This window comes from Bryobacter aggregatus MPL3 (assembly GCF_000702445.1).
GTDB classification, from domain to species: Bacteria; Acidobacteriota; Terriglobia; order Bryobacterales; family Bryobacteraceae; genus Bryobacter; species Bryobacter aggregatus.
Genome location: NZ_JNIF01000003.1, coordinates 2989704 through 3912449, shown reverse-complemented (window position 1 = coordinate 3912449; position 922746 = coordinate 2989704). Strand labels below are relative to the sequence as shown.

The window sequence follows — 922746 nt, the reverse complement described above, 5'->3', positions numbered from 1 at the left end:
TAATCACCGACCCCTCATCGCTGAGAATGTCGCCAAACATGTTCTCCATCAACACGACATCGAACTGCGCCGGCTTCAACACCAACTGCATCGCGCAGTTGTCCACCAGCAGATGCTCGAGCTTGACGTCGGGGAACTCGGGAGCGATCTCCTCCACCACCTTGCGCCAAAGCTGCGAAGTCTCGAGCACATTCGATTTATCGACGCTCGTGACCTTCTTCTTGCGATTCGCCGCCAGGCGGAAAGCCATGCGCGTGATGCGAGCAATCTCGGCCCGCGTGTAGGTCATCGTGTTGGTGCCGCGTTCCTCGTCGCCTGCCCCCGTGATCCCACGCGGCGTGCCGTAATACAGGCCGCCGGTGAGTTCACGCACAATGATCATATCGACGCCAGTGAGCAAATGGTTCTTGAGCGGTGACGATTCAATCAACGCATCGTAAGCCTTGACCGGACGCAGATTCGCAAACACACCCAGGCTCTTGCGAATGCCCAGAAGTCCGCGCTCCGGACGCTTGTCGGGCGGCGCATTGTCGAATTCGGGAAGCCCAAAGGCGCCCATCACGGTTGCGTCCGCCTCCAGCGCCAACCTTTCGGTTTCGGCGGGGAATGGGGTGCCCGTCTTATGAATGGCAATGCCACCCAACAGGCCCTCACTCAACACCAAATCATGCTTGAACTTCGCGGCCACGTGGCGCAAGACGCGCAGGCCTTCGGCTGTCACTTCCACGCCAATGCCGTCACCCGGCAAGGCCAGAACCTTCAATTGCATCTAACTGACTTTCTCGGCCGCCCCTTCGAGCGCCGCTTCGATAAATTCAATGATCTCCTCGTTCATGAAGCCCTTCTTGTTGTCGGCAGCCGACGTGAAGCACTTATAAACGGCGTCCAATTGTTCTTGTGTCAACTCGGGATAGCCCAGCTCTTCCACACGCTTCTTCAGCGCATGACGCCCACTGTGCTTGCCCAGAACTAGCTTACCTTCTGGCACACCGACACTCTTCGGATCGATGATCTCGTATGTGCTCTTGTTCTTCAGGTAGCCGTCCTGGTGGATGCCCGCTTCGTGCGCGAAGGCGTTCTTGCCGACGATCGCCTTGTTCGGCTGCGGACCGAACGTGATGATGCTGCTCAGCATTTCGCTGGCCGGGAACAGGTGCTCGCTGACAATCTTGGTCTCATAAGGATAGAAGTCATTGCGCGTCTTCATCACCATCACCACTTCTTCCAGAGAGCAGTTCCCTGCCCGCTCGCCGATGCCGTTGATCGTGCATTCAATCTGCCGCGCACCTGCCTTCACCGCGGCAAGCGAATTCGCCACCGCCAGACCCAGGTCATCGTGACAATGGACACTGACAATCGCGCTGTCGCCCAGTGCCCGGGCAATGCGGCCAATACGGTCAGCATAATCTTCCGGCACCGAGAAACCTACCGTATCGGGCAGGTTCACCGTACGCGCTCCGGCAGCGACCACCGCGCGGCTGATCTCTTCGAGATAGTCAATATCGGTGCGAGTTGCATCTTCGGCGGAGAACTCGACATCGTCGACGTACTTGCGTGCCAGTTCCACGGCGCGCACCGCGTCCTCCAATACCTGCTCGCGCGACTTCTTCAGCTTGTACTGGAGATGGATGTCGCTGGTCGCAATAAAGGTATGGATGCGGGGACGTTTCGCTTTTTCAAGAGCAGCAGCCGCCCGCTCAACGTCATTCTTGGTCGCACGCGCGAGCGCAGCCACTTGTACCCAGTGGAACTCCTGACTCACGCGGCGCACCGCTTCAAAATCGCCATCTGAGGCGATCGGGAAGCCTGCTTCCATAATGTCTACACCAAGCTCGACGAGCTTCGCCGCCATCCGCAGCTTCTCTGGTACGGTCATGCTGCAGCCGGGCGACTGTTCTCCGTCCCGCAAGGTCGTATCGAAGATATAAACTCGGGGTTGTTTTAGGGCCTCAGTCATAGGCGCCTCCTAATTTCCTCATTATCCTCGGGGCGCACGGATTTAGCAAATTTATATTGCTGACGCTGGACATAATCCGTCATAATGCAATAAGCAAGTCTTATCGCATCAGCAACACCCAGGTATCACAGTGCTCCTACACTCTCTCAAAGTCTTCCTTTCTGTCGCGAATGAAAAATCCTTTTCCCGCGCTGCCGAGAAAATGCTGCGTACGCAGCCTGCTATCTCGCTCGCGGTCCAGCGTCTGGAAGCAGAACTCGAAGAGAAGCTGATTGACCGTTCGGCGAAGGAACTGCTCCTCACCGATGCCGGCAAGATTGTGCTCGAATTCGCCCGCCGCTTTGAGAATCTGGAAGGCGACATGTACAACTCGCTCGCCGAGTTGCGCGACAATTCCTCCGGCCGCCTCACCATTGGTGCGAATGAATCCACTTCGCTGTACCTGCTGAACCACATCGAGCAGTATCGACGCCTCTATCCGAAGGTCAAAATCCAGGTGCGCCGCAGCTTGTCCAGCAAGATCCCCGTGCAACTGCTCGATGGCGATCTCGAACTCGGCCTGATCTCCTTTGATCCCGGCGATGAGCGTCTGGTCACCACCGTGATCTACACCGACCGTCTGGTGTTTGTCGTCTCCCCCGAGCACCGTCTCGCCTCCCGCACGGAAGTCCCCATCACCGAACTCGGCATGGAAACCTTCATTGCGCACAATGTTTTGAGTCCCTATCGCGAGATCGTACTGCGCGAGTTCCAACGCCACCGCGTGCCGCTGAACATGGATGTCGAGATGCCCACGGTCGAAACCATCCGCCGCCTGGTGCAGCGCAATGAAGGCGTCGCCTTCCTGCCGAAGATGTGCGTCGATCCCGAAATCGAAACCGGCGTACTGCGCGAAGTCCGGGTCAAAGAGTTGAATGTCGAGCGGAAGATTCGCCTGGTCTATCCGGCGCGCCGTGCGCTCAGCCATGCAGCAAAGGCTTTCCTCGAACTGGTGGATCAGGACGCCGCTGCACTGACCGCGGCTGTGACATAGAATAATCCCCATGACAAACCGGCGTTCTTTCCTCGCCTCGTCCACTGCTGGTGCTGGCTTTGCTCTCGCCGCGCCTCCGGCCTCCAACCCCAACATTCACGAGCTCAACTTGGGTGTCGCCAGCTATTCGTTGCGCGAATTCCAGCGCTCCCTGGCGATCAAGACCCTCAAGCAACTGAACGTCACCTACGTCAATATCAAAGAGTTCCATCTGCCCTACATCCTGCCGCCCGCTGAGGTCGAGAAGGGCCGCAAGCAGTTTGAGGCCGCGGGATTGAAGATCCTCGGCGGGGGCACGATCAGCTTCCAGAAGGACGAAGAACCCGAGATCCGTTCTTCTTTTGAATACTGCAAGAACGCCGGCATGCCACTGATGGTCGCCATGCCCACCCGCGCCATTCTGCCCAAACTCGAGAAGTACGCCAAGGAATACAACATCAAGGTTGCGGTGCATAACCACGGCCCTGAGGACAAGAACTTCCCCAGCATCCAGGACGTCCTGCCGCTGGTGAAGAACATGGATCCGCGCATGGGCGTCTGTCTCGACATCGGACACGAATCGCGCGCCGGCAAGAATATTCTCGAGTCGATCGACATGGCCGGTCCGCGGCTGCTCGACATGCACGTCAAAGACCTCAAGGACACCATGGTCCGTGAGAGCCAATGCGATGTCGGTGACGGCAAGCTGCCCATCGTCGCTATCTTCAAGCTGCTGCAGAAGATGAAGTACGCAGGCGGCGTCATGCTCGAATACGAAATCAACGCCGACAACCCCACTGCCGGACTCGCCAAGAGCCTCGCCTATTGCCGCGGCGTCCTCGCCGGTCTGAGCGCTTAGCTAAGCAAACCTCGGTAGGTGCACTACGTCTTCGGCCGGCACTCGCTCCAGCGGGTGACCGGCCTTTTTCCATGCGCTCAGCCCACCCTCCAGCACCTTCACTTCATATCCCGACTGGTTCAGGATCTCGGCTACCCGCTGGCTGGTCGCCTCACTCTGGCAACTGCAATAGAGAAAAACGTCCTTGCCTTGCGGCAATTGCGCCAAAGTCTGTGGCAGCAGATTCGGCTCAATGCGAATCGATCCGCGAATGCGCTCCGCATTCGCATCGTAATAGCCATGGCTGCGGACATCGGCAATCACGATATCGTCACTCAGCCTTGCCGCTAACTCACTCGGGCTCACTCGTGGCACCACATCGTGCTTCTTCAGACGATGATTGCGCCACCAGCGCCAGCCAAAGTACAGCGCAACGCCGAGCCCAACCACCAGGCCCAAGGCCCGCCCGAGGGTGCCAAACCACTGCGCAATCGCGCCAATCGCCTCACTGCAAGTGAAGCCAATCACCCCATAGAAGCCGACATAGAGCAGCGCTCCGCCCAGATCGTAGCGCAGAAACAAGAGTAGCGGCATATTCATGCTGCCCGCGATCGGAGCGGCCATCGTATTGAAGCCCGGGACGAACTTCGCCACGAGTAAGGCTGTGCGTCCGCGCCGGTAGAATTGCGCCGCACTCGAATAGATGCACGCCTCCGGATTCATCGACACGCGGCACAACACCCCCAGCAACCACCAACCCGTTTTGCGTCCCAACAGGAACAGCAGCACGTCTCCTGTCAGTGTCCCGAGCAGCGCAACAGCCAACGCCTCCCAGGGCGAGAACAAGCCCTTCGCCGCAGCTGCTCCGGCAGCCAGCAAAGCGGCCGCCGCCGGGACAGGAAACCCAATCGCTTCGAGAAACACACAAATCGCCAGCAGCGGATAGCCGTACTCGAGAAGCAGCCGCAGCGAATCCATCAACTATGGCCCAAGATCGGGTGCGGCTGATACAACTCTTCCAGACGCGCCACTTCGCTTGCCTCCAACCTGAAATCGAGAGCAGCAATTGCATCTTCAATATGCTTTGGCTTGCTTGCTCCGATAATTGGCGCAGTCACGCCGGGGCGCGCCAGCAGCCAGGCCAACGCAACCGTCGCACGTGACACGCCACGGCTCTCCGCAACTTCTCGCACACGGTCGGCAATCGCAAAATCACTGTCATGCGAATAGATTTTCTGCGCATACTCATCCGTCTGCGCACGCAAGGAATCACGGCTGTCCTTTTTCAGACTCCCCGTCAACAGGCCACGCCCCAGCGGACTCCACGGAATGAGCCCCACCCTCTGATCGATACAGAACGGAATCATCTCCCGCTCTTCTTCGCGATAGGCAAGATTGTAGTGATTCTGCATCGTCACAAACTTCGGGCCGCCCGCGCGCTCGGCAGCATACTGCAACTTCGCCAGTTGCCACGCATACATGGACGATGCCCCGAGGTATAGAGCCTTCCCGTCCCGCACCACATCGCTCATGCCGCCCATCACTTCTTCCACTTCGGTGTCCGGATCGAAGCGGTGGATCTGATAGAGATCGACATAGTCCATCCGCAATCGTCGCAGGCTATCGTCAATCGCATGCCGCAGGTGCTTGCGCGAAAGCCCCTTTTCATTCAGATCGGGCCCCATCGGATTGAACAGCTTGGTCGCGATCACGACACGATCCCGAGGAATGCCAAGTTGCCGGATCGCCTTCCCAAGAATCTCCTCACTCACTCCGAGCGAATACATGTCGGCCGTATCGAAGAAGTTGATCCCGGCCTCCCAGGCCTGTGCGATCAGCGGAATGCTTTCGGCCTCTTCCAATACCCAAGGACGCCACCGCTTCGAGCCATAGGTCATCGTCCCCAGACAGATCCGCGACACATGCAAACCCGTCGAGCCCAGCTTTGTATATTGCATCAATTTCCCTTTAGAACTTCGGCGATCTCGCGCTCCAGCACCGCGCCTTCTTTGATGATGCGCCAGTACGGTTCGGTGATGTCGATGGTGGTCGCGCCTTCGCCGACACAATGCCCGCCATCGACGACAAGATCGACGCGGCCATCCATCGTTCCAAATACTTCGATGCCGCTGCGGCAGGTTGGGACTCCGCTCATATTCGCGCTCGTGGCAATGAGAGGCATTCCGAGAAACTCGATCAGTGCGCTACCGACGGCGCTCTTGGTATGGCGCAAAGCCAGGCGGCCTGTATTGCCCGTGAGCTTCAGCGGCACTTTCGCCGATGCCGGAACGATGATCGTCAGTGGCCCTGGCCAGAAGCGCCGGGCCAGAATCTGGAAGCGCACAGTCACTTCGCTCGCCAGATTCTCCACCATCATCACGTCGTTCACCAGCAACGGGAGACTCCGCGAGCTCTCCCGCCCCTTGGCGGCAAAGACCTTACCTACCGCGTTCAGGTTGAACGGATCGGCAACGATCATATAGAGCGAATCCGTTGGGATCGCCACAATGCCGCCTTCGCGGATGACCGCCGCGGCCCGGCGGATCGCACCCGGATCGGGCGTTTCAGTTTGGATTTCAACAAGATCTGTAATCACGAGGGGAGATTGAAATTTTAGCAATGTACGAGGCCGTTCGCCTCGGCTCGGGCTGCATCAGAGGGGGAAGCAAGGCAGCGAAGCAGTGAGAACCTCCCACACAGCAAGACTCAGAGCCCCCTCCTCATCAAGAACCTTCAGAACGGGCACACGCTCAAAATAGGCAGCCGCAACAATGCGTTCCGGCGTTTATGGTTTCACCGTAGCAGCGGGGACAACCGGAACAGCGCGCGGAATCGGATGATAAACCGACACCAGATAGGCCATGCGATCCGGAGCACTTCGATTCACACCCGCAAGCACCAGCCACAAGAGGACAAAGGACAACAAGCTCGCCAGCAGCAGGGCCGCCCATCGAGGTTTGTAAGGATCGAGGGTCTGGGCAAAGTAGGGATTGCTGCTATGGAAAATGATGTTGCGGCACTCGGCGCCAAACAACCATTGGCGCAGCAAAGAAATCAAGGCATCCACCAGCAGCAATGCGATGGCAAACCCTCCCGATGCTTGATCAAAGCCATACAACATTTCCGTCGCAAAACGCTCCCGGAAATCCTCCGGATGCAAGCGCAGCACCAGCTCATAGACTTTGCGGCACATAGGACCTCCTTCCAGCCCGCACGCCAAGCCGCTGGCGAGCTGCCCGCACAACGCCATCCAGACGGTCGGTCTCCGCAAGCAAGACTTCGCGGCCCAAACGGCTCAGGCCGTAGTAGCGCCGCCGCGAGTCTTCCTCACCGCCCTGCCCCGCCTGCTCCTCCACCAGCCCCTGTGCCACCAGGCGCTGCAGATTGTCATAAAGCGTCCCCGGGCCCAGCTTGTAACGGTTGTCCGATTGCCGCGCAACCTCCTGCATGATCCCGTAACCATGCAGGACATCGCCCGACAAAGCCAGCAGAATGTGTAGGCTCGCCGGAGCCAAAGGAAGGTGCTGAAAAATTTGATCGCTCATAGTCGGATCCCGATATACCTGAATTTGATATATCGGAAACTGACTGCCATGTCAAGCCTGGCAACCCGCGCAAAAGAAGGTGCTGCGCCCGGCCTGGACAATCCGTTCGATCGCCTTCCCGCAGCGCGGACAAGCTTGCCCCTTACGTCCATACACGGCCAGGTCAAACCCTTCGGCCTCGGCAATGGTCCCCGGCTCGGAATACTCCGCGTAAGCACTCTCGGCAGCCAGCTCCAGCACTTTCACAATGGTGTCGTGCAAGGCGGTTACCTTCCGCGCCGGCACAGCTCCGGCCGCAATCCGGGGATCAATCCGCGCCCGCCACAACGCCTCGCTCGCATAGATATTCCCAATGCCGGCAATCCGCTTCTGGTCCATGAGAGCTGGCTTCACCGGGCCGCGCAGCCCTTTCAGAATCCCTTTCAGCACCGCGGGCGTAAAGGCCGCATCGAGCGGTTCCGGCCCCAGGCTTGCTTCCAGTTGCGCGACATCAGCGGCAGTCGCCAGATGCACCTTGCCCAAGGCCCGGCCATCGCGAAATACCAGCGCGCGCCCGTCTTTCAGGCGCAGCCAGAAGCGCACCGCGGCAGGCAGCAAGCGATAGTCCGGCAGCACATACAAGTTCCCGGTCATCCGCAGATGCACCTGCAGCAGAGCGCCGCCACTCAGTTCGACAAAAATATACTTCGCGCGGCGCCGCACTCCGGCAATCGACTTCCCCACCAACACCTCGAAATCTTCCAAATGCTGCGGCGCGATGGTACTGCGACGTTCGACATGTACGCTATGGATCCGCGCACCAGCAACCTGTTCGCGCAGACGGCGAACCACCGCTTCTACTTCGGGTAACTCTGGCATCTGTCCCCCTAACCTAAGTGCAGTTCAAGCGGCGATCCCGCATGCAAACCTGTCCGCTCCGCCGCGCTCGCCTGCGCCAGCGACACCTCGTAGTAGCCACTCGATCCTTCGATCAAGCAAAGCACACCGGGAGGGCACTTTGCATAAGTACTTGCCCGCAGTTCCACTCGCTCGGCACCCGCCACCAAGGCGAAGGCTCCCAATTCAGAAAACTGCGCCACCCGGAAGTTCGTCACCAGGTTGCCAAATCGATCCACCCGCAGCACGGCGCCGGTCCAGTCGCGCGGTGTTTGCGGGACGGGCAACAGGCGAGGCAGTTGGTGCGCATCCGCAATCGGGCTGCCCAAGCTGCTGGGGGCTACCCCGCTCGACAGATGCGCGGCAACAGGCGCAAATACGTCGCGGCCATGAAAGGTCCCGCTCAGCAGCGGCAGCCAGAATCGAGGCTGGTCCAGCACCCAGGTCTGCACGCCGTCCCTCTCCAGCACAAAAGAAAAGAGGCCGTTATCCGGGCCAATGAAGAAATGGCCGCCGGCCTCCAGTAGCAAAGGACGCCGCTCGCTGCCCACGCCCGGGTCCACCACCGCAACGTGGATCGTGCCCATGGGAAAGTAGTGCCAGCTCTGCTCGAGAAGAAAAGCAGCCTCGGCAATCGCATAGGCCGGCACATGGTGGGACAGGTCGACAACCCGGGTCTCCGGTGCAATCGTCGCAATCACGCCTTTCATGACCCCCACAAAGTGGTCGGCTGTTCCGAAGTCGGTGAGAAGACTGATCATCGCATTCGTTAGAATAAAGGGTTCACATGCATATTCGCGATATTTTCGCCGCCGACGCGACCACACTGTCCTTCGAGTTCTTCCCTCCCAAAACCGAAGCAGACTGGCTGCTCCTCTACGAGAACATCGCGTCGCTCGAAACGCTACAGCCCTCTTTCGTCTCCGTCACCTATGGCGCGGGTGGCTCAACGAGAGAACTCACCCACAACCTGGTCGTCCGGATCAAGCAAACCACCGCATTGGACCCGACTCCGCACCTCACCTGTGTCTGCCACCAGGAATCGGACATCCAAAGCATCCTCGAGAAGTATGCAGCAGCCGGCGTCTCAAACATCCTCGCGCTGGGCGGCGATCCGCCGCGCGATCTCACCAATTACGTCAAAGCCAATGATGCCTTCCAGCATGCCGCAAACCTGGTGCGCTTCATCCGCAAGTTCAATGACAGCAAAGCCCATCCGGACCCGCGCGGCTTTGGCATCGGCGTCGCAGGCTTTCCCGAAGGGCATCCGAACACGCCGAATCGCCTCGACGAACTCGACTACCTGCGCGCGAAAGTCGACGAAGGCGCCGACTACATCTGCACCCAGCTCTTCTTTGACAATCGCGACTTCTACGACTTCCGCGAGCGCTGCGAGCTAGCCGGCATCCGCGTGCCGATCATTGCGGGCATCATGCCCGTCACCTCGCTGTCTGGCATGAAGCGCATGGCGCAGCTTGCGCTTGGCGCGCGCTTCCCGGCCAAGCTCACCCGCGCCCTGCAGCGGGCCCAGGACGACCCGGCCGCCGTACGCAATGTCGGCATCCACTGGGCCACCGAACAATGCCGCGACCTCCTCGACAATCAGGTGCGCGGCATGCACCTTTACACGCTCAACCGATCGGATGCGACGCGCCAGATCTACCAGAGCCTCGGTCTGCGCGATTCCATTCCGGTTCGCCGCCGCTAGCTGACGATGCGCGCCTATTTTGACCACAACTCGACCACACCCCTCGCGCCCGAAGCCTGGAGCGCGATGCAACATATCTTTGCCGAAATCCACGGCAATGCGTCGAGCATCCACCGGGAAGGCCAAGTTGCCCGCCAGCACTTAGAAGCCGCGCGCCGGCAGGTGGCGCAACTGCTACAGGCCAAGGCAGAAGAAATCGTCTTCACTTCGGGCGGCACCGAAAGCAACAATCTCGCCCTCTTTGGCGTCGCAGGGCACATCATCACGACGGCGATTGAGCATCCGGCCGTCCTCAATGTCACGGAAGAATTGCAGCGTCTCGGCCACGCGGTTACGGTGGTTCCGGTGGGTGCAACAGGCATTGTCGATCCCGAGAACATCCGCCGCGCGATCCGGCCCGAGACCCGCGCCATCTCCGTGATGGCGGTGAACAACGAAATTGGCACCGTGCAGCCCGTTGCTGAGATTGGCGCCATCGCCCGCGAGCATCAGATCTTGTTCCACTGCGATGCCGTGCAGGCTCCCGGCCGCATCCCGATCGATGTCAATGCCTGGCAGGTCGATCTGCTGTCCTTAAGCGCGCACAAGCTTTACGGCCCCAAAGGGATCGGCGCACTTTATGTGCGCAAGGGCACTCCATTACGCAAGCGCAGCTTCGGCGGACACCATGAAAGAGACCGCCGCCCTGGAACCGAGAATGTCCCTGGCGCCGTCGGCTTTGGCCGCGCCGCGAGTGTGCTTTCGATCCCATCGAACGACCTGCGGGATCGCCTGGAAGCGGCCATCCTGGCCACGGTGCCCAATGCCATCGTCAATGGAGACCGCGACCATCGCGCCCCAAACACGACAAACATCTGTTTCTCCGGCGTCGAAGGCGAAAGCCTCGTCATTGCACTCGATTTGAAGGGCTTTGCGGTGTCGAGTGGTTCAGCCTGCTCTTCGGGCTCGGTCGAGCCCTCGCCAGTGCTACTGGCCCTCGGCCGATCTCCCTCGGATGCACGTTCTGCAATCCGTTTCTCACTCGGCGCGTCCAATACAGAGGAGCAGGTTGATGCTCTAGCGCGCGCAATCGCCGAAAGTGTCAGCCGTCTTAGAAAGTTGTCCCCTGCTTATGTCTGAATTCGCCCCCATTGCCGTCGCCATGTCTGGTGGCGTCGACTCCTCCGTGGTCGCGGGGCTGCTGAAACGCCAGGGGCAGCCGATTGTCGGCCTCACCATGCAGCTCTGGAATCAGCGACGCCTGCCTGAAATCGCAAGCGACGCGGCAACTGGCCGCTGCTGCTCGATCGACGACGTCTACGATGCCCGCTACGTCGCCCAGACCCTCGACATTCCGTACTATGTAGTCAATTTTGAAGACCGCTTCGAGCAGCACGTCGTCAAGCCCTTCGTAGCCGACTACATCGCTGGCAAAACGCCGATTCCCTGCACACTGTGCAACAACTTCATCAAGTTCGACCAGTTCCTTGAGATGGCCGACGGCGTTGGAGCCCACGTCATCGCCACCGGCCACTATGCCCAGATCCGCTTTGATGAAGCAACCGGCCGCTGGCAGATGCTGCGTTCCGCAGACGCAACCAAAGACCAAACCTACTTCCTCTGGGGCCTCACCCAGCCGCAGCTCGCCCGGACGATCTTCCCGCTCGGCGGCATGGTGAAGACGGAGGTGCGCAAACTCGCCGAAGACCTCGGCCTGCCAGTAGCGATCAAGCCGGACAGCCAGGAGATCTGCTTTGTCCCCAATGGGGACTACGCCGCCTTCATCGAGGCTTACACCAAGGAACAGGGAATGGATGTCACTCCCGCGGCGGGCAACATCATCCACAGCGATGGCCGCACCCTCGGCGAGCACGACGGCGTCCATCACTTCACGGTCGGACAGCGCCGCGGTCTGAATGTCGCCGTCGGCGAGCCTCTCTACGTGATCCAAACGAACCCAAATACGCGCGAAGTCACTGTCGGCAAAGGGGATGACCTGCTGCGCGCGGAGTTCCGCGTAGGCGAGATCAACTGGATCTCGATCGCCCAGCCCAACGAAGCCATTCGCGCCGAGGTGCGCATTCGCAACCGCCACACCCCATCGCCAGCCACCATCTGGCCGGACGGCAAGGTTGTCTTCGACACGCCCCAGCGCGCCGTCACCCCCGGCCAGGCCGCCGTCTTCTATCAGGGCGAACTTGTCGTCGGCGGAGGCTGGATTGAGCGCGACGTGTGAGTAAGCCTCGCTCTGCCGTCCGCAATCAATTCGAAGCCATTCTGCTGCGCAGCCTCCTTGCGGTGGCGTCGCAGGCTCCCTTGGGCTTTTCCCTCGCTCTTGCCAGGACTCTCGATCGCCTCGCCCCCCGGCTTCGGCAATCGGCCGAGCGCAATCTGCAACTCGCGCTGCCCCCAACGAACCCAATCGAGACCACCAGCGGCGTCTACCGCAGCCTCGGCCGGATGCTCTACTTCTTTTCCCGCTTCCCGACGCGCAACGCGGCCAACATCCACGACTGGATCGAGTACGAAGGCTTCGAACACTACCGGGAAGCAAAAGCTCTGGGCAAAGGCGTCCTCTTTGCCACCGGGCACATCGGCAACTGGGAACTCAGCGCCTTTGCGCACGCCTACCTCACCGAACCGATGAGCGTCGTCGTCCGTCCCTTGGACAACCCAATCCTCGATGCATTGATTAAGCGCTACCGCACCCTTTCGGGCAATCGCATCCTCGACAAGCAGGATTTTCTGCGGGGCATTCTCAAGGCTTTGGCCAACAACGAAGCGGTTGGGATCCTGATCGACCAGAACACGATGCCCGAAAACGGCGCCTTCGTCGACTTCTTTGGCATTCCGGCTTCGACCGGCACCACCTTTGCAAAGCTCGCCCATAAGACCGGCGCGGCAGTGCTGCCCGGCTATGCGATCTGGAGCGAGAAGCGCAACAAGTACATCCTGCGCTTCGATCCGATCTTCCCGATGAGCGGCGATGTCGCGACCGATACCGCAAACCTGACCCGGCACTTTGAAGGGGTCATCCGCCAATACCCAGAGCAGTGGCTCTGGCTCCACCGCCGCTGGAAAACCCGCCCGGCAGGCAGCCCCGATCTCTATTCATGACCAGCGCGATCCCCACTGAGCGCCACTACAATATCGCCCAGTTCTGTTTCGATCTGCACGACAACGCGGAGATTCTTCTCCTGCGCCGCAAGAGGCACGGCCAGCAACCCGAGCGCGGCGCGACGCTTCAAGCGGCCCCCTCCTGCCACACCAGGCAACCTTCCCGGTCCACATCCGCATCGAGAATCTCTGCGCCATGCCCATGTGCCGCAAAGATCTTGGTCACCGCGTCCGTCACCTCATTCCGGCCCTGATTCAAAAAGACCAAAATGCTCGGACCTGCGCCACTCAGGCAGCAGCCCAACAGCCCCGGCGCACGCAGACGAAGAATCTCTTCTAACCCTGGCACCAAGGCGGCGCGATAAGGTTGATGAATCCGGTCCTCAAGCGCGGTTGGAAACGCACTCGCCGTCCCGGTCGATAAGGCCGCAATCAACAGCGAAGCTCTCTGGATATTGAAGATCGCATCGGCTCGCGAATAACTATCGGGCAGAGCAGCCCGCGCCTTGTGCGTCGGGAGCGGATAATCAGGCACGACAACAGCCACCTCGAAGTGCAACGGCATCTCCAAACGAACCGCATGCGCCGTTCCCTCGGAATCGACAGCACTCGCCACCACGGAACCCAGAATGCAGGCGGCCACATTATCCGGATGGCCTTCAATGCTAGCGGCAACATCGAGAATCCGTTCATTCTTCCACTTCAGCCCCAAAATCGCATCAGCAATCAAAACCCCGGCTGTAATCGCCGAAGCACTCGATCCCAGCCCCTTCCCGAGCGGGGCCTCGGTCACAATCTCGAGCTCTATCGGCGGCAGTTCCTGTCCCAGCTCTCGGGCCACTCGTAACGCCGTCTGCCAGATCAGATTGTCTTCGCCGGTGGAGATTGACTCCGCATCACGGCCCGAAACAGTAATGGTCAATCGTGTCGCGGTGCGAAAACGGCAATGCAGATACAAACTGAGCGCCAAGCCCAGTGAATCAAAACCCGGCCCGAGATTCGCACTCGAGGCGGGAACACGCAGCCGCCACCAACTAGCCACGGGCATCACCAATCTGTACCAGGCGATTCTCGCGGGCGCTGGTATAGATCGCCTGCACCAGTTCTAAAGCCCGAAGTCCTTCTTCGCCATTGATCAGCGGCGCTTTGTGTTGGGCAATGGCCTCCCCGAAATTCAGGAAGGTGCGCTCAAATGGAGTCACCGAAATCGCCATCGGGTCACTCGATCCGCTGGAGATCTCTTCCGACAACGGAGCCGCTTCGCCCTGATCGTCAATCACATCCCAGGTGGTCAACCGATTACCGCTCAGAATGGCGGAACCCTTCGTCCCATGGAGTTCGACGCGTTCGGTAAAGCCGGGCCACATGGCGGTTGAGGTCTGGATCACGCCGGTCGCGCCGCTGGCATAGCGCAACACAGCGCTCAGCACATCGTCGCTTTCGATCTTGTGCCGCGCCCCCAGTTGCCACTGGCCAAAGACCTGCGTGACGCCGCCCATCAGATACAGCAGCCAATCCACCTGATGGATGCCTTGGTTGATGAGGGAACCGCCACCTTCGACAGCCCAACTGCCCTTGATCGGGCGCGAATAGTACTCCTCACTGCGCCACCATTTCACATAGGCATCGGCCTGAAAAATCTTTCCGAGCCGTCCGGCATCGACGGCCCGCTTCAAAAACATTACGGCGTCATAAAAGCGTCCCTGGCTGACGACATTCAATAAAACATTTTTCGATTTCGTGTAGTCGACCATGGCCTGCGCGGTTGCGACATCGATGGCAATCGGCTTCTGTACCTGGACATGCTTACCGGCATCGGCGGCGAGCTTCAGGGGTTCGAAGCGAACATCAGGGAAGGTGCAAAGATCGATAAAATCGACCTTCGGATGCGTGCAAACATCGGCCCAATCAGGGAAAAACTCGCCTCCCCACTGCGCGGCGAAGGCGCGGCCCCGTTCTTCGGTCTTGTTGCTGACGGCTACGATCTCATAACCGATATTTTTATAGGCCTGCGCATGCTTATGTGCGATGGCTCCGGTACCAATTAATCCGACTTTCATCACTGTCTTGCTATACTACTATTGTCGCTGGAACGAGCCTGTTCATAGCGGCTCAAACGTTGAAATGAGTCGGTAGCTCAGTTGGTAGAGCATCGCACTTTTAATGCGGTGGTCGTGGGTTCGAGTCCCACCCGACTCACCATTTCAAATAGTTGATTCTAAAGAATTTATTGCACCTGCTCATCACTACGTGACTGTGGCGTAACGGGTTCGGAGTTGTAAAGACGGCCGAGTGCATTCTGGTTCACTTTTTTCAAAGTGCTTGTAATGCTTTTCGACGATCGCTACACTGTTGCCCAAGATTGCAGCCACGTCTGCAATTGGTACCCCTCTAGACAGTAAATCCGTCGCAAGTGTGTGGCGAAAGCGGTGCGGATTTGCGCGGCGGATATTCGCGTGTTCGGCTAATCTCGAGAGTGAGATCTGGGTCAATCCGGTTGTGGTGCCCGGTGCAGCGAGTGTGTGTCTGGTCCTAACCTACCCCAGCGGCAGGTGGGGGATGGCTAGTGAAAATCATGCGAGAGCGTCGCCGGCGCTTCGATCTGGAGCGCTTGCACGCCTTGGGCGCGAATGGCGATTGCTCCCTTGGGGTCCTGTAGAATGCCCGAGATCAACAAATAGGGATAGCCGAGGATCTCGTTCCTCCGCTTCTCAAAGAGGTCAGGACTGACGATGATATTCGAGATCCCCGTCTCATCCTCGAGGCTGAGAAATGCGAATCCCTTGGCTGTTTCGGGCCGTTGTCTGGCGATGACACAGCCGGCCACCCGTACCGGCGCGTTCTCTCGACACTGACTCAGATCGGCGGCTGGTGTGACATTCCTCTTCTTGAGTCGTTCCCGTTCATAGGCCAGCGGATGCGGCCCCATGCCGATCCCGATTCCCTGGAAATCACTGCGGAACCGCTCGAGAGGCGTCATCCTGGGCAGCGGACATTCGCCGCTCTCGGATTCCAAAGACGCAAGGAGTTTCCCGCCGGGCCGCTCTCGCAATGCGGTCTCCCAAAGCGCCGCGCGGCGGTGGTTGCCAAAGTTGATGGCTCCAATACTCGCCAGAGTTTGAAGATGCCTGCTGTTCAATTCCGGCACTCTTCTCCGAAGATTTTCGACAGAGGTGAAGCTGCCGGATCTGGTTCTCTCGAAAATCAATGCTTCTGCGACGCTTTGCGGGAGGCCATTGACATAGTTGAGCCCCAGGCGAATGGCGGAAGGGCCGAGCATCGTGCAATCCCAATGGGACTCATTGGCATCGACAGGCCGGACACGCAGTCCGTGGCGCTTGGCATCCTGTACTAGTGTGGAAGGCGCATAAAAGCCCATCGGTTGGTGATTCAACATTGCAGCGGTGAAGGCCGCCAGATGGTGGCACTTTAGATAAGCGCTGAAGTAAGCCAGGAGCGCAAAGCTGATGGCGTGAGATTCGGGAAAACCGTAGAGCGCGAAGGAAGTGATCGATTGGATGATGATGTCCTGCGTCGCGCCGACAATGCCATTCAAAGTCATGCCTGCCCGGAGCCGAACTTCCACTTCTTTCATGCGTTGCGCGGAGCGCTTGAAGCCGAGGGCCCGGCGCAGCTCTTCCGCCTCGCCCCCGCTAAATCGCGCCGCAATCATCGCCATCTTCAGCAATTGCTCCTGAAACAAGGGGACGCCGAGTGTTCTTTCGAGAACTTCTTCGAGCGACGGGTGTAGCGAATCCGGTGCTTCCAAACCCTGCCGCCGGCGCAAGTAGGGATGCAGCATTTTGCCGACGATCGGGCCGGGCCGGATGATGGCGACCTGCACGACGATGTGATAAAAAGTCTCCGGCTTCAAGCGGGGCAAGCAAGACATCTGGGCGCGGGATTCCACCTGGAAGAGTCCGATGGTGTCGGCCTTTTGTAGGGTTTCATAGACGAGTGGGTCATCTTGCGGAATCGTCGCGAGATCGATCTTCTCGCCCTGATGCCGGTCGATAAGCGTAATGGTTTCCTCAAGCACTGCCATCATGCCCAGCCCCAGAAGATCCACCTTCACCAGGCCCATGTCGGCGCAGTCTTCTTTATCCCATTGCAGGACTACGCGGCCGGGCATGGTGGCGGGCTCCAGCGGCACGATGGAATCGAGCGCGCCCTGGCAGATCACCATCCCGCCAGAATGCTGGCCGAGATGACGGGGCAGGTCTTGAATCTCGTGGTAGAGGTTCAGAAAGTGACGAATGGCCGGATGTTCCGGGTCGAGGCCTGCTGCTCGAAACAGATGGGTGGGAGTTCCCCCGGTATCTTTCCACCCCCAACGCGGTGCCAAGCGGGCTAGCCGCTTCAGGGTCTCATCCTCCAAACTGAGAACCTTTCCGATGTCGCGCAAGGCCGAGCGGCCGCGATAGGTGATGATGTTGGCCGTCATGGCGGCCCCGCGCTGGCCGTAGCGTTGGTAGACATACTGGATCGCCCGTTCGCGCTTTTCGCCGCTCGGCAGATCGATATCAATATCGGGCCATTCGCCGCGCTCCTCCGACAGAAAACGCTCAAAGAGCAGATTCATTTTCACCGGGTCTGCGGCGGTAATGCCGAGCGCGTAGCAAACGGCGCTATTGGCAGCTGAGCCGCGGCCCTGGCACATGATGTTCTCGCGCCGGCAGAATTCGACGATGTCCCAGACAATGAGGAAGTAGCCACTCAACTTGAGCTTGGCGATGATGTTCAGTTCTTTACCGAGTTGATCGCGAGCCGCCTGGCGATAGGGTTCAAAGCGGGCGGGCGCGCGCTGTATTACCATCTCTCGGAGATAGGAATCGAGAGTCTCACCCGCGGGCACGGGGTATCTGGGGAACTCATAGCCAAAATCCGTAATGCGGAACTGCAGCCGGTCGGATAGCTCGACCGTGTTGTCGAGTGCTTCCGGCAGATCGGCAAAGAGTCGCTCCATTTGGCGAGTGGATTTGAGATAACACTCCGCGTTGCGCTCGAGCAGGCGTCCTGCTTTTTCGAGCGTGGTCTTGTGGGCCAGGCAGGTGAAGACGTCGAGGAGTTCCCGCCGATGGGGCTTGTCATAGCGGGCACCGTTGGTGGCGAGCAGAGGCAGTTGCAGCGATTGCGCGAGGTCGATCGCATGTTGATTCCGGGCTTCCTGGTCGCGCAGATGATGGCGTTGGAGTTCGACGTAAACACTGTCAGCGCCGTAGATGGAGACCAGCCTTTCGAGCTGTTGCCGGTTTGCCGCCGGCGCGAGGCAGACCAGCCCGGCCGCATACTCCGTGAGTTCGTTGGTGGTGGCCGCAGCCGCGCCTTTGGGGCCGCGCATCTTCATGCTGGTGATCAGGCGGCAGAGATTCCGGTAGCCGGTCAGGTTCTCCACCAGTAGGGGCAGGCGCGTGCCGCCCTCGCAACTGATCTCGGCTCCGATGTGCGCCTCGATGTTTTTCCGGCCTGCCTGCTTGTGGAAGCGAACGATGCCAGAGAGGCTATCCCGGTCGAGCATGGCAATGGCGGGCTGCTCCCATTGCGCGCACTGGTCCACCAGTTCTTCGGGAGTGGCGGATCCGTCGAGAAAGCTGAAGGCGGAGCGGGCATGCAATTCGATATAGCGTGCGCCCATCAGTCATAGACTCCGTCGACAAACCATTGCTCTTCCGGTTGGCGATAGATGCGATAAATGCCGCCCTGTTCGAGGGCGACATCCCATTCGTCGCGCCTCCATTGGAGTTCATTCCACCAATCACCAGAACTGCGCCAGGGACCCGCGGTGCGGGAGACCTTACCAGCGACGCCATCTGCGCGGATGCTGCGCGGCTGTCCTTGTTCCAGACGCACTTCGGCGGGCAAGGGAGGACGAAAGAGACGAATAGCCAGATGGGGAGACGCAACAGGATCTGACGGAGGATTCGCTTGGATCTCCAAAGGCCCAAGAAGATAGGCGTCCGGACGATAGCTGTCCAAGAGGCGGGGCGCGCCGAGATTCTCTTCGCCCACCAGGGCGGCAAGACGCGCCAGAGTGAGTTGCAGGCGCGCAGGCTCTGGAGTCGCGGCTTGGAAGAGTCCGCCTTGCATCACTCGAAGGTCTACCGGAACAAGCTTCAGATCGACCTTCGTGATCGCTCCGGCCGGAGGATTGGATTCCAGATGCAGATGCAAGATCTTCAGCATCACTTTGGCTTCGCGCAAGGGATAGGGCAGCGTGATCGAACGTGTATCGATGCCGAGATCGATCTGGATTTCTCCTGCGGCAACACCGTCGTGGAGCATGCGTTCGCAGAGGGTGAGCAGCGAAGCATTCAAAAGGAACAGCAGCGGTTCCAACTGGTCGAGCGTGTAATCGAGACGGGATTCCAGCTGATAGACACTGGCTGCGCGGAGCAAGCGCAAGGGCTGCTCGGCGAGTCCGCAGGCAAGTCCTTGCAGGCGCAGGCCCTCTTCCCCAAAACGCTCGAGAATGCCAAGCGGGGGTAATGCCGTAAAGCCTGCGAAGTTGCGAATGCCCCAACTGCGTAGCGTTTCGAGCATCTCAGGAGGCATCGGCAGTTTGCTGATCGAGAGGGAAGCTAGTGACGAAGCTTCCTGTCCGGGTTTGAGTATGGTGAGGCCACGAAAATGTTTCGCTGCCAGGTAAGCAGCATTGGCCGTGGCGGCGACGCTGAGGTTTGCCGGAACCGTCAATCGCGCCTGGATTTGCCGTGCGATCTGCTCGCCATCGCCGAGTAGCCTTTCAAGGCCGCGCAAGCCGAGGAGGACCGCCTGTGGGGGTCTGGGCTCAGTCTGCGGTGAGAACTGCAGGGCGAGTTCGCAGATGGCCGCAAAGGCTTCTTCGTCCTCATTGCTCGAGTGGATACAGCAATACATCGCTCATCCTGTTTTCGCGAAAAATGTAATGGGGGAACGTGGTGGCTTGCGCTGGATCGCCTGCAGACGGATGCTCTTCAGAAGATGCCCGCGCCATGCCGCTTCTGATTGCTTGCATTCCATGGCGCGGGCAGAAGCAGCGCCCGTCATCGGCTGGCCGGAGAGCACGACAAAGGAGGTGGAACTGTTTTCAACTGCCTTGCGATAGCGGAACCAATACGAAGCGGGGATCTGATTCAGCTCCCGGGCCCGGGCATCGGCAATATCGAGACAGACCATGCCAAAGCCACCCGCATGGAGCAGGACATCGGCGGCCTTACAGGCGTTGGGGAGATCGTGATCGCAACGAAGCCAAATCAATCGCGAAAGCTCGATGCCGGCCTTGGAGGCGGAGACGACATCAAGGGAATTCGTGGTGTCGATATAGGCGCAATACTCGCCGCGCCGCGTACTGGCTGCCAATGCAGAGAGGGCGAGCGTGGTTTTGCCTGATGATCGATTGCCTGAGAGTTCGGTTATCGCCCCGCGAGGCATGCCATCCATTGCCGTGTCGAGGCTGGCAATGCCCAAAGGCGCGAAGTCGCGCGGGGATGTTTTGAGGTCTGCGAACTTGAAAATTGGCAGACAGGCCATGGACGACTTTCGCATTTTGTTCGCCAAATTGCATTGTGACTTTCCCGGAGCGGATTGTCAATGAGGAGTGCTGAATGCAATGCGACTCGCGCGAAGCGAAGTAGGCTCCATTGCGTTAGAGTCTCCGCTGATGGCCTAGCATTTGCTCGTGTCGCAGAGAATGGATGCTCAGATAGCAAGGATGTGCAATCAGAGATAGATGATTCAAAGTCAGTTCGCGCACGAAAGACGCACGTCAATGAGCGGTATTCCCTTCCTACGAATGAGCAAACCGATTGCGGCTGGTAGGCCTACGCAATCGATCACAATAACACACCGAAAAGGCGCCAGATGATTGCCCGCTCTGTTGAGGGCAAGCTTCGGAATCCGTTGATCGATCCATTGCAAGCCATGCAAGCACAGGATACCGTTTCGTCGGCACAGAGACGCAGCATCTTCCATCGGGGAAAGGCACTCTGGAAGGCAATTAGATGATAAGACTCGCCTCAATTCTGCTCATTTACGCTGGCTGCTTTGAGGGCTATGTGTGCTCTGGAATCCTCCGAAACCGTATTCCGAAGCGAAATCAATCCCCCTACCAAACTCCTTGGAGAAGTCTTCCCTTACCCCACCAACCTCACCCACACCGATAGCCTCCCAGCAGGAAGCTCCGCGGCCAAAATCAAAAGAAACTGACAGATCCAGCTTTCAGCATGGCCCACGGGGTGGGTGCCTTACGATTCCGCGAACAGGCAAGAAACAATACGACAAGAAGCGGTGTCTGTAAATCCCATCCATCACGCCCTCCTACCGCAGCAACCGTCCCGCCACCCCCAACCCACCAGCCCGCTGCATCCCCGGCGCAAAGAATTCCCCCAGAAAATCCCCATCGCTCCCCTTAAACTTCTCGAGCTTCGCCTCCAGTTCCACCGGCCAAGGATTCAACGCTGCAGCAAAGGTACACCACACCGCCGCATCCCCGATCCCGGTGAGATGCGTCCGCGTTCCCCCTTCCCCTCGGACAAACTGCAACGCAATCAAAATATCTTCCACATGAATCGCCAAGTCCGAAACGTTGTAACTCGAAAACCACTTATCCGCCCGGCGATAGCTCTCCCGCGTCTTGCTCTCATGGAACGGCTCCAGCGCCAATACCGAGTACCCCGCCTTCCGCCATCGTTCGGCCTCCTTGCTATCCAGGCCTCGCTGCGCACTCTCCGGATGAATCACCACCACGGTTCCCCGCTCTCCCGGACTCCGCAGCGCCTGCACAATCTCATCGCGCTTCAAACGAGTAATCCGCGTGACCTTGCCGCTGGTGTTCCCTTCCACCAAACCAGCCGCACTCACCCCAAGTGTCAACCGAAGGCGCTCACGCAGAAAACGCCGGTCTCCAATTGATCGATTCTGTTTCTCCACAAAAGACTTCCAGCCCAAATCGATTGCCGCCTCGTCCAAAGCACGCTCAGGCAAAGTCTGCCGTGGCATCTCCAACAGATCTTCTTTATGCCGCTCCAACACGGACTCAAAGGAAATCTGTTCGCCAGCTGGAGCTAGCGGGTGCAAATGCTTCGCAAGAAAAGCATAGACAGCCTCCCGGCTCGCCTTGTTGTAGTTATGCCCGGCCTCGAAATGAGCATTCGCCAGATGCTCCTGCTGTTCGTACAGCGCATACACCGATTGCACACGCGGATACTCATCCTTCGGCGTGTTCTTTGTCCAATCTCCACTGGCCGACACCATCAACATCGGACGCGGCGCAGCCATCGCGGCAAATTCCACATTATTCGTGCCACGCCGCAAGCCGGGCGCCTCTTCGCACGGATCGCCCCCCTGCATGCTACTCGAAATCATATTCACCGGAACCGACACCCGAATCCGATCGTCCACCGCAGTCAGCAGAAAGGTTTGAGTGCCGCCACCGGAAGCCCCAGTCACCGCGATGCGCTTGCGGTCAGCCTCTGCCAGCGACTCGGCATAGTCCACCATCCGAATCGAATTCCACAGTTGCAAGCCCATCGGACTGAAGCCCCAAAGTTGCCGGCTCTTTGAGATGAAATCATGCGGCAGTTGCCGGGCATCGCCATAGCCCACCATGTCCCAGGCGAGAACGATGTAACCCTGCGCCGCCAGATTGACACCCAAGCTCGGCACCGAATAATCTTCGCGATGTGTCAGCCGCCCCTGCTTCCAATGTCCATGCGGACTCAGCACCACCGGAAATGGGCCACGCATCGTAGCAGGCGGCAAATACATTTCTGCGCCAACAAAATATCCCGGAAATGTTTCAAGCAGAAGAGTCCAGATCCGGTAATCCTGGGTTTCGCGACGGCGCGTGATTTCTACATTCAGCTTCCCGCGCGCAGGGCCTGGATAAATTCCGGCAGCATTGAGAATCTGCCGCCGCAGAAGATCTCGCCTTGTTTTCCATTCTCCGAGCGTAGGTGGAGCCTGGAACTCAAAACGATAGTTTGGATGCGGAACCTCGACATTCCGCGAGTCCTCCGTGGACTGCGCAGAGAGAGGGAAAAGACATAGAAAGACCAGCGCAATTAAGAACACGAGAAAGACCGTCCTGCTTTCCAAAGTCTAAACGAAATACACTCGCTAAGCTGGAATCATGCAGAAGTGGACCTGGGGTTTTGTTGCTTATCTGGTAGCGGTGATCTTGTTTGGCGCCTGGGTGCGCATCGCGGGCGCAGGTGCCGGCTGTGGCAATCATTGGCCCACTTGCCAGGGCGTCGTCGTCCCCGTCGCACCAGAGGCCAAGACCATCATCGAATTCACCCATCGCGTCACCAGCGCCTTGTCTGGCCTTGCAGGCTTAGGACTCTTGATTTACTTCTGGCGCACCAGGTCGCGCGCCCTGCCCTGGGCCATCGGCATGTTCTTTTTTCTTCTGCTCGAAGGCTTCATCGGCGCAGTCCTGGTGAAGAAAGAACTGGTCGCAAACGATGCGAGTGTGAATCGTGCGGTGGTCATTTCCCTGCATCTCGCCAACACGATGTTGCTGATGTTTTGCGCCGTGGCCGCCGCCGTTCGCGCTGGCGCAATGCAGCCCAAACGCAGTACCGCCCGCGGTCTCCTCCTCGTAGCAATCGCCGCGCTCATCATCACAAACATGACAGGCGCCGTCACCGCGCTTGGCGACACACTCTTCCCCTCGCAGCCCGCCTTCGGCCCCGAGTTGGTCGCAAAGCTTCGCGACGATCTCAGTGCCGGACAGCACTTCCTCGTCCGGCTCCGCTGGATTCATCCTGTCATCGCCGCAATCACCGGACTCATTGTCTTTGCAGCGATGAGCATCATCCACCGGCGCACGGCGAGCCGTTGGGCCCTCGCTGGAATGCTGCTCGTCCTCTGCCAGATCGGCCTAGGCGTCATGAATATTGCACTGTCCGCCCCCGGCTGGATGCAGATCACTCATCTGCTGGTCGCACAAACCATTTGGATCTGCGCCGTCGTTCTCTGGATCGATTAAGCCTTCAGCTTGAGAAACTTTTCCGGCGGCAACGCCGAGCGAGTCATTCGCGCCAGACGGATCACACCGCGAAAGTAATCGACTTTCGTATAACGCACCCCGATCGACGTCTGTCCTGGCCCCTGTGGCGCCAGTTGCACCTTTGCGCTCAGTTCCAGCCGTCCATCGACAAAGCTGCGCAGTTCCGTTCCGTCATACACCATGGCAACGTGATACCAGCGGTCCAGGGGATGAAGCAGCTTGCGATCGATCAGAGTTTGGCTTCCGGCTTTCGAGGCCACAAAACTGTCGAGACACCACTGATCGCCCGTCAGGCGCGTCTCAAATAGGAAGCGGCTCTGGCTTCCCTGCTCTTGCATATGGAAAAAACGCTGCTCCGGACGCCCGCCACTCTCGGGCCGGAAGATCACTTCCCAAGTGAAGTTCGTCGCCCCGGCAAGCGGATGATTGTCGACAAAGAGAGCATCTTCCACACCATCGAACTGCACTGCCTTCCCAAGCTCGGTTTGGATCACAGCGGGAGTGCCAAAGGCCTGCGTCGGATGGCCGCCGATCCGGTCCAGGCGATCCAGAACCCAGGTCTCGGAATCGTCTGCAGCCCATGCCGACGCCGTCGACAAAAGAAACACACGGCGATCCATACGGCGCTACTTCTTTTTCTTCGAGGTCTGCGACGGATCCACTTCCAGCAGATTCTTTACGTTGAACACACCGGAAACTCCATTGGCCAATATATTCGCCCGATCGGAGTCGCCCTTGTTATCGACAATCCCCACCAGCACAACATTGCCATTCTTGACAATGATATGGATCGGATAAGAACCAAGCGGCTCAGAACTATTCGCTGGCATCGACCAGCGCTCAAAAGGTCCCCCAAAGAATCCACCACCGCGATGACGGCTAAACGGACCACCGTAAAATCCACCGCCCGGGGCATAGCGCGACAAAGCGGCATCACGATAAATGGTGCGAAAAACCGCCCAGCGAATCTGATCGTCATTCGGAGAGAGTGGCAAGACTTCAATCTGATTCTCGATCTTGGAGATGCGCTCCAAGTCCTTGATCGCCCGCTCCGCATCCTCTTTCAGCGTCGGACGCATCGCATAGCCACCCAGCGTGACCACGGTCCCTTCCAACTTGAAGGTAAGAAAGTCAAAACAACCATAATAGGGCAGCGTGACCAGTTCCTTGCGGATCTTTTCGATCAGTTCTGCCTCAGTCTTCTGCGCCAGCATTGGGCTGGCCACAATGGAAAGAAGTAAGTTCCTGCGGCTCGTCATCACTGCCCCCTTATGTTTACGGAATTCGCGTCGCCTGGCGTGCCACAAGCTGCCAGTTGCCACCAGTCTTCACCCAAACCATCAGCACATTCAACGGACTCGTTTTCTTCTCGCCCTTCTGTGCATTATGAATGGTCATATCCGTCAAGACAATCGCCGTATTTCCGTAGATCCGGTAACTCGTATTCTTCAGGTCGATCGACGAATACACCATATCCGGACTCAGCATCGCCGCCAACATCTGCGACTTGTTTTCCTGCAATGCATTGGAGTGGTTGTAAGTCACATTCGACGCCACCAACTTATCCAGCGTCGCCTTATCCTTCTTGATCACGGCAGTACGCCATTGATCGATGGTTGCCTTCACTTCCTCTTCAGGAGTGGCCGCAAACGCGCACAAGGCGGCAGCAAGGGCCAGAAGCAGTACTCTTGTTTTCATGCGCCCTAGCTTATCGCATCGCGCTGCTGCAACTGGAGGCCACGGAGGCCGCCGCTGCAACTCAATTTTCAGCAAAAATGGAGATTCCGATGAACCCGACCTGGCATGGTGTTTATCCTGCGCTGACAACACAATTTCGCGATGACGAGAGCATCGACTTCGACGCCACAGCGGCACATCTCGACAAGATGATCGCCAGTGGCATCCACGGCGTCATCCTCTTGGGAAGCGTCGGCGAGAATACCGCGCTGAGCTACGAAGAGAAGATGGAAGTCCTGCGGGCCATGAAGCCCGTCGTCAACGGACGCATCCCCTTGCTCAGCGGGGTCGCGGAGAACACCACCCGTACCGCCTGCCGCTATGCAGCCGAGGCAGAGCGCATCGGCATCGATGGACTCATGGTATTGCCCGCCATGATCTACAAGGCAGACCGGCGTGAGGCGCTCACGCACTTCCGCGACGTGGCTCATGCCAGCAGCTTGCCGATCATGATCTACAACAATCCGCCCAGCTATTTTGTTGACCTCACCACCGATTGCTTCCTTGAGCTTGCCGAAGAAAAGACCCTCGTCGCCATCAAGGAATCCAGCGGCGACCCGCGCCGCATCACAGACCTGAAAACCGCGCTCGGCAACCGCTACATTCTCTTCAGTGGCGTCGACGATCTGGTTGTCGAAAGCGCCCTGCTCGGCGCCCAAGGCTGGGTCTCCGGGCTCGTCAACGCGTTCCCGGATGAGAATCGCATCCTCTGGGAGCACTGCGTCGCCGGACGCTGGACCGAGGCCATCGAACTCTACCGCTGGTACACGCCGTTGCTCCATCTCGATACAAAGATCAAACTCGTGCAGTACATCAAGATGTGCATGGCCGAAGTCGGGCTCGGCAGCGAAAAGACACGCGCCCCGCGCCTGCGCGTCGAAGGGGCAGAACGGGAGCAGATCCTCGGCATCATCCGCCAGGCCCTCGCCACAAGGCCCAAGCTGTGACCCGCGTCCGAGTCATCGATTCCCATACTGGCGGCGAACCAACGCGCGTTGTCGTCGAAGGAGCCCCAGACCTCGGTCGTGGCACAATGAGCGACCGGCTCAACCGCTTCCGCGAAGACTACGACCACTTCCGCAGTGCCGTCGTCAACGAGCCCCGTGGCAGCGACGTGATGGTCGGCGCTGTCCTGCTGCCCCCGGACAATCCGGAGAATCGAGCCGGTGTCCTCTATTTCAACAACGTCGGCTATCTCGGCATGTGCGGCCACGGCACCATTGGAGTGGTCACAGTGATGAATTATCTCGGCCTCATCGAAGCGGGCAGACACATGCTCGAGACACCGGTCGGCGCCGTGATCGCAACCCTCACCCCCACAGGAGAAGTGACCGTCGAAAACGTCCCCAGCTACCGCTATCGCAAAGGCGTCGAGTGCAACGTCGACGGGCTCGGCCTCATTCGAGGAGACATCGCCTGGGGCGGCAACTGGTTTTTCCTGGTCGACGCCCAGCCCGAGATCCTGCGCATCGAGGACGTCGAACACTGGACCAACACAGCTGCCCGCATCCGCGAGGCCTTGCATCGCGAAAATATCCGCGGCGAAAACAATGCCGAAATCGACCACATCGAACTCTTCGGGCCCTCTCCCACCGGAGCCGACTCCCGCAACTTCGTCCTCTGCCCCGGCATGGCCTACGACCGCTCTCCCTGCGGCACCGGCACCAGTGCCAAACTGGCCTGCCTGGCCGCCGACGGCAAGCTCGCCGAAGACGCCATCTGGCGTCAGGAAAGCATCGTCGGTAGCGAGTTCCAGGGCAGCTACCGTTGGGAAGGCGATCGGGTTCGCCCTTCGATTACCGGACGTGCCTACGTCAATGCAGATGCCTCGCTGCTCCTCGATTCCCGCGATCCCTTCTGCTGGGGCATTCGACGGTGACTGCCGACATCCTCATCGTCGGTGGTGGCATTGTCGGGGCCGCCTGCGCCCGCATGCTCCTCAATGCGGGCCGTAGCGTCGCAATCCTCGAGCGTGATTTCATCGGCGGTGGAGCCACTGCCGCAGGCATGGGCCACATCGTCGTCATGGACGATAGTGAGGAGCAGTTTACGCTGACCAAGCGCTCACGCGATCTCTGGGATGCCCTGGTCCCGCAGATGCCGCCCGAACTCGAGTTCGAGCGCCGCGGCACCCTCTGGGTGGCGGCCGACGAAGAAGAGCTCGCGGCCGTCAGCGGCAAGCAAAATTACTATGCGGAACGCGGCGTCCCCACGGAACTTCTTGATGCCCAACAACTCGCGGCGGCAGAACCCGCACTGCGGCCCGGCATGGCCGGTGGCTTTCTCGTGCCCGGCGACAGCGTGATCTACGCTCCATGTGCGGCAGACTGGCTGGCTCAAGGCGCCACAGTTCTGCAAGGACAGGCCGTTGCCTTGGGCGATGGGGTCCTCAAGCTCCACAACGGAGACACCCTGAGCGCCAGCGCAATCATCCTTGCCACCGGCGCCGCCGCAATCGATTTGATGCCCTCCCTGCCACTCAAACCCCGCAAAGGTCATCTCGCCATCACAGACCGTTACCCGGGCGCCGTCCACCACCAGCTCGTCGAACTCGGCTATCTCAAAAGCGCGCACAGCAGCGGCACGGAAAGCGTCGCCTGCAACATCCAACCACGCAAAACCGGCCAACTCCTCATCGGGAGTTCCCGTCAATTCGGAGTCACCCATTCTGATGTCGAACCCCATCTCTTATCTCAAATGCTGAACCGCGCCCTCCACTACCTGCCGCTCTTAGCGGAGATGAATGTCATCCGCACCTGGACCGGCTTCCGGGCCGCCACGCCAGACCATCTCCCCATCGTCGGACTCATCCCTGGAACCCGGCGCAACTATCTCGCCACCGGACATGAAGGCCTCGGCATTACCACCTCGCTTGGCACCGCAGAATTGATTGCCGACGCAATCCTGGGCCGGCCAGGCCCCCTCTCCCCAAGCCCCTACCTGGCAGATCGGTTCCCGGAATGCCACGTATAACCATCAACGGCAAGGCCCATGATGTTCCCAACGGCGCCAGTGTCGCCGCCGTGTTGATGAACCTGGGCCTCTCGCCTCGGCGAAGCGTACAAGGCGAAGCCAGAGGCCCCGTCTGCGGAATGGGCATCTGTATGGAATGCCGTGTCACCATCGACGGCCTCGCCCACTGCCGCGGTTGCCAGACTCTGACACGCGAAGGCATGAAGGTGCTCACCGATGAAGGTTGACACGCTCATTATTGGAGCGGGCCCCGCTGGGCTCGCAGCGGCCCGTGGCGCCAGGAGTGCCGGACGCTCCGCACTTGTGCTCGATGACAACTGGAGTCCTGGTGGACAGATCTGGCGCGGACAGGCCAGCGCGATCGAAGGCGTCGAGTTCCGCCTGCAACATCCCGTTTCGGACATCGCTTCGTTACCAATCGATTACAAGCGGCTCATTCTGGCCACCGGAGCGCGAGAAATGTTTCTGCCCTTCCCCGGCTGGACGCTGCCCCACGTCGTTGGCGCGGGCGGGCTCCAGGCCCTCAGCAAGGCCGGACTTAACGTTGCGAACAAGCGGGTCATTGTCGCCGGAAGCGGCCCCCTGCTCCTCGCCGTGGCGGCAAATTTGAAAAAGGCAGGCGCTAAGATCCTCCTGGTAGCAGAGCAAACTCCTTGGGCAAAGTGGTTCCGCTTCTGCACTGGCATTGCAACAACGCCGCGACGATGGGCTCAAGCGGCCCGTCTCAGCACACTTAGCTTCCGCGCAGGCCTCTGGCCGGTAGAAGCAGTTCCCTCGGGAGTAAAGATGTCAGATGGAAGATTATGGGGTTGCGATTATCTCGCATGTGGCTTTGGCTTAATCCCGAATTTAGAGCTTCCGCGATTAATCGGCTGTGAAATTCAAGGTGGTTTTGTCAAGGTCGACCAGTTCCAATGCACTTCCATCCCCAATGTTTATGCGGTCGGTGAGCTCACAGGGATCGGAGGAGTGGAAAAAGCCGAGGCAGAAGGCTTTGCGGCAGGAAGCGAAACCAGATTACAAATCAGCCACGAAGGAATCGTGAATTTATTAGCAGATTGCTTTCCACTGCGTCCGGAATTACGAGCGATCACCACTCCCGGCACCATCGTCTGCCGCTGCGAGGATGTAAAAATGTGTAAACTGCAAGCGCTTGCAGCCCTTCGCAATGCTAAGCTCAAAACGCGGTGTGCCATGGGTGCATGTCAGGGACGGATGTGTGGCCCAGCACTGCAATTCCTGTTGGGTTGGCAGGAGGACCGGGTGAGACCTCCAGTATTGCCACTTAAAGTGAAGGATTTGTGCTCGAGAACTTAGAATTACTTTCGGCAGAGATTCGCAAGCAGGATACAATGTCCGACCGAATCGCAGACATGATCCGGCGGATGATCCTGAATGGTGAACTAGAATCAGGCCAGCGAATTGTAGAATCACGCTGGGCTAAACAATTGGGCGTTGGGCAACCAACGATGAGAGAAGCGCTCGTAGCGCTGGAACACGAAGGATTGGTGATGCGTCGCGCCAATCAGGGAGCCGAAGTCGTTTCGCTCAGCAGTGATGAGATTACGCAGGCGCTCCGGATCCGGGCCGAGCTCGAAGAATTAGCTGTCGAGATCGCCACGGAATCTGCGAGTGCAGAATCGCTCAAGCGCATGAAAGCGATTGCCAAGGACATGATGACGGCGGCGCGATCGCGAAATACAAAGGACTTTTTCGCGAAAGACCGCGAGTGGCACCAGACGCTCTGGCAAGCCACAGGCAACACTTTTCTGGAACGGATGCTGGGGCAATTGATGTCGCCTCTGCTCGCGTTTCTCTTCCTGAGAAACCTGCGCCACTATGCGAAGTTTGATCTCCGGGCCTCAGCCCAGGCGCACATCGACATGGTCGACGTCATTGCGTCTCGTGATACTCGCCGGGCCCGCAAGTTTGCCCACGAGAAGTTCACACTCTTCGCACGGGACCACGAGGGCGCACTCAGCCAGGCACAAGCTTCCTAGAAAGAGGCTCATTCGGGTTCGATCCCGAATGAGCCTCTTTCCTTTCTTAAAAGGTGTAACGCAGCGCCACCTGCAAATTGCGCATGTCGCCCCGTGTACCTCGGATCCTTCCGAAATTCGCGCTCTGGATGTTCGTATCCGGATTCCCCCAATTCGGATGATTCGGCAGGTTGAACGCCTCAAAGCGGAACTGCAGCACATGCCCTTCCCGGTACGGCATCTGGAAGTTCTTCAAACTCGTAAACTCCCAGCGATAGAAGTTCGGCCCAACAAAGGTATTCCGGCCCACGTTGCCATAAGTGCCAGGCGCCGCCAGTGAGAACGCAGCGGTATTGAATGCCCTCTCCGTCGTCACGCCGCTCACCTGCGGGCTGATGCCCGTCGCATTTGGACGGTCAAAAAGCGCGCCTGTGTTCGAGATATCTGTAGAGTTCGTCACCGTAATCGGAAAGCCCGATTGCGCCGTGAAGATCGATCCCACCTGCCAGCCCCCCACCAGCGCATCGGCAAACCCATTCGACACATTCACCATCCTGCCCTTCCCTACCGGAAGATCATAGAGCAGGCTGGTCACAAAGCGATGCTGCGTGTTGAAGCTCGACAAGCCACGCTCGCAATTCCGGCAACCGCTATTCTGCGGAAACAGCGTATCCCCGCCCTGATTGCGAATCGCCGACGCCGTGTCAATCGACTTGGACCACGTATACGAGAACAACGCCGTCAACCCGGCCGAATAGCGTTTAGTCAGCTTCGCGCCCAACGAATTGTAATTCGCATGGTTCGAATTATCCACCAACTGGATGCGTCCGAAATTCGGGAACGCAGAGCGATTCGGCACCGACAGGTTGCTCACTGCTGGATCTACCGGAACTGCCTCATTCACCGCGCGCAGACTCTCCAGATGGCGGCTGAAGGACCCCAGATATCCCGCCTCCAACACCAGGTTGTTGGTGAACTCATGCTGCACATTCATCAGGTACTGGATTGTATAGGGAGTGCGCCGGTCATAGGGGTTCGCAAACGTGTAAGGAGTCGGTACATTCGCCACACCACCAGCGATCGCCCCTAACGCATTGGCCCAAAGCAGATTTGGCGTCGTGCGCGAAGAGTTCGACCGCAATCGTCCTGCAAGATTGCGCGCCATATCGAAGCGCGGATTTCCAGTGTCTTGCGAGTAGAACGCTCCTGACCCCAGACGGACCACTGTCTTCGGCGTCAACTGGTAGCTGATGCCAAGACGCGGTGCCCAGTCATTGTTATCCCGCTGCACCAGCCGGGATCCCAGCGATCCATCGCACTTCGTCTCGATATCCACCCAGCGAATATTGATCCCCTCATAGCAATTCTGCCGGGCCGGGCTCTGCCGCATGAAGTACGGATACAAACTCCGATCCTGCACCACAGCCGCAAACGGATTCGAAAGCTTGATATCGCGCCGGACGATGCCGTTAAACAAGGTTCCGGTCTGGTCCTCCCAGGGAGGCGTATTCTCATAACGCAAGCCCATGTTGACCGTCAGCTTCGAGTTCACACGCCAGACGTCATCGATATAAAACGCGAATCCCGTCGAGCGGAACTCCGCCTTCGCAATCGACACCGCAGCCTCAGACTGGTACAGATTTCCCAACAGAAAATCCGCAAAACTATCGCCCGTCACCCCCGTCAAAGCCGGGTTGCTCGTCGCCACACGGTCAAAGGTAAACTGCCCGCGTGCAAACTGATTGCCCACCTGGTTGTACTCATCCCTGCGCACCTCGCCCCCAAACTTGAAGTTATGGCGGCCCCGCACCCAGCTCAAATTATTGATGAACTGCAGCGCCTTGTTTTTATTCTCATAAGGCCCTTCTGACGAATTGCCAAAGCCGCTATACGTGTTGTTGAATGCAATATTCGGAATGCCCCACTGCACGGCAGGCCCCGAACTCAGCCCCGGAATCGCCAACTCCGCAACCACATCGCGCGTAAACGCCAACTCCGGTCCATTCGTGTTGTAGAAGCTGCTGAAACCAAATCGAAATTCATTCACCAGCATATTCGTCAACACCCGCGTATTCGTCGCCGTCCACTGTGTCGCCAGCGTCACAATCTTGCTGCCGTTCTGAAAGATATCAGCCGCCGATTGATTCTCATCCGATCGCGAATAACGCCCAAACCAGCTCGACTTCGACGATTCCACCCAATCGAAGCGCTGGATAAATTGATCCTTGTTGATCGGACGTCCCAATGCCGTAATGTAATTGCTGCTTGGCGGCCCGGGAACATTCGCCACCGGATAGAACTTCAGCAGCTTTTGTCCTGTCGCATCAAAGCGGTTTGACGGAATCGTATTGTTCGGAAACAACTGCGCACTCGCCACCGTTCCATCCGCGTTAAAAGCGCGCGTGAGCGGATCATAGATCCCGCCAGAGAGCGCAGAGAAATTCCCCGAGCGAAAGGCATCGGTCGGAACGCTATAACTGCCCGTCACGTTGCGGCGCTGCCGGAACCACTCATAGTTCGTCATAAAGAACAGCCGGTTCTTGCCATCAAACAATTTTGGAATCTGCACCGGCCCGCTCAACATAAAGCCAAATTGATTCCACTTGAAGGGATCCTTCGGCCGCTCTGCGCCCGTAAAGCGGTAGTTCTTGCTATCGAGCTTGTCATTCCGCAAGAACTCATAAACCGCACCGTGATACTGATTGCCGCCGCTCTTCGTCGAAACATTGATCTGTGTCGCGCCACGGCCAAACTCAGCCGGATACACGCCGGTCTGCACCTTGAACTCCTGCAGCGCTTCCGCCGAAGGATTGATCACATAGGTATTGAAGTTTGGGTCAGTGTTCTCCACACCATCCAGCGTGAATCGATTGAAGTTATTGCGCATGCCGGCAACCGAGATATTCTGGTTCGCCCGGTCTCCGCCTTGACGCCCATCCGCTTGTCCCGCGCTGCTAAACCCCGCACTCACATTCGGCGCCAGTCCTGCAAGCGAGAGATAGTTCCGTCCATTCAGCGGCAACTCGACGATCCGCTTCTGCTCCACCACCGTACCCACCGTGGCATTCTCCGTCTGCAACACCGCAGCCGAGGCATTCACCTCAACAATCTCGCTCCTCTCGCCAAGCTGCATCGTGACATCCACCCGGATGCTGGCCTGCACCTGAATCTCGAGATTCGTGCGGCTGTAGCTCTTGAATCCGCCGGCATCCACTTTGATCGAGTAGATCCCCGGCACAAGCGCCGGAAAGGCATAAAGCCCTTGATCGTTCGTCACCGTACTGCGGGTGGCGTTGGTCCCTAAGTTTGTAATCGAGACATTGGCCCCCGTCACAGGTGCCCCTTGCGGATCCTGCACCGTCCCTGCTGCATCCCCAAGTGTCTGACCAAAGATCGCGGCCGCACAAAATAGCATCGTGGCAATTGACATTGCCCGCTGATTTTTCATAATCCATATCCCCTTGAAATGGTGAAAAGCTTGAAGCAAAACTATCACAGAAAACAGCGGTTATAGATGAAAGATTATTGGAAATGTGCTGACTCGGTATCGCTCCAAACCTGCCTTCAGAGCACCTAAGAGAGAATAGGCACTGACATGAATCGTGATCGCAAATTTGCCCTCCGGAGCCAGAACTGGTTTCAGAATCCTGACAACCTCGGCATGACCGCCGTCTACCTCGAACGCTACGCGAACTACGGCCTCACGCGCGAAGAGCTGCAATCCGGACGCCCTATCATTGGCATCGCTCAAACTGGTTCCGACCTCTCCCCCTGCAATCGCATCCACCTCGATCTCGAATCGCGCGTTCGCGACGGCATCCGCGACGCTGGCGGCGTCCCCTTCGTCTTCCCCGTCCATCCGATCTTTGAAAATTGCCGTCGCCCCACCGCCGCCCTCGACCGCAATCTCGCCTACCTCGGCCTCGTTGAAATCCTCCACGGCTACTTCCTCGATGGCGTCGTGCTCACCACCGGTTGCGATAAGACAACGCCCGCCTGCCTGATGGCCGCCGCCACCGTCAACACGCCCGCCATCGTCCTCAGCGGCGGCCCCATGCTGAACAGCTATTACAACGGCAAGCTCGCTGGTAGCGGCATGAGCGTCTGGGAAGCGCGCCGCCTCCACGCCGCGGGCGAAATCGACTATGACGAGTTCATGGAGCGCGTCATGGCCTCGGCGCCCAGCCCTGGCCACTGCAACACCATGGGCACGGCCTCGTCGATGAACTCCATGGCCGAGGCGCTCGGGATGAGTCTCCCCGGCTGCGCCGTCATCCCTGCTCCCTATCGGGAGCGCACACAGATGGCCTTCCGCACCGGCAAGCGCATTGTCGAAATGGTGCGCGAGAATCTGCGCCCCTCCGACATCATGACCCGCGAAGCTTTCGAGAACGCAATCGTCGTCTGCAGCGCCATCGGCGGCTCCACCAACTGTCCGCCCCACCTCGTCGCCATCGCCCGCCACCTCGGCGTCAACCTCAAGACCAAGGACTGGGAAACCATCGGCCACAAGATCCCCCTGCTCGCCAATGTCCAGCCTGCAGGCGAGTACCTCACCGAAAGCTTCCACCTCGCTGGCGGCATCCCCGCCATCATCGGCGAACTCATGAAGGCCGGCAAGATCCACGAAAGCGCCCGCAACGTCGAAGGCAAAACGATGGGCGAATCCTATCGCGGCCAAGGCAGCAAGGACCCCAAGGTCATCCACAGCTACGACAAGCCCCTCGTCGAAGATGCCGGCTTCCTCGTGATGAGCGGCAATCTCTTCACCAGCTCGCTAGTCAAGTCCTCCGTCATCGGTCCGGACTTCCGCCAGCGCTTCCTCAGCACTCCAGGCGAAGAGAACATCTTCACCGCCAACGCGGTCGTATTCGAGGGCCCCGAAGACTACCACGCCCGTATCAACGATGCCGATCTGCAGATCGACGAACGCTCCATCCTCGTCATCCGCGGCTGCGGTCCCATCGGCTATCCTGGCGCCGCCGAAGTCGTCAACATGCTGCCGCCGGACAAGCTCGTGCGCATCGGCGTCAGCCAGCTCCCCACCCTCGGTGATGGCAGGCAAAGCGGTACCAGCGCCAGCGCCTCCATCCTCAACGTCTCGCCCGAAGCCGCTGCAGGCGGCAACCTCGCCATCCTCAAAACAGGCGACAAGATCCGCGTCAACCTCAACGAAAGCCGTGTTGACGTCCTGCTCAGCGACGAAGAAATCGAAGAGCGCCGCAAGCACATTGAGCTTCCCATTGCCGAAACGCAAACCCCCTGGCAGGAGTTCTTCCGCAGCCATGTCGGACAACTCGAGTTCGGCGGCGTCCTCGAATTCGCCGTTAAATATCGCAATGTAGGAGACAACATTCCGCGCCATAATCATTAAGCAATGGCCCATCTCCTTAGCGCCGTTGTCCTCGCTGCCACTCTGGCTTCCGCTGCAGACTACACTCTCGCGCAGATCAAGTCTTATCCCTTCCCCAACGAGCTGGCGGCGGCCCCAACAGGCAGCCGCATCGCTTGGGCCTTCAACGAACGAGGCATCCGCAACCTCTACGTCGCCGAAGGTCCAGACTGGCGCGCCCGCCAGCTCACCCAGTACACCCGTGACGACGGCCAGGAACTCACCCAGGTCTCTCTGTCACCCAACGGCAGCCACGTCGTCTATGTGCGCGGTGGCGATCACGGCTCGAACTTCGACGCGGCACTTCCCGTCAACCCCATCGGCGACCCCACACCGCTGCGCGTCCAGATCTGGTCCATCCCCTTTGCAGGTGGCGAAGCCAAGAGCCTCGGCGAAGGCGAAAATCCCGTTATCTCCCCCAAAGGCGATCAGGTCGCCTTCGAACGCGAACGGCAAATCTGGATCGTCCCTATTGACGCCTCCTCGCCCGCCAAGCGTCTCTTCACCGCGCGTGGAGACAATACCGATCCGCAATGGTCCCCCGACGGCGCTCGCATTGCCTTCCAATCGGCGCGTGGAGACCACTCCTTCATCGGCGTCTTCACCAGTAGCGATATGCCCATCCAGTGGCTCGCACCCACCGCCGCTCGCGACTCCTCCCCGCGCTGGTCTCCCGATTCCAAACGCATCGCCTTCATGCGTCGTCCCGCTGCCGGTGGGCCGCCCATCTCCACCCTTGAGGCACAGCCCCAGGAATGGTGGCTCTACGCGGCCGACATCGCCACAGGCAAAGCCCAAGAGCTCTGGCAAAGCCCGCTCACCCTGCGCGGTTCGCCGCCCACCACCCAGGGTGGCGTCAACCTCCACTGGGCCGCGCTCGGCCGCATCGCCTTCCTCTCCTACATGGACGGTTGGCCACACCTCTATTCGATTCCAGAGAACGGCGGCCAGGCCCTGTTGCTCACTCCCGGCAACTACATGGCCGAATACATCACCCTCAGTCCCGATCGCAAAACGCTGCTCTTCACCGCCAACGCGGGCGACACCAAGGACGACATCGATCGTCGCCACATCGTTCGCGTCCCTGTCGACAAGGCCACGCCCGAAGTCCTCACTCCCGGCGCAGGTCTCGAATGGACACCCGTCCCTACCTCGGACGGCAAGCAGATCGCTTGCATCAGCGCAGGCGCCAAAGATCCCCCACTCCCCACCATCATCAGCGGCGCCAACATCCAGCGCCTCGCCACCGATCGCATCCCCAAAGATTTCCCCACGGCGAAACTCATCACCCCCAAGGCAGTCACCTACAAGTCCAGCGACGGCCTCGAAATCCACGCCCAGCTCTTCGATGCGGGCGGCCCCGGCAAACGCCCCGCGATTGTTTACGTCCACGGAGGCCCACCCCGCCAGATGTTACTCGGCTGGAACTATTCGGACTATTACGCCAACGCTTACGCGCTGAACCAATATCTCGCCTCGCGCGGCTACATCGTCATCGCAATCAACTACCGTCTCGGCATTGGCTATGGCTTTGAGTTCCATCGGCCTCCCCAGGCCGGCATTCAGGGCGCGGCGGAATACCGCGACGTCCAGGCCGCGGGCAACTACCTCCGCAGCCTCCCCAATGTCGACGAAAAGAAAATCGGCATCTACGGGGGTTCCTATGGCGGTTATCTGACTGCTCTCGCGCTCGCTCGCGATTCCGGCATCTTTGCCGCCGGTGTCGACATCCACGGCGTCCACGACTTCACCTCCGACGGAGGCTCCCGCTTCGGGCAAAATGCCTGGCGCTTCGAGAAAACCGATCGCGACCGCGCGGCCGAAATTGCCTGGGCCTCCTCCCCGGTGTCGTCCCTCGCTACCTGGACTTCGCCGGTCCTGCTCATCCACGCCGACGACGACCGCAACGTCCGCTTCAGCCAAACGGCCGATCTGGTTCGCCGTCTGGCGCAAACCGAAGTCGAGCACGAGGTCATCGTAGTGCCGGATGACACCCACCACTGGATGCGCTTCGCGAATCAAATGCTGGTCAACGAAGCGACGGCTGGCTTCTTCGACCGCAAGTTAAAGTAGCTCTAGATCCCCAGCGTCATCTGCACCGCGGACTCCGGAAATCCCGGCTCTGCCAGCAAAGACGCGTCCTTGCGAATGTGCTGGATCGCAACAAACGCAAAGTCTTCCATCAAGGCTCGCGAAATCAAAAAGCGCCGATGGCACTGATAGGGATCCTCTTCCGCACACATGATCACTGTCGGCCGCTCCTGAGAGTCCACGATCAACTCACGCACCGCCTGCTTGAAGCCCTGCGTATCCCGCAAGTCGGAATAATTCTCGCGACGCTTTCCCCCCAGATGCTGGCCTGCGTACACATACTCAATCCCCTTCGCCGCCAGTGCCTCCCGCAAAGCCTCGCGATTGAACTGTGGCGAAAATCGCGACGATGGCAGTGTCCGCACGTCCACCAGTTGTGAGATGTTGTGAGCAAGGAGCAAATCAAGAAAGCGCTCAATCGAATGATTCGAGTGACCAATAGTGAAGAGCGGTTGCATCCCTTAAGAGAAAGAGTAGCGAATGATGGGACTAGGGCGGAAGTCTTTTCTCGCATGGTGCACAACAGGCCTCGCCACAGCGACCCAGTTGTTCCCTGAGAATCAGAAAGAAAAAGAGGAGCCGAAGCGGCTCCCCGATGGCACGCTGCAAAGCGATGCAATCCTCAAGGCCGAATATAAAAAGGCGCTCGCCGATGCCGCGCGCCTGATCGAACTCGGCCAGGAAGTTGAAGAAGAACTCAAGAAGAACCAGCAGCACGTCCTCAGCCTCGGCATGATCAAGCGCCTGGAGGAGATTGAAAAGCTCGCCCGCAAGATGCGCGGCCGGATCTCTCGCTAAAGTTCCAGCTTCAGAAAATCACGTGCATTCGCAAAGCAGATCCGGCGCACCATCCCACCCACCAGTTCCTCATCATTCGGCAGCAAACCCTTCGCGACATCTCCTCCCACCAGATTGCAAAGCACCCGGCGGAAATACTCATGTCTCGGGAAGCTCATGAACGAACGCGAATCCGTCAGCATGCCAATGAATCGTGAGAACAGCCCGCAATTCGACAACGCATTCATCTGCCACTCCATCGCTTCCTTCTGATCGAGGAACCACCAGCCAGACCCAAACTGGATCTTGCCCGCCGTCTCTCCGTCCTGAAAGTTCCCCGCCATCGTCGCAAACAAATAGTTGTCGCTCGGGTTCAGGTTGTACAGCACCATCTTCGGCAGTGCATCCGCACGACTCATCGCATCGAGATAAGCGGCAAGCGCATCGCCCTGCTGTAAGTCCCCGATCGAATCAAATCCCTTATCCGCCCCCAACCGCTCAAACGCACTCGAATTCACACTGCGCCGCGCACCCAGATGCAGTTGCTTCGTCCAGCCCTTCTCGGCATCCAGACGCCCAAAGAACAGCATCATGAAGCTCGAATAGCGCTGCAATTCTTCCGGCGTCACTTCCCCGCCCTCGCGCGCCTTTGCAAAGATCTCGGCCGCCTCCTCTTCCTCACAGAAATCCGCCAGGCAACGATTCAACCCATGATCGGAAAGCCGGCACCCAGCCGCATGGAACGCATCATGACGCTGGCGCAAAGCCTTCAGGAAATCAGCAAACGAATCGATACTCTGCCCAGATACCTCGTACAACTTATCCAGCCAAGGCAAGAACACTTCCGGCCGATGAATATTCAGCGGATTATCGGGACGAAAGGTCGGATACACCTTCGCCGGACAACCACTCTTCGCGATCGCCGCATGCCAGCTCAGATCATCGGCAGGATCATCGGTCGTACACACCGCTTTCACCTGAAACTTCTCAAAGATTCCCCACACCCGCAGCTCATCCGTGGCCAGCATCGCAGTCGTCTTGTTCCAAATGGCCTCGGCATTCGATTCGTTCAACAGCTCATCGATGCCGAAGTATCGCTTCAACTCGAGATGCGTCCAGTGGTACAAAGGATTGCGCAAGGTATACGGCACAGTCTTAGCGAACGCCAAAAACTTTTCATAAGGCGTCGCATCTCCTGTGCAGTATGGCTCGGACACCCCATTGGCACGCATCGCACGCCACTTGTAGTGATCCCCTTCTAGCCAAATCTCGAACAAATTCGCAAAACGCCGGTTTTCTGCAATGTCTTTCGGCGGAAGATGCGAATGATAGTCCAGGATCGGCTCATCCGCCGCGTACTTGTGATAAAGGCTCTGCGCTTCTGTGGTCTCAAGCAGGAAGTTGTCGTGAATGAATGCCATGTTGAAACCTCTATCCTACCCAAGGACGTCTATCTGTTCATATGGGGCCATTCGATTCAGCCGGGGCTTTTTCATCATCCGTCTGAGGTAACAAACAATGTCTAAAGTTTTTCGCGGCGTGCTTTTTACGCTTGCATTTGGGGCAACACTTTTCGCCCAGGAAAAGAAATTTGAAATCGGAGCTTCGGTCACCGGCAACTTTCTGCGTACGGTAAACGGATTCGATACCGATCACTCTGTCAAGAACAGCCTCGGCGTCGGAGCGAATTTCCGCACCTACTTCTCCAAGCGTCACGGCTTGGATATCAGCTGGAGCTATTCCAATCCAGCTCACACCTACTTCAGCCCGAGCGTAGGCAGCACTCCAGCAGTGGGAGTTACCCACAAGACCTGGACCAACGAGGCAACCACCTCCTATGTCTTTAAGCTGCGCTCGAGCGAGTCCCGTATCCAGCCCTTCTTGTTGGCTGGCGGCGGCGCGCTCCTCTTCACTCCGAACGGCCTGCACAGCACGGTCGGCAGCGTAGGCACCACGGCGAAGCTCACTGGTGTTTACGGCGGTGGCATCGATGCGTATCTCTCGAGCCGCATCGGTCTGCGTGCACAGTACAAGGGCTTCGTCTATAACGACCCCGCCAACGCGGTCATCCACCGCAGCACCCAGAAGCTCGGCCACATGGCTCAGCCTTCTTTGGGTCTCTTCTGGCGCTTCTAACGCATTAGTCGAAATTGCCGCGCCAGAATGGCATCTACCCAACGCTCCGGCAGAATGCGCGGCAAATACCAATGCAATAGAGAATGGCGCACCAACGCGTAACGCGTTTTGGGACGGCGCCTGCGGAGAATGCTCACAAGCAATTCTCCGCAGGCCTCCGCCTCCATCCCCTGCAGCGCAGCCTCTCGCATCATCTTCTCCGCGAGTCGCAAACTTGCCGCATAGTCGGTCTCCCGAAACTCCTCGAAATTCGACTTCTCCCAGATCGGCGTCCGAATCGCACCCGGCCCCACCAGCACCACGTCGATTCCATACAGCATCAACTCCCGCCGCAACGTGTTCGACAAGCCCTCCAGCGCATGTTTTGACGCTACATAAGGTCCGACAAACGGAAACGACAGCTTCCCCGATACCGAACTCACATTCACAATCTTTCCCGGCTTGCCAACCCGCGTCCGGTCCGTCCCCAGCAACGGCGCAAACGCCTGCGTTACTGCCAGCACCCCAAACACATTCACTGCAAATTGTTTTTCGATTTCTTCCGGCCGCACATGCAAGAGCGGCCCTGCCACCGCAATCCCCGCATTGTGGATCAGTCCCGCTAGCGTGGCATTTCCGATCGAAATAGCCACCTGCTCAACCGCCACCCCAATCGCATCCCGATCCCTGACATCAAACAAAAGTGGCGTAAAATGTTCTCCCAATTCCGGCGCATCCTCAAGACGCCGAACCGACCCGAACACATGGAATCCAACCGCAATGGCCGCCCGGCTCGCGGCCAAGCCAATCCCGCTCGACACCCCGGTGATCACCACTGCCTCGCGGGTCACCACAGCAACGCAACACCCATCACAATCAGCACCAGCGCACTCATGATCGGAATCGTAACAACCAGAGAAGGAAAACGCTGCGCATGCGGATACACATAGACCGCCGCCAATCCCAGCGCAATCAACACCACCGCCAGCCCCACTGAAAAGCTCAGCAGCAACACCAGCCCATACAGGCTCTGTCCCCGCGACAGCGAAATCAACAACAGCGACAATGCCTCAGGACAAGGCACAATGCCCCCGGACACGCCCAAACTCCGCAGCGATAATGCATGGTTATGGCCCCCCGCAGTCCCCCCGCTTGACACAAGCACCTCAGACTTCGGCCGCAACCGCTGGTACAGCAACCACAGCCCAATCCCCGCCACCAACGCGCCACTGCACCGTTGCAACACCGGACTCAGCTTCTGCAAGTCCACGCTCTCCATCAGGTAATAGGCCAGCAAACCCAACACAAACACGCTTGCCGTATGGGTAAAGGTGACAATCGTCCCCAAGCGAAAAGCATCGACAGCAGACCCGCGAATCCCCGCCAGATAAGCAGCCACCACGGTCTTGCTATGTCCTGGCGTCAGCGCATGGGCCGCCCCCAGAATCGCGGCCGAACCAATCGAAAACACTCCTGGCGACAACAACAATTCAGAGAGCGTCGTCATGCCTTACGCAATGCTTCAGCCACCGCATCCATCTGCTCCAGGCTGTTATAGACATGCGGGGAAACACGGATGCCACGAATCGGTCCGCTGGGCGTCACGCTGAATGCCATGCCCTGGTCCTGGTAAAGCTTCTGATCGAGAACACGCAAATCGGCAACATGCGGTAAATCTGCCTTCACCACTCCACAATACAAGCCATCCCTGCGATTCGTCCGCAATTGCACCCTGGAATTTTCACTCAGCTTTGCCATCAACCGGCTGGTCAACTGCTTCACCCGCGCTTCTACAGCGGGCATCCCCACCAGATTCAAAAAATCAAAGCTCGCCTCCAGGGCCACCAGCCGCGCATCGTCCCGCTGGCCATAGGCCTCAAGAAAGCGCGCGCCGCCCTTGCCGTCTTCCGAATACCCAACGCTGACAATCGACGGCCAAACCTGCCGCAACCGGCTGCTCTTCACATACAGCAAGCCAGCCTCCAGCGGTCCCATCAACCACTTATGCGAACTCGTCGCATAGGAGTCACATCCCATCCGCCCCAAGTCCACTTGCATCATGCCCGCGCTCTGCGCTCCATCCACATGCGACCAAATGCCTTTGGCGCGCGCCGCTTGGCAAAGCCGCGCCACCGGATAGACCACGCCCGTACTGCTCGTCACATGGGTCAGCGCCAACACCTTCGTCTTCGCATGCAACGCCGCTTCCACCTTCGCCGCCAATGCATCGGAAGAATCGATCAACTGCGTCGCCTCCACAATCTTCAACACAAAACCCAGCCGCTTCGCCTGATTTCGCCACGAGTCCAGATTCGACGGATGATTGTCTTCGATCAACACCACCTCATCGCCTGCCTGCAACTGCAAGCCATGCACGATCGTGTTCGTCGCCTCGGACGTATTGCGCGTAAAGGCCAGTTCGTCCGTACTGACCCCAAAGAACTTCGCCGCCGTCGCGCGCACCCTCTCCCGCAGCGGTCCAAACTTCGCACGATTCTGAAAACTCGGGTCCGCCTCAAAGTCGCGCAGAAAATGCTGATGCCGCTCGAGCACTGGCATCGACGCCGGGCAAACATTCGCCGCATTCAGATACACCAAACCTTCCCGCAAGGGAAACTGCTTGCGAACCATCGCCCAAAAATTCTCATCACGAGTTGCAGTTGCCGCAGACTGCGCAAACGCACTCCACAGCGGGCTCATCCCAAGGGGCAGAAAACTTCGGCGCAACATAACGAGCGAGTATAGCCCAGCCCACTCCCCTTGACATTCTACGAGTGCAGCTCTATTCTCTGCCTAGAATGTCTACCAGGGATATCCCAGACCGCGTTGAGCTCCTGCAGGGCACTCTCGACCTCTTGATCCTCCGCACTCTGCTTCCCGGACAAGCCCACGGCCACGCTATTGCCAAAGCCATCGAGCTCCAGTCCGAAGAAGTGCTGCAAGTAGAGCAAGGCTCGCTCTACCCTGCCCTCCACCGCCTCCTCAAACGTGGCTGGATCACGGCAGCGGAGGGAATCTCCGAGAACAACCGAAAAGCAAAGTTCTATCGCCTCACCCCCAAGGGCCGCAAACAACTCATCGTCGAAACCAGCAAGTGGGACCGACTCACAGAAGCGATCGCCCGCATCCTGCGCCCAGCCAACGAACCCACCCCTTGACGGCGCCCAGCCTCAAAATGTATAGTAAGGTTTGTCTTTTGAGTGATTTAGCCACTCCTCCTCGTCTTCAAGGAACTCCCGAATGATCAAGCTCGACATCATCAACGAAGTGGTATCGAAGACCGGTATCACCAAAACCAAAGCGGAAATGGCCGTCGAGACCGTATTCGAAAGCATGAAGCGCGCCCTCGGCCAAGGCGAACGCATCGAGCTTCGTGGTTTTGGCATTTTCAACGTTCGTCCCCGCAAAACCGGCATTGGCCGGAACCCACGCACCGGCGACGAAGTGGCCATCCCCCCCGGCAAAGCGGTTCGCTTTAAGCCCGGCAAAGAACTCCAAACCCTCTAACCCGTGATCATTGAAGAGCAAAGGCGCCCCAGATACTGGCTCGCCCTCTGCCTCCTACTCCTCACTATCTGGACCACCGCCGCCGCAGGCTCGCGCATGGTCTTCAATTTCGACCACAATCTGCCGCCCTTCCGTTTCGACTACGACGGCTTCGCGCTGTTTGATAGTTTTTTCAATCCCCACGCGCTCTACACCGGGTTGTCCTTTGCCCTCCCTCTCATCCTCATCCTGCTCGCCCACGAACTCGGCCATTACTGCGCCTGCCTCTACTACCAGCTCGACGCGACGCTCCCCTATTTCCTCCCCGTCCCCACCTTCATCGGCACCTTTGGCGCCTTCATCCGCATCCGTTCGATCATCTATTCGCGCACCGTTCTCTTTGATGTCGGCGTCGCCGGCCCCATCGCAGGCGTCGTGGTCTTGCTCCCCTTCCTCTTCTTCGGCACTTGGCTCAGTCATGTGGCCCCCGGAGTAGCCACCTCGGGCGATCTCGTCTTCGGCACCCCGCTCCTCATTCGATTCTTTGAAGGCATCTTCTTCCCCGGCATCCCGCCCGACGACATCTACCTCCATCCCATGGCTCGCGCCGCCTGGGTCGGCATCTTCGCCACCGCATTGAATCTCCTGCCCATCGGACAACTCGACGGCGGCCATATCGTCTATTCGCTCACCGGCGCCTGGGCGAAAAAAATCTCGCTCGTCGCCATCGCGACGCTCATTCCCCTCGGCTACTTCTATCCCCCCTGGTGGGGTTGGGCCGTTGTCCTGTACTTCTTCGGCCGCCGGCACCCGCAGATCTTTGATGAGTCTCCGCTCGATCGCCGGCGCCGTCTCGTTGCCGCCGTCGCGCTCCTCATCTTCGTTCTCTGCTTTATGACCGTTCCGCTACGCTATTAATGTCGATGAAGATCTCTGCTGCCATCATCACCTTCAACGAAGAGCGAAATATTGGGCGGGCAATCGAGAGCCTTCGTTGCTGCGACGAAATCCTCGTCATCGACAGCGGTTCCTCCGACCGCACCGTCGAACTTGCCAAAATCCACGGCGCCACCGTCATCGAAACCTTCTGGCGCGGCTACGCGGCCCAGAAGAACTTCGCCGCTGAATCCTGCCAGCACGATTGGGTCCTCAGCATCGACGCTGACGAAGCCTTGAGTGAATCCCTCGAAGGTGAAATCTGGCAACTCAAAAAGAACGGCCCCAGCTTCGACGGCTACACGATGCCGCGTTTGGCCCAATATCTAGGCCGCTGGATCCTCCACTCCGGCTGGTACCCCGACCGCAAAGTGCGTCTTTTCCACCGCTCAAAGGCCAAATGGGTCGGTGAATACGTCCATGAAAGCGTGGTCGTCGAAGGACGCGTCGGACATCTCGAAACCAATCTGCTCCATTACACTTGTTCTTCGCTCAGCGAACACCTCAAGAGTATGGACCGCTACACGACACTCGCCGCCGAGCAAATCGTCGCCACCAGAAAACCCATCCGTTGGCGCAACATGGCCATCGACCCCGCCTGGACTTTCTTCAAGAGCTACTTCATCCAGCGCGGCTTCCTCGACGGAGCCGAAGGCCTCGCCATTGCCTACATGGCGGGAATCTACACTTTCCTCAAATACGCGAAAGCGAGAAACTTCTCCCCGCAACGATGAGAATCCTGCTTGCCGATTCCGGCTGGAAAATGCGCGGCGGCCAATGGCAAACCTTGTACCTCGCCGAAGCCCTGCGCGAACACGGGCATACCGTCACGTTGCTTGCCCGCCACGGTTCCCTGCTCTGGGATCTTGCGACGCGTGCGCATCTGCCGGTCCGCCATCTTGGTCTCACCACAATGTTCGCGCTGAGCAAGTCGAACGAAGTGATCCACGTTCAGGATGCCTCGTCGCACACCCTTGCTGCCATCGCCGCTCGGCAACCCTTCGTCGTTTCGCGCCGTGTCGCCTTCCCGATCAAGCAAACCTATCTCTCCCAGCGCAAATATGCGCGCCCTGCCGGTTATCTCGCCATCTCGCAGGCCGTCGCGAGAGAGCTCCGCCGTGCCTCGATTGACTACAGCCGCATCCGCATCGTGCCCGACGGCGTTCCCGATGTCGAACCCGCCAAGTACCAGCCCCACGTGGCCGCTCTCAAGAGTGATGACCCCGGCAAACTGAATAACCTCATTCGCGAATCCTGCACCAAGGCCGGTGCGGAACTCCTCCTCAGCGACAATCTCTCGGAAGCAATCAGCAGCGGCTTCCTCTTCCTCTACCTCAGTGAGAACGAAGGTCTCGGCTCAGCCATCCTTTTGGCCATGGCCGCCGGCCTCCCGATCATCGCTAGCCGTGTCGGCGGCATTCCCGAGGCCGTCGACGAAGGCTTCTCCGGCCTCCTCGTCCCCAACGACAGCACCGCGATTGCCCAGGCCATCAACATCCTGCGCGAAGATCGCAACCTCGCCCTCCGCTTCGGCGAGAACGCCCGCCGCCGCTACCTCAAGTACTACACACTCCAGCACATGGTCGACAACACACTCGCCGCCTACCGGGACCTGCTCCATGTTTGAGATCCTCCTCGCCGCCGTCTTCGGCCTCGTCATCGGTAGCTTCCTCAACGTCTGCATTTACCGCCTCCCACGCGACCTCAGCGTCGTCGCTCCCCGCTCCTTCTGCCCCGAATGCGGCACCCCCATCCCCTGGTATCACAACATCCCCGTCCTCTCCTGGCTCCTCCTCCGAGGCAAATGCAGCCACTGCCAGGCCCCCATCTCCTGGCGCTACCCGCTCGTCGAGCTCACGACAAGCCTCCTCTTCGCGCTCGCGCTCTGGCGCTACGGCCCCACGCCGGACGCCATCAAGCTCTGCCTCTTCTCTGCCTTGATCGTCGGCCTCATTTTCATGGATCTCGAAGAGCGCATCCTCGCCGACGAACTCACCATCGGCGGCATGAGCGTCGGCTTCCTGCTCAGCATCTTCGTTGCGATGCCCCGCTTCATCGGCCACTTCTTTTTGCCGCCCGAATGGCGTGAGAACTGGCTCAGTCTCGGCGAAAGTCTCATCGGCGGCCTCGCCCCGGCCCTCGCGCTGTTCACCATCGGCGAAGTCTATTACCGCATCCGTGGCCGCGAAGGCCTCGGTCTCGGCGACGTCAAAATGATCGGCATGGTCGGAGCCTTCTACGGTCTCCAGGGCGCCTTATTGACCCTCATCATCGGCAGCCTCACTGGTTCCATCGTCGGGCTGCTCTTCATCACCCTCACAAAGAAGGACGCCAAAACCTACGAACTCCCCTTTGGCACCTTCCTCGGCTTCGCCGCGCTCCTCCCCCCCTTCCTCTTTCCAGAACCTGGCGGACTCATCGGTGTACCATGGTAGGTTCCGCATGACCGAGTTGTTTGCTGCACTCAAGCCCGGGTCGGAGGAGTGGCTCCTGGCCACCAGTCTCGATCCCGCCCGCTTGCCCCGCCATATTGCCGTCATCATGGACGGCAACGGCCGCTGGGCCAAGGAGCGCCGTCTCCCGAGAATAGCCGGCCACAAATCGGGTGTCGACAGCGTCCGCAATATTGTCGAAAGCGCCGCGCGCCTGGGCATTGAAGCGCTCACCCTCTACGCCTTTTCCACTGAAAACTGGAAGCGCCCCAGCCTCGAAGTCGAAGCCCTCTTCCGCCTCCTCCGCCTCTATCTGCACTCGGAGCTGGCAACGCTGATGAAGAACAACGTCCGCCTCGGCGCCATCGGCCGCATTAGCGGTCTGCCCAGCGGCGTCCAAAAAGAACTCCAGCACGTCATCGATCTCACGGCTTCCAACACCGGGCTCCGTCTCAACCTCGCCTTGAACTACAGCGGCCGCACAGAACTCGTCGACGCCGTCAAGTCCATCGTGGCCTCTGGCATCCCGCCCGCGCAAATCAACGAAGACACCATCGAGCGCGCACTCTACACCAGCGCCCTCCCCGAACCCGACCTCCTCATCCGCACTTCAGGAGAGATGCGTATCAGCAACTTCCTCCTCTGGCAGATCGCCTACACCGAACTCGTCGTCAGCCCCACTCTCTGGCCCGACTTCCGTTGCCGCCATCTCCTCGAAGCACTCCTCGAATTCCAACGCCGCGAACGCCGTTTCGGGGGCGTCGAAGCCGCCAAGGAAGAAGCACAGGTCGACTTAGCCCTTCGATGAAACGAGTCCTCACCGCACTCTGGCTGATCCCCGCCAGCACCTACAGCATCTTTTTTGCTCCCCCTCTGGTCTTCGCGATTGTCATCTCCGTTGTCGCCGTCCTCTGCTACCGCGAATATACGCGCATCGTCGACAACCAGGGCCTCGCCAGCACGGCCCTGCTCGGCTATCCGCTCGGGCTGCTCCTGATGAACTTCCCCGGCCTCGCCTGGTACGACATCTTCCTGCTCGCCCCCATTGCCTTAGCCATTGGCCTGCGATCGAAAGACCTCAAAACCGGTTTCGCCAGCTCCGGCGCTTTCGCCCTCGGCCTGCTCTACATCTTTGGAGCCTGGCGCTGCGGCATCGCGCTGCACGAGCGGAGCGCCCACTGGCTCTTCTTTGCGGTCGCCTTGAACTGGGCAGGCGACATCAGCGCCTATTACACCGGCCGCACCTTTGGCAAGCACAAGCTAGCTCCCACCATAAGCCCTGGAAAGACTATTGAAGGCGCACTCGGCGGCATCCTCGCCACCGTCGTCTTCGGCTGCCTCTATCTCCCCTACTTCATCCCCGAAATCAGCCTCGGCGAAGCAGCGATTCTCTCGATTCTCGGCAACATCGCCGGCCAAACGGGCGACCTCGCCGAAAGCGCTCTCAAGCGCGGCGCGGCCATGAAGGATTCCGGCACCATGCTCGCCGGACACGGCGGCTGGCTCGACCGTCTCGACTCCAGCCTCTTCTCGCTCCCAATGGTCTATTGGACTCTCTTAGCATTCCAACGTTGGCAATAAACTTATGGCACTTCCCGATCCCCAACCCGTACTCTTCCTCATGGAGGCCTTCCGCCGCTCCCAGGCTATGTTTACCGCGGTCGATCTCCGGGTCTTCGACCATCTCCAACATGCCCCGCTCGGAGCCGCGCAACTCGCCACGCTCCTCAAGGCGAATCCCGACGCCGTCGAGCGCCTCTGCTCCACCTGTGTCGCGCTCGATCTCCTCACCCTCGACAACGGCTTGTATGCGAACACGCCCGCGGCCCAGACCTATCTCGTGCGCGACTCAGAACACTGCCTCATCGGCTACATCGAGTACTCGCAGAAAGCGCTCTGGCACCTCTGGTCCAAGCTGCCCGAGGCGGTCCTCGAAGGTACCCACCGCTGGGAGCAGGTCTACGGCAGCCAAAGCGGTCTCTTCGATCACTACTACAAAACGGAAGAAGACAAACGACGCTTCCTGATGGGCATGCACGCTTACGGGCTCATCAGTTCGCCGCAGGTCGCCAAGGCCTTCGATCTCAGCGCCTTCACCCATCTCTGCGACCTCGGCGGCGCCACAGGCCATCTCGCCATTGCCGCCTGCCAATCCGATCCGAAGCTCAAGGCAACCGTCTTCGATCTCGAACAGGTACTGCCCCTCAGCAAAGAGATCATCGCCAAAGCGGGCCTCTCCGATCGCATCGGTACCGCCGGTGGGAACTTCTTTGAAGGAGCACTCCCCCCAGCCGATCTCTATTCTCTCGGCCGCATTCTCCACGATTGGACGCCCGAAAAGATCACCAAACTGCTCCGTAAAATCCATGCGGCGCTCCCGCCCGGTGGTGCAGTTCTCATCGCCGAGAAAATCCTCGACGAGTCTGGTACCAAGCCACTCTGGGCTTTGCTTCAGACCTTGAACATGCTGGTCGTCACCGAAGGCAAGGAGCGCCGCTTCAGCGAGTATCAGGCCTTACTCCAAGAGACGGGCTTTAAGGACATACGCTACGCCGTACTGCCCAACTCGCCTCTGGACGCCATTCTCGCCTGGAAAAATACTTAACCCTTAGCAGCCCGCCGTTTGGCTCTGTGGTGCCTTGCAGCGGCATCATACTTCTGCAACTGTTCCGGAGTTAGCACTCCGGCCACCTTTTGGTGTGTCGTCGCACGAATCGCCTTAAAGTCCTCTCTCGAAGCCTTGTTCTTGCGCGCCTCCATCATAGCTTGGCGCTGTTCCTTCATAATTTCCTTCATCTGCGTTCTCTGATCGTCAGAGAGACCCAGTTTTTGTGCCATACGATCGCCACGATGCGGCGCTTCAGCGTAGCTCATGCCCGTCAATAAAGTGGCCGCCATCATCAAGCGAAGAATTGTGGTTTTCATGGTGAATCAACTCCTACCAATAAGAACGCTGAACACCATCTTTGGTTCCGCCCACATTGTAAAGAGATGTGACGGCAAGCCCTCTTCTCTTTAACTAACTTTACGCAACGGCAACAAACGAGCTTGGGTCTCACCAGTATCCATTGACCCTATGCAGCCCCCACTCTTAACTCAAACCCAATCCCGGCGCACCACGCTCGCTTCCCTGCTTGGCGCGGGCGCCGGTCTCTTCATTCCGGCCTGGAACGAGACCATCGAAGCAGCAGAAACGCTCACCTGCGTCGGCACCGCGCCCACCACAACCGAAGGCCCTTACTGGGTCGACGAGAAGCTCTTCCGCTCTGACATCCGCACAGACCCAGCCAACGGCGTTGCCCGTGCCGGCATCCCCCTCGCCCTCACCATCAATCTACAGAATCTCGCTACTTCCACCTGCACTCCGCTCAGCGGCGCTTATGTGGACATCTGGCACTGCGACGCCAAAGGCATCTATTCGGACGAGCCCGCCTACAACCCCGGCGGAGGCACCGGAACCGTCGTCACCACCGGCCAGAAGTTCCTGCGTGGCTACCAGATCACAGATGACAACGGACAAGTCAAATTCACCACCATCTATCCCGGATGGTATTCCGGCCGCACCATCCACATCCACATCCGTGTGCGCACTTATTCCGGCACCAGTGTACTCAGTAACTTCGTTTCGCAGATCTTTTTCGACGAGGCCATCAATAACCTCGTCATGAAAGAAAGTGACTACACACGCACCACCAATCGCGACACAACCAACAACTCCGACATGATCTATCAAGTGGCGAATAATACGCGGATGTTAGCCAGCACCACTGGGAGTATCGCAGCCGGCTACAGTGCCACCATCACACTCGGGGCCACCTTCCGCACCGCCAGCGCCGCCGCGCCATCGATTGCCACTGGAGGAGTTGGCAATTCGGTCAGTGGCGCTCCCGGCGCAACACCTGGGGCCTGGATCAGTATCTATGGATCCGGTCTTGCGGCAACGACACGCCTGCTCGAAAGCACAGACCTCATCAACAACATCATCCCCACCACCCTCGGTGGCGTCAGCGTCAAGCTCAATAGCAAGGACGCCTTCCTCCAGTACATCAGCCCCTCGCAGATCAACATCCTCGCTCCCGCCGATGCCAGTCGCGGCACGGTCACCCTCACCGTCACCAATGCGGCGGGTACATCCAATGCCGTCTCCACCACGCTTCTCGACGTCCTGCCTGGTCTGTCGGTGCTCTCGAACTACGTCCGGGCGGTGCGCTCTGATGGAGTGATTATCAACGGGACCGGAGCCATCGAAGCAGGTTATCCCACCACCGCCGCGGTCGGCCCCGGCGACATCATCTCGCTCTTCGGCACAGGCTTCGGAAAGACAAATGAAGCAGAAACCGGCGGCGCGGTCTTCACCGGCGCCTATCCCACAGCCAATGAAGTCCGTGTCACCATCGGCGGCCAGATGGCCAAGGTCCTCTTTGCAGGTCTGGTCGGCCCGGGCCTCAACCAGATCAATGTCGTCGTCCCGGCAACCCTTGCCGATGGTGATCAACCCGTACTCGCTACGGTTGCCGGTGGGAGCACCCAGGCAGGAGCCCTCCTCAAAGTCGCCGCCAGCGCCAAACTCACCGCCGCCTTACAATCCCGCCGCGGCCCCTTCCACGCACTCTCCACCATCGAACGCATGATCGCCCTCGGCGGCTTGCTCACACCCGAACAACGCCTCGAAGCAAGCGCCCCGCATCACAAGCCCGGCGCCTGCCTGGTCCAGCTCGCCTAGTCCCGCGCGCAAAATCGACATAATAAGACAATGCAACGTCTTGCACTCTCCCTTCTCCTCGTGGCTGGTTCTCTCCCTGCCGCAAGTCCCTTTGTCGGTCGCTGGGATTTCAACATCACAACCCCCGGCGGCAATCGCGCCAGTTGGCTCGGAATCCAGGAAAAAAATGGCGCGCTCGAGGTCTGGTTCCAACCCACCGGTGGAAACGTCTTCAAACTCGATGAAGTTTCGCAGAAGGGCAACCACCTCACCCTCACCGTCGGCAAGGCAACGCAGAAAGGCCCCGCCACCACCTGGGATCTGGAGGCCGCAGGCGACAAGCTCACCGGCACCATGAAGCGCGGCGAGACCACCACCGCTCTCAATGGCGTCCGTGCTCCAGAACTCAAGCGTCCCATGCCGAAAGCCTGGACCAAGCCAGAACCACTCTTCAACGGCAAGGACCTCACGGGCTGGGAACCCATCGGCAAGCCCTCTGACAGCCACTGGGTCGTCAAGGACGGCTATCTCGTCAACGAAGACCACGGGGCGAACCTCAAGTCCACCCGCAGCTTCGACGATTTCAAGCTCCACTTTGAAGTCAACTGCCCGGACCACGCCAACTCCGGCTTCTATCTCCGTGGCCGCTACGAGCTCCAGCTCGAATCAGAAGCCGTCAGTCACAACCCGCCCGAGCGCCGCATTGGCTCCATCTATGGCCGCATTGCTCCGGAAGGCGACCTCCCGCGCAAGACCGATGTCTGGGACAGCTTTGACGTCACTCTCGTCGGCCGCACCGTCACCGTCGTTCGCAACGGCGTCACCACCATCAACGCGAAGGAAATCGAAGGCATCACCGGCGGCGCTCTCGATGCAAACGAAGGCGAACCCGGCCCCTTCTACATCCAGGGCGACCACACCGGCGGCCTGAAGTTCCGCAACATCACCGTTGCAGTCCCCAAGCGCTAACACCATCCATCCACAAGCAACAAACCAGAGCGGGCGCCCACGGCCCGCTCTTTACTTTGCGCGAAACTTTGCCACAAAACCCACCCGCCAAGCGTTATCAGGATGTGAACGCTGGAAGCACGCTATACCCCAAACCAATGGATGGAAGCGATTCCCAAGACCTCGACACCATTTTTTGCGCTCACTTTGCGCGCATCGCCCGCGCCATTGGCAGGGTCACGCAAGACCAGGCCCGCGCGGAAGAACTCGCCGTCGAAGTCTTTCTCAAATGGAATCGCCACCCCAAAGCCCAGGGTCCGCACGCCGAAGCTTGGCTCCACCGCACTGCCGTCCGCGAAGCCCTCGATGAACTCCGCCGCCTCCAGCGTCGCAGCCGCTTCGAGCGCCTCTTCGCCTTCTTCCATCGCTCGCCGCCCACGCCCCACCAGGTCTATGCGGCAAGCCTCGAACGGGCGAATGTGCGAAACGTCCTCGCGGCGCTACAACAGCGGCAGGCAGAGCTCTTGCTCTTGTGGAACGAGGGCCTCAGCTACCGCGAAATGGCTGCAGCCCTCGAAGTCAATCCCTCCTCCATTGGCAGTCTTCTCGCACGTGCACAAGAAGCGTTCCGAAAGGAATATCTGAAACGTTATGGAAAATAATCTCGAAAGCCGTTGGGTCAGAGACCGTCTCGCCACCCTCGAACCCAGTTGGACGCCCAACTCGGTCCGGGCCCGCGCACTCCTCGAACAAAAGCAAAGGCCCGCCACGCCTCGCAAGATCTGGATGGCTGCGGCCACCGCGGTGGCGCTCCTCGCGATCCTCGTCACCCTCCCGCAAAGCCGCGCCCTCGCACAAAATCTCTGGGATCGCCTCTTCTTGAACCACGTCGAGATCACCCGCCTCGATCTCTCGAAGCTCCCCCTCGACACCCGAATCACCACCAACGGCTTCAGCAGCAATCTCCGCGACGCCGAACAAGCTAGGCAACTCGCCGGCTTCACGCCCAATCTCCCCAAAGAGGGCACACCGCAATGGTCCGTCATCGGCCCCATCACTCTTCACCAGACCATTCTGTCCAAGTCCGGAAACCTCCCCGTAGACTGGGAAGGCATCCAGCTCCAAACAGAGATCGGCCCCATGATCGTGGCCACCTATCCCGACGGCAGCCAGATTCTCCAGGGACAACCGATCGCGCTGCGCGTCCCCACCAGTTTCCCCTTGGAGCTGTTCGTCGAAACCGCCTTCCGCAGCATCGGTGCCACCCAGGCAGAAGCAAAACTCCTTGGCAGAAACTTCGCCGCCAATCCGGCATGGTTCCTCGACATTCCCAGCGACAAAGCGGTCAGCATCCAAGCCCTCTCCATCCAAGCCAGCCCTGCCCTGCTGCTCGAAGAATTCGACGGCCAGGGAACGCTCAAGGAAGCCACCGTCCTCTACAGCACCCCAGACCGCATCTACCTGGTCCGCAGCAGAACCAGGCAACAAAGCATCCGCCTCGCAAATTCTCTGTAGCAAATCGTTCGGATTTCAAATTTCGCCTGCTATCGTCTCGACAGGAGAAGGCCCGCGAGCAATCGTGGGCCCTTTCTATTTGCAACAGAGAGGAACCACCATGGCCACAAGCAAACAGATTGAAGCCAATCGTGCGAACGCACGCCGCTCCACCGGCCCTGCAACAACAGAAGGCAAGGCCCGTTCCGCAAAAAACAGCATGGGCCACGGCCTCCACGCCAAGCCGGAAACTTGCTTCCAACAGAATCCCGAGCACGAAGAAGCCTACAACGCGCTCGCCAGAAAACTGCGGCAAGACTGCCAGCCCAATTCCGAGCTCGAAGAAATCACCTTTGCCCGCTACGCCTGGGCCACATTCCAATCCCAGCGTGCCCGCGTCCTTGAGGCCCACACCGAAGCCCGCTGGCTCGAAGATCCCGACAACTCCAAACGCTTCGCCACCATGGAACGCACCATCAAGCTCGCCGCCCTCCACGAACGACGCGCGGACAAAGCACTCCGGGAACTGCGCCAGCTCCAGAAAGACCGCTTCGCCGCCTACGAAGTTGACGCTGAACTCTGTGTGATGGGTCAGGAACTCAGGATCCCCAGAAGCTTCCCCACAACGGAGCTCCGCAAATCAAACTTGCAAAAAACGAACCCAAATTACCTCGCCCAAAAGCCAAGCGAAGCGCAGCAAAACCTCAAAACAGAATCACCTCATCCAGCGAGCGATCATATGCGCGGCCAAGCCAATAACCAGCAATCGCACTGCCAAGCGCCACAAACGCCGTCGGACCCTGCATCGCCTCCCGACTCCCTGTAGCCGCGCCTCCGATGGCTACGGCAGCGTAAAAGCCACCCAGAGTGCCGATCACCCGCCCTCCTATGCGCTTCTTTCTCACCTGTACCCTCGCAATGGAGTCTCGCGCAATCGTCTGGAGTCCCTTTCCGATCCTCGCGCCCTTCGACGTCTTCTCGACATCGAACTGCAAACCCTCCGGGCTCACCGAGATCCACCGCCCCTGCACCTGATTCCCGTCCAGAAGCTGCACCATCACCTGACGGCCAGCGAATACCGTCGGCGTCTGCTCCCAGGCAATTCGCTCCTGCCCCAAGATCGGAAGAGCAGCCCAAAGACAAAGCAAAACAATTCTCATAGCAGAAGCCTAGAGCCCCCACGCCCCTGAGGGTTGAGCTACTGTGACACTATTTACGCTGTCACAAGACCACGAAGTTCTTCGACAGATTCGCTCGATACAATCCGAAACACAATCGGCTGTCACTGTTTTGGAAACGCAGCGCCGCTCACCACGTCCGCCGCCACAATCGCGCAAGCCTGCAGCCCCTCTTGCCATCCGGCTTTCGCCGGATTCCGCAGCAACACTTCATCTGGCGGAAACCCTAAGGCCGCGAGCAAGGTCGAAGCCCAACTCAGTACCGACGCCGATCGGGAAACATCTGCGATCAGAATCGCCACCGGCGGCCGTTCCCTGCCCGCCACAATCTCCTGCATCGATCGCAACTGAATCACCCGAAACGGAGTATCGCCTAAATGAGCAACCACAGCCTCCACTTGGCCAGCACTCACCAACACACAAGTGCCCCTCTCAAACTCATCCTCTGGGCGGGCGGAAGCAATCGGCTGTCCCAAGGACTCACTCAGTTCCGTTGCCAGAATCAGAGCCAGTTCCGGATCAGGATCCACCACCACAAAACGCCGGGCCTTCCGGCGCTGCACCTGACGCTCGATCGCAGCCTGAATGTCTTCGATGCAATAGCCAAGTCCTTGTGCCTCGCCAATCCAGTTCTCCACCAGCGGATCCAGCTCCAATGCGGTGGAAGGAAAACGGAACTGCCGCACAAAGACACCACTCCCAGGAAGAGAACGAACCCAACCCCGCTTCGCCAGGTCTTGATATACCGCATGCACGGTATTGCCATGAATACGCAGCTTCCGGGCCAGATCCCGCACACTCGGGAGCTTCTTGCCGGGTGCAAGCTGACTGCTGAGAATGCCAAGCAGTAACTGCGAACTCAACTGTTCCCGGATGCAAATCGAAGACCGGCGCGAGATCCACAGCGGCATCATATTGCCGTTCATCATAGCTTCCCTGCAACCGGACTGCATTGACACCAGCATCTCGGTCCGCTATATTCCTAAAATACTGTAGTTTCAACAGCTTGTCGGGAATCTGTTACAAAGTACTCTCTTCGCGGATCCGCCTTGTTGCCGGCCCGTTTCCCGTACAGCCTGTATGCATTGAACAGCGAAACTAGAGTTTTGCAAATGGAGATTCGGCAATGGCCAGCTTGCCCGATGAGCGGAACGCGGAAGCGCCGCTCAAACCACAACACCGAGACGTGGAAGAACACCCTGTGATGCCCGGAGCCCCTGTAGAAGGGGTGGAGGCGGAACAGGACTCTTCGAGCGGCGAGGAAAACTACGAACAGATGATGGCCGAGTATGGCCACATCGAAGAGAATCACGACGGCGAAGTGATCCTCGGTCACATCCTCAGCATCTCCGACGACACGGTCATCGTGGACATCGGTCAGAAGACTGAGGGCTTTGTGCCGCGCGACCAGTTCCTCCAGGAGATCAACGTCGGCGACCAGATCGAAGTCGTTGTGGATCGCTCTGGCACCAGTCCCGAAGGATTTCTCTATCTTTCTCACGAGAAAGTGCGGCGCCTCCGTCATTGGGACACGCTCGAACAGGCAATGAACGAGGGTCTTCTCGTCAGCGGTCATGTGTTGGCCAAGGTCAAAGGTGGTCTCAGCGTGGATGTCGGCGTACGCGCCTTCATGCCCGCTAGCCAGATCGACCTCCGGCCCACTCACAATCTCGACCAGTTCGTCGGCCAGGACATCCCCGTCCGCATCCTCAAGCTGAACCGCCGCAAGGGCAATGTCGTTGTCTCCCGCCGCATGGCCATCGAAGAGGAAGTCACAGCCAAGCGTTCCGCCGCGCTTGAAAGCATCTTTGAAGGGGCTGTCCTCGAAGGCACGATCAAGAACCTCACCGACTACGGCGCCTTCGTCGACCTCGGTGGCATCGACGGTCTGCTCCACATCAGCGACATGAGCTACGGCCGGGTCAATCACCCGAGCGACGTCGTCGCCAGTGGCCAGCCCGTCACCGTACGAGTGCTCCGCTTCGACCGCGAGAAGGGCCGCATCTCGCTCGGCATGAAGCAGCTCTTTGTCGATCCCTGGGAGACAGCCGTCGAGCGCTACGTGATCGGTTCCCATCTCCAGGGCCGCGTCGTCAGCGTCACCGACTACGGAGCATTTGTCGAAATCGAACCCGGCGTCGAAGGCCTCATTCATATCTCAGAGATGACCTGGAGCCGGCGCATGAAGCACCCGGGCAAGGTCGTCAAGCCTGGTGAAATGGTCGAGGCAATCGTGCTCGATATCCGTCCGCAGGACAAGCGCGTTTCCCTCGGTCTCAAGCAGCTCGAAGCCGACCCCTGGACCACACTTGGCGAGCGCTACAGCGTCGGCAGTGTCGTCGAAGGCCGCGTCCGCAAGCTCACTGACTTTGGAGCCTTCATCGAAATTGAAGAAGGCATCGATGGCCTCGTTCATGTCAGCGACATGAGCTGGACCAAGCACGTCAAGCACCCCTCAGAGCTGTTGAAGAAAGGACAGATGGTCCAGGCCGTCATCCTCCAGATCGACACCGGCCACCGCCGTCTCAGCCTCGGGATCAAGCAGTTGGAGCCAGACGCATGGGAAACTTTCTTTAACACCCACATGGTGAACGAGATTGTCACAGGCAAAGTGGTCCGTGTCGCGAATTTCGGAGTTTTCGTCGAACTCGCCCCCGGCGTCGAAGGTCTGTGTCACAATTCCGAAGTGCCCGGTAGTGAATCCCGCGGCGCAGGTGCCGCACCTCTGCCCGTGGGCAGCGAGCACGAATTTAAGATCATCCGAATGAACGAAACCGAAAAGAAAATCGGCTTGAGCATGAAGGCCGTTGGCGAAGAAAAAGACCGCGCCAGGCTGAAGGGCTATCAAGAGCAGGCAGAAGCTGCCAGCCAGAGTTTCGAGGCCCAAAATCAGGATGGGGAGGAAGGCTAGACGCCAATGACCAAAGCCGAATTAATTGAAGAAGTATCGCGAGTTGTCGAGATGACTCGCAAGGACTCCGAAATCATTGTCGAAGCTATCTTCGACAGCGTGGTGCGGAGCCTGAAGTCCGGCGAGAAAATCGAAATCCGCGGCTTCGGTAGTTTCCGTACCCGCGAGCGCCAGTCCCGCATTGGCCGCAATCCCAAAACCGGAGCCCGCGTCGAAGTACCCGCCAAGCGGATTCCTTACTTCAAGCCTTCGAAGGAACTGAAAGATCTCGTCAACGGTGACGAGTCCACCCCCGCGGCCTAAATCCGTGGACCATCTCTGGAGCCCCTGGCGCTACCGCTACGTAACCAAGGAAGACACAGCACGCCCTGCCTGTGTCTTCTGTGAAAAGCAGAACGAACTCACCGTCTTCACGGCCCAACACTGCTACGGCCTGCTGAATCTCTTCCCCTACACCAACGGCCACATGATGATTGCGCCCTTCGAGCATGTCTCGCGCATTGAGGACCTGCCGGAGCCAGCCTGGATCGAGATGATGCGCATGGCCCGGCTTGCCGAACGCAACATCCGCGCCGCCTACCGTTGCGAGGGTCTCAACCTCGGCTTCAACATCGGTTCGGTGGCAGGCGCAGGCATCGCCGGCCACATCCACCTCCACGTCCTGCCACGCTGGAATGGCGATGCAAACTTCATGACCGTCATCGGCGAAACCCGCGTCCACCCCGAGAGCCTCGAAGACTCTCTTGCCAAACTCACCGCCTGCGACTGGACCCTCAGCGCCCTGTAAAGGCGAAGCGCTGCGTCACCCCATTCCCGGCGTCCACCTCGATCACATTCGTCCCCCGCCCCAACACCAGTTCCACCCCAATCGCGCCCGCCACATCAAAGTCCCGGTCCTGCACCTCGCGCACATTCCCTGCCCCGCTGACCACCGTCACGCTCGGCTTCGCGCCCAGCACCATTCCGTTCTCATCCATCACCCGGAAGAACAGCAAGTCCTGCTGCACCGTTCCAGACCGCGCGCTGCTCGCCTGGTAGAGCACCTGAATCTCTGCGGCTTCTTCCTTCGCCTTGCCATACCAATAAGGCACTCGTAAGACCGCGCCGCCTTCCTGCTGCAACAGCACAACACCCGAATAAGCACCGGGAGCCACCGCGGGCAGATCGAGACTCAGTGTGAGCGTCGCGGCTTCATGCGGCGGCAGTTCCAACTCGCTCGTGGAGATCGCAGGAGCAATTCCCTCCTTCGCCTCCACGGACACCTGATAAGTCGCAGCCGTGCTCTGCAGATTCGTCACCTGGATCGTATGGTCCTTCGCCGTGAACGAGACGCTGATCGGCTCAAAGCGAAGCGTCGCATCGAGCGCATTTGTCAGATGCAAGAGCCCCGCGCCACTTTGCACTACAGTCAACTGCGGCAGCGGTTTCGCGCTATTCACCAGTAGAGAGCGATAGTCGATCGGCTTCAATCCGGGGCGTGCCGCCTTCAACACCGCAGCCGCACCCGCCGTGATCGGCGAGGAAAAACTCGTCCCGTTGATCAACCCATAACCGCTTGCCGAATACACCTCGCCGCCCGCATAGTTCGACTCGGCCGCCGTATAGACATTCGTCCCAACCGCAACCAGATCGGGCTTGATCGGCACTCCCGAAACAGGTCCACGCGCGCTGAAGCTGGCCAGACGATCGGGACTCACATCCCGCGCCTTCACCGCAAGGTCCAGCGTCACATCCAGCGAGGCGGCCTTCGAAAGTTCGTCCTCATATCGAATCCCATCGGCATAACGCAGAAACACAGCAGGCAGTGTCGCAGCACCGGCAGACATTGTGATGAAGTCGGTCGAACGTGCCGCATCCGAATAGATCACCGCGGCAACGGCTCCAGCAGTAGCCGCATTGTTGATCTTCACCTCAAAGCTGCAAGTCCCACGCACAATCAACGCAATCTGCCCGCGCAGGCGATCCCCAGAGAAGCGGTCGCAGGCAAGGCCGGCGCTCACCATGGCGGCCGCAATTGAATTGGTCCCCGTTGTCTGCGAACCTGCCAGCGCCGGCGCAGAACTCCCATCCGCCGCAATCAGACCCGCGGCAAAGAGACGTCCATTCTCTGAAGCGCCCACCGTCAACGCAGTAGGGGCCGTACCCGGCGAGCTAAGCGTCGCATGGCCCGGGCCATCATTGCCCGCCGAAACCACAACGATCACCCCCGCCTCTTCCGCCTTCGCCAGCGCCTGCACAATCGGATCATTCTCAGGCCTCGCCGCCAGCATTGAGCCGAAGCTCATATTGATCACATCCATCCCATCGGAAACCGCGTCTTCGATCGCCTGGAGAATCGCCGAGTCCGTCGTGCTGTCGTTGTAACCGGGGGTGCCGAAGATCTTATAGACCCCGAGATATGCCGCGGGCGCCATTCCGGCCAGCGGACCGATCGGCGAATCATGGCTCACCCCCGCGGCGGACATCGCCACCGCCGTGCCATGCCCACTGCGGTCGAGAACGCTCGGATCCGGGTCCCGGTAAGCCCAGAGAGTCGGATAGCTGCGCGCAACAATCACCTTGTTGTTCGTATACGCCTGATCCCGCGCATAGTTCCATTTCGGAAAGCCCTCGAGCACAGGCAAAGTCGCCGACTGGAACCCGGGATGACTCGCCTCAATCCCACTGTCAAGAATTCCAATCTTCATGCCCGCCCCAGCATGTTCGAGCCCCAGACGTTCCCAGGCAGCAGCCACCGCATGCACCTGCGCGGCCCGATCGAGAGTCTTCTGGAAAAGCCGCACCTTATGGACGCGCTCGACACCGGCAAGCTGCCGCAATTGACGGACATCCGTCTCTTCGTTCTGCCCCTCCACCATCAGCGCATTCGCAACCAGTTCGGTATGCCCCAAGGTCTGAAAGCCCCGCGCGCTGAGTTCGGAGCGCACTCCATTCTGGCGCTGCCGCACACGCGTCCGCCGTTCCGCCTGCCGCATTTCGCCAGGCTCATTCTTCAGAACAACGATGTATTGGTTCGGGACGAATTGTCCCCAGAACGGGAGGGAGAGAAGGAGGAGGAAGATCAAACGCATAACAGCTCTACTGAGTGGAACAACCCAACAGACGCCTCGATGTCGCGTTTCGATTCGATTGCGGTGTAAAGAAAGGTTAAGTGAAAAAGGGAGAGAACCTTCCGGTGCTCTCCCTTTTCAGAGGAAAATGATCCAGGTCGCGATTAGCTGACGTGCGGTTCGAGCATCTTGACCAGATCGCTCTTTGAGACGGCGCCCACGCGCTGCTCGACGATCTGTCCGCCCTTGAACAACAGAAGAGTGGGAATCCCGCGCACGTTGTAGCGCATGGCAGTGCCACCATTGTCATCGACATTCAGCTTGCCGACCTTCAATTTGCCGTTGTACTCATCAGCAACAGCGTCCACAGTCGGGGCAATCATCCGGCACGGTCCGCACCATTCGGCCCAAAAATCGACCAGGACAGGCTTGTCTGAGTTCAAAACCTCAGTGTCCCAAGCCGAATCGGAAAAATTAAGTGTATTTGCTCCAGCCATTATTCAATCTCCAAGGGTTAAGATGCGTACCAAACGGGAAAGTTGCAAGCTAGCTCTCCAACAATTCACGGTACAGTTCCGAATACTGCCGGGCCGATTTCGCCCAGGAGTAATCCCGTCCCATCGCACTCTGCCGCATTTTCTCGAACCGGTCCTTGTCTCCATACACCGCCAGGGCGTGCCGGAGACACTCTGCCAAATCCCAGCTCTCAAAACGCCAGAACTTGAAGCCCGTCTCTGCATCAATCGTATCATCCAGACCACCGGTCGCGCGAACCACCGGCAGAGTCCCATAGCGCAGACTGTACATTTGATTGAGGCCACATGGTTCATAACGCGACGGCATCAGAAACAGGTCAGCGCCTGCTTCAATGTGATGCGCCAGTTCGTTGTTGTAGCCTCTCCAGAAAATCATCCGGTCCGGATAGCGGCTGGCATACCAACTGAACTGATTCTCGATCGCCTCTTCCCCCGACCCGAGCACGATCAGCGTCGCATCGCGCCATCCGAGCATCTCATCCAGCACGCTCGCCACCAGATCGAAGCCCTTTTGGGTGGCCAAGCGGGACACAATGCCGATCAGCGGCCGCTCGATGCGATGCCCCATCCCAAACTCCTCGAGCAACGCGAGCTTACAGCCCACCTTGCCGCCCGGCTCGTCCGCCGAGTAATTCGCGACAATGTGGCGGTCCGTGCGCGGATCCCACTCCTCATAGTCGCACCCGTTGAGAATCCCGTGCAGGACCCCGGAACGGGCCCGCAACATCCCATCCATTCCGAATCCGTATTCGGGCGTCTGGATCTCTTGCGCATAGCGCGGACTCACCGTCGTCAGCGCATCGGCAAAGACCAAACCGGATTTCAGCAGGCTCGCCATCCCATTGAACTCAAGCAGGTCGCTCCGGTAAAAGCGATCCTCGACACCCGCATCCCACAGCTTCGAGCGGTCTACCAGTCCCTGGTAGCCGAGATTGTGGATCGTGAACAGAGACTTGGCCCCATAGAAGGCCGGGTCGCCGGTCACAAAGTTCTTGAGAAAGAGCGGCAGCAAGCCGGCCTGCCAGTCGTGGCAATGAAAAATCTGGGTCGGAAACAGGTAGCGGGCTACGCCCAGCGCCGCGCTGCAGAGGGCCGCAAAGCGAACGTGATTATCCCCGAATTCGCCATAGCGGTCGCCATAAAAACCGTCGCGGCCATAGAGCCCAAGGTGTTCGACAAAGAAGAACTTCGTGCCCCGTTGCACCTTTTGATAGATGTCGCACTCGTAATAGCCGCCACCGAGATAGATCCGCATCCTCTCGAAAACCTTTTCGGAAGCTCGGACGTCTATTGCCCCATAGCGAGGCAATACGACGGCACACTCATCTCCGAGCGCATTCAACTCCGGGGGCAAGGATCCCAGCACATCGGCAAGACCACCGGTTTTGGCGAACGGAGCCGCTTCACTCGAAACCATCAGGACACGAGACATAGCTTTGTATATTCTGCCAGACTGCACCCAAGGGAGCTAAGCTGACACTTTGAAGACCTTCTTTTTGATTTTGTCGCTCGCCTCGGCGAGTCTGTTCGCCCAATCGAGCATGGAGGTGAATCCGAACCTCTTTGTCGTGATGGCCGCCATCAACGCGGCCGGTTACGATGCCGACCTCGACAGCACCGCGAACTCCCCCATCCGGGCCCAGGTTCGGCAGTACATCGCGCAAGCCAAGCCCCCCGTCCTCCAACAACTCACTGAATTCTATATCGGCCATCGCAAAGCCGATCCGGCACGCGATCTGAGCCAGTACATCAGCTTTGCCCTCTGCATTGAATTGGTGCCGGCGGCTTCCGGGCCGGAGTTCCGCTATCGCATGCGCTTGAATGAACTGCCGCCCGATGTGCAGGAGTTGGACGGCTTTGAAAAGTTACTCACCCGTTTCTACCGGGAGACAAAGCTCGAAGGCCTGCTCGCCCGCAACCAAGCCGCCCTCGACCGCGCCCTCGAACCGTACCACTCCCCCGTCACGCTGGCGCTCCAGCAGATCGATGGCTATTTGCGCAGTACGCAGGTGAACAACACGAAGGGCAGCTTCCATGTCTATCTCGACCCGCTTGCCGCTCCCAATCAGATTCACGTCCGCAGCTACGCGAATGATCTTTTCGTCGTGCTCACCTCTTCGCCCGAGCCACAAGTGGAATACATCAGAAGTGCCTATCTGCACTTTGTCGTCGACCCGATCGCAATGCGCAGTTTGAAAGAGATCGAGAGCAAAGCGAGCCTGATCGATTTTGCCCAGGGCGCCCCGGCGCTTGACCCGCAGTACAAGCAAAACTTCCCGCTGCTCACCGTTGCCTGCCTCACCCGCGCCATCGATGCGCGCATGGCGCCGGCCAACCAGCGGAGCCCGAAGGTTGAGGAAGCGCTCAAGGAAGGCTTCATCCTCACTCCTTACTTTGCCGAGAAGCTGATGGAGTATGAGCATCAGGAATTGTCGATGCGCTTCTACCTGCCAACCCTGATCAACCACATTGATCTGAAGAAGGAAACCGAGCGGCTCGATGCCGTGAACTTTGCAAACGCACCACGCGAGCGCCGGGCCAAGGTGGCGCCCAAGCCGGTGGTGGAAGTCAGCCCGGCGGAAAAGATGCTCGATGACGCCGAACAGCTTTGGAGCAAAAAGGAGTACCAGCAGGCGAGCGTACTCTTCCGTCAAGCCTTGGAGTTGACCAACGCGCGTCCGCTCAAGGGACGGGCTTATTACGGCATGGCCCGCGTCGCCGCACTGAACAAGGATCCGCAGCTGGCCGTCGATCTCTTTGAGAAAACAATCGAGGAGGGCGCCGAACCGCAGATTTCGGCCTGGGCTCATGTGTTCCTCGGACGGCTGCTGGGCTTGGCGCAGGAGAACGAAGCGGCGAAAAAGCACTTTGAAGCAGCGATCGCCACCGCTGGAGTGTCCCCGATGGCGAAGAAGGCGGCGGAAGACGGCCTGAAGGGAACCCCCACCCCTCGGCCTTGATAAAGTAAAAAGGATATCTATGAGAATCACGAAATGGATTGTGGGCGCCTTCCTCTTCTCGGGCGTCTTGATGGCCCAATCGGCCGATGGGAAACAACCCAAGCTCAAGAGCCAGAAGGAGCAGGATGCGGTGATGGCAATCTTCAATGCTGCCGATCCGGCCGGCCGGATCACCGCAGTCGACGCCCTGCTCGGCAAGTTCGCCGATAGCGAATATAAGGGCACCGCGCTGTTCATTGCCACTGCAGCAGCAGAGGAGATGAACAATTGGGAGAAAACCGTGATCTACGGCGACCGGACTCTCGAGGCCGACCCCAAGAATTACGGCGCCATGTTGATCCTGGCCCGCGGCTACGCCACCCATACCCGCGAGTTCGATTTCGATAAGGAAGAGAAACTCGCCAAGGCCGACAAGTATGCCAAGGGCGCTCTCGAATTGCTGAAGAATGCTCCGAAGATCCGCCCGGACATCCAGGATGAGCAGTGGGAAGCTCAACGCAAGACCTGGATCTCCGAGGCACACGAAGCCATGGGTCTCGCCGCTTCTGTCCGCAAGAAGTATGATGATTCCGTTGCCGAGTACAAGTTGGGCCTCGAAGCCACTCCCGGCAATCAGAATCTGATGACGCGCATTGCCACTGCCTATCTCGACGCGAAGAAGTATGACGAGTCCATTGCCGCCGCCAATCAGGTGTTAGCTCTTTCAGGCTTGAATCCTCAGGTCAAGTCGATCGCTGAAAACATCAAGGCCCGCGCAGTTGCTGGCAAGGCAACAAAGTAATTCCATCCAACGTGGGGCACGAAGACAATCCGCTTTTGAAGACGCTGGAAAGCCGTCTCGGTTATACGTTTGCGAATCCGGCCATTCTCATTCGTGCCCTTTCCCACCGCAGTCTCAACTCTGAACGCAAGCAGGGCCGCGAGGAAATGGCCGAGCACAATGAACAGCTCGAGTTTCTCGGCGACGCGGTCTTGGGCTTGTTGATCAGTGACTATCTCTTCCAAACCTATCCCGAACTTCCGGAAGGAAAGCTCAGCATCCACAAAGCTCGCATTGTGAGTGCCGCGCATCTGGTGGAGGTGGCGCGCAAGCTCCAGCTCGGGCAGTGCCTGCTGCTCGGGAGAGGCGAAGAGTTGAGCGGAGGCCGTGAGAAAAAGGCGCTGCTCGCCGACGCACTCGAGGCCGTTCTTGCCGCAGTCTATCTGGACGGCGGATTAGAATGCGCGCGCGAAGTGGTGCAAAATGTCGTCATGAGCGTCCCGACCGCTCACGATGAACTCTCCGAATTGAAGAACTTCAAAGCCAGCCTGCAGGAGCTGGCGCAATCAAAGGGGATGCCCCAGCCGATCTATGTGACGGTGCGAACAGATGGACCGGAGCATTCCAAGACTTTCGTGGTGGAGGCTCGGGTCGGGACCCAATGGATCGAACAAGGCCAGGGCCCGACGAAAAAGGCCGCAGGGCAAATGGCGGCACGCGTGCTCTACCATCGCATGAGCGGCAATCTGAAGTTTACTGCCTCCCCGGTTGTGTCTTCAAACCATACTGGTTGAGAAACACCACATCCACGCGCCGGTTTTTGCGGCGTCCCTCCACCGTTTCATTCCCCGCCACGGGCACATTCTCCGCATATCCCGATACAGACATCCTTGTTCTCTCGATCCCGTAGCGTTCGCTGAATACATTCAGCATGGCAATCGCCCGGGCCGCAGAGAGATCCCAATTGGAACGGAAGCGATCATTGTGAATCGGGGTGGAATCCGTGTGTCCTTCGAGTAGCATCTGGTTCGGCAAAGTCCTGGCACTCTCGGCAATTTTTCCCAGAATCGGAAAGGCCTCGGCTTGCACCGCATCTCCTGCCGGTGGAAAGAAGGCTGCTTCCTTGAGGCTCACCACCAACCCGCGAGGCTCCATATTGATCGCGACCTTCCCATCGGCAATCTCATTGGCCAGTGACTTGGTAAGCGATTCGAGAGACGGCACCAGTTCGGCCAGCGCAGCAAGTGCGGGATCGGTTTTGCCGGTATCCTTCTCGGCGGGCTGTCCGGATCGCTTGGGATCGTCTGTCTCCGGAGGACGCTTGCGGCCCATCAGGTTCGCCAGCGCCTTGGGCATCGAGCCTTGCTCAAAGGCTTCCTTGACGGAGGCCGACATCTCCTTCGCTTTTTTCTTGTCGGCATGGGAACTGGCAAACATCACCACAAAAAAGGCGAAGAGCAGCGTAATGAAGTCGGCATAGGAGACCAGCCAACGTTCGTGATTTTCATGGGCGTGTTGCTTCTGGCGTCTTGCCATAACGGATTGGATGGGAGCGGCGTCCTTGGTGGTCACGGGGATCTCGGCTCGGTCAGGCGGCCACCGCTTGCGGTCCGCCTCCCGTCCGGCGTCCCGCCCCCTCCGAACTCGCCGACGTATAGGCTTCCAGTTTCGACCGGATCAGCTTCGGATTGAGCCCTTCCACAATCCCCACCACCCCCTCCAGAATCATCTCCTTCCGTTCTGTCTCCGCGCCAATCCGCGCCTTGATCTTGTTGGCTGCAGGAAGAAAGAGAAGATTCGCCAAGGCCACGCCATAAACGGTCGCGACAAAGGCCACGGCGATCCCGTGTCCCACTTCGGTGATGTTCTCCAGGTGCTTCATCACCTGGATCAAGCCGAGTACGGCGCCAATGATGCCGATCGTTGGCGCATAGCCGCCCGCCGCTTCAAAGACCTTTGCTTCGCTTTCGGCATGATGCTCTTCGACCGCAATCTGGAGTTCCATCATCGACCGCAGTTCAGAAAGATCGCACCCATCGACAGCCATCGTCAGGGCTTTGCGCAGGAACGGATCCTCCACCCGTAGAGAGTCTTCCTCGAGCGACACCAAACCCGTCTTGCGCGCCTTGTTCGCATAAGCAAGGATCTCTTCGATGACGGTAGCGGGGGAATTATTCTTCTCCACCAGCAACTCCTTGAAGCGCGCCAGCCCCCCACGCAAGGTGTGCATCGGAGTGTGGACCATCACCGCGCCCAAAGTGCCACAGACAACAATCAGCCCGGCGGTGTACTGCGTGATGTCCTTGATCACGCCGCCTTCGAGCACCAGGCCGCCGACGATCCCGCCGGCGGCGAGCAGCAGCCCTCCGATCGTCGCAAAGTCAAACCGCGTTTTGCCCGAACTATTCTCTGCCATGACTGACCCGGAGACCTCCGCGGGCGACTTCCCGCTTGAACTCAATCGACTTGGCAACAACTTCGTCCAGGCTTTCGAGCACACGCACCCGTTCGCCTGTGGTGAGCGCCAGAACCGTATCCGGGTTGGCTTCAATCAGGACGATCAGATCAGTGTTCACCACAAAACGTTCGTGGTTGAGCCTCGTCAACGCAATCATTGCTGTAAGAGTGCTTATCGGAGACGGGAGGGAAAACGCGAAGTTTAGTTTTGGAGAATTTCGAGAATCGCGCGCAACTCGTCGGAAAACTTCGTGCGCGGAGCTGGGCTCGGCTCGGGCTTCTTTTCGATCTCATTGACCAGGAAGAGCGAGGACTGGACCTTCGGCATGGGCCGGCCAGCCCCAGCGGCGGCCGTGTTCTTCTTCGCACTCTTACTGAGCGGCTTCGGCTTGTGTTCGAGATGCTTGCGGGCGCCTTCGATCGTGTAGCGCTTCTCGTAAAGCAGATGCTTGACCTCAAGAATGAACTCCACATCCTTGCGCCGGTACATCCGATGGTTCGAGCCCATCTTCTTAGGAGAGATGTTGGGGAACTCGGTCTCCCAATAGCGCAGGACGTGCTGCTTCAATCCGGTGAGCTTGGAGACCTCGCCGATCCGAAAATAGAGTTTGGCCGGAAGCTCGTCGGCCGACTTAATGCCGGGGGCGAGGTCTTCCGGGTCAAAACGTAATGTATCGTCTGGAGATTCCACCAAACCACGATGCTAGATTGCTTTCTGGTTCGGAGTCAAGCATTTAGCGAATATTCCTCACCCAACGTGTACAATTTCCAGCAATCTGGTTGACGGAGGAGTTACACTAGGATCAAGGAGGGGGCGTAACGGATTCGACGGGATGGAATGTTCCCCGGAAGGCGTGTCGAGCTCCAGGCTCTCGTAAAACGACTGGAAAAACACAATTGCCAACACGCAATTTGCATACGCTGCTTAATTAATTAAGTAGCCGTTCTAGCGGGCATGTTCACGGGCCCGTGGTGAACGTCACTTCGTGGACTGGGCCGAAGGCTTCTGTTCGGAGCCGCAAGCCGAGATCAATCGGACTAGGTGTTTGCCTTTTTTGCTGCTTCTCTAGGGTGAATGCCGAATTAAAAAATGAAGCAGATACACACGTAGTCGTTCGGGTGGCAGCCGTTTCGGACGTGGGTTCGACTCCCACCGCCTCCACCATCATAAGTTATTGAATTCAAATATGTTATAAGGCTAGCACCGAATTCTGTCTCGCTGGCGTCGCAAAATGATCGTCTCAGTGTGATCCGATCATTGGCCACATTAGCTGGCTTGAGTTCTAAAAGAAAAAGCCCGGGAGCGAATCCCGGGCTTTTTCTTATTCCATTTCCATGCTGGCGGTCGACCGATGCAGTTTGGGCATCGAGACGATGCGCAGGATGGGGACCAGCAATAGGATCAGGATCGGACCTAAGAGCATCCCACCCACGATTACCGTTGCCAGCGGACGCTGCACTTGCGACCCGATGCCGTGCGATAGGGCTGCCGGTAAGAGTCCGACGCAGGCCGACATAGAGGTCATCAAGAGAGGTCGCATTCGCGTCTCCGCCGCTTGGGTCATGGCCATTTCCCGCTCCATGCCGTCGTCCCGCAGTTGATTGTAGTAGGTCAACACGAGGATTCCGTTCATGACCGAGACGCCGAACAGCGAGATGAAACCAACCGCAGCGGAGACGCTGAGGTTCAGCCCGGTGATGTACAGGGCCAGGATGCCGCCACAGGTAGCGAAGGGAATGTCCCACAGCGCGAGGATGCTGTCGCGCAGATTGTTGAAGAGGCCGTACAGCAGGACCATGATCAACATCAGGCTGAGAGGGATGATCCACATCAGACGCGCTTTTGCTTCCTGAAGCGCTCCAAATTCCCCGCTCCACTCAATGCTGTATCCCGCGGGCAAATGGATCGCCTTCTGCACTTTCTGTTGCGCCTCACTCACCGCACCACCCAGATCACGATCACGCACACTGAACTTGATCGGAATATAGCGATGCGCGTTCTCCCGGTAGATATACGAAGCGCCCGCAGTCATTTCGATGTTGGCTACATCGCTGAGCAGCACCGTCGCTCCAGACGGGGCCGGAATCGGGATCTTCCGAATCGCGTTGATATCGCTGCGGTACTCAGGCGAAAGGCGGACCCGCAAATCAAATTGCCGGTCGCCTTCGAGAATCTGCGTCACAGCCTGCCCTCCGATCGCGGCCTGGACAATGCTGTTGACCTCGCCGGCCTGTAAGCCGTAGCGGGCGGAGCGAATGCGGTCGACCTGGATCAAGAGATTCGGTTGCCCAACCTGGTGGAAGACCCCCACATCCTGGACACCTTGCACTTTGCCAATCTCATCCTTGATAGCGCTCGCCTGTTGTTCGAGCACCATCAGGTCGTTGCCGAAGAGCTTGATCGAGTTTTCCCCTTTGACACCCGATACCGCCTCCTGCACGTTGTCTTCGATGTTTTGCGAAAAGTTGAAGACGACACCGGGAAAGTCCCGCGCCATGTCGGCTTTCAGCTTCTCGATTAACTCCGGCTTTGTCACATTCCCCCAACGGGAGCGGTCGGACATGGAGGCGAGCGGGGCAAAGAACTCGACGTTGAAGAAGCCGGTGGGATCGGTCCCATCGTCGGGACGGCCATGTTGCGAGATGACCGTCTCCACCATCGGTTGGCTCTTCAGGTACTCCCGCATGCGGGTGACATAAGGAACGCCCGCTTCGAGAGAGATGGTGGGGGGAAGGCTCGCCCGGATCCACAGATTCCCTTCTTCGAGCTTGGGCAGAAACTCACTGCCGATCCGGGTGCTCACCATGCCACAAACCACCAGGATGACGGCAGCAGCAGCAATCGTGAGATAGCGATGCTTCAAGTTCGTCCGCAGCGCCGGGCGGTAAATCCGGTTCAGGAAACGAATGAGGAAAGTCTCTTTTTCTTCGAGCGGCAGAGGCAGCAGGTAGCTGGAGAGCATGGGCGTTACAAGGAAGGTAGCCAGAATGGCGCCGACCATGGCGTAGCCGTAGGTCTTTGCCATGGGCGCAAAGATCTGGCCTTCTACACCCTGCATGGTGAAGAGCGGAATGAACGCGGCAATGGTGATGGCTGCAGAGAAGAAGATCGCCTTATCCACTTCGAGGGAGCTGGCAAAGATGCGGAGGAACTTCTCGCGCAGATTGGGTGGTGTGCCGGGCAACAACTCAGATGTATCGCGGCGCAGGATGCCGAAGGACCCGGGGTGCATCAAACGGCGATAGATGTTCTCGACCAGAATGACCGTCGAGTCGACGATGATGCCGAAGTCGATCGCGCCAACCGAGAGGAGGTTCGCCGAATCGCCACGGAGCACCATCAGCATTACGCTGAAGAACAGGGCCGCAGGAATGGTGGCGGCGACAATCAGGGCGGTTCTGAGGTCTCCCAAGAACAGGTATTGGATGAAGAAGATGAGACAGATGCCGAACAGGAGCGATTCGAGAACTGTGTGCGTGGTTTGATTCACTAAGTTCTTGCGGTCGTAGTAGGACTCGACGCGGACGCCGGGAGGCAGTTCTCCTGAGTGATTCAGGCGCTCCACTTCCACTTCAATCCGATTGACCACATCCAAGGTTTTCTCGCCACGGCGCATCAGGACGATACCCTCCACGATGTCGGGATCTTTGTCGCGGCCGATGATGCCCATCCGCTGGGCGTTGCCCACACTGAGGGTGGCGACATCGCGTAAGAGCACGGGGTTGCCTTTGTTCTGCGAGAGCACGACGCTCTCCATCTCCTGCAAGGTCTGGAGCAGGCCGACCCCGCGGACATTGACCGATTGTTCGCCAAGATTGATCGTGCGGGCACCAACGTTCATGTTGGCGGCGGCCAGTTGATCGAGAACCTGCTTCAGCGGGATGTTAAAGGCGACCAGCTTCTTCATGTCGATGTCGGCGTGGTATTCCTTCGTCAGACCGCCCCAACCGATGACGTCTACTACGCCAGGGATGGTGCGCAGACGCCGCTCGATCAGCCAGTCTTCCAGGGTTTTCAGTTCGAGCAGGCTGTAGCCGGGAGGCGCCTTGACCTGGTAGCGATAGATCTCGCCGACCGGACTGGTGGGAGAAAGAAAAGGCTGCACTCCATTCGGGAGTTGTACTTGATTGATGCGATTCAGCACTTGTTGCTGTGCAAACCAATAGTCTGTTTCGTAGCTGAACTGGAGCTTGATGTCGGACAGACCGTAAAGCGAGATGCTGCGCGTGTTTTGCAGCCCGGGCATTCCGGCCAGCGCCACTTCGAGCGGAATCGTGATGTAGCGCTCCATGTCTTCGGCCGAGTAACCGGGGTTCTGCGTGATCAGTTCGACCATCGGCGGTGCGGGGTCGGCATAGGCTTCGATGTTCAGACGCTGGAAGACGACGAAACCGGTGACAAGAAATACGAGGAACATCGCGAGCACCAGATGGCGCCGCGACAGGGAGAGTTCAATGAGTTTCTTCATGCGATGTCTTTCTTAACCTCGAGTGAAGCTACTCAAGAACAGAGCGCCGTCGGAGACCACTTGATCGCCCGCCGTCAGTCCTGATTTGATTTCGATTTTGCCGTCGTGCTCAGCGCCAACCTCGACGATGCGCCGCGTGACACGCTGGCCACCTTCCAGCACCCAGACCACATTGATGTTGCCTTCGCGCACGAGGGCACGCTGGGAGACGAGCAGTGCCCGCCGTGCTGCGTTTTCAAAGCGGAAGGAAGCAAACATCTCGGGCTTCAACTGGTGGTTCGTATTGCGGATGGTGCAACGGACCTCAACTCGTCTCGTTTCCGGATTGACGGCCGGAGCAATATAGGTCACTTGCGCCGGAAAGTCTGTATTCGGAAAGGCGAGCACCTTCAGGCGCACGCGTTCGCCGACGTGGATGAGCGGAATCTGAGACTCGTACACATTGGCAATCAACCAGAGGGAAGACATATCAGAGATGGTGAAGAGCGGATCGGGGTTATCGGGACGGACGTACTGTCCGGGACCAGCTTTTCTGGCGACCACTTGGCCGCTGATCGGCGAGAGCACGCGCGTGGTGCGGTCGGGGCGGCGGGAGACAGAAAGCTGCTCCAGCTCTGCTGCCGTTTTCCCGAAAGAGAGCAGGCGCTGGCGGGCGGAATCCACTTGGATCTCGGCGACGTGCACGTCGCTTGCAGCACTCTCGAGATCCGTCTGCGCCTGTTCCAGGTCTTTCGGCGCCGCCGCTTCGCCCTGTACCAGACGCTGCAAGCGGCTTACGGTGCGCTCAGCCTGTTTGAGCAAGGCCTTCGACTTTGTGACGTTCGCCGCGCCAGCCAGGAAATCATTCTCGGCATCGAGAACGTCAGGCGATTCGATCAGCAGTAAGGGCTCGCCCTGCTTCACAGAATCGCCGGGCTTCGCCATCAATTGGAGGAGCCGCCCAGTATAAGGGGAGAAGACCGGAGTCATCGCATCTTCGTTGAAGGCTACTTTTCCGGTGGCCTCTTCCGTGGCCGGGAGATCGAACAACGCGGCGCGCTCGGTCTTCATGTCCTTCATCTGCTCTGCCGTCACGGCCAGGGGATCCACATCTTTTGGGGGATCGACAACAGCCCGGCTGGCCTGTGAGGTGCCACAAGAGCTGGCGATCAGCGCGACGGCGCTCAGGATCAGAATTCGATTCATCAAGTTCACGGTTTTGCTCCTTCGAGGTCACGGCCCACAGCCGCTTCCAGCAACCAAATGCTGTTTTGATAGTCAAAGCGCGCCTGATTCCAATCGACACGCGCCTGGTTGAGAGTTCGCTGTGCGTCCAGCAGTTCAAAGAGACTGGTTGCGCCTTGCCGGTAGCTGAAGAAAGCCACGCTTCTGAGGCTTTCCACCTGCTTGAGGTTCTCTTCGCTGAAGACTTTGAGACTGCGCTGCGCAGATTGATAGAGTTGCCAGGCTTTTTCAACGTCGGTGGCCGCCTGCAGTTCGGCTTGGCGCAATTGCAGTGCGCTGGACCGCTCGGCGGCACGGGCCGCGGTGATGGCGGCCTTCTGGTTGTTATAGAGAAACAACGGGAACGAAGCCACCATGCCAAGAGAACTGTCGCTCCCAACTCGCTGGTATTCCATGCCCAGCGTGAGGTCCCTCTTCCGCTCGGCATCGGCCAGCTTGGTGCCGAATTGGCCCGCCTGCAACACACGGCGAGCGATCTCGATGTCGGGCCGCTCTTCCGCAGCAATCCGCTGGAGTTCGTCCAGACCAAGCAGCAAAGGAGTGCCGGAGAAAGCGCCTTCGATCTCGAGCGGCGCACCGCTGGGGGTCGAGGCCGGGGAGGGCTCCAGAGTGACCTCGTTCCGCCGGCTGTTCAGCAGATTCAAGACATCGAAACACGCCTGCGCGTAGGCCACATTCGCGTGCACGACCGCTTGCTGGTAGGGCAATTTTCCACTCCGAATCCGGTAGAGCTCTAACTGCGCCGCCTCGCCATTTTTCACCCGCGTGTCGGTGAGTGTTTCGGTCTGCTCGTACTCGGTGAGCGCCTGCTCGGCAAGCGCTAAATTTTGACGCGCCAACACGGCGCCGCCAAAAGCTTGGCGCAATTGAAAACGCTGTTGGCGGAAGGCTTCCAGAATCTGAGCCCGCGCCGCAGCCACCTGCGCCTCAGCCTGCTTGGTCCGCAATTCCCGTTTGCCTCCACGCTCAATCAACTTGGTGAAGAGGAAGGTATAGGTGGGCTGCGCACCAGCATCAGAATCAGTCGTAAAGAAGCGCGGATAGGAACCAGCCAAGGGGCTGTGAATGGGATACTGCTCGGCTCCCAGTTGAATGGTTGGATTGGGTTTATAACTCGCGATCAGCTTGGTGGCTTCTGCCACTTCCAGTTGCTGGCGATTGACCGCAATCGCCAGATTGCGCTGCAGCAACAGACTTTCTGCTTCTGCCAAGGTCAATCGTCGCGGAATGGTTACTGTACTTTGCGGGGTCTGCGCCAGCGCACTCATCGCAATCGTCACAAGGATCGGCATCAGCCGGGCCACAAGACACGACCGGGCCGGCAGGAACTTACACATAGGAAAGAACTCCTCAAAAAGGCATGATTCTGGATTTTTTTGACTTCGAAGCTGGCCTTAGCTAGCGAAGGAGACACGTCTTTGTCACTTGTGATGGAGCAGAAGTCAACGTCACAAGTTCCAAGCGTCACTCGATCACCACGCACGAGGCGTGAGACAAGTCACCCGAAGATCAATGGAAAACTAAATTAGGAGAGGATCGAGGAGGGGGGAGGATTGATCGTGTGAGCCAACCAGACTTCGATCTCGCTACTGGAGCGCGGCGGAACTTCTTGCACACGGGAGGAGCGTTTCGGACGAGCCGTCCAGTATGGGGACTGTGGGAGAACGGAAACGGCCGAGCGCCGCTGCCGGGCTTCCGCAGCCGACTGCGTGAGCCAGCCAGGCGAAGCGGAGGAAGAGGACGAAGAGCGATAGGGGACAGGAGGAACGGAAGCCAGGCTCGCATTCTCGGGATGCGGATTTGCATAGACCGAGAAGCCGCCCTTGCCGTCTCCGAGCCAGACTACGCTGCGATGAAAGCCAAACTTCGACTCCCAGACGACGTCCAAATTCTGGTCGCCATTGAGGTCGGCAGCATAGAGGATGCCTTCCGAGGCACGCGGAGGGGAGGACGGTAACTCCGTTGTTCCCACCCCGCCCAGAATGACCCGGACTGAAGTGGACTGGGCAGTGTGGACAAGCCGGAGCGAATCCGGTTCATTATCGTGATTAAAATCGCAGCCGACCGCACAGGAAACGATACGGGAGGCAAAATCCAGAGTGTTGGAAATCTGCCCTGTCTGGAGCGACTTAGAAACTTGCAGCGTAAGGAATAGTCCTGCGACAAGGCAGAAAGCCAAACCACGAACTGAAAACCTGGGACCACGCAGCATGTGATGATTTATCGTAGCATTTGCCACTTCCTGGCAAAGATTCGTGCTGCCCTAGGAAGAAGACGCCTTGTACTCCCAGACGTCTTTTTCCCCTGATCTGGTACGTGGAATCAGCTCAGAACTGGTTCTTGCAAATATTCCAATCCGAGGAGAGGCATTCCCGATTTGTCCGACCAATGCTCGTGAACAAGAGGAATAATCGGCGCTAAATCACCGAAGACGCCGTGTTGGGCGGCGCGCCGCACGAGTTCATGTTTCGGGTCGATGGCTACGGAAAGTCCCGCAGCGCTCAACATGCAGGTATCGTTCAGGCCGTCTCCAACCACCAGCACCTGATGATCCTGCACCAACAGGCTGTCCTTCAAATGCTGCACGACATTCTGCTTGCAGAGCTTGTGGATGGTGCATCCCTGTTCATAGGCGAGCAAAGGCGACACCGTGAACTCTCCACAGGCCACACCAGAGCGGAAGCGCACCATATTGGCCACACTGAAGTCCGCAAAGACCCGCCGTTTGACGATCTCCGTCGCAATGCGATAGCTGTCCGAAACAATCCCTACAATAAAGCCGAGTTTCCGTAATTGGACTACGGTCTCGACGGCGGACGGCATCAACTCCATGTTGATGGCCGTCTCCTCGAAGGTCTCTTTGGGAACCCCGGCGAAGATTGCCGCGATCTGGCTACTGCGTTCTTCGGTCCCCACATTGTGATTGTCCAGCCACTTTGCGAGTTCGCGCTCTTTGCCGCATTTCTTGGCGAGTTCGACAATGAAACGGCCACGGAGGAGAGTTCCATCCATGTCGAAAATGGCGAGCCGGTTCACAGGAGCCACGCAACTCTTGGGAAGAGGCGCCCCCGCCTGCATATGACGCTCGGTCTCCTCGACGTCCTGGATCTGGTCGGCTGAGAAGCGATCGTAACGATGCGCGCGATGCAGCAACGAGCGAACCACCTGCTTGGACATCTCGCCCAATGCTTCCAGAGACTGGCTATCGTGATCGAGATGCCCGATATCCACTTCCGTGATTCGTGCGCCCAGCATCTGTGCGTCAATGAGAAGCCCGAGATCGACACCGTAGTCGGTCTCAAACTTCAGGTCGCGCAGCAGCGAAGCCTTGGCAGCAATGATCCCGCCCAGGGGTTGCACAAAATCTGCGAGTTCCGGGAAGAAGAGCTGCAGCAGCGGACGAGCCGTCAAAGTCGTCACACGGCCGGCAGAGCGGCTGAACCTTGCTTTTACGAAATCGGCCCCATCGTCCAGAATCGGCCGGACCAGAATCTCGATGAGATCCTCACGAAGTCCGCGGAGATCCCCGTCCAGGTACACGATGATCTCGTTTTGCGCGATGAGCAAGCCGTCTCTCATCGAGCCACCCTTGCCTCTTAGCGAACTCGTGATCACCTGTGCGCCGGCGGCGGCGGCGATCTCCGCAGTGTTATCCACGGACCCATCGTCGACAACAATCACCTCGGTGACACCCGGGTATTTCTGAGCCAAACGAATGACTCCGCCGATGCCAGCAGACTCATTGAGAGCAGGAATTACAACAGTGATCATGGCAGAAGTGCTCCTTCACAAAACTTAGAACCCGGAGGCAACTCGCAACGCTTCCCAAGAGCTTAACAAAGATTAATCGAAGCGACAAGCCAAGAAATCAGTCAGAGAACAGGCTGGCGCATTCTTCCGAAGAGATCGATGGCTACTTGAACGACGGCTTCCGCCTCAGCGCGATCGGGCTGCTCATTGGTATCGTTGTAGCCTTCCATCTCGCCTCTCCCGCCACCTTGGACCACAATTCCATCGCGGCGAGCGAGGATATAGACATTGCGATAGGAAACCCCATAATGGACGCCAGGCTGAGGAATCAACCAGGCAATCTGCCCGCGAACCGGGATGATCGATTCGTCCTTCCACAGAGCCCTTGCTCCGTAGCCGGTCGCGTTGATGATCACCCGTTCAGGGAGCCTACTAAGTTCTGACGGCGTACGAAACTCCACTGTTTCCATTTTTCCGCCCGCGACGAAGAAGTCATTCATCAGCTGCCGGGAATAAGCGGCGATATTGAAGCTCAGACTCGAGTTGCGCCTGACTTTTCTGGCGGGAAAGGGATGGCTGCCGGGAGGCAATTCCCGAGAACGGGGAGTGAGATCGGCCACACGATCCTGATAATGCGCGAAGTCGAGCGCGTTCTCCGAATCATTAGAGGAGCGGCTGGGCGAGGGAGTGTCGTCGGAGAGATTGTAACGGTCGGTCCACTCCACCGGATCCCCGGCCATCCCAAGATAGCTTTCATAAGTATGGAAGGAAGTGCGGCACATTTTCTCCCATAGGGCAGGAAAATTGGGTCCAGCCGCGCTGGCGAGGGCGATGCGGGAGTCGGGAGTCCAGGACCCCGTTGCGCGTGAGGAACGCACCTCAGGAGGCCGCTCTTTCGCATAGATCGTGACCTTTGCTCCAGCCCGCTGGAGCAGGATTGCAGAAGTCATCCCGAGCGCGCCACAACCAATCACGGCCACCTCCCGCTCACCGCCGGCCATCGCTTTCTCCACCGCGAGACTGCTCGATCCCCAGGACAGCGACCAACCGCTTCCTCCGTGTCCATAGTTGTGAACGACGATCTTCTCGCCCACCTTCTCCACATCGAGCCGGGGCCCGGCGGCGCGAAATGGCCGCAGACACACCGTGACGCGGAAGATGCGATCCAGTTGGGCCCGGATCGGCAGGATCGGAGGAATGAGAGTGGAGGGTTGTGCTCGCTTGGCACTATGTACGCAGCTGCTGAGGCCAACAGTCGCAGTGGAGAACAAGAAATCGCGTCGCTGCATGGAAATTCCTTTCGAGCCGCAGGGAGTAGAGATCAATATAGCTCGAAGTTAAAAATTCCTCTGAAACCCCCTTCTTCATTGACACTGGACCATTCATCCCATACCCTATCAACAATGTCTAGATTATTTGTTGCATTCTTTTTCGGGGTCATTTCCGTGCTCGCACAGCTCGGAACCGGAAGTATTACCGGTGTGGTGCGAGACGGATCTCAAGCTCCTGTCGCGGGGGCAACCGTCAAGGCGGTGAATGCTGCGTCCGGTATCAGCACGACGGTTGTAACGAACGAAGCGGGAGGTTACCGGGTGAGCAATATCCTTCCGGGTACCTATACCGTGATTGCCGAAGCTCCTGGCTTTGAGGCCGCCACTCGCGCCAATCTTCTGCTGACAACGGCGCAGGTGATCGCGGTGGATATCAATCTGGCCATCGCCGGGCAGGCACAAACCGTAAATGTCGAGGCGAACCCGAATCTGGCAGAGACACAGAGCTCCAGCCTTGGCCAAGTGGTGGGGCACAAGTACATCGACAACCTTCCGCTCCCCAATCGTTCGGCAAACTCGCTGGTGAATCTTTCCCCTGGCGTGGTGATGATCGACCCTGGCCAAGGCGCTGAAAACTACCCCATCTTCTCGATTGCCGGCGGCCGTGCCCGCAACCAGAACTTTACGCTCGATGGCGGCAATGTCGGGAATGTTGTGGGCTTGGCGCGTCCGTCGCAGGTTGCCAGTTTGCCGCTGGATGCGCTGGAAGAATTTCGCATTCTCAGCAACAACTATGCGGCGGAATATGGGCATTCCACCGGCGGGATTGTGGCGCTCTCTACACGCTCCGGGACCAATCAGTTCCACGGCAGCGTTTTCGATTACATGAGGAACGAGGCGCTCGATGCGCGGAACTTCTTTGCCAGCAGCCGCCCCCGGCTTCGTCTGAACCAGTACGGCGCGGCACTGGGCGGGCCGATCCAGCGCGATAAGACTCATTTCTTCGCCAGTTGGGAGCGCACGCAAAATACGACCTCTAACGCGGTGTTGACCACCGTACCCACTCTGGCCCAACGTGCCGGGGACTTCTCTGCAAATGCGCCGATTTATGACCCCTTCACGCTCGTCGACGGAGCGAAGGCGCCCTTCCCCGGAAATCAGATTCCGGCCAGCCGCTTTGACGCCGTTGCGAAAGCCGCCACCGCTTACTTCCCTACCCCAAACCGCAGTGGTACCGCGAACAACTTCGGTGCGAACGACCGCTCGCAGCTGGCCCGCAACATTGTGGTGGGAAAGCTCGATCACAATCTCTCAGACAACGACCGGCTGTCAGCACGCTACTACATCAATGACGCCAACTCCTCGAATGTCGGCTCCTATGGAAATCCTGTGGTGGATCCAGGTGCGACCTTTGCCGATGTCCGCATCCAGAGCATTCTGGGCACCCACATTCATACCTTTAGCCCTTCGCTGCTGAACCAGTTTCAGGTGAGCTTGATGGTGCGGAAGTACATTCAGACGCGTGCCGGGCTCAATGAGGATTGGGCTGGAAAACTTGGCTTTACCGGCGTGACGAAAGCGGCCTTCCCGACCTTCAACCTGACGGGCTATGGACTGCTCGGAGGCCAGGCTGTGGCCAACAGCGCCATTGCCCGCATCCAGACCCCGATCACCGATCTGCAGTTTCAGGATTCGGTATCGAAGTTCACTGGCAAGCACGCACTGAAAGCCGGCTTTGAGTATCGCCGCGGGTACAACAATGAGTCGAATGACATTTCGAGCTCCGGGAATCTGGTGTTCAACCGTTCGATCACCGATCGCGTCGGCTTTGCCGGTACGACAGGCGATTCCTATGCCAGCTTTCTGCTGGGGGCGGCGAATTCAGCCGCGTTCAGCAGGACAGATCTCATTCCAAGCCGCGCTTCCTACTGGGCGCTCTTTGCCCAGGATGACTATCGCATCACGAGCCGCCTGACACTGAACATTGGACTGCGCTGGGAAGTTGAGTTGCCTCGCTATGTCGACGGCAACCGGATGAATGCCTTTGACCCCAAGGCGATCAACCCAATTTCGGGCACGCCCGGAGTGGTGACCTTTGCCGGACGCAATGGCGTCCCGACCACAAGCTTCGACGCCAATTGGAAGAACTTTGGCCCGCGCTTTGGCTTCGCCTACAATGCTCCATTCTCCAAGAATCTGGTGATCCGCGGAGGCGCCGGCATCCTCTATGGACCGAACATCAGCAATACCGTCACAACGGGCGCCAGCCTGGGCTTCTCCGACAATCTCAGCCTCGTGGCGTCTGCCGCTGAAACAGCCTATGTATTGAAACTGTCAAACGGATTCCCGGCCTATACACGGCCGTCCATCGAGACACCGGGATTTGGGGCGGTGAAAGTGGGCGATCGCGCCACCACCGCTGTCACTTACTTTGATCGTCATCGTCCTTCGCCTGTTTCTTATCAATACAATCTGGATATCCAGAAAGAACTACCCGGGAACTTACTCTTAGAGACTGGCTATCTCGCAAATATCTCGCATCACCTCACAGCCAATGACCTGACCTTAAATCAATTGCTGCCGAGCCAGTTTGGTCCAGGCACGACACAGAATCTGCGCCCCTTCCCACAGTTCAGTAATGTGACGCAGTTGAATCCGGCAATTGGCAACTCGACTTATCACGCGGTCTTCTTTAAGGCAGAGCGCCGCTTCTCGAATGGCCTTGCGTTTCTGGCTCACTATACTTTCTCAAAGTTTCTCGACGACGTGGCTTCGAGCGATGAGTTTGGGGACCCCGGCAGCTACATGGACCAGTACAATCGCCGCCTGGACAAAGGACGTTCCGGCACAGATACACCGCAACATTTGACCTTCACCGGACTCTATGAGTTACGAAAGATCCAATCGAAGGCCTGGCTCAATGCGGTGGCCGGGGGATGGCAGCTTGGTGTCTATGGCAACTTCCAATCGGGCCAAACCTTTACGGTATTCGATAGCGCGAACTCGACGAATGGCTTCCCTGCCGGAACGCTGCGAGCAGAACTGGTCGGCAACCCTGCCGTCGATGGCAACTGGACGTTGCAACGCTACTTTAATACTGCAGCCTTCGCCCATCCTGCGCCTTATCGATTTGGCTCCAGCCCGCGGAGTGTGCTGCGAGGCCCCTTCACCTCGAATGTGGACTTCAGTATCGCGAAACATTTTCCGATCCACGAAGCGCTGAAGGCGGAACTGCGGGCCATCACTTATAACAGTTTGAATATGGCGAACTTCAACATTCCCGGGCATACCCTGGGGAACCCGGACTTCGGCATCATCAATAGTGCACGTCCCGCGCGAGTTACCGAAGTAGTCCTACGGTTCTTGTTCTAAAACTGTTCTAAAACGATCACTCCATCGGCCCGATCTGAAAAAGTAATTAGATTTTCCCGCACTTTCGGAGTAGTCTGAGAGTGCGGGTAGCGTTTCCACCCCGCCCTGTTGGAACCTCGCAGCTTCCCCCCTCTTCTTACCAATCCATCGCAGCGAGGAGTGTATGCACTTCACTTATTCCCGGTGCCTTTGGGCACTACTTTTGATGCCACTGCTCTTTTCCTCGGATCTGTTGGCCCAGAGTGGATTCCCCAACGATCCGCGGGATCTTTCGCACACAAATTTTAGCTCCAGCTTGTCCGGCCAAGTGAATATCAGTGATTCCAGAGTCGCATCCCAGTTGAGGGTACAACTCTACGATCCGGTGCAGCGTGTGGTGCTCTCTGAATCTCATTTGACTGGGCTCAATGCATTTGAGCTGCGCGGCGTACCCAATGGGATCAATGAGCTTCGCGTTGTGAATGCGCAGGGCGATATTGTATTTACAACTTCCGTCAGTTGTCCGTATCAGAACACTTTTACAATCGACCTGACCCGAGGTCCAGCCCAGCCAGCAGCACAGCGTCCTGTCTCGATTGCCCGCATGCAGCATAAGATTCCGAAGAAGGCGATGAAGGCTTTTCAGGAAGCCAGCAAGGCCTCGGCAAACCATGACGAAGCAGCGCTCCTGGCGAATCTGAAAACTGCGATTGCGATTGATCCGCAATTCTTTGAGGCCGCGAATAATCTCGGTGTCCTTTATCTCCGTCAAGGACGCGTCAACGACGCGTATCAGATGTTTGCGCGCGCTACTTCGATTGACCCGACAGACGCGCTGGCTGAATCGAATCTCGCCTACACCTTACTGTCGATGAATCGTTTTCCTGAAGCTGAAGAGGCCGCGCGGGCCAGCATCCGGTCCGATAGCCTCTCCAGCCGCGCGCGGTTCTTCCTGGCGGTGAGTCTGCTCGAACAGCACAAGGAGAGTAAGGAAGCGATGTTCCATCTGAAGAAGGCGGGAGAAGGCTTTGAACCGGCTCGCAAGCTGCTTGGGCTGCTGACGACGGCAGCGAAGCAGTAGAGGGAATGGGCCGTATTGGGGGCCGTCACGGGAGCTTCGAGAAGGAGGGTGGTGCGCCCGACAAGATTCGAACTTGTGGCCTCTTGCTTCGGAGGCAAGCGCTCTATCCAGGCTGAGCTACGGGCGCGCTTCTTCACTTTACCATTACAGCTACGATTCCGGCTGCGGTCAGAATCCAAATTGTAGCGATTCGTGTTCGGAGAACGAGCAGACAGGAAGTGAGTGCGATTCCGATGAGCCATCCGCTCGTCAACGCCGCTTGGCCCATGCCGACTAAAGTTGCGGCACTGAAGCCCGTGCCCCCAATCACGACAAAGCGTATTGCATTCTTCACCCGGGGATGATCGACCCTCGTATGGAGGAAGTGCAACAGCGCGATCATCAGAAGAGCCGGGGTCGCCAACGCGAGCATCCCGACCAAAGCGCCCGGATAGCCCGCCACGAAATAGCCGATGCACACGACATACACGCCCATCGGCCCCGGCGTCGAGCGTCCAATCATCACTGCCGCATTCAAGTGGACATCATCGATCCACTGCCGATCGACTACCAGATCGTGGCGGATCACGGGCAGGCTGGTGAGTCCGCTGAAGGAGGAGAGGATCGCTTGCAGGAGAATCCAATAGAGAATGAGCAGTTGGATCATCGAGCACTCACCAAGCCGGCAATCGCCAGGCCAAGGATCACCGGGAAAGGGTTGAGCCCCCAGATGGCGACTGCAAACGCGAACGCAAAGATCAGGAAGGTCTGCGCGAATCGTTTGTCTTTGAGATAGGGAGAGAGCAAGCCAAACAAGCTAGCGGCAATGAAGCCACAGACGGCGGCAGCAGCTCCCAGGAGAAAGCGCTTTGCGGTGGGATTCTGGTAGACCAGCTGGTAGGCGGAGGCGAGGAGCGCGGCGAGGATGGATGCAGGGACAACCGCGCAGAAGAGTGATACGCAGGCACCACGCCACTGGAAAAAGTGCCAGCCAATGCCGGTGACCATAGCCAAAATGCTCGTGCCCGGCGTCAGGCGGCTGAGCCCATAGAGAGCCCGGTAGCGATCGCGGCTGAGCCAACCGTGGTGATCTACAAGATCGCGCTCCAAGGCAATGGTGGTGACGCTCCCACCCCCAACCGTGAAGGCCGCATGCTTGAGAAGGACGCGGCACAGTTGCAAGAAACTGGGCCGCGCGCCCATTAGCTCTTTCTAGGTTCTTTGAGCAGCAATTCAACCTGGTTGCGCAGATTGATCTCTTCCATATTGAAGAAGGCGTCACCGCCGGGATAGCGCCCGCGTACATTGCCACGACGGTCGAAAATCATCATCGCCGGCACATAGAGTTGCTCTGGCTTGAGATCGAGAAACGCGCAGATGTCGTCAATCGGCGCCCACCCCAAGGGGAAGTCAATCTTATAGTTTTTCGCGAAATCAACCACCAGCGGCTCGGGGTTCTGATCGACTGCGATGGCGATGGAACGGAAGCCTTTCGCGGAAAATTCCTTGTAGATCTTCTCCGAGATCGGCAATGACTTCTGGCAATGCGGGCAGGTGGTCTTGAAGATCGTCACCGCGTATACGTTTCCCAGCCAGGAGGCAGTGTCCAGCGCCTTGCCACCAGGCAAGCTCACCTTGATGTGCTTCTTGGGAGCCACAACGGCCTTCTTGGTCTGAGCGCCCAGCACAGCCGCCGAGCTCAAGATCAATCCTCTGCGTGTCAGGTTCATTAGCTTGCCTTCTTCGTAGTTGCCGTCTTCTTTGCAGGTGCAGGCGCCGCACTCACACCCGGCTTCTTCAACATATCTTCAATCAGCTTACGGAAGTTCTTCTCGCGTTCAGCGAGATCTTTGCCGAAAATCAGGTCGCCGCCCATATACTGGCTCACGATCTGTCCTTTGCGATCGATCATGACAAAAGCGGGCATATAGAGCTGCATCATCGTGGGATGTTGGAGATAACCATAGGCGGAATCGCGCGGCCCATAGCCAATAGGAAAAGTAGCGCCTTGCTCTTTGTTGAAATCGGCAGTGAGCATCTTCGCCATGTCGTTGATGCAGACGCCCAGGGGCTGGAAGCCTTGCGCGCCATACTCCTTATACAACTTCTCCACGATGCGCACCGTGTCTTTGCAATGCGGACAAGTGGTGAGGTAGAAGCCCATCATGACCACTTTGCCTCTGTACTGGCTCAGCAGTACCTGCTTGCCACCCGGCAGCTCAAACCCAAATTCCGGGGAGGGTCGTGGCACCGTCGCGCCCGGCATCATACCGGCGCTCCACATCGTCAGGACCAGTAGATTGGCCGCAATTCCTCGCATCGCATTCACCTCGTGCTCTATTTTCTTCAGTGTACTGGAAGGCCTTCCTCCACCGTAACCTGGCGTCCGCTCCAGCGCAGGCGAAAGGCGCCCACATCGCCTACACCATCGAGTTCATTGGCACTTTGATGCTGCACCGTATAACTCTTCCACTTGGCGGCCAATATCTTCGCATAGGCTTCAAACCACCTGTGCGCCGTATCCTCATCCTTCCAGACAGACGCGTGATTCAACAAATAGTCATGCGTCTTTTTGTTTTCATAAAGGACATAATTGCCTCCGCGATTGCTTTCCGCCAGTTCCGGCGTGGTCTTGCCGAAGGTACGCAGCAGCACACTAAAATCCACCTCGCCGAGGGTTCCTGCCGCTTTGGGTTTCCAGCCCTTTGGAGCTTCGGGCACTTCCACTTTTTCGGGGACGGTCTCAGAGAAGTACAGCTCCGGGTGCATCACCTGAGCACTCGACACGGGCGGATGCTCGAAGACTCGCTTCATGCAGTCCGCTTCTTTGGCGCAAACGGCAGCCTGGAAACGAAAGCCCCAGGAGTATGGAAAAAGCAGGCTTTCTTTCAGATATAACGGCACGCTCTTCATCACGGGGTACTTGTCCTCGTCACTCTCATCCTGCTCACTCATCCGGCGTACCATCTCTGGCGAATTCTTAAGCGAAGAACCAAGCTTACGGGCGGCGTGCTCTCCCATCAGATACATCGCCTGTCCCTCCATCACCGCCATTCTCGCCAGCGCGGCGTCGTCGTCGCCCTTGGCCCCATCGAGAAACTTCTTCAGGCCGAAATTCTGATCGGCCAGAGCGTGGCCGAGTTCGTGCACGAGCAGTTCGGGGCCGAGATCGTCCTGGATATGATCGAGCACGTAGAGCTTGCGGGTTTTGAAGTCGTAGAAAGCGGCCGCTTGCTCCTGCAACAGGTCGACGGTGGTGGACTTCAAATGGAAGTCCGGTGGAGCAAAGCCGAAACGCTTGAGCACCAGTTCCTCGATATCCACCTTGGTCGTGGGCTTCTCGGACTTCATCTTGCCCTTCAGATACTTTTCGAGTTCCTTCGAGCTCATCATCGCCGCGGGTACTTGCCGTTTGATCTGGAAGCCGGTCATGCTGGCGACTTCCTGCAAATATTGATTCACACGGCTCAGCAGCGCGGGGTCGGCAGAAAAGGCTGGCAGCACCAGCATCGCCAATACGATTCCGCGCAAGGTGCGTCCCAAGCTGAATCCCGAAACGACGCACAGAAGGCCCGCCGTCATCGCCGCAATGCGCACACTGGTTCCACGCGCCAAGGCGCCAAACAAGGATGCGCCAATCGGCGCCATCCCCACTACCGACATCCCAAACATTGACACAATCCGTCCTCGCAAATTCTCGGGCGTCCCCGTCTGCAACGTAGAGTTCGTTGCCGCATTCAAGCGCATCAAAGATCCTCCGGCCACCGCCATCAGTGCGGCCGACAACCAAAAATTCGGGCTCAGTCCATAGAGCAGGAGGGCCAGACCTAAAGTGAGGCCGCTCCAGGCTGCAACTCGCGGCAATCCACTGACATCGCGCGATCGGGCGAGAAGATAAGTTCCCGCCACCGCGCCGCAACCCATCGCCGCCGTGAGGCAGCCAAGACCCCAGGCCCCCATGCGGAAGATGTCCTGCGCGAAGAAGGGGCCCAGCACAAAGGCACCACTGAAGCAGATGTTACTTACGCTGCAAATCCCCAACAGTCGCCAGACGGTCTCGTTCGCCTTTACATACTGCAGGCCATCGCGCAAACTCGTTGCCTGGCCTTGTTGCTGGTGTTGCGCTGGCATCCGCATCCAAAGCAACACCAACAGGACCGCCACAAAGCTCAGTGCATTCAGGGCAAAGCACCATCCCTCGCCCAGAGTTGCGACGGCGATTCCGCCGAGAGCAGGCCCCAGGATACGGGCGAGGTTGAAGATCATCGAATTCAAGCTCACCGCGCTGATGAGGTCTTCGCGGCTGGTCATGTCGAGCATCATGGCTTGCCGCGCCGGAATGTCGAAGGCATTTGCGAGACCGTAGGCAAGCCCGAGGCCGTAGACATGCCAGACACGCACGGAGCCGTTGAGCGTGAGTACCGCGAGAATGGCCGCTTGGGAGAGAAAGACGCTCTGGGTCAGGATGACGATGTGCTTGCGGGTGTAGCGATCTGCCGCCAGCCCGCCGACCATTCCGAGCAGCAGCATGGGCAGATTGGTGAACAGGCTCGTGAGACCTAACATCCACTCCGAATGAGTGAGGCGGTACATCAGCCAACTCAGCGCCGTGTTGTGGACCCACGAGCCCGTCAGCGAGACCAATTGTCCCGCTGCATACAGTTGAAAATTGCGATGGCGCAGAGCGCGCAACGCAGAAAAGGAGTTCAATCTTCTATTTCACCGCAATCGTTGCCCCCACCGGAGATTCGATCGCACCCGCTTTCACGGAGATGGCGATTTTGTCTCCCGGTTCAATTGCCACAGGAACCCGGGCGTTGATCTGGAAAACGCCGCTAACCAGGCCTGGCGCAGGGCCGGCATAGAGCAGTTCTGCGTCCAGGCCGCCGATCTTTAGGGAGAGTGGAGCGAGGAATTCTGGCAGTGGGACACCGATCACCGCGCCATCGACGGGAGTGGTGCTCAAGGTGCCGGCACCAGTTCCGTAGAGTACGATGACGCTGCCTACGGCGATTGGATTGGCTGCCGAGTTGACACTACCATCCTCGTTGAGCGCCGCGACCTGATTCTTGCCACTGTAGTCGGTTGTAAAGAAGTCTGGGGAGGCCGCGGTGACCTGCATCGCCACTGGATCGCTACGCAGGCCGTTGAGTTCCACTGAGACCTGCGTGGTGGTTTTTCCGGCAACACTGTAAGGTACGATCGCGCTGAGCTGTCCCGCAGAGGTATAGATCAACGGAGCAGCAGCATCGTCGAACAAAACACGTGTGCCTCCGAGCAGAGTGGAGACGCGCCCTTGTGAGGTGAGCGTCAAGGTGGTGAGGGCAGCAGGGCCGAGCCTGGCCCCGTAGAGCACGAGGATGGAGCCGGGAGCGACAGGTCCGGACACGGCGGTTGCACCGTTTACGATGGCGGCGGAAGTCACCGCAGGCGCTGTTGCTGCCGCTTTGATCACAAGAGGCCCGGCATCCGAAAGCCGCGTCGCCGCGCTGCGATCTGTCATCGGCACTTCTTCCCCATCGTCCGCAATCGCCGCAAGCTGATAGGTGCCAGGAACAAAAGTGTTATCAACCGGGAGAGATGCAGTGCATGTCGTGGTTGCATCGATGGGAATTCCATTTGGCAACAAGCAAATGAAGCCGGTATTGTAATCCCGCTTCGTGACGGTCGTGCCAGTGCCGAGATAGAAGCCGATCCGCAATCGGGGAGCGGCCTTGGTGCCCTTGTTGGTCAGTTGTACATTCAGCAGAATCGTTTCGCCAACACGCACTGTAGAGGGAGCGGTGAAACGCAGAATGGAGAGAGTGGGCTCCGCAGCGGGCGGCGCTGGGTTTGCGGCCTGACGCACCGTGAGGAGTTGATCGCCAATGCGAATGGTGCCGCTCCGAAGCTGTCCCCGCTTGTTTGCGCTGGCCTTGAACTCGACCGTCGCGGCGCCGGTTGTTGTGGCAGGGGAAGCTTGAGACAGCCATCCGGCATTGGGAGCCACCATCCAGCCGCAATCGTTATAACTCGGAGTGACTGCAATCTTAAAGTTGCCGCCCGCTACCGGTACCTCGACACTGCTCTGATCCAGCTTCACGGTGCAGGCGCCGTTGTGGAGGCCGTAGTGAGCCCACCAGGTGCCCCAGGTGGTGCTGCCTCCGTCCGTACGGGAAGCCGCGTAGCTTTGCAGAGTCCAGAAGGAGGTGTCATCCGCCGGATCGACCTGGGTGGAGGAATAGGGGCCGAAGCCGGTCATCAGAAAGCCACGTTCAAAGCTATCTTCGCCTTCTTTGATCAAGCCGTCGGCGTAGAGCGCGCCGGGAGTGTCAGACGGCTTGCGTGTGGCGAAATAGGAACCAACGAATTTATCTTTGTGAAAGCGGTTGTAGCCAATAAAGAGTTCCCCGTTCTTGTTGACGGCGATAGAAGGAAAGGCATAGTAAGAAGCGCCACTTGTGTCGTCCACACGCACGCGCTCGGACATCGTAATCGCGGCTCCGGTCGTGGGCCAATTGACTTTCGTGTATTGCACTACAGACCGGATTCCGGTGCCGAACTGAACGAACATCGTATTGACGCACCAGACGCTCGTGTCACGGGTGACACAACTCTGGATCATCGAATCGCCAGCATCGATCTTCTTGTCTGTACCTGCTTGCGGCAGAATCTCACCAGGAACGTACTTTGCGAAATCCCCAGCATCGGCGTAGCTACGAGTTCCGACATTGAACGATCCGCCGCCCGGCGCAAACGAAGCCTCCTTGAAAGCGAGTGCGTAATTGCCGTTCTGCAGATTGTAGGTATTATTCACAAACAGAATACGGGTTGCGTCGGGATTCGAATCGGCAGACGGCGAGTTTCCAGAAAGATAATCTTCAAACTTCTGATAGATCGGAAAGCTGCCCTCCGGATAGAGATTCGTCACATTGAAGAGGTAGTTCTGAGTGCTGTCGTAGAAAGGGCCTAGAAAAAGGTCCGCACTGATCGCGACAATCTTTCCCGCAATCGCCATCTGCATCTGGCCGAAATAAGTGCTCGCATAGGGCGCGGAGATCTTGCTCATTTTCCATTCACCACGCGGGTCGGAGGTCTTACTGACAGCCAGTACAATTCCAGCAGTGGTTTCAAATGGATCTGCCAGTGCGGCCAGAAGAAAACGTTTCGCGTTTCGATCGTAGGACACTCTGGGAGAAAGCAAACCCAAACGATAGGGACCAGCCGCGGCAAAGAAAGTTTCCAGGCTCACGGTTTTCAGAATGGTTCCTTTTCGATCCTGCACACGAATGCCGTTGTTCTGCGCAGTCACGACATGATCTGCACTCACCGCACCGGAAGGGCCGGGGAGGTTCGGCTCGATGCTGTCGGGAAGGGCCTGGAAACCTTCGAGCTGGAAGTTGGGAGCAAGAAGAGAAGCAGCAGACTTCGGAGTCCGATCATTCGAGGAGGAACTCTGGTAGCTCAGATTCTCGAGCGCTCGCGACTTCGCATTTTCGTCGATCCGCGGCAGTTGCACCTGAGCTTTGAGACGATCCGCGTCCGCTACCTCCGACAAACTCGACAGCTTCCAATCGGAGCCCCTGCCGCTTACAACCTCAATACTTTGCGCCTGAATCCGGCAGCTCAATATTCCGAAAGATACAGCTACAATCCTCAGAACTCTAACGAGGAAAAAATGCCTTGATGACATAAGTTTCCTAGCATACACGAAGAATAAAAAAGACCTTTTCACTCAGTCCGCCCGACGGCTATACTGACGGAACGATGACCCATGAATTTCTCGCCACCTACCGTAGCGTCTTCCTCAACACCTTAAAAGAGGAGCTCAAAAACACCCGCAAAGTGATTGCCGCGATCCCCAATGACCATCTGGACTACCGGCCGGATCCGAAGTCGAAGACAGCTCTTGAACTCGCCTGGCATATCGTCACCGCAGATTTGTGGTTTCTCGAGTCCATCATTGAGCAGAAGTTCACGTCTGGCGCCACGCCGCCCCTACCCGCCGGAGTGGCAACGGGAAAAGAGATTGCCGCCTGGCACGAAGAGGCTATGACCAACGCCCTTCCCAAATTGGAGGCCATGAGTGGCGAACAATTGGCGGTACCGGTGGACTTTATGGGGATGTTTACCCTGCCTGCAGCCTTATACCTGCAGTTCATGAATAATCACACTATCCATCATCGCGGGCAGTTGGCTACCTATTTACGGCCGATGGGCGGGAAATGTCCTTCGATTTATGGACCGAGCGCGGACGAGAATCCGTTTGCTTAATTAACGTCTCGAACGGACCCGGTAGTCCTCAACAGCCGGCATCTGCACGATCTTACACATCTCATTGAGCCGGCTCCAGGCCCGCGTCCCAATGCGATCGGCCAGCGAATCTTTTGCTGAGTTGCTCACATTGCCCGGCGCGGGCAAATTCGTTGTGACAATCACCGGCTTGCGGAAGTTGCAACGGTGCGTGATGATCGAGGCGACCGTATCTTCTACCCAGTCCGTGACGCGGTGCGCACCGAGGTCGTCGAGCAGCAGGATCTCGCAATCGAGAGCTAGCCGGTAGGCCTCTTTGTCCATCGAGCCGCTGGAACGGTCGTAGCCACTGCGGATGCGATCGAGCAGGGTCTGGTAATCGAAGAAGATCCCTTCAAAACCTCGCTGGATGAGACCATTCAGCGCTGCGACGGCGAGGTGCGTTTTACCCACTCCCGTTTCCCCAATGAACATCAGGCCCGGCTTGTCGACCACCGGATATTCGCGGGCAAAGGTACGCACGGTCAACATCACACTGGCCAGCCCACGTTGGGCAATGGGATTGTCCTTGGGGAGGAGGAAGTTTTCGGTGGAGGCATTCGCGTAAAGAGGAGGAATGCCGCTCTTGGCGGTATAACGATCGACACGGGTGAGTTCGTCGCAATTGCAACGATCGACTACTTCCAGGCCATCGGCAATACGGACAACCCAGCCGGTGCCGCTACACTTTGGGCAATTCTCAACTGGCATCGGCATGCACCACGACGAGCGTCTGATTCGCGGTTACCGTGGCGCCCGCTTCGGCCTGCACTTGCCGTACGACGCCGTCGATCGGGCTTTTCAGTTCATTCTGCATTTTCATTGCTTCCACTACAACCAATCCTTGCCCGCGAGACACAAGGTCGCCAACGGCAACCAGAACGCGCACAATCTTGCCGGGCATCGGGGAAACCAGTTTGGCCACTCCAGTTCCTGATTTTGCGGCATCGGAGCCGCTCCACTCGCGGGGATCTTCAATGCGAATGCGCAGTTGCCTGCCCCGATGGGAGACGACAAATTCATCTCCGGCCCGCTCGACACGAGCTTCCATTTGGCGATTCTCTTCGATGAGGCTCCACACGCCTGGTTCCAGTTTGACAGCGCTCATCGCAGCAATCCTTCTTTCCATTTTGACCTTGCCGGCTGGGACGGCGCGCTTGTTTTTCGCTCCGTGGCCGCAAGGGTTGCCGACTGATGCAGCAACTGCATCTCTAAAGCACTGAATTCATGGCGTTTGCGACGTGGGAACCACTCGTCGAGAAACCCGGTATGGAGGGCGCCGTTCCGGAACTTTTCGTCCCCCAACAGGTCGAGAAAGAACTCCGTGTTGGTCCGGATGCCGCCGATGTGGGTCTCTTCGAGAGCGCGCTCGAGACGGGCCACCACTTCGGCGCGAGTTTCCGCCCAGGCAGCCAGCTTCATCAGCAGAGGATCGTATTCGAGGGGGACCTTCCAGCCCTGGTAGACACCACTATCGAGACGGATGCCGGGACCAGATGCGACGGAAAGCGCAGTGATCTCTCCCGGGCTGGGCAGGAATCCGTTGTCCGGATCTTCCGCATAGACACGGCACTCCATCGCCCAACCACGCAGGGAAATGTCTTGCTGGCGCAAGGTGAGCGCTTCGCCGGCTGCGATGCGCAGTTGCCATTTGACCAGATCGATGCCGGTAATCAGTTCCGTAACGGGATGCTCCACCTGCAAGCGGGTGTTCATCTCAAGGAAATAGAAGGCACCCGATTCGTCCACCAGAAATTCTACGGTTCCGGCGTTGTAGTAACCCGCAGCGCGAGCCGCGGCAACGGCCGCGTTGCCCATGGCGTTACGGAGATCAGGCCGGGTGGCGAGAAACGGCGAGGGCGCCTCTTCGATTACCTTCTGGTGACGGCGCTGGATGGAACATTCCCGCTCGCCCAGGTGGATCATATTGCCGTACTGGTCGCCGAGCACCTGGATCTCGATATGGCGCGGGCGGACGATGAATTTCTCAATATAGACGTCAGAACTGCGGAAGGATCGTTCGGCCTCGCTCGAGGCATCGCGCAGGGCGGCTTCGAGATCTTCTTCCCGGTCCACACGGCGCATGCCCTTGCCACCGCCACCGGCGGCAGCCTTCAAGATCACCGGGTAGCCGATTTCACGGGCAATGATTTTGGCCTCATCCGCGCTGGACAGGGATTCTTCGGTGCCGGGGGGGATCGGAGTACCGGCTTGCTTGGCCAAGGAACGAGCAGAGGTCTTGGAGCCCATTTTCTCGATCGCAGTCGAAGACGGTCCGATGAAAACAATACCGCTTTGCTCACAGCGGGCAGCAAATGCGGCGTTCTCGCTGAGGAAGCCGTAACCGGGGTGGATCGCCTCCGCGCCGGTCTGCTGGGCGGCGGCGAGGATTTTATCAACCACCAGATAGCTCTCGCTGGAAGCGGCACCGCCGATTCCAACCGCTTCATCTGCCATTCGAACGTGCAAAGCGTTGCGGTCCACATCACTGTAGACCGCAACGCTGCCGATTCCCATTTCGCGGAGCGCCCGCATCACTCGAACCGCGATCTCGCCCCGATTTGCTACCAATACCTTACGGAACACGCTCCCTAATGTAGCAAGCGATTCACTGGAGCTCCTGCACGCGCAACACCTCAGTCAGTTTGCGCAGCTCGGGCAGTTTTGAGGCATCAATGGAACCCGTAAGGAAGCGTGCGCCAGCAGCCGCCGGATCTGCGGTAAAGCCTAGATCCTTCAGCTTTTTCAATGTTGCCGGCGTCGAGTCCTTCAACAACACCTGAATCCGGACCATGACCGCAATGGTCATCGTCTGGTCTCTCCGCTGCCTCTCCTGTTTCGGGAGCGGGACTGCCATAGGTTGCGCGGTCAGTTGTACAGAAGAGAGCGAGTAGACGTTCCCGCGCATCCGTTCAAGAGCCTGATCGCTCAGCGCGTTTGGATTCACACCCTCCGGAAGCTCTACCGGCACTTCGATGCGGCGCAGCGCACCCCCTTGATTCACCACCTTCTCTTCCACTGCGTAGAAGCTAGTAAAGCGGGTCATCAACTGGTAGCTCAGCCCGAGTTCGGTGATCCAGCGTTGGTTTCTCTGCTCGTCCAGACTCAGGGCATCGATCTTACGCCTCGCCCAGATGGAGGGCACGGCGGTGTTCTCTTTCATGGTGGCCGGCAGATTCACGTCAATCTCGCGAACAAAGGGTTGCCCGGCCATTCTGCCTCGGATCCGGATCTTGCCACTCCCCGGAGTATCGTAGCAGCCACTGATGATGAGCGGCTTGGCGCTGAAGAGATCTGGAATACGCAAGGGCACCACATCCTTGACAGGAAGGCCGTTCCAATCGATCTCGATATCGGTCAGCAACGGATTCCGTACTCGTTGCTGGAAGCGTTGGGCGGCCGCGCTGCCATCGCTATTGAGCGAAACGTATTCCACTTCTCCTCGCCCAGCTTCGGCCATCTTGTCCAGCAAGTAGCGGTTGACGCTGCTGCCGATTCCGAAGCTGAAGACGCGGGCATTGGTGTGCTTGCGAATTTCGGCAATGATCTCGTCGTCATTGCCCACATATCCATCCGTCATGAAGCAGACGACCCGGATGTGCTCCTGCGAATCCGTACCATCCAGGGCGGCGCTAATCGCCTTCATCATCTCGGTGCCACCACCGCTTTGTTTGAACTGCAGGAAGCGCTTGGCGGTCGCGATGTTCTGCGGCGTGGCAGGCATCGGAGCGGGCCAGAGGATCTCGGTGTCACCAGAGAAGGTGATGAGGTTGAAGGTATCCCTGGGGTTCAAGCCGTTGATCGCCTGGAGCATCGCCTCCTTCGCCTTCTCGAGCGGGAAACCGTGCATGGAACCAGAGGTGTCGATGACAAAGACCAGTTCTTTCGGTGTGATGGCGAGATCCGCACGAAGAGCGGCCGGTGGATCGAGAACCAGGCTAAAGTAGCCATCCTTCCCTTCGCGATGGGTGAGCAGAGAAGGCGCAATCTGTTTTGAGGCAATCTGATAGCTGAGCAGGAAATCGCGATTCGGAATCTCATTCGCCTGCGCCAGCGAGATTTCTTCCCACCATTCGTTCTTCCGCTTCTGTGTGATGGCGTGACTCTCACTTGTCACTTTGCCGAGCGGAGTTGCCATTCCAAGCCGCACATTCAAGCGAATGTCATGACCCGGCCTCATTCCCTTTGGGGCAACAGGCGGATTGACCGTGGCCTCTTGTCCAGCCATCGACTTCGGAAAGTAACGAGGGCCAACCACCATCGGGAAGACAAAACGGTAACTGCCGGCCTCGTAGGGAACCAGTTCTACATAACGGATCTCCACGCTGACTTTGGCACCCGGAGTGATATTGGTCAGCGACTGTTGGAAGACATTTGGCCGTTGTTGGTGGAGCAAAGCCGCTGTTTGTCCGAGACGGCGCGCTTCGGCAAAGGCTTTCTCCGCATCCTCGCGGCGGGCGATCTTCCCTTTCACCACACGTTCGTTGACGTGCATCTCATAAGCATTCACCGCCGCCAACACAGGCAGGGGGAAGTTGTAAATGGCTTCGATTGTTTCCGGCGACTCATTAATGAAGTCCTGACGGACGACGACCGTAGCCACCGGTCCGCTGATCTCCACCCGGACCTCAGTGTGCTTGAGCGGACATTCCAATACCCTTCCGTCCGGGAGACTCCTGAGCAAGGTTCCCGCAGAAGCCCTATCGTTTAGCACCGAAGTGGCCGCGGCCGCCGTACTGACGGCCATCAAAATATTCCAGAGTTTCATGCACTCTCCTCTCACAAGGGAAATGCCGGGGGCGGAACTGGCCTTTCAAAAAAATTTCCGGAGTGGGGAGCAAATCGATCTTTCTTGTTAACCTAATTTGGATAATCTATGATTCTTCGCTTTCTAGCTGCCCTATTCTTAGTTTCTGGCGCGATTGACGCCCAAAGTTGGGAACCAATTCCTCCAGAACAATTGAGCCTGGAAACTCCCAAAATTGATCCGAATGCCGATGCAGAAGCAATTTTTTGGCAGGCGCGCGTGCGCGACGATGTACAGAGCCAATATGTAAATCATCACGTCCAAAACTACAAAAGGATCAAGATTTATACAGAGCAGGGGGCAAAGCGTTGGGGCACGGTTGAACTTCCCTACTATTCCGAGCTCAACATGACGTTAACGGGGATTGCAGCACGTACAATCCTGCCGGACGGCACGATTACCGAGGTGAAACCGAGTTCGATTTTCGATACGACGATGGAAAAGAACGGGCGCTCGAAGATCAAGGCAAAGAGCTTTGCTTTCCCGGGTGTCGTGAAAGGTTCCATCATCGAATTCAAATACGAGGAGGTGTATTCAGAGCGGCCGTTTCGATATGTGGAGTTAGAGTTTCAGTTAGAAATTCCCGCCTGGGACATTGTCTATTTCGTGAGACCGATTCCGGCATCGCTAACCGCTTACAGAATGCGTGCCTACCCGTTCAATTGCTCGCCAAGTCCGTGGGAACCAGTCAAGGGTGTTGGGCCGCAGTTGGAGGGCTTTGTATCGTCGAGATTGAAATCTGTACCCGCCTTTATCCCGGAACCCCTCTCTCCGGCCTCCAACGATATTCGGCAGTGGATGTTGTTGTACTACACCGAAGCAAGCCAGGATAAGCCAGACAAGTTCTGGAAAAACTCCGGGAAGATGCTGTCAGAGAACTTTAAAAGGGACCTGCGAAACTCGGGCGAAATCAAGGCCATGGCGGCAGAGTTGACGGCTGGAAAAAGTTCCGTGACGGCGAAGGCGGAGGCCTTGGCGATTTTCTGCCAAACAAAGATTGGCAACGTGTCCTATAGTGCCGATGGGATGACCAGCGAAATTCGGGATCACTACTTCAAGAAGCTGTATAAGCCGGAGTACAACGCCAACGACACGTTGAAGAATAAGCTTGGCACAGGCCGTGACATTTTGAAGCTCTTCTATTCGCTGGCGCAATCTGCCGGGCTCAACCCGATTCTGGTGCGTGCGAGCGATGCGAGCCGGACCTCGTTCCGGCCGGACTTTCTCGATGACTTCCTGCTACGCCGCCATTTGGTGGGCTTCCGGGATGGAGAAGGCATCAGCTACTTTGACCCGAGCAATCCCTATCTGCCTGCCGGCATGTTGCATTGGACAGACCAGGGACAGGCCGCCGTTCTGGTGGAACCCAAGGAAGCCAAGTTGGTTATTCTTCCGACCACACCGCCGGCGCAATCGAGTGTAACGCGGACTGCGAAGCTGAAGCTCGATGCGACGGGCGCGATCAGCGGCACGATGCAGTATGACTATTCGGGGCTGACCGCGATGAAGGAGAAGTTGGAGTTTGAAGACCAATCGGCTGGGTCTCGCGAGGAAGCGAAGAAGCGGGAGCTCGAAAAGCAGTTTCCCGCAGCAGTGATTGAGAACGTCAAGATTCTGAATGCGGCCACGCCCAATGCCCCCCTGTCCTTAAGTTTCAGCATCAAGATGGAAGGCTATGGGCAGCGCACCGGGAAGCGGCTCTTCTTCCAGCCGACAATTTTCGAGTATGGAGCAAAACCGCTGTTTTCTTCCGCCAAACGTCAATATCCGATTGCCTTCGAGCATCCTTACTCGGAAACGGATTCGATCACCATCGAGATGCCTGAAGACTATCAGCTTGAGAATGCGAGCGTTCCGGGCACGACCAAGCTTGGTCAGATTGGGGAGATTACATTGACCGCTGGGGTGAATCGGGAGCAGGCGGTTCTGACCCTGAATCGCCAACTGATCTGGGGCAACGCAGGCTCGATTTTCTTTGAGCCAAAGCACTATCCGGCGCTGAAACAAGCCTGGGATCGCATCCACGAGATCAATACGATGACGCTGACGTTGAGGGCAAAATAGTGCGACGAGTCATTTTGAGTTTGCTATTGCTCGGCGGAGTGCTGCAGGCAGAGATCCCCGGTTGGTTCCGTGAGATCGCAACGGCAACGCATCCGGTTTATCCGCCGCAGGCGAAGGCCGTCGTGCTCTTCGAGGAGGAGAAAGTCACTATCGATGAAACCGGGCGGCAGCTTACGACACACCGCAAGGCGGTGAAAATCCTAACGATCGAAGGCAAAGCCCACGCGATGGGGATGCTGAGCTTTGATACTAAGGATTCCAAGGTGAAGGATTTCAAAGCCTGGATCCAATTCCCGAGTGGCAAGACGAAGGAGTACACGAAAAAGGATTTGGTGGAGAGCAACATGAGCGATATCGCAATCTATTCGTCCTACAAGCACTTTGGCATCCGAGCGGGCGCCGATGCAGATCCAAATGCCATCTTTGGCTTTGAGAGCACCGTGGAAGAGAAGACTGTCTTCACACAGTATCGCCATAGATTTCAATCTGATCAGCCGCAGTTGGTGAGCCGCTTTCAGATTACTCCCCCTGCGGGGTGGAAGGCCGAAGCAAAGGCTTATGATGGGGCCTCCGCAACAGCCACAATTGACGGAGGCACCTATACATGGGAGGCACGGAAGCTCGACTATCTGGAGCGAGAGCCCGGGGCACCGCAATATGCGTCTCTGGTACCGCGGATTCGCGTGACGCTGATTCCACCAGCAGGACAAACGAGCGCGGCATTGCCGACCTTTGCGACCTGGAAGGACGTAAGCATCTGGACAACGAAGATCACCGATCCGAAATCTGAAGTGACTGCAGCTGTCGAGGCAAAGGCACGCAGCTTGGCCAGCGGCAAAGAAGGACTCGACAAGGTGAAGGCGATTGGCGACTATGTGCAGAGCCTTCGCTATGTCGCCATCTCAACGGACATCTCCAAGGGTGGGGGCTATGTACCGCACTCGGCCGATGAGGTGTTGCGCATGTCCTATGGGGATTGCAAGGACAAGGCGAATCTGATGAAGACGATGTTGAAGGTGGTGGGTGTGGAATCGTGGATGGTCTCGATCTACTCCGGCGACCCTCGCTATACGCGTGAGGATTGGCCATCGCCCATGCAGTTCAACCATGCGATTGTAGCTATCTCGACGCCCGCCGAGACCAACAACGCGGCGTCCTTTACCCATCCGGCACTGGGAAGGATGATGCTGTTTGATCCCACCGACTCGATCGTGCCCTTTGGCCATATTCCTGATCATGAGCAGGGCGCTCTGGCGCTTGTGTTGGCCGGTGAGAAGGGTACGCTCATTGAAGCTCCGAAAACCAGCCCCACCCAGAACCATACCGCGCGCAAGTGGGATGTGACACTGGCGGCCAATGGGAGCTTGGTCGGCAAACTGGAAGAAACCATGACGGGACAAGAGGCCTTTGACGCACTCGCACTGGATAAAACGGTTCAGAAGGATCGCCTGGGCAAGTACATTGAGGCGCGTATGACGGCGGCGATTCCTGGGTCCGTCGTAACGGAAGTCAAAGAGAACTACGAAGTGGCCTCGAAGACGTATACACGTACCATCCAATTCAACGCTGAAACTTATGCGCGGATCATGATGGGCAAGCTATGGATGGTGAAGAGTTCTCCGATGAGCTATGAAAGCATGCCGGTGCTGAACAAGGCCACTCGCACGCAGCCGCTGGTACTGCAGCCCGTGAGCTTTAGCGAAACCATCACCTGGCATCTTCCTTCAACCTTGAAGATCGATGAACTGCCCGATCCGGACAAGATGGAAGCGGGCTTTGGCAAGTATGACTCGACATGGAAAACCGAAGACGGCGCCGTACGCGTCGAACGGCAACTGGAGCTGCAGGCCGAGGTGGTGCCGGTGGCGCAATATGCGAAGGCACGCGAGTTGATGATGCGGTTCCAAGGCAGCGAAGTGGCACCGATCGTGTTGGTGGCGAAGTAAGCTAGCTCGCACGGAGCGCTTCGTTCGGATGGAGGCGCAGGATTCTCACCGCAGGAGCGAGGCTAGCCACGCACGCGGTGAGTAGCAAGACTCCGCAACAAGTGGCGAGGATCCATTCGGCTCCCGCTCCGCTCGATGGCAGGAATCCCGGGACCTGAGATGCGATCCAGCGGAGCAGCGCGAAGGCCGCTGCGGTTCCCAGTAACGCACCGATCAGTGTCAACCACAGCCCTTGCTTGAGGACATCCCAGGCAAGGGCTTTTCCGTCAGCGCCAAGCGCCAGACGGATCGCAAATTCACTGGTACGCTGCGAGACCAGATAGGACAGGACCCCATAGATGCCAGCCGCAGAGAGTGCGAGCGCAAGGCAGGCAAAGGCGGCGATGAGATAGGCGAGGAAGCGGTCGAGACGCAGAGCAACGCCTCTGAGTTCATCGAGAGTCGCAAAGCTCTTGATGGGCTGCAGAGGGTCGGCCGCTCGCAGTTCCTTTTCTATTTGAGCCTGCATTCCCTGCCCCGAGTCGCGAGTGCGAATCACCCAGCTCATGGGGAACCAAGTGTGTGCTGCCTTGACGATATCGTCGTTCGCTTGGCGGATGGAGACGTAGAGTGTGGGCACGGGTTTGTCTTTCAGACTGTTGGTGCGCAGGTTTCCGACAATCCCCACGATGAGGCGCTTCGTCTCGCCGCCACAGTGCTCAACAATAGACCGGCCGAGGGGATCGAGACCGGGCAGATAGCGACGCGCGAATTCTTCACTGATCACGGCGACGGGTTGGGACTTGCTGTGATCGCTGTCGTGTAGATAGCGTCCTTTGAGCAGCGGCACGCGGAGCGCGGCGAGATAGTTCGGCGAGGTATAGCGCCAATTCATGAACTTGCGCTTGCCGGGCTGATCGGGTGAGTCTGGCACGATCACAGCGCAGTTCAGACCACGCTCGAGCGGGAGCGCCAGTGTGACCGCTGCGCTTTCGACATTGGGAATGGCGGAGAGGCGTTCGAGCCCCCGCGCAAAGAACTGGGCGGCCTTGGCGGCGGTGTCGTAGCGCTCGCCACGCAGCGACATCTGCGCGGCAATGAGGCGCGTTTCGTCCGCACCACTGGGCAGTGCGAGCAGGTCATAGAGACCCTTCATGAGCGTGCCCGCGCAGACCAGTAAGACGACGCTGAGCGCGACTTCGGCGATGACAAAGGTGCGTCGCAAACCAGCGCCAGTTGCCCCGGCACTTGTCTTGCCGCTGCCTTCCTTCATCGTTTCTCCCAGATCGACACGGCTGGCATTCCAGGCGGGGATCAGACCGAAGAGGAGGCCTGTGGTGATCGAGATTCCGAAGGTGTAAGCAAGGACGGTCCAATCCAACTTGATGTCCCAGATTTCGAAGAGTTTGATGGGACTGACGGCCACTAAGAGCGGCAGCAGGACTTGAGCGAGCGCGAGGCCGGCGAGGCCACCGAGGATCGCGAGCAACAGGCTTTCGGCCAGGAGTTGGCGCGCCAGCCGGAAGCGGCCCGCGCCGAGGCTGCCGCGGATCGCGAGTTCGCGTGTGCGGACGGTGGCACGGGCGAGCAGCAGATTCGCCAGATTCGCGCAGGAAATTAAGAGGATCAACATCACGGCGCCCGAGAGGACAAAGAGCGGCTGGCGGAAGCCGCGCCCGTCCACACTGCCGTAGGGCTGCAAGGTGATTAAGAGTTCGGGTGGGAGATTCTTGTATTCGGCTTTCGCAAGTTCCTGGAAGAGTTGGGTGGCCTGCTGCGAAGCTTCGGCGCTGCTGAGGCCATCACGGAGACGTCCGAAGACTTGCGTGTTGTCGCCATCCTGGATGGGGATCGCGAGAAGAGGCAGATAGATGTCGATGTCGCGCGAAGGAAAGTGTTCCGGGAGAACACCGAGAACAGTGTGGGTCTGGCCGCCCAGATTGACGGTGGCCGCGCCTTGTGAGCGAGCGGCAAAGCGGTGCGATACGACGACACTGTCGGCGGGGTCCTTGTCCCTAAAGTCACGCCCTACAACAGGTAAGATGCCAAGAGCGCGGAAGTAGTTGGGAGTGACGCGCATGATCGTCACTTCCGTGGGTGCATTCAACGTGAGCCAGGCAATGCTGCCTTTGTCGCGCATGGCGGCAATGTTCGAGAAGGCAGTGGCGTTATCGCGAAAGTGGAGATACTGGCGGCTATCGAAGACCGGATAACCGATGTTGCCCGCACGGGTCTTGGTGATTTCCTTGAGACGATCGGGCTGCGGGTAGGGCGCTTCGCGCAGCAAGGCGGCATTGACCAGCGTAAAGATCGCGGTGTTGGCGCCAACACCGAGCGCCATGGTCAGGATCGCGATGAGGGAGAAGGAGGGGCTGCGGCGGAGCTGGCGTGCGGCGAAGCGGAGATCGGAGAGCAGGTCGTCGAGCCAGGGCAGACCCCAGCCGTCGCGGTATTGGTCCTTGTGCGCTTCGGCTGATCCGAACTCCCGGCGGGCGAACAGCCTGGCCTCCTCGGGGGACTTTCCTTGTTTGAGGAAATCGGCTTCGAGCAGTTCGAGATGATGCTGGAACTCCTCTTCCATTTGGCGGTCCAGAGTATTACGTCGAAACAGATTGAGGAAGCGGTTCATGGGTTCTCCAAAAGTCGGGTCATCAAAGAGACGGTCAACTGCCATTGTTCGAGTTCGGCATGTAGTTGCTGTTTGCCGGAGCGAGTGATCGAGTAGAAGCGCGCACGGCGGTTGTTCTCGCTCGGGCCATACTCGCTTTTGATCCAGCCACGCTGTTCGAGACGGAGTAAGGCCGGGTAGAGCGTGCCTTGGTTCAACGCAAGCAGGCCCTCGCTCACTTGCAGCACGCGCTGCGCGATGCCGTAACCGTGGAGCGGCCCCAAGGATTGCAGCGTATTCAACACGATCAGGTCGAGAGTGCCTTGCAGCACTTCGTGACGGGTTTTCATCTCTCCTGTAGTACGTCAACAGAAGCGGATCGTTTCAAGATATTGTGAGGCATGCCGATTTTTCTTTGGATTCTTCTGGCGCAGCAGTTTCAGCCGACGACGATCGCGACTGACCTCAAGGGTGGGTATCAGGTGTTGGCTGTCGATCTCAATCGCGATGGGCGGCCCGATCTGATTGCGCTCGCCTCGGGTGTCGATCATCTGGACTGGTTTGAGAATCCGGGGACCGTGGCTGGAGAATGGAAGCGGCATGTGATTGCGTCGGGCTTCCGGCAGTTGATCAACGTCGCGGCGATGGACATCGATGGGGACGGTATTCCGGAGTTGCTGGTGGCCCATGAGTTCTCGAATGTTCCCGATAAGTTGAAGGGCATTGTCTCGCTACTGCGGCTCGATGGCACGCGCCGCGACATTGATGCGATTCCCACTTCGCATCGCTTGAAGGTGGCCAATGGCGCCTTTATCAATGCGCCACTGGCGGACCCGAAATCGCATCCACCACTGTATGAGGGGAAGATTCCGCTCACGCTGTATGAGAAGGGGACGCTGAAGCCGAGGTTGATCAACGACGAAGATGGCGGCGTGATGCACGGCTTGCATGTCACGGACTGGAACGGCGATGGCATCGACGATCTGCTCACGGCCAGCTTTCGCGGCGTCCATCTGTTGGAGGGTAAGAAGGATGGCACTTACTCACGACAGCTATTGCAGGCGGGAAATGTCAGCGATGTGACGGTGGCCAAGATCGGCAAGCAGAAGCTCCTTGCCACCATCGAGCCGTGGCATGGCAATCAGTTTGTGATCTATACGCCGGAGCGGACGGTGCTGGACGACACGATCCAAGAGGGGCATACGGTGCTGGCCGCCGATCTTGATGGCGATGGCAATGACGAGGTGATCTACGGAGCGCGGGCCGGTGGGGGAGCAGTGCGGATGGCGAAGTTCGAGAAGGGTAAGTGGACGGTGCAGACGATCCTCGACGGCAAGATTGCCGCGAACTCGTGCGTTGCCGCCGACCTCGACGGCGACAAGCGGCCCGAGCTGATCTGCATTGGCGGGGCGACGGCGAATCTGGTGATCTTTACTGTTGCTGCTGTTGCTGCTGCAGCGCCAGATCATCGCTAAGCAGCGGGCGTTCGTCGAAGACTGGCGGATTCGAGTTGAACAGCAACTCTTTGGCCAGGTCTTCCATGATCGGAGCATCGGCCTTGGTCACGCGGACAACGACGGCCATCTCGCTTTGCGCGCCGCCACGATAGGTGCCACGCGTGGGCGGCACGTCGTTATAGTCGCGGCCAATCGCGGTGCGGATGTGCCGGCTGCCTGCGAGCAGGTTGTTGGTTGGATCGAAGCCCGTCCAGCCGATGCCGGGCAGAAACGCTTCTACCCAGGCGTGCGTCGCTCCGTCCACCGAGCGCGTTTTGTTCTCGCGGCTGTGGAACAGATAGCCAGAGACATAACGAGCGGGAATGCGCAGCTCGCGCAAGAGCGCCGTCATGATGTGCGCGAAGTCCTGACAGACGCCCTTGCGGCCGCCGAGGGCGTGATCGATCGGAGAATTGACGCGCGTTGACTTCGGCACGTATTCGAAGGAAGCGTAGATCGCACGATTCAGTTCGAGACACATGGTGAGAGGGTCTTCGCGGCGCTCGACACGGAGTTCCTTGGAGAGTGCGTTGAGCAGCGGCGTGGGCTCCGTCAATTCGCTGGGCATGACGAACTCCCAGAAGTCCTGGGTCGCCGTCGTGTGATCCAACTCCTCCCAGCCTCGCAGGGGAAGCACGGCGGGGATGGGATCGGGCTCATAGGTTTCGACCGTAGACTCGGTCGTCACCAGGAGTTGGGTGTGCTTTGGCGCGACGCTAAAGTGGTGGACGTAGTTGCCCAGATGGTCTCGATACTGGAGCACACGCGCCTTAGGATTGACCTTCACGAAATAGCTGAAGCAACGCTGCTTGCCCTCGCTGCGCGGCTGCATGCGAAGCTCCATGATGCTCTCGCTGACGGGCGCATCATAACGGAAACGGGTTTGGTGTTGGATCGAGAAGTACATTAGGCTGGAAGCGAAGTTTCAATCGGGTAGTCAATATAGGTTTGGTGCAAGGCCGAGTGGACCTGCACGCATTGGCGGATGACGTTATCGAGCGCCAGATTCAGTCCGCTGGCGAGGATCTCGTCAACACTCGAATAGCTGAGCGTGGCGACCAGGCGGCCAGCCAATCGCTCCACAGTGCTGCGCTGGTCCTGCACCGGGAAGGCGGCGATGGACTGCTGGATGCCACGGACACAAAACAGAATCGAGTGCGGATGTTGCGGGTTGAGCAATAGGAATTCGACGATGTTTTCCGCCGAGAACTCGGCAGTGTATTTCTTCAGATAGGCCTCAAAGGCGCTACAACTACGCAACAATGCGAGCAACTCCAAGTGTCCGATGTCGGCCTGTCCGCACAACTCCGGCGAATGGACATTGAGCATGGTGCAGGTGTTGACGGCACGCTCCATGTGGCGGCCGAACTGGAGGAACCACCACTCTTCTCCGTGCGACATGGTGGCGTCCGTCTCGCCCTTAAAGAGACTGAGATTGCGGCGTACTTCGTTGAGGAACTCGAGCGGCAACTCCTGTTCGAGATCTTCCGCATCGTACTTCTTCACGAAGTGATAGAGCCCGTTGATCTCGCTCCACATTTCGCTGCTGATCTGCTCGCGCACCTGGCGCGCATTCTCGCGAGCCTGCATGACGCAACTGATAATGGACGTTTTGACCTGAGGATCGAAGATCAAGGCGTGTTCGAGCGCGGGAACGCTGATCTTACCTTCAATCTTGAGCGGCTGGCCCAGGCTGAGATTGATGCGACGCAGTTGGCGCTCGACGGCCTGGGGCTTTTGTTCGAGCATGAGCTGGATGTTGGCGTCGAGCAGGAGCGTCGTGTTCTCCGCCCGTTCCAGATAACGCGCCATCCAATACAAGCTGTCAGCAACACGAGACAACATACCGGTTCCTTTGCTATTCATCGACGACCCAGGTGTCTTTACTGCCCCCACCTTGCGAACTGTTCACGACGAGGGAACCTTTGCGCAGCGCAACCCGTGTGAGGCCGCCTGGAACGATGCTGATCTTGTCCCCATAGAGGATGTAGGGACGGAGGTCGACGTGGCGGGAATCAAAACCGCCATCGACAAAACAGGGAGCGCGCGAAAGCATGAGCGTGGGCTGTCCGATGTAGTTGCGCGGATCGTCGAGGATCTTCTGCCGGAAGTCCGCCAGCTCCTGCCGTGAGGCGTGGGGCCCAATGATCATGCCGTAACCGCCGCTTTCGCCCACCGCCTTGACCACCATCTTCTCGAGGTTGTCGAGAACATACTGGCGGGAGGATTCCTCGGCCAGGATGAAGGTCTCAACGTTGGGAAGAATCGCATCCTGATCGAGGTAATACTTGATGATCCGCGGGACATAGGCGTAGAGGGCCTTGTCATCGGCGATGCCGGTGCCGATGGCATTGGCGAGCGTGACGTTTCCGGCGCGATAGGCATTGAACAAGCCAGGAACGCCAAGGATCGAATCATAACGGAAGGCCAGCGGATCGATGAAGTCGTCGTCCACACGGCGGTAGATCACATCGACACGCTTCAGCCCGGAGGTGGTGCGCATGTAGACGACGCAATCGTGCACAATCAGGTCGCGGCCTTCCACCAGTTCGATGCCCATCTGCCGCGCAAGGAAGGTGTGCTCGAAGTAGGCGCTGTTGTAGACACCCGGCGTGAGCAGCACGATGGTGGGTTCGTCCTTGCCATCGGGCGAGAGGGCACGCAGGCTCTGCAGCAGGGCTTGCGGATAGTCTTCGATCGGAAGCACACCGCTTTGGCGGAACACCTTGGGGAAGATGCGCTTCATCACCTGGCGGCCGGTGAGCATGTAGCTGACTCCCGACGGCACGCGCAGGTTGTCCTCGAGCACCATGAAGTTGCCGTCGAGATCTCGGATGAGGTCGGTGCCAGTGACGGCGATGTAGACATCCTTCGGCACGCGCAGGCCGCGCATCTGGCGGCGGAAGTACTTGCAGGTGTAGACCAGTTCCCGCGGCACGATGCCATCGCGGAGGATGTGGCCTTCGTTGTAGATGTCTTTGAGAAAGAGGTTGAGCGCGGTGATGCGCTGCGTCAGACCGGCTTCGACATGCTGCCATTCCTTGCGGGTGATGATGCGCGGCAACAGGTCGTGAGGGAAGATGCGCTCGGTGCCCTCGTCTTTTCCATAGACCGTAAAGGTGATGCCCTGGTTGAGAAAGATGAGATCGCTTTCTTGCTTGGAGCGGCGCAGATCCTCAGCAGGCGATTCCTCCAGCATCTCGAAGAGCGGAGCGTAGTGAGAGCGAACAGCGCCCGAGGCATCGAACATCTCGTCGAAAGCGCCGTCCAGTTGGTAGTCTTCAAAGGGTTTGGTTAGGGTAGACAAGGTAGTTATTTCATCGACGTGGCGGTCTTCTCAACATCCTGCATCAGCCGGATCAAATTGCCATGATAGATTTTCGTGATCATCTGAGGCGTATAGCCCTTTTCGAGCAGAGCACGGGTGAGCTTGGGGAACTTACTGACATCCTCGAGACCGACCGGCGTGCAACTGACGCCGTCAAAATCACTCCCAAGGGCGACGTGATCGACACCAACGAGTTGGACCACATGGTCGATGTGATCGACAACATCCTGCAGGGTGGCCCGCGGAGTATTGGCGCGGTATTGGGCCGTCAGTTGCGCCACCTGCTTCATCGCTTCGGCCTCGTCCTTGACCGTCTTGTTGATGCGATCGCGCTTGGCGATAAAGTCGGGATGAGTGGCGGGACTCGCGTCCTTGGCCTTCTGGTTGAGGAAGTCGCAATTGAAGTTGATGCCCATCACGCCGTTCGTCCTGGCGAGGGCTTTGATCATGTCGTCAGTCATGTTGCGGCCTGCATTGCAAAGCGCACGGCAACTGGAGTGGCTAGCAAGTAAGGGCGCTTTGCTGATTTTGACAGCGTCGTAGAACGTGGAATCAGCAACATGAGAAATGTCGACCATCATCCCGAGACGATTCATTTCGAGAACGATCTGGCGGCCAAGATCGGTGAGGCCGCCGTGGTGCTTCACCCTCGGGTTGCTGATGTCGCCAGAGGAGTCTGCCCAGCCGTTGGTGTTGGACCAGGTGAGCGTCATGTAGCGCGTGCCCAGCGCATAGAACTGGCGCAGCAGACGGGGATCGTCTTCAATGGCGTGCCCGCCTTCGATGCCAATCAGAGCACTCCTGCGGCCAAGCTTCTTGTTGTTTAGGATGTCAGCGGCAGTGATGGCTAAGGCAAACTGACCGGCACTCTTTTTGACAATGTCTTCTTTGATGGTGTCGATCATGGCCAACGCGTGGTGCGCGCTGCTCTTCGTGGCGACATGGCTAGCTGGCACATAGGCCGCGAAAAACTGCGCGCCCACGCCCCCTTCCTTCATGCGGAAGATGTCCGTATGTTCACCGCCCCCACGCGCCATGAAGTTCTGGCCCACCAGTGTTTTGGTGGGGATGTCGTTGTGCAGATCGATGAGGTAAGCCTCGTTGTGGATCTTCATCACTTCGGCATCGGTCCAGACTTTCTTCTGCTGCGCGGAAGAGCCCACGCTCAAAAGGCAGAAGCCCGCCAGCACGATGGCTGGCAGGCTTCTGTTGCAGGTACGGATCATTCGAGTTCCTTAGAAGATGATCTTCAGCGCAAGTTGGGTATTGCGCGGCTCACCAAAGCCAAGGCCAGGGGCGCTTGAGCCGTTGCGAGTGTTGGTCATCAGGCCGAGAGCCGAGAAAGAGGCAAAGCTCGTACCCGGATTTCCGTAGTTTGTCTGGTTGAAGAGATTGAACATCTCAACCCGGAACTGCGCGGAAACACGCTCGGTGATCGCCGTTGTTTTGAATATGGAAAAGTCGGTGGAGCCGAGCTTGGGGCCGTAGAGGACGTTGCGTCCGAGATTACCGTATTCCCCAGCCGGGGCAGAAGCAAAGGCATTGGGATTGAACAGATACTTTGTTCCTCTTGCCAGTGCCGCGCCCGTCGAGGCGTTAGTCGTGGGGATGTTTGAGTAGGGATCGCCGATGAGGCTGACACGATCGCGGTTGTCGCCATTGCCACTGATGTTGCTGCCTCGCAGGAGATCGATCGGCTCGCCGGTCTGGTAGGTAAGCAAGCCATTGACCTGCCAGCCTTGCACCAGACGCTTGTAGCGCGAGGTGAGGACCGGAATGTCATAAGAGACAAACGCGGTGAAGATCTGACGGACATCGAAGCTGGCGCTGCCATACTCGCGGCGCAAGTTGTAGCTGTCGGCCGGAAGGGAGTTGCGCACATTCGATCCATTATCGAGCGCATGTCCCCAGGTGTAGTTCGCAACGCCGGTGATGTTCTTCCAGCGGGTGACTCGCAACTGGGTCTGGAGTGAATTGTAGTTGGAATTGGCGATGGAGTTGAGCTCATTGATCGCCGCGAAATTCGGATAGAGCGTGTTGTAGGGACGACGGGACTGCAGCGTTGCCGCAGGCCCCGGCGTGGCCGCATTGATGTCGCGCAAGAGACTGAGCTTGCGTCCTTGGCTGCCCACGTAGCCCACCTGGAACAAGATGTTGTTGGTGACTTGACGCTGGACGTTCAGGTTGAAGTTCTGCACATAAGGGGTGCGGAAATCCTGGCTCACGGCAAAGACGCCAAAGGGCGGCTTGGGAGTGGTGCCACCAAAAATCGGGACTCCGGACTGGATCACCAGATTGTCAGTGCGCGAGATCGAGTACACCGGATCCGAGCCACCGGGGTTCGCATGGACACCGGCTGCGCCGGCATTCGGGATGCTGGTGTTGGCCACGATGAAGTTGAGCGGCGGCACATCGAAGAAGATGCCGTAGCTGCCACGAATTACCGTTTTGCTGTCTGTGCCAGGCTGATAGGCGAAACCAAAGCGCGGGGCAAAGTTATTCAGATCGCGCGGGTAAAGACGATCGATTCCCTGCCCGACCTGAACGATTCCCTTGCTGGGGAGGAAGTTCGTGATCGAGTTCTTGTCGTCATATAAGGGGCCATGGTAGGTGTAGCGAACGCCAAAGTTGAGATTCAACTTCTTGTTCACCTGCCAGTTGTCGTGAGCCCACCAGTCAAAACTGTTTTGCAGGTAGTAACGCTGCAACTGACCGGTGACGATGCTCGCGCCCGTCGAATTGGTCGGATAGCCGGCAAGGAAGTCGGCCAGGGAGCGAAGCGGGGCGCTCACACCGGAATCCGATGCAGACCAAGGACCACGCGTACCATCGAAGACAAACTTGCCACGCTTATTCGTATCGTAGAAGACATCCAATACCGCACGGCGATACTCTCCCCCGAACTTCAATTGGTGTGCCCCTTTGCTCCAGCTCAAATTGTCAGTGAAGTGCCCGGTGGTATCAATACGGCCGAGGGGCTGCGTGGCGCTGGCGCCAGCAAAATTGGTAATCTGCAGCGTCGGACTGCCTCGAAGCGTGGGGTCGGTCACACCCGTATTGAGTCCGGCAGCGATTGGATTGGGTGAGGTATCAAAGTCATTGAAGGTCTGCTTGAAGTAGTTCACGCCAAGAATGACCTGATTGACGATAGAAGGCGAAAGAGTGGAATTCTGTACCACGCTGATGTTGTGCATCCGGCTGGGCGCCACCTGGAAGTACTCATGATAGGGAACCGTGCTATCGACGAGTGCGGTTTGCGAACCGGTGCCACCGTAGTAGCGCACGGCAATCGTGTGCCGCTCGTTGAAGTTGTGGTCGACCTTGATGATGCCGTTATAGCTGTTGTAGGTATTCAGATCTCCGGCAATCAGATTGTTTGTGGTGGCAGGGAGATTGTTGTAGCGGCTGGGCCAGAAGGTCAACAGATTCGTCATCACAGGATTCACGGCCACGTTGTAGCGGGCAAGCACTGCCTTTGCCTGATCGACCCAGGCAGTGGAAGGATGAGTGATCGACGAACTCAACCCGGCGACAGAAACCTGCTTCTCACCCGTTAAGAAGAAGAAGGTCTTGTTCTTGATGATCGGACCACCCAGGCTGAAGCCGTACTGGTCATTGCGGATCTTACGCTTTGCCGCATCGGGGGCCTGGAAGGGTGTCCGGCTGCTGAGCGCCTCATTGCGATTGAAGTAGTAAGCCGAGCCATGGAGAGTGTTGGTGCCACTCTTGATCACCAGATTGACGTTGGAGCCACCGTTGCGCCCCTGATCGGCACTCGCATTGGTCGCAATGGCAAACTGATCGATCGCCTCCACCGGAAGGAGAGTACCGGCGATGCCCGAAACGCCGCCCTGGTTGACAGCAGAGCCATTCTGGAAGGCGTCGTTATTGTCAGCACCGTCGATCTGGTAGTTGTTGCCAGAAGTGCGCATGCCATTCACAGAAGTGGAGGAGGGCGTGACGCCCGGCGCCAGCTTCAGCATCTGGCGGAAATCACGGCCGTTCATCGGCATCTCCTGAACCGCACGGCTATTAACGACATTCGCAATCGTAGTGGAAGTGGTTTCTACGGTTGCCACCGCAGCACTAATCTCAACCGTGGTCGCCTGACTGGCGACCGCCAACTTGACAGGTAGGTTCGTGACACGACCTACGACAACTTCCACCTTCTCGATCTTAGTCGTCTGGAATCCAGTCTTACTAATGGTCAGGGTATAGGAACCGAGATTCAATTCTGGAATGGAGAAGTCGCCATTAGAGGAACTCACCACTTCACGTGTAAGACCCGTCGCACTGTTGATAATTTTGACACTCGCATCAGGAATAGCAGCGCCAGAAGCGTCTGCGATATTACCAGCGATAGCGCCCCGGAAAGTTTGGGAAAATCCGCTCGTTGCAAGAAGCAGCAACGAGAAAAGAATAGAGCATGCCCGATTTGACAAGCGCACAAATAGCCCCCCGTAGAGGAATCAATTTTTGGATTTGCCTGAGCGAAAACGTGGCTCCAAAGGCGAGACTTGGATTACAGATAGATTAGCATCCGCATTCGAATCGCGCCAATGCTTCGTAGAATTGAACGAATGCGTGAATGTATCCTGGCTGCTGCCCTTTGTTGTATTCCGTGCTTTGGCCAAAGTCTCAAGGTCCAAGTGATGTCTGAAAAAGTCGTGAAGGAACGACTGGAGCGTGGGACTGTCTCGATGAAAGAGCGGCAGTCTGTGATTCGCGAGTTGTTCCAAGGCGCGACCTGTGAGATCGAAGAGCAAAAGGTCGACAAACACTATGGGAATGTCATTTGCACTTTACCGGGCGAGACCGATTCGACCATTGTGGTGGGGGGACATTATGATTTTATTGAGCGGGGTCAGGGCATTGTCGATGACTGGACGGGGACAGCATTACTCCCGTCGCTTTACCAGTCGATGAAGGGCGAAACAAGAAAACATACCTATGTTTTTATTGCTTTTGCCGCTGAGGAGCGTGGACTGGTAGGCTCAACGGCTTACGTCAAAAAACTGAGCGCCGCACAGCGAGCCAAGATTCAGGCCGTGGTGAACCTCGAATGCCTGGGCATGGGGCCTGTGAATGTCTGGGTGAGCCGATCGACGCCGAGCCTGGTACTGCGACTGGCCGAGGTCGCAAAGGCCATCGAGGTTCCGCTGCACCGTGTGGATGTGGATAAGGTGGGTGACGACGATACGCATCCGTTCCATAACCTGGGGATTCCTGTGCTCTCGATCCACTCCATTACGCAGGAAAGCTATTCGATTCTGCATACGGCAAAAGATCAGCTGTCTGTGGTCAAAATGAGCGACTACTACACGGCGTATCGCCTGGCCGCTTTCTACTTGAGCTATTTGGATTTGAAACTGCCGTGAAAGAAGGCTCTGCGATTTGGCATCATCAAACAGGATGCTTAGTGTTCAGATTTTTGGCGTGAAGAGCTCGCAGGAGACGAGGGCTGCCGAGCGTTTTTTCAAAGAACGACGGGTTTCGATCCATTTTGTCGACCTCAAACAGAAGCCGATGGCGGCGGGAGAGATCAACCGCTTCATCTCGAAATTCGGACTGCAGAGCTTGCTCGATACGGAGGGGAAGGCTTTTGCCGAATCGGGGTTGAAGTATCTGCGGGTGCCGGACTCGGACCTGATTGCCCGCATCGAACGAGAGCCCAAATTATTGAAGCTCCCGTTGATTCGCGGGGCAAGCTGCTCAGTGTCGGGGAAGATGCTGAGACCTGGAAGGCAATGGCGGTGGCGCCGCCTAAGTAAGGACTTCGAAGATCGCTTCAACTTCGACCGCCACACCGGTGGGGAGCGATGCAAAGCCGAGTGCGGAGCGGGCGTGAAATCCGTCGCCCGTCTTGCCGAAGATCTGGTGCAGCAGGTCGGATGCGCCGTTGATGACGAGGTGCTGGTCTGTGAAGTCGGGTGTGGAGTTCACACAGCCGAGGACTTTGATGACGCGGAGCCCGTTGAGGGTGCCGTGCGTGTTCCAGACCGAGTTCAAGATCTTGGCGACGCAATCGCGGGCGGCGGCGTAGCCTTCTTCCGTCGAGACACCGGCGCCGAGCTTGCCCTTCAGCGTGCTGACATGGCCGGAGCTGAGGATCTGGTTGCCAGAACGGATGGCGAGGTTGAGGTAGCCGGGAGTCTGCTTTTCAAAGACGATGTGGAGGCTTTCGGCGATTTCTTGTGGAGTCATGAGGGTCTTTAGAGATTGTAAAAGGTTTGGGGTGAGTGAGAATCGCAGTTCCAGAAAACGCCGCAGGGCAAAGCCAGTAGGTTGTCTGACCAGGCTTACGAGCGGAGCGTCGACCCCTCATTGGATGAAGAGGGCTTCCGACGGAGAGGACGCCAACCGAGCTTGCGATTAATGCGATAGGCGAGAGAACACCCCCAAATGCCTCCCTGCGCAAAGCCGGTCGCCAAGCCCGTCAGGAACAATCCATTCATCATCAATAGCTCCTGCCAGCCCTCGATCTCGGGAAGCCACTTCCTGATTAGCACCATCGCAATCAATGTCAAAATGAAACCCAGCAAAGCGAGCGTCGGCACACAAATGAAATAGAAGCCAAGCCATCGGGTACGAGAAAACAGCATCGCGCCGAGCCCAGCAACAAACCAGAACATCAAGAATAAGGGCAGAAGGAACGGCATTCGAGAGAGTCCAGCTTAACAAAAGGGTACTTACACCAGCTCTGCGAACGGAGCTTGGAGACCCAGTTGGATGAAAGAGGACTTCCGCAGAGAGGACACCCACCCCAGTTTGCGATTGATGCGATGGGCAGTAATCCAATGCGCGAAAATTGCGATGAGTGAGTTCATCCGTTAGCCGCTCAGTCTAACAAAGCGCCCTCGCCAGTAACTGCACTCCCCGGCGAATCGCTTTCTCATCAATCGCGGCAAAGCCAAGCACGAGACCTTGCAGATCCCGGCGTGCAAGGGCGAACTGATCCAGAGGCCAACACTCCACACCTGCTGCAGTAGCGCGTGCGTGAGCTTCTGTCGAAGTCATTCCGTTCTCGAGAAAGGCTGGTGTGTTCAGTCCGGCTTCGATGTTCGGGAGTCGCAGAACGCCTTCTAAGTAGCGCCGGACTGCAGCTTGCAGTGCAGCCAGCCGGGAGCCATAGATCTCTCGCATGCGACGGAGATGCTTGCCGTAATGACCGTCCTCCAGGAAACTCGCCAGCACGATTTGCGAGATGCCCGGCGGATAGCGTTCCACCTGTAAGCGAAGTTTGCGCATGGGATCGAGATAAGGATCCGGCACCACCATGTAGGCCAGCCGCAGCGACGGGAAAAGGCTCTTGTTGAAGGTGCCCAAGAGGAAGACATGGTCCGAGGAGGCCAATCCGCGCATTGCCGGAATGGGGCGCCCGGAGAAGCGGAACTCGCTATCGTAATCGTCCTCGATCACGGCGATCCCTTGCTTGCGGGTGTACTGCAGGAGGTCGATCTTGCGATCGAGACTCAGCGTCACCCCGAGCGGAAACTGATGCGCCGGAGTGAGGTAGATCGCCCGTGGGTTCCGGCAGACTTCCCTGCCCCGATCCACATTGAGCCCTTCCTCATCCACCGGCACCGGAATGATCTTCGCGCCTGCAAGGCGAAAGGCATCCACAGCACCCGAGTAACCCGGATCTTCCATCCACAGGGCGTCGCCAGGACGCGTGAGCACACGGGCGATACAGTCGAGGGACTGCTGCGTTCCTGAGGTGATGAAGATCTGTCCGGCGTGGCAAGCCACTCCCCGCGAGGCCCCAAGATAGGCGGCGATCGCTTCCCGCAATGGCAGATAGCCAGCCACATCCCCTCCGGCCAGGATCGCCGTGCTCATCTTGCGCATGCAGCGGCCCGCAACTCTCGCCCAGGTCTCCACCGGAAACTCGGCCAATCCAGGTTCGATGGTGCGAAAGGCGCGCACCGGACGCCGATACAACGGGTCTGTCTCTTCCGGCAACGGAGGCACAAACACCTTTGCGGAGGAGAGAAAATCTTCCGGAACCTGGGTGGCCACGCTGGTGCCAGCCCCCACCCTTGCCACCAGATAGCCCTCTTCCTGGAGTTGCCCAAAGACATGGACGATCACGCCTCGCGAAATCCCGAGTTGCAAGGCAAGCTCCCGGCTTGGTGGCAGCACACAGCCCCGGGGAATTCGAGCTTCGAGGATCGCCTGCCGTAACTCGGTATAGAGCCAATCGCTCAGCGTTTGCCCGGCAACACGCGGCCGGAAGGCAGTCGAAATTGGACCACTATACTTCACAGAATTGGACCTATCCAGAGTACCAATCAGCCGCTAGCATCAGAACATGAATACCAGACGCGATCTGCTTGCGACGCTGGCCTTATCTTCGGTTGCGGGAATGGCCCAGACTTCCGGCACAAAGGCCGAAGTCCTGAAGAGACAGCCACTGCCGGCGCCATTTGACGGCTGGGAGGCCGCCTTTCTCTCGGTGACGACACAGCCCGGCGTCGGCTCTCCACCTCATTCGCATGGAGGCTTCGTTCTCGGCTACGTCATCGAGGGAGAGTTCCGCTTTGCCATAGACGGCAATCCGCCGCTCGTCCTCAAAGCGGGCGAGACCTTCTACGAACCGCCAGGCGCCAGGCATACTGTGTCTGCCAGCGCGCGACCCGACCGCGAGGTCAAAGTACTAGCAATTGTCATTCTCGAAAAGGGGAAGGAGATCACCAGATGAGCGATCGATTGATAGTCAGAAAAGCAGCGCCGGAAGGCTACCAGAAGCTTAGAGACTTGAGCAGTTATTTGAGCGGATGTGGATTAGAACCACAGCTTCTACACTTGGTCTATCTGCGAGCCTCGCAACTGAACCACTGCGCCTACTGCACGGACATGCACTGGAAGGATGCCAGACAGGGAGGCGACACCGAGCAGCGACTTTCGCTGGTCAGCGTCTGGCGGGAATACGCAGGCTTCACAGAACGGGAGAAGGCTGCCTTCGCCTGGACAGAAGCCGTCACCAAACTCCATAGCATTCCGACGGAGTTATTCGAAGCAACCCGGCTTCATTTTAGTGATACAGAACTGGCAAATCTGACTTTAGCCATCGGGACCATCAACCTTTGGAACCGGCTGGGAGTGGCCTTCCAGTTGACTCCTGGAATTTACCAGCCAAGCCAGCACTAAGGCGAATTCCCCAGATAACTCGCAAAAAATCATCGGAAATAAGTCAAAAATTTTATCGGATTCCACCAGCTCATTCGACAGTCATTTGATATCCTGTGATCCAAGAAAGAGGGCTGCGATGGCGGTAGGATTTGAGTTTGCGACGGGCTGGGATATTCATCGGTTACGAGATGACGCAGTCGTGCCTACCACCGGGATTCGTGACGAAGCACAGATGAGGCTGCTGACCACCTCGTTCCCTAAGGCTTATGTCGTAAAAGCAGGGCTCGGCTGGTCGATGACGGTGGACGGGACGGAGATCGAATACGTAGTCGATCAAGTGGAAGAAAGCGATGCGGGCAAACTACTGCTCACGGCGCGGATGGCGGATCTCCTGACCTTCACCACGATGATGAATTTGCGCCGTATGCAAAGCTTTCTCACGGCTCGTGATTTTCCACCAGGAACATTTTTGGCGCCAAGAGACCGATTTGTCATCCATATTAAACATGATCTTCGTGGAAAAGCGATTGAAGCCATCCCGCAGGTAACTGGTGGCATTCGGCTGGCGCGGATTCGGAAGTTGTGGAGAATTCTGTCAGACCCGAACTCGCGAGCCGCCAAGCAATTCTTCGCCGAAACGACCGGAGGAGCAGCACTGTATTCAGGAGTGATCCGGCAGGTGACCCTGCGTCCGAGTCAGTTGCGGGATTCAAACTGGGCCGGACATACCCCCAGCGCGAAATTGCGTGGTCTGGTCACGATGATTGCAACCTATCTCCAGCGTGGGTATTCGCCGCGTCAGAATGGCGTGGGGGCGGCCAAGTATCTGTTCATCCTGATGTCGCGGACAAAGTTCAGTGCGCTGTTCAGCGATCTTCCTAGCGTGGAGAAGACCCACTATCGCCAACACCCCGATCAGTGGGTTTCCTACATCTGCCGGGAGGTGATGGCTCATGTTCCGGCGATGGGGCCTCACGGCATTGACCCAGCGGGAAGACTGATCGAGCGCAGGATCACAGATCGAGGGGCGCTCGGACACAATCCGATCCTGTTGCCGATTACGCGGAACGAGTGGCTGCGAGGCATGCTGGTGGGCAGAGATCTGCTGAGTGCCGCAGCTCATCCACTGGGTGGAGCTGACAACGCGACCTGGGAGGATTCGAACCCCGAACTGGGCCATCGTCTGCGTGGCTTAGCGGGACTGGGCAATCGAATGGATCGATTGCAGTACCAAGGAAGAGAAAATAAGGCAGCCATCATCGAATTCCGCGCCCGCCAGGCGACACTCGCACACACGCTCTGGCCAGGCTATGCAGACCGGATGCACAAGTTCTTTACGGAAGTGAATGAAGGCGCGCGGCATGGAGTGATCGACCTCGACGCCCCGCCACTTGCGGTCTAGATCAAACGCCGTCGCGGATGATGCGGCAATCGTTGTCCTCAATGGTCACAGTGCCGATACTGGCTTGGCTTTGGTCGAGGAACCCTTCGAGGAAACGCAGAAAGGCATCCACGTCGGCCTGATTCGAAGCGATGCCGAGCGACGCGCGGATGGCGCCAGCACTCTTACCTGGATTCCTCGTTTGCATCATGCGGATAAAGCCTGGCAAGCTGACATCGACATCGGCGGCGAAGCCAGCCCTCATGTCTTCTTCCGTCAGTTCCTCGGCAAATTCATTCGCGCCCGGGTTGCAGAAGCAGCCACCGCGTAAGGAAATGCCCTGTTGTCCGGCCAGTTCTTCCACACGCCGGAAGTCGATGCGGATGCCGTCCCGGTCATAGAGGTTCATGGTGATGGTGGAACCGCGCATCAACATCTCCTGCGGCCCATAGATCCGCAGCAGCGCCTTGCCATTCTGATGGCGGAGCGACTGCAAACGCTCAAGCGTAGCCGCCGTAAGGGCTTGAACGCGGGCGCTTGTCGCCCCGAGCCCCAAAGTTTTGAGATGGCGCAGGCCGATCTCGACGGCGGGAATCGCCAGATAATTCAAGGTGCCATCCTCGAAGGCAGCCTCGCCACTGGCGAGCGCGTGCGACTCCCCCTGCACCGAGACGAGCTTCACCGTACCGCCGGCAAACCACGGACGCCGCAGGATGTCGATCGCGTTTTTATGAATCAGCAACGCGCCGATTCCCGTGGGATAGCCGAACATCTTATAGAACGAGAGGCAGACGAAATCTGGTTGGTACTCCGTGAGATTGAGGCGGTTTGTGGGCACAAAGGCGGCCGCGTCCAGCAGCACTCGCCAACCCTTCTCCTGCGCCTCCCCAATGAGAGAAAGCGGGTGCTGCACTCCCGTGTAATTCGATTGCGCAGGAAAGGCAAACAGACTGTGAGCGGCCACCTGCGGAAAGCGAACGGGCTGGAGGCGCAAATCGGAATCGAGCGGCAGATAGGAGACCTTCGCCTGTTTCCGGGCAAACTCACGCATACCGTTCACAGAATTGTGGTTGTCTGCGCTCAACAGTAACTGGCCGTTCTCAAACGGAAACGACTCGCCCACCAGCTTGAGAGCTCCGGTCGCATTCTGGGTAAAGACAACGTGATAGTTGGGGGCGTGAAAGAAGTCGAGAATCGCGGCGCGAGTGCGCTCGACGAGATTGGTCATTGCGATCGAGGTGGGATTGGCGGAATGTGGGTTGCCGAGAACGCCGCTACGTAAGAGGGCCAGGTGCTCCTCGATTTGCGAATCCGCGTAGAGCGAAGCGCCAGTGTAATCGAGATAGACCTGACCCTGTTGATCAAGACGGGAATAGCCGGGTGGCCGAGTTGTACAGTCCAACTCCTATTTTGCAGGTTTTGGATCGTTAAAGGAGCGCTCCACCATGTCATGCACGTCAGTGCTGACCGGATGGTCGCGCCACAGCCAACGCATCATCTCAGGGATCATGGCGCCGCCTTGCTTCTGGCCATGCTTGCCAATGCCCCAAGAATAGTTGACGTCATAACCCTTGGCAGTCAGCGCCTTCATCAGATTCACATTGTTCAAGAACCAATCGCGAGTTGCGTCGTAGGTGCCGTCGGCACGCAGCGCGCGATTGTCATTGCGACCGTCCACCATGAAGATACGAATCGGCTTCTTGTCGGCCTTGGCAACCAGATCGGGATAGACGTGTCCGCCACGCAGATTCGTGAAGCTGCCAACAATGCTCAACACCTTCTGGAAATGATCGGGGCGATGCCAGGCGACGGTGAAGGCAGCGATGGCGCCGGAACTGGCGCCGCCGATGCCGTGGCGGGCCGGATCTTTCGAGATGTTGTACTCCTTATAGAGCGCCGGGAGCAATTCATCCACGACAACGCGCGCGTAGCGATCGTCGAGACTGTTGTACTCGGTTGGACGATTCGTCGTGCGATCGCCCCACTCTTTCGGATTGGGTTCGGGCTGGTCGGGACGGCGGCCGGGATTGATGAACACCCCGATCATGACCGGAATCTCGCGCCGGTAGATGAGGTTATCCATGACATTGTGGGCGCGCGCATCGCCTTCCGGATACATGAAAGCCTGGCCGTCCTGAAAAATCATCAGACTGGCCGGCACCTTCGGATCGTACTGCGCCGGAACATAGACGTAGTAGGTGTGCTGCGTGCCGGGATAGGCCTCGCTCGGGAGAACAAAGGGGCCCACAACTTTCCCGCGAGGAACCCCTTCCTGTTCCAACGAATCGGGACCCAGACGATACTGGCCATCGGTGTTCGGGCCCGGCGGCTGGGCCGGGGCCTGCGGAGGTCTTGGATTCGTCTGGGCCGGTGGGGGTGCTTGCGCTAGGAGCGGAAGAAGGAGAAGCGTACTGAGCATTGGTCTGCCGCGATCATATCGCGGCTTGCAACGCTGATTCCACTGTAGATTGATATTCTTTCAGGAGTTCTGGCGTCTCTGCTTCAAAGCGCATCACCAGTACCGGTTGCGTGTTGGATGCGCGGAGCAGTCCCCAGCCTCTCTCGAAGATCACCCGGACCCCATCGACATCCACAACGCGATGGGTCGACTTGAAGTACGCAGTCACTTTTGCGACTGTTTGGAACTTCGTTTCGTCCGGCCAGTCCACGCGAATCTCAGGAGTGGTGACCGTAGTGGGCAGTCCTTCGAGCTGGTGCGACAACGGCTTGCCGGAAGCAGCGACAATCTCGATCAGACGGCAGGCGGCATAGAGCGCATCGTCAAAGCCGTAATAGCGGTCTGCAAAGAAGATATGGCCAGACATTTCACCGGCCAGTTCGGCATGTTCCTCCTTCATCTTGGTCTTGATGAGAGAGTGGCCGGTCTTATACATGATCGGCTTGCCACCAAGCTTCTCGATGGTGTCGTACATGATCTGCGAACACTTCACCTCGCCGATGAAGGTGGAACCGGGCTTACGGGAAAGAATCTCCCGCGCGTAGATCAGCATGAGCTGGTCGCCCCAAACGACGTTCCCATTTTCATCGACAGCGCCAATGCGGTCCGAATCGCCATCGAAGGCAATCCCCAGATCCGCTTTGTGCTCCCGGACAGCGTCCTTGAGCATTTCGAGATTGTGCTCGACGGTGGGGTCCGGATGATGATTCGGGAAAGCTCCGTCCATCTCGAAGAACATTTCGACGGCTTCGACATTCAGCCGTTCGAGCAGGCGGTGCAGCGTGGGGCCAGCAGTGCCATTGCCCGCATCGAACACAACTTTGATCCGCCGCTTGAAATCGAAACCCTGCGGGATTTCTTCAACATAGGGTGTGATCGGGTCCGCCTGAGTGACGGTGCCTGTGCCGTTTTCAAAATCGCCGGTCTGGATCAGCTTGAGGATGTCCTGGATGTCTTGCCCATACACAGCAGCCTTGCCAGCCATCATCTTGAAGCCGTTATAGTCCGCAGGATTGTGGGAACCGGTGATCATGATTCCGGCCTCGGCATGGAACTTGTATACCGAATAGTAAAGGAGCGGTGTGGGGACAACGCCAATGTCGGTGACCTCACAGCCCGTCGACAGCAGGCCCTTGAGCAAAGCTTCGTGAAGCCGCGGACCAGAAAGACGGCAGTCCCGCCCCAGATTCACCTTCTTGCCAGTGCGGCGAATCATGTAGGTGCCAATGGCGCGTCCGAGGATTTCGATATCCGGAGAGAGCAGGTCACGATCAGCGATGCCGCGGATGTCGTATTCGCGGAAGATAGTCTCTTTGAGCATTGTCTTCTTTAGGTTAACCAACAGGGACTTCAGCGGCGGCCCAACGGATCATGACACTCTCGATTGTGTTGATAGAAATGGGCTTCGAGAGGTAATCGTCCATACCTGCCGCCAGGCAACGTTCCCGGTCCCCCTGCATCGCGTGAGCAGTCATCGCGACGATCGGCGTGCGGGGTAGACCGTTCTGCGCCTCCCATTCGCGAATGGCGATGGTTGCCTGGAACCCATCCATCTCCGGCATCTGGCAATCCATCAGAATGAGGGGATAGAGGCCTTCCCGCACAGCGGCAACAGCCTTTGCTCCATTGTCCACAATCTGGGACTGAAAACCGAGCTTCTCCAGCATCCGCACCGCCACACGCTGATTGATCACATTGTCCTCGGCAATCAGGACGCAATTCGGTAAGCCAGCGCCTCGCCTGCTCAGCTCAATGTTCAAGCTCTTCAGTCCGCCCGCCAGCATCGTATCGGAACTCAGCCGCTCGAAGGTCTCCCGCAAGGTGCGTTGGCGTGCCGGCTCGGAGAGCGTCGCGGCAAAATAGATATCTGACTGCCGCTCTGCAGCGCGATCCTTCATGCGGACCAGACGCACCAGAATCCGTTCAACATCGAAACCCGCAGATTTGAGATGCTGCGCGAGTTCGGTGGAATTCATGTCGCCCAAGTCGTGATCCGTCACGATAAGGTCGAGCTTCTCCGACTCTTCGGCCAGCAGAATCAGTTCCTGTCCGCTCTTTCCATGCGTGCAGGCGAAGCCAAGATTCTGCAGAATCTCTTCCACACAACAGCGGCGTTCCTCTTGCGCAATGGCGAGAATCGCATAGCGGCTTGACGCCTGCGGAGGCGCAGCCTGCCGGCTGCGCGCCACCACTAACGGAATCCGGAACCAGAAACGGGAGCCGCCGCAGGAACGCTGCTCCACTCCAATCTGGCCGCCCATCATTTCGACAATCTGCCGGCTAATCGCCAGCCCTAGTCCGGTGCCGCCATAGCGGCGTGTCGTCGAACCATCCCCTTGCGTAAACGGCTGGAAGAGACGAGCCTGCAATCCGGTCGGGATGCCAATCCCCGTATCGAGGACATCCACCACCACATCTTCTCCCACCGGATAAGCATGCACCTTCACCGCGCCCGAGGCCGTGAACTTGATCGCGTTGCCTGCGAGGTTCGTAATAATCTGCTGCACGCGATAGGGATCGCCGAGGAAAGTAGAAGCAATCGAGCAGTCAATGACCGCGCTGATCTCCAGATTCTTTTCCTGCGCCTGTTCCGCGAGAAGCTCCACGACATCCTCAACCGTTTCCCGCAGGTCGAACTCAATCGATTCGAGTTCCACCCGTCCGGCTTCAATCTTGGAGAAATCAAGAATGTCGTTGATGATGTTCAGAAGATACTGGGAACTGCGGCGTACCGCGTCGGCATACTCACGCTGTTCCAGACTGAGTGCCGTGTCGCTCAGGAGATCGGTCATGCCGATGATGCCGTTCATCGGCGTCCGGATCTCATGGCTGACATTGGCCAGAAACTCGCTCTTGAGCTTGGAGACATGCAGCGCCTGATCACGGGCTTGCATCAGCGTCTCCTCTGCCTGTTTCATATGCGAGATGTCTGTCAACGTCCCTTCGTAGTGCTCCACCGTGCCATCCTCGCGCAGCACCGCGCGAGCATTCTCCAGTACCGTCAGCGACGAGCCGTCTTTCCGCTTCAGCCGGAGTTCAAAATTATTGACGACACCATCGCGGCGCAAGCGATAAATTTCAGGAAGGCGGTCGGCGGGATCAAAGTAGAGGTCGGTCCCAATCGAAACTCTTCGCAACTCTTCGATGGAATCGTAGCCCAGCATCGAGACCAGCGCCGGATTCGCATCGAGGATCTTCCCTTCCTCACTTGAGCGGTAGACCCCTTCGGCAACGTTCTCAAAGAGTGACCGGTAGCGGCGTTCACTCGCCTGCAAGGCTTCCGACTGGCGGCGAAACTGCGAGATGTCGCGAATCACCATCTGCACGGCCGGACAATCCTGGTAGGTGAAACTCGTCGCCACCACTTCGACATCGATCGGCTTGCCATCCATGCGCGTGATCCGGAGATGAGAAGGCCGCACCTCGCCGTTGCTATGCCGCGTTTCTCCCCAGGAAGAGGTCAAGGCCGTAGTGTCGATTTCGGAAGGAGTGGCAAGGTCGTGCAGATCGACGCCAAGCAAAGTTTCCGCCGCGCTGGCGCCCAGCATCTGCACCCCGGTGGAATTGACAAAAAGAATCTTGCCTTCCCGATGCACCAGAATCGCATCCGGGCTAACCTCCACCAACCGGCGATAGCGCTCCTCACTCTCGCGGAGCGCCTGTTCCGCTTCTTTGCGGCCCATCAGATCACGGTGGTAGGCACGGAGAAGAAAGGCAAGAAATGCAGCCAGAAGGCAAGACGCTAGCACTAGAAGATTCACCTCTTGCCAGCGCTGCGTGATCTCAGTGGCGATCTCGCTATATTGATCCCAAAGCCGGCCTGAGGAGCTGCGAACCTCCTGCAGCGCTCGTTTCAGATTCGAATCCACCTCATCAAATCGAGGAGTGTTGGGTCCGAGATTCCGTTCGATCAGGATCAAAACGGTTTCAAGGCGAATCAAGGAGCCCAGCATCTCGGGTTGGACACCGGGAAGATGTTTGGCTTCCTCCACCCCTTCTTTCAGGCGGCTGAGATCATTCAGCATCCGGCGGTGGACTTCTTCAGAGGAGTCGCTGCGCCGGATTCCCAGAGCCAGCTCCAAGTTCCAAAGGCCTTCTTCCAGCCGGTTGAACGCCTTTGCTAAACGTGTACTGTTTTGCAACCGTTCCTGATGATCCTGAACCGTGCGAATCTGCTGGTTCCCTGCCAGCAGACATAGGAGCGCCAGTAAAATGATGACCCAGGTCCAGAGGGCAGATGTGAGCAATCTCTTCATGAAACGGATGCCAGCAAAAAGCGGCACAGTTAATTTTATGTGCGAAAAAAGATTGATCGACCGATTTTTACGAAAACTTGAGGCAAACCTTAGAACTAACTGGCCATCTTGCGAGTCACTCGCTCAATACTGCGCGCCTGACCGGTAGTTTCGTCAATATCGATCACCACACCGTGCAGTTCTCCGCCCTTTTTGGACGCCTCGAGACGAACAGGAAGAGAGGTCAGAAACTTCTTCAGCACCAGCTCTTTGTCTGCGCCGATCACCCCGTCATAGGGGCCAGTCATCCCAGCATCCGTCTGGTAGGCCGTACCTCCAGCCAGAATCCGGGTATCGGCCGTTGGGATATGGGTATGAGTGCCAATCACAGCCGACACACGGCCGTCGAGATGCCATCCCATCGCCACCTTCTCACTGGTGAGTTCGGCGTGGAAGTCGACAAAGCGGACTTTCACATCGGTGGGAATCTCGGCAATCAGTTCATCGGCTTTCCGGAACGGGCAATCGAGCGGCGTCATCAGGGCGCGGCCCTGCAAGTTGAGAATCGCGACTCGAACGCCATTGCGGGCCTCGACATAAATCAGGCCACGGCCAGGAAGCTCCTTCGGGTAATTCGCCGGACGGGTGACACGTGGGTTGCGATCGAGGTATTCAAAAAAATCTCGTTTGTCCCAAACATGGTTGCCGGTAGTGATCGCGTCGACTCCCAGGGAGAGCATATCGTCTGCAATCTGCGGCGTCACCCCGAAGCCTCCCGCCGCATTTTCCGCGTTCACGATCGTCATCTGCACACCGTAGGTGGCTTGGAGTTCAGCAAGATTCCAGGCCAGTGCATTCCGGCCTACTGACGAGTACACGTCGCCGATAAAGAGGAGATTCATGTTGGGAAAAAGAGAAATGGAGCGAGGCCTCGACGTACGAACCCCCGTCATTGACCCTTGCTTAAGCTAGGGTGGGACCCACCGCACACCATTAGGCTTATCCGACGCCACCCGAGGGCAGCCGATCTTGCTCACCGATGTTTAAGACGAGTTAAGGTCCCGATGACTTTGACTGTTGGATCAAATTTTGAGGATCCGCCAAGCAGCCGAAACCACGCTCCTCACCAAGCATAGCCGAAAACCATTCGCCTCTGGCTAGGCAGTCAAAGTTTCGTCTTTTGTTCTCTGGAGAAACGCCTCAGATCGAAAAAGGATTCACTTCACTCGCTAGATTTTGCCAGAAAATTCCGCACTACTGGACGTGAGAATGGATTCCAAAATCAACTTCTGTATCCTCGCACTGCTCACCGCAGCGAGCGTGCAGGCACAAACCATCACAGTTTATCCAGGCCCATCCGGGATTCCGAAGGCCAGTTCCCGGCAGATGTCTGCCTACGTCCCGCTCAGTCCCAATACCGTCACCTGGTCCGTCAATGGAATAATTGGCGGCGATCCGGTGCATGGCACGGTCAGCCAGAATGGCCTGTACACCGCGCCCGCCGAGGTTCCACCCGACAACCTCATCACCATCCAAGTAGCCAGTACCGCCTACCCAACCAAGATCGGCACAGCCAGTCTCAGCATCACCCAACCGCTCGTCTATATCTGGGGCTCCAACCCAAACAAGTTCGCCGCGGGCGCGGTCTCACTCAACATCAATGGAGCCGGATTCGTCCCCGGTGTTGCAATCACCATCAATGACCTGCCACTGACCACCACCTATCTCTCCGCAACCTCTCTGAAAGTGACAGGCAGTGTCCCGGCCAGCATGGTGGGCGTCGCGGTGCTGCGAGCCATCAATCCCAACCCCGGCTCGACCATCAGCGACCCGGTGAATGTCACTGTTGCCAGTTCCAATGTCAGCGTCTCCGTCAATCCAGCCAGCGTGAGCCTCCCGGTGACCGGTACGCAAAGCTTCAGCGCCAGCGTCTCCGGATCCTCAAACCTGGCCGTGACCTGGTCCACGACGGCCGGCACGATTACGGCAAGCGGCCTCTACACGGCGCCTGCCACCTTGCCCAGTCCGCCCACCGCAACGGTTACGGCAAAAAGTGTCGCCGATCCATTGATCAGCGCCAGCGCAACCATCACCCTCACCAAGCCCAGCGCCACCGTGAGCCTCACGCCACCGGCAAGCTCCGCGTTTCTCGGCTCCAGCACACAGTTCACCGCAACGGTCAATGGGCCAAGCGACACCTCGGTCACCTGGGCCGTGAACGGCATCGCGGGTGGCAACAGCAGCGTCGGCTTCATCTCCGGCACTGGGCTTTACACGGCTCCCCTCAATCTCCCCAACCCTGCCTCTGTCACGGTGCGTGCGACGAGCGTCGCTGCGCCGACGATCTATGCGCAGGCCAGCGTCACGCTGAAGCTGACGCCCCCTGCCATGCCGAATCTGACCCATGCCCGCTTCCTCGAACAAGCGGCCTTCGGCCCCACGTCTGCTGAACTGGCGACGCTCGGGCAAATCGGCATTGACGGCTGGCTCGCGCAGCAGTTCTCGTTGCCAGAAACACCGATTCCCGTTCCGGCTGGCGTCCAAATTGCGCAATCCCAATACTTCTCGCGACTGGTTCACGCTCCAGACCAACTGCGCCAGCGCATGATCGACACACTGGCCAAGATCATCGTCGTTTCCGCGGCAAAGAACTCCTCCCCAAATGAAGTGGTCCCGTGGCTGCAAATCCTCAGCCGCAACACCTTTGGCAACTACCGGCAGTTGCTCTGGGACATCACGGTCAGCCCGCAGATGGGCAAGTATCTCGATCTGGCGAACTCGCAAAAGGCAACCGGAAACAGCATGCCCAACGAGAACTACGCTCGCGAGGTGATGCAGCTCTTTACCACCGGCCTCGTCCTCTTGAATCCCGACGGCACGCCGCAGTTGGATAGTCAGGGCAACACGATCGCCACCTATGACCAGACCACCGTCAGCCAGATGGCAAAGGCGCTCACCGGCTGGACCTTCCCGACGCCCGCAGGCGGTCAGATGGGCGGAGCAAACTGGGAATCCTTCAATGCGCCTTCCATGGAGGTTCGAGAACAGTTCCATGACAAGACCGCAAAGACGCTCATCGGCGGCTGCGCGATCCCGGCTGGCCTCACTGTCGCCGCCGAAACGAACCAGGCGCTCGACTGTCTCTTCAATCACCCCAACACCGCGCCCTTCGTCGTCCTGCGACTGATCCGCGCCTTGGTCACGAGCAACCCGAGCGGCCCCTACGTGCAACGCGTCGTCAACGTTTGGAACAACAACGGTGCGGGAACAAAAGGAGATCTCAAGGCGGTGCTCACCGCGATTCTCACCGATGCCGAAGCCCGTCAGGATCAAGCCACGCCGCAGCAGGGACGATTGAAAGATGCCGAGTATGGCATTGTCGAATTTATCCGTTCGCTGCAGGGAACTTTAACGCCAGACAACCTCCGCGTCTGGTCGCTGACCACCATGGGCCAAACTCCGCTCGCTGCGCCTTCCGTCTTCGGACATTACTCGCTGCTGTACCGGATTCAAGGAGGCACACTGGCCGGGCCGGAGTTCCAGATCTACAGCCCCACGGAAGCAATCCTGCGGGGCAACTTCTTCTACGAGCTGTTGCTGAACCCGAACGCCAGCGACCTCTCGATCAACCTCGCGCCCTTCAACGCGGTCGCCGCCGATGCCAACGCGTTAATCGAACAGGTGAACGCGACACTGCTCTATGGACGCATGCCGCAATCGCTCAAAGACAGCCTTGCAACAGCGATCGCCGCGGCATCTGACAACAACCAACGCGTCATCACAGCGCTCTATCTGACAGCTCTCTCGGGCTATTACACGGTGCAGTACTAAGGAAATCCCATGAATCAAACCACCCGCCGTTCGATCTTGAAACTTGCCACCATCAGTGGCCTCTCGCAGTTCGACCTGAGAAACGCCTCGGCCCAGAGTTCCGACTACAAAGCGCTCGTTTGCATTTTCCTGATGGGCGGCAACGACGGCCATAACCTGCTCATCCCGCAAAGTACGGCGCAGTTCAATGCCTATAAGGCAGCACGCGGCTCCCTGGCCCTTCCCGACAACAGTGCGAAACTGCTCGCCATCACCACCCCGAACGGCACGCCCTATGCGCTCAACGATGGGCTGGCCGCCATCCATCCGATCTTTGCCCAAGGCAGACTGGCATTGGTTGCCAATGTCGGCAATCTGGTGCAGCCCACCTCGCGCCAGCAATTTTTGCAAGCGGCGGTCAAGGTGCCGAGCAATCTTTTCTCGCATGCCGATCAGGTGGTGCAGATGCAGACCGCGACGCCAGGCGGCAGCGGCGGCACAGGTTGGGCTGGCCGCACCGCCGACGCGATGAACGCGCTGAATGGAGGCGCCCGTTTCCCCGCCTCGATCTCGATGTCCGGACAACAACTCTTTGGAACCGGCAATGTCATCCAATCGGCGAGTCTGATCCCGGGCTACGAGATGGCGCCCAGCGGCATGAATGTCTGGCCAGCAACGGCCGCAGCCGCCCGTCAGGCCGCCCTGCAACAGATTCTCACCATGGATAGTGGGCTCTCCATTGTCCAGACTGCCAACCATGTCCGGCAGGACGCGATGACTCTATCGGGAATGCTGAGCGGGCTCTCGACAGGCACGGCCTTTGCCAAGCCCTTCCCAAGCACCTCCATCGGACAGCAGTTGCTGCAGGTAGCACAGATCATGCGGCTGCGCGGTGCGACCGGCATGAAGCGGCAAGTCTTCTTCTGTTCTCTCGGCGGCTTCGATACGCATTCGGCCCAAGGCTGGCAGCAATGGGATTTGTTCAAGCAATTGTCGGCTGGCATGCTCGCGCTGTATCAGGCGACGCAGGAAATGGGCATCGCCGATGGAGTCACCACCTTCACAGAGTCTGAATTCGGACGCACGCTACAGCCGAGCGGTACGGGCACAGACCATGGCTGGGGGAGCCACTTCCTCGTACTGGGCGGCGCAGTCCAAGGAGGCGATCTTTATGGCGCCTTCCCGGACCTCGCTCTCGGTGGCCCGGACGATAGCGGCAATCGAGGCGCTTTGCTGCCTTCCACCTCGCTCGATCAATATGGTGCGACGCTCGCCCGCTGGTTCGGCGTCGCCGACACTGATCTCGACGCCATCTTCCCCAATCTGAAGTACTTCCCCGTTCGCAATCTGAACTTCCTCGCTTAGTGCGTCACTTCAGACGGAGCGGGATTCCAAACATCACTCCGTAAACTTCCGTTGCGCGCGCGGCCGTCTGTTGGTTCAGGCGGCCCGCCTCATCGCGAAATCGTCTCGCCAATGGGTTCTCGGGAACAATGCCGCAGCCCACTTCGTTCGTGATCAGGATGCAGGGCAGTGGCGAGGCGGCAAAGCGATCGAGCACTTTCGTGATGTCCACTTTGTGTTCGCCAAGCATCAGGTTGCTGAGCCAGAGCGTCAGGCAATCGAGAACAATTACGTCCACTTTTGTTTCGAGTTCTGCGAGAGCCTTCTCGATCGCAACCGGCTCCTCGATAGTCGTGTAATCGCTGCCCCGCTCTTCCCGATGCAGACGGACGCGCTCGCGCATCTCATCATCAAAAGTCTGGGCGGTGGCGATGAAGCCTTTGCGGGCGCCTCGCTCTGCCGCAAGCTGCAGCGCGTAACTGCTTTTGCCGCTGCGGCTCCCACCGCCTACGAGAAGGATTGGCATGAATTGTCTCCGAGTTGGTATCGATACAGCGCAGGCAGATCGAGCGGATGCCGCGAAAGAGCGGCGGCAACGTTGCCGCTGTGGGCGACAGCCACTCCAAGCGCTCCGGCTTCGATCGCCGCATGATAGATCGGCCGCCAGGAAGCTCGCGGATGTTGCTCCTGCTGCAAATGGGCGCTCGCGGTTGCCACCTCGGCAATGCACTGGAGATCGCGACGGAAAAAACCGCCTTCGAGTTGCTCGAGCAGCGATTGGTGTTCCGGGCGCTCTCCAATCTCGATGCTCAGCGTGTCCACCGGCGGACCACCGAGATCGAAAACCGTCACATGCGTCGGAGGCCAGCCGCCCTCAATGCGGCGCAGCAGCACGCCGCGACGCGGCAGAAAGACCACCGGGCTTTCGCCGTACATGGTCGAGTCGCTCGCTGCTTCCGCGGCATGGACATGGGTTGCCGTTTCCTCTTCACTGACGGAGCGGCCCAGGCAATTTGCCACCGCGCGGACCGCAGCGACACAGTCCGATGTCGAAGATCCGCAACCGCGGCCTTCCGGGATTGCAGACAGAATTTGCAAACGAAACTGGGCGGAGACGCCCCAGGCTGCAGTCGCCATCTGTGCCGCGCGCAGCGCTTTCCACTTCGTCCCGGGATCAATACACCATCTAGCTACCGGTTCCGCTGTCGCAGTGCTTTGCAGCACGGGCGCAGGCAGGGTCACCAGGAACGCTTCGTTGCCGATGGCGCCTTGCAGGATCTCTCCCGCGTGGCCGATCGCCTCACCGCGACCAAAGGAGCCAGACAAAGAACGGCCCTCCCAGCAATGCAGTGATGACGCCAACCGGAATCTCCGCCGGAGCCAGCACCGTTCGGGCGATCGTGTCGCACAGGATCAGAAAGGCTCCGCCGCCAAACAAGGATGCCGGCAACAGCACACGGTAATCAGGCCCTACCATCCGCCGCAGCAAGTGCGGCACAATCAAGCCGACAAAGGCGATGGGTCCGGTGATCGCGGTGGTTGTGCCCACCAGCAGAGTGCCGACCAGAAAGCCCTGCCAGGTCTTCTTGCGCGCATCGATGCCTCGCCCCATCGCCCAGGTCTCTCCGAAGGAAATGACATTCAGCACCCGGGCTTGCAGCAACACCCAAAAGCAGAGTGGCGTGAGAATCAGCGCCAGAATCGCGAGCGTCGAATAGGGCACAGCGTCGATGCCGCCCATCAGCCAATGCGTGATCTGGAAGCTGCGCGTGATTCCGGCCAGGCTGTGCAGCAGCATAATCACCGCCGCGCACATCGCGTTCACGGCAATGCCAGTCAGCAACAGGCTCATCGGCGAAAACTTGCGAGTGGCAGCCAGCGCCGAGATCAAGAGAGCGACCAGTCCCGCGCCTGCGACAGCAGCAAGCCAGACCACCGGGAAGGAAGTCTCCGCGCCATCGAGCAAGGAAATACTGAGGACAGCGCCGAGAGAGGCCGCAGCGGTCACACCCAAATTGTCGGGCGTCGCGAGCGCATCGCGCAGCAGCGCCTGGAACATCGCCCCGGAACTGGCCAGCGCCCCGCCCGACAGCAGCGCCAGAATCGCGCGCGGCAGCCGCAAGTTGAGGAAGATCGCCCAATCGGGAGACTCCTGCCGCCATAGCTTTCCATAATCCATTCCCGACCCGCCGAGGAAGGGGCAGATCGCGAGCGCCGCCAGCGCCGCGAGTGCGGAAACCAGCAGGGTCGTGATGGCGCGGCGTTTCGAATCAACGGCCATAGTTTAGAAACACCTGCCCCTCGGGAGTGCGCTGCCAATGAAAGGCAACGCGAAATACTTCTTGCATCTGCTTGAGCGGCAAGCCGTTCTTACTCTCCGCATTCGCCACCAGTTCGCCGCGGCACATCAGCCAGATGCGGTCGCTGTGTTGTGCGGCGAGCGACAGGTGGTGCGTCGCGATGAGGATCAGGCATCCGTCCCGCTTCAGGTCTTCAAGCAGTTCCCACAGCAGCACTTCGTTCTCGGGATCGAGATGGGCGCTCGGCTCATCGAGCAGCAGAATCGGCGCTTGCTGGCACACCGCCGCCGCAATCAGCACACGCTGCCGCTCGCCGCCGCTCAAGGACGAGAACACGCGATGCCGCAGCGCGCTCAGCTTCACTCTGTCGATTGCCGCCTCAAGCGCTGCTTCGTCGGCCGGGCTCTCAAAGAGGCCGGAACTGTGCGGCAGGCGCCCGGTCAGAATGACATCCTCCACCAGAAACGGCGCATCCATCGGAACCTGCTGCGGCACATGCGCGACGATGCGGCAGGCTTGCTCGCGCGTGAGGGTGCGGATGCTTTTGCCTGCGAGCAGACAGTCGCCGGAGCTTGCCGTCTTCAGACCTGCCAGCAGGTCGAGCAGGGTTGACTTCCCCGCCCCATTCGGGCCAATTAGCGAGACAATCTGCGGCCCTTCGAGCCGCGCGGTCACCGCACCGAGCTCGAAACCCGGATAGGCAAAGCGCAACGCTTCGATGGCCAGAAGACTCAACGCTCGACTCCCTGCAACATCCGGGCAAAGGCTTCTGCCGCTTCTGCCATCCGAGGTCCGGGGACAACAAAGATGTCGGAGGCTACGGCATAGACCGGACGCGCTCCGAAGCGATCGGTCCAAAGCTTCACCACGGCGCGCTTGTGATCTTCAGAGACGCCGGTTGTTTCCGCCATATCGCCCATATCGACAATGATGTCGGGATGGAGGCGAATCACCGATTCGAGCGAAATCTTCGGGTAGGTGACCGGGGAATCGGACAGCACATTGCGTCCGCCGGCAATGCGCATCAGCTCATTCAGAAAAGACCCTTTGCCAACCGCGACCATGCCGTCCAGAGTACCCGGCGTCCGCCCGACGACGAAGAGCAGACTCTTCTGCGGGCGGGCCTTGGCCGCTTGCTCGATCGCCGCGAGACGAGTCTTAATGGACTTCTCCAGCCGCACGCCGCGTTCGGGAATCTCAAGCGCCTTCGCCATCTCCCCGATCGAGAGGAAGACTTCCTCAAGCGAATTGTTGCGCACCGGCAGCACGCGAATCCCCAAAGCAGCAAACTGCTGCAGCGTCTGCTTCTGTTCCGCGTGGACGATTAACAGGTCTGGCTTCAGCCGGACAATCGCTTCGACATTCGGCTTCAGATAACTGCCGATGCGGGGGAGCTGGTTCACTTCCGCCGGGTAATGGCAGTAGGTGGAAACCGCCACCACTTGCGGACCCGCTCCGAGAGCGAAGAGGGTTTCCGTGAAGCTCGGCGCTGTCGAGACGATGCGCTGGGGAGCCGCGCCGAAAGCGCTGAAGGCAAGAAGGAAAAAGATTAGGAATCGCATGCAAACTCCTGAATTAATTGGACTAATATCTCATTTTCCCAGCGCTTCCGGACCGCCACTCGGACGCCCTCGAAGTCCCACCCAGGCCAGTTTCCGCAGTCCCGGATCAGAACATTGCGAGCGGCAGCGTAGGCGACCAACTCTCCTGCCCGGGGAGTAGAGATGGTCAGATAATTTGCCTCGCTCGGAAGTCCTTGCAGTTGCCCGCGCAACCACTCGCGCTCGCGCTCGACAAAGGCGCGCGTCTTTTGCGCGTGTTCCCGGTCCGCGAGGCTCGCCAAAGCAGCCGCCTCGGCCAAGGCATTGACTGGCCAGGGAGGGCGTTGCGCGGCGATCGCGTCCAGATTTCCGACCAGCGCGCCGATCCGCAAACCGGGCAACGCCCAGAACTTGGTCAGCGAACGGAGGACAAACAGATTCGGGATCGCCAGATTCGCGACACTCGCCGCGCTGGTGAAATCGAGAAAAGACTCGTCCACCAGCACTGCGTCGCGCCGTCCACTCGCATAGTGCTGCACGCTTTCGAGCGCGGCGATATAGCCGGTGGGATTTGCGGGCCGGGTGATCACGACAGGACCAGTGGCGGGCCAGGTGTCGCGATCGGTCAGATCGAAGTAGTTTGCCTTTGGCCAGGCGCGGTGGAATTCGCTGAACGCCGGGGCGGCAATGCTGCCGTCGGGATAGTGACGGCACCAGTCGAAGAGCAGTTCGGTGGCCCCATTGCCGACGATGATATTTTGGGCGGCGACGCCCCATTCGGCGGCCAGCCTTTCGCGCAGAGGATGGCTAGTTCGCTCTGGGTAGTGCACCATGCGGTCGAGGGCACACAGAATCGCCTCGCGCGCTGCCGGGGACGGACCGAGCGGATTGATGCTCGCGCTGAAGTCGAGCACTTGCTGCCAGGCGATGCCGTTCGTTTCTGCCACCGCGAAGATGTTGCCGCCGTGCGTTACCGCCATTGGAGACCTGCAACGGCCAGAAGCGTCACGCCATAGAGAAGAATCCGCATCTGCTGGTAGGCCTGCCAGTCGAGCGGGCGCCGGTTGTCGCCAAGAAGCTCTTTCTTCGATACGATCCCACCCGGATATCGATTGAGACCGCCGAGCTGGATTCCCAGCGCGCCTGCCGCTGCTGCTTCCGGATAGCCGGAGTTCGGGCTCGGTTGCCGGTGCGCGTCGCGCAGCGTACAGCGGACGCTGGCCCGCGCATCCATGCCGGGAACCAAGGCCGCCACCAGCCAGATGAGGGCGGCCGTGATCCGCGCCGGAATCCAGCTCGCCACATCGTCCATGCGCGCCGCGCACCAGCCGAAGTCGCGGTACTTGTCGTTGCGATACCCAAACATGCTGTCCATCGTATTGATCGCCTTATAACCAGCCATCGCCGCCGGACCTCCGACGCCGAACCAGAACAGCGGCGCGATCACGCCATCATTTAGATTTTCCGCTACCGTTTCGAGCGCCGCCCGGGCGACTTCGCGCTCCTCGAGACCCGCCGTTTCCCGGCCCACAATCAGACTCACCGCCGTGCGGGCCTTCGCCAGGTCGCCATCGCGGAGCGCGCGCATCACCGCCAGCGCATGATCGTCGAGACTTCGCACCGCGAGAAAGCTATAGATCCAATAGACGGCGGCCCAGGGTTGCACTTCGCAAGTCCACCAGACCACACTGCTCGTCACGCCTACGACCCCGAGCCAGACCAGCGCGCCGGCGGGTTTCGTACGGGCGGCCCTCTTCTCGAGACCAGCCGCGAGCTTGCCAATGCCCACCACCGGATGCGGCAGCCAGCGCGGATCGCCCAGGCAGAGATCGGCAGCAACGCCCACCAGTAGCGGAGTCATCGGAGAAGGTCCTCCAGTACGGCGGGATTTGCGTGTTCGATCAGCCAGTCAGCAAGGGCGTCGTAGGGGTCTGCTGCTTCCTCAATCTGAACTCCAAGCTCTTCCTTTACGACAGACGAATCTTCAAAGGCTCCATGGAGATAGGTGCCCAGAACTCCAGTATCACGACAACCCTCTGGACTGCCGTCTTCAAGAACCGCGAAGGGGCGAATTGGCTTCGTTTCGCTCGTGACGCCCATGTGGATCTCGTAGGCACGGAAGAAGTGGCCACCGAGCGTCGTTGCCTGCACCGAGCGGGTGGTCTTCGGAGAACGCAACACGGTCCGTACCGGCAGGAAGCCCAGGCCTTCGATTGCCGCCACGGTCGATTCGAGTTGTTCCGGATCCTCAATCCGCTCGCCGAGCATCTGGTAGCCGCCGCAGATTCCTATGATTTTTGAACCACTTGCGTGCTGTGATCTCAACCACTGGTCAAAGCCTTGCGCACGCAGCCAGAGCAGGTCGTCGATGGTATTCTTCGTGCCTGGCAGAAAGATCGTCCCATACTGCTTCGCGGAGGGCGCGGAGAGCCATTCCACCGGCCCCAGATGGCGGAAGTCGGTGAAGTTCGAGATGTGCGGGAGCCGGAGGACGGCAATCGCAGAATCCGCGCTGTTCTCTTCGATGCCGAGGCTGTCTTCTTCGGCAATGCGGATCGCCGGGTCTTTCGGAAACACACCGAGACACGGGATCTGCAGGCGCTCCTCGAGAAAGCGGCGCCCCTCATCAAACAGTTTCAAATCTCCGCGAAACTGATTGACTGCAAAAGCCTTAATTAGCCTTTTCTGGCTTTCTGGGAGCAGTTCGATAGTCCCCACCAGCGAGGCGAAGACGCCTCCTCGTTCGATGTCCGCTACCAGCACGACGTCCGCCCCGATCGCTTCTGCCAGGCGCAGATTCGTAATGTCGCGATCGCGCAAATTCACTTCGGCGATGCTGCCCGCGCCTTCGCAGACGATGCGCTCGAATTGCGTCGCCAGCCGGCCGTAGCTGGCGAGCACCTGCTGCAAGAGCCAATCGGAGTGAGTGTAGTAGTCGCGAGCCGGGACATTCTTCCAGACTTTGCCGTGGACCACCACCTGCGAGCCGGTCGCTGAATTCGGCTTCAGTAGCACCGGATTCATGTCGTTCATCGGCGGCACGCCGCAGGCTTCGGCCTGTACGGCCTGGGCGCGCCCGATCTCCCCGCCCTCGATGGTCGGGTAGGAATTGTTCGACATGTTCTGCCCCTTGAAGGGCGCGACGCGAACACCCCGGCGCGCCAACAAGCGGCAGAAGGCGGAAGTGAACCAGCTCTTCCCGACATGTGATGCCGTGCCGCCAATGAAGAGCGGTCTAGACATGCTGCTCTGCTTTCCAGTCAGGAATGCCCGCCCGCATCGCCGCGAGCGCCGCCTTGCCTGCCGCAGCACCTACCGCCGTGTGCTTGCCGCCATAGGCTTGTCTGGGACCCGCGAGCGGCCAGGCCAGCACCATGTAGTCGGTTCCCGTACCAGTTGCCGGCTCGCCCGAGCGTTTGCTGGCGATGCCCTGCTCGAGGGTGGCAAGGGTCTTCGCTTCGGTCAGCAGATTCAACGTTTCGAGCGCCGCCTCGGTTGTTAGAGGCGTCGAGAGATGCACCAGCAGATTGATCGTCGCGGGCTGCCACGGGCCGCTCGGATCTCCCACGCGCAGGGCATTGCTGAATCCCATCGTCGCCACCGACCGGGCGACGCAATCGCCGTCCGAGGCTTCGGCCTCGACATAGGCGTGCTGCCTGCGGCTGGTCATGAGACCGACCGCTCCGGCCAGCCCTGCGGCGTGCATCTGCGAACGAAGCCAATCGGCAGGCTCCTCGACGCCGGCAATCTCATTGGCTTCGAGATACAACCACGCAATCTGGCGCGTCTGCTGCCAGCCGCCATTCACAATCGCCCAACTGAGCACAGCACAGGGTTCGTCGAAAGTCACAATCAGCCAGCGGCCCCGGGTCTCCACTACCATGCGCGAGACCAGCGTGGCCCCCCTTTGCTCGCGTCTCGCAGCGTCGCGTCTTTGCCCTCCTGCTTCTCGATCTGACGGCCAAAGAGCCACAGCAGGTCAGAAAGCCGGTTCAGATAGCGCAGAACGTTCGGCTGAAAATCGTCGCCTGCCTCGCGTAGACCCACCATCAGACGCTCAGCGCGGCGGCAGATGGTGCGGGCGACATCATAGGCCGCCGACACCGGATCTTCCCCTGGCAGCGACCAGTCGTTCAGCACCCCCGGCATCGCCTCGATGCGGTGGACGTGTTCGGTGAGCGCATCGACGAGCGCGTCGTCGATCGGAGGACGGCCCTTGGGGCTCTCCTTCGGCGTCGAAACGGCCGAGGCCACCCGGAACAGCTCTTTCTGGATGCGCTTGGTGGCGTCGTGGATCTCCTGATCCTGACAGATCGCGCGTGCAAAACCGAGGCTGGAGATCAGCTCGTCCATCGTGCCAAAGGCTTCGACGAGCGGGGCGGATTTCGAAACCCGCACCCCACCGCTCAGCCCGGTTTGGCCGCCATCCCCTCGCATGGTTGCAATCGACATCAGTTGTTTTCTCCTATCGGAACAGCACTTTGAAACCTGTCACAAAGGTGGCGCGGGGCGCGAGGAACCCATTTTCGTAATAGGTCCGGTTCAACAGGTTGTCCACTTTCGCATAAGCATTCAGCCGGTACTTTTCGCCCCGCCACAGCTCGCGATTGCCGACCAGATCCACTTTGGTGGGGCCGCCGTAGAGGTAGGCGCGCGCGCGTCCGGCGGCGGAAAGCGAGTTGTAATAATCGCCAGAGTGGAACAGGTCCATTGTAATGTCTGTCCGTTTTCCCAACTGCTGGTGGACCATCGCGGTGAAGGTGTGGGCCGGTACGCTCAAGGCCTGGAAGAAGCCGCGGACCGCGATGTCCTGGTCCGTGTCGGCATTCACATAGGTATAAGAGGTCCGCACGAGGGTGCCCCGATTGGGCCGGAACTCGAGCGTAGTTTCAGCGCCGCGCGAGATGCCGCCCGAACCATTGAAATAACCGGAACTGCGGCCAAAGATGTCGCTAGCCGGACGGATGACGGTGGCGGCGGAATCGAACTGGGTCAACCGCGCAATCCGCGTATAGAACCAGGTGCCGCTGAAGCGTAGCTTGTCGCGCCAGAGGTATTGGTCGATGCCGCCATCGACGGAGTTGTAGCGGTCTGGCGAAAGCCGCGGGTCGCCGTAGGGCGAGAAGGCCACCGCGTCGGTACCCGAGTTGTAGGTGAAGCCGGAACCGAAGCGTTCATACAAGGCCGGGGCGCGGTACGAATTGCCGAAGTGGGCGCGGATCTTCGTGCCGCTTTTCGCGATGAAGTAGGAGGCGGCAATGTCGCCGGTAAGCGCGCGCGGGGCCGAGGAAAAGCGCAGCGTCTCATAGGGGTTTGCCGTGCCTTTGTAGCGGAAGCTCGGCTCCTCGAGCTGGAAGAACTGGGCGCGGCCGGACATCGAAATCTGCAAGCGCTGCTGGGCGAGCAGAAGCTGATTGGCAAAGTAATAAGCTTGCGAGCGCTGCCCGGCGCGGGTCTGGGTGGACAGGTTGATGCGGTTATCGTCGGCGTTGAGATAGGATTCGCTCTCCAGTTCGACACCGCCGGTGAGCGCGTCCCAGCGGGTGGGGCGCCAGTTCACACGTGCGTCGCCCGTATGGACGCCGCCCTCAAACTGGCTGAAGTTCGACACGAGCGGTTGCGAGCCGACGCCTGCCGGGCCGTTCATGAAGACCCGGTTGGTGTGGGTGCGCTGGTAGCTGGCCTGCCAGTCGGCTGTCGCACTGAGCGATTGCTTCAGTACGAGGGCGCCCGACCAGAAGCGCGAAGCGCGGCGGTTGTCCGGATCGTCGCGATTCGGAATGAAGGTCGCATTGCCGGGATCAAAAGGCAGGCCCAGCAAGCTCTTTTTGACTTCGCTTTGCGGCAGTGCGATCGCCTGGACGATGGTCGTGTTCGGGATGTTCGCCGTTGGCAAGCCACTCGCCGTCGGACTGTTGTTCGGCTGCACGAAATCATCGGAGAAGAAGAGGCGTCCGGACAGCGACATCGTCTTGGACAAACTGTACTTGGTAAAGCCCTGGAAGCCAGTGCTGCGAGCCCGGTCATTGCCATCCACGCCGCTCATTACATTCAGATGCAGCAGCCCCGCGCTATAGATGAGCCGGTTGTCTTTGACGCCACCGGAAACAGCGCCGCGCGTGCGGAAGAGGCCGAGATTGCCGCCTTCCACCTGCAGGTCTCCAGAGGCAGGGCCGCCGCCCTGGGGTGTCACGACATTGATCGTGCCGCCGACGGCATTCGAGCCATAGAGCGACGAGCCGGAGCCGCGCAGGATCTCCACCTTGTCGGCATTGATGATATTCAGCGTGGAGGCGAAGGAACTCGCGTCGCCCTGGGTGGTGGCGACGTCGCGGAAGCGAAGGCCATCGATCAGGATCGAGGTCGCATCGGCGCGCAGACCACGGACGCGAATGGTGGTTGATTGCCCGGGGCCGCCCAGATTGCGGATCAGCACGCCGGGGGTGTCGCGCAGTGTCTCGCTGAGGCTGTACTCGTTGCGCTGGGCGATCTCTTCTGAAGTGATCAGCGTTGCCGCCTTGGAGACTTGGTCGAAGCTCTGCGCCAGCGCCTCGGCGGTGACGAAGACATGCTGATCAACACCGGCAACTTCCAGTTGCAGATCGATCTGCGTGCCAGGGCTGACCGGAAGCAACATCTTCCGGAATCCGTCCGCCGATACCTCGACGAAGTACGCTTTCGAGGCTTCCCCGATGAGCCGGAAATTTCCATTCTGCGTTCGAGTGCTTGCGAGCGGTGAGGAACCGCGATCGCTGAAAAGCGTCAGTGCCGCTCCGTCGACTGGCCGATTCTGGGCATCGTGAACCAGCCCTTCAAACACAGTCTGCCCGTGCAGACAAAGACTACAAAAAAGAGCAAAGAAAAATTGGTATTGGCGCATAGGCCCTGCCCCTCCCACGAGAGCAAAGTGAAGTCAGTTGTGGTCAACTGATCCAGGCAGGTCTTCGGACTCATGGGCGGCCTACTGATCGCTACTTCCCAGCCGGATGACTCCGGCCAGTGTATGGATGCGATGTTCGTTCCCAATTACCGCTGCGGGGCAGTCCCGGATTCACACCGGGTTCCCTTTTCAACACCTCACCAAGAGGTGTACCGTGGACTCCACGAGAATAGCAGACTGTCCGCAATGTGCGATGCTCAACTTTGTTTGCTGGATAAAATGTTCACCGCCGAATTCCGCGACCAGTTCGACGCCCTGCTGCGTTGGCGGCGCGACGTACGGCATTTCAAAAGCGATCCCGTCGCACCAGAATTGCTCGATCATCTCCTCGCGCAGGCCATGTTGGCTCCTTCGGTTGGATTCTCGCAGCCTTGGCGTTGGGTGAAGGTGGAGACTCAGGCGCGACGCCAGACGATCCTCGAAAATTTCTCTGCCGCCAACCTCGAAGCCAGCACGCACTACGAAGGCGAACAGGCCGAACACTACCGGCGCTTGAAGCTAGCGGGTCTGGTGGAGGCGCCGGTGCATCTCGCCGTTTTTGCCGATCTGGACCCGGTGGCCGGATCGGGCCTGGGCCGCCGTACGATGCCAGAAACGGCACTCTGGTCGGTCGTGATGGCGATCCACACGCTCTGGCTCGCGGCGCGCCTGGAAGGCATCGGCCTCGGCTGGGTTTCGATCCTCGATCCCCAGGCTGCACAACGCTGCCTGGAGGTGCCGGATGAGTGGAGCTTTGTTGCCTATCTCTGTCTGGGATGGCCCGTTGAGATCAGCGAGCAACCACTGCTGGAACGGGAACACTGGCAGGAGCGGCTGCCCCTCGACGAACTCGTGCTCAAGCGTTAGCGGGGGAGCCGCAAGCGCTGTCATCTGTGCCGATTGTACTGGCGATTCTGCGAGAATCGTCAGCGAGCATTCTGGTGATCGCCATCTTTGCAAACTCCGCTTCCCGGTTCTCCATCCGGCCGACCACCACCTAGACATTACGGCGAGTGCCTCTCAAACCAGCCGAGAATATGTTCCACCTTCAGGATGCGATGGGACGGGAAGGCTCCACGAATCCCGTGCGGCTCTTTCGGGAAACGAACCAGCACCGTATCGACACCACGCACCTTCATCGCAAAGTAAAGCTCCTCGCTCTGCGCAATCGGCGTGCGCCAATCCTCCTCGCCAGTTAACACCATGGTGGGCGTCTTGATCTTGTCGGCAAAAAACACCGGACTGCGCTCGATGTACTGCTGCGGGTTTGCCCAGGGCATCGCCTTCATCCAGCGCGTCATCAGTAAGCCGATGTCGGCGCTGCCTGTCTGCGTGAACCAGTTCGACACCGGGTATTGACTGACAGCCGCGGCAAAGCGATCGGTCTTGGTCACGATCCAGGCCGTCAATAGACCGCCGCCCGAGCCGCCGGTGACATAGAGGCGCTTCGGATCGATCGATCCTTTGGCGACGATGGCGTCGACGCCGAGCATCAGGTCCTGATAATCGTCGCCCGGATACTTCGCGTGAATCACATTGCCGAAGACTTCTCCGTAGCCGGTAGAGCCGCGCGGATTCGCATACAACACGACAAAGCCACGCGAGGCGAACATCTGCATCTGGTGCTGGAACTCAACGCCATACATCGCATGGGGACCGCCATGGATATCGAGAATGAGCGGGTATTTCTTACCTGCATCAAAGTCTGGGGGGTAGATCACCCAGCCTTGGATCGGCTGGCCATCGAAACTCTTCCAGTGCAGCGCTTCTGTCTTCCCAATCGAGTGCCCCGCCATCAGGCCCTCGTTCACTTGGGTGAGCCGCAGCGGCGCCGCGCCACGCACAATCGCATAGACATCCTTGGGCTCGAGCGGACCGGAACTGGTGATCGCCACGGTTCCGTTCTTTGCGATGGAGAAGCGATCAGCCACCGCGTAGCCGGTGCTGAAGCGCTGCGTCCCGCTGGTCAGCTTCTCGATGCCGCCCTTGAGCGCGGCGAGGTACAGATGCGACTCTCCACTGCTTTCGACCACCGCATACACGCCGCTCGAATCCGGCTTCCAGACCGGCGAGACGGAATCACGCTCGAGGCTCGCGCCCAGAAGTTGGAGCCCCTTGCCGTCGATGCCCACCACCCAGAGCCGGTTGGAATGGTGGCTATTGCCGCGGTCTTCAAAACCAAGAAAGGCAATCCACTTGCCGTCCGGCGAAACAACGGCACTGATTTCTGGTCCGTTGCGTTGCACCAGGACACGCGCGTTGCCGGTGGCGATATCGATCGCATAGAGGTCCTCCGGATAGAGCACCGCATCGGCATCCTCGCGACGAGCCGCACTGAGGACGACGGTCTTGCCGTCTGGCGTCCAGGAGGCTGGTCCGCTGTGTTGGTAGTCTCCGCTCGTCACCTGGCGGGCCGCGCCACCATCAGCGGCGATCACAAAAAGATGACCGACACTTTCCGGCACGAGTCCCGCACCTGCGATGCCGTCCTGCCGCCACTTCAGTTTCGTCACCACACTCGGTCCGGCTGTCCAGGTGGCGCCCGGAGGGGGAGGAGTAGATTTGACACTCCACTTTGCCTTCACCGGCACTCGCGAAAAGTAAGCGATCCACTGGCTGTCCGGCGACCAGGAAAGATCGGAGGGCGCGGTCTCCAGATTCGTGATCTGCGCCTCGTCGCCATTCTCCATCCAGCGCACAACAATTTGAGGGCGGCCTGATTTCGTCGAGAGATAGGCGATGCGTTTGCCATCCGGCGACCAGACCACGCCGGTGTCGCGTTGCTTGCCTTGTGTCAGAGGCCGGTTGCCGCTGCCGTCCGCATGAACCATCCAGAGATTCGAATGGAAGGCATCCGTCATCCGATCTGCCCATTCGATCTGGTAAACGATCTTCGAGCCATCGGGACTGATTTTAGGCGCGGCGACATTCCGCCAGTCCCACAGCGTGTCTGGCCCCAAACCCGTCGCGGCCCAGGAGCAAAAGGCAAAACTCAGTCCAAGCAGGATTGCGCGCATGGCGCAATTATGCGCGAAGCTTGTCGCTCAGATCAATTCCCTTCAGCAGGTCGAGAACGGTTTCAAGTGGCAGATCTGCCTGCAGCTTGACCTTCGCGTTGTCCTGAACCACTTGCAGGGAATCGAGGACGGTCAGCATTTGCTTCTGTGCGGGCTTGAGAGTCATACGCAGCAGACTGGTGAGGGCCTTGAAGGCATCAACCAGCTTCTTCGCATCCTCTGCCGTCGTGCCTTCACCCTCTGCGCGGATCGATGCGGTGGTGGTCAGATCGGCATAGGCCCAGGCACTCTTCAAGGTGAGCGGCAAGCTGCGTACGCCGCCCACCCCACCTTCAGGAATCGACGGACTGGTGGACACCGCGTAGACATTGGCGGCGACAGGCAGCGCCTGCACCATGTTCAATAGCGCTTGCGGCACGGCGTTCTTCCGTTCATTGTTATCGATGATCGCCCGGATCGCCGCCGCGTTCCCGAGAGCGACAACACTCGAATTGAAGAAGGTGGCTGCAAACTCTTCCTTGCCAATGAGCGTGAAGCCTTTGTAGGGAAACTTCTGCGCGCCTTCCATCTTGAGCTGCGGCTCCATTCCGGAATTGTTTGGCCCTTCATCGACAAACTTGCCGCGAATCAGCCCACAACGATGGCGGCCACCCAGACAATACAGGACTTCATGAACAGTCTCCTTCACATCGATGCCCGACTTCTTCGCTAAGCCATCGAGCACCGAGGGAGCATTGTCCGGAAAGAGCTGTTTCCAGGCTGGAGTTTTACGCAGATGATCGAGCCGGATACCCACCAGCGTTGTCGTGTCGGAAGGAATCAGCGGCCCGAGCGCCGGGTCCACACGCTGGTGCGTCCCCTCCCGGCCACAACCGAAGAAACCAAGTCCCGCCAGCAGCGTAGCGCGCCTTGATAGAATCGCGGGCGTACGATGCGAATTGATTCTCACCAACATTATTGGAACCCCGACCTCATTTCCTACCCGTGGATGCCGCCGGCTCCGAACCCATTGCGACGCAATTATCTGCCCGCAGACCTCGAACCGACACTCACACAGAACAACTTTGATGGTAGCGTTGTTGTCCAGGCGGCCCAAGTGCCCGAGGAGGCAACCTGGTTGCTGAATCTGGCGAATCAGCACAAGTCGATTCTCGGCATTGTGGCCTGGGTGGACCTGCAGGATCCGAATGTCGGGAAAGTGCTCGACCAGCTCCAGAAGCATCCGAAATTTGTCGGCGTCCGTCATCTGGTCCACGACGAACCGGATGTCCAGTGGATGCTGCAACCCGCCGTCATCCGGGGATTGAAGGAGCTCGAATCGCGCAAAGTCCCCTACGACCTGTTACTCCGTCCCTCTCATCTGCCCTATATTCCTGCCCTGATTGAGAAGCTGCCCGATCTGCCGATGGTGGTGGACCATATCGCGAAGCCTTACATCAAGGAAGCAGTCTTCGATGGCTGGGCACAGGATATGGAACGGATCGCCAAACATCCGAAGCTCTTTTGCAAGGTGTCAGGAATGATCACGGAAGCCGAGCCCAAATCCTGGAAAGCCGAGCAACTCACTCCTTATGTCCAACATGTGCTGAAGCTGTTCGGCTTTGACCGCCTGATGTTTGGCTCCGATTGGCCGGTTTGCACTCTGGCCGGAACCTGGAAGGAAGTGCTCGCCGCCTTCACCCAGGCCCTTGGCCCTCAGGACGCCAACGAGCGGGCGAAGATCCTGGGATCGACCGCCGCGCGCTTCTATGGCCTGAAGATATAATCAGCTCCGAGGTAATTTGAATCTATGAAGAAATCACTCTTCTCCGTTTTCGCGCTCGCACTGGCCGTGTCCGCCCAGTCCATGCCGGATGCGAAGGAAAATCCGATCGCGGCTGCTGGCGCACGCATGTACACCCAGCTGGCCAACAATATCACCAAGTCCATCGAAAAGATGCCGGAAGACAAGTTCAGCTTCCGCGCCACCGATGACACCCGCACCTTTGGCCAGTTCGTCGCCCACATTGCCGATGCGAACTACTCCTACTGCACTCCGGTCAGCGGCGGCACCAAGCCAGCCTCCTTTGAGAAGGGCACGATCACCAAGGAAAGTCTGATCGCCGCCTGGAAGGGCGCCAATGCCGAATGCACGAAGGCCTGGTCGATGACCACCGACAAGGTGCTCGCCGAAACCAAGAAGATGGGCACCCGTGAGGTGGTTGCCGCGCAGTTACTCTTTGGCAACATCTCGCATACCAACGAACATTACGGCAACCTTGTGACGCTCATGCGCTTGAACCACCTGGTTCCACCTAGCTCCGAAGGGCGCTAATGCATCCTTTCTCCACATGGACGCGGGGACAGTTTCTACTGTCCCCGCTCTTTGTTTCTGCGGCCCATCCGGCGCCGAAGATTGTTTTTGTTTGTGGAGATCACGAGTATTCCGGAGAGATCACGCTGCCGCTCTTTGCCAAGGAACTCACCGCTCGTTATGGCCTCGATTGCCAGATCCTGCGGAGTTCTCCCGATCAGAACGCGGAAACAAATATTCCAGGGCTCGAAGCGCTCGATTCTGCCAGCCTCGCCATTTTCTTCCTTCGCTGGCGTCAACTTCCACAGTCGCAGCTCGTCTATATCGATCGTTATATTCATTCCCACAAGCCCATCATCGGTTTGCGCACGAGTTCCCACGCGTTCCACTATGCGGCAACCGAAGAGTTGTCGATGTGGAACCGCTGGGCTTCTGATGTTTTCGGCGCGCCACCAGGTTGGGAGGTCGACGGCCACACTCACTACGGCCACCAATCGACAACCAGAGTGAGCCTCAACCCCAAATACAAACGCCACCCCATTCTGCGTGACCTGCCAGCCGAGTTCACCGCCCCTTCCTGGCTCTACAAGGTTGCTCCGAAGTATCCTCCCGATGAGGCGCAAGTTCTGCTTTGGGGAGATGCCATCAACCCGAACAAACCCTCCATCCGCAATCCTGTCGCCTGGACCTGGCGCAACGCTTTCGGCGCCAACGCGTTCTATACCTCGCTCGGACATCCGGGAGACTTCGCGCTCGAACCCTTCCAGCGCCTGCTTGTCAATGCCATCTATTCCTCGCTCGGGAGGAAGCACCCGAAATCCTGGACAGGCCCGATGCCGATTCGGGTCCCTTATCGTGGGATCGTGAAGTCATAGCTTCCTCCATGCTTCGATCCATCCGAATCTCGCGCGCGGACCTGCGCCCCAACCTGTTTGACGAGCTCCCCATCCACTCCTGCAACGCTGTACATCTGAAGCTTGCATCCTCCGATCTAGGGCCACCGCTCCTCTCCTTTCTGTCGGAAGCGACGAAGTACAACGTTGCGGTGCACGCCACCATCCCGCTGCACGAGCTGCAGGGTGCCGAAGATCTCTGCCGTCAGGATGCTCTCGGTCATCGCTTCCCCCAACATCTCTGCCCCTCACAACCTCAGGTGCAAGAGCTCTGGCTGGCCGAATGCCAAACCATCAGCGCCTTCTTTCCCTGGGCCAGCCTTGAGATGGCAGGTCTCGGCTTCTCCGGCAGTCCGGATTTCTATCCGTCCATCTGCTTCTGTGCTGCTTGTATGTACGGCTATGGGGCAACCGGCTTAGTGCTGGAGCAAGTCGCGCGGGAGAACATGGAAGAACCCACCGAGCATCCTCATCCCAGCGTCAACACCTTACTTCTCTGGCGGAGAAGCGTACAGTACGGCATCCTGCGTTTGATTCATGAGGCCGTTCCGAGCCCGCTGTGCCTGAAAACTGCGGCCACAATCCGCTACACCGGCGATCGCAGCAGCCTCAGCTTCCAGGAAGCGCAGGGACTCGCAGCCACATGCCTCGTTTCCTGGACCACAGCGGATCCGCAGAAAAGCCGGGAAGAACGAACCCGGCTCGAATCACTGCCGCGCCCAATGCCGGTCTATGCAGAGCTTCCGTATCCTTCCGATTGGGACGATTCCATGGCTGCGGCCTTTTCAGGAGCAGTATTTTCTTTCTCCGAAGGAACCATCCGCACGGAATAAAAGTCATAGAGTGGGGTGTAGTTCCAGATTCTCGAAGCCAGTTTCAGTACCGATGATCTATCAGTTGGAGGTTGCGGGTCTGAGATACAAATGTGCGCTGGCAGTCAGGGGGCGTTAAAATGCAGGTGATGAGCATTGTGCCTTTGAGTCCGTTCCGGTCTGGCACCTGCCTCGATGCTGTTCGAGTCCCCCGGGAACAGAACCAGATAGGAGTTCCACGCATTGTCTTCCCAGCTCCACCAGTCACATCCCGATACGCCTCTGCCCTACTCCATGTTGCATCTGCTGGACTGGAGTGCGAGAGAGGTTCATGAGCGAGCCCATTCTCTTATTGGTTGTCGATGATCAGAAGGCCAACCGGGATGCACGTACGCGTGTCTTAGAGGAGGGGGGATACTGCACGCAAGAGGCCCCCACCGGCTTAGAGGCCTTGGCCAAGATCCGTGAACTCCATCCGGCGATGGTGCTTCTTGACGTCGATCTTCCGGACATCAGCAGTCTTGAAATTTGCCGCAAGATCAGGAATGCCCCCGAGACCGCCGACACCGTCATCCTCCAGATATCCGCTTCTGCTGTGTCGCCCAGTCAACGCGCCGCCGGTCTGACCAATGGCGCAGATGGCTATCTCATGGAGCCGGTGGATGCTGAAGTCCTTTTGGCTACGGTCAATGCCCTGCTCCGCATGCGGACTGCCGAAAGACGGCTTCACCAGCTCAACGAATCGCTCCACCAATCCAATGAAGCCTTGTCCCGGGCAAACGAAGCACTGTTACGGTCCAACGACGACCTGATGCGATTCTCCTATTCCGCCAGTCACGATCTGCAGGAGCCATTGCGCACGATTCATTGCTTTACCGATCTGTTGAAACGCGACTATCAAGGCCAGCTCGACGATCGCGCCGCGCAGTACCTCTATCACATCCAAAGTGGCGTGGAACGTATGGGAAATTTGATTCGTGGCTTGCTCTCGTTTGCCAGCGTCGCGCACTCCGAAAGCAACGACTGCATCATCGACCTGAAGGTGGTGCTGCAAGCTGCACTGGAAAACCTTGGCCTTGCCATTGCCGAAACAAAGGCGGAAATCACCTGCGAAGAGCTGCCCCTGGTCATTGGCAATGAAGTCTTGTTAACGCAGCTATTCCAGAACCTGCTCAGCAACGCGATTAAATACCGAGGGGCAGAGCGCCCTCTCAAGATTCATATCGGGGTCGAGTGCACCAGGGGGAATTTTGTCTGCTGCTTGATCACGGACAATGGAATTGGGGTCGAGCCACAGTTCCACAACCGGATCTTTGCGCCATTTAGCCGCCTTCAGGAATCTGACGCCGGAGGCTCTGGAATTGGGCTGACCACCTGCCGCCGGATTGTCGAGCGTCTTGGCGGGGCAATCTGGCTCGAAAGCGCTGGCCGGGACCAGGGTTGCACGTTTTACTTCACACTCCGAACCTCAGATGGAAACCATGGACAAGATACAATTTGAAATCGTAGTCACCGAGGACAATCCAGCGGACAGGATGCTGCTTGAAGAAACGCTGCGTTTCCACAACGTGCCTTGCAAGACCCATTGGATGAACAATGGAAGGCAGTTTCTGAACTATGCGAAATTGGCCTGCCAAGAGAATACGCTGCCAGGACCAGATCTGATCATCCTGGACTGGACACTCCCCGATCACGGAAGTGCCGAATTGATTGAAGAGATCCGAAAAAGCCCTCGCTGTGCCAATGCTCCGATCCTGGTGTTTACCTCCGCAATCTCCCCTTCGGACCGGAAGGCTGCTATTGCCGCCGGAGCCACCCGTTTTCTCTCCAAGCCCGCAAGGCTCCAAGAGTATATGGAAATCGGCAAAGAGATTCTTCAACTCCTCAGAGAATACCGGGACAAACCGGTATCCTCCCAGGAGGACCGCTAGTGATTCTCGCCCTGGCGCCCCACGCAGATCATCATGTTCACCTTGCTCTCCGAGTTGGAGAGAAGAATGGAATCCAGTATTATGCCTGATTCAGGACGACTGAGACTCTTGCTTGTCGAGGATAGTCCTGCGGATGTTTTCCTTGTCCGCGAAGCACTCTCCCTCCACTTGCCCCAAGCTGACATCAGCGTAGCCACCGATGGCGAACTGGCATTGCACGCCTTTGAATCGAAGAACGAGGGGGGACCTCATTGTCCCGATCTTCTGTTGCTGGATCTCAATTTGCCCAAACGGACAGGAGCGGAGGTTCTCGCTCGATTCCGCCAGCACTGTACAAACTCGCCCGTCATCGTGATCACATCGTCAGACTCCGCAGCAGACCGGGCCCGGGTTGCCAGCCTGGGAGCCAACTATTACTTCCGCAAACCGTCCAGCTATGACGAATTCATGAAGTTGGGCGAAGTTGCGCGCCGGCTTTGGGAAAACTACTCGCCTGCAGCTTGCCGGGTCACGCCGGAAGTCTAAGTGAAATCGTGGAGCCTTCCGCGTCCGATACAGCCGACATGCCGCCGCCATAACGCTCCACCACTTTGCGCGCCAAGGCGAGGCCCATTCCGTTGTCTGGACCGGCAACCGCGCCGCTTCGAATGAAGGGTGCAAACAAATCATCCGGCTGGTTCCGAACAAAGAGAGCAGAGTTATCGTGGATCTCAACAAGCACCATGTTCGCCAGCCGCGAGGGCGAAGAGATTCGAATGTGGGGCGCATCCTGACTCCGAAATTGCAGGCAGTTCAGAATGATTTCATTCACGACCCGCATGAGATCCCCCTCTTCCAGACGAACCAGCGGAAGCGCACTGCATTCGATCTTCGCCTCGCTCCGGATGACAAGTTCTTCGTTGCGAGTGACGGCGTAATCGACCCCACTGGCGAAGCTGGACCATTCCGTGGTCACAGTGCAGGCCGTTGATTGGCTGAGGTACTTCACCAGCGAAGTGACCGTGACATCCAATCCCGAGGCTTGCTGCCGAATCAAGCCAAACATTTCGATCAGCCTGGGTTCCAGAGTCTGCCCACCCCGCAACTGCACCAGTTCTGCGAGATTTGAAATCGAGACAAGCGGTCCGCGGAGATCGTGGCCCGCTCTACGCCAAAGCAAGGATTCGAGACGGTCTCGCTTCGCTTCTTCACGCAGCAAGAGTGCGAGGATATCGGAGGTGTTTGCAGCGACAGCCCCGGCATCAGGCAGAACTGGCTCTGTAGCGGCAAATCTCAGTTCCAGAACGGCAACCTCTTCGTGATCCGCAGTGCAAGCAACACGAAGCATACGATCCTGAGCGGATTCCAGACACGTATCAGGCCAACAAGCGATCTGTACACCCTGCAATAACAAAACACCAGATAACCCTCGCAGACGCGTGACAGTCCGTTCGAGAATTGCCGGAATAATTGATATAGCACTCCCAATCATGATTTGCCTCTGATATGACTATCGCTGACAAGGAAAGTTTCAATGTTCGTAACGAATTCCCTACTTCACTGGCTTTGCTTTTGGATCCATCTTGGCACCCGGTCCAATCTTGAAATCATTTGCAGATAATCCGGAATTGAAACGAACCTCGTCGGAGTACATTTCGAGGTTCCGTTCTCCATTGCGGCTCCGGGTGATCGCCCAAGGCCACATCTGGCCCTGGCTCTCCCGATACTTCGCATACCGCGTATCCTGTTCATCCCAGCCTTTGTCGACAGGATTCTGCTTCTTGAAATAGCCTCGGACCGGAAGCTTGGTGGAAGCATTCAGATAGATGGCGACTTCCCGATTGTCGGCATCGGTGACATCGACGATCTCAACAGGCTGGTTCTCAAAGACCTCCAGCCCCCGCCGTTCAAAGATGATGCCCTTCTCTTCTGTCCGGCAACGCAAGATGTACATCGGGTTGCGGAGGACGCCCTCTTGCCACTGCTTCACCACATCACTCGGCATGGGCTTGGCCCCGCGAAAGCCAACATCCCAGCCTTTGCCGGCCGCCTCGAAGATGACGTAGTAATCTTCTTTCTTCCCAAAGACCTGCTTGTCGCTCTGCTTGATCCCTGGCTGACTGTCGTCGTAGAAGGTCTCAAACTTGGCGACAGACAGTCCGCTCAGGCGCTCCCGGTAATAACTGTAGGCGCGACCCTTTTCCACCCGGTCGTGCATGTTGAGGAATTTCGATCCTCCCAGAGCCGCCTGAGCTTCCTCAATCAACTTGCGGCCCCGTTCCTGGATCGTATCGGCCCGCACGATCGCAGGTGCAATGCCAGCAACGAAGAATCGGCGTGTCATTCCTTCGCGCTCATGGCGGCCATGCTCAGGCCGGAGTTGATCTTCCATTCCGTTACCGTCATCGTCGTGGCAACCTGTCCATTCTGCGTAATCTTCAACTGCGCGGGCATTTTCAGCCCAGAGACATCCATCAGTCCGACATAGGCCAGTTCCACATTTGCTCCGCCTTCGGCAAAAGTAATCTTGAGCGGCAGCATGGTCTTCGGATCATAGAAATAATGGATGACCGGATGCGCCCCATCCTGAATCTCCAACTCGCCTTCCTTCACTAGGTTGACGCTACGGCCCGCCATGTCGTTGCTCTGCAGAAGAGAAAGATAGTCCCGCTGCATCTGCCCCTTGACCTGAGCCGCAAAGGGACCGGCCAGCGGCTGTTCTCCCTGTGGAGTCTTGAGGAAACCCTTTTCCCCATCGAAGAACGCAATGACCTTGCCAAAGGGAAACGCACTTTCCTGACGGAACACCGCAGGCTTCATCCACATATTGACTTGCTTGACATTCACTTTGTTCCCGCCCATGTTGATCTCGCTATTGATGGACTGGGAATAATCGTTGACTCCCGCAATCGCCGCCTTGCCGCCCACCGCAGCCGCAACCTTGTCGAGAGCAGCCTTCCCTGCTGCCAGTGATTTCTGGTCCGCCTTCGCTGTCTCCACCTTGGGCTGGGGAATTGTCAAATCCAACTTCTTCACTTCGCCGAGCTTGCCCAACTTGGCGGCAAACTTGCCTGTCTGCCCGACCGCAACAATGGTGAACTCTTCTGGCTTGATATATTCCTTCGCCACCCGCAGAATCTCCTGCGGAGTCACCTTCTGGACCGCATCCTTGTATTGGTTGATGAAATCGGCAGGATAGCCGTAATACTGATAGGTCATCATGCGCCCCAGGGTCTTGGACGGCGAGTCGAAATTGAACACAAAGCTATTGGCGACGCGCTGCTTGGCGGCTTCCAGTTCTCCCGGCCCCACCATCTCTTCCCGCATCCGCTTCACTTCCTTGAGCGAAGCCGCAATGGCTTCCTCGGTTGTCTCCGCATTAGTGCTGCCCTGAATCACGAAGGTGCCTTCGTGCAGGTAGCTCGGACGCCAATCGCTCCCAATCGAATATGCAAGACTCGCGTCGCTTCGTACCTTCTGGAACAATCGGCTGGAGAATCCACCGCCCAGAATGTCGGCCATCACATCGAGGACAGGGTAATCTTTGTCGCTCAGCTTGCCGCCCAGTTGGCCGATGCGGAAGAAGGTCTGTTCACTGTCGCTCTTGTCCGCAATGTATACGCCCGCAGCTTTCTGTTTGGTGACGGCGGGGAATGGCGGCACGGCAGGACGTTGCACAGTCCAGTCGGCAAACAGCTTGGTCAACATTGCTTTGACTTCCGCGGTATCGATATCGCCCTGGACAGAGATCATCGCATTGGCCGGAAAGAAGTAACGGTCATGGAAGGCCACCAGATCGGCACGCTTGATATTGGCTAGCGTTGCGTACTCGGTGTTGTCTCCATAGGGAGTCTTCTCGCCATAAATCAGGTTGTTAAACTCGCGGGAAGCCACCCCGTTGGCATCGTCATTGCGCCGGGAAATGCCGCTGCGAGCCTGGGTGAGGGCCAAGTCGAGCTTATCTTGCGGGAAGGCGGGTTCTGTCGTCACTTCTTTGAAGAGACTCATCACCTCGCCCAGATTCTCCTTCAGGCAGTTGAAGCCGACCCGGGCAAACTCAGCACTCACCGACGCCTCGACGCTGGCGGCCATGCTTTCGAGCTTGGCATTCAATTGATCCGGAGTGTTCTTCTTGGTGCCTCCGCTTCGCATCACGGTACTCATGATGTCGGCAAGGCCCGATTTCTCCTGCGGGTCAAACAATTCCCCGGTGCGCAGCAGAATCGATCCGCTCGCCAAGGGCAGTTCATGGTTCTCGAGCACCATGACGCGGATGCCGTTGGGCAGCGTAAACTGCTCCACCTTCGGGAGTTGCACCTGCTTCAGCGGCGGCATCTTCAGTGTCTTGTAGTACGGAAGCACTTGAGCCGACATCAGGCTCGCCAACATGAGGGTTGAGATCGCTAGCTTTTTCATTGTTCCGCTCCTACTTTTTCTGTTCTTCTTTGGCCTGCACAGGCTGTACGGTGGAGCCTACAGTCCGATTCTTTGCAACCAAATACTTCTTGGCTGCCGCCATCACATCTGCCGCCGTCACCTTGTCGAGTTCATCGAGCTGAGTAAACAGCACTCGCCAATCGCCAAACAACGCCTTGGTTGTGGCCATGTTCTGCGCCATGCCGCTGTTCGAATCGAGCCCACGAATCAAGTTGGCCCGAATCTGAGTCTTCACTCGTTTCAACTGCTCTTCAGTCACCGGCTGCGTCTTCATCCGCTCGACAATCTCGTAGGCGGCCTTCTCGCAGTCCTCTGTCGTCTTGCCGGCATTTGGCACCAGGAAGAGCACAAACAAATTCTCCAGCTTGGCGCCCGGGAAATTCGCGATCGCCTGCGCCGCCAGTGCGATCTTTTTATCCTGCACCAGTTCCTTGTACATGACGCTGGTGCGTCCGCTCGAGAGCAGGCTCGATAGAACGTCGAACTTTGTGTCGTCCGGATCGAGAACGCTGGGCCGCTTATAGCCAATGGCGACCACCGGCTGCGACGGACTCTCCACCACCAGCCGCTTCTCTCCTTGTTGCGGCGTCTCCTGCGTGGCTGGCCGCGTCGGCTTCGGCCCTCCCACAAACTTGCCAAAGTACTTTTCCGCCAGCCGCTTCACTTCAACCGGATCCACGTCGCCGGCAATGGCGATCACCAGATTCGACGGCACATAGTAGATCTTGCGGAAGGCAAGAGCATCGGCGAGCCGGTAGCTCTCGATGTCGCTCGGGATGCCCGCCGGACCAGTGCGATAAGGACTGGTCGCAAAAGCCACACTCAACATTTCGTTAATCAGGCGCCCCGTCGGATCGGATTCGATGCGCATCCGGTACTCTTCGCGAATGACACCACGCTCGTTATAAAACTCACGGAAGACCGGGTTGATGAAGCGGTCCGATTCGAGGGCAAACCAGAGTTCCAACTTATTGGCGGGCATCGACATGATATAAGCCGTCTCATCGAGGCTGGTAAACGCGTTCAACCCAACCGCACCGTTCTCTTCGAGGATCTTGGTAAAGCGTTCCTTGTCGACAAAAGTACCCGCCTTCTCGATCGCCTTTTTGAGATTCTCCTCAAGCGTCTTTACCTTGGCGGCATCAGCCTGCCTGCCCTTGCCCCGTTCCGCGGAGAGCGCATCGTAGGCGACTTCCACCTGCGCCATCGCCAGCTTTTCCTGGGGAAAGTTCAAACTGCCGATGGTAGTGGTTCCCTTGAACGCCATGTGCTCAAACATGTGCGCGAGCCCAGCCTGGCCTTTGGGGTCATCCGCGCCCCCGGCATTGATACGGCTGAAAAAGCTCACAACGGGTGCCTGATGCCGCTCATAAATGACAAAGGTCACCCCATTGGCCAATTGAAATTCGGTCACCCGCTTCTCGATATCAGCCAGTTTCTGGCCCCACATCGCCGCAGGCAAGAGTACGGCCAGCGCCAAACTAAGTCTCTTCATGTGTGATCAATTATCCCATGCGCGATAACATTGAGAAACTGGATGCTTGAGAACACCACGCAGGTCCGGGTGCGTTATGCCGAGACCGATCAGATGGGCGTCGTCTACCACGCCAACTACGTTGTTTGGATGGAAGTCGGACGTGTCGAGGCCATGCGCGCGGCAGGCGTGAACTACGCCGAGATGGAGCGGGAGGGCGTGCGTGTCGCCGTGCTGGGAGTGGAAGTCAATTACAAATCCGCCGCTCGCTACGATGACCTGATCGACATCAAAACCACGGTGGTAGAAGTGCAAAGTCGCATGATGCGCATTGAATATGCCATCCTCCGGGCCAGTGACCAGCAGCTCCTGGCCACCGGTGCCACGCGGCATCTGTTCGTCAATTTGGAGATGAAGCCTGTCCGCTGTCCGGAGAAATACTATGCGGTTTTCACTGGCGCTTGTCTGCCTCGCACTTAGCGCTGCTCCTCGCGATCTGAAACCGGACTTCGCCGGGCGATCCGGCTCGGCCCTCCTTTTTGATCTTGAAACCAATGCGTTGGCTGGAGTTTGGAATCTTCCGCGCGCCAACACGACGCCCTTCCGGCCGGGCAGCGTCCTCAAACCATTCACCCTGGCCGCCTACATCGAAGCGGGTCTGTACCGGCAGAGCGACAAGGCCCCCGAACGCCTCGCCTATTCCGACAACGAGTATTTCGACAAGCTCGCCACCCGCATGGACAAGGAAGATCTGACCCGCGGTTACGCCCGCTTCGGACTGAACCAACAAGCCACAACCACCACACTGGCAAATCTGCTCGCCGCCGCACGCCGTCTTATCGCAAGATCGCGAGAAGAGCGGCTGCGTCCTGTCTTCGACGGGATGGAGCAAGCCGTCGAGTACGGCACCGCCCGTCTGGCGGCAGTCTCGTCTACCCAGGTTGCGGGCAAGACCGGCACCATGCGCGACTCCGCCGTTTTTCTCGGTTATGCTCCCGCCTCAAGACCCCGCTACATCCTGTTGATTCATCTGGACTCTGGCTCCGGTGGCGGCGACGCGGCACCCTTCGCCGCCAAAATCTTCGCCAGCCTTTTCTCCACCGCCGCTCCTCCCGATGACCCCAAATCCGTATCGATCCGCCTCTTCTGGCAGAACCCGCCCTCGCGATTGAACCTGAAGCCGGGCCATTACCCCGCAGGCACTCCCATCGAAGCGAATACCAGCCGGCTCAACGCGCCCGGCCCCCTGACCGTCGCCTTGCGCGACGGCCATTATCTCCTCACCACACAGGTGCCGCTCGAAGCCTATGTCGCCGCCGTGCTCGAAGGCGAAGCCGCTGCCTTCCAGCATCCTGCTTCGCTCGAAGCCATGGCAATCGCGGCGCGCACCTACGCCGCGCACTTTCGCGTTCGCAATGCCCGCCGCCACCCCGAGGAGGGGTTCGATTACTGTGACACCACCCATTGCCAGGACGCCCGTTTCACGGCAACCAAACACCAGCCCCTTCTCGATGCCGTGCAAGCGACCGAAGCAGAACTCCTCTGGTTCAACGGACAACCGGCAGCCGCTTACTACCATGCCGATTCCGGCGGCTGGCTCGAAGCATCCTCTGATGCGCCTTATCTCCTCCAACGCCGCGATCCCTGGTGGCAGGACACTCCCGCCTCCCGCTGGACCTGGACCATCAAAGCAACACAACTCGCTCAGGCCTTGAATCTGACCTTCATCACACAGAACTTCCGGGTTCGTGACAAGGACACATCGGGCCGCGCCCGCTCCCTTGATGTCTTTGGTCATCCGGCAGAAGCCGCCAGCTTCCGCATGGCAATAGGCCGCACGATGGGCTGGGAGAAATTGCCCTCACGGCTCTTTGAGGTCAAGCGTGAAGGAGCGATGTTGACCTTCACAGGCCGCGGACGCGGGCATGGAATCGGAATGCCGCAAAATAGCGCCGAAGCCATGGCGGCCAAAGGGAAAACCCGCGAGCAGATCCTGGCGGAGTATTATCCAGGCACCCGGATTTCGCCAGCCGCTTCCGGCTTATCCTGGCGCAGCTTGAAATCCCCCCGCATCACGCTGTACACCACCAATCTCACGCGCGACAAGGCGCTGCTCGCCGAGGCCGACCGGGAACTCCCCCTGCTCGAAGCCCTCACCGGATTTAAGGTCAATCCCACCCTTCGCGTCTTCCCCACCCGGGAGGCCTTTCGCGACGCAACCGGCATCAGCACCAAGGTGCAAGGAGCCACTCGCGGACGCGATATCAAACTGCCTCCCAATCCATCCCTTGCCACGCTGCGGCACGAACTGCTCCACGCCATCCTGGAGTCCAATACCAAGATTTCGCATCCAGAATGGTTTCGAGAAGGCCTGGTCCAGGCACTCCTCAACGAAAAAAGCCCGGAATCAGACCGGGCAGCCAAGCTCATTTACTTACATGGCAAAAAACATACAATCTCATACTGGATAAATGGACTACCCTAGCCAACTTAGTACCGGAACTTCTGGTACAAACTCGCATCGACATTTCTAAAACTTATCAATATACTCCCTCTGATCCCCCGAACTAGAGCAAGGAGTATAAATGATACTTTTGTTTTCGAGACAAATCGGCCTATCCTTACTAGCACTCACTCTCACAGCGAACGCCGCGACACTTGTCGTGGATCCGAACAATCCGCAAGGATGGACCTACGGCAAAAGCCTCACGAGCGATGGAAGCGTAAAACTAGTCGTAGGCCCGGATATTCCCCCACTAGGATCTGGCAGCCTTAATCTCAATTCCGGAACTGATGGCAGCCTCCTCACCTATGCAGGAATCAATAGTTACGACGGACTCTTGCTATCCGATCTGCAGGGGCTCAGTTACTCTACCTATGGAACTTCCTGGAATGGCGCGCAGCTTACTTACTTAAAAATATGGATTGATTGGAACGGTGATGGCACCAGCGATGACGCTTTGTATTTTGAGCCGGAATACCAGCGCCCGGATTACAGCAATCTCATTCCGAATCAGGGAGCGCCCGTACTCGATCAATGGCAAACCTGGAATGTCTTCGCGGGAGGATTCTGGACGGATTTCGACTTCGGCCCAGGGGCGAACGTGAACACGCTCAGCAATTACCTGGCGCTGCATCCGAATGCAAAATTGGCAACAGACAAGGACTATGGGGCAATCCGTTTTACGGTGGGCGCCGCATCTCCTGGGGACGTCTTCAATGCTTATATCGACAACGTCACCATCACCTTCAGTGGGAACAGCACCACCTTTGATTTTGAAGGAGTGCCCGAGCCTGGAAGCTGGGCTCTGATGGGCGCTGGCCTGGCCCTTCTGATGCAGCGCATCCGGTCCCAAAAGTAGCCGTTCCGGTCGATTCTGGACATTCCCAGCATCGACCGTTTTACCGCAGGGGATATGCTAGGCTGGGAGTTTCCGAGAGCGGAACTCCCAGCACCCACCAATACCATGTCGATCCAGATTTTTGTTGAAGGGAAGATTTCGCCAAAAGGCGAATTTCTACGCCCACTCGCCGGACGCAACAGTGCTGAACTCCTCGGACGCCACCTTTATCTGAGCCTCGCCGGCGAAGTGATTCCACGTGCGCTGCTGGATCACCTCGGTCTCTCCAAGATGCTGCTCGGTGCCTCGAGTGGCTCCTCCTTTCTCCTCCTAGTCCCCCAGGAATTCCAGAGCAGAGCGGAAGATTTCCTCCGCCTGGCCGCGCAGCAACTCGAGGAGCTTTGTGAAGGGGAACTCGAACTGAACTTCGCAATCACCGAGAATCTCGGAGATTGGTCCGTGGTCCGCAAGCGTCTCTTTGAAGAGATGAAGCGTGGGATGGGCACCAAGGCCACAGCCGATTCGTTCCTCGCCTCGACGCCCAAGCACAACAGCGCAGACCAGGACTACTTTGTCCAACTCGCGCAGGCAGCGCCAACGGCTACCTCGATTGGCGTCGATGATGCCATGCCAACCCGCTTCGTGTTTGGCGAATCGAAATTCAACTACAAGCTTGGCTATGAGGCCGATGCTCTGCCCTGGAATGCGCATCTCGACCTGAGCGCACTCAAGCGCCGCAAGGGTGCAGCGATGAAGATTGCCGTCGACGCCCTGGAGATTCGTCTCCGTCGCGCGACCACGGTTGAAGAGCATCTCCGGCTGAATCACCTTTATAAGAACTTCTTCGCAGGCGAGCTCCAGACGCTGCTGCTCCGTCTTCCCGATTGCACAGGCAAAGTCGCCATCATCGATTCGGGTCTCGAAGGCTTCACAGTATATGGTGAGGTCGACGCGCTGCTGAAGGTGGCGCAAGAGATCCAGCGTCTTTTCCAGACCATGGCGGAAGTGAACTTGAGCGACACGGCTGGGGTGGAAGGCAAGAGCATTTCCGCCGCCCTCGCGGCAGGCGAGCAGTCTGCTGCGGTTGCTGAAGTCAGCGCATCGCTCCGCTTGGCACAAGCGGCATCACGGGATTCGATTTATCTGTTCGGGCGCGTCCTCGATTGGAAGCAACTGCCCGATGCTCTGGAGATCCGGGAGCTCTGCCTCCGGATGATCCGCAACTATGGCGCATCCCCGCAATTCGTCTCTGAGCTCTCCGCCTTCTTCCGGGAAAGTGGGTATCAGAGTTTGCGGCGCAAGACCGGCCGTTTTGAACGGCCCTGGCGACTCTACCGGCGATTGAGCCTCGCGCTCGAAACCGAAAATGAATCGCGTGACTTTGAACGCACGCGCAACCGGCTGCTTGCTGAATTTATCGGCAAGAATGCCGGCCAAACCAGACTCCGGCCTTCGGGCCGCGTAGGCCTGGAACTCACCCGAATCTCGATCAACGCTTAACGCGAGGAATTACTGTATGTCGGAAGAAGCGATCAAGCAGGAAGCTCCGGTCTCGGAAAAACCGAAGACGGAACAGAAGCCGCAGCAACAAGGGGACAGACGCCCCCAAGGAAATCGTCCTCCGCAAGGGGGAGGCGATCGTGGTCCTCGTGGCCCGAGACCCGAAGGAGACCGTGGTCCGAGACCCGGTGGGGACCGTGGCCCACGCCCAGGCGGCGGTGGCGGCGGCCCACGCTTCGGCGACTTCACACCCGACATCGATCTCGACAAGCTGATCGCTGATAGCCTCTATCTCGACAATCAGGCACACGCCATCGTCGCCCGTTTGCGCGACATGGATTCGGGTACGCGTTCGCAACTGCGCCGTTTCTACAACGCCGTCCGCCGTGCCTGCCGCAGCGTCGAGACAGAACGCCAGCACGAGTTCGTCATGCTCCGTGCCCGCCTGGCCTATACGATTGCCCGCCACGGCCTGCGCAGTCTCGACGTGCTCGAACGTCTCCTTCTCCAGGTCACGCGCAAGAACGACCAGCGTGGCTATGACCGCTTCCGCGACTTGTTTGAAGCCATCGTCGCCTACAACGAATAAGGGATCCCCAACCATGAGTTCACACACTGCACAAACTGAATTGAGCTTCCTTGGCAAGCTCCTCATTGAAGGCGATCTCGTCTGCGAAACCGGCCTCCACATTGGCGCGGGCAAAGGCACTCTCGAAATCGGCGGCGCCGACAACCCGGTGGTCAAAGACGCCTTCGGCCGTCCTTATGTGCCCGGCTCCAGTCTGCGTGGCCGTCTGCGCTCGCTGCTCGAACAGGCGCTGGGTCTGGCGACTCCAAAGCAGTTGGTCTATGTTTCGAAGCGCAAGGGACAGGAAGTGCGCATCCATTCGAGCGACTCCCCGAGCGACGAGATCTGCCTGCTCTTTGGCCGCGTCCCCGGACGTGTGGAACGTGTCGAAGGCGATGCGCTCGGCCAGGCGACGATCACACCGGCCCGGCTCAGCATCTCGGACGCGCCGCTGAATCTCGACAGCATCACCGCGGCGATGCGCGAGAGCCTCGACGACGAACTCACCGAAGTGAAGAGCGAATCGGCAATCGATCGCATCACTGCCCAGAGCCAGTCCCGCACTCTCGAACGCGTTCCGGCTGGCGCCAGCTTCAAACTGCGCATCGTGCTTGATGTTCTTTGCGCCGAAGATAAGGAACTGCTCGGCACCCTGATCCAGGGCCTGAGCCTGCTTGAGGATGACACCCTCGGCGGCGGCGGCAGCCGTGGCAGCGGCCGCGTCAGCTTTACGAATCTGAAGCTCACCTGGCGCAATGCAGCCTTCTATAAAGGCGGCGCGGAAACCGAAGCAGCGGCGGCAAGCGATCTGGCCACCCTGCGCGCCCAAGTCTCTGACATCACCCAGAAGCTCGAGGCCTAATGTCTGCGCTGCTCATTCGCCTCCGGCCTACCGGGCCCTGGCGCATTGCCGGCGACACCGGGCGTCACGACGAGCTCTCGGCTACTTTTCCGTCTGACCGCGTCTTTAGCGCGGTCACCCAGGCCATGGCCCAGCTCGGGGAGTTGGATGCCTGGCTGGCTGCAACTGCGACCAGCGAGCGTCCAGCAGTCCGCTTCAGCTCGATGTTCCCGTTCTTTGGGCGCCAGCTCTATGCACCGGCGCCGGTGACGCTCTGGCCGCCGGCACAAGCCACCTCGAAGATGAACTGGCAGGCGGCGCGGCTCATTCCGCTCAGTGTGATTGATGAACTGCTGGCCGGTCAAGCCTTCCGCGAAGACCGCTGGGAAGTCGACGGCATCACAGGCTGTCTGCTTCCTGCTGGCTCGCAAACACCGTTCCGGGAACGGACGCGCAGCACCGCACCGGTCGATCGCAATACGGGCGTGAGCGGCGAAGCCTTCCTCAGTGGTTGCATCGAATTCAACCAGGGCGTCGGGCTCTGGCTCTCCGCCCTCTTCTCCGATGACACAGCAAAACTGCGTTGGGAATCTCTGGTGAAAGCGGCCTTCCGTCTGCTGGCAGACACGGGCTTTGGAGGCGAGCGGGCTCGCGGTTGGGGCCGCGCCGAAGCACCAGAATTCCAACATGGATCCTGGCCCCACCTGATTCTCGACAACGCACCCGATCCAGAGACACCGAACTCCGCCTACTGGCTGCTCAGCACCTACGTGCCCGCGGCTACAGACGCCATCGATTGGAAGAGCGGCTACTACGAACTGAAGCGCCGCAACGGCCGTGTGGAATCCACTGCCGGTTGGGGCGCCGAAAAGAAGAGTCTGAATATGGTGCGCGAGGGCGGAGTGCTGGTCACAGCCACTGCTCCGATCGGCGCCGCGGTCGACGTGGCCCCCGAGGGTTTTGCGCATCCGGTATGGCGTGCCGGCTTTGCCGTCGCGACGGCCATTCCCTGGAAAGCACCCAGCTTCCAGATGCCGCTTCCTCCCGCCAAGGTTGAAGTGGCGGCCAAACCCGTCGCGGAAGAAGCTCCGGTTCTTGCCGATATCTATCTCACCGACCCGATTATCGTCGAAGAGGCTAATATCGTGGAGCAGCCCACGATTGTCGAAGAGCCACGCTACGTCGAGGAGGACAACTAAGTGAAATACCGCGCGACCATCCTCACGCCAACTCTAGTTGGTGACGGTCAGGCTTTGTCTCCCATCGATTACATGGTCTGGAAAGATCACGTCAACGTGCTGGACCAGGACAAGATCTTTGCCATGATGGCCAAGCGGCCTGTCTTTGAGGGCTATCTCACCCAGCTCCGCAAGGCCGAAAAGTTCGACTTCCAGAACTGGGGCGGCCTCGCCCAAAGTGCAGCCTTGCGCCGCATTCCTTTTGAGAGTCCGGCGTACTCTCCCATTTGGGACCGCGCCTTTGCCCGCGATCTGTTCATCCCCACCTTCCTCAATGGTCCGAGTGGCCATTATCTTCCCGGCAGCGCCCTGCGCGGCGCTCTCCGCACGGCTCTGGTCCACAAAGCATGGTCAGAGAAGAAGCCGAAGATCTTCGAGAAGTGGAACCAGCAGTTTGAGCAGGAACGTGGCTTTCGCTATGCAGCCCAAGCGGAAGAGAATCTTGCCTTGGGCCAACGAGGCAACGATAAGCTCCGGGCCGTCGCGGTCAGCGATTCCAAGCCCGTCCCTGCGGAAAGCTTCCGGGTCTACCTCACCCGCACGGCGAAGTTGGTGAAGAAGGGCGATGCCTTTGGTGTCGATTGGAAACCAGCCCCCACCTTTGCGGAGATGGCCGTCCCCGGCACGCTCTTTGAAGGCGCCTGGAAAGACAAGCCCCTCTCCCGTCACGCGGTGACGCATGACACCTTAAGCAGTGCCGCCAATCTCTGGGCCGCCAACCAGCTTGCGATTCAGAAACAGTACGCAGAGCGCAGCGGTCTTCCGATCCTGAACCAGATCCTCACAGAACTCGAAAAACGCCTCGAAGCGATTCGTGGCGCCAAACGCGGCTGCCTGCTCCAGATTGGCTGGGGCGGAGGCTTCGCCTCAAAAGCTGCTCTTGGCGAAACCTCCGATACAGCCTATCGCGATGTTCTGAAGCGGATGCCTTTCTATGCCTCGGCGATTGCAACGGGCCTTCCCTTCCCGAAGACTCGCCGCGTCGTTTACCTTGAAAATACGCCCGCCGCCCTGCCAGGCTGGATCCACTTGGAATGGATAGGTTCATAAATGTACAACGGATTTTTTGGTCTTAAAGAAAACCCTTTCAATCTCAGCCCCGATCCATCGTTCCTCTATCGGAGCCCGCAACATGAAGAGGCGCTGGCCAACCTGATCTATGGCGTGCAATCCCGGAAGGGTTTCATCGTTCTCACCGGCGAGGTCGGCACAGGTAAGACGACGATGCTCGAATGCCTGCGCGACTATCTCGAACAAGCTGGCGTTGAGTTTGCCTTTATCTTCAACTCCCGCATCACTTCCGAGCAGTTCTTTGAGATGATCGCCTACGATCTTGATCTCCGCTGCCAGCGCAACTCGAAAACCGAAGTCCTCTTTGCACTCAATCAACTGCTGATCCAGCAAGCCAACGAAGGCCGTACCAGCGTCCTCATTGTCGATGAGGCACATAATCTCGAATGGGATGTGCTCGAAGAAATTCGTCTTCTCGGCAACCTCGAAAATCCACGCATCGGCAAACTCCTGCAGATCATCCTCAGCGGACAACCGGAACTCGACCGCAAGCTGGACGCGCCGAATCTGCGGCAGCTCAAGCAACGCATCGTCCTGCGCTGCGGATTGCAACCCCTGACGCTGAAGGAATCAAGCGAGTATATCGACTCCCGTCTGGTCCACGCCGGAATTGAGAACCAGACGATCTTTCCGGAACCGTTGCTTGCTGAAATTCATCTCCGCACCCAAGGCATCCCACGCCTGATCAATGCGGTTTGCGACAACATGCTGCTGGCCGCCTTTGCCGAAGAAACCAAGGTCTGCACTGTCGAGATGCTCGACGAAGTCTCAAAGGACATGCGTCTGGAGTGGCCCGGACGCCGCAACCGCGTCCGTGGACAAAGCGAGTTTGAAGCCTCCGGTCTGTCACAAGGGGATTGAGTCCGCCAGACGCTTCACCGCGTTGTCGATCTCATCCGCCCGAAACCCGGCAAAGCCCAGCACCAGGCCGGGAGGCAGTGTAAAGCGACGCGTGTATTGACTCAGCGGCGGCGCCACCACGCCATTCTTTTGTGCGCGAGCCGTCACCTCCTGATCGGGCGTCGAGCCTTTGAGCCAACCCACGGTGTGCATCCCACACTGCTGCTTCTCCAACTCCAGCCCTCCGCGCAAATAGCGTGCAACCGCATCGTGCAAGAGTTCCAAACGCTCTTGGTATAGGCTGCGCATCTTGCGGATGTGCCGCGCAAAGTGGCCTTCTTCCATGAACAGCGCAATCGTCGCCGGATCGATCAAGGTAGGATTTCCATCGATCCGCGACCGCGACTGCTCAAACAGATCCACCAGACCAGGCGGCACCACGAGGTAGCCCAACCGCAACGACGGAAATAAAATCTTGCTAAAGGTTCCGACGTAAACCACGGACCCGCTCTGGTCCAGCCCTTGCAAGCTCGATAAAGGCCGGCCCTCATAGCGAAACTCACTGTCGTAATCGTCCTCGACAATGTAGGCCCCACTCGCAGCAGCATAATCGAGCAAGCGCAAGCGCCGTTCCAAGCTCATCGTGTGGCCGAGTGGAAACTGATGCGACGGGCTGACATGGATCAAGCGCGCCACCCCCTCGGCGACCGGAGCACGCTGGATGTCCATGCCTTCGCGATCAACTGGCACCGGCTTCACCTTCGCGCCAAAACCTTCATAAACGATACGGGCGCCCTGATAGCCGGGGTCCTCCATCCAGACCGTCTCGCCGTGCTCGAGCAGCGTACTGGCCGTAAGATAGATCCCCTGCTGCGACCCGCAACAGATCACCACCTGCGCAGGTTCGCAACGAACACCCCGCGTATCGCGAAGATAGGTCGCCACCGCTCGGCGCAAGGGCCAGTAGCCCAACGTATCGCCGTAGGTCAGAAGAGAGCGCTCGCCTTGCCGCAGCACCGCTTTGCGGCATTGCTCCCACAGCGCAAACGGAAAATTCTCAAGTGACGGCACCGTGGGACGGAGCGGAGCCAACGGAGAAGGCTCATGAGTACACCCCTGATACTTCATCCGCCGCTGCCGCAAAGCGGCCTCCCGCCTGGCAACGACATCGGCACAGGCCGCCCGTCCGGCAGGAGTCACCCGGGAGTAAAAATCCGGAACACTGAAGGTCACAAATGTTCCAGCTCCTTGCTTGCCTTTCAGGTATCCCTCCGCAGTGAGCTGGTCGAAGGCGCCCATTACCGTATTGCGCGAAACCTTCCAGCGTTGCGCCAGTTCACGCGTAGAAGGAAGCCGCCCCCCGGCGGCCAACTGCTTGGTGACAATCGCCTCACGCATGGCGCGATAGAGTTGGAATTGCATGGGCTCTGGACTCGCCAGGTCCAGTTGGATCATGTTCAGCGTCAGGCTCGGATGCTGCATGGCTCATTTCACCACCCTTCGCCATTTCTTCGCAATAGTGGCCCCATCGCAAACACGGCAATTGGCACCATGATTGGACGAAGGGACAGGGCTGGAATGGCTCTGTTCGAAAAAGATACGATGCTCCAAGCTGGCTTCATGCTACTCGCACTCGTGTTGCTGACCACCCTCGATCCGGCCCCGGAAGCCTGGATTTCACAACAAAATGAACAAGCGCACAAACTCTACCTGGCGGCCCAGTACGATGAGGCCGAGAAAATGTATCGCGAGACACTGCCCTACGCTGGCGGCCACCAGCGGGCGGTTCTCCTCAACAACCTCGGTATGCTGCTGAGGGATCGCGGCAATCTCAAGGAAGCATTTCCAGTGATCGAAGAGGCTCTCGCTTTGCGGGAGCGGCAACTGGGCCGGACGCATCCGGACACGCTGATCTGCCTGTCGAATCTGGCCTCCCTTGAAGGGAAGAGCGGCAACTGGAGACGTGCTGGTCTTCTCTACCGGGAAGTGCTGGAATCACGCCCGGGTGACGCCGGCTCGCTGATCAATGTTGCGCTCATCGAGAAGCAGGAAGGCAACTATGCCGCCTCGCTCACTCATCTCAATCAGGCACGCTTGATCCTCGAGAAGACCCCCGACGCGTCCTACCGCGCGCTGATTGCCGTCTACAACAACCTCGCATCGCAACTGAATCTGATCCATGAAGGCAAGCTGGCCCGCAAGTATCTGAACCAGGCGCTTCACATTTCCTTGGCCAGGCAGGGTACAACACACCCTACCTATGCCTTGCTCCTCGAGAGCCAGGCAGCGATTGAGATCACTACGAAGCACTATCGGGAGGCACGCCTTGCCGCGCAGCAGGCGCTCGCCATCCTCGAGCAACACCACTCCGCTGACAACGGCCGCGTGCTGAAGCTCCTGGCCTGGATCGACTTCTACGAAGGTCATCGAGAGGCAGCGGAGGCAGGTGTCGCCACAGCGCTGCCGAAGCTACAGAGGCAGCCAAGCGAGATCGCCGACGCGCACGATCTGCTGGCCCAACTCGAGCTGAAGCAGAAGCGGCAAGAGCAAGCCATCGCGCACCTGGAGCAAGGCTTAGCCGCCTCACCCACCTCCGGTTTGCTTCTGCTCTACGCGCAGTTGATGCGCCAGCGCGAACACTACGGGGAGGCAGCAAAGGCCGAGCAACAGATGGTGACGATCGAGACCAAAGCGAGCTTGGCCAGGGCTGCGTTCTCAAAATCCGGAGATCACTTCAGTTCCGGGCCTGCCGCTTCCCGCTGGTAAGTCTCCGCTTTCTCACTATCTCCCAACTGCGCATAGATCCGGCTGAGCAGCAGTAGATTCTCGCGGTTGCGTTCGCCATGGGCAATGGCCTGTTCGAGCGCAACCGCAGAATCGCGCTCCCGCTGCAATTGCAACAGCACACGAGCCTTCTCCCGCCACACCAGTCCCCACAACGGCGCCTTGCGGATCGCCTGATCAAACTGCCACAATGCCGATTCCGTACTCCCCTGCCGCGCCAGAAACACACCGTAACGAAGCTGGACTTCCGCAGAATTCGCCGGCCGCATAGCGGTTTCCGCCAGCGCGGAACGATAAGCCCGGTCTGCCTCCCGCACACGTTTTAAAGACTCATACGCTTGCGCCTTGGCCAGAAACATCGGCGCATCCTCATAGGATCTGGGCACACGATCAAAGGCGCCAATCGCATCTTCATAGCGATTCAAGAACAACAACACCCGGCCATAATTGAAGCAGCTGCGAGGAACATGCGAATTCGCCGTACATGCCCGCTGCAAGGGAGGGAGCGACTTTTCGACATCGCCATTGGCAAGATAAGCCAGCCCGAGGGCATTCCAATATTCCGCCACTTCCGGCTTTTCACCGGTCAGAGATACCAGAACGGAAACGGCATCCGGATATTTTTTCTGTTGGAGCAGCTGCACCGCCTCGGCATACTTGGGGCTCAAGTTTGCATCAAACTGAATCGCCAACAGCAGTAGCGGCAGAATCATGATTCACCAGCGGGAGAAAGAAGCGGGCTGTGCATCCGGACTTGTCTTCGTTATTTCTCAGTTCCAGAGTACCGCCATGCGCTTCCGCAATTTGGCGGCACAGCACCAACCCGATGCCACTGCCCCCCGGTTTGGTTGTGAAGAACGGAACAAACAGATTTGCCGTATTCGCCAGCCCTGGCCCTTCGTCCTCAATCCAGACTTCGAGCCGTGGGCCTGCCAGCAGCGCCGTCCGCTCCCATCCCACGCGCACCGCGCCACCGGTCACCTGCGCCGCCTCCACCGCGTTCTTAATCAGATTGATCAACACCTGTTCCACCTGATCGGCATCGGCATCGACAACCATGGACGGGCCTGGCAGAATCTCCACCTTCTTCCGAAGCTCCAGAGCTACCGCACGCCGCACCAAGGGCTCGATCGGCGTCGCCGTCATACTGGGCCGTGGCAACTTCGCCAGCCGCGTATAGGCGCTCAAGAAGCGTTGCAAACTCTCTGCCCGGCTGCCGATGATATGCAGCCCATGCTGCATATCTTCTTTCCAATCCTCCGGCAGAGGATCGCGATCGACGATATTCGCCAGGCTTCCGGCAATCGACTTGATCGGCGCCAGCGAGTTGTTCAGCTCGTGCCCGAGTACGCGCACCAGGCGCTGCCAGGCTTGCAACTCTTCTTCGCGCAGAGGCCGCGTCAGATCGGTCAGCACCAACAATTGATGCGGCACTCCGCCCTCACGGAAGGTGCTGCAACCGACGCCCCAACGCCCGCTGCCTCCTGGAAAAGAGCGCGTCATCGTGCGCATCTCGCCGCGGAGACAATCCTCCAGCCCCAGGCTCTCCGCCGTCTCGCCCAGCAAGCGCTCCATCGGACGCCCCAGTAGCGCTTCCCCGCCCTTGTTCACCAAGCGCAGTTTGCTTTCGCCATCGAAGGCAAAGATCGCGACATTGATCTCTTCCATCACCTTGCGCAACAGCGCAGTCGCCTCGAGCGCACCCAGCCGCTGCTCCTGCAGCGTCGAGCCCATCTCGTTCACCTGCTGCAACACCTCACCAAGCGAATCGTCGGCCACCGAGGAACGGCCACGAATCGAATAGTCGCCTTCGCGAATCGCTTCGAGCAGATTCGCCACCGTGCGCAATGGCGAAGCCACCTGTTCGCGAACCGCATTCGAGAAGCCCAACCAGCAAAGCCCCAAGACGGCGCTGATGGTCCACTGCACCTTCGGCGTGTAGTCGCCCGTCCAGATCAGCCAGAACACGGCCAGGATGGCGGGCAGCCCTGCAGCCAGCGCGTAGAGTTGGATTCGCCGTTCGTGGGCCAGCTTCATGAAGCGTATCGATGAAGATTGTAGCGCTGCAGGCGGCGATAGAGGGCGCTGCGGCTCAACCCGAGCGCACCGGCCGCGGCGCTGACATTCCCGCCAAAGCGATCGAGAGCCTTCTTAATCAGGTGCGCCTCGACGTCTTCCAGGCTCATATCTTCAAGACGCTGCGACGAGCCGCTGGCAGGCCGCAGCGCCATGTCGTTCGCCCGGATCTGCGTCCCTCCAGCCATCAGCACAGCACGCTCCACCACATGATTCAGCTCGCGCACATTGCCCGGCCAGCGGTGCTCCATCATCGCTTGCACCGCACTGGAATCAAAGCCGGACAACGCCTTGCGATAGCGTTGCGCATGCTTATCGAGAAAGAAATTCGCCAAGGCCAGAATGTCTTCGCGGCGCTCCCGCAGCGCCGGCAAATGGATCTCGATCGTGTTCAAGCGGAAGAGCAGATCCTGCCGGAAGCGGCCCTCTTCGACTTCGCGATGCAGGTCGGCATTGGTTGCGCTGATGACGCGCACATCCACCTTCTTGGTACGCGAAGAGCCCACCCGTTCCATCTCGCCCGTCTCAAGCACACGCAGCAATTTCGATTGCAGGCTCATCGACACATTTGCGATTTCATCGAGAAACAGCGTACCGCCATCGGCCAGTTCAAAGCGGCCGACGCGGTCAGCCTTCGCATCAGTAAAGGCACCCTTCACATGGCCGAACAATTCGCTCTCAAAAACGCCCTCGGCCAGTCCGCCCGCATTCACGCTCACCATTGGCTTTGAGGCGCGCGTCGAGATTGCATGCAGCTTGCGCGCCACCACCTCTTTGCCAACGCCAGGCTCCCCCGTCACCAGAACGTTCGCATCACTCGGCCCAACGCGCGCGATCATTTCGATCACCGGCTCCATTGCCGCGGCCTTGGCAATCATCACCGGGCCCGTCTCGTCGCGCAGCAGCCGGTTCTCTGCCTCCAGCCGCTGCTGCCGCTTTAGCGCCTTGCTGAGATCGAGCTGCGTGCGCACGATCGACACCAGCCGCTCGTTCTCCCAGGGCTTGGTCAGAAAATCCCTTGCGCCCCGCCGCATCGCTTCGACAGCCAGCTTCACGCTGCCCCAGGCCGTCATCACAATCACCGGCAGCATCGGGTCGTTCTCTTGCACGCGATTCAGAAGGTCCAGCCCTTCCTCACCCGAGGTCGTATCGCGCGTATAGTTCAGGTCCATCAGAAGCGCGTCATATTCGCGCTTCTCGAGCGCACGGATCACATCATCCGGACTCGAGACGGTCTCAATCTCATAGCCCTCCGGCTTCAGCAGCAGCCGCAGTGCTTCAAGGACATCGATCTGGTCGTCGGCAATCAGAATACGCGGCTTGATCGCCGGCTTCACTTCTCCAGCCACCCGTCGCGAATCTCGATCACCCGGTTGCCATAGGCCGCGTTTGCGTCCGAGTGCGTCACCTGGATAATCGTCGTGCCCGCATCGTTCACCTTCTTGAACATCTCCATGATTTCCTTGCCCTGGCTGCTATGGAGATTACCGGTTGGCTCGTCCGCGAGAATCACCTTGGGGCTGGCCACCATAGCCCGCGCGATGCCTACCAGTTGCTGTTGTCCGCCAGAGAGCTGGTTCGGGAACAGATCCTTCTTGCCCACCATCTGGAAGCGATCGAGAATATCGGCCACAATGGCCTCCCGCTCGCCCTTCTTGATGTTGCGGTAAGTGAGCGGCATCTCAATGTTCTCAGCCACCGTCAGGTTGTCCAGCAGGTGATAACTCTGAAACACAAACCCGAAGTTCTGTTTGTAGACTTCGTTGCGCTCCTTGCGATTCATCTTGTGAACCGGCTGTCCCATCAGGAAGTACTCGCCTGTCCAGTCGCTGTCATGCATCCCGATGACGTAGAGCAGAGTACTCTTGCCCGCGCCGCTCGGCCCCATGATCGAGACAAACTCGCCTTCCTTGATGCTCACGTCCACACGCCGCAACACGAAGCTCTTGGAAGGGCCGTGCTGGTAGAACTTTTCGATATTCCGAAGATCAATCATTCCTGTTTCAATCATGCCTTAAGGCAATGGCGGGGTCCATCCGAAGGGCACGGCGGGCGGGCAAATACATCGCCAGCGCGGCCACCAGACCCAGCAGCAGCGACACACTCGACAAGCCCCAGAAGTCATGGGCGCTGACACCGAAGAGCAGTCCGCTGAAGACGCGCGCCAGCCCATAGCCGAGCAGTAGGCCGAGCAGCATTCCCGAGCCGCACATCGCCAGCGCCTGCTTGCCTAACAGCAGCAGAACATCGGTGGACTGTGCGCCCATCGCCATGCGCATCCCAATTTCGCTGGTCCGCTCCGAGACCATGTAGGACATCACGCTATAGACTCCGAGACAGGCCAGAAGCAGCGCCACGATGCCGATGCCGCTCATCAGCACCGTCACCATCTTCATGCCCGCCATCGTATTTTCGATCAACTCCCGGTACACGAATACCTGGCGAACTGGCTGGTCCGGATCCACGGCAGACACTGCCTGTTTGCCGGCGACTAAGATTGGCTGCACCGGGCCCTGGGTCCGCAGCATCAGAGAAACCGCACGAGACCCGGATTGGGCCATCGGCCGGTAAAACGTATTCCGTGGCCCCTTCTCATAGCCGAAATGCAGCTCGGCGCCCACAACGCCGACAATTTTGCAGTAACGACGCTCCGCATCATAGGTGGGAGCGATGCGCCTTCCAATCGGGTCCTCTGAGGGAAAGAATGCCTTAGCAAAGGTCTCGTCAATCAGGCAAACATCCTCGCGGCCGCTTTGGTCACTTGCCGCCAGCAGGCGCCCCTGGCGCAGTTGGATTTTCATCAGCGCAAAGTAGTTGGGAGAAACTGCCAGATGCAGTGCGCGCAGGCGTTCGGCAACCGGAGGTTCTGGCCTGCCCTCCACCACAATGTTGGCGGACCAGCCATTGTCCGACATTGGAATATTGTTCACCAGCGCATAGCTTTCTACGCCTGGAATCCGGCCAAGTTCTTCGTCCACCCGGCGCGCAAAATCGATGCGCTTCTCCGTGGTGTCGTACTTGGTGGTCGGTAACAATGCCTGCATTGTTGCCACCCGTTCCGGCTGTTTTGATTCAAAACGTGCAAAGAGCGATTGCGCTCCCCGCACCATCAATCCCGCGCCAATCAGAAGCACCAGCGCCAAGGTCATCTGGAAGGCGACCAGGGCACTCCGGAACCACTGGCGCTGCGTTCCCGAACTCATCGCCCGTCCCCCATCCCGGAGGGTCTCTTGAGCGTCCGCCCGTGTGGAATGGAGCGCCGGGCCAATACCGGAAAGCATTCCCGCCAGTACCGCCAAGTTCACCGTCAGCAGCAAGGCAGATCCGTTGACGTGGATCGTGGACCACATCGGAATAAATTGCCAGATCTCCGCCGGCAGCAAAGTCTTCAAAAGATCGAGACACCAGACGGAAGTCACCACACCGGTTAGCGCACCCGCTCCGGAAAGGATCAGACTCTCGAGTAACACCTGCTTGGCAATCGGCCAACGGCCGGCTCCAAGGGCACTCAGGACCGCAAACTCCCGCGCCCGTCCGGTCACGCGTGCCAACTGCAGATTCGCCACATTGGCGCAGGCAATCAGCAACACAAAGGCCGCGGCATATTGGAGCATCTGGACATAACGTGGCACAAGATCATTTGAGCCCGTTACGCGTTCGGTCAACGGCAGCAGACGCAGTTTCCGCCCGGCATGAGTTTTCGGATGGCGCTCCGCCACTCCTCCGTATAAGGCCGTCATCTCCGATTGGGCAGACTCCAGATTCTGGCCCGGGCGCAGGCGGCCCACCACACTCAGCTCAAAAAAATCGCGACGCTGGTCAAAGTCCGGGTTCCGCGGATAGGGCGAAAAGATCTGCGCATAGCTGGGATAAGCACTCTGTTGGCTGACAACGCCCACCACCTCGTAGTCCGCACTATTCAAGGTGATCTTGCGTCCAACGATCTTGGGGTCCGCTCCATAGCGGCGGCGCCAGAGACCTTCCGAAATCACCGCCACCCGGTTCTTGCCCTGCTGGTCTTCCCCCTGCACAAAGCTGCGCCCGAGAATCAGCGTGGCCCCAAGATTGTCCATCCAATTCGCAGAGACGCGCGCCGCGCGCACTTGCTCCGGTTCGGCATCCCGCGTGATCGTCGCATCCCAGAAGCTTGAAAATGCCATCGAGGCAAAGGACTTGGCGCTGCCCTGCAGTTCCAGGAAGTCCGGCGGAGTGATCTCCTCGATTCCCAATTCCCGACCGCGGTTTGTCACTCCGAGAATGACCAAACTCTTGCTGTCTGGCAAATCGATCGGATGATATAACAGCGCATCTCCCAACGAGAACATCGCAGTGTTCATCCCGATCCCCAGCGTAAAGGCAAGGATTCCGGCAGCAAACTGCAAGGGACTCTTGAGCAAACGCCGAAAGGCGTAACGCAGCTCTCTCATCGAGAGCCCGCGGAGAAATGTGTACGTGGAATCATGAATCACCTCCAAGAGAGAGAGAAAGTGGAAGGAGAGCGATCAAAAGGAATTATCGAAAAATGATCTTGGGAGCCTCAACCTGATACCTCGACCATTCGAGTTGCGTGCGATCGAAAGTTGGAAACATCATCCGCGCCTGCCGTTGTTCGCCCCAAAGGACGAACAACGCAATTACGAGAACAGGGAGGAGTTCAAAGTATCGATCGAATTGTTCTTTCATGCAGGCGCGGTCCCAACAGCCGCCAGTTCACTGGACTCCTCGACAATCCTTCCGTCAAACAGCTTGATGGTCCGGTCGGCATAACGCGCATAGCGAGGGTCGTGAGTCACGATACAGATCGTCGCGCCACCGCGATGCAGTTCCCGCATCAGGTCCATCACCGCTTCGCCGTTTGCCGAATCGAGGTTTCCCGTCGGTTCGTCCGCCAGCAGGATGGCCGGGTCTCCGGCCAGGGCACGGGCAACCGCGACACGCTGCTGTTGACCGCCGGAGAGCTGGGAGGGATAGTGCTTCACCCGATGGCCCATCCCCACACGCTCAAGCGCATCGTGGACACGCTTCTTGCGTTCTGTACCCGACATCCCGCGATAGGTCAACGGAAGTTCCACATTCTCATAGACGTTCAGGTCGCCAATGAGATTAAAGGCCTGGAAAATAAAACCAATCTCGCGATTGCGAATCCGGGCGCGCTCGCTCATCTTTAGGCTCTGTACCGGGCGGCCATTCAGCACGTAGGTACCGCTTGAGGGCGAATCTAGCAATCCCAGAATCGCCAGCAAGGTCGACTTGCCGCAGCCCGAAGGGCCGGAGATCGACACATACTCGCCTTTTTTGATATTCAAGTGGATCCCGCTCAGGGCGTGTGTTTCCACTTCATCCGTAAGAAACAACTTTGTCACACCGTCCATGGTCAACAGGTCTGGCTGCAAATCGCTCATTGGAAATCTTTCCTCTCGCTCTCGAAATCTCTTAGTTCAATCGAACCCGGTTATGCGCGTCCCACTGGCTCATGTCGGATAGCACAACCTTGTCGCCTAGCTTCAACCCGGTCACAACTTCTATCGTGTTCACCGAACTGCGTCCAAATTTCACTTGGACCCGCTCGGCTTCCTTGCCGTCCGGATTCACCCGGAACAGCCCAACTGTCGCATTCGCCTGACCAATCACGGGACGTTCCACATAGAGAACATCGGTCAACTTCTCGATCTCGATGGTTCCGTCCACGCTCAAGTCTGGTCTGGCTCCTTGCGGCAAGTCTCCCAATAGACGGATGTCAACGGTAACGGTTCCGTTCACTGCGGCAGGATCAATACGAGATACCTGACCTTTAATGACTCCGTTCCGCGTATCCACTTCGGCTTCCATACCAATACGGATCTCATTCATCTGTGTTTCAGGAATTTTTAATTCCGTTTTCAACTTCCAGGGCTGGCTCACTTTCGCAAGCACCGTCCCAAGAGTGACGCGCTGCCCCACCTGAACGGGCAAATCCTGCAAAACTCCATCCACACCGGCGCGCACATGAAGGTCTTCCACCTGTTTCTTCTTGAGGTCATACGCTGCACGGAGCTTTTCGATATTTACTTTTTTTGCTTCCACCTGCGCGGCAATGATGTCGTCATAGCCGCTGAGCCGCTCTTCCTCTACATGAAGACGATGCCCTAATTCTTCCGCTTTAGCTTTGGAGAGCATCAAGGTCAGATTCGGCGCCAGTCCTTCTTTGAAGAGCTTGTCATCTCGGTCATACTGCAATTGCGCTTGCACCTGTTCGCTTTGCGTCTGCGCGGTCTTGGACTTCTGCTCCAGCTTTTCGCGGTTCAAGCGGGCTTTCAAGTCCAACATTTCCGCCTCGGCAGCCTTCACGGCCCACTTTGCGTCATCGAGCGCCGTCATCAACTCCTGATTGGAGAGTTCGATAATAATTGTGCCGGCACTCACCTTTGTCCCAGGAAGCATCACCCGCTTGTCAACACGGCCTTCATTGGCAGCGGGCACCAGCAGAATCTCTTCCGGCACCAAGGTCCCCAGCCCGCGCACCTGTCGCAGCATCGAGCCACGCTTTGCACTGCCATACCAGAGTGTCGCGCCTTCCACAGTCGGCGCGGCAGGCTTCAACCGGCTCAGCGCATACGTCGTCGCACCCAATGCCACAACGGCTACTGTAATCAGGCCAATCCTTCGAATTAATTTCTTGCGGCCTACGCCTTCACGCTGAATGTCCATAGCTTCTTGACTCTAACAGATGCACGTCCAACGCCACACCATCGCCAAACGCTTAAACCTTTCTAATTCATAGACATAAACGTCATCGTTCTACGCCACGCCGCACTGCGCACTGTCCGATTCTGGGACAGCGGGCACATTTGCGAACAGCTCTCCCTACGCATTGCGATCGGGCGTAGAATAGCCACAGGGATGCAGCCTCTCACCGAACTGAGCGAAGAAGAATTGATGTTTCGCGATGTGGTGCGCAAGCTCGCCCGCAAGGAAATCGCCCCGCTCGTCCGACACATGGACGAATATGCAAAACTCGACTCCACTCTCCTGAAAACGCTCTTCTCCCAGGGGCTGATGGGCGTCGAGGTTCCAGAAGAATATGGCGGACAAGGCGGGAGCTTCTTCCAGAGCATCCTCGTCATCGAAGAACTTGCCGCGGTGGATCCGGCGGTGAGCGTTTGCGTCGATGTCCAGAACACCTTGGTCAACAATGCCATCAACCGTTGGGGTACCGAAGAGCAAAAGAGGAAATACCTCACCCGGCTTGCCACCGACACCGTGGGCAGCTACGCGCTCAGCGAAGCGGGAGCGGGCAGCGATGCCTTTGCGCTCACCTGTGCGGCGCGCCAGGCAGGAAGCGACTGGATCCTTGAGGGTCAGAAGCTGTGGATCACGAATGCGGCCGAAGCTGGCTTGTTCCTGGTTTTCGCCACCGTCGATCCCACACTCGGCTACAAAGGCATTACTTGCTTCCTCGTCGAACGCGAGGCCACCGGACTCGGCATCGGAAAGAAGGAGGACAAACTCGGCATTCGAGCCTCCTCCACTTGCGAAGTCACACTCAGTAGCGTGCGGGTCCAGCAAGATGCCGTGCTCGGCGAGGTGGGAAAAGGGTATAAGGTCGCCATCGAGACCCTGAATGAAGGCCGCATCGGCATTGGGGCTCAGATGCTTGGTTTAGCCCACGGCGCCTTGCAGCACGCGATTGGCTATGCCAAACAACGCAAGCAGTTTGGCAAAACCATCGGCGAATTCCAGGGCATCCAGTTCTCCCTTGCGGAAAGCGCCGTCGAAGTGGAAGCGGCTCGCTTACTGGTCTATAACGCCGCACGGCTCCGCGACGCCGGCAAGGACTTTGTCGCCGAAGCCGCCATGGCGAAGTATTATGCCTCCACCATTGCTGAGAATGTCGCCAGCCGCGCCGTCGAAGTCTTCGGCGGTGTTGGGTTTACCAGGGAGTATCCCGTCGAAAAGCTCTACCGCGATGCAAAAATCGGCCGAATCTATGAAGGCACGAGCAATATGCAACGCGTTGTCATCGCAAAACATCTTTTGAGGTAGAAGAATGAAAGCTCTTGCCGCTGTCTTATTCCTCACGCTTGGCCTCGAGGCTGCCGTGAATCTCAAGGATCCGAGTCCTGGGGAGATCGAACTGATCATCAAGAAGTTCGCACAGAAGGAAAGCGAGTTCTCCCGCGCCCGGCAGAACTATGTCTATCGCCAGGTTACGAAGATGAATGAGTTCGACGCCGGACGGACGCGCGTCATCGGCAAGTATGAAATGACCAGCGATTGGGGCTTCTCTGACGGCAAACGTTTTGAGAAGATCGTCTACTCGCCGCCACAGAGTTTGCAGAATCTCCTCCTCGAACCCGAAGATCTGCAGGATATGAGGGACACTCTGCCCTTTGTTCTGACCTCAGAGGAATTGGACTCGTACTATGTCCGCTATCTCGGGCACGAGCTGGTGGATGAGGTTCCTTGCTACGTATTTGCAATCCGTCCGAAGTCAATCGATTCCGGAAAGCGCTACTTTTCCGGAACCGTTTGGGTGGATGACCAGGAGTTACAGATCGTGAAGACTTACGGCCGTCCGATGGGGAAAAAGCGTCATTCGACGTCTCAGTACCCGAAATTTGAGACCTACCGGGAGCAGGTAGACGGCAAGTACTGGTTCCCCACCTATACGGTTTCCACCGACACCCTCATGTTTGATACGGGTCCGGTGCCAATTAAGCTGACGATCAAATATCAGGACTACAAGCGATTTGGGGCGGAATCGGATATTAAGTTCGGGGATGCAGTAGAGCAACCCAGTCAAACACCAAAACCGGCTCCGCCCAAGCGCTAGTTGCGGTAGTAGTTGCGTTGTGCGGCAACCTGAATCGGCCGGGTTGCCTTTGCAGGACCGAGACCATCCATAACGTCCTTCACCCGATCCCGGTATCCGGGGACGGGATTGTAGGTAACGAGGATTTTGTCGAGGGATTTGTTGCGGTAGTGGTGGGAGTTGGCGAGGCGTTCTGCTACGGTGTGGATGCTTTCGCGGACACTCTTGAACTTGTGGTCTCCGTTATTCCACCCGAAAATATTGTTGTTGTGGTAGGCTTTCCCGCCGCCGCTTTCGATGAAAGCCAGGCTGGGGAGGAGCCGCCAGTCGAGATTGTGACGATCGGCCGCGGAGACGAACTCTTGGGCTAACTTCTTTACCGGACACTGTTTTTCTTCGAAGAACCTTTCCAGACGAACTTGCCGGGGATCGGTCTTTAGAGCTGCCTCGTTGCTGGAGGGTGCCGGTGAACTGGCGACAAATGGACCTGCCATAATGCCAACGATTGCGAGCATACAGCTCGGTGTTCCAAAACTCATGATTCGAAAATCACTCCTTGCGATGGTACTCCGATCCTTTTCCGGATCGAGGTAGACGCCAGTACTGGGCAAACAGGGGCCAGGACGGAACGCCGCTTTTGGGTATCAGGGGCCAGACTCGATAAAGCTAAAGCCTGACGGAGGACTGTGAGCAATGCCTGCTCATGACTGTATTATAGCTTCTTATGATGATTCGGGTGGAGACCCTCAGCTTCCAGCCTCCCCTGGACTGGATTGGCCTCCTCGGCTTCTTTGGCCCGAGGGCGATTCCCGGTGTGGAAGCGGTCGTGAACGGAGAGTTGCGGCGGAGCTTGCGGAGTGCCGGGAGCGCGGGAACGTTGAGCACCCATTGGACGGCCACAAGCCTGCAACTGCAGGTGCAGGGTCCGGCAGAGTTTCTCGACACAACGGAGTCCATCGTGCAAACTGCCCGGCGAGTCTTCGATCTGGACTCGTGCGCGATAGAGCGGCTGCGTTGCTTTGCCCGCGATCCGGTTCTTGGCCCGCTTGCAGAACGGTGGCCGGGTGTAAGACTCCCGGGGGCCTGGGATGGTTTCGAGATGGGGGTTCGCGCAATCCTCGGGCAGCAAGTCACCGTGAAGGCCGCCCACACTCTTGCTGGCCGGGTGGCCAGAAAGTATGGAACCCCGCTCGACTCGCCGTTCCCCGAAGTCACAACCTTATTTCCTCAAGCCGCAACGCTTGCCGCTGCGCCAGTAGAAGAATTAGCCGGTCTGGGACTCACGCGGAAGCGGGCTGAAACCCTCCATTCCTTCGCGGTCTGGTGGAGCCAGGACCGAAACGGCAATCTGCTCGATCTTCCCGGGATCGGGCCGTGGACCGAACACTATATCCGGATGCGGGCTCATTCCGAGCCGGACGCCTTCCCCGCCGCCGACCTCGGAATTCATAAAGCACTCGGACTGCATGGGATTGGCCCGGCAAAGGCAGCCAAAGCGGCCGAGTTGCAAAGCTTAGCCTGGCGCCCCTGGAGGGCATATGCGGTCATCCTCTTGTGGCGGTCCCTGGGAGAGAAACCATGATCTACGTACGTCATTTCGATTCGCCGCTTGGCCGAATCACCTTAAGCACAGACGGCGAATCGCTGATTGGGTTCGCTTTTGAAGAAGAACGTCATCCTGTCGACCGGAGCGGCGCAAGCGAAGAGCCGGTTGCCATTCTTCTCGATGCAGAACGGCAGGTGCAGGAGTATCTGGGTGGCTGGAGAAAGAGCTTCGATCTACCGCTCCGGCCGGCTGGGACAGACTTCCAACGGCGTGTCTGGGAAGAGTTGCTCCGGATTCCATTTGGCCAAACGATCTCTTATATGGAGTTGGCCCAACGGATCGGGAACCCGAAGGCGGTACGCGCAGTCGGATTAGCCAATGGCCGCAACCCGATCAGTCTCATTATTCCTTGCCATCGCGTCATCGGCGCCAATGGAGACCTGACCGGTTATGGAGGAGGCCTGCCGCGGAAGGAATTCCTCCTGCGGCATGAAGGCATCCCTGTCAAGAGTGACCGGCAGGCCAGCCTTTGGCCAGCCGCTACTGACTGATCGCAGAGCCTGTACCATCGCCGCTCGACACAACAGCAACGCTAGTGGCAACACCAGCAACCGTTGCAACCACAACGCCGGCAATCATGGCAGTGGAGAGCCCAGCGGCACCAGCCGTCACCGCACCAGCCGCCGCAGCCGCCCCCGCGCCACCGGCCAACACCGCAGCACAGCGCTTCTTCAACTTCTGATCCTTCTCCAACTCGGCTTTGGATTTCTCCCGGCAGAACTTCGACTCCTCTGCTTCAGGAGTAGGAGTCGGAGCCGGAGTCTCTCCCGCCGCACTGGCGCCGCTCTTCGATTGCAACATCGCATATTCTTTTACTGCCAGCGTCCGGCCAGCGTTCACAAAATCCCCACGAACCTCGATCCGCTGCCCCGCGAAGTTCGGCAGCCGGGCTCCCTGCAGTTCCGTCTGGACATGGGTCACTTCGTCCGTCAGAGTATAGCGGCCATGGGAGCTCACCAGCCGTCCCGTAAGGCGCGTTTCCGGCGAATGACCCGTTGAGAAAGACAGCGTCTCTCCGGGACGTACCCGAGCAATCAGCAAGCCGTTGCTGCGGCGCACTTCCGTCGGATTCGAGGCCGCCGTGACAATCAGCCGGTCCGCATCCGGACGATTGACCGTGCCCCCAGTCGCCAGAACATGCAGGTCTCCTGCGGCGATTTCTAATTCGTGGCGCGACGAGGCGACGGCATCCACCCGCGCGACTCCACTCTCCAGACGGAGAGCCCGCTCGTCCAAGGTCATGCGGGTGCTAGCGGCAAGACGCATCCGTGTCCCATCGGCGAGGTAGAGCTGTCCCGACGAGCGGAGCATCTCAATCCGACCGCCAGGCAAAACGTTCCCAGAGCCACTGTGATCGGCGCCGTTGATTCGAAGGGTACCCGGCGACCACGCCACTGCGGGCTTCTGTGTCGAGGATAGAGAAGAGTCTGCAAGCAACAAAATTGCCGTCGCGCCAAAGGCGGCGACTCTGGAGAGGGTGTGAAGAAAATAGATTCGCACGGTGATTCGTCCTGGTGGTCTCATCGGTACAAAGAGAGCGATATTGAGAAAAAAGAAATCCTTCTTGCCCTCTATCCAGAATGCGCGGCAGCGACGATCAGTGGGGTGTGTCGAGGCTCACACGCCTCCCAGTTCTCTGTCTCTGGCTCCTTTGCTTACCGGGAGCTTTGAGTTCCGCAGGCGCCGCCTGGGCCCGATGGCTGGGTTCGCACTTCCCCACACAAGCATCGCTAGAGGAATCGATTCAGGTCTCCCGCCTGTTTTCCATGCGGACAAGCCGGGAGTTGCTCTTGCTGGCCGATCGCGACCCGGAACGGGAGCAGTTCTACTTGACCGAAGCCCTGCGGGAGGACCCGCGAAATCTAAGCGCGTTGCTCCGCCTGTCGCTGCACGCAGAGTTTGCAGGAGACCAACAGGCATCCAACCTCTATCTCCAGCAGGCCTTGCACACGCACCATTCATTTCAGACTTATATGGCCGCACTCAACCAAGCGGCGCGCCGGGGGGATCCCCAAGGCATTCAGCACTATGCCTCTCTCGCCCTGGCCTATTGCCCGCGGGATGCCGATGGGGTGTACCGGCAACTGGGAGAACTCAGCGAGGCGGAGAAAGTGGTTCGGGTACGGCCTGATTTCCTCCGCTACTTGATCGGCCAGAATCGCTTGGCGGAAGCACTGGCGTATGAGCAGAAGTTTCGCCGCGGAGATCCGGTGGATCGCTACCGGCTGGATCTGGCCGACCGCCTTCTGCTATCCGGCCAATACGAACAGGCGGCGGCGCTCTTCAGCCGGCTGCATCCGGAGTTCCAACAAGAGGGACGATTCAATGTCCGCTTTGAGCAACAACCGACTTCGCTTGCGTTTGATTGGCGACTGGCCAAGCATCCTTCTGTCACAACGCAATGGCGGCCGGGAACACTGGAGGTAGAACTCGGTCCTCATCAGAATCCTGTGGAAGTAGCCAGCATCTTTACTCGCGAACTCCGGCAAGGCGCTGTGTCTTCGCTCTGGACGGGCGACACGCAGGGCCTGGCCTGGCAGATTGCATCCGCGGCGCCCGGTTGGCAGCGCGTGGGACTGACGGTTCCGGCTGGAGCCGCCCGCCGGTTCCAACTGTCCGAGGTACGATTCCGATGAAGCAACTCCTGGTGTTGGCTGTCTTGGTCCTGCTGCTCGTCTCCGTTTCGGACAAAACCCAGATGATTTGGTTTGCCGTGCGCGGTCTTGGCTTTCTCGCCTGTCAGGCCTTGGCCAGGCCGGAAAAAGAAGAATTTCTCCTCAGTCTCGCGGCTGCGTTCGCCTCGATTGCCGCACTTGGCATCGCGGGATTCGATCTGGCCCTTGCCTGCCTGGCCTTCTCTTGCTTCCGCATGCGGCTACGGAAACTGGCCACTCTTTTCGCGATGGTCGGAATGGTGGGAGCACTGAGCTTTGCTTGCAATCGCAGTCTCTTCCCCTTCACCAATCGGAATCACTATGCGGTATTCGTGGAGTTGGCCTTACCCCTCCTCCTTTTTGCCTGGCGGCGGAGTCATGGATCGCGATACCTGATGGCAGGCGCGGTTCTCCTGGCCGCAGCCTTGGCCGGTGGCTCACGCGCCGGGGCGGCCATCCTGCTGTCAGAAGTGGCACTGCTGACGCTGGCGGTGGGAGGAAAGAAACGAGCAGTACTCGCTATCCCAGCCGTGGCTGTATGTGCCGGCTTCTTTCTGCTCACAACCGGCGGTGATCGCATTGCACATCCCTTCGCTGGCGATCATCGTAGAGAAATCTGGAAGTCCGGCCTACAGATGGTGGCGGAAAAACCTTGGTCCGGTTGGGGCCCGGGAGAATTTCCGAGAATTTACCCTGCTTATGCCAGCTTCGACAATGGCGAGTTCGTCAACGCGGCCCATTCGGACTGGCTTGAATGGGCATCGGAGTTTGGCATCCTCGCCCCACTTGCTTTTGGAGCTCTACTGGCAAGGTGGTTCCGAAAGTCCATCCACTTCTATCCGTCTTGGGGTATTCTCATGGGTGCGCTGCATGCGATGGTGGATTTCCCCTTCCACTTACCGGGCTTTCTGGTCTTCGCCGCAGCACTTGCCGGGAGCATCGACGAACATGGCGCAAGCATCGAGACCCAATCCTCAAATCCTGAAGGACGAGATCCAGACCTATGTCCAAAAGGAGGGTTTAGCGCTCTACCATGTTGAACCGGACATGTGGCCCAGTGACCGGACGGTGTGGTGGGATACAGAACAGTTTCCGGATTACACCAAGTTCGTCGTTGCCGCCAAGACAAACGGAACTAAGATGATGCTGTACTTCGATCAGGAACTGACACCCGAAGAAATGGCGGATGCGGAAGTTTCGCTCGAAGCAGCAAACTTTGAGCCGGAAGAGTTTCGGGACTACTCGCGGCGCGTGGCCGAGATGCGATCCTATGTTGGATTCACCAGCCGGCTTGGCCTGGGGTTCACCAGTGAAGGTCTCTTCTATTGGTATGAGTTAGAAGCCCCCTGGTATCAAGAGTTCCTCAGTCTCATTGAAGACCTGCAGATGGCTGGCATCACTTATGGCGACGATCTAGATGAAATTGATGACGATGATGATAAAGACCCTCCGATGGGCAACTTCTATTCGAATAATTAAATTCCAGGCGAATCGCATTGCTTAGTCCGCGCTGGTTCGTGGCAAAGCGCGAACAGAGTCTGGACCTCATCGCCGACTCGATCTGTGCTCAGTATCAGTTGAGTCCGGCCATTGCCCGGGTTCTGGTGCGGCGTGGGTTTGTCGATCTCGACAGTGCAGGCGCTTATTTGGATCCCCATGTGCACCATCTGCATCCGACTGCGCAGTTGCGTGGCATGGCGGAAGCCGTAGCACGCATTGAAACGGCACTGGCCCGGCGCGAGAAGATTCTACTCTATGGCGATTACGACGTCGATGGCACCAGCGCAATTGTCATTCTGAAAACGGTGCTCGACCTGCTGGGTGGCGTCGTAGAGGCCTTTGTGCCCCATCGCATCCTCGATGGCTATGGAATGAAGGAGGATCGCATCCGCCAGGCGGGCGCGGATGGAGTTGGGCTCATTATCAGCGTCGATACCGGGATTCGGGCTGGAGAAGTGGTCTCGGTTGCCAATGAGATTGGCGTGGATGTGATCGTGACCGACCACCATCTCCCGGAAACTGAGATTCCACCGGCGATTGCGGTCCTGAATCCCAATCAGCCGGAGTGCCGCTACCCCAACAAACACCTTTGCGGCGCAGGAGTCGCCTTCAAGCTGGCGCAAGGCTTACTCGAAGCCTCGGCAATGCCCGTGAGGAAGCGCGAGCGCTTGATCGAGTCGTTAATGAAGATCGCTGCGGTAGCCACCGTGGCCGACATCGTGCCGCTCGAAGGGGAGAACCGGGCGATTGTGAAGCTCGGGCTCCTCGGCTTAGCCGATGTGAAGAGTCCGGGGTTACGGGCACTGCTCGATGTCTCTGGAATTCCGGAAGGCGTGGCGCCGACAGCACGGCAGGTGGGATTCCAGATTGGCCCCCGGATCAATGCAGCGGGCCGGATGGCGAGTGCATCCGAAGTGCTCGATTTGTTCTTTACGCGCGACGAAGCCACAGCACGCCGGATTGCAACGAATCTCGATGAGCTGAATCGCGAGCGGCAACTGACCGAAGCGGCGATGAAAGAGAAAATCTTTTCGGACGTGGACGGAGACCCGGCTTGGACGGGTCGGCTCGGTCTCGTGTTGTTCGGCGAAGATTGGCATCTGGGTGTTGCTGGCATTGTCGCCGGCAGGGTGGCGGAACTGCATCGGAAGCCAACTTTCGTCCTGACTCAACAAGAAAAAGATGGCGAAGTCATCGTGAAAGGTTCCGGACGTTCGATTCTCGGCTTTCATTTGCTGGACGCACTCGAATCGATGAAGGACTTATTTACCCAATTCGGGGGACATGAGCAAGCAGCGGGAGTTTCGTTGCTGCGCTCGCGGGTGCCGGACTTCATCGAGGCCTTTTCGGCTTATGCAAATGCCAAGCTCGACGATGAGAAACGACGTCCGGTGATCGAAATCGATGAGGTCGTCACGGTGCCGGAGGTCGATGTCCGGCTGTATGAAGAAGTGCAGAAGATGGCGCCCTTCGGGTATCGCAACCAACCGCCGGTATTTGCGCTTCTGGGAGTAGAAGCCGCTTCCCCGCCCCAGTTGATGAAGGAGAAGCACATCAAGTTGACCGTTCGCCAAGGAGGACGGAGTTTGAAGCTCAAGGGGTGGAATGTGCCAGACGCGTGGAAACAGGTGCAGCCGGGAGCCAAGCTCGATGCAGCCTTCCAGTTGGAACATGACAGCTTCGATGGATGGTCTGCCATTTTGAAGGATCTTCGCCCGGCGCAGTGAGTGTCCGGAAGATTGGGTTCGTTTTGGAGATCCAGCTTCGCTGCTACACGGAACCTGGTTGATAAAGTAGTGGGCATGCGCAAGTTTGTTTGGATCACCCTACTGGCGGTGACGAGTTTGCCGGGAGCCTCCTGGAAACAGCTTTTCAATGGCAAGGATACTTCCGGCTGGCAGATGACAGGGCCTGGTGAGTTTACCGTAGAGGACGGCATGCTCAAGACCAATGGGGGAATGGGCCTGCTCTATTACACTGGCAAACCGTTTGCGAATACGACACTCAAGGTTGTTTTCAAGACGACAGGGGAACGCAGCAATTCCGGAGTGTTCATCCGCCTGCCAGAGAAGCCTCGCGATCCCTGGTACGGCGTCCATAACGGCTACGAAGTGCAGATCGACTCCGGGGGCGATGAGTGGCATCGCACCGGCGCCATCTATTCGCTGTCCAAGGCCGGTGGAGACTGGAAACAAAATCCAGCTGGCGAATGGAACACGATGGAGATCCAACTCCAAGGGAAAAAGACCGTCGTCTTCCTGAACGGCAAGAAGGTCAATGAGTTTGTGGAAGGCCAGGCAGTGCCAGAGCGGAAGGCTTGGTATGAACCTGTGCGTGGCCCCCGCCCGGATGTTGGGTATATCGGGTTACAGAATCACGATGCCAAGTCGCAGGTGTACTTCAAAGAGGTCAGTGTAAAAGAGTAGAGAGTAATTCAGACCGGCGGAATCCAATCGCAGGTCTGGCAAAAATGGTGGTCTTCGGCTGAAGAAAGCCGACAGAAACGTGGAAAGAGGCAAAGGCGGGTAGCACAGGCGAAGGTCTGCGCCACCCGCCTCTCTTTTTTCTCCTGGCTTCTGCGCCTTGAAACCAATTTGTAATATTTCTAGACAGGCTGGTCCCGATGTAATACAGTCTATTTGCACAAAGCGACCAACCCAAACGGCTTAGCCGTCTCCACTGCCGTTGTTGAAATTCACTATCCAGAGACAGGTCTCGGACCATTCGAAGCGAAGTCCAACTCGCGGTGGGTCAAACCAGAAACATCGATCGGAGTTTTGCAGTGCTAGAGTCGACAGCAAGATTCAGGTGATCGCCGAGTATGGGCTTGGTCGCAACTCGGCTGCGTAAAGCGAAACCTTGAGTGCCGATCAATGGCCAAACTGGTCCAACCTGATGGCGCTTCCGGTAATTTTGCTCCACACCCCGGACAGAAATCAATTGCGATTGTCGACGATCCACCCTCATGGACTAGCAGGCCATACCTGTTAATGAAAATCAGGCCAGGCGATCTTCATGGACATCGCATTGAGAGTTCAGATCTTCATCCATGCGGTCAAACTCATGCGTTGCTTCTATTGATAATCACATAATATAGCGGAACACATTGACTTCTGTCGGGTTCTAATCTGTCTATGGGAAACCCGCGTGGAGTGGCTCGCGATTTCGATGCCTTGGAAGTGCGGAGGATGAGAGCACTGGCATTGATGCGAGAGGGTTTCAACAACAGTCAGATCGGCCATGAGTTAATGGTCGCCAACCAGACGGTGAGCCGCTGGCGCAAGGAATATAGCGAAGGTGGCAGGAAGGCTCTCGAGCAGGCTGGACGCGCTGGCCGGAAGCCTTTGCTGGCGGACAAACAGGCAAAGCTTCTGACGAACAAGTTGCTGGCGGGGCCGGAAAAACTCGGCTATGAAACGCCGTTGTGGACCTGCCAGCGGGTAGCCGATTTGATCGAGCAGGAATTTCAGATTCGCTACCATCCGGGCCACGTCTGGCGCATTCTGCGCGCCTTGGGCTGGAGTCCTCAACGGCCAGTGGGACGTGCGCTCGAACGCGATGAGAAGGCCATTCGCGAGTGGAAACAGGTGACTTGGCCCAACGCTAAAAAAAAGCCCAGGAAGAAGGCCGCACCATTGTCTTCATTGACGAAAGCGGACTAACGCAGAAGCCTCATCGATGCCGCACCTGGGCTCCGCGCGGCCAGACACCTATTCTGTTCCATCACTTCAACTGGAAGAACCTCTCGCTCATCGCAGGACTGAGCCGCTGGAATCTTCACTTTGAAATGTTCAGCGAAACGATCAAGAGTCCGCACATTGTGATCTTCCTCGGAAAACTACTTCGGGTCATCCCAGGCAAGATCCTGATCGTATGGGACGGACTGGCTGCTCATCGCAGCAAGTTCGTTCAGGATTTCATCGCAAGTTGTGATGGCCGCATCCAGACTCTTCGGCTTCCAGCTTACGCTCCCGAACTGAATCCCGTCGAATATATCTGGGCTCATCTCAAGCAGCACGAACTCCCGAATATCTGCGCCAAAGATCTCTGGCAACTCGGTGAAATGGCCAGAACTAAACTCAAGCGCATGCGCCGAAGAAAGCATCTACTCGTTGCTTGCTGGAAGCAGTCTTCTCTATGCTTCTGAATCCGCTATATTCCGCGAGACTCAATAGTACCGCTGGGTTTATTTTAGAGAGATGGACTTTTTTATGAAGCGACCGCTGCTGGTTTCGGGATTGGCGGCTTGTTCGTTGTTTGCGCAAGCGCCCAGCGTTGAGAATCGGCCTCCCAATGGCGTCACGCAGAAACCGGCCTTCGCCGGACAAACTCGCGCGCCCGAACAAAAGCTGAATGTCGCGTTTGACCTGGTCACCGTGGCCGAAGGTTTGGTGGCGCCGTGGGGAATTGCCTTTCTCCCCAAAGGTCAAATTCTCGTGAGCGAACGGCCGGGACGCTTACGCGTGGTCTCACCGGATGGAACGCTCTCCGCACCCGTCGCGGGATTGCCTGCCGTCGATGCCCGCGGCCAGGGCGGTCTGCTCGGCTTGGCTCTCGATCCGAAGTTCTCCTCCAATCAACTGCTGTATTGGAGCTATTCCGAGTTGCAACCCGATGGGACTAACAATACAGCCGTTGCCCGCGGCAAGTTCATTCTCGACAAAGAACCGCGCGTCGAACAGGTGCAGGTGATCTTTCATCAGTCCCCTTCCCTGAAGTCGACCTTGCATTTTGGCAGCCGCCTGGTGTTTGGCCGCGATGGCACATTGTTTGTCACCACAGGGGACCGCTCGATCACGGAAGGCCGTATGCAAGCGCAGCGCCTTGATGGACTACTGGGTAAGGTGGTTCGGATCAACGCGGATGGCTCGATTCCGAAAGACAACCCCTTTGTGGGGAAAGCTGGAGTCAAGCCAGAGATCTGGTCCTATGGCCACCGCAACATTCAGGGTGCGACGCTGAACCCCGCGACCGGTGAGCTTTGGACCATCGAGCATGGTACGCGTGGCGGCGATGAGTTGAATGTGCCGCGCAAGGGGAAGGATTATGGCTGGCCGACGATCGCTTATGGCATCGAGTATCAAGGCGGCACGATCACCGGTGGCATTACTCAACATGCCGGAATGGAGCAGCCGGTTTACTATTGGGATCCGGTGATTGCTCCGGGTGGCATGACCTTCTATACGGGCTCGCTATTTCCGGCCTGGAAGAACAGCCTGTTCATCGGTGGGATGGGAAGCACTCATATTGCTCGCTTGACGCTGGATGGAGACCGCGTAGTGGGCGAAGAACGGCTGATCGCCGACCTGAAGGAACGCATCCGTGATGTGGCCCAAGGACCCGATGGAGCGTTGTACCTTGTCACCGACAGTGGTAAGGGTAAGCTGATGAAGCTGGTGCCGAAGAAGTAACGCTTCTCTCGCTTCGGGAAAGCCCGATATACTCATGGCGACGGAGCTGCTTTGCTGCGCTCCGCGAGATCTCTAAGCCACGGAGCGAGACACCAATGAGCCACGAAACTGCACTGGGGGGCCACCCACTGAACCTAAAGCGACGTTATGAGAATTACGTTGGGGGAAAGTGGGTGGCCCCTTTGTCTCAGGCCTATTTTGAGAATGTAACGCCGGTGACCGGCAAGGTACTTTGTGAAGTGCCCCGCTCGAATGCAGCAGATATCGACGCCGCACTCGATGCGGCCCATGCGGCACGGCGGAGTTGGGGGAAGACCTCCGTAGCCGAGCGTGCCCGAATCCTGAATCAGATTGCCGATCGCATGGAACAGAACCTCGAGTATCTGGCGACCGTGGAAACCTGGGACAACGGCAAGCCGATTCGCGAAACAATGGCCGCCGATCTTCCGTTGGCGATCGATCATTTCCGCTATTTCGCCGGTGCAATTCGCGCTCAAGAGGGCGGAATCTCACAGATTGATGAAACGACCGTTGCGTATCACTATCATGAGCCGCTGGGAGTGGTGGGGCAGATTATTCCCTGGAATTTTCCGATCCTAATGGCTGTTTGGAAGCTGGCGCCAGCACTCGCGGCCGGCAATTGCGTTGTGCTAAAGCCCGCGGAGCAGACACCGCTTTCCATTCTCATTCTGCTGGAGCTCATTGGCGATCTGTTGCCGCCGGGAGTTTTGAATGTCGTGAATGGCTTTGGGCTGGAGGCAGGCAAACCGCTGGCGTCGAGCAGCCGGATCGCGAAAATTGCGTTTACGGGCGAGACGACAACGGGTCGCCTGATCATGCAGTATGCCTCGCAGAATCTGATTCCGGTGACGCTGGAATTGGGCGGCAAGAGTCCGAATCTGTTCTTTGAAGATGTCATGGCCAAGGACGATGCGTACCTCGATAAGGCCATCGAGGGCTTTGTCATGTTCGCGCTGAATCAGGGTGAGGTTTGCACCTGTCCTTCGCGGGCGTTGATTCAGGAATCGATCTATGAGCGCTTTATGGAACGGGCCTTGCCACGAGTGAAGGCGATCGTGCAAGGGAACCCGTTGGACTCGAAGACGATGATTGGCGCACAAGCTTCAAGCGAACAGCTCGAGAAGATTCTGTCTTACTTCGACATCGGACAGAAAGAGGGCGTGGAAGTGCTGACCGGGGGGCATCGGAAGGTGCTCGAAGGAGAGTTGGCTGGCGGGTATTATGTCGAACCGACCATCTTCAAAGGCCATAACAAGATGCGCGTGTTCCAGGAAGAGATCTTTGGACCTGTGGTGAGCGTGACCACCTTCCGCGACGAGGAAGAGGCACTCGCGCTGGCGAACGACACCTTATATGGCTTGGGCGCGGGCCTTTGGACCCGCGATTTGAATCGAGCCTATCAGTTCGGCCGCGAGATCCAGGCCGGCCGTGTTTGGACCAATTGCTATCACCTGTATCCAGCTCATGCGGCGTTTGGAGGCTATAAGCAATCGGGCATTGGCCGCGAGAATCATCTCATGATGCTGAGCCATTACCAGCAGACGAAGAATCAACTGGTGAGCTACAGCCCGAACAAGCTGGGGTTCTTTTAAAGCGTATGGCCGTGCCTGCGCAAGTACTGGCTTCGCCTGCGGCCCTCGAATGGATCGAGCGGCTGCAGGCGAAGCACGGCCCCTTGCTGTTTCATCAGTCCGGTGGTTGTTGTGATGGCAGCTCGCCGATGTGCTTTCCGCAAGGAGAGTTTCTGGTGGGGGACAGCGATGTGCAGCTTGGAGAGATTGGCGGGGCACCGTTCTACATGAGCCGTCCGCAGTTTGAGTATTGGAAGCATACACAGTTGACGGTGGACGTCGTGCCAGGGCGAGGGGGGATGTTTTCGCTCGAGGGGCCGGAGGGCGTACGCTTCCTGATCCGGTCGCGGATGTTTACCGAAGAGGAGCAACGGGAGTTGGAGGCAGCGGGGCGGGCATAGTTAGCCCGCCCCTTTTCCCGTTCTACCAGTTGGTGAAGGAGCCGTCGGGACGCTTCAGCAACGGAGTGAGCGTGTAGCGCTCGGTGTAGTTTCCGATCTGTTGGAGCTTGCTGACATCCACTTCGATGCCGAGCCCAGGACGCTCATTCGGCCAGAGTTTGCCGTTCTTCAAATCGTAGCTGTGATTGAGATAAGGCCAGGGGCGGGTGCCTCCCATGACCATTTCCATGATCGCCGGCCCCGAGAACGCGGCGCAGCAATGAACCATCGCCGCTTCCGAAATCGGTCCGGTGAAGTGGGGGACCAGGCCGACATAGTGCGTTTCGCAGATGCCGGCGATTTTCTGGAATTCCGTGATACCACCGACGTTAGGGATGGTGGCGCGGGCGTAGTCGATGAGGTGCTGCTCGATGAGTTCGTTCCATTCCCACTTGGGTCCGAACTGCTCCCCGACAGCGATGGGGACTTTCACTTGTGTGCGGAGGGTGCGGTAGACGCCGGGGTTCTCGCTGCGAATGAGATCTTCGACAAAGTAAGGGCGCAGATGTTCGATTCGATTGGCCAGATTGATGGCGTCGGGCATGTCGAGTTCGGTGTGGAAGTCGATGCACCAGCCGCCGTCGCGGCCGACGCCTTCGCGAACCTGCTCGCAAAGATTGTAGACGCGGTTGACACTCGCGAAGCGGTCGTGGGTGTCGCCGCTGGTGTTGGTGGAGATGCGGTAGGCCTGGAAGCCGGCATCGACACAAGCTTTGGCAACTTCCTTCGGGGTACCTTGTGCAGGGTAGCCTGTGGAATAGCATTCGACGTAATCGCGAGTTTGGCCACCGAGGAGTTGGTAGACCGGGACGCCAAGCGCTTTGCCTTTGAGATCCCAGAGGGCGACATCGAGCGCACCGAGGGCATGGACTTTTTCGCGACCGGCGGGATAGAAATAGCCACGGTACATGGCCTGCCAGAGACGGTCGGTGCGGAAGGGGTCTTCTCCAATGAGCATGCTCGCGCATTGCTCCATGGTGTCGCCAGAGCCGCCTTCGCCAATGCCGAAGAGACCGGAATCGGTTTCGACGATGACAACATTGGTGCTCTGGTTAAAGAGAGGCTGCCGTGTGTTGGGACGGCCGGCTGCGTCAGTGGGGGTCTTGTAATAGCGGATTCGGGTGATTTTTGTCTTGGGAAGACCGGCAGCATCTGCACGGTCTGCTAGGGTCATGGCACCCGCGGAGGCCATCATGGCCTGGAAAAAAGCTCGGCGGTTCATTGCCGACCGATCATATCAGAGGCGATTGATAAGCCTGTAGCCGGAAGGATGGGTAGCGGGCATTCAGCGCCAACTGAATGCTGAGTGGGCCAACGTAGAGGATGCGAAACCAGAGGAGCAATGTGCTGATTCCCCTCAGATGTTCGGCTGGAATCGAGTAGGACAAGGACAGCGACAAAAGAATGATGACAAGCTGGGGAGTGCAGATCCAGACCGCGATCCGAAGGACCTCGTTCCGGGACAGACTTCTTCGTTGTGGGCCGTCATTTGGAGTCACTGTGATGACAAAATTTCGAAAATCCTTTCGAACCAGACGCGGAAGGAACAATCCTTGAACTCCCAAAAAGACGAACTGGCCACAGAGGCTTACCCACAGGAGTTCCGACGCGTTTTCAGTCCTCATCAGGAGAAGGATGGGGATGAAAGAGAGTCCGAATGCGGGCCAGAAAAGAAGCCAGTAGGCCGACATCTTTTGCTGCCACGTGAGTTCGATGCGACTGTAGGCCGAGAGCGCCACGGGAGAGGCCATTGAGTTAGCATAGCGAAGAACCAGTTCCTATGACCGACAAAACTTCGCCCTATCAAACAGAACGAAGCCAGCGATTTCGCCGCCGGGAACAGAGTCAGAACGACAAACTGACGCTGAAGCCTTGTTGATTACCGGCGAATGTTCGAGTCCGCAGTGGAGCTATACAGTAGGCGCGCATGATACGAGCGGTGGACCAGAGATTCTCACCATCGGATTGGATTTCGACACCGCCAAGTTTGCGCTGAATGAAGCAGTGCAACGCATCCGAGAAGGAGTGAATCTCCGTGTCGGACGGCATCGGGACATTGTGGGGGAAGTGGAGTGCGAGTTCCGTCCGGTGACGCCCAAATGGGTGCGGCATTTGATGCATTCTGTAACTTGGTACTACGAAGAGCGAGATGTTCCTGTCCTCCAAGCCGTGTATCCCGATGCGAAGAATCGCTTTCCGGAAGATCCGGAATTTGATTCCTACTTTGAGCAACCATTGCTACAGGAGGAACTCCCAGAATCAGAAATGACGCGATCCCTCTGGGAATTCCACGCCCGCGAAGCCATCTTGAAGGAGTGGCTGTTTCCGGTGGATCGGCGGAAACAGGTGTTTCTGTCGGAACCCGTCTCGAAGCGAGACGAGCCGGTGACTTACGTGGCACGGGATCGCGAGGGAGACTGGCAGTTCCTCGGGGACAGTATGACTGCTGATCTACCGCCCGTCCGCGAGTGCTTTCATTGCGTGGTGGAGCGAGATCGCAGTCTCGAAGAGTTGGCTGACTTGCCGATTGGCTGGGTCGCAGAGCGCGCGGCCCCAGGACAGGCCTGGGGCCGCTATCAGAGAGAAGAGGATTAATCGACACTCGATAGTTTCATCAGCACCAGCCCCGATACGATGAGGAGACAAGCCAGAACACGAAGAGTGTTGAACTGTTCCCCCAAGATCAGAATGCCGACAAGAAAAGCTCCCACCGCGCCGATCCCGGTCCAGATGGTGTAGGCCGTGCCGAGCGGCAGGGTCTTCATGGCATAGGAAAGTAAGGCAAAGCTTGCGCCCATCGTCAGGAGTGTCAAAACAGTCGGAACGGGCTTCGTAAAGCCCTGCGATTGTTTCATGAGGAAGGACCACAGAATTTCGAGTAGTCCAGCAAAGAAGAGTGAAGTCCAGGCCATAAAGCCCTCCTGAGTTAAGGGCCGGGCCGTCCCGGACATGATCTTCCACAATGGGAAGGAGGGCGTTGCCTCCTCACACCATTCTAAGCCTTGCTGCCGCTAGGCTGCCCGCTCATAGATCACTTGCCCGTCTTTCATGCGCACCTTGCGATCCGCGAAGTCAGCGGCTTCGGGATTGTGGGTGATCATCAAAATGGTTTGGCCAAATTGCTTGTTGAGATCGCGCAGGATATTGAGTACAGCGGTTGAGTTTTCGGTGTCGAGATTGCCAGTCGGCTCGTCGGCTAAGAGAATCTTCGGCCGGCTGACCAGTGCCCGGGCGATCGCCACCCGCTGCTGCTCGCCGCCGCTCATTGCACGGGGCTTGTGCTTCAGGCGATGGGCGAGTCCGAGGTTGGCGAGGACCTCCTTGAACCATTCCGCGTGGAGATTCTGGCTGCCCGAGAGGCTTTCCGCTAATGCAATGTTGTCGTAAGCGTTGAGAGTGGGAAGGAGGTTGTACTTTTGGAAGACAAAGCCCACGGTTCCCCGGCGGAGCTGGGTTCGCTCGAGATCAGACATCGCCAAGACGTCGATGCCAGCCAGGCGGATGGATCCAGAAGTCGCCGCAGTCAGGCCGCCGAGGACGTTAAAGAGTGTGGATTTTCCGCTTCCCGAATGGCCGACAATGGCGAGAAATTCGCCGTCAGCAACTTCCAGATTCACACCACGCAGCGCTTTCACGGCCACTTCGCCGACATGGTAGATCTTCTCGAGATTTTTGATTTCGATGATCGGCGGCTTATTCATATGCAAGTGCCTCGATTGCGTCCTGACGGGCCGCTTTGTATCCGGGATAGAGCGCTCCGATCAGGGAGGCTCCGATCGCTACTGCGGTCGAGATCGGCCACCAGTCATAAACAATCTGCATTTGCAGACTCGCGGGAACGAGCGTCCGGATCAGCCACTGGCTGCCATAGCTGAGCCCAATGCCCATGATTCCTCCGAGAATGGAGAGAAGAATCGTTTCCCGGAAGAGGAGCTGGATGATATAGAAAGGCGTCGCACCGAGACTCTTGAGAATTCCGATTTCCCGTGTGCGTTCGAGAACCGCGGTATAGAGGCTCAAGAAGACAACCAGGAAGCCGACGATGATGCTAAGTCCGACGATCACATTCAGGAAGGGACGCAGGCCGGGAGCATTATCAATGCTGATGAGCGAAGTGAAGGCCTGCATCGAATAGATCGGGTAGTCTTTGAGAGCGGGGAGTTGCTTGAGCTGTTCGACGATCTCTTCCACATTTTTGGGGTCGTCCACTTTGAGGTAGATCTGGCTGAATTTGCCGCTGTTGCTGGTGAGGTCCTGCAACACATCGATGGGCATGAAGACGTGGCTCATTTTGCCGCTCCCAACAATACCCACCACGTTCCATTGCTTGTTCATCATCGTGACGGGGCCATTGACGTGGAGCTTGCGCTGCGAGGCATAGTGTTCGTCGACGATCACGTCGTTCGGATTCTTCCAAGGCCCGCCTTCTTCAAAACGGAAGCCGCCACTGAACTCGTTGAAGCGCTTGATGTCGATGCCCGTCACGCTGTTGAGGAAACCTTCCATGTTATGGATGGTGACTCCGAGCGCGTCCGTAATATGAGGCTGCTGGCGGAGGTAAGGGACCATCGCCTCCTTGATACTGGGAGCACTCATTTGGAGGATGCTCGAATTGGTGGGGCGGACGATGATATCGGCTCCAACGCCCCGGCTGCGCTCCTGAAAATCGCTCAGCATACCGTGACTCATGCCGACGAGCGTGAGCATCAGATTGACTTGGATGGCGATGGCAAAAACGACAAGGAGCGTCCGGATAGGCCTGTGCTTCAGGTTTTCTAGGACGAGTTTGTTGGTCAATCTTTCATTGTAGCCCGGCCCCGGAAGCGTATAGAATCCAGACATGCAAAGACGTGCATTCGTCGCAACGGCACTGGCCGCAACTCAAGTACAGGGCGCTAACGAACGGGTCAGACTCGCGCTGGTCGGAAGCGGCGGACGTGGCCGCTATGTCGCCGGCTTTGCCAAAGAGAACCCTCATGCGCAGTACGTCGCCACCGCCGATGTCTACTTGCCGAATGCGGAAGCGGCCGCCAAGCAACTGGGCGCCGCCGAGAGCGTGCAGGACTTCCGGCGTCTGCTCGATCGCAAGGATATTGACGCGATCATTGTCGCGACACCGGACCATTGGCACGCCACCATCGCCATTCTCGCCGCCCGGGCAGGCAAGGATGTTTATGTCGAAAAACCGCTGTCCTATTCAGTGGTGGAAGGCCGGCGGATTGTCGATGCGATGGCGAGTACGAAACGGCTGATCTTCGGCGGGACGCAACACCGCTCAGCTCCGCACTTTGCACAGGCCGCGGATTTGATCCAGTCCGGCTATATCGGGCCAGTGAAGTACGTGCGGATCTGGAATTATGTGAACTGGCATCCCAATGCGATTTCCCAGGTGCCCGATAGCGCAGCGCCCCCGGGGCTGAACTGGGACATGTATCTGGGACCGGCGCCAAAGGCCGCCTTCAATCAGCGGCGTTTTCTATCGACCTTCCGGCATTATCGCGACTACGCGGGCGGGACGATCACAGACTATGGAACGCACCGCTTCGATACGCTCCACCAGATTATGGGACTCAAAGGAAGCGATGCGGCGCCGAAGGCAGTGAGCGCCTCGGGGGGACGTCTCTTGTTGCAAGGAGCGGGCGACAACCCGGATCTGCTGCAGGTCACCTACGAGTACGAGAATTTCGTGATGAGCTATGAAGGCGTGAACTTCAATGGACATGGAGGAGGTTTGCGGACGCCGGGCTTCAAGTATTACAACCAGGTGGGCACGCAGGACCTGCCAAACGGCATGATTTTCTACGGGACCAAGGGTACGATGCTCGCCGAACGGGTGGGCTTTGAGATCTATCCCGAGCCGACCGGCCGCGATGGCAATCTCCCCCAATGCCAACCGATGACGGTGGTGGCGCGCGACGCCACACGCGAGCATGCGATGCGCTTTGTCGATTGCGTGCGCGGTGCGCAGACGGCCAATGCGACAGCGGAATCGGCCCACATGGCGACCAATATCGGTCATCTGGGCAACATTGCGTTGCGGACGGGAAAGAAATTACAGTGGAACGCCAAGACCGAGAAGTTTGATGCTCCGGAGGGCAATGCCCTGCTCTCCCGGACCCCGCGTCCGGAGTGGACCTTGATTTAACAATCCGCACAATTGGCGTTTGGGATAATAGGGGGGAATGATTGAACATCTTCGACCCGGCGTCCATGCCAATGACGCACGCGTCGTTCTCTTTGATTTTGACGGCACGCTTTCTTTGATTCGCACCGGTTGGGTTGAGGTGATGGTTCCACAGATGGTGGGCATTCTTGCCGAGCTAAAGACGGGCGAAACAGAGGAAGAACTTCGCAAGCTGGTGGAAGAATTTGTCGCGCGCCTGACTGGCCGCGAAACAATTTATCAAATGATTGAGCTGGCCGAACAGATTCGCAAGCGCGGCGGCCAGCCGGAAGACCCCAAAGTTTATAAAAAAATGTACCTCGACGCGTTGCACGACGTGATCAAGGATCGGTTGGAGGATCTGCGCAGCGGTAAGGCTTCTCCCGAAGAGCATCTGGTGCCGGGCTCGCGCGCACTGCTGGAAGATTTGAAGGCCCGCGGACTGAAGCTGTACCTGGCCAGTGGTACCGACCATGACAATGTGGTCGAAGAAGCCAAATTGCTGGATGTTTACGATTACTTCGATGGCGGCGTGTTTGGAGCGCTCGACGACTTGAGCAAGTTCTCAAAGGCGTTGCTGGTGAAGCAGATTGTGGAATCGAGCGAGTACAAGGGCGAGGAATTCCTTGGTTTCGGCGATGGGTATGTCGAGATTGAAGTGGTAAAACAGGCTGGCGGCGTCGCCGTCGGAGTCGCTTCCGAAGAGCCTGCTTGCCAGACCGTAGATTCTTGGAAGCGCAACCGTCTGGCGGGGGTCGGCGCAGACTTCATCATCCCGAATTACGCCAATATGGACCTGCTGCGCGAGGCGCTGTTTCCGAAGTCATGAGCATCTCGAAGATTCTCGGCAATTTTTCCAAAATGAATGTGCTGGTGGTGGGCGATATTTGCCTGGACCGCTGGTGTACTTATGACCCGGCGACCCGAGAGCCTTCGCGCGAGACAGGGATCCCACGCATCGGCGTAATCAGCTATGTGCCCACCGCGGGAGCCTGCGGCACCATCGCCAACAATCTTGCCGACCTTGGTGTCGGCAAGGTGGCAGTGATGGGCGTCATTGGTGAGGATACGCATGGCGATGAGCTATTTCGCGCGCTCGGCGTGAGGGACATTGGTGTGGATCTGGTGATCCGCTCCTCGGAGGTGCAGACCTTCACTTATGTCAAGCACATCAACAAGGAGACGGGTATCGAAGACCTGCCTCGAGTGGACTACATCAATACGACGCCGCTTCCGGCCAAATTGGACAGCAAACTGGTGAAGTGCTTCGAGTCCTATGCTCCGATGTTCGACGCCGTGCTGATCTGCGACCAGGCCGAGACCAGCAGCGGGGGCGTCATCACGGACGCGATGCAGGAAGCCATCAATCGCTTTGCGGCGAGCCACCCAAATAAGATTGTCTGGGTCGATTCCAGACGCCGCGCCGAATTCTTCCGCCATTGCTATCTGAAACCCAATGAGGATGAAGCGCGGGAGACGGCCACCCGGCTGACTGGGCAGGAGAACTTTGAACCACTCGCCGCCGCATTGCAATTGCGGGCGTTGGTGGTCACAGAAGGCGAGCGCGGCGCGAAGGTGGTGGATGCAGCGGGTATGCGGCAATTGAAGACAATCTCCGTCAGCAACCCGGTCGACATTTGCGGCGCAGGCGACAGTTTCTCGGCAGGCGCGGCAACGGCACTGGCCGCAGGCGCAACAATCGATGAAGCAGTCCATCTGGGCAATCTGGTGGCAAGCGTTACGATTATGAAGCGAGGAACAGGAACAGCTACGCAAGCGGAAGTGCTCGCGGCAGCAGCCACGGTTGGGATCTCATGAATACCCTGGCGCTCGATATCGGTGGCACCAAGTTTTCACTCGGCTTATTTGCCGGCGAGGAACTCGTGCTCCGCGAGACACGCCTCACAGACCGCAGTGGTGGCCCCCGGGCCATGTTGTCGCTGATCGCCGGCATCATCAGTGACTGGCGCAGAGAGCACGAGATTGCACGATGCGGCATTGGCTTCGGCGGTCCGGTTGATTTTGGCCAACAGAAGGTGACGCTTTCCACACACGTCGCCGGCTGGAATGAAAACCCACTCGTAGAAACCATCAGCGAGATGGCCGGCGCGCCTGTGGTCATGGACAACGACGCCAATGTCGGAGCCCTGGGGGAGGGCGTGTACGGGGCCGGCAAAGACTATCGGCCCATGCTGTACATGACCCTGTCCACCGGCATTGGCGGTGGCATCCTCACAGAGCATGGACTGTATCGCGGCGCAGACTGGTATGCAGGCGAATTAGGACATCTCACCATTCGTCCGGGCGGCCAGGAGTGCCTTTGTGGAGCCTATGGTTGCTTTGAACGCATGTGTTGCGGGCTTTGGCTCGAACGCGACCATGGGAAACCGGCCCATGAATTGTTAGAAGACCCGGAATTTGTCGAGAAGTATGTCGTTGATCTGGCGCTGGGATTGAAAGCAGCGATCATGATTCTGAATCCCGCGCGGATTGTGATTGGCGGCGGCATCAGCAAAGCTGGCGACAAACTATTTCTCCCCTTGCGAAAGGAACTCCGATCGCAGATTACAAGCTGGTCGCGGGCACGCATTGATGTCGTCCCCGCCCTACTGGCCGACGACAGTGTCCTCTTTGGCGCACTCGCGTTGGCGCAAGAAAGATTTTCAAAATGACTTATACCGAAACTTATCGCACACAATTGATCGATACATTGAATGGCCTGGATCTTGGGAAGGTGGATACCGCCATCGAGATTCTGCGCGAAGCACGTGACAACGGCAACACCATCTTCATGACAGGCAATGGCGGAAGCGCCGCGTCCGCCTCGCATTTTGTTTGCGACATGCTGAAGGGTGCCAGCTATCAGAAGGATAAGCGCTTCAAGATTCTCTCCCTGCACGACAACATGCCGACCTTGACGGCTTACTCGAACGACGTCGACTATCACGATGCGGCCCTCGAGCAGTTGAAGAACTTCGGCAGCAAGGGTGATGTGGTCATCGCAATCAGCGGCTCCGGCAATTCCCCCAATGTTTTGCGCGCTGTCGAGTATGCCAATTCCATCGGCTGCAAGACCATCGCTTTTACCGGCCGTGACGGCGGCAAGCTGGGACCGCTGGCCCAGTTGGAAATCCGCACCACCGAACCGCACATGGGACGCATTGAAGACGCACACATGATCGCGTTGCACATGATGTGCTACCAGTTCATGGACGTCAAAGAGTAGTTCCGCTACTTCTATCGCTGGATCTGTCGCACACGAGCCAGACCAGCTCTGAGAACCTCACAAGTTCCGGAGCCGGTCTGGCTCGAAGTGTTTGGGGCGTGCAGATAAAAAACTGTTAGAAAGGTCCTGATCGAACGACTACCTTGGTTGTGGAAGGATGCATACGGCAGTTGAGCCAGAATGATCTGTACGAACGAGCCACGGCAGATTACGGAGCCGCGCTGGATCGGCTGGCCCGCGCCTATGAAGCGGATCCGGAACGGCGGCGCGACCTGCTCCAGGAAATTCATCTGCAATTGTGGCGGAGCTTGGGGAGTTTCGATGGCCGTTGTTCGCTGCGGACCTGGATCTACCGGGTAGCGCACCACACAGCCACCAGTCATATGATCCGGGAGCGGAAGCTCCGCTTGTCGCTCATCAGCATCGAAGATCTTGATGTCATTGCCGATCCTGATCCTCAAAAGCTCTCGGCACAACAGCAGCTGGAGATGCTCTCGGCCATGATCCGGCGCTTGAAGGCGATGGATCGCCAGATCATCGTGTGCTATCTCGAAGGACTGGATGCGGCCTCAACCGGAGAGATTACCGGCCTCTCCCCCGGCAACATCGCTATGAAAATTCACCGGATCAAGAACATTCTGGCGCGCCGCTTTCGCACAGGAGGAAGTCATGAATCATGAACCCGACCCCAAGGATCCCAGAACGGTCTGGCAGAGTCAGCCCACCGAGGATTTTGCGACAAAGAGCGCCGACATGCAGCGCAAGGCACGTCAATTTGAGGCCAAGATGCGCCGTGACCGGCTGGGCAATCTCGGCATCGGAATCGCCATCATTCTCTTCTGTGGCTGGAGACTGGCCTTCACTGAGAATCTGATTGCCCGCAGTGGATTTGGATTGGCGATTGCGTGGACGCTATTCGGAATCGCACCAGGAGCTTGGCGAACGAAGGCGGCCCGTATGGCTGGAGACGCGGCAACGGACAGTGGCTTGGCCTTTTACCGGAGCGCATTAAAGGAACGGATCAATTGGCTTCGGCAACCATGGCGCTGGCTGCATGGCCCACTCTTTTTAGCAATTGCCGCAGTCGTCTACCCTGTACTGCAAAAGGCCAATCAGACTCCTGGAGTGGGGCTGAAGATGTTACCGTTCTTCTCTCTGTTGGGAATCTGGACTCTTGCCTCAGTTACGTTGCAGGTCAAAGAAATGCGGAGTTGCCAGCGGGAACTGGCGCAATTGAAAAACCTTTGAGGTCCTACTTCTTAAAGAGGCTGTCGAAGGCGGCGCGAGCCTCCTGAGAACTCTTTGGGGAAGCAATCTGATCCACAGGCCGGGTTAGGCCATTCGCACCCAAGCTGGTCACAGGACGCTGCGTCGGAGTGTCGCGGGCCACAGTGACACGCGTCTTGAAGAAGGTGCAGGTGTTGGCAAGATCCTTCTTATTGATGCGTTCCGGAATCGGCTTGAGGCATTGAAAGCGAGTGGAGGGCTCAAAGTAACTGCACTGCTTGCAACAATGCAGTGCGGAGTTGCACTTGGGGCAATTTGCATCAAACTCGATTCCCCCCATGAGTGTGGTGGAACAGTTCCAACAACGGGAAGCAGTGACGCTCTCGACCAAGCGAGGCAGGCGAGGCCCCGTTACGTCGATGGGAGGCTTCGGCCCATTAAATTTGGGCCGGTCTTCCCGGCGGCCACCGTCATTGGGGCCATTGTCCTGATAGCCGCGCGAAGAATATTTACGATCGCTGTCCATGCGCTATGGTTACTCCTTGTTGGAACACAACTCGTGTGTCGCGTACATTGCATTCATCGTTCGTGATCGACAAGAGGAGAGTGTGCTGGTCTCCGCTGTTCTGCCACCCCGGCAGGTCCCAAAGCGTACACGCCGTTACGAAGGGTGTGCATTACGCCAAGCGGATATCCATCCTTTGTTTATCACAGAAAGTGACGAGATTCCAGTGAAATGTTTTAGGCCCAGCGGATGAGGTCGCCGCAAGGCCGCGTGAGTGGGTCGATGAAATAATTCGGACTGATCCGTAGGGCGTATCCCAAACGTCCTGTGAGCCGAGGCAAATAGCTTGCTTCAAATACGGAGAGACCTTGGTTGTCACCAGCCGGCTTGAGCAAGACGACCTCTGACTCTTCCAGAGTACCATCTGGACGGATGGCGCCGACAAGTGCCTCGACACGAACATCCGAAGCCTCAAGACCAGCCAGATCCACAACCACACGGAAAGGGATCGGCTGACCGCTGGTCATCAGATTCTTGGGCCTGGGGCCCTGGTCGACAAAACGCAATCGATCCCAGGCCGCCTGCACCTTGCTCGCCCAATGCGCCCGGGAACGCGCCCCGGCATATTGATTCTTGCTGAACTCGAGAGAGGCGTGATAAGCCGGCTCATAAAGACGATGCATATATTCCTGAATCATCCGTTGCGCATTGAACTGCGGACTGATCTTCTGGATGCAGGACCTCACCCGCTCCAGCCACTCCGCAGGCAAACCATCATCGCCACGCTGGAAGTACATCGGCAGAATTTCGTTCTCCAGGATGGAATAGATTCCAGAGGCATGGAACTCGTCCTGCCCAGGCTCATAAATATCGCGATCGCCCAGAGCAAAACCAAGACCGGGCTCATAGGCCTCGTCCCACCAGCCATCGAGAATGCTGAGATTCGGAACGCCGTTGATCGCAGCCTTCATCCCACTCGTGCCACAAGCTTCCTCGCCACGACGGGGGTTGTTGAGCCAGAGATCGACGCCCTGCACCATTTCGCGGGCCACCTGGAGACTGTAGTCTTCGACAAAAACAAGATGCTGGGAAAGCTCCGGATCGCGGGAGAGCTGTACGATCTCACGGATGAGCGTCTTGCCCGGATGATCCTTGGGATGGGCCTTGCCGGCAATGATGATCTGCACCGGGCGGTCTTTGCTGTTGAGCAGCTTCTTGAGCCGGGCAACGTCACGGAAGATAAGCGTGGCCCGCTTGTAGGTGGCAAAGCGGCGGGCAAAGCCGATGGTGAAGGCATCGGGATCGAGCACCTGTTCCAGGCGGCGCAATTCCGGCGCGCTCGCATTCCGCCGCTCCGCGGCTCGCACAGAACGGTCCCGCACAAACTGCACCATTTGGCGTTTCTGCTTGCGATGCACCTCCCAAAGCTCGCGCGAGGGGATGTCCTTCACATCGTTCCAGATGCGCGGGTCGGTGTAACACTCGCGCCAGTCCGGCTGGAGGTACTGGTCGTAAAGCATCGCGAGTTCGCCATACAGCATCGTGGGGAGATGAATGCCATTGGTAACGGAAGTGATCGGCACCTCAGAGACCGGGAGCCCCGGCCAAAGGTCGGCCCACATTTCCTTGGAGACATCGCCGTGCAGAATCGAAACTGCGTTGCGGTAGGCAGACGCCTTCATCGCCAGGATGGCCATGGAGTAACGCTCTGAGGAATCGCCAGGGTGCATCCGGCCGAGCGCAAAGAGTTGATCGATCGGAATCTTCGCTTCGTCACAGTAAGCACTCAGATACTCAAAGACAAGCCCGCCATCAAACAGATCGATCCCAGCCGGAACGCTGGTGTGGGTTGTGAAGATATTGCTGGCGCGAGTGGCTTCAAAGGCCTCGGCAAAGCTCAGCTTCTCCTCCTCGATCAGGAGACGAATCCGCTCGAGCGGCATGAATGCAGAATGTCCCTCATTCATATGGAACACGTTGGGCTTGAGCCCGAGCGCCTTGAGCGCACGGAGGCCCCCGATCCCAAGAACGATTTCCTGGCGAATGCGCATGATCGCATCGCCGCCATAGAGCTGGTCCGTAATATCACGGTAGCCCGTAGCCTCGTTCTGCGGGATGTTGGTGTCCATCAGATAGAGCTTTACGCGGCCCACCATCATCTGCCAAACCTTAATCCAAACCGGACCCGCAGGCAGCTTCACCGTCACCAGCAACTCGCTGCCATCTGCCTGGAAGACGGGCAGAACAGGAAGCTGATAGAAGTCGTTGATTGGCGTCCGCTCCTGCTGCCAGCCATCAGAATTTAAGCTTTGCTGAAAATACCCCTTCTGATAAAGAAGCCCGACGCCAACAAGAGGGTAATTCTCATCGCTGGACGACTTCATATGATCGCCACTTAAGACCCCAAGCCCACCCGAATAAATGGGCATGCACTCCGCCAACCCATACTCCATTGAGAAATAGGCGATCAAGCGGCCATCGTTATAGCTTGGTGGCGCGAGCATATAGGCATCAAATCGCTCACAAGCCCGCTGATAAACAGCCAGGTAACGGGCATCATTTGAAGCGCGTTGGAGCAGTTCGGGTTTCAGCCGGCTGAGCATCAGCACAGGATTGTGGCACTCGCGCCAAAGGACCGGATCCAGGCGGCGAAATAAGGCTCGCAGTTGGTGATCCCAACTCCAAAGCACATTTGTGGCAATTTCCGGGAGGCGACGCAAAGCGTCAGGAAGTTCTGGGCGTACTAAAAACTCGGAGATAGGTTGTAGTTGAAATGGCATTGTATTTGGCGAGACCAGTCATCAATAGATGGGATTCTAAGTAGGCTTGATCCGGCAACATAGAACGTAGCATTATTAACAGTCATTAATAGGCTTCCTTCTGTTACATGATTACGCTAAGATGCCGCTATGAAATTGAGCGCTCAGGAGGAGTACGGCTTACGTTGTCTCCTGCGGATGGCAAGCCGGGGCGACGAGGCTAGCCTCAGTATACCGGAGATCAGCAGGGCAGAAGCTCTGTCCGTGCCGAACGTCGCCAAGCTGATGCGACTGTTGCGCATGGCTGGTTTTGTAAAGAGTGTTCGGGGCCAGGCCGGGGGCTACACACTGGCAAAACCTGCCAAACAGATCTACTTAGGAGACGTTCTAGAATCGCTGGGAGGAAAACTGTTCGGGGCCAAGTTCTGTGTCCGCCATTCGGGATTGAACCTGGTTTGCGTGCATAACCCGGACTGCAGCCTACGCTCGTTGTGGATTGCGCTGCAAGCGATGTTTGAGAGAGTACTACTAAACGTTACCTTGGCAGACCTATTACAAAGTGAAGGCTCGATGCAGGACTTTCTGGAGAGCCGGAACCGGACTCTGATTATGCCCGAACCGGTCATGGATAAGGCGGCCAGCATCGTTTCCTGACTTGATAGACAATGAGTGCAGAACATGCACTCCTCCGGCCTTATGCAGTCGCGCCTTGGGAAAATTCTCAGTTCCCGATGGGCATTGTATGGCCCTGTCGCGCTCATTGCGTGTTTGATTGCGATTGCTGCCTGGTGGGGATACCAGGAGTACCGCAAGCGGGAGAAGGTGGCCGCAGAGGCATCGAAACCTGCGCTGCTCCCCGACCCGCTCCACAAAAGCTATCCCGGAAAATTGCGCGCCCAGAAGACAGTGCTGGTGGCGGCCCCGGTAGAGGGAGTCCTCGAAGCGGTTGATGTCGTGGACGGGCAGGAAGTTTTTGAAGGGCAAGTTCTCGCCCGGATCCAGAACTCGGCGGTAGAAACAGAGAAGCAGCGCTCGGTCGAGGACCTGGACCGCGCCAAGACTAAGTTGAGCGAGCTTGAGAGTCAGGTGCTCGCCGCAAGACTGGAAGCAAGCAGGGCCAGCGCAGATCTGGCCAGAGTTCGGTCCGAGTACGACACCGCGCAGCGGCTTTTCGAGAAAACCCAGAAGCTTTATCGAGAAGGGGCCGCCGCCAGATTGGCCTACGAGAAAGCGGAGGCGGCATTCTTTCGCCTTGCCGGTGAAAGCAAAGATCTGGACGCGGCAGCCAAGAGCGCCGACGCACGCGTGACGAACCTGCAGGCAAACGTGGAAACGGCAAGAACGGCGGTGCAGGAGAAAACCGCTGATATTGAAGATGCGGATGCAGAGATGTTGTCGGGCGAAGTGAAGGCGCCTGTTTCTGGCCTGCTGATCCAGCATCGTAGAAATGCCGGAGAAGAAGTTACGCGCGATATGAACGACCTGTTTGAGATCGCGACCGATCTGACCTCCATGGAAGTGGTGGTGGAGATTCCCGAAGACGTGGCAAAGAAGCTTGGCCCGGAAGGACAAGCGCTAGTCCAAATCGCCGAAGCGGGAGAGACTCCGCTCCAGGGAACCATTCGCGAGCTCCGGCAGGGGACCGCTATTGTTGCGTTCCTCTCCCCCGGTGCGGGGATCAAGCCAGGGATGAGCGCCTCCGTCCGTTTTCTCCATTAGAACAGGCGGGAAATCTGAGCGGGGGAACTCCGCCACAGAGATCTTGGAATACGCTGGAAGAATATGGAATTTCTCGCCGCCTCGCTGCTGGAACTGATCACCCAGACCTCTGTCAATTTGCCGCCGGATGTGCGCGCCGCCATGGGAACAAGCATGGCCTCCGAGACGCCGAATACACAGAGCTCCCAGGCCCTAAGTATCATCGCGACCAACATCGATATGGCCGTCGAGGACCAGGGGCCGATCTGCCAGGATACCGGCATGCCCACCTTTTTGATCCACACGCCGGTGGGGGTCAACCAGATCGAGCTCAAGAAGGCAGTGAAGCTTGCCGTTGCCGAAGCCACCAAGCGCGGCAAACTGCGGCCCAATTCGGTCGACAGCATTACGGGCCAGAACTCCGGCGACAATCTTGGGCATGAGACGCCGGTTTTCCATTTTGAGCAGTGGGAGAAGGACGACATCGAAGTGAAGCTGCTGTTGAAGGGCGGCGGTTGCGAGAACAAGAACATTCAGTATTCCCTGCCCGCGACACTCGAAAACATCGGCAAGGCCGGACGCGACCTGGAAGGGGTTCGCAAGTGCATTCTGCATGCGGTGTGGCAAGCCCAAGGACAGGGTTGTGCACCCGGCGCGCTCGGAGTCTGCATCGGCAGCGATCGGGCGCATGGCTATTGGCTGGCCAAGGAACAACTGTTCCGCACTCTCGACGATACGAACCCAGATCCGGTGCTGGCCAAGCTGGAGGCCGAGATCATGGAGGAAGCCAACAAAATCTCTGTCGGCGCCATGGGCTTTGGCGGCAAGGCGAGTCTGATTGGCTGCAAGATTGTCGCGGCCAATCGATTGCCCGCCAGCTTCTTTGTCAGCGTTGCTTATGATTGCTGGGCATTCCGCCGTCTGGGCGTTCTGCTCGATGCCAAGAGCGGTGCGATCAAGCAGTGGCTGTACCGGGATCCGGAGCGGCCCATCGAAAAGATGTCGCAGGAAAGCGGCTTCCCCTTGAGCGGAAGAGAAGTGGTGTTGACCGCGCCGATTACGGAAGCTCAGGTGCGCGAGTTGAAAGTCGGTGACGTCGTGTTGATCCGGGGCCGCGTGTATACTGGCCGCGATGCGGTCCACGCGCACCTGATGAAAACGCCGCCCCCGATGGACTTGAACGGGCAGATCATTTATCACTGCGGTCCGGTGATGCTGAAGACCGGAGAGACTTGGCAGGTGAAAGCCGCAGGCCCCACAACCTCCAGCCGCGAGGAGCCCTATCAAGCGACGATTATCGAGAAGTACGGTGTGCGTGCGGTGATCGGCAAGGGCGGCATGGGTGCCAAAACCAGTGCAGCGCTGCAGCAATTTGGCGCGGTGTACTTGAACGGCATTGGCGGCGCGGCGCAATTCTATGCGCGGACCGTGCAGCAAGTGGCGGGAGTCGATCTGATGGAGTTTGGCATTCCAGAAGCGATGTGGCATCTGGACGTCCACGACTTTGCGGCGATCGTCACCATGGACTCCCATGGCAACTCGTTACACCGTGAGGTGGAAGAGGCAACAGGCCAGGAACTCGCCGCCCTCGCCACGGTCTAATTGGGAACTGGGATGCGGAGCGCGCCAAGGCTGACGACTGGAGAACTCTGACAGAAGCTGGTTGGATATTGGAGCGGGCCGCAGCCTGCTCCAACATCGCCCCTCAGTATCGTTTTCCCAAGTTGGGCAGGCTTGGTAGATCGCAGTTCTTGCCCGTATCGGCTCCGCGGCCCGGCATGCCTCCAGTTCGTGACAAAAGAGAGCGTCTCGTAAGGCCGGGTCACAGCCAACTTCATTTCCGGGCCGGCCTTAGGACTGGCCCCACCTGACCGCAGTGTCAGCCCGTCTCCTCAAATCACTGGCAATCACCGCAACTCAAAAAGCAGCCCAGCGTCGCCATCGAGGATCATTCTCGAACTGCTTCCTCAGTCCTTTATGCGGATGAACGGCCAGCCACTACCATCGCTATCGGGATCCAGTTCGCACCAGCCTCACCAGCGGGGTCATTTCATGAAATCTGATACTCCCGCACTTGCGGTCACTCAGACAGGACTAAGAGCCAGTTACCGAAATTCGCCGGTCTGCTCTGGCTCCACCAATCTAACGGGCTCATACCACACACGAGTCCGGACACTACGAGAGAGGCAAGACCTGTTGAGACTCCGCTGCTAGTTCTTCTTTTTCGTCGTTGCCGGCTTCGGAGGAACAGGCTTAGCAGCTTCTTTGTCCTCGAAGCTGATCTCTGATTCTGTTGTCGAGATCGACGACTCCGTAGAGAAGCGGCGGTAGTTCTTGAATTCCAGCTCATTCATCGCACAACGATTCGTGTAGCGCCAGCAGGCGAGATTCTCACTCTTGGTGGGAAGCAGATACTTCTTGTCCTTGATCGTGACCCAGCCGTATTCCACCATCGTCTCGACGGCGTCCAGTTCGTAGTCCTGTGGGAGTTGGCGGCCTTGCATCTCGATCCGAAGCACGCGCGCGCCCTCATGATCAATCCAGATAGCCCCCTTGTAGGCAGGCTTGATGGGTTTGCCATAGCGAATCACCCAGTGTGAGTTCGACTTCTCGACCGTGAAGTCGTAGATGTCACAATCGATACCGGCAATTTTGTCCTTGCCCCGCTTCTTGAAGGCAGCATCAGTGGAGGGGTGCAACACGTCCATCAGCAGTGTGCCCCAATCGCCGGTCGACCAGGAGCCTGAGTCTTCTGGGGAGCCGGACTTCAGGACCTTGCCATTGATCCGGACATTGCGATAGTCCTCCTTCCCGTCCACATACATCACCTCCACTTCGACCTTATCTTCCTTTTTCCACTTGGGAGGCTTCGCGTTGCTCATCATGCGCAGGACAATCTCATCGCATAAGAAGTTGGGCAGAGTGGCGTTGTAGTCGGAGGAAGCTTCGGAAGCGCGATTGATGAGCGGGTCGTTGACACGAGTACGGGGGATACTGGCGGAGATGTCGATGATGGGTTTCTTCGGGTCGATCTTTGCTTCAGGATCACGAGGTTCTGTCGCATTGGGATCCACCGGCTTTGCAGTGCCAATTTCAGAAGCGGGAGGGTCGCCCGAGATGATATTGGGGCCCTTATTGGTAGGTGCCTTGTGGGTTGCATTCGGACCGCGCTTGACCACAGGAGGGCCTGGATCGTCGGGGTCCGGCTTGGGAGCCGGAGACTGTTGGGCGAAGAGGAGGACGGGGACGAGAATCTGGATCAACATAGAAAGAAGCCTGCAACAAAAAGAGTGACGCAGTTGGCTCCGCGCTGGCTTCATGGTAATCTAAAGATTCCCCGCCAGAAACGGCCAGGTAGCTCAGTTGGTAGAGCAGCGGACTGAAAATCCGCGTGTCGGGGGTTCAAATCCCTCCCTGGCCACCATTCACTTTCCTCCTCAATTTTCCACATACAGATCCACGTCTCTTGAGACCGATAGACTGCGATCTATGTTTCTCCCCAGCACATCAAAGGTCTTCAATTCCGTTCACGCTCTCGTAATCTCAGCCCGCTAGCATGAAGCGTGCATTTCCCCAATCCACACTCATCCTCCCTCTTCCTGCTGGGTCTGACCCTTGGCAGCCTGTTCTTGCAGGCAGCTCCTCCGGCGACCTATCTCATCGCGCATCGAGGCGCCTCAGCATACGTGCCCGAGCATACCGTCGAAGCCTATCGCCTTGCGATCCAGCAAGGAGCCGATTACGTCGAGCAAGACCTTTCCCTCAGTAAGGATGGCGTCCTCATCTGCTCGCATGACCCCTCGCTCGAGCGCGTCACCAATGTGGAAGAACTCTTCCCGGACCGCTTCACCAACGTCACGAGGAACGGCAAAACCACTAAGCACTGGTACATCGAAGACTTCACCGTCGCTGAAATCAAGCAGCTCGACGCAGGCTCCTGGTTCGATCCCAAGTACAAAGGCCTGAAGGTACTCACCTTTGACGAAGCCGTTGCGATTGTCAAAGGAAAGGCAGGTTTTTTCCCGGAACTCAAGAACCCCGGCCGCCTGCTTGAGAAAGGCATCGATCTCGAGAAGGCCGTCGCCGATGCACTGAAGAAGCACGATCTCATTGACGCCAACGGGCAAGTGAGAATGTTCAAAGGCCGCCCGGTCGTTCACCTGCAGGTGTTCGAAGAAGACAGCCTGCGCCGTTTGGCCAAGCTGCTTCCCGGCGTTCCGCGTAGCTTCCTGATGGGCTCGGAAGCCCAGGTGAACCGCTGGCTCACACCCGAAAACCTGAAGGAACTCAAGACCTTCGCTACCGGCATCGCGCCCAGCACCATGATCGTTGACCGAAAGCCCGAAATCGTCGCCCAGGCGCATGAGGCCGGTCTCTCCGTAGTTCCCTACACCTTCCTGCTCCGCCCGGCAAAGACGCAGTACCCGAACCTGCCCATCGAGATGCAAAAGCAGATCGAAAGGATGTACGCGGCGCTGCCCGACAAGCCAGCCGATCTGTCTGCCGCGATGCGCAAGTACGTCACCGAATACCACGTTGACGGCTTGTTCACCGACAACCCCGATCTCTTCCCTCGCCAGTAGACGCTCCAAGTCCAAAGGCCGCTCCTTCCGGGGCGGCCTTTTTTATTAAAGAATAGCCGCAGGCGGCAGAACTGGTTGGAGAGATCATCCTTCTCGCACTGTCACGGCGTTGTGGGCTGCACAAGTGGCGCTCCGCCGCTTTAGGATGGGCTGACTTTTCTCTTCGCGCGCCGCTGATTTTCGCCAGCGCATACGACCTTCGAAACCAGAAAGAAGATCCCGGCTCGATCGATGGATTCGGTTCGATCTGGTTCGCTTGACCTCAGCGTGCCGGAGCTGACGTATTTTGACCCGTTCCGCCGCAAGTGCGTCGAAGGATCGATCCCAAGAGCTACTGTACTCTTGACGTGCAATCTCGCGAAGCTTGGAGAAAGTGGAGACTTGTCCACAGCCGCTGGTCATACACGTGCGAAGTGACAGTCAACAAAAAGTGGGCCGCTCCCGAAGGAGCGGCCCACTCGAAACCCAGAAAAACGCGGCGCGTTCCCCTGCAACTGTTTGCTTGCGCTTAGAAGGTTAGTTTCAGTGCGAACTGAATCTGGCGGGGCTGGAAGGTGCCACGCACCGTACCGAATGCCGCGCTCGAACGATCACCGTTGGGTGCGGTGAAGTTGGTGTGATTGAGTGCGTTGAAGAACTCGGAGCGGAACTGGAGGCGCATCCCTTCACGCGGCAGCGCGAAGTTCTTGAACAGACCAAGATCCATCTGGTTCAACGGAAAGGCACGGGCAATGTTACGGCCGGCATTGCCGAAGGGCTTCGTCGGGTCGGTCGGAAGCTGGATGTTGTCCTTGTTGAAGAAGTTGTCCACCGTCTTGGCGCTCCCCTCCGCAACGATTGGACCCGTGATATTCGGACGGAACGCTTCGCCCCCCTTCCACGCGGGGAGATTGCCCACTGTCTGGAACTGCGACGGAACAGATCCGCTCCACGCGCGAAGATTGATCGGAGGCGCCGAAATCGCGTTGTTAATCACGGTCAGTTCCCAACCACCGAGAACATGATTGACGACGGTCGGCATGGAGGCTCCATACTTCTGGCCCTTGCCAAAAGGAAGCTGATACACAAGGCTCAGAACGTCGACGTACTTCTGATCGTAGGTCGATGCGGCCTTCTCGGCCGCCAGGTTATGAATATCCTGCACGCTCGATTGGTTGCCGTTGCGATCATCAAGCGCCTGCGTGCTGTTGTCCATCGTCTTTGAATATGTGAACGAGTTGAGCAAGTGTAAGCCGTTGGCGAAGCGGCGTTGCAACTTTACCTGAAGGCCGTTGTAGTCACTAAAACCGCCAGTGTTAAACCAGCTCACCGCGCCAAAGCCCTGAATCGGGCGGCGGGCATTGAGCGAAAGGTTCGAGGTCGGTGTAGGTTGGGGAGCCGCCTGGTTGTAATCCCCCATCACCGGCAGGTTGACGCCATAGTTGCCAATGTAGCCGATATCGAGAACCAGGTTCCAGCCAAGCTCGCGCTGCACGGAGACATACCAGCTCTGCACGCGGGGGTCGGGCGTATCCTTCGGCATGTAGAGGACGTTCGAGGTCTGCGGATTGAACTTCGAAGGCGAAGCCATATCGAGTGGATAGCCCTGGTCCGTATTGCGGAAGGTGGGCGAGGTCGGGTCTGTCTGCTGGATCTGCGCGATCACCACTTGGGGGCCGTTAATGCCGAGCAAGTCGCCCGAGCCCATGCGGTTCTGGTGCACATAGCTGATGCCATAGCCGCCGCGGAAGACAGTCTTTGAGAAGGCATTGTAGGCAAAACCGAGACGCGGCGCCCAGTCCTTGTAGTAGGGATTCACGAGCGCGCGGTCATAGATGCTGCCATTCTTTGCCAGCAGCATCGTACGCGTGGTGGGATCAAAGTTCGACAGTGCATTGTCTCGTTCCCAACGCGGCGTTGCGAACTCCCAGCGCAGTCCCAGGTTGAGCGTCAGCTTCGAGCTCACCTTGAAGTCGTCCTGCACGTATAGGAAGTGCTCATGCTGACGATAGTTGCCGATCACATTGGTGGACAGGGAGAAGGCGCTTCTCTGGCCGAACAGGAAGTCGGCGAGGGAATAGCTGGCGGCGTCAGCGGCGATGCTACAACTCGCGTCCTGGCCGAGTTGCGCGCAGGTCGGTCGGCTGAAGGCGCCGAGATACTGATCGTTCCCGTACATCGGATTCACGTCCAGAACCTGGGTGCGGATCACAACATTCTCATAGCCGAACTTCATCGAGTGCCGGTTGAAGATCTTCGAATAGTTGAGCTTTGAGTTGAAGCTAAGCGGATTCTGAAACTGCGGAATGGTGGACTGGCGTCCGAGGCCGGTAAAGCCCGAAAGCTGGATCGGGAGCAGTCCGCCAGAGAGCACCGGGTCCTTGGGCAACCCGACGATTCCATAGGCGGCCTCCATGTCTGCCCCGCCGAGAAAGGGCGGCTTCTTGCCGGCATTCGTGCGCGAAACACCGAAGCGTCCTTCGAGCACCGAGGTCGGGCTCAACGTCCAGGTGTAGGCTGCTGCTGCCTGCTGATTCAGTACCCAGAGCGTAGTGCCGTTGCCACCCGAAGGGCCTGGAAAGGTGGAATCCTGATACTGATTGCGCTTGCTCTGGCTGATGCGCAGAAACGCGGACTGGTGGCTGCTGATCTGGCCATCGATCTTCGCATCGAACTTATCGGCATACGCTTTATCGCGCGAGAGTTGCTCATAGTTATTCGAGCGTCCCGCAGCGGTGAGGCCAGGCAGGTCATTCAACACTCGATAGGCAAAAGGCGAGATGTCCGCCTTCGGAATCTGGGTGTTTGCCGGATAGATCTTGCCCGTCTGCGGGTTGCGTACTGTCACGGGCAGAATGCCCAGCCGGTCGTTCAGCGTCGGCAAACTGGAGAAGCTGCGGTTGCGCTGGATGTTGCGCAGCCCCTCATAGTCGGTAAAGAAGAACACGCGATTCTTGACAATCGGGCCACTGAAGGTGGCGCCGAACTGGTTCTGGTTGAGAGTCGGCTTGCGGAAATTCGAGGGGCGTTGACCGAAGGTATAGCTCGCTGCGTTCAGCGAGGTGTTGCGCAGGAACTCATAGGCCGTGCCATGAAAGCCGTTAGTGCCGGAGCGCATCGCGACGTTGATCGTCGCGCCGCCGCTGCGGCCATATTCGGCGCTGTAGTTATTGGTGATCACTTCGAACTCGACGATCGAGTCGGGCGAGGGTTGTGCCACCTGGTTCTGGAAGCCCTGGTTGCTGGTGCCGTAGGCATTGTTGTCGATGCCATCGAGAATGTAATTGTTATAGGTGCTGCGAAGCCCGTTGACATTGAAAGAGCCTTCGCGGCTACCTGAGGAGGGCGACTTCACCACACCCGTAGTGAGCAACGCGAGGTCACTGTAAGCGCGGCCGTTCAGCGGCAGCTCGACGATTGCGGTGCCATTGATGACCTGATTGCGTTTGCTCGAATCGGTATCGAGGAGAGCCGCGGCACTGGTCACTTCAACCGTCTCGGCCACCGTTCCGATGGCGAGCATGAGGTCGACGCGCTGGCGGGCGTTGACATTGACGACAATATCCTTGGCCACGGCCTTCGAGAAACCCCTGGCTTCGGCGGTTACGGTGTAAGTGCCGATTCTGACATTGGTCAGGGTGAAATTGCCACCGGAGTCGGTCTTGGTTCTGGCAATCGAGCCAGTGCCTTGGTTGAGAAGGGTAATGTCGGAATCTGTGATGGCAGAACCGGTAGCGTCACGGATGGTGCCAACTACAGTAGCCGTATCGAACTGGGCCCAGAGACTACAACTTACAGCCAGCAGTAGCGCTAGGCATGCTGCGGGAGCAGGAAAACGAGAAGAACGTCTGATCATTGCACACAGCGTAGCGGCCGATCATATCGTTCTCTTGACGATTGTGTTGCGTCCTGATGAGTTTGTGGTGAAATTCTTGCCGGTGTACCCGTTGCACCTGCTTTTCACTCCGTTTCCTGCCTGGAGAAGCTTCGCGAGACCCAAGTGATAGCCCCCTTGGTCTTCCTCGGCGATATGTCCGTTCAGTATGTGGGAGCAGATCGAGTAGCTCAGTTGCTGACGAGTGAACGGAACCGCTGCTCGTCTGCCGATGTCCAATCGGCCGCGTTTTCCTGACCGCTAGTGAACCAGGGCTCGAACTCACCCAGGACCAGTTCCGGAGGGTTGTTCTGGAACTGGCCTCGACAGTTCCAATTGCCGAGGCCAGATTCATGAAGATTGCAAACACATCCCAGGCCGCAGCCTTAGACCTCCAGCTTCCAGGGCGAGCGGTACTTCGCCTTCAGCGCCTGCTTCACCTCGTTCTGCTTGACCGTCCAGTTCTTTTCGTCCCAGTCGAGACGAGTCTTATGACGGAGTGACAGGTTTGCCAGAATGCAAACCGTGGACGAACGGACGCAGGTTTCAATATCGCTGGTTGGCTTCTCCCGGCTCTTGATGCAGGCAAGCCAGTTCTCCCAATGCGGCACATTCATCTGCCGCATCTCTTCATTCTTCTCGTAGGTCTGCTCCTGGACTTCCGACTTTGCGTTTGGAATCAGCCAGCAGCCCGAGCGCGTCACCACCAACGTCGCTTCCGTTCCGTGGATCGAGGTCCCTGCATTCTGTCCGAACATCAACATCGGATTCGCGGTACGGCTTTCATAGCTAGCGAGGAAACCGGGATATTCGAAGGTCGCCAAAAGCGTATCCGGCGTGTCACGGTTATCGTTGACCCAAAGCTTGCCGCCTTGCGAATTAATCGCCGTCGGCATCACCTCATCGAAACACTGGTGGAGCGGGTCGATGAGGTGCACGCCCCAGTCCGTCATCGCACCGCCCGCATAGTCCCAGAAGTAGCGGAAGGTCGGGAACGTTGCCGCCTTGACACCCCAGCGGTTCGCATTGAAAGGAACTTTCGGTGCGGGCCCCAGCCACATGTCCCAATTCAGCCCCGGTGGGATCTCTGCCGTATCGGCAGGGTTCCCATAGCCTTCCTTCGGCGTGACGCCCGCCTGCCAGGTATGGCAGAAGGTGACCTTTCCGAGAACTCCACTCTTCACCAGTTCGGCGGCCTTCTTGAAATAGCCGCCGGAGCGCTGCATCGTACCGGCTTGCACAACGCGACGGTACTTGCGGGCAGCAGCCACCATCTTGGTTCCTTCATCGACATACACACTGGCAGGCTTTTCGACATAGACGTCCTTCCCTGCCTTGCAGGCCTCCACCGTCATATAAGCGTGCCAGTGGTCCGGAGTAGAAATGCACACCGCATCGATCGATTTATCAGCGAGAATCTTACGGAAGTCGTCGGTTCCTTTGATCTCGATTCCGCCACGGCGGGCAGTAGCCTCGGCACGCTCCAGATGAGGCTGATAGACATCGCAAAGCGCGGCAGGCTGAAAACCTGGCACCTTCATCGCATAGTTCAGGTTTCCGGAGCCCATGGCCCCCAGACCGATGAAGCCAACCGAGATCCGGTCGTTGGCACCCTTCACTTGGCCCGTGAAAATCGACGTGGTGAAAGCAGCGCCCAGGGCCAGGGAGGCATCTCTGCGGGTAGGTTTGCGATTGTCCATCTCGTTAGCATTGTATGCTCGTTGCCCGCTGGATTGACCAGTGATTCTGCCAAGATTGTGAGATGAGTGATTTGTTGTTGGAGCCGGGCCGGACGCTCGGTGTAGTTGGCGCCGGAGTCATGGGAACGGCACTGTTAAAGGGGATTCTCGATCATGGCCTGCTCCTTCCCAAGCAGGCCTGGGCGGCGACAAAGACAGAGGCCAGTTCGATCGAAGTCGCCGGTTCGCTGGGAATACGCGCCGTGCCGGCCTATGAGAGTTGGGTTCCGAGCGCAGGAATTCTGCTGATTGCGGTCAAGCCCGGCCAGGCGGCCAAGGTAATTGAAAAGCTCAAGCTTTCCGGCTTGCGCGAAGACACCTTGCTGATCAGCGTGCTCGCTGGGGTGACCACCGAAACGTTCGAGACCTTGCTCGGAAGGCCACAGCCAGTGATTCGGGCGATGCCCAATACGCCTTGCCTCGTCGGGCATGGCGTAACGGTCTATTGCGGCGGCAAAGGCGTCGAGGCACGGCATCTGGCGATCGCTGAAAGAATTTTTCATAGTGTTGGCCAGGCACGCGAAGTGGAAGAGCATTATTTCAATGCCATTACGGCATTGAGCGGTTCGGGACCCGCTTATATGTATCTGGTGATGGAATCGCTTGCCGATGCCGGCGTCCGGGTCGGACTGCCGCGGGACCTGGCGATGACACTGGTAGCGCAGACAATGATGGGATCCGCAAAGATGGTGCAGGAGACCGGACGCCACCCGGCAGCGCTCCGCGACGATGTCACAACACCCGCAGGCTGCACCATTGGTGGATTACTGATGCTGGAGGATGGCAAGATCCGGAGCGTTCTGGCGCGCGCCGTCGAGGAAGCAACCAAGATTGTGGAGCAACTGGGCAAATCGAAAAGCTAGAAACTTGCATTCGATCGGCCGCTTGATTCGTACAGGTAGATAGATGGCAATGTTGCCGAGCTTTACCGAGCTGGTACATGGGCACCAGTCGATGGTTTTCTCCATCGCACTGCGGGCCCTGGGAAACCGTGCCGTCGCGGAAGATCTGACGCAGGAGGTATTTCTGAGCCTGCATGAGAATCTTTCAGGAATCGAGAGTGAAGAGCACGCGCGGCGTTGGCTGCGCCGTGCGGTGGTGAATCGCACAATTGATGAGATGCGCCGCCGTCAGCGCCGTCGTGGCCCCTCACTCGAAGAGATTGCGGAGCCTGCGGTGAGCTCGGAAGAGAGCGATCCGTTTTTGCTCGATCAGCTTCGAAAGTCCGTACGCGCATTGCCGCCTCTGGCCCGGATGCTGACAATCTTGCGATTCCAGGAAGAGATGGAACCACGCGAGATTGCCGCGCAGTTGGACATTCCAGTAGCGACCGTGAAGAGCCGTCTGCATCGGACCATGAAAATTTTGCGGGGCAAGCTTGAAAGGCAGCCACGAGTAAGGAGTGGGACATGATGGACGATCAGGAGTTCGAGCAAAGTCTGCGCGAGGCGCTTCGCCCTGTGGCAGCACCGGACGGATTGGCTGAGCGCATCCTGGCCCGGGTGGCAAAGCCCAAAGCGACCATTCGCCCGTGGGTCCAGTGGGGGACGATCGCGGCAGCTCTCAGTATCGGCGTCTTCGGTGTATCGAGTTGGCAGCAACAGCGGCTACATCAGGAAGTCGAGGCACGGCAAGCCATGGAGCAATTCCGGTTGGCCATGGATATCACCTCCCGTAAGGTAACCGGCGTACAGAAAAAATTAGTAATCGAAGTCCCACTTCCCCATCGCGGGGGAGCGGATTGAGGAAAAGAGCATGACCCGTTTTTTATTGATTCTGAGCTTGGGTGTTCTCGCTTTGGCCGAACAGGCCCTGGACCTTGGAGCCTTGAAAGGCCTCGAGGACAAAGCCAAGGAAGCAACCAGTATTGACCTGGGGCCCGATCAGTTGAAACTGATGATGGGATTCGCCAACGACGGCGGTAGTAAGGACCTGCAAAATCTCGCCCGCACCATCGAACTCGTCCAGGTACGCACCTATGAGTTCGACAAGGAAAACATGTACAGTCTGGCGGACATGGAAGCATTGCGTGCCAAGGTGAAAAATTCGGATTTTGTTCCCTTTCTCTCCGTCAAGGAGAAGAAGGGCTTCACCGAGATCCTCATGCGCAAAGGACCGAAAGGGCTACGCGGTTTTGTGTTGCTATCGGCAGAGCCCCGGGAGATCACGGTGATTAACATCGTTGGCGATCTGGACCTGAACTCGCTCAGCAAGTTGAGCGGCAAGTTCGGAATTCCGGAGATCAATCTGGGCACCGGGAGCAAGGGGGGGAATAAGGAAGACGAGAATTAATTCCGTCGTCCCATGAAGGCTCCAGACAGATTTTGAAGAAGGTTCCTTGAACTGGAGAACCGCTAGAGTAAAGGTACATGGTCACAAGGCTCATGCGGAACTATGAGCGCAACGGCTTGGCTGACGATGCAAGCCTTTACCCTGCCCCTGGCGCACTCATCGATATTGGTGGGCGTTCGTTACACATCCAAAAGCAAGGTGCGGGTCCAGCAACGGTCGTACTGGAAGCAGGCATTGCCGCCTCGAGCTTGAGCTGGCGGCTGGTGGATGCGGAGATCGCCAAGTTCGCCACGGTTTACTCCTACGATCGCGCGGGATTGGGCTGGTCTCCTTACAACGACAGACCCAAGATTGCCCGCGACCTCATTGAGGAGATGCGGTTGGTGCTCACAGCAGCGCAGGTCCCCACTCCGCGTATCGTGGTGGGCCACAGCTTCGGCGGCATGTTGATGCGAATGTACGCATCTATGTATCCCGAAGAAGTCGCGGGAGTCGTTTTGGTGGATGCGCTCACGGCAGAGGAATGGTTCCCGCTCGACAGCCGGCGCACACGGATCCTACAACGAGCAACGCAGTTATCGCGGCGCGGGATCTGGCTCGCAGAGCGTGGCATTGTTCGTTTCGCACTCCACTCGGTAGAGCGTGGGAGTTGGATGATTCCTTCGATTCTCAGCAAGTTGAGCGGAGCAGGCCGTATGAATGTACCGCAGAAGATCTCAGGCCAGATTCAGAAGTTGCCACCAGACGTGAGACGGCAGGTGCGGGCACATTGGTCGCGAGCCACTTCGTTCCGCACCATGTCGGAGTACCTCGCCAACTTACCGGCCTCTTGCGCCCAGGCGCAGCTTTGTCCTGATCTGGGCGGCACGCCGCTCATTGTGCTCGCCGCAGAACAGGGCGACGATGGGAATCAGGGCCGGCAAGCAAAGCTCGCGAAACTGTCGCGCCGCGGAGACTTTCGCGTGGTTCCAGGCGCCGGACACTGGATTCTGTTGGACAAGCCCCAGGCCGTGATTGAAGCCGTCCATGACCTTGTAATTGCATTACCCTAGGGAGTTATGCGATCGGTCATTCTGCTGTTGCTGGCGCTGAATCTGTTTGGACAAAAGAAAATTGCCGAGATGTGGCCAGGCGCACAGTACGACCCGGCCGTGCCAACGATTCAAAAAACGCTCGGCTTTGAGGTTGGAGAGCGGATCGCCTCTCATGCCAACCTCATGAAGTATTTTGAGGCGCTGGCCGCAGCACAACCCCATCGCGTCAAGCTTGTCGAGTATGCCAGGACTTGGGAAGGCCGCAAACTCGTGGTTGCCTTCGTCGGCAATGAAACAAACATCCAGCGGCTGCCGGAGATCCAGGCAAATATCAAGAAACTGGCCGATCCGCGCCAGACCAACGAGGCAGAAGCACAGCGCCTGATTGCAAACTTACCGGCCTTGGTGATGCTCGCTTATGGAGTACATGGCAACGAGATCTCGAGCCCGGACGCGGCCATGATGACGGCCTATCATCTGCTCGCCAGCAAGAACGACAAGACCGTGGATGCGATTCTGGCCAACACCGTTATCCTCTTTGACCCGATCCAGAATCCCGATGGCCGCGACCGTTTTGTACATCATTTCGAGATTGCCGAGGGCCTGGAGCCGATCGCGAATCCCGTGGCCGCCGAGCATGTCGAGCCCTGGCCGAACGGCCGCACCAACCATTACATGGTCGACATGAACCGTGACTGGTTCGCGATGACCCAGCCCGAAACACGGGGACGCATCAAGACCCTGCTCGATTGGTATCCGCTCGTCTTTGTCGACCTGCACGAGATGAACGGCGACTCGACTTATTACTTCACTCCCGAAGCCGTCCCCTACAATCCACACATCGTCAAATCCCAACGCGAGATTCTGGTCACCTTCGGCAGGAACGATGCAAAGTGGTTTGACCAGTTTGGCTTCCGCTACTTCACCCGTGAAGTCTATGACGCGTTCTATCCCGGCTATGGCGCCAGTTGGCCGATCTATTATGGCGGCGTCGCGATGACTTATGAGAATGCGAGCGCCCGCGGTCTGTTGTGGGAGAAATCGGACGGCACCACCTTCAGCTTTGCGCAGAGCGTGCAGAAGCATTTTGTTGCGGGCATCGCCACGTGTGAGACCGCAGCAGCACAGCGGAAAACCCTGCTCGAGAATTTCTATCAATATCGCAAGAGCGCCATCGAAGAAGGCAAGACCGAGGAGAACAAGGAGTATGTGTTGCTGCGCCAGGGTGACACTGCCGCCGCCGATAAACTGGCCGATCTACTGGCGGCCCAGGGAATTGAAGTCCGGCAGGCGAAGGATACCTTCCAGGTGGAAGGAACAACGGCGCCACAAGGGTCTTATCTGATCAGTGCCGCGCAGCCGATGAAGCGGATGATTCGCACCTTCCTCGACCCGGACACGAAGCTCGAAGAGGAGTTTCTGAAGGAGCAGGAGCGGCGGCGCAAAAAGAAGCAGCGCGATGAAATCTACGATGTCACGGGCTGGAGCATGCCGATTCAGTTCAATGTGAAGCAAGTCATCTCCAAGAGTGCGCTGCATGTCCCGGGGGATCCGGTGCTGCCAGGGAAGATGCCAGCTGGCAAACTCATTGGAGGCAAGGCCAGCGTTGCCTATCTGGTGCCCTGGGGAACCCAGGCGAGCGGGCGTTTTCTGGCCGCCGCCTTCCAGGCGAATCTCCGGGTGATCAGCGCAGGCAAAGCCTTTACCCAGAGTGGCCGCAAGTATCCGAACGGCACACTGATCTTGCAGGTCCAGGACAATCCGGCGTCTGTACACGATATGGTCGCCAAGCTGGTGCTGGCCACCGGAGCGGAAGTCGTGGCCATGAACTCAAGTTGGGTGGACGACGGACCCAATTACGGATCCAACCTGAACTTCAATTTGAAGAAGCCGAATATCGCCATCATCTGGGATGCGCCGGTATCCGGCGCAAGTGCTGGAGCAACGGCTTATGTCATCGAACGCCAGTTTGGCTATCCGGTCACACGCATCCGGGGCCGCAGTTTCGCCACAGCGGATCTGAGTAAGTTCCAGGTGCTGATCGTGCCGGAAAGTATCGGCAGCGGTCTCCCTGCAGAACTGGGAGCAGGTCTGCGGCGGATCAAAGACTGGGTCGCCGGTGGAGGCGTCATCGTGGGAGTGGGGTCAGCGACTGCGTTCTTGACGAATGCTCAGGTCGGGCTGCTGCCCATCCAGCAGGAGATGCTCGCGAAAGAGCCCGGCACTCCGGCTGGGACAGGACCGGCCGCTGAGCCAGGCGGCAGGCGCACGGCAACGGGTGTCACGGCCACTCCGGCAGTAAGCACGCCGGCTGGCGACGGCGGTCCCGTGGCCGGGAGAATCTTCACGAAGGAAGAAGACTATCTGAAATCGATCCAGAATGAACGCGAGTTACCAGACGATGTCGCAGGAGTGCTGTGCAAGGCCAAAGTCGATACGGAGAGCTGGATTGGCGCCGGCGCGCAGGATCATGTCAATGCGCTGGTGAGCGGGCGGGCGATCTACTCGCCCATCAAGATCGATCGCGGCATCAATGCTGCGGTGTATACCGGCCCGGGCGATCTGCTGCAGAGCGGCTACATGTGGGAAGAGAATCGCAAGCAACTTGCGTACAAACCATTCGTGGTGGTGAGCAGTGAAGGCCGAGGGCTGGTGGTCGCCTTTACCGCCGATCCGAATTATCGCGGCTACATGGACGGACTGAATATTCTCTTTCTGAATGCGATTTTGCGCGGTCCGGGAGTTGTCCGCTAGACTCACCGTCACGAGCTTATAAGATTGCCCAGTGGCTCGTCCATTACAAACTTTAATCGCATCTCCTCTCAAGCGGAGTGAATTTTGTCCGATTAGCTTAGGCAGTGCAGCAGTCTCTCTTTCTTTCGATCCTGATCGTCCTGAGCCTTGCAGTTGGGAGCAGTGCGGCGACGAAAGATGTCGATCTCGGACGGGATGTCCGGGCAGCCAAGTCGGTTGTCCTCGGAAATGTGGAACGGACCCTGAGCTATTTCGGGGAAGACGGAGAGATCTATACCGAAGTGAGCTTGCAGGTTGAGGCGAAGCTCAAGGATGGCTTCGGTATAGCAGATTTCCTGACATTCACGACGCCTGGCGGAGAGGTAGGCGACGTGGGTGTTTTGTATTCGAGCGCGCCTCGCTTTCTGACCGGAGAGCCGGTGATGGTGTTTCTCGAAGAAGCCGGACAAGGCTTGCGAGCCACGGCGAAGTACCCTATGAATCGCGAGCAGATTGCAGAGCTCGACATGACGCCGCTCGACCTTCTCGTGGAGGTGGGCCGGGTGATCGGGGAAGACAAGCGTACCCGGGTTGGGGCATGGGAGCGTGAATGGCAACGCAGCGGAGAGTTTCTTGCAAAAAATAATCAGGCCACTCCGGAAGCCAGTGCCGCTCCGGTCTGCTACAAACTATTGGGACCGAAGTGGGCGGCAAAATCGGCAAGCTACCGGCTCGACGCCAGTCTGCCGTCTGGCTTTGCCGCGGTTGTCAGCGAAGCTGCCGCATCCTGGGCGAACGCAGGATCTGCCTTCAAGTTCTCGACCGATTCTGCGAGCCCCAACACCGTCAACTATGCACCGATTGCCACCGCCGGAGTGCTCGCCCAAACTCGCGTGTCCTACCAACCCTCCACCAACACAATTGCCAGCTTTACACTCACCTTCAACACCAACTACATCTGGACCACGACAGGAGAAGCAGGGAAGTTCGACGTTCAGAATGTCGGCACACATGAACTCGGGCATGCCCTTGGCCTCGACCATCCGGTTGACGCCAGTTGCTCCGAACAAACGATGTGGGCTTCAGCATCCGCCGGTGAAACGAAAAAGCGCACGTTGGAGGCGGGAGATCAAGAAGGACAGATCACAATTTATGGCGCTGCGGCCACGGCAACTCCGGTCATTCCCACCACGCCCGCACTCGTCCCCAGCTTCACCTATGTCTATCTCTATGCCATCCCCAGAGTGAATACGGCCTTCAAGGCCGCCGTACTCGGCAAGAACTTCGACGCGAAGACGTTACAGTTTGTCTTCAAAGGTCCAGGCTGCCCGGCAGAGGGCTGCGTTGTCGATACGCCTGCCATACAACCACTGATCTCGACACAAGCCGTTGGCCCCTTCACGCCCCCGGCGATGGGGGACTATTCCCTCTATCTCCGCAATGGCCCGGCAGGAGCTCTTTCCGCGATGTCTGCAAAGTTCAGCGTCCGCTAAAGCAAATGCCCGAGCTTCGCACGCTTCACATCGAGATAATCCTGGGAATGTTCGCTACCCGGCGCAATGATCGGAACCCGCTCCGACACCCGGATATCGGCCAGCTCAAGTGCGGCAATCTTGTCCGGGTTATTGGACATAAGCCGAACAGCCGGAATCTGAAAATACTGGCAGATCGCGGCAGGAAGTCTATAGTTGCGAAGATCCACTTCGAGACCAAGCGCTTCATTTGCCTCAACCGTATCGGCGCCTTCATCCTGGAGCTGGTAGGCACGTAACTTGTTGATAATGCCGATTCCCCGCCCTTCCTTCATCTCGTAAATAATCAGGCCACGCCCCTCGGCGCCGATCGCCGCCAGCGCCATTTCCAGTTGCTCCCGGCAATCGCAACGCAAGCTGTGAAAGACGTCTCCCGTCAGGCACTGGCTGTGGATGCGGAGAATCGGCGGTGGCAAAGATCGAAGATCGCCGAGCGTCACGGCGACGGCCTCTTCCCTTTTTCCTGCGTCGAGCCATTCAAAGGCATGAATCCGGAAATGGCCGAACTTTGTGGGGAAGTCCGCTTCAGCGGCGTGAACAAGCTCCATAATAGTGGGGATACTTCCATTATGGTCGAACCGACGTTCGTCCTGCTTCTTTTCAATCTTGGCGTTGCAGCTTCTTTGGCTTCGATTCTCTCCCGCATTCCTGCCTTCCAGCGGATGTTGTTGCGGGAGCAAAGGACGATGACCCAGCGGCTGGAGATGGCGCTTGCCTTTGGAACCATCTTTGGAGCCAGTGCCGCCGCACGAGTTCTCACCGGAACCTACCAGGCCGCCGATCTGACCCTGGCCGGCGCCTATTTAGCCGGACTCCTGGGCGGCTATGTCACCGGGTTGGTCAGTGGCATCCTGATGAGCTTGCCGGCCATGTTTGCCCAGGAGCTTCTCGCCATGCCCCTCTATGCAGGCATCGGCGTCATTGGCGGCCTGGTGCGCGACTTCGCCCCCAACCCCGAAGAAATCTGGCGTTATTCTCCGCTCTTCGACATTCTGGGCTTCTGGCGCGTCCTGCGGAATCGTGCGCTGGCGCCGGCCTGGCGCTACCGGATTCTCATTACCCTCGGCGTCCTGGTGGCTGAGAGCCTGCGGCTCACAGGGCAACTTCTCTTCAAGAGCAAAATTGTTCACAACAAGATCATCTTTAGTCCGGTCAGCCTCAATGACACGCCCCTCAGCCTTTGGATTGGCGCACTCTGCGGCACCTCTATCTTTTGCACTCTGCTGCCAATCAAGATCTGGAACACCACCCGCATGGAAAGCATGCTGTCACGGCAGCAACGGCTGATTGCAGAAGCAAGACTGGCAGCACTCACCAGCCAGATCAATCCGCACTTTCTATTCAACACCCTGAATAGCGTCTCCAGCCTGATCCGCATCGATCAAGACCGGGCGCGCGCCATGATCTACAAGCTATCGAATGTGCTGCGCCGCGCCATGAAGAACACCGACAACTTTGCGCCGTTACGGGATGAACTGGCCTTCATCGACGATTATTTCTCGATCGAACTCGTCCGCTTTGGAGAAAAGCTCCGCTTTGTCCGTGATGTCGCAGCCAACACCCTGGACGTCCTGGTTCCGTCGATGGTGCTGCAGCCGCTGATCGAGAACTCGATCAAGCATGGGCTCGCCGGAAAGCTCGATGGCGGCACGATTTGGCTACGCGCCTCCATTGTCGATGAGAACCGTCTGCTGCTGGTGGTGGAAGACGATGGCGAAGGAATTCCGGAGGAAAAAATGGCCGATCTTTTCGGAACCGGGAGTGGAATCGGCGTCTCCAATGTGAAAGCGCGCCTCGAAGTCCTGTTCAGCAACAGCTACCGGATGTCGGTGGACAGCCGTCTCGGCCATGGAACCCGCACAGAGATTGAAATTCCGGCCAGCAAAACGGCCATAACTGGAATACACTAACAGTTGCGTTGACAAATCTCGAAGGTATTCTCGAAAACTGGCGGACCGAGAGGATCCCAGTCACGATCGCCAATCGGACACGCCGTATCTACAGTCTTGTAGCAGGCGTCTATCCGGTTTCGAGCTATCTCTTTCACGCTAAGGCCCACCGCATCGCGCTCGATTTTGCCGCGATCAAGGATGGCATGAACGTGTTGGAAGTAGCGGTCGGGTCTGGTGAAATGTTCTCGCGCATCGCAGAGCGAAACAGCAAAGGCCTGAATGTAGGTGTGGATATCTCCCCGGAGATGGCCGCGATGACCATGCAACGCATGCGTCGGGAACACCCCAAGATCAATTGCACAATCGAGGCATCGGATGCGCGCATGATGCCCTTCCGCGACCAAAGCTTTGACGCGGTGATGTGCTGTTACCTGCTTGAACTCCTCGCCTCAAACGACATTGTGCGCACGCTCAATGAAGTGAAGCGCGTATTGAAGCCCGGTGGCACCTTTACCTTGATCATGATTGGCCAGAATCGCGAATACTTCAATCGTGCCTATCGGGTTGCGTCCAAGCTTGTTCCAGCCTTCTGGGGCCAGCAAATGGACAAACGGGGGATTGAACTCCTCGAAGCCTGCGGCTTCACGACGGAAAAAGAGCGCACCATCACACAAACGCTCTATCCATCACGCATCGTTCTAACGCGGCGCCATTCGTAAGGCGCCATCGAGCCGCACCACTTCGCCGTTCATCATCCGGTTTTGCACCAGATGCAGAGCAAGGCTCGCAAACTCGGAGGGTTCTCCCAGGCGGGCAGGAAAGGGCACAGTCGCAGCCAATTGCTTCATTGCTTCTTCCGGTAAGCCCGCTAATAAAGGTGTGTGAAAGAGTCCCGGAGCAATCGCGAGGACTCGAATCCCAATCCGGGCAAACTCGCGGGCCAGCGGAAGAGTCATGGCGGCAACCGCACCTTTCGATGCGGCATAGGCAGCCTGTCCGATTTGTCCATCAAAGGCGGCCACGGAACTGGTGTTCACAATCACGCCCCGCTCCCCGTCTGGCCCTGGTTCATTCTTCGCCATCATTGCGGCAGCAAGACGGGTGACGTTGAAAGTTCCCAACAAGTTGATGCGCAATACGCGCTCAAAGCGCTCCAGATCAAGCGGGCCGTCTTTGCCAAGAGTCCGTTCGGCTGTCGCAATCCCCGCGCAATTGATCGCGATATCCAGCCGTTCCCCTTCGTCCAGCGCAGCTAGAACATCGGCCTCGTCGCAGACATCCGTGCGGCAGAACTGCGTGAGCGCCCCCAATTCATGCGCAAGGGCAGTGCCCTTCTCTTCGTTCAGATCGGCAATCACAACCGTACACTGCGCAGCCGCCAGCGCACGCACACAGGCTTCGCCGAGACCGGAAGCCCCACCAGTGACAATCGCGGTTCGGCCAGCCAGGGTCATGGTTTAGTGTCCTTCAGCCTCAAGAAAACGTTCTGCTTCAATTGCGGCCATGCAACCGGCGCCGCTGGCCGTGATGGCCTGCCGGTACTGCCGGTCTTGCACGTCACCCGCGTGGAAGACGCCAGGAATGTTCGTACGCGCCCCCCCATGAGAGAGAATATACCCCTCTTCATCGAGATCCAACTGCCCAATGAATGGCTTCGTATTGGGAATATGTCCGATCGCGACAAAGAAGCCGTCGACTTCCTGGTGCGTCACCTCGCCAGTCACCAGATTGCGCAGCTTCGCCGCGCCCACCACACCAGTCGCGTTCGCCACCACTTCATCCACCACCGTATTCATCACCATCTGCACCTTCGGGTTGGCAGCCACACGCTCGATCATGATCTTTGAGCCACGGAACTGCTCGCGCCGGTGCACCAGCATAACGTTCGAGAAACGGGTTAGGAAGTTTGCTTCCTCAAGCGCGCTATCCCCACCGCCCACCACCATGATCTTCAGGTTGCGATAGAAAAAACCGTCGCAAGTGGCGCAGGAGCTGACACCCTTGCCGATCAGATGTTGCTCGCCAGGAATGCCGAGCCAGCGCGCACTGGCGCCAGTGGCCACAATCAGCGTGGCGGTTTCAATCCACTCGCCATCGACATTCAGGCGGAATGGCCGCTTCGACAAGTCGGATTCAATCACGGTGCCGTGGCGGAATTCCGCGCCAAAGCGCTCCGCTTGCAGCTTCATATTCTCAACCAGCTGCGGCCCCATGATGCCTTCGGGGAAGCCGGGGAAATTCTCCACTTCCGAGGTAATCGAAAGTTGGCCCCCGGGCTCGCGGCCCATCAGGACAAGAGGCTTCAGGCCAGCCCGGGCCGTATAAATCGCTGCGGTATTGCCCGCGCAGCCGGAACCGAGAATCACGACATTATGCATAAAGACAAGTGCAGGGCCGCCCGGGTGATCCGTGCGGCCCTGCTTCAAGTTTACAACTCAGAAGCTTCTGTGACTACTTCTTACGACGAAGGCGAAGCCCCATCAGCAGCAAGCCACCGGACATCAATACATAAGTTGACGGTTCCGGCACGCCAGTGAGCAGGTCATTGCCGCAGGTGGAGTCCGTAAAGTACGGAGTCACGGCGCCGCTGGCAATGCCCTGGAGGAAGCTCAGCCATTCGCCGGTTGCCGAATGAGAAATCTCGATCTTGACGCTGAACTCCGCAGTGCTGCAAGCACTAGAAGTACAGTTGCCATTGAAGGTGGGGGTGCTGGTGCCAGCAATCCAGCTCGACACGGAACCCGTATCATTCTTCAGCCAGACACTTCTGCCCGCGCCATAGTTCCCGGCGCCATAGCCACTGCTGAGGTTGGTGGAGGTCAGAATCGAGATGCCATTGCCGATCTTGTAGATATCGCCAGCATCGACCGCCGCATTGCCGGTAGAGGTGCCATTGAACTTGGTGCCCCCGTGCGTGATGAGAGGGATGCCATAGGCAATTGCGCCCCCTTGGACCAGGAAGAGATCGGCAGCTGAAATCTGAAGTCCGGACAGTGTGTAGGGGCCCAGGGTGTTGGACCCAAAATTGAAGTTGAGCGTCGCGACAAACTTACCAGTAAAGTTGCCGCCGCTCTGTACAGCATCGAGCGAGATGTTCTGGATCTGGAAATTCTCCTTCAGCCCGTAGAGATTCGGGTCAGAACTCGAATACCAATAATTGTTGTTGTAAACCATTGGGGTTGCAAAAACCCCCGAGGTGAGGAAGGTGGAGAGCAGGAGCAGGCGCTTCATTGTAGTTCGGTATCTCCTTTGTTCTACCTGAGAATAAATCTCAGGGAAAGGACCTAGATACGGAACTATCTATGTTTTGGTACTAGAACCCTACTTGCGGAGGGTTAGCCCCCCAATCCCCCCCCCTCAAATGCGGGTGAGAAGAGTATGGGCCAGCCAAGCGAAAACATAGGCTAAAAAGCCCATATAAACGAACTGATAGATGGGCCACAGCCAGGTGCCCGTCTCCTTCCGCACGACGGCTAGCGTGGACATGCACTGCAAGGCAAATGCGAAAAAGATGAGGAGCGCCACAGCAGCGGGTAGATCGAGATCGCGTTTGAGGGCAGCCTGCAAGCCTTCGGAATTTTCTTCTCCCTGAATGCCATAGATCGTTCCTAGCGTTCCAATGATCACTTCGCGAGCAGCCAGAGAACTGATGAGGCCGACGCCGATGCGCCAATTGAAGCCAAGCGGCTGGATGACAGGCTCAATCACCTTGCCCAGTTGACCCGCATAGCTTTCTTCAATCGGCGGATTGGTCCCTGCTTGCTGCGGGAGATGCGCAAGAGTCCAAAGGATGATGCTGGTGAGAAGAATGGTGGTGGAGGCGCGCTTGAGGAAGATCTTCGCGCGATCGAGTAGCCGGTACAGGACGCCCAGGAGCTTGGGAACGCGATAGGGAGGCAGTTCGAGCACGAAAGGTGTCGCTTCTGATTTGAAGATCGTGCTCTTCAGCAAGCGCGCGGTCCCGGCAGCTGCAGCAAAGGCCAGAACATAGAGACCGAGCATCACCGCGGCCCGGACACTAAAAATGCCACCGAGAAGCGGCTGATTCGGAATGAATGCCGCGATCAGCATCGTGTACACCGGCAAGCGGGCAGAACAGGTCATCAGCGGCGTAATGAGAATCGTGGCGATCCGGTCACGTTTGTTCTCGATCGTGCGCGTGGACATGATCGCCGGAATGGCACAGGCATAGCCACTGAGCAGCGGAATGAAACTCTTCCCCTGCAATCCCACCTTCGCCATGGTTCGATCGGCAATCACAGCCGCGCGGGCTAGATAACCGGAATCCTCCAGCACTGCGATGAATGCGAAAAGGATGAGAATCTGCGGCAGAAAGACAATGACGCTGCCCACCCCGCCCCAGACGCCCTCAACAAGCAAAGCGCGGAACCAGGTCTCGGGAAGACTCGCCTCGATCCACTTGCCACTGATCTGGACGGCCGCCTCCACCATCTCCATCAGAGGCTGCGCCAGGGTAAAGATGCTTTGGAATACGGCCAGAACGACAAACAAAAAGAGCAGCGGACCAAAAATGCGGTGGAGGAAAATACGATCCAGCCGGCGCGACCATTCGGGCGGGGCGGGTTCGTTGTAGCCAGCTTTTGCAGCCAGTTGCCCGCTCCACCGGCGGCAACTCGGAATATTATTCAAAACCGGCAGCTCCACCCGTGTCGGAGCAGGAATCGTCTTCGACAGAAAGGCGCGGACTTCGTTGATTCCAGTGCCATTGGCCGCACTGATCAGCATCACCGGAGCACCCAGCTGATCGGCAAGCGCGAGAGGATCGACAGAGCCGCCCCGGCGGCTGAGGTCGTCGGACATATTCAGCAGGACGAGAGTCGGAATCCCCAAACTCAGCACGGGAGCGGCCAGCATGAGTTGCCGGGGAAGACTTGTGGAATCGAGGATCAGCAGAACCGCATCCGGTTTGGGCAGATTCGGCATCAGTCCTTTGAGAACATCGTGCGTCACTTGCTCATCCTCGGTACGAGGGTCGAGGGAGTACACGCCAGGAAGATCCACCACCGTAACCTCGCGGATGAGATCGACGCGAACGGTGCCAATATGCTGCTCGACAGTGACGCCCGGGTAATTCGCCACCTTCTGGCGCAATCCCGTCAAACGATTGAAGAGAGTCGACTTGCCCGTATTGGGCGGCCCAATCAAAGCGACAAGCCGGTGATCTGCAGGGTTTACAATATCAGGGAGAGTTGCCGAGGCTCCGCTGTGACAATCACTCATGGTTAGGAGTTCTCAATCTCGAGGAGAATTTTCAAGCAAGTCTCACGGCGCAGGGCGATTTCCGTTCCGTCCACCCTGTACACCGTCGGGTCTCCGGCAGGTGCGACATGAGCCGCTTCTACCTCACAACCGGGAATCATGCCCATTAGCATCAGCCGATGGCCCATTTCTTCGGGAAGTTCGAAATGTCCGATAATCGCTCTTTCGCCCTTGGCGAGCTGAGCCAGAGATCTAGCGGGGATATTCACTTGACAATGTACTCACAGTATAGCCACAAAGGTGGCACCAAACACCGATGGATCGGCTATTTAGCGCTCGCACTCTTTGCAACTCAACTGCAAGCTCAAGTGCTCGATGCAAACTTTCTGAGCGGCCGTTACGGCTTCCGGCAAGTCCTGGTCTCCACCAATACGGCGGGCCAGCCAATCGAATCGCGCAGCCTGGTGGGTGTATTCAGTTTTGACGGGAAAGGAAGTTTTTCTTACCAGGCGACGCGCAATCTTGGCAATTCCGCGCCCAACCAGTCCTCGGGAAGCGGCACCTATACCGTAGCGCCCAATGGGTTTGTTTCGATGACCAATCCGCTCGATGCGAACTCGCGGCTGAATTTGCGTCTCGGCAACGGCATCCTACTGGGCGGCACGACGGAATCCTCCGGAAATGTTTTCGATTTGATGATCGCAGTTCAGCTACCCGCGCTGGCCGCTTCCAATGCAACGATCAATGGCAGCTATGTGGGCACCTCCATTGAGTTCCCCAACGGCATCTTCTTCAACATCAAGAACAGCTTCTTTCGCTTTACCTCCGGCGGCCAGGGCACCATCGGACTGGTGAACAGTTCGGGGCAGGCGGTGCAAAGCGGCAAGCGCGTGCAACAGCAGGCAATCGGCCCCACAATCTACAGCCTCAACAATGACAGCTCCGGGTTGCTCGTCTTTCCGGTGACAGCTCCATACACCAGCAGCGCCCAATTGTTGCTAGGGGACAAGCAAATCTATGCCTCCGCCGGAGGTGAATTTATCATTGGCGGCTCCACCTCGCAGGGTGCCCACGATATCTTTTTCGCGATGAAGACGGTGGCGGCTCCAGTTTCCAATGCCAACTTCAAGGGGCTCTATTTCGGAGCCAGCCTGAAAGTCGATCAGTCGCGGCCCTCTAATTTTGTGGGCGCGGCGAATGCACTCGGCACCGGACAGGCAGTCTGGAGCCGCCGCGTACGCCTTCCAGAAGGGATTGTCGACGCGACCGCCTTAAACAACTATTCGATTGGCAACGATGGCGTAGGTACCTTGTCCAATAATCGCTTTGCGCTCAGCAGCTCTGGCAATGTGTTTCTGGCGAGCGGAACTTCGGTAGCGGAATCGGACAATTACGAATTGATGGTGGGAGTCAAGGCCCGCGATCTGACCGGTAGCGGCATCTTCCTCAACCCTGCGGGAGTGCTCAATGCGGCAAGCTTTGCACCGGTAGGCAACCCCATCGCACCCGGCCAGTTTCTTTCGCTCTTCGGAACAGGACTGGGACCGGCCGCCCCCGTGCTGGCCACCGCCCCTTTCCCCAAAGCACTAGCCGGCGTGAGCGTTACGATCCAGGATCGCCCTGCCCCTATCTACTTCGTCAGTGCTTATCAGATGAGCGTGCTGGTGCCTTTTGCAACTTCCGGGACCACAGCGGAAGTGGTGGTAAAAATTGGAGACCAGGAAAGCAACCGGGTCACCGTTCCCGTGGCACGCACGGCACCGGGCGTATACAGCCTTTCTCAGAATGGAATCGGAGCGGGCGCGATTTTGAAGTCAGACTATTCGCTAGTAACGGCAAGCAATCCAGCCAACCGCAATGATGTGGTGCAGGTCTATTTGACTGGTCTGGGGGAACTGAATCCGGCTCTTGTAGATGGGGCACCCGCTTCGACGTCAACGTTGAGCCGGGTGACGGACACCGTGAATGCTTATGTGGGAGGAGTGAAGGCGGTGGTGACTTTCGCCGGAGCGGCGCCAGGCTTTGCAGGACTTTATCAGATGAATATTGTGATCCCAGCGGCAGCACCCAGTGGATCGGCTGTGCCGCTGGCAATCGAGACATCTTCGAGCTTCCACGACATGGTGGATATCGCAATCCACCCTTAAACGGAGGGCTGGCGGCTAGGAAAAGCTGGCCAGACCATCGGCCTCATCGTCAAACACTTCAAAGACAGTGTAGAGTTTGGTGATCTGCAGCAGATCCTGCACGCGCTTGGTCAGGCTCAGGAGCTTCAACTTGCCACCTGCATTGGATACGGTGGTGTATCCGCTCACCAATTCACCGATGCCGGAGCTATCGATATAGCTGACCTCACCCAGATTCAGCAGAATCTTTTTGTCGCCCTTATTGACCAGGTCCTTGATGGTGTCACGAAATGCGCTGGATCCTTCACCCAGCGTGATGCGGCCGGCCGCATCGATTACCGTGACATCGCCAACCTGGCGAGTATTGATCGTAACGCTCACAGTTAATTCCTCCTTTGGAAAGCCAGAAAATCAAGATTCATGAAGCCGCTTGATCATGCGGACCATCGTACCCTGCGGACTTCGAGAGAAGTGCTCACATTCGTCCATAAAGGCACGCATGAGTAACAAGCCTCGGCCGGACTGCTTGAGCAGGTTCTCCTGCGCCAGCGGATCAGGCACTTCGGATTCGTCAAAACCATTGCCCTCATCCCCGATCGACACGGTCAGGCTATCCGGAGTGGCTTCGAGCTTGAGATAGACCTTTTTGCGCGAATTGTACTGATTCCCGTGCGCAACGGCGTTCACCATACACTCACGGACGGCCATGGAGATCGAATTCTGGTCATCTTCGTCAAAACCAATCTTGCGCGCGAATTCGATCACGGCTTGATCGGCCAAATCCACGCTGTCGAGCGTAGAATCGAGCTGGTGTTCTTTCGATTCCTGTTGAAATGAAGCGGCCATGGGTGAAGCCCGTAGATTCATTAGCTTGTCAGGCAGGAAGAGTGGCTGTCAAGTCGGAAAACCCTTGAAGAATAGGAGTTGCGGCTGCCTGAAAGAAAGTATCAGATAATTGCTCCTGACTTTATCTCGCTCTCCTAGGTGGTGTTGGATGTGGAAGGTGTTACTGAATCTGCTGTTTTGCACCGTGGCGTCGGCCCAGGTGTATTGGTACACGACGGAGTTGAAGAGCTTTGCGTTGAACCGGCCATACTCGTTCAACTTGCTGGTATCTAGCAATTCCGGAATTGCCAGATACCATTTGCAGAGCGGTACACTGCCACCGGGGATCAACTTGGATGGCGGAGGTCTGCTCTCGGGAACGCCGACAGCACTCGGGACGTTCCAGTTTACGCTTCGCGCGACCAACGCACAGGGCGCCACGGCGGATCAACCATTCAGCGCTCGTGTGAACAGTGCGCCAACCCAGTTGAGCTTCTCCCCTCTCAGCTTCCCGGCAGGCACAGTTGGGGACGGCTATCGAAGCGAGATTGCGATCAATGGTGCAGAGGGCCCATACCTGGCCGCCCTTGCCAGCGGGAGCCTTCCACCAGGCATCATCATGATTCCACATGGCGATTACCGTCTGGAGCTGATAGGTACCCCGTTCTTACGTGGGGTCTTTCCCTTCACCCTCCGCGTTACGGACAGCTACGATCAGGTTTACAACCTGCCCTACTCGATCACGATCTCAGGAGCAAAACTGACGATCCTGCCGGACTTTCTGCCTCCTGCCAGCCTCAATGTCGACTACAGTGTGCAACTGACAGGCAGTGGAGGAGTCGCCCCCTACCGTTTCGAGATCGCCAACTTCGGCACCAATGACTATCGCGTGAGTCCCTCCGGGTTGCTTCAGACCTATCAGATCAAGACAGGTCCTGTTCCGATCGCCATTCGGGTCACCGACGCCCTCGGCGCAACGATTGTCCAGCAATACACGCTGTTGGTTCAGATCGGCAAGATGGAGTTGTATCGGTCCGAGGCGCCCAACGCGATTGCATTCGAGCCTTACGAGTATGCACTGGAGATCATCGGAGGCTTGTCGCCCTTTCGTTGTTCCAGTGGAGGAGCAGCTTATCCAAGCGGTCTCTCGATCGGGAGTAATTGCAAGCTGAGCGGCACGCCGCAACAAGCGGGCTCCTACCGGATCCCGGTAGTAGTCGCCGATAGTAGCGGGCAACAGGAAACTCTGACCCTGAACCTCACCGTGCAAGCTCTTCCACTCACGGTACAGTCCGACGATCCGCTTTTTTTTGAAAGAGAGAACGACTCTACGGTATTCCGCGCCCGCGGAGGCAAACCGCCCTATCTATTCAGTGTCGTAGGCGGGGCCCTTCCGGTGGGGCTCCGCCTGCTGACCAATGGGCAGGTAGCGGGGAACCCCAGACAAGTGGAGCATCAAAGCTTCACGGTTGAGGTCACCGATAGCCTGGGCGCTTCTCTGGTAAAGGAGTTGACCATCCAGACGAGGATCATTAGCTGGCCTTTTGCTTCTCTTATTTACCCCCAACCTGTTCTTGGGGAAAGTTACTACTTCTATATGGGAAGTGGGCGCCCGGAAGAATTGGTTGCACCTGTCACCGTCACACTCGTGAGCGGACAGTTGCCGCCCGGCTTGCGGCTCTCGGACAATGGCCTGCTGCAAGGCATCCCCACAGCAGTGGGCGAATACTCATTCCGCTTGCAGTTGCAGGATGCGCGGGGCGTTCGACAAGAGATGCCCCTCAATCTTGCCGTCGCCGCCAATGCACTTCGGGTAGTCGACTTCTATAGCAATGCCCAAGTCGGAAAGCCTTATCTGAACTACATCACGACACACGGCGGCAAAGCACCCTACGAGTACACGATGCTGCCGGCCGGTTTCTTTCCTGCCGGACTCAGCCTAGGCAGCGACGGTAAGATCTCCGGCACGCCGACGGGGGCAGCCGCTACTTACTACTTCCAACTGCGCGTGCGCGATGCATTGGGGCGAAGCACCATCGCAACACCGATGATTCAAGTGGCGAGTGCGAGCACAGCAACACGCCTTGCCACCGAGGACCCAGGGCCCCGATTCCTCATCGATGACACCAACTCGGAGACCGGGCATTTAAAAGCCGCCCGGCGAGGCCAAGCCTATTCGGACACCGTAAGCATTCGCGATGCGTTTCGCTACTCTCTAGCAGAGGGCGTTCCGATGCCTCCCGGCCTAAGCTTGAGTTCCTCCGGAGGGATCAGCGGCACACCCAGCCGGACGGGAGTCTTCAGCTTCCGCGTCATCGGCCAAACTTCGGCCAGTTTTTCGACTCCGAGAACCTTCACCATTCTGATCGGAAACGACGGACCACTTCCGCTCGGCTCTCCCAGGCTCAGCGCCGCACAGCGCGATACGCCCACCGTAAAGTTGCTCGAACTCTCTGGAGGAACGCCGCCTTATCGGGGGCAGTGGATCAGCGGTAACATTCCGCTGGGCCTCGAGTTTGTAACCGACGCCAATGGAGCGCTGACCTTGTCCGGAATGCCCTCTAAGAGCGGTTCCTTCTCCGCCATGGCGCGCGTCACCGACCGGAACGGATTGACGAATCTCATTCCCATGGAACTGGACGTCCTCTCCTGGGCCATCAGCGGCTATCCCGGTTGGAGTGCCAATTGGCGGGGATCTGTTGAAAAAGGCGTCGTAGGACAAGCGTTCCACATGCAGCGAAGTCCTGCCTACGGAACCCCACCTTATGTCTATCGCTTTGAATATGGAGATCCAGTCCCTGGCCTCAGTCTCGATCGGAATGGCGAGTTGAAAGGGATCCCCCTGGTTGCCGGAGACTACCAATTCTATGCCATCATCACGGACTCACGAGGCAATATGGCGATGACGAGCTATCTCGTCAACATCGCCGCCACTGCGGGCGCGATGGGAAACGTGACCACCTTCCCCTCCATCGAAACGCTCTATCGTCCCTATTATCGAGATCTCGGAGTGGGCGGGGGAGCTCCGCCTTATCAGATTGAGATCCTTCGGGGGAGCCTTCCGATGGGCCTGGAATTCCTGTCGCGGGGGGCAATCAGCGGCCCCCTACTGGTTCCCGGCAACTTCTCAGCAACGGTGCGGATCCGCGACGGCATCGGCCAGATGCTGGATCGCGAAGTGGAAGTCAAAGTACCGAAGCCGACGCGGTTGAATCCCGCCAGAACCTTCACGGCCTACAATGCACGAATTCCGCTCTCCGGTTGGCGATCGCCCTCGGAGTTTCGCGTGAGTCTGGACAGTCTCGGTCAGTTGCCCGAAGGAATGCGCTTGCTGCCCGACGGCACCCTAGTCGGCACTCCGCTCAGCAGTGGAGAATATACCTTTGTCGTAACGGCGGTCGACGCCGGAGGAAACGACAGCATGCTGAGTTTCATCCTGCCGGTGGAATCCAGTTCGACTCTGACCTTCGTCCGCAAGAGTTTGCCGGGCGCAAGCGTCGGCGCTGCTTATTCCCAGCCCCTTCCGGTCAAAGGCGCAATCGGGACGCTGCGCTACGGACTGCGCGCGGGTTCGTTGCCGCCAGGCTTGGACTTATCGACAACAGGAGTCCTCAGCGGCACGCCCGAGCAGTCCGGCCTCTGGATTGTTCTCGTTCAGGCGAAGGACAGCAATGGCGCCGAGGTCACGCATCAAGTGGAGATTGTAATTGCGCCGAAAGGCTACCCGCAGGTCGCGGCGTTGTTGAGTGCGGCCAGCTATGAGGGAGAAACGATTGCACCGGGCGAAGTGGTCGTGGGCTTTGGCAGTGGCCTGGGGCCCACCTCGATTCAGACCTTTGCGCTCGATGCGAAAAACCTCGTACCAACCACGCTAGGCGGGACCAGGGTGTTGGTGGACGGAGTCGCCGCGCCGCTGCTCTATACGCTGGCCGGGCAACTGAGCTGGATCGCGCCCTGGAATCCCGATCTGGTCACCGAGCGCACGATTGCGATTGAGCGCGATGGCAAGCAGTCTGCACCCTATCGCCTGGTGACGCAGCCGGCAAAGCCCGCGCTATTTACCGTCGATTCCTCAGGCGCGGGACAAGCCGCCGCGCTGAATGAGAATGGGAGTCTGAATGGGGCAACGAATGCGGTGAGGCGCGGCTCGATTCTGGTTCTGTATTTGACGGGTGCGGGCGACGTCGATCCGCACGGAGTGCCCGGTGCCGTGGCCCCGGGCGTCGGTCAATTGCGGCTACCGGTGAGTGTGACGATTGGCGGCGTTCCGGCGGAGATTGTCTATGCCGGACATGCACCAGGATTGATCGAAGGTGTGACGCAGATCAACGCGAAGATCCCGGCGGCAACGCCATTTGGGGTGCAGGAGATTCGCGTGAAGGTGGATCGTTACGAAAGCCCGGCGAAGGTAACGGTCGCGGTGCAGTGAGGGCCACAGCTCATCACGGGTAAGGCGATAGGAGAATTTGAGATCGGAGACCACTTGCTCAAAGATATTGAGACTGGCAGACCAACTGAGTGTCGTCCAGCGGTTGAAAGCACTCCGACGATCGCGAACATATCGCCAATGGGCTGGAACCGAATCGTAAGTGGATGGCTGCGGATGAGTTTCGCATCGACTCTGTGCGGCGATCTATATCTTCGATCTTTTCGTCGAGTTCGTAAAGTTCTGCAGGAGCGCATTGCGCTCTACTTTCTCATCGCCCCGTTCACAAAATCGACAATCCGCTCGACACATTGCTGCGGCTCGCATTGCAGTACCAAGCGGGGCGAGTTGATCTGTTCGACTTGCAGTTGTGGATAGGGGGATCTTAAGAAGCTGAGCAGCCAGTCTCCGATGAGGGACAAAGCTTGCGCGGAAGGCTGCCAGTACCTCGAAGCGGCTGGACAGCGCAGGCATCGAAATCTCGTGGATCGCAGCTTTTGCCCGATGATCCAATCGGATACAGAGAAAATCGGCACGAGTACCGCAAGGAAGCGCAGCAGCGGCGGCGGGATGGGTGCCTGGCCGAAGCTGGCGCAGAGGACCAGTGCGACAGACAGGTTTCCGCTTCGAGCAGCGATTTGCAAAGCAAGCGGACCAGAGAAAGATTCCGCAACGACGAGCTACGGCTCATCGGTCGGAAGCGCGGCAACAATTTTTTGCTCCAAAAACGCCGCATCGGTGCGTTCCGTACCGGGTAAGACACAACGATCGCTTGGCGTCTGCGCGAGGATGCCATCAAACAAGCGCCCGCCCTGTGCCATCCGGGCCCGGATCTCACAGTTTCGATTGTGGCATCGCCGGGCCCCCGCAAGCATGCGAAAATCAGGGCTTCCTATGCCAGAATTGCGACGCGATCCGGTGACCGGACGCTGGGTGATCATTTCCGTCGAACGGGCTCGCCGGCCGTCAGACTTTGTCCGCGTGCCCGTCGCCGGCCCGACCAACCGGTTCTGTCCCTTTTGTACCGGTCATGAATCGAAAACACCGCCGGAGATCCTTGGGTTTCGCCCCGATGGCGGCGAGCCGAACGATCCCAATTGGAGTTTGCGCGTCGTGCCCAACAAGTTCCCCGCCCTGCGCGTCGAAGGCAACCTCGATCGCATCGGCGACGGGCTCTATGACCGGATGAACGGCATTGGCGCGCATGAGGTGATCATCGAAACGCCGAAGCACGAGTTGTTTCTCTCTGAGTGTTCTGAGAAAACCATCGAAGAAGTATTTTGGGCCTTTCGCGAACGCATCCGCGATCTGAAGCGCGACACGCGCATGCGCTACATCGTCTGCTTCAAGAACCATGGCGAGTTGGGCGGCGCGACGCTCGAGCATACGCATTCGCAGATCATTGGCCTGCCCATCGTGCCTAAGCGGGTGCAGGAAGAAATTGATGGTTCCCGCCGCTACTTCGACTTCCGCGAGCGCTGCATCTGGTGCGACATGATTCGCCAGGAGATGGAAAGCGGCACGCGGATGATCCTAGAGACCGATCACTTTGTCGCCGCCTCGCCCTATGCCCCGCGCTTCCCCTTTGAAACCTGGGTGATGCCGCGTCATCATGGCAGCCACTTTGAAGACAGCACGCCGCAGACCATCCACAATCTCGCCTGGGTGATGCGCACGCTGCTGCGCCGCATCGACAAGGTGCTCGAGCGTCCTAGCTACAACTTTGTCATCCACACGGCGCCGGTCCAGGAAGGAGCCATGGAGCATTTCCATTGGCACATTGAGATCATCCCAAGACTGACGAAGATCGCTGGTTTTGAGTGGTGTACCGGCTTCTATATCAATCCCACACCGCCCGAAGAAGCATCGCGCTTCTTGCGCGACGCCGGCATGGTCTGAGTGTCTTAAAATCGTGGGAACGTTTTGGCGGAATTAGCGAAGGAAAAGATCGAGATGACAAGACGAGAAATGACAATGGCCAGTCTGGCCGCAGCGGCTGTGAGTGCAAACGCGGATACGATGACCGAGACACGCCTGGACCCAGTCGCCTATTCGCGCGAGCGCTATGCACAAGCGCCGCTGAAGATGAAGTTCACCGCCAACAATCCGGCTGAGGTGCGAGCCTGGCAACGTAAGTTGCGCGCCAAGCTGACAGAACTCGTAGGAGGCATCCCAGAGAAGCGGGTGGCGTTGCGCCCGCAAGTCCTCGAGACCATGGACTTCCCCACCTACACCCGCGAGAAGATCATCTTCACCAGCCGCGAGGGCATGGAAGTCTTCAGTTATCTGGTGAAGCCGAAAAACGTCGCCGGTCCCCTTCCTGTGATGATTTGTGTCCCCGGACATGGCCGCGGGGTCGACGATATCGTGGGCATCGACGAGAACGGGAAACAACGCGCGGTGGCCGCTGGCTATCAGAATGATTTTGCGCTGCAGTTTGTCGCCAAGGGCATTGCGGCATTGGCGATTGAACCGCTTGCCTTTGGCCATCGGCGCGATCCGATCAACGCGGCCAAGAGCGCGACCCAAAACAGTTGCCAGCCCGCCGCGGGCGCCGCACTGTTGTTTGGCGAAACGATGATCGGCTGGCGTGCTTACGACGTCATGCGTTCCGTCGACTACATCGAGACGCGTAAGGACTTGAATGCAAAGCGCGTGGGTTGCGTGGGCATTTCCGGTGGCGGCACTTGCACCTTGTTTGCCACCGCGCTCGACACACGCATCAAGGCGGCGATGGTTTCCGGCTATCTCTGTACCTTCCGCGATTGCATCCTGAGCCTGGCGCATTGCATGGACAACTACGTCCCGGGCATCCTGAACTGGGCGGAGATGAGCGATGTGGCGGGCCTGATCGCTCCCCGTCCGCTCTTTGCCGAAACGGGCGAACTCGATCGGATTTTCCCGTTAGCAGGTTTCAAAGAGGGCGCAGCGGCAACAAAGAAAATCTACGACACGCTGGGCGCAGGCAGCGATTTTGCAACCGAAGTTCATCCTGGCGCGCATGTGTTCCATGGCGCCAAAGGAGTGCCGTTCCTAGCGGCTCATCTCTAATGCGAATTGCTCTCTTTCTCCTTTTCACGTCACTCAGCTTTGGAGCGGTCACCAAGATTTACGTCGAAGATCGAGGCGACGTGGAAGGAGGAAAGAGCTTTGGGTCCCCTGGCCCCTATGAACGTGTGGTTGCGAAAGCGCATTTCGCAATCGATCCGAAACTGCCCGCCAACCAGATCATTCGCGACCTCGATCGCGCGCCTGTCGATGACAAGGGACTCGTCCGTTTCAGCGCCGACCTCTATGTGCTGAAGCCGCGCGATCCCTCGAAGGGCAATGGGTCGATTCTGTTCGAGGTCTCCAATCGCGGAGGCAAAGGGCTGCTCAGCATGTTCCAAGGCAGCAACAGCTACCTGATGGAGCAGGGTTACACGTTGGTTTGGGTGGGGTGGCAGTGGGATGTGCCAGCGTCGCCCGAACTGCTGCGCGTCTATCCTCCGATCGCTCAGGGCGTCGAGGCGCTGATTCGCAGCGAGTTTGTCCCGCACGCCAAAGCCTTGTCGATGAGCTTGGGCGATCGCAACATGCAGGCCTATCCGGTAGCGAGTGGATTGAAGCTCACAATTCGCGATTCGCGCGATGGCAAACGGCAGGAAATCGGCGAAGGTTGGCAGTTGAACACTGCCAAGACGGCCATCGAAATGCCCGGCGGCTTCCAGCCCTATCAGATTTACGAGGCGACCTACCAGACCCGGAACCCCGCTGTGTCAGGTACCGGGCTCGCTGCCATTCGCGACGTGATCAGCTTCCTGAAGTACGAGAACAATGGCCTCATTCTCTTGGGCGACCAGGCCCGCTATCTCAAACGAGCCATCGCCTTTGGCACCTCGCAAAGCGGGCGGCTCTTGCGCCAGTTCCTCTACGACGGCTTCAACAGCGATGAGAAGGGCCGCAAGGTTTTTGAAGGCGTGTGGGCCAATGTGGCCGGGGCGGGCCGGGGCAGCTTCAACATCCGCGGCGCACAACCGAGCCGCGACGGGCATCCCACCTTCAACTTCTTCTATCCGAGCGACATCTTTCCGTTTAGCGATCTGGCGCAGACAGACCCTGAAACCGGCATCACCGACGGCCTCCTCACCCACACCAAGGATGTCCCGAAGATCTTCTACACCAACGGCAGTTACGAATACTGGGGACGCAATGGTGCGCTGATCCACATCACCCCCGATGGCAAGGCCGATGCCCCGATCGCTCCTTTGACGCGCATCTACTTTGTAGCCGGTTCGCAGCATGGACCGGGAACAGTGCCGCCCCCGATGCGAGGCAGCACGAACTTCTCGAACATGAACGACTACCGGCCGCTCTATCGCGCACTGCTTGCGCGGCTCGAGGCCTGGATCAAGGACGGCACCGCTCCGCCGGACAGCGTCTATCCGCGCATCGCCAAAGGAGAACTCGTTCCCTTCGAGCAGTTAAAAATTGCGAATGCCCCCAAGCAGCCCATGCGCTCCTGGCGCGTCGACTACAGGACAGAGCCGCCAGTGCTTGGCAAGATCTTCCCCATGCTGGTGCCCGCCGTAGATCAGGACGGCAATGAAGTGGGCGGGGTGCGCATGCCGGAAGTGGCCGTACCGCTGGCCACCTACACCGGATGGAATTATGTCGCAGACCCCGCCGCCCCCAAAAATCTCATCAATGACATGGTTGGCTCAACGCTTCCCTTCTCCGCCTCCGAAGTAAAGCGCCGCTACGGGACACGGGAAAAGTATCAGTCGCTCGTGCGGACCAAGGCAGTGCAAATGGTGGAGCAGGGCTTCCTTCTTGAGCCTGATGTGAATTCGATTGTCGATCGGGCAGGCCGCGCCTGGGACTGGTTGTTATCCTCGAAGTAATGCAAGATATTCCTGGAATTCACAACATCGTTGCCGTCGGCTCGGGCAAAGGTGGTGTTGGGAAGACCACCGTCAGTGTCAACCTCGCCATCGCGCTGTCGCGCATGGGGAACCGTGTCGGTCTCCTTGATGCCGACGTCTACGGCCCCAACGTACCGCTCATGATGGGAGTCAATGAAGCGCCGCTGACCGATGGCACCAACATCCGCCCCGTCATCAAAGAAGGGCTACGCGTCATGTCGATGGGTTTCCTCAACCCCGGGGACAAGCCGCTAGTCTGGCGTGGTCCGATGCTCCACAACGTGATCCAGCAGTTCCTGCGTCAGGTGCAATGGGGTGAGCTCGATTACCTCATCATCGACCTGCCGCCGGGCACCGGCGACGTGCAACTGAGCCTGATGCAATCGACAAAGTTGACCGGCGCGGTGATCGTCACCACGCCCAGCGATGTGAGCCTCGAGGACGCCCGCAAGGCGGTCCATATGTTCCATCAGGTGAAGGTGCCGATCCTCGGCTTGGTCGAGAATATGAGCTACCTCGTCGCCCCGCAGAGCAAAGAGCGGATCGACGTCTTTGGGCACGGCGCCGGCAAGCTCACCGCCGAGAAGATGAACATCGCATTCCTCGGGGAACTCGCGCTCATTCCTGCCATCCGCAAGGGCGGCGATAGCGGCAAGCCCGTGGGACTCGAAGGCCCGAATTCTGAAGATGCACGGGGCTTCTATGAGGTGGCCAAGCTCGTAGAAACCCGCTGCGCCGAGGTGAAGCAGAACTCAGGACCGACGATGACGGTAAGCGACTAAGCCCAGCCCAACCAACGCAAAGCTCATTGGCTCAGGAAGGCGGCATCATCGTGCATCCAGCAAGGGGTCGCTGCAAAAACGGCGATGAAGAAATAAAAGCTCAGTGTCAATTGAGTCTCGTCTTCATCGAGAATCCAGCGCATGAACTTCGAGAACAGCACTCGAGCCATTGCCTTCACCAGAGTTCGTCGTCACACTCCCGGTGAAAGACCTTGAGGCGGGGCCTGGAAGTTCGGCCAGACTCAGGTGGTTCGTAATTGCGCCGGCATCAATGGTGATGGGCGCAGCAAAGATGACCAAAGCTAAAAAACGCGCGACGTAGGATGATCTACATCGCGCGTTTCATTACGAAATGAACTCAAGAACTACCCAGCACCCGCTTCAGCGGCGGCGGGCCGATGCGAAAGGCTTGCTTCAACAAAGTGCCGGTTCATGATTGCGATATTCTCAATCGAGATGCCTTTCGGACAGGTAGCCTCGCACTCCCTCAGGTTGGTGCAGGAGCCGAACATCTCTTCGTTCATTACCGTCACCATCTTGAGCGAGCGGTCCATCTTCTCGGGCTGGCCCTGGGGCAGCAGATTCAGATGGGCGATCTTCGCGCCGGTAAAGAGGCTCGCCGAAGCATTGGGACAGGCCGCGACACAGGCGCCGCAACCGATGCACTGCGCCGCATCCATCGCACGATCGGAACTCGATTTCGGAACCAGAATCGTATTGCCATCGACGGCCGAACCCGTCGGCACGGAGATGTAACCACCAGCCTGGATGATGCGATCGAAGGAGGTGCGATCCACCATGAGGTCTTTCACCACCGGGAAGGCAGCCGCCCGCCACGGCTCCAGAAACAATTCATCGCCGTCCTTGTAATGCCGCATATGGAGCTGGCAAACCGTGGTCTTCGGGAAGCCTCCATGTGCCTTGCCATTGATCATGAACCCGCAGGAACCGCAAATCCCTTCGCGGCAATCATGCTCGAAAGTGATGGGCGCCTCGCCCTTCTCGATCAGACGCTCATTGAGCACGTCCAGCATCTCGAGGAAGGACATGTCCACGTTGACGTCGGGCATTTCGTAGCGCGTCATTTTGCCCGGAGTGTTGGGTCCGGTTTGCCGCCATACATTGAGAGTGATCTTCATGTTTGAGCTGGTCTTTCCTATTTGTAGCTACGCTGTGCCGGCTTGACGTAATCAAAATGCAACGGCTCTTTATTCAGTGCGGGAGCAACTCCGTCACCCTTGTATTCCCAGGCGGCGACATAAGAAAAGTTCTCGTCATCACGTTGTGCTTCACCTTCGTCCGTCTGGAATTCCTCACGGAAGTGCCCGCCGCAACTCTCTCGCCGGTGTAGGGCGTCGATGCACATCAATTCCCCAAGTTCAATGAAGTCGGCCACACGGCCGGCATTCTCCAACTGCTGATTCAGATCGTCGCCCGAACCCGGAACATTCACATTGGTCCAGAACTCTTGTTTCAGTTCGCGGATTTTAGCAATGGCGGTTTCGAGCCCTTTCTCATTGCGGGCCATGCCGCAATAGGTCCACATGATCTTGCCCAGTTCCCGGTGGAAGTGCGTGACCGTGTACTTGCCCTTGATGCCCAGAAGGCGGTTGGATATGCCCACGGCATTCGCCAAGGCAGCCTTCGCTTCCGGATGCTCCGCCGAGACGGGAGCAAGTTTGTTATCGCCGAGATAGTTCGTAATCGTGTAGGGAGCGACAAAGTAGCCGTCGGCAAGCCCCTGCATCAGCGCACTGGCGCCAAGGCGGTTCGCGCCGTGATCGGAGAAGTTCGCCTCGCCCAGCACAAACAAGCCAGGGATCGTCGACATCAGGTTATAGTCCACCCAGAGCCCGCCCATGGTGTAGTGGACAGCCGGGAAGATGCGCATCGGAGTCTTGTAAGGATCTTCGCCCGTGATGCGCTCGTAGATCTCAAACAGATTGCCGTAGCGCTCGCGGATTGCGTCTTCCCCAAGGCGTGCGATCGAATCCTTGAAGTCGAGATAGACACCCAGGCCAGTCTCACCCACGCCGCGACCTTCGTCGCAAACGCGCTTGGCGGCACGCGAGGCAATGTCGCGCGGGCAGAGGTTGCCATAGCTCGGGTACATGCGCTCGAGATAGTAATCGCGCTCCTCTTCCGGAATCTGAGCCGGAGCACGCTTGTCGCTCTTGGCCTTGGGCACCCAGATGCGGCCGTCGTTGCGCAACGACTCCGACATCAGAGTCAGCTTCGACTGGTAATCACCCGTGACAGGAATACAAGTGGGATGGATCTGCGTGTAGCAGGGGTTGGCAAAGGCCGCGCCATGCTTGTAGGCGCGCCAATTGGCTGTGACGTTCGAGCCCTTCGCGTTCGTCGAGAGATAGAACACATTGCCGTAGCCGCCGGTGCCCAACACTACGGCGTCGGCGATATGCACGTCCATCTTGCCGGTGACGAGGTTGCGCGAAACGACGCCGCGCGCCTTGCCATCGATGACGATCAGATCGAGCATCTCGGTGCGGGCGAGCATCTTCACCTGGCCGCTGGCGATCTGGCGTTCGAGCGCCTGGTAGGCGCCAATCAGCAACTGCTGGCCTGTCTGGCCACGGGCGTAGAAGGTACGCGAAACCTGCGCGCCACCAAAGGAACGATTGGCCAGGGTGCCGCCGTACTCGCGGGCAAAAGGTACCCCCTGCGCGACGCACTGGTCGATGATGTTCACCGACACTTGCGCCAGGCGATAGACGTTCTGCTCGCGGGCGCGGAAGTCGCCGCCCTTCAGCGTGTCGTAGAACAGACGGAAGACCGAGTCGCCGTCATTGCGGTAATTCTTTGCGGCGTTAATGCCGCCCTGTGCGGCGATCGAGTGCGCGCGGCGGGGAGAATCCTGAAAGCAGAACGCAGTCACGTTGTAGCCCAGTTCGCCGAGCGAAGCGGCACAGGCGCCGCCTGCCAGCCCGGTTCCCACCACAATGACGTGATACTTGCGCTTGTTCGCTGGGTTCACCAGCTTCATCTTGAATTTAGTGTCGTCCCAGGCCTTTTCAATGGGCCCGGTAGGGAGGTTGGAATTCAGATTCATGGTCTAGACGAGATCCTTTCCGATGATGCCGAGCAGGACAAAGACCGGAATCGAAATGTTGCCAATCGCAATGACAGCCGCTGCAGTCGTCGAGAAGATTCGCAGGTAGTGGGTGTAGCGCGGATGATTGAAGCCCACCGACTGGAACATGCTCCAGACGCCATGCGTCAGATGCGCTCCCAGCATGCCCATCGCGATGATGTAGAACGCTGAGGCCAGTGGATCGCGGAAGCCATAAACCAGATTGTGATAGGGGTTCATCTCGACGAAGTTCGGATGGGTGTTTCCGAGAGTGAGGTGGGTGATGTGGTAAAGGACGAAGAAGAGGAGGATCGGACCGGAGACGTACATGGTGCGGGAGGCAAAGGAGGAAACAACCGGGGTTTGCTTCACATAAGCCTGGGGTCTGGCGGAACGGTTCAGACTGTACAGTTGTGCGATGGTCACGATGTGCAGCACGAAGGCGATGAAGAGGACGCTTCGAACCACCCAAAGCACCTCCATCGAAGTCCGCAGGAGCTTTGCGTAGTTCAGGAGTGCCTCTTCTGGATTTGGCAAGTAAATCTGGAGATTGCCCAGCATGTGTCCAAAAGTGAAGGCGAAGAGGATCGCGCCAGTGATGGCGACGACGTACTTTTTACCAATCGTGGATTGGTAAAGCGCCAGCGACTGCTGGAGCTTCGTGTTAGGTGCAGTGGCTGTTGCCATAGAGAGTTGTGGGGCCTCGGAACTTGTTCAAATAACAGCGCTTTTGCTTCCATTTCCCAGGATGCGTTGCTATTCGGATTGTATCGAAAAATTAAGAGTCTGGCGTCCAAACACCTTATTTCCCAATGAAAAGGCGCTTGGCGAGCAGTTCCGGCAAGCCGGCGGCGCGGATGGCCGTGGCTGCTGCGTCGACATCATAGATGCAGCGGCGGAAGCTGACCAGCTGGTCGTCGCTCGAATAGATCGCGTAGGCTGCACGCCAGTCTCCGTCGCGCGGTTGGCCCACACTGCCAGGATTGATCAGATAAGATCCGGTGTCCTCAATATCGAGACAATTCTGGCGATCCGTTTGCGGCACTTGCGTAATCTGACGGACCGCACCACGGAAGTATGCAAAGCCGCCCTGGCGATGCGTGTGGCCAAAGAAGCAGAGAGGTCCGGGAAGAAAACGGTCCATGCCCTGAGCGTCGCACTCCTGGATCAGATAGAGATCTTCATCCACCGGGCTGCCATGCATCAACCAGACACCGGACTCCTCGAGCGGCCCTCGCGCCATGGCACGCAGATACTCGCGATTCTTCTCCGTGAGCGTGCCGGCGGTCCAATGCAGCGAGGCAGTGGCCACCACGTTATAACCTTCCATCTCATCCAACCCCGCGGCAACCTTGTCATGGTTGCCGCGTACGACGGCTTGCAGGTGCTCGCGGGACCATTCGACAATCTCATTCGGAGCAGGGCCATAACCAACAAGATCCCCACAGCAGAGAATCTTGTCGTAAGAACCTCGCGCGTCCGCAAGTACTGCCTGCAGTGCGTGGAGGTTCGCGTGGATGTCACTCAGGATCAGGAAACGCAGGGGCTTTGCCTCATGACTCAGTATCGTACAAAAGTTTAAATTCCCACTTGACAGTGGTGCTTAGCTCAGGCAGACTAACTCGAGGAGGAAATTGAACCCATGCAAACTTATAGTCAAGAATTCGGAGCCAATACCAATTGGACTGTTCTTGCTGGTGCGCACCGTCTCGGTACGCGTATGCCGGTTTGCATGCCATCAATCTCCTGCTTCAGGAAACTAAAAATTTCCGCGAGTTAGCTCATTGGTAGAGCATCAGATTCAGGTTCTGAGGGAGCCGGTTCAAATCCGGTACTCAACGGTGCCCACACCGTTTTCACACCCTGAACAGTCCAGCCCCGGGCCTCGGCCCATCCCGTAAATCCGCGTTCTCCATTTTGAATTCGTAGTTCCGTGTGAAGCAGCGTTTTGCTGGCTTTGCGCAAGAGCTGAAACTGCCCCGTCTTTGGACGGACGCTCTAGCTGTTGCCCGCCAAGCCAACGCGATGCCCGGGCCGGACTGTTCTTATTTTTCCGTAGTAAGTCACTGCTTGAGGAGGTGATTTTTATGTTGTTGATCCATCGTGTCGTTGTAGGCGACCAGTCCCGTGTTTTGGTCACTCGCAAGGGTTGCTTTGATACGATCCTTGGCCCCGGCGTGCACATGCTGTATGGCCGTGGCATCGAAACGGAATCGCACTCCATTCGCGAGCCCGTGTTGGTAAGCGAATGGACTTCGTTCCTGGCCAACGAGCGGCCCCACCTGGTAGACACGCTGTTCCACGTCGTTGAGACGGGGGCAGCGCAGGTGGCGCTGATCTCTCGGGATGGCCAATTGGAACGAGTGCAGGGCCCTGGCGAGCGAACGCTCGTCTGGAAAAGCGCCGCGCGCTTCTCCGTCGAACACATCGACGTTGTGGAAGCGCCGGTTGCGCCCCGCGCACTGGTTCCCGCACTCGGAAAACTGGGAGCCCGCGCCGCGGGCGTCTCATTCTTCGCAGTGGACGAAGGCAAATGCGGTCTGTTGTTCCTGGACGGCAAGTACAAGGAAGCGTTTTCGCCCGGCGCCTATGCGGTATGGAATCAAGCACAGCGTCCCACGGTCGAGACCGTCGATCTGCGCTCGCAGTCTCTCGAGATCTCCGGCCAGGAGATTCTCACCGCGGATAAAGTCTCGATCCGGGTCAACCTCTGGGCGGAATTCCAGATCATCGATCCCTTTCTGTCGCGCCAGGCGATGACCAACCCGACCGAACAGTTGTACAAGGCCGTTCAGTTGGCGGTGCGCCAGACCCTCGCCAAGCGCACGCTGGACGAGGTGTTGAACTCCCGTACCGACATCGACGCAACCGTCGCCGGTGAAGTGCGCGACTGGGCCGCCAAGTGCGGCATGCGCGTCGGCGTGATCGCAGTGAAGGACATCATCCCCCCGGGTGAGGTCCGCGAAATTTTGAATCAGGTGGTGGCGGCCGAAAAGAAAGCGCAGGCCAACCTGATCGCCCGCCGTGAGGAGACCGCCGCAACGCGCAATCTCCTGAACACGGCCAAGCTGATGGCGGAGCATCCGCTATTGGTTCGCATGAAAGAACTGGAGACCCTCGAGAAGGTCGCTGGGAAGGTGGAGAAAATCCAAATTCTTGGCGGTGTCGATGGATTGCTCCGCAACCTCGTCAGTATCAAAGACTAAAGGATACGTTCGTGCACACTGCACTTAGCTTCACCACGCCCGCGGCCGCCTTGCGAAAGGCGGCAACGGAGCGCGGTGATTTCATCAAGAACTCGCTTGGCGTTTCGATTGACGAAACCGTTGCCATCGAGACCGACTTTTCATTCACGTCCCTGGCCCTCGACCACCTCTTCGGTGGCCGCTTCACCCACGGGGCAAACGACCTCTGGCCTAAGGCTCGTCCCCACGTCCAGTCGATTCGTTTCGCAAACGAACTGCCGCAGTTGCGCGCAACGGCGGCCAATCATCGCATTCACAGCAACACCACCTGGACGGCCGACCTGCACGACATTGCCTTCGCGCTGCAGTTTGACTTTCTGCCGGCGCCCATCGTCGTCGTGGTGACGCAGAACCTGAATCCCACCCGGGGCGGTGGCTTCTACGAAGAGAACCGGCAGCTCGTGCTCTTGCGAGCGGTCGACCTCCCCGCCCTGCTCGATCACACCTATCGCTGGACCACCTCCGGCAAGAAGCGTGTGCAGGTGTTTTCCGGCGAGGATTTCTATCTCGACCCAAACGCCTACTCCTGGGACGACGTCCTGCTCGACGACAACGCCCAGGCTCTGGTCCGCAAGGACTTTGAGAACTTCCTGGCCCGCCGGGAGTGGTTTGCACAGCGGCGCGTGCCCTGGAGGCGCGGGTATCTGCTGCATGGCGCTCCTGGCAACGGGAAGACGAGCGTGGTGCGAGCGATGGCCAGCCACCCGGACATCGCCGCCTTCAGCATCAATCTGGCGCAGGACGATGTCTATGACATCACCTTGAGCCAGCTCTTCTCGGCCGCCTCAAACCATGCTCCCGGGCTGGTGATTCTCGAGGAGATCGATCGCCTCTTTGCCGAAGGCAAGAAGGAGGATCTCAACTGCACGCTGTCGCACTTGCTGAACTATCTCGACGGCGTCGGCAATCAGGAGGGTGTGATCGTGGTGGCGACAGCCAATCATCCGGAGTTGCTCGATCAGGCGATTCTCAAGCGGCCGGGCCGCTTTGATCGCGTCGTCCACTTCCCGGCGCCGACAGAGGCGCTTCGCCTCGACTATCTCGCGCGGATGTGCCGCAAGGGCGTTGCGAGAACCAAGCTGGCGGCAATCGCCAAGCGAAGCGAGCGCATGAGCTTCGCGCAGTTGCGCGAGATCTGGCTGCTCGGCTGTCAGTTTGCCTTCGACGGCAATCGCGATTTAAGCTATCGCGATCTCGATGACGCGCTGATACAGGTGCAGAGCGAGCAGCGTGGAGGGCACAAGCGCCAGCCCGGATTCGCGGTCGCCTAAAGAGCGGCCGCAATCTGGGCGGTGTGGTGCCGGCCATGCCAATCGAGATAGGACAGCAGGCGGTCGAGCGGCACCAGTCCTTGCTCGGGATGCAACATCTCACGGGCAAGATCGCTGTGGGGCCGCGTTGCCAGAAGCCTGGCGATGCGGCTATGCAGACCGTCCAAAATCCGCAGACTCTCTTCCACCGGGGCGGAGCTGGCATCCACCAGTTCCGCCCAAGTATTTTCATCAAAGGGCTTCACCTTCGGTTGCTCCTCGGTGAGAATCAGACGGACGCGGATCGTCAGGTTTGCATGCGCATCGGCAAGGTGATGGACAATCTGGCGCGGCGTCCAGGCGCCGGGACGCGGCTCAACGTCGAGCCGCGCTTCTCCTCCTTGCAAAAGGACAGCCCGCAACTGCTCCGGCAGCAGGCGCAGGCGCTCGACGCGAGCAGCCGCTTCTGCCTCATTGCTCATCCCCGAATACTGCCAGCGCCCGATCGGGAAACGGGCTTGTTCAAGCGTCATTTTTCCTCCTCTGAAAGACTTCTAAAATCGCAGCCGCCCGGTCATCTTTCACAACAATGCAAGTGGACGACGCCTTCGCGATCACCTTCCCCTGCCCGTCTTTGACTTCGCACTCCACATAGCCGGTGGTACGCCCGCGATGAACCACCCGGCCTTCCGCATGGAGTTCCCCCTGCCGAAACGGCCGCAGATAGTTGATCTTCAGTTCGATCGTCGCCAAGCCTTCGCCTTCGCCCAGCGTCGTCATAAAAGCCATCCCCATCGCCAGATCTGCCAGATCGCAAAGAATCCCCCCATGGACGGTGGCAAAGGGAGTCCAGTGTTGCGGCCCCACTTCCAAAGTGGCGCGGCAGGCACCCGGGTCCACGCTTTCCACACGCATCCCCACCAACTTACATACCGGCATCGGATCGCCATCGCGCATCCATTGCCGGATCGTCTCGAGCATCATCTCCGAATTATCGCCCGAAGGTTCGTCGGCAGAAGTCCAAACATTCGCACCAAGAAATGTTCGATTCGGCAAGCGGCCAAGTCTGTTACCTTATACCCTAGACATATGCCACGTAACGAAGAAGGCGAGTTCGAGCTCGTACTGGGCAATCGCCAGTTGCTTAGTGTTTTCTTCATAGTTGTGGTTCTGCTCGGAGTGTTCTTTGTCATGGGATACATTCTGGGTAAGAACTCTTCTCCCAACCCTGCCACCGAAGTGGCCGGCGCGCGGAGCTCCGCCGAATCGGGACCAGCGCCCAATCCGATCATCATCGACAAGAGTGCGGCCAAGGAGAGCGCTGCCGCAGAGGCAGAGCCGGCTGTGGAAAAGCCTGTCCAGGTGGAACGGCCCGTCGAAAGAGCTGAAAGAATCGCGAAGCCAGTGGAGAAGGCCGAGTCGAAGAAGCCCGAACCCAAAAAAGAAGAGCCGAAGCGCGAAGAGTCGCGACGTACCGAAACCAAGGCGGGCGAGCCCCCCAAGGGCAGCCTGTTCCTGCAAGTGGCCGCAGTGGGCCGCGCCGAAGCCGACGTTGTCGCCAAAGTGCTGAAAGGCAAAGGCTATTCGATTTGGATTGCCCCGTCCGACAAGGAGACTATCTTCCGCGTCCTGGTGGGCCCCATCCAGAAATCGGAACTGGGCAAGACCCGCTCCGAGTTGAATGGACTCGGCTTCGCCCCCTTCCCCCGCAGTTATTAATCATGCTGGTGCAGATTGAAAAGGCCCGCCCGCGCCTGCCGGAATTCTTGCGCAAACCGCAGCACGAATACCAGGCCGTCAGCGCGCTGAAGCGCGATCTTCGCAGTCTGCACCTGCACACGGTTTGCGAATCCGCGCGCTGCCCCAACATCCACGAGTGCTTCTCGCGCGGCGCCGCCACCTTCATGATTCTGGGCAATCTCTGCACGCGCGGTTGTGGCTTCTGCAGTGTTCCCAAAGCCGATCCGCGCAAGATCGCCTTCGATCTTGACCCGCTCGAACCCGCTCATGTCGCCGCCCAAGCCGCCGCCATGGGACTGCGCTACGTGGTGCTCACCAGCGTCAACCGCGACGAGCTTTGGGATGGCGGTTCCACTCATTGGGCGCTGACCGTTGCCGCCGTCAAGGGCGCGCTGCCAGAGGCGCAAGTGGAAGTGCTCACCCCCGATTTCAATGGCGATCTGAGCGCCGTCGAACGCGTCCTCGCCGCTCAGCCCGACGTCTACAACCACAACATGGAAACTGTATCGCGCCTGTACCGCCGCGTGCGTCCCCAGGCGAATTACGAACAGAGTCTGCGTGTGCTGGCCTATGCCAAGCAGGCGCATCCGGAAATCCTATCGAAGAGCGGCCTCATGGTCGGGCTCGGCGAAACGCACGAAGAAGTTCGCGAATTGCTGACCCATCTGCGGCAGGACGGTAAAGCCGATATCGCCACTATCGGACAGTATCTGCAACCCACTCGCCGCAATCGTCCGGTGGCCCGCTACGTGGAACCGCAGGAGTACGAGGAATGGCAGAAGTTTGGCCACTCGCTCGGCTTCCGTGCCGTCTTTGCCGGACCCTTTGTCCGCTCCAGTTATATGGCCGATCTGGTTGCCCATGAAGCCACAATTTAGCTACGCGCTGGCAGCAGCGACAGGCCTCCTGCTGGTTCTCATCGCGCCCGCCCCCGCACTCACCTTTCTCGCACCCTTCGCGCTGGTTCCCATCCTCATTGCCTGCGCGCAGGAGGCCAGCCCGAAGCAACGCTTCCTGATGGGTTGGCTGGCCGGCATTCTGCAATGGGGCGCCACCTGCTACTGGATCCAGGGGACCCTCGCGGCGCACGGTGGCATGCCAGGCTGGCTCGCCACGCTGCTCTTTGTCCTCTTCGCACTGGCCAAGGGTTTGCACCTCGCGATCTTCTCGTTACTCGCCGGTTGGCTCTTCGGCCTGCGCTGGGCCGCGCCCATCCTCGCACTGCTCTGGGTGGGCCTCGAACGGACGCACGCCGAGTTGGGCTTCACCTGGCTGCTGCTGGGCAACGCGGGCATCGACATGAGCGTTCCGATGCGTCTGGCGCCACTCTTCGGCGTCTACGGCGTCAGCTTCGTCTTTGCACTGATGAGCACCTCGGTCGCCGCCTGGTACCTGCGCCGCGAGCGCTTGCAACTCGCCTGGTGCGTGCCCCTGCTCGCCCTTTACCTCTTGCCTGCCCTGCCCGACATCAAGCCAGGCGATCTAAGCGCCGTCGCCGTGCAACCGAATATCCCCGAAGACGGCTCGCTCTCGAGCGAGGCGATTCATGATCTCTATGACCGCATGGCCCGCGTAACGCTGGCGGCAAGCCTCGATCCGTCCAAGCCCAGGCCTTCGCTGCTCTTGTGGCCCGAAGCCCCAGCGAGTCTCTATTACGACACTGACCCCGCCTTCCGCGCTCAGGTGGCCAGCCTCGCCCGCCTGAGTGGCGCACCCTTTTTGTTTGGCACGGTGCGCTTTGATGCCCACGGCAACCCCTTCAACACCGCGCAAGCTCTCACCGCCACCGGCGACCCGCTTGGCGCCTACGACAAGATGAATTTGGTGCCCTTTGGCGAATATGTCCCGCCGATCTTCAATCAGATTGTCGGCAAGGTTTCGCAAGAAGCGGGCACCTTCCAGCCAGGAACGGCGATCCAGATCTTCCCCACTTCCGGCGGCAAGCTGGGTCCCTTCATCTGTTACGAATCCGCCTTCCCACACCATGTCCGCGCGATCACCGCGGCAGGCGCCGACGTCCTGGTGAACCTGACCAACGACGGCTACTTCGGACATTCCGCGGCCCGCGGCCAGCACCTGCGCCTCGCTCGGATGCGCGCCGCGGAAAACGCACGCTGGCTGCTGCGGGCCACCAACGATGGCATCACTGCCAGCATCGATCCCGCCGGACGCGTCATCGATGAACTGGAAACCTACCGCGCAACCAGCGGACGCCTGCAATACACCACGGCCTTTGTCACCACGCGCTACACCAAAACCGGCGACTTCTTTGCCTGGACCGCCCTCGCGATTGGTCTGGCGATCAGCGCCTGGGCCTCGCGCCGCTAATCGCCACGCAGCGCCACCGCCGGATTGATACGCACCGCGCGCAGCGCCGGCAAGGCAATCGCAGCGATGGCCGCCAGTAGCATCACGGCAATCGCGCCGCTCACGGACCACAGATTGCCCGGGGCAACGCCATAGAGAAAGCTCTCCATCTGTTTGCCACAGAGCCAAAGTCCCGCAACACCAATCCCGATTCCAACAACCACCAGCGCGAAACCACGCCGCAACACCATGCCAAGCGTCTCTGCCCTGCCCGCACCCAGAGCCATCCGCAGACCAATCTCCTTGCTTTGCCGGGCGACCAGATTCGCGATCACCGCAAAGATCCCCGTGACAGCCAGCAGTAGCGCCGCAACGCCAAAAACACTGAGCAGCAGCATCTGGAACTTGCGGCCCGCCGCCTTCTGATCGATCCTCTCCTCCATGCTGTGCATCTCGGCAACCACCTGCTTGCGATCGACACTGTGGACCACTTGCCGTACGGAGTGGGCAAGCCTGTCAGGCGCAATCGCGGTCCGCAAAAAGTAACTGCGTCGTGGAACCGGCACCTGCAACATCGGCTGATAAGTCTGCGGGGCCGGGGCCTCACTCAGCGAGCTTCGTTTGGTGTCGGCCACCACGCCGACAATCCGAACCAGCGGAAAACTCGCATCCAATCCCCCAAAGCGCAAAGCTCGTCCAATTGCATCCCCTTTCGGGTAGAACTGCTTTGAGAACGTCTCGTTGATGACGCAAACCAGCGGCTGCCCTTCCCGGTCTCCAGGGCCAAAGCCACGCCCGGACAAAAGACGGATGCCCAGATTCTCAAAGTGTCCGGCGCTCACCAACCCATGGAAGCTCATCTGCGGCGTATTGGCCGGAATGGAGGTCTGCCCTTCCATGCCAAAGATCTGTTGCCAGCCCAGGTTCAAGGGCGCCGCATCGGCATAGCTCATCGACTGCACTCCCGGCAGCGCGGCCAGCAATGGGTCGAGTTGCTCGTAGAGCTTGGGGCTCTTCGAGTTGATCTCAAAGCTCAGCAGCCGCTCCGGACGAAAGCCCGGGTCGACATGCAAAACATTCCAATAGCTCTGCATCAGTAGGCCCGTCACGCCCAATAGAACCAGGCACAGCGCCACCTCGACCGCAACCAGTCCACTGCCCAGCCGCAAGGCTCCGCGCGATTGCGTGCGAACCAGCCCCGGATCGCTCCGGCTCGCCTGCCAGGCCGGGGCAAGTGAGAACAGCAGCGTCGTCACCAGACTCATCGCCATGGCAAAAAGCGCCACCCGCCAATCGACACTCACTTCCGCGAGCCGGGGCAGGCTCTCCGGCGCCAGACGCACCAGAATTTCGATCCCCCAACTGGCCAGCAAAAGACCCAGCGCCGCGCCCGGAATGGCCACCAGCAGACCCTCGGTCGCGCTTGCTTTCAGCAGATGCCAACCCGTCGCCCCTAGCGCCTTGCGAACCGCAAACTCATCGCGACGGGCCACGGCCTTGGCCAGCATCAGGCTTCCGATATTCGCGCAGCCAATCAGTAACACGCAGCCGACGCTTGCCGCTAACAATCCCAAAAGCCCACGCGTGTTGCCAACCGCATCCTCCATCAGCGGCGTCGCGGCAATGGTCAATAACTTGCCCGGAAAGGCCGCAGGATAAGTAGCCCGGATCTCAGCGCCAACGCGCTTCAGATCCTCCTGCAGCTTCAGGTCTCCCACGCCGTCGCGACGCCGCGCAACCACCCGGTTGTAGTAGTTATTGCCAAGGTCTGCCAATTGCCGCTGGGTGAAGGACAGCGGCACCCAGATCTCCGCATGCTTCGCAGCCAGCGGCGGATACTGGAACCCGCGAGGCATCACCGCAACGATGCGGTAGCTCTCGCGATCCAGATCCAGGGTCTTCCCGATCAGTTCAGGATCGCCGCCGAAAACCCCCTGCCAGGTTGCATAACTCAGCACCGCCACTTTGTCGTCCCGCCGCTCCTCCGCCTCGTCAAAAACCCGGCCCATCACCGGCGCCACACCGAGCATTGGCCACAGTTGCGCCTCCACTTTGGCTCCCCGCAGGCGCATCGGATCAACCTTCCCGGAAAGATCAAATTCCATGTTCGCGCAAGCGGCCAACTCACGCAGCGATCGATTGCGTTTGCGCAGCTCAATCACGTCGGGCGCAGAGAAAGGATAGCCACCAGCAGCGATGTCCGGCAGACTTTCCGTCAGTTGCACCAGTTGCGCCGGTTCCCGGTACGGCAGCGGCTTCAGCAGAATCGTGTTGAGCAGCGTGAAGACAGTGGTGTTGGCCCCGATCCCAATCGCCAGGATCGAAATCGCGAATCCGGCAAAAAGCAGATCGCGCCGCAGCGCTCGGAAGGCTTGTTGGAAGCTACTCTTCATCTTTTTACTCGCAACGCAACGCGATCATCGGCTGAATGCGCGAAGCACGCAGCGCCGGCAACAAACCGGCAACTAACGCTACCAGGCTCAAACATACGACAGCGCCACTCAAAATCAGAGGGTCCCAGCCACTTAGGCCCCACAACTGCGACTCCACCAACTTGCCAAAGCCAATGGCGAGCAGTAGCCCGGCCACAAGCCCGCTCGACAGCATCCAGCCCACTTCCCGCATCACCATTTGGATGACGGTAGACCGCTCCGCCCCGAGCGCCAGCCGGATGCCGATCTCGCGCGTGCGGCGCGCTACGCTAAAGGCCATCACGCCATAAAGACCGATGGCCGCCAGCAGTGTCGCCAGCAACCCAAAAGACGAACATAAGGTTGCCACCATCCGCTCACTCTGCAAGCTGCGATTGATGGTTGCTTCCATCGTCTGCACACGATACATCGGAAGATTGTCGTCGATCTTGCGCAGCACTCCGCGAATCTCAGCTGCCAGTTGTTCTGGCTCTCGGTTGCTCCGCACATAGAAGGTCATCCCTTCCACCGCCTGATCCTGTGTGTAAGCCAGGTACACAAAACGCTTTGCCTTGTCATCGCGCATATTCTGCTGCTTGCCATCGCGCACCACACCAATAATCTCGGTATCCAGATGCAGCGAGCCATCCTTCTCGTAGCCTAAGCCGATCCGCTTGCCGATCGCCGCCCCGTTAAAGTACTCGCGGGCAAACTGTTCATTCACCACGGCCACCCGGCGCGAATTCGCCTGGTCCCCATCGCCAAACTCACGGCCCGCCAGAAGTGGATAGCCCAAGGACCGGAAGAAGCCCGGGCCCACATAATTCGTTCCCGAGTTCGAATGGACTCCATCGCGCTGGGGATGTCCCTCCACTGAATAGGTGTTCGAACTCATCGAGTTCTCAATCAGTGGCTCAGAAGCAATGGCGACCTCCCGCACTCCTGGCAATGCTCCCAGTTCCCTGCGAAGAGCGTCGAGAAGGCTAAGTCCACGTGCCTTCTCATAGCCGTTCAAAGAAGGATCGATGCGAAAACTCAGCAGAGACTCGGCGTTGAAGCCGAGGCTCGAATTCTTTAAGTTCAGCAGGCTCTTGGCAAAGAGTCCGGCGGCCACCAGCAGCACAAGACTGATCGTCACCTGCGAAATCACCAGCGCCCGGCGGAGCCATCCCTGCGTCGCATGGGCGGCAATCGCGCCCGTATTCGCCTTCAACGTTTCGATCAGTGCATGCTTAGCTCCACGCATCGCCGGCGCCAAACCAAAGAGCAAGCCGGTCAACAAGCTGGCGGCAAAGCAGAAGGCCGTCACGCGCCAGTTCGGTTGCGCATTCAGAAAAGGCTCGGCCTCTTCCGCTGCATGGCTTGCCAGAATCGCATCCAGAATCCAGAGCGAAAGCATCATCCCGAAGACGCCCCCAAACAGCGACAGCAGCAGACTTTCGACCATCATCTGCCGCGCCAGTCTGCCGCGTCCCGCCCCCAGCGCCATCCGTACCGCTACCTCCTTAACACGGCCACTCGCCCGGGCAATCAGCAGATTCGCCACATTCGCACAAGCGATGAGCAGCACCAGCCCCACCACACCCAGCAGCAATTTCAAGGTCTGGCTGACTCGTTCCCGATCCCCCACCAGCGGCGTCCCGGCAGCCGTGAGAACAAAACGTTTGGCCAGATACCGTTCACGGCGAGTCGGCGAGATCTTGGGGATCGCCACCATTTCGGCCTCGATCATCGGCAGCACCAACGCATCGAGATTGGCTTTGGCCATCGGCAGACTCACGCCCGCTTTGAGCAGCCCATACACATGGAGAAAATATTCGTTCGGGTCCTCCATGCCATCCCAAGTACTTGTCACCAGCGCCTTCTGCGCCAGCGGCACATAGAGGTTGGGCACCGCGCCCATCTCCAGCCCCACAAAGCCTTTCGGGGCAATCCCGATCACCCGGTAGAGCTGAGCGTTGATACGGACGCTCTGGCCCAGAATCGCTGCGTCAGCGCCAAAGCGGCGCTCAAAATAGCCATAGCTGAGCACGGCCAGGGGATGCGCGTTCTTCTTCTCGTCGTCCGTGCTTTCCAGCAGGCGTCCGAGGAAAGGTTTGAGACCCAGGGCCGAGAAAAAATTGCCGCTCACCAGATCCACACGAACCGTCTCACTCTTGCCCTTCCAACTGAAGTTCGCCATCTCGTGCATGGTGGCGATCAAGTGATCGAAACTCTGGTTCTGATCGCGCAGCCCCCGGTACATCACATTCGAGAAGGGAAAATCAATGTGAGTAGAGCCCGTACGCGGCCCAGGCAAATCGAGCATCACCAGCCGTTCGGGCGCGGCAACCGGCAGCGGCCGCAGCATCATCTGGTCATAAAGACTGAAGATCGCCGCATTCGCGCCAATCCCTAGCGCAACGCTGAGCGTCGCCACCAAGGTAAAGACAGGAGTCCGTCCAAAGCCCCGCAATGCGTAGCGAATATCCTGTTCCAGGCCATTGAGCATGGACAGGAGAAATGCAATCCGGGGGCCAAACAGAAGCACTCTATTCTCAATTACTTAGCAAAATCAAACGCAGACCAAGTGTTCGCTGACGGACACTTGGTTACCATCAAAGGAGCAGCCCATGAACTCCCTCTTTACGCTGCCGGCGTTTTTCCAGAACCTGTCGAGCGCGCTCAATGTCCTGACCGCCATGCTGACTCCTGCCTTGTTGCTGAGCGCCACCGGCAGTTTTATCATCTCCACTTCCAACCGTCTGGGACGCGTGGTCGACCGCGTGCGTCGCCTCTCCGAAAAGATGGAAGAGATGATTCGTGCCGGGAGCGAATCGGATTTCGATCAGGAATATCGCGAAGAGATTTCACGTCAGATGGAAGTCCAATCCAAGCGCGCCAGCCTGCTCATGCGCACCCTCATGGCGCTGTACATGGCCAGCGGCCTCTTCGTCCTCACCAGCGTCTCAATTGGCTTCGTTTCGATCTTCTCGGCAAAGTGGGCCACCATTCCGGTGATCCTCGGCGTCTCAGGCGCCGTCATGCTACTGGTGGCGGCCATCCGGCTGATTACAGAAGCCCGGCTTGCTCTCGACGGCCTGCATGAGGAAACCGACTTCCTCAGAAGCCTCACCACCCGTCACGGCACCAACAGCGCTAAAGTAATTTCTTAACTTCCAGTTGCACGGCAGCCAGATCGGTCTCGCCAATCCAGGCCTTCACTTTTTTGCCGGTCTTATCGTAGAGAATCAAGGCAGGCAAAGCGCCAGACCACTTCGGCTCAATGGCGTTGATGAACTTGTCGTCGTTCTTGGCGCGCTTGGCAAAGGCCGGGCCGGTGATGCCAGCTTTCGCTAAAAACGCAATCGCCGTCTGCTCGTCTTCCGGTTCATCGGCTGAAATCGTCACCAGATCGAAGTTCTTCGCCTTCAGACTCGCGGCCATCTTCGCCAGCTCCGGCATCTCTTTGCGGCAAGGCACACACCAAGTGGCCCAGAAGTTCACCAGCACCACTTTGCCTTTTTGGGCCGCAACGGTCTTTGGATAAGTCGCCTCATCGAGAGGCGACAGCTTCCCCGCAGCCTGCGACAACAGCGCGCCCGCCATCAGAACCAAGAGCATCCGCATCAGTTTCTTCCTGCTTTCTTGATCATGCAACCAAAGGCTTTCAGCACCGGTTGCGCCACTGCTTTTCCGCCCAGCACCGCGTCAAGCGCATCCCGCAAGGCCTGGTTGCGCACCCGTGCCGCATTGCGCGAATCATCGATCGCTCCCTGGTAGCGCAGCTTCCCCGCCCGGTCAAAGACAAAAGCTTCGGGCGTCACCTGGGCTCCCAGTTGCTCGGCCACATTCTGATCCCGATAGATCGCGAAAGGAAAGCCCACCGTCTTCTGATATGCCGCGATCTCACTTGCCGATTCGTTCACATTCGCATCGACAAAAACGAACTTCACACCCTGTTTCGAATAGTCCTGGTAGGCCGCAATCATCCGATCGTTATACGCGTTCGACACCGGACAAGTTGTGGAAACAAAGGTGACCACCGTAACCGTGGAGCCCAGTTCCACCCGCTGCGCCTTACCGTTCAGATCGCGCACTTGCAGGTCCGCGGCCAGGACGCTGAGCAGGGCCGCAACTGCGGCCGCAATCATTTCTTGGCTTCCAGCTTGAGATTGATGACAGCCTCTTTGCGGTTGTCATAGACCGAAAGAATCTTTGTCGAACTCGACAAACCCTCTTTGTTCTCTGCCTTGAGCTCGTAGTCCACACCGGTCGACAGGCCCTGGAAGCTATAGGAGCCGTCTTCTTTCGTAATGAAGCTGCGGATGCTCAACGACTTTGTATCCTTCAACTTCACGACCGCACCGTCGGCCAGCTTATCCTGCGGGTCACGAACCACGCCCCCCACCACGCGCGATCCGTCATTTTTCTTCGACCGATCTCCTTTGAAGAGTGGCGGATTCTTCGGGGTTGGCACCGGGGTCTCCTGCGCCATCGCGTATGCGAAACCACCCAGCAACACGCCCAAGCCCATCAGCATCCATTTGGCTCGCAATGTCATCACCCTATTTCTCCTTCAAGAGGCGATCGAGCAGAAAGTTCTGATCGACACGCTCGTCTCCTGTTATTTTGACGCGTTTCAACTCAGGGCGGTAACCATCCGTTTTGACGCTCAACTCGAACTCGGCTTCCCCTGCCGGAACGCGGAAAGCAAACTCGCCCCGGGTGTTGGTGTGCGTCAGTTGCTTCTTCCGTTTTGAGCTGGGCACAAGCGGCTTCAGTTCCACCGGGACACCCGCAAATGCAAGGCCGTTGTCGCGGAATACAGTTCCCGCGACAACGGCATAAGAAGTCTCGGCAAAGCTTAAGGCAGCCGGACAGAGCAGCGCAGCCAACAGGTGCCGGCGGCTAATTCCACTCTTCTTCTTCGTCCTCTTCCTCTTCGAGTTCATCCTCGTAGTCGTCTTCCTTTTCTTCATCCTCGTCGTCTTCGTCGTCATCTTCGTCGTCGAAGTCGTCTTCTTCATCCGCAGCCGCAGCGTCGTCCTTGACCGCTTCCAGTTCGAGCGGTTTCAGGCTCGCAACACGCAGATTCGCCCCACATTCAGTGCAGTCGAAAAGGTCGCCTTCATCCAGATCTTCTTCATCAAAATCAATATCAGCAGCACAGGCTGGGCAAGTAATCATAAAACCTCCGAAAGTCGCAACGATTCGTAGGATGCCATAAAACTCTTCGCAATGGCACAACTCTTGTCATGCTAGGGAAGCTGCTTTTGCAGCCAATCCACCATCTTCTTCTTGTATACCTGATTGGCCTCCACCTTTTCCCAATTTCCCACGCCATGACCAGCCCCTTCCACCACAAACAGCTCGCATTCCGCATGCACCTGCTTCATCGCCGCACACAACCGCTCGCTATGTCCAAAGGGCACTTGCTGGTCCTGAGTACCGTGAATCAGAAGAAAGGGCGGCATGCTCTTCGAGACGTAAGTAATGGCAGAAGCGTTCTTTAAATCTGCACCGGCCAGCCAGGCCGCCGCGCCCTCGCTCAGTTGGCCAAGAGTTTCGCGATGGAACACCCAATCGCTCACCCCATAGAAATCCACCACCGCGCGGGGCCGGTACTTTCCCTTCTCGGTCGCCGCATAGTAGGCGACTATCGTGCCACCAGCCGATTCACCACTCAGCGCAATGCGCTTCGGGTCAATCTTCAACTCCTTGGCGTGCGCCATCAAGTAAGCAAAGGCGGCGCGAACATCCTCATTGGCGGCGGTGTAGTTGTGCTTCGGCGCCAACCTGTAATCGATGGAGAACCAGGCGAAGCCGGCTGCCGCGAGTGGAGGAAAGAGAGGGGGAACATAAGTCTGCTTATCGCCGCGCACAAAGCCTCCCCCATGGACAATGATCACTGCCGGATGAGGCCCCGGACCATCGGGGATCGAAGCATCCAACTTCAGCGGCACACCACCTGGCCGCGAGTATTCGATATCTTTCTTCAGCTCCGCCGCACCGGCAAGGCCAAGTGCGAGTAGCACCGGCAACAATCTCATACAAATCAAAATGGGCGTCCCCCTTTCGCGGAAACGCCCATCAGTCTATCGAAGTCGCTTTTGCTTATTCTTGATTCGCCGCAGCGCTGGACGGCGCCGGCGGGGCTTGGCCCTCACCAGGACGAGGAGTGGGCTTCGGCAGCGGCTTGCGCGGCACCTGCGCGTCCCGATTCGCCGCGTGATAGGCGAAGCTGGCAACAATGGCCGCCATCTGCATCAGGTCGCCCTTCTGCACACGATCAATGGTGTCCATGTTGGAGTGATGCGTCCGGGTCGAGTAATCCAGCGGGTCCTGGATGAACTGGAAGCCAGGCACACCAACCGCGTCAAAGGACAGGTGATCCGTACCGCCCGTGTTGCGGCTGGTGACGGTCGAGACGCCAAGATCCATGAAGGGCTCGAGCCACTGTCCAAATAGCTTGCGCACCATCTCATTGCCTTGCGTATAGATGCCGCGGATTTTTCCAGATCCGTTATCGACGTTAAAGTACGCCGTCACTCTGCCATGATCCGGCTTGAGCTTCATATCCGCCGGATCGGCGAGATGGCTCTTCACATAAGCGCGCGAACCGATGAGACCTTCCTCTTCACCACACCACAGACCCAGACGGATGCTCCGCGCAGTCTTCACATTGAGCGCCTTCAGGATCCGCATCGCCTCGAGCATCACCGCCGAGCCGCTGGCGTTATCGGTGGCGCCGGTGCCGCCATGCCAACTATCGAGATGCGCGCCGATCATGACATACTCGCCCTTCTTCGAGGTCCCCGGAATCTCGGCAATCACATTGAATGCGTTGTCGGCCTCCTCGTTGAACTGAGCCGCAATTTCAAACTCCAGCTTGACCGGCACTTTCTTCTCGAGCAACCGGATCACGCGATTGTAGTTCTCCGCCGCAATCACCGCAGTGGGCGGAGGCACGGGCTTGCCTTTCTGGTAAGGGCCACCCGCCGAACCGAACACCGCGCCGCCATCCCCGGCATAGCTCGTCTTCACTACGACGAGGATCCCTTCGTCCTTCATGAACTGATAGAGCTTGTCGCGGAAGGCCATCATCTGCTCGCGCGACATTGGGGGCCCGCCCGGCCGCGCACCGGCGCGTCCCGGCCCTGCGGCGCCTGGATCGGGAGCCTCGGCCAGCTTGCCCAATTCTTCGCCGGTATAGCGATGGCCGTTCGCCTTGTCCGGAAACTCAAGAACACGCGGCACATCCACCAACACGATCTTGCCGCTCAATTTGCCTTTCCACTTGTCGAGATCCGCCTGCGTGGCAAGCGTTGCGTGCATCGCCTCGCCGCTCACAATGCCGTTAGTGCCCGGCGTCCAGGCCATCGGGAATCCGATGATCTCGCCAATGGCCGGTTCTGTCATCCGTGCCGCGAACTTCGAGTGCTGCCAACCCCGGCCAAACTCAAAAGGTTCAAACTTTGCTTCAATGCCCTGCTCGCTCAGACTCTTCTTCACCCATTCCGCCGCCTTACGGTAGCCGGGCGAACCAGAGAGACGCGGACCGTTCGCGTCACAAAGCCAGAACATCGTATCCATCACCTTCGAATTGTTGAAGGCTTCATTCTTAATTTGATGGACCATGTTCAGGTCCACAGTCTCTGGACCTTGCGCAGCTAAAGTAAAGCTGGCAGGCACCGTAAGCGGTAGCGAGGATAGTGCGAGAAAGTTGCGTCTGCGCATAAGGGGTTGCCGCGAGTGTAGCAAACACACTTCGCCGGTTACAATGAGAGCTACCGCGTGAAAATCACGATTTCAAAGGAAAATTACCTCAAAGCGATCGCGGAGGCAGAGAGCGAAGGCGAACTTGTGATTGCCGCCACGCTCGCCCGCTGGCTCAAAGTCAGTGCACCTGCCGTGACCATGGCGCTGCGCCGTCTCAAGCGCGACAAACTCATTGCTGTCAATGCAGAAGGCGTCATCACCCTCACCCCGACCGGCAAGGAGATCGCCCACCGGCTGATTCGCCGTCATCATCTGATCGAACGCATGCTCACAGAAGTCTTTGGCATGGATTGGTATATGGTGCATGACGAGGCAGAGCAGATGGAGCATGCCGTGAGCGCCGAGTTTGAAAAGAAGCTGGTAGAGAAACTCGGCGACGGGGAAGCCTGCCCTCATGGGAATTTCATTGGCCTCGATTCGCCGAAGGAGCGCCGCAAGCGCGGCTGGCTCCCCCTCTCAGAGCTCTCAGCCGGGGGCCAGGCCAATATCCAGAGTGCCTATGAACGCGACCGGGAATTGCTCGAATACTTGAACACACTCGGCATCCGGCCCGGCGCGATGGTGCGCATGGTCTCTCGCAATATCGACGATACTTTTACGCTCGACCTCGGTGGCAAGACGGTGCCGCTCGGAAACGGCGCCGCCGCAAAAGTTTGGGTCGCTGTCGCTTAGTGCGCAGCGAGCCGGCCCTGAAAGTATGCAACGGTTGTCGCTAAGCCCGATTCCAGATTGACCTTCGGCTCCCAACTGAGCGTTCGTTTTGCCTTCGAGATATCAGGCTGGCGGCGTGTCGGATCATTTTCCGGCAATGGATGAAATTCCAGCGGACTGCTGGTGCCCAGCATTCGCTGAATCCGTTCCGCAAACTCCAGCAGCGTAATCTCTTGCGGGTTGCCGAGGTTGACCGGTTCCCGTTCGTCACTCAGCATCAGGCGGCAAAGCCCTTCCACCATGTCATCGACAAAACAGAAGCTGCGCGTTTGCGTCCCATCTCCGAAAACCGTGAGCGGCTTTGCCCCCAAGGCCTGGGAAAGAAAAGCAGGCACCACGCGGCCATCGTCGAGCTTCATCCTCGGCCCATAGGTATTGAAGATCCGGGCAATGTTGGTGCGCAAACCGTACTTGCGGTGATAGGCCATCGTAATCGCCTCTGCAAAGCGTTTCGATTCGTCGTAGCAGCTCCGCGGCCCGATCGGATTCACGTTCCCCCAATAGCTTTCCCGCTGCGGATGTTCGAGCGGGTCCCCGTAGCATTCACTCGTCGAAGTGATCAGGAAGCGAGCCTCAAATCGGAGAGCAATCTCCAGCATGTTGCGTGTCGCCGTGGAACCCGATTCCAGCGTTTCCAGCGGATAAGCCAGATAGTCTTTCGGACTGGCGAGCGATGCCAGATGGAGCACCAAATCAAAGGGCCCCAAGTCCGTCATCCTCGCGACAAAATCATTGGAAGTTGCATCCGCCTGGACAAAACTCCAGTTCGCCGCCCCCGTGAGGTGTGCCAAGTTGACCGCATCGCCGGTAATGAAATTATCGACACCGAGCACCCGATGCCCATCCTGCAAAAGGCGATCGACTAGATGAGATCCAATAAATCCGGCCGCGCCGGAGAGAAGAACTTGCACTTTATCAGGTTATCGAACTTCCCACACATGGTAGATTGTTTTCGCATCATGTACGAACCCGGTCTTCTGGCAAAGATTGTTTTTGCGCTGCTCCTCGCCGCAAGCCTCGGCGGCTTCCTTTGGCGTCTCTGGCCCATCCTCGGCCGCATTCGCGATTCCAAACCGGAGCCTGGATACGCGCTCACCAATCTCCCGCACCGATTCTGGTTATTCTTCTGGGAAGTACTGCTGCAGTCAAAGGTGATCGCCCAGCGTCCGCTGCCTGGCATCGCGCACGCCCTGGTCTTCTGGGGATTTCTCGCCTTTTCGCTTGTCACCCTGGACCACGCCGCACGCGGCTTTGGCGTTCCGTTCCTCTCGCACGGCGCCAGATTTTCGCGCTTCTATCTTGGCTTTGCCGCCCTGTTTGCAGTTGCCACCGCGATTGGCATCACCGGGCTCTTCATCCGCCGTTTTGTCGTGCGCCCCAAGTGGCTGGGAGAGAAGGTCTCGATCGAAAGCGGCTTCATCGCCGGGCTCATCTTCACACTGATGCTCACCTATCTCGTGGACTGGTCGATGGACGGACATTCGGGGGCCATCAACTGGTGGACCCACACGCTCGCGCTGCTGATCTTTCTTCCTCTGATCCCACACACCAAGCATCTGCATCTGGTGCTCAGCCCAGTTGCGATTCTGGCCAAGCGCGAAGGCTTCAGCCACATTCCGCCGCTCGAAGGCGACGAAGATTTTGGACTGGTCAGCGGCAAAGACATCACGCAAGTCTCCGCGCTCCAGGCCTATTCCTGCGTCGAATGTGGCCGCTGTACCGAACACTGCCCTGCCGCGAACACCGGCAAGGAACTGAACCCGAAACAGATCGTCCTCGGGTTGCGGAGCTTTCTCAACGAGAATGGCGCGCAATCGGAAGTGCCGCTCTTCGGCGCGCATCTGTCGCAAAAGGCCGTGTTCCAATGCACCACCTGCGGCGCCTGCGAATTCCAGTGCCCGGTTGGCATCGAACACCTGCCGCTGCTGATCGGCCTGCGCCGAGGCGCCACCAACACAGGATCCTGGGAAGATGACCAGGGCGCCAAACTCTTCCGCAATCTCGAGAAGAACGGCAACCCGCTCGGTCTGCCCGCCTCTGATCGAGACAAGTTCATCACTCGCGCCGCGCTACCGATCTTTGACGGTACCCAGGAGTATTGCCTCTGGCTCGGTTGCATGGGCAGCATGGATGCCCGCGGCCGCGAGATTGTCGAAGCCCTCACCCGCGTGATGCGCCATCTCAATACAACCTTCGGTGTCCTCAAAAAAGAACGCTGCACAGGCGACCCCGCACGCCGCCTCGGAAACGACCTCGCCTTCGGGGAACTGGCCGGCCAGAATCTGAAAACGATGGAACCGTTCCGTGCCGAAGGCAAGCGCTTCAAGCTGATCTCGATCTGTCCCCATTGCGTGCGCACGATCCGTGAGGATTGGAAGGAATTCGGCCCCACGCCCGAAATCGAGCACCATTCGCAGTTCCTGGCTCGCTACGAGTACTTGCTCCCGCCAGCCCCGGAAAAAGACACAGTCGTTTTTCACGACCCCTGCTATCTGGGCCGCTACCAGAACATCTACGAGGAGCCGCGCAAAGTGGCCGCGGCCTCTGCATCGCAACTGCTCGAGGCGCCTCGCAATCACGAACGCAGCTTCTGCTGTGGCGCAGGCGGCGGATTGGCATTCCTCGGCGAAGAAGAAGGGACGCGGGTGAATGAAACACGCGCGAAGGAACTCGCAGAAACAGGAGCAAAAACCATCGGAACCGGTTGCCCCTTCTGCCAAACCATGTTCCAGGCAGCCCTCACACAAATTTCTATGCCCACTCCTGCACTAAAAGACATCGCAGAACTAGCGGCGGCACGGCTCCCCGTGGTAAATTAATTCTTGTATTCGCGTTGTGGACGCGTAGCTCAACTGGCAGAGCAATTGACTCTTAATCAATAGGTTGTAGGTTCGATTCCTACCGCGTTCACCATTCTTCTTCCCCTTCTTTTCGTAACACTCCCCCTCTTCGTTTCCTCTTAAAAACGTCCGCGACAGGCTCGCCTGCGTTCTGCGTCGTGTGACTCATTTCAAAAGAGGATGGCACCATCATGGCCCGCAAGAAGTCTCCCACGGCGAAATCTCCCGACCTGCAAGAGTATGCAAAAAAAAGCGATGAAGGCGCCACACTGACCACAAACCAAGGCACTGTGATTGCTGACAATCAGAACTCACTGAAGCTCGGGGAACGCGGTCCCAGTCTGCTCGAAGACTTCATCCTGCGCGAGAAGATCACTCACTTTGACCATGAGCGCATTCCAGAACGAATCGTCCATGCGCGAGGCTCGGCGGCGCATGGATTTTTTGAAGTCTACGAATCCCAGGAGAAGCTGACCAAGGCCGGTTTCCTCACCGATCCCTCCCGTAGGACTCCAGTATTTGTTCGCTTTTCAACCGTCGCCGGCGGCTCCTCTTCTGCGGACGCGGTGCGAGATGTGCGCGGCTTCGCCGTGAAGTTTTATACCGAGGAAGGCAATTTCGATCTGGTCGGCAACAACATCCCCGTCTTCTTCATCCAGGACGCAATCAAGTTTCCCGATCTCATCCACGCCGTCAAGCAGGAACCCCACCACGGCATGCCCCAGGCCGCCTCGGCTCACGACAACTTCTGGGATTTTGTCACCCTGATTCCAGAGTCCACCCATATGCTGCTGTGGGCCATGTCCGACCGCGCCATCCCCCGCAGCTACCGGATGATGCAGGGCTTCGGAATCCACACCTTCCGGCTGGTCAATGGGAAGGGGCATTCCACCTTCGTCAAATTCCATTGGCGTCCCAAGCTCGGCACACACTCACTGATCTGGGACGAGGCCGTCAAGATCAATGGCTGCGATGCCGATTTCCATCGCCGCGACCTGTGGGAGGCAATCGAAGCGGGACAGTATCCCGAATGGGAATTCGGCCTCCAGATTTTCAGCGAAGAGCAGGCCGCGAAATTCCCCTTCGACATCCTGGACGCCACCAAGCTGGTGCCGGAAGAACTGGTCCCTATCACCTACATCGGACGGATGGTGCTCGATCGCAATCCCGATAACTTCTTTGCCGAAACAGAGCAGGTGGCCTTTCATCCCGGTCATGTCGTTCCCGGAATCGATTTCTCCGACGACCCGCTGCTCCAGGGCCGGCTCTTCTCCTATACCGATACCCAACTGATCCGGCTTGGCGGCCCGAATTCGCATCAGATCCCGATCAATCGTGCCGTATGCCCGGTGCACAATCTACAGCGAGACGGACACATGCAGCAGAACATCCCTCAAGGTCGCGTCAACTACGAACCGAACTCGCTGCAAGGCGGTTGCCCAATGCAGAATGCCGTCAAGGGTTTCTCGAGCTTCCCCGAGCCGCAGACCGGCGCCAAGATCCGCGTCCGGCCCGAGAGTTTTGGAGATCACTATTCCCAGGCCACCCTGTTCTGGAAGAGCCAGACGCCCGTCGAGCAAGACCATATCGTGGGGGGATTCCAGTTTGAACTCGCCAAGGTCGAAACGCCAGCCGTGCGCGAGCGCGCGGTCAGCAACCTCAGTCACGTCGATCCAACCTTGGCTGCTCGCGTTGCCGATGCCCTCGGCATTCCGGCGCCAGCCTCATCGAAAGTTGCGAGCGTCCACGCATCGCCAGCCCTCAGCCTGATGCATCTGCCCGGCGAACTAGGCGTGGCCACCCGTAAAGTCGCGATCCTGCTCACACCCGGCGCAGACCTTGCCTTCATCACCAAGGCAAAGGCAGAGATCGAAGCGGCAGGCGCAGTACCGAAAGTCCTCGCTGCCAAGCTCGACCCGAAGTCATCCGTTCCCATCGCCCACACCATTGTGACAACGCCACCCGTGTTGTTTGACGCCGTGATCGTCCCGCCGGGCCCGATTCCCACCGACAGGCTTGCGCTCGACTTCATCCACTGGATGTACCGGCACTTCAAAACGATCGGTGTCGGCGGAGCACCCGGGCCGGTGCTCAAAGCAGCTGGTATTCCGTCCGCGCCCGAAGACGAAGGCATCGTGGAACTAGCACCTGGCACCGTTAAGCTGGACGCATTCCTCACCGCGCTCGGCAAACACCGCCATTGGGGCCGCCCGCTTCTTTAGTGAACGGTGCGCGTCTTGCGATTCATGTAATCGAGCAGCAGATACTCGCCCAGAGTCATCGGCGTCGTAAAGTACGCCTTCCCCTTGCAGAGTTGTGTCACCTGGCGCACGAAGTTCACCAGCGCCGGGTCTGTCGCCAGCATGAAGGTATTGATCAGAATGCCTTGCCGCTTGCAGCGGCTCACTTCCTCCATCGTCTTGCTGATTACCAGCGGATCGAGGCCAAAGGCATTCTTATAGACACGGCCATCATCAAGGGTCAGCGCGCTCGGCTTGCCGTCCGTGATCATGATGATCTGCTTCATGTCTTTCTTTTCCTGGTTCAGAATCCTCTGTGCCAAAATCAGCCCATCGCGCGTGTTCGTGTAATACGGCCCCACCTGCAAACGGGCCAGTTCGCCCATACGAACCTCTTCCGCCGTGTCATGGAATAAGACACAGCGCAGACTATCGCCTGGATACTGGGTCTTAATCAGTTGGGCAAGAGCAAGCGCCACCTTCTTGGCCGGCGTAAAACGATCCTCGCCATAGAGAATCATGCTGTGGCTGCAATCGAGCATCAGAACCGTGGCACAAGAACTCTGGTACTCACTCTGGTGGACCTGCAAATCGGAATACTCCAGTTCAAGTGGCGAACCGAGTCCCTGGCGGCCGAGCGCCGACGCAAGCGTTTCCGTGATGTCGAGATTCATCGTGTCGCCAAACTCATAAGGCTTCACGCCACCACTGGCTTCGATCCCCGTCGAAAGATCTTTGGTATCGTGAGCGCCAAAACTCGATCGTCCCAGGCTTCCCAGCAGGTCTTTCAACGTTTTGAAGCCGAGAAAGTCGACGCTCTTGTCCGTTGGTTCAACAGACATCTCCATCTCGCCTTCGCCGCTCTGTCCAAGTTGCCCGCCCTGATTCACATAGCCGTCTTCGACAAGCTGCTGTGCATACTGGCTCAGCAGCTTCTCTAGCTCTTCCGGTTCCATCCCTTCGAGCAGTTCCCGAATCTGCCGGGCCCGCTCTTCGTCCTCGAACATCCGGCCATCGAGAAGGGCTTGCAGAATGGCATTCTTCAGCCCTTCCCAGCTCTGTTTCGCTTCCGAGTTCGGGCTCCACCAATCCTGAAAACCGCTGTCGAGAAAGAAGTCGCCGAGGGCGCGCATCAGATCCTCAGACGAGATGCCGAGGTCTTCGCCGGTGTACTTCGAATAGCGAATCCGTCGCATAGTGCCTCTTTTTTTACTGGAAGTTCTGTTTCCGCCGCTCGGCCCGTTTGCCGTCCTCTTGCGCCTCTCCGGGGCCTGGCTCACGGCGGCGCTCTCCGCCAACGAAAGATTGCTCTTCGTTGCGGCTGATGCGGCGATGCGCGTAGAGGCCTTCGAGAATGAACTCGGCTGCTGCCGCTCGCTTTGCGTCCGATTCCCTCACGCCCAATCCCAACTTCGCCGTTTTCTCCATCAGACCATTGATCTGATTGAGTTCCGCCATCAGTTCGCTGGCCGTCGCCAGTTCGGGCAGATGGAGCGAGCCGCCCAGATCAAACCACTGCACCACCTGCTTCAGATTCTCGCCCTCCAGCAGCCGCGAGTAGGCCAGCGCCAACGCTTGCCGGATGAGGTCGCGCGCCACGGCATCGCTCCCCTTCAGTTCGCCCTCATATTCCAGTTCGAGCTTGCCTGTAATCGACGGGAGCGCCGCATAGAGGTCGAGGATGCGGGGCACAGCTTCATGGTCACCACTCAGAGCCGCACGCCGCTCAGCGTTTGAGACCACGTTCTCGATTACTGAGATCGGTAAGCGCTGCGAAACACCACTACGTTGGTCGATGCGTTTGTCGTCACGGGCGAGAAACGCAATCTGCTCGACAATCTCATGCAGATAGGCCGGGACTTCGGTCCGCGCGCCCCCTTCCCGTATGACCCAGGCTTCCTGCTTCGTAATCTCGACGCCGCGCTCGAGCGAAAGCGGATAGTGGGTCCGGATCTCGCTGCCAATGCGATCCTTCAGCGGGGTGATGATCTTGCCGCGCGCCGTATAGTCCTCGGGATTTGCGGTGAAAACCAGCAGCACATCCAATTCCAACCGCACCGGGTAGCCCTTGATCTGCACATCCCCCTCTTGCAGGATGTTGAACAGCCCCACCTGGATCTTGCCCGCCAGATCGGGCAACTCGTTCACCGCAAAGATGCCGCGATTCGCTCGCGGCAGCAAGCCATAGTGAATATTCTCTTCGTCCGCAATCTCAGAACCCCGCTTGGCCGCTTTGATCGGGTCGATGTCGCCAAACATGTCGGCGATGGTCACGTCAGGGGTGGCCAGCTTTTCGACATAGCGTTGCCCCCGGGAGAGCCAGGAGATTGGAGTCGCATCCCCCTTCTCTTCGAGGATCCGCTTCCCAAACTTCGTCAGTGGCCGGAAAGGATTGTCTCGAATTTCACTGCCTGTGATATAAGGCACATATTCATCCAAAAGGCTGGTCAACATCCGGATGAGCCGCGTTTTCGCCTGCCCCCGGAGCCCTAGCAGAATGAAATTGTGCTTGCTCAGAACGGCATTGACCACCTGCGGGACAACCGTGTCCTGATACCCCATCACGCCGGGAAAAAGGTCGCCGCCCTCCCGCAATTTGCGCAATAAATTGGTTCGAATCTCGTCCTTAACCGTTTTCGCTCCTGCCCCCCATTCGCTATTTTTCAATTCGCCATACGTTGCCGGAAGAGTCATCGTTTTGGACTTCAACATGTTAAACCCTAAGCTTAGCGTGCTACCTTTCTTTCAATTGGATGTCGCGAGAACTCTCTGGGACTGAATATCAAAGATACTGGCGTCGATTGCAGCAGATCGGCCTCAACGCATATGAGTCCCGCTCTTATTTGGTGCTGCTGGGCCACACTCGTTTCAAAGCTTTAGAACTTGCCGCCCGGGCGCAGGTCCCAAGGCAGAAAATCTATGAGGTGCTCGACTCGCTGGTCGAGAAAGGCTTCGCCCATGTGGTTCAGGAACGTACCAAGCTGTTCAGCGCGGTCGAACCCACCCTGGCCCTGCGCGGCTATTTGAATCGGCGCGAGGAATCGCTCAAGCAGGAAATCGAAGAACAGTCCCGCAATGCGGTGGAACTGGCCGACGAACTCAGCAAGACCTACGCTCCCGCCGACGGCGCGCGCGGCAATCTCGACTACCTGCGCATCGTCTCCGATCCCAGCCAGACCGCCAAGCACTATCGCCTGATGCTCCAGAACGTGAAAACGGAGTACATCGAGTTCTCCCGGCCGCCCTATGCAGTGGATCCGCTCGACGAGCGGCTGGTGCGCCAGGCCATCGAGCGCGGGGTCAAATGCCGCCTCCTCATTGAACAAGGCACCCTCGATGCCACCCATCGCAAGCGCTTGGAGGAGTACGCCGAAGCGGGTGTCGAAGTCCGCGAATCCGAGAAGCTGCCCATGAAGCTCGCCGTCTTCGACAACAGCGTCGGGCTGGTTGCCCTCCTCGATCCGGTCCTCACCCGCCCCACCTGGACCGCCGTCGTCTTTGAGCATCCTGGCTTTGCCGAAGCCATGCACGCGCTCTTCCACAACCATTGGAAAAGCGCGCGCAAGTTGGATTAGTCAACTACCAGACCTTACACTGCTTCTCCACGGGCCGCACCATGAAGTCGCCGGGCTTGCACTGGAAGGCTTCGTGGAATTCCGGCATATTTTGCAAAGTGCCGATGGCGCGCCAGCGGGCAATCGGATGCGGATCGTTCGTCAGACGCAGCCGCAGATTCTCCGGACGCAACTGCGTTGCCCAGACACGCGCAAAGGCGAGAAAGAAACGCTGCTCTCCGGTATACCCATCGATCACAGGAGAAGGCTTGCCGTGTAAGGTCTTCTTGTAGGCCTTGTAGGCGATCTTCAAGCCGCCCAGATCGCCCATCGCTTCTCCGACAACGAATTTGCCCTTGTGACGCAAATTGTCACCAAGATCGAGAGAATCGAACTCCTCGATCACGCAGGCCGCGCGCGCGTCAAACTCCTTGCGATCCGCATCGGTCCACCAGTTCTGCAGGTTGCCATTGGCCGCGAACTTGGAGCCCTGATCATCGAAGCCATGGCCCATTTCATGTCCGATCACCGCGCCAGCCGCACCATAGTTTGCGGCATCGTCAGCAGCAAGATCGAAAATCGGCGGCTGGAGAATTCCTGCCGGGAACGCGATCTCATTCTGCGTTGGATTGTAATAGGCGTTCACCGTCGGCGGAGTCATTCCCCAATCATTGCGATCTCGTGCTTTGCCAACCTTCGACAACGCATAGGCGCGGGAGGCGATTTGCGCAGCGCGCAGACTTCCGAAAAAGTCCGCACGGGAAATACTCACACTCGAATAGTCCCGCCACCGGTCCGGATAGCCAATCTTGGGACGAAAGGCTTCGAGCTTTGCCACGGCGCTCTTCTTTGTCTCGGGGCTCATCCATTTGGAGTTTGCGAGTTCGTCCTTGAGAGTCGCACGCAGATTCTCCACCAAATCGAGCATGCGCTGCTTTGCCGCTGGTGGAAAATGCTTTTTCACAAACAGCTCCCCAAGTGCATCGCCCATTGAGGTATCGATCACCGCAGTGCAAGTCTTCCATCTGGGCTCCGCCTCTTTCAGGCCCGAGAGCAGACGGCCACTAAAGTAGAAGCTCTCCTCCGCGTAAGCCTTGGACAAATTTGGAGCCGCCTGGCTCACCGTTTTCCAGCGCAGCCACAAGCGCCAGGTCTCGCTCGGCGTCGACTGCATCAACTTTTCCAGCACCTTCTGATACTCGGGCTGCGCCACCACCAGGAGCGTATCTTCGGGAATGTGCATCAGGGCCAGCACTCCCCTCCAGTCCATGCCCGGTGTCAGTTCGCTGAGTCCTTTCACTCCCATCGGATGATAAGTGGCGTAAGGATCGCGCAACGCGATATTGGTCAACTGCGGCTGCGCCAATTGGGTTTCGAATTCGAGGATCTTCTTTGCAGCTGCAATACCGTCGCCATCCTGCCCCAGCAGCGCCAGCATCCGCGCCGCATGCTGCACAAACTCTTCGCGAATCCTGGTGGTGCGGGCGTCCTGCTCGAAGTAGTAGTCCCGTGTGGGCAGAGACAAGCCGGATGGGCCTACGTAGACACCAGTCACCTCCGTGTTCTTCAGGTCCTGGCGGGGCGCAATTCCAAAGGGACCGCCTCCGAGTTCGGCTTGTTGTTCTTTGAAGTAAGAGGCAAGACTGGCAGCGTCTTCGATCTTGTTGATTTTCGCCAACTGAGAGCGCAAAGGAGAAGCGCCCAGCTTTTCAATCTGCTCCGTGTCCATACAGGCCCGGTAAAGATCCCCGATCTTTTTGCCGCTCCCCGTAGATGTAACTCCGTCCGCCGCTTCATCGAGCAGAACCTTGAGGCGTTCCCGATTCTGATCGGCCATCGCCGCAACCGGGCCCCAGCCTGCTTGTGAGGGCGGAATCGGATTGCTCTCCATCCACTTCCCGCTCGCGTAACGCCAGAAATCCTCGCAGGGCTGACAGGTCTTGTCGATTCCCAAAATGTCGATTCCGCTCTTTTTCTGTGCCGATAAAATGAAAGTCGCGGACAGCAAAGCGCCCGCGACCGACAGACATTTCAAAACTCTCACACCCACAGTCAAGCACATTCAAAACGGCTTGGCGGGCAGAGCCAATGGCTAGACCCGCGCATCACGCAGGAGCGTGAAGGTCAGCACACTCTCACTGGGAATCTTCACCTTCTGGCCCTTGGTAAAGATCTGGCTGCCAGCACCCGCAGCGCCACCAGCACCGGCCCCGATTGCCGCCCCCTTGCCGCCACCGGCGATAGCACCGATCACGGCCCCCAGACCAGCACCCACGCCCGTCTTGACCGCCGTATTCTTACCCTGGCTTCCGCTCACGCGAGTCACTTCCCCGCTTTCCACCGGAATCGTCCGATTCCCCACTCGCAATTCCGTCAACACGACACCCAACTGCGTCGATCCTTTAAACTTGCCACTCTTATCGAGATTCACCAATCGGACCGTGGCGGCCGATCCACGGGTAACTAATACCCGGCCATTCACACGAACGTCTTCTGCGACACTCGCCGTGAAGTTCTGTCCTTCTTCGGCTTTCGACGAATCGATCGTGTCGTTAATCCGCACTTGAATCGCCGTGGCCGATGGAATTCGTTGGCCAAAAGCGGCCACGCCTAAACAAATCATCATCAATACGCTTTTCATCGGTGATTCTCCTCTATTACTAGACTTTCAAAGAATAGGATCGTTTCAGATTCTACCGCTTCCTTCCGTCCTCCAACTGTGATAACTCCTAGCCAGTCCCTGTAAGGAGGGGATTCTGACCATGCGGGTGTATCCAACGTCTGACATCAGAAACGTCGCGCTGGCTGGACATGCACATGCGGGCAAAACTATGCTCGCAAGCGCCATGCTCTTTGCGAGTGGTGCCACCAGCCGGCTCCTGCGTACCGAAGATGGCGCAACCATCACCGATTTCGATGAAGAAGAGATCTCACGGAAGCACAGCATCTCTACCGGAATTGCGGCTTTCGAGTTCTCACGCAAGAAGATCAATCTTCTCGACACTCCTGGCCTCAACACCTTTATTCATGATGCCCGCCTGTGCCTCCCCGCCGCCGACGCCATGCTCATCGTGGTCGATGGCGCTTGTGGGGTGCAAGTGCAAACAGAAAAGGCCTGGGATGCGGCGCAGGAATTTCATTTGCCTGTCGTCTTCGTCGTCACTAAGCTCGATCACGAGCGCACTAACTTTACCGCCATTGTCGATAGCATCCGGGAGCGCTTCGGCCGGCGCTGCTGCAGTCTCGAATCGAAAGAAGAGCTCGTCGAAATGATCGCCGAGGACGACGATGAGCTGATGCAGGAGTTCTTTGAGCAAGGCCATCTCTCCGCGGAGCACCTCTCCAGTGGCCTCAAAAAGGAGTTGATTGATCGCAAAGTCTTCCCCATCCTCGGGGTCAGCGCCTATACAGACCTCGGTGTTCGCGACCTGCTGAACTTCATTACAGAATCCCTGCCCTGCCCCACAGACCGCATGGCGCTCAACCCCAAAGGCCCTCCCGGGGTCTTCGTATTCAAGACTCTGGCCGACGCCTTTGCCGGTCGCGTCAGCTACTTCAAAGTCATGTCCGGCTCGTTGCGCAACGATGGCCATCTCATGAATGCGCGCACCCACCACGATGAACGCTTTGCCCACCTCAGCACCCCCTTCGGGAAGCAAGCCAATGAAATTCCAGAGCTTGCCACCGGCGACATCGGTGTCGTCTCGAAGCTCAAAGAGACTCTAACCGGCGATTCCCTCTCCGATAAGTCCAAACTCCAAAGCTGGCCCGCTGTCCCCACGCACGAGCCGGCGATGGCCTTCGCCATTGTGGCCAAGACCCGCAACGACGAAGACCGTCTCTCCGTCGCCATGCACAAAGTGCTCGAAGAAGACCCCACCCTTCGTTTCTATCGCGATCCCCACACCAAAGAATTTCTGCTTGCCGGCAACAGCCAGCAACACATCGAAGCCATCGTCGCCCGCTTGCGCAAACGTTACAACGTCGATGTCGAGTTGCGCTCGCCGAAGATTCCCTACCTCGAAACCGTGCGCGGCATGGCCGATGTCCAGGGCCGCCATAAGAAACAAAGCGGCGGACATGGCCAGTTCGGCGACTGCAAGATTAAAGTCGAACCCCTCGCCCGTGGCCAGCACTTCGAGTTTCACAACGCGACCTTCGGCGGCTCCGTCCCGAAGCAATATGTACCGGCCATCGAGAAGGGCATCCAGGAGGCCGCCGCTCACGGCTGGCTGGCCGGCTATCCGATGGTCGACTTCAAAGTGACGCTCTATGACGGCAGCTATCACGACGTCGATTCCAACGAAATGAGCTTCAAAATGGCCGGGCGCAAGGCCTTCAAGGCGGCCATGGAACTCGCAAAGCCAGCCCTGCTCGAACCGATCATGAAAGTGGAGACCTATACGCCAGTCGAGTATGCGGGTGATCTGCTGGGCGACTTCACCAGCCGGCGGGGGCGGGTGAGCGGCATGGAAGTCAATGCGGGAACGCAAATGATTCGCGCCATGGTGCCAATGGCTGAGATGTTGAGCTATCAGAATGACCTCACCGCCATGACCCAGGGGCGCGCCACCTTCGTCATGGAACTCGACCACTACGATTACGTCCCACAGCCGCAGGCCGAAAAGATCATCGCAGCGGCCAATCACACCCAGATGTCCGACGAAGATTGATGCGAGAGGGGCCAGCATGGCCCCATCGTGATAAGCTCCCAGGTACTCCCCGCTTTTGCATGCGTCGTAGTATCCGGTTCGTTCTACTCACACTGACTGTTATTTTTTTCGCAGCCCAACTCAAACAGCCTGATTTGTCCAATCCGAAGGGACACAACTTCAAGGCTCCCCGGGCCGTGGAAGATTCGCTGCGCCGCGCCTGCTTCGATTGCCACTCCCACAAGACTGTATGGCCCTGGTACTCGCAAATTTCGCCGGTTTCCTGGTTTGTCTCAAAGCACATCGTCGAGGCTCGCAAGCGCTTGAATTTCTCCCGCTGGACCAACGACCCCGAGGAAGCGGCAAATACCCTCGGTGAGGCCTGCGACCAGATGCGGGCCGGACAAATGCCCCCGAAATCCTATACGGCGATGCACCCCGAAGCCGAACTGAGCAAAGCCGAGGTGGACGCCTTCTGCAAGTGGGCCATCAACGGGCAGTGATCATGCTAAGATTGCAACAGGTAGACGTGGGCCGCAGCCCCTGCGGCCCATTCTCTTGTCTGCTCAAACCACAAGGATTATACTTCGATGCCGAAGCTTAAAACCCATAAGGGCGCCGCGAAGCGCTTCAAGAAGACTGCCTCCGGCAAGTTTACTCGTGGCAAGGCTTATGCCCGCCACCTCTTCGCTGGTAAGTCCAACGCAAACAAGCGCCGGCTTGGCGAGGGCGGAATGGTCTCTTCCGCCAACCACCAAGCTGTTTCCGACATGCTTCCTTACGCCTAACGGCGTCTGGACTCGCATTTCGCACCCGGTGTGAGCGGCGCATTGCACGTGCCCGCAAACCCGCATCCTGAACAAAAACTTTTAAGGAGTTAAAACGTGCCTAGAGCAAAACGCGGTACTGGCAGACGCGATTACCGCCACAAAACGATGAAGCTAGCCGAAGGCTACTTCCTCACGAAATCAAAACTCAACCGCTCCGCCCAGGAAGCAGTCGAAAAGGCCCTGAAGTACGGCTACGTCGGTCGTCGTCGCAAAAAGCGTGACTTCCGCAGCCTCTGGATCGTTCGTATCAACGCCGCCTGCAAAGAAAACGGCGTCAGCTACTCGCGATTCATGGACGGCCTCAAGAAGGCTGGCATCGACCTCAACCGCAAGGTTCTGTCCGACATCGCCACCCTCGACATCGCCGCCTTCAAGGTGCTCATCGAGAAGGCCAAAGCGGCCCTCCCTTCCGGCACTCCGCTGCCCAAGACGGTGGAAGCATAAGCGTTCCCATATGGTAGAAGACTTGCTCGAAGATCAGGAATCCGACCTTCTCTCTCAACTGGAAGACAGGGTCGTGAAGGCTCTCGAAGCCGTCGCCGTTCTCCGTAAGGAGAAGGCAGCGTTGCAAACGGAAGTGGACAAACTGAACGCGGAACTCTCCGCCGCCAAGTCCAAAAACAAGCAAGCCGCGTCGCGGATTTCCAAGCTGCTCGATCAGATGGAATTCCCTGACGTCGATTAGTCCGAAGGCTCACCATTGTCCAACCCGGTTCACGTAACCATTTACGGACAACACTTCACCGTTGTTACGGGCGAAGAACCGGAACGCGTTGAGGCTCTCGCTACTCATGTTGATAGCCTCATGCGTGATATTGCCAGTCGTGGCGTGGTCGATTCCAACCGCGCCGCGATGCTGGCTTGTCTCCACCTCGCCGATCAAGTCCAATCCCTCCAAGCCCAACTGGCCGTCCACGTCGAAGCTGTCAAAGCCCAACCCGTGCAACGGCAGAAGTTGAACGACCTCCTGCAACTCCTGGATGACGAGCTAAAATAGCGGCAAATGCCGCTTCTGGCTTTGCTTGTTCTCGCGTTCTCCCTTCAGGCCCAACCCTTCCTTTCCCAGGTCCAGCACGATTTCGCCGATTCCCACGGCGTCAGAATCCATTACGCCACCTACGGCAAGCCCAGCAACCCACTCATTCTGATGGTCCACGGCTTCCCCGACTTCTGGTACACCTGGCGCGACCAGATGCAGGTGCTGGGCAACAGTGGCTATTACTGCGCGGCCATGGATTTGCGCGGCTACAATCTGTCCGGCCAGCCCACCGGCGCGGAAAACTATGACATGCGGCTGCTCCTCGGCGATCTCGTTGCCGTCATCCGCAAACTTGGCCGTGAGAAGGCGATCGTCATGGCTCACGATTGGGGCGGCGCCATCGCCTGGCAACTCGCGCTCCATGCACCGCAATACGTCGACAAGCTCATCATCCTCAACCTGCCCCACCCGAACGGCTTTCATCGCGAACTGGCCAACAATCCCGACCAGCAGAAAGCTAGTGAATATGCCCGCAAGTTCCAACAGCCCGATTCGCAGCTCCAATTGAAGGCCGCCGCGCTCGCGGGCTGGGTCAAAGACCCCGAGGCGCGCAAGCTCTATGTCGAGGCCCTCAAACGCTCGAGCCTCGCTGGGATGATGGCCTATTACCAACGCAACTATCCGAAGCCGCCCTACCAGGCGACCCTCAATCCAACACGGCTCACTATGCCGGTACTGGAAATTCACGGCCTCAAAGACACCGCCCTCCTCGCCAGCGCCTTGAATGGCACCTGGGACTGGATCGACGACTTCACCCTCGTCACCATCCCCGAGGCGGGCCACTTCGTACAACAGGACGCAACCGGCAAGGTGTCGCAGAGCGTCAAAATGTGGTTAGGGAGAGAAAAATGAAACGTATCGCACTCCTCGCCATTCTGGCGTTACCCTTGGCTGCTGGCGAAAAAGAGAAGAAGCCCGAAAAGCTGGACCCGCCACGCGTCGCCAGTTCCCACGGAGCCAGCGATCGCATGGAGATCCTCGCCACCGTCCACGCCAACAAGTCAGCGGTCAAGGAACTGCTCGGCGACGACATCCACGGCTATGTCATGGTGGTCGAGATCACGATCAAGCCGCGCGTCGAGGAAGGCGTCAAAATCGATCGCGACGATTTCCAGCTCCTCACCACCGACGACGGCCAGAAGACGCGGCCTTTTGCTCCAGCGCAACTACTGGGCACCGGCGGGCTGGTGATTCGCTCGCAACGCGGACCCACTTCGGGCGCCATGGGGCAAAACAACGGCTCGGTCTGGAGCGGTCCTGTCGGCAACGGACGTCCGATGCGGCTCCCTGGCAATGGCGGCTCCATCGGCAACCCCACCACCCAGATTGAAACGCCCAACGCCGAGGAACGCGACGGCTCCAAGGACAAAAAAGATCCGATGCAGAAGGTTCTCGAAGAAAAGGAGCTGCCCGCCAAGGAAATGACAGAAGTCACCAAGGGTCTGCTCTATTTCCCCATCGACGGCAAGCACAAGACCAAGAACATCACCCTTCTCTACCGTGGCCTCGGCGGTCGCATCGACATTGAGTTCAAATAGAAGTTCGTGAATATTTTCGAACTCGATACTCCGGCACTCGTCGTCGATCTCGACGTCATGGAAGCGAATCTGCAGCGCATGGCAGATTACACGCAGTCGCACCATCTCCGCCTGCGGCCGCACACCAAGACGCACAAGAGCCCGCTGCTCGCCAAACGGCAACTGGAACTCGGAGCGGTTGGGCTCACCGTCGCCAAATCAGGCGAAGCGGAAGTGATGCTCGCGGCACAGCCGAAGGATCTGCTGCTCGCCTACCCCACCTTCGGCGCCGCCAAAATGCAGCGCTTGGCCGCCGTCGCCAAACAAAGCCAATTGACCGTGGCGCTCGATTCGCTCGAAGCCGCCCAAGGCCTCAGCGATGCAGGCATCGCCGCAAAAATCCTGGTCGAATTCGATGCCGGCATGGGCCGCGTTGGCGTCAAGCCCGATGAGTTGATACCGCTGATCCAATCCATTCAGAAACTGCCGCACGTCGAATACGACGGGCTCGCCTTCTATCCGGGCCACATCAAGGATCTCAGCGAAGACGGACTGGCAAAGCTGCGCACGCTGAACGACGTAGTGGGTTCCACGGTCGAGAGACTCACTCAGGCTGGCTATAGGCCCCGCGTCGTCTCCGGTGGTTCCACCCCCACGATGTACCACTCCCACAAGATCGAAGGCCTGAACGAAATTCGTCCGGGCACCTACATCTTCAACGACCGCAACACCATCAACTCTGACGCCTGCACTCTCGAGCAATGCGCCGCCACCATCGTCGCCACCGTCGTCTCCACCTCGCAGCCCGGCCAGATCCTCATCGATGGCGGCTCGAAGACCTTCTCCTCGGATCGATTGAACAACGACACCGGCGTCAGCTTCGGCATGGTGCTCGGCGCCCCCGGCGCGCACTTCCACAAGATGAACGAAGAGCATGGCTTCATCGACGTCACCCAATGCGACCGCAAGTTCCACGTCGGCGAGAAGTTACAAATCCTGATGAACCACGTCTGTGTCGTCATGAACCTGCACGAACAAGCTCATGGCCACCGGAACGGAATCGTCGAAACCAGTTGGCCCATCGCCGCCCGGGGAAAGCTGTTGTAAATCATGAAAGGCGTGCGCGAGCCTGGCATCACCGCTCTGGCCGTCCTGCTGCTTGGGTTCAGTGTCGGCTCCGCCACGCTGCTCTTTAGCGTCTTCGACGCACTGCTCCTGCGCCCGCTGCCCGTTCCCCACCCCGAACAACTTGTTCGCCTCACGCTCACCCGCCCGCAAGTGGGCCAGCGCAGCGACTTCCCGGAGCCCGTCCTCCAAGCCTTCCTCACTCATGCCAGGTCCTTCGCCAGCATCGGCGCGCTCCGCGAACTGAGCAGCGCCCTGCGTGATGGTGAACGCGTCGATCGCGTCCGTCCCGCCCTCGCCTCACCCGGATTTTTCGATACCTTTGGCATCGCCGAAAATCTCCGCCCCACCGACGGCACCGTTGTTCTGTCCCACGCCTTCGCCGCACGGCACCCTCTTCCCATTGGCAAGAAGATCCTCCTCGCCGGCCAACCCTTCACCGTCGCCGCCATCCTTCCCGAAGGTTTCAACGGAGCGCAAGTCGAAACAGGCGCCGACCTCTACCTCAACCTCTCCGCCTTCACCACACTCTTCCCAGCCCCGAAACAGCGAGAGGACAACCGCTTCTTCGAGATCACAGCCCGCCTCGCGCCCGGCGTCTCCCTCCAGGCCGCCAATCAGGAAGCGCTGCAGATCTACCAGGCCGCCTCGCCTCCTGAAACCAATCCCTACATGGTCAATGGCGACTTCTCACTGGTCCCGATCGAGCGCGGCGCCTCGCGGCTGCGTGAGCAATCCGGCCCCGCGCTTGGCTTCGCCATGGCCGCCGTCGGGCTCCTCTTGTTGATGGCTGTCGCCAACATCTCTTCGATCCTGCTGGCCCGCTTTGCCGCACGCAACGAAGAGTTCGCCATCCGCCGCGCACTCGGAGCCCCAACGCTCAGCCTCATCCGCATCGCACTTGCCGAAGCGATGCTCATCACGCTCTCGGCCGGGCTCGTCGCAACAGGCATCATCCTCCTCGGCATCCCGCTGCTCCAACGCGCCCTGCCACCCATCCGGACCCTCGACACCAGCCTCGTCCCCACCACCCTGCTGCTCCAAACCGACTGGCGTCTGGTCAGCTTTGCGATGGGCATCTGCGCGCTCGCCGCCATCCTCATCGCCGTCTCCCCCGCCCTGCGCGCCACCTCCACCCATCTCCACCAATCCCTGCGCAGCACCCGCGGCAGCAGCGCGATCCGCGGCCGTTCGGCGCTCATCGCCTTTGAAGTCGCCATCGCCACCCTGCTCGCCATTGCCGCCGCACTCACATTCCAAACCCTCCTCCGCCTCCGCACCCTCCACCCCGGCTTCAGCGCCTCGCAAGTCCTCACCCTCACCATCGACCCGACGCTCCAGTTCCCACCCAACCCAGGCCTCGGTGGCGCCATCCAGCAATGGCAAGCCGCCATCGAATCGCTGCCCGGCGTCGACTCTGTCGCCTTCACCGGTCTCCGCATCCTCCGCGGCTCGGGCGTGAAAACCACCTACGCGCTCCCAGGCCAGGTGATTCCGCCCTCCGGAAGAATGAACACCAGCATGCACGGCGTCAGTCTGAACTATTTCCGCACCATGGGCATCGAAAAAATAGAAGGCCGGCTCTTCACAGAGGCTGACTACCATCCCGGCACGTCCCGCCGCATCATCGTCAATCAAGCCTTCGCCCGCTTCTTCTTTCCCAACACCTCGGCTGTCGGCAAACTGGTTCGCTCGGGCGCAAGCGACAGCCCGCCCGACCAGATCATCGGCATCGTCTCAGACGCAAAGTACCGCACACTTCGCGAACCCATCCCGCCCACCGTCTACTCCGCCTGGACGCCCAGCGAACACGCCCGCCTCGCCCTGCTCGTCCGGAGCAAAATGAACCCAAGCACGCTGATCGAGCCTATCCGCCAAACCATCGAACGCCTGTCTCCCGGCATGCCGATTCAAGATCCCGCGACGCTTGCCGCCGACATCGAAGCGTCGCTTTCGACAGAAATCCTACTCGCCAACTTATCGATTGCCTTTGCGCTCCTCTCGCTGTTCATCGCCGGGGCCGGCCTCTACGCGCTGCTCGCCTATCTGGTGATCCTGCGCCGGCGCGAAATCGGCATCCGCCTCGCCATCGGCGCCCCACGGCCCTCGGTCGCAGCGCTCCTCCTCGAACAGGCCACCAAGCCGGTGCTCTGCGGCATCGCCGCTGCGTGCCTGATCGCCATCGCGATGGGCCCCTGGCTGAATACGGTGCTGTTTGAGGTGTCCGCGCGCGATCCTGAACTTCTCGCCGGAACAGGCGCACTCGTCTTGCTGGTTGCATTGGCGGCCGCGGCACTGCCCTCCATCGCCGCCACCCGGGTGAATCCTGCCTCTGCTCTGCGCAACGAATAAGCAAACTGTGCTTTCCTAATGGCATGCCCGAACGCCGCAACTTTCTGATGGCACTCTCCGCCCTTGGAGTCGATGCCACTGCTGCCGAGACCGCCGACGAGAAGACCATCTACATCCCTGGCAAGCAACTCGAAAGCGACCGCGCCACCATCCTCAACTTCATCGAGGAGTTCACCTTCGCCATGCTCGTCACGGCCAAGGGCGGCGTCCACATCACCAATGTCCCCACTCTCTTTGACCGCGCGGCGGAAGGCTGGGGCAAGGTCTGGTGGCATATCGCCAAGGGCAACGAGCAGAACCAGGTCTTCGACGGCGACACTGAATGTACCGTCGTCTTCCACGGCCCGCATGGCTACATCTCGCCCAACTGGTATGCGACTAAGAATGCGGTTCCCACCTGGAATTTCGCCGTCGTCCACGCCACCGGCAAGCCCAAGCGGATCGATGACGACACAGCCTTTGCGAAGTCTTTAGAGCGGCTGGTCGCCCAGAATGAACGCCACTACGGCGGCGGCGACACCTGGGACTACGCGAAGCTCCCAGACTCCTACCTCAAGGGCATGCGCCAAGGCATCGTCGCCTACCAGATGGAAATCGAGAAAGTGGAAGCGAAATTCAAGCTCGGCCACGAACGCAGCGCCGCCGACCGCGCCGGCGTCCTCGAAGGGCTAAAGTCTGGCCCCAAGGAACGCAATCTGACCGAGTTTACCGAGGCCTACTACGCCAAGATCAAGGCCTGATCAGCGCCCATAGCGCAACAGCAGCATCGTCGCGTCATCATGAGGCTCGGCGTCCCCAACGAATTGCGATACCGCGCCACGCAGCGCATCGTGCAGGCTTTGCAAGGGCAGATGCGCATTCGCCTTCAAGACAGCGGCAATGCGCTCCCGTCCGAAATATTCGTTCGAGGAGTTCTTCGCCTCTTCCACGCCGTCGCTGAACAACACCACGCTGTCCCCGGGCTGTAGATACACCCGGTTCACTTCATAGCTCGCCATCTCCAGCAGCCCCACCGGAAAGCCATCCAGGTCCAGCACTTCCAGGCCCGCTGTCGCGCGCAGAATAAAAGGCCGCGAATGCCCGGCATTCACAAAATCCACTTGCCCCTCCGGACTCACCATGCAGGCAAAGATCGTCGCGTACTTTTCTCCCGCCGTCCGTTCCAGCAAGAAGTGATTCAAGCGCGGCAACCATTCCTCAAGCGCCGCGCCGGAGCTAGCCGCCTCGAGCATCACACCTTGCAGCAGCGACGCCAGTAAGGCCGCTCCAACGCCCTTGCCGGACACATCGGCGACGGCAGCCAGCCACGATCCGTCCGGACGCTTCAACACATCGTAAAAATCGCCGCCCACCTGATGTGTCGGCACCGACGAGCCTACCGCATCGAGAAAACCCTCATGCGGCAACTGCCGCGGCAACAGATTCGCCTGAATCGTCCGCGCCAGCGCCAGTTCCTGATCGAGTTTATGCCGCTTGCGCTCCTGCTCAAGCAACCGCGCATTCTCAAGAATCGTCGACGCCTCGAGCGCCAGCGTCTGTAACAATTCACGATTGCCCTGCTGCGTACTGACCTCAGCAATGCGCGAATCCATATAGATCAGCCCGACGGTATCGTCCATCGTCGCCGCCATCGTCTCTGTCCCGACAGCACCGCGCAGGCTCAGCAGTGGCACACAGAGAACACTCCGCAAATCAAGCCCTTCCAACGAGTTATTAAAGCGTCCCGAGAAATCGGACAACGGATCAAACTGAAAGCTCAGCAGTTCTTTCCGCTCCCGCAACGCACGTTGGATCAGATCGAGAGGCACGGGCAGCTCTTCCACTCCAAGCGCCCTGCCGTTCTGGTCCCGCCCCAGTTCGACAAACAGCTTGCGATCCCGGTCGAGCAAGAGGAAGCCCCGCTCGCAGCCCGTAATCGTCAGCGCCGCCTCAATGACGGTTCCCAAAACGTCTGCCGTCGAGAGCGCGTGCTCCAGACTGCGAGCCACCTCGGTCAGCGCCCGCAGCTTGGACAGGTCGGTTCCATGATTCGCATCAGAGCCGGGGAGACGGCCCATCAAACGCCGGATCTCGGCCTCACTCTTCTCAACAATGATCAGCCGGTAGCCATCCTCAAGCCCGAAGTCGATGACGTCTCCCGTGGCCAGCCGCCGCTCCTTGTTCACCTTCACTTCGTTCACCCGCACACCGTGCAGGCTCTCCAGATCTTCCACCCAGAGTTGCGAACCGCGCTGGTGAATCAGCGCATGCTTGCGAGACACACGGCTATCGCGGAGGATGAGGTGATTGTCGCTTTGCCGCCCCATCGAGAAGGGGTTTTGTTCCAGCGGAACGCGGAGGGAATTACCGCTCGGATTGACTACGGTCAGCTCGTAGGGCACCTTCTGATTCTAAGCGTGACTGACCTTGTGCATCTCTTCCTTCCGGAGAGCCTGGCAATGCGAACAATAACCACCAATTTCCGTGCGGGCGAGTAAGATTTCAAAACCAAAAATCTCTTCGACTTCCCGGCGTAACTTGCTCAGAGGTTCGCCAAAATACTCTTCGACTTTGCCGCAGCGCAAACAAATGATATGCGCATGCTCGCGCTTCATTTTTGTTTCGTAGTAATGCTGATCTCCATCTTTATGCATCAGATCGAGTTCATCGACGAGCCCAGATTGCTTCAACATCTTGAGTGTGCGATAGACGGTTACGCGGTTCAGCTTCGGATCTGTTTCGCGAGCCCGTTGATAAAGGGTCTCGGCATCCAGATGCTGTCCGCTCTTGTCGATGAGATCCAGCAAAACCTGGCGCTGACGTGTGAGTCGAACGCCACGTTCTTTGAGAGAGCGTGTCATTTCCATGGCGAGTTGGTTCCTTTATTCTCACATTATGGACGTGCTCGGCGCATTGCGTGAAAGGATTCTCTCTTTCGCGGCATCTCGTTATGGGAGGCAAATCGCCGAGGACATCGCGCAGGAGGTGCTGCTGGTGTTGCACGAAAAATACAGCCATGTCACAGATCCGGCGCAGCTTGTTCCTCTCGCCCTTCAGATTGCCCGCTTCAAATTGGTTGCCAGTGCCAGAAAAGCCACACGGCGTGGTGAACATCGCACAGTCGATATCATTGAGGAACCAATTCCCGACCCGCAAGTGAATCTGATTCTCGAAGCAGAACAAAATGAACTTTTGGAGCGTCTTCGCCACTGCCTGCCTCTTCTGGGCGAACGTTGCCGGGAAATCTTCCGGCTGAAGCTGGAGGGCCTTAGCTTTCCCGAAATCCAATCCATTCTCGGAGCCGCCAGCATCAATACCGTATATACCTGGGAATCGCGTTGCCGCGAGGACCTCAAGCGCCTCATCGCCCAGCACAGGAGGCCGCAATGAGCGAACAAGAAATACAAGCGCTCCTGAGCGCTTTTGCCGCCGGTACCTTGACCGAGGAACAGCGCTCGCGCCTGATGGAGGCGGCCCTCTCCGATCAGTCGCTCTTCGATGCGCTCATGGAGGAGGAAACGATGCGGGCTGCACTCGAGAGTCCCGCCGTCCGCGAAGAGCTGGCTGGCCTTCTCGCACCCGCACAAATCGCAGCCGACAATGGAGTTACCGATGCCCGGCACAGAGAGATGCAAGCCCTGGCGCCGACGCTGACAAGATTAAGCCCGCCACCTCCACAACCCAAGCGACGCTGGCTCTTGATCGCGCTTGCCGCCTGTCTTGCTGGCGGCATCGCCACCATCGCGCTCTGGCGGCAGCCCAGCCCGCCTACGGAAGTCGCCGTGGCACAATTGCCCCGGCAGGCCCCAGTGCCCCAGCAGACCCCAGCCGTCATCGAGCTCAAGCCCGAGCCGCCCACCTCCAAGCAGCTTGCGAAGAAGAAGGAAATGGTTCTACCTACGCAGCGTGAGAATCCTCCGGCAGCCGTGGCAGATGCACAGATCAAAGTGCATCAACCGGAACGGCGCGCAAATCCTCCGGCAGCCATGTCAGATTCGCAGATCGCCATATCGGCGGCAACGCCAAAAGACAGCTTCATCCGCCAATCGACCGAGGCCTCCGCAGCCGCCCCGGTCCGCCGAAATGATCTGGCCGAGACCCGCGCACGCACCGCGGCCATTGCAAACGGAAAACTAGTCCTCGAGCCCCAGGTCTTCAGCTATACCTACGCCTTCCTGATCGACGGCGCAGAAACCAAACCCATCCCCGCGATCGGATTGCTGCGACCGGAGCGTCACGAATTCGAGATCCCCTCGCATGGCCCAGGTGCCGTCATCTGGGTCTTTCTCACACCCACCCGCGACTCACTCCTCGAAAGAGCCATGGTCGGCGTGCGCCCTCTCCCCACTCGCGACTGGATCAAGCTGCCAATCCCATAAACTCTTAGGGAGCGTATGACCCGCCGTCAACTCCTTGCCACCCCTGCCCTTGCCGCCCAGTTTCGTGCCGCCCAGTCCGGTGGCGTCACCCTCAACGAAGATCCCAACCACTTCTTTGTCGCCCGCCGCGCCAGGCGCCTCACTCACGAGATCATCCGCCAATGGGTCGATCAGTACGCAGACACCCAGGTCTCCGAACTCGTCCTCAACGTCAATGCCATGCGTTCCAGCTTCGCCTCAAAACAACGCGAGGCCTGGTGGACCGGCTTTGACCCCAAGGGCGGTAAAGACCAGCCCTTCCTCAGCCCCGTCGCCCCAGCCTCACGCCAGGTCTTCCACGACTGGATTCGTTGCGGCTGGCAGATGAACGAGGACAAGCTTGACCTCTACTCGATTTGGATCCCCGAAATCCGCCGCCGCAAGATTTCCCCCTGGCTCTCCATCCGCATGAACGACCTCCACAATGTCGATCAGGAAGACCACCCCATGCACTCGTCTTTCTGGCGGGAGAACAAGCAATTCCGCCGCGTGCCCTATCGCGACGAGCAACGCGACAAGGCCCTCGACTACGCGCATCCCGAAGTCCGCGATTACTACCTGCGCTACATCGAGGAGTGCTGCGAGCGCTACGATTTCGACACGCTCGAACTCGACTGGATGCGCCACGGCTTCCACTTCCGGCCCGGCTACGAAGACGCAGGCGCTCGCATCCTCACGCAGTACCACTCCGAAATCCGCAAGCTCCTCAACCAATGGCAGCGCCGCCGGAAGCATCCCATCGGACTCGCGGTTCGCGTCCCGGGCAGTCCACTCGCCGCCAGGCATCTCGGAATGGATGCAGCCGCCTGGGCGCATAACAACGACGTGAACTATGTAACGGCTACCAATTACTGGCGCACCGTCGACACCAACATGCCAATCGAAGAATGGCGAGCCCTACTGCCAAAGCAATGTACGTTAGCGGCTGGTCTCGAGCTCGGCTGCAACGCCTTCCTCGGCTCCGTCGCAGGCGATGGCCGCGCGTGGCAATCAAACTCACTCGAATCCGTCCGCGGAGTGGCGGCAGCCTATCTCCACCGCGGCGTCGATCGCATTTACTTATTCAATTACATGGACGCTGACACCACGCTCGACGACGTCGCCAACTACCCTGCCCTACTCCGTGAAGTGGGCCAGCAACAAACCATCGCGGGCAAGCCACGCCGCCACATCGTTACCTACCAGGACACCTGGGGCCCTGGAGATCCGGTGGCCCATGCCCTTCCGGTCGATCTCAAGCCCAACCAGTGGCGCGCGTTCCGCCTCCCCACGGGGCCAACCGATTCGAAGTTGCAGGCAAGCGTGCTGCTCGGCCTCAGCAACTCGAATGTGAGAGTACGGGTCAATGGCGAAAACACCGCGCCGGGCACGCCAATCGCAACGCCGAAGCCCGGGCCTGCCACGCCCGTCTTCCGCTTTGCCACCACCGCGCCACTCCGCGCCGGTGAGAATCTGATCGAAGTCACCGCCCAGCAGGACACGCGCATCGAATGGGTAGAACTCAACTTGGCCAGCTGGCAGTGATGCCTCCATCGGTTGCCCAACTGAACGAGAACTGAGAGCCAAGTTTGTGGAGATCGGCGACCAGGAAGAGCAGTTGCCATCTTGGCATCAAACATCGCTTCCCCCGGTGGCTTACGCCTTTCTGATCGATCTCAAAAGCAGACATCACCTGTATCCCGCCTCGCTGATGGGAATCGGATCAGAGTCACCGCCCAACGGAGCACGAACATCGAATGGGTAGAACTCAACTTGGCCAGCTAGTCGCTCCGCAGTGCCGTCATCGGATCAATGCGCGACGCCCGCCACGCGGGCACAGCCGCCGCGGACAAAGCGCTCAACAGGAGCAGAGCCACAACCACCACCCACACACGCCAATCACCGGCAGAGGTCCGGAATAAGTAAGCGTCCACAGAGCTTCTAAGCCCCCAGGCCACAATGGCTCCAGCGCTGAGTCCCAGAGACACCAGCAAGACCGCCTGACGCTGAAACAGTGAGCGAATCGATTGCGGCGAAGCCCCCACGGCCAGCCGCACCCCGATCTCCCTGCGCCGTTGCTCTACCCCATAGGCGACAATGCCGGCAATCCCGGTCACCACAATCGCGAGCGCAAAGCATCCAAATGCGGTCAGCAGCAAAGCCAGCACTTGCTCCATGCGCGCCGAAGAGGAGAGGTTCCCTGCAATGGTGTGGATTTGTAGAAATGGACGCTGCCCCGCCTCCCGAGTAAACAATTCCTCCAGTGCACGCCGCACGCTGGTCTCGGCCCCCTGATGGCTCACCACCATCGTCATCCCGGGTCCCGTCGCGCCATCCCACATCGACAGATACGCGGTGATCGGTTCCTGTTCCCGTGGATTCTGATACTTTGCATTCCCGACGACACCAATGACGGAAAGCCACGCGCCGCTCGAGAAGCGCAACCGCTGTCCCAACGCCGCCTGGGCAGAACCGAAGAAGCGCCGCGCCGCATTCTCGCTCAGTATGCAGACCTCCTTGCGCCCCTCAAAATCATTCCCCGCCAGAATCGGAATGCCCATCGCGGCAAAGTAACCCTCACTCACCGTATGGAGAAACAAAAGCCGGTCCTTTACCGGGAGCTCCGCCTTGCCAGGAATCTCGGCGGACGAAGCGCTCATCCCACCCGACAACGGCACAGTCTGTGTCCAGGCCACTTGCACCGCCTGCGGCAGGCGCCGCGCCGCATCGAGCAAACGCCGGTAACTTTCTCTTTGCTGCTGGCGATCGACACCCGCATTGAACAAGTCCGGAGTGAGCAGAATGGTCCTCGCCGCCGCAAAGCCTGTGTTCTCGGTCAACAACGATCGCACCGATACCAGAAGCAAACCCGCGCCTCCCAGAAGCGCAAACGCGAGAGCCGTCTGCAAGACCGTCATCGCAGACCGCAGCCGCAAGCCCGCTAGCCCCACGCTCCGGTCGCCCAGCGCAGCTCTGCTTGCCATCCAGGTTGGAGTCAGGCCGGCGATCAAAATCACCGCCAGCAACGTGAGCCCCAGAAACAGCGCCAATCTCCAATCGCCGGCTGTATCGATCTGAACCACCAGAGATTCCCTAGAAATCCCGTACTGTAAAACCTGCACAATCCAACTGGAAAGCAATAAGCCCAAGGCGCCCCCACCCAAACCCAACAACAGACTCTCCAGCAGCATCTGCCTTCGAATTACTCCAACGCTCGCGCCCAGCGCCATCCGCACCGCAAATTCCCCCATCCTCCGTGCCGATCTCGCCAGGACAAGATTCGTCAGGTTCATCGCCGCAATGAGCAGAACGGCCCCCACCGCAATCATGAGCATCCAGAGCGCCTCGCCGTAGGCATCCGCCACCCAGGAAGACCCATTGTGCCCCTCCTTCGCCGTGATCCGCATCGCCAGAAACTCTTCTTGCGCCTTGGCACTGCGTCCCGTATCCAGGCACATCGCCAATAGCCCTCGAGAGGCAGATCGCAAGCGGGCAGAGATCTCCTCTACACTCTCCCTGGCAGGGCGGCGGCCAAACACCTGCAGCATGCCGCCGTGTACATCCTGCCGCCAGGAGTAACTGGGGTACATCGCTTCCAGCGCAGACAGCGGCAGCCACAGATCCATCCGGATCCCCGGTTGTACTCCAGAGAAAGTAGGCGGCGCCACGCCGACGATCGTAAACGGAACACGCTCCACGACAATCTTTGTGCCAACAGCCGCAGCTGATTTTCCAAAAGCCCGCTCCCACATCTCGAAGCTGATCACCGCTGCCCATCCTCCGGCAGGCCCGCCAGGAACATCATCGCCCGGCTGGAGCAAGCGGCCCATCTGCGGGTTCAGGTCCAGCACTGGGAAATACGATCCAGTCACATTCGATGCAACCACCTGACGCGGCACTCCGTGCAAATCCATCGCCACCGTGCTGCTTCCGGTCACTCCGAATACTCCAGGCAACAGCGCAGGCTGGGTCTCGAGCACCCGGAACAAGGGATAGCTCAAACGATTTAGTTCTGTGGCCTTGGTCTCTTTACCGGCAACCCAGCTTCGTGTGCTCTTGGGAAGATTGGTCAAGCTCAGCTGCACAAGCTCCTCCGGCGCTCGCACCGGCAAAGACCGCAACAACAGTCCATTGAGCAGCGAGAAGATCGCACTATTCGCGCCAATCCCAAAACCCAGCGTCAGCAGGACAACGACGGTGAAGGTCTTCTCTCGCCACAACAAGCGGGCGCCGAATCGCAAATCCCGCCAGCACCCTTCCAACCATCCCCACACCCAGAGCGCTCGCATCGATTCCCGCCAGGCCGTTTGGTTCCCCAGCGCAATCCGTGCGATCCGTCCAGCTTCTTGCTCCGCAACACCGTCGGATCGCAACTGCCGTTCCTTCATCTCCAGATGAAAGGCGAGTTCGTCACGCAGATCCTGATCGAGATCTTGACGCCACCACGCCCGCAATTGCCTCCAGAACCGAATCATGATCCCTCCAATACCCGGCGCATCCCGAGCACCAGATGGTCCCAACCTTCTCGTTCCTCCACCAGTTGGCGGCGGCCTTCCGCAGTCAGCTCATAGAACTTCGCTCTTCGATTCGCTTCTGAGGAGCCCCACTCTGCCGCCAGCCAACCTTTCAATTGCAAGCGGTGCAGTGCCGGGTAAAGAGCGCCTTCCTCAACCCGGAATAACTCACCGGAACTGGTCCAGATTCTCTCCATGATCGAGTACCCATGGGCCGCACCATCTTGTAAAGATTGAAGAATGAGCAGATCTAAGGTCCCAGGGAAAAGGTCCCGGCTTTTCAGTCCCATAATCAATTTAGGGGAAGAATAACGCCGCTCCCCTAAGATGTCAAGGGAAATTAACTTGCCAGGACGGCAACTCTGCAATGAATCCTTTCACCAGATGTGATAGGAATAGCGCATGCTTCGTACTGCATACGCCAAGTTGCTTCTATCCTTATTACTTCTCACCATTCCCGGCCGGGCTCAAACCGGCTCTCAAATTACCGGCGACGTTTCCGACAATTCCGGTGCTTCTGTTGCGGCCGCCAAAGTCGTCGCTACCAACATCGAAACCCAGGTCTCGCGTGAAACACTGACCAACGACGCTGGCACCTATATTTTTTCCCTTCTCCAGCCGGGTAAGTATGTCTTGAACGTCACCAAGGATGGCTTCAAAAGTGCCCGTCAGGAAAACATCAGTCTCGAAGTAAACGCAGTACTCCGCATCGACGTCAAGCTCGAAGTTGGCGCCATCACCGACTCCGTCACCGTCTCCAGTGCTCCTCCTCTGGTGGAAAGCGAAAACTCCTCGCTCGGTCAAGTGGTGGAGACCAAGCAGATTGTCGAACTCCCGCTCAATGGCCGGAACTTCGTCCAACTTGCCACCCTCGGACCAGGCGTCACCGGCGTCGGTTTCGGAGCCTCAGGCACCATCATGTCGGGCACCCGTCCCGACGACCAGCGTCCCGCCTCCGAACTGTTCTCTAACGGCAATCGCGAAGGCTCCAATAACTTCCTGATCGACGGTATCGACAACAACGAACGCCTCACCGTCTCCATCACCCTGCGCCCCTCGGTCGAAGCGGTCCGCGAGTTCAAGATCCAAACCAGCCTCTTCTCCGCCGATCAGGGCCGCAATCCTGGCGCCACCGTCAACGTCGTCACCAAGTCCGGCTCCAATGAACTCCACGGTGCAGCCTATGACTTCCTGCGCAACGACAATCTCGACGCCAAGAACTACTTCGCCTCGCCCACCGCCAGCAAGCCACAACTCGCCCAGAACCAGTTTGGCGCGGCACTCGGTGGTCCAATCATCAAGAACAAACTCTTCTTCTTTGGCAACTACGAAGGCTATCGCCGCCGTCAGGAGATTCCCTTCCTCGGCACCGTCCCCACTCTCGCCATGAAGAACGGCGACTTCAGCGCCGTCCGCGATATTTTCGATCCCTTCAGCCTGCGCGCAACCCCCGGCACCAGTTCCGGCTTCTCACGCACCATCTATCCGAACCGCACCATCCCACGTTCGCAGTTCGATCCCATCACCACTCGCCTTATCGATGCCTTGCCGCTTCCCACATCTTCCGGCATCGTCAATAACTACACCGTTGCTCCCAAACAGGCGCAGGATTGGAACCAGGCTGACGGCCGCGTCGATTACAACCTCTCGCCCACCAGCTTCCTCTTCGGCCGCTACTCGTATCAGAAGACCGATACCATTCGTCCGGCCACCTTCCCGCCTGCCAAGGTCGCTGGCCTCGACGTCCCCGTCTCGCTCAGCAATGAAGACACCTTCGCTGGCACCAGTTCGCAGAAGGCTTATCACACCAACCTGAACTACTCAAAGATCATCACGCCGGCGCTCTTGATGGAATTGAAGGCTGGCTTCCAACGCTTCTCGCTCGACTTCCTCGCGGCCGGTGCAGAACCTGGCGCGCGTCTTGGTGAAAAGCTCGGCGTCAAGAACTCCAATCAGGGTCCGCGCGCGGACGGCCTGCCCATCTTCTCGCCCTCTGGTTATTTTGGTTTCGGCCACACCCGCTCGCTGCCGATCCTCCGTCGCGAGAATACTTACCAGTATGGTGCCGGCTTCACCTGGACCCGTGGGAAGCACAACATCAAGTGGGGCGGCGACATCATCCGCCGTCAGATCTCTGAGTTCCAAACCAACCGCGGCAACGGCCGCTTCAACTTCTCTAACGCCTTCAGCAACGATCCCAACAACCAGGGGGCGACTGGCGACGCTATGGCCAGTTCCTTGCTGGGCACGGCCAACACCATTGAGCAGGATTTCACCCTCGTCTTCCCGGGTATGCGCGGCTGGGAGAACAGCCTCTATGTCCAGGACGACTGGAAGGTCAGCGATCGCCTCACCGTCAACGTCGGCATGCGTTATGAATACTTCTCGCCCTTCCGCGAAGTGGCCAATCGTCTGGCTAACTTCAACACTGTCACCGGGAGAATGATGATCGCCGGCAAGAACACCGATGAGTATCTCGGCGTCCATCCCTTCCGCAAGGGTTTCGCTCCGCGTCTCGGCTTCGCCTATAAGCTCCGCAAATCCACCGTCATTCGTGGCGGCGCGGGAATCTTCTTCGGCACCCAGGGTAACGGTGGCGCAGCCATGCGGCTCTTCCGCCAGACGCCCTTCGGCCCTGTCCAGACTGTCGATATCAACACCCTCGGCGCGAATCCTCGCCGTGTCGTCGATGGCTTCGATCCGCTCGTCGTCCCCAGCGCCGACTCGATCATTGCCGACCCGCGTGGCGCTCTCATCTCCGTCGACTCCCACTTCCGTCCCTCTGCCACCTACCAGTACAACTTGCAAGTGCAGCAGGAACTCAAGGGCAACATGGTCTTCAAGATCGGCTATGTCGGCAACCTGAATCGCTTCCTCGATTACACCTATGATGCGAATCAACCCGACCCCGGTCCCGGCACCGTGCTCTCCCGCCGTCCCTTCCGCAATCTCGCGCCCAACGTCCAGGGCATCACCTATGCCGTGGCCGATGGCAATGCCAACTACCACGCGCTGCAGTCCACCATCGAGCGGCGCTTCTCGAACGGCCTCAGCTTCCTGGGCGCCTACACCTGGTCCCACTCGATCGATAACGTCCCGAATGCATTCGGCGGCGCAGCCAACGGACCCATCCCGCAGGACATCCGCTATCGCAATGTCGATCGCGGCAACTCCGGCTTCGACATCCGCCATCGCTTCACGATGTCGATGAACTACGAACTCCCCTTCGGCAAAAACAAGAAGTTCAACATCACCAACCGCGCCCTCGACACGATTGCCGGCGGCTGGCAGGGCAACCTGATCTTCACCAAGCAGACCGGTCTTCCCTACACGCCCACGCTGAACAGCGCTGTCTCGAATGCCGGCGGCTCGCGTCCGAACCTGTTGAAGTCTCCTAGCTTCACCAGTGGAGACCGCGCTATGTACTTCGACACCAGCTTCAACACCGCAGGCGCCACCTGGGGCATCCCCACGGTCTACACCTACGGCAACGCTGGTCGCAACATCCTCTACGGCCCTGGCAGAACCAATATCGATGCTTCGGTGTTCAAGACCTTCTCACTGACGGAGCGCTTCCGCCTCCAGTTCCGCGCGGAGCTCTTCAACCTCTCGAACACGCCGCAATTTGGCTTGCCCAACGCGGCCATCGGATCGCCTTCCGCAGGGAGCATCACGAGCCTTTCGGGGAACAACCGTCAGGTCCAACTTGCTCTCCGCCTCAGCTTCTAAGCAAAGAACACAAAAAGGCCTCCCCAACCGGGGAGGCCTTTTTCAATTTGGCGACCGCCTCTTACTTCGCTCAATCCAGAAAAACCCGATATACAATCACAGAGCGACTCCGTGTTGAGGATGCAAACTACGAACTACAATGACACCACAACAACAGCTGGATGCGTTCCTAGCCGACATTCGCCAGACAAATCGCTTCATCAATATTGACCGGGCTATTGGAACGCGAAGCAGTATTGCCTCCCTCGTCGTCTTCTTGCGAGGGAGGGTCAACAATCCCCAACCGATGACGGTGATCGACGCTGTCCAACGTTGCGCCGTCCCAAATGCCCCGGGCATCACGAAGTACCTGCCAGCAATTCAGCGATTGGTGTCCGTGTGGGGTTATGACCAGAGGGACTACCCGTCGGTGACCGGCGCAGTTGCGGTCAGGGCTGCGGAGAACTTCTATCAGCATTCGCGACTAGTCCCCTTTCAGGACAGGGTGGACTACGAACTCTTACTGCGCTGGAGTGGCAACGCGGCCGGCTTTGGAGTCACGGTGGCTCCGCAGGGTTATGTAGCGCGCCTTCCAAATCCGAATGGTGGGAATCTCGACATTACCTCGAGAGGCCTGCTTCTGAGGTCGGGGCTAATCCCGGAGGCCAACGGTTTCGCCGACAGAAGCTACATGAGCCGGCTTCAATTGACCCAGGCCGATCTCCAGGCCATGGCAAATCAATCGATCGCCGATGTGGGCTGCGGAGCGGCGATTTTCCGAGCGGAAATGCAAACGCTATTCGGTTGCGCCACCACAGGACTGGACTTCAATGCCGCTCAAGTACCGGCGGGGAACGCCCAAGTCAGGAGCCGTTATATTCGTTCCATCCTCTACCTGAAGATGCTTCTCGATACCAACCGGATGAATGTGACGCTCACCTCACCCGAAATGGCTCCACTGATCAGGCGCCTCGTAGATAATCTGGGTCAAATACTGACCAACTACGTCAACACCCCTCCAGTCGTCGGCGACATCTTCAATCTTCCAGCCGCCATGATTGCCAGTAATCACGGACATCGCTGGAACTACATGACCACCATGTACTTGTTGTGTTACTTTACCCCAATCCAACAAACGAACGCGGTGCTCAATATGTGCGGCGCCACGACGAACGCAGTGTATCTCTACAATGGTTCGGGAGTGGGCAATGGAATCCAAACCCAAACATTGACCTACGACACTGCCCAGATTCGCCACGCCTTCCCACAGTGCCGCATCCTCGTCAAAGACCCGGCCACGCACCACATCATCCTCTAGCGCTTCCTGAAAGCCGGGGGAGCAGTTGGTTTCCGGCGAAGCTGTTGCCGCCTACTTCTCCCCCAGTAACGCGCCCGCAATCTCCCTCGCCAGTTGCGTCCCGAAATTCTCCCAGACCTCCGGATTCGCCCGCCCTTTCCGCTTCTGGCTATACCCGATTCGTAACTCCATCAAGTGCGCGGGAACCTGATACTCGATCCACAGCCATTGCGCCACATTCGCCCGGGTCTTCCCCGTGATCTCCATCCGCGAAGGATTCTCCACGCTTGGATCAAAGATCGTCTTCTCCCGCAGCGCCTTCTCTAACTTCGCCGTCAGTGGGGACTTCGGCCCCTCCAGATATTCCCCCATCTCGGTGTTATGAACGCTCAGGAAGAAATCGATCTTCTTCCCTGCCCCCAACCAATCCTGCATCGCCTTCTTCTGCGCCAGAATCTCCGGACGCAACACAACATCATTCGGTGAATCCCAGTTTCGATTCAGGTCATAGCCTTTGCGGTTGAAGCGAACACCTCCATGCTCCACGCCATCCGGATCCAGCCAGGGCTGCACCTTCCAAATCACTCCGTTGGGTAAGTGGCGCAGGAAACCTTCTCCAGTCCAGCTTGTCCCAGCTTCCCAGGCATGCTGCCGGAACATCATCCAGACCACCGGCGCCTTCGGATTCCCCCCAGACCGATCAAAAGTCCACAGTTCGAGCTTCCGTCCCTCAACACTCTTCCCGATCACTTCAATCTCCGGCTTCAGATCCTTGCGGAGCAGATCGAGATTCTTCGCTGTATACGGCATCAGATGCGCCACATACAACGGCTTCCCAGTGCCCTTGAAATGCAAACGCCAATGAGGCTCTTTCGGATCGTAATCCCCTGCGGCCTCCTCCCAAACCTTCCCGTTCAACCAATAAGGGCGCGTATCGCCCGTGATCGCGCCAATATTCTTCTGATAGTTATACTCGCCTGGCAAATCCACCAGATCGATCACAATCTGCTGGCCCTTCTTCGCCCCATCCACACGAAAGTAGTACCAGCTAGCCTGACGATTGCGGCCGTCCTGATCGGTCTGCCCCGGAACGCCCACACGCAAATGCGTCGGGCTCACCGACTGTACCGGACCAATGGCCCCACCAGAAAAATTGGCGCTGACCCGAAGGTCAGCGCCATATCCAACTACAGCCACCAGAAGGAGCAGCCACATTTAGATCTCTTTTTTGCCGAGTTTATCAGCCAGATACTCCGATGCCCGCATCGACAGCGCACAGATCGTCATGGTCGGATTCTGCGTACCCGCAGTCACAAAGCTGCTACCGTCCACGACAAACAAATTCTTGATGTCATGACTTTGATTCCACTTGTTCAGAACACTCTTCTTCGGGTCATCGCCCATCCGGCAAGTGCCCACTTCATGAATGCTATAACCCGGAGGGAACGGCGTATCGTTCGTATGGATCACTTCAAAGCCTGCCTTCCGGCAAACCTCCGCAAGAGTCGCCACCGAATCCTTGATCAAGGCCGTATCGTTATCCCCGTACTTCACCTGGAAGTTCAGCACCGGAATGCCATAGGCATCGACAACCGACTTATCGATCCGCACATGATTCTCATAACGAGGCAGAGCTTCGCCCATCGCCGTTGCCGAGAAGCCTGCGCCACGCGCTTCGTTTTGCGCGTCCTCGGCTTCCTTGCCCCAGCCTGGGAAGAACTTCAGGTCTGGCGTGCCCCCCGTCGAGAAGTCAAACGCACAACCGCGAATGTAGTTCTTCTCCTTGCCCTTGTTCAGATTCGCAAAGCGCGGAATATAGCCACCGCCGCCCACCATGCCGCGCGGAGCCTTGCCGCCCTTGGCCTCAGGAATCAACGCCACCACGCTATTGCTGATATACATCTGATCGCACAGATAGCGGCCCAGAACACCGCTCGAGTTCGCGATCTTCGAGTTCAGCAACAAGCGAGTGCTCTCGAGACAGGAAGCGGCCACCACTACGACCTTCGCCTTCACATGCATCTCACGGCGCGACTTCCGGTCCACAAAGTGAAGACCGTTCGCCTTGCCCGTGTTCTTATCGATGCTGATCTCACGAGCCACAGCGTTCGGAATAATCGTCAGGTTGCCGGTGGCCACGGCATCGGGCAACAACAGGTTGCGCGAGCTGGCAAGGTTGCCATTGCCGAGACTGCGACGGATCTTAGTGATCGTCATGCCTTCCGGCTTGCCCGCTACAGCCAGCCGCTTTGCGGCCGTCGAATCGGGCGACTCATCCTCGATGAACAAGCCATCTGGCAGTTGCTTCAGGCCTTCCTTCCGTCCGGAAACGCGGAAGATCGGATCGACGCGATCATAGAACGGCGCTAGATCCGCATAGCTGATCGGCCAGTTCTCCCCGTAGCCATCGTGATCCTTCGCCTTGAATTCGTAATCGCTCAAACGGAAGGACATGCGAGCCCAGAACAGGCTCTTGCCCCCCACCATGCGCACACGCACCCAGTTATAAGGGTCCTTGGGGTCATGGGTGTAAGGCACTTCCTTCTCATCCACCCACTGGTTCGCATTGAACTCATTCGCCTGCAAAACATGGGGCAGGCGGCCTGGCTTCCCAAAGCCGCGATAGGGCAATTCGTAAACAGGCTTCATGCCGCGGGCGCGATCAAAATCGACCAGCGGACCCGCTTCTACCATGACGCACTTCAAGCCGAGCTTGGTCAGCGTGTAGGCAGACATACCTCCGGACGCACCGGAGCCGATAATCAGAACATCGTAATCTTGGGCTGCCATTTCAATCTCCTAGTCGAGCGGATACCAATACAAACCAACTCCGCCAAATCTACGGCTGGCAGAAGCATTCGCGACACTAAACTCCTTTGAGTTTTGGGTCGCGTTGCGGACGTCCGCCTTCGCGGTCTGCAAAAAGCGGGTCAAGGGGTCACTGGACGGCTCGAAAGTCCAGGGCTTGCGCAGTGGAGCCAGAGCGGCCGCGGCCTGCGCATCATTCATTTTGCTAAATCCCGCGGCAACCAATACATTCAGGCCTGCCGTATACACGTGCTGGCGGTCGGCTGGCGATTGTCCGATCAAAAAATCGAGAAATTCGGCTGCGTTTGCTTCCTTGGCGCCCACTCCGCCTTCGGGAGTAGGGACAAGAATCTCAGACAAACGCTTGAGCGCAGCAAATTGGGCGGCATTGAAAAACTTCGGAGCCATTGTGGCAACGTCGTCGGAGATTCCGACGTCGAGCTTCGGCAACTCCATGGCAGCGCGATTTGGCGCTCCCGGAGGCGTAGGGGCTCCCTGCTGAGCCAGCAGACTCCCTGCGGCGGGAATCGCGGCAGCCTGGGCAAAGAACTTGCGGCGTTTCATAGTTGGATTCCCAAACGTTATCACAGTGGGATCCAAACAGAACTAGCCTGGAGAAGGGATAGCGAACAGCCAGGTATGAAGCAGATCAACGGAATCTACGTCGAAATTCACATCAAAGACACGGTCGATCACCTCTGGAAATTAACCCAGCAGCCAGATCTCCACCAACGTTGGGATCTCCGCTTCCCCCAGATCCAATACCTCCCCCGTCCCAATCGGAATGAGCCGCAACGCTTCCTCTATGAAACTCGCATTGGATTCGGACTCAAGACCGAAGGCACCGGACAAAGCATGGGGCAACCGGCCAGCGAGACCGGAGAAAGATCCTCCTCACTCCAGTTTGCCTCGGACGATCCCAAGTCGTTCATCCGCCAAGGCTCGGGCTACTGGTGCTATGTCCCCACCGAGGGCGGGCTCCGCTTTTTCACCTGGTATGACTATGAAGTCCGCTTTGGCATACTCGGACGCCTTGTTAACAAGCTCCTCCTCCAGCCGCTCATGGGTTGGGCCACAGCCTGGAGTTTCGATCGCCTACGGCTCTGGGTTGAACGCGGACAGTCCCCGGAACTCTCGATGAATCTGGCGCTCCTCCATGCCACCGCGCGCTTCGCCCTTGCTGCCATCTGGATCTGGCACGGGCTGGTGCCGAAGTTACTGTATCGCAACCGGGATGAGACAGCGATGCTGGCCCAGGCCGGTCTCCCGCTGGGCTTACTCCCCTTCATCGGCGTCGCCGAAATTGCCTTCGGACTTCTCTTCATCCTGCTCTGGCGCCGTTCCTCGCTCTTCTTTGTCAGCATGCTACTAATGGTCTTTGCGACGATTGGCATCCTGATCTATTCCCCCGCATATCTGAGCGCCGCCTTCAATCCCGTTACATTGAATCTCTCCGTATTCGCCCTCTCCATCGTCGGCTGGCTCTCTTTGAAAGATCTCCCCACCGCGTCCACTTGCCTGCGGGAGCCTCCGGAGAAACAGGCATGAAGTCTATTTAGGAACGAGTGCAGGCTACCGATTCTGCCAAGCTCCATCCCCAGATCCAGTGGCGGTTCAGCCTCAACGCCGACACTGTCCTGGCAGCTCGATCTCTCGGTGGGAGTCGCCGAAGTCTGCGAATGGTACGACGACCAGGAGCAATGTTTTCGCATTGAGGTGACCGTCACTCACCCGATTTGGAGCAAGCGCTTTGGACGCTTCCAGGTGGAGTGAAGCAGATTCACCAGATCTTCACCAGACATTTACACCCATGCGATGAACTCTTGGTTCAACAGAGTAAGTATGCTAACGCGACTCTCTCAGTTCGTCTCGCTCGCGCTCCTGCCCCTCGGAATGCTTTACGCCCAAGGCTCAGCAAACATTGTCATCAGTCAGGTCTACGGAGGGGGCGGCAACACTGGCACTCCTGCGGCAACCTACAAGAACGACTTCATCGAACTATTCAACCGCGGAGCGGTCGCAGTCAGCCTGAATGGATGGTCGGTCCAGTACAACTCCGCGGCAGGCACTTCGGCCTGGCAAGTCACCGAACTCACCAACGTCCTGCTGCAACCGGGCCAATACTATCTGGTCCAGGAGGCGCAGGGCACAGGTGGCACCACCAACCTCCCCACTCCCGACGCCACCGGCAACATCCCGATGTCTGCCACCGCCGGTCGCGTGGCCCTCGTCAAACAGACCACCGCACTCTCCGGTAGCGTCTGCCCCTCCGGCTCCAATCTGGTTGATCTGGTTGGCTTTGGCAGCACGGCAAGCTGCTCGGAAACCTCTCCGGCACCCGGACTGAACAATGCAACGGCAGCAGTGCGGGCACTTGGCGGCTGCACCGATACGGACAACAACAGTACAGACTTTACGGCCATCAACGCGGCTCCCCGCAATAGCGCCACGGCGTTGAATGTCTGCGGCGCGCCCACCAACCCGGGCGCCATCAGTTCGGCCACTCCGAATCCCGTCCCGGTCGGCTTCTCCGTCGCCTTGGCAGCAACCCTGTCACCTGGAGCCAACCCCACTTCCACCGGCCTCAGCGCAAGCTGCAACCTGAGCGAAATCGGTGGCAGCACCAGCTTCAGTCTTCCCGGCAGCTACACCGTGCCTGCCAACACCGTCTCAAAAACTTACAATCTCCCTTGCACCGTGAGCGATGACCAGTCCCGCACCGGCAACTTCACCATCGCCCTCGCCGTGAAACCTCCGCCGCCCGTACTCACCTGTGGCGCGGGCAAGACGAATATCGGAACGGTCCAAGGTCCAGGCAACGCCAGCCCTATCGTTGGCTCCACCGTCGAAGTGGAAGGAATCGTCACGGCCAACTTCCAGGCAAGCGACCTCAAAGGCTTCTTCCTGCAAGAATCCGATTCTCCCCTGGAGGCCGACAACGACCCCAATACTTCGAACGGCGTCTTCATTTTCGATAACAGCTTTGGCGTTCCCGCCCCTGTGGGCTCCAGAGTCCGGGTCGCCGGTACAGTGGCCGAGTCCTTCAATCGCACACAGATCGGCAACATCTCTTCGATCCAGGTTTGCCCCGCCGCTGGTTCCGTCAATGCCGTCGACATCAACTTCCCCCTCAGCGCCGTCGCGGATTGGGAAAAGTATGAAGGAATGAAGGTCCGTTTCCCCCAGACCCTTACCGTCAACGGCACCAACGATCTCGCCCACTTTGGACAGTTCACGCTGGGACTGGGCCGCAGCTATCAGCCCACTCAGATCGTCCTTCCCGGTGTTGCTGCCACCACCCAACAGAACCTGAACAATCGAAGCTCCATTTTGCTCGATGACGCCTCCAACGTTTCCGATCCCTCCCCCACGCTCTATCCCATTGGAGGGCTGAACGCCACCAGCAACACTCTTCGTGCCGGATACACCGTAGCATCCGGCTGGGAAGCCGTTGTCGACTACTCCTTTAGCGAGTACCGCGTCTTCGCGCTCAATCCCTCAGCCCTCACAATCCAGGCCGCTTCCAATCCCCGGACCACCGCTCCAGACGCCGTTGGCGGCCGCTTCCGAGTGGTGGGCTGGAACGTTCTCAATTACTTCACCAGCTTCGGCGGCAGCAACCGTGGCGCTGCAAACGCAACGGAGTTCCAAAAGCAGAAGGCAAAGATCGTTGCTGCCATCGTTGCGCTCAACCCGGATGTGATCGGCCTCACAGAACTGCAGAACAACGGCGACGTTGCCATCACCGATCTGGTGAATGCGATCAATGCCGTCGCCGGTCCCGGCACCTATGCCTTTGTGTCCACCGGTCCGCTGGGCACCGATCTCATCACCAACGGCATCCTCTATCAGCCTCTGAAGCTGGCCCCTGTCGGAACCTTTGCCTCTCGACTCCCCCCTGCAGGAGTGTCCTCCCGTCCCACGCTCGCCCAGCGTTTCGTCCCTGTTGGCGCGGTAAAACCGGAACTGCAGCAGTTCACCGTCTACGTCAACCACTGGAAGTCAAAAGCTTCAGCCGGTTCGCTGCCGGGCGATGCCGATCAGAACGACGGACAAAGCCCTTCCAACGCATCGCGCGTCGCACAAGCGAATGACGTGCTCTCCTGGATCAACGCCAATCCCACCGCGGACCCCACGCCAGTAGCCACCCGTAAGTTTGTACTGCTCGGCGACTTCAATGCTTACGCGAAGGAAGATCCTATCCGGATCCTCGAAGCTGCCGGTTACAAGAATCTCGCCACCAATATTCTTGGCCTCAATAGCTATTCCTACAACTTCAGTGCACAGTCCGGCTCGCTCGACCACGCCATCTCAAACCCCGTTTTCTTCTCACTGGTCAGTGGGGTCACCGAATGGCACATCAACTCCGACGAGCCCCCGGTTTTCGAATACAACACCACAAACCCCGCTTATTACAACGCTGGTCCTTACCGGGCCTCTGACCACGATCCGGTCCTCATGGGCTTCAACCCGCTCCCGGGCGACCTCAACGACGACGGCATGGTCGATGCCGCCGACGGCAATCTTCTTCGCAGCAAACTCGGCAAGCATCCCGGCGAAGAGGGCGTCGACCGGCGCATGGATATCGATGGGGATGGAGTCATCACCCTCACGGATTACAAACTCTGGAGTAGTTACTACTCCGCCTTCATCCGCTAACAAGGAAACACATCATGAAAGCACTCATTGCGATTCTCGCGATCGCAGCCGCCTTACCGGCTGCCACTCTCAACCTGCAGCTTCCGGCCTCTGCCTTTACGGTCGGCCAGACCTTCACCGCAACCGTCACCGTCGAAGATCCTTTTGAGGACGCCCCATTGGACGAATCGCTGCTCGCCTTCGGCTTCGACCAGACTTTTTCCAACCTGGGGCTCAGCCTGCAAAGCATCATAGTCGCAGCGCCCTTCTTTGAGTACCTCAATGCAAACCTCATCGCTGGCACACTGCTGCCCGGTGAAGTGACGAACACCGGACAGAACTCAGTTTTGCTGGCTACACTCACTTTCCGTGCGGAGAGTGCCGGAGCCACCACGATCTTCCTCTCCATGAACGAAAGCAATCTCGATCACGGCTTCCTCTATGCCGGTCTCGACACCCCAACCGCCTATTCGAGCACCAGCCAACTGGTCACCGTCAACGACGTCAGCAGCATTCCTGAGCCTGGCACTTACCTGCTCATCGGCGCGGGACTGATCTTCTTCGCGTTACGGCCAGCTATGCTTCGGGTAGCGTCGGCTTAGTTGCTGGCGCAATTCCGGATACAGCTTCGTCCAGAAGCTCCCCAGATCCTGCGTCATCTGCACAGCACGTTTGTTAGGAGCAAGTAAGTGAACAAGAACCGGGACGCCGCCGACCTTCGGCGTCTCGGTCATTCCCCAAAAGTCCTGCAACCGGCTCTCGATCCACGGTGTCTGATTCGGCACATAGTTCACACGGACACTCCGTCCCCCCGGCAACTGAATCCGAGCCGGAGCCGCGCGATCCAGCACCGCAGGCTCCACCCAGACCTGATACGCAGCCGCGGCTCGAATCTGATCGAAGCCGTTATAGCCCTCGCAAAGCGCGAGCAACTGTTCCAGCACCTCCTGCTCCCCAAAAGGAATCCCCCCAAAAGCAGCTCGCGCCAGCAGCGCCTCCATCTCCGGCACATCGACAAAGCGCCTCCAACCCGCCTCTCTTACCTTTTCGCGTAAAACCTCGGAAGCCTCTTCCGACATCGGCCGCGGCTCCACACTCGCCTCAAGCGCCAGTCCATGAAACTCGATCGCGCTATGCTGCTCCACACGCTCACTCGCGCGATTCCAGACATAGCGATCCACCGCCGTCACCGAATCCGGAAACAATTCGAGCAACCAATCCGGCTCAATCGGACAAGCCGCTCGTACAAATTTCTGATCGGTATCGACAGCCACAATCCACTCCGGCGGCTTCGGCGATTGCAAGCGCAGCCTCACGCCACCGGCCACTTCATACTCATCCTCGCGGCGCCGCTTCGCCACGCGGTCCGGATAGGCCGACAAGATTGACTCCGCAAGCGCCCGTTCCCAATCCCGGCCCTGCGAGCGCCCCACTTGCCGCTCCAACTGTTTCGCGATTCGTTCCGCATTCGAGCTCAAGGGTCGCTCCGCATTATGGATCAGATCTGCGTTCTGCATCCTCTCCCCACTCGAAAGCAGGGCAGCAACGCGCGCCGCTGGCGTTGCCGCACTTCGCTCGCTTGACTCAATCAGCATCCGGGCCAGCCGTGGATGCACTGGCATCGCAGCCATCCGCTCGGCCATTTTGCCCCGCGCCCCCAATTCGTCCAGAAGCGATTCCGCACGCCGCAGGTCATCCGGACGAGGCGGCGTCATCCAGGGCAATAGCGAGGCATCGGAATGCCCCATTGCACGCAACTGCAGCAATAAACCACTCAGTTCCCGGCTCTCGATCTCAGGAGTCGCCCGCTCCGCACGATTCACAAAATCATGCTCCGAATAAAGACGGATGCAGAGTCCTGGCCCCGTACGCGCCGCACGTCCCGCCCGCTGAATCGCCGAAGCCCGTGAGATTTTCTGCAAGCTCAACTGCGGCAACCCGGTGTTCCTCGAATCGGAAGCCACACGAGCCAGCCCACTATCGATCACGGTGGAAATGCCCTCGATGGTGATTGAGCTCTCGGCGATATTCGTGGCAAAGATCGCTTTCGGCCGGGAACTCTTCTCCAGCGCCAGATCCTGCTCCTCCTGGCTCAAATCTCCATACAGGGGCAGCAGCAGGCGATCCAGACGGCGGCAAGCCTCGATCGCCCGCCGGATCTCTGCGGCGCCCGGAAGAAAGATCAGCGCATCCCCCTTTGCCTTCGCCAGTGCCGCCGCCACGCGCTCCTCGAGTGGCTGGGCACTCTCGGGGGTATAAACCACTTCGAGTGGAAACAAGCGCCCTTCGCTGCGCAAAATCGGGCAATTCCCAAGATGGGCCGCAATCGGAGCCGCATCCAGAGTGGCCGACATCACGACAATGCGCAATTCCGGCCGATAGCGGCGTTGCAACTCGAGCAGCAACGCAAGCGCCAGATCCCCCTCGAGGTGCCGCTCATGAAACTCATCGAGAACCACGGCATCAACGCCCCGCAGCATCGGATCGGAGGCAAGCCGCCGGTTGAGAACTCCTTCCGTCAGATAGCGCAAGCGCGTCCGAGGCGAGCTCACATCTTCGAAACGAACCTGGTAGCCGACGCTTTCGCCAATGCGTTCGCCCCGTTCAGAGGCCACACGCCGCGCCGCCAGCCGCGCCGCCAGCCGCCGCGGCTCCAGGACAAGAACATTGCCGGACAGCGCCGCCGGCACTCGGGTTGTCTTCCCCGCACCCGGCGCAGCCTCGATTACGAGGTTTCCGGAAGACGGGATTTGAGGGAGGATCTGGTCAATCGGTAGAATCAAGGTTATGCTTTCCACTCTAAATCCACCCAAGCGTCTCCTCTATGGACCTGGACCGTCCATGGTCGAGCCGCGCGTCTATGACGCCATGTCAAAGTCCATTGTCGGCCACCTGGACCCGTTCTTCTTCGAGATCACCCAGGCAGTCAAGACCGGCCTCAACACATGCTTTGGGACTGCAAATGAATTCACGGTGGCAATGTCCGCTACCGGTTCGGGTGGGATGGAAACGGCAGTCGCAAACTTTGTCGAACCCGGTTCCAAGTTTCTCGTCTTCGCCAACGGCTTTTTCTGCGACCGTTTGACCGAAATGGGCAAGCGCCAGCGCGCCGAAGTCATCCGCATCGAAAAACCCTGGGGTGAAACCTGGACCCCGGAGGAACAACGCGAAGCCATCCTCCGCGAGAAACCCAACACAGTTGCCTACGTTGCTGCTGAAACCTCCACCGGTTGCTGGACCGATGGCACGGCCCTTTGTGAAGCCGCGCACGAAGTTGGCGCCTTGGTCATTGCCGACTGTGTCACCGCGCTCGGCTCGATGCCCATCAACCTCGACCAAACCGGCATCGACATTGCCTTCAGTTGCTCGCAGAAGGGCATGGGTTGCCCTCCGGGACTCTCCCCGCTCACCGTCAGCCCCCGCGCCCTCAACTGGCTCACCAAGGAACGAAAGAGCCTCATCCCGACCTGGTACTTCGACCTCAAGCTGTTGAGCGAATACTTTGGCGGCGCCAAGCGCTACCACCACACCGCGCCGATCACGATGTTCTACGCCCTCCACGAAGGCCTGGCGAACATCGCCGACGAAGGTCTCGAAAAGCGTTTTGAACGTCATCGCAAGAACCGCAACGCCTTCGTTGCCGGCATCGAAGCCATGGGTATGGAAATGCACGTCCATCGCGGCCATCAGCTCTGGAACCTCATGACGCCGAAGGTCCCTGCTGGGGTCACCGACATGGACGTACGCAAGTACCTCATGGAAAATTACGGCATCGAAATCGCCGGTGGTTTTGGCGAGCTTGCTGGCAAGGTCTTCCGCATTGGTCTGATGGGTGTCCTCGCCACCGAAAAGGATACGCTCTTCCTGCTGGAGAAGTTCGAAGAAGCGCTCCGCGCCTCCGGCTTTACACCGAAGGCCAGTGCCCTCCCTGCTGCCAAGGCTGCCTACGCAGCATGATACTCGCGCTGCCGCTCCTTCTGATGCTGCAGCAGTCTGGGGAGGTGGCACAGCCGTGCCCCGCCTCCCCAGCCAACAGCGTGCCTCTGCCGAAGAGTGCCACCTTCAAAGAGGCGAAAATCCTGTCTCAGCCCGTGATGCCGCAGTTCACATCCGAAGCCAGCCAGGCGGGCTTAACCACCAGTAAGCTTGCGCTCTTGGTGACGCTGAGTGAAACCGGCAAGATCTGCGAGATCCGCGTCGTGAGCCCGCTCGGTCTCGGTCTCGATGAGTCGGCCATCCGTGCAGTCCGTCATTGGAAATTCTCACCAGCCACGATCGACGGCAAACCCGTGAAAAGTGAGTTCGCCCTTCAGATCACCCTTACGAGCCAGGACGAAAAAATCAGCACTGCAGAGAAGGATCGTACCAACTACAACCTCGCGTTGGACCAATTGAAGTTGAGGGATCCGGTGAAAACCGCAGAGTCGATCAAAACGATCGAAGAGTTGAGCGAGAGAATGTACCCCGCTGCTGACGGATTTCTCGCACTTCTACTCATCGAGGGCAAACTACTCCCACGAGATCCAACCCGCGCTCTCCTCCTCGCCAGCCGCGCCGAAAAGAATTCACCCCTTGCGATCTATGCACTCTCCCTATTGCATCGAAGCGGTGACGGCGTCCCGCAGGATGACGCGAAGGCCTTAAAATACGCCAAAGAGGCCTCAACTGCAGGGGTTGTCCTGGCCCAAATTTGGCTGGGGCAAAAATACATGGCAGAGGGCAAGCCTGGTGACGCCAAGCGCTACTTCAAGCTCTGCGCCGCGCAGCAGAACAAAACCTGTCAGCGTGCACTGGCAGCGCTAAATTCCAAGCGGTAGAGCCCCGAGCGAACGATTCCAACGATCGAAGCGCTGAGACGATGTCGCACAAAAAAGAATGGCCGGTCAAATTACCTTGACCGGCCATTCTCAAAATACAAAAGGAAACCTACCAGCGAATCTTATCCGGGAAGAATTCCGCAATCAGTTCGGAGTAGTAAGGCCGCAGCGCCTTCTCATCCGGCTTATTGTGGCCCTTCGAATAGAGATCGTACTGGTTGAATTTCTTCACCCACTCGAACATCGCACGATCCTTGTCGTTCATGAGGTGATCGTAGGCGCCCGCACGATGAATCGGATAGCAGGAGTGATAGCGGATCGCATACAACGCTTCATCCGGCAGATAGTCGCGCAGCACATGGTACAGATACTCATCGTGCCCATAGCTCATGTGGACCTTCTCCAGACCACACCCAGGCTCGTACACTCCGTTCACGGTCTGGTAAGCCGGGATCGAAGCATCAGGGTTCCATGCGAAGTATTCGTGAAACACAATCGACGGATCCCACGCACAACCGGTCGGGAACGTATCGCCCACCACAGCCCATTGCGGCTCGCCATAGCTGCACAGCACCTTGCCGCAATCATGGATCAGGCCCGTCAACTGCATCCAGCGCGGATGGCCGTCGGCGCGAATCGCCTCAGCCGTCTGCAGGTTGTGCTCGGTCTGCGAAAGGTCGGTATCGGGATCGGAATCATCAACCAACGTGTTGAGGAAGTCCATCATCTCCCACAACCCGCGCTCCCCCATGTTGCGGTTCTCATACTGAGCGCGCTTGGCCTTTGCGAACGCATGCGTCTGGTGACGATGGTTCAGCATGTAGAAATCCTTCACCCCTTGCGGTGAAGATTCGTTGAAGACACGGAAGTCTTCTTGCTTCCGTCCCTCCTGGTAACGGGAACGCACATGATCGTCCCACTGATCAAGATTTTCGAGCGGACCTGGTGAAGTCATCAATTCTATTCTAGATCGACCAGCGCCAGATATTTGCACCCACCGTAAAGCCGGCTCCGACGGTTACAAAAAGCACATAGTCGCCTTTCTGTAACTTGCCCTGCTCCACAGCATCTCGGGTTGCCAATGGGATCGTCCCGGCCGTCGTATTGCCGTACTTGTCGATGTTGATGATCACACGATCTTCCCCCAGCCCCAGACGCTCCGCCGTTGCCTTGATGATCCGCATGTTTGCTTGGTGCGGAATCAAGACCTTGATGTCCGAGGGCTGCAAGCCCGCCTTCTCAATCACCGCGAGCGAAGCCTCTTCCATCTTGCGCACGGCGTACTTGAACACGGCTTGGCCTTCCTGTTTGACATAGTGCAAACGCTGGTCCACCGTCTCACGCGACGAAGGCAGGCGGCTGCCCCCAGCGGGCATCTTCAACGATTCGCCCCCCGATCCATCGATCTCGTTATGGAAGGCAACGTAACCATCGCCAGGCTCGTCCGTGGCCTCAAGAAGAAAGGCCCCTGCCCCGTCGCCAAACAGGATGCAGGTGCTGCGGTCGGTGTAATCGAGAATCCGCGACATCGTATCGGCGCCGATCACCAGAACACGCTGGTGAGTGCCGCCGCGAATCAGGTTTGCGCCGACCGTGAGGCCATACACAAAACTGGAGCAGGCCGCACTGATATCAAAGCCCCAGGCGCCGGTGGCGCCCAGCCGGTTCTGAACCAGACAGGCCGTCGAGGGAAAGAACATATCCGGCGTCACGGTCGAGACAAGGATCGCATCGAGCGCTTTGGGATCGAGGCCACGCTTCTCGAGGCAAATTCTGGCAGCTTCGTAAGCCAGGTCGGAACTAGCCATCTCCGGCGCGGCAATATGACGAGTACGGATTCCAGTACGGCTGAGGATCCATTCGTCGTTCGTGTCGACCATTTTTTCTAGGTCTTGATTGGTGAGGACGCCCGGTGGCACGTAGCAACCGAACGAAGAGATCTTTGCGTTAGGCAAGGCGGTTAATCCATTATGTTAGCCTGATCGTCGGATGCAGGTAGAGGAGATTTATGCGAGGGTGTTTGCCGAGTTGCGACCTACCCTGGCAACACCCGTGATTTCGGTTCGTTTTTATCGATTCACGAGCTTGACCAGTAATATTCGTCTCGTCCAGGGAGAATTACGGGTGAAAATATCCGATCTCCTTTCCGATGCCCCCCTGACCGTCCAGGAAGCTCTCGCCTATATTTTGCTCTCAAAGCTCTTCCGCCAGTCCCCTCCAGTGGAAATGATGTCCCACTACAAAACTCACCTGGCGGACATCCAGCTCACCGGGCGGGTCCATACCATCCGGCAGGAACGCGGCAAGAAACTGCTGGGGGCGGCAGAGGGCAAGTACTTCAATCTCGACCTGCTGTTCCGGCAGATCAATGAGACCTACTTTGAAGGGCTCATCCCCAAGCCACGCCTGGGTTGGAGCCTCCAGCGCAGCCGGACGATTCTCGGGCACTACGACGCCTCACATCACGCCATCGCGATCTCGCCGCTTCTCGACCAGCGGCACATCCCTGCTCTGGTAGTCGAGTATGTGCTGTTCCACGAGATGCTGCACATCAAGCATCCCGTCGAACAGAAGGGAATCCGGAGGCGCATCCACACCCGGGCCTTCAAAAACGAAGAAAAGGCCTTCCCGGGGTTCCGGGAGGCCAATGCATTCTTAAAGAAGGGTTTGTATTAAGCGGCAGCGGCCCCAAGGGCCGGGCGGCGCATCAGATTCTCTTCAAACTGCTGCAGCATAAGCACAAGCGGTTCGATCTCAATCGTACCAATCCCCAACCGGAAGAAAATCAACTTGATCTCGATGCGCAGCAACTGATAGCGAAACTTTGCTTTCAGGCTGTTGAGCTTCCCCACCAGATCTGCTTCTTGCTGCGAAGCACTGAGAAGCAGGTAGTGCATTTTGAACTCAATGCGATGGAAATCGAGGCGCATGTCGCTCAGATAACTCTGGAAGGCCATGATCCGGGCGCGACGGAAGCGCTCAAAGTCCGCAGTTCTTTCCCCCGCAAGTTCCCTGGCGACTGCCAGTTCGCTCGCATCGAGAATCCGGGTCATCGGAAGATAATACTCTGCGATCGATTGCCGGTCCCCGTTTGAGGCATCTGCGGCGCCAAGTGCAGAGAGAGATTGTGAGCGTTGCTTGACCCGCAAGACCAAGGCCGCTAGGATCACCACCAATGCCAGCGCCAACGCGAACACTACAATCAGGGGAGTACTCATACGAGAGCCAATGTACTTAGCCTAGAATGGGTGCCTATAAAAAGCAAGCAATATTAGGCAAAATGTTTTTTAATTAAAACGGTTCGCGTGCCGAACAGCACCAGGTTCCGACTTCTCTAAAGCGCGATTGAGTTGATCCAGGCGCGCCAGCATTACTTCAGCTTCTTCCTGGTTGATACGGCCACGAGGCGTATTCAAGGTGTCATCCGGACCTGGCCGGATCCGAATTGCCCACAACGAGTAAATCACAAATGCGCCAATCAATCCGATCTGACCGGCAAAGACACGAGTCTGGTTATAACTGCCGAATTCCGTCAGAAATTTAGCCAGGGCAGAAAGGAGAAATAGGGCGCCAACGAGAAAACAGTGGTTGAGATGGTTCCGCGAAAGAGGCACTGGCATCCAGGCCAGGAACGAGAGGAAGAGAAAGATAAAGAGAGCAAAGCCAATACTGGCAGAGGCCTGATACCGGATTGCCGCACGCAAAATCGGCGAACTCTCCACCGCTTGGAGAGAAAGATAGTAGTACCACGCGAATCCGACCAGAATCAGCACCACCCAAAAGACAAGAAGGGTTCTTCGCGAGGCCACTTGAATCGCCGGAAATGGCTGCAAGGCAACCGCTGTCAGTTCTCGAATCACAAAGAACTGGAACACGGTCGCCAGATAGGCCCAGCCGACGTAAACCCAGGCGTAAATAGTCGGATGTCCTACAACGTAAAGGATAAACATCTGCAACAAACTGCATAACAGCGACACGAGCATGTAGTTGCGAAACCAAGTAAAGGTCTTTCCCAAACCGGCCTGGGAGATGCGCCAAATGATGGCCGCCTGGGCAATTAAGCCAAGCACCCAGGAGATAGAGACAAGATCAAAGGAAAGAGACATGCTCGCTAAGGGGGAAACGAGGACTTTCCACGTCTCCCCCGAATCGTAGCATAGTGGCATCTGCAGGCCGTTTTAGCTATTCGTCAGGCTGTCGGGCTTGCAGGGTAAGCAAGGAGGAAAGGGATCTTCTACGACTGCGGCACTGGAAACGAGCTTGCAGGGCAAGCAGGAGGGGAATGGATCCTCTACTACACTAGTGGGCGCGGCAAACATCAGCGCTGCGGCAAAAAGGGTCACGGTAAGAATTTTCTTGAACATAAAAAAGCGAAGCTCCTCTGGGGTTTAATTCGCAGTAAAACGATGCTTTACTGCGGCAGTTCTAGGACGTCTAGTCCCAACGTGCCCAGATTACAGGCGGAGGGAATCGCTAAGGTTTTTCACCGAGATGTTTTCTTGATTCAGAACAAGAAAGGAGGGCCGTTCCCCCCCTCCTAATACCGATTGGTGTATGAATGTAATGTGGGGGAAGCTCGACAACCCGTAGGCAGCAGATCCTGGCAGAGGAGTGCGACAGAAGATCTCTGGAAGCGCACGCTCGCCCAAATTCCGACCAAGTTTGGGCAATTGGCATATCTCTCCCGATTAAGAAATCCGGAGACGGAGCGTTACGAGCACCATGGGCTCAATGCGGTTTTTGGAGAAGAGGCAGCCGAACAGGCGCTCCAAACCTCGCATTGGGAAGTGCTGGAGAGTTTTCTGGCGTTGAGTTTATTGGATCAGCGAGACGATGTGGAACGCTATCTGGAAGCGTCGCCGCTGTCGGTAAGGCGGGTGCTGACGAGTTGGGAGAAGACGCGGGCTTATCTGTCGTTTTTGCCGACGCAGAGCACGCCGGCACAAAAAGAACTGTTTGACGCCAATCTGCAGCTCATGATTAGGCATCTGCGTTCCGCTGACGCGGACGAGCGACCCCGGCAAGCTCCATAGCAACCCCAACCACCCGTCCCACCACTTCAATTTCATTGGGGTATAGGTAGACTTTCGGAGCCTCAGCCGCGCTGGGGTGAGAAATGACCATGAGCCGGTCCCGATCCAGATGGCACCATCCGCACTCATAGCCGTGGCGGTGCTCCAGGAAGTAAATTGGCCGGTCCCATTCATCCGCCCAACCCGAATTCACAATCTTGTTGGTCTCATTGATCAACAACAGGGAACCAGGCCGAAGGATGGGATACATGGACCAATCCTCGGTGCCAAGAAAAGCATAGTGCTTCCGCTTGGTATCCAATTGATTGAGCATCTGCAGGGGCAGTGCGCCCCAACGAGTCACCACCCGGCTGAGGAAAGTGGTCTGCCGCAGGTCAACGCCAGGGTCGAGGGAAAGAGGCGCCTGCACTTCTCCAAAACCAGTCGGAGCAAAGTGAATAGAGTGCGTTTGCTCCAGGCCATGCAAGTTCGCATCGGTCGCTTGCTCATCAAGAGCGATGCCATACCAGGAAAGGACTTCCAGGAAATCGAGACGGTAAATGGTTGCTAAGGAGTAAAGGCGAAACAGCGAGGGCAGAACGCCCTTGTTCTCAATTTCACTCAAGCGGCTCAAGCCGATCGAGTATTCTTCATTGGAATGCCGTTCTGCAATCCGTTGGCTAGCGACTTCTACCTCTCGGAACTTCAGTCCGAGACGTTCTCTCGCTTTACGAAGCTTTTGGCCTGCTTCGTCAGAGGTGATGACGGTCTTTGAAGGTGCGGAAACTGCCGCCATGTGAGAAACTTCCAGAGGAATTTCATTCCGATTATAGGCCAGTTTCGAGCCAGGTGAAAAGCCTTTCGCCGAGAGCTGTTCCGAAAACAGAACAAGAAGGGTGCCAACAGGAACAGAACGTCATGAAAAAACGTGTCATCGTCGCGATGAGCGGCGCATCAGGAGCAATTTATGGAATCCGCCTCCTCGAACGCCTTCGCGAGGGCGGAAATGCCGAAACGCACCTGGTGATGACCCGTAGCGCCGAGAGAACCATTTATCTCGAGACTGAGAAGTTGTCGCAGGACGTTAAAAATCTCGCAGATTTTCACTACCCCGTAGAAGATATAGGGTGTAGATTGGCGAGCGGAAGCTTTCCGATGGACGCGATGGTCGTCGCCCCCTGCTCCATTCACTCTATGTCGGCGATTGCTGCCGGAATTTCATCGAACCTACTGGTAAGAGCGGCAGATGTCACCTTAAAGGAGCATCGGCGACTCATTTTGATGCTTCGGGAGACCCCCTTGCACCTGGGACACCTGCGAACCATGGTGAGTCTTGCCGAAATGGGCGCCATTCTCGCCCCTCCCGTTCCCGCCTTTTATACAAAACCAGTGAGTATTCTTGATATCGTGGATCATTCGGTGGATCGCATCCTCGACCTGCTGGGTCTACCGTCTGCTGACACCAAGCGATGGGATCATTAGATAGGGTATGAAACAGAACAAGGAATATATCAGAGCGGGATTCCAAGGAGAGAGGGGTGCGTTCAGCGAAATTGCTGTCCGCCAATTGTTGGGAAGCGAGAGCGATCCCATCCCGTTCGAGTGGTTCGATGGAGTATTCCAGGCGCTCGTCGATAAGAAGGTCGAAGCCGCTGTCATCCCCATGGAAAACACGCTGCACGGCAGCGTGATTGAAAATTTTGATCATCTGTTGAACTACGATGTCGAAGTGATTGGCGAGACCAGTGTCAGGATCGTCCACAATCTGATTGCCCTTCCCGGTGTTGCCTTCAAGGATGTGAAAGAGGTCTATTCACATCCAGTCGCACTGAACCAATGTCTGAAGTTCCTCCAGGCCAATCCCCAGATCGAGAAAAAGACCTTCTACGACACCGCAGGCAGCGTCAAAATGCTCGCCGAGACCAAGCGCCGAGACGCCGCCGCCATCGCCTCCAATCTGTCTGCCGACATCTATGGCGCCCGCATCCTGAAGCGCGGAATCGAAGACGACCGGGCCAACTTCACCCGTTTCTTTCTCCTCCAGCGCAAGGGCGGCACAGTCAAAGGCAAGCAGCCCCCGTCGAAAAAAGTCTCCATCGTGTTCTCCACCAAGAACGAGCCGGGAAGCCTCTTCCGCGCCCTCGCCTCGCTCGCCCTGCGCGACATCAGCCTCAATAAGATTGAGAGCCGTCCCCTCAAAGGGAAGCCGTGGGAATACCTCTTCTATGTTGATTTTGAGGGGACATTAAAAGACACTAAAGTACAAAACGCCATCCGCAATCTCGAAGAGGTTACAGATGACCTGAAAGTACTCGGCGGCTATTAACGACAAACATTAAGCCTGTGTAGTCTTCCATCACAATATGGAGATTGGAAGCCCGCTCAGGCGGTCTTTGCCCTCAAGAATGTGGAAAAAACCTGGACTTCTTCATTGATTTCTAGCGGAGTGGGCTTGTTTCAAAAAAGTTGATGGCGATTGTCACTCCACTGTTATAAGATCTCGTGAGACTCTTGGGAACGCGAGCTAAGTCTATGAAAATTCATAGCTTGCCCCTTCCAAAAATAGAATCACGACGAGGTCAAATGATAGGAAATCAATTAATACGATGGGCCGTCGGCATCCTGCTTTGTTGCGGGATGGCCTTCGGTCAGACGGCGACAGGCTCCATTAGCGGAACCATTACCGATTCTAATGGTGCGGCAGTCCCAGGAGTAAAGGTCACTGCAACGAGCACCGCAACGGGCGCCAAATTAGAAGCAACGTCGAATGATGCTGGCTTGTACGTATTTCCCGCAATGCCAACCACGTTCTATTCGATCGCCTACGAAAAAACAGGTTTCAAAAAGAGAACTGAAACCAATATCGAAGTACGTATTGCACAGCGTCTCGACATCAATATTAAACTCGAACTCGGCGACGTCCAGCAGACCATCGAAGTCCGTTCGGAAGCTCCGCTTCTCGAAACCTCCACCAGCGACAAAGGTGCGAACTTCTCCTCGAAGTTCATGAGCGAATTACCACTGTTCACCGGCGCCATCCGCAATCCCCGCAACTTCCTGACTTACATGCCAGGCGTAAACGCGGGTGCGGAAACCAGCATCTCCGGCTCGGGCGGCCGCGCGGGTGAAGTCCAGATTGACGGTGCGTCGCTCATCATTCCGGAATCGGGCGGCACCGTGTTCAACATGCCCTCCGCTGAAATGTTCCAGGAATTTAAGCTGATCACTGGCGGCTACTCTTCTGAGTATGGTCGCTTCGGTGGCGGCGTCGAAACCTACGTCACCAAGAGCGGCACCAACTGGTACCACGGCAGCGCCTTCCACAACATGCGTCGTGATATCTGGAACGCCAACTCCTGGCAGAATAACTCCAGAGGTGTAGGTCGCCTGAAGGATCGGCAGAATGAAATCGGCGGATCCGCTGGTGGTCCCGTCTTCATTCCAAAGGTCTACGACGGACGCGAGAAGAGCTTCTTCTTCTTCACCTACACCCAACGCTTGTTGCCAATCAGCCTGACTGGCACCGGTGTCAGCGGTATTCCCGTCTCCACCGTCCCCACAGCGCTCATGCGCACTGGCGACTTCTCGGAACTGGGCAACCAGCTGATCTACGATCCGAACACCACGGCCAATGGCACTCGCACCCCCTTCCCAGGAAACAAGATTCCTGCGGAGCGTTTCAGCAAAGTTTCTAAAAATTTGTTGCCATTAATCCCGCTTCCAACCCGTGCTGGTACCCAGAGCAATTATGACTTTTTCAACACCACATCGACGGAGCAGAAAGTCTGGAGTATCAAGGCAGACCACAACTTCTCTGTGACCAATCGCCTCGCCTTTTTCCTCAGTAAAGAGGATGGCGGCTCCACCGACACCAACGTATTTCCTGGAGCTCTGGGACAGGGCATTGTGAACGGACAGAAGCCGTGGAACATTCGCGTTAACCACGACTACTCCTTTACCCCCACCTTCTTCATGCATACGACTTTCGGTTACTCCGCGGTACGTCAGACCTGGGATAACCCCTATCAGAAAGGCTATGCATCCAAACTCGGAATTCCTGGTGTGCCAGCCCAAGGTGATTCGCTTCCGGTCATCCGTTTCAGCGGCCCCGCAAGTCTCACCAATTATGGTGCGCAGGACGGCAAGGTTTCTTCCGGCGGCCAAGACAATGACACCATCATGATTACCCAGGGCTATAGCTGGATTAAGGGCAAGCACGAACTGAAGTTCGGTTGGGATTATCGTTACCTCACCACCTTTGGTTTCGACTATGCTGGCTCCAATGGCAACTACCTCTTCGGCCGAGGCGAAACCGGCCTGCCGAACACTTCGAGCGGCAGCGGACATGAGTTTGCCAGCCTCTTATTGGGTCAGGCAGACCAGGCTAGCAACACACTCTTGCCCATCCTCCTCAACCAGATTCGCTATCGCTACTCTGCGGGCTATATCAACGACAACTTCCGCATGACCAAAAAGCTGACATTGAACCTCGGTCTACGCTACGAAGTACCAATCGGCTGGCACGTGGAACAAGGCAACTACTCGAGCCTCAACCTCACCAAGCCGAACCTCGGCGCAGGTGGCCTCCCTGGCGCACTCGATTTCTACGGCAATGGTCCGGGACGTGCCAACGTTCTCCGCCCCTACCCCACTGATTTTTCCAACATCGGACCCCGCCTCGGTTTCGCCTATCAAGCGACCAGCAAGACAGTCATCCGTGGTGGCTGGGGAATCTTCTACCAGACCCTCGGTAACGGTGGTTGCGGCTGCCGTCAGGGTTTTGCCAACACGAACAGCCTCGCCTCAGCGAATGGCTTCGACGCAGTCCTGAATTGGGATAACGGCATCCCGGTGCCTGCCGGATATCGTCCTCCCCCAATCCTTGACCCGACGCTCTCCAACATGCAGAACGCTGATTATCTCGGACCCAAGTTCGGCAAGGCTCCTAGGATCTACAACTGGAGCTTCAACATCCAGCACGATCTCAAGGGCTGGCTCATCGATCTCGCCTATGTTGGCAACCGTGGTTCTGGGATGAACTCCACAATCACACTGAACCAACTCCCGGTGAGCAACCTGTCGCGCGGCAGCATCCTCACACAGCCGATCACTTCACAGTCGGCAATCGATGCCGGCTACAAGCTCCCTTACGCAAACTTCCCCACCAACCGTACGGTGGCTCAGAGCTTGCGTCCCTTCCCCCAATACCTTGACGTTCTCAGCCGCAACTCGGGTGATGGACAGACTTGGTATGACAGCTTCCAGGCCAAACTCGAACGCCGCTTCGGCAACTTCCAGTTGTTGAGCAGCTTCGTCTGGTCCAAGTCACTCTCGAACGCCCACTGGCGCCAGATCTTCTCGCAAAACGGGAACATCGGCACGCAGGATGCCTACAACATTGCAGACGGCAAATCCCTCAACCCCTTTGATCAGCCGAAGGTGTTGAACATCATCTGGACCTACGACATGCCATTCGGCAAGAACAAGCGTTACCTCGCCAACTCCAACAAGATCGTCAACGGTCTGGTGAGCAACTGGGTTGTCAGCGGCGCGCAGCGTTACTACTCGGGCAACCTGATCCAGATCGTCACCCCCGGCAACCCGCTCGGGTCGACGCTCTTCTCAACGGCCACCAAGGCGAACGTTTCCGGCCCGATCCGTACCAATGCCGGTTACGATTCTCTGGATCCGAACAATCAGAACTCCCGCTGGTTCAATAGCGCGGCCTTCTCAGCAGCCCCGGCATTTACCCTCGGCACTTCGGCCTTCTACAACAACGACTTCCGTCAACCAATGATCGCAACCGAGAATATCGGCATATCGAAGAAGACGACTCTGTGGGAGAACGAGAAGAACCCGGTTGTTCTCATGATCCGTGCGGACGCCTTCAATGCCTTCAACCGCACCCGCTTCGGCGGGGTGAACGGCTCCATCGGCAACGTCAACTTCGGGCGCCCAACAGCCCCCCAAGTCGGCGCTCGCGTCATCACCATCGGACTCCGTTTGAACTTCTAGTCTCAAGACGTTATTCCGATCAAAAGGGCGACTGCGAAAGCAGTCGCCCTTTTTGATTTACTTGATTGCCATCGTCACGCCCGCCTGTGAATCCACTCCCCCAATGTTGACCACCACTGGAACCGCCGCTCCACTGCTCACCGTAGCGGGCACCGTCACATTCAACTGCAACAAGCCCGGCACACTCCCAACCGGTGACTGCGCCGCCATCACCACCGCCGCTTGTCCACCGATCGTGACGCTCACCGGCGCATTGGGGATGACAGCAGGCGAAGCGTTGACCAGAGTATCGGCGACAGGCAAATTCGTCGTCCCCATCCCACTCGCATAGAGCACAATCGTCTGCCCCTTCAAGGCCGGGGCGGCAGTTCCGTTCAGCGAGTAATCCCCAGTCGCCGTGTTGTAGTTCAGAATCGCCCCCTGCCCCCGGCCAGACGCATCGGTCGTATAAACGCCCGGCGCCGTCGCTGCAAGCGCCAGGGTCACTGGCTGCGAAACCAGGGTGTTGTTCGAAACAGCCACATCTACCGTCGAGCCGGAAACCGAGTAGGGAATGATCGCGCTCACCTGATTGGTGCTCGTATAGAGAATCGGGGCAGGTGTACCATTCACCAGCACGCGCGTACTCGGAGAACTCGCAGGAAGAGCGGTTGGAATCTGTGGGGCGGGCACGGTGGGATTGAATAGAGTCAGCGCCGAAGGCCCCAACCCCAGACCGAAAATGGTGACAATCTGGCCCGGAGACACGCTGCCCTGGAGAAAGCTGGCTGAATCGACCACCGCGTTGATCTGCGGCTGTGGACCAAAGATCTGGAATTGTGCGTCATTCGAGATTCCCCCACCAGGACTCGGCGTCGTAATCGCCAGACGCAGGATCCCCGGACTCGTCAGGTACGACGAGGGAAGCGTCACCAGCATGGCATTCTCCCCCACCACTTTCCCTGTCAGATTCCCCGTCGTGCCGACAGAGACCGGTGTCCCTGTGATCGCGCCTGTTGTCGCATCGATCACAAGACCAGCTGGCAGATTCGTCGCGGACCAGGAATAGCTCCCCACCCCGCCATAAGCAGCAGCGGAGACTCCGTTCGCATAAGCCGTGTTCAAAATCCCGGTTGGAATCGCTCCCATGCCACCGGTGATGCGCGGGACAGTAGGAGGCGCCGACGGCAAAACAATCATCTTCACCGGTAGGTAGGCAGAAGAGGCGATCGGTGTTCCCGAATCAAAAACCTGCAGCGTGAAGTAATAAGTGCCCGCTGCACTTGGAGTTCCCAGGATCGATCCGGAACTGATACTGAGCCCTGGCGGGAGCACGCCACTCGACACCGCCCAGAAATATGGCGCGCTTCCCCCCGCAGCACGGAGCGCCAGATTCGCATAGCCAGACCCCACAATCGCTCCCGGCAGAGGCGAGCCCATATCGATCCGCAATGCAGAGGAGGATCCTGGATACACCGGAATAAAAAAGCTTTCCGTCGCAGTATTCGTTCCATCGCTCACGGTAATCGTGGCTTCCGTCGTAAAACCACTCACCGCGATGGTCGAATTCGCAAAGTAATTCAACCCATTCACCGTCACAACACTCTGTGGGGACTGCTGGATCAGCCCGGATGGCCAGGTACTCAGGATTGTCGGTGGCGCAGCGACCACCGTCAAGGTGACCGGAATCGTGAGGGAAGGATTTGCGGCAGCCGCAGCCTTGATCGTGATATTCGCGGTATACACCTTGGGGGCCAACCCTGAGGGATCCACGCTCACCTGGATTGAGTTGAACAGACCGGCGAGCGTGATATTCCCTGTCGGCGTCACCTTCAGCCAGGGAGCGCTCTGTACACTCACAGTAGCCGCGGTAGCCGCACCCGTATTGGAAAGAAGAAAAGCGGAGCGCAAGGCCGGATTTCCAGCAACGATCTGACTCGTCGTATAGGCGAAAGAGAGCGCCGAGGGAGAAACAGTGATCGTCGGCGGCGGAGTTCCCACCGTCAGAGTGACCGAGACACTCGCCGTGGGCGCGGGACTGCCGCTCGTTCCGGTCAGTAGAATCGTGCCGCTGTAACTGCCAGCGCCCAGTCCGGTTGGATTGACCTGCACACTCAAGGTCTGTGGAGTGCGGCCGCTCGACAGCGAGACCAGCAGCCATCCCGCATAGGCAGGAGCTGGCCCAGACACCGAAACCATGAAACTTTGTCCCGTGGGAACACTCTGAACATTCAGAGTCTGTGCGGCTGGTAACGTTGTCGCGCCAACGGTCGCCGAGAATTTGAGTGTGGCGTTATTGACGGTTAGAGTCTGTGCCAACGAACTCCACGCGAGAATAAAGAAGAGGACGAAATTTGTATGATTCCACATCGATCTGCTATTCCATGGATCGGCGTTAGAAATCCCTACAACATTGGCCTAAAGTGTTTTTGGGGAATACCCAGATTTGCTATAAGATGAAGGCACCGCAATCTATGATCCAGGTTCCCGTTCGCTATCTCCGTACGATCTTGCTCGTGGCGCCGACGTTGCTTGCCCAGGAAACGCCGCATGATTTTGCAACTTCTGTCAAGCCGTTGCTCACGAAATCCTGCTCGCCGTGCCACAACGATCGGAACGCCTCCGGGAGCGTGAACATTCTGCCCTTCACGAATCCGGCATCGGTGGGAGAGTATCGCGAAGATTGGGAACGCATTGTCCGCAAGCTCAAGACCGGTGAGATGCCGCCGAAGGGCTTTCCCCGCCCCGCGCAGGCCCAAGTCGACGGCCTCCTCAGCTATCTGAACCTGGAGTGGGAAAAGGCCGACGCGAAGATCAAGCCCGATCCCGGCCGCGTCACCGCACGCCGTCTGAATCGCACCGAATACACGAATACGATCCGCGACTTGCTCGGTGTCGATTTCCGCGCCGACCGGGACTTCCCCACCGACGACTCCGGTCACGGCTTCGATAACATTGGCGACGTCCTCAGCATCTCTCCGCTGCTGATGGAAAAATATCTGAACGCGGCCGAGCGCATCTCCGCGCGCGCGCTTGGACTCGAACCGCTCCCGAAGAAGCCCCTGGAATTCACCTATGTCAGCCGGGAAAAGACGATTCGCCGTGTCGCGCCCTCGCTGATTGAGGCAGAGCATCGCGTCGATTGGGATGCCGAGTATGAGATTGAAATCGGTCTGCCAGGCGAGCGTGCCAAAGGGGAACCCGTGCTGCTCGGTTTCTGGATGGACGGCAAGCTGATCCATACCCAGCTCATTGAGACCAAGCCCTCCGGCCTGGTCTACTTCAACCCCTACTCGAACGAAACCTTCCGTCTCGCGCTGCCCGCAGGCGAGCATCGCTTCCGCGCTGGCTTCATCGACGATGCCTTCGTCAAAACGCTTCCAGCCGCAGACCTGTACTCGAACAAGAAGAACAAGTACCTCGACATGATCAAGTTTGTCGGGCCTTTTGCCGCGAAGTCGGAGCCCGCCAGCCGGAAAGCGCTCCTCACCTGTGATCCCAGCACCGGCATGGCTTGCGTCGAGAAGATTTTGGCGCCGCTCGTGCGCCGCACCTGGCGCCGTCCGGCAACGCCTGCGGAGATCAAGTCGCTCGCCCGCTTCGTTTCAATGGCGAAGGCCGACGGACAGACCTATGAGCAAGGGCTGCAGGTCGCCATGGCGGCGATGCTCGTCTCGCCCCACTTCCTGTTCCGGGTGGAACGCGATCTCCATCCGAACGACCCGACCCAGACGCATCCTATCTCGAACTTTGAACTCGCCTCGCGGCTCAGCTACTTCCTCTGGTCTTCCATGCCGGACGAAGAACTGCTGAAACTCGCCGAGCAGGGCAAACTGCGCGATGCGGCCACGGTCGATGCTCAGGTCAAGCGCATGTTGAATGACCCCAAGTCTGCTGCGCTCGCAGCGAACTTTGCCGGCCAATGGCTGGAAACCCGGAATCTCAACAGCGTCAAGCCAGACCCGAAGAAGTTCCCCGAATGGGGCCCGGAATTGCGCGATGCGATGGCAGAAGAAACACGGCTGTTCTTTGAAGCCGTTCTGCGCGAAAATCTCCCCATCTCCACCTTCCTCGATGCGAAGTTCAGCTTCCTCAACGAGACGCTGGCGAAGCATTACAAGATCGATGGAGTCACCGGCCCGGACTTCCGCCGTGTCGATCTCACGGGTACCCAGCGCGGTGGCGTCCTCACCCAGGCGAGTGTTCTCACGGTGTCGAGCTATCCTTCGCGCACCTCGCCCGTGATCCGCGGCAAGTACATTTTGCAGAACATCTTCGGAGCGGCGCCCCCACCACCACCTCCCGACGTTCCCACGCTCGATGAAGACGCAGTAGGCAGCGCCGGTTCGCTGCGCCAGCAACTCGAAAAGCACCGTTCAAATGCAATGTGCGCCTCCTGCCACAACCGCATGGACACGCTCGGCTTTGCTCTCGAGAATTACGACGGCACCGGCAAGTGGCGCGATCTCGATGGCAAGTTCACCATTGAACCTGCTGGGACACTGCCGAACGGCAAGAGCTTCCAAAACCCGGCAGAGCTCCGCAGCCTGCTCACGCAGGATCTGAGCGAATTCACGCACAACCTCACCGAGAAGATGATGATTTACGCACTGGGACGTGGCCTCGAGCGCTACGACCGGCGCACCCTTGAAAGCATCACCAACAAGATGGCTGCCGACGGCTATCACTTCCAGACCTTGATTTTTGAAGTCGTTCGAAGCCTCCCATTTCAGACCAGACGGGCAGAGTATTCCAAGGCGCCCGTTGCAAAAACAACGAAGGAGATCGCACAAAAGTGATCACGCGAAAGTCCCTGTCCCGACGAACCCTGCTCCGTGGAGTGGGTACAGCCATTGCCTTGCCTGCATTGGACGCCATGGCCCCCGCATTCGCTTCCAGCCAATTACCCGGTCCCAAGCCCGTGCGCATGGCCTTCGTCTATGTGCCCAACGGCATCGACATGAAGCATTGGACGCCGGACAACGAAGGCGCCTTCCCCGCCTCGTTGCCGCGCATCCTCAAGCCGATGGAGCCCTTCCGCAACGACTTCACCTTGCTGTCGAATCTGACGCATAACGGAGGCCGCGCGCTGCTCGACGGCCCCGGCGATCACGGCCGCTGCTGTGGCGGCTATCTGTCCGGCATCCAGCCTCGCAAGACCTTCGTTGACATCAAAGCTGGCATCTCGATGGACCAGATCGTGGCCAATCAGATTGGCGGGCAAACGCGCTTCGCCAGCCTGGAAATTGGTCTGGAAGACGCACGCCAGGCCGGCGATTGCGATTCCGGCTATTCCTGCGCCTACACCAACAATCTCTCCTGGCGCAGCGAAACCCAGGCTCTGCCCCCCATCCTCGACCCGCGCGCTCTGTTTGAGCGCCTCTTCGGGACCGGCGCAGAGCTGTCCCCCGAAGCACGCGCCCGCCAGGCCAAATACCGCAAGTCGATCCTCGACTTCGTCATGGGCGACACCCAGAAGCTCGAAAGCAATCTCGGCCCCACCGATCGCCGCAAGCTCGACGAGTACATGTCCAGCATCCGCTCGATCGAAAAGCAACTGGAGCGCGCCGAGAAGGACACCGCCCGCATCAATCCCGGCATGGACAAGCCCTACGGCATCCCCGCCGACTTTGCCGAGCACTTCAAGCTGATGACGGACATGATCACAGTCGCCTTCCAGGCCGACATGTCGCGCGTTGTCACCTTCCTCGTCTCGCGCGAAGGCAGCTCGCGTGCATATCGTGAAATCGGCATCCCCGACGGTCACCATCCGCTCACCCATCACATGAACAAGCCGGACCTCATTGAGAAGGTGACGCAGATCAACACCTACCACATGACGCAATTTGCCGGATGGGTGGAGAAACTGAAAGCCACCAAGGAAGGCGACTCGAACCTGCTCGACAACTCGATGATCGTCTACGGCGCCGGTCTGTCAGACGGCAATCGCCACACCCACGAGGATCTACCCACGATCATCGCGGGCCGTGCCGGTGGCTACATCAAGCCGGGCCGCCGTATCACTTCGCGCCGCGAGACGCCGATGTCCAACCTCTATCTCACGATGATGGATCGGATGGGGGTCAAGGTAGAACACTTTGGCGACGCGACTGGCCGCTTGAACGGTCTGGACCTCGGATAGGATTTCATGCAACTGAACGGACAGATGCGCCCCCCGATCGGGGTGGTGTTCGACGCCGCCTTTGGCGACAACCTGGATGATTTTCTCGCTCTTTGTTTGCTGTACTCGCTCGACAACCGGAATGAATGCCGGGTGGTTTCGCTGTCCACGGAAAAGGACAATATCCACTCGGCGGCCCTCCTCGATATCCTCAATCGGATGTACGGCGGCCGGCCTTTCCCCATCGGAATGGCCATGGCGAAACAGCGCGGCCAGGAGACAGCCTTGCTCAAGGCCGCCATGGAGAATCAGACGCCCACGATCAAGAGCCTGGTCGATACGGCCGAGCCTCATGGTTTGATTCGCAACGCCCTCACCGCGCAGCACGACGGCAACGCGATCGCCATTTGTGTCGGCCCGACAGACAACTTCAAGGACCTGCTCCACTTGCAGGGCGCCATGCCTGTCATCCAGGCCAAGGTCAAAACCTTTTACATCGTGGGAGAAGATCCCAAGCCGCTGGAAGGTTGGCCCACACCAACCGTCCTCGTTCCATACCGGGAAGCCGCCGCGATCCACTGGAAACCAGTGGCAACGGACTTCTCCTGGAACGAGACACATCCCGCCGCACAGGCTCTCTCCGCAGCGCCCGGTGCCAAGCTGAACTATGCCGGGATGCTCACCGTCCTGCATGCCGTGAGAAGCGCGGATTTTCCGCTTCCGCTGCCTGCGGACAAAGTACCTGCCGTTGAAAAAGCGTTCGCGGAGCTCACCGGGGCCAAACCAATTCCCCGCCAGCGCATGCGGCCGCCTTCAGCCTGAAACGCGCCGCACTTCCTCGAGAAACAGATCGAGGTCCAGCGGCTTCGTCAGCACGGCGCAAGCGCCAAATACTTTTGCCAGGCCAAGAAACTGGCCGCTAAAAGCCCCGGAGACTGCCACCACTGGCATCTTCGGGTATCGCTTGCGCACCAACTGGATCGTTTCCAGGCCCTCTCGCTCTGGCATCACAAGATCGGTCACCATCACATCGATAGGCCGGGATTCCAAACGGCGTAGCGCCTCAAGACCATTGGACGCCTCGATTGCGATATAGCCGGCCCGGCCAAGCGTATCCACAATCAACCGCCGTACTGAGTGATCGTCATCCACCACCAGCACCGTCACGGGAAGCTGTCTTTGTTCCAGAACATCCACACAGAGTCCCGCAAGATCATCCGTTTGGAGAGGCAGAGGCAGAAAGTGCTCGCGATGACCCAACGAATCCTCTGCCAACGCATCCGGGCGAGACAAATAGATCACGGGCAAACCAGGCTGCAAGCTGCGGATTTCTGCCACCACCGGCGAGTCTTCCCGCATGCGGTCCGTCACCAGCAAGTCGAAGGTCTGTGTTGGATCTGCCGCACAGGCAAGCGCAACGGCATCACCATCAGCCGCCACCACACTGTTCCCGGTAGCATCCAGGGTGGCTTGGGCAAGCTCCCGGGCCGCCAGGTCCTCCGCCAGCAGAAGAATCCGCCGGCCCCGGCCCCGCGCAGTTCCATTTGCCAAGGACTTGCTTTCCCCCGTCTCGACGCGGGGAAACTCGATGTGAAGCCTCCTCCCCGATCCCTCCGCCTCCTCCACCTGAAGACGGGCCCCCATCGCAGCGGCAGCAGCCATGGGAGCCATCGCCCGATCGCGGCCACTACCGTCGTCTTGCACCGTAATCCGAACGGCATCCTTTGCCGCATGTGTGGTCGCAATGAAAATGCTCTTGGCCCCGCCACCGGAGCCAAGAGCTGTCGCCACAATATCGAGCAGGAAGCGTTCGAGCTGCAAAGGATCGACCTTCACCTCTCCAAGCCCCGTCTCCAATCGATACTCGATCTGAACCTCCGGCGGCACCATGCGCGGGAGCAGAGACTGCAGCCGCTCAATCACATCATTCACCTGCACCACTCTCGAGAGTGTTGGCAGCTTGCGGCCCAGTACAAGCAACTGGCGCGTCAGCTCCTCTGCTTTCTCTCCCGCAATGCGGATCGCCTCAACGCCGGCACACAGCGGATCGGTAGAGTGAAGCTGTTTCCGGGTGATGCCGGCGTAGCCATTGATGACCGTCAGCAGGTTGTTAAACTCGTGCGCGATGCTGCTCACGATCAGTTCAAACACCTGATCTGTTCCGTTCTGGCGCACCTGCGCTTCCATGTTCACCACCCGTGTCAGATCTTGGAGCAACGCAACGCGCGCGGGCTGTCCATTCCACTCCAGGTCTTCCATTTGCACTTCGACAAAGAGAGTCCTGCCATCCTTGGTGAGATGCGTCCAGATCTCTTTCTTTGCTTGGTCCGGAGCACCGTTCACTGCCGCCAGAGGCACGGCCTCTGGCGGCCAGATCGCCGGTATGGACAAGGTAAGGAACTCCGCCTCCGAATAGCCATAGAAACGCAATGCAGCCTGATTGACGGCCAGCAGGCGTTGCGTCTCCCGTTGGCTCACCCACATCGGTTGTGGATGATGTTCAAACATTTGCTGCACAAGATGCACGTCCTTCATCGCACCCACCAGCCGGACCGGCTGCTCCTCCTCATCCCGCAATACAGAACCGTGATCGGAAACATAACGATAATGCCCATCGCGGCAACGGAATAAATAGGTACAGCAAAAACGCGAAGAGTCGCCTCGGAGTGCCGCATCCATCAGTTGCAGGACACGGTCGCGATCCTCAGGATGGATCCGTTCTGCCCACCACTCAAGACCCGATTCGACTTCACTGAGCGCATACCCGAAGAGATTGATGTTTTCGTTCCACGCAATTTGGTTCGCGCGAAAGTCATAGTCATAAATGGCATCATCAGTCGCCATCAAGAGCAGGCGATACTTTTCGAGCATCTCTTCAGATTGCATGGAAAGCCCTTCAATGGCGCATCGGGGAGTACTTTAAGAGTTCCTTTTTCAGCGCTTCAATTTCGATCGGCTTTGTTACGAATCCATTCATACCGCAATCGCGGCATTTTTGCCAGTCCTCCACGAGGCTACGCGCGGTGAGGGCGATAATGGGGATCTCACAGAAGGCCCGCTCGCGCATCTGCCGGATCGCGCGCGTCGCTTCGAAGCCATCCATCTCGGGCATCTCACAATCCATGAGCACGATGTGATGCTCCCCTCCAGCCAATGCCTCGATCGCCAGCCGGCCATTCCCCGCCACCGCCACTTCACAGCCCAGATGCTGCAACATCCCGCGAGCTACAAACTGATTGACCGGATTGTCTTCCACCAGCAAAACTTTGAGCCCGGGCGGAATCTCCGGGCTCACTTCAAATCGCAGATGGCAGAGAAAGGTACTGCCCCGCCCGACTTCGCTCTCCACCGTGATCTCGCCGCCCATCGCCCGAACAATCTCTCGAGAGATCGCCAACCCAAGGCCTGTCCCGCCATAGTCCCGGGAGATCTCATCAGAGCCCTGCTCAAATGCCGTAAAAATCCGGTCGTGGAATTCCGGGGCAATTCCGATGCCGGTATCGCAAACACGCACAGTCCACCCGCCGGCCAAACTGGTGCTCTTTGCTGAAACAGAGATCAACCCTCCCCGGGGGGTAAACTTCAATGCGTTGCCTACCAGATTATTGAACACCTGGCCAAGACGAAGACGGTCGCCCAACACCCGATCGGAACGTCCATCGCCAGGCTCCAGAATCAGGCGAACCTCCTTGCTCCGCGCCAGAGGGGAGAAGTTCCGCACCACAGATTCGAGGAGTTCGCGCAGAAAGAAGGGACGGCTGCTGATCTCAAGCGAGCGGGATTCCAGCTTGCTCACATCGAGCACATGATCCACCAGGTTCAGCAACAACTCTCCGGAATTACAGATGGCCTGCAGCAGTTCCCGTTGTTCGCTGTCCAGGCGTGTGCGGCTCAGCAGTTCGCCTGCGCCCACAATGCCATTCAGAGGAGTCCGGATCTCATGCGACATCGTCGCCAGAAAACGACTGCGCACCTCAAGCGCGGCGCGAAGCTCGCGCGACTGCTTCCGGGCCTCAAAAATCAGGATCGCCTGCCGGCTCAGGACGTTGAGCAAGTCGACATGCTCCGCACGAAACGCATGAGGTTTGAAATCGACAACACTCAGCGATCCCACGACAAAGCCTCGTGGAGAGACCAGTGGCACACCGGCATACGCTTGGATGCCATGGCAAGAACTACCGTCGAGCTGCTCAACCACTACAGAGGGTTGCCCCAGCAGCAGACCTTCGCAGCAGCTCCCCCCACGCTCGAGCTCCCGGACTCCATCCCAACCATGAGCCGAAAGCATGGTGATCCACTTTTCGCCCAGGAGGCTGATGAATGCAGACGGGACTCCGCACAGGCGCGCCGCCAGTTCTGTAATCGCGTCGAATTCAGAATCCGGGGCGGTATCTAGGACCCGGTAAGCACTGAGTTCTTCTAACCTTTGTGCTTCTTGTGCTGCGCCTTCCGGCTGCATGTCTGGATCTATTTTGACATGTAATTAGGAAGGCCCAGCCTACCTAAGAGTACTAGAGACCTTTTGAATCCCTTCATTGGCGCAAGCTTCATCCTTCTCGCCACCCGGAGCGCCGCTCACGCCAATTCCACCAATCACATCGGCTCCTGCGCGAATCGGAACGCCTCCCGCAGCCGCTACAGTACCTTCCACCAATGGAATCGGGCCGGCAGCCGCCCAGGCCTTCAACGTCTCCGCGCTGGTCCGCTTGAAAGTCATCGCAGTATAAGCTTTACGCTTCCCGTGTTCGAGTGTATGTGGCCCCGTGCCATCACCGCGTAACTGCACCTTCACATGCCCGGCCGCATCGACAATCGTAACGCTCACTGCATAGCCATCGGCCTTACAACGATCCATGGCCCCTTGTGCGATCTTGATTGCAATCTCGACAGGCAACACCTTCTGTCGCGGTAACTCTTGGCCTTGCGCCATTGCAGCAACCAGCCCAAGAAGGGCAGAGAAAGAAAATCGTTCCAAACTCATCCCTGTATCTTATGCTGCCCACGCTACTTTTTCGCAGCCGTCTCCTGCGTCACAATGACGAAGTCTCCTTTGCCCTTCATGGACTCCGCATCAAAATTCGGAAAGTGCTTCGAGGGCGCCATCGTCACCACCATCACCCGCACCCCAGGACGGTAACGCTTCAAATGCTCCACCGTTCCCAGATGCTGTTCCGTATGGAAGCTGCCATTCACATGCACCACCCGCCGCTCCGGTTGCCGCGTCAGATGCTGTGCAATTGAGAATGACATGCCCGCGTCCCATAAGGCCTGCGCCGCAAGCGCTCGCGGAATGTTCATCTCTCCCGCCGGCACTGGCGATTTCGAATCCGCCGCCTGCTTGCGGCTCTCTTCCATCACGCGTATAAACTTCGCGGCATAGTCGGCAGACGGTTCTGCATAAGGCAGCGGCGGGAGATACGATCGAGCCTGCGCCGAAAGATCATTGAGGGATTCGCGTCCCAACCGGCTCACCCGGTTCAAATAGCGGCGCGGCGCATTGGCCGCGAGCACCGGCAGCTTCTTCAACTTTGCGTACTCGATCAGGTCCCGGTAATCGGTCTTGTAGTTCTTCCAGGCACGCCCGGACGCCATCAGATGCTCTTCCGGGATCAGACCCTGCAGATACTCATCCACAACAGGCTGCGTATCCGTCTCAAACATCTCGAGCGAGAGCGTTGTCTTCTCATCGGCGATGCCCTCGAAGAGCCGCTTCTCGAGATAGTGAGCCACTGGATCTGTATGGATCTCGCCCAGAAAGATCACATCATAATGGCGGGCCTCACTCACAATGGCTTCGAGACTTGCCGTCTCGCCGCCGCTGCGATAGACATGAAATTTTGCATCCATGGCCGGATCGGCGGCAAGAGCAAGCAACAGACAAAGAACGCGCACCATAGGTGTAGGATAGTGCGCATGACTCGCCGCCTGCTTGCTGCCGCCCTCTTCGGCTTCACGGCCTTTGCCCAAGCCCCACCCCCGCTGCTCTCTCCTGAAGTCACCAAGGACCGGCATGTCACCTTCCGCCTGCGGGCCCGTACGGCCGAGAAGGTGGACCTTCTCCTCGAAGGCAGTCCCCGCCAGCCGATGAGCAAGAGCGACGATGGCGTCTGGAGCCTCACCGTCGGGCCCCTCGCGCCAGACATCTACGGCTACACCTTCAGCATCGACGGCACCAACTTTCTGGACCCCGCCACTGGCGAGATCAAGACGAATGCGCTCAGCCCCAACAGCATGGTGCTCGTGCCCGGAGACACGCCCGAAGCCTGGGAGCAAACGAAGGTCCCCCACGGCACTGTCCACCATCATTTCTTCGCGTCCGCCATTGCCGGTGACCAGCGCGACTTCTTTGTCTACACTCCGCCCGGCTATCAACCCTCCAAGCGCTACCCGCTCCTTGTGCTCCTCCACGGCATGAGCGATAAAGCCGATGCCTGGACCACCGTCGGCAAAGCGAATCTCATCTTCGACAACCTTCTCGCCGCCGGAAAGATCCGGCCGATGATCGTCGTCATGCCGCTCGGTTACGGGGCGCCCATTGACTCCCTCCGCACCGGCCTGCCGCGCGATCCCGCCATCTGGGGAAAGAACGCCGAAAATTTCGCCCGCACCTTACTCGAAGAAGTGCTTCCCCAGGCGGAACAGATTTATAAGCTCGCGAAAGACCGCAAGCACCGCGCCATCACCGGCCTTTCGATGGGCGGCAGCGAATCCCTGCTGATTGGTCTGAATCATCTCGACCAGTTCGCTTATGTCGGCGCATTTTCAGGCGGTGGCATCACCCCGAATGCCAAGCCTGAAGATCGCTACCCCAAGCTACTCTCCGATACCAAGAATCGGCCCTCGCTCCTTTGGCTGGCCGCGGGCAGCAGCGACCAGGCCCATGCGCCAATGATCCGGCTCTCTGAATGGCTGAAGTCGAAACAGATTGACAACACCTGGGTCTCAACGCCCGGTGCGCACAACTGGCTGGTCTGGCGCCGCTACCTCACCACCTACTCGACCTTGTTGTGGAAGTAAGCAGCAGCGCTTAGCGCCTGCTGCCTCTGGACCTTACTTCAGACAAGTCAATCACTCCACGCCGGCTATATCCACTGTGGCTATAATAGCGGCATGAAGCCAGAGTCGCTCCTCCCGCTGCCTGCCGCCACCTTCCACATTCTGCTTGCCGTCACGGACGAAGATCGTCACGGCTACGCGATCATCCGCGACATTGAAACTCGTACCGCTGGCGCGTTGCGTCTCAGCGCCGGCACGCTCTACCGCTCGATCCAACGGATGGTCGAGCAGGAGTTGATTGTCGAAACCGAGGAGCGGCCCGACCCAGAGTTTGACGACGAGCGGCGGCGCTACTACCGCATCACTCCCTTTGGGCGCAAAGTGGCCAGGGCCGAGACGCTGCGCTTTGCCAGTCTGGTGGATCAGGCCCGCGCGCTGGGTCTGATGCCGGGGAGGTCTTAGCCATGTGGTTCTACAAGCTCCTCCTCTACTTCTGCCCGGCATCCTTCCGCGATGAGTATAGCCGCGAGATGGAGGCAGTCCATCAGCGCCGCCTGCGGCAGACCTCGGCGATCGGGCGTGTTTGGGTCTGGCTCGATGCGGTGAGCGACATTCTCACTACTGGCGCCGCGGCCCACTGGGATCTTCTGGTGCAGGATACTGGCTATGCAGTCCGCAACGCTTTCCAATCCCGAGCCTTCAGCCTGGCCGCCATCTTTGTCACCGCACTGGGAATCGCTGCCGCCACCACTGTCTTCTCTGTTGCGGACCATGTTCTGGTTCGTGCCCTGCCCTTTCCGCAACCGGAGCAGTTGGTGAAGCTCTGGGAAGACGAGACGGAGAAAGGCTTTTCGCAGGTGGACGTCTCGCCCGCCAATTACCGGGATTGGCACTCGGCTAACGCCAGCTTCTCCGCGATGGCGGCCTTCCGTGGCCTCTCCGTCAATATGACAGGAAATGGTGAGCCCGAACGCCTGGAGGGCGCCGCGGTCAATGTGGCGATGTTCCCCATTCTGGGCATTGCTCCGTTGCTCGGCAGAACCATGAGCGCCGACGAGGATACGCCGAATGCCGCCGGTACGGCCGTGCTCAGCTACGGATTCTGGCAACGCCGTTTCGGCGGCGATCCTGGCATCATTGGCCGCAGCATCCTCTTTGACGGCCAGCCCCACATCGTCATCGGCGTCATGCCCAAAGACTTCTACTTCCCGCGCCGAGAAGTACAAATGTGGACGGCGATGCGTTTTGACAACGAGGACTACGTAGACCGTGGCAACAAATATCTCTCCGTCCTTGCGCGACTCAAGCCCGGCGTCTCGATCGAGCAGGCCCGCCAACAGATGCAGGCAGTGGGGAGGCAATTGTCAGAGAAGTATCCAGCGTCTCTGGCCAAGATCGGAGTGAGTGTGGTGCACATGCGCGACGAGCTCCCGCAGCGCACCCGTACGCTCCTGGACGTCCTGGTGGCCGCCGCGCTCTTTGTCTTATTGATCGCAGTCACCAATCTGGCCAACCTGTTTCTCGCCCGCTCCGCAGCACGGCGCGGGGAGATCGCGATTCGTCTCGCGCTCGGCGCCGGACGCGCACGCCTGATCCGGCAACTGCTGACCGAGAGCCTGCTGCTCGCCGTGTGTGGCGGAGCGCTGGGCACGGCGCTTTCGATTGCTGGCGTGCCGCTGTTGTCGCGGCTGGTTCCGTCGTCCTTACCCATTGCCGAATCGCCCACAGCCGACTGGCGGCTACTGCTGTTTGCGCTGGCCGCCACAATCCTGACAGCGATCGCCTTCGGCGTGATTCCCGCCTTCCGCTCCACTCACGGAACCCTGGCCGTGCGCAGCGCGACGGCACATCGCAAAGATGCAGTGCGCCGGGCGCTTGTCATCGTGCAGGTGGCTGCCTCTGTTGCGCTGATTGCTTCCACCGGCCTGTTGCTGCGTGCGCTACTGCAAGTGGAACGGACCAACCCTGGCTTTCAGGTGGAGCACACACTCGCCTTCCGCACTTCGCTGCCGATGCCGAAGTATCTCGACACCGCGCCTCGCGAGCGATTCTACAGAAGCGTGCTGCAGGATCTGCGCGCGCTGCCCGGAGTGCGTGCGGCATCGGTGATCAGCTTCCGTCCCTTGGGTGATTTCCGCGGGGGCATGTGGGAAACCGTGATCGCGGGACAAACGAGCAATGTCCATGCGGGCGCCCGTTTCATCGAACCCGGTTATTTTGCCACCATGCGCATTCCACTGCTCCGCGGCCGCGACATCAATGAAGCAGATGGCCGCTCGTCACAGCGAGTAGCGGTGGTGAGCCAGGCCTTCATCCGCGAATACTTCCCTGGTGAGGATGGCTTAGGCAAGAGCTTCGGCATTGGGTTTGGAGGTCTGCAGTTCACCATCATCGGCGTGGCGAGCGATATCCACTACCGCTCTCTCGAAAGGCGAAGCGAACCGCTGATGTACTTCGCCCACGCGCAGATGCCCGACAACGCCTTCAGTTGGTTTGCGCCCAAAGACTTTATCGTCTCCTCAATTGGAGACCCGCTGTTGTTGCTCCCCGCCATCCGCAAGATTGTCGCCAAGGCAGACCCGAACCAGCCGGTTTCTGACGTCAAGCAGCTCGGCGATCTCCTCGGGGACGAGACCTCGTCCCGCCGCACGCAGCTCTGGGTCATTGGCGCCTTTGCCTTCGCCGCCTTTCTGCTCGCGGCGATCGGCATCCATGGGCTTCTGTCTTTTGCTCTCTCGCAACGGATCGAAGAAATTGGCCTGCGGCGCGCACTGGGTGCGCAGGCAGCGCACATCGCCAGCCTCGTTCTTGGAGAAGCCGCACTGCTGTCACTACTGGGCTCGCTGGCCGGAATCGTTGCTGCTTATGCCTTGGGCAAGAGCATGGAAGCCTTCCTCCTCGGTGTTTCGCCGACAGATCCTTGGACTCTCGCCGCGGCCATCGTGTTTGCGGGGTTGATGACCGTGGCCGGCTCGCTGCTGCCAACCATCCGTGCAGTACTGATCGATCCGGCGACGGCTTTGCGCCGGGTCGCTTGATACAATCGCCTCGATGCGAATTCTGAGCGTTTTCTGTCTCCTGACGGCCGCGGCCTGGGCCCAATCGATTTCTGTCGTGAAAGGGCCGGTGGACGATCAGGTCTACCAGCGCGGGGCGGACGGCAAGGTGGAGATCCCGATCGAGCTCAGCGTGAGCGGAGCGGACGGCAAGAATGTGTTCCTCAGCATCAAGCGCGGCCCCATCCCGCTGGCGGGATTTATCGCTCATGATCTCGGCAAAGTGGAGAACGGCAAAGTAAGCACAGTGGTGAAGGGCGTGCCCACCGGCGGGCCCTACCGCTTTGAGTTCCGCACCTCCCGGCTCGGCGCGGCGATGGCAGCACGGAGTGATATTCTTGTCGGCGACATCTGGCTCTTGGCCGGACAGTCGAACATGGAGGGCGTCGGCGATCTGATCGATGTCGAAAAGCCTTCAGACAAAGTGAACTCCTTCGACCAGCTCGACCATTGGGTCAACGCGAAGGAGCCGCTGCACGAACTCCCCGGCGCCGTCGACCGCGTCCATTGGCGTAAGAATGCGGCAGGCCAACCGGAACAGCTCACAGGCGCGGCGCTCGAGAAGTTCCGCGCAGAGCGCAAGAAAGGCGCGGGACTCGGATTGTCTTTTGCCATTGAATACGAGAAGCGCACAGGCATCCCAGTCGGCTTGCTGCCCTGTGCCCATGGCGGCACGTCAATGGCCCAATGGAGCCCGGAGTTGAAGTCCCAAGGCGGCGATTCGCTCTACGGTGCAACCCTTCGCCGCGTTGGGCTGGTGGGCGGCAAAGTGAAAGGAATCCTCTGGTACCAGGGCGAAAGCGATGCCAATGCGACCGCCTCTCCCGTCTTCCCCGAAAAGTTTCAGAAGCTCGTCGAAGCCTTCCGCCAGGATCTCGGCCAACCCGATCTCCCCTTCTACTCGGTCCAGATCGGACGCCATGTCAACGGCAGCAATGTCAGCTACTGGAACCTGATCCAGGAAGACCAGCGGCTCTCCGAGAAGATGATTCCGAACACAGTCGTCTTCTCCGCCGTCGATGCCGATCTCGACGATGGCATCCATGTCTCGACGCAAGATCACAAGCGTCTCGGCCGCGCGATGGGCGGCGTCGCGGCAGGCAAGCTCAAAAAGGGTCCGCACCCCGAGCAGATCAGTGTCGAAGGCGATACGGTTCGCGTGCGCTATAGCGAGGTGAACGGCAAGCTGGTGAGCAATGGCCGCATCGCGGGCTTCACGGCGCTGGACACGCGCGGCCAGGAAGTGCCGCTTTTCTATAAAGCCAGCTTTGACCCCAAGGACGGCAACAGCGTTTTACTCCACTTTCAAGGCAAGCTGCCGGACGGAGTATTGCTGAGCTATGGCCACGGCAAAGATCCGTACTGCAATCTGCGCGATGAAGCCGGGCTGGGCGCGCTGGTCTTTGGTCCTCTGCCCATACAGTAGACTTGAAGGAAGTGAAAAAATCCGTTCTACTCCTCGCATTGAGTGCGAGTTTTGCCTTCGCGCAGGATAAGCCTGTCGCCACCATCAATGGGAAACCCATCTCCGGGAAAGAACTCGAAGATTTCTCCAAAGGCCTGCCGCCGCAGTTCCAGCAGTTCTATGCGCAGGACAAAGAGGGCTTCCTCAAGCAGTATGCCGTGCTGATGAAGTTCTCGACGATTGCCGAAGCCAATAAGGTCGATCAGCAGACGCCGTATAAGCAACGCCTGGAGTTCACCCGGCTGCAGATTCTGGCACAGGCGCTGGTAGAAGACCATCGCAACAAGATTGCCGTCACCGACGAAGAACTGAAAGCGTTCTACGACAAGAACAAGGAAAATTACACCCAGGCAAAGCTCCAGGTGATCCTTGTCAATTTCTCGGATGCTCCGGCGAAAGAGGGCGAGAAGAAGAAGCTGACCGAGACGGAAGCCGAGACCAAGGCGAATGCGCTCGTCAAGCAACTGAAGGCCGGAGCGGACTTTAAGAAGCTAGTGGCCGAAAACTCGGACGATGTCGCGTCCAAAGCCAAAGGCGGCGAATTTGGAGTGATCCGGCGCAGCGATGACATTCCGGATGCGTTGAAGATGGCGATCTTTGCACTCAAGCAAGGCGAAGTCAGCGAGCCGGTCAAGCAGCCCAATGGCTTCTATATCTTCAAGGTCACCGAGTACACGGCGCAGCCCTTTGAAGAAGTAAAGTCTGTCATCAGCAGCCAGACGAAGGATCAGAAATTTCAGGAATGGCTCAAAGTAACGCAGGACACGGCGGACGTCAAAGTCATGGATCAGGCCTTCTTCGGAAAAACAGCAGCGCCCCCGGCTCCCGCAACGCCACCAGCAGCGGCCCCGAAAAAGCCCTAAGGATTTCTTTCGCACCCGAGTTGCGGGCCCATCGAGGCAAACTGGCCTCTGGCCCGGGCCTCGGAGAAGCGGTTTTCGCGGCGAGTTTTCTGACTCGCCGCGAAATTGTTTTGGACCTCAGCTTAGTGGACCATGCACCAGATCTGGTCGCAATTTTCGCTCACGAAGTTTATCATTTCGTCTGGCGTCGCCTGGGTCATCCCTTGCGCGCCGAATGGATGGAATTACTCAATACGGAGAAGCGTCCGAAGCACGCCGGGCTCTCGTCCGAACTTCGTTATGCCGAGTTTCTCGCCCGCAAAACCAAAGCCGCATGGAAGAATTATGGATGCGAAGCCTTCTGTGACACGGCGGCGGTACTCAGCCATACAGAAAAACCAATCTCTCTGCGGCGAAAGCAGTGGTTTCTGCGTCTAATAAAAGAAAGAAAGCTGCCGTTATAAAATTGGCAGAGGAGTTTGCTCATCTTGTTCTCCCCACATTGGAAACTCGCGGCCGCAACGGTGGCAGTGTCGCTTGGACTCATGTCCTGTTCAGGAACTTCCACTGCCGACGCCGCAAGCGTGCGTCCGAAGAAGGAACGGAAAGTGGCCCCCTCCTTCAAATTGAAGGATGCGGACGGCAAGATCGTGCAGCTCTCTGACTACAAGGGCAAGACCGTATTGCTGAACTACTGGGCCACCTGGTGCGGTCCCTGCAAAGTGGAGATTCCCTGGTTTGTCGAGTTTGAGCAGAAGTTTAAGGACAAGGGCTTTGCCGTGCTTGGCGTGGCCATGGACGAGGAAGGCTGGGAGGTAGTGAAGCCTTATATCACCGATAAGAAGGTGAACTACCGCGTTGTCGTTGGGGACGATTCCACAGCCCAGCTCTATGGCGGCGTCGATTCGTTGCCCACTACATTTCTCATTGACCGCGAAGGAAAGATCGCGGGCGTACATGTTGGATTGGTATCGAAGAGCGAATATGAAAAAGACATTCTTGCGCTGCTTGGCGCCCCTGCTGCTCAATAGCCTCTTTGCGCAAGGCATCAATCCGGTCTCGGTCGAACCGCCGCAGAAGATCGTGATCCAGCGCGGCCAGAGCGCAACGATCAAGCTGCAAGCCAAGATTGAGCCAGGCTATCACGTCAACTCGAATAAGCCGCACGAGGATTACCTGATCCCGTTGCGCATGACGCTGGCAAGCGATCCGCTCATCGTCGAGACCGTGAAGTACCCGGTGGGGCACGACGAAAAATATACCTTCTCTGAAAAGCCGTTGAACGTGCTGACGGGCAACTTTGAAGTGGCCCTCACCGTGAAGGCTCCAGCCAATCTCGAGCCGCAGATGCATGTCTTGCTTGGCAAGCTGCGCTATCAGGCCTGCAGCGATAAGGCGTGCCTCGCGCCGAAGACGCTCGAAGTCCGCATCACTGCCGACGTTCGGTGAGACGGCTCGCCATCCGTCCCGGTGGCATTGGGGATTCCATTCTCGGCTTCCCTGCCCTCCATCATTTGAAGCCCACTGCAGTTTGGGCCCGGGCGGAGGTGTTGCCGTTGTTGCCTTACGAAACTCTCAGCATTGAGACAAGCGGAATTGGACTGCTGGGTGTCGCCCAGCCGGCAGCCGGGTTGATCGAGCGGATCCAGAGCTTCGATGAAATCGTCACCTGGTATGGCAGCAATCGCGAGGAGTTCCGTGCGGCCCTTTCCGGAATGCACCCGCGAGTCCGCTACTGCGAAGCCCTGCCACCGGATGCCCGTCTCCATGCTGCCGATTTCTTCGCGGCGCAGGTAGGAGCTCCTGTCCCTGCCCTTCCCAAAATTGAAGTCCAGCCTCAGCCGCACCGGCTGGTCGTGATCCATCCCTTCAGCGGAAGTGCGAAGAAGAACTGGCTCCTCGAGAACTACCAGAAGCTGGCCCGCTGGCTGGAAGCCTCTGGCCGGGCTGTCATTTTCGTCGTGGCGCCTCATCAAGTACTGCCAGGAGCCAAGGTGGTTAGCAACCTCGCCGAGCTGGGCCGTTTTCTCGCGGGTGCGTCGCTCTACATTGGCAATGACTCGGGCATCACACATCTGGCGGCGGCTTGCGGAGCAAATGTACTGGCGCTGTTTGGCGCCTCCGAAACGCAGGTCTGGGCGCCACGCGGCGAGCGGGTCCAGGTGCTGGACCGAGGCGATCTCGACGCACTCCATGTCGAGTATGTCCTCGACGCCGCGCTAGCGAAGACCGGCTTCCTGCAGAATCACGCCTAGCTCGCGCGTGTCGCCAGGAGCCTGAAACACAGCGTCACACTCGATCGTAAGAATGCCATCGGCAATGCCAGTGGCAAGATCCTTGGCGGTCACCGTGTAGAGACCGGGCTGATCGAAAACCTGTTCCACTGCCAGCTTGCCGTTCCACTCGAGACGGATCTTGCGAGCCTTGGCGATATCAGGAATGTAGACAGTCGCCGAGAGGTCATTGGTCGCTTTCTGTGGCTGTAGGATCAGGCGAGCCTGTTGCCCAATCCAGCGGTAGCGCTGCTCTTCCAACTGATAGGCGCCGCTTAAGATATGACGCTCCGCATTGGGATCGCCCATCGTTATATAGGACAACGTAGGCTTCGACTCGATGACCCGCTCCAGACGCACGCGATCCACCGGCCCCCGATTGAAATCAAAAGGCAGCACACCAGCAGAGACCGTCGAGTAGCCACTGTGCGAGTTGAGCCCGATCAGCCGGAAGGGCAAAGTTGGAATGATGTCCTGCTTCGCTAGATTGACGAGTTGTCCACCGCCCACCGTGAAAGGAATCGGGTATCCCAGCTCCGAAGTCAGAATCAAGTCCCCCGGACGAATCGCCTGCCCTTGCGCAAGCGGCAACGCCCCCAGGGACTCGGCATAGAATCGCAGCCCCCACTCCCCGTTCACCCACACCCGCTGGCTACGAATCTCCGAAGCGTGCGCCGCAACAAAATCGCGATAGCCGGCCCAATGCTGGTAGTTGCTCCAGGCAAGACAAAAGCCAAGGATCAGATTCGCAACCAGTCCGCCATAGAGCCAGGAGGGGCGGTCTTCGAGTTTCGCCACGGTCATCAGGACAATCGGCGCCGCCATCGGCAGCAGATAGCGTGCCGAGCCGGCAAAGAAGAGCACAAGCGAGCCCGCAAAGAAAAGCTGCGGCCACCAGCCATACTTGCGAGTCTCCTGGGTGAGCAGGCCAATCGAGGCCGCCACGCCCATTACATACAGGGGGTTCGGCGCCACCACAACCCAGAGCAGCGCGGCGCACATCCAGAGACTGCGGAAGGCGAGGATCGGAAGTAAGGGAAACACCATCCAGCCAAGATGGCCGGAGAGACCTTCAGCGTTGCGAATTTTGGCCGAGAGTTGCTGGAGACCGTATTCCTTGAAATATCCCGCAGTCACCTGCAGGGGCGGAGCAGCTCCTCCTGAGGCCTCCACAATGTTGTACAGCCCAAGGACAATCGCGGGAGCAAGCGCGGCGCAATAGGCGCCAAACCAGATCGGGCGTTTTCTGCCAGTCAGGAACCAGAGAATCGGGATCGCAAAAACACTCTGGTAGGCGGCCAGGCCGGCCAGCGAGAGCGGAAGGATCGAGAGCAGTAACCAACGGCTGCTCTTGCGTTCGAGCGCCTCATAAAAAAAGGCGATGCCCAACATCCAGAACGCAAGAAACGGGATGTCGCTCTCCAAGGAATTGCCATTGACGAAAAAGGCTGGAACCACCGCAAAGAGAGCGCACGCCAACAGCGGCCGGGCCGTAAAGCGCCGGGCCAGCAGATACATTCCGATCAAAGCGAAATAAGAAAAAATCGCATACGCCGCATGGAAGGGAATCTCCTTCACCTCGCCTACGGCGGCAAGCAATCCCGCCAGAATCCAGGCGTTCAGCGGAGGATGGGGGTGGCCACGCATGTCCACCATGCGGCCCTGAAAGAGATAGCGGGCGTGGTGGGGATGCCCAGGATCGGTCTGCGCATACTGCGCGCCTTCAAGGTAATAAATGTCATCGCCCTGGATCGGCTGCGTAAGAAAGGGCGCACGCAGCGCGATCACGAGGGCGAGAAGAATTAGGAGGTCACGAAGCACATCAGGCGCCGACGTATTTTTTATAATCCGCCGCGCTCATCAGACCTGGAATCTCACTCAGGTCCTTTAGCTTCACCTTCACCAGCCAGGCGTCGCCGTGGGGATCGGAATTTAGCTTTTCGGGCGCAGTGGAAAGGCTTTCATTGATCGCGATGATCTCACCGCTGACGGGAGAATAGATGTCGCTCACGGCCTTCACGCTCTCGACGCTCCCGAAGGTGGTGTGCTGGGCAATCGCGGTTCCGACCTTGGGCAGGTCAACATATACGATGTCGCCGAGTTCGCTCTGCGCATGGTCGGTAATCCCGATGGTGCCCGTGTCTCCGTCGACGAGGACCCATTCGTGTTCTTTGGTGTAGGAGTAATTCTCTGGATACATGCGCTATTTGGCTCTCTTGTAGAAAGGTGTGGGGACGGTCACTGCTTCCACGCCAACTCCGCGGATGATGACGTTGATCTTCTGACCGGGTACTGCATGGGCAATGGGCAGGTAGCAGAGCCCGATATTCTTACCGAGTGTCGGGGCGGGGCCGCCGCTGGTGACCCAGCCGGCCTTCTCGCCGTCGATCTCAATTTCATAGCCGTCACGGCCAATGCCGCGGCCAACCATCTCAAAACCAACAAGTTTGCGGTGGATGCCAGCCGCTTTCTGCTTCTCGAGCGCACGCTTGCCAATGAAGTTCGGCTTGTCCATCTTCACCATCCAAGCGAGATCGGCTTCAAAGGGCGAAAGTGTGGCATCGATCTCGTGGCCATAGAGCGCCATCTTCGCCTCAAGGCGAAGTGTATTGCGCGCGCCAAGACCACAGGGTTGCGCCCCAAGACTACAGACAGCATCCCAAACAGTGGATGCATCTTCAGGACTCACATAGACCTCAAAGCCGTCTTCACCGGTGTAGCCGGTACGAGCGATGCGGGCTGGAACACCAGCAAATTCCCCGTCCGTAAACCAGTAATAACGAATCGGCTCAAGTAGGGTCGTGGTGAGGCGCTGGCAGAGTTCGACGGCCTTCGGGCCCTGAATGGCGATCTGCGCGTAGCGGGCTCCGGCGTTCTCCACCGTCGCCTGGAAGTGATCTTCCGCGGCGATGTGGTCGAAGTCCTTCTCCTGATTCGAAGCATTGACGCAGATGAAGTACTCGTCGTCCGATACCTTATGGACGAGAATATCGTCGACAAAGCCGCCATGTTCATAGAGCAGAGCGCTGTATTGCACCTGGCCGGTCTTGAGCTTGGAGGCATCGTTCGTTGCGATCCAGTTCACGAGATCAAGAGCCTGTGGACCACGAATCACCAGCTCTCCCATGTGGCTGACGTCAAAAACGCCGACGCCCGTACGGACCGCCCGGTGCTCGTCAAGGATGCCCTTATACTGCACAGGCATGTCCCATCCGCCAAAATCCACCATCTTTGCCCCAAGCCGGCGATGGGTCGCGTTGAGGGGGGTTGTCAGCAAGGCCGCGCTATCGCTCATTTGTTCCTGGAATCCTCAATCTAGCAAACTTAGGGTATGACACTTTCGCCAATTTTTGAGCCTCCGTATTATGCCGTCATCTTCACCAGTCTGCGTCATGAGGGCGATCACGGCTACGGCGCGATGGCAGAGGAGATGGAGAAGCTGGGAAGCGCACAACCGGGCTATCTGGGGATCGATTCCGCCCGCAGCGAAGTGGGCATCACGGTCTCCTATTGGCAAAACCTCGCAGACATCCATGCCTGGAAGGCGCAGCTCGAACACCAACAGGCCCAGCGTCTGGGGAAAGAACAGTGGTATGCAAGCTATACCGTGCGCGTGGCGAAGGTCGAGTATAACTATGAGTTCGGCCGCTAGTCACAGCCGAGCACGAAGCGGAGGGCGGAGCAAAGCTTGCCTTCCACTTCAGGCGAAAGGCGTCCCAACCGTTTCCCTAATCGATCTTTCGGGACGGTTAAGATGTGATGCAAGTTGATCGCGCAGGGCCCTTTCATGCCATCGAGTTCATCCAGAAAAACTTCAGACCCCACAGACCGGACCGTCGAGGTAATCGGTGCAGCCGGAGCGCATCCCGGATCAGGGCAGAGCGGTGCATGTGATGCTTCTTGGCAGCCTGATCCGCCTCCTGCAGCAGCTCAAGCTCGAGCACCACTTGGATTGTCTGCATTTACCCACAGCATGACACACAGTAAACTGTGGACTAAAGTCGCTATTTCTTCACAGCGGCGGGCGCAGCCGGCATCATTTTGTCGGCCTTCATCTTTTTCGCCATTGGTTCCTTGGCGGCGCGATAGCCTGCTTTTTGAGCATCGGCTTCACTCATGAACTGCCCACTCTTGGTGTGGCCATAGAATTCACCCTCTTTGTGATAGACACCGGTTCCGAGATTGACCCAGACCATGCCTTTCGACTTGGCATCGGCAATCTGTTCCGGAGTCTGTGCTGGAGTGGCGGCCGGTTTCACTTTCTTTGCCGCGGCGGCAGGCGCAGTGGGGGTAGCGGGCGTGGTTGCCTGGAAAGCGAAGATCGCCGTGCTCAAGAGCAAAGCGCTAACTAGAGTAAGTGTGATTTTCCGCATTTGATTCTAAGTTAGCAATCAAATACGAACATTACTTCATCTCCAGACTGCGCCACAGATACCAGGACGCCAGGCTCCGGTAAGGCTTCCACCTCTCAGCAAGTGCTTCGTAGTCCGGATGCTTGGCCTTCGCATCAATTCCGTAGAGGCGCTGCATGCCCGTGCGTACCCCGAGATCGAGCACCGGAAAGACATCGGGACGCTGGAGCGCAAACATCAGAAACATCTGGACGGTCCAGACTCCGATTCCCTTCACCTGCGTGAGTTCGGCGATGACCTCTTCGTCGCTCATCTTCTTATGGCGCCCAAAGCGGACCAGCCCCGTGGCAGTCTTCTCAGCCAAGTCGCGAATATAGCGAGCCTTCTGGCCGGACAGTCCGGCGGCGCGCATCCGCTCCTCTTCTACGGCAAGCACTGCATGGGGATTGAGAGTGCGTACCCCACACGAATCCTGAAAGCGTCTGAAAATGGTAGCAGCAGCCTTCCCGCTGAGCTGTTGATACACTATGGCCCTCGCCAGAGCGTGGAAGGTTGGCGCATGATAGGTCATCGCGCAGGGTCCAACTTTCGCGATGAGAGCCTTTAGAATCGGATCGTTACGACGCAAGTGCCGGAGAACTTCTTCCATATGAATACCCATGATAAATTTTCGCGACGTGCCTGGATCGGAGGGCTGGCTGGCGCGCCCTTACTCTTGGCGCAGGACCCGGTCATCCGCGTGGATGTTCAATTGGTGAACATTACCTATACAGTCAGAAACAAGCAGGGTGGCCTGGTGGGCAACCTCACCAAGGATGATTTCACCGTTGTCGAAGATGGCAAGCCGCAAGAGATCAGCCGCTTCCAGCGCGATACCGATCTCCCTCTCACCATCGGACTGCTGGTGGACATCTCGGGCTCGATGTACAACGTGATCGAAACCGGCAAGCGTGCGGCCAACGAGTTCTTTCGAAAAGTATTGAGAGAGAAAGATCTCGCCTTTGTGATTTCCTTTGGTTCCGAGTTGGACCTGGTCCAGGATCTGACCTCGTCGAAAAGCCTGCTCGAGCGTGGACTCAGCGACCTGCGGGGACAACGGCCCACCCGCGTTATGACTCAGGGCCCCATTCCAACCACCGCCCGCGGCACCCGCATGTTCGATGCGGTCTATCTGGCAGCGGATGAAAAGTTGAAGACCGAGGCCGGCCGGAAATTGATCGTCCTCCTGACCGATGGCGCCGATCAGGGCAGCTTCTACAAACCGGCCGATGCATTGAAACAATCCCATCTCTCCGACGCCGTCATCTACAGCTTCTTCTACTACGAACCCATGTATGGCAGCGACGAGGGGGCGCTGAAGAAGCTCTCTGGAGACACTGGCGGCCGGGTTTTCGACGTCACGCGGCGCGGCGGCCTCGATAAGGCGTTTGAACAGTTGCAGGAAGAGATGCGCAGCCAATATTCCATTGCCTACAGCCCGACGAATCCGAAGAGAGACGGCGGCTTCCGGCGCGTGGAAGTGAAGACCAAGGACGGTAGTCTGAAAGTACAGGCCCGGCGCGGCTACTACGCGACAGAGGCCTGAAAGGCGCTCGGCTACAATTGATTGATGTCCTTAGTCGTTGTGGGCTCCGTCGCATATGACGGAGTCGAAACTCCTCATGGCAAGATCGACCGAATGCTCGGCGGCGCTTGCACCTATATTGCCCTTTCGGCGAGCTATTTCACGCATTCCAAGATCGTCGCCGTCGTTGGCGAAGACTTTGCGCAGGAGGATCGGGACCTGCTGGCAGAACGCGGAATCGATCTCAGCGGCCTCGAGGTAGCAGAAGGGAAAACCTTCTTTTGGCAGGGCGTCTACTCGGCGGACATGAACGATCGCGAAACACTGCGAACCGACCTCAACGTCTTTGCGACCTTCCAGCCCAAGCTGCCCGAGAGCTACAAAACCCAACCCTATCTCTTCCTCGGCAACATCCAGCCCGCGCTCCAGAAGCAAGTCTTCGAACAGATGTCCAAGCTGCGCTTCTGCGGCGGCGACACGATGAACTTCTGGATCAATGACTTCCGGGACGAGTTGCTCGCCACCATCGCGGATTGGAACTTCCTGCTCATCAACGACTCGGAAGCAAGACTGCTTTCCGGCGAATCGAATCTGCGCAAGGCAGCAGCGAAGATCATGGCGATGGGCCCCAAGAACCTGGTGATCAAGCGAGGCGAGTACGGCGCAATGCTGTTCCGTCCGAACAGCTTGTTTGTCGCTCCGGGCTATTTGCTGGATAGCGTTTTTGATCCCACCGGTGCAGGCGATTGCTTTGCCGGCGGCTTTACCGGTTATCTGGCAGAACGCGGATTTGATCTGCAAGGCGACATCGACCCTCATGAATTGCACCGCGCCGTCATCTACGGCAGTGTGATGGGTAGCTTCTGCTGCGAACAATTTGGCGTCGAACGATTCCGGACGCTGACGCGCAAGGAAATCGATGGTCGTTTTGAAGAGTTCCAGAAGTTCACTGCGTTCTAACCTTGTCTGCGCGGCTGTACTGGCCTTGCTGGGCGCGTTGAGTGTTGCCTGGGTCCAGCACCAGGGCAGCGCACTTTTCTATGGAGACGCCGCCGCGCATTTGAACATTGCGCGGCGTTTGTTTGATGGGGGCAATCCCGGCTACCAACAGATCGGCACGGTCTGGCTTCCCCTCCCGCATGTCGTGATGATGCCCTTCGCAATGGTTGATTCCTGGTGGCAAAGCGGCTTAGCTGGCGCGATTCCATCGGCGATCGCCTGGGTGCTGGCCGGAACCCTCCTCTTTGCCTTGCTGCAAAGGCTCTTCGGCAATGCTGGAGCCATCGCCGGAACCGGAGTCTTTGCACTACAGCCGAATCTCTTGTATCTGGCAGGCTGCCCGATGACCGAGCCCTACTTCCTGGCCGGCTCGATTGGCATGCTGCTCTTTAGCGTCCGCGCCGTCGAACGTTCGAGTTCTCTCGATGCGGCAATCGCAGGACTCTGCGGCATTGCCGCCACCATGACACGCTACGAAGGCTGGTTCCTCTTACCCTTCGTCTCCCTCTATCTGTTGCTGCGTGGAGGGCCACGTGTCGCACTCGTCTATTCGCTTGTTGCTGGATTGGGACCGGGCTATTGGCTCGCTCACAACTGGATTTTCTACTCAGACCCACTTGAGTTTTATCGCGGCCTGGGCTCAGCGAAGCAGATTCAAAATGGCTTGCCCTACCCCGGAGCACATGAATGGTGGCCCGCCATCTGGCAGTTCACCGTCGCCAGCAAGATGGTGCTGGGCTGGCCACTGCTCTTAATGAGTCTGGCAGGAGCCTTGTGGACACGGGCAGCCTGGCCCTTGTTCTATTGCGCGCTCGCACCGCTCTACTATGTCGTCAACTTGCACGGCGGCGATAGTCCCATCTATGTGCCGGAGATCTATCCATTCAGCCACTACAACAGCCGCTACGCACTGGCGGGTCTGCCTCTTTGCGCGCTGCTGGTAGCAGGATTGGCCGCCCGCTGGCCACGATTGAAGTTTGTCCTGCCGGTACTGGCCTTAGCCTGGTTCACAGTGCGGCCCGTGGTGGTGGCAGACGAAGGGCGGGTCAATTCCGAACAAAGACGCGCCTGGACCAGCCAGGTGGCCACACTGCTGCGCACCCAATACCAGCGCGGCACGGGCATCTGGATGCCCTTCGGAGATCTGACCGCCACCTTGCCTGAAGCCGGACTGCCAATTGCCGAAAGCATCCACCAGGGCGACAAGATTCGCTACGAAAGGCTGACCGTCCGCCCCGATCTCTTCCTCGATACGGCCTGGGTCATCGACCTGCGGGGAGACGAGGTTTCTCTCGCCATGCAACGGATGGATGGGTATGCACTCGTGAAAGTAATATCCTTGAAGTACTCGCCTGTCATTGAAGTCTGGCGGCGTGTTTCGCGATGAATATCCCCTTTACGAAAGCGCATGGCGCTCAAAACGATTTCCTCTTTAGCTGGGTAGACGACCTCCCACTGGTGGAAAGCTTGAATCTGCTGGCACTCTCCATTTGCCACCGGAATACAGGTATCGGCGCCGATGGCTGGTATCTGGTCTCGCCAGGGGAAGAAGGCTGCGACATTCGGGTTCGTTTGTTCAATGCCGATGGCGGAGAAACGGAAATGTCTGGCAATGGCACTCGTTGTGCTGCAGCCTGGGCGTTAGCGAATGGCAAGGCTAAAGGGCCCGAAGTCAAAATCCTGACCGGCTCCGGACCGAAGACCGTCACCTTGCTCAAGCGTGACGGGGAGCGCTTCCTGTTCCGCATGGCGATGGGCCTGCCACAGGTGGTTGAAGACGAACTGGAGTCCTCGATCGACTTAAAAACGGGCAAGCGCGACTGCTCCATCGTCTGGGTGGGCAATCCGCAATGTGTCCTGTTTGTCCACGATTTCAATTTCGACTGGCAATCGATGGGTGCCGAAATTGAAACACACCCCCGCTTCCCGCAGCGAACCAACGTCAGCTTTGTGAAGGTGATCGACCAGCACAATATCGACGTACGCTTCTTTGAGCGGGGCGTCGGGGTGACCAACTCCTCGGGGACTGGATCAACCGGCGCCATGGTGGCAAGCGTATTGCGGGGCCTTGCGCAAAGTCCGGTATCGGTACATACCCCCGCGGGGATCCTACACCTTTTGTGGGAAGACACGATCTATTTAACGGGGCCCGCGGAACTGACTGCGACGGGCCAATTTGTATTCCGGGAACAATGAAAAATCTACTTCTTGAAAAACTGAACGCGAAGACCGCGCGTGTAGGTGTGGTGGGTCTGGGCTATGTCGGGTTGCCGTTGGCTGTCGAGTTCGCTCACGCCGGATTCCATGTCACGGGCCTCGACATTGATGAACGAAAAACAGCGAAATTGAACGCGGGCGAATCCTACATCCAGGACATCCCAAGCTCGGTGCTGAAGCCGCTGGTCGAGTCTGGAAAGCTGGATGCAACCACCGACTTTTCTGCGATTCGCGATCTCGACACCATCAATATTTGCGTGCCCACTCCTCTTTCGAAGGCGAAGGACCCGGACATGACCTTCGTCAATTCTGCCGTGGAATCGATCGCGCAGAACTTTGGCAAAGGCAAGCTGGTGATCCTCGAATCCACCACCTATCCAGGAACGACAGAAGAACTGGTCTTGCCCAAGCTCCAGCAGCATGGCCTGAAGGTGGGCGAAGACTTCTTCCTCTGCTTCTCCCCGGAACGCGTGGATCCCGGCAACAAGCAGTTTCAAACCCGGAACATCCCCAAGGTGGTAGGCGGCCACACCGCGAATTGTACAGAAGTGGGCGCAGCGTTCTATGGGCAGGCTCTGGACAAGGTGGTGCCGGTCAGTGGCACGCAGGTCGCAGAGATGGTGAAGTTACTTGAGAACACCTTCCGCATGATCAACATTGGAATGGTGAATGAGTTGGCGATCATGTGCGGGCGCATGGGAATCAACGTCTGGGAAGTGATCGATGCGGCAGCAACGAAGCCATTTGGCTTCATGCCCTTTTATCCCGGGCCTGGCCTCGGCGGCCATTGCATTCCGATCGATCCGTTCTACTTGAGCTGGAAGTCGAAGCAGAGCGGCATCGAAGCACGCTTCATTGAGCTGGCAGGCTACATCAATGGGCAAATGCCGCACTTTGTAGTGGACAAGATCCAGAATGCGCTGAACGATCACGCCAAGCCGGTCAAGAACTCAAAGGTTCACATTCTGGGGATGGCCTATAAGAAGGACATCGACGATGTACGGGAGTCGCCGGGCTTGGATATCATGCACCTGCTGATGCAGCGCGGGGCGAAAGTATCTTATAGCGATCCGTTCATCTCGAACCTGCGCATTGAGGACCATCGCCTCGAGAGCCAGGACATGCTGCCCTCCTGCGAAGCAGCCGATTGCGTGGTGATTGTCACCGATCACTCACAGGTGGATTATGCCGCAGTCATTGAGAAATCCAAGCTGATTGTCGACACCCGCAATGCGTTGAAGAAATATCAGGACCCGAAGATCGTCGCCCTCTAAACTCTGTTTATGAGATTTTCGCTTCACTTTGCCTTTGCGGCAAGTTGTCTGGCGGGCCAACTGGATGTCGCCACGCTACAGACAAAACTGGATGGATTGGGGAAGAGTATCGATGGCCGGGTGGGCATCTGCGTTCGTGATGCCGATACCACCACCTGCGTTCGGGGCGCCGAAAGATTCTCGCTCCAAAGCGTCATGAAACTGGTGGTCGGAATCGCGGTATTGGATGCTGTGGACCATCGCGGCTGGAAGCTGGAAGATCCGGTCCTGGTGCGAAAACAGGATCTGAGCTTGTTTGTGCAGCCGATCTCGAAGCTGGTGGGCGAGTCGGGTTACCAAACAACGGTGGGTGATCTGGTCCGCCGGGCGATTGTCGATAGCGACAGCGCCGCCGTCGATATTCTGATCGCCAAGCTGGGCGGCATCGAGAAGGTGCAGGCCTTCCTCAACCGCAAGAAAATTGCACAAGTCCGGCTGGATAGAGACGAGCGGCACTTGCAGACTCAGATTGGCGGCATCGACTGGCGTCCGGAGTTTGTCGATGCGGCAGTGCTCGACCAGGCATTCAAAGCCGTGCCGGAAGACCGTCAGGCTGCGGCCTATACGAAGTACCAGAAAGATCCGCGCGATACGGCGACCCCGCTGGGGATGACGCAATTGCTGCAGGATTTGGCGCTCGGCAAACTTGTTTCCAAGTCTTCGACCGCCTTTCTCATGCGCGTGATGGAAGAGACGGTGACCTTCCCCGACCGTCTGAAGGCTGGCTTGGCGCCGGGTTGGAAGTTGGGCCATAAGACCGGCTCGAGCAGCAGTTGGAAGGGGCTGACCGTCGCCACCAACGACGTCGGTGTGATGACCGCGCCCGATGGCCGGCAGATCTCGGTGGTCGTGTTTGTGGCCGATTCCCGGGCCACGCTGAAGGAGAAGGCGGTAGTGATGTCCGGAGTATCACGCGCCGTTTGCGAATCGTACCGCTAAACGCGCTCCATGAAAAGAGCCGCTCCAGCCTAGGCTGAGCGGCTCTTTTCATTTGCAGAGATGGATCCTTACTGGGAAGGAGGAATGATCTTGCGAACCCGCTGATTTCCCGTGTCCGAGATGTAGAGATTGCCTGCCGCGTCGAAGGAGAGACCACGTGGGTAGTAGAGATTCGCCGTGAAGGGGTCACCTCCGTCGCCGCCATAGCTCGGAATGCCGTTTCCGGCAATGGTCGAAATCTTGCCATCTGTTGCAACCTTGCGCACGCGATGGTTACTGGAGTCTGCGATGTAGACATTGCCTGCCGCATCCACCGCAACGCCGAAGGGAAAGCGGAGTTTCGCGGCATTCGCCTTACCGCCATCGCCACTAAAACCAGCCTTGCCACTCATCCCCGCAAAGGTGGAAACCGTGCCATCGGCCGCCAGCTTCTGGATGCGGTGATTGTAGAGGTCTGCGATGTACAGGTTGCCTGCGGCATCCACCGCGACATCCTCGGGAGAATTCAGGGAACCGGCTGGAAGTGTCGAAATCGTGCCGTCCGGACGAATGCGGCGGACTGCATTATTGCCCGAATCCGCGATGTAGATGTTGCCGCTCGCATCAATGGCCAAACCCACCGGGCTGCTGAGCTGAGCGCTGCTTGCCGCGCCGCCATCACCGCCGTTGCCAGCCGTACCGGTGCCTGCAATCGAGGAGATCGTGCCCCCCGGAGTGATGCGCCGGATGCGGTGATTGCCGGAATCGGCAATGTAGAGATTGCCATTCGCATCAAAGACCGTCGCGCTGGGATTCACCAACTGTGCGCCGGTGGAAGCAGAGCCATCGCCACCAAAACCCGGAGTTCCATTTCCAGCCAGACTGGAGATCGCCTGCCCCGTATCCACACGGCGGATGCGATGGTTGCCATAGTCCGAAATATAAAGGTTGCCTGCAGCATCGGTTGCCGTACTCCAGGGACTATTCAGCTGAGCGCTTGTCGCCAGTGCGCCATCGCCGCCATAGCTGATCGCACCATTGCCGGCTACCGTCGAAATGGTGCCACTGGAGACCACCTTGCGGACGCGGCCATTGTAGAGGTCCGCAATGTAGAGATTGCCCCCTGCGTCCACCACAGCCGCGTTGGGGAAATTGAGAGAGGCAGAGGTCGCAGAGGAGCCATCGCCCTTGAAGTCTGCCGTTCCGTTGCCTGCCACCGTGCTGATCTTGCCGCCGGAGCCGGTTGCGATCTTACGCACCCGCTGGTTGTAGGCATCGACGACATAGAGGTTGCTGCTCGAATCGATTGCAATGCTGGTGGGCCCTGCAAAGCGGCCGTTCGCGGCCACCTCGCCATCCCCCGCAAAGCCGGAGCCAGCCCCGGAGATCGTGGTGATGACATTGCCTGCGACTTTCCGAATGCGCACATTTCCGTAGTCCGCAATATAGATCGTTCCGTCCTTATCTACGGCCACTCCGTGAGGACTGTTGATCTGTGCCTCAAGCGGATCGCCACCGTCACCGGAGAAACCAGCCCAGCCATATCCAACCACCGTCTGAATCACGCCATCGGTTGTGACTTTGCGAATCACGTGACTACCGGTTTCAGCGATGTACACGTTCCCATCTTTGTCGACAGTGACGCCGCGCGGCGTGCGCATCTGAGCGTCTTTCGCCTGGCCGCCATCTCCCGCGTAGAAGTGTCCCCCATTGCCCGCAAAAGTATTGATGACACCGGCCGGACTGATGATGCGGATGCGGTCATTGCCGTAGTCGGCAACATAAACATTGCCTGCAGCGTCGACGGCGATGCCGTAGGGAGTGCGCAATTGCGCGTCTACCGCAGGGCCGCCATCCCCACTAAAACCGGCAACGCCAGAACCCGCAATGCGGATGAGATTGCCCGACGGCTCCATCTTAAACACGCGGCTCTGTGCGGTGAAGAAGACATTGCCAGCCGTATCGGTGGCAACACCTTGAACCAGATTGAAGGCTACATTGAGAGCCGGAACATTGTTACCGGGTCCACCGCCAGCAACGGTCGTGATGGTTTGCGCCACAAGTGCAGCGGTGAGTAAGAAATATAGTGCGATTCGATTGATCAAAATACAGCTCCCTGGCGCAACGACGCCCCTGTAGTCCACTCGACGAGCAAGTTGACACTTTCGTTGCAACAATCTACGAGTCTACCATCGGCCTAGTTGAGCAATTTGAGCCGGTTCGCGGCGGCATCGGTGACAGCCTTTCGCAAAACAGCATTCAACATCGGGTCCGATTCCGCCAACTGCAAGCTGCGCGAAGTGGCCGTTTTCGCGGCGGCAAGCTTACCGGCAATCCGATAGGCGTCTGCCAGATCATTCTGCACGAGCGCCGAACCGGGGTACTGCCGGGAGGACCATTCCAGAAGATTCACACCGGTCGCCGTCTTCCCTGCTTGCGTCAGCCGCGACCCGAGCACGCTCAATGTCGCCAGCGAGATCGAATTGGCCTGTGGAGTCTGGCTGGCCAGCTTGTCGAGCGCGGCTTCAATCTGCGGCCACGGAGCCGTTCTGACCAGCGCCTCGAGTTGGGTCAGATTCAGGGGCAGCGGAGCAAAGCCCGGCTTCACGGTACCTTGGTGCTGAGCCACTTCATAGAGCGTGGGATAGAACTGCACAAAGGTGTTTTCCACCGCGGTGTGCTCCGTGTGGCATTGGTAGCAATCAGCGCTGCGAGGGATGGCTTTCGCCACCGCGGAGGGCTTCCCATCCTGGATTGGAAAGTTGTAGAAGGTCCATTCGCCGTTCGGAGATGAGGGATCTTTGACATTCATCTCGATGCCCACCAGATCCGTTTGAAAGTTGCCACCCCTGTTAATGGAACCGCTCCGCTCCGAGTTTCGAATCTCGAGCACGAACTGAGTCTTCGCCGGCCATTTCCCAGACTCGAGAAAGGCGCGGTAAGACTCCGGATTGACATAGACGTTATCGAACATCGGAGGACGTCCAACATTGAACTCCGCCACCGGGCCATAGGTCATGCCGAGTCCGGAGCCGAGAAACACCCATTCGCGATAGCGCGCCGGGAACTTGAGTTCGCCGGAAGCAGAGTACTCCAGATCGGAGGCGGTGATTGAGATAACAGCAAGGCTGAGCAGGGTAAGGAGCCGCATGGATGTTCTTCAGTATCGCCTAGCTACCAGGCCTCACGATTGGTAATGCTCACCCGGAACAGCGGCTTGACGCGCTCGGACTCCTCCATCTCATAGCGCTGCTGCGTGTTGGACGCCTGATAGTCGCGCCAGAGCCAGGCCAGCGATTCGGGGAGATCCAAAGCGCCTTGCGCAATCGCATGGATGCTGGTGCCAAAGCGGAAGTGGAAATCGTAGCCCTTCAGTTTGAGACCGTTCGCCAGTTCGATGTTATTCAGCGGCCAACTGCCAGACTGGTTTTCAATATCGTTCGAGCCGTCCGACATCCAGACCCGGAGGTTCTTCCGAGGCTCACGACGCACCTTGTGCGAAACGATATAGCCACCGTCTTCGTTTTTCTCCGGATGCCACTGGATGCCGCTATAACTGCCAATGTGGGACAGCACGCGACTGAACTGCTCCGGGAAATACCAGGCGGCGTTGAAGGCGCAGATCGCACCGGACGAAGCACCCGCAATAGCACGCGAATAGGCGTCGGCACGGAGCTTGTAAGTCTTTTCAACTTCAGGAAGAATCTCCTCCAGCAAGTACTTGCCGTAGACATTGGACACCGTATCGTATTGGGTACTGCGCAGAGCTTTGCTCCCCACAGTCCCTGGTGCGATGAGGATGTGGACCATGGGCGGGATGAGCTTTTTATGAACTAAGTTGTCCGAAACAAGCTGCAGCCGGAGACGCAACAAATCCACATCACCAGCGATCGTTTCGCCATCCTGCCAGACCGTCACCGGAGAGGGCTTGTCCGGATCGACACCAGCGTTGGCATAGATCCAATAGTTGGCGGTCATTCCCGGATAGATGCGGCTCGTATGCGTGTGCATCGCCGAGAGCTTCCCCTGGGGCGTCCCTGGGATGGGATAGGAATCAGGGTTGTAACCAGCCACTTCATAGGCGCCAAGGCTACGGCCATTGGCAGTGTACGTGTAGCTATGAGTGGCGCCGAGACGAAGAGTCGCGAGCTTGTACCAGAAATTTGAAGTTCCGGCACGCCGCATGGGAGTTGGAGGCTGGTTGTTGATAGAGACCATGGCAGCCTCGGGAGATTCGACGGCAAACAGAAAATCCTGTCCCCAAACCACAGCGCCATCGCGACCTTTCATTCCAGGGAGCCCACGCGCCAGGAGCGATCCGAGTTCAGGAGAGTTCTCGCGAGCCGCTGCAATGAGTTGTTCGATCGGATGCGTTTGCGCGGGGAGGAAAAAGGCTCCGGCAAGGAGGAGGGCAAGACGAGTCATCGGGAGGTAGAGTATCAGAGACGAACACACAGATCGCCGGAAGCCCCACCCATTAGCGGGTGAGTGCACTCACGACGGCGTTCGTGTTCCTCGTCAGTGGCTGCTTCCCTGCCTTTGCTCCGTTCACTTGCAGCACGTATGCCGTGAGATTCACGGCGGTCTCGGGATCCTTGTCATCAGGCGGGAAAACATGGACGGCCTCTTGAAAGCGCGCGATCAGTTGGGCCGCAGTACTCGCACCCCAGTGATCGAGGAAGACTTTGCCTGCGAGTGGAGAAACAAAGCCACGAGGTCCGATGAACTTTTGATAGGCGGGGGATAAGGAACTGCGGAGAGGCACTTCTCCCGCCTCGCCCTTGCGCCCCAGCAAGGTCGGAGTATGGCATTGACCGCAAGTCTTTTCGTAGGCAGCGCGTCCTGCCTCTGCCTGAGCCGAAGTGAAGGCAGCAGGCGGCGCAGGTTCCTGGCCTGCAAGAAGGAAGAGTCCAGATCCAACAGCAGCAGCAAGCAGAGTCACTTTGTAGTTCACGAAGGCACCTTGAGATAGCTCTGATTATAATGAGCGCGGCAGACCGCTCTACAAGAGCAAATGAAAATGCCCCTCTCCCGGATCAGGAAAGGGGCACTCGGAGTGAGGCTGCTGCGATTTAGAAGTTGAACTTAAAACCAAGCTGAATGAGACGCTGGTCGATCGCAGAAGTCCAAGCATAGGTCGGGGGAGCGGTGATGACACCAGCCACATTCACAGTGGCTGTCGTATTCACGCCCGTCACGTTCGTGTGATTGAACAGGTTTGTCGACTCGGCGAAGAACTCCGCCTTGTAACGCTCCTTGATCGGGAAGATCCGCGAGTAACGGATATCAAGCTGATAGGTGGCCGGACCACGATAGGTATTCCGGCCAATGAAAAGGGGCCGCTGGAAGGCGCCACCCGTTGACTGGTCGTTGTTCAGAATCAGGTTTGAGCCGATGTTGAAGATGTCACCTGAAATAGCCGTAATCGTATAGCCCAGGCGATTGTTCTTCAACAGGTACTGGAGAAACTTGCTATCGGTATCGAAGACTGGCTGATAAACGCCGCTCGCCTGCAGGCTGTGGCGGCGATCGGTCAGAGAGTTCCCTTTGTCACGGCGGCGATTCGAGAGATCGCTCAGCAGGAAGGCGCCCGAATCGATATTGTTCTGCTCCGGCGCATCGTCGATGGCGTGGGACCAAGTATAGCTGGCAAAGGCTTCAAAGCCAGCGCCAAAGCGGCGATTCAGCGTCAGGGTTCCACCGGAATAGGTCGACTGGCCAACGCTTTCCACACTCATGATGTTGTTGAAGCGAGGATCGATGCGCACACCCGCAGTCGAGATCCAGATCGGGCGGCCATCCGCAAGGGTGTTCCCGCTTGGGAGGAGATTGATGTTCCGGTAAATCGGCAAACGATTGCCACGAGTAAACAGGTAGGTGGCCGTGATCGCAGTCTTGGCGGTGATCTGTCGGGTAAGACTCAAATTGAAGTTTGAAGAGTAGAGGCTCGCAAAGTCCGGTGAGATCGTATCGATGGATTGGATCGGCAGATTGAAGCCTGTCGGAATGCTGGTGAGGATGCTCGGAAAGCTTGGCGTCACAGCCGGGCTCGTCACGTTAAAGAAAATAGGCGAACCGTTGTTGAGGAGCGCGCGACGGTACACGTCCGTCTGCGGAGGATCGAAAAAGATTCCAGCACTGGCGCGGAAAACTGTCTTCTGATCTTTGCCCAAGGCCCAGGCCAAACCAACACGGGGCGCAAAGTTGTTGCGATCGATACGGAACTTTTGCGAGGGTGCAAACGGGGACTGTCCGTTCGCACTCGGAATCGAATAGGTGTCATAGCGCAGGCCATAGGTCAGCGTAATGTTGGGGCGCGGCTTGTAGCTGTCCTGCGCGTAGAATCCGTAGAAGAACGAGTTGTACTTGATGCTCGGCTCACCGATCGTCTGCTGGAAATTCTGATAGCCGGTGGGGGTGATCCCATTCTTGGTGTCCAGATAGCTTTGGATGTTGGCAAAGGTGTAGCGTGCAAAGGTGGCCTGCACCTGCTGGTCCCGGATGTGGCGGCCGGAGAAGCCGAATTTATAGCTGTGCTTGCCGGAGTTGATACTCAGGTTGTCATTGTATTCGGGCGTCATCTCGGTGTAATCAAAACCCGTTCCCTCCGAGCGGCCAAACTGCACCAGCCCGGTGATGTTGATCGAGGGACCCGTTCCCGTGGCTTCAAAGGCCTGCTGCTGTTGGCTGCGCCAGGGAGTTTGGAAACGAGCTTCGTTGACGATATTCGGGGACAGCGTAGAGATCAACTGCACATAGCCGACATTGCTGCGGTCCACAAAGTTGTAGGTGCGGCTCACCACCGTGATGCCGCCACCGCTGTTGTAGGGCGATGTATTCCGATGGCCGTTGAAGCGAACGACCAAGCGGTTACTGTCATTGATCTGATAGTCCACCTTCGCCATGAAGAACTGGACATTCTGCTTGAACGGAATCGGGTCGGCAAAGCTCGCAGGAAGGCCCACCTGAGCCAGAATCGTCGGGCTCACCGTGACCACCGAAGGAAGGTCGCGCTTCACCTTTTCATAAGCTCCATAAAAGAAGAGCTTGTCCTTAATAATGCGCCCGCCCCCATTGCCGTAGAACGAATCGACGTTAATGAGCGGCTTGGGCGTCCCCTCGCGCTGGAGAGCCGGCGTCGCATTGAAATCTGTCCGGCGGAAAATATAGGCGCCCTCTCCATGAAAGTCGTTGGTGCCGCTGCGGGTAATCGTATTGAACACCGTACCCACCGTGTTGCCGAATTCCGGAGCGAAGGCATTCGAAACCGACTGCACTTCCTCCACAAAGGTGTTGGAAATCGGAATCAACCGGATGCCGGCACGGTCGCTCTGCACATTGTTTGCTCCATCGAGCTGGTAGTTGATCCTGCCCGTAAAGCCATTTGCATTGATCTTACGCGGAACGCCAAACTCAGTATTAGGGCGTCCCGTCACATTCGGCTGGTAAAAGATAAAGTTGTAGGGGTTCCGGCTCACTAGCGGCAGGTTCTGTACCTGCAGATTGCTCAGCGTGCTCCCGATGTCCGTACGCCCCGGTTCGGTGACCGGCCCGGAGGACGAAACAACGATCTCGGTTGCCGCACTGGCCAGTCCCAGATCGATGTTGATGGTTGCCGTAGTGCCGGCGTTCAGAATAATTCCGGTCTGCTTCACCGTGTTAAATCCGCTCGAAGAAGCGATCACCTCGTATTCCCCACGAGGCAGCACGGAGAAACGGAAATAGCCATCGCCGTTTGTTTTGACTTCCCGCTCCAAGCCCGTGCGCAGATTGTGCGCTTTCACGTCGGCGTTGGTAACGGCAGCCCCAGCGGGGTCGCGAACAATGCCTTCGATTTGTCCATCAATTGCAGCAGCCTGGGGAAACGCAACACTCGCCACCAGGAAAAATAAGGGCAGAAAGACCCGATTGCTCATGCCCCATTATGGCGCAGTCTTTCAATCTCTACAAATCCAATCGCCATTAGGGATTATCCTGCGGTGCTCAGCCGGCCACTGGAACAGATAGGTCCAGCACCACACGCGCACGCCATCTTCATCGGTAGCCGTACAAACGATGCGGCAATACTCGTGCGGCTCTGGATCGTCGGGATGACATCCTTCATAACGATCTAGTTCTTCGAGTACCGCAGGGTCGTCCGGAAGCTCCCAAAGCTCCCCGCGCACCCGCTGGAGCGGGCTCGTAGCCGGCAGCAAGCCTGGATACTCACCGAGATCGACAAGCCGTCCCGCCAGATTTGCTTGTCCGCGATGCTTGGCCACCTTCCGCAGCCACTGCGCTTTCGGATTCCCGCTATTGCTGCGCAAAGTGCCATACACAAAGAGGTGACGAACAGTGTCTCCCCGCATTCCTATTCCCCGTCCTTATCTTCAATCCCAATCTGGCTCAGGCGATAGCGGAGCGCATTCCGGGTGATCCCGAGAATCCGCGCGGCCTGGCTTTTATTCCCATTGGCGCGTTTGAGCGCTTCTTTGAGAAGGCTTTGTTCGTACTCGTCAAGGGTCATGCCAGTAGGGAGAAAGCCCGGCTCGACATGCGGAGCGCGAGCCTTCGGCCCCATGTCGATGCGGATATCGCCAGCATCCAGTTGCTCATGGGAGGCGAGCAGCAGACTCCGCTCCATCACATTCTCCAATTCGCGAACATTGCCCGGCCACTCATAGGACAGTAGGCGTTCGAGTCCGGAGGGAGTAATTCGCTGCGTGCCGTCGCCATACTTGGCGAGAAAATGCAGCGCCAGAGCCGGAATATCTTCTTTCCGGTCGCGCAACGGGGGAATATTGATCGGCATGACGTTGAGGCGATAGTACAGGTCTTCGCGAAAACGGCCCCCTTCGAGAGCCGCACGGAGATCGACATTCGTCGCTGCAATGACACGCACATCAATCTGCTTCGTTCGATTCGACCCCAGCCGTTCCAGTTCGCGCTCCTGCAAAACACGGAGTAGCTTCACCTGGACTGCCATCGGGACATCCCCGATTTCGTCCAGAAACACCGTGCCCGTGTCCGCTTGTTCAAACTTGCCGGGCTTCGCAATCGTCGCCCCAGTGAAGGCGCCCTTCTCGTAGCCAAAGAGCTCGCTCTCCATCAGGTTTTCCGGCAGGGCGCCGCAATTGATCTTGACCAGCGGCTGGTTGCGGCGTGGGGAATTGAAATGGATCGCGCGCGCCACCATGTCCTTGCCCACACCACTCTCGCCGCAAAGGAGCACGGTCGCGCGGCTGGGTGCGACACGCTCGATCAGATTGAAGACCTCCCGCATGCCGGGGCTCCGGCCAATCAGGTTTCCAAAGGTATACCGTTCATCCAGCTCTTCTTTGAGCCGCTGGTTCTCGCTGCGCAGACGCCGCACTTCGAGTGCCTTGCCCACCACGGTGGACAAGTGATCGAGCGAGAAGGGCTTTTGGAGAAAGTCCACCGCGCCCCGCTTCATCGCCTCGACGGCCGTCTCCACATTCCCGAATGCCGTCATCACCACCACCGGCACGGAGGCATCTTCGCGGGTCAGTTTCTCGAGCAAACTGAGGCCATCCATTCCGGGCAGCTTCAGATCGGTCAGAATCAGGTCCACGCCTTCCAGCTTGCGCATACCCTCTTCCGCCGTGCCTGCGGTCACGACATCGTGATCCTCTCCGCTCAGTTGGAGTTCGATCACACGCCGCAGCTTTTCTTCATCTTCGATGACGAGAATTCGCATCTTTAATTTTAATCTTGTACTTCCTGGCGATCCGGCAACCATACGCGAATGGTGGTGCCCGCGCCGATTTCACTCTCGACGAAAATCCGGCCGCGATGCTCGTCCACAATTTTGGAGACGATGGCGAGGCCGAGTCCGGTTCCTTCAGGTTTCGTGGTGAAGAAGGGATTGAAGATGCTGCCGAGGTTCTCAGCCCCAATCCCGGCACCGCGATCAATCACCGCCACCTCCGCCCCGCCCATCGCAGGACGCGTGAGCACGGTCACTACAGAATCGGGCGGGCTTGCATCAATCGCATTCGCCAACAGGTTGGCGACCAGTTGCTCAATCCACTGCGCATCAATGGGGAGCGCATGGACATCGGGAGAATCGTTTCGAATCACGCGGCAACGGTGCGATTCGGCTCGGGTGCGCACCTGGTGCACCGCACGGTCAATCACCTCGCTGAGTTCCGTAAGCTCCACATGCAAACGGAAAGGCTTCGCAAAATCGAGAAAGCGCTTGACCAGTTCATTCGTACGATCAACTTCCGTCGAAATATAACCCGAAAGCTCCCGGCCAAGAGCATCCTGCGCGGGGAGTTTCTTCGCCAGCATTTCAGCCGACGCCTTAATCGTGCCGAGCGGATTGCGCAACTCATGGGCAAGGCCTGCCGTCAGTTGTCCCAGCGCGGCCAGCCGTTCACTGCGAAGAACTTCTGATTGCGCGGCCTGGAGATTTTTATTGGCCGCCGCAAGTTCCCGGGCCAGCGACTGGTAACTTTCCGCTTGTTCCCGATTGGCACGCGCCAGTTGGTAGGTGAGATAAGCAGCCAGAAAGAGAAAGAGAATCCGGAAGCTGATTTCCTGCTGCTGGTCGAGCGGGATCGTCAGATTCTCAAAGTCGATATAAAGCAGAAAGGAGAGATAGGACAGTCCGGCCATCGTTGTTGCAGCAACAGTGCCGAGTGCTCCAAAGAAGGTGGCCGCCGTCACCACAGGAAGCAGCAGGATGAGGTAGTAACTGGAAGCAATGCCGCCGGTCACGCCCATCAAAAGATATGCGAGCACAAGCCGGATCGCAACACCGAGAAATCGGCCACCTGGAGAATCCCGAAAGATGCCGATGCGCGGCTCGATCATCTCGAAGATCGCAAACGCAGCGAGCATCTGGACTTCTGCTGTGTTGACAATCGGCGAAGAAAAATGGAGAGCGAGAAAAAGGAGCACCCAAACGGCGTCGCGCGAATTGGGTTTCCATGCCATTTGTTTTTTATTGTGGAACGGAGCGAGCGGGGATCGCGGGATTATTTTGGAAGCCTCGGCTTCGCTACCAGGTAAAGGCGTCCGGATGATGCGCAATGCGAAGCTCCGGTTCAAGCACAATCGATAGCTGGTCAAAGCGGACAATCTCTTCTGGCAACAATGCTTTCCGGCAATACTCACGGGCGGCACGACGGAGCGCAATCTCTTTCACCCGGTCGATGTTGCGCTCTGGGGAGCCGAATGTATCGGAGCTGCGGGTCTTCACCTCAACAAAGATCAGCCGGTCGGGGGTGCCGCGCTGCCAGGCGATGAGATCCACTTCCTCCCACCCGGCCTTGCTGCGCCAGTTGCGATCGATCACGCGATAGCCGCGCCGCTGGAGTTCCCGATGCGCAAGATCTTCTCCGTAGCGGCCAATGGCCTGCTTTGGCTCCAGGCAACGGCGGTCCTGCCACTGCCGGAGACGATCGAAAAACAGCCAGAGTGGTTTACTGAGCATCATCCCTTGATCACTTCAAACTCAAACTGCATCACCTTACCGCGCACAATGTAGCAGAGATAGTACTCCCAATAGCGGCGCAGGCGCGGAGAGAGATTGACGAGAAATTCAAAGCCCGTATACTTCCACAGCGCTAGTAGCTTGACGTAGATTTTTTTCTCCCGGAATTTCGCCCGCGTGTAGTAGCCAAAGCCCGCATCATCCGGCCCAAAGTAACGGAAGCTGAAGCTGTTGAGGTGCCAGCGATGCGTCGGGTCGCAGAAACTCGAAAAGTCGGTATAGTGCGGCGTCTCGAGCACCAGCTTGCCGCCATTGCGCAGAATCCGGTGAAACTCCTCCATCGACTGGATCACATTGTCCACATGTTCAATCACATGGATCGCACGCACTTCGTCGAAGCTGGAATCACGAAACGGATAGGGATGGTGGTCGAGATCGGCAATCACATCGGCCGCCGTATGCGCGTTGTTATCGAGCCCGACGGCGCCGGGATACTTGCGGATGCCGCAGCCTACATCGAGGACTCTTGGCTTTGCTGGAGACAAGCCTCCAGTGTATCGAGGCAGAACGTGGCCTGGTCCCGCGAAAAGACAAGCGGCGGGCAGAGGCGAATCGAATTCGGTCCGCAACCGAGGATGAGCAAGCCTCGTTGGAAGGCCATTTGCTCCAGGCGGTCGCGCAATTCCGGAAAGCGTTCCCTGCCCTGCTGATCCTTCACCAATTCAAAACCAATCATCAGCCCCAGCCCTTGCACGCGCCCGACATGGCGGAATCGATGGGGCCACTCGCGCATCCGGTCGAGCATATAGCCGCCCACCTGCTCGGCATTGCGCAGCAACTCCGTCTCCAGCAGTTCGATCGTCACAAGTGAGCTGGCAATGGCCACTGGATTCCCGCCAAAGGTGGAAGCATGTGCGCCGGGCTTCCAGGTCATCCATTCCGGGCGCGTCACCACAGCGCTGAGCGGCAATCCGCTGGCGATGCCCTTGGCGATCGCAAGAATCTGCGGGTCCACCTTGAAATGCTCGGTCGCAAACATCTTGCCGGTACGCCCCATCCCCGACTGCACTTCATCCCAAATGATGGGGATGCCATGACGGCTCGCCACCGCCTGTAACTCATCGACAAACTTCTGCGGCGGCACCACGTAGCCCCCTTCACCCTGCACCGGCTCAACTACGATGCCGGCGATGTCATCCGCAGGCAGGATATGCCGGATCAGCTGGTCTTCGATCACCTTCACACATTCAACGGCACAGGTCTCCACTTGCTTCCCATAGCTGCAGCGATAGCAATTTGCATAGGGAATATGCGTGACGCCAAAGAGCAGCGATCCAAAGCCGCGCTTCTGAATGCTCTTCGAACCGGTCAACGAGAGAGCGCCCATGGTCCTCCCGTGAAACGCCCCGAAGAACGCAATGAACCGTTCGCGCCCCGTGTGATAGCGCGCAATCTTGAGCGAGGCCTCAATGGCTTCCGCGCCCGAGTTGCCAAAGTAGACACGCCGTGGACCAGCGCCGGGAGCAAGGCTCTGCAGCTTCTCGGCGAGCGTCACCATGTTCTCGTAATAGAAATCGGTGCCGGAGTAGTGCAGAAATTTCGTGGCCTGCGCCTGGATCGCTGCGATCACTTTCGGATGGCAATGGCCGGTCGCACAGACGGCGATGCCGGCGTTGCAATCGAGAAAGCGATTGCCGTCCAGATCTTCAATCATGGCTCCCTGCGCGTGCGCCACGGTAAGCGGGTAGCTGCGCGTATAGCTGGGAGACAAAACTGCGTTGTCGCGAGCAATGAGTTGCGCCGATTTCGGGCCAGGTAAGGGAGTGACCAGATGCGGCAAATCCGGACGGACGAGCGTGGGGTTGCTCATGGGAATCTCCTCGGATTGGTTATGGCTGTTGTGGGTAGGGCTTGGACAGGTGAGGTGGCAGACAGCTAGTCGGCGCCAAAGAGGCCGGGCCGGTTGCGAGCGGGAGTGGCCTGCATGACCTTATTCTAGTGCAGCCTGACAGCCGCCGCAGAGCGCGGTCTCTTGAAAAAATAAAAATCTTGTTATCATATCAGATAAGTTCCCAGCCTGAATTTTCTTTTACCCAGTTGTACTCCGATTGACACAATCCATTTCTAAACTAAAGGTGAGGTTCTTATGGCAGAAGAAAGACGCATCCAGAAGCAGTATCTGTTGGCCAGCGATTTCGATCACACGTTGAGCTTCAATGACTCCGGCGTGATCCTGAGTGAAATGCTGGGCATCGACGGCTTCCAGGCGAAGATCGCAGAGATCTCCCGCAAAAATTTTATCCAGCAGGGCGGCGAGTTGTCGTATCTGCTGTTGCACGACCCCGAATACCGCCAGGTACGCTCGCACCACTTGATTGCAGTGGGGAAAAAGATCCGGCTGAAGGCGAACATCCGCCTCGTTTCCCAGCTCTTGAACAGTCTCGATGGCTATCGCTTTGGCTTCTACGTGATCAGTGCGGCACCGGAAGAAGTGATCCAGAGCGCGCTCGAAGGCATTGTTCCTCCGGAAAATATCTATGGCACGCGCCTCAACTACAACGAGGCGGGCGAGGTCTGCGGCATCGAGCGTGTTTGCGCCGGCTACGGCAAGGTGACGGTTCTTGATGAGCTGCAGAGCAGCATGAAGCTAGGCAGAGACCAGGTTGTCTACATGGGCGATGGCTCGAGCGACATCCACGTGATGTTGCACGTCAACCGCTACGACGGTTTGACCATTGCGGTGTCCGAGGCCAAACACATCTCGCAGATCGCCAAGCGAACCGTGTTGAGTGACGATTCCTTGAGCGTGCTGGTGCCGATTCTCGAAGAGATTCTCGGTTGGCAGTCCAGCCGCATCCGCGCCTTGTTCGAAGCGCACGGCTTCACGGTACAAGAGTGGGACAAGGTAAAAACCGATTGGCTTACCATCGAACCTATGGACGCAAGGGAAACAGCGGAATTGCAGGTCACACAGTGAAGCCGGATTGGATTGGATGGATGGCGACGGTAGCCTTTACAAGCTCCTACTTTGTGCGCAATCCCTTCGCCATCCGTGGCATCCAGGCCGTCGCGGCTTGCTTGTGGTTGAGCTATGGGGTGGTGATCGGCGCAACGCCGGTCATCATCGCCAATCTGCTGGTGGTCTCCGCTGCATTGTTTACCATGTGGCGGGACCGCAATCGAACGCAGGTGCTCGATACTAATGGATATGAAAACCTTGTTGATCGCGCTGGTCCTGTCGCTCAGCGCTTGCACCTCAACTCCAAGAGCTGACGCAGTCAGCAAATTGCCGGTCAAGGTTTACTCCCTCAGCGGGGAGATCGTCGGCATGGATGCGGCAACGCAGGTGCTGACAGTGAAGCATTCGGAAATTCCCGGCTTCATGGAAGCAATGACGATGGGGTTTCCGGTCAAAGAAAAAGCCGAGTTTGAGAAGCTCAAACCCGGCCTGAAGATTCATGCGGACGTCAATGTACAGGGTGACGATTTCTGGTTGACCAAGATCGCCCCACAGCCTTAAGCCCCTGGACGGGTGGCTTCGATGTCGAGAGTCACTTGAATCTCGTCACCCACCACCACACCACCGGTGTCAATCGTTTTGTTCCACTTCAACCCAAAGGCAGAACGGCTGATCTTCGTCGTCGCCCGCCCCCCGCGGACAAAGCCCCCTTGAGGGCTTTTCACTTCCGGGCTCAACTCACTGAGGGTTAAGGTGACCGCTTTGGTGACCCCATGCAAGGTGAGATCGCCATCCACGAAGAAGACATTGCCCGTCCGGTACACCTTCGTCGACTGGAATCTCATCGTGGGGTACTTGGCCACATCGAAGAAATCCGCGCTTTTGAGATGCGCATCCCGCTTGGCCTGATTGGTGTTGACCGTATCGACATCGATACTCGCCTCGATATGGGACTTCGCCAGATCCTTGTCATCGTATACGATGCTGCCTTTGATATTTGAGAAGCGGCCGGTGACATTGGTGACCATCATGTGTTTCACCGTAAAGCTCGCCCCGGAATGGGCAGTGTCAATCTGATAGCTTTGCGCTGCCAGACTGAGGGCAGAACCGAATACGAAAAGAAGGTTGCGGATCATGGATTAGCCCTTGTTGTAGTAGAAGCGTTCATTCACAATCAGCCCGTTGCTCCAGCGGCGGACAGCCACTTGGCTCAGCGTCATGCGATGCCCGTTCTTAAATGTAATATCCATCTGCCACTCGGAGAAAGAAACATCTCCTGAGGTTGCGCTCGACAGCACAGCGGCAGAGTGCAGTTCTGCAATCGAACTGAAGAACTCGATCTCCCGGTTCCGGTTGAACGCCTTGCCGACAAACGGGGCATCGGAATTCTCCTGCATCACGACATCCTCAGCATAGAGCTCGTCAAATGCCTCCAGCGCCTTGCCGGCGAGTACCATGTCATCCAACTTCTGATTCAGTGCAGCAATGTTTGCCATTGTATTTGTGTCCTTTATTCGTTTTCCAGATAATTGACTGGTCAAGTTTTAGATCAAAAAAATCACTCTGCGTCGCGGATTTTTTCAAGAATTTTGAGAAGCGCCTGGAGTTCCGCCTTCGTCACATAACGGAAGGATCGCTCCGAGCACTCCAGAACCTCGGGGTCCAGTTGCTCCAACAGCTCCAGCCCGGCCTTGGTAATCAAGCAGGAAACCTGTCGGCGGTCTGTTGCAGGACGTTCCCGCCGCACGAGTTGCTTTGCCTCCAGACGGTCGACCAGGCGCGTGATGCCGGGAGTTTGTTCAATCAGCCGCTCCCCAACGCTGAGCGTGGGAAGTCCCTCGCTGCCTGCGCCCCGCAGAATCCGCAACACATTGTATTGCTGCTCCGTAATCCCACGAGCTTCAAAGATAGGCGAATGAAGACGGCGCAGATGATCGGCCGTTTTCATAAAGGCAACTCCAACTTCCTGGTCCAAAGAAGCAAAAGGCTTGCTTTGCTTGATTTCGGCCAGGATGCGGGAGGAGCCCATACGTTGATTCTGCACGATAATACTTAACTAGTCAATTATTGACGCGTAAAAATTCCAGCCGGAGTTCCGGCTGGAGAGAGAGGCGAATCCAACTAGGAGAAGACTATTTCGGCAACAGCACCGCGTCGATCACATGAATGACGCCGTTCGATTGCATGACGTTGGCGATGGTCACCATGGCCCTGCCACCCTTTTCATCGGTCAGCATCAGCTTGTCGCCAGACATCGTTGCGGTGAGCGTGCCACCTGAAAGGGTCTTCAGGCTCGCCTTGCCATGGCCCTTGCGAATGGCCCTGGCGATCTCAGCAGAATTCATTTTTCCAGCAACCACGTGATAGGTAAGAATCGAGGTGAGAGTCCCTTTATTCTCGGGCTTGAGCAGACTTTCGACAGTTCCGGCGGGCAGTTTGTCGAAGGCCGCATTGGTAGGAGCAAAAACGGTGAATGGCCCTGCCCCCTGCAGTGTGTCCACCAATCCGGCTGCCTTGATAGCCGCAACAAGAGTCGTGTGGTCTGCAGACTTTGAGGCATTCTCGATAATGTTCTTGGTCGGATACATCATCTGACCACCCACCATTGGGTTCTTGGCTGCAGTGAGTGTGAAGCTGAGCAGCATAACACTAGTGAAGGTGAGGATTTTGTTTGTCATAGTCTTGCTTTCATTGAGAACCAGAGTTCATATTGCGTTACGCAGAATAAGGGAAAATAGATGTTGCATCCCTTTCCGGCCTTGCATCGTCGTATACTCTATAGAGAATTAGAGATTATGCTCGCCGCTGTTCCTGCCGATACCTCCGCGCCCCAAACGCGCACACAATCCCATCTGGACCACCTTGAAGCGGAGTCGATTCACATCCTCCGCGAAGTGGCCGCCAGTTATGCCCATCCCGTCATCCTCTATTCAGTGGGAAAGGATTCGAGCGTGCTGGTCCATCTGGCGCGCAAGGCGTTTTACCCTGGCAAGATTCCCTTCCCGCTCGTGCACATCGACACGACCTACGAGTACCCGGAGCTGATTGAGTTCCGCGACTGGTTTGTCAAAGAGATCGACGCCAATCTGATCGTCCACATCAACGAAGAAGCCGTCGCCGCGGGCACCAATCCCTATTCGCTCGGCACCGCCAAGTGCTGCGGCCTGTTGCGCACCCGCGCCCTGGTCGAAGGCTTGCAGAAGCTGAATGCCGACGCCGCCATCGGGGGAGCCCGGCGCGATGAAGAACGCTCACGCGCCAAGGAGCGCGTCTTCTCCTTCCGCAATCAGTTTGGACAATGGGACCCGAAGGACCAGCGCCCCGAACTCTGGAACCTCTACAACTCGAAGGTCGATCCTGGCGAGAGCATGCGCGTCTTTCCGCTGTCGAACTGGACGGAATTCGATGTCTGGAAGTACATCGAGCGCGAGAACATTCCGCTCGTCCCGCTCTACTTTGCCGCGCCGCGCGAAGTCTATGTTCGTGGCAATACGCTGATCCCGGTCAAGGACAACGTGAAGGCTCTGCCTGGCGAGAAATCGGAAATCCGGGTTTGCCGCATGAGGAGCCTCGGGTGCACACCCTGCTCCGGCGCCATCGAAAGCGACGCCGACACCGTCTCGAAGATCATCGAAGAGTTGTTCAGCTTCCGCCGCAGTGAGCGCGAGAACCGCGTCATCGACCACGACCAGGACGGGTCGATGGAATTGAAGAAGCGCGAAGGATATTTCTAGAATGCAGACAACGTTACGCTTCTCCACCGCCGGGAGTGTGGACGACGGGAAAAGCACCCTCATCGGGCGCCTCTTGTTCGATACCAAGGGCGCCTATGAAGATCAGATTGAAGCCGTCAAAAAGAGCAAGGTCAACCGCAGCGGCCGGGAGATCGATCTCTCGCTGCTCACCGATGGATTGCGCGCCGAGCGCGAACAGGGCATCACAATTGACGTCGCCTACCGCTTCTTTGCGACCGAGAAACGGCGCTTCCGCATCGCCGACACCCCCGGCCATGAGCAGTACACCCGCAACATGGCCACCGGCGCCTCCACCTCGGACGCCGCCATCATTCTGGTGGACGCGATCAAGGGCGTCAGTCGCCAGACCCTGCGCCACGCCACCATTTCGAGCCTGCTCGGCATTGAACATCTGATCTTCGCGATCAACAAAATGGACGCGATGGATTGGAGCGAAGAAGTCTACAACAGGATTCGCGGCGAACTGCAGGAGCACGCCAAGCGCTGGCCTGGATCGAAGCTGCACTATCTGCCCGTCAGCGCGCTCGATGGCGACAATGTCGCCTGGCGCAGCGAGAAGGTCACCTGGTACAACGGCCCCAGCCTGCTTGATTTGCTCGAGACGCTCGAAGTCAGCCCCGCCGCCGCGCCCTTCCGCTTCCCGGTGCAATATGTCGTCCGTCCGGGCGACGGCTTCCGTGGCTTTGCCGGCCGCGTGGCCAGCGGCTCGGTGCAACCGGGCGACGCCATCGTCGTGCTGCCCAGCGGCCGCCGTACCACCGTCAAAGAGATTGTCACCTTCGATGGAGCGCTTCCCCGCGCCTTTGAAGGCGACAGCACGACGCTGGTGCTGAGTGAGGAAGTCGACATCAGCCGTGGCGATCTGATTGCGCTTGAGACGGCGCGTCCCGAACTCAGCCGCCACTTTGAAGCTGACCTTGTCTGGATGGCCGAAGAGCCACTCGAGCCTGGCACCGCCTACCTGCTGCGTTCGGCAACGCGGGAGCTCAGCGCCAAGATCACAAGCATCGCCTACACGCTCGATCCCGAGACGGGCCACCATGCGGCAGCGCACGACGCTCATCTGAACGACATCCTGCGCGTCCACATCGAGACGACGCAGCCCCTCGCCTTCGATGCCTATTCGAAGTGCCGCGAGACGGGAAGCCTCATTCTCATCCACCCGCGCACCAATCGCACGATTGCCGCTGGCATGATTGTGCGCGGCGCGCAAAGGACACTCCGCAGCGCCTCCACGCTTGCCTTTGAATTGGGTCCGGTAACGGCGGGAGAACGTGTCGAACACTACGGCCATCTGCCCGCAGTCGTGACCAGCGTGAATCCGGAACTGCTGGAGCGCGTCCTGTTTGAACACGGTGCCCTCGTCATGCGCTGGCGCGGTGAGGTGCCGCAGCAACTGCTGGAGACTGGCGCAATCGTCATCGCCGACAGCGGTGTCGCAGTCCCCGAAGAGAACCCACTCGAGTTTCTCGAAGAAGCCGGAATTCTGCTGCGGCGGAATGATTTTGTTGAAGGAGAAGGCATATGAGCCAGGCCATCGAAGCGATTGACCACGCACTTGCACAAGGAGCCGGACAGGCCTGCTACACCTGTAGCTTTCAGTTAGAGGACGTCGTGCTGCTCGATCTGTTGCGCCAGCGTGCGCCCCAGATTCCCGTGCTGTTCCTCGAAACCGGATACCACTTCAGCGCCACCTACGCCTACCGCGACAAGATTGCGAACGAATGGGGATTGAATCTGCGCAATCTCACCGCCATCAAGAGCGTTGCCGAGCAGGAGGCCGAGTTCGGCAAGCTGTACGAAGAGAAGCCCGCCGCCTGCTGCCAGTTGCGCAAAGTAGAACCGCTCTTCAACGCCTTGGAAGACTACGAGATCTGGTTCACCGGGCTGCGCCGCGAGCAATCGCCCACCCGCGCCAAGCTCGAAGTCGTCGAAGAAACCACGCTCAAGAGCGGCAAGACCATCGCGAAGATCAGTCCGCTCGCCCACTGGACCTGGAAAGAAGTCTGGCAATACGCGCGCGCCAACAATCTGCCGATTCTCGAACTCTACGATCAGGGTTATACGAGCATCGGTTGCGAGCCCTGCACCGCCTTGCCCGCCTCGGACGAGAACCTCCGCAGCGGACGCTGGGGCGGCAAGAAGCTCGAATGCGGCATTCATACCTTTGCGCCGGTGGAGTCGAAGTAGCAGGCACGAATGGAGACAATTCTCGGATTCTGTATCGCCATGGTGGTTGGACTGACCGGGGCAGGAGGGGGACCGTTGACGGTCCCTCTTCTGGTTCTCATATTAGGAAGGAGCGCTTCCGAGAGTGTCGGCACCTCGCTCGCCTTCGTGTTTGTGACGAAGCTTTTCGCCTCGCCGCTCTACATCTTCCGCAAGAGCGTCGATTTCAAAATTCTGGCCTTGATGCTGGCCGGCGGCATCCCCGGCGTGTTGCTGGGAACCTGGATCCTGTTGCGTCTGAGCAAGGCAGCCATTGAGCCGATTCTGCTGCCGAGCGTCGGCCTCACCATCGCCGCGCTGGCCTTTCTTCGCTTGTTCAAAGTGAAAGAAGCGAAGCGCCCAGAAAAGGAAATCCGCTGGAGCATCCCCTTTGCGACGCTTCCGATTGGAGCCGAAGTTGGCTTTTCCTCCGCGGGCGCCGGTGCGCTCGGCGGCTTGTTGCTAATGTATAAAACTCGCATGGAAGCCGCCACGATTGTCGGCACCGATCTGCTCTTCGGCCTTGCCCTGAGCTTTATGGCCGGTGGCATCCACGTCCTCTTCGGCCACATCGATCAGGCGCTGGTTTTCAAGATGTTGCTCGGCGGCATTCCGGGCGCGATGCTCGGCAGCTACCTCGGCACCAAGATCCCCTCACAAACGCTGCAAGTGGCGATGAGCGTCGTCTTCGGCTATCTCGGCCTCCACATGAGCTGGAAGGGCCTCGCGCCGCTGTTAGGCCGCTAGACGAGGTTTCGTGTCCGGCAGCAGAACGGTCAGAATCCCGATCGCCGGCAGATACGCGCAAAGCTCAAAGACAAAGCGGATGCTGGTGTGGTCGGCAAGCTGTCCAAGCACAGCCGCACCAATTCCCCCCATGCCAAAGGCAAAGCCGAAGAACAGTCCGGAGATCGTGCCCACACGTCCCGGCATCAGTTCCTGCGCATAGACCAGAATCGCCGAGAAGGCCGAAGCGAGAATCAGTCCGATGATCGCGCTCAGCACGGCCGTCCAGAACAAGCTGGCATGAGGCAGCAGTACGGAGAACGGCAGCACGCCGAGGATCGACACCCAGATCACCCGCTTGCGTCCAATCCGGTCCCCAATCGGCCCGCCAATGATCGTACCCACCGCAATCGCTCCCAGGAAAATGAACAGGTAGCGTTGCGCTGTCCCGATCGGGAGTTGGAAGCGGTCGATCAGGTAGAAGGTATAGTAGCTCGTCATGCTCGCCATGTAGAAGTACTTCGAGAAGATCAAAGTCCCCAGAACCGCAAGCGCCACGCCCACCTGTTTACGGCTCACGCCAGCCACCGCAGTGGAGGCCTGACGCGGCTTCGGCTGCGTCAGGTGGTCCCGATACCAGTAGCTCACCTTCATCAGCAGGAGGAGCGCCAGAAACGCCGCAGCAGAGAACCAGGCGAGGCTTCCCTGCCCGCGTGGCGCCACAATCAGCGAGGCGAGCAGCGGCCCCAGCGCCGCGCCCGCATTGCCCCCCACCTGAAACACCGATTGCGCCAAGCCATGCTGTCCGCCTGAGGCAAGGCGCGCCACGCGCGAGGCCTCCGGATGAAAGACCGACGAACCCAAACCCACCAAGCCAGCCGCCAAAAGAAGCCAGCCAAAACTATTCGCCACCGCCAGCAGCAGCAGGCCGCACAGGGAACAGCTCATGCCGATCGGGAGCGAGAAGGGCTTCGGCGTCTTATCGGTGAAGTGGCCGACAAAGGGCTGCAGAATCGACGCGGTGAGCTGGAAAGTAAAGGTGATCCAACCCAGTTGGCCGAAATCGAGACGATAGGCGTCTTTCAGCAGCGGATAGACGGCAGCAATGAGCGACTGCATCATGTCGTTCAAGAAGTGGCTCATGCTGATGGCCGCCAGGATCGGGGCTACGAGGGCAGGCTTAACTTTTGATTCAGATGGATCCAAAACTACAGAATTCACAATACCTCTAAGAATGATTCTCCCGTCGCCATCGGGACGCTGAAGATCGCAGCGACCGTTTTGCCAATGTCGCTTAAGGAACCACGAGTCCCCAGATTCTTGCCCGCTGGCGATGCGGGCGCATAGGCAAGGAGAGGGACATATTCGCGGCTATGGTCGGTGGACGGAGTTGTCGGGTCGCAGCCATGGTCGGCGGTCAGAATCAGCAGGTCAGAGGGCTGGAGCGCCGCCAGCAGCGAAGGCAGCCATTGGTCCACAGCTTCGAGCGCCGCCGCATAACCTTCGACATCGTTGCGATGCCCATACAGCGAATCAAAATCCACCAGATTCGTAAAGATCAGGCCACGATCAACTTCGTCCAGCGCCGCCAGTGTCTTGGCCATGCCATCAGCGTTGCTCTTGGTCTTGTCGTAGCTGCGAATTCCCCGGCCAAGAAAGACATCGAAGATCTTTCCGACGCTGTGCACCGGAACATTCGCATGGTCCAGCACATCCAGCAGCATCGGCGGCGGAGGCACGGCATAATCCTTGCGATTGGTAGTCCGCGTGTAGGCGCCCTTCGGCCCCTGAAACGGCCGCGCAATCACCCGGCCCACTTCAAGCGGCCCGCTCAACATGCGGCGCGCAATCTCGCAGATCCGGTACAACTCAAACAGCGAAATCACATCCTCGTGAGCAGCGATCTGGAACACGCTATCGGCGCTCGTATAGACAATTGGTTTGCCGGTGCGGACATGCTCGTCGCCCAACTCGGCCATGATCTCCGTGCCGCTCGCCGCTTTGTTGCCCAAGGTGCCGCGCCCGATCTCGGCTTCAAAGCGCTGCATGAAATCGGCAGGAAAGCCATTCGGAAACAGCGGAAAGGGCTTCGCAAGATGAATGCCCACCATCTCCCAATGTCCGGTCGTCGTATCCTTTCCCGGACTGGCGAGCGTACAGCGCCCATAAGAGGCCAGCGGCTTCTCCGCCGCGGGCAACCCGGCGAGCGGCTTGATATTGCCAAGGCCCAGTTCACAAAGATGCGGCAAATGCAGCGGACGAAGCCGCGCAATATTGCCGAGCGTATCGCTGGCCGGATCATCGCCATAGCTGGCCGCATCGGGCATGGCGCCAATGCCCACGCTATCGAGGACAATCCAAACGACGCGGTCGATCTTCATTCCGGTTTCTTTCTCGCTTCTTCAAAGGCTGCCTTCATGCGGGCGGCGCGGTCGCGCGCCATATTCAGGTAGCTATCGTTTTTGATGATCCGGTTCAGCAATGGATAATAAAGTTCGTAAGAAACTAGTCTTTTTTTGTCCCAGGCCGCCTCCAGATAGAGCAAAGCCTTATCCACACCAAGCTTTTCGAACTTCGCCGTTCGCTCGAGATCAAAATACAGGTTCACCGTCTCGGTCATGCGCTCAAAGAAGTCCTGCATCGCCTGCGCATCGAGATCCTGCGAATAGTTGAACTTCACCTCATTCTTGGTGCCGTCCTTTGTAAAGCGATAGGTCTTCTCGCCCATGCGCGCAACAGGCAGCCCGCTCTCCAGTTTCTTCTGGAAGAAGTCCACCTTGGCGGCAAGCGTCCACAGCTTCTCCACCTCTTCGGGCATCAGCTTGAACTTGACTGGCTGATCGTCTTCGGCGCTTTCCTTGTAGATCGCGTCCCCGGTCGGCTCGACGATAATCTCCAGATACTCTGGCTTTGATTTGGGAAAACTCTTCGAGTAGAAAATCGTCCCTTCGTGCGCAGCAGCCAGCGGCAATGCAAGCAACAACCAAAAAGCGAGACCCGTCATCTTAACCTCATTGTCGCGCGGCAGATCGCAGCCGCCAAAGCGTCGGCGGCATCCGCCGGTGGCGCCTTGTCGAGCCCTAAGAGCGCCCGCACCATCATCTGCACCTGCAACTTCTCCGCATTGCCGTAGCCCACAACCGCCATCTTGATCTCACGCGGACTGTATTCGTGTACATCCATCGGCGTCTCACGGGCCATCACCATCGCCACGCCGCGCACCTGCGCCAGCTTCAGCGCACTCTGCGAGTTCTTGGCGACAAACACTTCTTCTACCACCGCTTCATGTGGAGTATACTCCGCAATCACCTGGCGCAGACCCTGTGCGATGACACAAAGCCGGTCTGCCATCGGCGCACGAGGATTGGTCTTCAAAACGCCGAAAGCGATGGCCGCATGACGCTTGCCATCGCTCTCGATGATTCCGTAGCCGGTACGCTCGGTACCGCAATCGATTCCCAGAATTTTCAAAACGCTCCTAAGCCATCGCCTCCACCGTACTCTCGTCCGGTTCGTAGTTGGTGTAAACGTTCTGCGTGTCGTCGTAGTCTTCCAGTTGCTCAAGCAGGCGCATCATCCCGGCCGCGTTCTTCGGATCGATCGCCATCGTGTTCTTGGGGACCAGCGCGACTTCCGCACTCAGCGTCGGGATCTTCGCCGCGGCCAGCGCCGCAACAACCGAATCGTGAGCTTCCGGCGCACTGAGCAAGGTCCAACTGTCGCCGCTATTCTGAACATCGTCCCCGCCGGCCTCCAGCAGGATTTCGGTCAATTGATCTTCGGTTGCCTTGTCGCCTTCAATGAGAATCTGGCTCTTCCGCTCGAACATCCAGGCAACGCTGTTTGGCTCACCCATGTTGCCACCGTTCTTGCTGAACATATGGCGGATTTCGCTCACGGTACGCACTCGATTGTCCGTCGCACACTGTACGATAATGGCAGCTCCACCCGGGCCGTAGCCTTCGTAGCTGACTTCTTCAATCGTCGCGCCTTCCAGCTCACCTGTGCCGCGCATGATCGCGCGCTTGATGTTGTCGGACGGCATCGAAACAGCCTTGGCGGCAGTGATGGCAGTCCGCAAGCGGGCGTTGCTGTCGGGGTCGCCGCCACCGCGCGCTGCAATGAGAATTTCTTTGATCAGGCGGGTAAAAATTTTCCCGCGTTTAGCGTCGATAGACGCCTTCTTGTGTTTGATGGTATGCCATTTGGAGTGGCCAGACATAATGGAGAACCTTCCACCAGTATCCTATAGCAAAGACCCTAAAATCCTGTGGACCTAAAGAACAGAAAACAACTCATCTACCTGATCCTCGCCGGACTCTTTGTCGCCAACGCCATCCTCGGCGAGATCCTCGGAGGCAAGCTCATTGAAGTCGGCGGATACATCATGAGCCTTGGCGTAGTTCCCTGGCCTGTTGTGTTTATTTCCACAGACCTCATCAACGAATACTACGGCAAAGACGGCGTTCGCCGCCTCACCTTCATCACCGCCGGACTCATCCTCTACGCCTTCCTCGTCATCTTCGTTTCGATGGAGATCCCCGCCTCGCACGTCTCCCCCGTAACGGATGAGGCCTTCATTTCCGTCCTGAGCCAATCGCAGTGGATCATTGCCGGCAGTCTGGTCGCCTTCGTCTGCAGCCAGTTGCTCGACGTTTTCGTGTTCTGGATGTTCCACAAGGTGACAGGCGGCAAGATGCTCTGGCTCCGCGCCACAGGCTCCACGGCAATCTCGCAACTGATCGATACCTTTATCGTGCTCGGAATCGGGTTCTGGCTGCCCGGCAAGATTCAGATGAAAGACTTCCTCAATCTAGCCTTTACGAACTACACCTACAAGTTTGTGATCGCCGTCGCGCTCACGCCGCTGATCTACCTCGCTCACAATGCGATCGAGCGTTATCTCGAAGCGGAGCCGCATCCCTACACGCCGGCGCCCAATCCGCAGATTATCGAAGGCTAGCCCCGCCAGGCTTTGAGCCCGCGTTCCATCCGCGGAATCCAGTCCGGTCCGCTCAGCAATTGCGTCTGCGTTACCCAGACCACTTCCTCGCTCGACTGGCGATTCACCGGGCAATCGTTCTTTTTCCGCCACTTCTCATACAGGCCTTTGCCATAGGCGAACTGATAGCCGCGCGATTCAAAACTGTTTTTGAGAAAGGGTTCATCCTGCAGCGGTGAATAGCCTGCCGACAACGAAAGTCCTTGCTGGCTCATATGCCGCAGAAACTCAGCCCGTTTGCGCCCTCCGAATTTCGCAGCCTCATAGCGCAGCATGTAGAGATGATAGGCATTCCGGGTGCAGGCCTTCCCCACCGTACAAGGCGTCAGGCCGTCGTAGCGGGTTAACAGTTGGTCGAGTTGTTGCGCATTCGCCAGCCTTCGTTTCGATTGCTTCTCGATGCGTGACATCTGCGCCGTCAGCAGTGCTCCCTGGAACTCGGTCAGGCGCAGATTCGCACCCGACATCTCGTAGTGAAACTCCGTACCCGGCTGTGTGCGGCCGCGCGAATTGTTATGAAACGCAAAAGCCTTGGCAGCCAGTGCAGCATCATGGGTGACCACGGCCCCACCCTCGCCGCCGTTCAGATTCTTCGACGCCTGAAAGCTAAAGCATCCGATGGCGCCATGCCCTCCAACATGCTTGTGATCCCATTCGGCCAGATGCGCCTGCGCCGCGTCTTCAATCACCGGAATATTGTGCTTCTTGGCAATCGCAAGAACTTCGCCAAGCTCCCCCACCGCTCCGGCCATATGCACCATGATGATGGCGCGCGTACGCGGCGTGATCTGCTCCGCAACGCGTTTCGGATCCATTTGCATCGAAGCCGGATCGACATCGGCAAACACCGGCAGCGCATGAAAGCGAAGCACCGCGTTCACGGTCGCAATGAAAGTGTAGGGAGGCACGATCACCTCATCGCCCGGACCAATCCCCAGCACCCCTAGCGCCACGAGCAGCGCCGAGGTGCCATTGGCCACAGCCAAGCAATGCGGTGTCCCCGTCAGCGCCGCGTAGCGCGCTTCAAAATCAGCAACCGCCGTACCGTTGCCACGCCCCCATTTGCCGCTGCGCAGCACTTTCGTGAGGCTGTCTTCTTCGGTCTGATCAAAAACGGGCCAACTCGTTGGCGAAGGACTTGGTTCTGCGGCAAGAGTAACGGCTGGAATGCTGACAAACTGGCGGCGGCGCATAGGCCGATTCTAACGGAGCGAAGCGATTGATGGAACCGGAATCAGAAACTGCTTCAAAGACTCAGCAGCATGCGTGCGGCTATTGACGATGAATTGAGGCGCCAGCCCACCCAGGATCAACGCCGCCGCAAAGGCCGTCAGCACCCAGCGCTCGCGTGGCAGGGCATCCACCATCTCGGGCACGGCACGCGCGCCCTTGCCAAGGAAGATACGCGAGTACAACCGGAACAGGTTCCAGGCGTTCAACGCCGTAGAAAGCGGCAACACAATCCCGATCAACGGATGCACGCTCATCGTGCCATGTAGCAATAAGTCCTCCGCCGGAAAACCCAGCGTTCCGGGAAGGCCCACCAGCGCCAGTCCGGTAACGATAAAAAATGCCGCGAGCCGCGGCATGCGTGAGGCGAGCCCGGAATAGTGTTCCGCGCTTAGATTGCCGCCAAAGCGGGCCTCCACACTCTGGTAGACAATCACCAGTGCGGTAGTTGCCAGCGTCACGACGATCATATGCACGTAAGAGCCCGCGATCCCTTCGACATCGGCACTCTCCAGCCCCGCAAGAATGATCGCCGCCTGGCTCGAGAATAGCCAGGCCAGAATGCGGCGGGGCCGCTTCTCGCGCAGCGCCGCCAACGCAGAACCGATCGCCGTCATCAAGGCAAAACCACTCACCAGTTGCGTAAAACTGCGCGCATCGTCCACCAGCAAAGGAATCGCCACGCGCGCCGCCAGAACCGCCCCCAGATGGCCGTTCACGGTCAGGTTGGCAAGCCACAGCGGCTTGCGCTCGAATGCGGCGGGCACCCAGGACTGGGCCGGAAAGATCCCTTTGCGGAAAACCAGTGCCAGCGTAAAAGCGCCAAAGGCCCAGCGATGCATCCCCGGCTCGGGCAGCACAAAAATCGCAACCAGTAGCGCCAGGAAACTCATGATCAGAGCCAGCGCAGGAAGCCCCCAACGTTCGCCATCCGCATCGCGTGTCCAGATCATCGGAATCGCGCTCAGCAACCACCCCGCTGCCAGCACAGGCATGGCATCTGAGGTGTAGACCAGCAGCGTGCCCGCCTGCAACGCAAACACGGAAACCATCATGCTCCCGCTCAACTCCTTCTTCGGCAAAGACCAGACTTGCGCCACGACAAGTGCGGTGTAGATCGCAATCAGAATGCCGTTGAACGAATCCAGCTTCAAACCAAGCCCGGCATAGGCCGCGGCGCAGATCAACGCAGCGATTCCCAGCGTGCCAGCTACGCTGATGTAACGAAGACTCGGATTAAGCATCGATCCCCCTGATCACTCCCGCACTGCGCACAACCGTTTCCGGCTTGCCGTCTCCGGCGATCCATCTCGCCTCCACCAGATGAAAGAACCCGGCGATGGCATAAAGAGGAACAACCGCAAAACGTTGCAGCAGATGATCCATATGCGCTCGATCGACAGCCCAACGATAGAGCCAGAGGCGCAAGGATTCCGGAAGATACTTTTCATAGAACTCACCCGTCTTCGACAGATGGCCACCGGCAGCCGCATGCATCTGATGGTGTTCATGAAGCATCGACGGGGCACGCAGGAACTCAAAGGTACGCACCACCGAATGGCCGATGATATGCAGCAAGGCGACATTGTAGAAGCCCAAGCCAATCTCGACAAAGATCAAGCCGAGTTGAGTTAACGCTGCATAGCCGATGGCCGATTTCGCATCCGCCGACGCACGGCCCACCAGGGTGCCATGCAGCGCCGTCACGGCTCCAATGCACACCGCAGCCACTCCGACCCACGGAGCTTGATCGAGCAAAGGTTGCGCACGCAACAAAAGATATGCGCCCAGATGAACGGAGATCGCACCATAGAAGATCGCGCTCGAAGGCGTGGGGCCTTCCATCGCGAGAGGAAGCCAACCGCTAAACGGCACCTGGGCGCTCTTGCCCATTGCCGCAAACAACAACAGTGCGGCAGGAATCCAGGCATGCTCCAAATGACCTTTTGCGAGAAGGCCCGCATAGCTGGCCGTATGCGCGATCTGATACAAAGCAAACACACCAAGCAGCAAGCCAATATCGCAGAAACGATAGATCGCAAAGACCTTCAACCCGGCCTCCGCCGGACCACTACGTTCTCGGAAATAACCGATCAACAAGACCGACGATAATCCCACCAATTCCCACCCGCCAATCACCAGATCAAAGGACCCCGCAAAGAAAACCAGCAAGGCCCCCAGCCCGAACATGTAGAGCGAGAGGAAGAAGCGAAAGAAGCCGGCGTCTCGATGCAGATAGCGCCTGGAGAACGAAGCGATCAGGCCCAGCAGAATCACGGTCAATCCCGACATCGCCAGCGACAGACGGTCAACCACTAACACAAGCGGAAACGAGTAATTTTCAACGCGAAACCACGTTCCAAGCGGGACGGTCTCAGCGACGGAAGGGCCATTCAGATGGATCCCGCAGAGCAAACCAATGCTGCACGCCATCGTGATCATTCCCATCTGCGTGCAGCGGATCAGAACCTTTTCCCGCGGTGTCCAGCCAAGCAACCATAGGGCGCCAAAGCCGAGGAACAACAATCCTGGAACCGCAAGAACAAGGCAGAGTGCGTAGTCTTCTAAGGTCATGTTGATTTAGTTCTCGATCAAAGCGACCGGGAGATGCTCCATTTTTCCGAGATACCAGTCCGCCGAACTCTTGGCCACCGGAATCTCCCAATCTGCCGGAGCAACCGGATGAAAGCGGCCACGATCGTAGTAGTTCGCCTCTCCGGTTTCCGGGTCAATCGTGCTCAGCCGGATCCAACGATTCTCGACAAACTCCGTCAGTTCCGCGCTCTTGTGGATCACGCCCATCAAACGCTCCGGCGTGGTTTCCACAATAAAAAGGATGCGGACAGGCTCATGGATCTCGACCATCTGCCACGGAAGTCCGGTGCGGAGATCGCTCGTCGCCCCATTCATCACGCCGACCAGACCGCTGATGTTGTGCGGCAGCTTCGTGCCACAACCATAGCGCTCGTTATCGACCAGGCTGAAGTAGTACTCAAGACTGATCCCGCCACAGACGGGAATCACAGCTCCCATCACGCGCGCCAGCGCCGCGTTGTCGGTGTCAATCGTCGCGTCGTACGAGGTGAGGAAGGCCCGCCGGTCAAAGAACATACCGCGGGTCAAGGCGCGGCGGCCCACGATGGTAATGGCATTTGTACAATGCCCATACTCTGGGCGAGGTTCCGCCAGATGCTCGGCGCGCTCCTCAACATGCAGCAGCCCATCAGAAGGACTGCCATGGGGATCGGCGGCCTCAAAGCGGCGGGCGCGTTCCTGCGCACTGCGCGCCCGCGCCTCATCAAGATTCTTCGTAATCCTCTTCAGGTCTTCTACATGCGAAGCAGGTACGGCATCCAGGTCATAAAGAGTGATCCCGTCATGGCAGGTATCGTGATAGCCCCCTACAAACCAGGTGTCCTCTGGGATCACAATGCCCCGGCCAACCAACACAGCACGCACTTGGGGATGATTCGCCATCGCCGCGAAAATACGCCCGTTCGGACCACCGCGGCGGCCCCCGCAGGCGCCGCAATCATGCGCGGACTCATGCGGATTATTCAGCGAAGTCGACCCGTGCCCAAGAACAACAACAATCCGGGAAAAATTTCCGACCAGTCCTGCGTTAAACAAAGTGCCGGCTACGCGATCCGCTTTCTCACTCAAGGAAAAACCCTGCAACAGGCCATGTGCCGCATCGTGAGATTCTTTGTCGTCCCGGACAAAAGCAAGCTCTGTGCGCAATTCGGGAAGAAACCACTCATTCAACTTCGTAGTCACCTTGGCAAAACCAAGCGGCGTCATCACCTTCCCGATCAAGGGGAAAATGCTGAACAGCCCCAGCACCGCAGTGCTGAACCAACCCCGCACCAGGGTACGCGAGGCAATGACCGAATGATGAAGAAAGGCAGCCAGTTTCCGGCGCTGGGAGCGACGCTCGGCAAGCACCGCTTCTTGCCCCTCCTGCGCGCGTTCCTGCACCCGATGCGCAGCTTTGACGATCACAGGACACAGATCGACGGCATGTGCATCATCGACGCCCTGGTAGTGCATCGCAACGCCAAAAAAGCCCGCGGCGCCCAGCGTTTCCACGCTCGGATCCACCTCTTCCAGATGGCGGCGAATCGATTCCTCCCGCTCATCAATACAGAAGAAGACCTGCGCCGAGGCGCGCTCGCCGAGTTCCACCAGACCCTTCTGGCGCCGCTTCACAAGCGGACGCAGAACAGATTCGAGATGGCGCCATTCATAAGCAAGCTGATAGATCCGGCGGCGCTCCAGGTCATCGAAAGCAGCCAGTTCATCCCGCAAAGCCACACGTTCGGATTCAGAGAATTGCAGCGCCTTCGCAGCGTCAATGCCCAACGCACCAAGTGATAGGTAGGCGTTCAGCGCCCGCGCCCGCGCCGGATTGGAATCGATACGGACCACTTCTGCAACCGCGCCGTTTTCCTTTGCGGCACAGACAAGCACAAGCCGCACCGCCAGATAATCAGCCAGCTTGCAAGGCAGAACGATGTGCGGAGCGAGCCCAGGATCCTTCTCCAGGCAATGGAAAAGACCAGCCCAGCCGGGCATCGTCAAAAATTCATCTTCGATATAGCGTTGGCGATCGCGCTCTGGAATCCCCAGGCGGTCCAGGGCCAAATCGATCGCTTGCATCGAATCCGCAGGGAACTTTCGCAGAAGCGCGCCGACACCAGCCAGCGCTAAGGGCTCGATCGCCCCTCCGGTGCCAAGCAAATGAGAAACTGCAGCCCAGAAACCATGTTCGCGCCCCGGCATCGGCCAGTAGGCGACGCCCTGATCCAGATAAACGCTTGCCAGACGAATGAGCAGCGGATGAATCGCCTCGTCCGCGTTGAGCAATCGGGGCTTGCGGCCGGCACTCCGTTCCGGGGCATCTTCCAGAAGAGCCTCCGCCCACTCAAAAAGCCTCTTCTCCGACGCGTCATGATGCAGCCTGGCAAACTCCGGAGATTCGGTCAGCCGCCAGTCAACAGTCTCGGGATCCACCGGCCGAATGGCCGCCAGCAAGATCCGTTCGCGCAACACACTGCGGGTCAACCCGGAGACAAGAACAGAAGCATCTGGCTCGTTGGCCAGCACATGACGGATATCCTCGGCCAGAATCCTGCCCCGCTTGCACTCCGCCTGAAACGCATCTTCGCGGAGATACGCTTCTGCGCCAAAGATCGCTCCCGCTTCCACCACCGCATCCTCAAAAGCTTTGTTTTGAAAGGCATGAAGAGTATTGTGATGAATAAATACCCCAATTGGCCCCTGTGCTGGCAGAAGATGCGCAGCGTGTTCCAGGATGTGTTGCAGATGGTTGGAAGCTTCCACGATCGATACCCCTCTCAGCATGGGCCGGGCGCCCTGAAAAGGCTATCCCGTCGATAGGGTAGCTATAGAGACAGGAAGAGGGAGGAATCATAATTTTCAAAATGCTTGATTTTTGGATAGGATTTGTAAGATAATAATAAGTTTTCCCGCCTATGTGGCGGTTTTCACTGGATGAAAGTACGAGTTCTGTACCACGATCACTGCTTTGATGGGGCTGCTAGCGCGGCCTTTTTCAGCCGTTTCCTCAAGGAAACGCGGCATCCGGCTGCCGAGTACGCCTACACCGGAATGGCGCATACCGCCGACCAGCTTTTCGCCGAATCGATGTTCGATGGCGACGTCAATGCAATTGTCGATTTCAAGTATTCTCCCAATCCCAAGCTCACCTGGTGGTTCGATCATCACCAAAGTGCGTTTTTGACTCCGGAGGATGCCCGGCACTTTCACGGCAGTCATAACGATCTCCATTTCTTCGATCCTGCCTATCGCAGTTGCACGAAGTTCATTCGTGACATTGCACGCGACCGCTTCAACTTCCATGCTCCCGATCTCGACGATCTCGTCAAATGGGCGGACATCATCGATGGCGCCCAATATCCAAGCCCGGAAGCCGCGGTTGAACTGAGCGCACCGGCCACGCAGCTTGTCCTCGTTATTGAGGCCGTCAAGGGCTCTGAGATGGTACAGCGCATCATTGGCGCCATGCAGACGATGCCTCTCGAGGAAATTGTCAAACTGCCCGAGATTGCATCCGCCTTCGCGCCTCTATACGAACGGCATCTGCGCTCGATCGACATCATCCGCGAGCAGGCCGTCACCCGCGATGGGGTGATTTCTTTCGATCTGGTGGGCAAGGATCTGGAGGGCTACAACAAGTTTGTTCCCTATTTCCTCTTCCCCGGCTCCACCTATACGGTCTCGGTGAGTGAATCGACCTTTCGCACCAAGGTGAGTGTCGGTTCGAGTCCCTGGGCCAAGGAAGTGAATCACAATCTGGCGACCATTTGCGAGCGCTACGGAGGCGGGGGACATCCACGCGTCGGAGCGATCAGCTTCCCGGTGGGCGCCATCGACGAAGCCCGCAAAGCCGCACGTGAAATTGTCGAAGAGCTGAGCCGCTAGGTCGGCCACTACCTCCCACTGGATTTCTGCCCTGGTCCACCGAACCAGAACTCCCACTTGTCCCTGGTCTTCCGATTCTGGCTGCTGCAACTCCACCCCAAAAAGAAAGCCCGCCATGGACTTGGCGGGCTGCAAATGGATTCGTGAGATCGAACGAAAGGAGACAAGAAGCGTTTAGGCGGAAAGGCCTTCACTCCAACGGAGGAGTACAGCCGACAGACCTTGCCACAATGTCCTCATCTATATGGAGTATAGGGGGATTACAAAGCCGAGTCAAGCTCGAGATTTTTCAGGAACAAGATGCCAGGGGCTGTGCTATATTAAAAACTGGCTAATCGCGGCTTTGCTCCAAGTTGTTTCCCCTTCTTTGTTCCTTGGCTGCTCTTAGATCCGAATATTTGAAAGCAGACAGGTGTCTCTTAATGACGAACCTCTATGTTGGAAACCTGAGTTTCCACACGACCGAAGATCAGTTGATGGGGATCTTCCAAGAATTTGGCGCGGTGGAACGCGTGAACGTAGTAACCGACCGTATGACGGGTCAGCCCCGCGGCTTCGCCTTCGTTGAAATGACGAACCGCAATGAAGCCGAGAATGCAATCTCTGGTCTTGACGGCCGCGAACTCGATGGCCGCAATTTGACAGTAAACGAAGCTCGCCCGAAGACCGACGGTCCTCGTGGTGGCGGTCGCCCTGGTGGCGGCGGTGGCCGTCCTGGTGGCGGTGGTGGACGTCCCGGTGGCGGCGGCGGCGGTTTCCGCAAGGGTCGTTACTAGGAACTAATGGATCAATTTTCCGACCTCCCTTTATCCGAGTTGTTACAGCGAAATCTCGCGGCAAACAACTTGAAGACGCCTACTCCCGTACAAGCAAAGGCCATTCCGCCCGCGCTCACGGGTTCTAATATAGTTGCTACCGCGCAGACCGGCACCGGCAAGACGCTTGCGTTCTTGCTTCCGATTCTGCAATCGCTCTCACAAAATCCGGTTAAGGGTGTTCAGGCCGTCATTATGACGCCGACCCGTGAACTCGCCATCCAGATCCACGAAGCTTTCATGAAGCTGGCCAAGGATACGGGATTGCGCGCCACGGTCGTCGTTGGCGGACTGAATGAGGGCAAGCAGTTGTTCGAAATCCAGCGTGGCAGCCAGGTTCTGGTTGCCACCCCGGGACGCCTCTTCGATTTCATCGGCCGCAAGCTGGTGAAACTCGGCAACACGAAGTTCGTGGTGCTCGATGAAGCCGACCGCATGCTGGACATGGGCTTCCTGCCTGTGATCGAACAGATTCTGTCGCAGATTCCGATCCAACGTCAGACTTTGTTCTTCTCCGCGACAATCGAGCGATCGATTGTACCGCTCATCGCCAAGCATGTGCCCAACCCGGTGCGTGTCGAAATCGGTGCGACGACAAAGCCAGGCGCGGATATCGACCTTCATGTCTACGAAGTAGAAGCGCATCGTAAGCTGGGCTTGCTGCGCCATCTGCTGGAGCAAAAGCAGGGTTCATTCCTTGTCTTTGCGCGCACCAAGCATTCGACAGACCGTCTCGCCAAGCGCCTTGCGCGTACCGGCATCAAGACGGCTGCGATTCATGGTGATCGTACGCAGAGCCAGCGCCGGCAGGCGCTCGAAGGTTTCAAAGACGGTTACTACCGTGTTCTGGTCGCCACCGACGTTGCCGCTCGCGGCATCCACGTGGATGGTATTGAACACGTTGTGAACTTCGACCTTCCGCAGGCTCCCGAAGACTTCATCCATCGCGCAGGCCGTACCGGTCGCGCCGGTCAGAAGGGTACTGCTTCGACGTTTGCCACCAGTGGCGAGCGTGGAGCGATCCGCCAGATCGAGCGCGCCATCAAGACGACCATGCCGCGTCAGGAAGTTCCTCGGGAACTGCCCGCCGATCCGGCGGATGGACCAGCGGATTCGTTTGGAGATCGTGACCGTGGTTATTCTCGTGACGGCTATGCCCGCGAGAAAACGCCTCCGACGCCTTACCAGGTGAAGAAGGCCGCCAAGGCACACAGCCCGAAGCCGAAGCATTCTTTCATTAAAGGAAAGAAGATCAACGGCAACACCAAGGGTGGTCCGAACGTAGGCCGCAAGGCTTTCGCTTAAGCGAAGTTCAGTAAGAAATCAAAAGCGGCGAAAGACTTCGGTCTTTCGCCGCTTTTGTATTGGAATCAACAAAACGAAGCCAATTTCGCCCTCCGCCTACTTCGAGGCGGAGGCGTACTCCTCGAGCGGCGGGCAACTGCAAACCAGATTGCGATCGCCGTACACGTTGTCGATGCGGCTAACGGGGCTCCAGTATTTGTCCACGCGCGCGGTTCCTTCCGGGAAACAACCTTCTTCCCGCGAATACTTCCGGGGCCATTCCGCAACCACCAAATCATGGACAGTATGCGGGGCAAAGCGCAGCGGCGATTCCGCAATCGGCCACTTCCCTGCTTCGACTTCGGCGATCTCGCGGCGAATCGCGATCATCGCATCGCAGAAGCGGTCGAGTTCCCCCTTGCCCTCCGATTCGGTCGGCTCAATCATGAGCGTTCCTGCCACCGGAAAGCTCATCGTCGGGGCATGGAAGCCATAATCGATCAAGCGTTTGGCGATATCGTCGACAGTGACGCCACTGCTGTTCTTCAGCGAACGGGGATCAACAATACACTCATGTGCGACGCGCCCATTGTGATTGCGGTACAGCACCGGAAACGAATCCGACAGCCGCGAGGCAATATAGTTCGCATTCAGGATCGCGACTTCCGTCGCCTTCTGCAAACCCTCGCCGCCCATCAACAGAATGTAAACGTACGAAATCGGCAGGATTGAGGAGGAACCGAAAGGCGCGGCAGAAACAGGCCCAACCGGCGCCTGGCCGCCATCGAGGAATGGATGCCCCGGCAGAAACGGCGTGAGGTGAGCTTTCACCCCAATCGGACCCATTCCCGGCCCACCCCCACCATGCGGAATGCAGAAGGTCTTGTGGAGGTTCAAGTGCGAAACATCGGCGCCATAATCCCCCGGACGTGAAATCCCGACCTGCGCATTGAGATTCGCGCCATCAAGATAAACCTGTCCACCGTGCGCGTGCACAATCTCACAAATCTCGCGGATACTCTCCTCAAACACGCCATGCGTCGAAGGATAAGTGACCATCAGCGCAGCCAGCTTCGCCGAGTGTTGCTCTGCTTTCGCGCGCAGATCCGCAACATCCACATTGCCACCCGCATCACAAGCGACAACCACAACCTCCATGCCAACCATGTGCGCCGACGCCGGATTCGTGCCATGCGCGGAAGCCGGGATGAGGCAGACCGTGCGATGCTGATCGCCCCGGCTCCGATGGTACCCCCGAATGGCAAGCAAACCCGCGTACTCGCCCTGCGCACCCGAATTCGGCTGCAGCGAAACGGCATCATAACCCGTCACTGCACAGAGCTTCGCTTTTAGATCCTCAAACATCTCCGTATACCCGGCCGCTTGGTCGAGCGGGGCAAAGGGATGCAGGCTGCCGAACTCCGGCCAGGTGACCGGCATCATCTCGGCCGTCGCATTCAACTTCATCGTGCAGGAGCCGAGTGGGATCATGGCACGGTCGAGCGCCAGATCCCGATCGCTCAGCTTACGCATGTAGCGCAGCAATTCGGTTTCCGTGCGATAGCGATGGAAAACAGGATGGGTGAGATATTCGCTGGTCCGCGCCAGAGCAGCAGGCAAGCCCGAGGCAGGCGCCTCCACCTCAGACACCCTCAGATTGCCACCGAAGGCACGCCAGATCGCTTCGAGAACGGAGTCCGTAGTCGTCTCATCGAGCGTGATTCCAAGCTTGCCGTCGAGCAACCGGAAGTTCAACTTCTCAGCAAGTCCACGCGTCACAATCTCGTTCTGCCGCGCCCCAACAGCCACACTCAGCGTATCGAAGAAGCTCGTGTTCCCAATCTCGAAACCCAGCTTGCGCAAGCCCGCGGCAAGCAGCGCCGTCTTCCGGGCCACTTCAAGCGCAATCCACTTCAGCCCCTCGGGCCCATGATAAACGGCATACATTGAAGCGATAACAGCCAGCAGCACCTGCGCCGTACAGATGTTCGAAGTCGCCTTTTCACGGCGGATGTGTTGCTCACGGGTCTGCAGGGCCAGGCGATAGGCGGAGTTGCCTTTTGCATCGATCGACACGCCCACCAGCCGGCCCGGCATCGATCGTTTATGGGCATCCTTTACTGCCATATAGGCGGCGTGCGGCCCACCATAACCCATCGGAACCCCAAAGCGTTGTGTCGAACCAATCGCGATATCCGCGCCCAATTCACCAGGCGGCGTCAGCAGCGTGAGCGCCAAGGGATCAGCGGCAAACACCGCAATCGCACCCTTCGTATGCAGGGCAGCCACAGCATCGCGATAGTCGACAACCGCGCCCTCACTGCCGGGATACTGAAAGATCGCACCAAACACATCGGCTGCGTGCAGCTCGGTTGCCGGATTGCCCACAATGGTACTCCAGCCAAGTGCTTCCGCACGAGTCTCGATCACAGCGAGCGTTTGAGGATGGACATCCTGATCGATAAAAAAGCTGGTCGAGGGATTCTTCGCCACCCGTTGCGCGAGCGCCATCGCCTCAGCGGCAGCAGTGCCTTCGTCAAGCAGTGAAGCGTTCGCCACATCGAGCCCCGTCAAGTCGCAGATCATGGTCTGGAAGTTCAGCAGCGCCTCCAGCCGGCCCTGGCTGATCTCAGGTTGATACGGCGTGTAGGCGGTATACCAGGCGGGGTTCTCGAGAAGATTGCGCTGGATGACATAGGGCAAAAGCGTACCGTGATAGCCGGTGCCAATGAGCGAGGTGAAGACCTGGTTCTTGCTTGCGATCTCACGCATGCGAGCAATCACCGCCGTCTCGCTCAACGCCTCGCCAAAGGCGAGCGGAGATTTCTGACGAATCGTACCTGGGACCGTTTGCGCGATGAGGTCTTCGAGCGAAGTCGCCCCAACGGTGGCAAGCATCGCATCAATTTCACGAGGGGAAGGGCCGATGTGCCGGCGGGCAAAGGTAGTGGCGGGCGAGTCTGGGCGCAAGAGTGATCTCCTTAGCGCCCCATCTGTCGTTGTTGCCTGAGAGTGTTATCCCGTCGGCGGACGATTCGCTTGTGCGATCGACACTTTCCAGATTTCCAACACGAAAACGGTCCTTTTGCCTGAGAGTTTCCGGGGCGGTTGCTCCTTCGGCGCTGCCTGACAAAGCGGCAGTCTCTCCCGTCTTGCGTAGCTTCGATTATCGCAAAAGAGAGCTCAATCCGATAGGCAGCAACGGGCGCAAATCACGAACGCCATCGTGGCAAAACGGGCGTTCGTGATCTTCATGATTGCAGACTAGCGGCCGGACGAAACACACCGCTCATTATGATTGAGGTTGATGGCGCCGGAACGGATCGCAGTACGAACCACGGGAACCGCGCTTGCATTGTGATTGACACTGATCGCTCCGAAGCGAATGGCGGTACGGATCGGCAAAGAGGCATTCTTCTTGACAGTCATTAGAGTTTCCTTTTCTGGATGAAATCCGTAAGCTGCGGGGATCCGCAATCTTACGAACGCTCTAGCGCTGTCCGCTCCCGGAATCGATCATCATTCGCAATTCTTTTCTTCTGCGGGAGACAGGTAGCGTCCAATCCAGGCTTGCGCCAACCGCTGTTCGCGGCCAATCGTCGCCACACCGACGCCAAGCGCCTCCGCCGTTTCTTCCAGACTCATTCCCGCAAAGAATCTCATCTCGATGACCTTCGCCTTGCGTTCGTCAAATTTTGCCAGTTCGTTGAGTGCATCATCGAGTTGGACAAGCAGAGCGGGGCGCTGCTGCACGGCGTCGAGAGACTCATTGAGCTGGAGATTGACCGCTCCGCTCCCGCGCCGGATCCGCTTCTTCTTCCTGGCATGATCCACCAGAATCAGCCGCATGATATGGGCAGCCACGCCAAAAAAATGAGCCCGATTCTGCCAATCGTGCTGGCCTTGCTGCGCGAGTTTCGCGTAGGCTTCATGGAGCAGCGCGGTGGGCTGCAGCGTGTGGCCAGGCCTTTCGCGGCGGATGGAATGGCCGGCTAGTCTCCGGAGTTCACTGTAAACGATCGGAGTCAGCAGGTCGAGAGCAGACTGGTCCCCATCGCGCCATTTTTGGAGCAACACAGTAACTGGAAGGGAATCAGAAGCAGACACCTTCCGTAAGACTACCTCATCATCGGGAGAGGGATCCGGCCTCATCCAGCCGACTTCCCCTCCCTCATTCTTTGTCCAAGCTGATGCTTAAGCCATGACGACGTTGTGGTTGTTGGACAGTGCGCCAGCAACGACCTTGGTCTTGACGGCCGGAGTGTTGTGATTCGCCGTCAAGCAGCCAGCGCTCACTTTGGTCTTTACAACCGGTGCATTGTGGTTTGCCGTCAGGCAGCCAGCACTCACCTTCGTCTTTACGACCGGAGTGCTGTGATTCGCCGTGATTGCGCCAGCGTTGACCTTGGTCTTCACAACCGGAGTGTTGTGGTTGACATGGATCCCGCCAGCATTGAGCTTCGTTTTGATGGAGATATTGGTTTTCATTGTATGGTCCTCTTTGAGTCTGAATTTCAGGAAGCGGTTCCACCGCCTTCCTGTCCATCCATGCGTAGGAACCGCAAGGAAACCATCACAAGTGCTAAATATTTTTGAGGGTTTCAGACAAGACGAATCGCGCTCACCATGCGGCCGGCAGTACCCGGCTCAGCGCGATAGGAATGAAACAACTCGGGATTGCACTTCGTACATTGCGCCGAGATCCAGATGTTCTCCAGTTCAAGGCCTGCAAGTTGGAGTTGCCGTTCGTTCACTCCGGCAAGATCAATACAACTGCGGCCTGTCACACCGAACTCTGACGAGACCTCCGGGCCAACCTCGAAACAGCACAGGCCAATGCCAGGCCCGATCGCCGCATGAATCGTCGTAAGCTCGGCGCCGAGCTCAACCATTTTCTCCACCGTCTTTGCAACGATCTTTGCGGCTGTACCGCGCCACCCGGCGTGAACCGCAGCCACAACACCCGCTCCCGGATCGGCGAGCAGGATCGGTAGGCAATCGGCGGTACGAATGGAGACCCACAACTCCGGCACCGTGGTCACCACGGCATCTGCTTCGCCTTGCAGGCCTTCAGTTGTGGCGCGAATCACCCGGTCAGAATGAATCTGCTTCGCCCAGGCATGTCCGGCTGAAGGCAGCCAGGACTCCTCGTCCCGAGTCCCAAAGCCATGCTCGATCGCAAAAAGTTCTTTGAAGTGCGGAGCGTGGATCATCCGATCTGTACGCGCTTTTCAAAGTCCTTCAACATCCCCTCATTCAAGCGGACATGGGTCGGCTTGCGCGTGAGCGTCTTCATCTGGTCAATCTTATCCTGCAGCTTCATCAAGCCATAGAAAAGATTCTCGGGGCGTGGCGGACAACCGGTGATGTAGACATCGACCGGGATGATTTTGTCCACTCCCTGCAAGACCGAATAGGTGTTGAAGGGGCCGCCGACGCTCGAGCAGGCGCCCATCGAGATCACCCACTTCGGCTCGGGCATCTGGTCATAGATGCGTTTGATGACGGGCGCCATTTTGAGGCTCACCGTACCGGCGACAATCATGAGATCGGCCTGGCGCGGAGAGGGACGAAAGACTTCTGCGCCGAAACGAGCAATGTCGAAGCGCGAGGTGGTGCTAGCGATCATCTCAATGGCACAGCAAGCCAAGCCAAAGCTGAGAGGCCAAATGGCAGACTTGCGAGCCCAATTGAAGACGTAGTCCACCGAGGTGGTGACAAAGTTTTGCTCAAACTGATTCTGGAGCGTGATCACGGGGAGGAACTTTTAGTTTAACTTGGAGTTAGGAAACAATTATCGAATGTCTGCAACGTCCCATAGCTCGAACGCATACACTGACCGCGAAAAGATGTTTTTGATCGGACCGATCACGGTGTTGACCACCGCGGTTCTGGTGTTCCTGTACGTCTATTCGACGATCCCGTCGAAGCCTTATCCGCTCCAGGAACACGGCCATGGCGCCGCGGCGACGGAAGCCCATGCGGCTCCCGCCGGTCATAGTGCAGAGCACCCCTAAGCTGCTTCGCTCAGCCAGCGCTGGGCCAATCCATCCGGATCCTCGCTCAAGGTGAGCATTTCGGTTCCGGTTAACTCTTGGTTTAGAAAGAACGACGCTTCGACCCCAGCCGCAGTCGGCTTGAGATCGAGGCGTTTTTCTTTTGCCTCCAGGCGCAGTGTCGTATCAAGCCAGGTAAAGCGCACCATCGTGCGCTGTTGATGCCCCAGACTGCGGCAAGCGGTCAAGAACTTCTCTGTAAAGGGCCCGGTGCGAAGCGCCTCGGCCACCGGCGCAGCAGCAAGGGCAGTCTGGCGATCGGCCTCGCGGCGCTCCAGCTCTTCTTTCACCTTGGCGGGGTCTTTCTCCTCGCGCGATTCGAGCGCCTTCAGGTTGTTCTCGAGACTGTCGAGGAAACTCATATCCTCACGGTACACTGAAGACATGTTCTTTCGCCGGGAAAAGCCTCGTGAATTTAGCTTCGATGATCGTTTGGAAACGCTGAGGCAGGCCGGCATGGCCGTGGGCAAAAAGGGTGAGGGCAAGGCTGCGGTCATGCGCAAAGGTTGCGCCGCAGTTTTGGTGGATCGCGGGGAGACGGTTGAGATCGAACGCGCCGGGGTAGTCGTCGGCCATGAGATCGCTCAGCTTACCCATGGCGGCTACCAGATGTTCTTCCTGACCCCGCATGGCGTCAAAGAACCCGCCTTAGCCGAACAATTGCGAGAGCTCCACGAATTCCTCGAAGACCTGCGCGAAGGCCTCGGCCAGGACAGCCTCTACAATACGAGCCTGGGGACCACGAACGGTAAGCACCTCTATGACCGGGTGCGCGGACGTGATCCGCAGGCTGCGCACTAACAACTAAGCTTCGCTGATCGTCACGCTGGTCAGCTTGTCGCCCTGCTGGATCGCATTGACGATGTCCTGGCCGGTCTTCACCTGGCCAAACACCGTGTGCTTGCCGTCGAGCCAATCGGTCTTGATATGCGTGATGTAGAACTGGCTGCCGTTCGTGTTGGGACCGGCATTCGCCATCGCAAGGCTGCCCACCTGGTGCTTCAGCCAGTTGCTATTGCCCTGGAACTCATCATTGAAGCGATAGCCAGGACCGCCACGGCCACTGCCTTCCGGGCAGCCACCCTGGATCATGAAATCATTGATCACGCGATGGAAGTTCAGTCCGTCGTAAAAGCCGTCCTTTGCAAGGAAGACAAAATTGTTCACCGTGTTTGGTGCATTCTGTGGAAACAGATCGACAACGATCTGACCTTTGGAGGTGTCGAAAGTGGCAGTGTACTTCTTGCTCGTGTCGATCGACATCGGCGGCGGGGCCGGGTAGGATTTAGATGCCATATAGGACCAGTGTAACGGGCTCTTGACAGATACTCAGCCATCTGTATACTTAGACTACTGAGTATGAAGAAACCTGACAGCCTGCAAGGTTCGCTCGACCTGATGGTCCTCAAGATTCTTTCGCGTCGTCCAGGCCTGCACGGATACGCGATTATGACCGCGATTCGGGAGATGTCCGACGAGGTGCTGCGGGTGGAGGAGGGGTCTCTCTACCCTGCCCTACACCGGATGGAAGAAGCCGGGTTTGTGAAGGCGGCCTGGGTGGTGAAGGATACCGGACGCCGGGCTCGCACCTACGATCTGACGGTTGCCGGCAGGAAGCAACTCGCCGCGGAAGAGACGCGCTGGGATGAAGTGACCGCGGCAGTCAATCGGGTTCTCAGGATGGCATGAGATGTCACTCTGGTCTCGCATCGCAAACGTAGTCCGATCGTCGCGGGTGCGTCGCGAGATCGATGAGGAATTGGAAGCTCATATCGCAGACGCCGTCGAGGCGGGTCGCGATGAGGCGGAGGCGAGGCGGGCCTTTGGATCGCCGTTGCGCCAGCGAGAGGAGAGTGAGGACGCCCAACTGGCGACCTGGCTTGATTCTTTGCACTCCGATGCTGTATTTGGATGGAGGCAGATCCGGAAGCATCGCGTGGCCTCAGCAGCCGCGATCCTTTCGCTTGCACTTGCGATTGGAGCTTGCACCTCGGCCTTTCGCTTGATCGATGCGCTGTTGCTGCGGCCCCTGCCAATCTCCCACCCGGAGCGGCTTTACACGCTGTTCTTCGACCATCACACCTACACCGGGGAGCTCGTCAAGGCGAACTCTTTCGACTATCCGATGTTCGAGCGATTTCGAGACGCAGCCGGGAAAGATGCGGACGTCATGGGGATCTCTGGGCGCCAGCGAGTCGCGGTCAGCTACGGCGGCGAGAAGGATTTCGAACGAGCCGACATGCAGTATGTCTCGGGCGCAACTTTCCAGACATTTGGGCTGAAGGCCGCAGCTGGCCGCCTGTTGACCGCCGAGGATGACCGCACGCCCGATGCCCATCCCTACGTCGTGATTTCGAACCCGTACTGGCAGCAACGTTTTGGAGCAGACCCCGAGATCGTGGGCCGCAAGCTTCAGATTGGCGCTCGCAGCTACCAGATTGTCGGCGTCCTCGAGCCGGGCTTTACCGGAACGGAACCCGGCTTGATGACGGATCTTTTCATCCCGACAATGATGAATGCCGAATGGGTGAAGGATTCCAGTGTCGGCTGGATCCGAACCTGGGTGCAACTCAAACCCGGGACCGATGGAGAAGCCCTTCGGCAAAGACTGAGCGCGGGCATGCTTTCGCTCCGACTCGAGCGCTACGGAACGCAGGCAGGGACTCCCCGACTGCATCTGGACGCGACAGGCAACGGAAATTCCGAACTCCAGACGACTTACCGCAATTCGATGCTCGTTCTTGCAAGCCTGGTGGCGTTGGTGCTGCTGATCGCCTGCGTCAATGTCGCCAATCTGATGAGTGCGCTCGGGGCAGCGCGCGGTCGAGAAATGGCGCTTCGTGTTTCGATCGGCGCCGGGCGGGCCAGGCTGGTGCAATTGGTGATGGTCGAGAGCCTGATTCTGGCAGCGCTGGCGACTGTATTGGGAGTTCTTTTTGCTTGGTGGGCGTCGCCCCTCGTGATCGCGATGATCAGTACCAGTTCCGATCCTGTTCGGCTGGCTCTGCCAACAGACGGAAGATTGCTATGCTTCGCACTCGGATTGGCGGTGGGCGTCAGCCTGTTATTTGGACTGCCGCCTGCGTTGCGTGCTTCGCGCTTGACGCCGCTGCATGCGTTGAAGGGGGACCGGAGTCCGCACTCGCGTCATCGACTGATGCAAGCGCTGGTTGCGGCACAAGTAGCCTTCTGCTTTGTGGTCCAGCTCACGGCAGGAATGTTTGTCGCCAGCTTTGAGCGACTCTCGCATCAAACGCTTGGCTTTGAGGCCAATGGCCTATTGACGATCGACGCCGAAACACCGGAACGACAGTTGCTCGAGAAATGGCAAGAGATTGCGGAACGCCTGCGTCAGGTGGATGGGGTCGAGTCGGTTGCAATCTCAGCGTGGCCGCTGATGGGAAAAAGCTCGGCGACCCTCAGCCTCTCCATTCCTGGAAAGAAGCTGGACGATCACGCGACCATCTATCAGCTTGGCGTGGGCTCCAATTGGCTGGCCACGATGAAGATTCCGCTGCTGCAGGGCCGCGACTATCGCCCGACCGAATCGGCTCAGGTTGCGATGGTGAACCAGCTCTTCATCGATCAGTACTTTCCGGGGGAGAGCGGGGTGGGCCGCATTCTGATGAGGAAGTCCAGGGCGCCGAGAGGCGGGCAAAAGGAGACGGCGATCGAGATTGTGGGAGTGGTCGGAAACGCACGCTACACCGAGCTTCGAGAGCCCATCTATCCCACCGTCTACCTCCCGCTCAACGCTCATTCGAATACGAAGGATGGAGCCACTTTTGTGGTCCGGACCCAAGGGCCGCCGCTCTCGCTGGCTGGACAATTGCGGCGTGAAATCATGCAAAGCAACGGCGGCTTTCGCGTCATCGCGCTTGCCACCCAGGACGAACTGGTGCGATCGAAAACCATTCGAGAACGCATGCTGGCCGTGCTTTCGCTGTTCTTTGCCGTCGTTGCCCTGGTATTGGCGTCGGTGGGACTCTATGGGGTGCTGGACTACTCGGTGCTGCAACGGCGGAAGGAGATCGGAATCCGCATGGCGCTCGGTGCAAAGTCCTTCGATATCGCCGGTATGATCTCTGCCGGCGTGGTGGGGATGATCGCCGTGGGCGCAGCCGTCGGTATCAGTGCCGGCATGATGGCCGAGCAGTACTTCAGGAGTTTGCTTTTTGGGGTGAAGCCGACAGAGACATCCCTCGTGTTGATTCCGGCACTCGTAATTTGTGGCGCCGCACTGCTGGCGGCCATGCCTGCGCTCTTGCGCGCGCTTCGTGTGGATCCGGCAGAAATGTTGAGAGCGGAGTAACTCATGTCACTTTGGACACGCATGACAAACCTGACCCGAGCGGAAAAGATCCGGCTCGATCTCGATGCCGAGATCGAGTCGCATATTGCGGAGGCAGTGGCAGAGGGTCGCGATCCCGAGGAAGCACGGCGGGCTTTCGGCTCGATGCTGCGCCATCGGGAGCAGAGCTATGACGTGAAAGTAGCCACCTGGCTCGACTCGTTGCGGGCCGATGTGGTGTTTGGCTCGCGTCAGATTCGCAAGCACCGGATCGCATCAGCATCGGCCATCCTGTCGCTGGCATTGGCGATTGGCGCTTGTACGGCCGCCTTTCGGTTGATCGATGCCCTGTTGCTGCGGCCCTTGCCGGTGGCGAGCCCGGAGAAGTTGCACTATCTAGCGATCGAGGGGACCAATGATGCCGGGAAGAAATTCATGGCCGCTTCATTTGACTATCCCCAGTTCCAGATCTTGCGGGATGCAGTGAAGGACCGCGCCGTGTTGCTCGCAGTTTCCTATCCGGGCCGCATCAGTCTCAGCTTTGGGGGCGAAGCAGAGATGGAACAGGCTTATCGCCAACACATTTCCGGGAGCGCATTCGCGGTGTTTGGGCTCAAGCCTGCATTGGGTCGGCTGTTGAGTAGCACGGACGATGAGAGGCCTGGCGCACATCCTTTCGCGGTCCTGTCCTATGACTATTGGCAGCGACGCTTTGGAGGCGATCCCGGTGTGATCGGCAAGCGCCTTGTGATGAGTGACAGCCCGCTCGAAATCATTGGAGTGCTGGAAGAAGGTTTCACAGGAACCGAGCCCGGGACCATGACAGACGTCTTTGTGCCGATGATGGTCAATGCTTCTGCGGTGCCTAGCATGCGAGTGAACTGGTTTCGCATCTGGGCACAAGTAGAGCCAACACAGACGCGGGAAGTTCTGCGGCAGGCTTTGCAGGCGGCGATCCAGGGAGTGCGCAAAGAAAGAGTAAAAGATTGGCCAACGTCGAGTTTGCCGCGAATACGGGAACAGTATCTGGCTCCGAGCTTGGAGCTACTGTCTGCGTATTCCGGAGTTTCGGCCTTGCAAATTGGCTATCGCGAATCGCTGCGAGTCCTGAGCGTCTTAATTGGACTGGTGTTGCTGATCGCCTGCGCGAATGTGGCGAATCTCATGGCGGCGCAAGCAGCATCGCGAATGCGAGAGATGGCATTGCGAATTTCAATCGGAGCGGGCCGGGGACGTTTGCTGCAACTTGTGCTGATGGAAAGCTTCTTGCTTGCCCTGTTCGCTTCGGTGCTCGGGGGACTGTTCGCATGGTGGGCCGCCCCGTTCGTGGTGAGTGCGATCAACCCCGCCAACAACCCTGCGCGGCTCGTCCTGCCCGCGGACTGGCGTGTGCTTTTCTTCGCGTGCGGCCTGGCCGTAGTTGTGACATTTCTATTCGGTTTGATGCCGGCACTACGAGTCACCGCCACGGATCCAGTCGCGGATTTGAAGGGTGGTGGCAACCCTCATTCGAAGCGCCGCCTGATGTATGTACTGGTATCGGCGCAAGTTGCATTCTGCTTGGTGGTCCACTTTGTCGGGGGCCTTTTCGTTGCGAGCTTTGAACGATTGTCGCAACAGCCGCTTGGCTTCTCCGCAGAGAGAGTGGTGGGAATCGAAGTCGAGTCTCCGGAGGCACTGGGGCCACAGACGTGGAGCCAGATAGCGCAAAAGCTGCAACAGATTCCTGGAGTGGAGGCTGCGGGTTACAGCAATGCCCCATTCCTCGGAGGAAGCAGTTGGAGCGAGGCGGTTCGGATGAATGGAGAAGTGCTGAGCAACGCTCTTTCCGTAGATGCAGTGGGAGCATCGCCGGGATGGTTCAACGTGATGAAAATTCCGATCCGTGCGGGACGGGATTTCCAGCCCCAAGATCAAAAACGTAAAGTGGCCATCGTCAACCAAGCCTTTGCTGACCGGCATTCCGATGGGAAGAGCCCAGTTGGTCAGTACTTAGAGAGGTCGATTGACCTGACTCGCACGGAGAGAATCGAGATTGTCGGACTCATTGGAAACATACGCTATCGCGAGCTAAAAGAAGATTTTCGTCCCATGATGGCGATTCCTTTCTCGAGCGTAGATGCTGACGGGAAGGAACAGTTGCGGCGTTTCGGAACCTTTCTGATACGGACCAGTGGCGACCCGATTCCGATGATTCCTACCTTACGGAAGGAGATTCCGATGCGCGTCTATAACATCCGCACCCAGCAGGAAATGGTGGATTCTCACTATGTGCGGGAACGGCTGCTGGCGCTGTTATCGGTCTTTTTTGCGAGCGTTGCACTCTTGCTTGCGGGTATTGGGCTTTATGGAGTGCTGGACTACAGCGTTTGGCAGCGGCGCCGCGAGATCGCGATCCGAATGGCGCTTGGGGCCAAGAGAGAGGACGTGATCTGGAGCGTTGGCATATCCGTCGTCGCGATGATCGGCATTGGACTGATCGCGGGACTGAGCGCTGGATTGGGCACGCAGCACTACGTACAAAACCTACTCTTTGCAGTGAAAACGAATGAGCTGCACCTGCTGTGGATCCCTTGCCTGACGATTGCGGGCGCGGGAGTGATTGCCGCGATTCCGCCTCTATTCCGCGCGCTGCGAGTGGCGCCTGCCTCACTCCTGCGAGCCGACTAAGCAAGCGCCTTGTGCAGCACTTCGCCCGAGACATCCGTCAGGCGGAAGTCGCGGCCCTGGTAGCGATAGGTTAGCTTTTTGTGATCGATGCCCAAGAGGTGCAGCAGCGTCGCCTGGATGTCGTGGACGTGCATCTTGTCGCCAGTCGGAGAGAAGCCGAGTTCGTCCGTTACGCCAAGGATGGAGCCGGGCTTGAGGCCTCCGCCAGCCATGAATAACGAGAAGGCATCGATGTGATGGTTGCGGCCGATCTTGCCCTTCTCACGCACTTCGCCCATCGGTGTGCGGCCAAATTCCCCGCCCCAGATGACCAGCGTGCGATCGAGCAAACCGCGCTGTTTGAGGTCGGCAATGAGGGCGGCCGAAGCCTGATCGACTTCGCGGCAAACCTGATCGAGCGGCTTCGTCAGATCGTCGTGATGGTCCCAATCGGTGTGATAGAGCTGCACGAAGCGGACGCCACGTTCCACCAACCGTCGCGCCAGCAAGCAGTTGTTGGCGAAGGCATGCTCCGGCGCGCCGGGCTTGGCGCCATAGGCTTCGATCGTGGCCGGCGATTCTTTCGCGAAATCGATCAGTTCCGGACCTGAGGTTTGCATCCGGAAGGCCATCTCATATTGCGTGATGCGAGTATCGATTTCGTTGTCGCCGGTGAAGTTTTTCTCGAGCGCGTTCAGGTCGCGCAACGCCTCGATGGTCTGGCGTTGCTGGTCGCTGCTGACGCCCTTGGGACTCGACAGATTCAGAATGGGGTCGCCCGTCGAACGGAAGGGGACGCCCTGATAGCTTGTCGGGATGAAGCCGCTGGACCACAGCGTCGAACCGCCACGGGGACCGCGCGGACCCGATTGCAGCACAACGAAACCCGGCAGATCTTTCGATTCGCTGCCCAGGCCATAGGTGACCCAACTGCCAATGCTGGGGCGTCCGGGACGAATGGAGCCAGTGTTGACAAAGAGCTTCGCCGGGCCATGGTTGAAGTTCTCCGTCGAGATGCCGTGGAACATCGTGAGGTTGTCGGCAACCTTCGCGATGTTGGGCACCAGGTCTGAGAAGTGCATTCCCGATTGCCCATATTGCTTGAAGTTGCGGCGGGTGCCGAGCATCTTGGGCGGGTCCTTCGCAAAGGTGTCCATGAAGGCGAAGCGCTTGCCCTTGAGCAAGGAATCGGGCGCGGTCTTGCCGTCGTACTTGGACAGCTCCGGCTTGTAATCGAAGAGCTCGAGCTGGCTCGGGCCACCACACATGAAGAGATAGATGACGTGGTCGATCTTCGCCTCATGGTGTTGGACTGCGCCCATCAGAGTCTGCGCCGCAAGGCCGATGCCGCAGTCACGAAAGAAGTGACGCCGGGTGCGATGGAGGGTGAGGATGTCTTCAGTTTTCATGGGCGTGTCAGGAACTCATCGAGGTTGATTAGAACGCGGGCAACGGCGGGCCAGGGATCGTGTTGCGAATCCCGCTGGACGCGGACAAAGCGACGCAGACGCTCCAGCTCTTCCGGGCGAGGCGCGCGGTTCAAACTGATCTCATAACCCTTTGCGAGGATCGCGTCATCGTTGGCCGCAGCGGCTGTCATGCGGCGCGCCAGCGCATCGGCAAACTCCGCGGAAGCCTCATCGTTCAACTGTGTCAGCGCTTGCAAAGGAGTGTTTGAACGGGGACGCCGCGTGCAGGCGGTGGAGGCGTCGGGCGCATCAAAGACCACCAGACTGGGATGCGGCGCGGCGCGCTGGAAGAACGTGTACATGCCACGGCGATAGCGATCCTCGCCAGGCGACACCTTCCATTCGCGACGCACTTGAGTGACTTGCGAGACACCCGCGGGCTGCGGCGGGTAGACGCTTGGCCCGCCGAGCTTCGGCGAGAAGAGACCGCTGACGACGAGCGAAGAATCACGGATGATTTCGGCGTCGAGACGCAGGCGCGATTGGCGTGCGAAGAGGTGATTCTCCGGGTCGGCGGTGGTGGCAGAAGAGGATTGCCGGTAGGTGGCTGAGGTCACGATCAGCCGGTGTAGCTTCTTCTGGCTCCAGCCGTTGTCGATGAACTGCAGCGCGAGGTAATCGAGCAATTCCGGATGGGTAGGCTTGTCGCCTTGAGTGCCGAAGTCGGCCTCCGAATCAACAATGCCGCGGCCGAAGTATTGCTGCCAGATGCGATTGACGGTGACGCGTGGCGTGAGCGGATTCTTTGGGTCCACAATCCACTTGGCAAGATCGAGACGATTCGCATTGGGGCCGGCGTTCGCCATCGCAGGCAGTACGGCGAGAGTGCCGGGCGTAACCGGAGCGCCTTTGCGCATGAAGTCGCCGCCGAGATGCACATAAGCCGGACGGGCCGTGGGCAGGTCGCGCATGATCATCGTGCGGGGTAGCTTGGGCTTCTTCGCTCGCAGCGCGGCCATCTCTTTGTTGAGCCCCTTGAGGACTTCGTCCTTTTCCTGGTCGCCTGGATTCAGTTCGATGTGGCGGCGGATCTTCGCTTCTTCCTGGATGATGTCCGCCTGCCAGACAGCAAACTCCGCTTTCTCCTTCTCGCTGCCGAGTTCGAGGAAGGGCTTGTTGAAGAACTTGCGGTCGGCTTCCTTGTCCACCTCGTCGCTGTTGTTGAAGAAGGCAAAGAACTGGTAATACTCGCGTTGGGAGACAGGGTCGAACTTGTGATCGTGGCAGCGCGCACAACCGAGGGTCAGGCCGAGCCAGGCGGACCCGGTGGTGGCGACGCGATCGGCAACAGCCTCGACGCGGTACTGTTCAAAGTCGATACCGCCTTCATAGTTTGAGGTCGTATTGCGGTGGAAGCCGGTGGCGATCAGTTGCTCGGTGGTGGGGTTCGGCGCCAAGTCACCGGCAAGCTGATCGATGGTGAAGCGATCAAAGGGCAGGTCGGCATTGATCGCGTTGATGACCCAGTCGCGATACATCCAGATGTCGCGCGGCGCGTCGATCGTGTAGCCATCGGAATCGGCATAGCGTGCGATGTCGAGCCAGAGGCGGCCCCAACGTTCACCGTAGTGCGGCGAGGCAAGCAGGCGGTCCACCTGCTTCTCGTAGGCGTTGGCGCTGGTATCGGCGAGGTAGGCCTTGGTCTCCTCGGGCGTGGGAGGAAGGCCGGTGAGATCGAGACTCAAGCGGCGCAGCAGCAGGGCCTTGGGAGCCTCCACCGCAGGCATGAGCTTAGCTGCTTCAATCTTCGCAAGGATAAAGTTGTCGATCGGATTCTTCGGCCAGGAGGCATTGGCAACCTCAGGAATCGCGGCGCGATTCAAGGGCTGGAAGGACCAGTGCTTGCCACCCGCACGCTTGGACTTTGCAAGGTTCTCGGGCATAGGCAGACCGGCGGCAAACCATTTCTCGAGGGTCGCAATTTGATCGGGCGCCAGTTGCTTGTTCGGCGGCATTTTGAGGTCGCCGACATGGCGGGCCGCGTTCAAGATGATGTCGACAGAGGCGCCGCGATTGCCGCCGCGCAGGATCGATTCGCGAGTCTGGAGGGAGAGGCCGGAGGTGGAGTTTGCTTCGCTGTGGCAGCCCCAGCAATTGGCACGCAGGATTGGGCGGACATTCGATTCGAAGAACTGCGCGTCAGGGGTTTGTGCAAGGCTGCTTGCACAGGCAACAACGATCCAGGCTAGAAGGCGTCTCACGGCTGACATCATTTTGTCAGATTCGCGTTACTCCGGAGGGGAATCGTTCGGGCGAGCAACAAGAGGAGCAGAATGCCTGCATAGCTGAGCGGCAGCCGCGTGTCTGCTTTCACTAACCAGTAGTAATGCAGCACGGCGAGCGCAGCGGCAAGGTAGACCAGCCGATGCAGCCTTCGCCAATTCTTCCCGAGAAATCGAATGGACGCGTTGGTCGAGGTCGCAGCGAGAATCAGCAGGATCACCAAGGAGATCATGCCCGCAATGATGAAGCGGCGCAGGGTCAGATCGGCAATCAATTCGGTGGGGTCGAGTTGCTTGTCGAAATAGGCCCAGACGCCCGTATGCAGCACCGCGTAGAAAGCGGCGAAGAGCCCGAGCAGCCGCCGGAAGCGGATGAGATCCGGTTGTCCAAGAAGCCGGCGCAGCGGCGTAATCGCCAGCGAGAGCAGCAGGAACCAGATCGCCCAATCGCCAGTGACATGGGTCAGCTCCTCAAGAGGATTGGGGCCGAGATCATTGTTCTCGAAACGCCAGACCAAGTGAGCAAGAGGGACAAGAGAGAGGAGGAACACCGCGGGTTTCCATGCCGCGCTGCGCCAGAAGGATTTCACGATTGCCAAAGGCAAATTATAGCGCTGCGATTTTTTGGCAACTTTTCCCACGCTCATCCGTATTTGCTCTCAGTCATGTCCTTTCTCACTTCCAATTTCATCCAGAGTTTCCGGCGGATGCGGCGCGCTCCGTTGTTCACGGCTGTGACTTTACTCACACTGGCAATTGGGATCGGCGCAAACACGGCAATCTTTTCGATTCTGAACACGGTGCTAATCCGTCCGCTCCCCTACCCGCAGCCAGACGCGCTGGTCGGTGTGTTTCAGACGGCGCCGGGAGTGCAAATTGAAGAACTCAATGCCTCTCCCGCCACCTACTTTACCTATCGTGAAGAGGGCCGCTCTTTTGAAGACATTGGCATGTGGTCGGGCTCCTCCTCGAGCATCACAGGCACCGGAGAGCCCGAACAGGTGGACGGTTTGCTGGTGACCGATGCAACACTCCCATTGCTGCGGGCGCGCCCCGCGCTGGGCCGGCTCTTCTCCCGTGTCGATGACCAGCCGGGCAGCCCTCATACCATGATGCTGTCCTATGGCTATTTCCAGCGCCGCTTTGGAGGGGATCCCAAAATTATCGGCCAGAAACTGGTGGTGGATGGAAACCTGAAAGAGATCATCGGCGTGTTGCCCGAGCAGTTTCGATTTCTGAACCGGCGCTTCGAGATCATTGAGTTGTTCCAGTGGGATCGGAGCAAGGTCTTTGTCGGCAACTTTTCTTATCGGGCGATTGCGCGGCTCAAGCCCGGCGTCACGATCCAACAGGCCAACGCCGACGTCATGCGCATGATTGCGATGCTGCCACAGAAGTTTAAGCTCGCACCGGGCATCTCGAAAGGGATGCTCGAAGAATCGAAAATGGGTCCGCGCGTGCAGCCCCTCAAGGCCGAAGTGATCGGCGACGCAGCAAAGACGCTCTGGCTATTGATGGTGACTGTAGGGATCGTGCTTCTCATTGCCTGTGCGAATGTCGCGAATCTTCTGCTGGTGAAGGCAGATGGCCGGCAACAGGAACTGGCCGTGCGCGCGGCGCTGGGCGCCAGCCGCATGACGCTCACCCGCGAGATGTTAACCGAGACACTGACGCTTGCCGCGCTCGGCGGCTTGTTGGGCGTCGGAGTGGCCAGCGCGGCGATTCAGCTCTTGATCTGGCTTGCCCCCGCGAATCTCCCACGGCTCGGCGAACTCTCGATCGATGCGACAGTCCTTGGCTTTGCTGCCGCCATCACGCTCCTGGCGGGAGTGAGCTTGGGCCTTGCGCCGGTTTTGAAGTATGCCGGGCCGCAATTGCAAACCGCCTTGCGCGCGGGCAACCGCAACGTGAGCGACGGACGGCAACGGCATCGTACACGCAACACGCTGGTGGTGGTGCAAGTGACCATGGCGATGGTGCTGCTGTTGGTCTCTGGACTGCTCATCCGAAGCTCGATAGCCATGCATCAGGTGCATCCCGGCTTCACGCTTCCCGAACAGATTCTGACGCTCCGGCTCTTCATTCCGGAAGCGCAGGTCAAGGACCCTCACGCTGCCGCGGCAATGGAAAGAGCGATCGTCGCCAAGCTGTCTGAGATCCCTGGCGTGACCACGGTTGGGATGACGACCGGAGTCACCATGGACGGCAACACCTCTTCGGACCCTCTCTATGCCGAAGACAAGCCCATCGAGCCGAACAAGTTCCCTCCGCTTCGCCGCCACAAAAACATAGGGCCGGGATACTTTGCGGCCATGGGGAATTCGCTTGTCGCCGGCCGCGATGTGACCTGGACCGACATCTTCGAAACACGGCCAGTGGCGATCGTCTCGCAGAATCTGGCCCTCGAGATGTGGGGCAGCCCACAGGCTGCATTGGGAAAAAGAGTGAAGGAAACCTCCACCGGCATCTGGCGCGAGGTTGTCGGCGTGGCTGGCATAGAACGTCAGGATGGCCCGGATCAAGCAGCACCCAAGATTGTGTACTGGCCACTGCTGAAGCGCGATTTCTGGGGCCATGCGATCGAGATCGACCGCAGCATGATCTATGTGATCCGAAGCCAGCGCACCGGCACTTCCGCTTTCACCCGAGAGGTGCAGCAAGCGATCTGGTCTGTGAATCCACAACTGCCCATCGCGAACCTGCGCACCGTGAAGGAGATCTACAACCGCGCCTTGTCGCGCACCACCTTCACGCTGCTGTTGTTGTCGATCTCGGCAGGCATGGCGCTGCTGCTCGGCATCATTGGCATCTATGGCGTGATCTCTTATTCGATCGCGCAGCGGACTCGGGAGATCGGCATCCGAATGGCACTGGGCGCGCCCGCCGAACTGGTTCGCCGCATGTTCCTCAATCATGGCGTGCTGCTGGCGGCCATCGGAGTGGCTTGCGGCTTTGCGATCACCATTCCACTGACGCAGTACATGACCAGCTTCCTGTTTGAGGTGAGTCCGATCGATCCTCTCACCTATGCGCTGGTGCCGGCTTTCCTGCTGACAGCCGCGGCGCTTGCCGCTTATCTCCCCGCAAGACGGGCCTCGCGCATTGCTCCGGTGGAGGCGCTGCGCGGCGACTGATAGTAGTTTGTCTACCGGTAGAGTGTTATGATCTGAAGCGATGGCAGACCAACAGGCCGAGCTTCTGCAAGGCACGCTCAACATGATGATCCTTCAGGTGCTGCTGCGCCAGAAGGCGAATGGCTATGAGATCGCAAAGAGGATCGAGGATCGCTCTTCTGAAACCTTGCTGGTGGATCATGGATCGCTCTACCCCGCCCTGCGGCGTCTGGAAGCCAATGGCTGGATCAGCGCGGACTGGGAGATCTCGCCTACTAACCGCAGAGCTCGCTACTACTCTCTAACGCCTGCAGGCAAGAAGCAGATCGAGATCGAGCGGAACCGCTGGCGCGCTTCCGTGTTGGCCGTCACTCGCGTGATGAGGAGCGTCTAGATGTTTCACCGTTGGCTCAGGCGCAAAGACCCGATTCGCGAGGAACTCGCCTTCCACTTGGAAGAACTGAAGCGCGAGTTCCGCGAGGCGGGGGACAGCGAGGTGGAGGCCGCCCGTAAGGCGAGGCTCGCTCTCGGCCAGGACGGTGCGATTGAAGACCAGGTGCAGGACACGCACGCGTTCCACCGGATGGGCATGATTGTCCGGCATATGCGCTTCGCGTTGCGATCCTACCGGCGCAACGGCGATGCCTATCTCTATGCCACTGGCATTCTTGCGCTCGGCATCGGGCTGAGCGTCGCGATGTTCTCGCTGGTGCACGCCGTTGTGTTGAATCCGCTTCCTTTCCCGCAGCAGGAGAATGTTCATCTACTCTGGAAGCGCGACAGCCAGGCGAACACACCCGCCGTTGGCGAACTGGCCGTTCCGGAGCTAGAGGATCTGCGCGCGACGATTCCGCAGATCGCCCATGTTGCGCTGATTCCTGCCGCGCTATACGGCAATGGCCGTGTGCTGCAGGTGGGGCGCCAGGAACCGGTACAAATCGAGTCTTGCCCGGCAACAGCAGACCTCTTCCGGGTGCTTGGCGTTGCGCCGATGCTGGGCCGCAACTTTGAGACCGCCGATGAAGCTACCAACGCGAGCCCAGTGGTGATCTTGTCGCATGGAGTGTGGCGGAATCAGTTTGGAGCTCGCCGCGATGTGATCGGACAAACGATCCAGTTGAATGGACTGGGGCACCAGATCATCGGCGTGATGGGCGCCGATGTCGACTTTCCACGCGGCGCCGGTCTGTGGGTGCCCTTGCGCCAGAACACGGACCGCAGCCTCATCTGGTTGCAGGCCGTTGTGCGCGTGCAGCCGGGAGTCACCAGAGGCGAGTTACAGAATGCTGCCGAACGCACCGTACAGTTGCAGTATCGCGATCACCCGGAGATCTATTCCCAAACGCAACATGCCGTCGTCACGCCTCTTGCTGATTTCCTGACCGGCTCATCGAAGTCGCAACTGCTCATCTCGTTGCTCGCCTCGCTGTTGTTGCTGGTTTCAGCAGCAGTCAGCGCGGGCAACTTATTCCTGTCGCGAGCGCTGGTCAGACGGCGTGAAGTCGCGACACGCATTTCGATTGGCGCGTCTCCGGCGCAGATCCTGCTGCAGTTTGGGGTGGAGGGCCTGGTTGCCGCCTCGGTCGCGACTCTCATCGGATCGATGCTGGCTACCGCGATGATCCGCTTGCTCATCCATTGGGCTCCCGCCGACATCCCGCGCATCGAAACAGCGGGACTGGACGGGACAGCTGTCACCTTTGCCGCCACCACCGCGCTACTGGCAACCATCGCCTGCAGCGTTGGCCCGGCCTTGCTGCTGCGGAGAAAGAATCTCGATCAGCTCCTGCGCGATGGCGGAGCACGGACCGCGGGCTCGCGCAGCGGCGCGCAGATGCAGAACGGATTCGTCTTTCTACAAGCCGCGCTCACCGTCGCGATCCTGGGAGTGGGTTTGTTGCTTTCGCTCAGCTACCGCGCGATGCAGCGCACCGAGACGGGCTTCGCCCATCGCGATACCCTCACCATGAATCTGGCGCTGCGCGGCCAACGCGTGAACGCAGAGTCGCGCCGCCGCTTCTATCGCGATCTACTGGACCACCTGCGAGCCCGCCCCGAAGTCACTAGCGCTGCAGCGGTGCTACTGCGTCCGCTCGAAGGCGCGGTGGGCTGGGACACCCAATACAGCTTCGAATATGAAGCCGGAAGCAGGGACCCACATTTGATTACCACCGCCAACTTTGAGGCGATCACTCCGCACTACTTTGAGACGGTCGGCACTCCGTTCTTGAGCGGCCGCGACTTCAATGATCACGATACGGAGAGCGCCGAGAAGGTAGTGATCATCAGCCGCTCACTGGCCCAGAAGGTGCGCGCCAGTGGCCGGGAGCCGTTGGGCCAGAAGATGCGCAGCTTTGGCGCTTGGCGCAAGGTGGTGGGTGTGGTCGCCGATGCCCGCTATCGCGGCGTCGTGCAATCCAACGACGACATCTATGTTCCCGACCAACAGGTAACAGCACCCACCAACTATCTGGTGCTGCGCGGCACCGTGCCCACCGCAGAACTGCTGCAACTGGTGAGAAACACGCTGCGCCAGATCGACCCCACACAAGCCATCGCAGGCGAGGCGACGATGGAGGAACTGCTCGAGCGCAATACCGCGCGGAGCCGCTTCAATGCGTCGCTGCTGATGATCTTCTCGCTGGGCGCTGTACTGCTGGCCGGCGCAGGCATTCATAGCGTGATGCGCGAATCGCTCGCGGTGCGGCGCAAGGAGATCGCTGTTCGCCTTGCGGTGGGCGCGGGACGCGGGCGGCTCGTCGCACAGACAACGCGCAACGCGTTGCTGTGGGTGCTGTCTGGAGAGATCGCAGGACTGGTTGTTGCAATCTCCGTCGCGACGGCCGCCTCCGATCTCCTCTACCGGGTCTCGCCGACAGACCCCGCCGTGCTGGCAAGTGTGTTGAGCTTCATCTTCCTGGTGGCGGTCTTCTCCTCGTTTGTGCCGGCCTGGATCTCTGCGAGCCAGGACCCGCGCGCCAGCCTGCACGCGGACTAGTTCGCCAAGCCTGTCACCGCAAGAATCTTGCCATCCGGACGGAAGAGAAACACATTCGTCCCGGATGGCATTTTCGTTTGATCGGTGCCAACAGCAGCCCAAGAGGCCAGCACCAGCCCCTGGCACTGCGAGACAGGCCCCTTACGCTCCAGAGCAACGCCTGGCATGAAGCGCAACGCAGCTCCTGAATGTGCGACCAGATCGGCGATGCCGTCGAGCGCACTATAGCGGTCTGCAAAGCGGACTTCTTCAGCGGCAATTTGCCGGAAGGCCGCTTCCCGGGCTGAATCATCCGCAATCCTCCAGGCGGCGAACCAGGCGTCCACCACGCTTGCCGCATTCGCGTAGGCCTCGTCGGCGACGGCATTGCTAAACAGGGAGAGCTGGAAGCGCCAGCCTTGCACATGCTGGTCGCGCGGACCGGCTTCTGCAAGCTCATGCAAGAGTTCCAGCCTGGTTCCATCCACGTCCGGCGTGAGTTCGATCGTCACCCGGGAACTGCCAGGCGGAATGGGATGGCCGCTCACGAAACCATAGGTGAAGACGATGCGCCGCCCCTCTTCCAACTCCAAAACTTCACCGAGCGATTCGATTCCATTCCCATGGCGGATGTAGACTTTGCCGCCGGGCCTGGGATCGATGGTCGATCCGCTGCCCCACCATTTTGCCCAGCGCGTGCTGTCGGTAAAGAAGCGAAAAACGGTCTCGGGTGTAGCCCGAATGACAATCCTTCGCGAAAGAGAGTACGGCAGTTCAGGCATAAGACCTCACAGTTTGCTTGGGTCCGCGGCGCGTCGCCTCCAACTCCGCGGCCACCTTCAGACTCCAGAGCGCATCGTCCCACATCTGCTCGAGAATGCCGGCCGCCGCGCCGAGCGCTTCCCGCCGTGCACGGTAGTAGCGATTGCGATGCTCCGTACGCACCTCGACCAGCCCGGCCTGCAAGAGGCTGCGAAGCTGCAACGAAATCGCTCCGAAGCTGACATCGGGCATCGCCTGGTGGATGGATCCGGCGCTCTTGTCCTCGTCCCAGACCATGCGCAGAATTTCCCGGCGGCGGGGAGAAGCGATCGCACGGAGGACACTCGGTTCCATGGCAATTGAATTTAGTTAAAACTAAAATGAATGTCAAGCCCACCTCAATTGCGTCCCAGGCGTCGCCTGATGTACCCTAACGCTTCATGACCCTCGACCTCTGCCTTCTGGATTCTCATGTCCTCTAGCGAGAAGCGCCTCCGGGTGACCAACCGCAGATCCGGAGGCACCCTCACCACCCATGCCGGCATTGCCAACACCAGCGAACTGCGGCGTCGCGGCCTGTTGCAGCACTCCTCACTTGAAGAAGGCGACGGACTTTGGATTGCTCCTTGCGAAGCGGTACACAGTTTTGGCATGAAATTCCCGATAGATGTCTTGTACTTGAACAAGCAAAAGAAAGTCCTGAAAATCCGGGCCAATATGGTGAAGAGCCGGCTCAGCTTCTGCCTCCGTGCGCACAGCGTATTGGAGTTGCCCACTGGCATGGCCGCCAAAACCGGCACCGTGGTGGGCGACGAACTGGATTTCGAAAAGATATGAAAGAAGTGAGCTGGGTGCGGCGCTGGTTCATCCCGGACATCGCCTTCCTTTTAACCACGATCATCCTGCTCTACTGCCTCACTTCCTTCAACGGGATGCAGATGCTGTTCCGCGATTCGGATACCGGCTGGCACATCCGCAATGGCGAAGTGGTGCTGGCCACCGCGCAGGTGCCGCACACGGAGCCTTATTCGTTTTCAAAGCCCGGCGGCGCCTGGTTCGCCTGGGAGTGGCTGGCCGATTGTTCGATGGCAATCGCACACCAATGGGACGGTTTGCGCGGAGTCTACTTCCTCTACCTAGCGGTCTTGGGTGCCGTCACTTGGCTGTGGTTTCAGTTGATGTGGACGCTGGGTGTCTGGTTCATTCCCACCTGTCTGGCGACGTGGATCATGCTCACCGCCTGCAACATCCACTGGCTCGCCCGGCCGCATCTTTACGGATGGGTCTTTCTCCTGCTGGCCGCACTCGCAGCGGAAAGAGGACCTGAAAAACTCAAATGGACTCATCTGAGCGGTGTCTTTCTGCTGGGCGTGCTCTGGGCCAACATCCACGGCAGTTTCTTTCTTGGCGCGGCAATTCTCTATCTCTATGCGGGCGAGGCATTCCTGCGTCTCCAGGCCCGCTGGAAAACGCTGGCAGCCTGGGCGACCGCCGCCACGCTCGGCAGCTTCGTCAATCCGTACGGCTGGCATGTCCACGAACACATCGTTCGCTATCTGAGCGACAAAGAACTCCTGTCGCATGTCGGAGAATTCCAGAGTTTCAACTTCTTTGTCGATGGCGCAGAGGCGATCACGCTTGGCATGGTGATGGTGGGAGCCGGAATCGCGTTGAACTGCATGCAGGGACACTGGGCACGCGGCATTCTTTGCACGGTGTTATTCGCGGGCGCGCTGCGCTCGGCCCGGGGCATTCCTCTCATGGCGCTGGTTGGATTGCCGCTCGCGCTGAGTGCGATTTGCCAGGCGATTGCCGAGGCGCGCGACCTTCCCGAACGGATCGCCAAACTGCGCGACAGCATGCTCCAATACAACACGAACCTGCGCAACTTCGATCGCAACTTCAAGGGCTACGCCCTCATGCCGGTGGTCTTGGTTCTGCTGGTGCTGGCCGGACGCTCGGCCTTGTTTCCGCAGGGCGCAGGCTTCCCCGTGGATGTATTCCCGGAGAAGCTGGCCGCGCAGATTGCAGCCCTGCCCGCCGACGCCCGTATCTTTACCAGCGACCGCTTCGGCGGCTGGATTCTCTATCGTTATGCCGGGCAGCGCAAGGTCTTCTTCGATGGACGGAGCGACTATTACGGCGCGAAGTTCAGCAAGGACTATCTGCTGCTTCCCGAAGCCAGGCCGGGCTGGGAACCGTACTGGAAGCAATGGAACTTCACACACGCCCTGGTGCCCAAGGACAACGCACTGAACGAGGTGTTACCGCTCAAAGGGTGGCGTCAGATCGGAAAAGACGATACCGCGCTTCTCTATGAGAAGCCCAGCAACAGCATCACGCACTAGAAGCGTTCATTAACATTTGAAGGATGGCCTCACCTGCGCTCAAGTCCACTCACCTGGGTAGACCAGCGCGATACCGGATCGACGGCGGCCAGCCAGCACGGGATCCAACTGGACATAGTAAAGCTATCGACGGCAAAGAAGGACTTTATCCTGCCAAGGTCGTCGAGAGAACGTTTGGGCAGGCAACACGATTCCACCGCTGGCCTCTTCCTCCAGCGCCCATTCCCTGCCCTGCTTCAAAGTGAATTCAGGCTCTAGAAAAGGCCTCAGAGTGTCCATATGACAAATGGGCACTCCAGGTAGCCCAGAGTGCAGCTCAACAACATCGCATCGAACTGGAAGCGCTCAAGGTGCATGAAAACAAGAAAGGTTTTGCCCTGCTCACACAGCGCTGAGTGGTGGAGCATCGTTTCGCTAGGCCCACCTCGCGCGTGATTGCAGGCGTCTTCCTGCAACCAGCGTCTTAAAAGCGATTCCAGTCGCTTAGCGCCGCTCCAACTCCTCTAGCAGCGTTTGCGCCCGATACACCTTGCGCAGCGCCTCCAGAATCCCCTGACTCGCAACATGGACGCTCCGAGCCTGCTCGTCCGTATAGAGGTAGCGATTCGGCAAGCCTTCAATGTTGCCGTCAAATAGAATCCCGATCACCTCGCCCTTCGTATTCAGCGTCGGACTCCCGCTATTGCCGCCATGCGTATCCGCCGTAGTCACAAAGTTGAAGGGCGTCTTCAGCGCAAGCGATTTCTTTGCCTCCAGCCAGCGCTGGGGCAAAGCAAAGGGATCCTGGCCGGTCGCATGCTTGTACAGCCCCGCAAAGTCCGTCGACCAATTAACAGCCTCCCCCTTCGCATTCCGGTATCCCTTCACCGTTCCAAAGCTCAGCCGCAGCGTGAAGGTCGCATCGGGATACACGTTCCCGCCCAGCGCATACTGCGCCTGTGCAATCCGCGCACTCTCAATTGCCTGCCGCGCCATCACCCGGTCTTCATACATCTGGCGGTAACGCCGCGCCTCTGGCTCCAGAGCCCGGATGATTCGCAGAATCCCATCAGGCTCGGTGTTCGCCACTGTACGAGAATTGGCAATCCGCTTCCGCTCTGCAACATCCAGCAGTTTCGTCGTCGCCACCGCCTCCTTCGCCACAGCTTCCGGAGACTTGCCACCGAGAATCTCCTTCAGAGTCGGGTTCTCCGGCCCCAGCTTCGCAAGGGCAAAACGCAGATACTCCGCAATCACCGCCTCTTCCAGACTGGGCGAGATCGGCGCCGTGCTGTACATCTCCTGTTCCAGACTCTCCAGCCCCGCATCGCTGTACTCCCGCAGCCGTTCCCCATTCGGCTTCGCCTTCTCATTTGCATAGCGATAGACCCGGCGGCCAATCGTCATCAGCACGCTGTCACGCGTCGGCGTGGTCTCAAACAAAACGTAATTCTGATAGAAGCGGGCAAAGTCCGCATTGATCTTCTCAATCTCGGTCCAGGCGCTGCCGTATAGCTTCTCCTTCTCCGGATCCTTCGCAATCGCCGCCCGCATCGCATCTTCTTCCGCTTTCTTCTTCGCCATAAAGCTCGGATTCGTCAGCCCACTCATGAATCCGGTGAAGGCCTTCAGACTATTCTCTTCGCCGAAAATCTCCTCCAGCGCCACCCGAGCCTCTTCCGGACCGCGCTTCGAGTAGTCCTTCAACACGGCGATCAACGACCGGATCCGCTCCAGCGTCAGCTTCAACTGAACATCCCGCTGGAACTCCATCTCCGCATAGGTCAGCAGTCGGCCCGTCGAGCCTGGATTCCCCGATACAAACGCGAGTTCGCCGTTCTTCACCCCTTCTTTCGAAAAAGGAAAATAAGCGATCGGCCGCAGCGGCTTGCCATTCTCATAGACGCGGAAGAACGCAATATCCAGGTCATAGCGAGGATAGGTAAAGTTGTCGGCATCGCCACCGAAAAAGGCAATATCTTTCTCTGGCGCAAACACGAGCCGAATGTCGGTGTACTTCTGATACTCGTACAGATGATATTGGCCGCCGCTAAACAGCGTCACCACATTGCAGCGATGCCCCGTACTGGTCGAACACGCTTTCTCGATCGCGCTCATCTCGGCCCGGCGCAGCGCATTGGCGGCAGCGGCATCCTTGCCAGCCGGCACGGCGCTCTTCACCTTCTCCGTAACGTTCTCGATCTTCAGCAGGACATTCAATTCGAGATCCGGACACGCCTGCTCCTCACCACGCGATTTTGCGAAGAAACCGTTCTTCATATAATCGTGCTCTTTTGACGAGATTTTCTGGATGCAGTCGGCGCCCACATGATGATTTGTAAATACAAGCCCGTCCGCACTCACAAAGCTTCCCGAGCCGCCGTTATTGAAACGGACACTCCCCGTCTGCAGCTTTTTGAGAAAAGCATCCGTCACCTCAAACCCATATCTGGACTTCACCGCCTCACGCGGAAATTCGTTGAATAGCCAGATGCCATTGTCAGCAAGCGCCTGTGTGGCAAATACGCCACACAAAACCGCAAAAAGCCTATTTTTCATCGTTTTTCTTATGCCTTTTCTTAACGGACAACGCAAGTCCAGTGGTATCAATAGCTTACCTTCACGAAATAAGCCTAAAAACTTTGCTTATGCGATTCGCTATGCAATACTGATAGCAAAGTTTCCCCGATGGCGCAAAAGCTTGTGGACGATGCAGTCGTCCGCTACCACAAAATACTCGAAAGCCAACCGTTCGCCAACTTGGAGTGGGCAGAAGCACTCGCCGACAAGATGCGCGCACACAGGATGGTTGCTGGAACACGACTCGCCTCTCCGTTTCTTCGACCGCACTTCCTCTCCAAGAAACAATACGAACAACTTTCAAAAGCCGGGGAATCGCTCCTGGCTGCCATCGAACGGCTGGAAGGGATTGCGCTCCAGACCCCAGCGCTCCTCCAACGGATGGAGTTACTTCCCGCAGAACGCATGTTGGCGTCCATCGATCCGGGTTATTCCTTCCTACACGTCGCCTCACTGCTGAATACAAACCTGAATAACGGAACCCTGCAATTCCGCAACTTCCAGGCCTCTTCGGCCACCGGTCTCGCTTACGGCGAGTTACTCGCCGACATGTTCTACGAAGCTCCGCCGGTCAAGGAATTCCGCAAGAAGTATACGATCAGCAAGCTGGGTGGCACTAAGTACCTTCTTTCTGCAATCCTCAAAGCCTACAAGGCTTATGGCGGCAAGAAACAACCCAATATTGCCGTCCTCGAGTTCAAGCATCCCTTCCAAACCGTCGACGGCGCTGAATATACAGTACTCGTTGAACTCTTCCGCAAGCATGGCTACCAGACGGAACTGGTGAGCCCGGAACAGTTGGATTATCGGGGCGGCGTTCTTTCCAAAGGCGATTTCAAAATCGACCTGCTCTACCGCGCCTCTTCCCTCCAGGAATTCCTGATGCGTTTCGACCTCACGCATCCGCTGGTCCGGGCCTACCGCGACGGCAAGGTCTGTATGGTCAACTCCTTCCGGGCCGAACTTGCGCAGAAGCGCGCCATGTTCAGCCTGCTCACCGACGAAACCGTCACCGCGAAATTCCCCCTGGTAGAGCGCAAAGCGATCACGGCCTTCATTCCCTGGACGCGCATCGTCACCCATTCCAAGACCGAGCGCCACGGTACCACCATCGATCTTCCCGAGTACATCTCCGCCAACAAGGATTCGCTCGTCCTCATCCCCAACGATTCCACCGGCGCGCTACCCGTCTTCGACGGCCTTTCTACCGAGAAAGCCGCCTGGGATCGTGCCTTGAAACAAGCCTTGCGGGAACGTTATGTTGTCCAGGAACGTGCCGAGAATGTCACCTCCAAGTTCCCCGTCATGTTTTACGGCAGCATGGAAATGCGCGATATGTTAGTCGACGTACATCCGCATATGTTCCTCGGAGAAGTAAAGTCCGCCACCGCCCACCTCACGGCAGGCAATAGCGGCTTCTCCACCATGGAAGGCATCGCCGCCACCTTCTTACTCGAAGGCAAGTAAAGCGCTCAGGCCGGAAGCGATTCTTCCGGCTCTTTCACCGTCTTCCCGATATGCAGCAGCAAGGCTGCCCAGGCGCCGATGGCAACCACATAAGCGAGCAATGCCCTTCCCCCAAAGCTCAACGCCTGCCCTGTGAGTCCGTTCACTTTCGGAATCCAGTTCAACAGCGCAGCAGGCACCACCGTCATCAGAATCACAAAGCCAATCGCCACCAGCAAATAGCTTGGCCCCGCCAAGAGCTTCCACTTACCGGCAGCAGCAGAGGGCAGCAGCACCAGCAGCCACAACAACGGAATCAGCAACATCGTCGCAAAGTGATACCCGACAAATGGCACCAGCGCCACGGCTGGCAGCGCCCACTTCCAGTTGCGCCAGTTCCCGAGCCCATAGGCATCCACCACGCTCGCGCCCACCAGCAACACCAGTGCCAACACAAGGTTCAGCCCCACCTGCAAGCCGGTCCCGACTCCCAGGCTCAACCAATACCAGGCCACCGCCAGCAGCACACCCTGTCCGGCAAATTGCACCGAGAACGGCTTCAGAAAATGCTTCCAATTCATTGCTTCACCTCAAGAACAGCAGCGCTGCCCGTTCCCATTTGCTGCGGCTGGTACATCGGTTGGATGCGGGTCGGAGACACCCGGAATTTTCCTGGGTTCACCGCCTTCATCACATAGAAGTACTGCGCCGTGTCGTTAAAGAAGTAGGTCCGGAAGAAGGCCACCCGGTCATCGCGAAATTCGCGTTGCGCCCAGGAATAACGCCACCAGGTCGGCTTGCCCGCCAGATTGATCGTGTTGTCGTTGGTCACCAACTCCATACCCGCCGGAATCGGATCTTCGATCAACACATACTTCCAATCCTTCGCCGTCACATTGAGGAGCACCGCAATCGAATCACCGGGATGGATATCCCCCGACAACGGCTCCAGCGCATAAGTCGTCACGCCGGCATTCTCACGAGGAAGCAGCCGGTAGTACTCGCGCTTCACGGACATCGTCCCGCCCTCGCTCGGCTTGCGGCCTTCCTCCGGGGAATAATACTTCGCCTGCGCCGACCAATACGCGCGCCCCGTACCGCTCACCTTCACCTCAACCTCATTGCTATCGGCGGCTGCAACCGACGCGACATAAGGCTTGAGCGCCATTGCATCGGCTTCCTGAAATTCTCTCGCCAGCACCTCCTTGCCATTCACCAGCACCGTCACCTTGAGATCCGGCTTCAGTTCCCCGCTCACCTTCAAGTAATCCGTCACGCCATAGATCACCATGGCCGTTTGCTTCGTCGAGTTCCACCACTCGCCCTGGTCCTTATGCATCACAAGCCAGGACGCTGCCTTCGGCAACAACGGCGAGCTCGGCCGCTGATGGCTCAGCAGCTTCAGCGCATAAGAGGTGATTTCTGGCGTGATGTCGTCGTTAAAGTCCAGCAACGAATCGCGAGTTCCCGGCCACCAGGCTTCGCTCTCGTTCTGCTTGGCTGCCGCTTCTAGCTCCTGTGCAATCCCCAGAGCCCGCGGATCCTTCAGCCGGTCGAGCGCCAGCCCCAGGAAGGCAAGCCCATAGCTTGACATCTTCGAGCGCTGCTCCCAAACCACATCGACATCCTGCTTGCCGCCCAGCGCATAAGCGATATAGGCCCGCAAATCGACCACCGCATCGGATTGCCGCTTAAACTCGCCACGCAACCACTTCTCGCCACGCTCAATCGCGTCCGGCGAAACCTCATATCCTGCTTCCTTGGCCTGCTTCAACCCCGACACCACATGCGCCGTCATGAACGGATGCGACTCGTCGGTCTTCCACCAGCCCCAGGCGCCATCTCCATGCTGATAGTCATAAAGACGATCGAGCCCGGCATTCACCTTCTTGAACAGCTCATCCCGATTCACATTCGACTTGATGTGCAAATCGTCGAGCGCTTTCGAGACAATCACATTCGGCAAAAAGCTTGACATCGTCTGCTCCGTGCACCCGTAAGGAAACTTCGTCAAATAGTCGAGCGCCCCAAACAAGCTGCCCGCCAGCGACGGGGACACGCTCACTTCGACTGTCCGGTTGCCGGCGCCCGGCGCCTTCAAGACAGCCTTCGCATTCTGCTTCCCGGTCAGAGCACCGCTCGCACCATTGGAGAACAGCGTTCCATAGGACTTGATCGGAATCGTATATTCCATCGCATCGCTCTCTTCGTTCGTGATGCCCTTCGCCGTAATCACGCTTTCCGCGCCAGGCTTCACCCGCACCCGGAACTCTACCTTCTTCGATCCCTTCGCCTCGACATTCACCGTCTTCTCCGCGCCCTCCAGCAACTCAACGCCCGTCGCACTCAGGCTCACCTTCGTGTCCTTGGCTGAGCTGAGATAGTTCTGCACAATCACCCCAATGCTCAGCTCATCGCCTTCCATCAGAAAGCGCGGTGTCACCAGACGCAGCATCAGGTTCTTGCGCACGATCACGCGATTTAGCGTGAGCCCTACCTTCGTATCGGTCGTCACGCCGCGCGCCGTCGTCCGCCACATCGTCAACGCATCGGGGAAGGCGAACTCCACCTTGCCCTTACCGCTCGCATCCGTCACCAGATCGGCGGTCCAGAATGCCGTATCCGGAAACGCCTTCCGCACCCTCGGGTCGCCCACTCGCTCCGGCTTCAACTGCCCCAGGCTCGGCCGCAGCTTCGCCAGCCGCATCGCCCGCTTCCCTGCCTCGCCCCGGAAGTAATAACTCAACGAATTCGACGAATTCACCTCGTTATAGACATTGCCGTAAAAGTAGCCGAGCGGGGTCTGCGTCATATCCTTCTGCACTGCATAGAGTGCCTCGTCCACCACGCCCAGGCTCAGTTCGGCGCGCGCGGGCTGCCCCTTGGAATCCTTCACCTCCACGTTGTAGCGGGCCGGCTCCCCAGGCTTAAACTCCTGCTTGGACGGCACAACGTTGATCGACAACTCTTTCTCAATCGGCGGCACCTTGATCGTCGCCGTTCCCTGATACAGCTTGCCCGCTTTTAGATAGCTCGCCGTCACAAACACCTTGGGCTGATACTCGCTCTTCACCGGCACCTCGATCGTCACCCCACCGGCGCTCGCCGCCTTCACGGCGCGCGAATCGATCACCGTGCGGCACTCCGTAGTGACCCAGATATCAGTATCGGGAGCCGTCGTCAGAATCAGAATCTTCGCCACATCCCCCGGCGCATACTTCTTCTTGTCCGTGATCAGTTTGATCGTCTCTTCGTCCCCGCCATAGATGCCGCCATAGCCGCTCACCCAGGTCCAGGCCTCGTCCTTCACATCGCGCCCCTCGGGCGTCCGCGAAGTCACCGTGAGAATATAGCTTCCGGCCTCGGGCACACGAAAGCTCAGCTTCGCCTCGCCATTTTCAGCCGTTCGCCCACTACTGGTCTCCACAACCGTGTCGCTGCGATGCCCATCCTTGAAGGCATAACGCTTCAGCTCCGCCCGAAAGTCCCCCACAATCGGCTTCGAATCATAGTCCTTCAAAGTCACCGTATAGCTGGCGGTCGCCCCCGGCTCCACCACATACTTGTCCGCCGTCACACTCGCCATGTAGCTGCCATGGGTCGCGATCACCAGGCCATAGCCCGTCACCTCGCGATTCCCCTCATCCATCACCTTTGCTTCCACCCGAAACAGGTAGTCGCGCGCCGCCACAGGCGTTGGCAAACTGATCACCAGTTCGCCTTGATCATTCAGCTTGCCGGTCTTCTCTTCGCCTTGTTCTCCACTAAAGCCTTCCCCACCGCTCTCATCCTCATCGACGGTCCTCTCGGCATCCTCATCGCGCTCATACCAGGGCGGATAATACGGAGCCCGGCGCACGGTATAGGTCACCTTCGCACCCTTGACAGGCTCCCCAAAGAAGTATTTCGCCTGCACCGTCGCATCGACGCGCTCGCCCTGCACCACGCGCGGCTTCGTCGTCCGGATCCTCACTTCGTACTCGGGCTTCTTGTACTCCTCCACATTGAAGCCGCCATAGCTCTCCATCGACCCCGAGCTAAACTTCAACCCGTAATAGCCCAGCCCCGCCGTCATCGGAAGCTCATACTCACCCTTCACGGTCCCGAATTCAGAAACCGAGATTTCCTTGCGAAACACCGGCTTGCCTTCGGAATCCGTAATCTCCGCCGTCACTGCGCGCATCGTCGGCAAATCATAGCCAAAGGCGGCAGGCTTGCGCAGAATCGCCTTGAAGTACACCTTATGGCCGGGCCGGTACACCGGACGATCCGTATACACATAGGTCGTCATCCGATGCCCTTCATCCGGCTGCAGATTGTAAACATTCAGCGAATCAAATGCGACATCCTTGCCCCGGCTTGCGATCACAAACACGTCCGTCGAATCCGCACCGCTCAACTTGGCAAAGCCGCCGAGATCCGTCTTGAACACCCCATGGGACTGCTTTTGTGATCGGAACTCCACATCCACTCCCGCAAGCGCCTGGCCACTGATGCGATCCACCACCCGCGCAATCGCCTGCCCCGGTTGCGTCTTCGTCAACACCGCCATCCCACTTACGCTGAGCAAGGTATAAGCGCGCAATTTCCCGTCGGTCGCCTCCACCAGATACAAACCGGGCTCCGAAACCGGAACCGCCACCGGCTGCTCATCCCAGCGCTGCTTGGTAGAAACCGTCTCTTTCCAGGTCTTCAGCAACTGCCGGTCATTGAGAATCGGAATCGCGGCATAGCTGGTTCCCTTGGTTGCCGGCTCCACTTTGGGCGCCGCTTCCGTCTCCGTGCGTCCGCGAAAACTCGTGCGGGCCTCCGGAGTAAACTGCGCGCGGACAAATAACTGGCTCTTGCTCCGCAGCCTGCACTTCCAGTTCAGGAACTTTGCAATCGCCGTATCTTCTTTCGGCAATTCCGCCACGCGATTGCCAAAGCTATGCGCATCGCTCAACTGGCCGAGAAAGTCCCCCGCCTTCTCCACCCGATAGAGCCGGAAGTCCAGACTCTTGATCCCTTGCGCCCACATTTGAATCAAGGCCTTCTCGCCCGGAGCGAAGGTCTTGTTCGACGTCAACGCAAAATAGGTTCCACCATCCTCCTGAGCCACGACGGGAACCACCACCATCAAAGCCGCAAACAGCAACCAACGCCGCATAGAAATCACCCCTCCAGGATCTTCCACCGATACACACCCTTGAACGCGCCATTGCCAGGCACCGGCCGCCAACGCGGTTGCGGATGTCCCAACAATTCAGATACGCGTAATTTCCGGATCTCTCCGGCGGACTTTTGGATCGGACCCGTATGATACACGACAAATTTGTCGCCATCAGGCTCAATCTGACTCGCCCCCAGGTAAATCATGACATGCCAATTGTCTGGCTGATCGAGTTGTTCATAAAACAACAGATCTCCCGGCTTCGCTCGATCGAGCGTCGCCCCCACCCGCACACAGTTCTCACGCATCAAGGTCTTTGCATCGGCAAAATGACGCATGCCCTCAGACGTCAGAAACAGCGGCCCACTCCGGGTCCGGATGGCGGGAAGGCCCGGCACCCCCGGCAACACATTGCGCTGCATCCAGGCCGCATCATGTTTTGCAAACGATTCGCGGTACGCATAGCGCAACAGCGAGGCGCAATCCTGAATCTCCCGCGGCCGTCGCCCAGGCTCCACATAGAACTGCGATTCCGCCAGAAAAGTGAACCACAGACGGAATGCCGTGCGATCCGCCGGATCCTCCAGCCGGGGAGCAAAGGCAAGCGCGAGCAAGACAATCCAGTACACTACAGGTCCATCCGTGCCGTGAGGATACTACATCCACCGCCGACGGTGTCACCAAGGGTAATAAACTAAAGCCTGCATCATGAAGGCTCTAGAAAATAAAGTTGCCGTTATCACCGGCGCCTCCCGCGGTCTTGGAAAAGCCATGGCCCTCGCTCTCGCCGCACAAGGCGCATCCATTGCCCTTGTCGCCCGCGATGCCGAAGCGCTCGCCGCTGTCGCCACTGAGATCCGCGCCCTCGGCGCCACCGCAGAAACCTATGTCGCCGACGTCACCGATGAGGCCAGCGTCGCCGCACTCGAAAAAGCCGTCATCGAGCGCTTCGGCAAGGTCCAGATCCTTGTCAACAATGCCGGAATGAACCTGCGCAAGAAGATCCACGAGTTCACGCTCGAAGAATGGATGCGCGTCACCAATACGAATCTCACCAGCGTCTTCCTCCTCTGCCGCGCCTTCGTCCCGCACATGAAAGGCCAGGGCTACGGCCGCATCCTGAACATGACCTCGATCATGGCCCACGTCTCGCTCAGTGAGCGCACTGCCTATTCCTCCACCAAAGCCGCGCTGCTCGGACTCACCAAATCGCTCGCCATGGAGCTAGCCCCCGACAACATCACCGTCGTCGGCATCTCCCCCGGGCCCTTCCTCACCGAAATGAATCTCCCCATCTCCACAGATGCCGAAAAGAACGCGATGTTCCTCTCGAAAATCCCGCTCAACCGCTGGGGACAGGTCGAAGAGATTGGCGCTCTCGCCGCCTTCCTTTGCTCCGACAACGCCGGCTTCATCACCGGCACAGACATTCTCATCGATGGAGGTTGGTGTGCGAATTAGTGCAATCCTGCTGTTGAGCCTGTTTCTGCTCGGTTCTTGCAACCAGCACAAGAAGCGCGTCATCGCGGTGATCCCCAAGGCGACGTCCCACGTCTTCTGGGTTGCCGTCGAGAAAGGTGCCAAGGACGCGGGCAAAGCCTTCAATGTGGAAATCGAGTGGAACGGAGCGGCCTCAGAGACCGACTTCTCCCGCCAGATCCAGATCGTCGATTCGATGATCAACCGCCGTGTGGACGGCCTCGCCCTCGCCGCCACCGAGCGCAAAGCGCTGGTTGCCAGCGTCGACCGCGCGATGAAGCAAGGCATCCCGGTCACCATCTTCGACAGCGGCCTCGACACCGACAACTACACCAGCTACGTTGCCACCAATAACTTCGAGGGCGGCCAGTTCGCTGCCCGCGCCATGGCCAAGTTGATCGGCGGCAAGGGCAAGGTTGCCATGGTCATGCACGTCCCCGGCAGCGTCTCCACCTCAGATCGCGAACGTGGCTTTGAAGACGTCATCAAGCGCGAGTTCCCCGACATCAAGATCGTCGCCAGCAACTTCGGCATGTCCGACCGGGCCAAGTCGAGAGCCGTCGCTGAAAACTTCCTCACCGCCAATCCCGATCTCGCCGGCATCTTCGGCTCCACTGAACCCTCGAGCGTCGGCGCCTCGCTCGCCGTCAAGGCACGCGGCCTCGCAGGCAAGGTGAAGGTCGTCGCCTTCGACGCCTCAGAGAGTCTGGTCGAAGATCTGAAGTCCGGCGCCGTGCAAGCGATCGTCGTCCAGGACCCTTACAAGATGGGCTACGAAACTGTGCGCACCCTCGTCGACAAGCTCGACGGCAAAACGCCCGCCAAGCGCCTCGACCTCCCGGCGAAGGTCATCTTCAGCGAAGACGCCAACAAGCCCGAGAACAAACTGCTCCTCTCTCCGGAGTTGAAGTAGTGCCGATCATCGACGCCTCGAATCTCCGCGAACTCTGCTCGGCGCTTCTCGAAGGCGTCGGCGTCAACCTGAGTGATGCAAACTTCGTCGCCTCCGCTCTCGTCGCTTCCAATCTGCGCGGCGTCGATTCGCACGGCGTCGCCCTGCTCCGCTACTATCTCGAACAGCTCGAGTGCGGCGACATGGAAGCCCACGGCGACCCGGAACTCTTGCACAACTCAGGTTGTACTGCCTTGGTCGATGGTCACAACGCCATCGGCCAACTCGTCGCCAAGTTCTGCTGCGACCAGGCCATCGCCCTCGCCATGGACCACGGCTGCGGCATCGTCTCGGCGCGCCACTCCAATCACTTTGGAGCGGCAGCCTATTGGGTCCAGCGGCTCAACGCCGCCGGTTTCATCGGCATCGTCCTATGCAATGCCTCCTCCACCGTCGCGCCCTGGCAAGGCAAGGAAGGCCGCCTCGGCACCAACCCCATCTGCTTTGGCGTCCCCGGTTCCTCTCCCTTCCTTCTCGACATGGCCACCACCACTGTCGCCGCGAACAAGATCTTCAACGCCCACAGTGCGGGCAAACCCGAAATTCCCGCAGGCTGGGCTCTCGATGCCAACGGCGTCCCCACCACCCAAACCGAAGCCGCCTACAAGGGCCTGCTCCAACCCCTCGGCGGCTACAAAGGCTCCGGACTCGCCGTCATGGTCGAAATGCTCTGTGGCGTCCTCTCGGGCGGCGCAATGGCGAATCAGCTCGGCGGCATCCGCTTCCGTGGAACCAAGGTCGACGTCAGCCAGTTCTATCTCGCCCTCGACCCCAAATGCTTCCTCGATCCCGGCGAATACGAGCAGCGCGCGCAATCTCTCACCAACATCCTCAAGGCCGTCGCCCCGGCCACTGGCTACGATGAAGTCCTCGTCGCGGGCGAACCCGAAATCCGCAACGAAGCCACTCGCCGCAAAGACGGAATCCCGCTCGCCCAAGACACCTGGAACAGCCTCAGCGGCTGGGCCAACAAACTCAAGGTCCCGCTGCCATCCGTCACCTAGCCGAGCAGATACAAAATTCCTTCAAAACGGAACGAACAACAATTGTGCGCAGATCCGGATTCCTGCAAGCAATCGTGATCATCGAAAGAAACGCCGTCGTGGCAGGAGCTACAACGGTATCAGGACCTCACCGGCGGCATTCTGCAAGCGGAACGCATCAGTAGTCAGGATGGCAGCTTCCGTTTTCCGTGGCAGCACGAGTACAATCAACAGGTGCGCCGGATTCCCGCAGTTCTGCTGCTCTTCCTCTTCAGCTTCGCGCTGATCGCACCCGCATTGTTTGCCTCCGAGGGCGAATCCCGTCTCCCCGCTTGCTGCCGCAAGCATGGCAAGCACGGCTGCTCGATGAGCAGTTCCGGCAGCAGGGGGCCTTCTTTCTCAAAGCTCCCCAATCGCTGCGCCGCCTTCCCGCAAAAAGCCGAGCTCCCCGCGGACTTCCAGGCCCTTGCCCCCACTCCACGCATCGACGCGCTCACGCTCTACAGCCACCCGGCACGGCCCCCGCAGGTCGAAGCAAAGTACCGCGTCTCGCTCATCCGTTCTGCGCAAAAACGCGGACCTCCCACCCTCCTCTAATCTCCAGCCACATCTCTGCCCACCTTTCGATCCTGAGGAGGATCTCGTGTTTCGTATTTCTATTCTTCTGTTCGTCCTTCCTGCGCTCGCGCAGGACAACATCCAATTTGCCAGCATCGGCGGCCGCGTTCTCGACCCCAGCGGCGCCACCATTGAAAGCGCTCAAGTCCAGGTCCGCAACCTCGAAACGAATCTCAAGCGCGAAGCAAGCACCGGGCCTGAAGGCCGCTTCCGCATTTCTTTCTTAAAAACCGGCCCCTATGAACTCAGCATCAGCCGCAAAGGCTTCACTCCGCTCCTCCGGCAGCTCACCCTCACCGTCGGCAGCACCATCGACCTCGACCTCAGTCTGAAGATCGAAAGCCCAGGTGCCGCCGTCCAAGTCGATTCCGAATCCCCCCTTCTCGAAACCACCCGCAGCCAGGTCGCAGGCACCGTCACCCAGTCCGAAGTCGCCAGCCTCCCGCTCAATGGCCGCAACTTCCTCGACCTCGCGCTGCTCATCCCCGGCGTCTCGCCCACCAACACCGGCAGCAACCAGCTCTTTGCCGAAACCTCTGCCGTCCCCGGACAAGGCCTCTCCGTCTCGAGCCAACGCAACTTCTCGAACAACTTCATCGTCGACGGCCTCTCCGCCAATGACGACGCCGCTGGCTTCAGTGGCATGTTCTTCGGTCTCGGCGTCGTGCGTGAGTTCCAGGTCGTCACCTCTGGTGGCCAGGCCGAGTTTGGCCGCGCCCTCGGCGGAGCCATCAACATGGTGCTCAAAAGCGGCACCAACGCGCTGCACGGCGATCTTTACGGCTACTTCCGCAACCAGCGCCTCAACGCAAACAACCCCTTATCCAACACCAAGCTCCCCAGCACCCAAACCCAATACGGAGCTAGTCTCGGTGGCCCCCTCAAAGCAGACCGCACCTTCTACTTCTTCAATTTCGAACAGCGCAATCTCAACCAGAGTGGCCTCATCACCATTGCCCCGGCGAACGTCGCAATCATCAACCAGCGCCTCGCCGAAACCGGCTACAAAGGCTCTGCCATCACCACCGGCCTCTACCCCAACCCCGTCCACAACACAAACTTCCTCGCCAAGCTCGACCACCAGTTCAGCCAGCGCAACCAGTTCAGTGCGCGCTATAGCCTTTACGATGTCAACAGCCGCAACTCCCGTGGCGCAGGCGCGCTCAATGCCGCCACCTCTTCTGCGGGTCTCGACAATACAGACCAGACCCTCGCCGCCAATCACATCTTCTCGCTGTCTTCCCGCACCATCCTCGAGACCCGCGGCCAGTTCACCCGAAGCAATCTGGCGGCCCTCCCCAGCGACCCCATCGGACCCTCGGTCTCCATCGCTGGCGTCGCCACCTTCGGCACACTGGCCGGCTCTCCCACCGGTCGCAACAACAAGCTCACTGAAGTTGCCAGCACAGCCTCCCACCAAAGCGGCGCCCATAGCCTCAAAGCCGGCACAGACTTCCTCTACAACGACCTCACCATCACTTACCCGCGTTCCGTGCGCGGAGCCTACACCTTCTCCTCGCTCGCCAATTTCCTCAGTGGCGCCTACAACAATGCCGGTTACACCCAAACCTTCGGCAATAGTATCGTCTCGCAAAACAACCCGAACATTGGCTTCTTTGCCCAGGACGAATGGCGCATCCACCCCCGTCTTAGCCTGAACCTCGGTCTGCGCTACGATCTGCAATTCCTCCAAGGCATCGCCACCGATCGCAACAACATCGCCCCACGCGCCGGCTTTGCCTACACGCCCTTCGCCTCGCGCCGCACCGTTCTCCGTGGCAGCTTCGGGCTCTTCTACGACCGCGTCCCCCTGCGCTCGCTCGCCAATGCCCTGCTGTCGAGCAACAACACCACGAACTTCACCGCCACCACACAGGCCAGCCTCAGCCTCTCGCCCACCCAAACCGGCGCCCCCACCTTCCCCAACACTCTGAGCAATCTCCCCACCGGCGTGCTCACCAACTTCACTACCATGAACCCCAAGCTCCAGAACGCCTACTCCACCCAGGGCGGCCTCGAGATCGAACACCAGTTCAGCGCCAAAACCAGCCTCAGCGCCGGCTACCAATTCCTGCGCGGCATCCACCTCATCATGGCGATCAATCAGAACGTACCCACCTGCGTCGCCGCGGGCAACAACAACGGCTGCCGTCCCAACCCCAACTACGCCAACAACAGCCAATACTCTTCGCTGGCCGATTCCAACTACCACGGCCTCCAGGTCGCCTTCTCGCAACGTCCCACCCGCTGGGGCCAATACCGCATCGCCTACACCTACTCACGCTCGATGAACAATGTGGGCGAAAACTTCTTCAGCGGCCCCATCGACAACAGCAACATCTGGCGCGACTACGGCCGCTCGGACGACGACCAGCGCCACCGCGTGGTCGCGAGCGGCGCGCTCCATCTCCTCGGCTTCGAGCTCAGCGGCCTCCTGCAATACTATTCGTCGCTCCCCTTCAACATCACCTCCGGCGTCACCACCATCCAGGGCACCGCTGGACGTCCCATCGTCAATGGCGATTTCATTGGCCGCAACGTCGGCACTGGCAACGATCTGTTCACGATCAACACCCGCCTGTCGCGCCCCATCCGTGTCACCGAGAGGCTGCGCCTCGACGCCATGCTCGAAGCTTTCAACCTGCTCAACCACCGCAACAACCTCGTGCGCAACGGCAACTTCGGCGCTGGCGCTTACCCCTCCGTCCCCTCGGCGAGCTTCAACCAGGTCACCGCGGTCAACGATCCCCGCAGCCTGCAAATCGCGCTACGGCTCCGTTTCTGACGGATCGAGGCGGGGCTCTTTCCAGCGCCCCGCCTCCTTCAATTCCCGCTTCAATAAAAACTCCAGTTGCCCATTCAAACTGCGCAGATCATCGTCCGCCCACCGCTTTAGAAGCTCCAGCGTGTGGGCGTCGATACGCAATAAAAAGGACTTCTTCTCCGCCATTCTAGTGATAGATCGTTCCCGTATTCACCACCGGCTGTGTCGAGCGTTCCCCGCACAACACCACCAGCAGATTGGAAACCATCGCCGCCTTGCGCTCCGTATCTAGTTCCACGATTCCCTTCTTGTTCAACAAGTCCAAGGCCATCTCCACCATTCCGACAGCTCCCTCCACAATCTTCGCGCGAGCAGCAACAATCGCCGACGCCTGCTGCCGCTGCAACATGGCCGTCGCAATCTCCGGCGCATAGGCCAGATGCGAAATACGGCTTTCAATCACTTCGATGCCCGCCTTCGCCACCCGCTCCTCAATCTCCACCTTCAGTTGCGCCGCAATCTCTGCCGCATTGCTCCGCAGCGACATCTGCTTTTCCTCATGCGCGTCATAAGGGAACGAGGTCGCCAGATTCCGCAGCGCGCTCTCACACTGCACCCGGACATACTCATCGTAATTGTCCACTTCAAATAGCGCCTCGGCGCTGTCCACAACCTTCCAAACCACCACCGCCGCAATCTCAATCGGATTGCCGTCATGATCGTTCACCTTCAGGTGCGAGGTCTCAAAATTCCGCACCCGCAGGCTCACCTTCGCCTTCGTCAGAAACGGATTCGCCCAGCGCAATCCTGCTTGCCGCACCGTCCCCTTGTACTTCCCAAAAAGCGTCAACACCACCGACTGATTCGGAGCCACCATAAACAAGCCCCCCAGCGCCACCAGATCGATCAGAATCACCACCGCCGCCAACAGCAGCGTCCCCCAATGGGGCTCCTCTCCACTGCTGCTCACTACAGCAGACACAACAATGGGAATCAAAAGCAGTACCACCAGCGTGCTGATTCCGGGCTTGCTCGGATACTCCGTCTCTTGGATCATGGGCATCTCACTCCTATCAAAATGATATCACTTCAATATCAATTTTCAAGCGAATTGGGAGCAAAGCGCCACTCCGTGCTAGACTGGAACTGTTATGCAAGCTGGCATCCACCCCAATTACCACGAAGTGAAAGTCAACTGCGCCTGTGGTGCGAGCTGGGACACCCGTTCCACTGTGAAGGGCAATGAGTTGCGTCTCGAAATCTGCGCAAACTGCCACCCGTTCTTTACGGGTCGCCAAAAGCTGATCGACACCGAAGGCCGCGTCTCCCTCTTTGAGCGGAAGGCTGCGAAGTCCAAGGCTCTCCAGGAACAGCTTGCAGCGCGCAAAACGAAAAAGGCCGAGACCGTTAGCGCCTAGCTGACTCTCGATAAGATTGAAAAAGGCCCACCGTCTGGTGGGCCTTTTCTCGTTTCCTACACTCCCGGTCCGCTCTCGCGGGCCCTCATTTTCTCTTCGCGTTCCCGCTCCATTTTGTCGAACTCCGCCATCTGCTCCGGCTTCAAATACTTCTTGATCTTCTCCACTTGCACGGCATGGATTTTGTCCATTTCCGGCTTGTAGCGGGTCCGCAGCAAGCGATACTCGAACCGGACTTCATCCAGCGTCTCGTCCAGCTTCTTGAGCTGATCGTCCGTCATGTTCAAACGGGTTTTCATGCTCTCGACATAGCGCTGCCGCCAGTCGTCGTTGTTGTTCACCTGAAGCGCTTTCGCACTCACTGTCTCGGAAGTATAAAGAATCGATCCCAATACTCCGGCGCCCACGCCTGCCCCAAAAATGAGCCCAAAATACAGTGCGACTTTGCCTCTTGAAATCTCCACTATCGATCGCCTCCCCACCTCACGGGTTTCGCCTTGGCGATATACCCGGTATCGAGAAAGTGATCTTCACTGATTTCGTCCGTCAGCTTCTCGATGTAGGCGCGCTGCGGCAGCGGCTTCGGATTTTGATACACCAGAAAGCCCAACACCACCACAACCACTGCCGCGGCACTGGCAAAGCCATTCGCCCAGCGCCAGATGCCTTCCTCGCTCTTGCGCTGCGCATCAATCCGCGCCCAGAGCATTGGCATGAAATTCGGCGTCGCCTCCACCTCAGGACAAGCCTGTTTGTATGCGACGAACAATCGATCTAATTCCTGCTCGTGGTTCACTTTGAATACCTCAAGAATTCTTTTCCTGCGACTTATCAAACGCCTTCAGCACGCGTTGCCGGGCTCGGAAGAGCCTCACCTTCAGAGCACTCTCATTGGCTCCGTAGATCTGCTCCAGTTCCTTGATCGACAACCCTTCCACTTCCTTCAGCATCAGCAGGATCCGATCCTGTTCACTGACGCCGCTCAACAGCCAATGCACAAAATCGCGCATCGTCGACTGCTGCTCGTCTTTCCGGCCCTTGACCTCGCCTGCGGAGGCGTCCGCCATCACCATCTGCGCTTCGCTCAAGTCAGCCATCCGGCTTTCTTTGCGTCGCTTGCTCTTGCGCATATAGTCATACGCGGCGTTCACCGTCAAGCGGTACAGCCACCTGTCAAATAGCTCTGGGCTCGACAACTGCCCCAGTGAGTAATATAAACGCAGAAACACGTCCTGCGCCACGTCCTCGACATCCTCTGGCTTCCCGATCAGGCGCCCGACAATCGCCATGACGCGCTTCCGGCAAAACCCAACCAACTCGCTAAATGCTGCCGCGTCACCAGCTTGGGCGCGCGCAACGAGTTGAGGATCGGCGTTCATAAGGGAAGGCGCATCGATTTGCGCGCTCGTTACAATGGTCGCTTAAATTCGACCGTCCCAACGCAAGCCCACGCGAAACATCAGCGGTCCGCCCGTCTGCGGAAACGGCGTATAACCAGTCAAGATCCGCCGCCCCGCCAGATTCTCCATCCCCAGCGTCGCCGCCAGCCCTTTTCGCAACTCCTGCCGCACCGAAAGCTGCAAAAGCGCATAGCCTGGCAACAGTTGCGCATACGTGTTCCGATCGTCTTCAAACTGCAATCCAGTGCTGCGCATCCCCAACGTCACCAACGTGCCGTACTTCCCACTCCGGTACCAGGTCGCTTGCGCCGATCCCTGATGCTTGGCCACCTGCGGCACTCGTTCTCCCGTCGCAAAGCGGGAATCGGCAAACAAATACGACGACTGGAAACGCACCTGGCGAATCCTCTTATCCAGCTCCGCCTCCATGCCCCGAATCGTTGCCGCCGCCGCATTCTGCCGCTGCCGGACGATCGCCGTCGAGCTGCTCGAAAGCGTCACATTCGTAATCAAATCGGAGACTTCCTGATAAAAGCCCCCGGCGCGAATCGTGAAGCTTTCGGCATGATAATCAAGGCCCGACTCCACTGCCCACAGCTTCTCCGGACGCAGATTTGCATTCGCCTGCGTCGTTGTATTTCCTGCGCGAAACTCGCGGTACAACTCATTCAAGGTCGGAGCCCGGAAGCTGCGATAAGAACTCGCCCGCCACCGCCACGGCCCCTTGCCATAGGCCAGACCCGCCGAAGGCTGATAGAAGTTCCCCGCCCGGCCCGCAAATTGCTCGCGCGACCCGAAGAACACCTGCAACTTGCCAAAGCGCGCATCGCCCTGCGCAAAGATACCGCGCTGCGTCTGCGTTCCACCGCCCGTGCGCAATCCCGACGGCAAACCATTCGTGATCACCGTTTCATTGCTGACTCCATCGACATTCTGCACATCGGAGCCCACCGTCCAATTGAAGCGTCCCGGCCGCCCCTTCAGATATCCCCCACCGCCAAATGCGGTCGAAGGAACACTCTGAAAACTCGTCAGTCGCTCGCTATTCCGATCCGCCGCAATCGTCGAAAAGCTCTGGTGGTATTGCTCACGCGAGTGATAGCCGGTCAACCCCAAGCTCATCGTCCCAAAATCCCGCGAATAGTTGCCGCTCAAGGTCCCCAAACCGGTCGAATTCGTCTGCAGCGGCGTCCCATTCGCCCGCTCCTCGGCCAGAATATCGATTTTGAGGCTCAATCGCTGCACGGCCGTCGAATAATCGGTCTTAAAAGCACCCGCCGCAAAACGCACATTTGCGGGCGTATCCACGCTCCCGGCCCGCTCCTTCGGCACAATCAGATATCCGTCCGTATCAAAAGCCCGGAAGAATCCGCTAAAGCCAAATTTTCCCACCACATGCGAGAATCCCGCCGACGGCTGCACCGTACCCAGATTGCCGCCCTCCATCCCGATGCTGAGCCGCAGCGGCTCCGCCGGCCGTGTGAACAAAGCCACACTCCCCGACATGGTCCGGTCGCCAAACAGGCTGGTCGTTGCCCCGCGCGTCACCTCCGAGCGCTCAATCTCCTCAGCAGGCACTCGTGTCCAATAGATCCAGCCGCCAAACGGATCATTGAGCGGCACCCCATCCCACAGCACCAGGGTCCGGCTTGCTCCGGTCGATCCGACGCCGCGCAAAGAAACCCCCTGCGTCGTCGGGTTCGCCGTGATGCTCGAATTCCGCCGAAACAAAGAGAATCCCGGCACCATCCGCAGCCGGTCATCGAGATTCACCCCCGGCGCTTTTTCGATGTCCAGCTTGTCCAGCGTCGAAATGGCCGCTGGGCTTTCCTGCTCGATTCGCTCAAAAACCGTGACGCTCGTCCGCACCGGCGGCACCGTTTTGGGCGCCTCCACCGGCTCCTGGCAAATGCAAATACCCGCTGCGCAGACTAAGGATAAAAAGATTCGAATCATCGTAGGGAACTTCGGCAGCTTCTTGCTTCACAACTGCAAGAAGCTTAAGAACAGTATATGCGTCGTTCCGGTCCAAAACCGCGATTTCGGCCCCTCCCGCCTGAAACACAAACTTCGCCTGCTGAAAGCTCAACTGCCACACCAGAAAGGCGGCCACTTCCACCAGCCGTTCCAATTCCGGCGACCCGCAATCAAACCACAGCCGCAACAATTCGTCCGAATGCGATTGTGTCGCCTTCACAATCCAATCCCCGCCCCGGGCACTCTTCCCCCAGGCAATCCGCCGCCAGTCGTCCCCGTCCACATACTCCCGCAGATGGCTGAATTCCGGATCGTTCGGTCCGGACATACCCGCCGCTCGCTGCGCCACCGCAGCCAGAATCTCATCGAACCCGGGCTGCCCGGCGATGGAGGGATAAACAGCCCGGCTCACTGGAGCCAACACGCGCGCCCGCCGCACACTGAACCCGAACGGAAAGCGAGTCGACAACTCCACCATCACAGGCGCCGGAATGCCCCGCTGCTCCCAATGCATCGTCACACCGAGAACCACCGTCTTGTTTCCAGGCACACAAGGCACAGAGAAGCGTGCGCCTCCCGGCACAACCACCTCCAGGGCAAAGCTAGCCAACCAGCTTTTGCGATTCTCCAGCGTCAACTGGCAGGCCAGCGGCTCTTTCGCCAAAGGATGCGGCGGCAAATCAAGCCGAACTTCCAGCCCCGCCAGCATCAAACGATTCACAAAGCTCGAAATCAAAATCGAAGCCAGCAGCAAACTAAACAGCAGAAAAAACACATTCTGCGAGGTGGTGAACGAAAGCACACCACTCGCCAGCAGCAGCGCCACCATCATCGCGCCCAGTGGTGTGACCTTATGGCGAATCCCCTCTTCCCAGCGGCTCCGCAGTCTCTCCCGCCAGCCCGTGGATTTCGTCCCCATCCTCCCAAGGTAGCTGACGCGATTTCCCCCCGCTTTACGCTGCTTCAACTAGAACACCATGGCCGACAATCGTCATTTCTATCTCGAAGTCACCTACACCCAGTTTTCCTTCTGTCTCCTCATCACGGAACAGCGCGAATGGCGGCTGATCAATGCCTCGTCCCCAGCCGCCTTTGGCAAAGATCCCAACTGGCAACGCGGCACATTCAAAGAGAGTTGGGGCTCGGCGGTCGAGGGCATGAATGACTTCTACACCAAGGACGGCAGCCTCGTCGCCTTCCGTCTGAGTCACATCAAGTTCCCGCCCGACGTCAACAGCACCCCCTCCTTCTGGCTGAAGCAATTCCACCTCGGAGACTTCTGGGCGAAACAACTCGAGGTCAGCGGCCCCGAGGCGCGCGGCACCTGGGCTCCCATCGCCACCGCCGCCCTCATCGGCGAGGTCAAGCAGCAGGCCGAAGACATGCAAAAGGAGTTCCATGAAATCTGCATCATGCTCGGCCTTGACGTCGCCGCCATGGTCGACCCCACCGGACTGATGAACTTCCCCGCCGCCGTCCAGGCCTCCCGCATGGGCGATTATCTCGGCTGCACCTTCAACCTCCTCGGACTCATCCCCGTCATCGGCAAAGCAGCCAACGCCGCCAAGAACGCCCGCGTCATCCAGCGCCTCAGCTTCCTCACCACCGAACTCGAATTCCTCGATCGCTGGCTCAAGTTCTCCATCAAAGCACTCCGGCGCGGCAATGCCGCCGATACCGGCCTCCAACTCGGCCTCCAGGGCACCACCAGAGCAGTCCCTGCCGCCAAAGAAATCAACGGCCTTCTCAAGCCGCTCCACAACGCCGGCTGGATCCGTTCGCTCGGCCCTGCCGTTGCGGAAGAAATGGGAATCCTCCCCGAGGAACTGAAAGCCTTCCAACGTCTCGCCGAGCAAGGCTATTACTTTGTCGTCCGCGCCTGCAATCCCGAACGGCTCCGCTGGCTCCGTTGGGCCCAGAAAGCCGGCACCCGCATCCTCTCCAAGCCCATGTGGATCAAGTGGAAAACACTCAAGAGGAGCCAAAGCTGCAATGGCCTCGTCGGCATCCTCAAGCTCGACTTCACCTACGCGAACGTCATCGAAAAACTACGCCCCGTCTCCCAAGCCCATCTCCCCTCCGGCTTCCAGCTCCGCTTCCTCGAAAACCTCACGGGACGCTTCCCCAATCCCCCCAAGATCTACCAGGTCATCCAGGACTTCAACGCCGCGGGCATCGACGACGGCGAACGTCTGCTCGACCACTTCCTCGTCGACATGGGCGATTCCTTCGTGCTCGTCGACGCCAAAGGTTGCGCCTACATCGGCGACATCGACATCGTCTCCATCCAGCGCCGCTTGGCCAACGGTGTCTTTGGCCCTCCCGGCTTCAACGTCGGTCCCGCCGCGCAGGCCGGCGTCTACCGTGGCGGCAGCGACTCCGCCGAGCTCGAAAGCTTCTTCAATCAGTTCTTCAAAAGCGTGAACTATCCCAAAGGCTACGATGTCTTCCAGCACGGCGGTCGCGCCGGCACCGCAGGCTTCTTCAAAAAGCTCAAGGAGAACTTCGACATCCTCGGCAAAGGCGCCAAGCCTGGTTGGCATCCTGGCAAGGACTGGGATTCCGAAAAACTCCTCGTCGCCGTCAAAGGCGTCAGCAACACCAACGGCGTCGGCTACGTCAACGGCTGGGACGGGCTCCAGCACTTCCACAATGCCAATCCGATGGGAGACTTCCGTTTCGCCAAATAAAGCAGGCATACACTAGAACATTGCCAGCACTCCGCCGTAGTCTCTCACTCTCTGCCCTGGTCTTCACCGGCATCGTCATGATCCAGCCCACCGCGCCCATGCCGCTCTTCGGAGTCGTGCATGAAACCGCCAAGGGCCACGTCGTCACCACCATTCTCATTGCCATGCTCGGCATGATGCTCACGGCCTTCTCCTACGGGCGAATGGCCGCACTCTACCCACAGGCGGGCTCGGCCTACACCTACGTCGGTAAAGAAATCCATCCCACCTTCGGCTTCCTCGCCGGCTGGTCCATGCTCATGGACTACGTGCTGAACCCCGTCATCTGCACCATCTGGTGCGCCCGCGCGATGACCAACATCTTCGCCGGCGTCCCCGAAGAGCTCTGGCGCATCGCCTTTGCCGGCATCTTCACATGGCTCAATCTGCGCAACATCCAGGCCACCGCGCGCACCAACCAAATCCTCACCGGGCTCATGGGCCTGGTCATCCTCGCCATGCTCTACTGTTCCGCTCGCTACGCGCTCGCCCAACCCGTCGTCTCCTGGACCCGCCCCTTCTACGACCCCGCCACTTTCTCCCTCTCCGCCATCTCCGCCGGAACCAGCCTCGCCGTGCTCACCTACATCGGCTTCGACGGCATCTCTACCTTAGGCGAAGAGGTCATCGACGCCAAGCGCAACATCCTCCGTGGCACGGTGCTCGTCTGCCTGATCATCGGCATCCTCAGCGCGATCGAAGCCTACGCGGCGCAAATCGTCTGGCCCTACGGCGAACCCCTCCCCGACATCGACACCGCCTATGTCCACATTGCAGGCCGCGCCGGTGGCCCCTGGCTCTTCCAGATCGTCAACCTCACACTGATCCTCGCCACCGTCGGCAGCGGCGCAGGCGGCGTTCTTGCCGGGGCGCGATTGATGTATGGCATGGGCAGGGACGGCAGGCTCCCCACCGGCTTCTTCTCCTACCTCCACCCCACCAGCAACATCCCCGCCAGAAACGTGATCCTCATCGGCAGCACCGCCTTGGTCGGAAGCTTCGTTCTCTCCTACCAAAGCGGCGCCGAGTTGCTGAACTTCGGAGCTTTCATCGGCTTCATGGGAGTGAATCTGGCCGCCTTCAAACGCAGCGGTTCCATTCCGGCAAAGCTCGCCGCTCTCGGCGGCTTCCTCATCTGCGCCTTCCTCTGGTGGAACCTGGCCATCCCGTCCAAGCTATACGGTGCAGGCTGGCTTGCCGTCGGCATCCTCTGGTATCTCTATTCCCGGCGCAAGGCGGCCTGAACCACCGGGGCCACCTTCGTCGCCAGCAACTCAATCCCCCGCAGCATCGTCTGGTGCGGCAGCATGACATTGGTCATCTGAAAACTAATGCGCGCCAACCCGCCCAGCGCCTCATCCACGCGCAGGATCTTCTCTGCTACTTCCGCCGGGCTCCCGATAAACAGCGCGCCCTGCGGCGATCGTCCCGCCTCAAACTGCGCCCGGGTCGTCGGGGGCCAGCCCCGTTCTTTGCCAATCGTGGTGAACAAATGCGCAAAGCCCGGAAAGAAATCATCCGCCGCCCGCTGCGAAGTCTTTCCGACAAAACCCGGCACATGCACCCCCACTTTCAAGGCATCCGGGGCATGCCCGGCCTGCCGTCCCGCCTCCCGGTACAAATCAATCAACGGACGAAAGCGATGTGGCTCGCCGCCGATAATAGCCACCATCAGCGGTAGCCCCAAGATCCCCGCCCGCACAAATGATTGCGGCGTCCCACCCACGCCCAGCCAGATCGGCAACTCCTCCTGCAACGGCCTCGGATACACACCCTGGCCGGTCAGCGGAGCCCGGTGCTGCCCGGACCAATGGACATTCGTGTTCTTGCGGATCTCCAGCAGCAAATCCAGCTTCTCAGCAAACAGCGAATCGTAATCCTCAATCGCCAATCCAAACAGCGGATAAGCCTCGACAAAGGAACCCCGTCCCACTACCAACTCCGCGCGCCCTTTCGACAGCAAATCCAGCGTCGCAAAGTCCTGATACACCCGCACCGGATCATCGGCGCTCAATACGGTAACGGCGCTATTCAGCCGGATCCGCCGGGTCCGCGCAGCAGCCCCCGCCAGCAGAATCGTCGGAGCGGAATCGAGAAACTCCCGCCGATGGTGTTCCCCAACACCGAACGAATCAATCCCCGCCTGATCGGCCACCTCGATCTCTTCCATCAGATTCGCGATGCGCTCGATCGGGCTCATCGTCAAACCCGTATTCGGATCGGAAACCACGGCTACGAAGCTATCGATACCAACTTGCACAGTGCCCTCTTTCGATGGATGTCGATAAAGAGACGCGTAAGGCCGGGCAAGTGATCCAACCAAAGGTAAAGGAAGTCCCGTGAGGAAGCCACCGGAGTCACAGGGCATCCCTGTGCGATTCGCAAATCATGAGCTGGCACGATCGGATTCTCGTCGATGCTGGCATTCTCGCCGGAAAGCCGGTGGGAAAAGAGACCAGGCTCGCTGTTGCGTTTCTCCTCGAACTCATCGCCGCCGGCGAATCTGAGCAGAGCCTTCTGGATAACTATCCTGGACTGACGCGGGAAGATCTGTTAGCTTGCCGCGCCTTTGCGAGCGATCGGGCAACCGATCCGCTCCCCAGCTAGATGCGGATTCTCACCGCCAGATCCTGACGACGCAGGGTGAGCAAAAGATTGCACCACGGATTGCGCCTCCGGGTGCAGGTCATCTCAAAGCGGGACAAGCCACCCTCTTACTTCGGCAGAGCAAAGGCTCCGATTTGACTCGCCAGCGCGAGCGAATTGGTGACGCTCCAGCGCTCCACACATCTCTGCCCCTTGAATCGAAGAATCGTCATCCCGGTCACCTGAATCGCCTTGCCCGTCCCATCAATTCCGAGGATCCTGCCGCGGTGAGTGCCGGTCAGTGAGAACCTGACGACGACCTTATCATGAGCCTCGATGATGTCGTCCGCCGCTACGCGGGCGTCAGGAAAGGCCTCCCAAAAAGCGGAGTAATAGCGCTTGACGCTCTCGATGCCCGGGCCAACTCCGTCATATCCGTGAAGCACGATCTCAGGGGCATACAGTTCGAAGTATTGGTCGCGCCTGAGTGGGTCAGCAAAGTGAGCAAGCGCCTTCTCCACGATCTTCCGATTTTGCATGGATGCTCCTTGTGTCCCAGTCTGCGCGCCAAAGACCCCACCAAGAATACGGAAGAGGTCCCGACCTTCGAGGGAGCTGTCGATCATTTTCCAAGGATATCTCCCGGCAAACCGCGCAGCATCTTGCGAACACAGGGATTCGGCCCTGGTGCTGCCGCTGCTTGCGCGCCTCCTGCAGCTTGCGTTTGTTCTTCAAGCCTGCAACCGCTGCCAGCCACACCCTGTCCTAAAGCTGAGGTCAAACCGAGAATGAGCCACACAATTGGAGACGGAATGGTTGCTCTCGCCATCGCGGGCGGCATCCTGGGCTATCTATATTTGAAGCACCAGAGCCGGCAAAGGCGCATGGAGATCATCCATGAAGAACGCATGGCCGCCATGGAAAAAGGAATCCCCCTCCCCGAACTTCCGTTGGATCTCGAGCAGCGATCTCAATCCCCCGATCCCAACCACATCATCCCCATCCTCGGCACCGTACTCACCACTCTTTCCACCGGCGCCATGATCGCGCTCTACTGGAACCTGGACGGCGGCCCCTCACAGGAGATGTGGCTCTCTCCCCTTCCCTTGCTGTTCCTGGGGATCGGCCTGATCGTCTTCCACTTCCTGAAAGCGGCACCTCGGCCTTAACTTCCGGTGGATAGCGATTCCCAACTCGTCACTCGCACACAACAAGGCGACCAACAAGCCTTTGCCGAACTGCTCCGCCGGCACCGCACGCCCGTCTTCCGGCTCGCCCTTTCCATCCTCGGCCGGGAATTTATTCCGGAAGCAGAAGATGTCACCCAAGAGGTCTTCCTCAAAGTGCACCACTCGATCCAGTCCTTTCGCAACGAGTCGGAGTTCAGCTCCTGGCTCTACCGGGTCACCTTCAATCACACCGTCAATTTGAAAGAACGAGTTCGCTTCCGAACTCCACACACAAGCGAAGCGGCCCTCTACCGGACGCAAACGCAAGGGCCCGGCCCCGAGCAGCAACTCCAAAGCAGGCAGCGTGACCAAGCTCTCGCCGAGTGCATACAGTCCCTGCCCGAACTCTACCAGTCGGCCCTGCGCCTCTACTACTGGCTCGGCTCGAGCGTCGGAGAAATCGCTGTCCTCCTCGCCGTCCCCGAGAATACGGTCAAATCCTACTTACACCGCGCACGCCAGCTCCTGCATGGCATGCTCAAAGAGAGAGGACATTCCTGTGACTGAAATGGATCCCTTCCTACGCCGTTCGATGTCCGTGCCCATCCCGGAATTGCCACCGGATTTCGACCAACGCGTGCTACGCCACTTAAAGCAACGCACGCATACAAGAGTCTTACTCACAGCATATGCACTCCTTTCGATTCTCATCTCCGCAATCGTCCTGCGCAGCCAAGGCATGAGCTGGCCTACGGTTTCCCTCGCTACACTCGCGCCTCTCGCGCTGCTTCCCGGCATCCGCGCCCTCCAGAAACAACGGTCACACGCTAACAATAATTAATCTGCAGCAGTTAAGTCATTGACCATTCAAAGCCTCTGAAGCCAAGCCCGATGCAGCCAGGCTCGGAATCTTTCGAGCGCCTGTTACAGTGGAGCCGAGTTACAAGCAGACCCCGCCATCCAAGCGGGGTCTTTTCATTTTCCAGCAAGCGAAGAGGACGCAGTGACGACAGAAGAACAAAACGAAGCCAATCTCGCGGCGCTCCGCCGGGATTGCCAACCCGATTCCGCGCTCGAAGAGGAAGCCTTCGAGCGTTATGCCTGGGCCACTCGTCAGGCCAAGCGCTTCCGGCAAGCCGAAACCGAAGCCGAAGAGAGATACAGCAACGATCCCGGCAATCCCAATCTCCTCTTCCAACTCGAACGAATCCTGAAAATGGCGATCGCCCAGGAGCGCCGCGCCGACCGCGCCCTCAAAGCGCTGCGCGATCTCCAGAAAGACCGCTTCGCGGCCTATGAAGTCCAGGCAGAGCTCCACGCCATGGGCCGCGCAGTCGAAATCCCCAAGAGCCTGCCCGTCACCGAACTCCGCAAATCGAATTTACAGCGAACGAACCCAAATTACCTCGCGCAGTTCCTCCTCTACCAAACCCAGGAACTCAAAGATTTCATGGCCGCGCCGCAAACGGAACCAAACGAAGCCAATCCCTTCGCCCACATGGAAATGGACGAGCTGCGAGACTGGCTCAAAGCCCGAGGCCTCTAGAAAACCCATGAAAATCTACCTCCTCGCCACGCTGCTCCTCGGCGGTTGCGCCGCCCGGCACAGCACCAAATTAGTGCCCCCACAGACACGGGACGCCCTCGCCCAATGGCGCACCGCGATCAACGAAACGCTAGCCAAAGAGCAAGCAACAGACCCAAAACTAAAACGCGACCTCGCAATCTCCTATAGCGAAGCCGCCGTCATGTCGCGCTACGCCGCCATGCGCCAGTCGCTCAGCCGGGGCCGCGCCCTCACGGCAATCACCTTTGAAACACTCTCCCTCGCCGCCACCACCGCCGTCCCCATTTTGAACGGAGCCCGCGGCAAAACCGTCATCGGCGCCCTCGCCACCGGGCTCAGCGGCACCCGGCTCTCGATCGACAACAATCTCTTCCGCAACCAAACCACCGGAGCCATCCTCAGTGCCATGGACACCTGCGTCAGCCGCCAGCGCAATCTGCTCGCCACCAAGCGCAAGCTCCCGCCCGAGGAATACCTCATCTTCGACGCCTATTCCGATCTCGTCAGCCTCTTCGCCTGCACCACCATCGAAGGAGCCGTGCAGGAACTCGGCGAAACCCAAGGCGCCGCCGCCGTCGCCCAACGAAAAGCAAAGCCATGATCCCGATGCCGATATAATTGCAGTCGCTTGAAACTCTCTTTCGCCCTCCTGCTCCCTGTCGCCCTCCTGGCGCAACACGCCCAAACCGACGAAGCCGCAGCGCTCTTCGTCAAGCTCTGTTCGGCGTGTCACGGCGACTCGGGCAAAGGCGGCCGAGGCTCCGATCTCACCACCGGCCAATGGCTGCACGGCAACAGCGACGAAGATCTCCGCCGCGTCATCAACAAAGGAATCCCCGGCACCCAAATGCCCGGCTTCCCTACCTCGGAGGCAGACACCAATCTTCTGATCGCTCACCTGCGCAAGATCAGCGGAGGCATCCAAAAGGAGGTCGCAGGTGATCCCGAACTCGGCCGAGCCGCCTTCTTCGACGAAGCCCAATGCAGCAACTGCCACATGTACGGCGGACGCGGCGGCCTAAGGGCCCCCGACCTCACACGCATCGCCAAGTCCACCACCATCGCCAACCTGCGCAGCTCCATCACCGATCCCGACGCAGACATCAGCATCGGCTACAACAGCATCGAAGCCACCACCAAGTCCGGCAAACTCATCCGAGGCGTCGCCCGCCACGAAGACACCTTCAACATCCAGATCCTCGACAACGCAGAACACCTCTACAGCTTCCGCAAGTCCGATCTCAGCAACCTAAAACACATTGCGACCTCGCAAATGCCCAAGCAGAATCTCCCGGCGCAAACGGTCGACAACATCCTCGCCTTCCTCACCCGCTACGATGCCGCCAAGATCGAGCTCCCCGCCTGGCGTCCCCCAAGCGACTTCAACGTCACTTTCGATCGTCTGAAAAACAGCGCCGCCGAACCCCAAAACTGGCTCACCCACTGGGGCGATTTCGCTGGCACTCATTCCAGCCCCCTCAAATCAATCACCCCGCAGAACGCCGCCAATCTGCGCCCCCAATGGAACTACCAGTTCGGCGCGGGCCTCAATGAAACCACGCCGCTCGTCGTCGACGGCATCATGTTTGTCACCGGCCCCCAGAACAATGCCACCGCCCTCGACGCCCGCTCCGGCAATCCCATCTGGCAGTACAAGCGTCCCCTGCCCAAGATCGCCAGCCACTGCACCGTCATGACCAATCGCGGCTTCGCCATCCTCGGCGACCGTCTGTACATGGCCACCCTCGACGCTCACCTCGTCGCGCTGAACGCCAAAACGGGCAACGTCATCTTCGACGTCGAAGTCGACGACTACCAGAAGGGCTTCTCCATCACCCACGCCCCGCTCGCCATCGACGGAAAGATCATTGTCGGCATCACCGCCGGCGAATGCGCACTCACTGGTTATGTCGATGCCTACGACGCCGCCACCGGCAAGCGTCTCTGGCGCACCCAAACCGTCGCCCAGCCCGGCGACCCCAACCGCGCTACCTGGGCAGGCGATTCCGCCAAATACGGCGGAGCCCCCACCTGGATGACCGGCACCTACGACCCGGCCACAGACACGATTTACTGGGCCACCGGCAACCCCGGTCCCGACTACAACGGAGCCCACCGCGCCGGCGACAATCTCTACTCCGATTCCGTCCTCGCCCTCGATCCCCACACCGGCAAGATGAAGTGGTACTTCCAGTTCACCCCGCACGACACCCACGACTGGGACGCAACCCAAACGCTGGTTCTCATCGATGGAGTGGTCCGAGGCAAGCCCAGAAAGCTGCTCGTCACCGCCCAGCGCAACGCCTTCTACTACGTCCTCGACCGCACGACTGGCGAATTCCTGAACGGGCAAGCCTTCGCCAAGCAAAACTGGGCAAAAGGCCTCGACGACAAAGGCCGTCCCATCGTCCTCCCCAACACCGACCCAACCTCCGCAGGCGTCTATACCTGCCCCGACGCGCTCGGCTCCACCAACTGGGGAGCCCCCTCTTACGACAACGCGACGAAGCTCTTCTACGTCTCGGTCAAAGAGACCTGCGCCACCTACACGAGCGTCGACAAGAGCCCCGTCCCCGGAGAAGGCTTCACCGGAGGAGCGGACAAGATCGATCCCAAAATCGGAGAGCCCGGATTCATCCGGGCCCTCGACGCGACTACTGGCAAATTCCGTTGGGACTTCCCGATCAAGACCGGAGCCCCCTCAACGGGCAACCTGGCGACAGCAGGCGGAGTCCTCTTCGCCTCCAGCGCCGATGGAAACCTGATCGCCCTCGACAGCAAGACCGGTAAATATCTCTGGCACTACCAGACCGGAGCAAAGATCATCACCAGCCCCATGGCCTACGCGGTCGACGGCAAACAATACATCGCCATCGCCGCCCAATCGATGCTCATCACCTTCGCGCTCCCCTAGAGCCTGTCATGAACATTCGAGACGCTGACGGGATGGCCTACCCCAGCTCCGAAAGTGATACCGAACCGACCGAAGTGACGCAGAGCGAGCGATTTTGTGCTGCGGGAGGGACAGCAGACGCAACCAAGCTCGACCACTCTGGATAGCCCGAGCCAGCTCTGATGGTGCGAAGCGATGAAAGGAAGCAAGGACCATATTCTGTCTAAATAGGTACAAGAGCTTCCTATGAGCTGCGCCGTCTCCTGACACGCGATTTCGCAGGCATGCACTTCCTCGCCTTTGCTGGCCTCTTCCTCAAACGTGCACTCCCAGCCTTCAGTCAAATGAATGACAGGCGCTAGATGACAGAGAGAACAATTCGCGAATCGCAACTTGCGCGATAACTCGATGAGACGGCCTGACAATGCAGCCGTTCCTTTCAAGTAGGGATCTTCCGATGGGAGGCGACAGGCCCAGGCTAGCATGTGGTCTGTGCCGGTTGTAGGGAAGAGTGGGCAGAAGCCCATTCGCTGAGTGCTGTTTGAAGGAAGCGTCCCGCCTTGCCATTGGTGCAGATCGTGTAGGGTTTTGTGGAGGGCCCGGAACCGGATTCCAAATCGCGCATAGTAGGCTAGGGCCGCCTGCGGGAACGCGATGGCAAAAGTCCGCTTTTCATTGGCATAGACGGCTGAGAAGGCGATTCGCGAATGATCGTCGATGGCGACGGGAATGCACTCACACCAGTTCCATCCTCCGAGTCGCGGCAATTGCCGGTGACTCGATGGGACGGCCTGACAATGCGGCCAAGTTTCTTGAGCGCTGGACCGGAACCGGGGATCCAGATGCTTCTGGCGAGACGGTGCAACTGCGCGTAGCGGACGGTCCGGCAGGCCGTAACGAGTTTGAAGGTTCCAGGTCGCGGAGCCGGTACGGGCGAGAATTGGCGATCCCCCCGGAGCCAACTGACAAGAACAGTGGATGCACTCAACGACGGTCTTCGTACCAACCAGCGTCTGTTAGATCCCTGCCAAGTCACGCGGTGATAACAACCGATTGAGTCATCACATCTAGCCATGGATCTGCGCCTCAATCCCGAGGTGCACAAGGCAGGTGGTCAATCCAAGCACCCAACACCCGATACCGGTCAGGAGAGCGCAAAATGGGCTGCCCGCAGGCAGCCCATTCGTATCCAACTTAGGTCTCAAAACAGCACTTGCTAAAGCAACCCGTAGCGGCCATTCTTTTCGACCACCTCGATTGAGGCGCCAAACAGCTCACTCATCTTCTTGGTCGTCAGCATCTCGCGCTTCGGCCCATCATCGATGATCTGGCCCGCCTTGAGGAAGGCCACCCGCTCGATCTCAGGAATGATGTCGCTCAGATGATGCGTCACCAGAACAATGGTCTTCCCGTTCCGTGCCTGCGCGCTCACCAGCTCGTTCAGATGGATCTGTGCGGCAAAGTCCAAACTGGTCCCCGGTTCATCGAGCAACAGCGCTTTGGGAGTATGCACCAAGGCGCGTGCGAGCAACACCCGCCGCCCCTCGCCGCTCGACAGTTCATCGGTCCAACGATCGGCAAGATAGCTGACACCCATCTCCGCCAGCGCCGCATCGGCGCGCTCGCGCATCTCGGCGGTCACCTCATGGTAGTGCTCGATCGTGACGCTATTGAAGAAGCCACCCAGTACGAGTTCGCGCCCCTTCACATCCCGCGTCGCCTTCGCCATCCAGTCATTCGAGACAATGCCCAGCCACTGCCGCAGCTCATCGAGATGCCAGCGGTCCCGGCCATAGATCTTCAACCAGCTATCCGGTCGCAGCAACGGATACTCTTCGCGCGTGATCGTCTTAATCAGCGTCGACTTGCCGCATCCGTTCGGCCCCAGAATCGCAATGTGTTCCCCATCTTCAATACGCAAAGAGAGGCCGTTCAAGGCCGGCCTCTCTCCGCGGATCACTGTGATGTTTTGAACTTCGAGAAGTGCTTCGGCCCCTGCCACTAGCTCTTGCCCTTTACCCGTGCGCAGGCGTTAGCTGCTCCACTGATGTCCACTGCCGCGCTGCCTTCCTCGATGTGCACGATTTTGCCTTCTTTATCGATTACGAAAGTCGCGCGATTGGCGATGCCACGGTCCTTCATCAGCACGCCATACGCTTCAGCGGTCTTGCGCGTTGCAAAGTCGCTGCCGAGCGGAGCATTCACCTTCAACATGTGCTCGGCCCAGTAAGCCAGACTCGGGGTGTTGTCCGTCGAGATTCCAATCACTTCAAAGCCCATGTCCTGGAATTTCTTGATCTCGTTCCCATAGGCAGTCATTTCCTTCGTGCAACCGCCGGTAAAGGCAGCCGGGAAGAAGGCAACCACCACGCCACTCTTTCCCTTGTAGTCAGAAAGCTGGAAGCTCTTGGAGGCAGTTGTCGTTGGCACCTTGAAATCAGGAGCGGTATCGCCCACCTTCAAATGGGTCTTGGGAGGAGCAGCGGGTGTCTGCCCCTGTAGCATTGCGGCGGCGCCCACGGCGCCTGCGGTCAGTACAACATCACGGCGTTTCATATTCACTCCTTGCGTCATCGGATACCGATGCGATATCCCATAATGAGAATTATGTCAGACCCCCGTTACCCGATCGGCAAGTTCAGCTTTGTCCCCGTTTCCGATGAATCCGCGCGCCAGGCCACCATCGCCGAGATCCGCGATCTCCCCAAGCACCTGAAGGCTGCCGTGGCCGCTGTGCCGGCCGACAAGCTCGACACTCCCTATCGCGAAGGCGGCTGGACCATCCGGCAGCTCATTCACCATATCGCCGATTCGCACATGAATGCCTTCATCCGCTTCCGGCTGGGCCTCACCGAAGACGCGCCGATGATCAAGCCCTATAACGAGAAACTCTGGGCCCTGCTCCCCGACGCTTCACTGCCCGTCGAGCCCTCGATCGCCATTCTTGAAAACCTGCACCACCGTCTCACCGTCCTGCTCGAACTCACTCCAGCCGACGCCTTCACTCGTGAAGTCGTCCACCCGGAGAACGGAACCATGACCCTCGACCGTCTACTGCAACTCTACGCCTGGCACGGGCTCCATCACGTCGCCCACATCACCAACGCTCCCGTCCACTAGTTCCCGTAGCCGGGCTGGTCGATTTTCACCTCGGTGAACTTCTTGGCATACTTGGCGACGTCTTTGCGAATCTTCGCGGCGTCGCCAATCAAAACATAAACTAACCCTTCTGTTTTGTAATATTTCCGGGCCGTATCGTTTGCTTTTTCGAGGTTAATCGAATCCATCCGCGAGATGAAGTCGTCCACCTCGCCCCGGTTCAACCCATATACCTCCATGTCCGTCAGCACCGTCGAAAGCTGGTCAGCCGTCTCAAGGCTCCGCGTCGGATACTCCCCCTTCACATACGCCTTCGCACTGGCCAACTGTTCCGCATTGATCCCGCTGCTCTGCAGCTTCTCCAACTGCTTTAAGGCAAGATCAATCGCCGGCACCGTCGTTTCCGTCTTGGTGAAAGTACTGATGTAGATTGCGCCCGGAAGCCGATCCATTTGCACGATGCTATTCGCTCCATAGGTCAAACCGCTATCGACCCGCAGCGCGTCGTTCAGCATCGAAGTGAAGCGTCCGCCAAACAGCGTATTCACCAGCTCGAGAGCAGTCCGGTCCGCACTCGTCCGGTCAATCCCCGGCTGCGCGATTGCGAAGTAGGTCTGCGTTGCTCCCGGCAGATCCACCAGCAGCAGCCGCGATTCCTTGCCCGCCACCACCACATCGGGCTTCTTCCACTCATAGGCACTCCCCGCCGGAAACTTCCCAATCAGGCTCGTCATTTGCTCTCGCATCGTCACCGGATTGAAGTCCCCCGCCACCACGACGACAATGTTTTTGCCCACATAGTTCTGCTTCCAGAACCCAAGCACGCTCGCCCGCGTCACCTTGGCCAAGCTCAACTCGTCTCCATTCATCGACCGGCCATAAGGATGTTCCTTGCCAAAGTAGAAGGCCGGAAAGTACTCCCGCAAGGCGCGCTGTGGCTGATCCTTCACCACCTTCACCGCATCGATGCGCTGGGCAATCAATTTCTTTAACTCCTCATCGCTAAACGACGGATGCAAAAGGAGATCCTCGAGCAACACCAAGGCTTTCGCATTGTCCTTTGCCAGGTACTCCATTTGGAAGGACGAGAACTGCTGCTGTGCTCCGGCCTGGACTTCGATCCCCATCTGATCGAGATCGAGACCCACCTTTTCTCTCGAACGGCTCTCCGTCCCCTGTGTCAACATGCTCGCCGTGATCATGGCGAGGCCCTGGAGGCCCGGCGGGTCTGCCTCTGCCCCGCCCTTCACTGCCATGCGAACGCTCACCAGCGGCAACTCCTTCTTTGGCATCAGAATCAGCACCGCACCATTCGGCAGCACCACGCGCTCAAAGGCCGGCATCTTGATTTGCGCCGCTAGACTCGCAACTAGAAGTAGACTCAGAATGATTGCCCGCATCTTATTGATCCTTCACCGGTACCAGCTCCGCGACGGTGCGGTTTCGGGCCATAAAGTACTTCGCCGCCACCCGTTCGATGTCTTCGGGCGTCACAGCCGCAATCCGCTTGTCGTAGTCGAACAGCTTCTCATAGCCGCCGAAGTAGATATCGTATTGACCAAGTAGATTCGCTTTTCCTGCTATCGTCTTGAGCTGTCGATAGAAACCGGCCAAGATGAGGTTGCGCGCCTTGTCGAGTTCCTGCGCACTCACCTTCTCCGTCTTCAGGCGGTCCAGCTCTTCATAGATCGCCGCCTCCACCTTCGCCACCGGCACGCCGCTCCGTGGCTGGGCAAAGATCGAGAACAGCCCCGGATCGAGCTGCATCGGGTTCTGCGCATTCACTTGCAGGGCCAGCTCTTCCTTATCGATCAGACGGCTGGTGAGGCGCGCACTCTTGCCGGCGCTGAGCAGTGCCTCGATCACCGCCAAAGTAGGAAAGTCGGGACTATGCGAGTCGCCGACGTGATAGCCCAACAGCAACATCGGGAGTTGTGCGTTCTTCTCCAGCTTCACCCGGCGTTCACCTTTCTGCTCGGGTTCCTTGGTCCGCACCGGAGGAGGAGGGTCTTGGGATGGAATGGGTTCGAGGTATTTTTTCGCGAGCCCCATCACCTCTTCAAAGCTTGCCGCGCCCACCACAACGAGCGTGCAGTTGTTCGGCGCGTAGCCCATCTTAAAGTGACTCTTGAGATCGTCCATGGTCCAAGCTTCAATGTCGCTGGGCCAGCCGATGACACTCCACTGGTAAGGATGCGCGGTGTAGGCAGCCGCGCCCAGTTGCTCACTGAGAGCACCAATATTGTTGTTATCTACACTCAGGCGGCGCTCACTGTAAACAACCTCACGTTCGCTCTGCACGATCTTGGGGTCGAAGGCCAGATCGCGAATCCGGTCGGCTTCCATATCGAAAGTCACCTCGAGTGCCGTATTCGGAATGAAATCTGTATAGACGGTCAGGTCTTCACTCGTGTAGGCGTTATTCCGGCCGCCGTTCTTCTCCATCACGATGTCGAACTGCTTGGGGCCGTACTTCTTCGCCCCGTTGAACATCATGTGTTCAAAGAAGTGGGCGAGACCGGTTTTGCCGGGCACCTCGTTCCGGCTGCCAATCTTATAGAAGAGGTACATCGCGATATTGGGAATGTCCCGGTCCTCTTCGACAATCACCTTCATCCCGTTCGCCAGCTTGCCGGTTTTAATGGAGACAGGCTCGACCGCATTGAGGATAAGAGCCATCGCTCCAATACCGGAGAGGAGTTTTCTCACCCCTTAATTGTAGGCTGAGCTAGCACTTTCGTCCCCCGTCGGCCAGTTGGTTCCGGACGGACATTGTTCGCGCGCCACGCTTCCATCGGAGGCCGATTGTTTCCAACAAAATTCCGGCGATTGTTGTAGTACTGAGGGATCATCCTAGCGGCAGCTCATTCCCAAAATGAATAGAAGAGACTTCACTCCAGCCAATCGCATCCAACGAAGCAGTGATTCCCTATTCGATTCTTGATCTCTGCCCGATTCCCGCTGGTTCGACTGCCGCGGCTGCGTTCCGGAATTCATTGGAGTTGGCCCAGCACGCCGAGGCGCTTGGCTATCATCGCTACTGGCTGGCCGAACATCACAATATGCCGGGAATCGCCAGCGCCGCCACTTCCATTGTGATCGCGCACATCGCTGCCGGCACCAAAACAATCCGGGTGGGTTCGGGAGGCGTCATGCTTCCCAATCATTCGCCGCTCGTCATCGCCGAACAGTTTGGTACTCTCGCCTCCTTATTCCCTGGACGCATCGATCTCGGCCTGGGCCGCGCTCCAGGCACCGATATGTTGACCGCTCGCGCCTTGCGGCGTTCACTGACCCACCCGGAGAATTTTCCCGATGACGTCGCCGAACTGCAAGCCTGGTTCCTCGAACCGGAGCCGGGTCAGAAGGTACGAGCCGTGCCCGGAGCAGGTCTGGAGGTGCCGATCTGGTTGCTAGGTTCCAGTCTCTATAGCGCGCAACTTGCGGCCGAGATGGGTCTGCCCTTTGCCTTTGCCTCGCACTTTGCGCCCGCTGATCTGCGAGAAGCCTTACGCGTGTACCGGAGCCAGTACCGGCCTTCTGAGGAGCATCCCAGGCCTTACGCCATGATTGGAGTGAATGTGGTGGCTGCCGATACAGATGCACAGGCGCGCTATCTGTTTACTTCGGTGCAACAAGCCTTTACCAATTTGCAGCGTGGGCGGCCCGGCCAGATTCCTGCTCCGATCGATCAGATGGATCCATATTGGACGCCGGAAGAACGGGTGCGGGTGAACCAGATGCTGGCGTCCTCAGTTGTTGGGTCTCCGGAAACAGTGCGAGTTGGTCTCGCCAAGATTGTCGAGACCTATCAGCCGGACGAACTGATTCTCACGGCCCACATCTATGAACAAGCAGCGCGGCTACGATCCTTCGAGTTGATCGTTAGAACCCGGAACGAGCAGTAAGTCCCTCTCGCTGCGGGTCCCGTCGGACTCATCAATCAAAACATGATCCAGTATGGATGTTTTCCAACGGCCTGTACCGCTACAACTAGCGCAGGCGTTGGAGAAATTGAGAACGACGACAGACACCAAAGCCCACCAGCAGCATCGCCACCAAACCGGCGGTCGCCGGCTCCGGAACATTCGACAGCGTAAAGACGCGAACTTCATCGATCGTTAGGCGCGAGGTGGTGGATTTGATGGTGAGTTTGCTGTCGCTGTCAAAGCGGATCGAATCTTCTCCGAGCAGCAGTTCCAAGCCACGCAGAAACTGGATATTGGAATAGGTGTTCGCCGGGTTCCCGTATTGGTCCGTATCTCCAGGGCAGACGGTATTCGGAATCAGACAGGTGCTTCTTCCCGCAACGCCGAGGATGGGAGCACCGAAGTCAAAGGAAGCAGTCTGTTGGCCGAGGAGCAGGCTGCTGCGATTGAAGTGGATCAGCCAGACATCGACAACCGTACCCGCCGGAATCACAGTGAGATCGCCTGGCCAGTAATTGTTGTAGGTGGTTCCAATATCAAGGGTCTCAAGCGTCACAGCGTTCGGAAGAACATAGAAGCTCCGTTCCGGAATCAGAAAGACTTTGCTATTCGAGTTCAAACTTCCAATTTGCAGATCCACAGGGGAGGTGACAATCTCTACATTCGCCGATGTAGTCAGGGTCGCAAAGAGCGATGCCGTTGCAAGAATGAGGAGCGAGAGTACTTTTTTCATTGGGGAACCTTATGTCTTAAGACACACTGCGAGTCTGATCATAACCGATAGAATATCCACGAGAATGAAACTTTTCACCGCTTTTGTACTAGCACTGACAGCCTATGCTCAGCCACCAACCATGGAGGTGAGACGAGCGAGCCAGAAGATCGTTGTCGATGGAAAGCTGGACGATCCTGCGTGGAAAGACGCACAAGCAGTAACATTCCAATTTCCTTGGGACAAGCAGAAGGGGGCAAAGCAGAAGACCACGGCCCGTCTGCTTTGGGATTCGCAATACCTCTATATTTCCTACGATTGCGAAGACAACGACCTCACCGCTCACTTTGAGAAGCGTGATGATCCTACCTATCGCGATGATGCTGTCGAAGCCTTTATCAATCCCCGTCCTTCCCAAACCGATGTGTACCTGGGGCTGGAGATGAATGCCAAAGCAACCCTCTATGACTACGTGTATTTCCAGAGCCGCTACTTGCTGAAGCGCCTCAATCTCGAAGGCGTACAACTGGCGACACATCTCCGAGGGACGCTGAATGCCAGCGGGGATCGAGACGAGGGCTGGAGCCTGGAAGTGGCGATTCCCTTCACTGAGTTTGAGGGCATCGGCGATGGAAAAGTACCACAGCCCGGCGACAAGTGGGCCCTGAACCTAAACCGTTGGGACGGTACAGAGCCCGAGAGGCGGCTGAGCCAGTGGAGCAACTCGATGCTCCCGGAGCCGAATCCTCATCAAGCAAAACAATTCGGAACAATTGTGTTTGTGACTACTGCACCCAAACCGTAACCTTGCCGGTGGAACGGTTTGGACCAACCTGGACGATTATGCTGTTCTGCCCTGAGACTGTTGCCGAAGGGAGCTGTACGTTCATCTGAACCACGCCCTGCACCAGACCAGGAGCGTTCCCCGCGTAGTGGACTGTTGCTGGTTGGTTGTGGATCGAGACCAGAGTTTGCTGGTGCAAGCTCGAAATGCCCGTAGATACTTGTCCTGCAATACCATCAGGAGTCATTGAGCCTGCTCCCGTCAGATAGAGCACGATGACAGAACCTTGCGCCGCCGGATTCGACTGGGTGTTGACGGAGCCGTTCTGGTTCAAGATGGCTCCTGGACCTTCGCCGCTTCCGTTCACGGTGAAGAGTCCGGGCTTGGAAGAGACGACCGGGAGTAAGAAGGGCGCAGACTGCTGGCCTTGGTATTCAACCACAACGCGGACCGAGGTCTTGGTCGCGAGGGTATAGGGTGCAATGACGCTGAGTTGGCCGTTGCCAGTATAGATCAGAGGAGCAGGCACGCCATCGAAGAGTACTCTTGTGCCAGCTAGCTCGGCCGGGACAAGATTGTCGATCAGGGTAAAACTAGTGAGAGTCGCGGGCCCGAATTGGGCGCCGAAGAGCGTGAGCAACTCTCCGGGAGCGATGCCGTTGGCGGCGTAACTGGCGGCGCTGGTGATAGCCGCCAGGATGGGAGAGGCGAGCGGCGCGACACTGACAGAGAAATATGCGCTGGCGGTGGAACCATTCGAGTCCGTCGCCTTGACGGTAAAGAAGTAGGGCGCGGGGGTGGTTGGGATTCCAGTGAGTTGGCCGGTGCCTGCGTCAAGCGTCAGTCCAGGGGGCAGCGATCCGGATTGGAGGCTCCAACGATACGGGGACTTGCCGCCTTCCGCATTGAGAGTCTGGGTATAGGGTTTCAGCGCCGTACCGCCTGGAAGGCCGGGAGTGGTGATCGCAAAGCTGGTGCGGGCGACCTGCACGCTGAGAGCGAGATTGCTACGGAAGCCATTGGCCGCCTCGGCGATCAGGCCAAAGGTGTAGTCGCCTGCGGTGGCCGGAACTCCACTGAGAGTTCCGTTGGCATTGAGCGTGAGGCCGGCCGGGATCTCGCCGAGAGCGCTGCCGTGAAGCGAGTAACGGAAGGGTGCGTTTCCGAGCGTACCAGCGGGAACTGGAACAGAGTAGGCCGCTCCCACTGTTGCAGGCGGGAGAGCCGTTGCAGCGGTGATCGGAATCGTCAGAGTGGAATCCGTGTACAGATTGTCCGCGTCCGTGACTCGTAGGGTGACGCGATAAGTTCCCGGAGCAAGAGATGCACCCGTGATGCTACCGCTGCGATCGAGGTTCAATCCAGGGGGAAGACTCCCAGCACTGATGGACCAGACATAGGGCGTCTTGCCTCCGCTTGCGGAGGGAGCGAAAGAATAAGGGAAGAAGAGCAAGCCACCCGGAGGCGCAAAGGCGCTGATGGTGGGAGGCGCGACAGCCGCAGCGATCTCGATGGTAAAGCTGGCCTCGCCGCTCTTTGCCGTTGTGTCGGAGACGCGAATCTGGAAGGAATAAGAACCTGCAGTTGCCGCAGTTCCGCTGATGGCGCCATTACCATTCAAGAACAATCCTGGCGGAAGACTCCCGGCGGACACAGAGAAGGTGTAAGGACCAGTGCCGCCCACAACACTGAGAATCTGACTGTAAGTCCGTCCGGTGGAGCCTGCCGGTAGGGAAGTTGTCGTGATCGTCAGACCACCTGCTTCGATGAAGAGAGTAAAGCTTGCTTGGGTGGAAAGTTGTCCTGCATCCTGGACCCGCACCGTAATGGGATAATTCCCTGCGACCTGCGGAGTGCCGGAGAGGAGACCGTTGCTCGCAAGAGTGAGGCCCATTGGGAGTTGGCCAGCCGAGGCGGACCACAGGTAGGGAGCGGTTCCTTCCCTAGCAGTGAAGGTCAAAGAGTAGGGCTTACCAGTTTGTCCAGCAGGGATTCCAGAAGTGATGATGATGGGAGCAGCACTCGCAACAGTGAGGCTGAAGGATGCATTGACGGTAATGCCGGTGGCGTCGCGCATCTGGATTCCGAAGCTGGAGACACCTGTTGCCGTCGGTGTTCCAGAAAGCAGCCCCGCAGGAGAGAGGTTGAGGCCAACAGGGAGTGCTCCGGTGAGCAGCGAATAGAAATACGGCGCAGTGCCACCAGAGCCGTTGAAGGTGTAGCTGTAGGGTTGGTTCATTTGCGCAACGGGCAAGGTAGCAGAAATGAGTGTAGGTGGGTTCTGCGCAATCGTAATGGTGAAGGGGCTGCGGATGCTCGCACCGCTAGCGTCGGTCACTTGTACGGTAAAGGAAAAGCTGCCCGACTGTTGCGGCGTTCCAGAGATCAGACCTGCACTCGACAGAGTGAGTCCAGGAGGAAGAAACCCGGAATTGATTGTGGACAACAGTTCAAATCGAAGTGGATAAGAACCGCCTGCCACGCTCAGTTCCTGTGAGTAGAGTTGATTCAATTTCCCAGTGGGCAGCGCGGTCGTGCGAAACGAAAGATTGCTGGCGATCACCTGCAAAGTGAGGAAAGCTGACGAAGAGCTGCCCGCAGAGTCTTGGACTCGGACACTGAGCGTCACAGCATATCGGCTCAAGGGGGTGCCGCTCAGCAATCCAGACCGGCTCAGCGTCATACCGGGAGGAAGCGGAGAATCCGTAGAGAAGGAATACGGCGCTACTCCTCCTGTTGCACTGAGTAAGTAGGAGTACGGCGTATTTGCGGTGGCATCCGGCAAGCTCGTTGTGGTGATCGAGACAGCCCCGCTTGTCTGCCCGCCAACAACGTAGGGATAGTTTTGTTGCACGGTCGCGCCCGCAGCATCGCGAACTTGAATCGTGACCTGACCCGCCCCAGGATAAGTTGGAGCACCAGAGATCAGCCCATAAGGATCGAAAGTCAATCCATTTGGCAAGGCCCCGACTGCCTGTGTGTAGATGTATGGCGGAACGCCTCCGACCGCATTGAGTTGGATGGATACCCACTGGCCCACACGGAATTCAGGCAGAGGGACAAGAGGAAGGGCAAGGGCTGCGTTCGATTGACCTACGTCTAAGAAAAGAGTTTCCATCGAATTCGCAGGATCCGAAACACGAACGGTGAAGGCATAAGTACCCACGACATTTGAGGTCCCCGTGAGCATCCCATTAGAGGCAAGGGTAAACCCACCTGGTAAGCGTCCACTGATTTGCTGAACCGAATAGGGTGAAGATTCCGCGCGGAGGACACTCGAAGAATAGAAATTGCCAGTAATAGCTTGTGGCAGTTGAATCTGCAGGATGGATCGCTCTACATTCAAGGTCACGGAGCCACTAGCCACAGCGTTATTGGCGTCGGCTGCTCGAACAGTGAAATTACTGCTTCCTTCCTTCGTTGGCGTGCCCATGATGCGTCCATCTGGCAATAGGTACAATCCGTCCGGGAGTGCACCGCTGGTGATGGAGTAGGTGTATGGCGGCATTCCATTCTGAGCACTCAATTCCGCAAAGTAAGAGACATCCACTCGAGCGGTAGTGAGCGTGGTGGGACTGAAAGTAAACGCGGCCGAACCCACATTCACCGTATAAGTACGCGCCACCGAATTTTGTGAAATGTCCTGCGCGATGGCGGTGAAGGCGTAGGTTCCAGCAGTCGTCGGGCCCCCCTGTAAACGCCCATTTGCATTCACCAATCCCGGCGGCAAAGTGCCCTCAATATTGATGATTGGAATATTATCTGCATTCACCATTTTCAGGTCCAGACTAAAAAGTTGCCCCGCGACCAAGCCCGTCATCTGATCTGGTTCCAGGAAGGGCGGGCCAGTGGTGACACGCTGCGTGAATCCCCCTCTTGCAATGGTTTGATTCTGGTCCTTGAGCTGTACCGCGGCTTCAACGTTGCCGACCTGAGTGGGCGTGCCCGAAATGACTCCGTCTGAACCGAGGGTCAAACCTGAAGCGAGAGAGCCCGAATTGATCTGCCACTGGTAAGGCAACCCGCCGCTTACTGGAATTTGGGGCGAGAACGGTCGCAGTTTCGCTGTATACGACTCACCCAACTCACCGTCAGGCAGTTGAAGGGATGCTAGAGAGAATTCGCCAAATGCAGAGAGCGAGAGAGCGAGGAGGAGTAGGACATGTAAGTACAGCATGGACGACTTCGCTCATTATCCATGAATTCTTATGAAAAAAGGCTGAGCTATTTGAGTAGCTCAGCCTTTTTGGGGAGGTCGGTTTCGTTTACTGCACCCAGACGCTAACGTTTGCGTTGCTGCGATTGGGTCCGATCTGGACCGAAATCGCATTCTCTCCCGAGACCGTTCCAGGAGGCAGTTTTACGTTCACCTGAATCACACCCTGTACGAGACCCGGAGCATTACCCGAGTACTGCACGGTGGCGGGTTGGTTGTTGATGGTGACCAGAGTCTGCTGGTTCAGGCTGGAGGTTCCGGACGATACATCGCCTTCCACTCCTTCGGGGGTCATCGAGCCACCACCAGTGAGGTAGAGAACAACAACCGACTCCTTTGCCGCGCGGTTCGAGGAGCTATTCACCGAACTGTTCTGATTGAGAATCGCGCCTGGACCACGGCCACTGCTATCGACCGTAAAGATGCCGGGCCGCGAGCTGAGCACGGGCAAGAGGAACGGAGTGGATTGGTAGGTCTGATATTCCACCACCACGCGAACTGAGTGTTTGGAGACCATCGAGAACGGCGTTACGACACTCGCCTGGCCATAGGAGGTATAGATCACCGGCGCGGGGACGCCGTCAAAGAGTACACGAGTCGCGGCCAGCAGGCTTGGGACCTTTCCGTCGACCAGGGAGAAGCTGGTTAGATTCTGCGGGCCTAAGGTACCACCGAAGAGCGTAATCAGTTCTCCCGGCACCACGCCATTCGTCGCATAACTGGCAGCGCTGGTAATCGCGTGGATTACTGGCGAGCCCGGAGCGGCAACACTGATTCCGAAGTAGGAATAGGCGCTTGTGCCATTTCCATCGGAGACCTTGGCCGTAAAGAAGGTCGTGCCTTGAATCGTTGGCGTTCCGCTGATCTGCCCATTCAATGGATTGAGCGTGAGGCCATTCGGAAGCGTACCCGAGGCAATCACCCAGTTATATGGCTCCTTGCCACCTGCTGCAGTCAGGGTCTGACTATAAGGGGTTCCGGAAGTCGCGCCCGGAACGCTGGGAGTGAGGATGGAGAAGTTGCCACCGTGCACCGTGAGAACCAGAGCCATGTTGCTCCGGAAGCCGCTTGTATCTTGAGTCAGAACGCCAAAAGTATATTCCCCAGCCGTAGTCGGTGTACCCGTCAAAGAACCATTCGCATTCAGAATGATCCCGGGAGGCAGATCCCCGAGCGCATTCGCGTTGAACGTGTAGGTAAAGGGCGCCCGGCCCACGGCCGGCGCTGGAGCCTGGGCCGAGTAAGCGCTGCCCACCGTTCCGGAAGACAAGCGATTGGCCGGGTTCACGGTAATCGTGATCGGAGCTTCCACCCGCGTGTTGTCCGCATCGGTGACTCTCGCCGTAAAGCGGTAGATACCCGGCGACAGCAAAAGGCCGTTTAAGGTTCCGGTCGACTCCAAGCGCAAACCGTTTGGAATGGTGCCGGCCGGAATGGCCCAGGTATAGGGCTCCCGTCCGCCTGTCGCGGTGAGAGCAAAGGAGTAGGAGAAGAACAGATTGCCCGTTGGAGGAGCGAGGGCACTGATCGCAAGAGCCGACCCGCCACTGTTGATCAAGACGGAGAAGGTTGCGTCGGCGCTCTGCTGCGCACTGTCCGTAACACGGAGAGAGAAGGTAAAGGTGCCCGGCGTATTCGGAGTTCCCGACATCTGCCCGCTGGGATTCAACGATACACCTGGGGGCAGGATGCCGGAACTCAGCGAGAAGATATAGGGCGCCGTACCGTTTGCCGCCATGAGGGTCTGATTATAGATCTGACCCACAGTGCCGGCGGGCAGAGCTGTCGTGGTGAAGGAAGGACCACCCTGTGTGATGACGAGAGTGAAGGTTTTCTGGACCGACAGATTCTGCACGTCTGTCGCACGTACCGTGAAGGTGAAAGTGCCATCAGATTGCGGTGTCCCGGAAATGACACCGCCAGAGGAAATCGTGATTCCAGGAGGTGGGAATCCGGAGGTAATCGTCGAGACAAGTTCGAAATTCACCGGTAGTTGACCACCCGTAGTTTGCAGCGTATGGCTGTAGGCTTGGCCCACACGTCCGCCCGGCAGGGAGTTGGTCGTGATCTGCAGAGTACTGTTAACTACGCTGAGGACCAGCGTTGTGGTGGAGGTGGCAGAAGCAGAATCCGTCACGCGGAAGCCGAGCGTGGTGCTGCCAGCCTGGGTGGGCGTGCCCGACAAGAGCCCGGACTGGGAGAACGTGATGCCATTTGGAAGAGAGCCACTGATCAGACTGAAAGTGTAAGGCGTCGTGCCACCACTCGCCTGGAGCGAAACCGCATAGGATTGCCCCACACTCGCCGTCTGCAGTGAAGTGGTCAGGAACTGAACTGTCGATTGGCCAATGGCAAGGTTCAGCGCGACTGTGGCGCTGCCACCCGCGTTATCGGTCACCCGGAAGGTGAGATTGTTGAAACTCGAGGAAATCGGAGTTCCGAGAATCTGTCCGTTGAAGGTCAGACTCAGCCCGGACGGCAGGATTCCGCCAACCAAAGAGAACTGATACGGCGCAGCACCACCAGCAACCTGGAGTTGCACATTGTATTGCTGGCCGATATAGCCTTGCGGCAGGCTGGTGGTGGTGAAGGTGAGGAGACTAGAGCCCACAGTGAGAGTCAAGTTGGCCTGCGCCGTAGCGCCACCGACATCCGTAGCCCGAACCGTCACTGGATAGCTGCCACTTGTCGAGGCGACACCGGAAAGAGTCCCCGAACTCGTAAGACTCACGCCGTTCGGCAAGCCGCCCGCAACGATGGTGTAGCTATAAGGAGCTGAGCCCCCCGTGGCACTCAACGTGGTTGTAAAGAACTGGCCGACCTGAATGGTAGGAAGCGTGGTTGTCGAGATATAGAAGCCAACGCTCGTGATATCGATACTCAGCGCCGTCTGCGTACTCTGGCCGCCATTGTCATTCAACTGGACAACGAAGCCGTAATTCCCTGGAGTGGTGGGGAGACCTGTGATGCCCCCCGTACCGCTCAATGTCAGCCCAGGCGGCAGCGAGCCGCTCTTGATGGAATAGCTATACGGGAAACTGCCTCCGACCGCAGTGAGCCCCACGTTGTAGTTGAGATTCACCTGCCCGGTAGGAAGACTCGTCGTCGTAATCGTAAGCGAACCCGCGCTGTTGATGGTGATGGAGAAGTTTGCCGTGGTGCTTGCCGAGGCGGCATCACTTGCCTTGATCGTAAAGTTGAAGGTTCCGGCGTTGGTTGGAATTCCGCTAATTCCACCTGCTTGCGTCAGACTCAGACCAGCCGGCAAAGTACCGGCAGTCTGTTCGAAGAGATACGGGCCTGTGCCACCACTTGCCAGAATCAAACCGCTATAAGAACTGCCGACTAGGCCTCCCGGGAGCGACGTGGTGGTGATGGCGAGCGTAGACGAACTGATGCTCAACGAAAGGCCGAAAGAAGCCGTGACTGAGGCCGCATCCTGGATACGAACCGTGAAGTTATAGTTCCCACTGGCCGTTGGAGTTCCACTCAAAACACCGTTGTTGTCCATGCTCAACCCGGTGGGCAATCCACCGCTTGTAATCGAGTAGCTATAGGGACTCGTGCCACCTGTGGCAGTCACTGTCGCGCTGTATGGCTGATTCAAAGTACCGGAGGGAAGGATGAGGCTGCCGATCTGGATATTCGAGGAATTGACGCTGATGGAGAAGGTCGCCTGAGCTTGGCGGCTCTGCGAATCGAAAGCAAGAACAGTGAACTGGAAGGTTCCGGAAGAATTTGGAATCCCCGAGATCACCCCGTTGGAGCTGAGGACCAGACCGTTCGGCAAGGCGCCCGCTGTGACATAGAAGGTATAGGAGGGAGAGCCACCAGCCGCAGAAATCGTGGCGTTATAGGGCTGGTTCAGCACCGCAGAAGGCAACGATTGCGTCGTAATGGTGAGAGAGCTGCCACTGGTGACGTTGATCGACAACGTGGTCTGAGCCACAATTCCCAGTGCGTCCTGCACGCGGAAGGTCATCTGGTAACTTCCGGTACCGGTGGGAGTACCGGTGATGCCACCGGTCGCACCGAGTTGGAGCCCTGGAGGCAAAGAGCCACTGATGATGGAATAGTTATAGGGCGTTGTGCCACCTGCCGCAGTCAAAGTGGCAGTGTAGGTTTGTCCCAACTGGCCATTGGGAAGCGCCGTCGAGACAAAACTCAATCCATTGCCAGTCACTGTCACCGTCAACTCCCGCTGAACGGTGGAGCCGGAATTATCTGAAACACGAGCAAGGAAGGTATAGGTGCCAACCGCACTTGGAATTCCCGCGAGCGACCCGGTGGTACTCAGAGACAAGCCCGGCGGCGTGTTGCCGCTGAGGATCTGGAAGGTATAAGGCGTGACGCCGCCAGAAGCGATAATGCTGGTCTGGTAGTTCTGCGAGAGAACCCCATTGGGGAGCGAGGTAGTGGTAATGGTCAGCGAGTTTGAATTCACCGCGATGCTGAAGGAAGCGGATGCGGTTGCATTCGTGTTATCCCGCACCTGGACGGTGAAGGGATAACTACCAGGAACCGTTGGAGTTCCACTGAAGACACCATTGCTCGCAAAGCTAATGCCCGCGGGTAAAGCTCCGGCGATAATCGAGAAAGTGTAAGGGGCGGTTCCATTTACCGCGCCAACACTGCTGGAATAGACTTGACCAAGCTGGCCGCTGGGCAGTGCCGTCTGGTTGATGGCAAGTTGGGCCGCAGCAATGGTGATGGAGAGCGGTTTCGTTGCAGCTTGCCCCGAACCATCGGCGACACGCACAGTAAAATTCGCCGTACCAACAGCACTCGGAGTGCCGCTGATCAGACCGCTTGAAGTGATGGATAAACCCAATGGCAAAGTGCCGGCAGAGACACTGAAGAAATAGGGTTGCAGCCCGCCCGAGGCGCTGAGGCTCTGGCTGTAAGAAGCGCCCACGCTGCCTGAGGCAAGAGAAGGAGTCGAGATCGTTAAGGCGTTGGAATTCACCCGGATGCTGAGTGCGGCCTGGGCTTTAGAGCCGCCAGAGTCCGTCACCTCGACCGTGAAATTATAGGTACCTGCCGTTGACGCACTCCCCTGAAAGAGACCAGACGCGATAATAAAGATCCCGGGCGGCGGTGTTCCACTCACGACATTCCAGGTATAGCCGGAACTGGAACCTCCGGTCGCTGCCAGGCTGGCAGTATATCCCTGTCCTACTTGCGCGTCGGGAAGAGCGGTAGTCGTTACCAGCAATCCGCTTGGATTGGCCACAAAAAGGGAGAGAGGAAAGTCTTTTGACGTGGAGGCGCCATCCGTCACACGTACGGTGAAACTAAAGGACCCCGAAGCAGTGGGAGTGCCGGATAAAACGCCTCCATCGCTGAGCGTGAGTCCGTTCGGCAAATTTCCCGCGACTTGCGCGTAGCCATAAGTACCGACGCCACCCGTTGCCTTTAAAGTGTTCGTATAAGGGACCCCCATGGTGCCAGCTGGAACACTATTCGGCGATAGCGAAATCTCCGCAAAGCCGGATATTGCGGTGAGAAAGAGGCAGAGGATGGGGAGCAGACGGAAGAACGACATAGATTCCTTAACAAAATGAACTATAGCCTTCAGCATAGTTCATCCGTATCCCATCAGATACATCCAGTTGCTGGTCTGAGGCGGGAATCCCAGAAATTGAACGCGTCAATTCCGCAGTTGCCCCGTGATCTGGAAACAGGATATTGGATCCAATCACGCAAAAGCCGGGATTACCGTGATCGCATTTCCGGAAGAAGACATTTCTTCCAGAAACGGCGATCTTGGCAATCCCGGCTTTTTGTTGCCGGTTATTGTACGTAGACCGTCACGGTTGTCGTGGTGCTGGCGGCACCAGAATTGATGACAATGTTGTTTGCTCCGGTCTTGGTACCGGTAGGCAATTTCACATTCACCTGAACAATCCCTTCGACGAGTCCCGGCGAGTTCCCCGCATATTGGACCGTAGCCGCGAGCCCATTGATGGTGACGGCGAGGGCCTGATTCAGCATGGAAGTTGTTCCGGTTGCGATCATTCCCGAGGCATGCACGGGCGTCATCGCCCCGGCACCGGTGATGTACAGACTCACAATCGACCCTCTCATCGCCGCATTCGATGCCGTATTTACAGTGCCGTCCTGATTCCCGATGGAACCCGGTCCGGAGCCACTGGCATTCGCCGTAAAGAGCGCCGGACTGGCCACCAGGACATTGGCTAGGTAGCGGTTAGAGACCGTCCCGTTGTACTCGATCCGGATGGCGACCGTGGACCTGCCACCAATCGACCAGGGCACCATTGCCGTGATCTGATCCGCACTGGCGTACAGGATTGGAGCCGGTGTGTCATCAAAGAAAACACGAACTCCCTGCAAGGTGGAGGGAACGACTCCGTTCACCGCAGTGAAGTTTGCCGGTGTCGTGGGTCCGGCGTTCGCCCCAAAGAGGACAACCGCCTCTCCAGGTACCACGCCATTGGTGGCGTAGTTTGCAGCACTTGCAACCGCATTGAGCGTTGGAGCTCCCGCCACACCAATACTGAGTTCAAATGACTGGTCGAAGCTGTGAGCAGCTGCGTCCGTCACTCGGATGGTGACCGGGAAGCGGCCAGTCGCCGTTGGGGTTCCGGAGAGGAGGCCTGCCGGGCTCAGGGTCAAACCTGCCGGCAACGAACCACTTTGCACCTGGTAGGTATAGGGACCGGTGCCGCCCGTCGCCGTGACATTCTGGCTATAGGGCGAGTTCACGGTTCCGGGAAGCAGGTTCAAGGACGTGAAGCCAAGAGCGCCTCCTCCGACCGTGAAGGTGAGCGTGGAGCTGGTTGAGGCTCCAGTGGCGTCCGTAGCCCGCAGCACGACGTTATAGTTCCCTGTCGCTGTGGGAGTTCCAGAAATCACGCCGTTGGATAGCGTGAGGCCTGGCGGCAGCGTTCCAGAAACCAGCTGATAGGTGACGGCCCCCGAACCACCCGTGGTGGTGAGGTTGTAAAGATAGGGCTGGTTCAGATTGGCTACCGGAATGGGGCCCGTTCCAAACTGAAAGCCTCCCGCAGTCACCGTAAACGGATAGTTCGCCAGAACGATTGCGCCCGTGGAATCCTGGGCTCGAATCGTCAGGTTGTAGCTTCCAGGCTGGGTGGGCGTGCCTGCAATGTTTCCGACCGGGGTGAGGAAGAGGCCAAGAGGCAGAGGGCTCGTCACCGAGAAGGTGTAGGGAGCCGTGCCACCCGAGGCCGAAGGAGTGAAGAGATAGAACTGTCCACTCGTGGCCGATGGGACGGAGGAGAAGTTCAAGATCAGCGAAGACTGCGTTGTGGCCGCGAACTCGATGGTCGTGTTTGCGGTGGCTCCGGTGGCGTCTGTCACCTTGAAGGTCACGGCCGAGACCGGTCCCGCGGTGGTGGGAGTGCCGGAAATGACACCGTTCGCATTCAAGCTGAGACCCGCCGGTAAACTGCCGGAGGTGAGCGCGAAGCTATACGGAGGAACCCCTCCGGCGGCCTGCAGGCTCGTGTAATAAGGCTGCCCCACATAAGACGGATAGAGCGTAATGTTCGTAAAGGCGAGGGACGCCGCGCCTACCGGGACCGTGAAGATCTGTTGGTAGCTGACGCCAGCCGCGTCGGTAACGCGCAACACCACCGGGAAGCTTCCGCTTGCGGTCGGTGTTCCAGACAGAGTGCCGCTCGAGCTGAGAGCCACTCCTGGGGGGAGGGCCCCACTCACCAGACTGTAGGTATAGGGAGCCGATCCGCCGGTGGCGACGAGGCTCTGGCTATACAATTCCCCGACGCGCCCGGCCAGGAAAGAGGGTTGGCTGAACGCGAGAGTTGAGGAAGAGACATTCAGGCTGATCGGCGCCGAGACTCGGGCTCCAATATCGTCGATCACCTGGATTGTGACAGTCGTATTGCCCGCTGTGGTGGCCGTGCCAGACAGAATCCCGTCCCTCGAAAGGGTGATTCCAACTGGCAATGCACCATTGACGACGCTAAACCGGTACGGCCCGACGCCGCCGCTCACCTGCAAGGGCACAGAGTAAGGCTGGCCGACACGAATGGTCGTGAGATCGGTACTGGTGAACTGCAAACCGCTCCCACCGCCACTGCTGGCACTGGTGAGCGAGAGATTCGCGTTGGCGGAGGAGCCGGAGGCATCCGTCACCCGAACCACAAACTGGAAGGTGCCGGTCGCTGTCGATGTGCCGGACAAGATCCCGGCGGAAGACAAACTGATTCCGGCCGGCAATACACCGCTGGCAACACTAAACAGATACGGCGAGGTGCCGCCGGTGGCGAGAATCGATACGTTATACGCCGCGCCAATGACAAAGTTTGGCAGCTGCGCGGTGGCGATGCTGAGATTCGTTGCACTGCTCACGCTAAGCGGGAAGGAGAACAAGGAGGTCGCACCCGTGTTGTCCCTCACCTCAATCGTGAAATTGTAGGCTCCGGCTGCGGCCGGGGCTCCACTGAGAACGCCATCATTCGAGAGAGCAAGGCCCGAAGGAAGGCTGCCTTCCACGACCCTGTAGGTATAAGGTCCAGTGCCACCGCTCGCAGTCAAGGCCGCAGAATAAATCGTGCCCACCTGAGCTCCCGGGAGCGTACTGGAGAGTCCGATGCCGGAGGCATTGACGTGAAGCGTGTAGTGCGCAACTGTACTGCTGTTGGAAGCATCCGTCGCCTGGATGGCGAACGAGAAGGCCCCCGCAACCCGGGGAGTTCCCGAAAGGATGCCAGCATTCGTCAGACTCAGACCCGCCGGCAAACTTCCCACCGTCAGGAAGAAGCTCACGGGAGCAGTTCCTCCGGTGCCGGCGAGAGTGGCCGAATAGGGCTGATTCAAAGCTGCAGAGGGGAGTGATGTGGTGGTGAAGTTAAAGCCGGATCCGGTGACAATCAGCGTCAGGGTGAGAGTTGCCGTTTCGTTGTTCGCATCGACCACCCGGAAGGTCACCTGATAGACGCCACTTTCCCGTGGGACGCCGGAGAGGTTGCCATTACTCGAGAGGGTGAGGCCAGTGGGAAGGGTGCCGGCGATGACGGTGAAGGAATAAGGAGCTGCCCCATTCACCGCACCAAGCGTGCCCGTATAGGCGCTTCCCACTTTCGCGGCAGGGAGTCCGCCACCGAGGAACGAAAGCGTGCCACTGGCAAAACTGATCGTAAACCGTCGCTCGACACTCTGCCCGGCCGCATCCAGCGCCCTGGCCGTGAAGCTGTAGCTTCCGGTCGATGCCGTGGGGGTGCCGCTGATGGCACCAGAGGAGGAGAGGGTCAAGCCAGCAGGGAGCGAGCCGTTGACGATCGTAATTGTGTAAGGAGCAGTGCCGCCAGTCACGGAAAGACTCGCGTTGTAAGCCACACCGGTGCTCGCTAAAGGAAGCGTGGACGTGGTGAAGCTCGGAGCCGTACCGCTGTTGGTGACCGTCAGTGTAAAGCTCTTCTGCGCGGTCTGCTGATTCGCATCTGTTGCCGTAATGGTGATTGAGTAGTTCCCCGTCGCCGCGGTGGTGCCGCTAAGCGTGCCACCAGTGGACAGGCTCAAGCCGGCCGGCAGCGATCCGCTGGTGAGGGTGAAGGTAATCGGCGCGGTTCCGCCCGTACTTAAGAACTGTTGGCTATAAGCCACTCCAGTCTGCACGGGAGCCAGAACCAGATCGCTGATCGAGAGCGGGCCGCCGCCGGAGGAACCAGTCACCACGAGCGTGAAAGAGGCCAAGGTGTGATTGTTTGCGTAATCGGTCACTCGTATCACAATCGGGTAATTGCCCGCAGTGGATGCGGTTCCCGCGAGAGTGCCCGTCCCCGACAGCGTGATTCCGCCCGGAAGAGTGCCCGACTCCATCGTAAAGATATAGGGCGGCGTACCGCCAGAAGCCGTTAAGGTTTGGCGATAAGCCACTCCGGCCGTGAGGCCCGGCAGTGAGGTCTGGTCGATCGCGAGAGCAGTTGCATTCACCAGCAGCGACACATCCACCACATAGCTGGATCCGCTTTGATCTGTAACTCGAATGGTGAACTTATTCGTGCCAGCTGTTGTGGGCGTTCCTGTCAGGTGTCCTGTACTGGACAAACTGAGCCCCGTAGGAAGGGGAGAAGAAGAGGGCAGAAGATCAAAAGAATAGGGAGCAGTCCCCCCCGAAGCAGCGAAAGAAAAATCATAGGCGGCGCCGCGAACGGCAGCCGGAAGATTGGTGGTTGTAATTGAAAGACCATTGGTGGCACCGATCCGCAGACTGAGCGTAGAAACACCACTCACCGCGAGATTATCCGTCACGCGAATGGACAGGGCATAAAGACCGGGCTGAGAGGGCGTGCCGGAGAGCACCCCAGTTGTTGTCAGCGTAAGACCTGCCGGCAGGGTGCCAGAATTCACCGCATAGGTGTACGGCATCGTACCGCCAGCAGCCGTCAGTGTGTAATCGTAGGGTTGACCTTGTGCACCATTCGGTGGAGAACCCACTAAACTAATGGCGCCAAATGCAGAAACGGAGAGCAGCGCAAGCATGCCAGAGAGCAGCATGCCCCGCAGGGCTGGAATCCCAGCCGAGGGAAGAGCTAGAGTGAGTTGCATTCTGCGTATTAGAGGGGACTTGCCTGTTGCTGTTACCGATTGAGACAAATCAGCCAGCAAGATTTAAGGCCGGAATGCAAGCAATTTATCCAGTGAGGCGACCTGAGTATCTTTCTTTCTCATGCCATCGAGGAAAGAAGTGACAAAGCTCTGTAGGTTTCCATCCTTGGGAACGCGAATGACGGTCCAATCAATTGCAATCGGAAGAACGATCTCATGTCCTTCGTGTTGTGTGGAGAAAGTGATGCGTTCACCAGCCAGACGGCGCAGGGCCGCACGATGGAAATCGAGATCGAGGTTCTGGCTATCCACCACAACCAGACACTCTTCGGTAAATGGCGAAATATCATGCGCGGCAGGCCAGCGCACGAGCAGAATCTGGATCACATGATCCATCAGGCGCTGCGCGACAACCTCTCCATAGCGCTCCCGGATCGCCTGGATGCGCCGCAAGCGCAGGATCGAAACCGCCGGCCCCACTGCAGGGTCCGGAGGCACATGAGAGCGAAGTACAGAAACGTGCTGATTCATCTTGGACAAGTGCTGCGCCAGATCGTCCTGGTTCTCCTGTTGGGTCTTCCGTGCCGTGGTGATCTCAGTGCGTAGTGCGCTTAAACACGAATCCAGATGCCCCCGCAACAGATGAATGTCATCGAGAGTCTGGCCGGCTTCAAAACGCTCCCGGACGTTCTCGAGCCCTGCCAAAAGTTGTGTCTGCGTTCCGGCACTCCGGTGGAGCAGCGTGGCCAGCGCGCGGATGCTGGTGGCAAGATCGATCCCAACGGAATCGATACTGCCCGTCAGCCCCCGGAAGTATTGCTGGATGGAGGCGCAAACTTCTTTGCCCTTCTCGAGGATTGAGGCTTCCGGCTGGTCGCTCTTGACGCTTTCCCAAGCCGCGTCGAGGGCGGTGGAGACCGCTTCGTGATTCAGACTCTTCGCCCGGATCAGATTCGCCTGGAGCGATTGCGTCAGTAAGGAAAGAAGCCGAGCGGCGCCATCCTCCGACGAGGAGACCGGCCGGCTATACGGAAACAGCGTGATCATTCAGATCGATGGCCTCAGTCTTTCTCTTCGACCAAACGAGCACTTTTGATAATGTTTTAAGGACGTGGCAACAACAACGACGGCTCCCTTGGGGCAAACTCTCGGTTCGCTCAGCGAAGGCAAACGCTGGACGATTCTCGCTTTGCTTTGCATCGGCTTCATGGTGGCCTATTTTGACCGAGTGACACTCTCGGTCGCGCTGGCCGACAAAGAGGGATTTCTCAAATACTTTCAGCTCACCAATCGTGATCGCGGCCTGCTCAATAGTGCGTTCTTTTGGAGCTACGCGTTGCTGCAAATTCCGGCCGGCTGGCTGGTGGACCGCTATGGCGTGAAGTGGACTTATGCCCTCGGGTTCCTCCTTTGGAGTGTAACTAGTGCCGCCACTGGTCTGGTGTCGGGCTTCCATACCTTGTTTCTGCTGCGCATTCTGTTGGGGATCGGCGAAAGCGTGGTGACCCCGGCGGCAATGCGCTGGATTCGCTTCAATTTCGATGAACAGCGGCGCGGAACCGCAGTGGGCATTCTGATGGCCGCCGCAAAACTGGGCCCCGCGGTGGGCAATTTTCTCGCCGCAAAGCTGCTGCTCGGCTTTGGGTGGCAGATGATGTTCCTCATCATCGGAGCGGGCAGTCTGCTTTGGCTGGTGCCCTGGGTGTTCCTCATGAAGAACGATGACCGGGCGCGCGAGCAGCAGGCCAAGCAGGTCAGCGGGGGCCAGGAAGTGAGTCTGGCCCGGGTCATGGCGAGCCCGGTGATCTGGGGCACGATTGTCGGCACCTTCTGCTACCAGTACTTTGTCTACTTTGCGCTCACCTGGATGCCTGCCTACTTCAAGGAGTCCTTCCACATGTCGCTGAACGATAGCAGCATCTTCACGGCAGCAAGCTTTCTGTGTATGGCGGTGATTGCGACGCTGGGGGGCTTTGCCGCCGATTCGCTGATTGCGGGCGGACGCGATGCGGTCACCGTGCGCCGCAGCTTTACCATTGCCGGATTTGTCACCGCAGCATTGGGGTTGGTAGGAGCCTTGAATACACCTGCCGAGGTGGCGATGTGGATGGTAATTGCCTCGTTGGGCGGCCTTGGATTGACCACGGCCAACTATTGGGCGCTCACCCAGACGCTGATCCCCGGCGGGGCCGTAGGCCGCATTGTGGGCGTGCAGAATTGCGCAGCCAACATCCCGGGCATTGTGGCGCCGATCCTGACGGCCTGGCTGATCGATGTGACCGGCGGATATCGCGGCCCGATCATGGCTGTGTTGTTTTTCCTCTGTCTCGGCGTGACGATGTATCTCACCGTCATCAATCGCAAGTACGCCCCGCAGGCTACCTAATCCTGCGAAAAGATGAGGAGTGCGTAGGGAGGCACATTCACCCGCGCCGTCTCCCCTGCCTCGACATCCCGCACCTGTCCTCCGAAGTCGGGATCGTAGATCATCGCAGCACTGCTCAAGCGTAAGCGCCAAAGTCCGGGAGACGGAAAACGCAGTTCCACCCCCACTGCTCCGTTTGCCGAGGCGTTGAGCACGATGACCGTGTCGTCTCCAGCGCCGCCGGTGTGTCTGCGAATGGCCGAGAGTAGCTTCTGCTCCTCGTTGAGAAGTGTCACTTCGAGATGCGATCCGGTCAGACCCCGTGTCTTCCCGCTCCGGTTCAAACGATGGTGGATCAGATCCCGGTGCAAGGCCACAATGCCCGAAAAGCGCTCGGCTCGCGACCAGTCGAGCGGATCGGAATCCTCAAACCATCCCGGTGTCAGAAACTCCTGTCCCTGGAACAGCATGGGCGTACCGGGGGCGATGAGAGTAATGGCCGAGCCCAGCGTAGCGCGCTTGCGCGCATACCAACTCTCGGGGTTGGCGGGATCCACTTCCTGCACCACGCGGGCCTTGCCGTTGGCGACCTCATCGTGCGATTCACTATAGATCAGCTTTTGAAAAGGGTCGCCATTGAAGGTTGCCGAGAGCAGGTCGACCAAGCTCTGCATTGAGCGATGCTCGTCCAGTGGGGTGGTGAGAATCTGCCGGAGCGGGTGGACGAAATTTGCGGTCCATTGCGCATGGAAGCCCGCACCGCCTTCGGCCGTTGCCTTGGTCAGGTACTCGTTGTTTTGCAGATCCTCCGCAATCAGCACTTTTCCAGGGAACTGGTCGCGCACCGTCTGATTGATCCATTGCACCAGGGACCAGCCATCCGGCAGGTCGCCAGTGGGATCGGCCGCGCCGTTCACTTTGCGGATGTAGACAGTCGCGTCATAACGCAAACCGTCTGCCCGGTACTCCCGGAGCCACATCATCGCGTTGTCATGGAGGTACTGACGCACCTCCGGACGTCCGTAGTCGGGACGCGTGGCGCCCCATGGTGTCTCTGCTCGCCAATCGTTGTAGAAATAGATCCCGCCCCCCTCGCCCTCGTGCCAGGAATCAAAGCGCCACAGATCCAGATCGCTCGGGCCAAAATGGTTGTAGACAACATCCAGAATCACGGCAATGCCGTGCTCATGCGCGGCCTGGATGAAGCGCTTGAGAGCATCGGGCCCGCCGTAGGCTCCTTCCACCGCAAAGGGATGAGACGGGTTATAGCCCCAGCTCAGATCTCCCGCGAACTCCTGCACGGGCATCAGTTCCACTGCATTGATCCCCAATTGCGCCAGATAGCCCAAGCGCTCCCGAGCGCTGTCGAGCGTCCCCGGCTTCTCCACTCCGGACTTCGCGAAAGATCCCACGTGCAGCTCATAGATCACAAGCTCGTTCAGCGCGGCGCAGACAAAATGATCCTGCCCCCAATCGAAGTTGTCCTGATAGACAACCGCATTGCCCACCGAATTGGTCACCTGCTTTGCGTAGGGATCGATACGGTTCAGCATTTCCTCCCCGGTATCGATCGCAAAACGGTACTCATCGCCCGGTTTCGCATCTGGAGTATCAACGGCCCAATAGCCGTTCTCCTCTGGCAGCATGGGAAGTGCGTCTGGTTTCCAATCGTTAAAAGACCCAATCACGCGAACCGACTTCGCATGTGGAGCCCAGACGCGGAAGCTTACCCCTCGGTCATGCAGGATGGCGCCCATCCCCGCATGGATTTGATGCATCGGAACAGTAGCAGTGGACACCCACAGCCTGCATGCAAGATTGATGCCAATTCCCGGGAGCTCAGTGGCTACCCGAAGTGTGACGTTTTTTCCTTCGCTTGCCTGGAATTACTATTCCTTTTTGACCTGCCCGGGCAATAAAACGTGGTGGTAGACGTAGGAACTCTGTACCGGAATGCCTTGCTTGAACTCAACCCGGATGACGGCTTGGAAATAGCGGGGGATCTTACCGTTCTTTCCACGCAGCCGGTCGGTGAGCTCTTTTGCCCGCTTCGGGTTTGTCATCCAATCGGCGGCGGCATAGGTGTCGGGAGATGCGTTGCCGGCCATGATCAGAAACTCGCCTTCACCGGAAAGCCCAGGTGTCCGGCTGATCAGGGCGTGCGTCACGCCTTCCGCGACAGGACCGACAATGATCCGGTCTTCGAGAAAGGCAGGCTCACCAGCAGCAGGCTTCAGATTCCGAATGCCACTTGCTTCGATGATAATTTCCTGGGACATCGGATTGGCCTGCAATTGGAGATTGAACTTCGGCGGACCGAAGAACACAACGTCATTGTCGACCACTTGCTGCCAGGAGAGGAGATTGCTGCGCGTGATGGACATGTCCTGCTTGCGCAGGGCCAGCAGCCGCGTGGAGGCGTATACGGCGCTCGCCTCCCCGGCGCCGGTGAAGGCGTAACTCGGAAACAGGTCGGTTTGTACGCCAAGAGCCTTGCGGACGGCCGCGAAGCGATCGCTCTTCTCTACTTCTGGAATGGTGTTGGTTCTGGGGTCGCGGAAGAAACCGAGATTGGGCACCCGGACAAAGAGCGGCACCCCGAGGCAGAAGAGGAGCGGACGCTTGCTCTCGAGAAAGGGGGTCCAGAGCTCTTCCAGTTCGGGAGTCCACCGGGAGACGGCCGGGGTCTGCGAGCGGGCGGCGTTCCACCAGCCTATGCTCGTGCCGATTGTGACCAGGAGCAGGAGCCCCACCAGGATCTTGAGCCGGGTTCGATCGTCAGCCCCAACAGGATTGTCAGGCCGCTGCTCGAACTTGAGCTGAAAACCGCCTTTGGGCAAGGTGATGCGCAGGGGAGCGTCCGGAGCTTCTGCCTGGTAATAAGCCATCAACTTCTGGCGCAGGCGGCCCACATGCAGACGGACGATGGAGTCCTGCCGGGGGTCATAACTGGAGGGCTTCTGAAAGGCTTCGAGCCCGATCGTGTATTCTTTCAGCGATTCCGCTTCACCGGCGAGGCTCTTCTCGGAGAGATATTGCAACAAACGACGATGGGATTCCGAAGTAGAAAAGGTTTTACTGCCAAGTAACCTCTCTACTTCCGTTCGCGCAACTTCAGCCTCAACTCCCATGGATTGTATAGCTTATCACCGTTGGTATCCGTGTTACACACCACTTTGCTAACCATAACATTTATGGAGAATTCAGCAATCAGAGATAGAATCTGCCCCAGGCGATTTCCATAAAGGGTCATTCCATGTTTGAAAACACGATTCGAAGTACTGTTGCGCTGCTCCTGCTGAGTCTGTCCAGTTTTGCCCAGGAAACCAGAGGAACGATTGTCGGCCGGGTGACCGACGCCAGTGCCGCAACAGTGGCGGGCGCGCAAGTGACGGTGATCCATCGGGAGATGGGCACCAAGCAGGCACTCAAGACAAACGGCGAGGGCATCTACCAGGCCGCGCTCCTGCTGCCGGGCTTCTACCGGATTGAAGTGGAGGCACCTGGCTTCAAACGATTTGTGCGCGACAACGTGGAGGTGAGGATCAACGACCGGATTGAGGTGAATGGATCGCTCGAGGTGGGGGGCGGCGCCGAGACGGTCACCATCAACAGCGAGACACCGCCGCTTACTACGGAAAGCGGGTCGATGGGCCAGGTGATCGATAGCCGCCGCGTCGCGGACCTGCCGCTGTCCTATGGCAATCCCTTCCAACTGATTGGCTTGTCGGCTGGCGTGTCTTTTGCGCGGGACCCGCGTCTGGACCGGCCCTTTGAGCCGACCCACATTGTCGGCTATGCGATGAACGGCACCCGCGCGAATCGTAGCGATGTCACCCTCGATGGCGTGCCGAGCACGGCGACGGCGAACCCGGGCGAGGTGACCGCCACCTATGTGCCGCCTACCGACATTGTTGCGGAGTTCAAGGTGCAGACTTCCACCTATGACGCGAGCCTGGGCAACACCGAAGGCGGCGTCACCAATATCAGTATTAAGTCCGGCACGAACAGCTTCCATGGGACCGCCTACTACTCCGTGACCCGGCCGAACCTGTGGGGCAATGATTACTTTGCCAATGCGACGGGCAAGGCGCGGGCCGACTTTATCTTCAATCGCTGGGGCGGCTCGATTGGCGGCCCGGTGCGGATTCCGAAGCTGTACAACGGCAAGAACAAGACCTTCTTCTTGTGGGGTTATGAGGCGATTCGGGATTCGCGGCCGCGCAATGACGGCACGCCCACGGTGCCGACGCCCGCGATGAAGGGCGGCGACTTCTCGCAACTGCTGGCCTTGAACTCGAGCTACCAGATCTACAACCCCTTCACGCGCCGCGCGGTGGCGGGCGGGCGCATCCAGTCCGATCCGTTTCCGGGCAACATCGTTCCAGCCAGCCTGATTAGCCCGATCGCGAAGAATATTCTCAGTTACTTCGCCAACCCGGTGAGCGCCGGGAACGCGGATGGGTCGAGCAACTTCCAGCAGCCTTATCTGACCGAGGACGCCGATTATTTCACCCACACGGCTCGCGTCGACCACATGATCAGCGACCGGCAGCGGCTCTATGTCCGTGGCAGTTATTACGATCGCAACAGTACCTACAACAACTTCTTCAACAATCTGTCTACCGGCACGGTATTCAAATTTCTGTCGCGCGGCGGAGTGATCGACGACACCATCACAATCAACCCGACGACGGTGCTTGACCTGCGCTATGGCTACAACCGCTTCATCCGCATCACGCAGGGCAATCCGCTGGCGGCAGGCTTTGATCTGACCTCGCTGGGCTTTCCTGCTTATTTGAACAATGCGGTTTCGGCCAGCGTGCGGCAGTTTCCGCGCATCGACTTGACCGGCTACCAGGGCACGGCCATTGGCGCGGAGAACCGGCCGATCGATAGCCATTCGATCAACATCACACTCAACAAGATGGCCGGGGCGCATGCGCTAAAGGGCGGCATGGAGTGGCGCGCCTATCGCGAGAACAGTTTCCCCTATGGCAACGATCAGACCTCACGCTTTAACTTTGATGCGAGCTTTACGAAGGGTCCGCTCGACAACTCAGCGACCGCTCCGGGAAGCCTGGGGCAATCGGTTGCGTCATTGCTGCTTGGACTGCCCTCGAGTTCGAACAGCTATCTGAACCGGCCTGCCGACTATGCCGAACAGTCGATGACTTATGGCTTCTTTGTGCATGACGATTGGAAGCTCAACCGCAAGCTGACGCTGAACATCGGCTTGCGCTATGAGTTTGAGACTGCACTGACGGAGCGCTATAACCGGAGCGTCCAAGGATTTGATGGCGGCTATGTGCCACCCTTTGCGGCGCAGGCGCTGGCCAATTATGCGGCGAGCCCGAGCCCGTTGCTGCCGGCCAACCAGTTCCGTGTTGCCGGTGGACTGACCTTTGCGGGCATCAACGGCAATTCCCGGGGCACCTACAACCCACCACACAAGAATCTGTTGCCGCGTTTTGGCCTTGCTTATCAACTCGACAAAGGCACGGTGATCCGCGCGGGCTATGGCATGTTCCTCGGCTTCCTGGGCGAGCGACGGGGCGACGTGATCCAATCGGGCTTCAGCCGCCAGACCCCATTCATCCCCACCATCGACAACATCAACTTCAGCAGTACGCTGGCGAACCCCTTTCCGAATGGGATTCTCGAACCGCTGGGCGCGGCGCAAGGCAGCTTGACCTTCATGGGCCAAGGCATCAGCTATTTCAACCAGTATCCGCTGCAATCGAGAATGCAGCGCTGGTCTCTCAGCATCCAGCGCGAGCTCAAGGGCGGTATGGTCTTTGAAGCGTCCTACACCGGCAACAAGGGGACACGCATCGAAATGACGCGCAACCTGAATGCCACGCCGCGTCAGTATCTGGGCACCAGCCCGTTTCGCGATCAGGATGCGATCAACCGGCTGAGTGCGAATGTCAACAATCCGTTTGTCAACCTGTTGCCTGCCGGGGCTACGTCGACCTTCACCGGCACCACCATTCCGGTCGAGCGGCTGCTGCGGCCTTATCCGCAGTTTGATTCCGTCACCAGCACTACTTACGATGGCTACTCCTGGTATCACGGATTGCAGCTTCATCTGGAGCGTCGTTTCTCGAAGGGTTATACGATTCTCGGGAACTACACCTTCTCGAAGTTCATGCAGGCAACCGAATTACTGAACCCTTCGGACATCGCGCCAACGCGGAGCATCTCTGATCAAGATTTTCCGCATCGCTTCTCGGTAAGCGGCATCGCGGAGTTGCCCTTTGGTCATGGCCGTGCCTTGCTGGCCAACTCGAACAAGGTGGTGAATGCGCTGGTGGGCGGCTGGCAGATCTCAGGCATCTATACCTTCCAGAGCGGCGCGCCGATCAATTGGAATCTCTCGAATGCGGGCAACTATAACCTGTCCACCAGCGCGATCAGTTTCTTTGGAAACCCCAATGATATTCGCCTGAGTGACGATGCGAAGTCGCTGAACAAGTGGTTCAATCCGAATGCCGGCTTTGTCACGGCAGCGGCTGCCCAGATCGATGTCGGCCGGCAACTGCGCAGCTTCCCGCTGCGCTTTGGATCGATCCGCGCCGACAAGATCAACAATATCGATACGGCACTCGTGAAGAACACGCGGCTTTGGGAGGGGAAGAGCCTCCAGTTCCGCGCGGAGGGTCTCAATACCTTCAACCATCCCTACTTCCCTGCCCCGGTTACGAACCCAACAGCGGCGAACTTCGGGCAGGTGACCGCTTCGAACCAGGCAAATTATCCAAGACGCCTGCAGTTGACACTGAAATTTCTGTTCTAGGGTCCAAGTTGCAGTACTATCACGCTATGAAATCGATTCTAGTTTCCACCGTTCTATTGCTGGCCACCATGAGCCTGGCAAGCGCGCAAGAACAGAAGAAAACGCCGCTCAGCCCCAAGGCCGAGACCTCCGCCACGCTCAATGGCAAGACCGTATCGATCCAATACTCGTCACCCCAGATGCGCAACCGCAAGATCTTTGGCGAGCTGGTGCCCTTTGGACAGGTGTGGCGCGCCGGTGCGGACAATGCAACCTCGCTGCACACCGATGCCGATTTGATGATTGGCCCCCTGATTGTGCCGAAGGGCGACTATACGATCTACGTGCTTCCAAACCAGACGGAATGGAGCCTCATCATCAATAAGCAGACGGGGCAATGGGGCACGGAGTATCACGAAGAGCAGGATCTTGGACGGGTCCAGATGTTATTGAAGGATGCGTCAAATCCGATCGAAGGCTTTAAGATCACGCTCTCCGGCGCCGGCAAAAAGGGCATGCTGCAACTGGAGTGGGCCAACACCATCGCGACGGTACCTGTCGAAGCAAAGTAGTTTAGTTCTTGAAATAGCGCGCGGCAAAATCGAGAAATACGGGCCAGTTCGGGCCCGGCGTGTGTCCGCCGCTGTGTTGCCGGAACGCAATTTCTCCCCCCACCAGAGAGGTCTCGATCGGCGGAAATTCTTCCGTCCCGAGACCTTTTTTGCCGAGCAGCCGATAGACCGGTCCCGCCCCGGCACCTGCCAGAAACATTCCTTTTGCATCCACCCACCCGTCGCCTTGCACCGCACCCGCGCTAATGAAGACGGGCCTGGGAGCACAGAGAGCAACCAGCTCATGCGCATCGACCGGAAGGTCGTTCCATTGGAGCGGCCCTGCGTATTTCAGGTAGTTGCCTGCCATCCAGTGGTACTCGTTGGCAGCAGCGACATTCTCCACCAGCTCTCCGAAATTGCGCCGGTGTAACTTCAAGCCACCCGCACCAGAAGAGCTGACAAAGGCAATGGCGAAGCGAGGATCATAGGCCATCGCGACGGCCGTCGCCTTGCCATAGCGCGAGTGTCCTTCGATGGCCACCTGCTTTGCATTCACGCGCTTGTCCGTTTCAAAATAGTCCAGCGCGCGGCTTGCGCCCCAGGCCCAGGCGCGCAGTGCGCCCCAATCGTCAGGCTTACGGGTTTGGCCATGATTGACCAGACCAATGATGCCAGCGGTGAGCCCCTGTCCGTTGTCGGCCTGGATACTAGTTGGGATGAGCACCGCGTAGCCCCAGCCGCGTTGCAGCACGAGTTCTTTCCAACTGGGGCCCGCATTCGGGCGAACGGGGAAGCCAACAAAGGCGAGCTCCATGACCACGGGCACCGGACCTTTTGCATCCGCGGGCGTCGCCACGGTGAGCTGGATGTCCACGGAGATCTGCGGAGCGGCAGTGTTATCGACATGTCCAACCAGACGCCGTTTGATCGAGCCGACGCCACCCAGCGTCTCGCGTGTGGTTTCGACCACTTCCCAAGTGACAGCAGGAGTTTGCTTTGGCATCCGGCCATAGATCTCGCGGTCGAAGTCTTCTACGATCTCGGGACGGCGCAGCTTCCACCAGTCGGCAGCCTTCTTCACAGGACGGCCGTTTTTGAGCAGTAGTGGATCGGGAAGCTTCGGATAAGGGTTGGCCTTCGACTCATCGTAATTCGCAGCGTTGGGAGCGTCCGGGTTTCGTCCATCGGCACCGCGCCGCAAGCTTGTGATCTGGAGTAGATCGAGCATTTTCTGCCGGTCCTCCACAGACGCGGCCTGCGTCGCCAACTGCGCTGGAGTAGGTTGCGGCATCTGATATGCCACGCCTAAACCGATCGCACACGATGTTACTGCTAAGACAATCTTCAGGGTCATGTCCTCGCCTCTCCCAGCAAGACTATACGACACTCAATCTAGATGTCCACTCGATTCGCGCTGCTCTTGCTCGCCCTGCCGGCGCTGGCGCAGCATCCGCTTTCCTACGAGCTCCACCTTCGCATCGATCCACGTTCCGCAAACTTCACCGGCACGACGACCATCGAACTTGCGCTGCCCCACGCGGCACGCAGCCTCCGCCTGCACGCGCTCGGGCTGAGTATCAGCAGAGTCCTTGTCGATCAGAGAGAGGCCAAGGCAAAGACGGTGCCAGAGGAGCAGATCGAAATCGAGTTCCCGAGTGTTCTCGCCCCTGGAAAGCATCAAGTGAAAATCTCCTATACAGCGCCGCTCAGCGATACGGAGAAGCTTGGCGTCACTCGCCGCCAGTCGGAGGCGGGCGACTGGTATGCCTTCACCACCTTCACGCCGATCGAAGCCCGGCGCGCCTTTCCCTGCTTCGATGAACCGCGGTTTAAGACGCCATTTCGATACACCATCGAGATTCCGGAAGGCATGACGGCGGCGACCAATACGCCGCTCGAATCGGAATCGTCTGCCGGAGCGGGATGGAAGCGGCTCCGCTTTGCGACCTCGCAAGCACTGCCCACCGAAGTGGTCGCTTTCACTGTCGGGCCTTGGGAAGTGGCGCAAGGAGTGGCTTCCGGAAGCAAGAAAACACCGACACGTATTCTCTATCCGAGGAATCTTCCCGGCAGTCCCGCCGCTGCATTGCAGGCGACACCGGAGATTCTAGCCCGGCTCGAGGCCTATACCGGGATTCCTTACCCTTGGGAGAAACTTGACCAGATTGCTCTCCTCGCCAATGCTTATGGCGCCGTCGAGAACCCCGGGCTCATCACCTATCGCAGCCAGACTTTGCTCGCCAAGGACGACGGCATTCGTGCGATGCGCGGCACCATGAGTCATGAACTGGCGCACCAATGGTTTGGCAATCTGGTGACACAGGCCAGTTGGAAGGATGTGTTCTTGAGTGAGGGCTTTGCGACCTGGCTCGGAAACCGGATTGCCGATCTCGATTTGCCGGAAGCCGAGCGGGGCACGCGCTCGACGACACAGCGCAACAATATGCTGGCGCGGGATGCGAGCGCCAAGTCCCGCGCCGTGCGCGTCGAGAAGTCGCTGCGCACAGACATGACGGATGTCTATGGGCCTGAGGTCTATCAGAAGGCGGGCTCGATCCTGCGCATGATGGAAGGCTGGCTTGGCGAAGAGACGATGCAGCGCGGCTTGCGCCTCTATCTGAAGCGGCATGCTGGGGGCACAGCGACTGAAGCCGATCTGGTTGCCGCATTGCAAGAGGTCTCCCGATTGGATGTCGCGCCCGTGCTGGATAGCTATCTGAACCGGACAGGCGTTCCGAGACTCCACGCCGTGCTGCGTTGCGATACGCCGCAGCCGAAGCTGGATGTTGAAATGGCCGAGGGATGGACAACGCCGGTCTGCATTCGGACTCCAGCGGGGCGCGCCTGCCAGGTGGTGAGGGGCAAGGCGTCGATTGCCCTTGCGGACGCCAGTTGCCCAGCCTGGTTGATTCCGAATGCCGGTGGGACCGGTTATTACCGGACGGCAGTAACCGGTGCTTCCAGCCAGACCGCACCGCTCACTGCCAATGAGAAACTTGCTCTTGAGGACGATGCCAAGTCGATGCAATAGCAGGATTGCCTTCTGGCAGTGGCCGAATGTGTTGGGCCTCGATGCCCCCTTCGTGGCCCTCCTGTGGCAGGCCTTCCTCGCACAACTCTTCGCGGTACCGCTACGAACGGCGGGCCGCGTGGCGCTTGGGCTGACCGTCTGGGCGATCTATCTGGCAGACCGCATCCTCGACGCACGCGATCCCCATCTGGCGGAGCAATCGGCACGGCATCGCTTCGCACGCCGCCACCAAAGGGCCATGAGCATCGCACTTGCCGTCTCCATCCTTGCCGATCTGCTCGTGAGTCTGTTTTGGCTCAGGCACTCCGTCATCCTCAACGGGCTGGTGCCGCTCGCCGGTGTGCTGCTCTATCTCGGCGTGCTGCACGCCTCCTCCGGCAATGTGCGAATCGCTAAGGAACCCACCGTCGCGTTTCTCTTTACCGTTGGAACCTTCCTCGTCGCCTGGACAAACGCGCCAGCCCCGAGTGACCTATTGGTTGGCCCCGCGCTGTCCTTCTTCTTCCTCTGCCTGATGAATCTACTGGCTATTGAGAAATGGGAGTGGCGAGAACTACAACGCTCCGCGCCGCATCCGGCAACGGCATTGCTCATCCGATCGCTGCCGCTGGGGCTGGTGCTCCTGGCAGCTGTCAGTATTCTGCAACGAGGCGCCTGGCATGACGCAATCGCAGCCAGCGCGATCTCGATCGCGATCATCATCCTGGCAGGACAACGGCTGTCGCTCGAATTACGCCGGACTTTGATCGATGCCGCACTCTGTACACCACTGGTGTTTCTGCTTTGAATGCCAACCCAATCGCCGTGGTCTATCGCTTCATCGAGTATCTAGCCTTTGGGACTCGACTGGAACGTTGCCGCGAAAAGTATCTGTTCGTAACGACACAAGCACGCCGCATCCTAATCCTCGGCGAAGGGGATGGCCGCTTTCTCCAGCAACTGGTGGCAATCAACCCCACAGGGCAGATTGATGTGATCGAATCGAGCGAAATGATGGTCCAGTTGGCGATGGGGCGTCTTCCTGTCGAAGCCCATTCACGCGTCCACTTTTACCAGCGCGACGTCCTCCCCATCCCAGATCAGCACTACGATCTGGTGGTCACACACTTCTTTCTCGATTGCTTCGAGCCCCAGTCTGTCCAGCGCATCATCGCGGCAATCGAGACGCAGTTGTCTCCTGGAGCCCTTTGGCTTCTCTCGGAATTCCAGCAGCCACCCTCCGGGTTCCGTGCACTCCATGCCCAACTCTGGCTCCGCACCATGTATCTTTTCTTCCAAAAGACAACCGGACTGGGCATCGCCGCACTTCCTCCTTACGCGACATTGCTGCGCGCCGCAGGACTGCGTCAAATCGCCGTATCCGATCAGTTTCTCTCGCTGATTACAGCGCAACTCTGGATCAAGCCCTCTTGACCATACGAACAATAAACAGTAGGATCACTGCGCCGATCGTAGCGACAACGAGGGATCCGAAGAGTCCACCGCCTGCCCCGATGCCGAGATTTCCGAAGAGAAATCCTCCGAGGAGTGCACCGATCACGCCCACAACCAAGTCTCCGATAATACCGAAGCCGCCGCCCTTCATCAATTGACCAGCCAGCCAACCGGCAGCGATTCCAATGAGGCAAAACCAAAGTAACGACATATCCATTCCCTTTCGTTCTTATCCGGCTCCAACTGCATGGCCGCACTCTTAGAGCGCGCCGCAGTGGTCGTAGTTACAGAAGGCACAGCGAAACAGTCCAGGGTGGCCGGGCTTCCCCCTTTATGCTGGTCCTGAAGAGAATATGCCAATCGAAACTATCAATCCCGCCACCGGAGAGCGACTGAAGAGCTTTCCAGCACTGGATGCCGAACAGATCGAGGAGAAATTGCATTTGGCCCATACGGTCTTTTCGAGTTGGAAGAACTCGAGCTTCGCCGAGCGAAAAATGGCGATGCAGAAAGCAGCCGCGATTCTGAGGAATGAGGCGGAGGAACTGGGGGCGCTGATTACAAGGGAGATGGGGAAGACGCTGCAGTCCGCGATTGCGGAAGTGGAGAAGTGCGCGAGTGCTTGCTTGTACTACGCCGAGAATGCAGAGGCGATGCTGATGCCCAAAGAAGTCGCCTCCGCCGCGGCGCAAAGTTTTGTGCAATATCGCCCCATCGGTCCAGTGCTGGCAGTGATGCCCTGGAACTTTCCTTTCTGGCAGGTCTTCCGCTTTGCGGCTCCCGCATTGATGGCCGGCAATGTTGGACTGTTGAAGCATGCCGCGAATGTGCCGCAGTCGGCGCTCGCCATTGAGGATGTCTTGTTACGGGCGGGTTTTCCGGAAGGAGTCTTTCAAACGCTCTTGATTGGTTCCGATCAGGTGGAAGGAATTCTGCGGGATCCTCGCGTTGCCGCCGCAACACTCACCGGAAGTGAAGGCGCCGGGCGCGCCGTAGCTGCCATCGCTGGCGATGCGGTGAAGAAGACCGTCCTGGAACTTGGCGGCAGCGATCCGTTTCTGGTGATGGCCAGCGCGGACCCGGAACGCACAGCGCGCATGGCTGTCCAGGCGCGCTGTATCAACAACGGGCAATCCTGTATCGCAGCCAAAAGGTTTATTGTGGAAGACTCCATCTTCCAAGCTTTCAGTCCCCGCTTTGTCGAGAAAATGGCCGCGTTGCGGGTGGGCGATCCGATGCTGCCGGATACGGAACTGGGGCCGCTGGCGACCGCGAAGCTTCTCGATGAGCTGCATGTACAGGTGCAGGCGGCCATAGCCGCTGGGGCGACACTCCTCACGGGAGGGCATCGCATCGAAGGTCCAGGCAACTACTATGCGCCGACGGTGCTGGCGGATCTGCCGCCCGATGCAGCCATTGCCAAGGAAGAGTTCTTTGGCCCCGTTGCGTTACTCTTCCGCGCGCACGACGCCATGCACGCCCTGCGGCTGGCAAACAACTCTCCGTTTGGATTGTCGGCCAGCGTCTGGACCGAAGACGCTCTCGAGCGCGATTTCTTCATTCGCAATCTCGAGAGCGGTCTGGTCTTTATCAACGCGAACTCCGCCTCAGATCCGAAGCTTCCCTTCGGGGGCATCAAACGCAGCGGCTATGGACGCGAACTTTCGGAGCTTGGGATGTATGAATTCTGTAACATCCAGACGGTCTGGATTACTGAACCCGCTTCAACGTCCACTCGATCGAGGAGCCACCAAAGCCTTCTGAACTGAGCTTGATCTGATCCTTGCCGGTCATCTTGCCCTTATAGTTCAGCTTCATTTCGTTGTCTTGGATCTTCGCGTTGATCGAGAAGGTAATCGTGTCGCCGTCAGCCTTGCCCTCATTGAGCGTGGACTTGCCGGTATATTGGCTGACCGTCTCGCCGCTCAGCTTTGAGCCTTCTACTTTCAGCGTGAAGCTGCGCTCAATCGCGCCATTGGGGCCTTCGGCACTGCCCTTCCAGTTGCCCGTGATCGCGGGGTTGCCGTCTGCGCCCAACATCGCGAGCGCCGACAAGAAGAGAGGAATCAGAATGCGTATCATGTGTCAGTTTCTCCGCGTTCGATTCTATGCTGCTTTGCGGCGGAATGCTATGCCAAAACTTCGCGAATGACGCGACCGCCAATGTCAGTAAGCTTCTTATAGCGTCCGGCATGGAGATAGGTGAGGCGATTCTGATCCAGACCAAGTGCGTGGAGAATGGTCGCGTGGACGTCGCGCACCGGGACTTCTTCCGCCGCGGCGCGCACGGAGAACTCGTCGGTCTCGCCGAAAGTGGCGCCAGGCTTGATCCCGCCGCCAGCCATCCAGACACAGAGGCCATACTGATTGTGATCGCGGCCCGGCTTGTCGGTGGTGAGGTTGTTGTCGAAGGGAGTGCGTCCCATCTCCGAGGCCCAGACGACGAGTGTCGAATCGAGCAGGCCCCGCGACTTCAGATCTTTTAGCAAACCCGCTACGGGCTGATCCACTTCCTTGCAATGGATTGGGATGCGTTCGCCGATGTTGCCGTGGTCATCCCAACGATCGCCACCTGCCCCGTGGAGCAACTTGACGAAGCGAACGCCACGCTCGACCATACGGCGGGCGAGCAGACACTGGCGGCCAAAGGGTTCGGAAACCGGATCGTTCATTCCGTAGAGAGCCTTGGTGGCGTCGCTCTCCTGCTTGAGGTCCACCAGTTCCGGGGCCTTCGCCTGCATGCGGAAAGCAAGCTCGTAGGAGGCGATGCGTGCCTCCAGTTCACTGGTGGCCGTGCGCTCAGAGGCGTGCTGTTCGTTGACCCAGCGCAGGAGATCGAGTTCGCGGCGCTGCTCGGCAAGGGAGAGCTTGGGATTGAGGTCGACAATAGGCGTGTTGCCGTTGCGGAAGAGCGTACCCTGGTAGGCGGCAGGCAGATAGCCATTGCCCCAAACGCTGGCGCCGCCAATGGTGGCGCCGCGGCGGTCGCCCATGACAATGAAGCCGGGAAGGTCGCGATTCTCCGAACCAAGACCATAGGTGACCCAGGAGCCCACCGAAGCGCTGCCAGGCAGCATGTTGCCCGTGAGGGTGTGGTAGACGGCGGGGCCGTGGTTGTTGTTGTCGACCTTGACGCCGTGGATGAAGGCGATGTCGTCGACGGTGGTGGCCAGATGCGGCAGGAGGCCCGAGATCCAGCGCCCACTCTCGCCATACTGCTTGAAGCTAGCGACGGGCGGGATGACACGATTGGGCGCCGCCGAGAAGGTGGCGATTTCGCCAACGGTCCGGTCTGCCGTGGGCATCTGCTTGCCCGCGTACTTGATGAGCGCGGGCTTGTATTCGAAGGTGTCCATCTGGGCGACGCCCCCTTCGAGGAAAACGAAGATACAGCTCTTCGCCTTTGCCTTGAGATGAGGTGGCTTGGGGGCGAGCGGGCCATCGTTTTCCGCCGCCAGCAGGTCTGTCAGAGCGAGCCCACCCAGGCCCAGATACGACTGAAACAAAAGATTGCGTCGAGATACCATTGGCTTCGCTCCTCTACTCCACATACAAGAACTCGTTGGAGTTCATCAGAATTCGTCCCAATCCATCGAGACCGCCGGTGTACGATGCAAAGCGGTCCAGTTCGGCAGGCTTGGGAGGGCGCTGGAGAACAACTTCAAACAGACGGCGGATCTGGTCTTCGCGCTTGGAACCGGCTTCTTTGGCAATGCGCTTGGCGAGCTCTTCGCTCTCTTCCTGCACGAGGTAGCCGTTCATCATGGCGAGGGCTTGCAGCGGCGTGGTGGTGGAACTGCGCCGATCGCAGGATTCGCTGAAGGCGAAGGAATCAAAGGCCACCATCATCGGAAGTGGCAAGGAACGGCGTTGGAAGATGTAGACACTGCGGCGGCGTCCGTCGGCGTCTTTCTCATTCGGCTCCCACATCAGGTCGCCAGTGCGTCCGTAGCGGGCCGCGTCGGCGAGATCGCTCGGCAGAGGCGGGAAGACGCTGGGGCCACCGCGCTCTGGATTCAGACGTCCGGAGACGGAGAGAATGCTGTCGCGAATCGCTTCGGCTTCGAGACGGCGGCGGTTGTACTTGCTGAAGAGACGATTCTCGGGGTCGGCCTTGAGAGCACCGGCATTCTCCGCGGACTGGCGGTAGGTGGCCGAGGTGACGAGCATCTTCTGCATCGCCTTGGTGTCCCAGTTCGAGTCCATGAAGGCGACGGCGAGCCAGTCGAGCAACTCCGGGTGTGTGGGACGTTCGCCATTGACCCCGAAGTCCGAAGTGGTCTTGACGATGCCGTTGCCGAAGTGTTGCTGCCACAGGCGATTGACCCAAACGCGCGCGGTTTGCGGGTTGTCCTTTGAGGCAATCCATTTGGCCAGCGTCAGGCGGCGGCCACGGGTGACGAACTGGCGGTAGCGATCGGTTTCCAGCTTCGCGGGGCCGCCATCGCCACCAAAGGCAATCGGGAAGCCAGCTTCCACCGCTTCGCCGGGCTGGCGGTAATCACCGCGCAGCAGCACGTGGGTGGGCGCGATTTCGGGGCCAGTAGGAGGCCCGGGGACATTGCCGATGGCGAGGACTTCCGGCTTCCAACGCTCGAGGCGGCGACGGTAGACGGCGAGATCGCCCGCCAATTGGCCGTAGCGAGCTTTTTCGTCCGCCGTAAAGATCGACTTGCCCGAATACTCGGCCATCGCCTCACGGCGGACGTCGTCCTGGGTGAGCGCTTCAAAGCGAGGACCGGGATCGACTGTGGCATACGCCTTGCGCAGCTTCTGCAGCATGGGCGCTTCCACCTTGTCGAGGGCCTGTTGTTCGTCCGCATCGAGGGTGCGCTCGGCGTCTTCGAGACGGTCCATGTATTCGCGGACCTCAGCTTCGGTGAAGATACCACGCACCTTGCGCTTCTCGACCGGCAAGCGCAGTTCCAATCGCAGATCTGCCTTGGTGAACTCAGCGTTCTTCTTGGCGCGCTCGATGCGCGCGGCGATCAGCTTTGTCAGAAGTTGTTTCTCGAAGGCATCCAGTTCCTTCTTTTCAGGACCGCTGTTGAGGCGCTCTTCGTATTCCTTGACCTTGGCGGCAGCCTTGGCGGCAAAGTCGGGGTCGCGGTAGGGCACAGTGATGCCGCCTCGCGCTTCGCTCGCCTGGAAGAAGGACTGCAAGCGGTAGTAGTCTTTGGTGGGGATGGGATCGTACTTGTGATCGTGGCAACGCGCGCAGCCGACCGAGAGGCCAAGGAAGACGCTGCCTACGGTGCCGGTAACTTCGGCAAGGTAGTTCTGGCGTACGTCGGCGGCGACGAGGTTGGAACGGTCCCAGGGGGCAACGCGCAAAAAGCCTGTGGGCACATAGCCCTGGACGTCGGGCTGATAGTTGTTGCGGGTCTTCGAGTGTTCGTCACCGCCGGCCAGTTGCAGGGTGACGAAGCGATCGTAGGGCATGTTCGAGTTGAAGGCGTCGATGACCCAATCGCGATAACGCCAGGCATTGCCGATGGCGCCGTCGCCTTCAAGACCCGAGGTTTCGCCGTAGCGGGCAACGTCGAGCCAGTGACGGCCCCAGCGCTCTCCGTAACGAGGATCGGCGAGGAGCTTGTCGACCACCTGCTCATAGGGGGTCTTGAGGAATTCTTCGACTTCGGCGGGAGTCGGGGGGACGCCGATGAGATCGAGATAGAGACGGCGGGCGAGGGTTCTGGGCGAGGCCTCAGCAGCCGGAGCAATGCCGTTCTGCTCGAGTTTGGCGAGGATAAATCGATCCACGGCGTTGCGGCCCCAAGTCTGATTCCTGACGACGGGGAGTTCAGCCTGGACCGGCTTGGTATAAGGCCATTTCCACTGCTGCTTGGCGGTGGCCCGTTCCGGGGGGAGACTCTTGACCCAAGCCTCGATGGTTGCGATTTCCGCCGGCTCGAGACTCCTGCCCATCGGCATCTTCGGCGCCAGCTCGCCGCGCACCATCTGTAAGAGGACACTACCAGCCGGGTCGCCACCGACCACCGCGCGGCCGTGCTTCTTGCCACCGGCAATCACTCGCTCGAGTGTCTCGATCGAAAAGCCGCTCGCCATGGTTTTCGCGTTGTGACAGTCGCCACACTTGGCGCGCAGCAACGCCTCCACTTCGGCAGCAGGCAACTGCATGACAACCGCGAGCAAGAATAGAGTGCGCATGAAGGAAACTACGGATATTCTATGCGCAGTCGTAACGATTGCGACAAGAATTTACGAAGTTACCACTGCATGAGGAAGCCGGCCCAGGTGAGGCCCGCGCCAAAACCTAGTACTAAAACACGATGACCCTGGTGGAAGAGCCCCTGCTCCATGCCTTGGGCCAGAGCGAGCGGAATCGAAGCCGCCACCGTATTGCCGACCCCCCCGATATTCGAAACCCAGCGCTCGCCCGCGATGCCGCTGCGGTCAATGAGCGCCTGGATAATCCGGCGATTCGCCTGATGCACGATCACCCAATCCACATCGCCCACCGTCAGCTTTGCTTTTTCGATCAGCGAAGCAATGGCGCTCGAACCCTGTTCGACGGCAAAGCGGAAGAGGCTGCGGCCATCCATCGCCACGCTGAGTTCGTTTTCGTTGTCCTGCAAAGAAGCGGGCGGCAGTGCACTGCCACCGCCAGGCAGGTGGAACATCTTGTTTCCGCCGCCATCGCTGCCCCAAAGCCAACTCAGAATATGGCTCTCACAGGTATCGTTCGTTTCGAGAACGATTGCGGCTGCCCCGTCCCCCATCAGAATGCGGGTGTTGCGATCGGTCTGCTTCAAATACTTTGTCGGGGTATCGCTGCAAACCAGCAGGACGCGCTTGGCAAAGCCAGTCGCCAGAAAATTAATCGAGGTCAGAAAACCAATTGCCGCGCCGCTGCAGGCAGCATTGATATCGAAAGCGCCAACCGCCGGAAGACCGAGCTCTTTCGCAATCGCGGGCGCAGTGGGACACAACAGATATTCCGGAGTGAAGGTGGAACAAAGGACAAGATCGGGATTGGGCACCGGATCGAACTCGAGCGCCTTCCGGGAAGCGCTTACCGCGAGACTGAGCGTCGTTTCTTCCAGGTTGGACTGATAACGCTGTTCGATCCCGCAGCGGGCCAGGATCCAGTCCTCTTCTACCCCAAGCTCCCCCGCAAGCGTTTCATTGGTCAACGCGACACTCGGCAGCGCCGCTCCGCAACCGGCAATCCGGAAACGGAAATTTGTTAAAGCTTCTGACATCTGCAAGCTTTTAGGGTAGCGGATATTCGACGCTAATCTGCGTCAGGCCGCGCGATGGGGCAGAATCCCGCACTTTCGCCGGGGCACCAGCCAGATACTTCTCCAATTCTTCGCCTGACTGGTTCCCCTTGCCCACTTCCAGCAGGAATCCCATCATATGCCGCACCATATGCTTCAGAAAGCCGCTGCCGCGAACGCGGTAGTTGAGCTGATCGCCCTCGCGCCACATTTTTGATTCAAAAATCCGGCGCACCTTCGAGCGGCCGACCGCATCTTTGGGGTCCATGCTGGAGAAGGCCGTAAAGTCGTACTCCCCGACAAAATGCGCCGCCGTTGCGATCATCGCCGCCTCATTGAGCGGATAGGGATGATGGTGTACATAGCGGCGGACAAAGGGCGGACACACCTCTTCGCGCCAGATCCGATACTCGTAGGTCTTGGCGATGGCGTCGAATCGCGGATGAAAGCCGTGCGGCCGCTCCCGCACCTCGTGTACCCGGATATCGGGTGGCAGATAGCGATTGAGCGCTTTCCTGAGATTTGCTTCGGGAATCGGATTCTCTAAATCGAAAGCCGCGCAAACGGCCAAGGCGTGGACACCGGCATCGGTCCGGCCGCTTCCGACCACATGTACGGGCTTGCCCTCCAGCTTGGCGACAACAGTTTCGAGTTCCAGTTGTACGGTGGGCAGCCCAGGCTGCACCTGCCACCCGTGATACGCGGTTCCGTCGTAGCTGACGAGGATGCTCATCCGCCGCATGGACTAGGCTGTGGGGCGGGAACCGGGTTTGACGACTTCGAGGCCCTGGGCACACAAAGGACAACTCGACGGATCGTAGGTCATCACATGAAGCGTTGCGAGCGCGACACGGGGCACACCGACGTCGGCAGCGCCACCACTGCGATCGATAATCGAGGCAGCAGCCACCACCACGGCGCCCATGCTGCGCAGCAGCTCCACCACTTCGCGGGTGCTGCCGCCGGTGGTGATCACATCCTCAACAATGACGACTTTTTCGCCCGGCGTGATGCCAAATCCGCGCCGCAGCGTCATCTTGCCCTCGCTGTCCCGCTCCGTGAAAATGAAGCGGACGCCATAAGCACGAGCCACTTCGTGGCCAATAATCAAACCACCCATCGCGGGGGCACAGACGACATCCACTTCTCCGGCGGGGAGGGCTTCGCGAATGTCGCGGCCAAATTTCTCAGCGTAATGCGGGTACTGCAGTACTTTGGCAGACTGTAAATACTCGGAACTGTGCAAGCCGCTGGTGAGCCGGAAGTGGCCCGTCAAATAGGCTCCGGTCTTGCGAAATGCCGCCAGAGTCGCCGCGTTTGGATCACTCATCTATTTTCAAAGGATAGCAATGCTTCTCAGTGTGATCGCTGTCGCGTTAGGATAGTTTCAGCCTGAGCGCAAATCGATGGGAACAAACGGCTGCGTCTCTCCGTTTACCCTTCCAGCGCTTTTAGCCGGAACCGATCCATGAAAACTCTTCGCGAGAGCCTCGCCGTTCTCTGTCTAGCCCTCACTCTGACTACATCCACGTCGTTTGCCCAGGAACATACAGGCTTCGTATCGAAGCTTGACGACAAGACAACGTGGTTGACCAAGAATTACCGTCCGCGTGATATCGCCCCGGTGAAGCTTGGCAATTCCAATCGCCTCGAGCAGCTCTTGCGCGCAGGTGTAATCTATCTTTCTCTGCAGGATGCCATTGCGCTCACGCTGGAGAACAATATTGACATCGAAATCCAGCGCTACGGGCCGGAGTTGGCGCAAACCGATCTTCTGCGCGCCCAAGCGGGCGGTCAGATTCGCGGTGTCGCGACGAACGTGACGCAGGGGTCGAACTCGGCCATCAATCTGGTGACCGGCGGCGCCGGAACCGGTAGCGGCGGTACCTCGACAGGAAACGCGAGCACGACCGGTACGGTGTTCCAAGTGACCGGCGCGGCGATCCCCAGCCTGGACCCGAGCTTCTTTACGAGCTACACCCACGCAAAGCAGTCGAGTCCACAAACCAACTCCTTCGTCAGCGGCATTTCGGCGTTGGTCCTCAATAGCGATCAATTCAATACCGGTATCCAAAAGCAGTTCCTGACCGGTACGACCACCTCAATTACCTACGGCAGCACGAGCACCAGTTCCAACTCTCCCAACAACGATTTGAATCCGTTTACCCGAAACAACGTGCAAGCTCAAATCACCCAGCGCCTACTACAGGGCTTTGGTCTTGCCGTGAATAACCGAAACATCCGCGTTGCGAAGAACAACCTCAAGGTTGCCGACCTCACCTTTAAGCTCCAGGTGATCACCACCGTCAGTTCTGTGATCAACCTGTACTGGGATCTTGTGTCCTTCAACGAGGATGTCAAGGTGAAGCAGAAGGCCGTCGACGTTGCCGCCAAGCTCTACACCGACCAGAAGAAGCAAGTGGAGATCGGCACCATTGCCCCGATCGAAGTGGTACGAGCCGAAGCCGAAGTCGCCCGCACCGAGCAAGACCTGACGGTTAGCCAGACCCAGTTGTTGCAGCAGGAAGCGATTATCAAGAACTCGCTCAGCCGCAGCGGCATTGCCAGCCCGGCAGTTGCCGATGCGCGCATCATCCCCACCGATCAGATCCGCGTGCCTGCCGCGGACATCGCCATGGCCCCGGTGAGCGACCTGGTCGCCGATGCGCTGGCGAATCGTCCCGAAATTGCCCAAACCAAACTGACCATCCTGAATACGAAGATTGGTCTGGCTGGGTCGCGCAATGCGCTGCTCCCTTCCCTGGACGTGAGCGCCAGCACAACGAATAACGGCTTGGCCGGTACGAAGAATCCGCTTTCGCCACGCTTCGTAGATCCATTCATCATTGGCGGCTACGGGACGGCCTTAGAGCAACTGCTGCGCCGCAACTTCCCCGATTATTCGGTGGGTTTCAATTTGAATATTCCGATCTTCAACCGCGCCGCCCGCGCCGACTATGCGAACGATACCCTTCGCCTGCGCCAGTCGGAACTGCAGGAAGTGCGCCAGATCAATAGCATCCGTCTCGAAATCACCAATGCCGTGATTGCACTACAACAGGCCCGGGCCCGTCACGATGCGGCCGTCAAGAGCCGCCGTTTGCAGGAGCAGACTCTCGAAGCCGAGCAAAAGAAGTACGCGCTCGGCAGTTCCACCACCTTCCTTGTCATCCAGGCGCAGCGCGATCTTGCGACCGCCCAGGGTGTGGAAGTTACTGCTCTGGCAAACTACAGCCGCGCGCGCAATCAGATGGATGTTGCCGCAGGCCGCCTGCTCGAAGCAAACAGCATCAGCATCGAAGAGGCAGTGAAGGGGTCCGTCTCCCGGCTGCCCACCACGCTGCCTTAACGCCGGATTTCTTTGGCAATCAGGCGCGCGCGATCGAGATTGCGCTGCGTCTCTTTGAAACTCACCCCCGCCCACGATTTCAAGTCGCGGTCGGGGGTTTTCATTAGCCGCTGTAAATCCGCGGAGCCGTTCTCCAGTTCACGAATCTGGATCTCCATATAAGCGCGATCGAAGTCAGCGCCTTTCAACCGGGCGAGATTCGCCACCAGCGGGTCCTCTGGCTCGGCTCCTTCCTGGCGATCCAATGGCGGTGGCATCTCAGCCGCAACAGCGGGTATTTTCGCCGTCTCCTGCAGACGGTTCCGTTGCGAGATCTGGTTTTCCAGCAGTCCTTGCGCAAAGCCGAGCACTCTCGGGTTCGAACTGCGCTCTGGCACACTCTGCGCCAGAGCAACTCCCCGGTTTAAGTCCTGGCGCACCCGGAACAGGTCCTTCTCTCGATCCGATAGAACCGAACCATCCAAGGCACTTGTTGTGGCATCCGAATCGTTTAAGACCCGATCTCGATTCTTCTCCGGTGCGATCTGAGAAAGCACCAGCACCAACAGGAATGGGATGAACATAATTCCTCCAAACTGGCCAGTCCAAACACCTGCCTATTCGCTAGAGCCCTCCGCCAGCCGATTGTTACGGAATTCAAGGTGCGAAACGATATAAGACCCATTTGGTCTTGACAGGCATATTGCAACTCATTTACTCTTAACCGTGGGACGCGACTCGCCAGCGGAAGCCTTCCAGATCATCTGGATTTATACACGGAGACTACACAAATATGCGCGTTCGGATCAGGCTCAAGAAAAAACACAAAAAATCCAAGAACGACAACACCCGCAAGTGGATTGCGGCAAGTACTATTGCTTCTTATACCATCACGGGCGGGATCTCTCTAGCCGCTCAACAGCGCCCGGCGCCTGTTGCCGATCTGAAGCGTTCTGAGCAAACGCTCCCCCTGATTCGCTTTTCTGTCGCCAGCGGGTCACTGGCCGAAGCAATCGCTGCATTTGAAAAGTCATCGGGATGGAAAGTTGAAATTCCCGACGAGAACATGAAGGGTTTGCAGTCAAAGGGAGTCAGCGGCCTGATGCCAGCGCGGCAGGCACTCGCCGAACTGTTGACGGGGACCGGCCTCCACTTCCGGATCACGGCAGCGCAGAAGGCCACGCTCACCTTTGAAGAGGTCCGTAGTTCGATCGATGTCGTGGATCAGCCTACCCCGCTCTCGCCTCGCTATACAGAGCCGCTCCGCGATATCCCGCAAACCATTACCGTCATCCCGAAGGAAATCATCCAGCAGCAGGGCGCCACAAGCCTGGCGGAAGTCCTGCGCAATGTCCCTGGCATGACCATTACCGCCGGAGAGGGCGGCGCCCCGGCGGGCGACAACCTGACCCTGCGGGGGAACAGCGCCCGCAATGACATCTTTGTCGACGGCGTTCGCGATCTGAGTCCGCAATCCCGCGACCCCTTCAATCTGGAGCAGGTAGAAGTCACGAAGGGCCCCACCTCCGCCATCACAGGACGCGGATCTGCGGGTGGAGCGATCAACCTCATCAGCAAGACCCCGAATGTGGGCCGGATGATCGGCGGCTCCTTCTCTCTCGGCAATGCGGACATGCGCCGCGCCAACATTGACATCAATACGCCGCTCAAGCGACTGGGCCTGGGGGAGCGCACGGCTTTCCGCATGAATGCGCTCATCCATGATGCGAATGTCCCTGGACGGAAAGTGGTCAAGAACGATCGCTGGGGGCTGGCGCCTTCGCTCGCCTTCGGACTCGGCACGCCCACCCGCATCACCGTCGGCTATTACAAGCTGAAGCAGGACAACATCTCCGATTACGGGATCCCCTGGGTTCCCGCGACCAACAACGTTCTGGTTGCTTATCGGGACAAGCCAGCGCCCGTCGCCCGTGACACCTTCTACGGGTTCGCCAATCGCGACCGGGAAGTGCTCAATCAGGACACCGGCACCCTCAAGTTCGAGCATGACTTCAAGGATTCGATGCAGTTGCGCAGCCAGTTCCGCTTTGGCAAATCCGGCCGGAATTCCTACGCCACGCCTCCTCGCTTCGCCAGCACCGAGAGCACCGTCATCAATCGGGAAATGCGTTCCTGGGTCGCACAGGATCGTATCCTCGATAGCCAGACCGACCTCAAAGCGGAGGCGAAGACCTTCGGCATCCGGCACTCCATCGTGACAGGCGCCGCCTTCACCGGGGAACGAAACCGCCGCATCAATCGCACCGCGGCAAACGCAACCACGACGCTCTTTGATCCGAATCCGAATGACGTCTACACCGGCGACATCGTCACCAGCCCTTATGTCGGCATCATCACCGGCAATACGCAATCTGCCTGGTTCTTTGATACCGCGAAATTCGGCAATCACCTGGAAGCCAATGGCGGCGTTCGCTTTGAGCACTTCAACGCGAAGGGAGTCAGCACCACACCGGCCCCGGTGGCCCAGGAAGTTAACTTTGCCAGCCTGCGCGGAGCGCTAATCTACAAGCCAACACAGGCCAGCAGTATCTATGGCTCTTACGGAAGCTCTGTCAGCCCGTCGCTCGAAGGCCTTTCCTACAACACCGCCAATACCGCGATTCCTCCGGAGAAAACGTACACCACAGAAGTGGGTTCCAAATGGGAGGTTGCGGGAGCACGCCTGCTGCTCTCTGGCGCGCTCTTCCAGGTGAAGAAAGACAATGCCCGCACGCCGGGTCTGCTTCCGACCGATCCGCCACAGGTGCTGGCCGGCCGTCAAACCTCGCAAGGTCTGGAATTGTCCGCTTCCGGCGGGATCACCCGATCGTTGCGAGTGCTCGCCTCCTACTCCCTCATCGACGCACGCATCAGTTCCTCAAACACACCGGCCGAGGTGGGCCGCTTCTTCCAGAACACGCCCCGCAATTCGGTCAGTGTCTGGGCGACTTACACGGCACAGCGCTTTACGGTTGGCGTTGGCCCTCGATTCATGGGACGCCGCTTTGGCAATAACACCAACACCCGCGTGGTTGACTCCTATGCCACCGTAGACGCCATGGGCTCTTACCGTGTCAACAACTTCCTCGATCTGCGTCTGAATCTGAGTAATCTGAACAACGCTTACTACTTTGAGCGCTTAGGGGGCGGCCACCTGATTCCGGGAGCTTCCCGCTTTGTCCAGTTCACCACGAACTTCCACTTCTAGGACTCACAAACACATTCATGTTGATGCACATCCAAGCTGTCCTCACCCCTGAAGAGGCGGCACAATATCGAAGAGCTCTGGTGGCAGCCGATTGGGTTGATGGCCGGGTGACCGCCGGCTACCAATCCAGCCGCACGAAGCACAATCTCCAACTGGCAGAGGATCATCCTCTTGCCATGGAGTTGAGCGATCAGATTGTGCAGCGGCTGGAGCGCCATCCCCTGTTCATGGGAGCGGCGTTGCCGCTAAAAGTCTTCCCGCCCCTCTTCAATCGCTATGAGGGCGGGCATTCTTTTGGCACGCATGTGGACAATGCGATCCGTCAGGTGAAGGGCACGCCTCATCGCCTGCGTACCGACCTCTCAGCAACACTCTTCCTCACCGAGCCGAGCGACTATGAGGGCGGCGAACTCATCATTGAAGACACCTATGGCACCCAGTCCGTGAAGCTGCCTGCAGGCGATATGATTCTCTACCCCGCCACCAGCCTGCACCACGTATTGCCGGTAACCCGCGGCGCGCGCATCTCATCCTTCTTCTGGATCCAAAGCATGGTGCGCGACGATGCGCGCCGGGCCTTGCTCTTTGATCTTGATGTCGCGATCCAACGCCTGGCTGGAGAGGCCCCCGATCACCCTTCGGCGGTCCAACTCACAGGCGTGTATCACAACCTCATCCGCATGTGGGCTGACGTTTAACGGCCGCTCCAAACGGAAACGGCGGCTTTCGATCTGTCTCAAGGGGTTGAGAGCAGTACGAAGCCGCCGGATGATTTTCGTGCTCCTGCTTCAGTGAGAGAAGAACTTGCCCACCAAGCCGATGACCTCGCTCACCGCACCGCCACCTTGATTGAAATTGAGCATCCCCGCAAGCCCGCTTTCCGGAGTGGCCGCCGCAGCCTGGCCGTCCGTTCCACTGCTCGCCCCTCCGCTCATCATTCGTTTTGCCATCACACCCATTGCCATGGAGGCCACCAGCGGCAACATCTGCTTGATCACCGAATCGCTGACGCCCGTATTCCCCGCCACATGCTGTGCAAGTGCGGTACTTGCGTCTTTACTTCCTAAAACATGGCTGAGAATCCCATTCCCCTCGTCTACAGCCTCGGGCTGCGCAATCGCATTCGGGTCATCAACATACTGTGCATGATTCCCGCCGGCTAAGGCGCCGAGCAAGCTTTGCAGCCCACCCTCTTGCGACACATTGTTATTCACTCCGTGCGCGAGAGCGGGCACCAGTTGACTCAGCACTCCCTGTGCCTGGTCCCCGGAAATCCCGAATCGCTCTGCGAGTGCCTGAACGCTTTGCCCGCCGTTGGCGTTGTTGATGAGATCGAGTAGATTCATTTGGCCGAAGCATAACATGAGCTAGAAACGCAACGCCAGGGTGACCATTCCTAGCCCAACCATTACTTTCCGCCAAGGAGAGACTTAGTTTGTTCGAAAAATATCCTCCAGCCGCCGTCCCGCGTGGCCGCATGGGGAAGCGCTGTGCAGACTGCGGAGCCGGAGAATATCATGAAAGAGAACCTTATCATGCAACTGCTGTTAATCGACGATGACGTTGAGTTAAGCCAACTGATCGGCGAATACCTTGGGCAGCAAGATATTTCGGTCGAACCGATCCATGACGGCACTCAGGGGCTGGCGAAAGCGCTCCTGCCGGGCTTCGACCTGATACTCCTCGACGGCATGCTCCCCGGCATTGATGGGCTCGAGCTGCTCCGGCAGCTCCGCCGCAGGTCGAGTGTCCCTGTCATCATGCTCACCGCCCGCGGCTCCCAGCAGGACCGCATCAGCGGCCTGGATCTTGGCGCCGACGACTATCTGGCAAAGCCCTTCGCACCCGACGAATTACTGGCTCGCATCCGCGCCGTGCTCCGCCGCACCAACAGCAATGTGATCCAGAAGTCTGAGGTCCTCGCCGCGGGTGCGCTCCGCATTGACCCGAGCCAGCGCGAGGCCTGGCTCAACGAAAAGCCCTGCGGCCTCACCAACCTCCAGTTTGAGATCGTCGAGTACCTGATGCGCCACTCCGGCCGGGCCGTCTCACGCGACGAACTCACCAGCATTCTCCACCAGCGTGAAGCCACCCCGTTTGAACGCTGGCTCGATGTCCACATCAGCCAGTTGCGCAAGAAGATCGAAGGCGATGGACAAGTGCGTATCCACACCGTTCGCGGCATCGGCTACATGTTCTCGCCTCCTTCCGGACCCCAGCAATGAGAAGTCTCTATTTCAAGCTCAGCCTCTGGTCTCTGGCGACGCTAGTCTTCTGCATCTTCGCCTTTTTCTTTGTCGCCTCCATGCTGAATCGCAACGTCGGCCGCCGCGGCGATCCCTACAGCCGTACTCTCGGTTGGCAACTCGGCATGGCCCGCAAGGCATTCGAACAAGGGGGGCGCCCCGCCCTCTCCACCTACATGAGAGAGCTGCGTGAGCACTTTCCAAACGATCACTACCTCACCGATGGAAACGGCCGCGATCTCCTGACCGGCGAAGATCTCACCTCGCTCACCTCCCTCGCCGCAGAGGGCCCCCGCTTTCCTTTCTTTGGCCCAAGCGGGAGGTTGGTGGTGGTCCGGCCCTCGGCAGATGGGCAGTTTAAGTTCATCGCCCACATGGATCTGCCGTCGAACTCCTCGAATCTGCTCCCATACTTCGCCATTATTCTCGCCGCGATTGCGCTGTTTAGCTATGTGCTCTTCCGCTATCTCGCGAGCCCGCTTCGCCGGTTAACGACAACGGTGGAGCGCTTTGGCCATGGAGACCTGACAGCTCGCGTCGACATTCGCCGTGGCGACGAGTTCGGCGCACTCGCCAATCGCTTCAACGAAATGGCAGGCCGCATCGAAACGCTCCTCACCGCAGAGCGGCGGTTGCTGGAAGACGTCAGCCACGAGTTGCGAAGCCCGCTGGCCCGGCTCCAGTTCGCGCTTGAACTCGTCCGCACCGCTCCGGACCAGGAGGTGGCCGTCGCCCGCATGAAGCGCGAGATCGATCGCCTGTCCACTCTCGTGGGACATCTGGTTGAAGTCACACGGGCAGAAGGCGACCCAGGCGCCCGGACACGCGAATCCCTCGATCTCTCCGCGCTCGCCACCGAGATTGCCGACGATTGCCGCATCGAAGCGGAAGCGAAGAACTGCACCATCGCCTTACACAGTAGATCCGGGCTCCGCCTGATGGCAGACCGGGAACTCCTGCGCCGCGCGCTCGAAAATGTTCTGCGCAACGCCATCCGCTACGCCCCCGCCAACTCAACCATCCAACTCGATCTTGAACAGCACGAGAAGTCTGTCGAGATCGACGTGCGTGATTTTGGCCCTGGCGTGCCCGAAGAGATGCTCGAGCGCATCTTCCAACCCTTCTTCCGGGTCGATGCCAGCCGCGACAATGCCACCGGAGGCATCGGCCTCGGGCTAGCCATTGCCCGCCGGGCCATCACCCTGCATCACGGCCAGCTCCTCGCCGAGAACGCCGCGCCGGGGCTTCGCGTGCGGATGGAGCTGCCACTCGTGGCCTGAACGTGATGCCCCCGAAGTTCCGGATTCCAACTACCGCCGCTGACCTGCAGCGGCTCCTCGCAATGATGGAAGAATTCTATGCGCATGAGGGGATTCCGTTCGATGCGCAACAGTCTCACCATACGATCCGCGAATTGCTGGATTCGCAGCCTGACGCCGGAGCCATCTATCTGATCGAATCAGAAACGACTTGCGCCGGGTACTTCGTGCTCACTTTTGGATTCAGCCTGGAGTTTGCAGGACGCTTTGCGTTGCTCGACGAACTCTTTCTTAAAGAGGAGTTTCGTGGGAAAGGCTGGGGGAGCCTGGCGATTGCCGACGCAGAAATCCAATGCATCCAGCGCGGCATCGGCACGCTCTTACTTGAAGTGGATGTTGAAAATCCGCAAGCGGCAGCGCTCTATGAGCGGCTGGGATTCCGCACCCACCAGCGCCGGCTGATGAACAAAGCTGTGACTAGAAAATAAAGCTGAGGCCGCCGCGCACTTGCTTTGGCGTCGGAATGAGCCACATGGTCTGCCCGGTGGAAGTGGTGACCGGCACATAGCCCTGGGCGAGCATGTTGCGCATTTCGGCGTTGATCTCCAGACGTCCTGGGAGCCCGAGGAAACCCGGGATCGGTTGCTTGATGCCGATGTTCAGGCCGGCTTCCGCCAGTCCCTGGCTGGTCAGCGAAGTGTGGAAAGGCGTCAGCGCGCGATAGTCGGTCCAGAGATAGCTGCTATACAGCCGTGTCCCGACTCGCGGCAAAACGCCGCTCAGCCGGATGGAAGCGAAGTTCTTCGCTTGCTGGTAGACGCCCTTGCGAATGGCATCGGCGTCGGCTTTTGTGTTGTCGCTCAGCTCGAGAGCACGCTGGTCTGTCCGCAACACGCCGCCGGTTCCAAAGCCGGTGGAGAGACGCCAATCTCCCGGAAGATACTGCGTCCACCCCACGAGATAACCATTGCGGTAATAGCCACCGATATTGAAGATACTGGCGTTCGAGGCGAGATCGGGCACCAGTTCGGAGCCCAGGAGATTCATCGGCGCGCCGACAACCGCGAGCCCGGCGTTTGAAACGCCTTCGCGATACCCGGCCGCAAAGACTTCCCCGCTCCCCAGTTTCTTTGTATAGCCCAGTTCGAAATTTTCAACCCGCTGCGCCCGCGTGGTCCCGTTGACCCGGGTAATTTTCGGGAACAACGCCAGTCCAGAAACCTGCCTTTGCATATCGGCATCTTCACCCTGGCCGCGAATCAATAGATCCACTGGCGGAAACCCGCTGGAAAATGCCATTTGCACCTTCCCAATCGACTTCCCATCCCAAGTGGCCCGAGCAAAAGGACTGATGTAGTTCAGACGCTCAAAAAACTGCACGCTATCCATGGAAGCGCCGTATTCGAGAAGCAGACGATCGTTCAACTGCCAGCGGTCGGCGAAGGTTGCGCTGATGGTACGCAGCAGCGGAGCTCCACTGCTGGCCTCGGGCACATTTTGCCCGGCCCGCATGGGGAAAAAGAGCTGGCGCACGGTCAAGCTCAACTGGGGATTGGGGGCATCGAAACCGGGGACGGAATCGATTGTTCGCTGGTAGGTGGTGCGAAACCCTGCCGCCGGAATGCCGCTGGCCAAGCCATACCCGAGATTCCCGGAGAACTGGAGTTGGCTTCGTTTCATCACCGAAGTTCCCACAGCGAATGCGGTGCCCAGATCCGTCTGCGTGCCCCAGGAGAAGTTCGTCGCTGTATCGCCAGACGACAAGGTCACCATGCCACGCATGTCGGAGAAAATCTTTGCGGCCTGTGGTCCGCGGCCCGGAGGATTGGGATCCCAACTCGGCAAGGCGCGCAGAATGGGCCGGGTCGCAAGCGACCCACGCAGGGCCGAGCGCCAGTCCTCACTCATGAGAAAGCTGCCAGGAGGTGGGGCGTAAAAAATTTCGATGCTGCTAAATAAGCTGGCGAGTTGGATGGCAAGAAAACGTTCCGCGCCTGGGCCGATCTGGATATTGGTCCGCATCGCGGGCACAAAACTGGCCAGACTCACACGAACGGTATAACTTTCCGGACTCAACAGATCAAAGAGGAAGGCGCCATGCTCATCGGTGATCGCGCGCATCACAGGCTTCTCAAAACGATTGAGCAACTGGACGGTTGCGCCCATTTGCACAACACCGCCGGGACTCTTGACGAGCCCGGCGATCTTGCCTGTAAATCGGGCGGCAGAAGCAGCCTCCATCGGAGCGCACAAGGCCAGCAATCCCAACAGAATGATGGGTGCATCGGTCGCGCTACGAAGGGACTTTCGAAGCCGCATGGCTGAGCAGTCGCTACTCCTTCAGGCTGGCTCTGGTGTTGGTGTCGGCCACGACGGTAAAGTTCGCGGTTTGCAGAAGCGACTGACTATTGTTCTGGTCGGTCACCTTCAGCTTGAGAGTATACTTTCCGGGAGCGAAATTCTGAAGCGGCAACAGCTTCTCAATCGTGATCTGCGTGGCGGAAGCATTCGGGATGTCGGAGACTGATTCCGTAAACTCCAGCACCTTTTCACCGCCATCTACCTTGGCGATCTCATAGGCGATGGTGCCCGCGGGCTTCTGCGTCTTCTCGTCGGGCGTGAAGTTGTAGAGCGCCTGGTAGATGCCCATCTTTTCGTTCTGAGCGAAGGTATCGTTCATGCGGGGGCGCACCTTTGAGGTGCCGATGACGAACTGGCCCGCACCAATGCTCTTGGTGGGAACCTTCTCGATCGTATCCGCAAGAATGAGGCTCGAGGCGCCGAGACGCTCGTCTTCAAAGCGCGGCACTGTAATCGCCACTTCGTAGTTGTTCATGTTGCCGCCAACGATGTCCTTGGCAACGACATTGACGCGGTAGGTGCCCGGGGGCAGCGGCACGGCGTTCTGATAGATGGCCTTGCCCTTGGAGGCTTCGGCGAGCATCACGGACGGCGTCTCGATCACAACCGGCGTTTCCCAGACGTTGACCACGCGGCGCGTCATCGAGGTGATGCGGGCATAGATGTTGACCAGCGCCTTTGAGATGTTATCGGTGCTCTTGAACTGCAGGTCGCCCTTGTTCATCTGGATCGTGATGTAGGTCATCACGGTGGAGTTGGTCAGGCGGACAAAGTCGGTGCGCACCTGGATGGGCAGCACATTGAAGATGACCTTCGAATTGACGCTGGCCTCGAGGTCCTTGAACTTCACCTTGGGCGGCTTCTGCAGCATCGCGAATTGGTTCAGGCGCTCAAACTGGTTCATACGCTGCGGCAGGGCTTGCGTGCCGGTGCCGAGGCGGGTGCCGTCAGTGCGCGAGAATCGGTCTGTCTTGCTCGACATGCCCATCTGCTCGTACATGGTCAGACCGGCGTTGGGGACGTAGAGGAGGGCGTCCTTCTCCGACGGGTCCATCGTCATGCGGAACTCACCGGTCATCGTCGTGTCCACGAATTCGATGATCACGTCATTGCCGATGCCTTCAATGTAGCGGTAGCGCCACTTCTGGAAGGGATAGGTGGAGGTGGTGCCGCCGCCTTCTTCAATCGGACGTTCGTAGGTACCGCCACTCGGGTGGTCTTCGACTTCATCGGCCGGTCCGAAGGTGATGTAGATCCGGCCGCGGTCGCTCTTCCAACCGGGAATGCCGCTCGCATAACGCTCGTTCGCATAGGCGATGCGGCGATAATGCTCTTCCTTATATTCGTTTTCCTGGGTGTCCGGAGTGGGGTCGCGGCGCAGCCAGAACTGCTCGATGAACTGTTCGCGTTCTTCGTCAGTGTTCAGGCGCTTGAACGAAGTTTTCTCTTCGTCGGTAATGATGTAGAAGACATCCTCGTTCAGCCATTTGCGGAATGGCGTTTCGAGTTCCTTGCGCAGTTTGTCTTCGCGGCGCTTCTTCTCTCTGTCGGACAAAGGCTTCGCAATGGTTTCACGATCCCCCTGCTCGGCGTCTTTTTTCTTTACCTTTTGGGCATCCGCCGGCACTGCAACCAGCGACAAAGCCAGTGCAGATCCGCCGAAAACTTGAACGAAGCGCTTTGCTTTCATACTTTTTCCCTTACTCCAACTGACTCCCGCGCTACCTAGATCATAGACGCCCGGCACACCACAGTCAATCCAGTCCCTGTGCGCGCGCCTTATGTCCCAGGAGCCGTTCTAATAGAAAACGCGCCGGCCACGGGGTGAGAGCCGGCGCGTTACCGCAGCCCGAACGAAAAGGGGGTTTCGTTAGATCGGGCGAACGATCTGGTTAAAAGCTAAAGCGGAGACTCATCTGGAGACGGCGATTCGAGGAATTGCCTGCCCCAAAGAAGCCACCCGCAGTCGCGGTATAGAGTCCGAAATTCGGTGAGTTCAGCGCTCCGACCGGATTGGCATAGTTCACGTGATTCAGAATGTTCTGAGCCTGCAGGCTGAGCGTGATGTTGTACTTATGCGTACCACCTCCGCCCCCCATCCCACCGCCCGGACCGCCCATTCCGCCGCCACGAGGACCACCTCCGCCACCACCACGAGGACCGCCACCACCGCCGCCCATCGGGCCGCGCATCATCTGCTGCATCGGATCCGCATTCGCGCCGGCGCCGGTTTCGCCACCAAAACCCCAGGTGCGCGCAATGCGCAGATTGAGATTAAACTGGCTTGGCCCGCTGCCAAAGTTCCGCGGAAGCAGTTTCTGGCCCACCTTTGGGTTCGTATCGAGATAAAGACCATCGTAGTAGACAATCCCTGCACCCGGCCCACTGGCGATGCCGGGACGGTGCACCTGCAATTGATTATCCCCGTACAGATCGCGGCCCGTCGTAATGTTGTACGCGCCACCCGATTGAGCGGACAGGAAAGGGCTGAAGCTAATGCCGTAAGGAGCATTGATCGATCCGCCGACGACGCTCCGATGACGGATGTCATAGGAGGAACGGCCCCACTCCTGCGACAGGTCATAGGTGTTGTTGGGGAAAGAGTTCGCGCCGTCCGTATTGCCACGGGCCTTGCCCAGCATGTAGAAGCCGAACATCGAAACGCGCCGGTTGATGCGCGCATTCAGATTGGTGATCAGCTGATCCTGGACGAAGCGTCCCGTGGATTCATAGTTGTACAGGTTGCCCGCGGCTGCGCCGTACGGATAAACAGCCGTTGCGGGATTGAGTGGATCGTAGGTACCCAGTAGCGGCGTGTTGATGTTACGGCTGCGCAACTGATGGATTCCGATCGTATGGTTGTAGTTGATGCCCAGCGTGATGTTCTTCGGCAAGGCGCGCTCGAGACCGATATTGGTCTGCACCAGATAGGGATTGTGCAGATTCTTGTCGAGGATGCGGGTGGTGCCTTGACGAGCGTATTCCTTCAGATCAGTGGCCGCCGGGAAGTTGGGATAAAAATCCGGCAGGTTCACGATGTACTGCACCTGATTGACCCCATTCAAGCGCCGTGCGTTGAGGACCAGATCTTCGCTAAAGCGATCGTAGAAGATGCCGGCGCCAGCGCGCAGAATGGTCTTACGCACGCCATTGGCCGACGGCTTGCCCACGCCCCAGGCCAAGCCCACGCGAGGCGCCCAGTTCATTTTGTTGTTGATGTTGTTCTGCGTCTCATAGCGCAAACCGAGGTTCACGCTCAGGTTCGGCTTGACGCGCCAGTCGTCTTGAAAGAAGAGCCCGGCATCCACCTGGCTGACATCCTGGAGTGGCATCCCCGCCGACAGAGTGAACTGCTGCGGCCCGCCACCGAGCGCCCGAATTTGCGCAATCGTCAAACCGTTTGCCAGCCCCTGCTGCGTGATCGCATAGGCGTTGAGCGTGAGGAAGGTGAAGCTGCCGTTGTAGCCGCTCGTACTCTGATCGTTCTGCAGAACCCCACGGATTCTGCCGCCAAACTTCAGCATGTGCGACTTTGCGATGTACGAAGTGATATTCGAATACTCGAAGCGCTTCTCGTTCGTGAAGTTTGTGCTGAAGCGCGCGCCACCACCGGTGAAAGCATCGGCCACCTGGATGGTGGGGATCCCCGACTTGCCGGAAGAGTCGGTGTGGGAATCCACAAACTGGAAGCGATCTTCATTGATCAGTTTCGCGCTGGCCAGCCAGGTATGAGTCAACTGCACCTGGTTGGTATAGCCCGAAGAATTGATTGCTTGATCGGGCAGCGTAAAGGTGGTGATGCCACCGTTGTCGCTGGTATTCCGGTTAAAGGTGTAGCGGGAAGTCAGCGTGTGCTTCGGGCTTAACTGCACATCAAAACGCGGTGTGATGTTGAAGAAACGCGTCGGGTTCGAGAGGTTCTGCACAAACGGAACCGGCTGATAGCCGCTGTCGAGATACTTCGCATTGATCAGGCTCGCCTCATCGTTGATGCGGGTATCCATGTCGAAGGAGAAGCTCGACTTTTTGGTGACCGGGCCGCTGAAGCTGCCACTGATCATGTTCTGATTCGCGTCTGGCTTTGTGTTGGCAAAGGTGTTTCGCGAGTTGAAGATGTTGTTGCCCGCATTGTAGAAAATCTGCCCGCGGAACTTGTCCGCACCCGGCTTGGTGAAAATCTCGATGCGGCCAAAACCGATGCGGTCGTACTCGGCCGAGAACGGATTGGAGTTCACGCGAATTTCGCGAATCGAGGACTTCGGCGGCAGCTTGCCCCGGAGAAGCCATCGATGAACATCTGCGCGCCGTTCGGCCCGGCCGCAGGCCCTGCCAGCGCTGACAGCTCGTTGGTGAGGTCGTCCGGATTGTCGGATAACATCTCCAGATCTTCGCCCTTCAGCGTCAGGGCGCCGACATTGCTGGCGGCATCGAGATCGATCGAGATTGTGTCGGTGACCGTGATTTCCTGCTTTGCACTTTCGATGTTCAGCTTCGCGTTGATTGACACCTGTTTGCCAGCCGCAATCTCGAAGTTGGCCTGTTCAAACAGGTTGAAGCCTGCCGAAGAAACCCGGATCGTATACTTGCCACCGGGAATCTGCTGGATCACAAATTTACCGTCGGCGTCTGTGGAGGCGAGTTTGATAAAGCCACCCTCACCGGAAACAGTGACCGAGGCACCAGGGATTGCGGCACCCGACGGGTCGGTCACGATCCCTCTGAGAATCGAGCCCGTAGGCGTCTGTGCCATACCCAACGCCACCAGAGCGAAGAGACTGAGAATGATAGACAGAAATCGACCGTGGGAGGTCATGGTTGCTCCTAATGCAAGAATTCGTTTTTGTTTTTTAACTGCGGAGTAAGAGTGGAGCGAGCAGACCTACTGGGGTCCGCCGCCACCCCCGCCACCCATCATGCCGGCACCGCCATCGAGGTTCCAGGTTCCGAGTTGCGAGGCACGGCTGCCATTTGCCGGGGTCGCCAGAATCGGCTCAACCCCCGCAAGAATGGTGATGGCAACCACCTTGCTTGGATCCTTGGTACGGCTCACAGACAAGATGAGGGCTTCATCTTTTTTGAGTTCTGACAACGTAATGGCGGGCGAGCGATCAATTGCCATCCCCATCATGTCGCCACCACGGCGCATTCCGCCGCCTGGGCCACCCATCGCAGCGCCGCCGCCCGGAAAACCACCGGCTGGCGGGCCACCCGCGCCGGGCGCTCCTCCATTTGGACGCATGCCCATTCCAGCGGCTCCTGCACCGCCTCGGGCACCACCATTGATCTGTGCCGCCATCATGTTTGCCGCCATTTCAGCCAGCTTCTTCAGATTGACGTCTTTTCCGACCAGAACGTTGACCGGCTTCTTGGTATCGAGGTCCGTCACGACCAGAATGCCGTTTGCCGCGTCCACGCTCTTGATCGTTGCCGCGATGTTTCGAAAGGCACCGCTGATCACCTGCTCAGCGGTGTAGGAAGCGCCATCTTCGCTCTTGGCGCCGAGGGCCCGAACCTGATCGTTGACTTCAATGTCAGCAACCGAACTCGCCACCGCATCGGCATACTTGACGCTGCCTTCGGCATAGCGCTTCACCGTTGCTTTCTCGGCCACCACAATCTTCAGCGGTTTCACACCTTCCGGTCCACGCGAATTGATCGTGACCGTATTACTGCCCTTATCCACCGCTGTTACGATGCCCGAGACACCCTTTGTGGCCCAGAGGGCCTGATCGGCCTGTTGCTTCTTGGCAATATCCGACTTGCTCATGACGACAATCAAAGTTGCATTCAGCACACCATCCGCGCTCGGCCCGCGCGCGACGACTCGATCGCCCGTACTCACCGCGCTCAGCTCCGTTGGCTTCGCATTGGTCATCGTCGTCTCGCCGACGGGAATCTGCGATACTTTCGCCGTCCCGGCAACTTTCACCTTGGTTTCCGTGCCGTCATCCGCCTTCAGCGTTAACGTACGATTTGCGGCGTCTGCCGCCGTCACCGTGCCTACAACTGGTTTTGGGGCCGGACTTGCCTGCGCGAACAATCCAACCGTGGAGCCACACAACAACATGGCTCCCGCGATCCAGATTCTGCTCACCGCGAGTCCCCTCACCCTGAGTCTCGTAATTTGCATTTTCATTGCCATCCGTTAGCTTGACGACAAGGAAGACGGGAAAGTTAGAGCCCCGTTCGAAAAACTACGTAAAGTTTTGTGAAGGTTACAGCAATCCGGCAGTGCCCTTGAGCTTGTTTTATACTGACAGGAGTTGAGAATCAGCGTTCCTGTCAGTAAAGGCATCGAATCTTTTTTCGGCACCCGCGACGAGAATATCCGTCTCGTCGAGCGAAACTTGGGCGTTCGCACCCTCCTGCATAACGGCAACCTCGATATTGATGGCGAAGATCGTTCTGTTGAACGCACCCGCCTCATCCTCGAAGATTACCTTTCCCTGCTTAAGGAAGGACACGCCATCGCGAGCGGTGACTTAAATAACTTCCTGCGCGTCGTCACCACCGAAGAATCCACCACTCTCAGAAATCTATACTTGAGCGGCCGCCAGCGCAGCTTTGGGAAGAAGATTCTCGCCCCCAAAACAATTAACCAACGCCGCTACGTGGAGGCCATTGAGAAACACGATCTGACCTTTGGCATTGGACCGGCTGGAACCGGAAAAACCTATCTGGCCGTGGCCCTGGCTGTCTCGGCGCTGCTCAACAAACAGGTTTCACGCATCATGCTGACGCGTCCGGCGGTGGAGGCGGGCGAGCGCCTTGGCTTTCTGCCCGGTACGCTCCAGGATAAGATCGATCCCTATCTGCGCCCGCTTTATGACGCCCTCTACGACATGGTGGAAGCCGATAAGGTGGAAAAGCTGCTCGAAAAGAACACCATCGAAGTGGCGCCCATCGCCTTCATGCGCGGCCGCACGCTCAATGACGCGTATATCATCGTAGACGAAAGTCAGAACTGTACTCCGGACCAGATGAAGATGATCCTCACCCGGCTCGGATTCAATTCCAAAATGGTTGTCACAGGCGACATCACGCAAATTGACCTGCCTGGAGGGAAACGCAGCGGATTAGTGGAGGTGACCGAGATCCTGAAAGGCGTCGAAGGCGTTGCCTTCATCCACTTTGACGATCAGGACGTGGTCCGCCACAGTCTCGTGCAGCGCATTGTTCGCGCCTACGAATCCTACTCCGAGAAAACCGGCATCGGCCGTCAGATGCTGCTGCGCCTGGATGAGCCAGTCCCCGTTTCAGCCGCCGTCGCCAGTTCCACACCTGGCACGCCCGAACTCCCTGAAGCCTGATGGGCAAACGCGCTACCATCCTCTTTCGCAAGCCCCTTCCCAAAGAAGAGAAGGCGAGCTTGCGTGCGTTTGCGCAAAGTCTGGTCACCGAAGTACTCGAAGACCGCAACTTCACGTGCCTGATCACTGGCGACAAGCAACTCCAGGAGCTCAACCGCGACTTCCTCCAGCACGACTACCCCACCGACGTCCTCAGCTTCCCGTCCGGCGATCCCGAAGACCTTGGAGAACTGGCGATCTCGCTTGATCGCGCCACCGCCCAGGCCGCAGAGCATCAACACACGACTCTTGAGGAGTTGAAGGTTCTCATGCTCCATGGGGTCCTCCACCTTTCCGGTCTCGATCATGAAACCGACAAGGGGCAAATGCGCCGGATCGAAACCAAATGGCGCAAGAGCCTGGGGCTGCCCGGCGGGCTCATTGAGAGGTCCCGCAAATGACGCTCCTTTGGGGAGGACTCTATGTCCTGGCGCTGATCGCCCTGACCGCCTTCTCGTTTATCCAACTGCTGTATCTCGAGAGTCTGCGCCTGCGCTCCCGCGATTCCGCCGCGCTCGACTACTTCAAGTCGACGATCGCGCCCGATCTCGATATGGAGACCGACCATGGCGCGCTGGTCTTCAGCCTTTATAAGCATGGGCTGCTAGTCCTGATTGGCATCCTCTCGCTGTTGCTGAACATCGGGGGAGCCGCCCCGGTGCTCGATCTGCTCGAAGGCATTCTGGTGGCATTGCTCTCGATGGCGGTTTTCTCTTACCTGCTCCCGCAACTGATGTACCGCCGTGCCAGTGGCCATTTCCTGCGTCCGATGGTGCCGCTGCTCCGGCTGGCTGCATTGCTCATGCGCCCCTTTGCCGCCGTCCTGAATTTTGCCGAAACGCTCGCGGAGATCTCCCAGCCCCCGGAACATCTGGAAGAAGGCGCCAGTCCGCAGGAAGAAATCGATGCCCTCATCGCCGCAGGCGAAGAGGAAGGGCTCATTGAGGAAGGCGACAAGAAACTGATCCAGTCCGTTGTCGCCTTTGGCGACAAGCGCGTGCGCGAGGTGATGACCGCCCGCCCGAATATTGTCGCCATTGAAGGCTCCCGTTCTGTCGAAGAACTGCGCCGCCTGCTGATCAACGAACAGTTCTCCCGCGTCCCTATTTACGAGGGCGATATCGACCACATCAGCGGCTTTGTCCATGTCAAAGATCTCTTTGAGGTGGAAGACCAGAACCGCGCCGGCCTCAAGGCTGCCGATCTCAAGCGCCCCATTGCCTTCGTCCCCGAAACCAAGCTCGTCACCGATCTCCTCAAGGAGATGCAGAAGGACGGCAATCACATGACGATCGTTGTGGATGAATACGGCGCCACCGCCGGTCTGGCCACCATGGAAGATCTGATGGAAGAGGTCTTTGGTGAAATCCGCGACGAACATGAACCCGGCCACGACCTGATCACTGAAGCAGACGGGGCGATCGTCGTTTCCGGCAGTTTCGACGTCGATCATCTGCGGGATCTTGTCGAGTTTTCCCCTTCTTCGCAAACCGAGGCCACTACGGCAGGTGGCCTTGCCACAGAATGGTTTGGCCGAGTACCCCTCCCGGGTGAAACAATGGAGAGAGACGGTCTCCGTCTCGAAATTCTTGCCAGTGACGAACGCCGCGTTGAACGCCTGCGCCTGTCCCGTGCCCCAATCCCCACGGAGGATCCCGATGCTGAAGAAGCCAAAGGCGAAATCGAATAGTCGCGTCCAGACTCATTTCGGACACGTCGCCATCGCCGGTCGTCCTAACGCCGGTAAAAGTACCTTACTCAATGCCATGCTCGGCTCGAAACTCGCGATTGTTTCCGCCAAGCCCCAAACCACCCGCTCCTCGATCATGGGCGTCGCCACCGAAGACGAGGGCCAGATCGTGTTCTTCGATACCCCCGGCATCCACCGCGGCGATACGCTGATCAACCGGCGCATGATGCAGAGCGTCCGTGCCTCTCTCGAAGGCAAGGACCTGCTGCTCTATGTTGTCGACGTCACCGCGCTGCCGCCGAGCGGTGAGATTCCCGAAGAAGAGAAGCAGGCCCTCGACACGCTGCGCAAAGCCCGTGAAGCAGGCATTGAAGAGGACGGCGTTGCAGACGCGGACCGCAAGAAAGTGCCGGCCTTCCTGATTCTCAATAAGGTGGATCGTGTCGAAGACAAGCGCCACCTGCTGCCCATCCTCGAAGCCTTCTCGCAGCTCATGCCCTTTGACGAGCTCTTCCCCATCTCGGCAAGCAAAGGGGAAGGCATTGCCGCGCTCAAGAAAGCAATTCTTGCCCGGCTGCCTCTCGGCAAGCCCCGTTTTGAAGCGGACTACTTCACCGATATGCCCGAACGCAATATCGCCGCGGAAGTGATCCGCGAGAAGATCCTTCGCCTCACCGGCGAAGAAGTGCCCCACAGCGTCGCGGTCCTGGTGGAGAAGTGGGAAGAGAAACCCAATGTGGTGGTAGTCTCTGCCAGCATCGTGGTGGAGCGGCCCGGACAAAAGCCCATCCTCGTCGGAGCCGGTGGCACGATGATCAAGCGAATCGGCACCGATGCGCGCAAGGAACTCGAAGAAATGCTCGGCCGCAAGTTCTTCCTCGAACTCTTCGTCAAAGTGAAGCCGAAATGGCGTGAGAACGAGTCGTTCTTGAACGAGTTGGGATGGCAAAATACTAGTGAGGTCAAATGAAAACTTTATTGGCGGTCACTGCCCTGCTCGTCTCTCTTCTTCTGCCAGCGAGCGCCCAAAAGGCCATCGGCGATACGAAAAATACGACTGACGCGACGATTTACGATCAGGTCCGGCTCCGTCTTTCGAATGATGCCGACGTCAAGGGCGGCGCGCTTGATGTAGAAGTCAAGGACGGCGTCGTCACGGTCAAGGGACGTGTCGATCAGGAGCGCGGCCGTGGCAAGATCGAAAAGCTCTGCAAGAAGGTTAAAGGCGTCACCAAGGTCGTCAATCAGGTTCAGGTCGCCAAGTAAGTGAAAGTCGCTGTCATTGGAACCGGCTACGTCGGGCTCACCACCGGCGTCTGTCTTGCCTATATCGGCCATGAAGTCAGTTGTCTCGACGTCGATCAGGCCAAGGTGGATGCGCTGAGCGCCGGGCACCTCCCGATCTACGAACCCAATCTGGACCATCTACTCGAAGCCGCACGTTCCCGCATGCGCTTCACCAGCCGCTACGAAGATGCCATTCCCGAGGCCGAAGTGGTGTTCATTGCCGTTGGGACGCCGAGCCTTCCCGATGGGCAGCCCGACCTGCAGTATCTCGGCAGCGCGAGCCAAAGTATTGGACAACACCTGGCCAGCCCCTTTACGGTCGTCGTCAATAAGTCGACGGTACCGATCGGGAGCGGCAACTGGGTGGGAGCGCTGATCCGCGAGTCGCAGAAGGCCTGCGGCAAAAGCGCCGAGTTTGCTGTCGCCTCGAACCCGGAGTTTCTTCGCGAAGGTTCTGCGATTTTCGATTCCCTCTACCCCGACCGGATCGTCATTGGCGCAGACTCCTCGCTCGCCCTCGAACATCTGTACCGCCTCTATCGTCCGGTGATCGATCAGAGCTTCCCTGCCCCAGCCTTTGAGCTGCGCCGCGAGGGCTTCTCTGCGGTTCCGCTGGTTTCGACAGACCTCGCCAGCGCAGAACTTATCAAGTACGCCGCCAACGCCTTTCTCGCGACCAAGATCAGCTTCATCAACGAGGTCGGAGTGCTGGCCAGCCGCGTAGGGGCTGATATCCAGCATGTCGCTCGCGGCATTGGACTGGATGCCCGGATTGGCAATCGCTTCCTCAATGCGGGCTTGGGCTGGGGCGGCAGTTGCTTTGCCAAAGACACCGCGGCACTGGTTTCGACAGCCGGAGAGTACGGCCTCACCATGCCCATCGTCGCCGCCGCACGCCAGGTGAATGCGCAGATGCGGGTGCGCGTCATCGAACGGCTGCTCGAGACTCTCAAGATTCTCAAAGGCCGCACCATCACCATTCTTGGTTTGGCCTTTAAGCCGCACACTGATGATCTCCGCGACGCACCCGCCATCGACATCATTCGACGCCTGCAGCAACGTGGAGCCATCGTCAAGGCCCACGATCCTATCGCCATGGATCGCTTCCGCAAAGAACATCCCGACCTGGCCAGCATCCTCACCGCGACACCAGAGGCTGCGGTTGCCGAAAGCGACGCGGTCGTCTTAGCTACCGAGTGGAATCTGTACCGCGACCTCGACTGGGCCGAACTCGCCCGCACCGTCCGCCAGAAAAATTTCCTCGACGCACGCTTGGCGATGAATGCAGAAGCACTGGAAAACTGCGGCTGGACTGTTACCAAACTACCCTAGCATCCATCTACAAGATCAGTGTCATGAGCCTGCACCTACGTCCCGCAATGAATGAAGATGTTGGCTTGATTCTTGGGTTCATCCGGGAACTGGCTGCGTACGAGAAATTGACTGACGAGTGCGTCGCGACCCAGGAAGGGTTGCAGCAGCACCTCTTTGGACATCACCCCAAAGCAGAAGTGATCATTGCGGAGTGGGAAGAAGAGGCGGTTGGCTTCGCGCTGTTCTTCCACACCTTCTCTACGTTTCTGGCCAAGCCAGGCATCTATCTCGAAGATCTTTATGTCCGGCCGGAGTTCCGGAGCAAAGGCATTGGAAAGAGCTTACTGATCTATCTGGCGCGGCTGGCAAAAATCCGGGGCTGCGGACGGGTCGAATGGAGCGTGCTCAATTGGAACACGCCCAGCATCGAGTTCTACAAAAGCCTTGGCGCCCAGCCGCTCGAGGACTGGACCGGCTACCGTCTTAGTGGTGATGCTCTCGATAAGCTGGCCAATCCTATCGCGTAGAGCGATTAGCATTCGCTGGCAAGAAAACGGCGCTGGCCGGTGTCGAGCTTCAACTTGAGACGCGGAATCAAGAGCACGCCCCGTTCCGCTTCCGGACTTCCCGGCGCCAACCGAAGGAGTTCTTCATAGAGAGCAATCGCTTTCAGCCTTGCCGCTTCAGCCGCCGCCGCACTGGGCTTCGCATGAATCCCATAATCGACAGAGCCGGCACCACGCCACAGAGACCATTCCGTCTCATAGGCGGTTGCAAGCAGAGCAAGCTCTTCCTTCCTGAAGACTGTGTCCGGATACTGCGCTAAAAACGCCTCGCCCTTTTGAATCACTTCGCGGTAACAATCTGCGCCCGTCTTGACCAGAAAGTCGGTGGCGGCGCATTCCAGACGTTGCAGGAGCAAGAACGCCCGCTGCCCTTCCTTCGTATCGGGATACTCTGTCCATGCCCGCTTCAGCAGACTGTAGTCATACTCCATCACATCGCTGTAATGGCCGATACCGGAATACTTCACTCCGTAAGCAGCCAGTTGCAACTTCACTTGTCCGAAGTTTCCTGCCTCCTCCGTTCGTCCGTCCAAGGAGCGCACCAGGAAGCTGCCCAGCCGCCGGGTCAGCTCATCCGCTGCCACATAGGACGCTGCCTTCTGTTCCCGGTCGTCCTTGGGCCAGCGCAGCATGCGCACCAGTTCGCGGCGCGTCTTCTGCTCTGCGGCAACCCGCTCCAGTTCGGTCATCGCATTCCATCGCAGGGAAACGGGCTCATACCGGTAGGCACCGCCTAATGACTGCGAGAGGTCCTGACCAATCATTTCCGGAGACAACTGGGATTGAGTCTGCAATGCAGCTTGTGCCAGAGCCCGGCGCGTCTGCTCTTGCACCAGTTCTTCACGAAGAGCAACCAGCACGACTCCCCGTCTGACTCCCAGAGGGGCAAGATAGGCCGGATTGCGATGCACGTATAGGGTCAGGTTTCCGTGTCGCCAGCTCCCCACTACCTCCCGCGGTGCACCCAAACTCACTCCCGGCACCTGTCCCGGTTTCACTCCTGTCCCGAGACGCCGGAGAAGGATCTGCTCCACCTCCGCACTCAACTCCGGATACTCCCGAAGCGGACGGATATCAGCGCGTAACAAAAACTCCTTCGGGTTCTCAGCACCGACCGGATAGTAGAGAGTTTCTGTCGTCGTGTGCGGCTGGATCTGTTTGCAATTGCGAGTGGGTGACGCGGCTTCTTCACCCACCAATTCTCTGGAGGAGAGGACAGCACACTGTGAGGAGTAAGCTTTATCCCAGTCCACTTTTTGCAGCGCAGACCACATCGCATCTGCGATTTCCTGAGCCTGTTCCGATGTCGCCTCTACTCCTAAGGCAACTCGCACGATTGGTCCGGACACGCCCGCGCGAATCACCTGCACCGTCGTATCGCCGCTCGTCAGCGCCGATTGGGGAACCTTGAAGTTGATCTGCCCGCTCGATACATACAATAAGCCCGCAGCAACCCTACCAACCCGGACTTCGGTATCGCAGAGTGTCTGTGGAAACACCGAACGTTCGATCTCCGTCTGCTTCGGACGGAGCGGACTCGCCGTCTCTCGCCGATCCGGGGCGGCACTCCCTTGACACGGTTGCGCAGGCCCCAGCGCCTTTCCATAAAGCGAAACAATTCGTCCGGGAGAAAAGGGAGCAGCGCCGCTGGGCGCGATGTTCGCAGCAGAATACTCGGGAACAACCACGCGAGCAGATGCAGGAGTCTGAGCCTCCTCACGCGCGCAACTGAGCTGTACCACCAGCGGCAGCACGAAAAACAAGAAGCGACACCTGTTCATGGCGTGATTCTAGCCAAATCGACGAAGCTTCGCGAGCCTGTCTATTTACTCTGGTTCGGGACGATCCGACAACCACGGCACTTCCGTCAGGAAGTCCACTTGCACACAGCGGGTGCCAAAGCGATCGGTTCCATCCTCATCCGCTTCTGCCACTCGCACCTGAAAGCCCGGCACCAATTCGAACATCTCATCGGAATCCGGATCTCCCCTCTCGATAGTTCCCACCACATAGAACCACCCTCCATAGAGGTGCTTCCCGGAGGGCAACTTCTTGGCATAGAAGCTCTCGCACTCTTTCCGCAGGTCCACACCAAGGCTCTCGAGCAGCGTTCGAGCCTCAGCAGGATAGGCCTGGGGCCGCACGAGACCGAAGTTATAGCAGAAATCGCAGTCACAGCCAGCGGCCGCACCTTGCTCAATCTGCTCGTAAACCAGCTTCGTGGCCTCGGCGTCAACTTCCAACGTCCAGGGGCCAACTGTAACATTTAGCATCCGCAGTCAGCGTAACAGATCGCTTCTGGCAGCCGCGCCGCGTCTCGATCGCAGTCAGCTAAAATGCGCCGTACATGAAGCCGCTTCATGATGCTGACCCCGGCTTGATCGCAACCACGCTTGCAGCAAAAAAAAGCATCTCGCCCTACTCCTCGGCAGACTGCGCTTCTCCCGCATGCTGCCGGATCTCATTTCCGATCCATTGCGAAATCGCGAGCCCCGGAGCTTTCAGAAACTGCAATTCCTGTAGCACACGGCCGATTCCAGTAATGAGGAGCTCTCCCGTCTTCGTCGGCCGGCCTTCTCGAAATCCATCATAAATTCCCTTCCAGAGCGCCGGCCGCTCGAGCGAATCCGCAATCGCTGTGACGATGGCCAGACAAGTGCCGGAGTTCTCGCACGCCATGCTGTTGACAATCAACACCAGCGCCGCCGCGGGATCATCAGCAGAATTGAGCAACTGCTGGTAGGCGATGCCCGGGCTCGAGCTCTGCTGCCCATGCGCCCTTTTGCGAGCGCGGCCTCGATCGCAGTGCGAATCGAGTCGAGAACCGCAAACTCAAAAGCGGTCTGCCGCGTTCCCCAATGCACTGGCATTTCGAGAATGAATGGATCGCAGGAGGGTGGGGGGGCACCCGGGAGAATTTCGCGTCCTGCCGCTTGAGTCCCGCAAGGCATCCTGCTCGGCGGCACCGCTTGCAACAAATTTCCGGGAACCGACGAGTACAGGATTCTTGGCCACCCGCGCCGAGATGCTGCACGTCTGCGGCAGGTAGTGAGGAACAAAACCTTCGCCGGAGAGGTTGCCGCTCCGCAGCGACTGTATCGTATGAAAGGCCGTCAAATCGCATCGGCTACCGGAGCAGCAAGGTACGGGACTCGTTGCAGGAATACCCTCGGCTGTCCACCAAAGGCGCTCCAACCCAGACAAGACTCCGGCTTCAGCAAGAAATGTCCCCCGTCCCGCATCTACCACAGCAATCGCATCCGACCATGGGATGAAGCGGCCGACACCCGGCATTTGCCGCTCCAAGCGGCGCTTCCGATGGGCCAGCAGAGATCCAGAATCCAATGGCCTTTTGCGCTCTGTCATCCCTTGTATTCTCAGCCGCTCCCTAACGTCTGCGCTTTTCGATATCCTACGCACCATGCACCGCCTCGCAACCCTGTTGGCCCTGACCGCCAGCTTCCTCCTCGCGCAGCCCCAGCCGCAGCCGATTTTCTCGCCTGTCGTCCACGCGAACAAGACCGTCACCTTCAATCTCCGCGCCCCCAACGCAACCAAAGTTGACGTTGCCCTCGAAGGCAACAAGCCCATCTCCATGACCAAGGATGAGAAGGGCATCTGGTCGGCAACCAGCGACACTCTTCGTCCGGATATCTATGGCTATAGCTTTCGGGTCGACGGCATCTCCACCGTCGATCCAATCAATGGCGACATGAAATCGAACGCGCTGAACCCTTCAAACATGTTCCTCATCCCTGGCGATACGCCGGAACCCTGGGAACTCACCGACATCCCACACGGCACCGTCCATCATCACTTCTTCAACTCCAAGGTGGCAGCAGAAAATCGCGACTTCTTCGTCTACACGCCCCCCAACTACGACGCCTCCAAACGCTATCCGCTGCTCGTCCTGCTCCATGGCTATAGCGATCTGGCCGACGGCTGGACGACGGTGGGCAAGGCGAATCTCATCTTTGACCGTCTCATTTCGAATGGCAAGAAGCCTTTCATCGCGGTAATGCCGCTCGGCTATGGAATGTCGGTGAAGGAGCTAAAAGCTGGCGCAGTCCGCAGCGGCGGCAACTTCGTCAAAAATACGCAAGGTTTCGAGACGAGCCTCATGAATGAAGTGCTGCCCATCGCGGAGAAGCAGTACAAGGTCAGTGACAAGGCGAATGAACGGGCAATTGCCGGCCTTTCGATGGGCGGTGCGGAGACTTTATTTGTGGGCCTGCGCCACATTGACCGCTTCGCCTGGATCGGCGCCATGAGCAGCGCCCCGCAGCTTTTCGGCAAGCCGGAGGAGGCCTTCCCGACTCTAAGTGACAAGGACAACGCCCGGATCAAGCTCCTCTGGATCGCCTGCGGCACCAGCGACGGGTTGCTGAAGAACAATCAGGCTTTCGTCGAATGGCTGAAGACAAAGAACATCACCAACAAGTATGTGGAGACGGAAGGAGCGCATACCTGGCTCGTGTGGCGGCGCTATCTGACGGACTTTATGAATCAGGTGCAGTTCTAAAAACGCGCGGGAACCGACTCCCAAGTGATTGGGTTCCGCATCATGATCTGATCTTTCACCGAGAAGGATAGGTTCCGTCTCAATCAGCTTTAGAGACTTGACTCTCTTCTCGGTGAGGGATTGCCCTGCACCGATACCGCGTACGAGTCCTGGCAACGATGCAGCACAGAGAGCAACAGCACGGCTGTTCCGAGCATCAGTAGCTGTCGCAGATTCATCAGCACTCTGAAAGATCTGTTGCGCACTGCCCCCGATCAGATCGTGAGAGACGCCACTGAATCCATCAGATAGAAAGATGGCTTCCGCGGACATTTGTTTGTGCCGCTGCGGCGAACTAGATGCTTACGCCGCGCGAAGGTCCATCGGATCATGACCTGACTTCAGCGTTTCCGCCACCTCCTCACGCCCATCTCTCATCTTGCGTGCGCCATGAATGAGATGCGCTCCTGGTCGCAAAGAGCAGCTAGAATAAGTGCGAAAGTTCGACCTCCATATGAAAAGCTCCATCCCGATGGAATCTGCCTCCGCATGCATCGACGAGAAGATCAAGCAGCTTGGGGACTGGCGTGGGAAGACGCTCGCAAAAGTACGCGCAATCATACACAAGGCAGACCCTGAGATCGTCGAAGAGTGGAAGTGGATGGGAACTCCCGTCTGGTCTCACGGCGGCATCGTCTGCACGGGAGAGACTTACAAGAAGGTGGTCAAGCTGACATTTGCCAAGGGAGCCGCATTGGAGGACCCTTCCGGCCTATTCAACTCCAGCCTTGAAGGCAATGTCAGGCGCGCCATTGACGTCCACGAAAACGGCCAGATCCATGAGGCGGCCTTGCAGGATCTCATCCGCGCAGCGGTGGCGCTCAATCTCAAGAGTCAGCCAAAGCGAGCGAGTCGCAAGCGGGCCGACTGAGTCATGATAGTTGACTTGCTAAAGTTGTGGTCATGGCGGAGCGTTCTACGGAGCAGGTACGCGAATCGCTCGATTCTCTTTATCGCACGGATTCGGGATGCATCCTGGCCACTCTGATCCGTTTGCTCGGTGATTTTGATCTTGCCGAGGAAGCGATGCACGAAGCCTTTGCGGCTGCGTTGTGCCAGTGGCCGAGGGATGGAGTCCCCGATCACCCACGGCCCTGGCTGATTTCAACAGCCCGCTTCAAAGCCATTGATACATTGCGTCGACGGGCTCGTCTTGTGGCGTCTCAAGACGAGTTCGTGCGGCATCTCGAAGCGCAATGGAGTGCGGCGGAAGAGTCCAAGGAAGAGAGCAGCATTGCGGATGATCGGCTCCGCCTGATCTTTACCTGCTGTCATCCCTCTCTACCGCCAGAAGCGCATGTTGCGCTCACTTTACGTGAGGTATGCGGGCTGACAACTGAGGAGATTGCGAAGGCCTTCCTCATCACGCCGCGTACGCTGGCTCAGCGCATTGTCCGCGCCAAAGCAAAGATTCGAGACACGCCGATTCGCTACGAGGTGCCGTCACCGCAGGAATTGCCACAACGGCTGGACGCGGTCCTTCAAGTTATCTATCTCGTCTTTAACGAGGGTTATTCAGCGGCGGCGGGGACGGAGCTCACGCGAGCCGAACTCAGCAGGGAGGCGATTCGGCTGGGGCGCTTGCTGAGCACACTTCTGCCCGAGCCCGAAGTCCTTGGGCTGCTTTCCCTGATGTTGCTCCAGGACTCCCGTCGCGCCGCGAGAACATCGCCGGACGGAAAGCTGATTTTGCTGGAGAACCAGGATCGCTCGCTCTGGAACCAGGAACAGATCGCCGAAGGAGTGGCACTGGTGGAGAGAGCTCTGGTGTCCCACCACTTCGGCGCCTACACACTGCAGGCTGCAATTGCCGCTGTTCATGCAGAGGCGGAATCGGCCGCGGGGACCGATTGGCGGCAGATTGTTGCGCTTTACAACCGGCTGTTACAAATTCAACCTTCGCCGGTTGTCGAACTCAATCGCGCCGTAGCCATTACAATGCGGGATGGCCCAGCGGCCGGTCTGGCGCTGATCGACGCAGTGTTGGCACGTGGCGAATTGGCAGATTATTATCTGGCGCATGCAGCGCGTGCCGATGTGTGCCGCAGGCTCGGCAGCACAACGGAGGCCCGGTCCTCTTATCAGAAGGCACTCGCGCTCACCCAACAGAAACCAGAGCGGACCTTCCTCGAAGAGCGGCTTCGGCAGTTGTACTAAAAAAATAATAGAGTCGCTGTCGATTCTCGGTCTCCCGAACGACTATCTGATAGCAGAACGATTGAGGGAGAGGGAATCCAGATATGAAATACATCTGTTTGGGGTATATCGAGCCGGGCAAGCTCGAGAGCATGTCGGAGAGCGAGCGCAACGCCGCGATGGACGAGTGTTTTACCTACGACGACGAACTGCGGAAGAAGGGACACTTTGCCGCTGGCGAAGCGCTTCAGCCCCCCAGCACGGCGATGACCGTGTATTGGAAGAACGGCAAGGTTGCTGTGACAGACGGTCCGTACGCGGAAACAAAGGAGCAATTGGGTGGGATTCTAGTGATTGAGGCACGAGATCTGAATCACGCCATTCAGCTCATTTCCCAACATCCGGGAGTGAAGTGTGGACCGTTTGAAATCCGTCCCGCGGCGGATCTGAACGAGATGATTCAGGCAAGCGAGCAGCGCCGGCGTCAGGACACGCCACAGTAGGGCGATATCCATGGCAAAGGTTCGCGTCGCGGGATTTAGTGTTTCTTTGGACGGGTTCAGCTCAGGGATGGAGCAGAGCCTGGAGGATCCGCTGGGCAAGCGTGGTCCAGAGATCTTTCAGTGGTATTTTCATACCCGGTCATTCCGCGCCATGCATGGGCAGGAAGGCGGATCGGTCGATGGGGACGAGATATTCGCACAGCAGGCCATGGAAAACTTTGGCGCTTTCATCCTTGGCCGCAACATGTTTGGTCCGGTCCGTGGCCCATGGCAGGACAATTCGTGGAAGGGATGGTGGGGCGCCAATCCGCCCTACCATGCACCGACTTTTGTGCTGACACACTACGAGCGTGAGCCGCTCGTAATGGAGGGCGGGACAACCTTCTACTTTGTCACTGGCGGAATTGAAGAGGCGTTGCGGCTCGCGAAGCAAGCAGCAGGAGACAAGGACGTCAAAATCGGAGGCGGTGTTTCCACCGTGCGGCAGTATCTGCAGGCTGGACTGATTGATTCGCTCCACTTTGCACTGGCCCCGGTCGCCCTCGGTCAAGGGGAGGCACTGTTCCCCGGAATTGACCTGCCGGCACTGGGGTTCTCTGTCACCGAGCACCAAGCCACGGAACACGCGACGCATGTTGTGCTTACGAGAAGATAGAGGGGCGTGGAGTAGTAAGCACCAGGGAGAGCGCCTCACCATTCACGCTACGAAACCGACTGCAGAATAAGAAGAGCAGCAAGGCTCGGATGTGCCACACAGTAAGTTGTACGACCGCGGAAGAACGCTTGAAAAAAATACCCGGCTTAGGCGCTTTCTGGGCCGCGATATCTATCAACGCTAGGGCGCCCCCTTCGGCCTCCGCGGCTATGGCTAGTTGGGAATGACCGCTTTGATATACTTCGCAAGGTTCGGGACCCCCAGCGGCTTCGCTATGGCTAGTTGGGAATGACCGCTTCGATATACTTTTGGACAACTCCATGCCAGCACGTGAGCGGCTATGGCTAGTTGGGAATGACCGCTTCGATATACTCCCTTCGCCCGCTTCTGCCGGTGTCACCCTGCTATGGCTAGTTGGGAATGACCGCTTCGATATACTATGCCGAGCAGACTGCGCCTGCTCCATCTGGCTATGGCTAGTTGGGAATGACCGCTTCGATATACTTTATGTTCCCAATACTTCTGTGTTCGGCATGCTATGGCTAGTTGGGAATGACCGCTTCGATATACTAGAGGGTTGTGATTACCAGGATCAAATCTGGCTATGGCTAGTTGGGAATGACCGCTTCGATATACTTGGAATGCCGTAAAGCGGTTGGCGAAAAGCGCTATGGCTAGTTGGGAATGACCGCTTCGATATACTCGCGACTGGGCGAGGAGTCCACGCGTCCGGCTATGGCTAGTTGGGAATGACCGCTTCGATATACTAATGCTGCGAATGGTGCCAATGTCAGAGTGCTATGGCTAGTTGGGAATGACCGCTTCGATATACTTGCAACCGAGCAACACTTAGCCCTCAATCGGCTATGGCTAGTTGGGAATGACCGCTTCGATATACTCAAACACACCAACAATACCGTGAAATTAGCGGAAGATCAGCGGACACAATGATGGGAAACGGCGCTTAGGGGAAGAGGCGAAGGGAGGGCGTAGCCCGACTGGAGCCGAAGCCCCTAAGCGCCCCGAGCGGGTCCTTACGGTGATAGATTTGGAATCTTCCAAAACACCAAAATCACCCCGAAAGGACACACTCATGAGCGACAACCAGAAGCTTATCAAAGCGCGCATTGGACTGCTCCAACTCGCCCAGGAACTGGGCAACATCAAGGCCGCCTGCCAGCGAGCCGGCATCAGCCGCAGCCACTTCTACGAGATCAAGGAAGCCTACGAGAAGCACGGAGCCGACGGGCTTGAGCCGAGGCAACGCCGGACGCCTCGGATGCCGAATCAGACTCCGCCCGAGCTTGAAAAGCAGATCCTCGAGATGACGGCGCAGTATCCGACCTACAGTTACATCCGCATTGCCGACCAGCTTCGTTTGGTCGGCATCGGTGTCTCTGCCCCCGCCGTCCGAGGGGTCTGGGTACGGCACGGCATCACTCTCCGGCTCCAGCGCCTGCTCTGGCTGGACAAGAAGACCGCCACCGAAGGCGGCGTGCTGACGGAGCAAGCCAAGCGGCTCCTGCAGAAGCATCAGGGCCGAAACGTTGACCCGGAACAACATATCGCTGCACCGCATTCTGGCTATCTGCTTTGCCAGGACACTTACTTTGTAGGCACGATCAAAGGCGTCGGCAAGGTCTACATGCAGACGGTCATTGACGCACACTGCTCGCAAGCCTTCGCCAAGGTCTATCTCAGCAAGATGCCGATCACTGCGGCAGACACACTGAATGATCGAGTCATCCCCTTCTATGACGATGAGAAGGTGGGGATCGAGCGGTTGCTCACCGACAATGGCCGCGAGTACTGTGGACTCGAAGCTCGTCATCCCTTCGAGATCTATCTGGCGATTAACCAGATCCGCCACAAGAGAACGCAGATCGCTTCCCCTCAATCCAACGGCTTCTGTGAGCGCTTCCATCGCACGATCAAGGAGGAGTTTTACAGCATCAAGTTCCGGCAAAAGATCTATCAGTCTGTGGCTGAATTACAAGATGATCTGGACGCCTATCTGAGCTTCTACAATCGCCAGCGACCCCATCATGGATATCGGACTCAAGGCCGAACGCCATACCAGGCTTTCCTCGATGGGAAAATCGCCCAGGCGCAACCTATGGCAGCATGAAGTAACCGAATCTCAACCGAGGCCCGTAAGCCCTCGTGTCCGGAGATCTTCAGCTAAATACAAATACCGGCTACAACGGCTATGGCTAGTTGGGAATGACCGCTTCGATATACTGAAGCTGACGTTCGAGGCGAACTCTTCTATGCTATGGCTAGTTGGGAATGACCGCTTCGATATACTTCGTCGAAGGGCGAGAAATGACGTATGCAGCTATGGCTAGTTGGGAATGACCGCTTCGATATACTTACGTCGTCGATAGGAACTAGATCTCCTTGGCTATGGCTAGTTGGGAATGACCGCTTCGATATACTGTTGCAATCTTACTATCAGCGTCAAAGCTGCTATGGCTAGTTGGGAATGACCGCTTCGATATACTCATTTGTTCGTACTACCTCCCCGCCAGAAAGCTATGGCTAGTTGGGAATGACCGCTTCGATATACTCTTAGAACACCAATCAACAGAGAACTCGAAGCTATGGCTAGTTGGGAATGACCGCTTCGATATACTTCAGGGATGATGCAGAACGAGCCATTGGCGCTATGGCTAGTTGGGAATGACCGCTTCGATATACTGGTCCGAAGCGATGGGTCTTCTGGCTACGGCTATGGCTAGTTGGGAATGACCGCTTCGATATACTACCGAGGAGAACAGGGTAACGTCTCCCCGCGCTATGGCTAGTTGGGAATGACCGCTTCGATATACTGCATGACAGTTCGCCATCTTCGCGCGATACGCTATGGCTAGTTGGGAATGACCGCTTCGATATACTACGCCCACGGCGCGATATCCGCGTACTCATGCTATGGCTAGTTGGGAATGACCGCTTCGATATACTTCTCCCTTTGTGGAGAACCTTCTCCGGTGAGCTATGGCTAGTTGGGAATGACCGCTTCGATATACTAGGTGCCCTGCAAATGATTCATTTTGCAGGGCTTTCCCGTCCCGGAACCCAATTTTGGAGCTGCTGAGGCATGAGTGCGGCGATCGGCCGGCTCAAAATAAGGAGATTTGCATCGGTGGGTCTTCTCGTTTCTCGCGCTGACGACCGCTATAAATTTCCATTTTTCCGAACTGATGGTCTGTGATTCCAAGAATCCTCACTTGTCCTTTGGGCGGAAGGGCCGAAACAATCGTGGTGCGCAGCGAGGCAGCAGCCTCCTCACTAGCCAAGTGCTTCGCATAAACAGAGAACTGTAACATCGTAAATCCCTTATCCAAAAGTTTCTTCCGAAACTGTGCGTAGTGACGACGATGCTCTTTCGATTCCACAGGCAAGTCGAAGAGAGCAAAGAGCCACATGGATTTATAGGCCGAGAGCGGCACTGCTCAAGGCTCCTCATCCGTCGAGAGAGGCGAATCAAGCCCAATTACGAACTTCGATTCCCTTGCCAGGATGACTCGAGCTAGGCTTTGAGCCATCCTCGCAAGGATGTCAAACAGCGTTCGCCCCTCTCCCTCAGAGTAGAATCGATCCGTCAGGATCGAAAGCAACTCATGCTTTGTCTTCGGCACGAGTTGGAGCGAAAGATCACTGTTCGATAGAATGCGAAGCACTTGCGCATCAATGATGGGACGAAAGGGCTCCATCAGGTCGTCGGCAAGTGGATAGGCATTTAGTTTGTTCGCATGATGCAGTCCAAAGGTGGGGTGTAAACCAGCCGCAGCAATGGCTCGGGCAGTAGAGGCCCGAAGTACGGCATAGCCGTAGTTTAAAAGCGCGTTACGCGGGTCTTCAGGGTTCGCTCGCACAAATTGCTTGTCGCTGAAGAGCTTTGACCAGTATCGCCGGGAGGCCTGAGCTTCTACGTTTCCAGGATCACCGCTCAAAACCCGGGGAACCATTGCACTCAAGCCATGGTCTTTTCCAGTCGCTCCGGCCAACACAGTCGACTGGTGCTCGATCTTCTTGCGGACGATTTGCTGCCATAAACGTTTCTTCTTTGGAACTGTGAAAGCAGCCTGTTTTACGAATCGTTCCGCCTGATACCAGTGACTTTCGATTGGCATCGTCATGGCAACAGGCATAAACCTGTCATTGCAGACCACAAGGATCCCTCCAGCCTCTGCAAGACGTGCGATTGCGGACTGAGAAAAGGTCACTTGAGAATGCGCTACCACCAAAGCAGCAATTTCCTCAAAGGGAACTGAATGGCAAGCTTTACCATTCAGTTCCACCTCGAGCGTTGCTCCTCGTGCATGAAGATAGGCTGCGGAATTTGAGAAGTCGAGAATTCGATTAGTCATTCGCATAGGTCCAGGTTCCGATGGGTGCAATATTGACCTTGCGCCCCTTAGCCTTCAGGAAGGCCGCCGCGGTGGGTCTCTCTCGCTCTTGTTCGGACTTGATTCGTGCATCAGTAAGCCGGCACAAATCGAGGCGCCCTTTCTGATCCGTGGTGACGCCACGAACCAACCAGAATCCCAGCGTTTGCCCATTTCTACCGTATTGAACGATATCCCCCGCACTCAGTGAAAACAAGAAGCGGCGATTCAGTCCGTGATCTCTTTTCACAATGGGCTCGGCTCGTCGCTTCCTCTGATTCGCCTCCAGATACGAAACTACTGACGCCTCATAGCCGGTCTCTTTGCAATCATCATCGAGAATCGCAATCATCTCCATATGATGATTGCCTCCCAGATTCACATAACGCTTGGCCGCACCTGTTCCCAGGGCCACAGCGGAAACTGAGGTCTGCCGCACACGTACAGTTCGAATGGGCACGCCACTCCTCATTCGAGGGACATCGTGCTCTAAGCGCTTGGCATCTCTCCCGACTTCAAGGAACTTTTCCCGCACACACTCCCGAATCACCGGATCCACGATTTTTCCGATGTCAGCTTCCGACTCAAGGTTGAAGACTGGCTTGCGCAGATGAAACACGGCTTTGCCGTTATGGATTTGCGGCCGGCTATAGATCGTGTCTCCGTGGAGTGCCGCACTAAGCTTCCGCTTCGGCCGATGACTAACGGGTGTTTGCTCGTGGATCTTCTGATTTAGGTCGTCTCGGAATCCCGGCCACGGATCCGCCAGCAAGGCACTTCTCAGCGGTCGACGATGCAGTGTCTTTGCACTCGCATCACTCAGAGCCTTGATCCATTTCGAACTACAAAGCGCGATCGCGACCGCATCCACCGCATGATGGCGATGATCGTCGCGTGACTTCTCAGGAACGACATTCAGAACCCGATTCATATCCCACACGCGGCGGAGAGCGGATGTCACTTTCCCAGCGCAGGAGAGCACTCGCATTCCAGTCTCATCACTCTTGCCGCCATAGAGGCGGGCCAGATATTTCGCCGCCAGTTTTGAGGCGTACTTGGTGTCGTTCAATTGCCGCTCCGTAAAATCTTTGAGCAACTCTGCGGCGTCCGTCTCCGTCATCAGGAAGCGCCTCAGCTTTGCAGTCCGAGCAAATCGGGCGAAGCGCCCTTTCATTTCGGGCCAATCCTCTCGCCCGCAAAACGCCTCTACTGGAGTCCGGTTTCCTTTGATTCGGTTGTACTCCACATGCGCAAGGGTCCGATTTGCGCGACTATCGTCGAGACATCGAGAGTATGGAATGATGTGCTCCACTTCAAACTGCTGCTCCACAAAGAGCGAGTGGAAGGAAATTGCCTTACCTGAGTACGGACATTCACGTCGGCATTCTTCCCAGAGCAGAAACTTCTCCACCTCCCATCGCGATGGGTTTGGAATTCCATTCTCTATGAGTGCGGCGTACGCCTTCTTTCGTGCCAGTTCATTCTGTCTAATCTCTTTTGTCATCGCAGCCCGGTCCCCCTTCGATCGACGCAGGTCCCGGGCAAGTTCAATGTGAATCTCGTCCGGCTTTCCGAAGTGACGGATATAGGCATTCACACACTTGCGCATCTCAGAGAGGCTGCGCAAGACAGCTGGGTTGCGAATCTCCCGGAAGACATCCTTGACCTGAGGTAAGAACGATTCCACCTGACAATTGTCGGTTTCCGGGTAGAGCTGATGCTTGGCAGCAGCAAAGGTGAGCCCTTCTTCCAGAAGCGGCAAGAGGCGATTGATGGCTCGTAACGAGATTGAGGCGTACTCGGAAGGCAGTTTCAAACTCAAAAGCTTGTCGATCTCGTCGTCGCTGACATCCCAATGGTTCCTGAGAGCTAAGGCCCGATCATCAAGGGACTCCACACTTTCGAGCCGCTTGAGGACATCCACAAGGCGATCCCTTGAGGCCTGGTCCAATCCGGTCCAAAGAGCAGGGCAGACTCCATAAATAAGCGATGCGGTGAGATTCCCAGGAATCTTTGTTTCGCCGCCCTCTTCGATGGAGAATTTAAAAGTTTTGGGAACTCCGAGCATCTTTCGAATCTCAGTAAAACTGAGCTTTGCACACTGGCCTAGCTTTTCAATAATCGCCTGCCGCTCATCAGCTGAGATCTCCCTTGAAACCGCTCCGGGCCCTGCCAGTCGAAGATTATTCAAGGCCGTCAGAAATCGATAGCGCTGAACCGAGAGCAGATACATCGGGGCTCGTTGCTCTTTTTCCTCAAGGTCACAATGGCCAATCAAATGGGATTGATCTTTGAGCGGGCGTTGAAAGAAGAGTGCCCGGAAGAGAGTGGCCTGTCGAACTGCCGTTAGCTCTTCAGGATGGTGGTTCTGCTGAGCTGCCCACAAATGCTGAAACTCCTGGACGTACATGTCACGGTATGTGTAGCGTCCACGGATTTTCTGCTCTTCCGGATCAAGGGAGGCAAAGTATTCACCAAGCGTCCTCTTGCCAGAACTGGAAACTTCCTCACGGAGAGAATCAATGCCGGCATAGACTTTGCCCATATCGTCATCTTTCTTCGGTGCCAGTTTTCGATTAGAAAGAAAGCCGCGTCGTTGGGCGAGATGATAAATGGCGCGTCCAAGTTCCGTGAGACTCAGCTTCTCGTCCAGACCACGAGCCCGAAGGAAATAAGGGAGGTTGTGATGTTGTCCGTACCGATTCGCCAGTTCGAGATCAAGTGCATTGAGCGCGTCCTGAATGTTGGGACCGGAAACGTCAGGAAGCCAATCGTACGAGCGAAGTAGATGGAAGACCTTCTTGATTCGGCGCTTCCGGCGCTCGGTCTGCCTACGTTGCCCGCGAGCTTCGCGGCGTACAGTGGCATTGGAGACTTCCTTTCCGTTCTCCCAGTCTTTTTCGCTTCCCGTCATCCCTTCTGAAAAGATACGAACACTGGAATGGCAGATTTCCCCAAATCGTGTTTCGATCAATGCAAGGCCGACAGAGGCAACACCTAAATCAATGCCGAGGACATAGTAGCCTTCGGGCTTCCGGATGAACATGGGCAGGCTCATAATATGATTGATATCTTATGCTTGACTTTTCCAATAATCTAGTATAAATTAACTTTCAAGTATATCGAAGCGGTCATTGTCCAACTTGTTTTAGTAAGCGGACTTTGTCCGACGCAAGGCTACGCTAGCAATAGCATCCTTTGCAAAACGCCCCGAACGTGGGGCGTTTTCTATTTCTATTGAGGTCCGCTGAATATAGAGGATGCCCAGGAATCTTCATCGCGAACAAATCCGGGCCTGCGGAGATGTAGCTGCATCCGCAATATTCAGCAAGCGTCAATAGATCGTTTGTCTACGACCGCTTCCATCGCCCGATGGCCTTTTGATCTATAGGCTGTCACTAACTTTTGAGATTCTGAAGGGCTCGTCTTCCCCGACATTCGAAAGCGATACCAGACCGACCGAAGTGATAAAGAGCGAGCGTTTCCAGTGCCCTGCCTGACATTGATGTGAAATTAGCTGAAGATCATCGACCACTTCGATCATCCGAACACTGCGCGCGGCCCGAGGGATATTGAGGAGCCTGTTTCGTGCAGAGAGATCAAGTAACTTGTATTTAGCTGAAGATCTCCGGACACGAGGGCTTACGGGCCTCGGTTGAGATTCGGTTACTTCATGCTGCCATAGGTTGCGCCTGGGCGATTTTCCCATCGAGGAAAGCCTGGTATGGCGTTCGGCCTTGAGTCCGATATCCGTGATGGGGTCGCTGGCGATTGTAGAAGCTCAGATAGGCGTCCAGATCATCTTGTAATTCAGCCACAGACTGATAGATCTTTTGCCGGAACTTGATGCTGTAAAACTCCTCCTTGATCGTGCGATGGAAGCGCTCACAGAAGCCGTTGGATTGAGGGGAAGCGATCTGCGTTCTCTTGTGGCGGATCTGGTTAATCGCCAGATAGATCTCGAAGGGATGACGAGCTTCGAGTCCACAGTACTCGCGGCCATTGTCGGTGAGCAACCGCTCGATCCCCACCTTCTCATCGTCATAGAAGGGGATGACTCGATCATTCAGTGTGTCTGCCGCAGTGATCGGCATCTTGCTGAGATAGACCTTGGCGAAGGCTTGCGAGCAGTGTGCGTCAATGACCGTCTGCATGTAGACCTTGCCGACGCCTTTGATCGTGCCTACAAAGTAAGTGTCCTGGCAAAGCAGATAGCCAGAATGCGGTGCAGCGATATGTTGTTCCGGGTCAACGTTTCGGCCCTGATGCTTCTGCAGGAGCCGCTTGGCTTGCTCCGTCAGCACGCCGCCTTCGGTGGCGGTCTTCTTGTCCAGCCAGAGCAGGCGCTGGAGCCGGAGAGTGATGCCGTGCCGTACCCAGACCCCTCGGACGGCGGGGGCAGAGACACCGATGCCGACCAAACGAAGCTGGTCGGCAATGCGGATGTAACTGTAGGTCGGATACTGCGCCGTCATCTCGAGGATCTGCTTTTCAAGCTCGGGCGGAGTCTGATTCGGCATCCGAGGCGTCCGGCGTTGCCTCGGCTCAAGCCCGTCGGCTCCGTGCTTCTCGTAGGCTTCCTTGATCTCGTAGAAGTGGCTGCGGCTGATGCCGGCTCGCTGGCAAGCGGCCTTGATGTTGCCCAGTTCCTGGGCGAGTTGGAGCAGTCCAATGCGCGCTTTGATAAGCTTCTGGTTGTCGCTCATGAGTGTGTCCTTTCGGGGTGATTTTGGTGTTTTGGAAGATTCCAAATCTATCACCGTAAGGACCCGCTCGGGGCGCTTAGGGGCTTCGGCTCCAGTCGGGCTACGCCCTCCCTTCGCCTCTTCCCCTAAGCGCCGTTTCCCATCATTGTGTCCGCTGATCTTCCGCTAATTTCAAGTAACTCGAGACGTGCACGTTCGAGTTTTTCCTTCAGCGGGAGTGCTTCATGAAAAACTGGCCGAGTCGCAACCTATGGCAGCATGAACTCACCAAATCTCAACCGAGGCCCACAAGCCCTCGTGTCCGGAGATCTTCAGCTAAATACACATAAACATGTTCGCGCGTCCTTAGCTCGAGATGTTTACTACCCCGGTCACCGATTTCTAAACTTTATTTCTCCCGCCTTTCCCGCCACTTAGCCTCCACACTTTCCGAATTCTTTCACACACAGCGCAAACTATGTGCGGGTGGGTGCAAACCCAGCCCTCGGTTCTTTGACAACTGAATCCTTACCAGAACGTTGGACACCACACCTGTCTCCGCGCATTCCACTTCCGTTTGAAAGCAAGAGCCAAGACTTCTACCCCAAAAATGAAGGAACGAACCTACGGAGCACTGATCTCTATTACTTTCAGATAGTTGGAATGCACGGAAATGGGCAAAAACAGGCCAGATCTGCGTCAAGCAGACTCAGATCTATGGCTTCTGACTTTTTGCCGCGACCGCCGCAAGCTCTTCGCGGTATCGCGCGGCCTTCTCCGGCTGCCCCAGTGCCGTATAGATCTCCCCTAAGTCCGACCGTGAGTTCTGCAAAAAGTTCAGCGAGGGCGAGGTTAGCTTCTTTAGAATCTCGTAGCCCGTCAAGGTCGCCGTCTCCGCTTCCTCATACTTCTTCTGCCGCAGTAGCGCCCGGCCGAGCTTGATGCTCGTAATTCCTACATTCAGATGACCCGGCGGTAGCGTCTGCGCATACATCGCCAGCGCCTCGCGAAACAAAGCCACCGCCCTCACATACTCTTTGTCCGCCATGTAAGCACTTGCCAGATTTGCTTTCGCAATCCCAATCAGGTAGTGCTTGCCCGCATGGACTTCCTCATAAATCGAAGCCATCCGCCGGAATGCCGTCCTCGCCTCTTCATGGCGATTCCGTGTCATTGCCACATTTCCGACTTCATTCAACGCAGACGCAACACGTGGGTGAACAGGCCCAAACACCTGTTCCTGCACCGCAAGCGCCTGCCCCAGCAACACAGCCGCCTCATCACTCCGTTTCTGAAACACGAGCGCTCGCGCCACCATCGTCAAACCGGCCCCGTGCGGTAATGCGTTTCTCCATAAAACGCACGAGTCAAAGCTAGAGCCTGACGCTGGTAGTCTTCCGCTTTCTGGTAGTTCCCCTTCTCCTGCTCGATGGCGCCTAGATTCACCAAGGCCTCAGCCAAGCTCGGATGCCGTTCCCCATAGAGCTTCCGCCGCATTGCCAACACGCGTAGATTCAACGCCTGGGATTCGTCATAGTGGCCTGCATAGAAATGAACATTCGCCAGTTCATACAAGCTTCCCGCCAAGTCCGCTCCCGAACCCGCAGCACGCAATCGGACCGCCTCATCCAACACTCGAATCGCCTCGTCGTACTTACCCTTCTCCTCCAACGCCCGGCCGAGCGCCTCCATCGCTTCTGCAATCTGCGGATGCCCCGGCGGCAACGTTCGCTGCGCCTCTGCAAGCCCCCTACGAATCAGTCCTTCCGCCTCATCCAATCGAGCCTGATCGACCCGCAACAGTCCTCGCGAGACCAGATTCGTCGAACGATTCGGGATCTTCGCGTCAGCCGCCGAGAACAACTCTTCCGCCTGCTTCCACTGCCCCAGCTTCAGTTGGATATCGCCCAAGGTCTCGTAGAGTTCAGCTTGAATCTGGGGATCCTGGTCCAGCACCTTGGCCTGCTGCCGGCCTCGTTCCATCAGAGTCGCCACACTCAGATCCTTCGCTGGCCCAGACTCCTGATCCCCACCCTCAAACAGATTCAACATAAAGCGTTGGATGCGTTGCGCTCGTGCCGCTTCTGCCAGCGCAGAGTTCCGTTCCGTCTGTAGGCGCATCAAGAAAAAACTCACCAAGGAGACTAACCCTGCCAGCATCACCGCACTGGCCAGGACCGCAGTCCGATTCCGCCGGATCAACATCCGCGTTCGATAGACCAAGGAATCCGGGCGCGCCTCAAGCGGCTCTCCGCGCAGATAATGATCGATGTCGCGCAGCAACGCCTCAGCCGATGCATAACGCTGCTCCGGGTCGGAATGCTGCGCCTTCGCAACAAGCACCTGCAGGTCCTCAGTCATCTCACAGCCCTGCAACAGTTCGGAGAGCACCACACCGAGCGAGTACAGATCACTCCGCACGCCAAGGCTCTCCCCTCGGATCTGTTCCGGCGAGGCATAGGCCGGAGTCATCAGGCTCAATCCTGTTCGCGTTACATCGAGCACATCGAGTTGTTTGGCGATGCCAAAGTCCAGCAGCTTGACCGTACCCTCTGCCGTCACAAGGACGTTCGAGGGCTTGATATCCCGATGCAGAATCGCCTGCTGGTGTGCAAACTGAACCGCGAGGCAAAGCTGCCGGAAGAGTGCCAAACGTTCCCGTACTCCCAGCGCCGCACCATAGTGAATTAGGTCGAGGCCCTCGACATACTCCATGACAAAGTACGGCGTGCCGTCGGTCAAGGTATCCGCATCGAGCAGGCGCGCGATGTTGGGATGGTTCAGTTGGGCCAGCGTCCGTTGCTCCTGCAAAAAGCGCTCGCGGCGAGCTGGAGAGATCCAGGCATCACGCAGGATCTTGATCGCCGCGCGGACATTGAGATCAGCTCGGTGCGCGAGAAACACCCGGCCCATGCCGCCCTCGCCGATCAGATGCTCAACCGTATAAGGGCCAATCTGCTGCCTGGCCTCTTCCTCGAAGACCGTCTCAGCAATCACTTCGAGCGGCGCATCCAGTACCGATGCCTTGCGGTCTTGCCCGATCATCGCGAGCACCTCTGCCACCAGCCCTTCCTCTGGACACAGTGCGCGCAGCGCAGCCAGTTGCTGCTCCTCCTCCAAGTCCGACACCGCATGGAACAGTTGCTGTACCTGCTCCCAACGGCTGCTATCCACGGAGTTGCCGATCGAGCTGCTGTGCGAGCCAGGCCCGCGCGACACGCCAGTCTCGCAGCACCGTCGCCTCGGACACACCCAGCAAGCGCGTGATTTCCGCAACTTCCAAGCCCCCGAAGAAGCGTCCCTCCACCAGCAGCGCTTGCCGCGGATTCATCTTCGCCAGCTCTTCCAGCGCCACATCGAGCGCGAGCAACTCTTCATCGCAAGTCACCCCGGCAGAGAGATTCTCATGAAAGGTCACACTCATCCCGGGCCCTGCACTTCGCTTCCCGGCATTGCGCTTGCGGGCTGCGGCAATCAGTACCTGCCGCATGGCCCGGGCTGCAATGCGTTTGAAATGCAGGTCACTCAACTGTGCGACAGCAGGAGTGCGAGCCAGTTTGATCCACGCCTCATTCACCAAGGTCGTTGGACTCAGTGTCGCGCCCGGGTCGCGCCGCCGCACCAACGAAGCAAGCCGGCGCAGTTCTTCATAGGTCACGCTGAACAGATGGTCCAAGGCGGCTCGATCCGTGGCGAACGAAGCAAAGCCACTGAGAGCCAATTCCTCGGGCGTAAAAGAAATTTCGAGAGCCATGACGGGTTCGACCCTTGTTTCGCTTAATGCCAAGTATAAAAGACCATTCTCGCTAGAGAAGAGGAATATCGCATGCTCTTAAACCGAATCGTACTGGCACTTTCCCTTTGTCTCGTCTCGACGGCCCAAACCATCACCACGGTGGCTGGCAACACCAGTTGGGGCCGCATCTATAACGTGAGCGTTGATACCGCCGGAAACATCTATAACGCCGACTATACAAAACACTATGTCTATAAGACGGATCCCTTCGGTGTGGTTACGATCCTCGCCGGCACTGGAAAGGCAGGAAACACCGGTGACGGTGGCCCCGCCAGTAGTGCCCAGGTCAACTCCCCTGCAGGCACAGCCGTTGCGCCCGATGGCACCGTGTACATTGCGGACTCAGGCAACGACCGCATCCGCAAGATCGCACCGAACGGCACGATCACGACGATTGCGGGATCGACAGCCGGCTTCAGCGGCGACGGGGGCCCCGCCGCCTCGGCAAAACTCAACGCGCCTGTCAGCTTGGCCTTGGACAGTATCGGAAACCTCTACTTCACAGACACGGGCAACCTTCGCCTGCGGCGGATCAACACTGCAGGCCTCATCCATACCGTTGCAGGAACTGGAAAGCTCTCCCTGTCCGGCAACGGCGGATTGGCCACCGCTGCCGACGGTGCACCCGGCTGGGTCGCCATCGGTCCTGACAACACGGTCTACTACACAGACGACAGCGACGGACGGCTCAACGGCAATCCCCGCGTCCGTCAAATTTTGCCGAATGGCACAGTCACCACAATCGCCGGCACTGGCGTCTCCGGATTCTCGGGAGACGGCGGTCCCGCCACCAGCGCGCAGATCCGCTCGGCGGGTGGTGTTGCCGTCGATCGCAACGGCAACATCTACATCTCCGACACCAACGACAACCGCGTCCGCAAGGTGGATGCCAGTGGAAAGATCAGCACCTATGTAGGAACGGGTTCCGCAGGCGCGTCAGGTGACGGCGGCGATGCCACTAAAGCGCAGTTGCGCAGCAACTATGGTCTCGCCACCGATAGCTCCGGCAATCTCTACATCACCGATTACGGTAACATCAAGGTCCGCAAGATCAGCCCGCCTCCCTTCCCCACGATTCGCGCCGACGGCCCGGTCTACACCTCCTTCAGCGGCAATGCGGGATTCTCCTCCAACACCTATCTTGAGATCTATGGAGCAAACCTCAGCACCACCACACGCCTCTGGACCGGCACGGACTTCAATGGCGCCAATGCGCCCACTGCGCTCGATGGCGTCAGCGTGACCGTCAACGGCAAGCCTGCGTTCATTTACTACATCAGTCCAACCCAGATCAACATCAACACGCCGGACGATACGGCCACCGGAGCCGTCACCTTGCAAGTCAAAACTCCGCTAGGCACCAGCGCTCCCGTTTCGATCAATCGCAGCCGCCTCTCGCCTACGCTCCAAACGGTCCCATTATTCAACGTCGACGGCAAGCAGTACGTCGTTGCGCTGACCCCGGATTTCACGACCTATATCGGCAGGCCAAACATGATCGCCGGTGTCCCCTTTGTCGAAGCAAAACCCGGCTCCACCGTTTCCATCTACGCTCTCGGTTGCGGCCCCACCAGTCCGCCCACGCTCGCAGGAGTGGTCGCCGCACAGGGCTCCTCGCTCACCTTGCCCTACCAATTGAAAATTGGAGGAGTTCCGGCTGAAATATCCTTTGCAGGAATTGTCGGCGGCACCATTGGGCTCTATCAGTTCAATGTGATCATCCCGAGTGTGAGCGCCGGAGATCAGCCCATCGAGTTGACGGTCGATGGAATCTCCAATCGCCAAAACCTGAACATCGTCATAGGACGTCCTTAAATGTTGCCCTTCCTGCTCCTGATCACAACGCTTGGTGCCACTGCCGCACCCGTCATCACCGGCTGGCAGAACAACTACAGCTTCAACCTTCCCGGCACGCCATCCTATGCCGTGGCGCAAGGAGCCATTCTCGTGATCTACGGATCGGGGATGGCTCCCGCCGGAGTCCTCTCGCAGAGCTTCGACCCTGCGCTGAACAGGAACCTGGGCGGCGTCTCGATCAAAATCACTGCGGGCCCGACAACCACGGAGGCGATTCCTTACTATGTCTCTCCCACGCAGATCGCCGCGATCCTGCCATCCGCCACGCCGGTTGGCAATGCGACGATGACGGTCAGCTACAACGGAGCCACGAGCGCGCCCTTCGCGCTCACCGTCACCCAAAGCGCCGTTGGACTGCTGACCCTCAATGGCGCCGGCAATGGAGCTGCCGCCGTCTATGACGCAAACTATCAATACATCGGCATTCGAAACGCGGCCAACCCAGGCCAGACCGTGATCTTCTGGGGCACCGGCAACGGACCCGATGCAAACGATGAGACTCGCCTCATCACATTACCCAAGAGCAGCGCCACCGGGAACTTCGAGTTCTACATTGGGAACAAACTCGCGACAGTCGCCTATCATGGCCGCTCCAGCTATCCTGGGCTCGATCAGTTCAACGTCGTCATCCCGGACGGGGTGTCGGGCTGCTATGTCTCCGCATTTGTCAGAACCGGCACCACGGTCAGCAATTTTGTGACGATCCCGGTTGCGCAGAACGGGAGAACCTGTTCCGATGTCACTGGCTTTGGAGCTGATGAAATCGACAAGCTTCCGACAAGCGGCAGCATCAATAGCGCCACACTCTATCTGGGACGTTACGATGGCAGAATTCCAGCCGCAACCGTCGCCGGCACGCCCATCGCCGCGAGCACGACGTTAACGGACAACGCTGTTGTCAGCCTTCTGCGCTACTCGCCCTTCGACTATTCCAACTATGGGGGCATTGGAACAAGCTCGGTTGGAAGTTGCATTGTGAGCAGCTACCGGCCTTCCGCGATCGCCGGCCCCACCATCCTGAAATATCTGGACGCTGGGGCAGTGAGCCTCCAAGTTCCGGACGGGACAACCAAAGCGTTCACCAAAGGAACGAACTCCTACTTCCTGAATGGATCGAAGGCCGAGAACACCCTCTTCCTTGCGGAGGGAGGCGGAAGCTACCGGATCAGTGCGACAGGCGGAACCGATGTGGGCCCCTTTGCCGTCGCGCTGAATGGTTCACCTGCTCTCAACTGGACCAACCGCGACAGCATCGCAAATGTCAGTCGTAGCCAGAGCCTCGATCTCACCTGGACCGGTGGCGCAACAGGAGGCTTTGTGGTCATCACAGGAAGCTCCATCCTCTCCGCGGTCACCGACCCGGTGGTCACCATCTTCAACTGCACGGAACTGGTGAGCGCTGGACACTTCACCATTCCGCAGGCGGTCCTCTCGGCAATGGTGCCAAGCTTCGTCAATCCAGGTTCGACGATCCCCACAGGCAACCTGCAGATCACAAATTACAACCGTCTCAGCCGCTTCAGTGCGACAGGACTGGACCTGGGCATCACCGGCTACTTCAGCGGCTCCACCACTCTCGTGAATTACCAGTAGCATGGGCTCTGCGACGCCAGGCCCATGAACACCTCCTGAAATGGAAAATCGAGAAGCCGGCTTGCGTCCGCTCATATCCGTCGCCCGGCAGAAACCATCGCACTCGAAATGACGGAAACCGAGTGATAGAATTGCCCCTGCTATCGAGGAGATCGAATTGAGCACACAGGAAAATGCTGCAGTGGTTCGGCGCTTCGCGGAAGAAGTAATCACACAGGGCAATATCGACTCGGCGTCGCGCTTTGTGTGGGAGGATGTGGTCGAGTTGGTTCCGTTTCCGGGTCAGGGCCCCGGGCTGGAAGGGCTGAAGGACATTCTTCGCGGCATGCGATCTTCCTTCCCGGATTTGAACTTTGCGATCGAGGAACAAATTGCGCAAGGTGACAAAGTGGTGAGCCGCTTTGAGTGGGTGGGCACGCATCAGCACGAGTTCCTCGGAGTGCCTGCAACGGGCCGTCAAGTCCGGGTTTGGGGCATCGTCATCGATCGGATTGAAGAAGGGCGCATCAAAGACACGCGCATCATCATGGACATGCTTGGATTGATGATGCAGTTGGGTGTATTCCCCGCGCCACCGGCTTGATTCGTTGCGCAAGACATCCTTTCACCGAAATGGCTTCAGCATCCAAGGATCCAGCGACGCCGACTGGGCATCGCTGAGGTCCCGTGCAGCACTCATCTCGCCAAAACATCATCGGATATCGCCGTTTGGGTGGATGAGATGACTTCTACTTCTTCGCCGCGACGCTGATCTCGATCGAGTCTGGCGTCCCGGAACTCGCACATGCTGCAAACTTGAAGTCCTTGTCATAGCAGACCATGAACTCCGAGAAGCGATTTCCAGAAATCACGCGGACTTCCGTATGCTCCGGCCGCAGTCCCTTGCTTCGATTCGCATCGACAATCGCCTTGCGCACGGCGCCTGCGGTTGTCCGGCCTGGCTTCAAGTCCGGGAGCACGAGGTTCTTGTAAAGCTTCTCCACCTGATCGAGATAAGCGGTCGCATTCGGCCAGGCGCAGGAGCCGTGCTTGTTCCATTCATCCTGGATCAACTGTGCGCCGGCCATCGTACACAGGTGCGGCTTGATCACATTCGCCGGCAGCATCTGCGGCGCCTGGCAGAAGCGAGGATGTTCGCTATTCCGTGTGGCGGCCGAGGACTGTGGCCAGAGACCATGGACAACAAAGCCAAAGCTATGGTCAGCACATTGCCATTCGTTCGCAGGGCTCTTGCCTGCGGGCGAGTTGCAGAACTGCGGCGACCAACTGATAGAGAGCCCATAGGAATCGACTGCAATGTCCTTGTTGACGTAGTCAATGCGAGTGGGTCTGGTTCGCGGCACATTGGCCGGAATTGTGCATTGTTGCGACACGGCGGGCGGCGCAGCCAGGACGAGGGCCAGCGCCGCGAGTTGAAGTGTTCTCATAAGTACTAATTCTGGATTAGCACGTTTGTTCCGTAGCTGTTGGCCGTTGGAATGTTGATGAAGCCGCCCTTGTCGTTCACAATCTGAACACCAAGGATGTGCGGGCCATTCGGAATCTTCCGGGTATCGAAGTTCACCGAGAAACCGATATTAGGACAAGCAGAAACGCCTTCGAGGGTGGCGCAGACTTCGGGCAGCGGCTGGTTGAAGGGAATCGAGCTCCAACCCGCCCCATCGACAAGCAGCGTCATCGCCGTGATACGGCCCGTTGCCGTATAGCCATAGCCGGAGATCTTCACGATGCCAGACAAGACTTCATTCGCGCCCGGCGTCAGGAGCACGCCCACCGGCTTTTCCAGTGCGTCGTTTTTGACGGTGAACTCTACAGGTGTGTCTGGAATCAGAGTCGAACGGCCCAATTCGTCGCGAACCCGGATCTGGATCTGATGCTTGCCATTCGGCAACGCAGGGGCGACCGTCTGGCTATTGAACACGAAGCGGAAACCAGGCAGCGGGCAGTTCACAGGCAGCGGCGAGAGACCAGCGCAAATGTCCGCGCGAGGCATACCGTAGCTGGTGGGACCATAAGTAACACCATCAATCAGGGTATCCACGCCCACGATGCGCAGGTCATCGGCAAACGCGTAGCCGCTCACTGTGATCGAGCCTGACAGCTCTGCTCCAGCAGCGGGGCTTTCCAGTTTGCCGTAAGGCAGCCTCACATCGCCAGCTTCCATCTCAAAGGGAATCGGGGTGGCCGGATACTGTTCAAAAGCGCCACGAATGTTGGTTGCGCGCAGAGCCAGCGTGTGCGGACCGGGAGTGAGGCCGAGCGACTTCAGGTCGATGGTCGCCGTGAATCCAACGCGCGGACAACCGGGGACGTTGTTCGCCCGGCAATAGTCAGGACGCGATACGGAGAGCGTCGCGCGTCCACGATTGACTCTATCGATCAACACATCCACGCGTGACAGAGCTGTCTTTTCGTCATACACGATTCCGGTGATCGTCAGGAGGCTCTTCACCTTGTCATTTGCTTTCGGCGACTCTACTTCAACCACAGGAAGGCTGGGGGAGTTGAAGGGAGGCTCATACTTCACCGCAGTATTCTCATAGCCCGCGAACACGACGCGCTGGGAGTAAGAATCGCGTCCAGGCGAAATGCCGGCTACCGGAGCGGCGCCGCAACCCGTGCCGGTCAAGGCCAGGCCCACATCCACATTCCCGGGACCGTACTGGACTTGAATCAGCCCTTCATCCGTCAGAGTCACTGCAAAGTTCACCGGCCGCCCGACGGCGAACGCGGTATAGGTCTCGAGAGACCAGCGGATGGTCATCGACTTCGGAGTGGGATAACTTACGAAAATTCCCTGGCTCGCGGTACGAGGATAGTTGAGCTGCGCCCATAACGGAGCGATGCCACTGTAGTTGGCCAGAGAGAGCCCATCGGTACAACTCGAAACTGTGTACGCGCCTGGGAGGCCGAAAGAGATCAGGCCATTCAAATGGACGTACATCGATCGGAGCTTCTTGTCATAGAAAGGAAATTCGAAGGGGATATCGAGACGAACCGTAGACCCTGCAAAGAAGCTGATGTCGCGCTCGCCGGAGAAGCTGAAGTTCGGCGCCAGTGCCGTGAGGGCATAGGGCGGAGTGAAGGTCGCCGAGGTGGTAACCAGTTTCGCCTTCCCGGTGCCATCGTCTGCGTCCACATAGTAAGCAGTGACGCCATCGCCCGGCATCAAATTGATCGTTCCGTTCTGAGACAGCAGTGCATTGCCGGAAGAGGGCAGCACACCACTAAATACCGTGCCGGTTCTGGTCAGGAGCAGATCCTCCAAATCTCCGGAGTCGCTTAACACCTGCACCAGCGTCGACTTCTTGTTGTTATTGAGATCGGAGAGGAGAATTCGTACCGTCTCCCCAATCGTGAGCTTCTCGTCGTAGAAGGCGAACTGGGCGGCAGCAGAGGGAATAGCAAACGAGGGATGGACATGAACCGTATTGCCTCCCGAGGTATAGGCAAGAGCGCCCAAGCCACGCTTGGCAAACGCGGCCCACAACTGAGACTGGCTTTCGCCCTTGAAGTCCACGCGATCGGCCAGAAGAATGGCGTCCCGGGCGTCGATCATCGTACCCTGCGGTGGCATCAACTTCATGCCATCGAGCACCAGCAAGCGAATGCGGCGGCGGCCTTCGGCCTCGCCAAGCTGCGCAATCAGATTCGCGCGCGCCTCCCAAAGGGCCTCCATCCAGATCTCGCCATCGGCGTGCACTTCCGGATAGGCAATCACCTGGCCGAGATTCGCAAAAGTCAGCGAGTTCACTGTGGGATCGGTGGAGTAGGGACGGGTGCGGAAGTCGCCGGTCCCCCAGGTCTGATCGAAGTACTCCGCAACCAAGTAAGTTCCGTTTGCCGGCGAGCCTTGGGGAAGTGTGTACTCGAGACCGAAGAAGTCGCTCCAGGCCTCGCCCATCGCCGCGCCCTGGAAGGTGCTGTACACATTATTGGCCAACCGCCGAGAAACACCATGGGTGTATTCATGGATGATCACCCCAGCGTCCAAAGCTCCATCGGTGAGATACCCTCCACGTCCCGAACTGCCCAGGTACATCGCCAGCATCGCCGCCCCACCATCCTGACTGCCGCGGCTGCTAAAGAACGCGTTGTTATAGACGGCCCGATCGACTGACTGAGCGCCGTAATGCGTGTAGGCCAGGACAGGATCTCCACCGGTACCGCCTTTGCCGAAATTATCCTGTTGGAAATTGCCAGCCGCCTCGTCAAAACCGTTCTCATAGTGCAGGTCATGGGCCCGGTTCACCCAATAGAAGAGGTTTGTATTGCTCGCGTCCGGATAGAGCGTTCCCGCACCGGCGCCAGACCCCAGTTCGAGAGGAAAGCTGAAATCAAGGCCAGTGGAGCTTGTTACTCGCGGGTTTGTGATGAAACTCTGGCCAAGAAGATTCTGGCCCGTGATTGTATTGTTTCCAACCGTCTGATTGGTGGCGACCCAACTGGAGGGGAAAGGCTGCACACTCCGGTTGACATAAGGCGGAGCCGCGGTGAGACGAATGCCCGGCGTCGGATTGGGCTGCGGGCTCTCCCGTTCAAAAACCAATCCCTTCGCCTGAAAGAAATCCGTGTTGGGCAGATTGTGAAGCAGCATCTTCGTCGCACTCTCGACAATGGTCGTAAAGGAGTTGACGCCGTCTTCATCGGTAATCAAAAACTTCCATGCGGGTTGGAGCGCACCCCGGATGGGATACCAGACCAGTTCGGCATCGATATCTTCGCCCAGCGAGGCGGCAGCAAAGCGCAAGCCTTTGGCGCTCGCTTTTGCACTCAGCAGTGGCGCGTAACGTTCTGCCAGCTTAGGATTGACCGCTCGAATCGCGGAGCGCACTGACTCAAAAGCAGTTGCCTGGCTCGGCAAAGCAACAGACCCAGGATCAGGGTAGAAGGTGCCTGCCGAGTTTAGGATTTCGCCATTCGAATCCAGATTCACAACCCAGGCTGCACCATACACTTCGATGCCCTGGAATCGTTGTTGATACACGCGATGAGTGACACCGTTATGCGCACTTTGATACTCCTTGGCCAGATAGATCCCGGGAGCGTCAGGAAGCTGAGCCCAACCGGCGCAGCAGGAAAGGATGAACAAGAGAGTAAGATGCTTCATCGCGAGGTAGCACCGATGATAACTGATTCCCGGAAGACGGCCAACTAAATTCTGGCTTCTCCAGAAAGAACCAGAACGCTGCTCCCACCGACTTGCACATGCTCCAGATTGCTACTCGCGGCAATCAAAATCTCGCTCGGACGATTCATAAAATGTCCTTGCTCGATCCGAGCTATTTTCTCTGCCGCGACTAAGCCATACTTCACCGCATAGGCAGCGGCACAACCCGCCGCAGAGCCTGTGGCCGGATCCTCCAGGTGGGGGGTGAATTTCCGGGCATGGAGCTGAGACGACGGATCAATCGTCTGCGGAGTGAGCAGATAGATTCCCCGCTGGACATCTCCCTTTGCCAGATACTCCTGCAGTGCCGGCCAATTGCACTTCGCCGCCTGGATCGACTCCATCGACTTGAGTACAACGATGAGATTGGGACGTCCGGTCGAGACATTCTGAATGGGCAAGTTTGGCATCAGGTCTTCAGGCTTGAGACCAAGCAGGGGAGCAAGGATCGACGCCTCATGGTGCTCCCGGAATTCCGGTTTCTGTTGCAGCATCATGGCGCGATTGCCATCAAAAGTGACCGGGATGGAGCCCTGAGGAACCACGACATGAATGGTCTTCGCGGGCTTGTGGCGCTGCAAGGCAAAGGCAGTCCCCAGAACCGGGTGTCCGGCGAAGGGCAACTCCTGCGTCGCAGTAAAGATCCGGACCTTCAAATCGCTCGTGACAAAGGTTGTCTCGGAATGATTCATCTCACGAGTCAACCCAAAGCGCTGCGCGTCGGTGAGGCGATCGGTATCAAAGAAGACAGCGAGAGGATTGCCGCCGAATTGCTTTGCGGTAAAGACGTCCCAGACTTCATAGCGAAGTGGCTTCGATTGGATTTGCATGGCAGCTTCGATCAGTGTGCGGCGCGACAGCACTGGCTATTCCGTGCCCTTGAAAAAACGGGCGGGCGAGACTCGAACCAGAGTCTTGGGAGTGGCCTTCGTATAGTCGAGGCCGAGGATGCCACCAGAGTCCGTACGCGCTTCATCGAGCTGTTCATCATCGACCTCGATATCAAAAAGAGTGCTTGGCTTGAGTCCGATCAGATACCAGGCTTCGCGCGCCAAGCCACGTAGCTCGAATCGGATTGGCTTCAGCAAGGGGTCTCCGCCCACCAGAATTGTGGCATCGCCCATCTCGATCGGTGCGGTGTTGGAGGCAAGCTTCAGGATCTTGCGCTTGCCATCTTCAAAGAGCTGGAGCTTGCCGCCGGAGTAGCAAAGATACCTCGCGTCCTCCTCCCAGGAGTTTCGAATGAAGAGCCGGCCATTCGCGGTGTCGTGAAAGGAGTTCGGTAAGTGATGGTAGGTGAGACCGGGCTGATAGGGATTCGCCCACAGGAATTCGTAAGGAATCCCCAGCGCAGACCGCATCAGATAGCGATCCTGCATCAGCCAGCCCTGTAGGGACTGCGCGAGTTCCGCGTTGTTGTCCAGCGCAACAATGGACAGTTCCGCAGAACGCAGCATCGTTGCCAGCTTCAGATCCGGATCCCCATCTCCTTCAAAGAAGGCAACGCGAAAGTCATTCTCATTGCCCGGATAAGGCGCCGGGTAATAGCCGAGCATTTGCGTCAATGGCAAGTCGAGAAAAAACTGTGGCGCTTCCTGGCGAAGATCGATTTCCAGATTGTCCCGGATCACGTGCAGAAACTCGAGAAGGGCATAGAGCTGGCTCTGGGGAATGGAAATCGTGTGGTTGCGAAGCCCGGGTCCGATCCGCGTGCGCCAGTGGGCAACAGAGGCTTTGAGAGTCGATTCCGCGAGAGTGGGTTCGATATCGGCAATGGCCAGCGCCAGAAAGGCACGGTCTCGCAGAGACTTGAAATCGGTGACCGGCGGAATGGACTTGGCAATTGCCTGGCCGAGGACGGTGAGTTGCGGCGCCGTGAGCGCAGCCGCGCACCAATCATAGACAAGCGCGCGCTGGCGGGCATCGGTGCTGTTGGTTTTCAGCAACCAGGCATAGGCGTTTGTACAATGCAGCGGGTTATTGGAGATGCGGCTGGCCAGTGCGAGGGCGAAAGCCGCTTCGGGGAAGGTGGCGCCATTGGCGATGTAGCCGTCGAACTGCTGGAATCGAATCGACTGCCGTTCCCGTTCTCGCGTTAATAAACGAAGGCGCGCTGGGCGCAAAAGGAGCCGCGGAGAATCGGTATAAGGCTTAAAATTTTCTTCGGAATTGCTTTGGGCCAAGACAGGAAGGGAGAGGAGGAGAACCCAGGCAATCCGCAGCATGCTAACAGTGTGTCACGGTGATACGCAAGTGTGTCGCAATGGGGATCAGAAGGGGGCCAAGACGGCAGGAAGTGCTTTGTTTGCAACAGAATCTTTTTGTGCGCGGGTGGCATGAGATTTGCTATCTTAGTCAGTGAATTGATGGAGTACCCTTAAAAACCTGCCCTCTGTTGCAACTTTCCAAGTGGAAGAAGCGAGCGCATCCGAAAAGGCTTGCGTGCTTGCGGGAGTCGGGATCGGGAATCAAAAAACCGCTCACTCATCCGTTTGACGGTTACGACAGAGGGGATTTTTATTTTTGGGGGCAGTTCAGAAGCATCAATTTATTTGGCCGTTTGATTGCTTAAGTAAAAGTTAAGCCGAGCAGAAATCACGAAACGAGTCGGCCGTTTCAGGATCTTTCTAACTACGTTTTCTCTACAGTCGGAGTACCAGCAGCGCAGGAAGCTGTCGGACGAAGGAATGAATTAGGACGCGGGCCTTTGTTCGGCAAGATGGCGGGAACCGTTACGCTACCTGCAGCAGGCGCACCGATTGTTGCCCCAGCAGAACCGAGGGCGGACTGCATCGGAGGAGGTCTTGCGAAACCCACCCACCCGAATCCGATGCAGTCTATCTAACGATCCGCCCAACGGTACCTGATGCCGAAGAAATTCGGCAAACTGAATCAACACAATAGCTTACCACGCCAGAGTCGCTGTGCGGGGTGCCTCTTCCGGGTTCGGAAGATAGACAGTTTTGCATTTTTCACACCGATACACTTCAGCACTCTCCCCAAAAACACTTTTGTCATAACCAAACCAACGCTTGAGATGCCCGGCGCAGATCTTGCCTTTGTCGTTTTTTTCGTTACAAGCCCGCTGGCGCAGGACACGAATCTTGGTGAGGGTAGTGGGCTCCAAAGCACCATTTTAACTGAGTTTCGAGTGAGTCAGGACGACACAGGTACGAGTCAATTTGCCACAGACCGCTTACCTCGAGAGAGCCTCCACACTGTGCGAAAGATTCACAGTGTCCGAGGCGGGGCGGCTGCCCGCTTGCGGCAGTTCATCCCACTTCCTGATATCATTTGCATCTGGAAAAGGAGCGAAATTTAACAATGTCCCAGGATCGTAGAACATTTTTTATGGGCGCCGCCGCCGCACTTTCGGCAACGCAAGTGTGGGGCGCCAATGACAGGATCAATGTCGCCATTGTTGGGCTGGGTGGACGCGGCAGTGCGCATCTCAATATCTATTCCAAGCTTCCCGAGGCGCGGGTAGCCGGCCTGTGCGACGTGAACCAGGCGGCTCGTGAGCGGTCGCAGGCCACTCTGCTGCGGAATACCGGGGAGAAGGCAAAAGAGTTCGCCGATATGCGCGAAGTTTTTGCCGATAAGAGCATCGAAGCCGTCTCCATCGCCACCCCAAACCACTGGCATGCGCTGTCTGCCATCTGGGCAATGAAGGCCGGTAAGGACGTCTATGGCGAAAAGCCTGCCTGCTACAACGTCTATGAAGGCCTGAAGATGATTGATACGCTGCACAGCACCAAGCGCATCATGCAGGTGGGTTCGCAGCATCGCAGCACGCCGTTCAAGATGAAGGCAATTGAGGCCATCCAGGGCGGCTTGATTGGCAAGGTGTATGCCGCCAAGGGCCTTTGCTACAAGCGCCGCGCCTCGATCGGGCACAAGGCAGACGAGCCGACGCCTCCGGGTCTCGATTGGGACATGTTCCTCGGGCCCGCGCCGATGCGTCCTTATAATGAGCTTCGCTTCCGCTACAACTGGCACTGGTTCTGGGACACCGGCAATGGCGACATCGGCAACCAGGGAGTCCACGAACTCGGCATCGCGCGCTGGGGCATGGGAGATCCGGGATATCCGAAGTCTGCCTTCTCGCAAGGCGGCAAGTACGCCTACGACGACGATCAGGAAACGCCGAACACGCTGCTGTCGAGCTTCGACTTTGGCGGGCGGGAGCTTGTGTTTGAAGTCCGTGGCCTGCTCACGAATGCAGAGAGCGCTGCAACGCCGCCCAAGCGCAACCCGGGCCCGAATGCCCCGGCACCCACCGCAACCGCACCGAAAACCAGCGCGCCGTTGAATGTCATGACGGGCGACTTCTTCTACGGCACCGAAGGCTGGGCCGCGATGAGCGACAACGGCTTCCAGGCCTTCAAGGGCGAAAGCAACGAAATGATCATGGAAGAGCGTCCTGAACGCGGACCGGACACGACGAGCCTACATATGCAGAACTTCCTGGCAGCCTGCCGCTCACGCAATCAGAAGTCCTTGCATGACGGACTCGAGAACGCCGTGCTCAGCGCAAACATGTGCCATCTAGCCAATATCAGCTATCGCGTAGGCCGCAAAATCAACCTCGATGGACCGAAGATTGTGAATGACGCCGAAGCCAGCAAGCTGCTGACCCGCGACTATCGCAAGCCTTATGTGGTCTAGCGCCCGCTAAGCCCAAAGCCCCGGCCCTGTGATGGGGACTGGGGCTTTTTTTATTCTTCGTAGCCGCTCAGTTGCGGGATGGCGTAAGGGGAGCGGTCAGAAAAGATATCGGAAAAGAGCGCCAGCGTCGGCTGGTGGATGTGGGTGTTGGTGGCCAGGAGATGAGGGCTGGTCAACTTGTGGGGCGCGCCCTTCATGTCGGTGACCGTGCCCGATGCCTCTTCGAGAATGAGCTTACCCGCAGCCATGTCCCAAGGGTTCAACTGGAACTCCCAGAAGCCATCGAGGCGGCCGCAGGCGACATAGGCGAGATCGATTGCCGCCGCGCCCGCCCGGCGGACGCCGTGGGTGATCATCGCCAGCTGGTAATAGAAGTGGATGTTGATGTTCTGGTGGCGGCGCTTGCTGGGGAAGCCCGTGGCCCAAAGCGAATCTTCGAGGCGATTCGCCTTCGAGGCCGTAATGCGCTCGCCGTTCAGATATGCGCCGCTTGATTTCTCGGCCTGGAACATCTCGTCGCGCGTGCCGTCGTAGATGACGCCCGCGATCAGCTTTCCGTCTTTCTCTAAGGCAAGCGTCGTGTTGTAGACCGGAAAGCCGTGCGCAAAATTCGTCGTGCCGTCGAGCGGATCGACATACCAGACATAGCCGGATTTCGATTCGGTATTGTTGCCTTCCTCGGCAATGATGGCGTGGGTGGGGAAGGCTTTGCGGAGCCGGGCGGTGATATAGAGTTCGCTTGCACGATCGGCGCGGGTGACCAGATCGGATTCGCCCTTCAGTTCATAACCGATGCCTTCGCGGCGGAGGTCTTCGATAATGACAGAAGCTTCCCGGGCAATGGTGGCGGCGGTTTCAACGTAGGATGACATGCGTTACTGCTTTTCTTCCCAGAGATACTTGACGTCTTTCTTGTAGAGAAAAAGGCTGTGCGAACCAGGCTGCGAGATGCGGAGCATCTGGGCATCGAAGATCTCCAGCTCTCCCCGGAGCACTTCCTGCGTGTGCAGCTTGATCGCAATTGGTGTCTTGGACGCAGCAAGATGACGGAGGTACTTGTCTTCTGCCAGTGTGAGGATGGGCGCTTTGGTCTTCGGTTTGGACATCAGCTAGAGGGTCTCTTCATAGTAGCCAGTGCGTGCGGAGACCCGCAAACCGGGAGGACGCATCCGGACCTCGAGACGGTGGAACTTATCCTTCGTAGGGGACAGATTCCGCGGGTAATAGGCAAGCAGATACTGAGTGCGGAGGTCGCGCAGAATCGCATCGAAACTCTCGCCAAGCTTTGCGTAAGTGGTGGGCTGGAGCACGCGGCCGCCGGTGCGCTCGGCCATCAGTTGCAGCGCGTTCTCGCCGCCCTGGTTGCGCCCGGCATTGTTCAGGATTGGCGTGACGAGAATCGCATACAAAGAGGCCTGCGCCCGCTGCGCGGCCAGCATCGCGTCGTTGAATTTGAGGCGGCTCGCCGTGTCGCCTCCATCGGTGACGCAGATCATGACCTTACGGCCTTCCCTGCCCTCCAGTTCTTCACCGGCCAGATAGACGGCGTCATAGAGCGCAGTGCCGGAGCCGGTGCGGACGTCGCGCATCGCGTTCTCGAGACGGCGGATGCGGCGGGTGAAGCCAGCAACCAGGTCGACAGCATGATTGAAGGTGATCAGCGCGATGATGTCGTCGGGGTTGCCTTCATTGATCAGCGAGCGGGCAAAGCCAAGCGAAGATTCTGTCTCGTAGCGCAAGTCCTTGGCGACGCTTGCGCTGATGTCGAGCAGCACAGCGACATTGAGCGGCTGGTTGGTGGAACGTTCAAAGATCGAGATCTGTTGGGGCACGCCGTTATCGAAAATCTCGAAATCTTCTTTGCTGAGCCCGCCCACCAGTTGATTGCTTTGATCCTTGACGTTGGCCAAAACGCGGATGAGTTGGACCTCCACCCGGATGGTGGGCGAATCCTGCGCGCCAAGGGCCAGGGGCACTGCGAGCAGGGATCGGCGGGTCATTGCTGTTGGGACGCGCCAGCGGGGACAATCGATTCATCCCATTCGCCATCAACCCAGACCTCCCCATCCGCGAAGAATTCCTTCTTCCAAATGGGCACCGTTTTCTTCAACCGATTGATGCCGTCGCGGGCCGCCTCAAAACTGGGACCGCGATGGGGCGCGGCAGCAACAATCAGCACGCTCGCTTCGCCAATCTCCATGCGGCCCAGACGATGGACCATCGCCAGGCGGGAAATCGCGTGCGCATTCGCAATCTCAACTCCGATTTGCTCCATCATACGGATCGCCATCGCTTCATAGCACTCATATTCGAGATAGCGAGTGGGACGGCCTTTGGTGTTGTTGCGCACGACGCCTTCAAAGCTGCACAGCGCTCCATCGATGCCTTGTAACACCTCCCGTCCGATGGCTGCTGTATCGATCACACTCCTGGTGAGCGCAAAGATATGGCCTTCGGGAGTCACCCGGCGTTGGGTGTAGGCCGTGCCGCCGCTCACCGGCGGCAGAAAGGCAATCTCGTCGCCATCGGCAAGGAAGTCGCCCGGCTGGGCAAACTGCTGGTTGCGGGCGAGGGCGATCGATTGCGCCAGACCGCTGAGGCGGGGAAAGCGCGCCACATAATGAGAAAACACGGTTTCGACCGTGGAGCCTTCGGGAAAGTGGACGGTGTCTTCGCTGAGCTGCGAGAAGTCTTTAAGCTGACCGAAGAAAAGGACGCGGATTTGCATCTAGAGATAGCGTAGCGGACTATCCTGAGCAATTGGGCCTGTCCGGGTCTGGGGAAGGAATCCCAATAGCGGACAATGCAAATTGGACCAGCAGCTTGGAAAACCGGGAAACGTGGGGGAATTCGCAGAATGATCGATCGGAAAGTGAATTGCTTCCGTCTTCATGGAAGTAGTAGTTCAGAATGAACCCAGGTCCCACTCAGCCGCGAATCTTAATCTGTGATGACCAAATGGAGGTTCGCGAGGCGCTACGCCTGCTCTTGAAGTCAAACGGATACCTGGTGGAGACCTTCGACTCGCCCCAGGCGCTGGAGAAGGCTGCCACTCAGAAAGCCGCCGCCGTCATCCTACTGGACATGAATTACACCCGCGACACCACCAGCGGGGGCGAAGGGCTCGAATTGATTGCCCGTCTGCGAGAGCTGCGCGTGCCCGCCGCGCTGATTGCGATGACGGCCTGGGGCGATGTGAGCCTGGCGGTGGACGCGATGCAACGCGGGGCCAGCGATTTTGTCGAAAAGCCCTGGAGCAATGACCGGCTGTTGCAGATTGTCGCCAAGTGGGTGAGCTCACAACCAGCCGCGCAGCGTGAGATGGCCAGTGCGCGCCGGGTGCAGGAGAGTCTGCTGCCTCGGGGCATGAGAGCGGAGAGAAAGCTCGACTATGCCTGCCGCTTTCTGCCCGCACGTGAGGTGTCGGGCGACTACTATGACTTTTTCGAGAAGCGAGCTGGGCATTTTGGCTTCGTTGTCGCCGATGTGAGCGGCAAGGGCGTGCCGGCGGCGCTCCTGATGGCGAATCTGCAGGCGCTGTTCCGCAGCTATGCGTATCGGGACGAGCGTGGTCCGGAGCCGGTCTTGCGCGCCGTCAATGCGCAGTTTCATGAATCGACAACGCCCGAGAGCTTTGCTACCGCCTTCTACGCCGATCTGGACGAAGAGAGCCGGCAACTGCACTTTGTCAATTGCGGGCATCCCGCCGCGTGGCTGTTGAAAAAGAACGGCGAATTACGCTATCTCGAATCGGGTGCGATGGTGCTGGGCGCCTTTGCCAACTGGCAGGCACAAGCCCATACGGTGCAACTGGACAGCGGAGACCGCCTGTTGGTGTATTCTGATGGGGCCGTCGAGGCCCAGAGTGCCTGGGGCGAAGAGTTTGGGGAAGCACGATTGCTCCAACTCTTTGAAGACACCTCTCATTTGGCGCCCGGAGAAGCGCTGCCTACGATCGAGGCAGCGATCCAGCAACACTCGGGGATCTCGCTTTTTGACGACTGCACCCTATTCATGGCAAGCCTCCGATAGAATACTCGGCTAAAATACAAAGAACTCATGACTAAAACGAGCAACCCCGCAGAGCTTGCGGCGATCGCGAAAACTGTGCGCCGGCACATTATCGAAATGATCACCGCGGCCAAGAGCGGGCATCCAGGCGGGAGCCTTTCCGCGACCGAAATTGTGACCACTCTCTTCTTCGACGTGATGAAACACGACCCGCAGAACCCGAGTTGGGCGGAGCGCGACCGCTTCCTGATGGGAAAGGGCCATGCCTGCCCAGTGCTGTATTCCGTGATGGCACAATGCGGCTATACGCCCGTAGACAAGCTGAATACTTTCCGCCACCTGGGATCGATTTACCAGGGCCACCCCGACGTCCGGTTCATTCCGGCGCTTGAAGCCTCCACCGGCTCTCTCGGCCAGGCGCTGAGCGTCGGCCTGGGCATGGCGATCGCGGCTAAGCTGGACAAGTCCCCGTCGCGCACCTTTGTGGTGCTGGGCGATGGCGAGATCCAGGAAGGCCAGATCTGGGAAGCGGCGATGGCTGCGGCCTTCCACAAGGCAGACAACCTGGTCGCCATTGTCGACTGGAACAAGATCCAGCTCGATGGCTTCGTGCAGGACATCATGCCGCTCGAACCGCTGGTAGAGAAGTGGAAGAGCTTTGGCTGGCACGTCATTGAGATCGACGGCCACAACATCGAAGCGCTGCAGAAGGCTTTTGCCGAGGCGGAATCCGCCAAGGGCGTGCCTTCCGTCATCCTGGCCAATACGATCAAGGGCAAGGGCGTCTCGTTCATGGAAAACAATCCGAAGTGGCACGGCACCGCGCCGTCCAAGGAAGAATCCGCACTCGCATTGAAGGAGCTTGCCTAAATGGCCATCTCGACGAAGTACGAATTGAAACTGGGCGCGGCAACGCGCGAAGCGTTTGGCCGTACGCTGGCAGAATTAGGCAACAAGAACAAGAACGTTGTCGTTTGCGACGCGGATCTTTCGAAATCCACCTACACGGTGTTCTTCCAGAAGGAACACCCGGACCGCTTCATTGAATGCGGCATTGCTGAAGCGAACATGGTGGCCATTGGATCGGGACTGGCAGCCGCCGGCAAGATTCCGTTTGTCTCCAGCTTCTCTGCTTTTGTGATCAACAAGGGCTTTGAGCAGTTGCGCGTCACCGCCGCCTACCCGAATGTGAACCTGAAAGTGGTTGGCACGCATAGCGGCATTTCGATTGGCGAAGACGGCCCGTCGCAGATGTCGATCGAGGATCTGAGCCTCGCCTGCAACCTTCCCGGATTCACGGTGCTGGCGCCTGCCGACGAAGTTTCAATGGCAGCCTGCATTCACCTGGCCGCGGAGACCTTCGGGCCTTTCTTTGTGCGGGCCGGCCGCGCCAAGGCAGCGATTGTCTATGAGCCGGGCACCAAGTTCCATGTCGGCGGCAGCCACCAGTTGATCGACGGCAAGGACATCGCGATCTTCGCAAACGGTCTGTTAGTCGCCGAGGCGATCAAGGCGGCAGAACAGTTGGATGCGATTGGCATTTCTGCCCGCGTCATCGATCTGTACAGCATCAAGCCGATCGACCGCGAAGCCATCACCAAGGCAGCCGAGGAGTGCGGCGCGATCGTTGTCGCCGAAGAGCACCTGAAGGATACGGGCATTGGAACCCGTGTCGCCCAGGTGGTTGTCGAAACGGCGCCTTGTGTCATGGAATTTGTCGGCCTCACCAATTATGCCGAGAGCGGTACGCCGGAGGCTGTACTCGAGAAGTACGGCATGACGGCGTCTGTGATCGTCACCGCAGCCAAGAAGGCACTCGCCCGCAAGAAGAAGTAAGCATGCCGAGGCAGGCGGCATTCGAAGAATTGCTGGCAAGGCATGAGGAGTTGACCCGGCGCTTCGCGCAGTTGTTGCATGACGACGCGGGGCAGGTGTTGACTTCGATAGCACTGCAATTGTCTGTTCTAGAGGGTGCCGCCGCTGAGGATGTCAGGGTTTTGCAGGAAACACTGGAGGATTTGCTCGAGCGTTTCCGGCAGGCCCAGGCGGAGTTGGGCGGAGCGGTGGTGGAGAAGAGAGGATTGCTGGCGGGTTTGTCCCAAATGGCCCGCACAAGCAGGAGTCTTGAAGTATACGGCTCTGTTGCGCCGTCCTGGCCCGTGAAGGCCAACCAGGCTGCGTTTCGCATTATCGAGGCCTTGCAGCCCAAACGTGTGACGGTAAACAGGGATAGCGTGGACGCCGATGGCAATATTTCCCCTTATGCAGCGGCAGTGGCGGAAGCAGCTGGCCTGACGCTGAGCCCAGGTGTGCAAGCGAATACAATCAGGATCAAACATGGCAATCAAGGTGTTAATCGTTGACGACCACAAGATCATGCGAGATGGCATCAAGGCGATCTTGAAGGCCGCCTCGGACATTGAGGTTGTGGGCGAGACGGATTCGGGCGTGGATGCAGTGCAGATGGTACGCAAGCTGCGGCCCGATGTGGTGCTGATGGATATCAATCTCCAGGGCATGAGCGGCATCGAGGCGACCATCGAGATGTTGCGCTACAACCCGGACACCCGGGTGATGATGCTTTCGATGTATGACGATGAGCATTCGGTCATCAGTGCGGTGAAGGCCGGCGCACGCGGCTTTGTCTTGAAGCGGGCCTCCGACGGGGATCTTGTGCAGGCCTTGCGGACCGTGGCCCAGGGCGGGTCCTATTTGAGCCCGCGCGTCTCAGACCGCCTGCTCGATCGCATCCAGAAAGGCACCGTACACGAGAGCACACAAGCGGCGCCACTGGCCGATTTGTCGCCCCGAGAGATCCAGGTGTTGCGGTTGGTGGCCGAGGGAAAGACAAGCAAAGAAATCGCCGTCATGCTCGACTTGAGCGTGCAGACCATCCGGTCTTATCGCAAGGCGATGATGAAAAAGTTAAATCTGAACAATGTTGCAGGACTGACGCAACTGGCGCTGGCAACCGGGCTGACGCGGCCGCAGACTTTTCTGCAACCCGGCGAAATATCCTAGGAGAGTTTCGCCCCGCGCGTTCCACTTCTGTTCCGTATGCGAGTTGTACTCCGTGTGCGGCCAATGCAAGTTTGGGCAGGCCGGCTCTCTCCCCGCAGCAGTCCCGCGCTTTCTCCAGAAGAGAAATTCCGTAGGCTGGTCAACGCTGCTCTCGGGACGCCCTATTATTCGAAGCCCCATCGAGCGGCGGCGCTACTCGGGGCCGGAACGCTGCACGAAGTTGGAATCACGCCCTTACGCGATGTGCTCGATACGCCGGCACAGTTCGAGAATCCGAAGAAGCATCGCCGCAGGCCGGAGTTTCATGCGCCCCTCGAATCGAAAGAACTGGCCGTGGGCGGCGTAAAACTCGCCCTCCCGCGCGGAGGACGCGAGATCCGGAATCAGGATCTCCCCACCCTGGACGGGAGCGGGATCGGAATGCTGGCAGCGCCCCCACCGATGCTCCGGCGGCTGTGTGCACTGGTCGAGGACGGCTCGGTCTCCCTGCCCTGCCTCTCGGAGGCGGTAGTGGCCCTAGGAAGCGTCGTCGAGGGTGGGATGCTCTCCGGGGAGCGCGACATGCTCTGGCGCTGCCTGGGCGTGCCTGTGTTCGAGCAGTGGCTCGGGTTGGAGGGAGAGTTGTTGGCCTGGGAATGTGAGAGCCATCGAGGAATGCATCTGAATCGTTCCAGTGTCGAGTTGGAAGAGGTCGGTGGCGAGTGGGTGGTCACCAGTTGGGAGGCGCTGCGCATACCGGTACTGCGGATGGCGACCGGCTGGCGGGGCTCGATCCAGCATGGGAAATGTATCTGCGGAGAGGACTCCGCATTGCTATTGCGGGGAACAGCCGTCGAGGAGATGGCCATGGCTGCGGGAGCGGCCTAGTTTCACAAGCGGCTGCACGAATGGCCTGGGCGGATCGTCATACTGGGTAGCAGTGGCGGAATTTACTCTCAAGTACGCGGACGCGCGCGGGCAGGTGCATCAGATCTCGGCGGTGGCAAGGAATGAGGCCGAGGTACGCGAACGCTTCACGCGCGACGGTTTCCTGGTGTATTCCGTGACGGCAAAGAATGGCGGAGCGGCTCCAGGGGCACGCGGCAAAGGCGTCGATATGGAGAAGTTCCTGATCCTGAATCAGCAGTTTGTCACGCTGATCAAGGCTGGATTGCCGATCCTGAAAGCACTGGACCTGCTTGCCGAACGTCTGACCGATGACAAACTGCGGGGTCCGCTGACAGCAGTCCGCGATGAAGTGCGGACCGGCGCCTTGCTTTCCACAGCCTTCCAGAGCCAGCGGATGTTCCCGCCAATGTACATCACAACGATCATGGCAGGCGAGCGCGCCGGCAGCCTGGCCGAGGTGATGGACCGCTACATCAACTACCAGAAGCTTGCCCTGAGCGTACGCAAGAAGCTGATCACCTCGCTGATCTACCCGGCGCTGTTGTTCTCGATGGTGCTCGCCCTCATCGTCTTCCTGATCACCTTCGTCGTCCCGAAGTTCTCGGAGCTGTACAGTTCTCTGAACGCAGAATTGCCGATGGCCACGAAGATCCTCGTTTCCGTGAGCACGACGGCCAGCAGCTACATTCTGTTTGGCTTTCTGGGGCTGGTGGGGCTGGTGGCAGGCATCTATTTCTGGTCCCGCACCGAGCGCGCCCAGGAGACCATTGACCTGGTCACCATGCGCTTTCCGCTCTTCGGTGAGATCTGGACCAAATTCCAGGTGGCCCAGCTGGCTCGCGTGCTGAGCACCTTGCTGGTGGGCGGCATTCCACTGTTGCAGGCGATTCACACAGCGGGCGAATCAGTGTCGAGCGTGTTGATCCGCAAGGCGCTCGCCCAGGCGAGCCAGTTGGTGCGCGAAGGACAGCCGCTGTCGCACTCGCTAAAGAAGACCGGAATTTTTCCGGATCTCGCCGTGGACATGATGGAAGTGGGCGAATCGACCGGCGCATTGCCGACCATGCTGGGCAGCGTCGCCGAGTTCTATGAAGAAGATGTGCAGAACAAGCTGGCCGCCGTGCTGAGCCTGATCGAACCGGTAATCATGATCTTCATGGGTACCTTTGTCGCCTTCGTGCTGATCGCGCTGTACCTGCCCATCTTCAGCTTGGCCGATAGCTTGAGCTAACACCTTGGACTTTGAGTTCTTTGTCGCGCGGATGAGCCTGTTGACCCATCGGGACATTCGTTTTCCAGCCTTTGGAGCAGCAAATCTGATTCGAGGCCAGTTTGGACGCACTCTCTTTGAGAAGCAGTATGCGCTGTTTGAGCGCCTGTTTGCCCCGCCCCGGCGAAGCGAGGGCCCGAGCGGGCTCGCAGATCCACCGCGCGCCTATGTGCTGCGAACTTCGCAACTCGACGGGAAGAGCTTTCCAGCCGGGACCCCATTGGAGTTCACCGTTCATGTGTTTGATTTGAAACTCGCGGCCGCGTTTGCGGAATTTCCGATGGAGCAATTTCGGCTCAGTCTTTTGCCATCCCGCAGTGTGCAGCGTGTGCGGGTGGATTTTCTCAGTCCGACCGAATTGAAGAATGCGGAACAGCCTGAGTTTGGGCCGCTATTCGCACGCTTGCGGGACCGGGTGAGCACGCTCCGGGCGCTCTATGGAACAGGCGCCCTGGAGATCGACTTTTCGGGGATGGCGGCGCGGGCAGCAGGGGTGCGGCTGCTGGACTGTCAGATTTCCCATGTCGATCGCAGCCGCAGCAGCCGGCGGACGGGACAGGCTCATCCGCTCGGTGGCTTCGTCGGTTCGGCCGTGTATGAAGGCGAGTTGGGAGAGTTTCTGCCGTATCTTGAAGCCGGAAGCTGGACCGGGGTCGGAAGACAGACGGTGTGGGGCAAGGGCGAGATTCGGATTAGCGTCCTCGGAGACGGCTGAGGTCGCGACGGTCGCGCTTGGAAGGCCGGCCTTCCCGCTCCGCCTCAAAGTGCAGCATCGACTTCCGCTCTTCCGCCAACTTGGAGCGGGCCACTTTGCTCTCTTCTGTTTCGGCAAAGAGGGTTTGCGCCACAGAAGCCGGGCCGCGCATTTCGCTCAAGCCCAATACTTCGACGGTCCATTCCCCGGATTCAATCTTGATCCGCAGCAGGTCGCCCACCTTCACCTCGCGCGAAGCCTTTGCAGGCTGCCCATTGCAATCGATCCGGTTGATCTCGCAAGCCTTGACGGCCAGGGCGCGAGTCTTAAAGAATCGGGCGGCCCAGAGCCATTTGTCCATGCGCACACGCGTCATCTCTTCATTTTCCTATGAGATTCAGCGTACCCACCAGGATTCCGAGTGCGATCAGGAGGAGGCTGAGGAAACGCTGTAGTCTCAGTTCGCTCATCCCCCGAGCCAGGCGCAGACCAAAGAAGGTGCCCAGCAGAGTCGCGGCGAGAAAGGCCATAGCGAGTCCGAGCACCGCGTTCCAGTGATCCGGATTCTGCGCCGCACCACTCAGGCCATTGGCAGCGATGACAGGCAATGCTGTGCCCGTAGCGCGCCGCACATCGAGGCCGCCAAAAGCAATGAGCGCCGGCACCAGGAGAAAACCGCCCCCAACCCCGAGCAAGCCTGTCAGAAAGCCAACGCCAGCCCCGGCCAATAGGGAGATCAGGAAGCGCTCCCGGCCCGCAGTCGTTTCGCCGGAGCTCCAAAACAGGCGGATTCCGGAAACGATGACAACCACCGCAAAACTACTCATGAGCACTGTGGAGTCCAACTGCTCCGAGACAAGAGCACCGAAGCGAGTGGCAGGCAGACCGGCAAGTCCAAAATAGACAGCCTGCCGCCAGCGGAGATTGCCTTGCCGCCATTGCAGCAAGGCGCCGATCAAAGACGCGCACCCGACTACGAACTGCGAGACCCCGATGGCCTGTTTGACCGGGAGCCCGGCAACATACACCAGACTGGGAAGAGAGAGAATCGCACCTCCGCTGCCCAGCGCACCGAGACAAATTCCAATCAACACACCCAACGGATAGATGGCGAAATGCTCAAACACTGGGTTTAGGATGCAATGCAAAATGCGCCCAGGCTGTCCACCCGGGCGCATTTTGCATTCTCATGATTGAGATTCTGATCGATGTTGTGTTTAGTTTTCTGGGGAGTATGCTGAGGGCGCAGCATCGCTAGCCACAACGGAGCTGGAAGCAACCGGAGCGGGATTGGAAGCAAAGTAGCGACCTTCATTCAACTTGCGGAACAAGTTGCCGGCAACACCACTCGCCACCGGACCGCTCACCAGCTTGCCGCCAGTAAGCAGGACCACAACAACAAGCTTGCGATCCCCAACCTCATTGAAGCTGCCAAACCAGCCAAGATGGGTCTTGTGATCGAAGTGCGTGCAAGTACCCGTCTTGCCGAAGATCGGCTCATGTTCTTCATAACCAGCGCGGCGGGCAGAGCCGAAGTTGATCGCACCTTGCATACCGGGACGAATCTCTTCGATCACAGGAGCGAACTTCTCTAAGCGGCGGCGCACCTGCGGGACAAAGTTCTCGATCTCCGCCTGGCTGCGCGGATATTGGAGGTAGTACATCGTGCCCCCATTGGCGACCGTTGTCAGAATTGAAGCCAATTGCAGGGGGGTGAGGGCAATGCCATCGCCAAAGCTGGTCATCATGCCAATGCCGCTCGAGACTTCTTTGTCGGGCCAGATCCCAGGCTGCTCCCCAGGAATATTGAGACCGGCGGTTTCGCCAAAGCCGAGGAGCTTCGCGTAACGCGAAATCGTTTCGTAGCCGAGCTTCTTCCCGATGGAGGCGAAATAAGGATTGTTGCTGCGAGCGAGCGCTTCGGTCATATCCATGCCGCCACGGCCACCGACGCGGAGCACCTTATCCCGCGTGTACTCGCCTTCCATCACACCAGCAACGCTGGCCAGAATCTTGACTGTCGAGCAGGGCTGGAAGCCATTCTGCAGAGCAAGCTTCTGATTGACCATGCTCAGAATGCGGCCCGAGGAGGGTTCCACCACCACGACGGAACCGTTCATTCCATTCAATGCTTCGACGGCTGCACGACGGATCGTGAGGTCTTCTCCATCAATGACATCGCCTTCGGTGGAGTCCGCAAAATTAGGAACCGTCCAGAATCCAGCGTAAGGATTCGTACGCTGCCGGTAGCGAGAAGCTGGAGCTTTCTTTGTAGAGGCCTTTGTGAAAGAAGCCTTTCTCAGGGGGACGTCTTTTGACGCCGTTCTCGATGCGCTCGTAGAACGAGCTTTCTTCACTGAAGTCTTTGCTACACCTGTCTTGGATGTAGCATTGGTTCGCTTCGCTATCGTCTTCTTCGCGACTGCAGCCTCGGTAACACGAGGCGAGGCAGCGATTATGATTGCCAGCAGTGCAGAAAATACAACTCTGTAAGAGACCATGCCGTCCTTATTCAGACCTATCGGCGGATTGGGAGAAAACAATACCGCAGGTCTGCTGCTTTTTGAATTGATCGCCGTCACACAGGGACAGCTGTGCCCGACATCCAACCTTAACAAAAGATTAGTGCTTAACGCAATCTATGAGATTCCATAGACAGTGTCAAGCATTTTTTACACACCGAGTCCAAGTGCGATTGGTCCTTTTTTCACGATTCCTTCCATCACCTCGGCGAAGGTGTCGACCTCCTCGATCGTTGTGTAGACATTGGGCGTAACGCGCAAACCGCTGTACTCCGCGCCGGTGACAATTGGAACCACCATGATCTTGTGCTTTTCCATCAAGTATTCCGCAAGCTTCGGCATACTGAAGCCGGCGAAGCCGACAGTGCCGATCGCACAGCTCATTTCCGGGTCATCGCTTGTGTGCATGGTGACACCGGGCAATCCGCGAAGACGGGCTTGCCAGCGCTTTCGCAGATAGCGGAAACGAGCCGCTTTGCGTTCCGCGCCGATGCTCTCGTGAAAGGTAATCGCCTCCGTGATCGAGTTCCGCTGGCTCGCCGGGTGAGTGCCAATCTCTTCGAACTTGCGGATGTCGTTGTCCATCGCAGGAGGCGCGGCCATCAGAGGCCAAATCTTGCCGATCTTTTCCTTCTTCACATAGAGAAAGCCAGTACCGATGGGAGCGAGGATCCACTTGTGGAGGCTGGTGCCGTAGTAGTCGCAACCCAGATCTTTCTGCTTGAAGGGAAACTGCCCGAAGGCGTGTGCGCCATCGACCACCACTTCAATGCCGCGCGCCTTGGCCATCGCGCAAATCGCCTTCACCGGGAAAATCTGCCCGGTCCGGTTCGTCACATGGCAGATGTGGATGACCTTGGTTTTAGGAGTCACGGCGCGCTCCACTCGCTGTGCCAGGTCGGCCAGCGAGGGGGCAGGAACTGGAAAGGAAATCTGCTTGAGCAGCAATCCGTCACGGCGCTCGCGCTGCTGCCAGGTGGTGATCATGCGGCCGTAATCCTGATTGGTGGTGAGGATCTCGTCGCCCCGCTTCAGGTCCATGCCCATCTGGACGATCTCGAGCGCTTCGCTCGCGTTGCGGGTGATGGCGATCTCTTCCGGATCGACGCCAAAGTTTTGCGCGATACGCCGGCGCACCGTCTCCAGCTCAGGGCCAAGGATCTTCCACATGAAGTGCGCGGGCCCCATGTTCGAAATTTCCAGATAGCGCTTCTCACTCTCCATCACGATCTTCGGTGCTGGGGAAACGCCACCATTGTTGAGGTTGATGATGTTCCGGTCGACGCTGAACATGTGCCGAACCTGGAACCAGAAGTCTTCATCACCAGCCAGGGAGTCGGCTGGTTTGCCACTTTGTGCTGCTAACGCGGCCTCGAGACGGGGAAGGGCGTCGCTCGAGAAAGCTGCTGCGGCCAAGCCGGCAGCGCGAAACAAGTCTCTGCGATCCATGGACAAATGTAGAACGGGGTGAAAGAAGAGTGCAAGCTAGTGCGAGGTTTTATGTTGCCAGCAGAAACGCTTGCCTGCCTCCGCCATCCGGGTGCAGCGCTTGCCGTCTTTGGTGTGGCCGGCGCAGCGGAACTTCGCTGGTGCGGCCTGCGAGGTGACAAAGGAAGCTGCCGCTTGCGCGGACTCCACCTCTTCCACATCCTTCAATTGCTTCTCAAGAAGCTCCACCTGCTGCTGCAGTTCAAAGGACCTTATCTTGAGGTCTGCGATCTGCTTCCGCAGCGCGTCCTTCTGCTCTTTAACAGCAGGGGATGGCGGCGCAGGCGCCTTCGGGGGAAGAGTGACGCCGAAGGGTGGCTTGTCTTGCGCCAGCGCGCACACCAGAGCAATCAGCAGGCCCGCGAGTTTCATCAGTGTAGGAGTGCGCGCAAGCCACAAAAATTCTCAGCAAAGCAGCAACGGGCTAAGCCTTCCACTTGTAGTAGTAAAACGTGAGCGGAGTTTTGCCGGTGTTGCGGATGTCGTGCAACTGGTTCGCGGCGCAATACATCATCGTGCCGGGGCCGACCTTTTTATCTTTTCCTTTGACGCCGATGATTCCGGTGCCCTCGGTGATCAGCATGATCTCTTCTTCTTCGTGCTTATGCGGCGGATGCGGCGTGGCGCCGGGATTGAGCACAACACTGCCAGCAACCAGCAACTTCAACTGATCGGTGGAGCCTTCAAAGTACTTATTGTGCGTGCCAAAGCTTTCCTTTTCGACCTTCGCTTCACCGGCGTTCCAGGTGAAATCGGGAAGCTTCTTTCCCTCCGCACCCAGCAGCGCCATCGGAGCCAGCAGGCCCGGTAAAAAGTTCCGTCTTGAATCTTTGCTCATTTTGTTTTCCTCTTTGCCCAACAAATGTATCCCACTGTAAAATCTCTTCGGCGATCCAAGCCATCCATGCCGCCGAGCACCAGTGCCACAGGCACGACGAAGACCGCGAGCAGGGGCATCAACCACGATGGGGCGAACTGCAGCCCATTCATCAATCGCCGCGAGAGCAATCGGAAGAAGCCGCCGCCGGGCTCGATGCTCAGGATCTCCCATCCCTGCCTGTCGAGCAAGAGGGCGACGCCAAAGCGCGTGAAGCGCCAGTAGTCATGCGGGTGCTGATGCACCTCCCACTCGTGTGGAACGACAAGAAACAGACTGGCCCCAGGCCGGGCCACCCGCGACATTTCGGCGATGACAAGCGAGGGGTCGGTCACATGCTCCAGAGTCACCACACTGACTAAGGCGTCAAAGGACTGGTCGCGCAAAGGAAGTTGCAGCAGATCGGCAATGCAATCCAATCCTTCGTAATTCCAATCGACATCCCCAATGCCGAGATCGACCCCCACATATCGCTGCTGGCGAAAGTAGTTGCGGTACTGCCCCTCCCCTGCCCCGGCATCCAGTACCTTTGCCCCCGGAGCCAGACTCGCGGAGAAACGGGAGATCTCTGCCACAATCCGTTCTTCGAAATGAAAGACTTCGCGCCGCAGCCAACCCGGAACCAACTTCCGCAGCCCGTCATAGCTCATTTCTTTTTCCGGGCTTCCACTATCACGGTGCTGCCGACATGGCACAAGGCCTCCACGGCGGAGAACGGCAATGCGATCACCATGAGTCCCAGATGCACGAGATTCTTGAAGAGACGTTCGGCGGGAGTTTCGACAATCTTGCGGATGCGGCGGGCCATCGGGTCGAGGCCAGGAGCCAGCGAGATGGAGAAGCCTGCGGGATTGTCACGCAAGGAGAAGTGCTTGTAGCGGACCGGCTCGAAACCAGCTCCATCGAGGAGCACATTGATGTCGCTCAACCGGAAATTGTACAAGTGACGAGGCACGTCGATGCCATTCCAATTCTCGCCGAAGAGCAGAAACTGCCAGCTTGCCGCGTTTGGCACCTGGATGACCAGCCGCCCATCGGGCTTGAGCAGACGATGAGCCATCCGCAAATACTCAGCCGGTTCGTATAGGTGCTCGAGCACGTGGAACATGCTCAGCACCGAGACGCTTTCGTCACGCAGAGGAGCCTGTGACAGAGTTCCGCAGAAAGCGGGAACCCCGTTCTGCTTCCAGGCAATGGAGGCAGCGTCGAGCGAATAATCCAAGCCCAGCACCTGATGGCCGTTTTCCCGCAACATCCGCAGGAGCAACGCACCGCCACACCCCACATCCATGACCAGACCATTGCCACCGGCATCGCGAATCGCCCGCTCCAGAAAACGGGTGTGATCGAGAGAGACCAGGCGCCGGTAGAACTGCTCGAGCGCATTGATCTTGCTGCCCTCGTCGCTGTGCCAATAGTTGCTGGGATAGTAAGTGGAAAGTTCTTCGGGCTTCGGCTTCGGGTAGAGGCGAATGAGCCGGCAGCGCTGGCATTCTACAACGAGGAAACTTTTGTTGGTGGTGTGATACAGGCGATCGGTGGCATGAAAGAGCGTTCGCATTTCCGACGAGCCACAGGCGCCGCATGCATTCTCTTCCCGCGCATCGTGATGGGTATCAATCAAGGCTGCTGTTTCGTTCGAGATGGGGATAATCTTCTTTCAGGCGACATTCTTGCTGAGTTCGTCCAAAGTCAACAGATGCTGACGCATCAGCGCTACGACTTCTTTGTCGCTCAAGCGGCGCCGGGTTCGCCATGCCCGCCGTTTACGCCACATGGACGGGAGGCCACGGAGCGCGGCCCAGTCGGCAGCCAGCAGCGCCAATCCAAGCTCCATTTTCGCGCGAATTCCTCTTGCCTGTCCGGCCTCTCCTTTCCCAGTCAGCCCGGCCACCACTCCAGACAACACCCTCAGCCCGTAAAAGAAGGGATTCAAGAGCAAGAGCCAGAGGGGAAAATGCTTGACGGCCAGCCAAACTCGATTGCGCTCAATCAGCGCAATCCGTTTGGGATTCAGCTTGCCCATCGTGGCGCCGCGGTGGTGATGGACAACCGCCCAAGGCGCATAGCGGGCTCGCCACCCCGCACAGCGGGCTCGCATCCCGAGGTCTGCATCGTCAGCATAGGCAAAGAAGTCTTCGTCAAAGGCGCCGATCTCGTCCAACATCGACTTCCGGTACAGCGCCGCGCAACCATCGGGCCAGAGGATCTCGCGCTGTGTATCAAACTGTCCGCAATCCACCTGCCCACTCCCACGGCCCCGGTTCTGTCCATCCCAATAGATGCCATGCCCCACCTTGTCGATCACACCGGGGCGCCCCGCCACCAGGATTTTCGAGGCCACCATCCCCACCATCGGGGAGAAGCGCGTCTCCTCAAGCAGTTCGTAAAGCCATTGCGGCTCAGCGACGGCATCGTTGTTGAGTAAGGCGACAAACTCGGCGCGAGCCGCCTGAATTCCCTGATTATTGGCAGCGCAAAAACCAAGATTTTCGCGGTTGCGGATCAAGATCGCGTCGGGAAATTCCTGCTCCACCATCTCGGCGCTTCCATCGCTTGAGCCATTGTCGACCACGATCCACTCGCAGCTTACCCCCTCCTGTCTGGCGAGCGATTGAAGACAATCGCGTAACAGGCTCACGCGATTGAAGTTAACAACAATCACACTCACTGCGGGATGGAGACTTGTCCTCGACAAACTCATGTATTATAGCGGTAAGGAAGACACCGCAAAGCACATGCAAAGCTTGGGCGTGAAGCTGCGCTTAGAACGGGAGCGGCAGAAGATCGGCATTCAGAAGATTGCCGAGGATACTCGAATCGCCCAGCGATACCTGGAAGCGATCGAGGCGGACGACTTGGCGTCCTTACCTGGAGAGTTCTTCTACCGCGCGTTCGTGCGCCAATATTCGAAGTACATCGGCTGGGATCCGGATGAGACGGAGAAGATGATTTCGCTGGTGAGTTCCGTCCCCAGTTTTGAGGCTGCCGCACCTATTGCCGCCTCCTCATCGACCTCATTGTCTGTCGCACGGGATCCACAGATCAGTGCATTGCGCGAATCGCTGAAGGACAAACCGATGCGGGATGCGCAGGAGCCCGGATTATCCAAAGCCTGGATCGCGTTTGCCACTGTGATTATTGTGGCCTGCGGAGGATACTTCGCCTGGAGAAATTTCCCGGCAGCAACAGGCACGGCGACAGTAGCGGCGAGTGCGGCTCCCGTTGCCGAGCAGCCCGCGCCTAAGACTGCTGCGCCGCCCGTGGTGCAGACAGCGCAGACGGAAGCTCCCAAGCCCCCAGAACCAGTGCCCCAGGCCCCCCAGCAGCCTGTGACGGCCAAACCGGCGGAAGGACAATTCAACCTGACCCTGCGCGCGAAGGAGACTACCTGGATTCGCATCACTTCCGATGGAGCCAAGACCTTTGGCGGCACCCTCGACGCAGGCCAGGAACGCTCGATCAATGCCCGCATGGCTGAGATCATCATCGGGAATGCCGGCACTCTGGACGTCATCTACAACGGCCAGTTGCTGCATATCGGAAACAAAGGCGAAGTGAAGACGCTGCTGATCAATAGCGAAGGTTGGAAGTTCAAGCCGAAGGCGCCGCCAGCAGAACCGTCTTCAACCACCGGTAACGGTTCCCCGGGTGCTTCTGCGCCGGGTTCGTTCTAAGAGCAGCAATTCACGCCGTCTCCGGCGTTTTGTGCTGATATCGATCTGCCGCCAGAACTGGCGCGCATAGTCGATGGCCGAGACGATCGTGAAGATGACCGCAGCCCACATGGCCAGGATCCCCGCATTGTGGAATTCCGGGGAGCGAAGGCCCGCCATCGCAAGACCCACGCCAGCAACCTGCAGCACCATCTTCGACTTTCCAAGATCGCTTGCCGGGATCAGATATCCCTCGCTGAGCGCAATGCTGCGCAAGCCACTGATCGCAAAGTCGCGGCCAATGATCAGAATCACCATCCAGGCAGGAACCGCTTTCACCTCCACCAACGCGATGAGCGAGGCAGAAATGAGTAGCTTATCCGCGATAGGATCAAGCAACATGCCAAGGGTGGTGATCTGACGCCACTTGCGTGCCAGATAGCCATCGAGCATATCGGTGAGGGCCGCCACGAGAAAGATCGCCAGCGCCAGCATCTCATTCCCCATCTCAAAGCTGAGGCCGGGTAAGTCGACGACATAGACACGGCGCTCCTGGACCAGGGCAGCAACCACCAGTGGCACAAAGAAGATCCGGGCCAGCGTTAATAGGTTAGGCAGATTCAAGCGGGAAAACTGCCCTCAGGATATCAATTCGAATTGGACCAGGCGGCCGCGCACGCTCGCTGGAACTTCCACTTCAAACTCAACCCACTCGTCAACCTCCTGCTTGGAGAGAACCTTGGTACGTTCATGCACGAGATGGAGAGGGCCACCTTCGCTGGCTGGGATGCGCAAACGCATCCACTCGACAGGGTCCATCTGCATCTCGCGATCCATCGCGGCAAGCAGCTTTTCGATTCCAGAACCATCCCAGGCACTTACGGCGATCACCTCGGCGTTGGCGTCCTGCAACACGCGGCGCCCTTGCGCCACTTGCTCAGAAGCATCCTTCACCAGATCGGCTTTGTTCAACACCAAGATCTGCCGTGTGCCTTCAGCACCAATCTCTTTCAGCACATGATGCACGTGCTCCACATAAGAAGTGGCGTGCGGACTCGAAGCATCAACGACATGCAGCAGTAACTTTGCTTCCACCACTTCTTCGAGTGTCGCGCGGAAGGATTCCACCAGCGTGGTGGGCAGGCGGCGGATGAAGCCGACGGTGTCGCTCAACAGGATCTTCCGTTTGGAAGGCAGAACAATGTGGCGAACCGTTGGGTCGAGGGTGGCAAACATTTTCGCGTCCGCCAGCACAGCAGCGTTCGTCAGGCGATTGAAGAGAGTGCTCTTGCCTGCGTTCGTGTAGCCCACCAGGGCCACGGTCTCAAGCGGCACGCTCTGGCGCTGCTTGCGTTGGATGCCGCGCCCGCTACGGACCTTCGAGAGATCCTGCTTGATGTTCTTGATGCGCCCGTTGATCTTGCGGCGATCGCTTTCGAGCTGCGTCTCACCTGGACCGCGGGTTCCGATCCCGCCGCCCTGCCGGGTCATCATGACACCACGGCCCGCAAGGCGCGGCATCAGGTAATTGAGCTGCGCCAGCTCCACCTGTAACTTGCCTTCGCGCGTCCGGGCGCGCGCCGCAAAGAGGTCGAGAATTAACTGAGTGCGATCTACTACTTTTCGCCCCAGTTCGCGCTCTAGATTTCTTTGTTGGGTAGGTGTCAGTTCGCCGTCGAAAATGACAGTGTGAGCATTCACACCTTCGGCAAAAGCCAGAAGCTCGGCCACCTTACCGGCGCCAATCAAAGTGGTGCGGTCGGCCTGCTCCCGTGTTTGTGTGAGCCGGCCTGCCACCTGTGCCCCTGCGCTCTCGGCAAGTGCATGCAGCTCATTCAACGATTCCTCAACGGAGAGTTCCGTCAGAGGATTCGAAGAATCTTTCTGCTTGCGCAAGTGAGCGCCGGCAAGAATTACAATCTCGCTCAATTAGTTTCCGTTTGATTCCACCGGAATGGGCGGGGGACTGCTCACATTGGTGTTGGAATGAGGCACAGAATGCCCAGTCTTAGACACCACTACTGTCGAAATCGCATGCTTGAAAATCAATTGTTCCTGGTTGTTCGCCTCAAGCACCACAGAGTATTTGTCAAAGCTTTTGATCCGGCCTGAGAGCTTCACCCCGCTCATCAGGTAAATCGTCAAGTAAGTCTTATCTTTGCGGGCGTTATTGAGGAAAGCCTCTTGTATATTTTGCTGTTGTGCCAGCTTTTCCATCTCGTCGCCTCTATCTTTTTTTTCGCTGTTCAACGTTTCAGCCAATAAGGACGATTGTACAACAGCATACCCTCCAAGCTGCCCGGCTAAACTGGACTTGGCATGGCTCCAGACACCCCATTGGCACTTCGGATTGCACGCGTCAGCGTGGTTGCCGGGCTCTGTCTTGCCACCCTCAAGATCAGCGTCGGGTATTGGGCAAATTCGCTCGCCGTGATTGCGGACGGCATTGAGAGTGCCGGGGATGTGGTCGCGTCGGTGATCCTCTGGCTGGGACTCCGATTCTCCGCAGAACCCGCCGACGAGAATCACCCCTATGGCCATGGGCGGGTGGAGATTCTGGCAGGGCAAGCGATCGGAGCCTTTCTCATTACCAGCGGCGCCATTCTCGGCTGGCAAACGATTCTGCATCTGCAGCAACCGCAATCGATCCCCCGTCCGTTGGCGCTCGTAACCGTCTTTTTCTCGATTGGAGTGAAGCTGTTTTTAGCCCGCTGGAAAATGCGGGCGGCGCGGCGCTTTCTTTCCGCTGCGCTCGAGGCCGACGCGGCGAACGACTGGCTGGACGTGTTGTCGGGTGTGGTCGCCATTTGCGCCGTCGCGCTGAACTATTGGCAGCCCCAACGCTTCCCGCATGCCGATTCGGTAGGGAGCATTCTCATCGCCGCGCTGGTCATCGTGCTCGGCTTTAAGGTGCTGCGCGATTCGAGCTGGGAATTGCTCGATACGATGCCATCCGCCGAAGTGCTGGCCGAGATCCGCGCCTGCGCCCTCAGCGTCCCCGGCGCTCTGGGCATCGAGAAGTGCCGGGCCCGCAAGACGGGTTTGCAGTACCACGTCGACCTGCATCTGGAGGTGCAGCCGGACATCACCGTGGACAGCGCACACACGATCAGCGGCAAAGTCCGCAGCGCAATTCGGCAGTCGATTCCCTGGGTGGCCGACGTCCTGATTCACATTGAACCCGCTCCAGAGCAGAATAAAAACTAATGGACAACATCCACATCGCCAAGCTCCTTGATGAGACCGCCGACCTGATGGAGATCGCCGCAGAAGATGGCTTCCGGATCCGGAGTTATCGCAATGCCGCAAAGGCGATTGAAGGGTATCCCGATTCCGTCCTCGCGATTCTGGCGGACACAACACGCAAGGTAACCGACATTCCTGGCATTGGAAAAGGCATCGCCGCGGTGCTCGCCGAGATCGCAGCCCGAGGCAGCTTTGAACGCCGCGACGAAATGCTGGAGAAGTACCCGCCGACTTCCCTCGAATTGCTGAAAATTCAGGGGCTCGGGCCGAAGAGTATTGCCGTGCTGATCGAGCAGTTCCGGGTGTCGACCATCGACGATCTCGAACGCATTTGCCGTGAACAAAAGCTGCGTGATCTTCCCCGCATGGGAGCAAAACTCGAGGAGAAGATTCTCAAGTCGATTGCGCAGTACCGGCGCAGCGCCGGGCGCTTCCTCATCGACTTCGCCACGGAGACGGCAAATGAAGTGAAGGATCTCTTTGCGAGTATTCCCGGCATTACCAGCATCAGCCCAGCGGGCAGTGTACGGCGGGGCAAGGAAACCATCGGCGACGTCGACATCCTGGTAGCAGGCGAGAATGCACTCGAGTCGCTGGAAGTGTTTGCCAGATGGGGCAAGGTGGATGAGCTGCTGGCGAAGGGCGAAAACAAGGCCTCGGCACGAGTCGGAGTGGAAGGCATCCAGGTGGACGTGCGGGCGCTGCCCGAGTCGAGCTTCGGCGCGGCGATGCAGTACTTCACCGGCTCCAAGGAGCACAACGTTAACCTCAGAACGAGAGCGATTCGCTTGGGCTACACGCTCAATGAGTATTCCCTGTCGAGAGAGAGCAATGGAGAGGTGATTGCGAGCGCAACGGAAGCGGAGATCTACCAGGCGCTGGGGCTCGCCTACATTCCACCGGAATTGCGAGAGAACACAGGCGAGATCGAGGCGGCCGAAAAGAACACGTTACCTGTATTGCTCGAAGTGCATGACATCCGTGGCGACCTGCATATGCACACGCGCGAGTCTGACGGACGCGGCACGCTCGAGGAGATGGCCCAGGCAGCCAAGGCCTACGGGCACGAGTACATCGTCATCACAGACCACTCGAAGGCCCTGGCGATGGCAAACGGACTCGATGAGAAGCGAGCGATCGATTTTGCGCGGATGGTGCGCGGCATTGAGATTGAAGAGTTCGGACTCAAGGTATTTTCAGGTCTGGAGTGCGACATCTTGAAAAACGGCAAGATGGACCTCGAGAACGAGGCGCTCGCCGCACTCGACTTCGTCGTCGCCAGTGTTCATAGCCACATGAATCTCGATGAACAGGCGATGACAGACCGGCTGCTGGCGGCGCTCGAGAACCCCTACATCCATACAATTGGCCACCCGACCGGGCGCGTGCTGCTGCATCGCGATGCCTATCACTATGCCTTTGAGAAGGTGGCGGCCAAGGCGGCCGAGAAGGGCGTTTACCTCGAAATCAACGCCAGCCCGGAGCGCCTCGATCTGCATGCAGCGCTGATCCGTGCGGCGAAATCGCGCGGCTGCCGCTTCACCATCTCAACCGATGCGCATCACGTCCGGAGCTTCCAGAACATGAAGTATGGCGTACAGATGGCGCGCCGGGGTTGGCTGGAGAAAGCAGACGTCATCAATACGCAAGCCCGGGCCGACTTTGAGAAGACTATTCGCCAAGCCCGGGCGGCCAGGCTAGCCTAGGATCAACGCTAGAGGCCGCCACCTCCGAGCGCTTTGACAGGGGGCCGCACTTTGAGATTCGACCATCTGGTTTCAATCTCCTGGCGGATCGTCTTGACCATCATCACCCGGACGTCGAAACGAACCCGCTGCCACTCTTCATACCAGAGGCCAGCATCCCATTTCTTGCGGCTCATCTCGTAGTTGGTGCCCTTTTCCACCTTGCCGAGCATGCCAAATCCGATGTTGATCGTATCGAAGACAAAGACCTCAAGCCGGGTGACTTCATTGTCCAGATCGTCGATCCAAACCTTGCCGTTGATCTTTTCAAAAGCTCTTGCCCGTGCATGCTTGGCCTTGTAACCCGCCTTCGGGGTGAAGGCATAGATGTCGGTTTTGCGGCCTTTGTGTTGCTCCGTGCCCACACACTGGAAATCGAGAGCATCCGGCATCTCCGTCAACCATGCGGCTTCTTCCATCTTCGACTCGGGTGGATTCTTACGATATTCCGCCACCAGCTTGCGGAGCCGTTCTTCCTGTTTCTGGACTTCCTCCGGTGGCAGAGGCTTGTCGTCTTTGCTCAAGAGCCGCACGACAACTTGTTCTTCCCACGGGTCCCGGCGCGTTACATTCACCGTGCTCGATTTCACTTCGCCATTCGGGCCCAGCTCTCTCTTTTCCAAACGGCGAACGTAGAGAAGATCGGCCTTGGTTTTCTCGCGATGCAACAGCTTGGTCAGCGACACGCGAATGCGTTCGCGGTTGCTTTCCAGCTCATCCTCTCCCCAGAGGCAGCTAACGCAGATCAACCAAATGAGTCGTCGCATGTTCTTCCTCTATCGGGCATCCTAAATATATGAAATTAGTCTCTTCAGAAGAGAAATATCACTGTAGCCTCTTCAATGTGACAGAAGACGTTGCCAAGGACCCAGACGGTTTCGAAATCAAACGGGCAATTGTGCACCATCCCGGTTCTGCAGTCATCCTCGTGGTCGACGGGAAGAAGCGGGTTCTACTAGTACGTCAGTTTCGTCTCCCCGCAGGCAAAAGCCTTTGGGAACTCCCTGCGGGTAAGATTGATGCCGGAGAGAACGCGTTACAGGCGGCCAAACGCGAGTTGATGGAGGAGACGGGGTATAAAGCGAAATCGTGGACAAAGCTCGCGTCCTATTACGCGAGCCCCGGGTTTCTAGCCGAGAAGATGAATCTCTATCTGGCCACCGATCTCAAGGCCGGCGTCGCCACTCCGATGGAGGATGAGCGGATCGAAGCCAAATGGTTCAGCTCGAAGGAAATGGATGAGCTCATCCGCACACTCAAGATTGAGGATGGCAAGACGCTCATCGGGTATCTGGCCTGGAAGCGTTTTCACGCAACCAAGCGCTAAGCAAGCGGATTGCGGCGCCGCGATGGCTCACTTCCGACTTTCGTTCCTTCGGGATCTCGGCAAAAGTCTGACCAAAGGGCGGGTAGAGAAAGTACGGATCATAGCCGAATCCACCTTCCCCGCGAGGGGCGTCGAGGATTTCGCCTTCGACAGTGCCCCGGAAAGTCCCCAGCACCGTAGTGCCGTGCACCAGCGCAATGACACAGACGTAGCGGGCCGTCCGTAGGGGTTGCCCGGCCATCTCGCGGACCAACTTCTGGTTGTTCGCCTCATCATCGCCCGCCCAACGTGCCGAATGGACGCCGGGAGCGCCACCCAGCACATCGATTTCAAGACCGGAATCTTCGGCGATCAGCCAGCCATCGACGTGAGCGCCGTAGTACAGCGCCTTCTCGATCGCATTCGCCTCAAAGGTGTCGCCGGTCTCAGGGGCTAGCGGCAGGGCCTTCAGACCGGGCATCATTTCGACATCGATGCCAGTGAACTCCCGGATCTTGCCCGGGTTAGAGGTGGCGAGATAGAGCTTCATGCTGCAATCCGATCAGTTCCGAAATTCCGTTGCGGGCAAGAGTGATCAAGTCGGCAAGTTGCGGGTCGTCAAAAGGAATCTGCTCGGCAGTGGCCTGCAGTTCGATGAACTTGCCTGACCCGGTCATCACCAGGTTCATGTCGACGTCGGCGGCGGAATCCTCTTCGTAACACAGATCGAGAACCGGCACGCCTTTGACAATGCCGACGCTGGTGGCGGCTACCGCATCGCGGATGGGCTGCTTCTTCAAGACGCCTGCCTTCAGCAGCTTGCCGACGGCAATGGACATCGCGACATAGGCGCCAGTAATTGCCGCGGTGCGCGTACCCCCGTCAGCCTGCAGAACGTCACAATCGAGTGTCAACGTTCTTTCGCCGAGAGCACTCATGTCCATGACAGCGCGCAGCGAACGGCCGATGAGGCGCTGGATTTCGAGGGTGCGGCCCGATTGGCGGCCCTTCACAACCTCGCGGGCAGTACGGCTGATGGTGGCCCGTGGCAGCATGGAATATTCGGCGGTAACCCAGCCACTGCCCTTGCCGCGCAGGAAACCGGGGACACCGTCCTCAAGAGTCGCCGCACACAACACCCGCGTATGCCCTACTTCAATGACCACCGAACCTTCCGCCGTCAGCAGATAGTCGGTTGTCAGCTTCACCGGCCGCAATTGAGCGGCCTGCCGTCCGTCGAGGCGCGTCACTTCTTCACTCCCGTGAGGGTTGCATAGAACAGGAGCGACATGAGTCCAACTGCGATCAATAAGATGAAAAGACAGGGGATCGCCCTGACGAACGACTTCGGAGTGATCTTCTCCGGCTCCGCTTTTTTCAATCCGCCACGCGACGGCTTCAACTTTGCCATACAATCTCGATGCTATCCCATGCTTTATCTGATCCCCCTTCTGGCCCTACTTTTCTTTTCCTGCGGTACACAGACACCGGTGCTTGAAATCCCTAAAAGCGTCGCCGGCGGCTGGACGCTAACTACGTCCGAGGAGACCGCAGCCCCCGAATGGATGCAGCGCCTTGGGTTGAAGCAGGCCCGCCGGGCTCGCTATGCTGGGCCTATCGACGTCGAGGCAGACATTTTTGAACTGCGCAGCGATGCGGCCGCTCTCGAATGCACCCAATTGTGGAAGCGTGCCCCGGGCGATTCGCCCTCGATGAAGCGAAATCTCTTTATCGTCGTGCGCAGCCCGCATCCGCAACGGGAACTGGTGATGGACTTCAGCCGTGCCTTGGAAAACTCCCTCTAGCGCGCTGCCGCGCATCCAGGAATTCGCGATCTACGTGCTCATTGCGGGCACGCTTTCGCTGGTCTCGATGACGGACGGCCTCCCCTGGCCCACGCTCGCGCTTTGCATCCTGGTGGCGCTAGCGCGCCTGGCAGGCTTTACGCTGTCCACCAACGGAGGCTGTGCGCTGCTGGTAGCCGTCGCGGCAGGCGCGCCGGTCTACTGGTTCTTTTTCCGCTCTTTTGCCGCCCTGAATGTCAAAGACTTTCTACTCGCCATCCTGATGGTCTTTCTGCTCAGCGCGCAGACCGGCCGTGACTTTGCGGCGGTCTCCAGCTATTGCATCTGGATCATGATGGCGTCGCTGTTTCCCTCAAGCGGCCCGCAACAGTGGTTTATCCTCGCCGGGCTCTTTGCCTGGTTTCTCTTGGTGCAATCGCTCAATGAGCTCCGGCGCAACCGGGAGGCGAATCCGGAATGGCTCGGCCTCGACGGTTGGGCCCTGATGCGCCCACTGGCGAGTTTTGGCGTTTTGATGATCATCGGAATCTCGGTATTCTCGATTGCTTTATACCTGCTGCTGCCGCGCAATCCGATCGCCGCCTTCCAGTTCGATTTCCAACCCTTCCGCCGTCTGGTCGGATTCTCCGGTTCGGTGCGGCTCGGGGAAATCGGCAAGCTGCAAGATGACCGCACGCCAGCCTTTCGCGTGCGCTTTTTACAGGGCACCGTGCCTGCAGTGCTTCGCTGGCGCGGGGTGGCGCTCGGCGACTTCAATGGCACCACCTGGTCGAACGCCTCGGAGCAGTGGAGCGAATCCCCGCAGTACGGCAAAACAACCATCGCAAGCGATGAGCAGCGGCGGCGTCCGGGCGAGCGCCTCTTTTTTGAAGTGCAAACGCTGGCCGCCATGGACCGTGTCCTGTTCAGCGCCGGTGTCCCCGAGTATGTTTATTTGCCGGAAGGCCGTTTGCGCACCAATGGCGAATCGACGCTCCGGCAGATCTCACTCGAGTCCAAACTGCCCGCCTATTCGCTTTCCGGTTGGATGAGCCCCGAGCGCCACGCGACATCCTCCGATCTGATTGCCACGCTCAGCCCGGAACGCCGGACCCGCTATACCAAGCTCCCTGTGGTCCATCCGAAGATCCGCGAGTTAGCGCAGCTCTCCGTCGGTGGAAAGCAATCTCCGTATCAGGCCGCGGTGCAGATCGAGAACTACCTGCGAAACAGCTTTGGCTATACGCTCGAATCGGGAATCGGGAGCACCGATCCGCTCTATGACTTTCTATTCAACACCCGGGCCGGACATTGTGAATACTTTGCCAGCGCGATGGCCGTGATGCTGCGCACGCTACACATTCCGGCGCGGGTGGTGACTGGTTTCTATTCCCGATTGCCCGATCCGATTGGCCCCTGGTACGTCATTCGAAGCTCGAGCGCCCATAGCTGGGTGGAGGTCTGGATCGACGGCAAGGGCTGGGTGGTATTCGATCCCACCCCGGTAGGCAGCAATGAGCCGCGCATCTCAGCGACGCTGCAGTGGCTGCTGAAGATGCAGGATCGCTTTGTGGTGATGAGCGAGGAATGGATGGGCGGAGCCGCCGGATTGAAACGCCCGACGCTCCCGCAATTCCAGGCGGATTGGCGTTGGGCGTTGTTGGCCCTGCTCCCCCTGCTGTGGTTCCTGAAGCCAGCGAAAGGCAGCCCCACGAATGAGGCAACGGTGCTCTATCGCCGCTACCTCAACGCCGCCAAGGCGAAGCAAGCCCCCGGCCAGACGGCGCGCGAAGTGGGCCGTAACGAAATTGTCGAGCTCTACGAGCGGGCCCGTTTCGCCCAAGACCCGCAGGCGCTATCGAGGCTCAAGCGGCTTGTAGCGGAGTTCGTCGAGAAGCGCGTGTAGCGCGTCGACAATCGCCTCGGGACTTGCGCCCGTGGTGTTGCCCGCCCGCAGAATTCCTGTGGGAGAGAACGAAGCACCCGGTTCCCGCTGGATGTACTCCATCAGCTTTTGCGGATCGATCTTCGCCTTCTCGTGGAACTTGATCTGGAAGATGCCCTGACGCCGCTCCACACTCTCGACACCCACCTGCTGCGCGAGATTCTTTGCCTGGCCGAAGTCGACCAGCAGCCGCACATCGGGCGGCACCGGACCGTAGCGATCGGCAAACTCGGCCACCAACTCGTTGGCCACCTCGCGGCTCTTCGCATCGGCAATCTTCTTGTAAGCCCGCAGGCGCTGGTTGTCTTCGGGAATGTAGCTCGTGGGGATCCGGATCTCGAAGCCAAGGTTCAGCGTCGAATGGATCTCGAGCGGCACCTCGATGCCCTTCATCTCCTGCACCGCCTCTTCGAGCATGCGGATGTACATGTCGAAGCCAACCGCGTTGATGTGACCGCTTTGCTCGCCGCCCAGCAGGCTGCCTGCTCCACGCAGTTCGAGATCGAGCGCGGCAATCTTAAAGCCGGCGCCCAGATCGGAGAACTCCTTCAAGGCCGCCAGACGCTTGCGCGCCACCTCGGTCAACTCCGTATCGGTCGGAACCAGCAAGTACGCATAGGCGCGGCGATTCGAGCGCCCGACGCGGCCGCGCAACTGGTATAGCTCGCTGAGGCCATAGTTTTGCGCGTTCTCGATGATGATCGTATTGGCCAGTGGAATGTCCAGACCGTTCTCGACAATCGTGGTGCAGACGAAAACATCGAACTCGTGCTTCATGAAGCCCAGCAGTACGCGCTCCAACTCTTCATCCACCATCTGGCCATGGCCGACACCGACACGCACGCCGGGAACCAGTTCCTGGATTGAGAAGGCGCGCTCGTAGATCGATTCGACACGGTTGTGCACAAAGTAAACCATGCCACCGCGGGCGATCTCCTGTTCGATCGCAGTCTTGATCACCTGTTGGTCGAACTTCGCAACCACGGTGTGCACCGCCAGACGGTCCTTGGGCGGCGTCTCGATCACGCTCAGATCGCGGATGCCCACCAGCGACATGTGCAGCGTGCGCGGAATCGGCGTGGCCGACAGCGTCAGCACGTCGACATTCTTCTTCAGTTGCTTGAGGCGCTCCTTGTGGGCGACCCCAAAGCGCTGTTCTTCATCGACAATCAGCAAGCCAAGATCGGGGAAGCGAATGTCTTTGGACAGGATGCGATGGGTGCCGATAAGGATGTCCACCTTGCCGTTGTCCATGTCTTCGATGACTTGCTTGGATTCCTTCGGGTTGCGGAAACGACTGAGGTGTTCAATGCGCACCGGGAAGGAAGCAAAGCGGCGCTTGAAGCTTTCAAAATGCTGGAAGGCAAGTACTGTCGTGGGCGCAAGCACAGCCACTTGTTTGCCGTCGCCAAGTGCTTTGAAGGCCGCACGCATCGCGACTTCCGTCTTGCCAAAGCCGACGTCGCCCACCACCAGACGGTCCATTGCGGTTTCGCTTTCCATGTCGCGCTTGATGTCACGCACAGCGGCCACCTGGTCCTTGGTGGCGTTGTACTCGAAGGAGTCTTCAAACTCACGCTGCCAGTTGGAATCGGGAGAGAAGGCAAAGCCTTCTGCCATGCGCCGCTGGGCGTAGAGCTTCAGCAGCTCGTCGGCCATGTCGCGCATCTTTGCCTTGACGCGGGACTTCGTCTTTTGCCAGGTGACACCGCCCAGCCTGTCGAGCGGAGCCTTTGTTTCGCCCCCGCCGCTGCGATACTTCGAGATCAGATCGAGGCGGGTGACCGGCACATACAGCTTGCTCTCGCCCGAGTATTCGAGCAGCAGGAATTCGCCATTACCTTCGCCCTGGTTGATGACCTTGATGCCAAGGAACTTGCCGACGCCGTGCGTCTGGTGGACAACAAAATCGCCCACCTTCAGGTCTGCAATGTCGGCGGCAAAGGCCCCCATCGAGGTGACCGGCCCGCGCTGGTTGGAGCGGGCAACGGTATCGGAAGATTCAAAGAGATCATCGCTGCCAAACAGAGCGAGCTTCGGGTCGCGGAACACCGCACCACGCGTGAGCCGCCCCTTGATCAGATAGATGTGCGAAGCCGCGCCCACATAGACGCGATCGGCGAGGTACTGCGGCATCGCCTCATCCGGCGGCAACAGCACCTGATACGGCACCTTGTACTCGCTGAAGACATCGGCAAAGCGTTCCACTTCCCCAAGCGATTTGGCGAAGAAGACGACTTCAAAACCGCTCTGCACGAGCGTGCGAGACTCTTCCACCGCCAGCCGGATATTGCCCCGGAACGTGATGCCAGGGCGCGAGCCCAACTCAAAGGAATGGTTGCCCACCTCAAGCGCCAACTCGCGTAGCTCAATCTCGCGCATGAGGTTCGCGCCATGTGAGGCCAGTTCGCCAAAGTGGAAGTAATGTTCGTCCGGGTCCACCTCGCCCGCCCCGTCGTCGAGGCGCTTCCAGAAGCGCTCCGCCGAGGCGCGCACCTGCTCGGGCTCATCCCATAGGAGCAGACCGTTGCCCACCAGATTCAGCAGGCTAAATTCGCGAGGGCCATCCGTATCGGTACGGGTTTCGATGAGCGGCAGAATGCGCACTTCGGGCACACGCGCGACGCTGCGCTGCGTATCGACATCAAAGCGGCGGATGGTCTCGATCGCATCGCCAAAGAATTCGAGGCGTACCGGCTTTTCGGCCTCGGCCGGAAAGATGTCGACAATGCCACCACGGATGGAAAACTCGCCGACCATCGAAACCGGCTCGCTCTGTTCGTAGCCGATGTTGCGCAGATGCAGTGAGAGGTCGTCGAGAGAGACCTCTTCGTTTTCCTTCAGTGTGAGGACCAGTTGCCGGTAGAAGCTGGGCGCGGCCACGCGCAACATCGCACTCGCTACCGGCGCGAGCGTGATCGGCGCGCGATTCGTCGACAGCTTCCAAAGGCCGATCGCCCGCTGTTCGAGAATCTCCGAGTGCGGGGTCAGCTTCTGGTGCGGCAAGACATCGAGAGCCGGAATGATCTGCGCGCGGGCGTTGCCGTCATTCGGCAGCAGGATGGTGAGAAAGGTATTCACTGCCTCAAGCAGCGTTTCGGCCTCACGATTGCCATCCGTCAGCACCAACATGTTCTTGCCGGTGCGATGCCAAAGGAGCGCAATTGCCAGCCCCTTGGCCGCCAGCGTCAGGCCGCCCAGCGAGAGGGTGTGCGCATCCTCACCTTCGAGCCGGGCCAGCAGATCGCGGAAGTCCGGCTTGGCGGCAATGCTCTGCAGAAGATCGGCGATCACTGCTTGCGATCCAGAATCTGCTGCACCAGATTGGTGGTGGAAAAGCCCGGTTCGAGCGGGACGGCCACCACCTGACCTCCAGCCGCTTCCACCTCTTCCCTACCCGCAATGAAATGGCTCCAGTCAGCGCCTTTGACCAGGAAGTCCGGCAGGACGGCGGCAATCAGCTCGCGCGGGGTGTCCTCATCGAAAAAGGTAACGGCGTCCACCGCATCGAGAGTAGCGGCCAGGGCGGCGCGTTCGTCCTGGGACAGGATGGGACGCGAGGGCCCCTTGATGCGCTGCACGCTGGCGTCGGTATTCAGAGCCAGAATCAGGATGTCACCGAGCGAACGCGCCGCCTCCAGCAAGCGAATGTGTCCCGGATGCAGGATGTCATAGCAACCGTTTGTAAACACGACGCGCTTACCATCCGCGCGCCACTGCGCGCGCTGGGCGACAAGATCCGTGCGGGAATAGAGTTGGGACATAGGTAGGTACACTCTTAGGATATGAAAGCCTTGTGGTGGTTCGGGCTGAGCACCCTCGCCGCCTGGTCGCAGACGCGCGACACACGCATCGCCGAACTCACCGATCGGATGCGAAAGCAACTGGTGGAATGCCGCCGGGACCTGCACATGCACCCGGAATTGTCGAATCAGGAAGTCCGTACCGGCAAGATGATTGCCGACCGCCTGCGCGCCATCGGCTACACCGAAGTGCAGACAGGAATCGCGGGCCACGGCGTGGTGGCGGTGCTCAAGGGCGGCAAGCCCGGTCCGGTGGTGGCTTGGCGCGCCGACATGGACGCGCTGCCCATCGACGAGAGCGCGATGAATCTTCCCTACAAGAGCACGGTCAAGGGCGTGAAACATGCTTGCGGCCACGACGCGCATGTTGCCATCGGATTGGGCATGGCTGAAGTACTGATGAAGATGCGCGAGGAAGTGCCGGGCACGATCAAGTTCATCTTCCAGCCCGCCGAGGAGAAAGCTCCGAATGTACCGGTGTGGGGCGCAAAGATGATGATCCAGGAAGGGGTGATGAAGAACCCGGCGCCCGAAGCGATTTTTGCCTTCCACATGGCGTCGCATCTGCAGGTGGGGGACATTGCCTGGACGGACAACGCGGCCAGTGCGGCTTCTGACGAGATTCGCATCGCCATCACGGGCAAACGCTCGCACGGAGCCTATCCGTACCAAGGCATCGATTCGATTGCCGTGGCCAGCCAGTGCATCGTCGCGCTGCAGAGCATCCATAGCCGCAGGATCAACACTCGTGACCCGAGCGTGCTGACCATCGGCACCATCGACGGCGGCGAGCGCCGCAACATCATCGCTGAGACGGTCAACTTAACTGGCACGGTGCGCACCTATAGCGACAAGTCGCAGCAGCAATACCAGGACTTTATCAAGCAGACCCTCGAAGGCTGTACCTCCGCCATGGGAGCCACTTACAAGCTCGATTACCGCAAGGGCTACATGTCGATGCAGAACAACCCCGAACTCGCCCGTCGCGTTCTCCCCGCCATCCAGCGCGTGGTTGGAGCCGCGCATGTGAAGCAGCAGGAACCAGGCATGGGCGGCGAGGACTTCAGCGAGTTCCAGCGCATTGTCCCCGGCGTCATGTTCAATCTGGGCTCCAGTAACTTGGCCAAAGGCATCACCGCGGGCAACCACACCGCGGAATTCGACATTGACGAAGACTCACTGCCGATTGGCGTCAAGGCCGGCGTCGGCCTTCTGTTTGCATACCTCGACAAGGCAGCGAAGTAATGAAATCTCTTCTCTTTCTCCTGGCGAGCTCTCTTGCCGCGCAGTCCCTCGACACAATCGTCGCGAAAGAAGTAGCGGCGATCGAGCAGAAACTGGTGGACACCCGCCGGGAACTCCACATGCACCCCGAACTCTCGAATCAGGAAATCAGAACAGGCAAGTTCATTGCTGACCGCCTGCGGGAATTAAAGGTAGACGAGATCCGTACGGATGTTGCCGGGCATGGCGTGGTCGCCGTGATCCGAGGCAAGAAGCCCGGCCCGGTGGTGGCCTGGCGCACCGATATCGACGCGCTACCCATTGATGAATCAAAGTTCGATGTCCCCTATAAGAGCCGGAACGCGGGCGTCAAGCATGCCTGCGGCCACGACGGCGTGATCACCGTTGCGCTCGGCTTGGCCGAGGTGCTGGTGAAGCTGCGCGATCAACTCCCCGGCACGGTGAAAATCATCTTTCAGCCCGCTGAGGAAGGCGTCTCAAACGTTGCTTCTTTTGGCGCGCAACTGATGATTGAGCAGGGCGCGCTGGAGAATCCGAAGCCCTCGGCGATCTTCGCCTACCATGCCTCTCCGCTGCTCGATGCAGGCAAAGTGGGCTACACGGTGGGGCCTTTTCTGGCCAGTGTCGATTCCGTCGACATCACCATCAAGGGACAAAAAGCCCATGGCGCCTCGCCGCAGTTGGGCACCGATGCGGTGGTGACGGCGGCGCAATGCATCAACATGCTGCAGACCATCCACAGCCGGCGGATCAATACGGTGGAGCCGAGCGTGCTGACGATTGGCACCATCCACGGCGGCGACCGCGGCAACATCATCGCCGACACCGTCAAGATGGAAGGCACGCTGCGCACCTTCAACGAGCAGACTCGCGAGGCCTACCGCAGCTATGTCAAACAGACCCTGCAAGGCTGCACCAGCATCATGGGCGCAACGGCCGACTATTCCTGGCAAACGCCCGCTTATCCGGTGACGACCAACCCTGAGGATCTCACCAAGGCGACACTGCCCAGCCTGGAGCGTGTGCTGGGAAAATCGAATGTGCTGCAGGTGGCGCCGCAGATGGGCGCGGAAGATTTCAGCCTCTTCCAGAAACAGATTCCAGGCGTAATGATGTGGTTGGGGATTCGGAACGAAGCAAGAGGGATCGTCAGCGGTCTTCACACAGCCGACTTCGATATCGATGAAGCCGCACTGCCGGTTGGCGTAAAGACCGCCGCCGCGATTCTGGTGGATTACTTAAGCCGAAAGTAGCAAGCTACTTTGCCTGCTTGGCGATGACAAGATCCTTGATCTTCGCGTAAGTTGCGTCGGGCACCACTTTCTTCGTGACCAGTTCGTCCTTGCGGGCAAAAGGCCGGCCCTTGGTGATGGCCTCGGCATACTTCGGGCCAATCCCAGGCAGAGCCTCAAGCTGCGCCTTCGAAGCCGTGTTGAGGTCAAGCAGTTCCGTTGCCTTCGGCGCCATTTTATCGGCGGCCTTGGAAGCCATCTTCTTTGCGTCCTGGGCAAAGATCATCGCCGCGGCAAGGGCGGCAATCGTCAGTGTGCGAGCAATCAAGCGCATGCGCCGATTGTACGCGAAGCCATCGCCGGGATGAAGAAAGATTGCGGAGTTTTCATCTGCCTTACTTTGCGCCATGCGATATGGTGAAGGCATGATCAAGCGAGTTTTACTCCCCGTCGACTTCTCGCCTCGCGATAAGGCCGCAGCGCATTATATCGAGCAGCTGCACCGCAAGATCCCATTTGAGACGATCATGTTGCACGTAGTCCCGCCCCCGGACTACGAATCCGCTGTTCTTGAAGCAGGAGGTCAGATTATCGATGAAATTGCCTCCACCCGCCTCCGGCTCGGCAGAGAAAAACTGAACACGACAGCCCTCGAAGAACTTGACGACCTTCCCGTCGAACGAGTGATTCTCGAAGGCTTTCCGAGCGAACGAATCGTTTCTTATGCCGCGGAGCGCCAGGTGGATTGGATCGTTCTGCCCACCCACGGCTACGGACCCTTCCGCCGCTTCCTTCTGGGCAGCGTGACCTCGAAGGTGTTGAACGAATCGCTCTGCCCTGTGTTCACAGGCGCGCATATGGAGAAACCCAAGCTGGAGGACATTCCATTCGATACGGTGGCAGCCGCAGTGGATCTGAGCAGCAGTTCGCCCCGTGTCATCGCACAGGCCCAGGAACTGGCCACCGCGCTGCGCGCCAAACTCGTTGTGATTCACGCCGTCACGGGCCTGACGAGCCATGTCGGCGGCAGCTTTGAAGCCGCGCACGAGCTGCACTTTGAGGCAGCCATCCAACAACGCTTGAACGAACTCACGCGCGATCTGCCCGGTGTAGAGACCATGGTCGAAACAGGCGATCCCGGCAAGACCGTCGCCTCGCTGGCCCGTCGCGCCAAAGCGGACGTCGTCGTCATTGGCCGCAGCACTTCTTCGGGGTTCGCCGCGCTCCGCACACAGACTCTCGCAATCATTCGGGAGAGCGGAGTTCCGATCCTCAGCGTCTAGCGCATCGAAACCAGCAAAACACCCGCCAGCACCAGCCCAGTGCCCGAAAGCTGGGTGGCGCTGACGGGTTCGTTTAGAAAAAGATAGCCAAGCCAGATCGTAAACACCGGCCCGATCGACGCCACGATGGAAACGCGATTCGCACCGAGACGTTTGATCCCTTCCGAGGTGAAGTAGATCGGAAGAATCGTGGAAAAGATCGCCAGCGCCAACGCGAGCCAGTAGATCGGCGTGGGTTGGATCAGATCGCCAAGCGGGTGCGTCAACGAAAAGTGCGCGACGATGAAGCCCGCCGCCACCGAGACCACAATCCCGGTGAGGCGTACGGTTCCGATGCGATGGATCACCTGGCTACTGCCGATCAGGTAGAGCGCATAAGTGATCGAAGACAAAAATACCAGCCCCGCGCCTTTCCAGACCGCGTCGGGCTGCGGGCTCGAAGCGATATCGTGGGAGAAGACTAGGCCGATCCCCAGCCACGAGAGCAATAGAGCCCCATACTCTTTGAGCCCGATTTTCTTTTTGTAGATCAGCGCATTGAAGAGCAGGACGAGCCCGGGATAGGTGAAGAGAATCAGGCGTTCCAGAGCGGCGGTCACGAATTGGAGCCCCCAGAAATCGAAGAAGCTCGCCAGGTAATAGCCAGTGAAGCCGAGCCAGACAAGCATCCACTTATCGCGCCTCGAGAGCGAATCGCCCCCACCATGCCAAGCCATCAATAAAAAGGCTGGAACCGACAGCAGCACCCGCAATGCCAGGATGGTGGTCGAATCAATGGGCGCAATGCGATAGGCGAGTTTGATCAGAATTGCTTTGGCGGCAAAGCCCAGTGCCCCGAGTGCCGCAAACAACGAACCCAACCATAATCTTCTTTGTCCATCCTCATCCCCCAACGCGATTGTCATAATCAAACTATGAGTTTCCCACTACCGCCTTTACCCCTTACCCTCGAAGGCTCGGCGGTACTTCACCAGATGTTTCAGATCTCCTGGAGCGCATGGCGCGGCCTGACCCAGGAAACGCGCAACGAGTTGATCGACGAACTGACCAGCACCCTCGAAGGCATGGGCGCCGGAACAGGCCTTTTCAGTATGTTTGGGCACAAAGCAGACTTTATGCTGGTGCACTTCCGCGCCGGATTCGAAGAACTGGGCGAGACCGAGTGGGCGATCCGGAAACTCCGCATCTGGGACTATTGCCAGCAGACCAGTTCCTACGTCAGCATTGTCGAACTGGGGCTCTATGAAAGCACGGCCAAGGTCTACGGCGGATTGCTCGAAAAAGGGATCGCACCGAACGGTCCGGGCTGGAAGGAAGGGGTCGCAGAAACCATTGAGCGCCAGAAGGTGGCGATGGCCCCGCGCATCTATCCCGAAATTCCGCCCTTCCAATATTGCTGCTTCTACCCGATGGACCGGCTGCGCGGCGAAGCGAAGAACTGGTACATGTTGCCGCTCGAGGAGCGGGCCCGCCTGATGCACGAACACGGCATGATCGGACGCCGCTATGCCGGAGAGGTCAAGCAGATCATCAGCGGCTCGATTGGCTTCGACGATTGGGAGTGGGGGGTCGATCTGTTCTCCGACGACGCGCTCGTCTTCAAGAAACTCATCTATGAAATGCGCTTTGACCCGGTGAGCGCCATCTACGCCAAGTTCGGCACTTTCTATCTTGGAATTCGCTGCAACCATGAAAGGTTGAAAACACTCTTAACCATATGAGGAGACGCGCTTTCCTGGCAACCGGTTTGGCAGCCTTCGCCGCGCCCGCGGCCGAAGATTACCGCCACACGCCTGGCTTCCATAGCCTCTACAATCTCGATTACGATCGAGCGATCGAGGTTTTCGAGGCGCAGAGCCTGGAGCCAGAGGCCGATGGCGATTCGCATAACTTTCTCGCGTCTGCGTTGCTCTTCCGCACCCTATTCCGGGCGGACGCGCTCGACGGCGCTGTCGCCCTGAGCGTTTCGGACTACCTCCACAAGCCCAAGGTGGCGATGTCTACCAGCGACCGGTCCCGTTTTCTTGCAGCACTCAGCAAAGCGGAATCGATCTCGCGCGCCCGCATCGCCAAAAATCCAAACAGCGCCGAAGCACTCTATACCCTTGGCGAAGCCTACACGAACCGGGCGAATCTTGCGCTTCTCGTGGACAAAGAGTGGCGCGCCGCGTTGAAGACCGGAGGAGAGGCACGTACCCTCCATACCCAGGCCCTCGAGAAGGACAAAACGCTCATTGACGCGATGCTGGTGCCCAGCATCCACGAGTACGTGGTCGGAAATCTCCCCATCTATTTGAAAGCACTTGGATTTCTGGTTGGGTTCAGCGGAGACCGGGAGAAAGGCCTCAATGGCCTGCGCATGGTGGCCGCAAAAGGTCTGCGCGCCAAGGTAGAAGCGCAGGTCTTGCTCGCACTGGTCGACCGCCGGGAGGATCGTCCCAAGAGCGCCCTCGCCATCATGCGCGCGCTCGCAGGCGAGTTCCCCACCAATCATCTCTACCGCCGCGAGGTCGCCAATATTCTGTTGGACTCGAAGCGCAAGGACGAAGCCCGTAGCGAATTCGCCGAACTCGGCGACCCACGTTATCGCTTTCTCAAACCACAGCGATTGGAGCTCTATAAGCGGGAATTTGAGGCTCGTCTGCGCGCGTGAGACTTCCCGCTCTCCTGCTCTTCTTCCTGGTCGCTTCCTGTACACCCCAACCTGGGCTCACTCCGGTGGAGCAAGATGGTCTCACCATCCTGGAAAAACCGATTCAAGAAGAATCTTTAATCTATACGATAGAATCTGACATCCGGCCTTCGGATCTCGATCAACTCCTGCATATCGTGCAGGAATTTCAGCGGACCAAGTTGCGTGTCCATATTGTATGGCGAGTGCAGCATCCTCCAGAAACAAAGGACTTAACTTGGTTTCCGGGTCCTCGCTTCCGTCAATACTGGGACCCGAAGCAGTTCACTCCCACCTCCAATGGGAAGCTCAGAGCCGCCGGAGTCCTGGTTCCGCTTGAGCCGCTTGCCCTGCGCATTGCCTTTGCGCGGGCCACTGCCTCCATAGAAATTTAATATCCGTACCGTTGCGCATATTGGTGATCACTTATATGATTTCCTCAAATTCCTTACGGGGATCGCACGTATGTCAAAACTTCTGAGGGCCTTACTGCCCCTTGCTGTAACACTCCTCTCTCTCACCCCCGCGTACTGTCAATCGGAACGTGGAACTATCGTCGGCTCGGTAAAAGATAGCTCAGGTGCTATCGTTCCCGATGCCAAAGTCACCGTCACCAATACAGCCAATAACACCGTCGTGACCGTCGCCACTGGGCAGACCGGAGATTTCACCGCACCGAGTCTTTCCGTGGGAACCTACACGGTTCGAGTGGAGGCCAAGGGGTTTCGTCCAGCGGTGGTCAATGGTTTGATTTTGAATTCAGCCTCCTCTGTCCGAGCGGACGTGACGCTCGAAGTCGGTTCGACGGGAACCGCAATTGAGATTCAGGCCAGCGGCCTGCAGCTTTCCGTCGATAGCGCAAAATCTTCTACAAACGTCACCAACAAGATGGTGGACGAGTTGCCCCTCGTTGTCGGTGGCACCCTACGAAGTCCTTTTGACCTTGCCACCACGACCCCCGAAGCCAAGCAGCTCGGCGGGGACAATGGGTTTATTCTGGGCGGCGGACAGGCCGCCAGCTATGGTACGAATCTGGATGGAGTTTCAGCCAATACGACGCGCGCACTCAGCCAGAGCTGGGTTGCAGTGAACGCGCCATCTGTCGAAGCGCTCACTGAATTCTCGGTGGATACGAATGGATTTAAGGCAGAGTACGGACACGCCGGCGGCGGCGTGATGAACTTCGTATCGAAGAGCGGCACCAATCAGTTCCATGGCTCCGTGTATGAGTTCCTACGGAACAACGCCTTTGATGCGAACAACTGGTTCAACAATCGCCAGGGCATCGCGAAGCCGATCTACAAGCAGAATGATTACGGTGCCAGCCTCGGTGGGCCGGTGCGTATTCCGAAGGTCTACAACGGTACCGATAAGACCTTCTTCTTTGTGAACTACGAAGCGTTCCGGAATCGCGTCGGAGCAACAGGAGTCACCAATACAGTCCCGACCTCAGAAATGTACGGCGGCGATTTCTCGAACTGGGTCACCACCAACACGGCGGGGCAGGTTGTCCAAGTGCCCATCTACGATCCCACTTCACAGGTGAGAAATGCCGATGGCACCTATACGCGGACGCCATTTCCGAACAACAAGGTTCCAGCAGCACTGTTTGACCCAATTGCAAAGAATGCACTTTCCGCCTACGGTTCGCCCATTCTCCCGAATAACGGAGCCCGGCCAGGAACGATTGCTTATGTCAGAAACAACTACTTCATCGCGAACGGCTCGGCCTTGACGCCAAATACGAAGTTCAGCGCGAAAGGCGACCACGTCTTTAACGAGAAGCATCGCATTTCGGGCTACTACGGTTATAACCGTGCGGCTGAAGTTCCTGGGGCCAATGGTCCGGCGACGTTGCCCGGCAACTACACCACCTACAACGATACGCAACGCAATAGCGATGTCTATCGGATGAGCTGGGATTGGACCCTCAGCCCGACGATGCTGAATCATTTCTATGCCGGCGCCAACAACTGGCGCGAGAATCATGATCCGCCACAGGCCACGATCAAGAGCGGCATCAACTGGAAGGACAAAGTCTGCCTCGCCAATGTCCCCGACTGCGGCCAGAACCTGCTGAACTTGAGCTTTAGCGATCTGTCCTCCTGGGGCGGCCCGGCCAACAACGGTAGCGAGAATACAATCTACTCGTATAACAACGACTTCACCTGGGTGAAGAACGCGCATACGATCAAGATCGGCGGCATGATGCAGATCAGCCACTACAACGGTTTTGGGCGGCAGTGCATCTCCGGCTGCGCCAGCTTCAGCTATCAGAATACGGGTGTGCCGAACGGAAACGATCCGAACCTCGGCGGAGCCAGCTTTGCCTCCTTCCTGCTCGGATACGCGAATGGCGGCTCCATCGATACCATCCGATTTATCGGACAGCAATGGCCTTACTATGCCGGTTACATCCAAGACGACTGGCGCGTCAACCGCAAGCTCACAGTGAACTATGGACTTCGTTGGGAAGTACAACTCCCTCCGACGGGGCTGAATGACATGTGGAGTGACTTCTCACCCACGGTCCTGAATCCACGAGCAGGGAACATTCCTGGAGCATTGATTTACGCAGGCAAAGGTCCAGGCCGTGAAGGAACCCGGACACTCGCAGACGGTTCCTATGGCGGGTTTGGCCCGCGCTTAGGATTCGCTTATCAGTTGAATGACAAGACCGTGATTCGCATGTCTGGCGGTCGCACCTTCAGCGCGGTGACCACCGTATCTGGATCGACACACCAACGCGGTTTTACGCAGACCTACAGTGTGCCCAGCAACGGGACCAACGGTGTTCAGCCGAACATGATCCTGAAAGATGGTTTCCCGAGCTACCCGATTCCGCCCTTCATCGATCCATCCTTTGCCAACAAAGACAATATTCCATGGTGGCAGGGCAAGGAAGCAACCAAGCTTCCCGAGATCAACGCCTGGAATCTCTCGATCCAGCGTCAGCTCAATGCAGGCAGCTTGATTGAGGTCTCCTACAATGCAAGCGCCGGATCCCATCTGCAGTCCCAGTTGTTGAATATCAATCAGGTGGATCCACGCTACCTCACACAGTATGGCTTTGCGACGCTGAACAGCCTGGTCAACTCCCCGGCTGGCATCGCAAGCGGCGTGAAGTCCCCTTACCCGAACTTCACCAACAGCAGCGGTCCGGCACAGGACGGCTGGTGGGGAACTGGCGCGACCGTAGGCCGCGCACTCCGCCCCTTTCCGCAGTACAACAGCATCGACACCTATAACGGTGGCGGCGATCATAGCGGACACTCCACCTATCATGCCGGGATTATTCGCTTTGAGAAGCGTTCGAGCAATGGCTTGACCGTGAACGCATCGTATGTGTTCTCAAAGCTCTTGACCGATTCCGATTCTTACTGGGGGCCGGGTGTCTCGGCCATGGACCAATACAATCGCGGCCTCGAGAAATCGATTGGCCAGTACGACGTCACACACAACGTGAAGTTCTCGTCAATCTATGAGCTTCCCTTTGGTAAGGGAAAGAAGTGGATGAATCGGGGCTTCTCGGCAACGGCATTGGGCGGATGGCGCATCAGCGGCATCGGTTATTACGCCAGCGGCCAACCGCTTCGCGTGAGCACCTCCGTTGGCACCCCCAGCGTCCTGTTCGCCGGCGCCAATCGCGCCACCATCTCTACCTATGACAACTGGCGCGGCACACAAGCGAGCAGCAACTTTGATCCGTCGGTGGATCGCTTCGTCCAGCCTGCATCCTTCTTTCCAAGCCAAAATGGAACCATGTATGCGGGCACCACGCAGAACTTTGGCAATTCCACCCGTTACAACCCGAAGTTCCGCCAGATGGCCAATCTGAATGAGAACATCTCGGTAGCCAAGTCCTTTGTCTTTACGGAAAGTATTCGTCTCGACTTCCGGGCGGAAGCCTTCAACGTCTTCAATCGCCAGCGCTTCGGCACCGGCAACTTGCAGATCCAGTCCGCACAGTTTGGACAACTCACGTCGTCTAGTGATTTGCTGAACACTCCCCGTCAATTGCAGCTTGGTCTCAAGCTGTACTTTTAACCCATGCTGACTTAGCACAGCAAAAGGCCTTCCTCCAGAGGAAGGCCTTTTCACTTGGACGATAAACTAAGGAGGCAATGGCATCCGCTCAACGGCACCGCGAAATTCTCGAATTGGCATGGACAGGAGATGCCGTGCTTGCGCTCTATGTCCGCAACCGGATTCTCGCTGAAGGTTTAGGAATCAACAACGAGAAGGCGATCCGGATGAGCTCGAACCGTTTTCTTTCTGTCTTCGGGGATGCTTCTGAAATCGAGGCGCAGATCGGCCGCATTTATCGCGACGAGGGTCTGGAGGCGGCGTTCCAATGGATCGAGGAAAGCCTGATTCCTGTTTTTGAAAAGCAAGAGCGGAGGATTACTCCTCCGCCCAGGGTCAAACTTGGAAGTGACGAAAACTACCAGCGCGGCTCGCGGCGTTCGCGGCCATAGCCACCACCACCACCGCCAGGACGAGGACCGCGCTCCTCACGAGGGCGCGCTTCGTTTACCTGGAGGGCTCGGCCACCCACGTCTTTCCCATTCATGGTTGCGATGGCACGCTGTGCCTCGTCGGCATTCGGCATTTCCACAAAACCAAAGCCGCGGCTACGGCCGGTCTCACGCTCTTTCACGATCGTTACTTTCTCGATGGCACCGTAGGGAGCGAAAGCCGCTTCCAGGTCCATTTCACTTGTGCGGAAGGAAAGATTCCCCACATAAATGTTCGTCATCGTATCTCCTAAACTGTGTACTGCAATTCCGTTCGTGAGGGAATCCCAAGCCAGCCATGCTCATCGCCGATACCGACAGGAGCCGTCCTCAAAACTATACTCCTATATTAACCACATCAATGCCGAGACGTTTGCTATTGGTGCTCACCGAATTCCCCCCTTCTTTCGGGGGGATGCAGACCCATGCACTCGAGCTCAGCCGCTGGCTCCATGCACGTGGTTATGTGCTCGAAGTGGCAACCTACCGGCTCGAAGACGGACCGGCGGAAGTCCCAGATTTGCCCTTCCGCGTGCATCGTGTCCTGTCCCGCGTGTCGTACCACGCGAATCTCCGCAAGCTGGAACGCGTCGCCCGCGCGATGGGCGCCGAACTCATCTATTCCTCCACGGTCTACTTTGGCGAACTGGCCACACGGCTGGGCATCCCAATGTTTTGCCGCAGTGCGGGCAACGACGTGCTACGCCCCTGGATTGCCTGGCCCTTTGAGGCCGGCAGCACGGTGCTCGATCTTCCCTGGGTGGAGCGGCAGCTCTACCGCCGGTGGAAGAAATGGGAGTGGCCGGAACGGCTGGAATCGCTCTTGCTCGGCAGGAGAGCCGATGTGATGCGCGCCTCCGCCAGACGCATGGCAAGGATCTTTGCCAACTCCGAATACACGCGCAAGCTCTTATACGAAGCAGAAGTGGACCGGGAACGGGTGAGCTTGCTACCCGGCGGCGTAGACGCAAATTTCTTTGCACGCAGCCCGGCGGCGCGGGCAGAGCTCGGATTGGAGCGAGATGGCTATTATCTTCTGACAGCCTGCAGACTGGTGGAAAAGAAGGGCCTCGACACGCTTCTGGCATCGATGGCCATTCTGCGCGCCAAAGGAGCAAGGCTGCAGCTCCTGATCGCAGGCGAGGGGAAACAACGGAGGCACGCCGAGAACCTGATCGCAGCTCTGGATTTGACCAGCACGGTGCAACTGTTGGGCTATGTCCGCCACGATCGCCTGCGGGACTATATGCACGCGGCAAACGCCTTTGTGCTTTCGAGCAAAGACGTGGTGCACCCCAGAACCGGACTGCGGGATTCAGAAACGATGGGACGGGTCCTATGCGAAGCAGGAGCCAGTGGACTGCCAGTGATCGCATCGGCCAGCGGCGGAATCCCCAGCATCGTCGAGAATGGCGTCAACGGATTGTTGGTGGAGTCCGGATCTGCCGGAGATCTGGCAGAGAAGATCGAATTGCTCTGGAGAGATCCGATTCTATCGGCAAAGCTCGGGCGCTGTGGCAAAGAACGGGCACAAACGCAATTCGACTGGCCCGTTCTTTTCGCAGCTCATGAGCAAGCGATCCAATCGCTGCTCGTTAATAGGATCTGACGCCGCCAAAGGTAATTTCGGGAGCGACGACGTCCTCGGGCTGCAATTCGCGCCAGTCTTCCATTTGCGGCATCTCCACCTCGGGGCCATCATCGCGGATCATGGCGGCCTGTGCGTCGTTGAGCTCTCCGAAATAGCGCACCACGCCAACCGTCATGTGAGCATAGACCTCTGAGGTGATCAGACGTCCGGAATACCAGATCTGGACCGGATTGGGGGCAAAAACCACATCGTTGTGCTGGCCCTCCTCAATCGGCAACTCGCCTTCATTCCACTTGGCGAAAAGGAGTTCGCGAATCGTTCCCAGCAGCCCTCCGCTGCGGCTGAACAATTGGATCTGCATCAGATCGGCGGTGAGATTCAGAGAGATCGTTTCGGTTGCCTTGATCTGGATCCGGACATCCTTTACCACGGCCATTTCGCAAAGAGCGGTCATCAGAAATATGATCGCAGATCGGCTTAGCGCCGACGGCGCCACCACAAAACTCCAGCCGCGGAGGCAGTCAGGAGCAAAGTGGATGGCTCGGGAACGCTGTCCACATTCGCCTGGATCTCAAAGGCGCCTGAAGCGGCTCCAGGAGACGAGAAGGTGTTGCCATGATTAAAGCTCGTCACGCCTTTTGCGTCGCCCATATTGTTTTTGGCCCAAGAGAAGGTGCCATCCACTTCGTCACCTAGCGTGAAAATCGTCAGGTAGTACAAAGTGCCGCTCGCCAGTATCGGATGGACCAGGCTCTGCAGCGTCAGCGTCGTGATCGATGCAGTGCTGAGAGAGGAGGCAGAGACCGTCCACAACTCCAGAAATGAAATGGCATTGGGAATCCCTTCTGAGATCCCGACCGTCAGATTGGAGACCGCAGTGGTATCGAGTCGAGTGAAGAGCGGCAGGCTGATGCTCTCCAGGATCCCGGTCGCGGTGGGCGAGAAGCCGGAGCCGAAAACCGTTCCGTTCCCGACATTGATTCCCAGAGCAGCATACGATTGACTTGGCCCAAAGTTCGAATAGACGATTGTAGACGCCAGAAGCGGCGTGGCAAGAACCAGCAAAAATAGATGTTTCATGAATGTAGGTCCAGCTTGGGGCCACAGCATTGCAGACGGGAGTTGCGATGGGGCTAGCTAGCGGTTGTGCACCGGAAAACAAAGGAGTTCCTCGCATTGTTACACTCGATGCGTAACAAGATATGGATCTAGATCCAGCCAAGATTCGTACACAGTTGGATCGCATTCTGGCGAGCAGCCACTTCTCAAAAGCCGAGAAGCTCAGCCGCTTTCTTCGGCAGACGGTCGAGAACGCGCTGATTCCTGGCGCGGAAGCGATGAAGGAGTACGAGATTGGTGTTCGGGTTTACGGCCGCAAGGAAGACTTCGACCCACGGGTGGACTCTACCGTTCGCGCCGAAGCCGTACGGCTTCGCGCGAAGCTGCAACAGTATTACGCCAGTGAAGGCAGGAACGACGCCATCCGGATCTCGCTCCCCAAGGGGAACTATGTCCCGCACTTTACCACTGCACAACAATCGCGACGAGGAGTGATCGCCGTCGCGACCGCACTACCGGTATTCGCGGGCCTCGGTTACCTTGCGTCACGCAACACCGCCAGCAAGCCGCAAGGAATCTCTTCGATTGCGGTGCTCCGGTTCGCGTCGTTGAATCCAGGAGGAGAAACGGAATCGCGCGCCCAGGAGTTGCGGGGCGAAGTGATATCCGCGCTCTCGGCGGTGCCTGGGATGCGCGTCTCGGCGAGCGAAGCGGTGGTCGCCGGGAATGGCGGTCCCGAAGACTGGCTTCAACTGGGCAAGCGCCTCAAAGTAGATGCCTTTCTCGAGGGGAGTGTCCGAAGAGAAGCAGGTAAGTTGAAATTGACGGCGCAGCTCATCTCTGCCGCCGACGGCTTCCACCTCTGGGCCACGACCATTGAGGGCCAAGCCGGAAGCGACCGCGAAGTGGCGCAAACCGCACTCAGAGACTTGCGAGAACGCCTGCGGACCGGCAAATCCAACACGGGGAGCCCGGAAGCTGTACGCCTCTACCTCGATGCTCACCGCAATCATTCCCTGCCCGAGCAGCTCAAGCTGTTACAGCATAGCGTCGAAGCGGATCCTCAGTTCGCGCTTGCCTGGGGATCGATCGCAGCAGCGGAGCGGGAGTTGGGAGACCAGAGGCAACCAGGATGGCAGGACCATATGACCCGCGCCAAAGCGGCGGCCCAGCACGCACTCTCCATAGAAGAGACGATCGTAGAGGCACACCACACCATTGGCGGCATTAGCCTGCTCCACGATTACGATCTTTCCTTATCGGCCTCGCATCTGAAGAGAGCGGTCGAGTTGGCGCCGCGTGACGCAGTGATACAGCAACTCTACAGTTCCGCTCTGTGTGTGATGGGCCGTTTCGAGGAGGCGATGGAGGAGGTGTCGCGAGCGCAAATTGGAGCACCGAACGACGCCGGCATTGCGATCGGAAAATCGAACGTCTATTACAACTGGCATAAGTTTCGCGACGCCGAAGAAGAGGGCCGCTCGGCGCTCGCTCATCAGCAACCACGCTGGGAGGCAAGAGCACGCTGGGCAATCGGAATCGCGCTGGACGCCCAGAGTAAACTGCCGGAAGCAGAAGCGCAGTTCCGCCAGGCCCTTGCGGCCTCGGCAAACGAGTTTCGCGCAGTCATTGGCCTTGCGCTGGTGCTGCTGCGGCAAGGCCGCATCCGTGAAGCCGAGACGATCTGGAAACAAGGCAACGAACGATGGAAGAAATGGGGAGGGCTCGGGCACACCTCCCGCTCCTACTATTTCGCAGCCCTGGGCGATCCGCAGCAAGCCGTGCAGGAACTCTGGGCGGCGCATGCGGTTCACGAACAAGCCTTTCCCTATTTCCTGGTGGACCCAAGGCTGGACTCGATTCGAGCCGAGCCGGGAATGCAGGAGTTGCTGGCTCGGGTGCGCCGTTAAAATTCGATCGCCACGAGGATTTCCGAAGGCTTCTTATCGAAAGCCTTGCAGATGGCGAGAAAACTTTCAAGCGAGGGCAAATGAGCGCCGCGCTCAATGGAACTGATTTGACTGACACTCAACTTGGTGGCGGCAGCAACATCTTTCAAACTCCAGTCCCGCTCCACCCGCAGCAGTTTGATGCGATGACCGAGCCGTTCGCGCAAACGGTCTTGCGCCGCCCGGCCGAGACCAAAGGTCTCGATTGCATTCGCCAATGTCAAACGCAACTGAGCCAGGCTAAAGGGTTTGGTGAGGTAATCAAAGGCTTTGCGCTTGAGTGCCGCCCGCATGTCATCAAGCGACGGATAACCAGTCACAATGATCACGCAGAGCTTCGGCCAGCGCGTGAGGAGTTCCTCCAGAACCTGCTCCCCCTGGAAGTCGCCCATTTTCATGTCGAGCAGGACAATATCCGGCAGGCGTTGGCTGGCGGCTACAAACAGATCTTCAGGATGAGCAAACCCGTGAACCGCAAATTGTTGATCCTCCACCAGGACATCTTCCATATAAGTACGGAAGTCGTTGTCGTCGTCAAGCACAGCGATTTCAACGATAGCCGGTGAAGGCAGAATTTCCATACAACCACTGTATGTCGAATGCCTTCGAAACGGTTAAGGGACAAGAACGCTGGCGGTGCTCACCAGGCGGTTGAAGATGTTGCTAATCGAAGGAAAAATGCTCGTGGGGAAAAAGGCCCAGATGGCAACCACCATAAACCCAACCAGCAGGGCATACTCAATCAAATCCTGACCTTCCGTATCAGCCTGAAGCCGCATCAGGAGGCATCTCATTCGGGATAAACTTTGGGCAGCCATGTTCTAGTACTCCGCGCTCTACGGTTATCCCCATCCTCATGCAAAATCGAGGCCGCTTCAACTAAGTGAAAGCCGTAGCAGTACCCATAATTTCCACTAGTACTTTCGTCAGGTTCCAACGATTGTACTTAGTGAGTTTGGACTATTCGTAGCGGAGCGCTTCAACCGGGTCCAACCGGGCCGCCTTCAGCGCCGGCCAAGTGCCGAAAAAGACCCCGACGGCAATGCTCATGCCCAAGCCCGCAACAACCGCCCAGAGGGGAGTGTTACTCGGCAGAGCAGGCACCAGCTTGGCAATCACGAAGGTGACAAGACTAGCGAAGGCAATTCCCACAATTCCACCCAGAACCGTGAGGCTCGATGCTTCCAACAGGAATTGGAACACGATGTCGGGACGGCGTGCGCCGAGCGCCTTGCGGATTCCGATCTCACGGGTTCTCTCCGTCACACTTACCAACATGATGTTCATGACACCGATCCCACCCACTAGCAAGCCGAGCCCGGAGATGGCAATCGAGACCATCACAATCAGGCCGGTAATTTTGTCGAACTGCGCAATGATCTGATCGGCCGTCGAGATATTGAAATCGTTCTCCTGGCCGGGCTTCAGATTCCGCAGCCGCCGCATTGCGGCCTGGAACTCATCGAAAGCCTGATCGCGAAGGCCCTTCTTCGCTTGTGCGGTCAGGAAAAGATTGTCGACAAAGGGATACTTTTGCCGCGCCACCGAGTAAGGAATCTCGATATTGCGATCGAGGCCATTCTCTCCGAAGAAGCCGCCCTTGGCCTTCTCAAAAACACCAAGCACGCGATACTCCGCGCCATCAACCGTGATCATTTTATTGCTGACATTGCCTTCCGGATACAAAGCCTCCGCAATGCTCGCGCCAATGACGCAAACACGCAGTCCACGATTGGCTTCGTCTGGCGTAAAGACACGCCCCTCCCGCAACTCTCGCGGTTGGACAAGATAGGCATTGGGGCTACGTCCCTGGAGATTGATCGTGTCGCTTTCAAAACCCGGCACTTTTGCAGAAAGCGCCTTGCCACCCTGCACAGAGGGGATCAGCAAAGAGGCGGAGATGCGCTCGATTGCTGGACTGGTCCTCTCGATGAAGTCGACATACTCGAGCTTAAGCGGCCGGCGCTTCTGCTCCTTGGGAGAGCCTCCTTGCCCGGGATCCCCCGAAAAGCGGGAGACGAACACCGAATCGGGCCCAAACTCTTCAAAGAAGGTCACGATCCCCGCCCGAAGCCCGGTCAGAAGACTGGCAACAGTGACCACGGTCGTAATTCCGATGACAATCCCGAGGATGGTCAGTCCGGAGCGGAATCGATTGGCCCAAACAGAGTCTGCGGCCAGACGGATGGTTTCAACGATGGGAACAGACATGGACTAATCGGCCCTCAATGCTTCAATCGGATCCAAACGTGAGGCTTTGCGCGCCGGGTACCAGCCAGAGATCAAGCCCACCCCACTCGACACAAACACGGCGAGCGCAACATAGGGCCAGGTAATGCGCATATTGGCCTGCAAAAGCTGGACCAGCAGTTGGACCAAGCCCCAAGCAATCAGAATCCCCAGCAGACCGCCAAAGGCGGAGATCATGAAACTCTCCGTGAGAATCAGCGCCATGATGTCTCCGCTGCGAGCGCCCAGGGACTTGCGAATTCCAATCTCCTTGGTGCGCTCCGTGACGCTCACCAGCATGATGTTCATGATGACGATGCCGCCGACGATCAGCGAGATGAGCGTGATGGGGACAACCACCAGCCGAATCATGCCGAGGATGCTGTCGACAAAGCCGCGAATGGAATCAGGCGTCAGAAAGTCGAAATTGTCTTCCTTGGTTGGGCCCAGATGATTGCGGATGCGCATCGCGCCGCGGGTGACCTCGAGCGAATCGTCAAAGGAAAGGCCGGTGCCGGGCTTGGAGCGTGCAAAGATCGTCATCGACCTTGCCGGTCCATAGAGCTTCTCGTAAGTAGTGTCAGGGATGTAGACAGAGTTGTCCTGACTGCGGCCGAAGCTGGAGCCGAGCTTCTCCTGGACGCCAACGATTTTGAAGTCGTAGCCGCGCACCCGAATGGTCTCGCCAAGCGGACTCGTGCCCGGAAAGAAGGTGGTACGGATCTCATCGCCAATGACCGCAACGAAGGCCTTGTTGTGTTCTTCCTGCTCGGTGAAAAAGCGGCCATCGACGACGGCGACGTCGCGGATCTCCGCAAGCGCCGCCGAAACACCAATGATGCTACAGGCCTCCATCGTACGGTCCTGCTGCTTCACGTCATCGACTCTTTGGAAATAAGGGCTGTACTGCACTGCTTCGCCCGTGGAGGCGCGCAGATAGGCCAGATCGTCACGGCGCAATTGACGATTCCGGCGCAACTTTTCTGACCGCTGTTTCGGGGTCATCCGGCCCACATTGGCAATTTGAGCCAGCAGGTAGGATTCTGTTCCGAAAGCTTTTGAAGTCGACTCCTCGGCCGTCATGCCAAGGCCCTCGATTCCGGCGCCAACCAAGATCACGCTGGCGACGCCGATGACGACGCCGAGCAGCGTGAGAAAACTTCGTAGCTTATGCGCCTTGATCGAATCAAGGGCCAGACCGCAAGCGGTTAGAAAAGAGGTAGTCACAGCGTTGCTGTTCTAGAGATTATGCTTTTTGAGCAATTGATCAATGAGTTGGAAATCCGCATTCTCAATTTTGAGAGTCGCTGATTTAATTACACCATCAAGCTGACTACGATTTCTTAATCCGACAATCGCCGAGGTGACAGCCGGATGGTGCAGCGTCCAGGCAATGGCCACTTCGCCCACAGTACAACCGTACTTGCCCGCCACGGGATCCAGGTCTTCCACCAGATGTAGCGTATTGGTCAGGCCGGGCTCCTGGAAGTACGGGCTCCGCCGGCGGAAATCGTCCTCGGGCAGATTCGCGACTCGCTCCTTGGTCATCCTTCCACTCAGCAAGCCATTCTTCATCGGAGAATACACAATGACACCGACATTGGTGGCTGCGGTATGCGGCAGAATGCTCTCTTCGATTTCCCGCTGGACGAGGGAGTAAGGCGGTTGGAGCGAAGTGATGGGTGCAATCTTCTGCGCCCGCTTCATCTGTTCCTCATTAAAATTCGAAACACCGATCCAGCGGACTTTTCCTTCCTGTTTCAGTTCAGCCATGGTCGCCCAGCCCTCTTCGATATCTTCGTCCGGTTCCGGCCAATGAATCTGATAGAGGTCAATCACGTCGACCTTGAGGCGGCGCAGGCTCGCTTCCACTTCGCGGCGGATCGAATCGGCCTTGAGGCTCTTGCCGATCTCACCCTTTTCATTCCAGATGCGTTCGCACTTTGTGAAGACATAGGGCCGTTTGCCGATGCCAGTCAACGCTTTAGCGACGATCTCCTCAGAATGTCCCAGCCCATAGACTGCAGCCGTGTCGATCCAGTTGATGCCCGCATCAATCGCGGCGCGAATGGCGTCAACGGACTCCGTATCATCTTGCGGTCCCCAACCAAAAGCCCAACCACCCCCGCCGATTGCCCATGCCCCGACGCCAATTGGCGTAATGTCGAGATCACTATTCCCTAAACGTTTGGTTTGCATAAAAATTGTCGAGATTCATGGCTAGTGTAGCGAAGGGATGGGGTGAAGTGTCTTAGTACTACGAAATCTCGTCTCGAAAGCGGAAATCAGCCGAAATGTGAATTAGTTGTAGTAGTTCTGATGCTGCTTCCTGACACCTTTGTATTGACTTTTCATGTCGTTAAATCACACTAGTATGAGGCGCTGATCCGGCTTGGAGGAGAGGGATCGCGTCTTGTCCGGAGGAACAGAAGTGGCATCGAGCTCAGCACCCCGATCAATCGCGGACGCACGCGACCGGGGATCCATCAATCGAGTTCGTCTTGACGGCAGACAGGGCATCTTTCAGCTCAATTGGAGACAAGGGCTGTTGGAGGAGGTGCGCAAGTACGTCGGCGAGACTTATGTGAGTCGCAGCGGAAAAGGCAGTGAAGCCGGGGGCGTTTTCTTTGGACAACGGCTCGGAGAGCTGGTGCATGTGCATGCATGGCGGCCGATGCTCCGTACAGACGACGCGACCTCTCATTTCTATCTGAACCCACGAGAAGAGCACCTTCTCGGCAAGTTACTCCAGTCGCCGCGTTCTGACGCGGGTCTGCGGAAGATGGAAGTGCTTGGCTGGTTCCGCTCCCGCACCAAGGGAGAGAACACCTTTGATGATGCGGATCTAAGCTTTCATGATCGGTTTTTCCCCGTGGCAACGCAGTTTGCTTTGGTGATCAAACCCAGCCATCAACGGCCCGCGCATGCGGCGCTCTATGTTCGCGATGCGGAGCAGCAACTCGGCCCGATTCCTGCGGCGGTTTTCCAGTTGCAGCCCAACAATCCCAACCTGATCGCCGGGGTATCGAATGAAGCTCTTCCCGACGTCTCGATCCGCCGCGCCGCTGGCCCGCCCTGGTATGTATCCAAGCGAGTCGCCTTTAGCTATGTAGCGTGTGCCCTTTTTGCCAGTGGATTGACCATTGGCGGTTTGCAGTGGAATCAGGATCGGATCGTGCGCAATGCAGACTCTACCAATTTGGGCCTTGCGCTGGCAGTAGAAGGAGACCAGCTAAAGGCCTCCTGGAACCCAAGTGCGCCCGCATTGGCACATGCCAAAGTCGTGCAACTGATGTGGCAAGGAGAAGAACAGATCCAGTTGAATGAGATGCAACTGTCCCAGGGCTTCCTCAAAATCCCATTCAAGAAATCCGCCAGCGATGATATCCTCATCAGCCTCAGCGCCGATGGCGCTGAGGAGACGGCCCATTTGATCGGGGCGGCAAAGCCCACTCCGCTCGAAGTCCGCTAGGCTAAAACGTAAAAAGGCCCACGTTTTACCGTGGGCCTCTTTTCTACTTCCGAAGACTGGCGCCAGTCATCTCAGGGGGCTGTGGAATCCCGAGCAAATCAAGCATTGTCGGAGCCAGGTCGCGCAGGCTGCCCCGTTCATTGGCGGCACTCGTACGCAACTCCCGGTGGTCCTGGTCCACGATCACAACCGGAACCGGATTCGTGGTGTGGTAGGTGTGCGGTCCCTTGGTAACCGGATCGATCATGGTCTCAGAATTCCCGTGATCGGCGGTGATGATCCAGGCATAGTTGCCACGCTTGTTCAGAGCTTCTTCGATCTTGCCGACGCAATAGTCGGAAGTCTCAACCGCCTTGACCGCCGCGGCAAAGACACCGGAGTGGCCCACCATGTCGGGGTTGGCGAAGTTCACCACGATCACGCCAAACTTACCGGATTCGATGCCGTCGACCACCTTCTGGCAAACGCCAGCGGCAGACATCTCAGGCATTAAATCGTAGGTAGCGACTTTCGGAGAGGCAACCATCTCGCGCGCTTCGCCTTCATAAGGCTTCTCAATGCCGCCGTTAAAGAAGAAGGTGACGTGCGGATACTTCTCCGTCTCGGCAACACGCAAGTTCGCGATGCCGTGGCGCGAGAGCCAATCCCCGAGCACATTCTCGTGGGTTTCCGGCTTAAAGACGAAGGGATGCGTGAAGGTACGGTCGTACTCCGTCATCATCGTGAAGCGCAGATTGCCGTCCTTCGTCAGGCGCTCGGTGAGCTCGCGAGCCCGGTCGGCGCGGTAGTTGAAGAAGATGCAGGAGTCGCCCGGCTGGATGGGGCCAACTGGCTTCCCTGCCCCGTCGACAATGGTCACCGGCTCGACAAACTCATCGGTGGTGCCCGCGGCGTAGCTGGCCTCAACGGCAGCAAGCGCCGAGGTGTTGGTAAGCGGCGCCAGCGCCGTCATCGCAACGGCAGCCTTCTCGACACGTTCCCAACGCTTATCGCGATCCATTGCATAGTAGCGGCCCATGACGGAGGCGATCTTCGCGTTGCCGAGATGCGGCTCGAGCGCCTTCAAGAACCCGGCGCCGGACTGCGGCGGCGTGTCGCGGCCATCCATAAAGCAATGGACATAAACTTCTTTGACGCCTTCGCGGCGCGCCATGTCGAGCAGCGCATACAAATGCGTGTTCATCGAATGGACACCGCCATCGCTGACCAGGCCCAGCAAATGAAGCCGCTCGGTCTGCATCGCCGCCTTCAATTCCGGCAGTTCAAAGAACTCGCCGGTCTCAATGGCATAGTCGATGCGCGAAACGTCCATGCGGACGATCCGGCCCGAACCAATATTCAGATGCCCGACCTCGCTGTTGCCCATCTGGCCGACAGGCAGACCAACCCAAGGTCCTGAAGCTTCAATCAGCGTGTGCGGATTGGCCGCCCACAACCGATCGAAATTCGGTTTGTGGGCGGCGATCACCGCATTGCCTTCTGTTTCTTCTCTCCAGCCGAAGCCGTCGAGAATGGTCAACACAACGAGATCGGGCTTAGACATTACTGCTTGAACGCTTTCTTGCCTGCGTACTTGGCGGAAGCGCCGAGTTCCTCTTCGATGCGGAGCAACTGGTTGTACTTGGCAATGCGATCGGTACGGGAGGCCGAACCGGTCTTGATCTGTCCACAGCCGGTGGCGACGGCCAGGTCGGCGATGAAGGTGTCTTCGGTTTCACCCGAGCGATGGGAGGCCATCGAGGTGTAGCCGGCATTGGCTGCCATAGCCATCGCTTCGAGGGTCTCGGTGAGGGTGCCAATCTGGTTCACCTTGATCAGGATCGAGTTAGCAATGCCCTTCTCGATGCCCTTGGCGAGGATGCTGGTGTTGGTGACGAAGAGATCGTCGCCCACGAGTTGGACCTTCTTGCCGAGCTTCTCGGTGATGATCTTCCAGCCGTCCCAATCGTTTTCGTCGAGGCCGTCTTCGATGGAGATGATCGGGTACTGGTTCGCCCAGCTTTCCCACAAAGCCACCATTTCGGCAGAGGTGTACTCGCTCTTGTCGCTCTTCTTGAAGACGTACTTCTTCTTGGTCTTGTCGTAGAACTCAGAGGCCGCGCAATCGAGGGCGAGGGAGATCTGTTCGCCGGGCTTGTAGCCGGCAAGGACGATCGCCTCGAGGATGACGTCGACGGCTTCCTGGTTCGACTTCAAGGAAGGAGCAAAGCCGCCCTCGTCGCCGACAGAGGTGGAATAGCCCTTCTTCTTCAGTACGCCTTTGAGGACGTGGAACACTTCCGCACCCATGCGCAGAGCTTCCCGGAAGCTGCTGGCGCCAACCGGGGCGATCATGAATTCCTGCGGATCGACGGAGTTGTCCGCATGCGCGCCGCCATTGAGGATGTTCATCATCGGCACAGGCAGCGTGCAGGCGTTGACGCCACCGAGGTAGCGGTAAAGCGGCGTCATCTGGCTTTCGGCCGCAGCGCGCGCAGTGGCCATCGAGACAGCGAGCAGCGCGTTGGCGCCCAGATTCGCTTTGTTCGGCGTGCCGTCGAGCGCGATCATGGCGCGATCGATGTCAGCCTGACGGGTGGCGCTCATGCCAACCAGGTTCTTCCCGAGAATTTCGTTGACGTTGGCGACAGCCTTGGTGACGCCCTTGCCGAGATAACGGCCCTTGTCTTCGTCGCGCAGTTCGACCGCTTCATGCTCGCCGGTTGAGGCGCCGCTTGGCACAGCCGCCCGGCCGAGCGAACCGTCCGCCAGAATTACATCCGCTTCCACAGTCGGGTTGCCGCGCGAATCGAGGATCTCGCGGCCCACAATTTTCACAATTTCAGTCATTTCTACTATTGTCGCGTATGACGGCGAGCAACAGGATGACTACCAGGCGGGCACTGGATCTTTTCCGGGAACAACTTTGCAGGGAGCCCAGACCAGAGCCGTGAAACCAAGCGAGATGTTCGTCTTTTTCGGCTTGATGCTGATGCTTTCAACCGGCGCGTTTGCGGCGTCCATGCGCTTGGCCACATCCGCCACCGCCGCTTCCACCTGCTGGGTGAGATCGTCCAGCTGTGCCTGGTAGGCCTCTACCGTGTCGCCCGCGCGGCTGACATCGCCCTGATCGCGCAATACCTTGCCTGCCTGCTTGGCGGCGGTGGCGGCTTTGCCGATATTCGTCTTGGTCACGATGCTGCCGCGCCCGAACATCGCCCCGAGCACGGTGCCGAGAATGCCGATGCCGCTGCTGACCATTTCGCTGGTACGCTTTTGCTCGCGCGCGTCTTTGGCCGCTTGCGCCTTGCGCACACGCTCCTCGGCGGCGGCGATCTTCGTGCCGTAGCTGGCGCGGATGCGGGCGATCTCAACATCCCGTTCCTCGCGCATCTTCTGCGAAATCCGGGCGCGGAAGTCAGACTCTTTTTCGCCAGGATTCGAGTAGAGCTTCAGCTCAGGAGCCGAGAAGAGATCGTAGGATTCTTCGCCGTAGATATAGGTAACCAGATCCTTTTGCCAGACTGCGTAATTTTTCTCTTTTGTCGCCGCACCGGAAAGCTCGGCATAGCCGATCCCTTCGGTCGGCTCGCCTTCGAGCTCATCGGGATGGAGATCCACGGTCTGGCACTCCCGCCACTCCACCGGGGTGTTGTCATCCTTCACCGGCGACAGGTACACGCGGTCCACCATCTCATCAATGCCACTTTTGGTATCGGTAAAACGGATCTTGGTGGCGACACACATGTGTGGGTAATACATCAGCCCCTCACGATCGCCGCGTGCGGCAAGAAACTTCTGCACCACGTCCGGAGGCAGCACCGGACGGGCCGCAGCGGCAGGCAATTGGGGAATTTTGCCTGCGGGAGTTGCGGAAGGAATTTCGGCTTGCGGGCCTTTCGCGGTAAGCGTCTTGATCTGGTCGCGAGTCAGGGGCCCACGCAGATAGCTCAAGGCCCAACGCGTCTGAAAGATCAACGGCTGATTCGTGTGCACGTCGTTCATATAGAAGACGCGCTTGCCGAGGCTCGAGAGAATCCGTTCGGTCTTTTGCGTGTCGAAGGCGACGCCCGCTTGCGCACTCGCCCCGCTGAGGCCCTCCATCAGACGCGCCTTATCGCGCTCTGTCTGCAAGCGGCCAATGAACCAGGTGCCGCAGTTCGCCAGCCCCTTGTAATCCAGATCCACCGGGTTCTGCGTCGCTAGCACGACACCGACCCCAAAGGCCCTGGCCTGCTTGAGCAGCGTGAGCAATGGCTTCTTGGTCGGCGGATTGCCAAGCGGCGGAAAGTAGCCGAAGATTTCGTCCATGTAGAGCAGCGCACGCAGGCTCGAAGTCCCTGATTGCGTGCGAACCCATCCGAGCACTTCGTTCAACAGCAGCGCGACAAAGAACATCCGCTCCTGTTCGCTGAGGTGGGCAATCGAGATGACGGAGATCTTCGGCTTGCCCTGCGCGTTGCGCAGCAGCTTGCCGATGTCGAGCCCCTCACCTTCCATCCAGGCCTGGAAGCCAGGGCTGGCGAGCAGATGATTCACCTGCATCGCCAGCGCAAAGCGATCTTTGGCGGGGAAGAAGCTATCGACGTCCAGCACACCGATCTTCTTAAAGGGCGGCTCCTGGATCTGGCTGATGATCGCGGCCAGATCGAGACTCTTGCCATTGGCCCAGTTCGCTTGGAAGATCTGCGCCAGCAGAATGTGTTCGCGACTTTGCAGCGGATCTGCATCGATCCCCAACAGACTCAACACGGCGGTTGCTGCATTGGCCACACGGTCGGTGAACATTTCGCGATCTTCCATCAGCGCCTCAGACGGCGCCTCGAAGCTCTTCAGAATCGAGAGCGGCCGGCCCATGCGGGAGCCTGGAGTGTAGATCGTGAACTCGGCAGCCTCGCCCATGCGGCGAATGCGCTCTCCGTCCTGGTGCCAGTCGGAGAGCCCCTTCCGCCACAGGTCGGCCTGTTGCTTAGCGAAGTCCGGAACGCTGAGTTGCGCCTGGGTGGCCTCGTCCGGATTGACCCAGGGCTCAAAATCCGACGGGAGAAGGTCAGGAAATTGAAGCAGCAGATTCCCGAGGTCTCCCTTGGGATCGATGAGAATCGCGGGGATGCCATCGATGGCGGCTTCTTCCAGAAGCGAAATGCAGAGGCCCGTTTTGCCGCTACCCGTCATGCCGACGCAAACTGCGTGCGTCACCAGATTTTTGGAGTCGTAAAGGACTAGCTTGCCATTGCGCTGCCGCTGATCCAGATCGTATTCTTCACCGAGGTAGAAGACCCCGAGTCCCTCAATGTTGGCCATCGATGACAGTATCTCGTACCTGCCGGCCGATCATCCACCAGGCCATCACAGCGCACAGGTACAGCCCGGACATGATGTACAGAGGCAGGGTCCAGTTGCCGGTGTTCTGGACAACCCAGGCCAGCACCACAGGACTGAGCGCACCGCCCACTTGGCCCGCGGTATTCATCGTCGCCGTCATCACCGCCGAATTTTCCTTGCCGATATCAATACAGAAGGAGAAGGCAGCGCCCAGGCTGAACATGCTCAAGCCGTAGGCAAGGGCGAGCAGGACACCCGAAATGTGCGGGTCTGGAGCAGCAGCGCCGAAGAACATCGCGAGCATCGCAGTGAAGTAAGAAGCGCCCGCAACTCCGGCTCGGCCCCAGGAGAGGCCAAGGCGGCGCGTCACGTAATCGGTTGTCCAGCCACCTGCGAGGTCAGCCGGCACGGCAAACAACATGGGGAGGCCGGCAAAGATGACAACATGCTCCGTGGACATGCCCCGGCCTTCCTTGAGGTAGGTGGGCATCCAGGTCATGACGAAGAAGGTCCCATAGGTATTTGCGAAATGGCTGACGCACAGCCAGATCACACTGGGGTTCTTGAAGACGACCTTCCAGTTGCCATGGGCGTTCACGGCAAGGCCGCGACCGGATTCGATCAACTTTACTTCCTCTGGACTCGTGCCCGCTTTATCGCGTGGCTCGTCACGGAACCAGAGCCACCAGGACAAAGCCCACAACATGCCGAGGATGCCGAATACGACAAACACCATGCGCCATTCCATATAGCGCAACAGCCAGTAGACGATGCCGGGCGTGATTGCTCCGGCCAGATGCGCGCCAGCAAAGAAGACGCCCTGAGTTTTGCCACGTTCTCGTGCCGGGATCCAACGTGAGTAGACACGTCCGACGCTCGGCCAAGCGCCTGCTTCGCCCGCACCAAAGAGGAAGCGAATCACCAACATCGAGATATAGTTCCAGGCGCCGGCAGTCGCAATGGTGAAGAGACTCCACCAGAGAACGATCCGAGTGACCACGCTGCGTGCGCCGATCCGATCGGCCCAGGCGGCAGTAGGAACTTCAAAGACACCATAAGCAACGGAAAACACGAAAAACACCATGCTCATCTGTTGCATCGAAAGCCCAAGATCCTTACGAATCTGAGGGGCTAGTACACCGATAGCAATGCGATCCAGATAGGTAACGCCTGCGAGGAGAACGGTCATCGCAATGACGCGATGACGCATGGCTAGCATTCCTATTTGTCCACCTTTGTGAAGCCCACAGGCACTGCGAATTCACTGGCAGCCACCGCCGCTGTCGAAAACTCGCTCGATTCCGTCGTCATTTCCATCAAGTACTTGCTCCCGGCCGGCCCCATCCCAGCCAGAGCTTTTTCGAGCGCAGCCGCGCCGGCTCCGCCCTGTTTCTTCATCGCTTCCAGTTGCGCTCGCGCCGCCTGCATCTGGGCTTGCATTTGTTTTGACTTCTCATCGTCACCCGACTTCATCCGCAGGATCGTGAGTACAGGCACACCGTTGATCTTTGCCGACTGGCGCTGCACTTCGAGCATCGCCTTCTGCATATTCGCGTTACCGCTCGCCGCGGCGCTACGTTCCGCAATCTTCATTCCAATGGCCTTCAACTCATTGGCGCCAGGGATCTCCGAAGAAACCCACATCTCCATCTCCATGTTCATCGGAACCTGCCCGGTGAGGGTCATATTCAGAATCACTTGCCGGCAATCGTAGGCCCCGATCTTCTTTTTCTGGCCAGTCTCTTTTACATCCACTTTGATGTCCGTGCCAGTCTTCTCAAGCGTGGCGGCAGCCTGCGACAGCGGCACAACGCGATAGGTCTTCTCGGCGGGCCGGATGGTCGTGGTGGTTTGCGCATCGAGATCGGTGATCGTGATGATCGAGCCCGCATCGAGCTTCATTTTGTTGCCCTTGATCAGGTGCTTGGTCACGTTACCGCTGCCCGGACCGCTTTTGATCGTCGACAGGTAGCGAAAGTCGGCGTACGCCACAGAGCATAGGCTGAGGGCCAAGCTGGCAATTGCAATTTTCTTCACTTGGAACTCCTAAATCTCGCCAACAGACCGCTCAATGAGACTGCGCGCCACGGATTGGATGCCGGTGTGTTCCATATAGCTGGTGCTGATATCGAGGAAGGCGGCGAGCAGATCGAGCTTGCCTTCGCTGAACTCAAAGACACCGCGCATCTGATCCAGCACACGATCGAGAGTGATCCCGCGAGCAGCCGCGAACCCACCCACATAGTCATTCATCGCGCTCAGTCCTTGATTGACAAACTGGAAGGTTGCATCGGTGGACGCTCCGCCCGGCAGCAAGCTGTGAATCCGCTGAAAGAGCGCATTGCCCTGCAGATCAGAGGGAGTCCAAGAAGACACCGCATCGATCAACTTCACCCCATAATTCGGACCGAGTGGGATCAAACCATCAAAGACCACGATCCCAGATAGGCGGATGAGATTCTCTTTCTCGTAAGACGAGACAGCACCCATGAAGTCGCGAATCCCATCACCGGGAAACCCATTGGCGTAGCAGAAGGCCACCATCTCAGCGACCAGCTTCAGCCCCAGGTCAACGGTCTGCGCCTTGTCTTCTTTCGGCGTCAGCTTGCTGAGAAAGCTGAGAATGCCCACCTTTTCGCCAAGCATATGCGCCATCGAGGCGAGCCCGATCTTGCCGCCCGCGCTATCGACCATCTGATAAATCGAGACCGCGCGCTGGTAGCCCTGGGAGGGATCGTTGTAGAGAGTCAGCGCACGCGCCCGGATCTGGGCTACGATTGCCGGGTCCTGCTCGCCGGTCACGTAGCGAATCGTGTTGTCAAAGCCGGTGATGTTCTGCCACTCTCCCGGCGCGATGAAGTCGAGTAGCCCAAGCGCCCGCACGGTCATTCCTGAGGTAGGCAGCTTGTCTACCAGAACGTCGATACTGTCACTCATTACTGCAAATCTCCGAGTTTGAATTTGGCAATCCAGGCTTCGCGGTCATTGGCGCGGAAGGATGGATCGAGCGAACGCACCTGCACCTGATAACGTCCCGCCACTAAAATGGCCGTCCCCATGGAACCCACCGCAGCAGCCGGTTGGCCAGCAATCTTCTGTGTTGTGTTGTTGAACTTGTCGCGAGCACTGGGGTTCGCTTGCGTGTCGGAGACGGAGAGTTGCGCGAGCTTTTTGCCGTTCTTCAAAAGATCAGCCTGCGCATAGCCCTCTTTCTCCTGTGTGAACTGCACCTCAAAGCCCTCGGCGGAAGAGGGGAAGAGCTTATTAAACGTCTTGCCCGCCACCGGTTTTGCAGGCGTCGCAACGGCGGGAGCGCTACTGGGAACAGGAGCGTCTTTCGACTTGAAAGCCCAGTAAAGACCGGCAACCAGGATCAGGACCAGCAGGATTTTCTTCATGACTTCGCCAGTAGCGTCCTATTATCCTGTCACAAGCTTGGCGGCTCCGCTGTATACTGAGCATCTGGACCTGAAAGAGATGTTTCCTTCCGAATACCGCCTAGGAGATACGGTTGACGATTTTTGCGTCAAGTGTAAGCGGCTCACGAATCACAACATAGTGTCACTGCGCGATGCGCAGCCAGCAAAGGTGCGGTGCTGCACTTGCTATAGCGATCATGAATATCTCAAAGAGATCGCTCCCCCACCCAAACCGCGGAAGGTGCCCACACCTCCCCCGGCTCCCGATACAGCCACTTAACTCTTGCGTAGTTCCTTTGCGAGTTGACCGACAATCTCGTCGCGATCCGCGCTATTGAGATCTTTCTCCAGACGGCTCAACGCCAGACCAACCACGTCACGATGATGCAGGCGGCTCCCAAACTGTTCGTCGCCGGACAGTTTGAGCCAAATCTCATGTAGCAAATCGAGATCTTCCGGCCAAAGGCGCGGCGGGTGCGGCCCCAGATTGACGAAAACGCTGGAACGGCCTTCCGCAATGATCTCGAGCGAAAACGGATGCCGTGGCTCGTCTAACTTCTCCCAGGCCAAGCCAATGCGTCGCGCGAGTTCTTCGCTGGCCATCTTCGGACTGACGCCAGATACCAGCCGGGAAGCTTTCAGCTTGTTCGCCGTCTGCACCATCGCGTCAAAGGGATCCACTGCGGGAACCACAAGAAGGTCCACCGGCTTGCCTTCTTTCTCTGCCACCTGCACAACGTGCGAAAAAAGTTCCTGCTCGTAGCTGGTGAAGAGTTGTTCGTCGGCAAGATCATGTTCGCCTGTGCCGACAGCAACAGGACGGACCGTCATCACCACGATGTCGTGACGGCGGAGATTCGTTTTCTCGAGCACCTTACGCAAGTGGCCCATCTGCTTCCAACCGCGCACAGCCACCAGCACGCAGCCAGGACGCGCTTCAAGACAATCTGCGGTAACTTCCACCTGATGTTCAAGATTGAACTGCTCCAGCCCCTTCTCCTTACGCTTCTGTTTCTGGCGATTCACATATTCGCTCACGCTGAACAGGATGAACAGAACGATGGTGAACGTGATTCCGTAGACGGTAGCGACTTTCTTCGAGACCAAATTCGCGATCGCAATCAGCAACAGCGAAAAGGTCATCGTCGCAAGTCCGAACGGGATCTCGCGTCCAGCAATGTGGAAGTTGAAGGGGAACTTGTACTCCTGGTCGTGGCGCTGGAAACGCAAGGCCAGCACACCGAGAGCTTTCATAAAGAAGCTCCAGACCACACCGAAGGCATACGCTTCGCCAAGCAGATAGACGTCCCCGCGCGACCCGAGAATGGTGAGCAGTTGCAGGATCGTAATCAGATGAATGATCCGGGCGCTGGTGCCGTACTTCGCATGCGGCTTGCGAAACCACTTCAGAAGTACGCCATCCTCGGCAACTCGATTCAACACGCCGTTGGCCCCAATGATCGAGGTATTGACGGCGCCGCTGAGGATGAGCGTACCGACAATGACAACAAACAGATGGAAGCCGTATTTCAGCAGGGCGTTGCCATCGAGACTCTCCACCATTCCGCCAATCAGATTGTCGTAATAGCGGGGCCGGACCGAATCTGGAATGATCATCACGGCAAGCATCGAGATGAGTCCGGTCGACATCACGGCATAGAAGCAGACAATGTTGCCCGTGATCTTCAGATTTTTCATCTTCGGATAGGCAATTTCGCGATACACCTGGGCGAGAGTCTCAAAACCACTCATCGCCAACAAGCTATGGCCAAAGGCAATCAACAGACCGACGCCCGCAATAGAGGGCCAAAAGGTGCCCTCAAACCAGCCTAGAGATTCCGGGGTGAACCGTAAGTTCTCGAGCGTGGGGGAAGGCGGAAGAGGTGCGCCCCCTCGCACAATCAAGGTGTAGGCGCTCCAGCCGAGCAGCAGCACTACCATCACGGTAGTGATCTGCATAATGCGCAATGCCTTTTGGGAGCTTTCGTGGATTCCCTTCAGGTTGCTGTACCAGAAGTAGAGCGTCACAGCGACACCGAAGCTGGCTGCAAAGGTTGCGGGATCAATGTGATAGGGCTGATGCAGCTTGGCTAAAGTCTCGTTGATGAGATGGCCAAGGTATTGCCCTGCCGATACGGATGAAATGGGTCCAGTAAGGATGTAATCGACAATCAGCGCACTCACACTGATCTTGGCCATCATCGGGCCCATCGCGTCCCGGACCACAACATAGACGCCCCCGCGGACGAACATGCTACAGCTCTCCATGTACACGCTGCGCACGGCAAAGCTGTACAGCATGACCGCAAGGATGAACCAGGGAGCGGTCTTGCCGATGGCCTGCTCCGTGATGCCACCGATGTAGAACATCGTCGAAGCCATATCACTGAGCACGATTGCCGCACCGCGCCAGAAACTGATAAAGGAGAGCGCAACCGTCGTAGCGACGACTACCTTCGTGGTTGTGGAAGCATGACCCGCACTAGAACTGCCGGGATTGGCGGAAGAACCACCGAGAGGGGAACTGGACATAGTTTGCGAAGGCCTAAAAGCAAACGCACTTCTTATTCTAGGCTGAATTGAGTGGACACGAAATCCAAAGCCCGCGAGATTGTTGTGCGCCTTCGCCAAGAAGGCTATGCGGCCTACTGGGTGGGCGGTTGCGTGCGCGATCCGTTGCTTGGCCTCGAGCCTCAGGATTACGACGTCGCGACCTCCGCCCGCCCGCAGCAGGTCATCGAGCTCTTCCCTGGCGCTGACGCGGTGGGCGCCAGCTTCGGAGTGGTGCTGACAGACGGGATCGAGGTGGCCACTTTTCGGTCAGAGGCCGCATACCAGGATGGCCGTCATCCAGACCAGGTGCGCTATGAGACCGATCCGAAGCTCGACGCCGCCCGTCGCGATTTCACCATCAATGCCATCTTCTATGACCCCTTGACAGATGGCTATCTTGATTTCTTCGGCGGCCGCGCCGACATTGAGGCCCACCTCATTCGTGCCGTCGGTGTGGCCGGGGAGCGCTTCCGCGAGGACCACCTGCGGCTGCTTCGCGCCATTCGCTTCGCAACACGCTTCGCCTTTACCGTCGAAGCAGTCACATGGCAGGCCATCCTCCAGAATGCCAGCCAAATTCAACTTATCTCCGCCGAACGCATCCAGGAAGAACTCAATCGGATGTTCACGGGACCGGATCCTGATCGCGCGCTCCTCCTGCTCCGGGAGAGCGGCCTGCTGCGAGCCATTGTGCCGGAGTGCCGGCTGGAACGCTTTCCTGTGCCCCACCCTTCGCTTCCCCTCGCCTGGGCCGCACTGCTGCAAAGCTGTGCCGAACCTCGAAACATTCTGAATGCTTTACGGTTTTCGAATGACAGCAAGAAGACCATCCTCGCGATCCTCGCCAGTCAACCCCGCATTGCGACAGCACGCGATCTGCCAACCGCCGCCTTCAAGAAGCTAATCCGGCAGCCCAATTTCGCCGATCACCTGCGGCTCTATGGCCCCCATGAGATCGAAGATCGCATCGCCAATACCGGCGATCTCTTCCCTGCCCCACTCTTGAACGGCGCAGATCTGCTTGCCCTCGGCCTTCCCGCAGGTCCACGGTTCAAGCACTTGCTCAACGAGCTCGAAGATGCCCAACTCGCGGGCACAGTAACGTCGCGCGAAGAAGCTATTGCCTTTGTCTTAGCGCGCTGGTAATGTCCATCGCGTGAACGCTCAATCCGCCGTCCACTGGAATCACAGCGCCCGTCAGATAGCTCGCACAAGGCAGGCACAGGAAGGTGGCGACACTGGCGATCTCCTCGGGCCGGGCCATGCGGCCTAAGGGCGTCCGCTCGGAGACGACAGCCATCGCGGCCTCACTGTCCTGGATGGTCTGTGTCAATGCCGTAGCCACCCAAGCCGGGGCGACAGTGTTCACCCGAATCCCATCGCTCGCCCACTCCACGGCCAGATAGCGGCCCAGATGAGCCACTGCCGCTTTGCTCATTGCATAGGCAGCGCTCGAACCCACCGACATTGATCCTGCAATACTGCCGATGTTGACGATTGAGGCGCGCCCGCTCGCCTTCAGACGGGGATGCAGAAGACGGGAAAGCTCGAACATGCTCGTTGCATTTGTACTTTGGATCTTCTCGAATTCTTCCAGTGTGTACTCAACCGTGGGCTTCCGGTAATTCATGCCGACGTTGTTCACAAGAATCTCGATACCGTCCCAATCCTGTGGAATCGCTGCCAGTACCGCATCTCTTCCGGCAACCGTCGATACGTCCGCGGCAACATCGATCACCCCCGGCCGCGCCGATGGCAACTCCAATGAGGCACTGACGACGCGCGCGCCCAACGCCGATAACTGCTCAACGATCGCGGCGCCAATGCCACGCGAGCCGCCGCTGACCACCGCGCGGCAATTCTCAAGACTCCAACCCTGTAGGACCTTCACCGCTCTCTAATGTACAAGAATGAAAGGAGTGTCCGTCCGCATTCCAAGTGACATCACGCAAATGCTAGCCTCCTGGTCCAACGGCGATCCGGCAGCATTGCCTCAGTTGGCCGAGGCGCTTTATCAGGACCTGCGCCGCATTGCGATTTCCATTCTGCGCCGGGAAAGCCCGAACATCACGCTGCAAGCCACCTCCCTGGTGCACGAGTTGTATGTCAAGCTCAACACCCAGGACCGCGCCCACTTCGAATCGCGCGGGCATTTTTTTGCCATTGCGGCACGGCTCATGCGGCACATTATTGTCGATCATGCGCGGCATCGCAATGCAGCCAAACGCGGGGGCGGACAGTTGCCGAATGAACTCGCAGACAATCTGGCAACGCCCGAAATGTCCCTCGACTACCTCGCGCTTGACAAAGCGCTGCACGAGCTCCAGGCAATCGACGCACGCAAGGGGCAAGTAGTGGAGCTGAAGTTTTTCCTTGGCTTGTCGATTCCCGAGATCGCTGCCTTCCTCAACATCTCCGATTCCACGGTGGAACGCGAGTGGGCCTTGTCCCGCGCCTGGCTGCGCAAGACGATGCGCGGTCTATAGCTCACGCGCAAAGAACGCCCAGGCATCCTCCTGCATTCCGGCCGAAAAGCGATGGGGCGTCGCATAGATGCGGCACAGTTGCTTCTTCTCGACACCTGCCTTGCGATAAATCGCCCCGATCTTTTCGTGTGCGGCGCGAATTCCCGTTTGCTCAAATAAACGGTCCTGATCACCGGAAATCGTCATCAGCGCACGAGGCGCCACCAGGGCCGCCTGATCGGGCAGATCCATCCTCCGGTAAAGTCCACCCAGGAAGAAGGAATCGCCGACACTCCAACGGACATTCTTCGGAATCTGATACGGCAGGCTGGCAATCCAGTTCGCATTGACGGCCGCTTTGATGCGCGAATCCAAGGCCGCCAGGCTAAAGCTGCGATACCCACCCACCGAATGCCCCACGGCTCCGATCCGCCGCGCGTCCACCTCAGGGCGCGTCACCAGATAGTCGATGGTGCGGCGATCATCCCACAACATCCGCAAAGCCCAAGACCTACCGGCCGTCTGGTAGCTGCGCGCCACGACGTCTTCATTCTCGCTGCTGCGCCGGTTGTAATCCTGAATCGCGCGATCGCTCAAACTCCGTTCCCGATTCTTCAGTTCGGGAGCATCTGCGTCCAATTGCATTCTGCGATCTCCCCAGAAGAAAGCATCGATCGAGATCACAACATAGCCTCTCCGGCACAACTCGCGCGCGATCGCCTTGCCGTCATAGCTGTTCTGGCGAAAGGCTGTCAGATTCGGATGCTCTTGAGGCAGATCCAGCAGCTTCTCTTTGCCCCAAAGATAGTAGCCACCGTGGTCATGGAGCGCGACAACAGCGGGCGCCGGCAACTTCGCGTTCTTGGGAACCAGAAGATAGGCCGGCACGCGAAGCTGCGCCGTCGTATGGAAAGACAACAGTTCCTCGAAGTGATCTCCCCGATCGCGGCGTTCGAGAACTTTCGCGTCCGGAGCCACTTCTAACGGCGGCTCGCCCAAGACTTCACGGACAAGCCATTGCATTTGTTTCTGCCACTCCGGCAGCTTTCGGAACCGTGGTTGCAAGAAAGAATCACGAAAGTCCGGCGCGTTTGCATCCAATCGAATCGCTTCGCAGAGTGTGCCGATATCGCTCCCTTTACATCCAGGAGGTGGTCCAATCTGAGCAGCAAACAGCGCCTTTGCCAATACGCGTCTTGTCATCAATGGAGTTGAGACTAACATGCGGCTTAGGGCTTTGGAGCCGTGCGTTTCTCGATATCCGCAAGCAGTTCCCGCGACTCCCGCACCAGCCGCGACTCCGAAGGAAACAGCTTTTCACGAACTTGATTCGACGCCCGTGCCAACGGCCCAGCCTCGTCAAAATTTCCAACGGTCGCCAAACAACGCGCTACGGAATGCTGCGTTGCCGCCAGTTGCGCCGGGGAGGTCGCGTTCGGCTGGCTCCGGTAGGCAAGCGCTTCACGTAACTTTGCCAAGCCCGCTTCGGTGCGTCCGGAATCGCATTCGATCCGGCCATAGTGATACAGCATGTACGCCACACCTTCGCTGGCCCGCGGCCAGGACCGCAACGCGAGTTGCAACGCTTCATCCGCATCCTGATAAGCCAGGTCCCATTGGTGCAAGCCTCGCCGTTGCGAGGCGCGCGCGATCACAAACGCGGCCAGGTCGGCATGTTGCGACCCGGCCCGCTTGCGAAAAAAGTCGATGGCTTCTGTTTCAATCGCCGCGGCCCGGGCATAATCCCCGGCTTCTGAATAGTGTCCCGCCAGCATATGGATGCAACTCGCCAAAGACAAGGGGGGACGCGCCTGTTGCCGCAAGATCGCAGCGCCTCGCTCCAGAGCATCCCGCCGTTTTTCGGGCTGCTTCAACAAACTGTAAGTGCGGCCCACCACACAGTAGGCACTCCCGACATCCAGATGATTGGCCGGCTTGGCCGCGCGGATGCGCGCAAGAGATTCTTCCCCCAGCACCACTGCTTCCTGAGGGCGGCCCCACTCACTCAGACTCCCGGCAAGCACCAGGCTGAGCTCATCCAGATCATCCTGCACCCGCGGCGCGTGGCGCAGAATCTCGATCGCGGCGCGCATCTCCGTCTCTGCTTCTTTCTGATGAAAGGCCATCGCATGCGCCAGCCCCAACTCTTTGCGTGCGAGCCCAGTCTCGACAGCTCGCTCGCCATACAGACCTCGCGAAATCCGGACAGCATCCGTTGCTTCCCGAATCGCCTTCTCTTGCAGACCAAGACCGCGATAGCTGCTCGCCAGCACTTGCTTTAAGGCAGCTTCGGTTTCTGAAGAACCCGTCCAGCGGGATCGGAGTTGTTCCGACGCATCGTCCAGTACATCGGCAACCTTCAGGTCGGCACCCCGTTCCGGATTCGCCTTTGCCAAAAGGTCAATCACAAAGGAACTCACGGCCTCAGCCTTGGCCCGCTCCCGCACCGCAACTTGGGCCTGCCAGATCGAGACGCCAGCGGCCACCAGCACCGCGAGCAGCGCCAGGCTCGCGGCAAGAACGGCACGGCGATGGCGCATGACAAATTTTCCAACGCGATAGCGCAAGCTGTCTTCATGAGCCAGCACAGGCTCGCCGGCAAGATAACGCCGCAGGTCCACAGCGATTTCGGCGGCGGCTGGATAGCGGTTCTCCGCTTGCGTTTCTTTGGCATGCGACGCAATTTTTTGCAGGTCGCGCGGCGCATTGGAACCAATCAACTCCTGCAGCATCACGCCCAACGAATAGATATCCGAGAGCGTAGAGACCGGCTCGCCACACAACTGCTCCGGGCTGGCATAACGGGGCGTCATCGGCACCACCTGCGTCACGGTATCCATCGAATCCGTATCGAGCAACAACTTCGCAATACCGAAATCGAGCAGCTTCACGATGCCCTCGGCGTTCACCATGACGTTGCCGGGCTTCAGATCCCGATGGATGATCAAGCGCTGGTGCGCATAGTGCACTGCATCGCAGACGCTAGCAAAGAGCCGCAGCTTGGCATCGAGCGGAATATCTTTTGCATAGTCGCTCAATACCTTCCCGTCGATAAATTCCATGACGAGGTATGGTGAGCCTTGCGCGGTCACGCCACCATCCAGAAGCCGCGTGATGTTGGGATGCTCCAAGGCAGCAAGAATCTGCCGCTCCTTCTGAAAACGCCTGGCCAGGCTCGCCCCACCACCACTCATCAACTTGAGTGCCACCTGCTTATGAAACACCTCGTCCGCGCGTTCGGCAAGAAACACGGCCCCCATCCCGCCGCTGCCAATCTTGCGGATCAGCCGGTAGGCGCCAATCCGCTGCCCATCCACCGGCTCGTGCTCCGTCTCAAAGAATGCCGCAACGCCAAACGGATTGTCCAGACCATCCTGCGCCAGATCAGCCTCGAGCAGGAGCTGCACTTCATGAGCAAGTTCCTCATCACTGCCACTTTCGGCCTGCAAATACTGCGGTCGTTCCGTGAGAGGCAGCGCCCTCGCACCGTGAAAAATCGCCTCGACTTTGCGCCAGCGTTCTACGTTCACTGTCCAAGACTCACTAGATTGGCCACTAGCCGAATCGCTCCCGGCACAGCAAAGGGCAACTGGCGGTACCAGGCCATCGAACAATAAACATACTGCCCTTTGCCATGCTTGGCCACAAGCCAGACACCTCGCTGCGGATCCTGGCCCTGATCGTGCATTGCAACCAGCGGCTTCCACTCCGGCGCCCAGCTTGAAAAGAACTTCGACCCACGCTGCTCCACCCAGCCATCGAAGTCTGCGGGGACGATGCGATTCGGGGTCTGGAACACAGGATCGTCCACTGCAAGAATCGTCACTGGCGCATCTTCTTCGCTCGTCTCTTCGGCTCCACGTCCCTGTGTGTAAGGAAAGGGTGCGTAGTTCTGATCGTATTCCTGCGTTTGGTATTGCACGATGAGGGTCCCTCCCTGCTTCACATAATCAAGCAAACGTCCGTTGTGACGCTTCACATCTTCTCGCACCGCATAAGCACGGATGCCAATCCAAATCGAAGAATACGAACTCAGATCGCCGTGCTCCAACTCCGATTCCCCCAGCATCTCGACCTTCACCCCAAGCTGCCGCAGACCTTGCGCGACCTCGTCGCCGCTCCCCATCAAATAGCCCACACGAAGACCCGGCGCCACCTTGACATCCACTTTTCGTAGCAGATGCGTGGCGGGCTCGCTTCGGTAAAGAACACCGATGCCCGGCTGCGTCACTGGCAGGAAGCTGACGGTGTAATCTTGACTACCGATGCGCGCCAGGGCGCGGACTATCGTCTCCGTCTCCCGGGGGGCGCTCAGACGAAAGCGTAACTTCGCTTCCTCGCCTTCTTTGCTGAGGGTGAAGTTCTGATCGGCTGCACCATCCACGTGGACAGTCCCTTGCTGCGGCAACTTCGTCAGATTGCGAATCGTCAAGCCTACCTCGTAGTGACTCTGACCGGAGGGAACAATGCCATAGGCGCTATCGAACTGCATGCTGACGGCTGGGCCAATCACCGGCGCCAGATCTTCCTCAACCCGGTGCTCCGTGCCACGATAGCGGAAGGAAGCCGAGACCCGGATCGTCCAGTCCGGCGCTGTGGGCAACGGCTCATAGCGCGAAGCGCGCGGACTGCTCCTTCGCAACGGGAATGCCCGAAACGGCGCACTGGGCGGCACTTGCAAGGTCCGAACATCTTCCGATGCAGTAGCCCCTGCGACGCGATAGCGGATCTCTTCCACGGGTTCCGCTCCTCTCACATGCAGCTTCAGATTGGTTTGGACCCGCTGCCCAGGCTGTAAGACCGGGCCCGCATCTACCTTCGCTTCCAACTCGATGCCCAGCGCCTGCACGAGTGCATGCGAGATCTCGTTGCGTAACTCCGGCAGGGATGGAGACAATTGCGCCAGCAGGGGCGCACTTCGCTCGGGATGGAGAGCATCGAAATCCCGCAGCAGCTGCGCGAAGCGGGGGTCCCGCGGACGAAGTGGCAAACGGTCCAATAGACTGTCTTCCTGCTCCGGGGTTCCCACCCGCGAACCTTCGAGCTTCAGATAAGACCACACCGGCCCGAGCGGCGCGACGCGCGCATTCATCCCCTGGCTGCGGTGCATCCGGTACCCCTCGCGGCCAATCTGCGCATAGCTGCGGCCGAGCATCGGATCATATTGCCCGGTGTTGATCTTCAACGTAACGGGCTCCCCATCCCGCCAATTACTCGTGTAGAGTTTCTGTACTCCAGGCAGGTCGCGAAACGCCAAGCGCGCCATGCGACCGGCAGTCTGGTGATGGCCATGCCCATCGCGTACGCTGTCATTAAAGCGGCTGATGATGAGATGAGGTCTTACGGCCTTTGCAATCTCCAGTACCTCAGCAAGCAACTCCTCCTCTTTCCATTGCCGCAGAGCTTCCCCGATATTTTTAGAGAAACCGTAGTCGAAGGCTCGTGTGTAGCGAACATCGACACCGTAGTACTGGGCCGCCGCTCGCATCTCCAATGTGCGCAGAGCCCCCAGGGACTCGAAGAAGTCTGCGCTGATCACATTCGCCCCACTTTCGCCTCGCGTCAGAATCAGCATGGTGACGTGAGCCCCCACACCACGGCTGAGATAGGTGAGAAGGGCGGGATCTTCATCATCTGGATGCGCAGTCACATACAGGACGCGTGCTTCTGTGTTCAAACGCTTCAGACTTTGCCAAAGTCCAGCCGCTCCTCGATCCTCCGCTAGCGACTCTGCGCCACAAGCACTCGCGAGGAACAGAAATGCGCAAAGAATAGCCCTCATGTCCTGCCATGTTAACTTTGAATCAGTTTCATGCATATCCCGGACGGAATCCTATCCGCCCCCATCCTGACTGGATTTGGCGTGGCGAGCGCTGTCACCGTTGCCTACTCCGCCAAGCGCGCAGAGGCCAGCACTGGTGCGAATCGCATCCCTCTTCTGGGCGTGCTCGGAGCCTTTGTTTTCGCCGCTCAGATGGTGAATGTTCCTGTCGGTCCGGGTGTGAGTGGCCATCTGCTGGGTGGCGCACTGCTGGCAGCCACCATTGGCCCCTGGGCCGCCACCATCACAATGACTGCGATCCTGCTGGTGCAGTCGCTAGTATTCCAGGACGGCGGCATTCTGGCTCTCGCTTGTAACGTCTTCAACATGGGCGTGCTCGGTGTCTGGGCCGCCTATCTGCCCTACCAATCACTCTTGAAGATGGGAAGGCCAAGAACCGGACTCTTCCTGGGCGCCCTGTTATCCGTACTGCTCTCCGCAGTGCTGGCGCTCGCGCAGGTCTCCTGGTCCAGCGGTGTCATGACACAGAATCTCTGGGTCATCTGTATCGGACTTTTCACCATCACCGGCCTGATGGAAGCGGCCATTAGCGTTGCCGCCTGGGAAGCAATTGAACGGCTGGAAGGCCGCCGTGCCGCAGGCGCCCCGATGGGCTCTCGGATCTGGATCCTTGCCGCCAGCATTGTGGTTGCACTTGCCGGAATCTACCTTGCCTCGCAGGCTCCCGACGTACTCGAATACTTCCAGGAACACGGTGGCATTGCCGCGATCGATACCAGTTCGGAATGGCTCCGGAATTCTGCTGCTGGCTTTGCCGCCTTACTGGTGCTCTACGCACTGAGCCTGCTGGTCTCGAAAGTCATTCCGCGCCGGCAGCAGCCCCAGTAGAACGCCATGAAGCTTGACCCGCGCTGCGCACTCGTGTTGCTGCTCGCCTATCTGATTGCCCTTTCCACCATCTCTCCCGGGCACAATCTGTTGCTGCTCATCCTCTGCAGTCTTCCGATGGTGGGCTTGCTCCTTGCCCCTGTGCGCAAGACGGAGCTTCTGGCACAGGCGGCGTATGTTCTTCCTTTTTCCTTTGCCATTGCCGCTGTTGCACTACTCCGTGGGCACACGGCACAAGCGATCTTCTTTCTGCTCCGCAGCTACATTTCCATTCTGAGCGTGTTGATCGTAACGCACCTGCTTTCGACACTCGAACTGCTGCGGGCCATGGAAGCTCTCGGCGCCCCCCGCTTCCTGATCGTGGTTACTGAGTTTCTCATCCGCTATCTCGAGGTGATGCGGCGCGAAGCAGACCTCATGCGGCTGGCCGCTCTCTGCAGAGGAGCCGCCCGAAGCCGGTTGATCGCGTCGGCCAGTCTCGCCATGCTCTTCGTCCGTAGCCTCGAAAGGTCCACCGCCATCCACAATGCAATGCTCGCCCGCGGTTTCAATGGCAGACTCCCTCGCATCCAGCCCATGCTCTGGCAGTCGCGCGACACCGTCGCTCTCCTCCTCGGACTCGTTCTAATCTCAGGCTTGCGGTGGTCGCTATGATCCAGGTTCGCGACTTGTGCTACGAATATGCGGACTCAGGTCCCATCCTGCGCGGCATCCATTTCACGCAGGCTCCTGGTGAAAGTGTCGCCCTGCTGGGTCCGAATGGTTCCGGCAAGACCACCTTCGCGCTCCACCTCAACGGCATCCTGCAGGGGGTTGGTGAGGTTGTCGTTTGTGGCATTCGCGTGGCTCCGGAAACGCTGGAACAGGTGCGCCGCAAGGTTGGCTTTGTTTTCCAATCTTCAGAGAATCAGCTCTTCCTGCCGACCGTCCTGGAAGACGTGATGTTCGGGCTGCTCAACCAAGGAGTCAGTGTCACCGAAGCGCGTCCGAGAGCGGAAGCGATGCTTGAAAGCTTGCATCTGACACCCTATGCCGATCGCAATCCTTTCCATCTCAGCGCTGGGGAGAAACGTCGCGCCGCCTTGGCGGGAGTGCTGCTGATGGAGCCCGAAGTCCTGATCCTCGACGAGCCCACCACCTTCCTCGACCCGCCTGGCATTCGCGAACTCTCCGCCATGTTGCGCAAGCTTGAAATCGCCCAACTCATCATCACGCACGATTCGCGTTTTGCGCTCGAAACCACCACACGCGCCGTCTTCTTTGAAAAAGGTCAGATCGCCGCAGAAGGTTCCACACAGGAAATCATCGATCGCTTCGATTGGCTCTGAGAAGAAGGATCTGCCGGCCCGTCACCGGGTACACCTGATAAGGCCCGAGCAGCCGGCCAATCGTCTCGGGGAGCGGTCCATCGAGAATATCGAAGCCAGCAGCGAATGGCGAGAAGGCCGGCAACACGGTCGCGGTTTTGCTCACCAGAAACGCAGGGATACGGCGGCTCGCGCCCGCATCATCGCGCACCCGAATCGCAGGATGGACATGCCCAATCAGATAGTGCGCGGCCTCAGGCACTTCAAGATCAAGACGGTCCCCATGGATGCCAACCAGATCCTGATGCCACCACTCCTTGCTGATCGTCAGTGGGAGGTGGCCAAAATCACGATCAAATGCGCGATCATGATTGCCCTGCACCACCGCAACCCGTGCTTTGACCATCAGACGCCGGAGAAGCCCTTCGATCCATTCGCGCTCGGCAGGCATGGGCTTGGGAGCATGCACTGTATCGCCCAGAAAGAGCACCTCCTCCGGCTCAAAGGCCGCGACGGCAGCCATCAGACGCTCTTCAATGCCACCATCGGTAACCGGTCCCAACTGGCCGCGCCGCCGCTGCGCCCAGCCATAGCCCAGATGCGCATCGGCAATGAGGAGCGTTCCAGTTGCTTCGAGATAAAGCGCTCCGGTGGCATGTGCAATGCGTCCTGGGCCGATGCTGAGCTTTACTTCCATGTGTCGTAGAGTGCGGACACCACCTCATCGAGCGCCTTGTCCGGATCCTGGGCAATCAAAGTTTCACGATTGAAGGCGGCGAAAAGCGGAATCGCAAATGGGCTGGGACGTTCCAGGTCCACCACTTCCCATGCTGTCGCATGAAGATGTGCTGCTTCCAACGCCGCTGCCTCAGCGTCAAGATCGTCCTCCAGCACTTCGCGCACCGCCTCACGCAAGAGCGGATGATCCGGTTCGTAGCGGCGAAACGTCTGGAAGAGCAGGTTCCCACTCCAACTCGCAGCCCGCCGTTGGGAGAGCGGGAGACTGGAATTGCGCCGCGGCAAAAGCTGCCCCGTCTCGCAAATCGGCCGAAACTTCGCTCCTAATAATTCGGTCTTCGAGAGAGCCGCTACCAGATCTGCCTGAAATCCCTCCGGATGGAATGCCTCGCGCAAACGTTCCAGACTGGGAGCGCGTTTGGCACTAAAGCGGAAGAGAAAAGTGTGGTCGTCAAAGTTCCCGACAATCGACCCGAAGTTTTCACCAAGTCGATGGCTGACCGTCCAGATCAGACTCCGGTTCACACTCCGTCCTGCGACCGAGTGAAAGAGATAAAGCACCGATCGGCCGTCCGGCACCCGTTCCAGCGAGATCGGATCGTCAATCGGCAAAGGAGAGGCATGATACTGCCGCTCCACATAAGCGGCCACGCGCTGCGCGATCTCGAGACTCGTGCCCCAATCCTTCTGCAACAGCTTGGCGCAAGCAGCCATACCGCCACTCTCGTAAGCCTTGCGCAGAGCACGGCGCAAGACCAATTCCTCCTGCGCCAAGCGCGCCGTGAGACTCATCTTCCCCCCCAGCCAACGCGGCGTTTGCACCCGCTCTCCTTGCGCCGGAGCCACCACGGCAACATTCGCATGAAAGCTTTTGACCACCACGCTCTGGCCGGCAATCACAAAGCCCTCGCCTGGTTGCAGAGTAGCCAGAAAGCCCTCTTCCACGTCCCCCAAACGGCGTTGTTTCTGCGTCACCACGCGAACCGAGTAATCATCGCTGATGGTTCCGATGTTCTGGTAGTAGGTACGGGCAACCTTGCGGGAAGCGACCTGAAACTTGCCACGCGTGACAATCAGCTTTCCATAGTCCCCGGAACTGCCCAGCACCTTGCCTCCACCAGCCAGATAAGTCAGCACAGCATCGAAATCAGATCGCGCCAACTCGCGATAAGGTCCAGCCCGGCGCAGCAAAGCGAAGGCTTCCTCGCAATCCCATGGCCGCTCGACGCCCAGCCCCAACAAGGCCTGCGCCAGAACATCGAGCGGAGCACGAGGGGGCCGGAGTGGGTCCAGTCTGCCGGCTTTTACCGCGGAACGGATCGCGATGCATTCGAGAATATCCGGCAGACTCAAGGGAACCAGGGCACCGGCGGCGACGCCTCCCACACGATGGCCGCCACGTCCCAGCCGTTGCACCGCTCGACTGACACCCCTTGGCGCGCCAATCAGCAACACCTGATCTACGCCCGAAAAATCGACGCCCATCTCGAGGCTGGTAGAACACACCACGGCGCGCAGTGTTCCCTCCGAGAGCTGATCCTCCACCCAAAGCCTTCTCTCTCGATCGAGGGAAGCATGGTGGACTTCAATCTCATCGTCCAACTCCGGCAACAGCACCTTCAACGCCAAACCCAAGCGCTCGGCTGCACTCCGCGTTGCGGTAAAGATCAAAGAACAGTTCGCCTGCAAAACCAGATCGGCAACCACATGCGCAATGCGATACGGGTTAAAGCCACCTGCTGGAAGATGAGTATCCGCCGGAATCGGAGCGATCTCCAGACGATACACCTTCTTCGTATTTGCGGCCACAACGGCGCAAGGCCGGTCGCCAGCCAATAGATTTACAACAGCCTCTACGGGAGCAGCCGTTGCACTCAGACCAATGCGCTGCAGCGGAAGATCCCGTTTCGCCTCCAGCCGCTCCAAAGTGATCGCAAGCAACGCCCCCCGCTTCGATTCGCAAAAGCTATGAATCTCATCGACAACAACACAGCAGCAGCGTCGAAACCCATCACGCCACTGCGTCTGGCTCATCAGAGAACTCAAACTTTCGGGAGTCGTCAGCAGCAGATGCGGCTTGTTCCGGGCCATCCGTTGCCGGTCGTGCAAGGAGGTGTCGCCCGTACGAGTCTCGAGACGGATCTGTTGCGAAGCAGGAAGACTTGCATTCAATGCCGCCAACGGCCCTCGTAGGTTCCGTTCGATGTCGCGATTCAAACTGCGTAAAGGCGACACATACACGACATGCGTCGCGTTCTCGAGCTGATCCTGTGCGGCCAGTTCCCCGAGAGTGGACAACGCACTCAGAAAGGCGGCCAACGTCTTACCGCTCCCCGTAGGCGCCAGAATCAGCGTATTCTCTCCTGCCAGCGTATGGGGCAAAGCAAGTTTTTGCACTTCACTGAACTCGGGAAAACGGTCAAAGAACCAATGCTCCAGACTCGGAATGAGCTTAGCCCGTAAGTGAGCGCTCATACAGCTCCTTCACTCGTTCCAGAGTGTCGATCTCAGCCAAGGGCTTATCCTGGCGCCACCGCAAGATGCGTGGAAATCGGAGCGCATACCCGCTCTTATGCCTCGGGCTTTTCTGAATGCCATCAAACGCCACTTCCAGAATCACCCGCGGCTCCACCAGCAGCACCCGGCTAAAACGCTCTTTCACAATCGAGCGGAAGAGCTTGGTCAGTTCCCGAATCTCCTCGTCGGTCAAGCCGGAATAAGCCTTGCCTACATTCAAGTAGCGATCCCCGTCGCGCACCGCGAAGGTGTAATCGCTCAACATCGTCGCGCGCCGTCCATTGCCCTGCTCGGCTGCCGTGACAACGACATCGAGAGTGGCATAAGGCCGCTTCACCTTGTACCAGTTTGCACTCCGCTTTGCCGCCTCATACAAACTGCCTTCCCGCTTCAGCAGCAAGCCTTCATTGCCATCGGCACGAGCCTTGAGGAAGCTCTGCTCGACATCTTCGAGAGACCTGAGACGCCGTTGCGGCGAGAGCATCAGCGGAGCGGGTAAACCCGTCAAGAGATCTTCCAACTTCCGGCGGCGTACTTCAATCGGCTGATCGAGCAGAAGCTCGCGATCGCGATAGATCAGGTCATAACCAATGAACCAGACAGGAATCTCGGCAAGCATCGCCTCAGTCACTTTCTTTCGTGCGATGCGCTGCTGCATGACCGTAAAGTTCAAAGCCCGGCCGTTCCGCCAGGCCAGCAGTTCTCCATCGACAATGCCGCTCCCACCCAGGTGGGCAAAGGCCAGCGCAATTTCCGGAAAGGCGGCAGTCGTATCCTCCAACCCGCGCGTGAAAATGTGCACGCGCCCCTGCTCGAAATGCACCTGACTGCGAATGCCGTCGTACTTATCTTCGACATACCAACTCGTTGGCTCAGGCAAATCATGAATCTCATCCAAGGGCCGCGCCAACATGAACTCCATCGGATGAAAAAGCCTCGCCTCCAGCGTCGCTAGATCTCCGTGCCGGGCCACCAAAGCAACTTTCGCAAGATCCCCGGTACGATTATTCGCGTCACGCACCGCAGCAAGACTCACACCGTTCGCCTGAGCCACCGCTTCCTCCACCATCTTTGCCTGCAACCCAATGCGGAAGTTTCCGGTGATCACCTTCAGGAAATATTTCACCGTCAGCGGCTTCATGCGCGCGAGGGCAGCCCGCAGTTCGTTCACCTTCTCCGCAGATTTCCGGCTGCTGGCCAGGCGCGTATAGATCACCTCTGCCTCGGCCAGCGACAACGGTTCTTCCTTGGTCTTTCCGTACAACAGCAGACTGATCGTCTCACTGGTATCGCCAACCGCACGATGGCAGACCCGAAAGAGCTCAAGGTCGATGTTCGCAACGGCAAGCGCAGCCTCACGCAACAGACTGCCGCCAATGCTGAGCTTCCTCCCCCCAGCCAGAAACAGTGTGGCGCGGCCCAGATCCTCATCGTCCAACTCGCGCAACCAGGTGGCCAATGCATTCACCTTGCGGTTGCGGCTCGATGTATTGGCCACCCGGTCCAGGACCTCCGCCATCCGGTCCATCATTCCTGAGTCTCCTCAATGATGTCCTTTCGAGCCCGCGCATCGAGCCCCTTGTCCCGCAGCAAGCGCGCGAACACGTCGGTGAATCCATGCACCACATCCACTCTTGGCGCACCACTCTGCTCCACCAGTTCCATCAGTTCCTCGAAACCACCATGGTCGCTGTAAGGGATGAGCCTCTCTGCCCCAGAACTCGTACGCGAGCTATCCACACGCGCCCAACCGGAAACATAAGCAACACGGACATTCTTGCCGCTTGCCTCCAAGGTCCGCCGCATCCCCGGAGTCACCACCAACGCCTTGCCGGATAGGACTCCCGCAGAGTATCGCTCCCAGCCTGGGAATTGATAGCCCTGCTCTTCGTAGATCGGAATGTAGTTTGCGATCGCACCATGCACTGCCGTCGGAATCCCAGCGGTGGTGAGCGCATGCGCCACTTCCTGGCCACGGCCAAGAGGATAGCCGAGAAAGACAGGAGTCGCTCCGTCTTCGAGGCACTCGCGAGCAAAGCTCACTATCGCATGGCTGGCCTCCTGGCGATCGAGGAAGTGATAAATCGGGAGTCCAAAGGTACTCTCGACAATCAGATGGTCGCAGGCCACAGCGGCCGTCTCCACTCCGCACAGTGGCTTTCGGAACTTGATATCGCCCGTGTAAACCAGCCGTTCGTCCTGGTACTCGACCAACAATTGCGCCGCCCCCAAAATATGCGCGGCCGGGTAACAGGTGAGCCGGGCTCCATTCCAATCCCTGGATTCTCCATAAGAGAGCGGCTCGAGCGACTGCGGGATTTCCGCGTCGGCAGGCCACCGCATCCGGTAAATTTCGAGCGTAACCGGCGTACCGATGGCGGTGGACGCGTAATACCGCGCATGATCGCTGTGGGCATGGGAAAGCCACGCCGCCGGCTTCGAGACTTGCGGATCCAACCAAAGATCAATCTCCGGGAGGAAGATGCCATCCGGGCTATATTGGACATTCATCTCAAAGCCAGAAAGGGTTGTGCGGCACAACCGGAGTCAAAGAATAGAAGATGGCCGGAGGAGGGTTTGCGTTTCGAGGCGGGGCCGGACGCATTTTCCTCTCCTATGATGAGATCCTAAAGTTATACCCGCAATCGGCGGCAGAGCAAGCTTCGGTTCGCCGGGCTTGTCGCACTCTCGCCGGACGAAACATCTCACAACTGATGACAGGCACGATCCCCTTCCTTACCATTTCCGGAGTTCCAGTTCGGCTTCACTTCACATTTTTGATGTTGGCCGGGCTTCTTGCGTTTGAAGACAGAAATGATTTCTTCGCAGAATCGCTTGTCATCATGGCGCTCTTTACCTGTGTGTTTTTGCATGAGCTTAGCCATGCATTGATGGCGCGTCACTTCGGAATTGGAACCCTCGACGTCGTCATGTATCTCACCGGCGGAATCGCCAGGCTCGAACGCCTCCCAACGCCGAAGGAAGGGATTTATATCGCCGCGGCGGGACCGGCAACGAATTTTATCATCGCGGGCTTTCTCTGGTATCTCCAGCACTATGTCGGTACCAATGCGTTAATGCACGAGATCGCAGTGGCCAATCTTTGGCTTGGCGCTTTCAATCTCTTACCGGCATATCCCATGGATGGCGGACGAATATTCCGGTCTCTTCTCGACTGGAAAGTACCAGAAGAGCAAGCCATTACTATGGCGAATTGGGTTGGGCGTGGACTTGCATTTATTCTCGCGGGCCTGGGTCTCGCATTCGGCGAATGGCTCCTTGTCTTTGTCGCCTTTTTTGTCTTCACCGGCGCCCAGCAGGAGTTTTACGCCCGGAAGAGTAACAGTTTGATGAAAGGAGCCTCTGTAAAGGAGGCGATGCTTCGTAATTTCATTACACTCCACCATGGCACCTCCATTCGCGAGGCAGCAGAACAACTGCTCGATACGTCGCAACAGGATTTCCCCGTGACCCATGGGGATCAGGTTGTGGGCCTGTTAAGTCGCGACGGTCTGATCCAGGCTCTTGCGACAGAAGGTCCCGACACTTATGTCGCGGGCGCCATGCAACGCGACTTCTTGAGGCTCGCACCGGAGGATAGCCTGGAGGACAGTCTCAACCTTCTTTCCGACAAGGGATACACGGCTCTGGTGATGGCGGACGATCTGCTTTTGGGGATGGTTACAAAAGAGAACTTGAATGAGTTTCTGGTTTTGCGCAACTTTGGGCTACGCCGAGGTGAGGCATGATCGCCATTGTCGGCGCGGGCCTCGCCGGACTGGCCTGTGGCTTAGAACTGGCAAGACACAAGATCCCGTTTGTCATCCATGAAGCCTCCGACGGCCCGGGAGGCCGCGTACGCACAGACCATGTCGATGGTTTTCTGCTCGACCGGGGCTTCCAGGTGTATTTTACGGCTTACCCTGAGGGCCAACGCGTACTCGACTACGAGACCTTGGACTTCGGAAAATTTGCACCCGGAGCCTTAGTCCGCCTCAACGGCAAATTCCATAAAGTCATGGACCCATGGCGAGAGACCTTCGCCGCGCTGAATGGAATTTTCAATCCGGTTGGAACCTTCAGCGACAAATTGCGCGTCGGACGCCTGCGCCGCTCCACGCTTTCAGGATCCCCAGACGACTTACTGGACCGCTCCGAATCCACCTCGATGAAGGCGCTGCTGGATTTCGGCTTCTCAAAGCCCATGATCGAGCGCTTCTTCCGGCCTTTGTTTGGCTGCATCATGCTCGATACACAATTGCGAGTCAGCTCCCGCATGCTCGAGTATATGTTCCGCATGATGGCAACCGGAGACACCGTGCTGCCGGCAGGAGGGATGGGTGCGATCCCGGCCCAACTCGCGGCGAATCTCCCGCCCGCCTCGATTCGCTACAACTCGAAGGTGGCTGCGGTTGCGGCGCGCAAACTGACGCTCGAGAGCGGCGAGACGGTCAACGCCGACGCGGTTGTCGTGGCGACAGAGGGACCGGAAGCGGCCCGCCTGCTTCCCCTGGTGCCGCCAATGCAAAGCCGCAAAATGATGACGCTCTACTTCAAGATCGAAGGAGAAGCGCCCATCACCGAACCGCTCATCACCCTGAACGGGAATCTGGAGTGGCCCATCCAGAGCCTCTGCATCCCAAGCGTTGTCAATCGCAGCTACGCGCCGGCCGGCTGTCATCTGCTCAGCGTTTCGATCTTAGGCGAGCCGAAGCAAGACCAGAGCCATATTCTGGCCATTGCACGCACCCAGATGTCCCGCTGGTTTGGACATGAAGCGAAGACTTGGGAGCTGTTGCGCATTTATCAGTTGCAACACGGACATCCGATTCTGAATCCCTCCACCATCGAAGAAAAACCGGTACGGCTTGAAAATGGCGTTTACATCTGCGGGGATCACCGGTACTTTCCAAGTATGCAAGCAGCGCTCATCAATGGGCGGCATGCGGCGGAGGCAGTGGTGAGGGATGGAAAGTAAGCATCGCGTTCTGATCGTTGGCGGCGGATTCGGCGGATTGCACACCGGCAAAGCCCTCAATCGAAGTGATATCGCAGTGACCTTGGTGGACCGGCGGAATTATCATTTGTTCCAGCCTTTGCTCTACCAGGTTGCCACCGGTGGACTGTCTCCAGGCGAAATCGCTGCCCCTCTTCGCGCCATCTTTGAGAAGCAAAAGAGCCTTCGTGTCGTGATGGCCCATGTGACCGGCTTTGATCTCGAGCGCAAGATCGCCTTATCGGAGATGGGGGATTTGCCCTACGACACGCTAGTGCTCGCTGCGGGAGCCAGAACCAGTTACTTCGGAAACGATGCCTGGTCCACAATCTCGCCCGGCCTGAAGAATATTGAAGATGCCACAAAACTCCGGGCCCGCCTGCTCAACGCCTTTGAGGAAGCAGAGAAGGAAGCCGATCCGGAGAAGCGCAAGGCATTCCTGACCTTCCTGATTGTTGGGGGTGGCCCAACCGGTGTCGAACTGGCCGGGGCCCTCAGTGAAATTGCGAACGACACCCTTCGCAATGACTTCCGGAGTTTTGATCCGGAAGATGCCCAGATCATCATCCTCGATGCGGGTCCCAGGATTCTGAGTACTTTCTCAGAGAAACTCTCTGCCTCCGCCGAGCAGCAACTGATCGAATTGAATGTGCACTGCCGGAATAGCGTGAAAGTCCTCGATGTGACGGCGGAGGGCGCCACCGTGATGGCGAATGGCAAGCAGGAGTTCATCCCCTCGAAAACGGTCGTGTGGGCAGCGGGTGTTACCGGCTCACCGCTCGCCGGAGCACTGGCCCAGGCGGCCAGCATCGAGCTGGTTCGCGGCGGGAAAATCGAAGTGGAGGCGGATTGCTCGGTTCCCGGATACCCGGACGTCTTTGTCATCGGCGATCTGGCTCACTTCCAACATGGCGGACTCGCCCATCCGCTGCCTGGCGTTGCCCAGGTGGCCATGCAGATGGGCAACTATGTCGGGGATCTGATCGGAAAGCGGCTCGACGGCAAAACGAAGCCACCACCCTTTGTCTACTGGGACAAGGGCAACATGGCGGTGATTGGACGGAGACGGGCCGTTGCCCAGATCGGAAAATTCGAGATCAGCGGCTACTTCGCCTGGCTGATCTGGGTATTTATCCATATCCTCTATCTCGTGAACTTCCAGTCCCGCGTAATTGTCGCCATCCGTTGGGGCTTCGACTATTTCAGCTTCAATCGCGGAGCAAGATTGATCACTCGCTCGGATCCACCACCGACAGAATTTTAACGGAACGCTTCTTGTTGCTGACGACAATCTGACAATTGTGTTTGTGCTTGCCATTGAGCTCGACGGCAAGCGGTTTCGATGCCGGATAGTCGAAAGTCAGCACATCCCCAGTCTTGAGGTTCAACAAATCGGTCATCGCCAGATTTGGCCCCCGCAGACGGGCATCCAGCTCGATTTTTGAGTTCCGGACCCGATCGTAAACCCGCAACATCTCTTCTTCCGTCGCCTCGGTCTTCCGGATCGTCCACTGCTCGGCAAATTTATGGCTGAGCATTTTGATGATGATGGATGGGATCCCGATGTTCATCATCCCGCTCACCTCTCCGATGCGAATCTCAATACTCACGGCCACAATCGCTTCATTCGGCGCCAGAATCTGCATCAACTGCGGTTCTGTCTCATAGCCATCGATCGCAAAGTCAATCGCGGCAATGCCCTTCCAGGCCTCCTTCAGATCCCGGAGCATCAGCTTAAAGATGCTCTCGAGGATGGCCTGCTCAATTTCGGTGACCTCACGCTCCACCCGCTTCGTACTGATCTGCGAGCCCCCGAGAAGCATCTCGAGCATCGGGAAGATCATGGTCGGGTTCAGCTCCAGCAGGCAACTGCTATCAAAGGGCCGGGCCCGAATTGTCGCCACCACCGTTGGAGAGGGGAGAACTTGTTGGAACTCCGTAAAGGACAACTGCTCAACGCTCACCAGGTTCACCACCACATATGCGCGTAGATAGGCCGACAAGCTGCTGGCCAGAGAGCGGGAGAATGCTTCATGCAGCACATAGATGGAACGCAGTTGGTCCTTCGCAATGCGATCCGGCCGCCGGAAGTTGTAGGGCTGCGCCCGGCGGGAGAGTTCCGCTCGACGAGCATTCGCGCTCGTCTGCTGGAACATGTTATCGATTTCATTTTGAGTGAGGACACGAGCAGACATCTGGACATTGATCGGAAGATGCGATCGGCGGCACGAGTAGGCCAGCCGCTAAACTGGGGTTAGTTTGAAGAGTTTCTTTGTACAGAATTTTGGATGCCGGGCATCCCAGGCTGATGGTGCCGCACTGGAGGCGAGTCTTGCCGAAACGGGGCTCTCCGCAGCCCAGGCGGCCGACGTGGCAGGGCTCGTAGTGCTCAATACCTGTACCGTCACCGCCAACGCCGACCTCGACCTCCGGCAGGCCGTGCGACGGGTGAGGCGCGAGAATCCAGCAGCGAAAATCCTCGTCACCGGGTGCTATGCCCAACGCTCTCCCGCAGAAATTGCGGCTCTCGAAGGGGTCCACTGGGTGGTCGGCAACTCACACAAGGCCCAGATCGCCGAGATTGTGAGTTCTACCCCCTACCATGCGGAGATCCATGTCGGCGACATCTCCGCGCAAAGTGAGTTCTTCTCAGGACCTGCGGCAGATCGCGCGCGGCCCAATTTGAAGATCCAGGACGGCTGCAACAACCGCTGTTCCTTCTGCATTATTCCCAGCGTCCGGGGGAAGTCGCGATCAGCGGATGCAAACTGGGTGATCGCGGAAACGAAGCGGCTGGCCGAGGCGGGCTACCCTGAAATTGTACTCACGGGAATCAATTTGGGACGTTGGGGACGGGAACGTGGCGAAGGCCGGCTCTTGCCGGACCTGTTGCAGAGAATGCTCGACGATACGGGAATCCGGCTGATCCGGCTCTCGAGTGTCGAGCCGATGGACTTCTCCCCACGCCTGCTCGAACTGATGGCCGGAAGCGACCGGATTGCGAAACACGTTCATGCCCCACTGCAAAGCGGCAGCGACACCGTCCTGCGGCGCATGTATCGCAAGTACCGGCCCAAGCACTATGAAGAACGCTTGCGCATCGCGCGGCAACTGATGCCCGATGCCGCCATCGGAGCCGACGTGATGGTCGGCTTTCCCGGGGAGACCGAAGAGGAGTTTCGCGAAAGCGCAGCATTCATCGAACGGATGCCCTTCACCTATCTGCACGTCTTCACCTACTCCGAGCGGCCAGGAACCGAGGCCACCGGAATGGGGGGCATGGTGCCCATGGAACAGAGGCGAGAACGGAACCGGGTGCTCCAGGAGATCAGCGAACGCAAAGGAATGGAATTCCGGCGCCGGCTGGTGGGAAAGCGTTTTCCAGCCGTGGCGCTCAACAACGGCACAACCGCACTCACTACAAATTATGTACGGGTGGACCTGGCCCGTCCGCGGCCTCCGAAGCAATGGATGGAAGTGGAATTAGGCGCGCTCAGTGAGCGAGGCATGCAAGAAGCGAATGCCTTCCTCGTGCTGGCCTAAACTTCGCGGCGATTCTCCAGGCTCTTGAGCATCGTCACTTCGTCAGCAAAGTCCAGGTCGGAACCCACCGGAATCCCCATCGCAATCCGGGTGACCTTCAGCCCCAGCGGCTTCAACAGCCGGCCGAGATAGGCGGCCGTGGCTTCGCCTTCCACAGTTGGGTTCGTTGCGAGAATAATCTCCTTTGTTTCCCCACTGCCTAAGCGCTCGAGAAGACCCTTGATCTTCAACTGCTCTGGCCCAATCCCGCGCAAGGGCGAGATGGCGCCGTGCAGGACATGATACAAACCATCGAAGCTGCGCGTAGTCTCAATCGGGACAATGCTGTGCGGGTCTTCTACCACGCAGATCGTCTCGCGATTGCGCCGCGGGTCTGCACAGAAGTTGCAGAGTTTGGCAGAACTGATGTTGTTGCAAACTTCGCAAAGAGCCAGATTGTCTTTGACATCGAGCAGCGCCTGACTCAAGCGAAGTGCCGCTTCGCGGTCGGCACGCATCACATGAAAAGCCAGGCGTTGGGCTGACTTCTGGCCAATGCCAGGAAGACGGCGGAACTCAGAGATGAGACGTTCGAGCGGTTCGGCGAAATCGGCCATTTAGAACATGCCAGGCGGCAAGCCCATGCCACCGAGCATGGAGCTGGTTTTTTTGCTGGTCTCGTCGTCAATCTTCTTGGCCGCTTCGTTAAAGGCAGCCATCACCATATCCTGCAGCATTTCCGCATCACCGGCTGCTTCCGGATCGATTTTCACTTCAAGGCAGCGCTTCTGGCCGTCCATCTTGACTGTGACCATGCCGCCGCCAGCGGAGGCTTCGACGCGAATCGCGGCGATATCCTGTTGGAGACGCTCCTGCATCACCTGGGCCTGCTTCATCATGGCCTGCATGTTACCGGGTAGTTTCATCGATCAATCCTGATGTGACAAGTCTCGCACGAGGCGGACTTTGGAATCCTTGAAAGTATCAAGGTAGCGTTGGACTTCGGGGTTGGAGAGGGCACGCTGCCGCGTGACTTCATCATCCTCGGCCAACTTGGGCGCGGGTTTTTCTTCAACAATCGAGTTGTCGAGAATCACTTCAATCTTCGCCAGGCGTCCCAAAACCGCTTGCAGTGCCGCACCGATATCGCGCGATTGCAAGGGCCGGACAAACTCGCGGGGCGCCAGAAAACGAACGCCAGCCGGGGTCTCTTCCACACGCGCGTTCTGCACCGCGTCGGCAGAGAATTTTTTCTTCTGATCGGTCAAATGAGCAACCAGCCGCTCTTTGAGCGAAGCATCGTCGGCCACCGCAGGTTTTGGAGGCGGCGGCGGGGCAACCGGTGGAGCCACCACCGCTCGAGCAGGTGCAGCAGCAACCGGCGGCGGAGCAACAACGTCAGCAGCCTCTGGAATCACGCGGAGATTCGCCCGTGGCCGTGGAGTGGAAGAGGCCGCCGAGAGCGCAATTGGCTTCGTTTGTGGCAAACTCGCCAATACTTCTTCAATCGCCACCAGCTTGCCTGACTGCACCAGACGGACCAGACCCAGTTCCAGATGGAGACGAGGTTGGAGCGAATGCTGCAGATCGCGGAAGAGATCGAGACTCAGTTGGAGATAGCGCGTGAGATCAAATTCCGAGAACTTCGCAGCAGTCTCAACAAAACGCTTGATCTCCGCTGGAGAGGCCGCAATCAGCCGCGTGTTTCCATTCGTCACCTTGGCGACCAGAAGATTCCGGAAGAAGCGAGCCAATTCCCGGCAGAAATGCTGGAGACTGTGCCCGGAGCGCTCGAGCTCCATCACGATCTCAATCATGCGGGCGGCGTCCTGCTTCTCCAGAGCCAGCGCCACTTCGCCCAGCGAATCAAGGCCAAAAATGCCTAAGAGTTCGCGTACTTCCTTCGCATGCAGTTCGGTGCCGCAGCAGGCAATCGCCTGATCGAGAGCGGACAGCGAATCGCGCACACTGCCTTCGCCGGTTTGCGCCAGGACAGCCAGGGCTTCGTCATCGGCAACAATGCCTTCCGATTTGCAGATGAAGCGCATTCGCTCCATCACTTCATTGAATTCGACTGACCGGAAGCTGAACTGCTGGCAACGCGAGGCAATCGTCGTGGGAATCTTATGCGTCTCTGTCGTGCAGAGGATGAAGACAGCCCATTCGGGTGGTTCCTCGAGCGTCTTCAGCAGCGCATTGAAGGCTTCCGTCGTGATCTGGTGCGCCTCGTCAATGATGAAAACCTTATAGCGGTCGCGCGACGGGCGGAAGCGGACGTTCTCACGAAGCTCGCGCATCTCGTTGATGCCGCGATTGGAGGCGGCGTCGATTTCGATGACGTCAATCGCGTTGCCCTGAACCACTTCGATGCAAGAAGAACATTTGCCGCATGGATTTGCTGTCGGGCCGTCCACACAGTTCAGACAGCGCGCCATAATACGAGCGACAGTGGTCTTTCCAGTGCCGCGCTGGCCGGCAAAGATGTAGCCGTGGGCAATGCGCCGCTGGGTGATTGCGTTATCCAGCGTCGTTTTGACGTGTTCCTGACCGATAAGCTCGTCAAAGTCGCTGGGGCGGTATTTGCGGGCGATGACCTGGTAGGACATAGGAGGGAAAACAGAATAGCCAGACCCCGGGTGATCCGCGGCACACAGGCTAAACCACTACCGTTGCTTCCTTCCGGACCTGGCGGGGTTTGCAGTCGCCCGTTGCACGGAGCCCGGAGCCTGGCAAGCACCTAGTTTACCATCGGAATACACGGGCATAGTATTCTTGGAACATAAGAAGGAATCTTAATGAAAGAACTAACACGGGGTGTGCTTCGTTTTGAGACTGAGATCTACCCAAAACGAAAAGAGTTTTTTGACAAGCTAATCGCTCGGCAGTTTCCTCGAGCGCTGTTTATTACCTGTTCGGATTCCCGTGTCGTGCCAAACGACATGACCGATTCGGATGCAGGAGATCTGTTCACCATCCGGAATGCAGGGAACATCATCCCGCCTTACGGAGAACTGATGGGAGGCGTTTCGGCCACCATTGAGTACGCGGTGATGGCCCTCGGGGTAAAAAACATCATTGTTTGCGGACACACGCATTGCGGTGCCATGGATGCGGTCTTGCATCCCGAAAAGGTCACGAGCATGCCGATCGTGAAAGTATGGCTCAACCATGCTGAGAGTGCACGGCGCGTGACCGCGGGATATAAAGACCTCACCGAGGAACAGAAAGCGAGAACCATGGTGGAGGAGAACGTCCTCGCACAACTGGAACACCTGCGCACGCACCCGAGTGTCGCAGCCGCATTATCAACGGGTGATATGAATTTGTTTGGGTGGGTCTTTGAAATTGAGAACGGGCATGTTCTTTCGTACGATGCCGACCAGGGTGCATTTGTCCCATTGTCGGAAGAGCACATTCCGAACGCCACGCCACGGCGCCGTCGGAGGATCCTGTGAGCAGAGTTCTCGTTCCACCGACTTTTGGAAAAGATTTTTTAGCTAGCTTTGTTGTATTTCTAGTCGCCTTGCCACTCTGTTTGGGAGTGGCCATCGCATCCGGGGTGCCTCCGGCGATGGGACTGATTACGGGGATTTTGGGTGGCTTGGTTGTGGGTTCGATTGCCGGTTCTCCACTGCAGGTGAGTGGTCCGGCTGCGGGCTTGGTGGTGTTGGTATTTCAGTTGATCCAGGAACACGGATTGGCTGCTCTGGGGATGATCCTGATGATGGCGGGCGTTCTGCAAGTGGGCGCCGGACTTCTGCGGACAGGACAGTGGTTTCGTGCAATCTCACCGGCCGTCGTATACGGCATGCTTGCCGGCATCGGTGTCCTGATCATGGTCGGGCAGTTTCATGTGGTGGTGGACGATTCGCCCAAGGGAAGCGGTATCCAGAACCTGCTTTCGATTCCTTCGGCCATCTTCGATGGCATCTTTCCAATCAATGGCAGTGTTCACGAGACGGCCGCATTGATTGGACTCCTCACCATCGTCGTCATGTTGGGGTGGAATCGTTTCCGGCCCGCCGGACTGCATTTTCTGCCAGGTCCTCTGGTAGGACTGCTTGCAGCCGCCGGAGCGAGCTACTTCCTGAAGCTCGAGATCCGGCATGTTGCGATCCCGGATAACCTGATTGAAAATCTCAAGCTGCCCAACTCCGAAACCCTGGCGGGCATTGGGAACTGGAGGTATTGGGCAGAAGCTGCCGCTCTCGCCTTTATTGCCAGCGCCGAAACACTCCTCAGTGCAGCGGCAGTGGACAAGATGGTGGCGGCAAGCGGAAGGCGGAATCTGCGGACCAATTACGACCGGGAACTCATGGCCCAGGGTGCGGGCAACTTCCTTTGCGGCGTGCTTGGTTCCGTCCCCATGACAGGCGTGATTGTACGCTCCAGCGCCAATGTCCAGGCTGGCGCACAGACGCGCTGGTCTTCGGTGATGCACGGTGGCTGGCTATTGGCTACTGTGATGCTGGTGCCACACTGGCTTGAGCGGATTCCCACTTCCGCCCTGGCCGCGATCCTCGTGTTGACGGGATGGAAACTGGTCAACTTCGATCATGTGCGGCGGCTGGTCTCCTATGGCTGGATTCCCGTCGTGATCTATAGCGCAACGCTGATCGGCGTGGTCGCCTTCGACCTGCTCACTGGCGTCATGCTCGGCATTGGACTCACCTTCATCAAGATGATCTACAAGGCATCACGCGTTGGGGTGAAACTGATTACCCATCACTCCGGCCGCAGCGACCTGTACCTGACTGGCTCAGCCACCTTCCTACGACTCCCGGTGCTGGCCGATACCCTCGATCGGGTGGCGGCCAATAGTGAGTTGCATATCCATTTTGAAGATCTGGTCTATTTGGATCATTCCTGTCTGGACCTACTTCAGGAATGGATGACCGCGCATCGCGATAATGGGGGCAAGGTGGTGGTGGATTGGCCGAGGCTGGTAGAGCGCTTCCGCGCGCGAGAAGCGACAGAGGGCTAAAACAATCCCGGTAAACTGGGATTATGAATCGGAAGCAGTTCTTGTTGTTTGGATTGGCGTCACTGGGCTTACAAGGAGCGGTGGCGCCAATGATCGTTTACAAGACGGCAACATGCGGGTGCTGTGGAAAGTGGGTGGAGCACCTCCGGAAAAATGGCATCCCGGTGACGGTCAAGGAAGTGTCCGCCACGGCGGAATACCGGGCCAAGTATGGGATTCCTGAAAAACTGGGTTCTTGCCACACCGGCGTGATTGCTGGCTATGCCATCGAAGGCCATGTCCCCGCCCGGGAGGTCCTCCGGCTGCTCAAGGAAAAGCCGAAAGCCAAGGGATTGGCGGTCCCGGCGATGCCGATGGGCTCCCCAGGAATGGAAGGGCCCAAGCGGGACGCCTATTCCGTTCTGCTCGTGGACAATGAAGGCCGCACGACGGTATTTGAGAAATACCCCGGCGACTAACGGATCGCCTGCACCGAGGCTTGGGGATTTTGCGATTCCACCCGGACCACCAGCTTTGAGATCACTTTATCCGGGTTCGGGTAGCTGGTTAAGAACCAATCCGGATAGAGGTGAGGACCGAAAATCCAGCTCTGCCGATTGTCGAGCAGCGCGTAATATTCGAGCGGGCGGAAGTGATGCTGGACAACTGCACCGTCGGCAGACTGCAGTTCTACATGAATCGAGTCCTTCCCGTCCAAGCCCTGAAAGTTGAGATGGACCTGGAAGCGGTCTGCATCGGCGGCCAGTGGCGCTTCCAGCCGCCCCGGATTGATCGCGGTGAGTTGGATGGGATGAACGGGACCGGGTTCGATGGGGTGGAAGCGGAGCGCCGTGAAGAGCAGCCGGTTGGTGAGCCCTTCCCGGAACTCCTGGACGATCACCGGCTTGAGTTGCTTGCTGGCCGCTTGCTGCAACAGGCGCTGGGCTGGTTTGGTCTGGAGTTCATCAATGGAGGAAGTCACCCAGACCGTGTCGCGACGAGCCAGTAGAGTATCCAGTTCTGCCTGTGTATCCGGGCTCAGCGAATCGCTCAACAGAGGGAAGAAAAATTCCCGTTGCTGGTGCGCCCCCTTGCTTTTGGCAAAGAGTGGATTTTCCAAGCCCCAACAGGCATAGACAAAATGCAGGTCCGGGTGCGAGAGTTCCCAGTCGGAGAGTTTTGTGATCTGGTTGGACCAGGTCCCCGATCCGCCGCTGCGTTGCACTGCGACATGGAAGGCGTAAAAATTGCGGCCTGTTGAGACTGCGCCCAAGGCCAACAACAAGACCAAGGCATACTGCCAGGCGTGCTTCTTTTCGATCGCCTTCCAGATCGCCAGACAGGCAGCGAGTTGGGGAAGTGGATCCATCAGAATCAGGTGGTGGAGCCGGCCCCCTTCCGGGAAAAAGAGATTCGCCACCACGAGCCCCACAGCGATGGTGTAACAGAAGAGTTGTAAGCGGCTCCGCTGCCAGAGTGAGAGCGCAAGCCCCAACGTGAGGAGGGCGAGGGTGGGCGAAAAGCGTGGCGTCGTCGCCACTGGAAACAAAGCCGCCCGGTGCATCATCGTCCATTGGCCGTCGAAGAGGAGAAAGAGCGAATGCAGTCGAAGCCCGAGGATGACCTGCAGATCTGTGGGCCATGCGAGTTGGGACCCGGCGAACTGCTGCGTGGCGGTGTAGCGCCCCAACGAATAGATCAGCACCGGGATGAGCAGAACCAGAAGTGCAACCACGCCCAAGGGCAGATGCACCAGCAGTCTGCGCTTGAAGAGCTCGCGATGGTAATAGAGGCCCGCCGCAACCAGGAACAGCAGGATGATCCAGAGATAGGTCAGCTTCTCATTGAGGCCCAGCCCCATTGCTGCCGCCATATAGAGGATGTATCGCTTGCTGGGGGTTTCCAGATAGAGAAGGAAGTAGCGCAGCAGAAGACAAGTGGCAATGAGTTGGAGGAGAAAGGGCCCCTGATTCGTAATCGATTGCAGCCAAAGCTCGATATCGATGCTGAGCAGCGCAATCACCATCCAGGCGACGACGGTGCCGCCCACTTGCCGCGCCAGAAGGAAGACCAGAGCGTAGAAGATCGCCAGCAGGATCAGATTGGTGAAGCGGAATACAGGCACAGTCGTGCCAAAGAGGCTGACCGGAAGCGTATAAAGATAGCTGTTCAGCGCGCCGATATAAGCCGCTTGCATGAAGGGCAAAGGGCGCTCCGCAACATAGACTCCGCTGGGGAATAGCAGCCGCTGCGGAGATTTGTAGACCATCCGCACGGTGGCAGGCCAGAAAAGCGCTTCGTCATACTCGGCGCCGAGGGTGTAAATCCAGGAAATGTGTACGGATGCCAGAAGCAGGAAAAGGATCAGAAGAGTGCGCAAAAACTATAGTAATGAAATTTCTACTCTGTCCGTAGCATTCTCACCAGATCGATACGTAGCGCATGGATCACCGCCGGAAGAGCGGCCAGTGCCACAGCAGCGACAATCGCAATCGCTGGGATTGCCAGCATTCCGAGATCGGTTCCCTTCACTTCATAGAGCAGGGATTCGAGCGAACGAACCCCCACCAGCCCAATCCCCAGGCCTGTCACCGCCCCAAGCAGCACCATCGCAAAGACATCCTTAGTTACCAGACCGGCGATGCCCGCAGGACCCGCGCCAATCGCCATCCGGATGCCGATCTCCCGCCGGCGCTGTAGCATCGAGTAGTCCAACACGCCGTACAAGCCGATCGAGGCCAGCAGCAACGCAACAATCGCAAAGAAGAAAGCCAGCATCGCCAAGAGACGCTCCCGTACCGTCTGGCCTTGCAGAATGTCGAGCTGTGTCCGGATGTTGCTGACGCGGAGCTCGGGGCGGATGCGCGGAATCTCATTGCGGAGTGTCGAGGCCAGCACCAGCGGATTGGCCGAGGCTGTGCGCAGGACAAAAGTGGCGTCCAGCAGATTGCCGGGGCCATTCAGCGGCACGTAGGCGACGGGCAGAATCGGCTCGTGGATGTCGCGATAAGGCGCATCCTTGACCACACCGACGACTTCGAAAGCCAGATCGCTCCCCTTCTTGAAGTGACGGCCCACCGGGTTGGCGCCGTTGAAGTACTGCTTCACAAAAGTCTCATTGACCAGAGCCTGTCCAGGCGTCGTGTCCGCCGGGCGAAGATCACGGCCTGCGACGAGCGAGATCTTCATCGTCTCGATCCAACGTGGCGCGACGCCCAGAAAGAACGCGAGTTCCGGCCCAGGAGGGCCACCCTCTACGGAGACAAAGCCATTCCAGCCTTTTACCGCTAACAGAGGCTGCCTCGCCAGAGACGCGCTCTCGATGCCCGGCATGGAACGCATGTGTTCCGCCATCTGCTCCCAGAGAACAGGGGACACTGGTTGTTGCGCGATGGTGTCGAGGGTGAGCACACCTTCCGACGAGAAACCAAGTGAGCGATGGGAGAGCCGGTCGAAGGTGGCGGTGAAGAGCCCCGCAGCAAACAGCACGACGAAGCAGAAGGCAACCTGCACAGCGATGAGCGCATGCATGAGGCGGCGCTTCGCATGAGGGTCTGCACCACCTTTCAATGCAGTAACCGGTTGTACTCCTGAGGCACGCAGCGCAGGCGACAGCCCGAACAGCACAGTCACCAGCAGCGTCACCACCACGCTAAATGACAAGACGCGCCAGTCCATCGGAAGCGCCAGTCGCGTAGGATTGCCGCCGATATTGAGCTGGCTGACGACGAAAGGTGCGGCCCACGAAGCAAAGGCCGCGCCAAGCGCCGCCGCGAGAGTGGCGAGCATCGCACACTCCACCAGTACTAGTTGGAGCAGACGCCACCGCCCTGCCCCAATCGACACACGCAACGCCATTTCCCGCATCCGCGATGCGGCCTGCGCGGTCATCAGATTCGCGACATTGGCACAGGCGATGAGCAAAACAAGAAATGCTAACAGGCCAAGAATGAGAAGGGCCTGCCGGGACTCGCGTTGCAAAGCCGACACTCCGGAGGCGGCAGACTCGAGCACCAGCACCGGCTCGAGAAACTTCGCAATGGCCTCCTTGGACATGCCAGTAAAGCCTTTTGCCCGTTCTGTCTCAAAGGCCTGAAAGGTCGCATGCAAGCGCGCTTGCAGTGGCCCGACGGCGCTGCCCGCTTCGAGACTCGCCAGCGACGAGAACCAGGTCCAATCGTTGCGAGTCACCCCAGGGTGCATCATGGTCGGCACAAAGATGTCGGTCATGATGCCGGTCTCGGTGCCGGTGAAGGCTTCGGGCGCGACACCAACGATCTCAAACGCTCGATTGCCCATCCGGAAGCTGCGGCCAACGGCGCTCGGATCACTGGCAAAACGCCGCGCCCAATAGTCATGCGAGATCACGGCGTAAGGATGGGCGGCAGGGCGAAGATCGTCTTTCTCCGTAAACAGACGGCCCTCAGCAGGACTGAGGCCAAAGCGGTCGAAGATCCAGCCGGAGACAAATTGCAGATTCGCTTTCTCCATCTCCTGGTCTGATTTGTAAGTAAGGTCAGTGCGCTCACTCTTTGAGACCGCGATCAACTCGGCCTGGCCTTTGACCGCCTCACGCATCAGTTGAAACGCGGGATAAGCCCAAACGTCCCCAGAGAGCCAGCGGCCATCAGGAGCGCGTCCCTGCCGTGTGAGTGCGTACAGGCGGTCAGCGTTCGCCACCGGCAGCGGACGAAAGAGCAGCGCATCGATCAAACGAAATGCGCCGGTGCAAGCCCCGATCCCCAACCCCAGCGACAGGATCGCCGCGGCGGAACTGACCTTACGCTTCTGCAACTGCCGCCAACCAAAGATGAGGTCGGCCCGGAGTGAATCAAGACAGGTGATGAGGCGCACATCGCGGCTCTGCTCGCGCAGGCGCAAGGGAGAACCGAGCGCCTGTTGCGCCTCCTGCCTGTCGCGGCCACTCAAAACTGCTTCGTCTAAATGAGAGTGGAGTTCCTCATCAATCTCCGCGCTGAGCTGCTCGCCGCGCACAACGTTCTTGATACGGGTCCAGAGGGACATCGATCCGGCTCCTTCATATACAGATGTCTGAGTATACGGCAACTCGGAGTAAAGGTTCCAAAGAAATCTGTTCGCTATGGTGGAGCAATGCAGACGTATCAAGCGAGGGTGGAAGTCGAGCGAAAGCACTACGACACCTGCGATGACGTACATCAACTACCGGCGATCTTTCACTACTGGTCGAACCGCTACTTGAAGCAGCGCCTTGAAAGACTGGGCTTTGATGGACCAAATGGGATGTTTCTCCAATCGCTGAAAAGACAGGCGACGCAGGGAGCCCAGAGCTTTGTCAGCATCGGATCGGGCAACTGCGATCTTGAAGTGGAACTGGCCTTGGGCTTGCAAAAGGCTGGCTTTAACGACTTCACGATGGAGTGCCTCAATCTGAACCCGGTGATGCTCGAACGAGGAAAGCAGGCAGCCCGTGTGGCGGGCGTCGCAGAGCAGTTGCGCTTTGTCGAGGCAGACTTCAATTACTGGGATCCGAATGCCGGTTACAAGGCACGGCATCCACACCCGCGCCGCGTCTCTTCGAGGCACGGCATCCGGAGGACGCCTACACCGTAGCGCCGGCAGGCGAGCTGGCTGTGGCCTGCCAGCGTTTGTCGGAGGATGCAGCGCAAATGCAGGAACAGCACCGGCAACTGGAGCAGTTGCGAAAGGAAGTCAACGAAGGGAATTACTGGGCAATCCACCTGGACCAGCAAGTAAAGACACTCACGGCACGCGTCGCGGAGTTGCAGGATGAGGTGCAGGAGAAGATCAGCTGGGCCGAAGCCGTCCGCAAGGACCTCAGCGAACGCGATGCCCAACTGAGGCAGTTGCAGACCGAATTTGCAGATCGAAGCCACTAGGCATCAGAGCTACAGTCACAAATCGAAGAGCAAGCCCGCTGGGCTCAGGAGGACTGGCGAAGCGAGAGCAAAGGCTGAACTCGCTCCGATGGGCAGAAGGAATAGATCGGCGTTTCGGCAAATGGCTGCGCCGTTTGTGGAGTTAAGGCAGTAAGTTTTTCCCTTCGAGGTCCGGCAGTGTCAACTGGAGAATCTTCGCGATGGTAGGCGCAACATCCAACAACTTTGCTCGTCCCAGATTCTGAGTGGTCACCCCAGCGCCAAAGGCGACAAAGGAGGCGTCCAGTTCCAGCGGACCCGGAGCGTAGCCGTGCATCCCCCGCGTATTGCCGGAAGGCAGCACCCAGGGACCTGTTATCGCTCCCCCGAGCGTAAAACCATTCGCCATGCTGACGGCCAGAAAAGCGCCAGGGTAAGCCTTCATCGCGTTGAGATCAGAGCGGGAAAGCACCCGCTCGATCCCCCAGAGTCCCTGGTCCGAGAGTGCCTGGAAAACCTTGGTAGCCAGAGTGATCGCTTCTTTGTCGGCTGGATCCCGGGCCATCAGCGCAAAGGAGCCGCCGTTGGTATGTGCTGCAATTCGCCACTTGTCCCCATTCTGGAGCCCGAGGCTATGGAGCACAGCGTTTGGCTGGAACGCCTTCTGCACCGGAAAGAAACCATGATCGCTGACAATAACGAAAGTCGTGTCTTTTTCAAGCCCTGCCTGGCGCACCTCGGCGCGAATCTTGCCCAGGCATTCATCGATCTGCTCCAGGGTCTTGAAGGTCTCAGGAGTATCAGGGCCATAGAGATGCTCTTCATGATCGAGATCAATGAGGTGCACCAGAAGGAGGTCGGGCTTCTGCGTACGGATCAGGTAGGTCGCCATGCGGGTACGGTCGGCATCGGTCTGATCGGCCACGGGTAAGGCGCCCTCAGATTTCTCGAACTTCGAGACGAGGCCTGGAGTGCTAATCGCGTTGAAAAGGAACCGGTCGTCGATGGTGCGCGGAGTGCGGTACTCGGGCAAATTTGCGTCGATCTGTGCGCCTACCGTCACCGGCCAAGCGACTGCGGCAGTCTTCAGCCCCTTCTGCCGAGCAACGTCCCATAGGGTGGGGACCTGGATCGATTCTGAATACCAATACCAGGCCCCGTTCATTTTCTTTTCGGGATCGAAGAGTGTGTTACCGAGAATGCCATGAGCCAGGGGAGAACGCCCGGTCATCATCGTGGTGTGGCTCGGGTAGGTCACCGTTGGAAAGACGCCCACGAGACCATCTGCGAGCGCACCATTTTTTACAAATTCCTTGAGATTCGGAGCCTTCACGTTGAGACTGGGCAGCTTGGCCAACGTGGTCCCTCTGAGACCATCGATCGAGATCAGGACGACCTTTCGGTCGGCGGCAACCAAGGCGGAAATAGCCAGGAAGAGTAAGGGAATCAGTCGCATGGATTAGCTTGCAGTGTACACTTTGGCCCTTTTCGATCTGATGTCTTTGTGGAGGATATTTGCCCGCATGACGCTCTGAGAGAAGGTCACAGCATAGACTGGTTAAACATCCTGTGAAGCCAATCTCGTCAAGCCTGTTTGGGCTCCTCTGTTTTTCCGTCTGGATCAACTACATCGACCGCGGCACCTTGAGCGTGGCCGCACCAGTTCTACAACCGGAACTCGGCATTACGCCGGGACAAATGGGCATCTTGCTCTCTGGATTTTTCTGGACCTACGCGTTGCTCCAGCCCGCACTCGGCATCGTGGTCGATCGTTTCGGAGCCTACCGGCTTTATGCACTAGGTTATGCGGTCTGGTCGGTGGCTGTCGCGCTGGGCGGCCTCTCCCAAGGCTTTGGCAGCCTGCTGGCCTCGCGGCTGCTGTTGGGCGTCGGTGAGTCTGTCGCCTATCCCTGCTTCTCGCGAATCATCTCAACAGGCTTTGCGGAAAACCGGCGCGGCATCGCCAACGCGATGATCGATGTCGGCACCAAGGTGGGCCCGGCGCTCGGCACCTTCTTAGGAGGCATGCTGATCAACAGCTATGGATGGCGGCCCTTCTTCTTCTGGATGGGCGCCGCTTCGCTGATCTGGCTGGTGCCTTGGATGAAGATGATCCCGAAGGAAGAGCCCGCCCTGGCCGTCAGGCCCGAAGATCAAGTGCCGATGTCGAAGCTGCTGACCCAATGGAACCCCTGGATCACCTTCCTCGGTTTGTTTGGCTTCAACTACGCATTCTACTTTCTGCTCACCTGGCTGCCCTCTTACCTGGTCAATGAGCGTAAGTTCTCGATGGAGAAGATGGCGATCCTCGGTGCGCTGCCCTTTTGCGCCACCGCGGTTTCCGCAGTACTCACCGCGATGTACGCAGACTGGAAAATCGCACACGGCGCTCCGTCAGCCAACACACGCCGCCGCTTGCTCACCATCGGATTGGTGATTGCCGGAACCACTCTCTTTGGAGCCACGCTCGAATCCCAAACTCTTGCCATGGCTTGCATGATCGTCGCCTTCGTCGGTCTCGGTATGTTTACGGCCAACTGCTGGGCCATCACCCAGACCCTCTGCTCCACTGCATCCGTCGGAGCCTGGACCGGATGCCAGAACTGCGTGGGTAACATGGGGGGCGTCGTGGCACCCATCGTCACCGGATTCCTCGTACAACAGACGGGAACCTACGCCGCTGCTTTTCTGGCCGCCTCAGCGATGCTGTTTTTCTCCGCGATTCTCTATGGCTTCCTTCTGAGAAGCACGCCCGAGCATCCGCTAAGAGCTCAGGCCTGACGACTGCCGTGCCATTGCGGCAAACCAGCCATCAAAACGCATGAGCTGCGCCGGCTCTCCTGCTTCCGCCACCTGCCCGTCCTTGAGAACATAGACGTAATCGGCATCTTGAATCATCGTATAGCGGTGCGCCACGATCAGCATGGTGGGCCGAGGTTCCAGTTGGGACAAGGCCAACTTAAACTCCAGTTCCGTGGCGAAATCCAGATTCGCTGTGGCCTCATCGAGGATCAATAACCGCGGCTTGTCCACAAGCACGCGCGCAATCTGAAGGCGCTGGCGTTCTCCCACGGACAGACCGATCCCATCATCGCCAATGGGCGTATCGATGCCCATCGGCAAACGGTCGAGCGCGCGCTTGAGCCCGGCGGCCAGAGCAGCAGCCTCAATCTCCGCCCGTGTGGCATCAGGACGTTTGTAGCGGATGTTGTCCGCCAGCGTCCCCCGGAAGACTGCTCCATCTGTAGAGACGACACCGATCGCACGGCGAACGGCAGAAGGATCGAGAGAGGACAGCGGTTGGCCGTCGATGAAGATCTCACCGGAGTTGGGCTGCCAGAGCTTCATCAACAAGTCGACGGTGGTGGTCTTCCCTGCCCCCGAGGGTCCGGCCAGCGCCGTGACCTGGCCGGGAGCCAAAGTGAGATTCAGCCCCCGCAATACGGGTTGATCCGGAGTATAGGCAAAGTGGAGATCGCGAAACTCGACGAGCCCCGCCCCGGGCAACAGCTCGGCACCCCGGGTTTCTGTCGGCCCCGTTTCCAGCAACTCCACAGCCCGGTCGAGTGAGATGGCATGCTGCTGCAAACTGACGGCAATGCCATTCAGCGAATCGATCGGGGAATAGAGACGGTCGAGATAAGAAGCAAACATGACCACATCGCCCGGCGTGAGCTGATGCCGGAACACCAGATATCCGCCATAGCCAAGCACCAGGGACTTGCTGAGGTTACTGAGGATCGATTGCGCCAGATAGTAGCGCTGCGAGACCCGGACCCGATCGAGATAAATATCATAAGCAGTCCTGGCTTCCACCTGAAACCGCGACTGCTCGCGAGTCTCTGCACCGGAGAGCTTCACCGTCTTGATCGCAGAGAGCGAGTCTGAGATGCGGGCCGCCAAGTTCTCCCACAGTTCATAGTAGGTATTCAAGCCGCTTTTGAGACGGTGAGCGGAACGGCGCGCCACCCAGAGATAGATGGGAAGCAGCGAAGTACAGACCAGGGCCATCTGCCAGTTCTGGCTAAACATGATTGCGCAGATGCCCACAAGCCGAATCGCTTCCGGAACAATCTGCTGCGAGAAGGCATGGACGATGGGGGAGAGTTCATCGCATTGGTTGATCCTTTTTGCCAGTGCGGCTCCAGAACGCTGCGCAAAAAAGCTGAGCGGCAGACGCAAGGTATGCCCGAAGGTGGACTGAATCAGATCCGCCTCCATCCGGCTGGCGATCACAGAACCGCGATAGTCCGCACGCTGTGAAAAGGTGTAGCCAACCACGCTGATCAAAAACAAGAGCACGACAGCCGCCAGAAGCGTCCGCAGGGTTTCTTCCGGAGTGGTGGGAGGCAGCAGTCCGCCAGGAGCCTGGACAAAAAGCCCCGCGACATCGTTAATCGCCACGCGATAGATGAGCGGCTGCAGCAGATCAGCACCCGTCGCGAGCAGGGCATAAAAACCAACAAGAGCAAATTGCGATCTGTAGTGCGAAGCGAGACGCAACAGAGTGCGGGAAACCGTGCGATAAGGAGTGGCCATTCAACAACGAAAATGGACGGCGCGCCGAAGCAGCTCCGTCCTCACTCCTTTTGCGTGCATGGCACCAGTCTAGGCGATTAGGGCAGGCGGAGGAGTGTTGCGCCCGGACCAGCCGGAATCGCCTGGGTGTCAAGAGTGTCGCCCGTCTCAGAGTCGATATGAGCGGCCAGTTGGTTCCCGGCATCGCGAACAATCAGGATGTCCCCCATCGGCGTGATCCCAAGATGGACCGGCTGTATCGGACGAGGCAAGGCAATCCTTCTACTCACCTTTCGCATTTGGATATCGAACTCCTCCAGACTCATGGACTGGGGCACAAGCCAGTACAACTTGGTTCCATTGGGATGAAAGACGAGTTCTGCAGGAATGAGCGAGAGCCCGGTGGCAAAGACGCTGAAGGCGTTCGTCTGTGTGTCGAAGCTGGTCAGGCTTGGCTCTGCAGTATTCAAGCTATTGGGCGTTGTGCCAGCAAGATAGATTGTCGCGCCGTCCGGGCTGATCGCGGCAGTTTGCACTACCGTTGTCCCCAGTGAGATCTGCGTGCGAATTGTCCGGCTTACCGTGTCAATGACAAACAGAATGGAACGATCGACCTGGCTATCGGGATTCCGGACCACCGCATAGGCGGTGCGGCCGGAGTTCGAGAACAGGAGCGCGACAGGAACCGCTTGCGGCAAGAGCCGGAACGGAATCGAGCCGCTGACCTTCCCGTTAACCGGATCAACAATCGAGATCTGGTTGATGATGCCGGCATGGGCGACCCACACTTCTGCCGCACCAGGACGCCAGGCAAGATTGCGAGCCTGCACCGGTAGCGCGACGGAGGGGCCGAGCGTCAGGGACTGGAGGTTGATCGTTCTGACGCTGTTGTCTGTCGTGCCGCACAAAACGGCGACGCGGTTCTCTGCTGTTGCCGCATTCGACGAGATGTAATTCGCAAAGGGAAAATCGTAAAGCTCGCGAGCGATGCGCGAGGCATCCGGGAGTTGGAGCTCTTTCTCTTGCAATTTGACGCGGGAATACTTGCCCGCCTCCCATTTGGAAGTCCAAAGCTGGACTTGCGAAAATCCGCTCGTCCCTGGCGAAGGAAAAACGGCAAGCTCGAGAAACTGGCCGGTTCCATCAGCACGTGCCGAACTCTGGTTGCGGGCGATTTGCCGGCTGCCGGGCCCCAGCAGTTCAACGATGGCGAGTGGGACAAGGAGTGCGAGAGCGTTCATTGGAGATAGACCGTCCTGGTTTGCCATTGGCTGAAGAGTGCGAGTCCGGCATCGAGACCAGAGGAGGTGAAGGGGACCGCTCTTGCAAGCGGCACCACCCCGATTCCAATGACGGCCAGAGAACCATCCGGACGGCCATAGGAGATGGGCAGATTGGCGAGCAGATCCGGGCTCAACGAGAAAGTATCAGCACCCGGCGCGGCCAGACAGGTGAGCGCAGTGGACGCATTGTGCATTGCCGAATAGGCAACAATCGAGAGTGCGGCAACGGCGTTGAAGTCATTCGGAGTGAAAGTGATTCGCTGCGGCACATTGCGCCGCAGGCGATCAAGGGGAGTCCGGCCGGCCCAGGCGAAGAGGTTCGCCGTATTGGGTTGGATGCTGGCAGAGCCAAGTGGGCCCGAGAAGCTCAAGGTCGTCATATCTGGAAAATCGAGCTTCAACAATCCCACACCGTCACTACTCCGCAGGCTGCCGACAACAGCCGCATAGCCCGTTTGAGGATTTGTGATGCGACCGATCTCCGCGTTGCCATTGAATTTTGTCGTCAGTTGCAACGAGGCGCCGGCATCCAATGCGTTTGCCGGCGTACCGCGCAGTGGCGCGCCACGCAAGAGATTGCCAGTGGTCTGCTGCACGGTACAGGAACCGGGCGGTGGATACGAGAACTGAGGATCGAAGGCAAATGGCGAGGCATCCCGATTGACGAAGTAGGCACGCACCGAATCCGTCGTATTCTGTTCCACGGTTGTGATGTAGGAATCGACGTAGTTCTGGATGCGATCGAGCAAAATGAAGCCCTGCTTGCGTGTGTTTCGAATCAGAGAGCTGAAGGGGTTGAAGGAGTCAGAACACTTGGCGCCCGCGGTGGAGGCAATCGCCATCGTCGCCGTATTCGATACGCCATTGCCAGCCTTGACGCGCAAGGGCACATAGCAACCGAGCGGCGCATCGTCCGGGATGCGAACCACAATCTGATCGACACCCGCACAACATGGACTTCGTCCGGCATAGCTGCGGAGGGCATCGTGTTCGCCAATGGTGACTGTGACAGCAACATCGAGATTCTGAGCCGTGGGGGCGACGTTGTCCGCAAAGGGCACCTTGCCTAGACCGGTGGCCCAGATCGTAATCACCTGTCCGCGAGCTGCACTCGTATCGAGCGAATTGACCGGCTGATCGGTCGCGCTGTTGAAGTTCTGGACAACCGCCGGACCGTAGCCTCCAGAGGAGATCGCAAAGATTCCCGGCGCATTCTCCACCACTTCAACGGCGGCTGGCGCACTAAGGCGGCCATTGAAACCAACGCGCATCGAAACGGTGCCAAGCGGAACACCACTGGGGAGAATCGCGTTGATCTGATTCGCCGAGACAAAGATCGGAATCGCCGAGACGCTCGTCCCTCCCTGGCTCACCGTGATGCTGACGCCTTGAAAGACAGGAGCCAGCGGGAACTCATTGACGGTGGCCGGAGTGGCCGGCCCAATGTCGCTGCCGAAGATCGTAAAGATCCCGCCACGGGCAATGCCGCCGTTGGGCAGGCCAGGCGGCGCAAGACTGGCGGCATTGAGAACGCCACGATACGTGATGACAGGAGTCTGTGCCGCAAGCAGACCAGCAACGCTGGCCAGAAGGGCGAGGCGGGAGAACATTCTTTCCTAATTTACACTGCGGCTGCCTGGGCGGCGATCGGCTCTCGCAATCCCCGCTAGACTAGAAGTTTCCCTCACATGTTGCAAGCAGGAATTGTTGGGTTGCCCAACGTAGGCAAGAGCACGCTCTTTAACGCATTGACGAAGTCGCGGAAGGCGATGGCGGCGAATTATCGCTTCTGCACCATCGAGCCCAATGAGGGCATGGTGACCGTTCCGGATGAGCGGCTGGCGGTGCTGAGCAAGATCTCGGGTTCAGAGAAACTGATCCCGGCGGTCTTCCAGTTTGTTGACATCGCCGGCCTGGTGGCGGGCGCGAGCAAGGGAGAAGGGCTGGGCAACCAGTTTCTGGCACACATCCGGGAAGTGGACGCGATCGTCCAAGTGGTGCGCTGCTTTGAGAACTCGAACATCGAGCACGTGATGGACACCGTCGATCCGGTTCGCGACATCGAGATCATCAACACGGAATTACTGCTTGCCGACATGGACAGCATCGAGAAGCAGAAGGGCAAGCTGCAGAAGCTGGTGCGGAGCGGCGATAAAAAAGCAACCGCCACCCTGGAACTCATCGCCCGTCTCGAACCCCATCTCTCCGATGGCAAGTATGCCGTCACTCTCGACATGTCGCCTGAAGAGAAAGCGCTCGCGAAACCCTTATTCCTCCTGACGAACAAGCCGACCATCTACGCCTGCAACGTTGCCGAAGGCGATCTGGCGAATCCGGAAGCAAATCCCTTCGTCGGCAAGGTGCGGGACTACGTCTCCAAGCATCATGAGACCAGCGCCGTAGTGGTCTCCGCCGAAATCGAGGCCGAACTGGTCATGCTGGCCGCCGAGGAAGCTGCCGAGTACCTTGAAGGGCTGGGCGTCACCGAGAGCGGTGTGGGCAATCTGATTCGCGAGGCGTATCATCTGCTGGGCCTGCGGACTTATCTCACCACCGGCGTCAAAGAAACGCGCGCCTGGACGATCCAGGCAGGCTGGAAGGCCCCGCAAGCAGCCGGGGTGATTCACTCCGACTTCGAGAAGAGTTTTATCAGTGCTGAAACAATTGGCTTTGAGGAGCTGGTCGCACTGGGATCGAAGGAAAAAGCAAGGGAATTGGGCAAGCTGCGGACGGAAGGGAAAGAATACGTCGTGCAGGACGGCGACGTGATGGAGTTCAAGACTTTCGTCTAGAAATCAAAAAGGGGCTGCCAGCGAAATCGCGGCAGCCCCTTTGAGCTTATTGCAGGTAGAAAGCGTAAACGCTGTCACCAGCGGCCACCAGCAGATACTGCTTACCATCAAGCATGTAGGTCTGTGGCGCATTCGTGATGTTGCCCAGACGCGCATGCCACAGAATCTTGCCATTCGTCGCGTCGTAGCTCACCAGATTACCCGAGACGTCGCCGGCAAACACCAGCTTGGACGCCGTCGTCAGAATGCCATTGCCGCCGCCCGCACCACCCACGCCAGGATAGCGATGCCGCCAGGCGATCTTGCCGGTCTTGTAGTCGATTGCCGTGAGATAGCTCCCCATCGAAGCGACCATCTGCTCATCTTTGCCGCCCAGTCCCATCGCACCGCGAGGGTCCGTTTCGGTCAGGTAGTACATGGCATAGGTATCGCTCTGCGGCACATAGAAGAGGCCGGTATCGGGCGAGTAGGCTGCAGGGGGCCAGTTGGTGGCACCGTAATTGTTCGGCGAAACCAGCGAACCAGGAACCGTCGAATCCTTCTTCACGTCACGGATCGTCTGGCCCTTCGCATTGATCTCCTTCACCCAGTTGGCCGTGTCGGAGAACTTGCTGGTGAGCAGATGCTCGCCATTGGTCCGGTCGACGACGTAGAAGTAGCCGTTGCGGTCCGCATGCAGCGCCATCTTGCGCGGCTTGCCCTTGAATTCTCCATCGACAAGAATCGGCGTTTCGCTGGAATCCCAATCATGTGTGTCATGCGGATTGAGCTGGTAGTACCAAGCCATCTTGCCGGTCTCCACATTCAACGCCACCAGAGAGCAGGTATAGAGATTGTCACCATCGCGGCTCTTGGGGTTGGTGTAGCTCGGTGAAGGGTTGCCGGTGCCAAAGATGTAGAGCTTGGTCTCAGGATCGTAGGAGCCCGGAATCCAGACATTGCCTGCTCCGACGCGCGCGCCCTCAAGGGTGCCCCAGGTCTCCAGGCCCGGATCGCCCTTCTTCATCGGAACCGTATAAGATGTCCACTGCACATCGCCCGTCTCGGGATCGCGAGCCTGCACAAAGCCGGGTGCATCCAGATCATTGCCCGTCCCGATGATGATGTGGTTGCCCACAACAATCGGGGCCATCGTCGAGAAGTATTGCTGGTTGAAATCGGCGATCTGCTTGTGCCACCGTTCCTTACCCGTGGCCGCATCGAGACTCACCAGGTAATCGTCGGGCGTTTCCATGTACAGCCACTTGCCCCACATGCCCAACCCACGATTTCCAATGTGCGTACCGCCCTTGGTCTTCCAGAAATAATGCCAGATCACACGCCCGTCGCGGGCATCCACCGCCCAGGCGTTATCCGGCGTAGAGAAGTAAATCTTGCCGTCGACCACCAGCATCGACGCGCGAATGTTGACGTTATTACCGAAGCTGGCAGCCAGTTCCGCGCTGCCTTCTCCACCCACGATCGTCGGAACAGCGGCAGCGCCAAAGCGGCCGAATCCGCCACCCGGCGCGCCCATGCCCGCCGTCATTCGTGTGACCCAGGCCAAGCTTAAGTTCTTGACGTTCGCCTGGTTGATCTGCGTCAGCGCACTGTAGCGCTTCCCGGAGTAGTCTCCGCTATAAGTAGGCCAATCGTTCGATAGGGGCTTCAACAGAAGCGCGGGATCGAGGGATTGGGCCGCCAACGTGGCGGCAAGAGAGAATACGGCGAGGAATTTCATTTAACAGTCACCAAATAGGCAGTGAGATTGTGGATGTCTTCGTCTTGGTAAGTCGGGATTAGCTTCCGATGTCCGGCGAGTGGATCATGCAGTTCCACCTTCGGGATGTCGCCATTGCGCGCGAAGCTGCGTTGGTATCCATCGGCCTCGGCAAGAGACACAACAAAGTCATCAATCCGTACCAGGCGTCCGTTGTAGCTTTTTCCGTTCTCTGTGACCGTAACGGTGACGGGCGTCGTGCGGCTCGCCGCGCCGCCACGTCCACCCGAGCCCGGCATCAGCCAGGTCTGCTGGAGCATCTTCGGATCGGTAATGCGCGTGGCAATGCCTTGCAGGCTGTTATTTCCGCCTGCGGCCACGGTGTGGCACCCCGAACAGGTCTTCTGAAAGTATGCAGCGCCGAGCTTCGCGTCCCCCGTGACAATCGTCGTCGGGGTCATGCGCGAGACATCATAGCCCCCCACCTTGAAACTGTGGATAAACGCGGCCATATCGGAAAGCTGCGCATCGGAAAGATCAAACTTCGGCATTCCAGTGCGGCCTTCGCGAACCGCTTGGCCAATCAGTTCCCCATTCTTGTCATTCAGCACCATCGAGGCGCGGATCAGGTTGATCCCACCGGAGCCACCGCGCGCGTCCACACCATGGCAGAAAGCACAGTGGACGCCATAGAGGGCTTTGCCTCTTTCGACGACGGCTGGATCCGCAGGGGGACGCTCAGGAAAGGCCGGAGGCCTCCGAACAATGGGAGCAGGAGGAGTAGGGGGACTTTGCGCGCCTAGAGCAGAACAGAGCAGGATGGCGGCGAGAATCATCTTCAAGAACAAACGGCACCTCGGTCAAAACGTAAACCTAACTACGCTATCACGGAAGACGAGGCGCCGCACCGCCGAGAAAAACTAGAGTCTACTGGGGAGGAGCCGCATTGGCAGGCCTCGGGAGTGGCTGGTCGGGCCGTGCGCCCCGCGGCCCATGCTCGGCCCGCAACTTTGTCCACTGTTCCTTGGTGAGGACGGCGCGGATCCCGAGCAGCATCCGCGCATTCGCTTTCTCCACTTCCGCGCGTGCATGCGCAACTTTATCAATCTGGAGGAGGATTTTTGCTTGGTCGGGCTGGTCGGCTGCAATCAGCGGCTCGAGCGTGATCTCTTCCTTCTGCAAGGCGGCCGTAACATCAATCAGCTTCAATCGACTGCTCTGATAGACCTCCATGATCCTGGCTTTTTGGTCCTCGCTAATCCCAAGGCGCTGGAGCAATTCCGGATTGGTCCACCAGCGTCCCGGTCCACCGAAAGCACCACCCCGCGGCGGCCCATCCAGCTGGCGCGGACCTCCAAGACCTTTGCCGACCCCGAAGCCCATCGGGCCCCGGCCAACAGCCTTCGGGGGAGGCCCTTGTGCCATCACCAAAGACGCGGCAAGAATGATTGGAAATATAAGTTTCATGATTAGTTTCCTTCAGAAATCACAAGTTGCGATAACGGTTCCAGCGCCTCGGGAACACTCCGCGAGACTTGCACATCCACTTGAGACAACAGTGCTGTATCGATCTGGAGCGGAGTTGACTGGGATGGGGGATCCTTGGGTAGCACGACCAACCCTACGATCGCCAATCCAGCCGCCGCCAGGCTCAGATAGAGCGGCTTGAAGCGGGACCGGCTGTGGCGTATTGCGATCGGCCGCAGGGCCGCGCGGCTTTGTTCCTCCGCATCCATGCGAAACTGGCCCATCACGCCTCGTAGCGTGGCAAGCTTCGACCGGCAAGGCGCACAGGCCAGAAGATGAGCCTGGGTGGCGGAAGTTGCGCTCCCGATCAAAACCTCGGCAATCTGGTCGTCCGATAGATGAGGATTCATTTGGAGCCTCCGATGCTCTCGCGGATTGTATGTACCGCTCGAAAAAGATGCGCTTTGACGGTTCCCTCCGCCAGACCGGTCACTTGAGCAATTTCAAGCAAATCCAGATCTTCGACAAAGCGCAAGAGGAAGACAGTGCGTTGCTGTGTGGGGAGCAAAGCGGCAGCCCGCCATACAGCCTCGACTTTCTCATTCAGGATGGACTGCGCTTCCGGGGTCGGGAGGCGATCCGGATGCTGCATCGTCTCGAGCTGCGATGCGGTGCTCCAAGTCCGGCTCCAAAATCGCCAGCGGCTGCTGCGCGCACGATCGTGGATCAGATTCACCAGAATGGCCATCAGCCAGGTATGGATCGACGATTGTCCCCGGAACTTTGCCAACGAACGATGCGCACGCAGAAAACAATCCTGGGTGACCGAATGAGCTTCATCGCGATCCCGCAGATAGGACAGTGCGAAACGAAATAGAGAAGCCTGATGTGCCTGGACGATCGCATCAAAATCGTCGCGAGCAGTGGGGTCCGTTGTCCGCTCCGATCCGTCGATCAATGCAATGGTCGCCATGCTGTGCAGCACACCCATGTAGACGAGGCTCCCGGCACCAGGGTTTACCCTGCCGCTGTTTTTCTATCGCAAGGCGTTGACGGTCAGAATGATCGAGATGCCGACCAGCGAAGTGATCACCTTCATTACAGTCCAGGAGCGCAGGGTCTGCGGTACGGTCATGCCGAGATACTGATTGACAATCCAGAAGCCAGCGTCATTGACGTGGCTCAAAATGGTGCCGCCCGCGCAAAGAGCAAGCACCAGAAGCTCCGGCGATTGATTCGGAATCTCATTCACAAGCGGAGCGACAATGCCGGCTGCAGTAATGATCGCGACCGTGGCCGAGCCTTGCGCGATTCGCAACGCGGTCGCAATGAAATAAGCCACCAGCAACGGCGAGATGGAAGAGGAAGCCAGAAGCTGCCCAGCGTAGGGACCGACGCCAGAATCGACGATCACCTGCTTGAATGCCCCGCCCGCTCCCATGATGACCAGTACCGATCCGATGGGAACCAAAGCCTCATTCGCCAGGGTGGAGATCTGCGACTTATTCAGACCACGCATCCAGCCAAAGGTGAGAAGAGTGAGCAGGGTGGTGAGCAGCAGCGCGATGAAGGGGTGGCCGATCAAAGTGAAAAGATTGTCGGCCTTTGGATCAGACAGATTGACGAAAGTCGATAGAAAGATCAGCCCGACAGGGAGGAGCAGGGTGAGCAAAACCTGGGGAACGCCTGGCGGGTTTGCAATGCTTTCCGCCGGCACGTGCTTGTCTGCCATTTCCGGAACAGGCACATAGATGCGATTCGCAATCCACAGGCCGTAGCCGATGCCACCTGCAATCGCCATCGGGATCGAAATGAGAATGCCATAGAGAATGGTCTTGCCAAGATCCGCATGAAAGAGTTGCGCCGCGGCGGCAGGAGCGGGATGGGGAGGCACCATCGCATGACAGACGGTGAGCGCACAAGCAATCGGTAAGCCGTAATAGAGCAGGCTCCGTTTGGACTCGCGGGCCAGAGACCAGGCCAGCGGCACCAGAATGATGAATCCGACTTCGAAGAAAATCGGCAGGCCCACCAGAAAGGAGGAAGTGAGCAACGCCCAGGGCGTATTGCGAGGACCATACTTCTGGAGAAGCCAATCGGCCAGCCGGCGGCCACCGCCAGAATGTTCGAGAAATCTTCCGATGATCGAACCCAAAGCCACCACCACCGCGATAAAACCAAGCGCATCCCCAAAGCCGAACTGGATCGATCTGAGGAGCTTTGCCGGAGACATCCCCGCAGCTAGGCCAAGGGCAAAGCTCGTGATGAGCAAGGCCAGAAAAGCTTGCAGACGGAGATAGAGGATCAGAAAGAGAAGGAACGCCACTGCTGCCAGCGTTACCAGAAGCAGCGGCGTTCCGGGAGTCATGTTGGAAAGTTTATAGGAGAGCCGACGGGCGTGGAGACCAGGGAGTTCCCTTCTCTGCGCCAATCCCTTCCAGAGCTTTGACGTGCTCCCCTGTTTGCGTCAGCACATGGTGGAGATCGTTGCCGATCGAGATGAAGCGGAAACCCTTCTCGAGGAACTCACCCACACGCGACGTCCCAAACAGGAAGAGGCCAAGAATCACGTTGTTCTTCTTTGCTTCGGTGATCAGCGTGTTGGTCGCTGCGGCGATCTCAGGGCCAAAGTACATCTTGGGAAACTCATAGGTTTCAAAGAGTCCCATCGACATGCAGAGATCGTTCTGCCCGAGGAAGAGCACATCGAGACCAGGAACAGCGGCGATCTCTGCCATGTTCTTGATGCAATCGGCGGTTTCCACCTGGAGAGCGACAATGATGTTCTTGTTTGCGTTGGGCACATAGCCAAGCAGTCCGGCCTTATTGGTGGAGCGCTGCGGAAAGTACACGCTGCGCGTTCCCTGAGTCGGATAGAGGCAGCAACTCACCGCCTGGCGGGCTTCTTCTGCGTTGTTGATATAGGGAACGAGAACGCCGTCGGCGCCCAGGTCAAGCGCCTGCTGGATACCGGCGCGGTCCGAATAGCCCGCGACGCGAACCATCGATTTGGCGCCACCACTGGCAATGGCGCAAAGCATGGCGCTCAGCTTCTCGTTGCCCATGGGGCCGTGCTGCGCATCCACCAGCAACCAGTCGTAACCGGAGTGTGCCAATTGCTCGGCGACAGTGGGCGAAGCAGAGTTGAGGAAGAGACCCATCTTGGGCGCGCCGTTGCGAAGTTGTTCTTTAAACTCTGCGCCGGAGGGGGTAGACATTATGATGAAAAAGCTCCTTCTGGTTTAGCGTAACGCGAGCGTGAGATAAGCGCCCACCGGAGTGGTCTGCCCATCGACAGTAACGGAGATGGGCTGCTGATTAGCGGGCAAGCCAGCCGGCACCCGGAAGTTGATCTGGTAGATCAAGGAGCCGGGAGAAAATCCGGCATAGAGAATCTCGGTGATCGTCTGCCCTGCGAGCTTGAGCGTCACCGGCGACTGCAGCGCCGCAGCTCCGGTCGCCAGCATGCCGGGCAATACAGCGGGAAGTGTCGTGCCGAGTCCCGTGAGATAAAGCGTGACATAGTCGCCCGGCTTCGCCGGTTTGGCGGTGCCCCCAAAGAGATTGAGCGGACCAAAGAACTCGCCCGTAATCGCATCAACAGCGGTGACCGGGTTGTTGCCGCTCGATGTGGGTTGGAAGGAAAAGAACTCGGGCGCGGCGGTGGACACCGCCAAAGCCTGCGCATCGGTGCGCTGCTCATTCGCCGTACCGCAATTCTTTGCCACTCGAACCTGGGTGCTGGTACCGGTGATTGCCGGAACCACAATGTTCAGCTGGTTCGGGTACACATCCAACATATAAGCGGGTGTAGTGTCGAAATAGACGCAAACCCCCAGGAAGTTGGTCGGCAGCCGATTGTCGAGCAGTTCCTCACTCCGCACCCGCCGGCCAAGCCCGGCCGTGACAAAGTCTGCTCCATAGATCGAAAGAATGGCGCCAGGAGAGGCAGTTCGCACGCTGGGGATGCTGCCACCCACGCCCGCGATCCCATCCGGAGAGAGCTTCGGGTCGTTGCCCTGCGCCGTCGCTTGAAACACCAGCGGCGCGCCCCCCAGAGCCGACGCACTCACCTGGATCGTGCCAGAGCGAGGGCCCAGAGTCAGACGTGTGGTGGCAACCCCAAACGGGTCCGTCAACGCAGAAGTGGTTTCGAGCGTGCCCGAGCCAGAACGGATTGCGAAATTGAGCAGGATGTTCGGGAGAGGATTTCCGGCATTCCCGCGTACTCGTGCGGCAAGCCGCTCCGGCAACGTCGAGTTCACTGGTCCGGTCTGATTGTCACCGGAGAGAATGTCAAAATTCGGCAGGCTGACAGGCGTCAGTTCCTGCGGCGTCAGAAAAAGGCAACTGGTGTTGGCGGCAGCAGCGGCGCTGGCGAGCGGACGATTCGTTAGACCGTTGAGACCGAGTTTGGCTTTGAGCCGTACAGCGAGTGCAGAGGCCGGAAAGCGAGCGAGATAGATTTCGACCCAGGCCGCGGGGCTGGCCGCATTCGGTTGGAGCTCAAACACTTTACGTTCGAGAGGAGCAGCGTTATTGAGGTAGCAACTCGCATTCGGATTGTTGTACTTCGCAAGAAGCGGGTAGTTGTCGTAAGCATCCAGCAGGAACTCAATCGCCGTATGAATGCTGCGCCCGTTGACGGACAAGGAATAGAGGTCAAAGCCCTGTGTCGCTGCCGCCTCGGCAGTGAGCATCATTTGGCTGATAGCGAGATTCGTAGCACTCAGCGCACAAGGGCCGCGCTGCGCCTGCTCCGGAATCGATCCGTCCGCCCGCAGAGTATTCAGGACGAGGTAGTAGCGCTCGACAGATTCTGCAAAAGCAGTGTTGTCGCGACGAGTGATGGCATCCAGGATCTTCACCGAGAAATCCTGGCTTGCCGCTGACTGCGTGAGAGGAAGGAGCCAGGCGTTGATCGTATCCCGATCGCTCGCGGCAAGAATACTGTCTTGTTGCAATACCGGCCAGAACAGCGAGATGGGCCGCAGGAGGATCGCCGTATTCGCGGGCGTGGATTTTGAAAGGGCATTGGCCTTTGCCCAAGTGGTGAGATTGGTTGCCAGTACTCGTGCTGGGGTTGCGGATTTCGTTGCAACATATTCGCTTCCCTGCCGTGCGAGAGCCTCCGCAAAAGTATTGAGCTCGTCCTGAGCCAGACACGAATTGGTAGGGCTCTTCTCACAGGTGGCCTCGAGCACCGGCGGAAAGCTGGGGGTGGCATAGGCAGCAACCGAGAGGGAAACAGAATTCGCAAAATCGCGCAGGTCATCCGGGGTGAAGAGCGGGCGGCCGAAGGGCGTCGGATTGGGAACCTTATAAGCCGTCGCATGCGTGAGGATCTTATTGAGGTTGGCTGTCAGCGACCAGACCAGACGGAGAAGCTGTGCATTGGTTGGAAGTGCCGTAGGAAAACCGACACGCCCGGTATTCGGATCGACACTCAGCGCATAGCGCTCCGTCAATTCCACCACGCTATTCCCCGCGGGCGCGAAGGTCAGTGTGAGGAGCGAGGCACCGCGATTGCGCGAGAGGCGAAAGTTGAAAGACGGGGTGAAGAAACCATCTGAGAGAACCAGATTGGTGAGCTGGATCTGGGCATAGACTTCCTGGATCAACTGCCCACTGCTTCCAACAGACTCAACCTCACTGATGTCGGCGCTGGCTGCGTTGAAGCGGAGCGACGGCGCATTCAGAATGGCATTGGCATTCGGGTTCGCAGTGCAGAGGAGATTCTGTGTCGCTTGTAAAAACTGGCTAAGATGAGCGCGCCGCACCTCGAGATTCGCCAGATTCATACTCGAGTTGGTAACGCGGTAGTCTTCAAAACGCAAGCTCCCGATGCGGGAGGTATCAACAGTGGTGCAAGCGGCATCGGGGGTACAAACTTGCACTGTACGTTGGGCGATGGCGGAAAGAACAAAAACAAGGGGCAGGAGGAAGCGCATGAGATGACTATGATGAATATACCGAAAGGACGATAGCTGGCTATGAAGAAGATTTTGATGGTGGCTGCAGGAGTTTGCGGCCTGTTTGGATTGGGATACGTTGCCGGGGTAAGCGCTGCGCCCAAGCCTCATATTTATGAGCTCAGGACCTACACCACCCCCGACGGGAAGCTCGAAGATTTGAAGGCGCGTTTCAAAAACCATACACTCCGGATTTTTGAAAAGCATGGAATGAAGAACGTGATCTACACAGTGCCGACCGATGCGCCAGCCTCACAGAACACGTTGATCTACCTGCTGCAGCACGATAGCAAAGAAGCGGCGATCAAGAACTGGGATGCTTTCCGCAACGATCCCGAGTGGGTGAAGGCCCGCGCCGAGAGCGAGAAGAACGGCAAGATCGTAGATAAGGCAGTTGGTGTTTATCTGGAGCCGGTAGACTTCAGTCCAATGAAGTAGCCAGACGCTCGAGCGCCAGGCGGCCCATCTCGAGGCCGCCTTCCCGTTCGGGGAGCACAATCGAAGTGGCGCCAGACTTGAGGAGGTCGTCGATCTCGATCTCTTGCGAGGCGCGGGCAATCAGCGGAAGGTTCGGGTTGATGCGGTGGGCTCGTTCGACACCCAAATGGACCGCAGACTGGTTGGGCATCGTAAAGATGAGAATGCTGGCGTGATCGACTTGCGCCGCATGAAGAATCTCAGGGCTGGAGATATCGCCCCAGATCACGGTCACGCCAGGAGTATTGATATTCCGCAGCAAGGCGTAATCGGAATCCACCACGATGACATGAATATTGGCATCGCGCAGAACCTTGGCCGCGGCGCGGCCACTGCGGCCAAAACCCGCAACAATGGCGTGACCGGAGAGCGATTCCTGCGGCACTGCCATGTTCTTCGGAGACTTCGGCTTCCGCCAATCGAGCCAGGCCTTCGCCAACGGAACGGCAAAGCCGGAGACCATCGGGGACAGCGCCATCGTCAGGATGGTGCAAGTGAGCGCCAAGTCGTAGATCGGCTTGCTCAACGCACCGCTCGATAGCCCACTGCGGGCAAGCACGAACGAGAATTCACCAATCTGGCACAGGCCCAGGCCCACAATCCAAGGAGCCATGTTGCCGTATCCAAAAGACCGCGTGACAACTCCAAAGATGATTGCTTTGCCAAGGAAGATGAGGATGACTGTGGTGAGAATCTGGAAGATGTGCTGGGCAACATAAGCGGGGTCAAAGAGCATGCCCACGCTGACAAAGAAGATGAGGCCAAAGATGTCACGCAGAGGAATGATGTCGGTAAGCGCCTGATGGCTGAACTCAGACTCGCTGAGAATAATACCGGCAACGAAAGCTCCCAGCGCGAAGGAAATTCCAACCAGGTGTGTCGCGTAACCAACGCCAATCCCGATGGCAACCACGGCCACCAGGAAAAGCTCCCTTGAGCCCCAGGTGAGAATCCCCTTCAGCAGAACAGGCAAGACGCGAGTTCCAATGAGGACCACCGCCGCCAGAAAGACGGCGGCAATTCCAATCGCAGTCCCCAGCTTGGGAAGAATGTTGTCGAGATCATTCAACTGGGGCAAGATGATCAGCATCGGGATCACCGCTAGATCCTGGATCACCAGGAAGCCAATCATCACACGGCTGGCAAGCGTGGAGGTACGGCCGCTCGCGGCAAGCGTCTTGAGTACCACCATGGTGCTGGAGAGCGAGATCATCGCGCCCAGCCAAACCGCTTCGGGAATCGGGATGTGCAGGAAATAGATCCCAACGGAAGCAGCCAGAGCCAGGGTGACAAGAACCTGAATGGGACCGCCGATCAGAGCCACCCGCCGTACGGGTTTGAGATCGCTGAAGGAGATTTCAAGACCGAGGGAAAACAGGAGCAGCGCCACGCCGATCTCGGCGAGAAGTTCGATGTCATGAATCTGGGCCACGGTGGGGCCAGCCGTATAAGGGCCCACGATGACCCCCGCCGCTACATAGCCGACGAGGAGGGGCAGGCGGAGCAGTCGAGCTAAAAGGCCGCCGAAAAGTCCGGCGACAACGATGAGTACAAAATCAGATGCAATTCCCAAGGCCTTATTTTCTCTTAATTGAATAGACTAGTGGAATGCGTAGGATCGTTTTAGCGCTGGGAATCTGCTCCGCAGCGTTTGGGGCAGATTTTGCCAAGGATGTGCAGCCCGTCCTGATGAAGCGTTGCGTGATGTGCCATGGGGCAGCACAGCAGCTTGCAGGCGTTCGCTTTGACAATGGCCCGGACGCACTCAAGGGCGGCTATTCCGGACCAGTGATCGTAGCCGGCAAAGCCGAAGCCTCCAAGCTGATCGAGCGGGTGACGTCGACAAAGAATGGCTTTCGCATGCCGCCGATGGGCGCAAGCCTCAGCGATGCCGAAGTCGAAAGTCTGAAGTCCTGGATCAGCGAGGGCGCCGTCTGGCCCGCCGGCTTGACGATCGGAAAAGCCACAACACGCAAGAGCAACCATTGGGCCTTCCAGCCGCTGTGGAAGGGCGAGTTACCAGCAGTGAAGCAAGCAGACTGGGTGAGGAATCCAATCGATCGCTTTGTCCTGTCCAAGCTGGAGAAGGAAGGCATCGCGCCATCTCCGGAGGCGAGCAGAACGGTGCTGCTGCGCCGGGTCACTCTCGATTTAACCGGCCTCCCTCCCACAGCGGACGCGATGCGCAAGTTTCTGGCCGACACCAGACCCGACGCCTACGAGCGCGCCGTCGACGAACTCCTGTCCAGCCGCCAGTATGGAGAGCGCTGGGCGCGGCAGTGGCTGGACCTCGCACGCTATGCCGACAGCGACGGTTATGAAAAAGATCTGATTCGTCCCTATGCCTGGCGCTGGCGCAACTATGTCATCGAGAGCTTCAATGCAGACAAGCCCTTCGATCAATTCACCGTCGAACAGTTAGCCGGCGATCTGTTGCCGAATGCCACTCTCGAACAGAAGGTAGCAACGGGATTCCATCGCAACACGCTCATCAATCGCGAAGCCGGGGTGCCCCGGGCAGAGGACCGCTTTGAGACGCTGGTGAATCGCGTCAACACGACCTCGACCACTTGGCTTGGTTTAACGATGGGCTGCTCGCAGTGCCATGACCACAAGTACGATCCCATCTCGCAACGAGAGTATTATTCCGCGATGGCGGTCTTCTCCAACAGCCGCGATACCGAGATCGATGCTCCTCTTTCTGGTGAATTGGGCCCTTGGCTGGCAAGCCGTACCACCTATTTGAAGAAGCGCGGCGAAATCCTGAAGAGCGCCCCCGTCCAACAGTGGTTTGAGAAGTGGCAAGAGAAGATGCGGTCGGCAGTGCAGAAACCCGGTACCGATATTGAATGGGACTTCTCCGTCACGAGCTTCCGTGTGATGTTCGACCACGCCGACGAGACCCTGCTCATGCCCGAAGAGCAGCGCAGTGAGCGAGACCAATGGCGCCTGATGCTCTACTTCCTGAGCAACTCACGACTGACCTTGCGAGACGACAAGGAAGGCGAAAAGAAGTTGAAGGAGATTCGAGACCAGATCGCCAAGCTCGAAGAAGAAACTCCGAAGTTGACACAAGCATCGGTCGTCATTCCAGACCCAAAGGCGCCTGCACAACGGATGGCAGTGCGTGGCGATTGGAAGACTCCCGGCATTGAAGTGCAGCCAGCAGCGCTCGCCGTACTGCCCGAGTTCAAGCCCGCAGGCGAACCGGAGCGTCTTGCTTACGCGCGCTGGTTGGTGAGCGATGCGAATGATCTCACTCCACGCGTGATCGTGAACCGCTACTGGCAGGAATTCTTCGGCCGCGGCATCGTCAAGACCAGTGAAGACTTTGGCACGCAAGGCGACAAGCCTTCGCATCCGGAGTTGCTCGACCACTTGGCGCGAGAGTTTCGGGCCAATGGCTGGAGTGTCAAAAAGCTCCACCGCACCATCGTCACCAGCGCCACCTACCGGCAAGCCTCCAAGGCCCGCGCCGACATCGCCGAGCGTGATCCGGACAATGCCTGGCTCTCGCGGCAATCGCGACTGCGGTTGTCTGCGGAATCGATCCGCGACGTAGCACTCGCAACGAGCGGGCTGTTGAGCATGCAAGTCGGCGGACCCAGCGTACGGCCTCCGCAGCCCAAGGGCGTCGCGGAGCTGGTCTATGGCAATAGCGGCAAGTGGGTGGAGAGCACCGGTGCAGACAAGTATCGCCGAGGCTTGTACATCGTCTTCCAGAGAACTGCGCCCTATCCGATGCTGACGAATTTCGATGCGCCCGACATGACGGTCGCCTGCAGCCGGCGGCGGAGCTCCGACACGCCACTGCAAGCATTGAATCTCTTGAATGATCCGGTCTTTTATGAGGCAGCGCAGGCTCTCGCCTATCGTGTTGCGACGGAAGCTCCGGCAGAGACAGGCGCAAAGATTGACTATGCGGTCCAATTGGCATTGGGACGCAAGGCAAGCGCCACTGAGTTGACGCGATTGAAGAAGTATGTCGACGAGCAGCCGAAGGAAACAGCATGGGTTGGGCTTGCTCGCGTGTTGATGAATTTAGACGAGTTTATTGTTCGGGAGTAGCAGCATGAATCACCGTAGAAACTTTCTCAAAAACGTTGGCGGCGGCATCGGGATGATGGCGCTTGGCGACCTGCTCGCACGGGACGGCTATGCATCGAGCGTCAATCCGCTGGCCCCGAAGAAACCGCACTTTCAGGGCAAAGCAAAACGCGTTATCTACATGTTCATGGAGGGCGGCCCGAGCCAGATGGATCTCTTTGATCCCAAGCCGGAGTTGGTCAAATGGCACGGAAAAAGTCTGCCCGAAAGCTTCACTAAGAACTTACAGCTGGCCTTCATCAAGCCCACCGCAGCCGTACTGGGCAGCCCGCGCATCTTCACACCCCACGGACAAAGCGGCATGGAGTTAAGCGACTTCATTCCGAACATCGCAAAACAAGCCGACAACATCTGCCTGGTTCGTAGCGTGCACACGGAAGCCTTCAATCATCATCCTGGACAACTGCTGATGTTCACCGGCTCCACCCAGATCGGCAGACCGACCATGGGAGCTTGGAGTGTCTACGGACTCGGCAGCGAAAGCGAAAATCTCCCGGGCTTCGTCGTATTGAGTAGCGGCGTCGGCACCAGCGGTGGAGCATCGAATTTCTCCAGCGGCTTCTTGCCATCCACCTACCAGGGCACTCAGTTCCGAAGCGGCGGCGATCCGATTCTCTATCTGTCCAACCCGGACGGGGTGAATCAAAAGGCCCAACGATCCGCCATCGATGCAATCGGAGACTTGAATAAGGAACATTTCGATACAACCGGCGATGCAGAGATCGAATCGCGCATGGCCGCCTACGAACTGGCCTACCGGATGCAGATGGCAGGGCCCGAACTGATCGATTTCTCCAAGGAGTCCAAGGCGACGCTTGAGATGTACGGCATCGGCAAGGAACCAACCAATCAATTCTCGACCAACTGCTTGCTGGCCAGAAGACTGATTGAACGCGGCACGCGATTCGTGATGTTGATGCATGCCTCGTGGGACCAGCACACCGATCTGAACAAGGGTCTGAAGGCAAACTGCGACAAGACAGACCAGGGGACCGCGGCATTGATTCAAGACTTGAAGCAGCGCGGCCTGCTCGAAGACACGCTGATCGTCTGGGGTGGAGAGTTTGGACGGACCCCCATGCAGGAAGTGCGCAACGCCTTGGACCCGGACAATGCCGGCCGCGATCATCACCCGGGAGCCTATTCCATGTTCCTCGCCGGAGGTGGCATCAAGGCAGGCGCAGTGATCGGCAAGACCGATGATCTGGGATTCACCATTACAGAAGACCCGGTGGGCGTCCACGACATGCAGGCGACGATTCTGCACTGCCTTGGTTTCGATCACACCAAGCTGACCTATCGCTACATGGGACGCGACTTCCGGCTCACCGACGTGAGCGGGAACGTGATCCGGAAAATGCTCGCTTAAGTCTTTTCGCCCCGAAGGGAATGGCGGTTGCAGGAGTCTACTGCCCCCCCCAGCTTCAGTTTTTTATTGACGAACCGACCGTCTGGACGGTATCCTAAGATCCTGATGTAGCCAATGAGAAATTCCGAACGAACAATCGAAGCGATTCTAGCCGCCACCGAACGAATCGTTGTCGAAAAGGGCATTCGGGCAATGACGCTAGACGAAGTGGCGGCTGCCGCTTCTGTGAGCAAGGGGGGGCTCTTACATCACTTCCCCACAAAGCAAGCCTTAATTAATGGTGTATCGCAACGCATCATGGGTGGATTTGAAGATGCCATTGCGAGTTATCAAAAAGCCGACCCCGCGGTTCCTGGAGCATTTACTCGTGCCTTCCTCCGCGCCAACCTCCACTATGACGGCGAAAGTTGCCAAGTCTGTTGTGCACTCACTTCGGAATCTCGCAGCTTCCCCGGCCCGATGGAATTATTCCGGCAAAAGTCCAAGCAATGGCAGGAGCAAATTGAAAATGATGGCATTGATCCCATAATTGCGTCAATCGTCCGCTATGCCGGCGAAGGACTGGGCATGGCAACGATGTGGAATATGCCAGCGCCATCCACCTACGACGCCATGATCGAGTATCTTCTGATGCTCGCCGGGGCCCCGCAAAGTAAGCCCAAAAACAAAGCGCAAAAGACTTAGAGAAATAACAACATGACTGTTAGTAGAACTTTGAAGGCGCACTGCGCCTTGACGCTCCTATTGTGCGTTGCCCTCCTCAATTCCTGCGGCGCAAAAAACGCTGCCGCGGGTGCGCCACAAATGCCACCGCCTGAAGTGGAAGTAGCAAGCGTTGCCCAGGAAGACGTGCAAGTCCGCAACGAATGGGTCGCCACCATCGACGGCAATGTCAACGCCCAGATCCAGGCCCAGGTGATGGGATATCTGATCAAACAGCAGTATCAGGAAGGCGCCTTTGTCCGGAAAGATCAGATTCTCTTTGAAATTGATCCCCGTCCCTTCCAGGCTGTCGTCGATCAGACTGCCGGCCAGTTAGCCCAAGCCGAAGGCCAAGTGGCCCAGGCCGAAAGTCAGGTTACGCAAGCGGAAAGCCAGGTGGCCCAGGCCGCCGCGCAACTCGCCAAGGCCGAACAGGACGTCAAGCGGGACTCACCACTAGTCCAGGCCCGCGCCATCGCGCAAAGCCAGCTGGATGCGGAGTTACAGGCAAAAGCGGCAGCCGAAGCGGCATGGAAAGCCAGCAAAGCCAATGTCGGCGTCAGCCTTGCCGGAGTCAAGTCCGCGCAGGCAGCGGTGAAAGTGGCCAAGGCGAATCTGGCACAGGCCGAATTGAATCTCGGCTTCACCAAAGTGCGCTCCCTCATTGATGGCATTGCCGGCGTGGCCCAAACACAAATTGGCAACTTAGTCAAAAACGACACCGTGCTCACCACCGTTTCACAGCTCAATCCATTTCGCGTTTATTTTCCGATCAGTGAACACGAGTATCTGACCTTGTCCAGTACCCTTCTCAAGAATCATCAAGCGGCCCCGCTGCAATTGATCCTCGGCAATGGCAAAGTTTATGAACATCCCGGCCGCGTCAGCTTTGCCGACCGTCAAGTGGATTCACAAACCGGCACCATTCGCATGGCAGCCACCTTTGCTAATCCTGGCAACGTCATGCGCCCCGGCCAGTTCGGCCGCATCCGTGCACAGACTGGCGAACAGAAGGGAGCCCTCTTAATTCCCCAGCGCGCCGTAACCGAACTGCAAGGGAAACAACAAGTCGCTCTCGTCGGCGCGGACAATAAGGTTCAAATTCGCACTATCAAGCTCGGCCAGTCCGTCGGCTCCCGCTATGTCGTCGAGCACGGCCTGCAAGTTGGCGATCGCGTCATTGTCGAAGGCCTCGCAAAGGCAATGGATGGCGGCATGGTGGTGCCTAAGGCCACGCCAGTACAGAAGGCAGAATCAGAGACAGGGATTCAGGGGCGCTAACGCATGTCAAAGTTTTTCATCCACCGCCCCATCGTGGCGATGGTGATCTCCATTGTGATGGTCATCGTCGGCACGGTCGCACTCCTCGGTCTCCCCACAGCGCAATTTCCTGACATCATTCCTCCAGAGATTCTCGTTAGTGCGGTCTATCCCGGCGCCGACGCAAAAACGCTGGAACAATCGGTCACAACGCCGCTCGAACAGCAAATCAGCGGCGTCGACAACATGGAGTACATGAGCTCCACCTCCGCCAACAATGGAGCAGCATCGATTACCGTAACCTTCGACATCAAGACCGATCCGAATATCGATCAAGTCTTAACCCAGTTACGCACCTCGCAAGCGGCTTCGCAGCTGCCGGCTGAAGTCAACACCTCTGGCCTCACAGTACAGAAGTCACTGAACTCACCACTGATGTTCGTGAGTATCTATTCGAGTGACAACTCTTTAGATGATGTCTTCTTGTCGAACTATGCCTACATCAACTTAGTCGACGAACTCACTCGCGTCCAGGGCGTCGCCCGTGTCCAGGCCTTCGGAGGCGGACAATATGCGATGCGCATCTGGATCAAGCCCGACCAGTTGGCCAAGCTCGGCGTCACGGTCCCCGATATCATCACCGCCGTCCAATCTCAAAACCGCGTCAACCCCGCCGGGCGCTTGGGCGGCCGTCCTGCACCAAAGGGACAAGAATTCACCTACACGGTCATGGCCCAAGGCCGCTTCAGTTCCCCAGAGGAGTTCGGCGGCATCATTATTCGCTCCAATCCGGACGGCTCAACGCTTCGTCTCAAAGACATCGCCCGCATCGAAATGGGCGCACAAAATTACGACACCATCAGCCGCTTCAACGGAAAGTCCACGTCAGGTCTGGCCATCTACCAGTTACCCGGTTCAAACGCCGTTGAAACAGCAAAGAATGTAACAGCACGCCTCGACGAATTAAAGAAGCGCTTCCCTAAAGGACTCGCGCTCGACATGACCTTGGACACCACCAAGGTCGTCACCCAAGGCATGAAGGAAATCACCGTAACATTGCTCGAAGCCTTGCTGCTCGTCGTACTGGTGGTTTATCTCTTCCTGCAAGGCTGGCGCGCCACCTTGATTCCGCTCCTTGCCGTTCCCGTGTCCTTGATCGGTACCTTCATGATCTTCCCCATGCTGGGCTTCTCGGTAAACACTCTGTCGCTCTTCGGCTTGGTGCTCGCCATCGGCCTCGTTGTAGACGACGCCATCGTCGTAGTGGAGGCGGTCGAACATCATATCGAGAAAGGCTTGTCTCCCAAAGATGCCTCGCTAAAGGCCATGGAGGAAGTATCTGGTCCGGTCATTGCGATCGCCCTGATTCTATCGGCGGTATTTATTCCGACCGCCTTTATCCCCGGCATCACAGGCCGCCTCTACCAGCAATTCGCCGTCACCATTGCGATCTCGGTCATCATCTCGGCCTTCAACGCCTTGTCGCTCAGCCCTGCGCTTTGCGCCCTGTTGCTGAAGCCGAAGAAGCCGTCGCGCGGCCCCTTGGCCCGCTTCTTCGATTGGTTCAATCGCGTCTTCGGCATCGCCACCAACGGCTATATCAACATGAGCGGCGCGATGATCCGCAAGTCGGTTCTCAGCCTGCTGTTCCTTGGCTTAGTTACGGTCACCGGCGTTGGTCTCGGCAGCCGGATCCCCAGTTCCTTCCTTCCGAATGAAGATCAAGGTTACTTACTCGTCGCCATGCGTCTTCCCGATGCAGCCTCCCTTGAGCGGACCGATGAAGCCGCACGCAAAATTGAACAGCGTGTCATGAAGATTCCTGGCGTTGCTAGCGTCTTCTCCGTCGTCGGTTTCGACTTACTCACCGGCATCCAAAATACTTATAATGGCATCTTCTGGGTGACGCTCAAAGACTGGAGCGAACGCAAGGCCGCGAACGAACAGTTCGAGGTGATCCAAGGCAACCTTGCAGCAGCCATCTCCACTGTACCCGACGCTTTTGCCTTCCCCATTACGCCTCCGGCCATTCCCGGCGTCGGCAGTTCCGGCGGCTTCACCTTCGTGCTGGAAGATCGTTCCGGCGGCAGCGCCGAGGAGTTCGGCAAGAACGTCTTCAAGTTTGCGGCAGAAGCGGCCAAACGCAAGGAACTGGTAGGCGTGAGCCCAGCCTTCCTGCCCACAGTGCCTCAGCTCTACGCGGACGTCGATCGAGAGAAGGCCGCGCGTCAAGGGGTCGCCATCAGCGACGTCTACAACACGCTCCAAACCTTCATGGGCGGCTACTTGGTCAATTACTTCAATCGCTTTGGCCGCCAATGGCAGGTCTATCTTGCAGCGGAAGGAGAGTATCGAGTCAAGCCAGAAGATATTGGCCAATTCTACGTACAGAACTCCGCCAAGACCATGGTTCCGCTCAGTACACTCACCCGGATCGAAAAGCGGAATGGTCCAGAGTTCAACTACCGCTATAACGAGTACCGCGCCACACAGATCTTCGGCGCCGCGGCTCCGGGCTTTAGTTCCGGACAAGCCATGGCTGCCTTGGAAGAAGTTTTCGCCCAAACGATGCCATCGCAAATGGCCTTCGACTACACCGGCATGTCTTATCAGGAAAAGAAAGCGGCCGACGGCATCCCGCCCTCCGCCATCTATGCCATGTCGATCTTATTTGTGTTCCTGATTCTGGCTGCTCAGTATGAAAGTTGGTCTTTGCCCTTTAGCGTGTTGTTAGTCACTCCAGTCGCCGTCCTGGGCGCTTATTTTGCACTCTGGATGCGCGGCTTTGAGAACAACGTCTACGCACAGATCGGTCTGGTCATGCTCATCGGAATGTCGGCAAAGAACGCAATTCTAATTGTCGAGTTCGCCAAGCTCGAATATGAGAAAGGTCGTCCGATTGCGGAAGCCGCACTCACTGCCGCACGGCTCCGTTTGCGCCCCATTCTAATGACGGCATTTGCCTTCATCCTAGGCTGCGTACCGCTCTGGACCGCCAGTGGCTCGGGTGCAATCTCCCGCCGTATCCTTGGCACCGTCGTCATCGGCGGCATGTTAGCAGCCACCATAATCGCTATTTTCTTGATTCCGGTAACCTTTGTGGTGGTCGAACGTTTCAGCGCGCTCTTCAGCCGGAAGAAATCCCTCGCCGCCTTAGAGAGTGAAGGAGAACCTGCATGAGGCATAAAGCACTGAGTCTCGCTCTGCTCGGCTTTGAGCTAAGTTGCACCATGGGGCCTAAGTACCAGCGCCCCAGCGTCCCTGCCCCACCTGCGTTCCGCGATACAGCAGTGGCAACGCCAAGCCCGGAATCCTTAGGCGATGCCAAATGGTGGACGGTGTTTGAAGATGAGGAATTACAAAAGCTCATCCGCACCGCGCTCGCTCAAAACTATGACGTCCGCATTGCCGCCTCCCGCATTGTCCAGGCACAAGCGCAGCTAGGCATCACGCGCGCCGACCAGTTTCCCAGCATTAGTGGCACCGGTGGCGCCAACCGCCAGCGCAACCCCAGTAACCCCGTCTTCCCGGCCTTTGAAGCCAACATGAGTCAGTTGGGCCTATCCTCCGTCTGGCAATTGGACTTCTGGGGCCGCTACCGCCGTGCCACCGAAGCTTCGCGGGCCACCTTGGCTGCAAGCGAATGGGGCCGTAAAGCCGTACTTGGAACTCTCGTTTCTAACGTTGCAACAGCTTACTTCCAGTTGCGCGAATTGGATTTGGAACTGGAGATCTCACGCCGCACTCTCGCAGCCCGCAACGAGTCTCTCACGCTTACCCGCACCATGGAGAGCGGTGGGGCGATATCACTCCTCGATGTCGCGCAAGCCGAGAAGTTAGTGGAGTTAGCTGCACGAAAGGTTCCCGATCTTGAAAGGAGAATTACCCAACAAGAGAACTTGATTCAGATCTTATTGGGTGAGAATCCAGGGCCCGTCGCACGCGGCAAGGCACTGGCCGCTCAGGTCATTCCGCCCGCGATTCCCGAAGGGCTTCCGTCGCAGTTACTGGAGCGCCGTCCCGACATCCGCCAGGCTGAACTCCAACTCGTTGCGGCCAACGCCAACGTTGGCGTAGCCAAGGCGATGTACTTCCCGCAGCTCAGCCTCACCGGCACAGCGGGCTTTCAGGCCTATTCCCTGACAGGTCTTTTCGATTCGAAGGTCTATAACATCGGCGCCGCCATGACGCAGCCGATTTTCGACTTCGGCAGGATCCGGAACAACGTTCGCCTGACAGAAGCACAGAAAGAAGAGATCTTGCTGACTTACTTACAAAATGTACAGCAGGCTTTTCGCGAAGTATCCGACGCGTTGATTGCCATTCGTAAGAACCGTGAATATCGCGAGCGCCAGCAAGCCCTGACGCTAGCCGCGCAATCGGCGGCCAAGCTCTCCGAGCTTCGCTATCGCGGCGGCGCCAGCAGCTACCTCGAAGTCCTGACCAGCGAGACAGATCTGCTCGATGCGGAAATCGACTTAGCCCAGGCACAACTCAATGAGCGTCTGGCGATCGTGCAAATCTACAACGCTCTTGGCGGTGGCTGGCAGCAGTAGGAAATTCAGTCCGGCATCTCACTGATGTCGCGCGGTTCCTCAACAGGCTGTACATTCATCGCATGCCGGAAGCGCGTCGAAGTCTCATAGGCTTTGACGCGCACCCGCATGATCGAACCAAGTGGCCGGTGCTCGGCAATGCAGTGCCAGGGATTGAAGCTCAGGCGGTCATCTCCATACACGCGGCGGACGGGACTATAGGCGTCCTGGGCCGGAATCGTGATCTTCCCCACCGCGAGATAAGGCGACAGCGATTCCGGCCACGCAATCGAAGCATCCTCAACCGGCATCTGCTCCAGATCCGTACAAAGCTGCACTCGAACCTCATACTCAGCACTTTGCATGCGAAAGAAGTCGACAACCAGATCGCGCAGAACAGAAGGATTTTCATCTGCATCCACCTCCTGCCCCGTTAACGCACGAACACCCTCCGACAACGGCGCGGCGCAGAGCTTGGCCACATAGTCTCCATAGCGAATCGCCGCCATGCTGTAGAAGGTCTCGCCAAGAATATGATGATTCGCTGGGCTCAGGCCATCGAGAGTGGAGTTCGGCCGCCCCAGCAACTTCAACGCCTCATTCGCACCGCGCGCCAGCGCTCCCGTCAGGCGCTTGACAAGATCAGGATCCTCGGCATGCTTCTCGAGAATCTGCTGCATCTTCCAATAGGTGCTGACCTCGCCAAACGGGATCACCGGCATGTTGACCAGCAGAAAGTCCTGTGTCGTTTCCGACTCGTGTCCCGCCAAGAGCTTCGCCCCCTCCACGCCCAAAAGCTTCACTGCCATCCCACGAGGCGACGAGATTCGATCATCCCGCAGATCTCCTGGCGCAGTCGATAGACGAATCATCACCGGGTAGCGGCGTGGCGAGCGAAAGACACCCTGCCGCAGCGGCTCAGCCAAGTTCTCATACACACTCAACTCCCCCTTCAGCACCCCATGGCTCTTCGCGTGTGCGTCGCGAACCGCGTGCCGGTACTTGTCGAAAGCACGTCGATTGACGGCCGCCATTGAGGCTACGATCTTCTCAGTCAGTTCGTCTTCGTCCGGCTGGCGAACTTCGATTGAGTCGGAATAGCGAACCAGAGTTTCAGGCACCATAAGAGATGTCCTCTTTCAAGATGGAGTGATGGCGTGATCATAGAGTAGATCAGCTTGTCCGGCGAAATCGTTACGGTCGTCTTCTTGGAAACTTGAGGCTATACACTGGTTCTGAATGAAAGTCCTGCGTCGCTCTGCTCTCGCCTTAGCGCTCTCGTCCAATCTGTTCTGGACAACTGCCCCTGCGGCAGCAAAGATCCTCTTCAAAGCCGATTTTGAAACCGGTGACCTGAGCCAATGGAGCCAAACCGGCACCCGTGGCCAGAATGCCACTGCAAGGAATATCGAGATCGTGACGGACATTGTTCGCGAAGGGAAATACGCCGCCAAGTTCACCATTCACGAAGATGACATCTTCAATCCCCAGCAATTGCGCGTACAAGTGGGAGGGCCAAGAGTCACGGTCGAGGAAGGCTCCGATACTTACATGTCCTTCTATCTCTATATGGCCGATCCCCCAAAGGACCGTGATAACTTCTTCTACTGGGAAGGCAATCCCCCGCCCCGCTATAACAACGTCATGACTTGGTGGGTGGAGCCCAAAGAAGGCGGCGGCACTCTCATTAAGTACGGAACCGGGAATCTCGGCCGCAATGGCACGGAATGGTCGGCAGACTTCAGCACAGGCAAATGGCATCATCTGGCGATGCACATTCGTTGGTCCGAGGACCCAAGCAAAGGCAACACGCGCCTTTGGTTCGATGGCGCGCTGGTGTTGGACAAGAAGCTGAAGACGAAAGGTCCGGAGTCTGTCTACTTCTGCCAGCCGGGCATCCATCGCAGCCCGCACCGCCCTTCCGTCGACAGCATCTACTTCGATAAGTTCATCCTCGCCGATACACTGGAGGAAGTAATGGCCACATCCTACTGACAGTAAGTGATCCCGGAGGGAAAAACATCTCACCGGTTGCAATGAAAAGATTTCCGAAATCAGTCCCTAATGCTTATCCTTGCGTTGAGGCCGGTACAGCTTCTGCCTCTCGTGGCACAGCGGCTTAAAGATACGTTCACTCAATTTGATCCTCTTGCGGAAAACAGCAGATCTACACTTAAGGTCAACTCCCACATAAACTCTGAAGATGCACCCAGCATCGCGGCTTAGCCTCGCCCTCTTCCTTGTGCCACTCAGCCTTCTGGCCCAGCAAGCGGCGACGTTTACAATCTCCGGGGACTGGACCCTCACCGTCACCCCACCGGCAGGATCGGCACAACAGATCCGTGTGCAGCCGCCCATCATGATGGACGTCCAGGCCGAGGCCTATTCGGCACTTCCCATATTTAATCCAAAGAACGGCGGATGGCTGCGCGGAGCACAGCTAAAGGGAGTCCGCGTGCAGGAGACCACCAGCCCGCACCTTCTCGACAAAGAGAGCTTTGTCCTCCGCTCCGGCCCCACCGCGAACGCCGCAGCGTTCACAAGAGGTGTCGACTACGAGATCGATCTTGACTGGGGCACCATCGGTCGTCTTGCGGGCGGGCACATTCTTCCGGACCAGACGGTCTATGCCAGTTATCGAAACGCTGAACTTCGCCTGGATGCGGTGCTGCTCGGCCCTGACGGTAAAGTGACCATCCGCACCGGGCAGCCCAAGGCGGCAGCGCCGCCGCTCCCGGCAATCCAACCCGGCGAGCGCCACCTTGGCAATGTCTATCTCCCAGGCTTCATCAGCAAGCTTGAGCCCGACCATCTCTTTCCGATTCTTGAGAAAAACTATCCCGAAACTCCCAGCCCCAAGAACCAAACCATCACAAACCTCAAGAAGCGTCTCGAAGCGGGACAGCCTCTGCGCATTCTGGCCTGGGGCGACAGCGTCACGGACGGATCCTATCTTTCTGATAGCAACACCCAACGCTGGCAGGAGCAATTTGCCACCCGGCTGCGCGAGCGATACCCCAAAGCCCGGATTGAGATGCGCACCCAAGCCTGGGGCGGCCGCAATACAAGAAGCTATCTCCAGGAACCTGCAGGCAGTCCGCACAATTACCAGGAGACCGTTCTGAATCTCAAGCCGGACCTGATCATTTCCGAGTTCGTCAACGATGCGGGTCTCGATCCAGCGCAGGTCGAGGAGCGCTATTCGAAACTGCTGACCGACTTCAAAGCGATCGGCGCCGAATGGGTCATACTCACACCCCACTATGTCCGTCCCGACTGGATGAACCTGACCCGCGAGCGCGACATCGACAAGGACCCGCGCCCCTATGTGGCTGGCCTGCGGCAATTCGCCGCCAAGCACGACGTTGCCCTCGCCGACGCCTCCTTGCGCTACGGCCGGCTGTGGCGTCAAGGCATTCCCTACAACACGTTGATGCTGAACGCCATCAATCACCCCAACGCGGACGGCATGCGGATCTTTGCCGATGCGCTGATGGCGCTATTTCAATAAGTCTCTATTACGGGGAACTCATTCCGTCGCTCACGCGTCTACCCGCCTCAGTGAAGCAGACCTGGCTAACTTCTGTCGCGCTGACCCTATGCGGGAGTGCAGCCGTCCTCGCACAGGACAGCTTCCAGGCCGGCTGGGATGCTGCTCGCTCCAAGCAAGCACCGGGCGTCGAGTTCATGCTCAGCACAGACAAATCAAAATACTATCTCGGCGAGGTCATTCCGCTCACGCTCTCCTTTCTCACTACGCAGGCCCAGACTTTCGCAACACTGCCAGCCCCGAGGACAAGCGGTCCGAGCCCTTGGGAAGCTCTAACGCTCGACCCAGACGATTCACAACCGGCTGCAAGGATGGTCCAGGGAGGATTCGCCGGCAGCGGCCCAATGGGAAATGTCCAGTTCCTCAGCCCAGAGCAACCCTCACAAAATACGGTCTTCCTCAATGATTGGTCCCCAATCCACAAACCAGGAACTTACCGCATTTATCTGGTCAGCAGGCGGATCAGTCAACTGACGGAGCCGGGACTGCCCGCAATGGAGTTGCGGAACTCGAACAACAGAACTCCGTTGGAGCTGGCCTCGAATATCATCCAGATCGAGATTGTGCAGCCACCTCCGCAGTGGGTCGCCGAACGCATCCGGGAGGCTACAGCGACGCTCGATGCTCCGCCCCAGCAAGACCCTGAAATGCAGAGCCACGCATTCCAGATCCTCCGCTTCCTGGACACCCCCGAATCTGCAAGCGCCCTAATCACGCACATCCCGGAGGAGTACACAGCCGAAACCTATCCCGTCACGCAAGCGATCCTGAACTCAGCCCACTGGGAGCAGGTATTGCCGCAGATGCAACAACAGCTGAATGCCCCCAGACAGCCGATCAACGAAACTTTTCTCAAGACCCTCACGGAACTGAGCCTCCGCAAGAAACTTGGCCGACTGACGCCGCCGGAATCCCAAACTCCCGAGGCGCAGCTACGCTGGCAGAATGTGGCCACCCAGAGAGCACATCAGTTCGAGGAACAACAAGCCAGCCTCGCCTCGCAATTACTGGCGGCACTCCCCAAGAAGACGCCCGAAGCCCGTTCGCAATCGCGCGAAACCCTCATTCGATTGGCCGTTTCTTCTGCCACAACCCCGCCCTGGGCTGATGCATTCCTCGCCGAGATGATCGCCGATTTTCATTCCTTAACAACAAGGCAGCAAGAAGACTTACTCAGCTCACGCTGGTATCTGGTTCGCAGAGCAAAGATCCTCCCAATCCTCCTCGAATACTACGCAAGCCCACCCAATTCGCCATCGCGATCGATCATCGACCTGGTCGTCCAGCGCATCTACGAACTCGCGCCCGATCAGGGACGCCAGATCATCCTCAAAGAGCTCCACAAGCAGGAGGATCAATTGCTCGGTCTCTCCACAGTGATGATGCTCCCCGATCCTGTCCTTCCGGAGTTGCACGAGGTGTTTCTCGCGCAGATGGCGCGTGGCGGCTCCCCACCCGGGCATCTGATCACCCGCTATGCCAATGGCGATATCCTTCCAGCAGTCAAAGCCCGCTTCCTGGCTTTTGTAGCAGAACTCGATCGGCAAAAACTCCCCCACTGTACCCACCCGCTCATTTTCTACTTCCTCAAGTACGACCCGGACTTCGGTCGCCAGCAACTCATCCAATCCTTCGCCTCGTGTAACTACCAGAGCATCGTAAACGGCATCGACCCACTGGGCCGCTACGCCATGAGCTCCGCGCTCGAAAGCATCGCCATCGAACAGCTTCCCAGCGGCATCGTGGGCATCAAGCGAGGAGCGGCAGAGTTGCTCGGCCGCTATGGATCGAAGGCCGCGCAGAAGCCGCTCTGGGACACCATAGAATACTTTCGCAACTGGTGGAAAGACCGTGAGGCAGATCTACAAACACCAATCGGCGAAGAGTCCCGCATCTTGGAACGAACCTTGGCCTCGGCCCTGGGACAAGCGCAAAACTGGGTACTCGATTCGCGCGGCCTCGATCGCTTGCACTCCTTATGCAGCAGCAAAGAGTGCCGCGCCTTCGTACAGGACTGGATTCATAAAACAAACGGGGCAATTGCGATCAATTACAGCGACATCCCTCCCCAGCCCGCTTTCTTTGTCGCCCAATATTCCGTGCGCGGCACAGCCGCCCTCCAAGAGAAACTCTCGCAATTCCCCGCTGGCAGCCGCTTCCGGATCGAAGACACTCCCTCCGATCGCACGGCCCATCTCCGTGCTGCCGTCGAATCCGCCCTCCGCGCCGCTGGCCATCGTCTCGAGCCATAGAGCAAGGTCACCTAGCTGCGCAACGCAGCCACCGGATCCACTCTCGCCACCTTTCTCGCAGGCAAGTAGCTCGCCAGCGATGCCACCAGAATCAGACTGGCTGACACCACCACATAGGTCAACGGATCGGCCGGGCTCACCTCATAAAGCAGCGACTGCATCATACGCGTCAGCCCCAGCGCAGCAGCCAATCCACAAGCCGCGCCAATGCCGGACAATCGCAAGCCATACCAGACAAACATTCCAGCCAGACTTTGCACAGGCGCACCCAGCGACAGGCGGATTCCGATCTCCCGGGTCCGCTGCGAAACCGCATAAGCGATGACACCGTAGAGACCGATCACTCCCAGAAACAAGCCCATGCCACCCGCAATCGCCAGCAGCACAAGAGTGAACGAAGTGCGAGAAAGCGAGCGGTTGTATACCGTCTCAAGAGTCTTGATATCGGCAAGAGGCAACAGCGGGTTCACCGCGGCAACAGCATGTTGCAGTTGTTGCCGCAGCGCCTCCGATCCGGCACGTGGACTGCGGACAACGATCGCAATGCTACGGACGGCAGAGACCGGAGAGGCTTCAAAATTCTGCTGCAACAAGGGCCAGTACACAATACCGGGAGCCTTCTGCGCCACACCGTTATCGTGCAGGTCCGCCACCACTCCGATCACTTCCCGCCAATCGTCCTTCGTTGTCGAACGAATGCGCTTGCCAATCGCCGCGCGTGCATCGCCCCAAGTTTCACGGGCCAGATTCTCCGACACAATGGCGACCGGCGACTTCTGATAGATCTCCGTCCAACGCAGATCGCGGCCCGCTAGCAAGCGCGCACCGGTCACTGCAAAGTATCCCGGTGAGATGAACTTATAGCGGCGAATCGGCGGAAGCCCCTCCGTCTTCGTCTCGGCATAGACAGGATCATTCGAGCCTCCCTCCATCGGCAGGTGATTGGCAATCGCCACACCGGACACAGCATCGATCTTCTCGATGTTGCGCAGAATCGCCTCTTCCATGCGAATCGCACGCTCCGGATCGGGCACCTGTTGCTCGGGAATCGAGATGCGCAAGCTCTCCACCTGTTGTGCACCGGAGAAACCGGGCTCGACGCGGCGCAGCGCCTGAAAGCTGCGGATCATCAATCCAGAAGCGACAAGGAGCACCACCGTCAGCGCCACCTGTACCACCACCAATGTGTTGCGCGCGCGATGCCGCTCCTTGGTCAGGCTCAGCGAGCGGCCTTCGCTGCGCAACGCGCTGCCGACTTCAGGCCGGCCATACTTGACAACAAGAATCAGCGCGAAAAGCAGGCCCACGAGGAGAGAAATGCAGAGGGTGAAAGTCAGAACAAGCGGATCGATCGCGATCTCCTGAATGCGAGGCAGCCTGGTGAATGCCGACGCGGCCAGCAACTGCAAGGCAGCAGCGGCCAGCCCCAGACCAAGAGCCCCACCACTTAGCGCAAGGACTAAGTTCTCAAGCAGCAGTTCCCGCGCCAGGCGCGGCCAGGAAGCGCCCAGTGCGGCCCGCACGGCAAGCTCCTGACGGCGCGCATCGGCGCGCACCAGCAGCAAGTTCACCACATTGGCTCCCGCAATCAGCAAGACAATCCCGACAGTGCCCATCAGAACCCAGAGCGTGTTTCCAATGTCGCCAATCCAGGCATCCTTCAGCAGCACAACGCGCGGAGCGATGCGCGCCGCTTGAAAGGTGTCCTTGCTGAAACCGGCATTCATCGGAAATTTTTGCGGCGCAAGCTGCAGCATATGCGCAACATCCGTGTTCGCATCGGCGAGACTTTGGCCCGGCTTGAGCCTCGCCAGACCTTGGCAACAAAAACTGATCAGGCCTACATTCGCTCGAAGAAAGCGGAGTGGCCGCAGCAGCGAGACATGGCGATCCAGAAACTGAAAGGAGGGCGGCAACACACCCACCACCTCATGCGCCTGCCCATCCAGCAGAATCCGGCGGCCCAGCACCGCACGATCTCCACCAAAGCGAGACCGCCAATAGCCATCGGAGAGCATCACCACACGCTCCCTGGCAGGATTGCCGTCCGTGGCGTGAAAGGAGCGACCCAACGCAGGAGCGATCGTCAGCGCCGGCAGAAAACGATCCGTCACCGACAGCGCCGGCACTTCCTCCGCTTCTCCAACACCGGTAACACTCACCGTATCGCTCAACCACATCGACACATCCTGAAAGGTCCGGCTCTCTTCGCCGTAAGTGAAATACAGTGAGGCCGCCATGTTCAAGTCTTCGATTTTGATTCCCGGCGCGGTATGCCGTAACACGATCAACTGCTCGGAATGGCGATAGGGCAGCGGCTTCCAAAGAACACCCTGCATCACACTGAAGATCGCCGTACTCGCGCCAATGCCCAGCGCCAGCGTCAAAATGCTCACTGCGGAAAAGCCCGGGCTCGCGCACAAACGGCGCACGGCAAAACGCAGATCAGAGAACAGCGTCTCGATCGCGTTCTCCCAACCATAGGAAGCGATTTGTTCGCGAGCCACCGTCACGTTGCCCATTTCGAGATGCGCAGCGCGACGCGCCTCTTCAAGAGAGAGTCCTTTCGCCAGATGAGCCGCAGTCGCCTGCTCAAGAAAACTTTCCACCTCATCAGCGATATCCCGGTCGGCAGGACGGCGATTCGCCAACCGTTGCAGCCCTCGCAGAATCTGGCGCCAGAGCAGCATAAGCTTATGCCTCAGCCTTCAGTAACCTGGCGATCGCCCCAGCACGGCGCGACCAATCGGCAGTCTCAATTTCCAGTTGCTTCTTCCCTGCCCGCGTCAGGCTGTAGAGCTTGGCGCGCCGGGCATTCTCTGTAACTACCCACTCCGCATCCAGCCAGCCACTGCGCTCCAGGCGCTGCAACGCGGTCAACAGTGAGCCGGGATTCATCTTGAAGACACCACGCGAGATCTGCTCAATGCGGCGGGAAATACCAAAGCCATGCATCGGCTCGAGACTAAGCGTCTTGAGAATCAACATGTCGAGAGTGCCCTGAATCAGGTCGGTGTTTGGTTCATCCATATGCAAGTTGAGTCCAGAATAGATCCATTCCATATGACTGTCAAGATGTGACCATCATGGTCAGATCACGGCAAACTCCGGTTGCGATACACTTTTCCGCGAGGTCTTTATGCGTTTCGATCGTCTTGTTGCTGTACTTCTGCTGGCCTGTCTGGGCCTGTCTGCCGCCGTGCCCGAGGGCAAGGCCGATGAGCTTGGCTTCTCCAAAGAGCGGCTCACCCGCATCCACCAAACCATCCAGCAGCACATCGATTCGAAACAGATCGCGGGCGCCGTCACACTGGTGGCCCGCAAGGGCAAGATCGCGAACTTTGAAGCTCACGGCGCTTTTGACCTTGAGTCCAACAAGCCGATGGCGAAGAATTCCGTCTTCCGCATCTGGTCGATGTCCAAGCCCGTAGCCGGCGTCGCCATTCTGATGCTCCTCGAAGAGGGCAAGCTCCGCCTCAACGATCCAGTCTCGAAGTTCATCCCCGAGTTCAAAAACATGAAGGTGAAGAGCAGCATTGCCTTGACCCGTGAGATCAACGTGCAGGACCTGCTCACCCACGTTTCGGGACTCGGAAGCGATCCAGCCACCAGCGTCCAGGGCGCAATCAGTCTTCGCCAAGGCGAAGAGGGCCTCAACACCTACATTCCGAAGTTCGGCGCGACGCCGCTCGCCTTTCAGCCCGGTTCCCAATGGGCTTACAGTCCCCTGATGGCCTTCGACACTCTCGGCCGCATCGTCGAAGTTGCTTCGGGTCTCGACTTCAATCAGTTCCTCAAGACCCGCCTCTTTGAGCCGCTCGGCATGAAGGACACCTTCTTCCATCCCGGCGATCAGGGCTGGCCGCGCGTCGTCACCGCCTATCACCGCAAGGACAACCAACTCGAGAAGACTGCCAACCCGAACTGGATCGCCAGCAAGACTTACTTCTCCGGCGCCGGCGGCCTGATGTCCACCGCCGAAGACTATCTGCAATTCGCCGAAATGTTGCTCGAAGGGGGCAAGCTCAACGGCAAGCGAATCCTCAGCCCCAAGACCGTCGATCTGATGGCCTCGGTCTTTGTGCCCGACACGCTGCCAGGCCGCGCGCCGGGCCGCGGCTTCGGCCTGAGCGTGCAAGTGGTCAGCGATCCGGTGGCTGCCGGAATGCGCGTCTCAAAAGGCAGCTACGGTTGGGACGGAGCCTACGGGACTCACTTCTGGATCGACCCGGTAGAGAAGATCGTCGGCATCCTCATGATCCAGACCGACAACCCGAATCGCCAACTGGATCGCGACTTTGAAAATGCCGTGATGCAGGCAATCGTCGATTAACGCTCAGCGCGCTTCAATGAAGCAGCCCCAGGACTTCGTAAAGCGGGGTAGCAGCGTTTTGCCATCGAGCAGCATCTGCAATGTATCGGCCAGATCGCGACGCGTCGGTGCGGGCCGCGACTTCCCCCACGACACATAGCGATCGTCAATACGGCCACGATAGATCAGCTTGTCCTCCAAGAAGACCACCACTTCCGGCGTGAGCGTGGCTCCGGCCTGTTCGGCCCTCACACCAAGCGGATCTAATTGAACTGGGATTGGAAACTCATAGCTCTTCCGCCAATCCTCCAGACTCGCCTCCGTGAGCCGTGCCTCCGGAAACAGTGCGAGAAAATCGACACCCTTGGGCTGATAGAGCGAGACAATCCGTTTGAGTTCTGGAATATAGCGATTGGAGATGGGGCACTCAACGGCAAGGAAGATTTCAACACGGATCCGCGGCCTCGCCTGCAGGGCAAGTGGTAGCGTCAAGAACATGGAGCGCCTTGTCACGAGTGAGCGGATTGGTTCTACCGCCATCCTTACTATCATGAACCCACCGGTGAATGCTTTGTCGCGAGAGACGGCGGCAGCCCTGCATCTGGCATGGCAGCAAGCCGACGAAGACGATGCTGTAACGCGGATCGTCATCACCGGATCGGGCAAAATGTTCGTCGCAGGCGCAGATCTGCGGGAGATCGAAAGAATCACTCAACACGAGATTCCACCCGATCTCAGCTATCTCAATCAACTGCTCAATGCGATCGAGCGGGGCCATACGCTCGTCGTCATGGCGATGAATGGCGGAGCGCTGGGCATCGGACTGGAACTCGCGATGGCGGGGCATTACCGCGTGCTGCGCGCCGGAAGCCAGGTGGGCCTGCCGGAAGTGAACCTGGGGCTGATTCCAGGCGCGGGCGGCACCCAACGCTTACCACGGCTGGCCGGTGTCGGGCCGGCACTGCGAATGTGCCTGACGGGCAAGAGCATCAGTGCGGAAGAGGCGCTGGAGCTTGGAATTGTCGATCGCGTTGTCGAAGAAGATGTAGTTGCCGCAGCACTTGAAGTCACCCAGGGCCGGCGCACCGATCAACTGCCCTGCCAAGGGAATCTCCGCGTGGTGGAAGCAATCCTCGCCGCTGTGCGGGCCGGGACATTCGAAGCGGGTCTCGCCGAAGAAGCACGGCTGTTTCGCGAAGCGCTGGTAGATCAGGAGGCGAAGGAAAAAGTAGCGGCCTTCTTCGCCTCCCGTAAGAAATAACTGGCTATTGCCCGCCTCGAGATTGCGCAGTTGCCGGGGGCCGCACAGGACGTGGAGGAGCGACATAATCCACCAACTCGTCCACTGGCTTCTTCGCTGCCCATGCAATGCCACGAAGCAGCGTCCGCTGGATCTGGTAGTTTGAGAAATTCGCGTAGTTGTGGCCCTGCATCCAAACAAAAGCGCGCGCAGTTTGGCCGCCTGCGGCAGGATGTTCATAGGTCCAAATTTGAGGGACTTTTTCACCGCGATGATCCCCCGCGCTGGGCGTTCCGGCAATCTCCGCAGTCGCCAACACATGGATTCCCGGATCAGAGGCCCAGGTCAGATTGAAAAAAGCCTCGTCCAACAGGGTCAAATTGGACATGTCTTTCATGATCGGATGCGCCTTATCCGTCACGGTGTAAGGAACTGGAGCTTCGAGTGTATAGTTCACTTCGCCATGCTTCTTAGCCCCGCCGGTCAGCTTGGAAAAGGCGACAGGATCAGGTCCGCAAAGAGCGTCATGCAGACTCACCAGCCCACCGCCACGCTGCACAAAAGCGTCGAGCGTAGCCTTGTCGGTATCGGTCAAAAAGCCCACATCACCCTTGTAAATCACAACGACATCGGTCTTCTCCAGATCCTCGCGATGGGGAGGATGCAGTGCCCCGTTCACCACGGCGCCGCGTTCCGTTAAGAGCTTGCTCCAATCGGCCAGAAACTGCGGGTAATCATGTTGCCCGGCACTATGAGTCTTCAACCCGGTCCAGAGATACACGCGCATGCCATTCGGGTTCTGCCCAGGCACTCGCGGTCCCCCTGGCACCTGCCCTTGCAAAAGGCCCCCTGCACAGGCCAACAGCAGCAACAAAATACGATTCAGATCCTTCATTCGCTTCACGTCCGACAATCTTATCGGATCGTGGCTGCGCTAAGCCGTTCAACGTCTAGTCAATACTCCCAAGCCAAACTTCAGAATCAGCACGCGAGCCACTGAAATAGATCCATCGGTTGTCGGGACTCGATGCAATCCCACGGCGCTCCACTTGCCAATCCTTCGATTGGACGACAATCTGCCGCACCCCATCCTTCGTATCGAGTAACCACAACTTCCCGTCATGTACAAAGAAGAGCCGGCGGGAATCACTCAGCCAGTGCGGATCCTGCCCGACATCGCTCCACTTGGTAAATTTCTGTTCCTTCAAGTGGTAAGTGACAATCCCACTCATCGACCCATCCGCTGTCTGCGTAAAGCCCGCGATCTGAGTGCCATCCGGGCTCCAATGCCAGGCAGAGAATAGCTCTTCCGAGTTCTCCATCGGCGGCAGAGCTTGCGGGCTCTGATCGTTCCAACGCCGGTCCGTATCCATCAGAAAACTACTGAAGCCGAAGATCGTATAGGCAAGCTTCTTGCCATCCGGACTCCACACAGGCCAAGCCGTCGTGCCCGTTGCGCCCCGTGTCAACTGCTGGAGTACTCCACCCTCCATCGCATAAGTCCAGATCTCCCAAGCTCCGCCGCGATTGGAGAAAAACGCGAGCTTCTTCCCATCCGGACTCCAACGCGGACCTCGATTCTTATACTGATCATCGGTAAGCTGGCGAAGGCCAGAGCCATCGGTCGAAACGACATAGAGATCATCGCGATTGCTTTGGCTATTGAATGCCAGCGTCTTGCCATCCGGACTCAAGTCGGGGCGCACATAAGGAACTTTTCCGTTGGTCAGGGGTTCAGGAGTCGACTGCAACAGCTTCGATGCGGGATCAAAGCGCACGCGATAGAGATTCGCGAGCAGCTGATAGGCAACAAATGCAATGCGCCGGCCATCCCGGCTGAAGCTGACATGGGCGACATCATCGACAGGCAGACGCACGGACTCCGCAACTCCCTGCACCTCCCCGCTCTTCTGATCGACGCGAATGCGCCAGAGGCCCATGTGGCCATCCCGGTCGCTGACAAAGTACAGAAAACTGCCATCAGGACTCCAGATCGGATTCCAATCCACGGCGGTGTCATTCGAGATCGCAAGAGGTTCAGGAGTAATGCCGTTGCGCGGCCGAGCGCGCACGGTAAAGAGATCGCGCTGTCCGGCCCGCGACGCCCAGAAAGCAATACGATCCCCGCTCGGACTCCAACTCGGCTGCACCGCATCCCCTTTGTAGATCAGCCGCCGCGCGCCATTGTCCACTCGAATGGCCCAGAGCTCACTGGCCGCCGCATAGCGGTCTTCCGGCCGGATGATGCCTTCTGTGGCGCAAACAATTTCAGCGCCATCCGGGCTCCAGGACGGATTGTGCCCCATCGGGCTGAGCTTGCGCGTCTGCTTCGAGCGCAGGTCGTAAAGGAAAAGACCACCACCCTCGCGCTCGCTGCGAAAGGCAATGGTGGTCCCATCGGGAGAGAGTGCCGGTTCCGTATTGTCCTCATGACTCGCTTCCGTAAGAAGTTGAGTCTGCTTCGCCTCCGTATCGGTCAGATAGAGATCCCAATTGCCACGGGCGTTGCTGGCATAGACCAGCATCCGGTCATCCGGACCGATCTGCGGAAAAAACTCGGCACTTTTCGTATCCGTAATCGCACGGAAACTCGCGGTCTCAAACTGCATCACAGAAGGGCCACGTCGGCTGCGAATCGCAATCCATCCGGCAAAAAGAACCAACACGGCCACAAATCCGACAAAGGCTGCCTGCGCAGGAGCGCGCGACCAAAGCGGCAACTTCGATTGCGCAGCCTCGGATCTGCGGCCACTCGTCGTGCTACGGCCGGATGCAGAGGAACTCAGATCGCGCTTGAGCCGCGAGAGATCAGATCGAAGCTCCGCGGCACTCTGATAACGAAGCGCGGCATCCTTCTCCAGCAGCTTCAGAATGATGCGTTCGAGTTCTGCGGGAGCTTCAGGATTCGCAGCGAGCAAGCTGGCCGGAGCCTTGTTGAGAATGGCATCGAAGAGCGCCGCACTGGTAGCGCCCCGAAAGGGCAGGGTTCGAGTGGCCATCTCATAGAGAACCATCCCGAAACTAAACAGATCGCTCCTCGCATCAATGTTCTGTCCGAGCGCCTGCTCCGGGCTCATGTAGGCCGCCGTACCGATCGCAACGCCGCTATCGGTACGGAAAGCAGCCATCGTCGCAGAGTCCCAATTCAACAACTCCTGCTTGGCCAGCCCAAAATCCAACAGCTTCGCTTGGAGCCCCAGACCCGATTTTTCTAAGAGCAGCAGATTCGCAGGCTTGATATCGCGATGGATGATCGATTTCGAATGCGCCGCATCCAGTGCATCGGCAACCTGAATCCCGATGTCGAGGATCTCCCCAACCTTGAGCGGGCGTTCCTGGAGAAGCTGGCGGAGCGTCTTGCCATCAAGCAACTCCATGACCAGGAAGGGACGGCCCTGATCTTCTCCAATATCGTGCACAACGCAAATATTCGGATGATTGAGCGAACTCGCCGTACGGGCTTCGCGCCGGAAGCGCTCAATGTCTTCCCCGCCCTCCTGAAAATCGTCCGGCAGAAACTTCAGCGCCACCTGACGGCCCAAACGCGTGTCCGTCGCTCTCCAGACCACACCCATCCCCCCGCCGCCAAGGGGTTGTTCCAAGCGGTAGTGACCAAATAAATCACCGGATTGGAGGGCGCGATGGGACGGCATCAGAGGTTGAAATCGAGGCGGTCGGCTAGAATGAAAGTGTAACAGGGTGAATGAAGAGTCGAATCCATAGCAAGCTGGTGATGGGTGCAGGTTTAGTTGGCGCGCTGAGTCTGATTCTTCTATTCACAATGCAATCCGCGATCACAGATTCGATTGCGCAACTCCTCTTCGGTGCGGCCAGTGTCTGGGCGCTACGCTCCAGCGGCATCCTCGAAAACAGCAGTGAATTTCCAGACTTTGGGAGTCCCTCGTTGCAGTCCATCGCAAAGATTGCCCCCTGGCTGGTCATCCTGCAACTGGGAATGGGCATCGCACTGCGCTACAAGTATATGGGCGCCATCTCACACGTACTGGGTGCAATGCTGGTGGGAGCCTTCCTCCTCTACTTTGCGACAGGCGTGCTCGCACCGGCCCCCAAGGGCCACTCCGCCCGCACGGCCGCACTGGCTCTGCTCTATGTCGTCTCTGCTCAAGTGCTGCTTGGTATCGCCGCCTATGTGATTCGCTTTTCTGACGGAAGCAGCAATAATATCTTGCCGAATACTCAAATTTTTACCCATTTGCACTCTGCTACCGCAATGCTGACCTTTGGCGTCACACTGGTCTTGTGCGAAATTACGCGACGGACAGCTCGCAAACAGGAGGAACACGAAACTGTTTCGTGAATACCTGGCGTTAACAAAACCACGCATCACCTGGCTCATCCTCATGAGCACGGCGGTGGGGTTTTACTTTGGTCTGCCGCACCTGAATCCCGGCACCCTGCACTGGGTGCTGTTGCACCTCGTGCTGGGCACAGCGTTGATTGCCAGCGGTACCGCGGCACTGAACCAATGGTGGGAGCGCGATAGCGACCGCTTCATGGCGCGCACCGCCACGCGGCCGCTCCCCTCCGGAAAACTCCCTGCGCGCAATGCGCTCGTCTTTGGCATCACCCTGGCCACTGCGGGTTTCCTCGACCTCTGGTTCGGCTGCAACCCGCTCACCGCCTGCCTCGGTCTCTTTACCCTGGTCACCTATCTCTTTGTCTATACGCCGCTCAAACGGCGCTCGCCGCACTCCACCACGATCGGCGCCATCCCGGGCGCCATGCCCCCGCTCATCGGCTACGCAGCCGCCTCGGGAGAGCTCACCTGGGACGCCTGGGCCCTTTACGCAATCCTTTTTGTTTGGCAGTTCCCGCACTTTTACGCGATCGCCTGGATGTATCGCGAAGAATATGGCAAAGCGGGCATCCGCATGCTCCCTGTCGTTGAGCCCGATGGCAACTCCACCGCCAATCGCATCCTCTGGACTTCGATTCTGATGGTTCCAACCAGCCTCTTGCCGGTGATGCTGGCCATGAGCGGTAAGATCTATCTCGCGTTCGCCTTGCTCATGGGCGCACTGCTGCTGTATACCGCCTGGAAGCTGTACCAGGATCGCAGCCGAGAACGGGCACGGGGCGTCCTGTTGGCCTCGGTCGTGTATCTGCCGGTGCTCTACGCCGTGCTGATTTTTTCTCCGAAATAACCCTATGCTGCTTGCTGTAGAAGGCTTGACGCATCGCTACGGGGACAAGACAGCCCTCGACCAATTCACGATGCACTTAAATCGCCGCGAGATCGTCGGCCTGCTCGGCCCCAACGGCTCCGGCAAGTCGACGCTCCTCCGCGTACTGTCCACACTGGTCAAGCCGCAAACGGGGCGCGTCGAAATCTGCGGCTTCGACGCAGGCAAACTGCCTGAGGCAGTGCGCAGCCGCATTGGTGTGGTCTTCCAAACACCCACGCTCGATCCGCTCCTCACTGTCGAGGAGAATCTGCTGATCTTCGGTTCCTTCTTTGGCATCTCCGGACGCGCCCTGCACGAGCGCGTGCGCCATCTGATGCAGCAATTCGGTATCCTCGATCGGCGCACCGACTTTGCCAAAACCCTCTCCGGGGGCTTGCGCCGCCGCGCCGAAATCGCCCGTGCCCTGCTCCACGAGCCGCAACTCCTGATCTTCGATGAGCCCACCTCTGGTCTCGACCCGGCTGCGCGCGACGACTTCTGGAAAGCCATCGAAGAACTGCGCGAGAAGCGAAGCACGGCAATCTTAATCTCCACCCATCTCTTTGACGAAGCCGAGCGTTGCGACTCGCTGATCCTCCTGCACCGCGGGCTGCGCGTCGCAGAAGGCACACCGGCAGAACTGAAAGCGACGATCGGCGGCCAGATCGTCGAACTCGTCGCCAAGAAGCCAGAAGCGGCCCTTGAGACCTTGCGAGCCAAATTCGGCGCCGCCATCGAGCTATCGGACGGCATCCTCCGCGTGGAAGCAAAGGACGCCCATCAGATGATCCCCAGCCTGGTGGAAGCCTTACCCGGTGAAGTCTTATCCGTCGGGCTGCACCAGCCAACCCTCGCCGACGTTTTTCGGAAGGTGACAGCATGATCCTCACAGCCTTGGCCTTAGCCCGACGGGAGATGCTGAAATTCTGGCGTGAGAAGGCACGCGTGGTTGGCTTTGCCGCCGCCCCCTTGCTGTTCTGGTTCGTCGTGAGCGCAGGCTTCAACGACTTCGCCCGCTTCTTTGCCGGCTCCATCGCGCTGACGCTGATGTTCTCCGCGGTCTTCTCCAACATGTCGGTGATCGACGATCGCAAAGAGGGCTTCCTCGCCGGCGTTTTAGTGACGCCCGCACCGCGCGCGGGAGTGGTCCTCGGCAAGGTGCTTGGGGCAACGATCCTTGCCTGGCTGCAAAGCCTCGTATTTCTGTTCTTCCTGCCGCTCACCGGCCTGACGCCGGGTTTCTTTGGCATCCTGGGGGCAGCGGGAGTACTGCTTTTGATCGGTCTGCTGTTTACGCTACTCGGCTTCCTCTGCGCCTGGCGCATGCCCTCGACGCAGGCGTTCCACGGCGTCATCAACATGCTGCTGCTTCCCATGTGGATGCTTTCCGGCTCGCTGTTTCGCGTCGGAGAAGCGCATCCGCTCATGCAGCGCCTGATGCAAGTGAATCCGATGACCTACGGCATCTCGCTGCTCGACGTTTGCCTCGGAGGCACCTCGCCGTTTTCGATGGCGCTCAGTCTGGCGGTTCTGTGTGGCACAACGGCGCTGCTCTTTGGCGCCGCCTTATGGTTCATTGGAAGGAGCGAATATGCGACGGCGTGAATGGCTCGCTGGCCTTGTCCTATGGAGTAGCTGCAAAAAGAAAAGCGCGCTGCCCGACTTGGGCACCGTGCCGCCCTTCGAATTTACAAAACAGGATGGCCGGCCTTTTTCCAGCTCTGCCTTAAAAGGAAAAGTCTGGGTGGCGGACTTCTTCTTTACCCATTGCCCCGGCCCCTGCCCACGCATGTCCAATCAACTGAAGCGGGTGCAGGAACAGACGGCACAACTCCCGGACTTCCACATCGTCAGTATTACGGTAGACCCTGACCGCGACACGCCAGAGGTCCTGACCGAGTATGCCAAGCGCTACCACGCAGACCCCATGCGCTGGACCTTTCTTACCGGCCGCAAAGACCTCATCGAGAATGTAATGAGAGAGTCTTTTTACCTGGGGCACGCTGGCACCATGACCGAACACTCCACCCGTTTCGTTCTGGTCGATGGTTCCATGCGGATCCGTGGCTTCTACGATTCCTTCGCAAAAGACAGCATCGATCAGCTCATTGAGGATATCCAACAACTTTCATGACCATCCGTGACTTACCACTTATAGACGCCAGTCTGAACGCACTCTGTACCTGCCTGCTACTGTACGGCTATTATCTGATCCGCAATGGCAGAAAGACAGAACATCGCAACGTGATGCTCTCTGCCTTTGCCGTCTCCGTGATCTTCCTCATCTGCTACCTCGTCTACCACTTCTCGGTCGGCAGCGTGCCTTACCAGGGCCAGGGCTGGCTCCGCCCGCTCTATTTCACCATCCTGATCAGCCACATCCTCCTCGCCGTAACCGTACCGGTGCTGGCGATCCTCACCCTCTGGCGCGCCTTCCAGGAGCGCTTCGACAAGCACCGCAAGATCGCCAGAATCACCTTCCCCATCTGGCTTTATGTATCGATCACAGGCGTCATCGTTTACCTGATGCTCTATATCTTCTAGCGAAAACGACTTTCTTTACTAAGCTGAGCCGCCGCTAGAACACCCACGAGTCCCCGTCGACTCCTTCCCCATTCCTAGGCCTAGCACTCCCGCTACAACAGGCTGCCCCTCCCACCGACCACTTCTCGATCGCTCGATTCACGGTCCTGTTCACGCACCTGATCCTCGCCGTGACCATGAGGCTGCCAGCGAGCCTTTCAGAACGAATCGATGTCTTTGAGCCGAAGCGGCCGTTCCTGATGAGAGCTTACGGTATAAAAGAAGAACCCTCCAACAGGCACAAACCAGTGAACTATAAAATCCTACTTCTTCTGATCGCATTTGCGGTGCAGGCAGGCGCTAGCGTCTTCACCTTTACCGATCGCACCGAATTTCTGGCGGCAATTGACTCCGGCTATTACGAGGAGACGTTTTCCACCATCCCAACCGACCTCATCATCTTCACCGGAAAATCCTTTAGCGGCAATGGGTTCTCCTACTACGTGTCTGCCGAAGACGGACTCTATGTCACCGTGATCGACTCGGACATCTCTCTGTCCGGAGAGGATGCCTCTTATCCCTTGATCATCGATTCGTTCGCCGGTGGCATCACAGCAATCGGAGGATCTTTCTTTTTTGACAATGCAGAAAACGCATTGAGCCCTTCTGGCTCGGGCTTCTTAACCCTGTGGAACGGAACCGAGGCGCTCGCCACTCTCGCCGTAAACACTCCCACCTCAAACAAAAGCTTCTTCGGCTTCATCAGCACCACACCCTTCACCGCCCTCACCCTACAAGGCACCTCCACCGAGCAAAGCGGCTACGCCTGGCCAAACGTCGACAACCTCATCGTCGGGACAGCCGATCCCTCTGCGGTCCCAGAGCCATCCACATACCTGCTCTTCGGTGCAGGACTCGCCGGTCTCGCCCTGCTGCGCCGCCGCTAGAACACTCACGAGTCCCCGTCGACTCGCCAACCTCAATTCCTTCCTGCCCACTACTCTTTCCGTAACATTGGCATCGTTCAGGTCATCCGACACCAGCGAGGAACCATCATACCCATGCGCTTTGCATTTCTTCTGGCCATTCTCATCTCCGTGGCCTCTGCCAACATCATCAACTACGGCCCCACCAATCAAACACTCACCTATACCGGTCTCGGCCCCGACGCCCAAGGCCACGGGACAGTGCGCGTCAGTTGGGGCTCCTGCGTTTTTGAAAACGGTGTCACCACCTGCACCCTGTCCGGTCCTTACACCGGCATCGGCTCCGGCGGCACCTTCACGGTCGTAGTCACCTATGCCGGAAACGGCCCCTCGCCGCTCATCGGTACAGTCATCCCAGGCACCGATACCATCAACCTTGGCCTCACCGCGGGCGCGATCGAAACCAAGCTCACCATCAACGGCAACCCCACCACCTTCTACTACACAAACCTCACCACCTTCTTCAACACCAGCAACGCAGTCTGCACGCTGGTCACCTCATGCGCGGTTGGCCAGGTTGGCCTCATTCCCGGCGCCACCATCACCGGCCCCGTCACGGGGCAATTCGACGCAACGCCCATCATCCGCGGCGTCGTCAGCGCGAGCGCTTACGGCGGCTTCTCCTCCGTCGCGCCAGGCTCCTGGATGGAGGTCTATGGCATCAACCTGGCAAATGTACTCCGGCAAACCTGGAGTGGAGCCGACTTCAAAGGCAACATCGCCCCCACCGCCCTCGGCGGCACCACGCTCACCATCGGCGGCAAACCTGCCTATCTTGATTACGTCGATCAGGGCCAAGTCAATGCGCAAGTCCCCTCAAGCGTCCCATCAGGCCCGCAACCTGTCGTCATCACCACCGCTGGCGGCGCAAGTGCCGCCTACACCATCAACGTCAATAGCGTAGAGCCAGGCCTTCTCGCGCCCGCCGTATTCAAGCTCGCAGCCGGACAATACGTCGCCGCTCTCTTTCCCGATGGCGTCACCTTTGTGCTCCCTCCCGCAGAAGGAATTCCCGCCCGGCGCGCCAGGCCCGGCGAAACGATCATCCTCTACGGCATCGGATTCGGCCCCGTCACCCCGGACACCCCCGCCGGCACCATCCAAACCCAAAGCAACCGGCTTGTCGGCAGCTTCCAATGCTCTATCGGCGGCACCCAGGCCACGGTGAGCTACGCCGGACAATCCGGCAACTTTGTCGGCCTCTACCAGTTCAATGTGGTCGTCCCAAGCGTCGCCGCGGGAGAGGCTGTCCCCTTTACCTACACCTTGGGCGGAGTCCCCGGTCCCCAAAGCCTGCTCATTCCCATCGGGAACTAAACGCCAATTGCCAACGCCAACGCGCCCAGCACTCCTGCCCGGCCGCCCAGTTTCGCCCGCACGATTTTTGGGAGCGGCGCATAACCATTCATCTCTTGCGCGGCAGTCTGACGCACCATCTCCACCATCCCGCGCTTGAGACCAATCCCGCCGCCGAGAATCAGCAGTTCCGGCGAATACGCACAAGCCAGATTCACCGCCATCTGTCCCAGATAGTGAGCTTCCAAAGCCCAGCCCGGATGATGATCCTGTAGTTCTTCCGCCTTCGCTACCCCATAACGGGCTGCGATCGCGGGCCCGCACGCCAGCCCTTCGAGACAATCCCCATGCACCGGGCAGTGCCCGCCATACTCGTCGCCCCCAAAGCGGCGCACACGCATATGCCCCACTTCCGGATGGAGCAGTCCATGAATCAGCTGGCCGTTCAGCATCGTCCCACCGCCGATTCCCGTCCCCACCGTGACATAGACAAAGTGTGTCGACTTCTTCGCTGCGCCCCAAAGATGTTCGCCAAGCGCGGCGCCGTTCACATCCGTATCAAGAACCGCGGGACAGCCCAACGCCTTCTCCACCGCCTTCACAATCGGAAAGCCACGCCACTCGATCTTCGGCGTCAACGGGGCAATGCGGCCCTTCGCAATTTCGAGCGGCCCAAAGCAGGCGATCCCAGTGCGCTTCAGCTTGCGACCGGCGAAAAACTCCCGGATCCGTTCGAGGGTCTCCTTCGGACTCGTCGTCGGAATCGGAGGACTCACCGTCAGATTTTCAGGGTCTTTGCCATAGGCGCAGACGATCTTCGTACCACCAGCTTCAATTGCTCCAAACATGATGACTCTCATCCAATATAGACTTGAGAGTTTGATGAGACTTGCAATTCTTCTATTTCCCTTGCTGGCCATAGCGCAGATCCAACAAGGATTCATTTACGAATCAGCGCCATTTCCGGAGTGCCACGCCTCAACGATTGTCGAAACCGCTCCCGGTGAGTTTTATGCCGCCTGGTTCGGCGGCACAAAGGAAGGTGCAAAAGACGTCGCCATCTGGGGTGCCCGTCTGAAGGATGGAGCCTGGAGTGCGCCCGTCGAATTGGCTCGCGAAAAGGACCAGTCCACCTACAATCCCGTTCTCTTTTTCACCAAAGATAAGAAGCTGTGGCTGTTCTACAAGCACGGTCTGCACCCCAAGACATGGAACGGCGCTAAAATCTCGTCTCTCGACGGCGGCCGCACCTGGAGCGAAAAAGAGTATCTGCCGGCTGGTCTCTACGGCCCGATCAAAAACAAGCCGCTTGTTCTCGCCGACGGCACTGTCGTCTCTGGCACCAGCGTCGAATCCGACCACGCCTGGACCGCCTGGGTCGAGCGCTCCACCGACAACGCGCAAACCTGGACCAAGCACGGCCCCATCGTCTACCCGGCAGAAGCCCGCGGCATCATCCAGCCCACCATCGTCCCCATTGGCAAGAACACGCTGCGCATGTACATTCGCTCCACCAAGAAGATCGGCTTCATCACCTACGCCGATTCCAAGGATGGCGGCAAAACCTGGTCCAGCGCCAAGATCACCAATCTCCCCAACCCGGATAGCGGCATTGATGCCGTGGCGCTCAAGGACGGCCGTATCGTCCTCATTTACAACCACACCAGCAGCGGGCGCTCCCCGCTCAACATCGCTGTGAGCAAGGATGGCGACAAGTGGACAGCGCCGATCGTTCTCGAATCAGAACCCGGCGAATATTCCTACCCCGCCATCATCCAAGCCGCCGACGGCAAAGTCCACGCCACCTGGACCTGGCACCGCAAGAAGGTCAAGCACGCCGTCATCCCACTCGAGTCTCTGCCGAACTAACTACCAGAGACCGACGAACTTCCACCAGGCGAAGCCGACCGTCGACCAGATCGCGATATTGAGCAAGGCGCAGAGGAATCCGACGCGCCACCAGCTCTTCATGTCAACGTATTCCTGGGCAAAGAACATCGGGGCAGGCGTCGTGCCGTAATTGGTCAATCCAGCCGAGAGGTTCGCGAACATCGCGAATCCAAAGCAAGCGAGACCAGCCGGCGCTCCCTGCCCGATGATCACCCCGACAAAGGCCGGAAACATCGCCAGCAGATGAGCGGTAATGCTCGCAAACGCGTAGTGGGCAAAGAAGTACACCAGTAGCGCGATCATCATCAGCGGATACCAGTTCAGCCCCTCGAGCGATCCCCCCACAAACTTCGCAAACTCTGTCGGAATCCCGGTGCTATTCAACGCCTTGGCCAGATTCAGCAGCCCGCCATACCAGATGAACATGTCCCAGGCCGCCTCTTCCTTCTTCACGTCCTCCCAGGTCAAAACACCCGTAATCAGCAGCGCAATACTACCCAGTAGCGCCGGCACCGCAACATCCATCTTGTGAATGCTCGTTGTTGCCCAAGCTCCGCAAACACCCAGAAATACAGCCGTCAGCACCCACTCATTCGATCCCAGCTTGCCCATCGCGCTGAGTTCTTGGTGTGCGAAAGCGGCAGCTTCCGGAGTATTTTTCACTTCTGGCGGATAGATCTTGCTCACCAGCCACGGCACCGCCAGAATGCTGCACAATCCCGGCACCACTCCCGCCCGAAACCAGCCAAACCAATCGATCTGGACATTGTGCAGCTTGCCCGCAAGCTGCGCCGCCAGCGGATTTGAGGCCTGTCCGGTCAGAAACATCGCCGAACTGATGCAAACCCCCTGATAGACGCTGGTCATCAAAAAAGCTCCAATCACATTCGACGTCAGCCCCGGCTTCGACCCATACAGCTCCGCCACACTGCGCACAATCGGCAGAATCACACCACCGCTGCGCGCACCATTCGAGGGAATGATTGAGGCCAGCGCGATGTCGCTAAAGCAAAGCGCATAGCTGACGCCAAGCGAGGTCTTCCCAAACAAGCGGACAAAGAAAAGAGCAATCCGCCGCGCCAGTCCCGATTTGATCAGCGCGCGCGAAATGAAGAATGCGGCCAGCACCAGCCAATTCGTCGGGTCTGAATAGCCATCAAGCGCCTGCTTGATTGAAAGCCCGCCCACAATGCTGGCAAAGACGACGGCCATCAGCACCAGCGCCCCGCCGCTCACCGGTTGGAAGATCAGACCCGCTACGGTCGCGACAAAAAGGGAGAACAGCCGCCAGCCTTCCGGCTTGATCACATCGGGTTTTGGGAACCCGTAGGCGATCAGTAAATATATGGCAACGAGAAGCGCTAAACCCCAAATGCGTTTGGGAATTCGACCCACACTCTCCCCCTCAGCTAGACTGGAATAAGACTTCCACTATCTCATGATCTCGATCGTCATCCCGATTCACAACGAGGAACCGTCCATCCTTCCTCTCTACGACCGACTGACCGCTGTTCTGGAGCGGCTACAGCGGCCCTACGAAATCATTTTTGTGGACGACGCCTCGACCGATCGCAGCTTCGACCTCCTCGCCAATCTCGTCGAAACCGACCAGCGCCTCAAAGTCATTCGCCTCCGCCGCAACTTCGGACAAACTCCCGCCCTCCAGGCCGGTTTCGACGAAGCGCAAGGCGAAGTCATCATCTCGATGGATGGCGATCTCCAGCACGACCCCGAAGACATCCCCGCCCTGCTCGAAAAAGTGGAACAAGGCTGGGACATTGCTTCCGGTTGGCGCAAGAATCGCATCGACAACGCCATCACCCGCAAGATTCCCTCGCGCATCGCCAACTGGCTGATGGCCAAGGCTTCCGGCATTGAATTGCACGACTTCGGCACCACATTCAAGGCTTACCGCACCGAGATCCTCAAAGACATCAATCTCTACGGCGAACTGCATCGCTTCATCCCTGCCCTGGCAAAGCTCTACGGCGCCCGCGTCATCGAAGTCCCGATCAAGAACACTCCCCGCGCCGCTGGCGATTCCCACTACGGCCTCAGCCGCACCTTCCGCGTCCTCTACGACATCCTCACCATCAAGTTCCTGCTCACCTACTTCACCCGCCCGATGCACTTCTTCGGCACCCTCGGGCTGACGGGCACCATTCTCGGTGGCGCAATCATGAGCTACCTCTTCGTCTACAAGTTGCTCGGGAATGACATCGTAGTGGACCACGGCCCACTTATGATTGCAGGCTCCCTGCTATTGCTGGCTGGCATCATGATGTTCTCAACGGGCATCCTCGGCGAAATGCTGATGCGCACCTACTTTGAAAGCCAGGGCCGCCGCATCTACGCCGTCCGCGAAGTCCGTACGCGCAAAGAAGCGCAAGCTCCCGAAGCAGCGCGCTAAACCGGTCGAACCGCGTCATAGCTCCAAACTTCGCGCACCCTCATCTCCACCGCAGGCAGCCGGCGTAAAATCTGTTTCACACGTTGATTCTCCGCGTGGAACTCATAGTGGAAGGTGGAGACCTTCCGCTGCATGGCATCTTCCAGGCATCGTTGAGTCAGAAGCCCAAGCGCGAGCGAAGCCCATTTTCCCTCTCGAATCGAAAGCATCTGCAGCGTCCCAATGCTCCCCGAGATCCGATAGAGACACACGCCGGCAACAGCGCCCTCCCGTTTCGCAATCATTCCAGTAGTGGTTTCGCGCGCCACCCAGCGGCGCAATTCCAGCTCCGGAAGACGGCTGTGAATGGGCACAGTCTCGAGGAGAAAAGCAGACACCGCCGCGCGGTCTTCATTCCTCAGCTTCTCAATCTCAAGTCCTACATCCCCCCATGACGCCACCGTTTCCGACCAACTCTGATGGAGCTTGGCGACGCTGCATTCCTGGCGATGCCAGACATGCTGGCGACGAAACCCGCAGCGCTCGAGAAACTCCGACATTCCCTCATCCTGATAGCACTCTGCCTCGATTGGATTCCCATACGCCAATCGCTTCACCTGCTCAAAAAGTTCCCGGCCCCAGCCGCGCCGCCGCCATTCCTGGTGGATCCGCAAACGAAACTTACGGATGTTTGTCGCGGTACGGCCAAAAGAAACCGTACCGATTCCCTTCGCTTCCCGTTCCACCCGAAACTCCTGCCACCCCTGCTTGTTGCTCACCTCGTGCAGGACAAACGGTCCGAGCGAAATTTTCGTCTCCCGGCGACGGATCTCCGGCTCGCCCCCCTCCACAAAAATGAGTTCGCCGAATTGCCCCAATCGCCAGAGGAATAAATCCAGATATTGCAGGAGGACACTGCGGCACGGTGCAAAGAGTGGCCCGGTGAGATGCTTGGCAGCACACGCGAGGGCATCGTAGCGAACAAGCAGTACATCCCAATCCGATTTCTCGGCCAGATGCGTCGCTGCGGCATGGAGTGTTGCCGCATCGGCAAGAATCGCCGCCAAAGCAGCCACGCGAGAGTCTCTGTCGAGATCGATTTCCGCCAGGCGGGGAAGAAACTGGAGTAAGTCCGACGCCTGGAAGTCGGTCTCCAAAACACGGAGATCCCAGAGCGCCTCTTCAAGCGTAAGCGGCAGCACAGAGCCCACTGGCGCCACACGTCCCGCCCAATCCGCACGCACACTCGCAACAGCGTCGGGATGTGGCCAGCCCACCGAAAACACTCGCCCCTTGGCCTCATACCCCGCTTGTCGTTCCACCTGGGCCAAATGCGGCATGCGGCCCTCAGCAAGGGCCGCATGCAATTCACCAGGCTTGAGGCCCGCAAAGGAAACGTAAATTTTTCCCACTCGGATTCGGGGATTAGGCCTTTCGTCGCTTCAAAATTCCAAGCCCGGCTGCGCCCAACGCCAGCAGACCAAACGTCGATGGCTCCGGAACATTTTCCACCCCGCAACCGCTGGCGCCTGTCGCGCCGCCCTTATCTCCCATCTCGATATTCTCGTTTGCGGCACAAGAATAGGCCCACTCCTGTAAGGTCAGGGTCGCGCGGTTCACGGCATAGGGTACTTGAGTTGCATTGAAAGAAGTGAAATCCAGAGACACATTCACCAGCGCCCAACCCTTGAGAACATCGTTGTCTTTTTTCAAGGTAAAAGCCAAATACCGGTCCTCTCCATTTGGGAAGTTTCCAGAACCATCCTTCCCCAGCGAGAGGAGCATCTGCTCGTTGAACTCCTGGGCAACCCAAGGGAGCCACTCTGTGCTGTCGCCAATCAAAAGCGGCTGCACGTTGCCATCGCCGCCGGCCACCCCCGTCCCATTTTGCAAGAAGATCCGCGCAGAAGACCTTCCATCCCATTCAGCAGACGGGTCGGAATCCCCGGCGCCGACTCGGAAGATCATGTCAATCGTCCCATCCCCATCGAAATCGACGTCCATAGCTTGAAACGTCTCACCATTGGAGGCCACAGTGATGCTGAGGTTTTGAACCCCGCTATAAGAGATGGTGCTGGCCAAGGCCGAGGACCCCACCAAGCTCAGCTGAATCAGTTTTTTCATTCTCAAGGATTATGGCACGCCAATATCATCTTTAGTACTATCAGTACTAAAGATTTGTATTTTTTAGTCAGGAAATACTTTCGCTGCTGTCGCCGCAACAAGTGCAAGCCAGTCCAGGAGCCCAACTCGATCGGCCATTCGATTCCTACAAAAATAGAAGTCCAGAACTTGAGCGGCCACAAAATCATTGCCGGAGCAGCTCTCCAAGTTCTTTTCCCTGACCTGTGTTAGCTTAGAACTTTTGGTCGATCCATAATCCATGCTCCTACCTACCACCTACGCTGCCACGCTAATCATCTTGATTCTGTCTCTGCTGTGTTTGGGATCATGGGCCAATACGCTCAAGAAAAGCAATTGGCGTTTTGAGCTGTTCTATATGGACTTCGCCCTGGGTGCCCTGCTCTCCGGCGTCGCTCTCGCTTATACCGTAGGATCCATGGGTGCCGATCTCTCCGTGGCAGATAACTTCCTGTTGAGCGGTAAAAAACAAATCTTCTATGCCTTCGTTGCGGGCTGCGTCTTCAACCTCGCCAACATGCTGATCGTCGCTGGCATTGAATTGGCCGGCATGAGCGTCGCCATTCCGATTGGCATGGGGATTTCCTTTGTGTTGAGCGCCATCTGGACTTATTTCACCCAGAACAGCGGCTCCCCGCTCTACGTTTTTGGAGCAGCCTTCCTCGTTTCAATGGCAGTAGTTCTCATTGCGATCGCCCATGCGAAAGCAGAAGGACAGCGCCGCAAGATCGCGGCAGAACTCGAAGCTGCGGCCACAGCGGAATTAGCGGCAGCGGAGCCCACTTCCCCGGTGAAGAAGAAAAAGCCTGCCGCACCAGCAGGCCCTGGCATTCTGCGCGGTGTCTGGGTCGCACTGGCAGGCGGCTTTGTGATGGGTGCCTTCCTACCCCTCGTCAACTTGTCGATGGAGGCGGAACTTGGCTTGAGCAATCCCTATGCGGTGACGATGATCGCAGCCGCCGGAATGCTCATCAGCACCTTTATCTACAACCTCTATTTCATGAACCTGCCCGTCCGCGGGCTCCCCACCAGCTTCTTCGCCTACTTCACTGGAACTCTTTCCCAGCATCTTCTCGGTCTGGCTGGTGGAACCATCTGGATGATTGGCATATCTTCCTACCTGCTCGTCACCATCGCTCCGGGGGAAGCCAAGATCGGCCCCTGGCTCAGCTTTGGCGTCGGCTCTGGCTCCTTGATCGTCAGCGCGCTGTGCGGCATTTTGATCTGGAAAGAATTCGACGGCGCCGAGGCCGGGGCCAAGAAGCTACTCATGGCGGTGATCGCGCTATTGCTCGCCGGGATGGCCCTCATCTCGCTCTCCCCGGCTTAAGAGACGCGCCACAACTTCATTTAATTTTTCTGGCACGGCAACGCTCCCCTGTGCCATTTTGGCCGTGCCGCCCCCACGCCCGCCAGCCACCTCGAGAGCAGCCTTCAACTGCTTGCCACAATCGATGCCCAGTTCCGGATGCGCCGTAAACAGCACGCCACCGTTCAACCGTCCAGCCAGCACCACCAGAGCTCCGGGGTTCGCAGCAAAACAAGTCGCGCTCACACGGGAAGTCTCATCGATTTCGTCCACCGTCTCCACCCACACCCGGCGTCCGGACCAATCAGCCTTGCTTTCTTCATAGCGGCGCTGTCCATGCAGTTCCGCTAGCTCCAAGGACATCCGCTTGCGAGCCTTGTCGGCCTCCGCCAGTCGCTCGCGCAGACTGCGTTCATTCTCAGCCGCCCGGTCGAGCCGTTGGCGCAACTCCGACAGCGCACGGGCTCCACAATAGAACTCGATGCGAAGTGCATCCCGCACCTTTTCCGTCTTGCCGAGGAGCACCAACCCAATCTCGCCCGTATGCGAGACATGAGTCCCGCCACAAGCACTCCGATCCAAGCCCTCAATCGAGATGATGCGCAGAAGCCCTTCCCGCTCACTGGCCTTGCGCAATCCGGTAGCACCAGAAGCGGCTTCAAATCCAATCTGCACCGCCCGGTTCTCGCGAACCCGCTCATTCACCCGGCCTTCGATCTCCAGCAGCAGGGAGGCAGAAACGCGATTCGGCTCCACATCCACCGTCGAGCCCACGGCCCCCATGTGGAAACTGACCGTAGACAGAGAGAACTCCTCCGCCATCACAGCGCTGAGCAGGTGCTGCCCCGTATGCTGCACCATGTGATCCAGCCGCCGTGCGCCATCCACCACCCCATGAACTACACTGAGCTCCGCGGCCAGCGGAGTCTCAAGAACATGCACAATGTCCTCGCCCGCCTCCACCACTTCGACCACGCGAAGTCCACTGAGAGTGCCTGTATCAAAAGGCTGCCCACCGGAATTGGGATAGAACGCGGTGCGATCGAGTTGAATACGTAGCCCATCGGCGGAACGCTCCACCACGGAAGCCTGAAAATCCCAAAGCCGGGAGTCCTGATAATAGAGACGGTCTGTCAAATCGCTACTCTAACAAACGAAAAAGCGCGCGGACCCGGCCTGCAAAACAGGCCCAATCCACGCGCTCCAACAGCCAAACTGTTTTGGTACTACTGTTGCTGGGTTGCGATCTTCACACGATTCGAGAACTGACCGTTGTACTCAATCGTCAGATCGTAATCAGATGAGGTCGGTACGCCCACTGGAACCTGTACGTTGATCTGATACAGGCCAACAAAGCCAGGCGTCAGGCCAGCGAACTGTGCTCCCACTGGAATCGAGCTATTGAAGAGATCGGGAACACCGAAGCGCACCACGACATTCGAAAGCTGAGCCAGCGGACTGAGCGGCGCAGAAGCACCCGTTGCCACCGGCGGCGTCGTCTGCCCGAATCCGATTGCATAGACCACAAGCACATCACCAGGCTTCGCGGGCTTGGAAACATAAGTTCCCAGCACCACATTGCTCGGCATCGGCAAAGAGCCATCGTTGCTCACGATGATGCCGTACTTCAGCCCTGGCCACACCAGAATGCGCCCCGCCTGGGCCACAACAGTCACGCTGACACGGTTGCCAACCACACCATTGTGTTCCACCTGGATCGTCGCACTGCCGCCTTGCGTCTCGAGAGGAACCTGGAAGTTGATCTGTCCCGGCGAAGCAAAATACAGCGGCGCCGCCACTCCATTCACCAGCACGCGAGCTCCGCCCAAAGTCGTGGGAAGAGTGGAGGAGGTGTTGTAGTACAGACCGTCGGTGAGGAACTCACCGAACACCGCCGCAATCGCGCCCACTCCAAGCGTGTCGCCCACCTGGAAGGTGGCGTTGTTCAACACACCGTTATAGGAGATTGTCGGAACTGCCGCAGTAACAACTTCCATCGTCACAGGCACTGCAAGCGACGGAGCATTGATCGAGTTTGTCGCGATATTCACCGTACCCCGGTAGGTTCCCGCCGGCAGCGAACCAGGAGTGAGCGTCACCGCTGCCCCCGTAAAGCCCGTAGCCGCCGTGGCGCTCAGCCAGCCTGTCCCGTTGGTCATCGTCGTCGTGATCGCACCGACAGTCAGCGCACCAACCCCGCGATTGCCAACACCCACATTGAGCGTTGTGGCCGCGGAGTTTTGCACCACTTTTGCGCTCAGCGTTTCCGGACCGGCAAACGCAATCGGCTGCGAGGTGACCACCAGACGAGTCTGGACAGTCTTGTTATCACCGGCAAAGGACGAACCACTCACCTGGACGGTTCCGTTATAGGTCCCTTCCCCCTGGCCAGCCTGGCGTGTTCCCACAATGCGATAAGGCTGCACAAATCGGAAGCTCCCGGCGCCTTCATAGGCAACCGTCAGCCAGTTCCCGCCACTCTGCGTTGCCACCGCAGTATTCAACACACTATTCGTTGAGAAGGGATAGCTATCGCTGGTGCCATTCGGCGCCACATAGAGGAACACGGTGTCCGGAACGCCGCCGCCCACCTGGACCGTTACGGTCACCGTCTGCGGTGCATCGACGGCAGACGGATCCTTCACTGTAATCGCGCCCGTATACGATCCCTTGGCCAAACTGGCCGTCGCCAGGCTGATCGTAATCGGAGTACAACTCGACTGCTGTACTGCAATCTGGCAAGCGCGTGACGCACCTGCGGAAGCGCTCAGCCAGGTAGCATTGGAGCTAAAGCTCAAGGCTAGATTGCCGGTCCCTGCGTTATACGCTTCGATAGTCTGTGCGGTGCCGTTCGAGCCGGTCGCAATGGAAATAGGTCCCAGCGCCGTATCGCTCAGACGCAGTTGCGCCTGCCCAAATACGGGCTGTGCCCAGAAAACTGGCAGCAGTGCCAGTCCTAAAACAATTTTGCCGAAATTGTTGCGAGCTCTTTTGCAGCCGGTTGAAGTTACACCCAGTTGAGTGCACCCTTCCTGCGAGCCCATAGATAACCGGCGATCAGGATTGAAAGAAATAGCGTCACCTCCGCGACCCCAAACCAGCCCAGTTGTTTGTAACGGACGGCCCAGGGGAATAAGAAGATCGTTTCCACATCAAAAATCACGAAAAGTATCGCAATGATGTAAAAGCGAACTGAGAATCGGGCGCGGGAACTGCCCTCTACTTCGATGCCACACTCATAGGCTTCGTACTTTGCCTGATTGGGAATGGAGGGTCGAAGGAGGCGGGCGACAATCAACGCGATGACGGGAAACGCGATTGCGATCACCAGAAGGAAGAAAATAGGGAGATACCCTTCCGGCATGCAATCAGAATAACAAAAACCAGGGAGACTGCAAGATCAAACTTCAACGGATAATAGATCCATTGCATCGAAATTAATATGTTGCGCGCTATCAGGGAACAAATCGACGTCATCTTTCGGGAAGATCCCGCGGCACGCAGTGTCGTCGAAGTCCTTCTCTGCTACCCAGGGCTGCACGCGATTCTGCTCCATCGCCTCGCGCACGCGCTCTATCACCTCAATCTCAAACTCCTCGCCCGCATCATCTCCACCTTTGCGCGTGGCATCACCGGCATTGAAATCCACCCTGGGGCCACCATCGGCCGCCGCTTCTTCATCGATCACGGCATGGGGGTCGTCATCGGCGAAACAGCGGTCATTGGCGATGACGTTATCCTCTACCAGGGCGTCACCCTGGGCGGGACAGGCAAGGAGCGCGGCAAGCGCCATCCCACGCTCGGCAATCACGTTGTAGTCGGCACGGGCGCCAAGGTGCTGGGCAACATTACGCTCGGCGACAATGTCAAAATCGGCGCAGGCAGTGTCGTGGTCCATTCCGTACCAGGAGACTCTACGGTGGTCGGCATCCCCGGTCGCGTCGTTCGGACGCGGGGCCAGATTGCCGACGATCTGCAGCACGGAGAACTCCCAGACCCGCAAGGCCAGGATCTTGAAAACATGCAGCACCGCGTGGATCAGTTGGAGTTGGCGATTCGCGCATTGCTCGAAGAAAAGACGCGCCCATGAAACTGCTCCTGCTTCTGTCGCTCGCTTCCCTCCTCCAGGCGGAAACACTCATCACCTTCTGGACCGGAACGCATCCGCGCGCAGAACTGGCGCAATGGGCGATGGAACGCTGGGCCGCCGCCTCAGGCGGCGCGCTGCAAGTGAAAAAAGTCACTACGGCCGAGGAAGCGGAAATCCGTTTCTACTGGGTCGATCCGCTCCGGCGCGGCCTCTACGGACAAGCGCTCTCCTTCCGCAAAGATGGCAAGGAATTGGCTGACGTCGTGATCAACCCTTCCGTCGACTCGCTCGGCGAAGATATGAAGGCTGCGGTGGCAAAAGATCCTCTCTATGCCGATGTCATTCTGTTCCTCACCTGCGTCCACGAATCCGGACACGCCCTCGGGCTCCTTCACACACGCAAGTATGAAGAGATCATGTACTCCTTCGAACACGGCGGCGACTTCACTGAATACTTCGCCCGCTTCCGCCGTCGCTTGAAGACCTTTGAAGACATCCGGCAAACCTCTCCGCTTGCCCCCGGCGACATCGTCCAGCTCAAGTGGCAGATGGCGCAGAGAACGCAAAACGGAACGCGTTCTCCCGCACCACCTCCAAATCCGCGTCCGTAAAGCCCAACCCTTCTTTCGCGATCGCAAACTCCCGCTCGATTGTCGTCCCAAAGAAGGCCGGATCATCGGTATTCAAAGTAATCGGCACGCCGGCGTCGAAGAGTTGCTTGGCTGGATGAGCGGCCAGCGTCGCAACAGCCCCCGTCAGCACATTGGAACTGATCGAGATTTCAAGCGGCACCTGCCGCGCCGCCAGTTCGCGCACCAATTGCGGATCCTCAATCGCGCGAATCCCATGCCCAATCCGATGAGCTCCCAGCTCTAAAGCATCCCAAACATTTTGAGCGTTTGATGTTTCGCCTGCATGAGGCGCCAGCTTCAAGCCAGCCTCTTCTGCAAAACGGAATGCCGTACAAATCTCCGCCGCTGCCGCGCCCCGCTCGTCGCCTCCCACGCCAAAGGCCACCACGTCCTCGCCACACAAATCCGCCGCCAGCCGCGCCACCTCCATCGCATGCGCCCCGCCAAACTGCCGCACCGCATCAAGCACCCAGCGCACCTGAAGCGGCGCCTGCCTGCCTTCCTCGATGAGAGCCTCCGCAATCGCCCGCGCATCCTGTTTCCGCCAAAGGCAGATCCCCGCCGAATGGATCACCTCGGCATACACAATTCCCTGCTTCGCCATCCGGGCAAACGCGCGGCGGGCCAGCAATCGATACTGTTCCGGCGTATGCAGATGCAGCGCCGCAAACTTGAAGCTCTCCAGAAATCCAGGAAAGTCAGAGAACGCATATTTGCGTTTCACCTCCATTCCATCGAGCTCTGGAGCAATCTCACACAGCGTTTCCTGGTCCAGCATTCCTTCAAGATGCACATGCAGTTCTGCGTACCGGATCAAACTTGCCATAATAACCATGATGCTCCCAGGAGAGATTCACGCGATCGTCAACGGATACCACGGCGATCCACTTAAGGTTCTCGGTCCGCATCAGATCCTGCCCGGGGAGTGGGAAGTGCGGGCCATGCTCCCGCAGGCCCAAACCGCTTCGATCCTTGTCGGAAAAAAGCTCTATCCGATGACCAAGGACGATCCTGCCGGCTTCTTCAGCGTCGCCATCCCAGGACAAGTCGAGCCCTATCGCATCCAGCTCCAAACCTGGCACGGCGAGCACCAGGAACTCGAAGATCCATACCGCTTCCACAACCTCCTGTCCAACTTCGACCTGCATCTCTTCCTCGAAGGCACCAACTACGAGGTCTACCGCAGCTTCGGCGCGCACGGCATGGAGATCGAGGGTGTCAAAGGGGTTCGCTTCGCCGTCTGGGCGCCCAATGCTGAATCAGTACAAGTCTGCGGCGCCTTCAACCACTGGGACAAGAACAGCCACCCGATGAGCCCGCGCGAGGGCGGCGTCTGGGAGCTCTTCATTCCTGGTCTCGCCACCGGCGAAATCTACAAGTACTTCGTCCGCTCGCGCATCAACCTCCACCAGCAGATGAAGGCCGACCCTTACGCCTTCTACGCCGAGGTCGCCCCCAAGAACGCCTCTGTCGTCTGGGCCGAACCTGAATACGAATGGCAGGACGCCGCCTGGCTCACCAAGCGTGCCTCAGAAGACATCCTGAAGCGCCCCCTCTTGATCTATGAAGTGCATCTCGAGAGCTGGAGCCACGGCGCGCACAATAAGCCGCTCAGCTACCGCGAACTCGCCGACCGCCTTGTCTCCTACGTCAAAGATCTTGGCTACACGCACATCGAGTTGATGCCCATTCTCGAGCATCCGTTCTCGGGCTCCTGGGGCTATCAGGTCACCGGTTATTTCGCCCCCACCTCACGCTTCGGCACCCCCGCCGATTTCAAGTACTTCGTCGACAAAGCGCACCAGGCCGGCATCGGCATCATTCTCGATTGGGTTCCGGCGCACTTCCCCAAGGACGCGCACGGCCTTGCCGTCTTCGATGGCACCCGTCTCTACGAACATTCCGATCCCCGCCAGGGCGAGCAGCTTGATTGGGGCACCCTCGTCTTCAATTTCGGACGCAATGAAGTCCGCAGCTTCCTCCTGTCCAATGCGATGTACTGGCTGAAAGAGTTCCACATTGATGGCCTGCGTGTCGACGCGGTCGCCTCGATGCTCTATCTGGACTACTCCCGCGAAGGGCGCGACTGGATTCCGAATCAGTTCGGTGGCCGTGAGAATCTCGAAGCGATCTCGTTCCTGCGCCGCTTCAACGAACTCTGCCATGCGGTCCCCGGCTGCTTCACCGCCGCCGAAGAATCTACTGACTTCCCCGGTGTCACCCGCCCTGTATTTCTCGGCGGTCTCGGCTTCACTCTCAAATGGAACATGGGCTGGATGCACGACATGTTCCGCTACTTCAAGTACGATCCCTTCTTCCGGCGGCACCACCACCAGAACATTACCTTCAGCTTGTTTTACTCGTTCAACGAGAACTACCTGCTGCCCATCAGCCACGATGAGGTCGTCCACGGAAAATCCAGCCTCATCGGCAAAATGCCCGGCGACGAGTGGCGGCGCTTCGCCAATGTCCGCGCCTTCCTCGGCTACATGTACGGGCACCCCGGCAAGAAGCTGCTCTTCATGGGGCAGGAGTTTGGGCAATACGAAGAGTGGTCAGAACAACGTCCGCTGCGCTGGGAATTGCTCCAGTACGCCTACCATGCCGGCCTGCAGAATCTGGTGCGCGACCTCAACGCTCTCGTCAAAAGCGAGCCCGCGCTCTATGAAGTCGATCACAGCTACGAAGGCTTCCAGTGGATTGATTTTCACGACACCGAAAACTCCGTCATCTCCTTCGTCCGCTACGGAGAGAACAAAACAAATCCAATCGTTTTTGTTTTGAACTTTACACCGGTCGTGCGCTACGACTACATCATCGGCGCGCCGCTCGCCGGCTCCTGGACCACGATCCTGAATTCGGACTCACACAAGTACGGCGGCAGCGGCGTTTCCAATCCGGATCGCATCGAGACGGAACCCGTCGAAGCTCATTTCTTCCCGCAGCGCTTCCGGCTCACGCTGCCGCCGCTCTCCGTGATTGTGCTTAAGCCAGACTCGCCTTGTACCATTGAAACGTTCGACGAAGTCCCTCTTCGAAGGTAAACTGCGGCGCATGCCCCAGATACTGCACCGCCAGCGCCGTATCGGCTTGTGAGTGCTTCACATCTCCGGCACGCGGCGGTCCATAGTTGGCGGTCAATTCACGTCCGGCAATCCCCTGCAGCAGCTTCCAGGTCTCATTCAACGTATAGCGATTGCCATTGCCCGCATTGAACACCCGGCCACTGACATCCTTCGCATGCGCCGCCTTCCAAACCAGCGCCGCCACATCTTCGACAAACGTAAAGTCGCGGCTCTGCTCGCCATCCCCAAAGATCGTCGGCGAAGTGCCCTCGATGAGCGCCTTCATGAACAACGACAGCACGCCGCTATAGGCACTCCCCGGATCCTGACGCGGGCCAAACACATTGAAGAAGCGCAGCGATACCGTCTCCAGCCCAAAGCAAGAAGAGAACACACTCGCATACTGCTCGCCCATCAGCTTCTGCGCCGCATACGGACTCTTCGGGTTCGTCTGCATCGTCTCCACCTTCGGCAGCACCTCGGTGTCACCGTAGGCTGAACTTGAAGCGGCATACACCACTCGTTTCACACCCGCATGTTGCGCGGCACGGAAAACATTGAAGGACCCGTTGATGTTCACATCATGCGACGGCAACGGTTCCTTGATGCTCCGCGGCACACTCGGAATCGCCGCCAGATGGAACACGAAGTCCGCGCCGGCAAAGGCACGAAGCACCGCATCGTAGTCCCGAATATCGCCCTCTACCAGAGCAATCCCGGTTCCATCGAGGTTCTTCTTGTGGCCGCTATTCAGGTTGTCAAAAGCAACCACCTGCTCGACACCCTGTTCGAGCAGATGCCGTCCCAATGCAGACCCGATAAAGCCCGCCCCTCCCGTAATCACTGCCTTCATGCCGCGCCCGCCTCTCTGATTTTCAAGTTCAAGTAGTCGATGCTTTCCTTCGCCAGCACATCGGCCCCTGGGCTGAAGTCAAAAGCCTCCATCGAAATCCAGCCGCCATAATTCAGTTTCGCCAAACGCTGGAAAACCGGCACAAAGTCATAGTCCGCCGTACCCGGATGCCGCCCATCGGTCTCGTTCACATGGATATGCCGAATGAACGAATAGTGCTTCTCGATCAAATCGGCATGCGGCTCCACTTCATTCACGGCATTGTGCGTATCAAACATCGTCCACACCGCTGGGCTGCCAATCGTCTTTACATGCGCCACCGCTTCATCGAGCGTCGTCACTACATCGCACTGCTCAACAGGCAGCGCCTCAATCAGAATCTTCACCCCACGCGCTTCGGCATGGGGAGCCACTCCCGCCATCCCATCCACATAGTTCTTCGTCGCCTCGGCAACGCTCAAGCCGCCGGTCGTGCCGCGCTGCTTCGGGCTCCCAAATACCATCACCCCATCGGGGCCCAGATCGGCACACAAATCCACCAGATCGCGAATATGCTGCCAGCTCTTCGCCCGCAACGCGTTGTCCGGAGTCGTCACCTGCAAGCCCGCCGGGCTCACCATGATCCAGTGCAACCCAACAAAAGTCAGCCCTTCATCGGCCATGATCTGTTTGAACTCGCGCCGCTGCGCCGGGCTCACATCGAGCGGCTTCTCCGCCAGAGTAAACGGAGCAATCTCGATCCCCTCATAGCCCAGTTGCTTCATCGTCCGGCATGCTTCGCGGAAGTCCCACTTCTCAAATGCCTCATTGCAAATCGCATGTCGAAATTTCATTTACCGTTTCCTCGCAATCACGATCAGGTTCAGGCCGCGCCAGGGCAGCACTCTATCCACCAGCTTCCAGAGCCACACGGTCTGATCAAACAGCTTCAAGGAGAGCTTGTTGATCTGGCTGCTCCCCAAGCCTCCAAAGACACCCCAGGCCAGCTTGCCGATCTTGTTCAACTCCCGGGCCTCTTCCACTTCAAATCCCGCGCGGGCAATCATCTCCACCACACGCTCCCGCGTAAAGCGTTGCCGGTACCCCATCCCCGCATCAAGAGCCGTCAACTTCCCCGCCCCCTGCGGCACGGAAATGATCAGCCGCCCTCCTGGGGGCAACAAACGAGCCACCCGTCCGATACAAGCCTCCGGATCCGCGCTGTACTCAAGAGTCCGCAGCAGCAGCACCGTATCGAAATCCCCACCCAGCCTCTCAAACCCTTCATCGCTATCCGGACTCAGCTCCCGCACTTCCACATTCGGCGTCCGCAAAAATCGATTCCGCAACGAATGCAGATGCAGCGGATCTTTCTCTCCCGCAACATAGCGCAGCCGTTTGCCCATCAGCATGCCGCTCAAGCTTCCCAGGCCCGCGCCCAGCTCGAGCACCCTGTCCCCCTGAAACGGGCGCACAATCGAAACCAGCCAATTCAAATAAGCCGGCGTGCCGGTCAGCGTATTCAGATGGCTCCGGCCATAGCTCTCTTTGTAGAGATCATCAACCACCCAGAAATACAGCACAACGCCCAGCGCCTTCACTCCATCGCGCCAGCCAATCTTCTTGCCCTCTTCATAGGTGCGCCCGTGATAGCTGATCGGCACTTCATAGATCCGGAACTTACGCTTGGCGCACTTCATCGTGATCTCAGGCTCGAAGCCAAAACGATCCGATCGCACTGGAATGCTCTTCAGCAAATCGGTGCGAAACACCTTGTAGCAAGTCTCCATATCGGTGAGATGGAGATTGGAGAACATGTTCGAGATCAGCGTCAAAACGAGGTTGATCATCGAATGCCAAAACGGCAGCACGCGCCGCTGCTCCCCAGCCAGATAGCGGCTGCCAAACACCGCATCGGCACGGCCCGATAACAACGGCGCCATCAGCACTGGATACTCGGACGGATCATACTCAAGGTCCGCATCCTGAATCAGGCAAAAGTCACCGGTCGCCTTTTCGATCGCCGTACGGACGGCCGCTCCCTTCCCTTGGTTCACCTCATGGCGATAGAGGCTGATTTCGGGATGCGCGGCGGCAAAGCGGGCGAGAATCTCCGAGGTCCCATCCTTCGAGCAATCGTCAACAATCACTAACTCGCGCTCCAGATTCTCCGGGAGAGGAGCGGCCAGCACCTGGGTCAGGCTTTTTTCTACAACGGCACGTTCGTTATAGACAGGAATCAGGATGGAGAGCTTGATGGGCAAAGTTCTACTATATCCGCTTAAGGCTTTGCCGCCTGAATCTCCTCAACAAGGATCTTCGTAAACGCATCGACAAAAGGCTTCCCGCGCTGCGTCACATTCGCCACCGTCATATAGTCCAATGCGATGTCCGGACGCACTCCGACATTCTCCAGAAACGGCGAGCGCGGGAAATGATCATAACTGTACTCCTGATTGCGCACCATCAGGCTCTGCGTCAACGTAGCCGTAGTTTCGCTCCACCAGCCTGCGGACACATCCACCACGCTACCGCCGGCCCCTGCCGTCCGCGTTCCCACCAGCTTGCCGCGCTTGTTGTCCTGCAGCAGTGCCGGAAACGCATCGCCGGCCGATGTCGAGAAGTCATCGATCAATACGATCAGCGGCTTCTGGTAGGCATTCGGCGAGCTCGCCACAGGAAAGTCCGGATAATTCGCCAAGGTCTGCGAGCAGACCGGAATTGCCCCCGTCATCCCGCGCCCGTCATGGAACGCATCAAACAGCACGTCCCGATAGAAGCGGTAGTTCGCCCCATAGTAGGAAGGCGCACCGAGCGCATCCAGTTGCGAGGCAATGGAGTCATAGGAAGCAATCAAGCTCAACGTCGGACGAAACGCCAGCCCAATGTGATTGAAGCCATTCGGAATCAGATACTTTGCAAGATCGTTCGGCGTGCACACATTGCCGCCCGGGTTGCTCATCACATCGATCACCAGCCCATCGGTATTCGCATTGAAGTAGTTAATTTCGGTGGCAAACTGATTCACTTGCGAGGTCGACAAGGTCGCAAAGTTCCGAATCCGGATCAATCCAATCCGCTGCCCCTCCGACATGTATGTGCCCGAATAGAAGGGGTCCGAACTCAAGCGCCCCTGCCGCAGCACAAAGCCCGAGGGAAGCGCAAAGATCGGAGCGCGGCCGCCAAAGTTGATCACCGCATGCGGCGTCGTCTCCGTGCCGTCTTCATTCAGAATCCCGGCCTTGCCCCGGTCGCGCAGCCGCGTCTTCGACATGCCCATGTAGAAGGAGTCGTAGTAGAGCTTCTTCCAGTCCGGCAGATCGTCCCAGGTCGGCTCGATATCCACCACCGGCCCCCCACGCCGTCCCCCCAGGCGCAAGCCCGTGGACAGCGCCCCAGGCGTCGGCGCCGCGCCAAAGCTGCGAATCGGAAAACCACTCTTCCGCCAGGCAATCTGATATGTCTCAAGATCGCCATTCTGACGCCGGATCACCACCGTACTCTCGTCCGGCAGCTCGACGGCATGCGGTTCATTCGCCTGAAAGCGATAAGTGATCTTATCGATTGCCCAGCGCAGAGCGGAACGGGGATTGCCCCACCCCTCCAGCTTCGCCAGTTCCGTTGCGATCTCCATCGCCGGCTTGCCATCGAGACTCACCAATTCATCGCCTGCCACAAACGGATAGGTCCGGCTCGGCAGCGCCGTACGGTCCACCAGATCGATCACCACCTTGTTGTCATAGAGATCGACATAAAAGCCCAGATCGGCAGCAAAATTTGAGGCGACCGTTACCGAATCATGCCCATCCTGAAAGCTCGCGACATACTGCATCGCCACCACGGCATAATCCAGATCGCTCTTCGCCGCCCGTACTTTTTTGAGCCAGGGCCCGATCTCAAAAATATTCACACCCAGCGATTGGATCTTCCAATTCGCGGGCCCATAACTCTTGGCGTAAATGCTCGCCAGCGTCTGAAAATCCTGAACGCGCTGCTCTTCCGTCAGCGCGGCAAAAAGCCCGGGCGCGAGCCCGAGCACCATGGCAAACTTCAAAAATCTCTGCAAAGCGATACTCCTACTAGCCAACAATCGTAAAATTAGGAGTTTAGGAACCCCAAGTTGCCACAAGTTATTCTCGAAACAAACCTACCTGGAATCGAACTCATCGCTCGTGGAAAAGTCCGCGACGTCTACGCGATCGATGCAAAGACGCTCCTGATCGTGGCAACAGATCGAATCTCCGCATTTGACTATATTCTAGGTTCCGGCATTCCAGACAAAGGCCGGGTCCTCACCCAGCTCTCTCTGTTCTGGTTCGATTTCCTCGCCGGCCTCACACCCAATCACCTCATCAGCGCCGATCTCCGCGATTATCCCATCGAACTGCGTTCCTTCGCCGACCAGATCGAAGGCCGCTCGATGCTCGTCCACCGCGCCAGGATGATCGACGTCGAATGCGTCGCGCGCGGCTATCTGTGCGGCTCCGGCTGGAAAGACTACCAGGCCACTTCCGCCGTCTGCGGCATCCCCCTGCCCGCCGGTCTGCTCGACGGCAGCCAGCTCCCCGAGCCCATCTTTACGCCCGCCACCAAGGCCCAATCCGGTCACGACGAAAACATCAGCTTCGACACCGCGGCAGCCACCATCGGCGTGGAACTCGCGAACGAACTCCGCCGCCGCACCCTTGCCATCTACAACGCGGCGTCCAGCTACGCGGCCACCAAGGGCATCATCCTTGCCGACACGAAATTTGAATTCGGCTATGTCGGCGATACCCTCGTACTCGGCGACGAAGTGCTCACCCCCGACAGCTCCCGCTTCTGGCCCCGCGACACCTGGGCTCCCGGCGGCGCACAGCTCTCCTTCGACAAGCAGTACGTGCGCAACTACCTCGAAGGCATCGCCTGGAACAAGCAACCTCCCGCCCCCGCGCTTCCTGACGAAGTTGCGCTCGAAACCTCGAACAAGTATAAAGAGGCGTACCGCATCCTCACCGGAAAGGCACTGTCCTAATACATGAATTGGCTTGATTTTGTATTGCTAGCCATCCTTGGGCTCTCGGTCGGAGCAGGCATCTGGAAGGGCTTCTTCCGCCTCTCGATCGGGCTCGCCGCCACCATCATCTCCATCATTCTCGCCTGCTGGTTCTACGGCCTGGCCGCCTCCTGCTATTCGCCCTATCTCAAGCAGGAAAGCCTCGCCAACTTCCTCGGCTTTCTCACCATCCTTGCGGCCGTCCAACTCACGGGCGTGCTGCTCGCCATGCTGCTCGCCCGGCTCACCAAATCGGTCGGCCTCGGCTGGCTCGATCGCCTGCTCGGCGCAGCCTTCGGTCTCGTACGCGCCATCCTCGTTTCGAGCGTCTTCGTCATGATCCTCACCGCCTTCTCCTGGACTCCTGCCCCCGACGCCGTCGCTGAATCCACCTTCGCCCCCTACGTCATGGACGGCTCGCGGCTCCTCATCTACCTCACTCCGCGCGAGATCCGCGATGGCTTCCAATCAAACTACGAGAAACTAAGAGGGAAGTGGAAGAAAACGCTAACGGACACCCTCAACAAAACGGCACACTAAGACCATTCCCAGCTCCCCGGCTGCTCATCTTCGATCTCGACGGCACCCTCATCGATTCCAAAGCCGACCTGGTCAGCAGCGTCAACGCGACCCGCGCCTACATGCAGATGCCGCCGCTCGATGAAAGCCTCATCGCCAGCTATGTCGGCAACGGTGCGCCGGTCCTCATCAAACGAGCCATGGGCGAAGACGCCAGCCAAGGCCGGGTCGAAGAAGCTCTCGAATATTTCATCAAGTACTATCACGACCATTGCCTCGATGAAACCCGGCTCTACCCCGGCATTGCCGAAACGCTCCAGGCCGCCCAGGAGCGCGACATCCGGCTCGCCATCCTCACCAACAAGCCGGTGCGCATCAGCAACATCATCCTCGACGGACTCGGCCTCGGCAGCACCTTCTTCCGCGTCTACGGCGGCAACAGCTTCCTGATGAAAAAGCCCGACCCGATCGGCATCGACACCCTCCGTGCCGAATCAGGCACTCCCGCCGACCAGACCCTCATGATTGGCGATTCCCACGTCGACATCCAAACCGCCCGCAACGCGAAAGTCTACTCGGTTGGCCTCACCTACGGGCTGCAACCCGAGTCGCTCATCACCACCCCACCCGACCTCCTGCTCGACCGCATCGAGGACCTCATCCCTCACCTATGAGGTTCGCCCTGCTTGTGCTGCTGTCTCCTCTCTGCGCGGCGCAAGCCCCCACCTGGACCGAGATCGCACCGCTCTTCGACCGCTGGTGCAACGGATGCCATCGCACCGGACAAGTGGGCCCCTTCGACTTCACCACCTACGAGGGAGCCTCCACCTACGCCCCCGAAATCGCCCGCGAGATCAACGCGGCCAAGATGCCCCCCTGGGGCGTTAAACCTGGCCCCCTGCACTTTTCCAATTCGAGACAGCTTCCCGACGAAGTCACGGCGAAGCTGCTCGCCTGGATCAATGCAAACACTCCAAACGGCACCGCGCCCACGCTCCCCAAGCGAAATCCCCAATGGAACCTCGGCCCGCCCGATCTCATCTTCACTCAGCCCAAAGAACACACGGTCCCAGCTGAGAAAACCGTCGACATTCTAAGCTTCGACATCCCGTCGGCGGAACTCGGCACAACCGACAAGGATCGCGATTTCGACGCCTTCGAGTTCCGCCCTTCCAATCGTGAACTGCTCCACCACGCCGTGCTGAAAATCGGCCGGCAGCCTCTCGCCGCCTGGGCTCTGTGTGACAACGGCATCCGCCTGCCCGCAGGCGTCGCCTGGCGCCTCCCCAAGGGCCAGCCGCTCACTGTCGAGTTGCATTACTTCAAGCGCAACTTGCGTCCGGCGCGCGATCTCACGCGTCTCGCGCTCTACGTCCCCAAGCAGCAACCCAAACGATGGGCCAGCCTCCTCGAAATCGTCAAAACCGACATCAAAATCCCCGCAGGCGAAAATCTTCATCTCGAGAAAACCAGCTTCCGCATCCCGGAGAATCTACAGCTCCACGCCATCCTGCCAGTCTTCCAGCTCCTTGCCGACGACATCCGTCTGCGCATTGGCGGCCAGCACGATTACTTCCTCTGGCTCGCGCCCTTCGAGCATCACCTCATGAGCAGTTATCTGCTCGCCGCCCCGCTTCCCCTTAAAAAAGGTACGCCGCTCGAAGCCGAAGCCCTCTACGACAACTCGCTGCAGAATCCCTTCAACCCCCACAAGCAACTGCGCGAAGTCCACTTCGAGGAAAATGGTTTTGACGAGACCTTTCGCTTCTGGCTCACCGTCTCCCGCCCCCGATGAAGTTGCCCCTGCACCACCGCCGTGTCGCCCTCAGTGAAGACTCCGGCTGGAGTTCCAACACCCTCAACGAAATCAGCCAGCAATTTGTGCGGCACTGCCAGCAGCACCAGGGCACCGTCTTAGACATCGGCGCCGCCCACGGCATCGCAACGCTCCCGGCGCTCGCCGCCGGAGCGCAGGTCATCGCCAACGACAGCAACCCAACCCATCTCGAAAGCATCCGCCAACAGGCAGCCCCTGGCGCCCCGCTCACGCTTCTCCCAGGCCGCTTCCCCTACAAGATCAAACTGGAAGAAGCCAGCCTCGACGCCGCCCACGCCTCAAACGTTCTGCACTTCCTCACTGGCCGTCAACTGGAAATCGGCGCAGCCAGCCTGTACCACTGGCTCAAGCCCGGCGGTCTCTTCTTCGCCGTCGCCGCCACTCCCTCACTCGCCGCCTTCCCGGACTTCGCCGATGAATACAAAAAGCGGCAACAGCGCGGCGAAGAATGGCCGGGCTGGATCGAAAACACGCGTCACTTCTCCAACCACCGCCTGCTCAGCCGCATTCCCAAATCCATCCATCTGCTCGACAATGTCATTCTCCGCCGCGTCTTCGAAGCTGCTGGCTTCGAAATTGTCGATTGCTGGCTCTACCGCCGCTTGGATCTCCCCAAGAGCCTTCACTCCGATGGCCGCGAATCGGTCGGACTGATCGCCCGCAAGATCTGATCCGCCGTCCGGTAGGTCGTCGCAGCCGCCTGCACCGTAAGCGCGATCGGGTCCGAGTATCCCCCGCCCAGCGTCACCACGCACGGCACTTCATGGAACCACTCAAACACCATCTCATCGCGCCGCCGCATCCCCTCCATCGTCAAAGCCAGCTTCCCCAAGCGATCGGTCTTGAGCGCATCGACACCCGCTTGGTAAAACACGATCTCCGGCTCAAAGGCACGCACCCGGTCAAGCGCCGGTGGCAGCAACGCCAGATACTCCGCATCCCCCACCCCATCTTCAAACTCAAGATCCAGATGCGACTGCTGCTTGCGAAACGGAAAGTTATTCCGCCCATGCGCCGAGAAACAAAACACCCGATCCGAACCCGCAAAAATTGAAGCCGTACCGTCTCCCTGATGGACATCGAGATCCACCACCGCCACCCGCTGCGCCAAGCCCTCTCGCAGCACCATCGCAGCCGCCACCGCGATGTCGTTGAACACGCAATAGCCAGACCCAAAATCGCGATACGCATGATGGGTCCCGCCGGCCAACACCCCACTCCACCCCTCACCCAAGGCCAGCCGTGCCGCCGCCATCGCCGCGCCTACACTCGAGAGCGATCGCGTGATCAACTCCGGAATCTGCGGAAACCCAATCCGCCGCACTTGTTCTGCCGACAAGCGTCCTTCCAACACCGCATCGACATACTCCGCCGCATGCACCGCCAGCAAATCCTCACGGCTCGCCAAAGGTCCCACCGCAAAATGAAAAGCACCGCTTGTCTCCAGTTCCTGCCGGGTCAAGCGGTACTTTTCCATCGGGAATCTGTGACCCTCGCGAAGAGGGAGGTCATACGGGTCACAGTAGAACAGCGTCGCCATGAACCAGTCATAGCACCCTGTCGTCCTCACTATTCGGCGAGATCCTCGCAGTCGTCCTGCACCTGCTTCAGCAGTTCCTGATAGGCCAGAGTCTGAGTCCGGTTCGGCGTTTCGTTCAGGAAGTGCAAGGTCGCTGTCGTATCCGCCGCCAGCTTATGAATTGCAATCTGCAACTGCAATCCACTCGCCGAATTGGAAACATCATAGGGCTGGTGGAGCGCAAACTTCACGGCTTGATTCAGTGTCTCGTTCACAGTTACTTTCAATTCGGCAGCATAACGTTGCTGTAGGTTCAAATCATGATGCCCATAAGTAGCCATCCGGGCCATTAACTGCGCCTGCTCAGCAGCAAGGCGTGCATTGGTGCGCATTTCGCGCTGCGTCTGGCTATATTTAACGGGCATCAGCGACGCACCGTCCTTGGCGTGGGCAAAGGCAAAAGAGGAAAGAAGCAGGGCTGCCGTGGCAGTGAAGGTGTACATTGTGTCTCCTGCAATAGAAGACGACGATATCTTTTCAAAGTGACTATTTATCGTGTAAAGAAGTGTATGTAACGGTTCTGTGAACTCACTGTAAAGATAAATAACGTAGCAACGGCGCGGCAAAAGCCAGGATGCCCTTATAGCGCAACATCTCCTCCGGACAGCTCTGCAACACGCCGCGCAACAGTTCGCGCTGCTCCACAGCAAGCTGCGCCACCGGCGCCGTATAAGTGCGCACTGTAAAGAGAATCGCCTCACTCTGCGGCAATCGCGAGAGCGTCTGCCGCTCGACGCGCATCCAGCAACGCTCCCCTGCGTTGTCTGCATCCACCAGCGCGTTCCACTCGCGCACCTGCTCGTCCCAGCGAGAGGTCAAATCCAGTTGCCCGCTCGACTTCACCGCCCAGTTCAACCGCGACACCGCACGCCCCGGCTGCAAGCGCATAAGCAGCTTCTCGCTCCCAGGCCCAATCGAACTCGCAAAGCCTGGCACCGGCCCATGAATCGCCAGAAAAGGCTTTCCGATCTTCTCGTCCAGACACCACGCATTCGCAAAACACAAATGCCCGGCCACCAGCGGTAAGCCCGGCTGCTGCGCATCGAGCAGCAGCAGATCTTCCTGCACGCAATCGCCCGCCGCTGCAATCCCCGCACCCACCGCACCCACCAGCGCCGCCACCTCCGCCTGTGCCGCCTCCGACCCCGGCAGCGCCTGGCAATAGTAACGAGCGTCATAGGCAAGACAAGCGCGCTTCAGAGCCATCTCTTCGGCAAAGTTCGTACCGCGCTCAAAGATCCGGTCCGTCGGCCCCAATGGAACAGCCCCGATCTTCATCTCATAGCGAGGCGTAGCAAACGGAAAATAGGGCAACGCACTCATTCGCCCTCACGCGGTGCCGCGGCCAGACCAAACAGACCCAGGAAGAGCGTCAGCACTTCAGAGTCCCCCAGATTGTGCTCGAAAAGTCCTTCGGCCGCCAGTCCGGCCAAGGCAGCCAAGGCAAAGTAACGCAAGGCGGAAGGCCGTGCGATCCACTCTCTGGCATTGATCCCCACAAAGATCAGAAAGCAAAGCAGCGCGGGCAAGCCCCGCTCCGCTGCATATTGCAAATACAAGTTGTGCAGATGGCCATAATAGCCCTCGGGGAGTGGCTTTGCCGCACGCTCCGCGGGAAGATACTCACGGAAATGCTGACCCGGTCCCTCCGGCCCCAATCCCAGGAGCGGATGTGCCGCGATCATGCGCAGGCCCACCTCGCGCGTCACTTCCCGATGCGAATTCGAATCCAGTTCACCATGCGGCCGGACGATGCTGTCCATCCGGCTCCGGATCGCCGCCGGCGAAACCACATAGATCAGTCCGATCAGCACTGGCAGCGCCAGCAGCCAGCGCGGCCTCCAGCAACTCAGCAGCACAGCAACAGAGCAAGCGCTTCCCAACCAAATCGACCGCGTCTCACCCAGCACAATCGCAACGCCAAAAATCAGCACCAGCCCGCCCAACAACACCCGCCGCCAGCCGCTCTGCCGCGTAAACAGCAACACCGCCCCCGCCAGCGACAGAGCAATCATCATATGCGCCCCAAAGGTCATCCAATGGCTCATAAAGCCGGTGATCCGGCTCGCCACATAAGCCAGATAGAAATCCTCATGCCGCGCCGCCGCCGTCTGCCACTTCACATAGAACTGCCAAAAGCTCCAAAGCGCCGAAGAGCCTGCCAGAAACAGCGCGGGCCAGACAAAGGCTGTCCGGCAAATTGCCAGACTCGCGCCCAGCGGCAAAATCGCCCACAAGAACAACTTCTTCAACTGAGGCACTGCGCTCGCCGGGGAGCCGCTCAGCAGCGCGGCCACCAGAGTGAGCATCAAGAAAGCAGCGGCCCAGACCATGCCCGGAGGCCACTTCGGCCTTTCCCGCAAGCTCAGAAAGAGGACAATCGCCAATCCGAGAAGAATCTGGCTCAAGGCAATCGAAGAGAACGAGAGCACGATCGAGCCCACAAAGGAGGCAGCAGCCAATTCACGCCGGGAGAGGGGCACAGCATCCATCGTAATATTGATAAAAAGCGGGAGAACCACTTGTCGCCATGGAACTCTATTTATTGCGTCACGGAATCGCCGAAGACTCAGCTCCCGGAGGGCGCGATGCGGACCGCGCGCTCACCCCAGAGGGAAGAAAGAAACTCCGCGAACTGTTGAAGGTCGCTGCAGCCGCTGGCGTCAAGCCCACGCTCATCCTCAGCAGCCCCTACAAGCGCGCGCAGGAGACTGCCGCCATCGCCGCAAAGTCGCTCGCCTACACCCACGACATCATCCAATCGCAAGCCCTGGTCCCCCCGGCTCACGCGCAGGAACTCTGGGAAGAGGTGCGCATGCACCGCTCGGAAGAAAGCCTGCTTCTGGTCTCCCACGAACCACTCCTCAGCAGTGCGGCCGGCTTTCTCTTGAACTCGACATCCATGCGTATGGATTTCAAGAAGGGCGGCATTTTCCGCGTCGATCTCGATTCCTTCCAGTCCCAGCCGAGCGGCGTCCTCAAGTGGTATCTGACGCCCCGCCTCGTCAACTAGAAGCGGCGCTCAAACCAACGCTTCACCGCGCTCTTCGTCGTCTTCACTGAAGTCCCAACCGCACTGACAGTCGAACTCCCAGCGGCAATCACCGGCTTCACTGCAGGCGTCGACGGCTTCACCACCACCGCCCGGTCACTCTCCTCGAGCAACTGCCGCAACTCCGGCCCAAAGTCAGTGCCCATCTTGGCCTTCAGAAACCCGGTCCAGATCGCTCCCTGCAGCGGCGCATCCGGTTCCCCCAGATTGATCACCCGGCCCGGAGCCAGCATGCGGGTGCGCTCGCAGCGGTCCCCGCCACACCCAGACTGGCAAGCCTCGCGGCTGAAAAAAGAAGCGTGCTTCCCCTTAGAAATCCACACTTCCGGTCCGCGCCACTCGGCATAAACCAGTCCTGCGCGCGCCGCCATGCTCACGTCGCAAATCGTCTCCTGATGCGCCGCGGCCAACCAATATCGAGCTCTCCATTCCCCGCCCTGCTTGTGCAGTAACACCGAGACATGTTCCGCGTCCAAGTCATGCGGCTTCTGTCCACAGTCCCGCGCCCACAAATGATAAAAGTGCAGCTCAATTTCTTCACCCACCGGAAAGGCCTGTCCATAGATCGTGCCATTGCGCGCCTTCACGCGCGGCACCGCGACACCAGGTTCAAACTCCGCCGGCATCAGATCGCAATCCTCAGCAGAGGCATAAAAGCGGGGAACAAAGCGATCGAGCAATTCCTGCTCCACAGCATCGGGCAATCCATCCAAATCAAGGTCCGGCGGCAGCGAACCCAGCAACAAAAACAACAACCAAACGCGCACCCTCCGATGGTATCGCGGGCCCTAACTATGGCATGTTGTTAGTGAATGTCCAGTGGCAGACCAGAAGTGATTAGTGAGGACAAACAGGTCACACGCAAAGTCACCGAAGCTTTCGGAGAGACCTACACGCTCGAACGGCAAAGCGACCCCACTCGAAAATTCGAGCTATCCGTTCTCTGCTTTCATGGTCAGCCAGCGCCGGGAATCAGTTCCTATTCCACCATCGGCCTCTGGCGCACGCCCCTCGAACCGGATCCCCACACGCGCCTCGAACTGGTCGGAGCCTTCCCCTCCGATAAGGAGGGCTTCTCTGCCGTTCTGGCCACCGCCGCCTTCCGCATCATGCGCACCCAGAAACCCATTGGCCCGGGCGATGTGTTCCCCGGCTACATGCGCGAGTGGTACCCCAAATGTACGGTCCCGCACCTCTTCTTCACCTTGCCCTCCACCTGGGCGCAAGAAAGCCTGCTCCCCTTCCGCATGGGAAATCTGGAAGTCAGCTTTCTCCAGGCCCTTCCGATTTCTGATGGGGAATACGACTATCTGTCCGAGCACGGCGAGGATTCCCTCGAAATCAAGCTCATCCAGAACAATATCGACTTTTACGATCTCAAACGAAAATCTGCCGTCTAGATCGCATCGTGAAAGATCACCCCCAGCGTCCAGCGCTGACCCGATCGCACTCTCGCCACCCCATGCCGAAGCTGAGTCCGGGAAAAGCCATGCTTCCCTGCTGCAGGACGATAGCGGGTTGCGATCACGACACCCTCGCCCTGCTCCGGACGCAACACCTGCCCCGCCGATTGCGCCCGCGGCCGCTGCTCCACCAGCAGCAACTCTCCCCCGGTGAAGTCCCGGCTCAGTTGCACAATCACCTGGAAGGGAAAAGAAACCTTCCCATAAATATCCTGGTGCAGGCAGTTAAAATCGTCCACGCCGTAGCGCAACAACAAAGGTGTCGGCCGCAATTGCCCCGCCTCATGGCACTGTGCAAGAAAAGCATCGAGCTCCGCCGGGTAAACGACAGGAATCCCCAGCGCTTCCATCCACTCATTCGCCACAGGCACAAGCCGCCCATAGAGATGCTGCCGCAACTGCTCCACCCGCTCCGGGAGCGGATAGGCAAAATACTGATACTCGCCACGCCCAAAACGATAACGAGCCATCTCGATCCGGCTCCGAAAGTGCTCCGCCTCCTCATACAAGGCCACGATCTGCTCGCACTCTTCCGTACTGAATAGCGTTCCCAGCGAGGCAGCCCCAAATTTCCATAGATCTTCCATACGTTGAAGCCTAGGCGAAGGCGAAATTCTGCTCTATCCGCTTCTTGCGTCGATCAGGTTTCATCTCGGTACAGAAAAACTATGTAATGTTTTGTAAAGTTTGTAACGGATCTGCACCCGGAAACCTCGCACGCGCGTCCCTCGCCAAGAGGTCTTTTCCGTTTTGCGTTTCATGTCTCGAATCGTCAGTCTGCTTTTGCTTTGTTCCGTTCCCGCAATCTATGCCCAGGACTCTTCTGCGCTGTCCGGATCCATCATCGATCCCAGTGGCGCCGCCGTCCCCGCCGCCAAACTCACACTCTTTGAACCGAACCTGAAGGTCACCCGTTACGCCCTGACCAATGATTCCGGTCTCTACAATTTCGACTCCCTCCCCCCCGGTGACTATTCCCTCCACATCGCCAAAGAAGGCTTCAAAGACCAGCGCGTCAACCTGATCCGCATTGGCACCCGTGATGTCCGCAGCCTGCGCCTCCAGATGGAAATCGGAACATCGGCCAGCACCAGCGTCACCGTAACGGCCCAGGCCGAAGGTCTCTCCACCGACGTCTCCACCGGCATTGCCATGACCCAGAAATTTGTCAAAGATCTGCCCGTCAATGGCCGCAGCGTCACCACGCTGATCAATCTCGCGCCCGGCGTCGTCAGCGACGCGAGCGTCGACGGCGGCATCAACGTCAACGGACTGCGCTCGAACATGAATTACTACACCGTCGACGGCGTCAGCGCCAACACCGGCATCGGCGCTCCAGGCCTCGGCATTGGCGGCCCCTTCGCAGGCCTCTCCGCCGCCGCGGGTTCCTCAGGAACCAGTCCCAGCACCGCCGCCACCGGGCAATCGAACCTCATCAGCCTCGACGCCATGCAGGAACTGCGAGTCCAAACCTCCGCCTTCGCCCCCGAATATGGCCGCACCCCGGGCGCCCAGATCTCCGTCACCAGCCGCGGCGGCAGCAACGCCTTCCATGGTTCCCTGTTTGGCTACTTCCGCAACCAACGCTTCAACGCCAACGACTGGTTTGCCAACCGCGCTGGTCTCAGCCGTGGCAAGATGCGGCAGAACGATTTCGGTGGCACCCTCGGTGGCAAGCTGATTCCGAACCGCACCTATTTCTTCCTCTCCTACGAACAGAACACCCTCTCCTCCCCACAAACGGTCTTCACGTCCGTCCCCAGCGCCAAGGCCCGCCTTAGCGCCCCGGCCATCCTGCGCCCCTACCTCAATGCCTTCCCGGTCGCCAATGGCGCGCTGCTCGACAATGGCGCCGCGGAATTCACCGCCGTCTATTCGAATCCTTCTACCATGAAGGCCGCCAGTGTCCGGGTCGATCACGCGATCAATGCGGACATGAACCTCTTCGTCCGCTACGCGATCACGCCCTCCGATAACCAAAGCCGCGGCGTCGGGCTCACCACCGCCAACACCCTCAATACCTCAGACAGCCGCAATGAAACGCTCACCGGTGCCTGGATCTGGCAGCGCAGCGAAGAAAGCACCAACGATCTGCGCATCAACTACACCCGCGCCCATCTCGACTCCTCGAGCATCATGGACAACTTCGGCGGCGCCACGCCCCTTGACCCCAGCCGCATCTTCCCCACCGGCGTCACCACCGCAAACGGCACCTACAACCTCCAGATCAACGGTCTGGGCGGTTACTCCATCGGCCAGGGCTCGGCAGGCCGCCAGCAGCAGATCAACATCGTCGACGCTTATTCCAAGACCTCCGGCACGCACCAATATAAATTCGGCGTCGATTACCGCCGCCTGATGCCCACCATCATCCAGAAGCCCTACAGCGCTTCCTTCACCTTCAATGGGCTGGGCAGCGGCGACGCGGGCAGCTTCCTGAGCGGCTACGCCTCCAACGCCATCGTCAGCTCGAACACCCCCTCCACCTACCCGCTCTACACAAATTACTCGGCCTACGGTCAGGACACCTGGAAGCTCACAGACCGCACCACCCTCACCTATGGCTTGCGTTGGGACGTCAACCCCGCACCCGGCGTACGCGACGGCCTGAAGCCCCTCTCCATCAGCGAAAACAGCACTCTCACCCAGGACCAGGCGCTCTACAAGACGCGCTGGTTCAACATCGCCCCCCGCATCGGCCTCTCCTACCAGTTGGACAACACCCCGGGCCGGGAAATGATCTTCCGCGGAGGCGCCGGAATGTTCTATGACATCGGCTACGGCAACGCGACCGCGGCCTTCAGTGGCGCGCCCTATTCCAATGTCCGGCTCATCACCCAGCCCTCCTTCCCGCTCAACTCCGCCAGTCTCGCCGCTCCGGGACTCCCCGCTACGGAGCCCTACGGTCAGGTCAGTGGCGCCGACAACGAATTGCTCGCGCCGCGCATCCTCCAGTGGCAGGCCACCATCGAGCGCTACTACGGCCGCAGCCAGTCCGTCGAAGTCGGCTACATCGGCACCCAGGGACGCCGGATGGCGACGCAGGAAACGCGCGCGGTCTTCAGTTCCACCGCCATTACCTACAACGACGCGACCCTCGTCCGTGTCACCACCAACGGCGCCACCAGCGACTACCACGGCCTCAACGCCCAGTACCGCCGCCGTTTCTCCAAGGGACTGCAGCTCCAGGCGAACTACACCTATAGCCACTCGATCGACAGCGCCTCGAGCGACGTTGCGGCGGGCTTCCAGCAGCTCAGCGGCAACAATCGCGGCAACTCCAACTTCGACGTGCGTCACAACTTCAACGCGAGCGGCAGCTACCGCATTCCTGGCTCCCAGCACGGCTGGCTCAAGACGATCACCAACGACTGGTGGAGCGATTTCATCTTCACGATGCGCACCGGCCTCCCATTCGACATCCAGGCGCAATCCCTGACCCCGAGCACCTCAACCACGGGTACCACCCGTGTCGGCTTCTTTGGGCAGGGTCGTCCGAATTACAACGGTCTCCCGGTCTGGATCAGTGATGCGACGGTTCCCGGCGGCAAGCGGTTGAACCCGCTGGCCTTCAAGGTGCCCACCACGCTCGCCCAGGGCAATCTTGGCCGCAACGCGATCCGTGGCTTTGCCATGAACCAGTTGAACCTCACCTTCCGCCGCGACCTGGTGGTTCGGGAAGGCACGCGACTCCAGTTACGCCTGGAGGGTTACAACGTCCTCAACCACCCCAATTTTGGAAACCCGAATGGTCAAGAAGCAGCTAATCTGGCCAGTTCGAACTTTGGTGTGGTGAACCGGATGCTGAACAGTGGCATCACAGGCACTGGCGTGTACTCAAATGGAGGCCCGCGCACCATGCAAGTGGCCTTGCGTTTCGAATTCTAAGCGAAAACACGCGCAATCAAATTGACACAGCCCCAAGTGGTTTGTCACCATAAAAGGGCTGTACATCGTGCGGATGTGGCGGAATTGGCAGACGCGCTAGTTTCAGGTACTAGTTCTCGCAAGGGAGTGAAGGTTCAAGTCCTTTCATCCGCACCAAAAGTTTCTAAAGCAAAAAGCGGCCTGCAAAGGCCGCTTTTTTTGCTTTCTATACACCCGAACCACTCGGTCTTTTCCCGAGTGTCATTTTTAGCCCGAACAAGAAAGTTCAAGCGCTACCGCTAGAAACCGGCTGGGTTCCATTCTCTCTCGTTGCCGCACTCAGATAGCGATACAGTCGATAGATGAGAGTGTGCTTGTGAACCACTTCAGTCGAATATATGTCGTGGTCGCATTGGTAGCTTTGCTGACTTGCGCCTCAGCGCAAGACCCTCAGTTGGAGTTCTACCAGTCTCCGACATATCCGCTTCTTGCCCGCTTAGCCAGAATCGCAGGGACGGTGGTCCTCAGCTTCACAGTCGACCCGAATGGAAAGCCTTCGAATATCAAAATTATTTCAGGCCATCCTCTCCTCTCCACTTCCGCCAAAGACAACCTTTCGACTTGGAAGTTCTCAGTCGATCCCCAAGATGTACAGCCTGGGTCGCGGCTCCTAACCTTTGTTTTTGAGTTCTCAGAGGACTGGGGTGATGACTACTATGACCCGAAGAAGGAACGAGTGAGCTTTGAAGGGCCCAATCTGGTGCGCGTTCGTACGGCACCGAGTGGCAAGCTATCGGCGCAAGATTGTCCCGATAGTCCCATTGCCGGATCTAATGCCCCAATTACCCCCCTTGACTTTGTAAAATTGGCTCGGACATCATGCTACGGGACTTGTCCATCCTATGAAGTGGCGCTCTTCGGCGACGGTGCGGTCGTCTGGCAGGGATACGGCTTTGTGGATTCGATCGGGGAAAGAAAATTTCAGATCGCGACATCGGACGCGGAGAAAATGATCCAACGTTTTCGTTCGACGGAAGTTCTTGGCCTATGCGGTAACTACAGCCGGAGCGTGACCGACAGCCCTTCCACCACCACCATCATCAACGTATCTCGAGCACAGAAGACTATTCACGACTACGCATCGTCCTCTCCCCAATGGTTCCGCAAACTACAGGACGACCTGGATTCAGTCGCGTTAACGCATCAGATGCGCCATGGAGATCCAGCTACCGAACCACTCGTCCATATCCAAGAGGAGTATTTATCGAAACCGGGGATGACGGCGCTGATGCGGGCTGCGGCGCAGTCGGATCTCGCCGCAGTGCGCAAACTACTCGCGGAAGGAGCCAGGATAGAAGCGGTTGACGCGAGCGGATGGACCGCACTTATGTATGCCGCAGCAGCATACTCGACAAATGGCGTTGTCGAAGAACTGCTTCGAGCAGGAGCGAACCGAAATCACATCTCACCCTTTGGAGATACCGTCTTGATGGCATCTGCCCTCCAGGGATCCTTTGACAAAGACTTGGCTAAGGGTGGTCCGGATATCAACGCCCAGAACCACGATGGTGTTACAGTTCTGATGCTCTTGGCGGCAACAGGACGAGGAGACGAGATCCGAGCAGCCTTACGGTTTGGTGCAAAGACAACGATCAAAGATCAGTCTGGGCGAACGGCTTTGGATTACCTCGATGCCATTCCCTGCCACAAGAGTCTCATCAGAGGCCACAAGCAATTTATGGAAATAACAGGGCCGTGTTCGTCTTTGGACAAAAACCTTCGAAAGGCCCGTAGTCTCCTTCTATCGGCATTCCCAAAGAAGTAGAGCGCTATTCTGAACCGCAAGCAGTTTGACTTTCGAAATGCTGGATTTCAGATTTGAATTCGGCCGGACAAACTGGCGACTCTACCGCCCTAGCTCCGCTCCCCACCATGTTCCGGCGCTGGCGAAATCTGCGACAGCTCCATCCGGAATCCCCGGCCCCGGTACGCGCTGGCCACCTCCCGTTGGAACTGTGCCACGGCCGCCCGGTTCTCTGCGCGATTCGGGCAACTCGCACAGCGTTCCCCGCACTTGTACGTTTCGCAACAGATTGTTCTCACCATCACCAGGGTCGACATGGAAGCTTCAAATCTCCAGGAGTGATAGGCGCCAAGAGCTTGGCACCGATTTCGTTCTGCAAGCGCATTGCATCTGAAATCTCAGCATAACATCGCGGACCAAAGCGGTCCACCAGCAAGCAAAATTATTTTCCACAAAATGAAACAGGCCGCAAAAGCGGCCTGTTCGTAACGAAATTCAACCCCAGCGCTTAGCGCTTCGACAGATCTCGAATCCAGATATCCTTGAACCGCATATTTCCCTGTCCTCCCGAGTGCAACTGGAGCGCGATTGGTCCGTCAAACGACTTCGGGCTCGGATCGGTAAAGTCCACCATCACCACTCCGTTCAGGCGCGACACATAACGGTTCCCTTCTACCTTCAGCGTGTACTCGTTCCAATCTCCTTTGCGCACTACCAACTCGTTTTCGGGCGAAGGCCAAACGATCCAACCCCGGCCATCCCCATAAATGCCACCCGTATGCTGCCCGATCGTGCAATCGATCTCGAACTGCAAACCGCGTGTGATGTCCGGAGTCCCTGGCTTGAAATCCGTATGGAAAAACACCCCAGAATTGCCGTTGCCGACGCACTTGAACTTCAAAGACAGATGGAAGTCTTTATAGTCCTTGGCGGTCTGAAGATAGCCGTATGCTTTTGAAGCGGCCTCGCCTTTGATCTCGTTCTCTTCAACGGTCCACTTCTCCTTCCCCACCTCCACCCAGTTCGTCAGGTCTTTGCCATTGAAAAGCTGCACCCAATCTTCGCCCCCTAATTTGGCGGGCTTCACATTTTGGGCAGCAAGAGTCGAAAGAGTCAGTGCAATCAGTAGAGGGATACGCATCAGCGCTATTTTACGCCGATAGCAGACGCAAGCGAAGCAGCAATTGTATGCGCATGGTGCGTGACCTTCGCCAGATCGTTCCCTTCCACCATCACCCGGGCCAGCGGCTCGGTCCCCGAGAACCGCACCAGCACCCGTCCATCCCCGCCAAAAGCCTGCTCACACTCCGCAATGCGCGCCTGCACCTCAGGAAGGTTCTCAAGCGGCTGCCTCTCCTGAATCTTCACATTCACCAGCATCTGCGGATACACCTCAAAGCCGCGCCGCAGTTCATCGAGACTCTTTCCGCTCTCCACCATCGCCTCCAGCACCCGCAGGGCCGTCAGCATGCCATCCCCCGTCGTCGAGTACTGCGAAAAGATCACATGGCCGCTCTGCTCGCCGCCCAGCGTATTGCCCGACCGGATCATCTCTTCGAGCACATACTTATCCCCCACACCCGTACGCACCAGCGCAATGCCCTCACGCTGCAGCGCCACTTCCAGTCCCAGATTCGACATCACCGTCGAAACGACACAATCTCCCGGCAATCGATTCCTCGACTTCAACAAGCGCGCCGCAATCAGCAATACGGCATCGCCATCCACCAAGGCACCGCTCGATGAAATGAACATCGCACGATCGGCATCGCCATCAAAAGCGATTCCCAAATCGGCGCCCTCACGCAGCACCACCGCTCGCACCGCGTCCGGATGCAGCGCCCCAACGCCGTCATTGATATTCCTGCCCGTCGGTTCATTTCCGATGACGATCAACTCCGCGCCCAGTTCCCCAAACAAGCGCGGCGCCAGCGGCGTCGCCGCTCCATGGGCACAATCGATCGCAATCTTCAGCCCGTGGAGAGAATGTCCAAAGCTCCCACGCAGGAATTCCAGATAATGATCGGCCAACTCCCCATGCCACGGCAATTCAAATGGCGGCACGGTCGCCCCCTCGCGCAATCGCAGAATCTCCTGCTCCAGCACCAGTTCCTGCTCATCCGGCAGCTTGTAGCCGGAATGGTCGAACACCTTCAATCCATTGTCCTGATAAGGATTGTGCGAAGCCGAAATCATCACGCCCGCCACATACGGGCCGTGCTTCGTGTTGTAGGCCACTCCCGGCGTCGTTAACAAACCGGCAAAGTGTGCTTCCACCCCTGCTGCAGCTAGTCCTGCCGCAACCGCTTCAGCGAGCCAGCGGCCCGACTCCCGCGTATCCAGTCCCAACAAGACTCGAGGCGAATCTGCCTTCCCTTTCGCCCAACTCCCCAATGCAGAACCGAGCGCCCATGCCGTCTGCGGATCGAGAGGAGCTTCCCCAGCCAACCCTCGAATTCCATCCGTCCCAAACAGTTGTCTTGCCATTACGTCCTTACCTCTATCTTCGCCGCTTTAGAAGCAGAGCTTTAGGGTTGCGTAACGGTCTCCAGCTGCACCACCACCTGTGCCGACCCGACAATCGAAAGTTCAGGGTCCCCCAGCAGCACATTCAATCGAATCGGCTTCTTAACATCCACCTGTGCAAGATCAATGGGCTCGGTCGGCAGAGTCGTGATCAGAGAGATCCGGCTCTCCGGTCCCACCACCTTGATCATCGACGGACTCACCGCACTCGAAATCACTCTCAGGTGCTGCGGCATCGGCTGCTCAAAGGTCACCGAGACAGGAACTTCCTTATACAGCCGCCGTTCCAGCTTCACACGCAGTTGCGAAGGCATGGACCGGAGCAGGTTCACATTAGTTGGAAGGTTGATCGCTGAATCCTGAATCGTGAAGGTGCGCGCCGAAGGCGTCTGCATGTCGGCCAGATCCAGAACAATGCTGGTCTTCTCGGCAGACACTTCGCTCAACCGCCCACGCGGCCCCTTCACCTGCAACTGGATCCGGTCCGGAACATCGGGTGACAGATCTAAAGATCTCGACAGATTCCGGTACTCCACTGGCACTGTGACGGTTTCGATCAATTCCGGTTCATCCACAAGTGCCACCCAGAGGAGGAAGGCGATAAATACCGACATCACCTTTGCTAGAAAATTTTCGGTCAAAAACCTCATGAACGCCGAATCTCCATCTGCGAGTTCTCCCCGATCGGCGGCGAGAGCGGCTGGCTCAGATGCTTCGTGATTTGCTCCTCGACATACTCAATCGACACGCCATGCTGGATCTCTCCGTAGGCGCAGATTGAAATCTTCCCGGTCTCCTCAGACACAACAAGCGCCAGCGAATCGGTCTCTTCTGTAATGCCGATCGCTGCGCGGTGCCGTGTCCCCAGATGCCCCAGCCGTGCCGGGTTCATGGACAAGGGCAGAAAGCAGGCGGCAGCCGCAATCCGGTCACCCTGCACAATCACCGCGCCGTCGTGCAACGCGCCGCCGTTATAAAAAATACTCAACAGCAAGTCGCGCGACAGCCGCGCATCCAGATTCACGCCGGTCTCGACAAAGGTCTTCAGCCCGGTATCCCGTTCCACCACAATCAAGGCGCCCATCTTTGATTGCGAAAAGTAAGTCAGCGCCATCAGAATCTCTTCCGCCGTCTCCCGGCGTTGCAAGCGTCCTCCGAAGGTAAAGATTCTCGTCCGTCCCAAACGAGCCAATACGCGCCGGATCTCCGACTGGAACATCACAATAATGGCAAATGCGGAGTAAGGCGCCAGTGTCGCCAGCAAGGTCCGCAGCAACTCCAACCGAAACCAGACGCTGGCGATATAAGCGCAGATCAGAATCGCCATACCGCTGACAATCTGGGCAGCGCGCCGTCCCCGGATGTTGATGATGAAGATGTAGATGAAAATCGACACCAGCAGCACATCCAGCGCTGCGATCGGGGTAAATTTCCCGATCGTTTCCTTCAGTTGTTCGAGGAAATTATGCATCATAGGCTCATCGGAAACTTGAACCGGAGATCTTCAATCTTGCCGCCAATCACTTCAATCTTTTTCAAATTTGCGGTTCCAATCCCAGCCTCCTCGGCCAGCAGCAGCATATTGTCGCAGCGGTGGAATGGTGCTTTGCCTTTCACAGCTCTTGGGTCATAGCCCATCAGAGCCGTCCCCACTGTATCCGTCGTCACCGGATTCGTCCCCAGCACCAGCAGCCCAGGCTTGGCCAACCCGAGTCCTTGAAACGTCCCGTGCCGCGGATCGATCCAGGGCCCCTCTCCCCCCGTCATCGTCTCAATCCCATCCAGAAACGCGATGTCAATCGGCCGCGCTGCCACAACTTCCACTGCAATCCGCGGCATCCGGTACGTCGACTCACGCGGCGAAGTAGGATTCAGTTCCCCAGCCGCAATCTTCGACGGTTGCCGCTTGCCGTCATGACAAATCTCATTGCGCCCCGAAGTCGGCGCTTCATTCGGATCATCCACACCGGAATCGTTCCCATAGATCGACGCCGGCGTGCAGCCAAACAGATTTTTCATCGCCAGCGTCACGCCGCAGGTATCGTGATTCTTCAGCTTCGCCATCGACATCATCACATCGGTCTGGGCATAAATCTCATTGAACTCAAACGACGGGAAGATCCACCCACCATGCGGCACCTTCATCCGCACATAGCGTTTGGCAAAACCGCCCAGCGCATTGGTGTTCAAAAACTCAACGTTTTTTCCAGCGCTCGCCATCTGCCGCACCGGCCATCCCGAATCCAGCAGATACTCGGCCAGCGGTCCCGCCGTCCCCCAGGCAGACTCGACAAAGCGAATCCGTTTCGCCCCCGCCCGGTCCAGCAACGCCGTCATCGCCATCACATGCTTCGGGTGCGAATAATGGGTAACTCCCAATGCCTTCCCCTGATACCGCAACCCGGGAGAACCCGTCAGGTTGAGCTTGATCGTCACCGTCTTGTGGCGCACCAACTTCGGCAGGCCACCGATTTCATCGAACATTTGCCCGAAAATCTCAAAGAAATCTTCGTTGTAGCTAAGACACTTGCGAATCGATACCGGGGCCGTCGGCAACACTCTTTCTTGCGACAGCAAAGGCAGCGCGCTGAGAGAGATCAATTCGCGGCGTGTCATCCTACCATTGTATTGCGCCAGCCGGCAAATCACTTCTCCGCAACCAAGATGGCTGTGGATTCTAAGAGATCAAGATCCACCCCCGATCCATCCTCGTTCTCATACAACACCAACGGTTGAGGTGGCTGTTCCGGCCGGTACAGACTGGCTCTAGAGTATTTACCCAATAAATGCACCGCAATGGAATCTACCGGAAAATCAGAGTAATTCACCAGATAGAGAACCACTTTCGATCCATCCGCCGGCCCGATGAAGTTCGACAACAAGCTCGACACATTAAATAACCTGGCGCCCAGGTTCCGCCGCCCGGTCATCGCATTCACTTCCTTCCAGATCTGGTCCAACTTCTCGATCTCTGCCCCATCGGTCTTCACCTGATCCGGCCTCGGCTCGGGCATCCGCCACCCGGCTGGACCCGTCAGCACCGTCCCCCCACGGCGAACAAAGTCCTGCAACACCTTCTGCTGCGTCGCATCGAGCGATTGCGGATCCACATTGACGGCCATCCGCACCTGCGCAAACGCCTCCGGCCGCACCGCCCCAAACGGCACCGGCCGCACTGGCGTATGCTTCACCGAGATCATGTCCAGCACACTGCCCGACAGCAGCGCCCCGTTCTGCACATCTTCGACAATCGCCAACTGCCCTGCGGCCGGATACTGCTGCAAGGAACGATGCTTTTCAAAAAACGCCACCACTTGCTCAATCCGCTGGAACTCCCGCAGCGTCTTCGCATCCCGGGCCACCAACTTCGCAAAGTAGCCAGCCTCCAAATCAATCACCCACCGCGCGCCCACCATCCCGGCATCGGCAATCATCTGCAGATAGCGCCGCAGGCTCACCACCGTTTGCGCCGGAGGCTGCGCGCCCACCCAAACCGGCCGATTCGTATTCGCCCGCACAAAGCGCAGAAACCCCGCATTCGTATCAATCCACGGCGCCCCCGAAGGCGCCGCCTTCGCCTCGTCCGGCGGATTGATCCCCGCCCACACGCCTTGAAAAGTCCCAATAATCGTCGGCGCATCCGCCCCCAGCGGCATCTTCCCACGCAAACCCAGTTCTACAGTCAACTTCGACGCCGCACGCACCGCGGCCACCTCCGTGGCCGGGAAATCCCCCTCCAACACCACCCCCGCCAGCCCCAACGCCAAAGCCCGCTTCGCCCGTGGCAAGGCAGGCGCGCCAGGTACAATCACACCCAACACCGTAAAGCCCTTGGCCGCCCGCGCAAAGTCCCGCGACCACTTCTCTTCCGGCACCAATAGGCAATTGATCGCCCCACCTTCCAACACCCCAATGCTCGCCACCTCCGCCGAAGGCCAGCGCATCGGCACCAGATCCTCCGCAAACACAGAAACCACGACAAAAAACAGCAGGGCAATCATTCTCATTCATAATCGTCGAATGCGGTTCTTTGCGCTAGCGCTCCTCACTCTTACCCTTGCCAACGCCCAATCCTTCCGGGCTGGAGCCGCGCAGTCAGACATCACGCCCACCTGGTTCCCGGTCACCGTCAACTGCTTCATGACCGAACGCCAGTCCTCCGAAGTCATCGCGCCGATCTTCGCCAAAGCCATCGTGCTCGAGAACGGCCTCACCAAGCTCGCCATCGTTGTCGTCGACTCCTGCATGTTGCCCCGCGAACTCATCGACCAGACCAAAGCCCTCGTCCAGGAAGCCACCGGCATCGACAGCTCCCACCAGCTCATCTCCGCCACCCACACCCACATGGCGCCCGCCGCCATGGCCTGCCTCGGCTCCGATGCAGACGCCCGCTACGCCGCCTGGCTCCCGGCCCGCATCGCCCAAGCCATCATCGATGCGAATAAAAACCTCCAGCCCGCCCAAGCCGGCGCCAGTAAGATCGACGACTACGAACACACCTTCAACCGCCGCTTCATCTACCGTCCGGACAAAATGCTCACAGACCCCTTCGGCGTCAAATCCGTCCGTGCCAACATGCACCCCGGCTATCAGAATCCCGACGCAATCGGCCCCTCAGGCCCCGTCGATCCAGCCCTCACTGTCCTCGCCATCCAAACACTCGCAGGCAAGCCCATCGCCGTGCTCGCTAACTACTCGATGCACTACTTCGACAGCAAGCCCATCTCGCCCGACTACTTCGGCATCTTCGAGAAGCAGTTCGCCAAGCGCGTCAACGCCCCCATCGTGCTGCTCAGCCAAGGCACCGCGGGCGACCTCATGTGGATGGATTACTCGAAGCCCAAGCGCGAAGGCCTCACCATCGAGCAATACACCGAAGGCCTCGTCAACGCCGCCGAGCGCGCCTACAAAACCATCACCTACGACTCGAGCCCCAGCCTCGCCATGGAAGAAACCGAGCGCGGCTTCAACCGCCGTGTCCCCCTGCCCAGCCGCCTCGGCAAATGGAAAGGCGGCAAGCCCAAAAACCAAGTGGAAGTCTACCAGCGCGAGCAGGATCTGGTCGCCGCCGAACCCCATCGCGACCTGAAACTCCAGGCCCTCCGCATCGGCCCGCTCGCCATCGCCGCCTGGCCCAACGAAGTCTTCGCCATCTCCGGGCTCAAGCTCAAGGAGCAAAGCCCCTTCCCGCTCACCATGAACATCAGCCTCGCCAACGGAGCCGAAGGCTACATTCCGCCTCCCGAGCAGCACGCCCTCGGCGGCTACACCACCTGGCTGGCTCGCTCGGCCAGTCTCGAAGTCGATGCCGAACCGCGCATCCTCGGCTCCCTACTCGATCTCATCGATCGCCTCGACCCGTCTCTCCCCACCCCACACAAGTCCGTCCCACTCCCCCCGGCGCCCTCGCCTACTGGCCCCTCGACAATCTCGATAGCAGCGGTCTCAGCCTCGACGGCAACTTCGCCTTCGCCGTCCCCGGCAAAGACGGTCCCGGCAGCCGGTCTCTCTACTTCGCCGGCGGCGAACTCACCCTGCCCTTCCCCAAAGAACTCTCCACCTACGAAATCGATTTCTGGATCTGGCCCGGCATGACCCAAAACTCCTGGCTGCTCTCCCGTCTCGAGTTGCGCGACAACCATCTCTACCTCGCCGGACAACGCGGCGCAACGCCCATCCCCACCCAGCAATGGACGCGCGTCACCCTCCGCACCGGAACCACGCTCAAGCTCAGCGTCAACGGCAAGCCCGAGCTCAGCGCCCCCGCAGAGCTGAGCCTCGAAAATACGCTCATCATCGGACGCGGCTTTGAAGGCCGCATGGATGAAATCGTGCTGCGTCCCTGATAGGATGAGGGCGGCTTAATCGATGCGCCATATATTTCTCTTGGCGGCCTTCACTGCATACGCCGCTCCCGATCCCACCGAGCACTTCGAACTGAAGATTCGTCCGCTCCTCGCCAACCGCTGCTTCGGCTGTCACTCCACTGCCCCGCTCGGCGGCCTCACCATGACCTCGCGCAACGGCTTGCTCAAAGGTGGCAAAACGGGCCCCGCCGTCATCCCCGGCAACCCCGGCGACAGTCTCCTCATCCAGGCCATCGAACACACCAACGACAAGATGAAGATGCCGATGGGCCAAGGCAAAATGCCGGACGCGGAGATCGCCGTCCTCAAGCAATGGATCAAGGATGGAGCCTTCTGGCCCGAGGCCGCCACGCCCACTATCACGACCTCCAAGTACCTCATCACCCCGCAGCAACGCAAGTTCTGGGCCTGGCAGCCGCTCGCCAATCCAACGCCTCCCCCCACCCAAAACACCACCTGGGCCAAGACCCCTCTCGATAAGTTCATCCTCGCCAAGCTCGAAGAGAAGAAGCTCCAGCCCAACGCCCCTGCCGACCGTCGCAGCCTCATCCGCCGCGCCTCCATCGATCTCACCGGCCTCCCTCCCACCTACGAGGAAACTCAGGCCTTTCTGAACGACAAATCTCCCGAAGCCTTCGCCAAGGTCGTCGACCGTCTGCTCGCCTCGCCCCGCTACGGCGAGCGCTGGGCCCGTTACTGGCTCGACGTCGCCCGCTATGCCGACGACCGTCTCGATAGCGATGTCGAACTCCCCTATCCCAACTCCTTCCGCTACCGCGACTGGGTCATCGAATCCTTCAACAAAGACCTTCCCTACAACACCTTCGTCAAAGCCCAAATCGCCGGCGACCAGTTGCAGGGCCAAGACCCCAAGCTCGCCATCGGTCTCGGCTTCTACGGCCTCTCCCCCGAGCTGACTGACGATCGCGTCGACGCCACCACCCGTGGCTTCCTCGGCCTCACCGCCGCCTGTGCCCAATGCCACGACCACAAGTTCGACCCCATCCCCACCAAGGATTACTACGCCCTCCAAGGCATCTTCTCCAGCACCAAGCGTTCCGAGTTTGAACTCGCCCCCGCCGCCGAAGTCAAAGCCTGGAAAGACCAGGACAAGAAGATCCAGGAAGTCAAAAAGCGCATCGAAGCTTTCCTGCACAACCAGGCTTCCACCCTCGCCGAAGCCCTCGCTGCCGAGTCGCCACGCTACATCCGCGCCGTCCGCAAGCTCGTCAGCACCCCCACTCTCAGCGTCAAAGAAGTCGCCTCCTCCGACCAACTCGACGAGCCCACCCTCTCCCGCTGGCTCACCTATCTGAAGACCGGCCCCAAGGACAACCAATACCTCCAAGGCTGGCGCGACGAAAGCTTCAACCTCAGCAATTTCCGCAAAGAAGCTCTCTCGGTCTTAGTCGAACGCAAGGCCGTCGACGAAAAGAACCTCAGCAACAAGGCCACCAACGACCCCAGTTCCAAGGGTGAAACCTTCGCGCTCCCGCCCGCCCGTTTCTACCTCTGGCGCGACCTGTTCTTTAGCGATTTCTACGGCCGCGAATTCAAGCAGGAAGAAGACGGCATCCTCTACTACGGCCCCAATCGCGGCTATCTCAGTTCCGACGGCACGATCGAGCGCTACCTCGCAGGCCCCTTCAAGCAATACTTGGCCAACATGCGCGCCGAGCTCAAAGACCTGCAAAGCGCTCTGCCCCCGCAATACGCCTACGCTCACGCGATCAAAGACAACCCCACGCCAATCAACGAACGCATCCAGATCGGCGGCGTCCCCGAGCGGCTTGGCGAAGAAGCGCCCCGCGCCTTCCTCTCGATTCTTTCTGAAGGCGACCCCAAGCCCTTCACCCAAGGCAGTGGCCGCCTCGAACTCGCCGAAGCCATCGCCGCCACGCCCATCACCGCCCGCGTCTTCGTCAATCGCGTCTGGCAGCACCACTTCGGCGAAGGCCTCGTCAAATCCGTTAGCAACTTCGGCCTGATGGGCGACCGTCCCAGCCACCCCTTGCTGCTCGACGCCCTCGCCACCAGCTTCATCAAGAACAACTGGTCCATCAAGCAACTCCACCGCGAGATCATGCTCTCGGCCACCTACCAGCTCAGTGGCGATTACAACGAGCAAAGCTTCCACATCGATCCTTCCAATCGGCTCCTCTGGCGCGCCAACCGCCAGCGTCTCGACGCCGAATCCATGCGCGACACCCTGCTCAGCGTCTCTGGCGAACTGAACACCCAGCCAGCTGGTCCCCCCGAGCCCCTCGAGAAGATCGAAAACCACCGCCGTTCCATCTATGGAATGGTTAGCAGGCGCAAGCTAGATGGCACGCTCGCTCTCTTCGATTTCCCCAATCCCAACCTCAGCGCCGAACAGCGCATCGCCACCGCCTCGCCGCTCCAGCAGCTCTTCTTCCTCAACAGCGAATTCCTCGAGGCCCGCGCCCAGGCCTTCCTCAAGCGCCTCGAAAAGATCAACCCGCCCGCCGAACGCATTCGTCAGGCCTACCGCCTCCTCTACGGCAGAGAAGCGACGGCCGAAGAACTCAAGATCGGCGAACAATTCCTGGCCAGCGAAAAGAACCCCTGGCTCGCCTACGCCCAAGTCCTCCTCAGCTCCAACGAGCTGCTCTTTGTGAATTAATATGACCCGACGCGAACTCCTCCAAACCACCGGCACCGGCTTCGGCATGGTCGGCCTCTCGCACCTGCTCCAGGCCGCGCCCCACCACACTCCCAAGGCCAAGCAGGTCATCTTCCTCTTCCTCAACGGCGGCCCCTCACAAGTCGACACCTTCGACCCCAAGCCGAACCTCGCCAAGTTCCACGGCCAGCCCATGCCCGGCGATTACCCCAAGGCCAAGCAGGAGCGCGGCACCCTCATGCAGTCGCCCTTCAAGTTCCAGCGCTACGGCCAATCCGGTCTCGAAGTCAGCGACCTCTTCGCCAAGACCGCCCAACACATCGACGACATCTGCGTCCTCCGCTCGATGCACACCGATCTGCCGGCCCACCCCCAAGCCATCCTGCAAATGAACTCCGGCCGCATCATCCCCGGCTTCCCCAGTTGGGGCTCCTGGATCACCTACGGCCTCGGTACAGAGAACAAGAATCTCCCCGGCTTCATCACCCTCTGCGCCGGAGTCCCCGACGTCGGCGCCCAGCTCTGGTCCAGCGCCTTCCTCCCCAGCGTGAACCAAGGCACCTACGTGCCCAACGACGAATCCGATCCCGAGAAGATGATCCAACACCTCCGCGCCCGTGGAGGCACCACGGAGGAGCAACGCAAACGCGTCGAACTCTGGGAAAAGCTCAACAAGCTGCAACTCACCCAATCCGGTCCCGACGCCCAGCTCGAAGGCCGCATCCAGTCGATGGAGGTTGCTTACCGCATGCAGTCCGAGGCGCTCGACGCCTTCGACGTCGCCAAGGAACCCCTCGCCATCCGCGAGCGCTACGGCATCGAAGCCACGCCCGACACCTCTGAGATGAAGATCAAGTCCGCCACCCGCGACGGCGATTTCGCCCGTGGCTGCCTGGTCGCCCGCCGTCTCATCGAGCGCGGCGTGCGCGCGGTGCAAGTCTACTTCGGCAACGACAAACCCTGGGACAGCCACCACGACATCCTCGTCCACCGCCGTCTCGCGCACCAGGCCGATCAACCCATCGCCGCCCTGCTCAGCGATCTGAAATCCTCCGGCCTCCTCAAAGAAACCCTCGTCATCATCGGTGGCGAATTCGGCCGCCGTCCTTGGACAGAAGTAGCTGGTCGCATCAACGTCCAGAACGGCCGCAACCACAACAACGAAGGCTTCACCACCCTGCTCATCGGAGGCGGCGTCAAAGGCGGCATGGCCTACGGAGCAACGGACGACTTCGGCTACCAGGCCATCGACAAGAAGGTCCACGTCCACGACCTCCACGCCACCGTCCTCCACCTGATGGGGCTGGAACACACACGTTTAACCTACCCCTACAGCGGCCGGCAATTCCGCCTCACCGATGTTGCTGGCAACGTGATCCAGGAAATCCTCGTCTAACAAGACAGATGAAGCCCAGATTCTTGCTTGTAATCTCGGCGTTGCTCTTCATAGCATCCGTCGGGTTCTTCCTGACTGGCAGACCCAAACTCGCAGCAGACTCCCCAGTCCTCCTCCGCGAAATTCAAAAGCTGAACGAGCTCGTCTCCGTCAAATACAGCATCCAAAAGGTCATCGGGATTGAAGAGCAAAAGCGCCCCGTAGGAATGGAAAAAATCCTGCTCATCACCCAGGCCCAAGTCCTCGCGGGCATCGATCTGTCGCAGTTAAAATCGTCCAACATCATCATGGGCAAAGACAAATCGCGGCTCATCCAATTGCCGCCCGCGCAAATCCTCCACATCGTGCTGAACGAAAAAGAAACCAAAGTCTGGGACCACCAGATCACCTGGTGGACGCCCTGGGTCCCCTACAACCCGGAGCTTGAAAGCCGGGCCCGTCAAGCAGCGATTGAAGCCACCAGAAAAGCCGCCCTCGACATGGGCATTCTGAAGGAAGCGGAAAAGAACGCCCGCACCTCCATTCGAGCCTTGCTCGAAGCCGCTGGCATCACCCAAATCTCATTCAACCCGCCGTCTTAATTCTTCCCCAGCGCCACCAGCTTCAACTGTCCACAAGCAGCAGAGATATCCCGCCCGCGCGGCTTCCGTTGGTAACAAGGCAAAGCGGCCTGCACAATCTCCTGAAAAGCAGAAACCTTCTCATCGCTCGGCCGGGCAAAATCAATCCCCGGAGCCGCATTCCAGGCAATCAGATTCACGGTCGCCTCCATCCCCCGAAGCAGTTCCACCACCCGGTGAGCATCTTCCACCGTATCGTTCACCCCATCCAGCATCACGTATTCAAAAAGAATCCGTTCGCTGCGCTTCAAAGGAAAGTCCCGGCAAACGCGCATCAAATCATCCAGCCGCCACTTCTTCGTAATCGGCATGATGCGTTCGCGTTGTTCCTGATGAGAAGCATTCAGGCTCACAGCCAGCCTTGGTCTCTTCTCTGCCCTACCGAGTTCTTCAATCTTCGGAATGATCCCGGAAGTGGAAAGGCTAATCCGGCGCGGAGCAACGGACATGCCCTTCTGGTCCATCATCATGGCGGTGGCTTCAAGAACAGCGTCAAGGTTGAGAAGCGGTTCACCCTGTCCCATCATGACGACATTGAAGGGGCGTTCCTTCACATCGAGTTTCCAAAGGTCGATCACCCGGCGCACCTGCCCGGCGATTTCCTGGGAGGAAAGATTCCGTTCGAGGCCCATCTTCGCGGTCATGCAAAACTGGCAATCAACGGCGCAGCCCACTTGCGAGGAGATGCAAACGGTATCGCGCATCTTCTCTGGAATGAAAACGCTCTCCACCTGCTTGCCATCCTGCAAGGCCAGCAGCATCCGAACCGTCCCGTCCGCGCTCTCAAACCGCGCGCTCTCCCGCAATTCACTCATCCCTACTAGTTTCGCAGCCTACAGCCCCAGGCGGAACTCAATCCCACTCAGGATCACGCATCCGATCCAGCTCAGCCGTGCGCCGGAAGGGGGTAAGGACAGAACCCCAGACGCTCAAGCTATATTGGCCACAAGACAGCAGTGCCGCAATCCAACCTGTAGCCTCGCCTAATCGCTCTTCCTTTCTGACTTCTTCGTCAGAGCGATGAGAAAACCGATTGATGGCTCATCATTCGGTTCTTTACAAATGAAGCAACTACAACGAATCACGGCAATCTTCCTCGTTTACCCACAGATAACGGGAGATGAGCCCGCATACATGATTGACAGGATAACAGCGACACAGAAACACACACGAACCGAGACACGGATAAGTCTGGCCCTCGGCGTGATCTTCACTTCACTCACCTCACAATATAAGTCGAAACGGACTATCACACTGCAGTACGATGATAGGCACTAAGGAGACAAGGCAAAGGAACGTTTTCTTGAGTAGCAATGGATACATCCAATCCAAGCGGAATAAATCATCAGCTTCGATCGCTTCAAGCAGAACGTTAAGTTATTATTACACTAGGATGCAGACATTGATGCAAGATAAAGCTTTGAATTTGAACTTTCAGCTTGATGCACTTTCTCCACGTTTGACAAGTGGAACTCTGTGGGCTGATTTAATGTTCGTAGAGTTCGATTCCGTACACGGAAGACCCACCGTGATAGGATCATCGCCTCACGACTCGTTGCTTCACTTCACAACTCATCGCAACGACACCACCATCTCCAATCAGGTCCAATCTAGCCATCTAAGTTCTGGTGAACTCATACTCAAGTCAGTGTCGCCACCGGACACTCAATCGGATTCTGAGCTAAGACACGTGACTTCCTTGATCATCTTTCCAACGTTCTTGTCCCAGCTATCTCCGTATTGGTCGCGTCTACAGGACAGGCTTTCACACATACCACCGTTAATTCAAGACTCTGACCTTAGCTTATCGATACATAGCTTCCGCGACCTTATGAACTCCCGGCCCTTCTTAAAACGATTGCACGGAAAGTTTTATGCAACGTACATTATTGCCACCTTGCTTGATAGATACTCATTGTTTACCTGCGACAACAATACCTCTCATCCTCCTCTTTCATATGCCACGCTCAACTCCACTCTAGGTCATATCGCCGACAGTATCAGTGACCCGGCGCTTGAAACCTCACAGCTAGCAAGCATGGCTGGAGTCTCAACAGCGATCTTCCGCAAACGGTTTAAGCAAAGCATCTGTCGACCTATCCATCAATCAATCATCGACGTCAGAATAGAGCTGGCAAAATTTCTTCTTTCCCAGAGCACTCTGCCGATAGGTAAGATTGCTCTTGATGTTGGATGTTTTGACCAAAGCCACTTCAACCACCTCTTCCATCAGCGCCTTGGAATGACTCCAGGACGATATAGGATGCATAAACATCAGGGGTCTCATAGCTAATCGGATTCTAATGACCCTGCCTCTCCTTTTCCGGAACATATTTAGCTTCAGTGGCGGATAGATTGTCGACCGTTCAACGCGGAACGCTTCTACGGAAACTGCCAGAAGCGTCCACTGCCTGCATCTTCTCACGCCATATCTAAGCTCTCCCCAAACACCATATCGGCCTCAAGAGCCCGCACGCCATTAGTAGTGTCAGATTTCGGGACCAGTCCGTGGCCGCTTTCTGATCTGGAGCCGACTTGAGGTTCGGTTCGACATTCCTACGCCATCTTTTACTTATTTATCTTTTCCACGATTACCGTCCTCTCCCGCGATAGTTAAGGTGTATTTAGCTGAAGATCTCTGGACGTTGCTTGGGCTCAAGCCCTCTGCTCCGCGTTTCTCGTAAGTTTCTTTGATCTCATAGAAGTGGCTGCGACTGATTCCAGCTAGTTGGTAGGCGGCCTGATGTTGCCCAGTTCCTGAGCGAGTTGGAGCAGTCCAATGCGGGTTTTAATACGCTTCTGAGTGTCGCTCGTGAGTGTGTCCTCTCGGCGTGACTCTGAGGGTTGGAAGATCCCCAGTCTATCACCGCAAGGGCCCGCTCGGGGCGCTTAGGGGCTTCGGCTCCAGTCGGGCTTCGGCTCCAGTCGGGCTACGCCCTCCCTTCGCCTCTTCCCCTAAGCGCCGTTTCCCATCATTGTGTCCGCTGATCTTCCGCTAATTTCAACTAAGGATTCGGCTGTTTGGTCTTCGATTCAAAAGTTCCGAAGGCCTGCGCCCCTATAACGAGTTCACCCTCGACACCCTCCTTTGTACTTCTACCAACAATAAATGAAGGAGTACCATTGGCTCCAACACTCATCGCCACTTTTATACTCGACGTGATCGATTCTCGGTGCTCTATGCTTTTCATGCACTTACTAAATTTATCCTCGTCTAGTCCTATTCTTACAGCTGAAATCGCCAGCTCACTTAGCGATAACCGTTGTGAGTCAGACTGCATAATATCGTGTAATGACCAAAACTTACCTTGATCCGCCGCACATCGACCGGCGATCGCAGCATTCATTGCATTGGGGTGATTATCTAAGGGAAGATCCATGCTGAAGAAACGGACTTTTCCAGTGTCAATTAGAAGCTTCTTCAGATCTGGATACGTGTTATAAAAGAATTGCTGACAATAGCTACACTGGTAATCTGTGAAATTCACTATCGTATAGGGGGCGTCGCTGCTGCCCAACATGGGAGCATTCCCCACTGCGAGTTTTACAATCCGTGTCTTCGGCGCTTCTGAATTTGGGCGAAGTGATTCAACTAACAGCCGAAGTTGACGCAACTCTAATAGAACATCCGAACATTGCTGGCATTGCTGCGTTTCTTGCCCCGGAAGATAGGCTACACACAATACTGAATATACAATAATCCTCCTCATCAGGACCATAAGATTGGCCATACCTTCTATCCTTTTTACTTGCATTCGAATAGCCTCTAATTGTCTCTCTTGTCAGGCAATCCAGGATGGGGGATTGTGTTTCGTTTAGTTGGAATCGAGCGATGATGAATCAGATTATCTAATGCCCGGAGGAAGGACCCGGTGTCCATACCGTTGTACTGTCTGAGCTGTGCGGCAACGAGTGGTGATATTTGTATTTTCTGCCCCTCAATCTTTATCTTTCCTGTCAATGATCCGACGATATGATATCGGGGTGATCCAGTGTTGTTTTCAGGTGCCTTACGCGTGTCTGGCGACAAAAATAAAATATAGCGATCCCCGGTTTTTACTGGAGCGCTGCCGTCAAGAGAGACTTCGAGGCGGTCAATTGTTCCGCCTTCTTCCGCTAAGACAATCGTCTTACTTCCGTCTGGAATACTACCCGACAGAATGGAGTGGATTGCCACCATCGAGTGTGTTTCAATTGAGTCTGGTATTTCTTCATTCCGCCGCACCGGTGGACTAATAGATAATATCGTTCCTTCAATAATTAAGTGAGATACCGTGATGAGTTGAATCAATGATGGTATTCTATCATTCCCGCTTGGGGCTACTGTAATTTTACCTTCATGGATTATAATAGGTCGACTACTCACTGTGTCAGACTTACCAGCCTGAGCCAAAATCGGCTCAGCACACATCGCTAATACAGCGATAACACAGGCCAACATCAATGCAGAGCTATTCATGATATATCTCACTTTCTATTTATTCAGGCTCGTGGCACATTTATTCGGCAGGTGACTCTTAGCACGCCGGGCTCGGCAGAATACATGCAGGGGTTGTAGTGACTGCACAGAATGGAACGACACTAGGGTATATGGCGTTAAAGCTACTGGTATCACTGGCGGTTGGCCCTCTAACTCCGCACGTGTACAATATGCCTTCGTCAGGATACATGATACTTTGGACTTCAGAGCAGATTCCGTTATAAACTTGCGAGTGGCCAAGACGAAGAGCGTGCCCTAACTCGTGTATCGTTACCATGGACGTAATATCATTGATCGGGGCTACAAGAGCTGATGCAAGGTTAGCCATGGCGGGCTGGTTAAGTTTAATCTGTGAACCGTAGACTTGTTCTTTTCGTATACACTGCCCTGTGCAAAGGTTTGTTCGATTGAGACATGGGGAACAATCTTGACCATACGAGCTATTTGATCCGTATGTATAACCACCTATGCCTGCATCGTCAATTAGAGAGATATCAAAACGGGCCGTAGTATTATTTGAAAGGGTAAGTTTGCTTTGCGCGCGGATCCAAGCAGTCGCCGCACCGTTTATAATAGCGGGGGCCAGCGTCGAAGAAGATCCGTAAGTTACTGGAGACCATGCCACATGGAGCGCGTTGCCCGACGCTCCGCATCCGGCCACTTGGGTCGACTGGGGAGCCGAGTTCGTGCCGGTATAATTCGCAGATACTTGAAAGAACGGTAATCGGGGGGCGAAAGGGAAATATACTATATCTGGGTTAATCGGCGTCATTGCAGTCCCATTGACATACCACTGCTGGCTATAAGACCCGATATAAGGAGTAGTTTCCACAGCAGTGATGGTGAATATCCCAAATATATTCGTGGTTCCGAAGGTGAACGGTGGATTCCCGTTTTCTACTACGGTGACGGTCCCAAACGGACTCGCACCTGTAATCTTGATTTCAACTGTATTACCGACTTCGAGACCTGTCCCTGGATATGAGACATTTCGTATAGTAACGGTCTGTGAGTACCCGGTTTGGAGGGTTAGAGACACTAGAGCAATAAGGCACAGATGGCGCATTCGAATTCCTTTGAAGGTGTGATTCTATAATCCAGAAGCAGAGAATCTTAGAAACAACATTTGTTATCTCTCGATTCAACTGTGAAGTACTTCGCAGAGTTTAGCTTTACGATTGCCGCGCAAAACTACTGAATTAGGACAAATTAACTAGAGACAGCATAACCACTGCCTGCTCAAACAAATTGTAAATTCTGATCGATTATTTGAAATTAGCGGAAGATCATCGGACACAATGATGGGGTATTAGGGGTAGAGGCCAAGGAAGGGCGCAACCCGACTGGAGGCGAAGCACTGACCATCCCGAGCGGGTCTTTACAATGATAGAGTTGGAAACGTCAAATCCCTCTCCCCCAGATCCGTCTTTCGAAAACCCTTCCCCTTGTACAGCAGTTCTTCCCCGGTCTCCTTAGCCAGCGCATAGCTAAAGCAGTCCCCAAAGTTCAACCCGGCGCGATGCCGGCCTTTTCCAAAGTCATGAAACGCCTGCTTCGCCAGGTATGCCTGCTCGACAGTGACAGGCTCGATGACAACACCAGCACGGCGAAACAAGGCCTCGCACTGATGCACGGCTTCCGCACCCAGTTGGTTCTCAAGAACAATAGACAATTCCACAAAGGTTCCCGCGGAAATCCGGCAGCGAGGGGCAGTGCTGATGGCTTGGATGAACTCCTCAGCTTCTGGCTCCAGTGCCAAAATCGCGACCACCGCCGAGGTATCGAGAATCATTTCGGAAGCCCATGCTCGTCGTAGAGGAACTCAGCATGATCAACATGCGTGCCCTTGATACTCGCAGCAGAACGCGCCGCAATCTGACGCAAATCCGCAGCCAGTAAAGCAGCATCCTTCCGCCGCAGGCGATCATATCGCTCCTGAAGAGCCGTCCTCACTGCGCCTGTCATCGTCTCTCCGGTCGCCTCCGCAACCGCCTGCGCCAGGCGATGCACTTCAGGGTCCTTAATGTTCAGACTCATCAAATTCTACCCTTCTACCACTAATTCTACCTCCAAAATTTCTCGCGCAAACAGTCCGTTTCCGCCACCCGCCCTGCTACCGTCAAATCAAAAGGAAAGGCCCCCTGTGGCTTTTTCCATTGGCACCTCCAAAATCAGCGAGCCCCCATGGCCACCGAAAAACAGTTCAGAGCCAATCGCGATAACGCGCAGCGTTCCACCGGCCCCAGCACCGCCGCTGGCAAAGCAAAGTCCGCCGCCAACCGCGTCACCCACGGCCTCAACTCCAACGCCGAAACCCTCTTCGCCGCCCACTCCGAAGAAGCCAAAGCCTACCAAGCCCACACCCAGATCCTCCAAGCCGACTGCCAACCCGATTCCGCCCTCGAACAAGACGCCTTCGACCGCTACGCCTGGGCCACCTTCCAGGCCAAGCGCGCCCGCAAGCTCGAGCTCCTCACCGAATCCCTCTGGCTCGAGTCCCCCAGCGACCCCAAACTCTTCTCCCAAATGGAACGAACCCAAAAGATGGCCGCCGCACACGAACGCCGCGCCGGCAGGGCACTCAACGAGCTCCGCCAACTCCAGAAAGACCGCTTCGCCGCCTACGAAGTCTATGCCGAGCACTGCATCATGGGCAAAGAAGTGCCCATCGCAAAGTCCCTGCCCATCGCCTCGCTCCGCGCCACCAACCTGCAACGAACCAACCCAAATTACCTCGCGCAATTCCTGCTCTACCAAACCAAGGAGGTCCAAGACACAGCTGCGAGCATGCTCCGAGAAGCAAATCCAGGCCTCATTTGACAGCAGCCCCCGCCGTGCCCCATCCTGTGATCTCCATGCTGTTCCCCATCCTGCTTCTTCTCGCTCAGGCCCCGCAACCCGACGGAGCCGGTCTCCTCCCAGGCACTCTTCCGGCAAAGTGGATCAGTGGCGGTCCCAATTGCATCGAAGAACCCGATTGGCAGGTCCACGAGTACAACCCCGATCTCTTCGTCATCCGGCAATCCGGTTGCACCCATTATGAGAAGCCCTTTCTCTACCTGATCTTCGGCGAAGAGAAGGTCCTCCTCATCGACACAGGCGCCGGCAAGAACGAGGTCGCCCGCATCGTCGATTCCACGATTGCCAAGTGGCTCAAGCGCAAGAATCGCGAATCCATCCGTCGCCTCATCGTCCACTCCCACGGCCACGGCGACCACACCGCTGGCGACGCTCAATTCAAAGACCGCACCGATACCGATCTCATCCCCGCAAATCTCGACGCGATCAAAGCCGCTTTCCAGATCACCGATTGGCTCAACACTCCCGGCAAGATCGACCTCGGCGGCCGCATCCTCGACGCGCTGCCCATCCCCGGCCACCACACCGTCGACGTTGCGTATTACGACGCCCGCACCGGCATCGTCTTCAGCGGCGACACCCTCTATCCCGGACGTCTCTACGTCGCCAATTGGGCCGAATACGAAAAATCGATCACCCGTCTCGTCCAGTTCTTGGACGGCAAACCGGTCGCCCACATCCTCGGCGCGCACATCGAACAAGCCGCGACGCCTTATCTCGATTACCCCGTCCGTACCAGCTTCCAACCCAAGGAACACTCACTCGAACTCTCGCGCTCCACTCTGCTCGAACTCCAGCAAGCCCTCGCCGCACTCAAAGGAAAACCAACCCGGGTCGCCTACCGTGACTTCACCATCTGGCCCAAGTAGCCAGGCTAGCTAGGACAAGATATCGTGTACGACATTCCCATGCACATCGGTCAGCCGCATATCGCGGCCGCTATAGCGAAAGGTCAAACGCTTATGGTCTAGCCCGAGCAAGTGCAGAATCGTCGCATGCAAATCATGCACATGCACCTTGTTCTCCACCGCGAAGTAGCCGAACTCATCGGTCGCCCCATAGGTGATCCCCTTCTTCACGCCCGCCCCGGCCATCCACATCGTGAAGCCATAAGGATTATGATCCCGGCCCGCCGCCCTCGTATCGCCGCTCTCGCCCAATTGGGCACAAGGCGTACGGCCAAACTCTCCACCCCAAACCACTAGCGTCGTCTCCAACAAGCCACGCGACTTCAAGTCCTTCAGCAGAGCCGCAATCGGCTGATCCGTCGAAGCCGCATTGATCCGATGCCCAGTGAGAAGATTCGAATGCTGATCCCAACGATCCTGCCCACGCCGCGCCGGAGTCAGCAGTTCGACAAAGCGAACCCCCTTCTCCACCAGTCGCCGCGCCAATAAACATTCACGGCCAAACTCCGCCGTCATCTCGCCATCAATCCCGTACAGGTCCTTCGTCGCCTGCGTCTCATTCGAAAAGTCCAACAAATCCGGCACCGCCGACTGCATCCGGAACGCCATCTCATAGTTCTGGATCGTCGCCTCCACCTCGCTCACCTGGCCAAAGCGTTGCAACACGCCCTGGTTCAGCTTGCTCAACAAAGCGAGCTTCGGCTTCTGACTCGCCGCATAAGCATCCGGAGAAACCAGATCCGCCACCGGAAACTTCCCCTTCCGAAACAAAGTCCCCTGATAGCTAGCTGGCAGGAAGCCGCTGCCAAAACAATCCAGTCCCCCAGGAGGAATCAACCCACTCTCCAGCACCACAAAGCCCGGCAGATTCTCGCTCTCGCTACCCAGCCCATAGTTCACCCAAGCCCCCATGCTCGGCCGCCCCTGAAAGCCAGACCCCGAATGCATAAAGTAGTTCGCCGCCGTATGTTCCGAGTGGTCCGCCACCATCGAACGAATCACGCAAAGCTCATCGACACAACTCGCAACATGTGGGAACAACTCACTCACCGGCGTCCCGCTCTGCCCATATTGTTTGAATTCAAAAGGAGAACCAAACACCTGATCCGAAATATTGAACACCGTCGTCGGCGGCTTGAAAGGCAACTTCTTCCCATGGTCCACACGCAAGCGCGGCTTCGGATCAAAGCTATCCATCTGCGACGGCCCGCCATCCATAAACAGAAAGATCACCGACTTCGCCTTCGCCGCATAGTGCGGGCTCAGTGGCGCCGCCTTCGCCATCATGTCGAGCAAAGCGAGCCCACCAAAGCCATTGGCGGCACGGCAAAGCATCTGGCGTCTATTGAACATAAAGAAACTCCGCGGAATTCAACAACACATGCCCCAGCTCCGCAAGGCTCCGGCCCTGCGCTAAAAAGCTAAGCGACTCCTGCAATTCCCAATCGAGTGGCGCGCGTCCAAACGCCTCTTCGAACATCGTCCGCACCCGCAAGGAATCGTCACCCGCAACCTTCCCGATCCGGCTCCCCCAGAACTCCGCCTGCTGCAAAACAAACTCATTGTTCAACAGGATCAAAGCCTGCGAAGGAACGGTCGAAACGCTCCGTGTCCCGATCGTCGAAACCGGCAGCGGATAGTCGAAGGCCAACATCATCGGCGACAGGAAGTTTCGCCGCACCTGGACATACAAGCTCCGCCGCCCGTCCCCATCGAGCGGCCCCGAGACCGGCTTGCCACGCCCGTCCTGATACTTACTGATATAAGGTCCAACGCTCGGCCCGCCCACCTGCGAATCGAAACGCCCCGACACCGCCAACATCGCATCGCGAACCGCCTCCGCCTCGAGCCTGCGCACCGGCAACTCCCCGCGATAGGCATCCGACAACACAATCCGCCGATTCAGCTTCTTCACGCTCCATCCATCGGCGAGAAACTGCGCCGCCAGCGCATCCAACATCTCACGACTCTCCGGCCGATCCCCAGTCAACCCGAAGTTATCAGTCGACTTCACCAGCCCCTTGCCAAAGTGATGCTTCCACATGCGATTCACCAGCACCCGCGCCGTCAGCGCATTGCCAGGAGAAGCCAACCACTCCGCCAACTCCAGCCGCCCGCTGCCCGGCCCACTCACCCGGCCATCGCCAGGAGACAGCACCTGCAGCACATGACGCGGCACCACCTCGCCCAGATTCTGATGGCTCCCACGGATATGCAGCTTCACATCATGCGGAGCCTCATCCATCGCCACCATCGCAAACGCACTCTCCGGAATCTCCGCGCCCGCCACCGGCGCACTCGCCACTGCCGGCGATTCCACCACCACTTGCGGCGGCTCCTTGTGATCGGAAATCACAATCGCATCCACTTCCAGATGCCCGCTGCGCGAGCGATCCACCACCTCGAAATAACACATGCGCTCAAAGGGCAAAACCATCCGCGCACTCACCCACTCAAAGTCAGCCGAGCCGCTCGCGACAAAGTACTCGCTGCGATACTCATCCGCCACCAAGGTCACGCGCAACGGGTTATTCTCCACCAGCTTCTTATCCGACTGCGTCCCCCGCATCCGCACATGCACATAGCGCTTCGGCATCCGGAACTTCCGCGAAGTCAGCGAGCCCACCAAAGCTTCCGCGCCCCGTCCAGACGAGTCCGCTCCGCCCAGCGAAAACGCCTCGCCGCTCGACTGCCACTGGTCCCAACCATCGAACAACTCATCTCCGGGACGCAGCACAATCCGCCGCTTCTCAGCAGCCTGCAAGCGCAGCGGAATCTTCGCATGCGCCGCCTGAATCGCAGCCCGGCGTTCAGGCGAATCCACCACCGCCTCGCGCATCGAAGTGGAATGCAGAATCCCCGCCAACCCGTAATAATCAGCGGTCGGAATCGGGTCGAACTTATGGTCATGGCAACGCGCACAAGCCACAGTCAGACCCAGAAACGCCTTGCTCATCACATCGATCTGGTTGTCCACTTCATCGGCCCGGCTCTTCTCCGAATCAGTTGCGCTGTTCAGCACTTCCCCAAACCAATAAGCTCCCGTCGCCAGCGGCGACTCGAGAATCGCCCCATCCCTCGAAACGCGCGGTCGCGGCAACAAGTCGCCCGCGACATGCTCCTTCACAAACTGGTCATAAGGCAGATCCTCATTGAAGGCCCGCACCACATAATCCCGATAGCGATAAGCATCGAGCTTGTTGTTGTCATACTCATGGCCGTTGGTCTCGGCATAGCGAACCAGATCGAGCCAATGCCGTCCATAGCGCTCGCCATACTGAGGCGAAGCGAGCAGGCGATCCACCACCGTCTCATAAGCCCCAGGCGAAGAGTCCGCAACAAAGGCCCGCACAGCAGCAGGCGTCGGAGGCAAGCCGGTCAGATCAAAGCTGACGCGGCGGATCCAGACCTCCTTCGACACAGGCTTTCCACCCGGCATCTCGAGCTTCCCCGGACGCAGCGGCTGAAAGGCCCAATACTTCTTTCCGCGCTCAATGTCCGAACCAACAGGCTTCCTCGCTGGAACCACGAAGCTCGTCTCGCGAGGATCTTCCGCCCCTCTCCGAATCCACTCGGCAAAGTCCGCCACCACTGCATCGGGAAGCTTCCCGGTTGGAGGCATGCGCAGTTGGAAATCGGTATAGGAGATCGCCTTCAGCAAGCGGCTCTCCTCCGGCTTGCCAATCACAATCGCCGGTCCACTATCTCCGCCCCGCCTCACGCCTTCACGGGAGTCCAGGCGCAACCCAGCCTTCGGCTCCCGCACCTTCTCGCTATGGCATCCATAGCAGCGCTCCACCAGAACGGGCCGGATCTTCTTCTCAAAGAACTCATCGGCAAAGGCGCCAAGCGCAAAAACGAAGAGAATAAGGCCAAATTTCACTGCACCCATCTTATGACCTCAGATAAGATGACGCCATGCATCGCTTCCTACCGCTGCTCACTCTCGGCGCACTCCTCCTGCCTGCACAAGTCAAGAAGATCGTCGTTGTCCGCCAGTCGCCTGCCATCGTCGCCGACTGGCAAGCAGTCTCCAATAAAATCAAAATCGTCCGAGTCGCCTCCGACGCAGAACTCCGTGCCGAACTCGCCGATGCCGACGCGTTCATCGGCGAGATCACACCCGAGCAAGTGCGCATCGGCAAGAAGCTGCAATGGGTCCAGATCCAAAGCGCCGGTGTCGAGCGGGTCCTGCACCTCTCGGGCGGCGACGATCTGCGCAACTCGAACATCATCCTCACCAACAATCAAATCGTCCAAGGCCCCGAGATTGCCGACCACGCCATGGCGATGCTCCTCGCACTATCACGCAACCTGCCGCTCTACTTCAAAGACCGCAGCGCCGAGAACTGGCGTCGCGAAGCCTTCACCGGCATCGAGCTGAACACGAAGAAAGCAACCATCATTGGCTGCGGCGGCATCGGCCAGCAGATTGCCGTCCGCGCCTGGGCCCACGGCATGAAGGTCACCTGCGTCGATCCGGAAGACATCCCCTTCTCCCCCTTCATCGTCAAGACCGTCAAGCCCGATCGTCTCGATGAGGAACTGCCCGACACCGATGCGCTCTTCATCTCCGCACCCCACACGCCCAAGAGCCACAAGATGGTCGGCCCCAAGCAGTTCGAGCTGATGAAGAAGAACTCCTACTTCATCGCCGTCAGCCGAGGAGGCGTCTACGATCTCCCCTCGCTCGTAAAAGCCCTGGACTCGCAGCGCCTCAAAGGCGCCGGTGTCGACGTCGTCGATCCCGAGCCCCTGCCGCAAGGCCACGCACTATGGAAGTTCGAGAACGCAATCATCACGCCCCACATCGCCGGCCGTAGCGATCTCGACAATGCCCGCATGCTCGGCATTGTCAAAGAGAACATCCGCCGCTTTGCCGAAGGGCTGCCACTCGTCAACGTCGTCGACAAACAGAAGGGATACTAAATGCGTCGTAGAGAATTACTCGGTCTCGGCCTGACCTTGCCCGCACTCGCCTGGGCACAAGAGAAGTCGAAGTTAAAGATCACCGGCATCCGGCTCGTCAATGTCAAGCCGCGCAAGCCCTATCCCGACTTCAAACCAGCCCCCGGGGCATGGTCCACCCAATACGTCGAGGTGGCCAACCCGATGTCCATCTACCCCGAGTTCAAGGCGCGCCGCGAACTCTTCTTTGCCGACCCCGGCAAAGTCGGCGGCTTCACCGTCGAGATCACCACCGACAAGGGCATCACCGGTTACGGCAGCGGCGGCCCAGGCGGCGGACCGATCGTCACCGACCACCTCACCAAGTTGCTGATCGGACGCGACCCCTTCGACATTGAACGCAACTGGGACATCTGCTGGCGCTCCACCATGCACTACGGCCGCATGGGCGTCACCATGAATGCGATCAGTGGCGTCGATCTCGCGCTCTGGGACATCGTCGGCAAAGCGCTCAACGTCCCCGTCTATAAGCTCCTCGGCGGAGAAACCAAAGATCGCATCCCCGCCTATTGCACCGGCAACGACATCGAACAGCACGTCGAGTTCGGCTATAGCAAGTTGAAGCTCGCCATCCCCCACGGCCCCGCCGATGGCCGGGAGGGCATGCGCAAGAACGCCGCGCTCGTCGATCGCGCGCGCAAGGCGGTTGGCCCGGACGGCGAAGTCATGCTCGATTGCTGGATGGCCTGGACGGAACGCTACACCCTTGAGATGGCCGCCATGCTCGAACCCTACCGGGTCTACTGGATGGAAGAAGTGCTGCAGCCCCACGACTACGCGGGCTTCGGACGTCTCAACACCGCGCTCAAGTCCACTCGCATCGCCACCGGTGAACACGAGTACGGCCGCTACGGCTTCCGCCACCTGCTTGAGAACAACAGCGCCAGCATCTGGCAGCCAGATCTCAACTGGTGCGGCGGCCTCACGGAAATGCGCCGCATCGGCGCACTCGCCGCTGCTTACGACATTCCAGTCATCCCGCACGGCGGAGGCCTCAACGGCTCCTCGCACTGGATCATCGCCAATACGAACGCTCCCTGGGCCGAACTCTTTCTTCCCTCACCCGGCGGCCCCAAAGAGGTCTACCAGATCTTCGAGGAGAACTACAACATCACCCGCGGCCCCGAGGGCATCTACATGCGCCCGCTCGAAAAACCCGGCTTCGGCTGGGACTACATCGTGTCTTAAGCAGGTTGGAACAAAAGGAGAGGTGAGACGTACACTAAACCATGAAGCACTGGTTGCTGATTCTTCTCCCTCTCCTGGCGCACGCTGCCAACATCGAGCGTCTCGACGGCTCAAAGATCTCCACAATAGAAGCCGAAGCCTTCGCGCGCAAGACACTCGAAGAAGCTAAGGTGGCAGGCGCGCAACTGGCCGTCATCAACAATGGCAAGCTGGCATGGAGCATGGCCTTTGGCATCCGCACCCTCGAGCCGAAGCAACCAATGCAAACAACCACAGCAATCTGGGCAGCTTCGATCACCAAGGGCGTCTTCGCAAGCTACGTCATGCAACTGGCCGCACGCGGTGAGATCCAACTCGACAAACCGATCGCCCCTCAATTCCCCAAGCCTCTCAACGAGTTTGAGCCTTACAAGCTGACAGCTGAGGAACTGGTCAAAGATCCGCAATGGCAACTCGTCACCCCGCGGATGCTGCTCTCCCATACCTCAGGACTGCATAACTTTGCCTTCCTCGAACCGGACAAGAAAATGCACCTGCACTTCAAGCCAGGCACCAGCTTTCTCTACTCCGGAGAAGCGATCAACATCGTGCAGTTCTACATCGAGCAACAGAAGCAGAAGCCACTCGATCAGCTCATGCAAGAGGCCCTCTTCACGCCGCTCGGCATGAACCAAAGCGGCATCATCTTTCAGAAGAAGATGGAACCAAATATTGCCGATCGCTTCAACGCATCCGGAGCCTTTATCTCTCAGACCCGCCGCTTTCCGGCGCGCGCCGCAGGTTCCTTGACGACAAGCGTCGAAGACCTCGCGCGCTACACCGAAGCGATCCTCAACGGCAAAGTGCTGACGGCTGCCAGCCGCAAGGATATGCTCCGGCCCGTGCTGATGCTGAAGAGCCTGCATCAGTTTCCGGTCGAAGCAAATGAGCCGGAGGGCAAAGAAGGACCAGCCGTCGGCTTAGCCTATGCCACCGGCTGGGGAGTGCTAACCAAAACCAAATTCGGCCCCGCCTTTTTCAAGGAGGGGCACGGGGATGGGGCTCAAAACTACATGATCTGCTTCACGCGTTCGAAGTCCTGCATGATCCTCTTGACCAACAGCGACAACGGCGAACTCGCTTTCCGCCCGTTGCTCGAAAAGATTCTGGGCAACACGGTCACACCATGGGAATGGGAAGGCTACACGCCCTCCCGTCGCCAATCGAACTAGCGCGTGGGCTCCGGCCCGTCTTCGTCGTCGATATCCTCGTCATCGAAGTCGTCCAGATCGTCTTCATCCCGCACCTTCGCATCGCTCGAGAATACGGCTTCGACCGCTTCCTGCACACGATCTAAGGCGGCCTCCGTCGACAGCTCTTCGGCGTCCAGCACCTCGAGTTCTCCATCGCCCCAGGGGATCCAACGGATCATGAATCGCTCATTTGGAAAGCCACGGAAGAGTAGCAAACCCGGGATGCCCAAGGCGCAGGCGGCATGTCCGCCGGCCGAGTCGTAGCCAATGTACAACTGGCTCGCATTGATCTCGCTGGCAAACTCCTTGAAGCTGCCATAGTAAGGCGTCACGCTGCCATTCGCGCCAGGCTTGACCTCGGCAATCGCCCGATGCACTCGATCGGCTTCCTCGCCGCCAGCGCCCGTATCCACCAACACGCGCAGACCGCGATCGACCAGTAACTGCAACAGCTTCGGCTCAAAGGGCCAAGCCATCGCCTTCTCCGGATTCTCGCCCACGCCGAGGCTGATCGTCACATCAAAGCCTTCGAGGCGATCCTCAACCGCGACGACCGGAACATGTAGCGGCACGTCGAAGGTCTGCTCCACCCAGCGCTCGGTCATCTCGCCGAGCGGCATGTCTTCATCGCTCCACCAGCTGCGGGTCTCAAAGAAGTAGTAGTTCTCTTCGTTCCCAAGCGGCAGCAACCCGAGTTGGCTCAGACGGCTATCGGGATCAATGATCAAGGCCTCGGGATCAGACAGCGCCTCGCGGAGCTTCGGGTAGACGCTCAACCTCTCCCGTACCGTACCCGCGCGTTTGTAGGGCACCTCGATCAGTTCAATCCCGATCTCCGGCTCAAAGATCTCAAAGTTCTTGCGCGGCCCGACAAAGTACACCGTTGCATTCGGGAAGTGGACGAAGGCCGCACGGAGGATGCGGCTGGTGATCGCAATGTCGGCGCCGATCGTGACCCGCGACAACACAAACACCTTCTTCACTGATTCCGGATTGCCCTGGAACTTGCGCGGCTTGCGAATCCGCATGAAACGCTGGATCAGATCGGCCGCGTCAAGCTCCGGCAGAGCAGCCTCGATCACGCGCGCAAAGATGTGCGTATAAGCATTGACCAGACGGAATTCAAATCGATCGGCAAGCGGTTCCACCAGGTCGCGAAAAAGCGCGGTGGAACCGGCATCCGATCGAAGTGCGTCTTCGATCGTGAGTCGAACGAGATCTTCCGGTTCGCGGCCCCCTTCAAGAATGGCGGCCGCCAGCCGGCTAGCGGAAGTATTTCCCAACGATGATCTCCAACTTATTCAAGGTCTCAGCAGGGACAGTTTTCTTGTCCGTAATGATGGCGTTCTTCAGTGCCTGGTTGCACGAGCAGACGCCGGGCGCAGGAAGCGCTTCAACAGCCAAACGAACGACTGTGGCGGCGTTGCTCGCGTTCTTCACCAGCGTGGCGATGATCTGGTCGACAGTCACGGCATCATGATCCGGATGCCAGCAATCATAATCGGTCACCATCGCCACGGTGGCGTAGCAGATCTCGGCTTCGCGCGCGAGCTTCGCCTCCTGCAGATTGGTCATGCCGATGATGTCCATGCCCCAACTCCGGTAGACATTCGACTCCGCCTTGGTCGAAAAGGCAGGGCCTTCCATGCAGAGGTAAGTTCCACCTAGTTTCGAGACAACGCCCGCTTGCTGGCAAGCGCCATGTACGACGCCCATCAAATGATGGCAGGTGGGCTCGCTAAAGCCGATGTGGGCAACAAGGCCCTCGCCGAAGAAGGTGGACACGCGGCCCGAAGTGCGGTCAAAGAACTGGTCCGGCAACACGAAGTGCTCCGGCGCATGTTCGGCCTTCAGACTCCCAACAGCCGACAAGCTGATGATGCGCTCGACGCCAAGCTTCTTAAAACCCCAGATATTCGCGCGAAAATTCAGTTCGCTGGGCGTGATGCGGTGGCCCTTGCCGTGACGTGCCAGGAAGGCGACCGTCTTGCCGCCAATGGTGCCGACGACATAAGGATCTGACGGACTGCCATAGGGGGTCGTGATGACCACCTCTTCGGTCTGCTCAAATCCAGGCATTGAATAGAGTCCGCTGCCGCCGATAATGCCGGTATCGATTTTCAAAGTCTAAGAATGCTCCTCAATTAGTTCTAGCAGCACGCCGCCGGTGGATGCTGGATGAATAAACACATACCTGTGTCCACCCGCCCCGATCCTCGGCTCGTTCAAAAGACGCGCCCCGTGCGATTGTAACCTTGCGGCGGCTGCCTGGAGATCGGGCACCCGCAGGGCGATGTGGTGCAGGCCGGGTCCGCGCTTCTCGAGAAAGCGGGCAATGGTGCTGCCGGGTTCACTCGGCTGCAGCAGTTCTATGCGGCTCTCGCCCGCTTGGAGCATCGCCACATCGACCTTCTCGCCCGCCACGGTCTCGCGATGAGCCTCGCCCATTCCGAGTGCGTCCTGGTAAAAGCGGAGCGCCTCATCGAGGCTAGACACCGCGATGCCCAGATGATCGATGGCAAAGCGCGGCGGCTCGGTGCGGGGCACTCTTCTGGGCAGGCTTTGCAATCGCGCCCACACCTCCGCCATGCCTTGTCCTGTGGCTGCGACCGTCTTCAGAACCGGCGTGACCCCGTGGACCTCTGCCTCAATCTCCTGGAACAGCTTTTCGGCTCCAGGCAGGTCTGCTTTATTGATCACGAAGAGGTCGGCGATCTCCATGATTCCGGATTTGATCGCCTGGATCTCATCGCCTTGTCCTGGCACCAGCAGCACGGCCACCACCTGGGCCATGGCTGCAACGTCGATCTCATCCTGACCGACGCCGACGGTTTCGACGAGTACGACGTCGAAGCCCGCCGCATCGAAGACGGCGGTCATGGCCCGGGTGGTTGGGGCTAAGCCGCCCATCGCGCCACGCGTTGCCATGCTCCGGATGAAGACACCCGGGTCCTGGTAGTGGCGCTGCATGCGGATGCGGTCGCCGAGCAGCGCGCCGCCGGTTTTCATGCTCGAAGGGTCGACGGCGAGCACCGCCACCGTTTTGCCGTCCGCGCGGATCGTTTGGATGAGTTGATCGGTGAAGGTGCTCTTGCCTGCTCCGGGAGCTCCCGTGATACCGATCAGCAGCGAGTGGCCGGGCTGGAGCAGGCGCAAGAGATCCGGTGCCCTGCCCGCCTCGACCAGTGTGCAGGCGCGCGCCACAGCGCGCCGTTCTCCCGCTAAGACACGGGTTGCGATTTCGTTCATTGTGCTTTCAGCAACTGCCTCGCGATGACCATCCGTTGGATCTCACTGGTGCCCTCTCCGATCGTCATCAGCTTCACATCGCGGTAGAACTTTTCAACCGGATAGTCCTTGATGAAGCCATAGCCGCCGTGCACCTGGAGCGCTTCGTTGCAGACCTCGACGGCGATTTCACTCGCAAACAGCTTTGCCATCGCCGACTGCTTGGTGACCGTTCTCCCCTCATCCTTATTCCAGGCTGCTTGCAGCGTCAGCAGGCGCGCGGCCTCGATCTTGGTCGCCATATCAGCTAGCTTGTGCTGGATCGCTTGGAATTCGCTGATGAAGCGGCCGAACTGCTTGCGCTGCTTCGAGTATTTCAGCGCTTCTTCAAACGCTCCTTGGGCGATGCCGACGCTGAGCGCGGCAATCGAGATGCGGCCGCCGTCGAGGATACGCAAGGCATCGATAAAGCCTTCGCCCTGGACGCCGAGCAGTTGCGCATCGTCGAGCGCACAGTTCTCAAAGATCACCTCTCCGGTGGCGGAACTGCGCATGCCAAGCTTGTTCTCCTTCTTCCCGAGCCGGTAGCCCGGCGTTCCGCGTTCGATCAGAAAGGCGGAGATGCCGTGGTGGCTGGCCGTGCGGTCTGTTGCGGCCATGGCCACGCAGAGGTCGGCGTAATGGGCATTGGTGGTGAAGGTCTTGGCGCCGTTCAGCAGCCAGCCGCCGGGTGTTTTTGTCGCCTGGGTCCGGGTGCCGCCTGCGTCTGAGCCGGCTTCGGGCTCGGTCAGGCTCCAGCAGCCGATCCACTCGCCGGTCGCGAGTTTGGGCAGGTAGCGCTGCTTCTGTTCTTCGCTGCCAGCCAGGTAGATGTGGTTGGAACACAGCGAGTTGTGCGCCGCCACGATCAGGGCGAAGCTGGGATCGACACGCGCGAGTTCTTCGATCAGAATCGAATACTCGATATACCCCATGCCGGAACCGCCGTATTCTTCGGGGAAGATGATCCCGAGGAATCCGAGCGAGGCCGCACGTTTCACCGCCTGTAATGGAAACTCCTGCGCTTCGTCCCAGGCCAGAACATGGGGCGCCAACTCCGCGGTTGCGAAATTGCGCACCAATTTGCGCAGCTCGTTTTGCTCTTCGGTAAAGGCAAATTGCATAGCTGTCTCAACTCTACGATAAAATTTGAGATTCACCCATGAGAGTCGAACAGCCCGCCTCCTCGGCACACTTGGCGGAGCTATTGCGGGATAGCCAAAACAGCAGACAACGGATTGAAATCGCAGGGTCCAGATCGAAGCTCCGGATGGGCGGTCCTGTTGCCGAAGCCGATCTTCGTATCGAAACAAAAGCGCTGAATCGTGTTTTAGCCTATGACCCGCGCGACCTCACGATCAGCGTCGAGGCGGGCATGCTGTATCGCGACCTCAGCGCTGTTTTGCACGAGAAGAAGCAGTTTCTACCGATTGAGCCACCCTTCGCGGACAGGGCAACCATTGGCGGGATTCTCGCAACGCACTCGAGCGGCCCTCGCCGCCGCCTCTTTGGCACCGTGCGCGATCTGGTGATTGGCATGCAGTTTGCCACGCTCGAAGGCAAGACCGTACAATCGGGCGGCATGGTGGTGAAGAATGTCGCCGGGCTCGACTTTGCGAAATTGATGACCGGCAGCTTTGGCACCCTCGCCTGCATCACACAAGTGAACTTCAAGCTGATGCCCGCACCGTTTGGGGCCCGTAGCTTTCTCTTGCAGGCAGCCACGCCCGCCGAGATCAAGACACAGCGCAAGAAGCTGCTGGCGAGCATCCTGCAGCCTTCTGCCGTCGATGTATTGAGTCCGTTGGCCGCAGTGCGGCTGGGCTTGAGCTCCGCCTGGACGCTGCTGGTGGAGGCCTTGGGAAGCGAGAAGGTTCTCGATCGCTACCAGCGTGAGTTGCCGGGCTTCGAGGTGGTTGGAAACGAGATTTGGAACAAGGTGCGCGACTTCACGCCGCAGTGGTTGGCCGAGTATCCCGAGGGGTCTGTCTTGCGGGTTTCGACGAAGCTCATGGAGATCGAGCAGAGTATCCCCGCAGGCACAGCCACCATCGCACGAGGCGGCAACGGAGTGCTGTACATCCATTCGGCGAGCGAGGCCGATGTCAATGGCAAAGGTGTCATTGAATACAGCCCCATGCAGCGTCTGCCAAAGGAACGGCTCTGGCCGCATCCTGGCAATGACTTCTTCCTGATGGAGAAGATCAAACGCCACTTCGATCCGCAAAGTCTATTGAATTCCGGGAGGCTCTATGGCCGCATCTGAAACCGCATTGCGCGTCATGGACGGACGCCACCCCGACGCTCCACAACAGAAAGACCTGGACAAATGCGTCCATTGCGGGCTGTGTCTAAATGCTTGCCCGACCTATCGGGAACTTGGCGTCGAGATGGATTCGCCACGCGGGCGCATCTACCAGATGGTGCAAGTGGCCACGGGCGCCGCTCCGATGAACGAGGGCTATCTTGAACACATGTCGCTTTGCCTCGGCTGCCGCGCCTGCGAGACGGCGTGCCCGTCCGGGGTGCAGTACGGCAAGTTGATTGAGGCCGCGCGCACGGAGATTCAGGCCCGGGCGCCGAAGCCTTTCCCTTGGAAGCAAGTGGAGGATTTTGCCTTTGGCACGCTGTTGGTGAGCCCGTGGATGCTACGGCTGATGGGCGCTGGTCTTTGGCTGTATCAGAAGTCGGGGCTGGAATCGCTGGTTCGCAATACGGGGCTGATCAAGCTGTTGGGACCGATGGCGAAGATCGAGCATCTGACGCCCGAGGCGCAATTGCCCAGCTTCTACTCGAAGTACGGGAAGGTGTATTTCGCCGAAGGCAAGCGCAAGTATCGCGTGGCGATGCTGGGCGGCTGCATTGCGAACGTCTTCTTTGCCCGGCTGCATGAGGCGACGGTGCGCGTGTTGCAGAAGAATGGCTGCGAGGTAGTGGTGCCGGCAGCGCAGGTTTGCTGCGGCGCGCTGCATGCCCATGCCGGACGCCGCGAAGAGACGCGGGCCCTGGCGCGCCAGAACATCGATGCACTGTTGATGACGGACTTTGACGCCATCATTTCGAATACAGGTGGCTGCGGGGCGACGCTGAAGGAATACGACGAGATTCTCGAGCATGATGCCGCTTATCACGACAAGGCGAAGCGCTTTGTCGCCAAGATGAAGGACGTCAATGAGTTTCTCGCCTCGATTGAGTTGAACCCGAAGATGGGCCGCATCGAGCGGCGGGTAACCTATCAGGACAGTTGCCATCTTTGCCATGGCCAGAAGGTGAAGGCCGCGCCGCGCAAGCTCCTGAAGTCGATTCCGGGATTGGACTTTGTCGAGATGCCGGCCAGTGACGTTTGCTGCGGATCGGCGGGGATTTACAACGTGGTGGAGAATGACATGGCCGAACAGATTCTCGCCTCGAAGATGAAGAACGCAAACTCGGTGCAGCCCGAGCAGATTGCCAGCTCCAATCCGGGCTGCATGATCCAACTCACTGCCGGATGCAAGACGCATGGCGCCGGGAAGTTGAAGAACAACCCGGAGCCGGTCAAGCATATCGTCGAGTTGCTGGACGAGGCTTACCGCAAGGCTTAGAAGTAGCGCTCCTGCCGCCTTAAGGTTCCAAAGGAACCAATGTTGGCAATGGAGAAGGCCATCCGGAACTGATTCTCATTGATCGTGCCGAAGGACAGGCGGCGGTATTGCACCGAGAAGCCGCAGCAATCGGTGTTGTAGGTGACCTGCGTGTTGGCAAACTGCAGCACGGCGAGCCGGTAGTCGTAGATCGCAAAAAACGCGGTGCTCCAGCCGCGCCGATTCTCGCCGCCCCAGCCGAGCAAACCACGGAACTGGTTGTTCTTCGGCGACAGGACGACGTTTGAATCGACCTGCGTGTGGCCTGCCGAGACAAACCATTGGTTGACGCGACCGTCGACGGTGAGCGAGCTGTTGGAAATGTGGCCACGCAGCGGATCGTAGTCGGTGCGCCACTCGACGCCGGTTCCGGGAAGAGGCTGCATGCGCAAGGAACTGGCAACCGGCGAATAGTTGCGCGCCCTGTCCAAGAAAGCAAAGCCGGTGAAATCGAGCGAGGATTGATTCACGTTGCGGCGACCGTCAATGATCGTACCCCCAAAGGTCGGATCGAAGTAACGCTTCTGCCAGACCTGCCAGGACAGGAACTCCTGCGTGGTCTGGCCACGCTTGACGTAGAGCCGGTTGGTGACGCCGAATTCCAGCTCTTTCGTGTTGGTGAGCAGTTCGGTCTGGTCAAAGCGGATGATCTTTTCAAAGTCATTGATCCCGGAGACATAGCGGAAGGTCGCCTTCGGCTCGATGACGTGCTTCATCTTGCCGCCGCCCATCCACTTGGGAGACTTCTCAAATACTTTCGCTAGCGAGGGCGGCAGAAAATCGATTTGGATGTCGCGGGCACTGCGGGTGACATTCGATCCGAGAACGGTCGTGCCCTCCCGCGAGCTAGCCCAGTAAGTCTCGTGCAAGCTGACGCTCGGAGTGAGGTGGAAGCCCTTCCAGTGCAGCGCCGTCGAGACGCGGGGGGTGGCGTCCAATCGGGAGACGAACTGGCGGGTCTGGAAGAGAGGCTGCGAACGGCTGACCAGGCCGGCGCTTGATTCGAGCGAGACCCAGACGGGCAAGGTCTTCCAGATCTGCGTGTCGCGGCGGGTGTATTCGACTTGCGGGAGTTTGCGGATGATGATCGAATCGCCTTCCGCCGGCGTCTGGAAATTCTGGCTGCGCGAGGCGACGATCTGGACATTGTTGCCACGCCACTGCTTTTCGACGTAGCCGACCGCGTTGACCTCGGAAGAGATGGCTTCGTTGTAGCTCTGGGTGAAGTTCTGCCGGAAGGTGAGCGAGGACAGGTAGTTAAAATTGACCCGGCCGTGCCAGCCGTGGCCCAGGTCTGCCTTTCCATTGAAGGTCATCGTATAGCCGCCCTGCTTCAGGCGCGTGCCGTCGTTCTGCAGCTTGCCCCGATCGCCAACGCCGTAGAGGAAGAAGTCAAAATCCGATTTGTCGGTAGGCTTCCCACGGAAGTCGAAGGTGTGTGCAAAGCCGCGCTCGGTGAAGTATTGCGAGCGGTAGGTGGCATCGTAGGAGCGGTTGATCGCCCAGAAATAGCCCGCGCCAAACATCTGTCCGTAACGGGAGGAGTTGCCGAAGTTCGGCGTGAGAAAGCCACTGCGGCGCGGCTGTTTTTCGAGCGACTTGTAGAAGTAAGGAAAGTAAAAGACCGGCACGCCGAGCACACGGAAGAAAGCGCGCTGCATGGTGGCCCGCTGGTTGGGCACGATATCGAATTTGGGGGAGCGCAGAGTCCACCAGGGACGCGGGTAGGTGCAACTGGTGATGGTGCCCTTATACAGGATGTACTTCTGCTGGAGTCGCTCTGCCCATTCCCCCTGGAACTGGAAGGGATTGGAAGAGGTGAGGATGCCGGGGCGTGCATCGATACGCGCGGCAAAGGTACCGCGCACGTTGTAGAACTTTCCGGTGACGTCCTTGGTGTTGTAGTCCGCCTTGTCACAGAAGATTTCTTCGCCTTCTTCGTAGTTGCGATAATGCACGTTGCCACGAGCATGGGCTTCGCCGGTTTCGGTGTTGTAGTCGATTTCGTCGGCCTGGAGCGTCGATTCGTAGATGTCGACCATGGCGGCGCCACGCAACTTCACCCAGTCGCCTTCGACCGTCTGCGAGCCAGCATGAACGTCGACTCGATCGCGGGGCGGAGGATTCTGACGGACGAAGGGAAGTTTAATGTTGGGGTTGGAGGCCGTTGGATTGTTCTGGGGAGTAGACGTCTGGGGGCCGAGAAAAACCGGGGGACGGTATTGAGCCATCAGAGGGACACAGAGAAGGAACGAAGCCCAATGAAATGAAGATATTACGTGACAAACCACCACATACGTGTTAAGCAAATAAGAGAGGCGCTTGGGTGGAATCGTTTGACAGCTCAACGCTCAGCTTATCAAGCTGGACGCAGGGTACACAACCGAGCGATCCTAAAGGCTGGGGACTCAGAATCCGATGAGGAAGGAATGGTTTGGCGTATGAAGTGCGGCTATTGCGGTAGCGACAATCCAAGCGAAGACTTACGCTGCCAACTCTGTGGGCGCCGTCTGTCCGGCCATGGTCCTGTCCTCGTTCCGGAAAGCCACGGCAGCGCCGCGCCCAAGCTCGAGATTCTTGAGGAGCATCTAGCCGCCGAGGATCACCGCTCCCGTCAACCCATCCAATCCCGGCTTTTTCCGGTACAGGAAGCCAAACGCGTCATTCCGTTTGAGTCCATTTCGCCAGAGGCAGCCAAGATTGCGCGCTCGACCAGCGATCGCAACGCCAAAACACGCTCCAAGCAGCGCTACAACGAGCGGCTCGGCATTGAAGAAGGCCAATCGGCTGAGGTGCAGAAAGAACTTGCCTTTGCCGAAGAGCATGTCGAGACTCGCCGCATTGAGCCTGTGGTCTATACCAACGCTCCTGTCGCGATGCCCGCACACCGGGCCATGGCCGCCGCCTATGACGCGGCCATGATCGCAATCGGCGTGGGCATTCTGCTTGGCATCTATTACTTTGCCGGCGGTAGCTTTGGGCTGGCCAAATTGGATCTGGGCGCCTATGCAGGAGTCACCATCTTTGTCGCCCTGCTCTATAAGGTGCTCTGGGCCATCGGCGATGGCGATTCCCCGGGCATGGCGGCTGTGCAACTGCGTCTGCTGAACTTTGATGGCCAGCGGCCTCGCCGGGAAGAGCGACTGATGCGCTTGCTGGTGAGTATCGTCAGCTTCTGCTCACTCGGTGTGGGCCTGGCCTGGTGCCTGTTTGACGAAGAGAAGCTCACCTGGCACGATCACATCACCAAGACCTTCCCTAGCCCGAAGTGGGAAGAGTAGCCCGCACCACAATCCACAATTTCTCGATGGTGGGCAGCCGGTGCCGCGCCGCCAGGACTTCAAAATTGGAAGCTTCGATGCGCGCAAAGAGCCGCGAGTAGATTTCGATCAGCGCCCAGAGGCTGCCGCGCGAATCCTTTCCGACCAAGCCAATCATCGGCCGCGAGAAGTCATAGTAGGCGCGGGCGCGGGAGCCCAGATCGCGCAGCAAGAGGCGCAAGGGTTCTGAGACGCTGCGCTGTTGCAGATCCGCGGGTGTCACGCCGTACTTTTCCATCAGATCGAGCGGCAAATAGCAGCGGCCCAGGCCGGAATCCTCACCGACATCGCGGATGATGTTGGTCAACTGGAAGGCGATGCCGCACTTTTCGGCCATCTCGAGGGTGCGGGGTTGCTCAAAGCCGAAGATGTGGGTGATGGTGAGCCCAACCACGCTAGCAACACGGTAGCAATAGCGATAGAGGTCGTCGAAGCTTGGCGGCTGGGTGAAGCTGAGGTCGCTGGTGACGCCTTCGATCATGTCGTACAGATAGGCACGGGGGATCTGATAGCGGTTCACCGTGTCGGCAAAGGCCGGCCAGATGCGGTGCGCGGGCAGGTCGCCGTCGAGGGCCCGGTCGAGATCTTCGCGCCAGCGGTCGAGGGCCCCACGCGTCGCGCCGGCCTCGTCGGACAAATCGTCGCACTCCCGCATGAAGGCATAGACCGCGCACATGGCCTGCCGCTTGGGCTTGGGCAGCACGAGGAAGGAGTAATAGAAGTTCTTTGCGCGGGAGCGCGCAATTTGGACGCAGTAGTCGTAGGAGTCGGAGAGAGAAATCACGGGGAAGCGGGTCTAGTGTCAGTATCTCGCGCTTCCAGCTCGAGCAGGCGCTGCTTTCGATTGAGGCCCCAGCGATAGCCGCCGAGTTCGCCATTGTTGCGGATGACGCGGTGGCAGGGGATGGCAAGGGCCACCGGGTTGGAGGCGCAGGCGCGGGCAACGGCGCGGGTGGCGGTGGGGTGTCCGATGCCGGCAGCGACTTCCGCATAGGAACGGGTTTCACCGGCGGGAATGGTCTGCAGATACTGCCATACGGTCGCCTGGAAGGCCGTGGCGCGGATGTCCATCGGGAGGCCGGCGGCGAGGGTCTTTCCGGCGACAAATGCTTCTATGGCCTCTTGCCAGTCCTTTAAGGGCGACACGAAGGGGGCGAGGGTTTCAGTAAGTTGCGCGGCGGGGAATTCGAGCTGGAGCGCGGCGCGCAGTTCTGATTCGCGATCAGCCAGCTGCAGGCTGCAGAGGCCGCGATCGGTGGCGGCGATCAGGATTTTGCCGAGCACGGTGCCGAGGATGACATAGGAGATCTCGATTCCCTTCCCGCGCGCTTTGTATTGCGCGGGCGTCATGCCGAGGTCGCTATCCACACGCTCATAGAGACGGCTGGCGGAACCGAAGCCGGCCTCGTAGAGGGCGGTGGTGACCGGCTGATTATGGCGTAGAGCGGACTTCATGCGCTCCATGCGGCAGCGCGCCTGGAATTGCTTGGGACTGACCCCGAGGGCCGCCTTGAACTTGCGCTGCAGGTGGTAGGCGCTGTAGCCGGTGATGCGCGCCATGTCGTCAAGCGAGATGGTTTCGTCGCAATGGTCGCGGAGGTATTGGCTGAGATAGGCGATCGGGTCGATCGGAATCATGATCGCCTCAGGGTTTGAGACGGGGCGGGTGGCTTGGCTCATAGCTCGAGAGTACGGGCACGGGCCGCTTGCCAGCTATCCGGTTCTTGCTCCAGCGCAGGAGGCATTGGAGCAGGAGAAGCACTCTTTCGGGCTTGGTGATTTTGGGCCGCGCCTCGAGCACACGGTAGCCTTGCGATGCGATCTTGTCGAGGATGGCCTGGCCGCCGCGCGAGAAGAGTTCGATGTCGAGCGACAAGCGGGCATCAAGGGTGGGAATCAGCGGCAGGCCGCGCTCAAAGAAAGTGCGCGCATAGGCCACGGCTTCGTGCATGGCGGCTTCAAAGCGCGGGCTTTGCTCGAGGTTGAGGATTTCCGCTTCGGTCACGCCATGCCGGGCGAGCAGGTCGAGCGGCAGATAGATGCGGCTCTTGCCGACATCGACCCGAACGTCCTGCCAGAAGTTTGCCAACTGCAGGCCGGTACAGGTGAAGTCGCTCAGACGGGCACGATCTTCATCGTGATAGCCACACAGCGCAAGCACCAGACGGCCAACGGGGTTGGCCGAGTTCACGCAATAGGCGAGCACTTCGTCCCAGTTCTGGTAGCGCGTGACGATCTGATCGTGCTCAAAGGCGGTGATCAGATTGGTGAAGCAATCGAGGGGCAGACGCCGGGCCTCAATGGTAGGCTGGAGCGCGATGAAGACCGGATGGGTGGCCGGCATGCCGCGCCACCAGCGCAAGAGGCGCAGCGACTCCTGGACATCGCCGATCTCGTCACCCAGATCATCGGCCCAGCGGCAGAAGGCATAGACGTTATAGAAATCCTGGTGTAGTTCCTGCGGCAGCAGGAAGCTGACGACGTGGAAGTTCTCGTAGTGGCTGGTGGAGATCCAACGCGTGTAGGCAAGCGATTCCTCGTAGCTCCAGCGGCGCTCCATCGAGTTCGTATCGCGTACGAACGCGGCTGGACTAAGGAATGATGGCTGTTTTGACGGCGCCATTCTGGTGCAACTGGTGCGTCAGCACTTCGTTGAGATTGCTGAGGGGCTCCTCGCCCGTCACGAAATCATAAGCAGTGATGTAGCCGGCAACCACCGCTTCAAGCGCCTTGCGCACATGGGCGGGCGTGTGGTGGAAGCTGGCGGTGCAGGTGATCTCCGAATAGTGCATCAACTGCGTGTCGAGACAAACCTGCGTGTCGGCCGGGCAGCCACCGAAGAAGTTTGCCACGCCGCCACGGCGCAGCATCTGGATTGCCTGCTGCCAGGTTTCTGGCAGACCGACGGCTTCAATCACCACATCGGCACCGTAGCCCGCGGTTTCGCGGCGCACGGCAGCAACAATATCTTTCTCGTCGTTGGTGGAAAGCGTAAGATGCGCGCCTAACTGCGCGGCCCGATCGAGCTGCGGCCGACGGCGGCCTACCGCAATCACGCGGCAATTGCGCAAGGCCAGCAGGCGGACAAACATCAGGCCAATTGGCCCGACGCCGATGACGACCACCGTGTCGCCAGCCTTCACGCCGGTCTCATCGATGCCGCGGATGACGCAGGCTAGAGGTTCGACAAGCGCCGCGTCCTGATAGGCCACATGCTCCGGGATCTCGTACAGGTTCTTTTCTACAATCCGCGACGGGATCCGAATGAATTCGGCGTAAGCGCCGTTGTTGAATAGAAGGTTCTCGCAGAGATTCTCGTTGTGCCGCTTGCAATAGAAGCATTCGCCGCAGGGTGCGGAGTTTGCCGCGACGACGCGCTGTCCAGGACGGAATCCGCGTACGCTCTTGCCCACTTCCACAACATCACCAGCCAACTCGTGACCAAACAAAGCAGGCGGCACAATCATGCGCGCGTGGTAGCCACGGTGAAATACTTTGACGTCGGTTCCGCAAGTGAGCGCAGCACGGACACGCACCAGAACATCACCGTCGCCTAACTGGGGCACAGCAACTTTCTCGATCTCTACGTGTTCCTTGCCGTATAAGACGGCTGCCAGCATCTCGTTCTTCACGAAGCTCTGTTTCTCTGTCCTTATTCTCTAGACTCTCTGAGGCTGTATCACTATTTTCAGTGATTCCGCATCCGGATGGGTGGCGAGTTGAACGCCTTTAATGATCTGGGGTAACGGAAAAGTATGGGTCACCAACTCCGCGACAGGGATCTCTCCTGAGAATACCAGCCTAGCGGATTCCGCTTGCAAGTCAACGTCAGCCGAATAAGCGCCCATCAGCACTCTTTCATCTTTGCAGATGTCGGCCCCAGAGATATCGATTCTCTCTTTTTCTGAAGTCTGGGCAAACAAAACAATGGTTGCCCCGGGACGAGTGGCACGGATGGCCTGCTCGACAATCCCAGGAGCGCTAGCTGCCACGAAGACAACATCCGCACCCCGGCCTTCGGTGGCAGCCTTGGCGGCTGCGGGCAGGTCTTCCTGCAAGGGATCGAGAGCCTGGAGGGCGCCGAAATGCAAAGACTTTGCACGGCGCGTGGGCATGGTGTCTGTTGTGATCGTGTCGATACCGCGGTGCTTCAGCAGCATGGTGAAGATCAATCCGATGGGACCCTGGCCGAGCACGAGCGCGAGATCGCCCTTGCGGACGCCGGACTGCTCGATGCCCTTGTGGCAGGTGTTGACCGGTTCAACAAAGCTGGCCTGCTCAAAAGAAACACCATCAGGGATCTTCTCAACCCCACGTTCGACGATCCAAGGCATGACGCGAGCGTACTGCGCATAGCCGCCACCGGCGGCTTCATAACCAGCGGTGATGCCAACGGTCTTATATCCGGCGCATTGGGCGTAGAGCTTGCGCTCGCAATAAAAACATTTACTGCATGGAATGTGGTGGAAGGCGATCACTTTGTCGCCGACCGCGAACTTGGTGACACCTTCGCCAATGGCGGCGACGCGGCCCGCGGTTTCGTGGCCAAAGATGCGTGGCGGCTCGAGCAAGCCGTATTCGATCTTCTTCAAGTCCGTGTGGCAGATGCCACAGGCTTCGACTTCAATGAGAATCTCACCTGGCCCAATTGACGGCACAGGAATCTCTTCAATTTCAACCTTTTGCTTTCCGCGGTACACAGCCGCGCGCATGGTGTTAGGTAATGTTTGCGATAGCGTGGTCAATCGCTTCTCCGAGCTGCCGGGCTGCCATTTTCGATTGTTGTTGCAATCGCATGAGAGCCCCAATCTTCATGATGCCAGCAAATGCGATCCGGGAGTTCCGGAAGTCGCCGTTCGGTCCCCGATACAAATTGAAATCCAGTGGCAGATCTTCGCTGGCCAGATCGCTCACGGCCTTCAAACAGCCAAACTGCACGCCGGCCTTTGCGGCTTCTCGCGCGATGACTGCGGCTTCCATGTCCACCACCGAAGCACCCTTGCCGTGGAGGGCACGCTTGTCGGCGACGGTGACCGCGACGCGGTCCTGCGAGTAGAGCACGGCGTCCTGCGCCTCGAGACGCAGACAGTTGAAGTTGCCGATTGGCGACAGGATCGCCGAAGGGCTGAGGACAGTACCCAGTTCGAGACGAGGGTCCAGGGCGCCGCAGGTGCCGATGGACAGTACCAGATCCGGACGATAGCGTTGGATCGCTTCGGCGGCACTGCGCTGCGCGTTGCGAAAGCCGACGCCTGTCACGATGGTTTGGTACCTCGCCGGGACGGCCTTCGCTTCAAGCCCCATCGCGCAGAGCACCAGAATTTTATCCATGGCGCACCCATTCCACGGCACGGCGGAGTGCGTCGTCTACAGGCTTGGGCGCATAGCCGAGTTCGGTAGCCGCTTTCTGATGACTCACCCACATCTTGATGTGCGCATAGCGCACGCCATCGAGCGGAATGCCGGGATGTTGGCCCGTAATCCTGGACCAGGTGGTGGAGCAAAACGCGGCGGCGTAGGCCAGGGCGTAGGGGACCTGGACGATGGGTGCCGGTTTGCCCGCGGGAATCGCCAGACGGTCCAGCATCTGCTTGAGCGTGAGGTTCTCGCTGCCGAGGATGTAGCGCTCGCCGACCCTGCCTCGCTCAGCGGCAAGAAGATGGCCTGCGGCAACGTCTTGGACGTCCACGTAGTTCAATCCGGTGTCGATGTAGGCCGGGATGCGGCCTGCAAGGAAATCAACGATTACCTTGCCGGTGGGCGTGGGTTTGAAATCATGATCGCCAATTGGCGTGGTGGGATTGACGATGACGATCGGAACACCCTTGCGGCCTGCCTCCATTACCACTTGCTCGGCAAGGAACTTGGAGCGCTTGTAGTGGCCTTTCATGTCGTCGACCGAGACCGGCGAGGCCTCGTCGGCAATGAGATTTTTGCGCATGCCGACAGCGCCCACTGTCGAGCAATAGACGATGCGCTCAGCGTTCTTAGAGGCGGCAATCAGATTGCGCGTGCCTTCGACGTTTGAGGCGTACATCTCTGCGGGATTCGCGGTCCAGAGGCGATAGTCGGCCGCGACGTGGAAGACGCGTTCACAGCCGGCGGCGGCTGCGGTGAGAGAGGCGGCGTCACGCAAGTCTCCCCGGACGGTTTCGACATCCAACTCGGGAATTTTTGACGAACGCGAAAGAGCGCGGACTTCCCATCCGCGCTCTCGCAACTGCTTTGCAACGTGCCACCCTACGAAACCGGTGGCGCCGGTAACCAGGGCTCGCGGCACTCTTACTTGATCATCCAGCCCAGATAGGTGAAGGCGTCCTGCCACTTGGAGTTGATCCCCATGGCAGCAGAAGGCTCGTAGCCACAGTGGACCATGCAATGGTCGCAGCGCGGGTCCGCACCATGGCCGTAGTTCTCCCAGGGAGTCTTGGTCATGAGCTCTTCAAAGGTGTTGTAGTGGCCGTCCGTAATCAGGTAGCACGGGCCTTTCCAGCCTTTGATGTTGTAGGTGGGGTTGCCCCAGGCCGTACAGGGGAGATCGCGCTGGCCTTCGAGGAATTCGAGGTAGACCGGCGAGTTGTTGAACTTGATCTTCGAGAACTTCTTGTTAAAGCCGGCGAACTTTTCGAGGATGTCTTCGCGGGTCATGAAGATCTCGCGATCGTTGACCGCCGAGTAGCCGTAGGCGGGCGAGATGCTATGTCCGTCGACCTTGAGGGTCTGGAGCATTTCGAACATCTCAAGCAGTTCGTTCATGTCGGTCTCTTTGTAGACCGTTGTGTTGGTGCAGACCTTGTAGCCACCAGCCTTGGCGGCGCGGATGCCTTCCATCGCCAACTTGAAGACGCCTTCGCGCTCGACAGCGATGTCGTGGTTCTTCTCCATGCCATCGAGATGGACATTGAAGAAGAGGTTGTCGTGGGGCTTGTACTGGTGCAGCTTCTTCGCGATGAACATGCCATTGGTGCAGAGGATGACCAGACGGCCACGTGCGATCAGCGCTTCCACCAATTGCGGCAACTGGGCGTAGAGCATCGGCTCACCACCGCAGATGGCGACCACGGGCGCATTGCACTCGTCGGAGGCCTTGAGGCACTGCTCGAGAGACAACTGCTGGGTGATTGTGGACTCGTATTCCCGGATGCGGCCACAGCCGGTGCAGGTGAGATTGCAAGCGTGCAAGGGCTCCAACTGGAGAACCAGCGGGAAGCGCTTGTTGATCAGCGGGTGTGGTTTCTTGTCCGGATTCTCACCGAAGCGCGTGTGAATGATGCGGAAAGGATTCGAGGAATCGTACTCCGTCTTCACCGTCTTCTGCCACTCCGGCTTCGGGCTGAACTTGTTCTTGGCAATGTAGGTTGCCAAGCTGGCCATTGTTGAAACGGTAAAACTCATCGGGTTTCCTTACCTCGATTCAGATACATCGCGAGCGCCATCATGGGGAAGGCATTGCGATACATGTGATACGTCATATAGAAGACTTTTGGGAAGCCGGTTCCCGTTGCTAATTCTTCGCTCCAGTTTCCGTCCTGGAGTTGGGTATCAATGAGATACTCAATACCCTTACGGAGACTTTCGCTGGTGGTGTCGCCGCCGGCCATCAGCCCCATGACAGCCCATGCCGTCTGGCTGGCTGTAGAAGGGCCGCCGACATAATAGTGGTCGTCGTAGCTGGCGCAGGATTCACCCCAGCCCCCGTCAGCGTTCTGGATGGAACGGAGCCATTCGCCGGCTCGCAGGACGTAAACTTCGCGGTCGCTGACACCGGCCTGCTTCAAACCCTTGAGGGCGAGGAAGGTGCCATAGATATAGTCGACTCCCCAGCGGCCGTACCAGCTTCCGTCGTTCTCCTGAGACTTGATCAGGTAGTCGATGCCGCGCCGAACGGCCGGGTGGTTGGAGCCGATTCCGTAACGGGTCAAGGCGTCGAGCACACGACCGGTAATATCGGGGCAGGACGGATCGAGCATCGCGTTGTGATCGGCGAAGGGAACATCGCTGAGAAATTCCCAGTTGTTGTCCGCATCAAAGGCAGCCCAACCGCCATCCTTGCTCTGCATGCCAATCAGCCAGTTGACGGCGCGACGGGCGGAGGCTTCCTGCGCTGTCTTATTGGTGGCCTGGGCCTTATCGAGACCGATCAGCACCATCGCGGTGTCGTCGATGTCGGGATAAAATTCGTTGGCGAACTCGAAGTACCAACCGGAGGGTTCGAGGTTGGGACGCTTGATCGCCCAATCGCCCTTGCGGCGGCACTCTTTGGTGAGGAGCCAGTCGGCGCTGCGGCTCAGCGCAGGTTGGAGATCGACATTGGCAGGACTGGCCGCGACTTCGGCCATCGCATAGGCGGCAATCGCCGTATCCCAGACGACCGAGAAGCAGGGCTGGAAGTAGAAGCCTTTGGCGTCGTCGTCAACCATCAGATCGTCGAAATGATTCAGTGCGTTGACGCGGCGCGGATCGTTCTTTGCGTAGCCGAGCACATCCATGGCCATGACGGTATACATCATGGGCGGATAGATGGCCGCGAGACCGTCGGAGTGTTCGAGACGCTCGAGCATCCAGTTTTCGCAACGCTTGATCGACATGGGCCGCAATAAGGATTTGAGCGGCGATTTCTGGTACAGCTTGAGGAAGCTGTCGGCCGTGAAGAAGAGATTCTTGAGCGACCAGAATTTGTCTGCCGGACGGAAGTCGAGGCTGACGCCAGGCTTCATCAACTCTTCGAGCGTAAAGCCAGTGGGCACGGGACAGACTTCGTCATTGGCCGCGATAATCGACAGAGGGATGACAATCGCCCTGGACCAACTGGACATCTCATAGATGAAGTTGCCGAGCAGCATGACTTCCGGCGGCACGGTAGGAACACAATCGCGCGGATAGAGGCCGAAGAAGCTGAGATTCAGCTTGGTGTAGCTGTTGGCGGCCTGCAAGCCGCCGAGAGCGAGAATGCGATCCCGCAGACGGAGCATGCGCTCATCGGTAGCAGGGATGCCAGCAACTTTGAGGGAAAAATAGGCCTTGCAACAAGCAGAGATCTGAGAGGGGCCTTGCGGATAAATATTAAAGCCGCCGTCTTCCAGTTGCCGGGAAAGAATCGAGGCAACCGCGCGATCGATCACATCGCGATTGGGGGGATTCCAGACACCATTCTCAACACGGTGGAGCCAGAGCTGGAAGAGAATATAGTCGGACTCAAGTGTGGTGTCGGCGGTGAGATCTTCCCACCAGAAACCTTCTTTATGCTGCCGCCGGAGCATAAAGTTACATGCCTTGCGTACTGCTCCGACTGCGCTCGCTGTCACCGGATCCGCGACCTGCAGTTGGGGACTCATGGACGCGGCCCCACCGGATTGGCGTTCGAGATCGTATGCAACCGCATCGCACCCTCGCTCAATTCCGATGGGAGGGTGAAACGTACATCTTCTTCCTTGATCTCCATCTCAACCATTTCGCCGAAGCCGTGTTCGTCACGCAAAAAGGCGAGCAACTCTTCGACCAGGTTTTCCGGCGCGCTGGCACCGGCAGTGATCGATACGTTATTGACACCCACCAGCCACTCGGGCCGCACTTCCGAGCGGTCGTCGACAAGGTAGGCCGGGACGCCGGACTTCTCGCAGACTTCGACCAGACGCCGGGAGTTTGAGGAGTTCTGGCTGCCAACGACGAGCAACAACTCACAGAGAGGAGCGACGGCCTTGACGGCGATCTGGCGGTTCTCTGTGGCGTAGCAGATGTCCTGCGCACCGGGGCCATCAATGGCCGGATAGCGTTCCTTGAGAGCGGCGATGATGTCGCGCGTCTCGTCGAGAGACAAGGTGGTTTGGGTGAGGAAGACGATCTTATTGGGATCGGGGAGGTCGAGCTTGGCGACGTCCTCGGGGTGTTCGACCAGATGGGTGCAATCGGGGGCTTCGCCCATGGTGCCAATCACTTCGTCGTGATTGGAGTGGCCCACCAGCACGATCGAATAGCCCTTGCGAGCAAAACGGACGGCTTCAAGATGCACCTTCGTGACGAGGGGGCAGGTGGCGTCGATGACGTTCAGCTTGCGTTCGAGCGCTTCCTTACGAACGGCGGGAGAAACGCCATGCGCAGAGAAAATCACCCGCGATCCACCAGGGACCTCGGCTAACTCATCAACAAAAATGGCACCCGCTTCGCGCAATTCGTCAACGACATGACGGTTGTGCACGATCTCTTTGCGGACATAAATGGGCGCGCCATAAAGGTCCAGTGCGATTTTCACTACATCTATCGCGCGGACAACTCCTGCGCAGAATCCTCTGGGAGAGAGAAGAATAATCTTCTTGGTCCCCGTCGGACTCGTGGAAAGGCTCGAGTTCGGCATCGGAAACTATAAGTATAACCGAGGTTTATGGTGTTCGTTCTCCGATTCAGCCCCTTTGTTAGTGTTTGCAAACTTCAGGGGACGGGGAGGCGATGTAACAGATCGTCATGCAGCTGCAATCGTTGGCGCAAAACAAAGAGGCCGCGGCGGCCTGGGAGCTTTACGGCATCTTTGGCTGTGGTGATCCAGACTTCGCCTTTTTTTTGCAATTCCGCGAGATCGGCTTCGCTGTAGCGGTGGTGATCGGCAAAAACGATGAGTTCGACCTCGCGCATCCCGGCGCGATCGAGACTTTGCCGGAAACCAGCCGGGTTGCCGATGCCGCAGAAGGCGATTCGCCGGCCGGTGGCGGGCAGTTCGTCGAGCGTTTCGACAACTTCTGCGCGGGAGAGGGGCTGGCCGAAAAGCTGTTCGAGGCCCGTATCGGTGACGCCGCGGCGGCCACGGGTGAGCACGATCGCGTCCGCCCGTTGGGCACCCGAGAGCGGTTCGCGGAGCCAGCCTGCCGGAGGGACTTCGCCACCGGCCACGGGGTTCAGCGCGTCGACGACGAGAAGATCGAAATCGCGGTGCAAGCGCCGGTGCTGGAAGCCGTCGTCGAGCAGAAGAATGTCGAGCGGCGTGCGGGCGAGGAGTTGCAGGCCGACCCGGTAACGGTCTGCACCGATGCCGACGGCGTAGCGGCCCTGCTCGATGAAGAGCGCGGCTTCGTCGCCGCTTGCCCGCTGGTCGATCTGCTCGCCGGGCAACAGGATCTGGTCGGCATGGCTCGCTCTGCCGTAGCCGCGGGTGAGGATGCCGACCCTTTTACCGCTCGCGTGGAAGTGGGCTGCCAGCGCCAGCACGACGGGAGTTTTGCCGGTGCCTCCCATGCTCAGATTGCCCACCGAGAGGACCGGTACAGGAAGTTTTTGGGCGAGGAGGGTGCGTTGGGAGATCCGCCGCCAAGGTCCTGCGAACAAGCGGCGCAGCGCAAAGAGCGCTCCTTGGCGGCGAGGAACCCCTTGCGACAACAGTGCGACGAGGGCTGGCGTGAGGCGGGCCGCGACGCCGCGCATGCTTTCCGCGACAGCACGTCCGCGTTCGCCCATCGCTGCTCCCTCGGTGAGCGCCCATTGCAAGGCGGCCGGCAAATCGGGAATCTGCTTGACGGTATAGACCGCATCGGCGGCAGCAAAACGATCGCGAATCGCGGCGAAGTTCGCCATGCGTGGGCCAATTAGAATCGGCACGCCGAAACCCGCGGGCTCGAGGATGTTGTGTCCTTCGGTGGCGTTGAAGGTGCCGCCGACGAAGACGACTTTGGCGAAGGCAATCAGACTGGCCAGTTCGCCGATGGAATCGAGCAGCAAGACATCGGCATCGGTAAGCGCAGTGCGGCGCGCAAACGAGATACCGCGCGCGCTGAGCTTTTCGGCAACCACATCGAAGCGCTCCGGCTTTCTGGGCGCGAGCAGCAATCGCACTTGCCCCCGCAGCGCAAGCCAGGTATCGAGAACGCCGTCGTCTTCATCGATGTCACCAAGCGCGGTGGTGGAGGCCGCAATCCACAGAGGCCGGGGATCGCGGCGGATCCAGGCGACAACATCCTCGGGCGCCGCCTTGGCGTTGCCCTCAACGTCGAACTTCAGATTGCCGGCGAGGGTGATCTGCTTGTCGAAACCCAGCGCACAGAAGCGCGAGGCGTCGGTCTCGCTTTGCGCGGCGAGAAAATCAATCTGCGGCAGGACAGCCTGGAACAACCAGGCGAGCCGCTCATACTTGGGCCATGCCTTATCAGATACACGGGCATTCACCTGCGCCCACATCGCGCCGCTGCGCTTGGCCTCACGAATCCAGTTGGGCCAGATCTCAGTTTCGAGATTGATGATCAGCGCGGGGGCAAGACGCCGGATCACACGCCGCACCGCGAAAGGAGAATCGAGCGGCGCAAAGAAAACGCCGTCGCAGAGTCCGGCGAGGCGCGTTACGGCCAGTGCCCGGCCCGTCAGCGTGGAGGTGCTGACGAAAAGCGGCGTATCCGGCAGAGCCGCACGGAGCGTCTTCAGGAGCGGCACGATGCTGATCACCTCTCCCACACTCACTGCATGCAACCAAATTCCGCCGGGCTTCGTCGAGGGAATGTTAGCAGGCAGCCAGCCCAAACGCTCCCGCATTCCGGAAAAATAGGCAGGTTGCCGTAGGCAACGCCAGGCCGCATACAGTAGAAGGAATGGCAGGGCAGCGATGGCAGCCAGCCGGATCAGAAGGTAGGTGAACTTGACTCGCAGAGAATTCGTCGTGCTTTCGAGTATAACGGCGGCCCCCAGCGCTTTTGCTGTCGGTGAAACATTCCGGGCTCCCGCCGTCGAGGATATGAAATCTAAGATAACGCTGGATCAGGTCACTATCGGCGTCGAGGCGTTTGACACCAATGAAAAAGCGCTCAAAGCCTTTGGCAAAGTGGACCCGAATAAGTACGAAGTGCTGCCCGTGCTGGTGGTGATCAAGAACAACCGCAAGGCGGCGCTGCGCGTGAGTCCGCTGCAGGTGGAGTACATCGTACCGGGGCTGGGCAAGGTGCATGCGTTGCGCGCCGATGAAGTGGGCTCGGCGGCTGGCGGGCCTTCGGCGCCGAATCTGGGCCCGAAGCCGCTGCCGTTCCCAACCCGCAAGAAGAAGAATCCGCTGATGGCTGCTGAGATTGAAGGGCGTGCCTTTGCCGCGCGGATGATTGCAGCAGGAGAATCGGCCAGCGGCTTTTTCTACTTCAACGTCCGGCATCGCACGACGGCAAAAGTGTATGTCAACGGGCTGGTTGATTCCAGCACGAGCCAGGAGATTTTCTATTTTGAGATCCCGTTTGAGGACTAAGCGCTGATCTCTGAGACAATCACCGTTTGACTACCGTCTGGCCGATCTTATTTGGAGCTGTGTTCACGCTCCTCACTGCCGTTTGTCTGGGAGCGATTGTATGGCGCGGCCCTAACAATGTTGAGAACTTCTTTCTTCGCTTTGTTTGTGGATCCGCCTTACTCAGTCCAATCCTGTTTGCCATTGCGCTGCTGGGCCTGGCGACGCAGACGGTGTTTCTGATTCTCGGGATTGGAATCATCCTCGCGAGTTGGCCCGCCTGGGAAAGGCCGCAGTTCCGTCTCTCGCCCTGGCTCCTGGTGGCGCTGCCGTTCTTTGTCTACTTTGGCGTGAATGCGATGGCACCTGAGGTGAGTCCGGATGGCACAAATTATCACAATGCGTTGCTTGCGCGTTTTGATGCCGCCCATCGCTTTCTGCCTTTCCGGGAAAGTCTCTACGCCGCGCTGCCACAAGGTGCAGAAATCCTCTACCTGATGGCCTTCTCCTTTGGGGCCCACTCTGCAGCGGCACTGGTCCATTTTGGATTTCTGATTTTGATTCCGCTCGGCTTCGCTGCCTATGGCGCACGGCTGGGGCATCCGCAGGCAGGTGCTCTTGCGGGCATCCTCTTTGCAGTGACGCCTGTTGTCGCAAAAACCGGCGTCAGTGCTTATGTGGATGTTGCACTGGCCACCACGCTGCTGGGCATGCTGCTTGTAATAGAGATCTATCTGGCATCGAAGGACACACGGCATTTAGTGTTTGCGGCGCTGCTGGCCGGTTTTGCTTACAACATCAAGATGACCGGCGGAGCCGCGATCGGGATTCTCCTTCTCATCCTCTTGTTCTATACACAAGCAAGGTGGCGGAACTGCCTGATCGCCAGCGCCGTCTTTGTGGCAACCATTGCGCCGTGGCTCATCAAGAATGCGATCGTCTATGGCAATCCATTCGCACCGTTTGCAAACTCGATCTTCCCGAATCCTTATTTCACCGTGGACCGCATGACCGGCTATGCGCAAGCGCTTCGCCATTTCAACGAGGTGAGCTGGGATCAAATTCCGAAAACTCTGCTCTTTGATGGCTTCCGGCTTAGCGGGCTTCTGGGTCCGTTCTACCTGATTCTTCCGCTCGCCTATCTGGCGTGGCGGAAACCGGAGTCCAGGCGTCTGCTCCTGGCGGCCAGCGTATTTTTGGCAGTTTATCCGCTCAACACCGGGGCGCGCTTCCTCATCCCTGCCCTTCCCTTCTTCCTACTGAACCTGACCCACTTTCCGAAGATCCTGATGGCAGCAGGCGCCGTGCACCTGGTCCTCTCCTGGCCGAGCGTGATTCCCTACTACGCCAACCCTTATGCCTGGCGTATCTATGAGTACCCGTTGCAGCATGCCTTGCGGCACCGGCCGGAAGCCGACTTCCTGCGCGCCCACATGTCCGACTATGACCCTGGCCTTCTCTTGCAGGCGCAAGTTCCCGCAGGAGAGTTGGTCTTTACGGAGCCCAGCATCCAGCGGGCCTATCATCTTCGCGATGCGCTGGTGCCCTATGAGAGCGCCAAGGGGACACGCGCCGATTTCGCACTTGCGGTGCCCTTCAGCGAAGCGTTTGCCCCCACCTGGCGGCATCGTTTTCAGCTCAGCGAAAGCGTCACGGACTTCACGATTACGCAGACCGCCACGCAGGAGAAGAGCGACGACAATTGGTCGATCACGAGCATGAGCCCGGCCGGTACCGCCACGGCGACCCATGGAAACTGGGACACCGCGCAAGCCTTCGACCAGAACCCGGCCACCCGTTGGAGCAGTTACCAACGCATGACGCCGGGCATGGCCATCACCGTACATCTGGAGAAGCCGAGCGCTGAAATCGTGGTCGATATGACGCATGACCAATGGTCGGCACGGCTCCAACTAACGGCAAACGGCAAGAAGTACGACCCCGAAGTGGGCGACATCGATCCGCCGGCGCAACTTCGCCAGCAGGCCATCCTCGCAGTGAAGGCCGAAGGCATTCGCTGGTTGCTGATCGGTCAAGACGGGCGGCTCGCCAAAGATATCGAAGCCCATCAAAGCGAATGGCCTGTCACCAGGACAGGCCATTCCAACGGATTCATTCTCTACAAGCTGAACTAGGCAGCTTTCTTCGCAGGCGTTGCCGTTTTGACCGGTGTCTTCTTCGCCGGGGCCACAGCAGGCTTCGGCGCAGCAGGCCAGATGGGCTGCCCCAGCGGATAACGCGTAATCACAACACGCGTCATGACAATCGGCTCGGTGGGCTTATTGCTCTGATCGCGCGCAACACGGGCGAGCGAGGTCTCAAGGTCCATCCCCTCCACCACTTCTCCGAAGATCGTGTGCTTTCCGTTCAGCCACGGCGTCGGCTTCTCGGTGATGAAGAACTGGCAGGAACCGGTGCGCGGACCTGCATTTGCCATCGCAAACAGGCCGGGCCGGTCGAAGCTGAGCGTCGGGTAGAACTCATCGACGATCGGTTCCGTACCACCGCTTCCATCGCCGTTCGGGTCGCCGCCCTGGATCATGAAGTCCGGAATCACGCGATGGAAGGTGAGCCCCGTATAAAGCGGCTTCATCGATTTCACACCGTTTTTCGGGTTGGTCCACATCTTCTTGCCCATCGCCAAGTCGACAAAGTTCCGCACCGTCACCGGCGATTCCTTCTCGAATAACTTCCCGACAATCTTTCCTACCGGCTTGCCTCCATGCGACAAGTACAAAGTCACATACAAGCCATCGGGACGAGGAGGCGGAGGCGGCTCGACCGTCTTTTTGGCAACCGGAGCAGCCGTTTTCTTCACAGGAGCGGCAACCGGCGCCGTCTTCTTGGGAGCCGCGGCGGGCGGCGTCTGTGCGAGCATCAGTAACGAGGACGCGCTTACAAGCGCCAAAACAAACGAACTCTTCATCACCATGAATTATATCGGGACTGCAGTTTTTCTCCTAGCTCTCACGCTTTCAGCACAAACAGCGAAGATATCCATCCTGGCAACGACCGACCTCCACGGTCACATTTACCCTTATGACTATTTCACCCAGACGCCCGCCAATTATGGAGTGGCCAAGATCGCCACCCTGGTGGCCGCCGAACGCAAACAGAGCCCCGACGCACTCCTGATCGACGCAGGCGACACCATCCAGGGCTCTCCGCTTGAAAGCGTGTACCAGACCTTCCGCAGCACGGGAAAACTGCCGCCGCAAGTCACAATCCCGGCCCGCTCCCTGAGCATCGACCCGATGATGCTCGTCATGAACGCGATGCATTACGACGCGATGACGGTGGGCAATCACGAGTTCAATTACGGCCTCGACAATCTGAATGCCGCCCGCCGCGTGGCCCGCTTCCCCTGGCTGAGTGCGAATACGATCGCCAGCGGCCCCAACACCAAGCCCTTCGTCCCTTATCTTGAGAAGACCATCCAGGGCGTCCGGGTTGCCATTGTTGGCTTGACCACACCGGCGATCCCCACCTGGGAGAAGCCGGAAAACTATCGCGGCTATTCCTGGGAGCACGCAACCGTTGCCCTACAGCGGCTGGTGAAGATCTGGGGGAACCAGCCCCCGATCTCGTCATCGTTTGCGCGCACAGCGGCATCGACAAGCAAGGCGGCCCGAACAGCAGCGAGAACTTCTCCTGGCAGGCCGCCGAGGTGCCTGGAGTCAACGCCGTTGTTTTTGGACATAGCCATAGCGAGGTGGCGGAGATCTTCCATGGCGATACGCTCCTAACCCAACCGAAGAACTACGGCGGCAGCCTCACACGGCTCGACTTCGAGTTCACCAAGAACGCCGCCGGAAAGTGGCAACTCGCTTCGCGCCATAGCCACCTGATCAAAGTGACGGCCGAGACCCCGGCCGATGAGAATATCCTCGCGCTCGCCAAGCCCTATCACGAGGCGGCCGAGCAGTTTCTGGCCACGCCCATTGCCGAGGCCGATGTCGAACTCAGCGCCGCCCATGGGCGCTTTGAGGATTCGGCGCTGATCGACGCCATTCAAGAAGTACAACTGCACTATACGAAGGCCGACGTGTCCTTCAGTGCGCTCTTTAACCCGCGCCTGGTGGTACACAAAGGTCCGGTGACGGTGCGAGAAGCGGCGGCGCTCTATGTTTACGACAATACGCTCTATAAGATCGAGGGCACCGGCAAGATGGTGCGCACAGCCCTGGAGAACGCCTCGCGTTACTTTCTCACTTGCCCCACACCCCAATGCAATACCGGCGAGTTGATTGACCGCAGCTTCATGGGCTTCAATTTCGACATGGCCGAGGGCGTCAGCTACGAGATCGATTTGCGCAAGCCCGTCGGGCAGCGCATCGTGAATCTGCGCTACAAAGGGCAGCCGCTGGCGGATACCCAACCTCTGACGATTGCGATCAACAACTATCGCGCGGCCGGAAGCGCGGGCTATGACATGTTCAAGGGCGCCAAGATCCTCTGGCAGTCCAATGACGCGATTCGCGACCTGATCATCGAGTACTACACCCAGAAGAAGCGCTTCCCCACGCAGGCCTCAGGAAACTGGAAAATCATCCCCACACAGGCTCATGACCGCCTGATGGGAATGGGGCAAACTCAATAAGGATGTCTCCTCTTCTTGTCGGTATTGCGGGCCCGAGTTGTTCGGGCAAAACAGAACTTGCGCGCGGACTCGCCCGCCAACTCCATGAGGATGCGCTGCTCTTTGCGCTCGATCACTACTACAACGACCGCTCGCATATCGAAGAGCCAGAACGCTCAAACTTTAACTTTGACCACCCGGATACGCTCGACGCGAAGCTGTTGATCAAGGATATCGAGAGTCTGAAAAATGGCCTGGCCATCGAGCAACCCCGCTATAGCTTTGTCACCCATTCCCGCCTGGAGGATACGGAACCGGTTGCCCCCCGCCCGATCATTCTCATTGAGGGCCTGTTCAGCCTGTATTGGGAAGAACTCCGCAATCTCCTGGACTTGCGGGTCTATGTCGAAACCAACGATGAGGAGTGCTTCCGCCGCCGTCTCCGGCGCGACGTGACCGAGCGCGGCCGGACTCCCGAATCGATCCAGGAGCAGTACTGCAAGAACGTCCGCCCGATGGCCCTTGCCTATGTCCGGCCCAGTGCTGCGTTTGCCGATCTCACGGTATCTGGAGTGGTCCCGCTGGACACCAGCATCCGGCTGACGCTGAATGCAATCGAGGTGCGGCGCCTGCAGATGGTCTAATGCAAAACGCCCGGCGGCCTTGCGGCTACCGGGCGTTTTTGCGATTGACGTACCGTCTACTTCTTAACGGTCTTCTTGGTGACGGCGGGCTTCTTCGGCGCGGCCTTCGGCGCAGGCGCGGAGACAGGCCAGCCCTTCAGCTTGTCGGCCTTTTCATTGTCGACTTCCAGCTTCAGGCTGAACGGGTCCTTCGTGTATTCCTTGGCGACGCCCGTGAACTCGATCTCGGTTCCCGGGTCTGCCTTGCCGCGCAGAGCCTTGTCGAGAACCAGGGTGACTTCCGGCTGGTCTGCAGTTTCCACCGCCAGGACAAGTTCCTTCGGGTTCGTTTCCGGCTTGGCGCTCACCAGCTTGCCCTTAAAGGTGGGAAGCTCGGCATCCTTCGCATTGTTCCAATAGGTATCGCCATCGGGAGCGAGAAGAGCCTTCTTGAGGTTCATGTACTGGAAGAGCATCGGGTTTTCAGACTTGAACTTTTCTTCGTTCTTCGCCATCTTTTCTTCTTTGTTTTCCAACTTGAAGTCAGCAGGCGGCATCGGGCTGGCTTTCGCCTTGTCGATGATCGCTGCCATTTCTGCCTTGTCATCGCCAGCATAGGCGGTGTAAACACGCTCAAAATACTTGGCGACCTGTCCTTTGCGCGTGGGATCCATCGCACCTGGGCCTTCCAGATTGCCGGCGCGGGCAAAGTGCCACATCGCCTCAGCCTGGCGCTTGGGGTCCTTCTGCTGCACGATGACCGTACCCAGCAGATAGCTGAGCTCGGCAGTGCCGGGGCTCAATTCGAGACCCTTGACGAAGTACTTCTCCGCACCGGCATAATCCTTCTTCTGCTGTGCGATCCACCCCAGCGTCTTGAGCGCCTGCGCTTCAAGATCGTTGCGCTGCTGCTTCCACTGGGCATCCGTTGCACCAGCAGGCTTCTTGGCCGGAGCATAATTCGCATCCAGTTCCGCAATCAGTCCATTCGCAGACTTGGCGCCGAGGTCTAAACTCTCCGCATCCTGCTTGTTCATGCTCATCGTGAGGATGGTGATGAAGTAGAGAGCCTGGAAGTTCTTGGGATCGAGAGCAAGAACGTCTTTGCAAGCCTGGTAAAGGCCCGCAGCGTCATTCTTCTTGTTGTAGATGACGATATAGCCGGTAGCACGGTCCAGCTTGAACTCGGAGTCAGGATACTTTTCCTTCCACTGGTTCAGCAGTTGCAACTGCTGATCTGGCGTGGCAGCTTTGGTGAACTGAACATACAACTCATACTCTGCTGTATCCTTCCAGTTCTTCTGCGGTGCCTGAGCACCGAGCGTCGAAGTCGACACGAGCATGCCGGCGAAGACGCCGCCGAGAATCATTTTACGAAAGGAATGAGTGAATAATTTCACTGGCCCCAGCCTCCTGAGAAAGACGATACGCTAGTAATCTTTTTGGTTTCCGGAACCCCTGCCGTACCCGGTCCACAAGGCAAGTATTGCAGGTCTCGGAATCTTTTGGGGAGTATAACAGAACTCCCCGCGTCCATTCGACACCAGCAAGGTGGATTTTGTTTCCGGGCCTGCAATGACAGGCCTTCCACGCAGGCTTGGTGGTAGCATGAGCGAGATGCGTTGGCTCGATTACGGTGTCATCCTCGCTTACCTTATCGGTATCACAGCATTTGGCTATCGTTTTCGCGAGAGCCAAAAGACATTGAAAGACTACTTCCTCGGAGGAAGAGACGCGCCGTGGTGGGCCATTGCCTTCTCCATCGTCTCGGCGGAAACCTCCACCCTGACCGTCATTGGCACGCCCGCCATCAGCTTCAACGGCAACTTTGGCTTCCTCCAGGTCGTTTTCGGCTATCTTCTGGCGCGCATCATCATCAGCGTACTCTTCCTTCCACAATATTTCCGCGGAGAAATGTTCACCGCCTACGAACTGATGCTGCGCCGCTTTGGGCCCAATATCCGCAAGCTGACGGCTGGATCTTTTCTCGGGCTGCGCGCGCTGGCCGAGGGGGTCCGGGTCTTCGCCATCTCGATTGTGGTCTCCATCGTGCTCGGCACCGGCGAACTCCTGAGCGCACTCGCCATTGTCAGCCTCACCCTGTTCTATACCTTCGAGGGAGGAATGACCGCTGTCATATGGACGGATGTCATTCAAATGTGTCTCTATGTCGCCGGCGCGATCCTCAGCGTTTTCGTCATTCTCCAGCAGATTCCAGGGGGCTGGGACCATGTCGCGGAGTTGGGCCGCGCCGCCCATAAGTTCCAAGTCTTTGATTTCGCAGTGTCGATGACACCGGCTTTCTTTGCTAAAACGTACTCGTTCTGGGCAGGTGTACTGGGTGGCTGCTTCTTGACGACGGCCTCGCATGGCACCGAACAACTGATGGTGCAGCGACTCCTTTCCGCCAAGAACGAGCGGGAGGCCCGGCTGGCTCTGTTCTCGAGCTGGTTTGTGATTCTCTTCCAGTTCACCTTGTTTCTGGTGATCGGCGTCATGCTCTGGGTCTACTATCAGGACGCCAATCTGCCCCCTCCGGAGCCCCGGGATCGGATTTATCCGAAGTTCATCTGGGATTTTCTCCCGCACGGGGTCAGTGGACTGGTGATTGCCGCCATTCTCGCCGCGGCTATGAGCAATCTGAGCGCCGCCTTGAATGCCCTGGCCTCTACCACCGTGATGGACTTCATCAAACCGGCCGACAAGGTGCAGCGTAGTGACTCGCAGTATCTGAGCCTTGCCAAGAAAATGACCGTTCTCTGGTGCGCCATCCTCTTGGGAATCGCACTCCTCGCCCGCAGTATCGAGAGCGTCCTGGAGGCCGGGCTGGGCATTGCCTCCATCATCTATGGCGCCTTGCTCGGCGTCTTCCTGCTGGGTCTGCTCACCAAGCGGACGGGCGAGCGCGCCGCCATGATCGGCATGAGCTGCGGGCTGGCCATCTCGATCTACGTAAAGTTCTACACCTCGATCGCCTGGACCTGGTACGTCCTGATCGGAAGCTCCATCACCTTCCTTGTCGCCCTCGCGGCCAGCTACCTCGTTACAGAGAGAGAGAAACGCTTACATGTCTGAAAAATTTACGCTTCGCCGCGACCTCGGTCTTTGGGGTGCGGCAGCGATCGTGGTTGGCACCGTAATCGGAAGCGGTGTCTTTGTTGTTCCCAAACGTGCGGTAATCGCAACCGGGTCCCCAGACTGGGTGACGCTGGTCTGGATTGTCGGCGGGATTCTCAGCCTGGCCGGGGCTCTGACCTATGCGGAATTGTCTTCCATGATGCCGGAAGCCGGAGGCGAGTATGTGTACCTTCGGGAAGCCTATGGCCCTTTCTTTGCATTCATTTACGGCTGGACTCAGTTCTGGGTGGCCAAATCGGGCTCGATTGCGACTCTGGCGAGCGGCTTCCTCATCTATCTGTCGAACTTTGTTCCGATTCTGGAACAGACCTTCGCTACAGTGCCCCTTCCACTGGGTCCAAACGGGGCTCACCTGGAGCTAAAGCTGGGGCAGTTGGCCGCTATGGGAGTGATTTTATTCCTCGCTGGCGTGAACTATTTCGGTGTTAAAGCAGGCGGACAACTGCAAATTGCAGTGACGATCGCAAAAGTTGGCCTGTTACTCGGCATCGTACTCCTAGGACTATTTTCTTCTCAGGGTTCCAGCGTCAACTTCACCACCTCCGTGATGCCTCAACCCGGGGGAGCCAGCGGTTTCTTTGTCGCGCTGGTGGCCATCCTGTGGGCCTACGATGGCTGGAACAACGTCAGCATGGTGTCCAGCGAGATCAAGAATCCCCAGCGGAACCTGCCGCTGGCCCTGATTTTCGGCACGCTGGGGGTCATGGCGATCTATCTGCTTGCCAACACCGCCTACTTCTATGTTCTGACCAGCGCCGAGGTGGCTGCCAGCGACCGCGTGCCGGCCGAGATGATGCGCAAACTCTTTGGAAACACAGGGGCAAACTGGGTTTCGGTAGCCGCCATGATCTCGATTTTCTCGGCGCTGAATGGCAGTATTCTGTCCGGGGGGCGAGTTCCTTACGCGATGGCCAAAGATGGCCTTTTCTTTAAGAAAATCGCAGAAGTTCACCCAACCTACCGTTCGCCCGCCCAGTCGATGTTGTGGCTGAGTCTGTGGAGTTCGGTACTGGTTTTTTCGGGTCAATATGACCAGCTGGCGGCTTGCGTGATCTTTGCGAGCTGGATTCTTTACGGCATGACGGCAGCGAGCGTGATCGTCCTCCGCCACAAAAGACCTGATCTTCCCCGCCCGTACAAAACCCTAGGTTATCCGGTGGTACCGGGGCTGTTTGTGATGGCTGCAATGCTGCTTATCTTCTTCACTCTAAAGGATCAACCACGAGAATCTATGATTGGATTGACGCTCATTGCGGCAGGAATTCCGTTTTACTGGTACTGGAGCCGTCAAAAAAAGATGTAACTTTTTGGCGACTAAGATTCTGTTCTATTTTCAGAACAAGCCTCTTGTATCAAAGCCAATAATCCGATATAACAGCAATAAGCTTGGTTACGCGCTTCTCTGGAGAAGGCGTGACGGCAGCTAATTTTTTGCGGAGGCTGTATCCGTGGACTTGATGAAAATTTTGGAAGATTTGCGGCGGGAGCGGGCCTCAATTGAGGAAGCTATTCTGACGCTCGAGAGGCTCGTCGAAGGCCGTGGCCGACGTCGGGGCCGTCCCCCCACATGGTTGGCTGAGGCCAGAAAACGCGGCACGTCCGACTCCGATTCGCCCGATCTGGACGATTCGGATGCGGAAGAGGCTCCGACCTCACGATTCGCTACGAAAGCTTAGGGGTAGATCAGATACTGCTGACGCTTGTCCAGGAACTTGCGCAAAGTCGAGTCCATCGACTTCCGCACGATTGACGCCGTCTCTCCCTGGGTGAGGCGGCGAATCGTATCCGCACTCCCAATGAGTTTTCGATTGACCCATAGGTCGAGGTGCTTGGGGTAAAGGCGTTGCAGGGTTTCCATCAGGCTCAAGCCAAGGAAGGTGGCATCAAACTCATCCCGATTGGTGAGTAAGAAGCGCACACCGTTCACCTTTTGACCGGCATAGTAGCTGGATTGGGGTTCGAAACTTGTCGGATAGACCCGGACTCCTGGAATCGCCATGCGATTCAAAGCCTCTGCTACAAGGTTTGCGTCCATCCAGGGCGCGCCCACCTGTTCAAAAGGAGCGGCAGTTCCCCGCCCGACCGATAGATTCTTGGAGAACTCCAACATAGCAATCCCGGGGTAGAGTGTGGCCTGCGTCAGGCTGGTCATATTGGGGGAGGGATTGACCCAGGGCAAGCCCGTCTGGTCAAACCAATCACTCCGCCGCCAGCCACTCATCGGCACCACGGTGAGCTTCGCCTTCTTGGAAAGTGTATCGTTGGCAAAGCGCGCCAACTCCCCCATCGTGAACCCGTGCCGCACAGGAATGGGCAGGCAGCCCACAAAGCTCATTTCCGCATCGTCAATCATCGGACCTTCAACGTGTTCGCCAGTCACTGGATTTGGCCGATCCAGTACGACAAATTCAATATTCAACTGCGCGGCGACTTCCATCGCATTCTTCATCGTGCAACCGTAGGTGTAGAAGCGCGCACCCATATCTTGAATATCAAAGACGAGGGTATCGATCCCTTTGAGATTCGCGGCATTCGGCTTGCGCCGCTCGTCATAGTAGAGACTATGGACGGGTAGCTTGGAGACGGGATCTCGCGAGTCCACCACTTTTTCGTCGTCCAACTTTCCGAGAATTCCATGCTCGGGACTGAACAAAGACTGCAATTGGACACCGCCACGAAGCATCAAATCGATATTTCGTTGGCCATCGCGCGACAGCCCGGTGTGATTTGTGATTAAACCCACACGTTTTCCGGCCAAGCTGCGAAATTTCTCTTCCACCAAACGGTCCAGGCCAGACAAGGTCACTTTTTCTTTTTGCATGGCGGCAGCCGAGAAATTCCGGCTGACATAAGCTGCGGCCACACTCGCCACCCGGCCGCGTAAAGGGGTGATGACGCTTCCACGCTTGGGATGCACCGCGTTGGACATCAGGATGACGTAACTTTCAGTGGAGGGGTCAATCCAGAGGCTGGTTCCGGTGAACCCGGTATGCCCGAAAGAGCCGATCGGATAGAGATCGCCACGATTGCCGGAAAAGGGCGTATCGATATCCCAGCCCAAGCCGCGCAAGGCAGGCAGATTCGCCGGAGACTGCGGCCGGGTGGCCTGGGCAATCATCAGTGGCGAGAAGAGCGGCTCGCCTTTGCGCAAATACATGCGTGCGAATTTCGACAAGTCGTCGGCCGTTGTAAACAAGCCCGCGTGCCCCGCCACACCGCCCATAAAGCGCGTGGTCTCGTCATGGACAACACCCCGAAGCGGCGTCTCCGTGGGAGCAATCCGGGAGAGCAGCGAGGCATCCGGCAGATAGCCGCTGTCATTCATCTCCAGTGGCTGGAAGATCCGTTCTTTTGCGAACACATTCAGCGGCTGCCCGCTCACGCGGCGCACGATCTCGCCAAGCAGGATGAAATTGATGTCGCTGTAGACAAACTTCACACCCGGCTCGCCAGTTGGCTTGTCGATGAGCGCCTTCTGAATGCCGAGATCATAGCCGCTCCAGGCGGGATCGAGATCGAGATCGGGCCGAAGACCGGAGTAGTGGGTCATCAGTTGCCGGACCGTGATCTCACTCTTGCCGCCTTGGAATTCAGGCAGATAGGCCGTCACCCGATCGTTGAGCCGGACCTTGCCATCTTCGATCAAACGCAGCATCGCACTGGTGGTGGCAACCACCTTGGTGAGGCTGGCGGCGTCAAAGATCGTATCGAGGGTCATCGCCTCGCGAGTGGGAACGAGTGCGCGCTGGCCATAGGCCTTGCGGTGGAGGATGCGGTCCCGGTACCCGACGATGCAGACGGCGCCTGGGATCTCACCTTTTGCTACTGCGGCTTCAATCACCGCATTCAGCTGCGGGATTTCCTGACCCGCCAGCACCCCGGCCATCGCCAACAGTAGCAGTTTCTTCATTTACTTCTTCACTTTCTCCGCAAGCTTGTCAATCTCACGCGCCATTTTGAAATCCCGTTCCGTCAGTCCGCCGACGTCGTTGGACATCAGAATAAACTCGGTCTTGTTATAGACGCAGCGAAACTCGGGATGGTGATTCATGCGCTGCGCCAGCAGGGCAACACTCGTCAAAAAACCGAAGGCTTCGACAAAGCCATCGAACTCGTAGGTTCTCAGAAGTTTCCCGCCAAAGATCAGTTTCCAGCCTGGCAAGGTCAAAATCTCAGTTAAGACTGCTTCCTCATTCAACTTTTCAGAGCTCATCTTGCTTATGATAAACGCTATGTCCGAAGTACTCGCGCCTTTGCGGCGCAACCTGGACGCCATGCCCTCGCCAGACCCGGAGCACCCCGGCCTTCTTCTCAGGGATTCGTTTGGCTATTCGGAACGCGTATTGGTGATTCCCCCACAACTCGTTCCGGCCCTCCAATTTTTTGACGGCGCTTCGTCGACGAACGACCTGCGCGAGTGGCTGGTCCGCGTCACCAACAGCTTTGATGTGGGTGATCAGTTGCAGCAACTCGTGGCCGCGCTCTCAGAAAGTGGCTTTCTGGAGAATGAGACTTACTTCGAGCTTCGTGACAATGCGCACAAGCAGTTTGCCGAGATGCCTGTGCGGCCGCCAGCCTTTGCCGGCGCGGCTTACCCGGAGTGTCCCGAGGATTGCCGCCGCTACTTCGATCAGTTTCTCGAAGATGCCCCTACGCTCGCACCAAGCCCCGGCAGGCTGGTGGGCATCGCAGCACCTCATGTGAGCTATGAAGGAGGCTGGGAATGCTATCGCGATGCGTTCACGGCGCTGCGCGAGATGGGGCCGGAGCGCACCTATATCGTGCTGGCGACCAGCCATTATGGGGAGCCCGAAAAATTTGGCATCACGCGCAAGCCCTTTCTCACTCCCTATGGCCAGACGACGCCCGCCCTCGACCTGCTGGACGAGATCCAGGCACTTGCTCCCGATGCGCTCATTGCGGAAGACTTCTGCCACGTCATGGAGCACTCGGCGGAATTCCATGTGCTTTGGCTCCAGCATCTGTTCGGCCCTGAGGTGAAGGTGCTGCCCATTCTCGTCGGGTCCTGCTTTGCCGATTCGCCCGATGCCAACCCGCATCTAGCCGCCATGCTGCACGCCCTGCGGACGATCGCCGAAAAGCACGGTGATCAGTTGGGCTGGGTCTTGTCGATCGATATGGCGCACATGGGCCCGCGCTACGGTGACGAGCGGAGCTACGACGAGGGAGACGCCGGCATCGAGCGCAACGACCAACGCCGTATCGAAACACTCACCCAAGGCGACATCGATGCCTTCTGGACCGATGTCCGCAAGGACGATGACCCCTGGAAGTGGTGCGGCAGCGCTCCGCTCTATACTTTCTATCGCGCCCTTCCCGGTGTGCGGGCGGAACTGCTCCGCTACAGCCATTGGGATATCGATGAAGCAAGTGTCGTCTCCTTTGCGGGGATGCGCTTTCACCAGGGTTAAGATTCGAAGTCTCGAAAAAGATAGATAGAATCAACATTTGGAAAGCCTGAAGATCGAAGTCTTGGCGCATACCAGCCGGTGGCTGACGCTTCTTGTGCCGGCCCAGCTCAGTTGCGGGGATGAAGCATTGAAAGCAATGCTCGCCAGCAAGGTGCTTCACGGCATTGAAGCAGAACAAGGGTTGAAAGATAACTTCCTTTCTGCGGTCCGGGAGTTGCTGTTCAACGGCATCGAGCATGGCGGCAAGTTGGATCCGGAGGTGCGAATCCGGATCGACCTGCTGCATTCCAATCGAGCGATCAGTTGTTTTGTGAGGGATCCTGGGGCGGGTTTCGATATGCGTGAGATGCGTCACGCCGCCATCAATAACCCGCCTGAAGACGCTGTGCTCCATGCACAGGTTCGTGAAGACAACGGACTCAGACCCGGGGGCTACGGGATTCTATTGGCATCGAGCTTTGTCGATGAGTTGATCTACAACGAGCATGGCAACGAGGCACTGATCGTCAAATACCTTCATTCCAACAAGTAGACTTTTCGTATCTTGGCCAGTCCGATGCTCGACATACTGCAGGATACGGTCGGCACAACCTGCCAGGAAACTCCAAACTTCCGCGGCTTGCCGTTCACGACCCGAGAGAGGCCGTCCTGGAAGGTGGGGTTGAGCGTGGGCTCCGCTGGCAGGCCTGGGGTCAATTTCCGTCACCCTCGCATTGGGGAAGAGAGAGACATAGAAATCGACAGCCGACTCAGCGGTGTGATTGCACCAGAGGCAAGTCGTAACCTTTGATTCCGAAGTTCTAACGTTTTTTGACGTTAATTGCCAGCCGTTTGATCTTCTGGTTGAGCGTCGACAAAGGAATGCGCAGCGTTTCCGCCGCTTCCGTCTGGCTCCAGTTGGTGCGGTCGAGGTGGTCCATGATGACCTTGCGTTCAAAGTCCGCAACGATCTCATAGAGGCTCGCGTCGGCAGGCAGAGCTTCGCTCTCGTCTTTGCGGATGCGCACGCCGCCAGCCTGCAAGAGGTGCTCCGGCAGAAGACTGGCGTTGACTTCCGCTTCGCTCGATAGAACGATCGCGCGCTCGACCACGTTCTCCAGTTCGCGGACATTGCCGGGCCAGTTGTGGTCCATCAGGATTTGCATCGCTTCGGAATCAAAACGGAGCAGGCTGCGCCCGGCGGGACCGAGGAGCTTTCCATTCTCAGTGGAGTAGAGATTCGCGAAGTGTTCGATCAGCAGAGGGATATCTTCTTTGCGATCGCGTAAGGCAGGCATGGGTAGATGGACCACGTTCAGGCGGTAGTAGAGGTCGTCACGAAACTTGCCCTCCTCAACAGCCTTGCGCAGATCGCCCGAGGTGGCCGCCAGCACCCGGATATCGAGGGCAATCGTCTCGCCCGATGGGGGCGTGAACTCGCGCTCCTGGATGGCATGGAGCAGCCCAGCCTGCATGTCGGCAGTGAGAGCCGTCACTTCATCGATGAAGAGTGTGCCGCCATTCGCCAATTCCAGATAGGGCTTCTTCGCACCGGCCAAACCAATGCCGAAGAGTGCCGAATCGAGAACGTCCGAAGGAAGCGAGCTGGTGTTGACCGTGACAAAGGCCCGGTCGGCGCGCGTCGAATTCGCGTGGATCGACTTGGCGACCAGTTCGCGTCCCGTGCCGGCCTCCCCACTGATGAGGATGTTCGCGCGACTGGGAGCCACTTGCGTCACCATGTCGAGCAGCTTCAACATGCGCTCGCTTTTGCCGATGATGTTCGAGAAACTGTAGCGCTGCTTCAGCGCCCGCTTGAGCTCCACATTCTCGCGGGCCAGGTGGCTGGCGGCGATCATGCGATCGATCTCGATGACCAGCTTCTCGTTGTCCCAGGGCTTGGAGAAGTAGTCGTTCGCGCCGGCCTTGAGCGCCTCCACCGCCACCTCGATGCTGCCATAGGCGGTGAGCAGGAAGACGGGCGTGGCCCCGTCCTTCTTCCGGATCTCAGCCAGAGTTTCAATGCCAGTGAGATCCGGCATCATCAAGTCGAGCAGGATCAGGTCGTAGCTGCCTTTGGACAGCTTATCGAGCCCTTCCATCGCGCGAGTCGCAAGATCAACACGAAAGCCTTCTCCGGTGAGCAGGAACTCCAGACTCTCCCGGATATCGGCTTCATCGTCAATCACCAGAATGTGACCCTTGGAGGGTGCTGTCAGTGGGGGATTAGACATGGACAGTTTTTTTCACGAGAGGGAAGTCCAGCCGGAAACGCGTGCCCTGATTGGGAGCACTGGTGACTTCAATCGATCCACCGTGTTCTTGTACGATACCGTAGCTGATGGACAAACCGAGGCCGGTTCCTTTTTTTGCGCCTTTTGTGGTGAAGAAGGGGTCAAAAATGCGGTCCACATGGTCGGCGGAAATGCCGGCGCCGGTGTCGGCAATCTCAATGTGAGCGACATCGCCATCGGAGTACGAACGGATTGTCAGCACGCCTCCGCCCTCCATCGCATCGCGGGCATTGAGGAAGAGATTCAGGAACACCTGCTGCATCTTTCCTTGATTCCCTTTGATCTGCCCCAGACTCTCGTCAAGTTGGAAGGCGACCGTCACACGGGCTTTCTCGAGCTGGTGCTCGATCAGGCTCGCCGTATCGCGCACGACACGATTCAGGCTAACCTCAGACCAATCGAGGGTCGAGGTACGGGAGAAGTTCAACAGCGAGTTGACGATCTCCGAGGCCCGGAAGGTCTGCTTGGCAATCTTGTCAAGCAGGATCGTTTTCTCATCGCCATTCATGCGCTTGGAGAGCATCTGCGCATAGGTCGAGATCACGGCGAGCGGCGTGTTGACCTCGTGGGCCACACCCGCAGCAAGCAGACCGATCGAACTCAGCTTGTCCGCCTGGACCAGGCGGCTTTCAAGGTCGGCCCGGTCGGTGATGTCATCAAAGATGATGAGACGGCCGATCTGGGTCTGGTCTTTCGAGAAGAGTGGCGCAATCGCGATATTGAGCAGCACCTCGCGCTGTTTGCCCTTGCGGGCAAGACGCGCCTTGTAGACATGTTGGATGCCAGGACTATTGGAGCGCTCGGCCAAAGTAGCCACCAGTTCGATGGGCAGCACTTGCTCGAGACGCTTGCCGATGGCCGCCTCGCGGGTGACGCCAGTGAGGCGCTCCAATTGCGAATTCCAGGAACCGACCGAGCCATCCAGGTCTGCCGCGAGGATGCCGACATTGATCGATTCGACAATGTTTTCGCTGAATTCCTTGAGCCGCTCATTCTCTTCAACCTTGCGCTGGAGGCTGCGGTAAAGACGGGCGTTGTCAACCGTGATGCCAACGCTATTGCTCAAGGTGACCAGCAGTTCGAGATCATCCGAGGTGAGGAAGTCGCCCTTGCTCGTGCGGCTCACGCCGAGGAAGGCGATGGTCTGCCCGCGGACCGTGCAGGGGATGTAATAGGTGAGATCGAGTTCAGAAATGGTTTGGCGCGTCGAGTGCGAATACTCGCCAAACACATAGTCCGGATTGAACTTGGTGCGCTCAAAGAACAGATACGGCTTGCCAATCGCCTCCCGCAGAAAACCCAGATTCGGGTACGAAGGCACAACCGAAGGCCGGGAGCCGTGGACCAGACTGAGTTCAAAGTCGAGAGGATTGTCTTCGTTGCTGAGGAAGAAGGCGACGTGCTGGACGTTCAGAGTATTGAGCAGACGCGAGGCAACGCCGTGGAGCGATTCTTCGAGGTCATTCTCACTCGACAGTTCGCGGGCAAAGTCGAGCAGGGTGCGGCGGTAGTCGTAGGATTCCCGATAGAAGACATAACGATCGAGGTTCTCCTGCAGCCAGTTCCGAATCGGCTGGAAGATGAAGGTGGCAACCAGGATCAGCACAACAACGGCGGCGGGCGGCAGTTCTTCCACCCGGCCAAAGCTGAACAGCAGGCCATAGATCACCGCCAGAACGGCTAGCGAGGCGAGGGTATAGACATAACCCTGCTGGAAGATCACGTCGACGTCCATCAGCCGGTAGCGCAGGATCGCGTAGGCCCAGGCCAGCGGAATGAGCGGGAGGCTGAGGACCGCCGCCTTCATCAGGCCGCTGGGCAGCACACCGAAAGAATACGGAATGACGTAGAACAGCGTGAAGGGCAGGATGCCGATGATGGCCCCATTACGCAGCCACTTCATCTGCTGGCGCAGGATCGAGTCTTCCACCCGACGCTGCTTGTAGCCGAGGATTGCGGCCCCCAGCAGATAACCGCCGCTTAAGAAGGGGAGCCAGAGACGGTCCAGATACCAGCGCACTTCGACCAGCGACACCTGGTAGCGCAAAACCCCCATCGCCGTGAGCACATAAAGCGCAATGAGCAAGAGCGACGGCACATAGATCAGGAACTGGCGGAAGACGCCCCGCAGACGGCGGGGGACTTCCGGGAAGGTGGCGCAAAAGTGGACAAAGAGAGCCGGCGCCAGAAAACCGGCCACCACATTGGACCAGTAGATCACCTTGTCAAAAGGATTTAGCTTGCCGGTGTAGTGGAAGCAGGAATAGACAAAGGAGCAGAGGCAGAGCAGGAAGAAGTGGCGGGCTTTGGGTGCACTCTCGCGGCGGAAGTAGACAAAGAGTCCGATGCCGAGATAGGCAAGGCCAACCGCAGTGAGGTAATAAATGGTCCGCTCCGGACCCAACTCCTCAATCCGGACAGGCTTCTTGACCTCCACGTTGTCCTGGTAGAGGTAGTAGTCGACAGTGAGCCACGGTTTCCCGAAAAGGATGGCCGGGATGTCGCTACTGGAGCGAATTTTCACCGTACCGATGCGATCGAGAACTTCCCAACGGTGGATGCCCGCGCGCTCGCCGGAAGAGCCTTTTTTGACATCAAGCGCAACGACATACGGACGGCCATCCGGGGAGGTGCGATCCACCCACGTGATGCCGTCCGTACAGAGAAGGTACTTAAATTGCTGGCGGAAATTGATTCCGGCCGCAACAAGGGCAGCTACCGTCAGGACGACGAATAACGCGCCGACAAACTGGCCCTTAAGCTCCTTCATCACAACCCTTCTGCAACACAATTCAGGGCAATTGCCCTGATTCAACTCTTATCGCCATAATATCCAATTTTTCAACTGTTTGCGCTCAGGGGATGAGCCGATTCGGAAGTGGATTCCGCGTGATTGCTAACTCCAGACCTGGAATTCCGGGGCGACACGGCGGCGGGTGAATTGCTGTTGATAGGCTTCTTCGTTCAGATCGACGCCGAGACCGGGGCCGGTGGGCTTCGCCGCCATTCCGTTCTTCACCACCGGCGGATTGGTCGCCATGGCAAGCACTCCGCCATTGGGACCCCCCATGGCTGCCTCGCTGGTGAGGAAGTCCATGATCGAGAGGCCCACATGGATGCAGGACATCGTCAGGTGGATGCCGCCGACGTTGTGCGTGGCGATTGGGATGCGGAAGACCGACGCCATGGCTGCGATCTTCATAAAGGCCGTGATCCCGCCGCAGAAGGCAATGTCGGGATAAATATAGTCCACCGCCTGCTCCTTCAAGAACGGGTAGAACCCTTGTGGCATTTCACATTTTTCGCCGGTCAGCAGCGGGACCTTGATGTCGCGCTTGAGGGCGACCCAGGAGTCGGAGAACTGGGGCGGCAGCGGGTCTTCAAACCATTTCGGCTGGATCTCTTCCACTGCTCTGGCCATCGCCTTGGCGGTCGCCAGATCGTATTCGTTGTGGCAGTGGACCATGATGTCGTAGTCGAGGCCCAGTTCTTTGCGGACATTGCCAAAGGAGGTATGCAGCTTGTTGATGTCGCGGGCCGACAGGGCGGTGGTGTATTTGCCCATTGGAATGCCGAAGACGGTATGGGTATTGATCTTGCAGGCCCGGAAGCCCAGCGGACTGGCGCGGAATTGGTCAGCCCAGTCCTTGATCGATTTCGGGTCGAGCATATCCCGCGGCTCGGTATTGATAAAGAAGGGGACCTCTTCGCGGAAGGAGCCGCCCAGCAATTTGTAGACCGGAACATTAAGCAGCTTTCCGGCCAGATCCCAGAGCGCCATGTCGATGCCACTCATGGCGGGAATCCGCGACATATAGGTGTGCATGAGCGTCGTCATGCGATGGAAGTGGTAGCCGATGGCGAGCGGGTCCTGGTCAAGGAGCAACGGTTTGTATTGCTCCATCCAGCCCTTCATCATGGCGGGAGTCACACCGGATTCGCCCATCCCCGAGATGCCCGCATCGGTATCGATCCGGATCTGGGTGTGCGTACCCGAGGCTCGCATCTTCACATCGGTGATTTTGACTTTGCCGATATCAGCGCAGCTAGTTTTTCAAGCGGGGCAAGGATGCCCGCCAAGGGCATGGCGAGAGCAGAACTCAGGAAGGTGCGGCGTTGCATGACAGGTCAAGTTCTATCATCATTCGCGGAGTTGTTCGAGATAATTCTCGAGCGCAATGCGAACGAGTTGGCTTCGCGTGCGGACCCCGGTCTTGGCAAACAACGATTGGATCGAAGCTTTGACCGCACTTTCCGAAACCCGGAGTTGGAGCGCAATTTCTTTGTTCGCCAGCCCCTCGAGCAGAAAGCGGAGGATCTCCCGGTCCCGAGCCGTGAGACTGGGAGCAGGCTGCTCCATTTCGTTGGTTGCCGAGGCGATCAAACCGCGCAGATAGTCCTGCTCGATGAGCGTTCTGCCCTGGGCTACTTCCCGGATGCAGCGTTGCAGATCGGCTGGTGCATGGAGCTTATGGAAGATGCCAGAGACACCATTGCGGATCAAGGTCAGCGCATCGCGATCCGGCAGGCCAGCGGTGACCAGCAGGATCCGGCCCTGAAATTTCTCGCGCGCCAGCGTATCCACTACCTGCACGGCAGTCTTTTCCCCGAGGTCGTAATCGAGAATCAAGACATCCGGCTGGAGGACGGGAATGGAAAGCATCGCCTCTGCAATGTTCCCGGAGGCGCCCACGATTTCAAAGTCGTTATCGGTCGCCAGCAGGCTCAGCAGACCTTCGCGAAAGAGCGCGTGGTCGTCGAGCACATAGAGACGAATGCGCGCAGAGCTAGAGATGGGGCTTCCGCTTTCCGTGGAGGGTGACGTCAAACTGGCATCCTTTCTTCGTGGGGATGTGAATTAGGTCGCCGCCAAAGCTGCGGGCGAGCATGCGAGAAATGTAGAGGCCGAGCCCGGTGCCGTCGGAATTGGGACGGAAGGGCTGGAAGAGTTCATCCGGGTGCATCAACCCAGGACCAGAATCGTTGAAACTGAGCCGAACGCCCTGCCCCTCTTGCGTGGCCTGCACGCAGAGTTCGCGCACCTCGGAATCGGAGACAGCTCGCAGAGAGTTCTGTGTCAGGTTGAGAAAGATCTGGAGCAGGCCATGTGCGTCGGCGTGGACCTCAGGCAGATTGTCCGCAATCCTCCAGTCGATGACGCTGTCATTGTCGCGCCAGTCCGGCTCGATGATGATCCGCAATTGCTGGAGAACAGCCGGAATCGAAACCGCAGCGGCGTGAGCATCAGCCTCTTTGCGCAGCTCGAAGCTAGCCATGTGCGAGAGGCCTTCAATCAAGTGAGAGAGCGCATTGAAATCTGCATTCTGCTTGAGATCCTCGCGGCTGGAAAGCACGGAACAAAGGACAGAGGCCGCCGAACAGAGGTTCCGGATCTCGTGAGAAACCGCGCCAGCCAGCAAGCGGTTGTAATCGAGAAGGTGCTTGAAGTTCTCCCGCTCCCGGTCGCGAATCTCCTCAGAAACGTCGACGATAATTGCCGCCAGATGGCGGTCGCGGCCTTCTCCATAAGTTGAGAACCAAGTGGCAATTGGAAAGGCCGAAGAGTCTGCTTTGCGTCCCCAGGTCCAGGCCGAGGCGCGCATCTGCCGCGGTCCGCTCGGCACCTGCAACGCATTCCCGAGCGTCGCAACGTACTCAGAAACCTGCCGGCCCACCAGTGGGTGCTTTGCTTCGTCGAGGAACATTTCGGACGCCGAACGATTTGCGGCAACGATGGTGCCGGAGTGGTCAATGGTGAGGATCGCGGCTGGACTCGATTCCACCAGAATGCGGAGTTGATGCTCGGCTTTCCGGCGCAACTCCTGTTCGAGTCCCAGGCTCGCATAGTAGGCCAGTACCGTACGCCGGTTGCGGCTCATTTCCACCACCAGCAGGCCCAGTCCGGAAAAAGCCAGCGTCGCCATCGCAAAGCGTAGCAGATGCTCCAGTTGCGCCTCTTGTGGCGTGAAGAGGCCACGGATGTACGCGCAGGTGACAGCAAGGACAATGATCTCGAATCGCCCCAGTACGGTAGCAGCAGCCATGATCGGGAAGACATAGAGAATCCCCAGCGAGTAATCGATGTGGAGATACCATTCCAAGCCCGCCAGGAGCCCAATCAGCGCAACTGTGAGAGGAAGCACATAGTGCCTCCGGAAGGAGGTCTCTGGCAGGGGCAGCCCAAGGATGGTGAGGCGAGTGGGCATGGGTTTTGTTAATTTATCTTAACCGATCAAAAGATAGTTTTGCCGGATCGAAGGATGACGGATCGATATCTAGAATGTCGGAGCAGGAGCCGGTAAGGTCGAGATGTGGGTAAAAAACTTTAATGATTGTACGCGACCATTTGCCCCTGCGACGGATGTGGCCAACAGTGGCCAACCGGCTGGTGCTTCTATTTTTGTTCGATTTGACCATCGCCATGCTATACACCTTAGCGGACTGGAAGGCATTGGCTTTGCCGGGCTTGCCACTGAGCACGATGGGAAGCGCGATCGGAATCTTTCTGGCCTTCCGCACAAACTCTGCTTATGAGCGGTGGTGGGAAGCACGAACGCTTTGGGGCGGGCTGGTCAATGCCTCGCGCACTCTTGCCCGGCAGGTGCTGACTCTGGTGGATGGTGGAGAGACGCCCAATGCCTGGCAGAAGACGATGTGCAACCTGCAGATCGCCTTTATCGCCGCCACGCGTTGCCGGCTGCGCAAACAGAATCCATTTCCGGAATTGCAGAAGCTGTTGGGCGAGACGGAAATCGAGATGTTGCGGACGCATAACAATGTTCCATCCGCGATCTTACTGCAGATGGGCAAGCAACTCCAGAAGGCGAAGATCGGCGAGTTCCGGTGGATGCAACTGGATCGCAGTCTGACCGAACTGACGACGCTGCTGGGAAGTTGCGAGCGTATCAAAACGACGCCACTGCCACGGCAGTACGACTTCTTCCCGAGGGTACTGGTGAACGTCTATTGCGTACTTCTGCCCCTCGGACTGGTGGAAGGGATGGGCCTGATGACACCGCTGGCCTCGACTCTGGTGAGCTTTATTTTCATCGCACTCGATACAGTGGGCCGCGAAATCGAAGCTCCTTTTGAAAACACGGTTCACGATACGCCGCTCACCAGCCTGTCCCGGACGATTGAGGTGAATGTGCGGCAGCTGTTTGGCGAAAGCGAAATCCCGGCGGAAGTCCAGCCGGTGGACGGATTCCTGTACTGAGGTGAAAGACATGAAGACACAGAAAAAACTCTTGTTTGTTACGAATTTTTCGGAAGCATGCTTTCATGCAATTCCCGGGCCGGCGGAGTGGGTGGATCGGGAACAGGGCGAACTGACCCTGTTACACGTCCACGCGCCGGGCAAGAGGCAGGGTGAGATTGCGGGCGCCCGGCTGAAGTCCTTCTTCAGCGAGGCCGACCACTATGCGCAATGCAGCCGGGTTCTGCTGGCTGGAGATCCGGTGACGGAGATCGTGGACTACTGCCGCCGGGAAAATCCGGAGCTGGTGTTTTGCCCGGCCAGCCAACCGCTGGGCTTTCCGAGACTCTTTCACCGGTCGATGCGGGCAGAACTGGTGCGCGCCGGAGTGCGCATCTGGACCCGTGGCCGTGCCGAGCAACTGTCGCCGATAGCCAGTAAGCCAAAGAATGTCTCCTATGTGATGACGGGGCACCCCACCTGGATTGAGGAAGCAAGCTGGGCGGCGGAACTGGCGCGAAGCGCTGGCGCCACCCTGCACATCATCTACCAGACCCCGTGGCCGGAAGTGCATGAAGGCATGGTGGCCGCAGACATTCGCCTTGAGAAGCCGAACGTTTCGCTCCAGGAACTGCAGCGGCTGGAGGATCAGTTTGGCCTGCGCACCTCGCTGCATGTGACGGCAGGAACGCGGTCTCGCGATCTCGGCCGTCTGCTCGCCGACTGCCAGACGGATCTTGCCGTCGTAGGAGAAAAGCACGCGGTTCGCCATACTCTGTTCAGCTCTTCGATCAATGCGGAACTCGAACGCTTGCACTGCGAAGTGGTGTGCCTGCCGGTGAAGCCACTGACGACAGCAACCGAATCGACAGAACTCGTTTTATCGCAGCCGTTGCTGGGCCGCTAATTCTTTGCGGAAGGCCTGCTCGCGCTCAGCAACATAAGCCTGGTAGCCAGAAGGATCCACAAACGGATTCGCCCCTCCGGACTTCAGCTTCGGGTACTTCGCCGCAAGCCCGTAATAGGCGCCATGGGCGCCGAGGAAGAGATCGCAGGGGAGAGACTTGAGCACCTTGAAGGTCTTTTCAAAATCCGCCGCCATTCCCGGATAAGCCGGGTTATCGAGCAGCTTGTAGCCAGTGTTCACGTTCGGGCTTCCGATGATGACGGCGTTGTAGGACTTGCCGCCGTCTTTCACGGTCAGGGTCCAGGTGGTGCAGCCCTTGGTGTGGCCTGGGGTGAGGTGGGCCGTCAGGGTGTTGCCCCCGAGTCTGACCGTGTCGCCGTCGTGGAGGATGCGATCGACCGTAGTGGGGCGAACCAGCGATTGCGGATCCCGGCCATATTGGAAATTCGATTTGCCGCCGTCGAGGATTTCCGGAACGTCAGCGTCCATCACCATATATTTCGCCTTGGTCAGCTCTTTGATCTTTGCGCTGCCCGCATTGTGGTCCCAATGCGCGTGGCTGATCAGAAGGATCTTCACATCTTCAAAGCGGAAGCCTAGTTTCTCCACTGAGGCTTTGAGCTGCGGGACCTCGCTCTCGAGATTGCTATTGATCAGAATGTGCCCCTGCGGTGAAGTCACCAAGAAGCTGGCCAGACCTTCGCTGCCGACATAGTAAAGATTGTCTGCAACCCTGTGAGGAGGAAAGGGGTTGGTCCAATCGCTGGTCTGGGCAAAGAGAGTGAGAGTCAGAAGAAACTTCAGCATGGGGTTCACCTGTTTTGGAAGTAGAGAGCGATCTGTTCGTCGAGGCTCGGAAAAGCTTTGATGGGGAGTGCCGCCAGACGTGTGTTCTCGAGAGCCGAGTATTTCGGGCGGCGCGCCGGGGTGCGGTATTCGCGTTCGGTGGTGGGCTTCAACTCCGGCGAAACGCCAGCCTTGGCGAAGATTTTCGCGGCGTAGTCATACCAGGAGATCGCTTCCCCGCCCCCGGTATGGAAGACTCCGGTCTGCTTGCTCTCGACCAGATCGGCAGTGACCCGCGCAAGTTCCGGAGCATAGGTAGGCGAGGCGACATGATCCTGCACGACACGGAGAGGCTGGCCTTTTGCGGCAAGACGGAGCATCGATTCAATGAAGTTCCCACCCGCCGTGCGCACCCCGGCAGGGCCGAAGACACCGCTGGTGCGTAAGACAAGGGCGGAGTCGCAATAGGCCTGGGCGTAGAGTTCTCCAGCCAGTTTTGAGACGCCATAGGCGCTCAAGGGGCGAACAAGATCATCTTCCCGGTAGGGGCGTCCGGCCATGCCGTCAAAGACATAGTCGGTAGAAAAATGCACCAGCCGGGCGTCCGATTGCCGGCAGGCAACGGCCAGGTTCCGGACAGCCAGGCCGTTCACCGCATAGGCAACCTGCGGTTCGGTCTCGGCGACGTCGACTTTATTATAGGCAGCGGCATTCAACACCAGGTCGGCTTCCATGGCGGCGACCGTCGATTCGACTTGAGCGGCATCGCAAATATCGACACTGCGACGGCTGAAGCCCCTCACCTGATGGCCACGTTCGTTGAAAACACGGACCAATTCCACTCCGAGCTGACCCTCGGAACCAAATACTGCTACTTTCACAGATGCTCTCTCGCTTTCGCCAAAATGGCCGATTAGGGGAATTAGCAGGATATCAAGCGGCGGACTGTCACAAGACTGTAACAAAATATTCCCAACGTGCGTATACTGTAACGAAGGCTTTGGATCTTGTTGTCCGGCCTTTCTCCTGAAAGACATTGTTTGTCTACCGCTAAATTCTCGAAACACCCTGAGGAGCGAAGCAATGGAGCAGGACAAAATTCAACTGGCGCGGCCGGAAGACGAAATGCAGAAACTTGGAATGCAGAGAGGCGTGATTCAGAATAGCTTGTACCGGACGCGGCGTGCGAACCGGATCGGGTGGATTCTCTTTGCCACGCTGATTTTATCGTTGGTAGGTAGTGTGCTCGCTGGAGTGCGGAGTCTGAACTAGAACATTCCGAACCAATCGAAAGTATCAAAGAGGTAGACTTCGAAGTCTACCTCTTTACTCTTTTGAAGGCGCAGCCTCGTCCTTGAGTTCAACACTGATGGTGAGCAAAGGCTTGAGGTGTGTCTGCTCAACCGGCTGTGCCTGTTGGTCGAGGCACTCGATATAGACACCCACCGGAATCGCTTCCGGAGTGGCAAAGCCAACCAAGGCGCTGTCGCGCTCCTGCAATGCGAAGGGCACGGATTTGCCGTTTTCGTGGAAGATGTGCAGCGTGCGTTTTTTCGCGAGCAGGAAGTTCACACTCCTCTTATCGGAACAGCTGCCCGCAATTCGATGAATTCATTCGTAGCGCAGCGCAACCATCGGATCCACACGCATTGCCCGACGGGCGGGAGGATAGGCGGCGAGCAATGCGATCAGGAAAAACAGCAAAGAGACAGCGCCAAAGTTGAGAGGATCAAGCGAGATGAGCCCGAGCAGCAGGCGATGCGCGAGGCTGGCAACAGCGCTGGCCAGGACAATGCCGCCGAGCAATCCGACCAGAACCGGCCGGCTGCTTTCCTGCAGAATCAGACGCAGTACGTCACGCTGCTGTGCCCCCACCGCCATGCGAATGCCGACTTCGCGCGTCCGCAGGACGACGATGTAGCTGACCGTCGCATAGATCCCCATCACCGCGAGCAGCAGTCCAAAGAAACCGAAGAGGGAGGCGACGGCAGCAGCGAGGCTCGCAATCAGAAAGAGCGGCTCATGGCGGCGCATCTCCTCAAAGGTCGAGAAGCTGAGCACCAGATCGGGCTGGAAAGAAGCGCTCATCCGGTCGATGGCTTGGAGCAGCGCGGCCGGGTCAGCATGCGTACGGACCAGGATTGAGTGAGGATGGAACTGGTCTACGGGGAGGGGGAAGTAAATCTCTTTCGCGCTGTTGCCGTCCAGATCCGGCTCCCGTTTGTCGCGAGCCACCCCGACCACCTCGTAGGAGGGCGCACTGAGGAAGTTCTGACTGCGATCTCCCGGCGCGGCGAGACGCAGTTGGCGGCCCAGCGGATTCTGCCCCGGCCAGAGCTGTTTTGCAACTGCCTCACTAAGGATTACCTCGCCGGTCGATTGGAAGCTGCGGCCGAGCACAAGCGGGAGGCCGATGCATTCAAAGTAGTTCGGCTGCACCTCGGTGGTCTCAACGGTTGATGGCGCTGTTTTCGTTGATTCCACCGGCAATGCCGCACGGTGGCGGACAACTTCTGGAGTCTCGGCACTGGTAACTACAGTGACTCCCGGCAAGGCGGCCAGACGCGTGCGCAGGCTGTCCATCAGACTCCGTTTGCGGGCCTCGCTCGGCCTCGCATTCTCGGGAAACTGGATTTCGATATCGATGAGTTGGTGGCTCGCGTAGCGATCGGAACTCTCGAGCGAGTGGAGCGAGCGCCGGATCAACAGCGTGCCGGCGAGGAGGAGCACCAGCGACAAGGCGACCTGAACGGCAACGAGGATGTCCTGGAGGCGGCGGCTTCCGATCGACGCGGTGGTCGAGCGCATGGCAGAGGAAAGCGCGACACCGGAACTCTCGAGCGCCGGGGCCAGCCCCGATAGCATTCCGGCCAGCAGCGAGATGCCAACAACATAGGCAAAGATGGCGAGATTCGGCGTGACATCGAAAATCAGCCCCCCAAACTCGACCGGCAGTGCCGTGGCGGAAAAGTTCGCCAGCCAGCGCAGCAAGGCCCAGGTGAGACACAGCGCACAGAGCCCGGCGAGCAGCCCGAGGCTTGTGTTTTCTGTCATGAGTTGGCGGATGACGCGGAGACGGCTCGCGCCGAGCGAGAGCCGGGTGCGCAATTCACTTTGCCGGGACCGCGCCCGCGCCAGTTGCAAACTGCCGACATTCGCACAGGCAACAGCCAGCACCATTCCGGCAGAAATCATGAGAAGCAGGATCACGAGTTGCAAGCCGCCGTAATAGGACAAAGGAAGCGGGAAGGGCGAGCCAGGCCAGACCAGCGCCGTTGCCGGGGACGCCGCAGCGGGCTCAAGATCGTGGGTGATGCGGGTGAGCTCTGCTTGGGTCTGGCTCCGTTGCGCACCGGGAGCCAGACGGCCAAAGAGCCGGTATGGGTGATTGTCGCGATTGCGCAACCACTGCGGGTCTGCCTGCAGCAAGGGATCGAGCCCGAGCGGCACCCAGAAAGCAGGCGCGTTGATTCCGGTACCGACAAAGTTGTGCGGCGTGATGCCGATGATGCTGACAGCGATCCCGTTCAGATGGATGGTCTTGCCGAGGATCGCCGGGTCCCCTGCAAAGCGCCGCTGCCAGTAGTTTTCGCTGATCAGCACGGTGGGAGCACCGCCCGGCTCAAAGCTTCGTCCCGCGAGCAGAGTAATGTCCAAGACCCGAAAGTAATTTTCAGAAACGACAGCGACACTTGCGTACTCGACATTGCTGGCTCCTGCCGGGAAGATACCAAGTTTGCCGATGCCCGAATCCTGAACGGCACTGCGTTGGCTGATCCTGCTGCCGGCATGGGACAGCGTGAAGTGGGCTGGCCGGAAGGCAACCAGACCGCGCAAGGAAGTATTTTGATCGCGATAGGCTTCGTAATCGGAATGGCTGAAGCGGAACTCGGTGGCGCCAGAGTCGCGCTGCAACGCAAAACTCACCATGCTGGCCGGATCGCGGGCGTCGAGAGGACGGGCCACCATTGCCTGGTACACGGTGAAAACGGCAGTGTTCACGCTGATGCCCACAGCGAGAGCAAACACGGTCACGATGGTAGCGCCCGGATGGCGAGCCATGAGACGAAGTCCTTGGCGGAAATCGTGCGCAATGCTATCAAGCAGAATCATGGAATCGTATCCTCATCCTGCCTGACGATGGGGAATCCGACTTATTTCAGCGGCGTGGCAACTAACGGGTGAAAAGAACCCAGAGGCCAATGCCGACCAGACCCGGCAGAAGCAGTTCCGCCCAGTTGCGCAGTCCCCAGGTGCGGACGGTGGGAACAAGCTCAGGCGCCGCTTCGCTGTGGCCCTCGCCGCTTTCGCTCGTCTCCTCCGCAATGCCAAGACTGCGCTTGAGGTAGCCGGGCCGCAAGCGGCTCTTCAGCGGACTCGGCTCGCCATTGAGGATCTTGCGGATCTCTTCACGGCCGCCACGATCGGCAATCAGAATCGTTGCGCTGTTCATGCCGCGCGTCGACAGAACCAGTTGCTTGCGGAGCTTGGCGGGAATCTCGTCGGGAGAACGGTAAACCTGGGTTGAATCGCCCATGGAGATGTAGACGGTTGTGCGCTTGATGGTCGTCTTCATGAGAGAAACACCTAGTCGCCCACTCCCACCAGGCCTAAGGGACGCATGTTGTCGCCCGCCTGATCGAGAATTACCTGAATGAAGCCAAGAGCGGCGCGGCTGAGTGACTTGTCTTTGCGGTAGATCAGGGCCAGACGCCGGATCATCGGCTCGGGGCCGAGTGCAATGGTGGCGAGCTTGCCGGCCGCCACTTCCTCACGGCAATGGGAGCCCGCCAAAAAGCTCACGCCCAAGCCAGCCATGACAAAGCGCTTGATCATCTCGGTTGAATCGAGTTCCATCGAAACCTGTAATTGCTCTTCGACCGGTTCGAGCCAGGAGTTTAACTTTGCACGGGTGGTGCCGGTCTTGGGAAGGAGGAGTTGGTAAGGAACAAGGTCGGCGGCTACGATTTGCCGTTTGGCGGCGAGAGGATGGTCGCGGGGAACCAGGACACGGATTTCATCGGAGTGGATTTTGACCACCTGGCATTTCTTCGCATCGACTGGAAGCTGCGTGATCCCGAAGTCTGCCATGTTGTCCTGCACGGCCTGGAGCACACGGGAACCATAGCTGCGGTCGACATGGAGTTGGACGTTGGGGAATTGTTTTTTGTACTCGCTGAAAACTTCGGGCAGGACGTAGATGCAGGTGGCTTCGTTGGCGGCAATGATGAGTTCGCCGCGGGGAACGCGCTCCAGTTCCTGGATGGTCTCCTGCGCGCGGCGCCGGAGATCGAGAATCTGTTCTGCATACTCTGCAAAGATCTTGCCGGCGGGAGTGAGCGCAATGCGGGTGCCAAGGCGCTCAAACAGATTCGAATTCAGCTCTTGTTCCAGTTGCCGCACCTGCGCGCTGATCGCGGGTTGGGTGCGAAAGCAGGTTTGAGCCGCCTTCGAGAAGCTCTTGAGGCGAACGATCTCTAGAAACGTATGTAGTTGGTCGAGATCCATTGGTTCTGGACGGTACGGCAAGGCCTCACATTCCCTACGCAGGTTGCGAGCTTTGCACTTGCGAGTATAGCATTTGAGGTATGCCGAGCCGCGATTTCGCGCTGGAGCAGAAGGGGGCCGGAGCGCATTGCAAGGCAGGATCAGGACTGGAGTTTTCTTTCTATTCGCATTGGCAACTTGGGCTGGAGACAAGAACAATGTGACGCTGGTGGTGAACCAGAATTCGGCTCTTTCGCGGCGATTGGGAGACTTCTATGCGAGTTGGCACGGGCTGCAGCCAAAGCAGATTTGCAGGGTCACGGCAAGCGAAGAGGAGATTGTCAGCCGGGAAGTCTATGAGCGGGAGATCGCCGGTCCTCTAGGGGAATGCCTGCAGCGGAACAAGACGGTCGAGAGCACCTATTACATTGTGATGACGCAGGGACTGGCAATCCGGATCTCTGCCACAAAAAAAGCAGAACCGCTCCGGACAGATGGAGCGAGCGTCGACAGTGAACTGGCCATGCTCTACGGCAAGCTGCATGGCGCCAAGATCCCCATTGAGGGACCACTCGACAATCCATTCTTCAAGCGAAAAGACGAACCGTTCTCGCACCCCGCAATCCCCCTCTACCTGGTGACACGGCTGGCCGGCTACAGCTTTGAGGATGCCAAGAAAGCAGTGGAGCGCTGCCGCGGCGCGAAGAATATCGGCAAAGTGGTGCTGGATCTCAAAGCCGACAATGACGCCGAAGGGAATGACTGGTTACTGAACACTGCGATTCTGCTGCCCGAAAATCGGGTGATTCTCGAAAGAAGCGCCGCCATCGTGGAGTGGGCCAAGAATGTGATCGGATACGCCAGTTGGGGGTCGAACGACCGGAATCGCAAGAGCCGCAAGAGTGGCATGGAATGGTTGCCAGGAGCGATTGCCGCCGAGTATGTCTCGACCAATGCGCGCACGATGAAAATGCCGCCCACCACCTGGACCTTGGGCGAATGGAGCAAGCCCGAAACCTTCTTTGCCGGAGCGCCGCAATCGATGATCCTCGATTATGTCTGGGAGGGGGTGAGCGGCATCTCGGGTTATGTCGATGAACCGTATCTCCGCTTCACCGTGCATCCCGATGCCTTGTTTCCGCCCTATCTCAGTGGAAGGAATCTGGCGGAGAGTTTTTATCTCGCCTTGCCCGTGCTGTCCTGGCAAAGTCTGATCGTAGGAGATCCGCTGTGCAAGCTCGAATCGCAACCCTAGCCGACCGGGATCTGCTCGTCATGATGGGCCGCCGGACCTTCTTTGAGACCTTTGCCGGAACTTGCAGCGACGAAGACATGCAGCTTTTTCTCGACAGCTCCTATGCGCCAGAGAAAGTGCAGACCGAGTTAGAACAGCAGCTGTCGCACTTCCTGATTCTTGAGGATGAGAGTGGTGCGCTTGGTTATTCACGACTGCTGGGATTGGACACAGAATTGGTGGAGTTGGTGCGCTTCTACCTGGAGCAGCGCGCCATTGGCACCGGGGCAGCACACCGCTTGATGGAAGATAGCCTCGAACTGGCCCGTGCGATGGGCTATCGGCGCATCGTGCTCGGCGTTTGGGAGAAGAACCTTCGCGCCCAGCGCTTCTATCAGAAGTGGGGCTTTGCCAAGTGCGGCGAGAAGGTCTTTCCGGTGGGCAATGATCCGCAAGTGGATTGGTGGTACGAGCGCGCGCTATAAGACGCAGACAAACTCGGCGAGCACAGCGTAGCGGTCTTCGTCCGCGCTCAGATGGAGAACGGGGAAATCCGGGTTGAGCGGGTGGAGTTCGATGCTCTCGTGAGTCCAGTCGCCTTCCGCAGAGACAGACTTGTTTGATTGGTACACCTTGAGCGTGTAGCGTTCGCCGCCAGACGTCGATTCGCTGCGATCCTCCACCAGCACACGCTTGCCATTGCGGGACCCGGCGGTGAACTTGCGAAAGACGCAAAGACTCCCGGAGGGCACCAGCGGCTGCATGCTGCGGCCGTACACTTCACAAACAAACATGCCTTTGTTGAGCCGCAAGCCTTCGGGCGCCTCCACCCAATCCTGGACTTCATTTGGATCGGCGATTTGTTCCCCAAAAGCCCCCGCGGCAGAACGCAGGGCATAGCGCGGGAGATGCGTGACATAGGGCTCGACCGTCACCGGAACATACTCCCGGTAAAGCTGGTGGAGCGTGAAATCCAATTGCGAGGAGGAGACTTCGTTGCGCTCTCCCAGGCGCAGCGTGTTGCTGAGCGTGTCTTCGAGAAAGGCCAGGCAGCGCGCGGCGCCCATCTCGCGACTGAGTTGCTTCAAATGAGATTCGATGCCAGCAAGAATCTCAGCATCCTCAGGCTCCGCCAGATGATGCCAGTCCCGCCGCAGCTTCACCCCCATGCTCTCGCTCGCAGGATCGTACAGCAGCACTCCGGCGGGCTCTTCCGGTCTTCCGGGGAGGGCGACGCTGAGAAGGGAGAAGAGCATGTCTTTCTTATCGGTTAAGGATTTGCGGGGTAATATCCGGAGCGGAAGCGAATTTTGAGGTTGGCGATATTGGGTACCTCAACCCGGATCTTGCGGAACGCCTTGCGGTCATCGGTACTAGTGGGAGAGTAACGGATGATGTATTGGGTGGTGATCTCGCCCTGGATGGCGGCAACGGCGTTGAACATGCCCTTGGCCAGTTCTGCAGCATATTGCCCAGTGCCCACCTTCAGCGCGTAGTTGCCTTCATCGCTGGGAGTGGAAAGAAAACCCGAAACGTCCTTATACAAACCTTCGAGCGGAAAGACAACACGGCCACCGGTCTCCTCCGCCAGGCGGAGCAAGTTCTTCTCGCCTTCCTGCTTGAAACCAAAGGCAACCGTGCTCATGCCGAAAATGGTGACCAGGTTGCGCTGAGCCAGTTCGATGACTTCATCGAGACTCTTTTTCGATGCCGAGTCATGCCCGTCGCCAATCACAACAATGACGCGGCGGGGTTCAATCGGCTCGCCACGCACCAGCTTGCGATTGGTACAGGCAAGATACAGCGCATCGTAGAGAGCCGCACCGCCCCCGGGCTTGATCTTGCGGATCTTCTCCTGGATCTTGTCCGGCGAATTTGTCGTATCCACAGCCACCTCGGCGGTGGTCGAGTAAGTGATGAGATAACCGGCAGTCTGCTTCGGACCTTCCTGGGGAAGCAGCGCGAGAACCAGTTCTTCGGTCGCCTCGGCGAAGGTCTTCCAATGGAGGCGGTTCAGGTTGCTCATGTCGAGCAGGAAGCCGACGACAACGGGCTGTTCGCGCTCCGCGTTGAAGTAGGTGATCTTCTGCTCTTTGCCCTCATCGAAGATCTTAAAGTCCGGCTGCCGCAAATCGCTGACGAACTTTCCCTTGTCGTCCGTAACGGTAATTGGAACGATTACCTCACTGGTGGAAACCGAAAGGGGCTTCGTTGCCTGGGCAGCATCTAAAAAAGAAGAAAAAGGAGCGCCGTTCAGCAACGCCGATCCCGCGAGCATGAAGTGACGGCGTGAAGTCATAAGGATTGAAACAACTCCTATTGTAACGGCGCTCCGGAAAAAAGGTTTCCTGTGTTTGGAGACTTGGAAATTTTATCGTTGTACGCGGCCAGAACCGCCACCCTGGACCAAACCCTCAACTTCTTCACGAGTGAAGCGGTTGAAGTCACCTGGGATGGAATGCTTCAAGCAACTGGCAGCCACAGCGAATTCGAGAGCAGCCTGGGGCGTCTCAAGCGCCAGCAGGCCGTAGATCAGGCCGCCAGCAAAACTGTCTCCACCGCCGACACGGTCGACAATATGCGTGATGTCGTAGCGTTTTGAGACCAGAAAATTCTTTCGATCATTGAAGCAGGCCGACCAGCCATTGTGAGAGGCCGAGAAGGACTCGCGCAAGGTGATCGCAATGGAACTCACCTGCGGGTAAGCGGCCAGCACCTTTGCGCTGAGTTTTTCATAAGCACCGTGATCGAGCTTTCCAGAATGGACATCGGCTTCGCTTTCGATTCCGAGCGCCATCTGGCAATCTTCCTCGTTCGCAATGATCACGTCCGTGTGTTCGACCAGCAGCGGCATCACTTCACTGGCCTTCTTGCCGTACTTCCAAAGATTCTTACGGAAGTTCAAATCGAGACTGACTTTGCAGCCAACGGCTTTGGCCGCTTTCACGCTTTCGATGGCAAGCTCGGCCGCACTGGCGCTGATCGCCGGAGTGATCCCGGTGATGTGGAACCAGCCCGCACCGGCAAATACCTTGGCGAAATCGATTGCACCCGGTTTCGCAATGGCAATCGAAGAGCCTTCGCGGTCATAGACAACTTTCGAAGCGCGTTGGTTTGCACCCGGCTCGACGTAGTAAATGCCGAAGCGTCCTGCGCCACGCGCCACCTGCGAAACGTCCACGCCAAAACGGCGCATCTCGCCCAGAAAGGCGTCGCTAATGGGATTCTTGTCGGGAAGCACCGTAGTGTAACGGGCTGGCCAACCAAAGCCCGAGACGCTGACCGCAACGTTTGCTTCCCCGCCCCCGAAGGTGGCGACGAATTGTGGCGATTGCAGAAAGCGCTCGAATCCAGGAGGCGCCAGACGGAGCATGATTTCACCAAAGGTGACTACGGGCTTCATAGAGTGCAGACTTTCGATTTTACCCTATCAACATCCAAACCACGAAGGCAAAGATGACAGCAATTTCGCCCAGCATCAGGATCGTGCGGAGCTTGAGAAAGCGTTGCCAAGCCAGACGGGGACGATGATCGGGAAATTGCGACTCATGCGCTCGCAAAGCGTCACGCCAAGCCGGCGGAGTCAGGAAAGAAAACAGATAGGGATAATCGAGACGGCGAGGATCGTAGCCAGGAGGCAGCAAGCGCGCGATCTCGTCCCGGACCGCACGAAACGCGATTCGCTCCCGCAGCAGCGTCAATAAGACGCCCGTGTTGGCAGCCAGAAGAAACATCATCCAAATGAAAATAGTGTGAGTACGATCCAAGGGGAAACTCTCTAGAATCATTGCATGGAAAAGGAGCAAATCCGCTCTCTAGGTGGAGCTTCAGCCTTTAACCTGATATTGAACCAGTGGAATGGAATTGGGAGGAGTGGGACGGCTTGGAAAAAACAGCGAATGAGACGGTGAAGTGGCGCACTCTGGCAGGAATCGCCATCGCAGGCCTGATCCTGACAGAAGGATTGCGCCGGATCGTGCCCGGGCCGCCCGATGCCCGAGGTGGCGCGTTGCTGTATTGGTTCTTCGACCATGTCTTTTTCCATGGAAAATTTCTGGTGCTCGCCGTGCTGGCGCTGACACCCCAACCTCGCCGCCTGGGGTTGAAATGGGTGATGCCGCTACTTGGCGCCGTATTGATGGTGGGTTCGTTTCTGCAACTTGCCCACCCCGCCTTTCTCGGACTGGTGGGACTGCTTCTGGGAGTGGCCCTGCAGAATGTGCAGGATAGCGAGAGCTTCGATATCTTACTGGTCATGGGCGGGCTGGCGCTGGGAATTCCGTTGAACGGTTTCACTGGCCTGATGGCGGCAAAATCCGGATTTGCACCCACCTTGATGGATCCGCTCTTCGGCGCAACCGCTGGAGTGGGCTGCGCAGCGATCGCCTGTTCCATGGTTGGTCTTTATCTACTCATCTGGCGCCGGATCAAAAACTAGCTCCTTCAAATACGAGGACTATCTCTGAAATTGTTAAATTGAGTTTCTTCAATTCAACGTTTAGGATGGAGGAATTGCTTCCTTACAGAGTTTTTCCCATTCTCATCTTGTTGAGCTATCTTCCTGTCTGTTTTGGCGCGACCAATAAGGGAGTTCCCCTTCGTGGTTTTGAGCAAAACCAAGGACAAAGCCAGTCTGGTGCACAGTTTGTAACAAGACAGGGTTCCTTGATTTTACGGGCCGGAGACTCGTCGCTGGACTTTGCCGCAGCAGATGGCAGTGTTCTTTCCCTCTCGCTTCTTGGCGCAAAGGGGAAGTGGGTGGGAGAGCAAGCCACCGGAGAAACGGTGAGCTATCAGATAGGGAAAGACCCCAGCCGCTGGGTGACGGATGCACCGAAGTTCGCGCGCCTGCGCATGAAAAATGCAGTTCCTGGCGTGGACTGGATTGTGTATTGGAGCAACGGGAAAATCGAGTATGATTTCCTGCTCGATCGGGCCGATCGCATTGCTTCGATTGAACTGCAATGGCAAGGGGTGCCGGTGGCGTTTCGGGCCGATGGGCGGGTCGAGGCCAGCCTGGGCGGCGTGCGCTGGACGCAGCACTTACCGCGTTTCTTTCAGGGCAGCAAGGAGTATCCTGGGGCACTCCTCGCACAATCAGAGAATCGGGCCCGCTTTCGCCTGGATGGGACGCTCAAAGGAGCAGTGCGGATTGATCCGGTGATCGAGATCGCTGGTGTGATTGGCGGCGAGGGCGAGGAGAAAGTGGCCCTGGTGACCGCCAACTATGTCGTGGGGACGACGCGCTCGCAGTCCTGGGAAGGAGACGGAAGACGGAGCGGCTCCGATGTCTTTGTTCGTTATTACCAAGGTGGGAATGGCTATCGGACAGTGTTTTGGGGCGGGAGTGGAGACGAGGAGCTGAATCCCGCCGTGGCGCTGGAGCTTTTCCCCAATGCTTCCAGGGCTCAGTATGTCGGAGGATGGACAAACTCGCGCGATCTCCCCATTGCCAACTGGTATTACGGAGGTGGCGAAAGTGACGGACTGATTCTCAGCTTTGATGAGCAGGGCCGCTTCGCCCCGCGCATGATGTCGACGGAACATACGGAGCGGATCACGGCGGTAGTGAGCACCCGGACTTACGATTCGCGACTTTATTATGCCGGCGACATCGAGCTGTCCGGCCGCCCGGGCTCCCGCGGATTTGTCGCATTGACTGGCAATCAGGACCTCTACTGGATCGGAGAAGGCAATGGGAAGGATCACATCCGGAGTATTCATCTTCTCGATGCGACAAAAGGCGAAATCCTGTTTGCCGGGGACACGGAGACCGCGGATATGGCGGGTCCACACCCGGAGTGGCACCGCCCGAGTGGGGCAAGAGACGCCTGGATTGGATTGGTACGATTCACCTCGGGCCTACCCGAACTGCAATGGCAGGGCGCCTACGGCGGGTCGGCGAACGAAGAGGTCGCCGGAATGATTTCTCTGGCCGGACATGGGCTGTTCGTAGCCGGAACCACGAATTCTCACAACCTCACTCTCCTCCAGGCATCTCAGGAAGCTTACGGCGGTGGAGCGACGGACGGCTTCCTGCTTCGCTTCAGCTCTAATGGAACAAAACTGACCCATGCCACTTATTGGGGCGGGGGCGGCGCGGATCGCGTAGAGCACGTCTCGGCTTATGTGGGAGATCTGTTGCTTTCCGGGTCTTCTGATTCGAAAGATCTACCCATGCCCCCCTCCAGCTTGACGGCCGCGCATGGAGGGTTGGACGGGGTACTCGCCACCTTTGATTCCACACTTCGTCCGTACTGGGGCGCGCGCATAGGAGGACCGGGTAAGGATCGAATCCACTACGCAGCACAGATGGAGATCTCCGGCCCTCTCCATCTGGCTGGCATCACCGATCAATCGGATTGGGTGTCCGCCTTACAGCCAGAACTTTTGCTCGATTCTCCCCAGCCTGGCGGCGGCAATGACGCCTTTCTGCTTCGTCTTCGTGCGCCGATCCTGAGTGCGCCAGACATCATCCTGGGCAACAACCTGCAGACGACCGTGACCCTCCAATCGGTTTTGGATTCCAGCGTCGTCGGAACCGTCCGTGTCGAATCCGCCAATCCCGAACTCGTGAAGTTGGGATACGGGGACCAATCGACGAAAGAGCCATTCTCCAGCTTCTTTCTCTACAAGGTGGGACAGCCGCTCAACTACAACCAGCCCGGGAACTTCGCAGTCCATTCGATGGGCGGCGAAGGCAGTACGGAAATTATTCTGAGCGCTCCAGGAATTCCCGAGCGTCGCTTGCGGGTGCAGGTCGTGCCCAGCGCGATCTATCCACGCGAGCCGCAGTTGACGGGATTCGTAGGGAGTAGCATTTCCAGTACTATCGAGCTCAAGCCCATCGATCCCGATACGTCGCTTCCCAGCGAAACACAGAGACCGCGCGCTGGCCTGGAGCCGACGATCAGCTTCGTCTCCAGTGATGAATCGGCTGTGCGGGTCCGTCCGGACCTTACCCCCAACCTGCAATTGACGCGAAACCTGGAATTGCAAAAGGTGGGCAATTACGAACTCATTCCTAGCTCCCCGTACTTCGCCACCGGAGCAGTCCAAAAGATTCGAGTCTGGACAGCGGCCGCGAGCGAAAACGACCCGAGCCGTCTTTCCAACCGGGCTACGGTGCTGGGCGGCCTGACTTCCACCAGCTACTTCCGCTCGGGAATTGGCGAGGTCACCATTACGAGCGAAGACCCGTCGCTCATTCTGGTGAGCCGGACGAATTTCGAAGCGGGCCAGCCTTCGATCGTAGTCGAGTCGCCGGCAGGAACCTACGGAGCGAACACCTATTTCATCCAGGCGATCGGAAAGTCTGGAAGCACCCGTCTGATCTTTTCCGAGGCAAAGGGCGTCACCTACACCCTGGACTTGACTGTCGTACCCAGCTCGGCGCGAATCAATATCAATCCACGAGTTCCCGTACTGAGCACCCAAAGTCTTTCGTTGTCATTCGTAGCGATCCATCCCATGTCCGATGTGCTGAGCCTCGCAAGCGCGCCCCTGGCGCCTGAGGTCCCGTTCCTTGATTTCCAATGCACGCGAGGACGGATTGTCTCTTTTGATTCTTCCAAAACCGAGATGACCTTCTCTCAGACAGGTCCGGCACGCTGCTCGCTGTCCCTCCCCTCTCAAAAGTTCGCCTCCCCCTACGTCTGGGCTGACTTTACCGTTGTCCCGCAATCGATCTACACGGGAGGCCCTGAGATCCTGATTCCGGAAGGAATGGAGAGTCAGGTCACCTTCCTCACGGAATTTGCGACGGCGATGCCAACCCGGAATCTCCGCTACGAATATTCCAATCCGGGAGTGGCCGAGTTTGTGTCGAACAACCAAATCACGGCGACGGTGTTGCCGCTACCCACCGCTTCGACCTCCGTCGTCATCCGCGCCCTGGGGAAGGTGGGAGACAGGACGATGCTTCGCTTCACAGATTCGTTCCTCAATGGTCTGGAAATTCCAGTCCGCATCATCAGCGCTCGCATGACAACCGAGCTTTCCCCGGTGAGGATCACGGCGTCAACGATCTCGTTGACCGTGAGCATTGAGGGAGATGACGGAGGGAAGTTGGTTAGCGGCGCCTTCTCTAACCCGCGGCCGATCACATTCGGCGCCAATTCTTCTGATCCACAGATTTGCACAGCAACCGAAACGGTGAAACCAACCTACGGAAAGGCCTTCCAGCTCCCCATCCAATGTATGGGAAGCGGTGAAGTGACCATCCGCATCTTTGAGAAGACCAAAACGTTAGCAATGCCGGAGCTTGCCGTTCGCCTCATCAGCGGAGGAAATCCGGCAGGGATGAGTTCGTCGTTACGCCCCGTGATCCTCGCTCCGAATCTGCAGGTCGGATGGAGCCTGTTCCCGAATTTCCCGGGAGCAGAGTTCCAATTGCGTTCTTTGGACCCCAGTCTGATTTTGATTTCGACACAGCCCGGCGCAATGGGAAAAGAATCGGTTCAGGTAAAGTCGAATTACTCTTCCTACAACCCGATCTATATCCAGGCTCGTCAACGAACTGGAGAAACGGAAATCCTGGTCGAATCCACGGCAGGGCCTTCGATGAGAATTCCGGTTCGTGTGGGCCCCGCGACGATCGTGTTTCGCACCGAGTCCAGCAGCGGGCAAAGATTGCCCGGCGCAGAACTCAGCTTGGAACAGCCCGGCGCAAACGTGCGGGGCTCTCTCAGGATGCTCATCGCCCCCATCGATCCTGTCTCTGGAGAAGTAGAAACATTGGGCTCCAATTACGTCGGCCCGGTTACCCTGACTCCCGAAACGGAGCCATTCCTCCTGCGAATCCGCAGCGCGGCTCCGGAGATCGTGCAAGTCGAGGGCCCCAGCCCCGTCGTACGCTTCCCCTCAGACTCCTTCAATGGATTGACCGTCAACTTTTCAGCATTATCCGCTGGCACAACTTACCTGGAGATCGATCAGCCGGAAGGATATACGGCCACTCCGGCCTCGAAAGCAAAGATCAATGTCCGCCAAGGGACACTCTCCGCCAACGGATGGCTGCTGGTGGGGCGAGGCTTCGAGAGTCGTGTCTCGTTTCGGATTGAGGGAACCTATTCCCTACCCAATGGAATCAAGATTCGCTCCTTGAACCCGGACGCCCTGCTCGTTTCATCGACCGGCACAAGCATCGGGACCGAGAGCGCCTCTCTGGCGAGTGACGGAAGCGTCTACCTCCAGGCGGTGATGAAGGAAAATAGCTCGGCAAGATACGAGGTCAGCTTGGAACGGGATGGATGGGAGCCTCAGACCTTCTCCGTCTACCAGGAACCCCTGGCGCTCGGATGGTCTTCTTCGAATTGGTCCACGCCTTATCACATCGGAGAAGCCGGCCAGGCTCTTCAGCTTCGGATCGAGTATATTCCGAACTACGCGAAGTCGGCAGGGGGGGGGCTGCGCCCACTGCCTGGGCGCGATCTGGAGTTCCGCATTCGTTCGAGTCGCGAAGACGTCGTTTCCTTCCCGTCCGGAAATCGGGGAGTCATCAATTCAAACGGCCTGTATGCTTCGGTTCCGATCCAATTCAACAGCGTCGGCGAGGCCGAAGTGTCCGTGGAAGGGCCGGCGGACTTAGAGGTCCTGGCTACGCCGCAGACCATTCGAGTCATCCCCTGGAGCTTCGAGGGCTATCCCCGATCCTTTGGACGTGGGACAGTCTCGCTCATGAGCATCAGCCTGCCGTCTTCCTCGAGAGAAATGGTAAAGCTTCGGGTCAGTCCCGAGAGTGGCTTCCGACTGGGATCCAGCGCCACGACCGCCCTGGCCACGGAACTCAGTGTGCAACCTTCCGCCTATCGACAACTAGAAGTTTACGTGGCACTCAGCAATGATGCAAAAAACGGCGAACTGTATCTCAGTTCCCCTGGCTATACCGACGGTAAGGTAGTGCTGTCTGCCGTAGATGCTACCTTCTTCGCCGATGCCTCCAGAATCTCCCAAGTGAGTCTGACGCAGGGCACAGTGGAGCTTCCTCTCCAACTGGGGTGCAATTACTCCTGCGCGGGATTGAGTCCGTTGATTGGACCAATTGAAATGACCCTTTCCACCTCAGCGCCGGGCATTGCCAAGTTTCGCGATTCCAAAGTCACATGGATGCCAGGTGACTCGATCAAAAATCTGAAACTGGATCTTAGTGGGGCCGGTGCAGTGGTACTCCGCATTTCCGTTCCGGCGTTTGGAACGGCTCCCGCGCAAACAATCGAATCTCTGATCAACGTTCGCTAAGTAGATATATATCCCGATGAAAACCATCTCCCTAATTCTTGCCTCCGCAATATGTATGTTGGCGAGCACGACGTCAAAGGACGCCTCATTTGAAAAGAACCTCGGCCAAGTGGATCCGAAAATCGAATTCTTCTCGAGACAAGGACAGGGATTTGTCTCGTTTCGATCCGATGGGTTCCGGCTCCTGCAGCCCGACGAAGCCGGAGACATGCAGGAGCTGTCGATCACGCTGCCAGGCATCCAAGCGGGCAAATGGGAGCAGGTCGGTCCGATCGGCAGAACGATCAGCTACAAGACCGGAAGCGACCCGAAGCAGTGGGTGGAGAATGCTCCGCAGTACGAGCGAATCATTCGCAAAGGAGTCTACCCCGGAATCGACCTCACCTTCTATCGAGTTGCGGGAAAGCTGGAGTATGACTTCATCGTGCATCCCGGCGCGGACCCGAAGCGCATCCGTCTGCGTTCGAGCGAGCCGCTCCAGTTGCAGGACTCTCAGCTCGCGACAAATGTGGGAAGTCGCAAGCTGACACAACTGGCGCCGCAGCTGTACCAGGACACTCCGGCTGGGCGGGTGCCGGTCAACGGTGGATTGTATTCCTGCGGTTCAAACGAGTTCTGTTTTCAGGCAGACACTTATCGACGCGATTTGCCGTTGGTCGTTGATCCGGTCCTTGAGTTCGCCACTTACTTGGGAGGCGAGGGCGATGATCGATTGACCGTTGTCGGGAACGGCTATGCGGCAGGCTCCACCACCTCCATCGCCTTACTGGGTGCGACGCCCGCCAAGCGCCGTCAGCGCGACATCATGGTGCGCTTTCTCAGTCCGACGCCAGCAGCCCAGCAACTTGGGACCGTCCTGTTCAATGGATACACGATGGTTTTTGGAGGGTCTGGCGATGATGAGGTTGCATCGGCCACGATGGTCTCTCTGTCCGCAGCATCCAGCTACACCACCGCCTATTTGGTTCTGACCGGAACTACCTCGAGCAGAGATTTCTCGCTGGAATCGAGAAAATTTGTTAACGAGTATGGAGGGGGCCCCTCCGATGCCTTCGTTCTTACGTTGCAGGGCTATTGGACTCAAAGCATCCAGTCTTCTATGTCCATGTCCGGACGATATATCGGAGGGTCAGGAGCAGACCGCGCAAACGCATCCCTCTATTTGAACGGTTCCATTGTGGTGGTCGGCTCCACAGACTCCAGCGACTTTCCGGTCGCAAAGGCATTCCAATGGGAACAGGGAGGGGGTACAGATGCATTTGTCTCGACGGTGTCCGCCTCCGACTTGTCAAAATTGATGTTCTCCACTTACTGGGGAGGAAGCGGGGATGATGTCGCCTCCGCCATCGCCTATTCCGGCGCTCCGTTGAACAGCATTCGATTTGGAGGAGAGACTCGCTCCCCGGTGTTTCCGGCTGTGGCTGGAGACTTATCGGGACCGAGCGATGCATTCCTGGTCGATATCATTGCCGGAACAACGAGCTCTGGCTTGGCGATAGAACCACAATTCATCGGCGCGACACGCCTCGGAGGCAGCGGAGAAGATCGCATTCTCGGTCTCAGCACCCTCTCCGGAGCGCTGGGAGTTGCCGGGGAAACGACCTCTCCAGATCTCCCGGTGCGCCACGCCGTACAGGAGCGCTTGGGCGGCGGCGTCGATGCGTTTTTTGGGATCTATCGTGCAGGCGCCTATGACCCCACTCATCTCACCTATGTTGGCGGCTCGGGCACAGAGTCCATCCGCACACTGACCTCAGGAATAGGAGGTTTCGCATTTGGCGGCTCTACCACCAGTCCGGATCTTCCCACCAGCGGCGCGCTGCAATCGAAGCTCAATGGTTCTAAAGATGGCTTCTTCGGGTACATCACGGCTTCGGGAGAATGGAATCAACTCAGCTATTTTGGAGGCTCCGGCGAGGATGAGATCAACGGCATCTACTTGACCTCGACGGGTTTGCTTAGGCTTGCTGGAACAACCACTTCACCCGACCTGCCCACCAAAAAATCCTGGCAGATGAAACTCGATTCCGGCGTGGACTCGTTCCTTGCCGATGTAACGACACAAACCCTTGAAATTCCGGAAACGATTTGGGTCGCCAAGGGAGCCCGCACCACCATATCGCTACGATCGTCGGCCAATCTGCAACTGGATCCCATCACGATACGCGTCGAAGACCCCTCAGTTGGCGGCGTGCTGCTGAATGACCAAACCAAGGGCGAAGCAACTTTTCTACTTTCGACCTATAGCGGCGCGGCCAGCCTGCAATTCGTTGGACTCCAGGACAGCGGCGATACGACGGTCACGTTCAGCATGCCCGGATTTCCGACTCGACGCGTGCAACTCCGCACGGGCGCCTTTTCCTATTCAGTGTCTGTTCCAACCGTTCTGGACATGCTCGTGAGCGCAGGGACGATTTCGACTTTCCCCGTAATCGTCGGCCCCGATGGAACGGTGAATGCGAGCTTTCAATCGTTCTACCTGGCTCCATCGATGCCTGCGCCCCAGTTCCGATTTGAGGTATCCGACCCTTCCGTGGCGTCGATTAGCAAAGAGCCATCCAGCTACAGCGCCAGCAACTATGACGTCACCCCCCTGGCGCCGGGCGTGGTCACAGTCACCGCGACGTCGAATTACCCCGTTTACCCGATCGGCGCCTTGCAGATGCGGATCGTTCCCGCCCGGCTCACAGCCGCACAAGACCGTATCGTTATCTACAAAGGTCAAACCACCTCGATCTCGTTTTCGAGTCGATTGAGAACGAACCAAACCGCTCCTATATATCGAGGAAAATTCAGGGTCGAGAGTGAAGATCCGAGTCAGGTTCTCGTCGGAATCTCAACTGGAACGAATGCGATCCATGCCGCAAGCGCCGAGCTTTCGATCGAACAGCCGACTTCCTCTCTTAATCTCTTTGTGAAGGGTGTCGCCTCTGAGGGGAGCACGCGGGTCCGACTCCAATCGGATCTTTTTGAAGAAGACATCTGGGTCCAGGTCGACTTGCGCAAAGTGAGGGTGGAATTCTCTGGCGGAACCAACAGTACGGGCGGACCAGCCGATGGTGTTCAAGCGCCTCCCAATGTGGATTTCTATCTTGCAGCGAAGTTCTTTTTTGACGGCGAGAAGACCAACCTAAACCCTTACCCCTATCCGACGGCAAAAGCGCTCAGCAGCAACCCGGAGGTGATCAAAACGAATGCGAACAGCAGCCCGATCGCGAACAGCTTCGGCCCCTTCCGAGGACTTGCGAAGGGTAAGGCTACGCTGACGGTGAGCATGGATGATGAGTCCTTCTATGCGCCCGAGCCGATCGAAGTCACCATTCGCGACAACCCGCCTGTCGAGATCTCAATCCCTGCGGTCACGGTGGGGAAGGATCTCCGGCAATCGGTTGGTTTCAGCGTTCCGAATTACGCGAAAGAGACGATGAAGATCACCGTGGATGACGCCTCGCTCGTGCAACTCGCAAACTCTTCCGCACAAGAATATTCCTCGAGTCTCACCCTTGGCAATCGAGACAGCTCGATCTACTTCAACTTTGATGTCATCGGACTTGCGGCCGCTGGAGAGACCACGGTCCGGGTCAAGATCGATAATCGGCAGGAGTTCTCCTTTCCGGTACGTCTGGCGCCCTCGGGCTTCGCTTTTACGACGACCCAAATTGAGTCCTTTGTTTTCGGCTATATGAATGACAGCGTCCGGGTGACCTCTTATCTTCTCGACCCCGAAACCGGCATTCCGATGCTGGCCCAGGCAATCCGCCCCGGCCTCAGCGCAATCGTCAAATTGAGCTCCGATCCCAAGTACGTAGCACTATCCAAAGATCAGTGCATGCTTCTCAGTCCGGCCACTTACTGCATCGTCACGCCGATCCTGGCCAGTGCGGGCGATTCGGAAATCGTGCTTGCCCCCGTCCAAGGCTTTTCGGTTCCGTCCCGCCGCACCCGCCTCTCAATGCAGATCCGCACGGCTAGCTTGACGAGTTCGAGCAACTACGCAGTGAAAGACATGCTGGTCCAAAGCCGCATGACGATTGAGGGGAGTCCGAAGAATTCTGTGACCCTGACCTCACTCGATCCTTCCAAATTCCTCCTCAGCAATTCTCCAAACGATCCCGGAAAGACTTCGATCCAGGTCAGCAGTAGTGCAGACTTCTATTTCCACGGCCTGACGGAGGAAGGATCGGGGAGCCTCAGAATGCAAAGCGACCAGGCGGAAGAAAGCGTCGTGCGGATCTACATGAGATCAGCGCTCCTTGCGATGAATCTCAATTCGTATGCAGGAACCCCACAGTTGAAGGTCCGAACCAATACGCCCGTCACCTGGTCAGCGTCGATCACGACGCCAGACCGCTTTGCAACCGCAGGCCCGCGACCGGGCGTCGGGGAGATTAGCCTACAAATCTCAAACTCAAATCCAGGAGCATTGAAGGTGACGCCGAGTGGCGTGTTCAAGCCAGGCGTTGGCTATCTCAACGTCAAGCTCGACGCCCTTGCGCCAGGAGAGGCGGATCTGAAATTTGAAATCCGTCCGCCGGGCAATCCGGTTTCCGTCGCCGGGCCCTACCGGGTGACCACCCAGAAAGCCGCTTTAACCATGCCTCCGAGCATTGTCTCTCGAGGTATCTGGAGCGCATTATCCGTCCAGGTAGAAACTGGAGGAAGTGGTCCGGCCGACAATGCAATCCTATCCGTCCGGAGTCTCGACCCGAGCAAACTCGTTCTCCGCCGCAGCACCGGAAACTCGGCTGCGTCTCTCAATGTCGTCTGGAATGCGAATACACAAAACTCCGAAGTGTTTTATGCGGAAGCGCTTGCATTCGAGGGGACAGTCGAAATCGAGTACACATTGGCCTCTTACGAAACCGGTAGAACAACGCTCTACCTGAACAACTCTTACTTTCAGTTCTCAGAATACGGTTCTCCGGATCGAATGAGCTTGGCGCTCGGCCAGGAAGCTCGCAGCAGCGTCCGCATCTATCCCATCCCAAGACCGGAGTTGAGTAAAATTATTTCCGGTAGCGGGTATGGATCTCTATATCCAGCAATGGATCCCCTTCTGTTTTTGCTGGAGTCCAGCAACCCCAAAGTTGTGAGCGTCTCCTCGGCCCGCAACCTCAATTACGGCCAGAGCGACTTCATAATTACCGCGGTAGGCGAAGGAACAGCAACACTCCGGATTGGCGTTCCAGAGGGCTTTGCGGCCGCACCGCCTGCGCTGGATCGGGCGCTGACGGTTACTGTCAGCCTACCCTCGATTCCGATCAGCTCTGGAGCCCTAACCGCTTACTACAATTCGACCACGTCGAGTTACATCAGTTCGGGCCTGAAAAACGTAGTGACGGTCCGCTCCCTCAAACCCGCATCGTTGTTGCTCTCACGGACGAATAAAGTTCTCCCCGCCGCAAGCCTCACCATAGAACCTGGAGCGAGTACGAGCTTCTATCTGCATGGCCTCGCCAGTAGTGGAAGTACACAGCTTCTTTTCAGCGCCCCTGGATATCTGGACACGGTGCAAGAGGTAAGATTCGCCCAGACCGGCTTTGTGCTGAGCGACGCGATGTACTCGTCGAACACGATCACCATACCAGTGGGGCAAAAGCGGAAAATGGAGATTGTCTTCACCTCCGTCGATTCCGAAGGGAGAAGTGCTGGGAGGCTTTGGGATGGGCTGCGTCCGGGGGCCTCACCCGTACACCTATCCGCGAGCAGCTCTGAGCTCGGGGTGTTGAAGCTGCCCGCGCAGACAGTGGTTTTCGCACCGGGAGAGTCGACGAAGGAAATTGAAATCGAGGGCTTGAAGCCGGGTTCCACGGTGCTCGAGTTAACAACGCCAGAAGGATTTGCGACCCCGAGCATCCGATCCATTCTGGTGCGCGTCACCGCCCCCTAGCTCAGCAGGGGCCTCACTACCCTGCCCTTGACATCGGTCAGGCGGTAGTGGCGCCCCTGAAACTTGAAGGTGAGTCGGGTGTGGTCCACTCCGAGCGCCTGGAAGATCGTCGCGTGGAGGTCGTGAAGATCTACCGGGTCTTGTGCGATGTTGTACGAGAAGTCGTCGGTCTCGCCATAAGTAAGACCACCCTTGAAGCCGCCACCAGCGAGCCAAGCCGTAAAGCAACGCGGATGATGATCGCGACCGTAGTTGGTCTCCGTCAGCGTGCCTTGCGAGTACACCGTACGGCCAAATTCGCCCATCCAGATCACGAGAGTGTCCTTCAACAGTCCACGCTGCTTCAGGTCTTGCACCAGCGCCGCCGAGGGCTGATCGGTTTCCAAACACTGGCCACGGATCTCCTTCGGGAGATTCGTGTGCTGGTCCCATCCCCGGTGGAAAAGTTGCACGAAGCGGACGCCCCGCTCCACCAGACGCCGGGCCAGGATGCAGTTAGCCGCATAGCTGCCAGGCTTCTTGGCCTCAGGACCGTACATCTCGAGAGTCTCTGGCGATTCCTTCGACAGATCGCTCAACTCGGGAACACTCGCTTGCATCCGGAAGGCCATCTCGTATTGCGCGATGCGTGTTGCAATCTCGGGGTCCTGGTATTCGTCGAGCTTGATCTGATTCAGTTGTCCGAGGTCGTCGAGATACTTGCGACGCGCCTCGCGCGAGTAGCCTTCGGGATCGCTCAGATAGAGCACCGGATCAGCGCCACCACGGAACTTTACTCCGGTGTACTTGGTGGGGAGGAAGCCCGAGCCGAAGCTACGATCGGCAAGCGCTTGCGTGTTACCGCTGCCTTGGCTCACCATCACGACATAGGCGGGGAGATTCTGATTCTCGCTGCCCAGGCCATAAGAAACCCAGGAGCCAATGCTGGGACGCCCGGCAAGCTGGAAGCCGGTTTGGCAAAAGGTCACCGCCGGATCATGATTAATCGCCTCCGTATGCAGACTCTTGACGAAGCAGAGATCGTCCGAGACCTTTGCCATGTGAGGCACCAGTTCACTGAACCATTGTTGCGACTGGCCGTGCTGCGCAAACTTGAAGATCGTGGGCGCCGTTGGGAAGCTGTCCTGATAGGCGCTCATGCCGGTGAGGCGCTGGCCGTTGCGAATCGAATCCGGCAGGTTCTGCCCGCGGCGTGCTTGCAGGCCGGGCTTCCAATCGAAGAGATCGAGTTGGCTCGGCGCGCCATGCTGGAAGAGCAGGATCACGTTCTTTGCTTTTGCCGGGAAGTGCGGCAGGCCGACCGGCGTGTCTGAATCTTTACCCAATAAAGAACCAAGCGCGGCAAAACCGATGCCGGTGAATTTACGTCTGGTGTGCATCGTTAGTCCTTTGTAACTGCTTCATCGAGATTCAGAATCAGGTTGCCCACCGCCATATAGGCAGCCTGTTCCTGCGGCGGAATCGTTTTGGAAACGGGCGACTCGCCCTTGGACAAGTAAGTATCCACGCGTCCTGGATTGCTGGCGAAGTAGTCGCGATGGTAGTTCAGGTTCGATTTGAGGATACTGAGTTCCTTGGGCGTTGGAGTCCGCGAGAGCAGCAGCTTCATGCCGTAGCTGAGACGGGCCTCGTCGGTCGCGCCGCCTTCTGCGATCATGCGGCGCCCGATCTGACGCCCGGCTTCAAGGAAGGTGACATCGTTCATCAGATTGAGCGCCTGCAGCGGTGTGTTACTGCGTGATTCGCGCACCGTGCAGCTCTCGCGCGTCGAGGCGTCGAAGGTAACCATCATTGGCGGCGCGATCGTGCGCTTCCAGTACATGTACAGCGAGCGGCGGTAGAGGTCTGCGCCGTGGTCCTGCTCGTAGTCCATGTTCTGCATCGACTGCTCTTCCCAGAGCCCCGCAGGCTGGTAGGACTTGGTGCTGCGGCCACCGAGTTTCGGATTCAGCAGACCTGCGGCGTAGAGCGCCTGGTCGCGAATCGCTTCGGCGGGCAGACGCAGACGGGGGCCGTGGGCGAGCCATCGATTTTCGGGGTCACGCTGGGTGAGATCGGGAGTGGTGCGCGAATCCTGACGATAGGCGGCGCTGGTCACCATCAGCTGCATCATGTGCTTGAGGTCCCACTTGGATTCCACAAACTCCGTGGCGAGCCAATCGAGGAGTTCGGGGTGCGAGGGCCATTCGCCTTGGTTACCGAAGTCTTCCGTCGTCTTGACGATGCCCGTGCCGAAGATCGCTTGCCAGAAGCGGTTGATGTTCACGCGAGCAGTGAGCGGGTGGTCCTTTGCCGTCATCCACTGCGCCAGGCCGAGGCGGTTGTTCGGCGCGCCTGCGGGGAGCGGCGGCAGAAAGCTGGGCACTCCAGGCTCCACCTTCTCACCGGGCTTGTCATATTCACCCCGTTGCAGGATGAAGGTGTCGCGGCGAACGGGCATTTCCGCCATCACCATGACGGTGGGGAGCTCGAATTCAAAGAGCTCGCGATCGTGTTCCAACTGCTGGATCCTGGCCCACAGTTCCCGCTGCGGCTGAGGAGCTCCCGCCTCGAGATAGGCTGCGCGCAGCACTCGCTTGGCATGAGGAGAGCTCGGATCTTGCGCGAGTTGCTGGAGGCTCTTGCCTTCGGCGAGAACCGCGATGTCTTCTGTCGAGAGTACGCGTGACCAGACACCGAGTTCATCGAAACGGCCGGCGAAACGCTTGGTGGGGCCACCACCGGCGCCGATGCGGAAGGGTTCAGGAAACTGCTTGGCTGCGTTATTAAAGGGCCGGTAGATCGCGTCGATTTCGATCTTCAGCGGCACCGGCTTGCCATCCACATAGACCTTGATACCGTCGGCCATGCGAGAGCCGTTGTAGGTGAGCGTCACGTGTTGCCAGGTCTTGGGCTGGAGCACGGCTTCGCTGTCCATGCGGATTGCGTCGTCGGCAAATTCCGAAGTGAAGTGGACGTGGATCTTGCCCTCGCGCGCCTCGAGGCCATAGCCACGGCCCTTCAAGCGGTCATTCATGCGCGAAAACAAGGTTCCGTTCGGCAGCTTGTCGGAGTAGACCCAGGTTGCAATGGTGAAGCGTTCTTCGATGTCGAAGTTGGCAGCTTCAAATCCGGCGTCGAGATAGTTAGTGCCATCGAGTTCGACCGCCTTGCCGATGCGGCCCGGCACAAAGCGCACGATGCCCGCGTTGGCCCGTGTCTGCTCGGGGTCCTCAAAGCTGAGCTTCCGCTTGAGGTCGACGGCGGGGACCCAGTGCTGTTCCGGCTGCTTCAGGAGCGAGGTCTGCCAGCTTTGCTGCTGGGTGGCCGAGACACGCAGCGCCTTACGCGCCTGCTCGATCGACTGATCCAACTGCGCGAGCTTTGCCTGCTGGTCTTGCGTGGGCGCGGCAATGAGCGGCGGCGAGTTGCCGTACTTCATAGCGCGGCCGTGCTCGGGCACATTGTTGAAGTAGGCGTAGAACTGGTACATCTCCTTCTGCGTCGTCGGATCGTACTTGTGGTTGTGGCAGCGGGCGCAGCCCATGGTGAGACCGAGGAACACAGCGCTGTTTGTCTCGACGCGATCGATCACATACTCCACCGCGTACTCTTCGGCAACGATGCCGAACTCCGTGTTCGCGCGGTGGTTGCGATTGAAGCCCGTGCCCATCTTCTGTTCCATGGTCGCGTTGGGCAGCAGGTCACCGGCAATCTGCTCAGTAATGAAATCATTGAAGGGTTTGTTCTTGTTGAAGCTCTCGATGACGTAATCGCGCCAGCGCCACATCTGGCGTTCCCCGTCGTATTGGTAGCCATTCGAATCGGCATAGCGCGCGTTGTCGAGCCAGCGCATGGCAAGGCGTTCCCCGTACTTTGGGTTGGCCAACAGACGCTGGACGACCTTGTCATAGGCATCGGGGGACTTGTCCTTGAGAAAGGTATCGACTTCAGCCGGAGTCGGGGGCACGCCGGTCAGATCGAGGGTGACGCGGCGGATGAGCCGGTCCTTGGACGCCTCCGGGCTGGGCTTGAGACCTTCGCGATCAAGCTTGGCGAGGATGAAGTTGTCGATGGGATTGCGCGCCCATTTCTCGTCCGAGACCTTGGGCAAGGCAGGGCGCACGGGAGGAATGAAGCTCCAGTGCTTCTGCCACTGTGCTCCTTGGGCGATCCATTGAGTAAGGGTGTCGCGCTCGGCCTGGGTGAGGACGTGACCGGTGAAGATGGGGGGCATCTTGCGAGCCTTCGAATCGGTGTTGATTCGTTTCACGAGTTCGCTCGCCTCGGGATTGCCGGGGACGATAGCGCGGTGGCCGCCGAGGTCTGCTTTCGCCTGAGCTTCGATGTCGAGACGAAGCGGAATGCCCTTGTTCTTCGCGTCGGCACCGTGACAGGCCAGGCACTTGTCGGAGAGAATCGGCCGGACGTCGCGATTGAACTCGATAGGCGCCGCTCCAAAGCTGAGGGTGGAAATCGCGAGGACAAGGAGGAGGCGCATGATGGACATTATTTTATCTCCGCCGCTTGCTGGAAGTGACCAGAAGAGAGGTCGCGACGCAGAAGTGTCCGTGGGGCGGCCGGGTGATGGGAGTAAAATCGGAGCTCCCCAGGTCGATCACAACAGGTGTGCCGCCGCTACCGTTGTGTAACTGCTCCAGACTCTGCGCGATGTATTGGGACCGCAATCGGAAGCGCCCGTCTTGCCTCCACAACGTAAAGACCAGTGCTCCGCCTGGCGAAGCATAGTTCTTTGGATAGGAGGCAAGCTGCCAGTTGAGTCCGAGCAGCGCGGCCAGACTTTCGAGGTTCTTGTCGTGACCCGATAGGATCAGCAGTGCCGTGTTCTTGGGTCCGATCGAGCCATCGATGCTTTCGCCTGTCGCGGCTTGGCACAGCGAAGTCTGGATTCGCAGCCAAAGATTCCGCGCATACTCCGCTTTGCGCGGCTGCGCAGCACGGAGCGTCAGGATCTCTTGCAAATCTTCCTGGGACAGTCTCCCCCAGCCCAGTTCGTTTCCCTCGAAGCCATTGGCGTATTCGAGCATCAGATTCTCGGCTAAGGTTGCTGCCGTGCGTAGAGAAAGATTCGATCTCGCTCGCGCGCCCTTGAGCACAAAGTGCAACTTGTCGAGTGCGGGTTGGAGTCCAGATCGATCCTCTGAGCGAAATCGTGCAGTGCCTTGCGTAGACAAGAGCGGATCTGGAATCCCTGGTCTGCCAGAGTGGACCGCATAGCGACATCCGGGGATGATCCCTTCAAGGAGTGCACGAGCCGATTCCGTAGTGCGCTGATCGCTATCTGACCAGACATAGATGCGGCCGGAGTCCTCGCAACCATTGCGAGCAAGCAGCCCTTCGGCGCGAAAGGTCTCGCCATAGTAGGCTCCCATCAGCTTCATCATCTGCCGCCCGTGGGGAGTGAGATGACCAGGGAGGACGCCCCAACTGGGCCAAGACCCCACGGAGTAAAAATGAAGCCAGCGATTCGGCGCCAGAGGAGCGCGAACGCCGTGTCGGGTGAGGATCACGGCGTACTGCAACTTGGGTTGCGGGCTCTCCTTTTGTGCAATCCCGTACGCCGCCAGCAGGAAGAAACTGAGGAAGGTCTGATTTTTCTTCAAGGCTTCTCCTCCTCCAGACCGCCACCATCCCGAAGGAAACAAAGGCACACTAGAGAGAGAGCATGGCGAAGAAAACAATTGCGATTGTCGGAGGCGGGTTCGCCGGGGTGGCTTGTGGGCGTCGGCTTCGCCGGTTGATGAGCACCGAGGAAGCGCACATTGTCGTATTCAGCGAAGAGAACTATATGGTGTTCCAACCGCTGTTGGCGGAAGTAGCCGGAAGTTCGATCCAGGCGGAAGTTCCTGCCACCCCGCTGCGGGTGGCGTTGCCCGACGTGGAGTGCCGCCGCGAAAAGGTGATCGACATCCATCTGCCCGAAAACACGCTCGTGTTTGAAAGCTTCGATGGACTGAAACGGACTCTGAAATACGACCATGTGATTATTGCCTGCGGCAGTGGTGTGAATCTCAGCGCTGTACCGGGGATGGCCGATCATGCCTTTCCGTTTCGTACGGTCGCCGATGCGGTGGCATTGCGGGCGCAGATTTCGCAGCAGCTCGAGCAGGCAGCGGTTTGTGAGGACCCCGTACGCCGGGAGTTCTTCCTGACCTTCGCAGTGATCGGAGGCGGCTTCTCGGGAGTCGAGGTAGCCGGCGAAATCAACGATCTCCTGCAAGCAAGTGAGAAGTATTACCCGACGATCAAGCCGGAAGAATCGCAGGTCATCTTGATCCATAGCCGGGAGCAGTTACTCCCCGAAGTCTCCTCCACCCTGCGCGACTTCACCAAGAAGAAGATGGAGCAGAACGGGGTCAAGATCGTCCTGAAACAGCGCGTGAAGATGGTGACAGCCGATGGTGTGACGCTCAGTGATGGGACACACTTTCATGCCGCAACTGTCGTGGGCACAACAGGCACGGCCCCGCATCCGTTTGTCGAAAGGATGAAGGCGGAGAAAGACAAGGGCCGCTTGAAGACACAGCCCGATATGCGGCTGCTGGGTTATGAGAACGCATGGGCCATTGGAGACTGCGCCTTGGTCCTCAATAGCTTTGACAACGAGCCCTCTCCGCCAACGGGACAATTTGCGGAACGGCAAGGCAAGCAATGCGCCGCCAATCTTTTCGCGCTGCTCCAAGGCAAGCCCACCAAGCCCTTCTATTTCAAGCCCCTGGGCATGCTGTGCGCCATTGGCGGACACAATGCCGTCGCCGAAATGATGGGCGTGAAGCTCTCCGGTTTTATTGCCTGGTTCATCTGGCGGACCGTCTATCTCCTGAAGATTCCCTCCTTCTCACGCAAGGTGAAGGTGGCTCTCGACTGGACCTGGGAGTTGATGTTCTCGCGCGATATCACGGGCGTCAAGATCGACCATGCGAATCGCGTCCACGACGCCTACTTTGAAGCCGGCAGTTTTATCTTCAAGAAGGGTGATCCCGCCACCGACTTCTACGTCATCGAGAAGGGCGAGGTGGAGGTGATGCGGCAGATTGAGGACGGACAGGAGCCAGAGATGGTGGCCATGTTCGGCCCCGGCGATTTCTTTGGCGAGATGGCGCTGGTGGAAGACCGGCCGCGCAACGCCAGTGTGCGGGCCAGAACCGATGTCGAATTGACGATTATTGGCAAAGGGATGTTCGCCAAGATGTCGAAGATCCTCGCCCCCTTGTCGCAACAGGTGAATAACGCGATCCGGAAGCGGACAACGATGCGGCAGAAGCTACCGCGCTCAAGCGACATTCTGAAGCACAGCGTGCTGAAGGATGTAATCGAACCCTTGCCCTCGCAACCTCTCAGCGAGAACTGCACCTTTACTTCGGCAGTGGGTCAGTTTGAAAGAGAGAAAGCAGACTTTTTCTGCGTTGTCGATGAGAAGGCGAATCTGTCCGGCGTTCTGACGCGAACCGATCTGTTGTCGACGCTCGAAATGATCGCGGCCATGCCCGAGGAGGAGCGCGGCAAGATCAAGGTGAAGGACATCATGACGCAGAATCCGATCTGGGTCACGGTGGACGATTCGCCGCTGCTCGTGACGGAGATGATGCGGGAGCGGAGCATGAAGAGAATGCCGGTCGTCTATGACATCAACGACCGGCGCATTGCAGGATATATTCGTCTCGAATCGCTGATGGCGCTTGTAATGCGCAAGATCCAGGCCGAGCGAGACGCACTCCGCGAAGTGAACTAGAAACTATGCGAAGTACATGCCACCGTTGACTTCAATGGTTTGGCCGTAGATATACGCGGCTTGTGGAGAACACAGGTAGGCAATGACATCGGCGGTTTCTTCGCTGCTGCCCAAGCGGCCGGCGGGGGTGTTTGCTTTGAAGCTCTCGAGCATTTGCGGCGTCGAGAAAACCTCGTGGAAATGGGTGGCGATCACACCGGGAGCGACGCAATTCACATGGATGCCTTGCGGTGCCAGTTCTTTGGCCATGCCCTTGGTGAGCGCAGAAACGGCGCCTTTGCAGGTGGCGTAAGCAAAAGCTCCCGGACCGCCGCCATTGCGTCCGGCAATGGACCCGACATTGACGATCCAACCCTGCTTCTGTTCGATCATGTGCGGCACAACCGCCTGGGTGACATAAAAGACGCTCGAGAGATTGAGCATCACCGTCTGCTCCCAATGATCCGAGGGCATGCTGGCTAAAGAGTGTCTGCCGAGGAGCGAACCGGCATTATTAATCAGTACGTCAATCTTGCGGCCCTTCAGTGTTTCTGCAAATGCTTGTGCACCGGCCAGAGTGGCGAGATCGGCATGGATCGTTTCGGCAGTGGCGCCGAGGGCCCGAGCTTCGCTGGCCACTGCTTCGGCTCCGCTCTTGTCTGATGAGTAATGGATGAGAAGGGATGCCCCTTCTTTCGCGAAGGCCAGAGCCGTAGCCGCTCCGATTCCCTTGCTGGCACCCGTAATGAGGACTGTACGCATTGTCGCTATTCTATGTGACGATGTTGGGGTGACGATGATTGCGGTGGAGAATCCTGCGACGGAGGAAGTACTCGGGGAGATCGCGGATTCTGGAGAAGCAGGAGTCAACCAGGCGGTCGCCGCCGCGCGCGCTGCCTTTGCAGCCGGAGTGTGGGCCCGGAAGCTGCCAAGCGAGAAGGAAGCGATCCTGTGGCGGATTGGCGATCTGATTGAGCGGGATCGCGAAGATCTGGCCTTGCTGGTGACACTCGAAACCGGCAAGACCTTGAAGGAATCACGTGGGAGCGATGTTGGCGGCTCCGCCGACGCGTTCCGTTATTTTGCCGGCGCCGTGAGGCGAATTGGCGGCAGGACGATTGCGGCGGATGGTCCGTTTTCCGTCGCAAGCCAGCGCGAGGCGATGGGCGTGGTGGGGGCAATCGTGCCCTGGAACTACCCGCTTTGTCTCGCAGCCTGGAAGATTGCGCCTGCCCTCGCCTGTGGCAACAGCGTCCTGCTGAAGCCCAGCGAGTTGACGCCATTTCATGCGTTGAAGCTGGCGGAGTTGCTCGCAGAGGCGGGCGTTCCGCCGGGAGTCTTCCAGGTGGTCAATGGCTATGGCCACACGACGGGCGAAGCCTTGGCGCGGCATATGGATGTCGACAAGATCTCCTTCACCGGCTCGACCCGGACGGGCAGACGCTTGTTGTTGGCCTCGGCAGAGAGTAACTTGAAGCCAGTGAGCCTCGAATTGGGCGGCAAGAGCGCAAATATTGTTTTCGGTGATGCGGACCCGAAAGCTGCGCTTCGCGGAGCACTGTGGGGAATTTTTTCCAATCAGGGGCAAATCTGTACCGCCGGGAGCCGTCTCCTGGTACAGTCCTCCCTCCATGATGAGTTTGTCGACCGGCTGGTGAAACGGGTGCGGGGATTGAAGATGGGAGACCCGCGGCAGGACGATGTCGTACTGGGGAGCCTGATTTCCAAGCAGCAGATGGAGCGGGTTCTCGGTTATATCAAGACAGGAAAAGCAGAGGGAGCAAACCTGGTTTGTGGCGGCGCTCGCGAGGGGAATGTTGGTTGTTTTGTGCAAGCTACGGTGTTTAGCGGAGTAAAGAACAGCATGAGAATCGCGCAGGAAGAGATCTTTGGGCCGGTGCTGAGCGTGATTCGTTTTGAGACGGAAGAGGAAGCGCTCGCCATCGCCAATGGCACCTCCTACGGGCTCGCCGCTGCCGTTTGGACCAGCGATTTGAAGCGGGCTAACCGGATGGCCAGTGCATTGCATGCGGGGACCGTGTGGGTGAACTCTTACAATGAGTTTGACGCAGCTGTTCCGTTTGGTGGTGTGAAGCAGTCAGGCTTTGGACGGGAACTCGGGCAAGAAGCGATCGAAGAATTTACAACAGTGAAGAGTATATGGACCGCCCAATAAAGAAAACAACCAAGAGCCCGATTACGAGCAAGACGCTCGAACGCGTGATCTCCAAGGCGGGCCTGGGCTCGCGAACGGATGCACGGCACTGGATCCACTCGCGGCGGGTGACGGTGAATGGCAGGATGGTCGAGAATCCGGATGAGTGGATCGATCCGATCCAGGACCGGATTGAATTGGACGGGCGTCTGGTCAAGACGCTCGACAAGCTTTACATCCTCCTTTATAAGCCCGCAGGCTACATTACGAGTAAGGGCGACCCGGAAGGCCGGAAGACCGTCTACGACCTGCTTACCGACGTTCCATCCTTTGTCGGGACCGTGGGCCGGCTGGATGAAGATACCAGCGGACTGCTCTTGCTGACCAATGACACGGCGCTCGCCGAGCGGATGACGAATCCGGAATTCCATGTGCCGAAGACTTATCTCGTGAAGTGTTCGACCAAACTGTCGGATGAGGCGCTCGAGACGCTGCGCCAAGGCGTGGAATTGAAGGATGGCATGACAAGGCCGGCGATCGTCAACCGGGTGCGTGAGAACGAATCGAAGAGCTTTGTCGAGCTCACGATTACCGAAGGCAAAAACCGGCAAGTGCGCCGGATGATCGAGGCGATGGATAGCCAGGTATTGAAGCTGGTGCGGACCAATCTGGGGCCGCTGACCCTGACGGGACTTGAATCCGGCAAGTGGCGCCATCTGAATCCGGGCGAAGTGACGAAACTCATGAAGCTGGCTGGGATGGAAGAGAAGCCGGTACGGAAGGAAACGGAAGCGGCCCCGGATGCGCAAGGAGGAATGAGGCCGCCTTCACGGACGCAGTTCGGCCGGTCGAAGCCGGTTGAGTCAGATTGGAGTGCGAAATCGCCTTCACGCGATAGATCCGATCGGGCGCCTCGCGGCGGCGATTCTCGTAGCGACTCACAATGGTCTCCCAAGAAGTCCACTTGGAATCCGAAACCACGTACGGGCAGCAAGGCGGAGTGGGCACCTCGCGGGGACGACGCTCCCCGTGGCGACTCGAACTGGTCTCCGAAGCCGAAGTCCGACTGGGGTGCGAAGCCTCCTTCGCGTGGTAAGGCGGAGTGGTCCCCTCGTGGTGGTGATGCTTCTCGTGGCGACTCGAACTGGTCCCCGAAGCCGAAGTCCGACTGGGGTGCAAAACCTCCTTCGCGTGGTAAATCCGACTGGGCACCTCGTGGTGGTGACGCTCCCCGTGGCGACTCAAACTGGTCGCCGAAGCCGAAGTCCGACTGGGGTGCGAAACCTCCTTCACGTGGCAAATCCGACTGGGCACCTCGCGGTGGTGATGCTCCTCGTGGCGACTCGAACTGGTCCCCGAAGCCGAAGTCCGACTGGGGTGCGAAACCTCCTTCACGTGGCAAATCCGACTGGGCACCTCGCGGTGGTGATGCTCCTCGTGGCGACTCGAACTGGTCGCCGAAGCCGAAGTCCGACTGGGGTGCGAAGCCTCCTTCGCGTGGTAAATCCGACTGGGCACCTCGCGGGGGCGACGACTCCCGGAGCGGCTCGAATTGGAGTCCGAAGCCGAAGTCTGACTGGGGTGCGAAACCTCCTTCGCGTGGTAAATCCGACTGGGCACCTCGCGGGGGCGACGACTCGCGGGGCGGCTCGAACTGGTCTCCAAAGCCGAAGTCCGATTGGGGCTCGAAGCCTCCTGCGCGTGGTAAGGCGGAGTGGTCCCCTCGCGGTGGCGACGACTCCCGGAGCGGCTCGAATTGGAGTCCGAAGCCGAAGTCTGATTGGGGTGCGAAACCTCCTTCACGCGGCAAGTCCGACTGGGCACCTCGCGGCGGTGACGCTCCTCGTGGCGACTCCAAGTGGTCCCCCAAACCAAAGTCTGATTGGAGTGCAAAGCCTCCTTCGCGCGGCGATTGGGGCCCGAAAACGTCCTTCCGTCCTCAGGCGGAGAGCCACAGCAAACCTCCATTCAAAGGCCCCTCAAAAGGTGTAGGCGATCGCCGCTTCACCCGCCGGCGTGATCAATAAAATCCAAGCGGCGGCTGTAACACGTTGCGATAGGCTTATACGTATGTTCCCTGCCCTGTCGCGGCGCCTTGCGGCCGCTTGTTTCTCGTTGACTGTCCTTGTTGGACAGGAACACACGCCGCAGAATGAAAAGAATCCACTCGCTGCTGACGCAACCGCAGTTGAATCCGGCAAAAAACTGTTTGGCCAAGCCTGCCAGGCCTGTCACGGTGGAAATGCGGCAGGAAGCGACCGTGGACCCGCCCTTGCGACAGGAATTTTTAAGCATGGAGCGAAAGACGGAGAGATCTTCCTCAACATTCGCAACGGTATCACGGGCACGCAGATGCCCGCCTTCCAAAAGCTCGGGATTACCGAAGCGTGGCAGATTGTCAGCTATCTTCGCAGCCTGAGTAGCAGCACCGTCAAAGTAAACGAGACCGTGCCGGGCGATCCGAAGAAAGGCGAAGCCCTGTACTTCGGAAAAGCCTCCTGCTTCCGTTGCCATGAGGTGAACGGACGAGGCGGCATTGTCGCGCCAGATCTCTCTGCAGCAGCAGGAACTCCGGCCGAAGCACTGAAGAATAAGATCCTCAAACCGAACGAGCTGATCGGCGGCCAGAAAGGCCCGGGCATGATCGAAGTGGTCACCGCCGAAGGTAAAACCATAACCGGTCTCAGGCGCAATGAAGATAGCTTCGTCGTGCAAATCAGCGAACGTGACGGTAGCTTCCATATGCTCGACAAGGCCAGCCTCAAGAGCCGGAAGACGATCGAAACCTCGATGATGCCTGCGAACTATGCCACCCGCCTCAGTGGCGAGGAGATCCAGGACATCGTCGCTTATCTCAAAACCCTGACCGCTCGCGATTACGCAGCCACCGTACGCGGCGACTTACCCGCCGGCGGCCTGAGCTATGAGCGGATTCGGAATGCCTCCAAGGAGCCGCAAAACTGGCTCACCTACTGGGGAGACTACGCAGGCAAGCACTTCAGCCAGCTCCAGCAGATTACTCCGGCCAATGTGAAGCAGTTGCAGGCCAAGTGGTCTGTGCAGATGCCTGGCGACTCGATCCTCGAAACCACCCCGATCGTGATCGACGGCATCATGTACACGGCCGGAATGCCAGGCCAGGTCTTTGCGCTCGATGCGCGCACCGGCATGCAGATCTGGAAGTACCAGCGCACGCAAAAGAAGGTAAACGCCTTTGAGAGCAACCGCTACAACCGCGGCGTCGCGGTGTTGGGCAATCGCGTCTTCTTCGGAACCCTCGATGCGGCGCTCGTCGCACTCGACCGGCGCACCGGACGTCCGCTTTGGGAAACCCAAGTGGCCGACACCATGGAAGGCTACAGCGTCACCGTCGCGCCACTGGTGGTGAAGGACAAGGTGATTGTCGGCGTCGCCGGTGGCGAGCATGGCATTCGCGGCTTTCTCGATGCTTATGACGTTGTGACCGGCAAGCGGGTATGGCGATTCAACACCGTTCCGGGACCTGGCGAATTCGGTCATGAGACATGGAAGGGCGATAGCTGGAAGCTTGGTGGCGCGCCCACCTGGCTCACTGGCAGCTATGATGCCGAACTCGATACGCTGTACTGGGCCACCGGCAATCCCGGGCCCGATATGGACGCTGAAATTCGCAAGGGCGACAACCTGTTTTCCTGCTCCGTGCTCGCCCTCGATCCTGCGACTGGCAAGCGCAAATGGCACTACCAGTTCACCCCCAATGACAGCCACGATTGGGATGCGAATCAGGATCTGGTGCTGGTCGACCGGGTGATCGATGGAGTGCAGCGCAAGCTGCTGGTGCAGACCAATCGGAATGGGATCTTCTATGTGCTCGATCGTACGAACGGTAAACTGCTCTTTGGCAAGCCCTATGTCCGCCAAACCTGGAACGCCGGCTTTGAGGCCGATGGTCGCCCGAAGGTGATTCCAAATACAGACTCCACACCCGAAGGCCGCGTCGTCTATCCGACCCTCGTCGGCGGCACCAACTGGCAGAGCCCTTCCTTCGACAGCAGCAATGGAATGCTCTACACGGTCTATGCCGATGGCGCCGAGCGCTTCATTCGCGAGAAGAGTGTCTATGAGCCCGGCAAGGCCTACTGGGGTGGCCGCTCCGTTGCCACCGGCGACAAGCCGCTGGCAGGCATCAAGGCCATCGACACAGCGACGGGGGATGTGAAGTGGGAACATCCGCTGTCACGGGGATCGCTTGCTGCGGGCGTGCTCGCCACCTCGACGGGCGTGCTGTTCTCCGCAACGGCAGAGGGCAATCTGATTGCGCTGGAGGCGGCAACGGGCAAGTATCTGTGGAGGATGCAGACGGGCGCCACCACGGCCACTTCACCGATCAGCTACGCGGTGGACGGCAAGCAGTATGTCGCGATTGCGGCAGGCCAGGTGTTGTACAGTTTTGCGCTGCCTGAATAGGGCTTAAACGCGCAGATCGAGAGTCACAGGACAATGGTCGCTGCCGGTAATGTCATTGAGCATATCGGCAGCGGCAATGCGGTCAGCAAATTTGCTGGCAACCACGTTAAAGTCAATTCTCCAACCGATATTCTTGGCGCGGGCGTTCATGCGGGCGCTCCACCAGGAATACTTCACCACACCCGGGTTCAGATGGCGCCAGGTGTCGATCCAGCCACTCTTGAGGAAGGCGTCCATCCAGGCACGCTCTTCCGGCAGGTAGCCGGGATTCTTTTCGTTGTCTTTGGGCCGTGCGAGATCAATCGGATAGGGCGCAACGTTGAAGTCGCCCCCGAGGACAACGGGCTTGCCAGTGCGGCCCAGCTTCTCAAGCCAGCCTTCCATCGCCGCGCAGAAGCGCAGCTTGTAATCGATGCGCCCGCCGAGAGCCTGTGAATTCGGGAAGTAGGCGCTGACGACGATGTAGCGATCAAACTCGGCCGCAATCGCACGGCCTTCGCCGTCAAACTCCTCGTAGCCCAGGCCGGAGTAAACCTTCAGCGGGACATCCTTCGACAGGATGCCAGTGCCGCTATAGCCTTTGCGTACCGTCGCAGCATACCAGTGCTGGTTGTAGTGCGACAGGCAGGCAATGTCCTCGGGAATCTGGTGCGCATCCGCACGCACTTCCTGGAGCAGAATCACATCCGCATCGTGAGTCTGCAGCCACTCGGCCAGACCGGACTTGGCACAAGCCCGGATGCCGTTGACGTTCCACGTTGCGATTCGCTTTATGTCCTGGACTTCAGACATGCTTCGGCAAGCCTTTCAAAGATGCGTGCGGTGGACGGGATATCGATGCACTCGTCGGTGATCGACTGGCCAAAGGTCAGCGGCTTTCCGGCGATCAGATCCTGACGGCCGGACACGATGTTCGATTCGATCATCACGCCAAAGATGCCGGTCTGGCCCGCTTCGATCTGTTCGGCAATGGACTGCGCCACGATGGTCTGGTTGGCCGCGTGCTTTTGTGAATTCGCGTGCGAGCAATCAATCATGAGACGATCGGGGACCTTCTGCGCCCGCAAGGTGTCGAGAGCGCTCGAAACCGCTTCCTCATCGAAATTCGGGAGCTTCCCGCCGCGGAGGATGACGTGGCAGTCGGGGTTGCCGTTGGTCTCGACAATCGCGGCGTGGCCGGTCTTGGTGACGCTGAGGAAATGATGCGGTTCTGCCGCGGCGCGGATCGCATCGATCGCAATGCGCACGTTGCCGTCGGTGCCGTTTTTGAAGCCGACCGGGCAAGAGAGCCCGCTCGCCAACTGGCGATGCGACTGGCTCTCCGTCGTACGCGCGCCGATGGCCCCCCAGACAATGAGGTCCGCGATGTACTGCGGCGTGATCATGTCGAGAAACTCGGTAGCCGAAAGCAGCCCCATGTTGGCGAGGTCGAGCAGCAGCTTGCGCGCCCGGCGGATGCCTTCATTGATCGAGAAGCTTTCATCAAGAAAGGGATCGTTGATGAGCCCCTTCCAGCCCACGGTGGTGCGGGGCTTCTCGAAATAGACCCGCATGAGAGTGAGGAGTTGCCCTCTGTAAGGCTTCGCAATCTCCTTCAAACGGGCAGCATATTCAAGAGCAGCGTCCACATCGTGGATCGAGCAAGGACCCACCACAACGACAAGACGATTGCTTTGGCCATGAATGATTTCATGCAGCTCTTGGCGAGTATTGTGGATAGCACGGGTTACATCTTCGGTAGGTTGAAGTTCCTTGAGGAGATCAACAGGAGGATTGAGTTCGCGGATGCCGCGAATGCGTACGTCGTCGGTGCGGAATGACATTGAGAAATAAGCGCGGAATCTTAGATTTTACTAGTCTTTTGAAACGTGCGCTTAGAGGATGCTGCCATCATGGATCCAGATGCGCGGGAAACTGGAGTCCTATTTCGAGTTTGCGAGACTCGGCGCGAGCTGGCGGACCGAAATTTTAGCCGGCGCCACCACCTTCATCACGATGGCTTACATCGTCTTCGTGAACCCTTCCATCCTCGGCGAAGCGGGCATGCCAGTGGGCGCGGTAACGGCGGCCACCTGCTTGAGCGCGGCTTTGGGAAGCATTCTGATGGGCGCCGTCGCACGCTATCCCATCGCGCTTGCCCCCGGCATGGGGCTGAACGCCTACTTCACTTATGTCGTCGTCAAGGGCCTGGGCGTCTCCTGGCAGGTGGCGCTGGGAGCAGTGTTTCTTTCGGGTGTCGCATTCCTCCTGCTGACCTTGACCGGACTGCGCCAGAAGATTGTCGAGGCGATGCCGGCGGATCTGTACGCCGCAGTCGCCGTCGGCATCGGCTTGTTTATCGCCTTCATCGGCCTCAAGAACGCCGGGATCATCGTGCCGGATCCGGCGACGATCGTGCGGCTGGGAAATCTACGCGAGCCCACAACAGTCTTAGCGATTTGCGGACTACTCCTCATCGGAGCGCTGCTCGCCTGGCGGGTGCGAGCGGCGATGCTGCTCGGAATCCTCGGCACCAGTCTGCTGGGCGCGATCTTCGGACTCACCCAATGGAGCTGGCAGCCGAGTTATCTGCCACAGTTGGGACAAAGCGCATTCCAGCTCGATGTGCGAGGCGCGCTGGGACTCGGGCTGCTCGAGATCGTGTTCGTATTCCTGTTCGTCGACTTGTTCGATAATCTCGGAACACTGGTGGCCGTGACGAAGAAGGCAGGCCTGCTCGACAACCAGCAGAAGATCCCACGCGTGGGGCGGATTCTGCTCTGTGATTCGATCGCGACGATGTTTGGCTCGCTACTGGGCACCTCCACCGTAGTGAGCTATATCGAGAGCGCATCGGGAGTTCTGGCCGGAGGACGCACTGGAGTGACGGCGATCGTCACCGGATTGCTGTTCCTGGTCGCGCTCTTTGCCGCGCCCATTGTGGGTGTGATTCCCGCTGCGGCTACAGCACCGGCCTTGATTCTCGTCGGCAGCATGATGATGTCGCATGCGGCAGAGATCCGTTGGGATGATGCCGAGGTGGCGATTCCCGCCTTTCTGACGATCCTCGCCATTCCGCTCAGCTTCAGCATTGCGAACGGCGTTGCCTTTGGCTTTGTCGCTTATACGCTGCTGAAACTGGCGCAGGGCAAGTGGCAGGAAGTGGGCTGGCTGGTCTATGGGTTGACCGCGTTGTTCATCGCGCGCTTCTTCTATCTGAGTGGAGGATAATCACACCAGATGTTGCAATTGAGCTGGCTCTGGAGTGACCCCTTGGAAGTGGGCGTAGACGCGCCTCTGTTTACGGCAAAGGATCAGGATGGCAACGAGGTGAGCCTGCAGAAGCTGCGCGGCAAGAACGTCATCCTCGTCTTCTATCCGGGCGACGATACGACCGTTTGCACGAAGCAGGTGTGCGAGATCCGCGACAATTGGCAACTGGTCAAGCAGAAGAATGCCGTCGTCTTTGGCATCAATCCGCAGTCGGCGGAGAGCCACAAGAAGTTCGTCAATGGAAGGCAATTGCCCTTCCCCCTGCTGGTCGACCAGGGACAAAAGATCGGGCAGCTCTACCACGCGCATGGACTGATCGTGAAGCGGACCGTTTACCTGATTGGCCCCGACGGCAAGATCAAATTTGGACAGCGCGGCAAGCCTTCGCCGGCGGAAGTCCTGCGCTTCGCCGAGTAGGCGTTATTTCCGTTTGCAGGAGAAGGTGCCCGTCGCCTGGCCCCCAAGATCAACCGAGCCTTTGAGCGCATCGTTCTCGAGACTGCCCTTATAAACAAGCGCGTAGCCTCCGGCAGTAAAACTCAGCGTAAATTTGTTGCCCTCTGCTTTGCCGCTCAATTCGGTGTCGCCCAGTTGTCCGCTGTAGCTGCCTTTGATGTCGGAACCGGTCTGCTTCAAGTCAAAGTTCGGACTGCCACTACCGCCATCGAACTCCACAGTGCAGGCCCATTTCCCACTGAGGTCAGCAGCCGCAGCAAGTGCGGCGGCAAAAAAGAAATTCACAAGGATTCTCATGTAGAAATCATAAAGGGCTCCCCGGTAGGAGAGCCCTTTTTGTTTGTTAAAAATCGCTTTGGCTAGAAGGTATAGCGGAGAGCGAGTTGGATGTTGCGGGGAGCGGTCTGCGTCTTCTGTGTCACCTTCCCGAAGGTTGCGTTGTTCGGGTTGGTGTCCACACCGGACCAGTTCGGGTGGTTCGGGAGGTTGAAGAACTCAGCGCGCAACTGCACATTGTGGCGTTCCTGGAAGCGGAAGTTCTTAAACGCCGACATGTTGAAGTTATTGAAACCAGGGTTGTAGAACATGTTGCGGTTCTGCGTGGTGGAGAAAGTTCCGGCAACCGGCTTGGCGGCCGTTACCTGAATCCACTTGGCAGGATCCGCACTGCCCTGTGCGAACTGGCGCGGGTAGCTGGCGGCCGAGGTGATTTCCCACGGCTGCGTTCCGGTGCCGGTACCAGCAAAGTCGTCACCCGTCGTGATGCTAAACGGTTTACCGGTTTGCCATTGATAGTTACCACTGGTCTGCCATCCGCCGAGAACCATGCGCGCAACAGCGTTGCCGCTGGTCCTGTAGAAGGGCAGTTCGTACACGAAGTTGATCTGGAACATGTGGCGGTTGTCGAAGCTCGAAGCGCCCCAGAAGTTCTTGTCGTTGTAGGCGTTCCAGAGCAGATCCTTACGGCCGGAGGCATTGTCCATGCTCTTGGAGAGCGTGTAAGCAGCGCCAACCAGGAAGCCTTTGCTAAAGCGACGGTTCGCTTCGAGTTGAAAGGAATGATAGGTACTGCGAGCAGCATTCTCTTGCAAGTCAATCTGGGCAAAGCCCTTGTAGGGACGAAGGAAGTTGACATTCGCACCAGGATTGGCCTGGGTCGTACCCGGCTGGAGTTGGTTCAGATTACGAGTCCGTTCCAGGTTGTTCGCCGTGCGGCCCACATAGGCAGCAGTGACGATCGTGCTGAAGCCGACTTCACGTTCGACAGTGGTATTCCACTGGTAGGAACGTGGAATCTTGAAGACCGGATCGGTGGTCATGTAGTAGAACGGGAACTGCGTGCCGGCGGTGCCGCCGGGGTTGTCCACGTTGCCAGCGGTAACAGAGGCGAAGGGCTGGAAGGGAGCCTGACCGCCAAGGAAGACACCGTCAGAGACACCAGGACGCTGGAAGAAGCTTCCACCACCGGCGCGGACGACCGTCTTTGTATTGATCGAATAGGCAATACCAAAGCGCGGAGCCCAGTTGTTTTTCTGCAACTGACCAAAGGTGTTGCTGCCACCCGAGAACAGGCGGTTGAATGAGGGATCGCTGGCGATCGGCACACGGCCAATCGCGGCCTTGGGCCAGCCGGTTCCCGGAATCACGATTCCGTTGTAGCGGTCGCCACTGAGAACGTTACCCGTTGCACGGTCGAGAACAACAGCCTTTGCAGGATCGTACTTCGAAGGATCGAAGACGGCGATGTTGTTCCAGAGCGAATAGTAATAAGGCTGCATGATCGTGTAGCGCAAGCCCATTTCGATACGCAGCTTGGAGTTGATCTTCCAGGAGTCCTGGAAGAAGGCTTCATACATCTGGCCACGATACGGAGTATAGGCGCGCGTGCCGATTTCCGCATAGGTATCAAAGAGTCCGAGAGCTGCGTTCGCGATGGCGAGGCCGGAGTTCGGAGCGCCCTGACGGCCGTCAGAGAACACAAAACGGCCATTCTGGTTGTTGGTGCCACCGGGGACGCCACTCACGTTGATCTGGTCAAAATCGTTCTGGCCAGAACGCTCGAAGTAGAAGCCGAACTTCAGGGTGTGATTCCGGATGATCTTCGTTGTGTTGTTCGAGATCTGATAGATCGGGCCGGTTGACTGGGACGGATAAGGACCGCCGTCAACAGTACCGAAGCTATTGATTTCGATCGTCGGGATCTTGTCCTGAATTTCCTTTGCGCCACCAAAGAGGTAGGGGTAGTTGATGCCATAAGCACTGCGCTTATAGGCGCCGGTGCTCTGGTTCACCTTGGTGTAGACGCGATCGACGGAGGCGGCAACAAGGAACTCGTTGACGGTGGTCGGATTGATCGTCCACACGTGGTTGATCGAACCAGTGACGTTCGGACGGCTCTGATCGGTCGTGGCACGGTCGGTGTTGTTATTGAAACCGTTCAGGATGTGATAGGTGTAATTGGACCAGCGGGCGCGGATGGTCTGGTTCGAAGTCGGGAGGAGATCGATACCGAGGTTATCCTTGCGCTGGTTTTCAGGCTGCGAGCGCGAAGCGAAGTAGTTGTTCCGTCCCGAGAGATAGCCAGGTAAGGCATCCGGGTAGGCACGCAACAGCGCGAGGCCGTTTGAGCTGACACGATTCGCCGGGATGATGTTGCCAGGGAAAGGCGCACCCGTCGTCGGGTCATTGATCGTCCGGACCGCAAAGAACGGATTGGGGCTCAAGAGTTCGCTAAAGTTTCCGGTACGCATCAGAGGAGTCGGCACTGTCGTGGTGGCAGTGACTTCCTGGCGATAGCGCACATACTCTTGCGAGAAGGAGAAGAAGGCTCTGCTCCGGTCCGTATTGAAGACCTTCGGGACCATGATCGGACCATTGACCACGAAACCGAATTGATTGAAGGTATTCTGCGGCTTCCGCGCACCAGTCGTATTGCGGAGCCAAGTGTTGGCGTCGAGCTCACGGTTCCGCAGGTATTCGTAGGCAGTGACGTGAAGGTCGCGTCCACCAGACTTGGTGACGATGCGGACCTGACCGCCGGAGGTGCGGCCGTATTCAGCGTTGTAGTTCGAAGTGAGAACTTGAACTTCTTGCACAGTATCCACGTCAGCAGTTCCAACAGAGGTGCCATTCGAACGCGTACGAACGCCGACCGCGCCATCAAAGGTGATGAGGAAGTCCTGGCTTCTGGCGCCGTTGATCTGCAACCCGTTGTTGAGACCAAAGGTAAAACGGTTCATCGCATCGCCCTGAACGCCCGGCTTCAACTGGGCGAGCAGCAGCGGGTTGCGGCCGTTCATCGCCATGTTTTCGATCTGCTTGGCTTCGATCGTTTTCCCGACCGTAGCAGAGTCAGCCTGAACACTGGCAGTGGAAGCAGTGACTTCGATCGATTCCGATACGGCGCCGACCTCAAGAGAGATCTCTACCGAAAGCGGGATCGAAGCATCCAGTTTATTTGTCTTTTTGATGTACTTCTTGAAACCAGCGGCCTCTACGCTTACGGTGTAGTAGCCAGGCTGGAGGTTGGTGATGGTGTAAAAGCCTTCACCGGTGGTGGTTGTTTGACGTTCGGTTCCGGTACCTTCGTTCCGCGCTGTAACCTTAGCGCCAGGAATGGAAGCACCCGATGCGTCATGAACGTTGCCGGTGATTTGGGATGAGTCAGATTGAGCGAAGCCCGAGCTTGCCGCGAGAAAGATAGCGGAAAGCAAGAGACCAAGCCTGAGAGACAGCGAGCGAACTTTGCTCTTCATGATTTCTTTTTCCTCAGAACAGAGAGTGACACCTCAGATTCAGACCAGAGAAGCCTGAACCCAAAGTTGTAAGACCCTCACAAATTCTACCGAAAAAGAATTTCTTTGTGTTTTATCCGCACCTTATAGTAAGAATTCTTAATTCAGCTATAGGCATGACGGATCGGCCCGCTGATGCAGGCCGATCCGCTCGAGCTCGTTGTTCTCGTTATCTAGAAAGCGAAACGAAGCCCGAATTGCATATTACGCTCGCCGGTCTTGGACGTTACCTGTCCAAAAGTTCCGTTGTTGGGATTGCGGTCCAGGCCACCAACTGAACGTGCAGGCTCTCACCGATTCTGAAGTTCTTGCATGCCGAAAGATTCCAGTTCTGGAAGCCAGGTGCATAAAGGATATTGCGTAGACGGTCGGTCCCCGAAGTAGTCTTGGTGAACAGTGTCTGTTTTCAGGCTGCATCGGGTCTTAAGGCCGAGTCGCTGAACTGGCCCGAGAAGTTGATCGAGTCGGCCGAACCGAGAGCCCCCGATTGGAACTGCGTCACGTGGCCAGATCCGAAAATGTACGCCTCAGCTCATAAAAATCTATAATCTATAAATTAAACCGAGTTCCTGATTTTTTTTTGAGTGCTTAAAACAAGAGGCGCCCACTGGCGGGCGCCTCCTGTTTTGATGGCGAAAGCCGTCGCTTAAAAGTACAGCTTCGCGCCGAGTTGGATGACGCGGGTGGTGATCCCTTGCACGCCGCCGCCAATCGAGCCGAAGGTGGCCGAACGAACGTTGAGATCGAGAGTGCCCGGGTCTGGATTGTAGTTGTTGAACAAATTGAAGATCTCCGTCCGGAACTCCAGGCGGCGCGTTTCCCCCAGACGGAATTGCTTGTTCACTGAGAAGTCAAAGTTCGTAATGCCCGGCAGCCGCACCGCATCGGTACGCGGTGAGGTTCCGAAGCGGCCGTAGGCTGTGGGGTTGCGCACCGGATCGGCAGCCAGGAAGGCGTTGGTATTGATCCACTTGGCCCAAGTGCGGTCTCCCCCGGCCAGATTGCCGTTCTGTCCGGCCACCTGATCAGGACGCGAGTTGATTCCCGTGCCCGTCGTATCAATGTTGGCGCTGACAGGAGCCGGATAGCCGCCCTGGAACGTCATGATCGTGCTGAGATTCCACCCCCCCAGGAGCGAACGTGCAATGCCTTTCGAATTTTTGAAGAAGGGCAGCTCATAGAGGATCGTATTCACAAAACGGTGCCGCAGGTCAAAGCCGGAGGTGGAACGGTCATTCCGGAGATTGAAGATGTCCTGAGGAGCACCGATGAAGTTTCCACCGCCCACTTGCCCACCGATATCGGACGGGCCGGAGATGGCATGGGACCAGGTGTAGGCGGCCAGAAACGTGGCCCCCTTTGCCAGGCGGCGCTCGGCCTTCACTTGGAGCGCGTGATAGATCGAATTTCCGATGGACTTATCTCCTGTGACGGCGCGCTGGAACAGTTGGTCCGGACGGCGGGAATTGAGCGAAGCAAGTCCAGGGGTCCGCGGATCCACCACCTCGATCGGACGGTTCATATCGCCGAAGGTGACCAGTAAGCGTGTGCCCTTCGAACCGACATAACCGGCATCGATCACGATGTTCGCAAAGACCTTCTTCTGGATGTTCAGATTCCATTGCTGGATGTAGCTGTCTCGCATTTCCGGATCGTTTGATACGGCAAAGTTCAAAGCCCCAGAGGTTTGCGCGAGCGCGAAAGGATTGTTGAAGAAGATGTTGGGCGTCGTGGAGGTGCTGCCGATCAGAGCAGCGCCCGAAGTCGCTTGCGCACCCTCGGCCATGGCGAAGATGGCGTTTGAGATCTGCGGCGTGTAGTAGAGTCCGTAACCGCCACGGATCACCATTTCATCAGCGAAGGTGGGACGGTAGGCAAAGCCGAAACGTGGGCCCCAGTTATTCTTATCGGGACGGATGAGACCGCGGCCATACTTCGAGTTCTGCGGGGTGATCAGATCCGTCACGATCATGCCGTTCTGCCCGATATTAACGAACTTGTCGTCGGCCTGGGTGTACTTGCCAAAGTAGTCGTAACGGAGACCGACGTTGACCGTGAGACGTGAGGTGGGACGCCAGTCGTCGCTGAAGAAATAACTCTGCCAGAGGTTTTTTAGACGGGTGGCCGTCGGAGTTGGATTGATGCTGGACGTTTTGACATAGCCAAGCATGAAGTCTGCCATCGCCGCGCCCGTATACGTTCCATCAAAGCCGAAAGCGCCACGGGCAGCGCGAGCCTGATCGAAGGTGACTTCGCGAATCGCAAGATCGATGCCCGCTTTGAGGAAGTGCTTCCCATGCTGCCAACTCAGAATGTCCGCAAACTGCGTGATGGAGTTGGAACGTTGGCGCGGGCCGATCTGGCGTTGGAGATCAAACACCGAGAAGCCGCCATCATTGCCGCTGATGGAGATGGAAGGAGGTCCGTACTCAAAGGGCCGGCGAGAGACCAGAGGCAAGCCCATCTTGCCCGCAATGTCGAACTCCGGCTTATTGGAAGTTCCGAAGTTTTCAAACTCGGCAAAGCTGTGCGTACCGCCTTTGAAATCGTTGACCAGGGTGGGAGAGAAGGTGTGGACATAGCCACCGCCCCAGGTGCGAACGCTGCCCAGGTTGTCGCGCTGGTCATTGCCCCAGAAAGGGATTCCCGCTTCAAAGGTATCGTTCCAGGCATAACGCAGATAGATCGAGTCTTTCGGCGAGAAGTTATGATCCCCACGAACCAGGAAGTTCTTCTGCCGCGAGAGCGCGCTGGGTGTCGCGGAGATAAAGTTGAACGCACCCTGGCTGGTGTTCGGATTGGGCGTAAACGGCAAGAACGCTTTCGCCTGCGGACTTAAGAGGCTCGACGGAATCTGGTTGTTCGGAAAAGGGCCGACGCCCATCGGATCCCGCAGGATAATCTTCTCGCCGGTACGCGCATTCGTGAGCTGGCTGAAATCTCCGTTGCGATAAGCAGTCGGCGGCACGATGCGCAGACCCGGGGTGGTGGCCTGCAGCAGCCTTCCCTGCTCCCAGTTGAAAAAGAAGAAGGTCTTGTCAATGCCGCGATAGAGCTTAGGAAGAAACACAGGACCACCGACATTGGCGCCAAACTGATTGCGATTCAGCCGCGGCGGAGTGACATCTTTATTGGCAATCGCATCGTAACTCTGCGTCAGCGCGTTATTGCGGTTGAACTCCCAGAGAGTGCCATGCAATTGGTTTGAACCACGTTTGGAGATGATGTTCACATAGCCACCCGGTGCCCCGCCCGCTTCAGCTCCGTAAGTGGAAGTTTCCACCTTGAACTCACTGAGAGAGTCGACGGAAGGCGAGAAACTGTAACTCATCGCGTCATAGTCCATGATCTCGATGCCATCGAGGAAGAAACGATTGGCGGTATCGCGCTGTCCGTTTGCCGACATCGCTGTTTCTCCATAGGCAGAAGAGGTTTGACCGATCGAGCCGCGGCCGCGGCGTACTGTGATCGAGCCGGGAGTTCCCGCCTGGACACCGGGAATCAGTTGCGCTAACTGGACAAAGTTTCTGCCGTTGAGGGGCAGATCCGATACTTTGGCGGCATCGATGACCGTGCCCACCACGGCGTTGTCCGTTTGCAGGATCGCACTGCTGGCAGCGACCGAAACGGTTTCGGTGACATCACCGATTTTGAGCTGGAAATCCTGGCGCAGAGTTTGTCCCACCTGTAGGTTCAAGCCGGTGACGGACTGGGTCTGGAAGCCCTTGGAAGAAAGCGTTACGGCGTAATCGCCAGACGGTAGAAATGGAAGATTATAGTTGCCAGATTCGTCGGTACGAGTATCGCGAATCGCGTTAGTACTGCTACTGACGACTTTAACCACCGCACCGGGGACCGTAGCACCTGTCGAGTCTGTGACAGTACCCGTTAGTGTGGCAGTGGTCTGCTGTGCGAGTAGAGAGGCAAGGGAGAAAATGAGGCCCAAAGCAAAGATGCGTAGCGACATGCGCTACGCATCGTATCAATATTAAAAATATAAAGTAAGCCCTACAGGGATTAAACTACGTCAACACCCATGGAGCGAGCCGTACCCTTCACCTGATTGATCACACCTTCGAGATCGAAGCTGTTGAGATCGGGCATCTTCGTTTTGGCAATTTCCTCCACCTGCTTCATGGTGATTTTGCCAACCTTGTTCCGATTGGGTTCCTTCGAGCCACTGGTGATGCCAACAGCCTTCTTGATCAGAACCGGCACTGGCGGGGTCTTGGTGATGAAGGTGAAGCTACGGTCAGAGAAGATGGTGATGACAACAGGGATGATGAGGCCAGCCATATCAGGAGCAGAGGTCTTCGCATTGAAGGCCTTGCAGAATTCCATGATGTTGACGCCTTGCGGACCAAGAGCCGTACCGACCGGAGGGGCGGGAGTTGCTTTGCCAGCGGGGATTTGAAGCTTTACTGAGCCAGTAACTTTCTTTGCCATTTGCTTATACCTTCTCTACTTGTAAGAAATCGAGTTCGACAGGGGTGGAGCGGCCGAAGATCGTAACCATGACGCGCAGCGTGTTGCGCTCGGTATTGACTTCGTCGACCTTGCCGGAGAAATTGTTGAACGGGCCATCGACGATACGCACCGTTTCGTTCTTTTCGTAATTGACCTTCGGGCGGGGAGCATCACCCGGACGGGCCTGCCGGAACAGAACTTTATTGACTTCGTCTGCAGTGAGGGGAACCGGAGTATTGCCGCCACCCACAAAGCCTGTCACACGAGGGGTATTTTTGACTTCGTGCCAGAGCTGGTCATCCATCTCCATCTGGATCATCACGTAACCCGGATAGAGCATGCGCTCACTGGTAACTTTTTTACCGTTCTTCATCTCGACAACCTGTTCCTTGGGAATCAGGATCTGGCCGAGACGGTGATCGAATCCGAAAGCCTCAGCACGGCTCTTCAAGGATTCAGCAACTTTATTTTCAAAACCCGAATAAGTATGAATGATGAACCAGTTCATATTCGGATGGGAATCTTCTTGAGACTCACCAGCCGGAACTAAGTCCTCATGCTCTGCATGTTCTGTTTGCGCAGCTTCTTCAACCCCTGGCACTACATCATCAGGAGCCACTTGGTTTTCGTCGATCTCGTCAAAGTCGGGCATGGATGACCTCGCGGCGCTATTTCGCGCTCATCTTAAAAACCTGGCTCACAGCCCGGACGAAGAGCTGGTCAATCACTGCGAAGTAAGCTGCGAAAAGAAAGACGCTGGCGACGACGACGGTAGTAGTGGCGATGACTTGCTTACGGCTGGGCCAAGTGACCAGACGCATCTCCTTCTGGAGATCTTCAAAATAGTCTTTTACGTTCTGCGGCCAGGAGCTGGCCTTTTCCATTGCGTTTTCAGTCGCCATTTTCAACTTTCCGGGAGTAGAGGAAGATTTGGCAGGGGCAGAGGGATTCGAACCCCCAAAGGCGGTTTTGGAGACCGCAGGTTTACCGTTAGCCTATGCCCCTATTGGAACCAATCAACAGTATAAAACAACTGGGGGACCGAAAACCGGATGGGCATCGCCTCCCGGCTTCCGGTCCCCACAACAAGCGCGAGAAACTCGCGACCCTACTCGATGATTTCCGACACAGTACCGGCGCCGACAGTGCGGCCGCCTTCGCGGATGGCGAAGCGCAAACCCTTATCCATCGCAACCGGCGTGATCAGGTCGATCGTCATCTGCACGTTATCGCCAGGCATCACCATCTCGGTGCCTTCCGGCAAGTGCGCCACACCCGTCACGTCCGTCGTACGGAAGTAGAACTGAGGACGATACCCGTTGAAGAACGGAGTGTGACGTCCGCCTTCTTCCTTGCTCAGGACATACACTTCGCCCTTGAACTTCTTATAGCCCTTGATCGAACCCGGCTTCGCAATCACCTGACCGCGTTCCACGTCGTTCTTTTCAATGCCGCGCAACAAGAGCCCGACGTTGTCGCCCGCGCGACCTTCGTCCAGCAACTTCTTGAACATTTCCACACCCGTCACCGTGGTCTTGCGCGTCGCCGTAAAGCCGACGATTTCGCATTCCTCACCCACCTTGACGATGCCCTTTTCGATACGGCCAGTCACTACCGTGCCACGGCCCTGGATCGAGAAAATGTCTTCGATCGGCATGATGAACGGCTTGTCGATGGCGCGCTCCGGAATCGGAACATACGCATCCACCTGCGCCATCAGGTCGTCAATTTTTGCTTCCCACTGCGGCTCGCCATTCAGCGCCCCCAAAGCGGACACACGCACCACCGGCAGATCGTCGCCAGGGAACTGGTAGCTCGAGAGCAACTCACGCACTTCCATCTCCACCAGCTCGAGCAGCTCGGCGTCTTCCACCATGTCGGTCTTGTTCAGAGCAACGACGATGTAGGGCACACCCACCTGACGGGCCAGCAGGATGTGCTCGCGGGTCTGGGGCATCGGGCCGTCGGTGGCGGCAACGACGAGGATCGCTCCGTCCATCTGCGCCGCACCGGTGATCATGTTCTTGATGTAGTCGGCGTGGCCGGGGCAGTCCACGTGAGCGTAGTGACGATTCGGCGTCTCATACTCCACGTGCGAAGCGGCAATTGTGATACCACGAGCCTTTTCTTCCGGCGCGTTGTCGATCGAGTCGAAGCTCCGGAATGTGTTCTTCGGGTTGTGCCTGGACAACACCTTCGTGATCGCTGCCGTTAACGTCGTCTTGCCGTGGTCGATGTGCCCAATCGTGCCAATGTTGACGTGCGGCTTGCTACGGTCAAATTTCTCTTTCGCCATGTTGCTAACGCCTTAACTAAACCAGAGTGGAGTTTTTGATCCTGAAAATCAAGCGGGGAAAAAAATCTGGAGCTGATGACCGGGATTGAACCGGTGACCTCGTCCTTACCAAGGACGCGCTCTACCATCTGAGCTACATCAGCCCGCTTGCACTACTGTATCAGGACGAGTGGCGCATTGAAAGAATCAATGGTGGACAGGGAAGGATTTGAACCTTCGTAGGAGGTAAACTCCGACAGATTTACAGTCTGTTGCCATTGACCGCTCGGCCACCTGTCCGGGTGCGCACGAACCCTCAAAGAAGGCCGCCTGACAACTTTTCTATCGTATCACAGGGATCTCAAATCGCAAAAGCATTGCGTGAAAAGCTGTATCAATTCCTGTGGGGAGAGGGAAGATTTTTGGCTTCGTTGGATCGACCGGAGTAAAGAGCCGGTGCGCGGCAGCCAGCATCTCGGTACGCAGCTTCACCAGTTGCGGTTGCGGCATCGCCGCCTGGATACGAGCGGCCAGAGCCGCTTCATTGGGAGCAGGCTGGCTGAGCAGGGCAAAGATCGAAAATTCGGTGCGCAGATTCGGATCCCGGATCTGCGCGCTGAGCGCCTGCAGCGTGGCCGGGGAGGGCCGCACGCCATCAACGCCGAAGCGCAGGATTTCCAGATAGAGATCAAGGGCCGCCTTGAGGTCACCAGTGCTCTTCTTGGACTCCGTCTGCAGTAAGGCCTGCGCTTGGGGCCAACGGCCCGTACGAGCCAGCCAGACGGCACGCTGGAAGAACTGTGCGTGGCTCGGAGCGTTGGCAAACACCTGCTTCAACCAGGTGTCAAAGAGAAGATCCGCCGCCTTCACATCGCCGCCATAGAAATTTGCAAAAGCAGCCTTGCGCCACTCCACTCCGTTTTGGAAGTTCGGGAAACGTTGCGCCGCCTGCTGGAAGGAGTGGGCCGCTTCTTTGAAGTTACGATTCATGTAGTAGATTTCACCCAGTGAATCGATCGGATTGGCTTCGTTTGGAGCAAGACGGCGATACTGCTCCATGGCCTTGACCGCTTCGGGTACTTGCCCCTGGTTGGCGTAAGCGTAGCCGAGGCTGTTCCACCAATCGGGTTTGTTCGGTTCCTGCCGGGAGAGTTCCTGATACTCTTCCACCGCGGTGGGCCAATCGCCAAGATTGGCCGCCGTGGCTGCGATTTCTGCCCGGAGCCGCAAGTCGCTGGGACGCAAAGGGAGGAGCTTCTTTGCCGCCGCCACCTTTGCCGTGGCGTCTGGCGCAAGTAGAAGGCTGGTTTGCGCCTTGGTCAACGGATCAGCATCGGACGGGAGCTTCGCCGCCATCGCCTGCGCTTCTTCCGTTCTCCCTGCACGCAAGAGCTGATCGATGATCACCGGATAGGCCGGAGCAAAGCCCGGGAAGCGTTGCTGCAGCGCCAGAAAGGGATCGAGCGTCTTCTGCGACTGGGCTTGCATGAAGGCGCGCCACGCGCCGAGATCAGCAGGAATCTCCGTCAGCTTTGCGTCCAGCATACGGCCCAGCATTTGCGCGGAAACCTGGAGCAAACCGGATTCCGGCACCTTTGCCGTGAAGCTGGAAAGAATGTTGGAAGTGGCGGTGTCGGTGAGACGCGCTTCGATGAGAAAGTCCTGGCCCGCCGGACGAATCGTTCCGCTGATGAGGCGGCCCGCCCCCAGTTCGCGCCAGCCCTCCGCATCATGCACGACGGAGACCGCCAGCCGGGGGTCTTGCACCAGGCGCTGGGCGCTTGCATAGGCAATGAGAGACCCCATCCAGTTCTGCGCGGGATCGGGCCCTTGATTCTCAAACTCCTGAATCACGAGACGCGAATTGACAGGAGAAGGCGCCTGCCGGGAACACCCGGCAAGCGCCAGAATGAGGATCGAATAAATTGTGAAAGATTTGCTGCTAGAGGACACGGAACTCCGACTTCAGAAGTGTCTGAAACTCGGGCTCATCCTTGATGGCCCGGAATGCTTCGTCGCCCGCAATCTTATCCCGCTCGGAGAAACCTTCCTCGAGCGCTTTCCGCAAGTACTGCATGGCCCGGTCGTTTTGCCCTCCCTTGGCATAAAGCTTGGCCAGATGATAGTGGAACTTGGCCCGCTCATCGACACTGCGCTCCTGCAGAACGGTCCCCTGCGATCCCCGATTTTCAAACACATTCGGATCGAGGCTCAGCGCGGTCTGGTAAGAGGTGAAGGCCAATTCGTACTTCTTGCGGGCGAACAGTGCGGTTCCCAGATTGGAGTGGATGCTCGCCGAATTCGGGGCGTAGAGAAGGGCTTTTCGATAGTGATTGGTTGCGCGACGATAGTTCTTCTGAGCATACGCTACCGTGCCGAGGTTGTTGATTGCTTCCGCATACTTCGGGTTCAGCTTGACCGATCGCTCATACTGCTTGCGCGCCAAATCGAGCTGGCTCAGCTGGTGGTAAGCGATGCCCACTTTGTTCCAGGTGACCGGGGAGTTTGCCGGCATCTGCTGGTACATCTCGACCGCCTCACGGAACATCTTCCGTGCCATGAAAATATCGCCCCGCATCTCGGGGCTGAGTTCCGCTTTCTCTGGAGGCGGAATCGGATTCGCTACAGACGAAGGCGTCGCAGTCGACGCGGTGGTGAAATTATTGGCGTGAGGCTGGCCAAGCAGAGCCGAGACAGCCATTGTCGAAACAAACAGGGTGCGTAGTCGCATCGGGCACCTCCACTTGCTTCAAATTCTAATCCAAAACGATTTATTTGAATATCGACCGGATCTTGCCCCAAATACTCTTTTTGTCCTGGGACCCTTCCTCCCCCGGCTTTGCCCGGCGTCCGGCATCGCCCTCAGCAGATCGAGCCGTCTCTCCGTCTTTCTTCCGGATCGTCACGCTGCGGCCCCCAGAAGAGACCTGCCCTTCCCCGCCCGCAGAAGAAGGGTGGGACGAAACGCCCGCTTTCGGCTCTTCCAGATCCCAGCCAAAGACCTGCGTCTGGCCGCTCACTCCTTCAACCGGCTGCGTGCCAGCGACATAATACTCGGTGCGTCCTGCGCCCAGCTTGCCAGTGGCCACATCGACCTCAGCCGAGACCACACCTTGCGGCGCCTCAAAGCCATGGACATTGCGATACTCACGGTGGGTGTGGGCGCGCTTCATGAATTCGGTCCAGATCGGCAGTGCGGTTTGTCCGCCGGTCAGCTTGATGTCGCGATTGTCATCAAAGCCAACCCAGACGACGCAAACCAGCTTTGAGGTGAAGCCGGCAAACCAGCCATCGCGGCTGCTGCCCGTCTTGCCGCCCGCCGGTAAGGTAAAGCCTCGGGTGCGGACGCCAGCACCGGTACCGGCGCGCAGCACGTCTTCCATGAGATTCACCATGATGTAATCAATACGCGGATCGAGCACTTCGTGGCGCTCCACCTTCTGCTCGAAAATGTTGCCTCCAAAGCGGTCGCGAATGGTGCGCACCCAACTGGGCCGCGAAGCGATCCCGTTGGTGGGGAACATCGTATAGGCACCCGCCATTTCGATCGGCGTCACCTCATAGGCGCCGAGCGCTACGGAAGGCGTCGCCCGGACCTCCATATTCAAACCCGCGCGGCGAGCGAGCTTCACCACTTCCCCATAGCCAACGGCTTCGGCCAGCTTAATGGTGGGGATGTTCAGGCTCTTCATCAAGGCCGTGCGCAGGCTGACGGCTCCGTAGTATTTTTCCTGGTAGTTGCCGGGATCATAGGAGCGGCCATCGTAATAGAAGGTAGTGGGTTCGTCCACCAGCATGGTGGTGGGCGTGAAGACCTTCTCGCTGTCAAACAGAGCCGTATTCAAGGCAGCCGCATAGACCAGCGGTTTGAAGATCGAACCCGGTTGGCGTTTGGCCATGGCCCGGTTCAATTGCGATAGCCCGTAATTGCGTCCGCCCACCAGCGCCTTGATTTCGCCATTGCGCGGATCGAGAGCAACCAGGGCCACCTGGACGGTAGCGGGCTTGCCATCCTTGTCATTCTTATGCCTGCGGGCGATCGCTTCGTCGACTTCCTTGAGCCCGGCGCGTACAGCATCGGCAGCGTCGCGTTGCAAATCGACATCAAGCGAGGTGAAGACACGGTAGCCGCCATCCTGGAAATCGATCGAAGGAAACTTCTGGGTGAGGGTATCGTTGACGAGATCGACGAAATAGGAGGAATCGGCCGAGTCGCCATTGCCGCGGACGGTGCGCACTTCGGTGGCCGTGGCGGGCGCATAGAGCCGTTCGTCGATGTAGTCGTTGTCGCGCATCAGACGGAGAACGATATTGCGGCGGGTCTTCGCCTTCTCCGGGTACACAAAAGGATTGGTTGCGCTCGGACGCTGGATCAACCCTGCGAGCAGGGCCGCCTCAGGCAGCGTGACGTCTCGGACATCCTTGCCCAGATAGGCTTGCGCGGCCTCGCCAAAGCCAAAAATATTGAAGCCACCCCGCCAGCCCAACGGAACGTAATTCGCATAGTACTCAAAGATCTGCTCTTTGGTGAGCTTCTGTTCGAGGATCAGCGTGTACAACGCTTCATTGATCTTGCGCCGCCAGGTCTTCTCTGGAGTGAGGAAGAAACCACGCGCCAATTGCTGGCTGAGCGTGGAGGCTCCTTCGGCATGGCGTCCGGTCGAGATGTCGACCATGAGCGCCTTCACAATGCGGATCGGATCAAAGCCAGAGTGTTTGAAGAAGCGTTTGTCTTCGACACTGGTAACCGCATTCACGAGCGTCTTGGGCAGATCCTCGTAGCGGACCATGCGGCGCTTTTGGCGGGAACGGTCGAAAATATTCGTCACCAGTTCCGGCTCCAACTGGTACTGGTTGCGGACGCTATTATCGACCAGCGAGACGATTTGCGATATCTTGCCATCGGCGATGCGGACCAGGCCCCCATCGCGGGCAAAGAAAGAATCGGGACCGGGATAGATCTCGATCGAGTCGCCGCGCAGGACATAATGGCCGACCGGATTGCCGCTGGAATCGCTATAGCCACTGCGCCGCAGTTGGCCCACGAGTTCTTCGCGATCGAGAGGATCTCCGAGCGCTAGAACATGCGGGGCGGCATAGATGCGGGAGGCGTTGCGGAAGGGACCAGCGGCCAGTTTTTCGTCAATTTCACGCGAGTACTTGTTGTACAGGAAGCCAAAAAAGAGCAGGCCGCCGATGAAAATAAAGGCGAGTGACGCCAGGACGATGCGCCCGACAGGATGAAGAAGAATGCGCACGAGAAACGCGCGAGCGGGTATTTGAAGTCGAATCGCCACAGGGTAAGCTTAGTCGCCTTTATTTTGGCACGCCTTCGTCGGGTGCGCTCATGAGCTACTGTAATCCTAATGACGGATCGCAACGAGCAATCGCTACAACGCTTTCTCTCAAGAGTCCGATATGCCCTTCCAACCTTGGCAATCTTGCTGGTAGGAATGCAATGGTGGCAGGGACTGGAGTTGCACTCTGAGGCGGATCGCGCAGGCCGGGAAGCACAGCGTCTCTGGGCCGACCACCCGCCCGCATTTCCGCTCGACACCTTAATGGGAGCCGTGTACGCGCCCGCCGTGGCGTCGCCGCTCAGCAGCTTTGATGCAGGAGATGGTCCTTGGTTGGGCAGCTCCCTGTGGTTGCAACTGGGAAGACTCGCCCGCATCCAGGATCAGGTGGGGTACGACTATGCGCCGGCAGGCCGGCAAATCGGTCTAACCGCCGCCATCCTTGCGCAGATCGCCATTCCGATGCTGGCCTTGCTGCTCTGCTGGCAACGCCGGGAAGCCATTGCGGCCGGGAGCACGGAGAGCTGGACGGCAATGCTCATTGCTTTGTTCGAGCGCTGTGCACCGGCACTCGCGATTGCCTGTCTCCTCAGCGCAATGTTGAGCTGGAAGATGCTAGGGCTGAATGGAGCCACCCGGCTGCTATTGCTGCTTGGGTGCTACCTGCTCTATGCGCTGGCGGCGGCCAGTATCTGCTGGCTGGCCTATCGTTACATTCCGGACACTTCGCGGGCCACGCTGGTGTTGGCTAGTTTTTGGTTATTCAATATAGCCCTGGCTCGTCCGACCACCACGAATCTGGCAGGAGCGCTGTATCCGCTTCCGACGATCGATGCGATGGCCCGGAAGATTGAATTTGAACGAGCCAACGGCTACAACGGCGTCGAGACGAGGAAGGACCGCGAGCGCCGTTTCATAGCAGAAGCGTTGGTCGAATATCAGGTGAAGAGCATTGACCAGTTGCCCGTCAATCTGTCGGCAATCCTGCTGAAGAAAGAGGAGCGGCACCAACGCGAGGTTTTCGTTCGCCGTCTTGGCGAATTGAATGAGCTATATCGCAGCCAGGAACGATTTGAGCAGCTCACTTCGTTTGCCGCTCCGATGGTTGGAATTCAGATCGCGTCAAGCGCACTGGCAGCAACGGACTTTGCCAGTGAGCGGGAACAACTGAACCAGGCCGATTTGTACTGGGACAACATGGTGCGGAAAGTTTATGAGGACATCGTGGTGTCCAGTGGACCGGAAGGGAAAAAGATCATTCGGGGCCCAGAATACTGGCGGCAGTTTCCTTTTGTCCATCCGTCCTTACCAAGCCCAGCCCATGCCCTGAACTCCAGCCTGCTCCCGTCTGCGTTCCTGCTGCTTTGGGCCGCAGCGGGCTTTTTCCTATCCAAGCAGCAAAAAGAAAACCGATCGAAAACAATGGAGATCGAGATCCCCGTATGACTTCGCCAATTGCTTTTGGAAGTAGCCGCCTGGGGAGAACGCCCTACGTGCTGCAAGGCTTGTTGCTCGTGGCGCTGGTCGCTTTGATTGTCTTTGCCTCCTCGGTGAGCGCAGGCATTGGCCAGACCGAGACGACATTGCAGCGGTATTCCATGAAGGAACCACAGGTCGCCGACCCTGGCTCCGTCTATGTGGAGGTCACGCTTCCTCCGCCTGCGCTGCTGCAACTGAGTTCTGGCTTGGTGGGAATGGCACCGTCCATGCATCTGATCCGGCTTTTGGCGACGCGCCCCTTGACCAATGTCGATGTGATCGAACATCCGGCGCGGCGGCGCTACGGACGGGTGGACCTCAGCTTTGTCTTCCTCCTGGTCCTGCCGATTGCAATTCTTCCGATCTGTTTCTTTCTCTATCGGCAGTGCCTCGCCAGCGGCGCGATTGAGAAGCTGCTGAGTGGCAAGGTTTCCATGTTCGACTTCTGCATCGAGAGGATTTTGATGCCTCTCGGCGTATTCTCCGGCGTGATCATCCTCAGCACCTTGGCCAGCTTGTACGCCAGCGGGATGCAGATCGGGTCCAACGAGAGGTTGGGACGCCTTTCTTTTTGGGTCGCCATCGTGAGCGTCTACTTGTTGGGATGGCTCTTGCTCTTTGCCTGGCTCCTGCTGCGAGGCTCTTCCTTTGCCGGAGCAGCCATCCGCTACACAGGTATTTTTCTGATCAGCGTCATCGGAGTGCCCTTCCTGCTACAGAGCATTGGATCGGCCATAGCCCGCCCGCAGAGCCGGCTGGAGATTTCGATCGATCGTAGGAATTTGAGCAAAACGATCCAGTTGCCAGAGCAGGCAGTAGTCGATCAATTTCTACAATCCCAGGGAGCGCCCGCAATCGACTGGTCGCAACCACTTGGCAACACCAGACTCATCGCCCTGAAGAGCCTGATGGTGGAAGAACAACTCCGGCCCAAGGTCGAGGCCTTTGAGTCGAGTGTGCGCCGGATGGAGCAGCTGAGCCAGATCGGATCCTGGCTCTCTCCCTACACCGTGACCCAATTCGCGGTGGACGATCTGGCGGGATCCGGGTTATCGCGCTATACGGAATTCCGGGAAGCCGCGATCGTATTCTTTCAGCAGTGGAAAACATATCTTCTGCCTTACCTGTCAACAAAGCAGACGCTCGATTTCGATGCGCTGCGCGGAGCGCCAAAGTTCCAAATGAAGCCCGAGAACAGCGGCATGCTGTTTGGGGTGAGTGCGATTCGGTTTCTTTATCTGGGTGTGATTGCCGGGACACTCGTGGTGCTCTTGCGCCGCGAGTTGCAAAGAGTGCTGCCCAAACGTGCAAACGCCGCCCGGTGAGGAGCGGCGTGGCAGAAAAACGGTGAGAAGACCAGACTAGGTGATCTTGTATTCTTTGTAGTCGACGTGCTTGCGGATCACCGGATCGAACTTCTTCTTGGTGAGCTTTTCGGTGGTCTTCTTAGGATTCTTGGTGGTTGTGTAGTAGTGGCCCGTACCGGCGGTGGAGACCAATTTGATATTGATGCGCATGATCGATTCCTTTTCGAGACCTGAAACTAAGCCTTCTTGAGAAGAGCGAGGACGGAGTCAACGCCGACTTTATCGATAGTGCGGAGAGCTTTCGCAGAAAGGCGAACGCGGATGAACTTCTTCTCGCTGGCAACCCAGATCCGCTTGACGTGCAGATTCGGTTCGAAGCGACGCTTCGTCTTATTATTCGCGTGCGAAACGGTGTGACCGCTGATTGGCTTTTTACCGGTGACAGGACAAAGTTTGGCCATAAAATTACTCCAACGTGCTCAACCAGGGTTTTTGGTTTTGCCTAAGATTGAAACAGAGGTCGTACGGCTCAAGCGCGTACCCGGCCACTGTCTCGCGTAAGGGCACACGAAATGCGTGCCACCACAATGTCTGAGTTTAGCGCAGTACAGAGCCGTTGGCAACGCTGCGGCGCGATGGATCGCGAAATCATCCCGCTTCAGAACAGCGACAATGAAATTCAAATGCGATTCGTGCACCTCGTTGTACTCCTTGCTCTCACCAGCGCTCCCAGTTTGGGTCAGACACCTCCGGCGGCGGCGCCTCCCCAAGAGCTCAGTTCCTTCAGCCAGAGCGTGCGGGCACTGGCCCGGAAGGTTTCTCCCTGTGTCGTCGAGATCGTGGTTGCAAAGTATTCCACTGGTGAGGAAGAAGGCACCAAGGGCACCGGCTTGCTCCGCCGGCAACGGGGCAGCGGTAGTGGCGTCTTGATCGATGCCGAGGGCTACATCATTACCAACGCGCATGTCGTGTCGAGCGCTTACAGCGTGAAGGTGGCGCCACGCGGAGGCACTGGCGAAGGGCAGGCGGTGGACGCGAAGATTGTCGGCATCGACCGGGAAAGCGATCTGGCTGTCATCAAAATCGAAGGAAAGAATTTTCCGCATCTCGCCTTCGGCCGCAGTGACCTGCTCGAACAAGGAGATATCGTTCTGGCATTTGGCAGCCCCCTCGGCCTAGAGAATTCTGTCTCGATGGGCGTGGTGAGTTCTCCCGGGCGAACGGTGGGAGAGGAGAACCCGATCGCCTATATCCAGACCGACGCCGCCATCAATCCGGGCAATAGCGGTGGAGCACTGGTGAATGCAGCTGGGCAACTGGTGGGGATCAACTCGTTCATCATGACCCAGAGCGGCGGCAATGAAGGCATCGGATTTGCGATCCCTTCCAACGTGGTGCGTCAGGCCTATCGCCAGATTCGCGCCTATGGCGGCGTGCGGCGGGGCATGATCGGAATCGCGGCGCAGAATCTGACGCCTCTGCTGGCCAAGGGTCTGGGCATTGAGGCAACCAGCGGTGTGATTCTGAGCGATGTTGCCCCGGAGGGGCCTGCCGACAAGGGAGGCATGGAGAGCGGCGATCTGATTCTGACGATGGATGGAGTGAAGGTCAAAAACCTGCGGCAGGTGACCATGGAAATCTATCGCAAGCGCAAAGGGGACCAGATGAGCTTCACCGTATTACGAGGCAAGACGACAGTTCCGTTGAACGTCACCGTCGATGAAGAGGAAGCGCACCACGAGAAGATGTCCGGCATGGTGAGCGTAGAGAAGAATCTGGTGCGGCGGCTGGGTGCGCTGCTGGTGCCTCTCACCAAGGACAATGCGCAGATTCTGGGCCCGTACCGGCATGAGTACGGCCTCGTAGTGGCGGCGAAAAGCGCCGACGGCGTCACACAAGACATCGATCTTGAGGTGGGTGATGTGATCTATGGCCTCAATGGCCTGGTCACGACGACGGTGGAGAGCCTACGAGAGGCGCTCGAACGGCTGAAGCCCGGCGACGCCATGGTGCTGCAAGTGGAGCGCGAGGGCCAAGTGCGCTATGTCGCGCTCGAATGGAGCTAGTGCACAGGGCCCGGCAAAACAATGGCGTGGGCGTGCAGATCGGGCATGGTGACAAACTGCAGCACGCTATGGTGCGTGGACTCGAGAACCACCTGGGGAGCGCATCCGGCTTCGAGCGCTTCCTTCCAACGGAGCGCACAGAGGCACCATTGATCTCCGGGCTTCAAACCGGGGAAACCAAACTCCGGGTGCGGGGTGGACAGATCATTGCCAGCAGCCTTTGAGAAGGCCAGGAAGTCTTCCGTCATGAGCGCACAAATGAGATGCCGCCCAGTGTCCTCTTCATTGGTTTCGCAGCAGCCCGTGCGGAAGAAACCGGTCATTGGATTTGTAGAACAGGGGACCAGGATCTGGCCCAGGACGTTGCGCTGAGGATTCGCCATCAACACTAGCTTAAATGAGAGTGAGGCGAAGTAGGTTTAACGCAGACTGCACCGCGAACTGGCGGATGCGATCGCGATCTCCGGTGGGATAACGGAAGCGATGCGCTTTGCGGAATCCGCCGGGGCCTGCGATACCACAAAAAACCGTGCCCACCGGGTTTTCTGCAGTGCCGCCATCGGGACCTGCATAGCCGGTCAGGCTCAATGCCCAGTGCGCGTTGGCCCGCTCCTGCGCACCAACAGCCATCTGCAACGCAACCTCTTCACTCACTTCGGTATGTTCAGCGATAGCCCAGGGATCGACACCGAGCAGACTTTGCTTCTGCCCATTGTTATAGCTGATGAAGCCACCAACAAAAACTTTGGAGGCGCCTGCAATGCCAGACAGGCGCGAGCCGAGCATGCCGCCAGTGAGCGACTCCGCCACTGCGACCGTCTGGCCCTTTGCTTCAAGCAGACGCAGGACCGCCGCTTCGAGCGGCGAGCCATCGTGCGAGTAAATTTTATTGCCGAGAGCGGCTTCGATCTTCGCTGCGAGTTCCGAGGTGAGCGCGTCGGCTTCGGTTTGCGTGGTGGCTTGGGTACGAAGGTGAACGGTGATGTCCCCGGCCTTGGCAAGAATGGTGGTGACAGGGCGCTCATAGGGCTTGTAAATGGGAGCGATGAGCGCGTCGAGGTCGCTTTCGCCAATGCCCGAGACACGGAAGGTGGCGGTGGCCAGTGCAAGCGGCGGCAGAATCTTTTGCAGACGAGGGAAGAATTCCTGGCCGGCCATGGGCTTCATTTCGCCCGGTGGCCCGGGCAGCAAAACGACAATCTGGTTGTGGGGCAAGGAGAGCCATTGCCCGGGAGCGGTGCCGCGGCCATTCGGCAGCACCTCGGCGCCTTCCAGGACATAGGCCTGGCGCTTGTTAATCTCCGACATGGTGCGTCCAAAGGACTGGAAGCGCGCCTCCAGCCAAGCGCAGACTTCCGGATCGAAATGGATGGCTCGATCGGTGGCGGCAGCAACGGCCTCGCGCGTGAGGTCGTCTTCGGTAGGCCCGAGCCCGCCCGTAAGGATGAGGAGCTGCGCCGATTCGAGAGCGTAGCGCACCGCTTTCTCCAGACCACCGCGATGATCGCCGACGATGAGCTTCTGTACCACCTCGACGCCCATGTCGTTTAACTTCTCTGTGAGGTACAGCGAGTTCGTATCGAGACGCGTGTGCGTCAGCAGTTCACTTCCAACAGCAATGATGGCGGCGTGCATGAGGGGGAATCAGGCTCCGGCGATATCGACGTCGACGCGGTAGATGGCATTGTTGGTGGCAACCGCAAGCGAGCGCGAGGGCAGGAAGCAAAGGCCGACGATATTGTGGCCGGACAGGAAGTGCGAGGCTTCGCGCTGCGGATCGATCCGCACCACACCGCGGTGTCCGGCAAAACTCGCCGCGCAATAGAGATTGCCGTCGTGATCAAAGGTGATGCCCTGTGGCCGGCCGAGGCCACGGAAGAAGAGTTCGGTTTCGCCGTTGGGAGCAATGCGCTGGATCGAATCGAAGCTTGAAGTGGTGGGGCCGGTGACGTAGAGATACGAGTCTGGACCAAAGGCCAGATGGTAGGCGGCGATGGACGGTTCGAGGGTGGCAAAGACGAAGACTTCGCGATCGGGTCCGATCTTGAAGATGGTGCCCGAGCGATCGCCTACATAGAGATTGCCCGCCGGGTCAAAGGCGAGTCCGGTGGCAATGCCCATTCCTTCGACGAAGGTGCTCATGTTGCCGGAAGGAGTGATCTGGTGGATGGTGCCCTCGTTGCGCGAGGAGACATAGAGCAAGCCTTCGGCGTCGAAGGCAAGACCGGTCGCATTAATAATGTCGCTGACGAAGGGACGACAGTCGTAGTTCAGATCGATCTTATAGACCGAGACCGCAGTCTTCTGCCCACGGGTTCCGGAGAAGGTGGTGTAGATGTTGCCTTCGGCATCGGCAACGGGATTCGCAACCGGGTGCAGGCTGTCGGCGAGTTGGATTCCGATGGCGCAGTGGTAGGCATTGGAGGTAGCACCTTCGTGACGCACGGTGAGTTCGCCATAGCTAGGAGCATCCGGCACTTTGGCAATGACAAGATGCCCAGAGCCCACAACGATGGAACCCGGGGCGTCGCCGAATAGAACTTCCGGGCGTTGCTCACCGGAGAGGTTGGTTCCGCGGATGGTGAATTCCCCACCTGGCAGCGCGGCTTGCGGTTGGACACGATCGATTCGAATGGAGGACATGGAACGGCTGCTTCTATTCTGTCAGACCAGGATTACAGTGACGTCATGTTGCCGAAGTTGCGCAGCAGGTAAATGACAAAAGCCGCATAAACGCCGGCCATCAGGTCGTCGGCCATCACACCCAGCCCACGAGGTAGTTTCTCGAACATGTTCACAGGAAAGGGTTTCCAGATATCGAAGGCGCGAAAGAGCAGAAAGGCAACCAGGTAGCTGAGCCAACTGTACTGGACCACGGCTGTGAAGGCGATCACCTGGCCGAGCACTTCGTCAATGACGATGCACTGCGGATCCTTCAATTGCAGAGTGTCGATCATCTGGTTCGAGGCCCAGATGGAGGGAAGCAGGAGCACTGCGCTAAGGAGCGCGAAATGGATGTCGATGAAGAAGGCGTAGCGATGCAGGAGGTAGACAAGCAGAACGCCGAAGAGCGCACCGGCGGTGCCGGGAGCCTTCGGCGTATAGCCGGCATAAAAGCTGGTCGCAATCACCTCAGCGATCGCGAATCTCATCGTCCTCGTCTTCCTGAACAAGTTGGACCGGTGGACCGGGAATCTTATATTCCTCGTTCGCCCACTTCCCTAAATCAATGTCCTGGCATTGCTTGCTGCAGAACGGAAAGTATTCGTCACCGTGCGTGGTGACCTTACGGCAGATGGGGCATTTGGCCTGGATCGGCATAGTTCTTAGATGTGTTGGTGCTGCCGTTTGGGAGCAGCGTTCAGAATCGGAAAGGGGTTGTCGCTCAAGCGGGAGACGATCGGCTCCGGAGCGCCGAAGACTTCGCCGATGAGATCGTAATCATGCGCCTCGGTGATGCGGATGCGGCGGATCTGGCCCTTGGCAAGGTCGCCATCGCTGACGTCATTGATGAGACAGTAGCCGTCAATCTCAGGCGCCTGGGAAGGCAAGCGTCCCTGCCAAAGCAGATCCGTCTCCTCCGAGGGACCTTCGATCAAAATCGGGAACTCCCGTCCAATCAACGACTTGTTGATCTTTTTGGAGATCTTGCGTTGCGCCGCCATCAGCCGGCGCTGGCGGTTGTGGATGGTGCGGCCATCAACCTTTTGGTCGAGCGCGAAGGAGCCGGAGGTCTCTTCATCGGAATACTTGAAGACGCCCAGACGGTCGAGCTTGGCGGCTTCGGCAAACTGCATCAGCTCTTCAAAGTCGGCATCGGTTTCGCCCGGGAAGCCGACGATCATCGAGGTGCGAATCGCCACACCAGGGATGGTGGCACGCACCTGCTCAATCAGCTTGAGAAAGAAGTCGCCATTCGAGCCACGCTTCATGCGCTTGAGGACGTTACGGCTCGCATGTTGTAGAGGCATATCGATATACTTCACCAGCGAGGCGTGCTCAGCGATGGTGTCGAGAAGCTTCTGGGTGACGCGGTTCGGGTAGCAATAGAGGAAACGAACCCACTTCTCAAAAGGGGTTTCGATCTGCGCCAGGCTGCCGAGCAGATGCGCCAGCCCGTCCTTGATGCCGAGATCTTCGCCGTAGCTGGTGGTGTCCTGGCCGATGAGATTAATCTCGCGAACGCCTGATTCGAAAAGGCGAGTGGCCTCCGCGGTGATCGATTCAAAGCGGCGGCTGCGGAAGGCGCCACGAAACTGAGGGATGACGCAGAAGCTGCAGGGGTGGTCGCAGCCTTCAGCAATCTTGATGTAGGCCGAGTAGCGGCCGGTGGTGAGAACGCGCGGGGAGAGATCGTGATAGAGATAGGGCGTCGAACTGGGCGTGAACTTCTCGCCTTCGCAAGCCTCGATGATCTTCTCGATCTCGTTGGTGCCGATCAAGGCATCGACCTCAGGCAGATTGTCCTCAATCTCGCCACGGAAGCGCTCCACCAGACAGCCGGCAACCACCAGACGTTTCGCCTTACCCGTCTCTTTGAACTTCCCCATCTCGATGATGGTGTCAACGCTCTCCTGCTTGGCAGGATTGATGAAGCTGCAGGTATTGACGACGATGACCTCGGCGTCCTCAGGCGCGCTGGTGAGCTCGTGCCCGTGCGCTGCCAGTTGCCCCATCATGACCTCAGAATCAACCAGGTTCTTGGGGCAACCCAAACTAACAAAACCAATTTTCAAACGAGAATTCCCCTAAATAGATAGGGTAGCAGGCTGAAAGCCCGGTTTGCCGGTGGGGTGGACGCAGGGCAAGCCGGAAGCAAAGAATCAAAAACAGAATCATCTTTCTTTGTTTCAGAAACTTAGAAAACAAATTCAAAGCTCCGCGCTAGACTCCTTCCGGCCAGAGTCTAGCGCGGGAAAAGAACCAACTAGAAGTTCAGCTTCTTGAGGTACTCGGCAGATTGCTTCAAGCTATCGAGCGGATTGCCGGGGGTCTGGTCCTGTTCGACGAAGAAGTGCTTCGTCCCGGCAGCGGTTGCAGCCTTGAGGACCGAGGGGATGTTGATCACGCCGCCGCCGACGGTTTGGAAGTCCTCTTTCTTCACGCGCTCATTGTATTGCGGGGCAATCTTCGAGACGTTCTTCAGATGGACGAGCGGGATGCGGCCCTTGTACTTGGCGAAGACATCCTCGGGCGGAACGCCGCCCACCTGTGCCCACATGATGTCGAGCTCCAGGCCGACAAGCGACTTGTCCGCCTCGCGCATCAGGACGTCCAGAAGGCGGTCTTGTGTTCCAGCAACCGGTTCAAATTCAAAGGCATGATTGTGATAACAAAGCTTCATTCCGGCAGCCTTCACGCGTTGGCCGGTCTTATTGAGGGTGTCGGCAAGCTTCTTGATGACTTCGACGCCACCGCGGTCGGCTGGAGCGATATAGGGGCAGACAATGTACTCGAAGCCCTTCGACTTGGCGTCGTCAAGAGCCGGATTCAGCTTCTCAATATCCTTGAAGAAATAGCTTGTATCCATATGCAAACTCACGGGCTTCAGCTTGGTCTGCTTCAGGGAGTCCCAAATCTGAGCGAGATTGCCACGGATGGCTTCGACCTCGGTAAAGCCTAAGGCTTCGAGTTGCTGCAGCACCTCGAGAGGCTTCTCATTGATGATCGAGCGGAGGGTGTACAACTGAGCCCCAAAGGTCTTGAGCGTCTTGGCCTGGAGCGGAAGGATGGCAGCTGCGCTCGAAGCAAGCAGATTGCGGCGGGATAGTAGAGCAGACATTGCCCTATTCTATACGCGTCATTGGCACGTAGTTGGACATCAAAAATCGGCCCGGACATGTCAAAAACATGACTCAATCAGTACCAGTGCGGGAGCGGCGACCCTTGCCGAGAATCCAACCACCAATACAGACCGTTCAGTACTATGTCGGGCAATCGTTCACCACTCCCGATGGGGGGCAGTGGAACAACATCCGGTTCTATAGCGAAGGAACTCCAATGGCCGGCGCCACGCTCTTCCTGCGTATGCCGAAGCGGTATTCTACCTGGACGTCAGTGGAGATGAGTATTCGGGTGGCGAGTTCTGGAAAACCACAAACTACTTTGAATACTTTGAAGCAGACAGTGCAGCTGACGTGGCCTTCCTGCTCACAGGAGACCCTGTTGCGGCGGTTCCCGAGCCGTCTACCTACGCCATGATCGGATTGGGTTTGGTTGGCTTCAAACTGGCCCGGCGCAGATAGCAAGAATACAAAAAGGCCGGAATCCTGATTCAGGATTCCGGCCGAGTGAAGCGAACGAAATTTGCGACTCTTCGTTACGTTGAAAACTTAGTCGCCGAGCGCGCCCGTGGTCTCCTGTTGGGGAGCCTTGGGGGCTGGAGCGATGCCATGGAGGCCTGCGGGCTTGATGTCGCCGAGCGGCACGAAGCCTTCGACGGTCTGCTCCTTCAGGACTTCCTTGCGATAGAGCTTTTCCATTTCCTTGTGGTGCTCTTGTTCCTTGATCATCTGGGCACGGGCGCGGAGTTTTTCTTCGCGAGCGTTCTTGGCGATGCCCTGGAGGTCAAGGTCGGTCTGCTTGCCGGCTTCGACAGCTTCCTGGTTGAGAAGCAGCGAGTGCTCGATCGAGCTCATGTCCACGTTCTTGTTGCCGGCGTAGATCTTGTGGCGGCCATGCTCTTCGTACCACTTGGTGAGCGTGGCGGTCATGTGCATCTTCTCGACGATATTGCGCCAACCGACACCAGTGTTATAGGCGCAGAAGGAGATTTCGCCTTCCTGCGTCGCGTAGGGGATGATGCACTGTTCGGTACGGCGGAAGTCGTAGTTGAACAGATCCTGGAACCACATGCCAGCGATGAAGAGGAAGTTCCAGCGGTCGCCACGGCGCTTTTCGATGTCAGCCATCGTACGTTCGCCGGTGACCTTGCCGTAGTTCTTGCCGGTGGCGCCCATGGACTTGTCAAACTTCTTGAGAAGGTCCATGATGCGGAAGTGGGTGGGAGCAGCGTAGGGGTTGTAGTTGCGGATCAGCGCGATGGAGACCCCAAAGAGCGACCAGAACTTGCTGCGGGCAGCATCGTTCAGCTTGGCAACGTCCTTCATGAACTGGGTGGCGTTGAGGAAGGAGGTAACCGGAACGGCTTCCTTGGTTTCCTTGTCGACCATGACGGCCATACCGATGCCGCAGTTGGGGTGGCAACCGCAGGAGACCTGGCCCCACTCGGCGCCCGGTCCGTGGACCAGATCGGCGAAGTCAGCAAAGGTGCTCATGACGGAGATGGGGAACCAGTCACGGTCGGGCACGCCGATACCGGTCTGGTTCTTGACGTCGTGGGCCAAGTGAGACAGAGTGTAGCGCTGTGCGGCGCGGCGGTCTTCGGTGACTTCTTCGTCGCGGCCAGTGAAGGACACGGGCTGGAAGCTGAGGAAGGGGATCTTCTTCGGGTTGTCGAGAGCAAACTCGACGATGCGGCCGACCTGCTCGTTGTTGATGCCGTTGACGATGGTCGTCACGGGAACGATGTCGATCCCGTTGGACCAGCAATTCTCAATGGCGCGCATCTTCACGTCGAAGAGGTTGCCGACGGCACGGTGCGAGTTGGCAGCGTTGCCGATGCCGTCGAACTGGAGGTAGACGTAACGCAAACCGGCTTCAGCAGCCTGCTTGGCAAAATCGACCGACTTCGCAAACTCGATGCCGTTGGTGGCGGCCTGGACGGAGTTGTAGCCCACCTTGCGGGCGTAGCGAACAGCGTCGAGGAAGTAAGGCGACATCGTGGGTTCGCCACCGGAGAACTGAACCGACATCTGACGGCGGGGCTTGATCTTCACCGCGTTGTCGAGCATGGTGGTGATGTCTTCCCAGGACAATTCATGAACGAAGCCAACCTGGTTGGCGTCCATGAAGCAGGGGTCACACATCATGTTGCAACGATTGGTCAAATCGATCGTGAGCACAGCGCCGCGGCCGTGGGTGATCGTCGAAGAACCGTGGTTGTGCAGGTCCTTATCGTTGTGGGCGCGGATGTCGCGGCCGGGGAACACTTCTTCGAGATGCTTGAAGAAGGCAGGATCGATGGCCATCACGTCTTCAAAGTGACCGTGGGTGGCGCAATCCTTCACCATCAAAATCTTGCCGTCGCGCTCGATGATCTGAGCCTTGATTTCGCCGACCTTCTGGTTCTTGAGAATCTCTACCGGCAGATCGCCGTTGATGATCTTGTTCCGGATGTCGGGAACGCACTTCGGACAGAGGGAATCTGTGGTGCGGGGCCAGCCGAGTGGCGGCTTGGTCTTCTGGTAGCTCTTAAGGAGCGGCTTATCCGACCACTTCGGGGTAAAGGAAGGGTTCGGGTTGATCGCATTCAACTTTTCAAACACCGCCCAAGTGGCGTTTGCCGCGATCGAGGCGGCCTTTTCGACGAGCTTGACAGTTTTAGACATTGTTCTCCGTGCTGAGTCGCAAAAATTTGGTGGGTGATCCCACTCGTATGGTGATAGGTTAATGCTCCTTCGCTTTTGAGGAAGTAGATCTCAAGCGAATGGCTCCATTTTGCGGTCGGAATGCAAAGAGCAGAGTTGAATTGCAAAGAGGGAATACGAAGAAAAATCGAAGCTACTGGCCAAAATCGAGACGGTTCGCTGTCTGTTCGACTCGTTCGATGTCTTCTGCGGTCAGATCGTCGAGGAGCAGATCCCAGCGGCGGAGAGCGGGAGCATAGCCGGCCTTTGCCGAGAGGGCAAGCAACGCAAGTCCTTCAAAGCGTTGCGGCTCATCCTCAGCGGCGCTTCGATTGAGAAGCAGGCGGCCCAAGAGATAGCGCGATTCGGGGATTCTCGCCTGAGCGGCACAACGGAGCATCGGTTCCGGATTCTTCCGCGCATCGATCTCGATCTTTGCCTGTTCGAGACAGGCGAGGGGGATACGAGCTTTGAGCGCCTGGGCAAACCAGCGGGTGGCGCGAGCAGCGGGCAAAGCGGGCAGTTCCCCTTTGCGGCTGCGCAGCGCTGCTTCCAGACGGGCGGACGGATCGCCAGATTCGGCGAGCGCAATCAACGAGCGCTGGGCGGCGGCGCGAGTGGCTGGATTGTCGAGGCTCTGGAGGATGCCGGCGAGGTCCGCCGCAGCCAGCAGGAAAAGCACAAGCCACATAGGTTGATAATTACACTGTGCCTGTTGCTGCGCAAATCCTCCTCGATACCGCGCATGAGGAGGGCTTTGAGTTGGCCGGCCTTACCCCTGCCCTGCCCCATGCCGACTATCAGATGTATCGGAGTTGGGTGGAGGATGGGATGGCGGCGGGCATGACTTACCTGACCGACCATCGTGCCGGAGTCCGGGCCGACCCGCGGCATCTGCTCCCAAGCGCCAAGACAATGCTTTGCGTCGGGAAGCTGTACAACACGGAAGGGCCAGAGCGCGTTGCAGACGGGACAGGCTGGATCTCGCGCTATGCCTGGGGCCAGCGCGACTATCATGACGTGTTGCGCGAAGGTCTGGAGCGGGTGGCCGCCAAGTTGGCCGAGCAGATTGGGGAGCCCTTTGAATCGCGGGTGGTGGTGGATACGGCACCGCTACTCGAACGGAGCTATGCGCGCGAGGCAGGCCTCGGATGGGTGGGCAAGAATAGCTGTCTGATCCATCAGGGCTCCGGCAGTTGGTTCTTTCTCGGCGAGTTACTGCTGAGCCTGGAGGTGGACCACTATGGGACGCCCCCACCGGACCGCTGCGGGAGTTGCCGCCGCTGCATCGAAGCCTGCCCGACAGCCGCCATTGTCCCCGAGGGCACGGGATGGAAGATCGATAGCGGCCTGTGCATCAGCTATTGGACAATCGAAGCCAAAACGGAAGCGCCTCCGGAGTTGCGCGCCGCATTTGGCCAGCATCTGTTTGGCTGCGACATTTGCCAGGATGTTTGCCCGTGGAACCGCCGCGCCCCGGTGACGGCAGAGCCGGCCTTCCAGGCGCGTAACGCCTGTCCGCCCTTAGCCGAGATGGGAGAAGAAGAGTTTCGGGAACGATTTCGCAAGACACCTGTCGCCAGGACAAAGCGCGAGGGCTTCAACCGGAATGTGCGGGTGGCGCTAGAGAATCGCGGCCAGTAGGGAGACGATTTCGCGCGCCGGGAGTGGTGGCTCCTCGTGTGTGAAGCCAGCTTCCAGGTTGCTGCCTTCGATGCGGAAACGGCCGGGTTCACCGGAGAAGAGGCGGATGCTCTGGATCTGGTCTTCCGCAGACAAGGCCTGCAGCGCCTCCACAATGGAACCCAGCAGCACTTGCGCCGTGGCAAGTTCCGCATCGGCCGGCGGATTGTTCTTCCAGCGATAGGAGACTTTTGCGTTGCTAACCGGAGCGGGCAGCGGGGGAGTATGGATCAGAACTGCCGCAATCTCGTGCAAATCGACCCAGGCCTGGCTGCCTGTTGGCACGGCGAGTGTGACCAGGTCTTCTTCCAGCTTTTGGACCGTGCCTCGCATTTCGATTCCAGACTTGAGAGTGAGGGTGAGCGGTGCGGCTCCCAGATTCTTTTGCAGCAGTTTTTGAAACCCCGTCGACATCGCTTTCATATGATAGTCGACAGATGAAACGGATCCTGATCGCAGCAGCAATTTGTCTGAGCGCGGCCTTCGCGCAATCACAGTGGAAGAGCCTTTTTGATGGCAAGAGCTTTGCCGGATGGCGCGATGTCCGGACGCTGCAAGTTCCGGGAAATGGCTGGACCATCGAAGACGGCGCAATCCATTCCACCAGTAAACCCTGGATCAACGAGGATCTGTTCTCGCTTGGCGAATACACGGATTTCGAGCTGGAGTTTGAATGGAAGGTATCGCCGCGCGGCAATAGCGGGGTGAAGTATCGCTTGCAGGATGCGGTGTTCCTGAACGAGAGTCTTCCCCGCCCCAGCAAGAAGTTTGAAGACACCTTGCGCGATGAGTATGAGCGGCATCCGAGTGACCGGGCCAAGCTGAAGCCGAATGAACATGGCCAGCTATATACTGTCGCCTTTGAGTTCCAGTTGATTGACGACAACAACTACAGCTACAAGCTGAAGGACAACCAGCAGACCGGCGCCCTCTATAGCTTTATCAAACCGAGCCAGCTTGTCTCAAAGAAGCCCGGTGAGTGGAATACGGCAAAGCTGGTGGTGAAAGGCGATCACGTCGAGCATTGGGTGAACGGCGTGAAAGTAGTGGATGCCAGCCTGAAGAGTCCGGTGATTGCCGAAGGAGCCAAGGCGCGCTGGGGCGACACGCATCCGGTGTACAAGCTGCTCACCGAGCAGCCCAAGAAGAAGAGCCCGATCCTGCTCCAGAACCACGGGGACGAAGCCTGGTTCCGGAACTTACGGGTTCGCTCGCTCTAGCTGGTCAACAGGAGGCCTAGCGTCTATACGACCAACTGCTCAAAACGGCGGATGGTCCTCTGACTCAGGCCTCAGCGACTTCATCTCAGCGCCTCTCTGAAAAGAGTAGTTTCGCTCTCAGACGACTGGATTTCGCGAATCGTGCCCTAGTCTCCTGAGTCATTGATTTCTAGCAGAAGTGTTCGGTTGATGGGCGGCAAGGGTGGTTGAAGCAAAGCGGGCGATGGACTCAAGAATTTGAGAGGCAGATTTGGTCCAGAGGAATGGTTTGGGTTGCTCGTTGTGCACGGCAATGAACTTCCGAATAGCGTCCTCTAGTTCCGAGACGCTTCGATGAGAGCCACGCTTGATTTGCCGTTGTGTCAACAACGCAAACCAGCGTTCGACTTGGTTCAACCAAGAGGCATGTGTGGGAGTAAAGTGCAGATGATACCGGGGCCTCTTTTGGAGCCACTGTCGAACCTTGGCGGTCTTGTGCGTTCCGTAGTTATCCAGCACCAGATGGACATCCAGGTCGGCAGGGGCGGCCGCATCGATTTTTTTCAAGAAATCGAGGAACTCTACAGAGCGATGACGGCGATAGCATTTGCCCAATACCCGGCCGGTGGCGATATCCAGAGCCGCAAACAGACTGGTCACTCCATGTCGTTGATAGTCGTGCGTGCGGCGCTCAAGTTGACCGCTTCGTAGCGGCAACACGGGTTGGTTCCGGCTTAGCGCCTGGATCTGACTTTTCTCATCCACGCACAGCACCAACGCATGATGCGGGGGCGACAGATAGAGCCCAATAATGTCCCGCACTTTGTCAACCAGCAACGGATCGTTCGACAACTGGAAGGTTTCGCTTCGATGTGGCTTCAGACCAAAGGCACGCCAGATGCGGCTGATGGTGGATTGACTCAGTCCTGTTCTCGTCGCCAGCATTCGGCTGGACCAATGGGTTGCTCCCTTGGGGGCCTTCTCCAGTGTGAGCCGGACGACCTGCTCAATCTTGTCGTCGCCGATTTCTCGTGGCGCCCCGGGCCGAGGCTCATCTCCCAAAGTTGAGATCCCGCCCACAATGAAACGATTACGCCAGAATCCAACAGTAAACCCAGTTGTCCTCAGCTTCGCCGCAACTGCGGCGTTACTCAATCCGCCGTCGCATTCCAGGATGATTCGTGCCCGAAACGCTGTTGCTCGGGACTTTCTTGGCTGCCGCACCAACCGTTCCAACTCTTCCCGTTGCTGCTCGGTTACCACCAACTCCTGCTTCTTGGGTCGTCCTCGCTTCGCTTCCATGCTTCAACCATAGAACAAGCGGTTATATTATGCCAGCCACTTAGGACTCAGGAGACTAGAGACTCTTCGCTTTTGCGACGTAGACCTTGGAGAGTTCGTGCGCCAGAATGCCCATCTTCGATGCGGATGGAGTGAAGGCAACGGGGATCCCGTCGGCCTCCAGCGTTTCTGTCATTGTGGGACCGATGGAGGCAACATAGGAGCCCCGCAATCCCTGTTTCCATCCTTCGCCAACGCTGAGCGTCTCTGCGGCCGCCACCAGAAACTGGTATTGCACGCTTGAGGTGAAAACAACAATGTCGAATTCAGACCCGGCGAGCGCCTGCAGCGTGTCGCGCACCGGGCTGAGGTCAGACGGGAACTCATAGTGATAGACCGCGACCGATTGGTGCGGGATGCCCAGTTCCGTGAGTCCGGCAAGTAGCCGGGTATCGCTGCGGCCATACTCGATCACAGCCGTGCTGCGTTTGGGTTCGTTTTGCAGTGTGGCGAGAATCTCGCGCCAAGTTGCCGGCTCGCGAATGAGGATGGAAGGGGTGATTCCGAACTCACGCAGGACCACCGAAGGCTTGGGGCCACGGGGCACCGTCACGATCTTTTGCAGCGCAGCGAGAATCGCCTCCTGCGGATAATGCGGGGCGAGAGTTTTGAGGAGATGGCGGATGCCGACACCCGTCAGAAAAATAACCTGCTCATAGCGGCCAGCGAATAAATCGGCGGCAAACTGGAGCGCTTCTTTCGGATCGTCCTGGGGTGCTTCGGAGAACACGGGAACGACCGTAGGCTCCCAGCCGAGATTGCGAAACAGGATCGCAATCTCGTTGGCACGGCGGGATTCAAAAGCAAGCACACGGGTCATAGGGGGGAGTTCGATTGCGTCTTGGAAGCAAAGACGGCGAGTTCATCGCAACGGTTATTGTCGGGATGATCGGCATGGCCCTTCACCCATTTCCATTCCGCCTTGTGACGGCTGACCTGGAAGTCGAGCGCTTCCCAAAGATCCTGATTCTTGACCGGCTTCTTGTCCTTGGTGCGCCAGTTGTTGCGCTTCCAGCCGTGGATCCACTCGGTGATGCCCTTACGGACATATTCGCTATCCGTGGTGATGGTGACGGTGCAGGGTTCCTTGAGCAGCTTGAGACCTTCCACTGCCGCGCGCAATTCCATCCGGTTGTTGGTGGTCTGCGGCTCAGCGCCGTAGATCTCTTTCTTGTGTGCGCCAAAGCGCAGAACGGCAGCCCAGCCGCCCGGACCGGGGTTGCCTGAGCAAGCCCCGTCGGTAATCAATTCCACTACCTTCATGCTGCTGCGTCGACCGAATTCAAATCGTGTTCAAAGAAGCGATCCACCGCGTCAATGATGTCGCGAGGTTCAGTTTTTTGATAGATTCCGGCACGCAAGTGGGCACCATTGCGGACCCCGTGCGTAAAGTAGCTGGTGAACTGTTTCATCTTGCCGGCCGCTTCCGGCCATTGCGTTTCTTCAAGCATCGTGAAATAGCGTTTCATGATCGCATAGCGATCCTGCTGGGTAGGTTGCCAATAGCTTCCGGTTGCGAGAAATTCACCAATCTGGCGGAAAATCCAAGGGTTGTAGCTGGCGGCGCGGCCAATCATGACCGCATCGCAATTGGTTTCCTGCACCATGCGCATCGCGTCTTCGGGCGTGATGACGTCGCCATTGCCAATGACGGGAATCTTGACGGCAGCCTTCGCTTCCGCGATGCGTGTCCAGTCGGCTTTGCCTGCGTAGCCCTGTTCCCGGGTACGGGGATGGAGAGCAATCGCAGCGACACCAAGATCCTCAGCCATCTTTGCAATCTCGACATGAACGAGTTCATGGTCATTCCAACCTGCGCGGTACTTCATGGTGAGAGGAATGTTAATAGCGGCCTTGACGGTCTTGAGGATGTTTGCGACCAGAGGCAGATCCCGCAGACAGCCCGACCCACCATTGCAACGGACCACCTTCTTGACCGGGCAGCCAAAGTTGATGTCGACAAAGTTAAAGCCCAGATCTTCGCAATGGCGCGCCGCATCGGCCATGATCGCCGGATCGGACCCGAACAGTTGCGAGGAAATCGGATGTTCTTCTGGTTCAAAACAGAGATACCGTTTTTCGGTCTTGGAGGGTTTTCCTCTCCGAAAACTTTTGACAACACCGTGACTTGATGTAAATTCTGTCATGATGAGTCCGCAGCCTCCCTGCGAGCGGATCAAGCGGCGGAACACCGTGTCGGTGACGCCCACCATGGGTGCCAGTACGGTAGCGGGACTGATGAGGGTATTCCCAATTGCGAAATTGGGCGGGAAGGAGCGCATCTTTCTCTATTATGCGGGGTTTGTTAACGTGGCAGCGAGAAACGCCATCGATCAAAATTACGTCAGGAGACTTATGAACCCGAAGATCTTGTTGGCTTTTGTTGGCGGCGCCGCTCTGGCGGGGGTCCTTGCGGTCTTCTTAACTGGGCGTGGAGAGACCAAAGTACCAGTGTCCCCCGAGACCCAGGCGTCGACGCAAGCAAAGATCGTCGAGCGCGATGTCGCGGGTTCAAGTGGCAATGCCGCTGACATTGCCGCCACCATGGAACCGGTGAAACCACGGCCCGTAGAAGCAGCACGCCGGAGCGTGACCTTGCCCAAACCGGCTCCGGTTGAGGTGCGCCCTGGTAAAGTGGCCGAACCGGTCAAGACCGCACAAAACGACACGAGCAATCCGGGTGTGATGCTGCCGCCGTTCTCGAATTCCAATCCGCAGCCCAATACCCCGAGCGAGGGGGTTCGCAATGAGAATCACCCGCCGGAAATACTACGGCCAGATCCGATGGCGACAAAAGCGGCCCGGGTTCCCGAAACCGTGACGATTCCGGTAGGGACGAGTATTGGCGTGCGGATCAATTCGACGTTGAACAGCGAGAAGAATGTTGCGGGCGATACGTTTACCGCTGTGTTGGACACCCCGCTGGTGGTGAATGATCTGGTGTTGGCCGAACGTGGGGCGAAGGTGGATGGAAAGATCGTCGAGCTGGATCGCAGCGGCCGGGTGAAGGGTGTCGCCCGCATGACGATTGCACTGACCAGAATTCAATTAAGTGATGGCCAAAAGATCGAGTTGCGGACCGATCCTTGGGAACGCATGGCGGAGAGCAGCAAGAAGAGCGATGCGGTGAAGGTGGGCGTCATGACGGGAATCGGCGCGGCGATTGGCGCGATTGCCGGCGGCGGCAAGGGTGCAGCGATTGGCGGCGCCAGCGGCGCGGGCGCGGGCACAGGTGTGGTGCTGGCGACTCGCGGAAAAGCTGCGCAGATCGATGTCGAGACCAAAATTCCATTTCGGCTGTCGAATGCGGTAACAGTGACGGAGAGGATTCGCTAGCGCAGCGCATTCAGATTCAAAACGATAAAGCACCGATGAAAATCGGTGCTTTATTATTTCTGGAGCCAGCGACAGGAGTCGAACCTGCGACCCGCAGTTTACAAAACTGCCGCTCTACCAACTGAGCTACGCTGGCGTTCTTTTATTTTATCATCTCCGGACGGCGATGTGCGCCTCCGATGCTCCATTCCCAGGAGCGCCCAGCGGGAATTTTGAGCTCCTCTGATCCGTGTTGGACAGAGACGAGCCACACTTGAATTCGCGAATCGCATTCGCTTTGTTCTGCATCCGACAATCCATGAGCACACAGAAGCTTGCCCTGATCACGGGCGCGAACAAAGGCATTGGTCTTGAAACAGCGAAACAATTGGCGGCGCTGGGCTATACCGTCATTGTGGGCGCGCGAAAAGAAGCGGAAGGCAAGGCAGCGGCGGCAGAAGTGGGTCATGGAGCACAGTATCTGCATATCGATATGGATCAACCCGCCACCTTCGCGGCTGCGGCCAAGTGGATCGAAGAAAAATTCGGCAAACTCGACGTGCTGGTAAACAATGCCGGGATTGCCGGGAACCTGGGTGTACCGCCAAGCCATGAGGCCTTGGCCACCGTGCGCCACGTTTTTGACGTGAATGTGTTTGCCCTGCTCGAACTGACACAGGCCCTGTTACCGCTGCTTCGCAAAAGTGAGCAGGGACGAATCGTCAATGTTTCGAGCATTCTTGGCAGTCTCACCTTGAATGCGAACTTCGATGCACCGCTCGGGAATTGGCGCAGCTTTAGCTACAACGGGTCCAAGGCCGCCTTAAATATGCTGACTGCGACCTTGGCCTATGAGCTCCGCGATACGCCGATCAAGGTGAACTCCGTGCACCCCGGTTGGGTGAAGACGGACCTTGGGGGCGCAGAAGCACCGCTCGAAGTGGGAGAAGGAGCGAAGACATCGGTCCGCCTCGCCACAATTGGCAGCGACGGACCAACCGGCGCCTTCTTCCATCTGGAAGAAACCTTAGCGTGGTAAGCGGCTCCGTGGCTCTTGCTAGGAGAGCGTCATAATTCTCGGGATCCCGGTATTGGCCGCAGCACCCGTCTGCGTCGGAGTCAGGCAGAGCTGGACGTCGAAACGTTCGCCGTCCACTTGAAACTTGATCACGTACCAGCTCTCTTTGCCACTGCGGCGCGTCGCAAAGTTGCGGCCAAAGACCACTGCCGGAATCGAAAGTCCCATCTGTCCAAAACGCTCTTCCAGGCTGTTTTTAAGATTGCCAATGATCATGTTGGTCATCTCTGCAACCGCGTCGAGCACTTCATCGGTCACGCTGGAATACTCCTGCATAAAGAGCGTGTTGGCAATCTTACAGGCCAGCGGCGAACTGCAACTGACCACCGCCGTGCCAGTCCATTCCCCAACCAGGCCGATGATCCCGATGACGCCCATCGTGAGACCTTTGCCAGGTTCCTCAATGAAGTGTTCTGCGGCCGAAGCCTCCATGCCCAACATCATTTGGAACACGTCGCTGGTGGCCTGATGAACCCAGGAGACAATCTCCTCCCGTGTCGGCGTAGCACTAGTCATGCTTGGTGTCATTTGATTTTCCTCAGGCAACGAGCAGCTAGACGAGGCCCGTCAATTTCTCTTTAATCTGTTCGGTGGTAAAAGGCTTGCGCACATAGCCGGCAGCCCCCAGATTCACAGCTTCCATCACTTTGTTCTGGTTGCCCTCCGTTGTGATCATAATGACCGGGACCATCTTGTAGCTGTCGTTTGCCTTGATCTTGCCGAGCATCTCCAGCCCATCCATGTTGGGCATATTGATGTCAGAAAGAATCAAGCCCACAGATTGCTTCTCCAGCATGGCGAGGGCCTCCAAGCCATCGCCCGCCTCGATGATATTGCCGATCGGCATCTCCGTCTGCCGCAGCACTCTCTGCAAAATTTTGCGGATCGCTGCAGAATCATCCACGATCAACACATCCATTGCCATCGCTAGTGATCACCTCTTCTAGAAGGCTCTTCGGCGAATGAAGCTTGGAATTGAGAAGAAATCGCTAGGAGAGAAAAGAAGCAACTGCTTCTGCGATCTCAGCGGTTCCAGCCCGCCCGCCTAAGTCGCCCGGGAGAAACTGCCCTGCAGACAGGACCTGACGCACAGCATGGGTGACAGCCGCCCCAGCCGCGGCCTCGCCCAGATGATCGAGCATCATCGCCCCAGACAGGATCATCGCCAGCGGATTGGCGATTCCTCTCCCGGCGATGTCGGGAGCCGAACCGTGGACGGGTTCAAACATGGAGGGATAGCGGCGCTCGGGATCGAGATTGGCGCTCGCAGCCAAGCCAATCGAACCGGAGACGATCGCCGAGATGTCGCTCAGAATATCGCCAAAGAGATTGGAGGCCACCACGACGTCGAAACTCTCCGGGCGGCGCACGAAGTTCATGGCCGCGGCATCAACCAGGAGACTTTCGGTTTCGATCTCCGGATACTGCTCCCGCACCGTCGCAAAGCATCGATCCCAAAGCACCATCGAGAAGCCCTGCGCATTCGATTTTGTGATGGATGTCACCAGGCGGCGTCCATTGCGCTTGCGCGCCAGTTCGAAGGCAAAGCGAATGATCCGCTCGCAGCCCATGCGAGTGAAGACCGAAGTCTGGATGGCGACTTCGCCTGGATGCGCGTGGTGGACAAATCCACCCACCTGCGCATACTCCCCTTCGGTGTTTTCACGAACCACCATCATGTCGATGGAGCCGGGAGCTTTGCCCTTCAGCGGCGAGTCGACCCCTTCAAAAAGAACCGCAGGGCGGATGTTCGCATACTGGTCAAAGGCGCGGCGAATGGGCAGCAACAAGCCGTTCAAGGTGATGTGATCGGGCAGGTCCGGGTGCCCCACGGCCCCGAGGAAGATGGCATCAAAGCCACGCAGCGTATCGATCGCACCGGCAGGCATCATGCGGCCGTGGTCAAAGTAATACTGACTCGACCAGGGAAGGTCTGTATAAGTGAGCACAAAGCCGTGCTTCCGAGCAACGGCGTCGAGAATGCGGCGAGCCGCGGGCATCACCTCTAGGCCAATTCCGTCCCCCGCGATGGAGGCAATTTTGTAGTTACGCATGTCCAACCATCGTATGCCGCAAGGCTCGGCATAAACTTGAAGTGTGTTCCCAGATCCGAAAATCATGACTTCGGCAGCAGCCTTCTCTCTGAGCGGCAAGCGTGCCTTGATTGCCGGCGCCAGCCGGGGCATTGGCCTTGCGATTGCGAAGAGTTTTGCCGCTAATGGAGCGGATACGGTGTTGGCCGCACGCTCGACCGAGGCGCTCGAGACGGAAGCGGCCGCCCTGCGCGCACAAGGGTTTCTGGCTTCCACACAATTTCTCGACATGGAGAAGGATGACTCGATCGATGCAGCCGCCGCCAGGGGCGATTTTGACATCCTCGTCAACGTAAGTGGGACAAATATCCGCAAGCGCTTCGAGACCTATTCGCCAGAGGAATACGAGAAGATCTTCCAGACCAATCTGCATGGGCTGGTGCGGCTCACCCAGAAAGTAGGAGCGCGCATGGTCGAGCGCGGCCAAGGCGGCCGGATCATCCATATCGGCAGCCTGACAAGCACGAGCGGCCTGCCTTACATCACGATCTACTCAATGACAAAAAGCGCCCTGGCTGGATTGACTCGTAGTCTTGCCGCCGAGTGGGGACGTCACAACATTACAGTGAACTGCATCGCACCAGGCTTCATCATCACCGACTTGAACCGCCAGATGTGGGAGGCCGAGACAATGAAGCATTGGCTGAACCATACGCAGAGCATTCCGCGAACCGGCATTCCTGAGGACATCGCGCCGCTGGCCACCTTTCTTGCCGCTCCAGGGGCAGCCTATATCACCGGACAGGTGATTGCCGTCGATGGAGGATCGAACAATACCAAAGTCTGGCCCTTCGAGCCACCGAATTAAGATGACCGGAAGACGAGCATTCTGTGCAGGAGCCCTGGGCTTGTCGCTGTTCGCACAAGACCAGCCGGTGGAGTTTCTCTGCCCGATGGATGCCGACATCCGGCAGAAGGGTCCGGGACGTTGCCCGCGTTGCGGCATGAAGCTGGTGGCCGGGTTGCCCGAGCCGATCGAGTATCCGGTAGAACTCCAATGCACCCCCAAACGGCCGCAGGTGGGCGAACGAGTGCTGCTGCGCTTTACGATTCGCGACCCGAAGACCGGCCAGCCCGTACCAGAACTCGAATTGATTCATGAACAGATCTTGCATCTGTTTCTGATCTCAGAAGACCTGTCACACTTTGCGCATGAACACCCGCGCCCGGCAGGACCAGGCAGCTTCGAGTTTGAGTGGGTGTTTGCGAGCGGTGGCATGTGGCGGTTGCTGCTCGATTTCTTCCCGACACACGGCACGCCGCAGTTGATCTCGAAGACCATTCTGCTTCCTGGGGGAACGCTGGCCGCTCCCACGCTCCACTCCGATGTGACGGTCCCGAAGCAGGGCGAAAATCTGGAAGCAAGCCTGCGGCTGGGCCCCGCGCAGCCAATGGCAGGCGAGAAGACGCTGCTTTATTACCGCGTCACTCCACGCGAAAACTTCGAAGCCTTTCTTGGAGCGATGGGACATATGTTGGTGGCGAGCGCCGACCTGATCGATCTGATCCACACCCATCCGTTTCTGGTCGATGGAGGATTGGCGAATCCGCCCGCCGATGCGAAGCTGATCCAGTTCAATGTGATTTTTCCGAGACCGGGTGCATACCGGGTCTGGGCCCAATTCCAGCGGGCCGGTGTGGTGAACACGATTCCGTTTAATGTTGCGGTTAAGAGCCTATGAGGGAAAGTGTAACGCCCGCAGCGGGGTAAGCGATCAGGCGAGTTCCTGCCGGGAGTGGCAACGGTGTGCGCAGCACATAGTCGCGAGGAGCCTTGGCGGAGAAGGAATCGATCCAGAGGAGCGGAATCCGTTCGCCGGCCGGGGTTTCGGCGACAAATTTGAAGCTGGTTCCTTCAGCAACCTGGCCAATTTCAATGGCGGCCAGACGGAGTGGCACGCGGATGCGGAGGCTGCCGCGCAGCGTGATGCGGGGACCTTTGGGGAGCGGCGAGGGCTTCGGGGCGCGTAGCAGCGGGGGAAGTAGAGCGGGATCGCCTTCGGGGGAGCCCCCCTCCACCCAATCGGCGATCGTATGAATTTCCTCCTGGCTGAGCCCGGCGTCGTTCCGGAAGTCGCCAAAGCCTTTCACCGCGTTCCAGGGGGGCATTTGCCTGCGGAGCACCGTCTCTTGAATCGCCTTGGCCCACGGACGCGCTTCCTCATATTGCACCAGTGAGAAGGCCTTGCCGCCCTCGACATGGCAGCCGGCACAGCGCCGGTAGATCACGCGCGAGACTTCCTTCGACCAGGTGAGCTTGGTCGTCACAACATCATGGCCGTCGGCGGGAATGGAGGAAACCCACACGACGGCCATGAGCCCCAGCACTGAGATCCGAGATTTAATCTTGGGCCCCTGCACTGGAGGGAGTTGGATTCGCTTTCTTCGGACGGACAATATTCTCGACCTTGGTGTCCACCGGAAAGCTCACGTCAAAGAAGCCAATCATCATTTCTTCCCAACTCTGTTCGCCCCACTTGACGACCTTGGTGGGATCGGGATTGTTCTTATTGTTCGGCGAATTGTCGAACCAGCCGCTCGCCTCAACACGGCTGCCCTTGGGGAGCTTCAGCGGTTCGGCCAGGTTGTAGCCGAGTTGCCAGTTGAAATCGTAATGGGGGACATGGAGCAACTGCCGGGTTTCGCCATTGGGAAGTACGACGCGCATCGAGAACGCTTTGCCCCGCAAGTGCATATGCGGGAACAGGGATTCGAGCGTGGTGTCCTCATAAAGGGTCATTTTCGAATCGATCTGATGGTTGTCCGCACCGGCCGGGATCTCAAAGCGGGAGTTGGTTGCCGATAGGGTGATTACCCGTTCGGTGGGCTGCTGCTTCGAGAAAATCAGCCCCAGCTTGACCTTGTCCTTGGTCTCGGTGCCATTGGCGGTCCAGTGCAGTTGGAAGACGATATCGCTGCCGGCCTTGATCAGCTTGGCCTGTCCGGGCTTCATCTGGACAGGGATGGTGCCGGGAGCATAGCCAACGAGAAAATCCATCGCCCCGTCGCCGCCCCCACGCTTGGACGGCACAAAAGGAAGGCCAGGCACCGCTTCACTCAGCCATTTGCTGCCCGGTTCCCGGACAAAGGCAATGATGTGGTGATTGACCGCACGGTTCTCGGGGCGTGCCTCGGCGGCGCTCACCCACATGTCGGTTTTGAAATTCGTAGGCAGCACCAGGTAGTGGTAATCGATGGTGCCCTTGGCCGGGAGCGGGAAGTAGTCTGCCATCTCGATGACAAGATCGGGCTTGCCGATGCTCCAGCCGGTAGCGAAATCACGCTTGAGGGGACGGGCATCCTTGGGATTGCCTTCAGCGGCACCGGTGGAGACCCAATCGAGAAGAGTCTGGACTTCAGCGGCGGACAACGAGCGATCGTTGGCAAAGTGGCCCACTTGCGGATCGGCATTCCAGGGGGGCATGCGTTTCTGCGAAACGCTCATTTTGATGGCCGCGGCATAGGGGCGCACTTCCTTGTAGCTGAGGAAGCTCATCGGAGCCGCCTCACCTGGGCGGTGGCAACTGACACAGTTCTTTTCCAGTACTGGTTGCACATCTTGATAGAAGGTGGGCTTGGGAGCAGCAAAGCTAGCCGTTGCCAGGCAGAGAAAGCCGAAGCTCATACGAATGGTCATCAATGGGTGGAGCACCTTTACTATCCAATCTACGAGAGCGGATGTTGAAAAGTTTAGGGGAGATTGTAAATTTCACAAAGAACGAAATTTTTCTCATACTTGCCGGATTCCATCCGATGAGAGATTTGACGAGACTATACACATGCGCGTAAATGATCCCAATCAGAACCCAGCGGTGGGGCAGTCCGGCTCTGCTGGCGCCGCGGGTAAAACTGCGCAGCTCGATCCGATCAAGATCTCAACAGGCACGGGACAATCGATCCGGGGTTCCGAGCGCGGCGATGAAGTCCAATTGTCGAGCTTGTCCAGTAAAATCAACCAGTTGCAGAGTGGAAGCGCGGAGCGCGAGGCGTATCTGCAGCAGTTGCAATCGGAAGTGGCGACAGGGCAGTATCAGCCCGATCCCGCAGAGATTGCCTCCAGCCTGGTGGAGAATCTGCTGACCAAGAACGGCTAGGGAGAACACGTCCGAGGAGGATGCCATGCCAATTCCGGAGCGGATGAGACTCCAAACGCAACTAGAACAACTCAAACAACTGCTGCAGGAAACCCCAGGCAGCTTTTCGCTGGCCACGGCCGGGGCAGCTCTGGAGGCTGTCTCGCAGGGTTGGATCCAGTTGCGGGAAGATCTGCTGCGGGAAGAAGCGCGGTGCCCGGAATCCGAGGAGGAGATCCTGCCGCTTCTTGTTTTGTGGGAGCGCGTCTATGCGTTGTACCGGCAAGCGGCGAACTTCTATGGTGGATTGGCCGGGGAATCGATTCAGCATGGATCCTGGGAGGCAGCCGCCTATGGGATGGAAGGCGACTGGGCGAGCGCCGGGCCGCGTCCGGGCTCCCGGCTCCAGGTGGAAGGCTAAGGGCGTAGCATGGGAAATTTGTTTGGTTCCTTGTCCTCGACAGCCGCCGCCATGCGGGCCTTTGAGCGCGCGCTCGCAACCACCCAAAGCAATGTCGTCAATATCAACACGCCCGGGTACGCAAAGCAGCGGCAGGATTTTATCGCCGATCGTTTCGATCCGGCCAGAAGCATCATCGGGGGCGTCTCCCCTGCCCCGTTGACCAACTATCGCGACCGCTACAGCGAGGCGAATGTCCAGCGGCGCAACAGCGAGGCCGGCTTTCAGGACCAGCGGGAGGCGAGTCTCAGCTCTATTGCCACGCTGTTTCCGGTGACAGATGGCGCGGGCATTCCGTCTGCGATCAACAATTTTCTGAACTCGATTTCCCAGTTGACCGTTGCGCCGAACGATGCCTCCAGCCGTCAGGTGGTTCTCGACCGGGCAGGCGACGTCGCCACCAGCTTCCAGACGACGGCCAGCCAGCTCCAGGCAGAACGGGGCAACACGCAGAACAGCATCCGCTCCACCGTCGATCAGATCAATGCCATTGCGGCCACCATCCAGGAGCTCAACGTGTCACGCCGGAACGGCGTGGACGGTGGGACCGATCCGGGCACCGACGCCAAGCTTTACGCCTCGCTCGAGGAACTCTCCAAGCTGGTGGATTTCCAGGCTATTGAAGCGCCGGACGGGAGCATGAGCGTCTATCTCGGCGGGCAATCCTTACTAGTGATTGGCAATCGGCGCTATGAACTCTCAACCGATGTGGTGAATGATCAGGCGCGGATTGTGGATTCCGATGGCGGCGAGATTACGAATCTGCTCCATGGCGGAAAAGTTGCGGCATTGGTGGATGTCTATAACAATAAGCTTCCGTCTTATCTCTCTGATCTCGATACGCTGGCCAGCCAGTTTGCGGACCAGGTGAATCAGACGCTGGCGCAGGGGATCGATCAGAACGGCAACGCGCCGACACAGGACCTCTTCTCCTATCAAAGCGGGCTGGGCGCGGCCTACACCTTCCAAGTGAATGCACTGAGCACAGACCAGTTGGCGCTGGCTGGCGCAAACCAGCCCGGAGGCAATGCGAATGCCATTGCGTTGACGCAACTCGCGCAGGGCCGCTTCATCCAGGATCAGACCTTCCAGCAGTACTATGGCACCGTCGCCGGACGTGTGGGCCGCGACTTATCCAACGCCCAGGGCGCCTCCCAGGTCCAAGGAGACTTATTGCTCCAGGCCAAGGAACTACGGGCCAGTGTCCAGGGAGTTTCCCTTGATGAAGAGGCGAGCCTGCTGATCCAGTACCAGCGGTCTTACCAGGCTTCCGCGCAGTTGTTTAAGACCATCAACGAGATGACCCAGACCATTCTCAATATCTTCAATTAGAGGCCTCTTCCATGACCAATTCTCTTTCCCCCAGCGATCTCCGGTTCCTTCGTGGCCTCAACCAAATCCAAGCGCGGATGGATCGCGCTCAACGCCAAGTAACCAGCGGGAAGAGAATCTTCTCCGCCGCCGATGAGCCGGATGGCATCAGTCCGCTGTTGAGCACACGGTCGGAACTGGCAGCGAATGCACAGCTCAAGAACAACCTAGGGCGTACGAAGGCGGAAGTCGATGCCGCAGAAGGGGCTCTTTCCTCGGCAGTCAAGACACTTGAGAGTGCTCGCGTCCTCGCAGGGCAGGCGCAATCCGATTTCAATTCAGAATCCACCTGGACCTCCCTGTCGCTGCAGGCCTCCGATCTCACCCAGCAACTCCTCAATATTTCAAACTTAGCGGTGGAAGGCCGCTATGTTTTTTCCGGCAACAGCGATACGGTACAGCCCTTTGATTTTGATCCGAACCTCGGCGCCGTCACGGCCTATGCCGGTTCTGCCAGTACACGCCAAAGTCTCTATCCCGGTGGCAGTCCTTTCGACATTGCTCATTCTGGCGATGCGATCTTCGATAACCAGACCACAGATTCAAACGGTATCTCGAAGAGTGCGTTTGCCGCACTCCAACAGTTGAAGGCCGCGCTCGATGCGCGCGATGTCAGTGCGGTCAAAACCTCCATGCAATCGATAGAGGCGGCATTCCATCACGTCTCCGATGAACTTAGTTTCTATGGCACGGCGCAGAGCCGCGTCTATGATGCGACAGCAGCTACCGGCGCGGCAGACCTCCGGCTGAACACACAACTCAACCGCTTAGAGAGCGCCGACTATACGCAGTCGATTCTCGATATGCAGCAGGCCGAGTTCAATCAACAATCCGCGCTGCAAATTCGCGCCCAGCGTCCCCGCACCAGCCTCTTTGACTTCCTCGGTTAGCCCCTCGCAGTCCTGTCCCGGCGGCCACAATCGGGACGTCTATAGTACGCTGAATGTTTAGCTCAAAAATATATGGCAAAAACTCCGATTACAGTCGCCCATGGCGACGGAATTGGCCCTGAAATCATGGCCGCGACGTTGCACATCCTGGAGGCAGCGGGCGCACAACTCGACATCGAAACCATTGAGATCGGCGAGAAGGTTTATCTCCGCGGAAACTCAACGGGCATCGATCAGTCTTCGATCGACAGCCTGCTGCGCACGAAGGTGTTTCTGAAGGCTCCGATCACCACCCCGCAGGGTGGCGGCTTCAAGAGCCTGAACGTGACCACGCGAAAGATGCTGGGCCTTTATGCAAATGTCCGTCCTTGCGTCGCCTACCATCCCTTTGTGCAGACCAAGCACCAGGGCATGGACGTCGTCATTGTCCGCGAGAACGAAGAAGATCTGTATGCCGGCATTGAATACCAGTTGTCTGCCGACGTCACCGAATCGATCAAGCTGATCAGCCGCCGGGGTACCGAGCGTATCGTTCGCTACGCGTTTGAGTACGCTAAGGCGAATGGCCGCAAGAAGGTCACCTGCTTCACCAAAGACAACATCATGAAGATCTCCGATGGCTTGTTCCATAAGATCTTCGATGAGCTCGGCGCCGAGTATCCCGAAATTGAGAAGGAACATTGGATCGTCGACATCGGTGCGGCGAAGCTTGCCGATACGCCCGGCGTCTTTGACGTGATCGTGATGCCGAACCTCTATGGCGACATCCTGTCCGACGTTGCTGCGCAGATTGCCGGCTCAGTGGGCCTGGCCGGTTCGTCGAACATCGGCATGAAGTATGCGATGTTTGAGGCGATCCATGGCTCCGCGCCGCGCCGCGCTGGTCAGAATCTCGCAAACCCCTCCGGCCTGCTGCTGGGCGGCGTCATGATGCTCGCGCACATCGGCCAGCCCGACGTTGCGCAACGCGTGCACAATGCCTGGCTGAAGACGCTCGAGGACGGCACGCACACCTACGACATCTTCAAGGAAGGCGTGTCGAAGACGAAGGTTGGCACCAAGGAATTTGCCGATGCTGTCGTTGCCAACGTCGGCAAGCTGCCGCAGTTGCTGAAGCCCGTAGAATATAAGGAACTGCCGAAGCTGAAGGAGCCGGCCATCCCCACCGTCGGCAAAACCGAAACCGCCGGCATCGACATCTTCATCAACTGGACCAAAGGCAATGCAAGCGAACTCGGACCGCAGGTGGAAAAGCTCAGCACCGACAAGCTGAAGTTTGTGCTGATCTCCAGCCGCGGCACCAAGGTCTACCCGATTGGCTCAACCGAAGCCGCCGTTGCCGACCAGTGGCGCTGCCGCTTTGAAGGCAAAGTGGGCGAGTTGACCCAGCAGGACACCGCCGCGCTTTATGCCAAGTTCGTCGAGGCCGGCTTCTCGATCATCAAGACCGAGGGTCTGTTCTACTTCGACGGCCAGCGTGGTTATTCGCTGAGCCAGGGCCAGTAGTCCTCCATGTCTACGGCCCCGCCCTTGGTCGGCGTCATCATGGGTTCGAAGTCCGATTGGGAAACCATGAGGCACAGCGACGAAATGCTGACCTTTTTCGGAGTGCCGCATGAATGCCGGATTGTGAGTGCGCATCGCACTCCTGACTTCATGACGGCCTATGCACGCGAGGCTGAGGAACGAGGAATTGAAGTCATCATTGCCGGAGCAGGTGGGGCCGCCCACTTGCCCGGCATGGTGGCCGCTCAGACGCTCATCCCAGTGCTGGGCGTGCCGGTGGAATCGCAAGTGATGAAGGGAATCGATTCGTTGTATTCCATTGTTCAGATGCCAGGTGGCATTCCTGTGGGCACCCTCGCCATCGGGCGTGCCGGTGCGATCAACGCTGCCCTGTTGGCGGTGGCGATCCTTGCCAATCATGATGCGGAATTGCGCGCAAAATTGCGTACCTTTCGCAGCGAACAGACCGCCAAAGTCCGCCGGGAAACATTGCCATGAAGCCGATTCTGCCCGGCTCGACGATTGGAATTTTAGGCAGCGGCCAACTGGGCCGGATGCTGGCGATTGCCGCACGCCAGATGGGCTACAAGATCGTGGTCTTGTCTCCGGATGCAAATACGCCAGCCGGTCAGATTGCCGATCTGGAAATCGTTGCCAGCTATGACGACCTGAGCGCGATCCGCAAGTTCGCAAAGAAGGTGGATGTCGTCACACTCGAGTTTGAGAACGTGCCGGCTGCAGCGGCTCTCGCCACCGAATCGATCGTGCCGCTACGCCCGGGCGCCGAGGTGCTGGCCACCACGCAGCATCGGCTGCGTGAGAAGAACTTTCTGCGAGCGAATGGTTTTCCGGTTACCGGCTTTGTCGAGATCACGAGCGAGTTGCCGAGCGGCTGCAGCTATCCAGCGATTCTCAAGACCGCCGGCTTTGGCTATGACGGCAAGGGGCAGATCAAGGTTGCGAGCGACGACGAACTGCGCGCGGCCTGGGATCAATTAGAGCGGCAGCCCTGCGTGCTCGAAGCCTTTGTGCCCTTTGAGCGGGAGCTTTCTGTCGTGGCGGCGCGCGGGCTGGACGGCCATTTTGTGGACTATGGGGTGTTTGAGAACTCCCATCAGAACCACATTCTCGATCTGACAACGGCGCCCGCTGTCGTCACGGCAAAGTCGGCAAAGGATGCGCTCGCGATCACGCGGGGAATTTTCGAGAAGCTGAACATCGTTGGCGTCGCCTGCGTCGAGCTGTTTCTGAAGAGCGATGGCACGGTGATCGTCAACGAGATTGCACCGCGGCCGCACAATTCCGGACATCTGACGATCGATGCCGCGACCACCAGCCAGTTTGAGCAGCAACTGCGGGCGATTTGTGGATTGCCGCTGGGCGATCCGCGCTTCCATGCACCGGCAGCAATGGCGAATCTGCTGGGCGATCTCTGGCAGCCCAATCCGCCCGACTGGGCCGCGCTACTCCAGTTCCCCGAAATCCGCTTGCACCTCTATGGAAAAGACGAGGCGCGTCCCGGCCGCAAGATGGGCCACATCACTGCTCTTGGCAAGAGCGGGGTCCATGCTGCCGGCATCGTAAGGGCCGCGCGGGCTGCTCTCCAGGCGCAGAGCGTGCAGGTACAGCCGCTGGTCGCTCCCCTGCCCGTAGAGGACATCGCCGACGATGGGATGGCCGATGTGGGCGCAGTGGATGCGGAGCTGATTCGTTCGGCCAGTGACGGGTTCTAGCTCAACCAGCGTCCGCCCGCTGTTGAGGCGGCGCAATACTCGCAATTGGGATAGGGCGGGCTTTCCATCAGGACGCACGCCCCACTCCGGCTTCGCGTTGCCATCGCGACTGATCGGGGCGTCGATCGTCCTTTGCTCTTCACGGACCCATCCTTCCACCAGCGCCAGATAGGTCTTTTTCACTTCGCCGCGTTGCCAGGCGCGCACCAGCATCGAGAGGGTCCGGGCGGTCTTGGCCACCAATAGAACACCACTCGTGTCGCGATCGAGACGATGTGGGAACCAGAAGCGCTCGGGCAGGTAGTAGGCAAGCGCGTTCGCGAGGGTACCGGACTTCACGTGCTTCGTCGGATGCACCAGCATCCCGGCCGGCTTGTGCACCGCGAGCATCTCTGCGTCCTCAAAAAGAATCTCAAGCGGAATGTTTTCCGGCGTGCGGCCCGTTGCCGCATCGGGGTCAAGCTCCATCTCGACGATTTCCCCCGGGCGTACCCGGAAACCCCAGGACCGCACCTCGCCATTCACCCGGCACTGCCCCGCCAATACACACTTCGCCAAGTACATCGAAGTGAAGGCAGGCAGGCGCGCGGGCAGAAATCGCTTCAACGAAAGCCCCTTTTCCCGGTCCTCGACTACCATCTGCATCAGTCCAGAGGATAATAGGAAACAGAGACCTAAAACATGCGAGTAGCCTATTTCGATGCCTTTTCCGGCGTGAGCGGAGACATGACGGTTGGCGCGTTGATCGATGCGGGGGCGGACGCCCACAAACTGATCCATGGACTGGAACACCTCGGCCTGGGCGCGAAATACAAGGCGGAGAAGACGATCCGCTACGGCATTACGGCAACGAAATTTCAAGTGCTGATTGGAGACCTGCCGGCCGACGAACAGGGCCATCATCACCACCACCACGATCATGATCATCCCCATGACCACACGCATGAGCAGACACACGATCACTCGCATCGCGGACTCAGCCAGATTCTCGAGCTGATCGACAAGGCGAAGATTCCAGCGCCGGTGAAGGCATCGGCCAGCCGCGTCTTTCAGGTGCTGGGCGAGGCCGAGGCGAAGGTGCACGGCATGCCGATCGAGCAAGTGCACTTCCATGAAGTGGGCGCGGTGGATTCCATCGCCGACATTGTCGGCGCCTGCTACGGCCTGCATCTGTTGAAGGTGGACGAGGTATATAGCTCGGCAATCAATGTCGGCTCGGGAACGGTAACGGCCGCGCATGGTGTGTTGCCGGTGCCCGCACCTGCGACGGCATTGCTGTTGAAGGACAAGCCGGTCTATGTCGATGGCCCTGCCGTTGAACTCACCACGCCGACTGGGGCCGCCATTCTTGCCGCACTGGCCAAGGGCTATGGCCCGATGCCTTCGGTGAACATCAACTCGCTGGGCTATGGCGCCGGCACGAAGGACTTTGCAAATCGCGCGAATGTTCTGCGCATTACGATTGGAGACCGTGTCGAAAAGACCGAGGCGCAGTCTGTCCTGGTGATCGAAGCGAACATCGATGACTCCTCGCCGCAGGTGCTCGGCTACACGATGGATGCGCTGTTTCTGGCCGGAGCGCTGGACGTCACCTTGACGCCGGTGCTGATGAAGAAGAATCGCCCGGGCCACATTCTGAGCGTGGTTGCGAAGATCGAGGACAAGGACGCGCTGGCAAGCCTGATCCTGCGCGAAACGACAACGCTGGGCCTGCGCATCACGACAGCAGAGCGCCGTACCCTGCCCCGCGAATTTACAGAAGTGAAGACTCCCTATGGCCCGGTGCGGATCAAGGTGAGCGGCTCCGGGTTCGCTCCGGAGTTTGATGACTGCCAGAACCTCGCGCGTACGAAGAATGTCCCACTCAAGGACGTGATTTCCGCGGCGAACTTCGCTTATCTCAAGACGAAAGCCTAATGAGCAAATACTACTTAACGACCCCGATTTATTACGTCAACGCAGCGCCGCATATCGGCCATACCTTTACGACTATTGTTGCGGACACGATCAAGCGCGTGAAGGCGATGCAGGGCGTCGAGGCGTATCTGGTCACCGGCACCGATGAGCATGGCCAGAAGATCGAGCGCGCCGCAACCAAGATTGGCAAGTCGCCGCAGGAGTATACCGATCTGATCTCCGCTGAGTTCCAGCGCAGTTGGGATGAGCTCGGGCTGAAGTATGACAAATTCCAGCGCACCACTTCGCCGCAACATGCCGCCGCGGTGGTCAAGCTGTTTGATGCCTGCGAGCAGAACGGACATATCTACAGGGGCAGTTACACCGGCTATTACTCAGTGGTCAATGAAGCCTTTGTTCCCGATGCGAAGCCCGGCGATGTGGATCCTGAAACAGGCCAGCCGCTCGAGTTACTGACCGAAGAGAATCTGTTCTTCAAGCTGTCTGCGTTTCAGGATCAGATCATCGCGCTGCATGAACAGAATCCGGAATTCCTGCAACCCGAGGCGCGGCGCAATGAGATCCTGTCCTTCTTGAAGAACGAGAAGCTGCAGGATCTGTCGATCAGCCGAACGAGCATCAAGTGGGGCATTCCGGTGCCAAAGTATCCGGGGCATGTGTTCTATGTCTGGTTCGATGCGCTGATGACTTACTGGTCCGCGGTGGAGGGGCAGGATTTGTGGCCCGCCGACCTGCACCTGATGTCGAAAGAGATCGTGCGCTTCCATGCGATCTACTGGCCTGCCTTCCTGCTGGCCGCCGGTTGGCCCTTGCCGAAGAAGATCTTCTCGCACGGCTGGCTGCTGTTTGAAGACAACAAGATGTCCAAGAGCCGGGGCAACATCGTGCGCGCAACACCGATCCAGAAGGTAATGGGCATCGACGCGCTGCGTTACTTCCTGCTGCGCGAGATTCCCTTTGGCGCCGATGGCAGCTTCAGCTACGACGCGCTGGTGGCCCGCTACAATTCCGATCTCGCCAATGGCCTAGGCAATCTGGTGAGCCGTACGCTGTCGATGATCAAGCAGTATCGCGACGGCAAAGTGCCCGCGCCGGTAGACGGCGATGACAGCACGGTGGCGACTGTGATGGCGCAGTATGAGAACTTCGAATTCCACAAGGCGCTCGAATCGATCTGGCGCTGGATCGGCGATCTGGACAAGTATATTGTCGAAAACGCACCTTGGAAGCTGGCCAAGGATTCTTCGCCCGAAGCGCAGGCGCGGCTCGATGAAGTGCTGTACAAGCTCTTTGAAAGCCTGCGATTGATCAACCTGCTGGCCGCTCCGGTGATCCCTGAGAGCGCCGAACGCATCCAGGTGCAATTGAATCTGGCGGGGCCGCTGGTTTGGGGGCATACGCCGGCGGGGCATCCGATTGGCGAGATCGCACCGATCTTTCCGCGCTTGGACGCGAAGGTCGCCATCGACCGCATGAAGGAACTGGAAGTCGAAGAACTCGCGCGGCAGAATGCGCTGCTCGGCAAGCATGCTGAAGAAGCGCCGCAAGCGCCCATCGCGCCGATTGCGGAAACGATCTCGATCGACGACTTTGTGAAGGTGGATTTACGGGTGGGCAAGGTGCTTTCGGCCGAACCCGTGAAGGGCGCCGACAAGCTGCTGCACTTGAAGGTCGACATTGGGGAAGCCAGCGGGCCGCGTACGATTGTCGCCGGCATCGCGAAGGCCTATCAGCCGGAGAAGCTGATCGATCGCAAGGTGGTGATTGTTGCGAATCTCGCGCCGCGCAAGCTGAAGGGCATCGAGAGCCAGGGCATGATTGTTGCGGCCAGTCTGGAAGGCGGCAGTCCGGTGCTGGCAGCCTTTCTCGAAGAGGTACCCGTCGGAGCGCGTCTGAAGTGATCGACAGCCATTGCCATGTGGACAGCGAGCAGTTTGATCCCGATCGGGAAGCGGTGATCGAACGGGCGCTGTCCGCGGGCGTCACGACGATGCTGGCGATTGGCACGGGTGAGGGGCCGCCGCAGTTGGATGCCGGGATTCAACTCGCTGATCAGCACGCTTGCTTTGTCGCAAGCGTGGGCGTGCATCCCCACAGCGCCAGCCGCGTTGCCGCCGAAACTTATTCCGATCTTCGCACCCTGGCCGCGCATCAAAAGTGTGTTGCCATTGGCGAGATCGGCCTCGACTATCATTACGATTTTTCGCCGCGCGACCAGCAGCGCGAGGTCTTTATCAAGCAGTTGGAATTGGCTAAAGAGTTGAAGCTCCCCATCATCATCCATACGCGTGAAGCCTGGGCGGACACAGTCGAGATCCTGCGCCAGCATTGGGACAGCACACTCGGCGGCATCTTCCATTGCTTCAGCGAAGGAGCAGCAGAGGCGGAAGAAGCCGTCGCGCTGAACTTTCATTTTGGCTTTGGCGGCGTGATCACCTACCCGAAGGCAGACCGCGTTCGCGAGGCGGCTAGCACCGTGCCACTCGATCGTCTTCTTCTTGAAACCGACGCTCCTTATCTGGCGCCGGTGCCCCACCGCGGCAAGCGCAACGAGCCGGCCTACGTTGTTGAAACCGCCCAGCGGCTGGCTGCCCTGCGTGGCCTCAGTGTGGCGGCACTGGATACGCTCACCACCACAAATTTCCGCCGTCTCTTCTCGGCGAAACTGGAGCAATTCCAATGACCAAGGGCCTGACACAGGCAGTGTCGATGAAGCAGATCCTCGATCTGGTGCGGGACGATCTCAAGCGTGTAGAAGCCGCCATCGGACTCGAAACCGTCGGATCTGTCAGCGCAATCAAAACAATTTCGCACCACATGCACTCGGCAGGCGGCAAGCGCTTGCGGCCGATTCTGGTGTTGCTCTCGAGCCGGCTGGTGAAGAGCAGTTCTCAGACCACGGACGAGGCGATCCAGCTTGCCGCGGTGGTCGAGTTGATCCATACCTCGACGCTCGTTCACGACGACGTCATCGATGAGGCCAAGACCCGCCGCGGCGCCCCCAGCGCGAATGCTCTTTGGGGCAACCAGATGAGCGTGCTGGCCGGTGACTGGCTGTATATGCAGGCCTTCCAGATCGCGATGCGCCAGCGCAATTTCGCGATTCTCGATCTGCTGATCGGGCTGACGCAGGTGATGGTTGAGGGTGAGTTTTTGCAGATGGAGCGGCTCGGGAAAATCGATATCTCCGAGACCGACTACATGGAGCTGGTGGACCGCAAGACGGCGAGCCTGTTCAGCGCCTGCTGCCGCCTTGGGGCGATGGCCGGCAATGCGTCGGAAGAGGATTGCGCGCGGCTTGGCGACTTTGCCTGGAACCTGGGCATGGCCTTCCAGATGATTGATGACATCCTCGACTTTACGTCGAAGGAGACGATCCTGGGCAAGCCGGTTGGTAACGATCTGGCCGAGGGAAAAGTCACTCTACCACTGCTGTATGCGCTGACGGAGACGACGCGCGAGGAAACCCGGTCGATTGAGACGATTCTCAAAGATCGCAGTTATGAGAGGGTTCCCTTCTCCCGTGTCCTTGAGATTATCGAAAAGTATCGTGGTGTCGAGCGTGCCCAGGAAAGAGCCGTGCAGTTCACCGGCCGGGCACGCCAGATCATCGAAACTTTTCCCGATTCAGCCTACCGCAAGGCGGTTTTAACCATCGCCGACATTGTGACTGACCGCGACCGCTAACTGACCCGTCGCGGTGACGGAAGGATGGCGAAATGAAGAAGTGGCTGATCGGAACTGCCCTCGTTCTGGCACTTGGAGTTGGCGGAGCTTATTACTACGCCAAGAAGTTGCAGCGCGAATGGGAACCCATGGCGCGCCAGCAACTGATCGAGTATCTGGAGAAACGCTTCGACTCTTCCGTTGAAGTGGGCAAGCTCGATTTCAAAATCCCCATCTCATCCCCCTGGGAACTCCTCCGTCATGGCGCCGACACGCAGGTGATCTCGGCCTATGGAGAGGACTTCAAACTCCGCTACAAACGGCGCACCGACATCGAGCCGATGATTGTCTTCAAGCGCCTGACGGCCTCGGCGAATCTGGAAATCCTGTATCAGGGACCTCGTACCGTAAAGCTGGTGAAGCTCGAAGGACTGCGGATCACGATGCCTCCCAAAGGCGAGAGACCTGTCGCAAAGGGGGACCCCACACCGCAGCAGCCAGATCCGAATCCGGTGTTAGTCGAGAAGATCGTTGCCGATGGCACCTTTCTGCAGATTCTGCCTTCCAAGCCCAATAAGCCACCCCTCGAGTTCGATCTGTACCGGCTGACGCTTAGCGCTGCCGGGCCGGGCAAGGGCTATGTCTATGAGACGGTCATGACGAACCCGAAGCCACCGGGACAGATCCAGGCCAAAGGTCATTTTGGCCCCTGGAATCGCGAAGATCCGCGTGAATCGGCGCTCGATGGGGACTATGTGTTCGCAAACGCCGACCTCGGCGTGTTCAAGGGGATTGCGGGAATGCTGCAGTCTACCGGACACTTTGAAGGCGTGCTCGAAGAGATTCGGGCGCAGGGCGAATGCCGGGTCCAGAATTTCAGCCTTTCGATGTCCGGCAACCCGGTGCCGCTCAATGTCAAATACAGCGCGCTGGTGGACGGCACCAATGGCGATACCTATCTGCAGCCAGTGCAAGCGGTCTTGGGCAAGACAGCCTTTACCGCGCGAGGTCATGTCATCGGATTGACCGGCATCTCGGGCCGGGAGATCCATCTCGATGTCGATATGCCGAAGGGCCATTTAGGGGATGTCCTACGTTTGGCCGTGAAAGGCCAGAAGCAGTTTCTGCATGGATTCATCCAACTGAAAACGACGATTGACATTCCGCCCGGTCCTGAAGTGGTGATCAACAAGATCAAGATGAAGGGCCATTTTGAGATCAAAGAAGCGAACTTCACCTCGAATGCGATTCAGGACAAGATCGACGGACTCTCCAAGCGCGGCCAGGGCAAACCGGGCGACGACAGTATCGATCACATCCCAGCCACCTTCCGCGGGCAGTACCGGATGGCCGACGGCAAGATCCACTTTGAGCCCGTGATTTTTGTGGTGCCGGGAGCGCTGGTGGATCTCAAGGGTAGCTATGAGGTAGACCCCGGAGAACTCGACTTCCACGGCTCTTTGAACCTGGCGGCGAAGATGAGCGATACTTTCGGTGGATGGAAGCGCTGGGCGCTCAAGCCTTTCAACCCGATCTTCGCGAAGAATGACGTCGGAACATTCCTGCGCATTGCGGTGACGGGCAGCAAGGACAATCCGAAATTTGGACTCGACAAGAAACCCTAAGCAATGAAGCTGCTCCGCCGACTCATTCTGCTCGCCGCGATTCCGGCAGTGGCAGGTCTCGGCGGTTTTCCGGAAAAGGCGGAGTTTCACTTTCTGCGGATGGAGTACAAGGACGCTCCCTGGGTGCGCCGCCCCTGGGGACGCGGTTGGTGGATGCAGGACATGCCCGAGGCCGAGATCCATTTCTCGAAAGGTATCCAGCGGATGACACGTATCGACCTTGGAGACTGTCGCCATGCGCCCCTGACCGACAACGGCATCTACGAGTACCCGTGGATCTATGCGACGCAGGTGGGCTGGTGGGATCTGAGCGATGCGGAAGTGGAGCGGCTGCAGAAGTATCTGCTGCGCGGCGGCTTCCTGGTGGTGGACGACTTCTTTGGCGATCGGGATTGGACCGCCTTTGCGGCAACCATGGCCCGCGTGTTGCCGGGACGCAACATTGAGGACATCGAAGACAGCAACGCCGTGATGAACATGGTGTTTGAGATCAAGGAGCGTGTGTTCATTCCGGGTCTGCGGCATCTGGCCCGCGGAGGCCGGGGCGAGGCGCAGGTGCGGCCGCAGCCAACCGAGCCGAAGTGGCGCGCGATGTACGACGATGCCGGCAGAATGGTGGTTGCCATCAACTTCAACATGGACATTGGCGATGCCTGGGAACACGCCGACATGCCGGAGTATCCAGAGCAGATGACCAGCCTCAGCTATCGATTTGGCATCAACTACATCCTTTACGCGATGACCCACTAGGAGCGCTCCAGTGTATACGGAGACGACACCAAGGCCGACCGGGGCACGATACGTAACCAGTCCTGAACAGGGTGTTGTAGGTTCTGGGAAGTGTTGCGCAGTGGCGTGTCATGTCGGAAAGATATCCGCCATTCCGACCAAGTGATTCAGTGAATTTGCCACAGGCCGGTAAGCATTAGAGGTCTCTTCTAGTAAAACTCAAGAAGATGGAAAGTTTTCTTGATCAAACTGTAAGGTGAGAGTATGATCCAGGCAGGACACAGCAATGAAAATCCGACACACTGTATCACAGCGCAATTTGTGTGGAATGACACTATACATTCTGGTGATCTTTGTAATCGCTTTATTGTCGTCTAGCAACCTATTTGCACAATGTTGAATGCTGGGTGTTGGGAATGCGGAGAACACAATGTGTTTGGATAGCTACCAATGTGGGAGTTACTATTGTCGATCTGAAGATTGCGTTCGATGCCCGGGTCAGCCCGCAGGTGGGTTTGGGATTCGATGCGCATGGTATCTCGCAGATTGTGGTATGTATTCCAATTGCATATGGGTTGGATGCACGTAGCTCAAACATCAGGTGAATAGAGGAGACCAGAAGCATGAAATATAAATTGTTGGTCGTTGCTGCTAGTTCCGTACTCGCATGGCTTAGCGGACCATTCTTCGGATCTTATGTGGTTCAAGCCCAGGAGGCCCAGCATTCCCCAAAGCTAGTGAGTCTCGTTGCAAATCAAACAACGACCTCTTATTCACCCACCGGTGAGGTTCGAGACAGTTTCCGAAGTACCATCGCCCGGAGGAGCGACGGTTCGCAAGTGGAGATCCGACATTTCCAAGGACCTGAAGGTAAGCCGGCCGAGAACCGACTGCTGCTGGATGTACCTGGACTTAAGAGGATTTCAGTAAGCGGACCGGCAGAATCGATTACTACCTACAAAATGGATCAAGCTGCAATCGCCCAGAAGATTGCTGCCACTGTTGACCCCAGATGCGGACTCGAAGAAGGCGCAGAGCGGATAACAGTTCTGGGAGTTGAGGCACTGCACGCGTACAAGACGATTGGACATCAGAAGAGAGAGATTTGGAGGGCCCCCTCGTTGGGATGCTTCGAGTTGAAAGCGATTGCGACCCAGACTCTCACTGATGGAAGAGAAGCGCGAACTGTGGTCGACACCCTTTCGCTCGAACAACGAGAGCCTGACCCAGCCATGTTTCAGGTGCCAGCGTGGCCTGAGATGTCCCCCTCCGAGGTATACAGATCCATCCAAAGGCGCTATCCCAATATCCCGGCGCCGCCTGCCAGTACAGACGCACCTGCCGACGCGGCGTATCGCTCCAGGAAGCAGAACTAAGAGCTGAACTCGACGTTCCCCAATTTGGATTGAATCGAATCCAAACAACAGACCCCACTAGTAGGCTAGAAGTATGGCTATTGATGGAAAACGCCGGATCCTGGTGACCGGCGCCGCAGGAATGATCGGAAGCGCGATTGTCTGGCGCTTGAATCGTATGGGATATGACCGGATTCTGCTCTCAGACCGGCTCGATACCTCAGAGAAGTGGCGCAATCTGGTGCCGCTTCGTTATCTCGACTACATTGACGCCGATGATCTGCAGGCCACCAGCCACACGCTCACCGACATTGGCACGGTGTTCCACTTGGGCGCCTGTTCGGCGACGACGGAGAAGGATTCTGCCTTCCTGATGCGGAATAATTTCGAGTACACGAAGAAGCTGGCGCATTGGGCGCTCGACCACCAGGCCCGCTTTGTCTATGCCTCTTCTGCCGCCACCTATGGCGCGCGTGAAGACGACTTCCGCGAAGATCTGCCGCTCGATAGCCTGCGCCCGCTGAACATGTACGGCTACTCGAAGCATCTCTTTGATCAGTATGCCGAGAATGCCGGGCTGCTCCAGCACCTCACCGGCCTCAAGTACTTCAACGTCTTTGGACCGAATGAGGATCATAAGGGCGACATGCGCAGTGTCGTGCACAAGGCCTTCCACCAGATCCGCTCCACCGGCAAGCTGGAACTGTTCCAGAGCCACCGTCCCGACTTTGCCGATGGCTGCCAGGAGCGCGACTTCCTCTATGTGAAGGACGCGGCGGCGATGAGTATTCGTCTGGCGGAAGAGAATGCGGGCGGCCTCTACAACCTGGGTTCCGGCCAGGCGCACACCTGGCTCGATCTTGCGCATGCGATCTTTGCCGCGCTCGACCTCGCTCCGAACATCCACTTCATTCCGATGCCGGAACAGCTGCAAGGGAAGTATCAATACCGCACCTGCGCCAGCATCGGGAAACTTCGCGCGGCCGGCTACACGGAAGCGATTACGCCGCTTGCCTATGCTGTCGCCGACTATGTGCGGAACTATCTGATCGGCGATCAGCGGCTGGGCGACGAATCGCGAAGCAACTCGAAATAGAGGTTGTGAATGAAGGCCATATTGTCGCTCTGCAGGTAGTGCATCGCACCGCCCATGCGTGAGAAGCTCTTGCAGAAGCGCAGATAGTAGGCGGCGTTGGTCTTGGGCGGTTCGCCCGTGGTCCAATCCCAATTGCCGCCATCCTGCAGGTCGACAACATAGATGGTGTGGTCGCTGACCGTCTTCCGGCCCGCGCTGAGCCGCAGATTGTTCACGCTGCTTAAGGACTTCTCAAAGACCTGCGGCGCCATGATCGCGGAGCCGACGGAGAGCACCACACCGCCGTCCAGAGTCTCGACGGAATCGCCGAAGAGCCGGAAGTCGTGCCCGGCGGCGCGGCCGATCACCGCTCCGTTGAAGATCGGATGATTCGCGATGATGTCATAGCCGATGCCGGGATGCACGGTCACCGGAACGCCGTGGATGTAGGCCTGGGCGAGGATCGAGGCCTGCTTCCAGGGATGTTCGACCGTGACGCGCCCCTCGGGCACAGCGGCGGCAAGAAGGTCTGCCCGCGCGGCGGTGAGCGGATGCGTCGGGTCGCCAGTGATCGCGGCAATCAGTTCGGCGCGGGATGGAAAGTTTGTACCGTCCTCGGCAATAAAGCGGCCGAGCGCAACGCCATAGCCCTCGCCGCGCAGCGCACCGGCCATCATTGCCAGGTGGAGGTTTCGTCCGGTCTCGTCCCAGGCGCCAAAGCTACCGGTGGCGACGTTTTGCTCAACACTTTCTGTCGAGCGGCCCAGCCAGGCGTATTCCCAATCGTGAATCGTGGCCGCGCCGTTGGTGGCCAGATGCGTCACCCAGCCGCGCTTCATCATGTCGCCTAGAATCAGTGCCGCGCCATTGCGCAACAGGTGGGCTCCGTACATGAGAACCACGCCAGCGCCGCGCTCGCGTGCCGTGCGAATCTGCTGCGCACAAGCGCGAACCGAGGCCAGGAGATCTTCGGGATAGGGCTGGGGAGCCGTCTCCGGAGAGATGAGAATGTCATCGGCTTTCGTCAGGCTGCGGCGCTCGGCCAGAGGGTATACGCGAAGTTTGGTCCAGTCTTGTTTGGGAGGATGCATGAGGGGCGACAAAATTCCAGCGTAAACCAGACTCCGGTCCCATGCGTGTTATTGTTTGTGCAATCGATTTATGAACTTTCGTTTTGCGCTTTTCTTCGCCTTGGCTTCTCTTGCCGTTGCTCAAGATCACCTGACCTGGAAGGACTACGGAGGCGGGGCCGATTCCTCTCAGTATTCTGCGCTCAAACAGATCGACCGCTCCAATGTCAGCAAGCTCAAGCTGGCCTGGAAGTATGAGATTGGCGACGGCAAACGCTACTCCTTCAGCCCGGTTGTGGTCGACAACACCATCTATGTCATGGGTAAGGACAACTCGATTGTGGCGCTCCAGGCAACATCCGGCAAAGAGATCTGGCGCTACCAGCCGCCGGCGGATACGAAGGTAATCACAAATCGCGGCATTAATTATTGGGAGAGCAAGGACCGCAAGGAACGGCGGCTGCTGTTTGCGAGCAATCACGCGATCCGGGCGCTCGATGCGACCACCGGAAAACTGATCGAGAGCTTTGGCGTCCAGGGCAGCGTCGATCTCAAGCTGGGTCTTGGCCGCGACCCGAACAGCTTCACGCTCGTGCAATCCACCACGCCGGGCCGCGTGTTTGAGGACCTGCTGATTCTCGGTTCCGCGACCAACCAGGGCTACGGCTCTGCGCCGGGCGACATCCGCGCCTACGATGTCCGCAGCGGCAAGCTGGTCTGGACCTTCCATACGATTCCCGAGAAAGGCGAGTTCGGCTACGAGACCTGGCCTGCGGACGCTCGCAAAACGGTCGGGGGTGCGAATGTCTGGGGAGAGATGTCAATCGATGAAAAGCGAGGCATCCTCTATGCACCAACGGCCAGTGCGAAGTACAACTTCTATGGAGCCGATCGCGCCGGGGCGAATCTGTTTGGCGATTGCCTGCTCGCGCTTGATGCCCGCACCGGCAAGCGCATCTGGCACTTCCAGATGGTGCATCACGATATCTGGGATTACGACGATGCAACGGCGCCCAAGCTGCTGACCGTAAAGCATGGGGGCAAAAACATCGATGCCGTAGCGCAGGTGAGCAAGCAGGGCTTCGTGTTTGTCTTTGATCGCGTGACCGGCAAGCCGCTTTGGCCGATCCTCGAGAAGCCGATGCCTGCCAGCGATATGCCCGGCGAAAAGGCCTGGGCCACCCAGCCTATGCCCACGATGCCGCCGCCCTTTGCGCGCCAGACCTTCACGGTCGATGACCTCAGCCCCTACCTCAGCAAAGAAGACCGCGCGAAGTTCCGCGATCAGATTCTCAGCGCCCGCAACGAAGGTCTCTTCACGCCGCCCGCCAAACGCGGCACCATCCAGATGCCCGGCAACAATGGCGGCGCCAATTGGGGCGGAGCAGCCGTCGATCCGGCCAAGGGAACGCTGGTTGTCGTCTCAAAGGACCTCCCTTCCCTGCTCGTCATGGAAGGCAAGAAGGGCGATCCGGTGGAGGCCATGCGCTATGAGAGTGGCTTCGGCTTCATGATCGCCAGCGATGGATTGGCCGCCATCAAACCGCCCTGGACTTCCCTCACCGTCTATGACTTGAATGAGGGCAGCATCACCTGGAAGATTCCGCTTGGCGAAGTGCCGGAGCTGGCCGCCAAGGGCATCAAGAATACCGGCACTCACTATCCGAAGGTCGGGCCAGTGGTGACCGCCGGTGGATTGATCTTCACTGGCACCAGAGATAAGAAGGTTCGCGCCTTCGACATCAGCAACGGCAAGCTGCTTTGGGAGCAGGAAGTGGATGCGGCGCTCGAAGGAATTCCGGCTGTTTATGAGGCCGGTGGCACGCAGTACATCGTGTTCTGCGCCTCGGCACAAGTTGGGCTCACCCCGGCCAAGGCGGAAGTGATTCGCGGCAGTTATGTCGCCTTCGCACTGCCGCGTTAGAGATTCAGCTTCTTGCGCGCGAGCGGTTTGGCATAAGCAGCCGGAGGATTGTGCGCCGTGGTGGCATAGGCTTTGCGGTAGCACTCCAGCGCCTTCTCTTTTTCACCGAGCTTTTCATAAGCCTGGGCGAGGAGGCACTGGATAAAGGGGTCGTTGAGATTCGACTTCTGGAAGTCCTCGACGGCCTTCGCCGCATCCCCAGAATAGAGCGCCACATAACCGGTGAGATAGGGCAGGAAGGCCTGCTGCGCGGCGCGGAGCGTTGTCATCCTTTCGAGTGCCTCTTTGGCCTTTTCGACATAGCCATCCGCCACCTTCCGGTTGCCACGGCGGGCCGCAAGTCTCGCTTGCGCATGGGCCAGACGGTATTCCCAAAGAGCCTTGCGATCCGCTGAAATCCCAGGTTCTTTCAAGCCGAGTTGCGTGCCTAGTTTGTACCAGCGCTCCGCCGCATCGAGTACACCCGCCTCAATGCAAACCCGTGCCGCTTCGTTCGCCATCTCCCCTTGCTGGTAAAAGGCATTGGCGGGCTCCTCGGCTTCGCGAGTGGCCCAGTAAGCAATCACCAGCTGCTCGTAGTCGCCGGTCTTTTGGCAATCGCTCTCGAAGGCGTAAGACATAGCCATCGTGCGTTGTGCATTTGCCTTCGCACGAGGGTTGGGAGCATTGTCAATTTCTTTCTGGATCAACTGCCGGGCTTCGGTGTACTTACCCTCGAGATCGAGTTGTGTTGCCTGCCGCATGGCGTTCGGCGGAGCTTGTGCAAAAGAGAGGGAGATCAAAAGTGGAATTGCGTGCAGCATCGCGCTGATCATGTCACAAATGGACACACGAGCGCTAGGATCGAAAGATGGCAACCCGCTATGTCGCACTCCTGCGCGGAGTCAATCTTGGAGGCCGCACCGTCGTCCCGATGAAGGAATTAGCCCGGATCTTTACGGACCTAGGCTGTAGCGACGTCGTCACTTACATCCAGAGCGGGAATGTTGTGTTCCGCGCCGCCCCAAAGGTACTGCAGGCAATCCCCAGCAAGGTGCCGCTCGAGATCGAAAAGCTATCGGGCTACAAGACCTCGTTGACCATCCGCGATGCCGCCGAGATGCGTAAGATTCTGGCGGCAAATCCTTACCCCGATGCCGATCTCAGCCGTGTCCATGTTGTCTTTCTGGCCGACCTTCCCAAACCCGAACACGCCGCGCAACTGGATCCGCTCCGTTCCGCTCCCGACCAGCACCAGTTGCTGGGCCAGCAGGTCTATCTGCATCTGCCCAATGGCGTCGCCGATAGCAAGCTGACCAATGCCTATTTCGACTCGAAACTGAAGACCATGTCCACGGCGCGCAACTGGCGCACGGTGACCAAGTTACTCGAATTGCTGGAGGCTTAGCGCTTCTTGGTGGGTACGGCCGCAGGTAGATCTTTCTCCACCAACACCTTCATCTGCGGCACCAGATTGTTGAAGCTATCGAGCAGTGCCGATGCGATCACCTTGCCCTCATTCGTAGTGCCCCAGCCACCCAGCGCCGAACCACCCAGACTCCCGATCACCAGGCCGCCCGCGCCCAGATCTGTCGCGCGTGCGCTTCCGGTTGCACTGGCCAGTTGCTCGCTGGTTTCGTTATCCGTGACAAAAAGAACGGTCTGCGCTTCCTTGAAGTTCACGTTGCCCAGAAGTCCAGCGAATTGACCCACCACGGGAAGGCGAGACACCAATCCGCCAAAAGTATCCCCCGCATT

802 protein-coding genes, 10 tRNA genes, 2 other RNA genes, 4 pseudogenes, 2 CRISPR repeat arrays and 2 riboswitches (2 of these 822 running past the window's edge) are annotated in these 922746 nt (G+C 58.3%); of the genes and pseudogenes, 382 read left to right on the top strand and 436 right to left on the bottom strand.

What is annotated here, in order from left to right:
• Together leuB and M017_RS0118115 are read right to left on the bottom strand one after the other, a co-directional pair.
• A protein-coding gene (leuB, locus tag M017_RS0118120; protein WP_031499558.1) for a 3-isopropylmalate dehydrogenase crosses the window boundary here: on the bottom strand, positions 1–769 show its 5' portion. Its footprint begins 308 nt before the window's first position; the window shows 769 of its 1077 coding nt (coding positions 1–769); it begins with the start codon at positions 767–769; the stop codon falls past the left edge of the window.
• Positions 770–1957 (bottom strand): 2-isopropylmalate synthase, encoded by a 1188-nt coding sequence (locus tag M017_RS0118115; RefSeq protein ID WP_051670414.1) that lies wholly within the window; start codon positions 1955–1957, stop codon positions 770–772.
• A gap of 130 nt (positions 1958–2087) precedes the next feature.
• Here M017_RS0118115 and M017_RS0118110 point away from each other — a divergent pair, with 130 nt between their 5' ends.
• Positions 2088–2990, top strand: a complete 903-nt coding sequence (locus M017_RS0118110; RefSeq protein WP_031499556.1) for a LysR family transcriptional regulator — start codon at positions 2088–2090, stop codon at positions 2988–2990.
• Between the two features lie 10 nt (positions 2991–3000).
• The gene (locus M017_RS0118105) at positions 3001–3828 is read left to right on the top strand and encodes a sugar phosphate isomerase/epimerase family protein (RefSeq protein ID WP_031499555.1); all 828 of its coding nucleotides are present in this window, start codon (positions 3001–3003) and stop codon (positions 3826–3828) included.
• Here the strand turns inward: M017_RS0118105 and M017_RS0118100 are convergent, their stop codons facing one another.
• The 7 genes from M017_RS0118100 to M017_RS0118070 all read right to left on the bottom strand — a co-directional run bounded on the left by M017_RS0118100 (position 3829) and on the right by M017_RS0118070 (position 8989).
• The gene (locus M017_RS0118100) at positions 3829–4785 is read right to left on the bottom strand and encodes a rhodanese-like domain-containing protein (RefSeq protein ID WP_031499554.1); all 957 of its coding nucleotides are present in this window, start codon (positions 4783–4785) and stop codon (positions 3829–3831) included. It lies immediately after the preceding gene.
• Positions 4785–5765, bottom strand: a complete 981-nt coding sequence (locus M017_RS0118095) for an aldo/keto reductase (protein ID WP_031499553.1) — start codon at positions 5763–5765, stop codon at positions 4785–4787. The genes M017_RS0118100 and M017_RS0118095 overlap by 1 nt, the downstream gene beginning before the upstream one ends.
• Positions 5765–6403 carry an L-threonylcarbamoyladenylate synthase gene (locus M017_RS0118090; protein ID WP_031499552.1) on the bottom strand — a complete coding sequence of 213 codons (639 nt, stop codon included), beginning with the start codon at positions 6401–6403 and terminating at the stop codon, positions 5765–5767. Before M017_RS0118090 ends, M017_RS0118095 begins: the two co-directional genes overlap by 1 nt.
• A gap of 189 nt (positions 6404–6592) precedes the next feature.
• Positions 6593–7000, bottom strand: a complete 408-nt coding sequence (locus M017_RS0118085; RefSeq protein ID WP_031499551.1) for a hypothetical protein — start codon at positions 6998–7000, stop codon at positions 6593–6595.
• Positions 6981–7352 (bottom strand): PadR family transcriptional regulator, encoded by a 372-nt coding sequence (locus M017_RS0118080; protein ID WP_031499549.1) that lies wholly within the window; start codon positions 7350–7352, stop codon positions 6981–6983. Before M017_RS0118080 ends, M017_RS0118085 begins: the two co-directional genes overlap by 20 nt.
• Before the next feature lie 51 nt (positions 7353–7403).
• Positions 7404–8210 carry a bifunctional DNA-formamidopyrimidine glycosylase/DNA-(apurinic or apyrimidinic site) lyase gene (gene mutM / locus M017_RS0118075; protein ID WP_031499548.1) on the bottom strand — a complete coding sequence of 269 codons (807 nt, stop codon included), beginning with the start codon at positions 8208–8210 and terminating at the stop codon, positions 7404–7406.
• A gap of 8 nt (positions 8211–8218) precedes the next feature.
• Positions 8219–8989 (bottom strand): SAM hydrolase/SAM-dependent halogenase family protein, encoded by a 771-nt coding sequence (locus M017_RS0118070; RefSeq protein WP_031499547.1) that lies wholly within the window; start codon positions 8987–8989, stop codon positions 8219–8221.
• Between the two features lie 26 nt (positions 8990–9015).
• On the opposite strand from M017_RS0118070, the gene metF reads away from it, so the two are divergent.
• Genes metF through M017_RS0118050 form a run of 4 tightly spaced genes read left to right on the top strand, consistent with a single transcriptional unit; the run spans position 9016 to position 13032 of the window.
• Positions 9016–9936, top strand: a complete 921-nt coding sequence (metF, locus tag M017_RS0118065; protein WP_031499546.1) for a methylenetetrahydrofolate reductase [NAD(P)H] — start codon at positions 9016–9018, stop codon at positions 9934–9936.
• Positions 9937–9942: 6 nt separating this feature from the next.
• The gene (locus M017_RS0118060; protein ID WP_031499545.1) at positions 9943–11055 is read left to right on the top strand and encodes a cysteine desulfurase family protein; all 1113 of its coding nucleotides are present in this window, start codon (positions 9943–9945) and stop codon (positions 11053–11055) included.
• The gene (mnmA, locus tag M017_RS0118055; RefSeq protein ID WP_031499543.1) at positions 11048–12151 is read left to right on the top strand and encodes a tRNA 2-thiouridine(34) synthase MnmA; all 1104 of its coding nucleotides are present in this window, start codon (positions 11048–11050) and stop codon (positions 12149–12151) included. Before M017_RS0118060 ends, mnmA begins: the two co-directional genes overlap by 8 nt.
• Complete coding sequence (locus tag M017_RS0118050) at positions 12148–13032, top strand: lysophospholipid acyltransferase family protein (protein WP_051670410.1); 885 nt, start codon at positions 12148–12150, stop codon at positions 13030–13032. Before mnmA ends, M017_RS0118050 begins: the two co-directional genes overlap by 4 nt.
• Here M017_RS0118050 and M017_RS29430 read toward each other — a convergent pair.
• The 3 genes from M017_RS29430 to M017_RS0118035 are packed head-to-tail and all read right to left on the bottom strand — an operon-like array spanning position 13023 to position 15092.
• Positions 13023–13163: a hypothetical protein gene (locus M017_RS29430; protein ID WP_155121480.1), complete on the bottom strand. Its 141-nt coding sequence runs from the start codon at positions 13161–13163 to the stop codon at positions 13023–13025. The genes M017_RS0118050 and M017_RS29430 overlap by 10 nt on opposite strands.
• Positions 13160–14074 (bottom strand): homoserine kinase, encoded by a 915-nt coding sequence (thrB, locus tag M017_RS0118040; protein ID WP_238325941.1) that lies wholly within the window; start codon positions 14072–14074, stop codon positions 13160–13162. The genes M017_RS29430 and thrB overlap by 4 nt, the downstream gene beginning before the upstream one ends.
• Positions 14067–15092: a Gfo/Idh/MocA family protein gene (locus M017_RS0118035; RefSeq protein WP_031499540.1), complete on the bottom strand. Its 1026-nt coding sequence runs from the start codon at positions 15090–15092 to the stop codon at positions 14067–14069. The genes thrB and M017_RS0118035 overlap by 8 nt, the downstream gene beginning before the upstream one ends.
• 66 nt (positions 15093–15158) lie before the next feature.
• Here M017_RS0118035 and M017_RS0118030 point away from each other — a divergent pair.
• Positions 15159–15234, top strand: a tRNA-Lys gene (locus M017_RS0118030).
• 44 nt (positions 15235–15278) lie between these two features.
• Here M017_RS0118030 and M017_RS30770 read toward each other — a convergent pair.
• The 5 genes from M017_RS30770 to M017_RS0118010 all read right to left on the bottom strand — a co-directional run bounded on the left by M017_RS30770 (position 15279) and on the right by M017_RS0118010 (position 23082).
• Positions 15279–15524 carry a tyrosine-type recombinase/integrase gene (locus tag M017_RS30770; RefSeq protein WP_080507924.1) on the bottom strand — a complete coding sequence of 82 codons (246 nt, stop codon included), beginning with the start codon at positions 15522–15524 and terminating at the stop codon, positions 15279–15281.
• Between the two features lie 71 nt (positions 15525–15595).
• Positions 15596–18667 carry a DNA polymerase III subunit alpha gene (locus tag M017_RS0118025; protein WP_031499539.1) on the bottom strand — a complete coding sequence of 1024 codons (3072 nt, stop codon included), beginning with the start codon at positions 18665–18667 and terminating at the stop codon, positions 15596–15598.
• Positions 18667–19908 (bottom strand): DNA polymerase Y subunit UmuC family protein, encoded by a 1242-nt coding sequence (locus tag M017_RS0118020; RefSeq protein WP_031499538.1) that lies wholly within the window; start codon positions 19906–19908, stop codon positions 18667–18669. The genes M017_RS0118025 and M017_RS0118020 overlap by 1 nt, the downstream gene beginning before the upstream one ends.
• A 3-nt stretch (positions 19909–19911) precedes the next feature.
• On the bottom strand, positions 19912–20556 hold the full coding sequence (locus M017_RS0118015; RefSeq protein WP_080507923.1) for an ATPase domain-containing protein: 645 nt from the start codon (positions 20554–20556) through the stop codon (positions 19912–19914).
• A 771-nt stretch (positions 20557–21327) separates the two neighbouring features.
• Complete coding sequence (locus M017_RS0118010; protein ID WP_080507922.1) at positions 21328–23082, bottom strand: alpha/beta hydrolase family protein; 1755 nt, start codon at positions 23080–23082, stop codon at positions 21328–21330.
• A gap of 58 nt (positions 23083–23140) precedes the next feature.
• Between M017_RS0118010 and M017_RS0118005 the strand changes: the two genes are divergently transcribed.
• Positions 23141–24001, top strand: a complete 861-nt coding sequence (locus M017_RS0118005) for a COX15/CtaA family protein (RefSeq protein ID WP_031499535.1) — start codon at positions 23141–23143, stop codon at positions 23999–24001.
• On the opposite strand, the gene M017_RS0118000 is transcribed toward M017_RS0118005, so the two are convergent.
• The 3 genes from M017_RS0118000 to M017_RS0117990 are packed head-to-tail and all read right to left on the bottom strand — an operon-like array spanning position 23998 to position 25720.
• Entirely contained in the window at positions 23998–24642 is a 645-nt protein-coding gene (locus tag M017_RS0118000) for a LamG-like jellyroll fold domain-containing protein (RefSeq protein ID WP_031499534.1), read from the bottom strand. The two genes, M017_RS0118005 and M017_RS0118000, sit on opposite strands and share 4 nt — an antisense overlap.
• A 6-nt stretch (positions 24643–24648) precedes the next feature.
• Positions 24649–25281, bottom strand: a complete 633-nt coding sequence (locus tag M017_RS0117995) for a BON domain-containing protein (protein ID WP_035957863.1) — start codon at positions 25279–25281, stop codon at positions 24649–24651.
• 16 nt (positions 25282–25297) lie between these two features.
• Positions 25298–25720 carry a nuclear transport factor 2 family protein gene (locus M017_RS0117990; protein ID WP_031499532.1) on the bottom strand — a complete coding sequence of 141 codons (423 nt, stop codon included), beginning with the start codon at positions 25718–25720 and terminating at the stop codon, positions 25298–25300.
• Between the two features lie 89 nt (positions 25721–25809).
• On the opposite strand from M017_RS0117990, the gene M017_RS0117985 reads away from it, so the two are divergent.
• From M017_RS0117985 to M017_RS0117960, 6 genes are read left to right on the top strand one after another with little or no spacing between them, the layout of a single operon-like run.
• The gene (locus M017_RS0117985; protein WP_031499531.1) at positions 25810–26706 is read left to right on the top strand and encodes a dihydrodipicolinate synthase family protein; all 897 of its coding nucleotides are present in this window, start codon (positions 25810–25812) and stop codon (positions 26704–26706) included.
• Complete coding sequence (locus tag M017_RS0117980) at positions 26703–27638, top strand: proline racemase family protein (RefSeq protein ID WP_031499530.1); 936 nt, start codon at positions 26703–26705, stop codon at positions 27636–27638. Before M017_RS0117985 ends, M017_RS0117980 begins: the two co-directional genes overlap by 4 nt.
• Positions 27635–28732, top strand: coding sequence for an NAD(P)/FAD-dependent oxidoreductase (locus tag M017_RS0117975; RefSeq protein ID WP_031499529.1), 1098 nt, complete (start codon positions 27635–27637; stop codon positions 28730–28732). Before M017_RS0117980 ends, M017_RS0117975 begins: the two co-directional genes overlap by 4 nt.
• A complete protein-coding gene (locus M017_RS0117970; RefSeq protein ID WP_031499528.1) occupies positions 28720–28959 on the top strand; it encodes a 2Fe-2S iron-sulfur cluster-binding protein in 240 nt (79 codons plus the stop codon). Before M017_RS0117975 ends, M017_RS0117970 begins: the two co-directional genes overlap by 13 nt.
• The gene (locus M017_RS0117965; protein ID WP_031499527.1) at positions 28949–30049 is read left to right on the top strand and encodes an NAD(P)/FAD-dependent oxidoreductase; all 1101 of its coding nucleotides are present in this window, start codon (positions 28949–28951) and stop codon (positions 30047–30049) included. Before M017_RS0117970 ends, M017_RS0117965 begins: the two co-directional genes overlap by 11 nt.
• A 35-nt stretch (positions 30050–30084) precedes the next feature.
• Complete coding sequence (locus M017_RS0117960; RefSeq protein ID WP_155121479.1) at positions 30085–30732, top strand: GntR family transcriptional regulator; 648 nt, start codon at positions 30085–30087, stop codon at positions 30730–30732.
• Between the two features lie 46 nt (positions 30733–30778).
• On the opposite strand, the gene M017_RS0117955 is transcribed toward M017_RS0117960, so the two are convergent.
• Entirely contained in the window at positions 30779–34141 is a 3363-nt protein-coding gene (locus tag M017_RS0117955; RefSeq protein ID WP_031499525.1) for a TonB-dependent receptor, read from the bottom strand.
• A gap of 165 nt (positions 34142–34306) precedes the next feature.
• On the opposite strand from M017_RS0117955, the gene M017_RS0117950 reads away from it, so the two are divergent.
• Positions 34307–36085, top strand: a complete 1779-nt coding sequence (locus tag M017_RS0117950) for an IlvD/Edd family dehydratase (protein ID WP_031499524.1) — start codon at positions 34307–34309, stop codon at positions 36083–36085.
• A gap of 3 nt (positions 36086–36088) precedes the next feature.
• Complete coding sequence (locus tag M017_RS0117945; RefSeq protein WP_031499523.1) at positions 36089–38176, top strand: S9 family peptidase; 2088 nt, start codon at positions 36089–36091, stop codon at positions 38174–38176.
• 2 nt (positions 38177–38178) lie between these two features.
• On the opposite strand, the gene M017_RS0117940 is transcribed toward M017_RS0117945, so the two are convergent.
• Positions 38179–38652 carry a DUF488 domain-containing protein gene (locus M017_RS0117940; RefSeq protein WP_051670408.1) on the bottom strand — a complete coding sequence of 158 codons (474 nt, stop codon included), beginning with the start codon at positions 38650–38652 and terminating at the stop codon, positions 38179–38181.
• Positions 38653–38674: 22 nt separating this feature from the next.
• On the opposite strand from M017_RS0117940, the gene M017_RS26850 reads away from it, so the two are divergent.
• Complete coding sequence (locus M017_RS26850; RefSeq protein ID WP_035957862.1) at positions 38675–38992, top strand: hypothetical protein; 318 nt, start codon at positions 38675–38677, stop codon at positions 38990–38992.
• Here the strand turns inward: M017_RS26850 and uxaC are convergent.
• A complete protein-coding gene (gene uxaC / locus M017_RS0117930; RefSeq protein ID WP_031499520.1) occupies positions 38989–40392 on the bottom strand; it encodes a glucuronate isomerase in 1404 nt (467 codons plus the stop codon). The two genes, M017_RS26850 and uxaC, sit on opposite strands and share 4 nt — an antisense overlap.
• A 97-nt stretch (positions 40393–40489) precedes the next feature.
• Between uxaC and M017_RS0117925 the strand changes: the two genes are divergently transcribed.
• Positions 40490–41107 carry an outer membrane beta-barrel protein gene (locus tag M017_RS0117925; protein ID WP_031499519.1) on the top strand — a complete coding sequence of 206 codons (618 nt, stop codon included), beginning with the start codon at positions 40490–40492 and terminating at the stop codon, positions 41105–41107.
• Here the strand turns inward: M017_RS0117925 and M017_RS0117920 are convergent.
• From M017_RS0117920 to M017_RS0117910, 3 genes are read right to left on the bottom strand one after another with little or no spacing between them, the layout of a single operon-like run.
• On the bottom strand, positions 41104–41937 hold the full coding sequence (locus M017_RS0117920) for an SDR family NAD(P)-dependent oxidoreductase (RefSeq protein WP_031499518.1): 834 nt from the start codon (positions 41935–41937) through the stop codon (positions 41104–41106). The genes M017_RS0117925 and M017_RS0117920 overlap by 4 nt on opposite strands.
• Positions 41934–42593 (bottom strand): HoxN/HupN/NixA family nickel/cobalt transporter, encoded by a 660-nt coding sequence (locus M017_RS0117915; RefSeq protein ID WP_051670406.1) that lies wholly within the window; start codon positions 42591–42593, stop codon positions 41934–41936. The genes M017_RS0117920 and M017_RS0117915 overlap by 4 nt, the downstream gene beginning before the upstream one ends.
• Positions 42590–43816, bottom strand: coding sequence for an aminotransferase class V-fold PLP-dependent enzyme (locus M017_RS0117910; protein ID WP_080507920.1), 1227 nt, complete (start codon positions 43814–43816; stop codon positions 42590–42592). The genes M017_RS0117915 and M017_RS0117910 overlap by 4 nt, the downstream gene beginning before the upstream one ends.
• 68 nt (positions 43817–43884) lie before the next feature.
• On the opposite strand from M017_RS0117910, the gene M017_RS0117905 reads away from it, so the two are divergent.
• From M017_RS0117905 to M017_RS0117865, 9 genes are all read left to right on the top strand, one after another.
• Positions 43885–44244 (top strand): PadR family transcriptional regulator, encoded by a 360-nt coding sequence (locus M017_RS0117905; RefSeq protein WP_031499514.1) that lies wholly within the window; start codon positions 43885–43887, stop codon positions 44242–44244.
• Positions 44245–44326: 82 nt separating this feature from the next.
• Positions 44327–44593 carry an HU family DNA-binding protein gene (locus M017_RS0117900; RefSeq protein WP_031499513.1) on the top strand — a complete coding sequence of 89 codons (267 nt, stop codon included), beginning with the start codon at positions 44327–44329 and terminating at the stop codon, positions 44591–44593.
• 3 nt (positions 44594–44596) lie between these two features.
• Positions 44597–45490: a site-2 protease family protein gene (locus tag M017_RS26845; RefSeq protein WP_051670404.1), complete on the top strand. Its 894-nt coding sequence runs from the start codon at positions 44597–44599 to the stop codon at positions 45488–45490.
• Positions 45491–45495: 5 nt separating this feature from the next.
• Positions 45496–46242, top strand: a complete 747-nt coding sequence (locus tag M017_RS0117890; RefSeq protein ID WP_238325940.1) for a glycosyltransferase family 2 protein — start codon at positions 45496–45498, stop codon at positions 46240–46242.
• Entirely contained in the window at positions 46239–47135 is an 897-nt protein-coding gene (locus M017_RS30295; protein WP_031499510.1) for a glycosyltransferase family 4 protein, read from the top strand. The genes M017_RS0117890 and M017_RS30295 overlap by 4 nt, the downstream gene beginning before the upstream one ends.
• A complete protein-coding gene (locus M017_RS0117880) occupies positions 47128–47943 on the top strand; it encodes a prepilin peptidase (RefSeq protein WP_051670402.1) in 816 nt (271 codons plus the stop codon). Before M017_RS30295 ends, M017_RS0117880 begins: the two co-directional genes overlap by 8 nt.
• A gap of 7 nt (positions 47944–47950) precedes the next feature.
• Positions 47951–48748, top strand: a complete 798-nt coding sequence (locus M017_RS0117875; RefSeq protein ID WP_051670400.1) for an isoprenyl transferase — start codon at positions 47951–47953, stop codon at positions 48746–48748.
• Entirely contained in the window at positions 48745–49521 is a 777-nt protein-coding gene (locus tag M017_RS26840; protein WP_051670398.1) for a phosphatidate cytidylyltransferase, read from the top strand. The genes M017_RS0117875 and M017_RS26840 overlap by 4 nt, the downstream gene beginning before the upstream one ends.
• A 4-nt stretch (positions 49522–49525) precedes the next feature.
• Positions 49526–50545: a class I SAM-dependent methyltransferase gene (locus M017_RS0117865; protein ID WP_031499505.1), complete on the top strand. Its 1020-nt coding sequence runs from the start codon at positions 49526–49528 to the stop codon at positions 50543–50545.
• On the opposite strand, the gene M017_RS0117860 is transcribed toward M017_RS0117865, so the two are convergent.
• On the bottom strand, positions 50542–50865 hold the full coding sequence (locus M017_RS0117860; RefSeq protein WP_155121476.1) for a Spy/CpxP family protein refolding chaperone: 324 nt from the start codon (positions 50863–50865) through the stop codon (positions 50542–50544). The genes M017_RS0117865 and M017_RS0117860 overlap by 4 nt on opposite strands.
• 151 nt (positions 50866–51016) lie before the next feature.
• Between M017_RS0117860 and M017_RS27910 the strand changes: the two genes are divergently transcribed.
• From M017_RS27910 to M017_RS0117830, 5 genes are all read left to right on the top strand, one after another.
• Positions 51017–52663 carry a dioxygenase family protein gene (locus M017_RS27910; protein WP_051670396.1) on the top strand — a complete coding sequence of 549 codons (1647 nt, stop codon included), beginning with the start codon at positions 51017–51019 and terminating at the stop codon, positions 52661–52663.
• A gap of 30 nt (positions 52664–52693) precedes the next feature.
• The gene (locus M017_RS0117845) at positions 52694–53611 is read left to right on the top strand and encodes a 3-keto-disaccharide hydrolase (protein ID WP_031499501.1); all 918 of its coding nucleotides are present in this window, start codon (positions 52694–52696) and stop codon (positions 53609–53611) included.
• Positions 53612–53679: 68 nt separating this feature from the next.
• Positions 53680–54252, top strand: a complete 573-nt coding sequence (locus M017_RS0117840; protein ID WP_155121475.1) for an RNA polymerase sigma factor — start codon at positions 53680–53682, stop codon at positions 54250–54252.
• Entirely contained in the window at positions 54242–55105 is an 864-nt protein-coding gene (locus M017_RS0117835) for a hypothetical protein (RefSeq protein WP_031499499.1), read from the top strand. Before M017_RS0117840 ends, M017_RS0117835 begins: the two co-directional genes overlap by 11 nt.
• Positions 55106–55205: 100 nt before the next feature.
• Positions 55206–55910, top strand: coding sequence for a hypothetical protein (locus tag M017_RS0117830; protein WP_031499498.1), 705 nt, complete (start codon positions 55206–55208; stop codon positions 55908–55910).
• Between the two features lie 456 nt (positions 55911–56366).
• Here M017_RS0117830 and M017_RS27905 read toward each other — a convergent pair whose 3' ends face one another.
• Positions 56367–57191 carry a GntR family transcriptional regulator gene (locus tag M017_RS27905; RefSeq protein ID WP_051670392.1) on the bottom strand — a complete coding sequence of 275 codons (825 nt, stop codon included), beginning with the start codon at positions 57189–57191 and terminating at the stop codon, positions 56367–56369.
• Between the two features lie 197 nt (positions 57192–57388).
• On the opposite strand from M017_RS27905, the gene M017_RS0117815 reads away from it, so the two are divergent.
• From M017_RS0117815 to M017_RS0117805, 3 genes are read left to right on the top strand one after another with little or no spacing between them, the layout of a single operon-like run.
• Positions 57389–59173: a 30S ribosomal protein S1 gene (locus M017_RS0117815; RefSeq protein ID WP_238325939.1), complete on the top strand. Its 1785-nt coding sequence runs from the start codon at positions 57389–57391 to the stop codon at positions 59171–59173.
• A 6-nt stretch (positions 59174–59179) separates the two neighbouring features.
• Positions 59180–59476, top strand: coding sequence for an HU family DNA-binding protein (locus M017_RS0117810; RefSeq protein ID WP_031499495.1), 297 nt, complete (start codon positions 59180–59182; stop codon positions 59474–59476).
• Positions 59477–59480: 4 nt separating this feature from the next.
• Entirely contained in the window at positions 59481–59960 is a 480-nt protein-coding gene (locus tag M017_RS0117805; protein ID WP_031499494.1) for an HIT family protein, read from the top strand.
• Here the strand turns inward: M017_RS0117805 and M017_RS0117800 are convergent.
• The 3 genes from M017_RS0117800 to glgA form a co-directional block, all read right to left on the bottom strand.
• The gene (locus M017_RS0117800) at positions 59947–62244 is read right to left on the bottom strand and encodes a S8 family serine peptidase (RefSeq protein ID WP_031499492.1); all 2298 of its coding nucleotides are present in this window, start codon (positions 62242–62244) and stop codon (positions 59947–59949) included. The two genes, M017_RS0117805 and M017_RS0117800, sit on opposite strands and share 14 nt — an antisense overlap.
• A gap of 143 nt (positions 62245–62387) precedes the next feature.
• A complete protein-coding gene (trxA, locus tag M017_RS0117795; RefSeq protein ID WP_031499491.1) occupies positions 62388–62720 on the bottom strand; it encodes a thioredoxin TrxA in 333 nt (110 codons plus the stop codon).
• A gap of 49 nt (positions 62721–62769) precedes the next feature.
• Positions 62770–64191 carry a glycogen synthase GlgA gene (glgA, locus tag M017_RS0117790; RefSeq protein WP_031499490.1) on the bottom strand — a complete coding sequence of 474 codons (1422 nt, stop codon included), beginning with the start codon at positions 64189–64191 and terminating at the stop codon, positions 62770–62772.
• 49 nt (positions 64192–64240) lie between these two features.
• On the opposite strand from glgA, the gene M017_RS0117785 reads away from it, so the two are divergent.
• From M017_RS0117785 to rnc, 3 genes are read left to right on the top strand one after another with little or no spacing between them, the layout of a single operon-like run.
• A complete protein-coding gene (locus tag M017_RS0117785) occupies positions 64241–65719 on the top strand; it encodes a tetratricopeptide repeat protein (RefSeq protein WP_155121474.1) in 1479 nt (492 codons plus the stop codon).
• A 19-nt stretch (positions 65720–65738) separates the two neighbouring features.
• Positions 65739–66500 carry a tetratricopeptide repeat protein gene (locus tag M017_RS0117780; RefSeq protein WP_031499488.1) on the top strand — a complete coding sequence of 254 codons (762 nt, stop codon included), beginning with the start codon at positions 65739–65741 and terminating at the stop codon, positions 66498–66500.
• 35 nt (positions 66501–66535) lie between these two features.
• Positions 66536–67273 (top strand): ribonuclease III, encoded by a 738-nt coding sequence (gene rnc, locus M017_RS0117775; RefSeq protein WP_162179968.1) that lies wholly within the window; start codon positions 66536–66538, stop codon positions 67271–67273.
• Here rnc and M017_RS0117770 read toward each other — a convergent pair.
• From M017_RS0117770 to M017_RS26835, 4 genes are read right to left on the bottom strand one after another with little or no spacing between them, the layout of a single operon-like run.
• Positions 67233–68015 carry a flagellar motor protein MotB gene (locus M017_RS0117770; RefSeq protein ID WP_031499486.1) on the bottom strand — a complete coding sequence of 261 codons (783 nt, stop codon included), beginning with the start codon at positions 68013–68015 and terminating at the stop codon, positions 67233–67235. The genes rnc and M017_RS0117770 overlap by 41 nt on opposite strands.
• Before the next feature lie 52 nt (positions 68016–68067).
• On the bottom strand, positions 68068–68895 hold the full coding sequence (locus M017_RS0117765) for a flagellar motor protein (RefSeq protein ID WP_035957861.1): 828 nt from the start codon (positions 68893–68895) through the stop codon (positions 68068–68070).
• Positions 68882–69094: a flagellar FlbD family protein gene (locus M017_RS0117760; protein WP_031499484.1), complete on the bottom strand. Its 213-nt coding sequence runs from the start codon at positions 69092–69094 to the stop codon at positions 68882–68884. Before M017_RS0117760 ends, M017_RS0117765 begins: the two co-directional genes overlap by 14 nt.
• A 44-nt stretch (positions 69095–69138) precedes the next feature.
• Positions 69139–69627, bottom strand: a complete 489-nt coding sequence (locus M017_RS26835; protein WP_202901666.1) for a MerR family transcriptional regulator — start codon at positions 69625–69627, stop codon at positions 69139–69141.
• A 119-nt stretch (positions 69628–69746) separates the two neighbouring features.
• Between M017_RS26835 and ssrA the strand changes: the two genes are divergently transcribed.
• Positions 69747–70101, top strand: a transfer-messenger RNA (tmRNA) gene (gene ssrA / locus M017_RS28830).
• A 157-nt stretch (positions 70102–70258) separates the two neighbouring features.
• On the opposite strand, the gene M017_RS0117750 is transcribed toward ssrA, so the two are convergent.
• From M017_RS0117750 to M017_RS0117725, 6 genes are all read right to left on the bottom strand, one after another.
• Positions 70259–73405 carry an efflux RND transporter permease subunit gene (locus M017_RS0117750; protein WP_031499482.1) on the bottom strand — a complete coding sequence of 1049 codons (3147 nt, stop codon included), beginning with the start codon at positions 73403–73405 and terminating at the stop codon, positions 70259–70261.
• 12 nt (positions 73406–73417) lie between these two features.
• Entirely contained in the window at positions 73418–74590 is a 1173-nt protein-coding gene (locus M017_RS0117745; RefSeq protein ID WP_155121473.1) for an efflux RND transporter periplasmic adaptor subunit, read from the bottom strand.
• 5 nt (positions 74591–74595) lie between these two features.
• Positions 74596–75966, bottom strand: a complete 1371-nt coding sequence (locus M017_RS0117740; protein ID WP_031499478.1) for a TolC family protein — start codon at positions 75964–75966, stop codon at positions 74596–74598.
• A gap of 188 nt (positions 75967–76154) precedes the next feature.
• Positions 76155–76601, bottom strand: a complete 447-nt coding sequence (locus M017_RS0117735) for a VCBS repeat-containing protein (protein WP_155121472.1) — start codon at positions 76599–76601, stop codon at positions 76155–76157.
• A gap of 350 nt (positions 76602–76951) precedes the next feature.
• Positions 76952–78400: an HAD-IB family phosphatase gene (locus M017_RS27900; protein ID WP_031499476.1), complete on the bottom strand. Its 1449-nt coding sequence runs from the start codon at positions 78398–78400 to the stop codon at positions 76952–76954.
• A 101-nt stretch (positions 78401–78501) separates the two neighbouring features.
• Positions 78502–79668 carry an FAD-dependent oxidoreductase gene (locus M017_RS0117725; RefSeq protein ID WP_031499475.1) on the bottom strand — a complete coding sequence of 389 codons (1167 nt, stop codon included), beginning with the start codon at positions 79666–79668 and terminating at the stop codon, positions 78502–78504.
• A 114-nt stretch (positions 79669–79782) separates the two neighbouring features.
• Between M017_RS0117725 and M017_RS0117720 the strand changes: the two genes are divergently transcribed.
• Both M017_RS0117720 and M017_RS0117715 read left to right on the top strand, forming a co-directional pair.
• Positions 79783–83022: a TonB-dependent receptor gene (locus tag M017_RS0117720; RefSeq protein ID WP_162179967.1), complete on the top strand. Its 3240-nt coding sequence runs from the start codon at positions 79783–79785 to the stop codon at positions 83020–83022.
• Positions 83023–83362: 340 nt separating this feature from the next.
• Entirely contained in the window at positions 83363–84082 is a 720-nt protein-coding gene (locus M017_RS0117715) for a tetratricopeptide repeat protein (RefSeq protein WP_162179966.1), read from the top strand.
• A 49-nt stretch (positions 84083–84131) separates the two neighbouring features.
• Here M017_RS0117715 and M017_RS0117710 read toward each other — a convergent pair.
• The 7 genes from M017_RS0117710 to M017_RS0117680 all read right to left on the bottom strand — a co-directional run bounded on the left by M017_RS0117710 (position 84132) and on the right by M017_RS0117680 (position 91598).
• A tRNA-Arg gene (locus tag M017_RS0117710) sits at positions 84132–84209 on the bottom strand.
• 6 nt (positions 84210–84215) lie between these two features.
• Positions 84216–84728: a chromate transporter gene (locus tag M017_RS0117705; protein WP_051670384.1), complete on the bottom strand. Its 513-nt coding sequence runs from the start codon at positions 84726–84728 to the stop codon at positions 84216–84218.
• The gene (locus M017_RS0117700; protein WP_031499471.1) at positions 84725–85264 is read right to left on the bottom strand and encodes a chromate transporter; all 540 of its coding nucleotides are present in this window, start codon (positions 85262–85264) and stop codon (positions 84725–84727) included. The genes M017_RS0117705 and M017_RS0117700 overlap by 4 nt, the downstream gene beginning before the upstream one ends.
• A complete protein-coding gene (locus tag M017_RS0117695; protein WP_031499470.1) occupies positions 85264–85791 on the bottom strand; it encodes a TlpA disulfide reductase family protein in 528 nt (175 codons plus the stop codon). Before M017_RS0117695 ends, M017_RS0117700 begins: the two co-directional genes overlap by 1 nt.
• A complete protein-coding gene (locus M017_RS0117690) occupies positions 85791–86381 on the bottom strand; it encodes a peroxiredoxin family protein (RefSeq protein ID WP_035957860.1) in 591 nt (196 codons plus the stop codon). Before M017_RS0117690 ends, M017_RS0117695 begins: the two co-directional genes overlap by 1 nt.
• A gap of 26 nt (positions 86382–86407) precedes the next feature.
• A complete protein-coding gene (locus tag M017_RS27895; RefSeq protein ID WP_051670382.1) occupies positions 86408–88771 on the bottom strand; it encodes an MFS transporter in 2364 nt (787 codons plus the stop codon).
• 4 nt (positions 88772–88775) lie between these two features.
• A complete protein-coding gene (locus tag M017_RS0117680) occupies positions 88776–91598 on the bottom strand; it encodes a CARDB domain-containing protein (protein ID WP_031499467.1) in 2823 nt (940 codons plus the stop codon).
• Positions 91599–91807: 209 nt separating this feature from the next.
• Between M017_RS0117680 and M017_RS0117675 the strand changes: the two genes are divergently transcribed.
• The gene (locus M017_RS0117675) at positions 91808–92314 is read left to right on the top strand and encodes a DinB family protein (protein WP_031499466.1); all 507 of its coding nucleotides are present in this window, start codon (positions 91808–91810) and stop codon (positions 92312–92314) included.
• On the opposite strand, the gene M017_RS0117670 is transcribed toward M017_RS0117675, so the two are convergent.
• The 4 genes from M017_RS0117670 to M017_RS0117655 are packed head-to-tail and all read right to left on the bottom strand — an operon-like array spanning position 92315 to position 97100.
• Complete coding sequence (locus tag M017_RS0117670) at positions 92315–93043, bottom strand: ATP-binding protein (RefSeq protein WP_031499465.1); 729 nt, start codon at positions 93041–93043, stop codon at positions 92315–92317.
• Positions 93033–93440 (bottom strand): biotin/lipoyl-containing protein, encoded by a 408-nt coding sequence (locus M017_RS0117665; RefSeq protein WP_051670380.1) that lies wholly within the window; start codon positions 93438–93440, stop codon positions 93033–93035. Before M017_RS0117665 ends, M017_RS0117670 begins: the two co-directional genes overlap by 11 nt.
• Positions 93437–94918 carry an acetyl-CoA carboxylase biotin carboxylase subunit gene (accC, locus tag M017_RS0117660; RefSeq protein WP_035957859.1) on the bottom strand — a complete coding sequence of 494 codons (1482 nt, stop codon included), beginning with the start codon at positions 94916–94918 and terminating at the stop codon, positions 93437–93439. The genes M017_RS0117665 and accC overlap by 4 nt, the downstream gene beginning before the upstream one ends.
• A gap of 22 nt (positions 94919–94940) precedes the next feature.
• Positions 94941–97100, bottom strand: a complete 2160-nt coding sequence (locus tag M017_RS0117655; protein WP_031499461.1) for a VIT and vWA domain-containing protein — start codon at positions 97098–97100, stop codon at positions 94941–94943.
• Positions 97101–97208: 108 nt separating this feature from the next.
• Between M017_RS0117655 and M017_RS0117650 the strand changes: the two genes are divergently transcribed.
• Both M017_RS0117650 and M017_RS0117645 read left to right on the top strand, forming a co-directional pair.
• Complete coding sequence (locus M017_RS0117650; protein WP_031499460.1) at positions 97209–99203, top strand: DUF3857 domain-containing protein; 1995 nt, start codon at positions 97209–97211, stop codon at positions 99201–99203.
• Positions 99204–99217: 14 nt separating this feature from the next.
• Positions 99218–101149: a DUF3857 domain-containing protein gene (locus M017_RS0117645; RefSeq protein WP_162179965.1), complete on the top strand. Its 1932-nt coding sequence runs from the start codon at positions 99218–99220 to the stop codon at positions 101147–101149.
• Position 101150: 1 nt separating this feature from the next.
• On the opposite strand, the gene M017_RS0117640 is transcribed toward M017_RS0117645, so the two are convergent.
• Together M017_RS0117640 and M017_RS0117635 are read right to left on the bottom strand one after the other, a co-directional pair.
• Positions 101151–103757, bottom strand: a complete 2607-nt coding sequence (locus tag M017_RS0117640) for an ABC transporter permease (RefSeq protein WP_031499458.1) — start codon at positions 103755–103757, stop codon at positions 101151–101153.
• Complete coding sequence (locus tag M017_RS0117635; RefSeq protein WP_031499457.1) at positions 103754–104086, bottom strand: PadR family transcriptional regulator; 333 nt, start codon at positions 104084–104086, stop codon at positions 103754–103756. Before M017_RS0117635 ends, M017_RS0117640 begins: the two co-directional genes overlap by 4 nt.
• A gap of 51 nt (positions 104087–104137) precedes the next feature.
• Between M017_RS0117635 and M017_RS0117630 the strand changes: the two genes are divergently transcribed.
• Complete coding sequence (locus tag M017_RS0117630) at positions 104138–105211, top strand: FG-GAP repeat domain-containing protein (protein ID WP_051670378.1); 1074 nt, start codon at positions 104138–104140, stop codon at positions 105209–105211.
• On the opposite strand, the gene M017_RS0117625 is transcribed toward M017_RS0117630, so the two are convergent.
• From M017_RS0117625 to M017_RS0117605, 5 genes are all read right to left on the bottom strand, one after another.
• Positions 105168–106139 carry a transglutaminase family protein gene (locus M017_RS0117625; protein WP_031499455.1) on the bottom strand — a complete coding sequence of 324 codons (972 nt, stop codon included), beginning with the start codon at positions 106137–106139 and terminating at the stop codon, positions 105168–105170. The genes M017_RS0117630 and M017_RS0117625 overlap by 44 nt on opposite strands.
• Positions 106139–107077 carry an alpha-E domain-containing protein gene (locus tag M017_RS0117620; protein WP_031499454.1) on the bottom strand — a complete coding sequence of 313 codons (939 nt, stop codon included), beginning with the start codon at positions 107075–107077 and terminating at the stop codon, positions 106139–106141. The genes M017_RS0117625 and M017_RS0117620 overlap by 1 nt, the downstream gene beginning before the upstream one ends.
• 13 nt (positions 107078–107090) lie before the next feature.
• Positions 107091–108482: a circularly permuted type 2 ATP-grasp protein gene (locus tag M017_RS0117615; protein ID WP_080508020.1), complete on the bottom strand. Its 1392-nt coding sequence runs from the start codon at positions 108480–108482 to the stop codon at positions 107091–107093.
• Positions 108483–108544: 62 nt separating this feature from the next.
• Complete coding sequence (locus M017_RS0117610; protein ID WP_031499452.1) at positions 108545–109786, bottom strand: dipeptidase; 1242 nt, start codon at positions 109784–109786, stop codon at positions 108545–108547.
• Between the two features lie 9 nt (positions 109787–109795).
• The gene (locus M017_RS0117605; protein WP_080507910.1) at positions 109796–113008 is read right to left on the bottom strand and encodes a TonB-dependent receptor; all 3213 of its coding nucleotides are present in this window, start codon (positions 113006–113008) and stop codon (positions 109796–109798) included.
• A 204-nt stretch (positions 113009–113212) separates the two neighbouring features.
• On the opposite strand from M017_RS0117605, the gene M017_RS27890 reads away from it, so the two are divergent.
• Both M017_RS27890 and M017_RS30490 read left to right on the top strand, forming a co-directional pair.
• Positions 113213–113938 (top strand): M28 family metallopeptidase, encoded by a 726-nt coding sequence (locus M017_RS27890; protein ID WP_162179963.1) that lies wholly within the window; start codon positions 113213–113215, stop codon positions 113936–113938.
• Positions 113939–113972: 34 nt separating this feature from the next.
• Positions 113973–114200: pseudogene (locus M017_RS30490) on the top strand (thioredoxin domain-containing protein); the annotation flags it as partial.
• Positions 114201–114323: 123 nt separating this feature from the next.
• Here M017_RS30490 and M017_RS0117590 read toward each other — a convergent pair.
• The 3 genes from M017_RS0117590 to pdxR (M017_RS0117575) form a co-directional block, all read right to left on the bottom strand.
• A complete protein-coding gene (locus M017_RS0117590; RefSeq protein WP_031499449.1) occupies positions 114324–114764 on the bottom strand; it encodes a RidA family protein in 441 nt (146 codons plus the stop codon).
• A 95-nt stretch (positions 114765–114859) separates the two neighbouring features.
• The gene (locus tag M017_RS0117585) at positions 114860–115219 is read right to left on the bottom strand and encodes a hypothetical protein (protein ID WP_155121471.1); all 360 of its coding nucleotides are present in this window, start codon (positions 115217–115219) and stop codon (positions 114860–114862) included.
• Positions 115220–115403: 184 nt separating this feature from the next.
• Positions 115404–116825: a MocR-like pyridoxine biosynthesis transcription factor PdxR gene (pdxR, locus tag M017_RS0117575; RefSeq protein WP_051670372.1), complete on the bottom strand. Its 1422-nt coding sequence runs from the start codon at positions 116823–116825 to the stop codon at positions 115404–115406.
• A gap of 46 nt (positions 116826–116871) precedes the next feature.
• Between pdxR (M017_RS0117575) and M017_RS27885 the strand changes: the two genes are divergently transcribed.
• The 3 genes from M017_RS27885 (at position 116872) to M017_RS0117560 (ending at position 119094) form a co-directional block, all read left to right on the top strand.
• On the top strand, positions 116872–117261 hold the full coding sequence (locus M017_RS27885; protein WP_051670370.1) for a cupin domain-containing protein: 390 nt from the start codon (positions 116872–116874) through the stop codon (positions 117259–117261).
• Entirely contained in the window at positions 117258–117710 is a 453-nt protein-coding gene (locus M017_RS0117565) for a carboxymuconolactone decarboxylase family protein (protein ID WP_031499445.1), read from the top strand. The genes M017_RS27885 and M017_RS0117565 overlap by 4 nt, the downstream gene beginning before the upstream one ends.
• Before the next feature lie 118 nt (positions 117711–117828).
• A complete protein-coding gene (locus tag M017_RS0117560; RefSeq protein WP_031499444.1) occupies positions 117829–119094 on the top strand; it encodes a hypothetical protein in 1266 nt (421 codons plus the stop codon).
• 1 nt (position 119095) lies between these two features.
• Here the strand turns inward: M017_RS0117560 and M017_RS0117555 are convergent, their stop codons facing one another.
• From M017_RS0117555 to M017_RS0117535, 5 genes are all read right to left on the bottom strand, one after another.
• The gene (locus M017_RS0117555; RefSeq protein ID WP_051670367.1) at positions 119096–120475 is read right to left on the bottom strand and encodes an aminotransferase class V-fold PLP-dependent enzyme; all 1380 of its coding nucleotides are present in this window, start codon (positions 120473–120475) and stop codon (positions 119096–119098) included.
• 3 nt (positions 120476–120478) lie between these two features.
• Positions 120479–121492 carry an alpha/beta hydrolase gene (locus tag M017_RS0117550; protein ID WP_031499442.1) on the bottom strand — a complete coding sequence of 338 codons (1014 nt, stop codon included), beginning with the start codon at positions 121490–121492 and terminating at the stop codon, positions 120479–120481.
• Positions 121493–121505: 13 nt separating this feature from the next.
• Positions 121506–122852 carry a phosphomannomutase/phosphoglucomutase gene (locus M017_RS0117545; RefSeq protein ID WP_031499441.1) on the bottom strand — a complete coding sequence of 449 codons (1347 nt, stop codon included), beginning with the start codon at positions 122850–122852 and terminating at the stop codon, positions 121506–121508.
• 13 nt (positions 122853–122865) lie between these two features.
• The gene (locus M017_RS27880; RefSeq protein ID WP_051670366.1) at positions 122866–125787 is read right to left on the bottom strand and encodes a PAS domain-containing hybrid sensor histidine kinase/response regulator; all 2922 of its coding nucleotides are present in this window, start codon (positions 125785–125787) and stop codon (positions 122866–122868) included.
• A 95-nt stretch (positions 125788–125882) separates the two neighbouring features.
• A complete protein-coding gene (locus M017_RS0117535) occupies positions 125883–126668 on the bottom strand; it encodes a TIGR00282 family metallophosphoesterase (RefSeq protein ID WP_031499438.1) in 786 nt (261 codons plus the stop codon).
• Between the two features lie 367 nt (positions 126669–127035).
• Between M017_RS0117535 and M017_RS27875 the strand changes: the two genes are divergently transcribed.
• Both M017_RS27875 and M017_RS0117520 read left to right on the top strand, forming a co-directional pair.
• Positions 127036–129597 (top strand): DUF1800 family protein, encoded by a 2562-nt coding sequence (locus M017_RS27875; protein WP_051670364.1) that lies wholly within the window; start codon positions 127036–127038, stop codon positions 129595–129597.
• A 9-nt stretch (positions 129598–129606) separates the two neighbouring features.
• The gene (locus M017_RS0117520; RefSeq protein WP_031499436.1) at positions 129607–130941 is read left to right on the top strand and encodes a DUF1501 domain-containing protein; all 1335 of its coding nucleotides are present in this window, start codon (positions 129607–129609) and stop codon (positions 130939–130941) included.
• A gap of 4 nt (positions 130942–130945) precedes the next feature.
• On the opposite strand, the gene cobU is transcribed toward M017_RS0117520, so the two are convergent.
• From cobU to M017_RS0117465, 11 genes are read right to left on the bottom strand one after another with little or no spacing between them, the layout of a single operon-like run.
• Positions 130946–131446, bottom strand: coding sequence for a bifunctional adenosylcobinamide kinase/adenosylcobinamide-phosphate guanylyltransferase (cobU, locus tag M017_RS0117515; protein WP_031499435.1), 501 nt, complete (start codon positions 131444–131446; stop codon positions 130946–130948).
• Entirely contained in the window at positions 131428–132246 is an 819-nt protein-coding gene (locus M017_RS0117510) for a GHMP family kinase ATP-binding protein (RefSeq protein ID WP_051670362.1), read from the bottom strand. Before M017_RS0117510 ends, cobU begins: the two co-directional genes overlap by 19 nt.
• A complete protein-coding gene (locus tag M017_RS0117505) occupies positions 132221–133201 on the bottom strand; it encodes a FecCD family ABC transporter permease (protein ID WP_031499433.1) in 981 nt (326 codons plus the stop codon). The genes M017_RS0117510 and M017_RS0117505 overlap by 26 nt, the downstream gene beginning before the upstream one ends.
• On the bottom strand, positions 133191–133955 hold the full coding sequence (locus M017_RS0117500) for an ABC transporter ATP-binding protein (protein ID WP_051670360.1): 765 nt from the start codon (positions 133953–133955) through the stop codon (positions 133191–133193). Before M017_RS0117500 ends, M017_RS0117505 begins: the two co-directional genes overlap by 11 nt.
• Complete coding sequence (locus tag M017_RS0117495; protein ID WP_031499430.1) at positions 133952–134782, bottom strand: ABC transporter substrate-binding protein; 831 nt, start codon at positions 134780–134782, stop codon at positions 133952–133954. The genes M017_RS0117500 and M017_RS0117495 overlap by 4 nt, the downstream gene beginning before the upstream one ends.
• Entirely contained in the window at positions 134770–135741 is a 972-nt protein-coding gene (locus M017_RS0117490; RefSeq protein ID WP_031499429.1) for a pyridoxal phosphate-dependent aminotransferase, read from the bottom strand. Before M017_RS0117490 ends, M017_RS0117495 begins: the two co-directional genes overlap by 13 nt.
• Positions 135732–136622 (bottom strand): adenosylcobinamide-phosphate synthase CbiB, encoded by an 891-nt coding sequence (gene cbiB / locus M017_RS0117485; protein WP_031499428.1) that lies wholly within the window; start codon positions 136620–136622, stop codon positions 135732–135734. The genes M017_RS0117490 and cbiB overlap by 10 nt, the downstream gene beginning before the upstream one ends.
• The gene (locus tag M017_RS0117480; RefSeq protein ID WP_035957857.1) at positions 136619–138004 is read right to left on the bottom strand and encodes a cobyric acid synthase; all 1386 of its coding nucleotides are present in this window, start codon (positions 138002–138004) and stop codon (positions 136619–136621) included. Before M017_RS0117480 ends, cbiB begins: the two co-directional genes overlap by 4 nt.
• Positions 137997–138644 (bottom strand): adenosylcobinamide amidohydrolase, encoded by a 648-nt coding sequence (locus M017_RS0117475; protein WP_035957856.1) that lies wholly within the window; start codon positions 138642–138644, stop codon positions 137997–137999. Before M017_RS0117475 ends, M017_RS0117480 begins: the two co-directional genes overlap by 8 nt.
• The gene (locus M017_RS0117470) at positions 138638–139213 is read right to left on the bottom strand and encodes a cob(I)yrinic acid a,c-diamide adenosyltransferase (RefSeq protein ID WP_031499425.1); all 576 of its coding nucleotides are present in this window, start codon (positions 139211–139213) and stop codon (positions 138638–138640) included. The genes M017_RS0117475 and M017_RS0117470 overlap by 7 nt, the downstream gene beginning before the upstream one ends.
• A 13-nt stretch (positions 139214–139226) precedes the next feature.
• Positions 139227–141641: a TonB-dependent receptor gene (locus tag M017_RS0117465; RefSeq protein WP_031499424.1), complete on the bottom strand. Its 2415-nt coding sequence runs from the start codon at positions 141639–141641 to the stop codon at positions 139227–139229.
• Positions 141642–141679: 38 nt separating this feature from the next.
• Positions 141680–141874: riboswitch (cobalamin riboswitch) on the bottom strand.
• Between the two features lie 46 nt (positions 141875–141920).
• On the opposite strand from M017_RS0117465, the gene bluB reads away from it, so the two are divergent.
• Positions 141921–142547, top strand: coding sequence for a 5,6-dimethylbenzimidazole synthase (gene bluB, locus M017_RS0117460; protein ID WP_031499423.1), 627 nt, complete (start codon positions 141921–141923; stop codon positions 142545–142547).
• 137 nt (positions 142548–142684) lie between these two features.
• On the opposite strand, the gene M017_RS0117450 is transcribed toward bluB, so the two are convergent.
• A complete protein-coding gene (locus M017_RS0117450) occupies positions 142685–144697 on the bottom strand; it encodes a S9 family peptidase (RefSeq protein WP_031499422.1) in 2013 nt (670 codons plus the stop codon).
• 7 nt (positions 144698–144704) lie between these two features.
• A complete protein-coding gene (locus tag M017_RS0117445; protein ID WP_155121469.1) occupies positions 144705–145646 on the bottom strand; it encodes a hypothetical protein in 942 nt (313 codons plus the stop codon).
• Here M017_RS0117445 and M017_RS0117440 point away from each other — a divergent pair.
• The 7 genes from M017_RS0117440 to M017_RS0117410 all read left to right on the top strand — a co-directional run bounded on the left by M017_RS0117440 (position 145629) and on the right by M017_RS0117410 (position 151151).
• Positions 145629–146462: an amidohydrolase family protein gene (locus tag M017_RS0117440; RefSeq protein WP_031499420.1), complete on the top strand. Its 834-nt coding sequence runs from the start codon at positions 145629–145631 to the stop codon at positions 146460–146462. The two genes, M017_RS0117445 and M017_RS0117440, sit on opposite strands and share 18 nt — an antisense overlap.
• 24 nt (positions 146463–146486) lie before the next feature.
• Complete coding sequence (locus tag M017_RS0117435) at positions 146487–147011, top strand: DinB family protein (RefSeq protein ID WP_051670352.1); 525 nt, start codon at positions 146487–146489, stop codon at positions 147009–147011.
• Positions 147011–147865: a ThuA domain-containing protein gene (locus M017_RS0117430; RefSeq protein WP_051670350.1), complete on the top strand. Its 855-nt coding sequence runs from the start codon at positions 147011–147013 to the stop codon at positions 147863–147865. The genes M017_RS0117435 and M017_RS0117430 overlap by 1 nt, the downstream gene beginning before the upstream one ends.
• An 8-nt stretch (positions 147866–147873) precedes the next feature.
• Positions 147874–148716, top strand: coding sequence for a hypothetical protein (locus M017_RS0117425; protein ID WP_031499417.1), 843 nt, complete (start codon positions 147874–147876; stop codon positions 148714–148716).
• 310 nt (positions 148717–149026) lie between these two features.
• On the top strand, positions 149027–150196 hold the full coding sequence (locus M017_RS0117420) for a sensor histidine kinase (protein WP_051670348.1): 1170 nt from the start codon (positions 149027–149029) through the stop codon (positions 150194–150196).
• Positions 150177–150626, top strand: coding sequence for a response regulator (locus M017_RS27870; protein WP_162179962.1), 450 nt, complete (start codon positions 150177–150179; stop codon positions 150624–150626). Before M017_RS0117420 ends, M017_RS27870 begins: the two co-directional genes overlap by 20 nt.
• A gap of 33 nt (positions 150627–150659) precedes the next feature.
• Positions 150660–151151, top strand: a complete 492-nt coding sequence (locus M017_RS0117410) for a response regulator (protein ID WP_080507906.1) — start codon at positions 150660–150662, stop codon at positions 151149–151151.
• Here the strand turns inward: M017_RS0117410 and M017_RS0117405 are convergent.
• The 4 genes from M017_RS0117405 to M017_RS0117390 form a co-directional block, all read right to left on the bottom strand.
• A complete protein-coding gene (locus M017_RS0117405; protein ID WP_031499411.1) occupies positions 151135–151953 on the bottom strand; it encodes a sensor histidine kinase in 819 nt (272 codons plus the stop codon). The two genes, M017_RS0117410 and M017_RS0117405, sit on opposite strands and share 17 nt — an antisense overlap.
• 204 nt (positions 151954–152157) lie before the next feature.
• The gene (locus M017_RS0117400; RefSeq protein WP_155121467.1) at positions 152158–152949 is read right to left on the bottom strand and encodes a hypothetical protein; all 792 of its coding nucleotides are present in this window, start codon (positions 152947–152949) and stop codon (positions 152158–152160) included.
• Positions 152946–155021: a M16 family metallopeptidase gene (locus M017_RS0117395; RefSeq protein WP_080507904.1), complete on the bottom strand. Its 2076-nt coding sequence runs from the start codon at positions 155019–155021 to the stop codon at positions 152946–152948. The genes M017_RS0117400 and M017_RS0117395 overlap by 4 nt, the downstream gene beginning before the upstream one ends.
• A 10-nt stretch (positions 155022–155031) precedes the next feature.
• Positions 155032–156537, bottom strand: a complete 1506-nt coding sequence (locus M017_RS0117390; protein ID WP_080507903.1) for a M16 family metallopeptidase — start codon at positions 156535–156537, stop codon at positions 155032–155034.
• A gap of 42 nt (positions 156538–156579) precedes the next feature.
• Here M017_RS0117390 and M017_RS0117385 point away from each other — a divergent pair, with 42 nt between their 5' ends.
• The 9 genes from M017_RS0117385 (at position 156580) to M017_RS0117345 (ending at position 165936) form a co-directional block, all read left to right on the top strand.
• Positions 156580–156996, top strand: a complete 417-nt coding sequence (locus tag M017_RS0117385) for an acyl-CoA thioesterase (protein ID WP_035957855.1) — start codon at positions 156580–156582, stop codon at positions 156994–156996.
• Positions 156959–159001, top strand: a complete 2043-nt coding sequence (locus M017_RS0117380; protein WP_031499406.1) for a SpoIID/LytB domain-containing protein — start codon at positions 156959–156961, stop codon at positions 158999–159001. The genes M017_RS0117385 and M017_RS0117380 overlap by 38 nt, the downstream gene beginning before the upstream one ends.
• Before the next feature lie 109 nt (positions 159002–159110).
• Positions 159111–159878 carry a PEP-CTERM sorting domain-containing protein gene (locus tag M017_RS0117375; protein WP_035957854.1) on the top strand — a complete coding sequence of 256 codons (768 nt, stop codon included), beginning with the start codon at positions 159111–159113 and terminating at the stop codon, positions 159876–159878.
• A gap of 105 nt (positions 159879–159983) precedes the next feature.
• Entirely contained in the window at positions 159984–161357 is a 1374-nt protein-coding gene (locus tag M017_RS0117370; protein ID WP_031499404.1) for a hypothetical protein, read from the top strand.
• A 16-nt stretch (positions 161358–161373) separates the two neighbouring features.
• Positions 161374–161946: a type III-A CRISPR-associated protein Csm2 gene (csm2, locus tag M017_RS26820; protein WP_051670337.1), complete on the top strand. Its 573-nt coding sequence runs from the start codon at positions 161374–161376 to the stop codon at positions 161944–161946.
• A gap of 13 nt (positions 161947–161959) precedes the next feature.
• Positions 161960–162787, top strand: coding sequence for a type III-A CRISPR-associated RAMP protein Csm3 (gene csm3, locus M017_RS0117360; RefSeq protein ID WP_035957853.1), 828 nt, complete (start codon positions 161960–161962; stop codon positions 162785–162787).
• The gene (csm4, locus tag M017_RS0117355) at positions 162787–163965 is read left to right on the top strand and encodes a type III-A CRISPR-associated RAMP protein Csm4 (RefSeq protein ID WP_031499401.1); all 1179 of its coding nucleotides are present in this window, start codon (positions 162787–162789) and stop codon (positions 163963–163965) included. The genes csm3 and csm4 overlap by 1 nt, the downstream gene beginning before the upstream one ends.
• Positions 163966–165054 carry a type III-A CRISPR-associated RAMP protein Csm5 gene (gene csm5 / locus M017_RS0117350; protein WP_031499400.1) on the top strand — a complete coding sequence of 363 codons (1089 nt, stop codon included), beginning with the start codon at positions 163966–163968 and terminating at the stop codon, positions 165052–165054.
• On the top strand, positions 165055–165936 hold the full coding sequence (locus M017_RS0117345; protein ID WP_031499399.1) for an ExeA family protein: 882 nt from the start codon (positions 165055–165057) through the stop codon (positions 165934–165936).
• On the opposite strand, the gene pdxR (M017_RS0117340) is transcribed toward M017_RS0117345, so the two are convergent.
• Positions 165922–167397: a MocR-like pyridoxine biosynthesis transcription factor PdxR gene (gene pdxR / locus M017_RS0117340; protein ID WP_080507902.1), complete on the bottom strand. Its 1476-nt coding sequence runs from the start codon at positions 167395–167397 to the stop codon at positions 165922–165924. The two genes, M017_RS0117345 and pdxR (M017_RS0117340), sit on opposite strands and share 15 nt — an antisense overlap.
• A 96-nt stretch (positions 167398–167493) precedes the next feature.
• Between pdxR (M017_RS0117340) and M017_RS0117335 the strand changes: the two genes are divergently transcribed.
• Positions 167494–168681 carry a tetratricopeptide repeat protein gene (locus M017_RS0117335; protein ID WP_031499397.1) on the top strand — a complete coding sequence of 396 codons (1188 nt, stop codon included), beginning with the start codon at positions 167494–167496 and terminating at the stop codon, positions 168679–168681.
• On the opposite strand, the gene M017_RS0117330 is transcribed toward M017_RS0117335, so the two are convergent.
• The 8 genes from M017_RS0117330 to M017_RS0117295 form a co-directional block, all read right to left on the bottom strand.
• Positions 168645–169412, bottom strand: a complete 768-nt coding sequence (locus M017_RS0117330) for a tetratricopeptide repeat protein (RefSeq protein WP_031499396.1) — start codon at positions 169410–169412, stop codon at positions 168645–168647. The two genes, M017_RS0117335 and M017_RS0117330, sit on opposite strands and share 37 nt — an antisense overlap.
• Positions 169375–170736 carry a sensor histidine kinase gene (locus M017_RS0117325; protein ID WP_035957852.1) on the bottom strand — a complete coding sequence of 454 codons (1362 nt, stop codon included), beginning with the start codon at positions 170734–170736 and terminating at the stop codon, positions 169375–169377. The genes M017_RS0117330 and M017_RS0117325 overlap by 38 nt, the downstream gene beginning before the upstream one ends.
• Entirely contained in the window at positions 170733–172112 is a 1380-nt protein-coding gene (locus tag M017_RS0117320; protein ID WP_051670627.1) for a sigma-54-dependent transcriptional regulator, read from the bottom strand. Before M017_RS0117320 ends, M017_RS0117325 begins: the two co-directional genes overlap by 4 nt.
• Positions 172109–172771 (bottom strand): ABC transporter ATP-binding protein, encoded by a 663-nt coding sequence (locus M017_RS0117315; protein WP_031499393.1) that lies wholly within the window; start codon positions 172769–172771, stop codon positions 172109–172111. The genes M017_RS0117320 and M017_RS0117315 overlap by 4 nt, the downstream gene beginning before the upstream one ends.
• A gap of 7 nt (positions 172772–172778) precedes the next feature.
• A complete protein-coding gene (locus M017_RS0117310; RefSeq protein ID WP_035957851.1) occupies positions 172779–175202 on the bottom strand; it encodes an ABC transporter permease in 2424 nt (807 codons plus the stop codon).
• 85 nt (positions 175203–175287) lie between these two features.
• Positions 175288–175458: a hypothetical protein gene (locus tag M017_RS29425; RefSeq protein ID WP_155121465.1), complete on the bottom strand. Its 171-nt coding sequence runs from the start codon at positions 175456–175458 to the stop codon at positions 175288–175290.
• The gene (locus M017_RS0117300; protein WP_031499391.1) at positions 175455–176177 is read right to left on the bottom strand and encodes an ABC transporter ATP-binding protein; all 723 of its coding nucleotides are present in this window, start codon (positions 176175–176177) and stop codon (positions 175455–175457) included. Before M017_RS0117300 ends, M017_RS29425 begins: the two co-directional genes overlap by 4 nt.
• Before the next feature lie 31 nt (positions 176178–176208).
• Entirely contained in the window at positions 176209–177462 is a 1254-nt protein-coding gene (locus M017_RS0117295; protein WP_031499390.1) for an efflux RND transporter periplasmic adaptor subunit, read from the bottom strand.
• Between the two features lie 192 nt (positions 177463–177654).
• Here M017_RS0117295 and M017_RS0117290 point away from each other — a divergent pair, with 192 nt between their 5' ends.
• Both M017_RS0117290 and M017_RS0117285 read left to right on the top strand, forming a co-directional pair.
• Positions 177655–178797 carry an acyl-CoA dehydrogenase gene (locus tag M017_RS0117290; RefSeq protein ID WP_031499389.1) on the top strand — a complete coding sequence of 381 codons (1143 nt, stop codon included), beginning with the start codon at positions 177655–177657 and terminating at the stop codon, positions 178795–178797.
• A gap of 4 nt (positions 178798–178801) precedes the next feature.
• Complete coding sequence (locus M017_RS0117285; RefSeq protein WP_051670335.1) at positions 178802–179587, top strand: hypothetical protein; 786 nt, start codon at positions 178802–178804, stop codon at positions 179585–179587.
• Here M017_RS0117285 and M017_RS0117280 read toward each other — a convergent pair.
• The gene (locus M017_RS0117280; RefSeq protein WP_031499387.1) at positions 179584–180081 is read right to left on the bottom strand and encodes a glucosaminidase domain-containing protein; all 498 of its coding nucleotides are present in this window, start codon (positions 180079–180081) and stop codon (positions 179584–179586) included. The two genes, M017_RS0117285 and M017_RS0117280, sit on opposite strands and share 4 nt — an antisense overlap.
• Positions 180082–180290: 209 nt before the next feature.
• On the opposite strand from M017_RS0117280, the gene M017_RS0117275 reads away from it, so the two are divergent.
• Positions 180291–181148, top strand: coding sequence for a DNA-3-methyladenine glycosylase 2 (locus M017_RS0117275; protein WP_051670332.1), 858 nt, complete (start codon positions 180291–180293; stop codon positions 181146–181148).
• Positions 181145–181663 carry a methylated-DNA--[protein]-cysteine S-methyltransferase gene (locus M017_RS0117270; protein WP_051670331.1) on the top strand — a complete coding sequence of 173 codons (519 nt, stop codon included), beginning with the start codon at positions 181145–181147 and terminating at the stop codon, positions 181661–181663. Before M017_RS0117275 ends, M017_RS0117270 begins: the two co-directional genes overlap by 4 nt.
• Here the strand turns inward: M017_RS0117270 and M017_RS26815 are convergent.
• Positions 181653–182672 (bottom strand): FecR family protein, encoded by a 1020-nt coding sequence (locus M017_RS26815; RefSeq protein ID WP_162179961.1) that lies wholly within the window; start codon positions 182670–182672, stop codon positions 181653–181655. The genes M017_RS0117270 and M017_RS26815 overlap by 11 nt on opposite strands.
• Positions 182673–182839: 167 nt before the next feature.
• On the opposite strand from M017_RS26815, the gene M017_RS29735 reads away from it, so the two are divergent.
• The 5 genes from M017_RS29735 to M017_RS0117240 all read left to right on the top strand — a co-directional run bounded on the left by M017_RS29735 (position 182840) and on the right by M017_RS0117240 (position 187752).
• The gene (locus M017_RS29735; protein WP_162179960.1) at positions 182840–183808 is read left to right on the top strand and encodes a tetratricopeptide repeat protein; all 969 of its coding nucleotides are present in this window, start codon (positions 182840–182842) and stop codon (positions 183806–183808) included.
• Positions 183805–184866 (top strand): O-antigen ligase family protein, encoded by a 1062-nt coding sequence (locus M017_RS0117255; RefSeq protein ID WP_031499383.1) that lies wholly within the window; start codon positions 183805–183807, stop codon positions 184864–184866. Before M017_RS29735 ends, M017_RS0117255 begins: the two co-directional genes overlap by 4 nt.
• Positions 184867–184873: 7 nt before the next feature.
• Positions 184874–185305 carry a hypothetical protein gene (locus M017_RS0117250; RefSeq protein ID WP_031499382.1) on the top strand — a complete coding sequence of 144 codons (432 nt, stop codon included), beginning with the start codon at positions 184874–184876 and terminating at the stop codon, positions 185303–185305.
• Positions 185306–185343: 38 nt separating this feature from the next.
• On the top strand, positions 185344–187053 hold the full coding sequence (gene recJ / locus M017_RS0117245; RefSeq protein ID WP_035958506.1) for a single-stranded-DNA-specific exonuclease RecJ: 1710 nt from the start codon (positions 185344–185346) through the stop codon (positions 187051–187053).
• A 75-nt stretch (positions 187054–187128) separates the two neighbouring features.
• Positions 187129–187752, top strand: a complete 624-nt coding sequence (locus M017_RS0117240) for a 3-keto-disaccharide hydrolase (RefSeq protein WP_031499380.1) — start codon at positions 187129–187131, stop codon at positions 187750–187752.
• A gap of 359 nt (positions 187753–188111) precedes the next feature.
• Here the strand turns inward: M017_RS0117240 and M017_RS30765 are convergent, their stop codons facing one another.
• Positions 188112–188303 carry a DUF6980 family protein gene (locus M017_RS30765; RefSeq protein ID WP_420313863.1) on the bottom strand — a complete coding sequence of 64 codons (192 nt, stop codon included), beginning with the start codon at positions 188301–188303 and terminating at the stop codon, positions 188112–188114.
• 157 nt (positions 188304–188460) lie between these two features.
• Between M017_RS30765 and M017_RS0117235 the strand changes: the two genes are divergently transcribed.
• The 5 genes from M017_RS0117235 to M017_RS0117215 all read left to right on the top strand — a co-directional run bounded on the left by M017_RS0117235 (position 188461) and on the right by M017_RS0117215 (position 192730).
• Positions 188461–188988: an IS630 family transposase gene (locus M017_RS0117235; protein WP_051669512.1), complete on the top strand. Its 528-nt coding sequence runs from the start codon at positions 188461–188463 to the stop codon at positions 188986–188988.
• Positions 188961–189473, top strand: coding sequence for an IS630 family transposase (locus M017_RS30760; protein WP_051669432.1), 513 nt, complete (start codon positions 188961–188963; stop codon positions 189471–189473). Before M017_RS0117235 ends, M017_RS30760 begins: the two co-directional genes overlap by 28 nt.
• A 64-nt stretch (positions 189474–189537) precedes the next feature.
• The gene (locus M017_RS0117225) at positions 189538–190737 is read left to right on the top strand and encodes a PQQ-dependent sugar dehydrogenase (protein ID WP_031499378.1); all 1200 of its coding nucleotides are present in this window, start codon (positions 189538–189540) and stop codon (positions 190735–190737) included.
• A gap of 95 nt (positions 190738–190832) precedes the next feature.
• Positions 190833–192350 (top strand): aldehyde dehydrogenase, encoded by a 1518-nt coding sequence (gene adh / locus M017_RS0117220; RefSeq protein WP_051670326.1) that lies wholly within the window; start codon positions 190833–190835, stop codon positions 192348–192350.
• Between the two features lie 5 nt (positions 192351–192355).
• Positions 192356–192730 carry a DUF779 domain-containing protein gene (locus M017_RS0117215; protein WP_031499375.1) on the top strand — a complete coding sequence of 125 codons (375 nt, stop codon included), beginning with the start codon at positions 192356–192358 and terminating at the stop codon, positions 192728–192730.
• A 22-nt stretch (positions 192731–192752) separates the two neighbouring features.
• Here M017_RS0117215 and M017_RS0117210 read toward each other — a convergent pair whose 3' ends face one another.
• A complete protein-coding gene (locus M017_RS0117210) occupies positions 192753–193991 on the bottom strand; it encodes a mandelate racemase/muconate lactonizing enzyme family protein (RefSeq protein WP_031499374.1) in 1239 nt (412 codons plus the stop codon).
• Between the two features lie 653 nt (positions 193992–194644).
• Here M017_RS0117210 and M017_RS0117200 point away from each other — a divergent pair.
• Complete coding sequence (locus M017_RS0117200) at positions 194645–195364, top strand: DUF4262 domain-containing protein (RefSeq protein WP_238325937.1); 720 nt, start codon at positions 194645–194647, stop codon at positions 195362–195364.
• Here the strand turns inward: M017_RS0117200 and M017_RS0117195 are convergent.
• From M017_RS0117195 to M017_RS0117185, 3 genes are all read right to left on the bottom strand, one after another.
• A complete protein-coding gene (locus M017_RS0117195) occupies positions 195361–195681 on the bottom strand; it encodes a DMT family transporter (protein ID WP_031499371.1) in 321 nt (106 codons plus the stop codon). The two genes, M017_RS0117200 and M017_RS0117195, sit on opposite strands and share 4 nt — an antisense overlap.
• Positions 195682–195780: 99 nt before the next feature.
• A complete protein-coding gene (locus tag M017_RS0117190) occupies positions 195781–196470 on the bottom strand; it encodes an ABC transporter ATP-binding protein (RefSeq protein ID WP_031499370.1) in 690 nt (229 codons plus the stop codon).
• Entirely contained in the window at positions 196463–197566 is a 1104-nt protein-coding gene (locus M017_RS0117185; RefSeq protein WP_238325936.1) for an ABC transporter permease, read from the bottom strand. The genes M017_RS0117190 and M017_RS0117185 overlap by 8 nt, the downstream gene beginning before the upstream one ends.
• A 43-nt stretch (positions 197567–197609) precedes the next feature.
• Between M017_RS0117185 and M017_RS0117180 the strand changes: the two genes are divergently transcribed.
• From M017_RS0117180 to M017_RS0117150, 7 genes are all read left to right on the top strand, one after another.
• Positions 197610–198914 carry a Gfo/Idh/MocA family protein gene (locus tag M017_RS0117180; protein WP_031499368.1) on the top strand — a complete coding sequence of 435 codons (1305 nt, stop codon included), beginning with the start codon at positions 197610–197612 and terminating at the stop codon, positions 198912–198914.
• A 37-nt stretch (positions 198915–198951) separates the two neighbouring features.
• Positions 198952–199761, top strand: a complete 810-nt coding sequence (locus tag M017_RS0117175) for an HAD family hydrolase (RefSeq protein ID WP_031499367.1) — start codon at positions 198952–198954, stop codon at positions 199759–199761.
• A complete protein-coding gene (locus tag M017_RS0117170; protein WP_031499366.1) occupies positions 199758–200750 on the top strand; it encodes a bifunctional heptose 7-phosphate kinase/heptose 1-phosphate adenyltransferase in 993 nt (330 codons plus the stop codon). Before M017_RS0117175 ends, M017_RS0117170 begins: the two co-directional genes overlap by 4 nt.
• Positions 200747–201604 (top strand): ROK family protein, encoded by an 858-nt coding sequence (locus M017_RS0117165; RefSeq protein WP_031499365.1) that lies wholly within the window; start codon positions 200747–200749, stop codon positions 201602–201604. The genes M017_RS0117170 and M017_RS0117165 overlap by 4 nt, the downstream gene beginning before the upstream one ends.
• Positions 201601–202158 (top strand): SIS domain-containing protein, encoded by a 558-nt coding sequence (locus M017_RS0117160; RefSeq protein WP_031499364.1) that lies wholly within the window; start codon positions 201601–201603, stop codon positions 202156–202158. The genes M017_RS0117165 and M017_RS0117160 overlap by 4 nt, the downstream gene beginning before the upstream one ends.
• Before the next feature lie 170 nt (positions 202159–202328).
• On the top strand, positions 202329–202838 hold the full coding sequence (locus M017_RS0117155; protein ID WP_238325935.1) for an RNA polymerase sigma factor: 510 nt from the start codon (positions 202329–202331) through the stop codon (positions 202836–202838).
• A complete protein-coding gene (locus M017_RS0117150; RefSeq protein ID WP_031499361.1) occupies positions 202828–203406 on the top strand; it encodes a hypothetical protein in 579 nt (192 codons plus the stop codon). Before M017_RS0117155 ends, M017_RS0117150 begins: the two co-directional genes overlap by 11 nt.
• A gap of 4 nt (positions 203407–203410) precedes the next feature.
• On the opposite strand, the gene M017_RS0117145 is transcribed toward M017_RS0117150, so the two are convergent.
• The gene (locus M017_RS0117145; RefSeq protein ID WP_031499360.1) at positions 203411–203911 is read right to left on the bottom strand and encodes a hypothetical protein; all 501 of its coding nucleotides are present in this window, start codon (positions 203909–203911) and stop codon (positions 203411–203413) included.
• A gap of 215 nt (positions 203912–204126) precedes the next feature.
• Positions 204127–206610 carry an alpha-glucan family phosphorylase gene (gene glgP / locus M017_RS0117140; protein WP_238325934.1) on the bottom strand — a complete coding sequence of 828 codons (2484 nt, stop codon included), beginning with the start codon at positions 206608–206610 and terminating at the stop codon, positions 204127–204129.
• Between the two features lie 189 nt (positions 206611–206799).
• Between glgP and M017_RS0117135 the strand changes: the two genes are divergently transcribed.
• From M017_RS0117135 to M017_RS0117125, 3 genes are all read left to right on the top strand, one after another.
• Positions 206800–207303 (top strand): RrF2 family transcriptional regulator, encoded by a 504-nt coding sequence (locus tag M017_RS0117135; RefSeq protein WP_031499358.1) that lies wholly within the window; start codon positions 206800–206802, stop codon positions 207301–207303.
• Positions 207304–207345: 42 nt separating this feature from the next.
• Complete coding sequence (locus M017_RS0117130) at positions 207346–208368, top strand: HlyD family secretion protein (protein ID WP_031499357.1); 1023 nt, start codon at positions 207346–207348, stop codon at positions 208366–208368.
• Positions 208369–208431: 63 nt separating this feature from the next.
• A complete protein-coding gene (locus M017_RS0117125; RefSeq protein ID WP_031499356.1) occupies positions 208432–209949 on the top strand; it encodes a FumA C-terminus/TtdB family hydratase beta subunit in 1518 nt (505 codons plus the stop codon).
• A gap of 608 nt (positions 209950–210557) precedes the next feature.
• Here M017_RS0117125 and M017_RS0117120 read toward each other — a convergent pair.
• On the bottom strand, positions 210558–211613 hold the full coding sequence (locus tag M017_RS0117120) for a hypothetical protein (protein ID WP_031499355.1): 1056 nt from the start codon (positions 211611–211613) through the stop codon (positions 210558–210560).
• Positions 211614–211695: 82 nt separating this feature from the next.
• Between M017_RS0117120 and M017_RS0117115 the strand changes: the two genes are divergently transcribed.
• Positions 211696–211771 (top strand) — tRNA-Phe (locus M017_RS0117115).
• 139 nt (positions 211772–211910) lie between these two features.
• Positions 211911–212930: a glycerophosphodiester phosphodiesterase family protein gene (locus M017_RS0117110; RefSeq protein ID WP_031499354.1), complete on the top strand. Its 1020-nt coding sequence runs from the start codon at positions 211911–211913 to the stop codon at positions 212928–212930.
• A 508-nt stretch (positions 212931–213438) separates the two neighbouring features.
• Here M017_RS0117110 and M017_RS0117105 read toward each other — a convergent pair.
• Entirely contained in the window at positions 213439–216765 is a 3327-nt protein-coding gene (locus M017_RS0117105; protein WP_031499353.1) for a TonB-dependent receptor, read from the bottom strand.
• Positions 216766–217169: 404 nt separating this feature from the next.
• The gene (locus M017_RS0117095; RefSeq protein ID WP_031499351.1) at positions 217170–218483 is read right to left on the bottom strand and encodes a Gfo/Idh/MocA family protein; all 1314 of its coding nucleotides are present in this window, start codon (positions 218481–218483) and stop codon (positions 217170–217172) included.
• 62 nt (positions 218484–218545) lie between these two features.
• Here M017_RS0117095 and proC point away from each other — a divergent pair, with 62 nt between their 5' ends.
• The 7 genes from proC (at position 218546) to M017_RS27860 (ending at position 226074) form a co-directional block, all read left to right on the top strand.
• Entirely contained in the window at positions 218546–219385 is an 840-nt protein-coding gene (proC, locus tag M017_RS0117090) for a pyrroline-5-carboxylate reductase (protein ID WP_031499350.1), read from the top strand.
• A 43-nt stretch (positions 219386–219428) separates the two neighbouring features.
• Positions 219429–219935, top strand: a complete 507-nt coding sequence (locus tag M017_RS0117085) for an RNA polymerase sigma factor (protein WP_031499349.1) — start codon at positions 219429–219431, stop codon at positions 219933–219935.
• Positions 219932–220267 (top strand): hypothetical protein, encoded by a 336-nt coding sequence (locus M017_RS0117080; RefSeq protein ID WP_031499348.1) that lies wholly within the window; start codon positions 219932–219934, stop codon positions 220265–220267. The genes M017_RS0117085 and M017_RS0117080 overlap by 4 nt, the downstream gene beginning before the upstream one ends.
• Positions 220268–220277: 10 nt before the next feature.
• A complete protein-coding gene (locus M017_RS0117075; RefSeq protein WP_031499347.1) occupies positions 220278–220814 on the top strand; it encodes a DUF4252 domain-containing protein in 537 nt (178 codons plus the stop codon).
• A gap of 77 nt (positions 220815–220891) precedes the next feature.
• Entirely contained in the window at positions 220892–221866 is a 975-nt protein-coding gene (locus M017_RS27865; protein WP_080507895.1) for an alpha/beta fold hydrolase, read from the top strand.
• Between the two features lie 6 nt (positions 221867–221872).
• Entirely contained in the window at positions 221873–224602 is a 2730-nt protein-coding gene (locus M017_RS0117065) for a M14 family zinc carboxypeptidase (protein ID WP_031499345.1), read from the top strand.
• Between the two features lie 104 nt (positions 224603–224706).
• Positions 224707–226074, top strand: coding sequence for a matrixin family metalloprotease (locus M017_RS27860; protein ID WP_051670321.1), 1368 nt, complete (start codon positions 224707–224709; stop codon positions 226072–226074).
• On the opposite strand, the gene ribA is transcribed toward M017_RS27860, so the two are convergent.
• Positions 226071–226661 carry a GTP cyclohydrolase II gene (gene ribA, locus M017_RS0117055; protein ID WP_031499343.1) on the bottom strand — a complete coding sequence of 197 codons (591 nt, stop codon included), beginning with the start codon at positions 226659–226661 and terminating at the stop codon, positions 226071–226073. The two genes, M017_RS27860 and ribA, sit on opposite strands and share 4 nt — an antisense overlap.
• A 21-nt stretch (positions 226662–226682) precedes the next feature.
• On the opposite strand from ribA, the gene M017_RS0117050 reads away from it, so the two are divergent.
• Positions 226683–228023 carry a sensor histidine kinase gene (locus M017_RS0117050; RefSeq protein WP_031499342.1) on the top strand — a complete coding sequence of 447 codons (1341 nt, stop codon included), beginning with the start codon at positions 226683–226685 and terminating at the stop codon, positions 228021–228023.
• An 8-nt stretch (positions 228024–228031) separates the two neighbouring features.
• Positions 228032–228724, top strand: a complete 693-nt coding sequence (locus M017_RS0117045) for a class I SAM-dependent methyltransferase (protein ID WP_051670318.1) — start codon at positions 228032–228034, stop codon at positions 228722–228724.
• Here the strand turns inward: M017_RS0117045 and M017_RS0117040 are convergent.
• The 5 genes from M017_RS0117040 to M017_RS0117020 all read right to left on the bottom strand — a co-directional run bounded on the left by M017_RS0117040 (position 228704) and on the right by M017_RS0117020 (position 233494).
• On the bottom strand, positions 228704–229459 hold the full coding sequence (locus M017_RS0117040) for an SDR family NAD(P)-dependent oxidoreductase (protein ID WP_031499339.1): 756 nt from the start codon (positions 229457–229459) through the stop codon (positions 228704–228706). The genes M017_RS0117045 and M017_RS0117040 overlap by 21 nt on opposite strands.
• A 3-nt stretch (positions 229460–229462) precedes the next feature.
• Entirely contained in the window at positions 229463–230383 is a 921-nt protein-coding gene (gene trxB, locus M017_RS0117035) for a thioredoxin-disulfide reductase (protein WP_031499337.1), read from the bottom strand.
• Positions 230384–230456: 73 nt separating this feature from the next.
• Positions 230457–231236, bottom strand: a complete 780-nt coding sequence (locus M017_RS0117030; RefSeq protein WP_031499336.1) for a PEP-CTERM sorting domain-containing protein — start codon at positions 231234–231236, stop codon at positions 230457–230459.
• A gap of 126 nt (positions 231237–231362) precedes the next feature.
• Positions 231363–233246, bottom strand: coding sequence for a ferrous iron transporter B (feoB, locus tag M017_RS0117025; protein ID WP_031499335.1), 1884 nt, complete (start codon positions 233244–233246; stop codon positions 231363–231365).
• Between the two features lie 2 nt (positions 233247–233248).
• Positions 233249–233494 carry a FeoA family protein gene (locus M017_RS0117020; protein WP_031499334.1) on the bottom strand — a complete coding sequence of 82 codons (246 nt, stop codon included), beginning with the start codon at positions 233492–233494 and terminating at the stop codon, positions 233249–233251.
• A 6-nt stretch (positions 233495–233500) separates the two neighbouring features.
• On the opposite strand from M017_RS0117020, the gene M017_RS0117015 reads away from it, so the two are divergent.
• Positions 233501–235372 (top strand): hypothetical protein, encoded by a 1872-nt coding sequence (locus tag M017_RS0117015; RefSeq protein WP_031499333.1) that lies wholly within the window; start codon positions 233501–233503, stop codon positions 235370–235372.
• Positions 235373–235387: 15 nt separating this feature from the next.
• On the opposite strand, the gene M017_RS0117010 is transcribed toward M017_RS0117015, so the two are convergent.
• Both M017_RS0117010 and M017_RS0117005 read right to left on the bottom strand, forming a co-directional pair.
• A complete protein-coding gene (locus M017_RS0117010) occupies positions 235388–235732 on the bottom strand; it encodes an STAS domain-containing protein (RefSeq protein WP_031499332.1) in 345 nt (114 codons plus the stop codon).
• Between the two features lie 30 nt (positions 235733–235762).
• The gene (locus tag M017_RS0117005) at positions 235763–236197 is read right to left on the bottom strand and encodes an ATP-binding protein (protein WP_031499331.1); all 435 of its coding nucleotides are present in this window, start codon (positions 236195–236197) and stop codon (positions 235763–235765) included.
• A gap of 148 nt (positions 236198–236345) precedes the next feature.
• On the opposite strand from M017_RS0117005, the gene M017_RS0116995 reads away from it, so the two are divergent.
• Complete coding sequence (locus tag M017_RS0116995; protein WP_080507893.1) at positions 236346–240605, top strand: putative Ig domain-containing protein; 4260 nt, start codon at positions 236346–236348, stop codon at positions 240603–240605.
• 677 nt (positions 240606–241282) lie between these two features.
• On the opposite strand, the gene M017_RS29420 is transcribed toward M017_RS0116995, so the two are convergent.
• On the bottom strand, positions 241283–241477 hold the full coding sequence (locus M017_RS29420) for a hypothetical protein (RefSeq protein WP_162179959.1): 195 nt from the start codon (positions 241475–241477) through the stop codon (positions 241283–241285).
• Between the two features lie 19 nt (positions 241478–241496).
• Between M017_RS29420 and galT the strand changes: the two genes are divergently transcribed.
• From galT to M017_RS0116965, 4 genes are read left to right on the top strand one after another with little or no spacing between them, the layout of a single operon-like run.
• On the top strand, positions 241497–242501 hold the full coding sequence (galT, locus tag M017_RS0116980; RefSeq protein ID WP_031499326.1) for a galactose-1-phosphate uridylyltransferase: 1005 nt from the start codon (positions 241497–241499) through the stop codon (positions 242499–242501).
• Positions 242502–242555: 54 nt separating this feature from the next.
• The gene (locus M017_RS26810; RefSeq protein WP_155121459.1) at positions 242556–243653 is read left to right on the top strand and encodes an alpha/beta hydrolase family protein; all 1098 of its coding nucleotides are present in this window, start codon (positions 242556–242558) and stop codon (positions 243651–243653) included.
• Positions 243653–245485, top strand: a complete 1833-nt coding sequence (locus M017_RS0116970) for an alpha/beta hydrolase domain-containing protein (RefSeq protein ID WP_051670314.1) — start codon at positions 243653–243655, stop codon at positions 245483–245485. Before M017_RS26810 ends, M017_RS0116970 begins: the two co-directional genes overlap by 1 nt.
• Positions 245485–246288: an Mrp/NBP35 family ATP-binding protein gene (locus M017_RS0116965; RefSeq protein ID WP_031499323.1), complete on the top strand. Its 804-nt coding sequence runs from the start codon at positions 245485–245487 to the stop codon at positions 246286–246288. Before M017_RS0116970 ends, M017_RS0116965 begins: the two co-directional genes overlap by 1 nt.
• 23 nt (positions 246289–246311) lie before the next feature.
• On the opposite strand, the gene M017_RS30285 is transcribed toward M017_RS0116965, so the two are convergent.
• The 5 genes from M017_RS30285 to M017_RS0116940 all read right to left on the bottom strand — a co-directional run bounded on the left by M017_RS30285 (position 246312) and on the right by M017_RS0116940 (position 250910).
• A complete protein-coding gene (locus M017_RS30285) occupies positions 246312–246458 on the bottom strand; it encodes a hypothetical protein (protein WP_155121458.1) in 147 nt (48 codons plus the stop codon).
• A 195-nt stretch (positions 246459–246653) separates the two neighbouring features.
• Entirely contained in the window at positions 246654–247427 is a 774-nt protein-coding gene (locus tag M017_RS0116955; protein ID WP_031499322.1) for a succinate dehydrogenase/fumarate reductase iron-sulfur subunit, read from the bottom strand.
• A gap of 17 nt (positions 247428–247444) precedes the next feature.
• Complete coding sequence (locus M017_RS0116950; RefSeq protein WP_031499321.1) at positions 247445–249358, bottom strand: fumarate reductase/succinate dehydrogenase flavoprotein subunit; 1914 nt, start codon at positions 249356–249358, stop codon at positions 247445–247447.
• Between the two features lie 3 nt (positions 249359–249361).
• Entirely contained in the window at positions 249362–250066 is a 705-nt protein-coding gene (locus M017_RS0116945; protein ID WP_031499320.1) for a succinate dehydrogenase cytochrome b subunit, read from the bottom strand.
• 115 nt (positions 250067–250181) lie between these two features.
• Entirely contained in the window at positions 250182–250910 is a 729-nt protein-coding gene (locus M017_RS0116940) for a metallophosphoesterase family protein (protein WP_272945404.1), read from the bottom strand.
• A gap of 242 nt (positions 250911–251152) precedes the next feature.
• On the opposite strand from M017_RS0116940, the gene M017_RS0116930 reads away from it, so the two are divergent.
• The 3 genes from M017_RS0116930 to M017_RS0116920 all read left to right on the top strand — a co-directional run bounded on the left by M017_RS0116930 (position 251153) and on the right by M017_RS0116920 (position 253895).
• Positions 251153–251217 (top strand) — tRNA-Leu (locus tag M017_RS0116930).
• Positions 251218–251466: 249 nt separating this feature from the next.
• The gene (locus tag M017_RS0116925) at positions 251467–252585 is read left to right on the top strand and encodes a slipin family protein (RefSeq protein WP_031499316.1); all 1119 of its coding nucleotides are present in this window, start codon (positions 251467–251469) and stop codon (positions 252583–252585) included.
• Positions 252586–252596: 11 nt separating this feature from the next.
• The gene (locus M017_RS0116920; RefSeq protein WP_031499315.1) at positions 252597–253895 is read left to right on the top strand and encodes an AAA family ATPase; all 1299 of its coding nucleotides are present in this window, start codon (positions 252597–252599) and stop codon (positions 253893–253895) included.
• Here M017_RS0116920 and M017_RS0116915 read toward each other — a convergent pair.
• Both M017_RS0116915 and M017_RS0116910 read right to left on the bottom strand, forming a co-directional pair.
• A complete protein-coding gene (locus M017_RS0116915) occupies positions 253892–254407 on the bottom strand; it encodes a YfiT family bacillithiol transferase (protein WP_031499314.1) in 516 nt (171 codons plus the stop codon). The two genes, M017_RS0116920 and M017_RS0116915, sit on opposite strands and share 4 nt — an antisense overlap.
• On the bottom strand, positions 254397–254930 hold the full coding sequence (locus tag M017_RS0116910) for a PaaI family thioesterase (protein ID WP_051670311.1): 534 nt from the start codon (positions 254928–254930) through the stop codon (positions 254397–254399). Before M017_RS0116910 ends, M017_RS0116915 begins: the two co-directional genes overlap by 11 nt.
• Positions 254931–254963: 33 nt before the next feature.
• On the opposite strand from M017_RS0116910, the gene M017_RS0116905 reads away from it, so the two are divergent.
• Genes M017_RS0116905 through lnt form a run of 3 tightly spaced genes read left to right on the top strand, consistent with a single transcriptional unit; the run spans position 254964 to position 257942 of the window.
• Complete coding sequence (locus M017_RS0116905) at positions 254964–255593, top strand: SPOR domain-containing protein (RefSeq protein ID WP_031499312.1); 630 nt, start codon at positions 254964–254966, stop codon at positions 255591–255593.
• Between the two features lie 2 nt (positions 255594–255595).
• Positions 255596–256492, top strand: a complete 897-nt coding sequence (lipA, locus tag M017_RS0116900; protein WP_035957849.1) for a lipoyl synthase — start codon at positions 255596–255598, stop codon at positions 256490–256492.
• On the top strand, positions 256476–257942 hold the full coding sequence (gene lnt, locus M017_RS0116895) for an apolipoprotein N-acyltransferase (protein WP_031499310.1): 1467 nt from the start codon (positions 256476–256478) through the stop codon (positions 257940–257942). The genes lipA and lnt overlap by 17 nt, the downstream gene beginning before the upstream one ends.
• On the opposite strand, the gene M017_RS0116890 is transcribed toward lnt, so the two are convergent.
• Both M017_RS0116890 and M017_RS0116885 read right to left on the bottom strand, forming a co-directional pair.
• Positions 257939–260314 (bottom strand): ABC transporter permease, encoded by a 2376-nt coding sequence (locus tag M017_RS0116890; RefSeq protein ID WP_031499309.1) that lies wholly within the window; start codon positions 260312–260314, stop codon positions 257939–257941. The two genes, lnt and M017_RS0116890, sit on opposite strands and share 4 nt — an antisense overlap.
• Before the next feature lie 4 nt (positions 260315–260318).
• Entirely contained in the window at positions 260319–262862 is a 2544-nt protein-coding gene (locus M017_RS0116885) for an ABC transporter permease (protein ID WP_051670309.1), read from the bottom strand.
• 82 nt (positions 262863–262944) lie between these two features.
• On the opposite strand from M017_RS0116885, the gene M017_RS0116880 reads away from it, so the two are divergent.
• A complete protein-coding gene (locus M017_RS0116880) occupies positions 262945–263487 on the top strand; it encodes a DUF2721 domain-containing protein (protein WP_031499307.1) in 543 nt (180 codons plus the stop codon).
• Here the strand turns inward: M017_RS0116880 and M017_RS0116875 are convergent.
• The 7 genes from M017_RS0116875 to M017_RS0116845 all read right to left on the bottom strand — a co-directional run bounded on the left by M017_RS0116875 (position 263471) and on the right by M017_RS0116845 (position 267952).
• Positions 263471–263941, bottom strand: coding sequence for a TlpA disulfide reductase family protein (locus M017_RS0116875; protein ID WP_031499306.1), 471 nt, complete (start codon positions 263939–263941; stop codon positions 263471–263473). The genes M017_RS0116880 and M017_RS0116875 overlap by 17 nt on opposite strands.
• Positions 263941–264465 (bottom strand): redoxin domain-containing protein, encoded by a 525-nt coding sequence (locus M017_RS0116870; protein ID WP_051670307.1) that lies wholly within the window; start codon positions 264463–264465, stop codon positions 263941–263943. Before M017_RS0116870 ends, M017_RS0116875 begins: the two co-directional genes overlap by 1 nt.
• Entirely contained in the window at positions 264462–264875 is a 414-nt protein-coding gene (locus tag M017_RS27850; protein ID WP_080507887.1) for a carboxypeptidase-like regulatory domain-containing protein, read from the bottom strand. The genes M017_RS0116870 and M017_RS27850 overlap by 4 nt, the downstream gene beginning before the upstream one ends.
• 4 nt (positions 264876–264879) lie before the next feature.
• Positions 264880–265266 carry a peptidase associated/transthyretin-like domain-containing protein gene (locus M017_RS29405; RefSeq protein ID WP_155121457.1) on the bottom strand — a complete coding sequence of 129 codons (387 nt, stop codon included), beginning with the start codon at positions 265264–265266 and terminating at the stop codon, positions 264880–264882.
• Entirely contained in the window at positions 265223–265561 is a 339-nt protein-coding gene (locus M017_RS29400) for a hypothetical protein (protein WP_155121456.1), read from the bottom strand. The genes M017_RS29405 and M017_RS29400 overlap by 44 nt, the downstream gene beginning before the upstream one ends.
• Before the next feature lie 11 nt (positions 265562–265572).
• Positions 265573–266364: an alpha/beta hydrolase gene (locus M017_RS0116850; RefSeq protein ID WP_080507883.1), complete on the bottom strand. Its 792-nt coding sequence runs from the start codon at positions 266362–266364 to the stop codon at positions 265573–265575.
• Positions 266365–266428: 64 nt separating this feature from the next.
• Complete coding sequence (locus tag M017_RS0116845; protein WP_238325933.1) at positions 266429–267952, bottom strand: M20/M25/M40 family metallo-hydrolase; 1524 nt, start codon at positions 267950–267952, stop codon at positions 266429–266431.
• Between the two features lie 156 nt (positions 267953–268108).
• Here M017_RS0116845 and M017_RS0116840 point away from each other — a divergent pair, with 156 nt between their 5' ends.
• Positions 268109–268765 carry a metal-dependent transcriptional regulator gene (locus M017_RS0116840; protein WP_031499298.1) on the top strand — a complete coding sequence of 219 codons (657 nt, stop codon included), beginning with the start codon at positions 268109–268111 and terminating at the stop codon, positions 268763–268765.
• Here the strand turns inward: M017_RS0116840 and M017_RS0116835 are convergent.
• The gene (locus M017_RS0116835) at positions 268762–269715 is read right to left on the bottom strand and encodes a UDP-glucuronic acid decarboxylase family protein (RefSeq protein ID WP_031499297.1); all 954 of its coding nucleotides are present in this window, start codon (positions 269713–269715) and stop codon (positions 268762–268764) included. The genes M017_RS0116840 and M017_RS0116835 overlap by 4 nt on opposite strands.
• 48 nt (positions 269716–269763) lie before the next feature.
• On the opposite strand from M017_RS0116835, the gene M017_RS0116830 reads away from it, so the two are divergent.
• From M017_RS0116830 to M017_RS0116820, 3 genes are all read left to right on the top strand, one after another.
• Positions 269764–271623 carry a heterodisulfide reductase-related iron-sulfur binding cluster gene (locus M017_RS0116830; RefSeq protein WP_031499296.1) on the top strand — a complete coding sequence of 620 codons (1860 nt, stop codon included), beginning with the start codon at positions 269764–269766 and terminating at the stop codon, positions 271621–271623.
• A gap of 18 nt (positions 271624–271641) precedes the next feature.
• A tRNA-Lys gene (locus tag M017_RS0116825) sits at positions 271642–271717 on the top strand.
• Between the two features lie 118 nt (positions 271718–271835).
• Positions 271836–273866, top strand: coding sequence for a catalase (locus M017_RS0116820; protein WP_051670299.1), 2031 nt, complete (start codon positions 271836–271838; stop codon positions 273864–273866).
• Here M017_RS0116820 and M017_RS0116815 read toward each other — a convergent pair.
• Positions 273863–275080 carry a vWA domain-containing protein gene (locus M017_RS0116815; protein WP_031499294.1) on the bottom strand — a complete coding sequence of 406 codons (1218 nt, stop codon included), beginning with the start codon at positions 275078–275080 and terminating at the stop codon, positions 273863–273865. The two genes, M017_RS0116820 and M017_RS0116815, sit on opposite strands and share 4 nt — an antisense overlap.
• A 13-nt stretch (positions 275081–275093) precedes the next feature.
• Complete coding sequence (locus M017_RS0116810; protein WP_035957848.1) at positions 275094–276596, bottom strand: sigma 54-interacting transcriptional regulator; 1503 nt, start codon at positions 276594–276596, stop codon at positions 275094–275096.
• Between the two features lie 89 nt (positions 276597–276685).
• Between M017_RS0116810 and M017_RS0116805 the strand changes: the two genes are divergently transcribed.
• Positions 276686–277459 (top strand): TrmB family transcriptional regulator, encoded by a 774-nt coding sequence (locus M017_RS0116805; RefSeq protein WP_238325932.1) that lies wholly within the window; start codon positions 276686–276688, stop codon positions 277457–277459.
• A gap of 4 nt (positions 277460–277463) precedes the next feature.
• Here M017_RS0116805 and M017_RS0116800 read toward each other — a convergent pair whose 3' ends face one another.
• Positions 277464–279473 (bottom strand): M13 family metallopeptidase, encoded by a 2010-nt coding sequence (locus M017_RS0116800; protein ID WP_031499291.1) that lies wholly within the window; start codon positions 279471–279473, stop codon positions 277464–277466.
• Between the two features lie 57 nt (positions 279474–279530).
• Positions 279531–280079 carry a YMGG-like glycine zipper-containing protein gene (locus tag M017_RS29955; RefSeq protein WP_051670295.1) on the bottom strand — a complete coding sequence of 183 codons (549 nt, stop codon included), beginning with the start codon at positions 280077–280079 and terminating at the stop codon, positions 279531–279533.
• A 121-nt stretch (positions 280080–280200) separates the two neighbouring features.
• Between M017_RS29955 and M017_RS0116790 the strand changes: the two genes are divergently transcribed.
• The 11 genes from M017_RS0116790 to M017_RS0116740 all read left to right on the top strand — a co-directional run bounded on the left by M017_RS0116790 (position 280201) and on the right by M017_RS0116740 (position 289693).
• Positions 280201–282111, top strand: a complete 1911-nt coding sequence (locus tag M017_RS0116790; protein ID WP_031499289.1) for an elongation factor G — start codon at positions 280201–280203, stop codon at positions 282109–282111.
• Positions 282111–282593 (top strand): heme-binding domain-containing protein, encoded by a 483-nt coding sequence (locus tag M017_RS0116785; protein ID WP_080507877.1) that lies wholly within the window; start codon positions 282111–282113, stop codon positions 282591–282593. The genes M017_RS0116790 and M017_RS0116785 overlap by 1 nt, the downstream gene beginning before the upstream one ends.
• Before the next feature lie 87 nt (positions 282594–282680).
• Positions 282681–282878 carry a 50S ribosomal protein L35 gene (gene rpmI / locus M017_RS0116780; protein WP_031499287.1) on the top strand — a complete coding sequence of 66 codons (198 nt, stop codon included), beginning with the start codon at positions 282681–282683 and terminating at the stop codon, positions 282876–282878.
• A 96-nt stretch (positions 282879–282974) separates the two neighbouring features.
• The gene (rplT, locus tag M017_RS0116775) at positions 282975–283364 is read left to right on the top strand and encodes a 50S ribosomal protein L20 (protein WP_031499286.1); all 390 of its coding nucleotides are present in this window, start codon (positions 282975–282977) and stop codon (positions 283362–283364) included.
• Between the two features lie 10 nt (positions 283365–283374).
• Positions 283375–283605: a cell division protein ZapB gene (locus tag M017_RS0116770; RefSeq protein WP_031499285.1), complete on the top strand. Its 231-nt coding sequence runs from the start codon at positions 283375–283377 to the stop codon at positions 283603–283605.
• A gap of 15 nt (positions 283606–283620) precedes the next feature.
• Entirely contained in the window at positions 283621–283917 is a 297-nt protein-coding gene (locus M017_RS28815; protein WP_080507875.1) for a cell division protein ZapA, read from the top strand.
• A gap of 6 nt (positions 283918–283923) precedes the next feature.
• A complete protein-coding gene (locus M017_RS0116760) occupies positions 283924–284811 on the top strand; it encodes an alpha/beta fold hydrolase (RefSeq protein WP_031499283.1) in 888 nt (295 codons plus the stop codon).
• A complete protein-coding gene (locus M017_RS0116755) occupies positions 284808–285497 on the top strand; it encodes a hypothetical protein (protein WP_031499282.1) in 690 nt (229 codons plus the stop codon). The genes M017_RS0116760 and M017_RS0116755 overlap by 4 nt, the downstream gene beginning before the upstream one ends.
• Positions 285498–285503: 6 nt before the next feature.
• Positions 285504–286583, top strand: a complete 1080-nt coding sequence (locus M017_RS0116750; protein ID WP_031499281.1) for an alanine racemase — start codon at positions 285504–285506, stop codon at positions 286581–286583.
• 3 nt (positions 286584–286586) lie between these two features.
• On the top strand, positions 286587–288953 hold the full coding sequence (locus M017_RS0116745; RefSeq protein ID WP_031499280.1) for an ABC transporter permease: 2367 nt from the start codon (positions 286587–286589) through the stop codon (positions 288951–288953).
• A 23-nt stretch (positions 288954–288976) separates the two neighbouring features.
• On the top strand, positions 288977–289693 hold the full coding sequence (locus M017_RS0116740) for an FMN-binding negative transcriptional regulator (RefSeq protein ID WP_031499279.1): 717 nt from the start codon (positions 288977–288979) through the stop codon (positions 289691–289693).
• On the opposite strand, the gene M017_RS0116735 is transcribed toward M017_RS0116740, so the two are convergent.
• Together M017_RS0116735 and M017_RS0116730 are read right to left on the bottom strand one after the other, a co-directional pair.
• Complete coding sequence (locus M017_RS0116735) at positions 289694–291334, bottom strand: SpoIIE family protein phosphatase (RefSeq protein WP_031499278.1); 1641 nt, start codon at positions 291332–291334, stop codon at positions 289694–289696.
• A 9-nt stretch (positions 291335–291343) separates the two neighbouring features.
• Positions 291344–291799 (bottom strand): Fur family transcriptional regulator, encoded by a 456-nt coding sequence (locus M017_RS0116730; RefSeq protein ID WP_051670288.1) that lies wholly within the window; start codon positions 291797–291799, stop codon positions 291344–291346.
• On the opposite strand from M017_RS0116730, the gene M017_RS0116725 reads away from it, so the two are divergent.
• Genes M017_RS0116725 through M017_RS0116715 form a run of 3 tightly spaced genes read left to right on the top strand, consistent with a single transcriptional unit; the run spans position 291798 to position 294874 of the window.
• Positions 291798–292322, top strand: a complete 525-nt coding sequence (locus tag M017_RS0116725; RefSeq protein ID WP_238325930.1) for an RNA polymerase sigma factor — start codon at positions 291798–291800, stop codon at positions 292320–292322. The two genes, M017_RS0116730 and M017_RS0116725, sit on opposite strands and share 2 nt — an antisense overlap.
• Positions 292319–293311 (top strand): hypothetical protein, encoded by a 993-nt coding sequence (locus M017_RS0116720; RefSeq protein ID WP_031499275.1) that lies wholly within the window; start codon positions 292319–292321, stop codon positions 293309–293311. Before M017_RS0116725 ends, M017_RS0116720 begins: the two co-directional genes overlap by 4 nt.
• A 15-nt stretch (positions 293312–293326) precedes the next feature.
• Positions 293327–294874 (top strand): glycoside hydrolase family protein, encoded by a 1548-nt coding sequence (locus M017_RS0116715; RefSeq protein WP_031499274.1) that lies wholly within the window; start codon positions 293327–293329, stop codon positions 294872–294874.
• A gap of 236 nt (positions 294875–295110) precedes the next feature.
• Here M017_RS0116715 and M017_RS0116710 read toward each other — a convergent pair whose 3' ends face one another.
• Entirely contained in the window at positions 295111–297804 is a 2694-nt protein-coding gene (locus M017_RS0116710; RefSeq protein WP_031499273.1) for an ADOP family duplicated permease, read from the bottom strand.
• The gene (locus M017_RS0116705; RefSeq protein WP_031499272.1) at positions 297801–298133 is read right to left on the bottom strand and encodes a PadR family transcriptional regulator; all 333 of its coding nucleotides are present in this window, start codon (positions 298131–298133) and stop codon (positions 297801–297803) included. The genes M017_RS0116710 and M017_RS0116705 overlap by 4 nt, the downstream gene beginning before the upstream one ends.
• Positions 298134–298245: 112 nt before the next feature.
• Here M017_RS0116705 and M017_RS0116700 point away from each other — a divergent pair, with 112 nt between their 5' ends.
• A complete protein-coding gene (locus tag M017_RS0116700) occupies positions 298246–301572 on the top strand; it encodes a TonB-dependent receptor (RefSeq protein ID WP_031499271.1) in 3327 nt (1108 codons plus the stop codon).
• Between the two features lie 139 nt (positions 301573–301711).
• Positions 301712–302869 carry a hypothetical protein gene (locus M017_RS0116695; protein ID WP_031499270.1) on the top strand — a complete coding sequence of 386 codons (1158 nt, stop codon included), beginning with the start codon at positions 301712–301714 and terminating at the stop codon, positions 302867–302869.
• 51 nt (positions 302870–302920) lie between these two features.
• Here the strand turns inward: M017_RS0116695 and M017_RS0116690 are convergent, their stop codons facing one another.
• The 3 genes from M017_RS0116690 to M017_RS0116680 are packed head-to-tail and all read right to left on the bottom strand — an operon-like array spanning position 302921 to position 306220.
• A complete protein-coding gene (locus M017_RS0116690; protein WP_031499269.1) occupies positions 302921–304063 on the bottom strand; it encodes a M14-type cytosolic carboxypeptidase in 1143 nt (380 codons plus the stop codon).
• Complete coding sequence (locus tag M017_RS0116685; protein ID WP_031499268.1) at positions 304064–305638, bottom strand: GMC oxidoreductase; 1575 nt, start codon at positions 305636–305638, stop codon at positions 304064–304066.
• Positions 305639–305647: 9 nt separating this feature from the next.
• Positions 305648–306220, bottom strand: coding sequence for a gluconate 2-dehydrogenase subunit 3 family protein (locus M017_RS0116680; RefSeq protein WP_031499267.1), 573 nt, complete (start codon positions 306218–306220; stop codon positions 305648–305650).
• A 75-nt stretch (positions 306221–306295) separates the two neighbouring features.
• Here M017_RS0116680 and M017_RS0116675 point away from each other — a divergent pair, with 75 nt between their 5' ends.
• The 3 genes from M017_RS0116675 (at position 306296) to M017_RS0116660 (ending at position 310896) form a co-directional block, all read left to right on the top strand.
• A complete protein-coding gene (locus M017_RS0116675; RefSeq protein ID WP_031499266.1) occupies positions 306296–307204 on the top strand; it encodes a DoxX-like family protein in 909 nt (302 codons plus the stop codon).
• A gap of 294 nt (positions 307205–307498) precedes the next feature.
• A complete protein-coding gene (locus M017_RS0116665) occupies positions 307499–310315 on the top strand; it encodes an ExeM/NucH family extracellular endonuclease (protein ID WP_051670286.1) in 2817 nt (938 codons plus the stop codon).
• Between the two features lie 14 nt (positions 310316–310329).
• Positions 310330–310896, top strand: a complete 567-nt coding sequence (locus tag M017_RS0116660) for a PEP-CTERM sorting domain-containing protein (RefSeq protein WP_031499264.1) — start codon at positions 310330–310332, stop codon at positions 310894–310896.
• Here the strand turns inward: M017_RS0116660 and hrpB are convergent.
• Complete coding sequence (gene hrpB, locus M017_RS0116655; protein ID WP_238325929.1) at positions 310861–313077, bottom strand: ATP-dependent helicase HrpB; 2217 nt, start codon at positions 313075–313077, stop codon at positions 310861–310863. The genes M017_RS0116660 and hrpB overlap by 36 nt on opposite strands.
• Before the next feature lie 4 nt (positions 313078–313081).
• On the opposite strand from hrpB, the gene M017_RS0116650 reads away from it, so the two are divergent.
• Together M017_RS0116650 and M017_RS0116645 are read left to right on the top strand one after the other, a co-directional pair.
• Complete coding sequence (locus M017_RS0116650) at positions 313082–314251, top strand: pyridoxal-phosphate-dependent aminotransferase family protein (protein WP_031499862.1); 1170 nt, start codon at positions 313082–313084, stop codon at positions 314249–314251.
• Positions 314248–315111: a TonB family protein gene (locus tag M017_RS0116645; RefSeq protein WP_031499262.1), complete on the top strand. Its 864-nt coding sequence runs from the start codon at positions 314248–314250 to the stop codon at positions 315109–315111. The genes M017_RS0116650 and M017_RS0116645 overlap by 4 nt, the downstream gene beginning before the upstream one ends.
• A 109-nt stretch (positions 315112–315220) precedes the next feature.
• Here the strand turns inward: M017_RS0116645 and M017_RS0116640 are convergent, their stop codons facing one another.
• Positions 315221–316066, bottom strand: coding sequence for an inositol oxygenase family protein (locus M017_RS0116640; RefSeq protein ID WP_031499261.1), 846 nt, complete (start codon positions 316064–316066; stop codon positions 315221–315223).
• 10 nt (positions 316067–316076) lie between these two features.
• Complete coding sequence (locus tag M017_RS0116635) at positions 316077–317066, bottom strand: beta-ketoacyl-ACP synthase III (RefSeq protein WP_031499260.1); 990 nt, start codon at positions 317064–317066, stop codon at positions 316077–316079.
• A 130-nt stretch (positions 317067–317196) separates the two neighbouring features.
• On the opposite strand from M017_RS0116635, the gene M017_RS0116630 reads away from it, so the two are divergent.
• A complete protein-coding gene (locus M017_RS0116630; protein ID WP_238325928.1) occupies positions 317197–317787 on the top strand; it encodes a SprT-like domain-containing protein in 591 nt (196 codons plus the stop codon).
• Here the strand turns inward: M017_RS0116630 and M017_RS0116625 are convergent.
• Together M017_RS0116625 and M017_RS0116620 are read right to left on the bottom strand one after the other, a co-directional pair.
• Positions 317784–318329, bottom strand: coding sequence for a hypothetical protein (locus M017_RS0116625; RefSeq protein WP_031499258.1), 546 nt, complete (start codon positions 318327–318329; stop codon positions 317784–317786). The genes M017_RS0116630 and M017_RS0116625 overlap by 4 nt on opposite strands.
• A 69-nt stretch (positions 318330–318398) precedes the next feature.
• Entirely contained in the window at positions 318399–319217 is an 819-nt protein-coding gene (locus tag M017_RS0116620) for a hypothetical protein (RefSeq protein WP_031499257.1), read from the bottom strand.
• A gap of 564 nt (positions 319218–319781) precedes the next feature.
• Here M017_RS0116620 and M017_RS29390 point away from each other — a divergent pair.
• Positions 319782–320144 carry a hypothetical protein gene (locus M017_RS29390; protein WP_155121455.1) on the top strand — a complete coding sequence of 121 codons (363 nt, stop codon included), beginning with the start codon at positions 319782–319784 and terminating at the stop codon, positions 320142–320144.
• Here the strand turns inward: M017_RS29390 and M017_RS0116615 are convergent.
• Positions 320092–320919 (bottom strand): helix-turn-helix domain-containing protein, encoded by an 828-nt coding sequence (locus M017_RS0116615; protein WP_031499256.1) that lies wholly within the window; start codon positions 320917–320919, stop codon positions 320092–320094. The two genes, M017_RS29390 and M017_RS0116615, sit on opposite strands and share 53 nt — an antisense overlap.
• A gap of 122 nt (positions 320920–321041) precedes the next feature.
• Here M017_RS0116615 and M017_RS0116610 point away from each other — a divergent pair, with 122 nt between their 5' ends.
• The 3 genes from M017_RS0116610 (at position 321042) to M017_RS0116600 (ending at position 326138) form a co-directional block, all read left to right on the top strand.
• Positions 321042–321605 carry a UbiX family flavin prenyltransferase gene (locus tag M017_RS0116610; protein WP_035958488.1) on the top strand — a complete coding sequence of 188 codons (564 nt, stop codon included), beginning with the start codon at positions 321042–321044 and terminating at the stop codon, positions 321603–321605.
• Between the two features lie 7 nt (positions 321606–321612).
• Positions 321613–322449 carry a prephenate dehydratase gene (gene pheA, locus M017_RS0116605; protein ID WP_031499254.1) on the top strand — a complete coding sequence of 279 codons (837 nt, stop codon included), beginning with the start codon at positions 321613–321615 and terminating at the stop codon, positions 322447–322449.
• A 206-nt stretch (positions 322450–322655) separates the two neighbouring features.
• The gene (locus tag M017_RS0116600; RefSeq protein ID WP_080507871.1) at positions 322656–326138 is read left to right on the top strand and encodes an outer membrane beta-barrel protein; all 3483 of its coding nucleotides are present in this window, start codon (positions 322656–322658) and stop codon (positions 326136–326138) included.
• A 57-nt stretch (positions 326139–326195) separates the two neighbouring features.
• Here M017_RS0116600 and M017_RS0116595 read toward each other — a convergent pair whose 3' ends face one another.
• Entirely contained in the window at positions 326196–328316 is a 2121-nt protein-coding gene (locus M017_RS0116595; protein WP_238325927.1) for a putative Ig domain-containing protein, read from the bottom strand.
• A gap of 275 nt (positions 328317–328591) precedes the next feature.
• Here M017_RS0116595 and M017_RS0116590 point away from each other — a divergent pair, with 275 nt between their 5' ends.
• The 3 genes from M017_RS0116590 to M017_RS0116580 are packed head-to-tail and all read left to right on the top strand — an operon-like array spanning position 328592 to position 333060.
• Entirely contained in the window at positions 328592–330916 is a 2325-nt protein-coding gene (locus tag M017_RS0116590) for a DUF1592 domain-containing protein (RefSeq protein ID WP_051670284.1), read from the top strand.
• A complete protein-coding gene (locus M017_RS0116585) occupies positions 330913–332259 on the top strand; it encodes a DUF1552 domain-containing protein (RefSeq protein WP_238325926.1) in 1347 nt (448 codons plus the stop codon). The genes M017_RS0116590 and M017_RS0116585 overlap by 4 nt, the downstream gene beginning before the upstream one ends.
• 24 nt (positions 332260–332283) lie before the next feature.
• A complete protein-coding gene (locus M017_RS0116580; RefSeq protein ID WP_155121453.1) occupies positions 332284–333060 on the top strand; it encodes a nucleoside hydrolase in 777 nt (258 codons plus the stop codon).
• On the opposite strand, the gene M017_RS27845 is transcribed toward M017_RS0116580, so the two are convergent.
• From M017_RS27845 to M017_RS0116560, 4 genes are read right to left on the bottom strand one after another with little or no spacing between them, the layout of a single operon-like run.
• Positions 333052–335124 (bottom strand): response regulator, encoded by a 2073-nt coding sequence (locus M017_RS27845; protein WP_031499248.1) that lies wholly within the window; start codon positions 335122–335124, stop codon positions 333052–333054. The two genes, M017_RS0116580 and M017_RS27845, sit on opposite strands and share 9 nt — an antisense overlap.
• Before the next feature lie 10 nt (positions 335125–335134).
• Positions 335135–336697, bottom strand: a complete 1563-nt coding sequence (locus M017_RS26805) for a GAF domain-containing hybrid sensor histidine kinase/response regulator (protein WP_031499247.1) — start codon at positions 336695–336697, stop codon at positions 335135–335137.
• A 39-nt stretch (positions 336698–336736) separates the two neighbouring features.
• Positions 336737–337213, bottom strand: coding sequence for a GlcG/HbpS family heme-binding protein (locus tag M017_RS0116565; RefSeq protein ID WP_035958485.1), 477 nt, complete (start codon positions 337211–337213; stop codon positions 336737–336739).
• A 29-nt stretch (positions 337214–337242) separates the two neighbouring features.
• Entirely contained in the window at positions 337243–338133 is an 891-nt protein-coding gene (locus M017_RS0116560) for a ChaN family lipoprotein (protein WP_051670282.1), read from the bottom strand.
• An 18-nt stretch (positions 338134–338151) separates the two neighbouring features.
• Between M017_RS0116560 and M017_RS0116555 the strand changes: the two genes are divergently transcribed.
• The 9 genes from M017_RS0116555 to M017_RS0116515 all read left to right on the top strand — a co-directional run bounded on the left by M017_RS0116555 (position 338152) and on the right by M017_RS0116515 (position 346852).
• Positions 338152–339255 (top strand): esterase, encoded by a 1104-nt coding sequence (locus M017_RS0116555; protein ID WP_051670280.1) that lies wholly within the window; start codon positions 338152–338154, stop codon positions 339253–339255.
• 93 nt (positions 339256–339348) lie between these two features.
• A complete protein-coding gene (locus tag M017_RS0116550) occupies positions 339349–339696 on the top strand; it encodes a PadR family transcriptional regulator (RefSeq protein WP_031499243.1) in 348 nt (115 codons plus the stop codon).
• 2 nt (positions 339697–339698) lie between these two features.
• A complete protein-coding gene (locus tag M017_RS0116545) occupies positions 339699–342272 on the top strand; it encodes an ABC transporter permease (protein WP_031499242.1) in 2574 nt (857 codons plus the stop codon).
• A 13-nt stretch (positions 342273–342285) separates the two neighbouring features.
• Positions 342286–343716: a sialate O-acetylesterase gene (locus M017_RS0116540; RefSeq protein WP_051670278.1), complete on the top strand. Its 1431-nt coding sequence runs from the start codon at positions 342286–342288 to the stop codon at positions 343714–343716.
• An 11-nt stretch (positions 343717–343727) separates the two neighbouring features.
• Complete coding sequence (locus M017_RS0116535) at positions 343728–344618, top strand: peptidylprolyl isomerase (protein WP_155121452.1); 891 nt, start codon at positions 343728–343730, stop codon at positions 344616–344618.
• A 110-nt stretch (positions 344619–344728) separates the two neighbouring features.
• Complete coding sequence (locus M017_RS0116530) at positions 344729–345061, top strand: hypothetical protein (RefSeq protein WP_155121451.1); 333 nt, start codon at positions 344729–344731, stop codon at positions 345059–345061.
• An 81-nt stretch (positions 345062–345142) separates the two neighbouring features.
• Positions 345143–345628: a TlpA family protein disulfide reductase gene (locus M017_RS0116525; RefSeq protein WP_080508017.1), complete on the top strand. Its 486-nt coding sequence runs from the start codon at positions 345143–345145 to the stop codon at positions 345626–345628.
• Complete coding sequence (locus tag M017_RS0116520) at positions 345582–346046, top strand: protein-disulfide reductase DsbD domain-containing protein (RefSeq protein ID WP_162179957.1); 465 nt, start codon at positions 345582–345584, stop codon at positions 346044–346046. The genes M017_RS0116525 and M017_RS0116520 overlap by 47 nt, the downstream gene beginning before the upstream one ends.
• Positions 346043–346852 carry a glycosyltransferase family 9 protein gene (locus M017_RS0116515; RefSeq protein ID WP_031499236.1) on the top strand — a complete coding sequence of 270 codons (810 nt, stop codon included), beginning with the start codon at positions 346043–346045 and terminating at the stop codon, positions 346850–346852. The genes M017_RS0116520 and M017_RS0116515 overlap by 4 nt, the downstream gene beginning before the upstream one ends.
• On the opposite strand, the gene M017_RS26800 is transcribed toward M017_RS0116515, so the two are convergent.
• From M017_RS26800 to gcvT, 3 genes are read right to left on the bottom strand one after another with little or no spacing between them, the layout of a single operon-like run.
• Positions 346817–348691 carry a glycosyltransferase family 39 protein gene (locus tag M017_RS26800; RefSeq protein WP_035957845.1) on the bottom strand — a complete coding sequence of 625 codons (1875 nt, stop codon included), beginning with the start codon at positions 348689–348691 and terminating at the stop codon, positions 346817–346819. The genes M017_RS0116515 and M017_RS26800 overlap by 36 nt on opposite strands.
• Position 348692: 1 nt before the next feature.
• Complete coding sequence (gcvH, locus tag M017_RS0116505) at positions 348693–349070, bottom strand: glycine cleavage system protein GcvH (RefSeq protein WP_031499235.1); 378 nt, start codon at positions 349068–349070, stop codon at positions 348693–348695.
• Between the two features lie 3 nt (positions 349071–349073).
• Positions 349074–350165 (bottom strand): glycine cleavage system aminomethyltransferase GcvT, encoded by a 1092-nt coding sequence (gene gcvT, locus M017_RS0116500; RefSeq protein WP_031499234.1) that lies wholly within the window; start codon positions 350163–350165, stop codon positions 349074–349076.
• A 36-nt stretch (positions 350166–350201) separates the two neighbouring features.
• Between gcvT and M017_RS0116495 the strand changes: the two genes are divergently transcribed.
• Positions 350202–350522, top strand: coding sequence for an antibiotic biosynthesis monooxygenase family protein (locus M017_RS0116495; protein WP_031499233.1), 321 nt, complete (start codon positions 350202–350204; stop codon positions 350520–350522).
• Here M017_RS0116495 and M017_RS30755 read toward each other — a convergent pair.
• Genes M017_RS30755 through M017_RS0116480 form a run of 4 tightly spaced genes read right to left on the bottom strand, consistent with a single transcriptional unit; the run spans position 350519 to position 351793 of the window.
• Positions 350519–350695 (bottom strand): type II toxin-antitoxin system PemK/MazF family toxin, encoded by a 177-nt coding sequence (locus tag M017_RS30755; protein ID WP_162179956.1) that lies wholly within the window; start codon positions 350693–350695, stop codon positions 350519–350521. The two genes, M017_RS0116495 and M017_RS30755, sit on opposite strands and share 4 nt — an antisense overlap.
• A complete protein-coding gene (locus M017_RS29730; protein ID WP_162179789.1) occupies positions 350656–350832 on the bottom strand; it encodes a ribbon-helix-helix domain-containing protein in 177 nt (58 codons plus the stop codon). Before M017_RS29730 ends, M017_RS30755 begins: the two co-directional genes overlap by 40 nt.
• 42 nt (positions 350833–350874) lie before the next feature.
• Positions 350875–351243 (bottom strand): hypothetical protein, encoded by a 369-nt coding sequence (locus M017_RS27840; RefSeq protein WP_155121450.1) that lies wholly within the window; start codon positions 351241–351243, stop codon positions 350875–350877.
• Positions 351244–351274: 31 nt separating this feature from the next.
• The gene (locus tag M017_RS0116480; protein ID WP_238325974.1) at positions 351275–351793 is read right to left on the bottom strand and encodes a DNA-3-methyladenine glycosylase family protein; all 519 of its coding nucleotides are present in this window, start codon (positions 351791–351793) and stop codon (positions 351275–351277) included.
• A gap of 78 nt (positions 351794–351871) precedes the next feature.
• Between M017_RS0116480 and M017_RS0116475 the strand changes: the two genes are divergently transcribed.
• The 6 genes from M017_RS0116475 to bla (M017_RS0116450) are packed head-to-tail and all read left to right on the top strand — an operon-like array spanning position 351872 to position 358254.
• The gene (locus M017_RS0116475) at positions 351872–352807 is read left to right on the top strand and encodes a VWA domain-containing protein (RefSeq protein ID WP_051670271.1); all 936 of its coding nucleotides are present in this window, start codon (positions 351872–351874) and stop codon (positions 352805–352807) included.
• A gap of 24 nt (positions 352808–352831) precedes the next feature.
• Positions 352832–353746: a PfkB family carbohydrate kinase gene (locus M017_RS0116470; protein ID WP_031499230.1), complete on the top strand. Its 915-nt coding sequence runs from the start codon at positions 352832–352834 to the stop codon at positions 353744–353746.
• Entirely contained in the window at positions 353715–355172 is a 1458-nt protein-coding gene (locus M017_RS0116465; RefSeq protein WP_238325925.1) for an ArnT family glycosyltransferase, read from the top strand. Before M017_RS0116470 ends, M017_RS0116465 begins: the two co-directional genes overlap by 32 nt.
• Positions 355169–355981, top strand: coding sequence for a diaminopimelate epimerase (dapF, locus tag M017_RS0116460; RefSeq protein ID WP_031499228.1), 813 nt, complete (start codon positions 355169–355171; stop codon positions 355979–355981). The genes M017_RS0116465 and dapF overlap by 4 nt, the downstream gene beginning before the upstream one ends.
• Positions 355978–357276, top strand: coding sequence for a nucleotide sugar dehydrogenase (locus M017_RS0116455; RefSeq protein ID WP_031499227.1), 1299 nt, complete (start codon positions 355978–355980; stop codon positions 357274–357276). The genes dapF and M017_RS0116455 overlap by 4 nt, the downstream gene beginning before the upstream one ends.
• Before the next feature lie 9 nt (positions 357277–357285).
• The gene (gene bla, locus M017_RS0116450) at positions 357286–358254 is read left to right on the top strand and encodes a class A beta-lactamase (protein WP_035957842.1); all 969 of its coding nucleotides are present in this window, start codon (positions 357286–357288) and stop codon (positions 358252–358254) included.
• A gap of 68 nt (positions 358255–358322) precedes the next feature.
• Here the strand turns inward: bla (M017_RS0116450) and M017_RS26790 are convergent, their stop codons facing one another.
• The 11 genes from M017_RS26790 to M017_RS0116395 form a co-directional block, all read right to left on the bottom strand.
• Positions 358323–360338 (bottom strand): NHL repeat-containing protein, encoded by a 2016-nt coding sequence (locus tag M017_RS26790; protein ID WP_162179955.1) that lies wholly within the window; start codon positions 360336–360338, stop codon positions 358323–358325.
• A 92-nt stretch (positions 360339–360430) separates the two neighbouring features.
• Entirely contained in the window at positions 360431–361384 is a 954-nt protein-coding gene (locus tag M017_RS28805) for a cytochrome P460 family protein (RefSeq protein WP_080507861.1), read from the bottom strand.
• 23 nt (positions 361385–361407) lie between these two features.
• Positions 361408–362658: an alpha/beta hydrolase gene (locus tag M017_RS0116435; protein ID WP_031499223.1), complete on the bottom strand. Its 1251-nt coding sequence runs from the start codon at positions 362656–362658 to the stop codon at positions 361408–361410.
• A gap of 52 nt (positions 362659–362710) precedes the next feature.
• Positions 362711–363187: a c-type cytochrome gene (locus tag M017_RS0116430; RefSeq protein ID WP_031499222.1), complete on the bottom strand. Its 477-nt coding sequence runs from the start codon at positions 363185–363187 to the stop codon at positions 362711–362713.
• A 118-nt stretch (positions 363188–363305) separates the two neighbouring features.
• Positions 363306–366149 carry a TonB-dependent receptor gene (locus tag M017_RS0116425; protein WP_031499221.1) on the bottom strand — a complete coding sequence of 948 codons (2844 nt, stop codon included), beginning with the start codon at positions 366147–366149 and terminating at the stop codon, positions 363306–363308.
• A 21-nt stretch (positions 366150–366170) separates the two neighbouring features.
• Positions 366171–366581 carry a gamma-glutamylcyclotransferase family protein gene (locus tag M017_RS26785; protein ID WP_035957841.1) on the bottom strand — a complete coding sequence of 137 codons (411 nt, stop codon included), beginning with the start codon at positions 366579–366581 and terminating at the stop codon, positions 366171–366173.
• Between the two features lie 2 nt (positions 366582–366583).
• Entirely contained in the window at positions 366584–367930 is a 1347-nt protein-coding gene (locus M017_RS0116415) for a sigma-54-dependent transcriptional regulator (RefSeq protein WP_031499219.1), read from the bottom strand.
• Positions 367931–367938: 8 nt separating this feature from the next.
• Positions 367939–369174, bottom strand: coding sequence for a sensor histidine kinase (locus M017_RS27835; RefSeq protein ID WP_031499218.1), 1236 nt, complete (start codon positions 369172–369174; stop codon positions 367939–367941).
• Positions 369175–369238: 64 nt separating this feature from the next.
• On the bottom strand, positions 369239–369676 hold the full coding sequence (locus M017_RS0116405; RefSeq protein WP_051670267.1) for a YraN family protein: 438 nt from the start codon (positions 369674–369676) through the stop codon (positions 369239–369241).
• Complete coding sequence (locus tag M017_RS0116400; RefSeq protein ID WP_035957840.1) at positions 369673–370218, bottom strand: class I SAM-dependent methyltransferase; 546 nt, start codon at positions 370216–370218, stop codon at positions 369673–369675. The genes M017_RS0116405 and M017_RS0116400 overlap by 4 nt, the downstream gene beginning before the upstream one ends.
• Positions 370185–371543, bottom strand: coding sequence for an acetyl ornithine aminotransferase family protein (locus tag M017_RS0116395; RefSeq protein ID WP_035957839.1), 1359 nt, complete (start codon positions 371541–371543; stop codon positions 370185–370187). Before M017_RS0116395 ends, M017_RS0116400 begins: the two co-directional genes overlap by 34 nt.
• Positions 371544–371819: 276 nt before the next feature.
• On the opposite strand from M017_RS0116395, the gene M017_RS0116390 reads away from it, so the two are divergent.
• From M017_RS0116390 to M017_RS0116380, 3 genes are read left to right on the top strand one after another with little or no spacing between them, the layout of a single operon-like run.
• Complete coding sequence (locus M017_RS0116390; RefSeq protein WP_031499214.1) at positions 371820–372650, top strand: HAD-IB family phosphatase; 831 nt, start codon at positions 371820–371822, stop codon at positions 372648–372650.
• Positions 372647–372946 carry a YgjV family protein gene (locus M017_RS0116385; RefSeq protein ID WP_031499213.1) on the top strand — a complete coding sequence of 100 codons (300 nt, stop codon included), beginning with the start codon at positions 372647–372649 and terminating at the stop codon, positions 372944–372946. Before M017_RS0116390 ends, M017_RS0116385 begins: the two co-directional genes overlap by 4 nt.
• Positions 372882–373193, top strand: a complete 312-nt coding sequence (locus M017_RS0116380) for a copper-binding protein (RefSeq protein ID WP_162179954.1) — start codon at positions 372882–372884, stop codon at positions 373191–373193. The genes M017_RS0116385 and M017_RS0116380 overlap by 65 nt, the downstream gene beginning before the upstream one ends.
• Here M017_RS0116380 and M017_RS0116375 read toward each other — a convergent pair.
• From M017_RS0116375 to M017_RS0116360, 4 genes are all read right to left on the bottom strand, one after another.
• Complete coding sequence (locus tag M017_RS0116375) at positions 373190–373768, bottom strand: YceI family protein (RefSeq protein ID WP_031499211.1); 579 nt, start codon at positions 373766–373768, stop codon at positions 373190–373192. The two genes, M017_RS0116380 and M017_RS0116375, sit on opposite strands and share 4 nt — an antisense overlap.
• A 3-nt stretch (positions 373769–373771) precedes the next feature.
• Positions 373772–374128, bottom strand: a complete 357-nt coding sequence (locus M017_RS0116370; RefSeq protein WP_031499210.1) for a nuclear transport factor 2 family protein — start codon at positions 374126–374128, stop codon at positions 373772–373774.
• A gap of 62 nt (positions 374129–374190) precedes the next feature.
• Positions 374191–374676 (bottom strand): MarR family winged helix-turn-helix transcriptional regulator, encoded by a 486-nt coding sequence (locus M017_RS0116365; RefSeq protein ID WP_155121447.1) that lies wholly within the window; start codon positions 374674–374676, stop codon positions 374191–374193.
• 88 nt (positions 374677–374764) lie between these two features.
• Positions 374765–375277 (bottom strand): fasciclin domain-containing protein, encoded by a 513-nt coding sequence (locus M017_RS0116360; protein ID WP_420313862.1) that lies wholly within the window; start codon positions 375275–375277, stop codon positions 374765–374767.
• Between the two features lie 150 nt (positions 375278–375427).
• On the opposite strand from M017_RS0116360, the gene cysD reads away from it, so the two are divergent.
• Genes cysD through M017_RS0116340 form a run of 4 tightly spaced genes read left to right on the top strand, consistent with a single transcriptional unit; the run spans position 375428 to position 379342 of the window.
• Complete coding sequence (gene cysD / locus M017_RS0116355; RefSeq protein ID WP_051670265.1) at positions 375428–376366, top strand: sulfate adenylyltransferase subunit CysD; 939 nt, start codon at positions 375428–375430, stop codon at positions 376364–376366.
• A gap of 1 nt (position 376367) precedes the next feature.
• The gene (locus M017_RS0116350) at positions 376368–377915 is read left to right on the top strand and encodes a sulfate adenylyltransferase subunit 1 (RefSeq protein ID WP_051670263.1); all 1548 of its coding nucleotides are present in this window, start codon (positions 376368–376370) and stop codon (positions 377913–377915) included.
• Entirely contained in the window at positions 377912–378577 is a 666-nt protein-coding gene (locus M017_RS0116345) for a phosphoadenylyl-sulfate reductase (RefSeq protein WP_031499205.1), read from the top strand. The genes M017_RS0116350 and M017_RS0116345 overlap by 4 nt, the downstream gene beginning before the upstream one ends.
• Positions 378578–378586: 9 nt before the next feature.
• On the top strand, positions 378587–379342 hold the full coding sequence (locus M017_RS0116340; RefSeq protein ID WP_031499204.1) for a sulfite exporter TauE/SafE family protein: 756 nt from the start codon (positions 378587–378589) through the stop codon (positions 379340–379342).
• On the opposite strand, the gene M017_RS0116335 is transcribed toward M017_RS0116340, so the two are convergent.
• Genes M017_RS0116335 through M017_RS0116315 form a run of 5 tightly spaced genes read right to left on the bottom strand, consistent with a single transcriptional unit; the run spans position 379331 to position 383543 of the window.
• Positions 379331–380542, bottom strand: coding sequence for an MFS transporter (locus tag M017_RS0116335; RefSeq protein WP_420313855.1), 1212 nt, complete (start codon positions 380540–380542; stop codon positions 379331–379333). The two genes, M017_RS0116340 and M017_RS0116335, sit on opposite strands and share 12 nt — an antisense overlap.
• Positions 380539–381702, bottom strand: a complete 1164-nt coding sequence (locus M017_RS0116330) for a phosphopentomutase (RefSeq protein ID WP_202901664.1) — start codon at positions 381700–381702, stop codon at positions 380539–380541. The genes M017_RS0116335 and M017_RS0116330 overlap by 4 nt, the downstream gene beginning before the upstream one ends.
• Positions 381699–382325, bottom strand: coding sequence for a hypothetical protein (locus M017_RS0116325; RefSeq protein ID WP_031499201.1), 627 nt, complete (start codon positions 382323–382325; stop codon positions 381699–381701). Before M017_RS0116325 ends, M017_RS0116330 begins: the two co-directional genes overlap by 4 nt.
• Positions 382322–382792, bottom strand: coding sequence for a crossover junction endodeoxyribonuclease RuvC (gene ruvC / locus M017_RS0116320; protein WP_031499200.1), 471 nt, complete (start codon positions 382790–382792; stop codon positions 382322–382324). The genes M017_RS0116325 and ruvC overlap by 4 nt, the downstream gene beginning before the upstream one ends.
• Before the next feature lie 7 nt (positions 382793–382799).
• Positions 382800–383543: a YebC/PmpR family DNA-binding transcriptional regulator gene (locus tag M017_RS0116315; protein ID WP_031499199.1), complete on the bottom strand. Its 744-nt coding sequence runs from the start codon at positions 383541–383543 to the stop codon at positions 382800–382802.
• A gap of 48 nt (positions 383544–383591) precedes the next feature.
• On the opposite strand from M017_RS0116315, the gene M017_RS0116310 reads away from it, so the two are divergent.
• Positions 383592–384284 carry a queuosine precursor transporter gene (locus tag M017_RS0116310; protein WP_051670259.1) on the top strand — a complete coding sequence of 231 codons (693 nt, stop codon included), beginning with the start codon at positions 383592–383594 and terminating at the stop codon, positions 384282–384284.
• Here M017_RS0116310 and M017_RS0116305 read toward each other — a convergent pair.
• Genes M017_RS0116305 through M017_RS0116290 form a run of 4 tightly spaced genes read right to left on the bottom strand, consistent with a single transcriptional unit; the run spans position 384281 to position 390896 of the window.
• The gene (locus tag M017_RS0116305) at positions 384281–385516 is read right to left on the bottom strand and encodes a DegT/DnrJ/EryC1/StrS family aminotransferase (protein ID WP_051670257.1); all 1236 of its coding nucleotides are present in this window, start codon (positions 385514–385516) and stop codon (positions 384281–384283) included. The two genes, M017_RS0116310 and M017_RS0116305, sit on opposite strands and share 4 nt — an antisense overlap.
• Positions 385517–385525: 9 nt before the next feature.
• Entirely contained in the window at positions 385526–386797 is a 1272-nt protein-coding gene (locus M017_RS0116300; protein WP_031499196.1) for a proton-conducting transporter transmembrane domain-containing protein, read from the bottom strand.
• Positions 386790–388127 carry a proton-conducting transporter transmembrane domain-containing protein gene (locus tag M017_RS0116295; protein ID WP_051670256.1) on the bottom strand — a complete coding sequence of 446 codons (1338 nt, stop codon included), beginning with the start codon at positions 388125–388127 and terminating at the stop codon, positions 386790–386792. The genes M017_RS0116300 and M017_RS0116295 overlap by 8 nt, the downstream gene beginning before the upstream one ends.
• A gap of 6 nt (positions 388128–388133) precedes the next feature.
• Positions 388134–390896, bottom strand: a complete 2763-nt coding sequence (locus M017_RS0116290) for a DUF2309 domain-containing protein (protein WP_162179953.1) — start codon at positions 390894–390896, stop codon at positions 388134–388136.
• A gap of 171 nt (positions 390897–391067) precedes the next feature.
• Here M017_RS0116290 and M017_RS0116285 point away from each other — a divergent pair, with 171 nt between their 5' ends.
• From M017_RS0116285 to M017_RS0116275, 3 genes are all read left to right on the top strand, one after another.
• The gene (locus M017_RS0116285; protein ID WP_031499193.1) at positions 391068–392018 is read left to right on the top strand and encodes a DHH family phosphoesterase; all 951 of its coding nucleotides are present in this window, start codon (positions 391068–391070) and stop codon (positions 392016–392018) included.
• Positions 392019–392440: 422 nt separating this feature from the next.
• The gene (locus M017_RS0116280) at positions 392441–392794 is read left to right on the top strand and encodes an RNA recognition motif domain-containing protein (RefSeq protein WP_031499192.1); all 354 of its coding nucleotides are present in this window, start codon (positions 392441–392443) and stop codon (positions 392792–392794) included.
• A 6-nt stretch (positions 392795–392800) separates the two neighbouring features.
• Positions 392801–394138: a DEAD/DEAH box helicase gene (locus M017_RS0116275; protein ID WP_080507855.1), complete on the top strand. Its 1338-nt coding sequence runs from the start codon at positions 392801–392803 to the stop codon at positions 394136–394138.
• 96 nt (positions 394139–394234) lie between these two features.
• Here the strand turns inward: M017_RS0116275 and gcvP are convergent, their stop codons facing one another.
• From gcvP to M017_RS0116245, 6 genes are all read right to left on the bottom strand, one after another.
• Positions 394235–397087 (bottom strand): aminomethyl-transferring glycine dehydrogenase, encoded by a 2853-nt coding sequence (gene gcvP, locus M017_RS0116270; protein WP_031499190.1) that lies wholly within the window; start codon positions 397085–397087, stop codon positions 394235–394237.
• 97 nt (positions 397088–397184) lie between these two features.
• A riboswitch (glycine riboswitch) is annotated at positions 397185–397277 on the bottom strand.
• A 104-nt stretch (positions 397278–397381) separates the two neighbouring features.
• The gene (locus M017_RS29385) at positions 397382–397546 is read right to left on the bottom strand and encodes a hypothetical protein (RefSeq protein WP_155121446.1); all 165 of its coding nucleotides are present in this window, start codon (positions 397544–397546) and stop codon (positions 397382–397384) included.
• A gap of 90 nt (positions 397547–397636) precedes the next feature.
• Positions 397637–398269, bottom strand: coding sequence for a sigma-70 family RNA polymerase sigma factor (locus tag M017_RS0116260; RefSeq protein WP_080507853.1), 633 nt, complete (start codon positions 398267–398269; stop codon positions 397637–397639).
• Between the two features lie 42 nt (positions 398270–398311).
• Positions 398312–398605 (bottom strand): hypothetical protein, encoded by a 294-nt coding sequence (locus M017_RS0116255; RefSeq protein WP_031499188.1) that lies wholly within the window; start codon positions 398603–398605, stop codon positions 398312–398314.
• A gap of 113 nt (positions 398606–398718) precedes the next feature.
• Positions 398719–399330, bottom strand: coding sequence for a peptidoglycan editing factor PgeF (gene pgeF, locus M017_RS0116250; protein ID WP_051670252.1), 612 nt, complete (start codon positions 399328–399330; stop codon positions 398719–398721).
• Positions 399327–399872 carry an NADH-quinone oxidoreductase subunit NuoB gene (locus M017_RS0116245; protein ID WP_051670250.1) on the bottom strand — a complete coding sequence of 182 codons (546 nt, stop codon included), beginning with the start codon at positions 399870–399872 and terminating at the stop codon, positions 399327–399329. The genes pgeF and M017_RS0116245 overlap by 4 nt, the downstream gene beginning before the upstream one ends.
• Positions 399873–399918: 46 nt before the next feature.
• Between M017_RS0116245 and M017_RS0116240 the strand changes: the two genes are divergently transcribed.
• Positions 399919–400134 carry a hypothetical protein gene (locus tag M017_RS0116240; RefSeq protein ID WP_031499185.1) on the top strand — a complete coding sequence of 72 codons (216 nt, stop codon included), beginning with the start codon at positions 399919–399921 and terminating at the stop codon, positions 400132–400134.
• Here M017_RS0116240 and M017_RS0116235 read toward each other — a convergent pair.
• Entirely contained in the window at positions 400131–400535 is a 405-nt protein-coding gene (locus M017_RS0116235) for a hypothetical protein (RefSeq protein ID WP_031499184.1), read from the bottom strand. The two genes, M017_RS0116240 and M017_RS0116235, sit on opposite strands and share 4 nt — an antisense overlap.
• Before the next feature lie 22 nt (positions 400536–400557).
• Here M017_RS0116235 and M017_RS0116230 point away from each other — a divergent pair, with 22 nt between their 5' ends.
• A complete protein-coding gene (locus M017_RS0116230) occupies positions 400558–400974 on the top strand; it encodes a hypothetical protein (RefSeq protein WP_051670246.1) in 417 nt (138 codons plus the stop codon).
• Positions 400975–400977: 3 nt separating this feature from the next.
• On the opposite strand, the gene M017_RS0116225 is transcribed toward M017_RS0116230, so the two are convergent.
• Positions 400978–401469: a peptidylprolyl isomerase gene (locus M017_RS0116225; protein WP_080507851.1), complete on the bottom strand. Its 492-nt coding sequence runs from the start codon at positions 401467–401469 to the stop codon at positions 400978–400980.
• A 63-nt stretch (positions 401470–401532) separates the two neighbouring features.
• Between M017_RS0116225 and M017_RS0116220 the strand changes: the two genes are divergently transcribed.
• Genes M017_RS0116220 through M017_RS0116210 form a run of 3 tightly spaced genes read left to right on the top strand, consistent with a single transcriptional unit; the run spans position 401533 to position 407134 of the window.
• Positions 401533–401862 carry a PadR family transcriptional regulator gene (locus tag M017_RS0116220; protein WP_031499181.1) on the top strand — a complete coding sequence of 110 codons (330 nt, stop codon included), beginning with the start codon at positions 401533–401535 and terminating at the stop codon, positions 401860–401862.
• 1 nt (position 401863) lies between these two features.
• Positions 401864–404485, top strand: coding sequence for an ABC transporter permease (locus tag M017_RS0116215; protein WP_031499180.1), 2622 nt, complete (start codon positions 401864–401866; stop codon positions 404483–404485).
• A 3-nt stretch (positions 404486–404488) separates the two neighbouring features.
• Positions 404489–407134: an ABC transporter permease gene (locus M017_RS0116210; protein ID WP_031499179.1), complete on the top strand. Its 2646-nt coding sequence runs from the start codon at positions 404489–404491 to the stop codon at positions 407132–407134.
• On the opposite strand, the gene M017_RS0116205 is transcribed toward M017_RS0116210, so the two are convergent.
• From M017_RS0116205 to M017_RS0116195, 3 genes are read right to left on the bottom strand one after another with little or no spacing between them, the layout of a single operon-like run.
• Entirely contained in the window at positions 407131–408522 is a 1392-nt protein-coding gene (locus M017_RS0116205; protein ID WP_031499178.1) for a DUF1501 domain-containing protein, read from the bottom strand. The two genes, M017_RS0116210 and M017_RS0116205, sit on opposite strands and share 4 nt — an antisense overlap.
• Positions 408519–410792, bottom strand: a complete 2274-nt coding sequence (locus tag M017_RS0116200) for a PSD1 and planctomycete cytochrome C domain-containing protein (RefSeq protein WP_051670245.1) — start codon at positions 410790–410792, stop codon at positions 408519–408521. Before M017_RS0116200 ends, M017_RS0116205 begins: the two co-directional genes overlap by 4 nt.
• Positions 410792–411394 (bottom strand): protein-methionine-sulfoxide reductase heme-binding subunit MsrQ, encoded by a 603-nt coding sequence (locus M017_RS0116195; protein WP_238325973.1) that lies wholly within the window; start codon positions 411392–411394, stop codon positions 410792–410794. The genes M017_RS0116200 and M017_RS0116195 overlap by 1 nt, the downstream gene beginning before the upstream one ends.
• 75 nt (positions 411395–411469) lie before the next feature.
• On the opposite strand from M017_RS0116195, the gene M017_RS0116190 reads away from it, so the two are divergent.
• From M017_RS0116190 to M017_RS0116180, 3 genes are read left to right on the top strand one after another with little or no spacing between them, the layout of a single operon-like run.
• Complete coding sequence (locus tag M017_RS0116190; protein WP_051670243.1) at positions 411470–413938, top strand: ABC transporter permease; 2469 nt, start codon at positions 411470–411472, stop codon at positions 413936–413938.
• Between the two features lie 40 nt (positions 413939–413978).
• Entirely contained in the window at positions 413979–414311 is a 333-nt protein-coding gene (locus M017_RS0116185) for a PadR family transcriptional regulator (protein WP_031499174.1), read from the top strand.
• A complete protein-coding gene (locus tag M017_RS0116180; RefSeq protein ID WP_031499173.1) occupies positions 414312–416915 on the top strand; it encodes an ABC transporter permease in 2604 nt (867 codons plus the stop codon). It begins immediately after the preceding gene.
• Here the strand turns inward: M017_RS0116180 and M017_RS27830 are convergent.
• Together M017_RS27830 and M017_RS0116170 are read right to left on the bottom strand one after the other, a co-directional pair.
• Positions 416912–417676, bottom strand: a complete 765-nt coding sequence (locus M017_RS27830) for an SRPBCC family protein (protein ID WP_051670241.1) — start codon at positions 417674–417676, stop codon at positions 416912–416914. The genes M017_RS0116180 and M017_RS27830 overlap by 4 nt on opposite strands.
• Positions 417669–418010: an ArsR/SmtB family transcription factor gene (locus tag M017_RS0116170; RefSeq protein WP_031499171.1), complete on the bottom strand. Its 342-nt coding sequence runs from the start codon at positions 418008–418010 to the stop codon at positions 417669–417671. The genes M017_RS27830 and M017_RS0116170 overlap by 8 nt, the downstream gene beginning before the upstream one ends.
• 117 nt (positions 418011–418127) lie before the next feature.
• Here M017_RS0116170 and M017_RS0116165 point away from each other — a divergent pair, with 117 nt between their 5' ends.
• A complete protein-coding gene (locus M017_RS0116165) occupies positions 418128–418493 on the top strand; it encodes a DUF192 domain-containing protein (RefSeq protein WP_031499170.1) in 366 nt (121 codons plus the stop codon).
• Positions 418490–420004 (top strand): hypothetical protein, encoded by a 1515-nt coding sequence (locus M017_RS0116160; RefSeq protein WP_031499169.1) that lies wholly within the window; start codon positions 418490–418492, stop codon positions 420002–420004. The genes M017_RS0116165 and M017_RS0116160 overlap by 4 nt, the downstream gene beginning before the upstream one ends.
• 483 nt (positions 420005–420487) lie before the next feature.
• Here M017_RS0116160 and M017_RS0116150 read toward each other — a convergent pair whose 3' ends face one another.
• Entirely contained in the window at positions 420488–422542 is a 2055-nt protein-coding gene (locus tag M017_RS0116150) for a S46 family peptidase (protein WP_080507847.1), read from the bottom strand.
• Between the two features lie 129 nt (positions 422543–422671).
• On the opposite strand from M017_RS0116150, the gene M017_RS0116145 reads away from it, so the two are divergent.
• Positions 422672–424030 carry a hypothetical protein gene (locus tag M017_RS0116145; protein ID WP_031499166.1) on the top strand — a complete coding sequence of 453 codons (1359 nt, stop codon included), beginning with the start codon at positions 422672–422674 and terminating at the stop codon, positions 424028–424030.
• Positions 424031–424035: 5 nt separating this feature from the next.
• On the opposite strand, the gene M017_RS0116140 is transcribed toward M017_RS0116145, so the two are convergent.
• From M017_RS0116140 to M017_RS0116130, 3 genes are read right to left on the bottom strand one after another with little or no spacing between them, the layout of a single operon-like run.
• Positions 424036–424590, bottom strand: coding sequence for a hypothetical protein (locus M017_RS0116140; RefSeq protein ID WP_031499165.1), 555 nt, complete (start codon positions 424588–424590; stop codon positions 424036–424038).
• The gene (locus tag M017_RS0116135; protein WP_051670236.1) at positions 424587–429158 is read right to left on the bottom strand and encodes an alpha-2-macroglobulin family protein; all 4572 of its coding nucleotides are present in this window, start codon (positions 429156–429158) and stop codon (positions 424587–424589) included. The genes M017_RS0116140 and M017_RS0116135 overlap by 4 nt, the downstream gene beginning before the upstream one ends.
• A 5-nt stretch (positions 429159–429163) precedes the next feature.
• The gene (locus M017_RS0116130) at positions 429164–429790 is read right to left on the bottom strand and encodes a DUF1175 family protein (protein ID WP_051670233.1); all 627 of its coding nucleotides are present in this window, start codon (positions 429788–429790) and stop codon (positions 429164–429166) included.
• A 79-nt stretch (positions 429791–429869) separates the two neighbouring features.
• On the opposite strand from M017_RS0116130, the gene M017_RS0116125 reads away from it, so the two are divergent.
• The 5 genes from M017_RS0116125 (at position 429870) to M017_RS0116105 (ending at position 435978) form a co-directional block, all read left to right on the top strand.
• A complete protein-coding gene (locus tag M017_RS0116125; protein WP_031499162.1) occupies positions 429870–430622 on the top strand; it encodes an SDR family NAD(P)-dependent oxidoreductase in 753 nt (250 codons plus the stop codon).
• A complete protein-coding gene (locus tag M017_RS0116120; RefSeq protein WP_051670230.1) occupies positions 430612–431553 on the top strand; it encodes an ABC transporter substrate-binding protein in 942 nt (313 codons plus the stop codon). The genes M017_RS0116125 and M017_RS0116120 overlap by 11 nt, the downstream gene beginning before the upstream one ends.
• Positions 431553–432596, top strand: a complete 1044-nt coding sequence (locus M017_RS0116115; RefSeq protein WP_031499160.1) for an Ldh family oxidoreductase — start codon at positions 431553–431555, stop codon at positions 432594–432596. Before M017_RS0116120 ends, M017_RS0116115 begins: the two co-directional genes overlap by 1 nt.
• 213 nt (positions 432597–432809) lie before the next feature.
• Entirely contained in the window at positions 432810–433172 is a 363-nt protein-coding gene (locus M017_RS0116110) for a hypothetical protein (protein WP_031499159.1), read from the top strand.
• Between the two features lie 46 nt (positions 433173–433218).
• On the top strand, positions 433219–435978 hold the full coding sequence (locus M017_RS0116105; protein WP_031499158.1) for a TonB-dependent receptor: 2760 nt from the start codon (positions 433219–433221) through the stop codon (positions 435976–435978).
• On the opposite strand, the gene M017_RS0116100 is transcribed toward M017_RS0116105, so the two are convergent.
• Together M017_RS0116100 and M017_RS0116095 are read right to left on the bottom strand one after the other, a co-directional pair.
• A complete protein-coding gene (locus M017_RS0116100; RefSeq protein WP_031499157.1) occupies positions 435961–436143 on the bottom strand; it encodes a type II toxin-antitoxin system antitoxin in 183 nt (60 codons plus the stop codon). The genes M017_RS0116105 and M017_RS0116100 overlap by 18 nt on opposite strands.
• A 1-nt stretch (position 436144) precedes the next feature.
• Complete coding sequence (locus M017_RS0116095; RefSeq protein WP_420313861.1) at positions 436145–437011, bottom strand: SPFH domain-containing protein; 867 nt, start codon at positions 437009–437011, stop codon at positions 436145–436147.
• Positions 437012–437108: 97 nt separating this feature from the next.
• On the opposite strand from M017_RS0116095, the gene rpmE reads away from it, so the two are divergent.
• On the top strand, positions 437109–437375 hold the full coding sequence (gene rpmE / locus M017_RS0116090) for a 50S ribosomal protein L31 (RefSeq protein WP_031499155.1): 267 nt from the start codon (positions 437109–437111) through the stop codon (positions 437373–437375).
• Positions 437376–437431: 56 nt separating this feature from the next.
• Here rpmE and M017_RS0116085 read toward each other — a convergent pair whose 3' ends face one another.
• From M017_RS0116085 to M017_RS0116065, 5 genes are read right to left on the bottom strand one after another with little or no spacing between them, the layout of a single operon-like run.
• A complete protein-coding gene (locus tag M017_RS0116085; protein WP_031499154.1) occupies positions 437432–437839 on the bottom strand; it encodes a hypothetical protein in 408 nt (135 codons plus the stop codon).
• Positions 437839–438144, bottom strand: coding sequence for a hypothetical protein (locus M017_RS0116080; RefSeq protein WP_031499153.1), 306 nt, complete (start codon positions 438142–438144; stop codon positions 437839–437841). The genes M017_RS0116085 and M017_RS0116080 overlap by 1 nt, the downstream gene beginning before the upstream one ends.
• Positions 438145–438181: 37 nt before the next feature.
• The gene (locus tag M017_RS0116075) at positions 438182–438754 is read right to left on the bottom strand and encodes an RNA polymerase sigma factor (RefSeq protein ID WP_031499152.1); all 573 of its coding nucleotides are present in this window, start codon (positions 438752–438754) and stop codon (positions 438182–438184) included.
• A 42-nt stretch (positions 438755–438796) separates the two neighbouring features.
• Positions 438797–440671 carry a TonB-dependent receptor gene (locus M017_RS0116070; protein ID WP_238325924.1) on the bottom strand — a complete coding sequence of 625 codons (1875 nt, stop codon included), beginning with the start codon at positions 440669–440671 and terminating at the stop codon, positions 438797–438799.
• Positions 440619–441671 carry a DUF58 domain-containing protein gene (locus tag M017_RS0116065; RefSeq protein ID WP_031499150.1) on the bottom strand — a complete coding sequence of 351 codons (1053 nt, stop codon included), beginning with the start codon at positions 441669–441671 and terminating at the stop codon, positions 440619–440621. The genes M017_RS0116070 and M017_RS0116065 overlap by 53 nt, the downstream gene beginning before the upstream one ends.
• Before the next feature lie 58 nt (positions 441672–441729).
• Here M017_RS0116065 and M017_RS0116060 point away from each other — a divergent pair, with 58 nt between their 5' ends.
• Together M017_RS0116060 and M017_RS0116055 are read left to right on the top strand one after the other, a co-directional pair.
• Positions 441730–443442: a hypothetical protein gene (locus tag M017_RS0116060; RefSeq protein ID WP_031499149.1), complete on the top strand. Its 1713-nt coding sequence runs from the start codon at positions 441730–441732 to the stop codon at positions 443440–443442.
• Between the two features lie 20 nt (positions 443443–443462).
• Positions 443463–444725 (top strand): APC family permease, encoded by a 1263-nt coding sequence (locus tag M017_RS0116055; RefSeq protein WP_238325923.1) that lies wholly within the window; start codon positions 443463–443465, stop codon positions 444723–444725.
• Here the strand turns inward: M017_RS0116055 and M017_RS0116050 are convergent.
• On the bottom strand, positions 444701–445741 hold the full coding sequence (locus M017_RS0116050) for an LLM class flavin-dependent oxidoreductase (RefSeq protein ID WP_031499147.1): 1041 nt from the start codon (positions 445739–445741) through the stop codon (positions 444701–444703). The two genes, M017_RS0116055 and M017_RS0116050, sit on opposite strands and share 25 nt — an antisense overlap.
• 128 nt (positions 445742–445869) lie before the next feature.
• On the opposite strand from M017_RS0116050, the gene M017_RS0116045 reads away from it, so the two are divergent.
• Positions 445870–446088, top strand: coding sequence for a DUF433 domain-containing protein (locus M017_RS0116045; RefSeq protein WP_031499146.1), 219 nt, complete (start codon positions 445870–445872; stop codon positions 446086–446088).
• A gap of 107 nt (positions 446089–446195) precedes the next feature.
• On the opposite strand, the gene M017_RS27825 is transcribed toward M017_RS0116045, so the two are convergent.
• Positions 446196–446606, bottom strand: a complete 411-nt coding sequence (locus tag M017_RS27825; protein WP_162179951.1) for an ester cyclase — start codon at positions 446604–446606, stop codon at positions 446196–446198.
• A gap of 249 nt (positions 446607–446855) precedes the next feature.
• On the opposite strand from M017_RS27825, the gene M017_RS0116035 reads away from it, so the two are divergent.
• The 6 genes from M017_RS0116035 to M017_RS27820 all read left to right on the top strand — a co-directional run bounded on the left by M017_RS0116035 (position 446856) and on the right by M017_RS27820 (position 451717).
• Entirely contained in the window at positions 446856–447236 is a 381-nt protein-coding gene (locus tag M017_RS0116035) for a hypothetical protein (RefSeq protein WP_155121442.1), read from the top strand.
• Between the two features lie 6 nt (positions 447237–447242).
• Entirely contained in the window at positions 447243–447803 is a 561-nt protein-coding gene (locus M017_RS0116030; protein WP_031499143.1) for an RNA polymerase sigma factor, read from the top strand.
• Positions 447796–448077: a hypothetical protein gene (locus M017_RS26770; protein ID WP_155121441.1), complete on the top strand. Its 282-nt coding sequence runs from the start codon at positions 447796–447798 to the stop codon at positions 448075–448077. The genes M017_RS0116030 and M017_RS26770 overlap by 8 nt, the downstream gene beginning before the upstream one ends.
• 162 nt (positions 448078–448239) lie before the next feature.
• The gene (locus tag M017_RS0116025) at positions 448240–448782 is read left to right on the top strand and encodes a hypothetical protein (protein ID WP_031499142.1); all 543 of its coding nucleotides are present in this window, start codon (positions 448240–448242) and stop codon (positions 448780–448782) included.
• A gap of 7 nt (positions 448783–448789) precedes the next feature.
• Complete coding sequence (locus tag M017_RS0116020; RefSeq protein WP_031499141.1) at positions 448790–449404, top strand: hypothetical protein; 615 nt, start codon at positions 448790–448792, stop codon at positions 449402–449404.
• Between the two features lie 27 nt (positions 449405–449431).
• A complete protein-coding gene (locus M017_RS27820; RefSeq protein WP_051670224.1) occupies positions 449432–451717 on the top strand; it encodes a PQQ-dependent dehydrogenase, methanol/ethanol family in 2286 nt (761 codons plus the stop codon).
• Positions 451718–452912: 1195 nt separating this feature from the next.
• On the opposite strand, the gene M017_RS0116005 is transcribed toward M017_RS27820, so the two are convergent.
• Both M017_RS0116005 and M017_RS0116000 read right to left on the bottom strand, forming a co-directional pair.
• The gene (locus M017_RS0116005) at positions 452913–453632 is read right to left on the bottom strand and encodes an ABC transporter ATP-binding protein (protein WP_238325922.1); all 720 of its coding nucleotides are present in this window, start codon (positions 453630–453632) and stop codon (positions 452913–452915) included.
• 65 nt (positions 453633–453697) lie between these two features.
• Positions 453698–454252 (bottom strand): redoxin domain-containing protein, encoded by a 555-nt coding sequence (locus tag M017_RS0116000; protein WP_162179950.1) that lies wholly within the window; start codon positions 454250–454252, stop codon positions 453698–453700.
• Positions 454253–454300: 48 nt separating this feature from the next.
• On the opposite strand from M017_RS0116000, the gene M017_RS0115995 reads away from it, so the two are divergent.
• Positions 454301–454816 (top strand): YfiT family bacillithiol transferase, encoded by a 516-nt coding sequence (locus M017_RS0115995; RefSeq protein ID WP_420313860.1) that lies wholly within the window; start codon positions 454301–454303, stop codon positions 454814–454816.
• Here the strand turns inward: M017_RS0115995 and M017_RS0115990 are convergent.
• Positions 454813–456195: a M16 family metallopeptidase gene (locus tag M017_RS0115990; protein WP_051670219.1), complete on the bottom strand. Its 1383-nt coding sequence runs from the start codon at positions 456193–456195 to the stop codon at positions 454813–454815. The genes M017_RS0115995 and M017_RS0115990 overlap by 4 nt on opposite strands.
• 1 nt (position 456196) lies before the next feature.
• Entirely contained in the window at positions 456197–457504 is a 1308-nt protein-coding gene (locus M017_RS0115985; RefSeq protein ID WP_031499134.1) for a M16 family metallopeptidase, read from the bottom strand.
• 212 nt (positions 457505–457716) lie between these two features.
• On the opposite strand from M017_RS0115985, the gene M017_RS0115980 reads away from it, so the two are divergent.
• The gene (locus M017_RS0115980; RefSeq protein ID WP_031499133.1) at positions 457717–458703 is read left to right on the top strand and encodes an LLM class flavin-dependent oxidoreductase; all 987 of its coding nucleotides are present in this window, start codon (positions 457717–457719) and stop codon (positions 458701–458703) included.
• 85 nt (positions 458704–458788) lie between these two features.
• Here M017_RS0115980 and M017_RS0115975 read toward each other — a convergent pair whose 3' ends face one another.
• On the bottom strand, positions 458789–459457 hold the full coding sequence (locus tag M017_RS0115975) for a PEP-CTERM sorting domain-containing protein (protein WP_031499132.1): 669 nt from the start codon (positions 459455–459457) through the stop codon (positions 458789–458791).
• Between the two features lie 64 nt (positions 459458–459521).
• On the opposite strand from M017_RS0115975, the gene M017_RS0115970 reads away from it, so the two are divergent.
• Complete coding sequence (locus M017_RS0115970; protein WP_031499131.1) at positions 459522–460241, top strand: carbohydrate-binding family 9-like protein; 720 nt, start codon at positions 459522–459524, stop codon at positions 460239–460241.
• Here M017_RS0115970 and M017_RS0115965 read toward each other — a convergent pair.
• From M017_RS0115965 to M017_RS0115950, 4 genes are all read right to left on the bottom strand, one after another.
• The gene (locus M017_RS0115965) at positions 460222–464397 is read right to left on the bottom strand and encodes a putative Ig domain-containing protein (RefSeq protein ID WP_080507839.1); all 4176 of its coding nucleotides are present in this window, start codon (positions 464395–464397) and stop codon (positions 460222–460224) included. The two genes, M017_RS0115970 and M017_RS0115965, sit on opposite strands and share 20 nt — an antisense overlap.
• A gap of 88 nt (positions 464398–464485) precedes the next feature.
• Complete coding sequence (locus M017_RS0115960; protein WP_031499129.1) at positions 464486–469981, bottom strand: putative Ig domain-containing protein; 5496 nt, start codon at positions 469979–469981, stop codon at positions 464486–464488.
• 248 nt (positions 469982–470229) lie between these two features.
• On the bottom strand, positions 470230–474993 hold the full coding sequence (locus M017_RS0115955) for a putative Ig domain-containing protein (protein ID WP_031499128.1): 4764 nt from the start codon (positions 474991–474993) through the stop codon (positions 470230–470232).
• Between the two features lie 63 nt (positions 474994–475056).
• Entirely contained in the window at positions 475057–476040 is a 984-nt protein-coding gene (locus tag M017_RS0115950; protein WP_031499127.1) for a hypothetical protein, read from the bottom strand.
• A gap of 64 nt (positions 476041–476104) precedes the next feature.
• On the opposite strand from M017_RS0115950, the gene M017_RS0115945 reads away from it, so the two are divergent.
• Complete coding sequence (locus M017_RS0115945; protein WP_155121440.1) at positions 476105–477379, top strand: MFS transporter; 1275 nt, start codon at positions 476105–476107, stop codon at positions 477377–477379.
• Here M017_RS0115945 and M017_RS0115940 read toward each other — a convergent pair.
• Complete coding sequence (locus M017_RS0115940; RefSeq protein WP_031499125.1) at positions 477376–479136, bottom strand: alpha-amylase family glycosyl hydrolase; 1761 nt, start codon at positions 479134–479136, stop codon at positions 477376–477378. The two genes, M017_RS0115945 and M017_RS0115940, sit on opposite strands and share 4 nt — an antisense overlap.
• 111 nt (positions 479137–479247) lie before the next feature.
• The gene (locus tag M017_RS0115935) at positions 479248–480402 is read right to left on the bottom strand and encodes a hypothetical protein (RefSeq protein WP_031499124.1); all 1155 of its coding nucleotides are present in this window, start codon (positions 480400–480402) and stop codon (positions 479248–479250) included.
• A 212-nt stretch (positions 480403–480614) separates the two neighbouring features.
• Between M017_RS0115935 and M017_RS0115925 the strand changes: the two genes are divergently transcribed.
• On the top strand, positions 480615–484157 hold the full coding sequence (locus M017_RS0115925; protein ID WP_031499123.1) for a TonB-dependent receptor: 3543 nt from the start codon (positions 480615–480617) through the stop codon (positions 484155–484157).
• A gap of 26 nt (positions 484158–484183) precedes the next feature.
• Positions 484184–484708: a DUF2911 domain-containing protein gene (locus M017_RS0115920; protein WP_031499122.1), complete on the top strand. Its 525-nt coding sequence runs from the start codon at positions 484184–484186 to the stop codon at positions 484706–484708.
• Position 484709: 1 nt separating this feature from the next.
• Here the strand turns inward: M017_RS0115920 and M017_RS0115915 are convergent, their stop codons facing one another.
• Positions 484710–486044: an alpha/beta hydrolase family protein gene (locus M017_RS0115915; RefSeq protein WP_031499121.1), complete on the bottom strand. Its 1335-nt coding sequence runs from the start codon at positions 486042–486044 to the stop codon at positions 484710–484712.
• Positions 486045–486086: 42 nt separating this feature from the next.
• Here M017_RS0115915 and M017_RS0115910 point away from each other — a divergent pair, with 42 nt between their 5' ends.
• From M017_RS0115910 to M017_RS0115900, 3 genes are read left to right on the top strand one after another with little or no spacing between them, the layout of a single operon-like run.
• A complete protein-coding gene (locus M017_RS0115910; RefSeq protein WP_051670216.1) occupies positions 486087–487721 on the top strand; it encodes a M1 family metallopeptidase in 1635 nt (544 codons plus the stop codon).
• Positions 487702–488508: a hypothetical protein gene (locus M017_RS0115905; protein ID WP_035957836.1), complete on the top strand. Its 807-nt coding sequence runs from the start codon at positions 487702–487704 to the stop codon at positions 488506–488508. The genes M017_RS0115910 and M017_RS0115905 overlap by 20 nt, the downstream gene beginning before the upstream one ends.
• Positions 488505–489134, top strand: coding sequence for a class I SAM-dependent methyltransferase (locus M017_RS0115900; RefSeq protein ID WP_051670213.1), 630 nt, complete (start codon positions 488505–488507; stop codon positions 489132–489134). The genes M017_RS0115905 and M017_RS0115900 overlap by 4 nt, the downstream gene beginning before the upstream one ends.
• Here M017_RS0115900 and M017_RS0115895 read toward each other — a convergent pair.
• Entirely contained in the window at positions 489121–489366 is a 246-nt protein-coding gene (locus M017_RS0115895) for a GlsB/YeaQ/YmgE family stress response membrane protein (RefSeq protein ID WP_031499117.1), read from the bottom strand. The two genes, M017_RS0115900 and M017_RS0115895, sit on opposite strands and share 14 nt — an antisense overlap.
• A gap of 142 nt (positions 489367–489508) precedes the next feature.
• Between M017_RS0115895 and M017_RS0115890 the strand changes: the two genes are divergently transcribed.
• Positions 489509–490924, top strand: a complete 1416-nt coding sequence (locus tag M017_RS0115890) for an NAD-dependent succinate-semialdehyde dehydrogenase (protein WP_031499116.1) — start codon at positions 489509–489511, stop codon at positions 490922–490924.
• On the opposite strand, the gene M017_RS0115885 is transcribed toward M017_RS0115890, so the two are convergent.
• Genes M017_RS0115885 through pyrE form a run of 6 tightly spaced genes read right to left on the bottom strand, consistent with a single transcriptional unit; the run spans position 490866 to position 497729 of the window.
• Complete coding sequence (locus M017_RS0115885; RefSeq protein ID WP_051670210.1) at positions 490866–491237, bottom strand: hypothetical protein; 372 nt, start codon at positions 491235–491237, stop codon at positions 490866–490868. The two genes, M017_RS0115890 and M017_RS0115885, sit on opposite strands and share 59 nt — an antisense overlap.
• A 47-nt stretch (positions 491238–491284) precedes the next feature.
• Positions 491285–492682 carry a DUF1501 domain-containing protein gene (locus tag M017_RS0115880; RefSeq protein WP_051670208.1) on the bottom strand — a complete coding sequence of 466 codons (1398 nt, stop codon included), beginning with the start codon at positions 492680–492682 and terminating at the stop codon, positions 491285–491287.
• A 13-nt stretch (positions 492683–492695) separates the two neighbouring features.
• Positions 492696–495326 carry a PSD1 and planctomycete cytochrome C domain-containing protein gene (locus M017_RS26765; protein ID WP_051670206.1) on the bottom strand — a complete coding sequence of 877 codons (2631 nt, stop codon included), beginning with the start codon at positions 495324–495326 and terminating at the stop codon, positions 492696–492698.
• A gap of 59 nt (positions 495327–495385) precedes the next feature.
• Positions 495386–496381, bottom strand: a complete 996-nt coding sequence (locus M017_RS0115870) for a 3-oxoacyl-ACP synthase III family protein (protein WP_031499112.1) — start codon at positions 496379–496381, stop codon at positions 495386–495388.
• Positions 496382–496391: 10 nt separating this feature from the next.
• Positions 496392–497141, bottom strand: coding sequence for a tRNA pseudouridine(38-40) synthase TruA (gene truA / locus M017_RS0115865; protein ID WP_031499111.1), 750 nt, complete (start codon positions 497139–497141; stop codon positions 496392–496394).
• A 3-nt stretch (positions 497142–497144) separates the two neighbouring features.
• Positions 497145–497729 carry an orotate phosphoribosyltransferase gene (gene pyrE / locus M017_RS0115860; RefSeq protein ID WP_031499110.1) on the bottom strand — a complete coding sequence of 195 codons (585 nt, stop codon included), beginning with the start codon at positions 497727–497729 and terminating at the stop codon, positions 497145–497147.
• A gap of 138 nt (positions 497730–497867) precedes the next feature.
• On the opposite strand from pyrE, the gene M017_RS0115855 reads away from it, so the two are divergent.
• Positions 497868–499748 (top strand): TolC family protein, encoded by a 1881-nt coding sequence (locus M017_RS0115855; RefSeq protein WP_080507833.1) that lies wholly within the window; start codon positions 497868–497870, stop codon positions 499746–499748.
• Here M017_RS0115855 and M017_RS0115850 read toward each other — a convergent pair.
• Positions 499745–500311, bottom strand: a complete 567-nt coding sequence (locus tag M017_RS0115850) for a DUF4142 domain-containing protein (protein ID WP_031499108.1) — start codon at positions 500309–500311, stop codon at positions 499745–499747. The two genes, M017_RS0115855 and M017_RS0115850, sit on opposite strands and share 4 nt — an antisense overlap.
• 209 nt (positions 500312–500520) lie before the next feature.
• Here M017_RS0115850 and M017_RS0115845 point away from each other — a divergent pair, with 209 nt between their 5' ends.
• Together M017_RS0115845 and M017_RS0115840 are read left to right on the top strand one after the other, a co-directional pair.
• The gene (locus M017_RS0115845; RefSeq protein ID WP_031499107.1) at positions 500521–502935 is read left to right on the top strand and encodes a TonB-dependent siderophore receptor; all 2415 of its coding nucleotides are present in this window, start codon (positions 500521–500523) and stop codon (positions 502933–502935) included.
• Between the two features lie 17 nt (positions 502936–502952).
• On the top strand, positions 502953–503633 hold the full coding sequence (locus M017_RS0115840) for a Fe2+-dependent dioxygenase (RefSeq protein WP_031499106.1): 681 nt from the start codon (positions 502953–502955) through the stop codon (positions 503631–503633).
• 90 nt (positions 503634–503723) lie between these two features.
• Here the strand turns inward: M017_RS0115840 and M017_RS0115835 are convergent, their stop codons facing one another.
• Entirely contained in the window at positions 503724–504281 is a 558-nt protein-coding gene (locus M017_RS0115835; protein WP_162179947.1) for a DUF937 domain-containing protein, read from the bottom strand.
• Positions 504282–504452: 171 nt separating this feature from the next.
• Between M017_RS0115835 and M017_RS0115830 the strand changes: the two genes are divergently transcribed.
• From M017_RS0115830 to M017_RS0115820, 3 genes are read left to right on the top strand one after another with little or no spacing between them, the layout of a single operon-like run.
• A complete protein-coding gene (locus M017_RS0115830) occupies positions 504453–505160 on the top strand; it encodes a response regulator transcription factor (protein WP_238325920.1) in 708 nt (235 codons plus the stop codon).
• Complete coding sequence (locus M017_RS27815) at positions 505157–506461, top strand: sensor histidine kinase (protein WP_051670200.1); 1305 nt, start codon at positions 505157–505159, stop codon at positions 506459–506461. The genes M017_RS0115830 and M017_RS27815 overlap by 4 nt, the downstream gene beginning before the upstream one ends.
• 5 nt (positions 506462–506466) lie before the next feature.
• On the top strand, positions 506467–506928 hold the full coding sequence (locus tag M017_RS0115820) for a GNAT family N-acetyltransferase (protein WP_031499102.1): 462 nt from the start codon (positions 506467–506469) through the stop codon (positions 506926–506928).
• Here M017_RS0115820 and M017_RS0115815 read toward each other — a convergent pair.
• From M017_RS0115815 to M017_RS0115795, 5 genes are all read right to left on the bottom strand, one after another.
• Positions 506918–508759 (bottom strand): TonB-dependent receptor, encoded by a 1842-nt coding sequence (locus M017_RS0115815; RefSeq protein ID WP_031499101.1) that lies wholly within the window; start codon positions 508757–508759, stop codon positions 506918–506920. The genes M017_RS0115820 and M017_RS0115815 overlap by 11 nt on opposite strands.
• Before the next feature lie 13 nt (positions 508760–508772).
• Complete coding sequence (locus M017_RS0115810) at positions 508773–510491, bottom strand: GWxTD domain-containing protein (protein ID WP_051670199.1); 1719 nt, start codon at positions 510489–510491, stop codon at positions 508773–508775.
• 202 nt (positions 510492–510693) lie between these two features.
• Positions 510694–513036: a TonB-dependent receptor domain-containing protein gene (locus tag M017_RS29725; RefSeq protein ID WP_031499099.1), complete on the bottom strand. Its 2343-nt coding sequence runs from the start codon at positions 513034–513036 to the stop codon at positions 510694–510696.
• The gene (locus M017_RS0115800) at positions 513033–513614 is read right to left on the bottom strand and encodes a carboxypeptidase-like regulatory domain-containing protein (protein WP_031499098.1); all 582 of its coding nucleotides are present in this window, start codon (positions 513612–513614) and stop codon (positions 513033–513035) included. The genes M017_RS29725 and M017_RS0115800 overlap by 4 nt, the downstream gene beginning before the upstream one ends.
• Positions 513615–513680: 66 nt before the next feature.
• Positions 513681–514895 carry a hypothetical protein gene (locus M017_RS0115795; protein ID WP_155121438.1) on the bottom strand — a complete coding sequence of 405 codons (1215 nt, stop codon included), beginning with the start codon at positions 514893–514895 and terminating at the stop codon, positions 513681–513683.
• 169 nt (positions 514896–515064) lie between these two features.
• Between M017_RS0115795 and M017_RS0115790 the strand changes: the two genes are divergently transcribed.
• From M017_RS0115790 to M017_RS0115760, 7 genes are read left to right on the top strand one after another with little or no spacing between them, the layout of a single operon-like run.
• Complete coding sequence (locus tag M017_RS0115790) at positions 515065–516111, top strand: PhoH family protein (RefSeq protein WP_031499096.1); 1047 nt, start codon at positions 515065–515067, stop codon at positions 516109–516111.
• Complete coding sequence (gene ybeY / locus M017_RS0115785; RefSeq protein ID WP_031499095.1) at positions 516111–516551, top strand: rRNA maturation RNase YbeY; 441 nt, start codon at positions 516111–516113, stop codon at positions 516549–516551. The genes M017_RS0115790 and ybeY overlap by 1 nt, the downstream gene beginning before the upstream one ends.
• Positions 516548–517840 carry a hemolysin family protein gene (locus M017_RS0115780; protein ID WP_031499094.1) on the top strand — a complete coding sequence of 431 codons (1293 nt, stop codon included), beginning with the start codon at positions 516548–516550 and terminating at the stop codon, positions 517838–517840. Before ybeY ends, M017_RS0115780 begins: the two co-directional genes overlap by 4 nt.
• Positions 517809–518810 carry a GTPase Era gene (era, locus tag M017_RS0115775; protein ID WP_051670194.1) on the top strand — a complete coding sequence of 334 codons (1002 nt, stop codon included), beginning with the start codon at positions 517809–517811 and terminating at the stop codon, positions 518808–518810. Before M017_RS0115780 ends, era begins: the two co-directional genes overlap by 32 nt.
• On the top strand, positions 518807–519106 hold the full coding sequence (locus M017_RS0115770; protein WP_031499092.1) for a BON domain-containing protein: 300 nt from the start codon (positions 518807–518809) through the stop codon (positions 519104–519106). Before era ends, M017_RS0115770 begins: the two co-directional genes overlap by 4 nt.
• On the top strand, positions 519107–520459 hold the full coding sequence (locus M017_RS0115765; protein ID WP_031499091.1) for a UDP-glucose dehydrogenase family protein: 1353 nt from the start codon (positions 519107–519109) through the stop codon (positions 520457–520459).
• 23 nt (positions 520460–520482) lie between these two features.
• Entirely contained in the window at positions 520483–520968 is a 486-nt protein-coding gene (locus tag M017_RS0115760) for a GNAT family N-acetyltransferase (protein WP_031499090.1), read from the top strand.
• 5 nt (positions 520969–520973) lie between these two features.
• On the opposite strand, the gene M017_RS0115755 is transcribed toward M017_RS0115760, so the two are convergent.
• The 3 genes from M017_RS0115755 to M017_RS0115745 form a co-directional block, all read right to left on the bottom strand.
• A complete protein-coding gene (locus M017_RS0115755) occupies positions 520974–522761 on the bottom strand; it encodes a hypothetical protein (RefSeq protein WP_238325972.1) in 1788 nt (595 codons plus the stop codon).
• A gap of 72 nt (positions 522762–522833) precedes the next feature.
• Positions 522834–523280: a hypothetical protein gene (locus tag M017_RS27810; RefSeq protein ID WP_155121437.1), complete on the bottom strand. Its 447-nt coding sequence runs from the start codon at positions 523278–523280 to the stop codon at positions 522834–522836.
• Positions 523281–523425: 145 nt separating this feature from the next.
• Positions 523426–523740 carry a hypothetical protein gene (locus M017_RS0115745; RefSeq protein ID WP_031499087.1) on the bottom strand — a complete coding sequence of 105 codons (315 nt, stop codon included), beginning with the start codon at positions 523738–523740 and terminating at the stop codon, positions 523426–523428.
• Positions 523741–524428: 688 nt separating this feature from the next.
• Here M017_RS0115745 and M017_RS0115740 point away from each other — a divergent pair.
• The 6 genes from M017_RS0115740 (at position 524429) to M017_RS0115715 (ending at position 530990) form a co-directional block, all read left to right on the top strand.
• The gene (locus tag M017_RS0115740; RefSeq protein WP_035957835.1) at positions 524429–525529 is read left to right on the top strand and encodes an esterase; all 1101 of its coding nucleotides are present in this window, start codon (positions 524429–524431) and stop codon (positions 525527–525529) included.
• Positions 525530–526022: 493 nt separating this feature from the next.
• Positions 526023–526439, top strand: a complete 417-nt coding sequence (locus M017_RS0115735) for a DUF1801 domain-containing protein (RefSeq protein ID WP_031499085.1) — start codon at positions 526023–526025, stop codon at positions 526437–526439.
• 32 nt (positions 526440–526471) lie between these two features.
• Entirely contained in the window at positions 526472–527725 is a 1254-nt protein-coding gene (locus M017_RS0115730) for an RNA polymerase sigma factor (protein ID WP_031499084.1), read from the top strand.
• An 83-nt stretch (positions 527726–527808) separates the two neighbouring features.
• Entirely contained in the window at positions 527809–528207 is a 399-nt protein-coding gene (locus M017_RS0115725) for a YciI family protein (protein ID WP_031499083.1), read from the top strand.
• 10 nt (positions 528208–528217) lie between these two features.
• A complete protein-coding gene (locus M017_RS0115720; RefSeq protein ID WP_031499082.1) occupies positions 528218–528862 on the top strand; it encodes a dihydrofolate reductase family protein in 645 nt (214 codons plus the stop codon).
• A 206-nt stretch (positions 528863–529068) separates the two neighbouring features.
• Positions 529069–529761: a CRISPR direct-repeat array (repeat unit 36 nt; unit sequence GCTATGGCTAGTTGGGAATGACCGCTTCGATATACT).
• Positions 529762–529955: 194 nt separating this feature from the next.
• The gene (locus M017_RS0115715; protein ID WP_031495428.1) at positions 529956–530990 is read left to right on the top strand and encodes an IS481 family transposase; all 1035 of its coding nucleotides are present in this window, start codon (positions 529956–529958) and stop codon (positions 530988–530990) included.
• Positions 530991–531067: 77 nt separating this feature from the next.
• Positions 531068–531892: direct repeats of the CRISPR family, unit length 36 nt; unit sequence GCTATGGCTAGTTGGGAATGACCGCTTCGATATACT.
• A 92-nt stretch (positions 531893–531984) separates the two neighbouring features.
• On the opposite strand, the gene cas2 is transcribed toward M017_RS0115715, so the two are convergent.
• The 7 genes from cas2 to M017_RS0115680 form a co-directional block, all read right to left on the bottom strand.
• A complete protein-coding gene (cas2, locus tag M017_RS0115710; RefSeq protein WP_202901661.1) occupies positions 531985–532314 on the bottom strand; it encodes a CRISPR-associated endonuclease Cas2 in 330 nt (109 codons plus the stop codon).
• Positions 532315–532317: 3 nt separating this feature from the next.
• Positions 532318–533235: a type II CRISPR-associated endonuclease Cas1 gene (gene cas1 / locus M017_RS26755; protein WP_162179946.1), complete on the bottom strand. Its 918-nt coding sequence runs from the start codon at positions 533233–533235 to the stop codon at positions 532318–532320.
• Positions 533228–536311 (bottom strand): type II CRISPR RNA-guided endonuclease Cas9, encoded by a 3084-nt coding sequence (gene cas9 / locus M017_RS0115700; protein WP_031499079.1) that lies wholly within the window; start codon positions 536309–536311, stop codon positions 533228–533230. The genes cas1 and cas9 overlap by 8 nt, the downstream gene beginning before the upstream one ends.
• Before the next feature lie 613 nt (positions 536312–536924).
• Complete coding sequence (locus tag M017_RS0115695) at positions 536925–537959, bottom strand: IS481 family transposase (RefSeq protein ID WP_031495428.1); 1035 nt, start codon at positions 537957–537959, stop codon at positions 536925–536927.
• A 694-nt stretch (positions 537960–538653) separates the two neighbouring features.
• Complete coding sequence (locus M017_RS0115690; RefSeq protein ID WP_031499078.1) at positions 538654–539256, bottom strand: tetratricopeptide repeat protein; 603 nt, start codon at positions 539254–539256, stop codon at positions 538654–538656.
• Positions 539257–539258: 2 nt separating this feature from the next.
• The gene (locus tag M017_RS27805) at positions 539259–541112 is read right to left on the bottom strand and encodes a serine/threonine-protein kinase (RefSeq protein ID WP_051670188.1); all 1854 of its coding nucleotides are present in this window, start codon (positions 541110–541112) and stop codon (positions 539259–539261) included.
• Positions 541105–541692, bottom strand: a complete 588-nt coding sequence (locus tag M017_RS0115680) for an ECF-type sigma factor (protein ID WP_031499076.1) — start codon at positions 541690–541692, stop codon at positions 541105–541107. Before M017_RS0115680 ends, M017_RS27805 begins: the two co-directional genes overlap by 8 nt.
• Before the next feature lie 72 nt (positions 541693–541764).
• Between M017_RS0115680 and M017_RS27800 the strand changes: the two genes are divergently transcribed.
• The 3 genes from M017_RS27800 (at position 541765) to M017_RS0115665 (ending at position 545767) form a co-directional block, all read left to right on the top strand.
• Positions 541765–543549: an NHL domain-containing protein gene (locus M017_RS27800; protein ID WP_051670186.1), complete on the top strand. Its 1785-nt coding sequence runs from the start codon at positions 541765–541767 to the stop codon at positions 543547–543549.
• On the top strand, positions 543550–545184 hold the full coding sequence (locus M017_RS0115670) for a hypothetical protein (RefSeq protein WP_031499074.1): 1635 nt from the start codon (positions 543550–543552) through the stop codon (positions 545182–545184). It begins immediately after the preceding gene.
• Between the two features lie 181 nt (positions 545185–545365).
• Positions 545366–545767 (top strand): ester cyclase, encoded by a 402-nt coding sequence (locus M017_RS0115665; RefSeq protein ID WP_238325919.1) that lies wholly within the window; start codon positions 545366–545368, stop codon positions 545765–545767.
• Positions 545768–545912: 145 nt separating this feature from the next.
• Here the strand turns inward: M017_RS0115665 and M017_RS0115660 are convergent, their stop codons facing one another.
• From M017_RS0115660 to M017_RS0115640, 4 genes are read right to left on the bottom strand one after another with little or no spacing between them, the layout of a single operon-like run.
• The gene (locus M017_RS0115660; protein WP_051670184.1) at positions 545913–546611 is read right to left on the bottom strand and encodes a ribonuclease T2 family protein; all 699 of its coding nucleotides are present in this window, start codon (positions 546609–546611) and stop codon (positions 545913–545915) included.
• A 5-nt stretch (positions 546612–546616) separates the two neighbouring features.
• Positions 546617–550294, bottom strand: coding sequence for a M36 family metallopeptidase (locus M017_RS0115655; protein ID WP_035957833.1), 3678 nt, complete (start codon positions 550292–550294; stop codon positions 546617–546619).
• A gap of 44 nt (positions 550295–550338) precedes the next feature.
• Complete coding sequence (locus tag M017_RS0115645; RefSeq protein WP_031499070.1) at positions 550339–551184, bottom strand: PhzF family phenazine biosynthesis protein; 846 nt, start codon at positions 551182–551184, stop codon at positions 550339–550341.
• Positions 551185–551220: 36 nt separating this feature from the next.
• Complete coding sequence (locus tag M017_RS0115640; protein ID WP_155121435.1) at positions 551221–552477, bottom strand: hypothetical protein; 1257 nt, start codon at positions 552475–552477, stop codon at positions 551221–551223.
• A 1201-nt stretch (positions 552478–553678) separates the two neighbouring features.
• On the opposite strand from M017_RS0115640, the gene M017_RS0115630 reads away from it, so the two are divergent.
• Entirely contained in the window at positions 553679–555022 is a 1344-nt protein-coding gene (locus M017_RS0115630; RefSeq protein WP_031499067.1) for a Gfo/Idh/MocA family protein, read from the top strand.
• A 50-nt stretch (positions 555023–555072) separates the two neighbouring features.
• On the opposite strand, the gene M017_RS0115625 is transcribed toward M017_RS0115630, so the two are convergent.
• Genes M017_RS0115625 through M017_RS0115610 form a run of 4 tightly spaced genes read right to left on the bottom strand, consistent with a single transcriptional unit; the run spans position 555073 to position 557750 of the window.
• Positions 555073–555894, bottom strand: a complete 822-nt coding sequence (locus M017_RS0115625) for an inositol monophosphatase family protein (protein ID WP_031499066.1) — start codon at positions 555892–555894, stop codon at positions 555073–555075.
• Positions 555895–555897: 3 nt separating this feature from the next.
• Positions 555898–556128 carry a hypothetical protein gene (locus tag M017_RS0115620; protein ID WP_031499065.1) on the bottom strand — a complete coding sequence of 77 codons (231 nt, stop codon included), beginning with the start codon at positions 556126–556128 and terminating at the stop codon, positions 555898–555900.
• 3 nt (positions 556129–556131) lie between these two features.
• Positions 556132–557022, bottom strand: a complete 891-nt coding sequence (locus M017_RS0115615; protein ID WP_031499064.1) for a VWA domain-containing protein — start codon at positions 557020–557022, stop codon at positions 556132–556134.
• The gene (locus M017_RS0115610) at positions 557019–557750 is read right to left on the bottom strand and encodes a molybdenum cofactor biosynthesis protein MoaE (protein ID WP_031499063.1); all 732 of its coding nucleotides are present in this window, start codon (positions 557748–557750) and stop codon (positions 557019–557021) included. Before M017_RS0115610 ends, M017_RS0115615 begins: the two co-directional genes overlap by 4 nt.
• A 182-nt stretch (positions 557751–557932) precedes the next feature.
• Between M017_RS0115610 and M017_RS26745 the strand changes: the two genes are divergently transcribed.
• The 8 genes from M017_RS26745 to cas6 are packed head-to-tail and all read left to right on the top strand — an operon-like array spanning position 557933 to position 564927.
• Positions 557933–559054: a SpoIIE family protein phosphatase gene (locus tag M017_RS26745; protein ID WP_080507824.1), complete on the top strand. Its 1122-nt coding sequence runs from the start codon at positions 557933–557935 to the stop codon at positions 559052–559054.
• Positions 559055–559081: 27 nt separating this feature from the next.
• A complete protein-coding gene (locus M017_RS0115600) occupies positions 559082–559903 on the top strand; it encodes a transketolase (protein ID WP_031499061.1) in 822 nt (273 codons plus the stop codon).
• Complete coding sequence (locus tag M017_RS0115595) at positions 559904–560869, top strand: transketolase family protein (RefSeq protein WP_031499060.1); 966 nt, start codon at positions 559904–559906, stop codon at positions 560867–560869.
• 2 nt (positions 560870–560871) lie between these two features.
• On the top strand, positions 560872–561396 hold the full coding sequence (locus M017_RS0115590; RefSeq protein WP_031499059.1) for a histidine kinase: 525 nt from the start codon (positions 560872–560874) through the stop codon (positions 561394–561396).
• Positions 561371–562054 (top strand): response regulator, encoded by a 684-nt coding sequence (locus M017_RS0115585; protein WP_031499058.1) that lies wholly within the window; start codon positions 561371–561373, stop codon positions 562052–562054. Before M017_RS0115590 ends, M017_RS0115585 begins: the two co-directional genes overlap by 26 nt.
• A 36-nt stretch (positions 562055–562090) precedes the next feature.
• Complete coding sequence (locus M017_RS0115580; protein ID WP_162179943.1) at positions 562091–562921, top strand: hypothetical protein; 831 nt, start codon at positions 562091–562093, stop codon at positions 562919–562921.
• A 52-nt stretch (positions 562922–562973) separates the two neighbouring features.
• The gene (locus M017_RS0115575; RefSeq protein WP_031499056.1) at positions 562974–564173 is read left to right on the top strand and encodes a type II secretion system F family protein; all 1200 of its coding nucleotides are present in this window, start codon (positions 562974–562976) and stop codon (positions 564171–564173) included.
• Positions 564174–564177: 4 nt separating this feature from the next.
• Positions 564178–564927: a CRISPR system precrRNA processing endoribonuclease RAMP protein Cas6 gene (gene cas6 / locus M017_RS27795; RefSeq protein WP_031499055.1), complete on the top strand. Its 750-nt coding sequence runs from the start codon at positions 564178–564180 to the stop codon at positions 564925–564927.
• On the opposite strand, the gene M017_RS0115565 is transcribed toward cas6, so the two are convergent.
• The 3 genes from M017_RS0115565 to M017_RS26735 form a co-directional block, all read right to left on the bottom strand.
• Positions 564905–565282 carry an RNA-binding S4 domain-containing protein gene (locus M017_RS0115565; protein ID WP_031499054.1) on the bottom strand — a complete coding sequence of 126 codons (378 nt, stop codon included), beginning with the start codon at positions 565280–565282 and terminating at the stop codon, positions 564905–564907. The two genes, cas6 and M017_RS0115565, sit on opposite strands and share 23 nt — an antisense overlap.
• Positions 565283–565286: 4 nt before the next feature.
• On the bottom strand, positions 565287–566033 hold the full coding sequence (locus M017_RS0115560) for a sulfite exporter TauE/SafE family protein (RefSeq protein WP_051670178.1): 747 nt from the start codon (positions 566031–566033) through the stop codon (positions 565287–565289).
• Between the two features lie 90 nt (positions 566034–566123).
• Positions 566124–567026, bottom strand: a complete 903-nt coding sequence (locus M017_RS26735; protein WP_238325918.1) for a penicillin-binding transpeptidase domain-containing protein — start codon at positions 567024–567026, stop codon at positions 566124–566126.
• 163 nt (positions 567027–567189) lie between these two features.
• Between M017_RS26735 and M017_RS30275 the strand changes: the two genes are divergently transcribed.
• Complete coding sequence (locus tag M017_RS30275) at positions 567190–567399, top strand: hypothetical protein (RefSeq protein WP_238325917.1); 210 nt, start codon at positions 567190–567192, stop codon at positions 567397–567399.
• A 179-nt stretch (positions 567400–567578) separates the two neighbouring features.
• Here M017_RS30275 and M017_RS0115550 read toward each other — a convergent pair whose 3' ends face one another.
• From M017_RS0115550 to M017_RS0115525, 6 genes are all read right to left on the bottom strand, one after another.
• The gene (locus M017_RS0115550; RefSeq protein ID WP_238325916.1) at positions 567579–568862 is read right to left on the bottom strand and encodes an aminotransferase class V-fold PLP-dependent enzyme; all 1284 of its coding nucleotides are present in this window, start codon (positions 568860–568862) and stop codon (positions 567579–567581) included.
• A gap of 51 nt (positions 568863–568913) precedes the next feature.
• Entirely contained in the window at positions 568914–569288 is a 375-nt protein-coding gene (locus tag M017_RS0115545; protein WP_031499050.1) for a hypothetical protein, read from the bottom strand.
• A gap of 52 nt (positions 569289–569340) precedes the next feature.
• Entirely contained in the window at positions 569341–569754 is a 414-nt protein-coding gene (locus M017_RS27790; protein ID WP_051670172.1) for a cupin domain-containing protein, read from the bottom strand.
• The gene (locus M017_RS27785; protein ID WP_051670170.1) at positions 569751–570443 is read right to left on the bottom strand and encodes a class I SAM-dependent methyltransferase; all 693 of its coding nucleotides are present in this window, start codon (positions 570441–570443) and stop codon (positions 569751–569753) included. Before M017_RS27785 ends, M017_RS27790 begins: the two co-directional genes overlap by 4 nt.
• Entirely contained in the window at positions 570440–571354 is a 915-nt protein-coding gene (locus M017_RS0115530; RefSeq protein WP_162179942.1) for a class I SAM-dependent methyltransferase, read from the bottom strand. The genes M017_RS27785 and M017_RS0115530 overlap by 4 nt, the downstream gene beginning before the upstream one ends.
• Positions 571355–571453: 99 nt before the next feature.
• Positions 571454–572497, bottom strand: coding sequence for a glycosyltransferase family 2 protein (locus tag M017_RS0115525; RefSeq protein ID WP_035957832.1), 1044 nt, complete (start codon positions 572495–572497; stop codon positions 571454–571456).
• On the opposite strand from M017_RS0115525, the gene M017_RS0115520 reads away from it, so the two are divergent.
• Positions 572439–573470 (top strand): helix-turn-helix domain-containing protein, encoded by a 1032-nt coding sequence (locus M017_RS0115520; RefSeq protein ID WP_238325915.1) that lies wholly within the window; start codon positions 572439–572441, stop codon positions 573468–573470. The two genes, M017_RS0115525 and M017_RS0115520, sit on opposite strands and share 59 nt — an antisense overlap.
• Here the strand turns inward: M017_RS0115520 and pgsA are convergent.
• Genes pgsA through hfq form a run of 3 tightly spaced genes read right to left on the bottom strand, consistent with a single transcriptional unit; the run spans position 573420 to position 575666 of the window.
• Positions 573420–574073, bottom strand: coding sequence for a CDP-diacylglycerol--glycerol-3-phosphate 3-phosphatidyltransferase (gene pgsA, locus M017_RS0115515; RefSeq protein WP_035957831.1), 654 nt, complete (start codon positions 574071–574073; stop codon positions 573420–573422). The genes M017_RS0115520 and pgsA overlap by 51 nt on opposite strands.
• 15 nt (positions 574074–574088) lie before the next feature.
• Positions 574089–575378 (bottom strand): GTPase HflX, encoded by a 1290-nt coding sequence (gene hflX, locus M017_RS0115510; RefSeq protein WP_051670168.1) that lies wholly within the window; start codon positions 575376–575378, stop codon positions 574089–574091.
• A complete protein-coding gene (gene hfq / locus M017_RS0115505) occupies positions 575379–575666 on the bottom strand; it encodes an RNA chaperone Hfq (protein ID WP_051670619.1) in 288 nt (95 codons plus the stop codon). It lies immediately after the preceding gene.
• 102 nt (positions 575667–575768) lie between these two features.
• On the opposite strand from hfq, the gene M017_RS0115500 reads away from it, so the two are divergent.
• Both M017_RS0115500 and polX read left to right on the top strand, forming a co-directional pair.
• Positions 575769–576656 carry a cation diffusion facilitator family transporter gene (locus tag M017_RS0115500; RefSeq protein WP_031499041.1) on the top strand — a complete coding sequence of 296 codons (888 nt, stop codon included), beginning with the start codon at positions 575769–575771 and terminating at the stop codon, positions 576654–576656.
• A complete protein-coding gene (gene polX, locus M017_RS0115495; RefSeq protein WP_031499040.1) occupies positions 576656–578401 on the top strand; it encodes a DNA polymerase/3'-5' exonuclease PolX in 1746 nt (581 codons plus the stop codon). The genes M017_RS0115500 and polX overlap by 1 nt, the downstream gene beginning before the upstream one ends.
• A gap of 8 nt (positions 578402–578409) precedes the next feature.
• Here polX and M017_RS0115490 read toward each other — a convergent pair whose 3' ends face one another.
• Complete coding sequence (locus tag M017_RS0115490) at positions 578410–579207, bottom strand: hypothetical protein (protein WP_031499039.1); 798 nt, start codon at positions 579205–579207, stop codon at positions 578410–578412.
• 29 nt (positions 579208–579236) lie between these two features.
• On the opposite strand from M017_RS0115490, the gene M017_RS0115485 reads away from it, so the two are divergent.
• Positions 579237–579767, top strand: a complete 531-nt coding sequence (locus M017_RS0115485) for an NUDIX hydrolase (protein ID WP_035957830.1) — start codon at positions 579237–579239, stop codon at positions 579765–579767.
• Here M017_RS0115485 and rdgB read toward each other — a convergent pair.
• Genes rdgB through M017_RS29365 form a run of 3 tightly spaced genes read right to left on the bottom strand, consistent with a single transcriptional unit; the run spans position 579721 to position 581157 of the window.
• Positions 579721–580296, bottom strand: a complete 576-nt coding sequence (gene rdgB, locus M017_RS29375; protein WP_031499037.1) for an RdgB/HAM1 family non-canonical purine NTP pyrophosphatase — start codon at positions 580294–580296, stop codon at positions 579721–579723. The genes M017_RS0115485 and rdgB overlap by 47 nt on opposite strands.
• Positions 580271–580996 (bottom strand): ribonuclease PH, encoded by a 726-nt coding sequence (rph, locus tag M017_RS29370; protein WP_031499036.1) that lies wholly within the window; start codon positions 580994–580996, stop codon positions 580271–580273. The genes rdgB and rph overlap by 26 nt, the downstream gene beginning before the upstream one ends.
• Positions 580993–581157: a hypothetical protein gene (locus M017_RS29365; protein WP_155121434.1), complete on the bottom strand. Its 165-nt coding sequence runs from the start codon at positions 581155–581157 to the stop codon at positions 580993–580995. The genes rph and M017_RS29365 overlap by 4 nt, the downstream gene beginning before the upstream one ends.
• 79 nt (positions 581158–581236) lie before the next feature.
• Between M017_RS29365 and M017_RS0115465 the strand changes: the two genes are divergently transcribed.
• Both M017_RS0115465 and M017_RS0115460 read left to right on the top strand, forming a co-directional pair.
• On the top strand, positions 581237–581551 hold the full coding sequence (locus M017_RS0115465) for a hypothetical protein (protein ID WP_155121433.1): 315 nt from the start codon (positions 581237–581239) through the stop codon (positions 581549–581551).
• Complete coding sequence (locus tag M017_RS0115460) at positions 581529–583436, top strand: transglutaminase TgpA family protein (protein WP_031499034.1); 1908 nt, start codon at positions 581529–581531, stop codon at positions 583434–583436. The genes M017_RS0115465 and M017_RS0115460 overlap by 23 nt, the downstream gene beginning before the upstream one ends.
• Here the strand turns inward: M017_RS0115460 and mfd are convergent.
• Together mfd and rfaE2 are read right to left on the bottom strand one after the other, a co-directional pair.
• On the bottom strand, positions 583386–586769 hold the full coding sequence (gene mfd, locus M017_RS0115455) for a transcription-repair coupling factor (RefSeq protein WP_238325913.1): 3384 nt from the start codon (positions 586767–586769) through the stop codon (positions 583386–583388). The two genes, M017_RS0115460 and mfd, sit on opposite strands and share 51 nt — an antisense overlap.
• A complete protein-coding gene (rfaE2, locus tag M017_RS0115450) occupies positions 586766–587239 on the bottom strand; it encodes a D-glycero-beta-D-manno-heptose 1-phosphate adenylyltransferase (protein ID WP_031499032.1) in 474 nt (157 codons plus the stop codon). The genes mfd and rfaE2 overlap by 4 nt, the downstream gene beginning before the upstream one ends.
• A gap of 21 nt (positions 587240–587260) precedes the next feature.
• Between rfaE2 and M017_RS0115445 the strand changes: the two genes are divergently transcribed.
• The gene (locus tag M017_RS0115445) at positions 587261–588523 is read left to right on the top strand and encodes a M20 metallopeptidase family protein (RefSeq protein WP_051670164.1); all 1263 of its coding nucleotides are present in this window, start codon (positions 587261–587263) and stop codon (positions 588521–588523) included.
• Positions 588523–589776, top strand: coding sequence for a M20 metallopeptidase family protein (locus M017_RS0115440; protein WP_031499030.1), 1254 nt, complete (start codon positions 588523–588525; stop codon positions 589774–589776). The genes M017_RS0115445 and M017_RS0115440 overlap by 1 nt, the downstream gene beginning before the upstream one ends.
• 4 nt (positions 589777–589780) lie before the next feature.
• Here the strand turns inward: M017_RS0115440 and M017_RS0115435 are convergent, their stop codons facing one another.
• The gene (locus M017_RS0115435) at positions 589781–590089 is read right to left on the bottom strand and encodes a ComEA family DNA-binding protein (protein ID WP_031499029.1); all 309 of its coding nucleotides are present in this window, start codon (positions 590087–590089) and stop codon (positions 589781–589783) included.
• 91 nt (positions 590090–590180) lie between these two features.
• Here M017_RS0115435 and M017_RS0115430 point away from each other — a divergent pair, with 91 nt between their 5' ends.
• Complete coding sequence (locus M017_RS0115430; protein WP_162179941.1) at positions 590181–591038, top strand: universal stress protein; 858 nt, start codon at positions 590181–590183, stop codon at positions 591036–591038.
• On the opposite strand, the gene M017_RS0115425 is transcribed toward M017_RS0115430, so the two are convergent.
• Complete coding sequence (locus M017_RS0115425; RefSeq protein WP_051670162.1) at positions 591035–591943, bottom strand: DMT family transporter; 909 nt, start codon at positions 591941–591943, stop codon at positions 591035–591037. The genes M017_RS0115430 and M017_RS0115425 overlap by 4 nt on opposite strands.
• Before the next feature lie 9 nt (positions 591944–591952).
• On the opposite strand from M017_RS0115425, the gene hemQ reads away from it, so the two are divergent.
• The 5 genes from hemQ (at position 591953) to M017_RS0115400 (ending at position 598187) form a co-directional block, all read left to right on the top strand.
• Positions 591953–592759 carry a hydrogen peroxide-dependent heme synthase gene (hemQ, locus tag M017_RS0115420; protein WP_031499026.1) on the top strand — a complete coding sequence of 269 codons (807 nt, stop codon included), beginning with the start codon at positions 591953–591955 and terminating at the stop codon, positions 592757–592759.
• On the top strand, positions 592756–593691 hold the full coding sequence (locus tag M017_RS0115415) for a hypothetical protein (RefSeq protein ID WP_031499025.1): 936 nt from the start codon (positions 592756–592758) through the stop codon (positions 593689–593691). Before hemQ ends, M017_RS0115415 begins: the two co-directional genes overlap by 4 nt.
• On the top strand, positions 593688–594104 hold the full coding sequence (locus M017_RS0115410) for a hypothetical protein (RefSeq protein WP_031499024.1): 417 nt from the start codon (positions 593688–593690) through the stop codon (positions 594102–594104). The genes M017_RS0115415 and M017_RS0115410 overlap by 4 nt, the downstream gene beginning before the upstream one ends.
• Positions 594105–594174: 70 nt before the next feature.
• Positions 594175–597756 carry a TonB-dependent receptor gene (locus M017_RS0115405; RefSeq protein ID WP_155121432.1) on the top strand — a complete coding sequence of 1194 codons (3582 nt, stop codon included), beginning with the start codon at positions 594175–594177 and terminating at the stop codon, positions 597754–597756.
• Between the two features lie 77 nt (positions 597757–597833).
• Positions 597834–598187 (top strand): ribonuclease III domain-containing protein, encoded by a 354-nt coding sequence (locus tag M017_RS0115400; protein WP_202901660.1) that lies wholly within the window; start codon positions 597834–597836, stop codon positions 598185–598187.
• On the opposite strand, the gene M017_RS0115395 is transcribed toward M017_RS0115400, so the two are convergent.
• Entirely contained in the window at positions 598154–598468 is a 315-nt protein-coding gene (locus M017_RS0115395; protein ID WP_031499021.1) for an RNA recognition motif domain-containing protein, read from the bottom strand. The genes M017_RS0115400 and M017_RS0115395 overlap by 34 nt on opposite strands.
• Before the next feature lie 119 nt (positions 598469–598587).
• On the opposite strand from M017_RS0115395, the gene M017_RS0115390 reads away from it, so the two are divergent.
• On the top strand, positions 598588–599835 hold the full coding sequence (locus tag M017_RS0115390; protein WP_162179940.1) for a glycosyltransferase family 4 protein: 1248 nt from the start codon (positions 598588–598590) through the stop codon (positions 599833–599835).
• Here the strand turns inward: M017_RS0115390 and M017_RS0115385 are convergent.
• Together M017_RS0115385 and M017_RS0115380 are read right to left on the bottom strand one after the other, a co-directional pair.
• Positions 599822–600271, bottom strand: a complete 450-nt coding sequence (locus tag M017_RS0115385) for a hypothetical protein (RefSeq protein WP_155121431.1) — start codon at positions 600269–600271, stop codon at positions 599822–599824. The two genes, M017_RS0115390 and M017_RS0115385, sit on opposite strands and share 14 nt — an antisense overlap.
• Positions 600272–600294: 23 nt before the next feature.
• Complete coding sequence (locus M017_RS0115380; protein WP_031499018.1) at positions 600295–600897, bottom strand: PEP-CTERM sorting domain-containing protein; 603 nt, start codon at positions 600895–600897, stop codon at positions 600295–600297.
• Positions 600898–601019: 122 nt separating this feature from the next.
• On the opposite strand from M017_RS0115380, the gene M017_RS0115375 reads away from it, so the two are divergent.
• Positions 601020–602786 carry a tetratricopeptide repeat protein gene (locus tag M017_RS0115375; RefSeq protein WP_031499017.1) on the top strand — a complete coding sequence of 589 codons (1767 nt, stop codon included), beginning with the start codon at positions 601020–601022 and terminating at the stop codon, positions 602784–602786.
• Here the strand turns inward: M017_RS0115375 and M017_RS0115370 are convergent.
• From M017_RS0115370 to M017_RS0115350, 5 genes are all read right to left on the bottom strand, one after another.
• Positions 602783–603406: a response regulator gene (locus M017_RS0115370; RefSeq protein WP_031499016.1), complete on the bottom strand. Its 624-nt coding sequence runs from the start codon at positions 603404–603406 to the stop codon at positions 602783–602785. The genes M017_RS0115375 and M017_RS0115370 overlap by 4 nt on opposite strands.
• A gap of 33 nt (positions 603407–603439) precedes the next feature.
• Positions 603440–603604 (bottom strand): Flp family type IVb pilin, encoded by a 165-nt coding sequence (locus tag M017_RS29360; protein ID WP_238325912.1) that lies wholly within the window; start codon positions 603602–603604, stop codon positions 603440–603442.
• Between the two features lie 181 nt (positions 603605–603785).
• Entirely contained in the window at positions 603786–605036 is a 1251-nt protein-coding gene (locus tag M017_RS0115360; protein ID WP_031499015.1) for an ABC transporter permease, read from the bottom strand.
• Between the two features lie 3 nt (positions 605037–605039).
• Positions 605040–606281 carry an ABC transporter permease gene (locus tag M017_RS0115355; RefSeq protein WP_031499014.1) on the bottom strand — a complete coding sequence of 414 codons (1242 nt, stop codon included), beginning with the start codon at positions 606279–606281 and terminating at the stop codon, positions 605040–605042.
• Between the two features lie 12 nt (positions 606282–606293).
• Entirely contained in the window at positions 606294–607253 is a 960-nt protein-coding gene (locus tag M017_RS0115350) for an aldo/keto reductase (protein ID WP_031499013.1), read from the bottom strand.
• A gap of 358 nt (positions 607254–607611) precedes the next feature.
• On the opposite strand from M017_RS0115350, the gene M017_RS0115345 reads away from it, so the two are divergent.
• Entirely contained in the window at positions 607612–608526 is a 915-nt protein-coding gene (locus tag M017_RS0115345; RefSeq protein WP_162179939.1) for a hypothetical protein, read from the top strand.
• A 43-nt stretch (positions 608527–608569) separates the two neighbouring features.
• Here the strand turns inward: M017_RS0115345 and gpmI are convergent, their stop codons facing one another.
• The 8 genes from gpmI to M017_RS0115305 all read right to left on the bottom strand — a co-directional run bounded on the left by gpmI (position 608570) and on the right by M017_RS0115305 (position 619781).
• On the bottom strand, positions 608570–610069 hold the full coding sequence (gene gpmI, locus M017_RS0115340) for a 2,3-bisphosphoglycerate-independent phosphoglycerate mutase (protein WP_031499011.1): 1500 nt from the start codon (positions 610067–610069) through the stop codon (positions 608570–608572).
• Positions 610069–611355, bottom strand: a complete 1287-nt coding sequence (gene eno, locus M017_RS0115335; protein ID WP_031499010.1) for a phosphopyruvate hydratase — start codon at positions 611353–611355, stop codon at positions 610069–610071. The genes gpmI and eno overlap by 1 nt, the downstream gene beginning before the upstream one ends.
• Before the next feature lie 39 nt (positions 611356–611394).
• Entirely contained in the window at positions 611395–613809 is a 2415-nt protein-coding gene (locus M017_RS0115330; protein WP_051670160.1) for an ATP-binding protein, read from the bottom strand.
• A complete protein-coding gene (locus tag M017_RS0115325) occupies positions 613796–615040 on the bottom strand; it encodes an MFS transporter (protein ID WP_238325911.1) in 1245 nt (414 codons plus the stop codon). The genes M017_RS0115330 and M017_RS0115325 overlap by 14 nt, the downstream gene beginning before the upstream one ends.
• Before the next feature lie 11 nt (positions 615041–615051).
• Positions 615052–615867, bottom strand: coding sequence for a DUF4412 domain-containing protein (locus M017_RS0115320; protein WP_031499007.1), 816 nt, complete (start codon positions 615865–615867; stop codon positions 615052–615054).
• A gap of 9 nt (positions 615868–615876) precedes the next feature.
• Positions 615877–616767 carry a hypothetical protein gene (locus tag M017_RS0115315; protein WP_031499006.1) on the bottom strand — a complete coding sequence of 297 codons (891 nt, stop codon included), beginning with the start codon at positions 616765–616767 and terminating at the stop codon, positions 615877–615879.
• A complete protein-coding gene (locus M017_RS0115310) occupies positions 616767–617228 on the bottom strand; it encodes a hypothetical protein (RefSeq protein ID WP_031499005.1) in 462 nt (153 codons plus the stop codon). Before M017_RS0115310 ends, M017_RS0115315 begins: the two co-directional genes overlap by 1 nt.
• A gap of 297 nt (positions 617229–617525) precedes the next feature.
• A complete protein-coding gene (locus tag M017_RS0115305) occupies positions 617526–619781 on the bottom strand; it encodes an amino acid permease (protein ID WP_031499004.1) in 2256 nt (751 codons plus the stop codon).
• Positions 619782–619832: 51 nt separating this feature from the next.
• Here M017_RS0115305 and M017_RS0115300 point away from each other — a divergent pair, with 51 nt between their 5' ends.
• Positions 619833–620948 (top strand): CCA tRNA nucleotidyltransferase, encoded by a 1116-nt coding sequence (locus tag M017_RS0115300; RefSeq protein WP_031499003.1) that lies wholly within the window; start codon positions 619833–619835, stop codon positions 620946–620948.
• Here M017_RS0115300 and M017_RS0115295 read toward each other — a convergent pair.
• Positions 620920–621693 carry an SDR family oxidoreductase gene (locus tag M017_RS0115295; RefSeq protein ID WP_080507816.1) on the bottom strand — a complete coding sequence of 258 codons (774 nt, stop codon included), beginning with the start codon at positions 621691–621693 and terminating at the stop codon, positions 620920–620922. The genes M017_RS0115300 and M017_RS0115295 overlap by 29 nt on opposite strands.
• A gap of 28 nt (positions 621694–621721) precedes the next feature.
• Between M017_RS0115295 and M017_RS0115290 the strand changes: the two genes are divergently transcribed.
• The gene (locus tag M017_RS0115290; RefSeq protein WP_162179938.1) at positions 621722–622288 is read left to right on the top strand and encodes a sigma-70 family RNA polymerase sigma factor; all 567 of its coding nucleotides are present in this window, start codon (positions 621722–621724) and stop codon (positions 622286–622288) included.
• On the opposite strand, the gene M017_RS0115285 is transcribed toward M017_RS0115290, so the two are convergent.
• The 3 genes from M017_RS0115285 to M017_RS0115275 are packed head-to-tail and all read right to left on the bottom strand — an operon-like array spanning position 622283 to position 627944.
• On the bottom strand, positions 622283–623470 hold the full coding sequence (locus M017_RS0115285) for a dienelactone hydrolase family protein (protein WP_272945393.1): 1188 nt from the start codon (positions 623468–623470) through the stop codon (positions 622283–622285). The genes M017_RS0115290 and M017_RS0115285 overlap by 6 nt on opposite strands.
• Before the next feature lie 26 nt (positions 623471–623496).
• Positions 623497–625797 (bottom strand): serine/threonine-protein kinase, encoded by a 2301-nt coding sequence (locus M017_RS0115280; protein WP_031498999.1) that lies wholly within the window; start codon positions 625795–625797, stop codon positions 623497–623499.
• Entirely contained in the window at positions 625794–627944 is a 2151-nt protein-coding gene (locus M017_RS0115275; protein ID WP_031498998.1) for a PIG-L deacetylase family protein, read from the bottom strand. The genes M017_RS0115280 and M017_RS0115275 overlap by 4 nt, the downstream gene beginning before the upstream one ends.
• A gap of 135 nt (positions 627945–628079) precedes the next feature.
• Between M017_RS0115275 and M017_RS0115270 the strand changes: the two genes are divergently transcribed.
• From M017_RS0115270 to M017_RS0115260, 3 genes are read left to right on the top strand one after another with little or no spacing between them, the layout of a single operon-like run.
• Entirely contained in the window at positions 628080–628937 is an 858-nt protein-coding gene (locus tag M017_RS0115270; RefSeq protein WP_051670154.1) for an energy-coupling factor ABC transporter permease, read from the top strand.
• 6 nt (positions 628938–628943) lie between these two features.
• The gene (locus M017_RS27780; RefSeq protein ID WP_031498996.1) at positions 628944–629591 is read left to right on the top strand and encodes an energy-coupling factor transporter transmembrane component T; all 648 of its coding nucleotides are present in this window, start codon (positions 628944–628946) and stop codon (positions 629589–629591) included.
• A complete protein-coding gene (locus M017_RS0115260) occupies positions 629588–630265 on the top strand; it encodes an energy-coupling factor ABC transporter ATP-binding protein (protein WP_035957829.1) in 678 nt (225 codons plus the stop codon). Before M017_RS27780 ends, M017_RS0115260 begins: the two co-directional genes overlap by 4 nt.
• On the opposite strand, the gene M017_RS27775 is transcribed toward M017_RS0115260, so the two are convergent.
• Genes M017_RS27775 through M017_RS0115240 form a run of 4 tightly spaced genes read right to left on the bottom strand, consistent with a single transcriptional unit; the run spans position 630240 to position 636010 of the window.
• Positions 630240–630941: a metallophosphoesterase gene (locus M017_RS27775; RefSeq protein ID WP_031498994.1), complete on the bottom strand. Its 702-nt coding sequence runs from the start codon at positions 630939–630941 to the stop codon at positions 630240–630242. The two genes, M017_RS0115260 and M017_RS27775, sit on opposite strands and share 26 nt — an antisense overlap.
• Positions 630932–633457, bottom strand: coding sequence for a DEAD/DEAH box helicase (locus M017_RS0115250; RefSeq protein ID WP_031498993.1), 2526 nt, complete (start codon positions 633455–633457; stop codon positions 630932–630934). Before M017_RS0115250 ends, M017_RS27775 begins: the two co-directional genes overlap by 10 nt.
• Positions 633435–635030: a cisplatin damage response ATP-dependent DNA ligase gene (locus M017_RS0115245; RefSeq protein ID WP_051670153.1), complete on the bottom strand. Its 1596-nt coding sequence runs from the start codon at positions 635028–635030 to the stop codon at positions 633435–633437. The genes M017_RS0115250 and M017_RS0115245 overlap by 23 nt, the downstream gene beginning before the upstream one ends.
• Positions 635027–636010 (bottom strand): hypothetical protein, encoded by a 984-nt coding sequence (locus M017_RS0115240; protein ID WP_031498990.1) that lies wholly within the window; start codon positions 636008–636010, stop codon positions 635027–635029. Before M017_RS0115240 ends, M017_RS0115245 begins: the two co-directional genes overlap by 4 nt.
• A 203-nt stretch (positions 636011–636213) precedes the next feature.
• Here M017_RS0115240 and M017_RS0115235 point away from each other — a divergent pair, with 203 nt between their 5' ends.
• From M017_RS0115235 to M017_RS0115225, 3 genes are read left to right on the top strand one after another with little or no spacing between them, the layout of a single operon-like run.
• Positions 636214–637248 (top strand): site-2 protease family protein, encoded by a 1035-nt coding sequence (locus tag M017_RS0115235; RefSeq protein WP_162179936.1) that lies wholly within the window; start codon positions 636214–636216, stop codon positions 637246–637248.
• Positions 637245–638477 carry an NAD(P)/FAD-dependent oxidoreductase gene (locus M017_RS0115230; protein ID WP_031498988.1) on the top strand — a complete coding sequence of 411 codons (1233 nt, stop codon included), beginning with the start codon at positions 637245–637247 and terminating at the stop codon, positions 638475–638477. Before M017_RS0115235 ends, M017_RS0115230 begins: the two co-directional genes overlap by 4 nt.
• Positions 638467–639759: an NAD(P)/FAD-dependent oxidoreductase gene (locus tag M017_RS0115225; RefSeq protein WP_031498987.1), complete on the top strand. Its 1293-nt coding sequence runs from the start codon at positions 638467–638469 to the stop codon at positions 639757–639759. The genes M017_RS0115230 and M017_RS0115225 overlap by 11 nt, the downstream gene beginning before the upstream one ends.
• Here the strand turns inward: M017_RS0115225 and fliM are convergent.
• Positions 639725–640690 carry a flagellar motor switch protein FliM gene (fliM, locus tag M017_RS0115220; protein ID WP_031498985.1) on the bottom strand — a complete coding sequence of 322 codons (966 nt, stop codon included), beginning with the start codon at positions 640688–640690 and terminating at the stop codon, positions 639725–639727. The two genes, M017_RS0115225 and fliM, sit on opposite strands and share 35 nt — an antisense overlap.
• Before the next feature lie 64 nt (positions 640691–640754).
• Here fliM and mtaB point away from each other — a divergent pair, with 64 nt between their 5' ends.
• Entirely contained in the window at positions 640755–642038 is a 1284-nt protein-coding gene (mtaB, locus tag M017_RS0115215; protein WP_031498984.1) for a tRNA (N(6)-L-threonylcarbamoyladenosine(37)-C(2))-methylthiotransferase MtaB, read from the top strand.
• On the opposite strand, the gene recR is transcribed toward mtaB, so the two are convergent.
• The 4 genes from recR to ffs all read right to left on the bottom strand — a co-directional run bounded on the left by recR (position 642035) and on the right by ffs (position 644742).
• Positions 642035–642634 (bottom strand): recombination mediator RecR, encoded by a 600-nt coding sequence (gene recR / locus M017_RS0115210; protein WP_031498983.1) that lies wholly within the window; start codon positions 642632–642634, stop codon positions 642035–642037. The two genes, mtaB and recR, sit on opposite strands and share 4 nt — an antisense overlap.
• A complete protein-coding gene (locus M017_RS0115205; protein ID WP_031498982.1) occupies positions 642635–642943 on the bottom strand; it encodes a YbaB/EbfC family nucleoid-associated protein in 309 nt (102 codons plus the stop codon).
• 3 nt (positions 642944–642946) lie between these two features.
• Entirely contained in the window at positions 642947–644623 is a 1677-nt protein-coding gene (dnaX, locus tag M017_RS0115200) for a DNA polymerase III subunit gamma/tau (RefSeq protein ID WP_031498981.1), read from the bottom strand.
• 21 nt (positions 644624–644644) lie between these two features.
• Positions 644645–644742: signal recognition particle sRNA small type (gene ffs / locus M017_RS28790), an RNA gene on the bottom strand.
• 70 nt (positions 644743–644812) lie between these two features.
• Between ffs and M017_RS26715 the strand changes: the two genes are divergently transcribed.
• The 3 genes from M017_RS26715 to M017_RS0115185 are packed head-to-tail and all read left to right on the top strand — an operon-like array spanning position 644813 to position 647459.
• A complete protein-coding gene (locus tag M017_RS26715; RefSeq protein ID WP_035957828.1) occupies positions 644813–645472 on the top strand; it encodes a carbonic anhydrase in 660 nt (219 codons plus the stop codon).
• Entirely contained in the window at positions 645469–647001 is a 1533-nt protein-coding gene (locus M017_RS0115190) for a SulP family inorganic anion transporter (RefSeq protein WP_031498980.1), read from the top strand. The genes M017_RS26715 and M017_RS0115190 overlap by 4 nt, the downstream gene beginning before the upstream one ends.
• 23 nt (positions 647002–647024) lie before the next feature.
• Positions 647025–647459, top strand: a complete 435-nt coding sequence (locus tag M017_RS0115185; RefSeq protein ID WP_031498979.1) for a DUF411 domain-containing protein — start codon at positions 647025–647027, stop codon at positions 647457–647459.
• On the opposite strand, the gene M017_RS0115180 is transcribed toward M017_RS0115185, so the two are convergent.
• Both M017_RS0115180 and M017_RS0115175 read right to left on the bottom strand, forming a co-directional pair.
• Positions 647456–649360, bottom strand: a complete 1905-nt coding sequence (locus M017_RS0115180) for a glycosyltransferase family 39 protein (protein WP_031498978.1) — start codon at positions 649358–649360, stop codon at positions 647456–647458. The two genes, M017_RS0115185 and M017_RS0115180, sit on opposite strands and share 4 nt — an antisense overlap.
• A 20-nt stretch (positions 649361–649380) precedes the next feature.
• Entirely contained in the window at positions 649381–652005 is a 2625-nt protein-coding gene (locus M017_RS0115175) for an ADOP family duplicated permease (RefSeq protein ID WP_031498977.1), read from the bottom strand.
• Between the two features lie 87 nt (positions 652006–652092).
• Here M017_RS0115175 and M017_RS0115165 point away from each other — a divergent pair, with 87 nt between their 5' ends.
• Positions 652093–652572 (top strand): hypothetical protein, encoded by a 480-nt coding sequence (locus M017_RS0115165; RefSeq protein WP_051670149.1) that lies wholly within the window; start codon positions 652093–652095, stop codon positions 652570–652572.
• Between the two features lie 56 nt (positions 652573–652628).
• A complete protein-coding gene (locus M017_RS0115160; RefSeq protein ID WP_031498975.1) occupies positions 652629–652859 on the top strand; it encodes a hypothetical protein in 231 nt (76 codons plus the stop codon).
• A 142-nt stretch (positions 652860–653001) separates the two neighbouring features.
• Here M017_RS0115160 and M017_RS0115155 read toward each other — a convergent pair whose 3' ends face one another.
• The gene (locus M017_RS0115155; protein ID WP_031498974.1) at positions 653002–654294 is read right to left on the bottom strand and encodes an alkaline phosphatase family protein; all 1293 of its coding nucleotides are present in this window, start codon (positions 654292–654294) and stop codon (positions 653002–653004) included.
• A gap of 113 nt (positions 654295–654407) precedes the next feature.
• Between M017_RS0115155 and M017_RS0115150 the strand changes: the two genes are divergently transcribed.
• A complete protein-coding gene (locus M017_RS0115150) occupies positions 654408–655619 on the top strand; it encodes an MFS transporter (protein WP_051670147.1) in 1212 nt (403 codons plus the stop codon).
• On the opposite strand, the gene M017_RS0115145 is transcribed toward M017_RS0115150, so the two are convergent.
• The 3 genes from M017_RS0115145 to M017_RS0115135 form a co-directional block, all read right to left on the bottom strand.
• The gene (locus M017_RS0115145) at positions 655602–657377 is read right to left on the bottom strand and encodes an ABC transporter ATP-binding protein (protein ID WP_031498971.1); all 1776 of its coding nucleotides are present in this window, start codon (positions 657375–657377) and stop codon (positions 655602–655604) included. The two genes, M017_RS0115150 and M017_RS0115145, sit on opposite strands and share 18 nt — an antisense overlap.
• A 77-nt stretch (positions 657378–657454) precedes the next feature.
• A complete protein-coding gene (locus M017_RS0115140; RefSeq protein WP_031498969.1) occupies positions 657455–658597 on the bottom strand; it encodes a YncE family protein in 1143 nt (380 codons plus the stop codon).
• Positions 658594–660249, bottom strand: coding sequence for a hypothetical protein (locus M017_RS0115135; RefSeq protein WP_031498968.1), 1656 nt, complete (start codon positions 660247–660249; stop codon positions 658594–658596). Before M017_RS0115135 ends, M017_RS0115140 begins: the two co-directional genes overlap by 4 nt.
• A gap of 78 nt (positions 660250–660327) precedes the next feature.
• On the opposite strand from M017_RS0115135, the gene ychF reads away from it, so the two are divergent.
• Positions 660328–661431, top strand: a complete 1104-nt coding sequence (ychF, locus tag M017_RS0115130; RefSeq protein ID WP_031498966.1) for a redox-regulated ATPase YchF — start codon at positions 660328–660330, stop codon at positions 661429–661431.
• Positions 661432–661477: 46 nt separating this feature from the next.
• Here the strand turns inward: ychF and M017_RS0115125 are convergent, their stop codons facing one another.
• The 8 genes from M017_RS0115125 to M017_RS0115090 all read right to left on the bottom strand — a co-directional run bounded on the left by M017_RS0115125 (position 661478) and on the right by M017_RS0115090 (position 670548).
• The gene (locus M017_RS0115125; RefSeq protein ID WP_031498965.1) at positions 661478–663151 is read right to left on the bottom strand and encodes an acido-empty-quinoprotein group A; all 1674 of its coding nucleotides are present in this window, start codon (positions 663149–663151) and stop codon (positions 661478–661480) included.
• Entirely contained in the window at positions 663148–663966 is an 819-nt protein-coding gene (locus M017_RS0115120; protein WP_051670145.1) for a c-type cytochrome, read from the bottom strand. The genes M017_RS0115125 and M017_RS0115120 overlap by 4 nt, the downstream gene beginning before the upstream one ends.
• A 91-nt stretch (positions 663967–664057) precedes the next feature.
• A complete protein-coding gene (locus M017_RS0115115; protein WP_035957826.1) occupies positions 664058–664597 on the bottom strand; it encodes a Spy/CpxP family protein refolding chaperone in 540 nt (179 codons plus the stop codon).
• Positions 664598–664599: 2 nt separating this feature from the next.
• Entirely contained in the window at positions 664600–665007 is a 408-nt protein-coding gene (locus tag M017_RS0115110; RefSeq protein WP_031498962.1) for an anti-sigma factor, read from the bottom strand.
• Positions 665004–665588 carry an RNA polymerase sigma factor gene (locus M017_RS0115105; RefSeq protein ID WP_238325909.1) on the bottom strand — a complete coding sequence of 195 codons (585 nt, stop codon included), beginning with the start codon at positions 665586–665588 and terminating at the stop codon, positions 665004–665006. Before M017_RS0115105 ends, M017_RS0115110 begins: the two co-directional genes overlap by 4 nt.
• Positions 665589–665633: 45 nt before the next feature.
• Positions 665634–666965: a GntT/GntP/DsdX family permease gene (locus M017_RS0115100; RefSeq protein WP_031498960.1), complete on the bottom strand. Its 1332-nt coding sequence runs from the start codon at positions 666963–666965 to the stop codon at positions 665634–665636.
• A 10-nt stretch (positions 666966–666975) separates the two neighbouring features.
• Entirely contained in the window at positions 666976–667815 is an 840-nt protein-coding gene (locus M017_RS0115095) for an HpcH/HpaI aldolase family protein (RefSeq protein ID WP_031498959.1), read from the bottom strand.
• Between the two features lie 24 nt (positions 667816–667839).
• On the bottom strand, positions 667840–670548 hold the full coding sequence (locus M017_RS0115090; protein ID WP_031498958.1) for an alginate lyase family protein: 2709 nt from the start codon (positions 670546–670548) through the stop codon (positions 667840–667842).
• A 42-nt stretch (positions 670549–670590) separates the two neighbouring features.
• Here M017_RS0115090 and M017_RS26705 point away from each other — a divergent pair, with 42 nt between their 5' ends.
• On the top strand, positions 670591–671007 hold the full coding sequence (locus tag M017_RS26705; protein ID WP_238325908.1) for an NIPSNAP family protein: 417 nt from the start codon (positions 670591–670593) through the stop codon (positions 671005–671007).
• Here the strand turns inward: M017_RS26705 and M017_RS0115080 are convergent.
• Positions 670991–672619, bottom strand: coding sequence for a cation:proton antiporter (locus M017_RS0115080; RefSeq protein WP_031498956.1), 1629 nt, complete (start codon positions 672617–672619; stop codon positions 670991–670993). The two genes, M017_RS26705 and M017_RS0115080, sit on opposite strands and share 17 nt — an antisense overlap.
• A 35-nt stretch (positions 672620–672654) precedes the next feature.
• Here M017_RS0115080 and M017_RS0115075 point away from each other — a divergent pair, with 35 nt between their 5' ends.
• The 6 genes from M017_RS0115075 to M017_RS0115050 all read left to right on the top strand — a co-directional run bounded on the left by M017_RS0115075 (position 672655) and on the right by M017_RS0115050 (position 683040).
• Entirely contained in the window at positions 672655–675114 is a 2460-nt protein-coding gene (locus M017_RS0115075; RefSeq protein ID WP_031498955.1) for a PSD1 and planctomycete cytochrome C domain-containing protein, read from the top strand.
• 4 nt (positions 675115–675118) lie between these two features.
• The gene (locus M017_RS0115070; RefSeq protein WP_051670143.1) at positions 675119–676522 is read left to right on the top strand and encodes a DUF1501 domain-containing protein; all 1404 of its coding nucleotides are present in this window, start codon (positions 675119–675121) and stop codon (positions 676520–676522) included.
• A gap of 114 nt (positions 676523–676636) precedes the next feature.
• Positions 676637–677206, top strand: coding sequence for a TetR/AcrR family transcriptional regulator (locus tag M017_RS0115065; protein WP_031498952.1), 570 nt, complete (start codon positions 676637–676639; stop codon positions 677204–677206).
• 12 nt (positions 677207–677218) lie between these two features.
• Complete coding sequence (locus M017_RS0115060) at positions 677219–678505, top strand: efflux RND transporter periplasmic adaptor subunit (RefSeq protein WP_051670141.1); 1287 nt, start codon at positions 677219–677221, stop codon at positions 678503–678505.
• 3 nt (positions 678506–678508) lie between these two features.
• Complete coding sequence (locus tag M017_RS0115055; RefSeq protein WP_031498949.1) at positions 678509–681664, top strand: efflux RND transporter permease subunit; 3156 nt, start codon at positions 678509–678511, stop codon at positions 681662–681664.
• Positions 681661–683040 carry an efflux transporter outer membrane subunit gene (locus M017_RS0115050; RefSeq protein ID WP_031498948.1) on the top strand — a complete coding sequence of 460 codons (1380 nt, stop codon included), beginning with the start codon at positions 681661–681663 and terminating at the stop codon, positions 683038–683040. Before M017_RS0115055 ends, M017_RS0115050 begins: the two co-directional genes overlap by 4 nt.
• A 5-nt stretch (positions 683041–683045) precedes the next feature.
• Here the strand turns inward: M017_RS0115050 and M017_RS0115045 are convergent, their stop codons facing one another.
• Positions 683046–684143 carry a catalase family protein gene (locus M017_RS0115045; protein ID WP_155121428.1) on the bottom strand — a complete coding sequence of 366 codons (1098 nt, stop codon included), beginning with the start codon at positions 684141–684143 and terminating at the stop codon, positions 683046–683048.
• Positions 684144–684258: 115 nt separating this feature from the next.
• Between M017_RS0115045 and M017_RS0115040 the strand changes: the two genes are divergently transcribed.
• The 3 genes from M017_RS0115040 to M017_RS0115030 all read left to right on the top strand — a co-directional run bounded on the left by M017_RS0115040 (position 684259) and on the right by M017_RS0115030 (position 688821).
• The gene (locus M017_RS0115040; RefSeq protein WP_031498946.1) at positions 684259–685014 is read left to right on the top strand and encodes a heparin lyase I family protein; all 756 of its coding nucleotides are present in this window, start codon (positions 684259–684261) and stop codon (positions 685012–685014) included.
• Positions 685015–685222: 208 nt separating this feature from the next.
• The gene (locus M017_RS0115035; protein WP_031498944.1) at positions 685223–686530 is read left to right on the top strand and encodes an SGNH/GDSL hydrolase family protein; all 1308 of its coding nucleotides are present in this window, start codon (positions 685223–685225) and stop codon (positions 686528–686530) included.
• Between the two features lie 50 nt (positions 686531–686580).
• The gene (locus M017_RS0115030; protein ID WP_031498943.1) at positions 686581–688821 is read left to right on the top strand and encodes a hypothetical protein; all 2241 of its coding nucleotides are present in this window, start codon (positions 686581–686583) and stop codon (positions 688819–688821) included.
• A gap of 11 nt (positions 688822–688832) precedes the next feature.
• Here the strand turns inward: M017_RS0115030 and M017_RS0115025 are convergent, their stop codons facing one another.
• On the bottom strand, positions 688833–691511 hold the full coding sequence (locus M017_RS0115025) for an ABC transporter permease (RefSeq protein ID WP_080507803.1): 2679 nt from the start codon (positions 691509–691511) through the stop codon (positions 688833–688835).
• 4 nt (positions 691512–691515) lie between these two features.
• A complete protein-coding gene (locus M017_RS0115020; protein ID WP_031498941.1) occupies positions 691516–691851 on the bottom strand; it encodes a PadR family transcriptional regulator in 336 nt (111 codons plus the stop codon).
• A 109-nt stretch (positions 691852–691960) separates the two neighbouring features.
• On the opposite strand from M017_RS0115020, the gene M017_RS0115015 reads away from it, so the two are divergent.
• Positions 691961–693154 (top strand): serine hydrolase domain-containing protein, encoded by a 1194-nt coding sequence (locus M017_RS0115015; RefSeq protein WP_051670139.1) that lies wholly within the window; start codon positions 691961–691963, stop codon positions 693152–693154.
• A gap of 3 nt (positions 693155–693157) precedes the next feature.
• Here the strand turns inward: M017_RS0115015 and M017_RS29720 are convergent, their stop codons facing one another.
• On the bottom strand, positions 693158–693631 hold the full coding sequence (locus M017_RS29720) for a thioredoxin domain-containing protein (RefSeq protein ID WP_031498938.1): 474 nt from the start codon (positions 693629–693631) through the stop codon (positions 693158–693160).
• On the opposite strand from M017_RS29720, the gene M017_RS0115005 reads away from it, so the two are divergent.
• Complete coding sequence (locus M017_RS0115005; protein WP_031498937.1) at positions 693630–694394, top strand: enoyl-CoA hydratase/isomerase family protein; 765 nt, start codon at positions 693630–693632, stop codon at positions 694392–694394. The genes M017_RS29720 and M017_RS0115005 overlap by 2 nt on opposite strands.
• A gap of 4 nt (positions 694395–694398) precedes the next feature.
• Here M017_RS0115005 and M017_RS0115000 read toward each other — a convergent pair whose 3' ends face one another.
• A complete protein-coding gene (locus tag M017_RS0115000) occupies positions 694399–695268 on the bottom strand; it encodes a ThuA domain-containing protein (protein WP_080507797.1) in 870 nt (289 codons plus the stop codon).
• Between the two features lie 55 nt (positions 695269–695323).
• Positions 695324–697975: a protein kinase domain-containing protein gene (locus M017_RS27770; protein ID WP_202901659.1), complete on the bottom strand. Its 2652-nt coding sequence runs from the start codon at positions 697973–697975 to the stop codon at positions 695324–695326.
• A gap of 101 nt (positions 697976–698076) precedes the next feature.
• Between M017_RS27770 and M017_RS0114990 the strand changes: the two genes are divergently transcribed.
• The 8 genes from M017_RS0114990 (at position 698077) to M017_RS0114955 (ending at position 704385) form a co-directional block, all read left to right on the top strand.
• The gene (locus M017_RS0114990; RefSeq protein WP_031498934.1) at positions 698077–698691 is read left to right on the top strand and encodes a COX15/CtaA family protein; all 615 of its coding nucleotides are present in this window, start codon (positions 698077–698079) and stop codon (positions 698689–698691) included.
• Positions 698681–699538, top strand: coding sequence for a heme o synthase (gene cyoE / locus M017_RS0114985; RefSeq protein ID WP_031498932.1), 858 nt, complete (start codon positions 698681–698683; stop codon positions 699536–699538). The genes M017_RS0114990 and cyoE overlap by 11 nt, the downstream gene beginning before the upstream one ends.
• Before the next feature lie 4 nt (positions 699539–699542).
• On the top strand, positions 699543–700442 hold the full coding sequence (locus M017_RS0114980) for an ABC transporter ATP-binding protein (protein ID WP_035957823.1): 900 nt from the start codon (positions 699543–699545) through the stop codon (positions 700440–700442).
• Positions 700439–701164, top strand: coding sequence for an ABC transporter permease (locus M017_RS0114975; RefSeq protein WP_051670136.1), 726 nt, complete (start codon positions 700439–700441; stop codon positions 701162–701164). Before M017_RS0114980 ends, M017_RS0114975 begins: the two co-directional genes overlap by 4 nt.
• Positions 701151–701693, top strand: a complete 543-nt coding sequence (locus M017_RS28780; protein ID WP_080507792.1) for an SCO family protein — start codon at positions 701151–701153, stop codon at positions 701691–701693. Before M017_RS0114975 ends, M017_RS28780 begins: the two co-directional genes overlap by 14 nt.
• Positions 701690–702103, top strand: a complete 414-nt coding sequence (locus tag M017_RS28775; protein WP_031498928.1) for a DUF420 domain-containing protein — start codon at positions 701690–701692, stop codon at positions 702101–702103. The genes M017_RS28780 and M017_RS28775 overlap by 4 nt, the downstream gene beginning before the upstream one ends.
• Positions 702104–702390: 287 nt before the next feature.
• Complete coding sequence (locus M017_RS0114960; protein ID WP_031498926.1) at positions 702391–703029, top strand: PEP-CTERM sorting domain-containing protein; 639 nt, start codon at positions 702391–702393, stop codon at positions 703027–703029.
• Between the two features lie 114 nt (positions 703030–703143).
• Positions 703144–704385, top strand: a complete 1242-nt coding sequence (locus M017_RS0114955; RefSeq protein ID WP_031498925.1) for a hypothetical protein — start codon at positions 703144–703146, stop codon at positions 704383–704385.
• Here M017_RS0114955 and M017_RS0114950 read toward each other — a convergent pair.
• Complete coding sequence (locus M017_RS0114950; protein ID WP_202901658.1) at positions 704382–705212, bottom strand: ROK family protein; 831 nt, start codon at positions 705210–705212, stop codon at positions 704382–704384. The genes M017_RS0114955 and M017_RS0114950 overlap by 4 nt on opposite strands.
• A 34-nt stretch (positions 705213–705246) precedes the next feature.
• On the opposite strand from M017_RS0114950, the gene M017_RS0114945 reads away from it, so the two are divergent.
• Positions 705247–706233: a sialidase family protein gene (locus M017_RS0114945; RefSeq protein WP_031498923.1), complete on the top strand. Its 987-nt coding sequence runs from the start codon at positions 705247–705249 to the stop codon at positions 706231–706233.
• Here the strand turns inward: M017_RS0114945 and M017_RS0114940 are convergent, their stop codons facing one another.
• Positions 706234–707649 carry a DASS family sodium-coupled anion symporter gene (locus M017_RS0114940; RefSeq protein ID WP_051670135.1) on the bottom strand — a complete coding sequence of 472 codons (1416 nt, stop codon included), beginning with the start codon at positions 707647–707649 and terminating at the stop codon, positions 706234–706236. It lies immediately after the preceding gene.
• A gap of 43 nt (positions 707650–707692) precedes the next feature.
• Between M017_RS0114940 and M017_RS0114935 the strand changes: the two genes are divergently transcribed.
• A complete protein-coding gene (locus M017_RS0114935) occupies positions 707693–708664 on the top strand; it encodes a glycosyltransferase family 2 protein (RefSeq protein WP_031498921.1) in 972 nt (323 codons plus the stop codon).
• On the opposite strand, the gene M017_RS0114930 is transcribed toward M017_RS0114935, so the two are convergent.
• Together M017_RS0114930 and M017_RS0114925 are read right to left on the bottom strand one after the other, a co-directional pair.
• Entirely contained in the window at positions 708661–710055 is a 1395-nt protein-coding gene (locus M017_RS0114930) for a GNAT family N-acetyltransferase (RefSeq protein ID WP_031498920.1), read from the bottom strand. The genes M017_RS0114935 and M017_RS0114930 overlap by 4 nt on opposite strands.
• A 13-nt stretch (positions 710056–710068) precedes the next feature.
• The gene (locus M017_RS0114925; protein WP_031498919.1) at positions 710069–710767 is read right to left on the bottom strand and encodes a PEP-CTERM sorting domain-containing protein; all 699 of its coding nucleotides are present in this window, start codon (positions 710765–710767) and stop codon (positions 710069–710071) included.
• A gap of 376 nt (positions 710768–711143) precedes the next feature.
• On the opposite strand from M017_RS0114925, the gene M017_RS0114915 reads away from it, so the two are divergent.
• Positions 711144–712115 (top strand): hypothetical protein, encoded by a 972-nt coding sequence (locus M017_RS0114915; protein WP_238325907.1) that lies wholly within the window; start codon positions 711144–711146, stop codon positions 712113–712115.
• On the opposite strand, the gene M017_RS26700 is transcribed toward M017_RS0114915, so the two are convergent.
• The 3 genes from M017_RS26700 to M017_RS0114900 form a co-directional block, all read right to left on the bottom strand.
• Complete coding sequence (locus M017_RS26700; protein ID WP_035957821.1) at positions 712071–713231, bottom strand: alanyl-tRNA editing protein; 1161 nt, start codon at positions 713229–713231, stop codon at positions 712071–712073. The two genes, M017_RS0114915 and M017_RS26700, sit on opposite strands and share 45 nt — an antisense overlap.
• Positions 713232–713320: 89 nt before the next feature.
• Positions 713321–715138 (bottom strand): hypothetical protein, encoded by a 1818-nt coding sequence (locus M017_RS0114905; RefSeq protein WP_031498912.1) that lies wholly within the window; start codon positions 715136–715138, stop codon positions 713321–713323.
• Positions 715102–715458, bottom strand: a complete 357-nt coding sequence (locus tag M017_RS0114900) for an NADH-quinone oxidoreductase subunit A (protein WP_031498911.1) — start codon at positions 715456–715458, stop codon at positions 715102–715104. The genes M017_RS0114905 and M017_RS0114900 overlap by 37 nt, the downstream gene beginning before the upstream one ends.
• Before the next feature lie 78 nt (positions 715459–715536).
• On the opposite strand from M017_RS0114900, the gene cysE reads away from it, so the two are divergent.
• Together cysE and M017_RS0114890 are read left to right on the top strand one after the other, a co-directional pair.
• Positions 715537–716184: a serine O-acetyltransferase gene (cysE, locus tag M017_RS0114895; RefSeq protein WP_031498909.1), complete on the top strand. Its 648-nt coding sequence runs from the start codon at positions 715537–715539 to the stop codon at positions 716182–716184.
• Positions 716181–716795, top strand: coding sequence for a matrixin family metalloprotease (locus tag M017_RS0114890; protein ID WP_031498908.1), 615 nt, complete (start codon positions 716181–716183; stop codon positions 716793–716795). The genes cysE and M017_RS0114890 overlap by 4 nt, the downstream gene beginning before the upstream one ends.
• Here the strand turns inward: M017_RS0114890 and add are convergent.
• Complete coding sequence (add, locus tag M017_RS0114885) at positions 716722–717642, bottom strand: adenosine deaminase (protein ID WP_202901657.1); 921 nt, start codon at positions 717640–717642, stop codon at positions 716722–716724. The genes M017_RS0114890 and add overlap by 74 nt on opposite strands.
• Before the next feature lie 7 nt (positions 717643–717649).
• On the opposite strand from add, the gene glgB reads away from it, so the two are divergent.
• Complete coding sequence (gene glgB / locus M017_RS0114880) at positions 717650–719860, top strand: 1,4-alpha-glucan branching protein GlgB (RefSeq protein WP_238325906.1); 2211 nt, start codon at positions 717650–717652, stop codon at positions 719858–719860.
• Here the strand turns inward: glgB and M017_RS0114875 are convergent.
• The 4 genes from M017_RS0114875 to M017_RS0114860 are packed head-to-tail and all read right to left on the bottom strand — an operon-like array spanning position 719802 to position 724779.
• Positions 719802–720734 (bottom strand): SDR family oxidoreductase, encoded by a 933-nt coding sequence (locus M017_RS0114875; protein WP_031498904.1) that lies wholly within the window; start codon positions 720732–720734, stop codon positions 719802–719804. The two genes, glgB and M017_RS0114875, sit on opposite strands and share 59 nt — an antisense overlap.
• The gene (locus M017_RS0114870; RefSeq protein ID WP_031498903.1) at positions 720731–721567 is read right to left on the bottom strand and encodes a sugar phosphate isomerase/epimerase family protein; all 837 of its coding nucleotides are present in this window, start codon (positions 721565–721567) and stop codon (positions 720731–720733) included. Before M017_RS0114870 ends, M017_RS0114875 begins: the two co-directional genes overlap by 4 nt.
• A complete protein-coding gene (locus M017_RS26695) occupies positions 721568–722977 on the bottom strand; it encodes a glycosyltransferase (protein ID WP_238325905.1) in 1410 nt (469 codons plus the stop codon).
• Between the two features lie 17 nt (positions 722978–722994).
• The gene (locus tag M017_RS0114860; RefSeq protein ID WP_155121425.1) at positions 722995–724779 is read right to left on the bottom strand and encodes a S41 family peptidase; all 1785 of its coding nucleotides are present in this window, start codon (positions 724777–724779) and stop codon (positions 722995–722997) included.
• A gap of 54 nt (positions 724780–724833) precedes the next feature.
• On the opposite strand from M017_RS0114860, the gene M017_RS0114855 reads away from it, so the two are divergent.
• From M017_RS0114855 to M017_RS0114835, 5 genes are read left to right on the top strand one after another with little or no spacing between them, the layout of a single operon-like run.
• Positions 724834–725727, top strand: coding sequence for a phosphoribosylaminoimidazolesuccinocarboxamide synthase (locus M017_RS0114855; protein WP_031498900.1), 894 nt, complete (start codon positions 724834–724836; stop codon positions 725725–725727).
• Between the two features lie 3 nt (positions 725728–725730).
• Complete coding sequence (locus M017_RS0114850) at positions 725731–726288, top strand: CvpA family protein (protein ID WP_031498899.1); 558 nt, start codon at positions 725731–725733, stop codon at positions 726286–726288.
• Positions 726243–726941, top strand: a complete 699-nt coding sequence (locus tag M017_RS0114845; protein ID WP_238325904.1) for an HAD family hydrolase — start codon at positions 726243–726245, stop codon at positions 726939–726941. Before M017_RS0114850 ends, M017_RS0114845 begins: the two co-directional genes overlap by 46 nt.
• The gene (locus tag M017_RS0114840) at positions 726938–728062 is read left to right on the top strand and encodes a c-type cytochrome (protein ID WP_031498897.1); all 1125 of its coding nucleotides are present in this window, start codon (positions 726938–726940) and stop codon (positions 728060–728062) included. Before M017_RS0114845 ends, M017_RS0114840 begins: the two co-directional genes overlap by 4 nt.
• The gene (locus M017_RS0114835; protein WP_031498896.1) at positions 728059–728775 is read left to right on the top strand and encodes a class I SAM-dependent methyltransferase; all 717 of its coding nucleotides are present in this window, start codon (positions 728059–728061) and stop codon (positions 728773–728775) included. The genes M017_RS0114840 and M017_RS0114835 overlap by 4 nt, the downstream gene beginning before the upstream one ends.
• Here the strand turns inward: M017_RS0114835 and M017_RS0114830 are convergent.
• From M017_RS0114830 to M017_RS0114815, 4 genes are all read right to left on the bottom strand, one after another.
• A complete protein-coding gene (locus M017_RS0114830) occupies positions 728727–729581 on the bottom strand; it encodes a histone deacetylase family protein (RefSeq protein WP_238325903.1) in 855 nt (284 codons plus the stop codon). The two genes, M017_RS0114835 and M017_RS0114830, sit on opposite strands and share 49 nt — an antisense overlap.
• 92 nt (positions 729582–729673) lie before the next feature.
• Positions 729674–730126 carry a hypothetical protein gene (locus tag M017_RS0114825; RefSeq protein ID WP_031498894.1) on the bottom strand — a complete coding sequence of 151 codons (453 nt, stop codon included), beginning with the start codon at positions 730124–730126 and terminating at the stop codon, positions 729674–729676.
• Between the two features lie 85 nt (positions 730127–730211).
• Complete coding sequence (locus M017_RS0114820) at positions 730212–731006, bottom strand: heme-dependent oxidative N-demethylase family protein (RefSeq protein ID WP_031498893.1); 795 nt, start codon at positions 731004–731006, stop codon at positions 730212–730214.
• Complete coding sequence (locus tag M017_RS0114815) at positions 731003–732175, bottom strand: O-antigen ligase family protein (RefSeq protein ID WP_031498892.1); 1173 nt, start codon at positions 732173–732175, stop codon at positions 731003–731005. Before M017_RS0114815 ends, M017_RS0114820 begins: the two co-directional genes overlap by 4 nt.
• 38 nt (positions 732176–732213) lie before the next feature.
• Here M017_RS0114815 and sixA point away from each other — a divergent pair, with 38 nt between their 5' ends.
• On the top strand, positions 732214–732696 hold the full coding sequence (gene sixA, locus M017_RS0114810) for a phosphohistidine phosphatase SixA (protein WP_031498891.1): 483 nt from the start codon (positions 732214–732216) through the stop codon (positions 732694–732696).
• Here sixA and M017_RS0114805 read toward each other — a convergent pair.
• Positions 732693–733502, bottom strand: coding sequence for a hypothetical protein (locus M017_RS0114805; protein WP_155121423.1), 810 nt, complete (start codon positions 733500–733502; stop codon positions 732693–732695). The genes sixA and M017_RS0114805 overlap by 4 nt on opposite strands.
• A 45-nt stretch (positions 733503–733547) precedes the next feature.
• Here M017_RS0114805 and M017_RS0114800 point away from each other — a divergent pair, with 45 nt between their 5' ends.
• On the top strand, positions 733548–734135 hold the full coding sequence (locus M017_RS0114800) for a suppressor of fused domain protein (protein ID WP_031498888.1): 588 nt from the start codon (positions 733548–733550) through the stop codon (positions 734133–734135).
• On the opposite strand, the gene M017_RS0114795 is transcribed toward M017_RS0114800, so the two are convergent.
• Positions 734132–734785: a 2OG-Fe(II) oxygenase gene (locus tag M017_RS0114795; RefSeq protein ID WP_080507788.1), complete on the bottom strand. Its 654-nt coding sequence runs from the start codon at positions 734783–734785 to the stop codon at positions 734132–734134. The genes M017_RS0114800 and M017_RS0114795 overlap by 4 nt on opposite strands.
• Before the next feature lie 172 nt (positions 734786–734957).
• Between M017_RS0114795 and M017_RS0114790 the strand changes: the two genes are divergently transcribed.
• From M017_RS0114790 to M017_RS27760, 3 genes are all read left to right on the top strand, one after another.
• Positions 734958–738086: a TonB-dependent receptor gene (locus M017_RS0114790; RefSeq protein ID WP_031498886.1), complete on the top strand. Its 3129-nt coding sequence runs from the start codon at positions 734958–734960 to the stop codon at positions 738084–738086.
• A gap of 69 nt (positions 738087–738155) precedes the next feature.
• A tRNA-Leu gene (locus tag M017_RS0114785) sits at positions 738156–738242 on the top strand.
• A gap of 199 nt (positions 738243–738441) precedes the next feature.
• Positions 738442–739890: a TonB family protein gene (locus tag M017_RS27760; RefSeq protein ID WP_238325902.1), complete on the top strand. Its 1449-nt coding sequence runs from the start codon at positions 738442–738444 to the stop codon at positions 739888–739890.
• A 487-nt stretch (positions 739891–740377) separates the two neighbouring features.
• Here the strand turns inward: M017_RS27760 and M017_RS0114775 are convergent, their stop codons facing one another.
• The 6 genes from M017_RS0114775 to M017_RS0114750 are packed head-to-tail and all read right to left on the bottom strand — an operon-like array spanning position 740378 to position 746402.
• Entirely contained in the window at positions 740378–741010 is a 633-nt protein-coding gene (locus M017_RS0114775) for a 3-keto-disaccharide hydrolase (protein ID WP_031498883.1), read from the bottom strand.
• Positions 741011–741015: 5 nt separating this feature from the next.
• Entirely contained in the window at positions 741016–742356 is a 1341-nt protein-coding gene (gene glmM / locus M017_RS0114770) for a phosphoglucosamine mutase (RefSeq protein ID WP_031498881.1), read from the bottom strand.
• A gap of 41 nt (positions 742357–742397) precedes the next feature.
• A complete protein-coding gene (locus tag M017_RS0114765; RefSeq protein WP_031498880.1) occupies positions 742398–743045 on the bottom strand; it encodes a CdaR family protein in 648 nt (215 codons plus the stop codon).
• Positions 743042–743869 (bottom strand): diadenylate cyclase CdaA, encoded by an 828-nt coding sequence (cdaA, locus tag M017_RS0114760; RefSeq protein ID WP_051670128.1) that lies wholly within the window; start codon positions 743867–743869, stop codon positions 743042–743044. The genes M017_RS0114765 and cdaA overlap by 4 nt, the downstream gene beginning before the upstream one ends.
• Positions 743866–745011, bottom strand: a complete 1146-nt coding sequence (locus M017_RS0114755) for a DUF362 domain-containing protein (RefSeq protein WP_031498877.1) — start codon at positions 745009–745011, stop codon at positions 743866–743868. The genes cdaA and M017_RS0114755 overlap by 4 nt, the downstream gene beginning before the upstream one ends.
• Before the next feature lie 29 nt (positions 745012–745040).
• Positions 745041–746402, bottom strand: coding sequence for a hypothetical protein (locus M017_RS0114750; protein ID WP_238325901.1), 1362 nt, complete (start codon positions 746400–746402; stop codon positions 745041–745043).
• A 13-nt stretch (positions 746403–746415) separates the two neighbouring features.
• Here M017_RS0114750 and M017_RS0114745 point away from each other — a divergent pair, with 13 nt between their 5' ends.
• The 5 genes from M017_RS0114745 to M017_RS0114725 are packed head-to-tail and all read left to right on the top strand — an operon-like array spanning position 746416 to position 752883.
• Positions 746416–747990, top strand: a complete 1575-nt coding sequence (locus tag M017_RS0114745; RefSeq protein ID WP_051670126.1) for a hypothetical protein — start codon at positions 746416–746418, stop codon at positions 747988–747990.
• Positions 747987–748241: a hypothetical protein gene (locus M017_RS0114740; RefSeq protein WP_031498873.1), complete on the top strand. Its 255-nt coding sequence runs from the start codon at positions 747987–747989 to the stop codon at positions 748239–748241. Before M017_RS0114745 ends, M017_RS0114740 begins: the two co-directional genes overlap by 4 nt.
• A gap of 22 nt (positions 748242–748263) precedes the next feature.
• The gene (locus tag M017_RS0114735) at positions 748264–750906 is read left to right on the top strand and encodes a PSD1 and planctomycete cytochrome C domain-containing protein (RefSeq protein ID WP_051670124.1); all 2643 of its coding nucleotides are present in this window, start codon (positions 748264–748266) and stop codon (positions 750904–750906) included.
• A gap of 1 nt (position 750907) precedes the next feature.
• Entirely contained in the window at positions 750908–752302 is a 1395-nt protein-coding gene (locus tag M017_RS0114730; RefSeq protein WP_031498871.1) for a DUF1501 domain-containing protein, read from the top strand.
• A gap of 8 nt (positions 752303–752310) precedes the next feature.
• Complete coding sequence (locus tag M017_RS0114725; RefSeq protein WP_031498870.1) at positions 752311–752883, top strand: DUF4230 domain-containing protein; 573 nt, start codon at positions 752311–752313, stop codon at positions 752881–752883.
• Here M017_RS0114725 and rlmN read toward each other — a convergent pair.
• On the bottom strand, positions 752880–753737 hold the full coding sequence (rlmN, locus tag M017_RS0114720) for a dual-specificity RNA methyltransferase RlmN (protein WP_080507786.1): 858 nt from the start codon (positions 753735–753737) through the stop codon (positions 752880–752882). The genes M017_RS0114725 and rlmN overlap by 4 nt on opposite strands.
• An 880-nt stretch (positions 753738–754617) precedes the next feature.
• Here rlmN and M017_RS30880 point away from each other — a divergent pair.
• Positions 754618–754719: pseudogene (locus M017_RS30880) on the top strand (hypothetical protein); the annotation flags it as partial.
• Positions 754720–754753: 34 nt separating this feature from the next.
• Complete coding sequence (locus tag M017_RS30875) at positions 754754–755215, top strand: helix-turn-helix transcriptional regulator (protein ID WP_162179934.1); 462 nt, start codon at positions 754754–754756, stop codon at positions 755213–755215.
• 712 nt (positions 755216–755927) lie between these two features.
• Here the strand turns inward: M017_RS30875 and M017_RS0114705 are convergent.
• The 4 genes from M017_RS0114705 to M017_RS0114695 form a co-directional block, all read right to left on the bottom strand.
• The gene (locus tag M017_RS0114705) at positions 755928–756653 is read right to left on the bottom strand and encodes a DsbA family protein (protein ID WP_162179933.1); all 726 of its coding nucleotides are present in this window, start codon (positions 756651–756653) and stop codon (positions 755928–755930) included.
• 35 nt (positions 756654–756688) lie between these two features.
• Complete coding sequence (locus M017_RS29355) at positions 756689–757381, bottom strand: hypothetical protein (RefSeq protein ID WP_155121421.1); 693 nt, start codon at positions 757379–757381, stop codon at positions 756689–756691.
• Between the two features lie 1399 nt (positions 757382–758780).
• Positions 758781–759194, bottom strand: coding sequence for a type II toxin-antitoxin system VapC family toxin (locus tag M017_RS0114700; RefSeq protein WP_051670120.1), 414 nt, complete (start codon positions 759192–759194; stop codon positions 758781–758783).
• Entirely contained in the window at positions 759191–759439 is a 249-nt protein-coding gene (locus tag M017_RS0114695) for a type II toxin-antitoxin system VapB family antitoxin (RefSeq protein ID WP_031498863.1), read from the bottom strand. Before M017_RS0114695 ends, M017_RS0114700 begins: the two co-directional genes overlap by 4 nt.
• Positions 759440–759586: 147 nt before the next feature.
• Here M017_RS0114695 and M017_RS0114690 point away from each other — a divergent pair, with 147 nt between their 5' ends.
• The gene (locus M017_RS0114690; protein ID WP_031498862.1) at positions 759587–760222 is read left to right on the top strand and encodes a hypothetical protein; all 636 of its coding nucleotides are present in this window, start codon (positions 759587–759589) and stop codon (positions 760220–760222) included.
• A complete protein-coding gene (locus M017_RS0114685; RefSeq protein ID WP_238325900.1) occupies positions 760219–761130 on the top strand; it encodes an MBL fold metallo-hydrolase in 912 nt (303 codons plus the stop codon). Before M017_RS0114690 ends, M017_RS0114685 begins: the two co-directional genes overlap by 4 nt.
• A gap of 9 nt (positions 761131–761139) precedes the next feature.
• Here M017_RS0114685 and M017_RS0114680 read toward each other — a convergent pair whose 3' ends face one another.
• Both M017_RS0114680 and M017_RS0114675 read right to left on the bottom strand, forming a co-directional pair.
• The gene (locus M017_RS0114680; RefSeq protein ID WP_031498860.1) at positions 761140–762522 is read right to left on the bottom strand and encodes a DUF1501 domain-containing protein; all 1383 of its coding nucleotides are present in this window, start codon (positions 762520–762522) and stop codon (positions 761140–761142) included.
• Positions 762512–765052, bottom strand: a complete 2541-nt coding sequence (locus M017_RS0114675) for a PSD1 and planctomycete cytochrome C domain-containing protein (protein WP_162179932.1) — start codon at positions 765050–765052, stop codon at positions 762512–762514. The genes M017_RS0114680 and M017_RS0114675 overlap by 11 nt, the downstream gene beginning before the upstream one ends.
• 35 nt (positions 765053–765087) lie before the next feature.
• On the opposite strand from M017_RS0114675, the gene M017_RS0114670 reads away from it, so the two are divergent.
• From M017_RS0114670 to M017_RS0114660, 3 genes are read left to right on the top strand one after another with little or no spacing between them, the layout of a single operon-like run.
• Positions 765088–766098, top strand: coding sequence for a D-2-hydroxyacid dehydrogenase (locus M017_RS0114670; protein WP_031498858.1), 1011 nt, complete (start codon positions 765088–765090; stop codon positions 766096–766098).
• Positions 766099–767325, top strand: coding sequence for an enolase C-terminal domain-like protein (locus M017_RS0114665; RefSeq protein ID WP_051670114.1), 1227 nt, complete (start codon positions 766099–766101; stop codon positions 767323–767325).
• Between the two features lie 41 nt (positions 767326–767366).
• Positions 767367–768536 (top strand): serine hydrolase domain-containing protein, encoded by a 1170-nt coding sequence (locus tag M017_RS0114660; RefSeq protein WP_031498855.1) that lies wholly within the window; start codon positions 767367–767369, stop codon positions 768534–768536.
• On the opposite strand, the gene M017_RS0114655 is transcribed toward M017_RS0114660, so the two are convergent.
• From M017_RS0114655 to M017_RS0114640, 4 genes are read right to left on the bottom strand one after another with little or no spacing between them, the layout of a single operon-like run.
• The gene (locus M017_RS0114655; RefSeq protein ID WP_031498854.1) at positions 768533–769840 is read right to left on the bottom strand and encodes a glycosyltransferase family 9 protein; all 1308 of its coding nucleotides are present in this window, start codon (positions 769838–769840) and stop codon (positions 768533–768535) included. The two genes, M017_RS0114660 and M017_RS0114655, sit on opposite strands and share 4 nt — an antisense overlap.
• Positions 769821–770681: an S-methyl-5'-thioadenosine phosphorylase gene (gene mtnP, locus M017_RS0114650; protein WP_031498853.1), complete on the bottom strand. Its 861-nt coding sequence runs from the start codon at positions 770679–770681 to the stop codon at positions 769821–769823. Before mtnP ends, M017_RS0114655 begins: the two co-directional genes overlap by 20 nt.
• 3 nt (positions 770682–770684) lie before the next feature.
• The gene (gene meaB / locus M017_RS26690; protein WP_035957819.1) at positions 770685–771806 is read right to left on the bottom strand and encodes a methylmalonyl Co-A mutase-associated GTPase MeaB; all 1122 of its coding nucleotides are present in this window, start codon (positions 771804–771806) and stop codon (positions 770685–770687) included.
• Positions 771803–772948, bottom strand: a complete 1146-nt coding sequence (locus tag M017_RS0114640; RefSeq protein ID WP_031498850.1) for an acyl-CoA dehydrogenase family protein — start codon at positions 772946–772948, stop codon at positions 771803–771805. The genes meaB and M017_RS0114640 overlap by 4 nt, the downstream gene beginning before the upstream one ends.
• Positions 772949–772986: 38 nt before the next feature.
• Here M017_RS0114640 and M017_RS27755 point away from each other — a divergent pair, with 38 nt between their 5' ends.
• Together M017_RS27755 and M017_RS0114630 are read left to right on the top strand one after the other, a co-directional pair.
• Positions 772987–774090 carry an FAD-binding oxidoreductase gene (locus M017_RS27755; protein WP_080507781.1) on the top strand — a complete coding sequence of 368 codons (1104 nt, stop codon included), beginning with the start codon at positions 772987–772989 and terminating at the stop codon, positions 774088–774090.
• Positions 774077–775408 carry a (Fe-S)-binding protein gene (locus M017_RS0114630; RefSeq protein ID WP_035957818.1) on the top strand — a complete coding sequence of 444 codons (1332 nt, stop codon included), beginning with the start codon at positions 774077–774079 and terminating at the stop codon, positions 775406–775408. The genes M017_RS27755 and M017_RS0114630 overlap by 14 nt, the downstream gene beginning before the upstream one ends.
• Here M017_RS0114630 and M017_RS0114625 read toward each other — a convergent pair.
• The gene (locus M017_RS0114625) at positions 775405–777678 is read right to left on the bottom strand and encodes an LPS-assembly protein LptD (RefSeq protein ID WP_031498845.1); all 2274 of its coding nucleotides are present in this window, start codon (positions 777676–777678) and stop codon (positions 775405–775407) included. The two genes, M017_RS0114630 and M017_RS0114625, sit on opposite strands and share 4 nt — an antisense overlap.
• A 198-nt stretch (positions 777679–777876) precedes the next feature.
• Here M017_RS0114625 and M017_RS27750 point away from each other — a divergent pair, with 198 nt between their 5' ends.
• Positions 777877–778728 carry an RDD family protein gene (locus M017_RS27750; RefSeq protein WP_080507779.1) on the top strand — a complete coding sequence of 284 codons (852 nt, stop codon included), beginning with the start codon at positions 777877–777879 and terminating at the stop codon, positions 778726–778728.
• Here M017_RS27750 and M017_RS0114615 read toward each other — a convergent pair.
• From M017_RS0114615 to lpxK, 11 genes are all read right to left on the bottom strand, one after another.
• Entirely contained in the window at positions 778706–779551 is an 846-nt protein-coding gene (locus M017_RS0114615) for a phytoene/squalene synthase family protein (protein WP_035957817.1), read from the bottom strand. The genes M017_RS27750 and M017_RS0114615 overlap by 23 nt on opposite strands.
• Positions 779548–780405, bottom strand: coding sequence for a bifunctional transcriptional activator/DNA repair enzyme AdaA (locus M017_RS0114610; RefSeq protein WP_035958380.1), 858 nt, complete (start codon positions 780403–780405; stop codon positions 779548–779550). The genes M017_RS0114615 and M017_RS0114610 overlap by 4 nt, the downstream gene beginning before the upstream one ends.
• A gap of 7 nt (positions 780406–780412) precedes the next feature.
• Positions 780413–781327: a squalene synthase HpnC gene (gene hpnC / locus M017_RS0114605; protein WP_238325899.1), complete on the bottom strand. Its 915-nt coding sequence runs from the start codon at positions 781325–781327 to the stop codon at positions 780413–780415.
• A 31-nt stretch (positions 781328–781358) separates the two neighbouring features.
• Positions 781359–782399, bottom strand: a complete 1041-nt coding sequence (locus M017_RS0114600) for an alcohol dehydrogenase catalytic domain-containing protein (protein WP_155121420.1) — start codon at positions 782397–782399, stop codon at positions 781359–781361.
• A 27-nt stretch (positions 782400–782426) separates the two neighbouring features.
• The gene (locus M017_RS0114595) at positions 782427–783479 is read right to left on the bottom strand and encodes an alcohol dehydrogenase catalytic domain-containing protein (protein ID WP_051670107.1); all 1053 of its coding nucleotides are present in this window, start codon (positions 783477–783479) and stop codon (positions 782427–782429) included.
• Positions 783480–783483: 4 nt separating this feature from the next.
• Positions 783484–784098 carry a phosphorylase family protein gene (locus M017_RS0114590; RefSeq protein WP_031498836.1) on the bottom strand — a complete coding sequence of 205 codons (615 nt, stop codon included), beginning with the start codon at positions 784096–784098 and terminating at the stop codon, positions 783484–783486.
• Positions 784091–785047, bottom strand: a complete 957-nt coding sequence (gene hpnA / locus M017_RS0114585) for a hopanoid-associated sugar epimerase (RefSeq protein ID WP_031498835.1) — start codon at positions 785045–785047, stop codon at positions 784091–784093. Before hpnA ends, M017_RS0114590 begins: the two co-directional genes overlap by 8 nt.
• A 2-nt stretch (positions 785048–785049) precedes the next feature.
• Positions 785050–786162 (bottom strand): adenosyl-hopene transferase HpnH, encoded by a 1113-nt coding sequence (hpnH, locus tag M017_RS0114580; protein ID WP_202901656.1) that lies wholly within the window; start codon positions 786160–786162, stop codon positions 785050–785052.
• Positions 786159–788102 (bottom strand): squalene--hopene cyclase, encoded by a 1944-nt coding sequence (shc, locus tag M017_RS0114575; RefSeq protein WP_035957816.1) that lies wholly within the window; start codon positions 788100–788102, stop codon positions 786159–786161. The genes hpnH and shc overlap by 4 nt, the downstream gene beginning before the upstream one ends.
• Positions 788099–789118, bottom strand: coding sequence for a 4-hydroxy-3-methylbut-2-enyl diphosphate reductase (locus M017_RS0114570; protein WP_031498831.1), 1020 nt, complete (start codon positions 789116–789118; stop codon positions 788099–788101). The genes shc and M017_RS0114570 overlap by 4 nt, the downstream gene beginning before the upstream one ends.
• 74 nt (positions 789119–789192) lie before the next feature.
• A complete protein-coding gene (gene lpxK / locus M017_RS27745; RefSeq protein WP_051670103.1) occupies positions 789193–791274 on the bottom strand; it encodes a tetraacyldisaccharide 4'-kinase in 2082 nt (693 codons plus the stop codon).
• 199 nt (positions 791275–791473) lie between these two features.
• On the opposite strand from lpxK, the gene M017_RS0114560 reads away from it, so the two are divergent.
• Together M017_RS0114560 and M017_RS0114555 are read left to right on the top strand one after the other, a co-directional pair.
• Positions 791474–791971, top strand: a complete 498-nt coding sequence (locus M017_RS0114560; RefSeq protein WP_031498829.1) for a hypothetical protein — start codon at positions 791474–791476, stop codon at positions 791969–791971.
• A gap of 59 nt (positions 791972–792030) precedes the next feature.
• Positions 792031–794085 carry an ArnT family glycosyltransferase gene (locus M017_RS0114555; protein ID WP_162179931.1) on the top strand — a complete coding sequence of 685 codons (2055 nt, stop codon included), beginning with the start codon at positions 792031–792033 and terminating at the stop codon, positions 794083–794085.
• Here M017_RS0114555 and M017_RS26685 read toward each other — a convergent pair.
• A complete protein-coding gene (locus M017_RS26685) occupies positions 794082–794876 on the bottom strand; it encodes a peptidylprolyl isomerase (RefSeq protein WP_238325898.1) in 795 nt (264 codons plus the stop codon). The two genes, M017_RS0114555 and M017_RS26685, sit on opposite strands and share 4 nt — an antisense overlap.
• A gap of 4 nt (positions 794877–794880) precedes the next feature.
• Here M017_RS26685 and M017_RS0114545 point away from each other — a divergent pair, with 4 nt between their 5' ends.
• From M017_RS0114545 to udk, 3 genes are read left to right on the top strand one after another with little or no spacing between them, the layout of a single operon-like run.
• Positions 794881–795696, top strand: a complete 816-nt coding sequence (locus M017_RS0114545; protein ID WP_031498825.1) for a bifunctional metallophosphatase/5'-nucleotidase — start codon at positions 794881–794883, stop codon at positions 795694–795696.
• Positions 795663–796550: a bifunctional metallophosphatase/5'-nucleotidase gene (locus M017_RS0114540; RefSeq protein WP_031498824.1), complete on the top strand. Its 888-nt coding sequence runs from the start codon at positions 795663–795665 to the stop codon at positions 796548–796550. The genes M017_RS0114545 and M017_RS0114540 overlap by 34 nt, the downstream gene beginning before the upstream one ends.
• 2 nt (positions 796551–796552) lie before the next feature.
• Complete coding sequence (gene udk, locus M017_RS0114535) at positions 796553–797173, top strand: uridine kinase (protein WP_031498821.1); 621 nt, start codon at positions 796553–796555, stop codon at positions 797171–797173.
• Between the two features lie 56 nt (positions 797174–797229).
• On the opposite strand, the gene M017_RS0114530 is transcribed toward udk, so the two are convergent.
• Positions 797230–798552 carry a tetratricopeptide repeat protein gene (locus M017_RS0114530; RefSeq protein ID WP_155121419.1) on the bottom strand — a complete coding sequence of 441 codons (1323 nt, stop codon included), beginning with the start codon at positions 798550–798552 and terminating at the stop codon, positions 797230–797232.
• Between the two features lie 208 nt (positions 798553–798760).
• On the opposite strand from M017_RS0114530, the gene M017_RS0114525 reads away from it, so the two are divergent.
• Together M017_RS0114525 and M017_RS0114520 are read left to right on the top strand one after the other, a co-directional pair.
• On the top strand, positions 798761–800227 hold the full coding sequence (locus tag M017_RS0114525; RefSeq protein WP_051670101.1) for a sodium:solute symporter: 1467 nt from the start codon (positions 798761–798763) through the stop codon (positions 800225–800227).
• Positions 800220–801593 (top strand): APC family permease, encoded by a 1374-nt coding sequence (locus tag M017_RS0114520; protein ID WP_031498818.1) that lies wholly within the window; start codon positions 800220–800222, stop codon positions 801591–801593. The genes M017_RS0114525 and M017_RS0114520 overlap by 8 nt, the downstream gene beginning before the upstream one ends.
• 369 nt (positions 801594–801962) lie before the next feature.
• Here the strand turns inward: M017_RS0114520 and M017_RS0114510 are convergent, their stop codons facing one another.
• Together M017_RS0114510 and M017_RS0114505 are read right to left on the bottom strand one after the other, a co-directional pair.
• Positions 801963–804200, bottom strand: coding sequence for an exo-beta-N-acetylmuramidase NamZ domain-containing protein (locus M017_RS0114510; protein WP_031498816.1), 2238 nt, complete (start codon positions 804198–804200; stop codon positions 801963–801965).
• A complete protein-coding gene (locus M017_RS0114505; protein WP_031498815.1) occupies positions 804201–804503 on the bottom strand; it encodes a 4a-hydroxytetrahydrobiopterin dehydratase in 303 nt (100 codons plus the stop codon).
• A 19-nt stretch (positions 804504–804522) separates the two neighbouring features.
• Here M017_RS0114505 and amrB point away from each other — a divergent pair, with 19 nt between their 5' ends.
• The gene (gene amrB / locus M017_RS0114500) at positions 804523–805722 is read left to right on the top strand and encodes an AmmeMemoRadiSam system protein B (protein ID WP_031498814.1); all 1200 of its coding nucleotides are present in this window, start codon (positions 804523–804525) and stop codon (positions 805720–805722) included.
• Positions 805723–805759: 37 nt separating this feature from the next.
• Complete coding sequence (locus M017_RS26680) at positions 805760–806254, top strand: ATP-binding protein (protein ID WP_051670099.1); 495 nt, start codon at positions 805760–805762, stop codon at positions 806252–806254.
• On the opposite strand, the pseudogene M017_RS30745 reads toward M017_RS26680, so the two are convergent.
• The 6 genes and pseudogenes from M017_RS30745 to M017_RS0114470 form a co-directional block, all read right to left on the bottom strand.
• Positions 806165–806497: pseudogene (locus M017_RS30745) on the bottom strand (VOC family protein); the annotation flags it as partial. The gene M017_RS26680 and the pseudogene M017_RS30745 overlap by 90 nt on opposite strands.
• Positions 806498–806522: 25 nt before the next feature.
• Positions 806523–807935 carry a sigma-54-dependent transcriptional regulator gene (locus M017_RS30270; protein ID WP_031498812.1) on the bottom strand — a complete coding sequence of 471 codons (1413 nt, stop codon included), beginning with the start codon at positions 807933–807935 and terminating at the stop codon, positions 806523–806525.
• Positions 807928–810765: a GAF domain-containing sensor histidine kinase gene (locus tag M017_RS0114485; RefSeq protein ID WP_035957813.1), complete on the bottom strand. Its 2838-nt coding sequence runs from the start codon at positions 810763–810765 to the stop codon at positions 807928–807930. Before M017_RS0114485 ends, M017_RS30270 begins: the two co-directional genes overlap by 8 nt.
• A gap of 126 nt (positions 810766–810891) precedes the next feature.
• The gene (locus M017_RS0114480) at positions 810892–812001 is read right to left on the bottom strand and encodes a mandelate racemase/muconate lactonizing enzyme family protein (protein ID WP_031498809.1); all 1110 of its coding nucleotides are present in this window, start codon (positions 811999–812001) and stop codon (positions 810892–810894) included.
• 135 nt (positions 812002–812136) lie between these two features.
• A complete protein-coding gene (locus M017_RS0114475) occupies positions 812137–812823 on the bottom strand; it encodes a LuxR C-terminal-related transcriptional regulator (RefSeq protein WP_202901655.1) in 687 nt (228 codons plus the stop codon).
• On the bottom strand, positions 812783–814201 hold the full coding sequence (locus tag M017_RS0114470; RefSeq protein WP_051670097.1) for an ATP-binding protein: 1419 nt from the start codon (positions 814199–814201) through the stop codon (positions 812783–812785). Before M017_RS0114470 ends, M017_RS0114475 begins: the two co-directional genes overlap by 41 nt.
• Positions 814202–814323: 122 nt before the next feature.
• Between M017_RS0114470 and M017_RS0114465 the strand changes: the two genes are divergently transcribed.
• Positions 814324–815211 carry a bestrophin family protein gene (locus M017_RS0114465; protein WP_031498805.1) on the top strand — a complete coding sequence of 296 codons (888 nt, stop codon included), beginning with the start codon at positions 814324–814326 and terminating at the stop codon, positions 815209–815211.
• Between the two features lie 10 nt (positions 815212–815221).
• Positions 815222–816097: a universal stress protein gene (locus M017_RS0114460; RefSeq protein WP_031498803.1), complete on the top strand. Its 876-nt coding sequence runs from the start codon at positions 815222–815224 to the stop codon at positions 816095–816097.
• Here the strand turns inward: M017_RS0114460 and bla (M017_RS0114455) are convergent.
• Together bla (M017_RS0114455) and rfbD are read right to left on the bottom strand one after the other, a co-directional pair.
• On the bottom strand, positions 816071–816904 hold the full coding sequence (gene bla / locus M017_RS0114455) for a subclass B3 metallo-beta-lactamase (protein ID WP_031498802.1): 834 nt from the start codon (positions 816902–816904) through the stop codon (positions 816071–816073). The two genes, M017_RS0114460 and bla (M017_RS0114455), sit on opposite strands and share 27 nt — an antisense overlap.
• Positions 816905–816909: 5 nt before the next feature.
• The gene (rfbD, locus tag M017_RS0114450; protein WP_035957811.1) at positions 816910–817764 is read right to left on the bottom strand and encodes a dTDP-4-dehydrorhamnose reductase; all 855 of its coding nucleotides are present in this window, start codon (positions 817762–817764) and stop codon (positions 816910–816912) included.
• Between the two features lie 202 nt (positions 817765–817966).
• Between rfbD and M017_RS0114445 the strand changes: the two genes are divergently transcribed.
• Entirely contained in the window at positions 817967–818155 is a 189-nt protein-coding gene (locus M017_RS0114445) for a hypothetical protein (protein ID WP_031498800.1), read from the top strand.
• 54 nt (positions 818156–818209) lie between these two features.
• Here the strand turns inward: M017_RS0114445 and M017_RS0114440 are convergent, their stop codons facing one another.
• The 4 genes from M017_RS0114440 to M017_RS0114425 form a co-directional block, all read right to left on the bottom strand.
• The gene (locus M017_RS0114440) at positions 818210–818455 is read right to left on the bottom strand and encodes a hypothetical protein (protein WP_031498799.1); all 246 of its coding nucleotides are present in this window, start codon (positions 818453–818455) and stop codon (positions 818210–818212) included.
• Between the two features lie 39 nt (positions 818456–818494).
• Entirely contained in the window at positions 818495–820996 is a 2502-nt protein-coding gene (locus M017_RS0114435) for an ABC transporter permease (protein ID WP_031498798.1), read from the bottom strand.
• A 61-nt stretch (positions 820997–821057) separates the two neighbouring features.
• Positions 821058–821459, bottom strand: a complete 402-nt coding sequence (locus tag M017_RS0114430) for a hypothetical protein (protein WP_031498796.1) — start codon at positions 821457–821459, stop codon at positions 821058–821060.
• Positions 821460–821470: 11 nt separating this feature from the next.
• The gene (locus M017_RS0114425) at positions 821471–822391 is read right to left on the bottom strand and encodes a LysR family transcriptional regulator (RefSeq protein WP_051670095.1); all 921 of its coding nucleotides are present in this window, start codon (positions 822389–822391) and stop codon (positions 821471–821473) included.
• A 169-nt stretch (positions 822392–822560) separates the two neighbouring features.
• Between M017_RS0114425 and M017_RS0114420 the strand changes: the two genes are divergently transcribed.
• Positions 822561–823625, top strand: coding sequence for a TIGR03790 family protein (locus M017_RS0114420; RefSeq protein WP_031498793.1), 1065 nt, complete (start codon positions 822561–822563; stop codon positions 823623–823625).
• A complete protein-coding gene (locus tag M017_RS27740; protein WP_155121417.1) occupies positions 823601–824089 on the top strand; it encodes a GNAT family N-acetyltransferase in 489 nt (162 codons plus the stop codon). The genes M017_RS0114420 and M017_RS27740 overlap by 25 nt, the downstream gene beginning before the upstream one ends.
• Here M017_RS27740 and M017_RS0114410 read toward each other — a convergent pair.
• The 4 genes from M017_RS0114410 to M017_RS0114395 all read right to left on the bottom strand — a co-directional run bounded on the left by M017_RS0114410 (position 824084) and on the right by M017_RS0114395 (position 827341).
• On the bottom strand, positions 824084–824860 hold the full coding sequence (locus M017_RS0114410; RefSeq protein WP_031498790.1) for a S24 family peptidase: 777 nt from the start codon (positions 824858–824860) through the stop codon (positions 824084–824086). The two genes, M017_RS27740 and M017_RS0114410, sit on opposite strands and share 6 nt — an antisense overlap.
• A gap of 14 nt (positions 824861–824874) precedes the next feature.
• Positions 824875–825903 carry a VWA domain-containing protein gene (locus tag M017_RS0114405; RefSeq protein ID WP_080507765.1) on the bottom strand — a complete coding sequence of 343 codons (1029 nt, stop codon included), beginning with the start codon at positions 825901–825903 and terminating at the stop codon, positions 824875–824877.
• A 72-nt stretch (positions 825904–825975) separates the two neighbouring features.
• Positions 825976–827007 carry a sugar kinase gene (locus M017_RS0114400; protein ID WP_031498788.1) on the bottom strand — a complete coding sequence of 344 codons (1032 nt, stop codon included), beginning with the start codon at positions 827005–827007 and terminating at the stop codon, positions 825976–825978.
• 19 nt (positions 827008–827026) lie between these two features.
• Positions 827027–827341 carry a hypothetical protein gene (locus M017_RS0114395; protein WP_155121416.1) on the bottom strand — a complete coding sequence of 105 codons (315 nt, stop codon included), beginning with the start codon at positions 827339–827341 and terminating at the stop codon, positions 827027–827029.
• Between the two features lie 146 nt (positions 827342–827487).
• Between M017_RS0114395 and M017_RS0114390 the strand changes: the two genes are divergently transcribed.
• The 3 genes from M017_RS0114390 to M017_RS0114380 all read left to right on the top strand — a co-directional run bounded on the left by M017_RS0114390 (position 827488) and on the right by M017_RS0114380 (position 839733).
• Positions 827488–828042 (top strand): hypothetical protein, encoded by a 555-nt coding sequence (locus tag M017_RS0114390; RefSeq protein ID WP_155121415.1) that lies wholly within the window; start codon positions 827488–827490, stop codon positions 828040–828042.
• 65 nt (positions 828043–828107) lie between these two features.
• Positions 828108–833843, top strand: coding sequence for a DUF7948 domain-containing protein (locus tag M017_RS0114385; RefSeq protein ID WP_031498785.1), 5736 nt, complete (start codon positions 828108–828110; stop codon positions 833841–833843).
• Positions 833844–833859: 16 nt separating this feature from the next.
• On the top strand, positions 833860–839733 hold the full coding sequence (locus tag M017_RS0114380; RefSeq protein ID WP_474939337.1) for a DUF7948 domain-containing protein: 5874 nt from the start codon (positions 833860–833862) through the stop codon (positions 839731–839733).
• Here the strand turns inward: M017_RS0114380 and M017_RS0114375 are convergent.
• The 3 genes from M017_RS0114375 to M017_RS0114365 are packed head-to-tail and all read right to left on the bottom strand — an operon-like array spanning position 839730 to position 845336.
• Entirely contained in the window at positions 839730–841112 is a 1383-nt protein-coding gene (locus M017_RS0114375; protein ID WP_031498782.1) for a DUF1501 domain-containing protein, read from the bottom strand. The genes M017_RS0114380 and M017_RS0114375 overlap by 4 nt on opposite strands.
• Positions 841113–841114: 2 nt before the next feature.
• Positions 841115–844213: a DUF1553 domain-containing protein gene (locus M017_RS0114370; RefSeq protein WP_238325897.1), complete on the bottom strand. Its 3099-nt coding sequence runs from the start codon at positions 844211–844213 to the stop codon at positions 841115–841117.
• 13 nt (positions 844214–844226) lie between these two features.
• Positions 844227–845336, bottom strand: coding sequence for a histidine-type phosphatase (locus M017_RS0114365; RefSeq protein WP_031498777.1), 1110 nt, complete (start codon positions 845334–845336; stop codon positions 844227–844229).
• A 62-nt stretch (positions 845337–845398) separates the two neighbouring features.
• Here M017_RS0114365 and M017_RS0114360 point away from each other — a divergent pair, with 62 nt between their 5' ends.
• A complete protein-coding gene (locus M017_RS0114360) occupies positions 845399–847465 on the top strand; it encodes an FAD-dependent oxidoreductase (protein ID WP_051670090.1) in 2067 nt (688 codons plus the stop codon).
• 3 nt (positions 847466–847468) lie between these two features.
• Here the strand turns inward: M017_RS0114360 and M017_RS0114355 are convergent, their stop codons facing one another.
• The gene (locus M017_RS0114355; RefSeq protein WP_031498773.1) at positions 847469–848206 is read right to left on the bottom strand and encodes an SDR family NAD(P)-dependent oxidoreductase; all 738 of its coding nucleotides are present in this window, start codon (positions 848204–848206) and stop codon (positions 847469–847471) included.
• Between M017_RS0114355 and M017_RS0114350 the strand changes: the two genes are divergently transcribed.
• Genes M017_RS0114350 through M017_RS27735 form a run of 3 tightly spaced genes read left to right on the top strand, consistent with a single transcriptional unit; the run spans position 848190 to position 854045 of the window.
• A complete protein-coding gene (locus M017_RS0114350) occupies positions 848190–849620 on the top strand; it encodes an aldehyde dehydrogenase family protein (protein ID WP_031498772.1) in 1431 nt (476 codons plus the stop codon). The genes M017_RS0114355 and M017_RS0114350 overlap by 17 nt on opposite strands.
• Positions 849605–851626 carry a pseudouridine synthase gene (locus M017_RS28760; RefSeq protein WP_080507763.1) on the top strand — a complete coding sequence of 674 codons (2022 nt, stop codon included), beginning with the start codon at positions 849605–849607 and terminating at the stop codon, positions 851624–851626. Before M017_RS0114350 ends, M017_RS28760 begins: the two co-directional genes overlap by 16 nt.
• A 43-nt stretch (positions 851627–851669) precedes the next feature.
• On the top strand, positions 851670–854045 hold the full coding sequence (locus M017_RS27735; RefSeq protein ID WP_051670088.1) for a PQQ-dependent dehydrogenase, methanol/ethanol family: 2376 nt from the start codon (positions 851670–851672) through the stop codon (positions 854043–854045).
• A 3-nt stretch (positions 854046–854048) separates the two neighbouring features.
• Here M017_RS27735 and M017_RS0114335 read toward each other — a convergent pair whose 3' ends face one another.
• Positions 854049–854837: an exodeoxyribonuclease III gene (locus M017_RS0114335; protein WP_031498768.1), complete on the bottom strand. Its 789-nt coding sequence runs from the start codon at positions 854835–854837 to the stop codon at positions 854049–854051.
• The gene (locus M017_RS0114330) at positions 854816–855868 is read right to left on the bottom strand and encodes a 3-deoxy-7-phosphoheptulonate synthase (RefSeq protein WP_031499860.1); all 1053 of its coding nucleotides are present in this window, start codon (positions 855866–855868) and stop codon (positions 854816–854818) included. The genes M017_RS0114335 and M017_RS0114330 overlap by 22 nt, the downstream gene beginning before the upstream one ends.
• Positions 855869–855947: 79 nt before the next feature.
• Here M017_RS0114330 and M017_RS0114325 point away from each other — a divergent pair, with 79 nt between their 5' ends.
• Both M017_RS0114325 and M017_RS0114320 read left to right on the top strand, forming a co-directional pair.
• Positions 855948–857255, top strand: a complete 1308-nt coding sequence (locus tag M017_RS0114325) for an NCS2 family permease (RefSeq protein WP_031498767.1) — start codon at positions 855948–855950, stop codon at positions 857253–857255.
• Between the two features lie 9 nt (positions 857256–857264).
• Positions 857265–857714 (top strand): peroxiredoxin, encoded by a 450-nt coding sequence (locus tag M017_RS0114320; RefSeq protein WP_031498766.1) that lies wholly within the window; start codon positions 857265–857267, stop codon positions 857712–857714.
• A gap of 3 nt (positions 857715–857717) precedes the next feature.
• Here M017_RS0114320 and M017_RS0114315 read toward each other — a convergent pair whose 3' ends face one another.
• The 13 genes from M017_RS0114315 to M017_RS0114255 all read right to left on the bottom strand — a co-directional run bounded on the left by M017_RS0114315 (position 857718) and on the right by M017_RS0114255 (position 873547).
• Positions 857718–858038: a hypothetical protein gene (locus M017_RS0114315; RefSeq protein ID WP_155121412.1), complete on the bottom strand. Its 321-nt coding sequence runs from the start codon at positions 858036–858038 to the stop codon at positions 857718–857720.
• A 74-nt stretch (positions 858039–858112) separates the two neighbouring features.
• Complete coding sequence (locus M017_RS0114310) at positions 858113–861508, bottom strand: TonB-dependent receptor (protein WP_031498764.1); 3396 nt, start codon at positions 861506–861508, stop codon at positions 858113–858115.
• Between the two features lie 685 nt (positions 861509–862193).
• The gene (locus M017_RS0114305) at positions 862194–865514 is read right to left on the bottom strand and encodes a carboxypeptidase-like regulatory domain-containing protein (protein ID WP_051670085.1); all 3321 of its coding nucleotides are present in this window, start codon (positions 865512–865514) and stop codon (positions 862194–862196) included.
• A gap of 50 nt (positions 865515–865564) precedes the next feature.
• Complete coding sequence (gene rplK / locus M017_RS0114300) at positions 865565–865993, bottom strand: 50S ribosomal protein L11 (RefSeq protein WP_031498762.1); 429 nt, start codon at positions 865991–865993, stop codon at positions 865565–865567.
• Between the two features lie 4 nt (positions 865994–865997).
• Positions 865998–866666: a transcription termination/antitermination protein NusG gene (gene nusG / locus M017_RS0114295; protein WP_031498761.1), complete on the bottom strand. Its 669-nt coding sequence runs from the start codon at positions 866664–866666 to the stop codon at positions 865998–866000.
• Between the two features lie 16 nt (positions 866667–866682).
• On the bottom strand, positions 866683–866916 hold the full coding sequence (secE, locus tag M017_RS0114290; RefSeq protein WP_031498759.1) for a preprotein translocase subunit SecE: 234 nt from the start codon (positions 866914–866916) through the stop codon (positions 866683–866685).
• Positions 866917–866945: 29 nt separating this feature from the next.
• Positions 866946–867019, bottom strand: a tRNA-Trp gene (locus tag M017_RS0114285).
• 103 nt (positions 867020–867122) lie between these two features.
• Complete coding sequence (tuf, locus tag M017_RS0114280; RefSeq protein ID WP_031497870.1) at positions 867123–868310, bottom strand: elongation factor Tu; 1188 nt, start codon at positions 868308–868310, stop codon at positions 867123–867125.
• A gap of 67 nt (positions 868311–868377) precedes the next feature.
• A tRNA-Thr gene (locus M017_RS0114275) sits at positions 868378–868453 on the bottom strand.
• A 47-nt stretch (positions 868454–868500) separates the two neighbouring features.
• Positions 868501–868589 (bottom strand) — tRNA-Tyr (locus M017_RS0114270).
• A gap of 42 nt (positions 868590–868631) precedes the next feature.
• Positions 868632–870242, bottom strand: coding sequence for a tetratricopeptide repeat protein (locus M017_RS0114265; RefSeq protein ID WP_031498758.1), 1611 nt, complete (start codon positions 870240–870242; stop codon positions 868632–868634).
• The gene (locus M017_RS0114260) at positions 870232–871020 is read right to left on the bottom strand and encodes a tetratricopeptide repeat protein (protein WP_031498756.1); all 789 of its coding nucleotides are present in this window, start codon (positions 871018–871020) and stop codon (positions 870232–870234) included. The genes M017_RS0114265 and M017_RS0114260 overlap by 11 nt, the downstream gene beginning before the upstream one ends.
• Positions 871021–871060: 40 nt before the next feature.
• On the bottom strand, positions 871061–873547 hold the full coding sequence (locus tag M017_RS0114255) for a PBP1A family penicillin-binding protein (protein ID WP_238325896.1): 2487 nt from the start codon (positions 873545–873547) through the stop codon (positions 871061–871063).
• Between the two features lie 174 nt (positions 873548–873721).
• Between M017_RS0114255 and M017_RS0114250 the strand changes: the two genes are divergently transcribed.
• Positions 873722–875032 carry a DUF3526 domain-containing protein gene (locus M017_RS0114250; RefSeq protein ID WP_162179928.1) on the top strand — a complete coding sequence of 437 codons (1311 nt, stop codon included), beginning with the start codon at positions 873722–873724 and terminating at the stop codon, positions 875030–875032.
• On the top strand, positions 875029–876390 hold the full coding sequence (locus M017_RS0114245) for a DUF3526 domain-containing protein (protein ID WP_031498752.1): 1362 nt from the start codon (positions 875029–875031) through the stop codon (positions 876388–876390). The genes M017_RS0114250 and M017_RS0114245 overlap by 4 nt, the downstream gene beginning before the upstream one ends.
• 36 nt (positions 876391–876426) lie before the next feature.
• Here M017_RS0114245 and rpmG read toward each other — a convergent pair whose 3' ends face one another.
• Both rpmG and rpmB read right to left on the bottom strand, forming a co-directional pair.
• Positions 876427–876582, bottom strand: coding sequence for a 50S ribosomal protein L33 (rpmG, locus tag M017_RS0114240; RefSeq protein ID WP_031498750.1), 156 nt, complete (start codon positions 876580–876582; stop codon positions 876427–876429).
• A 26-nt stretch (positions 876583–876608) separates the two neighbouring features.
• Complete coding sequence (gene rpmB, locus M017_RS0114235; RefSeq protein WP_031498748.1) at positions 876609–876833, bottom strand: 50S ribosomal protein L28; 225 nt, start codon at positions 876831–876833, stop codon at positions 876609–876611.
• Between the two features lie 126 nt (positions 876834–876959).
• Here rpmB and M017_RS0114230 point away from each other — a divergent pair, with 126 nt between their 5' ends.
• A complete protein-coding gene (locus tag M017_RS0114230; RefSeq protein ID WP_238325895.1) occupies positions 876960–878438 on the top strand; it encodes a trypsin-like peptidase domain-containing protein in 1479 nt (492 codons plus the stop codon).
• On the opposite strand, the gene M017_RS0114225 is transcribed toward M017_RS0114230, so the two are convergent.
• The 7 genes from M017_RS0114225 to M017_RS0114195 form a co-directional block, all read right to left on the bottom strand.
• A complete protein-coding gene (locus M017_RS0114225; RefSeq protein ID WP_031498746.1) occupies positions 878435–878821 on the bottom strand; it encodes a DUF2237 family protein in 387 nt (128 codons plus the stop codon). The two genes, M017_RS0114230 and M017_RS0114225, sit on opposite strands and share 4 nt — an antisense overlap.
• A gap of 10 nt (positions 878822–878831) precedes the next feature.
• Positions 878832–880073, bottom strand: a complete 1242-nt coding sequence (locus tag M017_RS0114220) for a competence/damage-inducible protein A (RefSeq protein ID WP_031498743.1) — start codon at positions 880071–880073, stop codon at positions 878832–878834.
• 9 nt (positions 880074–880082) lie between these two features.
• On the bottom strand, positions 880083–881081 hold the full coding sequence (locus M017_RS0114215; RefSeq protein ID WP_031498741.1) for an SMP-30/gluconolactonase/LRE family protein: 999 nt from the start codon (positions 881079–881081) through the stop codon (positions 880083–880085).
• Positions 881082–881113: 32 nt separating this feature from the next.
• Positions 881114–881590 carry a phosphatidylglycerophosphatase A family protein gene (locus M017_RS0114210; RefSeq protein ID WP_031498740.1) on the bottom strand — a complete coding sequence of 159 codons (477 nt, stop codon included), beginning with the start codon at positions 881588–881590 and terminating at the stop codon, positions 881114–881116.
• Entirely contained in the window at positions 881571–881759 is a 189-nt protein-coding gene (locus tag M017_RS0114205; RefSeq protein ID WP_031498739.1) for a DNA gyrase inhibitor YacG, read from the bottom strand. Before M017_RS0114205 ends, M017_RS0114210 begins: the two co-directional genes overlap by 20 nt.
• A gap of 5 nt (positions 881760–881764) precedes the next feature.
• Positions 881765–883174 (bottom strand): 30S ribosomal protein S12 methylthiotransferase RimO, encoded by a 1410-nt coding sequence (rimO, locus tag M017_RS0114200; RefSeq protein WP_035957806.1) that lies wholly within the window; start codon positions 883172–883174, stop codon positions 881765–881767.
• 191 nt (positions 883175–883365) lie between these two features.
• Positions 883366–884220 carry a sugar phosphate isomerase/epimerase family protein gene (locus M017_RS0114195; RefSeq protein ID WP_031498736.1) on the bottom strand — a complete coding sequence of 285 codons (855 nt, stop codon included), beginning with the start codon at positions 884218–884220 and terminating at the stop codon, positions 883366–883368.
• A 355-nt stretch (positions 884221–884575) separates the two neighbouring features.
• Here M017_RS0114195 and M017_RS30740 point away from each other — a divergent pair, with 355 nt between their 5' ends.
• A complete protein-coding gene (locus M017_RS30740) occupies positions 884576–884683 on the top strand; it encodes a PEP-CTERM sorting domain-containing protein (protein WP_080507758.1) in 108 nt (35 codons plus the stop codon).
• Between the two features lie 87 nt (positions 884684–884770).
• Here M017_RS30740 and M017_RS0114190 read toward each other — a convergent pair whose 3' ends face one another.
• Both M017_RS0114190 and M017_RS0114185 read right to left on the bottom strand, forming a co-directional pair.
• Positions 884771–886888: a radical SAM protein gene (locus M017_RS0114190; protein ID WP_035957805.1), complete on the bottom strand. Its 2118-nt coding sequence runs from the start codon at positions 886886–886888 to the stop codon at positions 884771–884773.
• Positions 886889–887060: 172 nt separating this feature from the next.
• Entirely contained in the window at positions 887061–887597 is a 537-nt protein-coding gene (locus M017_RS0114185; protein WP_031498734.1) for a hypothetical protein, read from the bottom strand.
• A gap of 17 nt (positions 887598–887614) precedes the next feature.
• Between M017_RS0114185 and queG the strand changes: the two genes are divergently transcribed.
• Entirely contained in the window at positions 887615–888550 is a 936-nt protein-coding gene (gene queG, locus M017_RS0114180) for a tRNA epoxyqueuosine(34) reductase QueG (protein ID WP_051670081.1), read from the top strand.
• On the opposite strand, the gene M017_RS0114175 is transcribed toward queG, so the two are convergent.
• On the bottom strand, positions 888530–889012 hold the full coding sequence (locus M017_RS0114175; protein ID WP_238325894.1) for a hypothetical protein: 483 nt from the start codon (positions 889010–889012) through the stop codon (positions 888530–888532). The genes queG and M017_RS0114175 overlap by 21 nt on opposite strands.
• Positions 889013–889026: 14 nt before the next feature.
• Between M017_RS0114175 and M017_RS0114170 the strand changes: the two genes are divergently transcribed.
• On the top strand, positions 889027–889809 hold the full coding sequence (locus tag M017_RS0114170; protein ID WP_051670079.1) for a 3-keto-disaccharide hydrolase: 783 nt from the start codon (positions 889027–889029) through the stop codon (positions 889807–889809).
• A gap of 159 nt (positions 889810–889968) precedes the next feature.
• Here the strand turns inward: M017_RS0114170 and M017_RS0114165 are convergent, their stop codons facing one another.
• The 4 genes from M017_RS0114165 to dusB are packed head-to-tail and all read right to left on the bottom strand — an operon-like array spanning position 889969 to position 893411.
• Positions 889969–891090, bottom strand: a complete 1122-nt coding sequence (locus M017_RS0114165; RefSeq protein WP_051669437.1) for an IS630 family transposase — start codon at positions 891088–891090, stop codon at positions 889969–889971.
• 55 nt (positions 891091–891145) lie between these two features.
• Complete coding sequence (locus M017_RS0114160) at positions 891146–891949, bottom strand: uroporphyrinogen-III synthase (protein ID WP_031498729.1); 804 nt, start codon at positions 891947–891949, stop codon at positions 891146–891148.
• Positions 891946–892392: a ribonuclease HI gene (gene rnhA, locus M017_RS0114155; RefSeq protein ID WP_031498728.1), complete on the bottom strand. Its 447-nt coding sequence runs from the start codon at positions 892390–892392 to the stop codon at positions 891946–891948. The genes M017_RS0114160 and rnhA overlap by 4 nt, the downstream gene beginning before the upstream one ends.
• Positions 892389–893411, bottom strand: a complete 1023-nt coding sequence (gene dusB, locus M017_RS0114150) for a tRNA dihydrouridine synthase DusB (RefSeq protein ID WP_051670077.1) — start codon at positions 893409–893411, stop codon at positions 892389–892391. The genes rnhA and dusB overlap by 4 nt, the downstream gene beginning before the upstream one ends.
• A gap of 73 nt (positions 893412–893484) precedes the next feature.
• Here dusB and M017_RS0114145 point away from each other — a divergent pair, with 73 nt between their 5' ends.
• Entirely contained in the window at positions 893485–894465 is a 981-nt protein-coding gene (locus tag M017_RS0114145; protein ID WP_031498725.1) for a hypothetical protein, read from the top strand.
• A 60-nt stretch (positions 894466–894525) separates the two neighbouring features.
• Here the strand turns inward: M017_RS0114145 and M017_RS0114140 are convergent.
• Positions 894526–894601 (bottom strand) — tRNA-Thr (locus M017_RS0114140).
• 162 nt (positions 894602–894763) lie between these two features.
• Between M017_RS0114140 and M017_RS0114135 the strand changes: the two genes are divergently transcribed.
• Positions 894764–895483 (top strand): SDR family oxidoreductase, encoded by a 720-nt coding sequence (locus M017_RS0114135; protein WP_031498724.1) that lies wholly within the window; start codon positions 894764–894766, stop codon positions 895481–895483.
• An 18-nt stretch (positions 895484–895501) separates the two neighbouring features.
• Here the strand turns inward: M017_RS0114135 and M017_RS26660 are convergent, their stop codons facing one another.
• From M017_RS26660 to M017_RS0114120, 3 genes are all read right to left on the bottom strand, one after another.
• The gene (locus M017_RS26660; RefSeq protein ID WP_035957804.1) at positions 895502–896038 is read right to left on the bottom strand and encodes a chemotaxis protein CheX; all 537 of its coding nucleotides are present in this window, start codon (positions 896036–896038) and stop codon (positions 895502–895504) included.
• Positions 896039–896075: 37 nt separating this feature from the next.
• Positions 896076–896447: a response regulator gene (locus tag M017_RS0114125; protein WP_031498722.1), complete on the bottom strand. Its 372-nt coding sequence runs from the start codon at positions 896445–896447 to the stop codon at positions 896076–896078.
• A gap of 64 nt (positions 896448–896511) precedes the next feature.
• Entirely contained in the window at positions 896512–897576 is a 1065-nt protein-coding gene (locus M017_RS0114120) for a tartrate dehydrogenase (RefSeq protein WP_031498720.1), read from the bottom strand.
• A 64-nt stretch (positions 897577–897640) separates the two neighbouring features.
• Here M017_RS0114120 and M017_RS0114115 point away from each other — a divergent pair, with 64 nt between their 5' ends.
• Together M017_RS0114115 and M017_RS0114110 are read left to right on the top strand one after the other, a co-directional pair.
• Positions 897641–898423: an SDR family NAD(P)-dependent oxidoreductase gene (locus tag M017_RS0114115; protein ID WP_031498719.1), complete on the top strand. Its 783-nt coding sequence runs from the start codon at positions 897641–897643 to the stop codon at positions 898421–898423.
• A gap of 1 nt (position 898424) precedes the next feature.
• Positions 898425–899297, top strand: coding sequence for a heavy metal-binding domain-containing protein (locus M017_RS0114110; protein WP_155121411.1), 873 nt, complete (start codon positions 898425–898427; stop codon positions 899295–899297).
• Here M017_RS0114110 and M017_RS0114105 read toward each other — a convergent pair.
• Both M017_RS0114105 and M017_RS0114100 read right to left on the bottom strand, forming a co-directional pair.
• Positions 899284–899931: a c-type cytochrome gene (locus M017_RS0114105; protein ID WP_155121410.1), complete on the bottom strand. Its 648-nt coding sequence runs from the start codon at positions 899929–899931 to the stop codon at positions 899284–899286. The genes M017_RS0114110 and M017_RS0114105 overlap by 14 nt on opposite strands.
• A 25-nt stretch (positions 899932–899956) precedes the next feature.
• Positions 899957–901252: a c-type cytochrome gene (locus M017_RS0114100; RefSeq protein ID WP_238325893.1), complete on the bottom strand. Its 1296-nt coding sequence runs from the start codon at positions 901250–901252 to the stop codon at positions 899957–899959.
• A gap of 142 nt (positions 901253–901394) precedes the next feature.
• On the opposite strand from M017_RS0114100, the gene flgM reads away from it, so the two are divergent.
• The 7 genes from flgM to M017_RS0114065 all read left to right on the top strand — a co-directional run bounded on the left by flgM (position 901395) and on the right by M017_RS0114065 (position 907648).
• Complete coding sequence (gene flgM / locus M017_RS0114095) at positions 901395–901709, top strand: flagellar biosynthesis anti-sigma factor FlgM (protein WP_031498713.1); 315 nt, start codon at positions 901395–901397, stop codon at positions 901707–901709.
• Between the two features lie 25 nt (positions 901710–901734).
• Entirely contained in the window at positions 901735–902109 is a 375-nt protein-coding gene (locus M017_RS0114090; protein ID WP_031498711.1) for a hypothetical protein, read from the top strand.
• A 9-nt stretch (positions 902110–902118) separates the two neighbouring features.
• Positions 902119–903480, top strand: coding sequence for a flagellar hook-associated protein FlgK (flgK, locus tag M017_RS0114085; RefSeq protein WP_031498709.1), 1362 nt, complete (start codon positions 902119–902121; stop codon positions 903478–903480).
• Between the two features lie 11 nt (positions 903481–903491).
• Complete coding sequence (locus M017_RS0114080) at positions 903492–904409, top strand: flagellin N-terminal helical domain-containing protein (protein ID WP_031498708.1); 918 nt, start codon at positions 903492–903494, stop codon at positions 904407–904409.
• 72 nt (positions 904410–904481) lie between these two features.
• Complete coding sequence (locus M017_RS0114075; RefSeq protein ID WP_031498707.1) at positions 904482–905915, top strand: NADP-dependent isocitrate dehydrogenase; 1434 nt, start codon at positions 904482–904484, stop codon at positions 905913–905915.
• A 6-nt stretch (positions 905916–905921) separates the two neighbouring features.
• Entirely contained in the window at positions 905922–906413 is a 492-nt protein-coding gene (purE, locus tag M017_RS0114070) for a 5-(carboxyamino)imidazole ribonucleotide mutase (protein ID WP_031498706.1), read from the top strand.
• The gene (locus M017_RS0114065) at positions 906410–907648 is read left to right on the top strand and encodes a 5-(carboxyamino)imidazole ribonucleotide synthase (RefSeq protein WP_080507753.1); all 1239 of its coding nucleotides are present in this window, start codon (positions 906410–906412) and stop codon (positions 907646–907648) included. The genes purE and M017_RS0114065 overlap by 4 nt, the downstream gene beginning before the upstream one ends.
• On the opposite strand, the pseudogene M017_RS30265 reads toward M017_RS0114065, so the two are convergent.
• Positions 907607–908212, bottom strand: a pseudogene (locus tag M017_RS30265) (RluA family pseudouridine synthase); the annotation flags it as partial. The gene M017_RS0114065 and the pseudogene M017_RS30265 overlap by 42 nt on opposite strands.
• A gap of 117 nt (positions 908213–908329) precedes the next feature.
• Here M017_RS30265 and larC point away from each other — a divergent pair.
• The 8 genes from larC to rfaD all read left to right on the top strand — a co-directional run bounded on the left by larC (position 908330) and on the right by rfaD (position 918036).
• Positions 908330–909565, top strand: coding sequence for a nickel pincer cofactor biosynthesis protein LarC (gene larC / locus M017_RS0114055; protein ID WP_031498701.1), 1236 nt, complete (start codon positions 908330–908332; stop codon positions 909563–909565).
• Positions 909565–911466, top strand: a complete 1902-nt coding sequence (metG, locus tag M017_RS0114050) for a methionine--tRNA ligase (protein ID WP_031498700.1) — start codon at positions 909565–909567, stop codon at positions 911464–911466. The genes larC and metG overlap by 1 nt, the downstream gene beginning before the upstream one ends.
• Complete coding sequence (locus tag M017_RS0114045; protein ID WP_031498699.1) at positions 911463–912248, top strand: TatD family hydrolase; 786 nt, start codon at positions 911463–911465, stop codon at positions 912246–912248. The genes metG and M017_RS0114045 overlap by 4 nt, the downstream gene beginning before the upstream one ends.
• Positions 912245–913252, top strand: coding sequence for a polyprenyl synthetase family protein (locus tag M017_RS0114040; RefSeq protein ID WP_031498698.1), 1008 nt, complete (start codon positions 912245–912247; stop codon positions 913250–913252). Before M017_RS0114045 ends, M017_RS0114040 begins: the two co-directional genes overlap by 4 nt.
• 32 nt (positions 913253–913284) lie before the next feature.
• A complete protein-coding gene (locus tag M017_RS0114035; RefSeq protein ID WP_031498696.1) occupies positions 913285–914856 on the top strand; it encodes a hypothetical protein in 1572 nt (523 codons plus the stop codon).
• Positions 914857–914859: 3 nt separating this feature from the next.
• A complete protein-coding gene (locus M017_RS0114030; protein WP_031498695.1) occupies positions 914860–915606 on the top strand; it encodes a DUF4159 domain-containing protein in 747 nt (248 codons plus the stop codon).
• 602 nt (positions 915607–916208) lie between these two features.
• Entirely contained in the window at positions 916209–916961 is a 753-nt protein-coding gene (locus tag M017_RS30260) for a hypothetical protein (RefSeq protein ID WP_031498694.1), read from the top strand.
• 73 nt (positions 916962–917034) lie between these two features.
• Positions 917035–918036 carry an ADP-glyceromanno-heptose 6-epimerase gene (gene rfaD, locus M017_RS0114020; RefSeq protein WP_031498693.1) on the top strand — a complete coding sequence of 334 codons (1002 nt, stop codon included), beginning with the start codon at positions 917035–917037 and terminating at the stop codon, positions 918034–918036.
• Here rfaD and M017_RS0114015 read toward each other — a convergent pair.
• Complete coding sequence (locus tag M017_RS0114015) at positions 917997–919106, bottom strand: GSU2086 family protein (protein WP_031498691.1); 1110 nt, start codon at positions 919104–919106, stop codon at positions 917997–917999. The genes rfaD and M017_RS0114015 overlap by 40 nt on opposite strands.
• A gap of 70 nt (positions 919107–919176) precedes the next feature.
• Here M017_RS0114015 and M017_RS0114010 point away from each other — a divergent pair, with 70 nt between their 5' ends.
• Complete coding sequence (locus tag M017_RS0114010) at positions 919177–921009, top strand: pyrroloquinoline quinone-dependent dehydrogenase (protein ID WP_031498689.1); 1833 nt, start codon at positions 919177–919179, stop codon at positions 921007–921009.
• On the opposite strand, the gene M017_RS0114005 is transcribed toward M017_RS0114010, so the two are convergent.
• A complete protein-coding gene (locus tag M017_RS0114005; protein ID WP_238325892.1) occupies positions 921006–921752 on the bottom strand; it encodes a tetratricopeptide repeat protein in 747 nt (248 codons plus the stop codon). The two genes, M017_RS0114010 and M017_RS0114005, sit on opposite strands and share 4 nt — an antisense overlap.
• 107 nt (positions 921753–921859) lie before the next feature.
• Between M017_RS0114005 and M017_RS0114000 the strand changes: the two genes are divergently transcribed.
• Entirely contained in the window at positions 921860–922396 is a 537-nt protein-coding gene (locus tag M017_RS0114000) for a DUF1697 domain-containing protein (protein ID WP_031498686.1), read from the top strand.
• On the opposite strand, the gene M017_RS0113995 is transcribed toward M017_RS0114000, so the two are convergent.
• Positions 922393–922746, bottom strand: the 3' portion of a protein-coding gene (locus tag M017_RS0113995; RefSeq protein WP_031498685.1) for a CsgG/HfaB family protein. 417 nt of this gene lie beyond the right edge of the window; 354 of the gene's 771 nt are visible here — the last part of the coding sequence; its start codon lies beyond the right edge, outside the window — the gene reads right to left on this strand; the stop codon is at positions 922393–922395. The genes M017_RS0114000 and M017_RS0113995 overlap by 4 nt on opposite strands.

Bases quoted from the DNA above. Each gene is read 5' to 3' on its own strand.
- M017_RS29365 (WP_155121434.1), bottom strand. From the start codon at position 581,157: ATGGCAAAGTTGAAGCCGTCGCGTGGCGGATTGAAAAAAGCGGAGCCG.
- M017_RS0115400 (WP_202901660.1), top strand. From the start codon at position 597,834: ATGGCATCCGCTCAACGGCACCGCGAAATTCTCGAATTGGCATGGACA.
- cysD (WP_051670265.1), top strand. From the start codon at position 375,428: ATGCTCGCCGCTGTTCCTGCCGATACCTCCGCGCCCCAAACGCGCACA.
- M017_RS0114925 (WP_031498919.1), bottom strand. From the start codon at position 710,767: ATGAAAAAACTGATTCAGCTGAGCTTGGTGGGGTCCTCGGCCTTGGCC.
- M017_RS0115625 (WP_031499066.1), bottom strand. From the start codon at position 555,894: ATGTCATCCTACGTTGAAACCGCCGCCACCATTGCCCGGGAAGCTTCT.
- M017_RS0114470 (WP_051670097.1), bottom strand. From the start codon at position 814,201: ATGCCCACTCGCCTCACCATCCTTGGGCTGCCCCTGCCAGAGACCTCC.
- M017_RS0117610 (WP_031499452.1), bottom strand. From the start codon at position 109,786: ATGATCCGTACCTGCAACAGAAGCCTGCCAGCCATCGTGCTGGCGGGC.
- M017_RS0116390 (WP_031499214.1), top strand. From the start codon at position 371,820: ATGGCAGAAGAAAGACGCATCCAGAAGCAGTATCTGTTGGCCAGCGAT.
- M017_RS28805 (WP_080507861.1), bottom strand. From the start codon at position 361,384: ATGCGGCTCCTTACCCTGCTCAGCCTTGCTGTTATCTCAATCACCGCC.
- M017_RS0115310 (WP_031499005.1), bottom strand. From the start codon at position 617,228: ATGAAGAAAATCCTGCTGGTCCTGATCCTGGTTGCCGGTCTTTACTGG.
- M017_RS0116285 (WP_031499193.1), top strand. From the start codon at position 391,068: ATGAAAGTACGAGTTCTGTACCACGATCACTGCTTTGATGGGGCTGCT.
- M017_RS0114435 (WP_031498798.1), bottom strand. From the start codon at position 820,996: ATGATTCTGCTTGATAGCATTGCGCACGATTTCCGCCAAGGACTTCGT.
- M017_RS26685 (WP_238325898.1), bottom strand. From the start codon at position 794,876: ATGAAGAGTTCGTTTGTTTTGGCGCTTGTAAGCGCGTCCTCGTTACTG.
- M017_RS0118015 (WP_080507923.1), bottom strand. From the start codon at position 20,556: ATGCGAAAGTCGTCCATGGCCTGTCTGCCAATTTTCAAGTTCGCAGAC.
- M017_RS0114690 (WP_031498862.1), top strand. From the start codon at position 759,587: ATGGCCACCGAAAAACAGTTCAGAGCCAATCGCGATAACGCGCAGCGT.
- M017_RS0116240 (WP_031499185.1), top strand. From the start codon at position 399,919: ATGTCTGCAACGTCCCATAGCTCGAACGCATACACTGACCGCGAAAAG.
- M017_RS0115610 (WP_031499063.1), bottom strand. From the start codon at position 557,750: ATGCAAATCCGCGTCCTTTTCTTCGGTCAGCTTAAAGACTTCTCGCAG.
- M017_RS0114705 (WP_162179933.1), bottom strand. From the start codon at position 756,653: ATGGCCAATCTTATGGTCCTGATGAGGAGGATTATTGTATATTCAGTA.
- M017_RS27750 (WP_080507779.1), top strand. From the start codon at position 777,877: ATGGTTTGGCGTATGAAGTGCGGCTATTGCGGTAGCGACAATCCAAGC.
- M017_RS0117905 (WP_031499514.1), top strand. From the start codon at position 43,885: ATGTCTACCAGGGATATCCCAGACCGCGTTGAGCTCCTGCAGGGCACT.
- M017_RS0117165 (WP_031499365.1), top strand. From the start codon at position 200,747: ATGAATACCCTGGCGCTCGATATCGGTGGCACCAAGTTTTCACTCGGC.
- M017_RS0115020 (WP_031498941.1), bottom strand. From the start codon at position 691,851: ATGGATGAACCAAACACCGACCTGATTCAGGGCACTCTCGACATGTTG.
- M017_RS27880 (WP_051670366.1), bottom strand. From the start codon at position 125,787: ATGAAGAGATTGCTCACATCTGCCCTCTGGACCTGGGTCATCATTTTA.
- M017_RS0114430 (WP_031498796.1), bottom strand. From the start codon at position 821,459: ATGAAGACGACCATCAAGCGCACAACCGTCTACATCTCCATGGGCGAT.
- M017_RS0115830 (WP_238325920.1), top strand. From the start codon at position 504,453: ATGAAAGAGAACCTTATCATGCAACTGCTGTTAATCGACGATGACGTT.
- M017_RS0117250 (WP_031499382.1), top strand. From the start codon at position 184,874: ATGTGGCCCAGTGACCGGACGGTGTGGTGGGATACAGAACAGTTTCCG.
- M017_RS0117315 (WP_031499393.1), bottom strand. From the start codon at position 172,771: ATGATTGATCTTCGGAATATCGAAAAGTTCTACCAGCACGGCCCTTCC.
- M017_RS0117960 (WP_155121479.1), top strand. From the start codon at position 30,085: ATGTCCGACCGAATCGCAGACATGATCCGGCGGATGATCCTGAATGGT.
- M017_RS0115630 (WP_031499067.1), top strand. From the start codon at position 553,679: ATGTCCCAGGATCGTAGAACATTTTTTATGGGCGCCGCCGCCGCACTT.
- M017_RS0116870 (WP_051670307.1), bottom strand. From the start codon at position 264,465: ATGATTGCGGCCGCAGTTGCGGCCCTGCTCAGCGTCCTGGCCGCGGAC.
- M017_RS0114120 (WP_031498720.1), bottom strand. From the start codon at position 897,576: ATGCGTAACTACAAAATTGCCTCCATCGCGGGGGACGGAATTGGCCTA.
- M017_RS0114915 (WP_238325907.1), top strand. From the start codon at position 711,144: ATGGACTTCGCCCTGGGTGCCCTGCTCTCCGGCGTCGCTCTCGCTTAT.
- cdaA (WP_051670128.1), bottom strand. From the start codon at position 743,869: ATGATGCATAATTTCCTCGAACAACTGAAGGAAACGATCGGGAAATTT.
- cysE (WP_031498909.1), top strand. From the start codon at position 715,537: ATGTTGCGCGCTATCAGGGAACAAATCGACGTCATCTTTCGGGAAGAT.
- era (WP_051670194.1), top strand. From the start codon at position 517,809: ATGCTGAAGAAGCCAAAGGCGAAATCGAATAGTCGCGTCCAGACTCAT.
- M017_RS27755 (WP_080507781.1), top strand. From the start codon at position 772,987: ATGAGAGTCGAACAGCCCGCCTCCTCGGCACACTTGGCGGAGCTATTG.
- M017_RS0114875 (WP_031498904.1), bottom strand. From the start codon at position 720,734: ATGAAGGCAGTGATTACGGGAGGGGCGGGCTTTATCGGGTCTGCATTG.
- M017_RS0117005 (WP_031499331.1), bottom strand. From the start codon at position 236,197: ATGGCCGCTTCATTTCAACAGGAATCGAAAGAACACCAGCTCGATTCT.
- M017_RS0115105 (WP_238325909.1), bottom strand. From the start codon at position 665,588: ATGGGTGTGCTGCACAGCATGGCGACCATTGCATTGATCGACGGATCG.
- M017_RS0117030 (WP_031499336.1), bottom strand. From the start codon at position 231,236: ATGAAGCGCCTGCTCCTGCTCTCCACCTTCCTCACCTCGGGGGTTTTT.
- M017_RS0117740 (WP_031499478.1), bottom strand. From the start codon at position 75,966: ATGTGTAAGTTCCTGCCGGCCCGGTCGTGTCTTGTGGCCCGGCTGATG.
- M017_RS0115485 (WP_035957830.1), top strand. From the start codon at position 579,237: ATGAAATTAGTCTCTTCAGAAGAGAAATATCACTGTAGCCTCTTCAAT.
- M017_RS0117255 (WP_031499383.1), top strand. From the start codon at position 183,805: ATGAAGCAACTCCTGGTGTTGGCTGTCTTGGTCCTGCTGCTCGTCTCC.
- M017_RS0114740 (WP_031498873.1), top strand. From the start codon at position 747,987: ATGACCCAAAACTCCTGGCTGCTCTCCCGTCTCGAGTTGCGCGACAAC.
- M017_RS0115100 (WP_031498960.1), bottom strand. From the start codon at position 666,965: ATGACTCCCGGAACGCCGCTGCTTCTGGTAACGCTGGCAGCAGTGGCG.
- M017_RS0117135 (WP_031499358.1), top strand. From the start codon at position 206,800: ATGAAATTGAGCGCTCAGGAGGAGTACGGCTTACGTTGTCTCCTGCGG.
- M017_RS0114040 (WP_031498698.1), top strand. From the start codon at position 912,245: ATGACCAAGGGCCTGACACAGGCAGTGTCGATGAAGCAGATCCTCGAT.
- M017_RS0117970 (WP_031499528.1), top strand. From the start codon at position 28,720: ATGCCACGTATAACCATCAACGGCAAGGCCCATGATGTTCCCAACGGC.
- M017_RS0114660 (WP_031498855.1), top strand. From the start codon at position 767,367: ATGAAGCACTGGTTGCTGATTCTTCTCCCTCTCCTGGCGCACGCTGCC.
- csm4 (WP_031499401.1), top strand. From the start codon at position 162,787: ATGTCTGCGCTGCTCATTCGCCTCCGGCCTACCGGGCCCTGGCGCATT.
- M017_RS0115490 (WP_031499039.1), bottom strand. From the start codon at position 579,207: ATGCGACGACTCATTTGGTTGATCTGCGTTAGCTGCCTCTGGGGAGAG.
- rfaD (WP_031498693.1), top strand. From the start codon at position 917,035: ATGGCTATTGATGGAAAACGCCGGATCCTGGTGACCGGCGCCGCAGGA.
- pdxR (WP_080507902.1), bottom strand. From the start codon at position 167,397: ATGCAGCATCCGAGCCTGACGCTGAACATGATCCAACTGGACCTGGCG.
- M017_RS0115375 (WP_031499017.1), top strand. From the start codon at position 601,020: ATGGATCTAGATCCAGCCAAGATTCGTACACAGTTGGATCGCATTCTG.
- M017_RS0118080 (WP_031499549.1), bottom strand. From the start codon at position 7,352: ATGAGCGATCAAATTTTTCAGCACCTTCCTTTGGCTCCGGCGAGCCTA.
- M017_RS0117965 (WP_031499527.1), top strand. From the start codon at position 28,949: ATGAAGGTTGACACGCTCATTATTGGAGCGGGCCCCGCTGGGCTCGCA.
- M017_RS0115060 (WP_051670141.1), top strand. From the start codon at position 677,219: ATGACTGTTAGTAGAACTTTGAAGGCGCACTGCGCCTTGACGCTCCTA.
- M017_RS0116230 (WP_051670246.1), top strand. From the start codon at position 400,558: ATGTTCTTTCGCCGGGAAAAGCCTCGTGAATTTAGCTTCGATGATCGT.
- M017_RS0114220 (WP_031498743.1), bottom strand. From the start codon at position 880,073: ATGCACGCCGCCATCATTGCTGTTGGAAGTGAACTGCTGACGCACACG.
- M017_RS0118035 (WP_031499540.1), bottom strand. From the start codon at position 15,092: ATGAAAGTCGGATTAATTGGTACCGGAGCCATCGCACATAAGCATGCG.
- M017_RS0117865 (WP_031499505.1), top strand. From the start codon at position 49,526: ATGGCACTTCCCGATCCCCAACCCGTACTCTTCCTCATGGAGGCCTTC.
- M017_RS0118020 (WP_031499538.1), bottom strand. From the start codon at position 19,908: ATGTATTGCTGTATCCACTCGAGCAATGAGGACGAAGAAGCCTTTGCG.
- ychF (WP_031498966.1), top strand. From the start codon at position 660,328: ATGTTGCAAGCAGGAATTGTTGGGTTGCCCAACGTAGGCAAGAGCACG.
- meaB (WP_035957819.1), bottom strand. From the start codon at position 771,806: ATGAACGAAATCGCAACCCGTGTCTTAGCGGGAGAACGGCGCGCTGTG.
- M017_RS0116415 (WP_031499219.1), bottom strand. From the start codon at position 367,930: ATGCGAATTCTCGTCATCGAAGATGAAGAAAAGCTGCGGCGTGTGATC.
- pgeF (WP_051670252.1), bottom strand. From the start codon at position 399,330: ATGATCCACGCTCCGCACTTCAAAGAACTTTTTGCGATCGAGCATGGC.
- M017_RS0115850 (WP_031499108.1), bottom strand. From the start codon at position 500,311: ATGTTCATCCCATTCCTGTTGGTGCTGGTGCTTTCTCAGATCGCACCG.
- M017_RS0117890 (WP_238325940.1), top strand. From the start codon at position 45,496: ATGAAGATCTCTGCTGCCATCATCACCTTCAACGAAGAGCGAAATATT.
- M017_RS0117955 (WP_031499525.1), bottom strand. From the start codon at position 34,141: ATGTCAATTGCCACGATGCTATTTTGTGCGGCCGCGATCTTTGGTCAG.
- M017_RS0116035 (WP_155121442.1), top strand. From the start codon at position 446,856: ATGAGCCACACAATTGGAGACGGAATGGTTGCTCTCGCCATCGCGGGC.
- M017_RS0117690 (WP_035957860.1), bottom strand. From the start codon at position 86,381: ATGCGAGGAATTGCGGCCAATCTACTGGTCCTGACGATGTGGAGCGCC.
- M017_RS0117180 (WP_031499368.1), top strand. From the start codon at position 197,610: ATGCAAAGACGTGCATTCGTCGCAACGGCACTGGCCGCAACTCAAGTA.
- M017_RS0116180 (WP_031499173.1), top strand. From the start codon at position 414,312: ATGTTTCACCGTTGGCTCAGGCGCAAAGACCCGATTCGCGAGGAACTC.
- M017_RS0114625 (WP_031498845.1), bottom strand. From the start codon at position 777,678: ATGGCTCAATACCGTCCCCCGGTTTTTCTCGGCCCCCAGACGTCTACT.
- M017_RS30295 (WP_031499510.1), top strand. From the start codon at position 46,239: ATGAGAATCCTGCTTGCCGATTCCGGCTGGAAAATGCGCGGCGGCCAA.
- polX (WP_031499040.1), top strand. From the start codon at position 576,656: ATGGACAACATCCACATCGCCAAGCTCCTTGATGAGACCGCCGACCTG.
- M017_RS0115015 (WP_051670139.1), top strand. From the start codon at position 691,961: ATGCGTTTCGATCGTCTTGTTGCTGTACTTCTGCTGGCCTGTCTGGGC.
- cas1 (WP_162179946.1), bottom strand. From the start codon at position 533,235: ATGACTAATCGAATTCTCGACTTCTCAAATTCCGCAGCCTATCTTCAT.
- M017_RS0116640 (WP_031499261.1), bottom strand. From the start codon at position 316,066: ATGACTTCACCAGGTCCGCTCGAAAATCTTGATCAGTGGGACGATCAT.
- M017_RS0115955 (WP_031499128.1), bottom strand. From the start codon at position 474,993: ATGCAACTCACTCTAGCTCTTCCCTCGGCTGGGATTCCAGCCCTGCGG.
- M017_RS0115415 (WP_031499025.1), top strand. From the start codon at position 592,756: ATGAGGAGACGCGCTTTCCTGGCAACCGGTTTGGCAGCCTTCGCCGCG.
- M017_RS0114975 (WP_051670136.1), top strand. From the start codon at position 700,439: ATGATCCTCACAGCCTTGGCCTTAGCCCGACGGGAGATGCTGAAATTC.
- M017_RS0116330 (WP_202901664.1), bottom strand. From the start codon at position 381,702: ATGAAGATCGACCGCGTCGTTTGGATTGTCCTCGATAGCGTGGGCATT.
- M017_RS0114680 (WP_031498860.1), bottom strand. From the start codon at position 762,522: ATGTTCAATAGACGCCAGATGCTTTGCCGTGCCGCCAATGGCTTTGGT.
- M017_RS0116545 (WP_031499242.1), top strand. From the start codon at position 339,699: ATGTGGTTCTACAAGCTCCTCCTCTACTTCTGCCCGGCATCCTTCCGC.
- M017_RS0117480 (WP_035957857.1), bottom strand. From the start codon at position 138,004: ATGTCTAGACCGCTCTTCATTGGCGGCACGGCATCACATGTCGGGAAG.
- M017_RS0115435 (WP_031499029.1), bottom strand. From the start codon at position 590,089: ATGCGCTTGATTGCTCGCACACTGACGATTGCCGCCCTTGCCGCGGCG.
- M017_RS0115235 (WP_162179936.1), top strand. From the start codon at position 636,214: ATGACAGGCACGATCCCCTTCCTTACCATTTCCGGAGTTCCAGTTCGG.
- M017_RS0115440 (WP_031499030.1), top strand. From the start codon at position 588,523: ATGAAATCTCTTCTCTTTCTCCTGGCGAGCTCTCTTGCCGCGCAGTCC.
- M017_RS27825 (WP_162179951.1), bottom strand. From the start codon at position 446,606: ATGCAAAATCGGAAGATCGTGGAGAAGGCGCTTGCTCACTTTGCTGAC.
- M017_RS0115155 (WP_031498974.1), bottom strand. From the start codon at position 654,294: ATGCGACTGATTCCCTTACTCTTCCTGGCTATTTCCGCCTTGGTTGCC.
- M017_RS0114725 (WP_031498870.1), top strand. From the start codon at position 752,311: ATGAAGCCCAGATTCTTGCTTGTAATCTCGGCGTTGCTCTTCATAGCA.
- M017_RS0116140 (WP_031499165.1), bottom strand. From the start codon at position 424,590: ATGAATTGGAAGCATTTTCTGAAGCCGTTCTCGGTGCAATTTGCCGGA.
- M017_RS0116590 (WP_051670284.1), top strand. From the start codon at position 328,592: ATGATCCAGGTTCCCGTTCGCTATCTCCGTACGATCTTGCTCGTGGCG.
- M017_RS0116305 (WP_051670257.1), bottom strand. From the start codon at position 385,516: ATGCGCCGCCGCCAGTTTGTCAGCATTCCAGCCGTTACTCTTGCCGCA.
- M017_RS0117145 (WP_031499360.1), bottom strand. From the start codon at position 203,911: ATGGACAGCGATCGTAAATATTCTTCGCGCGGCTATCAGGACAATGGC.
- M017_RS0115950 (WP_031499127.1), bottom strand. From the start codon at position 476,040: ATGATCACGCTGTTTCCGTATAGCCGGCCGGTCTCCTCGTCGGAGGAT.
- secE (WP_031498759.1), bottom strand. From the start codon at position 866,916: ATGGCGACTGAAAACGCAATGGAAAAGGCCAGCTCCTGGCCGCAGAAC.
- M017_RS27885 (WP_051670370.1), top strand. From the start codon at position 116,872: ATGAATACCAGACGCGATCTGCTTGCGACGCTGGCCTTATCTTCGGTT.
- M017_RS0114795 (WP_080507788.1), bottom strand. From the start codon at position 734,785: ATGGAAGATCTATGGAAATTTGGGGCTGCCTCGCTGGGAACGCTATTC.
- M017_RS0116405 (WP_051670267.1), bottom strand. From the start codon at position 369,676: ATGATGCTCAGTAAACCACTCTGGCTGTTTTTCGATCGTCTCCGGCAG.
- M017_RS0114160 (WP_031498729.1), bottom strand. From the start codon at position 891,949: ATGACCCGTGTGCTTGCTTTTGAATCCCGCCGTGCCAACGAGATTGCG.
- M017_RS0116680 (WP_031499267.1), bottom strand. From the start codon at position 306,220: ATGAAACGCCGCAAGTTCTTTGCCCAGGCTGCCGCGATTCCCGCCGCA.
- M017_RS0117705 (WP_051670384.1), bottom strand. From the start codon at position 84,728: ATGATCCAACTGCTCATTCTCTATTGGATTCTCCTGCAAGCGATCCTC.
- rdgB (WP_031499037.1), bottom strand. From the start codon at position 580,296: ATGAAGCTCTATCTCGCCACCTCTAACCCGGGCAAGATCCGGGAGTTC.
- larC (WP_031498701.1), top strand. From the start codon at position 908,330: ATGCGAGTAGCCTATTTCGATGCCTTTTCCGGCGTGAGCGGAGACATG.
- M017_RS0114190 (WP_035957805.1), bottom strand. From the start codon at position 886,888: ATGTCTAAAACTGTCAAGCTCGTCGAAAAGGCCGCCTCGATCGCGGCA.
- glmM (WP_031498881.1), bottom strand. From the start codon at position 742,356: ATGGCAAGACAACTGTTTGGGACGGATGGAATTCGAGGGTTGGCTGGG.
- cobU (WP_031499435.1), bottom strand. From the start codon at position 131,446: ATGCCAATCCTTCTCGTAGGCGGTGGGAGCCGCAGCGGCAAAAGCAGT.
- M017_RS0116045 (WP_031499146.1), top strand. From the start codon at position 445,870: ATGAGCTGGCACGATCGGATTCTCGTCGATGCTGGCATTCTCGCCGGA.
- M017_RS0116725 (WP_238325930.1), top strand. From the start codon at position 291,798: ATGGCGAGTTGGTTCCTTTATTCTCACATTATGGACGTGCTCGGCGCA.
- M017_RS0115110 (WP_031498962.1), bottom strand. From the start codon at position 665,007: ATGAATCCTCATCTATCGGACGACCAGATTGCCGAGGTTTTGATCGGG.
- M017_RS0116525 (WP_080508017.1), top strand. From the start codon at position 345,143: ATGTCCTGTTCAGGAACTTCCACTGCCGACGCCGCAAGCGTGCGTCCG.
- hemQ (WP_031499026.1), top strand. From the start codon at position 591,953: ATGAGTTTCCCACTACCGCCTTTACCCCTTACCCTCGAAGGCTCGGCG.
- rplK (WP_031498762.1), bottom strand. From the start codon at position 865,993: ATGGCAAAGAAAGTTACTGGCTCAGTAAAGCTTCAAATCCCCGCTGGC.
- M017_RS0117590 (WP_031499449.1), bottom strand. From the start codon at position 114,764: ATGACTCCACAAGAAATCGCCGAAAGCCTCCACATCGTCTTTGAAAAG.
- M017_RS0114830 (WP_238325903.1), bottom strand. From the start codon at position 729,581: ATGGAAAAGTACCGCTTGACCCGGCAGGAACTGGAGACAAGCGGTGCT.
- M017_RS0115065 (WP_031498952.1), top strand. From the start codon at position 676,637: ATGAGAAATTCCGAACGAACAATCGAAGCGATTCTAGCCGCCACCGAA.
- M017_RS0114820 (WP_031498893.1), bottom strand. From the start codon at position 731,006: ATGAGTGCGTTGCCCTATTTTCCGTTTGCTACGCCTCGCTATGAGATG.
- M017_RS0116945 (WP_031499320.1), bottom strand. From the start codon at position 250,066: ATGGCAACAGCCACTGCACCTAACACGAAGCTCCAGCAGTCGCTGGCG.
- M017_RS0116205 (WP_031499178.1), bottom strand. From the start codon at position 408,522: ATGAAAACTGAAGACATCCTCACCCTCCATCGCACCCGGCGTCACTTC.
- M017_RS28775 (WP_031498928.1), top strand. From the start codon at position 701,690: ATGACCATCCGTGACTTACCACTTATAGACGCCAGTCTGAACGCACTC.
- cbiB (WP_031499428.1), bottom strand. From the start codon at position 136,622: ATGACTCCGCTACTGGTGGGCGTTGCTGCCGATCTCTGCCTGGGCGAT.
- M017_RS0116740 (WP_031499279.1), top strand. From the start codon at position 288,977: ATGCCCGAACGCCGCAACTTTCTGATGGCACTCTCCGCCCTTGGAGTC.
- M017_RS0114030 (WP_031498695.1), top strand. From the start codon at position 914,860: ATGAAGCTGCTCCGCCGACTCATTCTGCTCGCCGCGATTCCGGCAGTG.
- M017_RS0117125 (WP_031499356.1), top strand. From the start codon at position 208,432: ATGGAATTTCTCGCCGCCTCGCTGCTGGAACTGATCACCCAGACCTCT.
- M017_RS0117760 (WP_031499484.1), bottom strand. From the start codon at position 69,094: ATGATTGCGTTGACGAGGCTCAACCACGAACGTTTTGTGGTGAACACT.
- M017_RS0114950 (WP_202901658.1), bottom strand. From the start codon at position 705,212: ATGTTTGGAGCAATTGAAGCTGGTGGTACGAAGATCGTCTGCGCCTAT.
- M017_RS0114665 (WP_051670114.1), top strand. From the start codon at position 766,099: ATGCGTCGTAGAGAATTACTCGGTCTCGGCCTGACCTTGCCCGCACTC.
- M017_RS0116955 (WP_031499322.1), bottom strand. From the start codon at position 247,427: ATGAAGATCACTCTCAATGTATGGCGGCAAACCGGACCCAACACTCCG.
- M017_RS0114980 (WP_035957823.1), top strand. From the start codon at position 699,543: ATGCTGCTTGCTGTAGAAGGCTTGACGCATCGCTACGGGGACAAGACA.
- M017_RS0115595 (WP_031499060.1), top strand. From the start codon at position 559,904: ATGGCCATCTCGACGAAGTACGAATTGAAACTGGGCGCGGCAACGCGC.
- M017_RS0115325 (WP_238325911.1), bottom strand. From the start codon at position 615,040: ATGCGTCATCGCGTCATTGCGATGACCGTTCTCCTCGCAGGCGTTACC.
- M017_RS0114730 (WP_031498871.1), top strand. From the start codon at position 750,908: ATGACCCGACGCGAACTCCTCCAAACCACCGGCACCGGCTTCGGCATG.
- M017_RS0117130 (WP_031499357.1), top strand. From the start codon at position 207,346: ATGCAGTCGCGCCTTGGGAAAATTCTCAGTTCCCGATGGGCATTGTAT.
- M017_RS0116255 (WP_031499188.1), bottom strand. From the start codon at position 398,605: ATGAAAACCAATATCTCCATCAAAACGAAGCTCAATGCTGGCGGGATC.
- M017_RS0114610 (WP_035958380.1), bottom strand. From the start codon at position 780,405: ATGATTCCGATCGACCCGATCGCCTATCTCAGCCAATACCTCCGCGAC.
- eno (WP_031499010.1), bottom strand. From the start codon at position 611,355: ATGACTGAAATTGTGAAAATTGTGGGCCGCGAGATCCTCGATTCGCGC.
- M017_RS0116770 (WP_031499285.1), top strand. From the start codon at position 283,375: ATGGTAGAAGACTTGCTCGAAGATCAGGAATCCGACCTTCTCTCTCAA.
- tuf (WP_031497870.1), bottom strand. From the start codon at position 868,310: ATGGCGAAAGAGAAATTTGACCGTAGCAAGCCGCACGTCAACATTGGC.
- M017_RS0115880 (WP_051670208.1), bottom strand. From the start codon at position 492,682: ATGGTATCTCGACGCAATCTTTTGTTTCAGTCGTATCTGGGCCTGGGT.
- rlmN (WP_080507786.1), bottom strand. From the start codon at position 753,737: ATGAGTGAATTGCGGGAGAGCGCGCGGTTTGAGAGCGCGGACGGGACG.
- M017_RS0117475 (WP_035957856.1), bottom strand. From the start codon at position 138,644: ATGGTAGTGGAGACCCGGGGCCGCTGGCTGATTGTGACTTTCGACGAA.
- trxA (WP_031499491.1), bottom strand. From the start codon at position 62,720: ATGGCTGGAGCAAATACACTTAATTTTTCCGATTCGGCTTGGGACACT.
- cas9 (WP_031499079.1), bottom strand. From the start codon at position 536,311: ATGAGCCTGCCCATGTTCATCCGGAAGCCCGAAGGCTACTATGTCCTC.
- M017_RS27900 (WP_031499476.1), bottom strand. From the start codon at position 78,400: ATGATCACTGTTGTAATTCCTGCTCTCAATGAGTCTGCTGGCATCGGC.
- M017_RS0115500 (WP_031499041.1), top strand. From the start codon at position 575,769: ATGGCTCCAGACACCCCATTGGCACTTCGGATTGCACGCGTCAGCGTG.
- M017_RS0117750 (WP_031499482.1), bottom strand. From the start codon at position 73,405: ATGAAGAAACTCATTGAACTCTCCCTGTCGCGGCGCCATCTGGTGCTC.
- M017_RS0117745 (WP_155121473.1), bottom strand. From the start codon at position 74,590: ATGAATCGAATTCTGATCCTGAGCGCCGTCGCGCTGATCGCCAGCTCT.
- M017_RS0116170 (WP_031499171.1), bottom strand. From the start codon at position 418,010: ATGGAACCGAGTGTCCTCCGTGCGATCGCTTCTCCCCGCCGCCGGGAA.
- M017_RS27775 (WP_031498994.1), bottom strand. From the start codon at position 630,941: ATGGAAGTAAAGCTCAGCATCGGCCCAGGACGCATTGCACATGCCACC.
- bluB (WP_031499423.1), top strand. From the start codon at position 141,921: ATGTTCACCGCCGAATTCCGCGACCAGTTCGACGCCCTGCTGCGTTGG.
- M017_RS0116000 (WP_162179950.1), bottom strand. From the start codon at position 454,252: ATGAAACGCCGTGATGTTGTACTGACCGCAGGCGCCGTGGGCGCCGCC.
- M017_RS0114205 (WP_031498739.1), bottom strand. From the start codon at position 881,759: ATGCCGATCCAGGCCAAATGCCCCATCTGCCGTAAGGTCACCACGCAC.
- M017_RS29720 (WP_031498938.1), bottom strand. From the start codon at position 693,631: ATGTTCTTGACGCTACCACTTGCCCTGCAGGCGAGGCCGCGGATCCGT.
- M017_RS0116705 (WP_031499272.1), bottom strand. From the start codon at position 298,133: ATGGGACTGAAAAGCCGGGACCTTTTCCCTGGGACCTTAGATCTGCTC.
- recR (WP_031498983.1), bottom strand. From the start codon at position 642,634: ATGGCCGATTTCGCCGAACCGCTCGAACGTCTCATCTCTGAGTTCCGC.
- M017_RS0116685 (WP_031499268.1), bottom strand. From the start codon at position 305,638: ATGGCAGCCCAAGATTACGATGTTCTGATTATCGGCTCCGGTGCGTCC.
- M017_RS0116135 (WP_051670236.1), bottom strand. From the start codon at position 429,158: ATGCGGCGTTGGTTGCTGTTTGCGGCTTTGATGGTGGTGGTTCCCGTC.
- M017_RS0114405 (WP_080507765.1), bottom strand. From the start codon at position 825,903: ATGACTTCACGCCGTCACTTCATGCTCGCGGGATCGGCGTTGCTGAAC.
- M017_RS0117015 (WP_031499333.1), top strand. From the start codon at position 233,501: ATGTACTCACAGTATAGCCACAAAGGTGGCACCAAACACCGATGGATC.
- M017_RS0117435 (WP_051670352.1), top strand. From the start codon at position 146,487: ATGAAGAAATCACTCTTCTCCGTTTTCGCGCTCGCACTGGCCGTGTCC.
- M017_RS0115165 (WP_051670149.1), top strand. From the start codon at position 652,093: ATGCAGACGTATCAAGCGAGGGTGGAAGTCGAGCGAAAGCACTACGAC.
- M017_RS0114510 (WP_031498816.1), bottom strand. From the start codon at position 804,200: ATGAAGAAACTGCTACTGTTGGCGATGGCCGGGGTGCTGGCGGGTCAG.
- M017_RS26785 (WP_035957841.1), bottom strand. From the start codon at position 366,581: ATGCGGGGAGACACTGTTCGTCACCTCTTTGTGTATGGCACTTTGCGC.
- M017_RS0116425 (WP_031499221.1), bottom strand. From the start codon at position 366,149: ATGAGCAATCGGGTCTTTCTGCCCTTATTTTTCCTGGTGGCGAGTGTT.
- M017_RS0114775 (WP_031498883.1), bottom strand. From the start codon at position 741,010: ATGCGTATCCCTCTACTGATTGCACTGACTCTTTCGACTCTTGCTGCC.
- M017_RS0115025 (WP_080507803.1), bottom strand. From the start codon at position 691,511: ATGCTGCTCTGGCGCCAGATTCTGCGAGGGCTGCAACGGTTGGCGAAT.
- M017_RS0117900 (WP_031499513.1), top strand. From the start codon at position 44,327: ATGATCAAGCTCGACATCATCAACGAAGTGGTATCGAAGACCGGTATC.
- M017_RS0115730 (WP_031499084.1), top strand. From the start codon at position 526,472: ATGGCGGAGCGTTCTACGGAGCAGGTACGCGAATCGCTCGATTCTCTT.
- M017_RS0116715 (WP_031499274.1), top strand. From the start codon at position 293,327: ATGACCCGCCGTCAACTCCTTGCCACCCCTGCCCTTGCCGCCCAGTTT.
- M017_RS0114165 (WP_051669437.1), bottom strand. From the start codon at position 891,090: ATGGAAGCGAAGCGAGGACGACCCAAGAAGCAGGAGTTGGTGGTAACC.
- M017_RS0116520 (WP_162179957.1), top strand. From the start codon at position 345,582: ATGAAAAAGACATTCTTGCGCTGCTTGGCGCCCCTGCTGCTCAATAGC.
- M017_RS0116220 (WP_031499181.1), top strand. From the start codon at position 401,533: ATGAAGAAACCTGACAGCCTGCAAGGTTCGCTCGACCTGATGGTCCTC.
- M017_RS0117170 (WP_031499366.1), top strand. From the start codon at position 199,758: ATGAGCATCTCGAAGATTCTCGGCAATTTTTCCAAAATGAATGTGCTG.
- M017_RS0114850 (WP_031498899.1), top strand. From the start codon at position 725,731: ATGAATTGGCTTGATTTTGTATTGCTAGCCATCCTTGGGCTCTCGGTC.
- M017_RS0114505 (WP_031498815.1), bottom strand. From the start codon at position 804,503: ATGAGCTCTGAAAAGTTGAATGAGGAAGCAGTCTTAACTGAGATTTTG.
- M017_RS0117545 (WP_031499441.1), bottom strand. From the start codon at position 122,852: ATGCTCAAAGAGACTATCTTCCGCGAATACGACATCCGCGGCATCGCT.
- feoB (WP_031499335.1), bottom strand. From the start codon at position 233,246: ATGAGTGATTGTCACAGCGGAGCCTCGGCAACTCTCCCTGATATTGTA.
- M017_RS0117675 (WP_031499466.1), top strand. From the start codon at position 91,808: ATGACCCATGAATTTCTCGCCACCTACCGTAGCGTCTTCCTCAACACC.
- M017_RS0117385 (WP_035957855.1), top strand. From the start codon at position 156,580: ATGCTTGAGAACACCACGCAGGTCCGGGTGCGTTATGCCGAGACCGAT.
- pheA (WP_031499254.1), top strand. From the start codon at position 321,613: ATGAAACAGAACAAGGAATATATCAGAGCGGGATTCCAAGGAGAGAGG.
- M017_RS0115230 (WP_031498988.1), top strand. From the start codon at position 637,245: ATGATCGCCATTGTCGGCGCGGGCCTCGCCGGACTGGCCTGTGGCTTA.
- M017_RS0115970 (WP_031499131.1), top strand. From the start codon at position 459,522: ATGAAACTTTTCACCGCTTTTGTACTAGCACTGACAGCCTATGCTCAG.
- M017_RS0115620 (WP_031499065.1), bottom strand. From the start codon at position 556,128: ATGTCCAAACCGAAGACCAAAGCGCCCATCCTCACACTGGCAGAAGAC.
- M017_RS0117550 (WP_031499442.1), bottom strand. From the start codon at position 121,492: ATGCTCAGTACGCTTCTCCTTCTTCCGCTCCTAGCGCAAGCACCCCCA.
- M017_RS0114590 (WP_031498836.1), bottom strand. From the start codon at position 784,098: ATGGATAAAATTCTGGTGCTCTGCGCGATGGGGCTTGAAGCGAAGGCC.
- M017_RS0114210 (WP_031498740.1), bottom strand. From the start codon at position 881,590: ATGAGATTCGCGATCGCTGAGGTGATTGCGACCAGCTTTTATGCCGGC.
- M017_RS27780 (WP_031498996.1), top strand. From the start codon at position 628,944: ATGAAGCTTGACCCGCGCTGCGCACTCGTGTTGCTGCTCGCCTATCTG.
- M017_RS0117285 (WP_051670335.1), top strand. From the start codon at position 178,802: ATGAAAGCTCTTGCCGCTGTCTTATTCCTCACGCTTGGCCTCGAGGCT.
- M017_RS30260 (WP_031498694.1), top strand. From the start codon at position 916,209: ATGAAATATAAATTGTTGGTCGTTGCTGCTAGTTCCGTACTCGCATGG.
- M017_RS0116540 (WP_051670278.1), top strand. From the start codon at position 342,286: ATGCGAATTCTGAGCGTTTTCTGTCTCCTGACGGCCGCGGCCTGGGCC.
- M017_RS0114385 (WP_031498785.1), top strand. From the start codon at position 828,108: ATGGAGGAATTGCTTCCTTACAGAGTTTTTCCCATTCTCATCTTGTTG.
- M017_RS0115395 (WP_031499021.1), bottom strand. From the start codon at position 598,468: ATGACGAACATTTATGTGGGGAATCTTTCCTTCCGCACAAGTGAAATG.
- M017_RS0114310 (WP_031498764.1), bottom strand. From the start codon at position 861,508: ATGAAGAGCAAAGTTCGCTCGCTGTCTCTCAGGCTTGGTCTCTTGCTT.
- M017_RS0116275 (WP_080507855.1), top strand. From the start codon at position 392,801: ATGGATCAATTTTCCGACCTCCCTTTATCCGAGTTGTTACAGCGAAAT.
- M017_RS0114375 (WP_031498782.1), bottom strand. From the start codon at position 841,112: ATGCACACCAGACGTAAATTCACCGGCATCGGTTTTGCCGCGCTTGGT.
- M017_RS0114170 (WP_051670079.1), top strand. From the start codon at position 889,027: ATGAAACGGATCCTGATCGCAGCAGCAATTTGTCTGAGCGCGGCCTTC.
- M017_RS0117450 (WP_031499422.1), bottom strand. From the start codon at position 144,697: ATGCGCGCAATCCTGCTTGGACTGAGTTTTGCCTTTTGCTCCTGGGCC.
- M017_RS0114115 (WP_031498719.1), top strand. From the start codon at position 897,641: ATGACTTCGGCAGCAGCCTTCTCTCTGAGCGGCAAGCGTGCCTTGATT.
- M017_RS0116375 (WP_031499211.1), bottom strand. From the start codon at position 373,768: ATGATCCGCAACCTTCTTTTCGTATTCGGTTCTGCCCTCAGTCTGGCA.
- M017_RS0117585 (WP_155121471.1), bottom strand. From the start codon at position 115,219: ATGCCGTTCCTTCTGCCCTTATTCTTGATGTTCTGGTTTGTTGCTGGG.
- hpnH (WP_202901656.1), bottom strand. From the start codon at position 786,162: ATGAGTTTTACCGTTTCAACAATGGCCAGCTTGGCAACCTACATTGCC.
- dapF (WP_031499228.1), top strand. From the start codon at position 355,169: ATGAATATCCCCTTTACGAAAGCGCATGGCGCTCAAAACGATTTCCTC.
- M017_RS0115735 (WP_031499085.1), top strand. From the start codon at position 526,023: ATGAAAAGCTCCATCCCGATGGAATCTGCCTCCGCATGCATCGACGAG.
- M017_RS0115045 (WP_155121428.1), bottom strand. From the start codon at position 684,143: ATGGTGCCTGAAACTCTGGTTCGCTATTCCGACTCAATCGAAGTTCGC.
- M017_RS0114175 (WP_238325894.1), bottom strand. From the start codon at position 889,012: ATGAAAGCGATGTCGACGGGGTTTCAAAAACTGCTGCAAAAGAATCTG.
- M017_RS0115690 (WP_031499078.1), bottom strand. From the start codon at position 539,256: ATGGTGGCGCGAGCGCTCGTGTTTCAGAAACGGAGTGATGAGGCGGCT.
- M017_RS0114145 (WP_031498725.1), top strand. From the start codon at position 893,485: ATGAACCCGAAGATCTTGTTGGCTTTTGTTGGCGGCGCCGCTCTGGCG.
- M017_RS0115245 (WP_051670153.1), bottom strand. From the start codon at position 635,030: ATGATGGACCGGATGGCGGAGGTCCTGGACCGGGTGGCCAATACATCG.
- M017_RS0115140 (WP_031498969.1), bottom strand. From the start codon at position 658,597: ATGAACGCTCTCGCACTCCTTGTCCCACTCGCCATCGTTGAACTGCTG.
- M017_RS0114545 (WP_031498825.1), top strand. From the start codon at position 794,881: ATGAATTATATCGGGACTGCAGTTTTTCTCCTAGCTCTCACGCTTTCA.
- metF (WP_031499546.1), top strand. From the start codon at position 9,016: ATGCATATTCGCGATATTTTCGCCGCCGACGCGACCACACTGTCCTTC.
- M017_RS0116480 (WP_238325974.1), bottom strand. From the start codon at position 351,793: ATGACCTATCATGCGCCAACCTTCCACGCTCTGGCGAGGGCCATAGTG.
- M017_RS0115915 (WP_031499121.1), bottom strand. From the start codon at position 486,044: ATGACCCTGAAGATTGTCTTAGCAGTAACATCGTGTGCGATCGGTTTA.
- M017_RS0114825 (WP_031498894.1), bottom strand. From the start codon at position 730,126: ATGTACACCTTCACTGCCACGGCAGCCCTGCTTCTTTCCTCTTTTGCC.
- M017_RS0117535 (WP_031499438.1), bottom strand. From the start codon at position 126,668: ATGAATCTCCTCTTTATCGGCGACGTGTACTCGTCAGTAGGCCGGAAT.
- M017_RS0114460 (WP_031498803.1), top strand. From the start codon at position 815,222: ATGAAGACACAGAAAAAACTCTTGTTTGTTACGAATTTTTCGGAAGCA.
- M017_RS0117225 (WP_031499378.1), top strand. From the start codon at position 189,538: ATGAAGCGACCGCTGCTGGTTTCGGGATTGGCGGCTTGTTCGTTGTTT.
- M017_RS0116160 (WP_031499169.1), top strand. From the start codon at position 418,490: ATGAAAGAAGTGAGCTGGGTGCGGCGCTGGTTCATCCCGGACATCGCC.
- M017_RS0116340 (WP_031499204.1), top strand. From the start codon at position 378,587: ATGGAGACAATTCTCGGATTCTGTATCGCCATGGTGGTTGGACTGACC.
- M017_RS0117830 (WP_031499498.1), top strand. From the start codon at position 55,206: ATGGCCACAAGCAAACAGATTGAAGCCAATCGTGCGAACGCACGCCGC.
- M017_RS0114015 (WP_031498691.1), bottom strand. From the start codon at position 919,106: ATGCATCCTCCCAAACAAGACTGGACCAAACTTCGCGTATACCCTCTG.
- add (WP_202901657.1), bottom strand. From the start codon at position 717,642: ATGGCAAGTTTGATCCGGTACGCAGAACTGCATGTGCATCTTGAAGGA.
- M017_RS0117430 (WP_051670350.1), top strand. From the start codon at position 147,011: ATGCATCCTTTCTCCACATGGACGCGGGGACAGTTTCTACTGTCCCCG.
- M017_RS29385 (WP_155121446.1), bottom strand. From the start codon at position 397,546: ATGACTGTCAAGAAGAATGCCTCTTTGCCGATCCGTACCGCCATTCGC.
- M017_RS0115895 (WP_031499117.1), bottom strand. From the start codon at position 489,366: ATGTCGTTACTTTGGTTTTGCCTCATTGGAATCGCTGCCGGTTGGCTG.
- M017_RS0116730 (WP_051670288.1), bottom strand. From the start codon at position 291,799: ATGGAAATGACACGCTCTCTCAAAGAACGTGGCGTTCGACTCACACGT.
- M017_RS26850 (WP_035957862.1), top strand. From the start codon at position 38,675: ATGATGGGACTAGGGCGGAAGTCTTTTCTCGCATGGTGCACAACAGGC.
- M017_RS26805 (WP_031499247.1), bottom strand. From the start codon at position 336,697: ATGCAGCCGGAAGGCGCAGCACAAGAAGCACAAAGGTTAGAAGAACTC.
- metG (WP_031498700.1), top strand. From the start codon at position 909,565: ATGAGCAAATACTACTTAACGACCCCGATTTATTACGTCAACGCAGCG.
- M017_RS0117040 (WP_031499339.1), bottom strand. From the start codon at position 229,459: ATGACCCTGGCTGGCCGAACCGCGATTGTCACTGGTGGGGCTTCCGGT.
- M017_RS0117380 (WP_031499406.1), top strand. From the start codon at position 156,959: ATGCGGTTTTCACTGGCGCTTGTCTGCCTCGCACTTAGCGCTGCTCCT.
- M017_RS0116760 (WP_031499283.1), top strand. From the start codon at position 283,924: ATGCCGCTTCTGGCTTTGCTTGTTCTCGCGTTCTCCCTTCAGGCCCAA.
- M017_RS0116300 (WP_031499196.1), bottom strand. From the start codon at position 386,797: ATGCTTAATCCGAGTCTTCGTTACATCAGCGTAGCTGGCACGCTGGGA.
- M017_RS0115580 (WP_162179943.1), top strand. From the start codon at position 562,091: ATGCGAGTTGTACTCCGTGTGCGGCCAATGCAAGTTTGGGCAGGCCGG.
- M017_RS0115760 (WP_031499090.1), top strand. From the start codon at position 520,483: ATGAGCCTGCACCTACGTCCCGCAATGAATGAAGATGTTGGCTTGATT.
- M017_RS0115840 (WP_031499106.1), top strand. From the start codon at position 502,953: ATGTTGATGCACATCCAAGCTGTCCTCACCCCTGAAGAGGCGGCACAA.
- M017_RS0115425 (WP_051670162.1), bottom strand. From the start codon at position 591,943: ATGACAATCGCGTTGGGGGATGAGGATGGACAAAGAAGATTATGGTTG.
- M017_RS0116660 (WP_031499264.1), top strand. From the start codon at position 310,330: ATGAAAGCACTCATTGCGATTCTCGCGATCGCAGCCGCCTTACCGGCT.
- M017_RS0116845 (WP_238325933.1), bottom strand. From the start codon at position 267,952: ATGGTCCATCAAATTAAGAATGAAGCCTTCAACAATTCGAAGGTGATG.
- M017_RS0115270 (WP_051670154.1), top strand. From the start codon at position 628,080: ATGCATATCCCGGACGGAATCCTATCCGCCCCCATCCTGACTGGATTT.
- M017_RS0114900 (WP_031498911.1), bottom strand. From the start codon at position 715,458: ATGCCGGAAGGGTATCTCCCTATTTTCTTCCTTCTGGTGATCGCAATC.
- bla (WP_035957842.1), top strand. From the start codon at position 357,286: ATGAGATTTTCGCTTCACTTTGCCTTTGCGGCAAGTTGTCTGGCGGGC.
- M017_RS0116100 (WP_031499157.1), bottom strand. From the start codon at position 436,143: ATGGCGGAGAAGAAGTCCTTTTTATTGCGTATCGACGCCCACACGCTG.
- M017_RS0115005 (WP_031498937.1), top strand. From the start codon at position 693,630: ATGGAGCGCCTTGTCACGAGTGAGCGGATTGGTTCTACCGCCATCCTT.
- uxaC (WP_031499520.1), bottom strand. From the start codon at position 40,392: ATGGCATTCATTCACGACAACTTCCTGCTTGAGACCACAGAAGCGCAG.
- M017_RS0117925 (WP_031499519.1), top strand. From the start codon at position 40,490: ATGTCTAAAGTTTTTCGCGGCGTGCTTTTTACGCTTGCATTTGGGGCA.
- M017_RS0116820 (WP_051670299.1), top strand. From the start codon at position 271,836: ATGGCCCGCAAGAAGTCTCCCACGGCGAAATCTCCCGACCTGCAAGAG.
- M017_RS0116060 (WP_031499149.1), top strand. From the start codon at position 441,730: ATGGCCGACAATCGTCATTTCTATCTCGAAGTCACCTACACCCAGTTT.
- M017_RS0115385 (WP_155121431.1), bottom strand. From the start codon at position 600,271: ATGACCGCTCTTTGCGAAATGGCCGTGGTAAAGGATGTCCGGATCCAG.
- M017_RS0117300 (WP_031499391.1), bottom strand. From the start codon at position 176,177: ATGAGCGATTTGCAGCCAGACCTGTTGACCATGGACGGTGTGACAAAG.
- ybeY (WP_031499095.1), top strand. From the start codon at position 516,111: ATGGGCAAACGCGCTACCATCCTCTTTCGCAAGCCCCTTCCCAAAGAA.
- M017_RS0115530 (WP_162179942.1), bottom strand. From the start codon at position 571,354: ATGCGAACGCTCTTTCATGCCACCGATCGCCTGTATCACACCACCAAC.
- M017_RS29730 (WP_162179789.1), bottom strand. From the start codon at position 350,832: ATGCAGACAATCCAAGTGGTGCTCGAGCTTGAGCTGCTGCAGGAGGCG.
- M017_RS27810 (WP_155121437.1), bottom strand. From the start codon at position 523,280: ATGCTAAATGTTACAGTTGGCCCCTGGACGTTGGAAGTTGACGCCGAG.
- M017_RS0114480 (WP_031498809.1), bottom strand. From the start codon at position 812,001: ATGCGAGCCTCGGGTACGCACACCCAGATCCGGATCGATACCGATGCG.
- M017_RS0115835 (WP_162179947.1), bottom strand. From the start codon at position 504,281: ATGAATCTACTCGATCTCATCAACAACGCCAACGGCGGGCAAAGCGTT.
- M017_RS0116380 (WP_162179954.1), top strand. From the start codon at position 372,882: ATGAAAACCTTGTTGATCGCGCTGGTCCTGTCGCTCAGCGCTTGCACC.
- M017_RS0114350 (WP_031498772.1), top strand. From the start codon at position 848,190: ATGAGGACTGTACGCATTGTCGCTATTCTATGTGACGATGTTGGGGTG.
- M017_RS0117950 (WP_031499524.1), top strand. From the start codon at position 34,307: ATGAATCGTGATCGCAAATTTGCCCTCCGGAGCCAGAACTGGTTTCAG.
- glgA (WP_031499490.1), bottom strand. From the start codon at position 64,191: ATGTCTCGTGTCCTGATGGTTTCGAGTGAAGCGGCTCCGTTCGCCAAA.
- M017_RS0116880 (WP_031499307.1), top strand. From the start codon at position 262,945: ATGAACTCCCTCTTTACGCTGCCGGCGTTTTTCCAGAACCTGTCGAGC.
- M017_RS0116020 (WP_031499141.1), top strand. From the start codon at position 448,790: ATGAAAATCTACCTCCTCGCCACGCTGCTCCTCGGCGGTTGCGCCGCC.
- M017_RS0114955 (WP_031498925.1), top strand. From the start codon at position 703,144: ATGCGCTTTGCATTTCTTCTGGCCATTCTCATCTCCGTGGCCTCTGCC.
- M017_RS0116295 (WP_051670256.1), bottom strand. From the start codon at position 388,127: ATGACCTTAGAAGACTACGCACTCTGCCTTGTTCTTGCGGTTCCAGGA.
- M017_RS0115545 (WP_031499050.1), bottom strand. From the start codon at position 569,288: ATGAAACTCGCGGGCCTGCTGATTGCTCTGGTGTGCGCGCTGGCGCAA.
- sixA (WP_031498891.1), top strand. From the start codon at position 732,214: ATGGAACTCTATTTATTGCGTCACGGAATCGCCGAAGACTCAGCTCCC.
- M017_RS27835 (WP_031499218.1), bottom strand. From the start codon at position 369,174: ATGGCATGGAAACCCAATTCGCGCGACGCCGTTTGGGTGCTCCTTTTT.
- M017_RS26660 (WP_035957804.1), bottom strand. From the start codon at position 896,038: ATGACTAGTGCTACGCCGACACGGGAGGAGATTGTCTCCTGGGTTCAT.
- M017_RS0116370 (WP_031499210.1), bottom strand. From the start codon at position 374,128: ATGGCAAACATTGCTGCACTGAATCAGAAGTTGGATGACATGGTACTC.
- M017_RS0116580 (WP_155121453.1), top strand. From the start codon at position 332,284: ATGCGCCCCCCGATCGGGGTGGTGTTCGACGCCGCCTTTGGCGACAAC.
- M017_RS0114935 (WP_031498921.1), top strand. From the start codon at position 707,693: ATGATCTCGATCGTCATCCCGATTCACAACGAGGAACCGTCCATCCTT.
- M017_RS0115145 (WP_031498971.1), bottom strand. From the start codon at position 657,377: ATGGCCACTCCTTATCGCACGGTTTCCCGCACTCTGTTGCGTCTCGCT.
- M017_RS0116610 (WP_035958488.1), top strand. From the start codon at position 321,042: ATGAAAAAACGTGTCATCGTCGCGATGAGCGGCGCATCAGGAGCAATT.
- M017_RS27815 (WP_051670200.1), top strand. From the start codon at position 505,157: ATGAGAAGTCTCTATTTCAAGCTCAGCCTCTGGTCTCTGGCGACGCTA.
- M017_RS26765 (WP_051670206.1), bottom strand. From the start codon at position 495,326: ATGCGCACTCTATTCTTGCTCGCGGTTGTCATGCAGTTGCCTGCTGCC.
- M017_RS0117465 (WP_031499424.1), bottom strand. From the start codon at position 141,641: ATGCGCCAATACCAATTTTTCTTTGCTCTTTTTTGTAGTCTTTGTCTG.
- mnmA (WP_031499543.1), top strand. From the start codon at position 11,048: ATGTCTGAATTCGCCCCCATTGCCGTCGCCATGTCTGGTGGCGTCGAC.
- M017_RS27840 (WP_155121450.1), bottom strand. From the start codon at position 351,243: ATGCGGAAAATCACACTTACTCTAGTTAGCGCTTTGCTCTTGAGCACG.
- M017_RS0117310 (WP_035957851.1), bottom strand. From the start codon at position 175,202: ATGAGAGAGCTGCGTTACGCCTTTCGGCGTTTGCTCAAGAGTCCCTTG.
- M017_RS0116970 (WP_051670314.1), top strand. From the start codon at position 243,653: ATGCGAATTGCTCTCTTTCTCCTTTTCACGTCACTCAGCTTTGGAGCG.
- M017_RS0114260 (WP_031498756.1), bottom strand. From the start codon at position 871,020: ATGCGACTACGCACCCTGTTTGTTTCGACAATGGCTGTCTCGGCTCTG.
- M017_RS0116215 (WP_031499180.1), top strand. From the start codon at position 401,864: ATGTCACTCTGGTCTCGCATCGCAAACGTAGTCCGATCGTCGCGGGTG.
- M017_RS0114185 (WP_031498734.1), bottom strand. From the start codon at position 887,597: ATGTGGCTTGTGCTTTTCCTGCTGGCTGCGGCGGACCTCGCCGGCATC.
- M017_RS0114525 (WP_051670101.1), top strand. From the start codon at position 798,761: ATGAGCGAGATGCGTTGGCTCGATTACGGTGTCATCCTCGCTTACCTT.
- nusG (WP_031498761.1), bottom strand. From the start codon at position 866,666: ATGCCCGACTTTGACGAGATCGACGAAAACCAAGTGGCTCCTGATGAT.
- M017_RS0115975 (WP_031499132.1), bottom strand. From the start codon at position 459,457: ATGAAAAAAGTACTCTCGCTCCTCATTCTTGCAACGGCATCGCTCTTT.
- M017_RS0117990 (WP_031499532.1), bottom strand. From the start codon at position 25,720: ATGAAAACAAGAGTACTGCTTCTGGCCCTTGCTGCCGCCTTGTGCGCG.
- M017_RS0115820 (WP_031499102.1), top strand. From the start codon at position 506,467: ATGCCCCCGAAGTTCCGGATTCCAACTACCGCCGCTGACCTGCAGCGG.
- M017_RS0116075 (WP_031499152.1), bottom strand. From the start codon at position 438,754: ATGAACGCCGATCCTCAACTCGTTGCGCGCGCCCAAGCTGGTGACGCG.
- M017_RS0117625 (WP_031499455.1), bottom strand. From the start codon at position 106,139: ATGTACTTCTCGATCCAACACCAAACCCGTTTCCGTTATGATGCGCCC.
- M017_RS0117720 (WP_162179967.1), top strand. From the start codon at position 79,783: ATGTCTAGATTATTTGTTGCATTCTTTTTCGGGGTCATTTCCGTGCTC.
- M017_RS0117985 (WP_031499531.1), top strand. From the start codon at position 25,810: ATGAACCCGACCTGGCATGGTGTTTATCCTGCGCTGACAACACAATTT.
- gcvH (WP_031499235.1), bottom strand. From the start codon at position 349,070: ATGTATCCAGAGAATTACTCCTACACCAAAGAACACGAATGGGTCCTC.
- M017_RS0117085 (WP_031499349.1), top strand. From the start codon at position 219,429: ATGGCAATGTTGCCGAGCTTTACCGAGCTGGTACATGGGCACCAGTCG.
- M017_RS0116065 (WP_031499150.1), bottom strand. From the start codon at position 441,671: ATGGGGACGAAATCCACGGGCTGGCGGGAGAGACTGCGGAGCCGCTGG.
- M017_RS0117915 (WP_051670406.1), bottom strand. From the start codon at position 42,593: ATGACGACGCTCTCTGAATTGTTGTTGTCGCCAGGAGTGTTTTCGATT.
- M017_RS0115260 (WP_035957829.1), top strand. From the start codon at position 629,588: ATGATCCAGGTTCGCGACTTGTGCTACGAATATGCGGACTCAGGTCCC.
- lnt (WP_031499310.1), top strand. From the start codon at position 256,476: ATGAAGCCACAATTTAGCTACGCGCTGGCAGCAGCGACAGGCCTCCTG.
- M017_RS0114835 (WP_031498896.1), top strand. From the start codon at position 728,059: ATGAAGTTGCCCCTGCACCACCGCCGTGTCGCCCTCAGTGAAGACTCC.
- M017_RS0115585 (WP_031499058.1), top strand. From the start codon at position 561,371: ATGGCAATCAAGGTGTTAATCGTTGACGACCACAAGATCATGCGAGAT.
- M017_RS0117405 (WP_031499411.1), bottom strand. From the start codon at position 151,953: ATGCTTCGTGTTGCTTGCACTGCGGATCACGAAGAGGTTGCCGTTCTG.
- M017_RS27910 (WP_051670396.1), top strand. From the start codon at position 51,017: ATGCAGCCCCCACTCTTAACTCAAACCCAATCCCGGCGCACCACGCTC.
- M017_RS0114090 (WP_031498711.1), top strand. From the start codon at position 901,735: ATGCCAATTCCGGAGCGGATGAGACTCCAAACGCAACTAGAACAACTC.
- amrB (WP_031498814.1), top strand. From the start codon at position 804,523: ATGTCCGAAGTACTCGCGCCTTTGCGGCGCAACCTGGACGCCATGCCC.
- M017_RS0116595 (WP_238325927.1), bottom strand. From the start codon at position 328,316: ATGGTTTCGGTGTCTGGGCCAGCTCCTGCCTATGCGGGATGGCTGCTG.
- M017_RS0116325 (WP_031499201.1), bottom strand. From the start codon at position 382,325: ATGACGGGTCTCGCTTTTTGGTTGTTGCTTGCATTGCCGCTGGCTGCT.
- M017_RS0114840 (WP_031498897.1), top strand. From the start codon at position 726,938: ATGAGGTTCGCCCTGCTTGTGCTGCTGTCTCCTCTCTGCGCGGCGCAA.
- M017_RS0114735 (WP_051670124.1), top strand. From the start codon at position 748,264: ATGCGCCATATATTTCTCTTGGCGGCCTTCACTGCATACGCCGCTCCC.
- M017_RS0117640 (WP_031499458.1), bottom strand. From the start codon at position 103,757: ATGAACCGCTTCCTCAATCTGTTTCGACGTAATACTCTGGACCGCCAA.
- M017_RS0115070 (WP_051670143.1), top strand. From the start codon at position 675,119: ATGAATCACCGTAGAAACTTTCTCAAAAACGTTGGCGGCGGCATCGGG.
- M017_RS0114215 (WP_031498741.1), bottom strand. From the start codon at position 881,081: ATGTCCTCCATTCGAATCGATCGTGTCCAACCGCAAGCCGCGCTGCCA.
- M017_RS0114105 (WP_155121410.1), bottom strand. From the start codon at position 899,931: ATGGCCGTCGTGTGGGTTTCCTCCATTCCCGCCGACGGCCATGATGTT.
- M017_RS0117105 (WP_031499353.1), bottom strand. From the start codon at position 216,765: ATGATCAGACGTTCTTCTCGTTTTCCTGCTCCCGCAGCATGCCTAGCG.
- M017_RS0118095 (WP_031499553.1), bottom strand. From the start codon at position 5,765: ATGCAATATACAAAGCTGGGCTCGACGGGTTTGCATGTGTCGCGGATC.
- M017_RS0116165 (WP_031499170.1), top strand. From the start codon at position 418,128: ATGTCCTCTAGCGAGAAGCGCCTCCGGGTGACCAACCGCAGATCCGGA.
- M017_RS0117630 (WP_051670378.1), top strand. From the start codon at position 104,138: ATGCCGATTTTTCTTTGGATTCTTCTGGCGCAGCAGTTTCAGCCGACG.
- M017_RS0115095 (WP_031498959.1), bottom strand. From the start codon at position 667,815: ATGTCTACCCCCTCCGGCGCAGAGTTTAAAGAACAACTTCGCAACGGC.
- M017_RS0116810 (WP_035957848.1), bottom strand. From the start codon at position 276,596: ATGTTGAAGTCCAAAACGATGACTCTTCCGGCAACGTATGGCGAATTG.
- gpmI (WP_031499011.1), bottom strand. From the start codon at position 610,069: ATGTCTAAGCCCGATCTCGTTGTGTTGACCATTCTCGACGGCTTCGGC.
- M017_RS0116495 (WP_031499233.1), top strand. From the start codon at position 350,202: ATGACACTTTCGCCAATTTTTGAGCCTCCGTATTATGCCGTCATCTTC.
- M017_RS0117815 (WP_238325939.1), top strand. From the start codon at position 57,389: ATGGCCAGCTTGCCCGATGAGCGGAACGCGGAAGCGCCGCTCAAACCA.
- M017_RS0115090 (WP_031498958.1), bottom strand. From the start codon at position 670,548: ATGCGCTTCCTCCTGCCCCTTGTTTTTGTTCTTTCCGCCATCGCCCAA.
- M017_RS0115050 (WP_031498948.1), top strand. From the start codon at position 681,661: ATGAGGCATAAAGCACTGAGTCTCGCTCTGCTCGGCTTTGAGCTAAGT.
- M017_RS0116200 (WP_051670245.1), bottom strand. From the start codon at position 410,792: ATGTCAGCCGTGAGACGCCTTCTAGCCTGGATCGTTGTTGCCTGTGCA.
- M017_RS0114245 (WP_031498752.1), top strand. From the start codon at position 875,029: ATGACTTCGCCAATTGCTTTTGGAAGTAGCCGCCTGGGGAGAACGCCC.
- M017_RS0114700 (WP_051670120.1), bottom strand. From the start codon at position 759,194: ATGATTCTCGATACCTCGGCGGTGGTCGCGATTTTGGCACTGGAGCCA.
- M017_RS29425 (WP_155121465.1), bottom strand. From the start codon at position 175,458: ATGAAAGAACAATTCGATCGATACTTTGAACTCCTCCCTGTTCTCGTA.
- M017_RS0117835 (WP_031499499.1), top strand. From the start codon at position 54,242: ATGGAAAATAATCTCGAAAGCCGTTGGGTCAGAGACCGTCTCGCCACC.
- M017_RS0117665 (WP_051670380.1), bottom strand. From the start codon at position 93,440: ATGAGCGCTGTCAAACTGGAACCAGGCGTGTGGAGCCTCATCGAAGAG.
- M017_RS0117700 (WP_031499471.1), bottom strand. From the start codon at position 85,264: ATGGGCGCGCGGCCCAGTTTCTTGCAACTGTGCCGCGTCCTTCTCAAG.
- M017_RS0117725 (WP_031499475.1), bottom strand. From the start codon at position 79,668: ATGCAGCGACGCGATTTCTTGTTCTCCACTGCGACTGTTGGCCTCAGC.
- M017_RS0115815 (WP_031499101.1), bottom strand. From the start codon at position 508,759: ATGCGGCTTCGAAAGTCCCTTCGTAGCGCGACCGATGCACCCATCATT.
- hfq (WP_051670619.1), bottom strand. From the start codon at position 575,666: ATGGAAAAGCTGGCACAACAGCAAAATATACAAGAGGCTTTCCTCAAT.
- adh (WP_051670326.1), top strand. From the start codon at position 190,833: ATGAGCCACGAAACTGCACTGGGGGGCCACCCACTGAACCTAAAGCGA.
- M017_RS0115990 (WP_051670219.1), bottom strand. From the start codon at position 456,195: ATGCGGGCAATCATTCTGAGTCTACTTCTAGTTGCGAGTCTAGCGGCG.
- M017_RS0117390 (WP_080507903.1), bottom strand. From the start codon at position 156,537: ATGAAGAGACTTAGTTTGGCGCTGGCCGTACTCTTGCCTGCGGCGATG.
- M017_RS0115565 (WP_031499054.1), bottom strand. From the start codon at position 565,282: ATGACGCGTGTGCGCATGGACAAATGGCTCTGGGCCGCCCGATTCTTT.
- M017_RS30270 (WP_031498812.1), bottom strand. From the start codon at position 807,935: ATGTCTAATCCCCCACTGACAGCACCCTCCAAGGGTCACATTCTGGTG.
- M017_RS0115740 (WP_035957835.1), top strand. From the start codon at position 524,429: ATGCACCGCCTCGCAACCCTGTTGGCCCTGACCGCCAGCTTCCTCCTC.
- M017_RS0114990 (WP_031498934.1), top strand. From the start codon at position 698,077: ATGAAGAGTCGAATCCATAGCAAGCTGGTGATGGGTGCAGGTTTAGTT.
- M017_RS0117150 (WP_031499361.1), top strand. From the start codon at position 202,828: ATGAATCATGAACCCGACCCCAAGGATCCCAGAACGGTCTGGCAGAGT.
- M017_RS0114465 (WP_031498805.1), top strand. From the start codon at position 814,324: ATGATTGTACGCGACCATTTGCCCCTGCGACGGATGTGGCCAACAGTG.
- M017_RS0114595 (WP_051670107.1), bottom strand. From the start codon at position 783,479: ATGCGCGCGGCTGTGTACCGCGGAAAGCAAAAGGTTGAAATTGAAGAG.
- M017_RS0116710 (WP_031499273.1), bottom strand. From the start codon at position 297,804: ATGATTCGGTTCTGGAGGCAATTGCGGGCGTGGTGGCGTCAAGATCTC.
- M017_RS0118070 (WP_031499547.1), bottom strand. From the start codon at position 8,989: ATGATCAGTCTTCTCACCGACTTCGGAACAGCCGACCACTTTGTGGGG.
- M017_RS0114330 (WP_031499860.1), bottom strand. From the start codon at position 855,868: ATGTCATTCCGCACCGACGACGTACGCATTCGCGGCATCCGCGAACTC.
- proC (WP_031499350.1), top strand. From the start codon at position 218,546: ATGAGTGATTTGTTGTTGGAGCCGGGCCGGACGCTCGGTGTAGTTGGC.
- M017_RS26715 (WP_035957828.1), top strand. From the start codon at position 644,813: ATGAAAGAACTAACACGGGGTGTGCTTCGTTTTGAGACTGAGATCTAC.
- M017_RS0116280 (WP_031499192.1), top strand. From the start codon at position 392,441: ATGACGAACCTCTATGTTGGAAACCTGAGTTTCCACACGACCGAAGAT.
- M017_RS0117075 (WP_031499347.1), top strand. From the start codon at position 220,278: ATGACCCGTTTTTTATTGATTCTGAGCTTGGGTGTTCTCGCTTTGGCC.
- M017_RS0115525 (WP_035957832.1), bottom strand. From the start codon at position 572,497: ATGAGTTTGTCGAGGACAAGTCTCCATCCCGCAGTGAGTGTGATTGTT.
- M017_RS0115590 (WP_031499059.1), top strand. From the start codon at position 560,872: ATGCCGAGGCAGGCGGCATTCGAAGAATTGCTGGCAAGGCATGAGGAG.
- rpmI (WP_031499287.1), top strand. From the start codon at position 282,681: ATGCCGAAGCTTAAAACCCATAAGGGCGCCGCGAAGCGCTTCAAGAAG.
- M017_RS0117425 (WP_031499417.1), top strand. From the start codon at position 147,874: ATGCTTCGATCCATCCGAATCTCGCGCGCGGACCTGCGCCCCAACCTG.
- M017_RS0117325 (WP_035957852.1), bottom strand. From the start codon at position 170,736: ATGAAGCTGGCCCACGAACGGCGAATCCAACTCTACGCGCTGGCTGCA.
- M017_RS0115600 (WP_031499061.1), top strand. From the start codon at position 559,082: ATGACTAAAACGAGCAACCCCGCAGAGCTTGCGGCGATCGCGAAAACT.
- M017_RS27800 (WP_051670186.1), top strand. From the start codon at position 541,765: ATGCTCTTAAACCGAATCGTACTGGCACTTTCCCTTTGTCTCGTCTCG.
- M017_RS0115780 (WP_031499094.1), top strand. From the start codon at position 516,548: ATGACGCTCCTTTGGGGAGGACTCTATGTCCTGGCGCTGATCGCCCTG.
- M017_RS0116185 (WP_031499174.1), top strand. From the start codon at position 413,979: ATGGCAGACCAACAGGCCGAGCTTCTGCAAGGCACGCTCAACATGATG.
- M017_RS0116350 (WP_051670263.1), top strand. From the start codon at position 376,368: ATGCAGACAACGTTACGCTTCTCCACCGCCGGGAGTGTGGACGACGGG.
- M017_RS0117235 (WP_051669512.1), top strand. From the start codon at position 188,461: ATGGGAAACCCGCGTGGAGTGGCTCGCGATTTCGATGCCTTGGAAGTG.
- M017_RS0117940 (WP_051670408.1), bottom strand. From the start codon at position 38,652: ATGCAACCGCTCTTCACTATTGGTCACTCGAATCATTCGATTGAGCGC.
- M017_RS0115250 (WP_031498993.1), bottom strand. From the start codon at position 633,457: ATGAGCGCTCACTTACGGGCTAAGCTCATTCCGAGTCTGGAGCATTGG.
- M017_RS0114360 (WP_051670090.1), top strand. From the start codon at position 845,399: ATGGCGAAGAAAACAATTGCGATTGTCGGAGGCGGGTTCGCCGGGGTG.
- rpmB (WP_031498748.1), bottom strand. From the start codon at position 876,833: ATGGCCAAACTTTGTCCTGTCACCGGTAAAAAGCCAATCAGCGGTCAC.
- M017_RS0116395 (WP_035957839.1), bottom strand. From the start codon at position 371,543: ATGAGCAACCCCACGCTCGTCCGTCCGGATTTGCCGCATCTGGTCACT.
- M017_RS0116790 (WP_031499289.1), top strand. From the start codon at position 280,201: ATGCGGGTGTATCCAACGTCTGACATCAGAAACGTCGCGCTGGCTGGA.
- M017_RS0115125 (WP_031498965.1), bottom strand. From the start codon at position 663,151: ATGAAATTCCTCGCCGTATTCTCTCTTGCCGCCACGTTGGCGGCCCAA.
- M017_RS0116665 (WP_051670286.1), top strand. From the start codon at position 307,499: ATGCTAACGCGACTCTCTCAGTTCGTCTCGCTCGCGCTCCTGCCCCTC.
- M017_RS0117395 (WP_080507904.1), bottom strand. From the start codon at position 155,021: ATGAAAAAGCTAGCGATCTCAACCCTCATGTTGGCGAGCCTGATGTCG.
- M017_RS0117275 (WP_051670332.1), top strand. From the start codon at position 180,291: ATGATGATTCGGGTGGAGACCCTCAGCTTCCAGCCTCCCCTGGACTGG.
- M017_RS0115055 (WP_031498949.1), top strand. From the start codon at position 678,509: ATGTCAAAGTTTTTCATCCACCGCCCCATCGTGGCGATGGTGATCTCC.
- M017_RS0117910 (WP_080507920.1), bottom strand. From the start codon at position 43,816: ATGTTGCGCCGAAGTTTTCTGCCCCTTGGGATGAGCCCGCTGTGGAGT.
- M017_RS0116225 (WP_080507851.1), bottom strand. From the start codon at position 401,469: ATGGCATCTAAATCCTACCCGGCCCCGCCGCCGATGTCGATCGACACG.
- trxB (WP_031499337.1), bottom strand. From the start codon at position 230,383: ATGCATAATGTCGTGATTCTCGGTTCCGGCTGCGCGGGCAATACCGCA.
- M017_RS29355 (WP_155121421.1), bottom strand. From the start codon at position 757,381: ATGAATAGCTCTGCATTGATGTTGGCCTGTGTTATCGCTGTATTAGCG.
- M017_RS0117240 (WP_031499380.1), top strand. From the start codon at position 187,129: ATGCGCAAGTTTGTTTGGATCACCCTACTGGCGGTGACGAGTTTGCCG.
- gcvT (WP_031499234.1), bottom strand. From the start codon at position 350,165: ATGAGCGATAGCGCGGCCTTGCTGACAACCCCCCTCAACGCGACCCAT.
- M017_RS0115380 (WP_031499018.1), bottom strand. From the start codon at position 600,897: ATGAAACATCTATTTTTGCTGGTTCTTGCCACGCCGCTTCTGGCGTCT.
- M017_RS0114750 (WP_238325901.1), bottom strand. From the start codon at position 746,402: ATGAGAATGATTGCCCTGCTGTTTTTTGTCGTGGTTTCTGTGTTTGCG.
- M017_RS0117995 (WP_035957863.1), bottom strand. From the start codon at position 25,281: ATGACGAGCCGCAGGAACTTACTTCTTTCCATTGTGGCCAGCCCAATG.
- M017_RS0116615 (WP_031499256.1), bottom strand. From the start codon at position 320,919: ATGGCGGCAGTTTCCGCACCTTCAAAGACCGTCATCACCTCTGACGAA.
- M017_RS0115115 (WP_035957826.1), bottom strand. From the start codon at position 664,597: ATGAAACTTATATTTCCAATCATTCTTGCCGCGTCTTTGGTGATGGCA.
- M017_RS0114075 (WP_031498707.1), top strand. From the start codon at position 904,482: ATGGCAAAAACTCCGATTACAGTCGCCCATGGCGACGGAATTGGCCCT.
- M017_RS30875 (WP_162179934.1), top strand. From the start codon at position 754,754: ATGAACTCCCGGCCCTTCTTAAAACGATTGCACGGAAAGTTTTATGCA.
- M017_RS0114755 (WP_031498877.1), bottom strand. From the start codon at position 745,011: ATGACACGCCGCGAATTGATCTCTCTCAGCGCGCTGCCTTTGCTGTCG.
- M017_RS0115315 (WP_031499006.1), bottom strand. From the start codon at position 616,767: ATGAGTGACAGTATCGACGTTCTGGTAGACAAGCTGCCTACCTCAGGA.
- rfaE2 (WP_031499032.1), bottom strand. From the start codon at position 587,239: ATGTCCCAACTCTATTCCCGCACGGATCTTGTCGCCCAGCGCGCGCAG.
- M017_RS0115725 (WP_031499083.1), top strand. From the start codon at position 527,809: ATGAAATACATCTGTTTGGGGTATATCGAGCCGGGCAAGCTCGAGAGC.
- M017_RS0116720 (WP_031499275.1), top strand. From the start codon at position 292,319: ATGAGCGAACAAGAAATACAAGCGCTCCTGAGCGCTTTTGCCGCCGGT.
- rnhA (WP_031498728.1), bottom strand. From the start codon at position 892,392: ATGAAGGTAGTGGAATTGATTACCGACGGGGCTTGCTCAGGCAACCCC.
- M017_RS0116620 (WP_031499257.1), bottom strand. From the start codon at position 319,217: ATGTCTCTTTCCTTTGATCTTGTCTCTATCTCCTGGGTGCTTGGCTTA.
- M017_RS0116190 (WP_051670243.1), top strand. From the start codon at position 411,470: ATGTCCTTTCTCACTTCCAATTTCATCCAGAGTTTCCGGCGGATGCGG.
- M017_RS0117190 (WP_031499370.1), bottom strand. From the start codon at position 196,470: ATGAATAAGCCGCCGATCATCGAAATCAAAAATCTCGAGAAGATCTAC.
- M017_RS0114225 (WP_031498746.1), bottom strand. From the start codon at position 878,821: ATGGCGAATCCTCAGCGCAACGTCCTGGGCCAGATCCTGGTCCCCTGT.
- M017_RS0116645 (WP_031499262.1), top strand. From the start codon at position 314,248: ATGATACTCGCGCTGCCGCTCCTTCTGATGCTGCAGCAGTCTGGGGAG.
- M017_RS0117160 (WP_031499364.1), top strand. From the start codon at position 201,601: ATGACTTATACCGAAACTTATCGCACACAATTGATCGATACATTGAAT.
- M017_RS27850 (WP_080507887.1), bottom strand. From the start codon at position 264,875: ATGACATTGCGAGCCAAATGGATGCTGATGGGCTTGGGCGTGTTGCTG.
- M017_RS0114320 (WP_031498766.1), top strand. From the start codon at position 857,265: ATGTTGCAATTGAGCTGGCTCTGGAGTGACCCCTTGGAAGTGGGCGTA.
- M017_RS0117635 (WP_031499457.1), bottom strand. From the start codon at position 104,086: ATGAAAACCCGTCACGAAGTGCTGCAAGGCACTCTCGACCTGATCGTG.
- M017_RS0116850 (WP_080507883.1), bottom strand. From the start codon at position 266,364: ATGAGATTGTTGCCGGTGCTACTCGCACTTGGCCTTGCCGGTGCGGCG.
- pyrE (WP_031499110.1), bottom strand. From the start codon at position 497,729: ATGAGTGATCCAAACGCGGCGACTCTGGCGGCATTTCGCAAGACCGGA.
- M017_RS0114110 (WP_155121411.1), top strand. From the start codon at position 898,425: ATGACCGGAAGACGAGCATTCTGTGCAGGAGCCCTGGGCTTGTCGCTG.
- M017_RS0115330 (WP_051670160.1), bottom strand. From the start codon at position 613,809: ATGGCCAACATTGAGGGACTCGGGGTCTTCTACCTCGGTGAAGAATAC.
- M017_RS0115225 (WP_031498987.1), top strand. From the start codon at position 638,467: ATGGAAAGTAAGCATCGCGTTCTGATCGTTGGCGGCGGATTCGGCGGA.
- M017_RS0115405 (WP_155121432.1), top strand. From the start codon at position 594,175: ATGTCAAAACTTCTGAGGGCCTTACTGCCCCTTGCTGTAACACTCCTC.
- M017_RS0117845 (WP_031499501.1), top strand. From the start codon at position 52,694: ATGCAACGTCTTGCACTCTCCCTTCTCCTCGTGGCTGGTTCTCTCCCT.
- M017_RS27870 (WP_162179962.1), top strand. From the start codon at position 150,177: ATGGACAAGATACAATTTGAAATCGTAGTCACCGAGGACAATCCAGCG.
- M017_RS0114230 (WP_238325895.1), top strand. From the start codon at position 876,960: ATGTCTGAGTTTAGCGCAGTACAGAGCCGTTGGCAACGCTGCGGCGCG.
- flgM (WP_031498713.1), top strand. From the start codon at position 901,395: ATGCGCGTAAATGATCCCAATCAGAACCCAGCGGTGGGGCAGTCCGGC.
- M017_RS26745 (WP_080507824.1), top strand. From the start codon at position 557,933: ATGAACCCAGGTCCCACTCAGCCGCGAATCTTAATCTGTGATGACCAA.
- rpmG (WP_031498750.1), bottom strand. From the start codon at position 876,582: ATGCGCATCAATATCAAATTGGTCTCCACCGCCGGTACGGGCCACTAC.
- M017_RS0117655 (WP_031499461.1), bottom strand. From the start codon at position 97,100: ATGAAACTCTGGAATATTTTGATGGCCGTCAGTACGGCGGCCGCGGCC.
- M017_RS29360 (WP_238325912.1), bottom strand. From the start codon at position 603,604: ATGCGGCTTCAGGCTGATACGGAAGGTCAGGATTTGATTGAGTATGCC.
- M017_RS0116360 (WP_420313862.1), bottom strand. From the start codon at position 375,277: ATGCTGCTCAGCTTCACACTCACTGCAGCCAAGAACCCAATGGTGGGT.
- M017_RS0114370 (WP_238325897.1), bottom strand. From the start codon at position 844,213: ATGCGCCTCCTCCTTGTCCTCGCGATTTCCACCCTCAGCTTTGGAGCG.
- M017_RS0116150 (WP_080507847.1), bottom strand. From the start codon at position 422,542: ATGAAAAATAGGCTTTTTGCGGTTTTGTGTGGCGTATTTGCCACACAG.
- M017_RS0116555 (WP_051670280.1), top strand. From the start codon at position 338,152: ATGACTCGCCGCCTGCTTGCTGCCGCCCTCTTCGGCTTCACGGCCTTT.
- M017_RS0116925 (WP_031499316.1), top strand. From the start codon at position 251,467: ATGTTGTTGATCCATCGTGTCGTTGTAGGCGACCAGTCCCGTGTTTTG.
- dusB (WP_051670077.1), bottom strand. From the start codon at position 893,411: ATGCGCTCCTTCCCGCCCAATTTCGCAATTGGGAATACCCTCATCAGT.
- M017_RS0114560 (WP_031498829.1), top strand. From the start codon at position 791,474: ATGAAATCTAAGATAACGCTGGATCAGGTCACTATCGGCGTCGAGGCG.
- M017_RS0117945 (WP_031499523.1), top strand. From the start codon at position 36,089: ATGGCCCATCTCCTTAGCGCCGTTGTCCTCGCTGCCACTCTGGCTTCC.
- M017_RS27875 (WP_051670364.1), top strand. From the start codon at position 127,036: ATGGATTCCAAAATCAACTTCTGTATCCTCGCACTGCTCACCGCAGCG.
- M017_RS0115350 (WP_031499013.1), bottom strand. From the start codon at position 607,253: ATGCAAACCAAACGTTTAGGGAATAGTGATCTCGACATTACGCCAATT.
- M017_RS0115370 (WP_031499016.1), bottom strand. From the start codon at position 603,406: ATGGAAATTCTGCCTTCACCGGCTATCGTTGAAATCGCTGTGCTTGAC.
- M017_RS0117560 (WP_031499444.1), top strand. From the start codon at position 117,829: ATGGCGGTAGGATTTGAGTTTGCGACGGGCTGGGATATTCATCGGTTA.
- M017_RS0117270 (WP_051670331.1), top strand. From the start codon at position 181,145: ATGATCTACGTACGTCATTTCGATTCGCCGCTTGGCCGAATCACCTTA.
- M017_RS0117400 (WP_155121467.1), bottom strand. From the start codon at position 152,949: ATGACACGCCGATTCTTCGTTGCTGGCATTGCACCTGCGATCGTGCGG.
- M017_RS0117765 (WP_035957861.1), bottom strand. From the start codon at position 68,895: ATGGCAGAGAATAGTTCGGGCAAAACGCGGTTTGACTTTGCGACGATC.
- M017_RS0114035 (WP_031498696.1), top strand. From the start codon at position 913,285: ATGAAGAAGTGGCTGATCGGAACTGCCCTCGTTCTGGCACTTGGAGTT.
- M017_RS0114570 (WP_031498831.1), bottom strand. From the start codon at position 789,118: ATGCCGAACTCGAGCCTTTCCACGAGTCCGACGGGGACCAAGAAGATT.
- M017_RS0115360 (WP_031499015.1), bottom strand. From the start codon at position 605,036: ATGTCTGTTCCCATCGTTGAAACCATCCGTCTGGCCGCAGACTCTGTT.
- M017_RS0117695 (WP_031499470.1), bottom strand. From the start codon at position 85,791: ATGAACCTGACACGCAGAGGATTGATCTTGAGCTCGGCGGCTGTGCTG.
- M017_RS0117880 (WP_051670402.1), top strand. From the start codon at position 47,128: ATGTTTGAGATCCTCCTCGCCGCCGTCTTCGGCCTCGTCATCGGTAGC.
- M017_RS0116345 (WP_031499205.1), top strand. From the start codon at position 377,912: ATGAGCCAGGCCATCGAAGCGATTGACCACGCACTTGCACAAGGAGCC.
- M017_RS0116145 (WP_031499166.1), top strand. From the start codon at position 422,672: ATGGCGCAAAAGCTTGTGGACGATGCAGTCGTCCGCTACCACAAAATA.
- M017_RS0115920 (WP_031499122.1), top strand. From the start codon at position 484,184: ATGAAATCGATTCTAGTTTCCACCGTTCTATTGCTGGCCACCATGAGC.
- M017_RS0116315 (WP_031499199.1), bottom strand. From the start codon at position 383,543: ATGTCTGGCCACTCCAAATGGCATACCATCAAACACAAGAAGGCGTCT.
- M017_RS0115890 (WP_031499116.1), top strand. From the start codon at position 489,509: ATGCCAATCGAAACTATCAATCCCGCCACCGGAGAGCGACTGAAGAGC.
- M017_RS0118005 (WP_031499535.1), top strand. From the start codon at position 23,141: ATGCAGAAGTGGACCTGGGGTTTTGTTGCTTATCTGGTAGCGGTGATC.
- M017_RS0116905 (WP_031499312.1), top strand. From the start codon at position 254,964: ATGCCACGTAACGAAGAAGGCGAGTTCGAGCTCGTACTGGGCAATCGC.
- M017_RS0114630 (WP_035957818.1), top strand. From the start codon at position 774,077: ATGGCCGCATCTGAAACCGCATTGCGCGTCATGGACGGACGCCACCCC.
- M017_RS0114485 (WP_035957813.1), bottom strand. From the start codon at position 810,765: ATGAAGGAGCTTAAGGGCCAGTTTGTCGGCGCGTTATTCGTCGTCCTG.
- M017_RS0117810 (WP_031499495.1), top strand. From the start codon at position 59,180: ATGACCAAAGCCGAATTAATTGAAGAAGTATCGCGAGTTGTCGAGATG.
- M017_RS0116890 (WP_031499309.1), bottom strand. From the start codon at position 260,314: ATGAAGAGTAGCTTCCAACAAGCCTTCCGAGCGCTGCGGCGCGATCTG.
- M017_RS0116830 (WP_031499296.1), top strand. From the start codon at position 269,764: ATGTACGAACCCGGTCTTCTGGCAAAGATTGTTTTTGCGCTGCTCCTC.
- M017_RS28780 (WP_080507792.1), top strand. From the start codon at position 701,151: ATGCGACGGCGTGAATGGCTCGCTGGCCTTGTCCTATGGAGTAGCTGC.
- M017_RS0115810 (WP_051670199.1), bottom strand. From the start codon at position 510,491: ATGAAAGCAAAGCGCTTCGTTCAAGTTTTCGGCGGATCTGCACTGGCT.
- M017_RS0115135 (WP_031498968.1), bottom strand. From the start codon at position 660,249: ATGTTCTCCCGCCTCGCCCTTCTGGCCAGCGTTGCTGGTCTGCTTGCG.
- M017_RS27865 (WP_080507895.1), top strand. From the start codon at position 220,892: ATGGTCACAAGGCTCATGCGGAACTATGAGCGCAACGGCTTGGCTGAC.
- M017_RS0116435 (WP_031499223.1), bottom strand. From the start codon at position 362,658: ATGACTCGTCTTGCCCTCCTCCTTGCCGGAGCCTTTTTCCTCCCCGCG.
- M017_RS0114945 (WP_031498923.1), top strand. From the start codon at position 705,247: ATGAGACTTGCAATTCTTCTATTTCCCTTGCTGGCCATAGCGCAGATC.
- csm3 (WP_035957853.1), top strand. From the start codon at position 161,960: ATGAGTTCACACACTGCACAAACTGAATTGAGCTTCCTTGGCAAGCTC.
- M017_RS0116995 (WP_080507893.1), top strand. From the start codon at position 236,346: ATGTGGAAGGTGTTACTGAATCTGCTGTTTTGCACCGTGGCGTCGGCC.
- M017_RS27790 (WP_051670172.1), bottom strand. From the start codon at position 569,754: ATGAGCAAAGATTCAAGACGGAACTTTTTACCGGGCCTGCTGGCTCCG.
- M017_RS0114125 (WP_031498722.1), bottom strand. From the start codon at position 896,447: ATGGCAATGGATGTGTTGATCGTGGATGATTCTGCAGCGATCCGCAAA.
- M017_RS0114335 (WP_031498768.1), bottom strand. From the start codon at position 854,837: ATGTCTGAAGTCCAGGACATAAAGCGAATCGCAACGTGGAACGTCAAC.
- M017_RS0117440 (WP_031499420.1), top strand. From the start codon at position 145,629: ATGCGAATTGATTCTCACCAACATTATTGGAACCCCGACCTCATTTCC.
- hpnC (WP_238325899.1), bottom strand. From the start codon at position 781,327: ATGGAGCGCCGCTGGAGCTACGAGGAATCGCTTGCCTACACGCGTTGG.
- M017_RS27905 (WP_051670392.1), bottom strand. From the start codon at position 57,191: ATGATGAACGGCAATATGATGCCGCTGTGGATCTCGCGCCGGTCTTCG.
- M017_RS0114395 (WP_155121416.1), bottom strand. From the start codon at position 827,341: ATGATGTTTCTTCTGGCTGCCAACACGGGCGTCTTATTGACGCTGCTG.
- M017_RS0117420 (WP_051670348.1), top strand. From the start codon at position 149,027: ATGAGCGAGCCCATTCTCTTATTGGTTGTCGATGATCAGAAGGCCAAC.
- M017_RS0114890 (WP_031498908.1), top strand. From the start codon at position 716,181: ATGAAACTGCTCCTGCTTCTGTCGCTCGCTTCCCTCCTCCAGGCGGAA.
- mutM (WP_031499548.1), bottom strand. From the start codon at position 8,210: ATGCCAGAGTTACCCGAAGTAGAAGCGGTGGTTCGCCGTCTGCGCGAA.
- M017_RS0115035 (WP_031498944.1), top strand. From the start codon at position 685,223: ATGCACCCAGCATCGCGGCTTAGCCTCGCCCTCTTCCTTGTGCCACTC.
- glgB (WP_238325906.1), top strand. From the start codon at position 717,650: ATGATGCTCCCAGGAGAGATTCACGCGATCGTCAACGGATACCACGGC.
- M017_RS0115240 (WP_031498990.1), bottom strand. From the start codon at position 636,010: ATGAATGTCCAATATAGCCCGGATGGCATCTTCCTCCCGGAGATTGAT.
- M017_RS0116695 (WP_031499270.1), top strand. From the start codon at position 301,712: ATGACACCACAACAACAGCTGGATGCGTTCCTAGCCGACATTCGCCAG.
- M017_RS0116965 (WP_031499323.1), top strand. From the start codon at position 245,485: ATGCAAGATATTCCTGGAATTCACAACATCGTTGCCGTCGGCTCGGGC.
- M017_RS0117615 (WP_080508020.1), bottom strand. From the start codon at position 108,482: ATGTTCGATGCCTCGGGCGCTGTTCGCTCTCACTACGCTCCGCTCTTC.
- M017_RS0114410 (WP_031498790.1), bottom strand. From the start codon at position 824,860: ATGCTCTTCTCCCTTCTCAGCGTCGCCCTCCCCGGAAGACCGGAAGAG.
- M017_RS0114790 (WP_031498886.1), top strand. From the start codon at position 734,958: ATGTCTCGAATCGTCAGTCTGCTTTTGCTTTGTTCCGTTCCCGCAATC.
- M017_RS0117410 (WP_080507906.1), top strand. From the start codon at position 150,660: ATGTTCACCTTGCTCTCCGAGTTGGAGAGAAGAATGGAATCCAGTATT.
- M017_RS0117565 (WP_031499445.1), top strand. From the start codon at position 117,258: ATGAGCGATCGATTGATAGTCAGAAAAGCAGCGCCGGAAGGCTACCAG.
- M017_RS0116125 (WP_031499162.1), top strand. From the start codon at position 429,870: ATGAAGGCTCTAGAAAATAAAGTTGCCGTTATCACCGGCGCCTCCCGC.
- M017_RS0114445 (WP_031498800.1), top strand. From the start codon at position 817,967: ATGGAGCAGGACAAAATTCAACTGGCGCGGCCGGAAGACGAAATGCAG.
- M017_RS0117065 (WP_031499345.1), top strand. From the start codon at position 221,873: ATGCGATCGGTCATTCTGCTGTTGCTGGCGCTGAATCTGTTTGGACAA.
- M017_RS0116600 (WP_080507871.1), top strand. From the start codon at position 322,656: ATGAAAATTCATAGCTTGCCCCTTCCAAAAATAGAATCACGACGAGGT.
- M017_RS0114870 (WP_031498903.1), bottom strand. From the start codon at position 721,567: ATGAAATTTCGACATGCGATTTGCAATGAGGCATTTGAGAAGTGGGAC.
- M017_RS0115905 (WP_035957836.1), top strand. From the start codon at position 487,702: ATGCCAAGTCGATGCAATAGCAGGATTGCCTTCTGGCAGTGGCCGAAT.
- flgK (WP_031498709.1), top strand. From the start codon at position 902,119: ATGGGAAATTTGTTTGGTTCCTTGTCCTCGACAGCCGCCGCCATGCGG.
- M017_RS27735 (WP_051670088.1), top strand. From the start codon at position 851,670: ATGTTCCCTGCCCTGTCGCGGCGCCTTGCGGCCGCTTGTTTCTCGTTG.
- M017_RS0114640 (WP_031498850.1), bottom strand. From the start codon at position 772,948: ATGCAATTTGCCTTTACCGAAGAGCAAAACGAGCTGCGCAAATTGGTG.
- M017_RS0115695 (WP_031495428.1), bottom strand. From the start codon at position 537,959: ATGAGCGACAACCAGAAGCTTATCAAAGCGCGCATTGGACTGCTCCAA.
- M017_RS0115680 (WP_031499076.1), bottom strand. From the start codon at position 541,692: ATGGCTCTCGAAATTTCTTTTACGCCCGAGGAATTGGCTCTCAGTGGC.
- M017_RS0116650 (WP_031499862.1), top strand. From the start codon at position 313,082: ATGCTTTCCACTCTAAATCCACCCAAGCGTCTCCTCTATGGACCTGGA.
- M017_RS0116755 (WP_031499282.1), top strand. From the start codon at position 284,808: ATGAAACGTATCGCACTCCTCGCCATTCTGGCGTTACCCTTGGCTGCT.
- udk (WP_031498821.1), top strand. From the start codon at position 796,553: ATGTCTCCTCTTCTTGTCGGTATTGCGGGCCCGAGTTGTTCGGGCAAA.
- M017_RS0115960 (WP_031499129.1), bottom strand. From the start codon at position 469,981: ATGTCGTTCTTCCGTCTGCTCCCCATCCTCTGCCTCTTTCTCACCGCA.
- M017_RS0118105 (WP_031499555.1), top strand. From the start codon at position 3,001: ATGACAAACCGGCGTTCTTTCCTCGCCTCGTCCACTGCTGGTGCTGGC.
- M017_RS0116560 (WP_051670282.1), bottom strand. From the start codon at position 338,133: ATGGTGCGCGTTCTTTGTCTGTTGCTTGCTCTTGCCGCCGATCCGGCC.
- M017_RS0117470 (WP_031499425.1), bottom strand. From the start codon at position 139,213: ATGTCGATTGCAACCATGCGAGGGGATGGCGGCCAAACCGGGCTGAGC.
- M017_RS29405 (WP_155121457.1), bottom strand. From the start codon at position 265,266: ATGAACTCGAAGAGGAAGAGGACGAAGAAGAAGAGTGGAATTAGCCGC.
- M017_RS0115845 (WP_031499107.1), top strand. From the start codon at position 500,521: ATGCGCGTTCGGATCAGGCTCAAGAAAAAACACAAAAAATCCAAGAAC.
- M017_RS0115940 (WP_031499125.1), bottom strand. From the start codon at position 479,136: ATGCATCAAATCCATGCGGGGATGGGCGCCATCCTGCATGACCGAGGG.
- M017_RS0117370 (WP_031499404.1), top strand. From the start codon at position 159,984: ATGTCGATCCAGATTTTTGTTGAAGGGAAGATTTCGCCAAAAGGCGAA.
- M017_RS0118060 (WP_031499545.1), top strand. From the start codon at position 9,943: ATGCGCGCCTATTTTGACCACAACTCGACCACACCCCTCGCGCCCGAA.
- M017_RS0116260 (WP_080507853.1), bottom strand. From the start codon at position 398,269: ATGAGGCCGGATCCCTCTCCCGATGATGAGGTAGTCTTACGGAAGGTG.
- M017_RS0116475 (WP_051670271.1), top strand. From the start codon at position 351,872: ATGAATACCCATGATAAATTTTCGCGACGTGCCTGGATCGGAGGGCTG.
- M017_RS0117490 (WP_031499429.1), bottom strand. From the start codon at position 135,741: ATGGCGGTAACGCACGGCGGCAACATCTTCGCGGTGGCAGAAACGAAC.
- M017_RS0118115 (WP_051670414.1), bottom strand. From the start codon at position 1,957: ATGACTGAGGCCCTAAAACAACCCCGAGTTTATATCTTCGATACGACC.
- M017_RS0114745 (WP_051670126.1), top strand. From the start codon at position 746,416: ATGCGGTTCTTTGCGCTAGCGCTCCTCACTCTTACCCTTGCCAACGCC.
- M017_RS26810 (WP_155121459.1), top strand. From the start codon at position 242,556: ATGACAAGACGAGAAATGACAATGGCCAGTCTGGCCGCAGCGGCTGTG.
- M017_RS0116745 (WP_031499280.1), top strand. From the start codon at position 286,587: ATGAAAGGCGTGCGCGAGCCTGGCATCACCGCTCTGGCCGTCCTGCTG.
- M017_RS0118000 (WP_031499534.1), bottom strand. From the start codon at position 24,642: ATGGATCGCCGTGTGTTTCTTTTGTCGACGGCGTCGGCATGGGCTGCA.
- rpmE (WP_031499155.1), top strand. From the start codon at position 437,109: ATGCAAGCTGGCATCCACCCCAATTACCACGAAGTGAAAGTCAACTGC.
- M017_RS0117345 (WP_031499399.1), top strand. From the start codon at position 165,055: ATGTACAACGGATTTTTTGGTCTTAAAGAAAACCCTTTCAATCTCAGC.
- M017_RS0115000 (WP_080507797.1), bottom strand. From the start codon at position 695,268: ATGAAGGATCTGAATCGTATTTTGTTGCTGCTGTTGGCCTGTGCAGGG.
- M017_RS0114695 (WP_031498863.1), bottom strand. From the start codon at position 759,439: ATGAGTCTGAACATTAAGGACCCTGAAGTGCATCGCCTGGCGCAGGCG.
- M017_RS0115285 (WP_272945393.1), bottom strand. From the start codon at position 623,470: ATGACAAGACGCGTATTGGCAAAGGCGCTGTTTGCTGCTCAGATTGGA.
- M017_RS27830 (WP_051670241.1), bottom strand. From the start codon at position 417,676: ATGCCTGAACTGCCGTACTCTCTTTCGCGAAGGATTGTCATTCGGGCT.
- M017_RS0115305 (WP_031499004.1), bottom strand. From the start codon at position 619,781: ATGTCCAGTTCCCCTCTCGGTGGTTCTTCCGCCAATCCCGGCAGTTCT.
- M017_RS0117520 (WP_031499436.1), top strand. From the start codon at position 129,607: ATGAATCAAACCACCCGCCGTTCGATCTTGAAACTTGCCACCATCAGT.
- M017_RS0116690 (WP_031499269.1), bottom strand. From the start codon at position 304,063: ATGTGGCTGCTCCTTCTGGTGGCTGTAGTTGGATATGGCGCTGACCTT.
- M017_RS0115770 (WP_031499092.1), top strand. From the start codon at position 518,807: ATGAAAACTTTATTGGCGGTCACTGCCCTGCTCGTCTCTCTTCTTCTG.
- M017_RS0115910 (WP_051670216.1), top strand. From the start codon at position 486,087: ATGTCCACTCGATTCGCGCTGCTCTTGCTCGCCCTGCCGGCGCTGGCG.
- fliM (WP_031498985.1), bottom strand. From the start codon at position 640,690: ATGTCTGCTCGTGTCCTCACTCAAAATGAAATCGATAACATGTTCCAG.
- truA (WP_031499111.1), bottom strand. From the start codon at position 497,141: ATGCGGCGGATGAGCATCCTCGTCAGCTACGACGGAACCGCGTATCAC.
- M017_RS0114135 (WP_031498724.1), top strand. From the start codon at position 894,764: ATGAGCACACAGAAGCTTGCCCTGATCACGGGCGCGAACAAAGGCATT.
- M017_RS0116815 (WP_031499294.1), bottom strand. From the start codon at position 275,080: ATGCGACGGATTCGCTATTCGAAGTACACCGGCGAAGACCTCGGCATC.
- M017_RS0114425 (WP_051670095.1), bottom strand. From the start codon at position 822,391: ATGGATCTCGACCAACTACATACGTTTCTAGAGATCGTTCGCCTCAAG.
- M017_RS0117095 (WP_031499351.1), bottom strand. From the start codon at position 218,483: ATGGACAATCGCAAACCTACCCGCAGAGATGCCTCCCTGGCCCTGGGC.
- M017_RS0117050 (WP_031499342.1), top strand. From the start codon at position 226,683: ATGGTCGAACCGACGTTCGTCCTGCTTCTTTTCAATCTTGGCGTTGCA.
- M017_RS0117195 (WP_031499371.1), bottom strand. From the start codon at position 195,681: ATGGCCTGGACTTCACTCTTCTTTGCTGGACTACTCGAAATTCTGTGG.
- shc (WP_035957816.1), bottom strand. From the start codon at position 788,102: ATGAGTCCCCAACTGCAGGTCGCGGATCCGGTGACAGCGAGCGCAGTC.
- M017_RS0117620 (WP_031499454.1), bottom strand. From the start codon at position 107,077: ATGTTGTCTCGTGTTGCTGACAGCTTGTATTGGATGGCGCGTTATCTG.
- M017_RS0114065 (WP_080507753.1), top strand. From the start codon at position 906,410: ATGAAGCCGATTCTGCCCGGCTCGACGATTGGAATTTTAGGCAGCGGC.
- M017_RS0117650 (WP_031499460.1), top strand. From the start codon at position 97,209: ATGATTCTTCGCTTTCTAGCTGCCCTATTCTTAGTTTCTGGCGCGATT.
- M017_RS0114670 (WP_031498858.1), top strand. From the start codon at position 765,088: ATGCATCGCTTCCTACCGCTGCTCACTCTCGGCGCACTCCTCCTGCCT.
- M017_RS0114905 (WP_031498912.1), bottom strand. From the start codon at position 715,138: ATGGGCTCGCAGGAAGGGTGCACTCAACTGGGTGTAACTTCAACCGGC.
- M017_RS0115670 (WP_031499074.1), top strand. From the start codon at position 543,550: ATGTTGCCCTTCCTGCTCCTGATCACAACGCTTGGTGCCACTGCCGCA.
- M017_RS0114400 (WP_031498788.1), bottom strand. From the start codon at position 827,007: ATGAAGCCCGTAGTCACCTTTGGTGAAATCATGCTCCGTCTGGCGCCT.
- M017_RS26705 (WP_238325908.1), top strand. From the start codon at position 670,591: ATGAAGAAGATTTTGATGGTGGCTGCAGGAGTTTGCGGCCTGTTTGGA.
- M017_RS0114100 (WP_238325893.1), bottom strand. From the start codon at position 901,252: ATGACCATTCGTATGAGCTTCGGCTTTCTCTGCCTGGCAACGGCTAGC.
- M017_RS0115660 (WP_051670184.1), bottom strand. From the start codon at position 546,611: ATGAGAACACTTCAACTCGCGGCGCTGGCCCTCGTCCTGGCTGCGCCG.
- M017_RS0115120 (WP_051670145.1), bottom strand. From the start codon at position 663,966: ATGATTCTCGCCGCCATCCTGCTCTGTTCTGCTCTAGGCGCGCAAAGT.
- bla (WP_031498802.1), bottom strand. From the start codon at position 816,904: ATGCTGAAGTTTCTTCTGACTCTCACTCTCTTTGCCCAGACCAGCGAT.
- M017_RS0117295 (WP_031499390.1), bottom strand. From the start codon at position 177,462: ATGGACATTCAGCGTGAAGGCGTAGGCCGCAAGAAATTAATTCGAAGG.
- M017_RS0117215 (WP_031499375.1), top strand. From the start codon at position 192,356: ATGGCCGTGCCTGCGCAAGTACTGGCTTCGCCTGCGGCCCTCGAATGG.
- M017_RS29955 (WP_051670295.1), bottom strand. From the start codon at position 280,079: ATGAAAAGCGTATTGATGATGATTTGTTTAGGCGTGGCCGCTTTTGGC.
- M017_RS27845 (WP_031499248.1), bottom strand. From the start codon at position 335,124: ATGCAATCTGAAGAGATGCTCGAAAAGTATCGCCTGCTCTTGATGGCG.
- M017_RS0116235 (WP_031499184.1), bottom strand. From the start codon at position 400,535: ATGAGTTTCCTCGACAGTCTCGAGAACAACCTGAAGGCGCTCGAATCG.
- M017_RS0114815 (WP_031498892.1), bottom strand. From the start codon at position 732,175: ATGGATGCTGTGCCCCTCTCCCGGCGTGAATTGGCTGCTGCCTCCTTT.
- M017_RS0115965 (WP_080507839.1), bottom strand. From the start codon at position 464,397: ATGCTGTACTTACATGTCCTACTCCTCCTCGCTCTCTCGCTCTCTGCA.
- M017_RS0117120 (WP_031499355.1), bottom strand. From the start codon at position 211,613: ATGTTGATCCAGATTCTCGTCCCCGTCCTCCTCTTCGCCCAACAGTCT.
- csm2 (WP_051670337.1), top strand. From the start codon at position 161,374: ATGTCGGAAGAAGCGATCAAGCAGGAAGCTCCGGTCTCGGAAAAACCG.
- M017_RS0117175 (WP_031499367.1), top strand. From the start codon at position 198,952: ATGATTGAACATCTTCGACCCGGCGTCCATGCCAATGACGCACGCGTC.
- M017_RS0114010 (WP_031498689.1), top strand. From the start codon at position 919,177: ATGAACTTTCGTTTTGCGCTTTTCTTCGCCTTGGCTTCTCTTGCCGTT.
- M017_RS0117335 (WP_031499397.1), top strand. From the start codon at position 167,494: ATGGCTCTGTTCGAAAAAGATACGATGCTCCAAGCTGGCTTCATGCTA.
- M017_RS0116785 (WP_080507877.1), top strand. From the start codon at position 282,111: ATGCGAGAGGGGCCAGCATGGCCCCATCGTGATAAGCTCCCAGGTACT.
- M017_RS0115925 (WP_031499123.1), top strand. From the start codon at position 480,615: ATGTTTGAAAACACGATTCGAAGTACTGTTGCGCTGCTCCTGCTGAGT.
- M017_RS0117505 (WP_031499433.1), bottom strand. From the start codon at position 133,201: ATGGCCGTTGATTCGAAACGCCGCGCCATCACGACCCTGCTGGTTTCC.
- M017_RS0114005 (WP_238325892.1), bottom strand. From the start codon at position 921,752: ATGCGGCAGGCAACACAACTCGATCTCGAGGGTAAGTACACCGAAGCC.
- M017_RS0117770 (WP_031499486.1), bottom strand. From the start codon at position 68,015: ATGGCAAGACGCCAGAAGCAACACGCCCATGAAAATCACGAACGTTGG.
- M017_RS0114195 (WP_031498736.1), bottom strand. From the start codon at position 884,220: ATGTCTGCTCTACTATCCCGCCGCAATCTGCTTGCTTCGAGCGCAGCT.
- M017_RS0117330 (WP_031499396.1), bottom strand. From the start codon at position 169,412: ATGATTCTGCCGCTACTGCTGTTGGCGATTCAGTTTGATGCAAACTTG.
- M017_RS28760 (WP_080507763.1), top strand. From the start codon at position 849,605: ATGGACCGCCCAATAAAGAAAACAACCAAGAGCCCGATTACGAGCAAG.
- M017_RS0116470 (WP_031499230.1), top strand. From the start codon at position 352,832: ATGTCCTTAGTCGTTGTGGGCTCCGTCGCATATGACGGAGTCGAAACT.
- M017_RS0114325 (WP_031498767.1), top strand. From the start codon at position 855,948: ATGCGCGGGAAACTGGAGTCCTATTTCGAGTTTGCGAGACTCGGCGCG.
- M017_RS27785 (WP_051670170.1), bottom strand. From the start codon at position 570,443: ATGAGCTATGACGGGCTGCGGAAGTTGGTTCCGGGTTGGCTGCGGCGC.
- lipA (WP_035957849.1), top strand. From the start codon at position 255,596: ATGCTGGTGCAGATTGAAAAGGCCCGCCCGCGCCTGCCGGAATTCTTG.
- M017_RS0115885 (WP_051670210.1), bottom strand. From the start codon at position 491,237: ATGATACGCATTCTGATTCCTCTCTTCTTGTCGGCGCTCGCGATGTTG.
- M017_RS0114520 (WP_031498818.1), top strand. From the start codon at position 800,220: ATGTCTGAAAAATTTACGCTTCGCCGCGACCTCGGTCTTTGGGGTGCG.
- M017_RS0116675 (WP_031499266.1), top strand. From the start codon at position 306,296: ATGAAGCAGATCAACGGAATCTACGTCGAAATTCACATCAAAGACACG.
- M017_RS0115160 (WP_031498975.1), top strand. From the start codon at position 652,629: ATGCAGGAACAGCACCGGCAACTGGAGCAGTTGCGAAAGGAAGTCAAC.
- M017_RS0114355 (WP_031498773.1), bottom strand. From the start codon at position 848,206: ATGCGTACAGTCCTCATTACGGGTGCCAGCAAGGGAATCGGAGCGGCT.
- M017_RS0116700 (WP_031499271.1), top strand. From the start codon at position 298,246: ATGCTTCGTACTGCATACGCCAAGTTGCTTCTATCCTTATTACTTCTC.
- M017_RS0114305 (WP_051670085.1), bottom strand. From the start codon at position 865,514: ATGTCGCTACGCATCTTTGCTTTGGGCCTCATTTTCTCCCTTGCCTCT.
- M017_RS0117860 (WP_155121476.1), bottom strand. From the start codon at position 50,865: ATGAAAACCACAATTCTTCGCTTGATGATGGCGGCCACTTTATTGACG.
- M017_RS0116550 (WP_031499243.1), top strand. From the start codon at position 339,349: ATGAAGCCAGAGTCGCTCCTCCCGCTGCCTGCCGCCACCTTCCACATT.
- M017_RS0115205 (WP_031498982.1), bottom strand. From the start codon at position 642,943: ATGAAACTACCCGGTAACATGCAGGCCATGATGAAGCAGGCCCAGGTG.
- M017_RS0118100 (WP_031499554.1), bottom strand. From the start codon at position 4,785: ATGGATTCGCTGCGGCTGCTTCTCGAGTACGGCTATCCGCTGCTGGCG.
- M017_RS0115645 (WP_031499070.1), bottom strand. From the start codon at position 551,184: ATGCAAATCCAATCGAAGCCACTTCGCTATGAAGTCTGGGACGTCTTT.
- M017_RS0115075 (WP_031498955.1), top strand. From the start codon at position 672,655: ATGCGTAGGATCGTTTTAGCGCTGGGAATCTGCTCCGCAGCGTTTGGG.
- lpxK (WP_051670103.1), bottom strand. From the start codon at position 791,274: ATGCGGGAGCGTTTGGGCTGGCTGCCTGCTAACATTCCCTCGACGAAG.
- M017_RS0117080 (WP_031499348.1), top strand. From the start codon at position 219,932: ATGATGGACGATCAGGAGTTCGAGCAAAGTCTGCGCGAGGCGCTTCGC.
- M017_RS0115720 (WP_031499082.1), top strand. From the start codon at position 528,218: ATGGCAAAGGTTCGCGTCGCGGGATTTAGTGTTTCTTTGGACGGGTTC.
- M017_RS26735 (WP_238325918.1), bottom strand. From the start codon at position 567,026: ATGAACGGTTCCGTCGTGGTGGTGGAACCCTCCTCGGGCCGCATTCTG.
- M017_RS0115715 (WP_031495428.1), top strand. From the start codon at position 529,956: ATGAGCGACAACCAGAAGCTTATCAAAGCGCGCATTGGACTGCTCCAA.
- M017_RS0116455 (WP_031499227.1), top strand. From the start codon at position 355,978: ATGAAAAATCTACTTCTTGAAAAACTGAACGCGAAGACCGCGCGTGTA.
- M017_RS0117670 (WP_031499465.1), bottom strand. From the start codon at position 93,043: ATGCCAGTTGAGAATTGCCCAAAGTGTAGCGGCACCGGCTGGGTTGTC.
- M017_RS26840 (WP_051670398.1), top strand. From the start codon at position 48,745: ATGAAACGAGTCCTCACCGCACTCTGGCTGATCCCCGCCAGCACCTAC.
- M017_RS0116625 (WP_031499258.1), bottom strand. From the start codon at position 318,329: ATGAGTACTCCCCTGATTGTAGTGTTCGCGTTGGCGCTGGCATTGGTG.
- M017_RS0117210 (WP_031499374.1), bottom strand. From the start codon at position 193,991: ATGAACCGCCGAGCTTTTTTCCAGGCCATGATGGCCTCCGCGGGTGCC.
- M017_RS0117495 (WP_031499430.1), bottom strand. From the start codon at position 134,782: ATGCGATTCCTAATCTTTTTCCTTCTTGCCTTCAGCGCTTTCGGCGCG.
- M017_RS0114080 (WP_031498708.1), top strand. From the start codon at position 903,492: ATGACCAATTCTCTTTCCCCCAGCGATCTCCGGTTCCTTCGTGGCCTC.
- M017_RS0115870 (WP_031499112.1), bottom strand. From the start codon at position 496,381: ATGTCAGAAGCTTTAACAAATTTCCGTTTCCGGATTGCCGGTTGCGGA.
- M017_RS0115430 (WP_162179941.1), top strand. From the start codon at position 590,181: ATGATCAAGCGAGTTTTACTCCCCGTCGACTTCTCGCCTCGCGATAAG.
- M017_RS30285 (WP_155121458.1), bottom strand. From the start codon at position 246,458: ATGGCTCGAGTGCTGTTCTCGAAGTTCATGCGCTGGATTCTCGATGAA.
- M017_RS0115855 (WP_080507833.1), top strand. From the start codon at position 497,868: ATGAAAACTCTTCGCGAGAGCCTCGCCGTTCTCTGTCTAGCCCTCACT.
- M017_RS0116210 (WP_031499179.1), top strand. From the start codon at position 404,489: ATGTCACTTTGGACACGCATGACAAACCTGACCCGAGCGGAAAAGATC.
- M017_RS0115175 (WP_031498977.1), bottom strand. From the start codon at position 652,005: ATGTCCCTCTGGACCCGTATCAAGAACGTTGTGCGCGGCGAGCAGCTC.
- M017_RS0114765 (WP_031498880.1), bottom strand. From the start codon at position 743,045: ATGAGGTTTTTGACCGAAAATTTTCTAGCAAAGGTGATGTCGGTATTT.
- M017_RS0114000 (WP_031498686.1), top strand. From the start codon at position 921,860: ATGGCAACCCGCTATGTCGCACTCCTGCGCGGAGTCAATCTTGGAGGC.
- M017_RS0114380 (WP_474939337.1), top strand. From the start codon at position 833,860: ATGAAAACCATCTCCCTAATTCTTGCCTCCGCAATATGTATGTTGGCG.
- ribA (WP_031499343.1), bottom strand. From the start codon at position 226,661: ATGGAGCTTGTTCACGCCGCTGAAGCGGACTTCCCCACAAAGTTCGGC.
- M017_RS0117800 (WP_031499492.1), bottom strand. From the start codon at position 62,244: ATGCGTTTGATCTTCCTCCTCCTTCTCTCCCTCCCGTTCTGGGGACAA.
- dnaX (WP_031498981.1), bottom strand. From the start codon at position 644,623: ATGTCCTACCAGGTCATCGCCCGCAAATACCGCCCCAGCGACTTTGAC.
- M017_RS0117780 (WP_031499488.1), top strand. From the start codon at position 65,739: ATGAGAATCACGAAATGGATTGTGGGCGCCTTCCTCTTCTCGGGCGTC.
- M017_RS0117875 (WP_051670400.1), top strand. From the start codon at position 47,951: ATGACCGAGTTGTTTGCTGCACTCAAGCCCGGGTCGGAGGAGTGGCTC.
- M017_RS0116875 (WP_031499306.1), bottom strand. From the start codon at position 263,941: ATGCGGATGCTCTTGGTTCTGATGGCGGGCGCGCTGTTGTCGCAGGCT.
- M017_RS0116950 (WP_031499321.1), bottom strand. From the start codon at position 249,358: ATGAATCTGAATTCCAACCTCCCTACCGGGCCCATTGAAAAGGCCTGG.
- M017_RS27890 (WP_162179963.1), top strand. From the start codon at position 113,213: ATGTCTGAAAAAGTCGTGAAGGAACGACTGGAGCGTGGGACTGTCTCG.
- M017_RS0118085 (WP_031499551.1), bottom strand. From the start codon at position 7,000: ATGTGCCGCAAAGTCTATGAGCTGGTGCTGCGCTTGCATCCGGAGGAT.
- M017_RS0115655 (WP_035957833.1), bottom strand. From the start codon at position 550,294: ATGAAGCATCTTACTCTCTTGTTCATCCTTTCCTGCTGCGCCGGTTGG.
- M017_RS0116915 (WP_031499314.1), bottom strand. From the start codon at position 254,407: ATGACGCTTGAACAAGCCCGTTTCCCGATCGGGCGCTGGCAGTATTCG.
- M017_RS0117290 (WP_031499389.1), top strand. From the start codon at position 177,655: ATGCAGCCTCTCACCGAACTGAGCGAAGAAGAATTGATGTTTCGCGAT.
- M017_RS0115185 (WP_031498979.1), top strand. From the start codon at position 647,025: ATGAATCGGAAGCAGTTCTTGTTGTTTGGATTGGCGTCACTGGGCTTA.
- M017_RS0115390 (WP_162179940.1), top strand. From the start codon at position 598,588: ATGCCGAGACGTTTGCTATTGGTGCTCACCGAATTCCCCCCTTCTTTC.
- M017_RS29420 (WP_162179959.1), bottom strand. From the start codon at position 241,477: ATGCTTGCGGGGGCCCGGCGATGCCACAATCGAAACTGTGAGATCCGG.
- M017_RS0117280 (WP_031499387.1), bottom strand. From the start codon at position 180,081: ATGCTCGCAATCGTTGGCATTATGGCAGGTCCATTTGTCGCCAGTTCA.
- M017_RS0115800 (WP_031499098.1), bottom strand. From the start codon at position 513,614: ATGACCTCCCACGGTCGATTTCTGTCTATCATTCTCAGTCTCTTCGCT.
- galT (WP_031499326.1), top strand. From the start codon at position 241,497: ATGCCAGAATTGCGACGCGATCCGGTGACCGGACGCTGGGTGATCATT.
- M017_RS0114800 (WP_031498888.1), top strand. From the start codon at position 733,548: ATGTCCAGTGGCAGACCAGAAGTGATTAGTGAGGACAAACAGGTCACA.
- M017_RS0118025 (WP_031499539.1), bottom strand. From the start codon at position 18,667: ATGGGCGCACGCTATATCGAATTGCATGCCCGCTCCGCCTTCAGCTTT.
- M017_RS0115445 (WP_051670164.1), top strand. From the start codon at position 587,261: ATGAAAGCCTTGTGGTGGTTCGGGCTGAGCACCCTCGCCGCCTGGTCG.
- M017_RS0115615 (WP_031499064.1), bottom strand. From the start codon at position 557,022: ATGACCCGCCGATCCCTGCTCGCAGTGCCCCTGGCCCTTGGCGCGCAG.
- M017_RS0115040 (WP_031498946.1), top strand. From the start codon at position 684,259: ATGAAAGTCCTGCGTCGCTCTGCTCTCGCCTTAGCGCTCTCGTCCAAT.
- purE (WP_031498706.1), top strand. From the start codon at position 905,922: ATGTCTACGGCCCCGCCCTTGGTCGGCGTCATCATGGGTTCGAAGTCC.